Origin of the sequence: Hymenobacter sp. B81, from assembly GCF_044628455.1 — a bacterium.
Taxonomy (GTDB): domain Bacteria; phylum Bacteroidota; class Bacteroidia; order Cytophagales; family Hymenobacteraceae; genus Solirubrum.
In genome coordinates this window covers 1-693714 of the sequence record NZ_JBIYZW010000002.1, presented here as the reverse complement: position 1 = coordinate 693714, position 693714 = coordinate 1, and the positions used below count along the sequence as shown (strand labels likewise).

The window sequence follows — 693714 nt, the reverse complement described above, 5'->3', positions numbered from 1 at the left end:
GGATTCAGCCGATTCCACCAGCGATGCCCCGACTCCCAAGTCGGGGCACCGCTGCTTTTCAGGGGGCCGCCGTTTCGCCCCGCGCCCCGGCCAGGGAGGCCGATGGGTGGCGGCGCGGGCAGCCGAAAGCCGCGTGAATAATCGTAAATTATAGTAGGCCGGCTCGCGGCTTTTCGGCCGCACGGTGCGCGGAGCCGGGGCGGGCCCAACCTTAATTTCTTCTGCCGCCATGGAAACCCTAACGATTACCCGCCAAGCCCGACTGGCTACGGCTCCCGTCACGGTGATGCTGCCGGTGGTGAACCTGGAGCGCGCCCGGCAATTCTACGAGCAGACGCTGGGACTGCACCCGGTAGGATTGAAACCCGATGGCAAGTTTGAATACGCCTGCGGCCCCGCCGGCAGCACCGTTCTGGCGCTGTTTCCGAAAGCCGGCGGCACCAAGGCTGACCACACCGCCCTCAGCTTTCAGGTGCGCGACATCACAACGGCCATCCACGAGTTGCAGGCGCACGGGGTGGTATTTGAGGATTATGACCTGCCCGGGCTGACCACCGTGGACCACGTGTGCGTGCTGGGCGCCGAGAAGGCCGCCTGGTTTCGCGACTCCGAGGGCAATTACCTCTGCCTGCACGAAGACCTGTAGCAGTAGCCCAACTTTAATCCCCGCGGGCTGGTTTACGCTGCGTTGCCGACCTTTACCCTTGCAATGCGCTCCACCCTGGCCGACGGGCTCAACTTCCTTTCCAAGCTCACGCCCCTGCGCGCCCTGAACGCGGTGCAGGTAACCGGCTCTTACGTGCTGAGCCGGCTCACCAAGTCGGAGCGGGCCTGGGGGCTGCCGCTGGCCGTGAGCCTGGAGCCCACCACCTCCTGCAACCTGCGCTGCCCCGAGTGCCCCAGCGGCCTGCGCTCCTTCACCCGGCCCACGGGTATGCTGCAGGACGACGTGTTTCACCGCACCATCGACGAGCTGGCGCCCCGGCTCTGGTACCTGACGTTCTACTTCCAGGGCGAGCCGTACCTGCACCCCCAGTTTCTGGACATGGTGCGCTACGCCGCGCAGAAGAAGATTTACACGGCCACCAGCACCAATGCCCACTACCTGACCGAGCAGAACGCGAAGAAAACGGTGGAAAGCGGCCTCGACCGCCTCATCATCTCGCTCGACGGCACCACTCAGGACGTGTACCAGCAGTACCGCGTGGGCGGCAAGCTCGACAAGGTCATCGAGGGCACCAAGCGCATCGTCAAGTACAAGCGGGAGCTGAAGTCACAGACGCCGCGGGTGATATTCCAGTTTCTGGTGGTGCGCCCCAACGAGCACCAGATGGACGACGCCCGCCGCCTGGCCGCCGAGCTGGGCGTGGACGATGTGTGGTTCAAGACCGCCCAGATCTACGACTACCAGCAAGGCTCCCCACTGATTCCGACCATCGACTACTACTCGCGCTACCAGAACAACCCGGACGGCTCGTGGAGCATCAAAAACCGGCTGCTCAACCACTGCTGGAAGATGTGGCACAGCTGCGTCATTACCTGGGACGGCCTGGTAGTGCCCTGCTGCTTCGACAAGGACGCCGAGTACCGCCTCGGCGACCTGAAGGGCCAGACCTTCCGCCAGCTCTGGCACGGCCCCAAATACCGCGGCTTCCGCAAGGCCCTGCTCAAGGGCCGCGACCAGGTGGAGATGTGCCGCAACTGCACCGAGGGCACGCGGGTGTGGGGGTAGCTTGGCTAAACTACAGTTGGCAACAGCTCCAAAAAGCGAACAGGCTTACTTATTAGCTGATGCTCTGATGGTATTGCCAACAAACGATATGAGTGACCTAGGACGTTGGGCGAGCATGTCTTCGATGTGCGCGGTAAATATTTGTTTTGGCCCATTAAATCTGTAACTAAACGACATACTGTCGGCGCTCCACTTGCCCCATTTTACCACAAAAATTGCTACTGTTGCCCGGTAGCATAAACGCCTCCCAATCTCCTGTTTGTGTTTATTGTACAACACTTCGTATACCTCGTAGCTACCAAAATCCACTCGATAATATAGCGCGAAATAGTATTGTCGATTAGGCGAAGCTATCGGATACTCCCTATACATCCCTTCAAGCACCAGCCCGGCTTCTATACAAGCCTGATAGCTCTTGATAAAAGCAGTGGCATTCCATTGCTCCTGTTCGGCCAAGGCTAACAGTGCCCCTTGAATAGTGTTTAACACCATATATTTCCTATCATATTTTGATGGAGTGCTGTCAAAAACATCACGGTTAAATGGCCAATAACAATCGACAAACCGCTGCCCAACTTTGATGGAATCCTTCGGCTTGGTCTCTATATCTGTCAAGTAAATGTTTACAATCCACGCTGGTCCTTTACGTTCTTGTTTTCTCAGATACCTGTTATACAACATTACCACCCCGCCATCATCCCAGCGCATACCCTGCTTTACGAATGATTCGCTAAGCCGCAGGCTTATCTGTGCGACACGTTTTGGGTCCATTTCAGGAGCGGAAGAATTACTTGAGCTAAGCTAGGGCATCAAATCCGTCTTACCATAAATCACCAAAAAGCCGGACGCCGCTGCAGTGGCAACGTCCGGCTTTTTCATTGGGTCTGGCAGGCCAGCTTAGCCCGCGTTCATGCGGTAGGGCGCCTTGCCGTTTTTCTGGCTGTCGTCCTTGCCCTTCTTGGTTTTCACCTTCACCTTCTTGGCATCAGCGGCCGGGGTAGCGGCGGGGGCAGGCGCGGCGGTTACCGCGGCCACAGGGTTGCCGTCCATGTCGATTTCCACCACCTCGTAGCCCAGCTGGCGCAGCTCGGGCAGGTACTTCTTGTCGCCCACGGCCACGATACGCATTTTGTCCGCGGGCAGATACTTCTGGGCCAGGGCGTGCACGTCTTCGCGCTTGAGCTGGCGCAGGATTTCCGACTGCTGGTCGACGTAACCGGGCTGCAGGTCGTACTCGAGCAGGCGGGCCAGGAAGGACGCTTTCTGCTGACCGGTTTCGTACTTGAGCGCGTCGCTCTGGCCGATGGACGCCTTCAGGAACTGGAGCTCGTCTTCCGAAATACCGTCTTTGCGGTAGCCCTCAATTTCCTTCATGAACTCCTTCACGGCCGCAGCCGAGGCATCGGCGCGCACCCCCGCCTGGGCCGTGAACGGGCCGGCGTAGCGCGAGCCGCGGAAGCCCGACCACGCCCCGTAGGTGTAGCCCTTATCCTCGCGCAAATTCAGGTTGATGCGCGAGTTGAAGGCCCCGCCAAGCAGGTAGTTGGCCAGGCCGGCGCGGTAAAACTCGCCCGTGGCGTCGTAGGGCATGGCCATGTAGCCCACCCGGATTTCCGACTGCGGTGCGCCGTCCTTGTTCACGAAGTACAGCTTGGTTTTGTCGATGGCCGGGGCGGGCGCGTCGGTGGGCAGCTGCACGTCTTTGCGCTGCCAGCGCTGCAGGAAAACCAGCTTGGGCTCAATGGCGGCCTGCTCGGCGTCGCTGACCACCACCAGGTGGCTGATGTTGGGCGCGTAGTTCTGCTGGTAGAAGCGCTTCACGTCGTCCAGCGTGAGGGCGGCCACCGTCTTGGGCGAGCCGGCCACGGCCTGCCCGGCAATGTTGTCGGGGCCGTAGAGCAGGCGGTTGTAGGCCAGGTCGGCCACCACGCTGGGCTGGTTCACGAAATCGGCCACCATGTCCTGCTGCTGCTTTTTCACGCGGGCAAAGTCCTCCTCGGCAAAGCGCGGGTGCAGCAGCTTCTGCTCGACCAGGGCCAGGGTCTGGTCGAGGTTCTTGGTCAGGCTCTGCACGTACACCTTGGTGTCGTTGTCGCCGGCGAAGATGTAGACGTAGCTGCCCAGGCGGTTCAGCTCGCCGGCCATGGCCTCGGTGCTGTATTTCTCGGTGCTTTCGTCGAGCATCTTGGCGGTGAGCTCGGCCAGGCCGGCTTTCTGCGGCTCTTTCTGCAGCAGGCGGTGGCCGCCGCGAATGGTGAGCAGCATGTTGGTCACGGGCAGCTCGGTGTTGCGGCTGCCCATCACGCGCAGGCCGTTGGGCTGGTCGGCGCGCCAGAGGGCGGGCACCTTCACCACGGGGTTAGCTCCCGGCTTGGGCTGCTGGGAGCGGTCGAAGCTGTCCTTAGCCTTCACATACTTCAGGCCCGCATACTCGTCTTTGGGCGCCTTGAAGCCGTCCTTGCTCACCTGGAAGTTGGCGGTGCCGGCGGCCAGCTCCGGCTTGCCGGTGGGCACCACACTCAGCACCACGGCGTTTTTGCCCTTGATGTACTGGTTGTAGACGCGCAGCACGTCGGCCTTGGTGAGGGCGCGGATGCGCTGAATGTCGCGCGGCAGCAGGTTGGTGTTGCCGGTGAGGTAGGTGTAGGCCGCCAGCTTGGCCGCCTTGCCCTGCACGCTGCTCAGGTTGTTGATTTCGCCGGCTTCGCGGGAGGCCTTGAACTGCTCGATGTCGGCATCGGTGACGCCGCGCTTCTCAAACTCGGCCAGGGTCTGGCGCACCAGGGCCTCGGTGGCGTCGAGGTCGGCGCCGGCGAAGTTCATCACCTGCAGGGTAAACTCGCCGCCCAGCTCGTGGCAGGGGTTGTAGGCGAAGGCCTGGGCCGCTTTCTGGGTTTTGATGAGGTTTTTGTAGAGCAGCGAGTTGCTGTCCTTGCCCAGGATGTCGGCCAGGGCATCGAGCGGCATTTCATCGGGGTGGTAGGACGGCACGCTGGGAAACACGAGCTGCAGCATGGGCTGGCTGATGTTGGCGTCTTCGTAGCTCACGCGGCGGTCCTGGGCCAGCACCGGGGCGGGCAGCTTCATGTTCTGCACCTCGGGCCCGCGGGGAATAGAGCCGTAGTATTTCTCCACCAGCCTGACGACTTCAGCCGGCTGCACGTCGCCCGCCACGGTCAAGGTGGCGTTGTTGGGGCCGTACCAGCGCAGGAAGAAGTTTTTCAGGTCGTCTACGTTGGAGCGGTCCAGGTCTTCCAGGTAGCCGATAACGGGCCAGGAGTAGGAATGCCCGTAGGGGTACATGGCCTGCAGCAGCACTTCGTCGGCGCGGCCGTAGGGGTAGTTGTCAACGCCTTCGCCGCGCTCGTTCTTGACGGTGGCGCGCTGCACCTCGAACTTCTGCTGGGTCACCGCGTCGAGCAAAAAGCCCATGCGGTCGGCCTCCAGCCACAGGGCCGTCTCGAGCTGGTTATTCGGCAGGGTCTCGAAGTAGTTGGTCCGGTCGCGGTTGGTCGTCCCGTTCAGGGTGCCCCCGGCCGAGGAGACGAGCTTGAAGTGCTGCTCGTCGCCCACGTTGTCCGAGCCCTGGAACATCATGTGCTCGAAGAAGTGGGCGAAGCCCGACTTGCCGATCGTCTCGCGCGCCGAGCCCACGTGGTAGGTCACGTCCACGTGCACGATCGGGTCCGAGTGGTCTTCGTGCACCACCAACGTCAAGCCGTTCGGCAGCACGTACTTCTCGTACGGTATCACCAGCTCGCCGGGCTTGGCGGCCACCTTTTCGACGAGGCGGGTACCGGTAGCGGCGGTAGTTTTCGTGGTGGCGGTGGACTTGGCGGCGGGGCGCTTTTGGGCGGTGGCCGGGGTACAGGCCAGGGCCGTGCCCAGCCCCAGCAGGAGCAGGTGTTTGGGATGCATAAGAAGTTGTTGGGAGAGAGGAGAAGCCGGTGCGGCGGGCCGGAGCCTCAAGGTACAGGTTCGGCTTAAAGAGCGGAAGCCGAAGGCGGCTTTTTTGTCAATTTCTTCTGCGGATAATGTAAACCGCGAGGCAACAGGGCCCTTGCGCGCAGCTTCGGCGTACTCGTGGACCGCCTCTGCTGGGTCAATAGCCGTGGTTGGTGCAATGGGTTCGTGGCAGCGTCAGCATTGGATGGAATAACTGCTCCGCCCAGCTACCTTTATGCTGGCAATGACTTGCCCGTTTGCGGAGGCACCTCTGCGCGGGCTTCTTTCTTCTTTCCACCTATGAAAAAACCCATACTCGCCCTGCTGGGCTTGTTGGCTTACGCTTCGGCCGCCCAGGCTCAGACGCTCCCCCACTCCCGCCTGCCGCGGCCCGGCACCGGCCCGGCCAATGGGCTGCCGGCCGAAATAGCGAATGAAGCGGCCCGGCCCACGGCCACGGTGCGGAAGGCTGCCCGAATCTCGACCTACAGCTGGGTGGCCAGTGGCAGCCGCTGGGCGACGCCGGCTAACGTAACGATGCAGACCTTCTCAGTCAACGGGGACTTGCTAACCGGGGTCACAACCGATTCAGCTACCCAGCGGCCGGTCAGCCGGTTCACCTACGTGCGTGACACTGCTGGCCGCATCAGCAGCTATCTGTCGGAAATCTGGAACGGCACCGCGTGGCAGAACAGCACCCGCTACGTGAATGTGCGCGACGCCCGCGGCAACATCACCGAGCAAACCCACGATAACTGGGTAAGCAATGCGTGGCGGGGTAACACCCGGCAGGTAGTCAGCTACACCGCTCAAAACCAGTACCTCCAGCGACTGATCTATTACGACAATGCCGGTAGCTGGAGCCTATATTTTGACTTCCAGTATACTTACGATGGCACGCACCGCTTAACGCAGATGGAGTCGGCATACCCTAGCTCAGGCCTGGCTACCACCCGCACGCATTATTCATACCCGGGTGTGGGTACACTTCCCAATGGCATTCTGTATCAAGAGAAGCAAGGGAACATGTGGGTCGACAAGGGGCGCGAGCTTAACCATGTGTATGACGGTCAGCAACGCATAACGTCCTATGAACTGCAGCAGTGGGACGGCTTGGCCTGGCAGCCTCAGGAACGCGGCACTTACACGTATGATACCGCTACGCTGGGTTCTCAAAGCACGTTTGACATCTACCAAAGCGGCACCTGGCAGCCCGCAAGCCGTAGCACCAACAGCTATGACCCATTCGGTAACCACCTGGGCACCGTGCAGGAACAATGGTCGGGCACGGCCTGGAACCTGCAGATGGGCACCCGTGAGTTTCTGGGGTACAATGCCACTGATGACGTGGTGCGCCGGTTGAGCCAGCGGGTCCCAGTTCCAGGCAACCCGCGCGTGTTTGTCAACCAAACCAAAACCTACTACTCCAACTTCCAGAGCTTCGTGACGGGCAGCCGCGCGGCCACCGCTCTGCAGGCCACGGCCACCCTGCACCCCAATCCCAGTAGCTCGGGCCGGGCCACCCTGGCCGTGAGCGGGCTGCACGGCGCGGCCACGGCCACGGTGCTCGATGCGCTGGGCCGGCAAGTGCTCAGCCAGCAATTGCGGCCGGTGGCCGGCAGCGCGCACTGGGAGCTAAGCGTGGCCGACCAGCCCGCCGGCCTGTACCTGGTGCGCCTGACCACCGACGAGGGCACGGTAGTAAAGCGCCTGATCAAGCAGTAGACCCGCGTCGCCACGGCAGGCCGACTGCATCCAACAAAAAACCGGGCGCTGCCGCAGTGGCAACGCCCGGTTTTTCGGTTTCCAAGGGAGGGGCAGAATTAGCCGGCGTTCATGCGGAACGGCGCTTTGCCGTTGTCCTTGCTGTCGTCCTTCTTCTTTTCCTTCTTGGTTTTCACCTTCACCTTCTTGGCGTCGGCGGCGGGAGCGGCTTCCACGGCGGCCTGCACCGCAGCCTGGGCGGCGGCGGCCTGGGTTACGGGGTTGCCGTTCAGGTCCAGTTCCACTACCTCGTAGCCGAGCTGCTGCAGCTCGGGCAGGTACTTTTTGTCGCCGGTTACCACCACGTACATGCTTTCGGTGGGCAGGTATTTCTGCACCGAGGCGGCTACGTCTTCCTTGGTGAGGCCCTGCAGGATTTCACTCTGCTTTTTCACGTAGTCGGGCTGCAGGTCGTACTCCACCAGGCGGGCCAGGAAGCCGGCTTTCTGCTGCCCGGTTTCGTACTTGAGCGCGTCGCTCTGGCCGATGGAGGCTTTCACAAAGGCCAGCTCCTCGTCGCTGATGCCGTTTTTGCGGTAGTTCTCCATTTCCTTCATGAACTCCTTCACCGAGGCGGCCGTGGCGTCGGCGCGCACGCCGGCCTGGGCCGTGAAGGCGCCGGGGTAGTGCGTGCCCTGAAAGCCCGAGCGGGCGCCGTAGGTGTAGCCTTTGTCCTCACGCAGGTTCAGGTTGATGCGCGAGTTGAAGGCGCCGCCCAGGATGTAGTTGGCCAGGGTAGCGCGGTAGTACTCCCCGGTGGCGTCGTAGGGAATGCCCAGGTAGCCGATGCGGATTTCCGACTGCGGGGCGCCGTCCTTGTTCACGAAGTACAGCTTGGTCTTGTCGGCCTTGTTGGCCAGGTTGCCGGCGGGCAGCTTCACGTCGCGCTGCTCCCACTTCTGCAGGAAAGCCAGCTTGGGCGCGATGGTTGCCTGCGGGGCGTCGCTGACCACCACCAGGTGGCTGATGTTGGGCGCGTAGCTGCGGTCGTAGAACTGCTTCACGTCGGCCAGGGTGAGGCCGCCCACGGTGCTTTCGGTGCCGCTGGTGGGCGTGCTCATGATGTCGCCGGGGCCGTAGAGCAGGCGGGCGAAGGTTTTGTCGGCCACCACCACGGGCTGGGTGTTCTGGTTGGCAATGCCTTCGAGGGTCTGCTTCTTGAGGCGGTCGAAATCGGCCTGGTCAAACTTGGGGTGCAGCAGGCGCTGCTCCAGCAGGGCAATGGTCTTGTCCAGGTTCTTGGTCAGGCTCTGCACAATCACCTGGGTGTTTTCGGCACCCGAGGTAACCTGAATCGACGAGCCCAGCTTTTCCAGCTCGGCGGCAAACTGCTCGGCCGTGTACTTCTCGGTGCTCTCGTTCATGAGCGCCGCCGTGAGGGCCGCAATACCCGCCTGGTTGGGGTTGTTCTGCTCGAGGCGGTGACCACCGCGGATGGTGAGCAGCAGCGTGGTGCTGGGCACCTCGGTGTTCTGGGTGCCGATGATGCGCAGGCGGTTGGACAGCTGCTGGTTCCAGGTGGGCGGCACGCTCACCACGGGGTTGGTGCTGGCCTTGGGCTGCTTGGAGCGGTCGAAGTTGTCGGTGGCCTTCACGTACTTGAGGCCCGCGTACTCGTCCTTGGGCGCCTTGAAGCCGTCCTTGCTGATGGTGTAGTTGTCGGGCTTGGCCACCAGCGTGGGCGTAGCCTTGGGCACCACGCTCAGCACCACGGCGTTTTTGCCCTTGATGTACTGGTTGTACACGCGCTGCACGTCGGCCTTGGTGAGGGCCTGAATGCGCTTGAGCTCCTGGGGCAGGCGGTTGGGCGTGCCGGCGAAAGTCTGGTAGGCGGCCAGCTGGCTCACCTTACCGCTCACGCTGCTGAGCGAGTTGATCAGGTCGGCTTCGATGGTGGCCTTGTAGCGGGCCACGGCCTCGTCGGTAATGGCGCCTTTGGCCACGGCGTCGATGCTCTTGCGCACCTCCACTTCGAGGCTGTCGAGGCCCTTGCCGGGGTACGAGAGGGCAATGAGGGTAAACTCACCCGCCAGCTCGGAGGTGGGGTGAGCCGCCTGGGCCTGCACCGCCTTCTGCTTTTTCACCAGGTTCTGGTACATGGGGGAGTCGCGCGAGCCGCCTAGGATTTCGGCCAGGGCGTCGAGCGGGGTTTCGTCGGGGTGGTACTGGGGCACCGTGGGGAACACCATGCGCAGCATGGGGAAGCGCACGTTGTCCTGGTAGCTCACGTAGCGGTCCTTGGTGAGCACCGGGGCGGGCAGCTTCATGTTCTGCACGGCCGGGCCGGGCTTGATGGAGCCGAAGTACTTCTCGACCAGCTTCACCACCTCGGCCGGCTTCACGTCGCCGCCCACGGTCAGGGTGGCGTTGTTGGGGCCGTACCAGCGCAGGAAGAAGTTTTTCAGGTCGTTCACGTTGGAGCGGTCCAGGTCTTCCAGGTAGCCAATGGTCATCCACGAATAGGGGTGGCCGTAGGGGTACAGGTTTTTCGACACCATCTCGCCGGCCAGGCCGTAGGGGCGGTTGTCGTAGTTCTGGCCGCGCTCGTTTTTCACGGTGGCGCGCTGCACCTCGAACTTCTGCTGGGTCACCGCGTCGAGCAGGAAGCCCATACGGTCGGCCTCCAGCCACAGGGCCGTTTCCAGCTGGTTATTCGGCAGGGTCTCGAAGTAGTTGGTCCGGTCGCGGTTGGTCGTCCCGTTCAGCGTGCCCCCGGCCGAGGACACGAGCTTGAAGTGCTGCTCGTCGCCCACGTTGTCCGAGCCCTGGAACATCATGTGCTCGAAGAAGTGGGCGAAGCCCGACTTGCCGATCGTCTCGCGCGCCGAGCCCACGTGGTAGGTCACGTCCACGTGCACAATCGGGTCCGAGTGGTCTTCGTGCACCACCAGCGTCAGCCCGTTCGGCAGCACGTACTTCTCGTACGGTATCACCAGCTCGGAGCCTTTGCGGGTTACTTTCTCGACGAGCTTGGTGCCGCCGGCCGCGGCTTTGGTGGCCGCGGGCTTGGCCTGCGCCAGCGCCTCGGCGGCCGGCGTGCCTACCGACAGCACCGCGCCCAGGCCCAGCATCAGCAGTTGATTACGGGTCATAAAGGAGAAAAAAGGGAGAGTGTGAGAAATGCGAAGTAAAGCGAAACGCGCTTCCCCACCGGCCCAACGGCCGGCGCGAGTAGTTTCGTTCGCGCGAAGGACGCGGCTCGCCCGTCGGGGTTGCGCCGCCGCGGCCGTCGGCTAAAGGTAACCAGCCCGCGCGGCGTGGCAACCCGGGGCCAAACTTCGCGGCCCCAAACCCGCCGCCCAATCTGCTTCGATAACCCGGCCGGGGTGCTACTTTGGGGCCATGACGCGCAACTTCTTTTCTCCGCTGGCCTGGGCGCTGCCCGCAGCCCTGCTGCTGGCGGGCTGCCAGGGCAACTCCGGCCCGGCCACTACCGGTACCGACTCTACCGCCACCGCCGCCGACACGGCCCTGGTGGCCGCGCCCAACGACGGCATCCGGGCCGCCGACATCGGCCGCCACATGCAGGTGCTGGCCTCCGACGAGTTTCTGGGTCGCAAGCCCTTCTCGGCCGGCGAAACCAAAACCATCGGCTACCTGGCCGACGAGCTGCGCAAGCTGGGCCTGCAGCCCGGCCCCGACGGCAGCTACTTCCAGAACGTACCGCTGGTGCAGATTACCACTACGCCCGCCCCCACCATGCAGATTGCCGGTAAGGGCCAGCCCTTCGAGCTGCAGTACCAGCGCGACTACGTGGCCGTGACCGAGCGCGAGCAGGCCCGTATCGACCTGAAAAACGCGCCGCTGGTGTTTGCCGGCTACGGCGTGGTGGCCCCCGAGTACGGCTGGAACGACTACGCCGGCCTCGACGTGAAGGGCAAAACGGTGGTGGTGCTCATCAACGACCCCGGCTTTGTGACCGGCGACACCACGCTGTTCAAAGGCCGGGCCATGACCTACTACGGCCGCTGGACCTACAAATTCGAGGAAGCCGCCCGGCAGGGCGCGGCCGGCGTGCTCATCGTGCACGACACCAAGCCGGCCTCGTACCCCTGGTCGGTGGTGGCCAGCAGCTGGGCCGGCGAGCAGCTGTTTCCGCAGAGCGCCGACCGAGGCGCCAGCAAGTGTGCCCTCGAAGGCTGGCTGAGCCTCGACGCGGCCAAGCGGCTGCTCACGGCCGCCGGTCAGAACTACGAACAGGTATTGCAGGCCGCCAACCGCCCCGGCTTCCGCCCCCGCCCGCTGGGCCTCACGCTGAGCACCAGCCTGACCACGAAGATTGAGCGCAAGGCCTCCAAGAACGTGCTGGCCGTGCTGCCCGGCACCACGCGCCCCACCGAGTACATCATCTACACCGCGCACTGGGACCACCTGGGCGTGGGCCCGGCCGTGCAGGGCGACTCCATCTACAACGGCGCCGTGGACAACGCCTCGGGCTGCGCAGCACTGCTGAGCATTGCCAAGGGCTTCGCGCAGGCCCAGCCCAAGCCCCAGCGCAGCATCGTGTTTCTGGCCGTCACGGGCGAAGAGCAGGGTTTGCTGGGCTCGGCCTACTACGCCCAGCACCCGGTGTTTCCGCTGGCCCAGACGGTGGCCAACCTGAACATGGACGCCCTCTCCACCGGCGGCCCCATGCGCGACTTCACGGTGGTGGGCCACGGGCAGTCGGAGCTGGACGACTACGCCGCCGCGGCGGCCAAGGAGCAGAACCGCTACATTTTGCCCGACCAGACGCCCGAAATGGGTCACTTCTTCCGCTCCGACCACTTCAGCCTGGCCCACGTGGGCGTGCCGGCCCTGTACGCCGCCGGCGGCTTCGACGCGCGCCAAGGCGGCAAAGCGGCCGCCCAGCGCAGCCGCGATGAGTACGACGAAAAGCACTACCACCAACCCTCCGACGAGTACGACCCCAGCTGGGACCTGCGCGGCATGGAGCAGGATGCCCGCCTGCTGTTCCGCATAGGCCAGCGTCTGGGCCAGGAAACCACCTTCCCGCAGTGGAAGGCCGGCTCCGAGTTCAAGGCCACCCGCGAGAAAAGCCGCCCCGCCCGCTAAACTCCGGAGCGCAGCAGCTGGTCCACCCGGGCACTATCCGGCTTCCTGGCGTCCTACTTCGCTTTGTTTTATCCAACAAAAAAACTTGGGAAGGCCGAAGTAATGTTTCCCGGGCCCTCCGAAGTTTTCCCGAGGCTTCATGAAAGGTTTCCCGGGCCACCCGAAGTTTCTCGGGAGGCCCGGGAAAGGTTTTCTGCGGCACCCGAAGTTTCTGGGAAGGCCCGGGAAAGGTTTCCCGGGCCTTCCGAGGTTTTCATGAAGGCCCAGGAAAGGTTTCCTGGGCCTTCCGGAGTTTTATGGTTGGATAAAACAAAGTTTCCCGGGCCATCCGGAGTTTTCCGGAGCTCGGCCACCCGTTTGCGCACCGGGGCGGCAGGGGTGGGCAGGCCAGGGCGCGGCGTTCAGCTGCTTTCCGCTGCTACCCGGACCGCCCAGCGGCTTAGACCTCGGCCCAGGCGTAGCGGCGCTCCTTCCAGCGGATGTGGCCCGGCAGCAGGGTGTAGCCGATGATGAGCAGCGACATGCTGGCCAGGTAGAACTCGTAGAGCAGCAGCACCGCCAGCGACTCGCGCCGGCCCACCTGCCGCAGGCTGATCCACAGAAACAGCGTTTGCAACCCCACTTTCAGGCCGTACAGCAGGGGCGTGAGCGGCCACGCTACCAGCGGGGGAAAGAACAGTACCGCGTAGAACGCGCCGTAGAGCCCGAACAAACCCGACAGCTGCCAGGGCAGTCGGCCGGTGCCGCGCATCCAGCGTTTGCGCTGCTCCAGCAGGGCCCGCAGCGTGGGCTGGGCCGCCGATACGCCCAGCACGTGGCGGTGCCAGAGGTTGCGGTAGCCCCAGCCAGCCCGCACGATGCCGGCAAACAGCTGCAAATCCTCGGTTATCTGAAACGCCAGCGTTTCGTAGCCGCCGATGCTGTCGTAGGCTGCCCGCGTCACCAGCATGTTGTTGCCCACCGCCGTCACGGGCCGGCCGCTGTCGGTCAGCACCCGAATAACGCTCAGCCCAAACAGCCAGTCGAGCCCCTGCAGGCGGCCAAACAGGTTGCCGTGGGCCACGGTAGCGCCGGTGACCACGCCCACAGGCCGGCCATCGGGCGAGGGTTCCTCGGCGGCGCCCAGCATGTACTGCACCCAGTCGGGCGGCATCTGCATGTCGGCGTCGGTGAGCAGGAAATAGTCGGCGCTGGCCTGGCGGCAGAGCTGGGCAATGGCGTTGCTCTTGCCCCGGGCGCGCCCCACCTCGCGGCCAATGCGCACCAGCCGAAACTGCGGCTTGTCGGCAATGAAGGCCTGCACCACGGCCGCGGTGTCGTCGGTGGAAGAGTCGTCGCCGACCAGGATTTCGAGCAGCTCGACCGGATAGCGGAGGCGGGCCAACGACTGCAGGCACCGCTCGATGTGGTGAGCTTCGTTGCGGGCCGGCAGCAGAATGCTCACGCGGGGCCGGGCGGCAGAAGCCCGGGGCCGGCGGCGGAGCAGCAGGCCGAGCAGCAGCCCCGCGCAAATCAGAAAAAAGCACGCGAAGAACAGCGTGTGCAGCAGCATAATACGAGCAGCCCAACCGGGGAATTACATGAATGACAAACCGGGCGGCAACTCCCACAGTTGGTGCATACGGCTAGGGCCCGAATCAATGTTACGGCCGGGCTACGCATTGTTGCAGCTTTGCCCCGTAGTACCGTTCTTTAACCCTGACCTTCGGGAAGCTCCATGCCCGGGCGGGCATCCTTCTAGTTCAGCCGCCGAGTTCTATCACGTTCTAACTATGCAAAACGTCGAGCTGGATTTCCTGCACCTTACCTACCGCGCCGACCTGGGCCTGTTGCTGCTGCGCTGGACGCGGACGGTAACGTCGGAAGAGCACCACGCGGGCTACGCGGCGGCCTGGGAGCTGGCCCAGGCCCAGCAGGCCAGCCGCTGGCTCATTGACCTGCGCACGCGCGGCCTGGCCGAGCCGGCCGACTTCGCCTGGGTGCTGAGTGAATTGCGCCTGCGCCTGGCCACGCTGCCCGCGCCGCGCCGCATGGCCTACCTGGTTACGCCCTACCACGCCGCCACCATCTCGGCGCGCCTCATCGAGCAGGAAGCCGGCCTCGCCGACGAATACCGCGAGGCCGCCCTGGTGCGCATCTTCACCGAGGAACAGGCCGCCCAACGCTGGCTGCAGGCCGACTGACACGTCATAAAAAAGCCCCCGGCTGCTTGCTGGGGGCTTTTTTATGACGTGTCAGTCGCCAGTTATCAGTTGCCAGTTTCCAGTATCAGGCAGAACGAACTGGCAACTATCAACTGATAACTGGCAACTGAATCCGGCAACTGATACCTAAGACTTCGGATTGGTCAGCGGCGGCGTTTCGTAGCCGGGGTTTTCCATCACGGCGGCAACGTGGGTGTCGTCGTCGTCGCGCACGCGCAGGGTGAGCAGGCCGGCCAGCACCATGCTCGCGCCACCCAGCACCAGCGTGTTCAGGGTGTTGCCCTGGAAGAGGTGGGTGGTGAAAAAGCCCAGGATGGTGGCCGCCACAATCTGCGGAATCACGATAAAGAAGTTGAACACGCCCATGTAGTAGCCCATGCGGTTGGGCGGCAAGGAGCCGGCCAGAATGGCGTAGGGCATCGACAGGATGCTGGCCCAGGCAATACCCACCATGGCCATCGACACGATGATGAACTGGGGATTGTCGATGAACTTGAGCGACACCAAGCCCAGCCCGCCGATGAGCAGGCAGAGCATGTGGGTGCGGCGGCGGCTGGTGCGGGCCGCAATCAGCGGAATGATAAAGGCAAACACCGCCGCCACGCCGTTGCGCACCGAGGAGCACAGGCTGAGCCAGTCGGCGCCGTCGTTGTACTGCTGCTGCACGCGCTGCACGGTGGCTTTATCCTCGCCGCTCAGCTGCCCCTTGCTCAGGCCGTAGTTGGCCATGTTCAGGGTGATGATCTTATCGGCCCGGTCGGCCTGAAACTGGTCGATTTCCTTGATGTCCTGCCGCAGCCCGTCCATTTCCTTGCCGCCCGTGTCACCGGCCAGCCGGGAGCTCATGATCTGGCCTTTCAGCGTCTGGTACAGCGACGCGTCCACGCGCATGTTGTAGATGTTGCTGGTAACGGCGTTGGTGGCGTAAATCCACATCGAAAACAGCGCGAACCAAGTGAAGAACTGCACCACGGCCAGCTGGCGCATGGCGGCCGGCATCTGAAAAATGCCCGCGAAGGACTCGCGCAGCCCGTCCCACATGCCCACCTTGGCGTTTTCGGCGCGGAAGGCTTCCATGTCCTCGGGCGGCGTTTCGGTGCTGGTAAACACGGTGTACATCACCGAAGCCAGGAAAGCCGCCGCGCCCACGTAGAAGGCCCACTTCACCGAGGGCGGAATCTCGCCGGCCGGGGCCGTGTTGCTCATGCCCAGCCAGTTGGTGAATACCCAGGGCAGCAGGGCCGCAATAACGGAGCCCACCCCGATGAAAAAGCTCTGCATGGCAAACCCCGCGGTACGCTGCTCCGAGGGCAGCTTGTCGCCCACGAAGGCGCGGAAGGGCTCCATCGAGATGTTGATGGAGGCGTCCATAATCCAGAGCATGCCGCCAGCCATCCACAGGGCCGAGGAGTTGGGCATGAACACCAGCGCCAGCGAAGCCAGCAGCGCCCCAATCAGGAAAAACGGCCGCCGCCGCCCCCAACGCGGGCTCCAGGTGCGGTCGGAGAGGTAGCCCACGATGGGCTGCACCAGCAAGCCGGTTACCGGGGCGGCAATCCACAGAATCGGAATGTCGTCCTTGTTGGCCCCCAGGGTTTCGAAGATGCGGCTGACGTTGGAGTTCTGCAGCTCAAAGCCGAACTGGATGCCCAGAAAGCCGAAGCTCATGTTCCAGATTTGCCAGAAGCTCAGCCGCGGCTTTTTCTGGGAGCTGGTAGCCGAGGGGGCAGAAACGGTTGCCATTGGTGGGAAAAGTGGGGAAAGGGGGTTCAGGGAACAGGTGACGCGTAACAGGTGATGTGGTAATAGGTGACAGGTAACACGTAACAGGTTCGCGGAAACCGACTTGGTACGTGTCACTTGTCACCTATTACCTGTTCCCTATCACTTTTTCGGTTCGATTTCGAGCACGGCGGCCGAGAAGGGCGCCAGGGTGAGGCGGGCCGAGCCGGTAGCGGGGCGGTTGTTCAGAATGTCGGTGTAGGTGAACTGCTGGCGCAGGGGGTCGAGGCCCATGAGCTTCCAGGCCGCGGGCGGAATCTGCAGCGTGGGCACGTAGGTTTGGGTGGCGCTGAAGTTCACGATTACCAGCAGGCGCTGCTTATCGGTGTAGCGCAGGTAGCAGTACAGGTCGCGCTGGTTGAAGGAGCTGCTCAGGTTGTTGGCGTCCTGCAGCTCGTAGAAGCGCCCGCGCCGGATGGCCTCGCTGCTGGTGCTCAGGTTGAGCAGGCGGCCGTAGAAGTCGCGCAGCTGCTTTTGCTGCTGGCTGAGCTTGCCGCCGTCGAACTTGCCGCCGTTGAGCCACTTCTGGTGCTCGGGCACGCCCCAGTAATCGAAAATGGTGGTGCGGCCGTCTTCGCCCGAGAAGCCCTCGGCGCCGCGGCCCGGCTCGCCTACCTCCTGCCCGAAGTACAGCATCACAGGGCCCGAGCCCAGCGTGGCCGATACCGTCATGGCCGGAATGGCGGCCTGGGCGTTGCCGGCGAAGTCCTTGGATGCAATGCGCTGCTCGTCGTGGTTTTCGAGGAAGCGCAGCATGTTCGACGAAAAGCCGCGGCTTTCCTGGCTCCACACTTTGTTGATGTCCTCGGTGGTGCCTTCGCCGCGCATCAGGCGGCGCAGGCCGTCGTAGAGGCCCACCTTGTCGTAGAGGAAGTCGAACTTGCCCTCGGTCAGGTAGCGCTTGTACTGTTTGGGGTCGTAGGCCTCGGCCAGGAATATCACCTCGGGTTTCACTTTCTTGACCTCGGGAATCACCCAGGCCCAGAACTCCACCGGCACCATCTCGGCCACGTCGCAGCGGAAGCCGTCCACGTCCTTCTGCGCCCAGTACACCAGGATGTCGCGCATCTTCAGCCAGGTGTCGGGCACCGGCTCGAAGTAGGTTTTGCGGCCGTTCTGGTAGTCCACGCCGTAGTTTAGCTTCACGGTCTCAAACCAGTCGTCGAGCTTGGGCGCCTCGCTGAACACGTCGTTGCCGGTGGCCTTGGCGGGCGTTTCCTGATACTTCTGGTCTTCCTTGGGGCCCTTCAGGGCGGCGCCCAGCGGGTCGTTGCCCTTGGGCACCACCAGGCTTTTGCCGGGCAGGTAGTAGAAGTTATTGCGGGGCGCGAAGGCCTTGGTCTTGTCGTCCTTCTCACCCAGGTCCACCACGCCGGCCGGCTTGGCGTCCGACTTGTAGCTGCGGGCCACGTGGTTGGGAATGAAGTCGATGAACAGCTTCAGGCCGTGCCCGTGGGTGCGCTTCACCAGGGCCTCAAACTCCTGCAACCGCTTTTTAGGGTCCACGGCTAGGTCGGGGTCCACATCGTAGTAGTCCTTCACAGCGTAGGGCGAGCCGGCGCGGCCCTTCACCACGTCGGCGTCGTCGAGCGGAATGCCGATTTTGCTGTAGTCGGCCATGGTGGCGTGCTCCAGAATGCCGGTGTACCACACGTGCGTAACGCCGAGCTTCTTGAGCTCCTGCAGGGCCGTGTCGGTGACGTCGTTGAACTTGCCCACGCCGTTTTCGGCGGCGGTGCCGTGGGGCTTGTTCAGGGTTTTCTGATTGCCGAACAGGCGCACCATCAGCTGGTAGACCACCAGCTTGTGGTCCTGCGGCACCTCGTCGGTGGTGTTGGGGTCGGCGGCCAGGCCGGTCAGGGGTTCCACGGAAAGCAAAGCCGAAGGGCGGGAAAGCAGGGTAAACGAAGCCAGTCCGAGCGTTAAAGCAGCGGCCGGCAGCAGCAGTTTGCGTTGCATATGGCTCGTAAATTGGTCATTTGTCATCCAACATTTATCATTTAACATTTACCAATGCACACCTACCGGCCCGGGGCCGGCTGATAAGTGATAAATGTTAAATGATAAACGCCCCTACCATTCCTGGCTGAGCGGGTGCAGTGTCAGCTCGTCGATGAGCACGTGGGGCGGGGCTTCGAGTACGTAGCGCACGGCCTGGGCCACGTCGAGGGGCTGCAGGTGGGTTTTTTCCTTGTCCACGCCGCCGGGCTTCGATTCGTTGAAGTAGGTATCGACCAGCCCCGGGTAGATGACGCTGACCTTGATGCCGTGGGGGCGCACCTCTTTGCGCAGGGCGTCGAGCACCGCGTGCTGGGCATACTTGCTGGCCCCATAGGCCGTGCCGTGCACGAAGGTGCGCCGGCTCACGTCGGAGGCAATGCCCACGATGTGGCCCCGGCGCTGCTCCTTGAGGTGGGGCAGGGCGGCCTTGCACAGCAGGAAGGTGCCCTTCACGTTCACGGCAAACATCCGGTCCCACTCCTCGGCGCTGAAGTTTTCGAGCAGGTTGAACGAGCCCACGCCGGCGTTGCACACCACCATGTCGAGGCGGCCGAAGTGGCGCAGGGTCTCGTCCACCACGTTCTGCGCGTCCTGCTCGTCGCTCACGTCGGCAGCTACGGCCAGGCCGTTGGTTTTCTGGGCCACCTCCAGCAGGTCGTCTTCGGTGCGGGCCACGCACACCACCTTGGCGCCCTGCACGGCCAGCAGCGTGGCAATGGCCCGCCCGATGCCCCGCGAGGCCCCGGTAACAATGGCTACTTGGTTGGTTAAATCGGTCATGGGCGGCGGCGGTTTGCCAATAAGATACAACGCCGCCCGGAAAACGGATTTCCGGGCGGCGTTGGTTGCCGGGGGCGGCTACTTTTTCAGCTCCAGCACCCAGGCCGTGTAGGCGGGAACCTTCAGGGCCTTGAGGTCGGATACCGTGGCGCCGGTGGTGATTTCGGCGGCCGAGGCAAAACCATTCAGGCGCTCGGCCATGCGGGCCGTGTCCACGGTTTTTTCCTCCTTGCCGGCGTTCATCACCACCATCACCGTCTCGCCCGCGTCGTTGTAGCGGAAGTAGGTGTACACGCCCGCGTCGGGAATAAAGTGCATGTACTTGCCGGTGTGCAGCACGGGATGGGTTTTGCGGTACTGGGCCAAGCGGCTCACGTAGTCGAAGGCCTCGTTCTGCTGGGCTGAGCGGCCGGCCTTGGTGAAGCGGTTTTCCTTGTCGCCGGGCCAGCCGCCGGGGAAATCCTCGCGCACCTTGCCGTCGGGGTTGGAGTAGTTTTTCATCAGCACCTCGGTGCCGTAGTACAGCTGCGGGGTGCCGCGGGTGGTCAGCAGCCAGGCCATGCCCATCTTGAACTTGTTGAAGTCCTCGCCGATGACGGAGTAGAAGCGGCTCACATCGTGGTTGTCGAGGAACACCACGTTGCGCTGCGGGTTCTCGTACATCCAGTCGGTTTGCATGGTGTAGTAAAGCTTGTTGATGCCCTCGGTCCAGCCCGCATCCCTGGTCAGCGCCTCGTTCATGGCGTACTGCAGCTGAAAGTCGAGCACGCCGGGCATGTTGGACTTGAAGCCCTGCACCTCGGGGAAGATGTTGCGGGCGAAGTAGGCCTGCTGGCCCGTGCCCTGCACCCAGGTTTCGGCAAACATGCCCAGCTGCGGGTACTCATCCAGAATGGCCTTGCCCCAGTCCATCAGGAACTGGCGGTCGGAGTAGGTGTAGGTGTCCACGCGGTAGCCGTCGAGGCCGGTGTACTCCACCCACCACAGAAAATTCTGAATCAGGTAGTTGGCCACCAGCGGGTTGCTCTGGTTGAGGTCGGCCATGTGCTTGTCGAACCAGCCTTCGCCGAACTGCTTCCGGTCGTAGCGCGACACGTAAGGGTCGTTGAAGGCCGCGTCGCGGAAGTTGCTCTTCGTGAACTCGTTCCACTGGTGAAACCAGTCCTTGGCCGGCGCATCCTTCACCAGGTAGCCCGAGGTACCCATGTGGTTGAGTACCACGTCGTGCACTACTTTCAGGCCCTGCTGGTGGGCGTTCTGCACAAAGCGCACGTAGTCGTCGTTCGAGCCGTAGCGCGGGTCAATCTTGTACCAGTCGGTTACGGCGTAGCCGTGGTAGCTGGCCTTGGGCTCGTCGTTTTCGACCACCGGCGTGGGCCAGATGGCCGTTACGCCCAGCTCCTTGAGGTAGCCGAAGTGGTCTTCGATGCCCTTCAGGTCGCCGCCGTGGCGCGAGAACATGGAGTCGCGGGCAATGCCCGGGGCGCGCATGCCCTTCACAATGTCATTTTTGGGGTTGCCGTTGGCAAAGCGGTCGGGCATGAGCAGGTAAATGAAGTCGGAGCCGTCGATGCCCTGCACCTTCGACTTGTCGCCCGGCGTGCTGCGGGCGCGCAGCTCGTAGTCGAACTTCACCTTCTTGGCGCCCTTGAACTCCAGCGGCAGCTTGCCCGGCTTGGCCGCGGAGCCGATGGTCAGGTTCAATACCAGGTAGTTGGGGTTTTCCAGCTTCTGGGTGCCGTCCAGGGTCACGCCTTCGTATTTCAGGCTGGCCGTGCTTTGCCCGATGCCGGGGCCGTAGACCAGCAGCTGCAGCTTGGGGTTTTTCATGCCCACCCACCAGAACGTGGGGTCGATGCGGATGATGGCGGCGGGCTTGGCCGGTGCGGCGGCGCCGCTGGTTGGGGCGGGGCCGAGCAGCAGCAGCCACAGCGGCAACAGGGAAAGGAGGCGAATCATATGGGGATGCGGAAAGCTCACCCCGCGGCAAAACACCGCGTGGTCAGGCAAAGTAGCGGCTTTCGGCGTCGGCATCAAAGCCCGGGCAAAATGCAAACGATTGCGGCGTCAATAGACTTTGCCAGGCCCGATTTTAGGGCGCGCCTGCCCCGAGCTTCCCAATAGCGCCCCGGCAGCCGCTTTGCATTAAAGAAGCTGACAAACAACCAGTTCAACAAGCTGGTTGCGCTTGGCTGCGGACGCTTTCGTAGCTTCACGGCCCCGGTTGAGCCCCGGCTGGGCAGCTGCTTCCCACCGGCTGCCTTCGTTTTTCCGTTCTACTTTTCACTATCGCCAATGCCCTTCACCTTCGACGTTTACCAGCCCGCGGCCGAATACAGCCGCCGCGCGGCCTACTTTTCCATGGAGTTTGCCCTCGACCAGGCCCTGAAAACCTACTCCGGTGGCCTGGGCTTTCTGGCCGGCTCGCACATGCGCTCGGCCTACGAGCTCAAGCAGAACCTGATCGGCATCGGCATTCTGTGGACCTACGGCTACTACGACCAGGGCCGCCAGCAGGACGAGACCCTGCGCGTCGACTACGTGCACAAGCACTACAGCTTTCTGCAGGACACCGGCGTGGTGTTCGACATCAGCATCCACTCGGCGCCGGTGAAGGTGCGGGCCTACTACCTCGCCCCCGAGGTGTTTGGCACTGCGCCCATGTTCTTTCTCACCACCGACATTCCCGAAAACGACTACCTCTCGCGCACCATCTCCCACCACCTCTACGACGCCGACCTGGCGGCCCGTGTGGCCCAGAGCATTCTGCTGGGCGTGGGCGGCGGCAAGCTGCTCGACGTGCTGAACCTGGTGCCCGAGGTGTACCACCTCAACGAGGGCCACGGCCTGCCGCTGGCGTTTCACCTCTACCAGAAGCACGGTAAGTCGCTGGCCGAGGTGCAGCAGCGCCTGGTGTTTACCACCCACACGCCCGAGCTGGCCGGCAACGAGGAGCACGGCATGAAACTACTGGAAGACATGAGCTTTTTCGCCGGCGTGTCGGGCGACGAGGTGCGGCGCCTGGGTTTGGTGGAAAATGAGCGGCTAAACTACACCCTGGCGGCCCTGCGCATGGCCCGCAAGGCCAACGGGGTATCGGCCGTGCACGGCCGCGTGGCCAACGAGATGTGGAAGCACAACGCGGGCATCTGCCCCATCATCCACATCACCAACGCCCAGAACGGCACCTACTGGCGCGACCAGCCCCTGCACGCGGCCCTGGAGGCCGGCGACGTAGAGGCCCTCAAAGCCCGCAAGCGGCAGCTCAAGCAGGAGCTGTTCAAGGAAGTGGCCAACCAGACCGGCAACCTCTTCGACCCCGACGCGCTGACGGTGGTGTGGGCGCGGCGCTTTGCCGGCTACAAGCGCGCCAACCTGATTCTGCACCACTTCGAGCGGTTCCAGGAGCTGGTTACCCGCGCCGGCCGGCCGGTGCAGATCATCTGGGCGGGCAAGCCCTACCCCAAGGACTACGCCGCCATCGGTTTGTTTAACGAGCTGATCAAGAGCACCCGGCACCTGAAAAACTGCGCCGTGCTCACCGGCTACGAGCTGGGCTTGTCGGCCCTGCTCAAGAAGGGCTCGGATGTGTGGCTGAACACGCCGCGCTTCCCGCGCGAAGCCTCGGGCACCAGCGGCATGACGGCGGCCATGAACGGCTCGGTGAACCTGAGCATTCCCGACGGCTGGATTCCCGAGTTCGTGCGCCACGGCGAAAACGGCTTCCTGATTCCGCTGGCCAACATCAACGAGCCCGAGGCCCACAAAGACGCCGTGGAGGCCTCCGGCGTACTCGACGTGCTCGAGAATGAGCTGATTCCGCTCTACTACGACCATCCCCAGGACTACTGGCAGCTGGTGCAAACGGCCATGCGCGAGGTCGAGCCCATGTTCGACTCGGGCCGCATGGCCCAGGAGTACTACGAGCTGATGTATTCGTAGGGCTTAGACAAACCCTGGTCTACGCTCAGCTTAGTCAACGCGGGGTCCGCAGCACTTGCTGCGGGCCCCGCGTGCATTTTGGCCTCCACGCTCTAATTCCTAAGTCCCTAAGACCTAATCCCTCCTCAACACCGGCTCCAGCACCTGCCATACGTTTTCGGCCACGATGCGGTAGCCGGCGGCGTTGGGGTGGGCGCCGTCGGGCAGGTTCAGCTCGCGGCGGCCCAGCACGCCCTGCAACAGGAAGGGCACGAAAGCCAGGTGGTTTTTCTCGGCCAGCGGCCGGAACTGGGCCTGGAATTCCTCGGCGTAGCGCGCGTAGCGGTGCCCGCCGAAGGCGCTCAGGTCGAAGGGAAACTCCAGGCCCACCAGCACGATTTCGGCTTCGGGGTACTGGTGCCGCACGCCGTCGATGATGCGCTGCAGGTTCTGGGTGGTTTCGCGCACCGGAATGCCGCGCAGCCCATCGTTGGCCCCCAGCTCCAGCACGAACACATCGGGGCGGCGCTTGCCGAGCACGGTGGGCAGGCGCTGCAGGCCGCCGGCCGTAGTTTCGCCGCTCACGCCCGCGTTGATGCACTGCCAGGCCAGCCCCAACGAGTCGATTTTCTGCTGGATGAGGGCCGGGAAGGATTGCTGCGGGGGCAGGCCGTAGCCGGCCGTGAGGCTGTTGCCAAAGAACACGATGTTGCGCATGACAGGAGGAACTGGCGCCACCGAGCCGGACGGGTCGGTACGCCCGGCCCCGTCCGACTGGCAGGCGGCAAGCAGGCAGCATACGAAAATCCAGGTCAGCAGGCGCATAGGGCAGAGAGACGGGGGCCGGGCCGGCGCGGCCGCGGCTCTGCCGGCTATACTGCGGCTGCCCCCTGCCGGGTTGCGCGGCAACCGTAGCCCCGCGGCTTTGCGTAGTCGGCCGGCGGGCCGACTACGCAAAGCCGTCCGCCCGGCCGAAACTTTTTTCTGCCGGAATGCTTTTACCTTCGCGGCCAGATAAGAATGATTCTTATCTGAACAGCCGCTTACCTTTTACCATCCTCATGGCCGTTACCAAAGCTTCTGACGCTGAATTCCAGCAACTTCTGCAAGACCACGACAAAGTAGTGGTGAAATACTACGCCGACTGGTGCGGCAACTGCCGCCTGTTCAGCCCCAAATTCAAGCGCCTTTCCGAGCACGAAGCCAACCAGGGCGTGGCGTTTCTCGACGTAAATGCCGAGCACAGCCCCGAGGCGCGCAAAGCGGCCGGCGTTACCAACCTGCCTTTCTTTGCCGTGTTCAAAGGCGGTGAGCTGGTCGATACGGTGTCGGCCAGCAAGGAGGAAGCCGTGGTGGCGCTGCTCGAAAAAATCCGCTAAGCCGCTCCCGTCATCATGAAAGTACCCGTTATCAAGCGCCTGGTCGAAACCCAGAGCCTGCAAAGCCTGGTGGAAGCCGAGGAAGCCCTGCTCGACGAGCGTCAGCCCTCCTTCGAGGTCGAGGGCGACGACGAGGGCGAGCAGCTCACCCACGTATTCGGCGCCATCTGGATTCTCAACCACATGCAGGACCACCACGTGGAGTTCCCCGCGGCCCTGCGCGAGTTCACCAAGAAAGTGCGCGTGTCCATCAGCTGATTGGGTGAGGAGGTGACAGGTAACACGTGACACGTGACAGGTTGCCCTATCGTCACCTCCCCTCCGCCCCTGCCATCAAGTCTGTAACGACCAAGGCCGCTCCTCGGAGCGGCCTTGGTCATTTAAGCGGAGCTCCGGACAGACTCCCGAAACGTGTTACTTGTTACCTGTTCTGTGTCACCTTTTACCTGTCACCTGTCACCCAACACTTACATGCGGGCGAAGTGGGCGGCGGCGGCCTGCATGCCTTCGTCGGTGCACAGGCCGCGGATGTAGTAGAGGTAGATGCTGCGGTACACCTCGGCCAGACTGTAGCGGCTGGGGGGGAAGATGTTCTCGTTGATCATCAGGTTGAACATCTCCATGATGATCTTGGTCACCAGCCCGATGTTGATGTCGGCGCGGATCATCTTGTGCAGCACGCCCTCGTTGAGCAGGTTGTGCAGCTGCGGGTAGCTGTAATCGTTCATGTGCTGCAGGCCCCGGTTCCAGGCCTCGGGAAACTGCTGCATGTCGATGATGTACTGCGGCGACACCTTGCGCAGGTCGCGGATGCCGATTTCGAGCAACGACAGCAGCCGGTGAATCGGGTTCTGCACCTGGGCGTACAGCTCGGTGTGTTCCTGCCGCTGCCGCTCGATGTCGTGCTCCACGGTTTGCAGCACCAGGTCGGCTTTGTCGCGGAACATCTCGCGGAAGGTGCTCGGCGAAATGTCGAGGCTGGTGGTAATCTGCTCAACGGACAGTGCGCTGATGCCTTGGGTAATAAATAACTGGTAGGCTTCTTCCAGCAGGGTGTCGCGCAGCGTTTTATTCATGAAAATGGGAAAGCGGGCAGAGAAGCGGCCGGGTAAGTTAGCGGATCAGCCAGCCCAAACCAAAAAAGAATAGCAGCTGTAGCATGTACACGAAGGGCACCAGCGGATTGCGGCCGGCCTGCACCTGGCTGCGGTTCAGGTACACCTGCAGGATAAAGGAAACGGCAAACCACCCCTGGAAATTCCGCAGCGGAATCACATCGAAGCGCCACTGCCACCAGCCGAAATGCACTGCCACCGGCTCGATGCACACGTCGAGGCCCACCATGAGCACGGCCGCCAGCAGGGCCCGCGCCAGCGGCGGCAGCGGCAGGCGCTGGGCCAATCCGCCGGCCAGGTAAGTCAGGATCAGCCAGTTCAGCCCAATGATGACGGGTACGCCCAGCAGCCGGGGTCCCAGCGTGGTGCCGTAGTCATAGCTGCCAAATAACAGTCCGGTGCGCACGCCTACCACCTCCACGCCGTAGCCCACCAGCATCACGGTGAGGGCAAACCAGCCGAACATAGGTGCCGGGCTGTGGCGGTCGAAGGCCAGCAGCAAGGCGGCCGTCAGCAGCAGGTTCAGCGGCACAAACTGCAGGTAGAAGCTCGGGTCGGCCGACAGGCCCAGGCCAAGCAGGCCGGTTACATGGAAGAGCACGAGCACGAACTGGGCCAGCCGCAGGCGCCGCCGGGCCGGGTCGGGAGAAGCAGGGGGCGGCAGCACGGGCGCAGCAACGGGTTCGGAATGGGGCATGGCGGTAATTATTAATTAATAATTAGGAATTATTAATTAAGTCGGCAACGATCTGGGCGGACAGCAGGCAGAGGGGAATTCCCCCGCCGGGATGCACCGAACCGCCGCAAAAGTACAGCCCTTCCAGCCGACCCGAAAAGTTGGGGTGCCGCAGGAAGGCCGCCAGCCGCGTGTTCGACGAGCTGCCGTAGAGCGCCCCGCCCCACGACGAGGTGTCGGCGGCAATGCCCGGCGGCGTCCACACCCGCTCGGCCCGAATCAGGGAAGCTACGTCGAGGCCCAGTGCCTGGTTGAGGCGGCGCAGCACCGCGGCGCGGGTGCGCTGCTGCAGGGCGGGCCAGTCCTGGCCCTGGTCGTGGGGCACGTTCACCATCACAAACCAGTTTTCGTGGCCGGGCGGCGCGTCGGCGGGGGTTTTCTTGCTGGTGATGTTCACGTACACCGTCACGTCGTCGGCCACGGTCTGCTCCCGGAAGATGGCCTCGAACTCGCGTCGGTAGTCCTGCGAGAAAAAGATGTTGTGCACGCCCAGCTCGGCAAACTCCCGCTCCACGCCCCAGTAGAAAATCAGCGCCGACGACGAGCGGGGCTGGGCCAGGGTGCGCTCGGGAGCGGGCTGCTGGGGCAGCAGGCGGCGGTAGGTGGGCACCACGTCCATGTTGCTCACCACCCGCCCGAAGTCGTACACGTCGCGGTTGGTGCGCAGCCCCGTCACGCGGCCGCCGGCAGTCAGAATTTCCTCTACCGGCTCGTGGTAGCGAAACTGCACGCCCAGCTCCTCGGCCAGCTGCACCAGCGAGCGGGCAATGCTGTAGATGCCGCCCTCGGGGTAATAGGCGCCCAGGCCGTGCTCGAGGTGGGGAATGAGCGAGAGCGTGGCCGGTGCCTGGTAGGGGTCCGAGCCGTTGTAGGTGGCGAAGCGGTCGAAGAGCTGCACCAGGCGGGCGTCCTGCGGAAAGGCCTGCTGGTGGCGGCGGTGCATGGTGCTCAGCAAGCCCAGGCGCGGCAGCTCGGCCACGGCCCGCAGCGTGTCGCGGCTCAGGTAGGTAGCGGCCCGGTGCAGCGACTTGTGCAGGAAAGTGGGCGCGGTGGCCTCGTAGGCGCGCCGGGAGCCGCGCAGAAACTCCCGCACCTGCTCCGCGGCCACGCCCAGCTTGGCCTCGACCTCCTGGGCAAACCGGTCTTCGTCGGCCCAGGCCGTGAGGCGGGTGCCGTCGGCGAAGAAGTACTGGGTGATGGGGTCGAGCCGCTCGTAGCGGAAGTAGTCCTCGGGTCGACGTCCGGCCAGTCGGAACAGCTCGTCGACCAGCCCCGGCAAGGTAAAGAGCGAGGGGCCGGCATCGAAGCGGTAGCCGCCGGGCAGCTCGAACTGGTGCATCTTGCCCCCAAACGAGCCGGCGGCCTCGAATACCGTGACGCGGTGCCCGGCTACGGCCAGCCGCACGGCCGCGGCAATGCCGCCGATGCCGGCGCCGATGATGGCCACGGGTTGTTTGGGAGCGGACAGGGAGCGTTTGCGGCCGGTGGGCAGAAAGGGCATGGAAAGTTGAGCAGGTAAGTCGGTAACGATAAACCGCCCACGGGCCGGTTCGTTTGCCTACTAGTCAGGGCGTTCGATACGCTCGTAGCGCAGCCGGGTTGGCTGGGCCGGGTCGACGTAGAAGGCCAAGCTGGTTGTTTCGGTGGTCATCACGAAGCGCACTTCGGCGGGTCGCTGGGGCTTGCGGAAGCGCTGCATCTGCTGAAAAGGCACCGCCGTTACGCCAGCGGGATAATGCTTATCAAGCACGTGCAGCCCGCGCGCTTCGTCGAGCAGGTAGTACGCGTGCGTTTGCCACACGTAGCGGCGGGGCACCACGTGGCCGATTATGCTGTAGTGGCCCTGGTAGTGAAACTGCTGCCGCACCCGTCCCTGCCGGTCGAGCACGAAGGCATTAGGCGCGCGGCGCATGCGCGGGTCGCTCACCCATTCCGGGTCGGAAAAGCTGGCGCTTACTCCAGCGGCATCCGCGGCGCTACTGGTATCGGGGCGGGCGCGGTAGTAACCGTATTGGTAAACGGTGAGCAGCGTCGAATCGGACAAAACCAGGGCGGCTACCAGCTCCGACTTTGGCTTAAGCAGGCTGATGCGCCGGCCGTCGGGACGAATCAGGGCCTGGCAGGTCAGCACGGTGCCATTGGGCAGCAGGCGCGGCTCGCAGTCGGCAGCTCCCCAGTTCCAGTCGTAGCTGCTCACCAGGTGACGCACTCGGCCGTCGAGGCCCAGTACCACCACGCACTGCTGGCCCACGTCGCTGGCCGGAATGCCGATGTCGATGCTGAATACCAGCGTCTGACTCGGGGCGTGGTAGCCAACGAAATAGGGCCGCGCCGGCTGGCTCACCGTCACAATTTCTTTTTCGGCCACGGCGAAGAAATCCTGCTTGCGCAGCTGGCGGCGGAACACCAGCCGGCCGCTGGGGTCCAGCAGGGTAATGACCTGGCTACCGGCGTAGCCCCGCACCCGTCCGGTCTGGGCAAACGTACTGGTGTCGTCCGCAAAATACTCGCCCACCAGGCCGGTGCTTACCGTGGTCAGCGGCTGGGTTGAGTCGGTTTCGGAGCGTAACAGCAGGCGGTGAAGCTGACCGCCAATCAGCAGCGTCGTGTCGTGGCCTTCTCGGAAATGAAAGGAAGTCCGGCTGACATCCGTGGTATCGGGCCGAACGGCGGGCGTGAGCGGAACCGTCGCCGAGTCGGATAGGGCAGCCCGGGCGGCTGTCGGCGGCTCAGCCGGGCGGCGCGATTCGCAGGAAGCCAGCAGTACAGGCAGGAGCAAAAGGGCGCGGCAGAATCGGCTTTGCATGCTGCAAAATAACCAAGGCGTGGCCCTTCTGCAGCCTGCGGCAGCCCTGCCGCGTGCAGGTGCCACGGTCAGGACCATTCCAGGTGGCCGCCCCGCCACCGGAAGCGCGGCGGTTGCGGGAGAGGAGTTTGGGCCAACCAGTTATTAGCGGCGGCCGTAGCTTGGGCGCAGCCTCCTCCCTGCACTCCTTCTGCTATGATTTTCTTTGGCACCAAAGCCAGCTTGGCTGGCACCCGCCCCCTGCCCGGCGTGACCTGCGTCAGCTGCGGCAACAACGCCCTGAACGCGGCCGTGTACTCGCGCTATTTCCACATTTACTGGATACCGACCTTCCCCCTCAAGCGCACAGGCATGTCGGTCTGCTCGTTTTGCAAACAGGCATTGGAGCCCACCGAAATGCCAGCCAGTTACCAGGCTCCATTTCAGGCAGCCCAAGCCAGCGTGGGCTTGCCGCTGAAGCACTTTACCGGGCTTTTTCTCATTGGCGCGCTGGTGCTGATTGTGAGCCTAGTTGGGTTTTTCAAATCCTAAAAGGCCCCTTTTAGCCCCGGTCCTCCCAATCGATTCCCTGCAATGAGACTCGCCGCAGCCGGCGCCGGCGGGGCGTTAGCCGCGCCCTAATCCACCGCCAGTACCAGTCCTTTCAGGTACTCGCCCTCGGGGTGGAAAAGGCTTACGGGGTGGTCGGCGGGCTGGGTGAGGCGGTGCAGGATGCGGGCCGGGCGGCCGGCCTCGATGGCGGCCGCCATGATGGCGCCCTCAAACAGCTCCATGCTCACCACCTGCGAGCAGCTGAAGGTGAACAGCAATCCGCCGGGCGCAATCTGCTTGATACCGGCCACGTTCAGGCGCTTGTAGCCCATCAGAGCGTTGTGACGGGCCGAGAGGTGTTTGGCAAAGGCCGGCGGGTCGAGCACGATCAAATCGTACTGGTTGTGGCGGTCTTTCAAGAAGCTGAACACGTCCTGGGCGTAGGCCTCGTGCCGGTCCTGCCGCCCGGTCAGCTCGGCGTTGCGGTTGGTCAGCTCCACGGCCTTCTTGCTCGAGTCGACGGAGTGCACCAGCTCGGCACCGGCCTTCAGGGCGTACACCGAGAAGCCGCCGGTGTAGCAGAAGGTGTTGAGCACCCGGCGGCCGGGGGCGTAGCGGGCCAGCAGGGCGCGGTTGTCGCGCTGGTCAATGAAGAAGCCGGTTTTCTGGCCCGTCTCCCAGTCCACGGCAAAGCGGTGACCGTTTTCCTGCACGAGGTGCTCACTGCCCGTACTTTCGCCGAAGAGGTAGCCGTTCTGAGCGCCGGGCGCGGCTTTCTGGGGCACGGTTTCGGCGCTCTTGTCGTAGATGGCGCGCAGGCCGGGCACGGCCGCCCGCAGGGCCTGGGCAATGAGCGGGCGGGCCAGGTACATGCCCGCACTGTGGGCCTGCACCACGGCCACGTCGCCGTACACGTCGATAATCAGGCCCGGCACCCCATCGCCCTCGGCGTGCACCAGGCGGTACACGTTGGTTTGGCCCTCGCCCGTGAGGCCCAAGCGGTGGCGCAGGCGGTAGGCGTTCTGCAGCTTCTCGGTCCAGAAAGCTTCGTCGGCCCGCGCGGCCACGTCGGGACCAAAGGCCAGCATGCGCACGGCAATGGAGCCGGGGGCGTAGTGGCCCATGCCCAGCGGCTCGCCGTTGTGGGCGTGCACCGCCACCACCTGGCCCTCGGTTACCTCGCCCTGCAGGCGGGCAATGGCGCCGGAAAACACCCAGGGGTGCAGGCGACGCAGGGACTGATCTTTACCGGGCTTGAGGGTGACGATGGCGGGCTGAGACATAGACGGGGCAACGCAGGTGATACGCCGCAAAGTTCGCCAGCCGCCGCCGCACCGCCGCGCCGCGCCCTAGAAATCGTCGGGCCCGTCCTTGGTAACTGTGATAAAAATCTGAATGCAAGCCTAGTGCGCAGAAATTCGCTTCTACGACCGCGGCGCCCCAAACCGGCGCCTATACACCGGCCCGCGCCAGGCAAACGTGGCCCACAGCAGCGGGTACAGCAGCCCATCGAGCAGCGGCGAGGCAGTGCGAAACTCGATGTCTTCGACAATGCAGGTGCCGCCGTCGGGGGCAGCTTCGAGCCGGTGGCGGTGGCGCCAGAAGTGCAGCGGCGCGGGCAGCTGCTGACCCTCGTCCACGAAGTAGCGCCCCCCGCCGGGCAGCTCGCCGTGCGCGGTGATGAGTGAGGTCCACCCCTGCCGCAGCGGCCCGGCGCCCAGCTCAATCTCGACCTGGTCGCCGGTCAGGCAGCCATCGAAGCGCCGCAGCCGAAAGGGCGGAAACGGCGGGGCAAGGGCCAGAAACAGCTCGCGGGTGAAGCCGGACCAGACCGTGGTCGGAGGGGCAGCCACGCGCATACGAAGCAGCAGGTGCATAGGCTTGCTTAACCGTCGGCGCCGTGGTTGGTTGCGGGCCAAATCCGTTAAGTTGGCCCTTAACGGCAATATTCATCTGCTTTATGCCCGACCTCGACCACCTGCCCGGCCGCACCCTGCTGCTCGACGGCCGCCAGTACCTGTATTGCAGCGGCACCGGCTACCTGGGCATGGCGCGCAACCCCGCGTTTGCCGCCCTGCTGGCCGAGGGCCTGGCCCGCTACGGCAGCAACTACGGCGCCTCGCGCCACGGCAACCTGCGCCTGCGCGTCTACGAGGAAGCCGAGCAGCACCTGGCCGCCTACACCGGGGCCGAAGCCGCCCTCACGGTGTCGTCAGGCTACCTGGCGGGGCAGATGGCCGTGCGGTCTTTGGCCAGCGCCGGCCGCTTCGAGTACGCCCCCGGCACCCACCCGGCCGCCTGGCTGGCCGATCAGCCAACCGCCGCGGCCGCTTCTCCCCTGCCCTACTCGGCCTGGGCCGCCGACTTGCTGCGGCGCCTGCGCGCCGAGCTGCCCGCGCCGGTCGTCATCGTCACCAACTCGCTCGATCCGCTGCGGGTGGAGCGCTACGACTTCGGCTGGGTGCGGCAGCTGCCCACCGACCGCCCCGTCACGCTGCTGGTCGACGACTCCCACGGCTTCGGCGTGACCGGCCCCGATGGGGCGGGCATCTTCGCCGAGCTGTCGGTGCCCCGCGGGGTGCGGCTGGTGGTAGTCAGCTCGCTGGCCAAGGCCGCCGGGGTGCCGGGCGGCGTGGTGCTGTCCGACGCTACATTTATCGGGCAGCTGCGCGGCAGCGCTTTTTTCGGGGCCAGCTCGCCGGTGGTGCCGGCCTACCTCTACGCCCTGGTGCGCGCTACTGAAGTGTACCGGCAGGCCCGCGCGCAGCTGCGGCGCAACGTGCGTCAGTTCCACGCCGCGACGAGCGGTCTGGCTCTTTTCCAGTCAGCCCCCGATTTCCCGGTGTTCTACACGCCCTACACCGCGCTGTGCGAGTTTCTGTACGCACGCGGCGTGCTGATTTCCAGCTTCCCCTACCCCACTCCCAGCTCGGCGCACATTACGCGGGTGGTGCTGTCGGCCCTGCACACGGCGGATGACGTGGCGCGGGTGGCGGCGCGGTGCCGGGAATTTGCCTGGCAGCTGCGGCAGTAGCAATCAGAGTCTCCTTACCACTATACTAGTTCAAAGCAGGAGTTGGGTATATCCACGTTTCAGCTAAAGAAAAAGGCCTGTAAAAGTGGTTAACGCGCCTACTACCACGACCACAACGAATACCATAATCACAAGGGCGAACAAACGAGTAAGCCAAAAGCCGATAGTCCGTCCTGCCCCGACGTCTTTCCAAAGCCGTAGCCCTACTTTCCACACCACGTATGCTCCCCAAAGTAGGACAAGCATACACACTGTGGCAGCAATCAAGATGACTTTGCCTACCAGTGCGAAAGCCTCTGAGTCAACAAATGCCAGCAAGCAGGGCGCAATAAGCATCAACCTATGGGGTAGCTGAAACTTAGCCGAGCAGCTCCTCGATATCCTCCTTGGTGAGGCTCTTGATGATGGCCTCGTCGGTGGTAATCAAATCCGACACCAGCTGAATTTTGCGGTTCTGCAGGGCCAGGATTTTTTCTTCCACGGTGCCCTTGGTGATGAACTTGTAGGTAAACACCGTTTTCTCCTGCCCGATGCGGTGGGCGCGGTCCACGGCCTGGGCTTCCACCGCCGGGTTCCACCAGGGGTCGAGGATGAACACGTAGTCAGCCGCGGTCAGGTTGAGGCCCACGCCGCCGGCTTTCAGCGAAATCAGGAACACGCGCAGGTCCTCGCTCTGCTGGAAGCGGGCCACTTCCTTGTGCCGCTCGCGGGTGTTGCCGTCGAGGTAGGCGTACTCAATCTGCTTTTCGTCGAGGGCGTGGCGCACCAGGTCGAGGTGCTTCACGAACTGGCTAAACACGAGCACCTTGTGGCCTTCCGACACCACGCTGCGAATCATGCGCACCACCTCGCGCAGCTTGCCCGACTCAGCTTCGTAGCCTTCGTCGGCCATGCGGGGGTGGTTGGCAATCTGGCGCAGCTTGGTCAGACCCTGCAGCAGCATAAACTGGGTGCTGGCCGTGCCGTACTCCTCGATGCTCTGCAGAATCTTGTTGCGGTAGTAGCTCTTGGTTTCCTCGTAGCACTGCTGCTGCTCCTCCGTCATGCGGCAGTAGCTCAGGTGCTCGATCTTGGCCGGCAGCTCGGTGGCCACCTGGGCCTTGTGGCGGCGCAGAATAAAGGGCTTGATGAGCGCGTGGAGCTTGCGCGTCTTCACCTCGTCCTTGTCTTTCTCGATGGGCTTGAGAAACTCCTTGCGGAAAAACGCCTGGGAGCCCAGCAGCCCGGGATTAATGAAAGACATCTGCGACCAGAGGTCCATGGTGCTGTTTTCCACCGGCGTGCCCGTGAGAATCAGCCGGTGGCGCGAGTGCAGCCCGCGCACGGCCTGCGAAGTGGTCGAGCCCGGGTTCTTGATGGCCTGCGACTCGTCCAGAATCACGTAATCGAAGTGGTAGCTGCGCAGCAATTCCGCGTCGAGGCGCACGATGCCGTAGCTGGTAAGCACCAGATCGTAGTCGGCAAACTGCTCCACGTTTTTGTCGCGGTAGGTGCCAGTGTAGGTCAGGATGCGCAGGTCGGGGGCAAACTTCTGGGCCTCGCTCAGCCAGTTGTACACCAGCGAAGTGGGCATGATCAGCAGCGAAGCCGCGCCGCTGGCCGAGCCGCTTTCCTTGCGCTGCAGCAGCATGGCCAGCGTTTGAATGGTCTTGCCCAGCCCCATGTCGTCGGCCAGGCAGCCGCCGAAACGGTAGTCCTGCACAAAGTGCAGCCAGTTGTAGCCCGCTTTCTGGTAGGGCCGCAGCTCGCCGCGGAAGCCGGCCGGCAGGGCGCGGTCTTCCACCACCTCGAAGCCGCGCAGGCGCTCGAGCTTGCGCGACATGGTGACGGTGGCCAGGTTGCCGTTTTCCAGGTCCGATACCAGGGCTACGTGGTGCTTTTTGAGCGTGAGCACGTGGTGGTGGTCTTCGGCAAAGGCAAACAGCTCGAGGTACTGGGTAAACCACTCCTCGGGAATGATGGCAATCTGGCCGTTGGGCAGGCGAAACTCGTGGCGCTTCTGCAGGATGTAGGGCCGCAGCTTGGCAAAGGGCACCTCGAAGTCGCCGAAGCGCACCGTGCCGTGAATGTCGAACCAGTCGTTGGTTTCGGTGATACCCACCGTCACCGTCACGGCGCCGATAAAGTAGTCTTTGCCCGAGGTGCTGCCCTGCTGCACCGTGAAACCCAGGCGAGCCAGCTCGGCGGCGTGGCTGTGGAGCCAGCGGAAGGCCGTGGCTTTTTCGAGCACGGCGCGGCCGTTGCGCACTTCCAGGGCGCGGTCCTGCAGCGCCCGAATGAACTCCTGTTCGTCTTCCAGGTTGCGGATGAGGCGGTGGAACACGTAGGAGTCGGAAGTTTTCTCCAGCTGCACGCTCACGCGCTTGTCGTGGTTGCGCACCAGATGGTCGCCGTAGCGGAAGGCCAGGTCGAAGTGAATCTGGTCGGAGCCGGCATCGGCCGGGGCACTGCGGCGGGCGGGGGCGCTGTCCTGGGTTTCGTAGGCCAGCGGGTTGCTGGGCACGTCCGAGAAAATCAGGTGGGGCCGGGCTTGGTAGCGCTCCGAGCGGATGTCGAACCCACGGGCGTGCACGTCGAACGACTCGACCAGCGGGGCCACGAAGCGCTGGTAGTAGCTGTCTTCGACCTGCCGGGGAATGACGATGAATTTCTTCGTCAGGAAAGGCTGCAGCTTTTTGCCGTCGACGTCGTTGCGGAAGTTGTGCAGCACGTCGTCGAGCAGCATCCAGGCGGGCTGGCAGCACACCATCACGGCGCCGCGCTGGGTGAAGTCGAGCTTCTGGCCGCGGTACTGAATGGTGGGGAAGTAGTGGGTATTGTCGGGGTTGCGGCGGAAGTGAAACAGCACCGAAGCCGGCTCGGGCGCCACCTTGATTTCGTGCCAGGTCGGCTCGCCGTCCTTGCCCATGATGAACACGAGCTTGCCCTGCAGCCGGTCCATGATCTGGCCCATGCGCTGCTGCACGTAGACTGAAATGCGCTCCTGCAGCGCCTTGTCGCCCTTTTCGGCGTCGTAAATCTTTAGAAAGAAGTCGGCCGGGGTAATTTTTTTCGGCCAGAACTCTTTGATGACGGCGTCCTGCTGAATCTGATCGGTCAGCGCGACCAGCTCGAAGTCGGTGGCGTCGAGCCCGTCGGCAAATTCGGAGGCGTTTTTGGCGGAAACGTTCTGGTGCTGGAGCGTAAGCTGCCCTTTGGCATTCTGCTGAACCACGTAGGAGTCAAACAGATAGCCCAGGTACTCGTGCTCGAGCAACGAGTAGACGATTTGAAACGGCTGCGTAGTAGAAACTTTCATAACGGCAGCGAAAGCGGCATTGAAAGTAAGAACAAAAGCTAAATACTATATTTTTTCCGATAAATTAAAATTTATTCTGCAAATAATTATATCAAATAGTGCTCAGCAATTATTCCTCACCGACTCGGGGTAACCGGGGTCAGGGCGTAACTGTTTTTAGGGGTCCAGGGTTACGTTTTCCCAAGGACGATTGGATTTTACTCCAACGCTTACAGGTTCTCGCGCAGGTCGATCTGCGGAGCGTTGAGCGCCGGCCGGATGGACACCATGATGGTGATGAGCACGATGGCTACGCCTACCCACAGCACGTCGGAGGCCTGCATCTTCACCGGGTAGGCATCGACCACGCTGGTGGCCATGCCCATCGACACCAGCCCGAAGCGCTGCTGCAGCCAGCAGATGCCCACGCCCAGCACCAGGCCGGTGATGGCGCCCACCTGGGCCACGATGGCGCCCTCCATCAGGAAAATGCGGCGGATGACGTTGGGCGTGGCGCCCATGGCCATGAGCACGGCCACGTCCTTACGCTTGTCGATGACCAGCATCGAGAGCGAGAAAAAGATGTTGAGCGAGGCAATGAGCAGGATGAAAGCGAAGGTGATGAACACGAACATCTTCTCCACCTTGATGGCCTTGAGCAGGCTCACGTGCTGCTCGTCGGAGTTGAGCACCGTGAACTGCGGCCCGAGCACCTGCTTGAGCTCGGCCTGCACTTCCTCGATGGGCCGCCGCCCGACGCGCACTTCCAGGGCCGTGCGGCGGTTGTCGTAGCGCAGCAGGCGCTGGGCAAACTCCAAGGGTACGAAGATGTAGCTGTCGTCGAGGTGCTGCTCGATCAGAAACACCCCGCCGGCCAGGATGGGCTCCTGGTTGAAGGCGTTTTCGGGGTTGATGGACAGAGTGCGCTTGCCAGCCACGTTGCGCGGGTACATCAGCTGCAGGGGCGAGAAGCGGTTTTCCAGCGCAATGCTCAGCTCGTGCTGCACGCCGGCCCCAATCAGGGCGAAGTCCTGGCCGTTGCGGCGCAGGCGGTAGTCGCCGTCCACAATGGCCGAGTCGATGTCGCTCTGCTGGTAGAAGTTTTCCGACACGCCCTTCATTTTCACCACCATCTGCCGCTCGTGGTAGCGCAGCAGGGCGTTGTCTTCGATGACCTCGGTGACCACGGCCACGCCCGGCACGGCCTTGAGGCGGTTCACCAGGAAGTCGTTCATCTCAAACGACTTGCCCTGCACCGCCGTGATTTTCAGGTCGGGGTCGGATTTGCCGTAGAGCGAGCGAACCAGATCCTCCAGCCCGTTGAACACCGACAGCACGATGATCAGCGCCATGGTGCCCACCGCCACCCCAATCATCGAGATGTTGGAGATGATGCTGATGATGTTGCGCTTCTTCTTGGACCGGAAGTAACGCTGCGCAATCAGAAAGGGAACGTTCATGCGGCGGAGCTGGCCCGTGGTGGCGGAGCCGAAGGGCTAAAGGTATAGTGGCCGATGCTTACGGCGTGCCTCCGGCGGAGTTATGGCCGGCTACTTCCAGGCCTTCACAATCAGGCCGGTACCCGAGTCGTGCTGGCCGCGGGCGTCGAGCCAGTTGAGCACCAGGCAAAACGGGAAGGTGACCAGGTAATAGAACGGCAGCAGGGCAAAAAAGACCTTGGATACGCCCAGCAGCTGAATGGGGTACTTCATGGACAGGCGCCAGGAAATCTGGCCCGGCAGGCCGTAGCTGTACTTGGCCTCGATGCGCTCGAAACCGGCCGTGCGCAGCTTCTGCTGAATCTCGTTGATGTTGTAGCCGTCGCGCACGTGCTCCTCGATGAAGGACTCCTCGCCCGCGTCGTGCACGTCGGAGCCGCCTTGGTCGCTGGGGGTGCTGATGATGAGCATGCCGCCATCCTTGAGGGAGGTATGCAGGTTGGTCATCACCTCCACGTCTTCCAGGATGTGCTCCATCACGTCGATGGCCAGGGCCAGGTCGAAGGTGTTGGGCTGCTGGTAGAGCACCAAATCCTGCACGGCAAACTGCACGTGGGGCCGCCCGATCTGGCGGAAGAAGCGGTTGGAGTCGGCCACCTGCTCTTCTTTCACGTCCACGGCCAGAATCTGCCACTTCTCGCTCAGGCCCGAAAGCCAGTAGCTGTACTGCCCGTAGCCGGCGCCGGCGTCGATGATGTTCTGCGCCTGGCCGCGGCGGCCCTGGGCCCAGTGGCGCAGCTCGCGGTGCACGTGCCAGGTGCGCAGCAGCAGCAAATCGAGCAGTTTGTAAAACAGCTGCCGCAGCCAGGGCGTGCGGTTGAACACGTTGCCCAAGGTGCGCTTAATCGGGTCGTAATGCAAGGGAGAAGGGTAGTGGGTAGGGGTATTAAGTAGTGAGTAAGGGGGCCGAGCAAGAGTCTAACTACTCAATACCCCATACCCACTACCAGTTATTCTTCGTCGGCGAACAGGCGCGGGCGGGCGGGCTTGTCGTCGGGGTTTTCGGGCGGGGCGGGCGGAATGTTCAGGTCGCTGATGACCTTGTCCATGCGCGTGGCGTAGGCGGCCGAGTCGTCGAGGAAAAAATTCAGTTCGGGCACCACGCGCATCTGGTTGCGCACGCGCTTGGCCAGGGCAAAGCGCACCTCCTTGCCGTGCTCGGTCACCAAATCAACCTGCGCCTGCGGGTCGTTGGCCAGCAGTACGCTCAGGTAAATGCGGGCTACGCCCAGGTCGGGGCTCACGCGCACGGCGGTGATGCTCGGCGGCAGGGTGCCGGCGAACAGGTGCGGCAGGTCGCGCCGGAAAACCTCAGCCAGCTCTTTCGTAAGCAGGCTGGCGAACTTCTGCTGTCGTTTGCTATCCATAGAATGCGCAAAGGTAGGGGTTTAGGGGCTTGTTGGGGTGTTGGGGTCTTGGGGTGTTGGGGTCGGATTCACGGAGTCCCGTTGTTTGAAGCGCGCTTCAGACTATTTCCAGCGCCCTGGCTGCCGCAGGGCGGGGCTGCGCCGCCCGCGGGCTACGAGTCCCGCAGATTGCAGGGCGGCCCGCTACCTTTGAACGGGCGTCAGCGGCCATCAAGCCACGACCCCAAGCTCCCAAGCCCCTCAGTCTTCAACCGTCTTGCTCCGCTTTTTCCGAAGTTCCCTGCCGGCGCGCCTCATCGGGCTGATTTTGCTGGCGCTGGCCATCCGCCTGCCGCTGCTGTGGCTGGGTGAGGTGCCGCTGACGCTGGCTGAGCTGCGCGGCTGGCTGGTGGGTGAGCGGCTGCACACCGGCGCCCTGCCCTACCGCGACGTGTACGACCACACGGCCCCCCTGGCGGCCGTGTTCTACGCCCTGCTCGACGTAGCCCTGCCCCGCTCCTGGGTTTTGTATCGGCTGGTGGCGCTGCTGCTGGTGCTGGTGCAGGCCGTGCGCCTGAGCGTGGTGTTTAACCGCTACAACGTGCACCCCGAGCGCGGCTACCTAGCAGCCCTCACCTACGTGCTGGCGGCCAGTACCAGCGCCGAGCTCGACACGCTTTCCCCGCTGCTGCTGGGCCAGACTTTCGTGGTATTTGCCCTCAGCGCCCTGCTGCCCACTTCCCGCGAAGGCTACGACAACACCCGCCTGTTCCGGGCCGGCTTTCTGCTGGGGCTGGCCGCGCTGTGCTACCTGCCGCTGAGCTTGCTGCTGCTGATGGGGCTGTTTGCGGTGGTCAGCTTCGCGGCCAACTCGTTTCGCAGCTTTCTGCTGCTGCTCTGCGGCTTTGGCTTTCCCTACGCCGTGGTGGCCACCGCGCTGCTGTACCTCAACGCCCTGCCCGACTTCCGGCAGTTTCACCTGGAGCCCATGCTAGCCGGGGCGGCCGCCGCCGATGCCCTGCCCCGGGCGGTGCAGCTCAAGCTGCTGGCGTTGCCGGGCCTGCTCCTGGTCCTGGCTTTGGCCCGCACGTTCACCACCTCGCTGGGACTGGTGTTCCAGATCAAGTTTCAGCAGCTGATGCTGGTGTGGCTGGTAGCGGCCGTGCTCATCGGTGGGGTGGTGGGCGGCTCGGCGCCCGGGCTGCTGGCGGTGGCCCTGCCGCCGCTGGCCTACTTCGGCCTGTTTCTGTGGCAGCAAACCCGCCGCGGCTGGATTTCGGAGGTGCTGCTGGTGCTGGTGCTGGGCTCGGTGGTAGTGGTGCGCTACCGCAGCCTGCTGGGCATAGAAAACCTCTGGCCCCTGCCCGCCGAAGCGCGCTACGCCGCCCGTCCCGATGCCCGCTACGCCGCGGTGCAGGGGCAACGGGTGCTGGTGCTGGGCCCCAGCCGCGGCGTGTACGTGCACAACCAGGCTGCCACGCCCTACGTCGACTGGCGCCTGGCGCAGCGAGACTTTGGCCGGCTGCGCGAATACGGCGCCGTGTTCCGCGTGGCCACCAAGCTCGCCTCGCCCCCGCCCTACCTCATCGACGAAGCCAACCTGCTGCCGGAGCTGCGCTACAAGCTGCCCCACATCTTCGGGCGCTACCAGCCTACGGCCACCCCGCGGGTGTACCGGCTCGGTGCTGACAGGTGACAGGTGACAGGTGACAGGTGACAGGTGACAGGTGACAGGTGACAGGATGGTACTGACCCTGCTGAATGGGGTTCAGATCCTGATGCTTTTTTACCTGTTACGTGTCACGTGTTTCCTGCTACCCCATCACCTGTCACCCTCTGCCCCTAGCAGTCGATTTTGCCGACGCGGTTCTGGTGGCGGCCGCCTTCAAATTCGGTGGTCAGAAACTGCCGGGCAATCTGACGGGCCTGGTCTTCGCTCACGAAGCGGGCGGGCAGGCACAGCACGTTGGCGTTGTTGTGCTGCCGGGCCAGCTCGGCCAGCTCGGGCAGCCAGGCAATGGCAGCGCGCACCCCGGCGTGCTTGTTGGCCGTGATGCACACCCCGTTGGCCGAACCGCAGATCAGGATGCCCTGCGCCAGCTCGCCGCTGGCCACGGCCGCCGCCAGCGGGTGGGCAAAGTCGGGATAATCCACCGAGTCGGCGGAGTGAGTGCCGAAGTCGCGCACGGTATAACCCTGCTCTTCCAGCCAGGGCTTGAGCAGTTCCTTGTAAGCAAAGCCGGCGTGGTCGGCGCCGATGGCGAGGGTTTTCATGTGAATGAGTGAATGAGTGAATGAGCGAGTGAATGAAAAAGCGAGCAAGCGAACAAGTGATTTTGGAACGTCCATCACTCATTCACTTACTCGCTCATCCACTCCTTGGAATTAGGCGACGCCCTGGTGGTCGGCCAGCTGCTGGTTGAGGCGGCTCACATCTTTGCGGCGCACCACGCTGGCAATATGAATGCTGAGCTCGTAGAGCAGCAGGATGGGCAGGGTCACAATCAGCTGCGACGATACGTCGGGCGGGGTGATGACGGCGGCCACAATCAGGATGACCACAATGGCGTGCTTGCGGTAGAGCTTCATGATTTCGGGCGACACCAGCCCGGCCTTGGCCAGGAAGAACACGATCATGGGCAGCTCGAACACGAACGCGCAGGAAAGCGACATGGTGGTGAGCGTGGAAATGTAGCTCTGCAGGTCGATCTGGTTTTCGATAGTGGCGTCGAGCTGGTACGAGGCCAGGAAGTTGATGCTCAGCGGCGCGGCAATGAAGTAGCCGAACAGCAGGCCCAGAATGAACAGCACCGACACGAAAAACACCGCCCCGCGCGAGTTGGCCCGCTCGTGGGGGTAGAGCCCGGGCTTGATGAAGCGCCACAGCTCCCAGAAGGTGTAGGGAAATGCTAGCGCCAGCCCCACGATGAAGGAGGTGCTGATGTGCATGGACAGCTGCCCGCTCATCTGCCGGTTCTGCAGGTCAAAGGTCAGCTCCTTCATGCACAGCTCGGGCGAGCCCAGCGCCTGACCCAGCTGGCAGAACATGCGGTAGGTCCAGAAGTCCGGTCGCGAGGGTCCCAGAATCAGGTCGTGGAACAAAAAGTCCTTGGCCAGAAACGCCGCCAGGGTAAACACCACGATGGCAATGGCCGACCGGATGACGTGCCAGCGCAGCGCCTCCAGGTGGTCGATAAACGACATCTCGGCCGGCTCCTGGCCCGCGGCAGATGCCCGGTTGTGCTGAAATTGTTGAGTCGGAGACTGCAAAGGGCAATGACTGAAGAAGTGAATGAGCAAATGAGCGAGGGGAGCGGAGCCGGGGCCGCAGGAATCGTACGAAGTCAGGCTCGTTTTGGCTTGATAACCGAATCCCGGGCAGCCCCGGCACTCAGGGGCTCACTTGCTCATTCACCAAACGCTTAGGCCTGAAACAGCGGGTAGTCGCGCATCATCGCGTTTACCTGCCGGCGCACCTCCCCGATGCGCGTGTCGTTGTCGTGGTTCATCAGCACCTCGTCGATCAGCTCCACAATGCGGGGCATGTCGGCTTCGCGCAGGCCGCGGGTGGTCATGGCTGCCGAGCCAATGCGCATGCCCGAGGTGACGAAGGGCGACTTGTCGTCGAAGGGCACCATGTTTTTGTTGATGGTGATGTCGGCCTTGATGAGCGTGTTCTCGGCCAGCTTGCCGGTCAGGCCCTTCGAGCGCAGGTCGATCAGCATCAGGTGGTTGTCGGTGCCGCCCGAAATGATCTGGTAGCCGCGCTCGGTGAAGGCCGTGGCCAGGGCCTGGGCGTTGCGAATCACCAGCTTGGCGTAGGCGGCGTAGTGGTCGGTCAGCGCCTCGCCGAAGGCCACGGCCTTGGCGGCAATGACGTGCTCCAGCGGCCCGCCCTGGGTGCCGGGGAATACGGCGCCGTCGAGTACGGCCGACATGGGGCGGATTTCCCCCTTAGGCGTTTTCAGGCCCATGGGGTTGTCGAAGTCGCGGCCCAGCATGATGAGGCCGCCGCGCGGGCCGCGCAGGGTTTTGTGCGTGGTGGTGGTGACGATGTGGCAGTGCTCAAACGGGTTGTTGAGCAGGCCCTTGGCAATGAGGCCGGCCGGGTGCGAGATGTCGGCCAGCAGCAGGGCGCCCACCTCGTCGGCGGCTTCGCGCAGGGCCTGGTAGTCCCAGTCGCGCGAGTAGGCCGAGGCGCCGCAGATGATGAGCTTGGGCTGCTCGCGGCGGGCCGTTTCCTTTACCTTGTCCCAGTCGATGAGGCCGGTTTCGGGCTCCACGCCGTAGAAAGAGGGGCGGTAGAGCTTGCCCGAGAAGTTCACCGGCGAGCCGTGCGTGAGGTGGCCGCCGTGCGAGAGGTCGAAGCCCAGAATTTTGTCGCCGGGCTGCAGCACGCCCAGCATCACGGCCGCGTTGGCCTGCGCGCCGGAGTGCGGCTGCACGTTGGCCCACTGCACACCAAACAGCTCCTTGATGCGGTCGATGGCCAGCTGCTCGACCTGGTCGACCACTTCGCAGCCGCCGTAGTACCGTTTGCCGGGCAGGCCCTCGGCGTATTTATTGGTCAGAATCGAGCCCTGGGCCTGCATGACCTGCTCCGAAACGAAATTTTCGGAAGCAATCAGCTCCAGGCCGTGCAGCTGCCGCTCCTGTTCGCGGCGAATCAGATCGAAGATGGCGGTATCGGGGGCGAGCGTGCGGGTTGTGGTTTCCATACCTCAAAGGTAAGGGCGGAAGCCCCGAACAATCAGCACCCCGCCGCTATCTATAGTAGTGGCCCGCCCCGGCCGCGGCGGGCCGATTTCGAACAGTGCCGCGGCCGCCACGTACGTAAGCGCCCAGAAACTGCCAACTTGCCTTTCCGGCAAGCCGGCCGCCCATTGCTTAATTGGTCATCGACCTCATGAATCAGCTGTCCGAAAACCTGGCGCGCCTGCGCACGGGTCATCTTACGCCGCTCACCGATTTCTACGCCCAGCAGCGCGACCTGTTTGCACGCTGGGCCCGGCGGCGGTTTGGCTCGTCGGCCGCGGCGGCCAACGAGGCGCTGCGCGAGGTGCTGCTCGATTTCTACGACCAGGCTACCGACGGCCGCCTGGCACGCTGGCCCACCGACCTGCGCGCCCACGTGTACGGCAGCGCCCGGCAGCTACTGATGGCCACCGTCACCAACACCGTGCAGGCCACTGACGTGCCCGTGTTGCCGGCCATCGAGTCGGCGCGGCGGCAGCTGCTGCTGCGCACCTTCCTGCGTCTGGGCCCCGACTGCCGGCAGATTCTGCAGCACTTCTACTTCCACCAGTACCGCTTCGACAAGCTGGCCGTGAAGATGGGCTACGCCAACGCCACGGTGGCGCGGCTGCAGAAGTCGGACTGCCTGCGCAAGCTCTACGAGGCCCTGGAGCGCGCCGAAGCACCCGGCGCTACCGAGCTGCTGGGCCAGCTCAGCCTGATTGAGCGGGCGGCCGACGGCCAGCTCTCGGCCCAGGAGCAGGACGATTTCGACGAGCTATTGCAGCATGATGCCCAGCTGCGCCAGGCCTGCCTGGCCTACGAGCAGTACTCGGCCGACCTGCGCTGGGCCGTGGGCCGCGAAACCCTGCGCCAGCGTCTCGAGTCGCAGGACCGGCGCGTCACCCAGCGCACGGCCGCCCAGCAGCGCGTGCGGCGGCGGCAGCGGCGGCAGCAGGCCCGCTGGCTGCTGTGGGCCGCCACCGCCGTAGTCGCCGTGGCAGCCCTGCTGCTGCTGGTGCCGCGGCTACTGTCGTTCACCCGCTCGTGGCAGGACTTCGACGTGCAGGACCCCGGCCTGAGCCCGGCCGTGGCCCAGGGCCGCCCCCTGCTGGCCGAAACCATGGACTTGTACCGCAGCGGCAACTACGGCGCGGCCCTGCGCACGCTGCGCCGGGTGCCCTCGTCGCAGATCGGGCAGGATACTTTTCTGTATTACAACGGCCTGCTGCTGCTGCGCCAGGGCCAGGCCGACTTCGCCGAAAGCTACTTTCAGCGCGTGAGCGACGCCGACGACTCGAAGCTGCGCGGGCCGGCGGCCTTCTACCTGGGCCTGTCGCACTGGCAGCAGGAGGAGCTGCCCCAGGCCCGCGCCGCCCTGCAGCGCGCCGCCGCCGAACCAAACCATCCCTATCGCCAGGCTTCTGAGCAGGCCCTGCGCCGGGGCGGCTTGTAGCAGCGGCCCACAAACACAAACCCGCCCGGAGCCGCAGCAACTCCGGGCGGGTTTCCCTTCAACCAACCAAGCTCAATTGCGGCTCCGGCCGCCGGTTGTTAAACGGATGAGGTAGTACGGGACCGACCCACCAGGCCGGCTCCCTAGCCAAGGCTAGCTACTTTCGTACCAAACGCTGCTGGTAGTGCTGACCGTTGAGCGTAGCTACCAGCACGTAGCCACCGCGCGGGCACTGGGGCTGCACCTTCAGTACCGAGCGGCCGGCGGGCAGCTCCTGCTGCCGGCACCACACCGGGCGGCCGGCCATATCGGTGAGCGTGAGCGTGGCTACGCCCTTGGTGGCCATGCGCACTTCCAGGTTAAGGTCGTTGTCGAAAGACGTGGGGTAGGCCAGCAGGCCGGGCTGCTCGTCGAAGGCCACGGTGCGGGGGCCGTAGTAGGCGGCTTTGCCGTCGAGGTCGAGCTGACGCAGGCGGTAGTAGCGCGTGCCCTGCTTGCCGGCTTCGGCGTCGGCGAAGCGGTAGTGGCGCGGCGCGGCGGAGTTGCCGCCCTCGGCCCCGGCCACGAAGTGCAGCTCGCGGTAGTGCTGGCCGTCGGTCGATACTTCCACGGCGAAGCCCCGGTTGCGGGTTTCCGTGGCCGTAGCCCAGGTCAACACGGCTTCGTTTTGCTGGCGGCGGGCCTGAAAAGCGGTCAGGGTTACGGGCAGGGGCGCGTTCAGGCGGCCCAGCGTCCAGCGCGAAAAGCCGGTTACCCCGTCGAGCGTGGCGTAGTGGCTGCCGCCGCTGGTGCGGCCCTGGTTGGTCCAGTTCAGCCCGCCGTCGGTCGACTTAAAGAAGCGCAGGTCGGCGGGCAGACCGTTCAGCTCGTGAGGCAGGTAGTCCATGCGCAGCTGCGCGTTCAGGCCGGTGCCGGCGTAAGTGGGGGCCGAGATGTCGAAGTAGCGGGTGATGCCGGTGTGGCCGCTGCTGCTGGCGGCCGTGCCCGTGACGCGCGTCACGATGGTGAGACCGGGCAGGGTAGAGCCCACGGCCGGCGTCAGCGAGAGGCCCAGGTTGCCGAAGATTTCGGTGCTGCCGGCCTGGGGCAGGCGGCGGGCCTCCACCTGACCCAGCACGTAGCTCGCGTCGGTTTCGGCCAGCAGGGCATCGGCGTTGAGCTTGATCTTGTTGCTGGGGCCGGTCTGCAGAATGCCGCCGTTCATCACCAGGTTGTTGGCCAGGGTCAGGTCGTCGGTGAGGGTTTTCACGCCCGCGCCGCGCACTTCCAGGTTGTAGTAGAGGCCGCCGCTGACGGTTTGCGGGCCCATACCCGTGAGCAGCACGCCGCCGGTGGTGCAGCTGAACACGCCGAAGTTGTTCATGTTGCCCTTTACTTCCAGGTTGCCCAGGGTTTGGGCAAAGGCGCCGGTGTTGGTGAAGTCACCCTGCACCACAATGTCGCCGCCGGTGTGGTTGAGCGTGCCCTGAATGACGAGGTTGCCGGTTACCAGGGTTTCGCCGTTCTGAATGCTCATCACCTGGCCCGCGCCCACCGTGAAGGTGTTCAGCACCACTTCGGCCTGTGCCACCAGCGAGTTGACGCCCGCCGTGCCGCTGTTCGACACGCCGCTCACGGCGTTGCCGGCCAGCTCGCTGCGCCCCCCGGCCACCAGCATGGCCTGGAACGACTGCGTGCCGGGCTGGGAAAGCACGATGTTGCGCACCACGTTGTTTTCGACCACGTTGGCCTGGGCGCCGCTGGCCGAGCCGCAGCTCATCACGATGCCGTTGAAAGTCTGGGCGCCGGCGTTCTGCCAAGTGGTGCCCCCGGCCTGCGCCGCCGTGCCGCCGATGTAGTTGCCGCTGAGCGTGTTGTTGTCGGAAGCCGTGCCGGGCGCGAAGCTGATGGCCGTTTGGGCGGTGGTGGCCGGCGTGGGCAGCGAGTAGTAGAAGCTGTTGTCGCGGATAATCCAAGCATTGCCGTTGCCGCTGCCCACTTTAATGCCGCAGTGCGCGTAGTTGGTCAGCTCGTTCTGGATAATGGCTACGCGGTCGTTGAGGGCGGTGGTGGAGCTGCCCACGGCGTACACCAGGTTGGCCGGCAGCTGACCGGCGCTGGCCGGACCGATGAAGTTACCGGTCAGCGAGTTGTCGTCGTTGCCCTGGCTCACTGTTGCCCCAAACTCAACGACCCCGCCGCTGAGCGTGGCGTTGTTGCCCAGTACCAGAGCCTCGCGCACGATGTTGTTGTGGGCATCGCCGCTGAACACCAGCGTGGGCTGACCCGCCCCGGTCTGGCGCAGAGTCAGCTGCCGGCCGGCGCTGCCGTTGTGGCCGCTGATGGTTACGTGGCTGGCGCCGGCGCCCAGGGTGAGGGTGCCTTCCAGCACAATACCCGTGGCGCCGTTTTCGGGCCGGATCAGCAGGGGCGAGGCCGCGCTGCCGGTCTTGTTGATGAGCACGTTCTCGCTGATTACGCTGCCACTAATGAGTCGCAGTTCGTGCGGCTCGGCCAGCGTGGCCGGTATGGCAGTCAGGGCCGCAGAAAGGGTCGGGAAGTCGCCGCCGCTGCCGACGCGGATGATGGTCTGGGCCTGGGCGCGCTGCACCAGCAGCAGCAGGAAAGCCAGGATCAGCAGCACCCACATACTCAGGGAGGCCCGCTGCCGGGATATGAGGTAGGGACGCTCGTTCGAAGAAGGTAAATCGTGTTTCATGACCCGGAGAAAACAGAGAATGTCAAGCGAAAAGGCAAACCAGTAGCCGTCGGCCGCCGGTGGGCGGTCGAAAAGCGGGGCCGACGGGAAAGTCGGCTTCTTCGAGCCACCGTAAAAATGATGGCGAAGTCCAGGAAGGAGAGGGGAGCGTAGCTTAACGAACCATAGGCAGGCCTGAGTTAGATACTATTTAAGCGCACAAGTACCCGCTTTCGAGCAAATGTCACTTACCAAATATAGATAGCCTCAAACCCAAAGCAATTTTCCGCCGCATTATTTCTTCCTGCCAGCGTAAATATCAATTCTCTCCAAGCCCCCACTTTGGTCATTATATTCTTTAAATCAGTATTATACACAACCAAAAAGCTAATGACCTTCAGAAGATAAATACCAAAACGGTAACGCACCTTCAAGCTCAGCATTAACATTAGCACAAATAGCATCTTGCTAACAACACTCTTACCATTAATAGGACTTATTACCAAATATCAATCAAACATTATATTTAAAACAGAATAACTACCAGGATTTGGGCCGGCGCTACGATGGTCGGCGGGCAATGGGGTAGGGCGGCTCGATGTTGGGTTGAAGGGTCAGCTCCCAGGTGTCGAGGTTGAGGGCGGCCAGGTGGCACAGCTCGGGGTTGAAGCGGTAGACGCAGCCGGTATCGAGGTCGAGGGCGCCGGCGCGCTGGGCTACGCGGCGGCGCAGCTCGGCGGTGGGCAGGGGCGTGTGGCCGTGGAGCAGGCGCTTGCCCTGGAGGCGGGAGGCGTCGAAGGTGAAGTGCTTGATGTTGAGCATGGCGTGGGTATCGGCGCGCATTTGCTCGGGTGGCAAGCGGAAATCGAAGCCGGCGTGGACCAGCACGAAGTCAGGCAGCTCCAGGGTGAGGGGCAGGGCGGCCAGCCAGGCGAGGTAGGGCGGCGGAATGTCGGCGGGCGCGGCCACGTCGAAGCTGCGCAGGGTGAGGGCGCGGTCGGCGGCGCTGAGCCACTGGCCGGGGCGGTGGCCGCGGGCGGCGTCGAGCAGCTCCTGGTCGTGGTTGCCCAGCAGGCAGTGCACCTGGTAGCCCCGGGCCTGCAGCTGCATGAGGTAGTCGAGCACCCCGCGGCTGTCGGGGCCCTTGTTGACGTAGTCGCCGAGCACGTAGAGCGTGTCGGCCGCCGTGAGGCGGAGCTGGTCTTCGACCAGGGCGCGGAAGCTGCGCAGGCAGCCGTGCAGGTCGGTGGTGGCGTAGCGGGGCATACGTGGTGCAGTAGGGAATGGGCAATAAAAAAGCACTGCCGGGCTGCGGCAGTGCTTTTTACGGAGCGGGGCGGAGCTAGTGGCCGCCGCCGTAGGCGGGTTTGTCGAGGTCGGGCTTGTCGAGGTTGCGGTTGGGGTGGCGCTGGGGCGCATCCTGGGCGCTTTCCTCGAGGCGGTTTTCGAGTTGCTCGTCGCGCTCGTTTACGGGCAGCTGGCCGGCGGCTTTGGGCTGCTCGGTGGTGGTGGGGCCGCCCTTGTTTTCTTTGGACTGCTGGTTGGTGCTATTGCTTTTGTAAGGCATGACGCAAGACAGGTTTAGGTGAAGAAAAGAACGCGGCCGGGGCCGCCGCCGGGTTACTGGGCAATGGCCGAGTTTTGGGCGTTGGGGTCGTTCTGGTCCGCGTTGGTGTCGGAGCGGGCCTGGGTGGTGTTGTAGTCGATGGCGGCGCCGCGCTGGGGGTCGTTGGCGGAGGGGCGGCGGGCTTCGCCGTCGGGGCTTTCGTCGTCGCCGACGCTGTTGCGGCGGTCGACGGCGGCAAAGTCGTCGGCATCGGTGAGGTCTTCGCCGGCGTTGCGGGCGCGGCGGGTGTCGCCGTCGATTTCATCGGCGGGGTCGGGGCGGCGGCGCGGGTCCATCAGGTCCGAGTCGGGCATGTCGTCGTTTTCCTCGGTGGGCCGGCCCTCGTCGTCGCCGCGGATGTTGTCGGCGGGGTGGCCGGGCTTGTCGGCGTCTTCATTGACCGACACGGCGGTGATGCCGTCGGAGGAATCGGTGCCGAAGCCCTGCTTGCCGTCGCGGTTGCCGAAGCCGCCGCGGGCGTCCTCGTTTTTGGGCGGATCGGCGCCGGGAATGATGTGGCCGGCGGCCAGCTCCTGGTCGGTGGTATCGTCGTTGATGACGCGCACGGGGCGGTTGTGGGGGTCGATAGCCATGAGGTTGGTTGTGGTGAGGTGGTGAGGGGCTGTGCAGATGGTGTACTGCGGCCGGCGGCTTTGGGTTGCCGAATGGCGCGGGCTGCGTATGTTGGGGACGGCCGGGCGGCCCGCTGTATTCCCGCCCGGCCCTGCCTTGCTATGTGGACTGAAATCGACAACCAGCTGCGCCGCACGTTCCGCTTCCCGGACTTCCGCACGGCCTTCAGCTTTATGACCGACGTGGCCGAGGAGGCCGAATACCAGGAGCACCACCCGTGGTGGGCCAACGAGTACAACACGGTGGAGTTTCGGCTGAGCACCCACGACGCGGACAACACAGTGACCGAGCGCGACCGGCTCCTGGCCGAGGCCATCGACAAGCTGGCGGCGGAGTACGGCGGCGAGGCGGTGGCATAGGGGCCTCCCCCCGGTCCCCTTCCCTCGCTTGATGCGCGACATGGGGGAGAAGGGGTGCGTTCTGGCACCACTTCTTTACGCTGGGGTTACTACCGGACTTCCTTGATGCGCGACATCCAAAAGGGGAGCCAGGGCGGCGCGGTAGGGGCGCGTTGCACGCGCCCGGCGGGACTGCGCTATTTATCCGGGCCCTTTCCTCGCCAACGACGAGACGCGAATACGCGTCTCTACATTGGTTGGGCGGTTGCTGCGGAGGGGTGTTGCGTGGCTGGCGAAAGGTGTTTTGCCGTTGGTGAAGGGTGTTTTGTGCCTGGCTAATGGTGTTCTGCAATGGCCAAGGGGTGTTTTGCGGCGGCGGAATGGTGTTTCATAACAGCCAAAGGGTGTTTTGTGAGAGCCGAAGGGTGTTTTGTGGCTGCCGAAGGGTGTTTTGCGATAGGCGAAGGGTGTTTCGTAATAGCGGAGGGGTGTTTGGGTTGGCTAGTCAGGGATTTATCCAGTTGATGCGTGATTTATCCAATTGCTTAGGGGTGGGGGCGGGGCGCGGGCGGCTTGTACCTTTGCTTTCTACCCCGACTGCGTATGGCTGCTCCCGACTCTCTCGCTGAAACTGCCCTGTACCTGGTGCCCACGCCCATCGGCAACCTGGAGGATATTACCCTGCGGGCCATTCGGGTGCTGGGGGAGGTAGACGTGGTGCTGGCCGAGGACACGCGCACGAGCGGGCGGCTGCTGCAGCATCTGGGCCTGAAGAAGCCCATGCAGAGCTACCACCTGCACAACGAGCACCAGACGGTGGCGCGGGTGCTGGAGCGCCTGCAGCGGGGCGAGCGGATGGCTTTGGTGTCGGACGCGGGCACGCCGGGCATCTCAGACCCGGGGTTTCTGCTGGTGCGCGAGTGCCTGGCCCAGGGCCTGAAGGTGGAGTGTTTGCCGGGGGCTACGGCCTTTGTGCCGGCCTTGCTGAAGTCGGGCTTCGGGGCCGAGCGGTTTACGTTTGAGGGCTTTTTGCCGGTGAAAAAGGGTCGGCAGACGCGCCTGCGGGAGCTGGCCACGGAAACCCGCACCATGATTTTCTACGAGTCGCCGCACCGCATTGTGAAAACCCTGGAGCAGCTCGCGGAGGTGCTGGGGCCGGAGCGCATGGGCTCGGTGAGCCGGGAGCTGACCAAGCTGTTTGAAGAAACCGTAACCGACACGCTGGCCGCGCTGGCAGCGGAGTTTGGCAAGCGGACCACCATTAAAGGAGAAATAGTTGTTGTCGTTCAAGGACTTCGCGAATAAGCCCTGGCTGCTGACGCTGCTGGGGCCGGGGCTGCTGTGGGCGGCCTGGCCGGTGCATCCGGCCCCGCTGCCGCTGCTGCTGCTGGTGGGTTTGGTGCCGCTGCTACGCCTGGAGCAGGTACTCAGGGCGCAGGGCGCCCGGGCCGCGCGCTTCTGGCGCTGGAGCTACCTGTACCTGCTGCTGTGGAACGTGCTGACCACTTACTGGGTGAGCTACAGCACCGTGGGCGGGGGCATTGCGGCCAACGTGCTGAACGCGGCCCTGCAAAGCCTGCCGCTGCTGGCCTTCTGGCACACCAAGCGGCTGCTGGGGCCCAAAATCGGCTACGCGGCGCTGGTGGTATACTGGCTGGCTTTCGAGCAGCTGCACCTGACCTGGGACTTGTCGTGGCCCTGGCTGACGCTGGGCAACGCCTGGGCCATGGTGCCGGGCTGGGTGCAGTGGTACGAGTACACCGGGCAGCTGGGCGGCTCGCTGTGGGTGCTGCTGGCCAACCTGGCGGTTCATTTAGCAATTAACAATTATCAATTATCAGCCGATGGAGCCGCGCAACCAGCCAACACCCAACCGCTAAGCACCAACAACCACGCACTAAGATGGGCGGTGCCGGCTGCGGTGGCCCTAGTGCCGCTGCTGATTTCGTGGGGCATTGGGGCCGGCTGGCAGGAGAAGGGGCCGGCGGCCGAGGTGGTGGTGGTGCAGCCCAACATCGACCCGTTTCAGGAGAAGTTTGCCGGCGGGGCCAAGTACATTCCGGCCGCCCAGCAGCTCCAGCGGCTGATTGACCTGACGGAGTCGGCGCTGACGCCCAACACCCGGCTGGTGCTGTGGCCCGAAACAGCGCTGGAGGAAACCCACTGGGAAAACGCCCTGGCCCAGCAGCAGGACATTCAGCGGGTGCAGCAGCTGGTGGCCGCGCACCCGGGCCTGCGCCTGATTACGGGCATTACCTCGGTGGGGGCCTACCCCTCGAAGGAGGCGGCCAGCGCCACGGCCCGCTACCGCGACGACCTGGGCTTCTACGACATCTTCAACGCGGCCCTGCACATTGGCAGCCCCAGCGGCCCCATGCAGGTGTACCACAAGTCGAAGCTGGTGCCGGGGGTGGAGAAGGTGCCGGGCTGGCTGAACTCGGCCCTGGGCACCATTGACCTGGGCGGCGTGGTGGGCTCGTACGGCAGCCAGGACTTCCGCATGGTGTTCCGGCCCACCGGGCCGGACCCGGACAGCTCGTTGCGGGTGGCGCCGGTTATCTGCTACGAGTCGATTTACTCGGACTACGTGAGCGAGTACGTGCGGCGCGGGGCCACGCTCATCGGCATCATCACCAACGACGGCTGGTGGAGCGACTCGCCGGGCTATAAGCAGCACCTGGCCTACGGTCGCCTGCGGGCCATTGAGACGCGCCGCGACATTGCCCGCTCGGCCAACACCGGCATTTCGGGCTTCATCAACCAGCGCGGCGAGCTGGTGCAGCAAACCGGCTGGTGGGTGCCGGCCGTGAGCCGCTACACCGTGCACCTGAACGACGAGCTGACCTTCTACACCCGCTACGGCGAGCTGCTGGGCCACGCCGTGCAGGTGCTGAGCGTGGCGCTGCTGGCCTGGGCGCTGCTGCGGCGGCTGACGGCCCGCCGGCCCGCGTAGGGGCGGCTTGCAGCCGCCCACCGCCCGGTTTATATAGGTTTTCAGCAAACAGGGGACCCTACTTCTGGCCGCCCTCGGCTCGTATAGGGCTCCGACTTCGTTCTTCCTTCATCGTTCAACGACGGGCGGCTGCCAGCCGCCCCTACTCTATGGATTTCAACCAACTCAGCTTGCAAGTAGCCGACGTGGCCCGCCGGGCCGGCGCGTTTATTCGGCAGGAAGCGGCGCGCTTCGACCGCGGCCGCGTGGAAAGCAAGGGCGTGCACGACCTGGTGTCGTACGTGGACCAGGAATCGGAGCGGATTGTAGTGGCGGGGCTGCGCGAGCTGCTGCCCGCCGCCGGCTTCATCACCGAGGAAGGCACGGCCGGGGCGCCGCAGCGAGGCGAGGAGTTTACCTGGATTATCGACCCGCTCGACGGCACCACCAACTTTATTCACGGCCTGCCCTGCTACTCGGTGAGCATTGCGCTGCTGCAGGGTGCCGAGCTGGTGGTGGGCGTGGTGTACGAGGTGAACCTGGACGAGTGCTTCCGGGCCGTGCGCGGCGGCGGAGCGTTCTGCAACGAGCGGCCCCTGCGGGTGTCGGAGGCTACCGAGCTGAATACTTCGCTGGTGGCCACGGGCTTTCCGTTCAGCAACTTCGCCAAAATCGATACCTACCTGCCCATTCTGAAGGAGTTTATGCGCCGCACCAACGGCGTGCGCCGGGTGGGCTCGGCGGCGGTTGATCTGGCCTGGGTGGCGGCGGGCCGCTTCGAGGGCTACTTCGAGTTCAACATCAACTCCTACGACGTAGCCGCGGGGGTGCTGCTGGTGCGCGAGGCCGGGGGCCGGGTTACGCAGTTTCTGGAAGACGGCGACCCGGTGTTCAACCGCGAAATCGTGGCCAGCAACGGGGCCGTGCACGCCGAAATGCAGGAAATCATCGGGCAATACTGGGGTAAGTAGGCCGGGGCCGCAGCGCCCGAAGCCGCGGCCGCGCAACTTTCCGGGCCCCGCGGTAGTTTTGTGGCCGCTATGCTCCTGCAACATCTCCTCATCGTTCTGCTCTTTGCCGCGGCCGCCCTGTACATGGGCCGGCGCCTGTGGCTGAGCTTTTTCGCCAAATCGGACGGCGCCTGCCCCAAGGGCTGCGGCGGCGGCTGCAGCACCCTGAACGTGGACCAGCTGCAGCAGCAGATTGAAGCCGCCCAGCAGCGCGGCCGGCAGCCGGCCTAGCCGAGCATTTCGCGCCTACGATATAACCCGCCCCGCCCACGGCTTCGTATAGCCCGGGCGGGGCGGTTTTGCTTGCCCGATACGCGGCCCCGCTTCTCCCTTCTCTCCTTCACATCCCCACAGCCACAGCCATGCAGGACAAAGAACAAGAACGCTCCCTCGTCAACGTCGAACGCAAGCTCACCCAGGACGGCTTTACCAAGGACTTCAACGTCACCAACGGCCGCCTGCACACCATCGACACCGGCTCCGACAAAAGCTACGGCCCCGAGGAAGTAACCATTGTGGACTTCTACCGCTTCGAAGGCGAATCGAACCCCGACGACATGTCGATTCTCTACGCCATTGAGTGCCACGACGGCACCCGCGGCACCATTTCTACTGCCTTCGGCACCTACGCCGACGCCGAAACCGATGAGTTTCTGCGCACGGTGGAGGACCTGGGCAAAAACCTCGACAAGGCCCACAAGTAGGGCCGGCTTCACCCCCCTGTTTTGCGCGCCGCACTGGTACCGGGCTTGCTGGGCAAGCCGGACCGGCGCGGCGCGTTTCGTGGTACGCGGCTACTCCCAACCCCTCAAGGCGATGAAAACGGTCAACCTCACCATCCCGGCCCACCCCCTGCGCACGGCGGCCGACCTCGACCCGCTGCTGGCCCAGATCGGCGACGCGCGCGTGGTGCTGCTGGGCGAGGCCTCGCACGGCACCCACGAGTACTACACCTGGCGCACGGCCCTCTCGAAGCGGCTGATTCAGGAGAAGGGCTTTCAGTTTCTGGCCGTGGAAGGCGACTGGCCCGACTGCTTCGAGGTGAACCTGGCCGTGAAGCAGGCCGAGCCCGGCCCGCCCGCCCCGCAGCTGCTGCAAACCTTCGACCGCTGGCCCACCTGGATGTGGGGCAACTGGGAAATAGCCGCCTTGGTGGAATGGCTGCGCCGGCACAACGCGCCCTTGCCCGCCGGGCAGAAAGTGGGCTTCTACGGTCTCGACGTGTACAGCCTGTGGGAGTCGCTGGAGCAGATTATGCAGTACGCCGGGGCCAAGGGCGAAGCCGCCGCCCTGGCCGCCCAGCGCGCCTACCGCTGCTTCGAGCCCTACAGTGCCGACCCGCAAGAGTACGCCCAGGCCGTAGCCTTCGTGAGCGAGGACTGCGAAGACGAGGTGCTGAGCATGCTGCGCGCCCTGCAGCGCCGTCCGCCCGGCCCCGCCCCCGACGGCCTGAGCCGGGAAATCGACTTTGCCACCGAGCAGAACGCGCTGGTGGCCGTGAATGCCGAGCGCTACTACAAGGCCATGCTGCGGGGCGGCGGCTCGTCGTGGAACGTGCGCGACCAGCACATGATGGAAACCCTGCAGCGCCTGCTCGATTTGCACGGCCCTGCCAGCAAAGCCATTGTGTGGGAGCACAACACCCACGTGGGCGACGCGCGCTACACCGACATGGTGGCCGACGGCATGGTGAACGTGGGGCAGCTGGCCCGCCAGCAGCTGGGCCGCGAACAGGTGTACGCCGTGGGCTTCGGCTCGTACCAGGGCTCGGTGGTGGCGGGCAAAAGCTGGGGCGCGCCGCTGGAGCAGATGCCCGTGCCCGAGGCCCGCAGCAACTCCTGGGAGGCCCTGCTGCACACCGAGCTGGGGCAGGATGCGCTGCTGCTCTCGAGCGAGCTGCGCGGGCAGCCGGCGCTGCTGGAGCACATCGGGCACCGCGCCATTGGGGTGGTGTACCGGCCCGAGCGGGAGCGGCTGGGCAACTACGTGCCCACCGTGGTGCCCGAACGCTATGACGCCTTCCTGTACCTCGACCAGACCCGCGCCCTGCACCCGCTGCCCACCGCCGCCGACACCCACGTGCCCCCCGACCTGTATCCATGGGGGGAATAGGCAATGGGTGAATGGGTGAATAAGGCGTGCTGGACCGCGTAGGGCGGGTTGCGGCGGCGTGATATTGGTAGCCATAGCGGGGGCCAGGAACGGCAAGAGCTGCCGCGCAGCGGCATCCGTTGCGGATGTTGCCCGGCCTTTATCGTTTATGCGGCCCAGCTGCCATACCGCCGCGCTGCAGCCCGGCAGCCTGGGGTTACGGCGTTGCTACCCCCATAGTGCCGCTCCGCGGCTGCGGACGAAACCCGCCCCGTACCGCCAGGTATACCTTACCCACTCACTCATTCGCCCATTCGCCCTTTCCCCTCCAGGTGGACGACCTGCTGGGGGAGGGGAATGCGGATGCCGTGTTGATCGAAGGCCTGCTTGATGCGCACGATGGCCTCGCTGCGGGCGGCAATGTAATCGACCTGGCGGCGGTAGGGCACCCAGAAGCGCGTCTGGAAGGTGATGCCGCTGGCACTGAATTCGGTGAACATCACTTCGACGGGGCGGCCTTCTACCACGTGCGGCACCGTGGCCACGGCTTCCTGCACCAGGTGCTGTACCTGCCGCAGGTCCGCGTCGAAGGCCACCAGGCAGCTCAGGTCGATGCGGCGCAGGGTGTTTTCGGTGAAGTTGATGAGCGGGTTTTCGAACACCTTGCGGTTGGGCACGCGCACCAGCTCGCCGGTGGTCTGGCGGATGTCGGTGGTGCGCAGGCTGATGCGCTCCACGGTGCCGAAAAAGCTGTTGGACTCCACCACGTCGCCCACGTTGAAGGGGCGCTGCACGGCGATGATGATGCCGCTGATGAAGTTGGCGGCAATGTCCTGAAACGCGAAGCCCAGGGCCAGGCCGATGATGCCCACGCCGGCCAGCAGCGAGGTGACGGTCTTGTTGAGGTTGAGCACCTCCAGCACGAAAAACACGCCCAGCAGCAAGGTGAGGCTGTAGGCCAGGGTGGCGCCGAGGTTGTTGAGCGTGACGCTGGAGGAAATGCGCGGCAGCACCCGCGTGGTGCCGCGCTGCACGAGGCGGGCCGCCAGCAGCGTGAGCAGCAGCACCACCAGGGCCACCAGCAGGTTGGGCAGCATCACCACCAACTGCTGAAACCAGGTCAGCAGCTTGCCCGAGAGCAAACCCAGGGCTTCTTCAAATTCGGTGATGACGGCGTACATAGGCAGGGCGGGCAAAGCGGGCCGAAGATACTTCGGCCCGGGCGCCGGGGAGCCGCATTGGGGACTACGACGTAGCAGTACCCCGACTTTGGGGTAGAAGTACCACTCGGTTCCGCAGCTTTTTCGGCGGCTTTTTCGGCGGCTTTATACCTGGGCCAGCAGCTCTTCGGCCACCTGGCGGCCGGTGGCCATGGCCGCGTTCAGCGAGGGGTAGGCGGCCCAGTCGCCGCAGCGGTAGAGGTTCTCGGCCAGGCGCAAGGGCCGCTGGGCGGGCTGGCTGGCGGCGTACACCGGCAGAGCGTGTCCAATGTGGTAGGTGCCCAGGCGGCGCCAGCTGGCCACGCCGTGCCCAAACCAGGCCGTGAGCTCCTGGCGCAGGCGCTCGGCCAGCTCGGCATCGCTCAGGCCGTAGTCGCCGTGGGTGCTTACCGAGATGAGGGCCTGGCCGGCGGGGGCGTATTCGGGGGCCACGTCGGCGGGAAAGGCCACGTTGTGAGCCAGGGCACCGGGCAGGGCATTGAGACGCAGCAGCCCGTCGGCGCGGCCGGGCGAGCGGTCGGCCGCAAAGTAGGTGCAGGTGGTTTGGCGGGCCGCGGTGGGCTCGGAGGCAGTGAGCTGGGGCAGCAGTTGGCGGGCGGCGGGGCCATCGGTGGCCAGCACCACGGCGCGGCCCTGGAGGCTGCGGCCGTCGGCGAGGCGCAGGGTGGTGCCTTCGATGGCCGCGACGCGGGCGTGCAACAACAACGCCTCGGCGGGCAGGCGGGCGGCCAGCTGCTCGGGAATGGCCTGCATGCCGCGGGCGGGCAGGGCGGCATCGCCCTCGACGAACTGCTTGAAGACGAACTCGAAGAAGTTGCTGGCGGTACTCAGCTCGCGGTCGAGGTAAATGCCGCCGAAGAAAGGGCGGAAGAAGGTGTCGATGATTTGTTCGCTCCAGCCGTAGCGGCGCAGGAAGGTGAGCGTGTCGGTGGCGGGGCGGGCCAGCAGCTCGTCGGCGCTGTGCTGGCGTACGTGCTGGGCCAGGCTCACGAGACGCAGCTTGTCGGCGAGGGTACCGATGGGGGCGGCCACGGCGCCCAGGCCCAGCAGGGGCTGGCGCAAAGGGTTGCGCAGGGTGGTGGAGCGGCCACCCGGCAGGCGAATGATGGCGCCGGAGGTGAAGGGCCGCAGCTGCAGGGCGCCGTAGTCGAGCAGGCGCTCGACCTCGGGGTAGCGGGTGAGCAGCACCTGAAAGCCGTGGTCGAGCCGGAAGCCGTCGGGGGTGAGGTCGGTGCGCACGCGGCCACCCACGGCGTCGGCGGCATCGAGCAGGCGCACGGGTACGCCGGCGCGGTGCAGGTAGCAGGCGCAGGTGAGCCCGGCCATGCCGGCGCCCACGATGAGCACGGGCAGTGAGGCGGAAGAGGAGGTCGTGGTCATACCTGCCGCAAACTGCGAAACGGGCGCGAAGGTTGGCCGCGGCTAGTAGAGCCGGATGCCGTAGCGCTGCTTGAGGGCCTGGGTTTCCGCGTAGCCGCGGTTGAGGCCCAGCAGAATGGTGCGCTGCCCGGCGTAGACCTCGTGCACGGGCACCCGCTGCTCGTACCAACCCTGCAGCAGCTGAATAAGCAGCTGCTCGTGCTGGGCGTGGCGCACCAGCACCGGCAGACGGGGCCAACTGCCCACCTGCAGGCGGGTATCGGCGGCCACGGCTTCGGTACCGCGCAAGCTGAGCTGCCAGTCAGCGGTCTGGTAGCCGGCATACTCCAGGTGAATGGGCGTGGCAGCGGAGAGCGGCTGCTCGTGGTACTGGCCGTTCAGTTCTAGGTAGGCGTAGTCGGGAGTCAGCACCAGCACGCCCGTGAACTCAGGAGCGGGTTGGTCGTTGAGCACCATTCCCAGAACGGAAACCACGCGCAGGCGCGCCGGCTCGGGCTCGTCGGCCGGTTGCAGCACGGGCAGGGCCAGCAGCAGCTCGGCGGGACGAAAAAACTCGCCGCGCCGGGCGGCGCGGCGGGCGCGGGCCAGCAAATCGGGGGAAAGGCGGCTCATGAATGGGGCAGCGGGGCGGATGCCAGCGCTTCGCCGGCTACCGCCGCCGGAACACCTTGCGGGTTTTCATGGTGTAGAACTCGGCCACGCCGCGGCGCGACATGGGCACCTTCCACCAGCCGATGAGCTGGCCGGGGCCGTAGCCGCTGAGCTTTTTGCCGGGGTAGCTGCGGGCCAGCAGGGCGGCGTCGGCGGCACTCACGTCGGTGGGCACTTGGCCGTGGCAGCTGCGGCACTCCTGGTCGGGCAGCATTACCAGGGGCTTCTGAAACACGTACTCGTCGGCGGTGGGGCGCAGCACGGTTACCGAATCGGCCTCGGTGATGGGGCGGGGCGGCACCAGGCGGCGGCTGGGGCGGGCCTCCAGCTCGCGGGAGAGGTGCACGGTGAAGGGCAGCTTTTCGGGCTGGCAGTAGGGGTGGGCTTCGGCCACGCCGCCGGCGGCGAGCCGCTCGCTGAGCTGGGCGCGCCAGGCCTGCTCGGCCGAGCGGGTGAGCGAGTCGCCGGCCCAGTGGGCGGCGGCCAGCAGCTGGGCCGGCAGAATGCGCTTGGGCTTCCAGTTTTCGGCTTCACGGTCGATGGCAGCCCCGTTTTCGAGGTGCTCAACCTGGTCGGGGCGGCAGGCCAGGGCCAGAAACGGCAAAGCCAGCCAGGGCAGATAGCGGCGCATAGCAAGACGACAAGCCCGTGGGCGGAACCTACCTGTGGCCCCGGCGGGTTTTGTACCTTTGCAAAGGTACCGCCCAATTGCGGACCGCCCCACGAACGATGCTCGATAAACTAGAGGCTATCAACCAGCGCTTCAACGACGTGAGCCAGCAGCTGCTGGACGGCGACGTGATGAGCGACATGAAGCGCTACAAGGCCCTGAACAAGGAGTACAAGGACCTCAATAAGATTGTCACCGAGTACAAGGCCTACCAGAAGGTGCTCAGCGACATCGAAAGCGCCCGCGACGTAGTTGCCAACGAAAAAGACCAGGACTTCCGCCAGATGGCCAAGGAAGAGCTGGAAGTGCTGCTGCCCGAGCAGGAGCGCCTCGAAGGCGTGATTAAGGACTTGCTGATTCCCAAGGACCCGAACGACTCCAAGGACATCATCATGGAAATCCGCGGCGGGGCGGGCGGCGACGAAGCCGCCTTGTTTGCCGGCGACCTGCAGCGCATGTACATGCGCTTCGCCGAAAAGCAGGGCTGGAAGATGGAGCTCATCGACGCCATGGAAGGCACCGCCGGCGGCTACAAGGAAATCATCGTGGCCGTGCGCGGCGAAGACGTGTACGCCAAGCTCAAGTTCGAGTCGGGCGTGCACCGCGTGCAGCGCGTGCCGGCCACCGAAACCCAGGGCCGCATTCACACCTCGGTGGCCTCGGTAGTGGTAATGCCCGAAGCCGAAGAACTGGACGTGGAGCTGGACATGAACGACATTCGCAAGGACCTGTTCATGTCGTCGGGTCCCGGCGGGCAGTCGGTCAACACCACCTACTCGGCCGTGCGCCTGACCCACCTGCCCACCGGCATCGTGGCCCAGTGCCAGGACCAGAAGTCGCAGCTCAAGAACTTCGACAAGGCCCTGCAGGTACTTCGCTCGCGCATCTACGAGATTGAGCTGGCCAAGAAAAACGAGGCCGAAGGCGCCGCCCGCAAGAGCATGATCGGCGGCGGTGACCGAAGCGACAAAATTCGCACCTACAACTACCCCCAGGGCCGCGTAACCGACCACCGCATCGGCTACACGGTGTACAACCTGAGCAGCGTGATGGACGGCAACATTGACGATTTCGTGGAGCAGCTGCGCATTGCCGAAAGTGCCGAGCGCCTCAAGGAAGGCACCACGGCGTAATTCGTTGGTGGTTTTTGATTGTTCGTTCTTCGTTGTCAGCCACTGACTGACACCCGACAACTGCTAACTAAGTCCTCAAACGCAAAGAGCCCGGAGCCGTGAAGCTCCGGGCTCTTTGCGTTTGGGCGGGCCGGCTGACCGGGTCTGGTGACTTTCTGGGACGAAAATTCACCGGGCCAGAGTGGGGTTTCAACCGGCCAAAGGTCGAGCTTGTCTAATTGCGGCCGCAAAATAGCCTTGCCGGCAATCCAACGGCAAACCCCAGGGCGTAGAGCTGGTTCAATCTGGGAACGAAATCAAGGTGAAGTACCCCGCCAACCCGGTTTCTTCCAACCCAAACCTACCCAACCCCAACTGCATGGCTCAGGCTTACTAGCTCCTCTTGCCCCTTGCCCGCTAGCCCGCCGCGTCACCGGTAGTACCGCCGCGCCGGGCCCTGTTTTCCTGCTTGCCGCCCGTTGGGCGCACCCCGACTGTTGGCCGCCGCAAGGTGGCCCGGCTTCGTGTTGCCCTTGGCCAACTGCTGGGCTTTCCGATATGCTTACTCCGAACCGTGGTCGACGCCACCGCCGCGGCTCTTTCGCACACCTTTTACGCCACCGCTACCGTGCTACGCCTACGCTTTCTGTTTCTTCTGCTGATTTTGGGCAGCTGTGCCTACGACAACGCCGAAGACATTGCCGGCCCCGCGCCGGAATGCACGCCGCCTGCCGAGGTATCCTACGTGCAGCACATTACCCCGCTGCTGAACCGCAACTGCTACGCCTGCCACAACTCGGCGCTGCAAAGCGGCAACGTGAACCTTCAGGACTTCGGCCAGCTGCAGCAGCAGGCGCGCTCGGGGGTGCTGCTGGGCAACGTGAAGCACCTGCCCGGCTACAAGCCCATGCCCCAGGGCGGGGCCAAGCTGAGCGACTGCGACATTGCGCTGCTGCAACGCTGGGTAGAAGCGGGCACTCCCAACAACTAAATGGTGCCGGGTTGCTTATTCTGCCCGCTGCGCTGGCTGCGCGGCTGGCTGGTTCTGCTGCTGCTCATCAGCCCCGCGCTGGCGCCGGCCCAGGACAAGTACCTGACGCACAAGGGCACGGTGAGCTTCTTCTCGACCAGCATTCTGGAAGATATTGAAGCTACCACCACCCAGGGCAGCGCCCTCATCGACCTCAGCTCGGGCCAGCTGGCGTTTTCCATTCCCATCCGCTCGTTTCAGTTCAAGCGCACCCTCATGCAGGAGCACTTCAACGAGAACTACATGGAGTCGGAGCGCTTTCCCAAGTCCTCGTTTAAAGGCCGCACGGTGGCCTTCGACGCGGCGGCGCTGCGCAAGGGCGGCTCGCAGCGCGTGACGGTGGAGGGCGACCTGACCATTCACGGCGTGACCCGGCGCGTGACGGCCTCGGGGGCGCTGGAACTGCAGCGCGGGGTGCTGCTGGTCAACGCCTACTTCAGCGTGGCTCCGGCCGACTACGGCATTGAGATTCCGCTGCTGGTGCGCGAGAACATTGCCAAGACGGTGGGCATCAAGGTGTCCATGATCTGCGAGCCGATGGCTGGCTCGGCGCCCCAAAACGCCGCGCTGGCCACCCCCGTGCCCTAGCCGCCCGGCTCCTTCTTTTCTTCTCCGATTTTCTTCTGCCTCAATATGACTGCATTTTTTACCCTGCGGGCGGCCCGCCTGGCCGCCACCCTGCTGCTGCTGACGGCCCCGCTGGCCTTGCGCGCCCAGGACGACCTGCTCGACCAGCTGGAGCAGCAGCCGGCGGCCCAGCCCGCCGTGGCCGAGCCGGTGCAGGCCACCTTCAAAAGCACCCGCCTCATCAACGGCCACACCGTGGAGACGCCCGGCGAGGGCACCATGGTGTTTTTGATTTCACACCGCTTCGGCACGCTCAACAGCGGCGCCTACAATTTCTTCGGCCTCGACCAGGCCAGCATCCGCCTGGGGCTGGAGTACGCCTTCAGCGACAACCTGGAAGTGGGCGTGGGCCGCAGCTCGCTCAACAAGACCCTCGACGGCTTCGTGAAGTACCGCGCCCTGCGCCAGAGCACGGGGCCGCGCGCCCTCCCCCTGAGCGTAACCCTGTTCGGCAGCGCTGCCCTGAACACGTTGCGCTACAACGACGCCGTGGAGCGCACCTTCCCGCGCCGGCTTACCTACAGCTACCAGGCCCTGCTGGCCCGCAAGTTCAGCCCCGACCTCTCGCTGCAGCTCATGCCCACGCTCATTCACCGCAACCTGACGATGAGCCGGGAAGCCAAAAACGATGTGTACGCCTTGGGGGCGGGCGGCCGCTACAAGCTCACCAAGCGGTTTTCGCTTAACGCCGAGTACTACTACCTGCTGCCCGACTCCAAGCCCGCCGACGTGCGCAACGCCCTGGCCCTGGGCTTCGACATCGAAACCGGCGGCCACATTTTCCAGCTGCACGTGACCAACGCCCAGGGCATGATCGAACCGCTGTTTGCCACCGAAACCCGGGGCAACTTCTTCAAGGGCGACATCTACTTCGGCTTCAACGTCAACCGCAACTTCACCCTGCGCGGCCGCTAAGCCCCGCCTTCCCTGCTCACGCTTACCTCTTTTCTCACTTTTCTCCTCCTTTTTCATGCAATTCAAATCTACCGCCTTCGCCCTGCTGTTCGGTGCCCTCGCCTTCACCGCCTGCGACAAAGACGAGGACAAGCCCGCCGCTACCAACGACACCGTGGAGCTGACGGCCACCATCAACGGGCAGCAGGAAGTACCGGCCAACAACTCGGCCGCCACCGGCACCATGACGGGCAGCTACAACAAAACCACCCGCGTGCTCACCTACACCGTCACGTACCAGGGCCTGACCCCGGCCGCGGGCCACATTCACCAGGCCGCGCCCGGCGTCAACGGCGGCGTGATGGTGCCCTTCAGCAGCGTGACCACCTCGCCCATTACCGGCACCGCCACCCTCTCGCAGGCCGACGGCGACGCCCTGCTGGCCGGCAACTCCTACGTGAACCTGCACACCCAGGCTTTCACGGCGGGCGAAATCCGCGGTAACATCCGCCAGAAATAGCCTCGGGGTTTCCGTGGCATCGGGTTCCCGCTGGGCGCCGCTACGGCGCCTGGCCCTGGGCGGCCTGCTGGGGCTGCTGGGGTGGGCCAGCTGGGAAGCTCCCCGCCGGCCCGCCCCCACCGAGCCCATCCGGCTGGTACGCCTGCGCGTGGCCGGGCTGCGCACGCCCCAGCAGGCCCGGGCCCTCGAGCAGCAGCTGCGCGCCGTGCCCGGCGTCACGGCCAGCACCTTTCACGCCCCTACCCAGGTGCTGACGCTGCGCTACCGCGCCCCCGAGGTTTCGGCCGGGGAGCTGACGCGCATCGTGTCGGTGGGCGGGGTGCTGCCGGTGCAGGTGCTGCCGGCGGCTGCGCCCGGCTACGGGCCCCTGGAGCGGCTGCGCTACGCCCTGAACCTGCGGCGCCTGCTTGGGCCGCGCTAAAGCTTGTAGAATCGGCAAAACGTGAGGGACAAAAAAAACCAAACCAGAGGGACATTTTTTTGCCCGAAAAAGACCTTTTCAGGGCCGTTTAAACGGCTGCCAATTCTCTAAACATACAAAAGCCCCGGCATTTTACCGGGGCTTTTTGCATTTATTCTAGCTCTATAACCCTATCCACTGCCTTGCTGCCAAGACGATGTAAGGCGGCATGTTGTTGTGTGGCTGCCCACCACCAGCTTCTTTGATGGTGTGCGTGTGGGCAGGCTGCTCACCTGTTTCCACGGTGTACACACCACCATTCACGGTATTCGACTTGGCCAGTGCGTTGCCCGAGCCAACGGCACCAGGGTCAGCGGCAGGCGTATCCAGGCCGTGTTTGTGTGCGCCTGCTGCTTCTGCTTCGTGGGTGTGCGCGGGCATCTGCTGAGGCGTCAAAGTGACGGTTTCAGCGCCCCCCTTTTTCCCGGCAGAATCATAATCTGTCCGGTTCGGGTTTTGGAACAACGGAACACGCCCAAGCGCATCCGCATTGGTGCCGTTGTTACCGTTCACCAGTGCCCAGCCCCGGTTGGCACCACGGCCCCGCCCCGTATTATCGTAGCCGCTCAGGTCGAAAAACCCGAATTCTACTGCACCCAGAGCGCGAGTTTTAGCCAGCACCCGTTCATACCACATGATAGGGCCATCCGAATCAATGACGGGCGTGCCATCCCCATCATGCACATCCAGAACAGCACGCTGTTCCGTGATGGCAGGCAGAGTGCCTGCGGTTTCGTATTCCCGCTCATCGATGACTTCCAGCGCCCCCAGCAAGAAACTGCCAGGCATCGGCACAGCCGCAGCACCAGGGAAGTCATACAGGCCATCACCCAGCCACACAATGCCAGGCGCTACATTATAGAGCTGGCCAGCTGGCGTCACCTGGCAGCCGCTCACCACGCACGTACCAAAGCCAGCCAGCAGCGGCCCGCCGCTGCCTTGCAGAATGAGGCTTTGCAGTGCCAGGAAGTCATCATTAGCGGGCGGGCGTCCACCCACATCCGAAGCAATTCGTTTCATCAGTTCTGGAAAATCAAAGTGTATTGTTTGGTGGCCAGCTTCAGCCGCCGAATCAGCTCATGGATTTCCACGGCCTTGGGTTGCAGGTACTCTGGAGCTACCACCGTGAAATCTGACTGGCCAGCATACTCAGCACGGTTGCGCAGGTAGTAACCGAAGGGCGGCATTTCACTCCGATTGCGCAGGAAGTCATCATCAGGCTGCTGCTCAGCACGAAAATTCCAGTAAGTGATGGCAAACTCCGTATCTGCGTTGCGGATGCGAATGCGCTGCAAAAGCGGGTCGAAACGGTCATTTAATGCCCGTTCAAACAGCATCACCTGGCTGTTATAGCTGAGTTCACGGCGCTTCTGGAACAGGTAGGCCACCAGCTCACGATGCAGGCGGGCCACTGGAGCTGTGAGCACACCCAGCCAGGCCAGCTGGAGCGGCTGCCTGAGCACCGTGGGCACCAGTAGCCGCACCAGACGTGGCCAGGCCACCCGGTAGCGCGTGGGTGCTTCCGTGCTCAGCAGGTGCGGGGGAAGCGGGGGCAGGTTAGCGCGTGCCATGCGGCAGGAAGGTTAGTGTAGTGGCGAAGTCGAGCGGGGCGGCATCTTCCACGATGTAGCCAGCCGCCGTTTCGTAGACACGCTGGATGACATTCAGCGGGGCGGTGCCGACTCGGGCGTTTACTGTCTCCAGCTTTACATCCTTCACACCAGCCACCGACTGGATGGCGTCTTCTACTCGGGCACGGTACACCTGGCCATCAAAATCCAAGGATGCCAGGTAGCCCCGAATAGCTTTGGCCACTGCTGCTTTCAGGTCGGTCACCTTCAGCAGCGGGTCATAGTACACGGTGCCATACACCTGGAGACGGTCAGCGTCACGGCTTACCACCTCCAGGCGCGTACCCGCAAAGCGGATGCGGTCAAAATAACCACTCACCTGCGTCAGCTCATCGGCATCCAGCGCCTGCAACGTGTCCGGCTGGCTGCCATCCTTAGCCACCTTAATAAAGAGCTTCAGCAGCCCGTTACCCGTGGCTTCCTTTGCCGCAGCGCGGGTGATAATCTTGGCTCCAGTAGAACCCGCCGCGTAGCGAATGCCATCATCACCCACCGTGAGCGTATCACCCGCCTGGAACTCCAAAGCACGGTCTGCATACCACTCGGGAGTACCAGGCCGGGCGCGGGCTATCACGGCATCCACTTCGCCCCGAAACTCATCCCAAAGGGTTTCCAGCACCCACATGGATGCGGCTACCACATACAGCCAGTTGCGCCAAAGCGCAACGGCTGAAGGTGAATTGATGGCCGCAAGCTCAGTACGGCTGTTCTTCTCCAGCACCAGGCTGTCAAAAATCTGTTGAATCGTGCGGGCCATCAGGCAGGGTGGTTAGCTAGTGGTTCTTTTTGGTGCCAGCAGTAGTGGCATTGCGCTGCAAGAGCTGCTGCGCGGCGGGGTACGTGACAGAAGCATCTTCAATGAAGACGCGGCCTTCGCTCACGTCGATACCTTGGGCTTCCAGAGCATCCAGGTGGGCCGAAAGCTCACCAAACGGAATGGTGTAAGGCTCAGCATCCCGGTCACGGGTGATGGTGGTCGGGTCATCCCAGATGATGACTTTGATGGCGTGGGTGCCTACCAGCAGGCGCACGAGGGCAGTGGTCATGTCCATGACAAAAAAGGTTAAATGGTGAAAAGTGAAAGGGCAAATCAGGGCGTGTAGGTCAGTGACCAGCCGTTGGCATAGAGCGCATCCAGTTGGGCTGTCACCCCAGCTGGGAAATTGGGATGGGATGCGCTGGCAGAGCCGCAGCCCGTAAAGTCGGCTGTGCGCGTACCGGCTTGGCTCACGTTGGCTGGCGACAGGTACAGGTTGTTGACGGTGGTGTAGAAACCTGTCTGCCGCTGCAAGGCCGTAAAGCCGTGCCCATCATCGGCATACACATAGCTCAAATAGAGCGTGGTCAAGTCGCGGGCGGTTTGCAGGGCAATTGGCTCAGCCGTGTTCTCAGCGCGGCTGGCGTTGGTGCCCCCCAGCTTCAGTTCCAGCAGCGTCGGCGGGATGTAGAGGTCAGTGACGGTGATGGCCGGACGGTTGGGCGACAACGGCCCGAGCTGCCAAATGCGCTTAAGGGCCACGTTCGCCGCAGTGGTTTTGATGCGCTGCACCCCAGCCGATTGCAGGTAGGCCGATTCCAAATTAGGAAACAGGCTCAGGTCGTAGAACTGCGTAAAGGGCACGTCTTGGGCGATGGTGCTGATGCTGCCCGTTACCACGCTGGAGCCGACAATAAGCGTCTTGAGCGAGTTGCGGCACAGCTCCGTGGCGGCTGCCACGGCGCTCCACGGAATCCGGTTCCCGGACTGCGGGTTGGCGATGCTGGCCTGTATCATATCCAGGCCGCAGCCGATGGTCTGCACCGTGTCGGGCATCGGTGGCAGGTTTGACAGCAGCTGCCCGCTGGCCTCGAAGAACAGAATGCTGGTCTGGGTTAGCCCTTCCTCGCCAAAGCGCGTGATTTCGGCTTTGTTGAAGGAAATGCCCGTTACCAGGTTATTGTCCTGGAACGTCACGGTTACCCGCTTTTCCCGAGGCGTGCGCAGTGCCAGCGCGTCACCAGGATTGACTGGCATCGTGTCGTTGGCGTGGGTGTACTGGAACGTGACGGGCTGACCGCCCACGGTGAGGGGGTACGTCTGCTGGGTTTTGGCCTCGTCGTCCCAGGCCACCGTGCAGGTCGTCGGCGCCGAAACGCTGACATTCATCTGTAGCGTCTGCGTCCATGAGCTATTTGGCCGGGCCGCGTAGTTGGTCGAGCCGGCCGTGCCCGCTTCCAGGATGCCGCGGTGCCGGTGGTAAAACTCGAATTGGGCGGTGCTGCCCATCAGCAGGGCAACCAGGTATCGGATGCGCTTCATACTACCCGAGGAAGCCAAAGGAGTACACATCACCCAGCCGCTCAATAATCACGCGGCAGGTCATGCCTGCATCGATGGTTTTCGTGCGCAGGGTGCCCGGCTTAAACGCCACGTAGCCCGCAGGCACCGTCACGGCCCGGTTCGCCCCCGAGGCAGTAACCGGAATACTAATGATGGCCCCATCCACCAGCGTAGCCGACAGGCTCAGGTCACCCGTGGCAATAATGGGCTCCAGCGTTTTGGCCAGGGCCGGGCCTGCGTTTACCACCAGTGTTGAGGCAAAAGCTGGCGTAGCCATCTTGGGCGTAGCCACGGCAGCGTTCAGGGTGCTGATTGAGCTGGTGTTCGTACCCACCGCCCCTTCTACGGTGGTCACGCGGTTGCTCAGCGCCGTGTCATCGTAAGCCGGGCCAGAGGGCGCGGGTGCCTTAGCCACCAACCCTGCATCACTCAGGTCAGCAGCCAGCCACCAGTATTCTCCGCTGCCAGTGATTTTCACAGTCAACCCATCAAAGCGGATGCCTTGCGGGTTGGCAGCCTTGGCATCGGCAAGCGTTGGGAACGGGCCATACCGCGCATCCAGAGGGCGCGGGTTGATGGTCTTGAAGCCGAACGGGAAGGCCAGGGCTTCACTTAGCCAGGTCAGAAAGCTCATTGCTGGGTGATGGTTACTTGGTGGCGGTGGCTGGTGCCGTAGGCTTCAGCCACCGTGAGGGTGTAGAGTTTGTAAGCCACGGGGCTACCCGCCGCGTCATTCACGTTCATTTCCGTGCTGGCGTAGGGCATCGGGGCATTGAAGGCATCCAAGTCGATGACAGCCACGGTGTAATTAGCGGGCACGGCCACCACGAAGGTTTTCAGCACTGTGCCCGTATTCAGATTGAACACCAGGCCAGCGCTGGTCAGGCGGCTGGGCAAGGCCCGCACCGCAGCCGAGTTGGCCGGGGCAGCTGCGGCCGGGCCAAAGAAGATTTCAGGGCGGCCCGTGATAACGATGTCTCGGGTGAAGGGCTGACCTTTCGAGTTCGTAGCCGTGATGCGGTAGCGGCGGGCCTCACCGCCCCCAGCTACGAACAGGTCAGTTTCTGCCTGTGCCGCACCGTCATTGGCTTCGCCGCTGGCCAGCACGTCACTCATGGTCACGTCCTGGATGCTGATGCTGCCCGCAGTCACGTTGGCGCTGTTGGTGGTAGCCCACGCAAACGCCTGCGGCCCGGCTGGGAAACTCGTGCCGATGGCCACATCACGGGTGCCCTGGCCATTCAGCGTGAAGCTGCTGAAGGCGGGCAGCTGATACACCGCTGACCAGGTATCCCGCATCACGTCAAGCACCGAACGCCCCGCTACTTCACTACCAGCTGGCAGGTTGCCCACCGGGCTTGCGGTGGCGGGCTCATTGGCGGGAAAGGTGGCACCGCCCCCACCAGCCAGGCTGCCTACGTTGTACTGCTGCTTCCACTCACCTCCTTCGTTCTTCTGCCAGATGTCTCCGTTAGCCACATTCCAGGCCACATCCGAAGCACGCCCAAGTGCGGCACCAGGCGCGGCCATTACAAAATGGATGTGGGCACCACCAGCCTTGGCTTCCAGCGCCTCGATAGCCTGGCCAATGACCGTCAGCACCGCCTGCTCATCTTCAGCAGTAATGGGGCCTTTATCGTTGCCACGCGGGCGGATGTGTTCGATGATGGCGTCATAGACGCTTTGCGCGAGAGTGCTCATGCGAAGTCTTCTTCTGAGTAGTCTAGTTTGTGATGGTCGAGCGGGCCGGGGGCGGGCTCATCGTTGGCACCAGGCAGGTCACCCGTGTTGATGGTGTGCCCAATGGATTGGAAGTAGCTCACCAGGTCGGGCCGCAGCACGGCACTGGCTGGCACTTCCAGCAGTTGGCCAGCTTGCAGGGCATCGGTTACAGCCAGGCCGTTGGCCAGAGCCAGGGCATAGGCCGCTTCCACGCTGCCCAGCTGCCAGAGCGCTACATCCAGCAGGCTCTGGCCTTCACTCACTCTGATTTTAGCCATCGGTGTCTTTGTAAGTACCCTGGACATTCAGCGCCCCATCTTGCCCGAGGGTCAGGCCCGAGACATCCACACCATCCAGCTCCAGCTGCGCCTGGATTTCCTGGATGATGGCCACGGGCGCGGCATCATCCAGCAGCAGGGTGCGCAGGCCCACGCCCGCGAAGGGTGTTTGCCGCCAATCCCCCTTTTCGCTGTGCAGCAGCAAAGCCAGATGCTGTTCAGTGGACTCCCCCAACTCCAAATCCCCGCCGCGCACCTGCAAATCCAGGCCAGCGGTTAATAGCAGGTCAAATACTTTCATTCGAGTCGACCGGAAGTGATGGAACCTTGCTGAGCCGCCGCCGTGCCCGTGGTGCTCACGGAACCCACCACATCAGCACCACGCACGTAGGTATCGATGATGTCACCCAGGGCATCTGCGTAGTCCTGGCGTGCCTGCTCTGGGTTGGCGGTGCGGGTAGCCATTGTGTCTGACAGCGCCTTCAGCTGCTGCTTTAACCAGTTTTTGTTGAGCGGCATCTAATCTTTGAAAAGGGCGTTTAAACGCTGTTTAATAGCCACGAACTCGGGCGCATTTACCAGTTCCACCGTTGGCCCCTGGTTGGTGGCGAACACCATGCGGCCGATGGCATCCAGCAAGTCATCCAGCACCGCCTTCAGGCTTTCCCTTTCGGTGCGGATGCTGTACAGCTGGATGGCTCCGTACTGCGTCACGAAGCAGGTGTCTTCATCCAGCATGGCCACCGTGACATCACTGCCCACCACCGGAATCATCAGGAAGCCATCCTGGCCACCATCGATGACAGAGCGCAGCCGGACATCCACCAGCTCAGCACCACCATCCGCGGGCTCCACCTCACAGGTCAGGTCATCCAGGCTCACTGACTTCACTACCCCTTCGATGTAGCGCTTAGGCTGCGGCACCAGCTCATTCAGCAAGCGTCTTACTTTATCGCTCATTGCCCAGCGCGTTTGCCCAGCTCCACTTCCCGCCGAAAGCCTTCCGGCCCAAACGAGGTCTTCACGCTGTCCACCAGGTAGCGGCCATCACGTTGCGGGTGGCGCTCATCGTATAGCTCCGCAATGCCCGAGTGAAGGACGAACGGCACCCCGAAGCTGGTGAGCTTGCCCCGGTAGCCATCGTACTTAAACTTGGCCAGCTCTGCTTCAGCCATCCGCTTCAGCTCAGCTGCGTCCTTCGTTTCGGTGCGCAGGGTGATGGTGCGTTCTTCCCCATCCACATCACCCACCCCGCTCACAGTAGTCTTCTTGCCGTTGCGGTGCATGGCCACCACCTTGGCTTTGATGCGCACGTCTTCTTTCCGCTTGTAGGTCAAATCATCGGCTACCACATTTTGCTGGAAGCTGTATTTAGCCAGAGCACCATCCACCGCGCTGGAGCTGGTGAACTCCGTGTAAGGCAGCCCCACATAGAGCTGGCCAGCGCGGAAGTAGGCACACACCAGGTAGTTTTCTTTGAGCTTCTGGAGCACCCCGGCCACGGTTGTCCGGTCAGCGCGGAAAGCATCGATACTGAGCTGCGGCACGCTCGGGCTGAGCTTGACACCAGGCACCAGCTCAGCCAGCAGCTGGCGCAGGGTGGTCTTCTTCCAGGTCTTATTCACGGCCTGGCGCTTCAGGTGAAAGAATTCATCTTCCAGGCGCACTTCAAAGGGCACCGTGAGCTTTATTTCCGCCACGTACCCTTTGAACTCCGTGCGCAGCTGGCCATCGTAGCCCAGCTGGACTTCCACTTCATCGCCCACTTTCACCACGTCTTCGGTGCGAACCCGCTCCCCGATGGGCTGACCATCCGGCCCGAGCACCTGCACGAACCCGTACATCTTCAGCGTGGCAGAGTCACCCAGATTCTTCCAGGATGATTCAGCTTCAAAGCCGCTCAGCTTGGGAAATTCCAGGTTACCGATGCGCACCTTACAAGTCAGCAGAAGGCTCATTTGCGGAGTAGCTTGGCCAGTGATGATTCGTCACTGACCGCGTTGATTTCGTAGGCGAAGTACCCCGCAGCACCGGCCACGGGCGGGAAGCTCATGTCTTCGATGACCAGCCGGGTGATGTTGAAATAGCTCAGCAGCTGGCAGGTCACGGGCAAGTCCTTCGTGATTTTGTTCAGGTTGGCCAGCTTGCGCAGCTCCGCTTCAGGATAGTCTTCAGGCACCAGGCTGCTGCCACCCAGCACGGGCTGGCCTTCCCGCATCGCGTAGCCTTTGATGTTGATTTTGTAGTCATCCAGGCCGATGATTTCCTTCACCGTGAAGTTCCCACCGGCCACCACCGTCTTCACGATGTTTTTCGAGCTGAAGACCGTGATAAGCGGCTCATTTGGCAGCTGCACATCACCAATTTTGATGGTGAAGTACATGGGCGTGCCCAGCATCGATTCCGGCGGCATGGTGAAGTCTGGAGCCTTCACCAGCTGGGCTGGCTGATTGACTCCAGGGAAGGGCAGCAGGCGCGAAGCCGAGCCAGCCGCCTGGCTGATGTTGATGCTGAACCCTGGCAGGGTAGTTATCTCGCTCATGTGGTTCCTACGCCTTGGCTCACGCCGTTCACTACTCGGGTTAGGGCTTCTTCCAGCATGGCCACCATGTCATTCGTGCCTTCCTTCAGGGTGGTGGCATGGATGTTTATGGAGTCCTGGAACTTGCCGATGGTGATGTTCACGGTGGTTGGCTTGCTGCCACCGCTGCTGACCTTATCCGCTTTGGCCTTCACACCTTTGCTACCACCCAAGCTGAGCGCCTGAGCATTCTGGCCAGCGGCGAACGGGTCAACGCCACCCGCGTCAGGCTTCAGCAGCTTGTCATCGATGCTGGTGATTTGCATGGTGCCCAGCCCGAGGTAAGGCGCAATGGCATCCCAGATGCCTTTGAACTTGCCCACCAGGCTTTTCACGAAGCCCGTGACTTTATCCCAGAGCTGGGAAAACCACTTCTCGATACCAGGAAAGAGCTGGAAGATGCCCTGAACCATGATGTAGAAGGGATTCATTTTAAGCATCCACTTCCCCATCTCCAGCAGCCACACCTTCAGCGTGTCCCAATGCCGAATAATCATGTAGACCGCAGCACCCACGGCCACCAGGCCCACGATTATCAGCCCAATCGGGTTGGCGTTCATAGCCACGTTCAAACCCCACTGCGCAGCCGTGGCCGAAATCAGCCCAACTACGAATGAGCCCACCGCAGTCAGCCCAGACAGCACCATCACAGCCGCTTGTTTGCCCAGAGCCAGGCCGGATGCGGCCGTGCTCATGGTGAATGCCCACATCTTGCCACCGGCCACCGTGAGCCCGTTGCCGAGCATCATAAACAGCGGTATCATCTGGCTCACCATCACCCCGGCCTGGCCTGCGGTCTGGATGTAGGGCAGGTATGGCTTCGTGGCGTTGAAGACTGAAATGCCCATGTTTTCCCACATGGCCTTTGCCCGCTCCATCCGGCCCGCCGTGGTATCCATAATGGTTTTGGCAGCATCCACTGCGGCATTCGTGCCCGTGATTTGCTTTTCGTAGCTGGCCATTGCCTCAGTGCCCCGCAGCAGGATGCCTGCGGCGTTCTGGTTCTCCATGCCGAAGAGTTTCGACACCAGGGCCGAATCCCCCTGAATCTTCTTCAGCTCCGTCAGGCGTTGCCCGAGGGAGAGGGATTTATCCGTGAGCACGTTGATGTTCACGCCTGCGGCCTTCAGTTCCGTCTGCACATCCTTCGGCAAGAAGCGGCCTTCACCCAGCTTGCTGATGACGTTGCGCAAGGCCGTGCCCGCTTCCGCCCCCTTCATGCCGCCCTGAGCCAGCACCTGGATTGCGGCATTCGTTTCTATAAACCCGACTCGGGCACCGCTGGCAGCCACACCGGCCACCTTCAGCGCGTCCGAAATCTGCGGCACTTCCGCCGCACCAGCGTTGGCAGCTGCGGCCATGACGTTCATGGCCATAGTCATGGCCTTGGCCGATGTCTGCGGGTTTTTGAGGTCTACATTGAATTGCTGGAGCGAAGTGGTGAGGGCTTTGGTAGCCCCTTCCGCGTCTCCGCCCATGCTCTTGCTCAGGATAGCCACTGAGGTATTCATGCTATCCATTGCCGCCTGGTCTTTGGCCATCTGTGGCCCCAGCTCCGAAAGAATGCTCTTAGTGGAATTGAGGTAGCCCGTGACCGGCCCGCCGAAAATGCTGGCCATCTGCCTGCCACTTTCCCCCATTTCCTGGAGCCCCTTGCCCGTGACGCCCGTGATGGCCGAAACCTCAGCCAACGTCTGTTCAAAGCGGATGCCCGGCTCTACGGCTCTGTTAATAGCATCATTGGCGCTCTGGAAGCCCGTGGCCACCTGAGCTGCTACACCCAGGCCGTAAAAGAGCTGTTTGGTGGATGCCTGTGCCTTGTTAAACACACCGCTCATCCGCTCACCCTTTTGCAGTATCGACTGCATGGGTGCGCTGGCTTTGTCCACCAGGTTGATTATCCACTGATAATTCTTCATCGGGAAACTGCGTTGCGGCGTTGGCGTACACCTGGCCATGAGCCCGATGCTTGCCGGTTACTTGTCTGTGTTGGTGATTGCGGCCCTGGCTGTGATGCTGCTGGGTGCCGTGCTCTGGGCCGTGCGCTGGATGCGCTGGAGCCCCGTGGCCTTGTTTCCGCTGGTGGTGCTCACCAGCTTCTGGTGGCTCAGTTGGGCTGGCATCATGCCCGTGGCGTTCTTCGTGTGGCACCTCAGCAAGAAGGCGGCAGCTTAGCCGCCGCCTTCTTGCTTGGCTTCTTGCTCACGTATCCACACCAGGTCTGCGTAGTGCTCTGCCCACTGTTCTTCAGACAGCGCATCTACTTCTTTCTGGCTCATGCGGTAGTAGTACCGCAGCTGAGCATCGATGATTCTGAGGAAGCTGGTGTCAGTGGTGACCTCAGCTTCCTCAATTAGTTTTTTAGGGTCGCAACCTTGCTGGTGACGATTTCATCCACCTTCGACTGGAGGGCGAAATACAGCTCATCATCGGCGGCGGTTTCCGCTTTGAAGTTGAGCTGGCAGTTAGCCAGGATGGTATCGGCGTACTTGGTCACGTCCTTCGTGCGCACCAGCACCTGGTTTGCCGCGCCCACCGTCTTGCGGTCGGGCTGGCTGAAGCAGACCACTTTGCCATCTACTTCAAACTGCTTCACTTTGCCGTGCTCAGCAGTCCAGGCATCGATTTGCCGCTGCGTAGGGTTGCCTTTCTTATCCACCATTTCGGTGTCTTCAGCAATTACTTCGGGGATGTTGTTCTCTTCCATTTGGGGAGTTGAAAAAGGGTTTGGGGCAAGCGTTTAAAGACTGTTTAAAAGAGCACCCAGCCAGGCACCATGCCTGGCTGGGTGCCAGGTGTTATTGTTGGTTCAGCTTGACTTCGGCGCAGGCGAAGGGCAGCGTGATGGGCATGTTCAGGTCACCCGCCTTGCCGCCTTTCTTGAACTCCAGCAGCAGCACGCTTTTCAGCACATCCTTCACGATGACCGGATTTTCTTCGTCCGGTATGTACATCACGATGATGTCGAAAGGCGGAATGGTGGTGACCGACTGACCAGGCCGCAGGCCACGGGTCAAGGCTTCAAACTCCGACTGAAGCAGGGTGAGCGTGCCATCCGCTTCAATCTGCCCATTCGCGTAGGCAATGGGCCTGCGGCCCGTGCCCCAGATGAATTTGCGGTCGGCCTTTTCGCCGTACTCGATGGCCGTGAGGCCAGCCACAGGACGCCCGAGCATCGTGGCCTGAATGTCCTGGTAGCTGTATTCTTTGCCGTTAATCATGGCCAGGCTTAGGCGTTAAAAGGGTTGAAGAATTCGACCTGGGCTTCAATGGTGCGGCCCGTGGCCATTTTCGTGATGCGCACCACGGCTTTGATTTTGTCGGTGGCGGTGACATTCTGCGTGGGGTCAATGAAGACGCTCACGGCCACGGCTTCACCCGTCACCACCATCTGGCCTTCAATGGCATTCTCCAGCACGTTCTGGAAGCGGGCCACCTCAATGGCCGGCAGCTGCCCCGTGCTGGCATCCACCCGCACATCATCCAGCAGCTCATCCAGGTACACGGCCCGAGCAATGCGGGCAGCTTTTTTGATGACGCGGCCATCCTTCACGAAGGCGTAATCATCGGTAGCGGCGGCACAGGTCGGGTCATCGTTGAAGAAGTACCCATCCTTGCCCGCGTGCATCAGCGGAAAGATGTAGCCCTTATCGGTCAGCGCATCCAGCGCCGTTTCAGCCAGTGTGCTTACCAGCTGGCCACCGCTCAGGCTGGCCTGCTTCCAGCCTGCCAGCGGGCCATCCTTCACGCGGCCGATGCTGCGCTGAACGGGGATGGCAGCCAACCGCCCGAGCATGGTGCCCACTGCGGCGTACTTGCTGGCCACGGCCACGCCCGCAGTCACCAGCGCAGCCGAGCGCAGGGCATCGCGGCCGATGGTTACGCTGACGCAGTTGGAAGCCAGGGTGCGCAGGTCGGTAGCAGCCGCAGCCGTACCCGAGAACAAGCGCCCTTCCAACACGATGTCCAGCGGGCGGTAGCGGGTGAACTCCGCAGCTGCCAGCGCCTGAGCCAGCGGAATGGCAGCCAGCAGGTCAGCCGTGATGCCGCTGGCACCAGCTGCTTCAGCAGCCACCGGATTCAGGGCCACACCCAGCAGGCGAATGGCACCGGCTTCCGCCTGGAGCTTCGTGGCCAGGGCCACGAAGGAAGCGTGGGCTTCGGTGAACAGGTTGGTGAGCGTGGTGGCGTTGTCCACCAGCAGCACATGCAGCGGGGCACCTTCACCGGCTTCGGCGTAGAAGTCTTTGATGTGCTCCCACACCAGGGCTCCATTTTCGATGTCAGCGGCTTCGGTCAGGCCAGCCACTTCCGCATCACGGCGGCTGTAAAACAGCGTCTCCGTGGCCGTGTAGTCAGCGGGGGCACCAATGACCAGCAGGGCAATGCCATCCAGCGCTACGGCCTGACGCCCCAGCTGCCCGTTCCCGAGCGAGATTTTTACTTGAGGTCTTGACATTGCTTATTCAGCAGCTTTGGTGGCAGCCTTGCGGCCGGTCGATTTCGGGGCAGCTTTGGCAGCCTTGGGCTTTTTGGGTGCGGCGGCAGGCTTGGCAGCCACCTGGCCAGCGGCAGGCTGAGCACCAGCCAGAGCGTTTTCCAGGGCAACCGTTTCGGCCACCACGGACTTCACGGCCGCTTCAGATGCGGGGTCGGTCGGCTGCGACTCGGGCAGCAGCACCCGCACGGCGGACTTCACCAGCTCAGCCAGGCCACCCGAGGCGGGCAGCAGCTGCGCACCTTCCGTGTCCACCTGGCCAGTAGGCTCCAGCTGGTGGATGGTCACCACTTCGCCACCGTGCTTTTCGGCGCTGTGAGCCGCATAGCTGGCATTTTCGGGGCGGTAGAATTTTCCGTCGTGGGTAGTGGCCAGGAGCGTCTTCACGTCCTGGTTACTGGCGAAGTAGGCCGCAGACTTATCCACCAGCTCCTGGTGGGTGTGGGTTTTCTTACTCATTTGAAAGGCGAGAAAAAGCGTAGGTAGATGGTGAGGGCCGTGGCCAGCAGGGCAAGGCCCGTGAACCAGCAGCAGAATTTGGCCAGCCCGCTCATCGGCGCTTTCACTGGCACTTCCACCCGCTCTTTCCTGGCTTCGCTGCGGGTGCGGGTGACTTCTGTATCCGTCACGGGCACCTGAGCCAGCCAGGGGGCGGACACCGCTGAGCTGGTCACCTGGCCTAGCTCATCGATGCTGAAGAAAAGCCGCGTGTGGCCGCTTTGGCGGTAGAAGGTCACGGGCTTGAAGCGGTGCGTTTTTTCGTCGTACTCCAGGCGGGTGCTCAGCTCCGCTGAAGCACCTGGCACCGACACTGAAGCCAGCCGCTGTATTTCCTTGCGGGTGGTGCTATCCTTCACCACCACTTCTGATGCGCTGATGGGGCGCGGTGCGCAGCCACTGGCCACGCACACGCACCACACCAGGACACCTGCAAACGGCTTCAGCTTCATGGCCCGAGTAGCAAAAGCGGTGGTGCCAGTGGAGCGGTTTGCGGTGTAGAGCATCAGGATTTGGGAATCCAGGTTGAGACGATTGAGATTTGAGAGCGAAGGCGGCGCATCCGGTAGACACCATCACCGTTGCGGTTGATGCCGCTGCCACCGCCTGTGTTTCCTTCCACCGTAATGGCGAAGTTTTCTTCCCAGCGTTCGATGAAGCCGATGTGGCCGATGCGCCCGAGGTGGGCATAGTAGAAGCCAGCGCAGTCACCTGGCTGCGGCTTCTTCTTTGCAGCAGCACCCCGGCGGTAAATCACCCGAGCGGCCGGAAACCAGTTGCGGGCGGCTCCAGCTCCAGCCGGGCCATGCAGCCCCACCTGGCGAAAACACCAGTTCACAAAAGCGGCGCACCAGGGCTGCCCTTCGTGATTGCCTGAGCTGGCCAGGTAGACTTTGACTTTCGGCCCCCGGTTGGAGCCGCCTTGTTCCTTTACCCCCACCTGGCTGCTGAAGACCTTCACCAGCGCAGTGCGGGTGCGGCCTTCAGCAGTGGCGGTGTCGGGTGCTAGTGCGTGAGCTGAGCGCAGAGATAGACAAAGAGCGAGAGCACCCAGAGCGACACGATAACCTTTTGCCATTCGGTAAGACGATAGAAAGCCCGTACAAAAACCCTATTCAAAAAGCGGTCAATGGCAGGCCAGTATTTCTTCACCAGCAGGCGAGAGAAGCAGTAAATGGCTACCGCACGAATCGTGGCCAGCAGGATGGTCTGGAACACGCCCACATCCATCAGCGCAGGCCCATCTGCGTTACCATCCCCTTCCGCATTCTGAACCAGGAAGGCCAGCAGCGGATAAGCGAACCAGAGAACCAGGCCGACCAAAATGATTGCCGACCCACCCCAGCGGCCTGCGAAAACTTGCACCCGGCGCACCGCTCTGCGAGTCGAGCCCGTTGAAAGTTTGTCGTAGGCCAGGACGCACCCCCCAAACGCCACTACCAGGAGCAGGAAGGCAATCAGAATCTTCAGCATCAGTCTATGTTGATTTTAAACCAGCGTACCAGCTTGCGCAGCAGAATCTGAGTGAGGAAGCCCACGGTGGCCCCGAGTGCTGCGTAGAGTACCGTGGCTACGATGCCTTGGGCGCTAACCGCGCTGAGTTGTACCACTACCAGCAGCGAGCCAAGGGTACCGCCGTAGGTTCCCCACCCAGTTTCTACTGGAGCCACTTTAGGCGTGGGCTTCTACCAGGGCCACAATGCCGCGCTCATCAGCGCGGGCGGCGCGGCCACCCGAGCGAACCAGGGCGGAAATGACCGTGCCGTAGAACAGCGGGTTACCGTTGCCGTTGCTGCCCGAGTCCTCGAACACTTCGATACCACCGTTGCTGGAGCCACCGAAGCAGCGGCGCACGAAGTTCTTTTGCCAGAACAGGCAAGACACGTTATCACCGATGCTCACAGCCTCAGAGAAGTCTTTTTTGGTGTTGTCATCCACATCGTAGACGGTAGTGGAGCTGCGCACGAAGACATCGAAGCCGCCGATGCGGCCGATGGCCCCATCCACCAGGACAGCCTTGCCGATTTTCTCCAGGCTGGTGAAGGCTTCGATTTTCAGCAGGTCTTGCACCAGCATGGAATCGATAAGCATGAAGCGGCCTTCCTGCGGCACGTCCTGGGAATTCAGGATGGCGGCGGCGTTCATGATGTCGTCTTGGGTGATGCGCTTGCGCTGCACAGCGCCTACACCCAGCTGCCACACTTTGTAGCCAGGGCGGGCAGCGCCCGTGGTGCGGATGATGTTCACGCCGAGGGTGGGCGACCAGGAGTAGGCCATGCCTTCTGCCACCTTCGTCTTCAGCACTTCGGTATGGTCGAACATCACCGACTGGCGCTTGCCATAGCTGGCCTCAATTTCCTCCGTCTTCTGGACTACAATCGGGTCAGTGGTGTACTCATCGATGTCGTAATCAGCAGTCGAGTCCACACGCTTGGCAGCCGTGGCGGGCAGCACCGCCCGGTTCTTCTGCACAGCGGGCTTGCCACCGGCCTGGTTCAGCTTCACCGTTTTCCCTTCCAGGAACGCACCGTCATCACGGGACTGCATCATGAAAGAGTTATTGGGGTAGATGTTTTCTTCGATGGTATCCACCCAGATTTCACGCTGGACAGCCATGAAGGCAGCCGAGCCGCTGACCGACTGAGCCAGGCAGCCGAGGGCCAACACGCCACCACCCACGGTGGCACCCACCGCAAGGTGGTGAGCCGGCGCAACGGTCATGGCCACAATGGCCAGCAAAAAGGCCATCACGAGGTTGAAAACAACGTTTTCGAGTTTAAGACGCTTCATTAGAAAGCTGGAAAAAGTGTCGTTTGAGTTGATTTATAGACCTGATTTTGGACAGCCCAGGGCTACTTACCGGCTGCGTTTTGGTAGCTAGACCGTGATGCCGCCGTACTGCGCAGCGTAGAGCTTCTGGTACTTCTCGGGATGTTCCCGCTTCAGCTTCAGCAGCTCAGCAGGCGCTTTGCGCTCGTAGTCGCGCATCGTCCAGTCTTTGCGCGGGTCGTTGGCCAGCTGGGTTTCGGTGGTGCCGTTCTGGTTGGCCTGAGCCACGGCAGTCACCACTTCAGCCAGGCGCACTTCTTTGGCGGGCGGTGTGGTTGCAGCTGCGGGCTTGGCTTGCTCCAGGAACTCCACAGCCAGCTCAGGCGAGGCGGCTGCCAGCTTCGTGAAGTAGGCTTCGTTTGCATCGGTCACCAGGCCCGCCTTCTTGGCCAGGCTCAGCATGAGCTGCGTGGTGTTCGACTGGTTAGCCAGCTTCAGCTGTTTGATAGCGTCAGCAATTTGCTTTTCGCTTGCCCCGGCCGGAAGGCCGAGCGCCAACAGGATTTCATCCATGTTCAGGGCGGTTTTAAGATTGAGTTTGGGTAAGATTGAGTCGAGTGCTTCGGCACCAGCTGAGGCATCAGCCAGGGTCACCCCGTTGCTCAGGCTCAGCTTCAGTGCGCTCCGGTTGCCAGGGATGTCCACAATGGAGATTTCGTTCAGCAGCGAGCTGGTGACCGTGGGGCGGCTCTGGCCAGGCAGTAGCACTTCCGGCTTATCAGACCAGGCCAGTGGCGAAACCCACACGGAACAGGCGCTCAGAATGCCTTGCTCCACTTTCGATTCCACCCGCTGCGCGAATTCATCTTCTTTGTCGAATACCGCTTCTGCGGTCATTCTCCCATCATCCTCCTTCCGCAAGTCTTCCCATTTGCCGATGGGCATGATGCTGCGGTCGTGCATATAGAGCATCACCGGATTCTTCTTGAATGCGCTGATGTCAATGCCTTTGGTCAGGATGCGGAAGCCATACACGTTCAGGCTTTCATCGTGTACTGTAAAGCGTGCCATTCATTGGGTTTAGGTGCCGCGTTTCCGAATTAGAACCCAATGATAGCGGGGCACCCAGGCGGGTGTAAAGCGCTCATTTCCATGATGCGTAGTAATTGCCCGCATCATGGAAATCACTTCTGGCAGCTTGGACTGCGCTTGGATTCCTTTGAAGTCAATCCGCTATAAAACCGCGCGCGAATGACCAATAAGGAAAAGCGGGAATTGGCTCTGAGCTACTTCCTGAACAGCACCAAAAGCCAGCAGGAAATTGCGGCCCGTGTGGGTGTGAGCGAAAACACGCTCAGCACCTGGAAGAAGGAAGGTGGCTGGGACACCATCAAAGGAGCCAAGACCGCCACCCGCCAAGAAATCATCACTGAGCTGTATCAGCAGATAAGCCTGATTAAAGACCAGGCAGTGGATGCCGATGGGAAGCGGCGGGTGATGACCACGGCCGAAACCCAGGCCATTCGGATGATTTCCAAAAGCATTGCCGAGCTGGATAAGAAGCTCAGCATTGACACCTACATCCAAGTCATCGAGGAATACACCACCACCCTCTTTGCTGGAGACGCCACGGAAGCGAAGCGGCAAATGCCCCACTTAGACCGCTTCATAGAGCGCAAGTTCACTGAGCTGGGATAGTTCCCAATAGAAACACCGTTCAAAAGGCGTTTAAAAGCCCCGCCACGCTACGCACCCTGCCAGATACAGGAGAAGACGCACCGCAACGGCTCAGCTTACGCCACAGCGCCCAAATAGAGGTCAAGCATGGCAACACTGTCCAAGAAGAAGAACCTGCACTCCAGGTGGAAGGAGCTGGTAACGAAAATCAGCTCTGACCGCCCCGTAGACCGGGATGAAAACGAGTACACGAAACGCATCCGCATCCAGCGTGCGCAGGCGGATTATGATTTCTTCGTCACCTACTACTTCCCGCACTACACCCAGAACAAGCTGGGTGAGGTGACCCACTGCGCACCGTTCCACATCGATGGAGCCAACACCGTGCGCAACACGCCCAACTATAAGGGCATCTGGGAAATCTTCCGTGGTGGTGCCAAGTCCACCCACGTTGACATTTTCTTGCCCCTGTGGCTGAAGATTCAGGAGCCCCGGCAAATCAATGTGATGATGCTGGTGGGCAAGAATCACAAAACCGCCGTGCGCTTGCTCCAGGACATCCAGGCTGAGCTGGCAGCGAACCCGCGCTACATCCATGACTTTGGTGAGCAGGTGAAGCTGGGCAGCTGGGAACAGGGTGAATTCGTCACGAACGATGGCTGCGCATTCGTAGCGCTGGGCATGGGTGAGCCGCCCCGTGGCACACGCTTCGGGGCCAACCGCCCCGATTACATCGCCTGTGATGACCTGGATGATGACAAGCTGAAGAAGAACCCCGCCCGCATCCGCGAAGCGGTGGACTGGCTGTATCGGGCCGTGATACCCACAATGGACATCGGCATAGCCCGCTTCATCCTAGTGAACAACCGCATCACCAAAACCGGCATTCTGTCCACGGTGGTTGCCGAGCGGCCCGAGTGGCACCACCTGCTGGTAAACGCCCTGGATGAAAACGGCAAGCCCACCTGGGGCAAGTACACGGAAGCGTATTTCGACCAGCTGAAGAAGGATGTGGGCTGGAAAGCCTTCCAGACGGAGTACATGAATGACCCGCAGGAAGATGCCGGGGTCTTCACTCGGGAAGCCATCCAGTGGAAGAAGATGCCCAACGACTGGACGCAGTTCGATGCCATCGTGATGTATGGTGATATGTCTTACAGCACCAGCAAGAAATCCGACTACACGGCCATCAAATGCTGGGCTAAGAAGGGCGTGACGCTGAACAAGCTGAAGGCGTACCTGCGGCAAACGGAAACACCCGCGCAGGCCATAGACTGGTGGTTCCGCTTCTATCTGAGCTTGCCCAAAGCGGTTCAGCTCAAAATGCGGTGCTACGTGGAAGCCAACGCCACCCAGCGCATTCTGCTAAAGCCCATCATCGATGCCGCAGCGAAGCGCTACGGGGTCACCAACTTCATCAAGTTCGACCTGGAGCGCAAGGGTGACAAAGCTGACCGCATTGGCTCCATGACTACGCAGTACCACAACGGGGATGTTTTCTATGACATCAGCCAGCTGGAAGACCCCGATATGATTGCCAGCGTCGAACAGCTGACCGGCTGGGAAGAAGGTGCCCGCTACGATGACGGGCCGGATGCTGACCAGTCGGCACATGCTAAGCTGGTCATCATCGGCAGGCTCAGCGGCCGGGGCGCAGCACGCACGGGCGCATTCGTCAAAAACAATTCACGAGGCTTTTAAACATGGCTTTCCTAACCGATGAAGACTACCTGGCACAGATTGACCAGGACGATTTACGCGACCTGACCGAAGCAGACAGCACCATCCGTGAGCTGGCTGAGCGCAATGCCCTATCCGAAGTGGCGGGCTACCTGCGGGGCCGCTTCGACATGGAAGCGGCCTATGCTCAGCAGGGCGAAGACCGGAATGGCCAGCTGGTGATGACGGTGGTGGATGTCACGCTCTGGCACCTGATGCCACGGGTGACCTTCCGCAACGTGGCTGAGGTGCGGGAAACCCGCTACAAAGCCGCCCTGGCCTGGCTGAAGCAGGTGGAAAGCGGCCGTGGCAATCCAGACTTACCCCGCTACGGCACCACTGACGCGCCTGGCCAGGCGCACCGGCTTTTCCGCTACGGAAGCCAGCAAGCACGCTCACACGAATTTTAAGCCTGACCCATGTTAGAATCCTTCAAAGCCATTTTCAGCCGCTGGGATGGCATCAGCCTGGCCAGGAAGCCAGCCGCGGCACCTGTGAACAGCCCGGCTTCGGGCAAGAAGCCAAAGCGTGCGCCCCGCCTGACTGAACAGCTGGAGAGAGCCACCCAGCGCGTCAAATCCCAGGCGGAAATGGAAGCCTGGAAACGGGCCGAAGACCGCGCCCTGAACCCCATCCGGCCGCGCCGTGACCAGCTCATGGCCATCTACCAGCAAATCACCAAAGACAACTACCTGACCGGGCAGATAGCTACCCTGAAGAACAAGGTGCTGTCTGAAGGCTTTGCCGTGGTGGATGACAAGGGCAAGGAAAACCATGAGCTACTGAAGCTCTTTCAGCGGCCGTGGTTCTTTGAATTCCTGAGCCGCGTGCTGGACACGGACTTCTATGGTCACACGCTCATCAATTTCGACTACCCGAACGAGGTAGGCGAATTTGAACGATTTGACATCATCCCACGCGGGCAGGTGGTACCCGAAATGGGCCAGGTGCTACTGCGGCCCACCGATGACGTAGGCATCCCGTTCCGTGACTTTGATGCCGACTACACGAAGCTGCTGCTGGAAGTCCGGCTGAAGGACGAAGAAGGCCGTGATGCGCTGGGCATCCTGAACAAAGCCGCGCCTGAAATCATCTGGAAGCGTTACAGCCGCATCGACTGGAGCCGCCGTTCGGAGAAGTTTGGTATGCCGCTCATCACGCTCAAGTCTGACGCCACCGATGACAGCGAGATTTCCAACAAGGAACAGGCGCTGGCGAACATGGGCGCGAATGGTTGGATGATTGTCGATACCAGCGAAACCCTGGAGATTAAGGAATCCAGCAGCAACCAGGATGGCAGCATCTACAAGGCACTTACCGATGCCTGCAATGATGAAATAGCCTACCTGATTTCGGGCCAAACAGCCACCAGCCAAGAAACCGGCAGCCGTGCGGGTGGCGAAGTTCACGAACGGGTACAGGAGCACTACATCCAGGCACGGATGCGCTTCGTGTTCTTCTTCGTGAACTATGAGCTGTTCCCGTTCCTGAAGCAGTGGGGGTACCAGCTGGAAGGCTATGAATGGAAGTGGCGGAAGTGGATTGATGAAGACCAGGCCCGCCTGAACCCGCCCAAGCCACCGAAGCCCGAGCCCACGGATGACCCCGAAAAGGATACGCCCGCACCGCCGAACGCCCGAGGGCCAAAGGGCAAAGCCAAGCTGGCCACGCCAAATTTTCCTGAGCCCACGGCGCAGCCCAGCGCCGTGGGCACCGACCAGATAACCCTGGCCAGCGGCGAATCCAAGCTGAAGCAGCTGTTTGATGCGGTGCTCCGCAAGCTCCACACCGACCAGCCCAAACTGCGGAAGATGCTGCGAAGCCCAGAGTGGCGGGCCATGTACCAGGAAACAGCCAGCCAGCTCAGCCAGGGCGTACAGGAAGGCTACGGCATGAAGCTGCCTGAGCTGGAGTTCGGCAAGCCCGATGCCGTGCTACTCGGGAAGCTCACCCAGCACCTGTATGTGTTCTCAGCCAACAAAAGCTACCAGCTGCTGGTGGACTTGAATGGGCTGCTGGTGAAGGCTGGCCAGGTGCGGCCCTACGGAGATTTTGAGCGGGAAGCGCTTCAGCTCCATCAGGACTATAACGTGAGCTGGCTGCGCACGGAGTATGACACGGCCGTAGCTACTGGCCAGATGGCTGCCAAGTGGCTTACTTTCCAGGATGATGCTGACAAATACTTCCTGAAGTACAGCACCGTGGGTGATGACCGCGTGCGGCCTACCCATGCAGAGCTACATGGTGTGCTGCGGCCCGTCGATGACCCGTTCTGGAATACCCACTACCCGCCGCTGGGCTGGAAGTGCCGCTGCAACGTGGTGCGCGTGCCACGGGCCGGGCGCACGGCCACGGCGCAGGAAGACCTGGATAAGCTGAGCGTGAAGCCGCCTGAGTTTGGCCACAACGCGGGGAAGACCGGCGTGGTGTTTCCCGAGTCGCACCAATACTACGATGTGCCCGAGGGCGTGAAGCCGCTGCTGCGGCGCATGGCCGATGAAGACGCACCGCAGCCCAAACGCAAAGCCCGTGAGTGATTTTGTGACCGACCTGAAGATTATGGCAGGCAAGCTGAACGGCCTGGTCAAGTCTTTACCAGGGCAGGCGGGGGCGCTTGCCCTGGAGTCGATTGATGACAACTTCCGTGGCCAGGGCTTCTTCGGGGAGCCCTGGCCACTGCGGGCTGATGGCACGGGCGGCAAAAGCAGCGGGCCGAAGCGCGGCGCGGGCGGGAAGTTTGTGAAGGGTGACGGTGGTGGCCGTGGCCTGCTGGTGCTTTCAGGTCGGCTGCGGCGCAGCTTCACGCTATCTGGCAGCGGGCTCACCATTATCATCCAGACGGATGTGCCCTATGCCGAGGCGCACAACGAAGGTGGCGTGGTAAAGCAAGACGTGGCCATCACTCCGAAGATGCGGAAGTTCTTCTGGGCTATGTACCGCGAGACGCAGGATGAACAATGGAAGGGCATGGCCTTGACGAAGAAGGCTACGCTTCAGCGCACGTTCACTATGCCCAAACGCCAATTCATGGGGGAACACCCAGAGCTAGATAAACGCATCAGTTCCTTGCTGGAACAAGAACTTAGTACAATATTTGGACAATAGAATTTTTTCCCTCCCCTTAATGGCCCGCGATACCGCTCTTTTGACAGCGCGTAATAAGAAATTACGTGCTGACTATAATCGTCTGGTGGCTGAAGAATCCGTGGTGAAGTACAAGGGCGAACGTGTGCTGATTAAGCTCACCTATGCCCAAGTCCTGAAGATGCTCAGCGTAACCTATCACATCAGCCCGCGCACAATAGAAGGCGTTTTGGCTGCTACAGCCCCTAAAATGGCTGTTATCAATGCAAAAACCGCTGTGCAGACTGCACAGGAAATAGCTGCTGTATGAAGCCTGTTTTTGACACCATCAGTGAGCACCTGAAGACTGAAGTGCCGGCCATTAAAAAGCATGAGCGCTGGAACAACCAGCTGGCTGAAGAAGCCCGTGAGAACGTTAGGGTTTTTCCGTGTTCCTTTCTGGAACTACAGGGCGTAAAGACCACAACGGTTAGCAAGGGCATCCAGCACTGTGAAGGCATCCTGCGGATTCGGCACTGCACAAAGTCACTGCGCACGGCTGAGGTGGATGCCTATGACCTGGAAGCGGCCACCTACTTGGCACTTCAGAACTTCACAGGCGGGCCGTTGCTGGTTGGCCTGGAAAGGTCAGCCATCTACCCAGACCCGAACCATGACGCGGTGGAAATGGTCATCAGCGAGTACCGCATCAAGTATGCAGACCGCACCAGGTATGACCAGTTGTTCAGCCCACACAGCGCACAGGTAGAAACGAAAACGGCCACCCAATAAGGGTGGCCGTTTTGCTTTGGCGGGGCTGGGTTACTTGCGGGCTACGTCTAGCAATGCTCTGCGGGTTTCTTTTGAAGCATCGGTGGGATGAGCCTGCTTTTCGTAGGCAGCCACGCTGGCTAGTGCCAGCTCCAGCAGCTTCTTTGCTTCAGCTGGGTCGGTGGTGGCTTCCGCACGCAGGCCGTATGCCTGGGCTTTGTTGAGTAAGTAGCGCAGCTTGCCAGCTGCCACCAGAGCATCATAATCGCGCACAGCCAGCGCCAAGTAATCGGGCTTTGCCGATGACTCGGGCTTCACGGCATTGCGTGCTAGGCTATTGATGGCCGCATAGGCGTGTACCTGGATTGTAAGGGTGTCGGTTGGCGTTACTGCCAAGCATTTGGCGAAGCTGGCTTCCGCTTGCTCCCATCGGCCCTTGTGTTCAGCATCCTCCCCAGCTCGCCAATCCCGCTCGTATGCCTCAGAAGGCCAAGTTTGAGCGGATGCCGAGGCAGTGAACAGGCACATTAGCACCCCAAATAGCAGTCTTTTCATGTCGTTTACCGTCCGTTATAGGCTCCAAATGTGCCAAAAATCCATCTATAATCAGTCCTTTTCTACCCACCCACGGCTGGCGTCATACACCCAGCCGTTATCCCGAAGGTGCTTTCTGTAGGCCGTTAAGGCTTCACCAGTCAGCGAATTGTAGAAGGCTTTGTCATACCCGCTTGGGAAACGAGTCTTGGGGTCACGGCCGTTTTTGAGCTGGTCACGGGTGATGTTGATGCGGTTGATGTAGTTCCTGATGCTGAAGTCCTGGAGCGGGCTTTCAAAAAAAGTCTTCAGCAGCTCTTTCGACACAGGCACCGTGCGGATGTTGCTGCGTTCGTTCTGGGTGGCGTGGTAGGTGACTTGCCGATACTCTTTATAGGCAAGGCAGAACAGCACAATCTTATCCTTCGCGGTGCGCTCGGGCATGGGCTGTATTACCATCTTCCCCAGCTGGGCTTTCTCCAGCTCTGCTTCCACCACCGGCAGCGCGGCCAGCAGATAGGCCCGCTGGGTGGTGCTCAGCTGGGCATCAGCCAGGTCTAAGGCTTGCAACGCCCCCAGCTTGTAGCATACATAAATGGCACCACCGGGGAAGGCGGGTGAGGTGAGTTTGTAAACGCTAGTCTTCATTCTGAAACCCTTTTATCTGTGCTTCACGGAAGTCATCATCTTCCTTTTGTACCGTCTCCAGGTCTAGCCCTTGCCGCTTCAGCTCCGCATCGATGATGGCCATGAATTCGGCGTGGTGTCTCCAGACGCGGCGTGTGATGCGCAGGTGGCGTGTCTCCATGCCCCGCACGAACTCAGCCAGCTCTGCTTTCTCCAGCTCTGTCAGATGTTGTGGCATATTCATTTGCTCAGCTCAGTCAGGTATTTGGTGTAAACGATTTTGAACTGTGACACCAGCTTCGTCAGCTCATCATAGGTGTACTGGTTCAGGTCTTTCTTCCCGAAGCCACGCGCCTGGCACCATTCATTCACCCGCTTCATATCGACGCGGCCACCATCCAGCTCCCAGCGCATTTCATGGGCAAGGGATAGAATCTTGTTCCGCATCTTATCGGCCCGCATGGCACGTTCCTGGCTGGCTTCGGGGTTGGCTGCGCAGTCTTCCAGGTGCTTTATCAGCCGCATGGCTTCCTGGGTCAGCAGCTGCTTACTGCTGGTGGCACCGATGCCACTGAATTCCCGCACTAGGGCTTCCTTTTCATCCTTCAGCCCGAGCTGGTTAATGAGCTGGTGAAGGCGCTTGTTCTGTGGTAGGGTGATGTACTGCATGATGCTTAGATGGTAGTTTCACAGATGTTGTAATGGGAAATGCAGCCCGAGGGGCTAGCCTTATCCAGCAGCATTGCCTGAGCTGGATTTCCCTGGACATAAGCCACCACGCCGTAGATGTTGGCTGAGGTGAGGCGCTGACCCTTTCGGTTCACATAGCACTGAGTATCGTGCGCATCAGGCACCTTCTTGGCATCGAAGAATGTGCCCCAAACACCATCTGCGTTTTCCAGCTCAGCTATGTCATCAATGCGCCACGGGTCGTTCTCAGCTATATGCCCCACTTCGCTCAGGCGCGAATTCATACAGGGGTAGCAGCCCACGCGGCGGGCACCCCGATAGTACAGGGGATTCAGCTTGAAACCTTGTTCTAGGCAGTAGCTGATGACTTCTTCCGCAGTCCAGTAAATAACCGGCCGCACCAGGTCAGCACTGTATTTTTCACACCAGGCCAGGACTTCTTTGCGCCGGTAGGAGTCATATTGAGGCCGCAGCGTAGCCGCGTTTTTAGCTTGCAGCGCACGCAGCTCCGCATGAAGGTCTTGCGTGGTGAACATATCCAGCTGACCCGGCTTAGCGCCTACCAGCTGAGCGGAAAGTGCCTTAATCTGCTTATCAAACTTCCCGCGCATCCTGAGCGGCTGGAAGTAGAAACGGAAGTATTCATCATTGCGCTTCAGGTGACGGCGGGCAGCACTTTCATCAGCCCGCACACCCTGATAGATGACTACATCTTCCGTCTGCTGCAAAACCCAATCGATGCCAGGCTTTACTTTCAGTTCTTCTGTGCAGAAACGCGCCTTTTGACTAGGGAAACGCCCCTTTGCTACTACTACATCAGGCAGCCCACCAGGGTATTTTTCATTCCGCACCCGAATGATAGGCTGGCCAATCATGCTTTCGATGTAGTCCAGGTAAGTGTAGGTATCTGGGTGCTCCCATCCAGTATCACAGAATACCACTGTGTATTCAGGCTGGGTAGCCCGAACGGCTAGGAGGGTAGCCAGAGAATCTTTGCCCCCAGAAAACTTTACTACGTGCTTCATTTCGATGCTATTTGTGTGCCTGGCTCGGGAGTCGAACCCGAGCTGCGACCATCCAGGCACCAGCTAGATTTTCTCCAGCTGGTCTTTGTGTTGTAGTGACCGATGCGGCTCTATGCGCACCTGTCCGGTTGGCTGGCCTAGTCGGTCGCGTGTCGTTCTCCAGCGCTCCAGCCACACCCAGAAGAAGTCCGGCCATTCCTCATGCTCACAGTCCACTTCGCCTTTGTGCTCTTTGTAGCGCCCGCGTAGGACGCGCACCCGTTGCCCTTTCTCCATCCCTACTTCAGCTTGGGTGTCACGAAGAAGCTGTCTTCCTGGCCTACGCTGATGCCCAGCTTAGCCAGCTTCTTGCTCAGGTTCGGGAACATATCCCAGGCACCGATGACCTTCTTAGAATCGACTGATTCCACGATGGCCGCAGGCAGCTCTTTCTTCACCGTGGCCAGGTACTTTTCTTTGATGTCATCCGGCGCATCCAGCGGGAAGCTCACGGCCTTGTTCCCGAGCTTGAAGCCGATGGTGCCGCAGGCCAGGGCCATAGTCTTCTTGCCGTTGAAGTCAGCCTGGTTGGCTTCAGCGTAGCCAAACAGCTGCATTTTCAGCTCAGACATTTCGGCATCCAGCGGGGCCACGGCCGCTTTGTAAGCATCCGTTACTTCCTGCTTCTGGCTGTACAGCACCGTGTAGCGGGCCATACGGTCTTCAGCCAGCTGCTTCGGGCTCTTTTGCGGCTCCGCTGAGCGCACTTTACGGGCGGTTTTAGGTGCAATTGCGTTCATTTTAAGAAGGGTTTAAAGGGTTTTGGAAAGGGTAAGTGTGCCCCTGGCTCGGGAGTCGAACCCGAGCTGCGACCATCCAGGAGGTTAGGCGGCGCGGCCTAGCTTATTCACTGATTCAATCACCACGGCATCCAGCAGCAGATTCAGCTTAGCTGGGTTGTGGGTCTGCATGTAGAAGACCGCGAATTCAGCGGGCTCGTGGAAGAACATGGTGGCATGTTCACCCGCCTTATAGGTCAGCACAGCCGTAGCCAGCACCTTCAGGCGGCGGCTCATGTCCTGGTCACGGGCAGCCCATTTGTTATTCCACCAGGCCCAAAAGAGCTTGCTGCTGGCCAGCTGGCTTTCCAGGGCGGTGCCCCCATACATGCGCTCCAGCCAAGCCAGGCCCACATCAATGCGCAGCTCCGTCTGCCATTGCTCCGAGCGGTCTAAGAAGTTCATTAGGCGGCGTGCTACCAGAGCATCATCATGCCGCACAGCGGTTGCGTGTCCCATTAGCTGGAAGTCAGTAATTGATGGAGTTGCTGAAACAGGGTATGAGCGGCCGGCCGGTACTGGATAAGCGGGTCACACCAGAGGATAATGAGGATGCCGAAGGCTTCACTTTCGAGCAACTGGAAGCGGTTTTCGGCCACTGGAGTCAGCAGGAAGCAGCGGCGCACCAGGAGTTCCTGAGCCAGCTTGCGGCTGGTGGCTGACACCACTGCGGCCAAATCATCCAAGCCATCGGGGGCGGGCTCCGTAGCCACTTCTTTCAGCAGCTCTACCACCTGACTCTGTGCCATCTGGTGAAGGCTGAAGCGCACGCGGCCATTCGGCGTGCGCTTCACCATGTAGCTGCGTAGCATTGCTTGCTTGCCCATCACTAAACCAGGGTTAGCTGGTCACCTGCCTGCGGCTCCTTTTCCTTCTGGAGCTTCTTGGAAGGGAACAGGCGGTAAGGCTGGGTGGGGCCGAAGCGGCTGCTGGCCACCACCAGCCCATCACTCACCACACACTTCACATCCACCATGTATTTGATGGCCTTGGCGTGCTCACCCTTGGGCTCCTTGCCAGCGCTCCAGCTGATGATGATGATGTTCTTTTTGGGGAACAGGTTCACCAAATGCTGGTACTGCGCTTTGGTCAGGCTCATGTACTGGAGCGAGTCAATGACCAGCGTGGTAGCGCTGCGCTTCTTGCTCAGCTTCTCCACCATTTCATCAAACGTGTCGCGGTCACCCAGCATGAAGCTTCCTTTGGGGCATTCATCGATGCGGGCACGCTTCAGGGCATCCTGGATAGACTTGCCTTCTCCTTCCTCAGAGCTGTTGTAGTAGGTCTTACCGAACATGGTAAGCATCTTGGCCAGCTGCATGGTAAAGGTGGTTTTACCACCGCCCGACTCACCATAAATCAGCATTCGAAAACCCCGCTCGGGCAGGCCGATGATGTCCACCCATTCACCGGGCACATCCAGGGTTTCATACTTGTTTTTGAGCACTTCATGTGCGCTGATGGACTTACCCATTTGACTGGAGCTGTTTGCTTTTTCGTTGACAGGTTTTGCAGTTATTCACGCTGGCAGGGAAGCGGGGCCGCAGCTCATCACCTACCCATTGTGGGGCCACCAGAGTCCCGCAGAGGCTGCTGAACAGCTTGCCATCGGTGGTGATGAAGTAGTGCCGCTTAGGAGCCCGATGGAGCCAGAACCAGCCTCTGGCTTCTACCTGGGCATCCATCAGGCCGCTGCTTGTAGGGCTTCCTGGTCTGCCTTGCGCTTCTGGAGCGTGGAAAACAGGGTGCCGTAGTTGGTGCAATGGGCTACCAGCGTGCTTACATCGCGCTTGCTGGTGATGCCGAAGGCGGCGCAGATTTCGGCGGCATCACCAGCGTCAATGCCGCTGCTGAGCAATACCGGCGCAGCTCCGAAGCGGCGCAGCACCTGCGGAAAGGATTCCACATTGTAGCTGGCACGCACTTTTAGCTTCTCCAGCAGGCCATTTGCACCCGTGATAACAATGGCAGCGCGGCCTTCCACGCGGTCATACAGGTCTTTGATGAAGCCGATGGCCAGGTTTTTCTTCACCATCGTTTCAGCCTCATCGATAACCAGCAGGGCATTCGGCTCACGGCAGAGCTTAGCGGCTACCTCAGCCAGCACCTGCATTTTGCTGCCCGTCTTGCCCACACCTACCACCTCAGCCATCGTGCGCACAAACTCATTTGCGGTCATGGCATTCGAGCACTTCAGCACGTAGGTAGCGGCGGGGTATTGGCGCTGGAATTCCGTGATGGCAAAGGTTTTCCCGGCCCCCGTGTCACCATCAATGATGGTGTACCCGGCCTTGCCCTTGGCCTGAGCCAGCGCATACATCACATCCAGGTAATTCTTCGTCTCGAACACTTCAGAAGTCAGGCCCAAGGCCAGCTGGATTTTGCGCCATACCTGGTCAGAAATCACCGAAGTCTTGCCACCGGCCACGGGCACAGCGTTCCAGTTTGAAGCCAGGATGTGCGACACGTAGGCGGGCGAAATGCCGCACATGGCAGCCAGCTTGTTCTGGCTCATGCCTTCGCTTTTGTGCTCGTCCAGGTAGGAGGTCAACGCACGGGCGATTTGTTGTTTCTGCTGTTCCAGCATAGTTTTGGGGAGTTGGAAGGTTTTTGAATGAGCCCGCCCCCGGTTGCACCCGTGGGCGGGTTTGCTTTTGTTACTCGTCAAATCGGATGTTTTTCAGCCAGGCGCTTTTGGCAGCGCGGTCAGCATCTACATCCGTGCTCAGTGCAGGCGTTTTGGGCTTGGGAAGCGCTTTGGGTGCTGCGGCCACGTCCTGAGCTGCCAGGAAGTCTTCTTCAGCTGCGGCTTCCACTTCCTTGCTGATGAAGCGGTGCCCGAGCTTCAGGATGTCTTCAGCATCCAGGCGCTCTGTGATGTCAGCTTGCTTGCCCACCACGCGGCTGGCCTGGTCTTTCTTCACCTTCAGGCGCACATCGATGGCCGCACGGCTGCCGGGCTGGTAGTCTGCCACGGCACGGGGCATGGCCTGCTTCGCGTGGGCAAACCCGATGAAGCGCTTATCATCACCCACGTACAAGGCCACCTTATCACCCACGTTCTCGGGGTCATACTTCACGCGGAAGACCTTGCCCACGAAGCGGCTGTGGAAGTCCAGGTCAGGCACCAGCTGCGTGATGCCAGGCACGTCACCTTCCACTTCATCCACCACTTCAAAGACGTGCTGGGTGCCGTTTTTCGTCAGGCGCAGGCCATCACGGCGGTACTGGATGGGCATTTCATTCCACACCCAGAACGCATCCACTTCATCTTCCGCAGTGAGGTACTGCGGCATGGGGTTTTCGCTGGCTTCGTAGCGCTGTTTGGGGCTTTTGCCATCCTTGCCAGGCGTGTTGTTCCAGGCATGTAGTTCCAGCTCTGCCTGGGCAATACACTCAGCCAGCGTGGGCAGGTCGGATACCTTCAGGCCATCCGTGTTTTCCTGGTTGTCCAGGCGGCGGGCTTTGATGTTCTGACCAGTGAAGTTCTTGTCAGCCCGCATTACGCCCATTTGCAGGCGCTTGAAGGCTCCTTCGATGGTTTTTGATTGGCCGTTGTAGGGCATTGCGGGGAAGTGCAGCCCAGCCAGATTCTTGAAAAACAGCTTATTCGAGCTGTCATTATCGTACAGGAACTGGTAGGGGCGCACGCCACCGCTGCGGCGCATGGCCAGGCGCACGGCCTTGGCTACTTCAGTGGCATCTTCTTTCTCTGCGAATGCCCAGCCGAGGAAGCATTCGGTGGCCACATCCATCACCACCAGCATCTTCAGCTTCGCGCTTACGCCCTTCGCGGTGCGGTAACGCTTGTTGACTTTGGTGCCATCGATGACCCACTGAATGTCACGCTGGCTGGGCTTATAGCACAGCATTGTGTACTCATAGCGGGCTTTCCAGGCATCAAATCCATGCCGGGCCATGTACCAAACCGGCTGCACATCACTGGCCAGCAGGTTGTTTTTCGTGGTGCCAGCCGTGATTTCCGGCCACATTTCCAGGCCAAACCCAGCACGGCGCACCGCAGCTTCGTTGTACCAGGCCGTTACTTGCTCAAATGATGGTTTGCGGCCATCAGAGTACAGTTTGATAAGGTACTCCAGCTGCTCATCCCCAATCTTGCGGGTGTTGGTGTTGCCGAATGCCTTGCTGATAAGGCAGGCCGCGCCTTGCTCTTTGTACTCGCGCACCTTCGCTGCCAGCTTGGAAGGGTTGGTGGGTAGCTTCACACCATCACCCTCAAAAAGCGACACACAGGCAGCCTGGAAGTCCGGCATGGCCTCAAATGCCTTGCTCACCTTCACACGCGCTTCTTTCTTCTTCCAGCGCGGGTCACTCAGCAGAGCCAGCCAGCGGCACGCCTGGCCATAGGCTTTGATTTTGTCTTCAGGCAGGCCGCTCAGCTGCTTGCTGATGACTTCGCCCGTGTTCAGGTCAGCACTTTCGCGCTCTATGCGGTAGTTCCGCAGGATTTCCAGGTCTTTTTTGGGCACTGGTGGCAGGAATTGCCGCAGCACGGCAGCCTGTTCACGCTTCAGGGCCCAGATGATAGGGTCTTGTCCTTCAGTAAGCGTCTTCACCTTATCCCGCATCTCAGATGCCAGGCTATGGTAGGCGTACAACTTGCGCCGTGAGTCGGTCGGGTCGTTCATCGACTCGATACCGCGCCACAGGGCACGCTGCTTGGAAAGATTGACTTTCACGGTGCCAGGCGTATAGCCCAGCGCCACGAAGTCATCGACTTCCAGGAATAATTGGTTGTCGATTAAGCGCACGGCTGCTGGCCTTTCACTGTGTTGGCACGCTGGAACTTCTGCTGAGCACGCTTGCGCTCATCCAGGAGCTTGCCATATGCCTTTAGCACCAGGTCATTCTTCCGAATGCCACCGGCCACTTTCCGCACCAGGCTAGCGCTAACCCCAACCCGATTAGCTATTTCCACGGCATCGGCACGCTTGCCCTCTGCCTGGATTCTGCTCATTATGTCAGTTGTGTTGCTCATATTTGTCCCGTGAAGTGAGACAAATGTTGTTCCTATTTGGAACAATAGCAAGCGTTACGACACATATTTTTTCCTAACAGGAACAGAATCGTTCAATTTCCATATCCATGCCTGCCACAACCATAAATGAGCGTCTAGCAGCAGTGCGGAAGGCGCTAGGGCATAGCCCGCAGGCATTTGCAGATTTGCTGGGCTTTTCCAGGGCTTACCTGGCCAATATGGAATCTGGCAGAAGGGAAGTGAGCCTGGAAGTGGTCATGTTCCTAACCGAAACACTGAACATTTCAGCCGACTACATCCTATCAGAGCGCGGCCCGATGTTCCATTTAGGAACGGCACAGCCACCCGCTACCACAGAATCTGCTAACCAATCTGCTAACCTATCCGCTAACCAAACGCATCCCAGCAAAACGAAAAGAACAAAAAACACCCAGCACACAGAAGATGATAAGGTGCGGGTGCTGGTGGTTACGCAGGACACCACTGATAACCTGGTGTCACCTGTTATCAACAGAAAGGCCGCAGCCAACTACCTCACAGGCTACCAGACACAGGAATACTTTGAGCACCTGGCCTACGCATCCCTTCCGCCGCTCTTAATGGGCACCAGAGGCAAGCAAACGGCCATCATGCCCATCGTAGGGGATAGCATGGAAGAGAAGTTCAGGGATGGGGATTACGTAGCCTGTGTGCGCCTGGAGCCGCACGAGTGGGACAGCATCCGTGACCTGGACTGCTACGTAATTGTCAGCCACACCTATGGCATCCAGTTTAAACGCATCAAAAACCGCCTTAAACAGCTAGGTTTCATCCGTTGCCGCTCCGATAACCGCCGTTATCCATCGTTTAACATCGAAGCAGAGGACATTATTGAGCTTTGGCGCTTTGTATTGCACCTGAGCGCAGACGCTTCAAACCCCAATGAGAACCTATACCAGAAGCTGGAGTGGGTAGAAGACACCACCAGTGACCTGCGTGATATGTATGAGGGGCTGCGTGCTGAGGTTGAAGCAATGCGCAAGGCGGTGGGCAGCTCCAGAGCGCTTTCAGTGGCAGGTAAAGACGCAGAAAACCCCGATTAAAGACCCGTTTTTGGGCCATTTAACCGGGGCTGGTGCAAGTTGGCGGGCTGTTTCGGGCCGTTCTCGGGCCACAGTCCAAGCCCAATCCAAGCGGGCTGCAAGGGTTTGTCCCTTTCGATTTTTCGCGAATTTTTCCGTTTAAAGCTCAAAAAGCCTGTTTTGGGGCCGTGAAGGGCTTTTTTCGCAAATTTTTCGCGAATATTTTCTTAGAGTCTTTTTGTCCTTTCTGTTCTACCCCCATCACTTGGTTTTGCCTGACGGCGGCCCCACCCGGGGCCGCCGTTTTTTTCGTGGTTCGCGGGGCAGGGGCGGCGCCCGGCCGGTGCGGAGGCGGGCTTTTTCGCATCTTTGGGCCGCCCATCCTCGCCCTTCTCCACCCAACCCGCCGGCGGCTTGGCAACCGACAACCCGTCAACCATCAACTGGCAACTGACAACCCGCAACTGAATGGACTGCACGCGCTGCATCACGCTCGAAAACAGCCGGGTACGCCTGCGGCCGCTCGAAGCCAGTGACTTCGAGGCCCTCAAGCAGATTGCCTTCGACCCGGAAATCTGGCGCTACACCCTCACGCCCGCGCCGCGCGACAACGTGGCCCTGGCCGCCTACCTGGCCCAGGCCCTGCAGGACCGGGAGGCGGGGCGGCGCTATCCCTTCGCCATCATCGACCTGGAAACCGGCCGGTTGGCGGGCAGCACCAGCTACGGCTCGTTTGCCCTGGCCGACCAGCGCCTGGAAATTGGCTGGACCTGGCTGGGCCGCGCGTTTCAGCGCACGGGCATTAACCGCGCCGCCAAGCATTTGCTGCTCAAGTATGCGTTCGGGGAGCTGGGCTGTGAGCGGGTGGAGCTGAAAACCGACGCGCGCAACCACGCCTCGCGCGAGGCCATGCGGCGCATGGGCGCGGTGGAGGAGGGGATTCTGCGCAGTCACTGCCTCACCCAGGGCGGGCGGCGCCGCGACTCGGTGTACTTCAGCGTGCTGCGGCCCGAGTGGGAAAAGCTGCGCCAGTCGGTGTTTCGCGAATTCGACTACCGTGGCTGAGCCGCCGCTGCGCCCGGGCCGGCCGTGGCAGCGCGAGCTGGCCAGCTTCGGCTTCGCCCTCAAGGGCATCCGCACGGCCCTCACCACCGAGCCCCACCTGCGCTTTCACGCCCTGGCCGCCGGACTGGTGGTGGCCGTGGGACTGGGCCTGCCCCTCACGCGCCACGACTGGGCCCTGCTGGCGCTGGCCATCGGGGCAGTGTGGACGGCCGAGCTGCTGAACACGGCCCTGGAAACGCTGGTCAACCTGGTGTCGCCGGAGTTTCACCCGCTGGCCGGGCGGGTGAAGGACGTGGCCGCCGGCGCGGTGCTCGTTACGGCCCTGGCCGCCGCCGCCGTGGGCCTGCTGGTGCTCGGCCCGCCGCTGTGGGCCTGGGCGCTGAGCTGGCTAAGCTAAACCCTGATTAGAACAAACTCCGCGAACGGGTAAGAAGGGGGTGAGCGGCAGCGGGCCAATGGGGCAAGCAGCCATTGCCAACGGGTTTGCGTATGCGGAAACGGGCTGTTTCGGCCGCGGCATACCGCCGCAAGCACGAGCTGCTCGTACATTTGCCGCCCTTTCACCGGAAGACCTATGCTTCGTGTAGCCTCCTTCGTCGCCGCCTTGCTGCTGACCGGCGCCTGCGCCCGCCACGTCGACCTGACCACGCCCACCGACACCTCGGAACCCCGGGCCACGGCCAACCCCTCGACCCCGGCCCCGACCACGACGCCCACCACCACGCCGGTGCCCGATCAGCCGCAGATGGCCTTCGACAAGCGCAACCGCCCGGCCTGGCTCGACGAGAAAATCAGCCAGCATATGGCCGCCCGGGTGCAGAATCCGCCCATCCGCGTGCTCAGCTACCAGTACAACGGGCAGACGGTGTACTACGAGTCGGCGCCCTGCTGCGACAACTTCAGCACCCTCTACGACGCCAAGGGCGTGGTGCTCTGCCGGCCCGACGGCGGCATCACCGGCCGCGGCGACGGCAACTGCGCCGACTTCGAGAAAAAACGCACCAACGAGCAGCTGGTCTGGCAGGACCCGCGCGAACGGTAAACCGGCGCGGTAGTCACGCCTTCGTTGGGTGATTTGCCCCCGTAGCAACCCGCCCGCCAACAATTGAGCCCCCTAGACCTTTAACATCCGCCGCTCCATTCATTCCCTTTCTTACCAGTTCGCTGGTTCATTACCTCACGACTGCAATGATCAACACGATTGAAAAGCTGGGAGCCTACAACCTGTGGGCCAACACCAAGCTGCTGGCCCACTTCGACGGCATCGTGGCCGCGGGCCACACCTTGCCCGAGCGCAGCCTGCGTTTGTTCAGCCACGTGCTCAATGCGCAGGCCATCTGGCTGGCCCGGCTCACCGCTACCGAAAGTCCCGTGAAGGTGTGGCAGGAGCACGACCTGGCCGGCCTGCACAAGCTGCACCTGCAAACCTCGCCCTCGCTGCACCACTACACCCAGGACGCCGACGAGCCGGAGCTGCACCGCCTGATCGGCTACACCAACTCGCTGGGCGCAGCCTACCACAGCCAGGTGTCCGACATTCTGACCCACGCCTGTGTGCACGCCAACTACCACCGCGCCCAGGTGGCCACCGAGCTGCGCCAGCATGGCCTGGAGCCCATCAATACCGACTTCATCACCTACTGCCGCGAGCTGTCGGAAGCCGCGGCGCAGTCGGTGCCCAGTCTGTAGGCCGCCGACCACGGCCGGCTGTCAAAACCCTTCCGGGCCCGGAGGGGTTTTTTATGCGCTGACTTTTCCACCTGACGCTCGTTTCCCTATGTCCGCCGCCACCGCCGCCCCGGTTCTCTCGCCCGCCCGCCTGCAAGCCGCCCACACCTACGCCAGCTACCGCCGCCTCATCGACGAGCTGCTGGCCCAGGGCCTCACCACCGGGCCCCAGCAGTCGGTGGAGCTGACCGCCTACGCCCGCCTCAACGAGCAGCGCATGTCGCGCCTCGACAAAACCACCACCGTGCTGCCCGAGCTGCAGGCCGCGCTGGCGCAGCTTGGCCAGCGCTACGTGTGGCTGGTGCTCACCGAGGGCTGGTGCGGCGATGCGGCCCAGATTGTGCCCGTGCTCGAACAGGTAGCCCAGGCCAGTCAGGGCCGCCTCGAAACCCGCTACCTGCTGCGCGACGACAACCTGGATTTGATGGACCGCTACCTGACCGGCACCAGCCGCTCGATTCCCAAGCTGGTGGTACTGCGCGCCGACGACCTGACCGAAGTGGCGCACTGGGGGCCGCGACCGGCCGCGGCCCAGGAGCTGCTGCTGCGCCTGAAGGCCGAAGGTGCCAGCCACGAGGTCTACGCCGAGCAGGTGCACGCCTGGTACGCCAAAGACCGCACGCGCTCGACCCAGCAGGAGCTGCTGGCCCTGGTGCAGCAGCTCGGCTAGTGGCGAATTAATTCAGAGAGATGACCAGCCCATTTTGCACGCTCCGACAGGCTTAGCATGACGGGCAATGGAAGTCTTCAATCAGGCAAAAAGCCCCCCAACCGCGCGGTTGAGGGGCTTTTTGCCTGATTGAACCAGTTGCTTAGTTCAGCGACAGGGTGGTAACCGTCGTTACGCTGTTGTTGGTCACGGTTACGCCGGTTTTCTCGGTTACCCGGTAGGCTGGCTGGCTGGCCGGGGCCGGGGTGGTGGCAAAGGCCTTCACGGTGTAAGTGCCCGCGGGCAAACCCATCAGTTGGTAGGCGCCGGTGGCGTCGGCGCGGGTGCTGAAGGTGTCGGCCGGCAGAATGGACGAGCGGATGGCCAGGATTTCGGGCAGGGCCGCGGCGGGCGTTACCGTGCCGCGCAGGCCGCCGTTGAGGGCCTGATCGACCACCCGAATGACGGGCTTGAGCAGGTAGCGCTCCTTTTTGTCGTTGCCGGGGCGCCAGTTGCCACGTTCCACAATGGAGCGGGCCACGTCGAAATCGAGCAGCAGCTGGAAGGTTTCCCGCTCGCGCAAGCTCACGCGGTCGAGTTTGAGCTTCACGCCCGAGGTCTGCCCACTGGGCGTTTTCAGGTCGTACCGCTGCCCGTCGCTGCCCACCACGTAGCTGTCGGGGCCCAGCACCAGGCGAATTTCCTTTAGGTCGCCGGGGCGGAAATCGGTGCTCACCAGCAGGGCCGAGCGGCCGTTCACGTACTCGAGCACGTTGATGGCCTGGGCCGTGAAGGGCAGCAGCTCCCAGCCGTCGGGGTTGCCTTCGTCGTTGAGGTGCACCTCGATCTGGCGCACGTCGAGCACCACGCTGCGGAAGTCGCCGGGGGCATCGGTCAGGCGCACCTCCAGCTTAGAGGTCTGCGCCGAATCTTTGTCTTCGCTGCAGCTGCCCAGGCCCAGCGCCAGCAGGGTCCCCAGGGAAAGGATGGCTAGTTTTTTCATCGGTGGAGGGGGGAAGGTAGTAAGCAGGGGGTTGTAACGAGCTGCCTACGAAACATCGTGCCACCAGGATTACAAAACCAAGAAAACCCCGCCAAAACCCAGCTATTTATTTGCCTATTCCAAGAAACCCCCATACCCGCCCGGCACCGCTGCCTGGTTCAGCCGATCATCCCAGTCGCCTGTTGAGCGCGGGTAGCTGCCCGACTCCCGCCCTAATCATAGCGGGCACCCGGGGCCGGCTCCAGCCCGTTGCGGCCTACTAGTGCGAAGGCGCGGGACTCTTGTAACGGATGTTGGAAAAAATTCCGGGTTTGCTACCAAACTTGTAACGGATGAAGATTTTTTTCTACAATCCGCTACAAATCTTGTAACGGATGTGCCATTTTAGCTGCGGTTCGTTACAACTGGCCGGATGCGGTACCAGCCCCCGGTTTAAACCACAACCGCCCTCCCCGGCCCGCGAGGGGCAGAGGAGGGCGGCGTGATTGGACCAAGCCCGCTTGCTTAGTTGCCGGTCTTGGCCGTATCGGCCGGGGCGGCAGGCGCAGCGGGCTTCTTGGGCTTGCCAAACAGGTTGCCCAGGCCCTGGGCGGCTTTCTGCTTGAGCTTGGCTTCGGCCTCGAGGCGCTTTTTCTCGATTTCCTGTTGGGCCTTGGCTTGCATTTCCTGCTGCCGGCGCTCCAGCTCGCGGCGGGCGCTGTCCTGGGCTACCTGGCTTTTGGCGGCCAGTTTCAGCTTGGCGTCGTCCACCTTGCTTTGCACCACGCTGGTCACCAAGCTTTTTGCCAGGTCCTTGGCCTGGCCCTTCACGCTGCCGGTGGTCAGGCTCACGCTGGGGTTGGCAATGGTGCCGCCGATTTTCAAACCCATGGTCACGCGCTCGGTGCCCTTGATGTCCTGCACCCCGGTAAGCTGGGTGAGCTTGGCATTGAGGGCGTTGCCCACCTTGCCGGTGGGCACGTCCAGCGCCATCACGTACTCCAGGTTGCCGCCGATGTTGGACGAGCCGCCCACAGTGCTTTTGATCTGGCCGATGGTGAAGTCGAAGGGCTTGACGATGAAGTTGCCGTTGAGCATTTCGGCGGCCACGTCCTTGTTGTTCACGGCAAAGCTCTTGAGCTCCTGCAGCTGGGTGAGCGAGCTGATTTTGGTGAGCACCGGCGAGGCGCCCACGGCCGCGCGCACAATCTCAAACAAGCCCTTGCCGGTGAGGGTGCTGTACACGGGCATCATGTCGGGGCCCATTTCGCCGCTCACGTTGAAGTTGGTGGAGAAGATGCCCTCCACCTGCCCGGCCAGCGGCACCAGCTTTTTCACCGAGTTGAAGGCGGCGAAGGCGTTCTGGAAGTCCAGGTTCTTGATGTTCAGCCCCAGCGCAAACTTGGGGTGCTGCAAATCGCGGCTGTTGTAGCTGCCGGTGGTGGCAAACTGCCCGCCCAGGGTGTTAAACGTGAGCCCGTTCAGGTCTACCGCCTGGTTTTTCACTGCCACGGTACCCTTCAGGTTGTCGAGCTTCAGGTTGTCGTACACCACCTGGTCCACGTCGGCGTTCAGCTTCAGGTCGAAGAACTTGGGAATTTCCAGCACGCCCTGGGCCCCCGTGGCCGCTGGCGCGGCCGAGCTGCCCTTGGCGGCCGTAGCGGTAGCCGAGGGCTGGCCGGTGGCTTCGTCCACCATCCACTCGTTCACGTTGAAGCGCCGCGAGCTGACGTTCACGTTGCCGCGCAGGCTCTGGCCGGGCGTAAACAGGTAGCCCATGTAGTTGGCGATGGTACCCGAGGCGGCAATGTCCGACGAGCCCACGAAGCCCTGCATGTTCTGCAGCACAATCTGGTCGTTGTTGAAGTTGGCCGTGGCCGAGGTCACCTTCAGGCCCTGGGGCAGGTCGGCGCTCTTGTAGGTCACGTTCTGGGCCTGCACCGTACCCGAGGCCACCACCTTCTGGTAGCGCTCGGCCTCGATGTCAGCCATGCTGCCCTTGGCGGCGATGTTGCCGTTGAGGCGGCCGGTCACCGTCATGCCCTCCAGCGGGAAAATCTTGGTGAGCTTGGTCAGATCCACCACGCCCTTGATGTTGGCGTCGAACACCGGCTTGTCGATGTTCTGGGCGGCCACGCGGCCCTCCAGCGGCTCGCCGTCGAGCAGCATGCGAAACTGGGGAATGTTGATGCGCGTGTCGTTCACCTGGCCCGTGGCGTTGGTCACGGTGCCGTTGAGCGTCAGGTTCTCGATGGGGGCCGGAAACTGCTTGCTTTTCACGTAGCCGTTGCTCAGGCGCAGGGCGGCCTGGGTTACCGGCATCTGGGTTTTGGAGTAGGTGCCCTTGGCCGTGGCGTCCACAAACAGCTGCCCGCGCAGCAGCAGATCCTGCACCGGGTACACCTTCATCATCTCGGCCAGGTCCACGTTGGCCTTCACGCGGCCGTCCACCTTCATTGGCTCCAGCCCGTCGATGGCCACGTTGCCGTCGATGGGGTTTTTGCCCAGGTCGAGGTGAAACTGCTTCACGTTCACCTTCACGTTGTTGGTGAAGCCCGAGGGGTTGTCCACCACCATGTCCACGTTGATGTTGCGGGCGGCCTGGGGCAGGCTGGGGTAGTGGAACATGCCGTCCTTGATTTGCAGGTTCAGGCCGTAGCCCGGCATCTGCACCTCGTTCTGCACGCCCTTGGCGTAGCCGCTGAAGGCAATCTTGCCGGCGGTTTCAATGTCCTTGAAATCCTTGGTAAACACGCCCGGCACCAAGCTCAGGATGTTCTTGAAGTCGGTTTCCAGGGCCTTGAAGGTCAAATCGTAGGTGATGTCGGTGGCGTTGGGCAGTCCGATCTGGCCCTGGAAGCTGAACGGAAAGTCGTTCAGGCGCACCTGGTTGTCCTTGAACGCGAACAGCATCTTGTCCAGGTCCATGCCCAGGGTCACGTCGGCGTTGAGCTGCTTGCGGTCGAGGTAGGTGGTGCCGTCGTAGCTCATGGTCAGCGCCTCGGCCGTGGTCTGCGACTTCATGTCGAACACGTTCTGAGCAAAGTCGCCCGAGCCGCTGTGGTTCACGCCGCGCAGCTCCATGGCAAACGGAATGCTCTGGTCCTGGTAGCGGATGCGGCCGTTGTCGACCTGCCAGCCCTTGATCGTGAGCCGGATGGCGCTGGTGTCCTTGCCCTGCTCGGCCAGGGCCGAGTCGGGAATGACGATGTCCCAGTTGGCCCGCCCGCTCTTGAGCACGTGGGCGTGGATGTCGGGCTGCTCGAGCCTGATGGAGTTGATCTGAATCTGCTCGCCGCGGATGACGCTCATCAGATCGAGCCCGATGCCGATGCGGGGCAGGTAGGCCAGGGTGTCGCGGGCAAACGAGTCCTGGCCGATGATGCGCAGCTGCTCCACGCTCAGGTCGAGGTCGGGGAAGGTGCGGAAGAGGCTCAAACCCACGTTTTCGGGCTGGTACTCCACCTTGGCCGAGAGCTTTTGGGCCAGCTGCTGGTCGAGGGCGGCCTTGATTTTGTCCTTGAACAGAATGGGGGCCAGGGCCACGGCGGCTACCAGCACCACGAGGAAAATCAGCAGGCCCAGAAAAAATTTTCGCATGGGATAAAAAGTTGAAGGCGAAGCACCAGCGGCATTCTAAGGGGTGGCCGGCAGGTGACGAAGCAAGCTAAACAGGGGCGAAGTTGCAATTTTAGTTCCGCCACCCCGCGCCGCGTACCAAACCCGAGTCCCGCCGCGTTCTAATCGTTGCGTATGCCACCCACCCGTTTTCTGCGCTGCCTGCTGCTGCGCCGCTCGCCCCGCCGGGCCGGGCGGACCGGCAAGCTGTGGGTGGCCCTGGCCGGGCTGGGGGCGGTGGCAGCCCCGGCGGCGCGGGCCCAGGACGTGTACTACTCGCAGCCCTACGCTACCCGCCTGCACCTGAACCCGGCCTTCACCGGCCTGCTCGACGATGCCAGCGTAACGCTCACCTACCGCAATCAGTATCCCACCCTCATCGGGGCGCTGCAAACCACCCAGCTGGCGGCCGACTACCGCCTGGCCAGCCAGCGCAGCGCCGTGGGCCTGCTCATCAACGCCGACCGCGGCGGGGGGCTGAGTTTGACCCGACTCGAAGCCGGCTTCACCTACGCCTACCACGCCCGCCTCAGCCCGCAACTCTACGTGAGCGGCGGCGCCCGGGCCTCCTACGGCTCGCAGCGCATCAGCTACGGCAACCTGCTCTTCGGCGACCAGCTCGCCGACGACGGCCAGCAACTTGGCCCCACGGCCGAGCCCCTGGTGTACGACCCGGTGCACTACCTCTCGCTGGGCCTCGGCGGCTTGGTGTACACGTCCAATGCCTGGGTTGGCCTGGCCCTCGACCACGCCAACCAGCCCGTGGTGGGCGTAGCCGACGACGCGGTGCTGCCCTTTCGGCTGGCCCTGCACGGCGGCTACAAGCACTACTTCGTGAAAACCACCGTCAAGCGCCAGTACCGCGAGGTAAGCGTGGCGCCCACGGCGGCCTACAGTTACCAAGGCGGCTCGCAGCGCCTGGAGCTGGGCGTGTACGGTACCATCACGCCGCTGACGGCCGGGCTGGTCTGGCGCGGGGCAGTGCCCGGCCCGGGCGCTACCCAGCAAACCCTGGTGGCCCTGCTCGGCCTGACCGGGAACGGATTCCGTCTGGGCTACAGTTACGACGTGAGTCTCAGCCAGTTTAGCCGCGAAACCGGCGGGGCCCACGAAATAACATTGAGTTTAACCAAGTTTGATTTGATTGAAGCCGCGAAGCGCCGTCTGCGACGGAAAAATTACGCGGCCCCACCTTGCCCTGTCTTTTGAGAATCAGTAATATTGCAATCTGATTGCCCGCGTCAAGCCTTTTTCGCTCAAGGAGTTCCACATAAACAAGTATGAATCTTTCCAAGTACCTGCCCAAGTACATAGGCCTGGCCGTCGTTGGCGCCTGTGCCCTGTCGGCTTGCAAAAGCGGGCCGCCCTCGGCTCAGAAACCCGGTAAGTACTCGTCCACCACGGGCATCGAGTACAACACCGAGGAAGGCATGAAGGTCGCTGACTACCAAGGCATTCCCGAAGGCCCCGGCCTCGTGTTTATCGAGGGTGGCCGCACGGTTCTGGGTTCGGGCGAGGAAGACGTGGCCATGACCCACGACAACCTCGAGCGCACCGTGACGGTGGCCTCGTTCTACATGGACGAAGCCGAAGTGGCCAACATTCACTGGCTGGAGTACCTGCACTACGTGCGCAAAGACTCCTCCGAGGAATTCTACCAGTCGGCCCTGCCCGACACCACCGTGTGGGCCCGCGACCTGTCGTTCAACGACCCCTACGTGGATTACTACCTGCGCTACCCAGGCTTCCGCTACTTCCCGGTAGTGGGCGTGAGCTGGCTGCAGGCCAACGACTACTGCACCTGGCGTACGGCCAAGGTAAACGAGAACCTCGCCGGTGAATCGGACGCGGGCAGCAGTGATGGCGGCGGTGGCCTGTTCAAGAAAAAGAAGAAGGGTGGCGACGAAGCCGTGGACGAGGGCGCCGAAGGCACCGACTCGGAAGATGGCGAAGGCAAAACCCGCATTGCCATCGAGAACGGCAACACCCTGCCCAACTACCGCCTGCCCACCGAGGCTGAGTGGGAGTACGCCGCCCAGGCCATGATCGGCACGCAGGAAACCGGCAACGAAAACCAGGAAAACAAGCGCGTGTACCCCTGGGATGGTCGCCAGGTGCGTAACCCCTACGGCAAGAAGATGGGCCAGTTCCTGGCCAACTTCAAGCGCGGCCGCGGTGACTACGCCGGTATTGCCGGCTCGCTGAACGACGGCGCCATGATTACCGAGTATATCTACGCCTACCCGCCCAACGACTACGGCCTGTACAACATGTCGGGCAACGTGAACGAGTGGGTGCAGGACGTGTACCGCCCGCTGTCGTTCGAAGACATGGAAGACCTGAACCCCTTCCGCCGCAACGGTGTGCTCGACGAAGCCGACAAGTACGACAAGAAGGGTTACCAGTCGCTGATCGACGACCACGTGCGCGTGTACAAAGGCGGCTCGTGGAAAGACGTAGCCTACTGGTTGTCGCCCGGCACCCGCCGCTTCATGGGCGAAGATTCGGCCACGGCAGCCATCGGTTTCCGCTGCGCCATGATCAACCCCGGCTCCAACAAATAATCACGGATTCCGGCGGATTTTTCGGATTGCCCGGATTTCGTGGACGATTCGGAAAGCCAACCAATTCCAACAAAAAAGCCACCCCTCGGGGTGGCTTTTTTGCTTTTGGGCCTTTCCGCCAGACCCTGACGTGCATCGAAAGCGAAGAGCAAGAAAAAGGATAAACGAAACAGCACCTGAACGACAATCGTCTCCGAAATCTGGACAATCCGAAAAATCCGCCGGAATCCGTGATTAACGGTCGGCGCAGGCAATGGTGGCCACGCTCACGGCCGCGGCGCCCGCGTCGAGCAGCTGCACGGCGCAGGCTTCGAGGGTAGCCCCGGTGGTGAGCACATCGTCGACTACCAGTACATGGCGGCCTTGCACGGCTGCGGGCTGGGCCACCTGAAACACCTCGGCCACGTTCTGCCAGCGTTCGGCGCGGCTCTTGCGTGTCTGCGAAGCCGTGTAGCTGTTGCGCTGCAGGGCCGTGGCGTTCCAGGGCACGGTCAGGCTGGTGGCCAGCCCTTCGGCAAACGAGTCGGACTGGTTGTAGCCGCGCTTGGCCAGCTTGCGCGGGTGCAGCGGCACGGGCACGATGAGCTGCACGTCGGCACCCAGCCCGCAGGCAGCCAGCTCCTGGCCGTACATCCGTCCCAGGGCGCTGCCCACCTCGCGCTGGCCCTGGTACTTGAGCTGGTGCAGCAGGTGCTGCACCCGGCCGCGGCGCAGAAAGCGCAGGTAGCTGAGCACGTGCTGCACGGGCACCCGGCCCCAGAAGCGGCGCATGAGCGGGTTGTCGGCCGCGGGCAGCCGGTGGTAGTCGGTGTAGGGCAGCTGGGCGCGGCAGCCAGTGCAGAGGTGGTCCTCGCCCCGGGTCAGCGACTGGTGGCAGGCCAGGCAGGTGCGGGGGAAAATCAGCGTAACGAAATCGGCAAGAGCGGCGCGCAGCATGGCTCGGATCGGGTTAGGGATGATTCACTGACTGGTAAGCGCGGCGCCCGGGGGCGCCGCGGCGGGCCGCCGGGGTAAGGGTAGCGGGGCGGCCGCGGGTAATTGCCGCTGAATGTAAACCTTTGCACCCGAAAAGCCATTATCTGGCCGGGTCCCCGTACCCGTTACCAATTACCTACTACCCCACATGAGCCTCGTCACCGAATTCAACGACTACCGCCAGCGCATGAACGAAAAGATTCTGGCGGCCGATAACAAGGTCATCAAGCGCTTTTTCAACCTCGACACCAACACGTACCAGGCCGGCGCGCTCGACGTGAAAACCAAGGAAATCGTGGGCCTGGCCTGCTCCATGGTGTTGCGCTGCGACGACTGCATCAAGTACCACCTGGGCAAGTGCCACGAGGAAGGCCTCACCGACGCCGAGGTGTACGAGGTGTTTGCCATTGCCAACCTCATCGGCGGCAGCATCGTCATTCCCCACTTCCGTCGCGCCGTGGAATACTGGGAAGCCCTCAAGGAAGAAACCGCCGCCCCGGTCCCGCCCCACGCCGAGCACAGCGCCTAGCCATGCTGAACCCCGAGGAAACCGAAGCGCAGTTTGAGCACCGCTGGTGGGAGCTGATGAACCTGATGCGCGAGCGGTTCGGCAAAAAGCCCGACCTGAACGCGCTGCTGCTGCTCATCGGCGTGCAGGAGCTGGGCCAGGGCGCCGGCCCGTTTACCAAGGAGCAGAAGCAGGATTTGATGCACATTGCCACCTGCCGCCTGTTCAGCCTCTCGGGCTACTACCAGCTCGAGCGGGTGGACGAAGACGGCTGGCCCCACTACCGCCTGGTAAACCCCGTGCCCTTTGCCACCCTCAAGGAGCAGGAACGCATGCTCAAGTGGCACATGCTGGAATACTTCGCCCAGCTGGAAGACCTGAACAGTTAAATCGTTGGGCGGCGGCAGCGGGAACCCGCGTGCTCACGCGCGAACAACCCCGCTTCCGCCCGCCATCCGCTTATTCATCAGCATCTTGAAAATCATCAGTTACAACGTCAACGGGCTGCGCTCGGCCCTGAGCAAGGGTTTGCTCGACTGGGTGAAGGCAGCCAATCCCGACGTGCTGTGCCTGCAGGAAATCAAGGCCGGGCGCGACGCGCTCGACGTGAGCGGCTTCGAGGCCCTGGGCTACCACTGCTACCAGTACCCGGCCCAGAAACCGGGCTACAGCGGCGTGGCCACCTTCAGCAAGCAGCGGCCCACCAAGGTGACGCTGGGCTGCGGCCACGCGGCCTACGACCACGAAGGCCGCACGCTGCGCCTGGACTTCGATGATGTGGCGGTGCTGAACGTGTACATGCCCTCGGGCACCAGCGGCCCCGAGCGGCAGCAGTTCAAGCTCGACTGGCTAAGCTGGTTTGCCGCCTACGTGCAGAGCCTGCGCGGGACTGCCCCGCCGCTGGTAGTGGCCGGCGACTTCAACTGCTGCCCCACGCCCCTGGACCTGCACAATCCCAAGGCCAACCAGAACACGCCCGGCTACACGCCCGAGGAGCGGGCCTGGTTTGCCAGAATGCTGGCCAACGGCTTCACCGACTCGTTTCGTCACCACCACGGCGACGCCCCCCACCACTACTCGTGGTGGAGCTACCGGGCCGGCTCGCGCAGCCGCAACGTGGGCTGGCGCCTCGACTACCTGCTGACCGACGACGCCCTGCAACCCCGCATTCAGGCCGCGGGTCTGTTACCGGATGCGGTGCACTCCGACCACTGCCCCGCCTTCGTGGAGCTAAGCTAAGGGGCAGGGCGGGCGCAATTATTTCGGCCGCGGCGGGGTTAGCAGCTCAGCAGCCCGGCGCTGCGGCCTACCCGGCCGGTTTCGCCGTATCTTGCCTTCTTCCGGTTCCTTACTCACGCGTCCGTTTTCTCATGCCGGCTACGCCCGTTTCTTCGCCTTCTTCGGCTGCCGCACCCGCGGGCTGGCAGGCCGTACGCCAGCACCTGGAAGGCTTCAAGCGCAAGTTCTACCTCAGCCTGCTGGTGCGCGGGGCCCTGGTGGCCGGCGGCCTGCTGCTGACCTTGTTCGTGCTCTTCAACCTGCTCGAATACTTTCTGTACCTGCCCACCTGGGTGCGGGGCGGATTGCTGTTCGGCTTTCTGGGCCTCACGGTCTGGGCCTTCGTGCGCTGGATCTGGCAGCCGCTGGCTGCCCTCACCAACCTCCGCCGGCTGCTGTCCGACGAGCAGGCCGCCCAGCGCGTGGGCGAGCTGTTTCCGGAGGTGCAGGACCGTCTGCTCAACGCCCTGCAGCTGCAGGGCCAGGCCCGCGACAACGCCCTGATTGCCGCCAGCCTTGAGCAGCGCGCCGGGCAGCTGGCCGGGCTGGAGTTTGCCGACCGCATCCGCATCAAGGAGGAAAGCCGCCCGCTGTGGAAGTACGCCGCCGTGCCGGCCGCTGTGGCCGCCGCGCTGCTGCTGGTGTGGCCCAGTTTGTTTGTGCAGGGCACCGAGCGCATTTTCCACTACCGCCGCGCCTACGCCCGTCCCATGCCGTTCCGCTTCGTGGTGGAAAACCGCCAGCTGCGCACCTTCAAAAACGAGGACTTCAAGCTCACGGTAGTCGTGGAAGGCCAGGCCCTGCCCAGTGAAGTGAGCGTGGTGGTCGACGGGCAGGAGCGGCGTCTGACGAAAGTGGCGCCGGGCCGCTTTGCCTACACCTTCCGCCAGCCCCAGCGCAACACCGAGTTTCAGCTCACGGCCGCGGGCTTCAGCTCCGAAGACTACCAACTGCGGGTGCTGGAGCGCCCCAACCTGCGCGACTTCGCCGTGCGGGCCGAGTACCCGGCCTACCTGCGCCGCGCCGCCGAAACCCTGCCTGCGGGCGAAGGCAACCTCACCGTGCCCGAGGGTACCCGCCTGACTTGGCAGTTCCGCACCGCCGCCACCGAGGAAGTGAAGCTGCAGTTTCTGGACCCGACGGAAACCGTGGCCGCCACCGCCCGCGGCGACGAGCAGTTCACCCTTACCCGGCCGGCCACGCGCAGCCAGGCCTACCAGGTGCAGCTGCGCAACACCGAGGCCGGTCCCAACCGCAACCCCATCGAATACCAGCTGACCGTGGTGCCCGACCAGGCCCCGGCTATTACCGTGGAAGCTTTTGCCGACACGGCCACTCGCCGCTACCTGGCCCTGGCCGGCACCCTGCAGGACGACTACGGCCTGACGCGCCTAGTTTTGCACTACCGCACCGGCCCGACCCAGCAGCCCGGCCCCTGGCGCAGCACCGCGCTGGCGCTGGCCGGCAATGGCCCCGCCCAGACCTACACCCACCAGTGGGATTTGGCCCCGCTGCGCCTCAAGGCCGGCGAGCAGCTCGAGTACGCCGTGGAGGTGTGGGACAACGACGGCCTGCGCGGCCCCAAAAGCACCCGCACCCGCCCGCTGACCTACCGCCTGCCCACCCGCGCCGAGCTGCTGGAACAGCTCGACGCCACCTCGCAGAGCATGCAAAGCCAGCTCAGCAGCGCCCAGAAACAGTCGCAGAAGCTGCAGCGCGAGCTGGCCAAGGCCGAAGACAAGCTCAAGACCAAGCGCGAGCTGAGCTTTACCGACCGCAAGGAGCTGAAGGAGCTGCTCGACCAGAAGCTGCAGATGGACCAACAGCTGGCCGACATGAAGCAGATGTTTGAGCAGCTCAGCCAGAAGCAGGACCAGCTCGACCCGCGCAGCGAAAAGCTGGCCGAGAAAGCCCAGGAGCTGCAGAAGCTGATGGACTCCCTGCTCGACGACAAGACCAAGAAGCTCTACGAGGAGCTGCAGAAGCTGCTCGAGCAGCAGAAGCCTAACAGCAACCTCGACATGCAGAAGCTGCTCGAGCAGCTCGAAAACAAGGAGCAGACCCTGCAAAAGGAGCTGGAGCGCGCCCTCGACATGTTCAAGCAGCTGCAGCTGGAGCAGAAAATGGAAAGCGCCACCGAGCAGCTCGAGAAGCTGGCCGAGCAGGAGCAGAAGCTCAGCGAGCAAACCCAGAAAGCGGCCGACAAGCCCAACGACCAGCGCAAGCAGGAAAACGAGCAGCTGCGCCAGCAGCAGCAGGAAGCCCAGAAAGCGTTTGAGCAGGTGAAGAAGGAGCTGCAGGAGGCCCAGAAGCTCGACCAGCAGCTCGACCACCAGAACAACCTCGACCCCATGCAGCAACAGCAGCAGGAGGTAGATCAGCAGATGCAGGACAGCCAGGAGCAGCTCGGCAAAAACCAGAACCAGAAAGCCAGCCAAAGCCAGAAGGACGCGGCCCAGAACATGAAGGAAATGGCGCAGAAGATGCGCCAGCAGATGGAAGAGGAGGAGTCGGACCAGCAGCAGGAAAACATCGACGACTTGCGCGACATCCTGGAAAACCTGCTCAAGCTCTCCTTCGACCAGGAAGCCCTGATGAAGCAGTTCCGCCAGGTCGACCAGTCGGACCCGCGCTTCGTGCAGCTGGGCCAAAACCAGCGCAAGCTGCGCGACGACGCGGTGGTCATTCAGGACTCGCTGTATGCCCTGGCCAAGCGCGTGTTTCAGCTGCAGAGCTTCGTGACCCGCGAAGTGGGCGAGATGAACGGGCAGATGGACCAGGCCATGGAGCAGCTGCGCCAGCGCAACGTGGGCCGGGCCACCGGCGCCCAGCAGCTGGCCATGACGAGCATGAACAACCTGGCCCTGATGCTCAATGATGCCTTGAAGCAGATGCAGGAGCAGCAACGCCAGAGCATGCAGCAGCAGGCCGGCGGCGGCAAGCCCGGCAAAAAGAAGAAGAAAGGCCCGCCCAGCCCCGGTTCGGGCCAGATGGGCAAGCTCCAGCAGCAGCTCAACGACCAGATTCAGCAGCTGCAGCAGGGCGGCAAGAGCGGCCGGCAGCTCTCGGAAGAGCTGGCGCGCATGGCGGCCCAGCAGCAGATGCTGCGCGAGGCCCTGCAGCAGCTGGAGAAAATGCAGCAGGCCGGCAAAGACGGCAAACCCGGCCAGAAAGGGCAGGGCGACCAGGGCCTGGGCGGCCTCGGTGAGCTGAAAAAAATGATGGAACAAACCGAGGAAGACCTCGTAAACAAGCGCTTGACGGAGCAGACTGTCATGCGCCAGCGTCAGATCCTGAGCCGCCTTCTGGAAGCCGAGAAATCGGCCCGGGAGCGGGACCTCGACAACAAGCGCGAAGCCGAAACGGCCCGCACGGTGCCGCCGGGGTTTCCGCCTGCGTTCGAGAAGTACAAGCAGGAGCGCCAGCGCCAGACCGAGCTGCTGCGTACGGTTCCCCCGGCCCTCACTCCGTATTACCAGCGGGAGGTGAGCGAGTATTTTCAGAAAATGAAATAACGCTGCCTACTTTTACGCCCCGCCGCCTTTCTCCACTCCATGAAGCAGGTCAGAATCCAGATTCCTTCCCTCGTTGAAAACATCCGCGTGGTCGAGAGTTTCATCGACAACTCGAAGGAAACCTTTCACATCGAAGACGATATCTACGGCAACATCATGGTGGCCGTGACGGAAGCCGTCAACAACGCCATTCGCCACGGCAACAAGTTCGACAAGGACAAAAACGTGTTGCTGTCCCTTTCGGTGAATGCCGACCGGGTGACGTTTGAAGTGGAGGACCAGGGCCCGGGTTTCGACTACGACAACCTGTTGGACCCCACCGCGCCCGAAAACCTGGAAAACCCCGGTGGCCGCGGCATCTTCCTGATCCGCCACCTGGCCGACGAGGTCGAGTTTACCAACGACGGCCGCAAGGTGGAGCTGACGTTTTTCCTGCCCCCCGTGGCCGCCGCCAACGGCGTGAACGGCCACGCGCAGGCCTAATTACCCTTTAGCTTCACCTTCCCTTGAGCTTCGCCGACGACGCCCAGCTGCCGCCTCAGCACCCCGAGGACGACGCCTACGACCCCATGCAGGATGCGCCGGGCATCGAGTTCGTGGTGGAAGACGTGGATTTTGAGCTGGCCGATGCCGCCGGCCTCAACGAGTGGATTGAGCGCGTGGCGCGGGTGCACGAGCACGAAATCGTGCAGCTCACCTACATCTTCTGCTCCGACGAGTACCTGCACAAGGTCAACGTGGAGTACCTCGACCACGATACCTACACCGACGTCATCACCTTCGACAACGCCGACGACGCCGACATCATCGAGGGCGACGTGTTCATTTCGGTGGACCGGGTGCGCGAAAATGCCCAGTCCCACGGCGTCTCGTTTCGCGACGAGCTGCACCGGGTAATGATTCACGGCGTGCTGCACCTGCTGGGCTACAAAGACAAGGATTTGCTGAGCCAGACGGCCATGCGCAAGAAGGAAGACGACTGCCTCTCGTTGCGCACGTTTTAAGTTTCAACCGAGTTATTTGCCCAAACGCCCGCCCCGTGCGGGCGTTTGGCTTTTCCGGAACCAACTGCGGCCGTAAATTGCTCTGGCCGGCGTCCGGCTCTTCGCCGTTCCCCGGACGCATTTCACCTTTATGACTGCCTCCTCTGCTGCGCCGGAAATCATTCCCGGCCCCGTGCTCGATTATTACCTCAGCCAGGGTTACTACCGCATGCACCAGGACCTGTTTACCTGCCAGTTCCTGCCCATTGCCGGCGGATTCTACACCGTGCACTGGCTGCGCGTGGTGCTGGCCGAGGTGCAGTTCGGGCCCGCTCAGCGCCGGCTGCTGCGCCTGAACGAGCAGTTTACCAGCACGCTGCGTCCGTTCCGGCTCAGCGACGAGTACGAAAACCTCTACGCCCGCTACCGCGCCGCCATCGACTTCGACGCGCCCGAAACCGTGGAGGCCTTCACCCTGGCCGGCGCCCGCCACAACGCCTTTCCCAGCGGCGTCATCGAGCTGCGCGACGGGCCGCGGCTGATTGCCGTCGGCATCTTCGACGCCGGGCAGCGCAGCCTGGCGGGCATCATGAACTTCTACGACCCCGACTACCGCCGCCACAGCCTGGGCAAGTACCTGATGCTGCTCAAAATCAACTTCGCCCGGCAGCAGGGCATGACGCACTACTACCCCGGCTACCTGGTGCAGGGCTACCCCAAGTTCGACTACAAGCTCTTCGCCGGTCCGGCCGCTACCGAGGTGTTCGACAGCATGCGCGGCTACTGGCTGCCCTTCAACTGGGCCGCCGTCAACCACCATTCGGCCGAGCTGCTGACGGCCTGGCAGGAGCGCGAAAACGAGTTGGAAGACCAGGAGTAAACCCCGCAGCCGCAGCTAAGCGGCGCAGTGCCTATCTTTGCCCACGTTCTGAGCGGGTTACGCGGCTTTATCAAGTTGATTTCAAAACCGGTTCTGCCAGCGCGGAAACGGTTTTTTGCTTTTCGGCACAAAACGCGGCCCTTGCCTGTTCATACCCTCCGACGAAACACCCCTCCCCAGCTATGCTGACCCAGGAATACGATGTAATTGTGGTAGGTGCCGGCCACGCCGGTTGCGAAGCGGCCGCCGCCGCGGCCAACCTTGGCTCCTCGGTGCTGCTCATCACCATGAACATGAACACCATCGCGCAGATGTCGTGCAACCCGGCCATGGGCGGGGTGGCCAAGGGGCAGATTGTGCGCGAAGTGGACGCGCTGGGCGGGCAGTCGGGCATCATCACCGACAAGACGATGATTCAGTTCCGGATGCTCAACCGCTCGAAAGGCCCCGCCATGTGGAGCCCGCGCGCCCAGAGCGACCGGATGCGCTTTGCCGAAGAGTGGCGCCTGACCCTGGAAGGCATTCGTAACGTCGACTTCTGGCAGGAGGCCGTAACCGGCCTGCTGGTGGAAGACGGCACCTGCGTGGGCGTGCGTACCCAGCTCGGCATCGAGTTTCGCTCCAAAACGGTGGTGCTCACCAACGGCACCTTCCTGAACGGGCTCATCCACATCGGCGAGAAAAACTTCGGCGGCGGCCGCGCGGCCGAGCGCAAGAGCACCGGCATCACCGAGCAGCTGCGCGAGCTGGGCTTCGAGACGGGCCGCATGAAAACGGGCACCCCGCCCCGCGTGGACGGCCGCACCCTCGACTACTCCAAGATGGAGGAACAGCCCGGCGACGAAAACCCGAGCAAGTTCTCCTACCTCGACACGCCCACCCTCGGCCAGCAGCGCCCCTGCTACATCACCTACACCAACGAGAAGGTGCACGACATCCTGCGCACCGGCTTCGAGAAGTCGCCGATGTTCCAGGGCCGCATCAAGGGCCTGGGGCCGCGCTACTGCCCCTCGGTGGAAGACAAAATCAACCGCTTCGCCGACAAGGACCGCCACCAGATCTTCGTGGAGCCCGAGGGCTGGAGCACGGTGGAGGTGTACGTGAACGGCTTTAGCTCCTCGCTGCCCGAAGACGTGCAGTACGAGGCGCTGCGCCAGATTGCGGGCTTCGAAAACGCGAAGATGTTCCGCCCCGGCTACGCCATCGAGTACGACTTCTTCCCGCCCACCCAGCTCAACCTGACGCTGGAAACCAAGCCCGTGCGCAACCTCTACTTCGCCGGCCAGATCAACGGCACGACGGGCTACGAGGAAGCCGCCTGCCAGGGCCTGATGGCCGGCATCAACGCCCACCAGCGGGTGCGCGAGCTGGAGCCGTTTATCCTGCGCCGCTCGGAGGCCTACATCGGCGTGCTCATCGACGACCTCGTGAACAAAGGCACCGACGAGCCCTACCGCATGTTCACCTCGCGCGCCGAGCACCGCATCCTGCTGCGCCAGGACAATGCCGACCTGCGCCTCACCCCGCTGGCCCACAAGCTCGGGCTGGCCTCGGATGAGCGCATGGCCCGGGTGGAGCAGAAGCGCCAGCAAACCGCCGACGTGCTGGAGTACCTGAGCAAGAAGCCGGTGGAGCCGGGCGAAATCAACGGCTTGCTCGAAGAGCTGGGCTCGGCGCCCATCCACGAGAAAACCCGCGTGGTGAACTTGCTGCGCCGCCCGCAAATCGATTTGCCCGACCTGCAGCGCGCCCTGCCCGAGCTCGGCCAGTACCTGAGCACCTACGGGGCCGAGGTGCTGGAGCAGGCCAGCATCCACGTCAAGTACGAAACCTACATCGAGAAAGAGCACCAGCAGGCCGAGCGCATGGGCCAGCTGGAAGACCTGCGCATCGTGGGCAAGCTCGACTACCGTGCCATGCCCGCCCTCTCGCACGAAGCCCGCGAAAAGCTGCTGAAGGTGCAGCCCGAAACCATCGGCCAGGCCTCGCGCATCAGCGGTATTTCCCCCGCCGACATTTCGGTGTTGATGGTGTACCTGGGCAAGTAGGAGCCTGTTCAGGAAAAGGTGGTTTTGGTTATGCTGAGCCCGCCGAAGCATCTCTACCGAACAACGAAGCGGTAGAGATGCTTCGGCGGGCTCAGCATGACGGGCTTTTGCTTGCTTCCAAAATTTCCGGTACAAGTCAGGCAGCGCCCGTCACCAGAAGGACAGGGGCCATTTCAGCTGGTATCCCTCTCATTGCAAGCCGGGCAGTCATCATTACAACTCCGACACCAGCCATTGCAAGGTCGGCAGATGCTTCCGCAGCTTTAATGGCAGCCGTTGCAAGCCGGTCAGCCGTCATTACAGGGTCGTCAGTTACCATTGCAGGCTGGTCAGACGCCGTTGCAAACCGGGCAGCAGCCATTACAAGCCCGGCAGATGCCGTTGCAAGCAGGTCAGACGCTATTTCAAGCAGGGCAGATGCCGTTGCAAGCCGGGCAGAAACCATTGCAGGGTCGGCAGAGGCCATTGCTCCCCATCTCCGGCTCCATTACCGACCTGCTTTTACCGGTCACGTGTTACTTGTCACCCGTTACCCATATTTTTGTAGGTAGTAGTCGCAGCCGGCGCCCGCGTTCGGCTGTTTTTGTTTGCCGTCTGAATTGCTTGTTGGTGTCCTACGAACGCGTTGAACAGTGCCCGGTGTGCGGGAAAAGTGAGTTTCGCCCCAAAATGGTCGTCGAAGACCACTCCGTCAGCCACGAGAGCTTTGCCATTGTGCAGTGCGCGGGCTGCGGGCTGCTGCTCACCAATCCCCGCCCCGACGCCGAGCACATCGGCCGCTACTACGAGAGCGAGGACTACGTGTCGCACTCCGACACCAACAAGGGCCTCACCAACCGCCTCTACCAGCTGGCCCGCGTGTACACCCTGCGCCGCAAGGTCAGCCTGGTCAACAAGCAGGCCCCGCGCCGCGGCCGCCTGCTCGACTACGGCTGCGGCACCGGCCACTTTCTGGCCGCCTGCCAGCAGGCCGGCTGGCAGGTAGCCGGCGTCGAGCCCAGCCCCGTGGCCCGCGCCCAGGCCCAGCAGCGCACCGGCCAGCCCATCAGCGCCGCCGACCTGAGCGAGCTGGCCCCCGAGTCGTTCGACGCCATCACCCTTTGGCACGTGCTCGAGCACGTGCACGAGCTCAACGCCACCCTCAAGCAGCTGGTACGCCTGCTCAAGCCCGACGGCGTGCTCATCATCGCCGTGCCCAACGCCGACAGCCCCGACGCCCAGTACTACCGCGAGCAGTGGGCCGCCTACGACGTGCCCCGGCACCTGTACCACTTCACCCCCGCCACCTTGGGCAAGCTGCTGCGCAAGCACCACGTGCCGGTGCGCCAGACCCTGCCCCTGATGCTCGACGCCTACTACGTAAGCCTGCTCAGCGAGCGGTACCGCGCCGAGCGCAACGCCGGGCTGCTGGCCGCCTTCAAGGCCGGCTACCACTCCAACCGCCAGGCCGCCCAGCACGGCGGGCAGTACTCCAGCCTCATTTACGTCGCCGCCAAGGCCGCCAAGTAAGCCCCGCCCGCGCCCGGCAGGGGAGGAGCGCGGTGCAGCCGCTACTTTTGCGCTGCTTGTACCTTCGCTATGGGTTCTTTCGTTGCTGCTTCGGGAATGGTGCTGGGCCTGGCCTTGCTGCTGAGCGCCCCCGCGCCGGCCGCGGCCCAAACCGCGCCCGACTCGCTGCGGAAAGCGGCCGCGGTGGTGCCACCCGATTCGGCCGCCGCCCCGGTGGGCCTGGTGCCCGACGCGCCGGCGGCGCCCATTCGGCCGCGCACCCGCTGGCTTATCGTGGGGGCCTGCGCCCTCATCACGGTTTCTACTTTACTGCTCTACAATGTCCGTTCGCGTTAAGTTGGGATGGTGGCTGCCCGCCGGATTGTGGCTTAGCGGCTGCGCGGCCATCAGCTCGCCCGAGGGCGGTGCCCGCGACATCGTGGCCCCCAAGCTGGTGCGCACCGAGCCCCGCGACGGCGCTACCCGCGTGAGCGGGCAGGTGCTGCGCCTGGAGTTTTCCGAGCAGGTGCAGCTCAAGGAGCTCAGCAAGAACCTGCTGGTGACGCCTTCCCTGGCCGAGGACAACCGCTACGAGGTGCGGGAGGAGCGCAACGCCATCGAGCTGCGCTTCAAGCAACCCTTCGCCCCGAACACCACCTACGTGTTCAACTTCCGCGACGCGGTGGCCGACATCACCGAAAGCAACCTGGCCCAGGACGTGCTGCTGACCTTCAGCACCGGCGCCGCCCTCGACTCGGGCTCGGTGGCCGGCAGCGTGGCGCAGTTGCTCAACGGCCAACCCGAGGCCGAGGTGCTCATTGCCCTGTACCCGGCCGAAGACACCGCCGACGTGAAGCGCGCCCGCCCCTTCTACGCCGGCCGCACCGACAAAGCCGGCAACTTCCGGCTGCGCAACCTGCGCGAGGGCCGCTACCGCATCTACGCCCTCGCCGACAAAAACCAGAACAGCCGGTTCGACGAGCCCGAGCGCATTGCCTACCTGCCCGAGCCCGTCGTGGTGCGCCCCGGCCTCGACTCGGTGAACCTGCTCACCGTACGCCCCGACTCGCGCCGCCCGCTTATTCTGAGTCAGCAAAGCAACCCGGCCCAGTTTCGGGTGGGCTACAACGAAGGCCTGCGCCAGATTACGCTGGCCGCCCTAGGCCAGGCGCCCGCCCCGGCCCTCAACGCGGCCGTGTTCCTGACCGACCGCGGCCGCACCGCCGCCCTGCAAAGCACGCCCACCCTTACGGCCGGCCGCTACCTGCTCACGGCCACCGACAGCGCCGGCAACGTGGGCCGCGACACCATCAACGTGAAGTTCGACGGCGGCGCGGCCGGCCGCCGCGGCCTGCAGCCCTACACCGTTGTCGACAACCCGCGCGAGGTGTACCGCAACGGGCAGCTGCGCTTCCAGTTCAACGAGCCGGTGCAGCTGGCCGCTGGCAAGCCCTTCGGCGTGCTGGTGGAAGATTCGGTGAAGCGCCGCCCGCTCACCGCGCCGGCCGACGCCCAGCTCAGCCCCGACCGCACCCTGCTCACCATCAACCTCAACACCAAGGCCCGGCAGATTGCCACCTTCGTGCCCGATACCACCGCTATCATTCCCGTGAGCGGTCAGCGGCTGGGCCTGAAACCCGTGCGCCTGCGCGTAACCGAGCAGGCCAGCACCGGCAGCCTCTCGGGCACGGTACAAACCGCGTTTAAAAGCTTCGAGCTGCAGCTGCTCGACCAGAACCTCCAGGTGATTACCACGCTGGCCAGCCCGCGCAGCTTCCGCTTCGACAACCTGGCCCCCGGCACCTACCGCCTGCGCGTGCTCATTGATGCCGACAACGACGGCCGCTGGCGCGGCGGCGACCCGCAGCTGCGCCAACCTGCCGAGCCCGTGTACCTGCTGCCGGCCCCGCAGCAGGTGCGGGCCAACTGGGACATCGAAAATCTGCGCCTGAGCTTCTAAGAACGCTCTGCGCCCAAGCCCCGCCCACCCGGCCCCGCATTAGGGGTCCGGTGGGCGGGGCGCTTTTTGTGGCTACCGCCCGGCTCCCTTGGCAACTCCTCGCCGGCGCACCCGGCACTGCGCAAAGCGTCTCGTTTGGGGCGTCAGCCGGAGCTTCTAACCGGCTGATAGCGGCCGCGGCGCGGGCCCGGCACCGCCGGCGGCCGGCCGGCCCGTTCGGGCAGCCGCGGCAGGTAACTTCCCCCTGATTATCAGCAGGGTTTTGGGTTATACACACCGCTTTTCCCGTCGGCTTGGTCACTCTGGCTTAACCTGCGGATAACCTGTGGAAAACCGGGGAGTTAGCGGTGGACAGCCGTGGAGAAATGGCGGATAAGTTTTTTTGGTCGTCTCAGGCCCACATCAGTGCCGAAGGGCTGTGCACAAGCGTGGACAACTTTCCCCCTTCCCGGACCTTTTCCACGCGCTTTCCCCCTGTGGATTCAGGCCTGTGTGCACAACGATGTGGATTGGGCAAAAACCTGTTAATTCATTTAAAATCAGGCGCATGAAATACACAACGCCTGTGGAAACGTGGTGTATAACCCGGGTCTTGTGCACATGTTATCAAGCCCTGTGCATAACCCCGATTTTTATCCACTTATGCACCGCCCCTACTACGGGGGACAAAAAGATTTTTTAAAAATTTCATTTAATGAAAAGTTATTAGGCTCGTGGATAACACGGGCTGCCCGGAAAAAAGCGTGGTCGGCCTCGCGGAAGAAAAGCGCCGGCCGGGCCGGGGCGGAGTTTTCCACTGCCAAGGGGCCCCGGAGAAAAATTAGCTGGCGCGGGCCGAAGCTGCGTATACCGGCGGCCGACCTGCCCGACCGCCCCATGCCGTTCGACTACTCCCTGGATTTCCGTCACGTCGATTTTCGCCAGCACCCCGAGCTGTACCGGGTGGGCAAGGGCGAGCAGGGCGTGCTGCTGGTGCAACCCTACAAGGGCGAGATTCTGCCGCACTGGCGCTTTCGCACCCCCGAACTGGCCCGCGAGTCGTCCGACCGCATCTACGGGCTGTTCCTCGATTACCTGGCCCGCCAGGATTTCGTGGGAGCCGACATGGCGCGCAAATTCCTGCAGATGGGCTTTACGCGGGCCAGGCGCTACGCAAACCACCGCGGCGGGAAAAAGTACGTCGGGCCCGTGCCGGTGGCCAAGCGCGGCCAAAGCGGTGCCCACGGCCGACCCGAGCTGCCCCGCTCACCCGAAGACCCGGAGAAAGCCGCCGCGGCCGCCATTTTCAAGGCCCGCTGGGACGAGGCCGCCGCCCACCCCGACTACCTGGCCCAGAAAGTCCGCTTTCAGGAGCAGTACGGCAAATAGCGCGGCGCTCCGCTACCTTTACTTCCCTAGCTTTTCCTACGAACCTTTCTCAACCCCACCCCAACATGAATACGCCCCAACCCCGCAGCACCGAGGAAAACGAAATCGTTTTGGGCATTGGCATGGGCCCGCTACGGTTCGGCGCCAAGATGGACGAAGTGCGCGCCCTGATGGGTGAGCCGGAGGAAATCGAAGAGTCGGAGGACGACGACGAGTTTGAGCACCAGGCCTGGAACTACCTCGAAGAAGGCTACTCCCTGTACTTTGACCGCGAAGACGACTACCGTCTCTCCTGCATCGAAACTGACCACCCCGGCATGAGCCTGTTTGGCGAGCCGATTCAGGGTAAGTCGCTGGCGCAGGTGCAGGAGCTGATGAGCCGCCACGGCTACCAGAATCCCGAAATCGAGAAGGTAGATACGGGCGAAGTACGGCTGTCCTACGAGAAGGAGATGATTGACCTTTACTTTGACGAGGACGAGCTGCAGTTCGTCAACTTCGGAGTGTTCATAAACGATGATCTGGAAGTGCAGTGGCCCGCTTAAGCCACTGGTTTTCCACAAAAACCCGGTTTTTCGCTGTGGATAAGTGGATAAGTTGCTGAAAGCAAAGCGTGACAGGTGCAATTGCCCGTAGAATAAGCCCATTTTGTGTATGGGCAAAACCGTCCGCCAAAACTGAACCATGAAAAAAGCCGCTCCTTCCGGGGCGGCTTTTTTGTGTTTTAGCAGGGCGTTGCCAAGTAACAGGTCATGAGGTGACAAGTCAGAACGCTCAACCCGTTACGGGTTACCTGTCATCTCATCACCCCATTACAGCAGGGCGCGGAACAGCAGGAACAGGCAGCCCGACAACGCCATGGTCACGGGCAGGGTCAGCACCCAGGCCAGGGCAATATTGCGCACCATGCCGGGGTTCAGGTTGCGGACGCCGCGGTTGGCCACCATGGAGCCGGCAATGGCCGACGACAGTACGTGCGTGGTGGAGGCCGGCAAGCCAAACTGGGTGCTGACGCCGATCATGCCCGCGGCCACCAGCTCGGAGGAGGCACCCTGGGCGTAGGTAAGGTGCTCCTTACCGATTCGCTCGCCAATGGTCACCACGATGCGCTTCCAGCCGATCATGGTGCCGATGCCCAGCGAAAGCGACACGATGAGGATAACCCACTTGGGTGCGTAGTCGGTGAAGGTGCGCATGTTCTTGATGGCCCCCTCGTAGGCTTTGCGGTCGGCCGGGCTCAAGCTCACCCGCTCGCTGTCCATGAGCTTCTTGGCGCGGGTGTACGTCAGCAGAATGGCTTTGCGGATCTGGAACCGGTCGGCTTCCGGCAGCTGCTTCACGTCGGTTTTGCCGGCAAAAATGCGGTCGAGGTTGGCCGTTTGCTGGTTGATTTCGGTGAGGGCCTGCTGCTCGTCGGGCGCCAGGTCGGCCGGGTTCACCTTACGCATTACCATCTCCACCTGCCCCAGCGAGCCGCGCATGTCCAGCGGATTCTTGCTCTCGTCGAGGGCAAACTTGAAGGGCACGATGCCAATGAGGATGAGCATGATCAGGCCCACGCCCTTCTGCCCGTCGTTGGAGCCGTGGAAAAAGCTCACCATGGTGCAGGTAGCAATCAAGATCAGGCGAATCCACAGGGGTGGGGGCTTGCGCTTGTGGGGTTCCTTGAAGATGGCCTTGTTGCGCACGAAGCGCTTGAGCACGAACATCAGGATGATGGTGAGCGTGAAGCCCGCCAGCGGCCCCACCAGCAGGGCAATGCCGGTTTCGGTGGCCTTGCTCCAGTTTACGGCCGCGCCCGCCGCCTCGGGCAGCAGCGAAAAGGCAATGCCCACGCCCAGGATCGAGCCGATGAGCGCGTGCGACGAGGACGCGGGAATGCCGTAGTACCAGGTACCCACGTTCCAGATGATGGCGGCCAGAATGAGCGCGCCCACCATGGCAATGCCGTGGTAGATGTTCTGGTCGACCAGGCTTTCGACCGGCAGCAGGTACACGATGCCCATGGCCACGGTGATGCCGCCGCCGAACACGCCGATGAAGTTCCAGAATGCGGACCAGACCACCGCTACCCAGGGGCGCAGTGTATTGGTGTAAATGACAGTGGCTACGGCGTTGGCCGTGTCGTGGAAACCGTTGACGAATTCAAACGCGCAGGCGGCCACCAGACAGATCAGCAGTAGCAGGAGCACTTGGGGCTCTAAGCCAAGCATAGGGGGGGAATTAGGTGAGCAAAAGTTTGGCCGGCCAAAAGTACTGCCGGGCCAAAGGGGCGCAAGATTATCAAATTGTTACCCGACTTGGCGCCAAGGGCTCCGCCGTACAGGCCTTGTACCATTGCTTCCACAAAAAGTTTAGCCCCGGCGGCGCCCTGCCCGCAGCTGGCCGGGCCGACGGCGCCGGGGGCTTTGGGCGCCCCGGCCGGCTTCGGCTTCGGCTACTTCACCCTACTTTTGCCCTACCATGAGCAACGAGACGCAGAAACCCGCCGCTACGGCCGAAAATACGCTGGCCGACATCGTGTCGCACGCCAAGGAATACGGCTTCGTGTTCCCTTCCTCCGAAATCTACGACGGCCTGGCCGCCGTGTACGACTACGGCCCCAACGGCGTGGAGCTGAAAAACAACCTCAAGCAGCTCTGGTGGCTGGCCATGACGCAGCTCAACCAGAACGTAGTGGGCATCGACGCTGCCATCTTCATGCACCCCACCACCTGGAAAGCCTCCGGCCACGTCGACGGCTTTTCGGACCCCATGATTGATAACCTCGACAGCAAGAAGCGCTACCGCGCCGACGTGCTGCTGGAAGACAAGGCCGCCGAGTACGAAAACGCCGGGGATAAGGACCGCGCCGCCGCCCTGCTGGCTGAGATGGGCCGCCTGCTCACCGAGGGCGACCTGGCCGCCGTGAAGCAGCTCATCATCGACGAGAAAATCGTTTGCCCCCTCAGCAAAACCGGCAACTGGACCGACGTGCGCCAGTTCAACCTGATGTTCTCGACGCAGATGGGCGCCGTGGCCGAGGGCTCCAGCGAAATTTACCTGCGCCCCGAAACCGCCCAGGGCATCTTCGTCAACTTCCTGAACGTGCAGAAGTCGGCCCGCCAGAAGGTGCCCTTCGGCATTGCCCAGATCGGCAAGGCCTTCCGCAACGAGATTGTGGCCCGGCAGTTCATCTTCCGCATGCGGGAGTTCGAGCAGATGGAAATGCAGTTCTTCGTGCGCCCCGGCACCGAGCAGGAGTGGTATGAGCACTGGAAGGCCGCCCGCCGCCGCTGGCACGAGGTCATGGGTCTGCCCACCGACAAGCTGCGCTTCCACGACCACGACAAGCTGGCCCACTACGCCAAGGCCGCCGTCGACATCGAGTTTGAGTTTCCCTTCGGCTTCAAGGAAATCGAGGGCATTCACTCCCGCTCCGACTTCGACCTGACCCAGCACCAGCAGTACAGCCGCAAAAAGCAGCAGTACTTCGACAACGACGTGAACCCCGAAACCGGCAAGCCCTACGGCAACTACGTGCCCTACGTGGTGGAAACCTCGGTGGGCGCCGACCGCCTGTTTCTGGCCACGCTCTGCCAGGCATTCCAAGAAGAAACCATTGTGGAGGGCGAGGGCGACAAGCAGCAAACCAAGACCCGCAAGTTTCTGAAGCTGCACCCGGCCGTGGCCCCCATCAAGGCCGCCATTTTCCCGCTGGTGAAAAAGGACGGGCTGCCCGACAAAGCCAACGAAATCTACCACGCCCTGCGCCACGATTTCCGCCTGGTGGTGGAGGAAAAGGACTCCATCGGCACCCGCTACACCCGCCAGGACCTGATTGGGACGCCCTTCTGCATTGCCGTCGACCATCAGACGCTGGAAGACGACACCGTGACGGTGCGCCACCGCGACTCCCGCGAACAAATCCGCATGCCTATCAGCGAGTTGCGCCAGTACATCGGCGAGGCCGTAAGCTTCCGCCGAATCTTCGAGCAATTGTAGGAAACCAGTCTTTTCCTGGGCTTAAAGAAGTTATTTCCGGAAATCTTCCTTCTCGCCGCGCCAACAGGCCGGTGGGAAGGAAGATTTTTAGTTTCATTGTAAACTGAATGGTTGTGGCCATTCGACCGCCCACCTGATTTCCACCCACCTTACCGTTTCTCATGCTCATTTCTACCCTGCTTAAACGTCGTGCCGCGGCGTTTCCCGTACTGGTGGCAGCTTGTGCGTGGCTGATGCCCGTGGCTCCGGCCTCGGCTCAGAAAGCAAGCAGCAAAGCCAAGCCGGCCCAGTTGACCGGCCAGGTAGCCGAACCCACGGCCAACCAGCCCTGGCAGTTCGTGCAAAACCGCAACCAGTGGCCCGCGCAGGTACTCTTCGCCGTCGACGTGCCCATGGGCCGGCTGTTTCTGGAGAAGAACCGCCTGACCCACTCCCTGCTCGACGTGCAGGCCCTCGAGCAAAAGCACCATCACCCCGAAAAAAAGCACCGCATCAACGGCCACGCCTACGCGGTGAATTTCGTAGGTGCCAACGCCGAGCCCCAAGTGCTGGCCGGCAACAAGTCGTTCACGCAGTACAACTTTTTCCTGGGCAACGACCCCAAGAAGTGGGCCACCAGCGTGCCGGCCTTCGCCGACGTGCGCTACAAAAACCTCTACCCCGGCACCGACCTGCTGGTGTACGGCCGCCCCGATGCGCTGGAGTATGACTTCGAGCTGGCCGTGGGCGCCGACCCCAAGCGCATTCAGCTGCGCTACGATGGAGCCGACAACCTGAGCCTGAATGCCGACGGGGCCCTGCGCATTGCCACCACCGTGGGCAACGTAGTGGAGCAGAAGCCCTACGCCTACCAGGTAGTGAAGGGCCAGAAGCAGCAGGTGGCCTGTGAATTCCGCCTGAGCGGCAACACCGTATCGTTTGTGCTGCCCCAAGGCTACAACAAGCGCCAGCCGCTGGTTATCGACCCGGTGCTGGTGTACTCGACCTACTCGGGCTCGAGCGCCGGCAACTGGGGCTACACCGCCACCTACGACTCGCTGGGCAACCTCTACGCCGGCGGGATAGTGAGTGCGAGCGGCTACCCCGTGACCCTGGGCGCCTACGATGCCACCCACAACGGGGGCTGGGATATGGGCATCATGAAATTCGACCCCAAGGCCACCACCGGCGCGGCTTCGCGGGTGTACGTGACCTACGTGGGCAGCGACGAGGACGACCACCCGCATAGCATGGTGGTCGACCACGCCGGCAACCTCGTGATTATGGGTACCACCGAAGAACCTAGCGGAACTTCAAACTACCCCACCACGGCCACGGCCTACGACCGCAGCTACAACGGTGGCAACTCCGACATCGTGGTAACCAAGCTCAGCCCGGGCGGCAACAGCCTGGTAGCCTCGACCTTCCTGGGCGGCAACGACACCGATGGCCAGAACGAATCGGGTGATGCGCTGAACGAGAACTACGGCGACTCGTACCGCGGCGACGTGACCGTGGACAAGCAGAACAACGTGTACATCGCCTCGGTGACGATGTCCAGCAACTTCCCGCGGGTAGGCGGCTTCCAGAATTACGGCGGCGGCGATAAAGACGGCGTAGTAGTGAAGCTGAACCCGAACCTGACCAACCTCGTGTGGAGCTCGTTCCTGGGCGGTTCCGACAGCGACGTGGCCTACTCGGTGCAGGTCGACAGCGTCAGCAACGTGTTTGTGAGCGGCGGCACCATCAGCCGCAACTTCCCCGGCACCTTCGGCAGCTACCAGTCGGGCTACCGCGGCGGTTCGGCCGACGGCTTCGTGGCGCGCATCAACGCCGCCGGCAGCTCCCTGGTACGGGCTACCTACCTGGGCACCGGCAGCTACGACCAGGCCCACTTCGTGCAGCTCGACCGTGCCGGCAACGTGTACCTGTTCGGCCAGACCTCGGGCAGCTACCCGGTCAGCAACGGCGCCTACGCCAACTTCAACAGCCGCCTGTTTATTCACAAGCTGAACGCCACGCTCACGTCTTCGCTGATGTCGACCACCGTGGGCAATGGCAACGTGCAGGGCCTGGTTTCGCCCACGGCCTTCCTGGTGGATAACTGCGGCCAGATTCTGCTTTCGGGCTGGGGCGGCGGTTCGCTGGGCTCGGGCTCTATCACGGGCATGCCGCGCACGCCCGATGCGCTGCCCATCAACGCTACTTCCAGCGGTGACTACTTCTACATCATGCAGCTGGGCGTAAACGCCTCGCGCCTGGTGTACGGCACCTACTTCGGCAACGGCAGCTCGCACGTCGACGGCGGTACCTCGCGCTTCGACAAGAAGGGCATCATCTACCAGTCGATGTGCAACGGCACCGGCGGCACGCGCATTACCACCACGCCCAACGCCTATTCAACCGGCGGGTCGGCCAGCTACAATAACGCCGCCTTTAAGATGGACGTGCTGCAGCTCAGCCCCGAGTTTATTCCCTCGAACAGCCCGGCGGGTCCGCGGGCGGCCAGCGGCTGCGCCCCCTTCCGAGTGTACTTCCGCCGCCCCATGGTAAGCGGTACCGGCGTGCAGTGGGACTTCGGCAACGGCCAGACCTCGTCGGTGTCGGGCACGGTTTCGACGGTGTACAACCAGCCCGGCCGCTACCCCGTGAAGCTGACCGTATTCGACACCAACAGCTGCCTGCAGAGCGTGTCGCGGGTAGATACGGTGGTCGTGCTGGCTGCTCCGCAGGTAAACCTGGGCGCCGACCGCGACATCTGCCCCGGCGACACCGCCATCATCTCGGCTACGCCCGCCGGCCTGGCCGTGCCCGGCACAACCTACACCTGGACGCCCGCCACGGGCCTGAATGTTACCAGCGGCGTATCGGTGCTAGCCAACCCCGCCGTCACGACTACCTACATCGTGCGCGCCTCCAACACGGTGTGTGAGTCGACCGACACGGTGGTGGTGAAAGTGGGCGTGAAGCCCCAGATAACGGTAGGTGCCAACACCACCAACGCCTTTATCCAGAAGCCGGTGGTGTTCACCAACACGACCCAGGGTGCTACCCGCTTCAGCTGGGACTTCGCCGACGGCCAGACCAGCACCGAAACGGCCCCGACGCACACCTTTGAGCGGCCCGGTAGCTACCGCGTAATGCTCACGGCCTTCTACGGCAACGGCTGCTCCGAAACCCAGGAGCTGCTGATCGAAGTGCGCCGCTTCGACCTGCCCAACATCATCACCCCCAACGGCGACGGCAAAAACGACACGTTCAAGCCCTTCGTGAGCTTCCAGCCGGTCGAAATCAAGATCTTCAACCGCTGGGGCAAGAAAGTGTACGAGAAGAGCAGCTACACCGACGGCTGGGGCGACAGCTCCACGCCGCCCGGCACCTACTACTACACCCTGACCGACGCCTCCGGGGAAACCTGGAAAGGCTGGGTGGAAGTGTCGCGCTAAACCGGCCCTTGCCAGCCAACAAAAAGGCCCCGCTTGCTGCGGGGCCTTTTTTTGTGTTCTTCGGGAAGGCAGGAGCGGCCGTCGGGCTTGGGCTATTGGCCGTTGAGCCAGGCCGCCGCCTCGCGCCGCGAGGTGAAGTAGTTGAACTCAACCTGACCCGGGGCCAGGGTGGTGCCGCTGGCCGGGCAGTTGCTGATCTGGTACTGGTACTGGCCCTCGGTGAGCACCGCCGCAATAAACACCGGCCGCGCCAGCGGGGGCGTCAGGCAGCGGCCCAGCGGCTCGAGCAGCAGCCACTCCTGGTCGTCGAGGGGTGGGGCGTTGCGCTTCAAATCCAGCAGCAGCTTGCCCACGTTCTGGCGCAGCATTTCTTCCAGGGCCAACTGATAGGCCTGGTCGAAGGCCAGGTCGAGGCGGGTAGCGTTGAAACTCAGGTGCAGCGTGTCGGCGGCCGAGTTGTAGCTCAACGATGCCTGCGGGGTGTAGAATAAGGTCATGCCAGGTAGAAGAGCAGCCCGGGCCTAACGGTGGTTGCACGGGCTGGCGGCGAAAACTTTCTGGCTATACGGCAGGGGGCAAACAAATGATTTGCAGATACTTAATCTGGTGGCTGGCGCGGTCCGGGTCCGGCTCCAATACCCCAATCGGCGGCCCCGCGGGCATTGCGTACCTTTGCCCCAATTTTTCTGCCGTAGCCGATGTGGAGTAAGCTTGCCCTGCTGATTATCAAGAACCGCCGCCTGCTCGTGGGGCTGCTGGCCGTGATGACGGCCTTTATGGCCTGGAAGGCCAAGGACGTGGAAATGACCTACGACTTTGCCCAGGTTGTGAGTCCCGACGACCCCGACATGGTGTACTTCCAGCAGTTCAAGAAAACCTTCGGCGAAGACGGTAACGTGCTGGTGCTGGGCATGCAGGACAGCTCGGTGTACCGGCTGGGCAACTTCAACGAGCTGCGCATCCTCACCGACACGCTGGCCAAGGAGGAGGGCGTGAACGGGGTGCTGTCGGTGACCAAGCTCATCCAGCTCACCAAGGACACCGCCAACCAGCGCTTCGCCACGGCCCCCATCTTCCGCAACAAGCCGCAGACGCAGGCCGAGCTGGACTCGCTCATGCGCATCGTGAACCGGCAGGAGTTCTACAAGGGGCAGCTGATTTCGCCCACCACGGGCGCTACGCTGCTGGCCCTCACCATGGACCCCAAGTACCTGAACTCGTCGCGGCGGCAGGAGGTGATGGGCAACATCCTGGCCCACGCCGAGCGGTTCACCCAGAAAACGGGCATCCGCCTGCACTACGCCGGCCTGCCCTACGTGCGCTCCACCATGACCTCGAAGGTGGCCGGGGAAATGAAGTTCTTCCTCATCCTAGCCGCCCTGGTGACCAGCGCCACGCTGCTGGCCTTCTTCCGCACCTGGTCGGCGGTGGTGTTTCCCATGCTCATCGTGGGCGTAGCCGTTATCTGGTGCGTGGGTACTATTGTGCTGCTGGGCTACAAGATAACCCTGCTCATTGGCCTGATTCCCAGTATTCTGATCGTCATCGGCATTCCCAACTGCACCTACCTGCTGTCGAGGTACCACTACGACTACCGCGTGTCGGGCAACCAGGTGCTGGCCATGGTGCGGGTGCTGCGCAAAATCGGGCTGGTGACGTTGATGAACAACACGGCCACGGCCACCGGCTTCTTCGTGTTCTGCTTCACCAACATTGCCATTCTCTACCAGTTTGGCTGGGTGGCCACCATCAGCATTTTCGCGGCGTTCTTCATCTCGATCATTCTGATTCCCATTGTCTTCACCTACCTGCCGCCGCCCACGCCCAAGCAGCTCGAGCACCTCGACGCCAAGCCGCTGACCAAGCTGCTGGAGTTCTTCGACTACCTGGTGCTGGAGCGCCGCGGTACGGTCTACATTGCCGCCGCCTTGTTCTGCGCCCTGGGTGCGCTGGGCACTTCCCGGCTGCAGTCGGTGGCCTACATGGTGGACGATCTGCCCAAAAACTCCTCGGTAAATGCCGATTTGAAGTTCTTTGAGCAGCACTTCAACGGGGTGATGCCGCTGGAAATCGTGGTGGACACCGGCAAGAAGCGCGGCATTCTCAAGCTCAAGAACCTGGAGCGCATGGACCGGCTGGAGAACTACCTGCGCACCCAGCCCGTGCTGACTTCGCCGGTGAGCATCGTGACCTTCCTGAAAGCGGCCACCCAGACCTTCTACAACGGCGACCCACAGTACTACCGCCTGCCCGATAACTCCGAGCGCAACTTCATTCTGAGCTACCTGGCCCGCTCGCAGGGGCAGGGCTCGGGCATGGACAGCAAGCTGCTGCGCTCCTTCACCGACTCCACCGGGCAGCGCGCCCGCATCAGCCTCAAGATTGCCGACATCGGCTCGCGCAACCTCGATACCCTGCTCATCAACAAGATTCAGCCGCAGATCGACGAAATCTTCAAGGGCACGGGCATGGACGTGAAGATGACCGGCACCACCATCCTCTTCACCAAGGGCAACGAGTACATCATCGGCACGCTGCGCAACAGCCTGATTCACGCCTTCGCGCTGGTGGGCCTGATCGTGCTGCTGCTGTTCCGCTCCATCCGGGCCGTGGTTTTCACTCTGATACCCAACTTTGTGACCCTACTGATGACGGCCGGGCTGATGGGCTTCTTTGGCATTGCCCTGAAGCCCGCCACGGCGCTCATCTTCTGCATTGCCCTGGGCATCGACGGCGACAACTCCATTCACCTGCTGGCCAAGTTTCGGCAGGAAATGGCCATCAACGGCCGCCGGGTGCGGGCCGCCATCAGCACCACCTTGAGCGAGGCGGGAACCAGCATGATTTACACCAGCATTGTGCTGCTGGTGGGCTTCAGCATCTTCGCCTTCTCGGAGTTTGGCGGCACCAAGGCCCTGGGCCTGCTCATGTCGGCCTCGCTGCTGATTACCAACTTCTCGAACCTGATTCTGCTGCCTGCCCTGCTGGTAACCTTTGAGCACGGCAAGGACGAAACCATCGACAAGTCGCTGATTCAGCACTACGACGACCAGTACCACGAAGAAGACGACGACCTGGAGCTGAACCTGAACCGCATGCAGGTGCAGCCGCGCACCGTCAACGCCCCCGATGCTGACGTCAACCGTTTGTCGTCCTGAGGTGTTAGCCCCTTGAGCCTTCTGCCTTTAACCTCCCGAAACCGCACGTTCTGCCCCGCCCTGGGGCCCGCACGACTACCTTATTTGCCTGGCCTTCTCCGATGAAATACCCCGAATACAAGCAGCCCTTCGACTATGCCAAAGTCGGCGCCGACATCCTCGCCTGGTGGCAGCAGAACGGCATTTTCGAGAAAAGCGTGAGCACCCGCGAGGGTAAGGAAACCTTCGTGTTCTACGAAGGCCCGCCCTCGGCCAACGGCGCCCCCGGCATTCACCACGTGATGGCCCGGACGGTAAAGGACATCTTCTGCCGCTACCAGACGCTCAACGGCAAGCAGGTGCACCGCAAAGGCGGCTGGGACACCCACGGCCTGCCCATTGAGCTGCAGGTGGAAAAGGAGCTGGGCATCACCAAGGAGGACATCGGCAAGAAAATCAGCGTCGAGGAGTACAACCAGCGCTGCCGCGAAACGGTGATGCGCTTCAAGCACCAGTGGGACGAGCTGACCGAGAAGATGGGCTACTGGGTCGATTTGAGCGACCCGTACATCACCTTCGAGCCGGAGTACGTGGAAAGCTGCTGGGCCCTGCTCAAGAAGCTCTACGACAAGGGCCTGCTCTACAAGGGCTACACCATCCAGCCGTACTCCCCGGCCGCCGGCACTGGCTTGTCGTCGCACGAGCTGAACCAGCCCGGCACCTATAAGGACGTGAAGGACACGACCATCGTGGCCGAGTTCGAGGTTAAGCGCGATGAGCAGTCGGAAAAGCTGTTCGGCTTGGCCGACGGCCTACCCGTGTTCATCATGGCCTGGACGACCACGCCCTGGACCCTGCCGGCTAACACCGGCCTGGCCGTGGGCAAGAACATCCGATACGCTGTGGTGCGCACCTTCAACCCCTACACCTACGAGCCGCAGGTGGTGGTGCTGGCTAAGGACCTCGTGAGCCGCTACTTCACCGAGAAGGGCGCGCAGGCGGAGCTGGAAGCCTACCAAGCCGGCGACAAAGTGCTGCCCTGGCGGCAGCTGGGCGAGTTCAGCGGCGCCGAGCTAGCTGGCATCCGCTACGAACGTCTCTTCGGGACTGAGGCCGGTTTCCCGGCCTTCGAAGGGGAGGAGCGGGCCTTCCGCGTCATCGTGGGCGACTTCGTGACCACCGAGGACGGTACCGGTATCGTGCACATCTCGCCGACCTTCGGCGCGGACGACTTCCGGGTAGCCCAGCAAAACGACGTGCCGGCCCTGCTGGTGGCCGACGACCAGGGCAAGCTCGGCCCCATCGTGGACCGCACCGGGCGCTACGTGGCGCAGATGGGCGAATTTGGCGGGCGCTGGGTGAAAAACTACGACGGCCACGACGAATCGGCCGCCGACTACCGCACCCTCGACGTGGATATCAGCGTGCGCCTCAAGGAGCGCGGCCGGGCCTTCAAGGTCGAGAAGTACGAGCACACCTACCCGCACTGCTGGCGCACCGACAAGCCCGTGCTCTACTACCCGCTCGACTCGTGGTTTATCAAGACCACGGCCGTGAAGGACCGCCTCATCGAGCTGAACAAAACCATCAACTGGAAGCCCGACAGCACCGGCACCGGCCGCTTCGGCAACTGGCTGGAAAACCTGGTCGACTGGAACCTGAGCCGTTCGCGCTACTGGGGCACCCCGTTGCCCATTTGGCGCACCCAAGACGGCTCGGAGGAGCTGTGCATTGGCTCCATCGCCGAGCTGAGCGCCGAAATCGACAAGGCCGTGGCCGCCGAGGTGATGACGCATAACCCGTTTTCAGTTGCCAGTTCCCAGTTGTCAGTTGCCAGTGAAGGCAATCAGAACGACACTGGCAACTCGCAACCGGCAACTGGCAACCGAATCGATCTGCACCGGCCCTACGTGGACGATATTTTCCTCGTTTCGCCCTCTGGTCAGCCCATGTACCGCGAGCCGGACCTCATCGACGTGTGGTTCGACAGCGGCGCCATGCCCTACGCGCAGTGGCACTACCCCTTCGAAAACCACGAGAAATTCCAGCGCAATTTCCCGGCGGATTTCATTGCCGAGGGCGTCGACCAGACGCGCGGCTGGTTTTTCACCCTGCACGCGCTGGGCGTGATGCTGGAGGATTCGGTGGCGTTCAAAAACGTCATTGCCAACGGCCTGGTGCTGGATAAGAACGGCAACAAGATGTCGAAGCGCCTCGGCAACGCCATCGACCCGTTCAAAACCATCGACCAGTACGGCCCCGACGCCACGCGCTGGTACATGATTGCCAACGCCCAGCCCTGGGACAACCTCAAGTTTGACCTCGCGGGCATCACGGAGGTGCAGCGCCGCTTCTTCGGCACGCTGTTCAACACCTACTCGTTCTACGCCCTCTACGCCAACCTCGACGAATTCCAGGCCCGCGAATTCGACCGCGTGCCCACGGGCGAGCTGACCGAATTGGACCGCTGGATCCTGGCGAAACTCCAGTCGCTCATCCTCGAAGTGCGCGGCCATTTCGACAACTACGACCCCACGAAAGCTGCCCGCGCCATCCAGGATTTCGTCACCGACCAGCTCTCTAACTGGTACGTGCGCCTCTCGCGCGGCCGTTTCCGCAAGGGCGAGCTGACGGCCGACAAGAAAGCCGCCTTCGAAACCCTGCAGCAGTGTTTGGTGGTGGTGGCCCAGCTGATGTCGCCCATTGCGCCCTTCTTCGGCGAGTGGCTGTACAAGAACATGACCGACGGCATGCGCGCCGAGGCCACGGAGAAATCCACGCCCCTGCGCTACGAATCCGTGCACCTCACGGAGCTGGTACAGGCCGACTCAACCCTCATCGACCGGGCCCTGGAGGAGCGCATGGAGCTGGCCCAGCGCATCAGCTCCCTGACGCACTCCCTGCGCAAGAAGTCGGTGCTGAAGGTGCGCCAGCCCCTGCAGCGCATCCTCGTGCCGGTGCTGACGGAAACGACCCGTGAGCAGGTCGGCAAGGTGGAAGATTTGATCTGCGCCGAAGTAAACGTGAAGCACGTGGAGTTCCTGGACGACACCAGCGGCGTGCTGGTGAAGTCGGTGAAGCCCAACTTCAAGCGCCTGGGCCAGCAGTTCGGCCCGCGCCTAAAGGCCGTGGCCGCCCGCATCCAGCAGATGACCGCGGAAGAAATCAGCCAGCTCGAAAAAGACGGTCAGCTCGCGGTTGAGGTTGAGGGTCAAGCGGTAACCCTGGCGCCCGACGACGTGGAAATCCGCACCGAGGATTTGCCCGGCTGGCTGGTGGCCACCGACGGCCCGCTCACCGTGGCCCTCGACGTGACCCTGACCGACGAGCTGCGCCACGAGGGCGTGGCCCGCGAGCTGGTGAACCGTCTGCAGAACCTGCGCAAGGATTCGGGCCTGGAGGTACAAGACAAAATCCGCGTCACTCTGGGCGCCGACCAGCCCGAGCTGGTACAGGCCGTGGCGAGTTTCGGCGACTATATCCGCACCGAAGTGCAGGCCGTTTCGCTGGATCTGGTGAGTGGTTTCGCCGATGGCGCGGTGCTCGAATTCGACGAGTACAAGGTGCCGGCGCAGCTGGAAGTTGTAAAAAGCTGAGGCACAGATGCCGGGCAGCGGCGTAACTTCGTCGCCCGGCATACCGGCGCACAAAACCTGGCCGGTTTGGTCTGAAACAGTTCAAAATCCTCATTCCCGGCCCGCCCAGGCGGGTTCCATCAGCATAAATCTTCGCGGAGTTTTGTGCCCGGTTGGCATAAGATAGGGGAGCAGCGGTGTGCTACGCGCAGTGCAATTCTCTTCACGCCGCCAAATCAGCGAATTCATGAAATACTGGAAGTACTACCTGCTGGCCCTGCTGGTAATTGCCGTCGACCAACTCTCGAAGTGGGCCGTGCACACCTACATGCAGCCGGGCATGCCGGGCGAAATCCCGCTGATTGGCGACTGGTTTAAGCTGCACTACACCCTGAACCCCGGCATGGCCTTCGGCGTGGAGCTGCCGCCGCCCTACGGCAAGGTGCTGCTGACCTCGTTTCGCCTGGTAGCCGTGACGGGAATTGCCTATTACATCTACCGCCTGTGGAAAACCCACGCGCCCCAGGGCCTGGTCTGGTGCGTGGCCGCCATTCTGGGCGGGGCCATCGGCAACCTGATCGACTCGATTTTCTACGGCAAAATCTACGATAACGCCCCGTTTACGGCCCCCACGCCCTGGTTTCACGGCCAGGTTATCGACATGCTTTACCTCGATCTGTACGAGGGCTTTCTGCCGGCTTCCTGGCCGCTGGTGGGCAATATGCACCTCTCGCTCTGGCCCATTTTCAACATCGCCGACGCTGCTATCTTCTTGGGCGTGATGTTCATCCTGTTCAACCAGGGCAAGTTTTTCCAGCACCACGAAGAGCAGAAGCACGCGCATCAGCCGGAACCGAACCAGCACCGGCCTGATGCAGAGGCAGCTGAGGTGGCTTAAATCTTTGCCTTTACAAGCCTGATTCCTAAGACAGCCTGCGGCCGAAACCGCAGGCTGTTGAATTTTTAAGCAAAACGTTGCCGTTCTTGTACCACGTTAAATTGCTCATTCGTATGCTTCTCAAGCAGAAATTTATCCGTCGCGAAGACCTAAAAGCTAACCCGGAAACGCTCTACATTTTCGGTGACAATGAACGCCGACGCGGCTACGGCGGACAGGCAGCCGAAATGCGCGGTGAGCCGAATGCGGTAGGAGTGAGGGTGAAACGAAAACCAGCTCGTCAGTCACCGGATGATTTTTGGAATGATGAGTCTTTCGAACAGAATTGCCGCATGATTGACGAAGATTTAGCGCGAGTTCATGCCCATCTCAGCACTGGTGGCGACGTTGTGGTGCCCGAAGATGGCTTAGGTACTGGTTTAGCAGAATTAGGCACGCGGGCTCCACGAACTTTTGTATACCTGCAAGAGCAGTTACTACGTCTCGAAACCTTCGTTTAGACGTAGTTTTTCAAGAAAATTCTTCTGTGGGCGCGTGCAACGCGCCCCTACAACCATCCACGAAATACGTGCAATCCGTCAAATCCGCTGAATCCGTGGCTCTTTTAGACGTCCGCAACCTGACCATCGACTTCGCTTCGCACCGCGGCAATACCCGCGCGGTCGAGAACGTGTCGTTTCAGCTCAGCGCGGGCGAAACGGTGGCCATCGTGGGCGAGTCGGGCTCGGGCAAGTCGGTGACCTCGCTGGCCCTGCTGGGGCTGATTCCCATGCCGCCCGGCCAGCTGAGTGGGGGAGAGGCGCGGTTTCAGTCGGCGGCCCTGGGCGGCGAGGTCGATTTGCTGCGGCTGTCGGAAACGGAGCTACAAAAGGTGCGCGGCAACGAAATTTCGATGATTTTTCAGGAGCCGATGACCTCGCTCAACCCCGTGCATACCTGCGGGGCGCAAGTGGTGGAGGCCCTGCGGCTGCACACCGCGCTGAGCAAGCAAGAAGCCGCGGCCCGCACCATCGAGCTGTTTACCGAGGCGCAGCTGCCGCGGCCCGAAAAAATCTTCAAGGCTTACCCGCACGAAATCAGCGGCGGGCAGAAGCAGCGCGTGATGATTGCCATGGCCATGGCCTGCCAGCCCGCCATCCTCATTGCCGACGAGCCCACCACCGCCCTCGACGTAACGGTGCAGGCCCGCATCCTGCAGCTCATCGACGATTTGCGCCGGCAGCGCAACACCGCCGTGCTCTTCATCACCCACGACCTGGGGGTGGTAGCTGAAATTGCCGACCGCATCCTGGTGATGTACCGCGGCAAAGTGGTGGAGCAGGGCCGGGTACTCGACATCTTCACCAACCCGCAGCATCCCTACACCAAGGGCCTGCTGGCCTGCCGGCCAAAATTGTCGCTGGGCCAAAAAAGATTGCCCACCGTAGCCGATTTCATGCGGGAAGATGCCGCCGGCGACTTTTTCAGCACCGGCACGACCTCGCTACAAAGCCCTGCTGCTGAAAGTGCTGCCCTGGCTGGCGCCTCTCCTAAAAACGAAGTTGAAACCGCCAAAATGTTTCCCGTGGAACATGCCGATGTTCCACGCGCCGACGGCGCTCTGATAGGGTTTGAAACGGCGCCGCTGCTGGAAACGGGTCAGCCCGTACCCGATGCCGCTACGGCGCCGGTAGCGGCCGGGCCAAACGAAGCTGCGGCGGCCGATGTGCAAATGGGAGGAGTGCCAACCGCTTCGTACCATACCTCTACCAGCGAGCTGCTGCTGAGCGTGCAAGACCTGCACGTGCATTTTCCCATCCGCCGGGGCTTCTTCGGCCGCGCTACCGAAGTGGTGCGCGCCGTCGACGGGGTGAGCTTCGACATCAACCGCGGCGAAACCGTGGGCCTGGTGGGGGAGTCGGGCTGCGGCAAAACCACCCTGGGCCGCACGCTGCTGCGGCTGGTGGAACCAACTTCGGGCCGCATTCTGTTCGATGGGGCTGACTGGGCCAGGCTGCCAACCGGGGAGCTGCGCCGTCGTCGTCGCGACTTTCAAATGGTGTTTCAGGATCCGTACGCGGCCCTGAACCCGATGATGACCGTGGGCGAGGCCATTCTGGAGCCGATGCGCGTACACGGCGTGGGCGGTACCGGCCAGCAGCAGAAAGACCGCGTGCTGGAGCTGCTGCGCACGGTGGGCTTGCGCGAGGAGCATTACCTGCGCTACCCGCACGAGTTCAGCGGGGGCCAGCGCCAGCGCATCTGCATTGCCCGGGCCCTGGCTCTGCAGCCCAAGTGCATCATCTGCGACGAATCCGTCTCGGCGCTGGATGTCTCGGTGCAGGCTCAGGTGCTCAATCTGCTCAACGACCTCAAGCGCGACTTCGGCATCACCTACCTGTTCATTACCCACGACCTGTCGGTAGCGCGGTTTATGAGCGACCGGCTGCTGGTGATGCACGCGGGCAAAATCGTGGAGCAGGGCCCAGCGGCCGAGCTCTACACCAACCCCCGGCACGAGTACACCCAGCGCCTGCTGTCGGCCATTCCCCGCGATACGCCCGCGGACATTCGCGCCGCCGTGGCCCGGCGGGAGCTGGTGTAGGAGGGAGGCAATAGCCGGGACCTCATGCCGGGCATCAAGCGGGGAATCGAGGCCGCTCGCGGGCTGCTGCCGGGTTTCCTATCCGGCTCAGCGGCTGGGCCGTTTGGTCGGTGCTCATTAGGACGGTCTTCTATTCAATTTCTCTACTTGTTGCTCGCGCATTTCCGCCCGTTTAAGCCCTTCACCATCTACTAGCCACCTTCCGCTTCGCCCCCTAGCTTCGGCGTAGCGTATAGCGCCTGAAAACGCGCTTTATCCTCCGGCAGCTCCCGCGCATCAGGCCCGGCCGGCTGCCGAATACCAGGAAGTATTCAGAAGTTCTGATCTTTCGCACAACTTAAGTGGGTCGGGTTTCGAACACTAGACCACTTTTACTCCCCGGGCCGCAACAAAATTCTGCCGGCCTCCATATTCATCCCGCAGGCCCGCCCGAAACGCGGTGCGCATCGGTCTGCAATTTTCAGCTAACTCGCCGCCCGTCAGAAATACTCAAAGCAGCCCGGCGGCGACCCTTTTCAACATGAAGAGAAACCACGATTCGGACGCCCCGCGCCCGCAGCGCGACCCGGCCCGCCGCCGAGAGCAGGCCGCCCCGGCCGCCATCAACAAGACCCTGGTGTTTCGCGTCTTCGCCGACAACCCGGGCAAAGTGTTCAACTACCGCCAGCTGGCCCGCCGCCTCGGCGTCACCACCAAGGAACAGCGCGACGAAGTATTCGAGGTGCTCAAGGGCCTCAAGAAAAGCGGGCACATCGCCCTGCTGCAAAACGACGACTACCGCCTGGTAGAGCTGTCCGGTCGCGGTCCGGCCCCGGCCGGTGGCCGTGAGCCCCGGGGCCGCCAGCCGCAGGAGGGAGGCGAAGGCGCCGGCGGCTACCAGCCCCGCCGCCAACGCCCCGTCGAAAGCCCGGCCGATGAGCTGTCGGAAGGCCCCATCGTGCACCGCCGCCGCTCGGCTGGCTTCGACCTGCCCGGCACCACCGACCGCAGCCGCCGCCCCGGCAGCCTGCGCGGGCAACGCCTGCCCGAAGGTCCCACCATCACGGGCACCGTGGATCTGGCCAACACCAAGTTCGCCTTTATCGTGAGCGACGAGCTGGCCGAAGACATGCGCGTGTTTACCGACCGCCTGGCCTTTGCCATGGACGGCGACACCGTGCGCGTGCGCCTGGGCCAGAACCGGGACGGCCGCCCCACCGGCGACGTGGTAGAGGTCATCGAGCGCGTGAAAGAGGAAGTAGTGGGCCGCATTCAGATGCAGGCCGGCTTCGGCTTCGTGCAGCCCGACTACAAGAAGCTGTACTTCGACGTGTTTGTGCCGCCCCACGCGCTGGGGGAGGCCCAGAACGGCGACAAGGTGCTGGTCAAGATCACCGAATGGCCTACCGAAGCCGGCCGCCAGCCCGTGGGCGAGGTGGTGCGCACCTTCGGGCCCGCCGGGGGCCACGAGGCCGAAATCAACGCCATCATGGCCGAGTACGGCCTGCCCTTCGAGTTTCCCGAGGAAGTAGAAGCCGAGGCCAACGCCATTCCCTCCGACATCAGCCGAGAGGAAATCGGCCGTCGCCGCGACTTCCGCGCCATCACCACCTTCACCATTGACCCCGTCGATGCCAAGGACTTTGACGACGCCCTCTCGCTGCGCACGCTCGAAAACGGCCACTACGAAATCGGCGTGCACATTGCCGACGTGAGCCACTACGTGCGTCCCGGCACCCGCCTCGAGAAGGAAGCCAAGCACCGCGCCACTTCGGTGTACCTGGTCGACCGCACCATCCCGATGCTGCCCGAGCGCCTTTCCAACGGGCTCTGCTCGCTGCGCCCCCACGAGGACAAGCTCACGTTCTCGGCCGTGTTTGAGCTCGACGAGAACGGCAAACTCTACGACGCCTGGTTTGGCCGCACCGTCATTCACTCCGACCGCCGCTTCACCTACGAGGAGGCTCAGGAGCGCATCGAAAGCGGCGAGGGCGACTACGCCGACGAGGTGAACCTGCTCAACCGCATTGCCAAAAAGCTCCAGGCCGAACGCTTCCGCAAGGGCGCCATCAGCTTCGAAGCTCCCGAGGTCAAGTTCAAGCTCGACGAGGAAGGCAAGCCGGTGGGCGTGTTCATCAAGGAGCGCAAGGACGCCCACAAGCTCATCGAGGAGTTCATGCTGCTGGCCAACCGCAAAGTGGCCGACTTCGTGTTCCGCCTCAAGCCCCGCAAGCCGCGCCTGACGATGGTGTACCGCACCCACGACGCGCCCGACCCCGACCGCCTCGAAAGCTTCGCCCAGTTTGCCCGCCAGTTCGGCCACGCGCTGCACTTCGACGAAAACACCAACGTCAGCAAGGAGCTCAACAAGCTCACGGCCGAGGTGGAGGGCAAGCCCGAGCAGTCGGTGATTCAGGCCCTGGCCGTGCGCGCCATGTCCAAGGCCATCTACACCACCGAGCCGCTGGGCCACTTCGGCCTGGCCTTCGACCACTACTCGCACTTCACCTCGCCCATCCGTCGCTACCCCGACATGATGGCCCACCGCCTGCTCGAGCACTACCTGCACGGCGGCAAAAGCGCCGACGCCACCGAGCTGGAGGCCGACTGCAAGCACTCCTCGGAGCGCGAGAAGCGGGCCGCCCAGGCCGAGCGCGCCAGCATCAAGTACAAGCAGGTCGAGTTCATGGCCGAGCACGTGGGCGAAACCTTCACCGGCGTCGTGTCGGGCCTCACCGAATGGGGCATGTACGTGGAGATGGGCGAAACCAAGAGCGAAGGCATGGCCCGTCTGGCCGACATTCCGGAGGACTACTTCGAGTTCGACAAGGAGAACATGCGCATCATCGGCCAGCGCACCGGCCGCATTATCAAGTTCGGCGACAAGGTCGAGGTCATCGTGAAGGCCGCCAACCTGCTCGACCGCACCATCGACCTGGAGCTGGTGACCCCCGCCGGCGGCACCAACCAGCGCCGCGAGGGCCGCAGCAAGTCCGACGGCTACGCCGGCCGCAACCGCCAGGGCGACGACCGTCCCCGCGGCGGCGGCCGCCCCGGCGGCAAGTCGGGCGGCAGCAAATCCGGCGGCAGCGGCGGCGGCAAGAAAGGCCGCAGCGGCTTCCACCGCTAAGCGTGTGACTTCAGACAGCAAAAAAACGCCCCGTCAGTTTCCTGATGGGGCGTTTGGTTATCGAGTTGCGTAAGTGTGAGGGTTCTTCAGTCACTCAAATGCTATAGGTATGGTCATAGAACAATCAACTGACTTACCTCCCTTTTTGCCGGGGGAAAACCCATTTAACTGATTAATCAGCTCAATGGCGGCTTCATCGTAACGAGGATCCAGCCCTCTTCCAGGAGCCACATGTGCGTTAGCAACCTGGCCTGTTGTAAGCACAACGAACGTCACATAAACCTTGCCGCGTAGTCGTGGCCCTTTGGGCCTTTTGAGGTTCTTGCGAATAAATTGCCGCATGGCTTCTGTGCCCCCAGGATACGTGGGCATTAGATCCACATAAATGAACGCTGGCTTGACTCCTTCGGTACTGGCTGAATCTCCCTTCATCGGCTTAACCAATGCAGCAACGTCGGCCTTTGGGGTAGTCGTTGGTGCAGGCGTCTTCGACTTTGGCGTGGCGGGTGCCACGGGACCACTCGTGCGCGGCACCCAGTTGTTGTGCGAGCGTTGCGCCGCTGCTACCGTGGGCAGCGAAAGCACCAATAGTGCGGTAAACAACGGTTTAAATTGAAAAGGCATGAGCAGATAGCGGAGCGTTAGGTTGAATGGAAGGGCGAATAAGTTGGCTACGTAGAAATGCCAACGTTGCCGCCGTTCCAGAAGTATTACCAATTATAATCGGCTCTGCGTGAGTAAGCCTTGGTTCAAGGATGCAGGTCTGAACAGTCCGCGCCCCAAGAGCCGCAGCCGGGGTGGTCGACCGCCGTTGCTGACGCCCGCCCGGCTACCCTGCCAGCTCCGCGCCGGCAGGGTCGTTTGGGTTTTAGCCCGGCGCACTTGCGCCGTTTTTCGCGAAAAGTCCCGGCACCGGTCACAGTCGTTCCGGCACTGGATTCAATCATTCCGGCACCGGTCACAGTCGTTCCGGTACCAGACGCAATCGTTCCGGCATTGGTCGCAATCCTTCCGGCCCCGGCCCCGCTGCTTCCGGCACTGGTTTCAGTCGTTCCGGCCCCCGCCGCGGTCGTTCCGGCTACGGACGCAGTCGTTCCGGGTCCGGTTAGCGGCTTCGCCTACCGGAATTCCACCGGCAGCGTCACCTCGATGTCCGCCGGCTGGCCGTTGCGCTTGCCGCCCGTAAACCCCCGCAGCCCGCCAATCAGCGCCGTGGCCGCCGCGTCGTAGTCGGGCGTCAGCCCGTTGCCTGGCCGCACGTGCGCCCCCGTCACGGCCCCCGAGGCCAGCACCGTAAACGTTACCCGCACCGTGCCCGACTGCCGCGGACCCTTCGGCCGCCGCAGCTGCTTGCGCAGGTACTGGTTCAGCGCCTCCATGCCGCCCGGGTACTCCGGCATCACCTCCACGCTATAGCCCGCCCGCGCCGCGGCCGTCGGGTCAACGGCTGGAGTAGGCGCCGGCTCCTGGGCCGGTTGGAGCTGCTCCTGCGGCTTAGCTGCCGGGGCACTGGTACCGCTCGTGGTGGGCACCCAGTTGTTGTACGAGCGTTGCGCCAGCACCCGCCCCGGCAGCAGCAGACCCAGCAGGCCCACGGCCCCCACACTCAGCACATGTAGTAGCATCCGCATAAGCCAAAGATAGGAGCGAGGTGCCCCCTTGTTTTCTCCTAACGCCATCCGCCCGCATTCCGTGTCCCGATACAATGCCGCCGCGTTGCCAGGGTCTCTCTTCTGCCTTTGGGGACGGGGCCGGCGTGAGCCCGCGCACCAACACAAAACCGCCCGCCCCTTGTTGCTTGCAGCCCGGCGCCCCCGCGTCCGTACCTTGCACGTCTTCCTACCGTTGCCCCATTCCGTGGACCTTTCCGTTTTCTCCGGCGCCCTCACCGCCGCCCTGGCCGACCTCCAATACGGCCAATCCCCCCAGGAGCTCTACGAGCCCATCCGCTACAGCATGAGCATGGGTGGCAAGCGCATTCGCCCCCTGCTCACCCTGCTCGGCGCCCAGCTCTTCACCGACCGCTGGCAGACCGTGGCCCTCAAGCCCGCTCTGGCCGTCGAGGTCTTCCACAACTTCACCCTGCTCCACGACGACATCATGGACCAGGCCCCGTTGCGCCGCGGCCAGCCCACCGTGCACGTCAAGTGGAACCCCAACACGGCCATCCTTTCCGGCGACGTGATGCTGGTGCGCGCCTACGAGCTGCTCTTCGACATCGAGCCCGCCCTCTTGCCCGAGCTGCTGCGCCGCTTCAGCCAAACCGCCGCCGAAGTCTGCGAAGGCCAGCAGCTCGACATGAACTTTGAAACCGAGGCCCGGGTCAGCATCGCGCAGTACCTCGACATGATCCGCCTCAAAACCGCCGTGCTCCTAGGCTTTGCCCTTGAGCTGGGCGCCCGCCTCGGCGGCGCCTCTCCGCAGGATGCCGACCACCTGCGCCGCTTCGGTACCGACATCGGCCTGGCCTTCCAGCTGCGCGACGATCTGCTCGACGTCTATGGCGACGCGGCCACCTTCGGCAAGCGCGTCGGCGGCGACATCGTCAGCGACAAGAAGACCTACCTGCTGCTCACCGCCCTGGAAGCCGCAAACGAGACCCAGAAAGCCACGCTCAGCCAGTGGATGGGTCTGAACTCACCCGAAACCGCCGAGGCCAAGGTGCGCGCCGTAACGGCCGTTTACGACCAGCTCCAGGTGCGCCCCCGTACCGAGGCCCTCATCAACGACTATTTCCAGGACGCCCTCGCCCACCTCGACGCCGTGCAGGCCCCCGCCGCCCGCAAAGCCCCCCTGCGTGCCCTGGCCCTGCAGCTCATGGAGCGCGAAAACTAACCCCGCAGGTTCAGCTAGAGTGTGGGCACAGCCCATTAAACTGGCCGTCATGCTGAGCGAAGTCGAAGAATCTCTACCGCTTCTCTGTTCCATAGAGGTGCTTGGCTACACCGACCCTTCGTCCGACGGACCTCGGATAAAGCCCGACCCTCCGCCTAACTTCTGGCCCAGCTCTCCCAACGCTTTATAGCCGCTAACCCCACCGAATACCCGGGGCGCCGCTTTCCACCCGCGCCTCGTTCCCTCACCGCTGAGCTTCTGCCCGGCCCTTCCTCCCGCTCATGCACCTCGATGCCGTCCTTATCCTGATTGGCGTAACCTGCGCCGCCTCCATGTACGCCTGGTCCAACCCCGGCCTCACGGAAAGCTGGATCATGTCGCCCTACCTCGTGCGCAAGCGCGGCGAGTGGTACCGCTTCATCACCTCCGGTTTCCTCCACGCCGACATTGCCCACCTGGCCTTCAACATGCTCGCGTTTTACTCGCTGAGCCAGCCCGCCCGCTACTACTTCGCCGACGCCTTCGGCCCCACCGGCGGCCTGCTGTTGTTCCTACTGCTCTATCTCGGCGGCATCGTCATCTCCGATGTGCCCACCTACTTCAAGCACCGCGACGACCCCGACTACCGCAGCCTCGGCGCCTCGGGCGGCGTCTCGTCGGTCATCTTCGCCAGCATCCTGTTCGAGCCCACGGCCAAGCTCATGGTGTTTCCCATTCCCATCCAGATTCCCGCCTTCATCTGGGGCGTCCTGTACCTGGGCTATACCTACTACCAGTCCCGCCGCATTGCCGCCGACGGCATCAACCACGACGCCCACCTCTACGGCGCCCTCTACGGCATTGTCCTCACCCTCATTGCTTTACCTCAAACCGGCCTGCTTTTCCTCCAGCAAATCCTGCAATTTTTGCAGTAACAGCATAATTTTCAGTGAGTTAACGCATAAGCTCCGCAGCAATTATATCCATTGCCGAATGCTTGCGTAAAGAGTGGCAAATTCCTTCCCCCACACCTTCTAAACGCAACCATTCACCATGAACCGCGCTTCGCTCTCCAACACTTTCCGCCCGCTCCTGCTGCTGGCTCCCATGTTTGCCCTGGCCCTGAGCAGCTGCTCCCGCCGCACCAGTGGCGGCAGCATGACGCTGTGGGGCGGCATCGTCTTCATCCTCGACGTGCTGGCCGTGATTGACGTGCTGCGTCAGCCCTGGTCACTCGGCAAGAAGCTTATCTGGATTGCCGTCATTTTCTTCCTGCCCGTCCTCGGTTTAATTCTTTACTACCTCTTTGGGCGCGGCAAGTCCTAAACTCCGACTTGATGTTCAACGCAAAACGGCCCGGTGTTTCGCACACCGGGCCGTTTGCTTTTCGTGCCCGTCCGGGCAACTCAGTTGGGCTTGCTAGTTGGGTCTGCTGCCGCCCAGTAGCTTGTTCTTTTCCAGCCGGGCCACGTGCTTGAGCATCTCGCCCATGTTGGTTACTTCCGTCACCTGCCAGTAGTCGCCCCGGTCGCGCATCTTCACTTCCAGTACCATCGTCGTGTCGAACTTGGGTTGGGTAAACTCCAGCCCCACCAGCGCTACTTCGCCCTGCTCGTTCACGTACTTCACGCCCTTGAAGCTGCTCTCAGGGCTCACCACCTTGCTGGCCAGCCCCGCCAGCGACACCTTCACCAAGCGCTTGGGCGAGCTTTCGGCGGCGCCCTCCAACGAGCCCGTTTCCACGAAGCGCTGCATCTCCTTGCGGGCCGCCTTAGCCAGTTGCGGCTTGGCCAAACCCAGCGCGCCCTTGGCCAGGAAGCCCGCCGGGTTCAGCATACCCAGCACGCTGCTCTGCGCCGTCACCTGGTCTACCAGGCTGCCGGTTACGCTTTCCACGTTCACGTATTTTTCAAACGCGGCTACGTCGTGGTCGTGCACAGCCTTCACGGCCTGCCCCAGGGCATACTTGGGCCCCGTAGTGATGCTGTGGTAATACCAATAGCCACCGGCCACCACCGCCAGCAGCAGTAAGCCGATCAAAAGCTTTTTCATGGGTTGAAGGGGTTAGGATTCCGGTTTCAAAAGTATCCGTTTGTGCCCCACCCTCGGCTTCCCGTCGTCACTCACCGGTGCATTCTTTCCGTTCGGCACCCGCGCCGGCGCGGCAACCGGGCCTGACTTTCCGGGCTTCGCAGCCGCCGGCCAACGCCTGAAGTGCCCACTCCGAAGCCGATTTACGTGTAGGATCGAGGCAAGGGCCGCAACCCCCTGGTTGCACCAACCTGTCTGCTTTCGGCGTACACGCAGTATGGCCCCCGTTTCCCCCGCTTTCACCCCGCGCCTCGTGCCCCGCGTCTATGGCCACCGCGGCTGCCGGGGCCTGCTGCCCGAAAACACCCTGCCCGCGTTTCTGCACGCCCTGCAGTGGCCCATTTCCGGCTTGGAGCTCGATGTAGTACTGTCGGCCGATGGGCAGGTGGTGGTTTCGCACGAGCCCTGGCTCAATCACCTTATCTGCCGGGGCCCCCAGGGTGAGTTGCTCAGCGAAGCCGAGGGCCGGGCCTTCAACCTCTACCAGCAACCCTACTCGCGCATCCGGCGCTGCGACTGCGGCCAGTTGCGCCACCCGCGTTTTCCCCGGCAGCAAACCCTGTCGGCCCCCAAGCCGCTGCTGCGCGAAGTACTGGCGGCCGTCGAGGCGCACGCCCGGCAACGGACCCTGCCGCCCCCCGAATTCTGCATCGAAATCAAGAGCACACCCGTCGGCGACGGAGTGTTTCATCCTGCCCCGGAGCCCTTCGCTGCCGCCGTGCTGGCCTGCCTCACCGAGCTGCGGCCCGCCTCGCCCATCACCTTGCTTTCCTTCGATCATCGGGTGCTGCAGGCCCTGCGCCGGCAGGCCCCGGCGTGGCCGCTGTGCCTGCTCATCGAAGACCATCAACCCGTCGCTGAGCACCTCGCGCAGCTCGGCTTTCAGCCCGATTCCCTGGGCATCCACCACCCGCTGATTGATGCTCCGCTGATGCGCTTTTGCCAGCAGCACCAGCTGCCCGTCACGGCCTGGACCGTGAACACCGCCACCGAGGTACAACGGCTCACCGCGCTGGGCGTACAGGCCCTGACCACCGACTACCCCGACCTGGTCACGGCTGTACTCGGTCTGTAAAATCCGCTCTCGGTGGTCTTACGCACCCTGCCTCCTTATAAGGAACCGGGCAAGAATCTTTAAGACTTTTCTCTGCTCAATACGGGGCCAGATTTTACAGCCGATCAATCAAACCCGTTGTTGGAGGCTACTCCGCGCCCATTCCTGCCTTCTGTTGGGTGAGAAGATGTAGTTGGAAACTGTAAAGCGAACAGGGTTGTACCGATACATCTGTAACTGTAACGCTTGATGTGTAACGGTGTATTGTTGTAACAGTTGTTCGGATTGGTGTAAATGATACAGTTTGGTGTTTTGTATCTTCGGACATTTCTGTCATCTTTACACCCTGCTTCGTAATACACCTGTAAATGACACACCAAGGCGAAATCCTGCAAGAAGCCATCAAAAACAGCGGTATTTCCATTAGCCGGCTGGTGCAGGAGCTCGGTATTACACGTCCTACCATTTACCGTAAATTCAAGGAGACAACCCTTGATTACAATTTTGTTAAGAGAGTAGGTGAGGTGATACAGCATGACTTTACAAATGATTTTGATACACCTGTTCAGTCTCAGCTTCCATTTACACTGCCCGCTGTTACACAGCCCGCATCTGTTCGCAATATAGTGTTACAGCCTGCTGATCAGGACTGTACGAAAGCCCTGATGGCACTCCAAGCCAAGTACATTGCCCTGTTGGAAGCCTACAATGAGCTACTGTTAAAACTGTACGCCCCTAAGTGACCGGCCTATGTTTCACGTGGAACATTCAAGGCTCCACGTGTAAAATATGAGCCTCTGCTAGCTGATCAATAAGGTTCCTGATTGGTCGTATTTCAACCCCAGGACAGTATCCATTTAAGCCTCTTACTGCAGCCGGGTGGTAAGACGTTGGCCCATATAAAACGCCGGTAGGCAATGGCTCAAATGGGTTAGAAAAGAGTGAGCCGCCTCAGCCTTAAAACTTAGTCGTAGTAGCGACAGTAAGGTGACAGTAGGTTGTGGAAAGCGCCTGGAGGAGTAGCCAGCCCTCGGTGTAAGCGAAAGAGTGTGGCTGCGCCACGGCCTCGCATGTCCGGTGTAGTATGATGCCGAGCCCCGGGTTCAAAACCGTAGTCAGACCCAGTTCGGCCCGGGGCGACAGCGAGGGGGAGCACAAATCCTGGCAAGCGCGGAGACGGGTGAAAGAGCCGGGTCCGGGTAGGGGAGGGGCAAAAAAAAGCCTCGCTCCGGGGAAGGCGAGGCTCGACGTAAAACGGAGTAGCTGGGCGCTACAGGAACACGATTTCCTGAATGAGCTGTTCGCCGACTTCCTTGTTGATGACCTCCGCCACTTTCGACTTAGCCATGAACAATTCGTGCTTCAGCGGGGAGGACGTCAGGCGCACGAACAGCTTGCCGTTGCGGAAGTACACCTCCTGGGTTTTGAGCGCCACGGCCCGACCCATGATTCGCTCCCAACTCGATACCACGTACACCTCGTTGAGCTTGCCCTGCAGCCGGTAGGCCTTGAGCAAAGCCTGAATTCCGTCTTTCAGAGGAACGATGTCCGCCTGGCGGGAATTCTCAGATTTGGTGCGGTTGTTAAAGGCCAAAGTGGTACAATAATGCGCGGAGCGAAGCGCTGAGCAGCACCGGCAAAGGTACGGCCTGACCTGCCTTAAACGGCTGCGACGGTGCCTTGTTCTACCCGAAAACGCGCAATCTGATCTGACAGCCCCGCCAGTACCCGATCGGTCCGGTCGAGGTGGGTATCGGTCAGGAAAATCTGCCCGAAGGTGTGATTGGCAACTAGCTGCAGCAGCCGGGTAATGCGCCGCTCGTCCAGCCGGTCGAATATGTCGTCGAGCAGGAGCAGGGGCTTGTGTTGTTTGCGTTCGGCCATTACCTCGAACTGGGCCAGCTTGAGGGCAATGGCAAACGACTTCTGCTGCCCCTGCGAGGCGTAGTGCTTTACCGACAGCCCATCCATCAGGAACACGTAATCATCCTTGTGCGGCCCCACAGTAGTGCGTTGAAGGGCCAGGTCCTTGCGCTCGTTGGCGCGGAGCAGGGCCGCAAAATCGGCACCGGGCAGCTGACTCTTGTAGTCAAGCGACACCTGCTCCCGGCTTTCGGCCAGCTCGGTGTAGTGCCGCTGAAACACGGGAATGAAGCTAACTAGGAACTGCTCCCGCAGTTCCGTCAGTCGTTGCCCGGCCGGTACGAGCTGCTCGTCGAGCACCTGTAGGTAGTCACGGTCGAAGCTATGGCGCTCGGCAAACTGCTTAAGCAGGGCATTGCGCTGCCGCAGCAGGAAGCTGTACTGGATGAGCAGCTCCAGGTAGCCGTGGTCGAGCTGCGAGATAAGGCTGTCGAAGTACTTGCGCCGCTCCTCGCTGCCCTGCCGGATTATATCGGTATCGTAGGGGGAAATCAAGACCACCGGGAACCGCCCGATGTGGTCGGCCAGCCGCTCGTAGGGCTGCTTATCGTGGGTGAGAACCTTCTTCTGGCCCTGCCGCAGGCTGCACTGGATAAGCTCCGCCTGGTTATTGGGCCCTAAGAACTTGCCCTTCACCAGAAAGAAGTCAGCATCCTGCTTGATGCACTGCGCGTCGGCGGCCGAGAAGGCACTCTTGGTGAGCGACAAGTAATGGATGGCGTCGAGCAGGTTGGTTTTACCGCTGCCGTTCTCGCCCACAAAGCAGTTGATATGCGGCGAAAACTGCAGGCTGGCCTCGTCGTAGTTCTTAAAGAAAAGCAGGTGGAGCGAGTCCAGGATCATGCGGGAAGGGCGTTTCGGAGTTGCAATGCTTTTACGTACTTTCGCATTCCAAAACGCGAACAAGAACAGCTACCAATGGCGGATACGAAAGTAAAGGCTGCCTCGAAGGCATCCAATTCGGCTGGCAAAGCGAAGGCCACGTCTAAAAGCCCGGTTTCTAAAACCAGCCGAAAGGGCCCGGCGCCCACTTCGCAGCAGCAGCCCGAACCCGTAGAAGCCGTGCAGGCCAACGCCGAGCAGGCCGCCGGTGGCCGCGAAAAAGACACCCAGGTGTCGGACGCCCGGGGTTCCTTCTCCAAGGAAACCTACATGACCTGGTTTGAGAGCATGCTGCTCATGCGCCGCTTCGAGGAGAAGGCCGGTCAGCTCTACGGTCAGCAGAAGATTAAAGGTTTCTGCCACCTCTACATTGGGCAGGAAGCCTGCGTGGCCGGCGCCATCTCGGCCCTGCGTCCCGGCGACAAGTACATCACCGCCTACCGCGACCACGCCCACCCGCTGGGCCTGGGTACCTCGCCCAACGCCATCATGGCCGAGCTGTTTGCCAAGCAGACGGGCTGCTCGAAGGGCAAGGGGGGCTCCATGCACCTCTTCGATAAGAGCGTAAACTTCATGGGCGGCCATGGCATTGTGGGCGGGCAGGTGCCCATGGGCGCCGGCATTGCCTTTGCCGAGAAGTACAACAAGACCGGCAACCTGTGCATCTGCTACATGGGCGACGGTGCCGTGCGTCAGGGGGCCCTGCATGAGGCCTTCAACATGGCCATGCTGTGGAAGCTGCCGGTCATCTTCGTGGTAGAGAACAACGGCTACGCCATGGGCACCTCGGTGCAGCGCACTTCCAACGTGACCGACCTCTACACCATCGGCGAAGGCTACGACATGCCCTCGGAGCCAGTGGATGCCATGCAGGTGGAAGAGGTACACAACGCCGTAGCCCGCGCCGCCGAGCGGGCCCGCGCCGGCGAAGGCCCGAGCTTCCTCGAGTTCAAAACCTACCGCTACAAGGGCCACTCCATGTCGGACCCAGCCAAGTACCGCACCAAGGAAGAGGTGGAGGAGTACCGCATGCGCGACTCCATCGAGAACGTGCGCCAGACCATTCTGGAGCAGGGCATGGCCACCGAGGACGAGCTGAGCGCCATCGACGAGAAGATCAAGGCCGCAGTGGCCGAGTCGGTGGAGTTTGCCGAGAATTCGCCGTACCCGCCCGCCGAGGAGCTGTACCGCGACGTGTACGTGCAGGAGGACTATCCTTTCATCCGCGAGTAGTAACCACGCCCGCCACTTGCCGCGGCCCCGCCCGGCTGGCGCTTTTCTTTCTCCATGTCTAAGATTCCCTACACTGGTCAGTCGCCGCAGGCGCGGCAGGGCCAGGCGCAACAACAGCCCGGGGCCGTTCCGCCGGAAGAAGGCCAACCCGCCGCTCACCCCTTGCTGGAAGACCCCGATGCCCTGGCCAACCGCCTGGGTGAGTCGGAGGAGTTTGTGCGCCGCAACAAGAACATCGTGTTCGGGCTGCTGGCCGCCATCGTGCTGGCCGTGGTAGCTGGCTTCGGCTACTACACCTGGCGCAAGTCGCAGGACGAGAAAGCCCAGACGGCCATGTTCCAGGCCGTGAACTACTGGGAAGCCGACTCCACCAAGAAGGCGCTGAAGGGCGACGGGCAGTACGACGGCCTCGAAGCCATTGCCTCGGAGTACAGCGGTACCAAGGCCGCCAACCTGGCCAACTTCTACGCCGGCGCCGCCGCCCTCAAGGAAGGCCAGTTCACCAAGGCCATCGACTTCTTGGAAGACTTCAGCTCCGACGACCTGCTGATTCAGGCCCGCGCCTACGCCCTCATCGGCGACGCCAACCTGGAGCTGAAGAAGTTTAAGGAAGCTGCCGACTACTACCAGAAGGCAGCCGACTACAACGCCAACGACTTCTTCACGCCCGGCTACCTGATGAAGCTGGCCACCGCCCGTGAGCTGAACAAGGACTTCGCCGGCGCCGTAGCCGCCTACGACAAGATTGTGAACGAGTACCCGACAGCCGCCGAAATCAACGACGCCAAGATCATGCGCGCCCGCGCCCAGGGTCAGGTGAGCAAGTAAGCTCCGGCAACCAGCCTACCGCAGGCGCCGCTTCCGGAGAGGAAGCGGCGCCTGTTGTTTTATGGCGTCCCCGGGGGCTGCCGGCCGAAACCGCCGGATAATCGGATATTTGCCCGCCGAACTTAGCTTTCCTCTATGGCCACCGCCCTCAAGAACCTCAGCGACTACACCTCCGACCACTTCCCCGACATCAGCGAAAAGCGCTTCGGGCTGGTTGTGGCCGAGTGGAACCGCGCCATCACCGACACGCTCTGCCAGGGCGCCTACGAAACCCTGCTTAAGCACGGCGCCCAACCCGACAACATCTTCCGTAATACCGTGCCCGGCAGCTTCGAGCTGGGCCTGGGGGCGCAGCTGCTGGCCCAGCACGAGGAAATCGACGCGGTCATCTGCCTGGGCGTCGTCATCAAGGGCGAAACCCGCCACGACGAGTTCATCAGCCACGCCGTGGCGCAGGGGCTGATGAATGTGGGCCTGAAGTTCAACAAGCCCGTCATCTTCGGGGTGCTCACCACCGAGAATGAGGCCCAGGCCTGGGACCGGGCCGGCGGGCAGCACGGCAACAAAGGCGTGGAAGCGGCCGTGACGGCCATACACATGCTGGGCTTCTGAGCCTTACTCCGACCCTTCGTAGCTGAAGTGCGGGCAAAGCCGTAGCTTTGCGGCCGAAAAACCGGGCTGCACCAAGCCGGAATTCCCTGGGGACCCGCCCCGCATTCGGCGAAGGCACTAACCTGGCCCGCCTGCTGTTCAAGCGGTATCAAAGGATTTTTCGGGGCTAGCCAGCTGGATAAATCGTTTAACGCGAATAACTTACACATTTTCCTGCCCACCATGAGTGAAGAAACCCTACGCTACTCCCGGGAAGAGCTGGCTGAGTTTGAGGCCATCATCCAGGAAAAACTAGCTGCTGCCCGGAAAGAAGTAGCCTTCATCAAAGAAACGCTGAGCCGCCGCAACGATTCGGGGACCGATAACACGGCCTCGCAGTCGAAGATGCTGGAAGACGGGGCCGATACGGCCGAGAAGGAAAGCCTCAACCAGCTGGCCTCGCGCCAGATGAAGTTTATCCAGCAGCTGGAAAACGCCCTGATCCGCATCAAGAACGGGACTTACGGCGTGTGCATCGGCACCGGCAAGCTCATTGCCAAGGAGCGCCTGCGCGCCGTGCCGCACACCCAGCACTCCATCGAAGCCAAAATGGCCCGCCGCGACTAAACCCGCCGCCCCGGCCTGCCGCCGCCCGGATTTGCCGGCCGGTACTTCGCTCCCCGGGGCGGGGCCGACCGGCAAATCCGGGCGCTGCTTTCTGGGCCTCCACTGCACCAATTGACCCGTCGGCTGCGTTAGCATCTGACTCCTGAATATCTCACCCTGCCCGGCAGCGATGCCGTGCGTCTGCATCCTCCCTCACATGGGCAAGAAACAGCATTCCTCGGGTCCCGGCAGCCGCCGCCCCGCCCCCCGTCCCGGCTCCGATTTCAAGCGCGGCGACAAACCCTTTTCGACTTTCGGCGGCGACGACCGTCGGCCGGCCCCGCGTAGCGACGCCGGCTCCGACTTCCCGTCGCGCCCGACCTTCGGGCGGCCCGGTGGCAAGCCCGGCTTCGGCAGCCGCCCCGGCGGCGACGAGCGGCGCTTCGGCCAGGGCTCGGGCGACCGTCCGTACGGCGGCGGCAACCGCCCCTCGTACGGCGGCAACGACCGCGGCTTCGAGCGCCCGCAGCGGCCCTTCAAGTCCTTCAACAAGCCGGCCGAGCCCGATGCCGCCGACGACTTCATGCGCGGCCGCTTCAACAAGCCCCCGCGTCCCGCGGCCGAGCCCGGCAACGACCAGGCGCCGCGCCGCTTTGCTGCCCGGCCCGATAACGGCGGCCGGGGCTTCGGCGACGAGCGGCGGCCCTACAACTCATCCAAGGGGGGCTTTGCCGGCAAGGACAACCGTTTCGGGAATGAGCGCCGCTCGTTCGACGCACCCCGCGACAACGAGTTCGACGAGCGCCCCCGGCAACTGAAGGGGGGCGACGACCGCCCCGTGCGCCCGGCCCGCTACGAAGACCGCCGCGACGCGCGCTCTGACCGGGGCGATGCCCCGGCCCGCTTCAACCCGGAAGGCCGCCGCACGCCTGGTGGCGCCTTCGGCCGCAGCCCGGGAGGCTACGATGAGCGCCCGCGCAGCTTCGACCGGGATGAGCGCCCGCGCCGCGACGAGCGCGCTGAGCGCCCGGCTTATGGCCGCGACGAGCGTTCGGAGCGACCCAGCCGCTTTGGCAACGCCGACCGCAGTGCCCGCCCCGAGCGCCCCACGTTTGAGCGGCGCGAGCGGCCGGACCGGGCCGAGCGGCCGGCCAAGCCCTACGGCGCCCGCGCCGAGCGCCCGGGCCGCAGCGAGTCGATGGGGGAAGCTCCCTCGTATCATAACCTGAAGCACTACGAGGAAGACAAAACCCGCGGCAACAAGCGCCGCCGCGACGAGCCCGAAACCGACGGCTCGGTGCGCCTGAACCGCTACATCGCCAACGCCGGCATCTGCTCGCGCCGCGAGGCTGACGTACTCATTGAATCGGGCGAGATTCGCGTGAACGGCGAGGTAGTAACCGAGTTGGGCTACAAGGTGCAGCCCAGCGACACCGTGCACTACGGCAAGACCAACCTCAAGCGCGAGAAGCTGGTGTACGTGCTGCTCAACAAGCCCAAGGACTTCCTGACCACCACCGACGACCCCGAGGGCCGCAAGACGGTGATGGACCTGGTGCGCACGGCTTCGAAGGAGCGCATCTTCCCGGTGGGCCGCCTCGACCGCAACACCACCGGCCTGCTCCTGTTCACCAACGACGGCGAAGTGGCCCAGAAGCTGAGCCACCCCTCGCACCGCAACAAGAAAATCTACCAGGTGGAGCTCGATAAGCCCCTCACCGAGGAGCACCTCAGCCAGATTGCCGCCGGCATCGAGCTGGAGGACGGCAAGGCGGAAGTGGACGACGTGGCCGTGGTGGCGGGCAACCCCCGCTTCGTGGGCATCGAAATCCACATTGGTCGCAACCGCATCGTGCGCCGCATCTTCGAGCACCTGGGCTACGACGTGAAAACCCTGGACCGGGTGCAGTATGCCGGCCTCACCAAGAAGGACCTGGCCCGCGGCAACTGGCGCTACCTGACCGAAAAGGAAGTTATCCGCCTGAAATATTTCATGTAGGCACGCAACCCCGGCGCGCTTAACCCGGCTCTTCCCGCAAGCGGAGCGGGCACCCGTTGCCCGCTCCGCTTTTTGCTGATGAACGCTCTCGTACTGGACATAGGCAACTCGGCCGCCAAATACGGCGCCTTCCACCACCACGACCTGACCGAAGCCGGTTGGGTAACGTCGGCTGCGGAGCTGCGGGCCGTGGCCGAGCGCCTAGGGAGCGAGCGGGTGCTGCTGGCTTCGGTAGCTGCGCCAGCCGAGGAATGGGCTGCCGCCCTGCCTCCGGCCCAAGCGCTGGTGTTCCGACCCGGCTACACGTCGATTCCCCTGGCCAATGCCTACGCTACGCCCCACACCCTGGGGGCCGACCGGCTGGCCGGTGCCGTGGGCGCGGCCCACCTGCTGCCGGGCCGCCCCGTGCTGGTAGTCGATGCGGGCACCTGCCTGAAGTGTGACCTGGTAACGGCCGACGGTACCTACCACGGCGGCAGCATTGCCCCAGGCCTGCGCCTGCGCCTGCAGGCCATGCATGCCTTCACCGGCCGGCTGCCCGAGCTGGCCGTACCTTCCGTCGCCGAAGCGGCCGCGCTGCCGCTCACCGGCACCGACACGCGCTCGGCCATGCTCAGCGGAGCGCTCAACGGGGCTGTAGCCGAGCTTAATGGCCTGCTGCAGGAGTACCGCCAACGCTTCCCCAACCTAGCCGTGGTGCTGACCGGGGGCGACGCGGCGTTTTTTGAATCGCGGCTCAAAGGCCGCATCTTTGTAGTTGCCGAGCTGGTTTTGCTTGGACTTCACCGCATACTGGTGCATAATGTTGGCTAATAAAACGAACGCGCTGGCCGTGCTGGGCCTGCTGGCGGCCGCCTCTACGGCGAGCGGGCAGGGACTGGGTAATTCTCCGTATTCCCGCTTGGGCCTGGGCGACGTCAATATGAACACCGGCGGCGTCCGGCAGCAGGGCATGGGCGGCGTGGGCGTTTGGGCGCCCAATACGGCTCAGGTCAACGAGCTGAACCCGGCCCTGCTCTACTACACCAACCGCACCACCTTCGAAATGGCGGCGGTAGGCCAGCTCAAGCGCTTGCGCAGCGGCTCCCTCTCGCAGGTCGACGGCGGTGCTACGCTCAGCTACCTGGCCTTTGCCGTGCCCGTGTCGCGGCGCTGGGGCCTGGCCGCCGGCATCAAACCCTACAGCATCGTCGACTACACCTCCTCGGTGGTGGGCAAAGTAGCGGGCGACCCCACCGCGCAGGTGCTGCAGGAGTACCGCGGCACCGGCGGCCTGTCGGAGGTCTACCTCGCACACGGGGTTCGCGTGGCTAAGGGCCTGACCCTGGGCCTGAGCACTTCCTACGTATTCGGCGCCATCGACCAGTCGTCCTCGGCGCTGGTAGCCACCGACCAGGTGCTCGATTCGCAGACGCTCAGCCGCTCGGTGGTAACCGAGCAGTTGGAGTATTCCGACTTCACGGGCCGGGCCGGGCTGCACTACCGCCACGAGCTCAGCAGCAAGCTCAACGCCAATCTAGGCGCGGTGTATACCCTGCAAACCAAGCTCGGCGGCTCGCGCCAGCGCCAGGCCGAACGGCAGAGTTTGAACGGGGCCACCATCGAGCTGATGATGCTCGATACCGACGCCCGCGGAGAGGCTATCGTGCCGTCGAACCTGCAGCTGGGCTTTGGCCTCGACAACGGCAAAAACTGGAGCGTGGGCGCCGACGTGGCCCGGCAGCAGTGGTCGAAGTTTGAGGCCTTCCGCGTGGCGGGCGACAGCCGCCCCGCCGCCATCTACCAAGACACTTGGCGCGCCGCCGTGGGCACGGAAATCACCCCCGACCCCGGCTCGGTGCAGAGCTACTTCCAGCGCGTGGTGTACCGCTTCGGGCTGAGCATGGGGCAGCTGCCCTACCGCCCCGGCGGGCAAACCCAGTACGACCGGGCCGTGAGCTGGGGCTTCATGCTGCCCATTCCCTCGGCCAGCGCCCTCGACGCGGCCAGCGTGAACCTGGGCTTCACCTACGGCCGCCGTGGTGCCGATGACGTGCTCACCGGCAGCACCGGCCGCAGCATTCAGGAAGACTACATGCGCGTGCAGCTAGGCTTCTCGCTCAACAACCGCTGGTTCCTGAAGCGCAAGATCGAGTAATGAGTAAGCTGGGAGCCGGCATTGCGGGACCTGCCGCCCTGTGGCTGAGCGCCGCGCTGCTGCTGCCGGCCTGCCGCGACAAAAGCACCGGGCCGGTAGCCAAGCAGGTGTATACCGGGCCCATTCTGGAAACGGTGCAGGCCATTACGCTGTTCAGCGACTCGGCCCGGCTGCAGGTGCGCCTGCAGGCCCCGCTCGAGCAGCAGTTCGAAAACGGCGACCTGGTGTACCCCAAGGGCGTCAAGGCCACTTTCTTCGAGCGCGACGGCGTGACGGTGGTCAACACCCTGCAGGGCCAGTACGGGCGCTACACCCGGGCCTCCAACCTCTACGTGATTCGCGGCGATGTGCGGGTGCGCAACGAAATCAAGCAGCAGAGCCTGCAAACCGAGGAGCTGTTTTACGACCGCGCCCGGGCCCGCATCTACACCAAGCCCGACATGAACGTGCGCGTGCAGACGCCCACCGAGGTGCTCACCGGCAAGGGCCTGGAGGCCAACGAGGACTTCTCGCGCTACACCATCTCCAAGCCCGAGGGCGTGTTCACCATCGATCCGGATGCCGCCGCGCAGCCTTAATTTTTTGCCGCCTGCCGTGAAACTTCCCACTCCCGACCGAGGCCTGTTGCGCACCGTGCTGTTTTCGCTGGCCGTGGTGTTCATGATCATCGGCCTTCACCAGACGGTGCTCGAGAACAGCCTGCTCCGCAACTACTGGCTGTTTATGCTTTCGGTGGTGTGCCTGCTGCTGTACCGGCGGCTGGGGCCCCTGCCCACCACGCCGCCGCCGGCCGGGCCTGCCAACACCCGGCCTGCCAAGACCAAACCCGGCGGCAAAGCCCGCCGCAAAGGCTAAGCCCCGCTTGGCCAGTTTGACTATTGCCCGAAATCGGGTTATTTTGCGCTTCTTTCGACCTTTTCTTTGCTGCTTACCCTCAACTAAATGGCTTTAATCAACACCATCCGGGAAAAATCAGGCTGGGCCGTGGGCGCCGTCGCCATCGGGATGCTGCTGTTCATCGTGGGCGGCGACCTGATCGGGAACGGCAACCTGTTCAACCGCCAGGATAACTCGGTAGGCTCCGTGGGCGGCGACGACGTATCCGTAGAAGAATTCAACGTGCTGCTGGAGCAGCAGAAGGAGGCCTACGTGAGCCAGAACGGCCGCCAGCCCACCGAGCAGGAAATGCAGAGCCTGCGCGACCAGGCCTGGAACCAGATCGTGTTCCGCCGCGCCTTCCAGCCCGAGTTTGAAAAGCTGGGTTTGCAGGTAACCGAAGAAGAGCTGACCGACATGGTACAGGGGCGCAACATTCACCCCACCATCAAGCAGGCCTTCACCGATCCGCAGACCGGCCAGTTCGACCGCGCCCGCGTGATTGAGTACCTGCGCAACCTCGACAAGATGCCGCCCCAGCAGCAGCAGGCGTGGTACACCTTCGAGCAGGGCCTGCCCCAGGACCGCCTCGGCAACAAGTACTTTGCCCTGCTCAAGAACACGGAATACGTTACCACCGCCGAAGCCCAGCGCTACAACGAGGCCCAGAACGCCAAGGCCAACCTGCGCTACCTGTTCGTGCCCTACTTCAGCATCTCCGACTCGGCCGTGAAGGTGCAGGACGCCCAGCTGGGCGACTACATCAACCGCAACAAGGCCCGCTACAAGGTGCAGGAAGGCCGCGACCTGGAGTACGTGGTAATTCCCGTGACGCCTTCGACCGAGGATAGCACCCAGGTGCGCCAGACCGTTGACCAGCTGGCTGCCCAGTTCCGCACCGCGCCCAACGACTCGCTGTTTGTGCGCCTGAACTCCGACCAGCCCTACAACGGCCAGTACGCCTCGCCGGCCGACCTGCCCGAGAAGCTGCGCGAGCAGCTGCCCCTGCAGGTGGGCCAGGTGTACGGCCCCTTCGCCGACAACGGCACCTTCTCGCTCTACAAGGTAACCGCCGCCAAGGCCGGTACCACCGCGGCCGCCCGCGCCAGCCACATCCTCATCAAGCCCGAGGGCACCACGCCCGAGGCCGATGCCGCCGCCAAAGCCAAGGCCCAGGGCATCCTGAACCAGATCAAGGCCGGCGCCGACTTTGCCGCTATGGCCCGCCAGCACGGCACCGACGGCACCGCCCCGCAGGGGGGCGACCTGGGCTGGTTTACCTCCGGCCGCATGGTGCCCGAGTTCGAGAAAGCCGTGTTCGGCACCAGTTCGGCTGGCCTGCTGCCCACCCTCACCAAAACCTCCTTCGGCTACCACATCATCAAGGTTACGGCTCCCAAAACCAGCCAGACCTACCGCGTAGCCGCCGTTACCAAGAGCATTGCCCCCTCTGACGCCACCAACGACGCCGCCTACCAGCGGGCCCAGGAGCTGAAGGGCAAAGCCACCGACCTCGAAGCCTTCCGCAAGGCCGTGGCCGCCGACAAATCCCTACAGAAGCTCGAAGCCAAGGGCCTGGGCAAGTCGGATCAGGTAGTGGGCAACATTCCCAACGCCCGCGAAATCATCCGCTGGGCCTACGAGAAGAAAACCGAAGTGGGCAGCGTCTCCGACGTGTTCTCGGTGAACGATCAGTACGTCATTGCCGTGGTGACCGGTACCCGCGAGCAGGGCACGGCCGACGTGGCCAGCGTGAAGCCCGAGGTGTCGACCTTCGTACGCAACGAAGAGAAGGCCAAGCAGATCATGGCCAAGCTGAAAGGCAGCACCCTCGAGCAGATGGCCGCCGCCTACGGCTCGGCCGCGCAGGTGCGCGTGGCCAACGACGTGGTACTGGGTCAGGGCGTGATTCCCGGCCTGGGCGCCGAGCCCGTGGCCGTGGGCACCGCCTTCGGCCTGAAGCCCGGTCAGCGTTCGGCCCCCATTCAGGGCGAGCAGGGCGTGCTGGTAGTTGAGCTGGTTGCAACCACGCCCGCCGCCCCGGCCGCTGACCTGAAAACCGTGCGCACCCAGCTGCAGGGCATGCGCTCGGCCCGCGCCAACGGCGCCGTCTACGAGGCCGTGCGTGAGAAAGCCGACGTGAAGGACGAGCGCGTGAAGTTCTTCTAGGCCGCTCGCCGACCGCATCCGTCAAAGGGCCGTATCTTACCGCAGATACGGCCCTTTTTCGTGCGCAACCGTGGCGCCGGGTTTTGCTTCTTTGGCGGGCCCGCCGGGCGGAATGAAAACCGCCGCGCCCGCGTTAGCGCCCCGGCCGCCCGGCCCAGCCCGGCCGCTCAACCCGACTTCCGACTATGTCCCTGCCTTTCGCTTCTCCCCACTTCCGCCGGGCGGCCCTGCTGGCCCTGGGTCTGCTGGCCGCCGCGCCGCTGCTGGCCCAGCCCGGCCCGCCCCCGGTTCCGGCCGACGGCACGCCGCTGGGTTTGGCCCGCGAGTATGCCCGGCGGGGCGAGTGGCTGAAGGCCGAGGCCCTGCTCAGCGACCTGCCCGGCGAGGTGCAGCTGGCTCCCAACGTGCTGCCCGACTACCTGAAGGTGCTCTTCGAGCTGAAGAAGTTTCGCGAGGCCGAAAAGCTGGCCAAAAAAGCCGTGCGCAAAAGCCCCGCCGAACCTACCCTGGGCGTGGCGCTGGGCAGCGTGTACGCCGCCCAGGGCGACACCGCCGCCGCCAGCAAGCAGTACAGCCTGGTATTGAGCCGCCTCACTGCCGGGCAGGTGGTGCCGGTAGCTACCGAGTTTCAGCAGCGCGAGCTGCCGCGCTGGGTGCAGCGCACCTACCTGCGCGGCCGTGAGCTGGCCCGGAACGACGCCGAGTACAGCCCCCAGCTGGTGCAGCTCTACACCCGCACCGGCAACACCGCCGGCCTGCTCAGCGAAACCCTGCGCCTGGTCGACCAGGACGAGCAGCAGCTGCCCTTCGTGCGCAACATGCTCCAGAATAGCCTGCGCACCGACCAGGACTTCGACACTCTGGAAAAGCTGCTGCTCTCGCGCGCCCAGCAGCAGGCCGAGCGCGCCGCCTACCCCGAGCTGCTGCTCTGGCTCTACCAGCAGCGCCGCGACTTTACCGGGGCCCTGGTGCAGGCCCGCGCCCTCGACCGGCGCCAGCGCACCGAGGGCAGCCGCGTGATGGACGTGGCCGCCATTGCCCAGCGCAACAAAGACTACGAAGCGGCCATCGAAGGCTACCAGTACGTGGCCCGCGAGTACCGCAGCGGCCAGTTTGGGCAGCTGGCCCGGCAGCGCCTCATCCAGGCCCGCGAAGAGCAGGTGCGCAACACCTTCCCCGTCGACAAAGCCCAGCTGCAGGCCCTGGTAGGGGAGTACCAGCAGCTGCTCACCGACTACGGCCGCACCGCCCAGACCGCCGAAACCCTGCGCAACCTGGCTTTGCTCTACGCCTTTCAGCTCGACGACAAGCAGCAGGGCATGCAGCTGCTCCAGCAGGTCATCGACCTGCCCCGGGCCGACGCCGCGCTGGTGGATGAAGCCAAGCTGGCCTTGGGCGACATTTACCTGCTGCGCGCCGAGCCCTGGGAAGCCACCCTGCTGTACTCGCAGGTGGAACGCTCGCGCAAGGACTCGCCCCTGGGCTACGACGCCAAGCTGCGCAACGCCCGCCTGAGCTACTTCGCCGGCGACTTCCGCCTGGCCCAGAGCCACCTCGACATTCTGAAGCTGGCCACCAGCCGTGAAATTGCCAACGACGCCATGCAGCTCAGCCTGCTCATCGGCGACAACACGGCCATGGACACCGCCGGCGTGGCCCTGCGCGACTATGCCGCCGCCGAGCTGCTGGTGTTCCAGAACAAGCTGCCCGAGGCCCTCAAAGCCCTCGACGCCCTGCTCACCAAGTACCCCGGCCACGCCCTCACCGACGAAACTTGGTACTTGAAGGCCCAGCTGCTGCGCCGCACCGGCGACTACGCCGGCGCCGTGGCCACCCTGCAGCGCATCACCGAGAACCCCAAGTACGATATCCTCTCCGACGACGCGCTTTACCTCACGGCCCAGATCGAGGAGGAAAACCGCCAGGACCGCGCCCGCGCCCAGGAGCTTTACACCCAACTGCTCACGCGCTACCCCGGCAGCATCTACGTGGCCGACGCCCGCAAGCACGTGCGCCAACTCCGCGGCGATGCCGTGCCCCAGTAAGCCCCGAACAGCGGATAGCTAATAGGAGGGAGGCAGACTCGGTCGGGTCTGCCTTCTTGCTTTCGTATCATTCCGGTTTCCTGGCCAGCCGGGGAGAAGTATGGAGGAGATACGGACCTACCCCAGGCCATGCCCCGGCGGCCCAGAGTGGGATAGTGCTAATCCCCGGCCAGCCCCGCCGGTCGCTCAGCCGAAGAACACGAACATGAGCACCAGCACCAGCACGAACACCAGGTACATCAGCCCGTCGCTGAGGATGTACTGCTTGTAGCGCTGGTAGAAGTCGCGAAGGCGTTGCATACGGGCCAAAATGCGGACGGATGAGCCGGTAAACATACGCAGACCGCGGGTTCCAGGCCGTTTTCTTTGTACTTTTGAAGATACCGCTCTCCGCTACCGTTATATGCTCAAACGCTGGATTCGTAAGCCCGCCCCCGACCCCCAGCACGTTCGCACCCTGGCGGACGCGCTGCGCGTCAACGAGTCCATCATCAGCCTGCTCTGCCAGCGGGGGGTGTGCACCTTCGACGAGGCCCGCGCCTACTTCCGCCCCGAGGTGGGCGGCCTGCACGACCCGCTGCTTATGCGCGACATGGACAAGGCCGTGCAGCGCCTCACCCAGGCCCTGTTTCAGGAAGAAAAGGTACTGGTGTACGGCGACTACGACGTGGACGGCACCACTTCGGTGGCGCTGGTGTACTCCTACCTGCGGCCCCTGTTCGGCCCCGCCCGCATCGACTACTACATTCCCGACCGCTACACCGAGGGCTACGGCATCTCCACCCAGGGCATCGACTGGGCCGCCGAGCAGGGCTTCAAGCTCATCGTGGCCCTCGACTGCGGCGTCAAGTCGGTCGACAAGATTGCCTACGCCAACGAGCGGGGCGTCGACTTCATCATCTGCGACCACCACCTGCCGGGCGCCGAGCTTCCCGCCGCCGTGGCCGTGCTCGACCCCAAGCGCCCCGACTGCGCCTACCCTTTCAAGGAGCTGTCGGGCTGCGGAGTGGGCTTCAAGCTCATGCAGGGCCTGTGCCAGGCCCAGGGCTTCGACGAAGGTCCCCTGCACGAGCTGATGGACTTGCTGGCCGTGAGCATCGCCGCCGACATCGTGCCCATCACCGGCGAAAACCGCACCCTGGTGTACCACGGCCTCAAGCGCCTCAACGACCATACCCGCTCGCCCCGCGCCGGCTTCGACGCCCTGCGCCAGCTGGCGGGCCTGCGCGAGGGGCCGCTCACCGTCAGCAGCCTGGTGTTCGGCTTCGCCCCGCGCATCAACGCCGCCGGCCGCCTGGGCGACGCCAAGCGGGCCGTGGCCATGCTGCTGGCCGAAACGGCCGAGGAGGCGCTGACCAAGGCCAACGTGGTGGACAAAACCAACACCGAGCGCCGCGGCTTCGATACGCGCATCACCGAAGAGGCCCTGCAGATGATCGAAACCGATCAGGCCCTGCGCGGCGCCCGGGCCACGGTGCTCTTCAAACAGGACTGGCACAAGGGCGTCATCGGCATCGTGGCCTCGCGCTGCCTCGACAAGTACTACCGCCCCACCGTCATCCTCACCGAGTCGAACGGCAAGGCCACCGGCTCGGCCCGCTCGGTGGTGGGCTTCGACGTGCACCAGGCCATTGTGGAGTGCGCCGATTTGCTCGACCAGTACGGCGGGCACATGTACGCCGCCGGCCTCACCATGCCGCTCGAAAACGTGGCGGCCTTCCGCCAGCGTTTTGAGGAAGTAGTAGCTGCCCGCATCACCGACGAGCAGATGATTCCGCCGGTGGAAATCGATTTGCCGCTGCGCCTGCAGGACGTGTCGTGGAGTTTTTTCAACCTGCTGCACCAGATGGAGCCCTTCGGCCCCGGCAACTCCAACCCCGTGTTCGAGTCGACCGACGTGCGCATCGTGCCCGGCTCGGCCAAGGTAGTGGGCAACTCCCACCTCAAGCTCACCCTGGTGCAGGACGGCTCGGGCCCGGTGGAAGCCATCGGCTTCGGCCTGGCCGACCACTACGACCGCATCACCCGCGGCCAGCCCTTCAGCGTGTGCTACACCGTGGACGTGAACGAGTACCGCGGCCAGAAGAGCTTGCAGCTGCGCCTCAAGGACATCGGCTGGAACTAGCCGCCGGGTAGGGGCCTACTTAAATCCGCATTGCCTAATTGGTTGGGGCGCCCGGCAGTAAAGTCGGGCGCCCCGCGCTTTTTCCGGCGGTTGGCTGCGGGCTTTGCGGTACCTTAGCCAGGCGGCGTGCCCCCAGCTGGCGCGCCCGGCTTTCCCATGAAACTGACCTTGCTTCGCGCCACCGGCGTGGTTTTGCTGGCGGCGGCAACGGCTGCGGCCCAGACGCCCGCCGTGGCCCCGGCCGCCGGCTACCGCATCAGCGTGGATACCCGCCCCGCCGCCACCACCGACCAGCTGCGCATTGTGGTGCAGACCCCGTCGGTGCAGGACGACCAGGTAACCTACGTGATGCCCAGCGTGGTGCCCGGCTCCTACGCCAAAAAGGACTACGGCCGCTTCGTGCAGGACTTCCGGGCCCTCGACGACAAGGGCAAGCCGCTGAAGGTGCGCCGCGAGGGCGCCAACCTGTTCATCATCGACAAGGCCCGCCGGCTGGCCCGCCTCGAGTACCGCGTCGATGATACCTGGGACGCGCGCATGGACGCCAGCTACGTGTTTCAGCCCGGCGGCACCAACTTCGACCCTACCGCGGCCCAGCCCAACTTCGTGCTCAACCACTACGGCCTCTACGGCTACCTCGAAGCCCCGGGCCGCAGCTACAAGATGCTGCCCTACGAGGTGAGCGTGCAGCACGATGCGGCCCTGTACGGGGCCACGGCGCTGCCCGCCCGCCGCTCACCCGGCCAGGATGTGTTCACCGCCGACAGCTACGTAACCCTGGCCGACGGCCCCATCTTGTACGCTCGCCCCGACACCGCCAGCCTGGCCGTGGGCGGCGCCCGCATTCACGTGGCCGTCACTTCCGAGACGGGCAAGGTGCGGGCCCCGCAGGTACTGGAAATCATCCGGCCCATGGCCGAGGCGCTGGGCCGCTTTTTCGGGCAGATGCCCGTGCCCCAGTACCACTTCCTGATGTACTTCCCCGACTTCCAGACCTCGAAGGTGATCAACCGGCAGACGGGCGCCTACGGGGCCATGGAGCACTCCTATTCTTCCTTGTACTTCATGCCCGAGCGCAACACCGAGGCCGAGTTGCGCGAGATGGTGCAGGAAATTGCCTCGCACGAGTTTCTGCACATGCTGGCCCCGCTCAACATTCACTCGCGCGAAATCGGGGAGTTCGACTTCCGCAGCCCGCGCATGTCGCAGCACCTTTGGCTCTACGAGGGCGTAACCGAGTACTTCGCCCACCTGGCCCAGGTGCAGGCCGGCATCACTACCGAGGACGTATTTCGCCGCAACATGCGCGACAAGATTGAGGCCTCGCAGAAGTTTCCTTCGGTGTCGTTCACCGAGATGAGCCGGCGCATTCTGGAAAAGCCTTACGACGCGATGTACGACAACGTGTACCAGAAGGGCGCCCTCATCGGCTGGCTGCTCGACATCCGCATTCAGGAGCTGAGCCAGGGCCGCCGCAGCCTGCGCGACGTGCTGCTGACCTTGCGTGAGCGGTACGGCCCCACGCGCTCCTTCGAGGACCAGCAGCTCATTCCCGAAATCGTGGCCCTCACGCACCCCCAGGTGCAGCAGTTCTTCGACGCCTACGTGGTGGGCGACCAGCCCTTGCCGCTGGCCGAGTACCTGGAGAAAATCGGCTGGCACTACACCGCCAACGAGTCGCGACGCCTGAAGGCCTACGGGCAGCTGGGCTTCCGCTACAACGAGCGCGCCCAGCAGTTCGAGGCCGCCGAAACCAACCCCGAGGGCAACGTCTTCGGCGTGCAGAACGGCGACGTGATAGTGGCCGTGAACGGGCAGCCGGTGAGTTTGCAAACCGCCGAGCAGCTGCTGCGCCCCTTGCTGGAGCCGGCCGAGGCTGCGGTGCGCCTCACCCTGCGCCGCGGCACCACCACCCTTGACCGCGAGGCCGCACCCCGCGAGTTCGAGGTGGAAATCCGCAACCAGCTCGAGCCCAACCCCAGCGCCACACCCCAGCAGCTGGAGTTGCGGCGCCGGCTGCTGGGGCCCCGGAGCTAGCCTACAGCGTAGGAGGCGCTACCGGGGCGGCGTAGTTGCGGAAGTAGAGGTTGCTGATGTACGGATTGATATTGCGGCCGATGCGCACGTACCCCTCGCGGATGAGCTTGGCTTCGTAGGCCAGGTAAGCAGGGCTGTTAGCTGCTTGCCCATTAGCGTAGCGGCGCACCCACACCCAGGCCAACTGCCCGTTGATGCGCTGCTCACGCAGTATTACCTTCCCGTTCAGCCGAGCCTGGTATTTCTCGATAGTGAGCCCGCCCGGCAGGTGGCGCACCACGCGGCGCCACGAGGTTTCCGGGGTATTGCTGGACCGGCGCGCGGGGGTTACGCTCTTGACGATGCGCCGCTTGAAGCCGATGGCCGGAGTGCGAATCTGCACGCCCAGGGTGTGCTGCTCGAGCAGCTGCCGCACGGCGGCCACCTCGCTCAGCACCGAGTCGCGGGCGGCCACGAAGCGTTCCTGGTTGACGGACTGGGCCCGGGCCGTCGACAGGCCGCAGGCGAGCAGGGCAGCTACGGCCGCTCCGCGAAGAAGATAGCTGAACATGTACTGAAGGGGGAGCAATGCGAAAAACGGCCGCAAGTAAGCACCCGCCGGCCTCATTCCGGCCCGGAAACATGATTTGATAACCCGCCCGGCGGCCCGGCGGCGTTGAAAGCGGGCGGGAGCGGCCCAATTGCCCCGCGTGTTACCTTTGCCCATACATGATTCTGCGCGCCGAACACCTCGTCAAGAAATACAAGCAACGCACCGTAGTCAACGACATGTCGCTGACCGTGGCCCAGGGCGAAATCGTGGGGCTGCTGGGGCCCAACGGCGCCGGCAAAACCACCTCGTTCTACATGACGGTGGGCATGGTCAAGCCCAACTCCGGCCGCATCTTTCTCGACGACGAGGACATCACCAACCTGCCTATTTACCAGCGCGCCCGCCGCGGCATCGGCTACCTGGCCCAGGAGGCCTCGGTGTTCCGCGACCTGTCGGTGGAGGAAAACATCCTGTCGGTGCTGGAAATGACCAAGCTGCCCAAGCAGGCCCAGCGCGACAAAGTGGAGGAGCTGCTCAACGAGTTCAGCCTCACGCACGTGCGCAAAAACCTGGGCCGGGTGCTGAGCGGCGGCGAGCGGCGCCGCACCGAAATTGCCCGCGCCCTGGCCGTCGACCCCAAGTTCGTGCTGCTCGACGAGCCCTTCGCCGGCGTCGACCCCATTGCCGTGGAGGAAATTCAGGGCATCGTGGCCAAGCTCAAGCACAAGAACATCGGCATCCTCATCACCGACCACAACGTGAACGAGACGCTCAGCATCGTCGACCGCGCCTATCTGCTCTTCGAGGGCAAGCTGCTGAAAGCCGGTACCGCTGAAGAGCTGGCCGCCGACGAAATGGTGCGCCGCGTGTACCTGGGCAAGCACTTCGAGCTGAAGCGCAAAATCTGATCATGGAGGCGCTCCTGATCTGCCTGCCGGCATTTTCCGGCTGCGTGCACCCCAGGCGGGAAACCGCCGTACTTGGGGCGTATCGGGCCCGGCCACTAAAGCGCGGGTGGCTGTTAAATGGCAATTGATCAATGATAAATGACCTGCTGGCCTGGGTTCTGAAGCGGCGCCTGGTGCGCCTGGAGCAGGTGCGCACCCAGCCGCTGCAGCTGCAGGAGCAGTTGCTGCGCCACCTGCTGCAGTCGGCGCGTTCCACGGCCTGGGGGCGGGAGTACGGCTACGCCGAAGGCCTGTCGGCCGCCGAGTTTGCCCGGCGCGTGCCCGTGAGCAGCTACGAGCAGCTGTACCCGCGCATCGAGCAGGTGCTGCGCGGCGAGGCCGACGTGCTCTGGCCCGGCCGGGTGCAGTGGTTTGCCAAGAGCAGCGGCACCACCAACGCCCGCTCCAAGTACATTCCCGTAACCCGCGAGGCGCTGGAAGACGGCCACTACCGCGCCGGGCGCGACATGGTAGCCCTGGCCACCACCCTTTACCCCGACGCGGGCGTGCTGCGCGGCAAAACCCTGGCCCTGGGCGGCTCACTGGGTCCCAATCCCTTTCGCCCCGACGACGCGGCCTCGCACATGGGCGACGTGTCGGCCGTCATCATGCACAACCTGCCGGGCTGGGCCCAGAGCCGCCGTACCCCGCCGCTGGAGCTGGCCTTGCTGGGCGAGTGGGAGGAAAAGCTCGAGCGCATGGCCCGCCACGTGCTGCACGAGAACGTGGTGAACCTGGCCGGTGTGCCCACCTGGATGATTCTGCTGCTGCGCCGGGTGTCGGAGCTGGCGGGCGGCCGGCCCATTCCGGAGGTGTGGCCCAACCTGCGCCTGTTCATGCACGGGGCCGTGGCCTTCGGACCCTACCGGGAGCTGTTCCGGCAGCTGATTCCCGACGAGCGGATGCGCTACCTGGAAATCTACAACGCCTCGGAGGGTTACTTGGCCTTCCAGGACCAACCCGACTCCTCTGATCTGCTGCTGCTGCTCGACCACGGCATCTACTACGAGTTTATCCCGACCGCCGAGCAGGACCGCGAGCAGCCCCGCACGCTCACCCTCGGCGAAGTGGAAATCGGCCCTAGCTACGCCCTGGTTATCAGCACCACGGCCGGCCTCTGGCGCTACCACCTCGGCGACACGGTGCGCTTCACCAGCCTGGCTCCCTACCGCATCCGTATTTCCGGCCGCACCAAGCACTTCCTGAATGCTTTTGGGGAAGAGGTAGTGGTGGAAAACGCCGAAGCCGCCGTAGCCGCCGCCGCCCGGGCCACCGGCGCGCTGGTGCGCGACTTCACCGCGGCCCCCATTTACTTCGACGGCGCGGCCGGCTCACGCGGCGGCCACCAGTGGCTGGTGGAGTTTGCCCAGCCGCCCGCCGACGCCGCGCACTTCACGGCTGTACTCGATGCCGAACTGCGCCAGCTCAACTCAGACTACGACGCCAAGCGCCACCGCGACCTGGCCTTGCAGCCGCCGCTGCTTACGGTAGCCCCGGCGGGTACTTTCGAAGGCTGGCTGGCCCGGCGGGGCAAGCTGGGCGGGCAGCACAAAGTGCCGCGGCTGAGCAACTCCCGCGAGCTGCTGGATGAGTTGCTCCAGCTCAGTTCCGGTCGCACCTAGCCGCCGGTAACCGAAAACATCGAGAGTAAGTACTAAGTAATGGGCTTTGTCAAGGATGAGAAATAGAAGAATTTTCCCATCCGGCCGTTGATGCGCTTTTCCCGGCCTCCGGATAAGCTTAAGCAGGGCAGCCCGTTACGCGGATGCTGGCTCTCCGGTTACGGCGCATCTGGTAAAAAAAACGATAGTTTATCTTATTATTGAGAAAATTACATATTTTAGTGCAACTGTTCCCACCTAACGGCCCCACCCATTGTCTACTTTTACGGTTTCCCCCACCGCCCGCGTGCACACCTCTTCCGCCCCGGAAGGTACGTCGGCTGCCGGGTCGTCGTCCCGCTCCCGCTCCCGTTCGTCGTCCCGCTCCTCGTCGCGGTCGTCCTCGCATTCCTCTTCCCGGCGTAAGCGTCAGCGCAACCGACGCTCCTTCATGAAGAAGTGGGTAACGGGCCGCACCATTGGCTGGCTGCTGACTTTGATGGTGGCTGTATTGGTGATTAGCCTGATGATTATTGCCAAGCAGAAGGACTCGCTTTCTTCGTACCCCACCGAACTGACTTTCTCTGACCATACCGGCAGCTAGTCTCGCTCAATAAACGCCACGGCCCCCGCCTCTGGAAGCAGAAGCGGGGGCCGTGGCGTTTGCTGGGGAAGGAAAGCCTACTGGTCGAACATGCGGCCGAGGCCACCCAATACGGTGCCGCTTTCCTTGCCGGCGTTGGCGCCGTTGGGCATCAGCGCCTGAATCAGCTTTTTCACCGGCATTGACTGCAGCCACACCCGGCCTGAGCCGCGCAGCGTGGCTAGCAGCAGCCCTTCGCCGCCGAAAATCATGGATTTGAGGTTGCCGGCGCGGGATACGCTGAAGTCGATGCCCGGCTCGAAGGCCACCACGCAACCCGTATCCACGCGCAGCATCTCGTTGTTGAGGGTGCGCTCGATGACGGTGCCACCGGCGTGAATAAAGGCTTTGCCGTCGCCGGTGAGCTTCTGCAGAATGAAACCTTCGCCGCCGAAAAAGCCCGAACCCAGCTTCTGGTTGAAGTGAATGGCCAGCTTGGTGCCCCGGGCCGCGGCCAGAAAGCCGTCCTTCTGCACGATCAGGCCCTGGGGTAGCGTGCTCAGGTCGATGGGCATGATGGTGCCGGGGTAGGGAGCCGAAAAGCCCACGCGGGCCTTGCCGTAGGAGCCGGCGTGGGTGAAGTGCGTCATAAACAGCGACTCGCCAGTGATGAGGCGAGTGCCGGCCGAGAGCAGCTTGCCGAAAAAGCCCTGATCGGGCTCCGAGCCGTCGCCCATGCGCGTGTCCCAGGCAATGGGCTCGTCCATGTACACCATGGTGCCGGCCTCGGCAATTACGGTTTCCTGCGGGTCCAGCTCTACTTCCAGTACCTGGATGTCGTGGCCGATAATGCGGTAATCAACGTCGTGGGAACGCATGATGGGGGGTGAAATGGATGTCGCGGCAAGTATAAGGGAACGGCAATAAAAAGCGGCGAACCGCCCGGTGACTGCGGGCACAGGCAGCCGGGCGGTTCGCCGGATCCTGGCTCGCAGCCGGAGCCGGTTAGCTTTCTTCCGCGGTGGTTGGAGGCAGGGCCGCGTCGTCGTCGGCCGCTTTCTTTTTCTTGGCTTCCTTAGACGTGCGGCGCATGAACTCCTCGTCCGACTCCTCAGGCTCCTCCACTACGCCTTCTTCCACGGGAAATTCCTCGTCCTCGGCTTCGGTTTTTTCGCCGAACTGCCCGTCGCGGTTCACCAGCTTCTTGTCGCGCACGTGGCGGTTCAGAAACTCGTTGATCTGCTCGATGGAGTAGCTGGAGGTGATTTCGCCCAGCGGGTTCACCTTGATTTCGAAGCCTTCCAGCTCTTTGTGTACCCGCGGCTTTTTGTCCGGGTCCTGCTGCTTTTTCTTGACGGGTTTCTTGGCCATGAGCGTCGCGCCTTAAAGGGTGGATACGCGGCAGCCCCAAAAAAGCCGGGCCGCCGCGTAGCTTTTCCACTACGCAGCGGCCCGGCCTTCGGATGCACCCGCGCCTAGGCGGCGGGGTGGCTGAGCTTGTCGATGGCCAGCCAGAGGCGGTCGGCCGTTTCCTGGGTGCCCAGAATACTCATGATGGCCATCAGGTCGGGGCCGGCGGCGGCGCCCGTTACGGCTACGCGCAGCGCCTGCAGCACCTGGCCCAGCTTCAGGCCCAGGCCTTCCACCACCTGGGTCAGCAGCGTCTTGATGCCCTCGGGCGTGGTATCGGCCGCGGCCGGCAGCTGGGTGGCAAACTCCGAGAGGGCCCCGGCTACCTGGGCGTTCCACTTCTTGCTGACGACCTGCTCGTCGTAGCTGGCGGGGCGCTGGAAGAACAGCTGGGCTTCCTTGGCCAGGTCGGCCGGGAAGGTGGCGCGCTCTTTCACCAGGGCGGCAATCTGCTCGGCTTTGTCGGCCGGCACGTCGCTGATGCCCTGCTGCTGCAGGGCGTCGAGCAGGTACTGGGCCAGCTCCGCATCAGGCTTGGCGCGCAGGTACTGCTCGTTGTACCAGCGCACCTTGTTCTGGTCGAAGCGGGCCGGCGACTTGCTCACGCGCTCGATGGAGAAGGCCTCAATCAGCTCGGGCATCGAGAAGATTTCCTGCTGGGTACCCGGGTTCCAGCCCAGGAAGGCCAGGAAGTTGATGAAGGCCTCGGGCAGGTAACCCGACTCGCGGTAGCCGCTACTCACGGTGGGCTGGCCGGTTTCGGCATCGGTGCCGTGGAACTCCAGCGGAAACACCGGGAAGCCCAGCTTGTCGCCGTCGCGCTTGGAGAGCTTGCCCGTGCCGTCGGGCTTGAGCAGTAGGGGCAGGTGGGCAAACTGCGGCATGGTGCTTTCCCAGCCCAGGTAGCGGTACAGCAGCACGTGCAGCGGCGCCGAGGGCAGCCACTCCTCGCCGCGAATCACGTGGGTGATTTCCATCAGGTGGTCGTCCACGATGTTGGCCAGGTGGTAGGTCGGCATGCCGTCCGACTTCATCAGCACCTTGTCGTCGATGGAGGAGGAATGCACCACCACCCAACCGCGAATCAGGTCGTTGAAGCGCACTTCTTCCTTGCGCGGTACCTTCAGGCGAATGACATAGGGCGTATCGTTGGCCAGCAGCTGATGTACTTCCTCGGCGGGCAGGGTCAGCGAGTTGCGCATCTGGGCGCGCGTGATGCTGTTGTACTGCGGGTTGGGCACCTTGGCCGCCGTGAGCCGGGCGCGCATGGCGTCCAGCTCCTCGGGCGTGTCGAAGGCGTAGTAGGCGTAGCCGTCGCGGATGAGCTGGTCGGCGTACTGGCGGTACATGGGTTTCCGCTCGCTCTGGCGGTAGGGCGCGTGCGGGCCGCCCTGCTCGATGCCCTCGTCAATCTCGATGCCGCACCAGCGCAGCGAGTCCATGATGTACTGCTCGGCCCCGGGTACGAAGCGGTTCTGGTCGGTGTCCTCGATGCGCAGCAGCATCTTGCCGCCCAGCTTGCGGGCCAGCAGGTAGTTGTAGAGGGCGGTGCGCACGCCGCCGATGTGCAGCGGGCCGGTGGGACTGGGCGCAAACCGCACCCGAACTTCTCTTTCCATACGAAAACGACACTATCGGCCCCGACGGTTATGTCGGGGCAAAACGTGGCGCGAAGGTAGGCAATGATTGAGTGAGCGAATGACTGAATGTCTGTACGTCACTCAATCATTCAGTCATTCGCTCACTCAATCATTGGTCAGTCGCGGTTGCGAAACGACAGCCACAGCACCAAGCCCAGCAGCGTGATGCCGCCGCGAATCAGCCAGGCCGTGGCCGGGCCCCAGTTGTTAATCCAGTCCAGGAACAGGAAGTTCAGGTTCAGCAGCGGCAGAATCAGGGAGATAACGCCAACGAGCAGCAGGCCGAGTCCGAGTTCTTTCATGTGGTGAGATGGTAAGGGGGTGAGATACTGAGTTTGCCGTTGAGGCAGCCAGAACTACACTCACCAGCTTGCTATTTCACCACTTCTTCTATTTCACTGCAATGCAGGAAATTTCCACCAGCACGTCCTTGGGCAGGCGGCTGACCTCCACGGTTTCGCGGGCAGGGTAGGGGCCGGCGCCGAAGTACGAGCCGTAGATTTCGTTGATGACGGCAAAGTTGCCCAGGTCCTTGACGAAGATGCTGCACTTCACCACGTCGGCCAGGCTGTAGCCGGCGGCGGCCAGCACGGCCTGCAGGTTGCGCATTACCTGGTGGGTCTGCGGCTGCACGTCGCCCTCGCCCACGAGCTGCCCGCTGGCCGGGTCCAAGGCAATCTGGCCCGACACGTACACGGTGTTGCCGGCCTGCACGGCCTGGCTGTAGGGCCCGATGGCGGCCGGCGCGTCGGCGGTCTGAATAATGGTATTGGTCATTGAGCAGGGGGTTGTGGGCCGAAGCCCTATTTTCGGGGCCTGAACTTAGCCAAATCCATGCACCTACTCATCCTCGACGGCCAGCACGTAGCCGCTGAACTGCGCCAGAAATTCGGTCCCGGGCACCGCTACACCTTCGTGCCCGAGGCCGACGGCCGCCTGGTCGACGACGCGGAAGCGGCCCTGCCGCTGCTCGACGAAGCCCTGCCCACGGCCGACGTGGTGTTCGACTTCGGCAACTACGGCCCGCTCTACGAAGAGCGCGCGGGGCTGGTGGTGTTTGCCGAGGCGGCCACCGAGTCGCTGGCCAGCCGCTTCGGCGGGCCCCACCGGCCAAGCTACCCCGTATTCGGCTTTTGCGGCCTACCCACGCTGCTCAACCGCCCGCTGCTGGAAGTGAGTTTGCTCGATCCCGCCGCTGCCGACCAGCTGCGTGAAACCTGCGCCCACTTGGGCACCGACTTCCGCGTGGTGGAAGACCGGGTGGGTTTGGTGACGCCCCGGGTGGTGTGCATGATCATCAATGAAGCCTGCTTTACGGTGCAAGAAGGCACGGCCTCGGTGCGCGACATCGACCTGGCCATGAAGCTCGGCACCAGCTACCCCCGAGGGCCGTTTGAGTGGGCAAATGCCCTAGGCGTAGCGCGGGTGTACGAGGTGCTGGCGGCGCTGTGGGAAGACACTCGCGACGAGCGGTACCGCATTTGCCCGCTGCTCAAGCGCATGGTGCAGCAGCAGGAGTCGTTTGCGCTGTAAAAACCCAAGCAACGCCACGAAAAAAGGCCGCCCCGGACGAATCCGGGGCGGCCTTCTCTTTGGTTAAGCGGTGCTTACTCCACCGTTACCGACTTGGCCAGGTTACGGGGCTGGTCAACGTTGCAGCCGCGCAGCACGGCAATGTGGTAGGAGAGCAGCTGCAGCGGAATTACCGACAGCAGCGGCATCAGTGCCTCCGAGGTGTGGGGCACTTCCACCACGAACTCGGCCATGCCGGGAATCACGTTGTCGCCTTCGCTCACCACGGCTATGATGCGGCCTTTGCGGGCCTTCACTTCCTGGATGTTCGACACGATTTTCTCGTAGGAGCTGTCGCGCGTGGCAATAACGACCACCGGCATGTTCTCGTCGATCAGGGCGATGGGGCCGTGCTTCATTTCGGCCGCGGGGTAGCCCTCGGCGTGGATGTAGCTGATTTCCTTGAGCTTGAGGGCGCCTTCCAGGGCTACCGGGAAGTTGTAGCCGCGGCCCAGATACAGGAAGTTGGGCACGTCCTTGAAGATTTCGGCAATCTGGCGGATTTCGGTGTCCAGCTCCAGCGCCTTCTCCACTTTCTGGGGAATGGTGTGCAGCTCCACCATCAGCTCGCGCAGCTTCACGTCGGAGAGGGTGCCGCGGCGGTGGCCCACAATCATGGCCAGCAGCGTGAGCACCGTCACCTGGGCCGTGAAGGCCTTGGTCGAGGCTACCCCGATTTCGGGGCCGGCGTGGGTGTAGGCGCCGGCGTCGGTGGCGCGGGCAATGCTCGAGCCTACCACGTTGCAGATGCCGAAGATGGTTGCGCCCTTGCTCTTGGCCAGCTCGATGGCGGCCAGCGTATCGGCCGTTTCACCCGACTGCGAAATGGCAATGACGATGTCGCGCTCCGACAGCACCGGGTTGCGGTAGCGGAACTCCGAGGCGTACTCCACTTCCACCGGAATGCGGGCGAAGTCCTCAATGAGGTATTCGGCCACCAGGCCGGCGTGCCACGAAGTGCCGCAGGCCACGATGATGATGCGCTGGGCGTTCATGAACTTCTGCTCGAAGGCCCGCACGCCGCCCATGTTCAGGTGGCTCGCGTCCAGCTCCAGGCGGCCGCGCATCGAGTCGAGGATGGAGCGCGGCTGCTCGAAGATTTCCTTCAGCATGAAGTGCTCGTAGCCGCCTTTCTCGATGGAGTCCAGCTCCAGCTCCAGCTTCTGGATGTAGGGCGTCTGCACCACGTCTTCCTTGCTGCGAATGTCGAGCTTGCCGTCGCGGATAACCACGATTTCGTAGTCGTTCACGTACACGACCTCGTTGGTGTACTCGATGATGGGCGTCGCGTCGGAAGCCAGGAAGAACTCGTCCTGGCCTACGCCGATAACCAGCGGGGAGCCTTTGCGGGCCGCAATCAGCTGGTTGGGAGCGTCCTTGCTGAGCACTACAATGGCGTAGGCACCCACAACTTCGTGCAGGGCCAGGCGCACGGCTTCCTCCAGCGAGCAGCTGTTCTGCTTCTGGATTTCCTCAATCAGGTTGACGAAAACCTCGGTGTCGGTATCTGAGTGAAACTCGTGGCCCTGCTGAATCAGGTGAGTCTTCAGCGCCGCGTAGTTTTCGATGATGCCGTTGTGAATGATGGCAATGCGCTCCGAGGTGGAGTAGTGCGGGTGGGCATTCACGTCGTTGGGCTCCCCGTGGGTAGCCCAGCGGGTGTGGCCCATGCCAATGTTGGCGTGGATGTTCTTGTCGGCAATGAACGCCTCTAAGTCAGCAACCTTGCCTTTTTTCTTGTAGACGTTGAGCTGGCCATTGAGCAGGGCAATGCCGGCCGAGTCGTAGCCGCGGTATTCGAGGCGGCGCAGGCCTTTGAGGATAACGGGGCAGGCCTCACGGTGCCCGATGTAAGCGACGATTCCGCACATACGGCGTCAAAGAAAAAAGAGGTTCAGAAGAAAAATGTAAGCGGCAGGGGCGGCCGGGCTGCAAAGCTCGTGCCGTATTTCCCGCAGTCTGCCGGCGGCTACTGGGGAGCCGAGTAGTACACGCGCAGACGAATGCCGGTGGCGTTCAGCGCGGCGCGGTCCAGCGACAGTTGTCCGCCCGGAGCCGAGCCGCCCCGCCGCAGCGTGGGCGTGAGCAGGAAGCCGGCGGGAAGCTCGCCGATCTGCTGGCTGGTGGCGTAGGCCTGCACGTAGCTGGTTACCAAACCGCTGTAGTAGCGGCCCGCCGAGCCGGCATCAACCAAGGTAAAGGCGCCTTCCGCGTCGGTCCCCAGTGGGTTGGCGCCCTCGCTCTGAATGGTGCGCTCCTTGGGCTCCACGCCTACCAAGCGCCGCAGAATGCGGTTGCGGCTGTTCAGTTCGTAGAGGTACAGCTGGTTGGGCAGGGCGTACTGGGCGTTGGTGAAAGGGCGCACCGGAATGATGAGCTCGGCGCGGTTGATGAGCAGCCCGGTACGGTTGCGCAGGGTTTGCAGGCCGGGAATAACCAGCTTGGTGCCCAGGCCGGTGCCCGACTGGGTGTAGGTTACCGGCTCGGTGGTGGCATTCAGGGGCGGCAGCTCGTCCTGGTCGGTCTGGAGCGGGGCCAGGGGCCCGCCGGCGCGGTCGAAGGTCAGCTGGGTGTAGTAGAGCGGAGCAGCGGCGCCGGCCCCGGCCGAAACCGGGTCGCCGAAGTACAGGCGGTAGCGCTTGGCCTTGGTACCCACGTGGAAGTACACGTATACCTCGGCCGCGCTGGTGCGGTTGAAGCCCACGATGGTACCCGTAAACGAGTCGTTGGGCCGCACGGCAATGCCCTTCCAGTAATCGTTGAGCACGGTCTGGTTGAAGCCGGCAGTGTTCAGCTTGTCAAACAAACCCTGGTAGAAGGGGCGGTTGGCATCGGCGGGCTTTTCCAGCAAGGGCAGGCGCAGGGGGAGCTCTACGCGCACGGTGGTAGTGTCGGTGGCCACGTCGGGGCTCACCCGCTCGCGCCGCACGCGCACCAGCTTCACCGGCCGGTTGCTGGCAATAGGAGCGGGGTCGAGGGCAATGGGCGTGCTGGAGGTGTAGGCACCACGCTCGTCGAGTAGCGCGGTAAGCTTGTGCACGTCGAGGCGCACGGGCTGGGTAGCGTTGCCGTAGGCGCGGCTGAAGCTGGCGAACATAATCACCGAGTCGAGCCGGGCGTCGGTGAAGAGCGAGGGCAGCGAATCCTGGCTGATGTTCAGCTCCAGGGCCGAGCTAGCCGTAATGGTGGTCTGCAACCCGCCGTCGCGCAGGCGGCCGGCCAGCCACAAGTCGCGCTTGAGGGTGGGCAGCGAGTCCTGCACCAGCATGGAAGCCGTGACCGGGAAATCCTCGAACTGGGTACTGATGGGCTCGTTCAGCTCGGCACCCAGCTCCGTGGGGTCTTCGCAGGAACCGAGCGAAAACAATGCGGACGTCAGCAGCAGGGCCACCAACGTCCGCGGGGCAAACAGCCTAGTTGGCCAATTCATTATACAGCGTGTAGTAGGAGTTGAGCAGGTTCTCGTCGTCGGCGACCTGCCCGATGTTGCGGCGGGTGGCAAATTCGGAGAACAGGGCGTTCAGGTTGTCGCTGAAGTCCTCGTCGGAGCGCACCACCGAGTCGGCGTACTCCATGCCAATCTTGATAAAGCCTTGGAAGTCGGCCGACTGCAAAGCCGCCAGCATCGAGTCGTCGATGTCGAGCATCTTGGCTTTCTCGATCAGGTTGCCGTCGAATTTGTGGTCGAACTCGTTGTTGTAGACCGTGAAAATCGATTTGGCGTCCTTGAAGATCGGGTCCTTTTTGTAGGTCGTCTTCAGGTAGAGCGGCATCAGGCCCGTCATCCAGTCGTTGCAGTGCACGATGTCGGGCGACCAGCCCAGCTTTTTCACCGTCTCGAGCACACCCTTGCAGAAGAAGATGGCGCGCTCGTCGTTGTCGGCGTGGAACTGGTCATTTTTGTCGCGCAGCACCGACTTGCGGTGGAAGTAATCCTCGTTGTCGATGAAGTACACCTGCAGCTTGGCGTTCGGAATCGAGGCCACCTTGATGATGAGCGGCTTTTCGTCTTCGCCCACGGCAATGTTGATGCCGGAGAGGCGCACCACCTCGTGCAGGCGGTTCTTACGCTCGTTGATAATGCCGAATCGCGGCACGAAAATGCGGATTTCCATCCCCATTTCCTGCATACCTTGCGGCAGGCGCCGCAGGAACTCCGCTACCCGGGTCGTTTGCAAAAACGGATTGATTTCCGTGGCAGCATAGAGTATTCTTAGCTTCGACATACGGGGTGAAAGAAGAGGTTTGGGAAGGGATACACCATTGGGACGCACAAAATTAAACAATTTTGCCCGATAAATCCACTATATCGCCCCCGACGGGTCTACCAAGGCCCTTTGTTTTCATGGAGATACTCGAAACTGCCGCCGCGTTGCAAGCTCAGACCGAAACCTGGCGCCGCGCCGGCCACCGCATTGGCTTTGTGCCCACCATGGGCGCGCTGCACGAAGGCCACCTGCAATTGGTAAAGGCTGCCGCCGCCGCCAACGACGTAGTGGTAGTCAGCGTGTTTGTGAATCCCACGCAGTTCAACAACACCGAAGACTTCAAATTATATCCCCGGGTGCTCGATACCGATGCCGAAATGCTGCGCGCTACCGGCTGCACCGTGCTGTTTGCCCCCACGCCCGAGCAGATATACCCGCGCCCCACGGTGCTGCAGTTCGATTTCGGCCCCCTGGAGCGGGTGATGGAAGGCGCGCACCGGCCGGGCCACTTCAACGGCGTGGCCACGGTGGTGAGCAAGCTGTTTCACCTGGTGCGGCCCCACCGCGCCTACTTCGGGCAGAAAGACTGGCAGCAGGTGGCCATTGTGCGGCAGCTGGTGCAGGACTTGAGTTTCGACCTGGAGCTGGTAGCGGCGCCCACCGTGCGCGAGGCCGATGGGCTGGCCATGTCGTCGCGCAACCGCCGGCTGGCGGCCGAGGCCCGAGCCTCGGCGCCGCGGCTGTACCAAGCCCTGCAGCGGGCGGCCCAGCAGCTGAGCGCCGGGCCCGCCGCGGCCCGCGCGGCGGCGGTAGCGTTTCTGAGGGACTTTCCCGACATCGAGCTGGAGTACCTGGAGGTGGCCGACGCCGAAACTCTGCAGCCCGAGTTGCAGCCCGGCCACGCCGTGGTCATCTGCCTGGCCGCCTGGCTGGGGGGGGTACGCCTGATTGACAACGTGGTGGTGGCCGGCCGTAAGGAAGCATGAGCCGGCACGGCCCGGCAACGGGGTAACGGCCTGGCGCCGGTGGGGCCGGCGGCATTTACCTATCTTTGCCGGCCAAAAAACGGGTCTTGCCTGCCATGCACATCGAGGTTCTCAAGTCTAAAATACACCGCGTCAAAGTCACGCAGGCCGAGCTGCACTACGTGGGCAGCATCACCATCGACGAGGACCTGCTCGATGCCGCCAATATGGTGGAAAACGAGAAGGTTACGGTGGTCAACGTCAACAACGGCGAGCGGCTGGAAACCTACACCATCAAGGGCGAGCGGGGCTCGGGCATGATCTGCCTCAACGGCCCGGCGGCCCGCCGCGTGGCCGTGGGCGACATCGTCATCATCTTCTCGTACGCCCTCATCGACTTTGCCGGGGCCCGGGAGCATCAGCCCACGGTGGTGTTTCCCGATCAGCACAATCGCTTGGCTTGATTTTTTGTCTTCTCCGTCGAAGCCAGCACCGCCGCCCGGATGCTGGCTTTTCGCGGCTAACGGCCGCTGCAGTCTGTGAAAAAATTCGTTGACGTACTCAAGTACACCCTGCTGCTGGCGTTTTCGGGCCTGCTGATGGCCTACGCCCTGCGCGGGCAGGACCTGAGCAAAATCGGGCAGGCCCTGCGCGAAGCCAACTACTTCTGGATCGGGCTGACGCTGGTGATATCGGTGCTGGGCTACTTCAGCCGGGCCTACCGCTGGAAAATGCAGCTCGACGCCACCAGCCACCGCACCTCGTTCTGGAACGTGTACCACGCCATGATGGTGGGCAACTTGGCCAATCTGGTGCTGCCGCGCATGGGCGAGGTCATCCGCTGCTCGGTGCTGCGGCGCATGGGCGGCGTGCCGGTCAACGTGTCGCTGGGCACCGTCATCACCGAGCGCATCATCGACGTGCTGGTGCTGTTTGGCTTGCTGGGCACGGTGCTGCTGCTGGAGTTCGGCAAGTTCTGGAACTTCGTGGCGGCGGTGGTTACCGACCGCGCCAGCATCATGGAAAAGCGCGGGCCGCTGCTGCTGGGCATTGCCGCGGTGCTGCTGGTGCTGCTGGTGCTGCTGCTGGTGCTGGGCATCCGCAACCTGGAGCGCCTGCGCCGCAACCGCTACTTTTCGCGGGCTGCCAGCTTCGTGCGGGGTATTCTGTCGGGGGTGTTCAGCTTGCGCAAGGTGCGCAACCAGGGCGCATTCTGGTTTCATACCTTTTTCACCTGGCTGGTGTACTACCTGATGGATTACCTGGCCTTCTTCGCTTTCGCGGCCACCGCGGCGCTGGGCCTCACGGCGGCTTTGTCGGTGCTGGCCTTTGGGGCCTTCGGCATGGCCGCCCCGGTGCAGGGCGGCATCGGCGTGTTTCACCTGATGGTGAGCCGCACGCTGCTGGTCTACGGCCTGAGCCACGAGGCGGCCCTGGCCTACGCTTTGGTAATTCACGCTTCCCAAACGCTGCTGGTCGCCCTGATGGGCGGTATCAGCTTCGTGGCCAGTGTCATGAAGACAGGCCGCAACGTGGTGGCCCTCCCCGAACCTGCCGAAACGACTGCCTGATAATGCCGACTCAAGACAAAATCCTGACCCGCCAGCAGCTGACTACCGCCCTGACCGACTGGCGCCGGCAGGGCCGCCGTGTGGTGTTTACCAACGGCTGCTTCGATTTGCTGCACCTGGGCCACGTCGATTACTTGGAAAAAGCCCGGGATTTGGGCGACGTGCTGGTGCTGGGACTGAACACCGATGCCTCGGTGAGCCGGCTCAAGCCCGGCCGGCCCCTGCAGGACGAAGTGTCACGTGCGCGGGTGCTGGCCTCGTTGTTGTTCGTGGATGCCGTGGTGCTGTTCGACGAACCCACCCCGCGGGAGCTAATCGAGCTGGTGCGGCCCGAGGTACTGGTGAAGGGCGACGACTACGCCATCAGCGGAATTGTGGGCCACGAGTTCGTGTTGAGCTACGGCGGGCAGGTGCTTACGGTGCCGCTGGTGCCCGGCTACAGCACCACGCGCATCGTCGAACGCATCGTCAGGGGGCTGCAAGCGTAGAACGTCGAGGGCGGCAGCCGGCGACTGCGAAGCGCTTAGCCCCTCCACCCTTAAGTTTCTCGCAAGCCATGATGATTTCCCCGTTTTACCTGCTGCTGATCGTGCTGACCCTGGTCAGCTTCCTGATTCAGTGGCGCCTGCGCAGCAAGTTCACGCAGTACTCCAAAATCGGTCTGCAGTCGGGCCTTTCCGGCAAGCAGGTAGCCGAGCTGATGCTGGCCGACAACAACATCCGGGACGTGCGGGTGGTATCGACCGAAGGCCGCCTCTCTGACCACTACAACCCGGCCGACAAGACGGTGAACCTGAGCGCTGAGGTCTACGAGGGCCGCTCGGCCGCCGCTGCCGCCGTAGCCGCCCACGAGTGCGGCCACGCCGTGCAGCACGCCACGGCCTACAGCATGCTGCAGTTCCGCTCGGCCATGGTGCCGGCCCTGAGCGCCGTGTCGCGCTTTATGCCCTTCATTCTGCTGGCCGGCATCCTGATGATTCGCACTTCGGTGATTCCGCTGGGCCTGGGCATTGCGCTGTTCTCGCTCACCACCCTGTTCAGCTTCGTGACTTTGCCGGTGGAATTCGACGCCTCCAAGCGTGCCCTGGCCTGGATTGACCGCCGCGGCATCGTGACGCCGCAGGAGCACGGCATGGCCAAGGATGCGCTGTGGTGGGCCGCCATGACCTACGTGGTAGCTGCTATCAGCTCGCTGGCCACGCTGCTTTACTACGTGCAGATCTTTATGGGCGGTAGCCGGCGCGAGTAACTGCTCGGTTAACTCAAGCTCGTCGTTGCCCCGGTTCCCGCCGGGGCAACGCGCTTTTCGCCCGCTCCGGCCGCAGCGTCCGCGCCGATATCTAACCTGCGGGTTGCAAAGCTGTTGTAGGCATGCCTACTTTTGAGTCGCCGTATCCCGGCGGCATTCCCGTTCCCTTTTAACCGAATTCCCCGCATGAATTTTCAGCTCACCGAAGAACAACTCGCCGTTCAGGCCGCGGCCCGCGACTTTGCCCAAAATGAACTCTGGGCCGGCGTCATCGAGCGTGACGAGCACCAGAAGTTTCCCGCCGAGCAGGTAAAGAAAATGGGTGAGCTGGGCTTCCTGGGCATGATGGTGAGCCCCGAGTACGGCGGCGGCGGCATGGATACCGTGTCTTACGTGCTGGCCATGGAGGAAATCAGCAAGGTGGATGCCTCCTGCTCGGTTATCATGTCGGTGAACAACTCGCTGGTGTGCTGGGGCCTGGAGAAATACGGCACCGAGGAGCAGAAGCAGAAGTACCTGACCAAGCTGACCACCGGCGAAATGATCGGCGCCTTCTGCCTGTCGGAGCCCGAAGCCGGTTCCGATGCCACCATGCAGCGCACCACCGCCGAGGACAAAGGCGACCATTACCTGCTCAACGGCACCAAGAACTGGATTACCAACGGCTCGTCGGCCTCGGTATACCTCGTCATTGCCCAAACCAACCCCGAGCTGAAGCACCGCGGCATCAACGCCCTGATTGTGGAGCGCGACACGCCCGGCTTCGTGGTGGGCCCGAAAGAAAACAAGCTCGGCATCCGCGGCTCCGACACGCACTCGCTCATGTTTACCGACGTGAAAGTGCCCAAGGAAAACCGCATTGGGGAGGACGGCTTTGGCTTCAAGTTCGCCATGCAGGTGCTGGCCGGCGGCCGCATCGGCATTGCCTCGCAGGCCCTGGGCATTGCCTCGGGCGCCTACGAGCTGTCGGTGAAGTACTCCAAGGAGCGCAAGGCGTTCGGGGTGCCGATTTCGCAGCACCAGGCCATTCAGTTCAAACTGGCCGATATGGCTACCAACATCGACGCGGCCCGTCTGCTGTGCCTGCAGGCCGCTCACGACAAGGATGCTCACCGCGACTACGCCAAGTCGGGCGCCATGGCCAAGCTGTTTGCCTCGAAGGTGGCCATGGACACGGCGGTGGAAGCCGTACAGGTGCACGGCGGCTACGGCTTCGTGAAGGAATTCCACGTGGAGCGCATGATGCGCGACGCCAAAATCACCCAGATTTACGAGGGAACTTCTGAGATTCAGAAAATTGTAATCTCGCGGGAAATTCTGAAGTAAGTTTGGAATTGCCTTAAAGTCAGAACTCTTGCACAAAACCCAGCCAAAAAATTGGCTGGGTTTTCGTTTTTGTGAATTTTTATATCTTCTTTTGCATTGTCTAAGCAACGGGTATAAACGGCTGCCCGACCTTCACCCACCCAAGGCCGTTTTGGAATATGGAAGATTACAATAAAGTCATAGAGTCTCTTGGCGTACGCTACATCAAGGCCAAGAACCTGGTTCTGCAGCAGCCCTTCACCGTGCGCAATTCGTACGACGTGGGCAACAACCTCATCCTGCTGCACAAGGGCCGCGTGGCCTTCGGCGAGGACGAGCAAATCGTGGAAGAGGGCGACATGCTCTTCATTCCCGGCGGCCGGGCTACCCGCGTCACCTACGGCGAAAACGGGGGTAAAATCATCACCAACGATGATCTGATCAGCAACAAGGACAAGTTCTTCCACTCCAACGACGACCTCGACTTGATCGGCGACGCGGAGGAAAGCCACTCGTTCGTGTCGTTTGAAGCCAAGGTGTTCGACTCGGTGAACTTCTTCGCCTCGCTCGACGTGCCGGCCTTTTTGATCAGCGGCAACTCCAAGCTGGCCAACCTGGTCATCAAGGTGGTGGAGGAAAGCCTGCAGGAGCTGCCCGGCCGGGAGCGTCTGGTGTCCATCTACACCGAGAACATCGTAGTCGAAATCATTCGCTACATCCTGAAGAACAAGATGTTCGTGGAGCAACTGGCTACCAACAGCACCTACTTCAAGGATCCGCGCCTGATCGACCTGTTCAACTACATCAAGGAGAACCTGGGCGGCGACCTGTCGAACAAGGTGCTGTCGAGCGTAGCCAACGTGTCGGAAGACTACGTGGGCCAGTACTTCAAGATGCTTACCGGCATCAACCCGCAGGACTACATTGAGTACCAGCGCATGGAGCGCGCCGTGTTCCTGCTGCGTACCACCAAGAAAAGCATCCGCGACATCGGCAAAGAGGTGGGCTACAAAGACACTGCGTACTTCTGCCGCCGTTTCAAGATGATGTTTGGCATTCCGGCCGGCAAGATGCGCCGCCGCGAGTCGGCCATGAACATCTAGCCCTGGCTTGACAATCTAGGTCAGCAAAAAGCCCCGCATCGGTTCGATGCGGGGCTTTTCTTTTTAGGAAGGCTTGCAACCTACCTCAGTTGAGCGAGGCGCTGGGCACCGCGTTGAAGGCGCGCACCGTTTGCGAGACTGCGCCCAGGAAATCAGGGTCGTGCTCGATCTGGTTGCCGACCACAATCACGTCGGCACCGGCGAGCAGGGCGGCGTGGGCTTTTTCAACGGTGTTGAGGCCGCCGCCCACTACGATGGGCACTTCCACCGCCTGGCGCACGGCCCGGATCATGGCCGGAGAAATCGGGTGCAGGGCGCCGCTGCCGCCGTCGAGGTAAATCAGGCGCAAGCCCAGCTGCTCGCCCGCCATAGCGGTGCAGGCTGCAATAGCGGGCTTGTCGTGGGGCAGGGGAGTGGTGCCGCTCATGTAGCTGGCCGTAGTCTGGCGGCCACTGTCCACCAGCATGTAGCCGGTGGGCAGGATTTCGAGCGGACTCTCACGCAGCAGCGGCGCCGCCACCACGTGCTGACCGATGAGAAAGTCGGGGTTGCGACCCGAAATCAGGGAAAGCAGCAGAATGCCGTCGGCCTGCGAGTCGATGTGCAGGCTGTTGCTGGGAAAAAGCACTACCGGCACCGACGAGGTGCTCTTCAGCAAACGAATGAGGGCAGCCTGGTGACGCGTCGTCACCAGGCTGCCCCCCACGAAAAAGTAATCTACCGGGTGCGTGGCCGTCAGCTCCAGGATGCGCCGCGTCCCGGCCTCGTCGAGGTTGTCGGGGTCGAGCAGCACAGCCAAAGCCTTCTGCCCGCGGTGACGGCGGTCCTGCAGGGCATCATGCAGACGGGTGAGGCGCATGCGCGTCGTCGTGGTGGATGACAAAGTCGATATCCTTGGTTTCCGGCTCGGAGGCCGAAGCTGCAAGGTCCGAATTTTTGTTCACTTCCATCCACTCGTTGAGCTTGCGCGTGAGCAGGGCAATGACCACTCCGCTGACCTGGCCGATGAGCATTTTGCCGGCGTCGGAGTCGGCAAAGGCCCGCAACGTATCCCACACCAGCGAGTTTTGCGGCTCGGGCTGGGCGCGGTAGCCAGGCTGATAATTGGCTACGGGGGCCGACGGCAAAGCCGATTCAGTATCGAAAGCCGGGAAGGGGTCGGCATCGGCTGCCGTGGCGTGGTACACCGGCGGGGCCAAATGTGCCCGCGGATGCGCCGCGTCGCTGCCGCCAAAGCCGTAGTCGTCGGCCTGGGGCGGCATAATCCGGGCTTTGCGCTTGAGCTTCTTACCCTTTTTCAGGCGCGGACGGTCATCCTCGTCGTCATCATTGGGGCCACTAAGCACCTTGCTCACCAGCCAGAAGCCGCCGAGCAGGGCCGCCCCGATGGCAACATACTTGCCCACGCGGGTGGTCTGATCCTTGATGTGGTCTACGTCGCCCAGCAGGGCGCGCTCGTATTCAAGCTTCTGGCGCTCCAGAAACTCCCGTTCGTCGTCGAACAGCGGGTTATGCAATTCGCTCATCGCGCAGTTCTTGAGGGTGATTATTGGCGCTTGTCCGATTTATAAATGGTGTTGTCCAGCATCTTGTCGGCCAGACCCTGGTAGAGCTTCTTGCCCACGCCCACCACAAAGATGATGAGCAGCAGCAGGTAGAAGCCGGCCACGGCGCCGAATCCCCAGTATGGGCTGTCGAAGGCCTCGTTGAGGGCCAGGCCCGCGAAGATGCTCAGGAAAATGAGAAACAGCAGCCCCAGCAACCCCAGCGTGATGCCCTGGGCCGCGCCTACGAAGGCCGTTTTCACTTTCTGCTGGACTTCGAGGCGAATCAAGTCGATGCGCGTGTCGATGTAGCCCATCAGGTTGCCCACCAAAGAGTCGTTGCGGGGCGTTTTGTCGTCGTCGGTAGCCATACGGCGGCAGAAATCGGTTAGGTGAGAAGGTCGGGCAAAGGCAAAAAGCGCGGCGGGCGGCCGAACTCCAACTGCGTGAAGCGAGTTGTAGAAGCCGAGGCATTCATACGGAAAAGGCGGCCGCGCGTCTGAACTTGTCCGTACTTTTACCTTCTTCCGAGCCCGAAGTGAGTCAGACCCTCTACCAGGTGCTGGGCGTGGCCCCGTCGGCCACGCTGGCCGACATCAAGCAGGCCTACAAGCAATTGGCCCTCCGCTACCACCCCGACCGCAACGGGGGCAGCACCCTGCACGAGGACCACTTCAAGACGGTGGCCTCGGCCTACCACGTGCTGGGCCACGCCGAGCGTCGCGCTGCCTACGACCACCAGCTGCACCTGGCCCGCCTGCGGCGCGAGGAGCAGCAGCGGGCCCAGGCCTACCGGCCCCAGGGCCAGAAAGTGTACGGCGTGCCCATGCCACCACCCCAGCCGCTGCGCACCCGCCCGCCGGCGGCTTCGGCCGAGCGGCACTACGTGCGCCGGGGCAAGGCCCGCTTCAACCGCCGCGACTACCAATTGGTGGCCGGTCTGGTGCTGGGCTTGGTGCTGCTGGTTTTCAGCGTGAAGTGGGTGCTGGAGCGCGGCAGCGCCGCCAGCTACTACCGCGACGGACTGCGTGCCTACCAAAGCCGCCAGTGGAATGCGGCGCACCGCGCCCTGAGTGAGACCCTGTACCTGCAGCCCGAGCACGAGCGCGCTCTGCGTCGCCGGGCCGAAATTGAACAGCTGGTGTACCGCAACTACACCCGTGCCCGCGCCGATTACCAGGCGGCCCTGGCGCTGGCCGACGACCGGGAAGGAGCCGCGCAGCTGCTGTACCGCATTGGGCAGTGCGAGGCCGGGCAGGGGCGGGCCCGGGTGGCCATCCAAAGCTTTTCGCGGGCATTGGTGCTCGATACTACCCTGAGCGAGGCCTGGCTGGCCCGGGGCGAGGTGTGGCTGTTTGAGCAGCGACGCTTTCCCACCGCCATCCGCGACCTGAGCGTGGGCCTTCGGCAGCGGGCCGAGCAACAATCGCCCTCGGCCAAGTGGCTGACCTACCGCGGGCTGGCGTTTTTCAAGATGGGTGACTACCCCAACGCCCTGGCCGACTACCAGCAGGTGCTGCTGATGCGCCCCGGCAGCGGGCAGATTCATTTCCTGCTCGGGCGGGTGGCCCAAAAGCAGGGACGGCGGCAGGCGGCGTGCGAGTTTTTCCGGCGTGGCTCGCGCCTGGGATATCCGCCGGCGGTACAGGCCAGCCGCCAGAGCCGCTGCGGCAGCTGAACAAGCAGCCTGAGCTGGCTTCGGGCTGCTGCTTACTTCACAATCAGGCGGCCGCGCAGCATGCCCATGCCGCAGGTAAAGGTGTACTGGCCGGGCTGTTGAGGTAGCAGCTCCACCACCGTCGTCTGAAATGCGGGCAGCTCGCGGCGGATGCTGAAGTCGGGAAACAGCACTTGCTCGGAGCAGCTACTGTCTTCGGAGCGGTAGAAGCTCAGCTGCACCGGCTGGCCACGTTCCACCTCGATGACCTCGGGCGAGTACCCGCCCTGTACGGTGACGTTTACCTGCTGCACGCCACCCAACGACACGGCGCTGACCGGCTGGCGGGCCGGGAAAAAGAAGTACCAGATGACCAGCCCGGCCAGGGCCAGCCCGCTCAAACTCACGATGATTTCGGCGCTATCCATGATGCCTTAGGGTTTGACGGGAGTGAAGCCGCGCAGGCGCAGCGAGTTGGTGAGTACCGATACCGAGCTCAGGGCCATGGCCCCGGCCGCCAGCATGGGCGAGAGCAGCCAGCCAAAAACCGGGTACAGCAGCCCGGCCGCCACGGGAATGCCCAGCACGTTGTAGATGAAGGCGAAAAACAGGTTCTGTCGGATGGTGCGAATGGTCTGGCGTGACAACTCGATGGCCGTGACCACGCCCTGCAGGTCGGAGCGCATCAGGGTGATGCCGGCGGCTTCCATGGCCACGTCGGTGCCGCCGCCCATAGCCAGGCCAATATCGGCCTGGGCCAGCGCGGGCGCGTCGTTGATGCCGTCGCCTACCATGGCCACGGTGCGGCCCTCGGCCTGCAGCTCCTGCACCTTGCCGGCCTTGTCCTGGGGCAGCACCTCGGCGAAATACCGCTTGATGCCGACCTGCGCCGCTACCTGCGCGGCCGTCTGCGGGTTGTCACCGGTCATCATCACCACCTCGATGCCCAGGCGCTGCAGGTGCCGGATGGCCGCCGCCGAAGTGTCGCGCACAGTGTCGGCCACCCCAATCAGGCCCGCGGCCTGCCCGTCGACGGCCAGGTACAGCACCGTTTGGACCTGGGCCAGCAGCGCCTCGGCCTGCTGGTGCAGGGCAGGCGGCAGACTTACCCCGGCTTCGGCCAGCAGGCGGGCATTGCCAATCAGCACAGCTTGGCCGTTGACTTCGGCCGCGGCGCCCCGGCCCTCGACGGCCCGAAAGCCGGTAGCTGGCCAAACTGCTGCGGCCTGCGCCTGGGCGTAGCGCACCACGGCCTCAGCCAGCGGGTGCTCCGATTGCCGCTCCACCGCCGCGGCCAGGGCCAGCAGTTGGGCAGCATCCTGCCCGGCGGCGGGCCAAAAGTTCGTAACGGCTGGCTCGCCGCGGGTGATGGTGCCGGTTTTGTCGAGCAGCACCGTGTTTACCTGGTAGGCTTTTTCCAGGGCCTCGGCGTTGCGAATCAGCACGCCGTGCTCGGCTCCCTTGCCGGTGCTCACCATAATGGCCGTGGGCGTGGCCAGCCCCAGCGCGCAGGGACAGGCAATGATGAGCACGGCCACGAAGTTGACCAAAGCCAGCGGCAGGCGGGTTTCGACGGGGGCCAGCACAAACCACAGCACGAAGGTGAGGATGGCAATGACAACCACCGAGGGCACGAACACGGCGCTGACTTGGTCGGCCAGGCGCTGAATGGGCGCGCGGCTGCCCTGGGCGTCTTCCACCAGCTTCACGATCTGGGCCAGCATGGTGTCGGCGCCCACCTTGCTCACGCGGAAGCGGAAAGAGCCGGTTTTGTTGAGCGTGGCCCCGAACACCGGGTCACCCGCCCGCTTTTCCACCGGCAGGCTTTCCCCCGTCAGCATGGCCTCGTCGATGGCGGAATGGCCTTCCTCAATGATGCCGTCGGTGGCTACTTTTTCGCCGGGCCGCACCACTACCAGGTCGCCGGGCTGCACCTGCTCGATGGGCACGTCAGCCTCCCGGCCGTCGGGGCGCACCACGCGGGCCGTTTTGGCCTGCAGGCCCATCAGCGCCTTGATGGCCGCCGAAGTCTGGGTTTTGGCCCGCAGCTCCAGCACCTTGCCCAGCAGAATCAGGGCAATGATGGTGGCGGTGGTGTCGTAGTACACCTCGGGCGGCAGGCCCCGGCGGGTGAAGAACCCGGGCGCGACGGTGGCGGCCAGGCTGTAGAGGAACGCGGCCCCGGTGCCCACGGCAATGAGGGTGTCCATGTTGGCCGAGCGGTGGCGGAAGCCGTTCCAGGCCGAGCTGTAGAACTCGCGGCCGCTGTAGAAGAGCACCGGCAGCGTGAGCAGCAGCAGCAGGTAGTTCAGCGCCGGCATGCTCACGCGCGCCATCAGGCTGGGCCAGAGCATAATCATGCTCAGCGGCATGATGACGGCGGCTAATACCGCCGCTACCCCGAACCGCCGCTTGAGCCGCTGGTACGCCGCAGCTTTCTGCTGGTCGATTGCGGTTTGCCGGTCGGCGGCGCTGGTGTCGGGAGCGTGCTCCACTACGCCGTAGCCAGCCTTGATGACGGCTTGCCTGAGGGAATCCGGGCTGACCTGCTCGGGCAGGTAGTGAATGGTGGCTTTTTCGGTGGCCAGGTTCACCAGGGCCTGCTGCACGCCGGGCATGCGCCGGAGGGAGCGTTCCACCGCGCCGACGCAGGCCGCGCAGGTCATGCCTTCGATGGCCAGCGTAGCGGTGGCGGCGCCGGCCGAACCGGCGGCGGGGGGCGAAGCCGGAGCTTGGGGCTGTTTCATGATTGGGTTACGGATTCTGCAGCGGATAGGAAGCCGCTGATTCGCTGGTAAAACAACCGCCGAAACCCGCCTTGGGAAGTGCGGGATTCGGACCCTGACTTACAGAATTCCCGCGCCGGCCGCAGCGACTTACAAGATTCGGGCGGGAGCTTGCAACATTTGGCTTGGCGGAGCACTGCACGTAGCAAGGGCGGACGTTAGGGGGGACGGTTGATTTAACTTACTACCAGTCGCTTGCGAGTCGTCAACTGCTGGCGCGGGCGGCAGCCCAGCCACGGATGCGGGGCTGACCCCGGCCCGGGCCGGCCGAACCACCCCGCCCCCGGGGACGTTGGTAAAGCCTTCGGCGCTCCTTGCTGCAGGCGCAGCAGACATGGAGTGCAACGAATCCTTCGGCTTACTTCCATGACGCAACGACTTTCGACCCTGCTGCTGGCTTTGGCTGCCCTGTTCACGGTAGCCTGCTCTTCTGATTCCACGACCGAAACGAAAACCGAGACGACGAGCCGGATGCCCGACGCGGCCGCGCGGATCGGCGAGCAGGCGTACACCTGCCCCATGCACCCCGAGGTAACCGCCGCCCAGCCCGGTAGCTGCCCCAAGTGCGGCATGAAGCTGGTGCCCAAGCAAGCGGCGGCGGATAAGTCCCCGGCTTACCGGATCCGGTTCGCGGCAACGCCCGCGGCGCCGGTGGCCGGCCAGCCCGTGGAGCTGTCGTTCGTGCCGCAAGTAGAGGGCCGGGACGGTGACGAGGTGCTGCTCGACGAGGTGCACGAGCGGAAAATGCACCTGATCATCGTCAGCCGCGACCTGGCGCAGTTTTACCACGAGCACCCCGAGAGCAACGCCGCCGGCCGCTACGTGGTGCCCTTAACCTTCCGGCAGGGCGGCGAGTACGTGCTGTTTCAGGACTACACGCCCACCGGTGCCAGCCACCAGCTGGGGCGGCAGCAGCTCACGGTGCAGGGCCCGGCCTACCAGCCCACTGCGTTCAACCAGGAAAAGCTTACCTGGGCTGAGGGCGGCTACCAGGCCACGCTCAGCTTCGACCAACCCCTGCAAACCGGCCGCTCGGTGGCGGTGCGGGTAACCGTGCGCCAGGGACAGCGGCCCGTCACCAACCTCGACAACTACCTGGGAGCACTGGGGCATATGGTCATCATCAGCGCCGATACCGAGCGTTACCTGCACGTGCACCCCAATGCGCAGAAGGATAAGGGCCCGGACATTCGCTTTGGCACCCGGTTCGAAGCGCCGGGCTGGTACCGCGTGTTTCTGCAGTTCAACCACGGCGGGCGGGTGCGCACGGCCGACTTCACCCTCAACGTGCCCGCGGGCCCGGCCGCTTAGCCGGGGCGTCGGCCCGGGGCGCCAGGCGCGGAAATAGACCGAGAAAGTCGTGCCCTGGCCCGGCTCGCTGGCCACCAGCACCTTGCCGCCGGCATTTTCGACGCTGCGCTTGACCATGTACAGCCCAATGCCCGAGCCCTCGATCTGGGGATGCAGGCGGCGGAACATGGTGAACAGCTCGGTTTGCTGCTGCGGATCGAGCCCCAGGCCGTTGTCCTGCACCCGCAGCACGAGGTAGCTGGCCTCGGCCGAGCAGCTGATGCGTACCCGCGGAGCCCACTCGGGGTGGCGGAACTTGAGGGCATTGCTGAGCAGGTTGTACACCACCGAGCGCAGGTTCTTGGCCAGAAACGACACGCTGGGGAAGGCGGCCACGTCGACCTCGATGCGGGCGCCGCTGCGCGCAATCAGCGGCTGCAGGTCCTGGCACACGTCGTCAATCACTGCGGCCAGGGCTACCTGCTCAACGGGCTGGTCGTACTCCTTCTGCAGCTTGGTCACGTCGCTCAGGTAATCGATGGTGTGCATGAAGCGCCGGACCGAGTCGTGCATCATGCCCAGCACCTTGGGTACCTCACCCGGCAGCGGCTCCACGGCGGTCAGCTGATCCTGCAGCACCTGCAGCAGCCCTTCAATGTTGGTGATAGGCGCCCGCAGGTCGTGGGAGGCGGTGTAGATGAAGTTGTCCAGGTCCACGTTGATGCGGGTGAGCTGCTCGTTGGTCTGGCTGAGAACACTGCGGACGGCGAGGCTCTAGCCCGGGAAAACTCGGGCCCGGAATGCGCGCAAGGGTAGAAAGAAGGTCTGCGAAGCCGCGGCGGTTAACTGCCAAACCGTAGCTAACCCGCGCGGGCCGGGTGCACGCGGTAGGGTGCCTTGCGCAGGCCGAAAACGAAAAAAGGCCTCCGATTTCTCGAAGGCCTTTTTCTGTGGTGATGGACGGAATCGAACCGCCGACACAAGGATTTTCAGTCCTTTGCTCTACCAGCTGAGCTACATCACCGGCACCGTTCTACTGAGCTGAACGGAGCGCAAAAATACGAACGGCGATTTAGCCCGCAACATTTCCCCCGAAAAAAACTTTGCCCCGAAACGGATTACTTTTGCTTGCGTAGCCAAAGTATTCGGCATGCCTACTATCTTGCCACTCACGTAACGTTCCCTCCCGTGATTCAACAAGTATTGTTCTTCCTCGTGGCGGCCGCCGGCATTGGCTTGTTCGCCTGGCAGGTGCGGAAAATTCGCGCCAACATTCTCAAGGGCAAAGACCGCGCGATGGGCGGCCCGGTAAGTGAGCGGATCAACAAAACCCTGCTCGTGGCCCTGGGTCAGCAGAAGATGTTCAAGCGCCTCACCCCGGCGCTGCTGCACCTGGTGGTGTACGTGGGCTTCCTGGTCATCAACATCGAGGTCATCGAAATCATGATCGACGGCATCTTCGGCACGCACCGGGTGCTGAGCTTCCTTGGGCCGGTGTACGACGCGCTGATGGCCGTCAACGAAATCCTGGGCGCGCTGGTGATTATTGCGGTAATCGCCTTTTGGTGGCGCCGCAACCGCCAACAGCCCGTACGCCGCCTCACCGGCGTGGAAATGCGCGCCTGGCCGCGCCTCGACGCCAACGTCATCCTCTATGTGGAAATAGCCCTGATGGCCGCGCTGTTCACCATGAACACCGCCGACCTGAAGCTGCACCAGCTCGAAGGTGTGGATTTGCCGGGGACGTTCCCCATCAGCTCCCTGCTGGTGGGCCTCTTCCCCGATAGCGTGGCCGCCCTGCACGTGCTGGAGCGCGTGGGCTGGTGGATTCACATTGTGGGCATTCTGGCCTTCCTGAACTACCTGCCCTCGTCCAAGCACTTCCACATCATCATGGCCTTCCCGAACGTGTACTACTCGCGTTTGACGCCGCAGGGCCAGTTTTCCAACGTGGACAGCATTACCCACGAGGTGAAAGCCATGATGGACCCCAGCTACCAGGTGCCCGCCCCGCCGGTGGACGCCCAGGGCCAGCCGCTGGTGCAGCGCTTCGGAGCCAAGGACGCCGACGACCTCTCCTGGCTGAACCTGCTGAACGCCTACTCCTGCACCGAGTGCGGCCGCTGCACCTCGGTGTGCCCGGCCAACCTGACGGGCAAGCTGCTCTCGCCGCGCAAAATCATCATGGACACCCGCGACCGGATTGAGGAGCAGTACGAGTCGCCGCTGATCTTTGCGCCCAACCAGTACCAGGATGCCGAGCGCATGCAGGTGGACGAGGAAGGCACGCTGGTGCGCGGCAAGGTGACGCCCGAGGAGCTGTGGGCCTGCACCACCTGCAACGCCTGCGTGGAAGCCTGCCCCGTCAACATCAACCCGCTCGACAGCATTATCGAGATGCGCCGCTACCTGGTGCTGGAAGAGTCGGCCGCGCCCAACTCGCTGAACGTGATGTTCAGCAACATCGAAAACAACGGCGCGCCCTGGGCCTTCTCGCCCTCCGACCGCTTCAACTGGGCCGACGACCTGTACGTGGCCGAGAAATAGAATTGAGTTGTCAGCGGCGGGTGGTCGGTTGCCTGGCAACGGGCAACGACCGGCACGCTGGCAACCCCTACTGACAACTAACAACTGACAACCGTCAACCGATAATATGGCTGAGCAAGTAGCCAAGCGCCAGGTTTCCGTTCCCCTGATGGCCGACTTTGCGGCCCGCAACGAGCAGCCCGAAGTGCTGTTCTGGGTGGGCTGCGCCGGCGCTTTCGACGACCGGTACAAGCGCGTGACCCGCGCCTTCGTGCGCATTCTGGAGCACGTGGGCGTGCAGTACGCCGTGCTGGGCATGGAGGAAACCTGCACCGGCGACCCGGCCAAGCGCGCCGGCAACGAGTTCCTGTTTCAGATGCAGGCCATGCAGAACATAACGACCCTGGACGGCTACGGCGTCAAGACCATCGTGACGGCCTGTCCGCACTGCTTCAACACCATCAAGAACGAATACCCCGCGCTGGGCGGCAACTACGAGGTGATTCACCACAGCACCTTCCTGCAGCAGCTCATCAACTCGGGCCGGGTGAAGGTGCAGGGCGGTGAGTCGTTCAAGGGCCGCCGCATCACCTTCCACGACTCCTGTTACCTGGGCCGGGCCAACGACATCTACGAGGCGCCCCGCGAGGTGCTGGCGGCCCTCGACGCCGATCTGGTGGAAATGAAGCGCAGCAAGGCCAACGGGTTGTGCTGCGGGGCCGGCGGCGCCCAGATGTGGAAGGAGCCCGAGCCCGGCAAAAAGGACATCAACGTGGAGCGCACCGAGGAAGCCCTGGCCACGCTCGACGGCAACGCCGCGGCGCTGGACGCGCTCTACGGCGTGGAAAGCGGCAACGCCGGCGCTACGCCCGCGCCCAAAACCGGTGGCCAGGACGGCATCATTGCCGTGGGCTGCCCCTTCTGCATGACCATGATGAGCGACGGCGTCAAAAACAAGGAGCGCGAGAACAACGTGCAGGTGTTCGACCTGGCCGAGCTGGTGGCTTCGGCCGAAGGCATCAACGCCTAGTGCCAGCTGCTGACCCCAAGCCAGCCGCCCCTGGAACTGCCCCGCTGACGAAAGTCGGCGGGGCAAATTTTTTACGTCTCTTTGCTGTTACAACTTCGCCCCCGGCCGCACCGGGCCCCGCGGGAAGGGGCCCGGCCTAACCCGCCAAGACCCTAAGTCCCCAAGCCCCTGTATATGTACGTTCCCTTCGACCAACTACCGCCCGAGGCGCGCATCTGGATTTACCAGGCCGACCGCCCCCTGACCGACGCCGAGCTGACCAGCCTGGAGCCCGCGCTGGCCCGGTTTGCCGCTGAGTGGACTTCCCACGGCCGGACCCTGCGCGCCTCGGCCGCCTTTTTGCACCGGCAGTTTCTGGTAGTGGGCCTCGACGAAGCCGTGAGCGAGGCCAGCGGCTGCTCCATCGATGCCTCGGTGCGCTTCGTGCGCGGGCTGGAAGAACAGCTGGGCCTGCGCCTGCTGGCCAAGGAAACCCTCGCGTTTCTGGGCGCCGACGGGCAGGTGCAGCTGCTGGAGCGCCGCGACCTGCGCCAGGCCGTGGCAGAGGGCCGGCTGGGGCCGCAAACGCTGTATTTCGACAATACGGTAGCCCGCCGCGGGCAACTGGATGGGGCCTGGCCAGCCCCCGCGGCAACGACTTGGTTGGCCCGGTATTTTACAACGGTGTAGAAAAAAGTTGGCCGCCAGCCGGAAACAACGCCATTATTAGTATTATTGCTAGCCCTAGATTGGCTCCATACCGGTTTCTGGCGCTTCACTCCACACCCACCACCCACCCTTCTCTTTTCATTTATGAGGAACCTGATAGTTGCCTGCGCCGCGGCCGGCTCGGTAGCCGTGCTCAGCGGTTGTGCCGCATCGGGCGGCCTAAGCAAGGCCGACAAACGCTTCCAGCGGGGCGAATACGAAACCGCCATCGAGCTATACAAAGCCGACGTAGCCAAGGGCAAGGAAATTGCCATGGCCAACTACAAAATCGGCGAGGCTTACCGCTTGTCGAACCGCGTAGAGCAGGCCGAGTCGTACTACAAGGCCGCGCTGGATGGGGGAGTGAAGAACGCCGACGCGGGTTTCAACTACGGCCTGGCCCTGAAAGCCAACGGCAAGTTTGAGGAAGCCGCCGCCCAGTTTCAGCAGTACGCCACCAACGGCACCAACCGCACGCTGGTAGCCCGCGCCGAGCGCGAAGCCCAGAATGCCCAGGCTTCGACCCAGCTCACGGCCATGCGCACCAACAACGAGGTGACGCCGCTGGACCAGATCAACACGCCCTCGGCCGAGTTCAGCGCCACCATCAAGCCCGACACCAAGGAGCTGATTTTCGCCTCGGGCCGCGACGGCAAGAAGTACCCCGGCAACGGGGAGGGCTTCAACGACCTGTACGCCATCAAGTTCGACGACGCCCAGAAGATGACCGGCGGCACCGTGCAGTCGTACGAAGCCGTGGCTATGAACCCCGGCGCCGCGGCCGCGCCGGCTACGCCCGGCTCGCCCACGGCCACCCCGGCCAAGGACTCGGGCAAGCCCCTGTTCAACAAAGCCAACACCCACGAAGCCTCGGCTACCTACTCGCCCGACGGTAAGATGATGATCTTCGCCCGCTCGAACGACGGCTCGAAGAAAGGCTTCCTGAGCGTGGACCTGTACGCCTCGTACTTCCGCGGCGGCACCTGGACCGAGCCCGAGCTGGTGAAAGGCGTCAACAACAGCAAGGCCGACGATTTTTCGCCGGTGCTCTCGCCCGACGGCCAGACCCTGTACTTTGCTTCCTCGCGCCCCGGCGGCCAGGGCGGCAACGACCTCTACAAAGCCACGATGGGCGCCAACAACCGGTTCTCGGCTCCCGAGAACCTGGGCGACCAGATCAACACTCCCGGCAACGAGAACTTCCCGGCCGTAGCCCCCGATGGCACGCTGTACTTCTCGTCGGACGGGCACCCCGGCCTGGGCAAGCTCGACTTGTTCCGCGTGGAGAAAAACGGCAAGGTGACCAACCTGGGCGCCCCCATCAACAGCAACGGCGACGACTTCGCGCCCTACCTGACGGCCAACGACATGGGCGTGTTCGCCTCGAACCGCGCCGGGGGCAAGGGCTCCGACGACCTGTACATGTTCCGCAAGAAGCCGCTGAAGCTGGTGACCTTCTACGCCGAGGGCAAAGTGGTGGGCGTGAACGGCAAAACCGGGACCTCGGCACCGCTGGCCAACGAAACCGTGGACGTGCTCAACAGCGCCGGCCAGAAAGTGCAGAGCGTGCAGACCGGCGCCGATGGCTCGTTCAAGGTGAAGCTCGACTCGTCGGCGACCTATGCGCTGGTGGCCGACCGTACCGGCTACTTCACCGCCCGCCAGGGTGTGAGCACCGTGGGCCGCACCCCGGCCCAGGATCAGCTGCCCAACGAGATGAATGACATCAGCATCCCGGTGAACCTGACGCTGACCGAAATCGTGAAGAACAAGGCCATCGTGGTGGAGAACATCTTCTACGATTACAACAAGTGGGACATCCGCCCCGACGCGGCCGCCGAGCTGGACAAGATGGTGCAGACCCTGGTCGACAACCCGGAAATCAGCATCGAGCTTAGCTCGCACACCGACGCCCGCGGCAAGGACGCCTTCAACCAGACCCTGTCGCAGAAACGCGCGCAGTCGGCCGTGGACTACATCATTTCCAAGGGCATAGCCAAGACGCGCATCACGGCCAAGGGCTACGGCGAAACCAAGCCAGTAATTAAAACCGCCAAGACCGAGGAAGAGCACCAGAAGAACCGTCGCACGGAGTTCAAGGTGACCAAGATCAACGCCCCGGCCGGCACGACCAACTAAGCGTCGGCCGCCCCAGCAGGCAACCCGCAAAAGCCCCCGCATCAGCCGATGCGGGGGCTTTTTTGTTGGGCACCGGGGCCAAGCCGGGGCTCGGGAAAGGGGAGATGGACTTAAACCCCGGGCCGGCGCAGCCATCTGAGCACGCAGGGCCGCTTACCCGCGCAGCCTGGCACAGATGTTGGCTTAGCCTTCCGGCGCCGGCGGCCGCGGGGCCGCCGTCCTTAGCTCTTCCGCAAGCCATGAAACGAATCTTACTTCTTTGCCTGGGGCTGGTGTTGCTGGCCCAGGCCGCGCTGGCCATTCCCGCGGGCATGGCTGTGCGCTCCGAACGCGGCCAGCCCTTCCGTCTGCGCCTCGACGGCCACCGCATCGGCGGGCGTTACGGCCTGACGCAGGTGCGCTTCGACCGCCTGGCGCCGGGCTACCACTGGGCCGAATTTCAGGTGCCCGCCGGCCGCGGCGTCATCAACTACCGCACCCAGGTGCGCCTGAGCGAAGGGCGCGAAACCCGCTTCGTGCTGGTGCTGCGCCGGGGCTACCCGCCGGTGCTGCGCCGCTTCGACGAAATTCCGCTGCCCGGCTGGGCCGGCTACCGCGGCGCGCCCTACCAGGACTACGGCTACCACTGCGAGCCTACGCCCTATGGCAGCGCCGCCGGCTGGCCCGCGCCCGGCGGTGCCGACGACTGGTACGGCGGCCGCGATGCCGGCTACGACGATGAGCGGTACCAGGAGCCCGCGGCCGGGGGCTACCGGCCCGAGCCCGGCTACCCCGGCCGGGGTGGCTACCAGAGCGGCAACTACCCGGGCCGCGGCTCCCGCCACTTGCTGGAGCCGCGCGAAGTGGAGGAACTGCTGCGCGCCGTGCAGGCCCGGCCCTTCGACAGCAGCAAGTTAACCCTGGCCAAACAGGCCCTGGACCAGAGCGACATCCGCGCCGAAGATTTGCGCCGCCTGCTGGCAGGCTTCGACTTCGAAAACTCCCGGCTTGATTTGGCCAAGTACGCCTTCGGGCGCGTGGCCGACCGCCAGAACTTCTACCGCGTCTACGAGGCCTTCAGCTTCGAGTCGAGCGTGCAGGAAATGCAGCGCTACGTGGGCAGTCAGGGATAAGCCTGCGGTGCCGGCCGGCGGTAGTTACCGCCTAATCGGGGGTAGATAGGATAAAAAAAGTGCCCCGGCTGGTCAGCCGGGGCACTTTGCATAGTAAGCGGCGCCGATGATTAGCGGAGGCGGTCCATGGAGCGCACCAGCTTTTCGTCGGAGCGGATGAAGCGGTTGGCCAGCAGGTTGAGCAGCAAGGCCAGCGTGGGCAGGTAGAAGCCGGCCTCGAACTCGCCCGGAATCTTGAGGTTGAGCATCTGCTCGCCCTGGTTGAGGTAGTAGAAGCTGGCGCCCAGCGTGGCCATGATCAGCAGCAGGTTGAGGGCGCCGAGCTTGAGCTGGGTGAAGCGGTTGCGGTACTGGAAGATTTCGAACAGGGCCACGGCGGCCGACGCCAGGGCCAGCGCGCCCACGGGGTAGTTGGGCACCGGCGCCTGCACCGGGCTGCCGGTGAGGTTGGTCAGCGTCATGTGCCAGGCCGTCATGGTGAGCGTTTGGTTGCTGAGCGGGTCGGTTTTCGTCCAGACAGGCAGAAAGGCCACCCCGATCATGGCCAGGGCCAGCAGCAGCAGAAATACGCTTTGGATTCTTTGTATCATCTTTGTTGTTAGTGGCTGAGTCGGTCGGAATGCCCTGCGGCAGGGCCGGCAAAAGTAGCCAAAAGACTCTGGTAACCCGCATTTCAAGTAATGCCTGAAGCATATATCGTGGACGCCGTGCGCACGCCCGTGGGCAAGTTCGGCGGTGCCCTTAGTTCCGTTCGTCCCGACGACATGGCCGCGCACGTGCTGCGCGAGCTGCTGCGTCGCAATCCTTCCGTCGACCCCGCCTTCATTGAAGACGTGATAATGGGCGCCGCCAACCAGGCCGGCGAAGACAACCGCAACGTGGCCCGCATGGCCGCGCTGCTGGCCGGCCTGCCGCTGTCGGTGGGCGGCGTTACCGTCAACCGGCTCTGCGCCTCGGGCCTGCAAAGCATCATCGACGCCACCCGGGCCGTGCGCTCGGGCGACGGCGACGTATACCTGGCCGGCGGCACCGAGAGCATGACCCGTGCCCCGTTCGTGATGGCCAAGTCGGAAACCGCCTTCGGCCGCGACTTCACCGCCCACGATACCACCCTGGGCTGGCGCTTCGTGAACCCCAAGCTGGCCAAGCTGCACTACCCCTACAGCATGGGCGAAACCGCCGAAAACGTGGCCCGGCAGTACGGCATCAGCCGCGAGGAGCAGGACCAGTTCGCCTTCGACTCGCAGCGCAAGTACCAGAAAGCCTTCGAAAAGGGCCGCTTCCGCCGCGAAATCGTGCCGGTGTTCGTGGCCCAGCCCAAGAACGACGCCGTGCTCTTCGACACCGACGAGCACCCGCGCCTGACCACGCTCGAAAAGCTGGCCACCCTCAAGCCGGCCTTCGCACCCACGGGCGGCACCGTGACGGCCGGCAACTCCTCGGGCATCAACGACGGCGCAGCGGCTACCATGGTGGTGAGCGAAGACGCTCTGAAGCGCTTCAATCTCAAGCCGCTGGCCCGCGTGGTGTCGACGGCCGTAGCGGGCGTCGACCCGGCCGTGATGGGCTTGGGGCCGATTCCGGCTACCCGCAAAGCCCTGCAGCGCGCCGGCCTCACGGTGCAGGACCTGGGGTTGATCGAGCTCAACGAGGCGTTTGCCTCGCAGGGGCTGGCCTGCATGCGCGACCTGGAGCTGGACCCCAGCCGCGTGAACGTGAACGGCGGCTCCATTGCCATCGGCCACCCGCTGGGAGCCAGCGGCGCGCGCATCACGGCCACCCTGATTCACGAAATGCAGCGCCGCGACGACGTGCGCTACGGCCTGGCCACTATGTGCATCGGGGTCGGGCAGGGGGCGGCCATCATCTACGAAAAGCTGTAGTGGCCGCGGCCCCGGCTACCGATATCGGGCGGCCAGTGCTGCCCTTGCCGGTAGCCGGGGCCCGGCTGCGCCCCTTCGAGCCCGCCGACGCGCCGGCCCTGGCCCGCCACGCCAACGACCGTGGCATCTGGCGCAACCTGCGCGACCGGTTTCCGCACCCCTACGAGCTGCAGGACGCCGAGCGCTACATAGCTTTCGTGAGCAGCGCGGAGGGGCGGCAGCACGTGCACCTGTGCGTGGAAGTCGACGGCGAAGCGGCCGGCAGCATCAGCGTGTTGTTTCAAGCCGACATCGACCGGCGGGCCGCCGAAATCGGCTACTTCATCGGCCGCCCATACTGGGGGCGCGGCATTGCCACGGCGGCGGTGCGGGCGCTGAGCGCGTACGCGCTGGCCCACTTCGACCTGTGCCGGCTCTACGCCTCCGTATTTGCGTACAACCCCGCCTCGGCCCGCGTGCTCGAAAAGGCCGGCTACGCGTTCGAAGGCCGCCTGCGCCGCAGCGTCACCAAAGACGGCCAGACCGTGGACGGTCTGCTCTACGCCCTGGTGCCGGACAGTGCGCTGTAGCGGCGGCGCCGATAACTGCTTCGCATTCCTCACTCAGCCTTACTGCCTTGCGCTACTTTCTTGAGCTGGCTTACGACGGCACCCGCTACCACGGCTGGCAGGTGCAGCCCAACGCCCTGAGCGTGCAGCAGGAGCTGGACCGCTGCCTCTCGCAGGTGCTGCGCCAGCCCGTGCACACCCTGGGCAGCGGCCGCACCGACACGGGCGTGCACGCCAGCCACCAGGTAGCCCACTTCGACGCCGAGCTGCCCGCCCACCTCGACCCGACCACGCTGCTCTACCGCCTGAACCGCGCCCTGCCACCCGACATCGGTGCCCACGCCCTCACGCCGGTGCAGCCCACGGCCCACGCCCGCTTCGATGCGCTGGCCCGCAGCTACGAATACCACGTGACTTTGCGCCCCGACCCGTTCCGGGTCAACCAGGCGCTGTGGCTGGACAAGGCGCCCGACGTGGCAGGCATGAACGCGGCCGCCCAGTACCTGCTGGGCCAGCGCGACTTCACCAGCTTTTCCAAGACCAAGGGCGCCGAAACCCATTACGTGTGCTGGGTGCACGAAGCCGGCTGGCACCCCACGCCCCACGGCCTGGTGTTCCGCATTCGGGCCAACCGCTTCGTGAGGGGCATGGTGCGGCTGGTGGTGGGGACCCTGCTCGACGTGGGCCGAGGAAAGCTTACGCCTGCCGACTTCGCCGCGGTGCTGCACCGCCAGCAGCGCATTGCCGCCAGCGGCGCGGCGGCGGCGCACGGCCTGTTCCTGAGCCGGGTGGAATACGCGCCCGAAACCCTGCTGCCCGGCGCCGAGCCGGCCGGGCAACCGTTCTTCGTGACCGAAGCGGAGCTGGCGCCGCACTACTGGCAGCAGAAGCAGTAGCCGCCGGGGCGTTTTGGTCGTTAGCTCCGCCTGCGGCTGAAGTCAGAACGAGTCTGCGCCCTCGGCGGGCTAAACAACCTTAGCAACGGCTGTCCCCGCTTATTAAAAAGCGGGGGAGCTTGGGCGTAACTTGCGCGCCCGTTGGGCGGTTTAGTGCCGTACCCATTCTACTCCCGCCCTAACCCCCACCCGCTGCCCGTGGAATCTGCTGCGCCCGCCGCTACGGCCACCAAAACCGGCAACATCTTCGACTGGCAGGTGCTGCGCCGCCTGCTGGTGTACGTGCGGCCCTACCGCGGCGTGTTTGCCCTGCTCATCTTCCTGACGGTGGCCACGGCCGTGCTCGGTACCATTCGACCCTTCCTGATTCAGCAGATGGTGGACGTGCAGATTGCCGACGGCGACTGGCCCGGGCTCAACCGCATGTTTGCCTGGCTGCTGGCCTTGCTGGCGGCCCACACCGGCGTGAGCTACCTGCAGACCTACTACGGCGGCTGGCTGGGCCAGTACATCGTGCGCGACATTCGGGTGGACCTCTACCAGCACATCCTGAACCTGCGCCTGCAGTTCTTTGACCGCACGCCCATCGGGGTGCTGGTTACGCGCAACATCTCCGACGTGGAAACCCTTTCCGACGTGTTCAGCGAGGGGTTGGCGGCCATGATCGGCGACATTCTGCAGCTGGTGTTCATCACGGCCTTCATGTTCTACATCGACTGGCGGCTGACGCTGGTGAGCTTGTCGGTGATTCCGCCTTTGCTGCTGAGCACCTACGTGTTCAAGGAAAAGGTAAAGAAGTCGTTTCAGGAGGTGCGCACGGCCGTGGCCAACCTCAACGCCTTCGTGCAGGAACACCTGACGGGCATGAGCGTGGTGCAGATTTTCGGCAACGAGCAGCGGGAGTTCCGCAAGTTCGAGCAGCTCAACCAGGAGCACACCCGCGCCAACATCCGCTCGGTGCTCTACTACTCGGTTTACTTCCCGGTGGCCGAGGTGCTGGCCGCCATCGGCGTGGGGCTGCTGGTGTGGTACGCCGCCCAGGGCCAGATCGAGGGCAGCATCTCCAAGGGGGCGCTCATCGCCTTCATCATGTACAACTCGCTGTTTTTCCGGCCCATCCGCCAGATTGCCGACCGCTTCAACACCCTGCAGCTGGGGTTGGTGAGCACCGAGCGCTTGCTCAAGCTGCTCGACAGCAAGGAGTACATTGCCGACGAGGGCACGCGCCAGCCCGAGAGTTTGCGCGGGCAGGTGGAGTTCGACCACGTATGGTTTGCCTACAACACCCCGGAAGCCGGCACCGAGCCCGAGTGGGTGCTGCGCGACATCAGCTTCGCAGTGCAGCCGGGCCAGACGGTGGCGCTGGTGGGCGCTACCGGCGCGGGCAAAACCAGCATCATCAACCTGCTCTCCCGCTTCTACGATATTCAGCGCGGCCACATTAAGGTCGACGGCCACGACCTGCGCGAGTACGACCTGAAAGCGTTGCGCCGCCAGATCGGGGTGGTACTGCAGGACGTGTTCCTGTTCGCGGGCACCATCAAGGACAACATCACCCTGGGCAACCACGACATCAGCGAGGAGCAGATCTGGGAAGCGGCCGAGCTGGTGGGGGCGCGGCGGTTTATCGAGCGGCTGCCCGGCGGGCTGCACTACCCGGTGATGGAGCGCGGGGCCACGCTCTCGGTGGGCCAGCGCCAGCTCATCAGCTTCGTGCGGGCCATGGTCTACAACCCGCGCATCATCATTCTCGACGAGGCCACCTCGTCGGTCGACTCCGAAACCGAGGAGCTGATTCAGCAGGCCATCGAAAAGCTCATGCAGGGGCGCACCTCCCTGGTTATTGCCCACCGCCTGAGCACCATTCAGCGGGCCGACCGCATCATCGTGCTCGACCGCGGCGAAATCAAGGAAAGCGGTCCGCACGATGAGCTGCTGCGCCTCGGCGGCTACTACGCCCAGCTTTACCAAATGCAGTACCTCGTCAAGGAGCATTGATCATTTATCAAGCACCATTTCTCATTACTCTATACCAACTACTCACTACCCAATACCAGGTACTCCATACCAACTACTCACTTTCCGCCCACCTGGCATTTATCATTCGTCACGGACTATCCCCGCTGATAAATGATAAATGTTAAATGATAAATGACCATGTCCCGCTGGTTTCTCATCATCGGGGCCGCCCTGGCCCTAACTTTCGCCGCCGTCTACACTTGGCTGGGCGGCTTCCGCACGCCCGAAGTGGCGCTGGTTACCACGGCCCGCCCGGTGTTCGTGCTGGGGCAGTACTACTACGGCCTGCCCAACAACGATTTCGGCAAGCTGTTCAGCCAGGCCAACGAGCTGCAGCGCAGCGGCCGGGTGCGGGGCACGCTGGGCAACATCATCTACAACAACCCCCAGCAGGAGGGCGACTCGGTGCGGGCCTTCGTCGGGCTGGTGGTGGCCGACACCCTGCAGGCCCGGCCCGCCGGCTACCAGTACCGCACGTTTGCGGCCGGGCAGCGGGTGCTGCGGGCGCAAGTCGATGCCCACTTCATGCTGGCCGCGGGCCTGCTCTACCCGGCCGTGGAAAAGCAGGCCGCGGCCCAGCAGCTCAAGCTTCGCCACGTGTACCTGGAGCAGTTCCCGGCCGACGCGCCGGCCGAGGTGCTGGCCGTGCTGCAATAAAAAAAGCCCGCGGAAGTCTTCCGCGGGCTTTTTCATGACTGCGCTTCGGGCTTAGTTGCTGCCGAGGTAGAAGAAGGCTCCAATGGAGAGGTTGCGCAGGCCGAAGTTAGCATCGACGCCGCTTTCCTTGGTTTTGTAAGGCTGAAAGAAAGGGTTGTCGGTTTTGGTTTCGCCCTTCACGCTGTAGAAGCCCAGGTTGCCCAGGGTTAGCTCGAGGCCAAACTTGCGGGTCGGGAAAAACACGAAGCCCGGAGTAATGGCCGCGAAGCCGCCGCTCAGCTCGGTCGACTCATCGTACTCGTTTGGGCGGGAGGTGTCGTACTCGTCCTTGCTTTTTTGCAGGCCGGCCGCTAACTGACCGTAGAAGCCAGCCTTGCCCTCGTCGCCCACCATGTGGTAGTAGCGCACAAAGGGGCCAACCTGCGTGCGGCGCGCGGTTTCCTCAACCTTGTACTCCACCCCGCGCTGGTCAAATACCGGGCGGGTTGCCTTCTCGTTGTTCAGGTCGGCAAATACGCCCACGGCCAGGTTGTCGGCCAGGAAGTAGCCTACCTGCGGCGAGAAGCTGAAGCTCGATACTTTGACCTCAGAATCGGGAGCAGTGGAGCTGAAATCGGTTTCGTAGGTGCGGCTGGAGGCGCCCAGGCCGCCGCCCACCATAATGGTGCCGGCCGAAGTCTGGGCCTGGGCCGCGCCGGCCAGCAGCAGCAGCGCAGCGGGGAGGATATAGGTCTTCATGCGGAAAAGGTGATAGAAGGAAGTGAAAAGTGCATTTCGAACGCGAACATAGCGCGAGACGGTATGCCGGCGGCGGTTCGTGCGGGCCTGATGGGGCTAAGTGCCTCTGTCCAATGCCGATTAATTTGCCGGGGCCCCGGCCGAAAAGCCGAAAAGCCCGCCGAACCGAAGTTCAGCGGGCTTTTCGTTTCGTCGGAGTGGCAGGATTCGAACCTGCGACCTCCAGCACCCCATGCTGGCGCGATACCAGGCTACGCTACACCCCGAGCGGGGCGCCTTCGCTGGCGCGAAAGCAGCCTACATTGTCCAGGAAAACTCTCCGCCGCGAAGCGAAGGATTTACCTCCTGGTAGTCGGGGTGGCAGGATTCGAACCTACGGCCTCTACGTCCCGAACGTAGCGCGCTACCGGGCTGCGCTACACCCCGTTTTCGGACAATGTGGCTGCAAATGTACACGGCTTATCGACATTGGCGCAACCCAGGGGCCGCTATTTTTTTATTTCCAGGCAAAAAAGTTTGGTACGCCGCTTGCACAAAGGCCCGCGCCACGCTCAGCTTCGCTGCCCAACCCCCAAAATAGTTGGCGGCCGCGCCCCAGGAAATGGTATCTTGCGGCCTGACTTGCAGTTGGTTTACCTTATGAAAACGCTCGTCTTTCTTTCTCTGCTCATCGCCACCCCCGCGCTGGCCATTGCGCAGTCGGCTCCGGCTACCGCCACCTCGGCCCTGATCAGCGCCGACACGGCTAAGGCCAAGCTGGCCGGCCCGGCCACCACGTTCAGCCTCGAAGCCAACCGCGTAACCAACGCGCTGCGGGTGCGCACTAACGCCAAGGGCCCCATGCGCCTGGAAATCAACGACGCCGACGGCCGGCCGGTGTTCACCAAGGCCTTGTCGGCCACGGGCTCGGCCTTATCGGTTCCCCTGGGCAAGCTGCCCAGCGGCAGCTACGTGGTGCGCTGCACGGTGGGCGACAAAACCTACATGCGCCGCATGATGCTGGGCCAGTAGCCCCGCTGATTCGCTTATTTTAGCCTCCCGGCACCTGCTGCCGGGAGGCTTTTTGCGTTATGGCGGCTTTGCTTTCTTACTGGGAACACCAGACTTTCCTGCGCCGCGCCGACGTGGCCATCGTGGGCGCCGGCATCGTGGGCCTCACGGCGGCCATCTACCTGCGGCAGCGCCACCCCGGCGCGCGGGTACTGGTGCTCGAGCGCGACGCACTGCCCAACGGGGCCAGCACCAAGAACGCCGGCTTTGCCTGCTTCGGCAGCGTGTCGGAGCTGATCGAGCAGGAGCGGCGGGGCGGCCCGGCGGCGCTGCTGTCGGTGGTGCGCTACCGCTGGCAGGGCCTGCAGCGGCTGCGCGAGCTGCTGGGCGACGAGGCCACCGGCTACGCCGGGGTGGGAGGCTTCGAGCTGTTTCGCACCGCCGATGCCGCGCTGGCCGAAGAGTGCCGCCAGCAGCTCGACTACTACAACCAGCTGCTGGCGCCCGTCGTCGGCACCGCGGATATCTTCCGCGACGCCAGCCGCCGGCTGCCGGAGTACGGCTTTGCCGGCGTCGAAGCCATGCTGGAAAACCAGGCCGAGGGCACCATCGACACCGGCTGCATGATGGAAGCGCTGCTGCGCCGGGCCTGGCAGGAGGGTATCACGGTGCTGCACGGCCTGCCGGTACTGGGGCTGGAAAGCACGGCCGCCGGCGCCCGGCTGCGCACCCCGCTGGCCGAGCTCGAAGCCGACCGGGTACTGCTGGCCACCAACGCCTTCAGCCGGCAGTTTTTCCCGGAGCTCGACGTGGTACCCGGCCGCGGGCAGGTGCTGGTGACGGCACCCATTCCCGGCCTGCGCCTGCCCGGCTCATTTCACTACGACAAGGGCTACTACTACTTCCGGCAGGTGGGCCAGCGCCTGCTGCTGGGCGGCGGCCGCAACCTCGACTTCGCCGCCGAAGCCACCGCCGAACCGGGCCTCACGCCGCTGGTGCAGCAAAAGCTCGAAGAGCTGCTGCGCGAAGTGATTCTGCCTGGCCACCGGCCCGCCATCGACTACCGCTGGAGCGGGGTGATGGGCTTCGGCCAGGAGCTGGAGCCCTTCATCGGCGAGCTGGCGCCGGGCATCTACGGGGCGCTGCGCTGCAACGGCATGGGCGTGGCCATGGGCGCGCAAAGCGGCTGGCAAGCCGCAACATTGATCAATTAACATTTATCATTTATCAGGCCGGGGCGTGAGGTAATACCCGACCACATCGGCGCGCCAATCAGGGCGCATTAGGGCCCAGCTCGCGGAGAAGCCCGTCAGTCAACCATTGCCAAGGCAAATGGCCAGCTGATAAATGATAATTGATCAATGTTAAATGGCTACGCGTCTTCGCTTTGTAGTTGCCGCTCGTAGAGGGCGCGGTAGAGGCCGGCGGCGTCGGCCATCAGCTCGTCGTGGGTGCCGTGCTGCACGATGCGGCCGTCGTCGAGCACCAGGATGTGGTCGGCCAGCTTCACCGACGAGACGCGGTGCGAGATGATGAGGCTGGTGCGGTCCTGCATGATGCGCTGCAGGCTGTTCAGAATGACGTTTTCGGTTTTGGTGTCGACGGCCGAGAGCGAGTCGTCGAGGATGAGGATGCTGGGCTCCTTCACCAGGGCGCGGGCAATGCTTACCCGCTGCTTCTGCCCGCCCGAGAGCGTGATGCCCCGCTCGCCTACCTTGGTTTGGTAGCCCTCGGGGAAGCGCAGGATGTTTTCGTGCACGTTGGCGTCCTGGGCGGCCTGCACCATGCGCTCCTCGCTCAGGTTGTCGAGCCCGAAGCCGATGTTGCGGGCAATGGTGTCAGAAAACAGAAACACGTCCTGGGGCACGTAGCCGATCTGGCTGCGCAAGGAGTCGAGGGCGTAGTCGCGCACGTCCACCCCGTCGATCAGGATGCGGCCCTCGCTCACGTCGTAGAGGCGCAGAATGAGGTTGGCCACCGTGGACTTGCCCGAGCCGGTGTTGCCGATGACGGCCAGCGTGTGGCCCGGCTGAATGCGGAACGACACGTCCTGCAGGGCCCGGATGCCGGTGTCGGGGTAAGTGAACGAAACGCGGTCGAACACGATGTCGCCCTTGATGGGCTGCCGCAGGTTCTGGCGCGAGACGATGTCGGTTTGCTGGTGCAGAAACTCGTTGATGCGGGCCTGCGAGGCCTCGGCGCGCTGCACCAGGGAGCTGGTCCAGCCCAGGGCCGTGACGGGCCAGGTGAGCAGGTTCACGTAAATCAGGAACTCGGCAATGGTGCCCACCGTGATGGTGCCGCGAATCACTTCCTGCCCCCCGATCCACACCGTAACCAGCGTGCTGATGCCCACCAGAAACAAGATCAGCGGGAAAAACAGGGCGTTGACAAAGTTTAAATCCAGCGACTTGGCCTTGTAGGTGTCGGAGGCGGCGGTAAAGTTGCGGTGCGAGTCCTGCTCGCGCACGAAGGACTTGAGCACCCGGATGCCCGAAAAGGCCTCCTGCACGAAGGTGGTCATGCCCGAGAGGGCCCGCTGAATCTCGTCGGACTTGCGCTCGATGAGGTTGTTGACGTAGAAAATGCTGATGCTCAGGATGGGCAGCGGCAGCAGCGTGAGCAGGGTGAGCTTCACGTTCACCACCAGCATCAGGGGCACGATGAGCAGAAACAGAATGACCAGCTGCAGGAAGTACATAATAGCCGGCCCGATGTACATGCGCACCCGGCTCACGTCTTCGGAGATGCGCGCCATCAGGTCGCCGGTGCTGTGGCGGCGGTAGAAGGAGAGGGGCAGGGCCTGGTAGTGCTGGTAGATTTCGTTTTTCTGGTCGTTTTCGATGTGCCGCGACATGACGATGAGCGTCTGGCGCATGAAGAACAGAAACACGCCGCGCAGCAAGGCCATCAGGATGATGAGCCCGCCGTAGAGCACCAGGTTGCGGCCGAACAACTCGTAGAGCTCCTGCTGGGCCGAGGTGCCCTCGTAGAGGCGGTAGAGGGCAATGCCCTCCTGCACCAGGTCGAAGGCGTAGCGCACGATCTGGGCCGGGAAAATGGCCAGCAGGGTGCTCAAAGCCACGAACAGCACCCCGCCCAGGAAGTGCCATTTGTAGCGAAGCAGGTACTTATCGGTAGCGCGTAAGGCTCTCACGGCAGCGGGAATATCGGGGGGCTGGCCCGGGCCGAAGACCGGGTGCCAACGTGGTCGAAATGGGAAAAACGGGTTACCTTTGCGGCCGGTTTCGGGGGGTGCAAGTCTCCTGCGGCCAAAGGTACGGGGTAGTCGGTTGGGGTGCGGCGGTAGTAGTATCACCGGATAACCGTCCAGCTGCTATCCGGTTCCGCCCCCGTTCGCCCATCCAACCCCATTTCCCCAATCTTTTTCATTTCCCCGATGGTTGAGATTCAAGCCCTGCCCGAGACCAGCATCTTTGGCCAAATTGCCGAGCACCAGCACGAGCAGGTGGTGTACTGCCACGACCACGAAACCGGTCTGCGCGCCATTATCGGCATTCACAACACGGTGCTGGGCCCGGCCCTGGGCGGCACCCGCATGTGGCACTACGCCTCCGATGCGGAAGCCCTCAACGACGTGCTGCGCCTCTCGCGCGGCATGACCTACAAGGCCGCCATTTCGGGCCTGAACCTGGGCGGGGGCAAGGCCGTCATCATCGGCGACGCCAAAACCCAGAAAAACGAGGCGCTGCTGCGCAAGTTCGGCCGCTTCGTGCAGAACCTGAACGGCAAGTACATCACGGCCGAGGATGTGAACATGACCACCAAGGACATGGAGTACATCCGCATGGAAACCAAGCACGTAGCCGGCCTGCCCGAATCGATGGGCGGCTCGGGTGACCCGTCGCCGGTAACGGCCTACGGCACCTACATGGGCATGAAGGCCGCCGCCAAGAAAGCGTTCGGCTCCGACAGCCTCGCCGGCAAGCGCATTGCCGTGCAGGGCGTGGGCCACGTGGGCACCTACCTGCTGGAGTACCTGGTGAAGGAAGGCGCCGAAATTGTGCTGACCGACTACTACACCGAGCGCGCCGAGGAAGCCGCCGCCCGCTTCGGCGCCAAAGCCGTGGGCCTCGACGCCATCTACGACCAGGAGGTAGACATCTACTCGCCCTGCGCGCTGGGTGCCACCCTCAACGACGACACCCTCTCGCGCCTGAAGTGCCAGGTGGTGGCCGGCTGCGCCAACAACCAGCTCAAGGACGAGCACGTGCACGGCCCGGCCCTGGTGCAGAAAGGCATCATCTACGCCCCCGACTTCCTCATCAACGCCGGCGGCCTGATCAACGTGTACTCCGAAGTGGTGGGTACCAGCCGCCAGGGCGCCCTCACCCAGACCGAAAAGATTTACGACTACACCCTGCAGGTGCTCAACAAAGCCGAGCTGGAAGGCATGCACCCCCAGCAGGCTGCCACGCAGATTGCCAAGGAGCGCATCGCCGCCATCGGCAAGGTGAAGTCGACCTACTAATTGAGTTGCCAGTTGCGAGTTGCGAGTTGCCAGTTCCGGGGAAGTCGCCTTGCGCTTCTCCGGAACGACCAACTGGCAACTGGCAACTAACAACTGACAACTGAATACATGCTCAATCGTCGCACGCTTCGCATCAAGGTCATGCAGGCCCTGTACGCCTATGAACAGGCCATCGGGTCCGATTATTCGTTGGCACTCGACCGCATCAGCGACGCGTTTCAGCCCGACCTGAATTCCATGGTGCCGCAGGACAAGCGCCTGCTGCAGGGCCAGCAGAAAATGGCCGAGGCCTCGTTCCGCGAGTGGCACGCCGCCCACGTGGCCGGCAAAACGCCCGAGCTGGAGAAGTCGGACGACAAGGAAGTGCAGGACGCGGTGGACGACGCTACGCGCTACTACCAGAAGCAGGTGCAGAAGGAAAAAACCTTCTACATGAACCAGATGCTGCACGCCACCGAGAGCATCCACGATCAGTACCTGCACTTGCTGAACCTGCCCGCGGCGCTGCTGCAGGTACTCGAAGGCGAGAAGGGCCGCGAAGCCCGCCGCTTTACCGCCGCCACCGACACGCTGGACACCACCCGCCTGGAGCAGAATCCGGTGCTGCACAAGCTGGCTGCCAACAAGCAGCTGCAGGAGCAAACCATCCGGCGCACCCTGCAGTGGGCCGGCGAAGACGAGATGGACGCCCTGCGCCAGGCCTGGCGCACCGAGCTGCGCAACGACACCGAGCTGCGCAGCTACCTGGCCGGCGCCTCGGCCATCGAGGGCGCCGCGCCCGACTACGCTGCCGAGCAGGAGTTCCTCAAGTACCTCTACAAGACCTTCGTGTTCAAGGGCACGGTGCTGCCGGCGCGCCTGGAAGAAGACGATTTGAACTGGGAGGAAAACCGCTCCATCGTCAAGAACCTGGTGGTGAAGACGCTCAAGATGCTCGACGAAAGCGCCGACGAAAATCTGGAACTGCTGTCCCTGTCGGCCAACTGGAAGGAAGACAAGGAGTTTGCCGAAACCCTCTACCAGCAAACCCTGCAGGACGACGCCCGCTACGAGGAGCTGATTTCGGGCGCGGTGCAGAACTGGGACGTGGAGCGCGTGGCCCTGCTCGACAAGATCATCCTGAAGATGGCCCTCTGCGAGATGCACCTGTTCCGCTCGATTCCGGTGAAGGTGACCATCAACGAGTACATCGAAATCAGCAAGCTTTACAGCACGCCCAAAAGCAAGCAGTTCATCAACGGGATTCTGGATAAATTGGCGCAGGACCTGATGGCCAGCGGCGCAATCCGCAAATCGGGTCGCGGGTTGCTGGACAACCAGTAGCTTCGCGGCAGCAACCCCGGTGCGGCGCCTGCCGTTGTGCTGGTGGCGGGTCCCCAACTGCCTCTTTCCCCAACTGTTCTCCTTCCGCTTCTGCCCCTATGGCCAGCAAAACCACTACCGGCATTTTGTGCTTCGCAACCGGCGCCCTGGCCGGTGCCACGCTCGGCATTCTGTACGCGCCCGAAAAAGGCCGCGAAACCCGTAGCTGGCTGAGCTACAAGCTGGAGAAGTACCGCGAAATCCTGGCCGACCTGACCGAGGGCCTGGTCACCAGCCGCGTCGACGAAGGCCCGTCTTCGGCCCGCGCCGAGGGCCAGCGCGTCATTCGCGACGCCAAGGACAAGGCCGAGCAGCTGCTCGGCGACGTGGACCAGCTCATCAACCAGATCAACTCGCGCCGCACGACCCTGTAACCCGAATGTGCGGAATGTGGGAAATGTGTTGAATGTGTTGGGAGGTATCGAAAGACGCCCGCAGCACATTTGACACATTCTTCATTTCCACATTCCCCACACTTCCCACATTAACATATAGAATGCATACCATCACCCTCATTCCCGGCGACGGCATCGGGCCGGAAATCACCAAGGCCGTTCAGGACATCTTTGCCGCCGCCCAGGTGCCGGTGCAGTGGGAAGAGCAGAACGCGGGCCAGACGACCTTCGACCAGTCGGGCGAGCTGATTCCGCAGGCGCTGCTGGATTCGCTGGAGAAAAACCGCGTGGCCCTGAAAGGCCCCATCACTACCCCGGTGGGCAAGGGCTTCCGCTCCATCAACGTGACGCTGCGCCAGCAGTACGACCTGTACCAGAACCTGCGCCCGGCCAAGACGACCGAGGGCGTGCCCTCGCGCTACACCGGCGTGGACCTGGTGCTGTTCCGCGAAAACACGGAGGGCCTGTACTCGGGCCTGGAGATGTTCGACGAGCACCACGGCATCGGCGACTCCATTGCTCGGGTATCCATTGCCGGCGCCCGCAAAATCTGCCGCGCGGCCTTCGCCTACGCTGCCCAGCACGGCCGCAAAAAAGTAACCCTGGCCCACAAGGCCAACATCCTCAAGGTGCCCGGCAAGATCATGCTCGACGCCGCCCAGGAAGCGGCCCGCGAGTTTCCGCACATTCAGTACGAGGACAAGATCATCGACAACATGTGCATGCAGCTCGTGACCAAGCCCGAGCAGTTCGACGTGATTGTGACCACCAACCTGTTCGGCGACATTCTCTCCGACCTCTGCGCCGGCCTGGTGGGCGGCCTGGGCGTGGTGGCCGGTGCCAACATCGGCGACGACATGGCCATCTTCGAAGCCGTACACGGCTCGGCCCCCGACATTGCGGGCAAGGGCATTGCCAACCCCACGGCCCTACTGCGCTCGGGGCTGCTCATGCTCGAGCACCTGGGCGAGAAGGAGTACGCCGTGCGCATCGAAAAGGCCCTCAACGAGACGCTCTGCCACAAGGAGCAGTGCACCGGCGACCTGGGCGGCTCGGCCTCAACCCAGGAGTTTGCCCAGCACATCATCAGCAAGCTGCGCTAACCAAGCTGCCGGGCCCGGGGCCGCTGCCGACTAAAGCAGCGCTCCGGGCCCGGCCCGCGGTGGCTTCGGCGGAAAGCAAGCGCCGCCGCCCGGCAGTATGTATCTTTACCGGCAAACCCCGCCGCGACGCCGCAACGGGCGCCGCGGTTTTTCATTTTACCCCCACGCATGAAACGGACCTTGTTTTCGACGATGCTGGCCGCAGTGCTGCTGACCAGCGCCTGCCAGCAGGAGAAAAGTGAAGTCGGCGAAGCCGGCATGAACGTAGCCGCGGCCGAAGCGGCCGCCGCCAACCCGGTGGTGGACAACCCCAACGTGGCCAGCGAAACCGAAGCGCCCAACCCCAATGCCCCGGTGATGACCTTCACCGAGTCGGAGCACGACTTCAAGGACATTCCGGCCAACACCACGGTGGAGCACACCTTCGAGTTCACCAACACCGGCAAAACCCCGCTGCTGATTGAGAATGCCCAGGCGGCCTGCGGCTGCACCGTGCCCAGCTGGCCCAAAGAGCCCATTGCCCCCGGCATGAAGGGGCAGATCAAGGTGCAGTTCGACAGCCGCGGCAAAACCGGCATTCAGAACAAGCAGGTGACCATCCGGGCCAACACCCAGCCCAGCATCACCAACATTGCCATCCGCGGCAATGTGCTCAGCGACGGCGCCCAGGGCCCGGTTCAGGCTCAGTAGCCGGTCCGGCCACCCGCCGTTCGGCATGGTTGACCAAGCTCGGAAATGGCTGGTCGTTCTCGCAGCGCCGGAACGATCAGCCATTTTAACCATTCCGCCGGTCGACCGCCGCCGTTTCCATTTCCTTACCCACCTCCCCGCTCATGTTTCTGACTTTGCTTCTGCAGGCCCAGCCCGACAACAACCCCATGCAATACGTGATGCTGCTGGGCTTCGTGGCCGTGATGTACTTCTTTATGATCCGGCCCCAGCAAAAGCGCGCTGCCGACGCCAAAAAGCTGCGCGAAAGCCTGAGCAAAGGCTCGCAGGTAGTGACCATCGGCGGGCTGCACGGCCGCATCGTGGAGCTGAGCGAGGATAAGGTGACGCTGGAAGTCGACAAAGGCACCCGCCTGACCTTCGACCGCACCGCCATTGCCCGCCAGGCCGGTACCCCCGCCGCCAAGTCGGCGCCCGAAACCGCTGCGTAGCCCCGCCGCTCGTCGCGGTTCCCGTTACTCTTCCTTCGCTACCACCTCATGCCGCTGCAACGCGCCCGTACGCTGGTCCGCTGGTTTGTGCAGCCCCTGTCGGGGCCGGAGCGTAGCTTTTGGCGGGTGGTAACCAGCTGCCTGCTGGCGGCCGTGACCTTGTGGCTGCTTAATGCCCTCAACAAAACCTACACCACCCGCATCAGCTACCCCCTGCGCTGGACCTACGACGCCGACCACTTCATTCCGGTGCGTCCGCTCGACGAGGCCGTAGCCGTGCAGGTGACGGGCCGGGGCTGGAAGCTGCTGCGCAACACCCTGGGGCTGGAAGTGCGCCCCGCCGAGGTGGTGGTGCGCCGGCTGCCCATCAGCCGCTCGCTGCCGGCCTCGGCGCTGCGCCCGGCGCTGATCGGAACCATGGAGGGCCTGCAGCTGAACGCCATTCTCACCGACACCCTCTACTTCGAGTTCGACCGCCTCACCGAGCGCCGCCTGCAGCTGCGCCTGAGCCCGGCCTCCGACGGCTCGGCACTGCCCTTCGCGGCGCGCTTCGTGCCCGAGAGCGTGACCTTCCGCGGCCCAGCTACCACCCTTAATGCGTTGCCCAACCCGTACCCGGTGCACTTGCCGCAGGCGCCCGCGGGCAGCACCGAGGGCAGCATCATCGTGCCCATCGGCGGGCCGGCGCTGGTGCAGACCGATGTGGAGCAGGTGCGGGTGAAGCTGCAGCCGCGGCCGCTGCTTACGCGCACCCTGCCCGTGGTGCCCGAGCCGCGCAACTTCCCCGCCAACCGGCGCTTCTGGCTGCGGCCGGCCGCCGTGCCGGTGCAGGTGGAGTTTTTCGCCGAAGACAGCGCCCTGCTCGGCCCCGGCCAGGTCCGCGTGCTGCTCGACTACCGCCAGCTGCACCTGCCCGACTCTACTTTGCAGCCCGTGCTGATGCCCCTGCCGGCCCGGGTGCGCGGCGCCCGCATTCTCACGCCCACGGTGCGCTTTTCCACCGCCGAAGCCCTGCCCCCGGCCGATTCCTTGTAGTGGTATGTTGAAAGTAGGCATCACCGGCGGCATCGGCTCCGGCAAAACGGTGGTCTGCCGGCTGTTTGCCCTGCTGGGCGTGCCCGTGTACGACGCCGATACCCGCGCCAAGTGGGTGATGCGCCACGATGCCGTGCTACGCGCCGAGCTGGTGGCAGCCTTCGGTGCTGAAGCCTACCTGCCCGAGGGTGAGCCGAACCGCGTGTTTCTGGCCCGGCAGGTGTTCAACGACCCCGCACAGCTGGCCCGGCTCAACGGCATCGTGCACCCGCGCGTGGGGCTGGACTTTGCCGAATGGGCAGCCGCTCAGCAGCGGGCCGGCCACCGTTACCTGCTGAAGGAAGCCGCGCTGCTCTTTGAGTCGGGCTCGTACCAGCAGCTCGACCGCATCATCACGGTGTATGCGCCCCAGGAGCTGCGCCAGCGCCGCGTGCTGGGCCGCGACCCGCACCGCACCGCCGCCGACGTGCTGAGCATCATCGGCAAGCAGCTGAGCGAGGAGGAAAAGCGCCGCCGCGCCGACTACGTGCTCATCAACGACGACCAGCAGCCGCTGCTGCCCCAGGTACTAGCCCTGCACGCGCAGCTGCAGCAGCTGGCCGCCCAGAGCTAGTCGCGCCGGTATACCGACATGATGCGGATGCCGCGGCTGTACTCGGCGTACACTTCCCAGCCCACGCTGTCGGCGTAGGTGTACATCTGGGGGTGCCAGCGGTAGTTGGTGAGAAAGTAGCGCGCCTGCCTGGGCGGCTTCACCACGAAGCGGGTCCGGTCCCGGGGAGGCAGCAGCAGCAGGTTGTTGCGCACCACCTCCGAAAAGCTGCTGCTCACGCTGATTTGCGGAGAATGGTCGTGGCGCAGAATCCACTCCAGCCCGGCCCGGTAGCCCAAACCCCAGTAGTCCCGCTCGAAGCCGCGCTCGACCTCGGCCGCCGAAATCAGCTGGTTGAAATACACCTGCTGCCGCGGATGGTCGCGCACGATGCGCCACCCCGGCTCCAAAGCGCCCGCCCCCAGCAGCAGCAGGGTCGCCTGCGCCCCGCGGCGGGCGAGAGAGGAGGATGCTTTACTGAGCCGCGCGAGCTGCTGCACCGCGCCCAGCGCCAGCAGTACCAGTGCTGGGTACACAAAGTACAGGTGCCGCCAGCCGTCGTAGAGCACCGAATCGAACCACACCACGGCCAGCAGCGGCCCCAGCAGCCAGGCCACGGTCAATAGGTCGAGGGTGCCGGCTTCGGTTTCCCAGAGGTAAGCCAGCCGCCGGCGCAGGCGCGCCAGGAAAGCCAGCAAGCCCAGTCCGAACGCCACCAGATAGGCCAGGGGCGTGGTGAGGGCTATCCAGGTAGGCGCGTAGTGCCAGGGCAGGGCCGACGCGGGCAGCAGTTCGCCCCGGTACAGCACGGTGCCGCCCCAGCGCGTAAACTGGCTCAGGTTACGGAAGGCGGTAGTCAGGTTAGTCCAGGGAGCTTCCCACAGCCAGGGCCAGAAGAGCAGGGCCGTGGGCACCGCGGCCGGCAGCCACAGCAGCGCCGCCAGCAGCAGCGGCCGGCGCCGCTCCGCCGGGGTGCGCAGCCAAGTCAGCCCCAGGCCGACCAGCGTGAGTGGCACCAGCAGCACCCCCGTTACGCGCAAAGCCACGGCCGCCCCCAGTGCCAGGCCGTGCAGCAGGGCACGGTGCCAGTGCGGGCGGTGCAGCAGCCGGCTGAGCGTGTACATGCCCAGGGTGAAGGCGGCCAAGAAAGTCAAATCCTTGGCGTTGTAAAACGACTCGGCAAACAGGCGGGGCGTGCCCCAGAGCGCCGCCGCGCCCAGCAGCCCCAGCCGCCAGTCGCCGTAGCGCCGGCGCACCAGGCCGTAGAACGCCAGCAGCCCGCCGTAGAACACCAGAAACACGCACAAATGGCGTAGCAGATAGGTCGGCCGCGAGTCGTGGTCGAGGCCCAGCAGCTGGGTGAGCCCGAACACCGGGTACTCGAACGCCGGGCCGTGGTCCCGGTCGGAGTAGCCGGCCAGGGGCTCGATAGCCGCAGCGGCCGGGTTGTTGCGCACCAGTGCGGGCGCCAGGCGCTCGGTCACGTACTTGGCATTCACGGCACCGTTGTAGTGGTCATACTGCTCGTCCCACGACACGCCGTAGTCGTCGAACAGCCGCAAACCCAGCAGCAGTACCAGGACGAAGAAGGCCGACGGCAGCCAGCGGCTCAGGGGCCAGCGGGAGAGAAACGAAGCGAAACCAGAAAAGCGCACAGCAGCCCGGGACGGTAGTACGGCCAAAAGTAGCAGGCCGGGCGGGGTTTTCGCGGCCGTTGCGGGCACTCGTGCCCAGCCATGTCGCTACGCCGATCAGAAAAACAGACCGCCTCCGTTGTTTATTTCTCGCCAGTAAAGTTCTGCTTGCCGCCGGCGGATCTGCTGCAACAGCGCGGCCTTGGTTTTCGGGTCGCCGGTCACGTCACCACTTCACAGGTCGCAAATCGCGGGGCCCGCCGCGGCCAGGGTTGAAACCTTCAGCGGGGCCAAAAGCAAAACCGCCACTCCGTTTTGCAACAAAGTGGCGGTTTGCCGTGGTGGTAGATACTGGGTTCAAACCAGTGACCCTCTGCTTGTAAGGCACTCGTTTGGCTCTGAAAAAGTGCCTGTGTGCGCCGGAGTGGCCTTTTCGGTCACTGCCCACACCCCCATTTCTCGACCGCCGTCTCCACTTGTAGGCACCGCCGCAGCTCATTCCCATGAGCAAGACGACTGAGCACAAAGAAGGACAGGCCACTGTCCGCATCATCTACAAGGTCGACAAGACGCTGGCCGATGGCTCGCACCCCTTTCCGGTGCGCATCACCAAGGACCGGAAGCAGGTCTACCGCGCTACCGGGCTCTCGTTGCACCCCAGGTACTGGAACGCCGAGAAGCAGGAAATCCGCCGCAGCTACCCCGAGCCCCAGCGCACGGAGTTGGTTCAGGCGTTGCAGAAGTGGGAGCAGAAGTACACCGAGGCCGCCCACTCCCTCGCCAGCAACGACGAGCAGCACGATGCCAACGCCGTATTCAGCCAAGCTACTCAGGAGCGCCAGAAGCTCCGCCGCATCCGGCTGCTGGCCTACATTGATGAGCTTGTGGCTGCCATGCGGCTGGCAGGCCAGGTCGGAAACGCTGGGGTGTACAAAGACCTGCGCAGCCAGCTGAGCAAGTTCATCCAGGCCGAGCTTGGTGGGGAGGACCTGCCTTTTGAGCGGGTGACGGTGGCCTTCTGCAACCGGTGGGAGGCGGTGCTGCGCGCATCCGGCGCCAAGAACATCACCCTGTCGCAGCGCTTCCGGACGTTGCGGGCCGTGCTCAACAAGGCCATTGCCAACGGCGACGCGAAGCCGGAGCACTACCCGTTCGCCCGCACCGTAGCTGAGCGCCACAAGTTCAGCGTCGGCAAGTTCGACGTCAGCACCATCAAGCGGGCCGTCAGCCGGGATGCCCTGCGGCGTCTGGAAGCCCTCGAGCCGGTGACTGACCGGCTGCAGCGGGCGAAGGACGTTTTCCTGTTTTCATTCTACGGCGGTGACATCAACTTCACGGACCTGGCCCAGTTGCGGTGGCGGGACTTGGCGATAGGGGAGGACGGAAGCTGGCGACTGCGCTATGAGCGGCAGAAGACGGGCGGCAAGTTCGTGCTCAAACTGGTCGCGCCTGCCGTGGCCATCCTGGAGCGCTACCGCCCGGCTACCGGCGCCGTGCCCGACAGCTACGTGTTTCCCATCCTCGACACGGAGCAGCACCGAACCATTGTGCAGATCAAGAACCGCCTGCACAAGGTGCTGGGCCAGGTCAACAAGGATCTGAAAACCCTAGCCGAGCTGGCCGGAATTGCCACACCCCTGACGACCTACGTGGCTCGCCACTCCTTCGCGACCAGCCTCATCAGCGAGGCGATGGGCCACAAGTCCGAGGCCGTGACCAGCGTTTACCTCGATTCGTTCGACGCCGATGCGCTGGACGCGGTCTTTGAGCGTTTGCTCTGAACTGGACGAAAGTGGGAGGTGTCACATGCCTGCCGGTTTCACCAGCCAGAGGCGCAAGGCCCTGAACAGGCTAGGCAGCCGGGCGTTGTTCCAGCCGCTGCAGCAAGGCATCTATCTCGGCGGCGTAGGCGTCGATCTGCTCCAGTCCTGTCCGCGCGTCCTCGATCTGGCCGCGTTGGTACTGGTCTACGAGCTGCTGGCCGTGACGCAGCATTTGCTGCAGCACCCGCTCCAGGCTGCGCACCTCCGGCGCCAAGCCGAAACGCGGCGCCAGCGTGGAGCTCACCCACTGCCCCAGCGGGTTTTCGCGTACGGAAAACAGGGAGGAGTCAGGTTCACGCACGCCGTAGAGCACCGACCGCAGGCGGGACTTGAACACCACCTGCTTGATGCGCGCTTGTTGGAAGTCCAGACTACCGATGTCCATGACCAAAAGAACGGGGTGAAGGTAGGGACAACATTGCCGGCTTACGCATGGCTCGATCCATCGGGGTGCTGCAATTGCTCCAGCTGCTGGCGCATGTGCACGCGCTCCGTCACGTCGAAGGCAAACACAAAAATGCCGACGATCTGCTCGTTTTCGCGGAAGGCTTGGTAGGTGAAATCCAGGTACACATCCGTGCTCTCCGTGCCATTGCGTTGGACTTGCAGCCGCACCTCGTTTCCAAAGAACGTCTCGCCCGTTTGGTAGACGCCGTTGAGCAGGGCCAAGAACCCTTGTTCGGCGGCTTCGGGCACCACCTCCAACACGGAGCGACCCAGCAATTGGCGGCCTGCAAATAGCTCTTGGTAGTGGGGGTTGGCAAATTCAAACACGTGCTGCGTGCCGCGCAGGATGCAAATGAGGGCCGGCGCCTGCATGAACAGGTTGTAGAAGGTTTCGCGCTGGGTGCTGGCCAGGCGGGCCGCGGCGTACGCCTGGTCCGACAGCATCATCTGCTGCTCGTTGGCCTCGGTCAGCTCCTGCACCAATTGCTTTTGCTCGTGCACGTCGATGCCCGAGCCCACCCACAGGCTGACGCTGCCGTCGGGCTGCTGCTGGGGCACGGTGCGGGCCAGCACCCAGCGGTACTGCCCGTCGTGCCGGCGCATGCGGAACTCCGCTTCGTAGGGCTGCTTGTTGTCAATGGCCTGCTGCCAGTTCAGGGCGAGGCGGGGCAGATCGTCGGGGTGAATCACCGATTGCCAGCTCTGGGAGGGGGTGTCGGTCGTGGCCAACCCGGTGAAGCCCAGCCACCGCTTGTTGAAGTAGTCGATGGTGCCGTCGGGCTGGGCCGTCCAGACCATGACGGGCAGCGCTTCGAGCGTGAACAGGGCGCGCGCTTGTGCCACTTTCAGCGCCTGCTCGGCCGCCTCGCGCTGCTGGTCGGCTACGTGCTGGGCCGTGATGTCTTCGGGGTGCTGCAGGATGTAGAGCAGTTCGCCGTGTGCGTCCAGCACGGGGTAATGGGTGATGCGCCAATACCGGGTCTCGAAGCCGCCGCCCTCCGCTTCGGGCCGCAACAGGTCGTAGCGCATGACGGCCATGGTGTGCGGCTCTTTGTGCCGGCGCACGTGCTCGTGCGAAGCGTCCAGCTCCCGCTGGCTTTCCGGCGCCGAGGGATAGGCCTCAAAGATGTTGCGGCCCGCCGATTGCTCCCGCGGGAGCATGGACACAGCCACGTGCCGGTCGGAGTTGTCCACGATGGTTCCGTCGGGTTGCAGCAGCAGGTAGTTGTGCGGCAGCAGGCGGAATAGGTGCTGGTAGTCGGGCGATGCGGTGGCCATGCGGCAAGGAACAGAGTGTGGTGCGCGGAGCGCTTAGTAACGCAACAGCCACTCCACCGCGTCCGGCTCGTGCTCGAACAGGCGGTAGGTCAGCGCCGCGGCTTTGGCTTCGTGCAAGAGGTTGTTGACGGACAGGCGGGCAAATACGTCGTGCGGCACGAGCACCGCCCCGTACACTTCCCGCCCCTGGGTTTCCGGCGAGAGCCAGTACTCGACAATCCACTTGCTTTCTTCCTCCGTGAAGGGCGAGAGCAGCCGCTGGTCGCCTAGGATCTTGTTCCAGCCGCGCAGCTGCAGCAGCCGCCCGGTGTGGGTTAAGTAGGCTTGCAGGTGCGCCAGCTTGCGGGGGCCGGGGTGGTATTGCAGCACGGCGTAGCCGTCGGGGTGCTCCAGGATGCGGCCAACTGGGTTGTCGAAGTACAGGCGCAAGGTGTGTGGGGTCAGTCGGTTCGGGTTGGGGCAAAAGTAACGCGGGTTACGTAAGAATGTGGCTGAGCGTCTCGAACACCGACCGAGCGCGGGTTGCGGACCTGCCCCAGCCCCGGCACGGGACCGGACCGCCGGGGAGGAAATGCGTACCTTTGCTGGCCGCTCATTCCGTATTCCTGTTCTCGCATGAACCATTCGAAGACCGAAGCCGAGCGTCTTGCCGCTCTGCGGCGCTACGAAATCCTGGACACCCCGCCCGACGGTAGCATGAACCGCTTGGCCGCGCTGGCCGCGAAGGTGTTCAACATGCCCATTGCCATCATCAGCTTGGTGGACGAGGACCGGATCTGGTTCAAATCCCACCACGGGCTGGAGGTCGAGCAGATCGACCGGGCTCCGGGCCTGTGTGCCTCGGCCATCCTCTCCGACGAGGTGTACCTGGTGGAAGACGCCCGCCGCGATCCGCGCACCTTGGCCAACCCGCTGGTAGCGGGCGAATTCGGCCTGCAGTTCTACGCCGCTGCGCCCCTGACCACGCACGACGGGTACAATTTGGGTACCTTCTGCCTCATCGACCAGAAGCCGCGCTACCTTACCGAGCAACAGAAGGCTATCCTGCAGGACATGTCTGGCATTGCCATGGACGAAATCGAACTGCGGTTGGCCGCGCGCAAAGCCGCAGAGGCGAATGCCCGACGCATCGCCGAGCTGGAGCAACGCGCTGCCGGAGTCTGAGCCCGTAGAGGTCCGGGCCAGCAAGCGGCAAGCTCTTCAACGTGGGGGCCGGGAGGTCACCGGCGCGGTTCAGGCTTGCGCCTTCGGGGCATACGCGCAAGCCCGTCTCAGTTTCCCGCGCCGAGGGGGCGGGGCACTGGCATGCCTGCAGGAACAGAACAGCGGCCGGGCTCCTTCACCGCCTTGCCGTTTACCGCTGCCACCCGTATACCGGTAGCAAAGTTCCTTTTGCCGCCCGCCGCGCACTCCTTCCGTTCCCATGTCCAGCCACGCCTCGCCCCAAGATCGATACGAACAAAGCCAGGCCCGCTTCCGCACGGTGTTCGAAAATTCGCCGCTGGGGCTGAAGATCATCACCCCGGACCTGACCATCCGCCAGGTGAACCCGGCGGTGCTGGCCATGCTGGGAATCACGCGCCCGGAAGACCTAGTGGGCCGCAAAATCATCGAGTTTGCGCACCCCGACCACCGCGCCGACTGGCAGGAGCTGCAAACCCGGCTGTGGGAACACAAGCTGCCGGCCTTCACGCTCGAAACCTGCCTGGTGCGGGCCGACGGCTCCTCGTTCTGGTGTCAGGTGCACTCGGTGCTCTTCCCCGATGAAGGCGGGGAGCTGGGCTACACCATCCTGGAGGACATATCCGACCGCAAAACCCTGGAAGCCAAGCTCAAGCGCCTCTACGACGCGCAGGAAACCATCCTGCAGCTGGCCACCCACGATTTGAAGGGCCCCATTGCCCACATCGAGTTGCTCACCGACCTGCTGCAGCGCGAAGTCGCCAGCCGCAGCGGGGAAGCCCCGCCCCCGCCGGAAATGGTGCACTACCTGGGCCTGATCCAGCAATCCTGCACCCACGCCCACGCCCTGCTCCAGGACGTGCTCTACGTGGGCGACCTAGACGAGCACGGCCTGCAGAAACGCCCCACCGACCTGAACGCCTACCTGACCGCGCAACTCGAACGGCACCAGCTGGCAGCCAACGAAAAAGCCATCCGCCTGGAGTTGGAGTTGCCGTCCCAGGCCCCGCAGGCGCGCCTGCACCCCGAGAAGTTCGGCCGCGTGCTGGACAACCTGCTCCACAACGCGCTCAAGTTCACCCCGGCCGGCGGCACCGTCACCGTCGGCGTGCGCGAGCAGGCCGGCCGGGCCTTGCTCACGGTGCGCGACACCGGCATCGGCATCCCCAGCAAACTGCACGGCAACCTGTTCGACAAGTTCAACCCTACGCGCCGGGCCGGGCTGCAGGGTGAAACCACCACCGGCCTAGGGCTGTTCATCGCCCGGCAAATCGTGGAGCAGCACGGCGGGGCCATCTGGCTGGAAAGCCGCGAGCAGGAGGGCACCACCTTCTTCATCGAACTAGCGTAAGCGGCCGCGGGCCCGTACTTTCGCACCCAACGGGGCGGTTCCCAGCCCCCTCTTGCCATGGTGAAGCTTTCCAGCGTGCTTTTGGTCGACGACGACCCGCTGACCAACGACTTGAACGAACGGCTGCTGCGGCAACTCGACGTAGCTGAACGCTACCTGTCGGCCACCGACGGGGCGGAGGCGCTGGCGGCCCTCGCGTACCTGAGCGCCGACGCGAACCCCGACTGCCCGGTGCTGGTCTTGCTCGACGTGAAGATGCCCGGCATGAACGGCCTGGCCTTCGTCGAAGCCTACCAGCAACTGCCCCCGACCCAGCAGCATGCCGTGGTCATCGTCCTGCACACCGCCTCCATGACCTCCGACGACTTGGGCCGCATCGAGGACCTGCCCATCGCCGGTTTGGTCAGCAAGCCGCTCAGCCAGGAAAAACTCGACACCATCCTGCAGCTGCACTTTCAGCGCCGGTTTCCCGGAAAGTCTTCGACCGAAGTATCTCGTTGAAACTATCAGGTAGTTGCGCTAGTACCCTCCTGCGCGTCCGCGATTGTTGTGAGAGGCACAGCGCAATGCACAGATGTTGGCCTCCATCCGCAACACCGTGGGCGGCAATGAGCTGACCCTCGTGGTGGGCGGCGTGAAGGCCTTCAACCTCGACAACTTCTGCAACCGCAAGGGCGCGGCCGAGCACTTCAAGCTCTTCGTGGGCTTCCAGAACCTGGTCTGCACGAACCTGTGCGTGCGCACCGACGGGTACCTGGGCGACTTACGCGTGGGCAGCCTCGATCAGCTGCGGGCTGCCGTCTGCCGCGACTACTACCGGGGCGAGAGCTTCTGCCGCGACGAGGCGGGAAATATCAACCTGCGGCGGCTCTACAACCTCTTCACGGGGGCCAACAAGAGCACCTACATCGACCAGTTTCTGGACCGGTCCGTCAACCCGCTGGACCTCGCGCTGCAGGTGCAGAACGCGCTGGAAGGCCGCAGCACTAGCTGGTACCTGAGTTGACCGGTCTAGCCCACCCCGTTGCACTCAGTTGGGGTGGGCCTCTCCGCAGCTTGACGAGGAATGCGGCCGACCTGGCCTAGAACACGGCTCTTTCCAACGGTTTCTGGCCCGAAGCAGAAACCCGATTCCCATTCTCCACGGCGACGCTAGGAGAGGAATGTAGGCACCACGGTGGGCACCAAAAGCAAAACCGCCACTCCGTTTTGCAACGGAGTGGCGGTTTGCCGTGGTGGGAGATACTGGGTTCGAACCAGTGACCCTCTGCTTGTAAGGCAGATGCTCTGAACCAGCTGAGCTAATCTCCCGATTTCCTTCGCGGCGTACGCGCCGTTTGGGATTGCAAATATGGGAGGTGTTTTCGGAAAGCACAACTCTTTGCCGACATTTAGGGCATAAAATTTTTGCCAAAAAGCGGCGTTTTGACGCAATCAACTCACTTTCAACCAGAAAAATTCGGGTGCGGGGACTGAAAATAGTGCGGCGGGGCCTGTTCGCGCTGCTGCTGCTACTCCTCGGGGCCACGGCAGTGCTGTGGCTGGGGCAGGACCGCATCATCGGCCTGTTCGTGGCCGCGGCCAACCAGCACCTGCGCACTCCCGTGCAGGTGGGGCGCCTGGAGCTGGCGTGGTGGGCCGACTTTCCCCGGGTGAGCATTGCCCTGCACGACGTGCGGGTGCGCGGCTCCCTGCCCGCCGACACGGCTTTGCTGGCGCGCCTGCCCCACCTGCACTGCTCCTTCGATGCCTGGGACCTGCTTACCGGGCGCTACCGCATCCGCAGCCTTACCCTAAGCGGCGGCTACCTGCGCCTGCGCCACGATGCGCGGGGAGAAGCCAACTACCAGGTGTTCCGGGCCGATACCAGCGCCAATGCCCAACCCGTCACCTTTACCCTGGAGCGGGTGCGCCTGCGGGGCGTGGCCCTGAGTCTGGCCGATTCGCTGCTGCATCACCGCTACGCCGGGCAGGCCCACGACCTGACCGCCGCCCTCAGCATTGCGCCCGATTCCATCTGGCTGAATGTGCGCGGCCCGCTGCGGGTGGAAGGCCTGCACCTGGGGCGCGACCAGTACCTGGCGCAGCGCGAGCTGACACTGGCTGCGGAGCTGCTGCTCGACCGTAAGAATCAGCGGCTGACGCTGCGGCCGGCCGAGCTGCGCATCGACGAAGCGGCTTATGAGCTGGCGGGGCAGGTGGGCTGGGGCGGCGCTACTCACCTCGACCTGCGCGTGAGCGGGCGGCAAACCGACGTGCCCGGGCTGCTGGCCCTGCTGCCGCCGCGGCTGCGGGCGCCGCTGGCGGCCTACCGCAGCCGCGGTGAGGTATACTTCGGCGGCACGGTACGCGGCGAGCTGTCGGCGCGGCAAAGCCCCCGCATCGACCTGAAGTTTGGCTGCCGCGGCGCCTCGCTGTACCACCCCAATACCCGGCAGACCCTAGAGCAGCTGCACCTGAGCGGCTCGTTCAGCAACGGGCAGCCGGCTGCGGCGCGCAACTCGGTGCTGGTGCTCGACCAGGTGCGCGGCCAGCTGCGCGGCCGGGCCTTCAGCGGCCGCCTGCGCTACGCCAACTTCGCCGACCCCGACATTGACCTGACCCTGCGCGCCGACCTGGACGTGGCCGACGTGCTGCGCTTCTATCCCACGCCGGCGGTGCGCCAGGGGAGCGGCCTGGCCCGCCTCGACGCCCGCCTGCGCGGCAACCTGCGCGCGTTTCGCCGCGACCCGGCCCGGGCAGCCAGCCAGGTGGCCGGCGAGCTGGAGCTGCGCGGCGTGAGTTTGCAACTGCGCGCCCTGCAGCCAGCCTTCACCGACCTGCGCGGCAGCCTGCTGCTGCGCCGCAACGACGTGGCCGTAACCGATTTTCGCGGGCGCTTCGGGCAGTCGGACTTTCGCCTGAGTGGGCTGTTTGGCAATGCTCTGGGCTGGCTGCTGCTGCCCCGGCAGGAGCTGCGCATCGAGGCCGACGTAGCCGCGCGCTTCGTGAATCTGGATGAGCTGCTGAGCGCGCAGGCCCCTGCCAAAGCGCCCGGCGCTGGCCGGGTCGCGGCTGCCAACCCGGAATACGCCTTCGAGCTACCGCCCGCGCTGGCCCTCGACCTGAACGCCCGCGTGGAGCGGCTGCGGTTTCGGCGGGTGCGGGCTCGGGCGCTGGCGGGCACGGTGCGCCTGCAGCGCCAGGTGCTGAGCACGCCCGGCATCAATCTGCGGGCGGCTGGCGGGCAGTTTGCGGTGCGCGGCTCGCTCGATGCGCGCCAGGCCGGGCTGGTGCAGGTGCGCACCGTGGCTTCGTGCCGGCAAGTGCCGCTCGACAGCCTGTTCTACAGCTTCGAGAACTTCGGCCAGGGCTTCCTGACCGACCGCCACCTGCGCGGCGAGCTGACGGCCACGGCCGATGCCGACCTGTTTTTCACCCCGCAGCTGCGCCCCCTCACCGACAAGCTTGAGGCTGAGGTGCACGCCACCGTGCGGCGCGGGGAGCTGAACAACTTCGCGCCCCTGCAGAAGCTGTCGATGGTGGCCAGTCGCGAGCAGCTGCGCCGCCTGCGCTTCGACGAGCTGACCAACACCATCTACATCCAGAGCGGCACGGTGTACGTGCCCGAAATGGACATTCGCTCCAACGTGCGGGCCGCCGCGCGCCTCAGCGTGACGGGCACTCACACCTTCGATCAGCAGATGGACTACCACCTGGCCATTCCGCTGCTGCCGGGCCTGCGCCGCCCGGTGCTGCGCACGGCCGACGGCGCCCTGGCCACGGCCCAGGGGCCCGAGCTGCTGCTGCACGTGTGGGGCGACGAGGACAACTTCCGCGTGGGCTACGACCGACAGCGGGCCCAAGCCCGGCGCGGCCCGCGGCCCGCCGGCGGCCGCGAAGCCCCGGCCGTGGCCACCACCGAAAGCCCCGCTCCAGCCCCGGCGCCGCGGCTGCGCGAGGTGCTCAGGGCCCCGCTGAAGCCTGCGGAAAAGAAACCGGCCGTACCCCAGCCCGGCGAGTATTTTGACTTCTGAGCGCGTTACCGACGAGCATCAACATTTGCGACGAGAGGCCGTAAGCGCAGGACACGCTTTTCCTCAACCCAAACTCCCTCCTGCATCATGGCCAACGAGCAACAAATCCTCCAGCAGTATTCCGAAGCCGAAAAAACCGCCTACCTCAGCGTAGTGGCCAGCATTGCCTCGGCCGACCGCGAAGCCTCGGCTCCCGAGGTCGAGTTTCTGCAGCAGCTGGCGCAGGCCGCCGGCCTCTCGGCCCAGGGTAGCCAGCAGGTAGTAGCCGCCGCGCAGGATTCAACCAACGAGAGCATCGCGGGCAACCTCAATCAGCTCAAGAACAGTGAGCTACGCTTTTCGCTGGTGAAGGACCTCATCAGCTTTGCCCGCGCCGATGGCAACTACGCGCCCGACGAGGAGCAGATGATCAACAAGATTTCGACCTACCTGGGCGTGAACCAGCAGCAGGTGCAGACGCTGGAGCAGGTGGCCAGTGAGCAGGCCCAGCACCCCGAGGAAACTCCGAGCACGGGCAGCGGCTTGCTGGGCGGCATCGGCGACAAGCTGCGGCAGGTGGGCATTCCGCCCGAAACGGCCGTAACCGGGCTGCTCACCGTGCTGGCGCCCATGGTGCTGTCGCGCGTGATGGGCGGCCGCCGCTCGGCCGGAATGGGCATGGGTGGCATGGGCGGTGGCCTGGGCGGTATGATGGGGGGCATGGGCGGTATGGGCGGCGGTGGCCTGGGGGGCTTGCTCGGCGGCCTGATGGGCGGCGGCAGCCCGCTGGGTGGCCTGCTCGGCGGCGTAACCGGCGGCAACCCCAACGCCGGCATGGCCCGGATGGGTGGCGGCCTGGGCACCATTATGTCGGTGCTGGGCGGGCTGGGCGGCCAGCCGCGCATGGGCGCACGCACGGCCGGCGGCGGCGGTCTGGGCGGGCTGATGGGCGGCGGCTTGGGCGGCCTGCTCGGCGGTCTGATGGGCGGGCGTCGCTAGGCCCCCAATTTCTCCCGGCGCTGCTTGCCAGGATATAGCCAACACGAAAACGGTCCCGGTCGAAGCAAGCTGCTTCGGCCGGGACCGTACTGGTTTGCGTGGGCTCGGGGCTAGAGCACCGGGTGGCCCCCGGCCGGGTCGGCGGCGCCGGTGGGCGCCCAGGGCGACATCTGCACCACGGTGGTGTTGGTGGCGAAAGTGGCGTGGTGGGCCTCCACAATCTCCAGGATGCGGTAGTTCACCTGCTCCTTGAGGTCCAGGTATTCGTCGTAGGTAGCCACCTGCACGAAGTACTGCACCGACAGGTCGCGGCCGGTCTGGGTGAGGGCGGCCAGCTTGATCTGTACTTCCTCGGGCACCACGGCCGGGCGCTGCCGCAGATCCTCGCGCAGCTCGCTGGCCACGGCCAGCAGCTGGGCCCGGGAGGTTTCGTGGCCGAAGTTCAGCGTGAAGCTCACCCGCCGCGAGGTGCGCAGCGACAGGTTGTCGAGGGGCTTGTCGATCATCGAGCGGTTGGGCACCGTCACGTAGCTTTTCTCGGCCGTGCGCAGACGGGTGCTGCGGAAGCCGATTTTCTCGACCGTACCCGAAATGCCGCCCACGTTCACCAAATCGCCCACCTGAAAGGGCCGGTCGAGGAAGATAGTGAACGAGGCAATGAGGTTTTCCAGGCTCTCTTTGGCGGCGAAGGCCACGGCCAAACCGCCGATGCCCAGGCCGCCGATCAGGGCCGTTACGTTCACGGCAAATACCTGGCCCAACATCACCAGAAAGGCGAAAATGAGCACCAGCACCTTCACGAAGTCCTTGGCAAAGGGAATGAACTGCGCATCGAGGCGGGTGTTGACGTTGGTCGTGAACTCGGCCCGGCGGCGGTACACCAGTTCGGCAAAGTCGATGAGGCGCAGCACCACCCAGGCCATGGCCCAGATAACGCCCATCTGGTAGAGCCGAAACGCGACCTTCTTGATCCAGGGCTCGTTCTGGCCGATATCCGTAACCCGCACCGGGTAGTCGAGCACGTTGAAGGCCAGAAAGAGCGTGAACAAAAACAGCACCACCGACAGGGGCTGAATCAGCAGGGCATTGAGCTGCTGCTGCGATACGCCCGCCGTGTACTTCTTGGTGAGCCGGTAGAATACGCCCGACAGAAAGCGCGAGAGCAGCCGCCGCAGCCCGAAGCCCAGCAGCAGAATAATCCCGCAGACCATGAACTGGCCCACGGTATTGCCCAGGAAGCGTTGGTTGAGAAGTTCGGGTACGGTCATGGCTTACAGTATTGGGTACCGGGTATTGAGTAGTTGGTAGCAGGTAATGGGAGGATGGGAGCCGAGCTGCCGCCGACTACTCCAGGGCCGAAATGCATTACCCAATACCTGCTACCAACTACCCAATACCACTTACACCAGCTGGCGCAGGGCCAGCTCGAAGGAGGTGCGGGCAATCTGCACGGGCTGGCCGCCCTGCTTGTGGGTGCGCTCCAGGGCCCGCAGAATGGTGCGCGAAATGTCGCCGAAGATGGCCTGGTCGGTGATTTCGGCGTTGGTTTCCATCAGGTAGGCAAACACCCGGGCCATGCCGCAGTTGGCAATGAAGTCGGGCACCACGGCCGTGTGGGCGTCGGCGTACTCGCCGGTGGGGCCGAAGAAGATTTCGGGGTCGGCGAAGGGCACGTTGGCGCCGCTGGAAATGACTTCGAGGCCGCCGGCCAACAGCTGCTCTACCTGGCTGCGGGTGACCAGGCGCGAGGCCGCGGCCGGAATGAAGATTTCGGCCCCGCTGCTCCACACCTGCTCGTTGATCTGCTCAAACGGCAGCACGTTATCGGCCGTGAGGGCGTTGCCCTGGCGGCTAAGGAACAGCTCGCGAATCTGCTCGAAGGAAAAGCCCTCGGCATTCAGCAGGCCGCCGGCCCGGTCGATGATGCCGGTGATGCGCACGCCCTGCTGGGCCAGGTAGTAGGCCGCCGCGGCGCCCACGTTGCCCCAGCCCTGAATGATGGCGCGCTTGCCCGTCAGCTCGCCGCCCCACAGCGCATAGTAGTGGCGCACGGCCTCGGCCACGCCGTAGCCGGTAATGAGGTCGGCCACGGTGTAGCGGCGGGCGCGGTCGGGCGTGAACTGCTCATCCTCTACCACCTTCACCACGCCCTGGCGCAGCTGGCCGATTTTCTGGATTTTCTGCGGCTCGGTGGCGCGGTAGTGGCCCGTTACCACGCCTTCCTGCGGGTGCCACAGGCCGTAGTCTTCGGTGATGGGAATTACCTCGTGAATCTCGTCCACGTTCAGGTCGCCGCCGGTGCCGTAGTAGTTTTTCAGCAGCGGAATCACGGCCCGGTACCAGCGCTCCAGCACGCCGCGCTTGCGCGGGTCCTGGGGGTCGAAGTTGATGCCCGACTTGGCACCGCCGATGGCCGGGCCCGACACGGTGAACTTCACTTCCATGGTTTTGGCCAGGCTCTCGACCTCACGCTTGTCGAGGCCCTTGCGCATGCGCGTGCCGCCGCCGGCCGCCCCGCCCCGCAGCGAGTTGATGACCACCCAGCCTTCGGCCTCGGTTTCAGAGTCTTTCCATTCAAAAACGATTTCGGGACGCTTGTTCTCGAAGGTGGCTAGCAGGTCGCGCATGGGAGGAAGAGGGGTAGGGGAAACAAAAAAAAGTCCAACAAATTCGCCGCACAAGCCCGGCGGCAAAGTACGCGGCCAAAGGTACACCGAGCCCGGGAAACGCCCCGATTTTACCGCTGCGGATTCTTGGCAGAAGCCCGGCTGCCGCGGAAGAAGTCAAAAAACTTAGGGCTGGCCCAAGATTATAGGAACTTTGGAGTATAGGGCGCACGTATTACGCGTACTCTCTCGATAAAGAACTGTCCACCGTTGCAAGCCTCCATGAAACCACTGCTTTCACGCGTTGAATCCAAAAAAGTGGATCAGGCTGCCGCGATGCTCAAGGTCTTGGCTCACCCCAAGCGCCTGGCCATCGTCGATCTGCTGGGGAAGGAAGATAAAATGACCGTGACGGAAATTTACCGCACGCTCGGCCTGCCGCAGGCCATTGCTTCTCAGCACCTCATCACCTTGAAGGACCGCGGCATTCTGTCGTCGTTCAAGGTGGGCACCAAGATCTACTACTCGCTATCCATTCCCAAGCTGCTCGACGTGATTGATTCGCTCGAGGAGTGTTGCGACGCGATGTAACCCCCGCCCCGCCGCCATCCACCGGCCAAAAGCCCCGTCCACCAAAACGGGGCTTTTTGCTGCCCGCTGATTGGGGCTGCCCAAGGCCAGGAATATAAATAAAGTGGCGCCCCGGCTTTAAGCTGGGGCGCCACTTGAGTTTTGCAGGGCGCAGGGTCGGTGCAGCCCGGACTTAGGCCTGGGTGGGCTGGCGCTCCAGGTCAAACAAATCGTTGAGCACGTCGAGCAGTTGGTCGGCCTGGTCGCGCTTGCAGGCGGCTTTGAGCTGCAGCACGTGGCGCTTGAGTACCTTCTGCATCAGCGACTTGGTGATATCGTCCAGGCGCTTGGCTTCGTCGGGGCCCAGCTTTTTCTGGTAGCGGTCCAACTCTTCCTGCCGAATCTGCTCCAGACCTTCCTTCATGCGGTGAATGATGGGCGACACCAGCATCTCGCGCGACCAGTCGTGCAGGCCGGTCATGCTCTCGGCAATAATGGCGCGCACCTGCGGCACGGCGGCCAAGCGCTGCTCCAGGGCCTGGTTGGCCCGGCTTTGAATGGCGTCGATGTTGTACACCAGCACGCCGGGCACGGCCTCCACCTCGGCCTCGATGCTGCGCGGCACCGACAGGTCGATGAAGAACTTGTAGCTGAGCACGTCGAGCCGGCTGACCATCTCAGCGGTGAAGAAAGGCGTGTCGCGGGCGACCGACGAGATAATCACGTCGGCCTGTTGCAGGCCGTCGACCAGGTTCTCGAAGTCGAGCACCTTCAGGCCACCGCACTCCTCGGCCAAGGCGTCGGCCTTGGCGCGGGTGCGGTTGCAGATGGTCACGTCGGTAAATTCCTTGCTGTCGGCCAGGTGGCGGCACACGTCGGCGCCGATTTCGCCCAGGCCTACCACCAGCACGCGGGGGTTGGCCACGTCGGCGGTCAGCTCCTCCACCAGCTCCAGGGCAGCGTAGGACGTGGAGGCGGCCCCGTCGCGGAACGAGGTTTCCTGCTGCACGCGCTTGTTGGTGAAGAACACCGTGTGCAGCAGCCGGTGCAGGAACGGGCCGGCCGCGTCGGCATCGGCCGACCACTGGTAGGCGCGCTTCACCTGGTTGGCAATCTGCAGGTCGCCCACTACCTGGGCGTCGAGGCCCATGGCTACCTCGAAGAGGTGCTGGGCGGCGTCGTCGCAGGTGTTGTAGAGGGTGAAGTACTCGTAGAAGGCGTCCACGTCGGCCACGCCCTTGAGCTGGCCGAGGGCCTCGATGATGGCCGGGCTTTGATCACGCTCAGAAGCATAGAATACTTCCGTGCGGTTGCAGGTGCTGAGCACGAGTAGGTCCGAGAGGCCCAGCTCGTTGCGCAACGTATCCAGGAAACGGCGGCAGGCGGCTTCGTCCAACGCAATCAGCTCGCGGATGGCGAGCGGCGCGGTTTTGAAGGAAAGACCAACAGCCTTGAAAGGATGGTTCATAGCGGGAGCTACGACGGCGTAGATGTGGGGAGCAAAATTACGGCGCAAATCGGTAGGTAAAAACCCTAAAACTGCTTAGGAGTTCAGCCTTTCGGTTAAAACGGGGTTTCCCGGCGTTAAACCGGGCCCGGCGCGGGCCAAACTGACGAAAATCAGCTGGCCGGGCGGGCAAACCGGGTAATCGTCAGCTTTTACAAAGGTGCGCAGCAAGCGTCGGAAGATCAATCACTTGATGATGTGATGCCCGCCGCGGTCTGGCCCGGGGCGACCCTGGCCGCCGCGGCTGCGTACCTTCGCCAACGTACGCGTAGCGGGCCGGCTTCGGGTTGGCCGGCCACGACTTTCTTTTTGCCCGTGCTGCCCATTTACGACCAAAAATCCCGCATCAAGCTGCTGATCGTGGTATTGGCGCTGGTTATCGGCGCCGTTACGGTCATCTACACCAACCTGCTGGTCAGCCGCCTTTCCGAGCGCGAGCAGCAGCAGATCGACCTCTACGCCAAGGCCCTGCGCTTCACCATCAACACCGAGTCGGACGACGCCAACGTGCAGTTTGTGTCCACCGAAATAATCGTGGGCAACAAAACCATCCCGGTTATCTGGGCCGATGCCGACGGCAACGTGCTGGACTACCGCAACCTGAACCTGCCCGCCCGCCTCAGCGAGGAAGACCGCGACCAGTACCTGCGGCTGGAAATAGCCGAGATGCGCGCCCAGCACCCGCCCATTGTGGTGGAGCTGGGAGCCGGCGCGCGCAACTACATCTACTACAAGGACTCCCTGATTCTGGGCCAGCTGCGCACCTACCCACTGGTGCAGCTGGCCGTCATTGCCTCGCTGGGCATCATTGCCTACTTCGCGTTCAGCTACTCGCGCCGCGCCGAGCAGAACCGCGTGTGGGTGGGCCTGGCCAAGGAAACCGCCCACCAGCTGGGCACGCCGCTCAGCTCGCTGATGGCCTGGCAGTCGTACCTAAAGGAATCGGAGCGCTTCCGCGACGAGCCCATCGTGGAGGAGCTGGCCAAGGACATCCGGCGGCTGGAAATCATCACCGAGCGGTTTTCCAACATCGGCTCGGTGCCCATTCTCAGGGACGAGGATATTTACCAGGTGGCCGAGCGGGCGGTGGACTACCTCAAGGTGCGGGTGTCGCGTAAGGTGGCGTTCAAGGTGGAGAGCCTGCTGGAGCCCGGCACCACGGCCAAGGTAAACGTGCCCCTGCTGGAGTGGGTCATCGAAAACATTTGCAAAAACGCCGTCGACGCCATGGACGGGCGCGGCAGCATCACGCTCATCATCCGCCATGGCGGCCGCCAGAACAAGCAGATTGCCCTCGACATCACCGACACCGGCAAGGGCATTCCCAAGAGCAAGATTGAAACTGTGTTTCAGCCCGGCTACACCACCAAGAAGCGCGGCTGGGGACTGGGGCTGGCTCTGGCCCGGCGCATCGTGGAGAACTACCACAACGGCCGCCTGTACGTGCGCTGGTCGGAGGTGAGCAAGGGCACCACCTTCCGGGTGCTGCTGAATGCTTGATTAGGTGATAAGGTGACAGGTGACACGTGACAGGTTTTTGGTAACACGTCACACGTGACAAGTAACAGGTCTTAACCAAACAGAAGGCCGGCTGCTCATTCGAGCGGCCGGCCTTTTGCTGTTGGCTTATGTAGCACCTGACAGGGCATCAACCTGTCACGTGTCACCTGTTGCTTGTCACCCTTACCGGTTGGTAATTTCCACGTAGCTGTTGCCGCGCACGGGCTGGCCGTGGCGGGTACCGGTGACGCGGCACATGCCCTCCCAGTAGTACATGCGGATGCCGGCAATGAGCTTGAGCGTGAGCTCCTGCTCGGGCATCACGGGCTCAATCACCAGGTCGTAGCCCTGGCTGGGCACGCGCACCCGCCACTTGCTGGGGTAGCGCAGCTTGGACTTAGGCGAGGTCCAGTACTCGAGGGTTTCGAGCTGAAAGTCGCTTTCGCCGAGGTGGGTGTTCTGGCTCTGGACGCTGTTGTGCGTGCCGCCGCCGATTTTACGGGTGCTGTTCTTGTCGTACACGGCGTAGAGCATCAGCTCCTCGCGGGGCTCGTCGAGCTGAATGCTGAACCAGTCCCAGCCAATGTCCTTGCGGGTAACCGCGCCGCAGTTCCACTGCCGGTCGTACCACAGCTCGCCGCTCACCGGGCGTTTCTCCCCATTGATGAGCAGGGTGCCGCGGGTGCTCAGGCGCGGGTAGCTGTAGTAGCCGGCCGTGGCAATGTTGCCGTAGTTTTCGTAGCCGGTGCCGCCGTGCAGCAGCACGGGCTTGGCGGGCTCGGTGCGCAGGCTGAGGCCGTAGCCGGGGTGGCTGGTGAGGTCGGCGTGCAGCTGGTAGCGGCCTTCCTGCCCGCGCAGGGTCCAGGTCTGGTCTTGCTTGCGAAGGCTCAGGTCGAGGGGCAGGGTGGAGGGCAACTCGTTTTTGAGGCCGCGCCACTCGTAGTCGTAGCGGAAGCGCTTTTGCTGCGGGTCGGTGAGGGCCACGTTCACCATCAGGTGGTCCTTCCGGCCGGTGGGGTTGAAGTGAAAGAACACGTATTCCAGCCCGTACTGCTGGCCCGAGAGGGAGTCGCGCAGGTGGCCGGTGAAGTACCACCACTCCAGGGAGTTGCGCCGGTGCGGGGCTTCTTCCTGGGGCAGCTGGGCCTGGGGGGCTTGTACGTCGTGTTTGGTAGTGGGCTTGAGGGAGCAGGCCGGGCTGAGCAGCGTGAGCAGCAGCGCCAGGGCCGGAAGCAGCTTGTTCATCGGGAAGGATAAGCCGGACCCGGGCCGAAAGGTTTCCGGGCCTCAGCGCCGGAAGGGCCGGGTGAGGCGCCACCAGATGCTGCGCGGGGCGTACCAGTGTCGGTTAACGCCTACATCTACCACCCCTGCTAACATTCCTTTTACATCGGTTTGCATCTGTACCATGCAGGTTTCATTGGAGCTGAGGATAACTTGCTGAGTTAAGTAGCCAACAGAGCTGAATTCAACCAGCAGTCCTGAACCTGTGGAGTTCAGCTCCGATGGAGACAGGAGCTGGAAGGTGCCGTCGGCATTGGTAGTGACACGGAGTTGCGTATTGCTGATCAGCACAGTTGCTCCGGGCAGCCCAGTACTGTCTGAGCCATCTACCACCCGTCCCCGTATGACCGAATACCCGACTGAAGTAGCAGCAGTGCGCTCTACCTCGATGGGCCAGGCCTGCATGGGTACCTGCCGCTGCTCGGCACGGGGCTGCTGAGCCTGAGCGTTTTCAGCCGCCAGCTCACGCACACCCAGCAGGGTTACCGCGGCGGCCAGCCAGCTACGCCAGGGTGCCGGCGTCACGGCTGGCTGCAGCGGGCGGTTGAGCTGCCCGGCGGCGAAGCGGCCGCAGGTCGGGCCCGGCCGCTGCCGCAGGAAAGCCAGCAGCTCGGCATCGGTTTTCTGGGTGAAGTCGATGACCACCTTCTGGCAGGCGGCGCAGTGGCGGCCACCCGCGGCGGGCGACATGGCGGCCCAGCTTTCCGAGCAGGGCTGCGGAACGGCGAGGCTAACGGTGGGGCGGGGCATGGAGCGGGGAGCAAGGTTGCCCCAGATAGATGCGCCGGCAACGGGGGTTCCACAGCAGCCGGCAATGCATTTCAGCACGCAGCCCGGTTTTTCAGGGACTGAACAGGCTCCAACTCGTTTAATATCAGGGCCGGGCGGGTTGGACCCGCCCCAACGCTTTTTTTACGCTTCGGCTTCGGCAGTTGCGCATCAGTACCCGTCAACGTCGGGAGGAATAAACCGAATGGTAGTCAGCTTGGGCGGAAACAGCGTGTCGCCGGGCTGGTAACCAGGGTACGAGGATAGCTGCACCTCGCCCATGGCTATTGACTCCTCCGGCATAGGCTGCAAGCTTACCAGCACCTCCGGCTCGGCTTTTACCACGCGCGCCAGACACCAGCGTTGCGGTTCTAACATACCTGCTACCACCAGCTTAGTGCCGCGCAGCTGCTCCGGCAGCGGCATGGTAAACGTGCCGTCGGCCTGGCTGCGCACCTGCCGGGTGGTGTCGTGCAGAACGGTGATGTAGGCGCCGGCCAGCGGCTGGCCCGAGTCGCGGTCTGTCACGCGGCCCCGCACGACAAACTCTTTCTGGCTTACGGCCGGCGTTTCCGGCGCGGACGGCAGCGGCGGCTGGTCGGCGCAGCTGCTGAGCACCAGGGCCAGGGCGGCCGCGGCCCAGGCCTGGGCGGTGGGAGCGGCCACGGGCAATTGCGGCTGGAGCGGGCGGCTGAGCTGGCTGGCCCGAAACCGCCCGCAGGTAGCGGTGTGCTGATTGTCAGCGAGGAATGCCAGCACCTCGGCGTCGCTCATGGCAGTGAAGTCTACCACCACCTTGGCGCAGCTGCTGCAGTAGCGGCCCGCGTCGGTGGGCGTGAGGTGCTGCCAGGGCTGCGGGCAGGGCGAATCGAGGGAGACGTACGGCATGACGGAATAATGGGCAGGCATGACAGCGAAACGCCGGCCCCGCCGCATTATTCTCTATCTTTTCGGCCTTATTCTTTTTTCCCGACTACTCGTCGAATGGCTTCCAAATCCCTGTTTCGCCGCAAAGACCTGGCGACCATTCTCCACAACCCCCCGGCCGATGCGGCCGCTCATCCCGGCGACGTTGAAGGCGCCGTGAGCGAAGGCGGCCTGGCCCGACACCTGACGGTGCGTGACCTGACTTCGCTGGGCATTGCCGCCGTTATCGGGGCGGGCATCTTCAGCACCATCGGCAACGCCTCGCACGACGGCGGCCCGGCCGTGTCGCTGCTGTTCGTTTTCACCGCCATTGCCTGCGCCTTCTCGGCCCTGTGCTACGCGCAGTTCGCGGCCACCATTCCCGTCTCGGGCTCGGCCTACACCTACGCCTACGCCTCCTTCGGCGAGCTGGTGGCCTGGATTATCGGCTGGGCGCTCATCATGGAGTACGCCGTGGGCAACATCGTGGTGGCCATCAGTTGGTCGGACTACTTTACCGGGCTGCTCGAGGGCATGGGCGTGCATCTGCCGGCCTACCTGACCATGGGCACCCAAAGCGCCTACGAGGGTTTCCACGCCGTGCTCGACCTGATGCAGGCCGGCAAGCCCCTGAGCGAGGCAACTCCGGCTCAGCTGGAAGCCTACAAAGTGTGGAACGCCGCGCCCGCGCTGCTGGGCGACGTGAAGCTGGTGTGCGACCTGCCCGCCTTCCTTATCACGGCACTGGTAACGGCGCTGGTGTACATCGGCATCAAGGAATCGAAAACGGCCTCCAACCTGCTGGTGCTGCTCAAGATGACGGTGGTGCTGGTGGTCATCGTGGTAGGCGCATTCTACGTGAAAACCGCCAACTGGAGCCCCTTTGCTCCCAACGGCGTGGGCGGCGTGCTCAAGGGCGTGTCGGCCGTGTTCTTCGCCTACATCGGCTTCGACGCCATCAGCACCACCGCCGAGGAGTGCAAGAACCCGCAGCGCGACCTGCCCCGCGCCATGATCTACTCGCTCATTATCTGCACGGTGCTTTACGTGGTCATCACGCTGGTACTCACCGGCATGGTGAGCTACAAGGAGCTGGGCGTGGGCGACCCGCTGGCCTTCGTGTTCGAGAAAGTAGGCCTCGACTGGCTAGCGGGCGTGGTGGCCGTGTCGGCCATCTTCGCCATGACCTCGGTGCTGCTGGTGTTCCAGATCGGCCAGCCCCGTATCTGGCTGACCATGAGCCGCGACGGATTGCTGCCCAAGGTGTTTTCTAAGGTGCACCCCAGGTTTCACACGCCCTCGTTTGCCACCATCGTCACGGGCCTGTTCGTGGGCGTGCCGGCCCTGCTGCTGAACATGGACCTGGTTATCGACCTGACGAGCATCGGCACGCTGTTCGCTTTTGCGCTGGTGTGCGGCGGCATCCTCGTCATCGACCCCCACGGCACTTCCGAGGCGCGCTTCAAGGTGCCTTACCTGAACGGCCGCTTTCTGGTGCCGCTGATTCTGGCCGTAATCGGCGGGCTGGTGCTGGTGTACAACCGCGACAACGTGAACGAGTTCCTGCGCCTGGTGAGCTTCCAAGAAGGTTACGAGGGCTTCCGCCACCAAATTCCCATGCTGGTGTTCCTGCTGTTCTGCGTGGGGATGAGCGTGGTGTCGTTCACCAAGAATCTAAGTTTGCTGCCGGTGCTGGGTTTGCTCACCAACCTGTATTTGATGACGCAGCTGGGCATAAGCAACTGGCTGCTGTTCGGCGGCTGGCTGGTCATTGGCCTGAGCATCTACTTCAGCTACGGCTACGTGCACAGCAAGCTCAGCCCTACGCCCGGCGTGCGCCCCGGCCAGCACCTGCGCCGCCCCCGCCGGTAACGCCAATAGATCTGACCGCTGACAAAGCCCGGCTGCTGACCATGCGGCCGGGCTTTGTCGTGCTTGCCGGCCGGGGCCGCCATCCTAACTTGCACAGTCCCTTTACCTCGTGTCGATGTCTACGCCCGATCAGCTGCAAGCCAAGCTACACGCCTCCCGGCAGGAACTGCTCGACCTGGGACTGCGCAATCCGCTGCTGAATTACCGCCCTTCATCGGCCCGCGGCGTGACGGTGCTGCGCGAGCAGTCGGCGGCCGTATACGAGGTGCTAGTGCGCCAGGGCAAGACCATGTATTTCCAGGCAGCGCCAAACGGAAAAGGCAAATCCGTTGGGGTAGAGCAGACTGCCGCTGAGCCGAGCGTGCCTGCAGAAACAGCACAGGCAGGGAGCGGAGCAGTAGAGCTGCCGACTGGCTTACCCTCTACCGTGGAGGTGGCCCCAGGGGCGGAGGCCTACGACAACAAGCTGCAGACCGACGAGCCGGCCGACAAGCTGGAAAGCCGGCTGCTGAACACCTACTACACCGCCCGCACCAGCCTGGAAGAGCAGGGCGTCAACATCTTGTACCTCGCGCTGGGCCAGCTCACCTGGTACGAAACCGCCGGCAGCCCGGAGCCGCGCCGGGCGCCGCTGGTGCTGGTGCCGGTGCTGCTGGAGCGCGGCACCGCCGCCGAGCGGTTCAAGCTGCGCCACACCGGGGCCGAAGTGGAGGACAACCTTTCGCTGCAGGCCCGGCTCAAAGCCGACTTTGGCCTGAAGCTCCCCGAGCTGGACGAAGAAACCGGCGTGGCCCACTACCTGAGCGCCGTGGCCGAAGCCGTACGGGTCATGGAACGCTGGCAGGTCGAGCCCGACAACATTGCGCTGGGCTTCTTCTCGTTCGGCAAGTTTATGCTCTACCGCGACCTGGACCCGGCCGCCTGGCCCGCCGAAGCCAGCCTGCTCGACCACCCCGCCATCCAGGCCCTGCTCGGCCCCGATACCGGCTTCCAGGACCCGGCGCCCAGCATCCCCGATTCGGCCTTTCTCGACACCGAAAGCCCCGCCCACGAGCTGCACCAGGTCCTCGACGCCGATTCCTCGCAGCTGCTGGCGCTGCTGGCCGTGCACGAGGGCCGCAACCTGGTGGTGCAGGGCCCGCCCGGCACCGGCAAGTCGCAGACCATTGCCAACCTGCTGGCCGAGGCCATCGGGGCGGGCAAGCGGGTGCTGTTCGTGGCCGAAAAAATGGCGGCCCTGGAAGTGGTGAAGCGCCGCCTCGACAGCCTGGGGCTGGGCGCGGCCTGCCTGGAGCTGCACTCGCACAAGGCCAACAAAAAAGCCCTGCACGACGAGCTGAAAGCTACCCTGGGGCTGGGCCGCCCGGCCGCGGCTACCGCCGTAGAAGACCAGATAACCCAGCTGCCGCGCTACCGTGCCGCCCTCAACGGCTACGCCCTGGCAGTCAACGCGCCCATTGGCCGCAGCCGCCGTACCGCCCAGCAGGTGGCCGGTGAGCTGCTGCAGCTGCGCCAGCAGCCCGGCGCCACTGAGCTGCCGCGCATTGCCTTCCCCACCCTGGCCGACTGGACCGACGCCACGGCTGCCCAGGCCGAAGACGCGGCTGCGCGCCTGCAGGCCACGCTGCAGAAAGTGGGGCCGCCCCGGCAGCTGCTGTTCTGGGGCAGCGAGCTGACGGTGCTGCTCCCCGCCGAGCAGGCCGCACTAACCGAAAAACTCCGCGCCGCCCAGGCCGCCGTGGAAACCCTGCAAGCCGCCGCCTACGACCTGGCCACGCTGCTACATCAGCCTATTCCCGCCGACCGCGCCGCTGCCGAGGCCCTGCTGCCCGCCGCCCGCCACGCCCGGCTGGTGCCCGCGCTGCCCGGCGCCGACGTCAGCAGCCCGCTTTGGTCACGCCAGGTCACGCATTTAGCGGAAGTGTTACAGGCCGGCGCGGTCCACGCGGCGCTGCACCGGCAGTACGATGCCCCACTGCTGCCCGAAGCCTGGCAGGAGCAATTGCTGACCGAGCGCACCGCCCTGCTGAGCTACGGCGGGAAGTGGTGGAAATTCCTGGTGGGCGACTACCGCCGGGCCCGCAAGCGCCTGCAAAGCCTGTGGCGCGGCCCGTTGCCCGCCGAAGCCGCGCCGCTGGTGGCCGCCATCGATGCCGTTCACGAAGCCGCTCGCCATGCTCAGACCGTCGCCGCGGCCGAGTCGTGGGCTGCGCCGCTGCTGGGCCCGGCTTGGCAAGGGCTGCGCTCCGACTGGCCCGCGCTGCAGGTGGCCGTCGACTTTCTCATGCTCACCCACCAGCGCATCGCGCAGGGGCAGCTGCCGGCATCCTTGCTCGATTACCTGGCCCAAAACACCCGCCCTGAAGCCTTGGATGCCCCGCTGGCCGCGCTCGAAGCCGCGCTGGCACGGCAGCGCACCGCCGTGCAGGCCGTGGCCGATGCGCTGCAGCTCAACGAGCCGCGCCGCTTCGGGCCCGACGGCCGGCTGCAGTTCCAGCCCTTTGCTGTTCAAGTTGCTACTCTTACCGCCTGGGCAGCCGACGTGCCGGCGCTGCGCCTGGTAACGGAGTGGAACAACGTGGCCGCTGCGGTGGAAACCGAAAACCTGCCCGAGCTGGTGCAGCTGGCCGAAACCTGGGCCCCGGCGGCGGCGCAGCTCAAGGCGGCTATGCGCCAGACCTGGCTGGAATACCTGCAGAAGCAGGCCTACGAGCAGCACCCGGCGCTGCGGCAGTTTGAGCGGGCCAGCCACGAAGAAACCGCCGCCCGCTTCCGCCAGGCCGACCTCAGCTCCCTGCACCACAACCGCGTGCGGGCTATGCGCCAGCACCACGAGCAGCTGCCCAATCCGCAGGCCGGCGGCCAGATGCTGCTGCTGCGCAACGAGTTTGGCAAGAAAACCCGCCACCTGCCGCTGCGTCGCCTCATGGAGCAGGCCGGGCGGGCGGTGCAGGCCATCAAGCCGGTGTTCATGATGTCGCCCTTGTCGGTGGCCAGCTTCCTGCTGCCCGGCGCGGTGGAGTTCGACCTAGTGGTGTTCGACGAAGCCTCGCAGGTGAAGCCGGTGGACGCCCTCGGCGCCATTGCCCGCGGCCGGCAGCTGGTGGTGGTCGGCGACTCCAAGCAGCTGCCGCCCACCTCCTTCTTCGACTCGCTGACTGGGGGCGGGGAAGAGGCCGACGAGGAAAACGTGACGGCCGACATGCAAAGCATTCTGGAGCTGTGCAAGGCCCGGCAGATGCCCGAGCGCATGCTGCGCTGGCACTACCGCTCGCTGCACCAGTCCTTGATTGCTGCCTCCAACCACCTGTTCTACGACGACAAGCTGGTCATCTTTCCCAGCCCCGGCGGGCAGGGGCAGCTGGGGCTGGTGTACCATCACTTGCCCGACACGCACTACGAGCGCGGCACCACCCGCACCAACCCGCTGGAAGCCCAGGCCGTGGCCGAGGCTATTCTGCGCCACGCCCGTCACACCCCGCAGCTGACCCTGGGGGCGGTGGCCTTCAGCACGGCCCAGCGGCAGGCCATTGAGGATGCGCTGGAGCGACTGCGGCGGCAGCATCCCGAAACCGAGGGCTTCTTCAACCGCCACCCGCACGAGCCCTTCTTCGTGAAAAACCTGGAAAACGTGCAGGGCGACGAGCGCGACGTGATTCTGATCAGCGTAGGCTACGGGCGCACCCAGGACGGCTACCTCACCATGAGCTTCGGGCCGCTGAACGGAGAGGGCGGTGAGCGGCGCCTCAACGTGCTCATCACCCGCGCCAAGCAGCGCTGCGAGGTATTCACCAACCTCACCGCCGACGACCTCGACCTGAACCGCACCCCGAGCAAAGGCGTGGCGGCGCTCAAGACCTTCCTGAACTTTGCCCAGCACGGCCGCCTGAACCAGAATGAGGAAACCGGCCGTGAAATGGAGTCGCCCTTCGAGGAGGCCGTGCACCGCGCCCTCACGGCCCGCGGCTACGTGGTGCGTCCGCAGATCGGCTCCCAGGGCTTCTACATCGACCTGGCGGTGGTCGACCCCGAGCAGCCGGGGCGCTACGTGCTGGGCATCGAGTGCGACGGGGCCATGTACCACTCGGCGCGCTCGGCCCGCGACCGGGACCGGCTGCGGCAGCAGGTGCTCGAAAACGTGGGCTGGCGCCTGCACCGCATCTGGAGCACCGACTGGCTGCGCGACCCCGCCGCCGAAACCGAGCGCGCCGTGCAGGCCATCGAAGCCGCTCGCCGCGAGGCCGCGCAAGACGATGCCGATGAACAGGACGCCGCGGAAGAGCTGGCGGCCGTGCCCACCGGTATCGCACGGGAAGACGCCCCGGCAACACCTGAGGCTGTGGCCGAGCCTTATCAGCTGGCTCAGCTGCCAGCTGCCATAGGGCACCGCGACTTGCACCAGCACGGCCTGGGGCAGCTCGCGGGCTGGCTCACGCAGGTAGTGCGCGTGGAAAGCCCGGTGCACATCGACGAGGCCACGCGGCGGCTGGCCCAGGCCAGCGGAGCCCGGCAGGTGGGTGCACGCATGCAGCGCACCGTGGAAGAGGCCGCCAAGCTGGCCGCGAATCTGCGCCACCTGCGCCGTGAGGGGGACTTCCTGTGGGAAAACTCCATGCAGGAGCCGCCCCTGCGCAGCCGCGCCCTGCTGACCGCCGCCTCGCGCAAGCTGCCGCTCATTGCGCCCGAGGAACTGGCCCGCGCCCTGCGCCAGGTAGTGAAGCAGAGCTTCGCCATTGACCGCGACGCGGCCTGCCTGGCCACGGTGCGCCTGCTCGGCTTCACCCGCCTCAGCGACGACATGCGCCAACAGCTGGAACCCGTGCTAGCCAAACTATTGGAGCGGGGCGAGTTGCTGGAAGTGAACGGAATACTGAGGCCGGCGGAATAAGAGCGTATGGGCAGCCTTGATCGGGTGCGCAGCTGGGTAGAAGCCGGCAAGCAGATCGGGAAAACCTTCTGTTACGAGCGTAATGGTCAGCGTTGTTGGTTATCGGTCGGCATCCAGCGTTGGGAAGGCATCTATAAACTTTATCTATCCGAAATATCGGAAGCCAACATCGTTGCGGAGGAGTTTCTTCGGGACGAAACCATTCCTTATGCCAGCTTTGAAGAACTGCTGATTGGCTATGCGGAACAAACGGATATTCCAATGGAAGAGCTGACTCCGCTCAAGGGACAAAAGCTATTCAATCCACGCTTTTAATGAGCAGTACGACACAACCTGCCGCTTGACCAATCCTTCCTGCTCTCGTTTCTTCTGGAAGGTTTCATTCCCACCGTGCCGGGTACGAGTTGCCGTTGCCGCCCACGTGAAATGGCTGGCTTGCTACCAGCGCTGATCCTGTTGTTGTACCAATCCGGCCGCTGCGAGCCACTCAGCAAGTTGGTGACGGGGCGCTTGGAAGGTACTCTCTGTTGGACGCCGGTAAAACCAGTATCGACCTTTGCAAGCCACCAGGCAAACCGGCCTGCGGGGGCAGTTACGTAGGTAGGGCTGCTATGCGAAGGATCTGGTTGCTTGGAGGAATGGCGTTGGCAGCGGCCAGCGGTGCGCAGGGGCAGGGGGGCACGGCCGATAGCACCGTCAGCGCCGACCGCCTCATCAGCTACACCTTTGCCAACGACGCCGGCTTTCGTACCGACTACTACTACACGCAGGGCATGACGCTGCAGGCGGTGCACCCGGCCATGCACCGCCTGCCTACCTCGCGTATCCTGCTGAACAGCAAGCCCGGGGCCACCCAGTACTACGGCGTGAAGCTGCACTACGATGGTTTCACGCCGCTGCGCATTCAGGATGCTTTCATTCGGGTGGGCGACCGGCCTTATGCTTCCTACATCTATGCCGCGCTGTTTCGCGTGGCCAACCACCCCGCCCGGCGGCAGCGGCTGAGCTCGGCCCTGCACCTGGGTTACCTCGGGCCGGGGGCGGGCGCTAAGGGCTTCCAAACCACCTTGCACCGCTGGCTCGATTCGCCCACACCCCGCGGCTGGAATTATCAGGTGCAACACGATCTGGTGCTGGGCTACGAGGTGCGGTACGAGAGGCAACTGCTTGCTGCCGGGCGCAATGCCGAACTGCTGGGCGCTACCCAGGCTTCCCTTGGCACGCTCTACACGCACGCCGGCGTCGGTGCCACGCTGCGGGCCGGGCGGCTGAACCCGTATTTTCAAAACCTGGGCACTACCGCCCGGCCGCACCGTGCCGGCCTGCGCCGGCTGCAGTTGTATGCCCAAGCCCAGGGCGAAGCGCGGGCCGTGGGGTACAACGCCACGTTGCAGGGCGGCTTGCTGAACCGCGACAACCCGTACACTTTGTCAACCAGCGAAGTGAGGCGGGTGGTGCTGCGCGGTACCGTCAGCGTGGTCATTGCTTATGAAGGTACCTCGCTAGAAGTAGCCGCTGTGCACCTCACGCCCGAGTTCAGCGGGGGCCGCTCCCACCGGTGGCTGCGCCTGGGTCTGCAAACGGCCTTCTAGGCATGGTTACTTAGCCCGATTCAGAATGAACACGCTGAGCAGAATAATGACCATGCCCACCAGGTGCCAGGCGTTGATGACCTCGCCGTCGAGCAGGCCCCAGCCCAGCGCCACGATGGGCACCAGGTAGGTGTTGGACGAGGCAAACAGGGCGGTGGACTGCTGGATGAGCTTGTTGAACAGCACCATCGCCACGGCCGTGCTCAGCGTGGCCAGCAGGGCAATGTAGCCGAAGGCCTCCCAGGCGCCGGGGGCATGTTGCAGCTTGTAGAGAAAGTCGGTGCCGAGCAGCAGGTACAGCGCGGCCGGCCCGCCGATGAGCATGAGCAGCAGTCCGGTTACCGCCACCGACGGAATGCCGTGGAAGTGCTGCTTGATGATGTTGATGCTGATGCCGTAGCCCAGCGTGGCCAGCACGATGTAGAGCCCGTACCAGGCGTTGCCTTCGCCGGTGGGCGTGGCCTCGCCGCCGCTGCCGCCCAGGCCCATCAGCACCACCGTGCCCAGCAAACCCGCCGCAATACCCACCGCCCGCAGCCAGGTGATGCGCTGCCCGAAAAACAACGCGCCCATCAGCAGGGTAAAGGCCACGGTGAGGGCGTTCAGCACCCCGGCCAGGCCCGAGGCCAGCTTGGTTTCGGCGTAGGCGAACAGGAAGGCCGGGATGAGCGTGCCCACCACGCCGCTCAGCAGCAGCCACTTAAAGCGGCTGCGCTCCACGCGGCGCAGGTATTTCAGCGAGAAGGGAAATAGCAGCAGAGCGGCCACCGTCACGCGGGTAGCACCCAGCTCCAGGGCCGAAAACACCACCAACCCCTTCTTCATCAGAATAAAGGAGGTGCCCCAGATGCAGGCCAGCACGATGAGCAGCAGCCAGGCCGCCAGCGTGGTGGGCTGGTGCGGGGGCGGTCCGGCTACGGTGGGAGAAGCAGGGGCCGCGGCGGCTGCGGGGGCAGGAGTAGAGCTGGTAGACATGGGCCGCAAAGGTCGCAACATCCGCGCAGGTGGCTGCGCCGGTTTCTTGCGGATGTTGCGGGTAGTGGCGCTAACTATTGTCCGTCATCCTATCGAACGCATAGTTGCCGCTGCCGGCCCATTCGTCGGTCAGCGCGAGATGTTGCCCGTCACCCTGAGGCGTAAGCTGAAGGACCTTACCACTGCTGAACGGCCATCGTAACAACGACTCGTTCTCACGTGATAAGGTCCTTCGCGTTGCGGACGTCAGATGAAGGATGACAAACAGTAGATTTAATCGGCCAGCACGGCCTCGCTCTGGGCTATTTCGGCCAGGATGGCGCGCACATCGTCGGGCGCGGGGGCTTCCACCAACTGGGTGCGCCACTGCTTGGCGCCCACCAGACCCTTGAAGTAGTGGGCGTAGTGGCGGCGCATCTCGAAGATGCCCACTTTGGGGCCCTTCCACTCGATGCTTTTCTCGAAATGCATCACGCAGGCCTGCACGCGCTCTTCCAGGGTGGGCGGGGCCAGCTTCTCGCCGGTAGCCAGGTAGTGCTTGATTTCGCGGAAAATCCAGGGGTAGCCAATGCTGGCGCGCCCGATCATGATGCCGTCGACGCCGTAGCGGTTCTTGTACTCCAGGGCCTTTTCGGGCGAGTCGATGTCGCCGTTGCCGAAGATGGGAATCTTGATGCGCGGGTTGTTCTTGATGGCGGCAATCAGGCGCCAGTCGGCCTCGCCCTTGTACATCTGCACGCGGGTGCGGCCGTGAATGGTGAGGGCCTCGATGCCGATGTCCTGCAGGCGCTCGGCCACTTCCTCCACGTTCTTGGTCGTCTCGTCCCAGCCCAGGCGGGTTTTCACCGTCACGGGCAGGTGGGTGGCTTTCACCACGGCCTCGGTCATCTGCACCATCTTGGGAATGTCGCGCAGCAGGGCCGCGCCGGCCCCCTTGCAGGCCACCTGCTTCACGGGACAGCCGTAGTTGATGTCGATCAGGTCGGGGCCGGCCACGGTGCTGATCTTGGCGCACTCAGCCATGGTCTGCACGTCGGAGCCGAACAGCTGAATGCCGATGGGCCGCTCGTAGTCGAACACGTCGAGCTTTTTCTTGCTCTTGGCCGCGTCGCGAATCAGCCCCTCCGACGACACGAACTCGGTGTACATCAGATCGGCGCCGCCCTGCTTGCACACGGCCCGGAACGGCGGGTCCGACACGTCCTCCATGGGAGCGAGCAGCAGGGGAAAATCGGGCAGGGCGAGGTCGCGGATGTAAACCATAGGAGGGGCGCCGCCCCGCCCTCGCTCCGGAAACGGAACGGCGCGGGTTGGCGTATTTTGCGCAAATTTACGACAGGATCAGGGTCATGGAAACTCCGGCATCCGGGAGCCGGGTCACCGGACCACCCGGGCCAGCGCGCTCCGGCCGGCCCTGCCGCTCCCATTGCGGGTAGTCTACAGCGGCCGCCGCCGCTAAGTTCCGCCCATTTCCGCCGAGGCCCCATGACCCCCAGCTCCGCCGCTCCCGCTAAAGACTCCCTGCACCCCTCGCTCTCCCTGCTGCTGTTGCTGGTGCTGGTGCTGGCGGGCGTGTGCTTCAGCTTGTTTCTGACCTGGGTAATCAGCGCCGCGCTCTACGGCATCACCGACCTCAACCAGATGGGCGTGGTACTGGGGGCGCCGCGCAACCACCCCCACGGCTGGGCGCTGCTGATGTGGGCCCAGGGCCTGATGCTGCTGCTGGGCTTTGGCCTGGGCGCCCTGGCCTACGCCCGCCTGCGTCGGCTGCCGGTGGCCGACTACTTTATGCCCCGGCGGCCCCTGCCTTGGTGGTGGCCGCTGCTGGCCATGCTGCTGATTGCGGTGAGCATTCCGGCCCTTTCGGGCCTCATTGCCTGGAACGCCGAGCTGCACCTGCCGGCCTGGCTCTACGAGTTCGAGCGGTGGGCCCGCCTCAAGGAAGACCAGGCCCAGGACCTGACCAACTTCCTCACCCGCTTCACCTCGCCCGGGCGCTTTGCCGTGGCGGTGCTGGTGGTGGCCGTGGTGCCCGCCATTGCCGAGGAGCTGACCTTCCGCGGGGTGGTGCTGCGCCAGTTCACCCGCTGGACGGGCTCGGTGCACTGGGGCGTGTGGCTGTCGGCCATCGTGTTCAGCGCCATTCACTTCCAGTTCTTTGGCTTCGTGCCGCGGGTGGTGCTGGGCGTGCTGCTGGGCTACCTCTTCGCCTGGAGCGGCAACATCCTGGTGCCCATGGCCGCGCACTTTGCCCAGAACTTCCTGCAGCTGCTGCTGCTCTACCTGCAGCAGCGCGGCACCATTCAGTTCGACGCCGACGCCAACGAGGCCCTGCCCTGGTACACCATGCTGTTTTCAGCGGTGCTCACGCTGGGCCTGCTCTACTGGCTGCACCAGCGTCGCCTGACGGCCAGCAGCGCCGTCCCGGCCGAGATGCACACCATTACCGGGCGGGGCGTGGCCGTAGCGGCCCCCGTGGCCGGCGAAGCCCACACCCTCAGCAGCCACGGCGTGGCCGAGGCTCCCGGGCCGCAGCCCCGCGCCTAGCCCCGGCCGGCGCCCAACCCGGCGTTTTTCGCGGCCGTACACCTTTCGTTTCCTAGCTTTCCCCGCTTGACGCCCACCACTCCTTCCCCGGCTCCTTCTCCCGCTGCCCCCGCCGCCAAGCCGGCCATGTCCAACATGTGGCAGCGCATTTTGTCCGGCGTGGTCGGCGCCGTGCTGCTGCTGGGCTCCATCTGGTACAGCGGCTGGACGTTTGCCCTGCTTTTCGGGCTGATTCAGGCCCTGATGCTGCGCGAGTTCTACCGCATGATGAAAGCCATCGGCTACAAGCCGGCGGCCTTCATTGGCATAGGGGCCAGCCTCTTGATTTTCACCACTGCCTACGCCCTAGCGGTCGGCATAAGCAGTGGCCATGCGCGCGTACTGATTCCCGGGTTCGACGCCGCGTTAGGCCGGGCCCTGCACAACAATGCCGAGCGGTACGCCGTCACCTTACTGCCGCTGCTGAGCCGGGTAACGGTTGGCCTGCTGCTGGTCCTGCCGATTATTTTACTGCTGCGCGAAATGTACTGGTGGGCGCGGGCGAAGCGCCCGTTTTCCCCTTTGCCGAATGTAGGAGTGGCTTTGCTGGGGCTGTTCTACGTCACCCTGCCCATGAGCGGCCTCATCGTGCTGGCTTTCACCGACGATGGCTACGATTACCGCCGCATATTCGGACTGCTGTTCATGGTTTGGGCCGCGGATACCGGCGCCTACATTGCCGGCAAGAACTTCGGCCGGCACAAGCTGGCGCCCAGCATCTCACCCGGCAAAACCTGGGAAGGCTGGGTGGGAGGCTGCCTGCTCACCCTCGCGGTGGGCTGGGCCCTGGGCTACCTCATCCCCGAGCTGCCTCTCGCGCACCGCCTGGTGGCGGCGGTAGTGGTAGCCGTGTTCGGCGTGCTGGGGGATCTGGCCGAGTCCATGCTCAAGCGCAGCGTGGATATGAAGGACTCCGGCCGCATCATGCCCGGCCACGGCGGCCTGCTGGATCGGTTCGACGCCTTTCTGTTTGTGGTGCCCGTGCTGGTGGTGCTGCAGCTGCTTTTCGCCTGAGCCGCCGGGCGCCCCGGGCGTCGGTATAGGACTGTTCCGGGAAAACGACCCGGGAGTAGATTCGCTTTCCGTACGGAGTGCGTTCGTTGTGCCTTCGTTCAAAAGAACCGGTTACGGCGAGTTCGGGCCGAATGGGTGAATAGGATAAAACAGTGGTGGGGGCCGGGCTGGCATCAGGTCCTGGCTGGCCGGTGGCGGCGTGCCGGGGCACCCCCGGGGCCTTTTTCTGCGTATGCGGGAAACCCTTTACCTTTGGCCCGCCCTTTTCCGCCCGCCGCTGGCCCCTGGGCCGGGTGCGGGCGGAAACCATTTCTCCCATTTCCCCACTTTCTTACCTCCTCACCCACAGAAGCATGGCTGTCACCACGGTGTATAAAGAGCCGGCCCCCATTGTGGACCGCGAAAATCCCCTCGAATCAATGATGTCGCGCTTCAATATCGCGGCCGACATTCTGGGGCTCGATGAACAGACTTACAACGTGCTCAAAGCCGCTGATAAGCAAGTCATCGTGAGCATTCCCGTCACCATGGACGACGGCAAAGTCCAGGTGTTTGAAGGCTACCGCGTGGTGCACAACACCATTCTGGGCCCTTCGAAAGGCGGCATCCGCTACGACAAAAACGTGCACCTCGACGAGGTGAAGGCGCTGGCCGCGTGGATGACGTGGAAGTGCGCCGTGGTGGACATTCCCTACGGCGGCGCCAAGGGCGGCATCATCTGCGACCCCACCACCATGAGCCCCGGGGAAATCGAGCGCATGACCCGCGCCTACACCCTGGCCATGAAGGACGTGTTCGGCCCCGACCGCGACATTCCGGCTCCCGACATGGGCACCGGTCCCCGCGAAATGGCCTGGCTGATGGACGAATTCTCCAAGACCAACGGCATGACTACCCCGGCCGTGGTAACCGGCAAGCCCCTGGTAATGGGCGGCTCGCTGGGCCGCACCGAGGCCACCGGCCGCGGCGTAATGGTATCGGCGCTGGCCGCCATGAAGAAGCTGGGCATGGACCCCACCAAGGCTACGGCCGCAGTACAGGGCTTCGGCAACGTGGGCTCCTGGGCCGCCAAGCTGCTCAGCGAGCAGGGCGTTACCATCAAGGCCGTCAGCGACGTATCGGGTGCCTACTGGAACGAAAACGGCATCAACGTGGACGAGGCCATTGCCTACAAGAACGCCCACAACGGCCGCCTCGACGGCTACACCGGTGCCCAGCTCATGGATAACGCCGATGACCTGCTGCTGGCCGACGTGGACGTGCTGGTTCCCGCCGCCGTCGAAGACGTCATCACCGAGCACAACGCCGACCGCATCAAGGCCAAGCTCATCGTGGAAGGTGCCAACGGCCCCACCTCGGCCTCGGCCGACTCCATCATCAACGAGAAGGGCATCATGGTGGTGCCCGATATCCTGGCCAACTCGGGCGGCGTAACCGTATCCTACTTCGAGTGGGTGCAGAACAAGCAGGGCTTTAAGTGGACCGAGCAGATGGTGACCGAGCGCGCCGACCGCATCATGAACGATGCCTTCGAGAAAGTGTACGCCACCAGCCAGAAATACAACATTCCGATGCGCATCGCCGCCTACGTGGTAGCCATCGACAAAGTGGCGCAGACCTACAAGTTCCGCGGCGCTTACTAAGCTAGTACCAGGGCGAAGCCAAACTTCGCACTACTTTCGGCGGCGGCGCTGGCACGGCGCCGCTGCTTCTGCCCGAATACGGCCCATCCGCGGCGCCTTTGGCCGCTGGATGGGCCGTTTCGGAACCCGGCTGGCCTGCCAGGCTTTTACCGAGACCGTGCCCCTTGCTGCATCCGTATGAAAATCCACAAAGAAGGTCGCCGTATCCTGTTTTTCACCGCACTGGCCCTGTTGGCGGTCAACCTGCTGCTGCAGCGCTACAACGCGCGGGCCGAGGGCTTCAACACTGTGTTTGCGGTGATTTCGGTGGTGGCCTTTCTGCTGCTGCTGCAATTCTTTCGCAGTCCCTTCCGCAACCTGCTCACCCACGAAGACCTGGTCATTGCCCCGGCCGACGGCAAGGTGGTGGTGATTGAGGACGTGCACGAGCCCGAGTACTTCGACGACGTGCGCAAGCAGATCAGCGTGTTCATGTCGCCCATCAACGTGCACATCACCCGCAACCCGGTGTCGGGCATCGTGAAGTACTTCCGCTACCACCCGGGCAAGTACCTGGTGGCCTGGCACCCCAAGAGCAGCACCAAGAACGAGCGCACCACGGTGGTGGTGGAGTCAGAAGCCGGGCCGCAGGTGCTGTTCCGGCAGATTGCCGGCGCCATGGCCCGCCGCATCGTGTGGTACGTGAACGAGGGCGACGAAGTCAGCCAGGGCGAGGAGTTCGGCTTCATCAAGTTCGGCTCGCGCGTCGACATCTTCGTGCCTGTTGACACCGAAATGAAGGTGCAGATTGGCGACAAGGTAAAGGGCGGCCAGACCGTTATTGCCCAGCTCAAGACCACCAACCCCAGTATTTTCTAGATCTAAACGGCTGAGCTTCAAAACAAAACGCCGGCCCGGCTGCAATAGCGCAGCCGGGCCGGCGTTTTGTTTATTCACCTTCTCGCCTGGTCCCATGGAAATCGTCCGTTTCGAGCTGGAGCTCCAGTACATGCAGTGGCTGCACGCCCAGCTCTCTACTCCGGCCTTCGGGCAGTGGGTGAGCCAGCGCCCCGCCCTGGCCCGGCTGCTGCCGGCCGCCGACTACCACACCCTGCAGGCGGTCGACTACGCGGAAGGCCACGGCGCCCTGGCTTTGCAGGAAACGCTGGCCCCGCACCTCGACCTGCCCCGGCTGGGCAAGCGGGCTTTGGTGCAGCTGCTGCTGGGCGTGCTGGCTCGCGACGAAGCCTACGGCCACCACCTGGCCGAGTGCCAGCACCTGGTGCGCCGGGGCTACACCTTTCTGCGCGCCTTAACCGACTTTTCGCCCCATTCCGTCCCGGCCGATACGGAAGCGGAGCGGCAAGGCGTCAAAGCCGGGGCGCTAGAGCTACTCAACGCCCTGAACGACGCGCTGCTGCTGCCGCTGGGAGTGGTGGATGAGCGGGGTCAGCTGCTCTGGCACCGAGCCAAGGCCTTGCAGCCCGAGCCGGCTTTGGCGCTGGCTTAAAACCAGCGGGCCATCAGCCGGGCCAGTTCCTCGAGGTACTGCTGGTCGGTTTCGTCGAAGTCGTCGAGCTGGTCGCTGTCCACGTCGAGCACCATCACCACCGTGCCCTCCTTGAGCACCGGCACCACGATTTCCGACCGGGAGGCGCTGCTGCAGGCAATGTGGCCGGGAAACTGCTCCACGTCGGGTACCAGCAGGGTGCGCGCTTCGGCCCAGGAGCTGCCGCACACGCCCTTGCCGCGGCGGATGCGGGTGCAGGCCACCGGGCCCTGGAAGGGACCCAGCACCAGCTCGTCGTTTTTCACCAGGTAGGCGCCCACCCAGAAAAAGTTGAAGGCTTCGCGCAGGGCAGCCATGGTGTTGGCCAGGTTGGCCACCAGATCGGTTTCGCCGGTGGTCAGGGCCTCAATCTGGGGCAGCAGGGCCTGGTATTGCTGGGCTTTGGAAAGCGTACGGTCGATGAGCAGGTCTTCAGCCATTGGGCTCAGGGTAACAGGTGAAAAGTGACAGGTAACAAGTCAGCAACAAAAATAGCCCGCGAAGGTGCAACGCCGGCCCTAGGTGCCAGTACCATCCTGTCACCTGTCACCTGTCACCTGTCACCTGTCACCTGTCACCTGTCACCTGTCACCTGTCCCCCCTTAATAAAAGACGAACAGCTCGTCGGGGCCGATGTCGCGCCGCTCGCGCAGGCCGGTCAAACTCAGGGGCGGGGCCACCACGCCGCCGGCGCCGATGCGCACGTGGCGGCTGCGCAGCACCCGGATTTCGTCCCACAAACCCGCGAGCAGCAGCTGGCCGTGCAGGGCCGGACCGCCTTCCACCAATACCGACTGCACCTGCCGGGCGTTCAGATCGTCGAGGATGCCGGGCAGCAGGTCGGTGGCGGGGGGCAAGGTCACGAAAGTGCGGTTGGCGGCGTCCTCGCCCCGGCCGTGGGTGTAGATGACGGTGGGCTGGCTGCCGTCGAGCAGGTGATGGGACGCTGGCAGCGTCAGGTTGCGGTCGATGACCAGGCGCAGGGGGTTAGGGCCAGGCCACTCGCGCACGTTCAGCTGGGGATTGTCGTTGAGGGCCGTGCGCGTGCCCACCATAATGGCCTGCTCCTCGGTGCGCCAGCGGTGCACCAGCATTTTGGCCGTAGGGCCGCTGATGGCCACCGGCCGCCCTTCGGGACCGGCCACGAAGCCGTCGGCCGACTCGGCCCACTTCAGGATGAAGTAGGGGCGCTGCCGCTCCTGCACGGTGAAGAAGCGGCGGTTCAGCCAGCGGCCCTCGGCTTCGAGCAGGCCGGTGCGCACCTGCACGCCGGCCTCGCGCAGCTTCTGCAGGCCCCGCCCGGCCACCAGCGGGTTGGGGTCGAGGTTGCACACCACCACGTCGCGCACGCCGCGGGCAATGAGCAAATCGGCGCAGGGCGGAGTTTTGCCGTGGTGCGAGCAGGGCTCCAGCGTCACGTACACCCGGCACTGGCCCAGGTCGACTCCGGTGGGCACCGCGCCCAGGGCGTTTACCTCGGCGTGCGGGCCGCCGAACTGCCGGTGCCAGCCTTCGCCCACGATGCGGCCGTTGGTATCGGCCACCACGCAGCCCACCAGCGGGTTGGGGCGGGCGTGGCCGGTGCCCAGCAGCGCCAGATCAAGGGCCCGGCGCATCAGCAGGGTGTCGGTGGGGGAGAAGTCGAGTGCGGAGTCAGCCATAGCAGGCAAAGTAAGCCGGTATCGGGATTTTGCCGCCGACGTTGGGTGCGACTTTGGCCCCAAACCAGTCCCACAAGGCTGGTACGCACGGTAAGACAGTTCCTGAGCAGTCCCGAAGCACTGGTGCAGTGCGCATGAGCCCTCCGGGACCTATTCCGCAACGGCCGGCTGGGGTGCCGCGGCTTGGGCGGGGGCCGCCCAGGCCCGACCTTTGCCGGGCTATGACGATTCGCCAGCTTACCGACCACCTCAGCCAGCAACTACAAACCCTGTACCCGGCACCTGAAGCCGCCAGCGTGGCCGCGCTGGTGGTGGAGCACCTGCTCGGGCTCGATGCCCTGCAGCGCCGCGTGCGCGCCGCCGAGCCGGTGCCCGCCGCGGTGCAGGCCCGGGCCGAAGAACTGCTGCCGCGCCTGCTGCGCCACGAGCCGGTGCAGTACGTGCTGGGCGTGGCCCACTTCGCCGGGGTGGCGCTGGAAGTAACCCCGGCCACCCTCATTCCGCGCCCCGAAACCGAGGAGCTGGTCGAGCTGATTGCCCGTGAGCAGGCCGGCCGCCGCGGGCTGCGCGTGCTCGATGTGGGCACCGGCTCGGGTTGCATTCCGCTGGCCCTGGCCCGCCTGCTCCCCCAAAGCCAAGTGTGGGGGCTCGACGTATCGACCGAGGCGCTGGCCGTAGCCGGGCGCAACGGCCAGCGCCACGCCCCGCAAGTACAGTGGCTACGGGCCGATATTCTGGCTCAGGACCCGCCCGGCCTGGCCCCGGCTAGCCTCGACGTGCTGGTGAGCAATCCGCCCTACGTGCGCGAGCAGGAGCGGGCCCTGATGCGGGCCAACGTACTGGACTTCGAGCCGCCCACGGCTCTGTTTGTGCCCAACGCCGACCCGCTGCTATTCTACCGCCGGCTGGCCGAGCTGGGCACTTGGCTGCTGAAGCCCGGCGGCGCCATCTACTTCGAAATCAACGAGGCGCTGCCCACCGAAACGGCGGGCCTGCTGGCGGTCCGCGGCTACCGGCAGGTGCAGGCCCTGCCCGACCTGACGGGCCGGCCGCGCATGGTGCGGGCCGACTGGCCGGGCTAGCGCGTGGTATTTTGGCCGGACCGGGTATGCGTGAAAAGGCCTACCTTTGCCCGGCTAAAACCATCCCCTTCACCCTCCCTGCATGCCCGATTCAGCAGCTGATTTTTACGCCCACCCCACGGCCATCCTCGACGAGGGCTGCCGCATCGGGGCCGGCACGCGCATCTGGCATTTCTGCCACGTCAGCGCCGGGGCCGAGCTGGGCGAGGGCTGCAGCCTGGGCCAGAACGTGTTTGTGGCCGACGGCGTGCGCCTGGGCCACAACGTGAAGGTGCAGAACAACGTGAGCCTGTACACCGGCGTAGAATGCGCCGACGACGTGTTTCTGGGCCCGTCGGTGGTGTTCACCAACGTGCGCAACCCCCGCGCCGCCGTGCCGCGCCGCCACGAGTATCAGGCCACCAAGCTGGCCCGGGGCGTGACGGTGGGGGCCAACACCACCATCGTGTGCGGCGTGAAGCTGGGCGAATATGCCTTCGTGGGCGCCGGCTCGGTGGTCACGAAGGACGTGCCGGCCTACGCCTTGGTGTACGGCAACCCGGCCAAGCGCCGCGGGTGGATGAGCCGCCTGGGTCACCGCCTGCAGTTCGACGCCAAGGGCTACGCTGCCTGCCCCGAAAGCAGCGAGGTGTACTGCCTTACTTCGCAGAGCCAACTCATTTGTATTACTCCCGCCCCAAACGCGTAACGACCTCCCCGTGTACGAGCAGTTATTAAACAAAGAGGCCAAGCTGGCCGTCATCGGCCTCGGCTACGTGGGCCTGCCCATCGCCCTGGAGTTTGCCCGCCACCTGAGCGTCATCGGGTTCGATATCAACGCCCAGCGCGTAGACATGATGCGCAACCGCCAGGACCCCAGCGGTGAGCTGGAGCCCGAAGCCTTCGACGGCTGCGACATCGTTTTCACCGATTCGCTGGAAGTGCTGCGCGAGGCCCGCTTCTTTATCGTGGCCGTGCCCACGCCCATCGACGAGCACGCCATGCCCGACCTGAAGCCGCTCATCGGCGCTTCGACCTCGGTGGGCAAGGTGCTCAAGGCCGGCGACTACGTGGTCTACGAATCGACCGTGTACCCGGGCTGCACCGAGGACGACTGCATTCCGATTCTGGAGCGCGAGTCGGGCCTCAAGTTCCCCTCCGACTTCAAAGTAGGCTACTCGCCCGAGCGCATCAACCCCGGCGACAAAGAGCACACCCTGGCGCGCATCGTGAAGGTAGTGTCGGGCTGCGACGAAGAGTCGCTGGACGTCATTGCCAAGGTCTACGAGCTGGTGGTAACCGCCGGCGTGCACCGGGCCTCGTCGATTAAGGTAGCCGAGGCCGCCAAGATCATCGAGAACACCCAGCGCGACGTGAACATCGCCCTGATGAACGAGCTGTCGATGATTTTCGACCGCATGCACATCAACACCTTCGAGGTGCTGGAAGCCGCCGGCACCAAGTGGAACTTCCTCAAGTTCTCGCCCGGCCTGGTGGGCGGCCACTGCATCGGCGTCGACCCCTACTACCTGACCTACAAGGCCAAGGAGCTGGGCTACGACGCCAAGGTTATCCTCTCGGGCCGCACCACCAACGACGGCATGGGGGCCTACATCGCGCGCAAAACCGTGCAGATGATGATCAAGCAGGGCAAGGACGTGGCCAAGGCGCACGTGCTGGTGATGGGCGCCACCTTCAAGGAAAACGTGGAGGACATCCGCAACTCCAAGGTAGCCGACGTGATTCAGGAGCTGCGCAACTTCTCGGTGAACGTGGACATTGTGGACCCGCACGCCGACAGCGACGAGCTGCACCACGAGTACGGCTTCCGCCTCACGCCCGAGGCCGAGCTGCGCACCGACTACGACGCCGTGGTGGTGGCCGTGAGCCACAAGCCCTACACGGAGCATGACGAGGCGTACTTCAAATCCATCACCTCGCCCGGCGCCGTGATTGTGGACGTGAAAGGCATGTTCCGCAACAAGATGACCGAACTGCAGTACTGGAGCCTGTAGTCTTTAGGGCTTAGGTCTTAGGGTTTAGGTGCCGGGTAGCCGGATGCTTAAGGCCTAAGACCTAAAGCCCTATTACCTAAGTCCCTAAAACCTGACAATGAAAAAGATACTCGTCACGGGTGGCGCGGGCTACATTGGTTCGCACACGGTGGTAGCGCTGCACGCCGAGGGCTTCCAGCCGGTTATCGTCGACGATTTTTCCAACTCCTCGGAGTCGGTGCTGGGCGGGCTGCGGGCCATTGTGGGCACCGACGTGCCGGTGCACCGCATCGACTGCAACGACAAGGCCGCCTTTCGCCAGGTGTTTGAGCGTGAGGGCGACATTGCGGGCGTGATTCACTTCGCCGCCTTCAAGGCCGTGGGCGAGTCGGTGCAGAAGCCGCTGGCCTACTTCCGCAACAACGTGGGCTCTCTGCTGGTGCTGCTGGAGCTGATGCAGGAGTTCAAGGTCTGGAACCTGGTTTTCTCGTCGTCGTGCACCGTGTACGGCGTGCCCGACCAGCTGCCCGTAACCGAAGAGACACCCACCAAGCCCGCCAGTTCGCCCTACGGCCGCACCAAGCAGATGGGCGAGGACATCCTGCGCGACGTGGACCAGGCCCCGGGTAACCAGTTCAAGACGGTGCTGCTGCGCTACTTCAACCCCATTGGCGCCCATCCTTCGGGCCTGATTGGCGAGTTGCCGCTGGGCGTGCCGCAGAACCTGGTGCCCTACATCACCCAGACGGCCGCCGGCATCCGCGAGAAGCTCACCATCAACGGCGACACCTACGACACGCCCGACGGCACCAACGTGCGCGACTACCTGTACGTGGGCGACCTGGCCCAGGCGCACGTGGTGGCCATCAAGCGCCTGCTCACGCTGACCTGGCCCGTGGTGGAAACCTACAACGTGGGCACCGGCCGCGGCAACAGCGTACTGGAAGTGGTAAAAGCCTTTGAGAAAGCCACCGGCCAGGCGCTCAACTACAGCATCGGTCCGCCCCGCAGCGGCGACGTGCCGGCCATCTACGCCGACGTAACCCGCTCGGCCGAGCAGCTGGGCTTCCGCACCTCCACCAGCCTCGAAGACGCGCTGGCCTCGGCCTGGCGCTGGCAGCAAAATTTGTCCAATGAGTGAATGAGCGAAGTATCTGACCGATAATCACTCATTCACTCATTGGCCTATTCACTCATCGACTATGAAAATCATCATCACCGGCGGGGCGGGGTTCATTGGGTCGCACGTGGTGCGCCTGTTCGTGACCAAGTACCCCGAGTACCAGATTCTGAACCTGGACGCGCTGACCTACGCGGGCAACCTGGAAAACCTGCGCGACATCGAGCAGGCGCCTAATTACCGCTTCGTGAAGGGCGACATCACCGACCAGGCCTTCGTCGACCATTTGTTCGCTACCGAGGAGCCCGACGCGGTGATTCACCTCGCGGCCGAGTCGCACGTGGACCGCTCGATTACCGACCCGCTGGCTTTCGTGAAAACCAACGTGCTGGGCACGGTGCACCTACTCAACGCGGCCCGCAACCTGTGGCAGCCGCTGGGCTACGCGGGCAAGACCTTTTACCACGTGAGCACCGACGAGGTGTATGGCTCGCTGGAAATGGGTCCCGAGCTGTTTACCGAAACCACGGCCTATGACCCCCGCTCGCCCTACTCGGCGTCGAAGGCGTCGTCGGACCACTTCGTGCGGGCCTGGCACCACACCTACCACCTGCCGGTGAAGCTCTCGAACTGCTCCAACAACTACGGCCCCAACCACTTCCCCGAGAAGCTCATCCCGCTGGCCCTGCACCGCATTCAGCAGCGGGAGCCGATTCCGGTATACGGCCGGGGCGAGAACGTGCGCGACTGGCTGTTCGTGAAAGACCACGCCACGGCCATCGACGCGGTGTTTCACCGGGGCCGGGTGGGCGAGACCTACAACATCGGCGGGGTAAACGAGTGGAAGAACCTCGACCTGATTCACCTGCTCTGCGACGTGATGGACGAGAAAACCGGCCAGCCCCAGGGCAGCTCGCGCCAGCTCATCAAGTTCGTCACCGACCGCGCCGGCCACGACCTGCGCTACGCCATCGACTCCAGCAAGATCATGCAGGAGCTGGGCTGGAAACCCTCGGTAACCTTCGAGCAGGGCCTGCGCCAGACCATCGACTGGTACCTGGAAAACCAGCAGTGGCTGAACCGCGTTACCAGCGGCCAGTACCAGGACTACTACCGCCAGCAGTACGCCGCGCGATAATGTGAGAAATGTGGACAGTGTGGCAAAGGTGATGAATAAGGCAGTTCAATGACGCCTACTTCCATTTGCCACACTTCGCACATTCAACACATTTTTCACATTCAACAAGAACATGTACGAAACTCCCTTTCACGAGCAGCCGCTCGATAACCTGACCTTCCTCGTCACCGGCGGGGCCGGCTTCATCGGTTCCAACATCGTCGAGTACCTGCTCAAGTACGGGGTGAAGAAGGTGCGCACCTTCGACAACTACTCCAACGGCTTCCGCAAGAACCTGCGTTTGTTCGAAGGTCACCCGGCCCTGGAAATCATCGACGGCGACATCCGCGACCCGCAGGCCTGCCGCGCGGCCTGCGAGGGCGTCGACGTGGTGCTGCACCAGGCCGCTCTGGGCTCGGTGCCGCGCTCCATCAACGACCCCATCACGAGCAACGACGTGAACGTGGGCGGCTTCGTGAACATGCTGGTGGCCGCCAAGGATGCCGGCGTGAAGCGCTTCGTGTACGCGGCCAGCAGCAGCACCTACGGCGACTCGCCCCACCTGCCCAAAATCGAGGACCGCATTGGCAAGCCCCTGTCGCCCTACGCCGTGACCAAGTACGCCAACGAGCTGTACGCCGACGTGTTTGGCAAAACCTACGGCATGGAAATCATCGGGCTGCGCTACTTCAACATCTTCGGCCCGCGCCAGGACCCGAACGGTGCCTACGCCGCGGTTATTCCCTTGTTCATCGACGCGGTATTGCAGGGCAAGCCCCCGCGCATCAACGGCGACGGGGGGCAGACGCGCGACTTTACCTTCGTGGAAAACTGCGTGCAGGCCAACATCCGCGCCGGCTTGGTGCAGAACCCCGAGGCCGTGAACCAGGTCTACAACATCGCCGTGGCCGACCGCACCTCCCTGAACGATCTGTTCAACATCCTCAAGGAAGAAGCCGGCGTCGACATCACCCCCGAGTACGGCCCCAACCGCGCCGGCGACATCCGCGACTCGCTGGCCGACATCAGCAAGGCCGAGCGCCTGCTGGGCTACCAGCCGCAGGTGCGCATCCGCGAGGGCCTGCAGAAAACCCTGGCATGGTTCCGCGAAAACCAGGAGTTTATTGGTATTAGGAATTAGGTAGTGGGTAGTAAGACTTACCGCATGGTTTCCTGATGCATGACTACCGGAAGCTGCGCGTGTGGCAGGATGCGGTTGAGCTGGCGGTGGAAGTGTATCGGCTCACCCGCACGTTTCCACCGGAAGAGAAGTTCAACCTGGTAAGCCAGATGAACCGGGCTGCCGTATCAGTGGGCTCCAACATCGGCGAAGGAGCCGGGCGCGCTACCAACGGCGAGTTCGTGCAGTTTCTGGGCTACGCCAGCGGTTCCTGCTCCGAACTCATCACGCAGGTCGTAATTGCCGACCGATTAGCTTTGGGTTCACCCGATTTGCGCATGGTTGTGCTCCAGCGGACTACTGCGGTTCAGAAAATGATTTTCACCCTCATGAAGACTCTTCGGTAGCAGGATACAGATCCTATTACCTACTACCAATTACCCACTACCAACCATGAAAGGCATTATTCTGGCCGGCGGCTCCGGCACCCGGCTGCACCCGCTCACGCTGGCCGTCAGCAAGCAGCTCATGCCGGTGTACGACAAGCCGATGATTTACTATCCGCTGTCGATTCTGATGATGGCGGGTATCCGCGAGATTCTCATCATCACCACGCCCCACGACCAGGAGCCGTTTCAGCGTTTGCTGGGCGACGGCAAAAACCTGGGCTGCGACTTTCAGTACGCCGTGCAGGAGGTGCCCAACGGGCTGGCCCAGGCCTTCGTCATCGGCGAAAAGTTTATCGGCGACGACAAGGTGGCCCTGGTGCTGGGCGACAACATCTTCTACGGCGCAGGCATGGAGCAGCTGCTCAAGCAAAACAGCGAGCTGGAGGGCGGGGTGGTCTTTGCCTACCACGTGCAGGACCCCGAGCGCTACGGCGTGGTGGAGTTCGACGCCAACCAGCAGGCCCTGAGCATCGAGGAGAAGCCCGCCAAACCCAAGAGCAACTACGCCGTGCCGGGCCTGTACTTCTACGACAACGAAGTGGTGGCCATTGCCAAGGCCCTCAAGCCCTCGGCCCGCGGCGAGTACGAAATCACCGACGTCAACCAGGAGTACCTGCGCCGGGGCAAGCTCAAGGTGGGCATCCTGGGCCGGGGCACCGCCTGGCTCGACACGGGCACTTTCGAAAGCCTGATGCAGGCCGGCGAGTTCGTGCGCGTCATTGAACAGCGCCAGGGCCTGAAGGTGGGCTCCATCGAGGAAGTGGCCTACCGCCAGGGCTTCATCGATGCCGACCAGCTGCGCCGCCTGGCCGAGCCTTTGCAGAAGAGCGGCTACGGCAACTACCTGATGCACCTGCCCGAAAGCTTGCTGGTGCGCACCTAAGCCCCCGCCCCGGGCCGGCTGCGGTTGCCGGTACCTTTCACCCGGCACGATAGCACGTCTTGTTTCAAACGACAGGACGAGTGGCCGAAGACATTACTATGTCACGAGGAAAAGACTGCGGTCTTTTGCCCAAAAGACTGCAGTCTTTTCGGTGAAAGACCGCAGTCTTTTCCCCCAGACGATAGGATGTGTTGCCGAAGACGTCCCGTCGTTTCAGGTGAAGCGTTGGTGTGTTCAGCCAGATATGCACGGTCATGCTGCCCGGAATAACCCATCAGGCCGGCCTGAGCGACCCAGCCGGGTGCGCCGAATGAGCCGGCCCGGCTGTTCGGCCGGCCGTACCCCCTCCTAGGGGCGCTGACGGAATGGAGGTGTTGTGCCTACTCGTCGAGGCGGCACAACTCGGCCGCCTGCATGGCCTGGCCGAAGAGCTTGCCGGGGCGGAAACGCACGCGCACCTCGTGGATGTGGGCGGGGGTGAATTCGGGCGCGGTGGCGGCCCCGGCGCCCTGCAGGGTGGTCTGGAACGAGCCGAACTCGCCGAAGCGCACGATGCGGCCGGCGGCCAGCTCGCGGGGTACCGTCTGGAAGAAGGCTTCGAGCACGGCCAGCACGTCGACGGTGCTCAGGGTAGAGGTGCGGCTGATGCGTTCGGCCAGGTCGCGCACCGTGGTTTCGCCGGTGCTTTTGGCCTGCGCGTACAGCTGCTTGTCGGCGGGGGCGGCGCCGGGCTGGCCACGCTTCACGAGAATATAGGTAATGGGCATCGAGTAAGAGCGTTAGAGTACGCTCACAAGATAGCGGGCCGGGGAGAGAAACGCCGGCCCGCGAGCGGCTTTATGCCCCGGCCCTGGACAGCCACCGATAGGTCGTTGGGGCATCAACCCGCCGGGGGCGGGCCCTCAGCGCAGCAGCGCGCCGGCGGCCAGGGCCCCGAGGATGAGCAGGTAGGAGGGCACCTTGTCCCAGAGCAGAATCAGGAAGGTGGCCACCACCAGCGTGAGGTTGGTGGTGGTGTCGGGCAGGGGGTGATAGAGCAGAAAGGTGGCCGCGCACACCAGCCCGGCCGACACGGCGTTGATGCCCTCGAGCGAGGCCTTGATGACGCGGTACTGCTTAAGCTGGTCCCAGAAGCGAATCAGGAAGAAGATGAGCAGGGTACCGGGCATGAAGATGCCGGCCGCCCCCACCAGCGCGCCCAGCAGCTGCCCGCCCGGCCCGTACTCGCGCATGGCCAGCGCGCCCACGTAGGCGGCAAACGAGAAGTTGGGGCCCGGCAGGGCCTGCGTCAGCCCGTAGCCGGAGAGGAACTCCGGCCCGGTGAGGTAGCCCTTGAAGTCCACGAACTCGGCGTAGAACAGCGGGGCCAGCACCTGTCCGCCGCCAAACACCAGGCTGCCGTTGCGGTAAAAGTTCTCGAACAAACGTACCGGCAGCAGGCGGGTGTAGTGGCCCAGCACGGCCGCCGCCACCAGCACCCCCAGCCAGAGCACGAAGTTGGCCCACTCAATCTGCAGCGGCTGCTTATCCTTTACCAGCGGCATCTTGCGGTAGCGAAAGGTGGTAACCAGCCCGCCGGCCAGCAGCAGCAGCGGCAGCGCCCAGGGCAGCTGGAAGAAGTAAGCCGTCCAGGCCGATACCACGAGCAGGGCCACCGACGTCTTGGTGTGAATGACCTTCTCGGCAATCTTGTAGGCCGAATACGCCACGAAGCCCACGGCCACCGGCTGCACGAAGCGCACCACCTGGGCCACCTGCTCTTTATCGAGGTAGCTCATGCTCAGTCCGGCCGCCGTCATGATCAGCACCGAGGGCAGCATCCACACCAGCAGGGTGAGGTAGGCCAAGTTGGGCCCGCCCAGGCGGAAGCCCACCGCCGTAATGGTTTGGGTGGAGGTAGGGCCGGGCAGCACTTGGCACAGCGCGCCCAGCTCCAGCAGCTCGGCGGCGCTCAGGTAGCGGCGCTTGTCCACCAGCAGGCGCAGCATCATGGCCGTGTGCGCCTGCGGGCCGCCAAAGGCTGTCAGCCCCAGGGCCGCCACGTCTTTCAGGAAGATGAGGCCGCGCACCCGGCGGGTACGGTCGCCGCGCGGGGGCGGGGCCAGCTGAACCGGCGGTGCTTCGGTTTCCAAAAACTCCTGCAAGGGTAGGGCGGTGGGGGATGGTAAGTAAAGAAGCACAATCCCGTCGAAACGGCAAGCTCGCGCCGGGCTTTGGGGCCGATATAATCGGCGGATTCTCACCGGCTTCAGCTCGCCCGCGGACGAATGAAAGCGCGGTGGGGCCGGGCCAAAAAAAGTGCTGCCACAACCGCAGGGGTCGTGGCAGCACGGCAGTCAACCGGGGACCGGCAGCCGGCGGGGTTGCGCCCCCCCGGGCCGGGCGGTTTACATCGTCGACTTTTTCTTCAGACCCAGCTCAATCAACCGCTCGTTGAGGAACTCGCCGGCGGTGATGTCGGCCTCCTTCTTGGGGTTGTCGGGCGTCACGCAATGCTCCAGGGCCGCCAGGCTCATTTCCGAGCGCGGGTGCATGAAGAACGGAATGCTGTAGCGCGAGGTGTTCATTTTCTCGCGGGCCGGGTTCACCACGCGGTGAATGGTGCTCTTGAGCACGCCGTTGGTCAGGCGCTGCAGCATGTCGCCCACGTTCACCACAATCTGGTCGGGCAGGGCCGTGATGGGAATCCACTTCCCATCGCGGCGCTTCACCTGCAGGCCATCGGCCGAGGCGCCCATGAGCAGGGTAATGAGGTTGATGTCGCCGTGCTCGGCGGCGCGCACGGCGTCGGCCGGTACCGCATCGGGGTTTTCGATGGGGTAGTAGTGAATGGGGCGCAGGATAGAGTTGCCGTTGCGCACCTTATCGTCGAAGTAGTTCTCGGGCAGGTGCAGGTACAGGGCAATGGCGCGCAGCACGTCTTTGCCGGCGGCTTCCAGCGTGCGGTAAGTCTGCAGGGCGGTTTCGCGGAACGAGGGAATCTCCTTGGGGAAGATGTTGTCGGGGTAATCGTTCTTGATGGGGTCGTTTTGGTCGTCGACCTCCTGGCCCACGTGGAAGAACTCCTTCAGGTCGCCGGTGTTGCGGCCCTTGGCGTGCTCCTTGCCCTTGCTGATGTAGCCGCGCTGGCCCGCGAGCTCGGGGTTCTCGTACTGCTGCTTTACCTCGTCGGGCAGGCTGAAAAAGGCCTGCACGTCCTGGTACAGTTTGCTGGTCTGCTCGTCGTTCAGACCGTGGTTCTTCAGCGCTACGAAACCGATGCTTTGGTAAGCTTCGCCCAGGTCCTGCACGAACTTGGCCTTGCGCTGCGGGTCGCCCGAGCGGAAGTCCGCGAGGTCGAGCGACGGAATTTCGTCCAACAATTTTTCGCTCATAGCGAATTCAAAATATACTTTTGGGGAAACCTTACGTACTGCGGCAAGGTACTCAAAAAATCATTTTTGTGCAGCGCACCGCTTTTTGCTGCATTGTTCCTCCTTCACCGAAGTCCCATGAAACAAGCCTTTTGGCTGCTGAGCGCCCTCGTGCTCGGCCTTTCCGCCTGCGACACCACCCGCCAGCAAGCCGACACCGCCACCGCCACCGCCGAGCAAGTTCGCGCTACGGCAGCGTCGGCCACTATGGAGAAGAACGGCATCCGGCTCACGCCGTTCACCGATTCGCCGAAATTCCCTTCGGCCGGCCTACGCCTAAACACGCCCGCCGCCAACTCCACCGTGCCCAGCGGAACCGTGGCCTTCGACTACGACCTGACCAACTTCCAGCTCACGAAGATGACCGGGCACCAGCACGGCGAGGAAATGGCCAACTCGGCCCAGGGTCAGCACATTCACAACATCGTGGACAACGAGCCCTACACGGCGCACTACACCACCGAGTTTACCAAGCCCCTGGCCGATGGCCAGCACGTGGTGCTGTCGTTTCTCTCACGCTCCTACCACGAGAGCCTGAAGCACCGCACTGCCTACGACCTGCGGGTAGTGAACGTGGGCAAGGTAACCACGCCGCTGAACGCCGACCTCTCGGCCCCGCACATGTTCTACAGCCGCCCCAAGGGCGAGTACACCGGCAAGGACGCCCAGAAGGTGATGCTGGACTTTTACCTGGTAAACACCACCCTCTCGCCCGACGGCAACAAGGTGCGCGCCACTATCAACGGCACCGAGTTCATGCTCGACCAGTGGGCTCCCTACATAATGGAAGGCCTGCCGATGGGCGCGAACACGGTGAAGCTGGAGCTGGTTGATGCCAACGGCAACGCCGTACCCGGGCCCTTCAACTCCGTTACCCGCACCTTCACGCTGGCCCAGTAAGCTGGTAGTGCCCGCAATCAACGGCTGGCCCGACGCGCGCCCGGTTTCCCGCTTGGGAAGCCGGGCGCGGTTGCGTTAAGATTGGTTTACAGCCAGCAACTATCGCGGGCGAAACAGGCTGCAAGCGGTGAGCAGGCGCTGGTGTGAGGGCTTAAAAGTAACGGTAGCCACTGCGGCGGGCGCGGCGTACCTGCCATTCCAGCAGCAGCTCGAAGTAAGGCAGCAGACGGCTCTGGCGTTGCCGGAGTTCATCGGCGGTGTAGCTTGTGCCCACGAAGGTGCCCTGGCCGGCGTGGTAGCGGTAGCGGTTTTCGAGGCTTTGCAGCCAGAAGCTGCCGCTGAGCGTGAAAGCGCCCGCCCGTCGCTCATAGGCCAGCTCGGGGCCGTGCTGGCGGGTGAGGGTGCGCAGAAAAATCAGGCTGGCAGGGCCGGCGGCCTCGGGCACCAGCGCAGCCCGATTGTGGGCCCGCTGCTCCAAAAAACGGTAGCCGGCGCGCAGACTGCTGTGGCTGCGCGCCGACTGCCAGCCGCGGCGCACCCCGGCGCTCAAATCGTGCAGGATGGTGGTGTCGAGCGGACTTTCGCGGAACTCGGGCCAGCGCAGCAGGCCAATGCGGTTCTCGCGGCGCTGGTAGTCGGCCGTCAGCAGCCAGTTGGGCGTAACCTGGTAGCCCAGGTGCTGTTCCATCTCCAGCACCCGACTGGCGCGGTTGCGGCTGGCCTCGCTGGCCCGGTCGCGCACCTGGTAGCTCACCCACAGGTGGTAGCTGGCCCGCCAGCTGAAGCGGCCCGGCGCCCAGCTGAAGCCCGGCTCCCAGTGCAGCAGGCGGTCGGTGTAGTTTTCGGCGCTTTGCTCGGCCTTAATGAACACGAACTGCCGGTATTCGCCCCACAAGGCCAGTGAAGTGCGAAAAGTGGGGTGCCAGGTAGCGGTCCAACTCAGGCGCAGCTGGTTGCTGGCTTCGTCGCGGTCCTGCGCGTTGGCCTCACTGGGCGTGTCGACCCGCAGCAGTTGAGCAGTGGTACTCACCCCCAGCGCCTGCTGGGGCGTGGGCAGCCAGGTCAGCTCGCCCTGCCAGAGCGTGGTTTTCTCCACGATGTCCTTGATCTGCTCGCGCTCCAGGGCGGTGCGCAGCCGGACCGGGGAAAGCAGGCGGTTGTTGTCGAGGCCGTAGGTGCGGGCCCGCTCGTGGTAGCCGAACACCCCCCGCGCCTGCAGGCGGTTGTGGGTGAAAGACACTTGCTGACGGGTATCGACCTCGTACTGCTGATAGCCCACGTTCTGCAGGGTGTCGGCCGCGGCGCTTAGGCGGCGGTAGCGAAACTGCCGGGTGGGCAGTAGGGCGGTGTTGTCGGAGCGGAAGGCCGCCTGACTACCCAATTGGTAGCTCCAGGTCAGTTGGGCCGCGGCCGTGTCGCTCTGAATGCGCTGCACGTTGCCCGGCTGCCGGTCGGGGCCCAGCACGTAGTCTTCGGCCCGGTTGCGGCGGTAGCCCAGGCGCAGGGCGGCGGTGGCGTTTTCGTCGAGCTGCTGCTCGTACCAGGCATCGGCTACGGCCCGCTCCCAGGTGCGCGGGCCCAGCTGGGTGCGGGTGCCGCTGAGCTGCACGCTCACCGGCTCGGGCCGGCCCGGCAGCGGGCGGAACACCGCCGTGAGGGCCGCTCCGTAGCTGGGACCCAGGTCCTGCAGGCCGTTACGCAGATCATGGGTGAGGCCGCCAAGCAGCACGGCCTGCACGGTGGAGGCGGTATCGGTGGGGTGGTGGGGTCGCAGACGGTGCTGCCAGCCCAGGCGTCCCAGCCAGGTGACGGTGCGGATGCCGTTGGCGCGGTTGTAGTCGTAGCGCACCTGCTGCCCGCCGTGCCAGAAGCGGCCTAGCCGCAGGATGTGCAGCAGGTCGCCGCGGTAGTCTTCGCGCACGAAGGGCGGCCGGCCGCGGCTGTCGTACACCCACTCGGAGAGCAGCCGGTAGCGCAGTTGCTGGCGACTGCCCAGGGTGAGGCCCCCGTAGGCCGCGCTCTGTTGGGTAAAGGTGCTCACGCCCACCCGGCGGGCCCGCACGCTCAGCCCCAGCAGCGTGTCGGAGTGAGCCAGCGAGAGGGAGGCCCCCGCCGGCTGTCCCACGATATCCTGCCCCACGGCGCGGCCGACCGGCAGCAAGCAGCTACCGGCGGCAGGAATAAAAAGCAGGCGGGCAAGGCGGCCCATGCGGCAGGAAGGAAATAGGCGCGAAGCTACCCAAAGTAGGCAATTTGGCCCCCGGCCGCAAGTGAAAGGCCGCTGGACGTAACATACTTATGTGATGATTTTGCCTGCTTCCGGACGTACTTTTAGCCTTGGCTTTCGAAGTCGTTCGAAACTTCCTGTTACTTAAGGACGTCTTGGGAGCGAACCTCGTCAATGGTTCACGGCCTTGATGTCTACCTACCCACCGTTCAACAGCATGCAGAAACTACTTCTATCATTGGGAATGACCGTGGGGATAGTGGGGGGAATATGCAGCAGCGCCCGGGCCCAGCACGCCGTGTGGGCCTCCAAAGTCGTAGAGGTGTCGTCGCAAAAGGCCGAGGGCAAGGAGCCGTTTTCACCGGAGAAAGTGTTGGGTGAGCCCAACGCGCTGCCGCTGGGCCAGATCAGCAACGACGCCTGGATTCCAAAAAAGGAAGGCGCCAAGGAGTTTATCGAGGTGAAGTTTGCCAAGTCGGTGGTGGCCCGGCAGGTGACGGTGGTCGAGAACTTCAACCCCGGCTCCATCATCCGCATCGAGTTGGTGGACACCCGCGGGCAAAAGCACCAGGTGTACGAGAACGATACGCCGGGCCCGATTCCGGAAATCTTCCGCACCCTGCAGGTCACTTTCAGCCCCGGCACCTACCGCACCATCGGGGTGGTGGTGACGATGAACACGGCCAAGGTCAACGGCGTCAACCAGATCGACGCCATCGGCGTGGCCGACGTGACCGACGTGATGGTGAAAAAGGATTTCCGCACCCAGCCCGCCTCCAGCGAAGCCGGCGCCGTGGCCTTCGACTCGTCGATGGTGAACCTGGGGCCGAACGTGAACACCAAGTTTACCGAGGTGCGCCCGGTAATTGCGCCCGACGGCCGCACGCTGTTCTTTGCCCGCCAGTACGCCCCGGGCAACGCCGGCGGCGCCAAGGACGGGCAGGACGTGTGGTACTCGACGCTGGCCAACCCCAAAACCAAAGCCTGGCACCCGGCCAAAAACCTGGGCGGACCGGTGAACACCCCCGGGCCGAATGGTCTGGCCTCGGTTTCGGCCGATGGCAGCTCGGCCTTGCTCATCAACGTGTACAACCCCGACGGCTCGCTCGACCCCAAGGGCGCCAGCATCACGCGGCGCACCAAAACGGGCTGGAGCCAGCCGCAGAAGCTCAACATCCAGGACTTCTACAACGACGACCCCGAAAACGTCGACTTCTTTCTGACGACCTCGGGCAAGCAGCTGCTGATGGCCGTGGAGCGCAAGGACAGCAAGGGCCAGCAGGATCTGTACGTGAGCCTGCGCCAGCCCGATGGTTCGTGGAGCCGCCCGCTGAACCTGGGCGGCAACATCAACACCAAGAAGGCCGAGTTTGCCCCCTTCCTGGCTTCCGACGGCAAGACGCTGTACTTTGGCTCGGACGGGCACACGGGCTACGGCAAGAGCGACATTTTCTACGCCAAGCGCCTCGACGACTCCTGGACCAACTGGACCAAGCCGCGTAACCTGGGCCCGAGCATCAACTCGCCGGCCGACGATGCCTACTTCACCCTCTCGGCCGCCGGCGACGACGCTTACCTAGTGTCGGACCGCAACGGCACCGACGGCTCGCGCGACATCTTCCGCATTGCTCTCACGCCCAAGAACAAGCCCGAAGTGGTGGCCCTGGTGCGCGGCCGCGTGCTCGATGCCGTGACCAAGAAGCCCGTAACGGCCACCGTGCGCTACGAAAACCTGATTACCGGCGAGGAAGTGGGCGTGGTGGAAACCAACCCCGCTGACGGTTCCTACACCATTGTGCTGCCTGTGGGTGCCCACTACGGCTACCGCGCCGACGCCACCGGCTACCTCTCGGAAGACCAGAACCTGGATATTACCGACCGCCGCACCTACTCCGAGGAAACCCAGGATTTGTACCTGATTCCGTTCGAGGTGGGCCAGAAAATCAAGCTCAACAACATCTTCTTCCAACAGAGCCGCTACTTCCTGCGCGAAAACTCCTATCCCGAGCTGGGCCGCTTGGTGAACATCATGAAAAACTACCCGCAGGTGGAAATTCGCCTGGAAGGCCACACCGACAACCAAGGCGACCCGGCCCTGAACATGAAGCTCTCGGTTGACCGCGTGAACGAGGTGAAGAAGTACCTGGTGAGCAAGGGCGTAGCCGGCAGCCGCATTACGGTGGAAGGCTTCGGCGACACCAAGCCCATTGCCAGCAACGAGCAGGAGGAAACCCGCCGCCTCAACCGCCGCGTCGAGTTCGTGATTACCAAGAAGTAATGTGGGGAAATGAGCTGCGCTACGCGCTAATGTGCTGCGCTACGCTGATGTGGGAAATGTGCTGATCTTAGTCAATGGGTTGATGCAAAAGCTGCTTGGTATCGGCTGTAAAAACGAGAAGCCCCTTCCGCAACCGGAAGGGGCTTCTCGTTTCTGGGGCACACCTCAACTCATTGGCACCTCAGCACATTTTCCACATTAGCGCGCAGCGCACCACATTCAGCACATTCCCCCACATTACGTCAGGCGCTGCTCGTCGCGGCCGGGCTTGGTAGAGCTGCTCTGGCCACCGGGGTTGGCAATGGAGTCGCGCATGTCGGTGTCGGCCTGCACGTTGCGCATCTTGTAGTAGTCCATCACGCCCAGGTTGCCCGAGCGGAAGGCCTCGGAAATGGCCTTGGGAATTTCGGCTTCGGCCTCTACCACACGGGCTTTGGCTTCCTGGGTTTTGGCGCGGTTTTCCTGCTCCACGGCCACGGCCATGGCGCGGCGCTCTTCGGCTTTGGCCTCGGCCACCTTTAGGTCGGCGTTGGCCTGGTCGATCTGCAGCTTGGCGCCGATGTTTTCGCCGATGTCGATGTCGGCAATATCGATGGACAGGATTTCGAAGGCCGTGCCCGCGTCCAAGCCCTTCTGCAGCACCAGCTTGGAAATCTTGTCGGGGTTTTCGAGCACTTCCTTGTGCGAAATCGACGAGCCGATGCTGGTTACGATGCCTTCGCCCACGCGAGCCAGGATGGTTTCTTCGCCGGCGCCGCCCACCAGCTGGGCAATGTTGGCGCGCACGGTGATGCGGGCTTTGGCAATGAGCTGAATGCCGTCCTGAGCCACGGCGGCCACGTTGGGCGTGTTAATGACCTTGGGATTTACCGAGGTGGTCACGGCCTCGAACACGTCGCGGCCGGCCAGGTCGATGGCGGTAGCCTGGTTGAACGAGAGCGGAATGCCGGCCTTGTCAGCCGAAATCAGGGCCTTGATAACCGTAGGTACGTTGCCGCCGGCCAAGTAGTGGGTTTCCAGGTCGTTAGCCGTCAGGTTCATGCCGGCCTTGGTGGAGGTGATGAGCGAGTTGACAATGAGCGAGGGCGGCACCTTGCGCACGCGCATCAGCACCAGCTGAAACAGGCCCACGCGCACTCCGGAGAAGATGGCCGTAATCCAGAGGCTGATGGGGAAGAAGTACAGGAACACCAGGAGCAGGACGGCACCCAGCACCACGGGAATCAGCGGAAAGTCCATAGAGCGGCAGCAGCGGTTGAAAAGCCCGAGTTACGCGTTTTTTACCGGTTGCCCGCATGGGGGCGCCGGCCGGCGCAAACTCAGGCCTGTTCCACCACGATTCGGTTCTGCTCAATGCCCAGCACCCGCACCTCCATTCCCGGGTTCACGAACTCGCCCCGGGTGGTGGCCTCGCGCCGCTCGTCGCCGAACAGCACCGTGCCGGCCGGCCGTAAAGCTGAGAGCGTGCGGCCCAGCTGCCCGATGGTCACGTCGGGGCGGCGCACGTCGTCGACGCGGGCGGTGTTGCGGGTGGTGAGGGCAAAACGGTTGACCGACTGCGGCCTGAGGCCCAGCCACACTACCACGCCCACCAGCACCGTGGCCGAGCCCAGCAGCACGTGGCCGGTGGTCGTGCCCAGGTCGCGGTAGCTCAGCCAGATGCCCACCGTCAGCAACACGAAGCCGGCCAGCCCGACGATGGTGGTGCCAGGAATCAGCAGGACTTCGGCTACCACGAACAGAGCTCCGAAGAGCAGCAAAACGACAATCAGCAGCCAGTCCATAACCGTAGGGGGAAAAAGGTCTTGCTGAAAGATACGCACAAACGCGGCTGCCAGGGCATTTTGCGTAGCTTCCGCCCTCGTCTCCTTTTCGCTTTTCCACCATGGCTCTGCTGGCCGAGGCCCTGCAACGCGTCCCCTACTTTACCGCCGCCGAAATCGAGGCGCTGACCGCCGCCTGGAGCCGGACGCTGCGGCTGCGGCGCGGCGAGTTTCTGGTGCAGCACGGGCAGGTAGAACGGGGGCTGTACTTCGTCAACAGCGGGGCGCTGCGCATTTACTTTCCCACCGAAACCGAGGAAATCTGCGTGGGCTTCTGCTACGACAACACCATGGCCTGCTCGTTTGCCTCCTACGTGCACGGCACACCCTCGGAGTACTGCATTCAGGCCCTGCGGCAGAGCGAGCTGCTGGGCATCAGCAAAACCGACTTTACGGCCCTGCTCGAGCGGTTTCCGGCCATTGCCCGCTTCTGGCGCGAGGAGCTGGAGAAGGTGCTGGTGGGCCGTATCGACCGCGAAATCGACTTGTTTCTGCCCGAGCCCGAGCGCCGCCTGCAACGGCTGCTGCAGCGCAGCCCGCACATCTTTCAGCTGGTACCCAAGAAGTACATTGCCTCCTACCTGCGCATGACGCCCGAAACGCTGAGCCGCCTGCGCCTGGGCGGCTGAGGCGCAGGCGGTTGTTAGGGTTGGTTGTTAGTTATCAGGGGGGGAAGGGGTTGACGGGGAGGGCTGAAATCTTGATTGCGGTCAAGGTTTGCGCGTGGGCCGGGGGCGACTTTTGCATAAACCCAACCGCTATGAACTCAACCTCGCTTTTGCAGCAGCTGCGCAACCAGGTGCAGGAGCTGCACACCACCGTCGACAACCAGCTGGCCGGCCTCGACGACCAGGCCCTGAACTTCAAGCCCACGCCGGCCAGCTGGAGCATCCTCGAGTGCCTGGAGCACCTGAACCGTTACAGTCGCTACTACAACCCCGCGTTTGCCCGTGCCCTCAAGCAGCCCCAGGGCATGACCCCGGAAACCGAGGTAGCCTACAGCTGGCTGGGCGCCAAGTCGCTGGACATCGTGCGGCCCGACAACGGCAAGAAAAGCAAGACCGTGAAGCACATGAACCCGGCGGGCAGCCGCCTGAGCCGCGCCGTGCTCACCGAGTTTCAGCAGCACCAGGTGCGGCTGCTGGAACTGCTGGCCGCCGCCCGGGGCGCCGACCTCAACCGCAAGGCGGTGCCGGTGGAGTTTTTCAAGCTGCTGAAGCTGCGCCTGGGCGAGGCTCTGGAGTTCGTAGTGCTGCACGAGACGCGCCACGTGCAGCAGGCCCTGCGCGTGCAACAGGTCGGGCGGCAGCTCAGCTCGGCGCCCACGCTGGCCGTATAAACGATCGAGCCGGCCAACGCGGACCGCAGCTTTGCGTATCGGAGGCCCATGATGACCCAACGCGAAGTAACCACCACCGATAACACCACCTGGACCTGCGTGCAGGCCTACGCCGGAGTAGCCGGCTGCGCCGCCCAGGAGGCCGTTGAGCGCAGCGAAACCGACCAGGGCCAGGTGCCCGTGGTGTGCACGCCCAGCGGCGGTGCCCAAACCGTACGGCTGAACTTAGGCAAGGACTGGCAGGAAAGCCTCTCCGACGAGGACCTGGCCCGGGCCATTACCGCCGCCCAGTAAGTAGGGCTTGGTTATGCGGGTCTTAGCCCCACAAGCAAAAGCCCCAGGCACCGTGGCGCCTGGGGCTTTTGCTTGTGGGGCTAAGAAATCCGCGTAATCCGTCGAATCCGCAAGAATCCGTGGTTAGTAGGCCTGAGCGAAGTAGGCGCGGCGCTGGCTCGGGCGGCCGGTGACCATGCAGGTGCCATCTTCGTCGGGCTCGTTCAAAGCCAGGCAGCGGATGGTAGCCTTGGTTTCCTCCTTGATGCGCTGCTCGGTTTCGGCCGTGCCGTCCCAGTGCGCCAGCACGAAGCCGCCCTTGTCGTTGAGCACCTGCTTGAACTCGTCGTAGCTGTCGACCCGGGTGGTGTGCTCTTCGCGGAAGCGCAGGGCCTTGCGGTAGATGTTGTGCTGAATGTCGCCCAGCAGCTGCGCCACGCTGTTCACGATGTCGGCCAGCGGCAGGTTCATCTTTTCCTTGGTGTCGCGGCGGGCCACTTCCAGCGTGCCGTTGTCCAGGTCGCGGGCCCCCACGGCAATGCGCACCGGCACGCCCTTCAGCTCCCACTCGGCAAACTTGAATCCCGGGCGCTCGGTGTCGCGGTCGTCGACCTTCACCGAAATGCCGCGCTCGATCAACCCCATCTGGATGGGACGGATGCGTTCCAGCAGCTCGTCGAGCTGGCCGGTTTTATAGATGGGCACAATAACCACCTGAATGGGCGCCAGCTTGGGCGGCAGCACCAGACCCTCGTCGTCGGAGTGGGCCATGACCAGCGCGCCCATCAGGCGGGTGCTCACGCCCCAGCTTGTGCCCCACACGTGCTCGAGCTGACCGTCTTTGTTGGCGAACTGCACGTCGAAGGCCTTGGCGAAGTTCTGGCCCAGGAAGTGCGAGGTGCCAGCCTGCAAAGCCTTGCCGTCCTGCATCATGCCTTCGATGCAGTAGGTGTCGAGGGCGCCGGCAAAGCGTTCCGACTCGGTTTTGACGCCCTTCACCACCGGCAGGGCCAGCCATTCCTCGGCAAACTCGGCGTACACGTCCAGCATCTGCCGGGTTTCGGCCACGGCTTCCTCGGCGGTGGCGTGGGCCGTGTGGCCTTCCTGCCAGAGAAACTCGGCCGTGCGCAGAAACAGACGGGTGCGCATTTCCCAGCGCATCACGTTGGCCCACTGGTTGATGAGCAGCGGCAGGTCGCGGTAGCTTTGAATCCAGTTCTTGTAGGTGCTCCAGATGATAGCCTCCGACGTGGGGCGGATGATCAGCTCCTCTTCCAGCTTGGCGTTGGGGTCCACGCGCAGCTTGCCGGGGTTGTCGGGGTCGGTCTGCAGGCGGTAGTGGGTTACCACGGCGCATTCCTTGGCGAAGCCCTCAGCGTTTTTTTCCTCGGCCTCGAACATGCTCTTGGGCACCAGCAGCGGGAAGTAGGCGTTCTGGTGACCGGTGCGCTTGAACATGTCGTCGAGGGTGCGCTGCATCTTTTCCCAGATGGCGTAGCCGTAGGGCTTGATGACCATGCAGCCGCGTACGGGGGAGTTTTCAGCCAGCCCGGCGCGCTTCACCAATTCGTTGTACCAGAGGGAATAATCCTCGCTGCGCTTGGGCAACTGTTTGCTCATGACGGAGTATCTTAGAGAAGGAAAAACGGTTCCTGAAAATGGTACAAGATTTGAGTGCCATAATCGGGCACCGATTCGGGCCCAAAATACGTTATTAAACCGGAGCATTCCGCCCCTGTCTACCGGGTAGCGTGCGGCTGGTTTCGTACCCGGCCCGGTAGCACCCCGATCTTTCCCTTACGCGTCAGCCTGCCATGAAACCTATCTCAACCACCCTGCTGCCCGCCCTGGCCCTGCTCACGCTGGGGGGCTGCGCCAGCTCCTCGGACCTGGCTACCACTGAGCCCGACGGGGTGTATTATTCCTCCAAAGACCGCACTACCGAAGTCTACACCGCTTCGGCCAGCCCCGCGGCCACCGAAGGTACCCCGGCTGACGACCCCAACACGGTAGCCAACCCCGAATACCAGGAAGAAAGTGGGCAGAGCGCGCGCCACAACAGCTCTTCCGACGAATACTACGACGACGAGTACAGCTACTCGGCCCGCATCCGGCGCTTCCACCAGCCCTACTACCGCGGTCTGGGCATGGGCTACTACGACTACGCCTTTGTCGACCCGTTCTGGTATAACCCCGGGGCGGCTTTCTACGGCTACGACATGTACGGCCCCTACGGCGGCTGGGGCTACGGCCCGCGCTTTGGTGGCTTCTACGACCCGTTCTGGGGTGGCTCTTACCTGAGCATCAACATCGGCTTTGGCTCGCCCTGGGGCTGGGGCCGGCCCTACCGCTACGGCGGCTACGGCTACGGTCGCGGCTTCTACGATGGCTACTACGCGGGCATGTACGGCTACCCGCGCTACGGCGTACCGGGCTACGGATGGGATGGTTACCGCGGCGGCACCCGCAATGTGCGCTACGGCCCGCGTGGCGGCCGCAGCAGCGAGGCCCTTACCACCGGCGGCCGCTCGGCCAGCGGTGGCCGGGCCCGGGTAGAGGAAACCGGCGGCCGCTCGGCGGCTTCCAATGGCAACCTGACTATGCCAGCCGGTTCGCAGCCGACCCGGCGTACCCGCGTGGCTGAGGAAAACGTGGCCGGCGGACTCACTCCCGCCAGCACCATGCCCAACGGCAAAACCCGCTCGGGCCGCGTGGCCGACAACGTAGCCGGTACGGAAGCCCAGCCCGCCAGCCCGGGCCGTGGCAAGCTGTACCGGATTCTCGACACCGAAACGCCGGCTACCGGCGAGACGGGCGGCACCCGCACTCCTGCCCGCGTAGAGCAGCCCGGCACCGAGCGCAAGCGCGTGAGCGAAAACGTGGTGGAAGCGCCCCAGCCCCAGGCGGCTCCCGACTACTCGCAGCCCCAGCCCCGCCAGCGCCGGGCACGCACATTTGAGTTTGGCCAGAGCCCGCAGCCGGCCCAGCCCTCGCAGGAACGGCCCGCGCGGCGCGAACGGACCTACGAGCCAGCCCCGAGTCGTTCGTACGAACCCGCTCCCAGCCGCAGTGGCGGCAGCTTCGGGGGCGGTAACTCGGGCGGCGGTAGCAGCTCGGGTGGGGGCCGCGGGGGCCGCGGCCGGGTTCAGTAATACGTTCGGCGGTACTTCAGCCAGCTACGCGCCGCTCGGCGGCGTTGCTTCTCTTATCCAATGAAAAACCTGAAATACTGGCTTGCCGTGGCTCTGATGGGCCAGGCTAGCTACAGCTTTGCCCAGTACGAAACCGACGCGCTGCGCTTTTCGCGCACGCAGTTTGGCGGCACGGCCCGCACCCTGGGCAGCGGCGGAGCCAACGTAGCGGTGGGCGCCGATCTGAGCAACCTCGTCAGCAACCCGGCCGGCCTGGGCCTGTTTCAGCGCTCCGAGTTCAGCTTCTCGCCGGGACTGGGCCTGGATCAGACCCGCAGCCGGGCCTTCGGCAACCAAACCACTGACGCCCGCAACCGCCTGCACGTAGCCAGCCTGGGCGCCGTGTTTGCCAACCGCCGGCCCGACGGCGACGGCAGCCCCTGGCGCGGCGGGTCGTTGGCGGTGGGTCTCACGCGCATCAACGACTTCAACACCACCTTTCGCTACCGCGGCCGGCCGGAGGTGAGCCAGGATATTCTGCAGCGCCTGAGCGAGGACCGGGGCCTGGACCTGGATGATCTGGCCTACGAGACGTTTCTGACGGACGTGTATACCGGCCGCAACGGGGCCGATAGCACGGGCTTGTCGGCGCCCTTCCGCAATACCGGCCGCCTCGACCAGGACGAAACGGTGGTTACCACTGGCTCGCAAACCCAGTTCGACATCGGCTACGGGGCCAGCTACCTCGACAAGCTGTACGTGGGTGGTTCTTTCGGCATTGTGAGCGTGCGCTACAACTCCACCAGCACGCTGGGCGCTACCGACCCCACACCCATCAACAACGCCGACCCGGGAACGTCGTTTGCCAGCCTCACGCTGCGCGACGTACTGGAAACCCGCGGCAGCGGCGTCAACTTTAAGGTAGGGGCCATCTACCGGCCCAACGACGTGGTGCGCATCGGTGCTTCGGTGCAGACGCCCACCTTCATGACCCTATCGGAAACCTACAGTTCGTCGCTGAAAGCCACCTTCGACAAGCCGGTGACGGTGGATGGGCAGAGCTACAGCAGCGCCGACGCCAAAACCGACCCCGGCCAGTTCGACTACGTGCTGACTTCGCCGTTCCGGGCTTCGGGCGGCGTGGCCGTGGTGGCCGGCAAGTACGGCTTCTTCAGCGGCGACGTGGAGTACGTGAACTACGGTCAGGCCCGGTTGAGCAACGACTCCGAAAGCACCCTGGGCGAATACGACTTCGGCCCCACCAACGACGCCGTGCGCCGCCTCTACCAGTCGGCCGTGAACCTGCGTCTTGGAGCCGAAGGCCGCTTCGACATCTTCCGGGTGCGCGCCGGCTACGCCCGCTACGGCGACCCGTACGCCAACAGCGACTTCGACCGCACCCAGCAGTACTACACCGGGGGGATTGGCGTGCGCCAGAAAAACGCCTTCTTCGACCTAGCCGGGGTTTACAGCAAGGCCAACCGCTTCTACCAGCCCTACACCCTGGCCGACGACTCGCAGCCGCGGGTGCAGGTTGAGGGCAGCCGCTTTACTACCACCGTCACCCTGGGCCTGCTGTTCTAGCGGCCGTAAATCGTTAAACAGAAAGGCGACTTCCTTAGCAGGAAGCCGCCTTTCTGTTTAGCGGAGCCGGGGTTTATTCGCCCGGGCGGCGAATTTTTACGTTTAGCGTCAGCACGCCGCGCACGCTGATATCCGCCACGTGCAGCACTCCGTCGCGGCCATCTTCGGTGCGAAACGCCACCACCTGGTCTTTGGCCAGCACCGTCGTGCGCGTGCCCAGCGGGGCCGCGGCCGCTACGACTTCGCTGATTTCCTCGGCCGTATTCACCTCGTCAAACTCGGTTTTGGTGAGGGCGGTGGTTTTAACCTGGGTTTGGCGCCGGGTGCTCCAGCGGCCCGCACGCAGTACCGGGTGCTGCCGGGCCGCGACGTCGGCGGGCGAAGCCAGGGTACCGCCGCCGCTGGCTTCGGGCAGGTACAGCAGGTCGATCAGCTGCTGGTAAGTGGGGCTAGCGGCGGCGTGGGCGGGGAGGGGCAGGCCCCGGCGGCTGGCCAGCGCGGCCCGGGCGGTGAGGCTGCGCGGCGGCTCGAGGCGCACGGCGTAGGCGTGCCAGCTGCTGAGCGAGTCGGGTTGGCGTACGGTGAGGCGAAACTGGCGGCGGGCGGTGCGCCCGTCGGCGTCGGTAACCTCGAAGCGCCACAGCTCCCGGCCCGACTCGGTGCCGGCCGCAAAGCGGTGCTCCCACAACAAGCTCGGCCGGTCAATCAGCGTGTCGAGGTAAGTCAGCACGGGCGCCGCGGCTTCCTCGTTGGCGTCGATGTTGGTGCCGTCGGTGTACTGCACCGTGATGGTAAAGCGGCGCAGCAGCGGCTGGTCGTCCCCGGCTTCGGCAAAAATCCGGCTTACGAGCGTGTCGCCGGGGCTGGCCACCCGGTTGGCAGTTTGCAGACGGCCGTCGGACACCAGGTCGAGGCGCGGCGACGGGCTGGGGTCGGTGCCGCAGGCGGCGAGGGCCAGCAGCAGGCCGGGCAGGGAAAAGCGGAGGTGCGGGTGCATAGCGAAGGGCAAAGGTCGGGGAAAGCGGGCGAACCGGGCGGCGGGAAAAATCGGGGGCGCGTGCAACGGCCGGAGCCGCGGGGCCGACGTTGGCCGGCGCCCGGGCTTGCGTACCTTTAACGCCGTTACCTGCTTTTTCCGCATGCTTTTCCCCGTTCAACCATTGCTCCGAACTTCCTTCCGTAACTCTTTCCGGGCCCTGAGCCTGGCCGCGCTGCTGGCCGGCGCGGCCCCCGCGGCGCTGCTGCTCACCTCCGCTCCCGTGCAGGCCCAGCAGCGGCAGGCCATTACCCTCGAAGACATCTGGGCCAAGGGCACCTTCGCCGCGGCGCAGGTGCAGGGCTTCAACTGGATGCGCGACGGCCGCTACTACTCGGCTCTCGACCAGGGCGAGGTGGTGCAGCACGACGTAACCACCGGCAAAGCCACCCAAACCCTGGTCAGCCGCGACCAGCTGCGCCCCGCCGGCGCCACCGAGCCCATTGCGGTGGATGGCTACGAGTTCAACGCCGACGAGCAGAAAATCCTGCTGAGCACCGGCACCGAGCCCATCTACCGCCGCTCGAGCCGGGCCAACTACTTCGTGTTCGACCGCGCCACCAAGCAGCTTACTCCGCTGTCGGCCGGCGGCAAGCAGAGCTACGCCACCTTCTCGCCCGACGGCCGCCGCGTGGCCTTCGTGCGCGACAACAACCTGTTTGTGGTGGACCTGCAAACCATGCAGGAAACCGCCGCCACTACCGACGGCGTGTTCAACAAGCTCATTCACGGCTCCACCGACTGGGTGTACGAGGAGGAGTTTGAGTTTGCTCAGGCGTTCTGGTGGTCGCCCGACTCGCGGCGGGTGGCTTTCCTGAGTTTCGACGAAAGCCGGGTGCCCGAGTACAACATGCAAACCTGGGGGCCGCTCTACCCCAAAGACTACCGCTACAAGTACCCCAAGGCCGGCGAGGCCAACTCGGTGGTGAGCTGCAGCGTGTACGACGTAGCCGCGGCCCGCAGCGTGAAAATGGATGTGGGCCCGCAGGCCGACCAGTACCTGCCGCGGGTGATGTGGACCGAGACGCCGGGCCTGCTCAGCATCCGCCGCATGAACCGCCTGCAGAATACCCTGGAGATTCTGCACGCCGACGCTGCTACCGGCAAAAGCGAAGTGGTGTGGAAGGACACCGACGCGGCCTACGTGGAAGTGACCGACGATTTGCGCTACCTCGACGGCGGCAAGCAGTTCGTCATCAGCTCCGAGCGCGACGGATTCCGCCACCTCTACCTGTTCGACATGAAGGGCAAGCTGGTGCGCCAGCTCACCAAGGGCGCCTGGGACATCACCGAGTTCCTGGGCGTGGACGAACAGAGCGGCCAGGCCTACTACGTATCGGCCGAGGCTTCGCCGCTGCAGCGCCACCTTTACCGGGTGAGCCTGAAAGGCAAGGGCAAGCAGCGGCTGAGCGCGGCCGGCGGCGGCACCGACGTGGTCAACATGAGCCCCGACTTCCGCTACTACCTCAACTACCACTCGGCCGCCAACGAGCCCGCCACGGTGAGCTTGCGCACGGCCCGCGACGGGAAGGTGGTGAAGGTGCTCGAAGACAACGCCCGCCTCAAACAGCGCATGCAGGACTATGGCTTCGCGCAGCAGGAGTTCTTTTCCTTTAAGACCTCCGAGGGCGTGACGCTCAACGGCTCGACGCTGAAGCCCGCCAACTTCGACCCGGCCCGCAAGTACCCCGTGCTGATGTACCTCTACGGCGGCCCCGGCTCCCAGCGCGTGCTCGACAAGTGGAACGGCGGCGACTACTACACTTACTTCCAGTACCTGGCCCAGCAGGGCTACGTGGTGGCCATCGTCGACAACCGCGGCACCGGCGGCCGGGGCTCGTCTTTTAAGAAAGTAACCTACGGGCAGCTCGGCAAGCTCGAAACCATCGACCAGGGTGAGGCCGCCAAGTACCTGGGCACCCAGCCCTGGGTGGATAAGGGCCGCATCGGCATCTTCGGCTGGAGCTTCGGCGGCTACCTCTCGGCGCTGGCCATGACCAAAAACGCGGACCTGTTTAAAGCCGGCGTTTCGGTGGCCCCCGTTACTACCTGGCGCTACTACGACACGGTATACACCGAGCGGTTCCTGAAAACCCCGCAGGAAAACGCCGCCGGCTACGACGACAACTCCCCGGTGCAGTTTGCCGCGCAGCTCAAAGGGGCCTACCTGCTGGTGCACGGCACCGGCGACGACAACGTGCATTTCCAGAACTCGGTGGCGTTTACCGATGCGCTGGTAAAGGCTAACAAGGACTTCGAGCAGCTGTACTACCCCAACCGCCACCACGGCATCAGCGGTGGCAATACCCGCCTGCATTTGTTCCGGCAGATGACTAACTTCCTGCGCCAGAACCTGTAAGATTTGCTGGCCGCAGACTTGCCGCCCGGTCGCCGCTCCTTCCCGAGCCGGCGGCCGGGCGGTTTTTTACGCGAAAAAGGGGCTAGCTTACGTTCCTTCACCGGGACATCTGCGTAGATACTCGCCATGCGTACCCTTCGACTCACCCTGGGCGTTGTGGGCGGAACGCTGCTGGGGCTGCTGCTGGGTAGCTGCCAGCGCGAAAATGCCGCCGGCACCGAGCGCGCCGCCCCGCTGGTCACCGCCCCCGCGTCGGCGCCCGAAGCCGAATATGCCCCCGCTGCTCCGGCCGCGGCCCGCGGCAACTGGCACCGCCTGCGCCAGCGTACCAGCCGCCGGGCGCCCCTGATCCGCTACTACCCCACGGCCCGCCCCGCCGCCCTCGACACGGCCGGCGCGCCGCCCGTCGAAGCCAGCCTGCACGAACTGACGCTCAAGGCCAGCGAGTTTTTTCGCATCGACCCCAGCCAGCCGGCCGAAGTGCTGGGCCGCGAAGGCACCGTGGTGCGCATTCCCGCCCGCGCCCTGGTGGATGCCCGGCAGCAGCCCGCAAACGGGCCGGTGTGGGTGGAGCTGAAGGAGTGCTACTCCCTGGCCGATTTGCTGCTCTCGAACCACGTGAGCGTGGCCAATGCCGGCGAGCCGCAGCAAACCGGCGGCATGCTGCTGGTGCGCGCCACGGCCAAGGGCCAGCCCCTGCAACTGGCCACCGGCACCGCCCTCGAAGTGGAGCTGCCCGCAGATGGCTACCAGCCCGGGCTGGAGCTTTACTACGGCCTGGCCCGCCGCCGGCAGCCGGTGCGCTGGAGCCCCGCCGGTCCGGTGCCGGTGCGGCCGGCCGAGCAGGTTTACAGCCGGGCCGAGCCCATGCCGGTATTTGGCAGCGGCCCGGCCGACCTCAGCCGCCTGCTGCGCTACCCCGACGCGGCCGCGCAGAAAGGCGTCAAAGGTCTGGTGCTGGCCTCGTTCGTGGTCGATGAAGCCGGGCAGGTGCTCGAGCCCCGCATCGTGCGCGGCCTGGGTCGGGGCTGCGACGAGGAAGCCCTGCGGGTGCTGCGCTACACCTCGGGCCGCTGGGTGCCCGGCCGCCGCGACGGGCAGCCGGTGAAAGTGCGCCTGACCGTGCCCCTGCGCTTCGGCCCCGACGACGGCCTGCTGGTGAGTGCCGACAGCGCCGTGCCCGTCGTAGCCGAGGGAGGGGAGGAGTATAAACTCCTGGCAGAAGCTCCGGCCGCCAACCCGCGCGCTTTCAGCTGCGGCCGGCTGGGCTGGCTGAGCTGGTTCAAGCCCTGGGCGGCCCCCACGCAGGCGGCCGTGGCCCTGCCCGCCGCAATTGACGCGCAGACGGCGGTGTTTCTGGTGTTTCCGGGGGCACCGGCGGTGCTGCAGGCCCAAAGTCAGGACAGCCAGTACGTGTTTGCGCGGGTGCCGCGGGGGCAGCGGGCCTGGCTGGTAGGGCTGCGCTACGAAAACGGCACACCCTTCCTGGCCTTGCGGCAGGTAAGCTCCGATGAGCTGGCCGCGGCCGAGCTAAGCTTTCAGGAAACCACTCTCGGCGACCTGGAAACGGCCCTGGCCCGCCTCCGCTAAGTCCGCTTGCGGCGGTCGGCAATCAGCCCAGCTTGAGGGTGATGCTCTGCGGCTCGGTGAAGAAGCGCAGCGCTTCCAACCCGCCTTCGCGGCCCACACCCGAGTTTTTCATGCCGCCGAAGGGCGTACGCAGGTCGCGGTGCAGCCAGGTGTTGATCCACACGATGCCCGACTGCAGGGCGTGGGCCACGCGGTGCGCCCGGTTCAGGTCGCGGGTCCAGATGGTGGCGGCCAGGCCGTACTCGGTGCCGTTGGCCCACTGCAGCACTTCTTCCTCGGTGTCGAAGGGCGTGAGTGTAACCACCGGGCCGAAGATTTCCTCGCGGTTGACGCGGCAGTCGGGTGCCAGGCCCTCGAACACGGTGGGCTGCAGGAAGTAGCCGTCGGCGCAGCGGCCGGGCAGTTGCACGCGCTGCCCGCCGGCCAGCAAGGTGCCGCCTTCCTGGTAGGCCAGCTCGATGTAGCTCAACACTTTCTGCAGGTGCGCCTCGCTCACCAGCGCGCCCTGCTGGCTGCCCGCGTCCTGCGGGTCGCCCACGGTCAGCTGGGCCACGCCGGCCAGGAACTGCTCCCGGAACTGCTCGTAAATGGGGCGCTCGATGAAAATGCGCGAGCCGCACAGGCAGATCTGGCCCTGGTTGGCGAAGGAGCTGCGCAGGCTGGTGCGCACGGCCTCGGCCAAGTCGCAGTCGGCGAAGATGAGGTTGGGATTTTTGCCGCCCAGCTCCAGCGAGAGTTTCTTGAACATGGGCGCGGCCGTGCGGGCAATATGCTCGCCGGTTTTAGTGCCGCCCGTGAAGCTGATGGCCTTGACGTCCGGGTGCTCGATGATGGGCTGCCCCGCGCCCGGCCCGCTGCCGTGCACGATGTTGAGCACGCCCGCTGGCAGCCCGGCCTCGATGCACAGCTCGCTGAGCAGATAGGCCGTGTAGGGCGTGATTTCGGAGGGCTTGGCCACCACGCAGCAGCCCGCGGCCAGCGCCGGTGCAATCTTCCAGGTAAACAAGTACAGCGGCAGGTTCCAGGGCGAGATGCAGCCCACCACGCCCAGCGGGTGGCGCACGGTGTAGTTCAGGGCCAGGCCTTCCTGGAAGTGGGTTTCGGAGGCGAAGTGCTGGGCGGCCGTGCCGAAGAAGGCGAAGTTGCTGGCCGCCCGCGGAATGTCCACCGTGCGGGCCAGGCTCACGGGCTTGCCGTTGTCCTGGCTTTCGGCCTGGGCCAGGCGCTCCAGGTCGCGCTCAATCAGCTCGCTGATGCGCACCAGCAGGCGGCCCCGCTCTTCGGCCGGCAAGAGGCGCCAGGCGGGCAAAGCAGCCTCGGCCGCGGCCACGGCCCGCTGCACGTCCTGGGCGTCGGAGTCGGGAATCTGGCTGAACACCTGGCCGGTGGCAGGCTCGACGTTGGGTAGGTAGCGGCCGGCGGCAGGGGCCACGAGCTGGCCGCCGATGTAGTTGCGAAGCTGGAGCATGGGAAAGGGCAGAGCGGTATCAAAACTACCAAAAACGGGTGGGCAACCACCTACCTTTGACTTCCCGCTTCTTCGCTCACCGGCGCCCGGCGCCTTTCCGGCTTGTCTTTCATGTCTCGCTCCGCCTGGCGCTTTGCGCTGCCGGCCGCCGCCGGCTACCTGCTGCTGTACCTGGCCTGGACGTTCCCGCTCGTCACGCGCTTCGGCTCGGCTTTCCCGGCCGAGCCGGGCAACGACGCCTTCGTGTACTTGTGGAACGTGTGGCACCTGCGCGAGGCCGTGGTGAGCGGCCACAACCCGCTCAGCACCGACTGGGTGCTGTACCCCTGGGGCGCCTCGCTGCTGCTGCACGCCTACACGCCCATCCTGGGCTTGCTGAACCTGCCGCTGGGCAACGCCGCGCTGGCCATCAACCTGGGCCTGGCGCTGAGCTACGCGCTGTCGGGCACCGGGGCGGCGCAGCTGAGCCGTCGTTGGGTGCGCAGCCCGCTGCTAAACCTGCTGAGTGGACTGGTTTTCGCCTTTTCGCCCTACAAGCTGCTGCGCCTCGCGGGGCACTACAACCTGGTGCTCACGGCCACGGTGCCCTTCTACGTCATGGCCTTTCTCGACGCGTTCGAGTGGACGCCCGGGCGCTTCTGGCCGCGGGTGCGCAGCTGGCGGGCCGTGGGCTGGTGCTTCGCGCTGGGCTTCATCACCCTGCTCAGCGACTACTACGTGCTGTTCGGGCTGATTTACTTTTCGCTGGGCTACGCGCTCTGGTTCTGGCTGAAGCTGGGCCAGATCAACTGGCGCGGCTGGCGGGCCTGGGCCGGGCTGGCCGGGCTGCTGGGCGTGAGCCACGTCGTCATTCGCCTGCTGCGCCTCGCGGGGCTGCCCGACAACGCCGGCTTCTGGTGGGGTGGCGACGTGGCCGGCTACCTGCTGCCCATCAATAGCCGCTGGCTGGAAACGGCCGCGGCCCGCGCCGTGTTCCACGACCCCAACGTCTTTCGCACGCCCGGCAGCATCGAAAATGTGATGTTCCTGGGCTACGCGCTGCCCGTGCTGGCCCTGCTGCTGGCCTTGTGGCCCGGCCGCCCCGTCTCGGCCCGGCGGCTCGATGCGGCGGGCCGGCCCCTGGCCTGGCTGCTGCTGCTGTTCGTGCTGCTGACCTTGCCCGAGCTGCGGGTGTTCGGCAAAAGGTTGCTTAACCTGCCCACGGGCGCGTTGCACTTCGTGCCCTTCTTCAACAACGTGCGCTGCCCCACGCGCTGGGTGCTGTTCGTGTCGCTGCTGCTGCCCATCGTAACGTTTGCCGCTCTCGAAGCCCGCTGGCAGCTGGGGCGCTGGCCCAGGGCCGCGCTACAGGGGCTGAGCACGGGGCTGCTGGCGTTGGTGCTGCTGGAATTCTGGCCCCGGCCCGTACCGCTGTCGGGCGCGGCCACCATTCCCGAGGCCGACCGCGTGGCGGCTACCTTGCCCGGACGGGTACTGCTGCCGCTGCCGCTGGGCTTGCAGGACGGCTACTCGCTCAAGGGCATCATGGAGCCCGAAAACCTGTACTACCAGAGCGCGCACCGCAAAAAGCTGCCGCTGGCCTACCTCTCGCGGGTCAGCCCCGAGCGATTCGCCCGCTTCGACGCCGACCCGGTGCTGCGCACCCTGCTGCGCCTGCAAAAGGCCCCGAACGATACCGTGGTAGCGCCGCCCACCGCCGCGCAGGCCGCCGCCTTCCGCCGCCTCTACCAGCCCGACGTGGTAATTGTGCGCCCCAGCCTGCGCGACAAAGCCGTGCTGGGCTACCTGCGCCCGGTGCTGCCCGGCTACCAGGAGCGCCGCTTCGCCGACGGCTCGGTGCTTCTCTGGGACCCCGCCGGGAAGTAGCGCGAACTGTGTAGTTTGTCGCTGAACGGCGCTGTTGCCTGCCGTAGCGCGATAGTAGCGCGAGCTATGTAGCTCGCGTGGCTGAACGATATGCCAGAACGAGCACGCGGCGCGGGGCACGCGAACTACACCGTTCGCGCTACGGCGTGCTGCCGTTGTTCTGGCGGACGCGGGCTGAAGCCCGCGCTACGCCGCTGAAAAGCTGTTGTATATTTTTTCAAAATCGAAAAATATACAACAGAATCGCCGCGGCAGCTTGTTGTATATTTTGGCTTAAGCGAAAAATATACAACAGAATTCTGCCCCGTATTACTGCGGGGCGGCCAGGCTCAGGGTATCCATGGCCGAGGCGGCGCGCTGGCTGAAGTGGCGGCGGGCCGGCAGGGGCAGGGGGTGCACGCGCTCCAGAATCAGCAGCGGGTCGCGGTCGTAGCGCACGCGCCACTCGGGGGAGCGGCGGTAGGCCGCCAGCTGCCGCTCAAACTGCGCCTCGGTAAGCGGATAGGGGTTGTCGTGGCGCAGCAAAGCCAGGTACTGCGCGTTGCCCACGTAGGGGAAGGGGTAGGTGTAGGCCCGGAACGCGAGGTGGGGCGTGAGCGGCGACGAGGAGCTGACCGGCGCCTCGGCCGGAATCAGCCCTAGGGTGCGGTGCACCTCGCCCACGTCGAAACCGCGGCGGTAGTGGCGCGGCAGGTAAAACTGGCTGGCGCTTTTGTCGTGCCACTTCGATACCCGCACTTCCAGCGACACGATGGTGGCCGCCAGGGTGAGCACCGCCGCCGCCGTGGCCAGCCGGGCCGCCGGCCGCGGCGCGGTGCTCAGCAGCCAGTGGCCCAGCGCCGCGCTGATGATGGGCACGAACTCGATGGAGTACTGGTAGTTGAGCCCCCAGTGCAGCAGGGAGCCCGAAAACAGCTTCTGGGCGTAGATGGGCACCAGCATCAGCAGGTAGGCCGGCCGGCGCAGTAAGGCGTAGCCACCCGACACGAGCACCATCAGGTGCAGCTCCAGCTTGATGTAGTCGCCGGCTGCATCCTGGGGCAGGTGGTTGCGAAACAGCAGCCCTAGTACGTAGAAGGGCCGGGTGAGGGCCGTGCGCAGAATGCCGCCGAAGCTGCCGCCCACGGCCGCGTAGCGGCTTTCGTAGAAGTAGCCCTGCCCCTCGCTCAGGGCCGGAATGATAACCTGCGTCACCAGCACGAAGTAGCCCCCGGCCAGCGCGGCCAAACCCAGGGCGAAGAAGAGGCGGGCGCGGTTGCGCCAGTGCAGCGCGGCCAGACCCAGGGCCACGAAGCACAGCCACAGGGCCACGTTTTCCTTGCTCAGCAGCAGCAGCCCAAACAGCAGCGCGGCGGCCCCGCGCCGGTCTTTCTCGAACAGGTAGAACAGCCAGGGCAGCAGCAGGGCCGCCACTACGTTGTCGTGGTAGTCGTAGGCCAGGGCCGAGTAGATGCCCCAGATGCTCAGAAACTGCGCCGCTAGCGCCACGGCCGCGCCGGGCTGCCGCCCGCCCGAGCGCAGCCTATGCAGGCAGTAGGCGCCGTAGCCGCCGGCCAGGGCGGCGGCAATCTGCACCACCAGTAGGGCGTAGGAGCGAAATACCCAGTACAGCGGCGACCACAGCAGCTGCAGGGGCGTGAAATGGTCGCCCAGCAGGTTGTTGTAGCGCATCACCGAGTTCACGTTCCAGCGCAGGTGCGCGTAGTCCCACAGCGCTTGGTTGTAGATGCCCAGGTCGTAGGCATAGGTGCGGAAGTTGCGGTGGTTAACCAGCGCCAGCAGCCCGAAGCACAGCCCAAAAAACAGCAGCACGCTCAGCAGCCGGCGGCGGTGGGTGGGCGACAGGGGAGGAAGGGAAACGGGCATGGGAGCGGGGCCGGGCGGGGCAACGGCGCCCCGCCCGGCCGTTAAAGCGGCTGGTGCGCGGGCGCGGCGGGCGCTACCGTCACGGGAATGTTGGTGTCGGAGATGATGTAGAGCGGGCGGCGGCGCACGTTGGTGCTGAGCCGGGCCAGGTACTCGCCGATGAGGCCCACGGCAATGAGCTGCACACCACCCAGAAACAGAATGCTCACCATCAGCGAAGGCCAGCCCGGCTCGTAGTCCTGGGCAATGAAGCGGGCGTAGAGGGTGTACAGCAGCACCAGAAAGGCCACGCCCGACACGGTGAAGCCCATCAGGGTAGCGGCTTTGAGGGGCACGTCGGAGAAGGCCGTGATGCCGTCCAGGGCCAGGCGTAGCATCTTGCGGTAAGTGTAGCCCGTTTCGCCGCCGGCGCGCTGGGCCCGGTCGTACTCCACGTAGGTCTGGCGGTAGCCAATCCAGGAAATCTGGCCGCGCAGAAACTTGTTCTGCTCAGGCATCTGCTTGAGCGCCTCCACCACCTTGCGCGAGATGATGCGGAAGTCGCCGGTATCGACGGGGATGGAAATGCTGGTGATGCGGGCCAGGATGCGGTAAAACAGCTTGGCCGTGAACAGCTTCATGGCGCTTTCGCCCTGGCGGCGGCGGCGCTTGGCGTACACCACCTCGTAGCCCTCGCGCAGCTTCTGGTAGAGCTCGGGAATCAGCTCGGGCGGGTCCTGCAGGTCGGCGTCGATGATGACCACGGCCTCGCCCTGCGAGAGGTCCAGCCCGGCCGTCACGGCAATCTGGTGGCCGAAGTTGCGGCTGAAGTTGATGAAGCGCACATCGGCGTGGCGGGCGGCCAGCTCCTGCACCAGCTCCAGCGACCGGTCGCGCGAGCCGTCGTTGATGAAAATAAACTCGCAGCTCAGCTGCATGGGGTCGATGACCCCACGCAGACGCTGGTAGAGCGTGGGAATGTTGGCCTCCTCGTTGTAGATGGGAATGACGATGGAGAGGTCGACGGCGGCGCGCGACGGCGCCGGAGGAAACGGTACGGCCATGGCAGCCAGGCTAGCGGGGTTTGTGGGCCAGGGCAAATACGCTCACGCCCAGGGGGTAATTGACGCGGCGCAGCAGCCGGTTTTCGGTTTTGATCAGGGTCGACAGCGCCTGGTTGAGCGGGGCGGGCAGGGGCTTCAGGTCGCCCTGGGTGTCGTCGGGCTGGCGCTTGCCCAGCAGGCGCTGGCTCAGGCGCACCAGGGCCGTGGGGAAAAACAGCGCCGCGTTCCAGTACGAGGTGCGGTCGACGCGCAGGCCGGCACCGCGCAGGGCCGTTTGCAGGCTGGCGGCCGAGTAGCGGCGGAAGTGGTGGTTCACCACGTCGTGGTGGCTCCACAGCATCTGAAAAGCGGGTACGAACACGATAATGCGGCCGCCCGGGCGCAGCACCCGCGTCCACTCGCGCAGGGCCCGGCCTTCGTCCTCAATGTGCTCGAGCACGTCGGAAGCAATGAGCAGGTCGACGGATTCGTCGGCGAAGCTCAGGTTGGCGCCGTCCATCACGCTCACCCGGGTCAGGCCGCGGCGCCTGGCCAGGGCAATGCCCGCCTCGCTCACGTCGATACCGGTGAGGTTGGTGTAGCCCGCCTTGCCCAGCGCCAGCATCAGCGGCCCGCCCGAGCAGCCCACTTCCAGGATGTGGGCGTTGCGGTCGAGCTTGAGCTGCTGAATTAGGTCGAAGACCATGTCGCGGCGCGAGACAAACCACCAGTTTTGTTCTTCCAGCTCGTGGTATTTGCTTTCGTAGGCTACATCCATTCTACAAAGGTAAGCGCGGCATTGGGCGTTTGCTTGGCAGCTCAACCGCCGGCGCCGGTATTTTTCGGGAGGTGATGGGGAATGCGTTACGGGGCGTAAAACTCAGCGCGCTAGCTGGTAGCCGTTGAGCACCGGCCGACCCTGCGCATCGCGCCAGTACACGTCGGTGTCGAGGGGACGAATCAGCAGGTCGTCGGCCAGCAGGTCGTGGCTGTCGTGGAGCACTTCCACGCGGTTCACGCCGGGCACCACCCGCACGGGCACCGCCAGGCGCAGCCAGTCGCCGCTGATTTCGGTGCACAGCCGCCCGTCGGCCACCTGGTGGTCGACCTGCTGACCGCCGGCGTAGAGCTTTACCTGCAGGTTGCCGTAACCGTAGGCGGTTTTGCCGTTCACCCACACGCTCACCTCGTAGCGGCCGGTATCGGCCGGGGCAGGCAGCGCACCGTCGTAGAGCACCGAGAACTTCTCCTTTGGCTCGTGGAAGGCACCCTCGCCCAGGCGGCCGCGGCGGTCGGCGGCTTCCTTAAAGGGCTGATACAGCACGCCCCGGGTCGTGGTGGCGCGCAGCCCGTCGGGCCGGGCGGGCAGAATGGCCAGCAGCGAATCGGCCTTGGCGCGCTCCTGGGCCAGGGTAGTGGCGGCCAGCGCCGCAATGGGCAGCTCGTAGAGGCTAACTTCGGGCGTGGCAACCAGCAGCTTGGCCAGCCCCACGAGGCGCTGCTGGGCGGGCGTCAGCGCGTCGGGCGTCACCAGCAGCAGAATGGGCTTGTCGGACGGGAACTGGCGCAGCAGCGGCTTTTCGATGAGCGTACTGCTGAACAGCTGGGCATGGCGCAGCACGTGCTCGATGGAAGGGCGCGACACGTAGCTCGACAGCTCGGGCAGGCCCGTGGCCAAAGCCAGCTTGTGGGCCAGGAACACCGAGGCACCCGAGCCGTCGATGTCGATCCGGTCGCTGCCCTTGTTGAAGTAGGGCAGGGGCAGGATGGCCTGGAAGTCGGTGGGGCGGCGGTTGGTCCAGCTCAGCTGCTGCAGCAGCGGGGTGTTGGGGTCGAGAAAGGCGCGGGCCCCGGCACCTTGATTTACCGTGGCGGCCTTGGCCGAGATGTTCAGCCAGGCTTCGGCGCCCCACACCAGCAGCAGCAGCGGCAGCCAGGGCAAGGCCAGGGCCGATACGCGGTGCTGGCGCTGGTAGCGTAGCAGGCGGTAGAGGTAGTAGGCCGCGTAGCAGCTGAACACGTAGTAGAACGGCCAGGCAAAGCGGCCCAGCGCCCGGAACTGCTTGATGGGCCCCAGGTACTCGACCAGGCCCTTGAAGCCGGGAAACACGAACGGCCAGGCAAACGAGAAAAACAGCACCAGCGCCGCCGCCCACACGCCCACGTGCAGGTGCTCGGGCAGGTCGCGGCCCAGCTGCAACGGGCGGCGGCGCTGTTTCCACAGGCGCCAGGCCAGCCGCAGCAGCGAGGCCACCATCACACCCGCCGCCACCAGCCCCACGTAGGAAGCGGCCTCGTAGCTGATGGGCTCGACGGTGAAAAAGCGCGCCCACACCTCGCGCAGCGGCGACAGGGAAGGCGTAAACACCCCCGCCGGCGTGGCCATGTACACCAGGAAACCGAAGGGGTTGGGCGGGCGGTCGGTGGTGGGGTCGGTGGCCCACATCCACACCTGAAACAGCACCAGCGGCAGCAGGGCCGTTAGCGCCATGCGGCCGATCATATTCCAGTCGCGCCGCTGGCGCAACGCCAGCACGGCCACGTGGGCCAGCAGAAAAATGGAGCCGCAGGCGGTGAAGTACAGCATCACCATGCCCATAAGCAGGCTGCTGACTACGAACAGTGCGTACCAGCGCCAGCGCCGCGGGGCTTCCTGCATGCGAATGATGCAGTACCAGAGAATGGGCACGAAGCAGGCGTAGCTCAGCGACATATGGTCGCCCAGGCGCTGCACCTGCGGCGAGAGAAAGGCAATGATGAGGGCCAGCAGGCCGGCGTACCACACGGGCAGGCGGGTGCGCCGCAGAATGGCGTAGAGCACCAGCGGGGCGGCCAATAAGCCCAGCAGCGCCAGCGCGTTGGTGATGCCCACCGTGTAGCGCGCCGCCGGCAGCCCCAGCCGCTGCAGCCAGTTGATGCCCACGGCAATGAGCGGCTGCAGGTTGGGGTAGGTGAAGTTTTCCCCGAAGGGATAGTTCATGCCGGTAAACCGGGTGCCCTGGTCGTAGAGGGCATAGTAGGCCGTGGCAAAGTAGCTCTGCAGCCCGTCGCCGCCGGGGTTGAAGAAGTAATCGTTGAGGTTGGCCAGCGGGGCGGCGAAAAGGTAGGCGAGCAGCCCGGCCGCGGCTAGCCCCACGGCGGCCATGCCCAGCCAGTGGGCGCTAGGGCGGGATAGATTCATGCAGAGTAAAAGGCAGCGGCTAAGGCGGTAAAAGTCGTTGACCCAAGAAAGTGGCGGGTACCGGACAATAGGCAAGGTCAAAACTACGGTATTGCACTCATAGTCTATTCAGGCCTTTTACCGTGCGGCCAGGAAGCCTACCTTTGGACCCTCCCTTCTTTTTATCTCGCTGTTATGCGCTACTTGTTATTTTGGACTGGCCTAGCCATGTTGGCTACGGCCTGTTCGCGCGGTGATGCAAAGTCTGAGGCTGACCCCAATCAGCTATTTGCCACTGGGTTTGAAAATCTGGAAGGGTGGGTTATCCCCAATCCTTCGCTCACAAGGGAAAAAGCACATTCAGGCCTGTATTCGGTCAAAACCGACCCAAATATTGAGTACAGCTTGACTTATAACAATGAGTTGGGCCGTCTGTCGCCGCAGCGCTTGAATAAGTTCCGGCTGACGGCTTGGGTCTTCAACGACAAGGCCGAACCGGCGCAATTAGTGCTGCAAATCACACGCTCGGCGGAGGATAACAGCAACGTGTTATACGAAAAAATAGACCTCTCCCAGGCTGTCAAAGCCGGAGAGTGGACGGAGGTGAGCAAGGAAATCACTCTGCCGGCCGAGGCTGCGGCTAACAATCCAATTAAGATATATCTGTGGCGTTCCGGCTCAACCTTGCCGACTTACCTAGATGATTTGGCGTTGACCGTAGTGCCTTAATCTGGCAAGCCCTTAGAGCACAAGCGCCCGTCGACAACAGTCGACGGGCGCTTGTGCTTTTTATATAGCTGCTCAAGGGCGAGGCCAGGAAGGCTACGGCGGCTACTTGCCGGGGCCCACCCAAGTGCCCAGCCAGTACCTAGCGAAGTTGGCGTAATTCCCGAGTCTGAGCCCGGGCCGGCGCTACGGAGTGATGTTAAGATAACGGGCTGCCAAATCGCTCGGGCAGAGCAGCCGGCGTGGCTTTATTCTTTGATGCTGAGCTTTACATCGTCTACCAGTACGACGTCACTGGCATCAGCGCGCCACAGCGACAGGCGAATGTACTGGGTAGGGGTGATGTTATCGGGCAGCGTAATTTCCTTCCGCACCGGCATCCACTTTTTGTAGGACTTAATCTCGTCGCCCAGCTTAATGCCCTCGCCCATCACCTGCTGGTTGGTTTCGGGGTTGACAATCTGCACACCCAGCACGCCCGTGGCTTTTTCGCTGGGCAGGTATGCCCAAGCGTCCAGCACAACAGTTTTGAATTTCTGAGGACTTACGGCTCCCAGAGGCATGTTGAAGGTCAAGCTGAATTCCCGGTTGCCATCGACTTTGATGGCGTACTGTCCAGAATGCGCACGGCCCTTGTCAAGAGCGGCCGGATCGTTGTTCCAGCCCGCTAAAGACTCAAAATCATTGAAGGTGATAATTTTTTCACCTGCTTTTGGTCCGGTTTGATTGTCTGAGGAGCAAGCTCCAAGCACCAATAAACCCAGTAAACCAATATGTGCTTTCATGGAAGCGAGGAAGAAGGAAGTTAGGTAGGCATCAAAGATAAGGGCTTTATCAACCAAACAGGGCGGTATTTAACGGTTGAGCAGGGTTATAGGCGCTGACCATAAACAGTAATTGCTAGCCATCCGGACAGTTCCACCGGAATAATCGCGCCCTGCATGTCGGGGTAAATCAACTGCGCAGAAGATCCAGGCTGAACGGACTTACAAACTGCCCGTGCGGCCACCGTCCACCGGCAAGTTGATGCCGTTGATGTAGCCGGCAAGGGGCGAGGCGAGGAAAGCCACGGCCGCCGCTACTTCCTCGGCCTCGCCGAAGCGCCCGGCCGGAATCAGGCGCAGCATGTTGGCCTCGAGCTCGTCGATGGCCTGGCCGGTGCTGGCGCTGCGGGCTGCCAGCAGGCTGTGGTGCCGCTGGGTGAGCGTGGCCCCGGGCAGCACGTTGTTGACGGTAATGCCCTGCGGGCCCAGCTCGGTAGCCAGGGTTTTGGCCCAGCTGGCCACGGCCCCGCGAATGGTATTCGACACGCCCAGGTTGGGCAGAGGCTGCTTGACGGAGGTGCTGATGACGTTGATGATGCGCCCGTAGCCCGCCGCCTGCATGCCCGGTACCAAGGCCTGGGCCAGCAGGTGGTTGCACACCAGGTGCTGCTCGAAGGCCGCCCGCAGCGCCGCCATGGGCGCGGCCAGAAGCAGCCCCCCGGCCGGCCCGCCGGTGTTGTTCACCAGAATGTGAGCCGGGCCGTGCTGCTGCACCCAGTTGCCGATTCGCTCAGCCAGCTCGTCGGGGCGGGTAAAATCGGCGACTACGTAGTCGTGGCGCTGGCCGGCGGCGGTGGGCAGGGCAGCCAGCACTTCCCGCAGGCGCGCCTCGTCGCGGGCAACGAGGGTTACGGAAGCCTGACGGGACGCCAGGGCCTCGGCCACGGCGCGGCCGATGCCCTGGGTACTGCCGCACACCACGGCGCGGCGGGCGGTAAGTTGGTCGGTAAGCATGGCCGAAAGTACTAGGGTGACCGGTAACACGGGGCAGGTTCTGGGTAACACGTGACAGGGAACAGGTGACAGGTTTAGGAAGACCGGTACTGATGAGTGGGGCAGATGCTGTTGGGAAGGATAGCGGCAGAAGCCGAAAGCGGCCCGGTTTTGCGCTGTTCGGGCTTAAGGCCGACGGTTCAGCCGACAGTTTCTAACTTGTCACCTGTCACGTGCCCCGTGTCACCTAACATCCACTCACCGCGTGGCATTGGTCGCGCGTTACCTGTTCCTGAAAATGCCAGTTTCCCGCCCCTTCAACTTTCAGCAATGGATTGACGAACACCGCCACCTGCTCAAGCCGCCGGTGGGCAATCAGCAGGTGTTCAAAGGCAACGACGACTTCATCGTGATGGTGGTGGGCGGCCCCAACGCCCGCAAAGACTACCACGTGGACGACAGCGAGGAGTTCTTCTTCCAGCTGGAGGGCGACATGACGCTCAAAATCATCGAGGACGGCAAGCCGGTTGATCTGCCCATCCGCGCCGGCGAAATATTCCTGCTGCCCGCGGGCGTGCCCCACTCCCCGCAGCGCCCGGCCAATACCGTAGGGCTGGTGGTGGAGCGCTACCGCAAGCCCGGCGAGCTGGACGGCTTTCAGTGGTACTGCGAGAACTGCGGCACCAAGCTGCACGAGGAATTCACCGAACTCACCGATATCGTCACCCAGCTGCCGGTTATCATGGGCAGCTTCTGGCAGAACGAGCAGCGCCGTACCTGCAAGAGCTGCGGCACAGTGATGCAGCCGCCCGCGCCGGTAGCGGCCTCGTAGCGGGCGAGCTGCCGCATAAGTCTCCCGCCAGTTAGGTCGTCGGCGCCAAAAAACGCCGATTCGCAGCGCCGGAAAATGCGGCCTTGAACGGATGTGGTTATTTTTGCCTGATTGACAACGACGTGCCCTACGGCACGTCGTTTTTTAGCGGCCCTCCGGGGCGCCCGGCTCCTACCATCAGCACCCCCTTGACCACCCCCGTCACTTATCAGACCGCAGCCGATGCGCCCGTATCGGCGGCCGCGCAGCCCGCTTGGCGCCGCTACCGGAATACCTGGGTTTTCCTGGCAACCTTCCTGTTGTTCCTGGTTCACCTGCTGACTTCCCGCCACCAGCAGCAGTATTACGACGCCGCGCATTATTGGCGCCTGGCCACGGAGTTCTACCGCGACGGGGAGTTTTCGATTTACCACTTCAACAGCACCTTCCGCGGCTATTTATTCCCGCTGCTGTATTACCCGGCGGCCGTCATCGTGCGGGATTTTGCCCCGGAAAGCGGCAACCTCATCATTAAGATTATGGGGGCGCTCTGCGCCGCTACGCTGTTTGCTGTGGTGTGCCCGGGTCTGTGGGAAAAGGCCAGCAAGCGTCCGGTGGGCTTGCTGCGGCGGGCCTGCTTCGTGGTCGTCTGCTTCGTGCTGTGGCGCGACCATTTCAACTTCACCCTCACCGATTTCCCGGCTACGCTCGCCTTATTCGGCGCCCTCCTGGCCGCCTACCACGTCAGAAAGGCCTGGGCGGCCCTGCTTTCCGGGGCCCTCATTGCCGCCGCCATTTACATCCGGCCCATTTGCCTGGCGGCCGCGCCGCTGGTGCTGGCCTTACTGGTGCAGCAGTTGATGAGTAATGGCCGTTTGCTGCACTGGAAAGCCGCCCTGCGCGTGGGTTTTTTCGCCCTCGCGTTTCTGCTGGTCGCCTGGCCCCAGTACCTGATCAACTTGCGTAATTACCAGTCGCCGAGTTTGTTCGTACTGGGCCGTGGCGACGGCAACGAGTTTGTCGTCAATGGTCAAGACAACCTGTACCTATTCAAGCTCAACGAGGGATTTAATGCCCAGAAGTACGAAACCAATATTGGCTTGGACTACGCCAAAGCGCAGATATTTTACTTAGACCCCGCAGGGCGGGCCCTATTTGCCACGAACGGCGGTAAAATGCTGGGCTCGTACCAGGAGTATTTCACGTTCGTGCTCCAGCACCCGCTGGATATGGCGGCGCTGTACACGCGGCATCTGTTCAATGCCCTCGACGTGTTGTACGCCAGCCCCTACGTCACCAAAGTCTACGCCTCAACCACCGCGCTGGCGCTATTCAACTACACGGTGCTCTTCGCCTCGTTCCTGGTGCTGGTTGTGCGGGCCGGTGACGTCAGGCCGCGTCATCTACTGCTGATTGCCGCCGTGCTCATTACCTGCGCCGCCTCCATGCCCCTGATGGTGGAGTGCCGCTATTTCGTGCCCATGCACATGTTCTTCTACGCCGTGGCCTGTTTTGGCTGGCCGGCGCAGTGGCAGGCGCGGCAGGTAAACCGCGGGCAGCTATTGTCGGTGGGGCTGGCCTACGTATTGTTTCTGGTGGTGTGCCTGAGCTTCTCGAGCCACACGCAATCCATGCTGGAACTCAAGGCCAAAACCATTCAGTACACGCCCCCGACCTGGTAACCGAGCCGGGGCTGCAATAGCCCGGTAAAGAGCGGGAGCAGTGGTCAATGCCCCGCTACCGGGCGCAAACTGGCCGCTCAACAAGCCTTATTCGGCGAGGTCCGGCCCGAGTGCCCGATTGGGTGTGCGAACGAAGCTGTAATTTAACGGCCCACCCGGGCCGGGCCCTTTTGCCGCGGCTGCTTACCGCCCACCCTTGCTTACCGTCGACATTCACACCCACATCCTGCCCAAACAGTGGCCCGACCTGCGCGAGCGGTACGGCTACGGCGGCTTCATCCGGCTCGAGCACCACAAGCCCTGTTGCGCCCGCATGATGCAGGACGACAAGTTCTTTCGCGAAATTCAGGACAACTGCTGGGACCCCGCCGTGCGCCTGCGCGAGTGCCAGCACTTCGGCGTCGACGTGCAGGTGCTCAGCACCGTGCCCGTCATGTTCAGCTACTGGGCCAAGCCCCACGACGCGCTGGATTTAAGCCGCCTGCTCAACGACCACCTGGCCGGCGTGGTGGCCGACTACCCCGACCGCTTCATTGGGCTGGGCACCGTGCCCATGCAGGCGCCCGACCTGGCCGTGAAGGAGCTGGAGCGCTGCGTGAAGGAGTTGGGGCTGGCCGGCATTCAGATCGGCTCCCACGTCAACGACTGGAACCTCGACGCCCCCGAGCTGTTCGAGGTGTTTGCCGCGGCCGAGGAGCTGGGCGCCTGCGTGTTCGTGCACCCCTGGGACATGATGGCCCAGCAGAAAATGCCCAAGTACTGGCTGCCCTGGCTGGTAGGCATGCCCGCCGAAAGCACCCTGGCGCTGTGCTCGTTGATTTTTGGCGGCGTGCTCGAGCGCCTCCCGCGCCTGCGCGTGGCCGTGGCCCACGGCGGCGGCAGCTTTGCCTCCACCATCGGCCGCATCGAGCACGGCTTCCAGGTGCGCCCCGACCTCTGTGCCGTCGACAACCCCGTGAACCCGCGCGAGTACCTGGGCCGGTTCTGGGTCGACTCCTTGGTGCACGACCCGCTGATGCTGGACTACCTGGTGAAAACCGTGGGCGCCGACAAGATTACCCTGGGCACCGACTACCCCTTCCCACTGGGCGAGCTGGAGCCGGGCCAGCTGATTCGCTCCATGAACTACCCCGACGAGGTGAAAGCCCGCATGCTGGGCCAGAACGCCTTCGACTGGCTGGGCGTGGGCGTCGAGCAGTTTCTGAAAGCCCGCGTCTGAAGCCCGGGCGCTACCTTCGCGGCCACGCCGCGGCGTCTTTTCCGCTTTCGATGACCTACGAAAATACCCTTGACTTTGCCCGCGGGCTCGATGCCCGGGACTCACTCCGTGCTTTCCGCGACCGTTTTCACCTGCCCCTGGGGCCCGATGGGCAGCCGGGCGTGTACGCCTGCGGCAACTCCCTGGGCCTGCAGCCCAAGTCGGCCCGCGCTGCCGTTGAGGCCGAGTTCCAGAGCTGGCAGGAGCACGCCGTCGAAGGGCATTTCCACGGCACCTCGCCCTGGATGCACTACCACGAGTTTCTGACCGCGGCCTCGGCCCGGCTGGTGGGCGCCCGGCCGGTGGAAGTGGTGGTAATGAACAACCTGACCACCAACCTGCACCTGCTGCTGATTTCGTTTTACCGCCCCACGGCCACCCGCTACAAGGTGCTGATGGAGGGCGGGGCTTTTCCCTCCGATCAGTACGCGCTTGAAAGCCAGGTGAAGCTGCACGGCCTCCGCCCCGACGACGCCATCGTGGAGCTGCTGCCCCGGCCCGGCGAGCATACCCTGCGCACCGAAGACATTGAGGCCCGCATTCAGGAGCTGGGCGACTCGCTGGCTACCGTCATCCTGGGTGGGGTCAACTACTACACCGGGCAGGCCTTCGACATGGCGGCCATCACCCGGGCGGGCCACGCCGTGGGGGCCATCGTGGGCTTCGACCTGGCCCACGCCGCCGGCAACCTCGAGCTGCAGCTGCACGACTGGGACGTGGACTTTGCCTGCTGGTGCTCCTACAAGTACCTCAACTCGGGCCCCGGCGGCACCTCGGGCGTGTTCGTGCACGAGCGGTTTGCCCGCCGCCCCGACCTGCCCCGGCTGGCTGGCTGGTGGGGCCACGACCCGGCCGACCGCTTCCAGATGAAAAAGGGCTTCCGGCCCATGGAAGGCGCTGCGGGCTGGCAGCTCTCCAACGCCCAGATTTTTCCCATGGCCATTCACCGCGCCGCCCTGGCCCTGGTAGATGAGGCCGGCGGCATGGCCGCGCTGCGCCGCAAAAGCGAGCAACTGACGGGCTACCTGTTCTGGCTGCTGCAGGAATTGAACCTGCCGGCCGATCAGCTCGAAATCATTACCCCCGCCGACCCCGCGCAGCGCGGCTGCCAGGTGTCGTTGCTGGTACGCCAGCGCGGCCGCGCCCTGTTCGATTACCTGGCCGCCCAGGGCATCGTGGCCGACTGGCGCGAGCCGAACGTGGTGCGCCTGGCGCCGGTGCCGCTCTACAACTCGTTTGAGGATGTGTGGCGCATTGGCCGGGCCGTGGCCGAGTGGGTGAACCATCCCGTATAAGCCTTGTTAATTAGCAGGCAGTTTCGGGCTGCGCATTGAAGGACTGAAGAATGGAAGACTACGCGGCCAAAATGGCCCGCAAAACCGACGCCGAGCTGCGGCTATACGTGACCAACCGCGGTGAATACCGCGAGGATGCCGTATTGGCGGCGCTGACCGAACTGGAGCAGCGCGGCCACGTGCTGCCCGGGGCGGCCGATCTGCGCGCCGAGCTGCAGGTGGCCGTGGCCCGGGAGCAGGCCGAAGCCCTGCGCAACCCGCCGCCTCAGCCCGCCTGGATGCGCCCCGCCGAGCCGGAGCCGCAGGAGGAAGAAGCTGCGGCCGACACGCCCACGCTGTATTCGCCCAGCACGGTCGCGGTGTTTTCGGTGCTGTTTTCCTTTTTCATTGGCGGCCTGCTGATGCTGCTGAACCTGCTGCGCCTGCGCCGCTACGGCGGGGCCGCCCTGCTGCTGGCGCTGGTAATGCCGCTGCTGGCCCTGCAGGTGTGGCTGCCGGCCCAGCTGGGCGTGCAGCCCGGGTATTCCGCGCTCGTCATCAACGTGCTCACGGCCCTGCTCTACGTCTACGTGATGTGGCCCTACTTCATTGGCCGGCAACCCTATCGCTCGCGGGGCTGGGTTATGCCGCTGATTGTCATCTTCGGGGTGGTGTTGCTGCTGATGACGCTGGCGCGCATGTCGGGGCTGCCCATGCCCGGCGTCGCACCCTGAGTTGATCAGCCAAGTAGCCTGCCTATGGCGCTGACACCGATTGTACTGCCCCAGGCTGAGCTGTGGCTGGCCGAGGATTTTCTGAGTCCGGCCGAGGCTGCCGCCCTGCTAATCGAGCTGACCGCGGCCGTGGCCTGGCAGCAGCAGCCCATCCGCTTGTTTGGTCGCGAGGTGCCCCAGCCCCGACTCACCGCCTGGTACGGCGACCCGGGTGCCGCCTACCAGTACTCGGGCCTGAAGCTGCCGCCGCTGCCCTGGCTGCCCGCACTGCTGGCGTTGCGCCGAGCCGTGGAAGCCGCCGCCGGAGTGCCCTTCAACAGCGTGCTGCTCAACCTCTACCGCTCGGGCCAGGACGGCATGGGCTGGCACGCCGACGACGAGCCCGAATTGGGGCCCGAGCCCGTCATTGCCTCGCTCAGTTTAGGCAGCACCCGGCGGTTTCGCCTGCGCCCGCGCCCCGGTCGTGGCCCCGCGCACCCACCGCTGACGCTGGAGCTGCCCGCGGGTAGCCTGCTGATTATGCGCGGGCTCACGCAGCGCTGCTGGCAGCACGCCCTGCCCAAAACCGCCCGGCCCGTGGGCCCGCGCCTCAACCTGACGTTTCGCCTGATTACCGGCGTTTGAGCCAGCTGGTGGAACCGTAAAAGCAACGGCCGGCTCCCGTGAGGGGGGCCGGCCGTTGCGTTCAGCAGCTTTTACTTTCAGACTAGCGGATGTCTACCAGCAGGCCTACGTAGGCTAGGCGGGTAATCTGCGGGCCGCCGTAAATCTGCACGTTCTCGTCGTCGAGCAGGTTCGAGGCGCCGGCCTGAATGGTGGTGGCCAGCTTGGGCAGGGTGTAGCCCACAAACACGTCGAGCGAGCTGTAGTCGTTGAGGGTGCCCACCGCGAAGGGGGTCTCGTAGAGGTGGCCCTGCGCCCAGCGGTAGTTGGCCGAGTAGCTCAGGTTACCCGTCGTGCCGCTGGCGCCCACGTTGTACTTGTGCTTGGGTGTGTTGAAGAAGGTCTGGAAGTTCGGGTCTTTGATGTTCGAGCGGTCCAGCACGTTCAGCGAGTAGTTGGTGCTCAGCGTCAGCGGGCGGGCAATGGTGTAGCTCAAACCCAGCGCCGCGCCCTGGGTGCGCACTTCCTGGTTGGCGTTGGTCCACACCTGCAGTACGCGGGTGTTGGAAGTGCTGGTCTGGAAGGGCGTCGAGGTCTGGGCTTCCGCCCCCAGCTGAGCCAGCGTGGGGCGCGAACCGTCGCGGTTGCCAATGAACGGGCGCGCGCCGATGAAGTCGTTGTACTGTGAACGGAAGTAGTTCACGTCCAGGCTCAGGCCTTTCAGCAGCTCGCCGCGGTAGCCCACTTCGTAGGAGTTCAGGCGCTCCAGCTTCAGGGCCGGGGCGTTGTACTCGTAGCGGGCCAGGGCTGCGGCGCGGGCGCTGGCATCGGGGTTGGTGAGGATGGCGCCGAGCACGGTCGGCTGGGCCAGCTCGGGCGAATAGCCCTGGAAGCCGCTGCCCACGTTGCCCAGCAGCAGTACGCGGCCCACGTCGAGGCGGATGTACTGGTCGAGCTGCGTGGGGGAGCGGAAGGCGCGGCCGTAGCTGGCGCGGAAGTTATGCTGCTTGTTGGCGCCGGCCGAGTATACCGCCGAGGCGCGGGGCGAGAAGGCCGCGTCGAAGTTCTTGAACTCGTCGAGGCGGGCGGCCACGGCCAGCTTCAGCCGCTCGTTGAGCAGGCGGTGCGAGAGTTGGCCGTAGGCCCCCATCTCGTGGTTCTGAATGCGCTGGTTGTCGTCGGAGAATAACTGCCCGTTGGAACCCAGGCGGAACTTGCGGTACGAGGCGCCCACGATCAGGTCGGTAGTGGTGCCGAACTTGAAGTTGTACTGCGCGTTGCCCTCGTTGAGCAGGGAGCTGGGGTTCAGGCGGGCGCCGCGGCCGGGGCGGTTGTCGGCCACGATGGCCGAGCGCAGCTCCTGGAAACGCGGGCTGCTGGGGTCCAGCTGGCGGGCGTTGGCCGCCGCCTGGGCCGTAGCCAGCGCCGCCTCGGCCGACTGACCGGCGTTGCGGGCCTGCTTGTAGGCGTTGTTGTAGGTGATGAAGTACAGCTGGCCGTAGGTCAGCCCGCTCACCTCGCTGGGCGAGTTCTGCAGGTAGCCGCCCAGAAAGCTCAGGTCATAGGTGTCGTTGCCGAAGTCCTGGGTGGAAGAGCCGCGCAGAAACCACCGCTCCCCTTTCAATTCACCGCGAAACTGCGTGGTGCCGAAGTCCTTGAGGCGGTAGCGGCTCGACGACTGATAGCTGGCCGTGCCGCGGGCGTAGCTGGCGCCCACCGTGGCCTTGATCTTGTCGGTAAACAGGTAGGAAATCGTGGGCTGCAGCTTCAGGGCCCGGGCCTGGTCGTCGCTGCCCACCAGGGTTTTTTCGTCGAAACCGGGCATGAACACCGTCTTGCCTTCCAGCTCGGGGCTCACGGTGTAGCCCAGCTGGGCGTTGTTCTGGCGCTGCGAGAAAGTGTTGGGCAGGTCGCCGTAGCGGTTCACAGCGTCGTAGCCCTGGGCCGAGCCCGACTCGTTGTTGTTGGGCACCAGCATGCGGTTGGTGGGCTCGTAGTTCGAGGCCAGCCAGTCGTTGGCCGTCAGGTAGCTGCCCACCAGCTTGAAGGCAAACTTGTTGCCCAGCTTCTTGGCGTAGCGCAGCTGCCCGTCGAAGTACGCGCGCTGGCCGCCGCGCACCCGGGCGCTGAAGCCCTCGGTCACGAACGCATCCTTGGTGTTGAGCAGCACCACGCCGTTGAAGGCGTTGGCGCCGTACAGGGCCGAGGCCGGGCCGTAAATCACCTCGATGGAGGCAATGTCGAGCTCGGGCACGCCCAGCATGTTGCCCGAGTTGATGTTCAGGCTTGGCGACTGGGTGTCGAAGTAGTCGACCAGCTGAATCACGCGCTCCGACTTGGGCGAGTTGAAGCCGCGGGTGCTCAGGCTGCTCATCACCATGCTGGTCGAGTTCACGTCGATGCCCTTGAGCTGGTTGAGGCCTGCCAGCACATCGGGCGGGGGCGTGCGCAGAATCTGCTGGGCGTTGATTTTCTCGATGGTCACCGGCGCCTGCTGCAGGGATTCCTCCACGCGCGAGGCCGCCACCACCACTTCGTTCAGCGTCACCGATTCGTTGAGCGTCACCACCACGTCGGGCGTGGGCTTGCTCAGCTCCAGCTCGCGCGACTCGTAACCCACAAACGACACCGAAATGACGATGGGGCCGCGCTCGAAGTCGGCCGGCAGCGAAAACTGCCCTTCGCGGTTGGTACCCGTGCCGATGAGCGTGCCTTTGATGAAAACCGTGGCGCCGGGAATGGGCTCACCCGCGTCGTTGCGCACCACGCCACCCACAGTGGCTGCCGACTGGGCCCAGGCCGGAGCTGCCAGCACCGTAGTGCCAAGCAGCAGGGAGCCAAGTAAAATTTGCCGCATAAAGAAAAAAGAAGGGAAAACGCTGGAAAGGGAAGGCTTTTACAAAAGCGGGCTGCAAGTTCGGCAATTATGCTGCATGCACACGATATTTTCTTGCAATTATCATAAAAATACAACCACAACCAAAAATATACAAGTTGCTGTATCTGAGTTCGGTAGCGCAAATGGGCCCTGGCAGCGGGGGAAGCCTGCTTTGGCGTAAACCGGCCACTAAATGGACCGGCTGAGCGGCCGCCGGTGTCAGATGGCGCAAACGCGCTACATTAGGCTCCTGCTACCCGTATTTTCGCGTACCGGCACTGCCGTTCTTCTATGACAAACTTCTCCGCTACCGCCCCCGCTGCCTCGGCCGAGCCGATGACGGTGATGGGCGCGGGCTTGGTCGGTTCCCTGCTTTCCCTGTACCTAGCCCGCCGCGGCTACCCCGTAAATGTGTACGAGCGCCGCGCCGACCCGCGCCGCGCCGGCGCCGATGTCGGCCGCTCCATCAATCTGGCGTTGTCGGACCGCGGCTGGCGGGCCCTGGAGGGCGTGGGCGTGGCCGAGGCCGTGCGCGAGGTGGCCATTCCCATGTACGGCCGCGTGATGCACGACGTGCAGGGCAATCTTACGCACCAACCCTACGGCAAGCCCGGGCAGGCCATCTACTCGGTGTCGCGGGGCGGGCTGAACCGCCGCCTGCTGGAGTTGGCCGAGGCCGAGCCGAGCGTGCGCCTGCACTTCGGGCAGCAGTGCCTCGACGTGAACCTGCGCGGCCGCGAGCTGCTGCTGCGCGACGCTGACTCGGGGGAGCAGCAGCGGGTAACGTTCCGCCGCCTGTTTGGCACCGACGGCGCCTTTTCGGCCGTGCGCGGGGCCCTGCAGAAAACCGACCGCTTCGACTACTCGCAGTCGTACCTGGAGTACGCCTACAAGGAGCTGACCATTGCCCCGGGGGCCGACGGCAGCTGGCAGCTGGAGAAAAACGCCCTGCACATCTGGCCGCGCGGGCGCTACATGATGATTGCCCTGCCCAACCTCGACGGCTCGTTTACCTGCACGCTGTTCTTTCCCTTCGAGGGCGACGAGTCGTTTGCCACGCTGCAGACGCCGGAGCAGGTGCGGGCCTTTTTTGGGCGGGTGTTTCCCGATGCCCTGCCGCTGATGCCCGAGCTGGAGCAGGACTTCTTCCACAACCCCACGGCCTCGCTGGTCACGGTGAAGTGCTTTCCCTGGGCGTTCGACGACGACGTGCTGCTGCTAGGCGACGCGGCCCACGCCATCGTGCCCTTCTACGGGCAGGGCATGAACGCGGGCTTCGAGGACTGCACCGTGCTCAACCAGCTGCTCGATGCCCACGGCAACGACTGGTCGGCCATCTTCGGGGCTTTTCAAAAGCAGCGCAAGCCCAACGCCGACGCCATTGCCGACCTGGCCGTGTACAACTTCGTGGAGATGCGCGACCGGGTGGCTGATCCGCGCTTCCTGCTGCAAAAGAAGATCGAGGCCAAAATATCGGCCCAGTACCCCGACCAGTGGCTGCCGCTGTACTCGCAGGTGACGTTTTCGCACACGCCCTACCACGATGCCTGGGCCAACGGCCAGCGGCAGGATGCCATCATGGCCCGCCTCATGCCCCACATTCAGCGCGAGGAAGACTACGACCAGCCCGCCGTGCAGCAGCTGGTGCAGCAGGAAATGACCGCGCCGCGCTGATTCAGGGCGTGTAGGCAACGGTCGGCCACTCGTACAAGGTCAGCAGGCCGACTACGCCGGTGCCCAAGGCCAGGCCGGCCAGCACCTGGGCCGGCGAGTGCGCTTTCAGGCGCAGCCGAGCCCAGGCTACGGCACCGCTCAGCAGCAGCGTGCCCAGCAGCCACAGCGCGGCTTGTGCCGGCGGCAGCCGCTGGCTTAGGCCCAGCACGGCGAATAGCCCAATAGCCCCGCCCATGCCCATGCCGTGCGCGCTGATTTTCCAAGCCAGGGTAATAATCAGCGTCAGCAGCGCCGAAAGCGTCATGACCAGCAGCACGTGGGCCAGTGCGCCGGCGTGGGGAAGGGTACTCAGGTGCAGAGTGGCGGCCCCAAAGGCCAGCGCCGCAATCAGCAGCGGCAGGGGGCGCTGCCGCCGTTCGTAGAGCTCGACCGAGGTGATGTGCCCCCGGAGCTGCAGCAGGCCGACCAGCAACCCGGGCAGCGCGAAGGTGAGCCCCCAGACCCGCAGCACCAGCTCGCCCCGGAATGCCAGCCCGGTCGGCAGCTCCAGCCCTCCGGGAAACGCGTAGCACAGCAGCGCCACCAGATACGTGGGCAGCAGCAGCGGGTGCAGCAGCACGGAAAGGGCCGTAGCCAGGCGGGTTTTCAATTAATAATTATGAATTGATAATTATTAATTAATTGGATTATAGCTCTTTGCGCAGGCGGGCGACGGGAATGTTGAGTTGCTCGCGGTACTTGGCCACGGTGCGCCGGGCAATGTTGTAGCCGCGGGTGTTGAGCATCTTTTCCAGCTTGTCGTCGGAGAGGGGGCGGCGCTTGTCCTCGGCTTCGATGATTTCCTTCAGGATGTGTTTCACCTCCCGGCTGCTGGCGTCCTCGCCCGAGTCGGTGGCAATGCCCTCGGAGAAAAAGTACTTGAGCGGGTAAATGCCGAACTCGGTTTGCACGGCCTTGGAGTTGGCCACCCGGCTCACGGTGCTGATGTCCATGCCGATTTCCTGGGCAATGTCCTTCAGGATCATGGGGCGGAGCTTGCTCTCGTCGCCGTCGAGGAAGAACTCGTGCTGGTAGCGCACGATGGCGTCCATGGTGCGCAGCAGGGTGTTCTGGCGCTGCTTGATGGCGTCGATAAACCACTTGGCCGCGTCGAGCTTCTGCTTGACGAAGGTGACGGCCTCCTTGAGCTTCTTATCTTTCTTGGCGCCCTTGTCGTAGGCCTGGAACATCTCCTGGTAGTCGCGGCTCACGCGCAGGTCGGGGGCGTTGCGCGCGTTCAGGGTCAGGCGCAGCTCGCCGTTCTCGTTGTTGAGCAGGAAGTCGGGAATGATGTACTGCACCCGGCCGCCGCCCACCGGGCCCGAGCCGCCGGGCTTGGGATTGAGCTTGAGAATGAGGCCGATGGCGTCCTTGATTTCCTCGTCTTCGAGGTCGAGCTTCTGCTGAATGCGCTGGTAGTGCTTTTTGGTGAACTCCTCGAAGGTGTCCATCAGGATGCGCTGGGCGTGCTCCACCACTTCGTCGTGGGGGCGGTGGTCGAGCTGCAGCAGCAAACACTCGCGCAGGTCGCGGGCGCCAATGCCGGGCGGGTCGAAAGTCTGGATCAGGCGCAGCACCTGCTCGATTTCCTCCTCCGTGGTTTCGATGTTCTGCGAGAAGGCCAGGTCGTTGGCAATGGCCGACAAATCGCGGCGGATGTAGCCGTCGGCGTCGATGGAGCCGATGAGCTGGCTGCCGATGGCTTCCTGCCGCTCGTCGAGGTCGAGAAAGCGCAGCTGCTCAAACAACGAGTCGGTCAGCGTCGAGCCGGTGTCGGCCAGGGGCATGTCGCGCTCCTCTTCGTCGCCGCCGTTGTCGCCCTGCATCTTGTAGCCGGCAATTTCGTCGTCGTCGAGGTAGTCGTCCAGGTCCAGGTCGTCGCTGTCCTTGACTTCCTCGGCGGTTTCCTCCTTGGGCAGCTCCAGCTCGGGCTCGGCGGGCTCCTCGAAGTCCTCGTCGAGAATGTTTTCCTGGTTGTCGTACTCCTCGCCCTCGGCCGGCTCGTCGTCGGTGCTGTCGTCCGCGTCGTCGCCGAACTCGTCGTCCTGGTCCTCGTCGGCCAGGTCGGCTTCCTCGGCGTCGCCTTCTTCCAGGGCCGGGTTCATCTCCAGCTCTTCCTTGATGCGCATCTCCAGCTCGGCAGTGGGAATCTGGAGCAGCTTGATGAACTGTATCTGTTGGGGGGACAGCTTCTGCGAGAGAAGCTGTTTCATGTCAAGTCGTTGCATAGCAAAAACGCGGGCGGCGCGGGCCGAAAAGCAGTGGCGGCTTCAGCCAAAGATAGCCGTTTGTGTACTTCAGATTTGGCGGAAAGGTTGGTGCAATTGGGTCTGGGTCGGGTGCCAGGCCGGCGCCTTCCCGCCAGGGCCGCCCCCGGGCCCGCAGGATTCCGGCGCGGCTAGGCAAATTGTCCGGCCGGGCCGACTATTTTTGCGGGCTCCATTTCATCGGTAAGCCAATGTCCGTCAGAAGATCAAGCGTAGAGGCGCTGCTGTCCAGCCAGGAGCTGGACCGCGAAGTGCTCGTGAAAGGCTGGGTGCGCACCCGCCGCGGCAACAAATACGTGCAGTTCATTGCCGTCAACGACGGCTCGACCATCCATAATCTGCAGGTAGTAGCCGCCGCTGAAAGCTTCCCGGAAGAAACGCTGAAGGACGTGGCCACCGGCGCCTGCGTGGCCGTGCGCGGCCAGCTGGTAGCCTCCCAGGGCAAGGGCCAGGCCGTAGAAGTGCAGGCCACTGAAATCGAGGTGCTGGGCAAGGCCGACCCCGAAACTTACCCTTTGCAGAAGAAAGGCCACTCGCTGGAGTTTCTGCGCGAAATTGCCCACCTGCGCCCCCGCACCAACACCTTCGGGGCGGTGCTGCGCCTGCGCCACGCGCTGGCCTTCGCCGTGCACCAGTACTTCAACGACCGCGGCTTCTACTACGTGCACACGCCCATCATCACCGGCTCCGACGCCGAGGGCGCCGGCCAGATGTTCCGCGTAACGACCCTGCCCGACCAGAACCCGCCGCTGACCGACGACGGGAAAGTAGATTACAAGGAAGACTTCTTCGGCAAGTCCACCAACCTCACCGTATCGGGGCAGCTGGAGGGCGAAGTGGCCGCCATGGCCCTGGGCAAGGTGTATACCTTCGGACCCACCTTCCGCGCCGAGAACAGCAACACGGCCCGTCACCTGGCCGAGTTCTGGATGATCGAGCCGGAAATGGCCTTCTTCGATTTGCAGGACAACATGGACCTGGCCGAGGACTTCCTCAAGTACCTGGTGCGCTACGCCCTGGAGAAGTGCCCCGCTGACCTGCAGTTCCTCAACGAGCAGTACGACAAGGAGCTGCTCGCGCGCCTGCAGTTCGTGGTCGACAACGAGTTTCAGCGCCTGACCTACACCGAGGCGGTGGACATCCTGAAGAAGGCCAAGCAGAAGTTTGAATTCCCGGTCGACTGGGGCACCGACCTGCAGTCGGAGCACGAGCGGTACCTGGTGGAAAAGCACTTCCGCAAGCCGGTTATCCTCACCGACTACCCCAAAGAGGTGAAGTCGTTTTACATGAAGCTGAACGAGGACGGCCGCACCGTGCGCGCCATGGACGTGCTCTTCCCCGGCATCGGCGAAATCATCGGCGGCTCGCAGCGCGAGGAAAACCTGGAAAAGCTCGAGCAGCGCATGCAGGAGTTGCACGTGCCCGCCGACGAGCTGTGGTGGTACCTCGATCTGCGCCGCTTCGGCTCGGCCCCGCACTCGGGCTTCGGCCTGGGCTTCGAGCGCCTGGTGCTGTTTGTAACCGGCATGGCCAACATCCGCGACGTGATTCCCTTTCCGCGCTTTCCCAAGAACGCGGAATTCTAAACCACGGATTTTCGCGGGTTCTTTCGGATTTGGCTTCGCCTTCCTTCAGTTCGCGGATTTCGGGGACGATTGCAGTGGTGCCACGACTCCAAAGTCGTGGCACCACTACGTTTAAGCCGCCCATAAGTAACCGTAGCATTCAGCCCGTGCTGCCGAGGCCCCAGCCCGTCATGCTGAGCGAAGGTGTAGCCGTAGCCGAAGTATCTCTCCCGCTCGCCTGGCTCCCCTTTCCCTAAGGCTTCGCGCATCAAGCGAACCGGGGCCGGGTGGAGGTTTCCGGTAGAGATACTTCGCGGGCGCAGTATGACTGGCTTTTTCCATGCGCTTGCTGCTGGACAACATCCTTAGCAACGCAGCAGCGGCCCCCTGATGGAGCCGCTGCCGAAAGCGCCACACCAGGCATAAATAGTAGCGCATGAGCAAGTATTTATGCCCCACCCTGACATAAATAAGCCACGGCTGATAGTTCATTATGCCAGTTGCTGGCATAAATAATCGTCCATGCCCACTGGTATGTACCAGCTGGCCTACAGCCCGGGGAGCCGGTACCGCCGGCTCAGCAGTAATCGCGCAGCTGCTTGTCGTCGACGGCCAGCAGATGGTCCAGCCGCAGCTCGAAGCCATCGGTCAGGCGCAGGTATTCCACCCGGTCGCGGAGGTAGAGGTCCTGAATGATGCCGTGGTAGGTGCTGGGCGGCGCGGCGGGCGCGGGGCGGTAGGTGAGGGTGCAGGGCTGCCGAAGGGTAGCGCGGGCTTCCAGCTCGTCGTAGAACGAGCAACTGATGGGGCGGTAGCTCATGATGTGGCAGGTTTAAGGTGCCCTATACAAACAGCAACGGCCGCTACCCGGGTAGCGGCCGTTGCGGGGATAACCAACGGGGGAGCAGCTAGTTTTTGCCTTTGCCCTTCCCGTTGCCGTTGCCTTTACCGGGGTGGCCGGCGTGCTTGTTGCCGTTGCCCTTGCCGCGCTCATCCACTACTACGCCGTTGACGGGGCGGACGTAGGTGCCGCGCATCTTCTTGGCCTGGCCGGGGGGCATGCCGTGGGGGTGGCCGTACTTGGTTTTGTGCTCCTTCACTTTCACCCAGGGCGTGGCGCCGATGTAGTCGATAACCACGGGGTGGAAAGTGCCGGGGTTGTAGCCGCTGAGCGTGGCCAGGCGCTGCCATTTGCCGTCGCGCTGCACGATGTAGCGCTGGGCGCGCAGGTCGTAGTAGCCGCCGTACTCGGGCACGTAGTAGTACTGCGCGCCGGCCGGCACCGCCGGGCCCCAGCCGGGCTGCACGATGTTGACGGTAACCTGGGCCTGGGCGGGGGTAGCCGCGCCGCCGGCGCCGAGCAGCAGCAGGGCGGCAAACAGGAATTGGGGAAGACGTTTCATGGGAAGTCGGAAGAAAGGTGAGGGGAGTACCCGGGAGCGGCCGGGGCAAGAACAAGGCCAAACCAGCGGCGGGTGGGCGCGTACCAGGAAGGCCGCCGCCTTGTCGCCGCCTAAGGACACTAGCAAACCACCGAACGAAAACCCCCGCGCGGCGGTTACTGCCTTCTGCATGCCCGGCATCGGGCAGGCTAAATTCACTGGCAAATAAGCGGGTGAGGCTGGCGTCCGGCAGGGCATTTAACGTACTTTCGCGGGCTTATTCGCTACGCATTGCATGGCTAAGAAAAAATCGACGGCCGAGGCCGCAGCTCCGGCGACGCCGAAGAAAAGAACCAGCGCCGCTACGGCCGTGGTAGCCCTCGAGGCCGCGCCCCCACGCCCGGTCGGTGGCAACGGCGCGGCTACGGCCCCCGCTTCGGCGGCCACCATCGAGGCCCCGTTCATCGAGGTGTACGGCGCGCGCGAGCACAACCTCAAGAACGTATCCACCCGGATTCCCCGCGGCAAGCTGGTGGTGTTCACGGGCATCTCGGGTTCGGGCAAGTCCAGCCTGGCCTTCGATACCATCTACGCCGAGGGGCAGCGCCGCTACATGGAGACGTTTTCGGCCTACGCCCGCTCGTTCATGGGCGGGCTCGAGCGCCCCGACGTGGACAAGATTGAGGGCCTGTCGCCGGTTATCAGCATCGAGCAGAAAACCACCTCGCGCAACCCCCGCTCCACGGTGGGCACCATCACCGAGATTTACGACTTTCTGCGCCTGCTCTACGCCCGCACCGCCGAGGCTTTCAGCTACGCCAGCGGCAAGAAGATGATCCGGCAGTCGGACGACCAGATCATCAACTACATCCTCAAGCACTACGCCGACCAGAAGCTGGTGGTGCTGGCGCCCGTGGTAAAGGGCCGCAAGGGCCACTACCGCGAGCTGTTTCAGCAGATTGCCAAACTGGGCTTCACCAAGGTGCGCGTCGACGGCGAGCTGCTCGACATCACCAGCAAGATGCAGGTGGACCGCTACAAGATCCACGACATCGAAATCGTCATCGACCGGCTGGTGGTGAAGGAGGAAGACCGGTTCCGCCTTTCCGGTTCGATGCAGAACGCGCTGACCCACGGCAAGGGCACGGCCCTGGTGCTCGACCCGGCCGCCAACAAGACGCAGTTCTTCTCGCGCTTTCTGATGGACCCGGCCACCGGCATTGCCTACGACGACCCGGCGCCCAACACCTTCTCGTTTAACTCGCCCTACGGCGCCTGCCCCACCTGCAACGGCCTGGGCGAGATTCAGCAGATTACCGAGGAATCGGTGATGCCCGACCCCAAGCTCAGCATCAGCCGCGGCGGCATTGCGCCCCTGGGCGAGTACCGCGACATCTGGATTTTCCAGCAGATGAACCTGATTCTGAAAAAGAACAAGGCTTCGCTGACCACGCCCATCGAGAAGCTGCCGGCCGAGCTGGTGCAGCGCCTGCTGCACGGCATCGAGGCCGACGAGGATGCCGACGACAAAAAGAAAGCTACCTACTCCGAGCCGTTCGAGGGCATTATTCCCTTCCTGCGCCGGCAGATGGAATCCGATTCGGAAAACATCCGCGAGTGGATTCAGCAGTACACCCAGGCCACCGAGTGCCCCGAGTGCCGCGGCTACCGCCTCAAGAAAGAGTCGTTGCACTTCCGCATGGCCGACAAGCACATCGGCGAGCTGTCGGTGATGGACATTGGCGAGCTGGCCCGCTGGTTTGAGGGGCTGGAGGAGCGCCTGAGCGAGCGGCAGAACCTGATTGCCCGCGAACTGCTCAAGGAAATCCGCAAGCGCATCGGCTTTCTGCTGGAAGTGGGCCTGGAGTACCTGAACCTGCACCGCTCGGTGCGCACGCTCTCGGGCGGCGAGTCGCAGCGCATTCGCCTGGCCACCCAAATCGGGACCCAGCTGGTGGGCGTGCTCTACATCATGGACGAGCCCAGCATCGGTCTGCACCAGCGCGACAACGAGCGGCTCATCAACGCCCTCAAGCACCTGCGCGACCTGGGCAACTCCATCATCGTGGTGGAGCACGATAAGGACATGATTCAGCACGCCGACCACGTGCTCGACATCGGTCCCGGCGCGGGCATTCACGGCGGGCACGTGGTGGCCGAGGGCACTCCCGAGGAGTTCATGCGCAGCGGCTCGCTCACGGCCCAGTACCTGAGCGGCGAAAAGCACATTGAGCTGCGCAAGAAAAAGCGCACCGGCGAAGGCACCGAGTTGGTGCTGAAGGGGGCCAAGGGCCACAACCTCAAGAACGTGACGCTGAAGGTGCCGCTGGGCAAGCTGGTGGCCGTCACGGGCGTGTCGGGCTCGGGCAAGTCCTCGCTCATTCACGACACGCTCTACCCCATCCTCAACAAGCACTTCTTCAACGCCAAGCGCGAGCCGCTGGCCTACGGCAGCATTGAAGGCCTGGAGCTGATCGACAAGGTGATTGAGGTGGACCAGTCGCCCATCGGGCGCACGCCGCGCTCGAACCCGGCCACCTACACGGGGGTGTTCACCGAAATCCGCCAGCTTTACGCCAACCTGCCCGAGGCCAAAATTCGCGGCTACGGTCCCGGGCGCTTTTCCTTCAACGTGAAGGGCGGGCGCTGCGAAACCTGCGAGGGAGCCGGCATCCGCACCATCGAGATGAACTTCCTGCCCGACGTGCACGTGCAGTGCGAAACCTGCAAGGGCCGCCGCTACAACCGCGAAACGCTGGAAGTGCGCTTCAAGGGCAAGAGCATCACCGACGTGCTCGACATGACCATCGAAAAGGCGGTGGAGTTCTTCGAGAACCAGCCCCGCATCCTGCGCAAGATCAAGACCCTCAACGACGTGGGGCTCGATTACATTACGCTGGGTCAGCAGGCTACCACGCTTTCGGGCGGCGAAGCCCAGCGCGTGAAGCTGGCCACCGAGCTGAGCAAGAAGGACACCGGCAAGACCTTCTACATCCTTGACGAGCCCACCACCGGCCTGCACTTTGAGGACATCCGCCACCTCTCCGACGTGCTGCAGAAGCTTACCGACAAGGGCAATACCGTGCTCATCATCGAGCACAACCTGGATCTGATTAAGGTAGCCGACCACATCATCGACCTGGGGCCCGAGGGCGGGGCGGGCGGCGGCACCATCGTGGCCCAGGGCACGCCCGAGCAGGTGGCCAAGGTGAAGAAAGGCCACACGGCCCGCTTCCTGGCCGAGGAACTGAAAATCAGCAAGTACGCCGAGGAAAAGGCTGAGTCGGCCGAAGAAGCCGCGTAAGCAGAGCTAGCTCTAGGTCAGGTGCCAGAAACGCCGCGGCCACGCTTTACCTGTCAGCGGTAAAGCGTGGCCGCGCGCTTTTTGACACTACGGCGCTTACGGACGGGCCATGCGGCCAACCCATTTACCGTGAGGGGTATTATACTGCAGCAGGTACAGTCCGCTGGGCAATTGGGTTAGTGGGACATTGACAGCTTTGCCGCCGGCGCTGTTTTGCTGCCAAAGTATGCGGCCGAAAGAATCGAGCAGTTGAAGCTGGCCTTCTTCCGCTACGGCGGGCAGAGTAACGCTTACGGCTGGGCCAGTTGCGGGATTGGGATAAACCTGCAATGCGTGCTGAGCTTTCCCATTGAGGGCAGGTTGCTGGCTGAGTGGTGCCCAACTCTGCACTTCCATCAGGGTTAACTCATCCAGATTACCGCCAATAACGTAGCTGCCGGTAGAGGTAGGGAATACGCATGCATTGGCCCTTGTATTCCTAGGTTTTGTAGGCAGCAGCCGCCGGGAATCGACTACCCGGCCGGTACGGTTAAAGCGGGTGATATACTGATCCTGAGTGCGTGTCCCTTGGCCAATATATTCGTAAAAGGATGTCAATATGATATTCCCCTGAGAGTCTTCGTTAATAAATTGTAAGTATCGCAAGGGAGTGAAACTGCTAGTAGTAAGCCGCGTCCAAATGGTGTCGCCGGTTGCTGCAAGCCGCGCAGCGCCTCTGTGACCCGCCAGAACCACGGTGCCATCGGGAGATGAATGCATCAGAAAAGCACCTTGGTCAAGCACCTGAGGCAGGGGCTTCGACATTGCGGAACCGGCTTCGCTGATAAGGAGTAGCTTATTGGGAAAAGTCGCATGCTCAGCTACCAGAAGTGCGTAGCCCCCTGCTCGCTGCGCCAGGCAATTCCTAAACCGGAAAGGGCTAACTGACAGCGGTAGCAAGTCTTGCGACCAAATGGTTTGCCCGGAGTTGGCGCTTAGTTTAATAGCTTGGTGAGTAACAGCTTGCCCAAGTCTTGCAGTATGCTCGGTATAGGTCATGACATAATTTCCATCCGGCGCCACGAAGATTTCAGATGGTTGGATGAGACTAGGTGTACTGGCAGTGAAAGAAAAACGGCGGGTCCAGAGCGTATCGCCCAGGGCACTGCATTTTATCACACCGTTGCTGGCAGCAACTACCACAGCTCCCTGAGCATCTTCGGCAGCATGGATTTTAAAGTCGGGAAGTTCAGTAGACAGAGCCAGGCTACTTAGCGAGGTAGAAAATTGCTTGGTCCAGGTAGTGTCACCCTGGTGATTCGTACGCACCAAGCGCACCTTGGAGGTTGCACTGGTTTGATTGGGACCGTAAAAGCCGATGAGTACATAGCCGCCGGTAGTACATTTTACAACCGTACTCACGTCAGGAAATTGCGTCGGGAAGTACTGCTGCCGCCATAAGGGCGCAAGCGGGGGCTGAGCCCAGGCAGCTGTAATTGGGCCGGACAACAACAGCAACAGGATGGTGAGAAGCCGCATCGGAGAAAGACATATAAACAGGTTCCCAAGGGTGGGCCCGCTAATATAGGCTTGCAGCAGCAACCTAGCAGAACTCTCTGAAACCACTTGGCGAGGTACAGAAAGAACGATACTTTAGGCCCCTCGTTTCCGCACCACCTCACCGTATGCTTCGACTTCTACTTTTCCCCCTGCTGCTGGCCGTAGCCGTAGTGGCCGCGCCGCCCAAAGGCAAGGGTACCCAATGGCAGGGCACCATCAGTAACGGCATGAAAGGCGACAAGCTCAGCTTCGTGGTCTCGGCCGATGGCAAGCGCATCAGCCAGCTCACCTTCAGCGGCTACTGGCGCTGCGGCGGCAAGCTGGAGCAAACCACCGTGGGGCCCGACGGCAGCTTTACAGTTCAGAACGGACAGGTGAAGGGCGCCCTGGTCGAGCCGCCCCAGGGCGGTAGCACCGCCTGGCGCTACGACCTGCAGGGCCGGTTTACCGGCAAGACCGTAGCTCAGGGTACGTTTCGCATGAACATCAACGGCCTGGGCTGCGACACGCACCTACTGCAGTGGAAAGCCGCGCCGGCCGGGCGGTGAAGTAGCCACGTCCGGTATTGGGCAAATAAAAACGGCCCGGCTGTGCGCAGCCGGGCCGTTTTTATTTGCTGGTTCGGCGTCCTACATCTTCATGTCGGCATGCTTCTTCGACATGTCGAGGTGGTTTTGCACCACCGGCGTAACCTTGGCAATGAAGCCCTTCACGTCGGCGTCCTGCGTCATGGCGGCGTGGGCGTTGAGCGTGTTCAGGGTTTTCTGGTGGTCCATCACCATCTGCATCAGGTAGCGCTGCTCGAAGTCCTTGCCCGAGAGCTTGCGCATCTCGTCGGCAATGGCCTTGTGCTCGGCGTCCATATCAGTGGGCAGCGTCACCTGCTTTTTCTGGGCAATGGCCTTCAGGTCGGCCGTCGACTTGGTGTGGTCCTTGATCATCATGTCGGCGTGTTGCTTGGCCATGCCGGTCACGCCTTTTTCCAGAGCCAGCTTGCTGAGCTGAATCTCGTTCTGGTCGCTGTGCGCGGCCGACATCATAAACTCGGGGTCATCTTTGTGCGGGGCCGTGGCGTTGGGATCTACTTTGGCGGCCATGCCACCGGCGTTGGCGCCGGTCGAGTCACCGTCGTTCACGGCGTTGGCTTCGCCATTGGTGGCGTTGCCCATGTAGTTGTCATCGGCGTTGTTGCCTTCGGTGGTCGTCACGTCGGGGTTGCTGCTCTTGTTGTCGGTGCAGGCCGGCAGCACGCCGAGCAGAGCCACACTGAGAACGGCTGGCAGAACAATCTTTTTCATGGTCGGGAAAGGGTTTTGGTTGGTAAGGAAAGCGGAAGAATGGTGCGGAAGAACGGCGCGGCTAGCGTTGCGTGGTATCGGGGGCCGCGGCGGCCGAATCGGCGTTGGCCGTTACGGTGGGGCCGGCATTGTTATCGATAACAACAGCATCGGACTGCACGCCGCCTTCATTGGCGGCTTGGTCCATGTCGCTGACGGCGTCGCCGGCAGTAGCATCGGTGCGCTTCTCAGCGTCGGAGCAGCCGGCCAGCAGCAGGGTCGCCGCCAGGGCCGGCAGCAGGAAAAGAGTACGTTTCATAGGAGCGAAAAAAACGAAAGCTGAAAAAGGGTAAAAGTCGGGGTCAGCGCGGCAGCTGGTCGCGCAGCTGCTCGGCCTGATTGTGGTGCTGCTCAAGAATGGGGGCGTACTTGGCCGCAAAGGCGCGGATGTCGCCGTCGTATGCGTCTTCGGCCATGTCCTGAAAGTCATCGGCCGCCTCGTCGTGACCGGTGGCTACCAACTGCAGAAACTGCTCATCGAAGCGGGCGCCGGTGAGGCCCACCAAGTCCTGGTAGGCGCGCTGCTGCTCGCGGCCCAGTCCATCGGGCAGGGTTAGGCTTTTCTGCTGGGCGAGCGTACGCAGCGCGGCGTGCAGGCCGGTGTGGCTGCGCTGCAACTCCAGGGCAAAGGTGCGCAACGGGGCCGCCGCAGCCTTCTGCTGAGCGAGCTTGCTCAGCTCCAGCGTCAGCAGGCCGGTACCGGCCGCATTCACCATAAACTCAGCGTCGCGCTCCTGGCGGCGGGTCACGTCGGCGTCGCCAATGCGCTTCTCGTTCTGGAACTGTGCTTCGGCTACCGGGTCCCGGTCACCCGCGCCGCAGGAGCTCAGGACGGGTACCAGCAGCAGAAGGCAAACACGATATAACATAGCACATTGGCCCGCACGGGCCCGGTTGGCACGCAGGCTATACGGCTGGGCGCGGAGACGGTTTAATGCCAATAAGTTCCGGTCAGCGAAAATTTTCCGTGCCTTCGTTAAACGTCCCGCCTCCGGTGGCCTCCAAGCACCGGTCGCGGCTCCGGGCCGCTTACTTTGCACTTGGCTTCAACTGCTTAGCCCTTTCCCCAATTCGTATGAAAACCACTACCCTTCATCCGCTCGTGCTTTCGGCCCTGAGCGCTACGTTGCTACTGGCGGGCTGCAGCAAGGATAAAGAAGAGTTCGGCCCGAACACGACTGTGTCGGCCGAAGACCACGCCGACGCGGAGGGCGACGACGCGGCCACCTACGAGTACGTGGATGCCGCCGCGCCCGAAGACGTTCAGCGCAGCGGCAGCGGGATGCTCGATGCCGACGACCAGCGCATTCTGTTCGGTTGCGCCAGCCACAGCTACGACGCGCCCACGCGCACGCTTACCATCGACTTCGGGCCCAACGGCTGCGTGGGGCGCGACGGCCGCCTGCGCAAGGGCCAGATCGTGGCCGTGTTCAGCGGGCAGCACCGGCGACCGGGCTCGTCGGTAACCACCATGCTGGTGGGCTATTCCGTCAACGGCAACCCGCGTACCGGTACCCGCACAGTAACCTTCGTGGATGGCCGCAACTTCACCGTGACGGTGCGCAACGCCAGCATCACCACCCCCAACGGCACCGCCACCTGGCAGGCCGACCGCAGCGTGACCCAGACCGCGGGCCTAACCACCCGCAGCGTGCGCGACGACGAGTACAGCATTACCGGCTCGGCCGCGGGCACCAACCGCCGGGGCGTATCGTTTACCGCCACCATTCAGCAGCCACTTATCAAGAAGTTTCAGGCCGGCTGCGCCCGCCATTTCGTGGCCGGCACCCTGCAGATTGTCACCAGCAACGAGCGGACGCTGCTGCTGAACTACGACCCCGCCGGCACCCAGGCCTGCGACAACATCGCCACCGTTACCATCGGCACCCGTACTCGCACCATCCGCTTGCGCTAACTGGCGTAGACTGAATGAGAAAAGCCCCGTTCGCCCTTTGTATCGGGCTAACGGGGCTTTTTAGTTACCGGCCGGTGGCCGTGGCAGGCTATTCGTAAACCTTCACTACGAACACGAAGTCCTGGAGCTTGCGCAGTTGCTGGGGGCGCGATTGGCCGGTGAGCTGGTTCTGCCGGGGAACGTTGTAGGCCGGAGTGGCGCCGCTGGCCGAGAGCGAATCGACCAACCGCATCAGGTACGACGACTTGGTGGCGAAGGCCGCGCTCTGCACGTCCATCTGGCGGCCGCTGATGACGCCGATGAGGTTGCCGCGGTCGTCGAGCACCGGGCCGCCCGAGTTGCCGGGGTTTACCGGAATGCTGATCTGGTAGAAGCCGGTGTCGCCCTCGAAGCCCGAGCGGGCACTCAGGGAGCCGTCGTTGAACACCAAGTCTTCGCGGGGGTAGCCCAGGGTGTAGACCCGCTCGCCCAACTCGGCCTGGCGGCGCTTCACGGTGTAGGGCAGCCGGCCAAAACCCTGGAAGTCGGCGTCGCGCACCCGCAGGATGGCCAGGTCGTGGGCGACGTCGGAGAAGACGGGCTCGGCGCGGAAGCGCTGCTGCCGGTCGCGGCTTTCAATCAGCACCGAGTCGGCGCCCTGAATCACGTGGTAGCTGGTCACGATGTAGCCGTCGGACGTCAGGGCGAAGCCGGTACCGCTGAACTTGCCGGGGTTTACTACCTCGGGCGAGGTCGCGCCAATCTGGGTTATGGCCTTGTTCATGGCCCGCTGGGTGCGCTTGATGCGGTCGACCTCGCGGCGCAGCACGGTGTAGCCGTAGGCCGAGGGCTGGCGGTTGGCTTTCCACCACTCCAGGCCCAGCAAGGTGCCGAACACGGCCAGCACGGCCACCGAAGCGGCCACGGCCATGGTGGCGCGGTGCCCGTGCCAGAACTCGCGCAGCCACTGCTCGGTACGCGAGATGTGCAGCTTGGGCATGGTCGCATGGCCGGTTTCCACGGTGGTTTCGGCCTCGGCGTCAATCGCGGCCTGCAGGCCGCGCAGCTGCTCGCTAAGGCGCAGGCGCTGCCCGTAGGCGCTCAGGGTGCCGGTCACGTCGCGGAACTCGGCCAGCCGGCCGGCCAGCACGGGGTCGGCCGCCAGGCGACGCTCGAGGTCGGCGCGGGCCGGCGCGGGCAGGCGGCCGGCTTCGTAGTCCTCAAACAGGGCGTAATAATCAGCTTCGGTCATCATAGGAAGAGGGCGGGCATTAGTTCCGCCAGGTGGGGCGGCGCGTCGTCAGGGCAGCGGTTCTTCTTTGTACTGAGCGAAAAACAGTTTCTTCAGACGCACCAGGCATTTGTATTTCTGATTCTTGGCGTTGTCGGCGTTGGTGTAGCCGTGTTCCGCCGTGAGCTGCTGCATATTCTTGTCGAGCAGGTAAAACCCTTCCAGCAGGGAGCGGCAGGGTTCACCCAAGCGCAGCAGGGCTTCGCTCATGAGGGCAAAGCGCCGGTCGCGTTCCTCGGCTTCGGCCAGGTCGGCTTCGGCTCCGGTTTCGAGGTAGGGCTCGTGGTCGTCGAGGCGGCCGCCGTAGCGGCCTTTCTCGGCCAAGCGCTTCAGCCACAGGCGCCGGCACACAGCGTAGAGGTAGGTTTTGACCTGGCAGCTCAACTCAAGCGTACCGGCTCGCACCTTCTCATAAAACACCATCACGCCCTCCTGGTAAATGTCTTTGGCTTCGTCTTCGGTTCCGCTGTTTTGCGTGACCAAATGCGTAACCATCGGCAGATGCAGGCGGTAGAGGTGCGCCAATGCCCGCTCGTCGCCGTGACGGATACCCGCCACCAGCTCCTCGTCGGTGTAGGAAGGCTGACCCTTGCCCATGTATGCAGTTACTCGTTGCTTAATACTTGCCCCCCGCCCAAGTAACCCGCGAAAAGTTTTTTTTCTGCGGCGGGTTACCTCTGCTAGCCGTTGGTATCAAGGGCGTTTTTCAGACCAACTTTTTCAAACTTACAACTCAGATGAAGAACCTCCTGAAGGTTGCCGCCCTGTTTGCCGCCGTTAGCATGACCGCTTGCGAGTCGAAGCCCGCTGAAACCACCGAGGCTACCTCGACCGAAACCACCACGGTTGAAACCGCTGCTCCTGCTATGGACAGCACCGGTGCTGCTACCACCGTTGACACCACGGCTGCTGCTACGTCGACCACGACGACCACCGAAACGATGAAAGAGGAATAGTCTGGCAGGTCGGCCCTGCGCCGGCTGCTAAACTACTCACCGCCCGGAAAGCCTGCTTCGGCAGACCTTCCGGGCGGTTTTCTGTTGGCGGCATTTCACCAGCCGCAACCCGGATAATAGGTATACTGTATAATAACAAGAATATTGTGTATGTTTGGGCTCCACCCTGCTGGCCAATCCTAGCCAAATGAAAAACCACCCTACTGGAGCTGCGCAAGCAGCGGCCGAAACATTGCCATTGGTTGCCACCGCAACCGGTGGGCCGGATACCGGTTTTGAAGCGGATTACCGGCCCGAAACCGAAGCGGATTCACGACCGGTACTGCGGGTGGGCATCTACCTGGTGGGCGAAGGGCCCGAAGTGTTGCTGACCGGCCACCCGGATATTCGCTACTGATGCCGGCTTAAAGCTTTTCTTCGAGCCACAAAAAGCCCGCTGAAAGCACAAACAGGCCATAAAACCAAAATAACGGCACCACTGGCTCCTGGTCGGGTGCTTGATCCTCGCCCGTACCTGAGCCTGCATGGGCCGAGCTTGGTACTGCCCGCTGCTGAGCAGCCTGCCAACGGTGGCTGATAATAGGTGCCAGCCAACCAGCGGAATCCAATACAAAAAAAGAAGTAGGAGCCTGACCCGGTAGCCGCACTGTATGCCAGCCACTGTGCCGGGGCCAGAACAGCGCCGTGGCCTGGGCTGGTCCGCTCACCGCCGAGCGCAATCCTACCCGCGTGAGCTGCCCGGAGGGCGCCCGAACTTCCGCCGCAACCGCCGGGGTGGAGCCGGCCAGCCTTATCGTGAGCGGCTCGTGGGGAGAGATGTAAGCATTTACGTGCCAGCGCGGCGTCGTTGCCAGGGGGCGGGCCGCCGCCGTCAGCAGCCGGGCCCAGTAGGCGTCGTACGTAGCGGTCTGGCCGCCGAGCAGCCAGCGGTAGGTTTCGGTGGGCGTAGCTACCACTACCGAGCCCCAGCCCGCGCGGTAGGCCGCGGCCGCCAGTCCCGTCCCCTTAGCGGTTTGCACCAGCGGACGAAGCAGCGGCCCGGCACCGAGTACGGCCGGCAAAGGCATACTTCCCCGGCCATCCGACCAGCGCAGCGGGGTAGCTTGCTCCGGGGCCATTGCCTGCGCCGCGAGCTGGAAAGCCGATTTGCCGGGCAGACTGGCGGGCAATGGTCCGGCGCCCGCAGTCAGCACCAGGCCCAGACCGTCGGTGCGCAGGGCGCGGGCCAGCGCCTGGCTTTCGGGGCCTGATAAAGCCGTCAGGCTCTCGTTATCGGTCAACAGCACGTCGTAGCGGCTCAGCAGCTCCGGGGTAAGACGGCTCAGGGAGTGGGGCGGGAGGTTGTGAAAAGCGGTCTGCTGAAGTCCCCGGCCAATCGTTAGCCGCTGGGCCAACACGTGGCCCCGGGCCGTGAGGTGATTTTTTAGCAGGTTCTGCTCGAAGGAAGGGCTACCGGCCAGCAGTAGCAGCCGCAAGGGGCGCGGCGGCTGCACCACGGTTGCCACGGGTTCGGCCGCCAACGTTCGGCCCTGTCGGCGGGCTTCGAGTTGGAGCAGCTGCGGGCCGGTGATGCGCGGCTGGTAGCGCAGACTGAAAGCGCCCGAGCCGGTGGGCAGGCGTACCGAGTCGCGGGCCCGGCCGGCGGCGTACAAGTACAGCTGCACCGGGCCGCGCTGGTCGGCCGCAAAGTGCCCTTCGATGCGCAGGGCCTCCCCCAGGTTTAGCTCGCGGGACCAGCTGGCCATGCGGAAGGCCGCGGCCGGCCACGTGGGATGCATGGTTACGCGTACTGCGGGAGCCAGCTGGTTCAGGTCGGCAGCGGGTACCCCTTGCCCGAGCACGTGCAGCTGCCGCAGTTGGGGAAAGCGACGGTTCAGCTCGGCCAGGCTAGAGATGGTGCCGGGGGCACGGTTGGCCGAGGGCGGCGCAAAGCGGTAGCGCGGCACGGAGCCGAGGCGCCGCTGCCAGTAGCGCAGGCTATCGGCTGGTACGCCTTCGGTGAGCAGCAGCAGCGAGTCGGTGGCGGCCGGGGTTTTGTCTCGTTGGGGCGGAAGCAGCAGGCAGCCCAGCGCCGCCACGGCCAGCACGCTGGCCGCCAGCCGGGCCGGGCGCCGCTGTTGGTTGGGCCGGCGCCAAACCTGACCGAGCAGCAGCAGCGTGAGCAGGCCAAGCAAACCCAGGGTCAAATAAAAGGCGAGGTAAGCGGGCATGGGCAACGGTCAGCGGCTAAGCTCCTGAAAGTAACGGCGGGCCAGGGGGTCAACCTTAGGGCGCTGGGGGGCTGCGGGCGGGGGCGGCAGCAGCTGATTGAGGGCGTGCTCGAGCACGGTGAGCGTGCCGGCGGCGGGGGGCTGCGCGGCCCGTACCTGGGCATTCAGCTGCCGCCAGGCGCGCAGGGTAGTGAGGCCCGCTGAGGGTTGACGCAGGGCGGCGGCGGCCAATGCCGGGCCAGCCGGGGCCAGGGTGGCCGCGTCGGCGGGCCGGGGCAGCTGCCCGCCCTGGTAGCGGGCCAGCAGCGCCAGGGCGGTACGAACGGCGGGCTGGCCCGGAACCACAGTGCTTTGCTCGCGCTGGCGCGGCGCAGCAGCGGCCGACACGTCGCCGCTCAGGCGCTTTTCGGCCTCGGGCAGCGGCGGCAGGTCGACGCCCGACTTGCGCACGTAGGCCCGGGTTTGATGCTGCACTTCCTTGAGCAGGCGCAGGGCGCGGTACTCGAAGGGCAGGGCGCGGGCGGGCTGGCCCAGGCGCAGGTGCAGCTCGGCGTCCCACATCTGGCTGAGCACGGCGCGCAGCTTGGTCTTGACCTGGGGTTCGAGAAAGTCGGCGGTTTCGGCGTCGTCGTGCAGGTGGGAGTAGGAGCGCACCAGGGATTCGGAAGTGGCTACGCCCGCGTCGGCGGCCACGGGGGCGTGGTCGTGCCCGGTGTGGTCGTGGCCGTCGTCGGCGTGGTGCTCTTCGGCGGCCGGCTTAGCGGGGGCGGGCTCGTCGTCGGCCACGGGCGGGCGGGGCGGGGCGGCCTGGGTGAGGCCCGACTCGTACTCTTCGCCCAGGAACTTGCCGTAGCGCAGGCGCAGCATCTTCTGATCGTCGCCGAGGCTGTTGGCGCGGGCCTGCAGTTCAGCAGGGGGCAGGCGGCGCTGCTGAGCCAGGAGCTTTTCGGTGTCGATGATGATCTGGCGCTGGCTGCGGAAGTAGGCCGGCACGGGGTTGACGCCCATGGCCAGGTCCGACAGGTCGCCGGTGGCGGCGGTGTCTTCCCACTGCACCAGGTGGGCGTCGGTGCGGGCGCGGCGGCCGGCGTTGTCCCAGGCCTCGGCGTACACGTACAGTTCGTCGCCATAGGTCAGCCCCAGGGCGGGCAGGCGCAGGCGCGCGGTAGCGGTGGCCGCCGTAGGCTGGTTGCGGATGAATTGATTCAGGTCGGTGATGACCTCGCCGAACTTGACGCCCTCACCCTGGCCCTGGGCCGTAGTCACCACCAGGCGGGCCCGGGTCAGGCCGTAGTCGTCGCGCAGCTGCAGGCGCACGGCCACTTCCGGGCGCTGATGCGCGGCTACCAGGGTGTAGGGCCGGGGCTCGATCAGGCGCAGCTCAGGGCCGCGGTCAGGCAGCACTTCCACGGCGTAGTCGTCGGACAGGCGGCCGGCCACGCGCAGCTGGTACAAGGTGGTGGCCGTGAAGCGCTGCGCGGCGGTGAAGCGCCGCGGCTGGCCGGGCACGGGCTGAAACGCAAGGGGCGCACGGCCGGCCAGCAGTAGCTGGGGAGCCGGAGCCTCGTCGCTCAGCTCCACCGTCCAGCGTACCACCGAGCCCTGCGGGCAGCGCAGCGACGGGCTGGCGGCGGTATAGGCAGGGCGGCGCGTGTAGGCCGGCGGCTGCACCTGCACGGTGGTGGAAAGCAAACGCGGGGCGGCGGGCACGGCGCTCTGCGGGGCCGCAGGAAAATGCACCTCAACCGCAGCTGAAGCCGGGGTCGATGCTTGGGGCCAGTACCTTACGCCCAAGCCGGCAACCAGCAGTACCGCCGTCAGGGCAAGGAAACGGGGCCAGGGCACGCGCAGTGCTTCGGCGGCGGACAGCTGGGCGAGGCGCTCGGCTACGCGCTGGCGCTGCAGGCTGGGCAGCAGGCCGGGCGCGTTGCCCATCAGCAGGCCGGTGCTGTCTTCGAGCGGGGGGAAATGGCGGTCGAGGCGGCGGGCCAGGGCAGTTTGGTCGAAGCGCCGCAACTGCCAGCCGCGGTAGGCCAGCCACCCCGCCACTCCGAGACCGGCAACTGCCAGCGGGCCGCGAGCGGCGGGGAAGCGGCTGGCCAGCGCCCCGAGCAGCAGGGCCCCGGCGGCGGCTAGCAGCAGACCGGCCAGCACCCGCTGGGTGAGGTGGCGCCGCCGCAGCTGGCGCAGCTGACCGCGGGCCGCGGCTACCGCCGGCGAATCGGCGGGGCGGGTGGAGGTGCTGGTGCTCATGCCGGGGTGGGTTGGGGGCGGCGCTGGCTGAGCAGCCGCTCGATGGCAAAGAACAACGCCGCCGCCAGCAGCACCCAGGGGGCCAGGTCGAGGGCGACGGGGCGCGCAACGCGGGCGGGCTCGGCGGCTACGGAGCCGCGCAGCTGGCCGGGGTCGAGGGTACGCAGGTCGGGCGCAGAAGTATCGGGAGCCAGCAGCGACAATAGCAGGGCGGGGAGCTGACCGTCGGCGGCGAGGGTGCTCCAGGCAGGATGCAGGCGGGTGTGCAGGCGGTACCAGCCGCCGCGGCCGGCGGGCCGGTAGCTGAGCACGGGCCGGCCGTAGGCATCAGCCCACTGGGCGGGGCCGGCCGCGGGGCCACTGCGGCGCAGCAGGCGCAGGCTGGTAGCCGGGGTATAGGTTTCGATGGGCGCGTCGGTGGGGATACCGGGGCCGGAAGCGTCGGTGAGCAGGTGCAGGCCGGCGGGCAGCCGCTGGCGGAGGGCGGCGGGCACGGGCGCATCGGACAGCCACAGCAGCCAGTCGAGGGAATCGGGCGGGGTGGCAGGGCTACTGAAGAACTGCAGGCGCAGGGGCGTGGCCGAGGCGGCGGCGCGCAGGGCGGCGGCGGCGGAGCGGGCGTCGAGGGCGCGGGTGCGCGGGTCGTGGTAGAGGGCCACGCGCAGGGGCCGGGTTACCGGCACGGCATAGGCCACGGAATCGGGGGCGGGGCGCAGCTCGATGCGGGGCGCCGCGCCGGCGCGGAAGTACAGCGGGGGCAGACCGGGTAGGCGCGGCAGCAAACCGGCCCGCGCTGGCCAGGCTTGGCGGTGGCGGCGCAGGGTGGTGGCCGCCGCGCTGCCGTGGGCCACGGTGAGCAGCAGGGTATCGGGGTTGGGGCGGCTGGCCTGCTGCAGCCAGGCGGCCGAGTCGGGGGCGGTGGGCAGCAGCTGCCAGCGCAGGCGGGCGGGCAGAGGCAGGCGGCGGCCGCGAAAGTGATGCAGGCGGGCGTCGGTGTACAGGTACAGCGCGCCGGTGGGAAAGTGCCGGGCGGCTTCGGCGGCCAGCTGCCAGTAGTCGGGACCCGCCGGGGGGGGCAGCAGCAACGGCGCGGGCTCAGCCAGGGCCGTGGGAGTGAGGGCCGAATCGGGCAGGGCGGGGAAGCCGGGCGCGAGGCGGTGGAAAGTGGCCCCGCGGCGGCGCAGCGAATCGAGGGTGGGGCGCAGGGCGGCTACAGTGGGGGCGCTCAGCACCTCGGGGGCCAGCAGCACCTGCGGGCGGGCGGGTGGCAGCGGCGGCTGCCAGCGCGGCCCGGCCAGGGCGGCTACCAGCAACCCGAGCAGCAGCAGGCGCAGCAACAGCAGGGGCAGCTGGCTAAGCTGAAGCTGCCGCAGCTGCCGGCTGCTGCCGGGCGTGAGCCAGCGCAGGGCGCCCACCGGCACCACGCGGCCGGGCCGCCGGTTCCAGAGGTGGATGGCCAGGGGCACCAGCAGCCCGGCCAAAGCCAGGAAAGCAGACGGGGCGGCGAAGGAAAGCAACGGTGAAAGCGGGGCAGGAGCTGGGTGGCAACGGGGCCGGCGGCAAGTAACGTGAATCGGGCGGTAGGGGCCGGCCACGGGGACAGACGTGGAAGTGCGGGCGGGGCTGCCTCAGGCGGAGAGTGAGTGGCTGAATGAGCGAATGGGTAAATGAGTGGGTGGCCCGCTGATCGGTTGACGCCAAGGCGGCGGGAGCGGCTTAGCCGAGGCCGTGGAGGCGTGTACGGAGCAGGCTGCGCAGGGCCTGGGCGGGGGGCTCGTCGGTGAAGAGGCGGTGGTAGCTGGCGCCGCAGCCGTGCACGAGGTGCTCGGTCTGGCGCAGCCAGGCGCGGAACTGCTGCTGGTAGGCGGGGCGCTGGGCGGGGTCGAGTTGGAGGCGCTGGCCGGTTTCGAGGTCGTGCAGGACGGTGGCGGCGGGGTAGTCGAGGTCGGTTTCGTTGCGGGCCAGCAGGTGGAGCACCAGCACTTCGCCGCCGCCGGCGCGCAGCTGGCGCAACAGCTGCTCGAGGGGGCTGGCGGGCGCGAGGTCGTAGAGGTCGGAGACGAGCACGGTGATGCTGGCGCCGCGGCGGGCCAGCAGGGGGCGCAGCTGGGGCAGGGCGGGAAAGCTGCCTTCGGCGCTGAGCTGCTGCAGGGCGTGGTAGAGCCGGGGGAGCTGGCCGCTATCGGCGGAGGCGGGCACCGACTGCAGGCCGTCGTGGCGCAGGGCATGGAAGGCGACGGCGTCGGCCTGGCGGTGGGCGAGGTAGGCGAGGCCGGCCAGCAGCAGGCGGGCGTACTGGAGCTTGGTGACGCCGGCGCGGTCGGGGTGGTTGAGCGAGGCGCTGGCGTCGAGCAGCAGGCGCAGGGTGAGGCGGGTGTCGACGTCGGACTCGCGCAGGTAGTAGCGGTCGGAGCGGGCGGCCAGGCGCCAGTCGAGGCGGCGCAGGTCGTCGCCGGGCTGGTAAGGGCGGTACTGGCTGAACTCGAGGCCGGGGCCGCGGCGGCGGCTGGGGTGCAGGCCGGCCTGGGCGCCCTCGGCCAAGAGGCGGGCAACGAGGGCCAGGTTGTGGAGGGCGTGCAGGGCGGCGGCGTCGAGCATGGAAAACGGGTGGCGGGCGGTGGGAAGCTGCTGACTGGCGGTGGGGATGGGCTGGTGCCGGGTGGAATGCAAGTGGCTGCCGGTGGAATGCAACTGACTGGCGGTGGGAGCGTGCTGACCGACGGTGGGAGCATGCTGGCGCTTGGTGGATTACAAGTGGCGGGCAGTGGAATGCAACTGACCGGTAGTGGAAGCACGCTGACTTACGGTGGAAGCGTGCTGACGGGTGGTAGGTCGTTGCTGACTGACGGTAGCTGCCTGCTGGGTGGTGGCCGGTGAATGCTGAGTGGGCGTCGGTCTTTGGTGGATGACGGTAGAAGCGGGGTGGCTGGGGGTAGCTGAATGCTGGTGGGTGGTAGGGTTGCCTCACCCCCCGGCCTCCTTCCCATAGGCAGGGGGAGCCACGGCGGCGCGGGACCGTTCTAGCAGTATCGACTGCTATGGAGGTGGCGCGAATGGCGCGGGCGGCGGGCGCGGGCAACGCGCCCCTACGGCACCATTTCACCACCTCACCACCTCACCGTTAGGGGGCGGGGTAGTGCTGGAGCAGGGCCTGCACGGCGTGGTCGGGGGTGAGCTGGTCGGCTTCGGCCTGGAAGTTCAGCAGCAGGCGGTGGCGCAGAACGGGGGCGGCGAGCTGGCGCACGTCTTCCAGAGTGGCGGCGAAGCGGCCGTGGAGCAGGGCGCGGGCTTTGGCGCAGAGCACCAGGGCCTGGCCGGCGCGGGGGCCGGCGCCCCAGCGGCCGTAGTCCTGGATGAACTGGACGGGGCTGTCCTGGGGGCGGGTGGCGCGCACAAGGCGGGTGACGTACTGGAGCAGCTCGGGGCTGATGGTGACTTCGCGCACGAGCTGGCGGAGCTGGCGCAGCTCTTCGGCGCCGATGACGGGGCGGGGCTGCTGGCCGGCGGTGCCGGTGGTGTTTTGCAGAATGGCCAGCTCTTCCTGCTCGGTGGGGTAGCCGATGCGCACGTAGAGCAGAAAGCGGTCGAGCTGGGCCTCGGGCAGGGGGTAGGTGCCGGCCTGCTCGATGGGGTTTTGGGTGGCCAGCAGGAAGAAGGGGTCGGGCAGGGGGTGGGTGTGGCCGGCGTAGGTCACCTCAAACTCCTGCATGACTTCGAGCAGGGCGGCCTGGGTTTTGGGCGGAGTGCGGTTGATTTCGTCGGCCAGCACGAGGTTGGCGAAGACGGGCCCGCGCACGAACTCGAAGCGGCGGCGGCCGGTGGTGTGGTCTTCCTCCAGCACCTCGGTGCCGAGGATGTCGGTGGGCATCAGGTCGGGGGTGAACTGGATGCGGCGGAAGGAGAGGTCGGTGGCAGCGGCCAGGGTGCGCACGAGCAGGGTTTTGGCCAGGCCGGGCACGCCTTCGAGCAGGGCGTGGCCGCCGGCGAGCAGGGCCACGAGCACTTCGTCGAGCACCGCGTGCTGGCCCACGATGACTTTGCCGATTTCCTGGCGGAGCACGGGGAGCTTGGCCAGCAGCTGGTGGAGTTGGGGTTCGGTCATGGATGGGGGTTGGCGGTAGGCCGTAAAGTCCGGGATTGAAACCGGAAAGCTGCCTGCGGGCCGAAATTATGCGGGGCGGAACGGTGGGGCGTGCCCGGGCTGGTACCGCTAAGACAGCAGGGAGGTGAGCTGATATTTGCCGGTTAACAGGAAAAGCACGATTCCCAGCGGGAAGAGAAACCAGAACCAGTAGATGTAGGTGTGGTACTCGTCGCCATTCAGCTCCTGGTCCTTGATCTGCTTGACCGATACTACCCGCGGCATAATTACATGCGGCGCTACCATGATGGAGAGCAGAAGTACGATGGCGTAATTCCCATTGGTGTTTGCCGTTAGGTTGGCTCCCAGAAATTCAAGCAGGGCAAATACATAGACCGCAATAGCGCCGCCCAGGAGCAGGCAGGCGCTGAAGTAGGGAATGCCGTGGTTTTCGGCGTTGGCGTAGTACATGTAGAGGGCGATAAATAGCTTTTTCATAGCGAGGATGAATGGCAGTGGGCAGTAAAGGGCAGAGCCGGGGCGAAATTATCGGTCAATAGCCTACGCCCGTTGTTTTGCCGGCTGGAATTCTGTCTACCTTCACGTTGCTCCAAGTCTTTGCTATGCACAAAACTCTATTCCTGGCCCTGGCTCTCATCCTGGTAGGCTGCGGCGACAAGGCCAACCCGAAGCCCGAAGTGGCGGTGAACCCTATTCCGGCCAACTCGGCTGCCGTGAAGATTGACGGCGTGGCCTTTCCCGTGGACCTGGCCCGCTCCAGCGTGTACATCGACCGCTCTACCGGTGCTTTGACCATGATCCTGAACACGACCCCGGCGACCGGTCCGCGGGTGATGATGGCCCTTTACGAATTCAAGCAGAAGCCCGAGAAGGTGGTGCTGGCTACCCAGTCCATTTCCAGCATCGACCTAGACGAGCTGCAATCCGGCGGGGAGTACTATTCGGCCCGAAACTGCAACCCGGTGGACCGCGAGATTGAAGTGGTCGAGTTCGATCAGGTGCGCCGCACCGTGAGCTGCCGCTTCCGCGCCAAGATGTGCCTGGGCATGGGCCTGAATGGGAACATCCACAAAACTGCCACCGAAGGGCAGTTCAACTTGCCCTATACCATTCAATAAGGCCACGGCGGTTGCATGCACGGCGGTATCCATTGGGGCTGTACGCTGGCTGGTTTTCAGCTCCCTGTATTTGAGTAGACTTTATGCGCCTTTCCCCTAAGCTGGCGGCCCTGTTTCTGACTTTGCTCTTCTGGTGCAGCAGCTGCGGCGACGCTGCCGAAGCGCCCGTGCCCAAGCCCGAGCTGAACGGGCCACTACTTGGCCGTTGGAGTGCCTATGAGCTCTACGTGCAGAGCTACCGCAGCACGGGTGAGAAGTACCGGGACGAAACACTCCCCATTGAGTACCCTTACAACCACGAATTGCTCTTTGATTCGACGCATATCGAGAGTTTCCTGTACCTGGAAGATAGCATCTATGAAAGCTCCAGAACTCCTTATCAGCGCCTAGGCAATAGCATCCGCTTCTCCCGGCCCGAGAACGACTGGGCCCTGGTGGAGGTCAGCAGCACGCACCTGCGCTATCGGGTGCAGACCTGGCGGGCATCGGGCGCTTACAACTGGGAAGAGCGCCGCTTTAAGCGCATGTAACCGGGTTGCCAAGGGGAGAAGCACAACGCTTGGGAAATCGTTGTTGGCTCCGGCCTATTTCTTAGCCGGGAACATACTTTTGATACCACACTATTACCAATGACAGCCAGAGGGCAATAAGCGCCCCAACAAGTACGATGGTATGTCTGTCGATGTAATCAGCGGGCAGGGAATCGTATTGAACTACGATATCTTTCCATTTTTCCTTGCGGTGAAATACCCAGTAATTAAGGATAAAGAATATAAGCCAACACAGTATAAATGACAACTTGGAGTACACAGATAATAAGCGCAGGATAAACATCAGATATAGCGCGATAATGACATTCATGCTCCAGTATCCGCCATCGGCGAGTCCTTCATTGCTTACTCTGGGGTTGATATATCGGACGAGCCTGACAATGGCATGGAATAGCAAGGTGTAGTAGTTCATGATTATCTTTTAGTATCGAGTAGCACCGGGATTTGCTGGGCTGCTTGAAATCAGACTACGCAAAAACAAAATCACACTCGGATTTTCTGATGCGGTAGCCGGATACGTCGTTGCGGGTAAATATTTCGTGGAGCTTTTGGGATATATAGCCGTGCTTCATGCTTAGGAACATAGGTGTCCACATATCAAGGGTGTGGTCGAAGTTTTCGTTGAACACCAATTTGCGGGCTTTCAAGGCATTTGTCTGGTAATAGATGTCGAGGTATTCGGCGTAGCTGGCGACGGGCTGGGGCTCGGTGCCGTAGCAGTCGGTAAAGGTGCTTTGGGGGAAATCGACCGTGGTTTCACCGGCCTCAAGGGCGTAGACGAACCACCAATACCGCTCTTTCACCGGTGTGCAGTTTCTGGTAAGCGTGGCCTCGCAATACTGGTGGCGCGGCAGGTTGGCGGTGGCCAGCAGCTCCCGGACTTTATCGTTGATGAGGTAGCCGTGCAGGAGTGATATGCCCAGAATATCGGTCAGCTTGGCGTGCGGGCGCAAGGAAAGGCCGTGCAGCGGCTGGGCGTGGTCGGGAATATTGGCCCAGGCGCGCCAGGTGTCTTTAGGGGTGCCGGGTTTATATAGCTCGTCGAACCATTGATGGGCTTTCAGGAAAGCATCGTCGTAAGTGACTTGGCCGAAGCCGTCTTTCACGCCCACGATTCGAGGCTCAAAAACATCCTTTACTTCAAAGTAATTGGGCATGGATAGGGCTGATGCGAGATGTTTAGGGGGAGTTGCCGAAAATTTGCGAGCTGCCCCTTCAGGCCGTGAGAGCGTAGAGCAGGATGTTGACGCCAAACTTGGTGTTGTCTTCGGCCAGGAAGCGCTTGTTGCGGAAGTCGTAGTCCCACTCGCAGCCGTAGTCCTTGTTGGAGTATAGCACGCCGATGCGGCCGCGGATTTCGACGGCTTTCAGGTAGTCGTGCACCAGGTCGTCGCCCCAGCCGTTGAGCTCGAAGGAGGTGGCCGGCGGGCCATCCTTGAACTGGAAGAACTGCGAGTAGATGGGGTGGGAGTTGGGCAGCTTCTTGAGCGCGGCCGCGCCGAAGCACTGGCGCATTTGCTCCTCAAAGGAGCGGGCGAAAAGGCCGTCGATGTCGTGGTTGCAATCGTCGACGAACACGAAGCCGCCGGCCCGCACGTACTGGGTGAAGTTCTTTTTCTCCGGGGCGGTGAACTGCACGAGGCGGTGACCCGAGAGGTAGCAGAAGGGGTAGTGAAACAGCTCGGGCGAGTCGAGGGCCACGACTTTCTCCTTCAGGCTGACCTTGACGGTGGTGTACTCGATGAGGGAGTGCAGCAGGTTGGCGGGCATGCGCTCGTCCACGGCATCCCAGTCGCCGGAGCGGTAACTGAGGCGGACAAACGTGAAGGGTGCGGGCATGAAAGCGGGAGCTGGGTGCGGGCAAGGACGCGAAAGCGCGGCCGGGGTGGCTTGGCGGGCGGCGGCCCGGGCGGCAAAAGATACGGCGGCGGGCCGTGGGCCGGCCGCGCAGCGCGGTCAGCGGGCTGCCGCTAGTACGCTGCCCCCGATTTTTGCGTTAGGTATCGGGCCAGGGAGGGACGGGCCGCGTAATTTTGCCGCCCCGCGCCGGTAGGCCCGGATTTTCCACGTTCTACGCTGCTACTGCTATGAAACGAATGATGCTGCTTTTGCTGGCCGCCGGCCTGGGCTTTTCCACCGCGCAGGCCCAGTACTTCGGGCTGAAAGCCGGGGCCAACGCCGCGGTGCTCGACGGCGAGAAGCTCACCACCCAAACCGACTACCGCGTGAGCTACCACGCCGGCGCGTTCTACAACTACAACCTCATCGGCCCGCTGTCGTTGCGGCCCGAGCTGCTGTACTCGCTGCAGGGCGGGGAGTTCAAGTCGGGGCAGGAGGACTTCGAAACCAAGCTGCACTACCTGAACCTGCCCATTCTGGCTGACCTGAAAATCGGGCCGGTGCATTTGCAGGCCGGGCCGCAGTTTGGGCTGCTGCTCACGGCCAAGGAGTCGGGCCTGCTGCTGACGGGCTACAACCCGGTGGGCAATCAGCCCCAGTACACCAACGTGAACCGGCAGGTAACCGACCAGTACAAAAAGCAGGACTTCAGCCTCTGCGCCGGCCTGGAGCTGGATCTGGGCCAGAGCTTCGCGTTGGGCGGGCGCCTGACCGCCGGCCTCACCGACGTGGACGACTACGACCAGGTGCGCAGCGTGGACGACCCGCGGCTGAAGAACCGGGTGTTTCAGGCCTACGCGGTGCTGAAGCTGGGGAAGTGAGTTGCCAGTTGCCAGTTGCCAGTTGTCAGTTGATAGTTGTCAGTTGCCAGGGCTGGCCGATTGCGCCTGCAGGTAGGCGTTGTACTCCGTCACGATGCTGATCAGGTTGCGGTAGTGGTAGCCTTTGTCGCCGCGCGCAATTTTCTGAGCCAGCTCCGGGCAGGCTTCCAGGTAGGTGCTGATCTGGCGCTCGAAAATGTCGCGCCGCACTTCCTTCAGCTTGCCGTTGACGCGCAGAAAAAAGTGGCTGTTGGTGTAGGGAATGGCGGTATGCAGCATGGCGCCTGCGCCTGGTACCGGCACGGCCAGCGGAATGCGCTGCTGCTCGGCCTGGAGGAACAGCTCCGCCGGGCCATTGACCACGCGCTCCGCCAGGATCTTGGCCTTTTTCTCGCCGGGCAGCCGCATGGTTTCGAAATAATAGGGCCCCGCGGTCATGTTCAGCACCTCATCTACCCGAGCCGTTTGGTGGGGTGGCAGCGGCTTGCGGTTGGGGCACACGGAATAGTAGTTGAAGGGAAAGTCAATGCCCGGGTACATGGTAAATACCGGCAGATACGCCTGAATTGCGCGCCCATCTGCCAGCCGCAGCGTCCCCCATTCGAATCTCACGGTATTGTCGACCACGCACCGGGTGGTATCCGCCGGCGCCGATTGGCCATAACTAGTCAGGGACGAAGCAAGAATCAGCAAGCCGAGCAGCTTTTTCATCGGGTATTAGCAGCGTGATAGAGTCGTCTCGGGCCTGATGGGGCCAGCCCCAAAACGGCGCAAGTTACCGGTTTGCTCCCGGCTGTTTACCCGTTCAGGCAGCTTGGGGAGGCCGGCCGGGCATGCGGCTGATAAAAACAGCGGATTGGGGTGGTAGCCCAGCCCGGGAAAGGGCAATGCCCGCTTACCTTGCGCGGAAATATTCTGCCCAACTCACCTCCATGAAGATGTTTACCGGCCTGCTGGCCGCCACCGCGCTGCTGGCTACCACCGCAGCTACTGCCCAAAACACGGGCGTACAATTTGGCCTGAAGGCTGGGCTGAATATGGCCGTACTCGACGGGGTTATTAACCGAGAAGCCAACTACAAGCCGGGCTTGCACGCCGGAGTCTTTATGCGCGTGCGGCCCTCCAAGCGCTTCGCCTTTCAGCCCGAAGTCGTGTACTCGCAGCAGGGTTGTGAGAACCGCATTCCGCTTTTCTCGGGCTGGGGTGGCAGTGTGGTGCTCGAAAGCCAGACCAAGCTGGCTTACCTGAACGTGCCGCTGCTGGCCAAGGTCTACCTGGGCAACGTGGTGAACCTGCAGTTTGGGCCGCAGGTTGGCTTGCTGCTGAGTGCCCGGGAAACCGGCGAGACGGGTTACACCTCAACTCCCAGCGGCAATACAATCCGAACTTCGGACACCAATGTGAAGAAGGACTACAAAAGCGACGTGGCCTTGTGCGGGGGCGTCGGGGTAGACCTGCCGATGGGACTGACGGCATCGGCCCGGCTCAACTACGGGCTGACCGATATCAACAAGAACGAAAACCAGAAGGAAATCCGCGAGTACTTCGACATCGGCGGGCTGCATAACCGTGTGCTGGAATTTTCGCTCGGCTACGCCTTCGGCGGCAAATAGCATAGCTGGCCGACGGCAACGAAAAGCCCCCGGAACGAGCAGTTCCGGGGGCTTTTTGCTGGCTCACGGCGGCGGGCTTACACCGCGTCGGAGAGGGAGGTGAAGGTGAAGTCGCGGATTTTGAGCGGGGGCACCAGGTTGCCGCCCAGGCGCTGGGGCCGGCCGATGGCCTCCAGGTTGTTGAGCATGATAATGGGCGACTCGTTGAAGCGGAAGTTCTTGATGGGGTGCTTGATCTTGCCGTTTTCGATGTAGAACGTTCCGTCGCGGGTAAGACCGGTAAACAGCAATGTCTGCGGGTCGACGGGGCGGATGTACCACAGGCGCGTGACCAGAATGCCCTTCTGCGTGCTCTTGATCAGATCCTGGGTTGAGGCCGTGCCGCCTTCCATGATGAAGCCGCCGGGGGGCGGAATGTCGGGCGTGCCCGATTTATGGGCCCAGAAGCGCGAGCTGAACAGGTTCTTGACTACGCCCTTCTCAATCCAGGTAACCTTGGGGCGCGGGCGGCCGTCGCCGGCGAAGGCCAGGTCGGGAATTTCGGGGTGGGTGGGGTCGGAGTAAATGGTCACGCGCGGGTCGAAAAGCTTTTCGCCCTTGCGGTTGCCACCGCCCTTCTTGCTCAGAAACGAGCGGCCCTCGTCGGCGTTGCGGGCGTCGAAGGCGTTCATCAAGGCCCCCAGCAGCGAGGCGTCGGTGTTCGACACCAGGGCGGCGGGCTCCAGAATAACGGTGTACTTGCCCGGCTCGATGGCCTTGGCAGCTACCGAGCCTGCGGCCTTGTCGGCCGCAATCTGGGTGAGCTTGGCCGCGTCAAATTGGCTGATGTCGGTGAAGTCGGTGGTGGCGTAGCCCGAGCCGGTGCCGTCGGGGGTGCGCACCGTCACCGAGAAGTCCATGTTGGTGAACTGCTGGTAGGCTTCGAGGCCCTTGCTGTTGCGCTTGGCCGTGAAGCCGGCGGTGTCTTCGAGGAACGCGGCCGAAGACAGCTTGCGCTTGTCGCAGAGCTCGATGCTGGCCCCGGCGGCCCGGGCGCGGAAGTCGGGGTTGATGCCGGCCGTATTGGCGGCGTAGGCGTTGGGCTGCAGGTATTGCTGGGGCCCCAGCAGGGGCATGTACTCGGGGCTTTCGGGGGCCAGGCGGGCCACTTCCTCGGCGCGCTGCACGCAGCGGCGCAGGGTGGCGTCGTCGAACTGGTTGCAGGTGGCCACGCCCGAGCGGCGGCCAAAGCGGGCCTCCACGGCCAGGGCCACGTTGTCGATGGCACCGCTGGTGCTGACCATGTTGCGGGCGGTGCGGATGTTGCCGCCGGTCTGGCCATTGAGCGTGGCCTCGCACTCGTCGGCGGTGCTGTAGCTCAGCACCTTCCGCAGGATGGCCTGAGCGTCGTCTTTAGAGAGTATCGCCATATGGGTTGAGCGTCGTAGGGGCGCCTGGCAGGCGCCCATCGTTGCGCGAAATCGTTGAAGAAAAAGCTGCTGTCGGATAAGCGGGGCGGCGCCCGTTCGCGGGACATTGGGGTTTGAGCCGACTGGGTGGGCAGAGCCGCCCCAATCGACCTTCCCGGCGGGCGCCTGCGAGGCGCCCCTACACCTTGCGGGCCGTGTTGATGACGTTCACGCCGTTGAAGCGGGTGTGAGCCGAGCCGTGGCTCACGGCCGAAACCTGGCTGGGCTGGCCCTTGCCGTCGAAGAACGAGCCGAACAGGCGGTAGTCCGACTGGTCGCAGATGGCGGCGCAGGAGTTCCAGAACTCCTGGGTATTAGCCTGGTAGGCCACGTCTTCGAGCATGCCGGCAATCTTGCCTTTCTCGATGGCGTAGAACACGGTGCCACCAAACTGGAAGTTGTAGCGCTGCTGGTCGATGGAGAACGAGCCGCGGCCGGCAATGTAAATGCCCTTGTCCACGTCCTTGATCATCTCGTCCACGCTCAGCTTCTGCTGGCCGGGCTGCAAGCTCACGTTGGGCATGCGCTGAAACTGCACCGTGCTCCAGGAGTCGGCGTAGCAGCAGCCGTCCGATTCGTTCTGGCCCACCATGTGCGCCTGGTCGCGGGTTTTCTGGTAGTCCACCAACGCGCCGTTTTTCACCAGGTCCCACTGCTTGGTTTTCACGCCCTCGTCGTCGTAGCCCACCGCACCCAGGGAGCCGGGCTGCAGCTTGTCGGCCACGATGTTCACGATTTTGGAGCCGTAGGGCTTGCCCTGCTTTTTCCACTCCAGCGTGGCGAAGGAGGTGCCGGCGTAGTTGGCCTCGTAGCCCAGCACGCGGTCAAGCTCCAGCGGGTGGCCCACCGATTCGTGAATGGTCAGGCCCAGGTGGTTGGGGTCGAGCACCAGGTTGTACTTGCCCGCCGTTACCGACTTGGCCGTGAGCTTTTCCTTGGCCTGCCGGGCGGCCAGGCCGGCGTCTTCGATGATGTCGTAGCTGTTTTTGTAGCCCACCAGGCCGGTGCCGGCCGGGCCGGCAATCTTGTCGGCGGCCTTGGGCACCAGGTACTCGTAGCCCAGGCCCATGGGCGAGCTGAGCGCCTCGCGGGAGCGGAACTTGCTCGAGGCGCGGTCGACCACCGTTACCTGGAAGTTGGGCCAGATGCGGTGCACGTCCTGGTCGACGTAGGAGCCGTCGGTGGAAGCGAAGTACTTCTGCTCGTTGACCTGAAACAAAGCCGAGTTGACGAAGGACGCGCCGTTTTCCAGGGCCTTGGCGTTGGCGGCCAGCAGCAGCTCTACTTTCTGGGCCACCGGCACCTCGAAGGCGTTCTGCTGAATGGGCGTTTTCCAGGCCACCTCGCCGTAGCCGCGCTGCGGGGCCAGCTTCACGGGCTCCTTCTGCACCTTGGAGTTGGCCTTGGCAATCTGCACGGCCAGCTTGGCGGCGTTGGCAATGGCTTCCTCGGTTACGGTGTTGGTGGCGGCAAAGCCCCAGGTGCCGTTGGCCAGCACGCGCACGCCCACGCCGTAGCTTTCGGTGTTGGTAATGTTCTGCACCTGCTTTTCGCGGGCAAACAGAAACTGGTTGAGGTAGCGCCCGATGCGCACGTCGGCGTAGGTAGCACCGGCCGATTTGGCCGCATTCAGGGCCGCGTCGGCCAGGCGCTTCTTGAGGGCGGCGTCGGCTACCGGCTCGAGCAGGCGGGCCAGGTCTACGGGCGTACCGCCCAGGCTCGGCAGGCTCGGCAGCAGCAGGGCCCCGACCCCGAGGCCAGCTAACCCGACAAAATCACGTCGTTTCAAAGGAGTAATGGTTTGGTAATAGGAAAGTTTTCGGCGGTTAGGCGTCGGTGCCACCGCCCGAAGGACGACGCCACTGGGGCGTGGATGCACGCAACGACTGCCAAAAGCTCCGAAAAAACCGCGAAACGCCGCCAGGTAGGGGCGCGTTGCACGCGCCCGGCGGCCGCGCGGGGCGCTGTGCTTTTCGGATTGTCCAACGGCACGGGCGGCTTGGGGCGTTGTTCTATACCGGGTCGTGCAACGGCGGGCGCGTGCAACGCGCCCCTACGCCACCAGGGCCAGCAAAGCGGCGGCAATCCTAGGCCAGGGCTGGTTCAGGTCGAGGGTGACCACGCGCACGGGAAAGCCGCCGAGGGTGTAGCGCAGATCGGCTTCGTGGGTGGCGGCGGGGTAGAGCAGCAGGCCCTCTAGGGGCCGACCGGCTACGGGCGGCTGGTTTTGCAGGTAGGCGTAGAGCTGGTAAAGGTGGGGCGCAATCAGCCGCTGCCGGTCGTAGTGGGCCTTGAAGGCGGTGGCGTAGTACTTGGTGTCGAGGATGATCTTGCGGTCGGGTGCTTCCAGGCTGGTGTCGGTAATCATGCTCGGCAGCAAGGCCAGGTCTTCAGTGCGCTCGGCCTCGGCCTGCCAGCCGATGGTTTCGGAGCTGACGCGGTAGCGCCGCTGCTCGAGGCGGTAGAAGTTGCGCACGAACCGCTCAAACAGCTGGGCCATCAGCCCCTCGTCGCGGCGGAAATCGTGGAAGCGGGTGCGGCCGGCGGCGTCGGGCTCGGGCAGGGCGGTGCGGTAAATCAGCTCGCACACGTTCAGCAGAAAGCCCTCGGCGCCGGGCAGGCGCCGGCGGCGCAGGGCACGCAGCTGCGGGCGCGTGAAGGGCGCGGCCTGCACTTCGGCGGGAAAACGGCTGCGTAGGCGGCGCACCTCCTGGCGCAGCGGGGCGGGCAGGCGGCGGGTGCGGCCCAGCACGTCGAGCGCGCCGGCCAGCAGGGCATTGAAGGGCGTATCGGGGCCCAACTCGTCGTACGCGCACACGGCCCGGCCCCGGCGCAGCAGGTCGCGGCCGATGGTGGGGGCCAGCAGCACCCGGCCGCGCAGCTCCGTTAGCTCAGCCTCGCGCTCGGCGTAGCCCAGGGGCAGGCCCTTGAGCAGGAGGCGCCGCGTGCCCAGCAACAGCAGTTGGGTGAGCAGCTCCAGGGGCCGGTGAAACCCGCCCGCCGCCACCTGCTGCCACTCCCCCGGCTCCGGCAGCCGATTCCAGGCGTAGCACAGCAGGTAGTATAGGTTGTGAATGGGAATCATGGCTTAGGTATTAGGAGTTAGGACCCAAAGAATCGAGATTGACTAACAGAAGTGAAGATCGGGGCTGAGGGAAAACTGCTGGCGGCCAGGGGAAACAGTTAATGGCAAGCGTAACCTGATATCGGTGGGCGAGTACCGCCCTAATCCCTAATCCCTAATCCCTAATCCCTAATCCCTAATCCCTAACTCCGAAGCAACCGCTGCTTGTGCTGAGCCGCCTGAGTGGGCTGGTCGAACCAGTAATCGTCGAGCAGGGGGGCTATTTCCTGCGCCAGCACCAGGTTCAGCCAGGCAGTGGTATTGGCAGCAGGAGGCTGGCAGAAGTAGCTGTGGCCGATCTGGAAGTCGGGGCCGAGCTCGGGGTCGGCGGCAATGGCCTGGTTCAGCTCGGGGAGGCGGGTCAGCAGGCGCTCGGCGGTGGCGGCGGGCACGCCCTGCCGCCGCAGCAAGCGGCGCAGCGGCTCACCAAACTCGGGCGTCATGCTCACGAAGGCGAAGCGGCGACGCAGGGCGTAGTCGAGCGGAGCCAGCGAGCGGTCGGCCGTGTTCATGGTACCGATGAGGTACAGGTTTTCGGGCACGAAGAAGCGCGGGGCCTCGGCCGGGGCGTAGGGCAGGCGCACGGCGTGCTGGGGGCCGCGCTTGTCGGGCTCGAGCAACACCAGCAGCTCGCCGAAAATGCGGTTGAGGTGCCCGCGGTTGATTTCGTCGATGAGCAGTACGAAGGGCCGCTCGGGCTGGCGGGCAGCGCGGCGGCATACGTCGGGTAGCACGCCGTCGGTGAGCTGAAAGCCGCCGTGGCCGTCGGGGCGGAAGCCCTGCACGAAGTCCTCGTAGCTGTAGCTGGGGTGAAACTGCACCAGCTCGATGCGCGCCTCGTCCTGGGAGCCGAGCAGCAGCCAGGCCAGGCGGCGGGCGAGAAAGGTTTTGCCGGTGCCGGGCGGGCCCTGCAAAATCAGGTTGCGCTTGCGCTCCAGCCCGGCCAGCGCGTCGTCGAGGCGAGCTTCACCAATGAACAGCTCGCGCAGGGCAGCCGCGCGGTCGTAGGGCGGCGCGGGCGCCGCAGCATAGCCGGCCCGCGGCTCGCGGACCAGATTGGCCGGGGCGGCCGCGGGTTGAGCAGTAGGCGCCAGCGGCGCTTCGGCGGGCAGGCCGGTGTGCAGATCCTGCATGGCTTCCTGGGCAGCCACGTCGCCGTCGTGGGGCGAGCCCGCCAGCACCGGGCGCTTGGTGGCCACGGTAAAGCTGAGCTGCTCGAGCACGTGGTTGGTGGGCGCCCCGGCGGGTAGGGGCCACGCGGCATCGGGCTGACCGGTGGCCAGGCGGTAGGCCCACTCGGCTACCGGCCGCGGCGGGTAGCGCCGGCCCCGGAATACCAGGTCGTACACCGTGCTGGGCGTCAGCTCCCGGGCCTCGCGGTCGATCTGGCGGAGCGCGCGCAGCACGTGCTCCCGGGTCAGCACGGACGAATCGAAGGAAGCGGCGGGTGGGGCTGGCATGCAGGCGTAAGGTAGCAGCAAAACGCCAGCGGCGCGGGCAGGGTTCGGCGGGCGCGGCGGAATAGGCGCTAAAGCAAGCGCCCCGCGCTCGGTCAGGAACGCGGGGCGGTGCGGAAATCAAGCAGGCGGCTAGCGCTGCTGGTCGTGGGCTTTGTCGGGGGTGATTTTCCGGCCCTGGGGGCTTTCTTCGATGGTGTTGGGCCGCTTGTCTTCCTGGCGCTTGCGGGCCGGATCGTCGTGTTGCGGGGTCTTCGGAACGCTGGTCTTAGGCATGGCTGTGGTCGGTTGAGGATGAAACCATACCGGAGTGTACGCGTCGCGGCGGAGGTGGTTTCTGCCCGCAGCGGGCCGGCCGGGAGCGTGTCAGCAATTCCACGTACCGCGGAAAATTCCTCACAGCGCCCGTCAGGCCGGGGCTTGTCAGGAATTCGGCGAAAAGAGAAAAAATCCTGACAAGGCTTGTCAAGAATTTCTGCGCTGAGTGAAAATTCCTGACAGGTAATGCTGCCGGGTCTCAATCCACGTTGTTCGCGACGGATGCCGCGCTTTTTCCTGCGCGCTTCCAAGGTTTGGGGGCTGCGGCCGGGCAGCACCGCCGGCCTCCACGGTAAAACTCCCGGCGGTAGTCGGGCGCCTTCCGCCGGGCCGGCGAGGCATTTGTACCCGCCCCGATAGCAAAAGCCCCGACCGTGTTCGGTCGGGGCTTTGGGTTTGCTCGCAAGCGGCGGAGGTGCCAGCAAAGAATAGCTCTTCAACTCCGGCCCTCCGGCCCGCAATACTTACTGGTACTGAATGTACAGCGGCTTGGGCGTGAGCTGCGACAATACTTCCTTGGCCGTCATGATGTGGTGCGGGGCGGGACGGGCGTCGTACTCGTAGAAAAGCTTGAAACCGGTGTACTGCACGGGCTCCTTCTGGATGTAGGCCTTGTAGGAGTCCTTTTTCAGGGTGGGGTTGCCCCAGCCGTCCATGTGCATCACCACCTGCACGCGCGGGTCGAGCTTGATGTTCTTGTAGTTGGTCACCATGCCCTGGGTGAAGCGGTGCACGGTCAGAATTTTCGGCGGGAGCTTGTTTTCGCTCACGATGCGGGCCAGGAAGTTGATGGCGTAGTTCACGTCCTTGGCGTCGTAGGTGCCGATTTTCCGGCCCGGCTTCACGCCCTTGGTTTGCATGGCAAACTCCGGGTCGATGCCCATGTGCACGATGGGGTCTTTCAGCCAGGGCTCCAGCTTGTGCAGCTCGTGCTCCAGGTCGGAGAGGCCCACCTGCACGTCGAGAAACACGATGCAGTTGTTGTCCTTGGCCCACTGAATGGTTTCGTCGATGGTGGCCTTGGAGTTCATCAGGCGGTACTTGCCGTCCTTGCCCGCGGCGGCCTGGGCCGTAATGGTCACGCTGTGCAGGGCGGGCTGCACCGGAATGCTCGGGTCGGCTTCCTGCCACTCCTTCTGCACGCGGCGGAACTTGGCCAGCATCTGCTCCTTCGGTTCGCGGCCCAGAATGCCCATGCCCTTCGCCCGGATGTTGCCGTAGAACGCCACGATGCGTTTGCCCGGCAGAATGGCGCCCGGCAGCTGCCCGCTGGCCTTCACGATGGAGTCGGCCTTGAGCGAGTCGCGGCGCATGGCCTCGCGCTGCAGGGCTACCGTGTCGATAACGACGGGCTTGGCGGCTTCGGCCGAGTCGGCGGTAGCAGTGGCCGAGGCCTCGGCGTCGGAACGAGTGGAGCAGCCGGGAGTGAGGGTGGTGGTCAGGAGCAGGCCCAGCACGGGCAGCAGCGGGGCCGCCAGGCGGGAAAGACGCGGGAAATGAGTCACTACGAAGGTGTTGGTAAGCAGGTAAACACCGGTAAAGTTAGGGCATTTCGCCTGATCGGCTGAGGACTATATTTTAAACGGCGGCCGGATGGGGCCGCCGGCAGGCGTTATTTCGCTAATGGTCACCCGCCGAAGCCGGCGGCCTGGCTGGCGCCCGAGTACAGCGTTTCAACCAAGTTCGATCGGCTGCCGGGCTGGCCGCCCCCGACTGCAGGATAAACAGAAAGCGGTACCAGCTTTCCTGCTGGTACCGCTTTTAGCGGGACTGCGGCAGCCTTGCTCGCTTGGCCGCAGCGGCTACCGATGGGGCTTAAAGGGCAAACGAAATGGGCAGGACGAAGGACACGACAACTGGCTGGCCGTCTTTCTGGCCCGGCTTCCAGCGGCCGGGCAGCTGCCGCACGGCTTGCAGGGCGGCCTGGTTCATAGCCTCGGCCGCGGCCTGGTCGGGCGCCCCGGCATCCACCCCTTGCTTGAGCTGAATGTCGCGCAGGCGGCCGTCGGTCCCCACCACGAACTCCACGAAGGCCTTGCCCTCGAGCCCGGCAGCCTTGGCATCGGCGGGGTACTTGATGAGGTTGCCCAGGTCGGTAGCCAGCTTCGACATCCCACCGCTGTACTCCGGCAGCACGTCGGCGGTGGAATGCACTTTCTCAGCCGGGGGAGCGGGTGGCGCGGGCGGCGGGGCCGGAACTGCCGGGGCCGGGGCCGGCGGTGGGGGCGGCGGGGCCTGGGGCTCGGCTTTGTCGCAGGCGGCGGCGCCGAGCAGCAGCCCGAAGAGGGGCAGCAGCAGCCACTGTTTCCAGCGGCGGGCAGGCTTGGGGTGATGGAGCATGGCAATGCGGGTTAGGGTTTGGGAAGTGGAAAAGGTATGCGCGAGCGGCAGGCGGATGCCCAACCCGGCCACCGCCTGCCGGGCCAGTAGGGCCGAGTAAGCCTGCGGCGCCGCATCATGCGCCGCGGCGTCGGCCAGGTATTCGTGGGTGAGGGCCAAGGCCCGGGCGTGCAGGTGCACGAAGGGGTTGAACCACAGCAGTGCCTGCCACAGATTCAGCCAGAGCCGGTCGGCCGTGTGGCCCTGCCGCACGTGCACGAGCTCGTGGCGCAGCATCTGCGCGGCTTCAGTGGCCGTCAGCGGCAGGGTTTCGTCCCAGAAAATGTGGCGGCCAAACGAGCTGACCGGTAGCCGGCCACCGGTGAGCCGCAGGATGTAGCCCGGGCCGGGCTGCCGGGGCAAGCGGCGCGTCTGGCGCCAGAGCTGCCCGAGCCGGGCCGCCTGCCACAGCAGGCTAACGATAGCTCCGAGTAGGTAAACCAGCAGCAGAACGGGCAGCGTCGGGGTGGTTTCCGCCTGAGCGGTGCTTACCTGCAGTTCGGGCAGCCAGGCAGCCGTCAGTTGCGCGGGCACCCAACCGGCAGGGGCGACGGGGAAAAGCCAGTTCAGCGGCAGCAGGGGCAGGGCAGCCGTGAGCAGCGGAGCCAGCAGCAGCAGGCCGCGGTTGAACTGAAACGTGGGTTCACGGCGCAGGGCCAGGTGGTAGAGCAGCCAGCAGGCCCCTAGGCCGAGCGTGCTTTGCAGCAGCCAGCTAAGCAAGTCGGGCGTGGTCATCATCGGTCGGGTCGGTTGCGGATTGCTGGGCGTGGCGCAGCAGCTCGTCGAGTTGCCGGGCGTCGAGGTTTTCCTCCTTGGCAAAAAAGGACACGAGCCGGCTGAACGAGCCGTTGAAGTAGCCGCCCAAGAGCTTGCCCAGCGAGAAGCGGCGGTACGCGTCGTGGGCCACCAGGGCGTGGTAGCGGTGGGTGCGGCCGAAGGCCTCGTGGCCTACGTAGCCTTTCTGCTCCAGAATGCGGATGATGGTGGAGACGGTGTTGTAGGCTGGGGGCGGGGCGGGCATCTCGGCCAGCACCTCCTTCACGAAGGAAGGGCCCCGGCGCCAGATCACCTGCATGACTTGCTCCTCGGCGCGGGTGAGTTCGGGTAGGTTTTCCATGGCTTGCGGGAAGTGAATCCAATGTATAACTAAGAATTTAGTTTATCAACTAAAAACATAGTTTTATTTTCGCCGGGCCGATAGTAAAGCCAAAGCGCGCGGCCGGAGGTCGGCCGCGCGCTTCGTAGCTGCGCCGGAAGGTGCCGCCGGCTTAAGCCACGCGTTGGCGTTGGGTCGCGGGCTCGGGCTGGGGAGCGGGGCGAAGGGCCTGACGCAGCCAGCAGCCGGTCAAAGCGGCCACGCCGCCTACCAGGGCGCCCAGCCCGGTCGTGAGCAGCAGCAGCGCCCAGGCGTGGCCTCCCACCGGCAGCAGCTGAGCCACGCGCTGAGTCAGTACGCCGTCGGTGCGCGTGTGCTGCCAGAGCGCCAGCGCCAGCCAGCCGAGGCCCACGCCGCCAAAGCCCGCCAGAAAGGCGCGGCCGCCGCGACGGCCCAGCAGCGCCCCCAGCACCAGGGCCACTACGGCCGCGCTCCACCAGGGCAACAGCCACTGCGCGGCCGCGGCCAGCACCAGAATCGAAACGAAGAGCTTCATACGGAGACTTATTAATAAGGAGCTAGCGGCTCTGCAGCGTCCAGGCCGCCGGTACGCGCGGGTGAGTTTGGCTGGCGGTGCGCAGAAACACCAGCTCGTTGAGCTCACCCACCCGCCAGGTTTCCAGCAGGTCGTCGTAGTGCCGGGAGCCGGGGTTGCCGCTTTGCCCGCCCGGAAACACGCCGTAGGCGCTGGGCTGCGGGCCCAGCGCCACCACCATGCGCCACGAGGGCCCGTTGCGCTCGGAGGTGGCGTTGACGATACCGGCCCCGCCGCCGCAGTCGAGGTCGAGGTGGCCGAAGCCGGGCAGCTGGGCCAGATGCAGGATGTCGGTGCTTTTCTGGTTGGCCCAGCGCCAGCGCGGCCCCAGCGGCCCAAACTTGCGCTGCAACGAATCGGCGGCCCACTGCAGCGAAGTCTGCGCCAGCTGCTCCAGGGTTTCCCTGGCCGGGGTGCGGCGGTCGTCTATCCAGGGCGAGGCGGGCTCCTCCAGCAGCAGGGTGTTGGTTCGGTCGCGGGGCGGGTAGCGCATGGCCGGACCGGCCTGGGGGCCGAAGTCGTCGTCCCAGAGGCGCTTCACCAGGTTGCCGTACCAGAGCTCAAACAAACTGGGGCCAATGGCCGCGGCGTCGTAGTAGTAGTTCCAGCGGCGCAGCTCGTCGTAGGCACGGCGCTGATTGGCCGTCAAGGCGGCCGGCTGCACCAGGCTCAGCAGCCGCGGCAGCATCAGCTGGGCGTTCAGGTTCAGGTTGTCGTTCTGCAGCCGACGCAGGCTGTCTACCGTCGCCCGCGTCATGCGCGCCAGCCGCTGGTTGATGCGGTGCCCGCGCTCGTAGGAGCCAAAGTTCCAGCCCACATAATAGGGGTAGTCGGGCCCGGCCGAAAACTGGTTGGCCGACGAGACGAAGCCCCGGGGCGGGTTTTTCACGTGGGGGTTCTGGGCCGCCGGAATCCAGCCCTGCCAGTCGTAGGCCGGGTCGGTGCCGTCGAGGATAAACTTGCCCTGGCTCCGCCACTTCAGCGGGAAGCGGCCGTTGGGCCAGATGGCAATGTCCTGCTGGTTGTTGGCGAAGATGAAGTTCTGGGCCGGCGAGCCGTACGAGGCCAGCGCCGCGGTGTAGTCCGGGTAGCTCTGCGCCCGGTTGAGGCGGTAAAAGGTGAGTACCTCGTTGGCCGGGTCGTGGGCCGTCCAGCGCAGGGCGTGGCGGATGGGCGTCTGATCCAGGAAGGGCGTTTCATCCTCGTCGTACACCACCGGGCCGTGGTGGGTGTAGAGCACGGTATCCACGCGCTCGGGCAAGCCGCGCACCTTTATATGCTCCACCACCCGGCGCACCGGCTTCCAGCGGCCGTCGTGCCAGTACGCGCGCTTGCGCGAGTCCTGGAACTTGATCTGGTACCAGTCGAGCACGTCGCCGCCGACGTTGGTCACGCCCCAGGCCGCCTGCTGGTTGAAGCCGATGATGACCGTGGGCGCGCCCGGAATGGTCACGCCGTACACGTTCACGCCCGGCGCCGTGAGCTGCACCTGATACCAGATGCTGGGCAGATTCAGTTGCAGGTGCGGGTCGTTGGCCAGCAGCGGAAAGCCGGTGGCCGATTTGGCGCCGCTCACGGCCCAGTTGTTGGAGCCCAGCTCAGGGTCGGGCTCACGTTGCGGCACGCGGCTGGAGGGAGCCGCCCGGAACGCGGCGGGCGCCGCCGGAACCGGCTTAGGCGTGAAGTCCAGCGGGGTACCCACGGGCACAATGGGGTCTTCGCGGCGGGGATAGTCGGGAAACAGGTCGTTGACCACGGCCGGGCCGTAGGTGGCCAGGGCATTGGAGAGGCGCAAATCGTCGGAGCGGCCGCTGAGGTCCCAGGCCATGAGCTTGAGCAGCAAGGCGCACTTCAGTGGCTGCCAGGGCTCGGGCCGGTAGTTCAGCAGCTTGTACTCGAAGGGCAGCTCGCGCGGACTAAGGCCCGCTATATAGGCGTTGACCCCGGCCGAGTAAGCTTCAAGGACCGTGCGGGTGGTGGGGTGGGCCATCATCACCGCCAGGGAGCGTTGCGCGCCGTGCACCATGCCCATGCGGCGGAAAAACCGGTCGGTTTCCAGCCGGCTTTCCCCCACGATTTCCGACAGCCGCCCGGCCGCCACGTGGGTCTGAAACTCCATCTGCCAGAGCCGGTCGCGGGCCGTAAGGTAGCCCTGGGCAAAGTACAGGTCGTGGTCGTTCTGGGCAAAGACGTGAGGCACGCGCTTGTCGTCGAAGCGCACCGTCACGGGCTGCTGCAGGCCGGGCAAGGTCAGCGTCTGCGTCAGGGCAAAGTCGCCCTCGGCCTCGGCGTTGCGCCAGAAGCCCTCAAACGGACTCAGAAACTTGCCGAAGGCCGGCACCTGCCCGTGCGAGGTATTGAGCACCCAAACCAGCGTGGCGGTGAGCAGCAAACCCAGCGCAGCCTTGATCCATCTCATAGCAAAGCGGTAAGGCTGGTAAGATGGGCTAAGTTTTCGGCCCCGGCAACTTCCCGCCGCCGGTTGCCGGGCTGGGCCCGCCCGAAAACGCCGCGCCCCGACCTGGCGACAGGTCGGGGCGCGGCTTGAGCTGAGGAGGCTGGTGCTACAGGTTCTCGGCCTGGCGGACCAGGCCGCTGATGCCTCGCTGCTGCAGGCGGCGGCGCAGCTGCTCGGCGGCGGAGCGGTCGAGGCCCTGGCCTACCACCACGCGGCTCACAGCGCGGCCTTCGGGCGTGGTGGCCGGCTTCACGGCTACGGGCAGGCCTTGGTCGAGGGCGGCAATGCGCTGCTGCAGGGCCTGGGCGTTGGCGGCGTCGCCGAAGGTGCCGGCCTGCACCACGAAGGTGGGGGCGGGGTCGGGCGTAGCAGCGGGGTCCACGCTGGCTTCGAGCACGGCGGCGGGCACTTCGGCCTCGGCCAGGTCGGCCACGGCTACCTCACCAGCCACGGGGCCCAGCGGGGTGTCGTCGGGCATCACCTCAGCTACCACGTTCACGGCGCCCAGGCGCACGATGTCGAGCGGGCGGGCCGCCACCTCCGACAGATCGAGAATGCGCTGGTGGCGGAAGGGGCCGCGGTCGGAAACCCGCACGACCACGGCTTTGCCGGTGCGGGTGTTGGTTACGCGCAGCTTGGTGCCGAAGGGCAGGGTTTTATGCGCGCAGGTGTACTTGTGGCGGTCGAACCGCTCGCCGCTGCTGGTGCGGCGGCCTTGATGCTCGCGGCCATACCAGGAAGCGCGGCCGCGCAGGGTACTTGATTTGGAGGCAGTGGCGACCGGAACATCGTCGGCCAGGGTACGCAGCGGGGCGGCCAGCAGCAGCGCTGCCATCAGCCACATCATCAGGAAGCCCGAGAGGTTCTGTCGTTGTCCTAACTTCATTCGTTCTCTGCTTTGGTAAACAGTCAAAGCTATCAGACTTCGGCAAATACAAAAGCCCCGGCGCAAAGCCAAGCCCGGGGTAAAAGAAATAAAATTATCCTTTTCTAATAATTATTGCATTAAGCCTAACTTGGACTGGTCGGCGAAAAGGCTGATTGTGTTTGCTTAAGGAGGATTTTGTATTCCGGAAGGAGAGTTGGGTAAGCTCGACCGAAATAAGATTATCCGCCGTCGAAAAAAAATTCCGTTCCAGAACCAGCTTTTCCCGGAGAGCTGGTTGCGCAAGTCGGGAATAATGCGTAAAGCCGGCGCGGCAGATTTGCGTAGGTTTGAGGCATGGATTTTGGCCGCCTTCCCGAGCTGCGCGGAGTTGACTTCGCCCTGCCGCCCGACCACCCCGACACCCCCGCCCTGTTGCAGCGCGCGGCGCCCCCGGCTGCGCCGGCCGGCATCTGGGTGGGCTGTCCTACCTGGACCAACCGCGCCTGGCTGGGCACCTGGTACCCGCTGGGTTTGCGCGAAACCGAGCAGCTGGCCTGGTACGCCCGGCAGTTCAACAGCCTGGAAGTAAACGTGACCCACTACCGCGTGCCCGATGCCGAAACCGTGCGCCGCTGGCTGGCCGCCACGCCCGAGCACTTTCGCTTCTGCCCCAAGCTGCCCCAGGCCATCAGCCACGACCGGGAGCTGTTCCGCGCCGAAGATTTGACCAACAGCTTCTGCCGCGCCCTCGAAGCCCTCGGGCCGCGGCTGGGCACGGCCTTTCTGCAGCTGCCGCCCACCTTCGCCCCGCAGCAGCTGTCGCGGCTGGAGCGCTACCTGCTCGACTGGCCCGCCCACCTGCCCCTGGCCGTGGAGCTGCGCCACCCCGCCTGGTACCACGACCGCGGCCTGCTGGCCGAGACCGGCGCGCTGCTCGAAGCCCTGGGCAAAACCTGGGTTATCAGCGACGTGGCCGGCCGCCGCGACGTGCTGCACCAGCGCCTGACCACGCCCACGGCCTTCGTGCGCTTCAACGGCCACGCCCTGCACCGCACCGACTACCTGCGCGCCGACGCCTGGGCCGAGCGCCTGGCCGAGTGGCTGAGCCAGGGTTTGCAGGCGGTCTACTTCTTCATCCACCAGCGCGACGTGAACGATGCCCCGCTCTGGGCCCAGCATTTCCTGCTGCGCCTGGGCAAGCTCACCGGCCGCGAGCTGTTTCTGCCCAAGCTGGTGGTGCAGCCCGTACAGGGCAAACTGTTCTAACCGTCGCCGGCCGCGCAAGTATCCGGCGGCCGGGCGCACCGACTGGCCCTGGGCTGCGTATGTTGGGGCGGTTTCAGCCCTGCTTCCATGCTGTCTTGCGTTACTTTCCGGGCCCTGCGCCTGCTTTTTGCCGGCCTGCTGACTTCGGCCGTAGCCGCGGCCCAAGCCCCGGCCGCCGAGGCCACCCGCTGCCTGCTGCGCCCACTCGACCCGGCCGCGCGCGCCCAACGGGCGACGCTGGTAGTCGAAGGCGAGGTGCTGGAACAGCGCAGCTTCTGGGACGCGCCGCGGCGGCGCATCTACACGGCCCACACCGTGCGCGTGTTCCGGCTGCTGAAGGGCACCCTGCCGGCCGGCGCCCGCGAGCTGACGGTGCTGACCGAAGGCGGGCAGGTGGGCAACGAGCTGCAGGTGCTCACCAACACGCTCGCGCTGCGCCGCGGCGAGCAGGGCCTGCTGTTTCTGACCCCGAGCCGACTGAGCGGAACGGCCGCCGGCGCCTGGGAGGTATACGCCAGCCAGCAGGGCTTCGTGCGCTACGATTTGGTGGAGCTGAGCGCCGCCGAGCCCTTCCGCCGCTATCCGCAGATTGACGCCGAGCTATACCGGCAGCTGCTGCCCGGTCTGAGCCAGCCGGCGCGGGTGCTGGCGCCCAATCCCGCGCTGCTGGCCGCCCAGGCCCGCCACGCCGAAGCCGGCCGCGACGTCAACGCCGCGTTGATTACCAGCCTGAGCCCGCTTACGCTGCGCGCCGGCACCGGCGAGGTGCTCACCATCAGCGGTCTTGGCTTCGGGGCCGCGCCCGGGCAGGTGGCCTTCCGCAATGCCGACGACGGCGGCAACTCCTACACCCCTGCGCTGCGCGCCGACATCCTGGCCTGGTCCGATACCCAGATTCGGGTGCGGGTACCTTCATTTACGGTCACCACGGCCCTACGCAACGGGCAGGAGGTAGTCATTAACCCGCCGGCCGGCTCGGGCCCGGTGCGGGTGCTGACGGCGGCGCAGGAAGTGGCCACCAGCGCGGTGCCGGTAACCATCCTGTCGGCCCAAACCAACATTCGCGAAACCGGTACCCTGCAGGTGGTGCCCACCGACCACTTCAACCAAAACGGCCGGGGCGGCTATTCCTTCCGCTATTCCCCTGACTTTGCCCAGAACACCGGCGCCCGGCAGGCCTTCGAGCGCGCCTTGGCGCAGTGGCGCTGCCACACGGGCATCAACTGGGAAGTGGGCCCGGTGCGTCCCGGCCGCGGCACCGGCGTCGACGACGTGAACTCGGTGGAATTCAGCCAGAGCGGCGAGCTGCCCGCCAACGTGCTGGGGCGGGCTACCACCAACTACCTGGGCTGCTTCAACCCGGCCGGGGAGGTGGTTTTCCGCGTCCGCGAAATCGACATGCAGTTTGCCCCCGACGTGGACTGGCAGTTTGGCCCCGCACCGGCCGCCGCCCAGCAGTACGACTTCGAGTCGGTGACGGTGCACGAGTTGGGCCACGCCCAGCAGCTCAGCCACGTCATCCGGCCCGGGGCAGTGCTGCACTACGCCATTGGCCGCGGCCAGACCCAGCGCCAGCTCGACCCGGCCAGCGACGTGGCCGGCGGCCGCACCGTGCTGCTCACCCGCAGCCTAGTGCCCGATGCCTGCGGCCCCGGGCCCATGCTGCCCGCCCCGCTCAACGGTCAGCTACTGGCCCGGGTGGATGCCGGGGGAGTAGCCCTGAGCTGGGAAACCCGCGACGAGTGCAACGTGCAGGCCTTCGTGGTCGAGCGCAGTGCCGACGCCCGCAGCTGGCAGACGCTGGCCTCGGTGCGGGCCGCGGCCCCCGGCGGGCAGGCCGGCTACGGCAGCAACGACGCGCAGCCGCTGCCGGGCCTGAGCTACTACCGCCTGCTGGTGGAGCTAACCGACGGCACCCGGCTGCCGGCCGCGCCGGTGGCGGTGCGGGCCGGCGCTGCGGCCGTGGACTTCGCCGTGTACCCCAACCCCGTGGCGGGCCGCGAGGTGCAGCTGGAATACCAGGCCCCGGCGACCGGCGACCTGATCGTGCGGGTGTATGACGCGCTGGGCCGCTACCACGGGGGGCAGCGGCTGGCCGTGCAGCAAACCGGGCTCAGTTTGCTGACATTTTCGCTGCCCGCGGGCCTGAAAGCCGGCTGGTACGCCCTGCGCTGGGAAGCCGCCGGCCGCGGCGGCACGGTGCCCCTGCTGAAAGTGGAATAATATTTGGCACCGCGCCGCCGTAATCCTTGCTCCGCCCAAGCTGCCCGGCCGGCTCGCGGCGGCGCTACCTTTGTCGCTACCTATGAATAGAGCTTCTTTCCTTCGGCTGACGCTGGCCGCCGCTACATTGCTGCTGGCCCAACCCGCCGCCGCCCAGAAATACCGCACGGCCATCGGCACCCGCCTGGGCAGCAACAACTACGGGCTCACCATTCAGCAGAAGGTGGGGGAAAAGGTCACCATTGAGGGCCTGGGGCTGCTGCGGGAGCGGGAAGTGACGGGCACCGTGCTGGCCGAGCGGCACTTTCCTATTCTGGGGCCCAGCCTCAACTACTACTTTGGCGCCGGCGGGCATCTCGGCCGCCACAAGGACTACGGCACCGTGGGTGGCTTCGACGCGCTGGTGGGCGCCGAGTACAAGGTGGCCTTCATTCCCATCGTGCTCAGCTTCGACTTCAAGCCGACCTACGAGCTGAACGGCGACGACTGGTTCCGCTTTCCCACGGCCTTCTCGGTGCGCTACGTGCTCATCAAGGAAAAGAAAAAGGAGTCGGTCTTCGACGGCCTGTTTGGTGGCAAGGACAAAGCCCGCAAGAAAAGCCGCAAGTCGGCCCAGCCCGAAAGCCAGCCCCGCCTGCTCGACCGCATCTTCTAGCCGCTAAAGCAGCGCCGCACCCAGCAGCACCATGCTGATCAGGCCCACGAACAGCACCAGGGCGTAGCTCACGATCAGCAGCAGCGACTTGGCGGCCGATTTGCGCCAGCTCTGCCCGTACACGTGGCGCAAGGCCAGCAGCAGGTAGATGGGTGGCCCCCAGATCAGCACCTGCACAAACCAGTCGTTGTGCAGCAGCCAGGTCCAGATCATGTTCAGCATGAACAGGATCAGGAAAAAGCTGTGCAGGTGCAGCGAGAAGATGAGGTGGCTCAGGTAGTAGCGCCGCTGCCGCACGTACAGCAGCTTGAGCAGCAGCGCAAACACCGGCATCAGGAAAAACAGCGTCACCGACAGGCTCTTGAGAAAGCGCTGGCGCACTTCGTCGACGGTGGCGGCCTGGAAGCGGGCGTACTGGCGAAACATGAACCGCGTGGTGCTGGAGGGCGTGGTGCCCTTGCTGCGCAGCAGCGAGTCGATGCGGGCGTCAGTCGGGTCCTGTTCGTAGCTGGCTACGTCGGCTTCGCTCCAGGTAAAACCGTCCACGGCCGAGTTCAACTCCACCCGGCGGCGTTGCGCCAAACGGCGGGCTAGCGAATCGGCCACCTGGGCTTCGGCCCCGGTGTTGAGACGAATGGAGTCGGCTACCGCGCCCGCGGCCGTGCCGTCGCTGACGATGGCTTCGGCGAAGCGGCGCCGGTCGTGGCCCGCGCTCAGCGAGAGCAGCAGAAACAGCACGAAGCTGGTGAACACGTACAGCCGGATGGGCGGCACGAAGGGCATGCGGCGGCCCTCGTTGAAGTGGCGCGTGAGGCGGCCGGGCAAAAACAGCAGCCGCAGCGTGCGGAAAAACTTGCCGTCGAAGTGAAACAGCCCCTCCAGGGTTTCCTCCACGAAGTGCGCCACCGACAAATCGAGCGGGTGATTCTGCTGCCCGCAGCTGGGGCAGTAGGCGTCGGGACCCGGGTTGGCGCGGAAGTCGTAGCCGCAGTTGGGGCAGGTGGGCAGGCGGGCAGAGTCGTGCGCCATCGAGGGCGAAGGGAACGGGCGCGAAGCCACCGGCGGCTCCGAGCCTGCAAGTAAGTATTTCTGGCCGATCAAAATGGCTGCTGAGGCCCCGCAGCCGCGTTTTTATTGACTGTGGGCCGGGCGGTAAGTGCGACTAAGCTGGGTAGGAGAACAGGACATTTCTACGCTAAAAATCACTTTTGTAGAAATAAGTATATAAATATCTTGCAAAATTATCTTGGAAGCGTATATTTATTAGTGCCTGCCACACCGCTTTTCCACTTTTTAAGCAGCATGGATATGAAGAAGTTCTGCTCAGCGTTCCGGCCGCTTGGCTGGGTGTTGCTGCTGCTTGGTTGGGCCGCCAGCAACCCCACCATTGCCCAGCCTGCGGGCTGCACCGGCACCGACCCCGGGGGCAACCCGGCCACCAACGGTTTGTACGCCGAATACTACTCGGGCTACTTCAACGACGACCACAGCTTCTTCACCGCCGGTCCTGCGCCCCTGGCCCGCGTCGACGCGCAGGTCAACTTCGCCACCGACGACGGCTGGGGCAACATCGTGCCGCCGGCCAGCAACAACCTCAGCAACCCCGACGAGTACAGCGCCCGGTGGCGCGGCAGCATCCTGATTCCGGTAACCGGCGCCTACACCTTCTACCTCACCTCCGACGACGCTTCCTACCTCTGGCTCGACGACGACGCCCTGGATTTGCCCGCCCAAAGCAGCCGCGCGGCCATCGACAACGGCGGGGCCCACGGCGCCATCACCCGGCAGGTAACGCGCACGCTCACGGCCGGCCTGCACAACGTGCTCATTCACTTCGGCGAAAACCTCTACGGCAACACCGTGGTGTGGGAGTGGGCCAGTGCCGATGCCGGCATCGTGCGGGCCCCCGTGCCCAGCTCGGTGCTGTGCACGCGGGTGCTGCTCACCAAGCAGCTGCCCCAGTCCATCAGCTATGTGCCGGCCACCGCCGAAACACCCAGCGGCACGGCCGTCAGCTCGGCGGTGCCGCTGGTCAACGACGGAGGACTGCCCGTGACGGGCTTCGCTATTGCCAACGCCGCCCTGCTGCCGCCGGGCATCAGCATCAATGCCGCTACCGGGGTACTCACGGCCAATGCTTCGGTGCCCACCGGCGTGTACCCGGTGAGCGTGACGGTAACCAACGCCGATGGCAGCAGCACCTTCGCCAACGCGTTCAGCTTCGATATTCTGCCGCCCCCGCCCTCGGGCTGCGCCGGCACCGACCCCGGTGGCAACGGCGCCCGCGCGGGCCTTTACCTCGAAGTCTTTGCCGGCTACTTTGCCGATGACCCCGCCTACTTCACCGCCAATACCCCCGCCCTGCAACGGGTGCAGAGCACCGTCAACTTCACGGCCAACAACAGCTGGGGCAACATCACGCCCCCGGCTACCGGCACGCCCACCAACCCCGATGAGTTCAGCGCCCAGCTGCGGGGCAGCATTCTGGCGCCAGTGGCCGGGTTCTACACCTTCTACCTGACCTCGGACGACGGCTCGTTTATGTGGCTCGACAACGCAGCACGGGCCGCGCCGGCCCAGCTCAGCGCGGCCCTCATTCGCAACGGCGGCTTCCACGGCCCCGAAACCGAACAGGCTACGGTGTACCTGACCCCGGGTCTGCACAACGTGCTGATTCACTACGGCGAAAGCGGCGGCGGCAACGTGCTGACGCTGGAGTGGAGCAGCGCCGCCGCCGGTATTGCCCGCCAGGTTGTGCCGCAGCAGGCGCTGTGCTCGGTGGTGCAGCCCCTGCGCTTCCCGCCCCTGGCCCTGAGCTACGCCCCGGCCTCGCGCTCGATGGTGCAGGGCAGCACGTCCTCGTCGCCGGTGCCCACCGTGAATGACAACGGCCACCCGCCCATTGTGGCCTTCGTGCCGGCCGACCCGGCCGGGCTGCCCGCCGGGCTGAGTTTGAACGCCAGCACCGGGGTGCTGACCGCCGATGCCACCCTCGCCCAGGGCAGCTACCCCATCGACCTGCTGGTGACCAACCCCGAGGGTGCCGGCCTGTTTCGGGCGGCCTTCACCTTCGTGGTGACGCCGCCGCCGCCGCCCAGCTGCGCCGGCGCCAACCCCGAGGGCCAGCCGGCTACCTCGGGGCTGTACGGGGAGTACTACGCGGGCTACTTCGACGATGAGGCCGACCGGCAGGCCTACTTCAAGAACAACACACCCCTGATCCGGCGGGTGGAAAGCCGCATCAACTTCCTGACCGCGGCCGACTGGGGCGCCATTGTGCCGCCCGCGCAGGGCGACGAGAGCAACCCCGACCGGTTCAGCGCCCGGTTCCGCGGCAGCATCTACGTGGCCACCCCCGGGCGCTACACCTTCTACCTGACCTCGGACGACGCCTCCTACCTGTGGGTTGACAACGCCGCGCTGGCCTCGGTGCCCGAAACCAACGCGGCGCTGATCCGCAACGGCAACGGGCACCCGCCCATCACCATTGCCGACAGCGTGGTGCTCACGGCCGGCCTGCACAACATCCTGATTCACTACGGCGAGTACGTGGGCGGCAACGTGCTGCAGCTGGAGTGGAGCAACCGCAGCGCGGGCATCGCCCGGCAGCTGGTAGCCACTACCTCGTTCTGCACCGTGCAGCAGCCCGCCCGCCCGCTGCCGGTGTCGCTCACGCGCTTCGAGGCCCGGCCCAAGGGGGCAGCGGTGGACGTGAGCTGGGAAACGGCCCAGGAGCGCAACAACCGCTACTTCGAGGTGGAGCGCTCGGCCGACGGGCGCAGCTACCTGGCCCTGGCGCGCCTGCCTGGCGCCGGCGACGCCGCTGAGCCGCGCCGCTACCAGCACCTCGACGCCCAGCCCCTACCCGGAATAGCCTACTACCGCCTGCGCCAGGTCGACTTCGACGGCACTACCACGACCAGCGCGCCGGTAGCGGTGCTGATGCCCCGCACGCCGGGCCGCGGCCCCGCCGCCACGGTGCACCCCAACCCCAGCCAGGGCCGCTTTGTGCTGCGGCTGGCCGAGCCGGCCGAGGCGGGCACCGGGCTGGAGCTGCTCGACCTGCGCGGCCGCCGCGTGCACGAAGCCGTGGTGCCGGTGAATGCCCGCGAGCAGGTGGTGGAAGTGCCGGGCCTGAGCAAGGGCGTGTACCTGCTGCGGCTGACCTCGCCCGCCGGCCGCAGCACCCAGCGCCTCGTGATTGAATAACCACCGTCGCCCTGCAGTAACCAGCCGCCCCGCCCGCTCCGGTAACGGAACGAGCGGGGCGGCTGGCTTGGGAGTGGGTTGGGGCTTAGCTGCCGACCACGCGGCCGCTGCCGCTGATGTGCTTGGTGATGCGGGGCTGGCCGGTGTACTGCACGCTGCCCGAGCCGGAGATGTGGGCGTCGAGGGTCTGACGGGCCTGCAGGCGGCAGCTGCCCGAGCCGCTGAGCCGGGCCGTGGCGGCTTCTACCCGCAGCTCGGCGGCCTGCACCCGGCCCGAGCCGCTGATGGCCACGCTCAGGCTGGGGGCGCTGCCGCTCACGTCGATGGAGCCCGAGCCCGACACGCTGGCCTCGACGGCGCCCTGGGCCTGCACCGGCGCCTGCAGCCGGCCCGAGCCGCTGACGCTCAGCCGCAGGGCGTTGGTGCGCAGGGCCTCGGGCGCCCGCAACACGCCCGAGCCGCTCACGGCCAGCAGCTTCACCTGCGGCGCGGTTACCAGCACCTTCACCTTGCCGCTGAAATCCTTCCAGCTGAATCCCTTCTGCTCCTTGGTGCCGATGCGCAGGCGGCCGTTCGTTACGGTGGTTTCCAGGCGGGCCAGGTCGGCAGCGGCGCCAATTACCTCGACCCGCTGCGTGCTGCCCTGGCGCACTTCCACCTCCACCGACGAAGCCAGCGACACTTCCGAGAAATCGGCGACCGGGCGCACCTCGCGGCGCGGGTCTTCGGCGGGAGCTACGGCTGCAGCCGGGGTGGCGGCGGCCGGGTGGAAGGCGGGCAGCGTGGTCAGCAGCGCGGCACCGAGGGCGAGGTAGGAAAGTTTGTTCATGGCAGCAAGCAAGTGGAAGTGGGACATATCGCTCAGATGCAGCGGCGGGGGCAAGCGTTGCCCGGGGCGCGGCGCCGTTCAAAAAAGAAAGCTTCGCGGCCGCGGCTGAAAGGAAGGTAAGTCGAAAGGCGGGTTTTTTCGCCAGCTTTAGGCCCACTTCCTGCCCTGCCCGCTCCCACACCATGACGCCCAACGAAGAACTGCTGCACCGCTTTTACCAGGCCTTTCAGCGCCGCGACCACGCCGGCATGGCCGCCTGCTACCACCCCGAGGCCACGTTCGAGGACGCCGCCTTTCAGCTGCAGGGCCGGCAGATCGGGCTGATGTGGCGCATGCTCTGCGAGCGGGGCAAGGATCTGCGCCTGACCTTCAACGACATCCACGCCGACGAGCAGCAGGGCCGCGCCACCTGGGACGCGCGCTACACCTTCGCCCAAACCGGGCGGCCGGTGCACAACCACATCCGGGCGCACTTCACGTTCCAGGACGGGCTCATCCGCACCCACCACGACGAGTTCAGCTTCTGGCGCTGGTCGCGGCAGGCGCTGGGGCCGGTGGGCTGGCTGCTGGGCTGGACGCCCTGGCTGCAAAAGAAAGTGCAGGCCAGCGCCCTGAGCAGCCTGCAGAAGTTTCAGACCTCGCGGGCTGCCTAGAATCGATGGATGGCCCGGCAGGTATCAGAGCGCCTTTGCGGTAGCCGGCCCCACCTCCGGGCGTGCCCAGCAGCCCAGCAATTACAAGGCCCGACCACAACGAGTGCGGTCGGGCCTTGAGTCAACTGATTGCGGCGCCAGACTTACCAGATGGTTACGCGGGTGGAGTCGGGGCGGTAGAGGGCGTGGTTGGGCCGAACGCCGAAGGCCTCGTAGAAGGCCGGCACGTCGGCCATGGGGCCGTTTACGCGGTACTTGGCCGGGGAGTGCACGTCGGTGAGGATGCGCTGGGCCAGTACTTCGTCGCGCTGGTGGCTTTGCCAGCCCAGGGCGTAGCCCAGGAAGTAGCGCTGCGAGGGGGTGAGGCCGCCGATTTTCTCGTTCTTCTTGAACTGCTCGGTTTTTTTAAAGGCGTCGTAGGCAATGACGATGCCGCCCAGGTCGGCAATGTTTTCGCCGGCCGTGGCCTTGCCGTTGATGTGCATGGAGTCGAGCACGGTGTAGCCGTCGAACTGGCGCACGATCTGGTTTACGCGCTGCTTGAAGGCAGCCCGGTCCTGCTTGGTCCACCAGTTGCGCAGGTTGCCCTTCTCGTCGAACTGGCTGCCCTCGTCGTCGAAGCCGTGGGTGAGCTCGTGGCCGATGGTGCTGGCCCCGCCGTAGCCGTACACGATGGCGTCGTCGGCGTCTTCGTCGCGCAGGCCGGGAATGGCGAAGATGGCCGCCGGCAGCACAATCTCGTTGTTGGAGGGGTTGTAGTAGGCGTTGTAGGTCTGCGGGCTCATCTCCCACTCGGTGCGGTCCACCGGCTTACCCAGCTTGCCAATGTTGTAGCGGTACAGCCACTGGTTGGCGCGCATCACGTTCTGGGCGTAGGAGTCGCGGCCGATGGTGAGCGAGGAGTAGTCTTTCCACTTGTCGGGGTAGCCCACCTTGGGCGTGATTTTGTTGAGCTTGGCCAGGGCCTTCTGCTTGGTGGAGTCGCTCATCCAGTCGAGGGCCTGAATATGCTCGCGGAACGAGGCTACCACGTTCTGCACCATCTTCTCGTAGCGCTGCTTGGTGGCGGGCTTGAAGTACTCCTGCACGAAGAGCTGGCCCAGCATCTCGCCCATGGCGTCTTCCTCGTTGTCGAGCACGCGCTTCCAGCGGGCGCGCTGCTCTTTCTGGCCCTGCAGCACCGTGCCGTAGAAGCGGAAGTGCTCGTCGTCGAGGGGCTTGCTCAGCTCGGTGGCGAAGGTGTTTACCAGGTGCCACTGCAGGTAGGCCTTCCAGTCGTCGATGGGGGTCGTTTTGAGCAGCTGCCCGGCGGTGCGGTAGTACTCGGGCTGGCCCACGATGACGGTATCGGCCTTGGCCAGCTCCATCTTGCCTAGCCAGCTTTTCCAGTCGATGCCCGGGGTGAGGCGGCCCAACTCGGCCACGCTCATCTTGTGGTAGTTGGCGTAGGGGTCGCGCAAGTCTTCCAGCTTGCGGCTCGACTTGGCCAGCGCCGTTTCCAGCTTCAGCACGCGGGCGCTGTTTTGCTGGGCGGTGGCCGCGTCCTGGCCCATCAGCTCAAACATGCGGGCTACGTGCCGGCCGTACTCCTGGCGGATGCCGGCCGTGCGCTTGTCCTGGTTGAAGTAGTAGTCGCGGTTGGGCAAACCCAGGCCGGCCTGGTAGAACTGCAGGGCCATCTTCTCGCTGTTCTTGGCGTCCTGGCCCACGTAGAGTCCCAGCAGCGCGTTCACGCCCAGGGGCTTGAGGCGGGCCACCGCGTCCTGCACGTCCTGGGCCGTGCGCATGGCCCCGATGCGGTCCAGTTCAGCCTTCAGGGGCGTGATGCCCTGCTGGTTGATGCGGGCCGAGTCCATGCCCGTGGCCCAGAAGTCGCCGATTTTCTGCTGGTTCGAGCCCTGGGCGGCATTGGCCTTGGCCGCTTCCTCGTTGATGGCGCGCAGGCGGGCGTACACCTCGTTCTGCACTTCCTTGCCGATGCTCCAGGAGCTTTCGGAGGCCGGGATGGGGTGCTTTTTCAGCCAGCCGCCGTTGGCGTAGGTGAAAAAGTCGTTGCCGGGGTGCACGGTGGTGTCGAGGTTGGCCCGCAGCAAATCCGGCTGCGCGCCGCCCTTGCCGCCCGACTGGCAGCCGGCCAGCACGGCCGTCAGCCCCAGGCCGAGCAGCAGGGCCTTGCCCCGCAAAAAAGTAAAGGTGTGGTTCATTGTAAAAGAGTAGGAGAGAAGGAAGGCGAAAGTAGGCTTTCGGCCGCAGGATAGGAACCGGAGACGCGGCCAAGGTTGCAGCGGCGGGGGGAGGTGGATCGGTTGAAGTAGCAACTAGAAGGACCCGTCCTAAACAGCTTCCTGGGAAGTAGGAAATCGGCGCAATGATGAATTGGGTAGTTTCGGCCCCGGAGCCAAATCGGCGCGGGTACGTATGCCTGCTTTGCCCCGGCATCTCCATCCCAACTACCCTAATCCCCATGCTGCCTCCCCCCGACGCTTTTTGGTCTGAACTCCAGGTGCAAACCAGCCGCAGCAGCGGGCCGGGCGGGCAGAACGTGAACAAGGTGGAGTCCCGGGTAGAGCTGCGCTTCGACGTGGCCCACTCCCTGCTGCTGAGCGATGAGCAGAAGCAGCGCATCCTGGAAAAGCTGGCCCCGCAGCTCACCGCCGAGGGGCTGCTGGTCGTCACGGCCCAGGAAGACCGCAGCCAGCTGCGCAACAAGGACATTGCCCTGCGCAAGCTGCACGAAGCGCTGGCCAAGGCCCTGCACCGCCCCAAGGCCCGCAAGCCCACCAAGCCCAGCAAAAGCGCCGTGCGCAAGCGCCTCGAAACCAAAAAGAAACACGGCGAGAAGAAAGCCAACCGCCGCGACATTGATCATTGATCAGTTACCATTTATCAATGCGGCGTAACTGGCCGGGCCGCAGCGCGCCATAGCGCGCCAGTAGCGCGAACTATGTAGTTCGCGTGCCAGAACGACCCAACGGCGCGGGGCACGCGAACTACAAAGTTCGCGCTACGTCGCGCTACGGAGTGCTGCTACGCGCTACACGAAAAAGCGCCCCACCTGATTAGGTGGGGCGCTTTGCATTTAAGCCAGGGGTGGGGGAGCCGGGCGGGCTTAGGCGGGCAGGCTGTCGCGGTGGGTTTGCACCTGCGGAATCAGGGCCAGGAGCTCGGCGTGGGTCTGGGTGGCCAGGGCCAACTCAAACTCCAGCAGCACGCGGTCGTCGGGGCCCTGCTTTTCCGACTGGTTGAGCAGCTGGTTGCGTTTGCGGGTGTTGGTGCCGAGCTCGTCTTCCAGGTCGCGGCGGGGCCGGCCGTCGGGCATGGTGGCCAGCTCGGCCTGGGCGTTGTTGATGCGGTTGGTCAGGCGCGCTACTTCGGCGGCGCGGGCTTCGGGGTTGCCGAAGGTTTCCAGGCGGAAGGCCAGGTTGGACATGCGGTTGGCCGCCTCGGTGCGGCGCAAACCCAGGGCCGTGATGACCTGGTCGGAGTCGGCCTTGGTGAGTTGGTTGAGGGTGTAGGACATGGAGAGAGTTGGGGAATGAGGGTGAAACCACGGTTGCGTGTTCCATCCGGCGGCCGGTGTCGCGCTGGCCCCGCCGGGTACCCCGGCTGAAGGCAGATTGCTGAACGGGTGGCTCCCCTGCACGACCCTGGCTAAAGCTCCAGGGGGGTAATCGACGAGGTAGCGGATACGGTCACGTAAAACAGAACGCCTGAATATAGTTATCGGCGGGTATTATGCAAAGGCCTCAGGCTCTGGCAGGGGCAGCACCTCGTTCGGCACTTCTCCCAGGGCCTCGCCCAGCACCTGACCCAGCGCGGCGGCCTCGGCCTCCAGCCCGGCCAGGCGGGCGCGCAGCAGCGCCACCGGGCCAGGGCCGCTGCGGGTTTCCAGCTCGGTGAGGGCCGCGTTGTGCAGCAGCCGCAGCTCAATCTGCTGGTCGGCGCGGCGGCGCTCGGGCAGGGGCGCGTCGGCCTCGGTGGCCGCCAGCGCGGCGGGCAGCTCGGCGGCCTGGGCCAGCAGGCGCGTGGCCGGGGCCGCCCGCCCCGGCAGCTCGTGGCCGAGGCGGTAACGCAGGCGCCGCGCCTGGTCGAGGCAGGCGGCGCGGCGCGCCAGCAGGGGCGCGGGGTCGAGGGCCGGCGGCGCGGGCTCGGGCGCGCCGGGCGCCGGCAGCAGCCGCGCCAGCGTCCGCAGGCGGTAGTAGGCGTCGGGCGGCAGGGGGCGGGCGTCGGTTTCGGCCTGGGCTACGTGCTGCTGACACAGGCCCAGGAGGCGCCCCAGTTCCGCTTGGCTCAGGCCCCAATATGCCCGGATGGCCGGTGCCAATCCCCGAGCAGCCGCGTCGGGCGCTTTCGTTGGGTGTTTCATGTCGTTACCTGGAAAAAAGCCCGCCGCCTATCGTCGGCGTTGCTGCTTCCAAGATACACGCAGTTGATGCCTTGTAGTAAGATTTAGAGGTGGTCAAATTCTTACTACACGTTCCAGCCGCGAAACCTTGTAGTAAGATTTCGAGGGGGGCAGATTTTTACTACACGGTCGAGCCGCGCTGGCTTGTAGTAACTTTTTAGTGCCCTCTAAATCTTACTACGCACTCGGCCCGACCCGGCGAGTGGTGCCACGACTCCAAAGTCGTGGCACCACTACGTTTAAGCCGCCCATAAGTAACCGTAGCATTCAGCCCGTGCTGCCGAGGCCCCAGCCCGTCATGCTGAGCGAAGGTGTAGCCGNACTCCAAAGTCGTGCCCCCACTACCCACTCTTGCAATCAGAGGCGGGGCGAGGCTTTACAGCAGACATCACCCCCAGCCCTCTCAAAAAGAGAGGGGAGTGGATGCTATCGGACGGCGGGGGGATGTAGTGGGGTGCTTGCGGAATACCGTCAGGTCTGCGGCGTTACAGCGGCAGCAGCGGAATCATACCTTGCCACTGCTAGTCAGTAAGGGATTGATAGTACTCAATCATAAGGGAACGGAAGCCTAGGAACTCCCGCCCAGCTTACTGGCTCGTTTCTGTTTGCCCGCTGGGCAATTCCCCAACGCCTTCTAAGGGCGAGGTGAATTATTGTAAGAGCTCCATAAACGGAACAGGAATACAGCGAAGGGTATCATTAGTATAAAACAGAAACCACCGCCGATGAGGCGATAAAACCAACTTGCACACGCAATTAATGCCAGCACGTTTGCCAAGACTATTGCAGTAGCACGGGAGTTAGATTTGCCTATTGTACTTATAAACCAGATAATCAAAGTGGTTGCGATTATTGTGTAGATTAAATATATCAGTGCCTGTATTGGGGAGGTTTCATTAAGCAGTAGAATAGCGAGCATGAAAGTCATGATTAGTGCGTGTTTGGATTTTACTAAAAAGAGGCTTTGAACGTCATGCTGAGCTTGTCGAAGCATCTCTACCGCTTCGTTAGAGTAAAGGCTTAGGTAACCCTTTGTCTGTAAATCATGGCACTTCAACCTTGTCCCAACTGTGGAGAGCGTGGCTTTACCTGGAGTATTTCAGGAGATGACGCAGGTAATGATGTGACTTTGTGGGGGTGCTGGGACTGCCAGTATACTGCATTCGAATACGACGAAAGCGCTTCAAGACCTTGTCAGCATTGCAAAACAGGCCAGGAGTCTAGGCTTACCGATCAGCGGCGGGTTTATTGGTGGTGTTACCAATGCAACAAAACGACGACAATTGAAGAGCTTAAGACGGAATAGTTGCGCGGCAGAGATGCTTCGGCTTCGCTCAGCATGACGTTCTGAAACCGCACCAGCATGTACGTCTACATCTTGACCAACCCCACCCAAACCGTGCTCTACATCGGCGTGACGAATGACCTTCGGCGCCGCCTGTACGAGCACAGCAGCGGGCGGGGCGACGCCGGCAAATTCACCGGGCGGTATCAGGCTGACTTGCTGGTGTACTTCGAAATTTGCCCCGATGCCGTGCAAGCAATAGCGCGGGAAAAGCAGCTGAAAGGCTGGACCCGCCGGAAGAAAGACGCGCTGATTGCGGCTTTTAATCCGACGTGGCAGGCCATTGATTTGGAAACGTGGGCCGGCTGACCCCAATGAAGCAGTAGAGATGCTTCGACAAGCTCAGCATGACGAACTGAGGTTGGGTTCACTATCCGGCGAGATGCCTCGGCTGCGCTCGGCATGACGTTCCAGGGCATATTCGGCCATTCCCTGCTCGTCAAGCCCAGACAGGCTCGACAGGCTGATCAATGTTAATTGATCAATGATAAATGACTACAGCAGCGTACCGCTCAGCAGCCAGGAGGCCAGGGTGAAGTACATGATCAGGCCCGTCACGTCAACCAGGGTGGCCACGAAGGGGGCCGAGGACGTGGCCGGGTCGAGGCCCAGGCGCTTGAGCAGCAGCGGCAGCATGGAGCCGGCCAGCGTGCCCCAGAGCACGATGCCCATCAGCGACAGCGCCACGGTGGCGCCTACCAGCTGCCAGTAGGGGCCGTACTCGTTGAAGATGTTGGCCCAGACGGCGATGCGCGCAAAGCCCACCACGCCCAGAATAGCCCCCAGCGCCAGCCCCGACAACACCTCGCGGCGCATGATCAGCCACCAGTCGGAAAGCGAGATTTCGCCCAGCGAGAGGGCGCGGATAACCAGCGTCACGGCCTGGGAGCCGGAGTTGCCGCCCGAGCTGATGATGAGCGGAATAAAGCTGGCCAGCACCACGGCCTTCTGGATTTCCTCCTCGAAGTGGCCCATGGCCGAGGCCGTGAGCATCTCGCCGATGAGCAGCAGCACCAGCCAGCCGGCGCGCTTCTTCACCATCTGGCCCACCGAGGTGAGCAGGTAGGGCTCGTCGAGGGCCTCCGAGCCGCCTAGCTTCTGGATGTCCTCCGTGTCTTCCTCTTCCCGAATGGCCAGGATGTCGTCGATGGTCACGATGCCGAACAGCACCCCGTCTTCGTTGACCACCGGCAGGGCCGTGCGGTCGTTTTTGCGGAACACCTCAATGGCCTCTTCCTGGTCCTGCCGGGCCTTGAGGCGCACGAAGCGGCGGTCCATCATCTCGCTGATCGGCTGGGTGGGCTGGGCCAGCAGAATCTGCCGGATGCGGATGTCGTCGAGCAGCACGCCGCGCTCATCGGTCACGTACAGCACCGAGAGGGTTTCCGACTGCCCGCCGTGCTCGCGCAGGTAGTCCAGCACCTGCTGCACCGTCCAGCCTTCCCGGATGGCAATGTAGTCGGGCGTCATCAGGCGGCCCACCGAGTACTCGGGGTAGCCCAGCAGCTCCAGGGTCACGCGGCGCTCCTGCTCCGAGAGGGTCTGAATCAGCTCCCGCACCAAATCGTCGGGCAGAAACTCCAGCAGGGCCGTGCGGTCGTCGGGCGACATCTCGTTGAGGATGTCGGCAATTTTCTCCTGCGAGAGGTTTTCCAGGAAGTGGCGCTGCACCTCGCGCTCCAGGTACTCAAATACCTCGATGGCCCGCTTCAGGGGCAGCAGCCGGAACAGAATCAGCTGCTCCTTCTCTTCCTGCTCCTGAATGATTTCCACCACCTCCGGCGTGTCCAGACTTCGCAGCAGCTTCTTCAAACGCAGGAATTCCCGCTGATCGAGCAGGTCCGTGATTTGGTCCAGGGCCAGTTGCTGTTGCGTAGTCATGGCGGCTCAGAAGCTGTTGTTTCGCTAGGCAAAACGGGGTTTGGTGAAAGGGCGCGCAAAGGTATTTTGCGGCCGCAAGAAATCCACCGGGCCAACCGGCATTTTCCCGGAAAAATTCCGCCCCGCCCCGGCCGGCGGGCTCCCGGCGCGGGGCGGCGCAACGGCAGCGTACTCATCGGCTTAGCCCGCCCGCGTGCGGCTGATCGGGCCACACCGGGCCGAGGTGGCGGCGGCTCAACTGTAGCCTTTTCGGCGGCTGGCCGTAGTTTTGGCGGGTCGCCGCCGCGCGTAGCCTGTACTTTCCTTTATTCTGTTGGCTCATGGCGTCTTCCGCGAAGCATCCCCTCGGTACCCTGCTGGCCCTCGGTGGCGGCGACGACGACGCCCTGCTGGTGCTGCTGTGCGAAATGCTGTCGGCCGGCGTGGGGCCGGTGGAGGTCATCTCGTCGGCAGCCACCAACCACCCGGTGCGCACCGGCACGGCCTACGTGGCAGCCCTGCGCGAGCTGGGCTGCGCCGAGGTGCAGCACCTGCGCGTGGATGCGCGCTTTCCCGGCGACCGGCCCGCCACGCTGCGCCGCCTCGAAGAAGCCGGGGCCGTGTTCTTCACCGGCGGCGACCAGGAGCTGATAACCGAGCACTGGCTGCACTCGCCCGCCCTGGAGGTGCTGCAGCGCCGCTACCAGCACGACGAGGCCTTTATCATTGCCGGCACCAGCGCCGGCGCCTCGGTAATGCCTTCGCAGATGATTGTGGGCGGCCACGGGGCCCGCGCCCTCACCAAGGGCGGTCTGCACACGGCCCCGGGGCTGGGCTTGCTGCCCCACCTCATCATCGACCAGCACTTTGCCGAGCGCGGGCGCTTCGGGCGGCTGGCCCACGCCGTGCTGCAGCACCCGGCCACCATTGGGCTGGGGCTGGGTCAGGAAACCGGCGTCATCATCCGCCGCGGCCACCAGGCCGAGGTGTTCGGCGACGGGGTGATGATGGTGGTGGATGGCCAGAAGCTGCGCGGCGACAACCTGGGCCGCATCGGGCGGGGCGAGCCGGTGGCCGGGCAGGATTTGCGGGTGCACCTGCTGGTGGCCGGCCAGCACTACAATTTGCGCACCCGGCGGGTGGTAAATTCCGCCGACGACGACGATGCCGCAACCGGCCGGGAGTAGCTTACCTTTGCCCGCCGGAGCCCGGATTTCGCATCGACCGAAAAGTAGTCGGCATGCCGCCATTTTCTGGGGAAATTTCCGCTACATTTAGCTCACACAACCCTTTTTTCCCTTACTCACCGAGTATGACTCTAAAATCTCTACTCCTTGCCGGGGGCGCGCTGCTGGGCGCCACGGCCGCGCAGGCGGGCGGATTCCAGGTAACCCTGGCCGGGCAGAAAAACAACGGCATGGGTGGCGTTGGAGCCGGTCTGGCCCTCGATCAGGCGGCCATGTTCTACAACCCCGGCGCCCTGGCGATGGTGCGCGAGCGGGGAGTGCAGGTGGGCGTCAACGCCACGATGGCGCGCTCGGTGTTCCGCGGCCAGTACGCCGGCACCCAGTACGACAACAGCGCCCGCACGCTCGACAACACGGTGACCACGCCCTTCAACCTCTACGCCGGGTTTGGCCCAACGGAAGGCAAGTGGAAAGCCGGCATTGCCGTGTACACGCCCTTCGGCAGCAAGCTCGACTACGCCGACGGCTGGGAAGGCCGCTTTGCGCTGACGGAAATTGACCTGAAGTCGATTTTCGTGCAGCCCACCGCCAGCTACGCCGTCAACGACAAGCTGAGCGTGGGCGCGGGCCTGGTAGTGTTTGCCTACGGCGCCGTGAACCTGCAGCGCGACCTGCCGGTGCAGAACCCCAACGGCGGTGGCACCTACGGCCACATCGAGCTCGACGGCAAGGCCGACACCAAGCTCGGCTTCAACGCCGGCGTGTTCTACAAGGCTACCGAGAAGCTGAGCGTGGGCGTGAGCTACCGCTCCAAGATCGACGCGGTGGTGAAGGGCGGCGACGTGACCTTCACCAACCTGCCCAGCAGCCCGGTGGTGCGCAGCAACTTCGGCGCCAGCAAGTTCGACGTGATGCTGCCCCTGCCGGCTACCACCACCCTGGGTCTGGGCTTCACGCCCCTGGAAAAGCTGACCCTGGGCCTCGACGTGAACTACGTGCAGTGGAGCGCCTACGAAAAGCTGGAGTTTACCTTCGACCAGCCCGTGAACGGCTCCAACACCAGCTCGTCGGTGCGTGATTACCAGGATGCCTTCACCTTCCGCCTCGGCGGCCAGTACCAGCTCACCGACGCGCTGACCGTGCGCGCCGGCGGCAGCTACGACATGTCGCCGGTGAAAGACGGCTACGTGACCCCCGAAACCCCCGATGCCGACCGCATTTCGGGCACCGTGGGCTTGTCGTACAAGTTCGGCGAGAAGTTCGGCGTCGACCTTTCCACGCAGTTCGTGCGCATTCAGGAGCGCACCCAGACCCAGCAGGAGCTGATCAACAACAACGTCACCGACCGCGTTGCCGGCACCTACAAGACGAACATCGTCATTCCGGGCATCGGGCTGAACTACAATTTCTAATCTGGGCTTTTCGACTTGCAACTCATGCATACGCTTTTGAAAAAATCGACCCCGGCGCTGGCCCTGCTTGGGCTGGCCCTGGGTAGCTGCCAGCCCGAGCTGGACGCCCCCAAGGCTGACCGCGGCACGGCTGACTTCACCAAGTACGTAGCCGTGGGCAACTCGCTGACGGCCGGCCAGATGGACGGTGGTCTGTCGCGCGAAGGCCAGTACAACTCCTACCCCAACATCCTGGCCGGGCAGTTCAGCAAGGTGGGCGGCGGGCCCTTCCCGCAGCCTTACTTCAACGACGTGCAGTTCAACGGCTCGGGCTACCTGCGCCTGCTGGGCTTCACCACCCCGGCCCCGCCGGCCGAGCCCTCGCCCATTACGGCGCCGGTTACCACCAACCTGGCCGTGCGCGGCGTAGTAAACACACGCACCAACCCGCAACTGCCGATCTACACCCGGTTTGCTGACCCCATCAACAACCTGGGCGTGCCCGGCATCCGCATGTCCGATATCGAGACGGTGGGTTACGGCAACGTAGCCAGCACGGGCGGCACCCCGGTGAGCCCCACGCCGGTGTTCAACCCCTTCTTCGAGCGCATCAGCCCCTCGAACAGCAACCAGACCTACCGGCAGCGGGTAGCGGCCTCGGCCCCGACCTTCTTCACCTACTGGCTGGGCAACAACGACGTGCTGGGCTACGCCACCTCGGGCGGCCTGGTACCCGTAACGCCGCCGGCCGCCTTTGAAGCCCTGAACAGCGGCATCATCGACGACCTGACCGCCAACGGCGCCAAGGGCGTGGTAGCTACCATTCCCGACGTGACCAACATTCCGTTCTTCACCACGGTAGGCCCCACGTTCCGTCGCACGCTCACCCGCCTCAACGTGCCGGCCGTGGTGGCTACCACCGGCGGCTTCTCGCTCACCGGCCCGATTGCGCGCAAAGTGGTGCCCCGCGAGGACATCCGCGACGCCACCGGCGGCCGCCAGCTGTTCACGCTCACGGCCGCGCCCTACCTGGCCACGGTAGGTCAGCCCGGCGGCAAAGCCTGGCGCGACGTGTACAACCAGGTGCGTGCCAACCTGCCCGGCGTGCCCCTGTCTTTGTTCCTGCTGAGCCAGCAGATTGATACCACGCAGGCCTTCGGCGTGACGGCGGGCAACCCCATTCCCACTACGCTGCTGCTCGACGAAACCGAGCAGGCCGTAGCGCAGGCTACCACTACGGACTACAATAACATCCTGCGCAACAAGGCCAACGCCAAGAACCTGGCTATTTTCGACGCCAACGTGTTCTTCGGCCAGGTAGCCCAGGGTGGCTTCGCCACCAACGGCGTGCGCAACACTGCCAACTTCGTTACCGGCAACCTGTTCTCGCTCGACGGCGTGCACCCCACGCCCCGCGGCTACGCCGTTATTGCCAACGAGATGATTCGCGTCATCAATGCCAAGTATGGCTCGTCGGTACCCTTCGTGAATGCCAATGCCTACCGCGGCGTGCTGATTCCCTAACCGGAACCCGGCCGCCGGCCTCGCAACGGGCCGCTTCTGCTTTCGGGCAGGAGCGGCCCGTTTGCTTGCCCAGGAGTTGGCTACTGCCGGGCCGGCGGCTGCATAGGCTGCGCGGCCGCATATGGCATATAGATGTGATGCATTAAAGAAAAATTTGTTTACCGGGGTAGGCGCGGCCTTTTTGCCCTAACATACTTGTGTTGAGCTAAGCGGCAGATTTTCAGGTGATAGGTAAGTAAGATTGCAGCGTCTTCCGCAACCACTCAACTCCTACCGCTATGAAAACTCTCCGTCTGCCCCTGGTGTGGGCTCTGGCTGCTGCCGCGGCGCTGTCGGCCTGCAAAAAGGATAAAGACCCCGAGCCCAGCAAAACCGACCTGCTCACCGACAGTGACTGGATTCTGAGCGCCCATACCGTAAGCCCGGCCATGGAAATGAATGGTCAGCTGACCACCGACCTATTTCCCCACGTGCGCCCCTGCGACCGGGACGACGTGCTGCAGTTTGACCGGCCCAACGCCTATTTCCTCGACGAGGGCGCCAGCAAGTGCGGCAGCGGGCCGCAGTCGTCTCCCGGCACCTGGGCCTTCACCGACAACGAAACCGTGCTGCGCACCCAACTCAACGGCAAAGATGCCAACACCTACAACCTGCTGGAGCTGAAAAACGGCACGCTGCGGCTGCGCGGCGAGCAGGTAGGCGACGACGGCGTAACCTACACCCACACCTTCACCTTAGTCAAGCGCTAAGGTCGGCACGATTGAGCGGCGTTGCCCGTTGTTCCGCCCCGGAGCAGCGGGCAACGTCGTTGTTAAGGGCGGCTGGCCAGGTGCCCGGCAATGACCTGGGCGTGGTGGCGGCCGTTTTCAATAAACCAACGGCTGGTGTTCAACCCCCCGCATACGGTGCCGGCCAGATACACGCCCGGACGGTTGGTTTCGAAGCTCTCGGGGTCGTAGTGCGGGGTGCAGGCTTCGTCGGACTGGCAGGCAACGCCCAGGGCCGCGAGCAGGGCATAGTCGGGGCGGTAGCCGGTGAGGGCGTACACGAAGTCGGCCGGCAGCGCCTGGGGGCCGTCGGGACCCAGTACCTGCACCGCGTCGGGCGTAATGGCCTGCAGTGTGGTATTGTACAGGGCCGTGATGCGCCCTTCGGCAATGCGGTTGAGCAAGTCGGGACGGATCCAGTACTTCACCGACTCGCTGAGGGCCGCGCCGCGCACCACCAGCGTCACGCGGGCGCCGGCGCGGGTGAGGGCCAGCGCGGCTTTGGCCGAGGAGTTTTTGGCGCCCACCACCACTACCCGCTGCCCGGCGTGCGCGTAGGGCTCTTTGTAGTAGTGGCTCACGTGGGGCAGGTCTTCGCCCGGCAGCCCCAGGCGGTTGGGCACGTCGAAAAAGCCGGTGGCCACCACCACGGCGCGCACCGGCACCGTGCCGCGCGAAGTGTGCAGCTCGAAGCGGCCGGCCTCGCCCGCGAGGCCCGTCACGCGCTCGTAGAGGCGCAGGGGCAGCTTTTCGGCTTCGGCCACACGGCGGTAGTAGTCGAGGGCTTCCTCCCGGATGGGCTTGTAGTGGGCCGTGGGAAAGGGGTAGCCGCCGATTTCCAGCAGCTCGGGCGTGGAGAAAAACTCCATGTTGGTGGGGTAGCCCACCAGCGAATTCACCAGCGCCCCTTTGTCGAACACGGCCACCCGCCGGCCGCGGCGCTGAATTTCGAGGGCGCAGGCCAGCCCCACCGGGCCGGCCCCGATGACGGCTACGTCGTAGTCTGCGCTGAAAGTATCGGAAGCAGTAAGCATACGCAGGGTATAAGCCGGCAGAGCCGCCGGATGTTCGCGGTGCGCCGGAAGTATATGCCAAACCAAGCGCCGCCCCGGCCCGACAGACGGACGAGGACGGCGGCAGGTTTTCCGCCGGGCGTTAAGCACTCGTTCAGCAGTGAGCGTGCAGAAAAGCCCGTAATGCTTATTCCGGCGCCCGCTCGGCGAAGCATGACCCACTAAAGGCTGCGTTGCTGATAGTTAACTCCTTAGTGGGCCTGCAGCCAGTTTTCGCCGGTGCCAATTTCCACTTCCAGCGGCACCTGCATGGGCAGGGCATTGACCATCAGCTCGCGGATGCGGGGCTGAATCAGCTCGACTTCCTCCCGGGGCGCGTCGAACACGAGTTCGTCGTGTACCTGCAGAATCATGCGCGTGCCCAGCTTTTCTTCCAGCAGCCAGTCGTGAATGCGGATCATGGCTACCTTGATGATGTCGGCGGCCGTGCCCTGAATGGGGGCGTTGATGGCGTTGCGCTCGGTGTAGCCGCGCAGCGTGGCGTTGCGCGAGTTGATGTCGCGCAGGTAGCGGCGGCGGCCCAGCAGCGTCTCGGCGTACTCCAGGTCGCGGGCCTTGCGGATGCTCTCGTCCATGTACTGCTTCACGGCCGGAAACTCCTGGAAGTAGGCCTCAATCAGGTCGGTAGCTTCCTTGCGGCCGATGCTCAGGCGCTGGGCTAGGCCGAAGGCCGAAATGCCGTAGATGATGCCAAAGTTGGCCGTCTTGGCCTTGCGGCGCATGTCGGAGTCGACCTGGTCGAGCGCGACGCCGAAGATTTTGCTGGCCGTGCTGGTGTGAATGTCGAGCCCCTGGCGGAACGACTCGATCATGGTGGGGTCCTGCGAGAACGAGGCCATGATGCGCAGCTCGATCTGCGAGTAGTCGGCCGCCACCAGGATGTGGTCCTTATCGCGCGGCACGAAAGCGCGGCGGATTTCGCGGCCCTTCTCGGTGCGAATGGGAATGTTCTGCAGGTTGGGGTTGGTGCTGGAGAGGCGCCCGGTGGCCGTCACGGCCTGGTTGAACGAGGTATGGATGCGGCCGTCCAGCGCGCACACCAGCTGCGGCAGCGCATCCACGTAGGTGCTCTTGAGCTTGGTGAGCTGGCGGTGCTCCAGAATCATGGCCGCAATGGGGTGCTCCAGGGCCAGCACGCTCAGCACCTCCTCGCCGGTGGCGTACTGCCCGGTCTTGGTTTTCTTGATTTTGCCGCCGCCCAGCTGCAGGCGGTCGAACAGCACCTCGCCGAGCTGCTTGGGCGAGGCAATGTTGAACGGCTCCCCGGCCACCCGGAAAATCTGTTCCTCCACCTCGCTGATGTAGCCCTGCAGGGTCACGGAGTAGTCGGCCAGGGCGCCGGCGTCGATGCGCACGCCCTCGTACTCCACGTCGGCCAGCACCGGCACCAAGGGGTTTTCCACGTCGTTGAGTAGCGGCAGCAAACCCTGCGCGGCCAGGCGGGGCTCAAACACGTGCTTGAGCTGCAGCGTCACGTCGGCGTCCTCGCAGGCATAGTCCGACACCTCGGCGGGCGGCAGGTCGGCCATGGTTTTCTGGTTTTTGCCCTTGGGCCCGATCAGCTCCAGAATGCTGATGGGGGAGTAGTGCAGGTAGGTTTCGGCCAGCACGTCCATGTTGTGGCGCATGTCGGGCTCCAGCAGGTAGTGAGCCAGCATGGTATCGAACAAGGGCCCGCGCATGGTCACGCCGTAGTGCTTGAGAATACTCAGGTCGTACTTGATGTTCTGGCCGACCTTGGTGATGTGCGCGGCGTCGAAAAACGGGCGGAACTCGTCCACGATGGCCTGGGCTGCCTCCTGCTCGTCGGGCCCCGCGGGCACCGGCACGTAGTAGGCCTCGCCCGCGCGCCAGCAGAACGAGAGGCCCACCAGCCGGGCCGTCATGGTGTCGAGGCCGGTGGTTTCGGTGTCGAACGACACTTCCTTTTGTTTGAGCAGAAACTGCACAAGGCTGCGCCGGGCGCCGGGGCTGTCTACCAGATGGTAGTGGTGCTCCACGTCGTCGATGGTGCGGCGCGGGCCGCTGCCGGCGGGCGTGCCCAGCTCGATGTCGTCGGCATCGGCGCCCTCGGCGGCGCGGGCCAGGGCATCGTCGGCCGCGTCGAACAAACCGGGACCGGCCGGGCCGCCCACCTTGGGGCGGCGGGCGCCGCGGGTACCGCCGGTGGTAGCCCCTTCGCGGCGGCCCGCGCCGGCGTCACTCAGGATGCGGGCGGCCAGCTGCCGGAACTCCAGCTCGTCGAACAAGCTGGTGAGCTGCTGCTCGTCGGGCTTGTCCACAATCAGCTGCTCGGGCTCGAAGGCAATGGGCACCGAGGTGTGGATGGTGGCCAGCTCCTTGCTCATGAGCCCCTGCTGGGCAAACTGCTCCACGTTTTCGCGTTGCTTGCCCTTGAGCTGGTCGGTGTTGGCCAGCAGGTTTTCCACCGAGCCAAACCGCTCGATGAGCGCCCGCGCCGTTTTCTCGCCGATGCCGGGAATGCCGGGAATGTTATCGGAGGCGTCGCCCATCAGCCCTAGGATGTCGATGACCTGCTCCACGCGCTCCACGCCGAACTTCTCGCGCACCCGGGCCACGTCATACACCTCGGCGGCGTTGCCCATGAAGGCGGGGCGGTACTGCTTGATGTGTTCGGTCACCAGCTGGCAGTAGTCCTTGTCGGGCGTCATCATAAACACCTCGAACCCCTCGCGCTCGGCCTGCTGGGCCAGCGTGCCAATAACGTCGTCGGCCTCGTAGCCGTCGACCTTCAGGATGGGAATGCGGAAGGCCTTGATGATCTGCTTGATGTAGGGAATGGCCAGGCCGATGTCCTCGGGCATGGCCTGGCGGTGGGCCTTGTAGTCGGCGTACTGCTCGTGGCGGAAGGTTTTCTTGGCCGCGTCGAAGGCCACGCCCAGGTGGGTGGGCTTTTCCTTTTGCAGCACTTCCACCAGGGTGTTGGTGAAGCCCAGGATGGCCCCGGTGTTGAGGCCCTTGGAGTTGATGCGCGGGTTCTTGCTGAAGGCGAAGTGCGAGCGGTAAATCAGCGCGAAGGCGTCGAGCAGGAAGAGTTTCTTGGGGGCGTCGGACATAAGTGCGAAGTAAACAAGAACTCGGTGAGCAGGCCCGCACGAGCGCAGCGGCCCGTGGCTATCTTGCGGCAAAGTATTCTCACCAAAGGCAATTAATGAACACACCTTTACGCTTTATTGCGGGCCTATGGCTGGGTTTGGGAGCCACGGCCACCGCGGCGCAAACCCTGGACCCGGCCTTTCAGGCCACCGAACTCACCCAGGCCAGTGAGGTCGAGCACGTGATGCAACAAGCCGACGGCAAGTTGGTGGTATCGGGCGGCTTTGTGCGGGCCAATCAAATGCCCGTGGGTCCCGTGGTGCGCTACCACGCCGACTATAGCCTCGACCACGCTTTCAACACCAACGCCGCCAGCCTGCAAGGGATGGTAGTGGCTACCCGGCAGCTGCCCTCCGGCAAGCTGCTGGTTATCGGCGAGGGGCCGCTGAAGCTGGGCAGCGTCACCCGGCAGGATTTGCTGCGGCTCAACAGCGACGGGACGCCCGACCCCGGCTTCAACGCGGGGAGTGCGTCGGTACGGCTTACCGGGTTTATTACGGCCGCGCTGCCTAACGACCAGCTGCTGGTAGCGGGCAATTTCACCGACTACAACGGCAGCGGCCGGAATTACCTGGTACGTCTGCTGGCCAACGGCAGCATCGATAACACCTTTTCGCCCCTGCCTTCAACCAGGCCGTTACCCGCCTGGCCGTGCAGCCCGACGGCAAAATCGTGGTGGCGGGGCGGTTCACCAACAACAACCTGAAGGGGCTGGTGCGCCTGGAGGCCAGCGGCAGCATTGATAACTCGCTGGCGTCGCCGTTCAGCATCAGCGCCGGCTCGACGCCTGAAGTGCTGGCCCTGCAGCCCGACGGCAAGCTGCTGGTCGGGTCACTGTTCCCGATAACCAACGGCAAAGCCCTGGTGCGGCTGCTGCCCAGCGGCGCCCTGGATCCGCAGTTCCAGCTGGAAGGCAACGTGAGCTTTTCCTTTTTCGGCGACCCCCGCGAGTTCTCCGACCCGGTGGTGCTGCCCAACGGGCAGATTCTGGTACCGAATGCTTACCGGTTTTCCGGCGACCCATCCCTGGTAAAGCTCAACCCCAATGGCAGCAAAGACGCGGCCTTTCAGGTAGGCAGCGGCAGCCTCGGCGCATCCCAGGGCACGCTCAACACGGTGGCGGTGCGACCCAACGGACAGCTGTTCGTGGCCGGCCGGGGCATTGCGCCGCCCGGCCGGCAGGGCGACGCCGTACTGCTGCAAGCCAATGGCCTGATTGACGCGGGATTCACCACCACCCTGCTGAAAAAGGGCGTGGGTAACGCGGTTGCGCGGCAGCCCGATGGCGCGGTGCTGGTGGGTGGCTTGTTCACCGCCGTGAACGGAGTTGACCGGAAGAACTTGGTGCGCCTGCTGCCCACCGGCGCAGTAGACCCGGGGTTCAACCCCGGCAATACCGGCGACTACGTGCGCAACGTGCAGGTGCAGCCCGATGGCAAAGTGCTGGTCCTGAGCCTCGAAAACCAGATGGGCAGCGTCGATATGCGCCTTTCTCGGCTGTTGCCGAACGGGGCCAGCGACCCGGCTTTCGTGCTGGACAACTTTGTGCTGGGTACCGAGCAGTTCAGGGTGTTGCCCAACGGCAGCATTATGCTGCTGGGCGACTCGGTGGCCAGTGGCAGAACGCTGCGCAAGCTGTGGCGCATGCTGCCCAACGGCGCGTTGGACCGCAGCTTCCGCTCGCAGCCGGCCAACGATTTCGTAAGCCGGTTTGAAGTGCAGCCCGATGGGCGGATACTGGTGCTGGGCCGGTTGAACGAAGACGCCCTCGGTACGCCGGCCTACGTGGTGAAGCGCCTGCTGCCGTCGGGGCTGCCCGACCCCGCATTTACGCCCTATCCCTTTGCCAGCCAGCCAACCGCCAGTTGGCTGGCTGCGCAGCCCGACGGCGGAGTTATCGTGGCCGACCAATACCCGAGCAGCAGCGGCGCGGCGCCCCGGGTAGCTCGCCTGCTGGCCAGCGGAGCGCCCGACCCGGGGTTTAGCGCCAGCCTGCCCGCCCCCGTACCGTTCTCGTCTATCTACACCGAGCAGTACACGATTAAATCATTGGTTATGCAGCCCAACGGCCGGATTCTGCTGGGCGGTGGGCAAATAGGCTGGGTGCGCCTGCTGCCTACCGGCCAAGCCGACGTGGGCTTCAATCCTAAAATGAACGGTGAGGTAAACGACGTGGCCATCGGGCCTAACGGTCACCTTCTGGCCGTGGGCGCGTTTACCCGAGCGTTGGAAAACCGTGCAGTGGGCGTAGCCAGTTTCCTTGATGCCCATGTGCTACCCGCCCGTAGCGCGCAGGCTTCAGCTGACTTTGCGGTTTGGCCGGTGCCTACCCGGGCTACCTTGTATCTGCGCCTGGAGGCGGCGGCCCGGCCCCGGCAGATCAGTGTGTACAACGCCGTTGGGCAATGCCTGCGGCAGCAGGCGGCTACGGCTGCGCCAACCCAGCAGCTGTCGGTAGCAGGATTGCCCAGTGGGGTGTACCTGCTGCGCGTGGATTATGCCGACGGCCCCGTAACGCGGCGCGTGGTGGTGGAGTAACTTTTGGTACTGCGAATGGATTGATAAGGCCGCCCGGCACCCGGGCGGCCTTTTGCGTATTCTGCCGGCTATGCGCTACGTTTCCCTCGACCTTGAAATGACCGGCAACAACCCCGAGCGGCACCAGATCATTGAGCTGGCCGCGGTGGTGGAAGACACCAAGCGCTTGTTGCCCTTGGATGAATTGCCCACGTTCCGGCGGGCCGTGCGCCACGCCGAGTACGTGGGTACCGCCGGCGCCCTGGCCCTGAACGCGCGGCTGCTGCGGGAGCTGGCCGACAGCGAAGCCGACCAGCCCGACATCTGCACGGCCCAGGAGTTGCTGCCCCAGCTGCGCGCCTGGCTGCTGGCGCAGGGCTTCCGGCCCGACAAGCACGACCGCATAACGGTGACGCTGGCGGGCAAAAACCTCGGCTCGTTTGACCTGCTGTTTCTGCGGCAGCTGCCTGGCTGGGGCGGGCTCGTGCGCGCCGAGCCCGCCCTGCTCGACCCGGCTGCCTTCTACCTGAACTGGCGCAAAGACACGCGCTTGCCCACCATGAGCATCTGCAAGGCCCGCGCAAAGTTTGCCGACCAGACCGTGGCCCACCAGGCCGTAGCCGACGCCCTGGACGTGATTCGCCTGCTGCGCCCGTTCTACGAGCTGCCGGTTTACCAGCAGGTTGAGCCTGGTCGCCCTGAAGACGAGCAGTCGGCTTGAAAGCCGGGCGTAAAAAGGCGTAGTTGCAGCCTTACTGGCCCACTATGAGTACCCTCGCCCTCGTGCATTGCCTGTCTTTTGCCCTCGGTCTGCTCAACCTGTGGGCCGCCTGGCGGCTACTGAAGCGCACGGCCACGCTGGCCCGGCAGCCGGAAGCGCTGTGGCTGTACCGCCTGGTCGCTTTCGTGTGCCTTTGCGTGTTCGTGAACAGCACCTTTTTCACGGGGCGGTTTCTGCTGGGCCTGCAGTAAAACGGAGTGCCGGTCGACCGACACTCCGCGTTTTTTAGGCCGCATTACCAGCTACCCGAGGCGCCGCCGCCGCCGGACGAGCCGCCGCCGAAGCCCCCGAAGCCGCCACCTCCACCACCAAAGCCGCCGCCGAAACCACCGCCTCCGCCGCCGAAGCCGCCCCCACCCAGGATAATGGGCGGGAAGAACCCGCCGCCGAAGCCGCGGTTGCGCCGGCCGCCCCCGCCTTTGCCACCCCCGCGGTTCAGGAAAAAGAACAGCACCAGCACCCCAATCACCACCCAGAACAGCCAGCCGCTGCTGCTGCCCCCGCCTTCGCCGTAGGTGCCCTGGGCCTTGGGCTCGGCCTCATACTCGCCGGCGGCCAGCGCCACCAGGCGGTCCACGGCGTCGTTGACGCCCTGGTAGTACTGGCCGGCCTTGAAAGCGGGCACGATGTTGTTGGTGATGATGCGCTTGGCCAGCGCGTCGGGAATGGCACCCTCGAGGCCGTAGCCGGTGTGAATGGTAACCTTGCGCTCCTCCTTGGCCACCAAGATCAGCAGGCCGTTGTTTTTGCCGGCCTGCCCGATGCCCCAGGTTTCAAACAGGCGCTGGGAGTAATTATTGATTTCGTCGCCGCCCAGGTTGGGCACGGTTACCACGGCCAGCTGCGAGGAGGTGCTGTCGTTGTAGGCCACCAGCTTGCGCTCCAGGGCCGCCACCTCGTCGGGCGCGAACATGCCGGCCAGGTCGTTGACGAGGCGGGGCGGGGAGGGGCGCGGGGGCGTGTTCTGGGCCAGGACGGAGCCCGTGAGCAGCAGCCAGCAGGCCAGCAGCAGGGCCAGGTGCCGCCGCAGGGGGGGCAGGCAGGAGGTCAGGTGATTCATACGCGCGGCGGTTTGGCGTCGCCGTAGGAAATGGTGTCGTCCAGCTCGTTCTGGTCGGTTTTGGCGTCGTAGGGAAAGTACCGGCGCAGCTGTTCGCCGGCCAGCTGAATGCCCTGCTGCAGGCCGCGCACGTAGTCCTGGCGGCGGAAGTGGTCGAGCACCAGCTCCTTGGTACGCTCCCAGAAGTCGTCCGACACGGCCGCGTTGATGCCCGCGTCGCCCACCACGGCAAACTGCCGCGTCGACCAGGCCACGTAGAACAGCACGCCGTTGCGCTGGGCCGTGCGGTGCATGCCCAGCTGGCTGAATACCTGCGCGGCGCGGTCGATGGGCTCGGGCGTGGGACACTCTTCCTCCAGGTGCACCCGGATTTCGCCGGACGTGGCCAGCTCGGCTTGCCGGATGGCTTCCACCAGCAGCTGCTCCTGCTGGGCCGTAAGCGGTGAATTCATAGGGTGGAAAGTAGTTGGCCGTTAGTAGTTGTCAGTTGGTAGTTGCTGGTTGTTAGGTCCGGACAGCTCCAGAACCGACAACCAGTAACTACCACCTGATACCTGACAATGCCAGATTACTCGAAGTTGACGGTCGGGGCCTTCTGGGCGCTGGCGTCGGCTTCGAAGTAGGGCTTCTGCTGGAAGCCGAAGATGCCCGCGAACAGGTTGTTGGGGAAGGAGCGCACGTAGGTGTTGTACTCGTTGGTCGCGTCGTTGAACTTCTGGCGCTCCACGTTGATGCGGTTCTCGGTGCCCTCAATCTGGGCCTGCAGCTCCTGGAAGTTGGCGTTGGCTTTCAGGTCGGGGTAGTTTTCCGACACGGCCAGCAGGCGACCCAGGCCCGAGCTGATCTGCGACTGGGCTTCCTGAAAGCGCTTCAGGTTTTCGGGGGTGAGCTGGTCGCCCGAGAGCTGCACGCTGGTAGCTTTGGCGCGGGCCTCAATCACCTGAGTCAGGGTCGACTTCTCGAAGTTGGCGGCGCCCTTCACGGTGTTCACCAGGTTGGGAATCAGGTCGGAGCGGCGCTGGTAGGAGTTCTGCACGTTGGCCCACTGCGACTTCACCTTCTGGTCGAGCTCGACCATGGTGTTGTAGCCGCACGACGACTGCGAGAGCAGAACCACCATGCCCACGACGTACAGCAGCAGGCGTTTTACAGCGGGGAGAGCGGGGGAGTTGGTCATTGAGAAGAAGGGTAGAAGTGGGGGTGAGAGAAGCAAGGTAGGGAGTGGCGGGTCGCCAGCCCGGCCGGAGGACCCCCGGACCGCTTGGCAGCGGTGGGGAGGCGGGGCGGCTGCCGTTGAGCTGGCCGGTCTGCTGCAAAGTACGAATTACCCGCAGGGCGGTTGTAAGCGGCCGCGCCCAAACCGAATTGCCTATTTTGCGGGCTCACCTAAGTTGTTGCTCGCCTGCATATGAAAGCTATTATCCCGGTGGCCGGCATTGGTTCGCGCCTGCGGCCGCACACCCACACCCAGCCCAAGTCGCTGGTGCCGGTGGCCGGTACGCCCATCCTGGGGCACATCATCGACCGGTTGCTGGCGGCCGGCATTCACGACTTCGTGTTCATCGTGGGCTACCTGGGCGACAAGATCGAGCGGTACGTGCGCCTGCGCTACCCCGAACTGCGCACCGAGTTTGTGGTGCAGGAGCCGCGCGAGGGCATCGGCCACGCGCTGTGGCTGGCCCGCGAGCTGTTCCGCCACGAGCCGGGCCCGGTGCTTATTCAGCTGGGCGACACCATCGTGGACGTGGATTTGCGTCAGCTCATCGACGCCGCGGGCACGGTGCTGGCCGTGAAGGAAGTGAAGACGCCCTCATCGTTTGGGGTGGTGGAGCTGGGCGCGGGCGGGCGCGTGGTGAAGGCGGTGGAGAAGCCGCGCATTCCCAAGTCGAACTACGCCCTGGTGGGCTTGTACCGCATCGAAAACCCGGCCTGGCTGGCTTCGGCCCTGGAGCGCATCATCGAGGAAGACCGCCGCACCCACAACGAGTTTTACCTCACCGACGCGCTGATGGTCATGATTGAGCAAGGGGCCGAAATGAGCATCTGGTCGGTGGAGGGCTGGTTTGACTGTGGCCGCAAGGACACCCTGCTGGAGGCCAACGCCCGCCTGCTGAACCGGCCCGAGTTTATGCACCCGGCCGAGCCCTACGACTTTCCCAACACCGTCATCATTCCGCCCGTCAGCATTGGCCGCGACTGCGCCATCAGCAACAGCATCATCGGGCCCAACGTGGCCATTGGCGAGCGAACCATCGTGCAGGACAGCATCCTGCGCAACAGCATCATCGGCTCGTACTCCGAGCTGCGCTCGGCCGTAATGCACGACTGCATTGTGGGCTCCGACGCCTCGTTTCGCGGCCTCAACCACAGCCTTAACATCGGCGACAACACCGAAATCGACTACACCACCAGCGGTTAATTATTAATTCATAATTATTAATTAATAATTAGACGGTCAGGCGGCTATCGGGTGCGTGCCGCATTCCCACTCGCGCTGCAGGTCCAGGGCGCGGTCCGACGATTGGGTAAGCCACTCCAGGGCGGTGGGGGCGTCGGAAAACAGCTGCACGTGGCGCTGGGTGCCGGGGTGCTGGGCCGTGAGCAGCTCCTCGAGCACCATCAGGTTGTAGGCGTCGTCGGCCACGATGGCCAGGCGGCGCACGGCGGTGCGGGCCAGCTCGGGCAGCCAGGTGTTTTCCAGCCACAGCTGGTCTTCGACGGCCAGCGGCGCGGCGCCCAGCTCAATGAGCCAGCTGCTGGCCTGTTGGCGCCGGGCCATGTCGAGCAGGGATTCGTGCACGCTCTGAAACAGGCTGAGGCCGGCAAAACGCTCGACGCCGTTCCAGCGGTGGCGCAGCAGGCCGATGGTCCAATCGTGCTGCACGCACACAAAATCACTCACGGTGTACATCATGGGGAGGCGGGGTCGGGTGGAGAAGGGATTTACGCGGGATGGGAGCCCCGGGTCTTGCTTGATAAGAGGTTGTTGTATAATCTTTTGACGAGGGCAGAAACGCCGGCCCCACCCGGATGGTTCACGTCGGGGGGTGGGCAGCGGGGCGGCCGCCCGGGGGCCAAAGCAAAATTTTCGCCTCATTTGGTCGTTCAGCCCCACAACCCGCCGCGGCCCGGGGCAGTAGTTGCACTTGCACCGTCCAACCGGCGGTGCGTATGTTCGGCCCGATGCGCTCTTCTTCCCTCTTCTTATATAAAGTTTTGCCGGCCGCCGCGCTGCTGCTGACCGGCTGCTACTCGCGCGACGACCTGAAAGCCGACGCCGACGGTACCGCGGCCCAAACCACCGCGCCCGCGACTTCGCCCGCCGAAAAACCAACCGCCCGTGCAACGCCTCCGGCCCCGGCCACCCGGCCACCCGCCGGCGAGGCGCGCTTTGCCCGGGTCAACGTGTTTCTGGAAGTGTCGGGCTCCATGCAGGGCTTCATGCCCGCCGCTGGCGCCGCGGCCCAGACCACGCAGTTCCAGCAGCGCGTGTCGGAGTGGCTGTCGGGCCTGGAGCGCGACGGGCGGGTAGAGCAGCGCCGCTACTTCCGCATTGCCGACCGCCCCGTGGCCGATTCGTACCGCGCCCTGAGCGAAACCGTGCGGCGCGGCATTCGGCAGCCCGCCACCAGCACCAGCATTCCGGCTATTCTCGACACGGTGGCCAGCCGCTACCTCGCCGACGACGCCGTGAGCGTCATTATCTCCGACTTCATTTACTCGCCCCAGAACCCCGGCGACGTGCCCTACATCAACACCGACATTGCCGACGCGCTGGCCCGCAGCCGCCCCGATCTGGCCGTGTCGGTGTACGGTTTCCAATCCGATTTCCGCGGCACCTATTACCCGGCCGTGAAGGGCAAGGTGGCCGGCTGCTGCCCGCAGCCTATTCCTTACTACATGTGGGTGCTGGGCCCGGCCGCGCTGGTCGGGCAGTTCGATGCCACGCTGATGAAGGACTTGGGGGGCGAGCAGGCCCACTTCGGACTGGCCGCCGCCGAGGTGCCCAGCTCGGTGCTGAGCCGGTTTAAGCGCCGCGGTACCTGGTTTGTGGCCGATGCCGGCAAGCAGGCCGGTGCCGGCGGCCACGCCGTGGCCATTGAAGAAGCTTCGGCCGAAGAGCCAGCAGAATTTGTGGTGGGCCTCGACCTGCAGCAGGTACCCGAGCTGTTTCAGAACCCGCAGTACCTGCAGAAAAACCTGGCTTTGCGCGGCAACACCACCACGGCCAAAGTGGCCAGGGTAGAAGCCGCCACCGACGCCACCCGCCGCAGCGGCGGGCCCGAAGCCGCTTTCACTCACTTCGTTACCGTGCGCGTGACGGCCAAGCCCCGCAGCCAGCAGAACCTGACGCTGGCCCTGCCCGCCGCCCGCCCTGCCTGGGTGCAGCAGTGGTCGACCACCAACGACAGCAAGCCCGGCCCCTACACCTTCGCCCTCAACCGCCAGCTCGACGGCCTGCAGCGCCTGATGAGCGGGCGGCAGTCTGGCACGAATGCTGCCGACGTGCTGCGCGTACCGCTGTCGGTGCAGCCGGATTAGGCTTTCGGGACTTAGGGCTCAGGTCTTAGGTTCCCTCTTTCCCACGTGACTCTCCTCCTCTGGGCCGATTCGCCTGCGCGGTCTAAGCCCTAAACCCTAAGTTCCTAAGCCCTGAATATGAAAGGCTTCTTTCGCGCCCTCTACGAAGTCATTGGCCTGCCCCAGCCCCCGTCGGAAACGCCGGTGTACCGCGAGGTCATCTTCCCCAACATCGGCCTGCTCAACCTGGGCGTCACGCTGGCGCTGCTGGTGCTGTTCTACCTGGTTATCAACCGCTGGATGCGGGTGGCCACCTTCAGCCGGCCCCGGCACTGGTCGATTTTGCTGGTGCTGAATGCCATCATTGCCTTCATCATCGTTATAGCCCAGGCCAACGGGCAGAACGTGGAGTCGCACTCCTACATCTACTGGCTGGCCTTGCTCAATGCCATCTACGCGGCGCTGTTCTTCTTCCTGTTCTCCCTGATTTTCCGCAAGCTGTCGGTCAACGCCAGCACGACTCCTTTTTAGGTATTGGGTAGTTGGTATTAGGTAGTTGGACTGAATGCCCGTCACACGGACCTTGTTCGACTGCTGTCCTAATACCAACTACCAACTACTCACTACCTCCTCAACATGGCTAAACTCTTTCTTTTTGGCATCGGCGGCACCGGCTCGCGGGTGGTCCGCTCGCTCACGATGCTGCTGGCCTCGGGCATTGAGTTGCCCAACTGCCAGCAGGTGGTGCCCATCATCATCGACCCGGACGCGCACAACGCGGACATGAACCGCACCGTGCAGCTGCTGCAAACCTACCAGCAGATCTACAAGCGCCTTGGGCCGCGCGAGGAGGGCTTCTTCAAAACCGACATCAGCACGCTCTCCTCCATCAGCCAGGACGTGAACGGCTCGGTGAAAGACACCTTCGTGTTCGACTTCGGCGGCATCAACCGGAGCTTCCGCGACTACCTGGGCTACAACTCGCTGCCCGTGGAGTCGAAGGCGCTGGTGGAGTCGCTGTTCACCACCGACAACCTGGAAAGCCCGCTCACCATCGGTTTCCGCGGCTCACCCAACGTGGGCTCCATCGTGCTGAACAAGCTGGCCGAGTCGCCCGAGATGCGCTTCTTCGCCGACAACTTCCAGCAGGACGACCGGGTGTTCTTCGTGTCGAGCATTTTCGGCGGTACCGGCGCGGCCGGCTTCCCGCTGCTGCTCAAGAACCTGAAGGACCCCAACACCCGCCTCTCGAACGCCCGCTACCTGCGCGACGCCCTCACCGGCGCCGTCACGGTGATGCCCTACTTCGCGCTCCAGAGCGAGGACCAGCAGGTTATCGACTCGAACAACTTCCTGACGAAGACCAAAGCGGCCCTGGGCTACTACGAAAACCACCTGCAGGGCCTCGACGCGCTCTACTACCTGGCCGACACGCCCGACACGCCCTACGACAACCAGCCCGGCGGCGTGGGCCAGCGCAACAAGGCCCACATCGTGGAGCTGCTGGCCGCGCTGAGCATCGTGGACTTCATGCACTACTCCAGCCTGGACTTGCGCAACGGCCAGGGGCCGCTGTTCCACGAGTATGGTCTGGAAGGCGACACGGCCGAGGTGCAGTTTCAGCACCTGCCCACCGAAACCAAGGAGCAGGTAGCCCAGCACCTGACGCAGCTGCTGTATTTCACCAAGTACCACAAGCAGCACCTGCCCACCGACGACGCGCCCTACGCCAAGAACCTGAACCTGCAGTACGCGCTGAAAAACGAGCCCGTGTTCAAGCAGCTCGACCAGTTTCTGCACAACCCCGACTTCGGCGTGGATGCCTGGCTCGGCGAGCTAAGTCAGAACCGCCGCGCCTTCCGCCCCTTCAACCTCGCCACCGACGACTTCAACATGATGATCAACGGCAGGCCGGTGGAAACGGGCTTCTTCAACAAGGGTATCAGCCGCAACTACCTGCTGGATGCGCTGAACACCCAGGAGAAGAAAGTGCCCGACGACGACAGCTTCCGCAAGCTCATCACGCTGATGTACGGCGTAACGGATGAAGCCTTCCGCGAGAAGGTGAAGGTGGTGTAAGCCCGACGACCCACGGTTGAAACCGTGGGCAAATAAGCCGGAAAGTCATTCAGCTACTGTCAGCTACTGGTAGATGAGTCATGTGTTCAAGTCGTTGTGGGTACATGTGACTTGGGCGACCAAGAACCGACACCCATGGATTTCCCCTTCGCTTAAGATGCCACTGTATGATTTCATGCGCGGCACTGCTCGGGGCAACGACATTCATCTGGACTTCATCAACGGCGTGGCCGATCATGTTCATTGCCTGCTTTCCTTGAAAACAACCGACCGCCTCGACCAGATCGTGCATCAGCTGAAAGGCAGCAGCGCCCACTGGGTAAATGAACTAGGCTTGGTGGGTGTCGATACTTTCGGTTGGCAGACGGGCTATGGCGCATTTTCGGTTAGTCCAACCCATGTAGAGCGGGTGCGCAACTACATCCGCAATCAGGAAGCACACCACCGCCAGCAAGACTACTGGCGAGAAATGGAAGTCCTGGCCACCTTGGCCGGGCAGTAATCTGATTCTTTGAACCCCAATAGCCCACGGTTTCAACCGTGGGACTGCATATGCCCAAAGTCCTTCGCCTGCATACCAGCGGCTCGCAGCAAATCCAGGGCTGGCAACAGACCGGTCCGCTCACGAGCACCGAAATCAACACCATTACCGACCCCACGGGCGGCCGGGCGCGCAATCTGGCGGTGTCCATTCCCACGCCGTTTGCGCGGATGCACCTTTTCGAAACCGCCTTTGATTTCGTGGCGCGCGAGGGCAACCGCAACCCCAATTCGGTGTACCACGAGCTGGTGTCGCACTACTGGGATTTGCTAGAGCTGCTCTACAACTACCACCTCTACAGCCAGGCCGGCCGCCGCCTCACGCTGCGCCGCTGGAACGCCGAGACGGAGCTGAACCGCATGCAGCAGGACCCGAACACCCGCCTGCTGGGCGAGACGTTGCGGCTGTACTGGCAGGACGAGCAGTTCCGCGAGACCCCCGACCTGTACATGGTGTTCTACGAGTCGCCGGGGCTGCCGGGCGGGCCGCGTCTGCTGGGCGGCACCTCGCCGCTGACCTTGTTCTACACCGCCCCGGCCGTGCCGGTGCTCGACATCGAGCGGCCCCGCGCTGGCGGGCGGTATTTTGACCAGCAGTACGTGGGCCTGGAGCAGCGCGACCCGCAGTTCCAGGACTTCGTGTACGAGCTGTTCCTGACCTACCCGCAGCTGCAGAACCGCAACTTCGCCAGCCGCGTGTTTGCCGTGCTCGACCGCAACCGCATCAGCCAGATGCAGCTGACCGGCGACCGGAACGCGCAGCTCTTCGCCACGCGCTTCCCCACCCTGGCCGATGCGCAGGGCAACCCGGCCTACGTGCGCGGTATTCCGCTGCCGGGCCGCGCCGACCAAACGGCGGTGGTTTCCTCCGACCTGTTCATTCAGCCCACGCGGGAGCTGGCGCCCGGCCAGGTACGGCCGCTGGTGCTGCGCCCCAACCTGGCCATGGGCGGCGTAAACTACCTGAACGGCCAGCCCTGGGACGACCGGACCCCCGTGCCCTACATGGACGAGCAGCCGATGAGCAGCCGCGTGCTGCCCGGCAAAGGCTTCAAGTACCCCTACCTCACGGTGGGCGACTTGCTGGCCGATTCGCTGGTGGAGCTGCCCTACGAGCTGAACGCCGAGCGTTTCCACACCGGCCGCGTTACGTTCCAGTACGGCGCCGATGCGCAGGGCCGGGCGCGGTTCCCGTACCTGCTGCCCCTGCAGCCGGCCTTCTTCGAGTACTTCACCGAGCACGACCTGGCCGAGCTGCTGCACTTCACCATCGACCTGAACCACGTGCGCGTGAGTTTGCGGGTGCCGGTGCAGCAGGGGCGCTTCATTACGCTGGAGCGCAGCTACTACACCAACCCGCAGAACCCGAAGGATGAAATGGGCCGCGAAATCCCCGAGAAGGGTCGCATCGTGCGGGCTCAGGTGGGATTGGGCGTGTTCCCGTTCTACAAAATGCGCCAGCAGCCCGAGTACAACGACCTGTACAAGGTGATGCTGGTAGACGCCGACAACGGCCCCGCGCAGCTGCAGAAGCAGTACAGCGTGGAGTTCTACGTGGGTGGTGAGCGGCTCACCGACCAGGGCGCCGCCCGCCGGGCCACCCGCTACGAGCGCACCCGCAAGAGCCTCGCCACGGCCGGCAGCACTTACTATGAGGTAACCGGCACCCACTTCGACGTAGCCGAGCTGGTGTGTCCGGCCGGTCCCGGCCAAGCCCCGGCCCGCGGCCTGCTCATTCCGCGCTGGCGCGAACTGGACCGCGGTACCCGCCGCTTCACCTTTGCCGTGGACTTCGGCACCACCAACACCCACATTGCCTACTCCGACGGCCCCAGCAGCCACCCGCGTCCGTTCACCATTGCCGAGCTGGATCAGCAGGTGGTGTGGCTGCACGCCCCGCTGCCCGATATGGGCCTCTCCGGCGCGCAGCGCTACCGCCAGGGCGCCCAGCAGCTGCACAACGACATTGCCGCCCTGCAAAACCGCGAGTTCGTTCCCTCCTTCATCGGCGAAGGCGGCGCGGCGTATGCTTTTCCGATTCGTACCGCGGTGTGCGAGACGAGCACGTTTACCAACGAACCGGCCCGGGTGCTGGGCAACATCAACATCGGCTTCAGCATCAACACCGAAACCTCGGCCGAGCTGCCCCAAAACCGCTTCGTAACCAACCTGAAATGGTCGGCCGAGCTGGACCCGGGTGGGGTAACGCGCATCGAGGTGTTTTTCCGCGAGGTGATGCTGCTGCTCAAGCACAAGGCGGCCCTGAACGGCGGCATCATGGAAGACACCCGCGTGGTGTGGTTTGCGCCCTTGAGCTTCGACGCCTTCTTGCGCAACCAGTTCAAGAGCAAGTGGGACGATGCCTTCCAACAGGTGTTCCGCTCGCGCCGCGAAACCCTCACCCTCACCGAGTCGGTGGCGCCGTACTACTACCTCACGGCCACCAACCAGGTAGTGCCCTCGCGCGACGAGAACGTGGTGAACATCGACATCGGCGGCGGCACCACCGACCTGCTGCTGTTTGCTGACTCGCGCCCCGCCTACAGCACCTCGTTCCGCTTTGCCGGCAACGACTTGTGGGGTGACGGCTATGCCCGCGTGCAGGGTGCGCCCAAGCAGAACGGCCTGCTGCGCCTGGGCGTGCAGCACGTGGAAAGCCTGCCCGACTCGGAGCAGAACCAGGAGTACAAGGGTTACCTGCGCGCCGCGCTGGCCAATAACGACTTCGGCTCGGCCGACGTGACCTCGCTGCTGTTCCTGTACGACGACGCCCTACGCTTCTCGCAGAGCCTTGCTTTGGGCAAGGGCCGGCAACTCAGGGTGCTGTTTTACCTGCACTACACCAGCATCATCTACCACACGGCCCAGCTCACCGAGCACCTCGGCCTGAAGCTGCCGCGCTACCTGTGCTTCTCGGGCAAAGGCAGCCTGTATTTGCGTCTGCTGGCCGGCGGCAGCAACATGGGCGCCATCGAGAAAATCACCAAGGCCATCATGAAGGCCGTGACGGGGCAGGAGCCGCCGCACAACTTTCGCGTGATTCTGGCCGACAACCCCAAGGAAGCCACCACCAACGGCGGCGTGCTGTTCGAGGAAAGCCAGTCGGCCCCCGACGTGGACAGCATCAAGGCGGTGCGCATGCTGGGCAGCACCGAAATGAGCGACATCGGCCTGCTGCGCCTGAAAGCCAAGCAGGTAGACGCCGACCTGCGCCAGTCGGTGCTGACGAACATGCGCACTTTCCTGGAGCTGGTGCTGACCAACGACGACGTGGCCCCGCTCATGCGCGAAGTCGGTGTGGACATCGACCGGGCCCGTGTGCTGGAGTTCATGCAGCGCGAAATCGAGGACAGCCTGAACCTGGGGCTGCACCAGATGGAGCGCCTGCTCGGCGCCGAGGAAACCCTGCCCGAAACGCTATTCTTCCTGCCGCTCAAGCAGGCCTTGTACAACCTGAGCCGGGAGCTGCTGAACGGGTAGTAGCGCGAACTATGTAGCTCGCGTGCCCCGCGCCGTCTGGTCGTTCTGGCACGCGAGTTACATAGTTTAGCGCCACGGGCACGCTACCTGCATGTCTATGAGGCCAAAGCTGCTTTTACTACTACCATTGCTGGGCCTGTCTGCTTGCTTTTGGGGTGACGAACAGGATACAGAGCACCTTATGGGCCGCTATTATGCAGTCGGTAATGGCCCCATGCTTGGCGAATCAAACTGGAGCAACGTGCATTTGTATTTCGATGACGAGCAGTTCGGACTGACGGAGCCAATCCTGCCGGACTACGTTACGGCCGTGTTCTACCATGATTCGGTGCTCGTAGCCGAAACCGGTACCTTGGTTTTGACCGAGGCTGAACAGTATCTAGCGGACCGTCAATACTACTTAGTGCCCGTTCATCCTGGAGACCATTCCGCTGATGCACATCAACTAGTACAAGGGCCGTTCGACTGGCAAACATGCCTTCGGAAGCTGCGTCACCAAGGGCTTAGCTCTAACTTGACAGACTCTGCACGCTTTGTTGCTATTCGCGCTGGTCGCTAATTCAAACTCTGACTTCTTCCGCATGAGGATTTCCTTCCGCCTCACCGCCCTGCTGACGGGCCTGCTGCTTTCCGCCTCAGCCGTAACCTACGCCCAGACTGCTCCCGGTCAGCCCACGCTGGAAGAGAAAAAGGTGCAGATCTGGTGCGCCACGGCCCGCTTCGTGTACAACGACAACGGCCGCTCCAACCTGAATAGCTCGCTCAACTGCGGCGGCACGCTCCGCGACTTCGAGGCCAGCGTTCGGGTCGACAGCCAGCGGGTGTACTCGCGCCTGTACCAGCCCCTGGAGGGTAAGGGCGTGATGTACAAGGGCCTCGGCAACGACCAGTCGCGGCTGACCAAGCTCACTACGGAAATTGTGCGGACGCTGGAAGCCTCGCCGGCGCGGCGCAAAGACCCCGCCCGCATGGCGCAGGTGCAGCGCCTGCAGCAGTCGTTTGCCGCTTACATCAACCAGGGCACGCCCATCACCGACGATATTGGGCAGGTAGACGCCGCGGGCCAGGCCGAGAACTTCGATACCACGCTGGCGGCCGGCGGCGCCGAGCCGCTGCTGGCCGACGACGTCGCGGGCGAAGACGCGGCCGTGACGCCGGTGCGCGCCTCGGCCGAAAGCCCCATGACGCGCCTGTTCGGTCCCATCGCGCTGATTCTCTCCCTGCTGAGTTTGGTGCTGTGGTTTCTGGAGCGGCGGGTGCTGCGCAGCTACATCAGCGAGCTGCGCGACCGGTCGTCGCGGCACCGCAACGAGCTGGAGTCCATCAAATCGGGTGGGTTTGCCAGTACAATGACGCCCAACGACAGCACCAAGGAAATTTCCTTTACCCAGCGCCGCCAGATCGAGGAGCTGGTCGAGCACCTGGTACAGCAGCGCCTGGCCGAGCTCCAGCCCCACGGCCGCCCCACGGCTTCGACCGAGCCCGCCCTGCCCCTGGTGGAGCAACCCGGCCCGCGCCGCGAGTCGGCCCAGCAAGGCAAAGCCGCTGCCCAAGCCCGCCCCGGCGCCCCGGCGCCGCAGCCTAAACCAGCCCCGCCCGTAACCGCCGCGCCCGCACCGCCCATGCCCGAGGTGCCGGTAGCCGTGCCCGTACCGGCCGGCTCGCCCGCCTCGGCGCCCCGCGACGAGTTCGACAGCCTGGTGCCGCCGGTACAGCTGCCCGACACGACGCCGCTGCCGGTGCCGCCCCCGCCGCCCGCGCCCGCTGTGCACGTGCCCGAGCCCATGCCGGTGGGTCACTTCTACGTGAAGGTGCCCGTCAACGGGGGCTTCTCCGACTACGACCTGCACACCACGGCCCAGCACGACAGCATCTACGAAATCACGCCCGACCCCCAGCGGCCCGACGTGGCCTCGTTCCGCATCAATCCCAACCCGGCGGTGCACGCCTACGCCATTCAGAGCGCCCAGTACTCGCTGCGCGAAGCCTGCCGCTACGAGCCGCCCACCGGCGCCGTGGGCCGCATCGTGACCGACGAGCCGGGGCAGCTGCGCAAAGTGGGCAGCACCTGGCAGATCGAGCAGAAGGCCGCCATCCGGTTCGAGTAGTCGGCCCGAGCAAAGACTCCGTCACATTGGGTATGCTTAACGGAGTGACGAAGTAAGCTTGTCAAGCACCTTGATAAAGCTTATCGAGGTGCTTGATAAGCCTTGTACCCATTTATTGGCTGAGCGTCCAGACTGCCTAACTCAGATTACGACCCCACCCTTACCTGCTGTCGGAGGCTACCGCAGCAGCCATTCAGTTTGAATGAGCTACCGCAACTACCTCAACCGCGCCCAACGGGCTGATTTGCCCTTAGCTTGGCGGTTGAGCGCGTTTCGGTCGGCGCTGCTAAGCTGCCATTGGCTACTTCAGCAACAGCAGAAACAATCGATAAAGCGGTACCTGCCTGAAATGGTGGAGTTTTATAAAGCTTACTTCGGCATTCCCTCGCCAAATGATCCTGCACCCCAGTGGCCTCCAGACGACTCGGGACTGGTGGGTGCCATTCAGGACCTAGAAAAGCGCCGCCGCCATTACCTGCAACGAATGCAGGTATATCAGCGCCGCCGGATTCGGGAGAAAGGTTGCGGCCGCCGGCTCGGTAGTCGGGTGGCGTGGCCCTACGGTGGTTTCTTACCCGATGAATGGGTATTGCGTACCCATACTACCTAGCTTTACCCCATGCTCGAAATCATCCTTGAACTGGTCGTCATTGCCGTCATCGTGGCGCTGCAGGTGCGGGCGTTTCTGCGCACCCGCAGCCAGGCCAACCGGCTGGCCGAGGTGTACCCGCCCAAAGAGCAGCTGCGCGTGGAGCACCGCCTGGTGACGCCCGACGGACGCGATATGGCCGATTACGCCGCCGACGCGCCCGCCGACGCGTTTCCCGTCGACATCATCCGCTACGACCAGGCCTCCGACGACTTCCGCGAGCTGGTGCGCGACACCAACGACTACCTGCGCCACAACAAGGGCGCGGCGGCCGACTTCGGCATCCTTAAGGACATTGCCATCCGGCAGGCCCAGGGCCCCGAGTTCAGCGCCCAGGCCAACGTGGCCACGCCGCTCTACCTGGGGCTGCTGGGCACTTTTCTGGGCGTAATCCTGGGTTTGGTAAGCTTGGCCCGGCAGGGCGTAACCGACGACGACGCGCTGACGCCCTTCCTCATCGGCGTGCTCATTGCCATGACGGGCTCGTTTATGGGTTTGATGCTGACCCTGTTCGGCAACTCGGTGCTGCGCCACGCCCGCGCCCAGCGCGACCAGCGCCAGAACCAGTACTTCACCTTCCTGCAGGCCCGGCTGCTGCCCATCCTGCACAACGACATGGCCAACAGCCTGTCGACCCTGAAAGGCGTGCTCGACGCGTTCAATCAGGATTTTGTGGGCAAGGTTACCTTGTTCGAGCCTATCCTGAACACCATTACCGAGAACATCCGCGTGCAGCGCGACTTTTTGGTGAAGCTGGAGGAAGTGGGCTTCGACAAGATGGCCCAGGCCAACCTGGCCGTATTTGAGAAGGTAAGCCAGTCGGCCGAGCTTTTCGGGCAGTTTACCCACTACCAGCAGCAGCTCAACCAGATGCTCGACAAGGGCGCCGAGTCGGGCCGGGCGGTGGGCAGCATCCTGGACCGCCTCACCGGCTTCGAGCGCGGCATCAACAACCTAGGCCAGTACATCGGCCAGCACGACAACCTGATTCAGCGGCAGCTCGACTTCTTCCAGCGCCACCAGCAGGAGATGAGCAACCTGGCCGCCCGCTCGGAGCAGTACTTCGACGAAGCCTCCCTGCACCTGACCGACCTGATGCGCCGCCGCCTCGAGCACCACGAGCGCGACGCCCAGCTGGCCTACGAGAAATGGGGCGAGTATTTCCGCCGCATCAACGAAGACAACGCCTTCGAACGCATCATGCGCCAGCTCGACCCGTTGCGCGACGTAAAAGCCAGCCAGGAAGCCCTGACCCGCGACGTAACCGCTACCCAGCGCGAGCTGCTGCGCAAGATTGAGCTCGACGCCCAGGTCGACGCCAAGCTGCTGGCCGAGCTGTCGGTGATGAACCAGATTCTGCGCAAGGCCACCGCCAAAAACCGCTGGCAGCGCGGCATGGACAAGCTGTTTGGGGGAGTAAAGGAATAAGTTGTCGGTTGTCAGTTGCGCGTTGTCAGTTCGTGTTGATGCATTCACATTCACTGGCCCTTCGACTGACAACTAATAGCTAACAACGGACAACAGACTACATGCCCTCAGCCGACCCGCAACGCTCCGACTTCTTCTGGCCCAGCTACGTGGACCTGATGACCTCCTTGTTCGTGGTCATGTTGGTGCTGTTCGTGTTCAGCTTCAAGCTGTTCAAGGACCGCGAGGAAGGCCTGCGCAAGGCCAACACCGAGCTGAAAGCCAAGGCCGAGGAGCTGGAGCAGATAACTCGCATCCGCGAGGCCTTGCGCCGGCTCGAGGGCAACTACTTCCGCTACGACCCCCAGAACGAGCGGTACGAGCTGCGCGTGGACGTGCAGTTCCGGGCGGGCCGCGACGAAATCCAGAGCCAGTACCAGCAAACCCTGCTACAGGCCGGCCGCTTGCTGCAGCAGCGCCTGCGCAGCATCCGCACCGATCTGCCGGTGCGCTACCTCGTGATTGTGGAGGGCATGGCGGCCCGCTACCCGCAGGGCGACCCGCGCAACCGCATTGAAGAGCAGATTGCCTACCAGCTCAGCTACCGCCGGGCCCTGAACCTGCTCAACCTGTGGAAAAACAACGGGCTGAACTTTGGGCAGGACCGCAACATCGAGCTGATCATCGGCGGCAGCGGCTTCTTCGGCACGGGGCGCTACAGCGGCCGCCGCGAAGACGACAACAAGCGCTTCCTGATTCAGGTAATTCCCAAGGTCGGCAAGATGCAGACGGCCACGGTGAAGAGTCCGAAGTAGCACTCTGTCAAGCGCCGCGGCCCAACAAATGCCGCCGCCGGGTTGTATACTTGTACTAACCCGGTTCACCTGTTCATCTGGCTATGAAAACAACCCGACCCTTGCTGGGCGTTTCGCTGGCGTTGCTGGCTGCCTGCGGCCCCACCCGGCCGCTCAATCAGCTGTCTGCCACGGCGCCGCTAACCGAGAAACCCGTGATTGAATCCGAAAACCCGCTGGCGCTGGCTGCCGGCCTCAGCTACCCCCAAACCGCCAAAGGCACCCAGGTCGACGACTACCACGGCACCAAGGTAGCCGACCCCTACCGCTGGCTCGAAAACCCCGATTCGCCCGAAACTAAGGTCTGGGTAACGGCGCAGAACAAGGTCACCTTCGGCTACCTGGAGCAGATTCCCTACCGCGACCGAATCAAGGAGCGCCTGACCCAGATGTGGAACTACGAACGCTACGGCGTGCCGCAGGAAGAAGGCGACTACCTCTACTACCAGAAAAACGACGGCCTGCAAAACCAGGCGGTGCTCTACGTGCAGCGCCAGGACCAGGACGGCCAGGCCCAGGTGCTGCTCGACCCCAACAAGTTCTCGGCCGACGGCACCACGGCGCTGTCGGGTACCTACTTCTCCAACGACCACCAGTACTTGGCCTACACCACCTCGGGGGGCGGCTCCGACTGGCAGACCATTCACGTGCTCGACCTGAAAACCCGCCAGCCGCTCAAGGACGAGCTGAGCTGGGTGAAGGTGTCGGGCGTGGCCTGGGTGAAAAACGGCTTCTACTACAGCGGCTACGACGCGCCCAAGGCCGGCCAAAACAAGCTGGCCGGCAAAAACGAGTACCACAAGGTGTACTTCCACCAGCTCGGCACCCCGCAGTCGGCCGACAAGGTGGTGTACGAAAACAAGCAGATGCCCCTGGGCTTCCGCATTGCCTCGGTTACCGAAGACGAGCGGTTTCTGGCCATCTACCTCACCGATGGCAAAACCGACGGCAACAAGCTGGCCGTGCGCGACCTGACAGACTCCAAGCAAACCGGCAAGTGGACGATGCTGGGCTCGACCTACGAGTCGGACCTGAACGTGGTAGGCAGCGTGGGCGGCAAGCTGCTGGTCTACACCAACCACAAAGCTCCGCGCTACCGCGTGGTGGCCGTTGATCCGCGGCAGCCGGCCGAGGCCAGCTGGCAGGACGTGCTGCCCGAAACCGAAAACAAGCTCGAAGGCGTCGACCACGTGGGCGGCAAGCTGGTGGCCTCGTACCTGAAGGACGCCAGCTCGCTCATCCGCGTGTTCGATGAGCAGGGCAAGGCCCTGCACGACGTGGCCCTGCCCGCGCTGGGCACGGCCGCGGGCTTCGGTGGGCGCAAGGACTCGAAGACGGTGTACTACTCGTTCACCTCGTTTACCTACCCCACCACCATCTACCGCTACGACCTGGCTAGCAACCAGAGCACGGTGTTTCGCGCGCCCAAGGTCGACGTAAAGCCGCAGGACTACGTGACCTCGCAGGTGTTTTACCAGAGCAAGGACGGCACCAAAATCCCGATGTTCATCACCCACAAGAAGGGCCTGAAGCTCAACGGGCAGAACCCGACCTATCTCTACGCCTACGGCGGCTTCAACGTGAGCCTCACGCCGGGATTCTCGGTGGCACGCATGCTGTGGCTGGAAAACGGCGGCATCCTGGCCATTCCCAACCTGCGCGGCGGCGGCGAGTACGGCGAAGCCTGGCACAAGGCCGGCATGACGCCCCGCAAGCAGAACGTGTTCGACGACTTCATTGCCGCGGCCGAGTACCTGAAAATCCAGGGCTACACCTCCACCGAAAAGCTGGCCATGGCCGGCGGCTCCAACGGCGGCCTGCTGGTGGGCGCGGTGATGACCCAGAAGCCCGACCTGGTACGGGTGGCCTTCCCGGCCGTGGGCGTGATGGACATGCTACGCTACCAGAAGTTCACCATCGGCTGGAACTGGGCCCCCGAGTACGGCACCGCCGACAACTACGAGCAGTTCCAGAACCTCTACCGGTTCTCGCCCCTGCACACCCTCAAGGCCGGCACCAGCTACCCCGCCACCATGATTACCACCGCCGACCACGACGACCGCGTGGTGCCCGCGCACTCGTTTAAGTTCGCGGCCACCCTGCAGGAAAAAAACGGCGGCCCCTGGCCCCAGCTCATCCGCATCGACGTGAATGCCGGCCACGGCGCAGGCAAAAGCACCGCCCTGCAAATTCAGGAGTGGGCCGACGTGTGGTCGTTTGCGTACCAAAACATGGGCGTGAGTCCGTACCAGCTGGTGAAGTAAGCGCCGGTGCGGGCCTATGCCACCTGCCAAAGCCTGTGTATCTTGCGCCCCGAAACTGCGATTTGCCCGGAATTTACTTAGCTCCTGAAATGAAAAACCTGTTGATGCTCGGCCTGGTAGCCGGCGCCCTGCTGTCGGTTTCGGCCTGCAGCAACCCCGACCACGCGAAGAAAGACGACATGACCGCGGCCCCGCTGCCCGCCATTCCGGCCGCCGCGACCGGCCAGGACTCGGCCGCCGTAGCCGCCGAACAGGCCAAGCAGGAGCTGTCGGCCGTCAACGCCACCGAGGCCATCAAAAAGATGCAGCCCTCGATGTAAGGCCTGATGCGCAACGAATAACCAGCAATGAGCAATGGCCCCCGGGTCGTTGCTCATTGCTTTTTCCGCCGGCCCGCCGCACGGCCCTGCGACTAAAAGGGCGTTGCGCATTGTCAATTGCTCATTGTTAATTCCTCCCCGCCATGATTATCCGCCGCGGCACCGAAGCCGACCTCCCCGCCGTGCACGCCCTCATCGTGGAACTGGCCATCTACGAGCGCGCCCCCGATGAGGTAACCAACACCCTGGAAGACATGCGCCGCGACGGGTTCGGCCCGGCGCCCATCTTCAGCTTCTTCGTGGCCGAAAGCCGGGAGCAGGGCATTCTGGGCATTGCGCTGTTCTATACCGCCTACTCCACCTGGAAGGGCCGCATGCTCTACCTCGAAGACCTGGTAGTAACCGAAGCCGCCCGCGGCACCGGCATCGGCAAGAAGCTGTTCGATGCCGTAGTGGCCGAGGCCCGCCGCACCGGCGTGCACCGCCTAAAGTGGCAGGTGCTGGAGTGGAACGAGCCCGCCATCGGCTTCTACCGGAAAATCGGGGCCAACCTCGACCCGGAGTGGCACAACGGCAACCTCACGGCCGAGCAGCTGCGGGCCTACGCCTGCGACGCGGCGGTGGAGGCCGCCGTGGCCAAGGGGGCGGGCCGCGCGTAACCGCCCCGGAAACGGCGTCAACCCAAAGCGAAGGACCTTGCCTAAGCTGAAAGCGGGCTTTGGCCTTTACTCCAGCACTTCCAGCACCGTGCGGAACGACACGTACTGCCCGGGGAAGCGGGTTTCCAGGTCGGCGCGCAGGCCGGGGGCGGCCACTTCCTGATATTCCTCCAGCTGGGCCAGGCTCACGCAGTAGTACTGGGTGGCGTAGGTATAGCCGTCGTTTTCCTCGTTGAGCAGGCGGCAGATCTGGCTTTTCAGGAAATAGCCCGAAGCCATTATTTCCGGCATGTGCACGTCGCGCATGTAGGCGAGCCATTCCTCGGCCACCTCCGGGTCGACGCTGCTGGTTACGTTGTAAAGAATCATGGCGCAAAGATGGGGCAGGGAGTTGGGGAAACGGTGCGTACGCTGATGAGCAGACCGGGGGATGACCAGCCGCGCCGTGGCACCCTCAGACTCGTAGGTGGTCGGGCTGGAATTGCTGGATGCGCTGGCGGATGACGTTCGGGGCCAGCTGCTCGGCCGCGGCGGCCTGCGCCAGGGCGGGCAGCTCGGCATCGGAGGCAAAGCGCAGCGACAAAATCTGGCCGAGCTTGAGCTGCTGCTCAAGCGGAGCAAATCGTTGCTGAGTCAGCTCAAAGTAGCGCTGGCGCACTTCCAGGCGGGCCAGGCGGTCCTGCAGCGTGAGGGCGTAGTGCTGGCGCATGATTATGATGGTGACCAGCAGCGTGGCGGCTACAGCGGCCAGGGTAAACCACAGCCGAGACTCGTCGGAGTCGGTACCGGCCACGGCGGCATAACGGCGGCCGGCGTAGAGGGTGAGCACCAAAGCGGCCGGAAATGCCACAAAGTGGTGGGGCCAGTAGTAGCGGCGGGTGAAGTGGGGCGAGTCGGCCATGTAGGGGCGGAAACCGGCTGGAAATGAAAAAAACGAACTACTAGGGTTGCCCGCGGCGCTTGGCCCGCTCTTCGTCTCGCTGGGCCTTTTCGCGCTCCTTGCTCAGGCGCTCATTGGCCTTCTCGGCCTTGGCCGGGTTCAGCGGCGGCGCTTCGCGGGGCGGCACTACCGGCGGGGCGGCCGCGGTGGGCTGCGGGGCGGGCGTGGCCGGCGGGGTAGCGGCCGGGCGGTTGGCGGGGCTGGGAGCGGCCACCTGGGCCTGGGCCCCGTGGGCGAGCAGGGCGCCGGCGAGCAATACAAAAAAGCTGAGGGCGAAGCGCATAGTGGTAGAGCAGAAGGTACAGGCAAGGTACGTGCGCCGGCGGGCAGCAGTTCCCCCGCCTACAGCGGTTCCACGTAATCAAGGTCCTTGCCGTAGCTCTCGGGCATGGTACTCACGGCCCAGAAAGCCACCAGCAACGAGCCGGCGCCCAGAATGGCCGCGCTGCCGATAATGCCCAGGGGCTGCCCGCCCACGTGCAACCCCGAAAGGCCGGTGAACAGGGGAACCAGCAGCACTACCGAGCCGCGGGCGAAGTTGGGGGCCGTGGTAGCCACGGTAGCCCGCAGGTTGGTGCCGAACTGCTCGGCGGCCACCGTCACGAACAGCGCCCAGAAGCCCACCGTGAAGCCCAGCACGAAGCTCAGCCGGTAGAACGCCGTGGGCGAGGCGCCGCGCAGGCCAAACAGGTAGGCCGCCACCACCGCGGCGCACATGAGCAGAAACACCTGCAGGGCGCGGTTGCGGCTCTTGAGCAACTGGCTGAGCAGACCGCTGGCGAAGTCACCAAATACCAGCCCGAAGTAGCACCAGAACACCGCCAGCCCAGCCGACACCGGCCCCTGCACGCCCAGGGCGCGGCCAAACTCGGGGGCCAGCGTGATGAGGATGCCCACCACAAACCACAGGGGCACTCCAATGAGCAGGCATTTGAGGTACTTGAGCAGGCGCGGGCCGGTGAACAGCTTCAGGAAGTTGCCGCGCTCCACCTCCGCCTTCTTGGTTTGCTCAAACATGCCCGACTCGTACACGCCCACCCGCAACGCCAGCAGCGCCAGGCCCAGCCCACCGCCGATGAAGTAGGCGTTGCGCCAGCCAAACTCCGCGCCGATCCAGTACGCCAGCATGGCGCCCGATACGCCCACCGTGGCCACGATCATGGTGCCGTAGCCGCGCTTTTCCTTGGGCAGGGTTTCGGCTACCAGCGTGATGCCCGCGCCCAGCTCGCCCGCCAGCCCGATGCCGGCAATCAGCCGCAGCCAGGCGTACTGTTCCACGGTTTGCACCAGCCCGTTGGCAATGTTGGCTAGGGAATAGAGCAGAATGGAGCCGAACAGTACCGACAGCCGCCCGCGCTTGTCGCCCAGGATGCCCCACAGAATGCCGCCGAGCAGCATGCCGCCCATCTGCATGTTGATCAGGTACAGGCCCTGCGAGGTCACGGCGTCGGCGTCGGTCACGCCCAGGCTGTTAAGGCTTTCCACCCGCACGATGCTGAACAGAATCAGGTCGTAGATATCAACGAAGTAGCCCAGCGCCGCCACCACCACGATGGCGGAAAACAGCGAGGCGGATTTGGGCGGAGTAGCGGGCGGAGTAGCGTTTCGAACCATAGGGGCCATGTTGCGGGGCGCAGATTACGAAGAAACCGCCGCAGTGCCGCCGCCAAAGGGCTTCGCGCGGCCCCCAAAGTCCACCCCGGCGCAACGAAAACCCGCAACCTCGCGGCTTTGAACCGCGGCATCGCGGCAAAAAGCCGCGACCGACCGGTTCCGAGCCGCGAAGTCGCGGTTGGGAACCGCAACATTGCGGTAAAAAGCCGCGACTTCGCGGTTCAGAACCGCGACCGACCGGTTCCGAACCGCGACCTCGCGGTAAAAAGCCGCGACTTCGCGGTTCCGAACCGCAACCTCGCGGCTCAGAACCGCGAAGTCGCGGTTGGGAACCGCAACATTGCGGTAAAAAGCCGCGACTTCGCGGTTCAGAACCGCGACCGACCGGTTCCGAACCGCGACCTCGCGGTAAAAAGCCGCGACTTCGCGGTTCCGAACCGCAACCTCGCGGCTCAGAACCGCGAAGTCGCGGTTGAGCACCGCTCGCTGTCCGTAGCGGTCGGCGCTAGTTGAAGCGCACCGGCACCACCAGCTTCACGCTCAGGTTGCGGCCGGGGTTGAACACGCCCGGGCGGCCGGTGCGGTAGTTGTAGGCCGCGTACTTCAGCCGGCTCAAATGGTGTTGGTAGCCCACGTCGAACACGTTGTTGAGGGCCACGAACAGCGAGAACCGGGTGTGCCCTTTGCCGCTGCGCACGTCGCCGCCCGCGCCCAGGTTCACCAGGGTGTAGGCCGGCGTGGGCGTCTCGGTTTCGAAGGCCGAAAACACCCGCCGCTGCGCCAGGTTGTGCTCCACGGCCACGCGGGCGTAGAGGTGGGCCAGCCGCGCGCCAAATTTCTCCTTGGTCACGCGCAGCTCCGACTGCAGCCGGTCGGCCGGAATGAAGGGCAGCCACTGCTGGCCCGCGGGCGCCTGGGCACGGCGGGCGCGCACCATGGAAAACGAGTTTTCGAAGTGCAGCCAGTCAAGGGGGTGGGGGTGCAGGTCGAGGGAAATTTCGCCGCCGTAGAGGTGGGCGCGGCCCTGCCCATAGCGGAACACCGGGTCGCCCTCCGCCGAAACCGAGTCGGCCAGGCGCACCGGGAAAATGTAGTGCTGCAGGCGGTTGTCGAAGGCGTCGATGCTCAGGCCCACGTGGTCGGAGGTGTAGCTCAGGCCCGCGTCGAGCTGCCGGCTGGTTTCGGCCTTCAGCCCGGTTTCGCCGATTTCGTAGCGAATGGTGCCCTCGTGCTTGCCGTTGGAGGCCAGCTCGGCAATGTTGGGCGCCCGAAAGCCCCGGGCCAGGTTGGCCTTGAGCACCAGCTCCTCGGTGAACGAAAACGAGCCGCCCACGCTGCCCGACCAGTTATCGTAGGTATTGCCGAAGGCCAGAAACTTCGCCTCGCCCCCGGGGCTGCCCGCGGGCACCGGCTGCTCGTCGGCGTTCAGCCACAAGGCGTCGGCCTCGATGCGGCGGCGGTCGTAGCGCAGGCCGCCGCTGAGGTCGAGGCGGCCGAAGGTTTTCTTGCTGACGGCAAACAGGCCGCCGTCGAACAGGCGGTAGGCCGGAATCAGGAATTCCACGCCCCGGTTCTGGTTTTCCTGGCGCATGCCGCTCACCCCCACAGTGGTGTTCCAGCCCCGCATTTCGGGCAGGAAGTAGCGCAGGGCGTAGTCGATGGTGCGCAGCTGAAAGAACAGGGACTTCTCATCGGGGTCGAGCGGGTTGCCGAACTCGCGGCGCAGGTTCTGCTGCCAGCCCACGTTCAGGGTCAGCCGCGAGGCGCCCAGCACGAAGTTGTTGTCGGTGCCGAGGCGCAGGTGGTTGATTTGCTGCCGGGGCACATCGAGGCCGTAGCCGCGCAGCTCGTCGTCGGTTACGGGGCGCTCGGCTACTTGGCCGCCCGCGTCGTAGGCCCGCAGAAAGCGGCCGGTGAGCGAGTCCCGCTCGCCCTCCACCAGGCCCACCGCCTGGTTGAACGAGTTGACGGTGAGGTGGGCGTAGCCCCAGCTTTTATTCAGGCCCAGGTAGCCGCTGCCGTTCAGCTCCCGGAAGCCCGAGTTGTACACCCGTCCGTCGTAGCGGTTGCGGTAGTTGCCGGCCACCTTGCCCGAGCCCCGGGCCAGCCAGGTAAAGCCGCCCAGGTTGCCCGCGTTCAGCAGCGAGTAGCCCTGCTGCCGGTTCACGGTTTGGTAGTTGGCCGTGACCGAGCCCAGCACCTTGCCCTCTTCCACCGGGTCGGGTGCCACGAAGTTGACTACCCCGGCCAGGCCGTCGGAGCCGTACAGCAGGGAGCCGGGCCCCTTGATGACCTCGGCGCGGTCGATGCTGTACTCGTCCACCTCGATGCCGTGCTCGTCGCCCCACTGCTGGCCTTCTTGGCGGGCACCGTTATTGAGGGTGATGACGCGGTTGCTGCTCAGGCCCCGGATGACGGGCTTGCTGATGGCCGCGCCGGTGCTGATCTGGTTGAGGCCCGGCGTGTGGGCAATGGCGTCGACCACGTTGGTGGCGGCCGTCTGGTTGAGGCGCGCCTGGTCGATGATGGCCGTGGGCACCGGCGAGCGGCGCATCTCGGTGGAAGCCGACACCCCCGTGACGACGATCTGGCCGATTTCGGTGGGGGCGGGAATCAGCGCAAAGGCCAGCGGCTGGCCGCTGCCGGTGTCCACCGTGCGCACCACGTTGGCGTAGCCGATGGAGCGCACCTGCACCAGAAAACGTCCCCGGGGCAGGCGCGCAAAGCTGAAGCGCCCGTCGGCGTCGGTGGCGGTGCTCTGGCGCAGGTCGGGAAACAGCACCGTGGCGCCGGGAATGGGCTGCTGGCTTGCCTGGTCGACCACGCGGCCGGTAACCGGGGCCGTGGCCACTGCGGCGGGCCGGCGGGCGGGGGCGCTCTGGGCCGCCGCCGTTCCGGCAGCCAGTAGAAGTGCCGAAGCCAGCAATAAACGCAACATAGGGGAAGCTGAGGTAAGCAAGGGAAGGCAATGAACGAGCCGGGCGCAAGGAAGATGCACTACAAGCAGGAAAACACCGGCCACTGACCGGTGTTTTCCTGCGGTGTTCTCCATAAACCAAACCAAATGGAGGCTGATAAGCCCGCGGCGCACCGCCGGCTACTACTATGAGGAGCGAGGGGCGGTACTAGTGCCCGCTTTCTTCGTCCACATCGGCCCCGACGAGGGCCAGGCGGAACGGGGACCCGCTCACGGGGAAGGTGGCCTGATCGGCCAAGTTATCCTTGCGTAGCATGTGCACCTTGCCCTGCGGGGCATTGGTGAGGTACACGTAGTGGCGGCTGGCCACCAGGTAGGGCGTGGCGGCGGCTACGTCGAGCAGACCGCCGAGCGAGCGGCTGGCGCGGCGGGCGCCGGTGGCGGCGTCGTACACCGTCAGGGTGCCGTCTTCGCCCAGCACCAGCATGGTTTCGCCGGCATCGTCCAGCGCGGCCCGCACAAACCGCGTCGTCGAGCCCACCGACGTCATGGTGTTGCTGACTGGGTCGATGCGGAAGACGCCGTAGCCGTTGCGCGAACCCAGGAAGGTGCGGGCGGCCTTGGCGTAGTAAATAGTCGACAGCCAGTTGGCCCCCGCGCCGGCCGGGTACGGAATCAGGCGCTGCTCACCGGTTTGCTTTACCACCAGCACCCCGCTGCTGGAGCCGAATAGGGCCTGCTGCCCGTCGCCCGCGTCGCCGTGAATTCCCTGGGTGCTCACGCTGGGAAGGTGAACGACCGTGCCCTGCGCAGTCACGATTTTGACCTGTTCGGGCAGGCTGCCGGCCACCGTGTTGTTTTTGTGGGTGACGGCGTAGTTGCCGTTGTCGAAGCGAATCATGGCGCCGTGGTGGGCGGGGCCCGTCACGAAGTTGGTCGGGGCCGCGGCGGTGTGCAGCTGGTTTTCGGGTACGTAGCTGATGGAGGCGTCGCCGTCGTGGAAGATGCTCACTTGGTTGTGGGAGCTGTACACGTGCGAGGGCGTGGGGGCCGTGGCCTTGGTCAGGCCCCACTTGGACGTACCCACCACGTGCACGTGGTCGTCGTGCCGCTCGATGCCGGTGTCGAAAAACTCCACCAGGCTGTTGGTGGCGTTGGCCACCACGGCCCAGCGGCCGGTACCGGCGGTATATAACGAGCTGCCGCCGTGGGTAGCCTGGAAGGCAGTCTGCTCGTTTTTGGCCGGGTTCAGCAGCGTCAGGGCACGGCTGGTTTTGTCGGCAACGAGCAGGCGCACGTTGGTGCTTTCAGTTTCAGCCGGCGTCGGCGCGGGCTTGGTTTTTTCTTTGTCGCAGGAAGTGAGGCCGAGGGCAAACAGGCTGAGGGCCAGGGAAGCGAGAACAGTCTTTTTCATGGTCAAATGCGGAAGTCGCAGCAAAACGAAGGGAAAAGTAAGGGCAAGGGCTTCGCCTGGAGCAGCTTCCGCGCGGCGCGAAAACGGCTCCCAGGCAGGCCCGTGAAGTGAGAGAAAAGGCTTAGCGCACGGTTACCGGGAACGTGGCTTCGGCGTCAGACGAGCCCGGCTCGGCCTGGCCGTTTTTGCTGCCCGGCTGGTGGCGAAGCTTGACTTGCAGCGTGCCCGTGGCGGCGGTGGTCGTTACCAGGCGGGTGGTCAGGCCCACTTCCAGGCTTTTGGCGTCGCGGTCGGTGCGGGTGATGGTGAGCAGGTTGGCCGGCGCGGCCGTGTACACCACCAGGTGCTCGTCGCTTTCGGCGCTGACTTCGGTGGTAAGGTCCTGGGCCGGGTTCTTCGACTCGTCGAGGAAGCTGATGGCACCGGTGTAGGTGGTATTGGCCGCCAGCGTGAGGGTGCCGATGGTGGGCGCGTTGCCCCCGTCGCCGTCGAGGTCCTTGTACTCCACCGTTACGGGGGCGCCCCCGCTCACGGGCGTGAGGGTGTAGCGCACGGTGGTAATCAGCTCGTTCTCGTCGTCGGGTTGGGGGTTTTCCTTGTCGTCTTTGCAGGAAGTGGCCAACAGCGGTGCGGTCAGCAGCAGAGCGGCCAGAAACGGGCGGAAAAAGGGCTTTTTCATGAATTGCGGTGAAATGAGAAATGGCAGGGAAGATGCGCCACCGGTGGGGGCGCGATGGAAAAGCCTGCGGGCCAGGTAGCCGTTGGGCGTCAGGAAGCCCGCAGATTGGGGCAGTAGGCGCCTAGCGGGCGGCGCGGCGACCGAACTCCAGCGGGGCGCGCAGGCGCAGCGTGAGGTTGCGGCCCTGGTCGTGGGCGTAGTAGCGGAAGCGGTTCAGGTACTCGCGGTAGCGCGTGTTCAGCAGGTTGCTGCCGGCCAGACTCAGTTCCAGCGGCACCGGGCCCAAGCGTAGCGTCGTGCCCACTTCTGCCCCCAGCAGCTGGTAGCCGGTCGGGGCAGTCTGCAGGTCGTATTCCACGCCAGGCGTGCGGTCCTGGCGGCGCACGGCCGTCAGGCTGAGCTGAGCGAAGGGCCGTAGCACCCGGGCGGCGGGGGCCGTGGTCCACTCGCGGCGGGCGGTGGCCTCAAACCGGTCGGCGGGCACAAACACCAGGTACTCGTTCAGGCGACGGTTGCGGGCGCGCACTACGGCGGCCCGGCCGCTGAGCTGCCAGGGCGGGGACGGGGTGTACGTCAGCAGCAAATCGGCGCCGCGGAACACAGCGTCGGTCTGCTGGGTGCGCCAGAGCGGAAATACGCCCCGAATCGTCTGCACCGCGCCGGCCGCCACTTGGTAGATGTAGCCGTCGATGTAGTTCTGGTACACCGTCAGCTCCCCGTTCAGGCGCGGGTTGGCGTGCAGCGTGGCCGTCAGACCCAGGTTGTACGAGGTTTCGGGGGCCAGCGGAGCAGCCCCGGCGGGGCGGCTGACGTCGTAGCCTTCCTCGTAGATGGCGTTGTGCGCGCCCTGGGCCAGTCGCTCGTTGGCGGCCGGCGCACGGCGCACCAGCCCGGCGTCGGCCCGCAGCGTGAGGTGAGTGCCCGCGTCGTACACGGCCCCGAGCGAGGCGGCCGGCGTCCAGTACTGGAAACGCTGTTGATCTACCACGTAGCGGAGCGTGTCGGCGGTTACCGTGCGGGCCAGGCGCCGGGTTTGCAGGTCGCGCCGGTCGAAGCGCAGGCCGGCTTCCAGCAGCAGCCGCTCCCGCTGCCACCGCTCGATGAGGAAAGCCCCGCCCACGCGGTTGGTGTAGAACGGAATGAACTGCCGGCTGCCCGGGGTGTAGCGGTTGTGCTGGTAGGTGCCGCTCAGCCCCACCGAGCCGCTGAAGCTGCCCCGGCGCGGGTGTTCCCAGGCCACGTCGGCGGTAGTGGTGTAGTTCTGGTAGCTGAGCTGGGGCAGGCCCCGGCTGCCGGCCGTGCTGCTGGTCCGCACCACGTCAAATTCGTCGCGGTAGTCCTGCTGATTGGCTACGGTTGCCGTCAGCCGCCCGCCGTTGCCGGTTTTCCAGAAGCCCGTCAGCTTGGCCAGGTCGTGGCGCAGCTGCTGGTAGGGCCGGTCGATTTCGTAGCTGAAAGCGCCTTCACCCGCCGGTCGGCCCCGGTCGATGGCGGCCTGCAGGTCGGCCTGATTGCCTACCACGGCCGCGCTCAGGATGCCCAGGCGGGAGTTGAACTGGCTGTAGAAGACTTCCACGCCGTAGCGGTCCTTGCGCCAGCCCACGGCCGCCGAGAAGTTACGCTCCCGGAAGCCGGTGTTGTCGAGCCAGTAGTCGGGCGTGCGGGTGTTGCCGGCCTGCTTGAGGCTGCCCTGCACCCGCCAGCTCAGGGCCGGCAGGCCGCGCAGGTTGCCGTCGAGGGTAGCCGAAGCCGCACCCAGGCCGTTGTTCGACATGCCCACCAGGTTCAGCTCGGCGCCCACTCCGGCCGAGTCGCGCAACGGGCGAGGCTGCACCAGCACCACGCCGCCCACCGCATCGGAGCCGTAGCGCACGCCGGCGGCGCCTTTCACCACCGTCAGCTCCGAGGCCACGAACGGGTCAATTTCCGGTCCGTGCTCCTGGCCCCACTGCTGGCCTTCCTGGCGCACGCCGTTGTTCATGATGGCCACGCGGTTGGAGTGCAGCCCGTGAATCATCGGCTTGAACACGCTCGGGCCGGTTTGGATGGCCGTTACGCCCGCCACGCGCTGCAGGGCCTCGCCCAGGGCCTGGCCCCGGGTGGCCTGCAAGGCCTGACCCGCCAGTGAGCTGCTGGCCTGTGGGGTAGGGGCCGCCACCCGCTCGCCGCGCACCACCGTGCCCTGCAGCCGAATGGTCTCGGGGTGTAGCGCGAAGTTGCGCACGGCGGCGGCGGCTACGCGTAGCTCGGCTTCCTCGGGCTGGTAGCCGATGAAGCGCACCTGCACCCGATAGGTGCCGGCGCACACGTGAAAGTGAAAGTGACCCTCGGGGTCGGTCTGGGCGGCTTCCTGGCCCGGTAGCAAGATTACCGTAGCCCCCGCCAGCCCTTCGCCCGATTCATGGTCCGTAACGCGGCCCGCCAGCGGCAGGGTGCAGGTGCGCTGAGCCATAGCCGTATGGGCTACGCCCAGGCCCAGCCCTGCCCAGAGCAGAGCCGCCGTGAGGCGGAAAAACATGAAAATGAAGGAAATCAGCCTGAGGAAAACCGGCGACCCGCGCTACTGCCCGGCTCTGGGAGCCAGGCGCAACGACGCGCCGGACCCGGACTGGGGCACAGCCGGGCATACACTCACTCTAGGCTTGGGCGGGCGGTCCGCGCAGCCACGCCGCGGCGGGCGTGGTATTGTCCCAGACCGATTCCTGCGGCGTGGCCTCGGGCCGGGCGTAGGAATAGAATGGGTGAGGTACCGTCAGCTCCGCCGTGGGCTGGAACGGCACGTCGAACAGGTGGTCGACGGGGCAGTGCTGGTGCTTCTCGCTGAGCTGGGCCTTGGCGTCGGGCTGCTCGCGGGCTACCTCGTGCTCGGTGTGCTGGTGGCTGTGCAGCGCCAGAATCCACGCCTCCGGCACCAGCACCCGCATAAAGCAGGTGAGTAGCAGCAGGGCAATATGGGACCGGAGCTTGGACATCGGGGCAGCAAACCGCACCAAAGATAGCGTTTGGCAAGTAGCGGGCGGACTCAGAGACGGATTTAGTCGGGGGAAGTTGCCGCGGGCCGCAAAGTAAGAGCAACACTGGCGCGGCAACGCCGTTTGAAGGCCTTTTCACCCCAATCGATTCCGATGATGAAAAAGCTACCCGCCTGGCTGCTGCGCTCCGTTGCCCGAATCCTGCACCCCACCCGCAAACGCCGCGAAGCCGACGAAAGCCTCTTCGTGTAAAACCTACTTTATCAGCGCCTTTGCGAGTTTAACCGGGAGCTAGCACCCGTTCAGCGAAATTCTGAGCATGGGTTGATTGCAGCGTTTTCCTTTACCGGAGTAATGCTGTAATCATCTATTCATATGTTAGCTTCTTCGTTTGTTCCCTGGCAATTATCCTTCGACCCCCAGCACCAGCTGCTGCGGCAGCGCTGGAGCGGTCAATATTCCATGCAGGTGTTTCGCCAGGCCATGCAGCAGGCCCTGCAGGTAGTGCACGAGCTCCGGGTGCGCCGGTGGCTGTTTGAACTCGAAGGGCTGCCTCACCTGCGGCTGGAAGATCAAGCCTGGCTGAGCGCGGCGCTCCGGCCCGGCTTGCCGCTGCTGCCCGTGCAGCAACTGGCCATTGTATTCAGCTCCAACCTGTACAACCAGCTGGTAGCGGAAAGCATTATGGCTACCGATGCCCGGTTGAACCGGTGCGACATGCAGTTTTTTGCCGATGCCGCGGCCGCCGGAGAGTGGCTAACCGACCCGGCCACCGCAACCCTCGGGGCGGCCCAGTGGCGGCTGTCGGCGTAATCCGGTCGGGTATTTCGGGGTGCCAACGGCCCGCTGGCCGACTCCGGACGGCCAACCGCAAACTTGCTCAATGTTCCGGCTGGCCGCCCGCGCCCCTGGATCGGCCAATTCGCCAGCAGGGAAGGAGTAGGCCACGTACCGGCAGCCCGTTACGGCCACGCAACTCCCTTAGGCTAACTGTGGCGTTGTGGCAGGTGGCGACGGCAATAGCTGCCAAAATGGCCAGCGCAGGCTGCCGGCGGAGGGGTGGAACAGGGTTTGAAGGACGGCCCGCGGCTCCCCGGGTGGGTGCCCCAACCTTTTTCTGACCTTCAACCTGCTCACGCTAAACCGCTATGCAAGAAACCGGTAGCATCTCGATTCACACCGAGAATATCTTCCCCATCATCAAGAAGTTCCTGTACTCCGACCACGAGATTTTTCTCCGGGAGTTGGTGTCGAACGCCGTGGATGCCACGCAGAAGCTGAAAAGCCTCGCGCAGCTGGGCGAATACCAGGGGGAAGCCGGCGAACTGAAAGTGACGGTGAGCGTCGACAAGGAAGCGCGCACCATCACCGTGTCGGACCGCGGCATCGGCATGACGGCCGAGGAAATCAAGAAATACATCAACCAGATTGCCTTCTCCGGGGCCACCGAGTTCGTGGAGAAGTACAAGGACAAGGACGCCGCCGCCAAGGACCAGATCATCGGGCAGTTCGGCCTGGGCTTCTACTCGGCCTTCATGGTGGCCCGGGAGGTGGAAATCTTCTCCAAGAGCTACAAGGATGAAACCGATGCTGCCCGCTGGGTGTGCGACGGCAGCACCGAGTTTACCCTCGAAACCACCGACAAGGCCGAGCGCGGTACCGACGTGGTGCTGCACGTGGCCGAGGACAGCGACGAATTCCTGGAGCCCCAGCGCCTGCGCGGCATCCTGACCAAGTACTGCAAGTTCCTGCCCATTCCCATCGAGTTCGAGGGCGAGGTCATCAATCAGACCCAGCCGCTGTGGACCAAGCAGCCCGCCGACCTCACCGACGAGGACTACCAGAAGTTCTACCAGGAGCTGTACCCGTTCTCGGAGGCGCCGCTGTTCTGGATTCACCTGAACGTGGACTATCCCTTCAACCTGACAGGGATTCTGTACTTCCCCAAGGTGAAGGACGAGCTGCAGCTGCAGCGCAACAAGATTCAGCTCTACTCGCGGCAGGTGTTCATCACCGACGAGGTGAAGGACGTGGTGCCCGAGTTCCTGATGCTGCTCCACGGCGTGCTCGACTCGCCCGATATTCCGCTGAACGTGTCGCGCAGCTTTCTGCAGGCCGACGCCAACGTGCGGAAAATCAACCAGTACATCACCAAGAAGGTAGCCGACAAGCTGGGCGAAATCTTCCGCAAAGACCGCGAAGCCTTCGAGCAGAAGTGGGGCGACATTGGCCTGTTTGTGAAGTACGGCATGCTCTCCGACGATAAGTTCTACGACCGCGCCAAGGACCTGGCGCTGGTGCAGAACGTGGACGGCAAGTTCTTCACCCTGAACGAGTACAAGGAAAACGTACAGGCCAACCAGCAGGACAAGAACGAGCAGACTGTGCTGCTGTACACCACCGACCCGGAAGCCCAGCACGCCTACGTGGTAGCGGCCCAGGACCGCGGCTACGACGTGCTCAAGCTCGACGGCGTACTCGACTCGCACTTCATCGGCTTGCTGGAGCAGAAGCTGGAGAAAACCAGCTTCAAGCGCGTGGACGCCGACACGGTGAGCAAGCTCATCGAGAAGGACGAAACCACCGAGAGCGTGCTCACCGACGAGGAAAAGACCAAGCTGCAGGAGCTGTTCGCCAAGGCCATCAGCAACCCCGCTATGCACGTGCAGGTAGAGGCGCTGGCCCCGCAGGATGCCCCGGTTATTATTACCCTGCCCGAGTTTATGCGCCGCATGAAGGATATGCAGCGCACCGGCGGTGGGGGCGGCATGGCCATGTTCGGCTCGCTGCCCGACAGCTACACTGTGAGCGTGAATGCCAACAACCCCGTAGCCCAGCGCGTGCTGAAGGCCGACGACGAAGCCGCTGCCAAACTGGCCAAGCAGGCCTTCGACCTGGCCTTGCTGGCCCAGGGCATGCTGAAAGGCGAGGCCCTGACCGCCTTCGTGAAGCGCAGCGCCGACCTGCTGGCCGCGGAGTAATCAGCGAATCTGGCGAAGGTGGGATGATGAATGCGTCGATTAGATGACACTTATCACTTCCGCTAACCATCGGACGGCCCCGGCAACTGCAGTTGCCGGGGCCGTTTGGCTTGCGTGCCGGGCCCGGAAGGCCGCCCGGCTAGTTTCACCACTTCCCCTTTCCCAACATTACCACTTAAAAGCCGGGCACTATCAACCCCTATCTTTACGTTTCGCACCTCGACACCCCGCCTGCTTACCCGATGCGCTTGACTCGCTTGTGGCCCACGTTCCTGGCCTTGCTGCTTTTGCTGGGCGCCTGCGCCAAAAAAACGGTTTCGTTTAACAGCCGGCCCGAAGCGCCGGCCACCGCCGTGCTGGCCCGCGCCGACTCGCTCACGGCTACGCGCGACACGGTAAACGCCCCGTCGCTGAGCACGGCCAAGAAGCTCAGCAAGGAAGAGGAGCGCAAGCTGCTCGACAAGCAGAAAGACGCCCAGCGCAAGTCGGCCAAGAAAAAGAAGAACATTTTCCTGGGCGACCGGATCAAGAAGGGCTTCGTGAAGTCGGGGCGCAAGGGGCGCAACCAGGTGATAGAAGTCTTCTACTACCTGAAGGTGCCTAAGCAGCCGAACACCTACGCGCCGGCCAAATGGTACTTCAACCCGGCCAAAAAACGCCTTTATAAAGACGCCACCGAGCAGGACCTGACCAAGGTGAAGGTGTTGCACGGCCCCTACAAGAAGATGCAGGGCGGCAAGGTTGTCGAAACCGGCTTCTACAACGTGGGCACCCGCCACCTGCGCTGGGAGCGGTTCAACCGCGACAACATCCTGCTCAGCAAAACTCACTACGAACAGGGCTACCCCCGCGACGCGCACATCAGCTACTACGACGGGGCGCAGACCATGATTAAGGAGGTGCTGCCCTACGTGAACGGCAAGCTAGAGGGCGACTACGTGAGCTTCAAGCCCGACGGGCAGCTCGACTGGACCGGGCAGTTCGAGAACGGCCGCAAGGTGGGGTCCTGGACCAAGTACTGGGGCTTCCGCAACCGCCGGCATTACGAATACGAGTACGGCGAGTCGGGCTACGAGCCCGAAGCCGAGCCGGTGCTGTTCAAGGAATATAACCGCAACGGCGTGCTCATCTACGAGAAGGACAAGCTCGACAAGCGCGAAGCCGACGCCCGCAACCCCGCCCAGCCCCGCCGCAACTGATGCGGGGGTGCTGGGATAATGTGGAAAATGAGGTGCGCTGCGCGCTAATGTGGAGTTAATGGGCTGATGTGCCAATGAGCTGTTCTCATTGCTGTATCAGCTCATTTTTCACATCCCCCAAACTCAAAACGCGTCCTCGAAGTGGTCGATGCGAAAGCCGGCGGTGGTGGGAGTGAGGGCCACGATGTCGAAGCGCACGAGGCCGGGCCAGTTGGTGCTGAGCAGGTAGTGCTCGGCGGCGCGGCGTACGCGCTGCTGCTGGGCCGGCGTGACGCTTTGCTCGGGGTAGCCGTAGCGCAGGTCGCTGCGCACCTTCACCTCCACGAACACCAGGCAGCGGCTGTCTTGGCGCACGATCAGGTCAATTTCGGCGCGGCCGTGGCGGTAGTGGCGGGCCAGCAGCTCGTAGCCGCGGGCCGCGAGGTAGTCGGCGGCGGCCTGCTCGCCCGCGGCGCCCAGCAAAGCGGTAGTAGACATAGCAGTATATAAGTCGGGCCGGAAGCTACTACTTGCTGCCTGGGTTTGAGCGGCCGGGCTGGTCCCGGGAGAGTGGTTAGAGCCGAAGACGGTATCTTTACGGCCCCACAATTCCTTAGACGGAGCCGGGCAGCTGAGCGCATTGGTTGGCCGCCCGCTAAATGGCATGACGCACTTTATTCCCTCTGCTTTCCCCGCCGCCCTGGTGGCCGAGCCGCTGGCGACACCTGCGCAGCGCGTAGAGCTGCGCCGCCTGGGCCGCGTTGACTACGCCCCGGCCTGGGACCTGCAGGAACAGCTGCTGGCGGCCACCGTGGCCATTAAAACCCGCAACCGCCAGCGCGAAGGCAGCGGCGAAGCGCCCGAGGCCACGCCCAACTACCTGCTGCTGTGCGAGCATCCGCCGGTGTATACTTTGGGCAAAAGTGGTAAGCCCGAGCACCTGCTGCTCGACGAGGCCGGGCTGGCTGCCCACGGGGCCACGTTTCACCGCATCAACCGGGGCGGCGACATCACCTTTCACGGCCCCGGCCAGCTGGTGGGCTACCCCATTCTCGACCTGGAAAACTTCCGCGCCGATATTCACTGGTACCTGCGCACGCTCGAAGAAGCCATCATTCAGACCCTGGCGGGCTACGGCCTGAACGCCGGGCGCATTGCGGGCCTCACCGGCGTGTGGCTGGACTACGAGGAAGGCGCAGCCAACCCGCGGAAAATCTGCGCCATGGGCGTGAAGTGCAGCCGCTGGGTAACCATGCACGGCTTTGCGCTGAACGTGAACACCGACCTGGGCTACTTCGGCCACATCGTGCCCTGCGGCATCAGCGACAAAGCTGTGACCTCGCTGGAGCAGGAGCTGGGCCGTGCGGTACCGCTGCGCGAGGTGGAAGACCGGTTTCTGCCCCAACTGGCCGCCCTGCTGCCGGCTACTATTGAAGAAGGCCACTCCTTATAATACTATCAACAGCCGAAAGCGGATTCGCCAGCGCACCGCTTCTGCCCCAACTCCCGACCGATGAAACAGGATATTTCGTTCGAGCCCGTCGAAGGCGTTTCCATTGCCGTGGTACCCGACGAGGCGGCGGCCGTAGAAATAGGCAAGCCCGGTTGGCTGGTGTACCTGATCAACTACAACGACTTCGCCCTGACCAACGTCATCATCAGCTCCAATGGCTACGGACAGGATGCCGAGGGCCACGTGGTGCGCACCTCCACGCTGCGGCACCATTTCGAGGAAGTCGAAGCCCAGTCGGCGGTGCCCATCGAGCCCATCGACCCGGCTTTGTTTCACCTCAACAACCAGTACTGGGTGAGCTACTACCGCGGCGCGCAGATCTTCGACAAGAAGTTCGTGTTCGTGCCCGATTCCATTGTAGTGGAAAACCTGATTCCCCTGGCGCTGCTCGGCCGTGAAGGCGTGCTGCACAGCTAGCCGCGTCGGCCTTACGCCCCGGTTCCGTAACTTTGCCCTCCTCAGCACGGACTTATGAATGCAAACGACGCAGTGACGTTGGGACTGGCTTTTCTCTGGGCATTTCTGGTGGCCCTGTTTGCGGTGCCGTCGGTTATCTACATTGCCCACCTGAAAAACATGCTCGACCAGCCCAACAAGCGGACGGTGCATGCGCTGCTGACGCCGCGACTGGGGGGCGTAGCCATCTTCGCGGGCTTCATGTCGGCCCTCACCATCTTCGCCGACCTCAACAACGGGGTGCAGCACCTGCTGGCAGGCTGCATCGTGCTGTTTTTCGTGGGCATGAAAGACGACCTGGTGTCGATTTCGCCGGCCAAGAAGCTTATCGGGCAGCTACTGGCCACCGGCATCGTCATGTTCATGGCCGATGTGCGGGTAACCAGCTTTCAGGGCATTTTCGGCATCCATGAGCTGCCCATGGGCGTCAGCTACGCCTTCACTTTTTTGGCTATTACCGGCATTACCAACGCCGTCAACCTGATTGACGGCCTCGACGGGCTGGCCGGCACGGTGGTTATCATCATTGTGGGCACCTTCGGCTACTACTTCTACCGCTACGGCGGCGAGACGTTCAGCAACTACGTGTTCGTGGCCGTGTGCGTCATCGGCGGTATTCTGGGCTTTCTGCGCTACAACTTCCACAAGGCCACCATCTTCATGGGCGACACGGGCTCGTTGGTGTGCGGCTTTATCGTGTCGGTGCTCACCATTCAGTTTCTGGAAATGGGCGTACGCACCGGTCAGCCCTTCGGCTCGGCCAATCCGGCCGTGGCCGTAGGCATCTTGTTCGTGCCCCTGTTCGATACCCTGCGCGTGTTCACGGTGCGGGTGCTGAACGGCACTTCGCCCTTCACGCCCGACAAAAACCACATTCACCACCGGATTCTGGCCATGGGCTTTCAGCAGATCAGCACCGTGCTGCTGCTGGGCCTGCTCAACCTGGTGGTTATTCTGTTCGTCATCAACTTTGCGGTGCACGGCAACACGGTGCTTATTGCTGCCCTGCTCGCCTTTTCACTGGCCCTGAGTGTGTTTCTTGGCACCTATCGCAGCCGCAGTGCGCAGCAGCGCGTGGCGTCCTGAGGCCCTCCGCCGCTGGTTAGGCCCCTGGCTAATCCTGAGTCTGGGGCTGGGCCTGGGCCTGGTTCGCCCGGCCGCCGCCGTCGAGTATAAGCCGCTGCCGCCCCCGGCGCCCAGCGGGCTGAGCGACGACTGGCTGATTTTCGACGAAGACCGTAACGTGCTCGTGCTGTATCTGCCGGGCTACCACAAGCCCGCGCAGGCCTACTACCAATGGGTGTATCTCACGCCGGGGCAGTCTTTGCGGGTTTCGTTTGCAGCCCGCGAAAACCAGTGCTTGTTTCTCGATAACCGCCTGCTGTTTACGGCCGCGCGGGCCGGCACCTACACCATTGACCTGGCCCGCAACCTGCCGGGGCCGCGTACCGCGGGCAAGCACTTGCTCTGCGCCTGGCACCCACAGGTGTCGCCTAACTACGCCTCGTTTACCAACGAGCGGGCCGTGCCTTCCGACAAGGTTAAATCGACGGGGGAAGCGCCGCGCTGGCAGCCGCAGGCGCGCCTGGCAGTGCATCGGGGGCAAAACGTGTTTCTGTGCTTTCTGCTGCTGATCGGGCTGCTGTACGGGGCTATTCGCACAGCCTATCAGCCCGGTTTTGCCCGCATCTACGAGCTGTGGAGCAACACCCCCGGGGAACCGAATTTTCTGACCCGGCCTACGGTTACCTGGCTGAACCTGGTGCTGGTGCTGGTATTTGCCCTGTCGTTTGCCCTGCTGCTGGTAGCCATTCACACCAACGTGCAGAACGTGCTGATTCTGCGCCGGCTGTTCGACGTGAGCGAATCGGATCTGGTGGTAAAAGTGCTCTGGTACACCGTGCTGGTGAGCGGCTTCGTATTTCTGCGCCTGGTTTTCCTGGCCCTGATGGGCTACATCTTCGATTTGTCACCGCTGGTGCTGCCGCAGTACCGCGAGTTTGTGCGCAGCATTCTGTTTATGGGCCTGTTTCTGCCCGTGGTTATGCTGCTGTACCTCGTACTGAACCGCTCGTGGCCCGAAGGTGTGCTGTGGGTTTCCAATGGAGTGGTAACCATCATGTTGGTCGCTACGGTGCTGCGCGTGGCCCAAACCCTGCACCGTCGGTCTTCCCTACTGAATCTACATTTGTTTTCGTACTTTTGCGCCACGGAAATCATCCCCTTGACCGTTTTGCTCAAGGTGCTGGTCTTCACCTACTGAGTTTTCCGGGCGGAGCTGCCCGCTACGGACGGTTCTGAGTATTGCTCAAAAGATTACTTTTTTCTTCTGATATGGCCGAGAGCACAGATAAGCCGGGAACGGGTCGGCATGCCACGCGTATTCGTAGCATCCTGGTTACCCAGCCAAAGCCGGCTAACGATGTGTCGCCTTACTTCTCTATCGCCGAGAAATACGGCATCAAGGTAGACTTTCGGGAATTCATTCAGGTTGACCCCGTTCCTTACAAGGATTTCCGCAAGGAGAAGGTGAACATCCTCGAGCACACGGCGGTGATTTTCACCAGCCGCAACGCCGTCGACCACTTCTTCCGCATCTGCCAGGAAGCCAAGATCGAAATGCCGGCCGAAATGAAGTACTTCTGCATTTCGGAGCAGACGGCCAACTACCTGCAGAAATACATTGTGCTGCGCAAGCGCAAGCTCTTCGTGGGCCAGCGCACGGCGGCCGATCTGTTCGACGTCATCAAGAAGCACAAGAGCGAGAAATTCCTCTACCCGTGCTCCGACATCCGCAAGGATGACATCCCCGAGTTCATGCGGGCCAACGGCTTCAAGTTTACCGAGGCCGTTATCTACCGCACCGTGGCCAGCGACTTGTCGGATTTGTCGGATGTGAAATACGACTGCATTGCGTTCTTCAGCCCCTCGGGCATTAGCTCGCTGTTCATCAACTTCCCCGATTTCGTGCAAAACAATACCCGCATTGCGGCTTTCGGCCCCACCACGGCCAAGGCCGTGCTCGACGCGGGCCTGGAGTTGGATATTGAGGCCCCCCACCCCAATGCCCCTTCCATGACGGGTGCCATTGAAGCCTACATCCGCCACCACCACGGCGCGGAAATCGCGAAAGAGCAGGCCCGAAATAATAAACAGAAAGCTTAGCAGGGTTCTAATCGCCTGATTGAAAAGGAGAAGCAAAGTAATTTGCTTCTCCTTTGTTTTTTAGGGGTCATTTGTTGCAGGACTAAAAATCTCTACATTTGAAAACACTTACGCTGACCACCCCAACGTAACGTACCAAACCACCCGCTTTCTATGAAGGGAACTCTACTAGCCACCCTGCTGCTCTCGGCCGCGGCCACTACGGCTTTGGCCCAGCAGCAACCTCAGTTCAGTCACTACGGCTTCAACGGCCAGTACCTGAACCCCGCTTTCGCTGGCATCAAAGGTCAAGGTGATGTCACCTCAATTGTGCGTAACCAATACTTTGGCTACGACGGCACTCTGGATTCGGGTGGCGACGAAAAAGTAGGGTTGCTTTCGGCTAACCTGCCCATTGCAGCCATCGGCGGCGGCATCGGCCTGACCATTTACCACGACATCATTGCCGAGCAAGGCGTCACCACCGGCGCTTTGTCTTATTCCAAGCACCTTAAGGTAGGCGAAGACGGCCGCCTAGGCTTGGGCATTCAGGGCGTGTTCCACAACGTGAACCACGGCACCTACCGCGCCGTCGACCCCAACGACCCCAACGTACCCCTGAACAGCTCCGACCGGAAGTTCGACGCCGGCATCGGCGTGTGGTACGAAACGCCGCGCTGGTACGCCGGCCTGAGCGTAAATAACCTGCTGCGCTCCGAGTTTCAGTTTCGCAGCGAAGCCGCCGGTAATCCCAAGTCGGCCCGCATGACTTTGGCCAACCACGGCTACCTGACCTTGGGTTACAACTTCGACCTGACCGATGCCATCGTGCTCACGCCGACGGCCATTGCCAAGGTGGTAGTGCCGGCCAAGTCGGGCTTCGGCATCGACAACAACTCGTTTGAGGTGGGCGCCCGCGCCACTGTCAACGACAAGTACTGGGGCGGCCTCGGGTTCCGCTACGGCGAATCGTTTACCGGCATGGCCGGCGTGGCCTTCGCCAAAGATAACGCCCTGCGTCTAGGATACGCATTCGACTTTATTGCATTTGACTCAGATGCCCGCGCTACGACCTCGCACGAAATCATGCTGTCGTACCGCCTGCCCAAGCCGGGCGCACCGGTGAAACCGGCCGTGCGTACTCCGCGCTACAGCTTCTAGTTATACCCGGCAGCGACTGTCTGTTTGATGTCCAATTCGCTGGCGGCCGACTTTTTCGGCCTCGTGAAATAACCCAACCCCATCGGGCGTTTATCCGGCGGTCTAACCGCTTCGTAGACAATCCGATGAGGTTGGGCGAAAGGCTTGCGTATGAAAGCCTTTGTCGCTAAATTTGCCAGCCGCAAAAATTGGAATCTTTGGGTACCGCCTCCTGTACTGTCACTTTCACCCTCACATGAACAAGTTTTTCGCTTTGCCCTTCGTTGCCAGTATGGCATTGTTGCTGGGCAGCTGCAGTTTCGGCAAAGGTCCCCAGGGCGACTTGGTGGGTGCCGAAGACCGCCCCGAGTTTAACCCGCAGGAAGTGCCCTTCGGCATGGTGCCCTGTCCCGGTGGCACGTTCCACATGGGTCAGACCGATGAGGACATTGCTGCCTCGATGGTGAACATGAACAAGCAGGTGACCATTGCCGGCTTCTACATGGACGAGACGGAAATCACCAACAACGAGTACCGGCAGTTCATGAACGCCATCCTGCAGGACTCGGTGGACGTGCTCGGCCAGGAATACATCATGACGGAGCTTTACCCCGACACCACGGTGTGGGTACGGGACTTTACCTACCACATGGGTGACCCGCTGATGGAGTACTACTACTCGCACCCGGCTTTCGATGACTACCCGGTGGTAGGCGTAGACTGGTTTGCGGCCAAGTACTTCTGCAACTGGCGCACCAAGAACAAGAACGCCGCTTCCGCTGAAGAAGGCCTGGCTGGCGTACCCGGCTTCCGCCTGCCCTCCGAGGCTGAGTGGGAATACGCCGCCCGCGGTGGCCGCGAATTGGCGACTTTCCCCTGGGGTGGTCCGTACCTGCGCAACTCAAAAGGTTGCATGCTGGCGAACTTTAAACCCGGCCGTGGTGATTATGCCTCAGATGGTTACGCTTACACCTCGCCGGTAGGGGCCTACTTCCCCAACGACTTTGGCCTGTACGACATGTCGGGCAACGTTTCGGAGTGGTGCGACGATGCTTACATGGAATCGTCGATGCCGGTAGTGTGGGACATGAACCCGACCAACCCCGACGACAACGAGCCGCGCAAAATGGTCCGCGGTGGTTCGTGGAAAGACATTGCCTACTTCCTTGAGACCGGCACGCGCAACTTCGAATACCAGGATTCGGCGCGTTCATACATTGGTTTCCGCTGCGCCATGATCCAGATTGGCATGGGTACCAACAACAGCCTGTAACCACCCCTTTGCTTTTTCTTCAGAAAACCTCCACACCCACCTCTTTCCAACTACTCAAGTAACAATGGCACACAAAGAGAATTTCCTGTACGATGTGCTGATGCCGAAAATCTACGGTATCGGTGCCGCAGTCGTTATCGTCGGGGCTCTGTTTAAAATTCAACACTGGCCGGGTGCCGACCTTATGTTGATTATTGGTCTGAGCACGGAGGCTGTTATCTTTTTCCTGAGCTCGTTCCAGCCCACTCCCAAGGATCCGGATTGGGCGCTGGTATACCCGCAGCTGGCCGAAGGCTACGACCCCTCGACCGGTGACAACTCGTTCGCCGCCGACAACTCGGGCAAGGGTCTGACCCGCAAGCTCGACGACATGCTGAAGGACGCCAACGTTACTCCGGACGCTATCAAGTCGCTGGGCGAAGGCCTGAACCGCCTGAGCACCACCACCGCTCAACTGGGTACCCTGGGCGATGCTACCAACGCTACCGACGAATACACTGCCAAAGTTCGCTCGGCTGCCAACTCGCTGGAGCGCATCAACGATGCCTACTCGAACACGGTAGAGGCCATCACGGCCATGTCGAACGCTACCTCGGATGCCCGTGAGTACCACCTGCAGGTGCAGAACGTGACCAAGAACCTGGGCGCCCTGAACGCAGTGTACGAAATGGAGCTGCAGGACGCTAACACGCACCTGAAGTCCATGAACAAGTTCTACGGCACGCTGAGCCAGGCCATGGAAAACCTGGTAACCGCTGGCAAAGACACCGAGCAGTTCAAGGACGAAGTAGCCAAACTGACGGTCAACCTGAACTCGCTGAACCGCGTGTACGGCAACATGCTGAACGCCATGCGCGCCACCAACTAATTGTTGGTCGGCACAGCTCCAAGGTCCCATCCACCCAAATAGACTTTTAGGAAAACAATACAATGGCGGGAGGTAAAGAAACACCGCGGCAAAAGATGATCGGCATGATGTACCTGGTACTGACTGCCCTTCTCGCGCTGCAAGTAAACTCCGCGATTCTGCTCAAATTCAAGTTCCTCGACGACAGCCTTTCCAACATCAACGAAAAGGTGGCGAAGGCCAACGACGGCTCGGTAAAGAGCATTCAGGCCCAGGTCGAGAAGAACCGCAACCAGCCCAAAGACGTGGCGGTGCTGAAGCAGAGCCAGGAAATCCGTGAGCGTACCAAGGCTATGGTAGCTTACCTGCAGGGAGTGCGGGAAAAGCTGCTCGTAGCTACCAATAACGGCAAAGCCGGTAAAGGCAAGAACGAGTTCGAGAACATGAGCATGGAGGACAAAGTGGCCATTACCATGCTCGGTGGCAAGCGCGACGGCGAAGCCTATAAGATGAAAGGCGAGTTGAACAAGTATTCGGACTACATCAAGCAGTTCGTTCCCAATGCTGCTCCGCTGGCTCTGGACGCTAAAGATGACGCCAGCATCCTTCAGAAAGACCAGAAGAACAAGAACTTCGCCGAGCTGAACTTCGAGAATACGCCGGTAGTAGCTGCTCTGGCCGTACTCTCGCAGAAGGAAGCTGAGGTGCTGAAGTACGAGTCGGACGCCCAGAGCGAGCTGTCGAAGAAAGTAGGTGCCGAAACCATCGTATTCGACAAAATCGGGGCTTTCGCCAGTGCCGAGTCGAACACGGTTGCCGCTGGTACCAAGTACAAGGCAGAGCTGTTCCTGACGGCTTCGGCTTCGGGCATGCGCCCCACGATGACCCTGAACGGTTCGCCGCTGCAGGTAACTCCTGATGGCAAAGGCAAAATCGAGTTCACCGCAACTCCGGGTGCCTTCGATGCCGCTGGCAACGCCAAAAAAACCTGGACTGGCACCATCCGCATCAAAAATAACGGCCGCGACACGACGTTTAAGGTAACCGTACCCTACGTTGTTTCGAAACCCGTTATGCAGATCCAATCGGCCTCGGTGCAGGCGCTGTACTTCAAGTGCGGCAACAAGCTGAACGTGCAGGTTCCCGCACTGGGTGCCCAGTACAAGCCGGGCTTCTCGGCCTCGGGTGCCCAGGTAATCCAGGGCAGTGCCGTGGGTGAAGTAACTCTGGTGCCGAATGCCCGTGAGGTGACCCTGAACGTGAGCAGCGGCGGCAACGCCATCGGCTCGCAGACCTTCCAGGTGCGTCCCATCCCCAAGCCCGACATCAAGTGCATCGTAGGGGGCCGCGAGGCCAACGAGAAGCAGGGTACGCCCATCACGGCCGTACGTAACCTGAGCCTCAAGGCTGTTGCCGACCAGGGCTTCGCCACCTTCCTGCCCGAAGATGCCCGCTACCGCGTGACGAGCTACGAAATCACGCTGGTACGCGGCAAGCGCCCGGCCATTCCCACGCGCACCATCAACGGTCCCGATGCCAACCTGAGCGACGTAGTAAACTCGGCCCGCGAAGGCGACCGTCTCTACATCGAAGTGAAGGAAGTGCGCCGCATGAACTTCCGCGGCGAACAGGAAGAGGTGCGCATGTCGAAGCAGTTCAACGTGCCGCTGATCTAAGCTTTTGTTTGAACCTACTGCCCGCTCTTTTTTCGCTTTACCTCACATGAATAAGTTCTTATCGTTCGCCGCGCTGGCTGCCGGTCTCACGCTGTCGGTTTCGGCCACGGCGCAGGAGCAGGCCACCACGGCCAGCAGCAACGGCTCGTACCGCCCAATTCCTTCCTCGGACATCATGTTCCGCAAAACCGTATGGCGCGCCATTGACCTGCGGGAAAAGCAGAACAAGCCCATGTTCTCGGAAGGCAAGGAAATCAGCCGCGTCATCATGGAGGCGGTGAAGCGGGGCGAACTGCAGGCCTACAAGAACGACTCGCTCACGTCGACCTACAACCCGCAGGAAGTTTCCGCCAACATGTCGTACGCCGAAGCCTCTGCGGGCCTGAGCGACGAAGAAAAGGCGGCGGGCTTCACGCAGGAAGATGCCGGCGACGACGGCTGGGGAGCCCCGGCTCCTAAAAAAGGCGATAAGAAGAAGAAGGCCGCGCCGGTCAAGAAAACCCCGCCGCCGCCCACTTCCTACGAGTACCGCTACAAAGACCTCTACCAGATGGAATTGAAGGAGGACATGATCTTTGACAAAAAGCGGTCGAGAATGTACCACGACATCAAGACCGTGACGCTGCTGGTGCCCTCTACGCTGAGCTCCAACACCTCGGGTATTGAAAAGCCGATTGGGACCTTCAAGTACTCGGACCTGGTGCGGGTATTCCGCGCCAACCCCGACAAAGCCATCTGGTTCAACCCCCAGAACGACGCCCAGCACAAGAACCTGGCTGACGCGTTTGAGTTGTGGCTGTTCAACTCCTACATCGTGAAAGTGTCGAACCCGAGCGACTCGCGCCTCGACGACATCTACGGTGGCCCTCAGCAGGGCGTGCTGGCTGCCTCGCAGGCCGCTGCCGACCTGATTGAGTACGAGTACAGCCTCTGGAGCTTCTAGGTCTGCGGACTGCTTAAGCTTCCACTGGAAAACATAAAAGCCCCGGCCATTGCGGCCGGGGCTTTTTGTTTTAACTCGGGCAGAAGCGGCGCCGAATCCAGAGTAATGCGGAGGCTAGGCGGTGGGCTCGGCGCCCTGCTCGGCGAAGTAGTTGAGCAGCACCCGGGCCTTGGCTTTGCCTACTTCGGCCACCAGTTCCTGCTCGCTCAGCTCCCGGATCTTCTTCACCGACTTAAACTTGCTCAGCAGCTTGTCGGCGGTTACGGGGCCCAGGCCTTTCACCTCGGTCAGCTCGGTTTTCAGGGTAGCCGCGTCGCGGCGGGAGCGGTGGAAGGTGATGCCGAAGCGGTGGGCCTCGTCTCGCATGCGCTGAATCAGGCGCAGCGTCTCGCTTTTCTTGTCGATGTAGAGCGGCAGCGGGTCGTTGGGTACGTAAATTTCCTCTAGGCGCTTGGCAATGCCGATGATGGGAATCTGCCCCCAGAGGCCCAGGTCGCGCAAGGCCTTCACGCCCATGCCCAGCTGGCCCTTGCCGCCGTCGACGATGATGAGCTGGGGCAGGGAGGCGCCTTCGTCGAGCAGGCGGCGGTAGCGGCGCGTCACGATTTCGTACATCGAGTCGAAGTCGTTGGGGCCGACTACCGTCTTGATGTGGAAGTGGCGGTAGTCCTTCTTGCTAGCCTTAGCATTGCGGAAGCACACCATGGCTGCCACCGGATTGTCACCCTGAAAGTTGGAGTTGTCGAAGCACTCGATGTGGCGCGGCAGCTCCTTCAGGTGCAGGTCCTTTTTCATGGTTTCCATGATGCGCACCTCGTTCACGTCCTTGCTCTTCTCGTTCATCGACTCCTTCTCCTTGCGCAGGTACAGCACGTTCTTGATGGAGAGGTTGAGCAGCTTGCGCTTGTCGCCGATTTCGGGCACGGCCACCTTCACGCCCGGCAGGGGCAGGGGCGGCAGCTCCACGTTCACCAGGATTTCGCGGGAGCTGCTCTCGAACTCCTGCCGCAGCTGCATCACCAGCACCGAGAGAATGTCGGCGTCCGTCTCGTCGAGCTTCTTCTGCACCTCCAGGCTCTGGGTCTGGATGATGGAGCCGTTCATCACCTTCAGGTAGTTGATGAATGCCGACTTCTCGTTGGAGGCAATGCTGAACACGTCGATGTCCGACAAGGCCGGGTTGACGATGGTGGACTTGGCCTGGAAGTCGTCGAGCTTGTCGAGCTTGAGCTTGAACTGGTGGGCCAGCTCGTACTGCTGGTCCTGGGCGGCCTGCATCATGCGCTCCTTGAAATAGGCCTTAGCCACGGTGAGGTTGCCCGAGAGGATGTTGCGGATTTGCTGAATGGAGGCGTTGTAGGTTTCCTCGTCGATTAAGTCCTGGCAGGGGCCCTTGCAGTTGCCAATGTGGTACTCCAGGCACACCTTATACTTGCCGGCGGCCACGTTTTCGGGGCTCAGGTTGTACGTACAGGTACGCAGCGGGTACAAGGCGCGGATCAGCTCCAGAATTACGTTCAGACCCGTGCCCGTGGCGTAGGGACCGTAGTAGCGCGAGCCGTCGTTAATTTTGTTGCGGGTGGGCAGCACGCGCGGAAAACGCTCGTTGGTGACGCAGATGTAGGGGTAGGTCTTGCCGTCCTTAAGCAGGATGTTGTACTTGGGCTGGTGCTGCTTGATGAGGTTGTTCTCGAGCAGAAAGGCATCCGACTCCGAGTCGACGATGGTAAACTCAATTCGGCGGATGTTTTTGACCAGTTGCTGGGTTTTGCGGTTGTGGTCCTGCTTGGTAAAGTAGCTGCTCACGCGCTTGCGCAGGTCAATGGCCTTGCCCACGTAGATGATGCGGCCCTCGTCGTCGAAATACTTGTAGATGCCCGGGCGGTGGGGCAGCTGGCGAATCTGGTCTTGCAGGTAATCTTGGGCGGCCATACGGGCGGGAAGGCGAAATGTCAGCAGCAAGTTAAACTGCCAAAACAACGGTGGGGTTGGGAGAATTCAACCGGGCGCAAAACGCGTGGTGCCACGACCGGGGAGGCCGTGGCACCACTGATAGCTGCCTGGGCAAGACTTATGGCCGGTTGGTTAGATGTCCTCGTCGTCGAGGTCCTGCATGTCCACCTGGTTGAGCTTCTGCTCGTAGGGAATGGTGTCGCGGGTGCCGCCGTAGTAGCGCGAGCAGTCGATTTCGATGCTCAGCGGCTGGGCCGGCTTGGGAAACTCGCCGGTGCTGATGCCAATTTCCTTGTTGTTCTTAATAACCTGCCGCATAAAGATGCCATAGATGGGCAGTGCCGAGCGGGAACCTTGGCCGTAGGCGCCGGTACGGAAGTGAATGCTGCGGTCTTCGCCGCCCACCCACGTGCCGCACACCAGGTCCGGCGTCATGCCCATAAACCAGGCGTCCGAGTAGTTGTTGGTGGTACCGGTTTTGGCCGCGATGGGAAAGTTGAACTTGAAGCCGCCGCGCAGAATGATGCTGGTGCCGCCCTTCTCCTCCACCGCGCCGCGCATCATGTGAGTCATCAGGTAGGCCGTTTCCTCGCTCAGCGCCTCCTTGGTCTGGGGCACGAACTCGCGCAGCACGTTGCCGTTCTTGTCCTCGATGCGCGTTACCATCATGGGAGAGGTCCACACGCCCTTGTTCACGAAGGTGCTGTAGGCCCCGGCCAGCTCGTAGATGCTCACGTCGCTGGAGCCAAAGCCCACGGCGGGCACCGCCTCAATGGGCGAGGTAATGCCCATGCGCTTGGCGTAGGCCACCACCGTCTCGGGGCCGAGCTTCTGTACCAGCCAGGCCGTGATGGAGTTCATGGAGCGGGCCAGCGCCTGGCGCAGGGTGAAGGTGCGGCCCGAGAACGAGCCCTCAAAATTGCGCGGGGTGTAGGCCGGGCGGCCGGCTTCGGCCGGGAAGGTCACGGCCACGTCGGGGCGCTGGTAGCAGGGCGAGTAGCCCTGGTCGATGGCGGCCACGTACACGAAGGGCTTGAAGGTGGAGCCGGGTTGGCGCTTACCCTGCTTCACGTGGTCGTACTTGATGTACTTGTAGTTGATGCCGCCCACCCAGGCCTTGATCTGGCCATTAAGCGGGTTCATGGCCATAAAGCCGGCGTGCAGCAGGCGCTTGTAGTAGGCCAGTGAGTCCATGGGCGACATGTTCACCTCTTTCTCGCCGCCCTGCCAGGTAAACACCTTCATCTTGTACTTCTTGTTCAGGTAGTACTTCACCGAGTCGGGCTGATCGGGGAAGCGGGCCTGCAGGCTGCGGTAGCGCTCGGTGCGCTTGATGGAGGTGCTCAGGAAGTTGGGAATGAGCTTGCCGTTTTCGTCGCGCCAGGGCTGCTGGCCTTTCCAGTGGGCGTCGAACCACTTCTGCTGCAGCTTCATGTGGTCGGCCACCGCGGTTTCGGCGTACTTCTGCAGGCGCGAGTCGATGGTGGTGTAAATCTTCAGACCATCGGCGTAAAGGTCGTGCTCGGTTTCGCGGGCCCACTCGCGCAGCACCTTGCTCACCTCGGTGCGGAAGTAGGGCGCAATGCCCTCGTTCTGGTTTTCGACTTTGTAGTCGAGCTTGATGGGCCGGGCCGCAGCTGTGGTGTAGGCCGCCTCGTCGATGTAGCCGTACTTGCGCATCTGGCTCAGCACCCAGTCGCGGCGGCGCTTGCTGCGCTCGGGGTTGCGCACCGGGTTAAACCACGACGGCCCGTTCACCACGCCCACCAGCAGCGCCGACTCTTCCAGCTCCAGGTCCTTGGGGCGCTTGTTGAAGAAGGTTTTGGCGGCGGTATGAATGCCGAAGGCGTTGGAGCCGAACTCGGCCGTGTTCAGGTACATGCGCAGAATCTCGCGCTTGGTGTAGTTACGCTCGAGGCGCACGGCCAGAATCCACTCCTTGGTTTTGGTGATGAGCATGCGCAGCCCCGGCACGTCGTTGAGGCGGCCGTCGTTGAGGTCCTCGCGGGTGCGGAACAGCATCTTGGCTACCTGCTGGGTGAGCGTGCTCGACCCGCGCCGCACCCGGCCCGACACCATGTAGTAGGGAATAGCGGCCATGCCCTTCAGGTCGATGCCCGAGTGGTCGACGAAGCGCACGTCCTCGGTGGCAATCAGCCCGTCGATGAGGCTCAGGGGCAGCTCTTCGTAGTCGACCGGGGTGCGGTTTTCGCGGAAGTACTTGCCCATCAGCGCCCCATCGGCCGAGTAGATTTCCGAGGCCAACTCGCTCTTGGGGTTTTCGAGCGTGCGCAGGTTGGGCATGCGCCCGAACAGATTCAGGAAGTTGATGCTGACGGCGAAGATGAACAGCAGCACGCCCACCACGCCCGCGCCGAACAGCAGCCAGAGCGTGCGCGTCAGGGCCGCAAAGCGTTCGGGACGGTTGGGTTTGGGGCGAAAAGCCGGCTTGGGCCGCGAAACGGTAGGCATGGGGAAGGATAAAAGCGGGAATTGCCAGCGCGAAATTAGCCCATAATCAGCAGTGGGGCTGAGCGAAGCGCACGGCACTTCCCGGCCCGGCGGGGGTCTGAGCAACCGCCGGGCCGGAAACCTTGCTGAACCGGACCGGAAACTCCCTTACCGGTAGGTTTGCTGAAAAAACTGCAGGTATTCTTCCAGATTGCCACGCTGCATCAGCACGGGCAGGTTCTCTATCCCAATCAGAAAGGATTGGTAACCCGCGTTGCGCAGCTTCATCAACGGACCCTGCGGGCCGCGCAGCTTCAGGGCGTAGTTCTGGGCCACTTTGCTACCAGCCAGGGGTTGCACCACCAGGAGGGTGTTTTCGCCCACCGTTTGCGGCTGAATCTGCAGGTTGCTGGTTTTGAAGAAGCGGTTGTTATAGGCCGCCAGCTGGGCTGGCAGGTCTTTGAAGGCCGTGTTGCTGCTGGGGAAGGAAATGACCACCGCCTGCGCCGCGTTCAGGTCGGCCTTGTAGGGCGAGGCGGGCGCTGCCGGAGCTGGCCCGGCCGAACCCGCCGGTGGCGTGACTTCGGGCGTGCTGGGCGCAGTCGGCTCCGCTTGGGTTGGGGCTACCAGTTTGTCATCGGCTTTACCCACCGGCTGGACCGCCGCCGGGGCCGTCTTCGCGTCGGGCTTGGTGGCTTCGGACTTCGGAGCAACTTTCGGTGCCTCGGGCTTCGGGGCAACCGGCGTGGCGGGCGACTCGTCTTCGGCGTACAGAATGCGCACGCGGTTGTCGACCTCACCGGGGCGGAAAAACGACACCCGCGGCTTCTCCGTCGAGGCTAGGGCCCCAGCCAGCTGCCCGGCTTCGTACTTGGTGTAGGCTTCGAGGTAGTCGCGCGCCTTGGCTACCAGCGGGCTTTCGGGGTATTTCTTGGCGAAGGCGTCGACGGCCGGCTTGTGGGCCGTGGGCGGCTGGGTGCGCAGAGTCAGGAGCACCTGCAGGTACTCGGCGCGGTCGTTTAGGTCGGTTTCGGGGTACTGCTTGCGGGCCTGGGCCACGGCGGCAGTAGCTTTCTTGAACTCCTGCTTTTTGTAGAGCGCGAAGGCCGAGTCGAGGGCGGCGCTCATGCGCTCGTTGGCCACCGAGGTGCGGCGCAGGTACTCGGGGTCGGCCACGAGGCGGGCGTAGGAGGAGTTGGGGAACTGCTCGCGCAGCTTCTGGGCGTACTGCTCGGCGCGAGCCGGCTCGGGAATGGCTTTGTTTACGAGGTAGGCGCTGTAGTACACCTCGGGCAGGCGCTTGCTGCGCGGGAAGCGGCCCACAAACTGCTCGTAGGTTTCGGCCGAGCGCGGCAGCTCCTTCAGCTGCTGGTTGTAGATGGCGGCCAGCTTGTACATAGCTTCCTCCACCTGGGCCTCAGCCTGCTGCTGCTGCTCGGTGCTGAAGGGCAGTTGCTGGCGGTACTGGGCTACCAGGCCGGCACGCTGGGCCGTGGGTTCGGCCTGCTGGGCCTCGGCCGGCGGGTTCACGTTGCTGTCGGCACTGCCGCCCACGGCTACGGGTGCCCCGCCCCCGATGGGAGTCTGGGTGGCCAGGCTGCTCAGGCGCCAGTTGTCGGTCAGCGGCCGGTCGCCCCAGCGGCGCTGGAAGTCGGCGCGGGCCGTGCCCAGGGCGGTGGGGTTGTCGAAGTACCACTGCGCCCCGGTCGAGGAGTTGGCGAAGGCCAGCGGGTCGAGGTTGGGGTTGCCGGCCCGGCCCGGGTCGAGGCCGGTAGCGGTTTGGTTGGCGGCGCGGGCGGCCAGCAAAGCCTGGCGGTCGGCCTCGCGCTGGCGGTTGGCCAGCTCGGCGTCGGCCAGGGCCAGCAGGCGGGTGCGCAGCGCGGCCGTGTCGAGGCGGGCCAGGGTCAGCAGGCTGTCCTGGGTTTCGATGGTGGTAAGCTGCTGGGCAAAGTCGCGCAGGATGTCGCGGCGCTCGGCCGTGGCGGCAAACTCGGGCGACTCGCGGGGCAGGCTCTGGGTGGTGCTGTCGTAGTAGGCCGCGGCCAGGCGGTACTTCTGCAGGTTCTCGTAGTAGATGCGGCCGGCCAGCAGGTAGGAGTAGGCCCGCTGCGCCCGGTTCTGCGTGTTGGCGCGTACCGACTGGTTGAGCAGCCCCAGGGCCTGGTCGTAGCGCTGCTGGCGGTATTCCAGCCGGGCCATTTCGTAGTAGATCTTGTCGCGGTACTCCCGGTTGTTGGGCGACTTGAGCAGCTTGGCGAAGTACTTATCCAGGCGGGCACGGTCGGTCTGGTTCAGGTCCGACACCTGGCCCAGCATCAGCTTGGAGAAGAAATCCAGCTCGTAAGGTGGGTTACGCTTCAGAATCTGGTTGAGCTGGGCGTAGGCTTCCTTGTCCTGGCCCTGGTTCTGGTAAAGCTGGGCCAGCACGTAGCGCGTGCGGGAGCGTTCGTCCTTCTGCGGAATGTAGGGAATGGCCTTGTTCAGGTTTTCGATGGCCAGCTTCTCGTCGCCCTGCCAGATGTAGTACTGGGCGCGGGTCAGAAACAGCTCCCGGGCGTTGCGCTCGGTGCCCTGCTCCTTGTCGAGCAGGCCCGACACGTAGGCCGCGTTGTCCCACTCCTGGGTGGCCATGTAAGTGCGCATCAGCCAGATCAGCGCCTCGTGCTTGGCGTTGGGCTCGGTGCTGATGGTGTTGACGTACTTAAAGGTCTTGGTGGCTTCCTCGAACTCGCGGCGGTAGAAGCGGGTCTTGCCGATCAGGATGTAGGCGTCGTCGGTATAATCGCTGCCGGGGCGGCGCTGAATGGGCAGCGAAGCCTTTTTCACCACCTCGTCGAGGTCGGCCGTAAGCGTGGTGGCCTTCACCGAGTCGACCACCGGCAGCAGCGGCAGGGTGTGGTTGTAGTCGTTGGGGCGCTCCTTATATAAGTTGGCTTCCACGGCCCGCATTTTCTCGCGGGCCAGGAAGTAGCCGTTGTCGCGGGCTACGATGTTCTGATAGGTGCGCGCTACCACGTTGTGGCGCTCGGCCGAGCAGCCGGCCAGCAGCGCCGCCACGGCCACGAGCAGGCCGCCAAAGGGTAACAAAGCAATACGCGAGGGATGCGCCACGGGCAGCAGGCGGGTGGAGTGGAAGGTAGACGTGCGGGGAAAACGCTGCCGGGCAGCCCTTTCGTTCAGCGCCAGATTCGGCGGGTCGGTGACCCGCTACAACGCCGCAAATCAGCTTAAAGTACGTGAATTTTGCCCGCCCCACCCGGCCCGGCCCGCAACGCGCCTCAGAATGTGCGGTTTCCGGCCCGAAGTCCGGCCGCCGCGGCGTACCTTTGTCGCCCCTCACCGAAGCTGCATGGCTGAACCCTCGTTGCCTACCCCGCCCGACTCCGAGCAGAAGCGCTCCAGCCAGCTGGCCCGCTACTCCGGCGTGGGCGTGCAGATGCTGGTCGTCATTGGCCTGAGCACCTGGCTGGGCACGTGGCTCGACGGCAAGTACGGCTGGAGCCCCTGGGCCACGGTGGTACTGGCGCTGCTGGGCGTGTTCATTGCCATGTACCAGATCATCCGCGCCGCGGCCAACGACAAGTAAACCCTCATTTTTTGCCGGACTGGGCCGCGAGGCACCGCCGGATTTTGTTTCGCCTTGACCCGCTTTCTCCGCAACCTGCTGCTCTTTTCGGTCCTCGTAGGGGCCCTGCTGTATTTCCTGCGGATGCAGTTCGGCGAAGCGGTGGTGCACCCCTGGGCCGACTGGCTGCTGCTGTTCTACGTGGGCCTGACCGCGCTGACCTTCTGGCTGACCTGGCGGGCCTACCAGCGCGACCCGGAATCCTTGCTCACGGCCTGGTTCAGCACCACGGCCCTGCGGCTTGTACTGGCCCTAGTCGTGGTTGTAACCTACTTAGTGCGCGGCGGCGCCCAAGCCGGACATAGTACTTGGACATTTTTGGGCCTGTTCTTCGCCTTGTATTTCCTCTATACCGGGTTTGAAGTCTGGAATGTCGTGACTAACTTGCGCCCGTTTTCAAAACCGGGCTCCGAGCAGGCGTAACCCTGCGCCAATCTGACCTTAAATCAATCTGAATGAAGCGGTTACTGCTCTTTTTCTTCTGCATTCTGACGTTGCCGGTTTTTGCTCAAGAGCATCCGACCGAGGTTTCAACCACCGCCGACACGCAGGTAGAAGCCACCGAAGAGGGCAAGTTCAACGCGGGTGAAATGATTCTGCACCACGTGGGCGACTCCCACGAATGGCACTTCACTACGATTGGGCACACCCACGTAACCCTGCCGCTGCCCATTATCGCCTACCAGCCCGGCAAAGGCCTGTCGGTGTTCTCGTCGAGCCGCTTCGGCCACGAGTTCAAGGACAGCTACAACGGCCTGAAGCTGGAGCACGAGCACCTGGTAGCCGAAGACGGCAGCCCGGTGTACGATTTCTCCATCACCAAGAACGTGGCCTCGCTGCTGCTGAGCGTGGTGATTCTGCTGCTGGTATTCACCGCCGTAGCCCGCGGCTACAAGAAAAACCACGGCCGGGCGCCCCGCGGCATTCAGTCGTTCTTCGAGCCCATCATCATCTTCGTGCGCGACGAAATCGGCAAGAAGGCCATTGGTCCCAAGTACGAGCGGTACCTGCCCTACCTGCTGACCATCTTCTTCTTTATCTGGTTCAACAACCTGCTGGGCTTGCTGCCCGGCGCGGCCAACCTCACCGGTAACATCGCCGTTACCTTCCTCTTTGCCTTCCTGACGCTGCTCATCACCACGTTCAGCTCCAACAAGTACTACTGGTCGCACATTTTCTGGACGCCCGGTGTTCCGCTGTGGCTGCGCCCCATCATGATTCCGGTGGAGCTGATCGGCGTGATTTCCAAGCCGTTCTCCCTGATGGTCCGACTCTTCGCCAACATCACGGCCGGTCACATCATCATCCTGAGCTTTATCTCGCTCATCTTCATCTTCAACACGGTGGCCATTTCGCCGCTGTCCCTGGCCTTCGGCCTGTTCATCAGCTGCCTCGAACTGCTGGTAGCCGCCCTGCAGGCCTACATCTTCACCCTGCTCACCGCCATGTACATCGGCGGCGCGGTGGAAGAGCACCACGACCACGACTACGGCATTGGCGGCGACGACGCCAACGCCCCGGCTCACGGTCACGGCCACTAGGCCTCCCTACTTTCGCTTTCTTTTTCTTCTGACTCTTTTCCTTTCACTCCCCAAACTTCTGTTTTATGCTTCTCACTCTGTTGCTGCAGGTCGTTAATGCTGTTGGTCTGGCCGTTATGGGTGCCGGTATCGGTGCCGGTCTGGCCATCCTGGGTGCCGGTCTGGGTATCGGCCGCATTGGCGGCAGCGCCATGGAGGCTATTGGCCGCCAGCCCGAAGCTTCGGGTAAAATCCAGACGGCTATGCTGATTGTTGCGGCCCTCGTTGAAGGTGCTGCTCTGTTCGCAGTCGTAGTCTGCCTGCTGATTGCCCTGAAACTGCAGTAGTAGTGCGCATAGCCCGGCGCCCGTTTTCCACTGGGGAAACGGGCGCCTTGGGTTCGTGCGGCCTGCTATTGTCCCCCGGGTTGTAACGGCTTGCCTCGCTGAACATGGTTTCGGTGCGGAGCCTATTTCTCATCTAGCCTTTGCTAAGCGCCCATGCTTACCAACCCTAGTTTCGGCTTGCTGTTCTGGCAGCTCGCCATTTTTGTAATTCTGCTGCTCATCCTGCGCGCTTTCGCCTGGAAGCCGATTCTGGCCTCCCTGCGCGAGCGGGAAGACAGCATCGAAGGTGCGCTGCGCCAGGCCGACCAGGCCAAGCTCGAAATGCAGGCCCTCAAGGCCGGCAACGAAAAGCTTATCGCCGAAGCCCGCCAGGAGCGCGACCGGATGCTGAAGGAAGCCAACGACATGAGCAACCAGCTTATCGAGACGGCCAAGCAGAAAGCCACCGACGAAGGCGCCCGCATGATCATGCAGGCCCGCGAAGCCATCCAAAACGAAAAGATGGCCGCGCTGGCGGAAGTGAAAAACACGGCCGCCCAACTGTCGATTGACATTGCCGAGCGCATCCTGCGCCGCGAACTGTCGGACTCGGGTGCCCAAAAGCAGCTCGTGAACGACTACCTGCAAGAGGTAAAACTGAATTAGTCGCAGGTCTTAGGTAGTAGGGCTTAGGTCTTAGTACCTGATGGTCGTCCCAAGCCCTAAGACCTAACCCCTAAGCCCTAACCCAATGTCTGAACAAAGAGTCGCCGCCCGCTACGCCAAGTCCCTGCTGGATTTGGCTCAGGAGCAGGGTACGCTGGACGCGGTGCAGCAGGACATGGAACTGTTCGGCCAAACGCTGGACGGCAGCCGCGACCTGCGCCTGGCCCTGCGCAACCCCATTGTGCAGCACGACAAGAAGCTGAACATCCTGCGGCGGCTGTTCGAAGGCAAGGTGTCGGACCTCACCATGAAGTTCTTCACCATCATCACGCAGAAGAACCGCGAAACGGCGCTGGAATTCATTGCCAGCGAGTTTCAGACGCAGTTCAACGTGCTGCGCAAAATCCAGACTGCCGACGTGACCACGGCCGAGCCGCTCACGCCGGAACTGCGCGAGCAGGTTCAGCGTCTGGTGCAAGAACAAACCGGAGGCGGAACCGTCGAGCTGCGCGAGCACGTCGACGCCAGCCTCATCGGTGGTATCGTTCTGCGTCTGGGCGACCGGCAGATCGACGACTCGGTCCGCACGCGCCTCAACCGCCTGCGCACCACCTTCAAACAGAACCCCTACCAAGCCCAACTATAAGTCAGCGTCATGGCAGAAGTACGTCCGGATGAAGTATCCGCCATTCTGCGGGAGCAGTTGTCCAATTTCAAGACCGAAGCCGAACTCGAAGAAGTCGGTACGGTGCTGCAGGTTGGCGACGGGGTAGCCCGCATTTACGGCCTCTCGAAGGCCCAATCGGGCGAGCTGCTCGAGTTTGAAAACGGCCTGCGCGCCCTGGTGCTCAACCTGGAAGAAGACAACGTAGGTGCCGTAATGCTCGGCGACTACTCCGAAATCCGGGAAGGCGCCACCGTGCGTCGCACCAAGAAAATTGCCTCGATTCAGGTGGGCGAAGGCATCGTGGGCCGCGTGGTCAACACGCTGGGTCAGCCCATCGACGGGCGCGGCCCCATTGCCGGCGAGCTGTACGAGATGCCCCTGGAGCGCAAAGCCCCGGGTGTAATCTACCGTCAGCCGGTAAACGAGCCCCTGCAAACCGGCATCAAGGCTATCGACGCCATGATTCCGATCGGTCGGGGTCAGCGCGAGCTGATCATCGGTGACCGTCAGACCGGCAAGTCGACCGTAGCCATCGACACCATCCTGAACCAGCGCGAGTTCTTTGAGCGCGGCGAGCCGGTATTCTGCATCTACGTAGCCGTGGGTCAGAAAGCCTCCACGGTTGCCCAGGTGGTAAACTCGCTGCAGCGCGGCGGGGCCATGGACTACACCGTGGTAGTGGCCGCTTCGGCTTCCGACCCGGCTCCCATGCAGTTCTTCGCGCCCTTCACGGGTGCCGCCATCGGCGAGTTCTTCCGCGACACGGGCCGTCCGGCCCTGGTGGTGTACGATGACTTGTCGAAGCAGGCCGTAGCCTACCGCGAGGTGTCGCTGCTGCTGCGCCGCCCCCCGGGCCGCGAGGCATACCCCGGCGACGTATTCTACCTGCACAGCCGCTTGCTCGAGCGCGCCGCCAAGATCAACGCTTCCGACGAAATCGCGCGGAACATGAACGATCTGCCCGACAGCATCAAGCACCTGGTGAAAGGCGGTGGTTCGCTGACGGCTCTGCCGCTGATCGAAACCCAGGCCGGTGACGTTTCGGCGTACATCCCGACCAACGTAATTTCGATTACCGACGGCCAGATCTTCCTCGAGACCAACCTGTTCAACTCGGGTATCCGTCCCGCCATCAACGTGGGTATCTCGGTAAGCCGCGTAGGCGGTAACGCCCAGATCAAGTCGATGAAGAAAGTGGCCGGTACGCTGAAGCTGGACCAGGCTCAGTTCCGCGAACTGGAGGCCTTCGCCAAGTTTGGCTCCGACCTCGACGCCTCGACCAAGCTCACCATCGAGCGCGGCCGTCGCAACCTCGAAATCCTGAAGCAGCCCCAGTTTTCGCCCCAGAAGGTCGAAGATCAGGTGGCCATCATCTACGCCGCTACCAACGGCCTGCTCGACCAAGTGCCGGTAAACCGCGTGCGCGAGTTCGAGCGCGAGTTCACCCAGGTAATGAACACCCGTCACGCCGACGTGCTGGCTGGCCTGAAGGCTGGTAAGCTCGACGACACCATCACGGGCACCATCCGCCAGGTGACCAAGGACCTGTCGGCCTCGTACGCGGCGAAGTAATCTATTAGGTGTCAGTTGTCAGTTGTTGGTTGTCAGTGTAGGCGTGGCGTTGCTGCTCTACACGCACTGACAACTGACAACTGGCAACTGACAACCCATTTCATATGGCTAGCTTAAAAGAAGTTCGCAACCGCATCGTGTCGGTGACCTCGACGCAGCAAATCACCAAAGCCATGAAGATGGTGGCGGCGGCCAAGCTGCGCCGGGCTCAGGACAACATCCTGCGCATGCGGCCCTACGCCCAGCGGCTCAACAGCATCCTGACCAACCTCTCGCAGGGCGCCGGGGCCGATGTAACCGGCGTGTACGGCCAGCAGCGCGAGGTGCGCCGGGTACTCATCATTGCCATTACCTCGGACCGCGGCCTGGCCGGTGCTTTCAACAGCAACGTGTTCAAGGGCGTCAACCAGCTGATTCAGGAGCGCTACCAGGCGCAGGCGGCCGCCGGCGGCGTGAGCTTCATGGCCATCGGCCGCAAGGCCCACGACTACTACGGCCGCCGCGGCGCCCTGGTGGGCAACTACACCCAGGTGTTCAGCCAGCTCTCCTTCGACACGGTGCGCGTAGCCGCCGAGCAGGCCATGGACGGCTTCCGCGCCGGCGAGTACGACCAGGTGGTCATCGTGTACAACGAGTTCAAGAACGTTGCTACCCAGATCATCCGCGCCGAGCAGCTGCTGCCCATTCTGCCCGCCGAGGCGCCGGTAACGGCTGGCACTACCTCGAATGTGGACTACATCTTCGAGCCCTCGAAGGAGGAAATCGTGCAGAGCCTGATTCCGACCTCGCTGAAGGTGCAGCTCTACAAGGCCGTGCTGGAAAGCAACGCCTCGGAGCACGGCGCCCGCATGACGGCCATGGACAAAGCCACCGACAACGCCGGGGAGCTGCTCAAGTCGCTCAAGCTGACGTACAACCGCACCCGCCAGGCGGCCATTACCACCGAGATTCTCGAAATCGTGGGTGGGGCCGAGGCCCTGGCCGCCGGTCGGTAACCCGCCCGCTTAATCCTTGCCAAACGGCCCGCTTCCTGCACAGGAGGCGGGCCGTTTGCTTTACCCGGCTGCGGGTGTTAGTCGGCCATTGAAGGTCGTAAAGACGCGATGGGTCGCGTCTCTACGACGTTTGACCGCAGGCTACTGACAGTCGATAAGCTTGTTACAGATTTTGGTGTTACACTTATAGCTGTAACACCAAAATCTGTAACAAGCCCCTCGTGTCTTCGGCTGCTACCGACTTGCTCCCCGCGCTGCGGCGCTACCTGGCCATTGGGCAAGGGCCCTTCAGCGAGGTACTCGGCGTGAGTCGTGTGCAGCTCAACCAGGCCGAGCGAGGCGTGCGGCCCCTGCCCGTGGCGGGGCGGCTGCGGCTGGCCGCCGTGCTGGCCGCGCTGCCGCCCGCCGTGCTGACGGCCCTGGCCCTGGGTACCGAGCCACCCACCCCGCCCGCGCCCGCGCCGGCTCCCGCGCCCGGCCCGCTGGCGGTTCGCGCCCAGCAGCTGCGCCGCGAGCTGCACCGCCTCGACGCCGAGCTGGCCGCCCGCCGCGAGGCCGCCCGCCGCGGTCGGGCTCGCCTGGCCCTGCTCCAGACCCCGGCGGCCCCCGACCTGCTGGGCCCCGGCGCCCGGCTGCTGCGGCTGGAAGCCAGCCAGTGGACCGATGCCGAGGCCCAGGCCGTGCTGCGCCTGCTGGAAGCCCGCCGCGCCGGGTTGCTCCACGAGCTGAGCCTGCTGGAAGCCTAGTCGTTTTGCCCCATACTGCCGCTCCGGCGGCAGCTGCGCGCCTCATCACGCCGCTTTTTTTTTCGTGCCCCGGGCATTGCATAATTACCGGGAATAAGTATAATTTAACCACCACAACGGCCGGCCACCGCGGAGCCGACGCCCTAGGCAGCTACCGTATTTCTTGTACCCTTTTTTCTACCAACTGTATGCCTACCTACTCCATTCCCCTGCTCACCACGCCCGCTGCCTGCGACGAGGTGCTCACCCCGGCCCGCCGCGCCCAGGCGCTGCTGCAACACCGGGCCGTTAACCTGACGTTTGATGGTTCCCAGGCCGAAGGCCGCGCTGCCCTGGCCCAGGCCGAGCTGCTGGGGGTAGCTGCCGAGCTGGCCGCTGCCAACACCGTACTGGCTGCCCTGCCCACCGGGCCCTCTACCAAGCGCACCCAGTACGAGATAAAAAAGGAGCAGCTCGAAGCCAAGCAGCGCCTGCTGCAGGGCCACTCCGGCAACACGGCCCTGCTGCTCGACCGGGAGCTGGACCAGGCCCGCAACGCCGCCGAGCTGGCCGAGGTAACGGCCTTCATCGTGGCCGTGGAAGCCCACCGCGCCACCCTGCCCGGCTAGGCCGCCCGGCTCCGGCCGGGGCTGCGTCGGCAGCGGCAGTCGGGGCCGGGCAGGCGAAGGGGAGAAGCACTTTCCCGCGTCTTCGGCCCAGCTACTTTCATGGCCCGCTTCCTGCAACGGAGGCGGGCCTTTTTGCGGGCTTCCTACAGCCGCAGGTACTGCCGCCGGGAGGCGTTCAACCCGGGCAGCCCGCACCCACACCGCGGAGAAATAGCAGGGCTGGCTCGCTTTGGTAGGACCGGTGGATGCAAAGGCGGCCTTATACGGGCGGGTAGCCAATTGGGTTTGCGCGAATGGAGGCTAAATGGGCTTTGTTCGAAAAAAAGTCCAAGCGAAATCAAGGTAATGTGAGCTAAGCAGCCGAATTTTGTAGGCTGAAATCATGTGCCAACTGCTTAGATAGCAGCTATTAGGGGCGTTGAATCCCTTGGCAGGTGAAGATGCCCGCGCTCCGGACTCTGCTTTTTTTTCTCCCTTTTCCACTTCATGCAACAACCTTTACGAATCTGGCTCCTGCTTTTCATGGGGCTGATCAGCAGCTTTGGTGCCCTGGCCCGCAGCCTCTCAAAAACGCCCGTGAGTCCCCATGCCGGGGCCGACGGCGCACCCTTCGTACTGGCAACCGGCGTCACGACACATGCTTTGACGGACCTGCCGTCCAACGCGCCTTACTCCTACCGCGTGCGGCCTGGTAAGGCTTCCTTAGCCGACCAGGGCCTCCCTGCCAACGGGCGCAGCGCAAAATCCCGCTGCCTATCTCAGGCCCTGACCCGCAACGCTACGCTGGTGCTAGAGGCCAATGGCACGGCCACGCTCGCGCCGGCCGCCGTGAACAACGGCAGCACCGCCGACTGCGCCCCCGCCACGGCGGCCCAACTGAGCGTATCGCCCAGCCGTTTCAGCTGCGCCAATGTGGGACCTAACACGGTAACGCTGACGGTACGCGACGCCGCCGGCAACCAAAGCACGGCCACGGCCACCGTGACGGTGGTCGACAACACGGCTCCGGCGGTGTACTGCCAGCCGCTTACCAAGCAGCTCGACGCCAACGGGCAAGCCAGCATCACGCTGGCCGAGCTGATGGCCCCACCGGTAGTGGCCCTAAGTGCCGCCACGGGCAACCTGGGCAGGGCCGCCGCTGGCGACGTAGCCGTGGGTGACCTGAACGGTGACGGAAAGATGGACGTGGTGTATGCCAATACCGGCGCCAACACCGTGTTTCTCAACGATGGCACCGGCACGCTAGCCCCGCACTCCACCGCCCCCACCTTCGGCAGCGTTGCCGACCAGCACACCGCCGTGGCACTGGGCGACGTGGATGGCGACGGCGACCTGGACGCGGTGCTGGCCGTGTACGGTGGCAACGAATCGGTGTGGACCAACGACGGCACCGGCGCGTTTACCCTGCGCAGCTCCTTTGCCGGCCTGGGCTATACCCTCGACCTTGACCTAGCTGACATCGACGCCGACGGTGACTTGGACGCGCTGGTAGTGAACTACGACGGCGGGCAGCTCTGGAAAAACAACGGCAGCGGCACCTTTACCGACGCCAACAATATTCTCGCTGCCGGCCCCAACCCGCACATCGCGCGCGCGCACTTCGCGCAGCTCAACAACGATGGCTTCCCGGACGTGATAATGGCGCGTGAGGACGGTCGCGACGAGCGCGTGTTCCTCAATAACGGCGCCGGCACGCTGGCCCCGCACGCGACCGTGCCCGGCTTCGGAACGGGCAACAACTGGGACGTAGCCACCGGCGACGTGGACGGCGACGGCGACCAGGACGTGGCCTATGCCCTCGACGGCGTCGGTGGGGTAGTGGTGTGGTACAACGACAACAACACCGGCGCTTTCACCACCAGCCAGACCTTCGCGGCGGCTCCGTCTATCAGCCTGGCGTTCTTCGATATTGAAAATGACGGCGACCTGGACATCGTGCTGGGCAAGGGGCCGCTGCAGGTATTGATCAACAACGGCGCCGGCTCCTTTACGGCCTTGCCGACCACGGTCGCCACCAGCGGCGCGGGCATCAATGCCTTCGCCGTGGCCGACCTGAACGGCGACGGGAAGATGGACGTGGTAACGGCGCGGGCGGCAGCCAACCTGCCCGCCAACCTACTGCTCAACGCCAGCACCCGCAACGCCGACGAGTGCAGCGGCATCACGCTGACGGCCTCTAAGCTGAACTTCGACTGTACTAACCTGGGCGCAAACACCGTGACGTTGACTGCTACCGATGCCAGCGGCAACCAGGCCAGCTGCCAGACGACGGTAACCATTCAGGACCTGACCAGCCCCACGGCGCTGGCCCAAGACGTGACCCTGACCCTCGCCGCCGACGGTACGGCCACCCTCACGCCGGCCCAGGTCGACAACGGCAGCAGCGACAACTGTGGCATCACGTCGCGCACGCTCTCGCGCACCACCTTCAGCTGCGCCGATAGAGCCCCCAACCGCTACGGCTTGAATTTCGACGGCTCCAACGACCACGTAACGCTGCCGGCCGGCGCCATCGGCAACGGGGCGGGCTTCACCTTCGAGGCCTGGGTCAACTTTGCCACTACCCCGACGTACTGGTCGCGCATTTTCGACTTCGGCGCGGGCACCAGCAGCTACCTGTTCCTGGCGCCGCGCAGCTACCCCGATGCCACTCTGCGCTTCGCCATCCGCTTCAACGGCGGGGCCGAGCAGATTATCGATGCTCCCACCGCGCCGCTCACAGGCTGGCACCATTACGCCGTAACGCTGAGCAAGAGCGGCAGCACCGTAACCGGGCGGCTTTACCTCGACGGCGTGGAGGTGGGCAGCAACCCGGCCATGACCCTGCTGCCCGGCGACCTGGGCGCGCTCACCCAAACGTGGCTGGGCCGCTCGCAGCACCCCGACCCGTACCCCGCCGCCACCTTCGACGAGGTACGCCTCTGGGACGTGGCCCGCACGGGCGCCGCAATTGCGGCCGCCCGCAACCAAGGGCTGTCGGGTACGGAACCGGGCCTGCGGGCCTACTACAACTTTGAGCAAAGCAGCGGCACTACGCTGCCTGATGCGACCGGCCACGGTTACACCGGCACGCTCAACGGCTTTGGCCTGAGCGGCACCAGCTCGAACTGGGTAACCTCCAACCTGACCCTGGCGCCGGCGCCCGTTCCCGTGACGCTGACAGTGGCCGATGCCGCCGGCAACCAAAGCACGGCCACGGCCCGCGTAACGGTGCAGGCCCCGGCTCCGGTTGCGCCCACCGGCCTGGCCCTAAGCAGCACCAGCGTAGCCGAAAACCTGGCCACCAGCACGGTGGTGGGCACGTTCAGCGTCACCGACCCCAACCTCTGCGCCGCGTCGACCTATAGCTATGCCCTGGTAAGCGGGGCCGGCAGCACCGACAACGCCCGCTTCAGCATCGGGACCGGGGCCAACGCCGGCAAGCTGCTCACCAACGTCAGCTTCGACTACGAAACCCAAAGCAGCTACAGCATCCGGGTGAGCGTCACCAGCCCAAGCAACCTAGCCTATGAGCAGGTGCTTACCATCGACGTTACCGACCTGATCGAGCTGAGCGGCACCCAGACCACGGCCTGTGCCGCCAATAGTGGCACGGCCACGGTAGCGGTGGCTGGTGTGGCTACGGGCTACTCCTACACCTGGAACACCACGCCGGTTCAGACCACTGCTTCTGCTACCGGCCTGGCCCCGGGCACTTATACGGTGACGGTAAGCAAGGCCGGATTAGCTGATGCCACGCGCAGCTTTACTATCATGGCAGACCTCACGGCACCGGTGGCGGTCGTGCGCGACGTGACCCTGACCCTCGCCGCCGACGGCACGGCCCCGCTCACGCCGGCCCAGGTCGACAACGGCAGCAGCGACAACTGCGACATCACGTCGCGCACGCTCTCGCGCACCTCCTTCAGCTGCGCCGATATAGGTCTGGCCAACCGCTACGCCATGAGCTTCGATGGGACGAACGATTTTCTGAGCGTGGCGGCCGGATCGACTCCCATATCCTATACCAAGGAAGCCTGGGTGATGTCGAACCTGCCCTCGGCCGCCAACCGCCACATTATTTCCAGTAACCGGAACGGCATCAGTACCTTTTTCTGCGACAACACCGGGCAGCTGTCGGCCCGGGCTACCCCTGTTGGGCTGGGAGTAGTTGACCGAACCAGCGCGCTGCCGGCCGCTACCTGGGTGCACGTTGCGGTGAGCTTCGACCGTACCACGCGCATGATGCGACTTTACCGCAACGGGGTGCAGGTCGATTCGGCCATTACGGCCCTGGCGCCAACCTCCGCCCTGCAAATCGGAGCCCTGCTGGGCACTTCGGTCTGGAGCGGGCTGATGGATGAGGTGCGGGTTTGGAACACGGTGCGCACCCGGGCCCAGATTCTGGCCACCATGCACACGCCGCTGACCGGTAGCGAGGCCGGCCTGCATGTGTACTACAACTTCGAGGACCCCAGCACCCCCGGCGTAGTGGTCGATGTGACGGGAAATGGCTATAACGCTACCCAACTCAATGCCGCTTCGCAGCCGGTGTGGGTACCCTCTACTGCTCCGGTGCAGGGCCCACTGATTACCCCCGTGACGCTTACCCTGCGTGATGCAACTGGCAACCAAAGCACAACCACGGTCCGCGTAACGGTGCTGGCCCCCAACGTAGCTAGCACCCCAAGCCTGACGTGGACCGGTGCGGCCAACATCGACTGGAACGACTGCGGCAACTGGAGCTACGGCCTGGTGCCCGCGGCTGCCCAGAGCGTGACCATTCCAGCGGGCCTGAGCCGTTACCCGGTGCTGAGCACCGGCACAGCCAGCCTCAGGAACCTGACCGTAGCCGGCGGCGCCAGCTTCACGTTGGGCAGCACGGCCACCCTGCAGGTAACCGGGAGCGTCAACAACCAAGGTCCGGCCCTGGCCGGGACTGTGCACCTGACCGGCTCCGAAGCGCAGACCCTGGCCGGCAACGTCGGCTCGGTAGTGGTTGAAAAGACTGGCGGCACGGTGACGCTGAGCAACCACGCGGATGTGGCCACTAGCCTGACCATGACCAGCGGCGTGCTCAGCACCGGCAGCTACACGCTCACGCTGGGCAGCGCAGCCACTCTTGTCGAGTCGGAAACGAGCTACGTAACCGGGGCGGTGCAAACCACCCGCGACGTGAGCAGCGCCGGCGCGGTCAACTCCTTCGGCGGGCTGGGCCTCACGCTGACGCCCGCAGCGGGCAGCACCGCACTGCCCGGCTCCACCCTGGTGCGCCGCGTAACGGGCACGCCCCTAACCGGTCAACTCGACCGGCAGGGCATTGCCCGCTACTTCGACATTCAGCCCACCGTCAACCAAGGGCTGAACGTGAGCCTGACCTTCGGCTACCTGGAGAACGAGCTGAACGGCATCGGCGAAGAGCAGCTGACTTTCTTCCGCTCCACCAGCGGCCTAGGGGGGCCCTGGCAGCCGGTGGCCGTGGGCAGCCGCAGCACCGCGGCCAATACCGTGTCGGTGACCGGAGTTGAGCACTTCTCCGTCTGGACGCTGGGCAGCCGGCAGGCTCCGCTGCCGGTGGAGCTGCTGAGTTTCACGGCCACCCAGGAAGGCCCGGACGCGCTGCTACGCTGGGCCACGGCGCAGGAGAAAGACAATGACCGCTTCGAGCTGGAAGTCAGCACCGACGGGCAGCGCTTTGCGGCCATTGGTACCGTAGCCGGGCAGGGCACCACTGCCAGCCGCACCGATTACCGCTTCCGCGACGCGCAACTATTGCTGCGGGGCGCCAATGTGGTGCACTACCGCCTGCGCCAGGTAGACCTCGACGGCACGGCCACGCTCTCGGTGGTGCGCTCGGTGAGCATCGACCGCACGGGCCAAAGCCGCCTAAAGCTGGTGCCCAACCCCACGCGCCTGGCTACTACCCTCACCGGCAGCCAGCCCGGGGCGGCCGTGCAGGTGTTCGACGCGGTGGGCCGCCAGGTGCTCACGGCCACGGCCGACGCCGCGGGCACAGCCCACCTGGTGCTGCCCGCTCACTTGCCGGCCGGCGTGTACCTGGTGCGCAGCAGCGCGCAAACCACCCGCCTGGTGCTGGAATAAGCTTGCCCGGTGCCTGAAAAAGCCCCGACCGCCCAGCGGCCGGGGCTTTTTTGTGGCTCCGAATCGGGAAGATGCCCGGTGAGGAGCTACAGCTGCATGTACTGCCGCCGGGCCAGCGCGCGGCTGGGCCGGGGCACTTGGGGACGTTGCTCCAATAGGTTGAGCACCCGTTCGGGCGTTAGCTCGGTGAAGTCGGGGATGACGGCCAGCGGGGCCTGGAACTGCTCGGGCCGCAGGGTGGTGCTCACGCCGATAACGTGCATGCCCGCCCGGTAGGCGGCCTGTTCGCCCAGGATGGCATCTTCGAACACCACGCAGCGTGCGGGCGGCACGCCCAGCCGGCGGGCGGCCACCGCGAAGGTGTCGGCGTGGGGCTTGCCCTTGTCCACGTCCTCCTTACCGATGACCATGTCGAAGTAGCGGCGCAGGTCGAGGTGGTCGAGAATGTAGCCGATGGTTTCGGGAGCCGAACCGGTGCCCAGGCCCAGTTTGAAGCCGGCGGCCCGGGCGGCCCGCAGAAACGGGCTGAGGCCGGCCAGCTCCCGGCGCTTGTCCCAGTACAGCACCCGGTACAGAAACTCGCGGCGGTCGGCGTACTGCTTGAGCTCCTTGGCCGGCACAGGCGCCCGAAACACCGTTTTCAGGATGTTGGTGGCGGGCATGCCGTTCAGGCGCCGCAGCAGCTGGCGGGCGTTGGTGCTCAAACCCAGTTCGCGGAACAACAGCTGAAAGGCCCGGGCCTGGTAGCGGGTGTTGTCGATCAGTACGCCGTCCATGTCGAACAGCAACGCGTGGTCATTGATCATTGATCGGTTGTCAGTTAGCAGTTGTTAGCTGTCAGTTTTCAGGTGGGGCCGGGCAGGGTACGCGCGGCGGCGGGAAAGGGATGTTCCGGCCGTGTCGGCGGCTGGGTTGGTTGTTGATTGCTGTAGGTTGATTGTTGGAGGCGGAGGGCTTTTCGTCCGTCATCCTGAGCATGTCGCGCGAGGACGAAGGATCTTACCCCGCGTGCACGACGCCGTATCAACGACTCGGCCTGACGGGGTAAGGTCCTTCGCGTTGCTCAGGATGACGTATCAACTTCCAACAATCGTCAACAATCAGCCATCAACACCCAGCCATCAACCACCTGCAACTGATAACCGACAACTAACCACTCGCAACAGTCAACCCGTTACCTTTGGGGCCGCAAACCCGGCCGGTGCCGGGCGCGGGCAGTTGGCTTGTCTTTTTCTATGCAGAAGAACTTCGTGATTGGTGTGCTGAGTCTGGCCGTCCTCCTGCTAGGCAGCGGCGGCCCGGCCGTGGGGCAGGGCAAGGGCAAACCCCTGCCGCGGCCCCGGCTGGTGGTGGGCATTGTGGTGGACCAGATGCGCTACGACTACCTCTACCGCTACTGGAACAAGTACGGCAGCGGCGGCTTCAAGCGCCTGCTGGGGGAGGGCTTCAGCTACGAAAACGCCCACTACAACTACGTGCCCACCTACACCGGGCCGGGCCACGCCAGCATCTACACCGGCACCACGCCCTCGGTGCACGGCATCATTGGCAACAACTGGCTGGCGCGCGAGGCCGGCAAGGGCATCTACTGCACCGAAGACAAGAGCGTGCAGTCGGTAGGCGGCTCGGAATGGGCCGGGCAGATGTCGCCGCGCAACATGCTTACCACCACCATCACCGACGAGCTGCGCCTGGCCACCAACTTCCAGAGCAAGACCATCGGCGTGTGCATTAAGGACCGCGGCTCCATTCTGCCCGCCGGCCACGCCGCCTCGGCCGCCTACTGGTTCGACAACTCCAACGGGGCCTTCATCACCAGCACCTTCTATACCCCCGAGCTTCCCGCCTGGGTGACGCAGTTTAACCATCGCAAGCTGGCCGAACAGTACCTCTCCAGGCCCTGGGAAACGCTGCTGCCCATCAGCCAGTACACCGAGAGCACCGCCGACGACGTGCCCTGGGAGGGCGCCTTCCGCGGCGAGCAGAAGCCGGTGTTTCCGCACGATCTGCCCCGTCTGAGCGGCCTCACGCCCGCCCAGACGCCCGCTTCGGCCCCCACCGGCGGCGAAACTACGGCCACGGCCAAGGCCGCCAACCTCGACGTGATTCGCTCCACGCCCTTCGGCAACACGCTCACCCTCGACTTTGCCCTCGAAGCCATCCGGGCCGAGCAGCTGGGCCAGCGCGGGCAGACCGACTTCCTGGCCCTGAGCTTTAGCTCCACCGACTACGTGGGGCACCAGTTCGGCGTCAACGCCATCGAAACCCAGGACACCTACCTGCGCCTCGACCAAGATATAGCCCGCCTGCTGGCCTACCTCGACAAGACCGTGGGCAAGGGCAACGCGCTGGTGTTTCTCTCGGCCGACCACGGCGCGGCCCATTCGCCCGAGTACCTGCGCAGCATGCGCGTACCGGCCGGCTCGGTGGGCCCGCGCATCATGCGCGACTCGCTGGAGCGCAAGCTGGTGCGCCTGCACGGCCCCGGCCCCTGGGTGCAGAGCTACGAAAATCAGCAGGTGTATCTGAACCGCCCGCTGCTGGCCGAGCGCAAGCTCAGCCTGGCGCAGGTGCAGGAAGAAGTGGCCGGCATCATGACCACGTTTGCCGGCGTCACCCGCGCCATTACGGCCACCGACCTGCAGAAGTCGCACTGGGAAAGCGGCATGCTGATGTACCTCGAAAACGGCTACTTCCCCAAGCGCTCGGGCGACGTGATGGTGGTGCTGGAGCCGGGCTGGCTGGAATCGTACCACTACCCCATCAACAAGGGAACCACCCACGGCTCGAGCGGCGCGTATGACACCCACATTCCCCTGCTGTTCTGGGGCTGGCAGGTGCCGCGGGGCGAGTCGGTGCACCCGGCGCGCATCACCGATATTGCGCCCACCTTGGCCCGCTTCCTCCACATTCAGGAACCCGACGGCTGCACCGGCACCCCCCTGCGGGAAGTGCTGCGGCGCTGAGACCGGGTTTCGCCGTTCGCTTTCCGTGGTTCGTTGGTCCTGGCCGGCCGAGGCGGGCCCCTGACAACCCCTGAGCAGCCGCGAAATCCGAATCACCAAAAACGACTAACAAAAAACGAACAACCCCTCAATGGCTCATTTCAACCCCTGGCACGACGTCAACTACGGCACCAAAGCTCCCCAGGTAGTCAACGCTATCATCGAAATTCCCAAAGGCTCGAAAGGCAAGTACGAACTGGATAAAGACAGCGGCCTGCTCAAGCTCGACCGCGTGCTGTTCTCGGCCGTGCACTACCCCGCCGCCTACGGCTTCATTCCCCAGACCTACTGCGACGACAAGGACCCGCTGGACGTGCTGGTGCTCTGCTCGGTCGACGTGGTGCCCATGTGCCTGATCGAGGCCAAGGTCATCGGCGTAATGCAGATGATCGACAACAACGAGGAAGACGACAAGATCATCGCCGTGGCCGCCAACGACGTGTCGATGAACCACTACAACGACATTTCGGAGCTGCCCCCGCACACGCTGCTGGAGATGCGCCGCTTTTTCGAGGACTACAAGAAGCTCGAAAACAAGGAAGTCATCGTGGAGAAATTCATGGGCCGCGAAGAAGCCTACAAGATTGTGCAGGACAGCCTGCGCCTCTACGACGAAACCTACCGCCACAGCAACCACCAGGCCCAGCTGTCAATGTTGTAGGAGTTAAGAGTTGGGAGTTGTCAGCAGGTTTGCGCTGACAATTGACAACTCCCAACTGACCACCAACCACAATGCCCCGGCTGCCTGGCAGCCGGGGCATTGTGGTTTCATCACATTTTACCAGGCCGGGCCGTACAACGGGCAAACCTTGCTCCGCGCTCATGACCCAGCACACGCCTCGCCAGCCGTTCCGGCGCTTTCTCTACGAAAACGGCCTCTCGCTCGTCGTCACGGCGCTGGTGCTCGTCACCCTGCTGGGCCAGACCCTCACCGGCCACCACGACTACAACGACGAGCTCAAGCAGCTGGGGCGGCCCGAGCTGAGTTTGGGCGAGTACGTCCGCTCGGGCCACTGGCTCGAGGCCACCTTCGAGAACTGGGAAAGCGAGTTTCTGCAGATGGCCCTGTACGTGATACTCACCGTGAAGCTGCGCCAGAAAGGCTCGGCCGAATCGAAGGACCTCGACGAGCCCGAGGAGGTAGACCGGGAGCCTAACCCCTACCTGACCGATGCGCCCTGGCCGGTGAAGCAGGGCGGGGTGGTGCTGTGGCTCTACAAGAACTCCCTGAGCATTGCCTTTCTGCTGTTGTTTCTGGGGGCCTTCTTCCTGCACGCGCTGGGCGGCACCGAGGTCTACAACATTGAGCAGCAGGCCCACGGCGAGCCGACGGTGAACGTGTGGGGCTATCTGGGCACGGCGCGCTTCTGGTTCGAGTCGCTGCAGAACTGGCAGAGCGAGTTTCTGAGCATCGTCTCCATCGTGGTGCTCACCATCTGGCTGCGGCAGCAGGGCTCCCCAGAGTCGAAGCCCGTAGACGCCCCGCACAGCGAAACCGGCAAGTAGCTCTACGGCGGCGGCCGCGGAATACGGTTTTTGCCCCGAACTTCGCCGCATGCCCGCCGCCTCCCAGTTTGCCGCCCCGGTTTCCGCGCGCCTGCGCCGCCTGGGCCAGGTCGTGGCCGACGCGCTGCTCTACGGCAACGGGCTGGTGGCCGCCGCCGCCGCCGCCCTCACGGCCTCTTCGGCGCAGTACTGGGGCCGGCCGCTGCCCGGGGCGGTGCCCGCGCTGGTACTGGCGGCCACGCTGTTCGTGTACAACCTCAACGGGGCCCGCCGCCACAGCCGCCAGCTGCCGCCCGGTACCCCACCGCGCCGCCGCTGGATTGTGCACCACCGCCCGCTGCTGCTCGGGGTAGTGCTCGTTTCCGTGCTGGCCGTGGCGGCGCTGTACCTGGGCAGCCCGTACCGGGGCCCCCTGACTTGGCTGCTGGGGCATCTGGCCGTGTTGTCGCTGGCCTACTCCTGGCCGGTGCTGCCGGGGCGGGGCGGGCGCCGCTGGAGTTTGCGCGTGGTGCCGGGGCTGAAAACCCTGCTCATCGGCTACGTGTGGACGGCCGTGACGGTGTGGCTGCCCGCTCAGTGCCTGGGCCTGTCGCTGACGTCGGCCCCGGTGCTGGTGCTGCTGGCCCGGCGCTTCAGCTTTATCCTGGCTATTGCCCTGGTGTTCGATTTGCGCGACTACACCAAGGACAAGCTCAGCGGCACGCGCACCCTGCCGGGGTTGCTGGGCTTTGCGGGGGGGCGCTGGCTGGCGCTGGCCTGCGTGCTGGTATCGGCCCTGCTGCCCCTGCCGGGGCTCTCCGGGGCCGGGCAGCTGGTGCTGGCCGTGCCCACCCTGCTCACGGCCCTGGTTGTGTGGTTTGCCGACGAAGCCCGCTCCGACTACTACTTCTCCCTGCTGGCCGACGGGCTGCTGCTGGTGCAGGCCCTGGCCTTGGTAGCCGCCGTTGCGGTGTAGCCCGGGAACAGAGTGCAGGTACTTTTTCAGGCCAGCTCGTCCGGGGTCGTCAGCTCCTGCAGGGCCCGGCCAAGGTAGCGGGGCAGGTCGCCGGCAATGAGTCCGGCTTGGCCCTGCTCGGCCGCGGCCAGGTCGCCGGCGCGGCCGTGGGCGTAGATGCCCAGCAACGCGGCGTCGAGGGGGGAGAGGCGGCGGTCGGCGCGCAGGGCCAGCAGCAGACCTGTTAGCACGTCGCCGCTGCCGCCCGTGGCCATGCCGGGGTTGCCGGTGGTATTGAAGTACAGCTGCCCGTCGGGGGCGGCCAGGCAGGAGTAGGCGCCTTTCAGCAGCACGTAGCAGTGGTACCGGCGGGCGAAATCGCGCAGCAGCGCCAGGCGGTGGTAGTCGTCGCGGGCCGGCTCGGTGAGGCGCTCAAACTCCCGGGGGTGGGGCGTGAGCATGGATTCGGGCGGCAGCAGGTCGAGCAGGCCGCGGTTGGCCCCCAGCAAATTCAGCGCGTCGGCGTCGAGCACCAGCGGTACCTGCGCGGCCGGGGCCAGGCACAGCAGCTCCTCCAGCACGGCGCGGGTATCGTCGTGCTGCCCGATGCCGGGGCCGATGCCCGCCGCGGCGTAGGGTTGCAGCGCGGGCAGGGAGGTCAGGTAGCTCTTGCCCTCGTCGGGGCGGCACATGGCTTCGGGCACGGCGGTCTGCAGCACGTCGAGGCCGCCGCTGGGCGCGGCCACGGTGAGCAGCCCCGCGCCCCCGCGCAAACAGGCCCGGGCCGCCAGCACGGCCGCGCCCATCTTGCCGCGGCTGCCGGCCAGCAGCAGCGCGTGGCCAAAGCTGCCCTTGTGGGCAAAGGTGGGGCGCGCCGGCAGCCGCCCGGCCAGCAGGCCCGCGTCGACCAGGTGCATATCCGTTTCGGCTCCGGCCAGGAAGTCCGCGTCGAGGCCAATGGGCAGCGCGTGCCAGCGGCCCACGTACGCCGCGCTGCCGGGCAGCAGCAAAGCCAGCTTGGGGTGCTCGAACGTGACCGTGTGCCGGGCCTGAACCACGGCGCTGCCGGGCGGCTGCGGGGCGTCGGCGAACAGGCCCGAGGGCATATCGATGCTGATGACCCGGGCGCGGGCCGCGTTCAGGTGCCGGACTACGGTGGCCGCCGCGCCTTCCAGCGGGCGGTTGAGGCCGGTGCCGAACAGGGCGTCAATCACCACCGTGCCGGGCGCAATGGCGGGCAGCTGCCCGGGCTGCCACTCCGCTACCGGTAGGTCGCTGGGCAGTTGGCGGCGGTTGGCGGCGGCCTCGGGCGAGTACCTCTCGGCCGGCAGCAAACCCACGCGCACGTCGTAGCCCCGCAGATGCAGCAGCCGGGCCACCGCCAGCCCATCGCCGCCGTTGTTGCCCGGCCCGCAGAGCACCAGGATTTCGCCGGCCTGGGCCGGGGAGAGGCGCGCGGTCAGCCAGTCGGTGAAAACCGTGGCGGCGCGCTCCATCAGGTCGAGGGAGCTAATTCCCTGGGCCGCGACGGTAGCCGCGTCGGCCTGGCGGGTTTGGGCGGTGGTGAGCAGCTTCATAGACCACGGATTTAAACGGATTTATTCGAATTACACGGATTTCGGGGATGATTGATGCCTGGGTGATACTGGGTGCCGACGACCAAGGCCCGGTAGCAAGTGTTGCCAGTACTTATACTTAGAGCGCGTTACAAGCAGCATGAATGCGTAGGTTTGCCCGGATGCAACGAAAAATCCGCTTTTCAACAGTACTGCTGGGGGTTTTAGCTGCTTGCCAGTCGGACCCCAAAACCGCCCGATTACCTGCGCATCCCTTGCCGGCTGCTCCCGCTGCCGTGTCCGGGCCGGTGGCCTGGACGGGCGCCGTCGATTCGCTCACGGCCGCGCAGCTGCCGCCGCTGAAAAAGCTGCCGGGCAAGCTGCTGGAGGCCCGGCGCTGGACCGATGCGCTGGGCGAAAACCTTTTGGTGGTGTACCGCACACCGTCCGCCCTGGATAAGAGCAACCGCCCTGCCGACGAGCTGCCGCAGTATTTTACTCAGCTGTTTGCCCGCCAATACACGCGCCAGCCGGGCGGTACCTGGCAGGAGCTGTGGCGGTTGCAGGATGCCGTGCGCAAGTGCCCGTTCGATATGTGGCTGGGACCGTTGCCCGGCTCCATCTGCATCACTGACCTAGACCAGGACGGCACCACTGAAACTACACTCATATACAAGCTCACCTGCCGCAGCGACGTGAGCCCCTCCAACCTGAAGCTTATCATGCACGAGGGCGCGGCCAAGTACGCCCTGCGCGGGCAAATGGTGGTGCAGTACGACTCGGTGCCGTTGGCCCAGCGCGTGCCCGCCAACGTCTGCTGCATCGATACCATCAGCAAGGCGACGCTGGACGCGCCGGAAGGCTACGAACTACTGGCCGGGCGCTACCGAAACGAAAACGATTTCCGGCAGGCACCCCGGCCATTTCTGGGCTTCGCCCGGGCTCAGTGGCGCCGCTACATCGTGCGCGACGAATTTGAGCAACTTTAAGGCGCGTCGCGCCAACTGCTGTACCGAGAACCAGCCGGCACCCGAAACCGTTGCTAACTGTTCTATCAGCAACCCTGAACCAACCCCCACCCTTATGTATACTTGGGCCGACGTCATTCGCCTTGCCAACAACGGCACCCCCGCCCCCGACCGCCGCGTGGAGAAAACCGACGCTGAGTGGCGCCAGCAGCTCACCAACGAGCAGTATTACGTAACCCGCCAGCACGGCACCGAGCGGCCCGGCACCGGTGAGTACTGCGAGGCCCACGACCCCGGCCTCTACGCCTGCGTGTGCTGCGGCACGCCCTGCTACGATTCGCGCACCAAGTTTGAGTCGGGCACGGGCTGGCCCAGCTTTACCGCGCCGGTGAAGGACAACGTGGTGAAGTACCGCAAAGACAGCAGCTTCGGCATGGTGCGCGTGGAGGTGCTCTGCAACGTGTGCGACGCCCACCAGGGCCACGTCTTCCCCGATGGTCCGCCCCCCTCGGGGCTGCGCTTCTGCATCAACTCGGCCTCGCTGAAGCTGGTAACCCAGGAGCAGTCGGCGCAGTAGCCCGTTGCCGGCCGGCCGCGGCTACTGCGGGTGACGGTAGGGGTCGAGCCGGGCGTTTTCCATGAAGCGCGGCGGCGCGGCCAGGGGCGTGAAGCCGAACTGCGCGTAGAGCGAGTGGGCGTCGCGGGTGGCCAGCAGCCAGCGGCGCAGGCCCTGCAGCGCGGGGTAGTCAATAATGTACTGCATCAGCTGCTTGCTCAGGCCCCGCCCGCGGTAGGCTTCCAGCACGAACACGTCGCAGAGGTAGGCGAAGGTGGCCTGGTCGCTGACCACGCGGGCAAAACCCACCTGCGCGCCGGTGGCCTCGTCGTACACCCCAAAGCACAGCGAGTGGCGAATGCTGCGCTCCACCAGCTCGCGGCTGATGCCGGGCGCCCAGTAGGAGTGGCGGCCGAGGTAGTCGTGAATCAGGCCCACGTCGAGGCGGGCCGGGTCGGGGCTGATGCTGAAGGCTGCGGGCTGGCTCATGCAAAACGAAATAAAAGCGGGGCTGCAAGGTAGGCGCGGGGCCGCTGCCGCGCCACCCCGCGGCCCTGGCCAGGCAAACGAATCGGGCGGTATTGGCACCCGGCGGGCGCGCCGTACGTTTGTACTCTGATCGGCCCCCGCGGCCGGTGTTTTCCCCGCTCTAACCGCCTTTCCCCATGTCGCTTCTTTTCACCGATTTCGTTTCCTGGCAGCAGCGCTGCGCCCGCACCGGCGAAGCCCTCTGGCAACCCGTGCTGACCTATGAGATGGAGCAGAAAGGACGCTCCGAGGCCGACATCTGGGACGGCCTGCAGCGCGCCTACGACGTGATGCGCGACGCCGTGCACACCGGCCTGACCGAGGACATGACCTCGCGCTCGGGCATGATCAACAACGGCGCGAAGAAAGTGGCCGCCTCGCCCGTTACCGTCCTCTCGCCCGAATTCAAGCAGCTGGTCACCCGCGCCCTGGGTGCCAAGGAAGTCAACTCCTGCATGGGCCGGGTGGTGGCTGCGCCCACGGCCGGGGCCTCGGGCATTCTGCCCGGCGTGCTCGTGACCCTGCAGGATCTGCACGGGCTCGACGACCGCCGCATCCTCGAAGGCCTGCTGATTGCGGCCGGCATTGCCCTCATCATCGAGCAGAACGCCTCCCTGGCCGGGGCCGTGGGCGGCTGCCAGGCCGAAACCGGCTCGGCCGCCGCCATGGGCGCGGGCGCCATCGTCTACTGCCTCAGCGGCTCGGTCGATCAGGTGCTGGCGGCGGTGGCCATTACCATTCAGTGCATGCTGGGGCTGGTGTGCGACCCGGTGGCCGGGCTGGTGGAAGTGCCCTGCGTGGTGCGCAACGCCTCGGCCGCCGCCATTGCCTTCTCCTCGGCCCAGATTGCCATTGCCGGCGTCGACCCCGTCATTCCGGTCGACCAGTGCGTGCAGGCCCTAGGCGAGGTGGGCGAAAGCATGGAAACGCGCTACAAGGAAACCGCCCTCGGCGGCCTGGCCAACACCACCCGCGCCCGGCAGATCGAGCAGAAGGTGCTGATCCAAGACATCCAGATTCTGCCCGACGAAGCCGCGGAGGCCTAGCCGGTTTTGGCAGGTTGCCCCCGGAAAAGGAGACCCGACCAGCTGCTGAATGACAAGGCCCCGCCCGGAAACCGGACGGGGCCTTGTCGTGTGGAGCCGCATCAAACCCGGGAAGTCCGTGGCCCTTTCCAGGACCTCCCGGGTTTGATGCGGCTCCACACGACAATGCCCCGCCCGGAAACCGGACGGGGTCTTGTCGTGTGGAGCCGCATCAAACCCGGGAAGTCCGTGGCCCTTTCCAGGACCTCCCGGGTTTGATGCGGGACGCTCGCGGACATTTCCCGGAGCTCCTGGAATGGAGCCGGAGCGTCCTGGATTTGGTCCGGGAACTCCTGGATTCAACCCAGGACTTCCTGGGTTGGGCCACGAGCGTCCTCGATTTGGCCGCGAACGTTCCCGGTTTGCCGGGGAGCGGCGGTTCGGGCAAACAAAAAGCCCCGCCGGAATCCCGGCGGGGCTTTTCAATCGGGGCTAAGCAAGCCTTACTGCTTCACCACGCGCACCGTGCGGGTCTGACCGGCGGCGGTCAGGCGCAGCACGTAGGTGCCGGTGGGCAGCTGGTCAACGCCGTTCAGCGGCAGCTTCTGCAGGCCTTCCACCAGGGTGGCCGGCTGACGCAGAATCACGCGGCCCACAGCATCGAGCAGCTGCACTTCGGTGGCGCCGGCGGCGGGGCTGCTCACTTCCACGGTCAGCTGGGTGCCGAACAGGGTGGGGTAGGCGGCCAGACCCAGCTGGGCCGAGGCTTCGAAGGTGAGCTGACGCGGGCCGTAGAGGGCCTCGGTGCCGTCGAGGTCGAGCTGGCGCAGGCGGTAGTAGCGCGTGCCGAGCTTACCGGCCTCGCGGTCGGCGAAGCGGTAGGCGCGCGGGCCGTCCGAGTTGGGGGTGGCGCTGGCCACGAAGCCCAGGGTGCGGTAGCTGCGGCCGTCGGTCGATACCTGCACCTCGAAACCCTGGCTGTTGCGCTCCTGCGCGGTGGTCCAGGTCAGCAGGGCGTCGGCACCGTCGCGCTTGGCCTCAAACGAGGTCAGGGCTACCGGTAGCGGGGCGGCGAAGTTGCCCAGCGTCCATACCGAGAGGTGGTTGAGGCCGGTGCGCGTCACGGTGTTGGCCGTGGCGTTGCGCGTGCCGCCCTCGGGGCGCCAGGGACCAGCCGTGGTAGCCGCGCTGAACAAGGTCAGGTTGGCTTCGGGCAGGCCGTTCAGCTCGTAAGGAGCATCGCTGTAGCGGAACACCAGGTCGACGTTCAGGTTGGCATCGTTGGTGGGCGCAATCACGTACTGGCGGCGGATGCTGGCATTGCTGCTGTTGGCGCCCGTACCGTACACCGGCTTGCCGGTCATGCGCGTCACGGTGGTAGCCCCCGGCAGCACGGCGCCGCCGGTGGTGCGGGCCGTCAGCGTTACGCCGATGCCCCCGAAGGTTTGGGCCACCCCGCCCGTGGGCGTAGCGGTCTTGCTCACGTTGCCCAGCACAAAGCTGCTGGCCGACTCTACGAGGCTGCTGGACGTGCCGCTCAGGTTCACCGCGTAGGTAGCGGCGCCGGAGTAGGTTTTCAGAATGCCGTTGGTCAGCGTGAGGGTGTTGGCCACGTTGGTGTTGGCCCCCAGGCGCAGGGTGTCGCCACCCGGTTTGTTCACCGTCAGGTTGTAGAAGGTGCCGGGGTTGGTGATAACCTGCTCGCCGGTGCCCACGAAGCTAACCGTGCCGCCGGTGAAGGTGCTGGTAGCGCCCGTGCCGGTGCGCGTCCAGTTGCCGTGTACGCTCAGCGTACCGGCGCTCATGGTCATGGTGCCGGTGCCGTCGAAGGTGATGTTGCGCACGGCCGGCGTGCCCGTGGTCAGGCTGGGGTAACGGGTCAGGCCGGTGGGTACCACCACGCTGATGGCGCTGGTGGGGGCACAGGCCGACCAGTTGGTAGCCGTAGCCCAGGTCGTTGAGGTAGCGCCGGTCCAGGTCGTCGTTTCCGTCACGTTCACGCTGAATGCGTTGCTGGTCGAGCAGTTCGTGTCGTTGGTGGTGGTGGTAGCCGTGAAGGCCGCCGCGCCCACCGGGACGTTGGTCACCGTGAATACCGACGAGTTGCCGCTGGCAACCGGGCCGGTGATAGTGGCGCCGGCCGGGCCCGTGAGGGTAGTGGTGCTGTTGGCCAGGGGCTGGGAAATTTCCAGCGACCAGTTGGCCAGCGTACCCGTGTCACCACTGCCATCGTCAAACACGCGCAGCGTCCAGGCGCCGTTGATTGCCGCGCCGTTCAGGGCCGCGGCCGGAATCGAGTACGAGCCTACGCTGGGAGCTGCATTCGTGAGGCCTTCGGTGCGGTAGGTGCCGGTAAACGGTGCCGAGCCCGAAGTGATGTTGGTGGTAGCAGCCGTGCTGAGCACCGTGTTGGTGTAGTTTTCGCTGCTGCCGCCGTTGTCGGTAGTCAGTTCCAGGGTGCCGGTGTTGCCCGGGCCCACCAGGTACACGTCCACATCACCCGCGTATTCGTGGGGAATGTTGAGCGTAACCTTGATGACGCTGCTGCTGGAAATGACGCTGCCCGCAGGAGCCCCGCTCAGGGTGATGGTCGAGGCAATGCCGGTAGTGTTGTTATCCGGGATGGCCAGGGCCGGAGCGGCGCTGCCCGAGTAGGTGCCGGCGCTGGGCGTGGTCGTTACCGTAAACGACGAACCCAGGCAGGCCTCAGTCGGGGCCGCCACTGCCAGAACCGGCGCGGTGGGTACCACGTGGGTTTCCGTGCGGGTGTCGTTGCCGTTGTTCGTGTCGTTGGGCGTGGTTACGCTCACGGCAAAGTTGTAGGTGCCGGGCGTCGACATGTCCAGCGTGGTCGTCAGGTTCACGTCGAGCGTGGCCCCGGCGGCCAGGTTGGCCCCGCTGTTGATGACGGTGGAGTAGGTCTGGGTGGCCGCACCGGTTACGTTCACCGTTACCGTTACGGGGTCGGTGCTGAAGTCCAGCGGCTCGGTACCGGCATTTTCTACCCGTACCGTTACCGTTTGCAGCCCGCTCACGCAGGATGTACCGGTAACGGGGCTCACCAGGGCCAGCGCCCGCACGTCAACCGGGGGAGCCAGGATGGTCACCGTGGCGGTAGCCGCTTCCAGATCGTCCGGCGTGGCCGTGCAGTTGGCGTCGCTCAAAGCCGTTACCGTGTAGGTAGTAGGCGAGGAGAGGTTGCCGGTGGAGAAGGTGTAGGGGTTGGTGCTCGTGTTGGTCACCGTCACCGGCGTGGTGCCGTTGGTGTAGGTGAACGTCCAGGGACCGGTACCGGTCAGGGCCACGCTGATGGTGGACGCCTGACCGGGCGTAACGGCCGTGGGCGAAGCCGTGACCGTGGCCGTCGGGCGGGCATTTACCGTCACCGAGGTCGAGGCCGTGGCGCTGCAGCCGTTGGGCGAGTTCACGGTAACCGAGTAGGTAGCCGTGCCCGCGGTGAGCGGCGTAGCCGTGGGGTTGGCCACGTTGGTCGCGCTTAGGCCGGGGCCGGTCCAGGTGTAAGTCAGGCCCGACTCGAACGCGATGGTCCAGTTGGTGAGAGTACCCGTAAATGCCCCGTCATCATCGGCCACTTTCAGCGTCCAGGTGCCGTTGGGGTTGAGGCCGTTGAAGGCATCAAACGACTGCTCGGGCAGGAAGCTGCCGGTGAAGGGCGCCGTACCGGTGGTGATGGAAGCGGTAGCCGTGGGCGAGAACACCGTGTTGGTGTAGTTGTCGTCGCCGCTTCCGTTGTCCGACGACAGATCGATGGTCGTGGTGCCGTCGGGGCCGATCAACGAAATATCTAGGTCTTCGGCGAAGCCGTGGGTGATGTTCACCGTTACCGACTTGATGGTGCCGGTGGTCAGGGCCGTGCCCGGAACGCCCGCTACGGTCACGGCGCGGCTGACGCCGGTCGGGTTGTTATCGGGAATCGCGCCGCTGGTCGAGTTGGTGAACGAGAGGTTAGCGCCGATGGCGTTGGCATTCAGCTGCGAGCTGCCGCCCAGGCAAATGGTAGCGGCCGTAGCCGTGGGCGTGGGCGTGGGCAGGGGCTTCACCGTGAGGGTGAAGGTGCGCACGGCCGAGCAGCCGCCGGGTACGCCGTCCGAAGCCGTGACGGTGTAGGTGGTGGTAGCCGTGGGCGTGATGGTAGCCGCCGAGCCATCGGGCTGGTTCAGCACCACACCCGTCATGGGCGAGTAGGTGTAGCTGGTGTAAACCGGGGCGTCGGGCGTTACCGTCACGTTCACGCTTTCACCGGCGCAGACGCTGGTAGCGCTGGGCGTAACGGTGATGGCCGTAGCCGGGGTTACGTCTACCTGTACCGGGGTGCGGCTGCCGGTGCACTCAGTTTCTACCTGCCAGTTGTAGAAGTAGTAGTAGGTCGTGCTGGTCCCCGAGATGTAACCGCTGGTGATGCTAATCTCACCCCCGGGGGTGCTGTAGGGGGTGGTGACGCCACTGGTTTCCCGGACCAGGCTGGGGCCGCTTACGGCCAGCAGGCGCATGCCCGTACCGGCCGGAATCTCGAAGTTGAGCGGAATGGCGAAGGCCGTCGTGCCCGTGCCAGCCGGAACCTCTACCGTCGTCTCCAGACCAGGAATGAGTGTTCCCGCGCTGTTGGTTACCCGGATTACCAGGTTACCGGCGGAGCCAGTGGGGTATACATCCACCGACTCCAGGGTGAAGGCCGAAGCCGCGTTAAACACCAGGCCGTAGTTGGAAGGAGCAGCGTTTGTGGTAGAAGTAGGGGCCGGGCGGCCAACGGTGGCATTGGCCGTGGCCGTGGCCGACACGAAGTACTGGCGCGAGGCCGACTGCACCGGGGTGGTGAACGAGGGGCCCGTGGCCAGCACCGTGGTGCTGCTGTTGGTGTCGTACCAGCGGATGGTGTTGCCGGCCGCAGCAGTGGCCGTCAGGGTTACCGGGTTACCCTCGCAAATCGTCTGCGGCGAGTTGGTGGCAGTAATCTGCGGGTTGGTCACCGTCACGGTCGCCACGTTCGAAGCCGGCTCGGCGCTGTTGCAGCGCGTCACGGCCCGGAAGTAGGTGGTCTGCGTCAGCGGCGCCGAGGTGTAGGTGGCCGCGTTGGCCCCGCTGATGTCGGTGAACGTCAGGTTGTCGGTCGAGCTCTGCCACTGAATGGTGCCGTTGGCGGCGCCGGTTACGGTGAGCGTCACGGTGTTGCCCTGGCAGAACGAGGTGCTTACCGGGGCAATAGTGCCGGCCACCGGGGCCGTTACCGTGCGCACAGGGTCCACGGCCAGATTGTCGTCGGCCGGGTACTGGTCGCCGGTTACGGTGGCCGTCAGGTCGAAGGTGTAGGTGCCGGCGGCGCTCATGTCGAGCGTGCCGCTGGTCAGGGTCACGTTCTGGGTAGCATCGGCCGCCAGGGTGCCGCTGTTCAACTGGGCAGACAGGGTTACCGGGCCGCCGGGCGTCGTTACCACGGCCGTTACGGTGGCGGGGTTCACGGCGAAGTTCAGCGCAGCAGTGCCCTCATTTTTCACCGTCACCGTTACGGCTTCGGCAGGCGAGTAGCAGCTCTGGGCCGCCGCGGGGGCAAACAGGGCCGTGGCGCGCAGGTTGGTGGCGTACAGGTTGCGGATGCGGATGTTATCCACAAACAGGTCGATGTCACCCGTTACCGTAGCGCCTTCGGTAGCGAAGAAGCCTACGATAACCTCCTGGTTGGCATAGGTGGCCGGCAAGCTGATAACCACGGACTGGCCGGTGTTGGAAATAGTCGTGCCGGAGTTGAAGGTGCGCAGCGGCGTGTAGGTCAGACCGCAGTCGGTGGAGATGCGTACTTCGAACAGGTCGTCGCTGTCCAGCACGTCGGCGGTGGTAGCGCCAAAGGTCGTCAGGGCCAGGTCGAAGCTGACCTCGGTGGTAGCCGTAGCCACGAAGCGCGGGCTCAGCATCCAGGCCGTTTCGTTCACGCCGTCCAGGTTGATTGCGGCCGAAGTGCCGTTGGGGCCGCTTGTTACGTTGCCGAACGAGTCGCTTACCCAGTTCGAAGTGGTACCGGTGGGCGTAACCCCCGTGGCTTCTGACCAGCCGGGGTAGAGCGTCCCCAGGTTGGTGCCGGTCAGGCCGGTGAAGTCAAGCTGCTGGGGCAGGGCGGCTACGCCGGCCTGCGTGCGGGTTACCGGGGCAATGTCGTTGTTGGTGGTGTTGGTTTCGCCCGTGGCACCAGCGGCGGCATTGAAGGTGTAGGTACCGGCGGCAATCATGTTCACCGTGCCCAGCACCACGTCGCGGGTTTCGCCGGGAGCCAGCGTACCGGTGTTGATGACCACCGGCGTGAAGGTCTGCGTGGCGGCGCCCGATACCGAGCCCGTGATGGTGGCCGGGTTGACGGCGAAGTTGATGGTGGCCGCGCCCAGGTTCTGAATGCGTACCGACACCTGTTGGGTGGCCGAGTAGCAGCCGGTAGCCGGCGGGTTGAGCAGGGCAATGGCGCCCAGGTCAACGGCGGCGGGCGTAAACTCGTCGGCGCCGATATCGGGCGTCGACGCGTTGCGGGTGGCGCCGTCGATGTCCAGCGTGATGCCGGCAATGGGCGTCGCGGCGGCGTTCAGGGCCAGGCCCGAGGCGTGCAGGTCGTTGTCGGCCGCAAAAATCGGGTTGGCGCTGATCGAGGCGGCGTCCTGGCCGGTAGCCGAGCTCAGGTTGGCCAGCGAAGTCAGGTCGCCGCCCAGGTAGCCCAGCACACCCTGCGTGCCGCTCACGTAGTAGTCGTTGTGGTTGATCTGGCTGAAGGCCGTATTGGCGGCGGCGCTGTAGAGCGCGTAGGCCTTGGCTGCTCCGCCCGTGCTCACGATGCCGTTGGCGAAGATGTTGTTGCGCACGTCCAGGTTGGTGGCCGAGGCATACACGTACAGCGCGGCCGACAAGTCGGCGCCACTGCGGTTGTAGGTGCCGGTCAGGTTCACCGAGTTGTAGTACAGGCTCACCCCGCCACCATTCAGCAGGCGAATGCCCACGTTGGCGTCGGAGGTCAACGCAGTCCAGCCCGAGGCCGCCGTTACCTGCACGAAGTTGTTGCTGAGGCGGATGTTGCTGGTCTGCGAGGTTACGCTGACCTCGATGCCCTTGCCGCCGTAGCCGCTGGTGCTGGAGGCCGAGATGCCCAGAATGCGGTTGCGGTCAACTACCACGTTGGTCACATCCGTCGCGGTCGAGGTGCTGCCTATAGACAGGCCGTAGGAGTTGTTGCCGGTGGAGGTGATGTTCTCAATCAGGTTCTGGCTGATGGTCACGTCGGCCGCGGCGGCCGAGGGACCCACGCGGACACCGTAAGCAACCGGCGAGCCGCCGATGTTCTGCACCGTATTCTGGCTGACGGTGGTCGGGGCGCCTACGGCGAGGCCCAGGCTGATGCCTGTAACCGGGTTGGTGGTGCTGGAGCCGGAGCTGGTGAAGTTGCGCACCGTGTTCTGGCTGATGGTAGCGCCCACCACGCCGCTGCTCAGGTTCAGGCCCGTGAGCGTGGCGCTGCCCGAGAGGTTCTGCACCGTGTTGCCGGTCAGCGTCGGGGCCAGGGCGTTGGTCAGCTGAATGCCGCTGCCGCCAATGTTATCGGTGCCGCTGGTCACGGGACCCACCACGTTGCCGCTGATGAGCAGCCCGTCGGTGCCGCCGGCCGAAGTGGTGGTAGTACCGCCCACGTAGATGCCCACCGAAGCGCGCACCACGTTGTTGTTCTGAATGGTCAGGTTGTCGTTGTCGGCGCCGTTGCTGCCGGCCGTGCTGCCGCCCACTGCCAGGCCGTAGCCGCTGGTAGTGGAAGTGGCCAGCAGGTTCAGGTTCTTCACCACGTTGTCGGTGGCGCCGGCGTTCAGGCCCAGGCTTTTCACCAGCACGGCCGAGCCGCCGGTGTTGCTGATGGTCCAGTCGCGGGTAGTACCGTTGGCGGTGTTCGAGCCGTCCAGGGTTACGTAGTCGGCGCCGTTGAGTACCAGAATACCGCCGCTGCTGTTGCCCGTGAGGGTGGGCTGCACGCCGGCCTCGGGCTTAATGGTGAGGCGGTTGGTGGTGCTGGCGTCGAGGTTCTGGTTGAAGGTTATCGGCGTGGTAATGGCCGGGTACGTGGCATCGATCAGGATGAAGTTGACCGCGCCGCCCAGGCCGCCGCTGTTGTAGGCTGCGGCAGCGTCGGTGAGGGTGGCGTAGGTAGCGGGGGGCGTGTGGGCGCTGACGCCCACGTAGTAGTTGCCGGCCAGAGTGGGCAGCAGGGTGTACTGGTTGGGCGTGGCCGGAGCCGTCGAGCCGGGCGGGTTGGCGCCGCTGCCGCCGCTGGGGCTAGTGCCGGCGTTGCCGTTCACGTCCTGGGCCGCCACGTAGTACTGAATCACGTCCCCCGGGGCCACGCCGCCCAGGGCCGCGTAGTTGATGGTGAAGGTGTAGCTGTTGCCGCTGGTGCTGCTAGCCGCGGCGCTGGTGTAGGCGCCGCTGCTGCCCTTGCGGTAGTAAATCCGCGGGGCGCCGCCACCCAGCTCCACGCCGCTGGCGTCGGTGATGGTCACCACCAGGTTGCGCGAGGGCGTCACCACGGTGTTGGTCAGCGGGGTGTACGCGATGAGCGGGGCCGTCAGGTCAACGCCCGTAAACGAGCCTTCGTCGGCACCGATATCGGGCGTCGAGGCGTCGCGGGTTTCCTGGTCGAAGTCCAGCGTGATGCCCGCGATGGGGGCGCCGCTGCTTTCAATCTGCGTACCCACGTTGGGGTTGATGTGCAGGAACTCGGGGCTGGCCCCGTCGGTGCTCAGGAAGGGCGGGTTCTCTGTTACCGACAGCTGGTCGCGGTTGCCCATGAAGGTCTTGTAGGCCGCCAGGGTTTGCTGCGGGTTGGTTGCCGTGGTGGTGCCCTCCACGTAAATCAGGCTGGTAGCCGAGGGCGTACCGGCGTAGAACAGGTTGTTATTGGAGGTAGTGGCGTAGTTGGCCGGCACTGTGCCGGCGGTGCCCGATACCCGGCGGAAAGCCGCCGCGTAGCCGCCCGTGCCCTTGGCCACCGAGGTGTTCACCACCACGTTGTTGCGCGCGTTCAGCGTGGGCGAAGTCGAACTCAGGTAAATGCCCGAAGTACCGAACGTTGCGCCCGAGCTGGTGCCCTGGAGGTAGACGGTGTTGTAGTACAGGTTGATATTGGTACCACCCGCTATCAGAACGCCGCTAACGGCCAGCAGGCTCGTAGCTGCTGGGGCGCGCAGGTCGCCCACCAGGTTGTTGTGCGCCGTAACGGTAGTGCCTGAGCCGAGGTTGAGACCGTTGACCGTACCGCCGGCATTGCTGGCACTCAGGTCGTAGATCTTGTTGCGGAAGATATTGGTGGTTGCGCCCCCGCTGGTGAAAATGCCGTGCGCCGCGCCGCTACCCGTACCGGTCACCCCGATGCTGAGTCCGCTGATGGTATTCTGGTAAATTTCCTTGTTGGCGGTAGCAGCCGGCCAAGTGCGGATGCCTACCACAATATGGCTTGTAGAGGTGCTGGCACCTACGATGCGCAGGTCGGCAAACGTATTGTCGTAGATGTTTTCTAGCGTCGCGCTGCTGTTGCTGTAGTAGCCGTACAGGTTGGCTGCTGTCGTGCTCGACGTGCTGCTGAAGGCGTTGTCGGTAACTGTGTTGCCGTTTACCGTGTAAGCGCCGGAGGTTATGCGCAGGCCGTAGAAGGTGCCACCGGCTCCGGTATTGCGGTTGCCGGTTATCACGTTGTTGGCCATGGTCACCGTGCCGCTGCCAGCCGTGTGGTAGATGGCCGAAACCACACCGGTCGAAACCGTGGAGTTGTTGCGCACCGTGTTGCCCGACATGACGATGGTACCTGCCGAGGCGTCGTTGACAATGTAGTTGATCGTGTTGCTGGCCGCTGACAGCACCGAGTTCTGCACGGTATTGTTGGTGATGCTCACGCTGGTCAGGGCCGAGGTAGCGGCCTGCCGAATACCGTACACCGTGCCGGTGCTGGCGCTTTCCAGCGAAATCGTGTTGTTGTTGATCAGCAGCGTGCCCGTAATTCCGGTGGTGGCGCTGGAGCCGATGCTGATGGCCTGCAGCGTACCCGAGCCGGTGTAGCCGGCCGGTACCGTCACCGTGTTGTTTTCAACCTTGAAGTCTTTCTGATACTCGCCCCGCAGGCCGTGTACCGTGCTGGAGCTGCTGCCGGTGCCCAGGCCAGTTACGTTGTTGCCGGCGGTGGTGCCGATTTCGTTGCCGGTATCGGAGTTCGTTGCCGAGGGACCCTGGAAGAAGATACCCTGGTAAGCGCTGACCGTGTTGCCGTACACCTTATTGAAGGAGTTGGCGCCATCGGCGCTGGTAGCAGCCAGGCCGGTGTTGGGCGCAGCAGCAGTGGAAGGAGCACTCCAAATGGCAACGGTGGCCGTGTTGATCCGGTCGAGCGTAACGGTGCTGTTGCGGATGGTTACGTGCTGGCAGCCATCAGTAGCCGAAGCCCGGAACAGCGCGTAGCCATACTCCATCTGAGTCGTGGTCGTGACGTTGTTCAGGCGTTCGGTCAGGTCAATGCCATTGAAGGTCACGTAGTCCGAGCCCGACAAGCGAATGATGCCGTCGGTTGAAGTGGCGCCCGTACCCGTACCCGTGCCGGCGGCGATGATGGGGTTGGCCCCGGTGCCGGACTTTTGAAACACGAGCGGGCTGGCGGCCGTACCCGTAGCCGTCAGCACGGGTAGCACCGTGTTGTTGGCTTCCACGTAGCCCGCGGCTACGTTAATGGTGAGGCCGCCCGCTGGCACGCCGTTGGCGTTCAGGTCGGTGAATGCGGCCACGAAAGTGGCGTAGTCACCGGGCAGGGTGCGGGTGGTCTGCGCCCAACTCAGCTGCGGCAGCAACGCCAGCAGTGCCAAGCTCAGCAGCCGACCCAGCCAGCGTCCCAGTGGGTCGGGTTTGTACAAGGAAGGGTGCTTCCTGGTAAGTAAAGGTGTGTGCATAAAAGAAAGAAAAGGGAAGGTTGAAGTGCAAGCGTACAGGGCTGCCCCGGCCCTCGAAGACGCGACGAAGCCGCGGCCCAAAACGGTCGGGGGAAAGCAAAAAGGGACGGTGGGGAGCCGTAATGCGTGCCCAGGCAGGGCTACGGCTCTAGCTTCGGCACAGGGGCCGGGTAATCAGGGCGTAACGACGAACCATGCAGTCGGGGTGGGGTGGCAGAGGAAGGAAGGCCGGTGGGGCAAGAAGGTGGACCTTGCCGTTCGGAAAACTAGTGATTTTATTGGATCAATTGGATACCACAAGGGAAGATAATTGTGCGGAGTCTATATTGAGTGCAAGCAAATAAGCTTGTCTATACCTGCTGATTGCAGGGGGGCAGCCTATCCGGCGCATAAACCAGGGGCAGCGGTATCGTTTTCGATTCAATTGAATTACCGGGGGAGGGGCCCGGCGGGAAGCGGCAACCTCGGCAGTCTACGCCAAAAGATGTGATGCGCCGCCGGCTGGCCCGCCGTAGCTTTGTGACCTACGCTCCGCTACCCGCCTCATTATGAACCTTTCCCTGCTTCGCCAGCTGCTGCCCGCGTTGTTGCCCTTGGTCCTGGGGGCCTGTTCATCGACCAGCCGCATCAGCATGGTGGTGCCGGCCCCGCTCACCGGTACGGCACCGCTCGAGGTCGAGCGCAAGCAGGGCTTCAAGCACAGCTACCGCTTCGGCGACTTTGCCACCACCAGCGTGCGGCCTGGCTGGCTCACTACCAGCACCCGCTCGAGCAACCTGCGCTGGCTGGCCCCGGTGTGGTTCGACCAGACCCGGGCCCGGCGCAAGTTTTCCTTTACCATGCAGCCCGCTACGGGCGAGGTGTGGCAGGTGCAGGGCGCCTACTACGCCTGGAGCGAGGACCTGACGGTGACGCCCAACACCCGCGTGACAACCGGCATCACGCTCAACCAGGAAGACGTGTACAGCAGCGTGATTCAGGGCCCCGGCCAGACCTGGCAGCTGCTGCTCGAAAGCCAGAGCCAGCTGGGCGACCGGCCGCAGTTTGCCCAGGGCACGCTCAGCAACGGCGACTCGGTGCTGCAGGTGCGCCCCCTGAGCCAACTGCTGCGCAAGGACGGCCGCCCGATGAACCTGCCCTTCGGCGTGCCGGTGGGCTACGAGTTCCGCCGGCCCAACGGCTCGGTGGTTGCCGCCGTAGAGCTGATGGGCCGAGGGAGGGTGTGGCTGGCCCCGGGGCTAGCGCCGGCCCTGCAGGCCCCGGTAGCCGCGGCCGTCACGGCCATGCTCATGCGCGACTAAGCCCGTGAAGGTCGGGCGCAAACCCAAAACGGCCGGGCAATTCCCGGCCGTTGCTGTTTGTAACCCGATGGGCGGAACCTACTTCTTGGGACGTTCCTTCCACAGCTGGCGGAAGGATTTGGGGGCTACCTGCACGGCGTCGCGGCGCTTGCTCCAGCCTACTTCGCCCAGCAGACGGCTCAGCACCCAGTTCTTGCCCGCCACCGGTGCCAGGTTCCACAGCCAGCGGCGCTTCATGCCGTAGAGCCACAGTCGGATGGCGCGCTGCTCTTCCTTGTCGGTGAGATTCTCGCGCACGGCCTGCTGGCGGTTGAGCAGCAGAATGTTGTGGATGGGAATCTTGACCGGACACACCGAGGTGCAGGCCCCGCACAGGCTGGAAGCGTAGCTCAGGTGCTTGTTTTCCTCGAAGCCCGCGAGGTGGGGCGTAATCACCGAGCCGATGGGCCCCGAGTACGTGGCCTCGTAGGTGTGGCCGCCGATGTTCTTGTACACCGGGCACACGTTCAGGCAGGCGCCGCAGCGGATGCACTGCAGGGCCTCGCGCTTGTCGGGCTGGGCCAGCAGGTTGGTGCGGCCGTTGTCGAGCAGCACCACGTACATTTCCTCGGGGCCGTCTTTTTCCAGCGGCTGCCGCGGCCCCAGGTACACGGTATTATACACGGTGAGCTGCTGGCCGGTGCCGCTGGTGCTCAGCAGGGGCCAGAACAAATCCAGGTCCTGCAAGCTGGGAATCAGCTTTTCGATGCCGACCACCGCAATGTGGGTGCGCGGGAAGGCGGCCGAGAGGCGGGCGTTGCCCTCGTTCTCCGTCACGGCCACGCCGCCCACGTCGGCTACCAGGAAGTTGCCGCCCGTAATGCCGATTTCGGCCGTGGTGTACTTGCCGCGCAGCAGGCGCCGGGCCGTGGCCACCAGTTGCTGGGCGTCGTCGGTGGGCTCAATCTTGAGGTGCTTGACGAAGATGTCGGCAATGTCCTTCTTCGAGAGGTGCATGGCCGGCGTCACGATGTGGTAGGGCCGCTCGCCGTTGAGCTGCACGATGTACTCGCCCAGGTCCGTCTCCACCGATTCCACGCCGTTCTGCTCCAGGTAGTGGTTGAGGTGAATTTCCTCGGTGGTCATGCTCTTGGCCTTCACTACCGTGCGGGCCCGGCGCCGCTGCACAATGCGCCCGATTTCGCGCAGGGCCTCGTCGGCGTTCTGCGCCCAAATGACCTTGCCGCCGCGCTTGGTGAAGTTCTCCTCCCACTGCAGCAGGTACTGATCGAGGTGGTTGACAACCTGGGCCTTGCGGTGCGCGGCCCGCGCCCGTGCCAGCTCATGGTCGCGGTACCAGCCCAGGCCCTGCTGCACGGCGGCGTTGTACTTGCCGATGTTGAAGCGGATTTTGCGCCGGTGCTCCAGGTCGAAGGCTTTCGAGTCGGAGTCGGCAAGAAACTGGGTGGATTTGGCAACGGCAGGCATGGCAGCACAAGGTCGGCAGAGGTGGCAATACTACTAAAGTAAAGCGCGGAAGCCTGACGAGCGTTCCGCCCGGCCCGGCATGCTCGCTAAGCCCGCTGGCCGTCAGTGCCGAAAATCAGGGTTTGTTGGAGTCGACTACCAGCCGTTGGTCGCGGTTGGCCACTTCCCAGGCCGTGTGAAACACCAGCCGGGCGCGCTTTTCCATCAGCGGAAACTCGATGCGGTCAACCTCGTCGGTTTCCTGGTGGTAGTCGGCGTGGTCGCCGGTGGTATAGAAGATGACCGGAATCCGGTGCCGGGCGAAGTTGTAGTGGTCGGAGCGGTAGTACACCTGCTCGGGGTCGTTGGGGTCGTTGTAGCGGTAGTCCAGGCCGAGCTGGGTGTAGCGGCGGTTCACGTCCTCGCTCAGCGCGTGCAGCTCCGACGACAGCTTGTCGGCGCCTACCAGGCACACGTACTGGTCGCCGGGGGCGTGGTTTTCATCGGTGCGCCCAATCATGTCGATGTTCAGATTGGCCACCGTCTGGGTTAGCGGCACCACGGGGTGGGCGGCGTAGTACTCCGAGCCGTAGAGGCCCTGCTCCTCGGCCGTCACGGCCAGAAACAAAATGCTGCGGCGCGGTCCGTGCCCGTCTCGCTGCGCCTGCACGAAGGCCTGGGCCAGCTCCAGCACCGCCGAGGTGCCCGAGCCGTCGTCGTCGGCGCCGTTGTAAACCTTCCCGTCGCGGATGCCCAGGTGGTCGTAGTGGGCCGATACCACCAGCAGCTCGTCTTTTTTGTCGCGGCCTTCGAGGTAGCCCAGCACGTTTTCGGTGCGGAAGGTTTCGGTAATGCGCGGGGCGCGGATGACCACTTTGGCGGGACGAAAGGGCGACTTCACCGGCTGACCAGCCTTGGCTACCGCGTTCTGGTACCGGGTCAGGGCCGCGGCATCGGTACCCAACAGGGCCAGGCCGACGGGCGTCGAGACGAAGAACGTGGCGGCCCGGGCGGGTTGAGCTTGGGCCGCCGGGCTTGGCAGACTTAGGCGCGGGCGCTGCAGGTAGGGGCGGAAGCGGGTCAGCGCCTCGGTGAAGCTGGTCGCGTCGGGGTTGAGGAAGATGACGCTGCGGGCGCCCTTGGCGGTAGCCAGGGCGGCCTTGGCGCGCGAGTCGAGGCTCCACCTGCCGGGCTTGCCCTCGGGGGCGAGCAGCGGCTGGCCATCCTTCAGCGGCTCGCCCAGCAACGCTACCAGGTCCTTGCCGCGCACGTCCAGCCCGGCGTAGTCGCTGTAGCCTGCCTGCTCGATGCCGTAGCCCACGAACACCGGCTGCAGGGTGGTTTCCTGGGCGAAAGGTGAGTCGCCGCTGGAGTAGAAATCAGTTAGCCAGCCGTACCGCTGCCCGCCGATCTGCAGCTGCATATGCTCGGTGGCCCAGCGGCTGCGCTCCATGCTGAAGGGCTGCAGGTAGGAGTTGGCGGGGTCCTGCCCCGGACCCTTCAGCCCCAGCTCCCGAAACTGCCGAGCCAGGTAGTCGGCAGCCATTTTCTGGCCTTTCTCGCCGGTTTCGCGGCCCTCGTACTCGTCCGAAGCCAAGATGGTGAGGTGGCGGCGCAGGTCGTCCTGCGTGATGGTAGCCGCGTAGCGCCGGGCCGGGTCGGCCGCGGGCGGGGCAGGCGCGGCCTGCTCGGCCCGGGCCTTTTTCTGGGGGCTGCGTTGGGCCGCGGCGGGCGCGGCCAGCGCGGCGGCCAGGGCCAGGGCGTAGAGGTTGCGGAGCATAAGAGCGGGGTTGGAGCACTAAGGTCGCGGGGCCGCCGCCAAGGTTGCCCACCAGCTGCGCCCCGATCAGCGGGGAGCCGCGCGCCGACCTGCAAAACGCCGAAGGCCGGTTGGGCTGCTCGGGGCAGCCCAACCGGCCTTCGGGTAATCAGCCAGCGGATGGGTTAGGGCTTGTTGGAGTCGACCACGATGCGCTGCTCGCGGTTGGCCAGCTCCCAGGCGGCGTAGAACACCAGGCGGGCACGCTTTTCCAGCTTGCCGAACTCGATCTTGTCGACCTCGTCCTTGGGGCCGTGGTAGTCGTCGTGCACGCCGTTGAAAAAGAAAGCCACCGGAATGCCGTGCTTGGCGAAGTTGTAGTGGTCGGAGCGGTAGTAGAAGCGGTTCGGGTCGCCGGGGTCGTTGAAGCGGTAATCCAGGTTGAGCTGGGTGTACTGCTGGTTGGCCTTCTCCACGATGCTGTGCAGCTCGGAGGAAAGCTTGTCGGAGCCGATGACGTACACGTAGTCTTCCTTGCCCTCGTGCTCCTTGTCGGTGCGGCCCACCATGTCGATGTTCAGGTCGGCCACGGTCTGGGCCAGCGGAAACACGGGGTGGTCAGTGTAGTACTCCGAGCCGAGCAGGCCCTTTTCCTCGCCGGTTACCGTCAGAAACAGCAGGCTGCGGCGCGGGCCGTGGCCTTCCTTGGCGGCCTGCACGAAGGCCTGGGCCATTTCCAGCACGCTCACCGTGCCCGAGCCGTCGTCGTCGGCGCCGTTGTGCACCTCGCCGCCGATGATGCCGATGTGGTCGTAGTGGGCCGATACCACCACGATTTCGTCGGCCTTGTCGGTGCCCGGCAGAAAGCCCAGCACGTTCTCGGTGGTGAAGGGCTCCACCTTCTTGGGCGCGTTCAGCACCATCTTGGCGGGCTTGAACTTGCTGGCCACCGGCTTACCGGCCTTGTTTACGGCCGCGGTGTAGGCGCTCAGGCCGGCTTCGGTGGTGCCCAGCAGCTTGGCTCCCACGGCCGGCGACACGAAGAAGTTGGCGGCGCGGGTGTTCTTGGCGTCGTCGGCAAACTCGATGCTGGGCTTGCCCAGGTAGGGCTTGAGGCGGGCGGCAGTTTTGCTGTAGCTGTCTTTGGGGCCGGTGTACACGAAGAATACGCTGCGCGCGCCTTTCTGCGAGGCCAGGGCCGCCTTGGCGCGGTACTCCATGCCCCACTTGCTGGGCTGGCCGTCCTTGCCCAGCAGCGGTTTGCCGTCTTTCAGCGGCTCGCCCAGCAGTACCACCAGGTCCTTGCCCTTCACGTCGCCCAGGGCGGCGTAGTCGCTGTAGCCTTCCTGCTCGATGCCGTAGCCGGCAAACACCGGCTGCAGCGTGGTTTCCTGGGCAAAGGGCGAGCGGCCGTAGCCATAGAAGTCCTGCATCCATTTAAAGGTCTGCCCACCGACTTTGATGGTGCCGGTGCCCGTCCAGCTGCTGCGCTCCATGGTGAACTGCTGCAGGTAGGGGTTGGCGGCGCCTTCCACCGGGCCCTTCAGGCCCAGCATCTGGAAGTGCTTGGCAATGTACTCGGCGGCCAGCTTCTGGCCTTTCTCGCCGGTTTCGCGGCCCTCGTACTCGTCGGAAGCCAGCACGCGCAGGTGCTGCTGCAAGTCTTCCTGGGTGATGCTGTTGGCGTAGGCGGCGTCCCAGTTCACGGGCAGCGGCGCCTGCCGGCCGGGACTGGCCGGCGCCTCGGGGGCGGGCGTGGCGGCCGGGGCCTCGGTTTTGGCTTTGCGCTTGACTTTCACCTTGCGCTTGGCGGGCGCGTCCTGCGCTTCGGCCGAAGTGGCCAGCAGACCGGCCGCGAGCAGCAGCGCCGGAAACAGTTTATACGACATAGGCAAGGCGCCGCAGAACGCGGCGCAACGGTTGAGGTGAGTAAACGGGAAACCCAAGGACGGCGCGGGGCCGGCGAAGTTGCCCCAAGATAGCCGTTTGCGGTTTTCGGGCCGGCGGCCGGGCGGAGCGGCGGGGCTAGGGGCGCACGATGAGCACGGTGGCGTAGGCCGACACGCCCTCCTGCCGGCCCACGAAGCCCAGCTTTTCGGTGGTGGTGGCCTTGATGCTGATGTCGTCTTCGTCGACGCCCATGACTTCGGCCAGCACCCGCTTCATCTCGGGAATGTGGGGGTTCACCTTGGGCTGCTGCAGGCAAATGGTCGAGTCGATGTTGCCGACCTGGTAGCCGCGCTCGTGCAGCAGCGCCACCACGCCGCGCAGCAGGCGCTTGGAGTCGATGCCCTTGTACTGCGGGTCGGTGTCGGGGAAGTGAAAGCCGATGTCGCGCAGGTTGGCCGCGCCCAGCAGCGCGTCGCAGATGACGTGGATGAGCACGTCGGCGTCGGAGTGGCCCAGCGCGCCGTGGGTGTGGGGAATCTGAATGCCGCCGAGCCAGAAGGGCAGCCCGGCCTGGAGCTGGTGAACGTCGTAGCCGAAGCCGGTACGAATGCGCATGAGCAGGGGAGTAGGAGTGAGGCCGCGAAGGTACGCCGGCAGGCCGAACGGGCCGGCGGGTGGGGCAGCACCCGGGAACCGCCGAAAAAAAGTACAGGCGGCTAAAGTAAAACGACCCGGTAAACGACTGCGCTGGAAACCCGCGCCGGCCTCCCCCGATCATGTGGTAAAAAAAAGATGGAAACTTTGGATTCATTAAAAGTTTCCGCCGTACCTTTGCGGCGTGAGTATGGAAATCAAGGACCGGATCTTACTGGCAGCTGTCGGGCTCTTCATGTGCAAGGGCATCCGCAGCGTTTCGATGGATGACATTGCCACCGAGCTGGGCATGTCGAAGAAAACCCTCTACAAGTGGTTTGAAAACAAGGACCAGATCGTGCTGGCCGTCATGCAGGCCCACATTGGCAAGCAGGAGCTGGACTGCGAGCAGGTGTTTGCCGCCGGCGAAAACGCCCTGGAGGCCATGTATAACCTGATTAAGTGGCACAAGGAGATGCTCAGCAACATTCACCCGAGCATTTTCCACGACCTGCAGAAGTACTACCCGCAGGCCTGGGCGGTGTTTGAGGAGCACAAAAACACCTTCATCCTGCAGAAAACCGCCGACAACCTGCGCCGCGGCGTGCAGGAGGGCCTGTACCGCGCCGACCTGGACGTGGACGTGCTGGCCCGCCTGCACCTGGCCGAAATCGAGCTGATGTTCAACAACGCGGTATTTCCGCCCCGGCAGTTTGACGTGCAGCGCGTCAACTCGGTGATGGTGGAGCACTTTCTCACCGGCATCTCCACCCTCAAGGGGCACCGCCTCCTCAATCAGTACCGTCAGGTGACGGAAGAAGAATAATCATTTCTCGCCCTCTCAACTCACCCATTCGCTTTATGAAACAAGCGTTCCGCCTACTGCTGCTGCTAGCAGCCTTGGGCTTTCTGGGGCTCAACCAGCTGCTGGCCCAAACACCCTCCACGGGCCAGCCGGTAGCCTCCACCACCCCGCTGCCACTGAGTCTGCAGCAGGCCATCAGCTACGCGCTGGAAAACAAGTCGACCCTGCAGTCGGTCCGCCTCAACGAGAAGGTGGCCCAGGCCCGGGTCGGGGAAATCCGCTCGGCCGGCCTGCCCCAGGTCAACGTCAACGCGGCCGTGACCGACAACTTCAAGCTGCAGAAGTCCCTGGTGGACTTTTCCAGCCTGGGCGGCGGGGGCGGGGTGCTCGACGGCACCACCCTCACCCAGGCCGACCTCGACCGCGTGCAGCGCGGGGAAGTGGTGACCCTGGCCCCGGCCTACACGCCCATTCCGGCCACCGGCCCGCAGCCCATTGCCTTTGGCCTGCGCTACGCCGGCAACGCGGCGGCTTCGGCCTCGCAGATGCTGTTCAACGGCTCCTACCTGCTGGGCCTCAAGGCCGCCAAGGTGTACGAGCAGCTGTCGGTTAAGCAAACCCAGCAAAGCGAAATCGACGTGGCCGAGCAGGTGTCGAAAGCCTACTACAGCACCCTGGTGGCGCGCGAGCGGCTGGCCCTGCTGGCCCGCAACGTGCAGCGCCTCGACACCCTGCTGTTCCAAACCCAGCAGACCTACAAGGAAGGCTTCGTGGAGAAGCTCGACGTGGACCGGCTGCAGGTGCAGGTAAACAACCTGAAGATTGAGCAGCAGAACGCCCAGCGTCTCATCGACCTGAGTGTGGCTTTGCTCAAGTTCCAGATGGGCCTCGACCAGCGCCAGCCGGTGGAGCTGACTGACCGCCTCGACGAGGCCATGGTGGCCGCCGAGCGCAGCAACCTGCTCAGCCTCAGCGAAGGATTCAACTACAGCAACCGCATCGAGTACTCGGTGCTGGAAACCCAGCGCGACCTGGCCGTACTCGACGTGCGCAACCGCCGCGTGGGCTACCTGCCCACCCTGAACCTGGTGGCCGCCTACGGCTTCACCGGCTCCGACCCGCGCTTCGGCGGCCTGATGGAGTTCCGCGGCACCTCGTCGCGCAACGAGCGGGGCTTCGCCAACCAGAACTGGTTCGGCTTCGGCAACGTGGGCCTGCAGCTGCAGATTCCGGTGTTCGACGGCTTCCGCAAGAAGTACTCCATTGAGCAGGGCAAGCTGGCTTTGGAGCAGGTAAACAAGGGCTTCACCACCCTGCAGCAGAGCATCGACCTGCAGCGCGTGCAAACCCAGACCTCGCTGCAAAACACCATGGACGTGCTGGCCAACCAGAAAAACAACCTGGCGCTGGCTACCGAGGTGGCCCGCGTGGCCAAAATCAAGTTTCAGGAGGGCGTGGGCTCGAACCTGGAGGTGATTACCGCCGAAACCGACCTGCGCCAGGCCCAGACCAACTATTACGCTTCGCTCTACGATGCGCTGGTAGCCAAGGTGGATTACAACAAAGCCGCTGGTACGCTGTACCAGGGTAAGAAATAAGGGCTTAGCTCTGCACGAACCGTCATCAGCTGCCCCCTCAACCTGCTTATTATGAACCGTCCGGCCCAGCAAGCTACCGCCCTCCAGCCGACCGTGAACCGCACCCGCTCCATGAAATACACTACCTCTGCCGCTATGCTGGCCCTGACTTTGCTGGCGGCCTGCGGCCAGAAAGACCCGGCTGCCGAGCTGGCCAAGCTGAAACAGGAAACCGCCGCCAACCAGGCCAAGATTGCCGAGCTGGAAGCAAAAACCGGCAAGCCCACCGAGGCGGCCGTGAACGTCGCCCCCGTGTCGGTTATCAGTGTGCAGCCCGAAAGCTTCACCAGCTACCTGGAAGTGCAGGCCCGCGCCGACTTCGACGAAAACGCCAACGTGTCGCCCCGCGTGCCGGGCGTGCTCACCAGCATCCGCGTGCAGCGCGGCGACCGGGTGAGCAAGGGACAGGTGCTGGCCACCCAGGATGCCGCCGTGCTCGAATCGGGCATTGCCGAGCTGCGCACCCGCCTGGAGCTGGCCCGCACCGTGTTTGAGAAGCAGGACCGCCTCTGGAAACAGCAGATCGGCACCGAAATCCAGTACCTGCAGGCCAAAAACAACTACGAAGCCCTGCAGCGCAGCCTGGCCACCCAGCAGCAGCAGCGCGCCATGTACAACGTAGTGGCGCCCTTCAGCGGCGTGGTCGACGAGGTGCCGGCGAAAGTGGGGGAGATGGGCAACCCCGGTATGCCGGTGGTGCGCCTGCTCAGCGGCGGCAGCGGCAAGATCGTGGCCGACGTGTCGGAAAACTACGCCAACACCATCAAGGCCGGCGACAAGGCCCTGGTGAACATCGCCGACCTGGGCGTGACGGACGTGCCCTCGACGGTGCGCACCGTAAGCCGCACCATCAACCCGGCCAGCCGCACCTTTTCGGTGGAGCTGCGCCTGGCCGGCCCGGCCGCCCAGCAGCTGCGCCCCAACATGGTGGCCACCGTGCGCATCCAGAACTACAGCAAGTCCAACACCACCGTGCTGCCGGTTGATCTGATCCAGAAAGACGAAGAAAACAGCTACGTGTTTGTGGTGGAAGACAAAGGCGGCAAGAAAATAGCGGCCAAGCGCGTGGTGCAGACCGGTGCGACCTACAACGGCAAAACCGAAATTACCAGCGGGCTGAACGCCAACGACCAGGTGATTTCGGCCGGCTACCAGAACCTCAACGAGGGCCAGACGGTGTCCCTCGCCGGCAACCTGGCCGGGCAAGCGGGCGCCTAGCGCACGGACCGGCGGCCGGGGCCGCTACAACCTGCCCCAGCCGCGCGGCCTGACACGACTCACTTCCTAGCTTCTGACTCCTCATGCAGGATATCGAAAAAGAGTTTGGACCCACCAGTTGGTCCATTGATAACAAGACCAGCATTTACATCATCACGCTGCTGCTGTGCGTGGCGGGTATCTTCTCCTACATCAAGCTGGGTAAGGAGAAATTCCCGGATATCGTCATTCCGCGCATCATCGTGGCCACGGTGTACCCCGGTACCTCGCCCACGGACATCGAAAACCTGGTGACGCGCCAGCTTGAGAAAGAAATCAAGTCGGTGAACGGGGTGAAGAAAATCAACTCCACCTCCAACCAGGACTACTGCATCGTGGACGTGGAGTTTAACTCCGGCGTGGACGTGCAGTACGCCAAGCAGCTCATCAAGGACGCGGTGGACAAGGCCAGCAACGAGCTGCCCAACGACCTGCCCACCCCGCCCACCGTGCAGGAGGTAAACCTCTCGGAGCTGCCCATCATGCAGATCAACCTAGCCGGCAACCTGCCGGCGTCGCAGCTAAAAAAGCTGGCCGACGACTTCCAGGACAAAATCGAGGCCCTGCCCGAAATTACCCGCGTCGACATCATCGGGGCCCTGGAGCAGCAGGTGAACGTGGACGTGGACATGTACAAGCTGCGCGCCTCGCGCATGAGCTTCGCCGACATCCAGGGCGCCATTGGCCGCGAGAACATCACCATCTCGGGCGGCTCGGTGGACGTGGGCGGACAGACGCGCGCCGTGCGCGTGGCCGGCCAGTACGTCAACGCCGCCGACATTGCCGACATCCAGGTGAAGAACCTGAGCGGCTCGGCCGTGCGCCTGGGCGACATTGCCACTGTGGAAGATGCCTTCAAGGAGCGGGAGTCCTACGCCCGTCTCGACGGCAAGCCGTCCATCACCCTGAACGTGATTAAGCGCCAGGGCGAAAACCTCATCGACGCCTCCGACAAGATCAAGGCGTTGGTGGATGACTCGAAGAAGAGCCTGCCCGGCGACCTGCGCATCACCATCACGGGTGACACATCCAACGACACCCGCGTCACGCTGCACGATTTGATCAACACCATCATTATCGGCTTCATCCTGGTGACGGTGATTCTGATGTTCTTCATGGGTACCACCAACGCCCTGTTCGTGGGTTTGTCGGTGCCGATTTCGATGTTCCTGGCTTTCCTGGTGCTGCCCATGTTCGGCTTCGCGCTGAACATGATCGTGCTCTTCGCCTTCCTGCTGGCCCTGGGTATCGTGGTCGACGATGCCATCGTGGTAATCGAAAACACCCACCGCCTGCTGCACGAGCACCCCAACCTGACCACCGCCCAGGCCGCCAAGTTTGCCGCCGGCGAGGTGTTCATTCCGGTACTGGCCGGTACGCTCACCACCGTGGCGCCCTTCGTGCCGCTGATGTTCTGGCCGGGCATTGTGGGTAGCTTCATGTTCTACCTACCCGTCACGCTGATTCTCACCCTGATGTCCTCGCTGATCGTGGCCTTCATCATGAACCCGGTGTTTGCCGTGTCGTTTATGGAGCGCGAAGACCACCACTCCGAGCACAGCAAGCCCCGCGTGACGCGCAACCTGCTGATCTGGACCGTTGCGCTGGTGGTTCTGGGCATCCTGTTCAACGTTGCCGGCATTGGCGGCCACATGGATGCTGAACAACGGGCGGCTGCCCTGGCAACCGGAGCCGAAATGCCGGGCTTCTTCAAGCTGCACGGCCACTTCATCGGCAATCTGCTGCTGACCGTAGCCGCCTTGATCTGGCTGAACACCTTTGTATTCAGTAAGGGCATTGCCTGGTTCCAGACCAAAGCGCTGCCGCGCTTCATGGATGGCTATGCCAACCTGGTGCGCTGGGCCATTGGACACCCGGTGCTGGTAATGGTAGGAGTAGTGCTGCTATTCTTCGGCTCGTTTGTAGCCTTGGGAATGCGCAGCCCCAAGGTGGACTTCTTCCCTAAAGGCGACCCGAAATTTGTGTACACCTACCTGAGGATGCCGGTGGGTACCCGCGTAGAAGTAACCGACTCGGTGGCCCGCATTCTGGAGCGCCGCATCTACGGCGTCATTCAGCCCGACGGCAAGCCCAACCCCGACGTGGAATCGGTCATCACCAACGTGGCCATCGGCGCCGGCGACCCGGGCGAAGCCACGGCTACGGGCGTGTCGCAGTCGCACCTGGCCAAGGTAGCCGTGGCCTTCAAGGAAATGAGCGAGCGAACCGGCCCCGAAACCCGCACCTACATGGACAAAATCCGCGAGGTGGTGAAGGGCATTCCCGGCACCGAAATTTCGGTGGACCAGGAGTCGAGCGGCCCGCCCACGGGTAAGGAAATTGCCATTGAGGTAGCCGGCGACGACTACCCCAAGCTGGCCGCGCTGTCGAAGGACGTTATCAAGTTCGTCAACTCGAAAAACATCGGCGGCATCGAGCAGCTGCGTTCCAACCTGGAAGACCGTAACCCGGAAATTGCCGTGAACATTGACCGTACCCGCGCCAACCGCGAGGGCATCAGCACGGCCCAGATCGGCATGGAGGTGCGCACGGCCATCTACGGCTCGGAAGCCAGCAAATTCAAGACGCCGGATGACGAGTACCCGATTCAGGTGCGCTACGCCAAGCCCTACCGCGAAGACGTGGACGCCATCCTGAATGCGCCGCTGACCTTCCGCGACGCCACCGGCCAGATGCGCCAGGTGCCCATCAGCTCGGTAGCCGATGTGAAGTACGGTACCACCTACGGCGGCATCAAGCGCAAGGACGTGAAGCGCGTCATCACCATCTCCTCGAACGTGCTGTCGGGCTTCACCGGCCCCGACGTAGTACGTCAGATCGAGACGGCCCTGAAAGCCTACCCCACGCCGGCGGGCTACACCATTAAGATGGGTGGCGCGCAGGAAGACCAGAAGGAAACCTCGGACTTCCTGCCCATTGCCGGCCTGGGTGCCCTGGCCCTGATCTTCCTGATTCTGGTATTGCAGTTCAACTCGTTCAGCAAGCCGGTTATTATCCTCTCCGAAGTGCTGTTTTCCATTGCCGGCGTGTTCTGGGGCCTGGCTATTACGGGCATGAATATCAGTATTGTGATGACCGGCGTAGGGGTAATTGCCTTGGCAGGTATCGTAGTAAAAAATGGTATCCTGCTCGTGGAATTCACTGACATCCTTCGCTCCCAAGGCATGCCGCTGCGCGAGGCCATCGTGCTGGCCGGCCGCACCCGCCTGAACCCGGTAATCCTGACGGCTACCGCCGCCACGCTGGGCCTGATTCCGCTGGCCATCGGCCTGAACCTGGACTTCTACGAAATGTTCGCCGCCTTCGACCCCCGATTCTTTATCGGTGGTGAGTCGGTAGTGTTCTGGGGCCCGCTGGCCTGGACCATCATCTTCGGCCTGGTTTTCGCCACGCTCATCACCCTGGTAGTAGTACCGGTGATGTACCTGCTGAGCGAGACGCTGAAAGGCAAGCTGACGGGCAAAAACCCCGACGCCCTGGCGCAGCCGGTAGCCCATGAGGAGGAAGTGGAAGCCGCTCGTCCGCCCATCCTGGCCGAATACTAAGCCTGGCTCTGATCCAGCCCGGCGGTGCGGGCGCGTGGCCCAGTGGCACCGCCCCGCCGCCGGGCGCCGGGGGCCCAACCGGGGCCGCTGACAAGAGCATGCAACCTTTTTCATCCGGCCCGACTCCAACCTACGGCCACCGGCCGTTCGCTGGCAGCCCCCCGGCTTTATTTCCCTTCATCATTCTCCCCACCACTGTCGTTTAGCCATGCTAACCCAAACGACTTCCGCTCCCGCCAACATCGAACAGCAGGTGTTGCGCATCATCAGCAAGCGTAAGGCCATCAAGCCCCAGCGCCTGCGTGTATCCAGCAACCTCAGCCGCGAGTTGGGCTTCGATACCGTCGACGTGGTCGACATCATCCTGGAGCTGGAGCGCCGCTTCCACATCACCATCCCCGACGAGGTACCCCTGAACACCGTGCGCGACTTTGTGCGCTACGTGGCCTCGCACCGGGGTGGTCGGCCGGCGCGCCGCTAATTCTTCTTTGGTCTGAAAACACAGAAAAGGCCCGCAACAACTGGTTGCGGGCCTTTTCTGTGTTTGAGCGGGGAAGCCTAGCGGACGTTGCCACCGGTGTCGCCGCCGCGGGAGCCGGTGGGTTTCGGGTCGCGGCTGCCCGCCGTGCTGGCGCCTTCCATGTGAGGGTTGGGCGTTACGTCGAGGGTGGGGTGGTGCTCACCCGCCGGCTCGGCCCGGTTGGCCGGCTCGGCCCGGTTGGCCGGATCGGGCGACGAGCCGCCGGGCAGGTCGGCCTTGCCGGCGTGCTTGGCCGATTCGGGAGCGGCGGTAAACGAACCGCTGCTTACACTGTGCTCGGCCTGCTCGGTCCAGTGCGCCTCGCGCAGGGCCGGGCGCTGCGGCGCCGGACCGCCAGCCGCCGTCACACCCCGGCCTTGCTCCCAGGCGTGAAACTTATCCAGCTCGGCCGAGAGCGTGCTCATGAACCAGGCCATCAGGGCCACGTCGTCGAGCAAGCCCACCACCGGGATGAAGTCGGGCACCAGGTCGATGGGGGAGAGAAAGTAGATCAGCACGGCAATGGCGCCCAGGATGGTGGGCGTGGGAATGCCGGTGTACTCGCCCGAAGCGGCCGATTTTACCAGGCGGAACAGCGTCTGCATGCTTTCCCATGCCTCGTGGGCAATGCTGCCGACGTCTTTTTTCTCGCTGGCTTTCTGGTAAGCGTCGTTGAGCAGCTGCTTGATGCGCAGCGGCTGCTTGAGGTAGCCTTCGGCCTTGCCGATCAGCGTTTTAAAGAACGGAGACGATGCAATCCGTTCCCCGTTGGGTGGTTGGGTAGCCATGACGAAAGGGCTGGAGAGAAGAAACGATTTGGGCGTCGCCTGGGCTTTGGGTGCCGGTGCCCTGAGGGCAGTGCCGGCGCGCGGGCGGCTGCCGTCCTATACTGTTTCGCGCCGAAATGGTTATCGGATGCTTGCGGGCGCAAAACAAACAAAAAAGCCCTTGCCGCGGGGCAAGGGCTTCTGCAAAGCGGTCAGGCAGCGGGGCTACTCTACGTTCACGCGGCCGGCGGCGTAGAAGTTGCGCTGGTAGTAGCCCTGGTTGAGCGAGCTGACCATCACGCCGCCGTTGGTGGCCGAGTGGGCAAACTTGCCGTCCTTGAGGTAGATGCCTACGTGGTAGATGGGCTGACCGGGGCCGCGGCGGAAAAACACCAGGTCGCCGGTCTGCATTTCGGTTTTGGCCACGCGCTTGGCGTTGGCAAACATGGAGCGCGAGCTGTGCACCAGGTTGATGCCGTACACTTCCTTAAATACCCGGGTTACGAAGCCCGAGCAGTCGGTGCCGCGCTTGGTGCTGCTGCCGAAGCGGTAGGGGGTGCCCAGCCACTCGGTGATGGTGCGCAGCAGGGAGGCATCCTCGGCGTAGTCGGCCTTGATGCCGAGGGTCTGGGCATAGTAGCCCACGGCCAGCGAGTCGCGGAAGGTTACCGGGTCGTCGCCCGATTCGGCCAGGGCCGACAGCAGCGAGGCTTCGGCCGGGGCGGCCGAAGCCGCCTTATGGGTGAGCCCGGATTCGGGCGAGTAGTCAAAGAAAAAAGAAAGAGCCAGTGAAACAGCGGCGAGGCAACACAAAAGGGTATTCTTCATTGTCCGTCGTGTGGGGTATGAAACTCCGCCCCCGGGCGGTGGCCGCGAGGGGCCGGTTGGCGTACTTTTCTTCTCTAAGCGAGCAAGTTGGAGAAGGTGAATAAGAGGTTTTCCCGAACCCGACTGGAAAGATTCTACCCGGGCCGATAGGGTAAAACTAGGTCGGTCAGATTAAGGGTCCAAATTATTCGGGCTAATGAGCCATAAATTCATGGATAGATGCAAAATAGGAATGCATTTTGCGGACTCGCCGTGCAACCATCAGCTTTTCAGCTACGTAGCCGACTTGCTTTCCTTTAGCCGTGAACCTTCCCCCCATCATCGAGCATTCGCCCCTGGCCCGACTGGCCCGCTGGAAGCTCAAGCAGCGCAACGTAGCCATGGTCCTGGGCGGCAGCATTCACCTCAGCGGGGTGTCGCGCGCCGAGTTCCTGCGCGACCCGTCGTGGGTGGCCCACGAGATGTGCCACATCCGGCAGGTGCAGCAGTACGGCCTGCTGGGCTTTCTGTGGAAGTACCTGCTCGAATCGATGCGGGTGGGCTACTACGACAACCGCTTTGAGGTGGAAGCCCGCCTGGTAGCTCGGCGCGACACCGCCTACTACGCCCGCCTGCTGGGCCTCGACCCACCCGCTGGCCCCGGCCGCGGCACCGCCCCCGAGCCTCGCCCTGATGTGGTGGCATAGCCGGTTGCGGGCCGTTATAGCTGGTCGAGGTGGGCGCAACCCTGGAGCCCTGGTTTACGAATAGCTTTCAGGGCCCCCGGCCGGGGTGCCGCCTTGCTTGTTCACTCCAAACTCAACCCTACATCATGGCAACCAACCCTTCTTCCAGCAACACGGATTTCCTCAATACCTCGGGCAGCGCCGCCCAGCAGCCCCAGGCCGCGGCCGGCAATAAGTCCTCGATGCTTAACGGCGTAAACGACAAGCTCAAGAACTTCGGCGACGCCGCTGCCGGCCAGCTCGGCAAGCTCAGCACCACCCAGAAGGTAGTGGGTGGCCTGGCCCTGGCCCTGGGCATCAGCTACCTCTCGAAGATGACCAACAAGCGCAACGGCTAAGGCCCGCAAGCGCTGAAAACGAAACCGGCCCGTTTCCTGATCAGGAAACGGGCCGGTTTGCTTGTGGAGCCTGCTATTGGACTCGAACCAACGACCTGCTCATTACGAATGAGCTGCTCTACCAACTGAGCTAAGCAGGCAACTTTCCCACTGGAGCGCAGGACGCGCAATGGGAGTGCAAATATAAGCGCCCCGGCAAACGCCGCACAAAACTTCCGGCGAAATTTTTCTAGCCCCGCCGCTCAACCCCGCTGCCGGACCTGCGTTGGAAAACCTACCCAACGCGCTACGCCTATGAAATCGTCTGCTTCCGCCCCCGTCACGCAGTCCCTTATCAGCGGCCTGGCCGGCGCTGTGGCCCTTACGCTGGTGCACCAGGCCGCCCGCCGCCTCACCCCCGACGCCCCGCGCATGGACGTGCTGGGCATGCGCGGACTGCGCAAGCTGCTGGCCGCCGCCGATGCGCCGCAGCCCGACCAGCCCACGCTCTACAACGCCACGATGGCCGGCGACCTGCTCAGCAACGGTTTGTACTACAGCTTAGTGGGTTCCGGCGAAGATGCCTGGTGGCGGGGCGCAGCTTTGGGCATAGCCGCCGGTGCCGGCGGGGTGCTGCTGCCCGGCCCGCTGGGTTTGGGCGACGGGCCCAGCAACCGCACGCCCCAAACCAGCCTGATGACGGTGGCCTGGTACACCCTCGGTGGGCTAGTAGCGGCCGGTGTGTCGCGGGCCTGGAGCCGGGCTGCACGCCGCTAACGCACTACTTGGCCGAAGTGGAAGGTGGCGTTGAGTGCCGAGAGCGGAGCTAAGGTAGTGGCATAGCCCGAAGTCAGGCTGTACCGGCTTAAACCATTAAGTGACAACGTAGCGTGGTTGGCTTTGTCTTGGTTGCGGTTGTATTGGATGTACAGCTTGTTTTCGACGGATACCGAGAAACGCGGGTGCACAAAGAACTTGAGGCCGGCTAGGGGGGCAATACCTATACTGAGGGAGCTGCTAGACCATTTCGCCTGTTCGCGCTTCTGCTCTATTTCCTGGTTATCATTAAGCCCCAGATAATAGAAGTGTCCGGTGGTGTTGCTGTGGGAGTAACGTACAAAGCCCTCGTAGCCGTAAAGCAGCTGAAAACGGCCCAGCTGTTGCTGCCATTCGTAGCCGGCATCCACGGAAACCCCGCTGAAACTGGAAGCATTTTCGATAAGGTAGGTATTGGCACTGAGGATTTTAATACTGTCTTCCCGCACTTTGTTGCCGCTGAGCCCAAAGCCTACATTCAGGCGGTAGGCACCTTTGCGGACCGGGATGTTCCGGCTGTCGCGAACCACCTCGTTTTTGCGGACCATAAACCGGGTAAAATTGCCCGTCTGATTGAGGCCGGTGCCATAAGTGTTGTAGCCGCCCCCGTAAGGGGCGTAGGTAAGGTTCACGAAGCGCGGTAGCACGAATGAGGCATCCACGCTCACGTCCCATTTATAGCGCACAAAGCGGAAGCTACCCCGCCGTCCACCGCCGCAGTCGGCACAGGGGTCGGCTGAACGCTCCGAAGCTACGGGCTCGAATTCAGTGGTGTCGCTGGAAAAAGAGGTTTGCGCGCGGGCCGGCGACAGAAACAAAAACAGCGCGCCCAGCAGCGCCACGAGGGCATACTTCATAGTGCGGGAGATAAGGAAATCAGAACGACGAGTCGACCGGAATGGGGCAAAGCTAACGTTGCCTGACCGCGGCCCAAAACGCGGGCCGGGAGCGGTGTAGTATTCCGGCCCGGCCGCAGGTGCTACCTTTGCCCGCACATGAAGGCGCTGCGCAAACTCCTCGTCGGCGCGCTCGGGTTCGAGCGCTACATTCGCTTCGTCAGCCGCATCTACCTGCGGCTGGTAGCTGCCGGCTGGGGCAAAGCCAAATACCCCGAGCTGTTTTTCCTGGCCAAGCTGGTGAAGCCCGGCGACGTGTGCCTGGATATCGGCGCCAACCTGGGCTACTACTCGGTGGCGCTGTCGCGGCTGGTGGGGCCGCAGGGCAAGGTGCTGGCCGTGGAGCCGGTGCCCCTGTTTCAGCGCATCTGGCAGGACAACGTGCCACTCAGCGGCGTCGACAACCTGCTGCTGCTGCCCTACGCGCTGGGCGGCGAAAACAAAACCGTGCAGATGGGCACGCCCGCCCGCAACGGCCTGCTGCACCACGGCATGACCAAGATTGCCGACTCCAGCCCCCACGAGCAGTACGGGCAGTTCTACGAGGTGGACATGCGCGTGCCCGACGAACTGCTGGCCCACTTCGACCGTCTCGACTTTGTGAAGTGCGACGTGGAAGGCTTCGAGCACGAGGTGTTTCGCCACATGCAGGCCACGCTGCGCCGCCACCGGCCCATCATTCAGACCGAGCTGAACGGGGCCGAAAACCGCCGCCGGGTGAGCGAGCTGCTGGCCGAACTGGGCTACCAACCCTACCTGCTGGAAACCACCGGGACTGAAGCGCGGTTAGTACCTTGTCCGGCCGCCGAGCTGTTTGGCACGGCCGACCGGGATTTTTACTTTAAACCTGACCTGCCCGCGCGCGGATGATCATCAAAGCCCTTCTCATTTTTCTGCTCGTGGCCCTGCTGCTGCGCATGGTCATGCCCTGGCTGGTACGCTGGCTGCTCACGGCCTTCGTGCGCAAGCAGATGCAGCGCAGCGGCCTCGACTTCGGCCCCGGCGGCTCCCCGTTCGGGCCCGGCGGTTCGCCCTTCGGCCCGCCGCCCACCGCGCCCAAACCCGGTCCCGAGGGGCAGGTGCAGGTCGATTACGTGCCGCCCACGGCCAAGCCAAAGCGCCAAACCGAATTCCGCGGGGGCGACTACGTGGAGTTCGAGGAAGTAAAATAATCGGCCTACCTTCGGGCTGCCTCCGCCCGGCCTGCTGCGCGCGGGCCGGGTTTTCTGTTTCTTCTCTGTTTTTCGCCCGCCGAATGACCCTTGTTGTTCCGCCGACGCCGGCCGCCGCGCCTTTGTGGCGCCGGGTGCTGCCGCACCTGCTGGCCGTTGCCTTCCTGCTGCTGGTGGCAGTGGTGTATTTCTCGCCCATCGTTTTCAAGGGCCAGACCCTGAGCCAGCACGACATCGTGCAGTTCAACGGCGGCGCCCGCGAGGCCGCGGCCTTCCGCGAGGCCACCGGCCAGGAAGCCCTCTGGACCAACTCCATGTTCTCGGGCATGCCCACCTACCTGATTGGCACCCGCTTCCCGGGTGACCTGTCGGTGTACCTGAGCAGCCTCTTCACCCTGGGGCTGCCCGCCGTGGTGGCCAACCTGTTTGTGGCCTTGCTCTGTGGCTACCTGCTGTTCGTGGCGCTGGGCCTGCGCCCCCTGGTAGCCCTCACCGGCGCCCTGGCCCTGGGCCTGACGAGCTACAACCTGATCATCCTGGCCGCGGGGCACAACTCCAAGTCCTACGCCCTGGCCTACGCGCCGCTGGTGCTGGGCGGTTTGCTGGTGGCTTTCCGGCGGCACAAGCTGCTGGGCGCGGCCCTGTTTGCCCTGGGGCTGACCATGAACGTGCGGGCCAACCACCTGCAAATCACTTACTACCTGCTGCTGCTGGTGTTGGTGTTCGGCATCGTGGAGCTGGTGTACGCCATCCGCGAAAAGCGCCTGGCCGACTTCCTGCAGCGCACGGCTTTGCTGGCCGTGGCCGCCCTGCTGGCGGTGGGCGTTTCGTTCGGCCGCCTCTACACCACGGCTTCCTACGGCAAGTACAGCATCCGCGGCAAGTCGGAGCTGACCACGCCGGCGCCCACCGCGCCGGGCCAGCCGGCTGCCAAGGTGGAAACCGGCTCAGGCCTCGACCGCGACTACGCCTTCAACTGGAGCTACGGCGTGGGCGAGTCTATTACCCTGCTCATTCCCAACTACTACGGTGGCGCCTCCTCGGGCAAGCTCGACGAGAATTCGGCCACCGGCAAGGCTTTGTCGGGGCTGGGCGTGCCGCCGGTGCAGCTGCGCGAATACCTGCAGAACATTCCCACCTACTGGGGCGACCAGCCCATCACCAGCGGACCGGTGTACGTGGGTGCGGTGGTGTGCTTGCTGTTCGTGCTGGGCTTGTTCGTGGCCGACCGCCGCATCCGCACCTGGCTGCTGATCGGCACCATTCTGTCGCTGCTGCTGGCTTGGGGTAAGAACTTCGCCGCCTTCAACGATTTGATGTTCGACTACTTCCCGGGCTACAACAAGTTCCGGTCGGTGTCGATGGCCCTGGTAATTGCCCAGCTGGCCATGCCGCTGCTGGCCATTCTGGCCCTGGCCCGGGTGCTGCGGGGCCGCCCGGCTACCGCCGCCGTGCCCAGGCTGCCCGGCGTGGCCGTGGCCGACGCGCCCGAAACCGCCGAGCTGCGCCGCAAGCTGCTGCTGGCCACGGGCATCACGGCCGGCATCTGCGCGCTGGCCTTCGTCTTCGGCCTCGGCGCCGACTTTGCCTCGCCCATCGACGCGCAGCTGCAGCAGCAGGGCTTCCCGCTCGACGCGCTGCGCGAAGACCGCGCCGGCCTGATGCGCGCCGACGTGCTGCGCTCCTTGTTCTTCATTCTGGCCACGGCCGCGGTGCTGTGGTTTTACCTGCGCCGCCAGCTCACCGCCACGGTGGCCACGGCCCTGGTGGCCGCGCTGACCTTAGTCGACCTGTGGGCCGTGGACAAGCGCTACCTCGGCGAAAGCAACTTCCAGGACAAGACCGTGGCCCAGGAGTTCGTGCCCTCGGCCGCCGACGAGCAGATTCTGCGCGACCCCACGCTGCACTACCGGGTGCTGAACGTGGATAACCCCTTCAACGAAGCCAACACCTCGTACTTCCATAAGAGCATCGGCGGCTACCACGGCGCCAAGATGCGGCGCTACCAGGAGCTGATTGAGCGGCAGATTTCGCAGAACAACCCGCGCATGACGTCCATGCTCAACGCCCGCTATTTCCTCGGCCGCGACCAGAAGTCGGGCCAGCCGATTGCGCAGCTCAACCCCGGTGCCCTGGGCAATGCCTGGTTTGTGAGCAGCGTGCAGCCGGTGCAGAACGCCGACCAGGAAATGAACGCCCTGAGCACCTTCGACCCGGTAACCACGGCGGTGGTCGACGTGAGCAAGTTCCCGCAGGCCAAAACCAGCTACGCCAACGCCGGCTCCTCCATTCGCCTGACCAAGTATTCGCCCAACGAGCTGGAGTACCAGGCCAAGGCCGCCCAGGACGGCTTCGTGGTGTTCTCCGAAATCTACTACCCCGAGGGCTGGAACGCCTACCTCGACGGCAAGCTGGTGCCGCACCTGCGCGCCAACTACGTGCTGCGCGCCATGGTCGTGCCCGCTGGCCAGCACAACATCGTGTTCAAGTTCGAGCCCCAGGAGTACAGCATCGGCAACACCGTTTCGCTGGTGTCGTCCATTCTGCTGTTTGCCGTGCTCATCGGCGCCGGTGTTTACGCCCTGCGCCGCCGCCCCACGCCCGAGCCTGAAGCCGACCGCGACGATCTGCTGGCCGCGTAGCCGGAAATCCACCCGTCTCGACGTGATGCCGCGGCCGCACAAGTCGCGGCATCATTGCGTTCAGCTCCTACCTGCCGTGCTGCCCAACGCGCCGGCTTCCTGCCCGCTGTATGCTGCCTGCTGAATTCGCCGCTGCGCCCCTGCTCACCGACCTGCCCGAGCCCGTGGCCGCGCAGCGCGGGGTGCGCTTGCGCCTGCTGCGCGACGATCTGCACCACCCCGCGCTGCCGGGCAACAAGTGGCGCAAGCTCCAGCCCAACCTCCGGGAAGCCCGCCGTCAGGGACACACCACGCTGCTGACTTTTGGTGGGGCCTACTCCAACCACCTGGCCGCCGTGGCCGCGGCCGGCGTGCTCTATGATTTTCAGACGGTAGGCATCGTGCGGGGCGAGCCGGCCGCGGCGCGAAACTCCACGCTGGCCCGCTGCGCCGCGGCGGGCATGCAGCTGCACTTCGTGAGCCGCGAGCAGTACCGCCGCCGCTCGGAGCCCGACTGGCAGGCCGAACTACTGGCGCGTCTTGGCCCCGCTTACCTGCTGCCCGAGGGCGGCACCAACGGGCTGGCCGTGCAGGGCTGCGCCGAAATCGTGCGGGAGCTGGCCGCGGCCCACCAGTCCTACGACGCGCTAACAGTAGCCTGCGGCAGCGGCGGTACCCTGGCGGGCCTAGTGGCCGGGGCCGGGGGGCACGGCCGGGTAGTGGGCATTTCGGCCCTGAAGGGCCACGCGCCGGGCCTGCGGGCCGAGGTGGCCGCTTTGGTACACGAGGCCACCGGCCAGAGCTTCGACAACTGGGAACTGCGCACTGAGTTTCACTTCGGGGGCTACGCGCGTTATTCGGCGCCGCTGCTGGCTTTCATCGGGCAGTTCTACCAGCGCCACGGCATCCTGCTCGACCCCGTTTACACCGGCAAACTGCTGTACGGCACGCTGGCCCTCATCGAGCAGGGCTATTTTGCAGCCGGCAGCACCGTGCTAGCCGTGCACACCGGCGGGCTGCAGGGCTGGGCCGGTTTTACCGAACGCTTCGGCGCGCCCCCGCCCACTTCTCATTGAACATTTATCCTGGATCATGCGCCAATGAGCAGCGGCGCAACCGCAGCGGCCGGTGGGCGTAACCTCATCTGTAATTATCAATTCCTGATTGATAATTATTAATTGCCCCCATATGCCTCTGTTCCGCCTGCTGCGCCGTTTACTGCCCCTGTTGTTTCTGCTCGGCCTGGGCTGGTTTCTGTGGCGAAAAGTTGCCCCGGCCTTCGACGACCTGAACCCGCTGCGCGCCGAGCCGCGGGTGACGGTGAGCCACAACACCGTGCTGGAGAAAATCGAGGGACTGGGCCGGCTGGAGCTGGTGCGCTACCGGTTCAAGGACGTGGTGGAGTACAAGAAAAGCACCTACCGCTTCCTGCCCGACGCCAAAGTGGCCCTCATCGTGGCCGGCGAAGCCGTGGGCTGCCTCGACCTGCGCAAGATCAAGCCCCTCGACGTGGTGTTCGAAGGCGACTCGGTGGTGCGCGTGGCCCTGCCGCCGGCCGAGTTGTGCACCTGGCGCATCGACCATAATGGGAGCCGGGTGTACAGCGTGGAAAACGGCTTTTTTCAGGACGCCGATCTGGTGGATGCGGGCTACAAGTACGCCGAGCAGAACGTGCGCCGCGCGGCCCTGCAATCGGGCATTCTGGCCCAGACCCAGCAGAACGCCCAGCAGATTCTGCGGCCCATGCTCGAAACCCTCACCGGCCGCCGCGTGGTGCTGGTACCGCAGACCGCCCCGCCCGTGCCGGCAACCCGGCAGTAAACGGCGCGACCTACACGTTGATGTGAGGATGAGAGCCTTAGGTACTGGGTAAGCCGCTGACCGACACGTTTATGTGAGGTGACAAGGTTGAAGCAGCCATTCCAAGCGGGTAGTTTTGGTGACCGACCTGCTTCAACCTTGCCACCCGTTATGAAAATCAACCAAGCTACCACTGCGCCGACTCTGGAAGCCGACCTGGCCGTGCAAACTACCCTGATGCCGGGCACTGCCCCGTTCCGGCGTTGCCGCACGGCGGCTGGCTCGTGGTGGTACCTGGGCAACCTGGCTACCCCGCTCGTTACCGGAGCCGACAACGGCGGCGCGTTTGCTTTGCTGGACCTGTGCCTGCAGCGCGGGACCGAGCCGCCGGCGCACGTGCACCAGCGCGAAGACGAAACGTTCTACGTGCTCGACGGCCACCTTTCCTTCACCGTGGACGACGCGGTGCTGCACGCCGGGCCCGGCGACACTGTGCACCTGCCCCGCGGCCGGCGCCACCGCTACCAGCTCGAAACCGAGTACGCCCGCGTGCTGCTGCACATTGCTCCCGCCGGCTTCGAGCACTTCTTCCGGCAGCTATCGGAGCCGGCCCAGTCGCTCACGGTACCGCCACCGCCCGCCAATCCCGATCCGGCCCACCTAACGGCGCTGGCTGCCACCTTCGGCGTCACCTTCGGCTAGGCGGTGGCCGGTGCTTTTCCTGCGCCGCTTCTTCGGGCCGTCACCTGCCTTTATCTTCTGCCATGCTTCCTGCGGCCACCCAGCTTCCCCCGCTCAACACCCCGCGCCTACGCCTGCGCTGGCTCACGGCGGCCGACGTGCCCGCTCTCTACGCCATCTTCTCTGACCCGCAGGTGCTGCGCTATTGGGGCAACGCCGGCGTGCGCAACGAGGCGGAAGCGGCCGGGCTGTTGGCCGATATTTACGCCTGTTTTGCTGCCCGCACCCTGTTTCAGTGGGGTGTAGCCCGCGCCACCGACGACCAGGTAATCGGTACCTGCACGCTGTCGGGGCTGAGTGCCGGCAACCGCCGGGCCGATATCGGTTACGCTTTGGGCACCGCGCACTGGGGACAGGGCTACATGCACGAGGCCCTGCCCGAGCTGCTGCGCTTCGCCTTCGGCCCGCTCGACCTGCACCGGCTGGTGGCCGACGTGGACCCGCGTAACCACGCGTCCATCCGCAGCCTCGAGCGCCTGGGCTTTCGGCGCGAGGGCTACCAGCGCGAGCAGTACTACCAGGCGGGCGAGTGGCAGGACGCGGTGCTCTACGGCCTGCTGCGGCGCGAGGCGGCGCCCGAACTGCGCGGCTGAGGCTACTTCCTGTTTTTCTTGCGGGCCCGCCGCTGCGCCCACTCCGTTACCAGGTTGGTCACCACGCCGGTTATCAGCCCGATGACAACTTCCGGACCTTCCTTGCGGAACAGGCGGCGCACTTCTTTGCGGAGCGCCTTGCGGGTTTTCTTGCGAATCTTGGCCATGGCTGAAGCGGGTAGCGACCAGTACCGGCGCGGCGCCGGTCGTAACCAGGCAGTACGCAGCCCGGCCGCCGCGGGTGGCCGCTACCGCTCGGTGCCCAGCAGCTCGCGCAGGGCGTCCTGAATAAACTCGCCCTCGTAGCCTTTGGCCGTGGCGTAGAGCGTGAGCTTCTGCCGGCGCTTGTGGGGGTTGGGCTCCTTTTCCAGCGCGTTTTTCTTTTCCAGCAGCTCGCGCAGGTTATGGTAGTACTCGTCGCCGTCGATTTCGCTCATGCCGGCCTTGATGCAGTACTCCGACAAGCCCCGCTGTTTCAGCTCCTGCCGGATGCGGCGGCGGCCCCACTTCTTGAGCCGGTACTTACCGCGCACGAACGAGCGGGCGAACCGCTCGTCGTCGAGCAGCTTTTCGCGCACCAGCCGGATCATGATTTCGCCGGCTTCGTCTTCGTCGAGGCCGTAGCTGCGCAGCTTGCTGGCCACTTCCTGGTGGCTGCGCTCCTGGTAGGCGCAGAAGGCCGCAATCTTCTGGAGGGCCTCGGCCGGGGTGTAGGTTTTGCGCTTGCGGGCGTGGTCGTCCATCGGAAAGAGTGGGGCGGGAGGAAAGCGGACCGGTGGGCGGGCCGCGGCAAAGTGTACGCAGCCCCGGGCCGGGTGGTCGGGCCAAAGCCGCCCGAAAAAAAGGACGAAAAAAACCGGCCGGCCAAAAAAACAGCCGCCACCCAGAAGGTGGCGGCTGTTCGCTCACATAAACAAGTTGGATTGAATCATCCAAAAATGGTAGCCCACTGGATTATCCGAAGATGAGCGGGTTACCGGGCAGCAATGTAGTATGCAATCCGCACATTTCCATCTACAACCGTCGAATTGTTGGCTTGTTTACTTGGGCACAGGGGCGGGTGAGTGGCCGCCCACCGACCTTTACCGGCCCTCCTGGTTTTGCTTCACCGACCGATGATTTTTTCTCGCGGCGTCCGCTACATGTTGCTGTCCACGCTCTGCTTTGCGCTCATGAACGTGTGCGTGAAACTGCTGCCCCACGTGCCGGCGCTGGAGATTATTCTGTTTCGCTCGCTCATTTCGGTGGCGCTGAGCTACCTCACCCTGCGGCTTCTGCGCATCCGGCCCTGGGGCTCCAACCACCTGCTGCTCATCTCACGCGGCACCACCGGCGCGCTGGCCCTCATGCTGTACTTCGGCACCCTGCAGCAGATGCCCCTGGCCACGGCCGTTACCATTCAGTACCTGGCCCCCATCTTCACTGCCATCCTGGGCATCTTCATCGTGCGGGAGCCGGTGCGACCCTGGCAGTGGCTGTTTTTCCTGCTCTCCTTCGCGGGCGTGCTCTGGGCCGAGGGCGTCGATGCCCGCGTCGAGCCGCTGTGGCTGGGGCTGGGCGTGCTGTCGGCGGTCTTCTCAGGGCTGAGCTACAACTCCATCCGCCGCCTCAAAGGGCGCGAGCACCCGCTGGTGGTGGTGTTTTACTTCCCGATGGTGGCCCTGCCCATCACGGCCGCCTACTGCCTGCTGGTGAAGTGGGTTACGCCCCAGGGGCTCGACTGGCTGTGGCTGGGTCTCACCGGCGTCTTCACCCAGGGCGCGCAGGTGTATATGACCAAGGCTTACCAGGCCGAACAGCTCGCGAAGGTGGCCAACTGGAACTACCTGGGCATTCTCTACGCCCTGGGCTTTGGGCTGCTGTTCTTCGGCGAAGCCTTCCCGCCGGGCGCCTACGCGGGCATGACGCTGGTACTGGCCGGGGTGCTGCTCAACGCCTGGTACCTGGCCCGCCATGCCCGCCGCGCCCCGCTGCCCGTGCCCGAACCCGACGCCATTCCCGCCACGCCCCGCTAGCCAGCGGCAACGAGTGGGAGGGAAGCGGGAAAAAATATGCCGACGGCGAGGCAACGCCGCGGCCGGGCAGCGGCTCTCCTCGCTAACTTGCTGCCCAATCCATCCCGGCTATGATTCGTTTTTTACCTGCTTTACTGGCCTTTTTGCTGCTGCCGCTGCTGAGCGCGGCCGGCGTGCTGCGCGGGCGCATTACCGACCCCAAGGGTCAGCCGCTGGGCTTTGCCAACGTGGCCGTGAAGGGCACCACCACCAACACCGCCTCCAACGAGCAGGGTAACTACCAGCTGCCACTGGCCGCCGGCCGCTACGAGGTGGTGTTCCAGTACGTGGGCTTCAAGCCCATAGTCGAGCAGGTGCGCATCATGGGCGGCGACACGGCCACGGTGCTCAACGTCACGCTCACGCCCGAAAACTACCAGCTGCGCGAAGTGGTGGTGCGCGCCAAAGACCGCGACCCGGCCTACGCCATCGTGCAGCACGCCATGGACTGGCGCAACTACCACCGCCGCGAGGTGGCCAGCTTTACGGCCCGCAGCTACATCAAGGCTCTGGCCCGCCTCAAGGATGCCCCCAGCCGCGTGCTGGGCCTGTTCAAAGTCGGCCCCGACGTCAAACCGGGCATTTTGTATCTGTCCGAGTCGGTGTCGGAGGTGTCGTTTCGCCAGCCCAACATCGTGAAGGAGCGCATGATATCCTCGCGGGTGAGCGGCGACGCCAAGGCCTTCAGCCTGAACCGCGCCGGCGCCGGCCGGGGTCTGAGCTTCTACAACCCGGTGCTGAAGGTGTTTTCCGAGCGCGGCTTCGTGTCGCCCATCGCACCCAACGCCTTTTTGTTTTACCAGTACGTGCTCGAGGGCACCACCCAGCAGGGCGGACAAATGGTGCACAAAATCCGCGTCATCCCGCGCCGCCGCACCGACCCGGTCTTCACCGGCCACATCTACATCGTCGACGGCACCTGGCGCCTGCACTCGGTGGGGCTGAGCCTGAACGAGGATGCCCAGCTCGACTACGTCGACAACGTGCGCATCGACCAGCAGTATGCGCCCGCGCCCAACGCCCCGCACGTGTGGGTGATGCAGTCCCAGACGCTGACGGCCAACCTCTCGGCCATGGGCTTCAAGGGCAATGCTTACCTCACGGCCGTGTTCTCGCAGTACCGCGTGGCGCCCACCCACCCCAACCGCCCGGTGCCCAGCGCCCCCGCGCCCGCCGCCCCCGACGAGCCCGTACACGCCGAAACCGTGGCCGAAGCCCGCCAGCAGCGCCCCGCCGTGCGCGCCCTCACCCGGCAGGTGAAGCGCCAGAGCCGCCAGGCCGCTGCCCGCGCCATCGACTCGCTGGCCCGCGCCGGCAGCCTGACGGAGGTAGAGAAGCTGGCCCCCGGCGAGGTGATGCGCGTGGAAACCGGCGCCAACGAGCGCGACAGCGCCTACTGGTCCCAGATTCGGCCGGTGCCCCTCACCGACGAAGAGGTGAAGGACTACCGCGTAAAGGACAGCACCGAAGTCATCCGCAACTCCAAGCCCTACCAGGACTCGCTCGACCGCCTGCGTAACCAGTTCGAAACCCAGAAGCTGCTCACCGGCTACACCTACAACGACTCGCACCGCAAGCAGCAGTACAGCGTGCCCTCGGTGTTCCAGATTCTGCAGTACAGCACCGTCGAGGGCACCATCATCAGCCCCCAGCTCACCTACTCGCGCTACACCGACGACCGCCGCCGCTTCTGGCTCACGCCCGTGCTGCGCTACGGCACCGAGGCCAGGCTCTTCAGCCCCTCGGTGGAAATCAACTGGCAGCACGATGCCATGCGCACCGCCCGCTGGCAAGTGCAGGTAGGGCGCACGGTGGAAAACTTCGACGCCAACTCCCAGCACACGCCGCTGCTCAACACCTCCTACACGCTGCTGCGCAACCGCAACTTCGCCAAGTACTACCAGCGCCGCGGCGCCGAGGTGGGCTACCTCACCGAGGTGCGCAACGGCCTCGACGTGCGCGGCGCCGTGAGCTACTTCGACCGCCGCGAGCTGGAAAACACCACCATTGACCTCATCACCGACATTCCCGGCCGCGCCTTCACCCCCAACGACCCCGTGGCCGCCGAGCTGCCCGGCGGCAGCCAGTTCGGCCGCAGCCGCGCCCTGGGCACCGAGCTGTGGCTGAGCTACCGCCCCGGCCAGCGCTACATTGCCCGCCCCGACGGCAAAATCAACCTCGGCTCGCGCTACCCGCTGTTCCGCCTCACCTGGCGGCAGGGCTGGGGCGTCGAAGGACTTTCCGACGTACGCTACACCTACCTCGAAGCCGGCATCCGCCAGTCGGTGCAGTTTGGTTTGCTGGGAACCAGCAGCTACTACGTCAACGCCGGCGGCTTCCTGGGCCGCCCGCAGCTGGCGTTCATGGACTACCGCCACTTCTCCGGCAACCTCACCCGCTTCGCCGCCGACTTCAGCCGCTTCCAGCTGCTCGACTACTACCGCTACAGCACCCGCCGCGGCTTCGTGGAGGCCCACCTCGACCACCACTTCAACGGCTTCTTCCTCAATAAAATCCCCCTCATGCGCCGCCTGAAGTGGCAGGAAGTGGGCACCGTCAACTACCTGCGTACCCAGGCCGCCGGCCACTACCTCGAGCTGGGCGTGGGCATCGAGCACATCTTCAAGCTCGTGCGCGTCGACTATTTCACCGCCCTGCAGTCGGGCCGCAAGCTCGAGCAAAGCGTCCGCATCGGCATCGGCTTCTAGGCCCCCAGTTAGCCGTTCCGATACGAGTCAGGCTCACGCAGCTGCTAGATATGGCATGCAAGCAAGACCGCCGCCGGCCCCAGGGCCAGCGGCGGTTTTATTTATACTGGTGCCAGCTCCAAACCCGCTTCTTCCGCGGAGAGGGGGACCAGGGGAGGGTCCCTTACGCCGCCAGCCGTTCCGCATCAGACTGCGCTTCAGCCTCCCGCTGCGGCCAGTTGTACAGCACCACCGACACCACAATGAGCCCGTAGGCCAGCAGCTGCCCCGGCGTGGCCGTTTCGCCGAAGTACACGAAGGCCAGCGCGAAGCTCACCAGCGGGTTCAGGTACATCAGCACCCCCACCGTACCCGACGACAGCCGACCCAGCGCGTACAAATTCAGGAACAGCGGCAGCACCGTAAAGCCCGCGCTCAGCAAGGCGGTAATCAGCAGAAAGCGCGTATCGGCCCAGCCCGCGGCGGGCGTGGCGCCCAGCGGCCCGGCCAGCGGCAAGAGCACCAGCGTAGCCAGCAGCAGCTGTGCCCCCAGCAGCACCAGCTTGTCGTAGCGGCGCAGCACCCGCTGCGTCACCAGGTAGCAGGCATAGCTCAGCGCCACCAACAGGCTCATGCCCACCGTGTGCCAGTCGCCGGTGGCCAGCATCCCGCAGCTCAGCAAGCTCAGCCCGATGGCCGCGCCCTGCACCGGCCGCAGCCGCTCACCCAGCACCGCCCAGCCCAGCAGGGCCGTCAGAATGGGGCACAGCAGGTAGGCAAACGAGCCCGCCTGCACGCTCACGTGGTTTACCACGTAAATAAACAGCAGCCAGTTCAGCGTCAGCAGCCCGCCGCCCAGCGCCGTGAGCCCCAGCAGCTGCCGCCGCTCCGAGGCCGAAGCGGCCCGGTACTGCTGCCCTGTAGCCCGCAGCGCCCCGCGCCGCGCCAGCAGCAGAATGCCCGCCAGCAGCACCAGGGCCAGCAGCACCCGGAAATACAGAATCTGCCCGCTGGGGTAGCCCGCCAGTAGGCGCAACGGAATGGGGAAAAAGCCCCAGATCAGGTAGGCCGCCAGCGCGGCCCCGTGAAAGCGCGTGAGTTTCAAGAAGCAGAAAAGCGGCTCGCACCGCCCGTTATCGGAAAAAGACCACAAAGATAACCCCGGGGGAGTAGTGAAGTTGTGAAGCGGTGAAATGGCGAGTGGTGAAGTGCCGCGCGAGAAAGGTGCTGAAACGATGAGGTTCCACGACCCGCCACCGCACTGCCGCAGCCGATCAGTCCACCCCGACTGCCTGTCCGCAAGCATCTGCCAACAGCCAGCTCGCTCCCACCACCAGCCAGCACGCTTCCACCACCCGCCCGGCCCCGCCGTACCTTTGCCGCTGCAACCCACCCGCGCCATGCTCCGCTTCGATTCCCTGCCCGCCCTGCTCGGCGGCACGCTGCTGCAAGCTCCCCCCGATGCCGCCACCCCCGTCGAGCACCTGCTGCTCGACAGCCGCCGCGTGGGCGTGCCCGCCGGCACGGTGTTCTTCGCCCTGCGCGGCCCCCACCACGACGGCCACCAGTACCTGCCCGAGCTTTACCGCCGCGGCGTGCGCCTGTTCGTGGTCGAAGCCCCCGTGGCCCTGGCCTACTTCCCCGAAGCCGGCATCGTGCAGGTACCCCGGGCCCTGGCCGCCCTGCAAACCCTGGCCGCCCGGCACCGCGCCGGCTTCACCGGCCCCGTATGGGCCGTCACCGGCTCCAACGGCAAAACCATCGTGAAGGAGTGGCTGGCCCAGCTGCTGAGCCCCGACGAGCTGATCTGCCGCTCGCCACGTTCCTTCAACTCCCAGGTGGGCGTGCCCCTGAGCGTGTGGGAGCTGCGCCCCCAGCATACCCTAGGAATCTTCGAGGCCGGCATTTCCGAGCCCGGCGAAATGGCGCGCCTCGCCCGCGTTATTCAGCCTACACTGGGCATCTTCACCAACCTCGGGCCCGCCCACGACGCCGGCTTCGTTTCCCGCGAGCAGAAGGCCGCCGAGAAAATGCAGCTTTTTGCCACCGCCCGCACCCTCGTCTACTGCCGCGACCACGCTGCTGTGCACCAGGCCGCCGAGGCCCTGCCCGCCACCGTGCAGCGCCTCACCTGGTCGCGCCACGCCGCCCCCGGCGCCGCCGTGCAGGTGCAGCTGAGCCCCGCCGCCGACCCGCAGCAAACCCTGGCCCGCGTGCGCTATCAACAGCAAGAGCACGTCTTCACCTTGCCTTTCGCCGACGAGCCCTCCCTCGAAAACCTGCTGCATTGCCTCGCCGTGCTGCTCTGGCGCCAGCTGCCCGCCGCCGACATTCAGCGCCGCCTGCTGCGCCTGCACCCCGTGGCCATGCGCCTCGAAATGAAGCAGGCCATCCACGACTGCTACGTCCTCGACGACACCTACAACAACGACCTCACCGGCCTCGACCTCGCCCTCGACGCCCTGCAGCGCCAGCCCCGCCGCGGCCGCCGCACCCTCATCCTCTCCGACGTGCTCGAGTCGGGCCTGCCGGCCGCGGCACTCTACGGCCGCGTGGCCGAGCTGGCCGCCCGCCACGGCGTGCAGCGCCTGCTGGCCGTGGGCGAGGCCATCGGCCAGCACCGCGCCGTGCTGGCCGAGGCCGTGCCCGAGGTACAGTTCTTTGCCGATACCGAAGCCCTGCTGGCCTGGTTCCACCCCGACCACTTCCGCCAGGAAACCATCCTGGTGAAGGGTGCCCGCCGCTTTGGCTTCGAGCGCGTGGTGGCCGCCTTCCAGCAGAAAATCCACGGCACCGTGCTCGAAGTCAACCTCGATGCCCTGGTGCACAACCTGAATTACTACCGTGCCCGCCTGCAGCCCGGCACCCGGCTCATGGTCATGGTCAAGGCCTTCGCCTACGGCAGCTCGTCCTACGAAGTAGCCAACCTGCTCGAGTTCCACCGCGTCGATTACCTGGCCGTGGCCTATACCGACGAGGGCGTGCAGCTGCGCGAAAACGGCATCTCGCTGCCCATCATGGTCATGAATCCCTCACCCGATTCCTTCGGCCTGCTGCGCCAGTACCACCTCGAGCCCGAAATCTACTCGTTCGCCCGCCTGCGCGAGTACCTGCAGGCCGCCGCTGCCGGGCCCCTGCCGGCCATCCACCTCAAGCTCGACACCGGCATGCGCCGCCTGGGCTTCGCCGAAACCGACCTGCCCGAGCTGTTGCCCGAGCTGCGCCGCCACGCCGCCGCGCTGCGCGTGGCCAGTGCCCTCACCCACCTGGCCGGCGCCGACGAAGAGCAGCACAACGACTTCTCGCACCGCCAGCTCCACACCTTCCAGCGCATGGCCGCCCGCCTCGAAGACGCCCTGGGCTACCCTGTCATCAAGCACGCGCTCAACTCGCCCGGGATCCTGCGCTTTCCCCACGCCCACTTCGACATGGTGCGCCTCGGCATCGGCCTCTACGGCGTGGAAGCCGCCGGCCTCGACCCCCAGGCCCTGCGCCCGGTGAGCAACCTGCGCACCACCATTTCCCAGATCAAGCAGCTGCCCGCCGGCGAAACCGTAGGCTACGGCCGCCGCGGCGACGCGGCCCCCCACGAGCGGCGCATTGCCACCTTGGCCATCGGCTACGCCGACGGCTACGACCGGCGCTTTTCGCGCGGGGTGGGGGAGGTGCTCATCCGCGGCCGGCGCGCCCCGCTGGTGGGCAACGTGTGCATGGACATGTGCATGATTGACGTCACCCACATTCCCGACGCCCAGGAAGGCGACGTAGCCCTGGTCTTCGGCGAAGGACTGGGCCTGACGGAGCTGGCCGCCCGCATCGGCACCATTCCCTACGAGCTGCTCACCAGCGTCAGCGAGCGGGTCAAGCGGGTGTTCGTGTCGGAATGAAGGCTTGGTACTGGGTAGTGAGTAGTTGGTATTGAGTACTTGATAGAGAATATGGGAAGTAAGGTGCTGGAGCGGTAAATCGACGCGGCGGCAGGAAGGCCCGAAAGCACAACGAGCCGGCACTGGGAAGCGCCGGCTCGTTGCGTCAGAACAGTACTCGACACCAAGTACCTGCTACTCAATACTACTTGTACACGTCTACCTCGGCCTTGATCATGGCGTTGTAGCGCAGGCCCGTGCTGTTCGACATGGTAATCAGGCTCCAGCCCTTGCCCATGGTGTAGGTCCAGGTGCGGCTTTCCTTGAACTCGAAGGTCGGCTTCATGATCTGCCCGTAGGGCGTGTAGTTGTCCATGAAGTTGGTGGTGTAGAACTTGTCGCCCGACACGATCCACTCCATGGCCACGAAGAATCCTTCGTCCGGGGCCATGATGTTGTAGGGCGTCATGTCGATGGTGAACCAGGCGCCGCCGCCGGGAGCCGATACCACCACGTTCTCGGTGAGCAGGTCGGTATTGGGGGCGTTGTAGTCGCCGTCGGGCTTGTAGATGCGCACGCGGAAGGGCTCCTTGGGAAAGCCGTGCTCCCCGATGTAGAACGACACGGTGCGGATGGCGCCGAGCTTCTTGCCCTTCTCGTTTTTCACGAAGAAGGCGTACTGGCTGCCCGGCATGCCCTGAATCATGCCCTCACCGGGCGTGTTGGTGTTGGCGCCGAGGCCCTTGGCCTTCACCTTGGTGCCGTCTACCTTCACCTCCGACAGCACGATGTTGCGTTTGGTAACCTCGATGATGAGGTCTTCCAGCTTGTCGCCCTTCTTCACGGCTACCGACTTGCGGAAGTAGCCCAGGGCCTGAATGATGAGGGAGTCCTGCGCGGCCTTCTCGGGCTGCGCCATCTGGAAGAAGCCGTATTCGTTGGTCAGGGCCCCGCTTTGCTCTTCCTTCAGACCGATGGAAGCAAAGGGAATGGGCTCCTTGGTTTTGGCATCAACAACCCGGCCCGTAATGCGGTTGTCTTGGGCCAAACCCAGCTGCGGGAGAAGCCAAGCAAGCGCGACGAAAAAAAGTAGGCGTTTGAGCATAAGCGGTGGATTATATGTCAAAAATACAAGCAGTTTAGTCGGTTACCATGCCCCCGCTTCGAATATTTATAAGAATCCAATTCCTATCCAGCTAAATCATACTTCTCAATTCCGCCCGCCCGGCCCGGCTTTGGCGGAAACCTTTGCGCGGCCTATCTTTGTTTATAGCTTGTCTAAATAAACCCCGCCGCCCGTGCCTACAACTGCTTCTGTTACTGCCGCCGCCCGCAGCGCGAAGGACCTGCGCCTGGGTGAAACGGGCACCATCTGCTGCCTGAACGACCCCGAAATGGCGCTTAAGCTGCTGGAAATGGGCTGCATTCCGGGCACGCGGGTAACGCTAAACGGCCGCGCGCCGCTGGGCTGCCCCATCACCCTGCACGTCGACGGCGAGTACACGCTGTCGCTGCGGGTGAGCGAGGCGGCGACTATCATGCTTAAATAACTCTGGACGGAATGGGAAGTGGGGCGGTCATTGAAGCCAGCCAGCCGCAGGTAACCGTAGCCGCTGCGGCCGGCTCGGGCCCGCAGCGGCACACGCGCATCGCGCTCATCGGCAACCCCAACTCGGGCAAGTCGTCGCTGTTCAACCAGCTCACTGGGCTCAACCAGAAGGTCGGCAACTTCCCCGGCGTGACGGTGGACCGCAAAACCGGCACCGCGCACCTTACCGGCCAGCACCGCGCCGACATTATCGACCTGCCCGGTACCTACTCGCTCTACCCCAAGAGCCTCGACGAGAAGGTTATCACCGACCTGCTCTACGACAAAGGCGCCGACGGCTACCCCGATTTTGTGGTCGTTACGGCCGACGCCTCGAACCTGAAGCGCAACCTGCTGCTGTTTACCCAGTTGGCCGACCTGCAGCTGCCTATGGTGCTGGCCCTGAACATGATGGACACGGCCGAGCAGCACGGCATTCAGATCGACGTGGCGGAGCTGCAGCAGCAACTGGGTGTGCCCGTCATTCCCATGAACGCCCGTAAGGGCGTGGGCGTGGCGGCCCTCAAGATCGTGATGGCGCAGGAGCTGGGCCCGCCGGTCCAAACCTTCTACGAGCCCACCGACGCGCTGCTGCCGATGATCCGGCAGATCCGCTACTACTTCAACCTGCACAACGACTACTTGGCGCTGCACTACGCGCACCAGTACCAGCGCTTGGCTTTTCTGAGCGCCGACGACCGCGCCTACCTGGCCGAGCTGTGCCAGCAGTACCAGTTCGACTCCGTCAGCCTGCAGGCCCAGGAAACCATCGACCGGTACGCCCGCATTTCGGAGTTGCTGCTGGACGTGGTGCGCGTGACGCGGGCCGAAAAGAACGAGTCGGCCAGCAACCGGCTCGACCGCGTGCTGACCCACCGCGTGGGCGGCTACCTGATTTTTCTGGGCATCCTGTTTTTGCTTTTCCAGGCCATCTTCGCCTGGGCCGAGCTGCCCATGGACCTCATCGACCAGGGCGTGGCCTGGCTGGGCGGGCAGGTGAAGGCCCTGGGCGAAGGCCCGCTCATCGACCTGCTCTCCGATGGCATCATTGCCGGTCTGGGCGGGGTGCTGATGTTCATTCCGCAGATTGCCCTGCTCTTCGCCTTCATTGCCGTGCTCGAAGAATCGGGCTACATGGCGCGGGTTACGTTCCTGATGGACCGCATCATGCGCAAGTTCGGGCTGAACGGCAAAAGCGTGGTGCCGCTGATTTCGGGCATGGCCTGCGCCGTGCCGGCCATCATGAGCACGCGCACCATCGAGAACTGGAAGGACCGCATCATCACCATTTTCGTGGTGCCGCTCATGTCCTGCTCGGCGCGCATTCCGGTGTACACCGTGCTGGTAGCCCTGGTAGTGCCCGACGAAACCGTGCTGGGCATCTTCAACCTGCAGGGCGTGGCCCTGATGGGCCTGTACCTGCTGGGTTTCCTATCGGCCATCCTCTCGGCCTGGGCGCTGAAGACGCTGCTGCGGGCCAAGGAGCGGAGCTTTTTCATCATGGAATTTCCGGTGTACCGTTGGCCGCGCTGGAAAAACGTGGGCTTGACCATCGTCGAGAAAGTCAAGGCCTTCGTGTTTCAGGCCGGCAAGGTCATCGTAGCCGTGTCGATTCTGCTGTGGGTGCTGGCTTCCTACGGCCCCGGCGACGCCCTGCAGCGGGCCGAGCAGCACGCCCAGGCCGAAGCCGCCCGGCAGCACTTCACGCCCGAGCAGACCGATAACCTGGTGGCCGCCAAAAAGCTGGAGAATTCCTTCGCCGGCGTGTTTGGCCGCACCATCGAGCCGGCGGTACGCCCCCTGGGCTTCGACTGGAAAGTGAGCATTGCGCTGCTGACCTCGTTTGCCGCTCGGGAGGTGTTCGTGGGCACCATTTCCACCATCTACAGCGTGGGGCAGGACGCTGACATGAGCACGGTGCAGCAGAAGCTGCGCGCCGAAAAGGATGAAAACGGCCAGCCCTTCTTCAACCCGGCCCGCGCTGCTTCGCTGCTGGTGTTCTACGTGTTTGCCATGCAGTGCGTGAGCACCCTGGCCACCACCTACCGCGAAACCAAGGGCTGGACCTGGCCGCTGCTGCAGCTGGTGTACATGAGCGGCCTGGCCTACGTGGCTTCGCTGCTGGTGTATCAGCTAATGAAGTAACAGGGTACACTGTGGTAACAAGTAACAGGCCGCACGTGACAAGCTGGTGCTACGGACCTGTCACGTGTCGCCTGTTACTTGTCACTTTCACTACAGGCTGATGCCCGCCGTGGCCCCGATCCACCCGACGACGCGGGTGCGGCTGCCCTCATTTTCGTAGAGCGAGTAGGGAATGTTGAGGCGGCTGCCGGGTTGCCCATCGGTGGCGCGGTCGGCAATGGACACGTTCACGCTTGGGCCCACGAACACGCTCAGGTGCGAGGCCAGCTGCCGGCTCAGGGTGGGGCGGTACTGGGCCAGCAAATCCAGGCGGTCGGAGTTGAAGTACTTGTTGGTCATGGAGTAGCAACGCAGCTCGTGGCTCAGCGCCCAACTGCGGCCCAGCGGCTGCTGCGTACCCAGGCCCAGGCCATAGCCCCAGTGGAAGCGCGAGTCAAACTGCCGGCCCACGGCCACTACCGTGTACAACCGGGGCGTGCCCAGCTTGAACGATACGGTGGTATGCAGCGCGTCGGAAGCCGCCAGCTCGAACTGGCGCAGCCCGCCCCGGCGTACCACGTTGATGAAGCCGATGGGCACGCCGCTGGTGGAGTCGCAGATGTTGATAAAGCCCAGTTGCAGGCCCTCGACGCGGCGGGCGACGTTGACAAACCCCGCTACCTGGGCCTTGGCTGTCTGGGCCACGTTGAAGAAGCCGCCGAGCTGCACCACCTGCCCGCCGCGGCTGACGTTGCCGAAGCCAGCCGCCTGCAGGCCTTGGGCCGGGCCGGCATTGGCATTGACGAAGCCCGCCAACTGAGCGCCCGCCACCGCGCCGCCGGTGCCGTTGACGAAGCCGGCCAGCTGGCAGCCCTGTACGTCGTGCTTGTTGAGGTTGAAGAAGCCGCCGGCTTCAAAGCCCTGCACACCGCCGTTGTAGCCGCCGAACAGGTTCAGCGACATGCGGTTGACCACCCGCCCCGCTTCCAGGCCGTTGGTGCTCAGCGGCGGCAGCAGGCTGAGCTGGAAAGGCCGGGTTTTAAGTTCGGGCAGTTCCGCCGGTTCGGTTTGGGCCAGCGCGGCCTGGGCAGAAAGGAAAAGGAGGGCGAGGGAAAAGCTTGCTTTCATAGTCGTAAGGGAGTGGGGTGGGTATGACAATCAGAGGAAGCCCGCCGGAGCTTCGACAGGTAGATACTCCCGGGCCGCAATACCCCCACGGCGCCGAAAAAAAAAAGCTGCTCCCGGACTGGGAGCAGCTACAGAACTTAGGCGGAAACACGTCGCAGGCGGCGTGATAAGTGCTAGGCGCCAATCAGAAACACCGCGGGTTGCTTATGAATGTCGGGCAGCTGGCCTTTCCACCCAGCGACGGTGTCGGTGCGCAGGTACTCGTTGGGAGCGGTCAGGCTGGCGGCAATGCACAGGCGCGTGCTGGGCTGCAGGTTGAAAAGCAAATCCTCCAGCAGCGGGCCGTTGCGGTAGGGCGTTTCAATGAACAGCTGGGTTTGGTGCTGCTGCAGGGCCGTGCGCTCCAGCTGCTTGATGGCGGCGGCGCGCTTGGCCCTCTCAATGGGCAGGTAGCCGTGAAAGGCGAAGCTCTGCCCGTTGAGGCCCGAGCCCATCAGCGCCAGCAATAGGCTGGAGGGGCCCACCAGCGGTACTACCTGGATGCCCAGGCGGTGCGCCTCGCGGGCCAGCAGGGCGCCCGGGTCGGCAATGCCAGGGCAGCCCGCTTCCGACAATACGCCCGCGTCCAGTCCTTCTTTCTGCATTAGCTGCAGCGCCGCCCGCACCTGCGCGTCGGAAGAGTCCTTGTCGATGACGCTGATGCGCAGCTCCTCGATAACCTGCGCGGGCGCCACCTGCTTAATGAAGCGCCGGGCGGTGCGGGCATTTTCCACTAGAAAGTAGCGCAGGGCCGCCACGCGCTCTGCTACCTGCGGCGGCAGCACCTGCGCGGCGGTGTCGTCGGCCAGCACGGTGGGAATCAGGTAGAGGGTCATGGGGTAATTATTAATTAATAATTATGAATTATTAATTACCCACGAAGGCCTGCACCAGCCCGAAAACTTCCTCGGGTTTCTCGGCGTGCACCCAGTGCCCAGCATCAACCACCGTTTCCACCTGCGAGTTGGGAAACAGGGTTGGAATGCCGTGCAGCTTGTCTTCGGGGCTGATGTAGTTGGACTTGCCGCCGCGGATGAACAGAGCCGGCTTCAGGAAGGGCTGTGCGGCGGTGACTTCGGCGCCGACGGCTGTCAGGTCTTCGGCGAGGACGGCCAGGTTGGGGCGCCAGGCAAAGGAGTTGTCTTCGCGGCGGTACAGGTTCTTGAGCAGAAATTGCCGCACGTCGGGCTGGGGAATGTGTTGGGCCAAGGCTTCGTCGGCCTGCTGGCGGCTTTGCAGCGTGGCCAGCTCCACGGCCCGCAGGCCGTCCAGGATGTTGTCTTGGTGCTCCATCGACGAGCGGCGCGGAGCAATGTCGAGTACCACCAGCTTGGCCAGGCGGTCGGGGTAGTCGAGGGCAAAGCGCATGGCCACCTTGCCGCCCATGCTGTGGCCCATCAGGGTAGTTTCGGGGCCGAGCTGCAACTGGTCGAACAAGCCCAGCACGTCCTGGGCCATCAACTCGTAGCTGTGCTCGTCGTGGTGGGGCGAGCGGCCGTGGTTGCGCAAGTCCACGGCCACGGCGCGGAAGCGCTCGGCCCAGCGCCGGGCCAGGCTTTGCCAGTTGTCGAGGGTGCCGAAGAGGCCGTGGAGAATAACCAGCGGGCGGCCCTGGCCCGATTCGCGGTAGTGAAGCGGTAGCATGGCGCAAAGGTCGACAACGTCGGGCAAACGGCGCGACCGACTCGGGTGCAGCCGGTGCCCGGGCGGTTTTGGGCGCTGGACCGGCGGAACAAAGCCGCTGGGGTTATGCTACGCCCGGGGAAGCTGCACCCGCACGTGCGTACCGTGGCCGGGGGTGCTGCGGATGTCGAGGCTGCCGCCCTGCCGCTCGGCAAAGGCGCGGCACAGCGGCAAGCCCAGGCCCGTGCCGCTGCGCGCCCCACTTACCAGGGGCCGGGCCTTGCCTGAATCGGGGCTCAGCAGCTGGGCCAGGTGCTCGGGCGCGATGCCAGGGCCGGTGTCGATGACGCTCAGCACCACGAACCGGCCGTCGGGCGTGGTTTCGGCGGTGAGCTGCACGGCCCCGCCCACGGGCGTGAACTTGAGGGCATTGGCCAGTAGGTTGCGCAGGATGGTGCGCGTCATGTTGGCGTCGGCGCGCACGGCCAGGTGCTCGGGGTCGGTGGTCGTCACGGTAATCTGGCGCGCTTCGGCGGTGGTGCGGTACAGCTCCACGGCGCTGTCGAGCAGGGGCGCCACGGGCAGCGGCTCGGGCTGAAAGGCCAGCTCCCCGGTCTGGCTCACGGCCCAGTTCAGCAGGTTGTCGAGCAGGTGGTTGAGGTTGTGGGCCGACTGCCGCACCTGCTTGGGCAGGCGCTTGAGGCCCTGCTCGTCGCCGGTGCGCAGGTAGAAGTCAATCAGCTCCGTCACGCCCACAAAGGAAGTCACCGGCCCGCGCAGGTCGTGCGCCACGATGGAGTACAGGCGGTCTTTGCTGGCCGACAGCTGGCGGGTTTGCTCGGTGGCGCGGGCTAGGGCGGCGTGGTTGGCCGCCAGCGCGTGCTGGCTGCGGCGCAGCTTGCCGTAGAACACGCCGGCGCCCACCAGGCCCAGCAGCAGGGCGCCCACCACTACCCACAGCTCGCGGTTGCGCACTTGCTGGAGCTGGCCCTGCTGGGTGAGCAGGCGAATCTGGTTTTCCTTTTCGTGGGTTTCGTAGCGCGTTTGCAGGGAGGTGAGCGTGTTCAGGCGACTGCGGCTGTTGAGCGAGTCGTTCAGCTGTTGAAAGCGCAGCTGCCAGTCGTAGGCCTGCTCGAAGTCGCGGCGGTGCACGCTGATGTTGGCCAACAGGTTGTAAGCATCCAGAATGCGCTCCTGGTAGCCGATGCGGCGGGCAATGCCCAGAGCCTGGCGGGTGTACTGCTCGGCCTCGTCGGGCTGGTCGCGCAGCAGCAGCACGGTGGCCAGCAGCTCGAGCTGACTGGTCTGGTAGCGCGGCGTGCGCAACGGCTGGCTGATGTTTAGGGCTTTGCGCAGCAGGCCCTCGGCAATGTCGTAGCGCTCCTGCAGCAGGTAGTACTTGCCGAGGTTGGCCACGTACATCGATTCCCCTGCTTTGTCGCCGCTGCGGTTGGCCAGCAGCATGGCCTGGCGGGTGTAGGCCAGGCCTTCGTTGTAGCGGCCCATGTAGGAGAGCATGGTGCCCAGGTTGCCCAGCAGCATCAATTGGGTGCGGGTACTAACCCCGGGGCGGTGCATGCGGGTGAGGGCCTGCCGGTAGTTGCGCCAGGCACTCACCGTGTCGTTGCGCTCGTGGTGAATGCTGCCGATACCGGCAAAGGCCCGCACAATGGCGTCGTGGTTTTGCTGGGCGCGGGCCAGCGTCAGGGCCTCCTGCTGCAGCTTGAGGGCCTGCGGACCGTCCGACAGGTTGGCGTAGCAGCTGCTCAGGTACAGCAGCGCGCGCAGCAAACCGGGTTGGTCGTCGGTGCTGCGGGCCAAAGTCACGGCCTGCTCGCCGTAGGTCAGGCCCCGCAGCGGCGCTACGTCGTGCAGGGCGTAGCACAGGCTGCTGAGCAGGCGCACCCGGGCCGTATCGGCGGGACGGGCGGCCAGTTGCTGGCGCAGGCGCACGGTGCCCAGCGTATCCTGAGACCAGGAAACACGGGCAACAAGCAGTAGCAAGATCAGCGGAAGCAACCGCATGAGACGGACGGATCGGGCCGGGCTACGAAACCAGGCATCCGGCAAATATACAATATTGCCGGTATCTTAGCCAGGTCCGCTTCACGCCCAGCAAAACCAGCGTCTGCGGGTCGTCAGGGCCATATGGCGCAGGAATTCTGCTACTGGTTCGAGCTCAGTGAGCAGGGAGGTGAGGGTGATGACCCGGCCATCGTGCAAATAAAGTCGCAGGTAGTTATATGGGCTCCAGAACAAGCGCGGCGAACGGCAGCGCACCCAGTCGACGCGGGCTACGTCGGCGTGGGCGAAGGGCACGGGGCGGCCGCGCTCGTATACTTCCAGCCGGTTCTGCCTGGGGTCGAACAGCACTGCGGTGTGGCGGTTGCGCAGATAGTATTGGCCGTGGAGCAGAAAAGCCGGCAGCGAAAAGCCCATCACCACGCCGCCCAGCCCCAGCAGCAGCCCACCTTCCCAGGGCGGATGCGGGTCGGTGAGGAAGCTCAGCAAAAAGGGCAGGCCCACGGCCAGGCAGGCCAGGGGCCAGGCCAGCAGATACACGCCGCGCCAGTAGCCCACCTCAAACACCACGCGCCGCCGGCCAAACAGGGCCAGCAGCCAGCGCAGGGCCAGGGTGAATAGCCCCAGCGCCACGGCCAGCTGCACCAGGGGCCATAGCAGGCGCCGCACCTAGCGCACCAGTACGTAGGGCTCGTCGGCGCCGGCGCGGGGCCGCAGGGTGCCAAACGGCTCGGCGGGTACCCCGGCCGCCTGTAGCAGCGCTTCTACCGCGGCCCGGCCCGCGGGTGCCACGCAGATCAGCAGCCCGCCCGAGGTCTGCGGGTCGCACAGCCAGTGGCGCTGCTCCTCGGTGAGCGAGGCATCGATCTTGGAGCCGTAGGAGTCCCAGTTGCGGTGGGTGCCGCCCGGAATGGCACCCTGCCGCCGGTAGGCCTCGGCGGCGGCCAGGCGCGGCACGCGGGCAAACTCGATTTCCGCCTTGAGCCCGCTGCCCTGACACACCTCGGCCAGGTGGCCCAGCAGCCCGAAACCGGTTACGTCGGTCATGGCCGTAACCTCGGCAATGCGGCCCAGGGGCTCGCCCAGCTGGTTGAGCTGCATCATTTGCTGCGGGGCCAGCTGCGCGTCTTCGGCCTGCAGCAGCCCTTTCTTCTGGGCCGTGGTGAGCATGCCCACGCCCAGGGGTTTGGTGAGGTAGAGCAGGCTGCCCGCGGTGGCCGTGTCGTTGCGCTTGAGGTGGGCAATGTCGATGAGGCCGGTCACGGCCAGGCCGAAAATGGGCTCGGGCGAGTCGATGCTGTGGCCCCCGGCCAGGGCAATGCCGGCTTCGGCGCACACGCTGCGGCCCCCCTCGATAACCCGCCGGGCCACCTCGGGCGCCAGCTTATCGATGGGCCAGCCCAGCACGGCAATGGCCAGCACCGGCCGGCCGCCCATGGCGTACACGTCGCTGATGGAGTTGGCCGCCGCGATGCGCCCGAAGTCGTAGGCGTCGTCGACGATGGGCATGAAAAAGTCGGTGGTGCTGATGAGCGCCTGCCCGGTGCCCAAGTCGTACACGGCTGCGTCGTCGCGCGAGCTGTTGCCCACCAGCAGCCGGGCGTCGGGGGCCTGGGGCACGGTGGTGTGCAGAATCTGGTCGAGCACCTTGGGCGCGATTTTGCAGCCGCAGCCCGCGCCGTGGCTGTACTGGGTCAGGCGAATGGTATCGGCAGCGGCAGTAGGGTCGGCGTTCATATAAACCAGGTTTACGAAGTTGGGTAAAGTGGCACCTGCAGCAAAGTTACCGTTCCCAGGCCGCCCGCTGCAGCACGATGCCGTAGCCGTCGGGGTCCTGAAAAGTTAGGCCTTGCTGGTCCCAATAAGGATTGTGCGCCGCGGTCGGAGCAAAGCCTGCCGCCCGCAGACGTTGCACGGTGGCTTGCCAGGCGGCTTCGGCGGGCAGGTAGAATACGAGAAGGTGCTCGGGCGAAGGTGCTCCACCAGCTGGTTTCCCCGGCTCGTGGGTAAACTCCAGGTGGTAGGGTGCCTGCGGGTGGCCCAGTACCAGGCCATCGAAGCCGGCGTGGTTTTCAAACTGGCCGATGAGCTGGAAGCCCAACCCGTCGCGGTAAAAGGGCAGGAGCGCGGTCAGGTTGTTGGAAGGACGCGCCACGCGCAAGACGGGAAACTTCACGGCGCTGGAGCTGGGAAAAAATCCGGTTCAGGCCATTGTTGCACGGCCGCCAGCACCCGCTCAGCGTTGACCTCAGGGTCGCAGGTGTCGGTGGGCACGCGCAGTACCCGGGGGCGGCCTTCGAGGCCGTGGCGGTAGGTGCGGTCGTAGTAGTCGAGCACCAGCGACACCATTTTCTCCATGTCGCCCTCGCCGATGGCGGCCATGGCCTCCCTGGTAGCCAGCCCCCCCAGGCGCTTGCGGATGCGCAGCACCGAGGCGGCCAGCGTGGCCGGGTCGTGGCGGCCGTACTCGGCGGCCAGCTTCTGCACCCGCTGCTCGCGCGGCACTTCCAGCACCACCAGCGGGGCCTGGCGCAGCTGCTCAAACAGCGGCCCCGGCACGGCTACGGTACCGATGGTGCGGCTTTCGTCTTCCACCCACAGGCGCGGGGCCGCGGCTTGTTGGCTTAGCTGCCAAGCCAGCTCGTTTTCAAACTGCTCGGTGCTGGGCTGGGGCGGCAGCCCGATGGCGCCGAAGGCCGAGCCCTTGTGGCTGGCCAGTCCTTCGAGGTCGAGTACGGGCTGCTGGCGGCGGGCCAGGGCGTGCAGCACGTCGGTTTTGCCCGAGCCGGTGAGGCCGCCCAGCACCAGCAGGGGCCAGGGCCGCTCAAACTGCGCCAGCGCCCAGCGGCGGTAGTCCTTGTAGCCTTTATCGAGCAGGTGAACCCTGAAGCCGGCCAGCTCCAGCAGCCACTGCATGGCCCCCGAGCGCATTCCCCCGCGCCAGCAGTGCAGGCGCACCTCGCGGTGGGGCGCCAGCTGCTGGGCCAGTTTTACCAGTTGGCTCATCCGGGGTCCGAAGAAGTCGAGGCCCAGCAGCACGGCCTGGTCGGGGTTCACCTGTTTGTAGGTAGTGCCGATGCGGGCCCGCTCCTCGTCGGAGAAGATGGGAAAGCTCACGGCCCCGGGAATGTGGCCCTGGGCATATTCCAGCGGCGCCCGCGCATCAAAAATGGGCGCGTCGGGCGGGCCGGTCAGGAAGTCGTCGAGGGAAAGGCGGGGCACGGAACAGTGAATGGGTGAATGAGCGAATGAGTGAAGTAGCGCAGAGGGAAAGAAGTGAATGAACGACCAATTCACTCATTCACCCATTCACTGCAATTGGCGGAGGTACTGCTGAATAGTGTTTTCCAGGCCCAGGTACAGCGCGTCGCAGATCAGGGCGTGGCCGATGCTGACTTCTTCCAGTCCGGGCAGCTGCTGGCGCAGGTAGGCGAGGTTGTCGAGGTCGAGGTCGTGGCCGGCGTTCAGGCCCAGGCCGAGCTGCCGGGCCAGCTCGGCGGCGGCGCGGTAAGGGGCCACGGCGGCTTCGCGGTCGGCCTGGTAGCCGCTGGCGTAAGCCTCGGTATACAGCTCGATGCGGTCGGCGCCGGTGGTGGCGGCGGCCCGCACCAGGGCCTCCACCGGGTCGAGGAAGATGCTCACGCGGCAGCCCATCTGCTTGAACTCCTGCACGAGGCCGCGCAGGTAATCCTGGTGGCGAATGGTGTCCCAGCCGGCGTTGGAGGTAATGGCGTCGGGCGCGTCGGGCACCAGCGTCACCTGCTCGGGGCGCACCGCGCGCACCAGGTCCAGGAAGTCAGGCGTGGGGTTGCCCTCCACGTTCAGCTCGGTGGTGACGATGCCTTTCAGGTCGCGCACGTCCTGGTAGCGGATGTGCCGCTCGTCGGGGCGCGGGTGCACCGTAATGCCCTGGGCACCGAACCGCTCACAGTCGCGGGCCGCCTGCAGCACGTCGGGGCGGTTGTGGCCGCGGGCATTCCGCAGCGTGGCAATTTTGTTGATGTTTACGCTTAGCTTCGTCATAAATCCCGGAATTAGCGGATTTTTGCCGTTTACGCAGCCGGCGTCCCAAATATCGGGTGCCGGCGGCGGTGGTAAGGCAGGCACCGGGAAATAGTGAGTTGCCGGGGAGCTTGCTGCCGGCTCGCCTTCCCACCCGTTCATTTTTCATCACCTCCCGCTTATGACCCTGAAAGAACGCATCGACGCCGATATTAAGCAGGCCATGCTGGCCAAGGACAAAGTGCGCCTGACGGCCCTGCGCAGCATCAAGTCGCAGATCCTGCTGGCCGAAACGGCCGAAGGCGCCCACGGCAGCATCACGCCCGACACCGAGCAGAAGCTGCTCAACAAGGCCGCCAAGCAGCGCCGCGAAGCCGCCGAAACCTACCAGAAGCAGTTCCGCTCCGACCTGGAGGAAATCGAGCTGGCCGAGCTGGCCATCATCGAGGAGTACCTGCCCGCTCAGCTCTCGGAAGCTGACCTCACCGAGAAGCTGGTCGAAATCATCCAGCGCGTAGGCGCTACCGGTCCTTCGGATTTGGGCAAGGTGATGGGCGTAGCCGCCCGCGAGCTGAGCGGCCAGGCCGACGGCAAAGCCATTTCCCAGGAAGTAGGCCGCCTGCTCAATAACACGAATTTTTAAGTAGGTATCAGGGCTTAGAGAGTTAAGTCTTAGTTTTTTCGCCTAGCCGAGTCCTAAGCCCTAATACCTAACCCGCTAAGCCCTAATCCCAATGTCTGGTTTCGACCTGCTGTTGCTGATGCCCCTGGCCGTGGGCGCCGTCAAGGGCTTCCGCCGCGGCATCGTGATGGAAGTAGTGTCGCTGGTGGCCTTCGTGCTGGGCCTCATCGGCGGGCTGAAGCTGCTGAGTACCGCCGTGCCGCTAGTGCGCCACTACGTGGGAGAGGCCTTCGGGATGCTGCCGCTGGTGTCGTTCGTGCTGGTATTTGCCCTGCTCACCTGGGGCGTGCACCTGGTGGGCGGCATGCTGCGCAGCGCCATTCACCTCACGCCCCTGGGCATGCTCGACCACATCGTGGGCGGCGCCGTGGGGGTGGTGAAGTGGGTGCTGGGGCTGAGCCTGGTGCTCTACGCCACCGGGCTGGCTGGTTTGCCGTTGGGTCAGCAGCTCACTCACGATTCGCTGCTGCTGCCCGTGGTGCAGCAGGCCACGCCCGTGGCCCTGCAGATCGTGGGCGTGGTGCTGCCCTTTGCCACCGAGCTGCTCAGCGCCCTGCGGAACGTTTTCTAATGATTTATTGACTGAATGAGTGACTGACTGAATACCCTGAGCACAGTCATTCGCCCATTCAATCATTCAGTCATTGCCCCATGCGCCTGCTGCTGCTCGACAACTTCGACTCCTTCACCTTCAACCTGCTCGACTACTTCCGGCAGCTGGGGGTGGAGGTGCTGGTGCGCCGCAACGACGAGCCTCTGGCCGCGCTGCTGGCCCTGCCCTTCGATGCGGTGGTGCTGTCGCCCGGGCCGGGCACGCCGGGCCGGGCCGGCGTGATGATGGCGCTGCTGGCGGCCGTGCACGAACGGGTGCCGGTGCTGGGCGTGTGCCTGGGCCACCAGGCGCTGGGCGAGTTTTTCGGGGCCGAGCTGGTGCGCGGGGCCCGGCCCATGCACGGCAAGGTGTCCGACATCGACCTGCTCAACCCGCAGGAGGCGCTGTTTGCGGGGCTGCCGCCGCGGCTGGCCGTAACGCGCTACCACTCCCTGGTGCTGCGCGGACTGCCACCCACGCTGCTGCCCCTGGCCCGTACCGCCGACCCCGTAGCCGAGCTGATGGCCCTGCGTCACCACCGCCTGCCGCTGTTTGGCGTACAGTTTCACCCCGAGGCTTTGCTGACCCCGCACGGCCTCGCGCTGCTGCGCAATTGGGTGCAGATTGCGTATCATTGCACGAATCAGGGGGGCTCAACGGCGCCCCGGTACGGGCTTATTGTTGACGATGGAATTGCAGATTAAGCAGCAAGGCGGGTTTCAGTACGTAGACGAAGGCAGCGGCGAAGTGCTGCTCCTACTGCACGGCCTGTTCGGCGCCCTCAGCAACTGGCAGGGCGTCACCGACGACTTCGCGCGCGACTACCGCGTAATCATTCCGCTGCTGCCGCTCTACGACATGCCCCTGACCCGGGCCGGTATTTCGGGCCTGGTCGACTACGTGCAGGACTTTGTGCGGGCCATTGGGCTGCGCCAGCCCGTAACGGTACTGGGCAACTCCCTGGGCGGACATCTGGCCCTGGTGTATACCCTGCGCAACCCCGCCCAAGTGCAGCGGCTGGTGCTCACCGGCAGCAGCGGCCTGTTTGAGGACAGCATGGGCGGCTCGTTTCCGCGCCGCGGCGACTACGCCTACGTGCAGGAGCGCGTGGCCTACACCTTCTACGACCCTAAAGTAGCCACCAAGGAGCTGGTCGACGAGGTGTTTGGCATCACCAACTCCAATGCCAAGTGCCTGCGCATCATTACCATTGCGCGCTCGGCCCAGCGCCACAACCTGGCCAAGGACCTGCACCGCATCAAGGTGCCGGCCTTGCTGATCTGGGGACTGAACGACACCATTACTCCGCCGCTGGTGGCCCACGAGTTTCAGCGGCTGCTGCCTCGGGCGCAGCTGCACTTCCTCGACCACTGCGGCCATGCGCCCATGATGGAGCGGCCCCAGGCCTTCAACCACCTGCTGCGCGCCTTCCTGGTTGAGCCGGCCTTGCAACCTGTGGCCGGCGTATAAGTCTCTGCCCGGTACATTGCCGTTGGGCCAGGTAGCAAAAGTCCGCCGCGCCTCGTAGCTTCGGACAGCCACCGGCTGCCGACCCGGTATTCAACGGGCCGCTGCCCGGCTGGCTGCCTAGCCCCCGGTTGCTCTTTCCACCGCTTTTCCCGAGCCGCCATGCACTCGATGCTCGCCGAAGACTTGCTTAACCAAATGATTCCGCCGCTGAAGGTTTCCGATTCGGCGGGCAAGGCCGCGCGCTGGCTGGAAGAATTCCACGTCGACCAGCTGCCGGTGGTGCAGAACCGCCAGTACCGCGGCATGATTACCGAAGCCGACCTGATTGACGTGGCCGCCGACCCCGAGCAGCTGCTCTCGACCGTGCCCTTCGGCTTCGCCAACGTGCACGTGCAGCGCGACCAGCACTTCTACACCGTGATGGAAATGGCCATCCGCAACAAGGTGCAGCTGGTGCCCGTGCTCGGCGAGGAAAAGGAATACATCGGCGTGGTGACCGTGGGCGACACCCTGGCCGCTTTCGGCCAGCTGCCCGGCGCGGCCGGCGACAACGGCATTCTGGTGCTGTCGATGGAGGAGCGCGACTACTCCCTGAGCCAGATCAGCCGCTACGTGGAGGAAAACAACGCCAAGATTCTCAGTGCCCACGTAGCCCAGGACGAGCTGGACCCCCAGCGCATCCGGCTGACGCTGAAGCTCAACACCGGCAGCATGGGCCGCATCGTGGCTACCCTGGAGCGCTTCGGTTACCTGATTACGGCTCAATTCAGCGGCGGCGGCGAAATCACCGAGTCGGACCAGGAGCGCCTCGATGCGCTGCTGCGCTACCTGAGCTTCTAGCGGGTGCTGGCCATTGCCCTTGCGGCCCTGCCGGGCTGGCTGTCACCGGGGCCACCCGTGCCCCTGCCGCCCGACACGGTGCGCACCGTGGCCGTCGACAGTTTGCTGCGCAGCCAGTGCCCCGGCTACGCCCGGGTGCGGGTGGGGCAGGTGCTGTTCGTGGGCAACGAAGTAACCAAGGAGCGCATTCTGCGGGCCGAGCTGGACCTGCGCGAGGGCGACACCCTGGACGTGGCTTCCCTGGCCCGCCGCCTCGAAGCCAACCGCCAGCGCCTGTTTAACCTGCGCCTGTTTACCCACGTGCTAACCCAGGTTTCGTGCCGCGACGGTGAGGTTATCGTGCTCTTTGCCCTGCAGGAACGCTGGTACACGTTTCCGGTGCCCATTCTCTCGTATGCCGACCGCAACCTGCGGGCGTGGTGGGAACGGCCCGACCGCTGGCGCCGCCTCGACTACGGCCTGCACGTGGTGCGCTACAACTTCCGCGGCCGCAACGAGGAGCTGCGCGGCAACCTGCAGCTGGGCTTCAACCGCAAGTACGAGCTGTTCTACGTAACGCCCCAGCTGGGTCGGCACCGGCTCGGGCTGTCGGCCGGGGCCTCGTACTACCGCAGCCACACCCTCGACTACGCCACCCAGCGCGACGTGCTGCTGCCCTTCCGCGACGAACGGGGCTTTCCTATTGAGCGCTGGTACGTGACCGGGGGGCTGCGCTGGCGGCGCACGGTGCAGCGGCTCACCACGGCCGAGGCCTACTACATTAACGAGCAAATCAGCGACTCCATCCGGCAGCGTAACCCGGTGTACTGGCTCGGGGGCCCGCACCGCCGCTCCGTCGATCTGGTGCTCACGCGCACCATCAACCAGCGCAACACCTTTGCCTACCCGCTCACGGGACAGTACCTGCAGTTGGTATTCACCCAGCGCGTGTTTCTGAGTGGTGGCTCGCCGCCCATCAGTACCGTACTGGGCCGCTACGCCCGCTACGTCGATCTGGGCCGCAACTTCTACTACAGCGCCGGGGCCGAAGCCCGCCTGCGCTTTGCCCGCCGCCTGGCCTACGCCGACAGCCACGGCATGGGCTTCAACCAGGCGGTGGTGCGCGGCTACGACGAGTTCGTGGTGGACGGGCGGCACTACGGACTGCTGCGGCAGGGCCTGAGCTACCGCGCCTTCGACCTGGGCCGGCTGCGGCTGCCTTTGTTCGGCGACCCGCGCATCAATACCATTCCGCTCCAGCTGTATTTGAATACCTTTACCGACCTCGGCTACGTGGCCGAGCGCACCGTGCCCGCCCGCAACCGCCTGCCCAACCAGCTGCTGGCTAGCGCGGGCGTGGGACTGCACCTGGTGACGTACTACGACCGCGTGTTTACTTTGGAGTACACCCGCACCCGGCACGGCTTCGGCGGCCTGTTCTTCCGCACCGAGTTTCCCATCTGACCTTCGCGGCCTTTCCGGTCCTCGCCCTGACTCCCTATGCGAATTGCCATTCTGGGTAAGCCCTTCGAGCCGGCGGCCGCTCCCTTTCTGCAGGCTCTCTTCGACGATCTGGCGGCCCGCGGCGCGCAAATCAGCGTGGCCGAACCGTTCCGGCAACACCTGCAGGAGCTGCAATTGCCCGCCAACCTGACCACCTTTCAGCGCGGCGACTCGCTCGCGGGAACCCAGTTCGTGCTCAGCATCGGCGGCGACGGCACCCTGCTCGACACGGTAACCTACGTGGGCAAGCAGCAGATTCCTATCCTGGGCATCAACACCGGCCGGCTGGGCTTCCTAGCCACCGTTACGCTCGACCGCCTTGCCCAATCCATCGATACCCTGTTCAAAGGCCATTTCACCTTGGACCGCCGCAGCTTGGTGCGGGTGGATACCGACCCCGACGTATTCGGCACGCTTAACTTTGGACTGAACGAGTTTTCGATCCTGAAGCGCGACACCTCGTCCATGATCGTGGTGCACACCTACATCGACGGCGAGTATTTAAACTCGTACTGGGCCGACGGGCTAATCGTTTCGACTCCAACGGGTTCGACCGGCTACTCGCTGAGCTGCGGTGGTCCCGTGATGTTGCCACAAACCAACAATTTTACCATTACGCCCGTATGTCCGCACAATCTCAACGTCCGCCCCTTGATTGTGCCCGACCACAGCGTCATCTCATTTGAAATCGAAGGCCGCAGCAACAATTGCCTACTTTCCCTCGATTCGCGCTCGATGCCGGTGGAAAACAGCGTGCAGATTGCGGTGCGACGTGAAACTTTCGACGCGCATCTGGTAAAGCTTAATCACGTCAATTTCCTCAGCACGCTGCGCAGCAAGCTGAATTGGGGCCTCGACCGGCGTAACCCCATTGCATTCAGCGCCTGAAGCATCGGATTTTTTCTATGAATAGTTTTTATAATTCAGCCAAGACACTACTTTTGTTCCAACTGCAACCGTGTACTTACGGTTCTTCAGCCCTCCTCCTTCGATATTTTAATTCTGCCCCCCATATGAAGAAACTCTTGACTCTCACCCTGACGCTGGTTCTGGCGCTGGTGCTGGTAGCCAACCAGGCGAGTGCGCAGCAGTTCAGTAAGCGGAAACAGTACAACTCTGTGGGCGCCAGTCTGAACGCAATGAACTACTTCGGCGACATCACGCCGAAGCCCAGCATTGCTAGCTTCCGTTTTGCCGCAACTCGCCCTAACCTGGGCTTCACCTTCACCCACCGCTTTGCCCCGCGCATCTCGGGTCGGGTGGGTCTGTCCTACGGCCGCATTACCGGCGACGACGCCAAAGCGGCCGACGACACCGATCCGGACGCTAAGTACCGCTACACCCGCAACATGAACTTCCGCAACGACATTCTGGAAGTTTCGGCCGTGGGTATTTTCGACCTGATCGAAAACCGCAACAACTACCTGAAGCGTCCCGACTTCGTGCCGTACGTATTCGGTGGCGTGGCTTTCTACCGCCACAACCCCAAAGCGGCCGATGCCAATGGCAACTACGTGCGCCTACAACCCCTGGGCACCGAAGGCCAGCGTGCTACCGGCGATACCTACAGCCTGAACGGTATTTCGCTGCCCTTCGGCGGCGGTGTGCGCTACAAGCTGAACAAGAGCTTCGACCTGGGCCTGGAAATCGGCTGGCGCAAAACCTTTAGTGATTACCTTGACGACGTAAGCGGCAACTACGTACAAAGCCGCGACGTGCTGCCCGACGGCCCCGCCCGCTACTTCGGCTGGGACATCACCAATGCCCGCCCCGACACCTACGGCGAGTTCAACCAAGGTGGCGGCCAGCGCGGCAAGAGCAATGAAGATGACTGGTACATCGTTACGGGTGTAACCGTAAACTACATTCTCGCTCCGCGCATCAAGAGCCCGAAATTCCGTTAATCAGTCGTTGGCCGTCTGCCAACGCAGCAGACCAACCCCTGATGACCAACTTGATTTCACATAAAGCACTCCTGGCTTGCCTCGCGCAAGCCGGGAGTGTTTTTTTTGCCGGCTCGGTACTGGGCCAGAACACCAGCGAGCTGGGCGTGGGCCTAGGCGGCCTAGCTTACAAGGGCGAACTGTCGCCCGAATACCGGCTGGCCAACAACCGTCCCGCCGTATTTGCCTTCTACCGCAAGGACATTTCGGCCCCCATTACCCTGCGCGGGGGGCTGGCCTACGGCATGCTGCGCGCCAGCGACGCCAACGTGACCGGGGAAAGCGGCAACACCCTGCCGCTGCCGGCCTACCGCCAGGCCAGCCTGAAGGGCACCGTGCTGGAGCTGAGCGGGCTGGTGGAGTACAACTTCTTTGACTACCACAACCGCCGCGACAAGGTGCACTTCACGCCCTACGTGTTCGTGGGCGTGGCACCGTTTCTGTCTTCGGTTACTACCCAGGGGCCGCTGCCGGGCTTCAACGAGAGCAATTCGGCCGTAGGCTTTGCCATTCCGGCCGGCATCGGCATGAAGCTGGCTTTGTCGCGGCGCTGGAACCTAGGCCTGGAGGCCGGGGCCCGCAAGGCCTTTACCGACCTGCTCGACAACGTGAGCCTGCAAAGCCCGGTGGTGGCCAACAGCCACGACCAAGACTGGTACTACCTGGCCGGCCTGAGCCTGTCCTATACCTTCTACAAGATTCCCTGCCCCGATACTTACAAGGAGAATCCCAAGCTTTTGCGGTAGCGTGCGCAGGCCCAGGGGTGTGCAACCATTTGCGTAACTTGCGGCCTCTTTACCCAAACGCTTCGCATGTCCTCGGTTCCCGCTGCTATTGATCCATCCCGTCTGCCTGCTCACGTCGCCGTTATCATGGACGGCAACGGCCGCTGGGCCAAGCAACGCGGCGGCTTGCGCATCTTCGGGCACCAGAGCGCCATTACGGCGGTGCGCGAGACGGTAGAGGCCGCTGCCGAGCTGGGCGTGGCCTACCTCACGCTCTATGCCTTCTCGACTGAGAACTGGGGCCGGCCCAAGCACGAGGTAATGGCCCTGATGCAGCTGCTGGTGCACACCATCCGACAGGAAACGCCCACGCTGCTCAAGAACGGCGTGCGCCTGCAGGCCATTGGCGAAACCACGCAGCTGCCGGAGGCCTGCCAGCGCGAGCTGGCCGAGGCCATGGAACTGACTGCCGGCGGCAGCCGCATGACGCTGGTGCTGGCATTGAGCTACAGCGGCCGCTGGGATTTGGCCCAGGCCGCCCGGCAGCTGGCCCGCGAAGTGGCCGAGGGCAAGCGCCGCCCCGACGACGTGACCGAAGAAGCCCTGGCCGGCTGCCTGGCTACGGCCGGCATGCCCGACCCCGAGTTGCTGATCCGTACCAGCGGCGAGCAGCGCATCAGCAACTTCTTGCTGTGGCAGCTGGCCTACACCGAGCTATACATCACCGATTTGCTGTGGCCGGACTTTCGGCGCGAGCATTTCCTGGAAGCCATCCAGGCCTACCAGCGCCGCGAGCGGCGCTTCGGCAAAACCAGTGAGCAACTGACCGTTTCGTAAGTTTTCCTTCGAATGCACTCTTTCTTTTATCGGCTGCGCGCCGCTGCGCTGGCCTGGCTGCTGTGGGGACTGACTACCGGCACCCTGCAGGCCCAGACCGCGCCCGCCACCAGCCCCGACGAGCCCCAACGCTACGAAATCGGCGGCATCACCGTTAGCGGCACGCGCTACCTCGACCCCAACACGCTCATTGGCCTGACGGGCCTGAAGGTGGGGGACAAGGTGTCTATTCCCGGCGACGAGCTGGGCCGCGCCGTGCGCAAGCTCTGGGAACAGGGCATTCTGGGCGACATCAACGTGCTGGTCGACCGCATCGAGGGGCAGAAGGTGTTTCTGAACTTCGAGCTGAAGGAGCGGCCCCGCCTCTCCAAGATCTACTTCACCAGCATCAGCAAGACCCAGGCCGACGAGCTGCGCAACAAGATCAAGGTGGTGCGCGGCAAGGTGGTAACCGACGCACTGCTGAGCAACACCCGCCAGGCGGTGCGCAAGTTCTACACCGACAAGGGCTTCATGAACGTGAAGGTGAACATCACTCAGGAGCCCGATTCGAGCCTGCCCAACAGCGTGGAGCTGGTGGTGGACGTGAAGCGCGGCGACAAGGTGCGCATCTCCGACATCAGCTTTATCGGCAACGAGGCCGTTACGGACGGCAAGCTGAAGGGCAAGATGAAGAAGACCAAGGAGAAGAAGCCCTATAAGTTCTTCAACTCGGGCAAGTTCCAGCGCAGCGACTTCGAGGACGACAAGCAGAAGGTCATCGACTTCTACAACTCGCAGGGCTACCGCGACGCCCTCATCACCGCCGACTCGCTCATCACCGTGCAGGACGAGTACAGCTACCGCTGGATCGGCACCGAAAACGGCAAGTTCGGCATCCACAAAGCCACCGTGCGCGAGGCCGACAAGCTGGTGCTGCGCCTCTACGTGGAAGAAGGCCCCAAGTACTACTTCCGCCGCATTACCTGGGCCGGCAACTACCTCTACGACTCCAAGACCCTTTCCTCGGTGCTGGGCATCAAGGAAGGCAGCGTGTACAGCAAGGAAACCCTCGACAAGCGCCTGAACTACAACCCCACGGGCCAGGACGTGACCTCGCTGTACATGAACGACGGCTACCTGTTCTTCTCCATCGACCCGGTGGAAACGCGCGTGGAAGGCGACTCCATCGACATCGAGATGCGCCTGAGCGAAGGCGTGCAGGCCCGTATCAAGGAGGTGAACATTGCCGGCAACACCAAGACCTCGGACCACGTGATTCGGCGCGAGCTGCGCACGCTGCCGGGCGACAAGTTCAACCGCGAGCTGCTGATCCGCTCCCAGCGCGAAATTTCCTCGCTGGGCTACTTCGACCCCGAAAAAGTGGGCCTGAACCCGGTGCCCAACCCGGCCGACGGCACGGTGGACATCAACTACACGGTTTCGGAAAAGCCCTCGGACCAGATTACCCTCTCGGGTGGCTGGGGCGGCTATGCCGGCTTCATTGGTACGGTGGGTTTGGTGTTCAACAACTTCTCGCTGCGCAAGGCCAGCAAGTTCAGCAACTGGCGCCCCGTACCCGGCGGCGACGGGCAGCGCCTGGCCTTGAACATTCAGGCCAACGGCACCCAGTACCAGGCCTACTCGTTCTCGTTCACCGAACCCTGGCTGGGCGGGCGCAAGCCCAACTCCTTCTCGGTGAGTCTGAACAAGAGCATTCAGCGCGTGGGCACCAGCTTCGACGCCAGCTCCGAGCAGTCGATCAAGGTGAACAGCGCCGCCGTGAGCCTGGGTCGCCGCCTGCGCTGGCCCGACGACTACTTCACGCTCAGCAACTCGCTCTCGTTTAGCCAGTACAAGCTGCGCAACTACCCCTACTTCCAGGGCTTCAACAACGGCAACGCCAACAACATCACCTTCAACACCACCCTGGCGCGCAACAGCACCGACAACCCGACCTTCACCCGTCGCGGCTCGGCCCTGTCGCTGTCGGTGAACCTGACGCCGCCTTACTCGGCCTTCCCTGGTGCGCACCCCAACGTGAACGAGTGGGTGGAATTCCACAAGTGGATGTTCGACGCCTCGTGGTTTACGCCCCTGGGCGGCAAGCTGGTGCTCAACACCCGCGCCCACTTCGGCTTCATCGGCCGCTACAACGACAGCCGGGCCTACGGACCGTTTGAGCGCTTCAAACTGGGCGGTGCCGGCCTGGGCTTCGGCGGCTCGGCCAACTTCCTGGTGGGTACCGAATTTGTGGGCCTGCGCGGCTACGACGACCCCAACGACGCCTTCGCCATTCCCACGGCCCGCCAGAACGAAAGCGGCGGTATTGCCTACAACAAGTTTGTGATGGAAATGCGCTACCCCGTGTCGCTGAACCCGGCGGCCACGGTTTATGTGCTGGGCTTCGCCGAAGCTGGCAATGCTTTTGATACGTACCGCACCTACAACCCCTACAAGCTGTACCGCTCGGCTGGGGTCGGTGCCCGCATCTTCATGGCGGCCTTCGGTCTGCTGGGCTTCGACTACGGCTACGGTTTCGACAACGTGATTCCGGGCCTGAACAGCACCGGCTCGCAGGACCGCAGCAAATTCCACTTCATCATCGGTCAGCAGATTCGCTAGGGCACCAAACCTCCCTGGCGCAGCGTTTTCGGGCTATGAAACGATTGTTGTTTGTTGGGCCACTGCTGTGGCTGCTTGCCCTACTGCCGCTGGCGGGCCGGGCCCAAAAGTTCGGCTACGTCGACTCGGAGTTCCTGATGAGCAAGCTGCCGGCCTACGCCCAGGCTCAGCAAGAGCTGAATACTCTCTCGCAGAACTGGCAGAAAGAGGTGGAGGCCCAGAAAAAGGACCTCGACCGGCTGTACCGCACCTACCAGGCCGAGGAAGTGCTGCTGACCGAGGCCATGAAAAAGAAGCGCCAGGACGAAATTCTGAAAAAGGAGCAGGACATCAAGGCCTACCAGAACCGGGTGTTCGGCTACGAGGGCCAACTGTTTAAGAAGCGGCAGGAACTCACCAAGCCGGTGCAGGATCAGGTGTTCGAGGCCATTGAGAAGGTGGCCAAGAAAAAGCAATTGGCCATCGTGTTCGACAAGTCGGGCGACCTGACCATGCTCTACACCAACCCGGCCCACGACTACACGGAATTTGTAATGGAGGAATTGGGTTTAGCTTCCGAAGACCGCAACCAGCCGGGCCAGAAAGGCGCGGTGCGCAGCGTAACGCCGCCCACCACCCCGGGCGGCACGGCCGACGAACCGGTTTTCGACGACCAGCGCCCGGCGGGCAAACCCGCCGCCAAGCCGGTGCGCAAGGGCAGCCGCCCAGAATAAGTACATTTGCTTCGTAAACTCTTCCAGACGCTTTTCAACCCAATGACCCTGACCCGCAAGTTTCGCCTCGCGCTGGCTGTTGCAGCCTTCTCCTTCGCCGCTGCTCCCGCTGCCCTGGCCCAGACTACGGCCCCGGCCACCGCAGCTGCTGGCCCCTTGAAAATCGGCTACACCAACGTCGACTACGTGCTGAGCCAGATGCCCGAAAGCCGCCAGATTGAGTCGCAGCTGAAAGACTACAGCACCCAGCTTAAAAACCAGCTCGACGCCAAGGTGACGGAGTACCGCACCAAGGGTGAGGCCTACACAAAAGGTGCTTCCACCATGAGCGACGTGGTGCGGGCTGACAAGGAGAAGGAGCTGACCAACCTGCAGCAGTCCATCCAGGAGTTCCAGCAGAACGCCGAGCAGTCGGTGCAGCAGCGCCAGCAGACCCTGCTCAAGCCCGTGCTCGACAAGGTGCAGAAGACCATCGACGCCGTAGCCGAGAAGAACGGCTACACCTACGTGTTCAATTCCGACGCCGGCTTCGGCACCACGCCCATCCTGCTGCACGGCCCCAAAGACGGCGACATCTCGGACCTGGTGCTGAAGGAAATGGGCGTAACGCCCGGCCAGAACAACCAGCCCGCCGCGGTGAAGCCCGCTGCCACGCCCGCGCCGGCGGCGGCCGCGCCGGCTGGCAAAACCAAAGTGAAAAAGAAATAAGGCCTTTCGGCCCCATCCGGAAGCCGGGACCTATCATGGGTTCCGGCTTTCTGTTTTCCCCCATGTTGCCGCTGCTATGCAAGAGCTAGACCCCGACCTGCTGCCCGACGACGGCATCGAAGCCGGCGCCGAAGACGAGCTGTACGAGCACCACCGCATTCAGGCCGACGGCCGGCAGGAGCCCATGCGCCTCGACAAGTTCCTGCTCAACCGCCTGCCCAACGTGTCGCGCACCAAGGTGCAGACCGGCATTGAGGCCGGCGCGGTACAGGTAAACGGCAAGGAGGCCAAGTCGAGCTACAAGGTGAAGCCCGGCGACGTGGTGACGGTGGTGCTGCCCGAGCCCCCACGCGAGGATAAAGTGGTGGCCGAGCCCATGTCGCTGGACATTCCCTACGAGGACGAGCAGCTGCTGCTGGTGAACAAGCCCGCTGGGATGGTCGTACATCCCGCCTACGGCAACTGGACGGGTACGCTGGTTAATGGCCTCGCCTGGCACATCCGGAACCTGCCTACGGGCCGAAACGGCGAAATCCGCCCCGGCCTGGTCCACCGCATCGATAAGGACACCTCGGGGCTGCTGGTAATCGGCAAAACCGAGTGGGCCATGACGCACCTCTCGCAGCAGTTTTTCCACCACACCATCGAGCGGACTTACCTGGCCCTGGTGTGGGGCACGCCCAAGCAGGAGCAGGGCACTATTCGCGGCAACGTAGGCCGCCACCCCAAGGACCGGAAGCTGATGACGGTGTTTCCCGAGGGCAGCGCCGAGGGCAAGCACGCCGTGACGCACTACAAGGTGCTGCGCAGCTTCGGCTACGTGAGCCTGGTGCAGTGCAACCTCGAAACCGGCCGCACCCACCAGATCCGGGCGCACATGAAGCACCTGGGCCACCCCTTGTTTGCCGACGCCGCCTACGGGGGCGCCCAGGTGGTGTATGGGCAACGCACGGGTGCCTACAAGGCCTTTGTGGAGCGCACCTTCGAGGTAATGCCCCGGCAGGCCCTGCACGCCAAGTCGCTGGGCTTCGTGCACCCCACCACCGGCGAGCAGCTGCAATTTGAAACGGAGCTGCCCGAGGACTTCACCCAGGCCCTGAAGCGCTGGGAAACGTATTCTCTGCAGGCGCAGTAGCCTGCCAGCTGGCTGATAACAGAAAAAGCCCGCAGCCTGATGGCCGCGGGCTTTTTAGTGCTTACGAAAGCGGGGATACTACTTGCGCTTGGCCGGGGCCTTGGTAGCCGCGGCTTTGGTGGTGGTTTTCTTACCCGACAGGATGCTCATGGCTTCGGTGGCCTGCTTGTTGGCCGGGTCGAGGGCCAGCACCTGCTGGAAGTACGTCTGAGCAGCCGCTTTGTCGCCTTTCTGCGCGTTGTACACACCCAGGTAGTTGTTGGCTTCAATCAGGCCGGCGCGGAACTTGTCCGGCTCAGCGCCTTCGGCTTTCGACAGCTCGATGTACTTCTCGTAGTGCGGCTTGGCCAGGCCCTGCTTGGTTTCGGGGTCCAGGTTGGTGTTTACCTGAGCGCGCAGCAGGTGGCCGGCGGCGTAGGTCGGGCGGGCGGTGAGTACCACGTTGAAGAGGCTATCGGCCTGCTGGTACTGCTTGTTGATGCTGTACAGGTTGGCCAGGCGTACCTGGTCGGCCAGCTCGGGCTTAGCCGCCAGCTTGGTCTCGTAAACGTTGATGGCCTTACCGTAGTCCTTCTTCAGGATGTAGGCCGAAGCCAGGTCGTTCTGCAGGTCGGCTGCCTTCGAGGGGTCGGCCTTGATGGCGCGCTCGATCAGGGCGATGCCTTCGTCGGAGCGGCCGGCCTTGGTCAGGATTTTGCCCTGGTACACGTAGTCCTCGGTAATGGCTTTGTCGCCGGCCAGCTTCATGTACTGGTCCATCTCGGCCATGGCCTGCTCGGTCTGACCCGTTTCAAACAGGGTGTAGGCCTGCAGGCGGTTCATGGTCAGGTGGTTCGGGTCCTTGGCCAGCACTTCCTGAATCTGAGTCAGCGCCTCGGGGTACTTTTTGTTCAGGTACAGGAAGGCCGCGTAGGTCGCCTGGGTGTTGGGCGACTTCTCCGACATGTCGGTGTACTTCTTCATCGTAGACGAAGCCTGGTCGTACTTGCCGGCGTAGTAGTACAGCTCGGCCATGTCGCGGTATACCGGGGCAAAGTTGGGGTCCATCTGCGCTACCTTCTCGAAGTTGCTCAGGGCCTCACCGCCGTTACGCGAACGAACGTTGAGCTGGCCCTTGCGGTAGTAAGCCGGCAGGTAGTTAGGGTCGGCCCGCAGGGCGCGGTCGTAGGCGTTCATGGCGTCGCCGCCGCCGTTTTCGCGGTTCTGCAGTATGTCACCCAACGACACCAACATGGCGGCGTCGTCCTTCTTGTTCACCTTCAGGGCCTGGTTCAGGTAGTCGATGCCTTTCTGGTTTTCCTTCACGTCCGACTCGGCGTAGGCCTTGCCGATAGCGGCCAGGATCTGGGCGTCCTTGCCCTTGGAGGCTTTCACAGCGTTGTCGAACTGAATTTCGGCATCCACGCGCTTGCCCTGGGCCAGGAACGCCCGGCCGGCAGCTACCATCGACTTGGGCGACTTGGGGTCGACCGAAGCCTGGTTGAAGAAGTAAGCGGCCGAGTCGGCCTTGGCTTGTTTCTGGTACAGGCGGCCCAGCTCGAACGCGGCATCGGGGTTGGTGCTTTGCGCGAGCAGGCTGCGCTTGGCTTCACTGTAACGCTCCAATTCAATAGCCTTCTGCGCGCTCTGCACGTTCTGCGCGAAAGCGGCCGGGCCAGCAAGCGAAAAAGCAACGAGGAAAGTGAAATTCCAGGGCTTAGTGTTCATGTGGAAAAGGTGAGTGAATGAATGAGAGACAAATCTGAGCGGCGGCTTTCCCCTAGGGGTTGGCCTGAATCAGCCGGACCTGGCCGGTGGCGGGCATCAGCCCGGCCTTCAGGAAAATCAGCTGGCCTTGGTTGCCCGCAACAAAGGATGCAAACCCGGTGCCAAGTCCGGCGCGGGCCTCGCGGCTGACGATGTAAACGTTACGGCGCAGGGGGTAGGCTTTGGTGGCCAGGTAAGCCTGGTAGGGTTGCACGTAATCGTCGGCGGAAGCAGGCGACTCCGAGCGGCTCACACCCACTACCCGCACCTGACGCCGAAAGCTCTGCGCCTGGGCATCGTCCATGTCGCTGATCCAGTTAACGCCAATGACGCCAATTGCGTTCGGATGCGAAGCTACGTACTCAATGAGCTTGGGGTTCGACTCGCTGGCAAATACCTCCTTGGCCAGGGCCGCGCCGCGCGTCACGCTGTCCTGCACGTAGCGGGCCGTGCTGGAGCGGTTCTGGTCGAAAACCACGCTGATGGCGCCCAGCTTGCCGGCTTTACCACTGACCTGACTCCACTGGGTTTTGCGGCCGGTGAAGATGTCGCGCAGCTGGCCCATCGTGAGCATGGTGTCGGGATTGGCCGGGTTCACCAGCACGGCCAGGCCGTCGGTGGCTACGTGGGCGGTGCGGGGCACAATCTTGAGCCGGTCGAAGTAGCCGCGCTCCTCATCGGTGAGCTGCCGCGCTACCACTACGGCCCGTACGCTGTCGTTGAGCAGGTCGCGCATCACATCTTGCTCGGGCTTGTAGGCCGTGCGGATCTTGGCGGCGGTGTAAATCTTCTCGAAGGTGTCGACGTGCGACTTCAGGATGGGCTCGAAAGTGGCGTCCACGCTGATGCGGATGCTGCCGCTGGTGGGCGTGTCCAGGGCAACGGCTCCCGGGCCGGAGCCGTTGCCGCAGCCACTAAGCAGGCTAGCCCCCGTGGCAAGCGAGCAGACAACTCCAAAACCCAGCAGCAGCCGGTTGACGCGAAGTACATTCATGATGGACGGGAGCGGGAAGGCTGACGGATGATGCGAACAAATCTAACCAAACCGTAGAGGACGAACAGACCGCCCACAATCTGGCGGGGCGTGCGTGACAGCGTGAGCATGCCATCGGGCGCCATGAACAGGAACACACCCAGGCCCATGTATACCAAGGCCATGAGCAGGGTAAAGTAGCGCATCACCCGCTGAGCCGGGCGCTGGCCGATGCGCTCATCGGCGTTGGTGTCGAGCATGACAGAAAAAGTCAGGTTGAAGAGCTTTAACGCGTAAAAGTAGTGGGTTTGTTCAGTGACCGTAATGGCTGCGCCCAGCGGGGCTGCTAACGACGCAGCCACCGCCGGCCGGAAGCGGGTTCCGGGCAGCGGTGGCTGAGGATACTGCGGGTAGAACGGCCGGTGGGCGGCTAGCGCGAGAAGTGGAAGGTGATGGGCAAGGTGTAGCGCACAGCTACCGGGTTGCCGTTCTGCCGGCCCGGCTCCCAGCGGGGCATGTTGCTGATGACGCGCTGGGCCTCTTCATCGGTGCCGTAGCCCAGGCCCTTCAGGATTTCCACGTCGGTAATGCTGCCGGCCGCACTCACGGTAAACGAGACGAACACCTTGCCTTCAACCTGCTCGGCCAGGGCCCGGGGCGGGTAGCGCAGGTTTTTGCGCAGGTACTGCATCAGGGCCTGCTGCCCGCCGGTAAACTCCGGCATCACTTCTACCGACAAGAAAGGTCCCGTTTTGGTAGGGGCCGGAATAACAGCCGGCACGGTCACCCCTGTCCCTACGGTCCCGCTGTCGCCCGTGCCGCTCCCAATAACTACCGATGGAGCCGTGCCGGTACCGGTGGGGAGGCCATCGATGGGGGCGGTCATAGGTTCCACGGCCGGGGTTGCGGGGCGAATCCGCGCTTTGGCGTCCTCGACCACGCGGGTCGGGACCTCGGGGGCCGCGGCGGGAGCGGGGGCCACGGTAGCTACCGGCTGAGCCGGCTTGGGCAGCGGCACATCTATCAGCTTGACCAGGGTGCCTTCGGGTTCAAAAGCTGGGGCCACCACCGTGTCGGCAACGAAATACTGCCGGGCAAATACGGCCAGCAGCAGCAAGGTCAGCAGACCGAGGGCGCCGAGCACAGCGCGCTGCAGGTGGCGATGGTAGGCCTGCCGCAGCTGGTAGGCACCGTAGGCTTTGTTGCGGCCCTCAAATACGATGTCGTCGAGAGAAGCCGGGGCGGAGTGAAGGTTGGTGGTAGGCATGGCACGCGGAGTTAGGTGGAACAAGGCACTCCCAAACCGGCCGCCAACTGCCCTGCCTACCCCGCGCTGGCCTGATTTTCAACCGGAAAACGCCGGGCTGATATGGCGGCGTATGCGGCGAATGAAAAATATTTCGCCTATCGGCCACGAAAAAACCCGGACCGGGCACGAGGCCCAATCCGGGTTAAATCAATCCCGAGCAAGTCGGGGCAAAGTGCTTAGCGAATGGTGAAGGTCACCGGTACCGTGTAGGATACGCTCACGGCGCGGCCGTTCTGCTTACCCGGTGCCCAAGCCGGCATGTTCTTGATTACGCGAACTGCTTCTTCGTCGCAGCCCGAACCAATGCCTTTGGTCACTTTCACATCCGTAATCTGGCCGCTGGGGCCCACTACGAAGTTCACGAATACTTTGCCTTCAACCTGGTTGCGCAAAGCCAGCGAGGGGTACTTGATGTTTTTACCGAGGTATTGCATCAGGCCTTCCATGCCGCCGGGAGGGGTGGGCATCTGCTCTACGTAGGTGTAGACCTTCTGCTCCACTACTTCTTCTACCACCTTGTCGCCTTCGCCGTCGAGGCCGCTCAGGTCAATTACGGTGTTGGTGTTGCCTTCCACGGTTTTGGTGGCCACCACCTTGTCTTCCAGTTCTTCCTGGTCGGGAATGTCTTCCACCTTGCGCACTTCCTCGTCTTTCTTCACGACGGGGGGAGTGAATTTAATGGTGGAAAGCTTGGGTGGGGGGGGCGGCGGAGCCGTGGGGGGCGGGGGCGGGGGGGGCGGCGTGTCCTTGTCCAGGGGCGGCGCCTCCAGCACCACTTCGGTGTCGAACTTGGGCTTCTCCACCACTTCCTTCGGGGTGAGGAAGCGCGCAATCAGCGGGCCGCCTACCATGAGCAGGAAAAGAATGGAGGCTACCAGAAAGGCCCGCGTGATGTGCTTGTTGTACAGCCTGCGCAGTACGTAAGCGCCATACGCTTTATTTCTGCCTTCGAAAACGATGTCTTCGAAGCTTGCCCGAGCCAGTTGGGCGTTATCCATCATAAGCCAGAAGATTTAATCAGGTCCGAATCCTCCTTCGTGATGTCCACCAGCGCATATTTCTTCTGGCTGGTAATGGTCATCTCGTCGAGGATATCCACCATGTTCTTGTAGTTCGACTTGTCCTCCGGCTTGATCAGCACCACCGTTTCGGGCTGCCGGGCGCGGCGCTCGAGCAGCACCTTACGGATGCCGTTGGCCGAGTAGTCCGAAGCCTTGAGTTCCGGCTTTACGCTTTGGTCCAGCAGGCCTTCGTAGTAGTAGAGCTTGTTGTTTTCGCCGAGCAGAACCGTGAAGGCCAGCGAGGCTTTAAGCTCGGTTTGTTCGTCCTCCGGCTTCGGCTTCACCGGCATCGAAATCTGCATCGCGCTGGGCTTGGCAAACGTCGTGGTGAGCATGAAGAACGTCAGGAGCAGAAAGGCCAAGTCCACCATCGGGGTCATGTCGATCTTGGTCGACATTTTCTTGGCCCGCTTCTTCCCGCCTTTGCCGGAGTCGGCTTGTTGTTGAATTTCTGCCATGTCGATTATTTGCTAGCCACCGCGTTAGGATTCATTTCCTTGTCGGTGATGAGGTAGAAGCGGTTCATGTTCTTCTCCTGCAGAATCTTGATGACGTTCTTCACCGCGGGTACATCGGTCGCGCCGTCGCCTTTGATGGCGATGTAGGGCGGCTTGCCCAGCACGCTGATGTTGGCGCTGCGGGCGGCCAGTACCCACTCGATAAGCTGGTTGTTGAGCGAGTCGGTCGGGATGCCGTCCTGCTTCACCTGCTTGCGCTCGGTGGGCGTCAGGTCCAGAAACTGGCCCAGGCGCTGCACGGGCAGGCCGAAATCAGGCATGAGGGCGAACTGCTTTTTCTGGCGGTCCGAGAAGCTGGCGCCGTACTTGGCACCCACCGTTTCCAGGGCCTTGATCTTGACCTGTTGCGACTCGGTGCTGAAAAACACCCGCTTATCCTTGTCGATGCTCAGCGTGAGCACCCCCGTCTCCGGCAGCAGCTTCTCCGAAACCGACGACGGCGTGTCAATCACCACGGCCGTGTCTTCGGTCGGCGTTGCGGTGAGCATGAAGAAAGTCACCAGCAAGAAGGCCAAGTCCACCATCGGGGTCATGTCCAACGACGGTGACAGTCTGTGGGGTTTTACTTTGGGCATTTCTGGCTAGTCAAAGGGTTCTTTGATTCAGTAACGTACGCGGCTTGGTGTTTAGTTTACACCGTGCCGTTTTGTACGCCGCTGTCGCCATGCTGCGAAGCAAAGGTCTGGATGATGCTGAAGCCAGCCTCGTCGATGCTGTAGGTCAGCTCGTCAATTTTGCTGGTGAAGAAGTTGTAGGCGATGATGGCAATGGCCGAGGTCAAGATACCCAGAGCCGTGTTGATCAGAGCTTCCGAAATACCGTTGGCCAGACCTACGGCATCGGGTGCACCGGCGTTGGCCAGAGCGGCGAAGGCGTTGATCATACCGAATACGGTACCGAGCAGACCTACCAGGGTAGCAACCGAAGCCAGGGTGGAGATGATAACCAGGTTTTTCTCCAGCATGGGCAGTTCCAGGGCGGTCGATTCCTCGATTTCCTTCTGGATAGCCAGGATTTTCTGGTCTTTGTCCATGCCCCGCTCGCGGGCCATTTCCTGGTACTTCAGCAGGCCCGACTTCACTACGTTGGCTACCGAACCACGCTGCTGGTCGCAGGCGGCAATGGCACCGGTGATGTCGTTCACATTCAGCTTCTGACGCACGGTGCGCACAAAGCTCTCGATGCTCTTGGTGCCTTTGGCCCGACCGATGGTCAGGAAGCGCTCAATCGAGAAGGTGATTACGATGAGGAACATCGACATCAGGACCGGTACGATGATACCGCCCTTGTACACGATGCCAAGGTAGTCGCCGGGCAGCGGGTTGTTGTGGTTGTCACCGCCCTGGAAGTGGCTGGCGTCACCCAAGACGAATTTCCATACCACGTAGCTAATGACGAGAGCCAGCGGAATAACGATAGCGGCCAGCGCCGAACCGCCTTTTGCTTCGCTTTTCGGCGCGGCAGGGGCAGCGGGCCGGGCAGCTGCTGCGGGCTTGTTCATGGCATTCTTTTGTTCCATTGTTCCGGAAATTAAGCGGGAGGTTGGTTGGTGAAAATGTTGAATGGGGGGTGAAAAACGCAAAAGCGGATGGCCCTAAGACAGCGGAGCCCCGCTCACCCTACGTTTTGGCCGAAAAAAGAGCCAAGGTCATAGGTCTGCTCGTGCGCGGGGCCTCCGTCCGCAGTCGGACTATCCTTGGCAAACCTAAACAAAAGGCTTGGCGCCGCCAAATTAAAAATGGCTTTAAACGCGTTAAAACCGTGTCGGACTCGAAAAAAGGCTATTTCGGTGAAGCTCAGCGGGAGCCGTCGGCGGGCAGGCGTTTGGCTTCTTCCCAGTAGCGGTCCATTTCCGCCAGGGTGAGGTCGGGCAGCAACCGGCCACTGCGCGCTACCTCGGTTTCGAGGTACTGAAAACGGCGGATGAATTTGCGGTTGGTGTGTTCCAGCGCCTCTTCGGGGTTGATGCCGGCAAAGCGCGCGAAGTTGACCAGCGAGAACAGCAGGTCGCCGAATTCGGCGGCGGCCCGCGCCGGGTCGCTCACGTCCCCGTCGCGGAATTCGGCCCCAAACTCCTGCAATTCTTCCTGCACCTTGGCCCATACCTGCTCCTTCTGCTCCCAATCGAAGCCCGCGCCCCGGGCTTTTTCCTGGATGCGCATGGCCTTGACCAGGGCCGGAAGTGAAACTGGTACGCCGCCCAGCACCGAATCGTTGCCTTTCTCCTTGAGTTTGAGCTGCTCCCAGTTGCGCTTGACGTCTTCCTCGCTGCTCACTTCCACGTCGCCGTAGATGTGGGGGTGGCGGTGAATAAGCTTTTCGCACTGGGCGTGAAGCACGTCAGCAATGTCGAACTGGCCGGTTTCGCTGGCGATGCGGGCGTAGAACACCATATGCAGCAGCACGTCGCCCAGCTCCTTGCGAACGTCGGGCAGGTCGTTGCGCAGGATGGCGTCGCTCAGCTCGTAGGTTTCTTCGATGGTCAGGTGGCGCAGGCTCGACATGGTCTGCTTCCGGTCCCAGGGACATTCGGCGCGCAGGCGGTCGAGCACGTCGAGCAGCCGGCCAAAAGCGGCCAGTTGTTCGGGGCGGCGGTTCGCGGAGAGGTAATCCATGATGGTCAAATATACGGCGCCTTGCCCGAAGCCCGCGGCGCGGGCGGCGCACCCAATAGGTGGGGCGCGGGGTATTCGCTACTTTTGCCCCCTGAAAAATCGTGAATTGTGGCACTAATCAAATCCATTTCGGGCATCCGCGGCACCATCGGCGGGGCCGCCGGTGAGGCGCTTACGCCCATCGACGTTGTGAAATTCACGGCGGCCTTCGGCACCTGGGCCCTGCAACAGGCTCCGGCCGCCGGCAGCACCCGCACCATCTTAGTGGGCCGCGACGCCCGCCTTTCGGGCGACATGGTCAGCAAGCTGGTGGTGGGCACCCTGCAGGGGCTGGGAATCGACGTGGTCGACCTGGGCCTGAGCACCACGCCCACCGTGGAAATGGCCGTACCGGCCAAGAAAGCCATCGGCGGCATCATTCTCACCGCCTCGCACAACCCCAAACAGTGGAACGCGCTGAAGCTGCTCAACCAGCACGGCGAGTTCATTTCCGACGCCGACGGCAAGCTGGTACTGCAGCTGGCCGAGCAGGAGGCCTTCGACTTCGCCCCCGTGGGCCAGCTGGGGCAGCACAGCACCGATGCGGAATTCCTGCACGAGCACATCAAGGCCATTCTGGCTTTGCCGCTGGTCGACGTGGAGGCCATCCGCGCCAAGAACTTCCGGGTGGTGGTCGACGCGGTGAACTCCTCGGGGGGCTTTGCCGTGCCGCAGCTGCTGGAGGCCCTGGGCGTAACCACGGTGGAAAAGCTGTTCTGTGAACCCACCGGCGACTTTGCCCACAACCCCGAGCCCCTGCCCGAAAACCTGCGCGACATTGCCAAGGTGCTCGAGAAAGGCTCCTTCGATCTGGGCATCGTGGTCGACCCTGACGTGGACCGCCTGGCCCTCATCAACGAGGACGGGACCATGTTCGGCGAGGAGTACACCCTGGTGGCCGTGGCCGACTACATCCTGAAAGCCCAGGGCGGCGGCAACACGGTGAGCAACCTGAGCAGCACCCGCGCCCTGCGCGACGTGACCGAGAAGCACGGCGGCCAGTACGCGGCGGCGGCGGTGGGCGAGGTGAACGTGGTGACCATGATGAAGCAGACCAACGCCGTCATCGGCGGCGAGGGCAACGGCGGCATCATCTACCCCGAGCTGCACTACGGCCGCGACGCGCTGGTGGGCATTGCCCTGTTTCTGACGCACCTGGCCAAGTCGGGCCTGACCATGACGCGCCTGCGGGCCTCATACCCCAGCTACTTCATTTCGAAGAACAAGATCGAGCTGACGCCCGACATCAACACCGACCAGGTATTGGAGCAGATGGAGAAGCGCTACGCCAAGCAGCCGGTCAACACCATCGACGGGGTGAAGATTGAGTTCGACAAGGAGTGGGTGCACCTGCGCAAGTCCAACACCGAGCCCATCATCCGCATCTACGCCGAGTCGGACTCCAACGCCACGGCCGACCACCTGGCCCAGAAAATCATCGGCGACATCAAGGAAATCATTTCCGCCAAAGGCTAATCACTGATCCGTCCGGATTTGGCCACGCCTTCCTGCGGTTCCCGGATTTCGAAGCCGACAGTTAAGGCTTTAGTGGAGCCCCGGCTTGAAGCCGGGGCTCCACTTCGTTTAAGCCCGGTTGCCACCACCACCGCGCAGGGGCCGGCGGCTTAGTTGGCGAACGGAAGGCATTGTTGGGCAGGGCGAAAGGCTGGCTGCCGGCAATCCGTTATTTTTGCAGCCTCCACCCAACGCGCCGCGCATGACGCCGACCTCCACCCCCACTTCGGTTTACTTCGACAACGCCGCCACCACGCCCCTCGACCCGGAGGTGCTGGACGCCATGCTGCCGTTTCTGCGCGAGCATTTCGGCAACCCCAGCTCCATTCACGGCCACGGCCGCAAGGTGCGGGCCGCCATCGAGAATGCGCGCAAGACCATTGCCCACCTGCTGAACGCGGCCCCGGCCGAAATCAGCTTTACCTCGGGCGGTACTGAGGCCGACAACTACGCCGCCTTCGGCTCCATCCGCACCCTGGGCCTCAAGCACGCCATCACCAGCAAGCTGGAGCACCACGCGGTGCTGCACACGCTGGAGGCCCTGCACAAAAGCGGGGAAATCGAGCTGAGCTTCGTGCGCCACGACGAGCGCGGCCGCCTCGACCTGGCTCACCTCGAGGAACTGCTGGGCACCCACACCCGCTCGTTCGTGAGCTTGATGCACGGCAACAACGAAATCGGCAACCTCAACGACATCCAGGCCATCGGTGGGCTTTGTCGGGCCCACGGCGCCATCTTCCATACCGACACCGTGCAGACCATGGGCCACTACCGCCACGACGTGCGGGCGCTGGGCAGCCATTTCCTGGTCGGGTCGGCCCACAAGTTCCACGGCCCCAAGGGCGTGGGCTTTTTGTTTTGCAACGGCGAGGTGCAGGTGCAGCCCCTCATCCACGGCGGCTCGCAGGAGCGCAACGTGCGCGCCGGCACCGAAAACGTGTACGGCATCGTGGGCCTGGCCAAGGCCCTGGAAATTGCCTACCGCGACATGGCCGAGCACCAGCAGCACATTCAGGGGCTGAAAAATAGATTCATCGAGCGGCTGCGCGCCGAAATCGACGACGTGCAGTTCAATGGCCTCTCGGCCGAGGCCGACCAGAGCCTCTACACCGTGCTGAGCGTGAGTCTGCCGGCCTCGGACATGAACGAGATGCTGCTCTTCAACCTCGACATCAACCACGTTTCGGCCTCGGGCGGCTCGGCCTGCACCAGCGGCTCCAACATCGGCTCGCACGTGCTCACGGCCCTGGGCTGCGACCCCAGCCGCGGCGCTATCCGCTTCTCCATGAGCAAGTACAACACCGCCGACGAAGTGGACTACGCCGTGGCCCAGCTGGCCAAGATGTACCGCCGCGTACCGGCCTAGCCAGACTCGTCAACCCCATCAGCAAGCCGCCCCGCGTCGTGACTCCGACGCGGGGCGGTTTGCTGATGGGGCAGGCGGAATGGGAAGGGGCGTACCCGGTTCAGCCTGCCGGAACCGGGGCTGGCAGGGCGGCGGCCAGGGCCGCGGCTTCGGCCTGCAAGCCGGCGGCCTGGGCGAGCAGGCGGTGGTAGCGCGTGGCCTCGTCGGCCGACAGGGGCCGGGCGCGGTGCCGCAGCCAGCTCCGCAGCCAAAGGGCGTGGGCTTCGGCGCAGCTGGGGTCGAGGGGGTCGGCGGCCAGGGCCAGGGCGGCGGCCAGCGCCTGCCCGGCCGGGGTGTCGGGCGGGGCGGCGCCGGGTTCGGGCGGCAGCAAGTGGGGCAGGGCGGCGGCCCAGCGGGCGGCCACGTGGGCGCGGCCGGCCAGCTGCTGGGCTTCGCCCAGCAGCCGGGCGGCCCGGTGCAGGCACTCGCGGCGGCGGAAGTCGAGGTCGGCCGCGTCGGGCGCGGGCGTAGCCGGCGGCAGGGGCGCATCGGGGTCAGGCGGGGCGGCAACCACTTCGGGCGGCGGCAGGTGCCGCAGCAGCGGCCCCAGGGCTACCATCACGGGGTAGGTGATGGGGCGACGCTGGGTGGCCAGGTCGCGCAACAGCGAGGGACTGATTCCCAAATACACAGCCAGTTGATCCTGTCGCAGACCAAACCAAGCCAGGAGGCGGCCTATTAGCGAGGCAGACGGAGCAGCACGGCGGGGCATAGCAGAAAATCAGATGATTGCGCGGTATGCTGTTGAAATTAATAATACCGCGCAGAAATAAAACGACAACCTGCGCGGTATTTCGTCTCATTTTCAAATACCGCGCAGGAAATCAGCGGCTGCATACGCTGGTCGGCAGTCGGCGGCACCGTTAAGTAGGCGACCCTAAGCAAGGATACCGCAAGGACGTGGTGCCTGATCCGGTGTCCGCCCCATGAAGTATCGCGCCCACTTCGTTGACGCACGGGTTACCCGTGCAGTGGCCGAGGGTCACGGCACGATAAGGTCGTGCCGGCCCGCGAACGACAAGTTTGCGCTACAGTCGTGCTGCAAGGTGCTGCTACATCAGAGGCTTAGTAGCTGCCGTCGGCGCCGCCGCCACCCGAGTGGCCGCCGCCGAACTGGAAGCCGGGAGCGGGCGCCTGGCCTACCGAGGGCGCGGTCTGGGCTACCACCAACGACTCCAGGTTGACGGGCGGCTCCTGGGCATCATCGGCCGCGGAGGTCAGGCCGTGGCGGCCTCGCCGCAGGTACCAAGTAGTAGCGGCGGCGAAGGCGGTAAGCGCCGCCCCGGCCAGCACGGCGGCGGTTTCGGGCGGCAGCACGCTGCGGTAGTGGCGCAGGGTGTACACCGACAGCGCCGCCGTGAGCAGCCCCAGCCACAGCCAGCTGCGGTCGGGGCGGAGCAGGCCGTAAACCAGGTACAGCAGCGGGATGCCGGCGGTGGTCAGGTAAAACAGCGGCGCCAGCGGAATCTGCCGCGACGGACCGGGCAACTCCTGCAGCGCGGCGTGGCCCTCGCGCACCACCAGGTAGTTCACCGACAGGTAGGCCGTGAGCAAAGTCAGTGCCTTCAGCCAGTGCAGGCAGCGGTGGTAGTAGAGGTAGCGGGACTGCCGCAGCCGCGCGGCCACTACGCGGTAGGCGCCGGCCGAAGTCAGCAGCAGGGCAAACGGCAGCAGCAGGGTGCCGCCGGGCAGCCGCAAGCAGAGGTTAGTCACCGTCAGCAGGAAAGTCAGCAGCATAACCACGGCTACCAGGCGGTCGGCGTAGCGCAGGGTGGCCAGCAGCAGCACCACCAGCACGAGCAGCAGCACCAGCAGCAGGCGCGGGCTGCCCAGGCCCGTGTCGGCCCCGGCCGGCGCGGTGGCTTCAAACACCACGTAGCCAATGAGCCCGACCGCCCCCAGCAGCACCAGGTAGAGCAGGGCGTTGTCGGCCCCGGCGTGGTAGAGGCGCTTGTCGCGGATAAACAGCCGCTCGAGCACCAGCACACCGGCCGCAATGCCCAGCACCAGGGTGACGATGACGTTGGCCTGAAACATGATGCCCAGCAGCCCGGCCCCGAACGAAGCCCCGAAGATGGTGAAGATGAACAAACCGATGCGCAGCAGCAGGTGCGGGCGGTAGAAGTCGAGCGGGTAGGCGGCCTCGATGGCCTGCAGTTGTTCGGCGGAGAGCAGGCCGCGCCGCTGCCAGCGCGTGGCGGCGGCCCGCACGGCTTCGTGCCGGGTCCAGGCCAGGGGGTAGGCGTGCAGGTTCATCGCAGGCGCAGAATCTTCTTAAGGTTGATCAGGAACCACACTACGCCGGCCGCCGACAGCGGGAAGTAGTAAATCATGAGCCAGTAGGGCGAGTCGTCTTCGGCCAGGGCCAGCAGACGAAACAGCAGGTAGGTAACCACCACGTAGCCGTAGCCCACGCCCATCAGCAGAAACAGGTAGGAGTGGGTGCGGCGGGCGTACCACACCAGGGCCGCGCATACCAGCAGAATCAGCGGCACCAGCAGCCAGGGCGAAAACCCGCCCTGCGGCGTGAAGTCGAGCAGGGAGGCCGTGGCCGCGATGAGCAACAGGTTGCTGCCCAAGGAGAGGTAGGTGAAGGCAAAGTGCGCCTTGCGGTCTAGGCGCTCCGAGGCCAGTCCTGCCAGCATCAGCCCCAGGCCCAGCAGAATGGCCGTCACGCTCAGGTGCGAGGTAAAGAAATCATTGGCCGCGAAGGCCGACACCGGCTGCACCGTAACGCCCAGCCACGAGGCCAGCGCCGTGATGCCCATGGCCAGCACGCCGCGGTGGTCGAAGCGGTAGGCCAGCAGCAGAAACAGCACCGCAGGCAGCACCACGGCCAGCCCGTAGCGCGTGCCGAACAGCTGGTACTGCACCTGCAGGTAGGTTTCCAGGGTCACGAACAGCAGGCAGCCCAGCAGCAGCGAGTAGTCGGGCAGAAAGCCGGCGCGGGGTGCTTCGGCCCAGGTGAAGGGCTGCCGGCGGTGCCACGCGTAGCCGAAGGCGGCCAGCATCAGCAGGGCAATGCCGGCCACCACCACGCCGTGGCCCAGCTCGTCGAGGTGCTGGTAGATGAGCACGCCCAGGCCGCCGCTGAGCAGCAGAATGCCCACGTACAAGAGCAAGCGCAGCTCGTAGTGCAACGAAAAGGGGCGGCGGGCCTCGTCGGCGGCAATGGCCGTGGCCTGGGCTTCGGGCAGCAGACCGCGGGCCTGCAGCTCGGCCAGAATAAAGTCGGGAGGACGCATAGCAGCGGGGGCTGAGGGGGCACCGGGCAAGCCCCGGCGCAGCATCTACGGCCAATGTACCTTATTTGCGGCCTGCCCCGTAAGGATTTTGCACCTGCCTTTCCCGCATTATGGCCGACATCAACATCCAACGCAAGAAAAAATCCGTCAGCCCCTGGCTGATTCTGCTGCCCGTGCTGGCGTTGCTGGCGCTGGCCGCCTGGTACCTGCTGCGCGAAGATTCCCGCACAGCGCCTACCGAAAATGCCCCCACCGAGCAGGTAGCCGTGCCCGAAGACGCCGCCCGTCCCGAGGCTGACACCGACGCGCTGGCAGGTGACGCCGACCCGGCAGCCGCGGCGCCCACCGAGGGCGCAGCCCCGGCCGACTTCTACGCCTTCGTGGCCGACGACCCGGCAGCGCCCGGCTACGCCCGCCGCGGGCTGGGGATGCTGAGCACCGTGCTGGTGGCCCTGGCCGACCGCGGCGACCTGCGCGATGCCGCCGTGGCCGAAAAGCGCGACGATCTGACCAGCGCCACCAGCCGCCTCGACGAGCCCAACGCCAGTTTGCGCCCCGGCCTGGTGGCCGCGGCCGATTTGATGCGGGCCATGCAGCAGCGCGGCTACTCCACGCTGGAGGGCGAAGTGAGCAAGCTGCGCGAGCAGGCCACCCAGCTCAGCGGCCGCACCGAAACGCCCGCCGATCAGCAGGCCACCCAGGCGTTTTTTCAGCAGGCCGCCAACGTGCTGCGGGTGCTGGAAAAGCCCGCCGCCTGATTTCACTCCCAACCTTTTCCCGACTATGGAACCCACTTCCGGCGCCGCGGCCGACGGCACGCACCTGACGCGCCTGCGCGACCTGACCGATTTTGAAGTAGCCGATGGCAGCCCCGACGTGCGCGGCTGGGCCGTGCGCGGCCTCGACGGCCAGCCGTTCGGCCGGGTGCACGAGCTGATTGTGGACCCCCAGGCCCTGAAGGTGCGCTACCTCGACGTGACGCTCGACCGCGGCCTGCTGCCTTCCGGCGACGAGCGGCACGTGCTCATTCCCATCGGCGCGGCGGCCCTCGACGACGACGACGACAACGTGTTCGTGCCCGCCCTCGACCGCAACTCCGTGCTCGACTACCCGCCCTACCGCGACATCTTCATCAGCCGCGCCTTCGAGGAGGCCATGCTGCAGGCCCTGCGCCTGCCCGTGCCTACCGGCGGGGCCGCTCCCTTCTACGCCGGCACTTCCTACGACGAAGACCACTTCTACCACCGCCGCCGCCCGGTCGACCAGGCCTCGATGCGGCGGCTGGAAGGCGGCCCGCCCCTGAGCTGAGCCGCCGGAACGCCGTGGCCGATGTAGAGACGCATATTTGCGTCTCCGCGTCCGCGCCGCGTGAGAATCGTCTGGGGCGTCATCCCATGCGGGGGCGTTCAACGACTAGACGCAAGTATGCGTCTCTACCTTGCCCTGCCGAAAACAGCCCGGCCGGCAACGCGTACCCAATCGGTACGCGTTGCCGGCCGGGCGCTTTTTGTTGAAACAACCGGGGCTAGTGGCGCTTCACCAGGTCTACCACGGCGTCGGCCCACTGGGGCTGGGCGTTGAGGCTGGGCACCAGCTGCCAGTGGTTGCCGCCCGCCGCCTCAAACATTTCCTTGAACTCTTCACCCACCTCGATGGTGGTTTCCAGGCAGTCGGCCACGAAGGCGGGGCTGAAGGCCAGCACGTTTTTGATGCCTTTGGCGGGCATTTCCTTCAGCACCTCGTCGGTGTAGGGCTGCAGCCACGGGTCGCGCAGGCGGCTTTGCAGGCGGCTCTGGAAGGCCACGGTGTACTGCTCGGGCGCGAGGCCCAGGGCGTCGGCCAGCAGGCGCGAGGTGACAAAGCACTGGGCGCGGTAGCAGTAGCGGTTGTTTTTGTTGTAGTGGTTGCAGCACGAGCCCAGCTTGCAGTGGCCGTTGTGGCTGCCTTTGAGCACGTGGCGCTCGGGAATGCCGTGGTAGCTGAACACCACGTGGTCGTAGTCGCGCCTGGCCATTTCGGCCTTGCCCAGGGCGGCAAACGAGCTGATGAAGCCGGGGTCGTCGGCGAAGGTGCCGATGAAGTTGATGGCCGGCACCACCCACCACTTGCCCACGATGTCCATCACCTTTTCCTGCACCGAGCCGGTACTGGCGGCGGCGTACTGCGGAAACAGGGGCAGCACGATGATGCGCTCCACGGCCGCGTCGCGCAGTTGCTGCAGGGCGCTTTCAATGCTGGGGTTCTGGTAGCGCATGCCGAAGGCCACCAGGTAGTCGGGGCCCAGCTTTTCCTGCACCAGCTTCTGCAAGTCGAGGCCGTGGTAGAGCAGGGGAGAGCCGCGCTCGTCCCAGAGCTGCTGGTAAATTTTGGCCGACTTGGGCGCGCGCAGTGGCACTACAATGCCCTGAAACAGCGGGTAGCGCACGGCGGCGGGCATGTCGATGACGCGGCCGTCGGTGAGGAACTCGTTGAGGTAGCGGCGCACGTCCGGGGTGCGGGGCGAGTCGGGCGTACCGAGGTTCACGAGCAGCACGCCAATGCGGCCGCGGGTAGAAGCAGGGGTAGAGGGCATAGAGAGCGGAAAACGCCCCGCGAAGAAATCGGCGCCGGGGGCGTGCTAGTGCCATACAAAGGTACGCCGCCAATGGTTTGCCCCCGGCCACCCCGGGCCGTCTAAGCGCCTGATTTTCGTCAGCTACCGCCCAGCCCACCGGGCTACGGTGACCCGCCGTGCCGCGCCAGTGGCCGCGGCCGCTACCGCAGTGGCCACGGCAACGGCCGCAGCCGCCAACTTAACCACTTGGGTAGCCAACCCGGTGGCGGCAGCCGTTGCCGTGGCTACGTGCGCCGTTGGTTTAGCCGCCACAGCCGCCAAATCGGCTACCCACGTCGCGGCGTGGGCCACCGCCGTAGCTGCACCTGCTACCGCAGTAGCCGCCGGGGCTACTGCGGTGGGGTCCGACCCCACTCGGGTCGGGTCGGACCCGACTGGAGCAGGCTGCCGGGGTGGGCCGAGGGGCGGCCTAACGGCCTGTGATTGAGCCCATGCTGCTCGGGCGGGCATAAAGCCCTACCTTTGTGCCCCTTAACCGAATTTGTACCGTGACTACCGACCCCAAACCGCACCGCGCCGGCTTCGTGAGCATCATCGGCAAGCCCAACGTGGGCAAGTCGACGCTGATGAACGTGCTGGTGGGCGAGCGGCTGAGCATCATTACCAGCAAGGCCCAAACCACGCGCCACCGCATCCTGGGCATTCTCAACGGCCCCGATTTTCAGCTGGTGTACTCCGACACGCCCGGCATCATTCAGCCCAAGTACGAGCTGCAGTCGGCCATGATGTCGTTTGTGTACTCTTCGCTGGAAGACGCCGACGTGATTTTGTTCGTGACCGACATCTACGAAAAGCACGACGAGGAGCCGGTGGTGGAGCGCCTGCGCCGCTCGGAGGTGCCGGTGCTGCTGCTCATCAACAAAATCGACCAGGCCACTCAGGAAGAAGTGGAGGCCAAAATGGCCTACTGGCGCGAGCAAATGCCCAACGCCGCCGAAATCATCCCGATTTCGGCCCTAAACGCCTTCAACACCGAGCAGGTGTTCAACCACATCATCGACCGCCTGCCCGAGCACGAGGCGTTCTACCCCAAAGACGAGCTGACCGACAAACCGGAGCGTTTCTTCGCCTCGGAGATGATCCGGGAGAAAATCTTCAAGCTCTACAAGAAAGAGGTGCCCTATAGCACCGAGGTGGTCATCGAGGAGTTCAAGGAAGACGAAACCATCATCCGCATGCGGGCCATCATCTACACCGAGCGGGCCTCGCAGAAGGGCATCATCATCGGCAACAAGGGCGAGGCCATCAAGAAGGTGGGCACCTGGGCGCGCGAGGAAATGGAGAAGTTTTTCCAGAAAAAGGTGTTCCTGGAAATCCACGTCAAAGTCAACGAGAACTGGCGCCACGACCCGAAAATGCTCAACCGCTTCGGCTACAAGCAGGATTAGTCATTTATCATTGATCATTTATCATTTATCAGCCGTTCATGCTGCCTTATAAATGTTAAATGATCAATGATAAATGTCCCGACCCTTCACACTCACTTAACTACCCCGGGCACTGGCGGAATTGGTCGGACCGACGGCTGGGGTCAGCAACATGCGAAATACCATTGCTATTGTGGGCCGCCCGAACGTGGGCAAGTCCACCCTGTTTAACCGCCTCATCGGCGAGCGGAAGGCCATCATGGACAACCAGTCGGGCGTCACGCGCGACCGGCACTACGGCTACGGCGACTGGACCGGGAAGTACTTCACCGTCATTGACACCGGCGGCTACGTGGTGGGCTCCGACGACGTGTTCGAGGAAGGCATCCGCCGCCAGGTAAAGCTGGCCATCGACGAGGCCACCGTGGTCCTGTTCCTGGTGGACCTGGACGCCGGCCTGCACCCGCTCGACGAGGAATTTGCCGAAGTGCTGCGCCGCTACGGCAACAAGAAGCCCATTTACCTGGTGGGCAACAAGGCCGACTCGGCCCAGCGCGTGCAGGCCGTGGGCGAGTTCTACTCCCTGGGCATCGGCATCGGCGACATCTTCACCATCAGCTCGCAGACGGGCTCCGGCACCGGCGACCTGCTCGACGCGGTGGTAAGCCACTTCGAGGAAGAAGGCGTGGAAGACCCCGACGCGGGCATTCCGCGCATCACCGTCATCGGCCGCCCCAACGTGGGCAAGTCGTCGTTCGTGAACGTGCTGCTGGGCGAAGAGCGCAGCATCGTTACGGACATTGCCGGCACCACCCGCGACGCCATTCACACCCGCTACAACGCCTTCGGCAACGAGTTCATCCTGGTGGATACGGCCGGCCTGCGCCGCAAAGCCCGCGTGGATGAGGACGTAGAGTTCTACTCCAACCTGCGCGCCCTGCGCGCCATGGAAGAGTCGGACGTGTGCATCGTGATGCTCGACGCCACTCGCGGCATCGAGGCCCAGGACGTGGCCATCATCGGCCTGGCCGACCGCAACCGCAAGGGCATCGTCATCCTGGTGAACAAGTGGGACCTGATTGAGAACAAGGAAACCAACACGGCCAAGGAGTTTGAGGACGAGATTTACAAGCGGATTGCGCCCATCAGCTACCCGCCCATCGTGTTCACCTCCACCGTCACCAAGCAGCGCGTGCACAAGGCTATCGAGACGGTGATGGAAGTGTTTGGCAACAAGCGCAAGAAAATTCCGACCTCGCAGCTCAACGAGGTAATGCTGCGCGAAATCGAGCAGTACCAGCCGCCGTCGGTGAAGGGCAAGATGGTGCGCATCAAGTACGTGACGCAGCTTCCGACCCACAACCCGGTGTTTGCCTTCTTCTGCAACCTGCCGCAGTACGTGAAGGAGTCGTACACGCGTTACCTCGAAAACCGCCTGCGCGAAAACTTCGACTTCACGGGTGTGCCCATCGGCATCGTGTACCGCAAGAAGTAACTCCACCTCTGGGGTTTGCCAACAGGAAGGGCTGCGACGTTAAGTCGCAGCCCTTCCTGTTTCGGGGGCGCTCAGGAAATAATCAGAATTTTTTTCGCTGCCCGGGTTACCTGCGGGCCGTGCCGGTATAAACCCCTGAATTTGCCGCTGTCAAGCGGCGAATCTGAACTCAGACATTTCACTTTTCACCACACCCCTTACCATGAAAAAGGTACTGTTCCTGGCCCTGGCCGCTGCTTCGTTCTCGTTTGCTTCGTGCGACAGCAAAACCGAAAACGCTAACGAGCAAGCTGCTGAAAACGTAGAAGCTGCTGGCGAAGCCCAGGCTGACGCCATGGAAAACGCTGCTGACGCTGTACGTGACTCGGCCGAAACCACCGCTGAAGCTGTAGAAGAAGGCGCTACCGCCCCGGCTGCTACCACCGAAGCTCCCGCTACGACCCCGGCTCAGTAATTACTGACCTGGCCCTTCGGGCCAATCAACAGGGCTCCTCTGCTGGCAGAGGAGCCCTGTTGCGTTTAATGGGGCCACCGTTAGCCGAGGCGGCGCTGCAGCAGCCCGTCGACCACGCTCACCAGCTGCTTGGGCGGGTAGGTGCGCCAGGGCAGCTCGTCGAGCTGCCCGCCGAAGTTGATGTAGGAGTCGAGGTTGTACTGGCGCATTTCGCGGGCCACGTGGTCCTGAAAGCCCACCGCCGCAATCCAGCCGTCTTCCACGTCCTCAAACCACTCTTCGTAGTATGAGTCGTCGGAGCCGTGGAAGTTGAACACGTTTTCTCCGATAAGAATGAAGCGGCGGATGCCCTCGTGCACCATGGGGTCGATGATGCTGCGCTTGAGGTGCATGATGTCGTTTTCGATGGCGTCGTTCCACTCGCCGATGAACTCGATGACGCCCACCTGCTGCTCGTAGTCGACGAACAGGATTTTCAGAAACAGCGTGTCCGACTCCATCGTGTCCCACTGCGGGTGGATGTAGTAGCCGTAGACGTGGTGGGTAAACGAATCGATGCTGTTCTCGGCCTCGAACAGCGGCGAGCGGGGGTCTTCGGAGGCGGAGTACAGCTCCATCCAGTGGTAGTGGGGCTCGATGGTATGCATAGGGCTGGCTGAAGGCAGGCTAGGTATACAAGCTCGGCACTGAAGCCGGGCTTTTTCCTAACGCCGAACTTTACCAGACTGTTCGCCCGGACAGACCAATTTGGTCCTGCCGCCTGCGCGACTCACGCAGCCCGTGCTATCAGGTTGGTCAGAATCACATAAACAATTCCAAGCAGGGCCAAGACGCCCGGCAGCCCAAACAGCACCAAAACAGCCGCTAACCCGTGCCTTTGACTTCGCAAGGCTGCTACGCTCTTCCACAGTAGCCCCAAGCAGACCGGAATTTCGATGGGCATGACGAGCAGAATGAAGGGGCCGCCGTAAGTGCCGAAATAACCCATAACCAGCAGTTGGTAGACTATGAGGACGCTCTGCACGATCAGCAGAGGAGCCATTCCCTGCCTCGATAGGTTATGCGGCTCATTGGTCAGCACTCTGAAAGCACCTTTTAGTGCCCGTGGTGCGCCGCCAGGGCCGCCCGCACCGAGCCGTGCAGCTCCAGCAGCTCGGCGGCTTTCTCCTGATTGATGCCCAGCTCGTCCATCAGCATGCGCTGCCCGCGGTCGACCAGCTTGGCGTTGCTGAGCTGCATGTCCACCATCTTGTTGCCCTTCACCCGGCCCAGCCGAATCATAGTGGCGGTAGTGAGTATGTTGAGCACCAGCTTCTGGGCGGTGCCGGCCTTCATGCGCGTGCTGCCCGTAACGAACTCGGGGCCGGTAACGACTTCTACCGGGAACTCGGCCGCGGCCGCTACTGCCGAGCCGGCGTTGCACACCACGCAGCCGGTGGCCAGCCCGTGCGCCCGCGCCTGCTGCAGCCCACCAATCACGTAGGGCGTGCGGCCCGAGGCGGCAATACCCACCACGATGTCCCGCTCGTTGATGTCGTGGGCCTGCAGGTCGCGCCAGGCCTGCTCGGCATCGTCCTCGGCATTTTCCACGGCCCGGCGAATGGCGGTGTCGCCGCCGGCAATGAGGCCCACTACCAGGCCGTGCGGCACGCCGAAAGTGGGCGGGCACTCCGAGGCATCCAGAATGCCCAGCCGCCCGCTGGTGCCCGCCCCAATGTAAAACAGCCGTCCGCCTGCTCCCAGCCGCGCCACGGTGGCCTCAACCAATGCCTCCAGCTGCGGCAGCGCCCGGGCCACGGCCTGCGGTACGGTCTGGTCGAGCTGGTTGATGCCGGCCAACAGCTGGGCAGTAGGCAGGGTTTCGAGGTGATCGAACTGCGAAGGACTTTCGGTAGTGCTCATGTTTTTGGGGAGATAGGTGATGAGGTGACACGTAACAGGTGACAGGCAACAAGTTCGTTCTTCTAACCTGTTACGTGTCACCTGTCACGTATTACCCAATTTTCAGCCGGCCGACCACGTGGAATTTATCGAGCACGTTCACCGTGTGCGGAGCGTCAGCGTCGAGCTCCTTGGTCAGGTCCTGGCCAGCCCAGTGCTCGTAGTGGTTGCCCCGGCGCCAGAGCCGCGACCGGGTCACGTCGTAGATCAGGCCGCGGTAGGCAAACCAGATTTCGGGCCGGTCCTGGCCGTTGCGCAGAGCCAGCTGGTGCACCGTGTACTCCGGCGTGGTGGCTATGGCCGTGCCATCGGCCGTGCTGGGAATGTGGGGCGGAGGCGTGTCCAAGCAATTAATAATTATGAATTACTAATTATTAATTAACCCAGCAGGGCTTGGGTGAGGATCCAGCGGTTGGGCAGGTCGCCCTGGGCGGCGCGCAGGTAATCCTGGTAGCTGCAGGGCACGATGCGGCGCACGGCGTGGTCGGCGAGGCTTTCCACTTCCATCCACCACTTCTCGGTGCGTTTGGCCTTGTAGAATACCAGCTTGGCGGGGTTGCCGGGCAGGCCCACGGCGTAGCGAATGAAGCGGCGGCTCTGGAAGTCGGTTTCGTGGCGGCGGTGGTAGTAGCCCTCCACGAAATACCAGAGCATGGTGGCCACGGTGGCGGCGGCCAGGCCGTGCTGGTCGTGGTCGGGGCGGTAGCCGTAGAGGCCGATGCTGGTGAGCAGGTCGTTGTGGCCCGCGTACCAGCACAGCTGGGCGGCTTCCTCGGCCGTCAGGCCGAAGGGCGAGGCCGGAGAGTAGCCCGGAAACTCGGGCCAGCGCAGCGCCGCCAGATCGAAGCTCACCAGGTCGGCCTGGCGCAGCAGCGGCTCGGCCTGGCGCACGTCGTCGCGGATCTGGCCCAGGCGCAGGGTTTCAAAGTGCAGCTTTTCCAGGGCAGCCAGCACACTGGTGGGCACCAGGTACTGCTGGTGGCCCAGCTGGCCGAAGTTGAACAGGAAGTTGGGCTCGTGCATGAGCACCCGGCGCAGGTGGTTGGCCTCGGCGGGCGCGTCGTCGTCCTCCACCATGTCCACGCGGGCGTCGATGCAGGTCAAACTCACGGGGCGCTCCAGGGTTTCGTAGGCCAGAAACTGCCCGATGTCGAGGTCGTGGGAGCCGCCCAGAAGGATGGGTACGGTGTTGTGCTCGAGCAGGGCGGCCACAATTTCGCGCAGCCGCAGGTAGGTGTCTTCCAGCGTGAGGCCGTTGCGCAGGTTGCCCAGGTCAACCAGCCGGCAGGGGCCGGCGCCGCGCTGCAGGGCGTAAAACCGTTCGCGCACGGTGTCGGCGGCGGGCAGGGCGGGGGCGCCCGCCGCGCTGCCGCGCCACTCGTTCAGCCCGATCAACGCCAGGTCGGCGGCGCGCCAGTCGGGGAAGGTATCCACGAACCGGCCGACGTGGGCTCCCAGCGCGGTGGCGCCCCGCGCGGGGACCTCGTCGGCCAGGGAGTCGAAAAACAAAGCCAGATTCACGGCAAACGGGTGCAGCGGAGAAAATGCCCAAAAACTGCTGTGTCAAAACTACTAAAAACCCCGGCTACTCGTCCTCGTTTGATGGGCTCGTAGACTTTCCGCCGAAAAATCCATTTATTTCAGCTGTCTTACCCTCGTTTCCCTTCTCCGCATGGACGTTCGCCGCTCGTTTGATATTCTGCCCCGCCAGCTCTCCAATTTTCCCAAAGCCGACTGCCTGGCCTCGAAGCAGAACGGCCAGTGGGCCAAAATCAGCACCCAGCAGTTGCGCGACAAAGCCGAGCAGGTGAGCCTGGGCTTGCGCAAAATCGGCATTGGCAAAGACGACAAGGTGGCCATCATCTCGATGAACCGCCCCGAGTGGCTCATGTCTGACTTCGGCATTGCCCAGCTCGGGGCCGTGTCGGTGCCCATGTACCCCACCATCACGTCCGACGACTACAAGTACATCTTCGGCGACGCGGGCGTGAAAGCCGTGCTGGTATCGACCCAGGACTTGTACGACAAGGTGCAGGCCGCCATTGCGGGTCAGGGCATTCCGGCCGAAAACATCTTCACCTTCGACAAAATCCCCGGCGCCCGCCACTTCGATGAGCTGCTGGAAATGGGCCAGAGCGGCGACAAAGCCGAGCTGGAGCGCATGAAGGCCGCGGTGCAACCCGAAGATCTGCTCACGCTCATCTACACCTCGGGCACCACCGGCTTTCCCAAGGGTGTGATGCTCACCCACAATAACATCCTGAGCAACTGCCGCAACTCGCAGCCCTTTGTGCCGGTGACTAAGGACGACACGGCCCTGAGCTTTCTGCCGCTCTGCCACATCTTCGAGCGGATGGTGACCTACCTCTACATGATCAACGGCGTGAGCATTTACTACGCCGAGAGCATGGAAACCATTGCCGACAACCTGCGCGAGGTGAAGCCCACCATCTTCACCACCGTGCCGCGCCTGCTGGAAAAAGTCTACGACAAGATCGTAGCCAAGGGTCATGACCTGACGGGCGTGAAGAAAAACCTGTTCTTCTGGGCCCTGAACCTGGGCCTGACCTACGACACGCAGGAAGACAAGGGCTTCTTCTACAACACCCAGCTCAAGCTGGCCCGCAAGCTCATCTTCTCGAAGTGGCAGGAAGCCCTCGGCGGCAACATCCGCGTTATCGTGTCGGGCGGCGGAGCGCTGCAGCCACGCTTGGCCCGCGTGTTCTGGGCCGCTGACATCCGGGTAATGGAAGGCTACGGCCTGACGGAAACCTCGCCGGTAATTGCCGTGGGGGGCTTCGAGCCCGAGAATAACCTCATCGGCACCGTCGGCCCCATCATTGCCAATACCGAGGTGAAAATTGCCGCCGACGGCGAAATCCTGACCAAGTCGGAGTCGGTGATGAAGGGCTACTACAACAAGCCTGAGCTGACGGCCGAGGTCATTGACGCCGACGGCTGGTTCCACACCGGCGACATCGGCGAGTTCGTGAAGGGCCGCTTCCTGAAAATCACCGACCGCAAAAAGGAGATGTTCAAGACCTCGGGCGGCAAGTATGTGGCCCCGCAGCTGCTGGAAAACCGCCTGAAAGAGTCGCCGCTCATCGAGCAGGCCATGGTGGTGGGCGACGGGCAGAAGTTCCCCGGCGCGCTCATCGTGCCGGCTTTCGACGCGCTGCAGGCCTGGTGCCAGCGCAACGGCGTAACCTACACTTCGCCCGAGCAGATTGTGCAGGACCCGCAGGTGCAGAAGATGTACCACGAGCTGGTGGGCAAGTACAACCAGAGCTTCGCCCAGTGGGAGCAGGTGAAAAAGGAAGTGCTGCTGCCCAAGGCTTGGACCATCGAGTCGGGTGAAATGACGCCCAAGCTGTCCATCAAGCGCAAAGTGGTGAGCACCAACTACCAGGATATCATCGAGGCGATGTACAAATAAGTCCGGCTTTCCGAAGCGGCCCCGTTGCAGAATCCTGCGGCGGGGCCGCTGCCGTTAGCGGCCGGCTCGGCCGCGGAGGAACTCGAACCAGAAAATTTTCGTAAACTAGTATGCAAGCATAACAAATTTGTGTACGTTTACCGGACATCGCCCCCGAGATGAAACCCGAAGAAACCGTCGACTATAACATCAAAGTAGCGTGGCACGCCATTTCGCGCATGTACAATGTGCAGGCTGCCAAGCACGACATTACCACCAGCATCGGCTTCGTGCTGCTCAACATCGATCAGGAAAACGGCACGCCCGCTACCAAGATTGCCCCGCTGCTGGGCCTCGAAACCCGCTCGCTCACGCGCATTCTGCGCTCGATGGAGGAGAAGGGGCTGATCTACAAGCAGGCCGACGCCCAGGACAAACGCTCGGTGCGCATCTTCCTCACCGAAGAAGGCCTCAAGAAAAAGGAGGTGTCGCGCCAGACGGTGCGCCACTTCAACCAGAAGGTGCGGGAGAAAATCCCGGCCGCCGAGCTCGACGTGTTTTTCCGGGTAGTGGGCCAGATTACCGCCGCCATCGAAGGCAAAACCATTTACGAGGGCTTTAAGGTGAAACCGCTGAAAGCCGAGAAGAAAGGCTAGCCGCGGGCCCAAAGTTGCTTCCCACTCGCTCATTCACTCATTCACTCTTCCATTCCCTGAGAATGAATCGAACCATCAAGAAAGTAGCCGTACTGGGCTCGGGTGTGATGGGCTCGCGCATTGCGGCCCACTTCGCCAACGTCGGCGTGCAGGTGCTGCTGCTCGACATTGCCCCGAAGGAACTCACGCCCGACGAAGAGAAAAAGGGCCTCAAGCTCGACTCGCCGCAGGTGCGCAACCGCATCGTGAACAGCTCGCTCGACGCGGCGGTAAAGGCCAACCCCTCGCCGCTGTACCGCAAGCAGGACGCCGCCCGCATCAAGACCGGCAACTTCGACGACAACCTTAAGGACATTGCCGGCTGCGACTGGATCATTGAGGTAGTGGTGGAGCGCCTCGATATCAAGAAAAGCCTGTTCGAGCGCGTGGAGCAGTACCGCAAGCCCGGCACGCTCATTACCTCCAACACCAGCGGCATTCCGATTCATCTGATGACGGAAGGCCGCTCGGAGGATTTCAAAAAGCACTTCTGCGGCACGCACTTCTTCAACCCGCCGCGCTACCTGAAGCTGCTGGAAATCATTCCGACGCCCGATACGGACCAGTCGGTGGTGGATTTTCTGATGCACTACGGCGACCTGTACCTAGGTAAAACCACGGTACTGGCCAAAGACACGCCGGCCTTCATTGCCAACCGCGTGGGCGTGTTTGCCATCATGGACGTGCTGCAGATCATGCAGCAGCTGGGCCTCACGGTGGAAGAAGTGGATAAGCTCACTGGGCCGGTTATCGGCCACGCCAAGTCGGCCACCTTCCGCACCTCCGACGTGGTGGGCCTCGATACGCTCATGAACGTGGCCAACGGTCTGGCTCAGAACCTGCCCCACGACGAAGCCAAGGACGCGTTCCAGCTGCCGGGCTTCCTCAAGCAGATGGGCGAAAACAAATGGCTGGGCGACAAAACCGGCCAGGGCTTCTACAAGAAAGTGAAGGGCGCGGGCGGCAGGTCCGAAATTCAGGCCCTCGATCTGAATACGCTGGAGTACAAGCCCGGCCAGAAGGTGAAGTTTGCCACCCTGGAAGCCACCAAGCCCATTGAAAAGCTGGCCGACCGCTTCAAGGTGCTGGTAGCCGGCAAAGACAAAGCCGCCGAGTTCTACCGCAAGAGCTTCGGCAGTTTGTTTGCCTACGTCTCGAACCGCATTCCGGAAATTACCGACGCGCTCTACAAAATCGACGATGCCCTGCGCGCCGGTTTCGGCTGGGAAATGGGGCCGTTTGAAACCTGGGACGCCTTGGGCGTACAAAAGGGTGTGGAGCTGGCCCAAGCCGAAGGCAAGCAGATTGCCCCCTGGGTAACGGAAATGCTGGCCGCCGGCCACACCGCCTTCTACAAGGTGAGCGAACAGGGCGTGAAGCAGTTCTACGACGTGGAATCGAAGAGCTACCAGCCGATTCCGGGCGTCGAGAACTTCATCATCCTCGACAACCTGCGCGCTTCGGGCAAGGTGCTGTGGAAAAACGCCGGCGCCTCGGTGCTCGACCTCGGCGACGGTATCCTGAACGTGGAGTTCCACAGCAAAATGAACACGCTGGGCTCCGACGTAATTCAGGGCCTGCTGAAAGGCGTGGATTTGGCCGAACAGGGCTACCGCGGCTTGGTAGTCGGCAACGACGCCGCCAACTTCTCGGCCGGTGCCAACCTGGGTCTGGTGTACATGTACGCCCTGGACCAGGAGTACGACGAGATTAACATGATGATCCGGCAGTTCCAGAACGCCATGATGCGCATGCGCTACTCCAGCATTCCGGTGATAGGCGTGCCGCACGGCCTGGCGCTGGGCGGCGGCTGCGAACTGAACCTGCACGCTGATAAGGTGGTGGCCGCGGCCGAAACCTACATGGGCCTGGTGGAATTTGGCGTGGGCCTGATTCCGGCCGGCGGCGGCACCAAGGAAATGGTGCTGCGCACGGCCGCCAAGTACGAAGAGGGCGAGCCGGAGTACAACCTGCTGCGCAACACCTTCATGACCATTTCGATGGCCAAGGTGTCGACCTCCGCCCAGGAGGCCTTCGACCTGGGCTTCCTGCGCCGCGGCGACGAAGTGGTGGTAAACGGCAACCGCGCCATTGCGGCTGCCAAAGCCGCCGCCATCGAGCTGTCGGAAGCCGGCTACACCCAGCCCACCCAGAAAACCAACATCAAGGTGCACGGCCGCGGCGCCCTGGGCATGTTCATGACCGGCGTGCACGCTATGCGCTCGGGCAACTACATTTCCGACCACGACCTGAAGATTGCCAACAAGCTGGCCTACGTGATGTGCGGCGGCGACCTGTCGGCAGCCACGGAAGTGAGCGAGCAGTACCTGCTGGATTTGGAGCGCGAAGCCTTCCTGAGCCTGACCGGCGAGCGGAAAACGCTGGAGCGCATTCAGAGCATTCTGACCACCGGCAAGCCCTTGCGCAACTAGTAGTTAGCAGTTGTTGGTTGTCAGTTGTTAGACCTTAAGTCGGCAACTGGCAGCTAGCAACCTCCCTGACAACTGACAACTTCAAACCGACAACTTCAAGATGGAAGCATATATCGTAGCTGGTTACCGCACGGCCGTGGGCAAAGCGCCCCGCGGTGGTTTCCGCTTCACCCGCCCCGACGACCTGGCCGCCGAGGTAATTAAGCACCTCATGAAAGAGGTGCCGGCCCTGGACCCTGCCCGCGTCGACGACGTGCTGGTGGGCAACGCCGTACCCGAGGCTGAGCAGGGCCTGCAGATGGGCCGCCTGATTTCGCTGCTGGCGCTGCCCATCAACGTACCCGGCCTCATCGTGAACCGCTACTGCGGCTCGGGCGTGGAAACCATTGCCATGGCCGTGGGCAAGATCAAGGCCGGTATGGCCGACTGCATCATTGCGGGTGGTACCGAAAGCATGAGCCTGGTGCCCACCGTGGGGTGGAAGACGGTGCCGAACTACAACCTTTCGGTAAAGCACCCCGACTACTACCTGGGCATGGGCCTCACGGCCGAAGCCGTGGCCAACGACTACGGCATCACGCGCCAGGAGCAGGACGAGTTCAGCTACAACTCGCACCAGAAAGCCATCCGTGCCATTCAGGAAGGCCGCTTCAAAAGCCAGATTGTGCCGATTACGGTGGAGGAAACCTACCTCGACCAGGCCAGCGGCAAGAAGAAAACCCGCTCCTACGTGGTGGATACCGACGAAGGTCCCCGCGCCGATACCTCGGTAGAAGCTCTGGGCAAGCTGCGCCCGGTGTTCGCCCAGAACGGCACCGTCACGGCCGGCAACTCGTCCCAAACCTCCGACGGCGCGGCGTTCGTTATCGTGATGTCGGAGCGCATGGTGAAAGAGCTGAACCTGGAGCCGGTAGCCCGCATGATCAACTACGCCGCTGAAGGTGTGGACCCGCGCATCATGGGCATGGGCCCCATCAAGGCCGTGCCGAAGGCGCTGAAGCAGGCCGGCATGAAGCTCGACGACATCGACCTGATCGAGCTGAACGAGGCCTTTGCCTCGCAGTCTATTGCCGTAGTGCGCGAGCTGGGCATCGACCCGGAGAAGCTCAACGTGAACGGCGGCGCCATTGCCCTCGGCCACCCGCTGGGCTGCTCGGGCGCCAAGCTCTCGATTCAGCTGTTCGACGAGCTGCGCCGCACTGGCAAGAAGTACGGCATGGTAACCGCCTGCGTGGGCGGCGGCCAGGGCGTAGCCGGCATCTACGAGCTGCTGAAGTAGCCCGCAAAAACCCGCTGACTTTCAGAACGCAAGCCAATATCTTGCTGTTCTGATGAAGGTAACCGACAGAAACCCCGGCTTTTCGGGGTTTCTTTTTCGAAAAATAGTCGGCACGCCTAACATTTTTTATTACCTTTCGGTACGCACAGTCGCCGGCCCTTGCCGGCTCGATATAGTCGGCAAGCCGAACACTTTTGACCCCTCAATTTCCCACCACGGCCATGGAAGTAACCAACAAAATCCCCAAGGGCGGCGAGTTCATCATCAAGGAAACCGACGCTCAAGACGTATTCACGCCCGCCGAGTTTTCGGAGGAGCAGCGCATGATGCACGAAACGGCCCTGGACTTCGTGGCCAAGGAAGTGCACCCGCTGCTGGAGCGCCTCGACAACCACGAGGAAGGCCTGATGCGCGGGCTGATGGAGAAAGCCGGTCAGCTGGGCTTGTTCGGCGTGAGCATTCCCGAGCAGTACGGCGGGCTCGACATGGACTTCAACACGTCGCTGCGGGTAACCGAGGGCGTGGGTGGCGGCCATTCGTTTCCGGTAGCCTTTGCGGCCCACACCGGCATTGCCATGCTGCCCATTCTGTACTTCGGCAACGAGGAGCAGAAAGCCAAGTACCTGCCCGGCCTCACCTCGGGTGAGCTGATGGGGGCCTACTGCCTCACCGAGCCCGGCTCGGGCTCCGACGCGCTGGGCGCCAAAACCAAGGCGGTACTCACCGAAGACGGCCAGCACTACGTGCTGAACGGCCAGAAAATGTGGATTACCAACGGCGGCTTTGCCGATGTGTTCGTGGTCTTCGCCAAGATTGACGGCGAGAAGTTCACCGGCTTTATCGTGGAGAAAAACACCCCCGGCCTGAGCCTCGGCAACGAGGAGCACAAGATGGGCATCAAGGGCTCTTCCACGCGCCAGGTGTTCCTGTCGGACTGCAAAGTGCCGAAGGAAAACGTGCTGGGCGAGATTGGCAAGGGCCACCTGATTGCCTTCAACATCCTGAATATCGGCCGCATCAAGCTGGCTGCCGCCTGCCTGGGCGCTTCCAAAATGGCCGCTTCGCTGAGCGTGAAGTACGCCAACGAGCGGGTGCAGTTCAAGCTGCCCATCTCCAAGTTCGGTGCCATTCAGCACAAGCTGGCCCAGCAGGCCGTGCGCATCTACGCCGCCGAATCGGCCATCTACCGTGCCGGCATGGACATCTACCGCAAGGAGCAGGAGCTGCTGGCCTCGGGCAAGAGCCACAGCGAAGCCCTGCTGGGCGCTGCCCGCGAGTTTGCCGTGGAGTGCGCCATTCTGAAGGTAGAAGGCTCGGAAGTGCTCGACTACGTGGTGGACGAGGGCGTGCAGGTGTATGGCGGCTACGGCTTCTCGGCCGACTACCCCATGGACCGCGCCTACCGCGACTCGCGCATCAACCGCATCTTCGAGGGCACCAACGAAATCAACCGCATGCTGGCCGTGGACATGATCCTGAAGAAGGCCATGAACGGCGAGCTGGATTTGATGGGCCCGGCCCAGGCGGTGCAGAACGAGCTGATGGCCATTCCGGACTTTGGCGGCGAGGAAGCAACCGGCCTGTTTGCGGCTGAGAAGCAAACCGTAGCCAAGCTCAAGAAGGCCATTCTGATGGTAGCCGGTACGGCTGTGCAGAAGTACATGAACTCGCTCGCCAAGGAGCAGGAAGTGCTGATGAACATCGCCGACATGGCCATCAAGGTGTACACCGCCGAAAGCACCCTGCTGCGCGTGGAGAAGGAAGCAGCCGCCCAGGGCGAAGAAGCCCTGGCCACGCAGATCGACATTGCCCGCGTGTACCTGGCCGACACCATCGACCAAGTGACCAAGGCCGGCAAGGACGCCATTGCTTCGATGAGCGAGGGGGACGAGCAGCGCCTGCTGGCCATGGGCCTGAAGCGCTTCACTAAAGCCGACCTGTTCAACGTGAAAGACGCCCGTCGCCGCATCGCCAAGACGCTGATCGAGGCCAACGACTTCGTGTACTAACCCGGTACACAACGCCATAACCGGCCGCGGGGAAACGGCCGGTTATACTTCCCGATGGGGGAAAACAGAACCGCCGCTCCTGTATTGGGGCGGCGGTTCTTGTGTTATGGGCCCATCCAGCCTGGCGCGCTGCGGGGCAGCCAAAGCTTCCGGTGCCTCCCTCGGCGCGGTCAAGGCTGCCGCCCCGCCCGGGCCAGCCACTGCCCTGACCGCCGCGCCGGGCGGCGCTTCCCGGAGAAGTTCCGCCAGCCTGACCCATCGTTTCGGTCCAGCTCCGCGCATGCCACGCGGCCCCGACTGGCAGGGTAGTGACAGCTCGTGCTGTCGTCTTGCAGAAAACGACCTATCGTTTTAGCCAAAACGATAGGTCATTTCATCCCGGACGTTAGGACGTCTTCACCAAAAGACTGCGGTCTTTCCCCGAAAAGACTGCAGTCTTTTGGGAGAAAGACCGCAGTCTTTTTCTCATGACATTACTACAAGTTGGCCGAAACGTCCCGGCGCTTCTACCCAAGCGCCGGCACGCGCGACTCAAAAGAGCCCGATGCCATGCCGTAGGGCTGCGCGGCAGGGTACGAAGCCGGTCCGGGGACGCGAGGCGGCGGCTACGGCGGCGGGCTTACTTAAACGTGAGCTTGTTAAGCTGCAGCGCCGCCGACTTCTTGCTGGGGCGCGTTACCACAATCATGGTCTTGTCGTCGAGCCAGGCGGTGAAGTCCTTCACGTAGGACAGCGGCTGGTTGCTGGCCACGTTCAGGCCCAGGGCCTTGGGGGCCGATACCACGCCCATCAGCGCGCCCACGCGGCGGCCGAACAGGTCGGTCTTGTTATTGAGCGTTTCCAGCGTTACCAGGTGCACATCGTTGCCCAGCGCCGCGGCGCGGTAGCCAATACCGGTAAAACTCTCGGCGGCCGGGGCCACCTGGTTTTTGGCCACGATGCTGTGCCAGGTAGGCGACTGAAACTCGTTGTAGCCGAACAGGTGCAGCTCCTTGGCGCGCACCGGCGCGTTTTCGCCTTCCTCGGCCTTCTTCTCGGCAATGACGACCACGTTCTGGTCGTCGGTGCGCAGCACGTCGGAGATGTACACGTCGTCGAGGCGCTTGGCGCTACCGCCGGTGGCCTTGTTGACTTCGGCCAGGTATTCGGGCGTGAACTTGAACTCGGGCGCGAACTTCATGTCGGCGGCGGCGAAGTCGAACTTGACCAGCTTCAGGCTGTAGTAGTCACCGCTGTTGTAGTCGGCGCAGATGGTGGCTGCGTACAGGGTCTGGCCGTCGAGCAGGCGCCAGAAAGTGTCGCGGGCCGTTACCTTTTTGCCGCCGAAGGTGCCGCCCACGGCCACCGACATCACCTTCACGTCCGGCTCCTGGTCGCGGTAGCGGCGCACGGTCAGCTTCTGGTTGTCGTCGCCGATCAGGGCCACGTACTGGGTGCCATCGTTGGCCACGTGCACGGTAGGGGAGAAGAAAGCGCCCAGGTCGCGGAAGTCGTACACCCGGTCTTTGAGCTTGGCGAGCTGCCGGTCGTAGTGCGCCGCCGTGAGCGACTTGATATGCTCTTCGCGGGTAACGTAGCGCCAGGCCACCAACTGGGTGCCGTCGGGGGAGATGCTCACGCCGGGGCGCCGCTCGCGCGGACCACCCTCAGCCACTTTCTTGGCCGGAAGCTTCTGCCCGCTTTTCAGGTCGATGGGCTGGATGCGCAGGTGCTGACCCGTTTCATCCTTGTGGTGGACTACTACCAGGGCCTGCTGGTCGTTGCGGGCAAAGGCTTCGAGGCTTTCCCCCGCCGCAACGGGCACGGCCGCCGCCCACACTTTTTTTAGGTCGGCGTCGTAGCGCTCCACGGCATACTCGCTGGCCGAGCGGTGGCTCAGAATCAGGAAGTCCTTGCCGCCGGGCAGGGCCAGGGTTTTGACGCGCACCCGCTGGTTGTAGGGGTCTTCGGTGTGCTCGGGCACGTAGCTGAAAGCCGTGGAGCGCACACGCTGGGCGTGGGCCGACGAGGTGCCCAGGCTCAGGCAGAGCGCCAGCAGCAGACCCGGAAAGGGAAAAAAAGAAAGCCGCACAGGGTAAAGCAGTTAGAAAGCCGCCGGGGCACGAGGCCCCAAAAAAGTCTTTCTCAAAGGTATCATTCTTCGCCCGGCCGCCGTAAACGCCCCGCTGGCAGCCGGCCACTCACGATTTGTTCACGGTTTGATAACGGCCTCAGCGTCACTCAAGCTGCTGGCAGCCGTTTACTTTGGGGTGAGAAGTAGCCAAGCTCGGTAGAAATTGCTGCTTGGATATAACTCATAACTTTGTGGACTCAGCAAATCGTGTTAGTTTGCTGTCGTCGGTAAGCGCCACTGCCGATGCTGCGCCGCCACCGAGAAGAATTGGAAAGCTAGCCGGGCTTTCTGTCTGATTGGCTTGATTCTTGCGAGGCCCGGGCCCGCTACTTTCCACCAAGTGTTTCTCCTTATGAAGTCGTTGCTAAAGTTCATCCTGCTCCTCGCACTCGTCATTGTGGGTAAGCTGGCCAAACAGCCCGGCGCCCTCCCCACGGCCCTCAACCAGTCGGCGCTCCGCCCGGCTGAATCAGTTCAGACGTTTTTTGCCCGCCAGGTGAACTTGGTAAATCCCAACGCTGCTCCCGGGCAGGGTCGCCCGGAACGATCTGCGGTAAGCGTCAACTAGCTTCCGGACGACTCCTTTCAGAGTCGTTTTTTTTTGCCCGTTCGGCTCAGCTGATGCGGCTCCAGTTCACGGTGGTGCTGGGCAACGACTCGATGTGCCGCCGGATGTTGCCATTCTCGGGCTGGGCCAGCAGCGGGTCTTCGTTAAGCAGCTCCTGCGCCGCCGCCCGCGACTCGGTCAGAATGCGGCCGTCCTTGGCCAGGTCGGCAATCAGCAAATCGAGCAGACCGCTTTGCTGGGTGCCCATCAGGTCGCCCGGACCGCGTAGCTTCAGGTCGATGTCGGCAATTTCAAACCCGTTGTTGGTGCGCACCATGGTTTCGAGGCGGGTGCGCGAATCCTTGCTGAGCTTGTAGCCGGTCATCAGCACGCAGTAGCTCTGGTCGGCGCCGCGGCCCACGCGCCCGCGCAACTGGTGCAGCTGCGAAAGCCCAAACCGTTCGGCCGATTCAATCACCATCACCGAGGCATTGGGCACGTTCACGCCCACCTCAATCACCGTAGTGGCCACCATAATCTGGGTCTGGCGCTGCAGAAAGCGCTGCATCTCGGCGTCCTTCTCGGCGGCGCTCATACGCCCGTGCACGATGCTGACCTGGTATTCGGGGAAGGCCCGCGTCACGCTCTCGTAGCCGTCCATCAGATCCTTGTAATCGGCCATGGCCTCGCTTTCCTCAATGAGTGGGTATACCACGTACACCTGCCGCCCTTCGCGAATCTGCTGGCGCATGAACTCGAACACCTTCAGGCGGTTGGCGTCGAAGCGGTGCACCGTAACGATGGGCTTGCGGCCGGCGGGCAGCTCGTCAATTACCGACACGTCCAGGTCGCCGTAGAGCGTCATGGCCAGGGTGCGCGGAATGGGGGTGGCCGTCATCACCAGCACGTGGGGAATCACGTGGGGGTTTTTCTGCCAGAGCTTGGAGCGTTGGGCCACGCCGAAGCGGTGCTGCTCGTCCATGATGGTCAGGCCCAGGTTGCGGAACTGCACCACGTCTTCGAGCAGGGCGTGGGTGCCCACGAGCATGTGCATCTCGCCCGCGCGCAGCTGCTCGTGCAGCACCCGCCGCTCGGCTGTGCGCGTCGAGCCGGTGAGCTTGCCGATTTTCAGGCCTAGCAGATCGGCAAACTGTTTCAAGCCGATGTAGTGCTGGTCAGCCAGAATTTCGGTGGGGGCCATCAGGCAGCTCTGCGCACCGTTGTCGGCGGCCATGAGCATGGCAATGAAGGCCACGATGGTTTTGCCCGAGCCCACGTCGCCCTGCAGCAGGCGGTTCATCTGCTTGCCAGCGCAGAAGTCCTTATAGATGTCGTGGATAACGCGCTTCTGGGCCCCCGTCAGGTCGAAGGGCAGCACGTTTTTGTAGAAGTGCACCAGGGTGGGCACCTTGTCGAAAATCTGGCCAGCCAGCTCCACCTTGCGCTGGGTGCGTTGGCGCAGCAGCTTAAGCTGAATGTAAAACAGCTCCTCAAACTTCAGCCGGAAGCGGGCGGCCTGCAGCAGCTCGGTGCTCTGCGGAAAGTGAATCTGCTGCATGGCCTCGGCCTTGGGCATGAGGGCGTAGCGCTGCAGCAGCGCCGGCGAAAGGGTTTCGGTGATGTGCGGCGCGGCCAGCTTCAGCAAACTGCCCATCAGCCGGCTCAGGCCCTTGCTGTCGAGGTGGAAGTTGCGCAGCTTGTCGGTGCTGGAGTACACCGGCTGCAGAAACGAGGCCCCGGGCTTCTGCTCCGACACTTCTTCCAGTTCGGGGTGCACCATCTGCGGCTTGCCGTTGAAGAGGGCCGGCTTGCCGAAGGCCACGTACTCCTGGTGGTTCTTCACGAATTTCTCGAACCACTTCACGCCCTTGAACCACACCAGCTCCACCGTGCCGCTCTCGTCGTGGAGCTGGGCAATGAGGCGCTGCTTGTGGCCTTCGCCGAGTAGTTCCTTGGTGCGCACCGTGCCCTTCACCTGCACCATGGGCAGGTCGTCGTGCAGGTCAACGGCGTGGTAAATCTGGGTACGGTCGAGGTAGCGGAAGGGATAGTGCTGAATCAGGTCGCCGTAGGAGTGGATGTTCAGCTCCTTGCGCAGCACGTCGGCGCGGCGGGTGTCCATGCCCCGCAGACTCTCGACTTTGGTGTTGAAAAAGCTACTCATCGATTCAATGAGCAATGATCAATGAACAATGAGTAATTGGCCGCGGAGGCGGCTATGGCTACTCATTGTTCATTGATCATTGATGATTGTTCATTGATACTTCAGCGTATTGACCAGCTTGACGATGTCCTGTTTGACGTAGTCAATCACCGGGGCCAGCGAGTCGTTGGCCACCGCGGTGCGGAAGTACAGCGCGCCGCGGAAAAAGTGCCGGGTCGAGTCGGTGGTGTAGAACTGAAACTGGCTGGGCACGTCGCCGCTGAGCTCGAACACGGCCACGTTCAGCCCGCCCGGGGTTTTCATCATCGACTCCTCGATGGCGGTGGCCTTGATCTGGTGCTTGCTGGTCAGCTTGCGCGCGTCCTCCATCATTTTGGCAAACAGCGCGGGGTTGCGGCGGATGTCTGAATAGGTAATCTGCACGCTGGCCTTAAACTGCGGGTAGTACACGTTGATCCAGTGTGGCTGCGCCAGGTAGGAAGAATCGGGCAGGATGCGGGCGTGGCGCGAATACTCGAAGGAGTAGGGGTGGCCCGGGCCCAGCGGCTGGTAGGCGTGGGGCGGCAGGTCGATGCGGTTGAAGCCCTTCGGCTTGGGCGTGTAGTCGTCGGGGCCGCCCGAGCAGCCCGTCAACAGCAGGCCGGCAGCAAACACCGGTAGGCAGCGGCGAAAAATAAAGCGCATCGGTAAACAGATCAGAAGTCAAAAGTAGCCATTGAGCCCGGCATGTAGGGCCCGGCTTTGCCGCCGGGATGCAAAACGCCCCGGCCGCAAAGCAACCGGGGCGAGGCTTACTGGGGCAAACGCCGGGTTTAGAAGGGAAGTTCGTCCATTTCGGGCTGCTGGCGGAAGGTCTTCTGCTCGGCCGCGGTGGCCTTGTCGGCGGCCTGAGCGGGCTGCTGGGCGTGGCCGTTGGCGCCCTCGCCCGGCCCGCGGCCGCCGCCGAGCATGGTAATTTCGTCGGCTACGATTTCAGTAACGTAGCGCGTCTGGTTGTCCTTGTCCTGGTACTGACGGGTGCGAATCTTGCCCTCCACGTACACCGACTGGCCCTTGCGCATGTACTTCTCGGCTACTTCGGCCAAGCCGCGCCAGGCCACAATGTTGTGCCACTCGGTGCGCTCGACGCGGTTGCCGCTTTTGTCTTTGTAGGTTTCGTTGGTAGCCAAACGGAACTGGGCCACGGCGCTGCCGCTTTCCAGGTGCCGCACTTCCGGGTCGGTGCCCAGGTTGCCCACGAGAATGACTTTGTTAACGCTCGACATGGGGTTGAATGGTTGAGGGTGAAAGAAATAGCTACTGGTTTAGCTTACTACAATAACTAAATAAAGAGGCACATTTCCAAGCGTTTTAGCTTAAATAATGCCTTGCCGAGCGAGAAAATTTGAGATGATGACGGGCTTGGGCAATTGCTCGATCTGAGCTGAGGTAAATGCCTGAAGACCAGTTTGTTCAAGCGCCTGATCGGGCAGCGGCTGGTCCAGCCACAGTTCGTGAAACCGGGCTTCCACTTTCTGGTGACTGAGGGCGTGGCGCATAGCGGCCGCCGGCTCGGCCACGCGGTTGGCTGCAATCCGGCTGCCCAGCCGCTCGGCTTCGGCCAGCACCTGCTGCGGGGCCAGTTCGGCCTGCGGGGTTTCACGGAGCCAGAAGTCGTAGAGGCTGTGCCAGATGTCCTTGTCGGCCCGCCGGCGCAGGTAAACGGTATCGGCGTGGCGCAGCACGAAATACTGGAAATAGCGGGTGCGGGCGGCTTTGGCCTTGGTTTTGACCGGCAGCTGGCGGACCAGACCGTGCTGAAACGCGAAGCATTGCTCGCGCAGCGGGCAAAACAGGCAGTCGGGGTTGGCGGGCGTGCACTGAATGGCCCCGAACTCCATGATGGCTTGGTTGTACTCGGCGGGCTGCTCCACCGAAATCAGCTGGTCGGCCAGTAACTGAAACTCGCGGCGGGCGGCCGGCGTGGCCACGTCGGCGCTGATGCCAAACACCCGAGCCAGCACCCGGTACACGTTGCCGTCGACCACGCCCACCCGCTCGTCGTAGGCAAACGAGGCTATGGCCGCCGCCGTGTAGGGCCCGATGCCGCGCAGCTTCAGCAGCCCGGCGTAGGAGCCCGGAAATACGCCGCCGTACTCATCGACTACCTGCTGGGCGGTGTGGCGCAGGTTGCGGGCCCGCGAGTAGTAGCCCAGGCCCTGCCACAGGCGCAGCACTTCCTGCTCGGGGGCGGCGGCCAGATCGTGCACCGTGGGGTAAGCCGCCAGAAACTTCTGGTAGTAGGGAAGTCCCTGCTGCACGCGGGTTTGCTGCAGAATGATTTCCGACAGCCAGATGGCGTACGGGTCGCGGGTGTGGCGCCAGGGCAGGTCGCGGCGGTGCCGCGGGTACCAATCCAAAAGGGCTTGGGCAAAGAATGGATGGGACGGAGCGGGGAGAGTGTTGGTCAACCTGTTGATTTTGAATATATTGCCTCGGCTATGCGCCGGTCTTGGTATTTGGCAATTGGGTTTGTAAAACCAAAAAACGGGACTACCTTTGTGGCCCGAAATGCCTACCGGGCAAGGGCTTACGGGTTTTTACAAGCATTTTTTGCCTTTCTTTTTCACACTTTCAGGTTCCTAGCACAGTGACCAAAGCAGAAGTAATTGCCGAAATCGCCGAAAAGACCGGCATTGAGAAAACCGACGTGTCAGCAACCGTAGAGGCTTTCTTCAAAGTGGTGAAGGATTCGATGGCCAGCGGCAACAACATCTACGTGCGAGGCTTCGGTAGCTTCGTCAACAAGAAACGCGCCCGGAAAGTAGCCCGCAACATTTCGAAAAACACCTCCATCATCATCGACGAGCACTACATCCCGAGCTTCAAGCCGTCGAAAACCTTCATCAGCAAGATCAAGAACAGCAAGAAGGTAAAAGAGCTGGTGCAAGCCTAGTTCGGCTCCCGGTTCCTGAAAACGCTGCGTTCTTCGTAACATTGCCGGCCGCCGCCGAGCGGGTCTGTTTTCCAACAGCCGCCCGGCGGCCGCCTTTTTCTCTCCCGCATGGCCGCTCGCCGCTCTTCCTTCGTTCCGCAACTTCTGGTATTGGTACTGGCCGCCGGGCTGGTAGCGTACCTGTTTCTGCTGCCGAAGGGCGTGGTGAAGCCCAAGGAAGGCAAGGGTGAACTGGCCCAGGATGCGGCCCGCACCGCCAACCGCGACGGCGGCGGACCCGCGACGGCCGGCTCCAAGGCCGAGGCTTCGTCGGGACCGGTGCCGGCCAGTGGCGGCGCCACCGCCCAGCAACCCCACACCCAGGCTTCGGCCGAGCAGCGCAAGGAGCTGAACGCCCTACTGGCCCGCTACCGGGCCGCCGAGGGCGCCGGCCGCCTGAGCCTGGCCACCGACCTGGCCAAGCAGTACCAGCAGGTGCAGCGCTTCGACAGTGCCGGCTATTACTACGAGCAGGTAGCCCAGGCCCGCCCCGGCGAGCAGGCCTGGAAGCGCGCCGCCGATCAGTACTTCGAGGCCTACAGCTTCGCGGCTACCGAGGAGCGGGCCAAGATGCTGGGCGGCAAAGCCCAGGGCTTGTACGAAAAGGTGCTGAACGAAAACCCGCAGAACCTCGACGCCAAAACCAACCTGGGTATGGCCCTGATGGCGGGCCCCAACCCCGTGGCGGGCATCACCATGCTGCGCGAGGTGCTGGCCACCGACCCCCGCAACGAGAAGGCCCTCTACAACCTGGGCATTCTGGCCCTGCAAAGCAACCAGGCCGACAAAGCCGTGGACCGCTTTCAGGAGCTGGTGAGGGTGAACCCCAAGAACGTCACCGGGCAGTTTTACCTGGGCGTGGCGCTGGCGCAGGATGGGCAGAAGGAAAAGGCCAAGCAGGCTTTCCAGAAAACCAAGAGCCTCAGCTCCGACCCCGGCCTGCTGACCTCGGTAAACGAAGAACTCCAGAAATTGCAGTAACCCCACTGGTTGGGCCGGTCCGCAAGGCCGGCCTGAGCAGTGGTTTTGAAACCTCATTCATCAACCCAAACCTCACAACTCATGCCCTGCGGTAAAAAGAGAAAGCGTCATAAGATTGCCACTCACAAGCGGAAAAAGCGCCTGCGCAAAAACCGTCACAAGAAGAAGTAAGCCCGCGGGGGTTTGCTGGGCGCTGGGCTGGCTCTAAGCCGGCGGCGCGCCCCATGTTTCACCCCGCCGACTCCTGGGCGTGGCTTTCGTTGCGTTTTCCCCGTGGACCATCAGTAGGGGAAGCTGGTACCTGACCGGTGCTGGCTTCCCTTCTTGGTTTTTGCGGGCAACGGCAAGGCTACTCCCGGACGGCCGGCTAACCCCGAACTCCATTGAGTAACGAATTAATCATTAATTCTACTCAGGAAGGCGAGCGGATTGCCCTGCTGCAGGACAAGCGGTTGATCGAATACCACTTCGACCGCAACGACACCAACTACGCGGTGGGCGACATCTTTCTGGGCACCGTCAAGAAGGTGATGCCCGGCCTGAACGCCGCGTTTATTGATATCGGTTATCAGAAGGACGCCTTTCTGCATTACGGCGACCTGGGAGAGCAATTCCAGACGCTGGCCAAGTGGACGCGCCTGGTGCACACCGGCAAGGCGCCGGTAGCTCACCTGAAGGGCTTCCCCCGCGAAGCCGCGCTGGAAAAAGTCGGCAAGATGGCCGACGTGCTCAAGAAAGGGCAGCAGCTGCTGGTGCAAATCGTGAAAGAGCCGATTTCCACCAAGGGCCCGCGCCTTTCCTCCGACCTCTCCATGGCCGGCCGCTACCTGGTGCTCATGCCGTTTTCCGACACCATCTCGGTGTCGAAGAAAATCGTCAGCCGCACCGAGCGCGACCGGCTGAAGCGCCTCATTGCCTCCATCAAGCCCGACGGTTTCGGCGTGATTATCCGCACCGTGGCCGAGGGCCGCGACGTGGCCGAGCTCGACCGCGACATGCAGAACATGGTGGGCATGTGGGAGCGGCTCTACCAGAACCTGCGCACGGCCAAGCCCAACGACAAGGTGCTGGGCGAGCTGGGCCGTACCTCGTCCATGATCCGCGACATGCTCAACGAGTCGTTCGACGCCATCCACGTCGACTCGCAGGCCATGTACGACGAGCTGAAAACGTACCTGCAGCAGATTGCGCCCGACAAGCCCGACCTGCTGAAGTTCTACACCGGTAAGACCAAGGTGTTTGAGCAGTTCGACATCGAAAAGCAGCTCAAAACCCTCTTCGGCAAAACCGTGACCGTGCCCGGCGGCGGCTACCTCGTCATCGAGCACACCGAGGCCCTGCACGTCATCGACGTGAACTCGGGCAACAAAAGCAACCAGCAAAGCGACCAGGAAGCCACCGCCCTGATGGTGAACCTGGCCGCCGCCAAGGAAGTGGCCCGCCAGCTGCGCCTGCGCGACATGGGCGGCATCGTGGTGGTCGACTTCATCGATATGCGCTCGGGCGACAGCCGCAAGAAGGTGGAGGACACGGTGTACAACATCATGGCGCAGGACCGCGCCAAGTTCACCATCCTGCCCATCACCAAGTTCGGCCTGCTGCAGATTACCCGGCAGCGTGTGCGCCCCGAGCAGAACATCATTACCACCGAGGTGTGCCCCACCTGCGGCGGCACCGGCAAAATCACGGCGTCCATCCTCGTCACCGACGAAATCGACACCAGCATTGCCGACCTGCTCGTGAACCAGAACCACTCGGGCCTGACCCTGCACGTACATCCCTTCCTGCACGCCTACTACACCAAAGGCCTGGTGAGCAAGCAGATGAAGTGGTACCTGAAGTACTACAAGTGGGTGAAGGTGGTGAAGGACACTTCGCTGGGCCTCACCGACTACCGCATTCAGGACGAGCGCGGCGAAGACATCGAGCTGCACAGCCGNGTACCAGCTGGGCCAGAGCACCCGCGTGTTTGCCGGCCTCTCCTACCACCGCGGGCTGTTCAACATCGACCGGTACTTCGAGAAGGAGCGCAGCAACATGAAGGGCGTGACGCTGAAAAACAACGAGTTGGCCCTCGACTTCGGCCTCAAGTTCTAGCCTGAGCAGCGGCTTTGAACAGCAGAAGCCCGGCAGTCAGCTGACTGCCGGGCTTCTGCTGTTCAAAGCCGCTGCTCAGGCTAGAACTTGAGGCCGAAGTCGAGGGCCAACTCGTTGTTTTTCAGCGTCACGCCCTTCATGTTGCTGCGCTCCTTCTCGAAGTACCGGTCGATGTTGAACAGCCCGCGGTGGTAGGAGAGGCCGGCAAACACGCGGGTGCTCTGGCCCAGCTGGTACTCCACGCCCAGGCCGGCCAGCAGGGCCGCGTCGGGGATGATGAAGTGCTTGGAGGCTTTCAGCTCGGTGGCCGTAGCCGGGTCGGTGTAGTACTTGCTGCTGTTGATGCGGCCGGCTACGGCGGCGTTTACGGTGCCGCCCACCTGGAAGTACAACTTGGTGTCGGTGGCAACGTCGTTGGTGAACAGCTTCACCGTCACCGGAATTTCCAGGTACTGCAAGCTGATTTCCTGGCTGCGACGCACCTGGGTGGGGTCGTTGGGTGCGGTCTGGTCGAGGTAGTTGATTTTGCCGCCCTTGCTGGTGAGCAGCAGCCCGCTGCTGAAGGCGTAGTTCTGGCCGAAGAAGTAGTCGACGATGACGCCGCCGCCGATGCCCAGCTTGCTGCCGTCGGAGGCGAAACCCAGGCTGCCGGGCGCATCCACGCGCAGGCTGGCAATGCTGGGTGACACTTTCAAACCGATTTCAACCTGGGCCGAGGCCGAGGTAACGATGCCCGCCAGCAGCAGCGGCAGCGCGAGTAAGGCTTTTTTCATGGGAGGGATGACACGCAACGGTGTCGTTGGGCGTTCATACGAGCCGCCGGCCCGGCGAGGTCCGGGTTTTGGCTAATTTCGCCTCAAATATAGAAGCCCTCCCGACACATGTCCCTGCGTTTGCGCCCCTGGTTAAGTACCCTGCCCATCGTCGTCCTGCTGCTGGCAAGCTGCAGCTCCGACAACGCCCGGTGCGAGTTGGCGCCCGAGGTGGCGCGGGTGGAAGCGCCGGTGCGACTGGAGCGCCTGGAAAAGTCGTTTTTCCAGATTCGTACCCCCGACGACGCCCGCCGCTTTCTCGACCAGAACCGTTTGTTCAGCCGCTACTTCCTGCAGCGCGGGCAGGTGCCCGACCCCATTCTGCAGCAAACCCTGGCCCGGCTGGCCACCAACCCCGGCCTGCAGGAACTCAGCCGCCAGGCCGACAGCACCTTCAGCGACACCACCCGCTGGCGCGGCAACCTGCAGCAGATGTTTCAGCACGTGCGCTACCACTTCCCCGATTTCCGGGTGCCGCAGGTCAAGACCTTCGTGAGCGGGCTGAGCCAGGACTTGTTCATCAACGACAGTCTGCTGGTCATCAGCACCGACTTTTTCGTGGGGCCCCGGGCCAAGTACCGGCCCAACGTGCCCAACTACATTCTGCGCCGCTACCGCGCGGAGTACGTGCTGCCCACCACCGCCCTGGCCGTGTCGAGCAAGTACAACAAGAAGCAGCTGACCAGCACCTCGATGCTGGCCGAAATGATTCAGCACGGCAAGGCCCTGTACTTCGCCGAAAAGGTGTTGCCCTGCACCGACGATTCCCTGCTCATTGGCTTCCCGGCCAAGGACCTGCAGAACGTCAACTTCAACGAAGCCAAGATCTGGGGACACCTGCTGGAGAAAAACCTGCTCTACAGCACCTCGCCCTTCCTGATTCAGAAGTACGTGGCCGAGCGCCCCAACGTGCCCGAAATCGATAAAACCTGCCCGGGCCGGGTGGGCCAGTGGGTGGGCTGGCAGATTGTGCGCAAGTACATGGCCGAGCATCCCAACGTGACGCTGCCCCAGCTGATGGCCACCACCGATGCCCAGCGCATTCTGAGCGAGTCGCGCTACCGCCCGCGGAAGTGAATGAGCGAGTGAGTGGATAGTGATTTTACAGCTCATCCACCGCTGCTCAACTCACTCCTTCACCGAACCACCGATTCACCGTTTGTGCACATTGCCGTTTTCAGTCAGTACCACACCAACCCCGACTGCCCGGCTACCAGTCGGCACTACTCGCTGCTGACCCACATTGCCCGGCAGCACCGGGTTACGCTCATCAGCACCGATACCTGGGCGCCGCAGCGGCTCACCCAGCAGTTTCCGTGGCTGCCCGCAGGCGTGGAAATGCGGGCCGCCCGGGTGCCCTACCACAACCGCATGGGCGTGGCGCGGCGGGGCTGGTCGTTTGGGCAGTACGCGGCCTACGCGCTCTGGGAAGGTCTGCGCATCGACCGGCCCGACGTTATCTGGGGCATCAGCACGCCACTGACGGCCGCCTGGGCCGCCGCCCAGGTTGCCCGGCTGCGGCGGGTACCCTGGGTGTTCGAGGTGCAGGATCTGTGGCCGGCGTTTCCCATTGCCATGGGCGCCGTGCCCAACGGCCTGGCTCAGCGCCAGCTCTACGCCCTGGAGCGCAGCCTCTACCGCTCGGCCCGCCACATCGTGCCCCTCTCGCCCGACATGACCGCCTACGTGCAGCAGCAGGGAGTACCCGAGAGCAAAGTAACCACCGTGCTCAACGGCACCGACCTCGATCTGGCCGCGCGGGCAACCGATGAGCAAGTGCAGGCTTTGCGCCAACGCGAAGGGCTGCAGGACCGGCGGGTAGTGCTGTACGCCGGTACCTTCGGCCGGGCCAACAGCATTCCAACGCTGGTGGAAGCGGCCAAACAACTGGCCGAAACGCACCCCGATGTGGTGTGGTGTTTTCTGGGCCACGGCTACCACGACCAGCTGCTGCAACAGGCGGCCGCGCAGCACTCTTTCATCCGATTAATTGAGCCGCAGCCCCGCCACGCGGTATTTGCCTGGTTCCGGCTGGCCGAGGTGTCGGTGGCGCCGTTTCTGGGGTTGCCCGTGCTCGATGCCAACTCGCCCGCCAAGTTCTACGACAGCCTGGCCGTCGGCACGCCCGTGGTGGTAACCAACGGCGGCTGGACCAAACATTTTGTCGAGCAGCACCGCTGCGGCTGGTTTGCCCCGCCCGAAGACGCCCCGGCTTTGGCCCGGACGCTGGGGGCCGCCCTCAATGATGCCGCTGAATTAGCTGCCGCCGGGCAGCGCGGCCGGCAGGTCGCCCGGGAGCAGTTCGACCGACAGCAGCTTGCCGCTGCGGTGCAGCAGATTCTGGAGCGGGCGGCCAGCTAAATTGGGGCCACGATGGGCTCCAGCCCGGGGCGCACCTTGTCGTGGTAGTACTTGCAGAAGTCGGTGAGCGGGCACTGCTCACATTTGGGCCGGCGGGCCACGCAGATGTAGCGGCCGTGCAGAATCAGCCAGTGGTGGGCCTTGGGAATAAGGGCTTCGGGAATGTACCTGACCAGGGCTTTTTCCACTGCCAGCGGGGTAGTGGCCGTGCGCGGCACCAGCCCCAGACGGTGTGCTACGCGGAAAACGTGCGTATCCACCGCCATGGCGGGCTGGTTGTACACCACCGACACGATGACGTTGGCCGTTTTGCGGCCCACGCCGGGCAGGCGCTGCAGCTCCTCCAGGGTACTGGGGACTTCGCCGCCGAAATCGGCCATCAGCATCCGGCCCAGCCCGGCCAGGTGCTTGGCCTTGTTGTTGGGGTACGACACGCTACGAATGAGCGCAAACACGTCTTCCACCGACGCCGCGGCCAAGTGGGCCGGCGTGGGGAACTGCTCGAATAGCGCGGGAGTAATCTGGTTGACGCGCTTGTCGGTGCACTGCGCGCTGAGCACCACTGCCACCAATAGCTCGTAGGGGCTGCGGTAGTGCAGCTCGGTTTCGGGCTCGGGAAAGTGGGTAGTGAAGTAGGCCAGAAAGCGGCGAAACCGCTCGGCCCGGGGCATGGAAGCTACGGGCACGTGCGGTTTAGCTGGCGCGCATGAACGTGCGCGAGTACTGAAGAATGTTCTGCGTGGCCTGGTCGTTGGGGGCATCCTGCAGGCCGTCGAGGCAGCGCTGGGCCAGCAGCAAGTCGGCGCAGCGCGCGGCCAGCTCGGCGTCGTGCAGCAGGGCCTGCTCTACTTCCCGCTGCTGCTTAGCTGGCAATTCGTTGTACACATACCGGAGCAGCGTCTCGTGGGTAAAGGTTTTGATCATAGAAAACAGGTTGCGCGGCCATTTTCTTCCGCAGGTTGATGAGCGCGTAGCGCATACGGCCCAGGGCCGTATTGATGCTCACCCCCGTCGCGTCGGCAATTTCCTGGAAGCTCATGTCGCCGTAGTGACGCATGATCAGTACCTCCTTTTGCGCGGCCGGCAACTCCTGTATCAACTCCCGAAGGCGGGCGTGGGTTTCGTCGCGGGTCAGGGTTGCATCAATTCCTTCCTCGGCGTGCGCGAGCGAATTGAAGGCGTGGCCCGTGGCGTCGAGGTTGAGCTGCGGATTGCGCTTTTGGCGGCGGAAATAATCGATGGCCAGGTTGTGAGCAATGCGGCAGATCCACGACGAAAACTTTCCCTCCTCGTTGTACCGACCGCTTTTCATGGTGTGCACGGCTTTCACGAACGCATCCTGCAGCAGATCTTCGGCCACCACCGTATCCTTCACAATCAGCATGATGGTGGTGAATACGCGGCGTTTGTGCCGATCGAGCAACAAGGCGAAGGCTTCTTCTTTGCCGGCAATGTAGAGCGAAATCAACGCGGAGTCGCTCGGCTGCATGGGTTCCATAAAGGCTGTACGGTTAAGGGAACGTAGAGCTTTAGGCCATAGTATGCAGCTGCCGGTGAAAATTTAAGACGTAAGCGTCGGGGAGAAGAAGAGGTGCTTGTTCCAAATGTAGAATTATGACCCCATCCGTGCAATATACCATTGCGCTTCGGCGGTATTTTTTTTCACAGCTGAACAGTAACTGCTGCCAAAAGCAGTATTGACAGTGGGTTTAAGTGAGTTATTTGGTTGATTGTCAGTCTAAAGCATTGGTTGCACGGGTGCAGCGCGAAAAAGACCCCGCGGCGGCGAGGCCAGCGGGGTCTAGTAAATAAGGCAACGTGTCGGGGCAGTTACCGCGGCAGCTGGGCGTCGAGGGCGCGCAGCTGCTCGTCGTAGGCGGTGGGAGCGGGGCCCAGGGCCTGGGTAGCCCGGGCGGCGAGGCGGTCGGTGAGCTGCAGCAGCAGGGCCAGACGCTTTTCCAGCTGCTCGAGCTGCCGGAGCTGCGCGGCCGAAGCCGCCGCGCCGGGCCGGCCCGGCACCACGATGCGCGTTTCGGTAGCCCCGGTCACCTGCCGGTCGCGCTGCTCAATGGCCTGGGCGGCCTGCATGTCGTCGCGCAGACCCACTACCACGCCCTGCAGGTTCACGGCCCGGCCCTCGGGCAGATGCTGGCGGGTGCCGTCCTTTTTCACCAGCAGGCCATTGGGGTTGATAACGGAGCCGTCGTCGAGGGTGAGGGGTGCCGTGAGCCGGCTGACCTGCCCGCCTTGCAGGCGCATCATTGTTCCGTTCTGGCGAAAGGCCCCGTCCTTAATACCGTAGGCCGGCGCCGACTGGGCCCTGCTCAGCTCGGGAACAGCCAGTAAACTCATCATCAGGAGCAGCAACAAACACAGGCGCATAGCGGAGAGGCGCGCCGGAATGCCTGCGGCGCCGCCGGTGGTGCTTACGCAGGCCCGACCCCGGGCGTTCCGGTTGGGCTGCCCGGGCGTGGTCGGCAAGAAAGAACGGCGGCGGCGGAACTCCCGGCCGGCCGCGGGCGTAGCGGGCCGGGCCCCCCGGGCTACTACTTTTGCGCCCTTAGTTTCTGCCAATGACCGCTGCCCGAGCTTCCGCCGCCCACGACCCCTACGCCGCCCTGCGCATTCCCGAGTTCCGCCGGCTGATTTCGGCCCGCGTGTGTCTGGTCATTGCCACCCAGATGCAGGCCGTGGTAGTGGGCTGGCAGATGTACCAGCTCACCAAGGACCCGCTGGCGCTGGGCCTCATCGGGCTGGCCGAAGCCATTCCCAGCATCGTGGTGTCGCTCTACGCCGGGCACGTGGCAGACTCGATGCCCCGCAAGCGCATTATCGTCACGGCCCTGTCGGTGTTTATGCTTTGCTCGATGGCGCTGTTTCTGTATACCCGGCCCAGCGGCAGCTGGCTGTTGAGCCAGTACCACACCCTGCCCATCTACGCGGTCATCTTCGTGAGCGGCATTGCCCGGGGCTTTTTGGGGCCGGCGCTGTTTTCCTTTATGCCCCAGCTGCTGCCCGACCGCGCCCGGCTGGCCAACGCCATTACTTGGAACAGCGCCACCTGGCAGGCTTCGTCGGTGCTGGGGCCGGTAATTGGGGGCTGGATTGTGGCCCAGGCGCTGGTGCGCATCGGCGGGGCCTCGCTCACCGGCCTGAGCGCGGCCTATGGCGTCGACCTCGCCCTGACGGTGGTGTCGCTGCTCTTGTTCAGCACCATTAAGGGGCGGCCGCTGCCGGCGCGCGAGGGCGAGGCGCTGAGCTTGAAGGAAAGCGTACTCACCGGTATTCAGTTCATCTTCCGCAACCAGATTGTGCTGGCGGCCCTCTCGCTCGACTTGTTCGCGGTGCTCTTCGGGGGCGCCGTGGCCCTGCTGCCCATCTTCGCCGACGAGATTCTGAAGGTGGGGCCCAACGGCTTCGGCATGCTGCGCACGGCGCCGGCCGTGGGCTCGGTGCTGATGGCCGTGCTGCTGACCTACTTCCCACTACGCCGCCACGCCGGGCGCCGCCTGCTGTGGGCCGTAGCCGGCTTCGGGCTGGCCACCATCGGCTTTGCCTTGTCGAGCAACTTCTGGGTGGCCTTGCTGCTGCTGTTTTTCACCGGCGTGTTCGATTCGGTGTCGGTGATTGTGCGCTCCACCCTTATTCACACCTACACGCCCGAGTACATGAAGGGGCGCGTGTCGGCCGTAAACAACATCTTTATCGGCTCGAGCAATGAAATCGGCTCGTTCGAGTCGGGAGCCATGGCCCGGCTGATGGGGGTGGTGCCCTCGGTGCTGTTCGGCGGGGGCATGACTTTGCTGGTGGTGGGCGTGACGGCCCTGAAGGCCAACAAACTGCGCACCCTCGACCTGACGCCCCAGGAGCCCGCTGCCGCGTAGGCGGGGCGTCATCACCCGAATATGTTAGGCATAGGATAATAGTTGGGTGGGTCTATATTCTGCGGGGAGCCGTAGCTTTGCGCCACGGCCGCGCTACGCGGCCGTGCCCCGCCGCCCGCCTGCCCTGCCGTCATGCCCGAAGTCGAAACCCTTGATGCGCTTGAAGTCCGGCTGGCCGAGCTGCAGCGCACCGATGGGGAAGCTTTCATGCAGGCGCTGTTCCGGGGCTACTACCGGCCCCTGGCCAACGTGATTTTCCGGGTGGTGCAGGACCGCGACGTGGCCGAAGACCTGCTGCAGGACGTGTTTATGCGCGTGTGGACCAACCGCGATACGCTCAGCATCGGCACCAGCTACAAGGCCTACCTGTACCGCGCCGCCATGAACGCGGCCCTGCGCCACGCGGAGCGCAGCAAGCGGCAGGTAGCTTGGGACGAGGCCGGCGTGGCCGAGCCGGGCCGCGACACCACCGCCGAGCAACTCGACGGCCAGGAGGCCGAGCAGGCCGTGGCCGCCGCCCTCGAAGCCCTGCCGCCGCAGTGCCGGGCCGTGTTTCTGATGAGCCGCCAGGAGGGCCTGAGCTACCAGCAGATTGCCGAGGCCCTCGACGTGGCGCCCAAGACGGTGGAAAACCAGATGGGCAAGGCCCTGCGCATCATGCGCGACAAGCTCAGCGGTTTCTTCACCGGCCTGTATTCCTGGCTGCTGTAAGCTTCGCTCAGTTTTTTTTCGCGGCGCCGTGGGGGTAGGCGCGGAGTTGCGGGTCTTAACGCCAACAACTCCCTCAACTACCTGCTTCGGCTATGAAAAACATCCTGCTCCTGCTCGGTCTCATCACGGTCACGCTCCTGTTCTCCAGCTGCGAAAAAGGCGAACTGGGCCCCTGGGTACGCGGCGTGGGCCCCGTCGAAACCGAAACCCGCGCCGTCAATCATTTCAGCCGACTCGAAGTCAAGGACCACATCGAAGTGGTGATAAGCCAGGGCGACCAGCCCGAAGTGCGCCTCGAAGCCCAGCGCAACGTCCTCGAAGTGGTGGAGGCCCGCGTCAGTGGCGACCAGCTGGTGCTGCGTACCACGCGCCCCATTGCCGGCAAAAACACCAAGCGGGTGCGCGCCTTCGTAACGGTGCCCGCGCTTTCGGAAATAGCAGTGGGCGACCACGCCGCCGTGCGCAGCAGCAGCGCTTGGAGCGCCGGCACCTTCCGCCTGCGGGTGAAAGACCACGGCACGGCCGAACTGCTGCTGGGCCAGGTCGACAACCTGCTCACGGCCGTCAAGGACCACGCCAGCCTCAAGCTCAGCGGCCGCGCGCGCCGCCAGGAAGTGTCGGGCCACGGCCACGCCTCGGTTCAGGCCTTTGACCTCAGCAGCGAACAGGCCGCTGTCGACGTCGACGACCACGCCTCGGTGCAGATTCAGGTTAGCGGCCAGCTGCACGCCACGGCCCGCGACCACGGCCACGTGAGCTACCGCGGCCAGCCGGCGGTGTCGGTGCATACTTCCGGCCACGGCCAGGTAGGCGCCACCAACTAAGGCCGCCGCGGGTGTGCCAGGTTTCGGCCCGCCGCCACATCTACGTGTGATGCGCCGCGGCTACCGCGCCCGGTAACTTTGCCAGCGCGGTGGGCAACCACCTGATTGCTTGCGCGTCTGTCGGCAACCAAAGGCACGGGCAGCACCAGCCAACGCGGCGTTTCACCCCCTGAAGCAACCCGGCCCCACGCTTCTTCTCCCGTTCCCAACTCCCTCATCCTACCTGCTATGAAAACCCATCTTCTTCTGGCGCTGCTGACTGCCGGCTCGCTCAGCCTGGTCGGCTGCAGCAAAGACGGCCCCAACGCCACCATTCGCGGCGAAGGCCCCAGCGTAACCGAAACCCGCACCACCGGCAGCTTCAGCCGCGTGGAAGTAGCCACCGACGCCGAGGTCACCATCAGCCAGGGCCCGCAGCAGGAAGTGCGCGTGGAAGCCCAGCGCAACATCCTCGACGTGCTCGAAACCGAGGCCAGCGGCGGGCGCCTGCGCATCGAAACCGGGCGCTACAACCTGCGCAGCCACACGCCCATCAAGGTGTTCGTGACGGTGCCCTCGCTCACCGAGGCGCGACTCTCCTCGAACGGGCGCATTCTGAGCACCGCGGCCTGGAATGCCAGCTCGTTTCGGGTAGAGGACACCGGCTCGGGCAGCATCGAGCTGGCGCTGGGCCAGGTGCAGAACCTGACCACCAGCATCACCGGCTCGGGCTCGGTCAGCCTGAGCGGCGCGGCCGACGCGCACACCGCCCGGCTCACGGGCTCGGGCGAGCTGCAGAGCTACGGCCTGCAAACCGCTACCACCGACCTGGAGGCCACCGGCTCGGGCCGCAGCTACGTGCGCGTGGCTACCCGCCTGACGGCGAAACTGACCGGTAGCGGCTCGGCCTACTACAAGGGGACGCCCGCCGTGGCGGCCCAAACCACGGGCTCGGGCCGGGTGGTCGACGCCAACTAGCCGGCCGGCATCTCCTTCTTTTCTCTCCCACACAAGGCCGCGCCGGGCGCGGCCGGCTTGCCGCTGCGCTATTATGCAACTCTCTCCTTTGGGCCGGCTGATGCTGCTGGCCCTCGGCGTCGCCCTGCTTGGGCCGGCGTCAGCCCGGGCGCAGGCCCCGCTACTCGACCGCCTGACGGTGGGCCTGAAGCTGACTTCCCAGGCCTACGGCCTGCCTTTCCGCAATGTGGGCCAGGGCCGGCGCAACCTGGGCGTAGCCGCTGAACTCAGCTACGCCTACAACTCGCGCCAGACGCTGCTGCAAACCCTGCAGCTGGGCGTGCAGCACCACCGGGAGCACGGCAACCAGTACTCCGTGAACACCCAGCTGGCCTACCGCCCCACGCTGCTGGGCCGGCTGGAGCCGGGCGTGGCCCTGGGCCTGGGCCGGGTGTACTCGTTTGCCAACCCCCGCAACCCCGTGTACGAGCAGGACGGCAGCGGCACCTGGCGCAAAAGCGCCCGGCAGCACCGCGGCCACTGGCAGGCACCGCTGTCGCTCAGTTTGGGCTACCGCGTTCAGCGGTCGGAGGGGATGCAAGTCACGCCCTTCGTCGACTACCAAATCACGCCCATCATCAACTACAACGAAGCTTTCGTGGCCTTTCCGTACTCGCTGCTGTCGGTGGGAATGCGCGTGAAGCTGCCCCAGAGCTAACGCCGTCCGACCCCGATGAACTACGCATTTCACTTCCGCCTGCTGCTGGCGCTGCTGACCACGCTCGGCCTGGGCAGCTGCCAGAAAGAAAGCTTCGAGCAGGAGCTGCGGGCGCCGGTAGCCCAGACCTTCGACGCCAACCACCCCTGGGCCGCCGATCTGCAGGCCATTATCGACGACTACGCCCGGCGCGGGCTGCCCGGCATTGTGGTGGCGGTGCAAAGCCCGGCCGGCCGCTGGGAAGGCACCGGCGGCTTGGCCAAAGTAGAAACCGGCACCCGCCTGGCACCCGGCTACGTGCACGCCGCGGGCAGCGTGAGCAAGATGTACACCGCCGCGGCCGTGCTGCGCCTGCAGGAGTTGGGCCGCCTGCGCCTCGACGAGAAAATCAGTGCCTACCTGCCCGCCGACGTCAGCCGCCAGCTCACCCGCCCCGGCGACATCAGCGTGCGCATGCTGCTGAGCCACACCGCCGGCGTGCCCGACTACGTGGACAACCTCAACTACCAGCTGCGCTGGTACAACGAGCTGACCAAGCCCTGGACGGCCGACGACGCGCTGCGCTACGCCTACGGCAAGCCCCTGCTGTTTGAGCCCGGCACCCAGTACAGCTACTCCAACAACAATTACGTGCTGCTGTCCCTGCTCATCAACCACGTCACCGGCACCCGCGAAGGCGAGTGGCTGCGCGACAACATTCTGCAGCCGGCCGGCCTCACGCGCACCTACTACAAGGCCCAGCCCGAGTACCTGGAGCGCCTGCCCCTGCCCAACTTCTACTTCGACCGCTACGGCAACGGGCGCGTGGAGAACATCACGGCGGCCACGCTCACCGAAATCCGCAGCGAGCTGGGCGACGGCGGCCTGGTGGCCACCGGCCTCGACTTCGTGGCCTTTATGGAGGCGCTGGCCCAGGGCCGTATCGTGTCGGCCGCCTCGTGGGCGCAGATGCGCACGCCGGTGCGGGGCGAGTACGGCCTGGGCATCGACGTGTGGGACCTGAAGGGGCGCAAGCAGTACGGGCACTCCGGGGCGGTATTCGGGGCTTCGGCCGTGCTGCTGTACTTCGACGACCAGCGCGCCGCGGTGTTCGTGGGCAGCAACGTCGACGCCGACCTGGTGCCGGGCAAAACCCTGCAGCTCTACCACGAAATGAAAAACAAGGTGCTCGACTACGTGGCCGCGCACTAAGCCCCCGGTCGCGCCCGTCTGATGCCGCCCGCTCCCGCCCGGAGCGGGCGGCGCTGTTTCTGACCGCCGGGCCGGTAGAGACGCATACTTGCGTCTCCCGCCCGAACGACCCGCCCAAACGGCCAATCGACCTCATGGTGCGGACGATTGGGAGGCGACGTCAGCAACGATTGAGACGCGGGTATGCGTCTCTGCATCAGGCGGCTGAAAAAAAGATGAAATATTTTCCGGTCCGGCGTAGGGGTAGGGGCGGGGTTGCGGGTCTTAAGACCAAAGACCCCGAACTCCCAACCGCTTACCCGCTATGAAAACCTCCCTCTTCGCCCTGCTTCTTCCCGCCACGCTCGTACTGGCCAGCTGCAACCGCGACGGCGACGACGCCTTCGGCCCCCGCGTGCGCGGCACCGGCCCCACCCAATCGGAAACCCGTACCCTGAGCAACTTCAGCCGCGTCGAGCTGAAGATCGACGCCGAAGTCATCCTTACCCAAGGCCCGCAGCAGCAGGTGCGCATCGAAGCCCAGCGCAACATTCTCGACGTGCTGGAAACCGAGCTTAACGGCGACCAGCTCGAAATCGAGTTCGGCCGGGTGAACGTGCGCAGCCACGACCCCATCAAGGTGTACCTCACCGTGCCCTCGCTCACCGAGGCCCAGGTAAACGGCTCGGGCTCCTTGCGCACCGTCACCCCGCTCACGGCCGACCAGTTCCGCGTGGCCGTGTCGGGCTCGGGCAAGGCCGACCTGTACTTCGCCAGCGTGAACAGCCTGCGCAGCAGCATCTCCGGCTCGGGGGATATCCTGCTGGCCGGCACGGCGCCCGCGCACACCAGCAGCATTTCGGGCTCGGGCCAGGTGAAGGCCTACGAGCTGAGCACCCAGGATACCTACGTGTCTATCTCGGGCTCGGGCAAAAGCTACGTGCAGGCCGCGCGCACCCTCAACGCCGAAATCAGTGGCTCGGGCACCGTGTACTACCGCGGCACGCCGGTGGTGACCACGCGCATCTCGGGCTCGGGCAAGGTGCTCACCGGCAACTAAGCCCCGCGCCGCCTCCGCTTACCCACTGCTCCTACTTCTCTACCGGGGTGCGCTGGCCGGTTTCTGCTCGTCGGCCCGCCGCCCCACGCTCTGAAAACAAACGATGAAACCCCTCTTCCCACTCGGACTGGCGGCGGGCCTGCTGCTCGCCGCGCAGCCCGCCTGGAGCCAGCAAACGCCGGCCGCCGGCAAGGCCACCCTCAGCGGTACCCTGCGCGACGCCACCACCGGCGAAGCCCTCGTGGGCGCTTCGGTGTTCGTGCAAGCCCTGGGCCTGGGCGTAAATACCGACGAAAACGGCCGCTACGCCCTCGAGCTGCCCAAGGGCACCCACACGGTTACCTTCCAGATCATCGGCTTTGAAACCCGGCAGGAGCAAATCAGCCTCACCGAAAACCTGACCCGCTCGCCCAAGCTCACGGCCCAGCGCCTGCAAACCCAGGAAGTAGTGGTGCAGGGCGTGCGCGCCGAAGACAACGTGAAAAAGCCCGCGATGAGCGTCAACCGCCTCGACATGAAGACGGTGAAGCTCATGCCCGCCCTGCTCGGCGAAGTGGACGTGGTGCGCAGCATTCAGCTGCTGCCGGGCGTGACGACGGTGGGCGAGGGGGCCTCGGGCTTCAACGTGCGCGGCGGCAGCATCGACCAGAACCTGATTCTGATGGACGAGATGCCCGTCTACAACGTCTCGCACCTGTTCGGCCTGTTCTCGGCCTTCAATCCCGACGCGGTGCAGGACATGACGCTCTACAAGGGTGGCATTCCGGCCCAGTACGGCGGCCGGCTCTCGTCCCTGCTCGACGTGCGCCTGCGCGACGGGCACGCGGCCGACAAGCTGCGGGTGAACGGCGGCATCGGGCTGATTTCCTCGCGCCTGGCGGTGGAAGCTCCGCTGATTAAGGACCGTACCTCGGTGGTGCTGGCCGGCCGCCGCTCCTACGGCGACCTGTTTCTGAAGCTGGTGCCCGAGCAGCGCGACAACCAGGCCTACTTCTACGACCTGAGCGTGAAAGTCAGCCACAAGTTCAGCGCCCGCGACCGGCTGCAGCTGACGGGCTACCGCGGCCGCGACGTGTTCAACTTCGCGAAAGTATTCCAGAACGACTGGGGCAACACCGGCGGCACCATCCGCTGGACCCACCAGTTCTCGCCGCGCCTGGTGGGCAACTTCTCGGGCGTGGCCGCCCAGTACGACTACTCGCTGGGCGTGCCGCAGGGTACGCAGGCGTTTGAGTGGAAGTCGAGCGTGCGCAACCTCACCGGCAAGGCCGATCTGAGCTTTCTGCTCAACGAGCGCAACACCCTCTCGGCCGGCGTGAGCGGTACCCGCTACGTGTTCGACCCCGCCACCGTGAAGCCCCTGAGCGCTGAGTCCATCTTCACCGGGCTGAAAGTAGACCAGCAGCAGGCCGGTGAGTACGCGGCCTATATCGACAACGAGCAGACGATTTCGCCCCGCCTCCAGGCCCAGTACGGCCTGCGCGTGTCGGTCTTCGACTTCCTGGGCAGCGGCACCGCCATCTACGACTACGCCGGCGCCGTGGGCCAGCGCAAAGACCCCTCGAACGCCCGCGTGGCCCGGGACGGCGAGGTGGTGAAGCGCTACGCCAGCCTGGAGCCCCGCGCCTCGCTGCGCTACACCCTCACGGAGCAAAGCTCCCTGAAAGCCAGCTACAACCGCACGGCTCAGTACATTCACCTGATATCGAACACCACGGCCTCGTCGCCGCTGGACGTGTGGAGCCCGAGCACCAACAACATCGGCCCCGAGCGCGGCGACCAGGTAGCCCTGGGCTACTTCCGCAACTTCCAAGACAACCAGTACGAGGCGTCGGTGGAGGTGTTTGGCAAGACCATGAGCAACCAGATCGACTACGTGAACGGGGCCAACACCCTGCTCAACAAGCATCTGGAAGGCGAGCTGCTCTACGGCGACGGCCGCGCCTACGGGGCCGAGTTCTTCGTCAAGAAAAACCAGGGCCCGCTCACCGGCTGGGTCAGCTACACCCTCTCGCGCTCCGAGCGGCAGATCGAGGGCATCAACGCCGGCCAGTGGTACCCCAACAAGTACGACAAGACCCACTCGCTCTCGGTGGTGGGGTTGTACGAGCTGAGCCCGCGCCTGTCGGTATCGGCCAACTTCGCCTACGGCACCGGGGTGGCCACCACCTTCCCCAACGGCCGCTTCGTGTACGAGGGCCTGGTGGTGCCCGTGGTGGGCGGCGACGCCCGCAACAACTACCGCGTGCCGGCCTACCACCGCCTCGATTTGGGCGCCACGCTCAAGAACCGGCAGAAACCCGGGCGCCGCTGGCAGAGCGAGTGGGTGTTCTCGGTGTACAACGCCTACGCCCGCCGCAACGCCTACGGCATCTACTTCCGCCAGAACCAGGACAACCCGCGCAAAACCGAGGCCGTGCGCCTCTCGGTATTCGGCACGGTGCTGCCCTCGGTGTCCTACAACTTCAACTTCTAACCTGCTGCCGCGAATTGTGACTTTTCCGCTGACCCGGGTTCGGACTGCTTTCGGAGTGCCTTCTCACTGCCTTCTCGGAAACGCCTCCCAAACCCGCCTGCGCCGTCGGCCCCGAAATAGCACATTCCCAAGCCTCGCCCTGCCCGCCTTCGCTATGAAACGCTTTCTTTTTCTGCTGACCATCCTCGCCGCCGGCCTGCCCTTCAGCAGCTGCACCGAGGTGATTGACGTGGACCTGCCCGCGCCCGAGCCCCAGCTCGTGGTGGAGGGCAACATCACCGACCAGCCCGGCCCCTACAGCATCCGGCTGAGCAAAACCGGCGCCTACTTTGCCGACCAGGAATTGCCCGCCGTGCGCGGCGCCGAACTGGTGCTGACCGACAACGAGGGCCACCGGGAAACCCTGCGCGAAACCGCCCCCGGCCTGTACCAGTCCAGCCAGCTACAGGGCAAAATCGGCGGCCAGTACGTGCTCACCATCCGCGCCGAGGGCCAGGAGTACCGCGCCGCCACCGAAATCAAGCGCATTCCGAACATCGACAGCTTCACCCAGCAGCGCAAGCAGAACGAGCCGGGCTGGGAAGACGGCTACTACGTGCTCTACAACGGCCCCGAGCTGCCCGGCGTGGGCGACTACTACCGCTTCAAGCTCTATCAGAACGACACCCTGCGCAACGACCCCGACGAGCTGGTGGTGACTTCCGACGAGCTGGTCGACGGCAAGTACATCGGCAACCTGGAGCTGACCGACCGCGGCTTCCGCGTGGGCGACCGGGTGCGCATCGAGCTGCTGAGCTTGCCGCGCGACTACTTCTACTTCCTCAACGAGATGTTCACCCAGATCAACAACGTGGGTTTGTTTGCCGCCCCGCCGGCCAACGTGCGCACCAACGTGCTGAACACCAACCCCGCGGGGCCCAAGGCCGTGGGCTACTTTGCCGGCACCGCCGTGCGCACGGCCTCCCTGGTCATTCAGCCGTAGGGCGCTAGCGCGAAGCTCCGCTTTGCGCTAGATCCGCCGGAATTCCGCAATTTGAAAGCCGATTCGTTGCCATGCTAGACTTCTACTCCGATACGGACGCCCCCTGGGAATTACTGGCCAAGCATTTGGCCGGGGAGGCCTCCGCGTCGGAGCAGCAGGCGCTGCACCGCTGGCTTACCAGCCAGCCCAGCCGCCTGCGCGTGCTCACCGACGCCACCCGGGCCTGGGAGCGGGGTGGGGCCGTGGAAGAAGTTTTCACCGAAGCCGACGTGGACCGGGCTTGGCAGCGCTTCAGCGCCCAGGCCGGCCTGAAGGCTACGCCGCCGCCGCTGACCGCGCCGGCCGCCGAGGCCAAGGTGGTGTCGATGTGGAGTTCCTCCCAACCCTGGCTGCGGGTAGCTGCCGCCGTGCTGCTGCTGCTGGGCGTGTGGGCCGTGGCCCGCACCTTCCTGCTGAGCCGCGGCGGGGCGCCCGTTACGGTGGCTGCCGGCCCCCAGCGTCAGCTGGCCACCCTGCCCGACGGCAGCCGCGTGTGGGTGAACCGCAACTCCACGCTCACCTACGCCGCCGACTTCAACCAGACCGACCGCGTGGTGCAGCTGCAGGGCGAGGCTTTCTTCGAGGTGCAGAAAGACCACGGACGCCCCTTTACGGTGCTGGCCGGCGACACCCGCACCCGCGTGCTGGGCACCTCCTTCAACGTGCGCGCCTACGCCGCCGAAGACTCGGTGGAAGTAGCCGTGGTCACCGGCCGCGTGGCCTTCAGCCCCGACCGCCACAAAGTCGCCGCCGCCGACTCGGTGCTGCTTACCCCCGGCCTGCGCGGCGTGATTCGCCGCAACGCCCCCGCCGTGGCCGTGCAGCGCCCCATTACCGACCCCAACTTCCGCGCCTGGCAGCACGACGAGCTGGTGTTCGACAACCAGCCCCTCGACCAGGTGGCCCAGGCGCTGTCGCGCTACTACGGCACACCGGTGGTGCTGAGCAAGCCCGAGCTGGCCCGCTGCCGCTTCACCGGCACCTTTGCCCAGGCCCAGCTGCCCCAGGTGCTGCGCGTGGTGAGCCTCTCGGCCAACCTGGCCGTGAGCCAGTCCTCGGCCGGCTATACCCTTGATGGAGCGGGCTGCCGGTAGCTCCTACTTTCGTCCTCTGCTTTTCCCGAACCCCTATCTGCTATGCGCAACCGCATATGCCTGGCCGCGGCCGTGCTCTGGGCACTGGCCGGCGACCCCGCCCGCACCCTGGCCCAAACCGGTTCCGTGATGGAGCGCCGGGTCACGGTCACCTTCAACCAGGCCCCGCTCGAATCGGTGCTGCGCACCCTGCGCAAGCAGTACGGCGTGCGCATCTCCTACAGCAACACGGCCCTGAACCTGCGCCAGCCCGTGACGCTCAGCGTGCAGAACCAGCCCCTGCGGCAGGTGCTCGACCAGCTGCTGCGCGACAAGAACATCGGCTACGAGCTGGTGGGCGACCAGGTGGTGCTGCACAACGCCCCCGCCAAGTCCCGTCCGGCCGCCCGCCCCGCCGACCCGGCGGGCGCCGGCACCACCACGACTACCGTGAGCAAAACGGTCCCCGGCGCCGCGCCGACCGGGGCATCTACCGGCGGCAGCCTGCCCCCGCGCACCGCGGCCACCGACGAGGTAAAGCCCACGCCGAATACTGGGGCTGCCCGCCCTGAGCCCGCTAAGCCTGCCCCGCAAGCCCCGGCCCCGAAGCCGGCCGGCACTTCGGGCAAGCCGGCGGGCAGCTCCAGCGCGGGGCCGCGCAGCACGGCCGGCGGCAGCAGCGCCAACGGCGGCAAGGCCAGCGCAAGCAAGCCGGCCGGCAGCAAAGTGGGCAGAAGCCAATCCGACAGCCGCCCAACCACGGCCGCAAAGGCCCCGGCCAAAGCGACGCGGGCTCCAGCCAGGACGCCAACGAAAGCGCCGGGCAAACCGCAGGGTTCCGGCAATACCGCGACCAGCCCGGCCCGCAACCAGTCCGCCCGGGCCCCTGAGCAGCCCACCGATGACCCGCAGGCCACAGCCTCGACCCAGCCGGCGGCCACTGCCACCCCGGCGCCCGCCGATTCGGCCGCGGCCGGGGGGCAGGCGCACGCTCAGCCGCTAGCGGCAGCGCAGGACTCGGCCGCGCGGGCCGGCGCGGAGCCGGAGCCGGCCGCTGAGGAGCCCGCGCGGCCTACCTACCGGCGCACGGCGCAGGTATCGTTTCTCGGCCCGCTGGGCTCCAACGGCCTGCGGAGCGGGCAGACGGTTAATAGCGTCTCGCTGAACGTGCTGGGCGGTTACTCGGCGGGCGTCGATGGGGTAGAGGCCGCGAGCTTGTTCAACGTAGCCCGCGACACGGTGAAGGGTCTTCAGATGGCCGGCTTGGTAAACGTGGTGGGCAAGCGCCTGCAGGGCTACCAGGGCGCCGGACTGGCCAACGTGCTGGGCGGCAGCGGCGAAGGCTGGCAGTCGGCGGGCTTGTTCAACGTGGCTACCCGACCCGTGGCGGGCGCTCAGACGGCCGGACTGTTCAACTACTCGGGTAATGCCAAACCCGGCGCGGCCGACAGCGACTTTCTGGTGCAGGCCGGGGGGCTGTTCAACGTGTCGCTGGGCGAGGTGCGCGGCGTGCAGGCGGCCGGGCTGTTCAACGTGGCCAGCCAGGTACGCGGGGTGCAGCTGGCCGGCCTTATCAACATCGCCGACTCGGTGCAGGGCGTGAGTCTGGCCCCGCTCAACTTCGTGCGCCACGGCTACCACCGCCTCGAGCTGAGCTACTCCGAGACTTGGCCGGTGCAGGCCAGCCTCAAGCTCGGCGGCTCGCCCTACTTCTACACCTTTTTCTCGGGCGCCTTCCAGCCGCCCGCGGGCAGCGAGGGCCGGCGCTGGGGCGTGGGCTATGGCCTGGGCGCCGAGTTCTTCAAGGCCCGCCGCTTCAGCCTAACCACCGACCTAATGGCCATGCAGGTAAACGAGGAGCAGAGCGGGCTGACCGAGGCCCTGAACCTGCACAACCAGCTGCGCCTGCTGGTAGGCTTCTCGCCCTTCCGAAAAGGCAGCCGCTTCCGCGTGGTGGCCGGGCCGGTGGTGAGTTTGCTTGTAACCGAGCGCTTCGACACCGAGCGGAACACCGTGGCTTCCAACCTGAGCGAGGGCCGCAGCCTTTGGCTCGACCAGGGCAACTCCCTTACCAAAGTGCTGGGCTGGGTGGGCTACTCCACGGGCATCCGCTTCTAGCCTCCGCTCAGGCGCCCAAGCAGCGCGGCCCGCCGGAACCAGGGTTCCGGCGGGCCGCGCCTTGTTAAGCCAATCGGCTGAAACCCGTTTAGCGGGCCGCGCTGGCCGGAGTGGTGCCGGCTTTTTCCTTGTCGGCGCCTTTGCCCTGGGCCGTGGTTTTGCTGGCGGACTGCGCCGCGGCCGGGGCGGCCAGGTAGCTGTGGCGGGCCACCCAGTCGTGAATCAGGGTGAGGGCCTTAGGGGCGAAGGTGGCCTGCTGGCGGCCGTCGACGATGGGCCACTGGTCGGGGTCGGACTGGAACCAGTGGTTGGTGCCGGCAATCTTGTGCACGGCCACCTTACGCTTGCCGGCCGGCTTCAGGCCCTTCTGCAGGGCGGGCACGTTCTGGTTGGCCGACACCAGCAAATCGGCGGTGCCGTTGAGCACCAGCACCGGGCATTTCACTTCCGCGAGTTTGTTCTTGGGGTCGAAGTCGATGAAATAGCGGTACCAGGGCGAGGTGAGCTGGGCGGCGCGGGCCTGCACCATGGTGAAGTCGATGTCGGCGTTGCTGATGCGCAGCATGGCGGCCACCTTGGCGCGGGCCAGCTCGTTGTTGGGCGTCTCGCGGATGACGGTGAGCATGCGGTCGTGAAACTTGAGCGCGCCCTCCACCTGGTTGGGGTTGGCCCCGATCATGCGCAGAATCTCCACCTGCTGGCGCTTCAGAATCTCGTGGCCCGGCAAACCGTAACCGGCCAGCGAAATAATGTAGTCGGGGGCATTCTTCTGGGCCGCGGCCAGCAGGGCTACGTTGGCGCCTTCGCCGTGACCGATCATGCCCACTTTGGTTTTGTCCACCTTGTAGTGGGCCCGCACAAAGCCCATAGCGGCCTGCGCGTCGCTCACCAGGTCGGCCGTGGTGGCATTCTGGTAGCTGCCGGTCGACTTGCCCACGCCGCGGTCGTCGTAGCGCAGCACGGCAATGCCGCGGCGGGTGAGGTAGTCGGCCAGAATGCCGAACATCTTGTAGTTGTCGACGGTGGCGTCGCGCTCCTGCGGACCCGAGTCGGACACCAGCACCACGGCCGGGAAGGGGCCTTTGCCGGCGGGCATGGTGAGCGTGCCGGTGAGGCGCACCTTGCTCACCTTGTTGGGCACCACCACTTCTTCTTCGCGGTAGGGCACCTTGGGCTTGAAGTTGGCCGCCGTGAGCTTACTGGTGCGGTTTTCCAGCACGATTTCGGTTTTCACGCCCGGCTGGTACCAGGTGCCGGTCAGGCGCTTGCGGTCGGCCGAGAGCTTGCCCACGAAGCGGCTGCCGGCCTCGGGAATGCGCAGCGTCACGTTGTCGCCCTTGCTTTCCACCTTCACCGGCATGCGGCTGATCTGCTGGCTGGGCACGTCGAGGGTGGCGTACAGCTCGCCATTGGTCAGCGGCACCACCGTGAGGGCCAGGTCCCAGGTGCCGCTGGGCACCCGGAACAACCCTTTCCAGTAGCCGCCCAGGGGCGAAGGAGTGGGGTCGGGCTTGGCTACGGCCAGACTGGTGCCGAGCACCGCCAGCCACAACCACAGCTGCGTACGTAAAAAAATCTTCATATAGTTACAAAAAGGCGTAATCAGCGGCTTCTGTCGGGCTGAAACTTCCCGAAGAATACCAAAATTACACAAACGAGGCGAGGCAGGCGGGGTTATCGGTGCCGAATCCCCGGGCGCAAGCCTGAGAGCCGCCGTTTGCGTTGATTTGCGCCGATAATTTTTTGCCTGATGCGCATTCTGCTTTCGTTGATCTTGCTGCTCGGCAGCCTGCTGCCGCTGAGCGGGGCCCTGCACGCCCAAACCACCCCCGAGCGCGCCCGGATCTGGGCCGGGGCCATGCGCGCCTTTGCCCGGCAAGACAGCCTGGCGCCCCCGCCCGCGGGTGGCAGCGTGTTTACCGGTAGCTCTTCCATCGTGGGCTGGCGCAGCCTCGCCACCGATTTTCCCGGCCGGCCCCTGCTCAACCGCGGCTTCGGCGGCTCACATTTTCCCGACGTCATCCAGCACTTCGAGCAGGTGGTGAAGCGCTACCGCCCGCGGCAGGTGGTGCTGTACGTGGGCGACAACGACTTGGGCGCGGGCCGCACGCCGGCGCAGGTTATCGAGTCGTACCGCACGTTTGCCCGGCGGCTGCGGCGCGAGCTGCCCGGCACCCGGCTGCTGTACCTGGCCATCAAGCCCAGCCCCTCGCGCTGGCACCTGCAGCCGCAGATGCGCGAAGTGAACCGGGCCATTCGCCGCTACTGCCGCTTCCGTCCGGGCCGGCGCTTCGCCGACGTGGCCGCGCCCATGCTCGGCCCAAGCGGCAAACCCCGCCCCGAACTGTACCAGGCCGACAGCCTGCACATGACTGCGGCCGGCTACGCGCTGTGGAAGCGGGTGGTGGGGCCGAAGCTGGTGAAATAGCCCGGTAATGAATGCTTGGGGACTGAGGCGAGTACAGTCGTCGGTCAGCCGCCAAACTGCGCTACCCCAGCCGGCCGTAATAAATCAGGTCGACCACTTCGCCCGCGGTGGTTTTGTAGTCGCAGCGGATGACGCCTTCCACGGCGAAGCCGGCTTTTTCGGCTACCCGCCGGGCAGCCGTGTTGCTCTCGTGGGTGCGCAGGAACAGCTTGCGGAGCTTGAATTCGGCGAAGCAGTAGGCGCAGAAAACCTGAAAAGCCCGGGTGGCCACGCCCTGGCCCGCGGCCGCGGCGTCCACATAGCAGCCCACTTCCGATTTAGGAATGCTCCAGTCGATGTTCTTAAGGTCGAGGAAGCCGATAAAGCGGCCGGTGGCTTCGTCCACGATGACATAGGGCAGGTAGGTTCGGGCTTGAACCCGCTCGGCAATGTCGGCTAGGAAGGCCTGGGTGTCGGCCAGGGTGCGGGTGCGCGACACGGTGCCGGTGAAGAACTGCTCCAAGCGGGGACGGTTGCGCTCCACCATCTCGAAGTAGGGGAGCAGGTCGTTTTCCGCGAGGGGACGGATGATGTAGTGGTCGAATCTCATTGCGGACATAACCAATTGTTGGCAACGGCTGAACTGTCAGCACAAGGTATTCAGCGGAAATGGAAGGAGGTTAGTACCGGTAGGGAACTGCTCGCCGGCTGCGGGGAATAGAAAAGGCAAAGTTGGCTTCGGGTTAGCCACCGGCCCGGTTCCCGTCGTACCTTCGGCAGTCCCATTCGCCAATGCCGTTAGCCGAAACCTTCGCGGCCGGATTGGGTGTTAGCACGTTCTATGGCCCAGGATAACCTGCAGGTAGCCGCCCCGGCTGCCGACCCGATTGACCAGCTCGACCCGCGCGAGTTCATCATCATCAAAAACGCGCGCGTCCACAACCTCAAGAACCTGAGCGTGGCCTTCCCGCGCAATCAGTTCATCGTCGTCACCGGCCTTTCCGGCTCGGGCAAATCCTCGCTGGCCTTCGACACGCTCTACGCCGAGGGCCAGCGCATGTACGTGGAAAGCCTGAGCAGCTACGCCCGCCAGTTTCTGGGGCGCATGGACAAGCCCGACGTGGACTACATCCGCGGTATTTCGCCCGCCATTGCCATCGAGCAGAAGGTGACGGTGCGCAACAACCGCTCGACGGTGGGCACCAGCACCGAGATATACGACTACCTCAAGCTGTTCTTTGCCCGCGTGGGCCGCACCTACTCGCCCATTTCGGGCCGCGAGGTGCGCAAGGATACCGTGAGCGACGTGGTGGACTACCTGTTTTCGCTGCCCGCCGACACCCGCGTGATGATTATCGCGCCGCTGATTCCGGCCGAGGAGGGCCGCCCGCTGCGCAAGGAGCTGGATTTGCTGCTGCAGAAAGGCTACTCCCGCGTGCTGATCGACGGCGAAATGGCCTTCATCGAGGATTTGCTGGCCGAGGGCAAGCCTGAGCCCCGGGGCGAGGTACAGATCATGATCGACCGGGCCGTAATGCAGCCCGACGACGAGGATCTGCAGTTCCGCCTCTCCGACTCGGTGCAAACCGCCTTCTTCGAGGGCCACGGCACTTGCGTGGTTGTGGTTTCTGGTTCTTGGTTATTGGTTGATGGTTCGGGTGAGCCAATAACCAATAACCAAGAACCAAAAACCGAAACCCGCACCTTTTCCGACCGCTTCGAGCTGGACGGGCTCAGCTTCGAGGAGCCTACGGTCAACTTCTTTTCCTTCAACAACCCCTACGGCGCCTGCCAGCGCTGCGAGGGCTACGGCTCGGTGTTGGGCATCGACCCCGATCTGGTAATTCCCGACAAGACACTGACGGTGTACGAAGGGGCCATTGCGCCCTGGCGCACCGAGAAGCAGAGCGAGTGGCTCAAGCCCCTGCTCAAAAACGGTATCCGCTTCGACTTTCCCATTCACCGGGCCTACAACGAGCTGAGCGAGGCCGAGCAGCGCCTGCTCTGGGAGGGCAACAAATACTTCGACGGGCTGAACGCCTACTTCGAGTGGGTGCAGACGCAGACCCACAAGATTCAGTACCGCGTGCTGCAAAGCCGCTACCGGGGCCGCACCGTGTGCCCCGACTGCCGGGGTACCCGCCTGCGCAAAGACGCCCAGTACGTGCGCGTGGCCGACAAGAACATTGCCGACTTGGTGCTGCTGCCCATTCGCGACGCCAAGGAGTTTTTCGAAAACCTGAGCCTCTCCGAGCACGACATGTCGGTATCGGAGCGCCTGGTGACGGAAATTCACAACCGCCTGAGTTACCTGGTGCGCGTGGGGTTGGGCTACCTCACCCTCAACCGCTTATCGAACACCCTCTCGGGCGGTGAGTCGCAGCGCATTCAGCTGGCTACCTCCCTGGGCTCGGCCCTGGTGGGCTCGATGTACGTGCTCGACGAGCCCAGCATCGGGCTGCACCCCAAGGACGCCGAGCAGCTCATCGGCGTGCTGCGCTCCTTGCAGCAGCTGGGCAACACCGTGGTGGTAGTGGAGCACGAGGAGAAAATGATGGAAGTGGCCGACCAGATCATCGACATCGGCCCCGAGGCCGGCTCGGGGGGGGGCAACCTGATGTTCCAGGGCACCTACCAGGAGCTGCTGCAAGACGACAAAACCTACACCGGCCAGTATTTGAGCGGCAAAATGGCCGTGCCCGTGCCCAAGGTGCGCCGGCCCTGGCGCAACGCCATCGAAGTGGTGGGGGCCCGCGAAAACAACCTGAAGAACCTCACGGTGAAGTTTCCGCTGGGCGTGATGACGGTGGTGACGGGCGTGTCGGGCTCGGGCAAGTCCACGCTCATCAAGCGCATTCTGTACCCGGCCCTGGCCCGGCAGCTGGGCGGTACCTCGTCGGAAAGCATCGGCAAGTTCGACAAGCTCGCCGGCGACCTGAGCCAGGTAGCCCACGTGGAGTTCGTCGACCAGAACCCCATCGGCAAGAGCAGCCGCTCGAACCCCGTCACCTACGTGAAGGCCTACGACGCCATCCGCACCCTGTTTGCCGAGCAGTCCCTGGCCAAGGCCCGCGGGCTGAAACCCTCGCACTTTTCCTTCAACATCGAGGGCGGCCGCTGCGAGGTGTGCCAGGGCGAGGGCCAGGTCAAGATCGAAATGCAGTTCATGGCCGACATCTTCCTGACCTGCGAGGCCTGCAACGGGCGCAAGTTCAAGCAGGACATCCTGGAAGTGAAGTACCAGGACAAGGGCATCGACGAGGTGCTGGAGCTGACGGTGGAGGACTCGCTGGACTTTTTTGCTGCTCATCCCAAGGTAGCCGAGCGCCTCAAGCCCCTCAACGACGTGGGTCTGGGCTACATCCGGCTCGGGCAGTCGGCCAATACGCTCTCGGGTGGCGAGGCCCAGCGCGTGAAGCTGGCTTCGTTCCTCACGAAAGGCGCCACGCTGCAGTCCGACAAGATTCTGTTCGTGTTCGACGAGCCCAGCACCGGCCTGCACTTCCACGACATCAACAAGCTGCTCACGGCCCTGAACGCGCTGGTGGAGCAGGGCAACTCGGTGCTCATCATCGAGCACAACATGGACATCGTCAAAGCCGCCGACTGGGTTATCGACCTCGGCCCCGAGGGCGGCCTCAACGGCGGGCACCTGCTGTTCGAGGGTACGCCCGAAGCCTTCGCCGAGCTTAAGACCACCAACGAAACGGCCCGCTTCCTGGCCGAAAAGCTCTGAGCGAAATAAGCGGCAGGCTTGCGCAAGCGGAGCGAAAGACATTTCGCTCCGCTTTTTTTTGCGGCTGCCCGGCCACTCGATTTGCGGGACTATAAAAAGAACGGCTTGTACCTAGAATTGGGGACAAGCATAACTGGCGTAGCTGGTTGCGGGCCATTTGCTTTGCGGCGCCGACGGGTGAGCGTGGTGCTCTACCCGGCCCGGGCATCCACCATACCCCTCCGTTATGCCATTTTCTCTACCCTTTAGCACCCGCCCCGGCCTGCGGGCTGGCGGCTGGCTGCTGACGCTGGGCCTGCTGGGCAGCAGCTACGCCCGGGCCCAGGCCCCGGCCAACGACCTCTGCGTTAACGCCATTGCCGTTGCCTGCGGTCAGAGCCTGACCGGCTCGAACGTCAACGCCACGGCTGCCGGCGACCCGGACTTTAACTGCGGCTTCAACTCCGTCGGCGGGCCGGGGGTGCTGTACGCCTTCACCGGCACCAACGAGGTGGCCACCGTCAGCCTCTGCGGCCCCGGTACCAACTTCGACACCAAGCTGCACGTGTTTAGCGGCAGCTGCGGCACCTTTACCTGCGTGGGCAGCAACGACGACGCCTGCGGGCTGGCCTCGGAAGTGAGCTTCTACGGAACCGTCGGCACCACCTACTACATCCTGGTCAGCGGCTACAACGGCGCCACCGGCGACTTCGACCTGAACGTGAGCTGCGCCCCGCCCGCCGACCGCGTCATCACCAGTGGGGAAGACCTGAGCGGGGTGTACCGCAACGTAACCATTGCCAGCGGCGGCGAGGCCGAGCTGCGCGGCCCGCTGCTGGTAACGGGCACGCTCACGGTGCAGAACGGCGGCGCGCTCAACACCAACTTCGACGTCGTTACCGGCAACGCCTTCGTGCTGCAGGCCGGCGGGCAGCTTTCCATCGGCTCGGAAGAGGGCATTGCGGCCAGCGGCGCCACCGGCGCGGTGCAAACCTCCACCCGCTCGTTCAGCGACGACGCCAGCTACCGCTACCGCATCAACGTGCCGGTGTTTTCCAGCAACTTCACCGCCCTGGCAGGCAGCGGCCTGCCCCCGCGGGTGCGCGAGCTGGCAGTGCTGATGCTGATCGACGGGCCAGCCTTCTCACCGCGCCTGCAGCTGAGCAACAACCTGAGCGTGGCCCGCAAGCTGAGTTTGCTCGGCAGCCTCGACCCCAACGGCCGCACCGTGACGCTGCTCTCCGACGCCACCGCCGGCACAGCCCTGGTCGAAAACGTGTACAGCCCGGCGTTCAGCGTGCTGGGCCCCGTTACGGTGCAGCGCGCCATCGACCCCGCCCTGAACGCCGGGGCTGGCTACCGCCACTTCTCCTCGCCGGTGCAGGGCAGCACGGTAAGTGACCTGACCACGGCCGGCTTCAGCCCGGTGGTGAACCCGGCCTACAACGCCTCGGCCACGCCCAACCTGGTGACGCCTTACCCCACCGTGTTCGGCTACGACGAAGGCCGCCTGGCTACCAGCCCGGCCGCCGGTTTGTCGGCCTTCGACAAGGGCTGGGTGTCGCCCGCCGCGCCCAGCAGCCCGCTGGAAATAGGGCGCGGCTACACCGTGAACATTCCCGCCAGCAGCAAGGTCGACTTCGTGGGTTTGCTCACCGAGGGCGACGTGCCGCTCACGCTCAGCCGCGGCGCCCAGGCCGAAGGCGGCTGGAACCTGATCGGTAACCCCTACCCGGCCCCGCTCGACTGGAGCCTGGTGAACGTGCCGGCGGGCCTCGACAATGCCCTGTACGCCTTCCAAAGCAACTCGCGCTACGGGGGCAGCTACCGCGCCTACGTCAATGGCATCGGCAACCCGGTGGTGGCCCTGGGCCAGGGCTTCTTCGTGCGCGTGAGCCAGCCCAACTCGGTGGTAAACCTCATGCTCACCGACGAGGCCCGCGTCACCGAGTTCAGCGCCCAGCCCACCCTGCGCCGCCGCGCCGAAACCCGCCCCCTGGTGCAGCTGACCCTGACCCGCGCCGGCTCCGCGCTGGCCGATGAAGCCCACGTGTACTTCGAAGCCGGCGCCACGGCCGGGGTCGACGCCACCCACGACGCGCGCAAAATCCAGCACAACTCCGGCGGAATGCCTTCCATCTGGTCGGCGGCCGCCGGCACCGAGCTGGCCATCAACGGCCTGCCCGAGCTGGGCCGCAGCGCCGTGGTGCCGCTGGGCGTGGCGCTGCCCCAGGCCGGCACTTACACCCTGGCCGCCGCGCAGCTGCTGAACCTGAGCCCGGCTACCGTATACCTGCACGACGCCCTCACCGGGCAGCTGGTCGACCTGCGCCAGCAAGCCAGCTACAGCTTCACCGTAACGGGTGCCGCCGTCGACCGCAGCCGCTTCTCGCTGCGCTTCGAGCCGTTGCGCCCCACGGCTACCCAGGCAGTGCTGAGCGCCGCCAGCGTGCAGGTGTTTCCAAACCCGGCCCGGCAATCCTTCACGCTGCAGCTGCCGGCCGTGCCCGGCGTCCAGCAAGTGCAGGCGGTGCTGCTGAACGCCCTCGGGCAGGTAGTGCGCCGGCAAACGGCCCCGCTGCCCGCCGCCGGGGCCCGCGTAGCCTGCGACGTGCAGGGCCTGCCGGCCGGCGTGTACGTGCTGCGCCTGCAGGCCGGCGCCGAGGAGCTGACGCGCCGCGTGGTGGTGGAGTAACCGTCAACCCTCCCGCCTCAATGTGCGCGGCCCCGCCTTCGTGGTGGGGCCGCGCTTTTTGTAGGAGCAAATGCTGCCTTGCGGGTGCCCGAGCGGGGCCGCACGGCCTCACCCTAATATGCTATTGGCGGGCTGCTGGGCTAAGGCGTGCTTTGCAGCTGACGGGTTCCCGGGCTACACAACCGGTGCCGTCCTTGCTATGTCGCCGATTTCTCTGGCGCTGGCCACGGTTCTGCTGCCGCTGGCCGAGCCCGCCCCGCTTCCCGACAGTTCCCGAACGCCGTCGCCGACCCGCTTGTGGGCGCCCCGCGTTGGGGTATCAACTCAGTCCCGCACCTTTTGGCAAATGGGCGCGAGCCGCCTGACGCTGAACGCCGCCGAGCCCGGCCACCTCAGTGCCCGGGGCCAATACCTTGTAGCCGATTTCCGGCCCACCAGCGGCTACGTGGTGCTGGGGCCGCGGGCGGGCACTTTCCTCACGTGGCGCTTTCTGGTCGCCGATGTCTCGGCCGCCTACTACACCGACCTGCACCGCGGCCAGTTCGTGCTGACGCCGGCGGCGGGGCTCACGGCCGGCGGCGTGTTCAACCTGCTCTACGGCTACAACCAGCGGGTAGGAGGGGCGCCGCTGGGGCCCGTCGGTGCGCACCAGCTGAGCTTCAGCTGGCACCTGCTGCCCATGTAGCCCTGCCGTCACAAAACATCGGGGTTTTTCGTTGTTGAAGGCCTATGTCGCAAGCCATTCCTTCTTCCGCTCCCGGTCTGGCCCGCGCCGCAGCCGGTTCTCCCGCCTGGCGCTGGGTCGCCGCCGCCGCCATCCTGGGCTGCATCCTGCTCAACTACTGGTGGAACGCCGCCCCCGCCAACGGGCAGAACATGGGTCAGGTATCGGCCCAGTACCCCACGCTGCTCACCCCGGCGGGCTGGGCCTTCAGCATCTGGGGCCTGATCTTTCTGTCGCTGGCCATCTACGCCGTGTGGCAACTGCTGCCTGCCCAGCGCCAAAGCCCGCTCCCCGATGCCGTGGCCGCGCCCCTGACGGTGGCCAGCGTGGCCGCGGCCCTGTGGGTGGTGGCCTTCAGCTACGAGCTCATTGCCGTGTGCACCGCCTTGATGCTGCTCACCCTGGGGGCCTTAATCCTGGGCTACGGCCGGGCCCGGCGGCTGGTGCGCGCCGGCGAGGCCCCCGGCCCGGCCAGCTGGCCGCTGTCGTTGTTTCTGGGCTGGATTTCGGTGGCTACTACCATTAACCTCACCCTGGCCCTGCGCGAGCTGGGCTGGGACGTACCCCTGAACGTGGGCCTACTGCTGAGCGTGGCCCTGCTGGCCGTGGTGGTGGCGCTGGGTTTGCTGCTGGGCTACGGCTTCCGCGACGGGCTTTACCCGCTGGTGCTGGCTTGGGCGCTGCTGGGCATTGGTCTGGCGCGCCGCGCCGACCTGCCCGAGCTGGGCTGGCTGGCCCTGGCCGGGGCGGCTTTGCTGGCCGTGGTGGCGGCTTCGTTGCTGCTGCGCCGCTCGCGCCGCGTTCGGCCGTAAAGGCGCCGCCCGAAGCCGTGCAAACCAGGGCCGCAGCGCGTAGATTTGTCGAATGCGCGCCTCGTCGATTTCCCGGCTGCTGGTTTTGTTGACTTGCCTGCTCCTGCTGGAGCGGCCCCCGGCCCGTGCCCAGTCCGACGCCCGCTTTATCGATAGCCTGCGCCACCGCCTGGCCACGGCCCCGGCCGATACCAACCGCGTGCAGCTGCTCGACGAACTGTGCTGGCAGCTCAACAAAACCGACTTGGCGCAGGCCCGGGCCTACGGCGAGCAGGGTCTGCGCCTGGCCCGCCGGCTGGGCGACCGGCGCGGCGAGCTGCGCTGCCTCAACGACCTGGGCACCTGCTGCTTTTACGCCGGCGACTACCCCGCGGGCCTGAGCTACTACCTGGCCGCCGGGCGACTGGCCCGGGAGCTGGGCAACCGCCGCATCGAGAGCTTTGCCTACAACGGCGTGGCCAACATTCACTGCGAGCGGGGCGAGCTGGCGGCCGCGCAGCCCAATTACGAAACGGCGCTGCGCCTGGCGGCCTCGCCCACCGACCAGGCCCTGTTTGCCAGCAACCTGGGCAACATGCTCATTCGCCGCCGGCAGTTTGCCGCGGCCGAGCGCTACACCCGGCAGGCGCTGACCCTGTACCAGCAGCTGCGCGACCAGCCCAGTGAGTCGCGCTGCTACTTCAACCTGGCCCTGGCCCGCTTCGACCAGGGCCAGTGGCGGGCGGCCCGGCCCTGGCTGCTGGCGGCGCTGCGCATCGACCGGGGCCTGCGCAGCAACTGCGACGTGGCCCGCGACCTGAACATGCTGGGCAGCGTGCTGGCGGAGCTGGGCCAGCGCCCGGCCGCCCTCGACACCCTGCGCCAGGCCCTGCGCTACGCCCGCCGCTGCGGCGACCTGCCCCAGGTGGTGGATTCCTACGACGCCCTGGCGCAGGTAACCGAACGCCTGGGCCGCTACGACCAGGCCCTGGCCTGGCAGCGCCGCTACCAGGCCGCCCACGACAGCATCGTGAGCACCGAAAAGGAAGAGGCCATTGCCGAGCTGCAAACCCGCTACCGCAGCGCCGAGCAGCAGGCGCGCATCGCCCGCCTGCACGAGCGCAACGCCGCCATTAGCCAGCAGGCCCGGCAGCAGGGCTGGCTGCTGGCGGGCAGCGCCCTGCTGCTGACCTTGCTGGCCGTGGTGGCCGGGCTGCTCTACAACCGCAACCGGCTGAAAAGCCAGGCCGTGCTGGCCCTGCACCAGCGCAACGAGGAAAGCCGCCGCCGCGAGCAGGACAAGGAAACGCTGCTGCGCGAAATGCACCACCGCGTCAAAAACAACCTGCAGGTGGTCAGCTCCCTGCTGAGCCTTCAGGGCCGGCAGCTGACCGACGACGGGGCCCGCGCCGCCATTACCGAGTCGCGCAGCCGCGTCGACGCCATGGCCCTGCTGCACCAGAAGCTCTACCAGCACGAGGAGCTGCGCCAGATTGCCCTGGCCGATTACGTGCCCCTGCTGGTGAACTCGGTGCTCAGCACCTACGGCCTGCCCGTCACCGTGGCCACGCTGGCCGTCGACGAGCTGGCCGTGGACGTGGAGGTGGCCCTGCCGCTGGGCTTGCTGCTCAACGAGCTGCTCACCAACGCCTGCAAGTACGCCCTGGCCGACCATCCCGACCCTCGCCTGACGGTGCAGCTGCGCCGCGACAACGTGCATACGCTGTGCCTGCGGGTGAGCGACAACGGCCCGGGCCTGCTGGCCGATGCCGGCAGCGCGGGCACTTCATTTGGGCGCCGCCTGATTGGCCTGCTGGCCCAGCAGCTCGACGGGGAGCTGGCCTGGTTGCCCGGCCCCGGCACCACGGCCGAGGTGCGCGTGCCCCTGCTTTCCGCTCCCGTAACGACGTCCGCATGACCGCCCAGCCGCTGCGCATTCTGATTGTAGAAGACGAGCTGCTGGTGGCGGCCGACCTGCAGGAAGCCCTGGAACGGGCTGGCTACGAGGTGCCCCTGACCGTGCGCAGCGGTGAAATGGCCCTGCAGGTGCTGGCTTCGGTGGCCCCCGACGTGGTGCTGCTCGACATCAACCTGAAAGGCGCGCTGACGGGCATCGACACCGCCGCCCGCATCCGGGCCGAGCGGCCGCTGCCCTTCATCTTCCTGACTGGCCTGGCCGACCGCGCCACCCTCGACCGCGCCCTGGCCGAACACCCGGCGGCCTACCTCGTCAAGCCCTTCGTGGAGCGCGACCTGACCATTGCCATCGACCTGGCCGTGCGCAACTTCGGGCAGAGCAGCCCCGCACAGCTCGCCGCGCCGCCCCGGTCCGAACCTGCGGCCACGGCCGAGCCGCAGCTCACGGCCGACAGCGTATTCGTGCGCTACCAGGGGCGGCACGTGCGCGTGGCCTACCAGGACATCCTGTTCATCGAGGCGCAGGGCAACTACTGCCGACTGGTAACCACCGGCGGCGAGTACCTGCTTACTACGCTGCTGGGTCAGCTGCTGCCGCGGCTGCCCACGCTGCTGCGCGTGCACCGCTCCTTTGCCCTGAACGTGCGCCACGTGGCGGCCTTCGACGAACTGCGGGCCGTGGTGGGCCGCCACGAAGTGCCTATTGGCAGCGCCTACCGCAGCCAGCTGCTGCGCCACCTGCCCACGCTGTAGCGCGGACCGCATTGGGCAGGCGGCAACGGCGGCCACGAAAAATCCGGGGGCGTTCATCAGGCTTTTGCGGGCACTCATCCAGAAGATTTCCGCCCGCGCAAGTGGCCGGGTTGCTTTGGCGGTCCATTCTTCGGCTCCGCCATGCCCCACCGCTACGAAAACACTGCTTCGACACTTCGCCCCCGGCTGGCCGGCCTGGGCCTTTTACTGCTGACGCCGCTGGCTGCGCTGGCTCAAACCGGTGCGGTAGGGGTAGGCACCACCACGCCCGACGCCTCGGCCATTCTCGACGTGCGCAGTACAAGCAAAGGGCTGCTGGCCCCGCGCATGACGCAGGCCCAGCGCAATGCTATTCCGAACCCCGCCACCGGCCTGCTCATCTACCAGACCAATAACACGCCTGGTCTGTACCAGTTTAACGGCACGGCCTGGGTTGCGGTGAGTGGGCCGGGAGCGGATAATCTGGGAAACCATACGGCCACGCAGAACCTGAACCTGGCCGACAAGCTGCTGGTGGGAAACGGCGGCAGCAGCGGGTTGGGCATCAGCAATGCGGGCAACGTGGGGCTGGGCGCGGGCACGGCCAATACCCGCCTGAGCATTTCACCTAGCACCACCGAGCCTAAAATCACGCTCTACGACAGCGGCAGCAGCACTGCCCACTACGGCCTGGGCATCACCGCCAATCAGTTTAACTACCACGTGTCGGGGACCAGCGCCAGCCACGTGTTTTACGCCGGGGGAAAAAACGGGGCGGCGGCCGGCGTTACCGAGCTGCTGCGCATTGGCGGCAACGGGCGGGTGGGCGTCGGGCTGAGTAGCCCCTCGGCCAAGCTGCACGTGAGCGGCGACCTGCGCCTGCAAAACGGGGCAGCGGTCAACGAATTCAGCACCGACGGCACGCTGGCCGGCAACGCCGACGCGGCCGTGCCCACGGAAAAAGCCGTCAAAACCTACGTTGACGCTAAAGTGGGCGCCGTGCCCGGCCCCGACAACCTGGGTAACCACACCGCGACCCAGCCCATCGGCTACACCACCAACGACGCCGACAAGCTGTACTTCACGCAGGCCGCCGGAGCCAACGGCCCAAAGCTGGCTCACGGCGCGGGCTGGACGCTGGACTACTACGCCGGGCAGAACACGGCCAACAACGGCGCGCACCGCTTCCTCACCGGCTCCACCAGCGGCTGGCAGGAACGCCTGCGGATTGTGCAAGGGGGCAACGTGGGCATCGGGCTGACCAACCCCAGCGCCCGGCTGCACGTGGCCGGCGCGGTAAAGATTGACGCGGGCAACCCTCTGGAGCTGGGGGCTGGCGTGAGCGGCAAGCAGGCCGACGCGGGCAAAATCGGTTACCAGACTTTCACGGCCGATGCCCTCGACATTGTGGGGGCGGGCACCAACGGCACCAACCGCAAGGTGAAAATCTGGGCGGAAGGCGGCCTGACCGTAGCCGGGCTCAACGGCACTGGTACCCGCACCGTGGTGGCCGATGCCACCGGCAGGCTGTCCACGGTACCCCAGGTAGCCGGCACCAGCGCCTCCAATGGCCTGACGATGAGCGGGGGCGACATCCGGCTCGGTGGCTCGCTAAGCCAGCCCACTATCATCAACCAAGGCGTGCAGTCCGTTCACTTTCAGCAGAGTGTAGCGGCCAGTGCCGGCACAGTCGATCAGGCCCACTGGCCCAACGTCCCGACAGCGCAAACGCAGCATAATGCTGACGTGGCCTGGCAAAGCTTTACCGCGGGAAGTACCGGCTTGCTCACCCGCATCGATATCCGAGCGGCAGCGGCTGTTAAAGATGAAATTCAGGTGACCATGCGACTGCGCAGCGGTCAGGGACTCAGCGGGCCGGTTTTGGCCTCGCAGACGTTCACCGTAACCGATAACTGCTGCCCCATTTTAAACCCGACTGCCCCTCAGGTTTGCGTTTTCAGCGCCCCGGCCGGCGTAACGGCCGGGCAGGTTTACACCTGGACGCTGGAGTCTGCCGACCTCTTCAACATATTCTTCACCGAGAACAACGGCTACCCGGCGGGCATCTACAGCAAGGGGACAATTTTCAATGCGAACTGGGATGCGCAGTTCAATACTTACGTGGCGCCAGTCGCGGCCCAGCTGGCCAGCTTGCTGTTTCTGGGTGGGGGCAAAGTAGGCGTGGGTACCGACTCGCCGCAGGCTACTCTGGACGTGAATGGCACCATCCGGCACATGGGCATCTCGCAGGGCTCGGATATTCGCTTCAAGCAGAACGTGCGTACCCTGGCCAGCGCCCTCGATGCCGTGCAGCGCCTGCGGGGCGTGGAGTACGACTGGCGACGGGCGGAGTTTCCGCGGCTGCAGCTGCCCGCCGGCCGGCAGGTGGGCCTCATTGCCCAGGAAGTGGAGCAGGTGTTTCCCGACCTGGTCAGCACCGGTCCCGACGGCTATAAATCGGTGGACTACTCGCGCCTGACGCCGGTGCTGATTGAGGCGCTGAAGGAACAGCAGCGGCAAATCGAGCAGCTGCAGCAGCAAAACGCCGCCGGCCAGCAGCGCGAAGCCGCCACCGCCCAGGCCGTCGACGCGCTCAGTGCCCGCCTCAAAGCCTTGGAAAACCTGGTAGGCGTGAAAGCCGCCCGATAAACCCGTGAGCGGTCCGGGCAGCGGTCCGGCCTTTGGAGCAGCTTGTGCTCAATCGACACGTCCGGCCGGCGGGCGGCCCGCGCGGGGCCGCCCCCCGGCGCTGGTTTCGGGCGGTGCCGGGCAATTGCGTTTCTTTGCAGCCCTACTTTTCCCCAACCTTTCCCTCTTATGCGCAAGAACATCGTCGCCGGCAACTGGAAGATGAACATGACCCTCCAGGACGCGCAGGCCCTGGTTTCGGAAATCGTGAACATGGTGGCCGACGAGGCCGCCGGCTCGCCGGCCGAGGTGGTGATTTGCCCGCCCTACCCGCTGCTGCCCGTGGTGGACCGGCTGCTGCCCGAGGGCGGCCGCCTGCACCTGGGCGCGCAGAACTGCCACCAGAAGGAAAGCGGCGCCTTCACCGGCGAGGTGTCGGCCAAGCTGCTGGCTTCCATCGGCGCCGAGTACGTGATTCTGGGCCACTCCGAGCGCCGCCAGTACTTCGGCGAGGACGACGAGCTGCTGAGTCAGAAGCTGAAAGCTGCCCTGGCTGCCGGCCTCAAGCCCATCTTCTGCGTGGGCGAGTCGCTGGACACGCGCGAGTCGGGCGACACCTTTACGTTCATAGAGGGCCAGCTGAAAAACGGCCTGTTCCACCTCTCCAACGAAGAGTTTGCGCAGGTAGTGGTAGCCTACGAGCCCATCTGGGCCATCGGCACCGGAAAAACCGCCACCAGCGCGCAGGCCCAGGAGGTACACGCCTTCATCCGCGAGCAGATTGCCCGTGCCTACGACGCCGAAGCGGCCCTGAATACCACCATCCTCTACGGCGGCTCGGCCAACGCCCAGAACGCCCGCGAGCTGTTCGGCCAGCCCGACGTGGACGGCGGCCTGATCGGCGGCGCCTCGCTCAAGTCGCGCGACTTCACCGAGATTATTAAGTCGTTCTAGCTAGTTTTGGCCGCCGGCTTCGGGGGCTGATTTTAGAGTAAGCACATTTACTAAATGGCAGAATTTGCTTTTTGGTAAATGTGCTTACTTAATTAGGCGCCCCATCAACCGGCCCGCCGAGCGAACCAACGCCGCTGGCACGGTGTGTGCACCCCAAGGGCTTTCCGACTTTGCTTATGCTTGTTTCTGCGCTGCTCGCCGCCGGCCTCAGCTGGCTTCAGCCGGCCCCGGCGGCTCCCTTTGCGCCGCCGGTGGCGGTGGCCGCTGCCGGCTTTGCCGACCCCTGCAAGCTCTACGGCAGCGTGTACCTCGAGCGCGACCCGCGCCGCCGCGGGCTGTGCACGGCCACGGTGTACGTGGAGCAGCAGGAGGCCTTTGCCAGCCTGGTGGTGTACCAGGAAGCCAACAAGCTGTTTGCCGACAAGCCCGGCCTGTGGTACCAGACCGAAGCCCGCGACTTTGCCGACTTCACTGTGTTCGTGACCGACAACCGCGCCCTGGCCGATTTCGGCATCTTCTATACCAAAGTCCGCTCGTTTGCCGGCTGCCGCGAGCAGTAGCGGGCACTTTCCGGCGCTTCAACCAGTTACCGCCCCGGCCAGCCGCCGGGGCGGCTTTGCCTTATGGGGCAACCCGCCGATTTTCCGCCGCATCTTTGCAGTGCCAAAGGCGCGGTCTTTGCGGGCCGCCCCGGTTGCCTTCGGCTTCTTCCCACTCTTCCCCGACTTTTTCTTCCGCATGGATTTCATTGAACTGCGCGTAACGGCCCCGGCCGACTTGTCCGACATCCTTATTGCCGAACTCGGCCAGCTCAGCTTCGACACCTTCGAGGAAAACGAGCAGGGATTCTGCGCCTACACCACCGAGGACGCCTTCGACAAGGAAGCCACCCAGGCCATCATCGACAAGTACGCCGCCTGGCCCGAAGGCATGCCCGTGGCCGAAAGCCGGGTGATTACGCGCCAGAACTGGAACACGGAGTGGGAAAAGAACTTCGAGCCCCTGGTCATCGGCGACCAGGTGTCGGTGCGGGCGCCCTTCCACCCCGAGCGGCCCGACCTGCCCTACGACATCGTGATTATGCCGCGCATGTCCTTCGGCACCGGCCACCACAACACCACGGCGCTGATGATTGAAAACCAGCTGACCGTGGACCACCAGGGCAAGCGCGTGCTCGATATGGGCTGCGGCACCGGCATTCTGGCCATCATGGCCGTGCACCTGGGCGCCGAGTACGTGCTGGCGGTGGACGTGGAGCCCTGGACGGCCGAAAACGCGGCCGACAACGCCCTGGAAAACGGCGTGCAGGACAAAGTGGAAGCCCGCCTCGGCGACATCTCGGCCCTGGCCGGGGAGGAGCCCTTCGATTTGATTTTAGCCAACATCAACCGCAACGTGCTGCTCGACGACATGGGCGCCTATAACCAGTACCTGAAGCCGGGCGGCCCCATCCTGTTTTCGGGCTTCTACGAAGAAGACCTGCACCTGATCCGGGAAGCGGCTGAGGCTCATGGCTTCCGCTACGAGTCTATGCGCACCCGCAATCATTGGGTGTCGGCAATTTTCACGAAATTGTAAGCGCCTCATTCCGCCCTGAGGCTTTTTATATGAAGCAACTCTGCTCTTGGGGGCTAGGTCTGCTGTTCGTGCTCGGTACCGCCTTCGGTGCCCAGGCCCAGACGCAGCCTGCGGCCACCGCCGCGCCCCGCCCCGCGCTCAACGCCAAATTCAGCTCCGACCCCGAGAAATTCATTGGGGAGGTGGTGGCCCTGATGGCCAGTACCAAGAATGCCGCCGCCATTGCCAGTACCGAGCAGTTCCGGCAGGTGTGGGCCAGCAACAAGCTCACCACCACCCAGCAGGGCAAGCTCATTGAGCTGGCTCAGCAGATGCAGGCGCGCAAGCTCAAGCCGCGCCCGGTGATGGAGGCCCTCTTCAACATGGTGACGGCGGCCAAGCAGGGCCCCAACGCCCTGAGCGACCAGCAAACCGACGAGATGCTGGCCGTCACGGCCAAGGCTCTGGCCCCCGACGACCTGAAGGGGCTGCAGACCTTTATTGCCTCGACCACCGAATTCCTGCGCACGCGGCAGCTGCACACTTCGCGCTACTCCCGCCTGCGCATGGTGGGCGGCACCGTGGCGTTTGCCTACAACGAAAACGACTTCCCCACGCCCGCCGGCGGCTCCAGTGGCGCCACCGACTCGTGGGGTGCCCCCGCTAAACCCGCCCCGGCGAAAGCCGAGCCGGCCAAGCCGGCGGCGAAACCCGCCGCGACTCCGGCCAAAACGGCCGCCAAAAAGCCTGCCGCCAAGCCCGCCGCCAAGAAAAAGAGCAGCGGCTGGGACGACTGGGACTCGGGTAGCTGGGACACCGGCGGCTGGGGCGCTGCCGACGATGGCTGGGGCGCCCCGGCCAAGAAGAAGGCCGCGCCGGCCAAGAAAACCACCGCCGCCAAGACGCCCGCCAAAGCCCCGGCCGCCAAGCCGGTAGAAGCCGCGCCGGAACCCGAGCCGACCCCCGCGCCGGCCCCCAGCTACGTGGATGCCTACGTGCCCCCGAGCACCAAAGGCCCGGTGATGATCATCAAAGATGCCGACCTGCTGCTGGCCACGGGCTACGACTCGGTCGTCATCAAGAAAACCAGCGGCACGCTGGTAACGGGTACCAACCGCTTCGTGGGCCAGGGCGGCACCTTCGACTGGACCATCAACAACAACCCGGTATCGGCGGCGCTGACCAACTACGACTTCGACGTGAGCAAGGCTGAGTTCAAGGCCGAGCCCGTGACGCTGACCTACGCGGCCGTGCTGGAAGCGCCCATCCGCGGCGCGCTGGCTTACAAGAGCGTGCAGAAGAAGGGCGGCGGCGACACCGGCTACCCGCGCTTCGTGTCGCTCACCAACGATGCCCGCGTCAAGAACATCGGCGACAACCTCAAGTACAACGGCGGCTTCTCGCTCACCGGCGCGCGCATGTTCAGTTCGGCCCTCGACGGCTCGCTCTCGCGCATCACCGTGGAGCTCGACGGCAAGCCCCGCTTCCGCGCTACCTCGCGCAACTACCTGCTGGGCGACACGCTCATCTCGACCAACCGCGCGGGCATCACCATCTTCCAGGGCAGCGACTCGCTCACCCACCCCGGCGTGAAGCTCAAGTTCTCGAAGCTGCGCAAGGTGCTGATGCTGGCCCGCGAGGAGGGCCTCTACAAAACCACGCCCTACTACGACTCCTACCACCAGATGGAGCTGGCGGCCGAGCTGCTGACCTGGAACCTGGCCACGCCCAACATCGACTTCCGCACCCTCACGGCTAAAAACCAGGTGACGGCCAACTTCGAGTCGAAGGAGTTCTACACCAACACCCGCTACCAGCAGATCAAGTCCATCAACCGCATGCACCCGCTGCAAATGGTGGTGGGCTACTACAACAACAACGGCAGCCCCAAGACCTTCATGGTGCAGGACGTGGTGGAAGCCCTGCAGCTGTCGGAAGCCAACGTGCGCTCGGCCATTTCGGGCCTGGCCCGCGACGGGTACGTGAGCATCAACCCGCTCTCGGGCGAGGTGAGCCTGCTGCCCAAGGCCCTGCACTACGTCAACTCCTCGCGGGGCAAGAAGGACTACGACCACATTGCCATCAAGTCCCTCTCGCCCAGCGGGCAGAACGCCACGCTGAACCTGAACAACAACGTGCTGCTGGTGCGGGGCGTGGATAAGTTTGCCTTCTCCGACGACTCGGTGACGGTGTACGTGAAGCCCGACTCGGCCCTGGTGCGCATCCAGAAAAACCGCAACATCGACTTCAGCGGCACGGTGGTGGCCTCGGCCTTCATCTTCAAGGGCAAGGAGTTCAAGTTTGACTACAATGGCTTCTACATTGACATGTTCAAAATTGACTCCATCATCGTGAAGGGCAAGGGCTCGAAGGGCTCGGTGATGCGCACCCGCAAGGAGGCCGACTTCGCCCTGACCAATAAAAGCCGCCACTCCACCGGCCGCCTCTACATCAATGCGCCCAACAACAAGTCGGGCCGCAAGAAGCTGGGGGCCTACCCCTCGTTCGACGCCACCACCGGCGCCTACGTGTTCTTCAACAAGCCCGAAGTGCTGGGCGGCGCCTACGACACCACCGTTTACTTCGACATTCCGCCCTTCAAGCTCGACTCGCTCAACAACGCCAACCGCGCCGCCGTGGGCTTCAAGGGCACCTTCGTGACGGGCAAGATCATGCCGCCCTTCAAAACCAAGCTGGTGCTGCAGGAAGACGGCTCCCTGGGCTTCACCTACGCCGTGCCCAAGGAAGGCTTCCCGCTCTACGGCGGCAAGGGTCGCCTCTACAACCAGGTGAAGATGAGCAACCGCGGTATTCAGGGCGACGGGCAGCTCGACTACCTGGCGGGCACCTTCAAGAGCGACCAGTTCATTTTCTACAAGGACTCGGTGGTGACGGTGGGTAAAACCGCCGCCATCAAGGAAGGCCCGCTCAACGGCACGCAGTATCCCAAGGTGGCGCTGCTGCCCGGCTACCAGATGAAGTGGGTGGTGCCGGCCGACTCCATGTACCTCTCGACGGCGCCCGGCGGCGAGGCCATGCGCTTCTACGACGGCACCTACCAGTACAAGGGCCTGGCCACGCTCACGCCCCAGGGCCTGTACGGCGACGGTCGCATGGAAAGCACCCAGTCGGTGATTCGCTCCCCGGCCTTCGCCTTCCTGCCCACCGAGTACCGCGGCGGCAAGGGCACGGTGAGCATCAAGTCGTCGGAGCAGGGCAAGCCGGCCCTGACGGCCAACGACGTGGCCTTCACCTACGACATCAAGCGCAGCTTTGCCGACTTCACCCGCGAGGAGGGCATGAACAAGTCGAGCATCGAGCTGCCGTACTCGCAGTACCGCACTTCTCTGAGCGGCGGCCGCTGGGACTTCAAGAAGAAAACCGTGCAGCTGCGCGTGGCCCCGGGCCAGGATTCGACCCGCGCCTACTTCTACTCCACCAAGGCCGAGCAGCAGGGTCTGCGCTTCCGCGCCGCTACGGGCATGTACGACCTGAACAAGTACCGCCTGGTGGCCAGCGGCGTGCCCCACATTGCCTCGGCCGACGCTTGGATCGAGCCCGACTCGGGCAAGGTATACGTGCTGCCCAACGCCGAAATGCGCGCCTTCCAGAACGCCAGCATCACCCTCGACACCCTGGCCAAATTCCACCACCTCTACAAGGGTGAAATCAAGGTGCTCAGCCGCACGGCCTTCATGGGCAACGCGCTCTACAACTACAAGACGCCCACCGACTCGTTCGCCATCAAGTTCAGCAACTTCACCCTCGACTCCACGGCCCTGGCCGGCGGGGGCAAGGGCGGCAAGAAGCGGGGCCTGCTGGGTAAGGGCGACGACGAGGCCACCCTCTCGCCGGCTACCCTGGCCAAGGCCGACGTGAAAGCCACCGAGAAGTTCCGCATTGCGCCCCGCATCCAGTTCCGCGGCGGCGTCATCATGAACTCCCAGCGCAAGGGCTTTGCCTTCGACGGGCAGGCGCGGCTGGAGTTCAGCAAGCTGGCCAGCTCGGCCGACTGGTTCCCGGTACAGGACAGCATCGACCCGCAGCTGGTCAAGATCAACCTCAAGGAACCCAAGGCCGAGGACGGAACCGGGCTGATAACGGGCCTGTACCAGAGCGACGGCACCGGCAAGCCCTACCCGCTGTTTGTGGCGCCCAAGCCCAACATCACCGACGGCAACCTGTTCCAGGTCGACGGCACGCTCATCTACGACCCCAAGAAGCGGGTGTACTCCATCAGCCGCCACGACCCGCTCGACCCCGAGGTGTACGAGGGCAACGTGCTGATGGTGAACGACACCACCGGCCAGCTCAGCTTCCGCGGCAAGCTCAACATGATCAACTCGAGCAAGGACTACACCCTTGCGGTGTCGGCCGTGGGCCGGGCCCAGCCCGACTCCAGCCGCTTCCAGCTCGATGCCATGATGACCTTCGATTTGAACTTCCCCGACAAGGCCTTCGAAGCCATGGCCGAGGACATGGCCAAGTACAGCAAGGGCCTGCCCGAGGCGCTAACCGGCCAGCCCAACGAGCTGTACAAGCTGGGTGAGTTTGCCGGCTCCAAGGCCATCAACGAGTACGCCAACCGCAAGGGCGGCTACGTGCCCTTGCAGAAGGTGTCGGCCAAGTTCCTGCACGACATCGTGCTGAGCCAGGTACCGCTGGCCTGGAACGAGAAGCACAAGGCTTGGTACAGCACCGGCAAGATTGGCCTGGTGAGCATCGGCAAAAAGGACATCAACGCCCTGATCGACGGCTACGTCGAAATCAAGAAGGAAAGCACCGGCGACGTGGTGGAGCTGTACCTGGAGGCCGACCCCGAAACCTGGTACTACTTCAAGTACTCCGAGAACAAGCTGCTGGCCAAGGCCCAGCACGGCGAGTTCGACGAAATTCTGGGCCGCGCCGCCAAGGGCGACTACAACGTGGCCACCGACTACGGCTTCTTCCTCGGCGACGAGTCGGAGAAGGTGATGTTCGTGAACCACTTCCGCAAGGACTACCTCGGCCAGGCCAAGCCCCAGAAGCAGGTGGTGGGCCGCCCCAAGGAAGAGCCCAGCCTGGACATGGGTGAGGTAGCCGGCAAGAAAAAGAAGAAGAAAGACCAGGCCGACGAGTTTGGCGCCGACGCCAGCGGCGGCGGTACCGACCCCGCGGCCGAGGAGCCGGTGAGCAAGAAGAAAAAGAAGAAGGCCGACGCCAACGACCCCTTCGCCGCCGACGGCGGCACCGACCCGGCCGCCGAGCCGGTGAAGGAAAAGAAAAAGAAGAAGGACGAGGCCGCTGAACCAGCCGCCGAGCCCGCGGCCCCGGCCGAGGAGCCGGTAAAGGAAAAGAAGAAGAAAAAGGAGGAGGCCCCGGCCGAACCCGCTGCTGAGCCCGCCGCCGAGCCCGTGAAGGAGAAGAAAAAGAAGAAGGAGGAAGCGGCCCCCGCCGAAGAGCCGGCCGCCGAGCCGGCTAAGGAGCCGAAGAAGGAGAAAGAGAAGAAAAAGAAGAAAGCCGCCGACGACCCCTTCGGCGACGAATAAGCTTCCCGGCCTTCCCCACAAAAAGCCGCCACGACCTCCTGGGTTGTTGCGGCTTTTTTGTGGCCGCCTTGCGTATGAATGGGCCCGCGCACCCGCGTCCGCTATCTTTGGCGGCCCTGCCTTTCCCGCTATGACCTACGCCTACCTTGCCCTGGCCCTTGTGCTGGCTTACCTGCTCGGCTCCATTCCCACGGCCCTCTGGGTGGGCCGCCGCTTCTACGGCCTCGACGTGCGCGAGCATGGCTCGGGCAACGCCGGCGCCACCAATACCTTTCGGGTGCTGGGCAAGAAGCCCGGCTCCTTCGTGCTGCTGGTCGACGCGCTCAAGGGGTTTGTGGCGGCCTACTTCCTGCCCCTGTGGCTGGTGAGCGTGGGCGCCATCGAGCCCGCGCACGAGGTGTACTACCGCCTAGCCTGCGGGGTGCTGGCCATCATCGGGCACATCTACCCGGTGTTTGCCCAGTTTCGCGGGGGCAAGGGCGTAGCCACCGTGCTGGGCATGATGCTGGGCGTGGCCCCGGCTACCGTGGGCGTGTGCCTGCTGGTGTTTCTGGCGGTGCTGCTGCTCACGCGCTACGTGTCGCTAAGCTCCATGACGGCCGGCCTCACCTTTGCCCTGTTACAGCTCACGCCCTGGTTTGCCCCGCCGCAGGATTTCCTGATCTACGTGGGCTTCGTGCTGGCCGCGCTGCTGATTTACACCCACCGCGCCAATATCGGGCGCCTGCGGGCCGGTACCGAGAGCCGCGTGCCGCTGCCCTGGGCGAAGTAGTTTTCAAAGAGCTACGCCTCTTGATTGATGACCATTCAATGTGTTGTTTGGGGGCTTCTGCTACTGAGCTGGTGCGGAGTTCGGCAGGTGTACGCGCAAACCATACAAGCGGCGGCAGTGCCAAGCAAAGCGGTTGCCGTTGCCAATCCGGCTACGTTCGACAAAGACCTGTTCCGGTTTCTGCTGGCCACTCGCCAAGCTGATGGAGCAGACGCATACCCTGCCTTGTACAAGGTGCTGATTCTCGTCAAAGCACAGCACCCAGCTATTGGGGTGTACAAATTCGGCATCAATAGTGCCCATATGGGCTATAATGTGGTGTTTCGTTATCGGGATAAGCTGATTTTTTCCAGAGCAGAAGCCTCGGGCCCGCTGCTGACGCTCTTTGGGAATTTCATGACCAGATACCCCTCAAGCTACAGCCTAGAGGAACAGAAGAAGGCAGCGGCAATCCTCCTGGATATCGTAGAAGCGAATCGGAATCTTGCGAAGCAGGATTTTTAACCTGGTTCTTGGTTTACCGCTACCGTTTTAGGCTTTGTCGAAGCCCCACTCGGCTCGACCCATGCCTTAGTCGTCCCGGCTAAGGCGTCACCCAGCATCCTGGAAACTCCTCCCGGCCTCACCAAAGCGCCGCCCGGCACGTCCGAAGCGGCGGTTTTATCTCCGGTAGCTGCTTCGGTTACGCCGGAAAGCTCTTCGGACACTCCGGCAACTCCTTCGATTACTCCGACAGCAGCTTCTGTTATTCCGCATAAGCCTTCAGTTACACCGGCAGCCTCTTTGGTTATACCGGATGGTACTTCGGTTACGCCGGGAGTTTCTTCGGTTGCGGTTGCCGGCGCTTAAGGCCTGGCGGCCGGGGCTGGGGGCGTGCATTTGGAGATGTGCGCCCCAACGAATAGGTTGTGGCCCGGCAGCTCCCCGGAGCAGGGGGCGGCCGGTGGTTTTTCCTTATCCTCGATTTCCTTACCGATGCCTACCCGCAAACCCGTTGCCGCCTATCCGTTTACCCAGGCCGAGCTGTGGAAACGCTGCCTCGACCTGCAACCTGCCCTCGACCGCGACGCAACCGAGTTGGCCGCGCGCGGCGTCACGGCGGCCCGCATTGCCGCCTTCAAGGCCGATACCCGCAGCTTTGGCACCCTAGAGCCCGATGCGGTGCTGGTGCAGGAGGGCGCCATCATTACCGAGCAGAAAACAGCGGGGCAGGCCTCGCTGGAAACGGCCATGCAGCAGGTAATGGCCCTGGTGGCCGTGCGAGATTCGCCCCGTACGGGCCGCTACAAGCGGTTTGGCGTGCGCGATGTGTCGAGCCTGGGCGAAGCCGGGCTGTTTCTGGGTGCGGCCTTGCTGGTGAAGCAGGGGCGTAAGTACCTGCCCGAGTACGCCGTAGAGGGCCTCACCGAGGCCATGCTGCAAACGGTGGAAGCGTGCAGCGCCGCGTTTCTGGCAGGCTTGGCCGAGCGCAAAGAGGCCGAGAATACCCGCAGCACGGCTACCGAGACCCGCCTGGCGTTTGCCAACCGCCTCTACGCCCAGCTGGTGCAGCTGTGCGCGGCGGGCGAGGCGCTTTACCGGCACACCGATGCGGTGCGCGCCCGGCAGTACGTGGTGCAGCCTTCGGGCGGAGCCGCTGGCCGCTCGGGCGCCGGGGTTGCTCCGGCCTAGCCCGCGAGCTACTGCCGGGGCCGGTGCGCCGCGGCTGCGCTGTCCGTGCCGCCGTTCCGGGCTCAGTGCCTACTTTTACGCCCCATCTTCGTCCACTTTTTCCCTGCCTGAATGACCTCGTCGTTTCTCACCGAAAACCAAGACCGTTTCCTGAGCGAGCTGCTGGAGTGGCTGCGCATTCCGTCGGTATCGGCCGACCCCAAGTTCCACGGCGACGTGCTGAAAGCGGCCGACTACCTGAAGATGCGCCTGGAGGAAGTGGGCCTCGAAAACGTGGAGCTGTGCCAGACCGCCGGCAACCCCATCGTGTACGGCGACAAGATCATCGACCCCAAGCTGCCCACCGTGCTCGTGTACGGCCACTACGACGTGCAGCCCGCCGACCCCTACGAGCTGTGGACCTCGGGCCCCTTCGAGCCGGTGATTAAGGACGGCAACATCTACGCCCGCGGCGCCTGCGACGACAAGGGCCAGGTATACATGCACGTGAAGGCCTTCGAGGTGCTCAACCAGCAGGGCGGGGTGCCCTGCAACGTGAAGGTGATGATTGAGGGCGAAGAAGAAGTGGGCTCCGAGAACCTGGGCATCTTCGTCAACGCCAACCGCGAGAAGCTGCGCGCCGATGTGGTGCTGCTCTCCGACACCGGCATTATTGCCAACGACACGCCCAGCATCGAGGTGGGCTTGCGGGGCCTCAGTTACCACGAAGTGGAGGTAACCGGCCCCAACCGCGACCTGCACTCCGGCCTCTACGGCGGAGCCGTGCACAATCCCATCAATGCGCTGTGCAAGATGATTGCCTCGCTGCACGACGAGAACCGCCACATCACCATTCCCGGCTTCTACGACAACGTGGACGAGTTGAGCCAGGAGGAGCGGGCCGAGCTGAACAAGGCTCCCTACTCGGAGGAAGAGTACAAGCAAAGCATCGGTCTGCCCGCTACTTACGGGGAAGAGGGTTACACCACCCTGGAACGCGTCAGCATCCGGCCTACCCTCGACGTGAACGGTATCTGGGGCGGCTACACCGGCGAGGGCGCCAAAACGGTTATTGCCTCCAAGGCCTACGCCAAGATTTCCATGCGCCTGGTGCCCCACCAGACCTCCGAGGAAATCAGCCAGCTCTTCCAGAAACACTTCCAGAGCATTGCCCCCGAGGGCGTAACGGTAGTGGTGAAGCCCCACCACGGCGGCGAGCCGGTGGTGACGCCCACCGACTCGGTAGCTTACCAGGCCGCCGCCCAGGCCCTGGAAGACACCTTCGGCAAGAAGCCCATTCCCACCCGCGGCGGCGGCTCCATTCCCATCGTGGCCATGTTCAAGCAGGAACTGGGGGTCGACTCGGTGCTGCTCGGCTTTGGCCTCGACTCCGACGCCATTCACTCGCCCAACGAGCACTTCGGCGTGTTCAACTTCATGAAGGGCATCGAAACCATTCCGCTGTTTTACCAGCACTACGCCCGCCTGATGCGCGAGCAGGCCTAAACGGCCGCCCGCCTCATCAAATGCCAAACGCCCGGCCTCTCCGCAGGAGAAGCCGGGCGTTTGTGCGGGGCAGGGGGGCGGAATTCGGCCGGCTTACTTGCCGCCGAAGAAGTAGCCCAACGAGAGCATGAAGGCCGAGTTGCGGGCGTTCTTGAAGTCGCCGCTGTCGTTCTTGCCGTATTTGCTCAGCCCGCCGTTGTAGCGCAGCCCCAGCATCAGGCCCATGTCCGACTCGTAGCCCAGACCGGCGGCGTAGCCCAGCTCGGTGCGGTTCACGTTGTCGAGGTTGTTGTAGGTCGACGAGTTGGTGGTGGTGCGGCTGTTGACCACGGTGGTTACGTCGTTGCTCACGCTGAGCAGGTAGCCCACCTGCGGCCCCAGCTCGAAGAACAGGCCGTCGGCGTTGATCTTGAACAGGATGGGCAAATCGAGGTAGTTGTAGTTGACCTTGCCGCTGAACTTGTAGCGGTTGCCCAGTGCGTCCATCCGCTCGCTCTCGGCGTACTTGAAGCCCTTCTGCGAAAACAGCAGCTCGGGCTGCAAGGACAGGAAGCCGTCGTCGAGCAAGCCCACGTTGACCATCAGGCCGGCGTGCGGGCCGATTTTGCTTTCGTAACGGTCTTCGTCGGCCAGGTCGCCGGCCAGGTTGGTGTAGTTGACGCCGGCTTTCACGCCCAGGCGGATGCCCTGGGCTTGCGCGGCGGAAGGTAGGGCCAGCGCGGCGCAGAGCGCGGCGGCGGCCAGGAGTAGGGGCTTTTTCATACGGCTGAAAAATGTTGAGTGAAGGCGGGGCCCGCGGCCGTTGCCGGGCCGAAAGCACTTCGCATACGCAAACGGAGCGATTTTGGGTGTTTCAAGCGCCGCGGCCGGGGTGATTTATGCTAAACCGGCGGGCCACCGGGTAGTTGGCCCGCCGGAACAGAGCAAAAGCTGAAGGGTCGCTTAGCGGCTGGGAATCAGGTAGCCCAACGAGAGCTGGAAGGCCGACTGCCGGGCGTTCTGCAGGTCGCCGTTGAAGTAGGCGCCGTTGTCGGGCTTCACGAAGTCGCTGAAGGCGCCCGTGTAGCGCAAACTCAAACCCAGGCCGTTGTCGGCCTGGTAGCCCACGCCGGCGGCGTAGCCCAGCTCGCTGCGCTTGAGGCCGCTCACGTCGTTCTGGTTCTCGGTCTCGAAGGTTTCGCTGCGGCCCGTGACGGTGTTGGTGCGAATGGTCTTCGTTTCGTTGCTGGAGCTGAGCAGGTAGGAAAACTGCGGCCCGGCCTCAAACACGAAGCCGTCGGCGTTGATTTTCAGCAGCAGGGGCACGTCGAGGTAGTTGTAGTTGACCTTGCCCTCACGCTTCTCGGTGAAGCCGGCGCCCAGCACCGTGCGGCTGTACTCGGTGGGCTTGTTCTCGAAGCCCTTCTGCGAGAACAATACCTCGGGCTGCAGCGAGAGAAACCCGTCGCCGCTGAGGTCGGCGTTGAGCATAACCCCACCCAGGAAACCGATCTTGTTGTTGTAGGTGGACTCGTTCTGCAGGTCGCCCGCCAGGTTGGAGTAGTTGGCGCCGGCGCGCAGGCCGAGTCGAATGCCCTGGGCCTGCGCCGAGGGAGTAAGGGCCGCGGCGGCCAGCAGGGTCGCGAAGGCAAAAACAGCTTTTTTCATGGTGAGAAGGCCGTTTACGGTTCAGGAGAAAAACAAACTGCGTTTCCCGGCACCACGCCACAAGCGTGCCAGACGAGCCTTGAGCAGCGGGCCCGCGGTCGGAGCCCCGGGTAACTATCAGCAGGACTGCGACAAAAAAACGGCCTGCTTCCCGAGGAAGCAGGCCGTTTGGGCGGTAGCCCGGGGGGCTTACCGGTTGCCTACGGGCAGCAGGTAGCCTACCTGCAGGGTGTAGGCATTGTTGAAAGCCTTGGGCTCGTTGTCGCTGTCCTTGGTGTCGATGAGCGAGTTGAAGCCGCGGGCGTAGCGCAGGCCAATGCTCAGGCCGCTCTGGGCCTGGTAGCCCAGGCCGGCCACGCCGCCGATATCAAACTGCGCCAGATCCGACTTGTAGGCGTCGTCGCGGCTCACGCCGGTGTAGTCGAGGAAGCCGCCGTCGTTTTCCACCTTGTCTTTACCACCGTTGTTGTACTTGGTGGTCGTCTGCGACTTGTTTTTCGAGCCGAACAGGTAGCTGAACTGCGGGCCGAGCTCGAAGAACAGGCCGCCGGCGTTGATCTTGGCCAGCACCGGCACGTCGATGTAGTGCAGCACGCGCTCCTGCTCCTGCTCTATTTTCGAGACGCCGGCGGGCAGGGTAGTGTTGGTCGACTTCGAGTCGGTTTCGAGCTGGTAGCCCTTGCGGTTGTAGAGCAGCTCGGGCTGAATGGAGAAAAATCCGTCGCTGCTGATGGGCAGGGTAGCGGCCAGGCCCACGTTGTAGCCGATCTTGTACTTGCCCAGGCTGGTTTCGTAGCCCGAGCCGGCAATCTGCGAAACGTTGTCGCCGGAGATGTTGGAGTAGGTGGCGCCGGCTTTCAGACCGATGCGGAATCCGCCCGGATCCTGGGCGTAGGCGGCCGAAGTGGCGGCCAGAGTAAGCGCGAGGGCAGCTATTTTTTTCATGGAGGTAAATGCGGAGGAAGTGAGTGAATGAACCCTGGGTGGGGCGCCGGCTCCGGGGCGGAGCACGGCCGGAAAACAGCCCTCTTACTGCAAATACGGGGGCGATGTTGCAGCCGGGCGCAAACTCGCTCCCCAGCCGAGCACCATTGCGGCGTAATCCGGCGGCCCTGGCGCCCAGCCGCCGCCGGCAGATAAGCGGTTGGGATAGGGCTGTTTCGCTACTTTTGCGCTTCTGCCCAGTGCCCCCGATGAAGCCGCGTTTTCTTTTTGTTGTCTTTGCGCTGGGCCTGCTGCCGGCCGGGCGCGCCACGGCCCAGGAGGTTCCGGCCGCCGCACCGGCCCGGCCCGGTCCGCTGATTGTGGGGGCCTACGCCCAGGCCGGCTTCATCATCGCCCACACGCCGCGGGTGCGCCACCTGGTATCGGCCCATCCCACGGGCCTGGAGCTGAACGTGCAGCGCCAGCTCAACGGCCGTCAGCCCTGGCACGCCTGGTACCGCTACCCCCGGGTTGGCCTGGCCCTGGTGTACTACGACTACCACAACCCCGTGCTGGGCCGCTCCTACGCCGCCAGCGTGTATCTCAACAAGCTGTTCTGGGAGCGGCGGGGCCAGCAGCTGAGCTTCCGTATGGGCACCGGCGTCGGCTACTTTCCCCGGCGCTTCGACCGCGACACCAACCACAAGAACACCTTCGTCAGCTCGCGGCTGAACGCCACGCTGCAGCTGCGTGCCGAGTACGACGTGGCCCTGTCGCCCAAGCTGGGCTTGCTGATGGGCGTGGCCCTGAACCACTACTCCAACGGGGCCACGGCCAAGCCCAACCTGGGCATCAACATTCCCACCCTCAACATTGGACTGAACTTCCACCAGCAGCGCGCCTTCGTGCCGCTGCCCGAAGGCGGGGGCGAGGTAGCAGGGCTGGGCAAAAACTTCCTGAACCTGAGCGCCAGCGCGGGCATCAAGCAGCGCAACGAGTCCGACACGCGCCGCTACTGGGTGAACTCGGTGACGGTGATTGGGGGGCGGCGCGTGAACCGCAAAAGCAACCTGCTGGTGGGTTTGGAAGGCTTCTACGACCGCTCCCTGCTGGCCGAGCAGCGCGATACCACCGCGGCGGGCCGGGAGCTGATCGACGTGAAGAAAGCCGGCGTGATAGTGGGCCACGAGCTGCTGCTGGGCCGCCTGGCCTTCGAGACGCACCTGGGCATCTACCTGTACAATCCCTACAAGTCCAACAACTTCTACTACGAGCGCATCGGCCTGAAATACCACTTCACCGAGCGCCTGTTCGGCACCCTGGGCCTGAAGGTGCACCGCGGCTCGGCCGACGCCATCGAGTGGCGCCTGGGCGTGAAGCTTTAGCGGGCTGGCGCAGCAAAGCCGGGCGGCGGGCCGAAAACCACTGGGTTTTCCGGCCCGCCGCCCGGCTTCGTAAGTGGCAGACTTGAGCGGCCGCTATTCTTTTTGGCTGTCGGCTTTGGGGGCCGGGGCCGTTTTGGCGGCGACTTTGGGTTTGTGGGGGCGGCGTTTGCCGAACGTGCCCGCGGTGAGTTTGCCCTTGCGCGACTTCATGTCTCCTTTGCCCATTGCAGTAGTGATTGTGGAAGGTGAACGAACCAAGCACCCGGCTAAGCTAGCCGCTTTGGGCACTTGGGTCAATCAGCTTCCTACGGCGGCGGCGCCCACTAGTTCGCGGCACATGCGCCGCACCACGCCCGGGCCTTCGTAAATGAAGCCGGTGTAGAGCTGCACCAGCGCGGCCCCAGCCGCCAGTTTTTCCTGCACGTCGGCCGGCGAGAAGATGCCGCCCACGCCGATGATGGGGAAGCTGCCGCCCGACTGCGCGTGCAGGTAGCGGATGACCTCGGTAGCCCGGCCGCGCAGCGGCGCCCCACTCAGCCCGCCCGCGCCCATTTGCTCGACTGCCGTTGCCGGGGTGCGCAGGCCACCGCGGGCCACGGTGGTGTTGGTGGCCACCACCCCGCTGAGGCCAGCCTCGCGCACAATGGCAATGATGTCGTCGAGCTGCCCGTTGCTGAGGTCGGGGGCAATCTTGAGCAACAGGGGGCGGGCAGTGCGCTGGGCGTGGTTGGCGCGCTGCACCGCGCGCAGCAGCTGCAGCAATGGCTCGCGTTCCTGCAGCTGCCGCAAACCGGGCGTGTTGGGCGACGACACGTTCACCACGAAATAGTCGACCACTTCGTGCAGGGCCTGCACCGCGGCTACGTAGTCGGCGGCGGCCTGCTCGTTGGGCGTGTCTTTGTTCTTGCCGATGTTGCCACCGATGATGATGTCGGCGCGGCGGCGGCGCAGGCGCTCGGCCGCAGCGGCCGCGCCGGCGTTGTTGAAGCCCATGCGGTTGATCAGGGCGCGGTCGGCGGGCAGGCGGAACAGGCGCGGGGCGGGGTTGCCCGGCTGCGGCCGCGGCGTAACGGTACCGATTTCGACGTGGCCAAAGCCCAGCGCGGCCAGCTCGTCGACCAGCCGCGCATCTTTGTCGAAGCCCGCGGCCAGCCCGATGGGGTTGCGAAACTTCAGCCCGAACACCTCCCGCTCCAGGCTGGGGTGCTGGTAGGCAAACTGGCTGCGCAGCAGGGCCGCCGCGCCCGGCACGCCCCCGGCCAAGCCCAGCGCCCCAAATACCAGGTGGTGGGCCTGCTCCGCATCGAGGCGAAAAAGCAGCGGCTTGAGCAACGAACGGTACATCTGCAGGGGCGTAAGTTCGGGGCGCAAGTTACGCCCCGGCCGGCGGCATTAGCCTTCCAGCTGGCGAAATCGACCGACTTGGGTAGCGCATTCTGGCCCGCAGCATCGCGGCGGCTTGGCCTGAAACGGGAAAGCGGGGGCGCTTATCTTCGAGGAATATTTCCCCGCCCCTGATGAAACGCCTACTTTCCCTGCTACTGGTGCTGGCTGGCTCCGCGCCGGTGTGCGCCCAAACCAATTCCCTGGTATTCACGCCGCTGGCCGCGCTGCCCGACGGGGGGCGCTACGCCATGGCCTACTGCCAGGACCAAACCTACTTCTACATGGTAGGCGGGGGCAGCCCTCAAACGGCTTTTACCAGCGAGGTATTCCGCTACGACCCCGCGGCCAACAGCTGGGGGGCGACGCCGCTCAGCACGGGGCAGGTGCCCGAACACCGGCTGGCCAAGGCCGTCTTGCTCAACCCTGGCACCGGCAGCGCCCGCCTATACGTGCTCAATGGCGCCACCATAGCCGGTCCGATGCCCGCCATGTTCAGCCTGCTGCCGGGCAACGGCACGCTGGCCAGCACTTTCAGCAACGATGTGCCGGCCAACCAGGCTGGGCTGGCCACTTGGAACGGCCGGCTCTACGCCTACGGCGGACTGCGGACCAACGGCACGTTTACCAACGAATTGCGCTCCTTCGACCCCGCCACCGGCGTCTGGACGGCGCTGGCGCCCATGCCGGAAGCAAAAAACACCTACGGCGCCGCCGTAAACGGCAAGATCTACGCCGTGGGTGGCTACAACGGCGTCGTCAACTCGGCCCGCGTCGACGCCTACGACATTGCCACCAACCAGTGGCAGGCCCTGGGCACGCTACCCACCACGGTTTCCAACCAGGCGGTAGCGGTGCAGGGCGAGTGGCTGTGGCTGGTCGGCGACTTCACCAACCAGAGCTACCTGGCCGCCTACAACACGCGCACGGGGCAGCTGCGCACGTTTACCTCCAACCTGCCGCCCCGGCGCAACGCGGCGGCCGTCATTCACAACAACCACCTGTATGTGTGGGGCGGTAACACGGCCGCGTCCAACGCGTCGACGCTCGCGGATATGTGGCAGACCAGCCTCAGCGGCGTGCTGGCCAGCCCCGCGGCCCGGCGGCTGCCGCAGCTGGCGGTGTATCCCAACCCCAGCGTCAGTGGCGAGTTTACGCTCAAACTACCCGCCGGCACCCGCAGCATCGAAGTGCGCGACGCGCTGGGCCGCCGGGTGCAAACGGTTACGCCGCCGGCCCAGGCGGGGACTTATCAACTGCAGTTGGGGACGCAACCCGCGGGCGTGTACACCGTGCGCGTGCGCACCGGCCAGGGGTGGAGCGCCCCGAGCCAGCTTCTGCGCCAATGAAGGCTGGTCGGCCAAATCCGGCTGTATAACCTCTCCTCCGGTTCGCGGCGAGCCAATAGCAGCAGTTAGCCGGCCCAGCCTTCGCGGTCGAGGCTGCGGTACTGAATGGCTTCGGCCAGGTGCTCGATACGGATGTCGTCGGTGCCGGCCAGATCGGCGATGGTGCGGGCTACTTTCAGGATGCGGTCGTAGGCGCGGGCCGAGAGGCCGAGGCGCTCCATGGCGGTTTTGAGCAGGGTCCGGCCAGCGGGGCTGATCTGGCAGATGTCCTTGACCATCTGGGCGGGCATCATGGCGTTGGAGTGAATCCCGTCAAAGTCCTTGAAGCGCAGGGCCTGGGCCTGGCGGGCCTTTTCCACGCGCTGCTGAATGGCGGCCGAGCTTTCGGCGCGGCGGGTTTCGGCCATCTGGTCGAAGCTCACGGGCGTAACTTCCACGTGCAGGTCGATGCGGTCGAGCAAGGGGCCGCTGACTTTGTTGAGGTACTTCTGCACCACGCCGGGGCCGCACACGCAGGGCTTGTCGGGGTGGTTGTAGTAGCCGCAGGGGCAGGGGTTCATGCTGGCAATGAGCATGAAGTTGGCCGGAAAGTCGATGCTGACCTTGGCGCGGGCAATGGTGACGCGGCGCTCTTCCAGGGGCTGGCGCATCACTTCCAGCACCGTGCGCTTGAACTCGGGCAGCTCGTCGAGAAACAGCACGCCGTTGTGGGCCAGCGAGATTTCGCCCGGCTGCGGGTTGCCGCCCCCGCCCACCAGGGCCACGTCGGAGATGGTGTGGTGCGGGGCGCGGAAGGGGCGGGTATGCAGCAGGGTCGCGTGGGAGCCCAGCTTGCCGGCTACCGAGTGAATCTTGGTGGTTTCGAGGGCCTCGTGCAGGGTAAGCACCGGCAGGATGCCGGGCAGGCGCTTGGCCAGCATGGTTTTGCCGGCGCCGGGCGGGCCGATCATAATGGCGTTGTGGCCGCCGGCGGCGGCAATTTCCAGGGCGCGCTTGATGTTTTCCTGGCCTTGCACGTCGGCAAAGTCGGCGGCGTACTGGTTGACTTCGTGCTCGAACACGTCGCGGGTGTCGACGCGCAGCGGCTCGATGGCGAGGCGGCCTTCGAGGAAGTCGACGGCCTGCTGCATGGTGTCGACGGGAATCACGTCGAGCTGGTTGACGATAGCGGCCTCGCGGGCGTTTTCGCGGGGCAGGATGAAGCCGCGGAAGCCTTCCTTGCGGGCCTGAATGGCAATGGGCAATACACCCCGCACCGGGCGCAGCTCGCCGTCGAGGGCCAGCTCGCCCATAATCAGGTACTCGCCCAGCCGCTCGGTGCTGATTTGCTGGGAGGCGTGCAAAATGCCCAGGGCAATGGGCAGGTCGTAGGCCGAGCCTTCCTTGCGGATGTCGGCCGGGGCCATGTTCACCACCACCTTGGTGCGGGGCATGGTGTAGCCGCGCAGGCGCATGGCCGCCTCAATGCGCTGCTGGCTTTCCTTGATGGCGTTGTCGGGCAGGCCCACCACGAAAAAGCCCAGGCCCTGCGAGACAACAACTTCGATGGTAATGGTATAGGCATGAACGCCCTGCACGGCCGAGCCGAAGGTTTTGGTAAGCATAAGAATAAACGCTAGAAGGAGAGCGAGCGAAGATAGGAGAATGAAAGACTGCGGCCCTATGACTTTTGATAAGTCATAGGGCCGCTTCAGTAGGTTAGTCGTATTCGGCTACTTCTTCATCGGACAGCAAGCTGACGGTATTATCGGCGGCTATCTTGACTCCACTTAGGTACGGCCGGTAAAAACCAAACCACAGCTTGCGCCCTGTTTTGAAGAAGATGTGGTGCTGGCCTGTTTCCTGGAACGAGTAATGCCACCAGCCAACGTCTTGCACTCGGTTGTTTACCTGAATGGTGCAGTTACCATAGTCAGGCCAATTACGCAGCTCGGCGGCCCTTTCAGCCAGTAAATCATGAGCAAGCTCATCTATGGCGTGTTGGTACTGTGCATCCAGCGCATTCATTAAGTCGCTACCAACTGCTCGATAAGCAAAATGAGCGTGTGAATCACCTTGATGTGAATTTCCTGGATGCGGTCGGCGTAGCCGGAGTGCGGGGCGCGGATTTCCACGTCGGCCAAAGCTGCGAGGGGGCCGCCGTCCTTGCCGGTGAGGGCCACCACCGTCATGCCGGCGGCTTTGGCGGCCTCGGCGGCGCGCAGCACGTTGGGCGAGTGGCCGCTGGTGCTGATGGCCAGCAGCACGTCGTGGGGGCGGCCCAGGGCCTGCACGTAGCGGCTGAACACGAACTCGTAGCCGTAGTCGTTGGCCACGCAGCTCATGTGCGACGCTTCGGTGAGGGCAATGGCTGCCAGGGCCGGGCGGTCCTGCCGGTAGCGGCCAGTCAGCTCCTCGGCAAAGTGCTGGGCGTCGCAGAGCGAACCGCCGTTACCGCAGCTCAGGATTTTGCCACCCTGCGCGAGGCTGGCGGCCATGAGCCGGGCGGCCTGCTCGATGTGGTGGAGGTTGTCGGGCTCGGCCAGAAAACGGTCGAGCACGCTGCGGGCCTCGCTGAGTTCAGCCCGGATGAGGTCGGTGAGGGTATCTGCCACGGCGCGAAGTTACGCCAGGGGCTGGTTTGGCGCGCCCGAAGGGTAGGTCGGATTGGGGTGCGTGGTGGGCGGCAGGTCGGCGGCCGAGGGCGGGGGCACGGCGGTGCCGGTGCGCGGAATGGCGCCGGGGGCCGGGGCGGGCGGGTGGTAGGCCGGGGCGGCGGCGGCGGGCGTCGTCAGCGGCGCGTCGTTGCGGTCGAGGTGGTGGTCATAAAGGCGGGCCTTCAGCTCGTTGATCTTGGCTTCGTGGCGGGTGATGTCGCGGCGCAGCCCTACGCCGTGCACGTTTTCGACCAGCAGCTCGAGCAGCAGCAGCACGGCTCCAATAAACGTCATGGTATACCAGAAGTCGGCGGGCGGGCTGCCCAGCACGCTCATCATCGACTCGCGCGAGGCGGGCGTGGCAATGAACAGCAGGGCGACGAGCAGGTACAGCATCACCACAACGGTGAGTACGCGGCGGAAAAGAAGCATGGGGGTAGCGGGTGTCGGTGAAAAGTGGCGGCCGGCCCGGGCATATCGGGCCGGCGAAATATAGCCCCTATACGAATGACACCGGCGTAGGGGCGCCTTGCACGCAGACTCACGTTGGGTTGGCCGCTGTTCCGTCAAAGGCCCGGCTGGGCGGACGCGGACAACGCGCCCCTACGCCAGGGCGGGATTGTTCTGCAGCTTGCTCAGGCGGGCGTAGAGGCCGTCGGGTCGGGTCAGCAGCTGCTGGTGAGTACCGCGCTCCACGATGCGGCCGTGCTGGATAACCACGATTTCGTCGGCGTGCTGCACGGTGCTCAGGCGGTGGGCAATGACGATGCTGGTGCGGTTGGCCATCAGGCGCGTGAGGGCCTGCTGCACCAGCTTCTCACTCTCGGTGTCGAGGGCCGAGGTGGCTTCGTCCAGAATCAGGATGGGCGGGTTGCGCAGAATGGCGCGGGCAATGCTCAGGCGCTGCCGCTGCCCGCCCGAGAGCCGGGCGCCCCGGTCGCCGATGACGGTGTGGTAGCCCTCGGGCGAGGCCATGATGAACTCGTGGGCGTTGGCAATTTTGGCCGCTTCGACGACTTCGTCCTCGGTGGCATCGGCCTTGTTGAAGCGGATGTTGTTGAAGATGGTGTCGTTGAATAAAATGCTTTCCTGGGTCACGATGCCCATCTGCTCGCGCACCGAGTGCAGGGTGCAGGCCCGCAAATCGTGGCCGTCGATGAGAATCTGGCCGGCGGTGGGGTCGTAGAAGCGCGGCACCAGGTCGGCCAGGGTGCTTTTGCCGCCGCCCGAGGGGCCCACCAGCGCCACCGTCTGGCCCTTGGTCACCGTCAGGTTGATGTCCTGCAGCACGGCGTGCTCGCCGTAGCTGAACGCGACGCCCCGGAACTCCACCTGCTGCTGAAAGGGCGGCAGCTCGTGGGCGCCGGGCTGGTCGCGCACCGCCGACTCGGTGTCAATCACGTCGAGAATGCGGCGGCCGGCTACCAGCCCGCGCTGGATGTAGCTGAAGCCCGACGACAGCGCCTTGGCCGGCACCAGCACCTGCGAGAAAAACACGATGTAGGTAATGAACTTGCTGGCCGACAGCGCTGACTCGCCGGTCAGCACCATGGAGCCGCCCACGTACAGCAGCACCACCACCACCAGCACGCCCAGCACCTCCGAGAGTGGCGAGGCCAGGTCGCGGGCGTTGCCCATGGCCCGCACCACGCGGTAGTAGGTGCCGTTCTGCTCGCGGAACTTGCTCATCATGTGCGCCTCGGCGTTGAAGGCCTTGATGACGCGCATGCCGCCCAGGGTTTCGTCGAAAATGCCCAGCATGGAGCCCAGCGTGTGCTGGCCCTGCTGGGCGCTGCGCTTCAGGCGCTTGGAGAGAGTGGAAATGATGAGCCCCGAGACGGGCAGAAACAGCAGGGTGAAGAGCGTGAGCTTAGTGGACAAGGTGAACAGCATCACGAAGTAGGCAATGATCTGCAGCGGCTCGCGCACCACCACCGTGAGCGTGCTGATAACCGACGACTCCACTTCCTGCACGTCGTTGGTGAGGCGCGACATCAGGTCGCCCTTGCGGCCCTGGGTGAAGTAGCCCAGATGCAGCTGCGTGACGCGCTCGTACAGGCCGTGGCGCACGTTGCGGATGACGCGGGCGCGGATGCGGGCCACCACCCGGAAGGCGAGGTACTTGAAGAAGTTGGCCAGAAACACCGAGGCCACCAACACCCCGCACACGAAGGTGAGGGCCCCCAATCGGCCGCGCTCGGCTATTACCTGCGCGAAGTAGTAGTTGAAGACGTCCGAAGCGTATTCGGTGCTCAGCTCAAAGGCCGGCAGCGAGGCGGGGGCAGCCTGTACCTGCTCGCCCGTGGTGCCGAACAGCACGTTGAGCATCGGAATGAGCAGGGTGAAGTTGAAGAGCCCGAACAGGATGCCCAGCACCGTGAACACCACGTACTGCGGCACGAAATCGAGGTACGGGCGGGAAAACCGGAGCAGGCGCAGGTATGTCTTCATGGGCGGGGGCAAAGGTAGCGCGCCGGATGTTGCTGGATTTCCCCGGCCGCGGTGTCCTTTCAGTCGGCCCAGGCCCGGGTTTACTTTGATTGACCCGCCCCGAAACAGCAGAGGCGCCCCGGCTTCGAGCCCAGGCGCCTCTGCTGTTTCGGGGCGGGCGCGGGCAACGCGTCCCTACGTATTCCACGAAATCCGCCGGAATCCGGGGTTTAGAATTCGTGCAGGCGCTGGGCGGCGTTCCAGCGCAGCGACAGGGAGGGAATGGCCGCGTTGCCGTAGAGGTTGGAGTGGCGCACGATGAGCTTGCCGTCGAGCCAGAGGTTGTGGCGGGCCTGCCAGGTGGCGGTGAAGTCGCCGTGCAGCAGCTCGTGGCGCAGGCCCTGGCCCACGCGGTTGCCGTATTCCTGAATGCGGTCGGCGTAGGGGCGCAGCACGTTGCCGCCGTAGTTCAGCTCGGTGCTGCTGTTCACCCGAATGTCGAGGCCCTGCTCCACGTAGAAGGCCTTGCCCACCAGCGTGAGGCGGGGCAGGGGCTGGTAGCTGAGCTGGCCAAACACTTCGCGCAGGTTGGCGCCCATGGGGTGGGCCAGCGGCTGCTGGTAGTGGGTGTAGCCGGTGTAGTAGTCCTGGTGCTGGTAGGTGTAGGGGCGCACGTAGTTGAACTCCAGCTGCGCGTCGAGGTTGCGGATGCCGGCCAGGTCCACCAGCTTGCCGCCCAGCTGAAAGGCCTGCTTGTTGCCCCACCAGCCGTTGCCGTCGCGGATTTCGCCCAGCACGAACTCGTCGAGCACCAGCTGGCCGTAGAGCTGGGCGCGGAAGCGGCGCAGGTTCCAGCGGAAGTCGGCGCCGAGCAGGGCGTTGTCGTCGGAGCCCAGGCCCTGCTCCACGCTGCGGTAGAAGATGAGCGGGTTCAGGTACTGCAGCTCGAAGCGCCCCCGGCCCCGGGCAAACACGATGGACTCGAACACGCCCACGTTCAGGGCCGGCGTAATGTCGAGGCTCAGGTGGTGCAGCGCCAGGTACTTTTTGGGGTCGATGCGGTCCTTGAGGTAGGCCCGGTCGGCGTTCATCTCGCTGAACAGGTTCTGGTAGTTGAACTTCCAGACGCGGGTATTCAGCTTCAGGAAAAAGTAGGGTGCCGCGTAGTCGGACAGGATGAGCGAGCGGTAGCCGTTGCCGATGAAGTTGCGGTCGTGGCCCAGCTGTACGTTGATGTGGCGGGTAGCGGCGTAGGTGATGTAGCCGCGGGCCGTGAGGAAGTCGTAGCTGCTGGGCAGTACGGGGTTGGTTAAATCCTGCTTGTAGTACTTCCAGTAGCCCTCGTGCGGCACAATGGTGTCGCGCAGGATGCGCCGCTGCACGTAGTCGGGCACGGCCATCTGGTTGTCGGCCAGGTAGGTGAAAAAGCCCAGGCGGCCGTCCACGGTGCCTTCCAGCTGCACACCGCGCGTGTTCACGTAGCGCAGCCCGTCGGCGCTTTCCGAGTCGGAGCCCACCTGGAAGTGCACCACCGGGTTCACACGCAGGGTAAAGTCGGGCGTGTTGACGCTGTAGAGGTCGGCCGGATTACGGTAGAAGTGCTTCAGCAACGGCCGGCGGCTCACGTTTGCGGCCTGGCTGGCGGCATCGGTTACAAACTGCCAGTTGTCGCGTAGCAGGTAACGCTGGTTGAAGCGGTCGGCCCGTGAAGTGCCGCGGCCACCCACCAGCGCACTGTCGCGGCGCATACGCTCGGCCAGCCGCGCCACCGCGGCCCGGTTATAGGGCTTGCTGGAGGTGTGCACGTCGCCCAGGGAATCGGGGCCGTACTTGATGGCGTAGCGGTCGATGAGCCGGTACACGTCCTGGTCGAGCGGCACGTACACGGGCGCCTGCAGCGGGGCTTTGCGGTCGGTCACGTCGCGGCGCGGCGCGGCGGCCGGCGGCGGGGCCACGGCAGCCGGGGAGGGTACGACCACCGGCGCGGGCGCGGCTACGGGCGGCGCCAGCACCGCTGGGGCGGGCGTCTGCAGGGTGTCGGGCGTTTGTTGGGCGAGGCTGGGGGCCAGCGGCAGCAAGCCGAGCCAGAGCCAGAGAAAACGTGGTTTCATAGAAGAGGGAGGCCGCCTGCATACGCGAGCGGCCCCGGCGAAGCTACACTTCCCCCCGGAAATCGGCCGGAACCAGTTGCCGGGCCGTAGATTTGCCGCATTCCCCCTTCGACTTTGCTTCTAGCTTCCATGAGCCCGCTCCCCGTCATTGTGCTGCTGCACGGCTTCGGCGAAAGCCGCGAAATCTGGACCGATTTCACCCGCGACTTCCCCGACCAGTACCGCCTGCTCACGCCCAACCTGCTGGGCTTCGGCACCAACATCCACGACGTGCGCGACTACTCGATGGAAGCCCAGGCGCGCTACCTGGCCGATTACCTGCGCCAGCGCCACGTGGAAAAAGCTTTGCTGGTGGGCCACAGCATGGGCGGCTACGCGGCCCTGGCCTTTGCCGAGCGCTACCCCGACATGGTGGCTGGCCTCTCGCTGTTTCACTCCACGGCCCTGCCCGATACCGAGGAAAAGAAAGCCAACCGCGACAAAAACATCGACTTCGTGCAGCGCCACGGCGTGGAGAAGTTCATGGAGTCGTTTATCCGCCCCCTGTTTGCCCCCGCCAACCGCGAGCGGCTCATTGACGAGCGGTGCTTTCTGGAAGACATCGGCAAGGCCACGCCGGTGGAAACCGTGACCGGCGCCCTGCGCGCCATGAAGGAGCGCCCAAACCGGACCGAGGTGCTGCGCACGGCCGGGTACCCCGTGCAGTTCATCGTGGGCAAAGACGACGTGGCCGTGCCGGTGGAAAGCCTGCTGCCGCAGCTGGCCCTGCCCGCCGAAAGCCACGTGCTGCTGCTCGACGACGTGGGCCACCTGGGCTACTTCGAGCAGCCCGAGGTAACCCGTCGCGCCGTGCTCGACTTTGCCGGGCGGGTGTTTGGGCGTTGAAACCGGAAGCCAGGTCAACAAAAAAGGGGAGCCGCCGGGCTCCCCTTTTGCTTGGTGGCGGGTAAGGCTACTGCACGCGCACCATTGCTCCTTGCAGCTCAGCCGGCACCTCGTCGATGGACATGATGCGCAGCTCGCCCGGCGTGGGCAGCAGCTGGGTTTTGCCCGATTCCACGAGCAAAGCCTGCACGTCGCGCTGCTCAATCTTGTACATGGCGCCCGTGGCGGGGTCAACGATCAGGAAGCCGATCAGGCCGCCGAATACGAGGTTGCCCAGGTACCAGCCGTTCAGGTCGGCCGTGATGGAGAGCTGCTTGGTGTCGTAACCCGGCTTGGTGAAGGTAACCACGTACTCGGCCTTGGTGAAAAAGCCGGCGCCCGAGCGCAGGTGCACCACCGTGGGGGTTTTGCCCTTGGCCACTTCGCGGCCGCGCTGGTCCACAATCACGATGTCGGCTTCCGAAGGCGCGCTCGAAATGCTTACCGGCCAGCGGGATTTGCTCACGATAGAAGCACAGCCGTTGAGCAGCAGCGCGGCCCCAACCAGGGCGAGGGGTAAAGCTTTCCGCATCGAAAAAGGAAAAAATAAGGGAGAGAAGAGGAATGCGTTTCGCCGGTAGCCAATAGGACGCGCGAAAAGCCGCGCAAGCTAAGCACAAGCGCCGGCCCCCCGCAAGGGAAGCCGGCGCCCGGAAGCAGAAAAAACCGACGGCGGCAGGGCTACTTAATCCAGCCCTGGCCGAGCAGGTATTCGGCAATCTGCACGGCGTTGGTGGCGGCGCCTTTGCGCAGGTTGTCGGCCACCACCCACATGTTCAGGGTGTTGGGCTGGGTTTCGTCGCGGCGCAGGCGTCCCACCAGCACGGCGTCGCGGCCGTGGGCGTCGCGGGGCATGGGGTAGCGGTTGTTGGCCGGGTCGTCGACCACCTCCACGCCCTCGGTTGCGCTGAGCAGGCGGCGCACCTCGGCCAGGTCGAAGTCGCGGGCAAACTCCACGTTCACGGCCTCGGAGTGGCCGCCCACGGTGGGCACGCGCACGGCCGTGGCCGTCACCCGAATGCTCTCGTCGCCCATGATCTTCTTGGTTTCCTTCACCATCTTCATTTCCTCCTTGGTGTAGCCGTTGTCCTCGAACACGTCGATGTGGGGCAGCACGTTCAGGTCGATGGGGTGGGGGTAGGCCAGGCTGGTCACTTCGCCGCCGGCGCGCTCCTGCATCATCTGGTCGACGGCCTTCTTGCCGGTGCCGGTCACGCTCTGGTAGGTGCTCACCACGATGCGCTCCACCTTGTAGGCCTCGTGCAGCTTGCTCAGCGCCACCACCATCTGAATGGTCGAGCAGTTGGGGTTGGCAATGATCTTGTCGTCGGGCGTAAGGGCCGCGGCGTTGACTTCGGGCACGATCAGCTTTTTCGTGGGGTCCATGCGCCAGGCCGAGGAGTTGTCGATGACCACGGTGCCCACTTCGGCGAAGCGCGGGGCCAGCTCCTTGCTCACCGAGCCGCCGGCCGAGAAAATGGCCACCGCCGGGCGGGCCGCAATGGCGTCGGCCATGCTCACCACCGGGTACTGCCGGCCCTTGAACGTGATGAGCTGGCCCACCGAGCGTTCCGAGGCCACGGGCAGCAGCTCGGTGACGGGGAAGTTGCGCTCTTCGAGCACTTTCAGCATTTCGCCACCCACCAGGCCGGTGGCGCCTACAACAGCAAGTTTCATAGTCGGATCGAATGGAATACCGCGCTACAATCGGGCGGCGGGTAAAATTCGCTAAAAGCCCGGGTTAAATTGTAGCGTAACCTTTAGCTTGCGTAGCCGACGAGCTGCGCAAGGGCGCCGCCGGGGTTTAACTGCCTGACCACAAGCCTGCCCCCGACCGCCGCGGGGCCCGCCATTCATCGATACCTATCGGCCTATGCTGCCACGTTTACTTTGCCTTTGGGGCCTGTGCGCCCTGCCGGCGCTGCCCGCCGCCGCCCAGCTCACCGAATCCTTCGCCGACGGCGACTTTACCAGCAACCCCGGCTGGACCGGCGACGCGGCCAGCTTTCAGGTAATGGGCCAGCAGCTGCAAAGCAACGGACCGGCCGTGACGGGCAGCAAGATTCAGCTGGTGACGCCCAGCCAGGCCGCCACCGGCAGCACCACCTGGGAGTTCTGGGCCAACCTGCGCCTGGCTACCTCGGCCGCCAACTACGCCGACGTGTGGCTGATTGCCGAGCAGGCCGACCTCAAGGCCAGCACCAACCGCGGCTTCTTCGTGCGCCTGGGCAACACCGCCGACGAAATCAGCCTCTACCGCCGCGACGCCAGCAACGCCCTCATCATCAACGGTACCGACGGCACCCTGGGCTCGACCAACAACACCGTGCGCGTGCGCGTAACCCGCAGCGCCGCCAACGTGTGGACCCTGGAGCGCGATTTGACCGGGGGGCGCAGCTTCGTGGCCGAGGGCACCGCCACCGACGCGGCCTACCCGCGCAGCCAGTACGCGGGCGTGCTGCTGGAGTACTCCTCGGCCAACAACCGCAGCTTCTACTTCGACGACTTCGTCATCAGCGACGCCTCCGCCCCGCAGCTGCTGCAGGCCACGGTGACGGGCGCCAGCCAGCTCGACGCGCAGTTCAACGAGCCGGTAGCGGCCGGCGTGGCGGCCAGTTCGTTTCGGCTGGCCAGCGGCGCCGTGGCCACGGCCGCCGTGCGCGATGCCGCCGACCCGGCCCTGGTGCACCTGACTTTCGGCGGCAGCTTCCCGGCCGGTAACAACGTGCTGGAAGCGCGCAACGTGGCCGACCTCTACGGCAACGCCGCGCCCGGCCCGCTCACGGCTTCGTTTACCTTCACGGCGCCGCCGCAGCTGCCCGCGCCGGGCCAGCTGCTCATCACCGAAATCTTCGCCGACGAAACCGCTCCGACCACCGGCCCGCCTTCGCAGTACGCCTCCGAGTTCCTCGAAATTCATAACCCCACCGCCGGCGTGCTCGATTTGGCCGGGGTGCGGCTGCTGCGCCTGAGCGGCTCGGCCACCCCGGCGGCGGTGTTTCCGGCCGGGGCCACGCTGCTGCCGGGCGAGTACGCGGTGGTGTGCGGCAGCACCCGCACCGGGCAGTTCAGCGGCTTCGGCAAGGTGTTCGGACTGACCAACTTTCCCAGCCTGGGCAACGACGGCGACCAGCTGCTGCTGCGCGCCCGCGACGGCCGCACCCTGTTTGAGGTAAGCTACGCCGCGGCCTGGTACGGCAACCCCGCCAAGGACGACGGTGGCTGGTCGCTGGAGCTGATTGACCCCGGCCAGGCCTGCGTGGTGGGCGCCGCCAACTGGACGGCCAGCACCGACGCCACCGGCGCCACGCCCGCCCGCGCCAACTCGGTAGCTACCAACCAGCCCGACCAAACCCCGCCCACGCTGCTGAGCGCCACGGCCCTCAGCGCCACGGTGGTGCGCCTGACCTTCGGCGAAAAACTCGACAGCGCCCAGGTGGCAAGCGCCGCACTCTACAGCCTGCAGCCCGCCGGCACCGTGCAAAGCGTGCGGCCCGTGCCCTACGACTTCCGCAGCGTGGAGCTGACCCTGGCCAGCGCCCTGCCCGTGAACCAGCCGCTGACCGTGAGCGTGCAGCGCGCCGTGGACTGCCGTGGCAACGCCACCGGCCCGCTGACCTCGGCTTCGTTTACGTACTTCGGCCCAGCCGTGGCCCCCGGGCCGGGGCAGCTGCTCATCACCGAGCTCATGGCCGACCCCGACCCGGCCCGCAGCCTGCCGCTAGTGGAGTTTGTGGAAATTCACAACCCCGGCAACGTGCTGCTCGACCTGGGCGGAGTGCGCCTGCTGAAGCCGGGCAGCAGCTCGGCGGCGGTATTCCCGGCCGGCGCCGTGCTGCGCCCCGGCGAGTACGCGGTGGTGGGCACGTCGTCGGCGGCCGCAGCCCTGAGCCAGTATTTGAGCCAGCAAAGCCCGGCGGTGGGCGCACCGGTATTCGGGCTGACCAACTTTCCCAGCCTGAGCAACGGCGGCGACCAGCTGCTGCTGCGCGCCCGCGACGGCCGCACCCTGTTTGAGCTGAGCTACTCCGATACCTGGTACCGCGACAACGCCAAAAAGCAGGGCGGCTGGACGCTGGAAATGGTGGACGCGGCCAACTTCTGCGGCGGCCTAGACAACTGGCTGGCCAGCACCGACGCCCGCGGCGGCACGCCCGGGCAGCCCAACGCGGTGCGCGCCCTGAACCCCGACCGCACGGCGCCCGCCCTGCTGCGCGCCGTGGCCGTGAACCCCACCACCGTCCGCCTGTACTTCGGCGAGAAGCTCGACAGCGCGCAGACCGCCAACCCCGCCCTTTACGCCCTGCAGCCGGCCGGCACCGTGCAGCGCGTGGCGCCCGTGCCCTACGACTTCCGCGCCGTGGACCTGCTGCTGACCGGCGCCCTGCCCGTGAACCAGGCCCTCACCGTAACCGTGCAGCGGGCTACCGACTGCGCCGGCAATGCCAGCGGGCCGGCTACCTCGGCCAGCTTTGCTTTGCCGGTAGCGCCCGCGGCCGGCGACGTAGTCATCAACGAAATTCTGTTTAACCCCCGCACCGGCGGCGTCGACTTCGTGGAGCTGCTCAACCGCTCGGCCAAGTACGTGGATTTGCGCGGGGCCGAAATCGGGCGCCTTGCCGCGGCGGGCGACGAGGAGTACGAAACCATCAGCACCGAGCCGCTGGTGCTGGCGCCGGGGCAACTGCTGGTGCTCACGCCCAACCCGGCCGTGGTGCAAAGCCAGTACCCCACCAGCCACGACCCGGCGGCCTTCCTCACCCTCACGGCCCTGCCCAGCTACGCCGACGACGCGGGCACAGTGCTGCTGCGCGCCGCCAACGGCACCGCCCTGGACCGTTTCGCCTACAACCAGAACATGCACCTGGCTTTGCTCGACACCCGCGACGGGGTTTCGCTGGAGCGCATCCGGCCCGATGGCCCGAGCGCGGCGGCCAACTTCCACTCGGCCGCGGGCAGCGTGGGCTACGCCACCCCCGGGCGCCGCAACTCGCAGCAGCTGGGCGAGGTGGCCGGCAACCAGCAGTTTCAGGTGGAGCCCGAGGTGTTCACGCCCGACGAGGATGGCGACCGGGACTTTACCACGCTCACCTACCGCCTCGACGAGCCCGGCTACGCCGCCAGCGTGAGCGTGTACGACGCCCAGGGCCGGCTGATGCGCCGGCTGGTGCGCAACGAAACCCTCGCCACCACCGGCTTTTTCCAGTGGGACGGCCTCACCGATTCCGGGCGCAAGGCCGGCATCGGGCACTACCTGCTGCACATCGAGCTGTACCGGCCCGGCGGCGGACAGAAGCGTGAGTACAAGAAAAGCGTGGTGCTGGGCGCCCGCCTATAGTCGCGCGGCCCTGGTCGGGTAAACCTGGAACAGGGCCGGTTAATGGAAAGCTCAGGGTAGCCCCATGCTCACCGACGCCCACGAAATGCACCATTAAGCTCGGCTCTGGTTTTAGGGAAATCGGCAATGAAAAGCCCGATCAGCTCAGCTGGCCGGGCTTTTTCGCTGATGCGGCAGCGAATCAGCGGCGGTAGGTGAAGCCCAGGAAGAACTCGCGGTCGGTGCGGGAATTGAGCGGCAGGCCGGCGCCCATATCCAGCTGCACGTTCTCGCTCAGCGTGAGCTCGGGACCAATGTTGAGCAGGTTGCGCCAGCGGCCGTTGCGCGAGTCCCAGTGACTCATCAGCTCGGCGTAGCTGCCCAGCACCGAATTGAAGTCGTGGTTGATGGTAGCGGCGGGCTGCAGGGCTAGGTAGTGGCGGCGGGCGTCGCGGTCGTGCTCCAGGTCGCCCTGCAGCTGCACCGACAACCCCGTGGACTCGGCCAAGCGGTATTCGAAAGGCAAACTCAGGCCGGCTTCTAGGCCACCGCGGCCCAGCGCCCCGCCTGTGGGCACGCTCACGTAACCGCTAATGGCCAAGCCCGCCGGACGGTTTTCGTCGTCGCCGATGAGGTTGCGCTTGAGGCGCACGCTCACGTCGCCGAAGCCGCGGTGCCGCTCGGGCTCGGCCTGGCCCGTCGGCCACTCTTTTTCAATTGAGTACGACTCCAGCTTTACCTGCACGTCGGTGCGCTCCGAGAGGCCCAGCTTCAGCACGGCGTGGTTCAGCAGCAGCTCGCGGTGGCGGAGCCCGTCTTCGCGGCCGTTGCGCAGGCGCAGCAGGTTGGTTTCGATCTGAAAATGCCCCGGATCGAGCGTGAAGGCGCTTTGCGTGATGCCGGGGCGGTCGGGGTGCAGCTTGCGCAGCTGCGCGCGCGGGGTGGGGTTGCGCAGGGAGTAGCGCAGTGGAGCGGGCTGCTGCTGGGCCGAGGCCGCAGTGGCACCCAAACCCAGCAGCAAGCCGGCAACAGTCAGGCGAAACATCAGGAAAGGGAAGAAGGGGGCTTCCTCATACGCAGGCCACGCCGGCGGGATAGGCTACAGGGCGTAGCGCACGCCCAGAAACCCGCGCCGCCCCTGCACCGGGGCGTAGTTGTAGCCCGTGTCGAAGGTGTAGCCGTTGGGGTTGTCCTGGGCCACGTATTTGTCGAAGGGGTCGAAGGCGCGGATGAGCACGTGGCGGGGTACGAAGCCCAGCAGGTTTTTCACCCCACCGTAAACTTCCAGCTTGGCACCCAGGCGCCGCGTGAGCTGCACGTTCTGCAGCGAGTACCAGGGCGAACGGGCCGGCCGAAAATCATTGGGCTGCACCGGCAGGCGCATGGGGCCGTTCACCAGCCCGGTGTAGTCCACGGTCAGCCCTAGCTTATCTACGGTGTAACTCAGGGCGTAGGTACCCGACACGGGCGGGGTGTGCAGTTGCCGCTGGTAGCGCAGCGGACCGCCTTCGGGGGCCCGCTCCCGGCGGTACACGTCGAGCACCGTCAGGCCGGCCATGAGCTTGAGCGGGGCAATGGGCACCCAGTCCACGTTCAGCGTGAGGCCCCGCGACACGGCATAGCCGTCGAGGTTGCGGTAAATGATCTGGTTGGGGTCGGTGTCGTAGTCGGGGGTAATCTTGTTGGTGAAGTAGGTATAGAACACGCTGCCGTCGAGCAGCAGGGTGCCGCTGCCCACGTTCAGCTGCCGCTGGTAGTTCACGTTGGCGTTCCACGAGCGTTCGGGCCGCAGGCTGCCCTGCACCACCACGCGGCGGGCGCCGGTGAGGGCGGCGTGGTCTTCGGTAAACAGGTTCACCACCCGAAAGCCGTTGCCCACGCCCACGCGCAGCACCCGGCTGCCGTCGTCGCGGCCCCATTTGTAATTGAGCCGGGGCGAGAGAATGGGGCCGTGGTGGGAGTTGTAGTCGAGGCGCAGGCCCGAGAGCAGCGTGGCCTCGGGCGTGAGCCGGAACTCGCTCTGCACGAAGGCGCCAGGCAAGTGCACCTGATCGGGCCGGGTGCGCGGGTGCAGGGTGTCGGCCGTGGCAGTGGCGGGTGTGTTGTCGTCGTACCAGGTGTAGCGGTAGGCGGTGCCCAGCAGCAGCTGGTGACGAATGCTGAGCGGGCGCATCCAGGTAAGCTGGCCGAAGCCCACGCGCTGGGTGGCCCGGTAGAGGGTGGTGCCGTAGGCCGCGTTCTGATTGTGCTCGTTGAACGAGCCGCTCAGGAGCAGCTTCTGGCCACGCACCGGCAGCTGGTACTGGCCCAGGGCCTCGTAGCGGCTGGTGTAGATGCTTTCCCCATAAATACTGTCGCCGCCCCGGAACTCGGGCCGCCAGCCGAGCTGCCCGCCGAAGCGGTCCTCGTAGTAGTAGCGCCCGGCAAAGCTGGCCACGCGCTCGTCGGGGCGGTTAAGCTGCCACTTGTTGAACACCGACACGCGGTGCTGGGTGGGCAGGTCGGTGAAGCCGTCGTCGTTCACGTCGCGGCGCTGGCCGTAGCCGAACAGGTTAGCCGTGAGCAGGGAAGTGGCGCGGCCGGCTTTCAGGGTGGTGCCCAGGTCGAGGTTGGCCTCGCCGTGCGAGGTGCCAAAGCCGTCGACCGACAGCGGAGCCGCCTTGGCGGGGTCCTTGGTAATGACGTTGATGAGCCCGCCCACGGCCTCGGAGCCGTAGAGGGTGGAGGCCGGCCCTTTCACCACCTCGATGCGCTCGACCATGCTGTTGGGAATGCCGCTCAGGCCGTACACCGTCGACAGCGACGACACGATGGGCATGCCGTCGATGAGCACCATGGTGTAGGGCCCCTCCAGCCCGTTGATGTGAATGTCGCCGGTGTTGCAGATGTTGCAGTTGAGCTGCGGCCGCACGCCGTTGACCATCATCAGGTTCTCGAACAGGCAGGGCGCGGGGTTTTTCTGGAAGTACTTGGGCGTGTAGATTTCCACCGGCACCGGCGACTGGCTTTTGATGACTTCGCCCAGCGTGCCGCTGATAACCACGTCGCCCAGGGAGTTGCTGGCTGGCGCCAGCAGCAGCGCCACGGCGGTGGTTTCGCCGGCCCGCACGCTCACTTCGCGTTCGGCCGGCCGGAAACCCACCGCGCTGGCCGCCAGCCGCTGCGCCCCCACCGGTACCTTGCTCAGCACGAAGCGGCCCTGCTCGTCGGCAGTGGTACCTAGCGTGGTGCCCTTGATGCCGATGCTGGCAAAGGGCACGGCCTGGCCCTCGGCCCGCACGGTGCCGCGTACCGTGCCGGTGGATTGGGCGGCCGCGGGCCCGGCCAGACACGCCAGCCACAGGAGTAGAATCAGGCGCATAACGGGAATTTTTAGATGAGCTTGGTTGAAATGTTTAGATGAGTCTAAAACTCAAATTGGGCAAAAAAAGGCGGGAAGCGGCCACGCTTCCCGCCCGGGGGCTTAACCGAAAAATGTTTCCAGCAGCAGGTAGCCGTTCAGGGCGATGATGATGCCCGACACCGTCCAGGCCGTGAACTTCACCCAGGGCCGGTTGGTGAACACGCCCATCTTCCGGCGGTCGGAGGTGAACAGCACCAGTGGCACCACCGCGAAGCTGAGCTGCAGCGACAGAATTACCTGGCTGAGGACCAGCAGCTCGCCCGTGCCCTTCTCGCCGTAGAGCAGCGTCACGATGAAGGCCGGCACCACGGCAATGAGGCGGGTGATGAGGCGGCGCAGCCAGGGCTTGAGCTTGATGTGCAGAAAGCCTTCCATCACGATTTGCCCGGCCAGCGTGCCGGTGAGGGTGGAGTTCTGGCCCGAGGCCAGCAGGGCCACGGCAAACACTACCCCGGCCGCGCCGGCGCCCAGCACCGGGGCCAGCAGCTTGTGCGCGTCGTGGATGTCGGCCACCTCAAACAAGCCGTTGCGGTTAAAGGCCGCGGCCGCCAGCACCAGAATGGCGGCGTTGACGAAGAAGGCCAGGAACAGGGCCACCGTCGAGTCGATGGTGGAAAACTTGATGGCCATGCGCTTGCCGGCCTCGTTTTGCTCGAAGGCCCGCGTCTGCACGATACTGGAGTGCAGGTACAGGTTGTGGGGCATCACGGTGGCGCCCAGAATGCCGATGGCCACGTAAAGCATGGCCGGGTTGGTCACGATTTCGGGGCGCGGCAGCAGCCCGCCGGCCAAAGCCACCCAGTCGGGCTGCGACACGATGATTTCGTAGAGGAAGCAGCCGAAGATGACCACAATCAGCCCGGCCACGATGCTTTCGATGACGCGGAAGCCGCGGTTCTGGAAGTACAGCACCACCAGCACGTCGAGAATGGTGAGCACCACGCCCACGGTTAGCGGCAGGCCAAACAGCAGGTTGAGGGCAATGGCCGAGCCGATGACTTCGGCCAGGTCGCAGGCGGCAATGGCTACCTCGCACAGCACCCACAGCACCATGGCCACGGGCTTGCTGTAATGGTCGCGGCAGGCCTGGGCCAGGTCGCGGCCGGTGACGATGCCCAGCTTGGCGGCCAGGTGCTGCAGCAGCATGGCAAACAGGTTGGAAATCAGGATGACCGAGAGCAGGGTGTAGCCGTAGCGGGCGCCGCCGGCAATGTCGGTGGCCCAGTTGCCGGGGTCCATGTAGCCCACGGCCACCATCAGGCCCGGTCCCCAGAACGCCATGAGCTTGCGCCAGAACGAGGCGCTGTGGGCGGGCACGCGGATGCTGGCGTAGACCTCCGACAGCGAAGGGCTGCGCCGGGCCTGGCGCCAGCCGCTTTCGGCCTGCGGCGGCAGGGGCGCCGGGGTATCGGGAGCGGAAGCAGGGGGAGGAGTAGGCAATGAAATCATCGATAGCAGTAGAAGTCAGGGCAAAGCTACGAAATTTAGGCTAGTCTAAATTTATTTTTAAGCCCATTGAAATACTGCTTTTGCCAGTAAAAGGTTTGGCCCGGTGGAATCTGCCCGCCAACCGCCATGTTTGCACCTTCCTTTCTGCCCCCTGCATGACGCTCGACCTCAAACGCAGCTGCTACGGTCTGCTTTCCCTCGCGGTGAGCCTGGGCCTGGTACTCATCAAGTTCTACGCCTGGCACCTGACCCGCTCCCAGGCCGTGCTCACCGATGCGCTAGAGTCCATTATCAACGTATTTACCAGCGGTTTTGCGCTCTACAGCCTGTATTTGTCGGGGCGGCCCAAGGACAGCAACCACCCCTACGGCCACGGCAAGATTGAGTACCTGTCGGTGGGCTTCGAGGGGGCACTGATTCTGGGGGCGGGCGTGTACATCTTCTACAGCGCGGTGCAGGCTTTGCTGGAGCCCCACGCCGTGCAGCAGCTCGACTGGGGCATCTGGCTGCTGGGCGCCACGGCCGTCATCAACCTGCTGGTGGGCTTCGTGCTGGTGCGCGAGGGCCGGCAGCTGCCCTCCCCGGCTTTGGTGGGCGACGGGCAGCACCTGTACCTAGATGCCATCAGCACCATCGTCTCGTGCGCGGCCCTGGGCTTGGTGGCCCTCACCGGCAACGTGCTCTTCGACACCGGCGCGGCCCTGCTGCTGGGCGTATTCATTGTGGTCAACGGCTACCGCATGGTGCGCCGCTCGGTGTCGGGGCTCATGGACGAGTCGGACGTGGTGACGGTGAAGCGCGTGATTGAGGAGCTGCAGCAGCACCGGCAGCCGCCGTGGATCGACGTGCACAACCTGCGCATCGTGCGCTACGGGGCCAACCTGCACATCGACTGCCACATCACCATGCCCTACTACCTGAGTCTGGAGGAGTCGCACGCCGAGGTAACGCGCATTGAGGAGCTCATCCGCAGCCGTTTCGACGTGGAGGTGGAGATGTTCGTGCACGCCGACCCCTGCTCGTTTGCCGCCTGCCCCTCGTGCACCATGCCCGATTGCCCGGTGCGGCAGCACGCCTTCACCCGGCTGATTCCGTGGACGCTGGACAACGTGGTGAAAAACGAGCGGCACCAGCTGGAATAGGGGGCCGGGCTCATCAGCCAGAAGTAGCAGCAACAAAAAAGGCGTCCCGCCGAAGCGGGACGCCTTTTTTGTTGGGCGGTTGCGGCTTAGCGCTGTACCTGCACCCAGCCTTTCGACTGCTTGCCGTCCTGCGCAACGATGATGTAGTAGTACACCCCGTCGGCCTGGTCTTTGGCGTCCCAGTCGTTTTGGTAGTTGGCGTACTCCTTCACGAGGCGGCCCCAGCGGTTGAAGATCTGCACCTTGTTGTTGGCGGGCAGACCCTGCAGAACCAGGGTTTCGTTGAGCCGGTCGCCATTGGGCGTGATGATGTTCGGCAGCTTCAGCTCGGGTACGTCGATGATGCGCTCGGCCATGCTGGTGGGGCACTTGGTGTTGCCGGCCTTGTTGTAGATGGCCAGGCGCACCAGGTACTTGCCCGCTTTGTCGATGGTCAGCTCATCGGGCGTGTACTTGCGGGTTAGCGTCACCTCGGGCTCGGTCACGGCCACACCCTTGCCGTCCTCAATGCGGCGGTAGGTCCACAGAATGGAGTCGGTGGCCGGGTTGACGTTGGTAGAGGTGTTGACGAAGGTGAACACGCGGGGCGGCACGTTGTCGCGGTTGGCGTAGAAGGCCCGCGAGTTGGCGGTGAAGTCGGCCGTGAGCTTGGGCTCGACGCGCACCAGAATCGACGAAGTGTCGCGGCACACGCCCTGGCGGAAGCCGACGCGCGGCCGCACCGTGAGGTAGTAGCGCGTGGTAGCGGTGGGCTTCACCGTGATGTTCTGCGTCTTATTGTCGGCTGGGTTCAGGCCGTTGGCCGGGGCGAAGGGCGTGGTGGGGCTGCCGCTCCACTCGTAGTCGTAATCCTGCAGGCTGTTGCGCCACACCGAGTCGGGACGCAGCACCTGGCCCTGAATGGCCAGCGACTCGCCTTCGCAGAGGTCGGCCGGGTTGGCACCGGCGGCGGCCCGCACTTCGGCAAAGTTGCCCTGCTTCACTTCAATGGTAAGCACGCGGTTCTGCACGCCCTTGGTGGGGCAGGCGTTGTCCTCAATCTTGAAAGGAATGCGCACGATCCGACCCACGTAGGCCGGGTCGGGCTGGAAGTACATGCTGATGGAGGGCTTGGTAGTACCGTTGCCCTGTACCGTGCCGCCGATAACGGTGCCGATGCTGCCGAATTCGAGCAGGTCGGTGATGTTCTGGGGCAGGGTTACGAACAGCTGCTGGTTGGCATTGGGGTCGGTGAAGTCGATGCGGATGCGCGAGTAGTTGCACGAGTACACCGTCAGGTAGGTCGAGTCGTTGTTGCTCACCGGCGTGGTGCCCGAGTTCGGGGTCTGCGTCACTACCAGCGGGGCGTTGGGCGCCTGGTTCGACGAGCAGTTGTACACGTTCACCAGCATGTCGCGGCGAATCGAGCCGATTTTCACGCGCACGCCGTTGACGCGGCGGTACTCGGTAACCTTACCAACCACCACGAACTTTTGGGCCGTGGTCACGGTCACGGGCGTAAACGACACCACGCCGGTGCCCACGTCAAAGGAGAAGGCGCGGCGCTGGGTCAGGTTGGGGCAGGTACCCACCGTTTCGTATTTCACGGCAATGGGCAGAGTCGCCGAGAAGTTCGTCACGACGGGACCGGGAGGGCAGGGGGCCGTGCAGCCGCCGGTGGTTACCGGGGCGCAGGCAGCGCCGGTGTAGGCGGCAAAGTTGTTGGTCTGGTTGCAGCTAGACAGCGGCTGGTCGAGCGAGTACACCAGCTCGTCGCCTTCGCTGTTGGTGAAGAGCACGTCCTGGGCAGCAAACGAGAGCGTGCCGGGCTGGCCACCGCAGATGAAAGCCACCGGCTCCTGCAGGGTGGTGAAGTCCGGCGACATGTTGGTGATGTTAACCGGGCCACCAGCGCTGTTGATCAGGTTGTTCAGCGTAGCCTCGAAGCGGAATGCCCCGCCGACGCCCAGGTTCTGGGTGTTGGGGCGGGCGGTCTGCTCCACGCTCAGTACCCATTCCTGGGCCGGGGGCAGGTCCACCAGCGCTTCGTAGGTTACCTGCTGGTAGTTGGGGTAGGTGAGCGTGCCGCCGTTGGGCGGGCAGGTAGCCTGAGCCTGCACGGTGGGGCAGTAGGGCGTACCCACCGTGGGCACGCCTACCAGGTTCATGCGGTAGCCGGCGGCCGGAATAGGGGTGCTGGTGCACCCGGCATTGCGGGCGTACAGCGTCTGGTAGTCCTCGTAGGCGATACCCGAACAGTCGCGGAAGTAGCGCAGCGTGACGCGGTACTGGTTGCCGCTTACCCACTTGTAGGTGAGCTGACCGCCCTGCACGTGCGAGGCGTGCGCCTGCTGGCCGCTAACCAGCAGCAGCAACCAAGCAAGGAGCAGGAGGGGGGTGGAACGTAAAAGTTTGTGCATTGGCGAAAGGGTGAGGTGGGCTGGGTGGTGAGGGTTATTGCAGCCGTAATATAGAAAGAATTTAACCTGTCACCAGTAATTGGATTCTGCGGGGAGGCCTTCCAGGGAGGCGCACAGCCCGCTTACGGGGCATAGCAGTCCTTAATATATATAGGCGGAATACCAGCCGTCTTAAAAAATGTACATAGGGGATTTTACTGTTTCGGTAGATAATTGCTAGCTTTCCGGAGCAAGATTCCCTTTCTACGGCTTTTTTGTTTCTCACCTCCAACCTTTTCCACCCAACCACACATCCGCTTATGCACCAACCTTTACTGGAGCAGGGTACATCTGTTCATCACCCACCCACCCACCGCCCCTCGCGCTGGCAGGGCTGGCTGTCGGCATTGCTGCTCGCAATGCTGCCGCTGCTCAGTTTCGCGCAGACGGCCACCATCGGCTCGACCGCCGTGCCGGCAGTTTCGCCGGCTACCAGCTCGTACTTCTACGGGCCGCTGTACCGTTCCTCGGCCACGAGTACGTTCTACTACTCCCGGTACGCTCACGTGTACACTCCCGCCGAGCTGAACATCCCGGCTGGTTCCATTATTACCGAGCTGGCCTGGCTGAAGGGCAACGACGGCACCATCAGCGGCGCCAACACCTTCAACGTGCTGCTGGCCAACACCAGCACCGCTACGCTGGCTACCGGCACCACCTGGGGCACGGTTAAAACCGGCGCCACCCAAGTGTACAGCTCCAGCTCGCAGGCCGTTACCGGCGCCGCGGGCACGTACTTCACCGTACCGCTGAACGGCAGCTTCGTGTACACCGGCGGCAACCTGCTGGTACTCATGGACTGGGCCGGCCCCGGTCCTTCGTCGGGCGTAGTGAACTTCATCACCAACGCCGCCACGGGCCAGGCCATCGGCTACGCCGACTCGGACCCGATGGACGACGCTACCACGCTGAACACCGGCAGCTACGGCAACCGCCGTCCTACCCTGCGCGTGAGCTACACCCCAGCTACTCCCTGCACCGCGCCCCCCACGGCCGGTACGGCCATTGCCAGCGTGAGCAGCGTTTGCGCCGGCACGCCGGCGTCGCTGTCGGTTCAGGGCGCCTCGTTCGGCCTGGGCATGACCTACCAGTGGCAGCAGTCGACCGACGGCACCACCTACACCAACATCGCCGGCGCCACCAACACGAGCTACACCTCGGGCCCGCTGACGCAGACCACCTACTTCCGTATCGTGCTGACCTGCTCGGGTCAGTCGGCCAACTCGGTGGCCGCTCAGGTATCGGTTAGCGCCCCCACCTACGCTACCCTGCCCGCCCTCGAAGATTTCGAAGCCGACTGGGTTGATGGCTGCGCCACCCGCGACCAGCCCAACAACAGCTGGCGCATGAAAGGCGGCAGCGACGTAGACGCCTCCTGGCGCCGCAACGACGACGGCGCTTCGGCCGGCTGGACCAGCCCGACCTTTGGTGCCTACACGCCGACCGGCTCGGCCGGCTCGGCCCGCTCGGCCCGCTTCCACTCGTCCTACGCCACCGACCTGCAGGTTGGTACGCTCGACTACTACGTGAACCTGAGCGCGCCCGGTGCCAAGAACATGATGTTTGACTACATCAACACCAGCGGCGACGACTCGCTGACGGTGCACCTCTCGACCGACGGCGGCGCGACCTTCGGCCCGGCTCTGCTGGCGCTGACCACGGTTTCGACCTGGACGCCGCAGATGCTGACGCTGAATTCCACCTCCGCTACCTCTGTCATCCGCTTCCGCGGCGTGGCTGACTTCGGCTCCACCGACATCGGCATCGACAACCTGCAGCTGGCCGCCGGCAACTGCGCCGTGGTAACCGGCCTGAACGCCAGCAGCACTGCGCCCACCACGGCTACGGTGTCGTTCGTGGCCGGCGCCAACAACAGCGGCTACACCATCACCTACACCGCCCAGGGCGGCACGCCCCAGACGGTAAACGCCACCAGCTCGCCGGTAACGCTGACGGGCCTGACTCCCAACACGCCTTACTCGGTACGCGTGGTAGCCACGTGCGCCGGCGGCCTGAGCTCGTTCGTAGTTGGCACCAGCTTCACCACGACCTGCACCGTGATTCCCTACGCTACGCTGCCCTACCAGCAAGGCTTCGAGAACACCTGGGCCAGCGTGTGTGATACCCTGAACGTGCCCAGCGTCAACTGGCGCGCCACGCCCAACACGGGCAACAACTCCTGGCGCCGCGACGACCAGGGCTCGTTTGCCAACTGGACCTCGAACAACGGCCTTTACTCGCCCACCGGTTCGCAGGGCTCGGCCCGCTCGGCCCGCTTCCACTCCTACAACGCGTCGTCCAACACCATCGGTATCCTCGACCTGTTCATCGACCTGAGCGGGCCCGGCAACAAGCTGGTGAACTTCGACTACATCAACACCAGCGGCGCCGACTCGCTGCGCGTAATGCTGTCGACCGACGGCGGCGCCACTTTCGGCCCGGCCCTGCTGGCCCTGAACCAGGCTTCGACCTGGACGCCCCAGACGCTGACGCTGAACACGACCTCGGCTACGGCCGTTATCCGCTTCCGCGCCCGCTCCGACTTCGGTACCACCGATATCGGCTTGGACAACCTGGTGATTGAGTCGGCTTCGGGCTGCTTGCTGCCCCTGACCCTGTCGGCTACCAACGTAGGCGGTACTTCGGCTACGCTGAACTGGGATGCCCGCGGCGCGGGTGGCACCTTCACCGTAGAGTATGGCCCGGTGGGCTTCACCCCCGGCACCGGTACCACGGTAACCGGCATCACCGGCAACAGCACCACCATCAGCGGCCTGAGCTCGGTAACCAGCTACCAGTTCTACGTAACGCGCGTGTGCGCCACCGGCGGCACCGCCACCAGCGGCCCGGTTACGTTCACCACGCGCCCGGCCAACGACGACTGCAGCACCGCGCAGATGCTGACGGCCAACGCCACCTGCACGCCCACCAGCGGCAGCGTGTTCCAGGCTTCCGACTCGCAGATTTCGACCCTGAACTGCTCGGGCACCACCTACGCCGATGACGACGTATGGTACTCCTTCGTGGCTACCAACACCGCGCACGACATCCGCATGCAGGAAGGCACCGGCTTCGACGGCGTGATTCAGCTGTTCAACGGCAACTGCAACCTGCTCTCCAACAACAAGTGCGTGGACCTGTCGCCCACCGCGGGCGGCGCCATCGAGCTGCTGGAAGCCACGGGCCTGACCGTGGGGCAGACCTACTACTTCCGCATCTTCTCGCAGAGCAACACGGCCCCGACCATGGCCAACGGCAGCTTCACCGTGTGCGTGACCCCGCCGACCCCGGCGCCGGCCAACGACAACTGCGACGCGGCTCAGTCGCTGACGGTTAACGCCACTTGCACGCCTACCACGGGCACCGTGTACCGCGCCACTGCCTCGCCGCTGACGGTTCCCTCGGGCACCTGCACCGGCACCCCCGACGACGACGTGTGGTACTCGTTCGTAGCTACCGGCGTTTCGCACGACATCCTGGTTGACGAAGGCACCGGCCTCGACGCCGTGGTACAAGTGCTGTCGGGTGCTTCCTGCACCTCGCTCACCAGCATGGCCTGCATCGACGCCTCGGCTTCGGGCGGGGACGAAAAACTGCGCGTAGGCGGCCTGACCGTAGGTTCAACCTACTTCGTGCGGGTGTACTCCTTCCCGAACACGGCTCAGACCATCACCAACAGCAGCTTCACCATCTGCGTGACGCCCTCGCCGCAGCCCCCGGCTAACGACCTGTGCGCCAACGCTGTCAACTTGCCGGTTCAGTTCGGTGCCAACTGCAGCAGCCCGCTGGAAGGCAATAACTCGGGCGCCTCGGGCGACTCGGGTGTGCCGAACCCGACCTGCGGCACGGCCAACTACGCCGGCGGCGACGTGTGGTACAAAGTAACTGTACCGCCCTCCGGCGCCCTGAAGATTGAAACCGGCAACGGCAGCACCAGCCCGCTGTCGGACACCGACGTGGCCGTGTACGCGGGTAACTGCGGCGCCCTCACGGCGGTACAGTGCCAGACTGCCGGCGGCAGCAACTCGCACGCCATCGTGAACATCACCGGCCGCACGCCGGGTGAAACGCTCTACGTTCGCGTGTGGGAGCCGGGCAACAACGCCGAAGGCACCTTCGTCATCTGCGCTACGTCGCCCACCACCTGCCAGGCCCCCTCGGCTCTGCTGGCTACCAACATCCTCGATACCTCGGCCACGCTGACCTGGGCCGGCTCGCAGTCGGCTACGGCTACGTTCACCGTGGAGTACGGCCCGGTGGGCTTCACCCCCGGCACCGGCACCAAGGTAGCAGGCATCACGGCACAGTCGCTGGCCCTGACCGGCCTGACCGCTGACACGGAGTACTGCTTCTACGTGACCGAGTTCTGCAGCCCGACTTCGAACCCCAGCCCGGCTGGCGGTCCGCTGTGCTTCCGCACCAACGCCACGGTGGCCAACAACGAGCCCTGCGGTGCTACGGCTCTGACCATCGGCGGGGCACCCATCACGGGTACCAACGCCGGGGCTACCTTCAGCTCGCTGCCGGGCATCAGCATGCCGGCGCCCTGCGCCCCGGCCAGCTCGCCGCGCGACGTATGGTTCTCGGTAGCCCTGCCGGCCAACAGCACCACCATGGGTATGAACCTGAGCGGTGCTTCCACGGGTATGGTTCGTCTCTACACCGCTGCTTCGTGCTCGACGGGCTTCTCGCTGGTTGAGTGCCGCGCTGCCAACGGAGCCAACCAGTCGGTAGGCACGGTTTCGTTCACCGGCCTGACCGGCGGCGCGACCTACTACGTAGCGGTTTCGGGCTTCGGCAACGGCGACACCCAGGGCAACTACTCCATCGAGGCGCTGGTGCTGGGCACCCGCAACTCGCTGCCGGTAGGCGCCGAGCTGAGCGTGTTCCCGAACCCGACCAGCACTGGCAAGCTGACCCTGAAGCTCACCGGCCTGGGCAAAGTAGCCAGCGGCCACGTGCAGCTGCTCAACGCCCTCGGCCAGAAAGTTCGCCAGCAGGACATGACCCTGCGCGGCGGCGCTGCCGAGCTGACCCTGCCGACCACGGGCCTGGCCCGCGGCATGTACACGCTGCAGATGAGCGTGGGCGACCATATCGTTACCCGCAAGGTGATGGTAGACTAGTCCGGCGTTCTGCCCCAAAAAAAGGCGGCGTCCCGATTCGGGGCGCCGCTTTTTTTATGCTCGTCTGCAAGGTCGGCCCGCGGCTCAGCGGCCGGCCAGCACCAGCCGCTGCGGCGCAAACGACTGCGTGGGGCCACCGACGCGCACCTGGTAGACGCCGGCCGTCCACCCAGCTACGGGCAGCGCGGCCCGCTGCTGCCCGGCGACCAGCGGGGCTTCGTGCACCAGGCGGCCCAGGGCGTCGTGCACGCTCAGGCGGGCGGCAGTGGTAAGCGGCGCGGGCAGGTGCAGACTAGTGGCGTGGCTGGCCGGGTTGGGATACAGCGCGAAAGCCGGCAGGATCCGGTTGGGCCGCGTAGCCGTGAAGGTGCGGTTTTCGAGCACCAGCACGCGGTCGTCGGTGGCGGTGGGGCTGCCGCGGCCGTCGCGGTTGCTGGTGGCCACGTACACCCGGCCCTGGGGCGATACGCAGATGGCCCGCAGCCGCCCGTAGGTACCGGTCCACACGTCGGTCTGCCCGGTGATGGTGGCACCGGTAGCGGCGAGCGGCAGCTGGGTGAGCTTGCCCGCCTTCAGGCTGACCATGAGCAGGGAGTTGCTCCAGCCCGGAATGGCGGGGTGGTTGTAGTAGCTCAGGCCCGCCACGGCCAGGGTGGGCGTCCAGGCTAGCAGCGGCTCGCGCACGTTGTTTTGCTGGCAGAAGGTTTGCTCGGCGGGCAGGTTGCAGAAACCCTGGGCGGTGGGCCAGCCGTAGTTGCGCCCCGGCTCAATCAGGTTTACTTCGTCGTCGTTGTTGGGGCCGTGCTCCGAGCTGTAGAGGCGGCCGGTGGCGGCCACGCGCACCAGTCCCTGCGGGTTACGGTGCCCCAGTGAGTACACCAAACTGCCGGGCGTGGGGTTGTCGGCCGGCACGGTGCCGGTTACCGTCAGGCGCAGCACTTTGCCGTTGAGGCTGGTGGGATTCTGCGCCGTGCTGGTGTTGGCCGCGTCGCCGGTGGTCATCAGTAGGGTGTTGTCGGGCAGCAGCAGCAGGCGCGAGCCGCTGTGGATGCTGGCGGCGGGCAGGTTGTCGAGCAGCACCTGCGGGCTGAGCAGGCCAATCGTCGGTGTGTAGCGGTAGCGCACCAGCTTTTCCTTCAGGCCCCCGCTGGTGTAGTTGTAGACCACGTACACCGCCAGCTCACCGGGCAGCGGGGCCAGGTGCACGGCCGGACCCACGGCCAAACCCAGCAGCCCGCTTTCCCCGGTTTCCGTCACGTCGGGCAGCGTAAGCAGGGGCAGCAGCTGACCGGTGGCGGGGTTGATGCGGCTGATGCGCCCGCCGCGCTCGGTCAGCCACAGAAAGTCGTCGGGGCCCCAGAGCAATTCCCAGGGCGTGTCGAGCCCGGTGGTGAGGCTGCTGAGCGAAACGGTGGTGCCGCCCACATTATAAGTAGTGGACTGGGCCGTGGCGGGCGCCCCGCAGCCGCCGACCAGCAGCGCCGTCAGCGCAAGGCCCGGACCAAGGGCAGGGAAGAAGTGTTTCATGGCAACGATCTGTTTTGGTGTGGCTTAAGGTTGATTCAGGCCCCATAATAACGAGTTTGCGCGGGCTTCGGACGAGGCCCGGCGTGGCGGGCGCAGACTGGGCCGACGGAACTGTTTCCCAAGAGTCGGTTACCACTGTTTTCGGGGCAGGCCCCGCGGGAGCGGTACCGATTACCAGTCGGTTGGGCGGAACTCGTGCGGCCCCGCGGGGCGAAGCTGCCGGCCGGCTGTTAACTTTCCCTCAGCGAAGCAATACGGCCCACGGCGGCGTGCCCTATTGGCTTTTCCCGAACCCGATTTCCCCTATGAAACGTCTGTTACCCTACCTGCTGAGCGGCGGCGCCTGCTTCGTGCTCGGCGCCCTGAGCACCGCGGCCGACGAGCCCCGCTCCATTACCGTGCCCATGGTGCGCGCGGCCCAGGAGCTGCTGGGTTTGCACTTCACCGACGCCCAGCTCGACTCGGTACGCGGCGAGCTGGCCGAATACCGCGACAACTACGCTGCCAACCGCAAGGTGTCCTTGCCCAACCACGTAGCGCCGGCCACGGTGTTCAACCCCGTGCCCGCCGGCTGGCAGCCCGGCCCGGCGGCGGGCAACGGCAAGCTGCCCAAGACCGACAAGGTGAAGTTGCCCGCCAACCGCGACGAGCTGGCCTTTTACTCGGTGCGGCAGCTGGGCGAGCTGCTGCGCACCCGGCAGATTTCCTCGGAGGAGCTGACCAGGTTCTTCCTGGCCCGCCTGCGGCGCTACGACCCCAAGCTGCTGTGCGTGACCTCGCTCACCGAGGAGCTGGCCCTGCAGCAGGCCCGCGCCGCCGACGCCGAAATCGGCAAGGGCCGGTACCGCGGGCCGCTGCACGGCATTCCCTACGGTGCCAAGGACTTGTTCAGCACCAAGGGCTACAAAACCACCTGGGGCTCGGTGCCCTACAAAGACCAGCAGCTCGACGAAGACGCGGCCGTGGTTGCGCGCCTGCGCGAGGCCGGCGCCGTGCTCTGCGCCAAGCTAACCCTGGGCGAGCTGGCCATGGGCGACGTGTGGTACGGCGGCCGCACGCGCACGCCCTGGAACCTGGAGAAAGGCTCCAGCGGCTCGTCGGCGGGCTCGGCCTCGGCGGTGGCGGCGGGTTTGCTGCCCTTCGCCATCGGCACCGAAACCCTGGGCTCCATCGTGAGCCCCAGCACGGCCTGCGGGGTAACGGGGCTGCGGCCTTCCTTCGGGCGGGTGAGCCGGGCCGGGGCCATGGCCCTGAGCTGGACCATGGACAAGGCCGGGCCCATTGCCCGCTCGGCCGAAGACTGCGCCCTGGTGTTCAGCGCCCTGGTGGGCCAGGACCGCCGCGACCCGGCCACGCTGCTGGTGCCCGCCGACTTCCGCTACGCCTTCAACCTGGACGTGAAAAAGTTGCGCGTGGGCTACCTCAAGGCCGATTTCGAGCGCACGTACCCCAACAAAGCTAACGACGAGGCTACCCTAGCGGCGCTGCGGCGGCTGGGCGTGGAGCTGGTACCCCTGGAACTGCCCCCGCTGCCGGCCAACGACATCACGTACCTGCTCACGGCCGAGGGCGCCGCGGCCTTCGACGACCTCACCCGCTCGGGCCGCGACCAGCTGATGGTCAACCAGGGGCGCAACGCCTGGCCCAACATCTTCCGCTCGTCGCGCTTTATTCCGGCCGTGGAGTACATCCAGGCCCAGCGCTACCGCACCCTGCTGATTGAGGACATGCACCGCCGCCTGCAGGGCCTTGACGGCTACCTGGCGCCCTCGTTCAGCCGCAACCTGGTGCTGACCAACCTCACCGGCCACCCGGCCGTGGCCGTGCCCAACGGCTTCACCAAGGACGGTCTGCCGCAGACCGTCACGTTCATGGGCGCGCTGTTTGAGGAAGGCAAGCTGCTGGCCCTGGTGAAAGCCTACCAAGACGCCACCGACTTCGACGAAAAGCACCCGCCGCTGAATTTCTGATGCCTATCGATACTCCGGTTTTCGCCGCCACCGACCTGCCCCAGCGCTGGCAGCAGCGCGCGGCTCCCTTATTTGCCCAGCCGGCGGCGGCCGAAAAAGTCTGGCAGCAGCTGAGCCGGGCCTACTCGGCCGCGGGCCGGCACTACCACGCCCTGCCGCACCTGCGCACCATGTTCGCCGTGCTCGACGCCCACCCCGACCCGGCGCCCGACCCCGCGGTGCTGGAACTGGCCGTCTGGTTTCACGATGTGGTTTACCAGTCCCTGCGCAGCGACAACGAGGCCCGCAGCGCCGAGCAGGCCCGCCAGCTGCTGCAGGCTACTACACTCCGTCCCGATCAGCACCAGCGCCTTGGGCGGCTGATTGAGCGCACCCAACACCACGGCCGCGCCGAGCCCGACGACGCCCTCGACACCCACCTGCTGCTCGACGCCGATCTGTGGGTGTTGGGGGCCGAGCCGACCGGCTACCAGGAGTACGCCCGGCAGGTGCGCCAAGAGTACCTGCTGGTGCCGGGCTTGCTGTACCGCCGCGGCCGCCGCCGGGTGCTCGAAAGTTTGCTCGACGCTCCGACACTCTACCACACGCCCTGGGCGCAGGCGCAGCGCGAGGCCCCGGCCCGCCGCAACCTGGCCGCCGAGTTGGCTACCCTGTAACTTCCCGGGGCCTGCAACACCGCGCCGGGGTGCCCGTCCTTGCCCCGGCTTACCTTGCGCCCTGGTTATTTCCCGACTGCCTTGCTTACTTTTTCCCTCATGCGCTCTACCACCGTGCTGCAGCTGCTGTGGCTACTTCCCGCCGCGGCTGCGGCCCAAACCCCGGCGGCCGCCCCGCCGCTGGCCCCGCTCACCGTCGAGAAAATCATGCGCGACCCGGCCCAGTGGCTGGGCGGACTGCCCTCCAACGCCTACTGGAGCGAGGACGGCAAGCGCATTTACTTCAGCTGGAACCCCGACAAGGCCCGGCGCGACTCGCTCTACACCATGACGCCCGACGGCAAGAACGTGCGCAAGGTGAGTCTCACCGAGCAGCGCAGCCTGCCCGCGCAGCGCGGCGTGTACGATGTGGCCCGCCGCCGCAAGCTCTACGAGAAGGAAGGCGACATTTTCCTGCTCGACGTGAAAACCGGCAAGGTGCGGCGCCTGACCAATACGGCCGAGCGCGAAACTGACCCGGCCTTTGCCCTGCTGGAGCAGCAGGTGCAGTACACCCGGGGCGGCAACCTGTTTACCTGGGACCCGCAAACCGGCGAAACCACCCAGCGCACCGACTTCCGCCGCGGCCCCCGCCCGGCCAACCCCAAGCCCGACAAGGCCGAGCAGTACCTGCGCGCCCAGCAACTGGCCTTATTTCAGGTAGTGCGCCAGCGCGAGCAGGACCGGCAGGCCCGCGAGCGGCAGCAGAAAGCCCTGGCCCGGCTGCGGCCCAAGGCCATTTACCTCGGCAACCAGACCGTGGAAAACCTGCGCCTCTCGCCCGACGGCCGCTACGTAACCTACACCCTGGCCCAGGCCCCCAGCCCCGACAAAGTGGCCCTGGTGCCCAACTTCGTCACCGCATCGGGTTTCACCGAGGATATTTCGACCCGCAACAAGGTGGGCGCCGGCCAGACCAGCTACGAGCTGGGCATCTACGACCTGGGCCGCGACACCACCTTCGTGCTGGGCTACAAGGAAATGAAGGGCCTCGACGAGCAGCCGGCCTACCGCAAAGAATACCCGCTGAAAGCCAAGGCCCCGCTGCCCGCCAGCGGCAAGCCCGCCGACGCCACGGCCAAGGAAAAACCCGCGGAGCAGCGCCGCGTGGTGCCCTACGGCCCGTACTGGTCCGACAACGGGCAGCGGGCCTTCCTGGTGGTGCGCTCCGTCGACAACAAGGACCGGTGGATTGTGAGCCTGGACCCGGCCACCCAGAAAATCAGCCTGCTCGACCGCCAGCGCGACGAGGCCTGGATCAACGGCCCGGGCATTGGCTACGAGGCCGGCAACGTGGGCTGGCTGCCCGACAACCGCCGGGTGTGGTTTCAGAGCGAGGAAACCGGCTACTCCCACCTCTACACCGTGGACGTAACCACCGGCCAGAAAAAGGCCCTGACCAGCGGCAACTTCGAGGTGCAGCAGGCGCAGCTGTCGAAAGACCGGAAGACCTGGTACCTGACAGCCAACAAAACCCACCCCGGTGAGCAACACTTCTACCGCCTGCCCGTCGACGGCGGTACCCTTACCCAGCTTACCAGCCTCACGGGGGGCCACGAGGTGGTGCTTTCGCCTGACGAGAAAACCCTGCTGGTGCGCTATAGCGCCGCCACCAAGCCCTGGGAACTGTACGTGATGGACAACCGCCCCGGCGCCAGGCTGCGGCAGCTCACCCGCTCGACCACGCCTGAGTTCAACGGCTATGCCTGGCGGGAGCCGGAAATCGTGACCATCCCGGCCCGCGACGGCGCCCAGGTGTACGCCCGCCTGTTTCGCCCCGCCCAGCCCGACCCGCACCGGCCCGCGGTGGTGTTCGTGCACGGCGCGGGCTACCTGCAGAACGCGCACAAGTGGTGGAGCCAGTACTTCCGCGAGTACATGTTCCACAACCTGCTGGTGGAGCGCGGCTACACCGTGCTCGACATTGACTACCGCGGCTCCAGCGGCTACGGCCGCGACTGGCGCACGGGCATCTACCGCTACATGGGCGACAAGGATCTGACCGACCACGTCGACGGCGCCAAGCTGCTGGTGGATAAGTACAACGTGGACCCCCAGCGCATCGGCATCTACGGCGGCTCCTACGGCGGCTTCATCACCCTCATGGCCATGTTCACCCAGCCCGATGTGTTTCGGGCCGGTGCCGCCCTGCGCTCCGTTACCGACTGGGCCCACTACAACCACCCCTATACCGGCAACATCCTCAACGAGCCTTACACCGACTCGCTGGCCTACGCCCGCTCGTCGCCCATCTACCACGCCGAGGGCCTGAAGGGCGCCCTGCTCATGTGCCACGGCATGGTCGATACCAACGTGCACTTCCAGGACATCGTGCGCCTCTCGCAGCGCCTCATCGAGCTGGGCAAGGACAACTGGGAGCTGGCCGTGTACCCCGTCGAAGACCACGCCTTCGTGGAGCCGGCCTCCTGGACCGACGAGTACAAGCGCATCCTGAAGCTATTTGAAACCCACCTGCGCGACCAAAGTCCGGCGGCCGGCGGGGGCGGCAACAACGGCAGCCGCGGAACCCGGTAGCTCGCGCAAGGTCCCACGTTTTCGGCCCTGTCCGGTACCTCAGCCTGAGGTACCGGACAGGGCCGAATGGTTTAGGGGGCTAATGGCTGACGGACGCCGCGACGCAGGGCGTAGGGAGCTAGTAGGAGCTGTGGGCTATTTGCGGGTTTTCAAATAATAACCCACATCCGGGGCCAATATCTATGTGGGCAGGTTTCTGATTTTGCTAGAATAGTCCACAACTTACAGCGGCACGCAACCGCCGTGTGGGCTGAGGCTACGCCTACAGCTGCTTGCTCAGGCGCAGGCCCCCATAGGCGTAGCCATTGACGTTGAAGCCCTGCAGCGGCGTGACGGACATGCCCCGGCGGCCGGCGGTTTTGTGGAGTTGCGGCACCAGAATGCCCGAGGCCGCGCCCACAGCGTAGCCCACCAGGTTGTCGGAGAGAAAGTGCTTGCCGGCTTTCAGGCGCAGGTAGCCCACGGCGGCGGGCACGGCAGCCGCTCCCGCCCACACGAAGGGCCGGGCCGGTGAATCGGGGTGGAAGTCGTGAAAAACCTTGGCGGCGAAAAACGTGGCCGAAGCCGTAGCGGCGGTGTGGCCGGCGAAAAACGAGTTGCGGGCGTTGTTGTCGCCGCGGTCGTCCACCGTGGGCTCCGAGCTGTAGGCCAGTGGCCGGCTGCGGTCGACCAGGGCGGTGGAGATGGTGAAGGCTGCGCCGGTTACGGCCATGGTTTGCAGGTAGAGCACGCCCACCTGCCCGAACTTGCGGCGCACGTCGCCGTCCACAGTCATCAGCACCAGGGGGGCGGCAAACGAGCCGTAGAAGGGGTAGTCGCTGAGCTTCTTGGCGTCGAGGTCGTAGTTGCCGGCGGCGAAGCGGTCGAAGCCGTTAACGTCTTCGCGGCGCAGACGCAAGACTTCCTCGGGCGTGAGGTCGCGCTTGTTCTGGGCCGCCTTCACGGCTACCACGTTGGTGGCAATAAGGGCCGCCGCGATGGGCGCATCGACGACGAAACGGGTCTGATAGGGACTGGAAGCCGGGTTTTGGCTGTGGGCCGGCAGCGCGGCGGCCAGGGAGAAGGCAAGCAGGGAAAACGGGCGGCAGCGCATGGCACAGGAAAAGCAAAATGGATGAGGTTAATACAACGACGCGCGGGCCGGCAGGGTTGGGCGGGGCGGCGGCCGGCCCGGGCCGAGCCTTATCCACCGCGGGCAGGCACCGGGCGCTGGGCCACTTGCCCGAATTTCGGTAGCTTTGCGGCCCCTCCCCGGGACCCGCTCTGCCGGGGCGTCGTTCCGGGGGTTTCAGGTTTCACCGACGCCGGCACGTATTCGCAATGCCCTACCTGTTCACCTCCGAATCCGTTTCGGAAGGTCACCCCGACAAAGTCGCCGACCAGATTTCTGACGCCATCCTCGACGAGTTTCTGCGCCAGGACCCCGCCTCCAAAGTAGCCTGCGAAACCCTCGTGACGACGGGCCTCGTGGTGGTTGCGGGCGAAGTAAAATCCAAGGCCTACGTGGACGTGCAAAGCGTCGCCCGCGACGTGATTCGCCGCATCGGCTACACCAAGGCCGAGTACAAGTTCGAAGCCGAAAGCTGCGGCATCCTCTCGGCCCTGCACGAGCAGAGCCCCGACATCAACCAGGGTGTGGAGCGCCAGAACCCCGAAGACCAAGGCGCCGGCGACCAGGGCATGATGTTCGGCTACGCCTCGCGCGAAACCGACAACTACATGCCGCTGGCCCTCGACCTCTCGCACCGCCTGCTGCGCGAGCTGGCCGCCATCCGCAAGGAAGGCCGGCAGATGACCTACCTGCGCCCCGACGCCAAGTCGCAGGTGACCATCCGCTACAGCGACGCCGGTACGCCCGAGGCCATCGACACCATCGTGGTCAGCACCCAGCACGACGACTTCGACGGCTCGGAGGAAACCATGCTCAAGCGCATTTCCGACGACGTGAAGGGCATCCTGATTCCGCGCGTGAAGTCGGGGCTGAGCAGCGAGGTGCAGCAGCTGTTCACCGACGCCATCACCTACCACATCAACCCCACGGGTAAGTTCGTCATCGGCGGCCCCCACGGCGACTCGGGCCTGACCGGCCGCAAGATCATCGTGGACACCTACGGCGGCAAGGGCGCCCACGGCGGCGGTGCCTTCTCGGGCAAAGACTCCTCGAAGGTTGACCGCTCGGCCGCTTACGCGGCCCGCCACATTGCCAAAAACCTGGTGGCGGCCGGCGTGGCCGACCAGGTACTGGTGCAGGTGGCCTACGCCATCGGCGTGGCCAAGCCCGTGGGCTTGTACGTGACCACCTACGGTACCACTAAAGCTACCGGCGCCAACGGCGAAAAGCTTACCGACGGTCAGATCAGCGAGAAAGTCGATCAGCTGTTCGACCTGCGCCCCTACGCCATCGTGCAGCGCTTCGGTCTGCAGAACCCCATCTTCGGCGAAACGGCCGCCTACGGGCACATGGGCCGCGAGCCGCAAAAGAAGACGGTGCAACTGGCCGGCGGCGAAACCCGCGAGGTGGAAACCTTCACCTGGGAAAAGCTCGACTACGTCGACCAGATCAAGCAGGCTTTCGGCCTGTAAGCCCCCGACGAAGCCTCCAAAGCGCAACGGCGCCCGTTCCAGCTGGAACGGGCGCCGTTGGCGTTTCAAGTGGTCAGGGCCGGCCTCAGTGGGCTACCTGCTTTTCCTTGTGGCGGATGAGCTGCTTTTTGAGCTGTTCGGCGGCGGCATCGGCGGCCGCCTCGAAGGTGCCCGCGTCTTCCTGGCTGAAGAGGGTGGTGCCGGGCACGTAGAGCTTGATTTCGACGGTTTTATTGGCAATGCCCTCGTTGTTGAGGCGCATGATTACTTCGCCCTCCGTGACGCGGTCGTAAAAGGTCTCAAGCTTATCAAGGCGCTTCTGGATGAAGTCGAGCAGTTTCTGGTCGGCGGTGAAGTGCACCGATTGCATCTGTACTTTCATCGGTCGTGGATGTTTGGGTAGGAGAAAGGGAAAAAATCAGGCCTTAGGGTGGGCCTTTTCAAAAACGGCTTTCAGCTTGTCTATGCTCAAGTGGGTGTACACCTGCGTGGCGGCCAGGTTGGCGTGGCCGAGCAGCTCCTTGATGGCGTTCAGATCGGCGCCTTTGCCCAGCAGGTGCGTGGCAAAGGAATGGCGCAGCACGTGGGGGTGCTGCTGACCGGGCGCCGAGGTGATGAGCCCCAGGTAGTGCTTCACGGTGCGGTACACCAGTTGCGGATAGAGCGCCTGGCCTTTGTCCGTAACGAGCAGCGGCCCGCCGGCGTTGTCGCCGGAACCGAACTCGCCGGCTTTGTAGCTGAGGTACTGCTCGATAACCAGCAGCAGGGAAGGGTTCAGCGGCACGATGCGCTGCTTGTTGCCCTTGCCCGTGACGCGCACCGTGCGGGCGGGCAAGCTCACGTCGTCGTGGCGGATGCCGATGAGCTCGGACAAGCGGATGCCGGTGCCGTAGAGCATTTCCAGAATGAGCTGGTCGCGGCGGCCGGCAAAGTCGTCGGTAAACTCGAAGGTGTTCAGCAGCCCGTTGAGCGGTTCTTCGGGCACGAAGTCGGGCAGCTTCTTGCTCATCTTGGGCGGCTGAATGCGCAGCATGGGGTTGCGCGCCACTCGGCCCGTGCGCAGCAGGAACTTGTAGTAGGAGCGCAGGCAGGCAATTTTGCGGTTCACCGTGCGCGGGTCGCGCTGCTGCTCCATCAAACTCACAATCCACGAGCGAATCAGGGTGTGGTCGGCCGCGGCCGCGTCGCTCAGGGCGAAGGTGGCCTGCAGGTACTGGCCAAACTGCTCCAGGTCGGTGCGGTAGGAGAGGATGGTGTGCGGCGAATAGCGGCGCTCGAAGCGCAGGAAATCAATGAATGCCTCCATGGAAAGGCCGCGACAACGGCAGCGGGCGGAAGGCCAATGTAGGAAACCGCCCCGACAAAACGAACATAAAAAAACGGTTAGCCGGCCCCGCAGAAGCGGAGCCGGCTAACCGGATAGCAAAGGCCGGAAACCACCACCCGCAAGGGCAGGGCCGGGGGCTACTTAGTTTTGCTCACCGTAGGTCGCCTGCTTGTAGGCGGCCTTCTGGCGCTGCTTGCGCTTGGTGATGGACGGCTTCTGGAAGAAGGTGCGGCGACGCAGTTCTTTCAGCACACCCGTGCGCTCGAATTTTTTCTTGAAACGCTTGAGGGCGCGGTCAACCGACTCGTTCTCCTTGATTTGGACGATGAGCATAAAAAAAGAAAGCGTGAGTTTCAGAGTTTGAGGGCCGCAAAGATAACCACAGATTTTTTAGCATGCAAATGAATGACTATGATGCCGATGGCCCCCGGTTGCGGTTTCCGGCGGGCCACTGGTCAGCGGGACTGGGACGAAGCGGCTGCCGGGCTTACTTGAGGATGGTGCGGGCAATGACCAGCTTCTGGATTTCCGAGGTTCCCTCGCCGATGGTGCACAGCTTGGAGTCGCGGTAGAATTTCTCGGCCGGGTAGTCCTTGGTGTAGCCGTAGCCGCCGAAAATCTGCACGCCTTCGTTGGCGGCGCGCACGCACACTTCCGAGGCGTAGAGCTTGGCCATGGCCGACTCGCGGTTCACGTTCAGGCCCTGGTCCTTCATATCGGCCGCGCGGTAGGTCAGCAGCGAAGCCGCCTCGATTTCGGTGGCCATATCGGCCAGCTTGAAGCCGATACCCTGGAAGTTGCTGATGGGCTGATTGAACTGGTGCCGCTCTTTGGAGTACTGCAGAGCGGCTTCGTAGGCGCCCTGGGCAATGCCCAGCGAGAGGGCCGCAATGGAGATACGGCCGCCGTCGAGCACTTTCAGCGCCTGCACAAACCCGTCGCCCACCTCGCCGATAACGTTTTCCACCGGCACGCGGCAGTCGGTAAAGATCAGCTCGGTGGTTTCCGAGGCTCGCATGCCCAGCTTGTCTTCCTTGCGGCCGGCCGCGAAGCCGGGCGTGCCGCGCTCGATAATGAAGGCCGTCATGGCGCGGGAGTCGCCCACTTCGCCGGTGCGGGCAATAACCACGGCCACGTTGCCGCTTTTGCCGTGGGTGATAAAGTTTTTGGCGCCGTTGAGCACGTAATGGTCGCCGTCGAGCACGGCCGTGGTGCGCATGTTGCCGGCGTCGGAGCCGGTGTTGGGCTCGGTCAGGCCCCAGGCGCCGATCCATTCGCCCGAGGCCAGCTTGGGCAGGTACTTGCGCTTCTGCTCCTCGGAGGCGTGCTGCAGAATGTGGCCGGTGCAGAGCGAGTTGTGGGCCGCCATCGACAGGCCGATGCTCGGGTCAATCTTCGACAGCTCGGCAATGGCCGTCACGTACTCGGTGTAGCCGAAGCCGGCGCCGCCGTACTCGGTGGGCACCAGCACGCCCATCAGGCCCAGCTCGCCCAGCTTGTGGAACACTTCCACCGGGAATTCCTGGGTGTCGTCCCACTCGCGCATCTTGGGTTTGATGTGCGCCGCACCGAAGTCGCGCACCATCTGGGCAATCATTGTCTGGTTTTCGGTAGCTACCAGTTCCATGGGCAGGGGAAAAGAAAAGGGGAAAAAGAAACGGGGCGGAACGGCCCGACAGGGCCGATTTTGGGTTGGCGAAGGTACAAAAAATGTGGGTCGGATACCATGCTAAGGCCGGCCGCGCGCCCCCGCTTATTTTGATGCGCCGCGGTAATTCGGTTTCTTTGACGGTTTTTTGGGACAAAATGACGCCCTGCGGCGTTGTTGCCCCCGGTCCCTGTTCCTTCAGTAACCCCCGCGCCGGTCCGCCGGTTTTCATGCTCACGACATCCCTGCCTCGCGCCCTGCGCCTGTTGCTATTGGCCTTTCCCCTGGCCCTGCTTGTGTCCTGCGCTTCCTCGCGCGCCTATCGGCAGAACATCCTTTTCCGCACCGACGCCACCGCGCAGCCCGATTCGGTTCGCCTGCGGGGCGCCATGCGCGCAGCCGAAAATAAATACCGCATCCGCCCCCACGACTACCTCGAGGTGCGGGTATACACCAACCAGGGCGAGCGGCTGATTGACCCCAACGGGGAACTCGGCTTCGGGGCCCCGGGTGGGGCCAGCACCGGCGCGGCCGGTACCGGCAGCACGCCCAGCCGCATTACGCCCAGCACCCGCGCGGGTGGCGGCGCGGCCCGCGCCAGTATTGGCGCGGCCCAGGGCGGGGGAGCCTCCCTTTCCACCGACTACCTCGTGCAGCCCGATGGCAGCGTGATGCTGCCGGTAGTGTACCGGGTGCCGGTAGCGGGCCTCACCGTGCCGCAGCTCGACAGCCTGCTGCAGGTGCGCTACGAAGAGTTCTACCGGGGCGTGTTTGTGCAGTCGCGCGTGACCAACAACCGCATCATCGTGCTGGGTACCCCGGGCGGGGCCATCATCCCGATGAACAACGAGAACATGAACCTGCTGGAGGTGCTGGCGGCCGTGGGCGGCATCGACGGCAACGGCATGATGGGCAACGGCCAGCCCCGCTACGGGCGGGCCTACAACATTCGCCTGATCCGGCCCGGGGCCGACGGCGACCTGCGCAAGGCCCAGGTGCAGATCATTGACCTGACCACCATCGAGGGCATGCGCAGCGCCAGCCTGCGCGTGCAGCCCAACGACGTGGTGTACATCGAGCCGCTGCGCCGACCGGTGCTCGAAGCCGTGCAGGATATCGGCCCCGTGCTGACCATCTTCACTAGCCTCACGAGCTTTGTTACTACCCTTTTCCTGATCAGACGGCTGTAGCGGCGGAGCTACCCGCTGGCGGCACCCTGAGGGGCCGCCTCATCCCCGTTGAGCGTTTTTTTGATTTTATGGCAGCAAATAAGGACGTGGATCTGGAAGACCTGATTCACACCGCTAATACAGAAGAACCCGAGGAGGACGGCGGTGCGGGTCTGGACCTTGCCACGCTGATTATGGTCACGCGGCGCAGCCTGCCCTGGATGCTGCTGCTGATTATCCTCACCATGACGGCGGCCTGGCTGTACCTGCGTTACACGCCGCCGGTCTACCAGTCCTCGTCGACGCTCAAAATCGACCAGAAAACCCAGGCCGGCGTGCTCGGGCTGGAAGAGCTGGGCGGCAACTCGGGCGGCAACGCGCGCCAGAACAGCAAAAACCTGGCGGGTGAAATCGAGCTGATCAAGTCCAACCTGATTTACCAACGCCTGCGCGACTCGCTCGACCTGGGGGTGAACTACTACAACGAGGGCACGGTGCTGGCCTCGGAGCTGTACAAAACCTCGCCCTTCCGAGTGGAGTACCGCATCCAGGACCAGCGCTTCTACAACAGCAAGCTCAACGTCGACATCCTCGACGCGCAGCGTTTCCGCCTGTCGTTCCTGCAGGCCGGCCGCGAGGTCAGCAACGAGTACCGCTTCGGCCAGCCCATCTCGCTGCCCGGTATTGACCTGACGCTGTACCGCACCGACGTCAAGTTCAACGCCAGCACGCTCACGCCCAACTACTACTTCGTCATCAACGACGACGCGGCCATTGCCCGCTACTTCGATGAGAACCTGATCGTCGAAATCATCAATCCCGAGGCCAACACCATCGGCATCTCCTTCAAGGACCACAACCCGCTGAAGGCCCACGACATCGTCAACAAGATTGACACGCTGTACCTGCAGGAAAAGCTGGCCAAGAACTCGCTGGCTACCCAGCAGACGCTGGCTTTCCTGGAAGGCCAGCTGAGCGAGAACAGCCAGAAGCTGCAGCAGGCCGAGCAGGCCATGCAGGACTTCGTGCGCCGCAACAAAACCTACGACGTGAAATCGGACCTGGCCGCGGTGACCGGGCTGATGACCGAACTGCAGAAAAAGCGCGAGGAGCTGATGCGCAAGGCCAGTGCCCTGGCCGAAGTCAGCGAGATAGTGAGCCAGAACCGGGTGTTTACCCGCGAAGGCGAAACGGTGGAGGAGAGCATTCCGGCCGTGGCTTTGCTCGACGACCAGCGCATTACCCAGCAGATGACCGTGCTCAACGACCAGCAGGCCGACATGAACCGCCTGCTCGAGTCGTACCGACCTGCCAGCACGGCCGTGCAGCTGCGCAAGGAAGCCATCGACTTCAACCGCCGCAACATCCGCAACCTGCTGCAAAGCACCCGGCAGCTGCTCAACAAGGAAATTGCCGACCTCAACGGCCAGCAGCGCGAGCTGGAGGCCCGGATGGCCCAGATGCCGGAAAAGGAAACCGAGCTGGCCCGCCTGCGCCGTCCCTTCGAGCTCTACGAGAAGTCCTACCTGATGCTGATGGACAAGAAGGTGGAGTTCAGCATCGCCAAAGCCGGCACCACGCCCGACTTCCAGATTCTGGCCCCGGCTTCGCTGCCGCAGGCGCCCATTTTCCCGGTGAAGCTGATCGTGTACGCCATTGGGCTGGCGCTGGGCATTGCCCTGGGCCTGGGCCTGGTAGCCACCCGCTACATGCTGCATAACACCGTCACCAACATCCGCGAGCTGGAGCGCAACACCTCGGCCCCGGTGCTGGGCGTGGTGCCGGCCTACGACAAGGAAAAGCTGGCCGTGTCGAAGCTGATTGTGGACAAGAACCCCAAGTCGGCCATTTCCGAGGCCATTCGCTCCATCCGCACCAACCTGGAGTTCATGGCGCCCTCGAACAAGAGCAAGCGCCTGATTTCGATTACGTCCACGATTTCGGGCGAGGGCAAAACCTTCGTGGCCGTGAACCTGGGCGGCATCATTGCCCTGTCGGACCAGCGGGTGGTGATTCTGGACCTGGATATGCGCAAGCCCAAGGTGAACCTGGCCTTCGACGCCGAAAACACCAAGGGCGTGAGCACCATCCTCATCAACCGCCACAGCGTGGATGAGTGCGTGCAGAAAACCAGCATTCCGACCCTGGACTTTATCCCGGCCGGGCCCACGCCGCCCAACCCCTCGGAGCTGATTCTGCACCCCGAGTTCGACCAGATGCTGGCCCACCTGCAGCAGAGCTACGACGTGGTCATTATCGACACCCCGCCCGTGGGCCTGGTGACCGACGGCATTCTGATCATGCGCAAGGTGGACATTCCCATCTACATCGTGCGGGCCAACTACTCGAAGAAGGCCTTCCTCAAGAACGTCAACAAGCTGGTGCGCAGCAGCGGCTTCAACAAGCTCACCACCATCCTCAACGATGCCCGCGCCGGCGGCATGTACGGCTACGGCTACGGGTATGGCTACGGCTACGGGTATGGCTACGGCAGCGGCTACGGCTACTACGAGGAAAGCCAGGCTTCCAAAGGACTGCTAAATCGGCTGCGGCGGCGCTTTTCGTAAGTTGCCCCCGATATGGCTTCTTTCTTCCAAAAGCTTTTCGGCCGCTCCGCCAGTGCGCCCGCGCTGACCTCGCTGGCGGCGCTGGGCACCGACATGCACTCCCACCTGCTGCCCGGCCTCGACGACGGCGCCGAAACCCTGGAGCAGTCGGTGGAGCTGCTGCGCCAGATGCAGCAGCTGGGCTACCGCAAGCTGGTGATGACGCCCCACATCATGGGCGACTTCTACCGCAACACGCCCGAGGGTATTCGCGGCGCCCTGGCGGCGCTGCGCACCGTGGCGGCCGACAACGGCATTGAGCTGGAGCTGGAATGCGCCGCCGAATACTACCTGGATGAGTCGCTCACGCGCAAGCTCGAGCAGGGGCAGGAGCTGCTGAGCTTCGGCGGCGAGCGGCGCTACCTGCTGTTCGAGACGTCCTACATCAACGAGCCCTTCAACCTCAACGAAATCGTGTTCGGGCTGAAGGCCGCGGGCTACCAGCCGGTGCTGGCCCACCCAGAGCGCTACACCTACCTCTACGGCCGCTTCGAGGAGCTGGCGCGCATCCGCGAGCAGGGCGTGCTGCTGCAGCTCAACCTGAACTCCCTGGTGGGCTACTACTCGCCCAGCGCCAAGCGGGTGGCCGAGAAGCTCATCGACGCCGGCCTGATTGACCTGGCCGGCACCGACATGCACCACCTCAAGCACGCCAGCGCCCTGCAGCGCGTACTGCAGTCGAGCTACCTGCCCCGCCTGCTCGCCCTGCCTTTGCTGAACCGCGACCTGTAAATCAATGGGTGAATGATGGAATGACGGAATGATTGAATAAGGCGCCTGCCCCAATCATTCCATCATTCCATCATTCCGTCATTCCATCATTGAAGCTATGATCTTCGTTACCGGCGGCAGCGGCTTGATTGGCTCCTACCTGATTCCGGCGCTGCGGGCGCGGGGCCTGGCCGTGCGTGCCCTCTACCGCCGGCAGATTCCGGCGCACCTGGCCGAAACCGGGGGCGTGGAGTGGGTAGAAGGCGACGTGCGCGACTCGGCCCTGCTGCGCGCGGCCCTAACTGACGTTACCCATGTGTTTCACTGCGCCGGTGTGGTGTCGTACGCCCCGCAGGATGCCGAGCTGCTGCGCCAGGTGAACGTGGAAGGCACCGCGGCCGTGGTCGATGCCTGCTTGGCCCAAGCCGGGGTGCGGCTGTGCCACGTTTCGTCGGTGGCGGCCCTGGGCGGGCTGCCCGAGCTGGCGGCCTCGCCGGTGCTCGACGAAACCGCCAAGTGGGACCTGAACGCCGAGCATTCAACCTACGCCACTTCCAAGTACCTGGGCGAGCTGGAAGTGTGGCGCGGGGTGTCGGAGGGGCTGAATGCCGTTGTCGTGAACCCGGCCGTGGTGCTGGGCGCTACCGACTGGACGCGCAGCAGCACCCGGCTGTTTCGTTATGCCTGGCAGGAGCATTCGTTTTACACTCCCGGAAGCATTAATTTTGTGGACGTGCGCGACGTGGTGGAAGCCATGCTGCGCCTGACGCTGGACCGGCCCGCCCTGCAGGGCGAGCGGTACGTGCTGAGCGCGGCCAGCCTGCCACTGCGCGACTTTTTTGCCCAGGCCGCCGCCTGCTTCGGCAAAAAGCCGCCCACGGTGGCCGTGCCGGGCTGGGCCGCCGAGGTTATCTGGCGCCTGGAGCGCGCGCGCGGCGCCCTCACCGGCTCGCGTCCGCTTATCACCAAAGACACCGCCCGGGCCAGCCGCCGGCCGGTGGAGTACCGCTCGTCCAAGGTGCTGGCGGCCACGGGGCAGCAGTTCCGGCCCCTGGCCGAAACCATTGCCTGGTGCTGCGCCGCTTTGGCGGCGCGGTCGAACTCCCCCGCGCCGGGCGGGGTTGTTGTATCCTAGGGCCCGGCGCGCCGTGGGCGGGCCCGGCAGTTAACGGCTTTGAATCCTTACAGTGGGCCGGTAGAGCAGTGAAGCAGAACGCATGAGAATGAACGAACCATCCGAAGAACGCGACGAAATCCTGGCCACCGTGCGCCGCTTTGAGCGCATGATGGACGAGGGCGAGCCGGTGTTTTTCGACCTGGGCGATTTTGAAACCATTATCGACCACTATACCACCAGCACCCAGTACGACCGCGCCCTGCAGGCCTGCGAAGCCGCCGTGGCCCAGTACCCGTTTTCCAACGAGCTGCTGGTCGACCGCGCCCAGGTGCTGGCCATGCGCGGCGAGTACGACGCGGCCCTGGCCCAGATCGACGAGGTGGCCACCCGCGAGCCGGACAACGCCGACGTGGCCGTGACCCGCGGCATCATTGCCACCCAGCGCGGCGACTTGGCCGCGGCCGTGGGCTACTTCGAGCAGGCCATTCAGCGCGCCCCCGACCGCGACGACATTTACTTCAACCTCGGCCTAGCCTACCAGCAGTGGCAGAAGTTCAAGAGCGCGGCCCGCAACTACAAGCAGAGCCTGCGCCTGAACTTCGACAACGACGCGGCCGTGCAGGAGCTGCTCTACTGCCTGGAAGTGTCGGGGCGCCTGGAGAAAAACCTGGAGTTTTTCCGCCGTTTCACCGACGAAGACCCGTACTCGGCCATTGCCTGGTACAACCTGGGGCAGGCTTACTACAAGGCCGGCCGCTACGACGATACCGTGGCCGCTTTCGACTACGCCATCGTCATCGACCCCAAGTTCTACGAGGCGCACGCCTACCTGGCCAGCACCTACGTGAGCCTGGAGCAGTACCGCCGCGCCATCGAGGAGTTTGAGCTGAGCTATCCGGCCGGGGAGCCCACTGCCGAGGCGCTGTGCAACATCGGCGAGTGCCACGAGAAGCTGGCCGAGTGGGACACGGCCCGCCGCTTCTACCAGAAGGCCCTCGACCTGAACCCCGACATGGACGAGGCCTGGTTCGGCATCGGCGTGATTCTGGACGCCCAGGAAAAATGGTTTGAGGCCTTGCACTTCTACCGCAAGGCCGTGACGTTGTTTGACGAAAGCGCCGAGTACTGGCTGGCTTTGGGCCGGGCCGAGTACCAGGTGGGCAATGTGGTCAGCGCCATTGAAGCCTACGACCGGGCCACCCAGGTGGCGCCCGACGCGCCCGAGGGCTGGATCAACTGGAGCGCCATTCTCTACGAGCAGGGCAACTTCGACGCGGCCATCGACCTGATGCGCACCGCCACCGAGCTGCAGCCCGCCGATGCCGAGCTGCTCTACCGCCTGTGCGCCTACCTGCTGGCCGCCGGCCGCTACCGGCAGGCCTACGACGTACTGGAAAACGCCTTGCTGCTCGACTTCGACAAGCACCGGATGCTGTTTGAGTTCTTTCCTGAGCTGGAGCAGCAGCGGGCCCTTACCCGCCTCATCGATCAGTACCGGAAATAAGATGGGGAACGGCCGGGCTTGAACGTCGCCGTTTCAAAGCCAGCTTGGTTAGGCTTTTACCCGCCCCGCCCGTTTGGCCGCTTGTTGCGGGCTAAACGGGCGGGGCGGTTTTTTAGCCCGGCAGTTTGGGGTTTGGGCGTACTTTTGCCGCGCCGCGTTGCGGCCGGGTCGGCGGGCCACGCCCCCCAGACCCCAAGCTTCCAAGACCCCAAAGAATGAACTACTCTCTCTCGCAGCTGCCCGAGCGCACCCAGAAACCCCGCGAACAAGGCTTCACCATGGTCATGGACAAGGGCCTGAGCGTGCGCGAAGTCGAAGACTTCCTGGAGGTGGGCGCCGCCTACACCGACATCGTGAAGCTGGGCTGGGCCACCTCCTACGTCACGGGCAACCTGCAGCGCAAGCTCGACGCCTACAAGGCGGCCGGCATTCCGGTATACTTCGGCGGCACCCTGTTCGAAGCCTTCATCATCCGCGGGCAGTTCGACGACTACCGCCGCCTGCTCGACCAGTTCGGCATGGAATACGCCGAGGTGTCGGACGGCTCCATCGACCTGGTGCACGAGCAGAAGCTGGAATTCATCCGCCAGCTCTCGGGCCAGGTGAAGGTGCTGTCGGAGGTCGGCTCCAAGGACGCCGAGAAGATCATCCCGCCCTACAAGTGGATTCAGCAGATGCGCACCGAGCTCGAAGCAGGTGCCGTGAAGGTGATTGGCGAGGCCCGCGAGGCCGGCAACGTGGGCTTGTTCCGCTCGACCGGCGAAGTGCGCTCGGGCCTGGTTGAGGAAATCCTGACCCAGATTCCCTTCGAGAAGATTCTCTGGGAAGCCCCGCAGAAAGCCCAGCAGGTATGGTTTATCAAGCTGCTCGGCGCCAACGTGAACCTGGGCAACATCGCCCCCAACGAAATCGTGAGTTTGGAAACCATCCGCCTGGGCTTGCGCGGCGACACCTTCACCCACTTCCTCGACATGGATGGGGTCGACGAGATGTTCAAGCCCGAAGTGAAAGCGCCCGGCAAGCCCGGCACCTCCATGCCGCGGGGCTAAGCGCCGACCTTTCTCGATGACCAACCAGCAGCCGGCCCCGCGCCGGCTGCTTGGTTTTTGCCCGGCTTCCGCCGCTGGGAAGAACCCGCGCAGGCAGGAGTGCCCCGGGAGCCGATCAACTAAACCTCAGCCGGACTCGGGCGGTCCGGCTTGCCCAGTCGCCGGCCGAAGCAGGGGCAATAAATCAGCCGCAGAGCAGTGCTTCCGGCCGGCTACGCTTACTTTCAACGGCGAAGGCGCGGACAACAAGGTTCGCCCAGGCCTGATTCTATGCCGACAAAACGAACCCTTGGTTTGCTGCTGTTCCTGGCCGCGCCCGGCCTGAGCCGGGCGCAGGTAGTACACCCCCTGGGGGCCGCTACGTGGCCGGTCGGGTGGGAGTCGCCGCGGCTGGCCCCGGCTTCGCTCACAGCCGCCGCGCGCCTCGACCTCGACGCCGACGGCGTAGATGACGTAGTGTTCAGCAACGACATCTTCGTGCCCCCGGGGCCCGGCACCAGCACGCGCACGTTCAGGCTGGCGCGGCTGCATCCCGGCTTCGAAATTGCCTGCGACTCCTTCGAGTTCGACAGCGCCGAGCGGTTTCAGGCCGGGCAGCTGATTGCGGGCGGGCTGAGTTGGCAAAGCGGCGGCTACCTCGACTACGAGGTGACCGGCAGCGGCGGCACCGGTGGCCGCGGGTTTTTCCGCGACGGGGTGCCGGGCTTCGTAGTAGCCCGCGCTGCCGTGGCCGGGCGGTGGCGCTACTGGTGGATTCAAGTAGAGCCCCGCTTTCGCACCGCCGCGGGCGAGGTGCGCCGGGTAAACTACTTCGGCAGCAGCAGTGGCACCGTGCTGGCCGCGCGGCCGCGCGGAGCTTCTCCGGTGTTGGCCGAAGCCTACCCCAACCCCAGCGCCGACAGTTGGCAGCTGCGCACCGATTACCGGGGGCCTTATTACCTGTTCGATGCCCTGGGGCGGGTGCGGAGTCAGGGGCAGGTTACGGGGCGCGAAACGGTAGTGCCCGGCAACCTGCTGCCGGCTGGTTTATACCACCTGCGCCTGGGCTCGGGCGCCGTACCAAGCACGACCTTGCTGAAGCAGTAGCAGCGGCGCTGGTGCAGAACCGCAGCGGACTGCACTCTGCGGGGGCCGCAGGCCGATCGGGGCGGGAGCTGTTATACTTGCAGCCCGTTCTTTGCCATTCACATTTGCTGTAGCCGGGTTTTCGCCCCTTCAGGGCCGAAACGAACAAGGAACCGTGTGCAACTCACGGGCTGACGCGCAACTGTAAGTACTCCACCGGGCGGCGGCGCCCAGGGGTGGAGTATAAGCCAGATACTTGCCCGGCTACTTCGTGATGCGTGCTTTCGCGACCTGAAGCACCCGTCCGGCCCGGGAAATTCCTGCGTTTGTCGTTGGTGGCTGAGCCGCAACGGGGCGGGCGCGTTTTGGTGAGGTCCGGGCAGAGGCTGCCGGGGCGCGGCGCCGCCGTATGTCCGCCACCATTTTTCCAGCCTCGTTGCCATGACTGACCTTGCCCAGCGCATTGCCCAAGCCGAAACCCGCATTTTCAAGGCGGTATTTCCCAACACCACCAACCACTACGACACCCTGTTCGGCGGCACGGCCATGCAGCTCATGGACGAAGTGGCCTTCATTGCCGCCACGCGCTTCAGCCGCAAGCGCATGGTCACCGTCTCGTCGGGGCAGATCGACTTTCACATGCCCATTCCGGCCGGCACCATCGTGGAGCTGATCGGGCGCGTGACGCGGCTGGGCAACAAGAGCCTGGACGTGGCCGTCGACATTCACGTCGAGGAAATGTACTCGCCCCGGCGACAGCACGCCGTGGCGGGCACCTTCACCTTCGTGGCCATCGACGAGCACAAGCAGCCCATTCCGGTGCTGTGAGCGGCCCGGCGCCCGCGGCGGTTGCCCACGTTGCCGCCCGGGCGCTTACCTTTGCCGGATAATCTTCGCCCGCATGGAAATAATAAAGGACTTCATTGACATCGTTCTGCACCTCGACAAGCACCTGGCTGAGCTGATTCAGCAGTACGACGTCTGGACCTACGCCATCCTGTTCCTGATCATCTTCGTGGAAACGGGCGTGGTGGTGCTGCCCTTCCTGCCCGGCGACTCGCTGCTGTTTGCCGCCGGCTCGCTGGCCGCCCTGCCCAACAGCCCGCTCAACGTGGTGCTGCTGATGGTGCTGCTCATTGTGGCGGCGGTGCTGGGCGACACGCTCAACTACCACATCGGCGACTACATCGGGCCACGCGTATTCCGGCGCGACTACCGCTTCCTGAAGCGCGAGCACCTGCTGCGCACCCAGGAGTTCTACGAAAAGCACGGCGCCAAAACCATCATCATTGCCCGCTTCGTGCCCATCGTGCGCACGTTCGCGCCCTTTATTGCCGGGGTCGGCACCATGAGCTACGGCAAGTTTCTGTCGTACAACGTGGTGGGTGGCGTGGTGTGGGTGACCTCGCTGACGATGGCCGGGTACTTTCTGGGCCGTATCGAGTTTATCCAGAAAAACTTCGGCGTGTTCACCCTGCTGATTATTGCCGTATCGGTGCTGCCGGTGGTGATTGAGTTCCTGAAGCAGCGCTTCGCCTCGGCCCCGCGCTAGCCGCCCGGCCGCCCGTTGCAACCTGAAACCGCCCCGGCACTTAGGCTCCGGGGCGGTTTTTTCGTTTCTTGAGGCGGTATTCCCTTGTCTATGCCCCGCGAATTTGGCTTGATTGGCCGCACGCTCCGCCATTCGTTTTCCCCGACTTACTTCAATCAGAAGTTCGAGCAGCTGGGCCTGGCCGACCACAGCTACGAGGCCTTTGAGCTGTCCGACATCCAGGAGCTGCCCGGGCTGCTGGCGCGGCGCCCCCAGCTGGCGGGCCTCAACGTGACCATTCCCTATAAGGAGCAGGTGCTGCTGTACCTGCACGAAGTGGCGCCCTCGGCCGCCCGCGTCGGGGCCGTCAACGTTATCGAGTTTGCGGCCGACGGCCGGCTCGTCGGCCACAACACCGACTACAGCGGTTTCCGCGACTCGCTGCGCCGCGCCTACCGCGGCACGGGGCCGGCGCTGGTGCTGGGTACCGGCGGCGGGGCCAAGGCCGTGGAAGCGGCGCTACGCGAGCTGGGTATCCGCTATTGGCTGGTATCGCGCGACGCGCTGGGCCGCGGCCTGACCTACCAAGACCTCACCCCCCAGGTCATTCACGAACACCCGCTGCTGATCAATACCACGCCGCTGGGTATGTACCCCAATACCGAGGCCTGCCCGGCCCTGCCCTACGAGTACCTCGGCCCCGGCCATCACCTCTTCGACCTGATTTACAACCCCAGCGAGACGGAGTTTCTGCGCCGCGGCCGCGAAGCCGGCGCCAGCACCCAGAACGGCTTCGACATGCTTTGCCGCCAGGCCGAGGAAGCCTGGCAGATCTGGAATCGGTAAGGGTCTGGGTTGTCAGTTGTGAGTTACCAGTTGCCAGTGGCGGGTTATGCGGGCGCGGGCCAATGCTAAGCCGCAAGCGTCCAGCAAGCTGATGCAAAGCAAAACCGCCCGAAGCCAGGAGCTTCGGGCGGTTTTGCTTGCGTGGAGCCAATAGGAATGGACCTTTCTAAGCGCTCAGCTCTAAGTTCTGAAGCCTAGTTGCCGGGGCCGTTGCCGCCTTCACCGGCTTTCTGGTCGTCGTTGCGAATCGAGCGGCGCGGACGCTGGGGCTTGTTTTCCAGCTTGCCGAAGCGGTAGCTGAAGGCCACCCGCACGCCGCGGTTGAACACCTTGGTGGTGTTGGTTTGCTTGGACTGCACCGTCTCGAAGTCGTTGGTCAGGCGCACGTACTTGGTGAAGGGGTTGTCGGCGTTCAGGGTCAGGTCGGCCTTGTCCTTGAACAGGGTTTTGCGCAGACCGATGGAGTACATCTGCCAGGCCGACGAGGTGCCCTGCAGCTGAATGCGGGGCGAGTTGAGCATGCCGAAGAACTGCAGGCTCAGGCCCTTGTCGAACTTATAACCCGAGTTCAGGTTGGCCGAGTACACCACGCCGCTGTTGGAGGTGTTGAGCGCGGCGCTGTTCAGGTATACGTAGTAGATGCTCACGTTGCCGCTGATGTCCCACTTCGGCACCGGCTTCACCGAGCCGAACAGGTTGGTGCCGTAGGTTTGGTTGCGGGCAATGTTGCCGTAGGTGGTTTCTACCAGGGTAATGGCATTGCCCGCCGGATCGGTGCCGGCGCGGGTTTCGCGCTTGGCCTCAATGGCGTTGTTGGTGATGCGCGAGTAAGCCGTGAGGTTGATGACCGAGCCCTTTACGAAGGTGTTCCAGTTCACTTCGTAGTTGTCTGAGTACTCGGCGTTCAGCTTGGGGTTGCCGCGCTGCAGGTTGTAGGGGTCGGTCTGGTTGGGGTAGGGGTTCAGGTAGAAAATGCTGGGGCGCTGGATGCGGCGCGAGTAGCTCAGGCGCAGCGTCGAGCCCTGCTGCTTGAGGTTGCGCGTGAGAGCCACGTTGGGCAGCAGGTTGGTGTAGCTGGTGCTGAACCGGTCGTCCTGGCCCTGGAAGTTGCCGCCCAGCTCGGTGCGCTCCACGCGGCCGCCCAGGCGCACGTTGTACTTCTTGCCCAGGGAGGTGGCGTAGGTGGCGTAGCCGGCCTGCACGTCCTGGTTGTAGCTGTACACGTTGGTGCGCGTGGGGTCCAGGGTCAGCTCGCCGCCGTTGCGGGCGTTCAGCAGGCGGAAGTCGCTGGTCACGTCGCGCAGGATGATTTTACCGCCTACTTCCACCGTTTGCTTGTCTGAGAGCGGGTGCACGTAGTCGGTCTGCAGGGTGTTTTCCTGGTTGGTGGCCTCGTTGGGGCTGTACTCGCGGTAGTAAGGGTTTACGTGCGGCGCGTACAGGCCGAACTCGTCCACGTCGTAGGAGCTGTTGCGGCGGTTGCGGTTGTGCTGGGCCAGCACCGTCCACTCGCGGCGGCTCTGCTGGCCGAAGCTGCGGGTGTAGGAGCCGGTGAGGTCGTAGCTGTAGGTGCGGAACTTCTGCAGCAGCTCCCGCTCGAAGTTGTTGCGCTGGCTGGTGGGCGCGCCCTGCTCCAGGTAGTACTGGCTCACCACGTCCACGTCGAACTGATTGCGGAACACGTTGCCGTTCAGCGACAGGTTGAAGGCGTGGTTGGGGGCCGGCTCGTAATCCAGCCCGATGCGGCCGTTGCCGCCGCCGCCGCCGCCGTTGCCGTCGTTGCGCTGCATCAAATAGCCGGTGGTGGCCACGTTCTGCGGCCCGTCGGGCGTTTGCACCACGCCCGTCGCGTTGCGGTCGACGCGGTCGACGCCCTGCACGCCGGGGGCGTAGAAGGCCCAACCGTTGAGGGCCGACGAAATGCCCAGCTTGCCGCGGCGCACGTTCAGGGCCAGGTTGCCGTTGGAGTTGCGGGTGCCCAGGGCCAGGCCCACGTTGCCGTTGATGCCCTGCAGGTTGTTTTCCTTGAGCACGATGTTGATGATGCCCGCCGAGCCCTCCGAGTCATACTTGGCCGAGGGATTGGTAATCACCTCCACGTTCTTGATCTGGTCGGCCGGCAGCTGCTTCAGGGCCTGGGCCACGTCGTTGGCCACCACGGCCGAGGGCTTGCCGTTGATGAGCACGCGCACGTTGCCCGAGCCGCGCAGCTGCAGGTTGCCGTCGGGGTCCACGCTCACCATGGGGGCCTTGCGCAGCACGTCGGCGGCGGTACCGCCTTTGTTGGTGGCGTCCTGGGCGGCGTTGTACACCAGCCGGTCGGGCTTGCTTTCCACCACCGGCCGCTCCCCGGTCACCGTCACCTCACCCAGCTGCTTGGCCTCCGAGGCCAGGCTCACGTTGCCCAGGTCGAGGGTCATCTTGCCCTCGCTGAGCGTGATGGGCTGCACCTGGCTGCCGTAGCCGATAAAGCTGATGGACAAGCGGTAGGAGCCCGGCGCGAGGCCTTTCAGCGTGAAGCGTCCCTTGTCGTCGGCCACGGTGCCGTCGAGGGGCTTTTCGCCGGTGGCGGGCAGTAGGGCCACGGTGGCAAACTCCACGGGCTGCTTGGTGGTGCCGTCGAGCACCGTTCCGCTGATGCGGCCGTTGCCGCGCGGGGCGGGACTGGTGGCCAGCGCGGCCGGAGCACCGGGGGCGCCGGCCGCGGGGCGGGCTGCCGGGGCGGGAGCCTGGGCCAGGGCAGAACCGGAAAGCAGGCTGGACGAGGCCAGCATGAGCAGTACGGTGTTTTTCATACGATGGGAGGGAAGTGAGAAGCGAGAGTAGGAGGGGGCGACGAGGCAGCGCTGCACGCGGCCGGGTATCGTCAGTCGGGGTGGCCGGCTCACGTAGGAGCCAGGAAAAAAAGCGCGAAACGAAGCTGCTAGCGGAATAATTGAGCAGGCGATAAAGCCATCAGGACAAACAATCGGCGGAAGTAATTGACGGAGTAGGCAAGCTGGGTGGGCTTGGGCGCTGCAAAGGACCGAAGTCGGGCGGGCTTTTCCATCACCCAATGATGTGGGGTTGGGAAATCTGCCTGCGGCAAAGGTCACGTTGGCTAGCTCCGGGGTTGCACTGGGGGAAGGAGAATTTGGGCGAAAAACGGGCAAGCCCCTGAAGCTGCCCGGCTTAGCGAACCTGCCCTCGGATCCTGGCTCGGCCTTACTGCTCGGCCCGGCGGCGCAGCAGCCCGAAGCCCACCAGCAGGGCCAGCGCAAACCAGCCCAGGGCCAGCCAGTGCGCCTCACCCAGCGCGGCCGGCACCTGCAGGCGGCTGCCACTGGTGGCTACGTCGCGCAGCGACAAAAGCGGGGCGGCGTAGGGGATCCAGGCAATGTGCTCCCAGCGCATGAGCGTGAGGGTCGCTACGACGGCCCCCATGCCCAGGGCCACCGGCAGCACGAACGAGCGCCACCACAAGCTGGCCACGTACTGAATGCCCAGCAGCCCCAGCGTAGCCAGGTAGGTGTGCGCTAGCAGCGTGGCCGCGGGCAGCAGGGGCAGGGCAAAGTCGGCGAAGAGCAGGCCGGGGCGCAGCACGCCCAGCAGCAGGCCCGAGGCCAGCAGCAGCAGTGCGTAGCTGACCTGGGCCAGCAGGTTCAGGCCCAGCAGCAGCAGCAGCTTGCTGCCCAGCAGGGTGCCGCGGCCCAGAGGCTGGGCGTACAGGTGCTTCCAGGCCGCCGCCTTGTTTTCGACGTGCAGCAGCAGGCTGGTGAGCAGCACCACGAACAGCGGCAGCAGCAGCCCGGTGGCCGTGCGCCAGCTGTGCAGCACGTAGTCGGGCCAGGGGTTCTGCCCGGGCTTGAGCAGCTGGTGGCCCTTGAAAAAGTAAATCAGAAATGACAGCGCCACGGGCAGGGCGCCGCTGACCAGACTCAGCCAGAGCGCGGCCGTGTTCTTGAGCTTAAGCGTGTCGGCCGACAGGGCGCGGCCCAGCTGCTGCAGGGCCGAAGGGCGGGAGGTGAGGGCGTGGTTCATTGGGGCAGAGCGGTTGACCGGGCCGGGGTGGCCGTCAGGTGCAGGAAGGTTTGCTCGAGGCTGGGCTGCTGGCGGCTGAGGCCGTACACGGGCTGGCCCGCGCCCACCAGCTGCTGCGCCAGGTAAGCCATGTGCTCGGGCGAGTGGTAGGGCAGGGCCAGCGTACCCGCGGCCAGCACCTCGGCGTCGGCCAGGTCCAGCGGCAGCAGGTTGCGGCAGCGGGCCGCGTCGTCGGTTTCGATGAGCACCCGCGCCTGGCCGTGCTGGTGGCGCTGCAGCTCGGCCACGCTACCCTGGAACAGCAGCCGGCCCTGCTGGATGACGCCCACGTGGGTGGCCACGCGCTCAATCTCGCTGATGAGGTGGCTCGACAGCAGGATGGTTTTGCCGTGCTCCCGCTGCAGGCGCTGCAGCAGCGCGCGCATTTCGCTGATGCCCTGCGGGTCCAGGCCGTTGGTGGGCTCGTCGAGGATCAGCAGTTCGGGGTCGGGCAGCAGGGCCAGAGCCAGCCCCAGCCGCTGGCGCATGCCCAGCGAATACTCGCGCACCCGGCGGTGGGCGTCGGCGCTTAGTCCCACCAGGGCCAGTACTTCGGCGCTGCGGTCGGCCGGCAGCCCGCGCAGTCGGCGGGTGGCTTCCACGTTGTCGTGGCCGCTGAGGTGGTCGTAGAGCGAAGGGTTTTCGATGAGGGCGCCCACGCGGCTGAGCACCTGCTGGCGGTGCTGGCTCAGGTCGTGGCCGAACAGCCGCACGGTGCCGGCCGGGGCGGGCAGCAAGCCCAGCAGCACCCGCAGCGTAGTGCTTTTGCCCGCGCCGTTGGGCCCCAGGAAACCGTAGATGCTGGCCGCCGGCACGGCCAGGTCGACGTGGTGCAGGATGGGGCGGGCGCCGAAGCGGAAGGACAGCTGCCGGGTTTCGACGAGGGTGGCTGGTTGCATAGCAGGAGGGGGGGTGAGTAGCGGCGGAACGAAGGCAAACCTAGCGGGTGCTTTCACCCCGTGGCGGCTTAATCAACCAACCCCGTCTGCGGCGGCCGCAACTCCGATTTTAGCCTTACCAATGCCCCGGCCGGCGGCCCCAACGCCCCGGCCCCCATTGGGGCGGCCAGCCGCGGCGTTGGGGGGCGACAAAGGAGCTTTGGTTGAAAAAAGGGGGCGTTTCGCCCCGGCCGCCGGTACCTTGCGCCGTTCACTCGTTCCGGCCCAGTTGGCCGCCGTTGTGCTATGACTGCTACTGGTTTTCGTCGTCTGCAACTTCTTTGGGCCCTGCAGCCCGCGGCCGGGCAGTCCGCGCACGTGCCCCGTTGGGTGCACCTGCTCTGGCTGCTGGTTTTGCTGGCCACCGACGCGCTGCAGATGTTCAGCTTTCACAAGGATGCGTTGGTTGGTGCTTCCTCCGCCGAGCTGCTGATTCGCCTGCTCTACGACCTGGTGGCCTCGGCGGTATTCTATGCCAACTGGGTGTTGCTGATTCCGCGCACGCTCAGCCGGGGGCGGCTCGGACCCTATATACTAGGAGTGCTGGGCCTTCTGCTGGCCTACGTGCCGCTGCGCGCGGCCGGGGCCGTGCTGCTGCAAAGCCTGGCGGCGCCCGCGGGGCCGTCCCCCCGGAGCACGGCCGGCTACATCATTCCCTACACCATTTTCGGGCTGATGATTGTCTTCCTGAGCTCGGCCCTGAAGGTTACCGGCGACTACCTGCGCGAGCAGCGCAACCGCCGCGAGCTGGAGCGCCAGCAGCTGCTCACCGAACTCTCGCTGCTGAAAATGCAGGTCAACCCGCATTTTCTGTTCAATACCCTCAACAACATCTTCGTGCTGGCCAGCCAGAAATCGGACCGGGCGCCCGAGGCCGTGCTGCGCCTGGCCGAAATCATGCGCTACATGCTCTACGAGAGCAGCGCCGATACCGTGCCGCTGACCCAGGAGCTGAAGCACCTGCGCGGCTTTCTCGATCTGCAGCGCCTGCGCCTGCCCGGCAATGCCGCCGAAGCCGTGGTGTTTGACTACGCCGGCGGCCCCGGTGGCGACCAGTATCCCATTGCACCCATGCTGCTGCTGCCGCTGGTCGAAAACGCCTTCAAGCACGGCGACCTCACGGCCCGGCCGGCGGTAGTCATTCAGCTCGAAATCGGCGCCAACGACGAGCTACGGTTCAGGGTGCGCAACCAAGTGGCGCCCGACGACCGGCGCCTGCCCCACGAGCCCGGGGGAGTGGGCCTCACCAACCTGCGCCGGCGCCTGGAGCTGCTGTACCCGGGGCGCTACCACCTCGAGCTGCGCACGCCCGCCGGGGAACACCAGGTGACGCTTACCTTGCAGCCCGCCTGACCCACTTGGCGGACGAGCTTTTTGCCGTGTTACTATGGAGTTTACCGCTACCCGCACCCTGAGCTGCGTGGTCATCGACGACGAGCCGCTGGCCCTCGACCTGCTGGTGGGCTACTGTGCGCAGGTGCCTTTTCTGGCGCTGAAGGGACAGTTCCACGACGCGCTGGCGGCGTTGTCGTTTGTGCAGGACCATCCCGTCGACCTGCTGTTCGTGGACATTCACATGCCCCGCCTCTCGGGCCTACAGCTGGTGCAGCTGCTGCCGCAGCCCGGCCCCCGGGTGATTTTCACTACGGCCTACGACCAGTACGCCGTGCGCAGCTACGAGCTCAGCGCGGCCGACTACCTGCTCAAGCCCATTGCCTTCGACCGGTTTCTGCAGGCCGTAAACAAGGTGCGAACCGCTGCCGTGCCGCCCGCCCCAGCCCCGGACAAGCTGCCCGAGCCGGTGGGCCCCGCGCTCCTGCCGCCGGCCGCGGGAGCAGCGGACGCGATGTTCGTGAAAAACGAGCACCGGCTGCAGCGGGTGGCCTTCGCCGACATCCTCTACATCGAGGGCATGAAGGAGTACCTGATGATTTACACCGCCGACGGGAGCAAGATCCTCACCCTGCAGTCGTTTCGGCGGGTGGAGGAGGTGCTGCCGCCCGAGCGCTTCGCCCGCATCCACAAGTCCTTCATCGTGGCCCTGGGCCGCATCGAGCACGTGGAGCGCGGCAAAGTGCAGGTCGCCGGCCGCCTGCTGCCCGTGGGCGACGCCTACCGCGACGCCTTTATGGGCCTGATTCGCACCCAAAACCTGCTGTAGAAACTAACTGCGGCGCCAACCGGACTCCGCTGTAGTTCTCAGACCGAGGCAGGGAACCGGGAAAAAATACCGCCCGTGCAACCTCCCCGGCCCAACCCGTCTCATAGGGGCGTTGGTCTGACCGGCCAGCGTCTCGTCTTATAGCTCAAGCGTATGCAGCGCCGCTACATTTACTCTCACCCCGGCCGCCCGCACAGGGTGGCTGCCAATGCCGGCCGCGCAGGTCGGGTGCCCCAATGAGCGCTCTGGCTGCGTCGTTGGCCAACAGCAGCGTTGGCAAGTTATTCGGTAGCCTGACCTCGGATGCGGCCCCCGCGGCAGCTTCTTCCGCTCCGCCCGTGAAGCCTTTGCAACCCTCCGCCAAGTGGACCGAAACCGAGCTGATCGATGCCTGCCTGGCGGGTAGTCGGGTGGCGCAGAAAGAGCTCTACACGCGCTACTCGGGCCGGATGCTGGCCGTGTGCCTGCGCTACGCGCAAACTACGTTCGAAGCCGAGGACGTGCTGCAGGAGGGGTTCGTAACGGTTTTCAACAACCTGCGTTTGTTTCGGCGCGAGTGCCCGCTGGAGTTCTGGATCCGCCGTATCATGATTAATGCGGCCCTGCGTCAGCACCGCCGCAGTGCCGCCATGCTGGCCGTGACCGAAAGCGAGTACCCCGAAACCATTGCCGACGAGGAGTTTATTCTGTCGAACTACTCCTTCGAAGAACTGCTGAAGATGATTCAGGAGCTGGCACCCCGCTACCGCGCGGTGTTCAACCTGTTTGCCATTGAGGGCTACGGCCACAAAGAAATCGGCGACATGCTGGGCATTTCCGAAGGAACCAGTAAGTCGCAATACGCCCGCGCCCGGGTAATTCTCAAAACCAAGCTGGAACGCCTCGATTACCGCTACAATGACTCCCTCTACCGATAATACCCCCGAGCAGCGGTCCACCGGCAGTCTGGAGGACTTGTTTCGCCAGAAACTCGCCGAAGCGGAAGTAACGCCCCGCGCCGATGTTTGGGACCGGCTTGACCATGAACTGCTGCTGCGCCAGAACGAAGGCTACCGCCGTCGGCTGGGTGCCTGGCGCTGGGTGGCGGCCGCTGCCTGCCTCGTAGCCACTTTTAGCGGTGGTGCCTGGCTTACCCAGCAGGGCCGGTTTGGCGCGGCCGCCGATAGCCCGCTGGCTGCCGCTTCCACTGTGCGCGCAACGCTCGGCGACGATTCAGCCGCGGCCCAAGCCAAGCCCGGTGTTGCAAGCCAGCGTCCGCAAGGCTCTGAAGCCACCATGGCCACTAGCCAACGTGCTGGGGGCCAGGTAAGCGAACCGGTGCCCGCCCGCAGCAGTGAGCCGCAAATTGCCTCCGTTGCGCAGCCCGGCGACGAAATCCCGGTGGCGGAGCGTTTCCGTCGTGCTGCAGCTGGAGTTGTTGAAGCCAATGACCAAGCCCCAACCGCTTTCGCCGGGGTTGAGCGAAGCGCCGCGGGTAGTTCACGTAGTCGGTCAGTGGCAGCTTCCACACGTTCAGCCATCGGTGAAGGGGGGGCAACCATGTCCGCAGCCGCGCGGGGTGCCCGGAGCTACGCAAGTCTAACGGGCTACCGCAGCGCCGGATCCACCGCGCTTGAGGTCAACGCTGAACAAACAGCCCGGGAGGTAGCTCATCTACAGTTTATTGCCACGCAACTGCCCCATGGTGCTTGGTCGCCCCGGCCCGACTCGCTTAAGGCCGCGTTGTTGCAGGCACCTATGCTGGCACTAGGCACTACGGTTTCCGAAACGGCAGCCGAAGAAGAAAAGCCCAATGCTGCTGCCGCTCGCAAATGGCAATGGCGGACCCAGTACGCCGCTTCCCGCTTTGACCCCAACGTTTCGGCTCTGACGGCGGCGGCTAGCTCAGCTGTGAGCTTTGATGCCATGTCGCGCAGCAACTCTTATACGTCTAAGAAGCGTCCGGAACTGGCCGCTGGCCTGGCGCACCGAGGACAGCTAGGCGGCAGTTGGCAGTTTGCCGACCGCTGGAGCTTGCTGACGGGTGTCGAGATGCGCTCAGCCTCGGGCAACACCGTGGTAGAAGAAAATCCCGCCAGTCTTTACGGACCGGGGACGCCCATGGTAGCTTATAAAGCGCCCGAGCAGCGTCTGGCTACGTACAACTTCACCTCGGCCGGGATGCCCCTGCAGGTGCGCTATGCCAGCCGCAAATCGGGCTGGTCGTTGTACGCAGCCGTAGGTGCGGCAGTAAACGTGCTGCTCCGCAATCGGCTGCAGATGGACGGGCAGGAAGTACTTGACGAAGTTACCTACAACCGCCTGCTGGCCTCAGCCCGCGGCGATATGGGCGTACAATACGCTTCGGCCAAAGCCCCCTGGAAAATCATGGTAGGTCCAGAAGCAGAAGCTGGTTTGAATACGCTTAACGCCAATGCCAGCGGCAACTGGACTGAGCGCACCCGGCCTTACTCCATTGGCTTAGCGGCCAGTATCGAGTTCGGTGCCCGCAAACCAGACGCTGTTCAACCCTAAAGTGCGCGCTGGCTAAAGCCGGGCCGGCTCGTCGCTTTTGAAGGCAACGAGCCGGCCCGACGTTTTGTAAAGCGGGTAGCATTCCTGAGAATGGAGAAAGTGATTAACCCAGTCCTGCAATTAGCCACCCACCGCGCAAACTCGCTCGCTCTATATTGCAACGACTGAGTGAGGCCGTTGCTGATGAAGCTCTTCACTAGTTCTCTACGCCGAACCAATGTGCTGATTGCTAGGGAAGTACAGGGGAGCCTAAGTAGAGAAAGACAATAACTGAATAAATAGTCCGGATCATTGAACCTATCAACACCCTCTATTGTAATGAAAGGCCTGCTCATCGTTTGGGGGTAAGAAGAAACAGAGAGACGTCAGCCCGGCGAAAGTTTTTTGAGAAAAAAGTGGCGCCGGGCTGCGAAATGTCAGAAGCCTTCTTACCTTTGCAGCCCGCTTCAGAAGGAAGAGGACGTTCAGAAAAGCTCGGCAGAAAAATTTAAAAAGTTTTTAGCTGAAAACTTGCGAAACGAAAAAAGCTTCTTACCTTTGCAACCCCGAACGGAACGACGCTCGGCAAGCAAACAAGAAGAGAGGTTGTTCAGGCAGCCGCCAAGCTGATTCAGAAGGAATTAGCACACGTTCTTTGAAAGACTGGAAAGACAATTGGTAAGACTGTTCTGCTTCGGCAGAGCAACGAGCAGCGTACAAGAATGAAGCTCGTCAAATACGGGTCGGATCAGCACTCGACATGGATCTAGTTTCGACTAGATCGACAATATACTACAATGGAGAGTTTGATCCTGGCTCAGGATGAACGCTAGCGGCAGGCCTAATACATGCAAGTCGAACGGGCGGTAGCAATACCGCTA

At 64.1% G+C, this 693714-nt stretch carries 590 protein-coding genes, 5 tRNA genes, 1 rRNA gene, 1 pseudogene and 1 riboswitch; of the genes and pseudogenes, 333 read left to right on the top strand and 264 right to left on the bottom strand.

From position 1 onward, the window contains the following. The first annotated feature begins 229 nt into the window (after positions 1 to 229). A complete protein-coding gene (locus ACE191_RS14150; protein WP_400192885.1) occupies positions 230 to 646 on the top strand; it encodes a VOC family protein in 417 nt (138 codons plus the stop codon). A 63-nt stretch (positions 647 to 709) separates the two neighbouring features. Next, the gene (locus tag ACE191_RS14145; RefSeq protein ID WP_400192884.1) at positions 710 to 1732 is read left to right on the top strand and encodes an SPASM domain-containing protein; all 1023 of its coding nucleotides are present in this window, start codon (positions 710 to 712) and stop codon (positions 1730 to 1732) included. 45 nt (positions 1733 to 1777) lie between these two features. Here ACE191_RS14145 and ACE191_RS14140 read toward each other — a convergent pair whose 3' ends face one another. After that, entirely contained in the window at positions 1778 to 2503 is a 726-nt protein-coding gene (locus tag ACE191_RS14140; RefSeq protein WP_400192883.1) for a hypothetical protein, read from the bottom strand. A gap of 126 nt (positions 2504 to 2629) precedes the next feature. Beyond that, positions 2630 to 5650: a M16 family metallopeptidase gene (locus ACE191_RS14135; RefSeq protein WP_400192882.1), complete on the bottom strand. Its 3021-nt coding sequence runs from the start codon at positions 5648 to 5650 to the stop codon at positions 2630 to 2632. A gap of 327 nt (positions 5651 to 5977) precedes the next feature. Here ACE191_RS14135 and ACE191_RS14130 point away from each other — a divergent pair, with 327 nt between their 5' ends. Next, the gene (locus ACE191_RS14130) at positions 5978 to 7402 is read left to right on the top strand and encodes a T9SS type A sorting domain-containing protein (RefSeq protein ID WP_400192881.1); all 1425 of its coding nucleotides are present in this window, start codon (positions 5978 to 5980) and stop codon (positions 7400 to 7402) included. Positions 7403 to 7500: 98 nt separating this feature from the next. Here ACE191_RS14130 and ACE191_RS14125 read toward each other — a convergent pair whose 3' ends face one another. Then, the gene (locus ACE191_RS14125) at positions 7501 to 10533 is read right to left on the bottom strand and encodes a M16 family metallopeptidase (protein ID WP_400192880.1); all 3033 of its coding nucleotides are present in this window, start codon (positions 10531 to 10533) and stop codon (positions 7501 to 7503) included. A gap of 250 nt (positions 10534 to 10783) precedes the next feature. Between ACE191_RS14125 and ACE191_RS14120 the strand changes: the two genes are divergently transcribed. After that, positions 10784 to 12496, top strand: a complete 1713-nt coding sequence (locus ACE191_RS14120) for a M28 family metallopeptidase (protein WP_400192879.1) — start codon at positions 10784 to 10786, stop codon at positions 12494 to 12496. A 439-nt stretch (positions 12497 to 12935) separates the two neighbouring features. Here the strand turns inward: ACE191_RS14120 and ACE191_RS14115 are convergent, their stop codons facing one another. Further along, entirely contained in the window at positions 12936 to 14048 is a 1113-nt protein-coding gene (locus ACE191_RS14115) for a glycosyltransferase (protein ID WP_400192878.1), read from the bottom strand. 220 nt (positions 14049 to 14268) lie between these two features. On the opposite strand from ACE191_RS14115, the gene ACE191_RS14110 reads away from it, so the two are divergent. Then, a complete protein-coding gene (locus tag ACE191_RS14110; protein WP_400192877.1) occupies positions 14269 to 14679 on the top strand; it encodes a hypothetical protein in 411 nt (136 codons plus the stop codon). Positions 14680 to 14826: 147 nt separating this feature from the next. Here ACE191_RS14110 and ACE191_RS14105 read toward each other — a convergent pair whose 3' ends face one another. From ACE191_RS14105 to ACE191_RS14090, 4 genes are all read right to left on the bottom strand, one after another. Continuing rightward, positions 14827 to 16443: an MFS transporter gene (locus tag ACE191_RS14105; RefSeq protein WP_400192876.1), complete on the bottom strand. Its 1617-nt coding sequence runs from the start codon at positions 16441 to 16443 to the stop codon at positions 14827 to 14829. A gap of 141 nt (positions 16444 to 16584) precedes the next feature. Next, positions 16585 to 18441 carry an alpha-amylase family glycosyl hydrolase gene (locus ACE191_RS14100; RefSeq protein WP_400192875.1) on the bottom strand — a complete coding sequence of 619 codons (1857 nt, stop codon included), beginning with the start codon at positions 18439 to 18441 and terminating at the stop codon, positions 16585 to 16587. Between the two features lie 114 nt (positions 18442 to 18555). Continuing rightward, a complete protein-coding gene (locus tag ACE191_RS14095; protein ID WP_400192874.1) occupies positions 18556 to 19263 on the bottom strand; it encodes an SDR family oxidoreductase in 708 nt (235 codons plus the stop codon). 78 nt (positions 19264 to 19341) lie between these two features. Continuing rightward, on the bottom strand, positions 19342 to 21222 hold the full coding sequence (locus tag ACE191_RS14090; RefSeq protein WP_400192873.1) for a glycoside hydrolase family 13 protein: 1881 nt from the start codon (positions 21220 to 21222) through the stop codon (positions 19342 to 19344). Positions 21223 to 21558: 336 nt separating this feature from the next. Between ACE191_RS14090 and glgP the strand changes: the two genes are divergently transcribed. Next, entirely contained in the window at positions 21559 to 23205 is a 1647-nt protein-coding gene (gene glgP, locus ACE191_RS14085) for an alpha-glucan family phosphorylase (protein ID WP_400192872.1), read from the top strand. A 114-nt stretch (positions 23206 to 23319) separates the two neighbouring features. On the opposite strand, the gene ACE191_RS14080 is transcribed toward glgP, so the two are convergent. Next, positions 23320 to 24009 (bottom strand): arylesterase, encoded by a 690-nt coding sequence (locus ACE191_RS14080; protein ID WP_400192871.1) that lies wholly within the window; start codon positions 24007 to 24009, stop codon positions 23320 to 23322. A 236-nt stretch (positions 24010 to 24245) separates the two neighbouring features. Here ACE191_RS14080 and ACE191_RS14075 point away from each other — a divergent pair, with 236 nt between their 5' ends. Next, positions 24246 to 24563: a thioredoxin family protein gene (locus tag ACE191_RS14075; protein WP_400192870.1), complete on the top strand. Its 318-nt coding sequence runs from the start codon at positions 24246 to 24248 to the stop codon at positions 24561 to 24563. 15 nt (positions 24564 to 24578) lie between these two features. After that, entirely contained in the window at positions 24579 to 24821 is a 243-nt protein-coding gene (locus tag ACE191_RS14070) for a DUF6952 family protein (RefSeq protein ID WP_400192869.1), read from the top strand. A 209-nt stretch (positions 24822 to 25030) separates the two neighbouring features. Here the strand turns inward: ACE191_RS14070 and ACE191_RS14065 are convergent, their stop codons facing one another. Genes ACE191_RS14065 through ACE191_RS14050 form a run of 4 tightly spaced genes read right to left on the bottom strand, consistent with a single transcriptional unit; the run spans position 25031 to position 29193 of the window. Beyond that, a complete protein-coding gene (locus ACE191_RS14065; protein ID WP_400192868.1) occupies positions 25031 to 25639 on the bottom strand; it encodes a TetR/AcrR family transcriptional regulator in 609 nt (202 codons plus the stop codon). Positions 25640 to 25676: 37 nt separating this feature from the next. After that, the gene (locus ACE191_RS14060) at positions 25677 to 26375 is read right to left on the bottom strand and encodes a carotenoid biosynthesis protein (RefSeq protein WP_400192867.1); all 699 of its coding nucleotides are present in this window, start codon (positions 26373 to 26375) and stop codon (positions 25677 to 25679) included. A gap of 22 nt (positions 26376 to 26397) precedes the next feature. Continuing rightward, on the bottom strand, positions 26398 to 27915 hold the full coding sequence (crtD, locus tag ACE191_RS14055; protein WP_400192866.1) for a 1-hydroxycarotenoid 3,4-desaturase CrtD: 1518 nt from the start codon (positions 27913 to 27915) through the stop codon (positions 26398 to 26400). A 60-nt stretch (positions 27916 to 27975) separates the two neighbouring features. After that, complete coding sequence (locus ACE191_RS14050) at positions 27976 to 29193, bottom strand: hypothetical protein (RefSeq protein ID WP_400192865.1); 1218 nt, start codon at positions 29191 to 29193, stop codon at positions 27976 to 27978. A 222-nt stretch (positions 29194 to 29415) separates the two neighbouring features. Here ACE191_RS14050 and ACE191_RS14045 point away from each other — a divergent pair, with 222 nt between their 5' ends. Continuing rightward, positions 29416 to 29751 carry a hypothetical protein gene (locus ACE191_RS14045; RefSeq protein WP_400192864.1) on the top strand — a complete coding sequence of 112 codons (336 nt, stop codon included), beginning with the start codon at positions 29416 to 29418 and terminating at the stop codon, positions 29749 to 29751. Between the two features lie 86 nt (positions 29752 to 29837). On the opposite strand, the gene ACE191_RS14040 is transcribed toward ACE191_RS14045, so the two are convergent. Together ACE191_RS14040 and ACE191_RS14035 are read right to left on the bottom strand one after the other, a co-directional pair. Continuing rightward, positions 29838 to 31034, bottom strand: a complete 1197-nt coding sequence (locus ACE191_RS14040) for a class I SAM-dependent rRNA methyltransferase (protein ID WP_400192863.1) — start codon at positions 31032 to 31034, stop codon at positions 29838 to 29840. A 141-nt stretch (positions 31035 to 31175) separates the two neighbouring features. Next, positions 31176 to 31628: a hypothetical protein gene (locus tag ACE191_RS14035; protein ID WP_400192862.1), complete on the bottom strand. Its 453-nt coding sequence runs from the start codon at positions 31626 to 31628 to the stop codon at positions 31176 to 31178. Between the two features lie 83 nt (positions 31629 to 31711). Between ACE191_RS14035 and ACE191_RS14030 the strand changes: the two genes are divergently transcribed. Beyond that, entirely contained in the window at positions 31712 to 32785 is a 1074-nt protein-coding gene (locus ACE191_RS14030) for an aminotransferase class I/II-fold pyridoxal phosphate-dependent enzyme (RefSeq protein WP_400192861.1), read from the top strand. Positions 32786 to 33143: 358 nt separating this feature from the next. Here ACE191_RS14030 and ACE191_RS14025 read toward each other — a convergent pair whose 3' ends face one another. The 4 genes from ACE191_RS14025 to ACE191_RS14010 all read right to left on the bottom strand — a co-directional run bounded on the left by ACE191_RS14025 (position 33144) and on the right by ACE191_RS14010 (position 38928). Further along, positions 33144 to 36083 (bottom strand): DEAD/DEAH box helicase, encoded by a 2940-nt coding sequence (locus ACE191_RS14025; RefSeq protein WP_400192860.1) that lies wholly within the window; start codon positions 36081 to 36083, stop codon positions 33144 to 33146. Positions 36084 to 36292: 209 nt separating this feature from the next. Beyond that, entirely contained in the window at positions 36293 to 37522 is a 1230-nt protein-coding gene (locus tag ACE191_RS14020; RefSeq protein WP_400192859.1) for an ABC transporter permease, read from the bottom strand. Positions 37523 to 37612: 90 nt separating this feature from the next. Next, complete coding sequence (locus ACE191_RS14015; RefSeq protein ID WP_400192858.1) at positions 37613 to 38422, bottom strand: class I SAM-dependent methyltransferase; 810 nt, start codon at positions 38420 to 38422, stop codon at positions 37613 to 37615. A gap of 89 nt (positions 38423 to 38511) precedes the next feature. Beyond that, the gene (locus tag ACE191_RS14010) at positions 38512 to 38928 is read right to left on the bottom strand and encodes a ribosome-binding factor A (protein WP_400192857.1); all 417 of its coding nucleotides are present in this window, start codon (positions 38926 to 38928) and stop codon (positions 38512 to 38514) included. Between the two features lie 256 nt (positions 38929 to 39184). Here ACE191_RS14010 and ACE191_RS14005 point away from each other — a divergent pair, with 256 nt between their 5' ends. Continuing rightward, on the top strand, positions 39185 to 40603 hold the full coding sequence (locus tag ACE191_RS14005; protein WP_400192856.1) for a hypothetical protein: 1419 nt from the start codon (positions 39185 to 39187) through the stop codon (positions 40601 to 40603). A gap of 146 nt (positions 40604 to 40749) precedes the next feature. Here ACE191_RS14005 and rpiB read toward each other — a convergent pair whose 3' ends face one another. The 3 genes from rpiB to glyA form a co-directional block, all read right to left on the bottom strand. Then, positions 40750 to 41181, bottom strand: a complete 432-nt coding sequence (gene rpiB / locus ACE191_RS14000; RefSeq protein WP_400192855.1) for a ribose 5-phosphate isomerase B — start codon at positions 41179 to 41181, stop codon at positions 40750 to 40752. A 111-nt stretch (positions 41182 to 41292) separates the two neighbouring features. Continuing rightward, complete coding sequence (gene tatC / locus ACE191_RS13995) at positions 41293 to 42111, bottom strand: twin-arginine translocase subunit TatC (RefSeq protein ID WP_400193416.1); 819 nt, start codon at positions 42109 to 42111, stop codon at positions 41293 to 41295. A 218-nt stretch (positions 42112 to 42329) separates the two neighbouring features. Further along, positions 42330 to 43625, bottom strand: a complete 1296-nt coding sequence (gene glyA, locus ACE191_RS13990; RefSeq protein ID WP_400192854.1) for a serine hydroxymethyltransferase — start codon at positions 43623 to 43625, stop codon at positions 42330 to 42332. Between the two features lie 188 nt (positions 43626 to 43813). On the opposite strand from glyA, the gene ACE191_RS13985 reads away from it, so the two are divergent. Continuing rightward, complete coding sequence (locus ACE191_RS13985) at positions 43814 to 45097, top strand: hypothetical protein (protein WP_400192853.1); 1284 nt, start codon at positions 43814 to 43816, stop codon at positions 45095 to 45097. Positions 45098 to 45254: 157 nt separating this feature from the next. On the opposite strand, the gene ACE191_RS13980 is transcribed toward ACE191_RS13985, so the two are convergent. The 4 genes from ACE191_RS13980 to ACE191_RS13965 form a co-directional block, all read right to left on the bottom strand. Continuing rightward, positions 45255 to 47795: a hypothetical protein gene (locus ACE191_RS13980; RefSeq protein WP_400192852.1), complete on the bottom strand. Its 2541-nt coding sequence runs from the start codon at positions 47793 to 47795 to the stop codon at positions 45255 to 45257. A gap of 540 nt (positions 47796 to 48335) precedes the next feature. Next, a complete protein-coding gene (locus tag ACE191_RS13975; RefSeq protein ID WP_400192851.1) occupies positions 48336 to 49040 on the bottom strand; it encodes a metallophosphoesterase family protein in 705 nt (234 codons plus the stop codon). Positions 49041 to 49116: 76 nt separating this feature from the next. Continuing rightward, complete coding sequence (locus ACE191_RS13970; protein WP_400192850.1) at positions 49117 to 49341, bottom strand: hypothetical protein; 225 nt, start codon at positions 49339 to 49341, stop codon at positions 49117 to 49119. Positions 49342 to 49394: 53 nt separating this feature from the next. Further along, entirely contained in the window at positions 49395 to 49973 is a 579-nt protein-coding gene (locus ACE191_RS13965; RefSeq protein WP_400192849.1) for a hypothetical protein, read from the bottom strand. 141 nt (positions 49974 to 50114) lie between these two features. On the opposite strand from ACE191_RS13965, the gene ACE191_RS13960 reads away from it, so the two are divergent. The 7 genes from ACE191_RS13960 to ACE191_RS13930 all read left to right on the top strand — a co-directional run bounded on the left by ACE191_RS13960 (position 50115) and on the right by ACE191_RS13930 (position 56405). Then, positions 50115 to 50372, top strand: coding sequence for a 4a-hydroxytetrahydrobiopterin dehydratase (locus ACE191_RS13960; protein WP_400192848.1), 258 nt, complete (start codon positions 50115 to 50117; stop codon positions 50370 to 50372). Positions 50373 to 50954: 582 nt separating this feature from the next. Beyond that, positions 50955 to 51656 (top strand): 16S rRNA (cytidine(1402)-2'-O)-methyltransferase, encoded by a 702-nt coding sequence (gene rsmI, locus ACE191_RS13955; RefSeq protein WP_400192847.1) that lies wholly within the window; start codon positions 50955 to 50957, stop codon positions 51654 to 51656. Beyond that, positions 51628 to 53304: an apolipoprotein N-acyltransferase gene (gene lnt, locus ACE191_RS13950; RefSeq protein WP_400192846.1), complete on the top strand. Its 1677-nt coding sequence runs from the start codon at positions 51628 to 51630 to the stop codon at positions 53302 to 53304. The genes rsmI and lnt overlap by 29 nt, the downstream gene beginning before the upstream one ends. Before the next feature lie 149 nt (positions 53305 to 53453). Further along, positions 53454 to 54254, top strand: coding sequence for an inositol monophosphatase family protein (locus ACE191_RS13945; RefSeq protein ID WP_400192845.1), 801 nt, complete (start codon positions 53454 to 53456; stop codon positions 54252 to 54254). Positions 54255 to 54323: 69 nt separating this feature from the next. Then, positions 54324 to 54524 (top strand): hypothetical protein, encoded by a 201-nt coding sequence (locus ACE191_RS13940; RefSeq protein WP_400192844.1) that lies wholly within the window; start codon positions 54324 to 54326, stop codon positions 54522 to 54524. Positions 54525 to 54655: 131 nt separating this feature from the next. Then, complete coding sequence (locus tag ACE191_RS13935; protein WP_400192843.1) at positions 54656 to 54997, top strand: hypothetical protein; 342 nt, start codon at positions 54656 to 54658, stop codon at positions 54995 to 54997. A 112-nt stretch (positions 54998 to 55109) separates the two neighbouring features. Then, positions 55110 to 56405, top strand: coding sequence for an erythromycin esterase family protein (locus ACE191_RS13930; RefSeq protein WP_400192842.1), 1296 nt, complete (start codon positions 55110 to 55112; stop codon positions 56403 to 56405). 281 nt (positions 56406 to 56686) lie between these two features. On the opposite strand, the gene ACE191_RS13925 is transcribed toward ACE191_RS13930, so the two are convergent. The 4 genes from ACE191_RS13925 to ACE191_RS13910 form a co-directional block, all read right to left on the bottom strand. After that, on the bottom strand, positions 56687 to 57565 hold the full coding sequence (locus ACE191_RS13925) for a mechanosensitive ion channel family protein (protein WP_400192841.1): 879 nt from the start codon (positions 57563 to 57565) through the stop codon (positions 56687 to 56689). Positions 57566 to 57709: 144 nt separating this feature from the next. Beyond that, entirely contained in the window at positions 57710 to 58984 is a 1275-nt protein-coding gene (locus ACE191_RS13920) for a protoporphyrinogen/coproporphyrinogen oxidase (protein ID WP_400192840.1), read from the bottom strand. Positions 58985 to 59026: 42 nt separating this feature from the next. After that, a complete protein-coding gene (locus ACE191_RS13915; protein ID WP_400192839.1) occupies positions 59027 to 59596 on the bottom strand; it encodes a hypothetical protein in 570 nt (189 codons plus the stop codon). Between the two features lie 37 nt (positions 59597 to 59633). Continuing rightward, positions 59634 to 60266 carry a hypothetical protein gene (locus tag ACE191_RS13910; protein ID WP_400192838.1) on the bottom strand — a complete coding sequence of 211 codons (633 nt, stop codon included), beginning with the start codon at positions 60264 to 60266 and terminating at the stop codon, positions 59634 to 59636. A gap of 98 nt (positions 60267 to 60364) precedes the next feature. Between ACE191_RS13910 and prfA the strand changes: the two genes are divergently transcribed. The 6 genes from prfA (at position 60365) to ACE191_RS13880 (ending at position 64909) form a co-directional block, all read left to right on the top strand. Continuing rightward, a complete protein-coding gene (gene prfA, locus ACE191_RS13905) occupies positions 60365 to 61438 on the top strand; it encodes a peptide chain release factor 1 (protein ID WP_400192837.1) in 1074 nt (357 codons plus the stop codon). 553 nt (positions 61439 to 61991) lie between these two features. Next, a complete protein-coding gene (locus tag ACE191_RS13900; protein ID WP_400192836.1) occupies positions 61992 to 62408 on the top strand; it encodes a hypothetical protein in 417 nt (138 codons plus the stop codon). Further along, the gene (locus tag ACE191_RS13895) at positions 62409 to 63035 is read left to right on the top strand and encodes a YceI family protein (protein WP_400192835.1); all 627 of its coding nucleotides are present in this window, start codon (positions 62409 to 62411) and stop codon (positions 63033 to 63035) included. It begins immediately after the preceding gene. Positions 63036 to 63080: 45 nt separating this feature from the next. Next, positions 63081 to 63989 (top strand): DUF5777 family beta-barrel protein, encoded by a 909-nt coding sequence (locus ACE191_RS13890; protein ID WP_400192834.1) that lies wholly within the window; start codon positions 63081 to 63083, stop codon positions 63987 to 63989. Positions 63990 to 64044: 55 nt separating this feature from the next. Then, the gene (locus ACE191_RS13885; protein WP_400192833.1) at positions 64045 to 64488 is read left to right on the top strand and encodes a CHRD domain-containing protein; all 444 of its coding nucleotides are present in this window, start codon (positions 64045 to 64047) and stop codon (positions 64486 to 64488) included. 13 nt (positions 64489 to 64501) lie between these two features. After that, positions 64502 to 64909, top strand: coding sequence for a hypothetical protein (locus tag ACE191_RS13880; protein ID WP_400192832.1), 408 nt, complete (start codon positions 64502 to 64504; stop codon positions 64907 to 64909). 162 nt (positions 64910 to 65071) lie between these two features. Here ACE191_RS13880 and ACE191_RS13875 read toward each other — a convergent pair whose 3' ends face one another. The 14 genes from ACE191_RS13875 to ACE191_RS13810 are packed head-to-tail and all read right to left on the bottom strand — an operon-like array spanning position 65072 to position 75399. After that, positions 65072 to 65968: a phage baseplate protein gene (locus ACE191_RS13875; RefSeq protein WP_400192831.1), complete on the bottom strand. Its 897-nt coding sequence runs from the start codon at positions 65966 to 65968 to the stop codon at positions 65072 to 65074. Continuing rightward, positions 65968 to 66519 (bottom strand): hypothetical protein, encoded by a 552-nt coding sequence (locus tag ACE191_RS13870; protein ID WP_400192830.1) that lies wholly within the window; start codon positions 66517 to 66519, stop codon positions 65968 to 65970. Before ACE191_RS13870 ends, ACE191_RS13875 begins: the two co-directional genes overlap by 1 nt. After that, complete coding sequence (locus ACE191_RS13865) at positions 66506 to 67336, bottom strand: hypothetical protein (RefSeq protein WP_400192829.1); 831 nt, start codon at positions 67334 to 67336, stop codon at positions 66506 to 66508. The genes ACE191_RS13870 and ACE191_RS13865 overlap by 14 nt, the downstream gene beginning before the upstream one ends. A gap of 16 nt (positions 67337 to 67352) precedes the next feature. Further along, a complete protein-coding gene (locus tag ACE191_RS13860; protein WP_400192828.1) occupies positions 67353 to 67631 on the bottom strand; it encodes a hypothetical protein in 279 nt (92 codons plus the stop codon). Positions 67632 to 67669: 38 nt separating this feature from the next. Next, positions 67670 to 68878, bottom strand: a complete 1209-nt coding sequence (locus tag ACE191_RS13855) for a hypothetical protein (RefSeq protein ID WP_400192827.1) — start codon at positions 68876 to 68878, stop codon at positions 67670 to 67672. Position 68879: 1 nt separating this feature from the next. After that, positions 68880 to 69533 carry a hypothetical protein gene (locus ACE191_RS13850; protein ID WP_400192826.1) on the bottom strand — a complete coding sequence of 218 codons (654 nt, stop codon included), beginning with the start codon at positions 69531 to 69533 and terminating at the stop codon, positions 68880 to 68882. Further along, the gene (locus ACE191_RS13845) at positions 69530 to 70600 is read right to left on the bottom strand and encodes a hypothetical protein (protein ID WP_400192825.1); all 1071 of its coding nucleotides are present in this window, start codon (positions 70598 to 70600) and stop codon (positions 69530 to 69532) included. The genes ACE191_RS13850 and ACE191_RS13845 overlap by 4 nt, the downstream gene beginning before the upstream one ends. Next, on the bottom strand, positions 70597 to 70899 hold the full coding sequence (locus tag ACE191_RS13840) for a hypothetical protein (RefSeq protein ID WP_400192824.1): 303 nt from the start codon (positions 70897 to 70899) through the stop codon (positions 70597 to 70599). Before ACE191_RS13840 ends, ACE191_RS13845 begins: the two co-directional genes overlap by 4 nt. Then, the gene (locus tag ACE191_RS13835) at positions 70892 to 71200 is read right to left on the bottom strand and encodes a hypothetical protein (protein ID WP_400192823.1); all 309 of its coding nucleotides are present in this window, start codon (positions 71198 to 71200) and stop codon (positions 70892 to 70894) included. The genes ACE191_RS13840 and ACE191_RS13835 overlap by 8 nt, the downstream gene beginning before the upstream one ends. Then, a complete protein-coding gene (locus tag ACE191_RS13830) occupies positions 71197 to 71418 on the bottom strand; it encodes a hypothetical protein (protein ID WP_400192822.1) in 222 nt (73 codons plus the stop codon). The genes ACE191_RS13835 and ACE191_RS13830 overlap by 4 nt, the downstream gene beginning before the upstream one ends. Then, positions 71419 to 71859, bottom strand: coding sequence for a hypothetical protein (locus ACE191_RS13825; RefSeq protein WP_400192821.1), 441 nt, complete (start codon positions 71857 to 71859; stop codon positions 71419 to 71421). Continuing rightward, the gene (locus ACE191_RS13820; protein ID WP_400192820.1) at positions 71856 to 72857 is read right to left on the bottom strand and encodes a hypothetical protein; all 1002 of its coding nucleotides are present in this window, start codon (positions 72855 to 72857) and stop codon (positions 71856 to 71858) included. Before ACE191_RS13820 ends, ACE191_RS13825 begins: the two co-directional genes overlap by 4 nt. Next, positions 72854 to 73441 carry a DUF6046 domain-containing protein gene (locus ACE191_RS13815; protein WP_400192819.1) on the bottom strand — a complete coding sequence of 196 codons (588 nt, stop codon included), beginning with the start codon at positions 73439 to 73441 and terminating at the stop codon, positions 72854 to 72856. Before ACE191_RS13815 ends, ACE191_RS13820 begins: the two co-directional genes overlap by 4 nt. After that, a complete protein-coding gene (locus ACE191_RS13810) occupies positions 73438 to 75399 on the bottom strand; it encodes a phage tail tape measure protein (protein ID WP_400192818.1) in 1962 nt (653 codons plus the stop codon). Before ACE191_RS13810 ends, ACE191_RS13815 begins: the two co-directional genes overlap by 4 nt. A gap of 61 nt (positions 75400 to 75460) precedes the next feature. Between ACE191_RS13810 and ACE191_RS13805 the strand changes: the two genes are divergently transcribed. Continuing rightward, the gene (locus ACE191_RS13805) at positions 75461 to 75655 is read left to right on the top strand and encodes a hypothetical protein (RefSeq protein WP_400192817.1); all 195 of its coding nucleotides are present in this window, start codon (positions 75461 to 75463) and stop codon (positions 75653 to 75655) included. Positions 75656 to 75833: 178 nt separating this feature from the next. On the opposite strand, the gene ACE191_RS13800 is transcribed toward ACE191_RS13805, so the two are convergent. The 10 genes from ACE191_RS13800 to ACE191_RS13755 all read right to left on the bottom strand — a co-directional run bounded on the left by ACE191_RS13800 (position 75834) and on the right by ACE191_RS13755 (position 82316). Further along, positions 75834 to 76187, bottom strand: coding sequence for a hypothetical protein (locus ACE191_RS13800; protein WP_400192816.1), 354 nt, complete (start codon positions 76185 to 76187; stop codon positions 75834 to 75836). Between the two features lie 91 nt (positions 76188 to 76278). Further along, positions 76279 to 76701 (bottom strand): hypothetical protein, encoded by a 423-nt coding sequence (locus ACE191_RS13795; RefSeq protein WP_400192815.1) that lies wholly within the window; start codon positions 76699 to 76701, stop codon positions 76279 to 76281. Positions 76702 to 76709: 8 nt separating this feature from the next. Then, positions 76710 to 77939 carry a DUF2586 family protein gene (locus tag ACE191_RS13790; RefSeq protein WP_400192814.1) on the bottom strand — a complete coding sequence of 410 codons (1230 nt, stop codon included), beginning with the start codon at positions 77937 to 77939 and terminating at the stop codon, positions 76710 to 76712. Positions 77940 to 77942: 3 nt separating this feature from the next. Beyond that, the gene (locus ACE191_RS13785) at positions 77943 to 78437 is read right to left on the bottom strand and encodes a hypothetical protein (RefSeq protein WP_400192813.1); all 495 of its coding nucleotides are present in this window, start codon (positions 78435 to 78437) and stop codon (positions 77943 to 77945) included. Next, positions 78434 to 78982 carry a hypothetical protein gene (locus ACE191_RS13780; protein WP_400192812.1) on the bottom strand — a complete coding sequence of 183 codons (549 nt, stop codon included), beginning with the start codon at positions 78980 to 78982 and terminating at the stop codon, positions 78434 to 78436. The genes ACE191_RS13785 and ACE191_RS13780 overlap by 4 nt, the downstream gene beginning before the upstream one ends. Beyond that, the gene (locus tag ACE191_RS13775; RefSeq protein ID WP_400192811.1) at positions 78982 to 79437 is read right to left on the bottom strand and encodes a CHAP domain-containing protein; all 456 of its coding nucleotides are present in this window, start codon (positions 79435 to 79437) and stop codon (positions 78982 to 78984) included. Before ACE191_RS13775 ends, ACE191_RS13780 begins: the two co-directional genes overlap by 1 nt. Positions 79438 to 79481: 44 nt before the next feature. Next, positions 79482 to 79949 carry a hypothetical protein gene (locus tag ACE191_RS13770; protein ID WP_400192810.1) on the bottom strand — a complete coding sequence of 156 codons (468 nt, stop codon included), beginning with the start codon at positions 79947 to 79949 and terminating at the stop codon, positions 79482 to 79484. Next, positions 79949 to 80146 (bottom strand): hypothetical protein, encoded by a 198-nt coding sequence (locus ACE191_RS13765; protein WP_400192809.1) that lies wholly within the window; start codon positions 80144 to 80146, stop codon positions 79949 to 79951. The genes ACE191_RS13770 and ACE191_RS13765 overlap by 1 nt, the downstream gene beginning before the upstream one ends. Position 80147: 1 nt before the next feature. Then, positions 80148 to 81266, bottom strand: a complete 1119-nt coding sequence (locus tag ACE191_RS13760; protein ID WP_400192808.1) for a phage capsid protein — start codon at positions 81264 to 81266, stop codon at positions 80148 to 80150. An 87-nt stretch (positions 81267 to 81353) separates the two neighbouring features. Next, the gene (locus ACE191_RS13755) at positions 81354 to 82316 is read right to left on the bottom strand and encodes a hypothetical protein (protein WP_400192807.1); all 963 of its coding nucleotides are present in this window, start codon (positions 82314 to 82316) and stop codon (positions 81354 to 81356) included. A 180-nt stretch (positions 82317 to 82496) separates the two neighbouring features. On the opposite strand from ACE191_RS13755, the gene ACE191_RS13750 reads away from it, so the two are divergent. The 7 genes from ACE191_RS13750 to ACE191_RS13720 all read left to right on the top strand — a co-directional run bounded on the left by ACE191_RS13750 (position 82497) and on the right by ACE191_RS13720 (position 88496). Then, positions 82497 to 82943 carry a hypothetical protein gene (locus ACE191_RS13750; protein WP_400192806.1) on the top strand — a complete coding sequence of 149 codons (447 nt, stop codon included), beginning with the start codon at positions 82497 to 82499 and terminating at the stop codon, positions 82941 to 82943. A 126-nt stretch (positions 82944 to 83069) separates the two neighbouring features. Then, complete coding sequence (locus ACE191_RS13745) at positions 83070 to 84623, top strand: hypothetical protein (protein WP_400192805.1); 1554 nt, start codon at positions 83070 to 83072, stop codon at positions 84621 to 84623. A 2-nt stretch (positions 84624 to 84625) separates the two neighbouring features. Further along, positions 84626 to 85051, top strand: a complete 426-nt coding sequence (locus tag ACE191_RS13740; RefSeq protein ID WP_400192804.1) for a phage protein Gp36 family protein — start codon at positions 84626 to 84628, stop codon at positions 85049 to 85051. A gap of 246 nt (positions 85052 to 85297) precedes the next feature. Next, on the top strand, positions 85298 to 87178 hold the full coding sequence (locus ACE191_RS13735) for a DUF935 family protein (RefSeq protein WP_400192803.1): 1881 nt from the start codon (positions 85298 to 85300) through the stop codon (positions 87176 to 87178). Next, complete coding sequence (locus tag ACE191_RS13730; protein ID WP_400192802.1) at positions 87138 to 87746, top strand: hypothetical protein; 609 nt, start codon at positions 87138 to 87140, stop codon at positions 87744 to 87746. The genes ACE191_RS13735 and ACE191_RS13730 overlap by 41 nt, the downstream gene beginning before the upstream one ends. Before the next feature lie 19 nt (positions 87747 to 87765). Further along, positions 87766 to 88035, top strand: a complete 270-nt coding sequence (locus ACE191_RS13725) for a hypothetical protein (RefSeq protein ID WP_400192801.1) — start codon at positions 87766 to 87768, stop codon at positions 88033 to 88035. Continuing rightward, positions 88032 to 88496, top strand: a complete 465-nt coding sequence (locus tag ACE191_RS13720) for a hypothetical protein (RefSeq protein WP_400192800.1) — start codon at positions 88032 to 88034, stop codon at positions 88494 to 88496. The genes ACE191_RS13725 and ACE191_RS13720 overlap by 4 nt, the downstream gene beginning before the upstream one ends. Before the next feature lie 30 nt (positions 88497 to 88526). On the opposite strand, the gene ACE191_RS13715 is transcribed toward ACE191_RS13720, so the two are convergent. The 11 genes from ACE191_RS13715 to ACE191_RS13665 all read right to left on the bottom strand — a co-directional run bounded on the left by ACE191_RS13715 (position 88527) and on the right by ACE191_RS13665 (position 96941). Further along, positions 88527 to 89030, bottom strand: coding sequence for a hypothetical protein (locus ACE191_RS13715; RefSeq protein WP_400192799.1), 504 nt, complete (start codon positions 89028 to 89030; stop codon positions 88527 to 88529). A gap of 51 nt (positions 89031 to 89081) precedes the next feature. Further along, entirely contained in the window at positions 89082 to 89657 is a 576-nt protein-coding gene (locus tag ACE191_RS13710) for a hypothetical protein (protein WP_400192798.1), read from the bottom strand. Further along, a complete protein-coding gene (locus tag ACE191_RS13705; protein WP_400192797.1) occupies positions 89647 to 89880 on the bottom strand; it encodes a hypothetical protein in 234 nt (77 codons plus the stop codon). The genes ACE191_RS13710 and ACE191_RS13705 overlap by 11 nt, the downstream gene beginning before the upstream one ends. Then, positions 89877 to 90305, bottom strand: a complete 429-nt coding sequence (locus tag ACE191_RS13700; protein WP_400192796.1) for a hypothetical protein — start codon at positions 90303 to 90305, stop codon at positions 89877 to 89879. Before ACE191_RS13700 ends, ACE191_RS13705 begins: the two co-directional genes overlap by 4 nt. Before the next feature lie 5 nt (positions 90306 to 90310). Further along, the gene (locus ACE191_RS13695) at positions 90311 to 91351 is read right to left on the bottom strand and encodes a phosphoadenosine phosphosulfate reductase family protein (RefSeq protein ID WP_400192795.1); all 1041 of its coding nucleotides are present in this window, start codon (positions 91349 to 91351) and stop codon (positions 90311 to 90313) included. Positions 91352 to 91629: 278 nt separating this feature from the next. After that, positions 91630 to 92046, bottom strand: coding sequence for a host-nuclease inhibitor Gam family protein (locus ACE191_RS13690; RefSeq protein WP_400192794.1), 417 nt, complete (start codon positions 92044 to 92046; stop codon positions 91630 to 91632). A gap of 168 nt (positions 92047 to 92214) precedes the next feature. Continuing rightward, complete coding sequence (locus ACE191_RS13685) at positions 92215 to 92574, bottom strand: hypothetical protein (protein WP_400192793.1); 360 nt, start codon at positions 92572 to 92574, stop codon at positions 92215 to 92217. A 53-nt stretch (positions 92575 to 92627) separates the two neighbouring features. Then, complete coding sequence (locus tag ACE191_RS13680; protein WP_400192792.1) at positions 92628 to 92996, bottom strand: hypothetical protein; 369 nt, start codon at positions 92994 to 92996, stop codon at positions 92628 to 92630. A 2-nt stretch (positions 92997 to 92998) separates the two neighbouring features. After that, the gene (locus ACE191_RS13675; protein WP_400192791.1) at positions 92999 to 93643 is read right to left on the bottom strand and encodes an AAA family ATPase; all 645 of its coding nucleotides are present in this window, start codon (positions 93641 to 93643) and stop codon (positions 92999 to 93001) included. A gap of 210 nt (positions 93644 to 93853) precedes the next feature. Continuing rightward, complete coding sequence (locus ACE191_RS13670) at positions 93854 to 94756, bottom strand: AAA family ATPase (protein WP_400192790.1); 903 nt, start codon at positions 94754 to 94756, stop codon at positions 93854 to 93856. Positions 94757 to 94826: 70 nt separating this feature from the next. Next, positions 94827 to 96941, bottom strand: coding sequence for a hypothetical protein (locus ACE191_RS13665; RefSeq protein ID WP_400192789.1), 2115 nt, complete (start codon positions 96939 to 96941; stop codon positions 94827 to 94829). 334 nt (positions 96942 to 97275) lie between these two features. Between ACE191_RS13665 and ACE191_RS13660 the strand changes: the two genes are divergently transcribed. The 6 genes from ACE191_RS13660 (at position 97276) to ACE191_RS13635 (ending at position 101692) form a co-directional block, all read left to right on the top strand. Then, complete coding sequence (locus tag ACE191_RS13660) at positions 97276 to 98250, top strand: XRE family transcriptional regulator (protein ID WP_400192788.1); 975 nt, start codon at positions 97276 to 97278, stop codon at positions 98248 to 98250. Positions 98251 to 98697: 447 nt separating this feature from the next. Next, entirely contained in the window at positions 98698 to 99294 is a 597-nt protein-coding gene (locus tag ACE191_RS13655) for a GNAT family N-acetyltransferase (RefSeq protein WP_400192787.1), read from the top strand. After that, positions 99287 to 99691, top strand: a complete 405-nt coding sequence (locus tag ACE191_RS13650) for a diacylglycerol kinase family protein (protein WP_400192786.1) — start codon at positions 99287 to 99289, stop codon at positions 99689 to 99691. The genes ACE191_RS13655 and ACE191_RS13650 overlap by 8 nt, the downstream gene beginning before the upstream one ends. Before the next feature lie 177 nt (positions 99692 to 99868). Beyond that, positions 99869 to 100336 carry a DUF6970 domain-containing protein gene (locus ACE191_RS13645; RefSeq protein WP_400192785.1) on the top strand — a complete coding sequence of 156 codons (468 nt, stop codon included), beginning with the start codon at positions 99869 to 99871 and terminating at the stop codon, positions 100334 to 100336. 146 nt (positions 100337 to 100482) lie between these two features. Next, complete coding sequence (locus tag ACE191_RS13640) at positions 100483 to 100983, top strand: DinB family protein (protein ID WP_400192784.1); 501 nt, start codon at positions 100483 to 100485, stop codon at positions 100981 to 100983. An 88-nt stretch (positions 100984 to 101071) separates the two neighbouring features. Then, entirely contained in the window at positions 101072 to 101692 is a 621-nt protein-coding gene (locus ACE191_RS13635) for a thioredoxin family protein (RefSeq protein WP_400192783.1), read from the top strand. A 142-nt stretch (positions 101693 to 101834) separates the two neighbouring features. Here ACE191_RS13635 and ACE191_RS13630 read toward each other — a convergent pair whose 3' ends face one another. Both ACE191_RS13630 and ACE191_RS13625 read right to left on the bottom strand, forming a co-directional pair. Continuing rightward, on the bottom strand, positions 101835 to 102674 hold the full coding sequence (locus ACE191_RS13630) for a DUF4382 domain-containing protein (RefSeq protein ID WP_400192782.1): 840 nt from the start codon (positions 102672 to 102674) through the stop codon (positions 101835 to 101837). Positions 102675 to 103178: 504 nt separating this feature from the next. Continuing rightward, the gene (locus tag ACE191_RS13625; protein ID WP_400192781.1) at positions 103179 to 106253 is read right to left on the bottom strand and encodes an AsmA family protein; all 3075 of its coding nucleotides are present in this window, start codon (positions 106251 to 106253) and stop codon (positions 103179 to 103181) included. Between the two features lie 153 nt (positions 106254 to 106406). Here ACE191_RS13625 and ACE191_RS13620 point away from each other — a divergent pair, with 153 nt between their 5' ends. Together ACE191_RS13620 and ACE191_RS13615 are read left to right on the top strand one after the other, a co-directional pair. Beyond that, positions 106407 to 107480 carry a PorP/SprF family type IX secretion system membrane protein gene (locus ACE191_RS13620; protein ID WP_400192780.1) on the top strand — a complete coding sequence of 358 codons (1074 nt, stop codon included), beginning with the start codon at positions 106407 to 106409 and terminating at the stop codon, positions 107478 to 107480. A gap of 71 nt (positions 107481 to 107551) precedes the next feature. Beyond that, positions 107552 to 108835: an SUMF1/EgtB/PvdO family nonheme iron enzyme gene (locus ACE191_RS13615; protein ID WP_400192779.1), complete on the top strand. Its 1284-nt coding sequence runs from the start codon at positions 107552 to 107554 to the stop codon at positions 108833 to 108835. A gap of 234 nt (positions 108836 to 109069) precedes the next feature. Here ACE191_RS13615 and ACE191_RS13610 read toward each other — a convergent pair whose 3' ends face one another. Then, complete coding sequence (locus ACE191_RS13610; RefSeq protein WP_400192778.1) at positions 109070 to 109771, bottom strand: ComF family protein; 702 nt, start codon at positions 109769 to 109771, stop codon at positions 109070 to 109072. Positions 109772 to 109958: 187 nt separating this feature from the next. On the opposite strand from ACE191_RS13610, the gene ACE191_RS13605 reads away from it, so the two are divergent. From ACE191_RS13605 to ACE191_RS13545, 13 genes are all read left to right on the top strand, one after another. Continuing rightward, positions 109959 to 110339 (top strand): carboxymuconolactone decarboxylase family protein, encoded by a 381-nt coding sequence (locus tag ACE191_RS13605; RefSeq protein ID WP_400192777.1) that lies wholly within the window; start codon positions 109959 to 109961, stop codon positions 110337 to 110339. A 2-nt stretch (positions 110340 to 110341) separates the two neighbouring features. Beyond that, the gene (locus ACE191_RS13600) at positions 110342 to 110707 is read left to right on the top strand and encodes a hypothetical protein (protein ID WP_400192776.1); all 366 of its coding nucleotides are present in this window, start codon (positions 110342 to 110344) and stop codon (positions 110705 to 110707) included. 85 nt (positions 110708 to 110792) lie between these two features. Next, positions 110793 to 111557 carry an exodeoxyribonuclease III gene (locus ACE191_RS13595; protein WP_400192775.1) on the top strand — a complete coding sequence of 255 codons (765 nt, stop codon included), beginning with the start codon at positions 110793 to 110795 and terminating at the stop codon, positions 111555 to 111557. Positions 111558 to 111688: 131 nt separating this feature from the next. Further along, complete coding sequence (locus ACE191_RS13590) at positions 111689 to 115111, top strand: DUF4175 family protein (RefSeq protein WP_400192774.1); 3423 nt, start codon at positions 111689 to 111691, stop codon at positions 115109 to 115111. A gap of 39 nt (positions 115112 to 115150) precedes the next feature. Beyond that, a complete protein-coding gene (locus ACE191_RS13585) occupies positions 115151 to 115594 on the top strand; it encodes an ATP-binding protein (protein ID WP_400192773.1) in 444 nt (147 codons plus the stop codon). An 86-nt stretch (positions 115595 to 115680) separates the two neighbouring features. Continuing rightward, positions 115681 to 116115 carry an rRNA maturation RNase YbeY gene (ybeY, locus tag ACE191_RS13580; RefSeq protein WP_400193415.1) on the top strand — a complete coding sequence of 145 codons (435 nt, stop codon included), beginning with the start codon at positions 115681 to 115683 and terminating at the stop codon, positions 116113 to 116115. 130 nt (positions 116116 to 116245) lie between these two features. Next, a complete protein-coding gene (locus tag ACE191_RS13575; RefSeq protein WP_400192772.1) occupies positions 116246 to 116974 on the top strand; it encodes a GNAT family N-acetyltransferase in 729 nt (242 codons plus the stop codon). A gap of 185 nt (positions 116975 to 117159) precedes the next feature. Beyond that, entirely contained in the window at positions 117160 to 119022 is a 1863-nt protein-coding gene (mnmG, locus tag ACE191_RS13570) for a tRNA uridine-5-carboxymethylaminomethyl(34) synthesis enzyme MnmG (protein ID WP_400193414.1), read from the top strand. Between the two features lie 669 nt (positions 119023 to 119691). Then, entirely contained in the window at positions 119692 to 120531 is an 840-nt protein-coding gene (locus ACE191_RS13565) for a class I SAM-dependent methyltransferase (protein WP_400192771.1), read from the top strand. Between the two features lie 69 nt (positions 120532 to 120600). Next, positions 120601 to 120867 carry a hypothetical protein gene (locus tag ACE191_RS13560; RefSeq protein WP_400192770.1) on the top strand — a complete coding sequence of 89 codons (267 nt, stop codon included), beginning with the start codon at positions 120601 to 120603 and terminating at the stop codon, positions 120865 to 120867. Further along, positions 120851 to 122470 (top strand): Ig-like domain-containing domain, encoded by a 1620-nt coding sequence (locus ACE191_RS13555; RefSeq protein WP_400192769.1) that lies wholly within the window; start codon positions 120851 to 120853, stop codon positions 122468 to 122470. The genes ACE191_RS13560 and ACE191_RS13555 overlap by 17 nt, the downstream gene beginning before the upstream one ends. An 876-nt stretch (positions 122471 to 123346) precedes the next feature. Further along, a complete protein-coding gene (locus ACE191_RS13550; protein ID WP_400192768.1) occupies positions 123347 to 123838 on the top strand; it encodes a DUF4385 domain-containing protein in 492 nt (163 codons plus the stop codon). 65 nt (positions 123839 to 123903) lie between these two features. Next, the gene (locus ACE191_RS13545; RefSeq protein ID WP_400192767.1) at positions 123904 to 124383 is read left to right on the top strand and encodes a hypothetical protein; all 480 of its coding nucleotides are present in this window, start codon (positions 123904 to 123906) and stop codon (positions 124381 to 124383) included. 267 nt (positions 124384 to 124650) lie between these two features. On the opposite strand, the gene ACE191_RS13540 is transcribed toward ACE191_RS13545, so the two are convergent. Next, positions 124651 to 126051: an inorganic phosphate transporter gene (locus ACE191_RS13540; protein WP_400192766.1), complete on the bottom strand. Its 1401-nt coding sequence runs from the start codon at positions 126049 to 126051 to the stop codon at positions 124651 to 124653. 250 nt (positions 126052 to 126301) lie between these two features. Between ACE191_RS13540 and ACE191_RS13535 the strand changes: the two genes are divergently transcribed. Together ACE191_RS13535 and ACE191_RS13530 are read left to right on the top strand one after the other, a co-directional pair. Further along, entirely contained in the window at positions 126302 to 127822 is a 1521-nt protein-coding gene (locus ACE191_RS13535) for a glycine--tRNA ligase (RefSeq protein WP_400192765.1), read from the top strand. Between the two features lie 161 nt (positions 127823 to 127983). Continuing rightward, the gene (locus ACE191_RS13530; RefSeq protein ID WP_400192764.1) at positions 127984 to 131247 is read left to right on the top strand and encodes a PKD domain-containing protein; all 3264 of its coding nucleotides are present in this window, start codon (positions 127984 to 127986) and stop codon (positions 131245 to 131247) included. 92 nt (positions 131248 to 131339) lie between these two features. Here the strand turns inward: ACE191_RS13530 and ACE191_RS13525 are convergent, their stop codons facing one another. Beyond that, a complete protein-coding gene (locus ACE191_RS13525) occupies positions 131340 to 131744 on the bottom strand; it encodes a hypothetical protein (protein WP_400192763.1) in 405 nt (134 codons plus the stop codon). Positions 131745 to 131945: 201 nt separating this feature from the next. Here ACE191_RS13525 and ACE191_RS13520 point away from each other — a divergent pair, with 201 nt between their 5' ends. The 6 genes from ACE191_RS13520 to rnr all read left to right on the top strand — a co-directional run bounded on the left by ACE191_RS13520 (position 131946) and on the right by rnr (position 144550). Beyond that, positions 131946 to 134405: an RND family transporter gene (locus ACE191_RS13520; RefSeq protein WP_400192762.1), complete on the top strand. Its 2460-nt coding sequence runs from the start codon at positions 131946 to 131948 to the stop codon at positions 134403 to 134405. Positions 134406 to 134506: 101 nt separating this feature from the next. Then, the gene (ileS, locus tag ACE191_RS13515) at positions 134507 to 137980 is read left to right on the top strand and encodes an isoleucine--tRNA ligase (protein WP_400192761.1); all 3474 of its coding nucleotides are present in this window, start codon (positions 134507 to 134509) and stop codon (positions 137978 to 137980) included. A gap of 226 nt (positions 137981 to 138206) precedes the next feature. Further along, the gene (locus ACE191_RS13510; protein WP_400192760.1) at positions 138207 to 138857 is read left to right on the top strand and encodes a lipoprotein signal peptidase; all 651 of its coding nucleotides are present in this window, start codon (positions 138207 to 138209) and stop codon (positions 138855 to 138857) included. Positions 138858 to 138970: 113 nt separating this feature from the next. Then, a complete protein-coding gene (locus ACE191_RS13505; protein ID WP_400192759.1) occupies positions 138971 to 139357 on the top strand; it encodes a hypothetical protein in 387 nt (128 codons plus the stop codon). A 95-nt stretch (positions 139358 to 139452) separates the two neighbouring features. Then, the gene (locus tag ACE191_RS13500; protein WP_400192758.1) at positions 139453 to 141441 is read left to right on the top strand and encodes an ABC transporter ATP-binding protein; all 1989 of its coding nucleotides are present in this window, start codon (positions 139453 to 139455) and stop codon (positions 141439 to 141441) included. 520 nt (positions 141442 to 141961) lie between these two features. Further along, positions 141962 to 144550 carry a ribonuclease R gene (rnr, locus tag ACE191_RS13495; protein ID WP_400192757.1) on the top strand — a complete coding sequence of 863 codons (2589 nt, stop codon included), beginning with the start codon at positions 141962 to 141964 and terminating at the stop codon, positions 144548 to 144550. Between the two features lie 90 nt (positions 144551 to 144640). Here the strand turns inward: rnr and ACE191_RS13490 are convergent, their stop codons facing one another. Continuing rightward, positions 144641 to 145174 carry a TonB family protein gene (locus tag ACE191_RS13490; protein WP_400192756.1) on the bottom strand — a complete coding sequence of 178 codons (534 nt, stop codon included), beginning with the start codon at positions 145172 to 145174 and terminating at the stop codon, positions 144641 to 144643. 494 nt (positions 145175 to 145668) lie between these two features. Continuing rightward, positions 145669 to 146181 (bottom strand): energy transducer TonB, encoded by a 513-nt coding sequence (locus ACE191_RS13485; protein WP_400192755.1) that lies wholly within the window; start codon positions 146179 to 146181, stop codon positions 145669 to 145671. Positions 146182 to 146407: 226 nt separating this feature from the next. Between ACE191_RS13485 and ACE191_RS13480 the strand changes: the two genes are divergently transcribed. From ACE191_RS13480 to ACE191_RS13470, 3 genes are all read left to right on the top strand, one after another. Next, on the top strand, positions 146408 to 147385 hold the full coding sequence (locus ACE191_RS13480) for a polyprenyl synthetase family protein (RefSeq protein WP_400192754.1): 978 nt from the start codon (positions 146408 to 146410) through the stop codon (positions 147383 to 147385). Positions 147386 to 147666: 281 nt separating this feature from the next. After that, positions 147667 to 148299 (top strand): rhomboid family intramembrane serine protease, encoded by a 633-nt coding sequence (locus tag ACE191_RS13475; RefSeq protein ID WP_400192753.1) that lies wholly within the window; start codon positions 147667 to 147669, stop codon positions 148297 to 148299. Positions 148300 to 148417: 118 nt separating this feature from the next. Further along, positions 148418 to 148690 carry a PLD nuclease N-terminal domain-containing protein gene (locus ACE191_RS13470; protein WP_400192752.1) on the top strand — a complete coding sequence of 91 codons (273 nt, stop codon included), beginning with the start codon at positions 148418 to 148420 and terminating at the stop codon, positions 148688 to 148690. A 93-nt stretch (positions 148691 to 148783) separates the two neighbouring features. On the opposite strand, the gene ACE191_RS13465 is transcribed toward ACE191_RS13470, so the two are convergent. Next, the gene (locus ACE191_RS13465; protein WP_400192751.1) at positions 148784 to 149416 is read right to left on the bottom strand and encodes a DUF2939 domain-containing protein; all 633 of its coding nucleotides are present in this window, start codon (positions 149414 to 149416) and stop codon (positions 148784 to 148786) included. A 292-nt stretch (positions 149417 to 149708) separates the two neighbouring features. Between ACE191_RS13465 and ACE191_RS13460 the strand changes: the two genes are divergently transcribed. Beyond that, entirely contained in the window at positions 149709 to 150530 is an 822-nt protein-coding gene (locus tag ACE191_RS13460) for a glycerophosphodiester phosphodiesterase family protein (protein ID WP_400192750.1), read from the top strand. 347 nt (positions 150531 to 150877) lie between these two features. Next, positions 150878 to 151252 carry a hypothetical protein gene (locus ACE191_RS13455; RefSeq protein WP_400192749.1) on the top strand — a complete coding sequence of 125 codons (375 nt, stop codon included), beginning with the start codon at positions 150878 to 150880 and terminating at the stop codon, positions 151250 to 151252. Positions 151253 to 151779: 527 nt separating this feature from the next. On the opposite strand, the gene ACE191_RS13450 is transcribed toward ACE191_RS13455, so the two are convergent. Together ACE191_RS13450 and recF are read right to left on the bottom strand one after the other, a co-directional pair. Continuing rightward, positions 151780 to 152103 (bottom strand): DUF721 domain-containing protein, encoded by a 324-nt coding sequence (locus ACE191_RS13450; protein WP_400192748.1) that lies wholly within the window; start codon positions 152101 to 152103, stop codon positions 151780 to 151782. 65 nt (positions 152104 to 152168) lie between these two features. Then, entirely contained in the window at positions 152169 to 153275 is a 1107-nt protein-coding gene (gene recF / locus ACE191_RS13445; RefSeq protein ID WP_400192747.1) for a DNA replication/repair protein RecF, read from the bottom strand. 219 nt (positions 153276 to 153494) lie between these two features. Between recF and pdhA the strand changes: the two genes are divergently transcribed. The 13 genes from pdhA (at position 153495) to ACE191_RS13380 (ending at position 169960) form a co-directional block, all read left to right on the top strand. Then, a complete protein-coding gene (gene pdhA, locus ACE191_RS13440; protein ID WP_400192746.1) occupies positions 153495 to 154547 on the top strand; it encodes a pyruvate dehydrogenase (acetyl-transferring) E1 component subunit alpha in 1053 nt (350 codons plus the stop codon). Positions 154548 to 154601: 54 nt separating this feature from the next. Next, a complete protein-coding gene (locus tag ACE191_RS13435; protein WP_400192745.1) occupies positions 154602 to 155375 on the top strand; it encodes a tetratricopeptide repeat protein in 774 nt (257 codons plus the stop codon). 135 nt (positions 155376 to 155510) lie between these two features. Next, entirely contained in the window at positions 155511 to 155987 is a 477-nt protein-coding gene (ribH, locus tag ACE191_RS13430) for a 6,7-dimethyl-8-ribityllumazine synthase (protein WP_400192744.1), read from the top strand. A gap of 222 nt (positions 155988 to 156209) precedes the next feature. Further along, positions 156210 to 156593: a TraR/DksA family transcriptional regulator gene (locus ACE191_RS13425; RefSeq protein ID WP_400192743.1), complete on the top strand. Its 384-nt coding sequence runs from the start codon at positions 156210 to 156212 to the stop codon at positions 156591 to 156593. A 196-nt stretch (positions 156594 to 156789) separates the two neighbouring features. Continuing rightward, positions 156790 to 158571, top strand: coding sequence for a pseudouridine synthase (locus ACE191_RS13420; protein ID WP_400192742.1), 1782 nt, complete (start codon positions 156790 to 156792; stop codon positions 158569 to 158571). A gap of 78 nt (positions 158572 to 158649) precedes the next feature. Next, a complete protein-coding gene (locus ACE191_RS13415; RefSeq protein WP_400192741.1) occupies positions 158650 to 159384 on the top strand; it encodes a type III pantothenate kinase in 735 nt (244 codons plus the stop codon). Further along, positions 159374 to 160708, top strand: a complete 1335-nt coding sequence (locus ACE191_RS13410) for a hypothetical protein (RefSeq protein ID WP_400192740.1) — start codon at positions 159374 to 159376, stop codon at positions 160706 to 160708. Before ACE191_RS13415 ends, ACE191_RS13410 begins: the two co-directional genes overlap by 11 nt. Further along, positions 160708 to 161286 carry an LPS export ABC transporter periplasmic protein LptC gene (gene lptC / locus ACE191_RS13405; protein WP_400192739.1) on the top strand — a complete coding sequence of 193 codons (579 nt, stop codon included), beginning with the start codon at positions 160708 to 160710 and terminating at the stop codon, positions 161284 to 161286. The genes ACE191_RS13410 and lptC overlap by 1 nt, the downstream gene beginning before the upstream one ends. Positions 161287 to 161302: 16 nt before the next feature. After that, positions 161303 to 161563: a hypothetical protein gene (locus ACE191_RS13400; protein WP_400192738.1), complete on the top strand. Its 261-nt coding sequence runs from the start codon at positions 161303 to 161305 to the stop codon at positions 161561 to 161563. An 87-nt stretch (positions 161564 to 161650) separates the two neighbouring features. Continuing rightward, entirely contained in the window at positions 161651 to 163753 is a 2103-nt protein-coding gene (locus ACE191_RS13395) for a SurA N-terminal domain-containing protein (protein WP_400192737.1), read from the top strand. 185 nt (positions 163754 to 163938) lie between these two features. Beyond that, the gene (locus ACE191_RS13390) at positions 163939 to 165798 is read left to right on the top strand and encodes a tetratricopeptide repeat protein (protein ID WP_400192736.1); all 1860 of its coding nucleotides are present in this window, start codon (positions 163939 to 163941) and stop codon (positions 165796 to 165798) included. A gap of 403 nt (positions 165799 to 166201) precedes the next feature. Continuing rightward, positions 166202 to 167923 (top strand): single-stranded-DNA-specific exonuclease RecJ, encoded by a 1722-nt coding sequence (gene recJ / locus ACE191_RS13385; RefSeq protein ID WP_400192735.1) that lies wholly within the window; start codon positions 166202 to 166204, stop codon positions 167921 to 167923. Positions 167924 to 168079: 156 nt separating this feature from the next. Further along, positions 168080 to 169960 carry a PDZ domain-containing protein gene (locus ACE191_RS13380; protein ID WP_400192734.1) on the top strand — a complete coding sequence of 627 codons (1881 nt, stop codon included), beginning with the start codon at positions 168080 to 168082 and terminating at the stop codon, positions 169958 to 169960. 1 nt (position 169961) lies between these two features. On the opposite strand, the gene ACE191_RS13375 is transcribed toward ACE191_RS13380, so the two are convergent. Further along, positions 169962 to 170510 carry a hypothetical protein gene (locus ACE191_RS13375; protein WP_400192733.1) on the bottom strand — a complete coding sequence of 183 codons (549 nt, stop codon included), beginning with the start codon at positions 170508 to 170510 and terminating at the stop codon, positions 169962 to 169964. Between the two features lie 158 nt (positions 170511 to 170668). Between ACE191_RS13375 and lptB the strand changes: the two genes are divergently transcribed. The 3 genes from lptB (at position 170669) to ACE191_RS13360 (ending at position 173644) form a co-directional block, all read left to right on the top strand. Further along, positions 170669 to 171400, top strand: a complete 732-nt coding sequence (lptB, locus tag ACE191_RS13370) for an LPS export ABC transporter ATP-binding protein (protein ID WP_400192732.1) — start codon at positions 170669 to 170671, stop codon at positions 171398 to 171400. Between the two features lie 131 nt (positions 171401 to 171531). Continuing rightward, positions 171532 to 173061 (top strand): GH3 auxin-responsive promoter family protein, encoded by a 1530-nt coding sequence (locus tag ACE191_RS13365; protein WP_400192731.1) that lies wholly within the window; start codon positions 171532 to 171534, stop codon positions 173059 to 173061. Positions 173062 to 173491: 430 nt separating this feature from the next. Continuing rightward, positions 173492 to 173644: a hypothetical protein gene (locus ACE191_RS13360; RefSeq protein WP_400192730.1), complete on the top strand. Its 153-nt coding sequence runs from the start codon at positions 173492 to 173494 to the stop codon at positions 173642 to 173644. 77 nt (positions 173645 to 173721) lie between these two features. On the opposite strand, the gene ACE191_RS13355 is transcribed toward ACE191_RS13360, so the two are convergent. The 5 genes from ACE191_RS13355 to ACE191_RS13335 all read right to left on the bottom strand — a co-directional run bounded on the left by ACE191_RS13355 (position 173722) and on the right by ACE191_RS13335 (position 177450). Next, positions 173722 to 174501 (bottom strand): TIGR00266 family protein, encoded by a 780-nt coding sequence (locus tag ACE191_RS13355; protein ID WP_400192729.1) that lies wholly within the window; start codon positions 174499 to 174501, stop codon positions 173722 to 173724. Positions 174502 to 174628: 127 nt separating this feature from the next. Next, entirely contained in the window at positions 174629 to 174994 is a 366-nt protein-coding gene (locus tag ACE191_RS13350) for a hypothetical protein (RefSeq protein WP_400192728.1), read from the bottom strand. A 104-nt stretch (positions 174995 to 175098) separates the two neighbouring features. After that, positions 175099 to 176652, bottom strand: a complete 1554-nt coding sequence (gltX, locus tag ACE191_RS13345) for a glutamate--tRNA ligase (RefSeq protein ID WP_400192727.1) — start codon at positions 176650 to 176652, stop codon at positions 175099 to 175101. 137 nt (positions 176653 to 176789) lie between these two features. After that, positions 176790 to 176975 (bottom strand): hypothetical protein, encoded by a 186-nt coding sequence (locus ACE191_RS13340; RefSeq protein WP_400192726.1) that lies wholly within the window; start codon positions 176973 to 176975, stop codon positions 176790 to 176792. Between the two features lie 88 nt (positions 176976 to 177063). Continuing rightward, positions 177064 to 177450 carry a RidA family protein gene (locus ACE191_RS13335; protein ID WP_400192725.1) on the bottom strand — a complete coding sequence of 129 codons (387 nt, stop codon included), beginning with the start codon at positions 177448 to 177450 and terminating at the stop codon, positions 177064 to 177066. A 57-nt stretch (positions 177451 to 177507) separates the two neighbouring features. On the opposite strand from ACE191_RS13335, the gene ACE191_RS13330 reads away from it, so the two are divergent. After that, entirely contained in the window at positions 177508 to 178206 is a 699-nt protein-coding gene (locus ACE191_RS13330; RefSeq protein WP_400192724.1) for a 3-hydroxyacyl-CoA dehydrogenase family protein, read from the top strand. A 74-nt stretch (positions 178207 to 178280) separates the two neighbouring features. Here the strand turns inward: ACE191_RS13330 and glmS are convergent, their stop codons facing one another. The 3 genes from glmS to ACE191_RS13315 all read right to left on the bottom strand — a co-directional run bounded on the left by glmS (position 178281) and on the right by ACE191_RS13315 (position 182471). Then, positions 178281 to 180116 (bottom strand): glutamine--fructose-6-phosphate transaminase (isomerizing), encoded by a 1836-nt coding sequence (gene glmS, locus ACE191_RS13325; RefSeq protein ID WP_400192723.1) that lies wholly within the window; start codon positions 180114 to 180116, stop codon positions 178281 to 178283. Positions 180117 to 180214: 98 nt separating this feature from the next. Next, positions 180215 to 181675, bottom strand: a complete 1461-nt coding sequence (locus ACE191_RS13320; protein ID WP_400192722.1) for a DUF4270 family protein — start codon at positions 181673 to 181675, stop codon at positions 180215 to 180217. Beyond that, positions 181659 to 182471 (bottom strand): glycogen/starch synthase, encoded by an 813-nt coding sequence (locus ACE191_RS13315; RefSeq protein WP_400192721.1) that lies wholly within the window; start codon positions 182469 to 182471, stop codon positions 181659 to 181661. The genes ACE191_RS13320 and ACE191_RS13315 overlap by 17 nt, the downstream gene beginning before the upstream one ends. Before the next feature lie 119 nt (positions 182472 to 182590). Here ACE191_RS13315 and panC point away from each other — a divergent pair, with 119 nt between their 5' ends. The 7 genes from panC (at position 182591) to ACE191_RS13280 (ending at position 188646) form a co-directional block, all read left to right on the top strand. Next, positions 182591 to 183439 carry a pantoate--beta-alanine ligase gene (panC, locus tag ACE191_RS13310; RefSeq protein ID WP_400192720.1) on the top strand — a complete coding sequence of 283 codons (849 nt, stop codon included), beginning with the start codon at positions 182591 to 182593 and terminating at the stop codon, positions 183437 to 183439. Between the two features lie 95 nt (positions 183440 to 183534). After that, complete coding sequence (gene panD, locus ACE191_RS13305; RefSeq protein WP_400192719.1) at positions 183535 to 183882, top strand: aspartate 1-decarboxylase; 348 nt, start codon at positions 183535 to 183537, stop codon at positions 183880 to 183882. A gap of 75 nt (positions 183883 to 183957) precedes the next feature. After that, positions 183958 to 184989, top strand: coding sequence for a lysylphosphatidylglycerol synthase transmembrane domain-containing protein (locus ACE191_RS13300; protein WP_400192718.1), 1032 nt, complete (start codon positions 183958 to 183960; stop codon positions 184987 to 184989). A 2-nt stretch (positions 184990 to 184991) separates the two neighbouring features. Continuing rightward, positions 184992 to 185477 carry a D-glycero-beta-D-manno-heptose 1-phosphate adenylyltransferase gene (gene rfaE2 / locus ACE191_RS13295; RefSeq protein ID WP_400192717.1) on the top strand — a complete coding sequence of 162 codons (486 nt, stop codon included), beginning with the start codon at positions 184992 to 184994 and terminating at the stop codon, positions 185475 to 185477. A 68-nt stretch (positions 185478 to 185545) separates the two neighbouring features. Further along, positions 185546 to 186238 carry a zinc metallopeptidase gene (locus ACE191_RS13290; RefSeq protein WP_400192716.1) on the top strand — a complete coding sequence of 231 codons (693 nt, stop codon included), beginning with the start codon at positions 185546 to 185548 and terminating at the stop codon, positions 186236 to 186238. Positions 186239 to 186424: 186 nt separating this feature from the next. After that, the gene (locus ACE191_RS13285) at positions 186425 to 187564 is read left to right on the top strand and encodes an acyl-CoA dehydrogenase (RefSeq protein ID WP_400192715.1); all 1140 of its coding nucleotides are present in this window, start codon (positions 186425 to 186427) and stop codon (positions 187562 to 187564) included. Positions 187565 to 187722: 158 nt separating this feature from the next. Further along, positions 187723 to 188646, top strand: a complete 924-nt coding sequence (locus ACE191_RS13280; protein ID WP_400192714.1) for a helix-turn-helix domain-containing protein — start codon at positions 187723 to 187725, stop codon at positions 188644 to 188646. An 85-nt stretch (positions 188647 to 188731) separates the two neighbouring features. On the opposite strand, the gene ACE191_RS13275 is transcribed toward ACE191_RS13280, so the two are convergent. The 3 genes from ACE191_RS13275 to ACE191_RS13265 are packed head-to-tail and all read right to left on the bottom strand — an operon-like array spanning position 188732 to position 190561. Next, a complete protein-coding gene (locus tag ACE191_RS13275) occupies positions 188732 to 189505 on the bottom strand; it encodes a geranylgeranylglyceryl/heptaprenylglyceryl phosphate synthase (RefSeq protein WP_400192713.1) in 774 nt (257 codons plus the stop codon). Continuing rightward, positions 189483 to 190172 (bottom strand): hypothetical protein, encoded by a 690-nt coding sequence (locus ACE191_RS13270; protein WP_400192712.1) that lies wholly within the window; start codon positions 190170 to 190172, stop codon positions 189483 to 189485. The genes ACE191_RS13275 and ACE191_RS13270 overlap by 23 nt, the downstream gene beginning before the upstream one ends. Before the next feature lie 20 nt (positions 190173 to 190192). Beyond that, positions 190193 to 190561, bottom strand: coding sequence for a phage holin family protein (locus ACE191_RS13265; protein ID WP_400192711.1), 369 nt, complete (start codon positions 190559 to 190561; stop codon positions 190193 to 190195). Between the two features lie 167 nt (positions 190562 to 190728). Between ACE191_RS13265 and ACE191_RS13260 the strand changes: the two genes are divergently transcribed. Next, positions 190729 to 191868: a DnaJ domain-containing protein gene (locus tag ACE191_RS13260; RefSeq protein ID WP_400192710.1), complete on the top strand. Its 1140-nt coding sequence runs from the start codon at positions 190729 to 190731 to the stop codon at positions 191866 to 191868. Positions 191869 to 191900: 32 nt separating this feature from the next. Here the strand turns inward: ACE191_RS13260 and ACE191_RS13255 are convergent, their stop codons facing one another. Both ACE191_RS13255 and ACE191_RS13250 read right to left on the bottom strand, forming a co-directional pair. Then, positions 191901 to 192275: a cupredoxin domain-containing protein gene (locus ACE191_RS13255; protein ID WP_400192709.1), complete on the bottom strand. Its 375-nt coding sequence runs from the start codon at positions 192273 to 192275 to the stop codon at positions 191901 to 191903. Positions 192276 to 192281: 6 nt separating this feature from the next. Next, entirely contained in the window at positions 192282 to 194594 is a 2313-nt protein-coding gene (locus ACE191_RS13250) for a heavy metal translocating P-type ATPase (protein WP_400192708.1), read from the bottom strand. Positions 194595 to 194999: 405 nt separating this feature from the next. Here ACE191_RS13250 and ACE191_RS13245 point away from each other — a divergent pair, with 405 nt between their 5' ends. Next, positions 195000 to 195944, top strand: a complete 945-nt coding sequence (locus ACE191_RS13245) for a heavy metal-binding domain-containing protein (RefSeq protein ID WP_400192707.1) — start codon at positions 195000 to 195002, stop codon at positions 195942 to 195944. 87 nt (positions 195945 to 196031) lie between these two features. Here the strand turns inward: ACE191_RS13245 and ACE191_RS13240 are convergent. Next, a pseudogene (locus tag ACE191_RS13240) lies at positions 196032 to 196640 on the bottom strand (ATP-binding protein); the annotation flags it as partial. A 234-nt stretch (positions 196641 to 196874) separates the two neighbouring features. Continuing rightward, positions 196875 to 196947: transfer RNA gene (locus ACE191_RS13235), tRNA-Phe, on the bottom strand. Positions 196948 to 197111: 164 nt separating this feature from the next. Here ACE191_RS13235 and ACE191_RS13230 point away from each other — a divergent pair. From ACE191_RS13230 to ACE191_RS13210, 5 genes are all read left to right on the top strand, one after another. Beyond that, the gene (locus tag ACE191_RS13230; RefSeq protein WP_400192706.1) at positions 197112 to 198470 is read left to right on the top strand and encodes a 4Fe-4S dicluster domain-containing protein; all 1359 of its coding nucleotides are present in this window, start codon (positions 197112 to 197114) and stop codon (positions 198468 to 198470) included. A gap of 148 nt (positions 198471 to 198618) precedes the next feature. After that, positions 198619 to 199479, top strand: a complete 861-nt coding sequence (locus ACE191_RS13225; RefSeq protein WP_400193413.1) for a (Fe-S)-binding protein — start codon at positions 198619 to 198621, stop codon at positions 199477 to 199479. Positions 199480 to 199653: 174 nt separating this feature from the next. After that, positions 199654 to 200148 (top strand): hypothetical protein, encoded by a 495-nt coding sequence (locus ACE191_RS13220; RefSeq protein WP_400192705.1) that lies wholly within the window; start codon positions 199654 to 199656, stop codon positions 200146 to 200148. Between the two features lie 123 nt (positions 200149 to 200271). Continuing rightward, the gene (locus tag ACE191_RS13215) at positions 200272 to 202305 is read left to right on the top strand and encodes an OmpA family protein (protein WP_400192704.1); all 2034 of its coding nucleotides are present in this window, start codon (positions 200272 to 200274) and stop codon (positions 202303 to 202305) included. Positions 202306 to 202544: 239 nt separating this feature from the next. Further along, entirely contained in the window at positions 202545 to 203417 is an 873-nt protein-coding gene (locus ACE191_RS13210) for a DUF4476 domain-containing protein (protein WP_400192703.1), read from the top strand. 110 nt (positions 203418 to 203527) lie between these two features. On the opposite strand, the gene ACE191_RS13205 is transcribed toward ACE191_RS13210, so the two are convergent. Further along, on the bottom strand, positions 203528 to 204007 hold the full coding sequence (locus tag ACE191_RS13205) for a DUF4293 domain-containing protein (RefSeq protein ID WP_400192702.1): 480 nt from the start codon (positions 204005 to 204007) through the stop codon (positions 203528 to 203530). Between the two features lie 90 nt (positions 204008 to 204097). Between ACE191_RS13205 and ACE191_RS13200 the strand changes: the two genes are divergently transcribed. The 5 genes from ACE191_RS13200 to ACE191_RS13180 all read left to right on the top strand — a co-directional run bounded on the left by ACE191_RS13200 (position 204098) and on the right by ACE191_RS13180 (position 209420). Beyond that, positions 204098 to 205300: a thiolase family protein gene (locus tag ACE191_RS13200; RefSeq protein ID WP_400192701.1), complete on the top strand. Its 1203-nt coding sequence runs from the start codon at positions 204098 to 204100 to the stop codon at positions 205298 to 205300. Positions 205301 to 205335: 35 nt separating this feature from the next. Further along, positions 205336 to 205869, top strand: a complete 534-nt coding sequence (locus ACE191_RS13195) for a GNAT family N-acetyltransferase (RefSeq protein WP_400192700.1) — start codon at positions 205336 to 205338, stop codon at positions 205867 to 205869. Between the two features lie 47 nt (positions 205870 to 205916). Continuing rightward, positions 205917 to 206744 (top strand): tRNA pseudouridine(38-40) synthase TruA, encoded by an 828-nt coding sequence (gene truA / locus ACE191_RS13190; protein WP_400192699.1) that lies wholly within the window; start codon positions 205917 to 205919, stop codon positions 206742 to 206744. Positions 206745 to 206942: 198 nt separating this feature from the next. Further along, positions 206943 to 208742, top strand: coding sequence for an ABC transporter ATP-binding protein (locus ACE191_RS13185; RefSeq protein ID WP_400192698.1), 1800 nt, complete (start codon positions 206943 to 206945; stop codon positions 208740 to 208742). A 159-nt stretch (positions 208743 to 208901) separates the two neighbouring features. After that, the gene (locus ACE191_RS13180) at positions 208902 to 209420 is read left to right on the top strand and encodes a hypothetical protein (protein WP_400192697.1); all 519 of its coding nucleotides are present in this window, start codon (positions 208902 to 208904) and stop codon (positions 209418 to 209420) included. Positions 209421 to 209471: 51 nt separating this feature from the next. Here ACE191_RS13180 and ACE191_RS13175 read toward each other — a convergent pair whose 3' ends face one another. The 3 genes from ACE191_RS13175 to ACE191_RS13165 form a co-directional block, all read right to left on the bottom strand. Continuing rightward, entirely contained in the window at positions 209472 to 210158 is a 687-nt protein-coding gene (locus ACE191_RS13175) for a hypothetical protein (protein WP_400192696.1), read from the bottom strand. Between the two features lie 192 nt (positions 210159 to 210350). Beyond that, positions 210351 to 210424: transfer RNA gene (locus tag ACE191_RS13170), tRNA-Pro, on the bottom strand. Positions 210425 to 210510: 86 nt separating this feature from the next. Next, positions 210511 to 210584 (bottom strand) — tRNA-Pro (locus ACE191_RS13165). Positions 210585 to 210797: 213 nt separating this feature from the next. On the opposite strand from ACE191_RS13165, the gene ACE191_RS13160 reads away from it, so the two are divergent. Both ACE191_RS13160 and ACE191_RS13155 read left to right on the top strand, forming a co-directional pair. Beyond that, the gene (locus ACE191_RS13160; RefSeq protein ID WP_400192695.1) at positions 210798 to 211169 is read left to right on the top strand and encodes a T9SS type A sorting domain-containing protein; all 372 of its coding nucleotides are present in this window, start codon (positions 210798 to 210800) and stop codon (positions 211167 to 211169) included. Positions 211170 to 211228: 59 nt separating this feature from the next. Continuing rightward, a complete protein-coding gene (locus tag ACE191_RS13155; RefSeq protein WP_400192694.1) occupies positions 211229 to 212362 on the top strand; it encodes an NAD(P)/FAD-dependent oxidoreductase in 1134 nt (377 codons plus the stop codon). A gap of 158 nt (positions 212363 to 212520) precedes the next feature. Here ACE191_RS13155 and ACE191_RS13150 read toward each other — a convergent pair whose 3' ends face one another. Next, positions 212521 to 214305: an ABC transporter ATP-binding protein gene (locus ACE191_RS13150; protein ID WP_400192693.1), complete on the bottom strand. Its 1785-nt coding sequence runs from the start codon at positions 214303 to 214305 to the stop codon at positions 212521 to 212523. A gap of 243 nt (positions 214306 to 214548) precedes the next feature. On the opposite strand from ACE191_RS13150, the gene ACE191_RS13145 reads away from it, so the two are divergent. The 8 genes from ACE191_RS13145 to coaE all read left to right on the top strand — a co-directional run bounded on the left by ACE191_RS13145 (position 214549) and on the right by coaE (position 221308). Next, positions 214549 to 215640: a Glu/Leu/Phe/Val dehydrogenase dimerization domain-containing protein gene (locus ACE191_RS13145; protein WP_400192692.1), complete on the top strand. Its 1092-nt coding sequence runs from the start codon at positions 214549 to 214551 to the stop codon at positions 215638 to 215640. A gap of 108 nt (positions 215641 to 215748) precedes the next feature. Beyond that, positions 215749 to 216963, top strand: coding sequence for a transcription antitermination factor NusB (gene nusB, locus ACE191_RS13140; protein WP_400192691.1), 1215 nt, complete (start codon positions 215749 to 215751; stop codon positions 216961 to 216963). A 98-nt stretch (positions 216964 to 217061) separates the two neighbouring features. Continuing rightward, positions 217062 to 217376, top strand: coding sequence for a YtxH domain-containing protein (locus ACE191_RS13135; RefSeq protein ID WP_400192690.1), 315 nt, complete (start codon positions 217062 to 217064; stop codon positions 217374 to 217376). A 122-nt stretch (positions 217377 to 217498) separates the two neighbouring features. Continuing rightward, complete coding sequence (locus tag ACE191_RS13130; RefSeq protein WP_400192689.1) at positions 217499 to 218500, top strand: isocitrate/isopropylmalate dehydrogenase family protein; 1002 nt, start codon at positions 217499 to 217501, stop codon at positions 218498 to 218500. A gap of 168 nt (positions 218501 to 218668) precedes the next feature. Next, entirely contained in the window at positions 218669 to 219190 is a 522-nt protein-coding gene (locus ACE191_RS13125) for a DUF1573 domain-containing protein (RefSeq protein WP_400192688.1), read from the top strand. Positions 219191 to 219333: 143 nt separating this feature from the next. Further along, complete coding sequence (yajC, locus tag ACE191_RS13120) at positions 219334 to 219660, top strand: preprotein translocase subunit YajC (RefSeq protein ID WP_400192687.1); 327 nt, start codon at positions 219334 to 219336, stop codon at positions 219658 to 219660. Between the two features lie 48 nt (positions 219661 to 219708). Further along, positions 219709 to 220695 carry a hypothetical protein gene (locus ACE191_RS13115; protein ID WP_400192686.1) on the top strand — a complete coding sequence of 329 codons (987 nt, stop codon included), beginning with the start codon at positions 219709 to 219711 and terminating at the stop codon, positions 220693 to 220695. A gap of 4 nt (positions 220696 to 220699) precedes the next feature. Next, positions 220700 to 221308 (top strand): dephospho-CoA kinase, encoded by a 609-nt coding sequence (gene coaE / locus ACE191_RS13110; protein WP_400192685.1) that lies wholly within the window; start codon positions 220700 to 220702, stop codon positions 221306 to 221308. On the opposite strand, the gene ACE191_RS13105 is transcribed toward coaE, so the two are convergent. After that, positions 221305 to 222942, bottom strand: coding sequence for an ArnT family glycosyltransferase (locus ACE191_RS13105; protein ID WP_400192684.1), 1638 nt, complete (start codon positions 222940 to 222942; stop codon positions 221305 to 221307). The genes coaE and ACE191_RS13105 overlap by 4 nt on opposite strands. 482 nt (positions 222943 to 223424) lie before the next feature. Between ACE191_RS13105 and ACE191_RS13100 the strand changes: the two genes are divergently transcribed. Next, complete coding sequence (locus tag ACE191_RS13100; RefSeq protein WP_400192683.1) at positions 223425 to 224702, top strand: site-specific integrase; 1278 nt, start codon at positions 223425 to 223427, stop codon at positions 224700 to 224702. Positions 224703 to 224772: 70 nt separating this feature from the next. Here the strand turns inward: ACE191_RS13100 and ACE191_RS13095 are convergent, their stop codons facing one another. Genes ACE191_RS13095 through ACE191_RS13085 form a run of 3 tightly spaced genes read right to left on the bottom strand, consistent with a single transcriptional unit; the run spans position 224773 to position 226898 of the window. Next, positions 224773 to 225129 carry a hypothetical protein gene (locus tag ACE191_RS13095; protein WP_400192682.1) on the bottom strand — a complete coding sequence of 119 codons (357 nt, stop codon included), beginning with the start codon at positions 225127 to 225129 and terminating at the stop codon, positions 224773 to 224775. Positions 225130 to 225170: 41 nt separating this feature from the next. After that, positions 225171 to 226469 carry a PAS domain-containing protein gene (locus ACE191_RS13090; protein ID WP_400192681.1) on the bottom strand — a complete coding sequence of 433 codons (1299 nt, stop codon included), beginning with the start codon at positions 226467 to 226469 and terminating at the stop codon, positions 225171 to 225173. Between the two features lie 33 nt (positions 226470 to 226502). After that, positions 226503 to 226898 carry a hypothetical protein gene (locus tag ACE191_RS13085; protein ID WP_400192680.1) on the bottom strand — a complete coding sequence of 132 codons (396 nt, stop codon included), beginning with the start codon at positions 226896 to 226898 and terminating at the stop codon, positions 226503 to 226505. Positions 226899 to 227084: 186 nt separating this feature from the next. Between ACE191_RS13085 and ACE191_RS13080 the strand changes: the two genes are divergently transcribed. The 4 genes from ACE191_RS13080 (at position 227085) to ACE191_RS13065 (ending at position 230008) form a co-directional block, all read left to right on the top strand. Next, entirely contained in the window at positions 227085 to 227633 is a 549-nt protein-coding gene (locus ACE191_RS13080) for a GAF domain-containing protein (protein ID WP_400192679.1), read from the top strand. 259 nt (positions 227634 to 227892) lie between these two features. Further along, entirely contained in the window at positions 227893 to 229002 is a 1110-nt protein-coding gene (locus tag ACE191_RS13075; protein WP_400192678.1) for an ATP-binding protein, read from the top strand. A 57-nt stretch (positions 229003 to 229059) separates the two neighbouring features. Further along, a complete protein-coding gene (locus ACE191_RS13070; protein ID WP_400192677.1) occupies positions 229060 to 229503 on the top strand; it encodes a response regulator in 444 nt (147 codons plus the stop codon). Positions 229504 to 229576: 73 nt separating this feature from the next. Continuing rightward, complete coding sequence (locus ACE191_RS13065) at positions 229577 to 230008, top strand: DUF3871 family protein (protein ID WP_400192676.1); 432 nt, start codon at positions 229577 to 229579, stop codon at positions 230006 to 230008. A 227-nt stretch (positions 230009 to 230235) separates the two neighbouring features. On the opposite strand, the gene ACE191_RS13060 is transcribed toward ACE191_RS13065, so the two are convergent. Beyond that, positions 230236 to 230313, bottom strand: a tRNA-Val gene (locus ACE191_RS13060). Between the two features lie 152 nt (positions 230314 to 230465). Here ACE191_RS13060 and ACE191_RS13055 point away from each other — a divergent pair. Next, positions 230466 to 233018, top strand: coding sequence for an AsmA-like C-terminal region-containing protein (locus tag ACE191_RS13055; RefSeq protein ID WP_400192675.1), 2553 nt, complete (start codon positions 230466 to 230468; stop codon positions 233016 to 233018). Positions 233019 to 233105: 87 nt separating this feature from the next. Further along, complete coding sequence (locus ACE191_RS13050; protein WP_400192674.1) at positions 233106 to 233996, top strand: TerB family tellurite resistance protein; 891 nt, start codon at positions 233106 to 233108, stop codon at positions 233994 to 233996. A 110-nt stretch (positions 233997 to 234106) separates the two neighbouring features. Here ACE191_RS13050 and ACE191_RS13045 read toward each other — a convergent pair whose 3' ends face one another. Continuing rightward, positions 234107 to 235264, bottom strand: a complete 1158-nt coding sequence (locus ACE191_RS13045; protein WP_400192673.1) for a mechanosensitive ion channel family protein — start codon at positions 235262 to 235264, stop codon at positions 234107 to 234109. Positions 235265 to 235396: 132 nt separating this feature from the next. Continuing rightward, positions 235397 to 236623 (bottom strand): Glu/Leu/Phe/Val dehydrogenase dimerization domain-containing protein, encoded by a 1227-nt coding sequence (locus ACE191_RS13040; protein WP_400192672.1) that lies wholly within the window; start codon positions 236621 to 236623, stop codon positions 235397 to 235399. Between the two features lie 315 nt (positions 236624 to 236938). Between ACE191_RS13040 and ACE191_RS13035 the strand changes: the two genes are divergently transcribed. Beyond that, positions 236939 to 237193, top strand: coding sequence for an ArsR/SmtB family transcription factor (locus ACE191_RS13035; protein WP_400192671.1), 255 nt, complete (start codon positions 236939 to 236941; stop codon positions 237191 to 237193). A 172-nt stretch (positions 237194 to 237365) separates the two neighbouring features. Here ACE191_RS13035 and hemA read toward each other — a convergent pair whose 3' ends face one another. Continuing rightward, positions 237366 to 238640, bottom strand: a complete 1275-nt coding sequence (hemA, locus tag ACE191_RS13030) for a glutamyl-tRNA reductase (RefSeq protein ID WP_400192670.1) — start codon at positions 238638 to 238640, stop codon at positions 237366 to 237368. 354 nt (positions 238641 to 238994) lie between these two features. On the opposite strand from hemA, the gene ACE191_RS13025 reads away from it, so the two are divergent. After that, positions 238995 to 240179 carry an ATP-binding protein gene (locus ACE191_RS13025; protein ID WP_400192669.1) on the top strand — a complete coding sequence of 395 codons (1185 nt, stop codon included), beginning with the start codon at positions 238995 to 238997 and terminating at the stop codon, positions 240177 to 240179. A gap of 183 nt (positions 240180 to 240362) precedes the next feature. On the opposite strand, the gene ACE191_RS13020 is transcribed toward ACE191_RS13025, so the two are convergent. The 3 genes from ACE191_RS13020 to ACE191_RS13010 form a co-directional block, all read right to left on the bottom strand. Further along, complete coding sequence (locus ACE191_RS13020) at positions 240363 to 241424, bottom strand: lipocalin family protein (protein WP_400192668.1); 1062 nt, start codon at positions 241422 to 241424, stop codon at positions 240363 to 240365. Positions 241425 to 241466: 42 nt separating this feature from the next. Continuing rightward, entirely contained in the window at positions 241467 to 242213 is a 747-nt protein-coding gene (locus ACE191_RS13015; RefSeq protein ID WP_400192667.1) for a carboxypeptidase-like regulatory domain-containing protein, read from the bottom strand. 189 nt (positions 242214 to 242402) lie between these two features. Further along, the gene (locus ACE191_RS13010; protein WP_400192666.1) at positions 242403 to 243119 is read right to left on the bottom strand and encodes a carboxypeptidase-like regulatory domain-containing protein; all 717 of its coding nucleotides are present in this window, start codon (positions 243117 to 243119) and stop codon (positions 242403 to 242405) included. A 96-nt stretch (positions 243120 to 243215) separates the two neighbouring features. Between ACE191_RS13010 and ACE191_RS13005 the strand changes: the two genes are divergently transcribed. The 4 genes from ACE191_RS13005 (at position 243216) to ACE191_RS12990 (ending at position 251489) form a co-directional block, all read left to right on the top strand. Beyond that, complete coding sequence (locus ACE191_RS13005) at positions 243216 to 245009, top strand: amino acid permease (RefSeq protein WP_400192665.1); 1794 nt, start codon at positions 243216 to 243218, stop codon at positions 245007 to 245009. A 115-nt stretch (positions 245010 to 245124) separates the two neighbouring features. After that, positions 245125 to 249897, top strand: a complete 4773-nt coding sequence (locus ACE191_RS13000; RefSeq protein WP_400192664.1) for a DUF3320 domain-containing protein — start codon at positions 245125 to 245127, stop codon at positions 249895 to 249897. Between the two features lie 6 nt (positions 249898 to 249903). Beyond that, entirely contained in the window at positions 249904 to 250212 is a 309-nt protein-coding gene (locus ACE191_RS12995) for a hypothetical protein (RefSeq protein WP_400192663.1), read from the top strand. 323 nt (positions 250213 to 250535) lie between these two features. Further along, on the top strand, positions 250536 to 251489 hold the full coding sequence (locus tag ACE191_RS12990) for a lipid A-modifier LpxR family protein (protein ID WP_400192662.1): 954 nt from the start codon (positions 250536 to 250538) through the stop codon (positions 251487 to 251489). A gap of 6 nt (positions 251490 to 251495) precedes the next feature. Here the strand turns inward: ACE191_RS12990 and ACE191_RS12985 are convergent, their stop codons facing one another. Both ACE191_RS12985 and dusB read right to left on the bottom strand, forming a co-directional pair. Beyond that, complete coding sequence (locus tag ACE191_RS12985; protein ID WP_400192661.1) at positions 251496 to 252464, bottom strand: DMT family transporter; 969 nt, start codon at positions 252462 to 252464, stop codon at positions 251496 to 251498. Between the two features lie 273 nt (positions 252465 to 252737). Then, on the bottom strand, positions 252738 to 253727 hold the full coding sequence (gene dusB, locus ACE191_RS12980; RefSeq protein ID WP_400192660.1) for a tRNA dihydrouridine synthase DusB: 990 nt from the start codon (positions 253725 to 253727) through the stop codon (positions 252738 to 252740). Positions 253728 to 253949: 222 nt separating this feature from the next. Here dusB and ACE191_RS12975 point away from each other — a divergent pair, with 222 nt between their 5' ends. From ACE191_RS12975 to ACE191_RS12955, 5 genes are all read left to right on the top strand, one after another. Beyond that, positions 253950 to 255011 carry a lysostaphin resistance A-like protein gene (locus ACE191_RS12975; RefSeq protein ID WP_400192659.1) on the top strand — a complete coding sequence of 354 codons (1062 nt, stop codon included), beginning with the start codon at positions 253950 to 253952 and terminating at the stop codon, positions 255009 to 255011. A gap of 66 nt (positions 255012 to 255077) precedes the next feature. Continuing rightward, a complete protein-coding gene (locus tag ACE191_RS12970; RefSeq protein WP_400192658.1) occupies positions 255078 to 256064 on the top strand; it encodes a phosphatidate cytidylyltransferase in 987 nt (328 codons plus the stop codon). A 353-nt stretch (positions 256065 to 256417) separates the two neighbouring features. After that, positions 256418 to 257707: a Glu/Leu/Phe/Val dehydrogenase gene (locus ACE191_RS12965; RefSeq protein ID WP_400192657.1), complete on the top strand. Its 1290-nt coding sequence runs from the start codon at positions 256418 to 256420 to the stop codon at positions 257705 to 257707. Between the two features lie 177 nt (positions 257708 to 257884). Next, positions 257885 to 258565 (top strand): phosphatidylserine decarboxylase family protein, encoded by a 681-nt coding sequence (locus tag ACE191_RS12960; protein ID WP_400192656.1) that lies wholly within the window; start codon positions 257885 to 257887, stop codon positions 258563 to 258565. Positions 258566 to 258659: 94 nt separating this feature from the next. Then, positions 258660 to 259196, top strand: a complete 537-nt coding sequence (locus tag ACE191_RS12955; protein WP_400192655.1) for a hypothetical protein — start codon at positions 258660 to 258662, stop codon at positions 259194 to 259196. On the opposite strand, the gene ACE191_RS12950 is transcribed toward ACE191_RS12955, so the two are convergent. Together ACE191_RS12950 and ribD are read right to left on the bottom strand one after the other, a co-directional pair. Next, entirely contained in the window at positions 259193 to 259675 is a 483-nt protein-coding gene (locus tag ACE191_RS12950) for a GAF domain-containing protein (RefSeq protein WP_400192654.1), read from the bottom strand. The two genes, ACE191_RS12955 and ACE191_RS12950, sit on opposite strands and share 4 nt — an antisense overlap. A 162-nt stretch (positions 259676 to 259837) precedes the next feature. Beyond that, a complete protein-coding gene (gene ribD / locus ACE191_RS12945) occupies positions 259838 to 260896 on the bottom strand; it encodes a bifunctional diaminohydroxyphosphoribosylaminopyrimidine deaminase/5-amino-6-(5-phosphoribosylamino)uracil reductase RibD (RefSeq protein WP_400192653.1) in 1059 nt (352 codons plus the stop codon). Positions 260897 to 261117: 221 nt separating this feature from the next. On the opposite strand from ribD, the gene prmC reads away from it, so the two are divergent. The 8 genes from prmC to rfbA all read left to right on the top strand — a co-directional run bounded on the left by prmC (position 261118) and on the right by rfbA (position 268640). Then, entirely contained in the window at positions 261118 to 261978 is an 861-nt protein-coding gene (gene prmC / locus ACE191_RS12940) for a peptide chain release factor N(5)-glutamine methyltransferase (RefSeq protein WP_400192652.1), read from the top strand. Positions 261979 to 262060: 82 nt separating this feature from the next. Next, entirely contained in the window at positions 262061 to 262666 is a 606-nt protein-coding gene (locus ACE191_RS12935; RefSeq protein WP_400192651.1) for an acyltransferase, read from the top strand. 10 nt (positions 262667 to 262676) lie between these two features. Further along, on the top strand, positions 262677 to 263972 hold the full coding sequence (locus ACE191_RS12930; RefSeq protein ID WP_400192650.1) for a nucleotide sugar dehydrogenase: 1296 nt from the start codon (positions 262677 to 262679) through the stop codon (positions 263970 to 263972). A 97-nt stretch (positions 263973 to 264069) separates the two neighbouring features. Next, positions 264070 to 265092: a UDP-glucose 4-epimerase GalE gene (gene galE, locus ACE191_RS12925; RefSeq protein WP_400192649.1), complete on the top strand. Its 1023-nt coding sequence runs from the start codon at positions 264070 to 264072 to the stop codon at positions 265090 to 265092. Between the two features lie 61 nt (positions 265093 to 265153). Continuing rightward, positions 265154 to 266209 carry a dTDP-glucose 4,6-dehydratase gene (gene rfbB, locus ACE191_RS12920; protein WP_400192648.1) on the top strand — a complete coding sequence of 352 codons (1056 nt, stop codon included), beginning with the start codon at positions 265154 to 265156 and terminating at the stop codon, positions 266207 to 266209. A 112-nt stretch (positions 266210 to 266321) separates the two neighbouring features. After that, positions 266322 to 267329, top strand: a complete 1008-nt coding sequence (locus ACE191_RS12915) for an SDR family oxidoreductase (protein ID WP_400192647.1) — start codon at positions 266322 to 266324, stop codon at positions 267327 to 267329. 35 nt (positions 267330 to 267364) lie between these two features. Continuing rightward, a complete protein-coding gene (locus tag ACE191_RS12910) occupies positions 267365 to 267715 on the top strand; it encodes a four helix bundle protein (protein ID WP_400192646.1) in 351 nt (116 codons plus the stop codon). A gap of 46 nt (positions 267716 to 267761) precedes the next feature. After that, positions 267762 to 268640 (top strand): glucose-1-phosphate thymidylyltransferase RfbA, encoded by an 879-nt coding sequence (gene rfbA / locus ACE191_RS12905; protein WP_400192645.1) that lies wholly within the window; start codon positions 267762 to 267764, stop codon positions 268638 to 268640. A gap of 380 nt (positions 268641 to 269020) precedes the next feature. On the opposite strand, the gene ACE191_RS12900 is transcribed toward rfbA, so the two are convergent. The 3 genes from ACE191_RS12900 to ACE191_RS12890 all read right to left on the bottom strand — a co-directional run bounded on the left by ACE191_RS12900 (position 269021) and on the right by ACE191_RS12890 (position 272014). Continuing rightward, positions 269021 to 269407, bottom strand: a complete 387-nt coding sequence (locus ACE191_RS12900; protein WP_400192644.1) for an HU family DNA-binding protein — start codon at positions 269405 to 269407, stop codon at positions 269021 to 269023. A 135-nt stretch (positions 269408 to 269542) separates the two neighbouring features. Next, positions 269543 to 270745, bottom strand: coding sequence for a chromate efflux transporter (gene chrA / locus ACE191_RS12895; RefSeq protein ID WP_400193412.1), 1203 nt, complete (start codon positions 270743 to 270745; stop codon positions 269543 to 269545). 282 nt (positions 270746 to 271027) lie between these two features. Beyond that, complete coding sequence (locus ACE191_RS12890) at positions 271028 to 272014, bottom strand: isopenicillin N synthase family dioxygenase (protein ID WP_400192643.1); 987 nt, start codon at positions 272012 to 272014, stop codon at positions 271028 to 271030. A gap of 117 nt (positions 272015 to 272131) precedes the next feature. Here ACE191_RS12890 and ACE191_RS12885 point away from each other — a divergent pair, with 117 nt between their 5' ends. Continuing rightward, positions 272132 to 272953 (top strand): hypothetical protein, encoded by an 822-nt coding sequence (locus tag ACE191_RS12885; protein ID WP_400192642.1) that lies wholly within the window; start codon positions 272132 to 272134, stop codon positions 272951 to 272953. 151 nt (positions 272954 to 273104) lie between these two features. On the opposite strand, the gene ACE191_RS12880 is transcribed toward ACE191_RS12885, so the two are convergent. Then, positions 273105 to 275162 carry a hypothetical protein gene (locus ACE191_RS12880; RefSeq protein WP_400192641.1) on the bottom strand — a complete coding sequence of 686 codons (2058 nt, stop codon included), beginning with the start codon at positions 275160 to 275162 and terminating at the stop codon, positions 273105 to 273107. Positions 275163 to 275397: 235 nt separating this feature from the next. On the opposite strand from ACE191_RS12880, the gene ACE191_RS12875 reads away from it, so the two are divergent. Then, positions 275398 to 277458: an OmpA family protein gene (locus ACE191_RS12875; RefSeq protein WP_400192640.1), complete on the top strand. Its 2061-nt coding sequence runs from the start codon at positions 275398 to 275400 to the stop codon at positions 277456 to 277458. A gap of 237 nt (positions 277459 to 277695) precedes the next feature. On the opposite strand, the gene floA is transcribed toward ACE191_RS12875, so the two are convergent. Continuing rightward, complete coding sequence (gene floA, locus ACE191_RS12870) at positions 277696 to 278697, bottom strand: flotillin-like protein FloA (protein ID WP_400192639.1); 1002 nt, start codon at positions 278695 to 278697, stop codon at positions 277696 to 277698. Positions 278698 to 278777: 80 nt separating this feature from the next. Next, a complete protein-coding gene (locus ACE191_RS12865) occupies positions 278778 to 279242 on the bottom strand; it encodes an NfeD family protein (protein WP_400192638.1) in 465 nt (154 codons plus the stop codon). 101 nt (positions 279243 to 279343) lie between these two features. Between ACE191_RS12865 and ACE191_RS12860 the strand changes: the two genes are divergently transcribed. The 3 genes from ACE191_RS12860 to ACE191_RS12850 all read left to right on the top strand — a co-directional run bounded on the left by ACE191_RS12860 (position 279344) and on the right by ACE191_RS12850 (position 280914). Continuing rightward, positions 279344 to 279910: a Crp/Fnr family transcriptional regulator gene (locus tag ACE191_RS12860; RefSeq protein ID WP_400192637.1), complete on the top strand. Its 567-nt coding sequence runs from the start codon at positions 279344 to 279346 to the stop codon at positions 279908 to 279910. A 131-nt stretch (positions 279911 to 280041) separates the two neighbouring features. Further along, positions 280042 to 280620, top strand: coding sequence for a DinB family protein (locus tag ACE191_RS12855; protein WP_400192636.1), 579 nt, complete (start codon positions 280042 to 280044; stop codon positions 280618 to 280620). A gap of 48 nt (positions 280621 to 280668) precedes the next feature. Continuing rightward, positions 280669 to 280914: a hypothetical protein gene (locus ACE191_RS12850; protein WP_400192635.1), complete on the top strand. Its 246-nt coding sequence runs from the start codon at positions 280669 to 280671 to the stop codon at positions 280912 to 280914. Positions 280915 to 281037: 123 nt separating this feature from the next. Here the strand turns inward: ACE191_RS12850 and proS are convergent, their stop codons facing one another. Next, positions 281038 to 282513, bottom strand: a complete 1476-nt coding sequence (gene proS / locus ACE191_RS12845; protein WP_400192634.1) for a proline--tRNA ligase — start codon at positions 282511 to 282513, stop codon at positions 281038 to 281040. A gap of 194 nt (positions 282514 to 282707) precedes the next feature. Here proS and ACE191_RS12840 point away from each other — a divergent pair, with 194 nt between their 5' ends. Both ACE191_RS12840 and ACE191_RS12835 read left to right on the top strand, forming a co-directional pair. Then, complete coding sequence (locus ACE191_RS12840) at positions 282708 to 284045, top strand: hypothetical protein (RefSeq protein WP_400192633.1); 1338 nt, start codon at positions 282708 to 282710, stop codon at positions 284043 to 284045. A gap of 60 nt (positions 284046 to 284105) precedes the next feature. Next, entirely contained in the window at positions 284106 to 285608 is a 1503-nt protein-coding gene (locus ACE191_RS12835) for an OmpP1/FadL family transporter (protein ID WP_400192632.1), read from the top strand. 73 nt (positions 285609 to 285681) lie between these two features. On the opposite strand, the gene ACE191_RS12830 is transcribed toward ACE191_RS12835, so the two are convergent. Continuing rightward, entirely contained in the window at positions 285682 to 286605 is a 924-nt protein-coding gene (locus ACE191_RS12830; RefSeq protein ID WP_400192631.1) for a hypothetical protein, read from the bottom strand. A gap of 163 nt (positions 286606 to 286768) precedes the next feature. On the opposite strand from ACE191_RS12830, the gene ACE191_RS12825 reads away from it, so the two are divergent. Beyond that, positions 286769 to 289003 carry a S9 family peptidase gene (locus tag ACE191_RS12825; RefSeq protein ID WP_400192630.1) on the top strand — a complete coding sequence of 745 codons (2235 nt, stop codon included), beginning with the start codon at positions 286769 to 286771 and terminating at the stop codon, positions 289001 to 289003. 126 nt (positions 289004 to 289129) lie between these two features. Further along, a complete protein-coding gene (locus tag ACE191_RS12820) occupies positions 289130 to 290593 on the top strand; it encodes a TonB family protein (protein WP_400192629.1) in 1464 nt (487 codons plus the stop codon). Between the two features lie 22 nt (positions 290594 to 290615). Here ACE191_RS12820 and ACE191_RS12815 read toward each other — a convergent pair whose 3' ends face one another. Next, positions 290616 to 292061, bottom strand: a complete 1446-nt coding sequence (locus ACE191_RS12815) for an aldehyde dehydrogenase (RefSeq protein WP_400192628.1) — start codon at positions 292059 to 292061, stop codon at positions 290616 to 290618. Between the two features lie 111 nt (positions 292062 to 292172). Here ACE191_RS12815 and ACE191_RS12810 point away from each other — a divergent pair, with 111 nt between their 5' ends. After that, the gene (locus ACE191_RS12810; protein WP_400192627.1) at positions 292173 to 293927 is read left to right on the top strand and encodes a hypothetical protein; all 1755 of its coding nucleotides are present in this window, start codon (positions 292173 to 292175) and stop codon (positions 293925 to 293927) included. 309 nt (positions 293928 to 294236) lie between these two features. On the opposite strand, the gene ACE191_RS12805 is transcribed toward ACE191_RS12810, so the two are convergent. From ACE191_RS12805 to ACE191_RS12790, 4 genes are all read right to left on the bottom strand, one after another. Beyond that, positions 294237 to 295793, bottom strand: a complete 1557-nt coding sequence (locus tag ACE191_RS12805) for a DUF2079 domain-containing protein (RefSeq protein ID WP_400192626.1) — start codon at positions 295791 to 295793, stop codon at positions 294237 to 294239. Between the two features lie 41 nt (positions 295794 to 295834). Then, positions 295835 to 296836: a glycosyltransferase family 2 protein gene (locus ACE191_RS12800; protein WP_400192625.1), complete on the bottom strand. Its 1002-nt coding sequence runs from the start codon at positions 296834 to 296836 to the stop codon at positions 295835 to 295837. A gap of 10 nt (positions 296837 to 296846) precedes the next feature. Next, the gene (locus ACE191_RS12795; protein ID WP_400192624.1) at positions 296847 to 297593 is read right to left on the bottom strand and encodes a class I SAM-dependent methyltransferase; all 747 of its coding nucleotides are present in this window, start codon (positions 297591 to 297593) and stop codon (positions 296847 to 296849) included. A 102-nt stretch (positions 297594 to 297695) separates the two neighbouring features. Further along, positions 297696 to 299996, bottom strand: a complete 2301-nt coding sequence (locus tag ACE191_RS12790) for a hypothetical protein (protein ID WP_400192623.1) — start codon at positions 299994 to 299996, stop codon at positions 297696 to 297698. A gap of 174 nt (positions 299997 to 300170) precedes the next feature. Here ACE191_RS12790 and ACE191_RS12785 point away from each other — a divergent pair, with 174 nt between their 5' ends. Then, positions 300171 to 300704: a hypothetical protein gene (locus ACE191_RS12785; RefSeq protein ID WP_400192622.1), complete on the top strand. Its 534-nt coding sequence runs from the start codon at positions 300171 to 300173 to the stop codon at positions 300702 to 300704. A gap of 245 nt (positions 300705 to 300949) precedes the next feature. On the opposite strand, the gene ACE191_RS12780 is transcribed toward ACE191_RS12785, so the two are convergent. Beyond that, complete coding sequence (locus ACE191_RS12780) at positions 300950 to 301486, bottom strand: hypothetical protein (protein WP_400192621.1); 537 nt, start codon at positions 301484 to 301486, stop codon at positions 300950 to 300952. Between the two features lie 201 nt (positions 301487 to 301687). Then, positions 301688 to 302479, bottom strand: a complete 792-nt coding sequence (locus ACE191_RS12775) for an SDR family oxidoreductase (RefSeq protein WP_400192620.1) — start codon at positions 302477 to 302479, stop codon at positions 301688 to 301690. 277 nt (positions 302480 to 302756) lie between these two features. Between ACE191_RS12775 and ACE191_RS12770 the strand changes: the two genes are divergently transcribed. The 6 genes from ACE191_RS12770 (at position 302757) to ACE191_RS12745 (ending at position 308841) form a co-directional block, all read left to right on the top strand. Further along, on the top strand, positions 302757 to 303290 hold the full coding sequence (locus ACE191_RS12770; protein WP_400192619.1) for a 3-hydroxyanthranilate 3,4-dioxygenase: 534 nt from the start codon (positions 302757 to 302759) through the stop codon (positions 303288 to 303290). A gap of 188 nt (positions 303291 to 303478) precedes the next feature. Then, the gene (locus tag ACE191_RS12765) at positions 303479 to 304951 is read left to right on the top strand and encodes a hypothetical protein (protein ID WP_400192618.1); all 1473 of its coding nucleotides are present in this window, start codon (positions 303479 to 303481) and stop codon (positions 304949 to 304951) included. A gap of 196 nt (positions 304952 to 305147) precedes the next feature. Then, positions 305148 to 306170 (top strand): amidohydrolase family protein, encoded by a 1023-nt coding sequence (locus ACE191_RS12760; RefSeq protein WP_400192617.1) that lies wholly within the window; start codon positions 305148 to 305150, stop codon positions 306168 to 306170. A gap of 50 nt (positions 306171 to 306220) precedes the next feature. Further along, positions 306221 to 307504, top strand: a complete 1284-nt coding sequence (gene kynU / locus ACE191_RS12755; RefSeq protein ID WP_400192616.1) for a kynureninase — start codon at positions 306221 to 306223, stop codon at positions 307502 to 307504. 50 nt (positions 307505 to 307554) lie between these two features. After that, on the top strand, positions 307555 to 308217 hold the full coding sequence (locus tag ACE191_RS12750; protein ID WP_400192615.1) for a hypothetical protein: 663 nt from the start codon (positions 307555 to 307557) through the stop codon (positions 308215 to 308217). 24 nt (positions 308218 to 308241) lie between these two features. After that, entirely contained in the window at positions 308242 to 308841 is a 600-nt protein-coding gene (locus ACE191_RS12745) for an alpha-ketoglutarate-dependent dioxygenase AlkB family protein (RefSeq protein ID WP_400192614.1), read from the top strand. Between the two features lie 82 nt (positions 308842 to 308923). Here ACE191_RS12745 and ACE191_RS12740 read toward each other — a convergent pair whose 3' ends face one another. Further along, complete coding sequence (locus tag ACE191_RS12740) at positions 308924 to 311677, bottom strand: TonB-dependent receptor domain-containing protein (RefSeq protein WP_400192613.1); 2754 nt, start codon at positions 311675 to 311677, stop codon at positions 308924 to 308926. Between the two features lie 312 nt (positions 311678 to 311989). Between ACE191_RS12740 and ACE191_RS12735 the strand changes: the two genes are divergently transcribed. Further along, a complete protein-coding gene (locus tag ACE191_RS12735; RefSeq protein WP_400192612.1) occupies positions 311990 to 313372 on the top strand; it encodes an FAD-dependent oxidoreductase in 1383 nt (460 codons plus the stop codon). Between the two features lies 1 nt (position 313373). On the opposite strand, the gene ACE191_RS12730 is transcribed toward ACE191_RS12735, so the two are convergent. Both ACE191_RS12730 and rpoN read right to left on the bottom strand, forming a co-directional pair. Then, positions 313374 to 314021 carry a hypothetical protein gene (locus tag ACE191_RS12730; RefSeq protein ID WP_400192611.1) on the bottom strand — a complete coding sequence of 216 codons (648 nt, stop codon included), beginning with the start codon at positions 314019 to 314021 and terminating at the stop codon, positions 313374 to 313376. Positions 314022 to 314058: 37 nt separating this feature from the next. Continuing rightward, positions 314059 to 315639, bottom strand: coding sequence for an RNA polymerase factor sigma-54 (gene rpoN / locus ACE191_RS12725; RefSeq protein ID WP_400192610.1), 1581 nt, complete (start codon positions 315637 to 315639; stop codon positions 314059 to 314061). Between the two features lie 230 nt (positions 315640 to 315869). Here rpoN and asnS point away from each other — a divergent pair, with 230 nt between their 5' ends. Continuing rightward, positions 315870 to 317264 (top strand): asparagine--tRNA ligase, encoded by a 1395-nt coding sequence (asnS, locus tag ACE191_RS12720; protein ID WP_400192609.1) that lies wholly within the window; start codon positions 315870 to 315872, stop codon positions 317262 to 317264. A gap of 556 nt (positions 317265 to 317820) precedes the next feature. On the opposite strand, the gene ACE191_RS12715 is transcribed toward asnS, so the two are convergent. Both ACE191_RS12715 and ACE191_RS12710 read right to left on the bottom strand, forming a co-directional pair. After that, the gene (locus tag ACE191_RS12715; protein ID WP_400192608.1) at positions 317821 to 318063 is read right to left on the bottom strand and encodes a hypothetical protein; all 243 of its coding nucleotides are present in this window, start codon (positions 318061 to 318063) and stop codon (positions 317821 to 317823) included. 88 nt (positions 318064 to 318151) lie between these two features. Continuing rightward, a complete protein-coding gene (locus ACE191_RS12710; protein ID WP_400192607.1) occupies positions 318152 to 318646 on the bottom strand; it encodes a hypothetical protein in 495 nt (164 codons plus the stop codon). A 274-nt stretch (positions 318647 to 318920) separates the two neighbouring features. On the opposite strand from ACE191_RS12710, the gene uvrA (ACE191_RS12705) reads away from it, so the two are divergent. Beyond that, complete coding sequence (gene uvrA, locus ACE191_RS12705) at positions 318921 to 321929, top strand: excinuclease ABC subunit UvrA (RefSeq protein WP_400192606.1); 3009 nt, start codon at positions 318921 to 318923, stop codon at positions 321927 to 321929. 96 nt (positions 321930 to 322025) lie between these two features. On the opposite strand, the gene ACE191_RS12700 is transcribed toward uvrA (ACE191_RS12705), so the two are convergent. Beyond that, entirely contained in the window at positions 322026 to 323447 is a 1422-nt protein-coding gene (locus tag ACE191_RS12700) for a T9SS type A sorting domain-containing protein (protein ID WP_400192605.1), read from the bottom strand. 146 nt (positions 323448 to 323593) lie between these two features. Between ACE191_RS12700 and ACE191_RS12695 the strand changes: the two genes are divergently transcribed. After that, a complete protein-coding gene (locus ACE191_RS12695) occupies positions 323594 to 324016 on the top strand; it encodes a hypothetical protein (RefSeq protein ID WP_400192604.1) in 423 nt (140 codons plus the stop codon). Positions 324017 to 324097: 81 nt separating this feature from the next. Here ACE191_RS12695 and ACE191_RS12690 read toward each other — a convergent pair whose 3' ends face one another. From ACE191_RS12690 to ACE191_RS12680, 3 genes are all read right to left on the bottom strand, one after another. After that, entirely contained in the window at positions 324098 to 324766 is a 669-nt protein-coding gene (locus tag ACE191_RS12690) for a DUF4142 domain-containing protein (RefSeq protein WP_400192603.1), read from the bottom strand. Between the two features lie 61 nt (positions 324767 to 324827). After that, on the bottom strand, positions 324828 to 325064 hold the full coding sequence (locus tag ACE191_RS12685) for a hypothetical protein (protein ID WP_400192602.1): 237 nt from the start codon (positions 325062 to 325064) through the stop codon (positions 324828 to 324830). A gap of 43 nt (positions 325065 to 325107) precedes the next feature. Next, complete coding sequence (locus ACE191_RS12680) at positions 325108 to 325674, bottom strand: DUF4142 domain-containing protein (protein ID WP_400192601.1); 567 nt, start codon at positions 325672 to 325674, stop codon at positions 325108 to 325110. A gap of 206 nt (positions 325675 to 325880) precedes the next feature. Here ACE191_RS12680 and ACE191_RS12675 point away from each other — a divergent pair, with 206 nt between their 5' ends. Further along, positions 325881 to 326720 (top strand): hypothetical protein, encoded by an 840-nt coding sequence (locus tag ACE191_RS12675; protein WP_400192600.1) that lies wholly within the window; start codon positions 325881 to 325883, stop codon positions 326718 to 326720. 88 nt (positions 326721 to 326808) lie between these two features. Here ACE191_RS12675 and ACE191_RS12670 read toward each other — a convergent pair whose 3' ends face one another. Both ACE191_RS12670 and ACE191_RS12665 read right to left on the bottom strand, forming a co-directional pair. Beyond that, positions 326809 to 327954 (bottom strand): trypsin-like peptidase domain-containing protein, encoded by a 1146-nt coding sequence (locus tag ACE191_RS12670; protein ID WP_400192599.1) that lies wholly within the window; start codon positions 327952 to 327954, stop codon positions 326809 to 326811. 45 nt (positions 327955 to 327999) lie between these two features. After that, positions 328000 to 328587, bottom strand: coding sequence for an RNA polymerase sigma factor (locus ACE191_RS12665; protein WP_400192598.1), 588 nt, complete (start codon positions 328585 to 328587; stop codon positions 328000 to 328002). Positions 328588 to 328727: 140 nt separating this feature from the next. Between ACE191_RS12665 and ACE191_RS12660 the strand changes: the two genes are divergently transcribed. Together ACE191_RS12660 and ACE191_RS12655 are read left to right on the top strand one after the other, a co-directional pair. Continuing rightward, positions 328728 to 328946, top strand: coding sequence for a hypothetical protein (locus ACE191_RS12660; protein WP_400192597.1), 219 nt, complete (start codon positions 328728 to 328730; stop codon positions 328944 to 328946). A 187-nt stretch (positions 328947 to 329133) separates the two neighbouring features. Then, positions 329134 to 329343, top strand: a complete 210-nt coding sequence (locus ACE191_RS12655) for a hypothetical protein (protein ID WP_400192596.1) — start codon at positions 329134 to 329136, stop codon at positions 329341 to 329343. Positions 329344 to 329350: 7 nt separating this feature from the next. Here ACE191_RS12655 and ACE191_RS12650 read toward each other — a convergent pair whose 3' ends face one another. From ACE191_RS12650 to ACE191_RS12625, 6 genes are all read right to left on the bottom strand, one after another. Further along, positions 329351 to 331156 (bottom strand): hypothetical protein, encoded by a 1806-nt coding sequence (locus tag ACE191_RS12650; protein ID WP_400192595.1) that lies wholly within the window; start codon positions 331154 to 331156, stop codon positions 329351 to 329353. A 9-nt stretch (positions 331157 to 331165) separates the two neighbouring features. Continuing rightward, complete coding sequence (locus ACE191_RS12645; RefSeq protein ID WP_400192594.1) at positions 331166 to 333409, bottom strand: hypothetical protein; 2244 nt, start codon at positions 333407 to 333409, stop codon at positions 331166 to 331168. Beyond that, entirely contained in the window at positions 333406 to 334926 is a 1521-nt protein-coding gene (locus ACE191_RS12640) for a BatA domain-containing protein (RefSeq protein WP_400192593.1), read from the bottom strand. The genes ACE191_RS12645 and ACE191_RS12640 overlap by 4 nt, the downstream gene beginning before the upstream one ends. A gap of 199 nt (positions 334927 to 335125) precedes the next feature. Next, positions 335126 to 336079 (bottom strand): DUF58 domain-containing protein, encoded by a 954-nt coding sequence (locus ACE191_RS12635; protein ID WP_400192592.1) that lies wholly within the window; start codon positions 336077 to 336079, stop codon positions 335126 to 335128. A 451-nt stretch (positions 336080 to 336530) separates the two neighbouring features. After that, positions 336531 to 337511 (bottom strand): AAA family ATPase, encoded by a 981-nt coding sequence (locus ACE191_RS12630; protein WP_400192591.1) that lies wholly within the window; start codon positions 337509 to 337511, stop codon positions 336531 to 336533. Positions 337512 to 337619: 108 nt separating this feature from the next. Further along, positions 337620 to 337988 (bottom strand): hypothetical protein, encoded by a 369-nt coding sequence (locus ACE191_RS12625; RefSeq protein WP_400192590.1) that lies wholly within the window; start codon positions 337986 to 337988, stop codon positions 337620 to 337622. A 125-nt stretch (positions 337989 to 338113) separates the two neighbouring features. Between ACE191_RS12625 and ACE191_RS12620 the strand changes: the two genes are divergently transcribed. Both ACE191_RS12620 and ACE191_RS12615 read left to right on the top strand, forming a co-directional pair. Further along, positions 338114 to 338629 (top strand): hypothetical protein, encoded by a 516-nt coding sequence (locus tag ACE191_RS12620; RefSeq protein WP_400192589.1) that lies wholly within the window; start codon positions 338114 to 338116, stop codon positions 338627 to 338629. Positions 338630 to 338712: 83 nt separating this feature from the next. Beyond that, a complete protein-coding gene (locus tag ACE191_RS12615; protein ID WP_400192588.1) occupies positions 338713 to 339159 on the top strand; it encodes a hypothetical protein in 447 nt (148 codons plus the stop codon). A gap of 61 nt (positions 339160 to 339220) precedes the next feature. Here the strand turns inward: ACE191_RS12615 and ACE191_RS12610 are convergent, their stop codons facing one another. From ACE191_RS12610 to ACE191_RS12600, 3 genes are read right to left on the bottom strand one after another with little or no spacing between them, the layout of a single operon-like run. After that, a complete protein-coding gene (locus ACE191_RS12610) occupies positions 339221 to 339592 on the bottom strand; it encodes a hypothetical protein (RefSeq protein ID WP_400192587.1) in 372 nt (123 codons plus the stop codon). A 55-nt stretch (positions 339593 to 339647) separates the two neighbouring features. Continuing rightward, positions 339648 to 340337 carry a hypothetical protein gene (locus ACE191_RS12605; protein ID WP_400192586.1) on the bottom strand — a complete coding sequence of 230 codons (690 nt, stop codon included), beginning with the start codon at positions 340335 to 340337 and terminating at the stop codon, positions 339648 to 339650. A gap of 58 nt (positions 340338 to 340395) precedes the next feature. Then, entirely contained in the window at positions 340396 to 341019 is a 624-nt protein-coding gene (locus ACE191_RS12600; protein WP_400192585.1) for a DUF4159 domain-containing protein, read from the bottom strand. 248 nt (positions 341020 to 341267) lie between these two features. On the opposite strand from ACE191_RS12600, the gene ACE191_RS12595 reads away from it, so the two are divergent. Further along, positions 341268 to 341900, top strand: a complete 633-nt coding sequence (locus ACE191_RS12595) for a porin family protein (protein ID WP_400192584.1) — start codon at positions 341268 to 341270, stop codon at positions 341898 to 341900. 39 nt (positions 341901 to 341939) lie between these two features. Here ACE191_RS12595 and ACE191_RS12590 read toward each other — a convergent pair whose 3' ends face one another. Beyond that, positions 341940 to 342440, bottom strand: coding sequence for a hypothetical protein (locus ACE191_RS12590; protein WP_400192583.1), 501 nt, complete (start codon positions 342438 to 342440; stop codon positions 341940 to 341942). 392 nt (positions 342441 to 342832) lie between these two features. On the opposite strand from ACE191_RS12590, the gene ACE191_RS12585 reads away from it, so the two are divergent. Further along, entirely contained in the window at positions 342833 to 343513 is a 681-nt protein-coding gene (locus ACE191_RS12585) for a porin family protein (protein ID WP_400192582.1), read from the top strand. A 77-nt stretch (positions 343514 to 343590) separates the two neighbouring features. On the opposite strand, the gene ACE191_RS12580 is transcribed toward ACE191_RS12585, so the two are convergent. The 11 genes from ACE191_RS12580 to ACE191_RS12530 all read right to left on the bottom strand — a co-directional run bounded on the left by ACE191_RS12580 (position 343591) and on the right by ACE191_RS12530 (position 357274). Then, positions 343591 to 344922 carry a TldD/PmbA family protein gene (locus ACE191_RS12580; RefSeq protein WP_400192581.1) on the bottom strand — a complete coding sequence of 444 codons (1332 nt, stop codon included), beginning with the start codon at positions 344920 to 344922 and terminating at the stop codon, positions 343591 to 343593. Positions 344923 to 345100: 178 nt separating this feature from the next. After that, the gene (locus tag ACE191_RS12575) at positions 345101 to 346750 is read right to left on the bottom strand and encodes a TldD/PmbA family protein (RefSeq protein WP_400192580.1); all 1650 of its coding nucleotides are present in this window, start codon (positions 346748 to 346750) and stop codon (positions 345101 to 345103) included. Between the two features lie 264 nt (positions 346751 to 347014). Further along, the gene (locus ACE191_RS12570; protein WP_400192579.1) at positions 347015 to 348046 is read right to left on the bottom strand and encodes a hypothetical protein; all 1032 of its coding nucleotides are present in this window, start codon (positions 348044 to 348046) and stop codon (positions 347015 to 347017) included. 182 nt (positions 348047 to 348228) lie between these two features. After that, the gene (locus ACE191_RS12565) at positions 348229 to 349545 is read right to left on the bottom strand and encodes an AAA family ATPase (RefSeq protein WP_400192578.1); all 1317 of its coding nucleotides are present in this window, start codon (positions 349543 to 349545) and stop codon (positions 348229 to 348231) included. Between the two features lie 129 nt (positions 349546 to 349674). Beyond that, the gene (locus tag ACE191_RS12560) at positions 349675 to 349818 is read right to left on the bottom strand and encodes a hypothetical protein (RefSeq protein ID WP_400192577.1); all 144 of its coding nucleotides are present in this window, start codon (positions 349816 to 349818) and stop codon (positions 349675 to 349677) included. A 506-nt stretch (positions 349819 to 350324) separates the two neighbouring features. Beyond that, on the bottom strand, positions 350325 to 351365 hold the full coding sequence (locus ACE191_RS12555; protein WP_400192576.1) for a hypothetical protein: 1041 nt from the start codon (positions 351363 to 351365) through the stop codon (positions 350325 to 350327). A 310-nt stretch (positions 351366 to 351675) separates the two neighbouring features. Next, on the bottom strand, positions 351676 to 352977 hold the full coding sequence (locus ACE191_RS12550; RefSeq protein ID WP_400192575.1) for a TonB family protein: 1302 nt from the start codon (positions 352975 to 352977) through the stop codon (positions 351676 to 351678). Next, positions 352952 to 353356, bottom strand: a complete 405-nt coding sequence (locus tag ACE191_RS12545) for a BlaI/MecI/CopY family transcriptional regulator (RefSeq protein ID WP_400192574.1) — start codon at positions 353354 to 353356, stop codon at positions 352952 to 352954. The genes ACE191_RS12550 and ACE191_RS12545 overlap by 26 nt, the downstream gene beginning before the upstream one ends. A 151-nt stretch (positions 353357 to 353507) precedes the next feature. Further along, entirely contained in the window at positions 353508 to 353891 is a 384-nt protein-coding gene (locus ACE191_RS12540) for a hypothetical protein (protein ID WP_400192573.1), read from the bottom strand. 22 nt (positions 353892 to 353913) lie between these two features. After that, entirely contained in the window at positions 353914 to 356349 is a 2436-nt protein-coding gene (locus ACE191_RS12535) for a penicillin acylase family protein (RefSeq protein WP_400192572.1), read from the bottom strand. A 145-nt stretch (positions 356350 to 356494) separates the two neighbouring features. Continuing rightward, positions 356495 to 357274: a septal ring lytic transglycosylase RlpA family protein gene (locus tag ACE191_RS12530; protein ID WP_400192571.1), complete on the bottom strand. Its 780-nt coding sequence runs from the start codon at positions 357272 to 357274 to the stop codon at positions 356495 to 356497. A 336-nt stretch (positions 357275 to 357610) separates the two neighbouring features. Here ACE191_RS12530 and ACE191_RS12525 point away from each other — a divergent pair, with 336 nt between their 5' ends. The 3 genes from ACE191_RS12525 to ACE191_RS12515 all read left to right on the top strand — a co-directional run bounded on the left by ACE191_RS12525 (position 357611) and on the right by ACE191_RS12515 (position 361400). Continuing rightward, positions 357611 to 358522 (top strand): DUF72 domain-containing protein, encoded by a 912-nt coding sequence (locus ACE191_RS12525; RefSeq protein WP_400192570.1) that lies wholly within the window; start codon positions 357611 to 357613, stop codon positions 358520 to 358522. Positions 358523 to 358609: 87 nt separating this feature from the next. Continuing rightward, positions 358610 to 360745 (top strand): matrixin family metalloprotease, encoded by a 2136-nt coding sequence (locus ACE191_RS12520; RefSeq protein ID WP_400192569.1) that lies wholly within the window; start codon positions 358610 to 358612, stop codon positions 360743 to 360745. Between the two features lie 82 nt (positions 360746 to 360827). Continuing rightward, positions 360828 to 361400, top strand: a complete 573-nt coding sequence (locus ACE191_RS12515) for a hypothetical protein (RefSeq protein WP_400192568.1) — start codon at positions 360828 to 360830, stop codon at positions 361398 to 361400. 3 nt (positions 361401 to 361403) lie between these two features. Here the strand turns inward: ACE191_RS12515 and ACE191_RS12510 are convergent, their stop codons facing one another. Then, the gene (locus ACE191_RS12510) at positions 361404 to 362429 is read right to left on the bottom strand and encodes a DUF3667 domain-containing protein (protein WP_400192567.1); all 1026 of its coding nucleotides are present in this window, start codon (positions 362427 to 362429) and stop codon (positions 361404 to 361406) included. 279 nt (positions 362430 to 362708) lie between these two features. Here ACE191_RS12510 and ACE191_RS12505 point away from each other — a divergent pair, with 279 nt between their 5' ends. Continuing rightward, positions 362709 to 365609, top strand: coding sequence for a PA14 domain-containing protein (locus ACE191_RS12505; RefSeq protein ID WP_400192566.1), 2901 nt, complete (start codon positions 362709 to 362711; stop codon positions 365607 to 365609). 85 nt (positions 365610 to 365694) lie between these two features. On the opposite strand, the gene ACE191_RS12500 is transcribed toward ACE191_RS12505, so the two are convergent. Continuing rightward, on the bottom strand, positions 365695 to 366438 hold the full coding sequence (locus ACE191_RS12500) for a head GIN domain-containing protein (protein ID WP_400192565.1): 744 nt from the start codon (positions 366436 to 366438) through the stop codon (positions 365695 to 365697). A 182-nt stretch (positions 366439 to 366620) separates the two neighbouring features. On the opposite strand from ACE191_RS12500, the gene ACE191_RS12495 reads away from it, so the two are divergent. Then, complete coding sequence (locus ACE191_RS12495) at positions 366621 to 367091, top strand: nuclear transport factor 2 family protein (protein ID WP_400192564.1); 471 nt, start codon at positions 366621 to 366623, stop codon at positions 367089 to 367091. Positions 367092 to 367234: 143 nt separating this feature from the next. Here ACE191_RS12495 and ACE191_RS12490 read toward each other — a convergent pair whose 3' ends face one another. Then, a complete protein-coding gene (locus ACE191_RS12490) occupies positions 367235 to 369295 on the bottom strand; it encodes a M13 family metallopeptidase (RefSeq protein ID WP_400192563.1) in 2061 nt (686 codons plus the stop codon). Between the two features lie 260 nt (positions 369296 to 369555). Here ACE191_RS12490 and arfB point away from each other — a divergent pair, with 260 nt between their 5' ends. Then, complete coding sequence (gene arfB, locus ACE191_RS12485; RefSeq protein WP_400192562.1) at positions 369556 to 369963, top strand: alternative ribosome rescue aminoacyl-tRNA hydrolase ArfB; 408 nt, start codon at positions 369556 to 369558, stop codon at positions 369961 to 369963. A 237-nt stretch (positions 369964 to 370200) separates the two neighbouring features. Here the strand turns inward: arfB and ACE191_RS12480 are convergent, their stop codons facing one another. Next, positions 370201 to 370611 carry a hypothetical protein gene (locus tag ACE191_RS12480; protein ID WP_400192561.1) on the bottom strand — a complete coding sequence of 137 codons (411 nt, stop codon included), beginning with the start codon at positions 370609 to 370611 and terminating at the stop codon, positions 370201 to 370203. A gap of 213 nt (positions 370612 to 370824) precedes the next feature. After that, positions 370825 to 371457 carry a hypothetical protein gene (locus ACE191_RS12475; protein ID WP_400192560.1) on the bottom strand — a complete coding sequence of 211 codons (633 nt, stop codon included), beginning with the start codon at positions 371455 to 371457 and terminating at the stop codon, positions 370825 to 370827. A 1402-nt stretch (positions 371458 to 372859) separates the two neighbouring features. Here ACE191_RS12475 and ACE191_RS12470 point away from each other — a divergent pair. Then, positions 372860 to 373150 carry a GIY-YIG nuclease family protein gene (locus tag ACE191_RS12470; protein WP_400192559.1) on the top strand — a complete coding sequence of 97 codons (291 nt, stop codon included), beginning with the start codon at positions 372860 to 372862 and terminating at the stop codon, positions 373148 to 373150. A gap of 186 nt (positions 373151 to 373336) precedes the next feature. Here ACE191_RS12470 and mgtE read toward each other — a convergent pair whose 3' ends face one another. Further along, on the bottom strand, positions 373337 to 374722 hold the full coding sequence (mgtE, locus tag ACE191_RS12465) for a magnesium transporter (RefSeq protein WP_400192558.1): 1386 nt from the start codon (positions 374720 to 374722) through the stop codon (positions 373337 to 373339). Positions 374723 to 375042: 320 nt separating this feature from the next. Between mgtE and ACE191_RS12460 the strand changes: the two genes are divergently transcribed. The 4 genes from ACE191_RS12460 (at position 375043) to ACE191_RS12445 (ending at position 379552) form a co-directional block, all read left to right on the top strand. Then, positions 375043 to 375888, top strand: coding sequence for a cyanophycinase (locus ACE191_RS12460; RefSeq protein WP_400192557.1), 846 nt, complete (start codon positions 375043 to 375045; stop codon positions 375886 to 375888). 125 nt (positions 375889 to 376013) lie between these two features. Further along, positions 376014 to 377300, top strand: coding sequence for an OmpP1/FadL family transporter (locus ACE191_RS12455; RefSeq protein ID WP_400192556.1), 1287 nt, complete (start codon positions 376014 to 376016; stop codon positions 377298 to 377300). 24 nt (positions 377301 to 377324) lie between these two features. Further along, the gene (locus ACE191_RS12450) at positions 377325 to 378803 is read left to right on the top strand and encodes an SGNH/GDSL hydrolase family protein (protein WP_400192555.1); all 1479 of its coding nucleotides are present in this window, start codon (positions 377325 to 377327) and stop codon (positions 378801 to 378803) included. Between the two features lie 278 nt (positions 378804 to 379081). Next, positions 379082 to 379552 (top strand): hypothetical protein, encoded by a 471-nt coding sequence (locus ACE191_RS12445; RefSeq protein ID WP_400192554.1) that lies wholly within the window; start codon positions 379082 to 379084, stop codon positions 379550 to 379552. A 62-nt stretch (positions 379553 to 379614) separates the two neighbouring features. Here the strand turns inward: ACE191_RS12445 and ACE191_RS12440 are convergent, their stop codons facing one another. Next, positions 379615 to 380604, bottom strand: coding sequence for a YpdA family putative bacillithiol disulfide reductase (locus ACE191_RS12440; RefSeq protein ID WP_400192553.1), 990 nt, complete (start codon positions 380602 to 380604; stop codon positions 379615 to 379617). 230 nt (positions 380605 to 380834) lie between these two features. After that, positions 380835 to 383720, bottom strand: a complete 2886-nt coding sequence (gene polA, locus ACE191_RS12435; RefSeq protein ID WP_400192552.1) for a DNA polymerase I — start codon at positions 383718 to 383720, stop codon at positions 380835 to 380837. A 95-nt stretch (positions 383721 to 383815) separates the two neighbouring features. On the opposite strand from polA, the gene ACE191_RS12430 reads away from it, so the two are divergent. The 4 genes from ACE191_RS12430 (at position 383816) to ACE191_RS12415 (ending at position 387249) form a co-directional block, all read left to right on the top strand. After that, positions 383816 to 384466 carry a delta-60 repeat domain-containing protein gene (locus tag ACE191_RS12430; protein WP_400192551.1) on the top strand — a complete coding sequence of 217 codons (651 nt, stop codon included), beginning with the start codon at positions 383816 to 383818 and terminating at the stop codon, positions 384464 to 384466. Then, on the top strand, positions 384412 to 386298 hold the full coding sequence (locus tag ACE191_RS12425; protein WP_400192550.1) for a T9SS type A sorting domain-containing protein: 1887 nt from the start codon (positions 384412 to 384414) through the stop codon (positions 386296 to 386298). Before ACE191_RS12430 ends, ACE191_RS12425 begins: the two co-directional genes overlap by 55 nt. A gap of 70 nt (positions 386299 to 386368) precedes the next feature. After that, the gene (locus ACE191_RS12420) at positions 386369 to 386998 is read left to right on the top strand and encodes an exonuclease domain-containing protein (RefSeq protein WP_400192549.1); all 630 of its coding nucleotides are present in this window, start codon (positions 386369 to 386371) and stop codon (positions 386996 to 386998) included. Positions 386999 to 387042: 44 nt separating this feature from the next. Then, positions 387043 to 387249 carry a hypothetical protein gene (locus ACE191_RS12415; RefSeq protein ID WP_400192548.1) on the top strand — a complete coding sequence of 69 codons (207 nt, stop codon included), beginning with the start codon at positions 387043 to 387045 and terminating at the stop codon, positions 387247 to 387249. Positions 387250 to 387293: 44 nt separating this feature from the next. On the opposite strand, the gene ACE191_RS12410 is transcribed toward ACE191_RS12415, so the two are convergent. From ACE191_RS12410 to ACE191_RS12400, 3 genes are all read right to left on the bottom strand, one after another. Beyond that, positions 387294 to 388118 carry a TPM domain-containing protein gene (locus ACE191_RS12410; protein WP_400192547.1) on the bottom strand — a complete coding sequence of 275 codons (825 nt, stop codon included), beginning with the start codon at positions 388116 to 388118 and terminating at the stop codon, positions 387294 to 387296. Further along, positions 388115 to 388570 carry a TPM domain-containing protein gene (locus ACE191_RS12405; protein ID WP_400192546.1) on the bottom strand — a complete coding sequence of 152 codons (456 nt, stop codon included), beginning with the start codon at positions 388568 to 388570 and terminating at the stop codon, positions 388115 to 388117. The genes ACE191_RS12410 and ACE191_RS12405 overlap by 4 nt, the downstream gene beginning before the upstream one ends. A 116-nt stretch (positions 388571 to 388686) precedes the next feature. After that, positions 388687 to 389295: a LemA family protein gene (locus ACE191_RS12400; protein ID WP_400192545.1), complete on the bottom strand. Its 609-nt coding sequence runs from the start codon at positions 389293 to 389295 to the stop codon at positions 388687 to 388689. A gap of 231 nt (positions 389296 to 389526) precedes the next feature. Between ACE191_RS12400 and ACE191_RS12395 the strand changes: the two genes are divergently transcribed. Next, positions 389527 to 390537, top strand: a complete 1011-nt coding sequence (locus ACE191_RS12395; protein WP_400192544.1) for a sugar phosphate nucleotidyltransferase — start codon at positions 389527 to 389529, stop codon at positions 390535 to 390537. A gap of 36 nt (positions 390538 to 390573) precedes the next feature. Here ACE191_RS12395 and ACE191_RS12390 read toward each other — a convergent pair whose 3' ends face one another. Then, a complete protein-coding gene (locus ACE191_RS12390) occupies positions 390574 to 391032 on the bottom strand; it encodes a hypothetical protein (RefSeq protein WP_400192543.1) in 459 nt (152 codons plus the stop codon). Between the two features lie 269 nt (positions 391033 to 391301). Here ACE191_RS12390 and ACE191_RS12385 point away from each other — a divergent pair, with 269 nt between their 5' ends. The 13 genes from ACE191_RS12385 to ACE191_RS12325 all read left to right on the top strand — a co-directional run bounded on the left by ACE191_RS12385 (position 391302) and on the right by ACE191_RS12325 (position 406999). Continuing rightward, positions 391302 to 392660, top strand: a complete 1359-nt coding sequence (locus ACE191_RS12385) for a hypothetical protein (protein WP_400192542.1) — start codon at positions 391302 to 391304, stop codon at positions 392658 to 392660. A 117-nt stretch (positions 392661 to 392777) separates the two neighbouring features. Further along, complete coding sequence (locus tag ACE191_RS12380; RefSeq protein WP_400192541.1) at positions 392778 to 393170, top strand: hypothetical protein; 393 nt, start codon at positions 392778 to 392780, stop codon at positions 393168 to 393170. Positions 393171 to 393275: 105 nt separating this feature from the next. Next, a complete protein-coding gene (locus tag ACE191_RS12375) occupies positions 393276 to 394718 on the top strand; it encodes a hypothetical protein (RefSeq protein WP_400192540.1) in 1443 nt (480 codons plus the stop codon). Between the two features lie 73 nt (positions 394719 to 394791). Further along, a complete protein-coding gene (locus ACE191_RS12370; RefSeq protein WP_400192539.1) occupies positions 394792 to 395220 on the top strand; it encodes a transposase in 429 nt (142 codons plus the stop codon). Positions 395221 to 395270: 50 nt separating this feature from the next. After that, positions 395271 to 398738, top strand: coding sequence for a hypothetical protein (locus ACE191_RS12365; RefSeq protein ID WP_400192538.1), 3468 nt, complete (start codon positions 395271 to 395273; stop codon positions 398736 to 398738). 127 nt (positions 398739 to 398865) lie between these two features. Then, positions 398866 to 399297: a hypothetical protein gene (locus ACE191_RS12360; protein ID WP_400192537.1), complete on the top strand. Its 432-nt coding sequence runs from the start codon at positions 398866 to 398868 to the stop codon at positions 399295 to 399297. Positions 399298 to 399319: 22 nt separating this feature from the next. Then, a complete protein-coding gene (locus ACE191_RS12355; protein ID WP_400192536.1) occupies positions 399320 to 400846 on the top strand; it encodes a hypothetical protein in 1527 nt (508 codons plus the stop codon). Between the two features lie 202 nt (positions 400847 to 401048). Further along, the gene (locus ACE191_RS12350) at positions 401049 to 401456 is read left to right on the top strand and encodes a hypothetical protein (protein ID WP_400192535.1); all 408 of its coding nucleotides are present in this window, start codon (positions 401049 to 401051) and stop codon (positions 401454 to 401456) included. A 9-nt stretch (positions 401457 to 401465) separates the two neighbouring features. Then, positions 401466 to 402923, top strand: coding sequence for a hypothetical protein (locus tag ACE191_RS12345; RefSeq protein WP_400192534.1), 1458 nt, complete (start codon positions 401466 to 401468; stop codon positions 402921 to 402923). A gap of 101 nt (positions 402924 to 403024) precedes the next feature. Continuing rightward, on the top strand, positions 403025 to 403717 hold the full coding sequence (locus ACE191_RS12340; RefSeq protein ID WP_400192533.1) for a hypothetical protein: 693 nt from the start codon (positions 403025 to 403027) through the stop codon (positions 403715 to 403717). A gap of 83 nt (positions 403718 to 403800) precedes the next feature. Then, positions 403801 to 406020, top strand: a complete 2220-nt coding sequence (locus tag ACE191_RS12335) for a prolyl oligopeptidase family protein (RefSeq protein ID WP_400192532.1) — start codon at positions 403801 to 403803, stop codon at positions 406018 to 406020. Between the two features lie 89 nt (positions 406021 to 406109). Next, positions 406110 to 406340: a hypothetical protein gene (locus ACE191_RS12330; protein ID WP_400192531.1), complete on the top strand. Its 231-nt coding sequence runs from the start codon at positions 406110 to 406112 to the stop codon at positions 406338 to 406340. Between the two features lie 143 nt (positions 406341 to 406483). Next, a complete protein-coding gene (locus tag ACE191_RS12325) occupies positions 406484 to 406999 on the top strand; it encodes a GNAT family N-acetyltransferase (protein WP_400192530.1) in 516 nt (171 codons plus the stop codon). A 66-nt stretch (positions 407000 to 407065) separates the two neighbouring features. Here the strand turns inward: ACE191_RS12325 and ACE191_RS12320 are convergent, their stop codons facing one another. The 4 genes from ACE191_RS12320 to ACE191_RS12305 form a co-directional block, all read right to left on the bottom strand. After that, positions 407066 to 407368: a DUF4286 family protein gene (locus ACE191_RS12320; RefSeq protein WP_400192529.1), complete on the bottom strand. Its 303-nt coding sequence runs from the start codon at positions 407366 to 407368 to the stop codon at positions 407066 to 407068. 85 nt (positions 407369 to 407453) lie between these two features. Further along, positions 407454 to 407900, bottom strand: coding sequence for a DUF6526 family protein (locus ACE191_RS12315; protein WP_400192528.1), 447 nt, complete (start codon positions 407898 to 407900; stop codon positions 407454 to 407456). A 40-nt stretch (positions 407901 to 407940) separates the two neighbouring features. Next, complete coding sequence (locus ACE191_RS12310) at positions 407941 to 408222, bottom strand: hypothetical protein (RefSeq protein ID WP_400192527.1); 282 nt, start codon at positions 408220 to 408222, stop codon at positions 407941 to 407943. 59 nt (positions 408223 to 408281) lie between these two features. Next, positions 408282 to 409553, bottom strand: a complete 1272-nt coding sequence (locus tag ACE191_RS12305; protein WP_400192526.1) for an MFS transporter — start codon at positions 409551 to 409553, stop codon at positions 408282 to 408284. Between the two features lie 117 nt (positions 409554 to 409670). On the opposite strand from ACE191_RS12305, the gene ACE191_RS12300 reads away from it, so the two are divergent. Continuing rightward, a complete protein-coding gene (locus ACE191_RS12300; RefSeq protein ID WP_400192525.1) occupies positions 409671 to 410066 on the top strand; it encodes a hypothetical protein in 396 nt (131 codons plus the stop codon). Here ACE191_RS12300 and ACE191_RS12295 read toward each other — a convergent pair. From ACE191_RS12295 to ACE191_RS12275, 5 genes are all read right to left on the bottom strand, one after another. Further along, positions 410059 to 412491 carry a TonB-dependent receptor gene (locus ACE191_RS12295; RefSeq protein WP_400192524.1) on the bottom strand — a complete coding sequence of 811 codons (2433 nt, stop codon included), beginning with the start codon at positions 412489 to 412491 and terminating at the stop codon, positions 410059 to 410061. The genes ACE191_RS12300 and ACE191_RS12295 overlap by 8 nt on opposite strands. A gap of 187 nt (positions 412492 to 412678) precedes the next feature. After that, positions 412679 to 413884: a hypothetical protein gene (locus ACE191_RS12290; RefSeq protein WP_400192523.1), complete on the bottom strand. Its 1206-nt coding sequence runs from the start codon at positions 413882 to 413884 to the stop codon at positions 412679 to 412681. A 121-nt stretch (positions 413885 to 414005) separates the two neighbouring features. Beyond that, complete coding sequence (locus ACE191_RS12285; protein ID WP_400192522.1) at positions 414006 to 414563, bottom strand: hypothetical protein; 558 nt, start codon at positions 414561 to 414563, stop codon at positions 414006 to 414008. 121 nt (positions 414564 to 414684) lie between these two features. Continuing rightward, a complete protein-coding gene (locus ACE191_RS12280) occupies positions 414685 to 417081 on the bottom strand; it encodes a TonB-dependent receptor (protein ID WP_400192521.1) in 2397 nt (798 codons plus the stop codon). Between the two features lie 118 nt (positions 417082 to 417199). Continuing rightward, on the bottom strand, positions 417200 to 417535 hold the full coding sequence (locus ACE191_RS12275) for a hypothetical protein (protein WP_400192520.1): 336 nt from the start codon (positions 417533 to 417535) through the stop codon (positions 417200 to 417202). 375 nt (positions 417536 to 417910) lie between these two features. On the opposite strand from ACE191_RS12275, the gene ACE191_RS12270 reads away from it, so the two are divergent. From ACE191_RS12270 to ACE191_RS12260, 3 genes are all read left to right on the top strand, one after another. After that, entirely contained in the window at positions 417911 to 418348 is a 438-nt protein-coding gene (locus ACE191_RS12270) for a hypothetical protein (RefSeq protein ID WP_400192519.1), read from the top strand. A 335-nt stretch (positions 418349 to 418683) separates the two neighbouring features. Then, entirely contained in the window at positions 418684 to 420516 is a 1833-nt protein-coding gene (htpG, locus tag ACE191_RS12265) for a molecular chaperone HtpG (RefSeq protein WP_400192518.1), read from the top strand. 242 nt (positions 420517 to 420758) lie between these two features. Beyond that, positions 420759 to 421715: a toxin-antitoxin system YwqK family antitoxin gene (locus tag ACE191_RS12260; RefSeq protein WP_400192517.1), complete on the top strand. Its 957-nt coding sequence runs from the start codon at positions 420759 to 420761 to the stop codon at positions 421713 to 421715. A 123-nt stretch (positions 421716 to 421838) separates the two neighbouring features. Here the strand turns inward: ACE191_RS12260 and ACE191_RS12255 are convergent, their stop codons facing one another. Next, positions 421839 to 422192 carry a YraN family protein gene (locus ACE191_RS12255; protein ID WP_400192516.1) on the bottom strand — a complete coding sequence of 118 codons (354 nt, stop codon included), beginning with the start codon at positions 422190 to 422192 and terminating at the stop codon, positions 421839 to 421841. 166 nt (positions 422193 to 422358) lie between these two features. Between ACE191_RS12255 and lipB the strand changes: the two genes are divergently transcribed. From lipB to gldN, 10 genes are all read left to right on the top strand, one after another. Further along, positions 422359 to 423147 carry a lipoyl(octanoyl) transferase LipB gene (lipB, locus tag ACE191_RS12250; RefSeq protein WP_400192515.1) on the top strand — a complete coding sequence of 263 codons (789 nt, stop codon included), beginning with the start codon at positions 422359 to 422361 and terminating at the stop codon, positions 423145 to 423147. A 60-nt stretch (positions 423148 to 423207) separates the two neighbouring features. Continuing rightward, entirely contained in the window at positions 423208 to 423624 is a 417-nt protein-coding gene (locus ACE191_RS12245) for a hypothetical protein (RefSeq protein WP_400192514.1), read from the top strand. 54 nt (positions 423625 to 423678) lie between these two features. Continuing rightward, positions 423679 to 424749 (top strand): MraY family glycosyltransferase, encoded by a 1071-nt coding sequence (locus ACE191_RS12240; protein ID WP_400192513.1) that lies wholly within the window; start codon positions 423679 to 423681, stop codon positions 424747 to 424749. After that, positions 424703 to 425926: a DUF4271 domain-containing protein gene (locus ACE191_RS12235; RefSeq protein WP_400192512.1), complete on the top strand. Its 1224-nt coding sequence runs from the start codon at positions 424703 to 424705 to the stop codon at positions 425924 to 425926. The genes ACE191_RS12240 and ACE191_RS12235 overlap by 47 nt, the downstream gene beginning before the upstream one ends. Positions 425927 to 425997: 71 nt before the next feature. Continuing rightward, positions 425998 to 426828: a uroporphyrinogen-III synthase gene (locus ACE191_RS12230; protein WP_400192511.1), complete on the top strand. Its 831-nt coding sequence runs from the start codon at positions 425998 to 426000 to the stop codon at positions 426826 to 426828. Between the two features lie 153 nt (positions 426829 to 426981). Then, a complete protein-coding gene (locus ACE191_RS12225) occupies positions 426982 to 427968 on the top strand; it encodes a PorP/SprF family type IX secretion system membrane protein (RefSeq protein WP_400192510.1) in 987 nt (328 codons plus the stop codon). 235 nt (positions 427969 to 428203) lie between these two features. Continuing rightward, the gene (locus tag ACE191_RS12220; RefSeq protein ID WP_400192509.1) at positions 428204 to 429220 is read left to right on the top strand and encodes an SUMF1/EgtB/PvdO family nonheme iron enzyme; all 1017 of its coding nucleotides are present in this window, start codon (positions 428204 to 428206) and stop codon (positions 429218 to 429220) included. 64 nt (positions 429221 to 429284) lie between these two features. Beyond that, positions 429285 to 430088: a gliding motility protein GldL gene (gene gldL, locus ACE191_RS12215; protein ID WP_400192508.1), complete on the top strand. Its 804-nt coding sequence runs from the start codon at positions 429285 to 429287 to the stop codon at positions 430086 to 430088. A 62-nt stretch (positions 430089 to 430150) separates the two neighbouring features. Next, positions 430151 to 431743, top strand: coding sequence for a gliding motility protein GldM (gene gldM, locus ACE191_RS12210; protein WP_400192507.1), 1593 nt, complete (start codon positions 430151 to 430153; stop codon positions 431741 to 431743). 46 nt (positions 431744 to 431789) lie between these two features. Continuing rightward, positions 431790 to 432686 carry a gliding motility protein GldN gene (gene gldN / locus ACE191_RS12205; RefSeq protein WP_400192506.1) on the top strand — a complete coding sequence of 299 codons (897 nt, stop codon included), beginning with the start codon at positions 431790 to 431792 and terminating at the stop codon, positions 432684 to 432686. 114 nt (positions 432687 to 432800) lie between these two features. Here gldN and uvrC read toward each other — a convergent pair whose 3' ends face one another. The 3 genes from uvrC to ACE191_RS12190 form a co-directional block, all read right to left on the bottom strand. Continuing rightward, positions 432801 to 434618 carry an excinuclease ABC subunit UvrC gene (uvrC, locus tag ACE191_RS12200; RefSeq protein ID WP_400192505.1) on the bottom strand — a complete coding sequence of 606 codons (1818 nt, stop codon included), beginning with the start codon at positions 434616 to 434618 and terminating at the stop codon, positions 432801 to 432803. 153 nt (positions 434619 to 434771) lie between these two features. Then, positions 434772 to 437111 carry a penicillin-binding protein 1A gene (locus ACE191_RS12195; protein ID WP_400192504.1) on the bottom strand — a complete coding sequence of 780 codons (2340 nt, stop codon included), beginning with the start codon at positions 437109 to 437111 and terminating at the stop codon, positions 434772 to 434774. A gap of 147 nt (positions 437112 to 437258) precedes the next feature. Further along, entirely contained in the window at positions 437259 to 440201 is a 2943-nt protein-coding gene (locus ACE191_RS12190; protein ID WP_400192503.1) for a hypothetical protein, read from the bottom strand. Between the two features lie 238 nt (positions 440202 to 440439). On the opposite strand from ACE191_RS12190, the gene ACE191_RS12185 reads away from it, so the two are divergent. The 11 genes from ACE191_RS12185 (at position 440440) to ACE191_RS12135 (ending at position 453896) form a co-directional block, all read left to right on the top strand. Then, a complete protein-coding gene (locus tag ACE191_RS12185; protein WP_400192502.1) occupies positions 440440 to 440676 on the top strand; it encodes an AtpZ/AtpI family protein in 237 nt (78 codons plus the stop codon). A gap of 54 nt (positions 440677 to 440730) precedes the next feature. After that, positions 440731 to 441138: a hypothetical protein gene (locus ACE191_RS12180; protein WP_400192501.1), complete on the top strand. Its 408-nt coding sequence runs from the start codon at positions 440731 to 440733 to the stop codon at positions 441136 to 441138. 32 nt (positions 441139 to 441170) lie between these two features. Then, the gene (gene atpB / locus ACE191_RS12175) at positions 441171 to 442256 is read left to right on the top strand and encodes a F0F1 ATP synthase subunit A (RefSeq protein WP_400192500.1); all 1086 of its coding nucleotides are present in this window, start codon (positions 441171 to 441173) and stop codon (positions 442254 to 442256) included. 65 nt (positions 442257 to 442321) lie between these two features. Further along, on the top strand, positions 442322 to 442582 hold the full coding sequence (gene atpE / locus ACE191_RS12170) for an ATP synthase F0 subunit C (RefSeq protein ID WP_111479763.1): 261 nt from the start codon (positions 442322 to 442324) through the stop codon (positions 442580 to 442582). 153 nt (positions 442583 to 442735) lie between these two features. Further along, entirely contained in the window at positions 442736 to 443227 is a 492-nt protein-coding gene (locus ACE191_RS12165) for a F0F1 ATP synthase subunit B (RefSeq protein ID WP_400192499.1), read from the top strand. Between the two features lie 85 nt (positions 443228 to 443312). Further along, positions 443313 to 443873: an ATP synthase F1 subunit delta gene (gene atpH / locus ACE191_RS12160; RefSeq protein WP_400192498.1), complete on the top strand. Its 561-nt coding sequence runs from the start codon at positions 443313 to 443315 to the stop codon at positions 443871 to 443873. Between the two features lie 9 nt (positions 443874 to 443882). Beyond that, complete coding sequence (atpA, locus tag ACE191_RS12155; protein WP_400192497.1) at positions 443883 to 445466, top strand: F0F1 ATP synthase subunit alpha; 1584 nt, start codon at positions 443883 to 443885, stop codon at positions 445464 to 445466. Positions 445467 to 445570: 104 nt separating this feature from the next. Beyond that, positions 445571 to 446461: an ATP synthase F1 subunit gamma gene (gene atpG, locus ACE191_RS12150; protein WP_400192496.1), complete on the top strand. Its 891-nt coding sequence runs from the start codon at positions 445571 to 445573 to the stop codon at positions 446459 to 446461. A 221-nt stretch (positions 446462 to 446682) separates the two neighbouring features. Then, entirely contained in the window at positions 446683 to 447207 is a 525-nt protein-coding gene (locus ACE191_RS12145) for a hypothetical protein (RefSeq protein ID WP_400192495.1), read from the top strand. Between the two features lie 188 nt (positions 447208 to 447395). Then, positions 447396 to 447815 carry a hypothetical protein gene (locus tag ACE191_RS12140; RefSeq protein ID WP_400192494.1) on the top strand — a complete coding sequence of 140 codons (420 nt, stop codon included), beginning with the start codon at positions 447396 to 447398 and terminating at the stop codon, positions 447813 to 447815. Positions 447816 to 448301: 486 nt separating this feature from the next. Then, entirely contained in the window at positions 448302 to 453896 is a 5595-nt protein-coding gene (locus ACE191_RS12135; RefSeq protein ID WP_400192493.1) for an FG-GAP-like repeat-containing protein, read from the top strand. Positions 453897 to 453982: 86 nt separating this feature from the next. Here ACE191_RS12135 and ACE191_RS12130 read toward each other — a convergent pair whose 3' ends face one another. Further along, positions 453983 to 454702 (bottom strand): HAD family hydrolase, encoded by a 720-nt coding sequence (locus ACE191_RS12130; protein ID WP_400192492.1) that lies wholly within the window; start codon positions 454700 to 454702, stop codon positions 453983 to 453985. A 429-nt stretch (positions 454703 to 455131) separates the two neighbouring features. On the opposite strand from ACE191_RS12130, the gene pafA reads away from it, so the two are divergent. The 4 genes from pafA (at position 455132) to ACE191_RS12110 (ending at position 459362) form a co-directional block, all read left to right on the top strand. Next, the gene (gene pafA, locus ACE191_RS12125) at positions 455132 to 456862 is read left to right on the top strand and encodes an alkaline phosphatase PafA (protein ID WP_400192491.1); all 1731 of its coding nucleotides are present in this window, start codon (positions 455132 to 455134) and stop codon (positions 456860 to 456862) included. Between the two features lie 130 nt (positions 456863 to 456992). After that, positions 456993 to 457562: an inorganic diphosphatase gene (locus ACE191_RS12120; protein WP_400192490.1), complete on the top strand. Its 570-nt coding sequence runs from the start codon at positions 456993 to 456995 to the stop codon at positions 457560 to 457562. Between the two features lie 161 nt (positions 457563 to 457723). Then, the gene (locus tag ACE191_RS12115) at positions 457724 to 458407 is read left to right on the top strand and encodes a DUF6766 family protein (RefSeq protein ID WP_400192489.1); all 684 of its coding nucleotides are present in this window, start codon (positions 457724 to 457726) and stop codon (positions 458405 to 458407) included. Between the two features lie 49 nt (positions 458408 to 458456). Next, positions 458457 to 459362 (top strand): hypothetical protein, encoded by a 906-nt coding sequence (locus ACE191_RS12110; RefSeq protein WP_400192488.1) that lies wholly within the window; start codon positions 458457 to 458459, stop codon positions 459360 to 459362. A gap of 26 nt (positions 459363 to 459388) precedes the next feature. Here the strand turns inward: ACE191_RS12110 and ACE191_RS12105 are convergent, their stop codons facing one another. After that, a complete protein-coding gene (locus tag ACE191_RS12105; protein WP_400192487.1) occupies positions 459389 to 460918 on the bottom strand; it encodes an NAD(P)H-hydrate dehydratase in 1530 nt (509 codons plus the stop codon). 161 nt (positions 460919 to 461079) lie between these two features. Between ACE191_RS12105 and ACE191_RS12100 the strand changes: the two genes are divergently transcribed. Then, positions 461080 to 461886, top strand: a complete 807-nt coding sequence (locus tag ACE191_RS12100) for a M949_RS01915 family surface polysaccharide biosynthesis protein (RefSeq protein ID WP_400192486.1) — start codon at positions 461080 to 461082, stop codon at positions 461884 to 461886. A 94-nt stretch (positions 461887 to 461980) separates the two neighbouring features. Then, positions 461981 to 462442, top strand: coding sequence for a peptide-methionine (R)-S-oxide reductase MsrB (gene msrB / locus ACE191_RS12095; protein ID WP_400192485.1), 462 nt, complete (start codon positions 461981 to 461983; stop codon positions 462440 to 462442). Between the two features lie 21 nt (positions 462443 to 462463). On the opposite strand, the gene ACE191_RS12090 is transcribed toward msrB, so the two are convergent. Next, the gene (locus tag ACE191_RS12090; RefSeq protein WP_400192484.1) at positions 462464 to 462910 is read right to left on the bottom strand and encodes a GNAT family N-acetyltransferase; all 447 of its coding nucleotides are present in this window, start codon (positions 462908 to 462910) and stop codon (positions 462464 to 462466) included. A 176-nt stretch (positions 462911 to 463086) separates the two neighbouring features. On the opposite strand from ACE191_RS12090, the gene sdaAA reads away from it, so the two are divergent. Then, positions 463087 to 463995 (top strand): L-serine ammonia-lyase, iron-sulfur-dependent, subunit alpha, encoded by a 909-nt coding sequence (gene sdaAA / locus ACE191_RS12085; protein ID WP_400192483.1) that lies wholly within the window; start codon positions 463087 to 463089, stop codon positions 463993 to 463995. Between the two features lie 482 nt (positions 463996 to 464477). Here sdaAA and ACE191_RS12080 read toward each other — a convergent pair whose 3' ends face one another. Beyond that, a complete protein-coding gene (locus ACE191_RS12080; protein WP_400192482.1) occupies positions 464478 to 474938 on the bottom strand; it encodes a proprotein convertase P-domain-containing protein in 10461 nt (3486 codons plus the stop codon). A 548-nt stretch (positions 474939 to 475486) separates the two neighbouring features. Between ACE191_RS12080 and ACE191_RS12075 the strand changes: the two genes are divergently transcribed. Then, a complete protein-coding gene (locus ACE191_RS12075; protein WP_400192481.1) occupies positions 475487 to 476239 on the top strand; it encodes a hypothetical protein in 753 nt (250 codons plus the stop codon). A gap of 78 nt (positions 476240 to 476317) precedes the next feature. On the opposite strand, the gene ACE191_RS12070 is transcribed toward ACE191_RS12075, so the two are convergent. From ACE191_RS12070 to ispF, 4 genes are all read right to left on the bottom strand, one after another. Next, positions 476318 to 477706: a LutB/LldF family L-lactate oxidation iron-sulfur protein gene (locus ACE191_RS12070; protein ID WP_400192480.1), complete on the bottom strand. Its 1389-nt coding sequence runs from the start codon at positions 477704 to 477706 to the stop codon at positions 476318 to 476320. Positions 477707 to 477821: 115 nt separating this feature from the next. Beyond that, positions 477822 to 479465: a M28 family peptidase gene (locus tag ACE191_RS12065; protein ID WP_400192479.1), complete on the bottom strand. Its 1644-nt coding sequence runs from the start codon at positions 479463 to 479465 to the stop codon at positions 477822 to 477824. A 164-nt stretch (positions 479466 to 479629) separates the two neighbouring features. Further along, positions 479630 to 481333, bottom strand: coding sequence for a M28 family peptidase (locus ACE191_RS12060; RefSeq protein ID WP_400192478.1), 1704 nt, complete (start codon positions 481331 to 481333; stop codon positions 479630 to 479632). Between the two features lie 136 nt (positions 481334 to 481469). Then, complete coding sequence (gene ispF, locus ACE191_RS12055; RefSeq protein ID WP_400192477.1) at positions 481470 to 481949, bottom strand: 2-C-methyl-D-erythritol 2,4-cyclodiphosphate synthase; 480 nt, start codon at positions 481947 to 481949, stop codon at positions 481470 to 481472. A 229-nt stretch (positions 481950 to 482178) separates the two neighbouring features. Between ispF and ACE191_RS12050 the strand changes: the two genes are divergently transcribed. The 5 genes from ACE191_RS12050 to ACE191_RS12030 all read left to right on the top strand — a co-directional run bounded on the left by ACE191_RS12050 (position 482179) and on the right by ACE191_RS12030 (position 489713). Next, entirely contained in the window at positions 482179 to 482793 is a 615-nt protein-coding gene (locus ACE191_RS12050; protein ID WP_400192476.1) for a TetR/AcrR family transcriptional regulator, read from the top strand. Between the two features lie 35 nt (positions 482794 to 482828). Next, complete coding sequence (locus ACE191_RS12045) at positions 482829 to 484370, top strand: TolC family protein (protein WP_400192475.1); 1542 nt, start codon at positions 482829 to 482831, stop codon at positions 484368 to 484370. Between the two features lie 51 nt (positions 484371 to 484421). Next, positions 484422 to 485627 carry an efflux RND transporter periplasmic adaptor subunit gene (locus tag ACE191_RS12040; RefSeq protein WP_400192474.1) on the top strand — a complete coding sequence of 402 codons (1206 nt, stop codon included), beginning with the start codon at positions 484422 to 484424 and terminating at the stop codon, positions 485625 to 485627. An 83-nt stretch (positions 485628 to 485710) separates the two neighbouring features. After that, positions 485711 to 489232 (top strand): efflux RND transporter permease subunit, encoded by a 3522-nt coding sequence (locus tag ACE191_RS12035; protein WP_400192473.1) that lies wholly within the window; start codon positions 485711 to 485713, stop codon positions 489230 to 489232. 208 nt (positions 489233 to 489440) lie between these two features. Then, positions 489441 to 489713 (top strand): acyl carrier protein, encoded by a 273-nt coding sequence (locus ACE191_RS12030; RefSeq protein ID WP_400192472.1) that lies wholly within the window; start codon positions 489441 to 489443, stop codon positions 489711 to 489713. A 77-nt stretch (positions 489714 to 489790) separates the two neighbouring features. Here ACE191_RS12030 and ACE191_RS12025 read toward each other — a convergent pair whose 3' ends face one another. Together ACE191_RS12025 and ACE191_RS12020 are read right to left on the bottom strand one after the other, a co-directional pair. Then, positions 489791 to 490540: a YkvA family protein gene (locus tag ACE191_RS12025; protein WP_400192471.1), complete on the bottom strand. Its 750-nt coding sequence runs from the start codon at positions 490538 to 490540 to the stop codon at positions 489791 to 489793. Between the two features lie 204 nt (positions 490541 to 490744). Continuing rightward, a complete protein-coding gene (locus tag ACE191_RS12020; RefSeq protein WP_400192470.1) occupies positions 490745 to 491347 on the bottom strand; it encodes a C40 family peptidase in 603 nt (200 codons plus the stop codon). A 302-nt stretch (positions 491348 to 491649) separates the two neighbouring features. Between ACE191_RS12020 and ACE191_RS12015 the strand changes: the two genes are divergently transcribed. Then, positions 491650 to 492033: a hypothetical protein gene (locus tag ACE191_RS12015; protein ID WP_400192469.1), complete on the top strand. Its 384-nt coding sequence runs from the start codon at positions 491650 to 491652 to the stop codon at positions 492031 to 492033. Between the two features lie 125 nt (positions 492034 to 492158). After that, entirely contained in the window at positions 492159 to 492410 is a 252-nt protein-coding gene (locus ACE191_RS12010) for a hypothetical protein (protein WP_400192468.1), read from the top strand. Between the two features lie 64 nt (positions 492411 to 492474). On the opposite strand, the gene ACE191_RS12005 is transcribed toward ACE191_RS12010, so the two are convergent. Beyond that, positions 492475 to 492550, bottom strand: a tRNA-Thr gene (locus tag ACE191_RS12005). A gap of 154 nt (positions 492551 to 492704) precedes the next feature. Here ACE191_RS12005 and ACE191_RS12000 point away from each other — a divergent pair. Continuing rightward, entirely contained in the window at positions 492705 to 493166 is a 462-nt protein-coding gene (locus ACE191_RS12000) for a hypothetical protein (RefSeq protein WP_400192467.1), read from the top strand. On the opposite strand, the gene ACE191_RS11995 is transcribed toward ACE191_RS12000, so the two are convergent. Beyond that, a complete protein-coding gene (locus ACE191_RS11995; protein ID WP_400192466.1) occupies positions 493163 to 494062 on the bottom strand; it encodes a hypothetical protein in 900 nt (299 codons plus the stop codon). The genes ACE191_RS12000 and ACE191_RS11995 overlap by 4 nt on opposite strands. Positions 494063 to 494200: 138 nt before the next feature. Here ACE191_RS11995 and ACE191_RS11990 point away from each other — a divergent pair, with 138 nt between their 5' ends. The 7 genes from ACE191_RS11990 to ACE191_RS11960 all read left to right on the top strand — a co-directional run bounded on the left by ACE191_RS11990 (position 494201) and on the right by ACE191_RS11960 (position 501028). Further along, a complete protein-coding gene (locus tag ACE191_RS11990) occupies positions 494201 to 494971 on the top strand; it encodes an FkbM family methyltransferase (RefSeq protein ID WP_400192465.1) in 771 nt (256 codons plus the stop codon). Further along, complete coding sequence (locus ACE191_RS11985; RefSeq protein ID WP_400192464.1) at positions 494968 to 495273, top strand: hypothetical protein; 306 nt, start codon at positions 494968 to 494970, stop codon at positions 495271 to 495273. Before ACE191_RS11990 ends, ACE191_RS11985 begins: the two co-directional genes overlap by 4 nt. A gap of 83 nt (positions 495274 to 495356) precedes the next feature. Further along, a complete protein-coding gene (locus tag ACE191_RS11980; RefSeq protein ID WP_400192463.1) occupies positions 495357 to 497915 on the top strand; it encodes a YfhO family protein in 2559 nt (852 codons plus the stop codon). 110 nt (positions 497916 to 498025) lie between these two features. Next, positions 498026 to 498970: a 1-aminocyclopropane-1-carboxylate deaminase/D-cysteine desulfhydrase gene (locus ACE191_RS11975; protein WP_400192462.1), complete on the top strand. Its 945-nt coding sequence runs from the start codon at positions 498026 to 498028 to the stop codon at positions 498968 to 498970. 112 nt (positions 498971 to 499082) lie between these two features. Continuing rightward, positions 499083 to 499715: a DUF4230 domain-containing protein gene (locus tag ACE191_RS11970; RefSeq protein WP_400192461.1), complete on the top strand. Its 633-nt coding sequence runs from the start codon at positions 499083 to 499085 to the stop codon at positions 499713 to 499715. 150 nt (positions 499716 to 499865) lie between these two features. Continuing rightward, positions 499866 to 500396, top strand: a complete 531-nt coding sequence (locus tag ACE191_RS11965; protein ID WP_400192460.1) for a quercetin 2,3-dioxygenase — start codon at positions 499866 to 499868, stop codon at positions 500394 to 500396. Positions 500397 to 500458: 62 nt separating this feature from the next. Then, positions 500459 to 501028: a GNAT family N-acetyltransferase gene (locus ACE191_RS11960; protein WP_400192459.1), complete on the top strand. Its 570-nt coding sequence runs from the start codon at positions 500459 to 500461 to the stop codon at positions 501026 to 501028. 2 nt (positions 501029 to 501030) lie between these two features. On the opposite strand, the gene ACE191_RS11955 is transcribed toward ACE191_RS11960, so the two are convergent. Both ACE191_RS11955 and ACE191_RS11950 read right to left on the bottom strand, forming a co-directional pair. Further along, positions 501031 to 501195 (bottom strand): hypothetical protein, encoded by a 165-nt coding sequence (locus tag ACE191_RS11955; protein ID WP_400192458.1) that lies wholly within the window; start codon positions 501193 to 501195, stop codon positions 501031 to 501033. A gap of 81 nt (positions 501196 to 501276) precedes the next feature. Then, positions 501277 to 501771 (bottom strand): regulatory protein RecX, encoded by a 495-nt coding sequence (locus ACE191_RS11950; protein ID WP_400192457.1) that lies wholly within the window; start codon positions 501769 to 501771, stop codon positions 501277 to 501279. 372 nt (positions 501772 to 502143) lie between these two features. Between ACE191_RS11950 and ACE191_RS11945 the strand changes: the two genes are divergently transcribed. Beyond that, entirely contained in the window at positions 502144 to 503043 is a 900-nt protein-coding gene (locus ACE191_RS11945; protein WP_400192456.1) for a DMT family transporter, read from the top strand. A gap of 110 nt (positions 503044 to 503153) precedes the next feature. Then, positions 503154 to 505790 carry a DUF5686 and carboxypeptidase regulatory-like domain-containing protein gene (locus tag ACE191_RS11940; RefSeq protein WP_400192455.1) on the top strand — a complete coding sequence of 879 codons (2637 nt, stop codon included), beginning with the start codon at positions 503154 to 503156 and terminating at the stop codon, positions 505788 to 505790. A 163-nt stretch (positions 505791 to 505953) separates the two neighbouring features. Here ACE191_RS11940 and ACE191_RS11935 read toward each other — a convergent pair whose 3' ends face one another. Beyond that, entirely contained in the window at positions 505954 to 506874 is a 921-nt protein-coding gene (locus tag ACE191_RS11935; RefSeq protein ID WP_400192454.1) for an EamA family transporter, read from the bottom strand. A 295-nt stretch (positions 506875 to 507169) separates the two neighbouring features. On the opposite strand from ACE191_RS11935, the gene ACE191_RS11930 reads away from it, so the two are divergent. Further along, positions 507170 to 509656 carry a bifunctional UDP-N-acetylmuramoyl-tripeptide:D-alanyl-D-alanine ligase/alanine racemase gene (locus ACE191_RS11930; protein ID WP_400192453.1) on the top strand — a complete coding sequence of 829 codons (2487 nt, stop codon included), beginning with the start codon at positions 507170 to 507172 and terminating at the stop codon, positions 509654 to 509656. 184 nt (positions 509657 to 509840) lie between these two features. Here the strand turns inward: ACE191_RS11930 and ACE191_RS11925 are convergent, their stop codons facing one another. Continuing rightward, positions 509841 to 510683, bottom strand: a complete 843-nt coding sequence (locus ACE191_RS11925; RefSeq protein ID WP_400192452.1) for a carboxypeptidase-like regulatory domain-containing protein — start codon at positions 510681 to 510683, stop codon at positions 509841 to 509843. Between the two features lie 250 nt (positions 510684 to 510933). On the opposite strand from ACE191_RS11925, the gene ACE191_RS11920 reads away from it, so the two are divergent. After that, positions 510934 to 511185, top strand: coding sequence for a ferrous iron transport protein A (locus tag ACE191_RS11920; protein WP_400192451.1), 252 nt, complete (start codon positions 510934 to 510936; stop codon positions 511183 to 511185). An 11-nt stretch (positions 511186 to 511196) separates the two neighbouring features. Then, complete coding sequence (feoB, locus tag ACE191_RS11915) at positions 511197 to 513368, top strand: ferrous iron transport protein B (RefSeq protein WP_400192450.1); 2172 nt, start codon at positions 511197 to 511199, stop codon at positions 513366 to 513368. A gap of 90 nt (positions 513369 to 513458) precedes the next feature. Here the strand turns inward: feoB and ACE191_RS11910 are convergent, their stop codons facing one another. From ACE191_RS11910 to ACE191_RS11870, 9 genes are all read right to left on the bottom strand, one after another. Further along, the gene (locus ACE191_RS11910; RefSeq protein WP_400192449.1) at positions 513459 to 514475 is read right to left on the bottom strand and encodes a hypothetical protein; all 1017 of its coding nucleotides are present in this window, start codon (positions 514473 to 514475) and stop codon (positions 513459 to 513461) included. Positions 514476 to 514648: 173 nt separating this feature from the next. Next, the gene (locus tag ACE191_RS11905; protein ID WP_400192448.1) at positions 514649 to 515350 is read right to left on the bottom strand and encodes an SAM-dependent methyltransferase; all 702 of its coding nucleotides are present in this window, start codon (positions 515348 to 515350) and stop codon (positions 514649 to 514651) included. 31 nt (positions 515351 to 515381) lie between these two features. Next, positions 515382 to 516158 carry an alpha/beta fold hydrolase gene (locus ACE191_RS11900; protein ID WP_400192447.1) on the bottom strand — a complete coding sequence of 259 codons (777 nt, stop codon included), beginning with the start codon at positions 516156 to 516158 and terminating at the stop codon, positions 515382 to 515384. Between the two features lie 108 nt (positions 516159 to 516266). Continuing rightward, on the bottom strand, positions 516267 to 518141 hold the full coding sequence (locus ACE191_RS11895; RefSeq protein WP_400192446.1) for an ATP-binding protein: 1875 nt from the start codon (positions 518139 to 518141) through the stop codon (positions 516267 to 516269). A gap of 102 nt (positions 518142 to 518243) precedes the next feature. Continuing rightward, positions 518244 to 518828: a hypothetical protein gene (locus ACE191_RS11890; protein WP_400192445.1), complete on the bottom strand. Its 585-nt coding sequence runs from the start codon at positions 518826 to 518828 to the stop codon at positions 518244 to 518246. Then, the gene (gene selD / locus ACE191_RS11885) at positions 518829 to 519896 is read right to left on the bottom strand and encodes a selenide, water dikinase SelD (protein ID WP_400192444.1); all 1068 of its coding nucleotides are present in this window, start codon (positions 519894 to 519896) and stop codon (positions 518829 to 518831) included. Between the two features lie 46 nt (positions 519897 to 519942). Next, positions 519943 to 520335, bottom strand: coding sequence for a VOC family protein (locus ACE191_RS11880; RefSeq protein ID WP_400192443.1), 393 nt, complete (start codon positions 520333 to 520335; stop codon positions 519943 to 519945). Next, on the bottom strand, positions 520332 to 521381 hold the full coding sequence (mnmH, locus tag ACE191_RS11875) for a tRNA 2-selenouridine(34) synthase MnmH (RefSeq protein ID WP_400192442.1): 1050 nt from the start codon (positions 521379 to 521381) through the stop codon (positions 520332 to 520334). The genes ACE191_RS11880 and mnmH overlap by 4 nt, the downstream gene beginning before the upstream one ends. Before the next feature lie 87 nt (positions 521382 to 521468). Then, complete coding sequence (locus ACE191_RS11870; RefSeq protein WP_400192441.1) at positions 521469 to 522182, bottom strand: pyridoxine 5'-phosphate synthase; 714 nt, start codon at positions 522180 to 522182, stop codon at positions 521469 to 521471. A 160-nt stretch (positions 522183 to 522342) separates the two neighbouring features. On the opposite strand from ACE191_RS11870, the gene ACE191_RS11865 reads away from it, so the two are divergent. From ACE191_RS11865 to ACE191_RS11800, 14 genes are all read left to right on the top strand, one after another. Then, a complete protein-coding gene (locus ACE191_RS11865) occupies positions 522343 to 522804 on the top strand; it encodes a GatB/YqeY domain-containing protein (protein ID WP_400192440.1) in 462 nt (153 codons plus the stop codon). Positions 522805 to 522895: 91 nt separating this feature from the next. After that, positions 522896 to 523414: a CvpA family protein gene (locus ACE191_RS11860; RefSeq protein ID WP_400192439.1), complete on the top strand. Its 519-nt coding sequence runs from the start codon at positions 522896 to 522898 to the stop codon at positions 523412 to 523414. Between the two features lie 80 nt (positions 523415 to 523494). Then, entirely contained in the window at positions 523495 to 524139 is a 645-nt protein-coding gene (locus ACE191_RS11855) for an anthranilate synthase component II (protein ID WP_400192438.1), read from the top strand. Beyond that, positions 524123 to 524905: an alpha/beta fold hydrolase gene (locus tag ACE191_RS11850; protein ID WP_400192437.1), complete on the top strand. Its 783-nt coding sequence runs from the start codon at positions 524123 to 524125 to the stop codon at positions 524903 to 524905. Before ACE191_RS11855 ends, ACE191_RS11850 begins: the two co-directional genes overlap by 17 nt. 159 nt (positions 524906 to 525064) lie before the next feature. Next, positions 525065 to 525745 (top strand): CBS domain-containing protein, encoded by a 681-nt coding sequence (locus ACE191_RS11845; RefSeq protein WP_400192436.1) that lies wholly within the window; start codon positions 525065 to 525067, stop codon positions 525743 to 525745. Positions 525746 to 525802: 57 nt separating this feature from the next. After that, a complete protein-coding gene (locus ACE191_RS11840; protein ID WP_400192435.1) occupies positions 525803 to 527188 on the top strand; it encodes a BamA/TamA family outer membrane protein in 1386 nt (461 codons plus the stop codon). 36 nt (positions 527189 to 527224) lie between these two features. Then, positions 527225 to 528115 (top strand): NAD kinase, encoded by an 891-nt coding sequence (locus tag ACE191_RS11835; RefSeq protein ID WP_400192434.1) that lies wholly within the window; start codon positions 527225 to 527227, stop codon positions 528113 to 528115. A gap of 125 nt (positions 528116 to 528240) precedes the next feature. Continuing rightward, complete coding sequence (locus tag ACE191_RS11830; protein WP_400192433.1) at positions 528241 to 529131, top strand: DUF6089 family protein; 891 nt, start codon at positions 528241 to 528243, stop codon at positions 529129 to 529131. Positions 529132 to 529172: 41 nt separating this feature from the next. After that, positions 529173 to 529916, top strand: coding sequence for a DUF6089 family protein (locus tag ACE191_RS11825; protein ID WP_400192432.1), 744 nt, complete (start codon positions 529173 to 529175; stop codon positions 529914 to 529916). A 66-nt stretch (positions 529917 to 529982) separates the two neighbouring features. Continuing rightward, a complete protein-coding gene (locus tag ACE191_RS11820; protein ID WP_400192431.1) occupies positions 529983 to 530732 on the top strand; it encodes an isoprenyl transferase in 750 nt (249 codons plus the stop codon). Positions 530733 to 530744: 12 nt separating this feature from the next. Continuing rightward, a complete protein-coding gene (gene bamA / locus ACE191_RS11815; protein ID WP_400192430.1) occupies positions 530745 to 533336 on the top strand; it encodes an outer membrane protein assembly factor BamA in 2592 nt (863 codons plus the stop codon). 35 nt (positions 533337 to 533371) lie between these two features. Next, on the top strand, positions 533372 to 534049 hold the full coding sequence (locus ACE191_RS11810; RefSeq protein ID WP_400192429.1) for an OmpH family outer membrane protein: 678 nt from the start codon (positions 533372 to 533374) through the stop codon (positions 534047 to 534049). A gap of 42 nt (positions 534050 to 534091) precedes the next feature. Beyond that, positions 534092 to 534757 (top strand): OmpH family outer membrane protein, encoded by a 666-nt coding sequence (locus tag ACE191_RS11805; protein ID WP_400192428.1) that lies wholly within the window; start codon positions 534092 to 534094, stop codon positions 534755 to 534757. 76 nt (positions 534758 to 534833) lie between these two features. Then, positions 534834 to 535892: an RluA family pseudouridine synthase gene (locus ACE191_RS11800; RefSeq protein ID WP_400192427.1), complete on the top strand. Its 1059-nt coding sequence runs from the start codon at positions 534834 to 534836 to the stop codon at positions 535890 to 535892. A 78-nt stretch (positions 535893 to 535970) separates the two neighbouring features. Here the strand turns inward: ACE191_RS11800 and ACE191_RS11795 are convergent, their stop codons facing one another. The 9 genes from ACE191_RS11795 to mazG all read right to left on the bottom strand — a co-directional run bounded on the left by ACE191_RS11795 (position 535971) and on the right by mazG (position 544114). Beyond that, the gene (locus ACE191_RS11795) at positions 535971 to 537599 is read right to left on the bottom strand and encodes a tetratricopeptide repeat protein (RefSeq protein WP_400192426.1); all 1629 of its coding nucleotides are present in this window, start codon (positions 537597 to 537599) and stop codon (positions 535971 to 535973) included. Positions 537600 to 537651: 52 nt separating this feature from the next. Next, the gene (locus ACE191_RS11790; RefSeq protein ID WP_400192425.1) at positions 537652 to 538632 is read right to left on the bottom strand and encodes a PstS family phosphate ABC transporter substrate-binding protein; all 981 of its coding nucleotides are present in this window, start codon (positions 538630 to 538632) and stop codon (positions 537652 to 537654) included. Then, complete coding sequence (locus tag ACE191_RS11785) at positions 538629 to 538871, bottom strand: hypothetical protein (RefSeq protein ID WP_400192424.1); 243 nt, start codon at positions 538869 to 538871, stop codon at positions 538629 to 538631. The genes ACE191_RS11790 and ACE191_RS11785 overlap by 4 nt, the downstream gene beginning before the upstream one ends. 170 nt (positions 538872 to 539041) lie before the next feature. Continuing rightward, a complete protein-coding gene (locus ACE191_RS11780) occupies positions 539042 to 539878 on the bottom strand; it encodes an energy transducer TonB (protein WP_400192423.1) in 837 nt (278 codons plus the stop codon). Between the two features lie 218 nt (positions 539879 to 540096). Then, on the bottom strand, positions 540097 to 540921 hold the full coding sequence (locus ACE191_RS11775) for an energy transducer TonB (RefSeq protein ID WP_400192422.1): 825 nt from the start codon (positions 540919 to 540921) through the stop codon (positions 540097 to 540099). Further along, on the bottom strand, positions 540918 to 541439 hold the full coding sequence (locus ACE191_RS11770) for an ExbD/TolR family protein (protein WP_400192421.1): 522 nt from the start codon (positions 541437 to 541439) through the stop codon (positions 540918 to 540920). Before ACE191_RS11770 ends, ACE191_RS11775 begins: the two co-directional genes overlap by 4 nt. Positions 541440 to 541444: 5 nt before the next feature. Next, complete coding sequence (locus tag ACE191_RS11765) at positions 541445 to 542074, bottom strand: ExbD/TolR family protein (protein ID WP_400192420.1); 630 nt, start codon at positions 542072 to 542074, stop codon at positions 541445 to 541447. Between the two features lie 56 nt (positions 542075 to 542130). After that, the gene (locus ACE191_RS11760) at positions 542131 to 543000 is read right to left on the bottom strand and encodes a MotA/TolQ/ExbB proton channel family protein (RefSeq protein ID WP_400193411.1); all 870 of its coding nucleotides are present in this window, start codon (positions 542998 to 543000) and stop codon (positions 542131 to 542133) included. A 295-nt stretch (positions 543001 to 543295) separates the two neighbouring features. After that, a complete protein-coding gene (gene mazG, locus ACE191_RS11755; protein WP_400192419.1) occupies positions 543296 to 544114 on the bottom strand; it encodes a nucleoside triphosphate pyrophosphohydrolase in 819 nt (272 codons plus the stop codon). Positions 544115 to 544222: 108 nt separating this feature from the next. Between mazG and glmM the strand changes: the two genes are divergently transcribed. Together glmM and ACE191_RS11745 are read left to right on the top strand one after the other, a co-directional pair. After that, complete coding sequence (gene glmM / locus ACE191_RS11750; RefSeq protein WP_400192418.1) at positions 544223 to 545629, top strand: phosphoglucosamine mutase; 1407 nt, start codon at positions 544223 to 544225, stop codon at positions 545627 to 545629. 241 nt (positions 545630 to 545870) lie between these two features. Then, positions 545871 to 547034, top strand: coding sequence for a cysteine desulfurase family protein (locus ACE191_RS11745; protein ID WP_400192417.1), 1164 nt, complete (start codon positions 545871 to 545873; stop codon positions 547032 to 547034). A gap of 100 nt (positions 547035 to 547134) precedes the next feature. Here ACE191_RS11745 and ACE191_RS11740 read toward each other — a convergent pair whose 3' ends face one another. The 3 genes from ACE191_RS11740 to ACE191_RS11730 all read right to left on the bottom strand — a co-directional run bounded on the left by ACE191_RS11740 (position 547135) and on the right by ACE191_RS11730 (position 550318). Next, on the bottom strand, positions 547135 to 547704 hold the full coding sequence (locus ACE191_RS11740; RefSeq protein ID WP_400192416.1) for a hypothetical protein: 570 nt from the start codon (positions 547702 to 547704) through the stop codon (positions 547135 to 547137). A gap of 434 nt (positions 547705 to 548138) precedes the next feature. Continuing rightward, positions 548139 to 549329, bottom strand: coding sequence for a hypothetical protein (locus ACE191_RS11735; protein ID WP_400192415.1), 1191 nt, complete (start codon positions 549327 to 549329; stop codon positions 548139 to 548141). After that, entirely contained in the window at positions 549326 to 550318 is a 993-nt protein-coding gene (locus ACE191_RS11730; protein WP_400192414.1) for a DUF2157 domain-containing protein, read from the bottom strand. Before ACE191_RS11730 ends, ACE191_RS11735 begins: the two co-directional genes overlap by 4 nt. Positions 550319 to 550428: 110 nt before the next feature. Here ACE191_RS11730 and ACE191_RS11725 point away from each other — a divergent pair, with 110 nt between their 5' ends. Both ACE191_RS11725 and ACE191_RS11720 read left to right on the top strand, forming a co-directional pair. Continuing rightward, positions 550429 to 551076 carry a hypothetical protein gene (locus ACE191_RS11725; protein WP_400192413.1) on the top strand — a complete coding sequence of 216 codons (648 nt, stop codon included), beginning with the start codon at positions 550429 to 550431 and terminating at the stop codon, positions 551074 to 551076. A gap of 25 nt (positions 551077 to 551101) precedes the next feature. After that, on the top strand, positions 551102 to 551626 hold the full coding sequence (locus ACE191_RS11720) for a PRC-barrel domain-containing protein (RefSeq protein WP_400192412.1): 525 nt from the start codon (positions 551102 to 551104) through the stop codon (positions 551624 to 551626). A gap of 217 nt (positions 551627 to 551843) precedes the next feature. Here ACE191_RS11720 and hemH read toward each other — a convergent pair whose 3' ends face one another. Further along, positions 551844 to 552890, bottom strand: coding sequence for a ferrochelatase (gene hemH, locus ACE191_RS11715; protein WP_400192411.1), 1047 nt, complete (start codon positions 552888 to 552890; stop codon positions 551844 to 551846). Positions 552891 to 553420: 530 nt separating this feature from the next. On the opposite strand from hemH, the gene era reads away from it, so the two are divergent. The 3 genes from era to ACE191_RS11700 all read left to right on the top strand — a co-directional run bounded on the left by era (position 553421) and on the right by ACE191_RS11700 (position 556248). Then, positions 553421 to 554320 (top strand): GTPase Era, encoded by a 900-nt coding sequence (gene era, locus ACE191_RS11710; RefSeq protein WP_400192410.1) that lies wholly within the window; start codon positions 553421 to 553423, stop codon positions 554318 to 554320. Positions 554321 to 554471: 151 nt separating this feature from the next. Then, entirely contained in the window at positions 554472 to 555794 is a 1323-nt protein-coding gene (gene der, locus ACE191_RS11705; protein ID WP_400192409.1) for a ribosome biogenesis GTPase Der, read from the top strand. A gap of 202 nt (positions 555795 to 555996) precedes the next feature. Further along, a complete protein-coding gene (locus ACE191_RS11700; RefSeq protein WP_400192408.1) occupies positions 555997 to 556248 on the top strand; it encodes a hypothetical protein in 252 nt (83 codons plus the stop codon). An 80-nt stretch (positions 556249 to 556328) separates the two neighbouring features. Here the strand turns inward: ACE191_RS11700 and ACE191_RS11695 are convergent, their stop codons facing one another. From ACE191_RS11695 to ACE191_RS11675, 5 genes are all read right to left on the bottom strand, one after another. After that, positions 556329 to 556895 (bottom strand): hypothetical protein, encoded by a 567-nt coding sequence (locus tag ACE191_RS11695; RefSeq protein ID WP_400192407.1) that lies wholly within the window; start codon positions 556893 to 556895, stop codon positions 556329 to 556331. Positions 556896 to 557017: 122 nt separating this feature from the next. Further along, positions 557018 to 557290, bottom strand: a complete 273-nt coding sequence (locus tag ACE191_RS11690; RefSeq protein WP_400192406.1) for a hypothetical protein — start codon at positions 557288 to 557290, stop codon at positions 557018 to 557020. A 53-nt stretch (positions 557291 to 557343) separates the two neighbouring features. Then, entirely contained in the window at positions 557344 to 558150 is an 807-nt protein-coding gene (gene murQ, locus ACE191_RS11685; RefSeq protein WP_400192405.1) for an N-acetylmuramic acid 6-phosphate etherase, read from the bottom strand. Positions 558151 to 558241: 91 nt separating this feature from the next. Then, a complete protein-coding gene (locus ACE191_RS11680) occupies positions 558242 to 558487 on the bottom strand; it encodes a cytochrome b5 domain-containing protein (protein ID WP_400193410.1) in 246 nt (81 codons plus the stop codon). An 80-nt stretch (positions 558488 to 558567) separates the two neighbouring features. Further along, positions 558568 to 559710, bottom strand: a complete 1143-nt coding sequence (locus ACE191_RS11675; protein WP_400192404.1) for a formimidoylglutamase — start codon at positions 559708 to 559710, stop codon at positions 558568 to 558570. 151 nt (positions 559711 to 559861) lie between these two features. On the opposite strand from ACE191_RS11675, the gene ACE191_RS11670 reads away from it, so the two are divergent. The 5 genes from ACE191_RS11670 to ACE191_RS11650 all read left to right on the top strand — a co-directional run bounded on the left by ACE191_RS11670 (position 559862) and on the right by ACE191_RS11650 (position 568019). After that, the gene (locus ACE191_RS11670) at positions 559862 to 561625 is read left to right on the top strand and encodes an AMP-dependent synthetase/ligase (RefSeq protein ID WP_400192403.1); all 1764 of its coding nucleotides are present in this window, start codon (positions 559862 to 559864) and stop codon (positions 561623 to 561625) included. A gap of 158 nt (positions 561626 to 561783) precedes the next feature. Beyond that, complete coding sequence (locus tag ACE191_RS11665) at positions 561784 to 562260, top strand: MarR family winged helix-turn-helix transcriptional regulator (RefSeq protein ID WP_400192402.1); 477 nt, start codon at positions 561784 to 561786, stop codon at positions 562258 to 562260. A gap of 62 nt (positions 562261 to 562322) precedes the next feature. Further along, positions 562323 to 564731: a 3-hydroxyacyl-CoA dehydrogenase NAD-binding domain-containing protein gene (locus tag ACE191_RS11660; RefSeq protein WP_400192401.1), complete on the top strand. Its 2409-nt coding sequence runs from the start codon at positions 562323 to 562325 to the stop codon at positions 564729 to 564731. Between the two features lie 100 nt (positions 564732 to 564831). Continuing rightward, positions 564832 to 566010, top strand: coding sequence for a thiolase family protein (locus ACE191_RS11655; RefSeq protein WP_400192400.1), 1179 nt, complete (start codon positions 564832 to 564834; stop codon positions 566008 to 566010). A gap of 221 nt (positions 566011 to 566231) precedes the next feature. Then, positions 566232 to 568019: an acyl-CoA dehydrogenase family protein gene (locus ACE191_RS11650; protein ID WP_400192399.1), complete on the top strand. Its 1788-nt coding sequence runs from the start codon at positions 566232 to 566234 to the stop codon at positions 568017 to 568019. Between the two features lie 619 nt (positions 568020 to 568638). Here the strand turns inward: ACE191_RS11650 and ACE191_RS11645 are convergent. After that, on the bottom strand, positions 568639 to 570090 hold the full coding sequence (locus ACE191_RS11645; RefSeq protein WP_400192398.1) for a hypothetical protein: 1452 nt from the start codon (positions 570088 to 570090) through the stop codon (positions 568639 to 568641). 394 nt (positions 570091 to 570484) lie between these two features. On the opposite strand from ACE191_RS11645, the gene ACE191_RS11640 reads away from it, so the two are divergent. Beyond that, positions 570485 to 570700, top strand: a complete 216-nt coding sequence (locus ACE191_RS11640; RefSeq protein ID WP_400192397.1) for a hypothetical protein — start codon at positions 570485 to 570487, stop codon at positions 570698 to 570700. 46 nt (positions 570701 to 570746) lie between these two features. On the opposite strand, the gene recG is transcribed toward ACE191_RS11640, so the two are convergent. The 4 genes from recG to mutY all read right to left on the bottom strand — a co-directional run bounded on the left by recG (position 570747) and on the right by mutY (position 575242). Next, complete coding sequence (gene recG, locus ACE191_RS11635) at positions 570747 to 572843, bottom strand: ATP-dependent DNA helicase RecG (RefSeq protein WP_400192396.1); 2097 nt, start codon at positions 572841 to 572843, stop codon at positions 570747 to 570749. Between the two features lie 90 nt (positions 572844 to 572933). Next, positions 572934 to 573527, bottom strand: a complete 594-nt coding sequence (gldD, locus tag ACE191_RS11630; RefSeq protein WP_400192395.1) for a gliding motility lipoprotein GldD — start codon at positions 573525 to 573527, stop codon at positions 572934 to 572936. Between the two features lie 128 nt (positions 573528 to 573655). Further along, positions 573656 to 574108: a single-stranded DNA-binding protein gene (locus tag ACE191_RS11625; protein ID WP_400192394.1), complete on the bottom strand. Its 453-nt coding sequence runs from the start codon at positions 574106 to 574108 to the stop codon at positions 573656 to 573658. A gap of 90 nt (positions 574109 to 574198) precedes the next feature. Continuing rightward, on the bottom strand, positions 574199 to 575242 hold the full coding sequence (gene mutY / locus ACE191_RS11620; protein WP_400192393.1) for an A/G-specific adenine glycosylase: 1044 nt from the start codon (positions 575240 to 575242) through the stop codon (positions 574199 to 574201). 188 nt (positions 575243 to 575430) lie between these two features. Here mutY and ACE191_RS11615 point away from each other — a divergent pair, with 188 nt between their 5' ends. From ACE191_RS11615 to ACE191_RS11605, 3 genes are all read left to right on the top strand, one after another. Continuing rightward, the gene (locus ACE191_RS11615; protein WP_400193409.1) at positions 575431 to 575778 is read left to right on the top strand and encodes an HU family DNA-binding protein; all 348 of its coding nucleotides are present in this window, start codon (positions 575431 to 575433) and stop codon (positions 575776 to 575778) included. Positions 575779 to 575886: 108 nt separating this feature from the next. Next, a complete protein-coding gene (locus tag ACE191_RS11610; RefSeq protein ID WP_400192392.1) occupies positions 575887 to 576798 on the top strand; it encodes a tetratricopeptide repeat protein in 912 nt (303 codons plus the stop codon). Positions 576799 to 577181: 383 nt separating this feature from the next. Beyond that, positions 577182 to 578900, top strand: coding sequence for a ribonuclease E/G (locus ACE191_RS11605; protein ID WP_400192391.1), 1719 nt, complete (start codon positions 577182 to 577184; stop codon positions 578898 to 578900). Between the two features lie 75 nt (positions 578901 to 578975). Here the strand turns inward: ACE191_RS11605 and ACE191_RS11600 are convergent, their stop codons facing one another. Then, positions 578976 to 579668, bottom strand: coding sequence for a porin family protein (locus tag ACE191_RS11600; protein WP_400192390.1), 693 nt, complete (start codon positions 579666 to 579668; stop codon positions 578976 to 578978). Positions 579669 to 579776: 108 nt separating this feature from the next. On the opposite strand from ACE191_RS11600, the gene gldB reads away from it, so the two are divergent. Next, entirely contained in the window at positions 579777 to 580784 is a 1008-nt protein-coding gene (gldB, locus tag ACE191_RS11595; RefSeq protein ID WP_400192389.1) for a gliding motility lipoprotein GldB, read from the top strand. 84 nt (positions 580785 to 580868) lie between these two features. Beyond that, positions 580869 to 582068, top strand: a complete 1200-nt coding sequence (locus tag ACE191_RS11590) for a glycosyltransferase family 4 protein (protein ID WP_400192388.1) — start codon at positions 580869 to 580871, stop codon at positions 582066 to 582068. Here the strand turns inward: ACE191_RS11590 and nth are convergent. The 4 genes from nth to ACE191_RS11570 form a co-directional block, all read right to left on the bottom strand. After that, on the bottom strand, positions 582065 to 582739 hold the full coding sequence (gene nth, locus ACE191_RS11585; RefSeq protein WP_400193408.1) for an endonuclease III: 675 nt from the start codon (positions 582737 to 582739) through the stop codon (positions 582065 to 582067). The genes ACE191_RS11590 and nth overlap by 4 nt on opposite strands. Before the next feature lie 22 nt (positions 582740 to 582761). Further along, positions 582762 to 582992 carry a hypothetical protein gene (locus ACE191_RS11580; RefSeq protein ID WP_400192387.1) on the bottom strand — a complete coding sequence of 77 codons (231 nt, stop codon included), beginning with the start codon at positions 582990 to 582992 and terminating at the stop codon, positions 582762 to 582764. Further along, positions 582931 to 583566 (bottom strand): RNA polymerase sigma factor, encoded by a 636-nt coding sequence (locus ACE191_RS11575; protein WP_400192386.1) that lies wholly within the window; start codon positions 583564 to 583566, stop codon positions 582931 to 582933. The genes ACE191_RS11580 and ACE191_RS11575 overlap by 62 nt, the downstream gene beginning before the upstream one ends. 332 nt (positions 583567 to 583898) lie before the next feature. Continuing rightward, the gene (locus ACE191_RS11570) at positions 583899 to 584450 is read right to left on the bottom strand and encodes a DUF6799 domain-containing protein (protein ID WP_400192385.1); all 552 of its coding nucleotides are present in this window, start codon (positions 584448 to 584450) and stop codon (positions 583899 to 583901) included. Positions 584451 to 584641: 191 nt separating this feature from the next. Between ACE191_RS11570 and ACE191_RS11565 the strand changes: the two genes are divergently transcribed. The 11 genes from ACE191_RS11565 (at position 584642) to ACE191_RS11515 (ending at position 598059) form a co-directional block, all read left to right on the top strand. After that, positions 584642 to 585952, top strand: coding sequence for an MFS transporter (locus ACE191_RS11565; RefSeq protein ID WP_400192384.1), 1311 nt, complete (start codon positions 584642 to 584644; stop codon positions 585950 to 585952). A gap of 132 nt (positions 585953 to 586084) precedes the next feature. Next, positions 586085 to 586663, top strand: coding sequence for an RNA polymerase sigma-70 factor (locus tag ACE191_RS11560; protein ID WP_400192383.1), 579 nt, complete (start codon positions 586085 to 586087; stop codon positions 586661 to 586663). Positions 586664 to 586755: 92 nt separating this feature from the next. Continuing rightward, the gene (locus ACE191_RS11555; RefSeq protein WP_400192382.1) at positions 586756 to 587487 is read left to right on the top strand and encodes a head GIN domain-containing protein; all 732 of its coding nucleotides are present in this window, start codon (positions 586756 to 586758) and stop codon (positions 587485 to 587487) included. Between the two features lie 228 nt (positions 587488 to 587715). Beyond that, positions 587716 to 588444 carry a head GIN domain-containing protein gene (locus ACE191_RS11550; RefSeq protein WP_400192381.1) on the top strand — a complete coding sequence of 243 codons (729 nt, stop codon included), beginning with the start codon at positions 587716 to 587718 and terminating at the stop codon, positions 588442 to 588444. Between the two features lie 73 nt (positions 588445 to 588517). After that, positions 588518 to 589141 carry a hypothetical protein gene (locus tag ACE191_RS11545; protein WP_400192380.1) on the top strand — a complete coding sequence of 208 codons (624 nt, stop codon included), beginning with the start codon at positions 588518 to 588520 and terminating at the stop codon, positions 589139 to 589141. Between the two features lie 15 nt (positions 589142 to 589156). After that, positions 589157 to 590332 carry a serine hydrolase domain-containing protein gene (locus tag ACE191_RS11540; RefSeq protein WP_400192379.1) on the top strand — a complete coding sequence of 392 codons (1176 nt, stop codon included), beginning with the start codon at positions 589157 to 589159 and terminating at the stop codon, positions 590330 to 590332. A gap of 304 nt (positions 590333 to 590636) precedes the next feature. Continuing rightward, the gene (locus tag ACE191_RS11535; RefSeq protein ID WP_400192378.1) at positions 590637 to 591371 is read left to right on the top strand and encodes a head GIN domain-containing protein; all 735 of its coding nucleotides are present in this window, start codon (positions 590637 to 590639) and stop codon (positions 591369 to 591371) included. 103 nt (positions 591372 to 591474) lie between these two features. After that, positions 591475 to 593847 (top strand): carboxypeptidase-like regulatory domain-containing protein, encoded by a 2373-nt coding sequence (locus ACE191_RS11530; protein WP_400192377.1) that lies wholly within the window; start codon positions 591475 to 591477, stop codon positions 593845 to 593847. A 154-nt stretch (positions 593848 to 594001) separates the two neighbouring features. Beyond that, entirely contained in the window at positions 594002 to 594829 is an 828-nt protein-coding gene (locus ACE191_RS11525) for a DUF4249 domain-containing protein (protein WP_400192376.1), read from the top strand. A 71-nt stretch (positions 594830 to 594900) separates the two neighbouring features. Next, a complete protein-coding gene (locus ACE191_RS11520) occupies positions 594901 to 595962 on the top strand; it encodes a FecR family protein (protein ID WP_400192375.1) in 1062 nt (353 codons plus the stop codon). 42 nt (positions 595963 to 596004) lie between these two features. Further along, a complete protein-coding gene (locus ACE191_RS11515; RefSeq protein WP_400192374.1) occupies positions 596005 to 598059 on the top strand; it encodes a secretin and TonB N-terminal domain-containing protein in 2055 nt (684 codons plus the stop codon). Positions 598060 to 598147: 88 nt separating this feature from the next. Here ACE191_RS11515 and ACE191_RS11510 read toward each other — a convergent pair whose 3' ends face one another. After that, positions 598148 to 599641, bottom strand: coding sequence for an alpha/beta hydrolase family protein (locus ACE191_RS11510; protein WP_400192373.1), 1494 nt, complete (start codon positions 599639 to 599641; stop codon positions 598148 to 598150). Between the two features lie 168 nt (positions 599642 to 599809). Between ACE191_RS11510 and ACE191_RS11505 the strand changes: the two genes are divergently transcribed. Further along, entirely contained in the window at positions 599810 to 600487 is a 678-nt protein-coding gene (locus ACE191_RS11505) for an SGNH/GDSL hydrolase family protein (protein ID WP_400192372.1), read from the top strand. Between the two features lie 61 nt (positions 600488 to 600548). On the opposite strand, the gene ACE191_RS11500 is transcribed toward ACE191_RS11505, so the two are convergent. Further along, positions 600549 to 601085, bottom strand: coding sequence for a GNAT family N-acetyltransferase (locus ACE191_RS11500; protein WP_400192371.1), 537 nt, complete (start codon positions 601083 to 601085; stop codon positions 600549 to 600551). A 222-nt stretch (positions 601086 to 601307) separates the two neighbouring features. On the opposite strand from ACE191_RS11500, the gene uvrA (ACE191_RS11495) reads away from it, so the two are divergent. The 15 genes from uvrA (ACE191_RS11495) (at position 601308) to ACE191_RS11425 (ending at position 625635) form a co-directional block, all read left to right on the top strand. Further along, on the top strand, positions 601308 to 604202 hold the full coding sequence (gene uvrA, locus ACE191_RS11495) for an excinuclease ABC subunit UvrA (protein WP_400192370.1): 2895 nt from the start codon (positions 601308 to 601310) through the stop codon (positions 604200 to 604202). 226 nt (positions 604203 to 604428) lie between these two features. Continuing rightward, positions 604429 to 606876, top strand: a complete 2448-nt coding sequence (locus ACE191_RS11490) for a T9SS type A sorting domain-containing protein (RefSeq protein ID WP_400192369.1) — start codon at positions 604429 to 604431, stop codon at positions 606874 to 606876. Between the two features lie 199 nt (positions 606877 to 607075). After that, entirely contained in the window at positions 607076 to 607561 is a 486-nt protein-coding gene (locus ACE191_RS11485) for a hypothetical protein (RefSeq protein WP_400192368.1), read from the top strand. A 44-nt stretch (positions 607562 to 607605) separates the two neighbouring features. Next, positions 607606 to 608412 (top strand): hypothetical protein, encoded by an 807-nt coding sequence (locus ACE191_RS11480; protein WP_400192367.1) that lies wholly within the window; start codon positions 607606 to 607608, stop codon positions 608410 to 608412. A gap of 88 nt (positions 608413 to 608500) precedes the next feature. Further along, the gene (locus ACE191_RS11475) at positions 608501 to 610309 is read left to right on the top strand and encodes a sensor histidine kinase (RefSeq protein WP_400192366.1); all 1809 of its coding nucleotides are present in this window, start codon (positions 608501 to 608503) and stop codon (positions 610307 to 610309) included. Then, complete coding sequence (locus ACE191_RS11470) at positions 610306 to 611061, top strand: response regulator (RefSeq protein ID WP_400192365.1); 756 nt, start codon at positions 610306 to 610308, stop codon at positions 611059 to 611061. The genes ACE191_RS11475 and ACE191_RS11470 overlap by 4 nt, the downstream gene beginning before the upstream one ends. Positions 611062 to 611202: 141 nt before the next feature. Next, a complete protein-coding gene (locus tag ACE191_RS11465; protein ID WP_400192364.1) occupies positions 611203 to 613689 on the top strand; it encodes a tail fiber domain-containing protein in 2487 nt (828 codons plus the stop codon). 168 nt (positions 613690 to 613857) lie between these two features. Continuing rightward, positions 613858 to 614622, top strand: coding sequence for a triose-phosphate isomerase (gene tpiA, locus ACE191_RS11460; RefSeq protein ID WP_400192363.1), 765 nt, complete (start codon positions 613858 to 613860; stop codon positions 614620 to 614622). A 176-nt stretch (positions 614623 to 614798) separates the two neighbouring features. Then, entirely contained in the window at positions 614799 to 615182 is a 384-nt protein-coding gene (locus ACE191_RS11455; protein WP_400192362.1) for a DUF6150 family protein, read from the top strand. 178 nt (positions 615183 to 615360) lie between these two features. Then, positions 615361 to 616200, top strand: a complete 840-nt coding sequence (gene prmA, locus ACE191_RS11450) for a 50S ribosomal protein L11 methyltransferase (protein ID WP_400192361.1) — start codon at positions 615361 to 615363, stop codon at positions 616198 to 616200. 29 nt (positions 616201 to 616229) lie between these two features. Next, on the top strand, positions 616230 to 621707 hold the full coding sequence (locus tag ACE191_RS11445) for a hypothetical protein (protein WP_400192360.1): 5478 nt from the start codon (positions 616230 to 616232) through the stop codon (positions 621705 to 621707). Positions 621708 to 621837: 130 nt separating this feature from the next. Beyond that, the gene (gene plsY / locus ACE191_RS11440) at positions 621838 to 622479 is read left to right on the top strand and encodes a glycerol-3-phosphate 1-O-acyltransferase PlsY (RefSeq protein WP_400192359.1); all 642 of its coding nucleotides are present in this window, start codon (positions 621838 to 621840) and stop codon (positions 622477 to 622479) included. 24 nt (positions 622480 to 622503) lie between these two features. Next, on the top strand, positions 622504 to 622983 hold the full coding sequence (locus tag ACE191_RS11435; RefSeq protein WP_400192358.1) for a hypothetical protein: 480 nt from the start codon (positions 622504 to 622506) through the stop codon (positions 622981 to 622983). A 471-nt stretch (positions 622984 to 623454) separates the two neighbouring features. Further along, positions 623455 to 624150 carry a hypothetical protein gene (locus tag ACE191_RS11430; protein ID WP_400192357.1) on the top strand — a complete coding sequence of 232 codons (696 nt, stop codon included), beginning with the start codon at positions 623455 to 623457 and terminating at the stop codon, positions 624148 to 624150. Positions 624151 to 624261: 111 nt separating this feature from the next. Continuing rightward, positions 624262 to 625635, top strand: coding sequence for a dipeptidase (locus ACE191_RS11425; RefSeq protein WP_400192356.1), 1374 nt, complete (start codon positions 624262 to 624264; stop codon positions 625633 to 625635). Between the two features lie 93 nt (positions 625636 to 625728). On the opposite strand, the gene ACE191_RS11420 is transcribed toward ACE191_RS11425, so the two are convergent. The 3 genes from ACE191_RS11420 to ACE191_RS11410 all read right to left on the bottom strand — a co-directional run bounded on the left by ACE191_RS11420 (position 625729) and on the right by ACE191_RS11410 (position 628227). Continuing rightward, a complete protein-coding gene (locus ACE191_RS11420; RefSeq protein WP_400192355.1) occupies positions 625729 to 626397 on the bottom strand; it encodes a porin family protein in 669 nt (222 codons plus the stop codon). A 180-nt stretch (positions 626398 to 626577) separates the two neighbouring features. Beyond that, entirely contained in the window at positions 626578 to 627282 is a 705-nt protein-coding gene (locus tag ACE191_RS11415; protein ID WP_400192354.1) for a porin family protein, read from the bottom strand. A 189-nt stretch (positions 627283 to 627471) separates the two neighbouring features. Beyond that, entirely contained in the window at positions 627472 to 628227 is a 756-nt protein-coding gene (locus ACE191_RS11410; protein ID WP_400192353.1) for a porin family protein, read from the bottom strand. A gap of 248 nt (positions 628228 to 628475) precedes the next feature. Here ACE191_RS11410 and ACE191_RS11405 point away from each other — a divergent pair, with 248 nt between their 5' ends. Then, complete coding sequence (locus tag ACE191_RS11405) at positions 628476 to 629591, top strand: acyloxyacyl hydrolase (protein WP_400192352.1); 1116 nt, start codon at positions 628476 to 628478, stop codon at positions 629589 to 629591. Between the two features lie 93 nt (positions 629592 to 629684). Here the strand turns inward: ACE191_RS11405 and ACE191_RS11400 are convergent, their stop codons facing one another. Next, a complete protein-coding gene (locus ACE191_RS11400; protein ID WP_400192351.1) occupies positions 629685 to 629816 on the bottom strand; it encodes a 30S ribosomal protein THX in 132 nt (43 codons plus the stop codon). 72 nt (positions 629817 to 629888) lie between these two features. After that, positions 629889 to 630935 (bottom strand): quinone-dependent dihydroorotate dehydrogenase, encoded by a 1047-nt coding sequence (locus tag ACE191_RS11395; protein ID WP_400192350.1) that lies wholly within the window; start codon positions 630933 to 630935, stop codon positions 629889 to 629891. Positions 630936 to 631108: 173 nt separating this feature from the next. Here ACE191_RS11395 and ACE191_RS11390 point away from each other — a divergent pair, with 173 nt between their 5' ends. Then, a complete protein-coding gene (locus tag ACE191_RS11390) occupies positions 631109 to 632323 on the top strand; it encodes a kelch repeat-containing protein (RefSeq protein WP_400192349.1) in 1215 nt (404 codons plus the stop codon). A 65-nt stretch (positions 632324 to 632388) separates the two neighbouring features. On the opposite strand, the gene ACE191_RS11385 is transcribed toward ACE191_RS11390, so the two are convergent. From ACE191_RS11385 to ACE191_RS11360, 6 genes are all read right to left on the bottom strand, one after another. After that, positions 632389 to 633927 carry a YifB family Mg chelatase-like AAA ATPase gene (locus ACE191_RS11385; RefSeq protein ID WP_400192348.1) on the bottom strand — a complete coding sequence of 513 codons (1539 nt, stop codon included), beginning with the start codon at positions 633925 to 633927 and terminating at the stop codon, positions 632389 to 632391. A gap of 94 nt (positions 633928 to 634021) precedes the next feature. Next, positions 634022 to 634330 (bottom strand): hypothetical protein, encoded by a 309-nt coding sequence (locus ACE191_RS11380; protein ID WP_400192347.1) that lies wholly within the window; start codon positions 634328 to 634330, stop codon positions 634022 to 634024. Beyond that, positions 634330 to 634917 (bottom strand): D-sedoheptulose 7-phosphate isomerase, encoded by a 588-nt coding sequence (gene lpcA / locus ACE191_RS11375; protein ID WP_400192346.1) that lies wholly within the window; start codon positions 634915 to 634917, stop codon positions 634330 to 634332. The genes ACE191_RS11380 and lpcA overlap by 1 nt, the downstream gene beginning before the upstream one ends. Positions 634918 to 634926: 9 nt before the next feature. Beyond that, the gene (locus ACE191_RS11370) at positions 634927 to 635391 is read right to left on the bottom strand and encodes a hypothetical protein (RefSeq protein WP_400192345.1); all 465 of its coding nucleotides are present in this window, start codon (positions 635389 to 635391) and stop codon (positions 634927 to 634929) included. A gap of 171 nt (positions 635392 to 635562) precedes the next feature. Then, entirely contained in the window at positions 635563 to 637410 is a 1848-nt protein-coding gene (locus ACE191_RS11365) for an ABC transporter ATP-binding protein (RefSeq protein ID WP_400192344.1), read from the bottom strand. A gap of 209 nt (positions 637411 to 637619) precedes the next feature. After that, positions 637620 to 639500 (bottom strand): capsule assembly Wzi family protein, encoded by a 1881-nt coding sequence (locus ACE191_RS11360; protein ID WP_400192343.1) that lies wholly within the window; start codon positions 639498 to 639500, stop codon positions 637620 to 637622. 129 nt (positions 639501 to 639629) lie between these two features. Between ACE191_RS11360 and ACE191_RS11355 the strand changes: the two genes are divergently transcribed. Then, positions 639630 to 640385 (top strand): alpha/beta fold hydrolase, encoded by a 756-nt coding sequence (locus tag ACE191_RS11355; RefSeq protein ID WP_400192342.1) that lies wholly within the window; start codon positions 639630 to 639632, stop codon positions 640383 to 640385. 67 nt (positions 640386 to 640452) lie between these two features. On the opposite strand, the gene ACE191_RS11350 is transcribed toward ACE191_RS11355, so the two are convergent. Together ACE191_RS11350 and ACE191_RS11345 are read right to left on the bottom strand one after the other, a co-directional pair. Then, positions 640453 to 640956 carry a hypothetical protein gene (locus tag ACE191_RS11350; protein ID WP_400192341.1) on the bottom strand — a complete coding sequence of 168 codons (504 nt, stop codon included), beginning with the start codon at positions 640954 to 640956 and terminating at the stop codon, positions 640453 to 640455. Between the two features lie 149 nt (positions 640957 to 641105). Next, a complete protein-coding gene (locus ACE191_RS11345; RefSeq protein ID WP_400192340.1) occupies positions 641106 to 642101 on the bottom strand; it encodes an aspartate-semialdehyde dehydrogenase in 996 nt (331 codons plus the stop codon). A 196-nt stretch (positions 642102 to 642297) separates the two neighbouring features. On the opposite strand from ACE191_RS11345, the gene ACE191_RS11340 reads away from it, so the two are divergent. After that, on the top strand, positions 642298 to 645762 hold the full coding sequence (locus ACE191_RS11340; protein ID WP_400192339.1) for a lamin tail domain-containing protein: 3465 nt from the start codon (positions 642298 to 642300) through the stop codon (positions 645760 to 645762). A gap of 181 nt (positions 645763 to 645943) precedes the next feature. Here ACE191_RS11340 and ACE191_RS11335 read toward each other — a convergent pair whose 3' ends face one another. The 3 genes from ACE191_RS11335 to ACE191_RS11325 form a co-directional block, all read right to left on the bottom strand. Further along, positions 645944 to 646786 (bottom strand): transporter, encoded by an 843-nt coding sequence (locus tag ACE191_RS11335; protein ID WP_400192338.1) that lies wholly within the window; start codon positions 646784 to 646786, stop codon positions 645944 to 645946. A 54-nt stretch (positions 646787 to 646840) separates the two neighbouring features. Continuing rightward, positions 646841 to 649102, bottom strand: a complete 2262-nt coding sequence (locus tag ACE191_RS11330) for a TonB-dependent receptor plug domain-containing protein (RefSeq protein ID WP_400192337.1) — start codon at positions 649100 to 649102, stop codon at positions 646841 to 646843. Between the two features lie 102 nt (positions 649103 to 649204). Next, positions 649205 to 650590 (bottom strand): Nramp family divalent metal transporter, encoded by a 1386-nt coding sequence (locus ACE191_RS11325; RefSeq protein ID WP_400193407.1) that lies wholly within the window; start codon positions 650588 to 650590, stop codon positions 649205 to 649207. 158 nt (positions 650591 to 650748) lie between these two features. Here ACE191_RS11325 and ACE191_RS11320 point away from each other — a divergent pair, with 158 nt between their 5' ends. Beyond that, positions 650749 to 651735, top strand: a complete 987-nt coding sequence (locus ACE191_RS11320) for a cation diffusion facilitator family transporter (protein ID WP_400192336.1) — start codon at positions 650749 to 650751, stop codon at positions 651733 to 651735. Positions 651736 to 651821: 86 nt separating this feature from the next. Here ACE191_RS11320 and ACE191_RS11315 read toward each other — a convergent pair whose 3' ends face one another. Further along, on the bottom strand, positions 651822 to 654134 hold the full coding sequence (locus ACE191_RS11315; protein WP_400192335.1) for a gliding motility-associated C-terminal domain-containing protein: 2313 nt from the start codon (positions 654132 to 654134) through the stop codon (positions 651822 to 651824). Between the two features lie 299 nt (positions 654135 to 654433). On the opposite strand from ACE191_RS11315, the gene ACE191_RS11310 reads away from it, so the two are divergent. Then, entirely contained in the window at positions 654434 to 659299 is a 4866-nt protein-coding gene (locus ACE191_RS11310) for a fibronectin type III domain-containing protein (protein ID WP_400192334.1), read from the top strand. 84 nt (positions 659300 to 659383) lie between these two features. Here ACE191_RS11310 and ACE191_RS11305 read toward each other — a convergent pair whose 3' ends face one another. Next, positions 659384 to 660826, bottom strand: a complete 1443-nt coding sequence (locus ACE191_RS11305; RefSeq protein WP_400192333.1) for a PQQ-dependent sugar dehydrogenase — start codon at positions 660824 to 660826, stop codon at positions 659384 to 659386. Positions 660827 to 661131: 305 nt separating this feature from the next. Here ACE191_RS11305 and ACE191_RS11300 point away from each other — a divergent pair, with 305 nt between their 5' ends. The 3 genes from ACE191_RS11300 (at position 661132) to ACE191_RS11290 (ending at position 666026) form a co-directional block, all read left to right on the top strand. Next, the gene (locus tag ACE191_RS11300; protein WP_400192332.1) at positions 661132 to 662796 is read left to right on the top strand and encodes an amidase; all 1665 of its coding nucleotides are present in this window, start codon (positions 661132 to 661134) and stop codon (positions 662794 to 662796) included. Continuing rightward, entirely contained in the window at positions 662796 to 663452 is a 657-nt protein-coding gene (locus ACE191_RS11295; protein WP_400192331.1) for a hypothetical protein, read from the top strand. The genes ACE191_RS11300 and ACE191_RS11295 overlap by 1 nt, the downstream gene beginning before the upstream one ends. Positions 663453 to 663551: 99 nt before the next feature. Continuing rightward, on the top strand, positions 663552 to 666026 hold the full coding sequence (locus ACE191_RS11290) for a prolyl oligopeptidase family serine peptidase (protein ID WP_400192330.1): 2475 nt from the start codon (positions 663552 to 663554) through the stop codon (positions 666024 to 666026). Between the two features lie 262 nt (positions 666027 to 666288). Here ACE191_RS11290 and ACE191_RS11285 read toward each other — a convergent pair whose 3' ends face one another. Beyond that, positions 666289 to 667119: a phosphatase PAP2 family protein gene (locus tag ACE191_RS11285; protein ID WP_400192329.1), complete on the bottom strand. Its 831-nt coding sequence runs from the start codon at positions 667117 to 667119 to the stop codon at positions 666289 to 666291. Between the two features lie 227 nt (positions 667120 to 667346). On the opposite strand from ACE191_RS11285, the gene metK reads away from it, so the two are divergent. Continuing rightward, positions 667347 to 668609 carry a methionine adenosyltransferase gene (metK, locus tag ACE191_RS11280; RefSeq protein WP_400192328.1) on the top strand — a complete coding sequence of 421 codons (1263 nt, stop codon included), beginning with the start codon at positions 667347 to 667349 and terminating at the stop codon, positions 668607 to 668609. 85 nt (positions 668610 to 668694) lie between these two features. On the opposite strand, the gene hpf is transcribed toward metK, so the two are convergent. The 4 genes from hpf to ACE191_RS11260 form a co-directional block, all read right to left on the bottom strand. Then, positions 668695 to 668991: a ribosome hibernation-promoting factor, HPF/YfiA family gene (gene hpf / locus ACE191_RS11275; protein ID WP_400192327.1), complete on the bottom strand. Its 297-nt coding sequence runs from the start codon at positions 668989 to 668991 to the stop codon at positions 668695 to 668697. A gap of 36 nt (positions 668992 to 669027) precedes the next feature. Next, entirely contained in the window at positions 669028 to 669915 is an 888-nt protein-coding gene (locus tag ACE191_RS11270) for a tyrosine-type recombinase/integrase (RefSeq protein WP_400192326.1), read from the bottom strand. Between the two features lie 162 nt (positions 669916 to 670077). After that, positions 670078 to 670269, bottom strand: coding sequence for a 30S ribosomal protein S21 (gene rpsU, locus ACE191_RS11265; RefSeq protein ID WP_151079822.1), 192 nt, complete (start codon positions 670267 to 670269; stop codon positions 670078 to 670080). 154 nt (positions 670270 to 670423) lie between these two features. Then, on the bottom strand, positions 670424 to 671563 hold the full coding sequence (locus tag ACE191_RS11260; protein WP_400192325.1) for an acyl-CoA dehydrogenase family protein: 1140 nt from the start codon (positions 671561 to 671563) through the stop codon (positions 670424 to 670426). 251 nt (positions 671564 to 671814) lie between these two features. Between ACE191_RS11260 and ACE191_RS11255 the strand changes: the two genes are divergently transcribed. The 10 genes from ACE191_RS11255 (at position 671815) to ACE191_RS11210 (ending at position 683182) form a co-directional block, all read left to right on the top strand. After that, positions 671815 to 672774: a polysaccharide biosynthesis/export family protein gene (locus ACE191_RS11255; RefSeq protein ID WP_400192324.1), complete on the top strand. Its 960-nt coding sequence runs from the start codon at positions 671815 to 671817 to the stop codon at positions 672772 to 672774. 68 nt (positions 672775 to 672842) lie between these two features. After that, positions 672843 to 675320 (top strand): GumC family protein, encoded by a 2478-nt coding sequence (locus ACE191_RS11250; protein WP_400192323.1) that lies wholly within the window; start codon positions 672843 to 672845, stop codon positions 675318 to 675320. 12 nt (positions 675321 to 675332) lie between these two features. Beyond that, positions 675333 to 676091 (top strand): tyrosine-protein phosphatase, encoded by a 759-nt coding sequence (locus ACE191_RS11245; protein ID WP_400192322.1) that lies wholly within the window; start codon positions 675333 to 675335, stop codon positions 676089 to 676091. A gap of 97 nt (positions 676092 to 676188) precedes the next feature. After that, entirely contained in the window at positions 676189 to 677205 is a 1017-nt protein-coding gene (locus tag ACE191_RS11240) for an NAD-dependent epimerase/dehydratase family protein (protein WP_400192321.1), read from the top strand. An 88-nt stretch (positions 677206 to 677293) separates the two neighbouring features. Then, complete coding sequence (locus ACE191_RS11235) at positions 677294 to 678691, top strand: tetratricopeptide repeat protein (protein ID WP_400192320.1); 1398 nt, start codon at positions 677294 to 677296, stop codon at positions 678689 to 678691. Between the two features lie 215 nt (positions 678692 to 678906). After that, complete coding sequence (locus tag ACE191_RS11230; RefSeq protein WP_400192319.1) at positions 678907 to 679740, top strand: phosphosulfolactate synthase; 834 nt, start codon at positions 678907 to 678909, stop codon at positions 679738 to 679740. Between the two features lie 270 nt (positions 679741 to 680010). Beyond that, complete coding sequence (locus tag ACE191_RS11225; protein WP_400192318.1) at positions 680011 to 680826, top strand: T9SS type A sorting domain-containing protein; 816 nt, start codon at positions 680011 to 680013, stop codon at positions 680824 to 680826. A gap of 98 nt (positions 680827 to 680924) precedes the next feature. Further along, positions 680925 to 681084, top strand: a riboswitch (cobalamin riboswitch). A 162-nt stretch (positions 681085 to 681246) separates the two neighbouring features. Beyond that, positions 681247 to 681633 carry an acyl-CoA thioesterase gene (locus ACE191_RS11220; RefSeq protein ID WP_400192317.1) on the top strand — a complete coding sequence of 129 codons (387 nt, stop codon included), beginning with the start codon at positions 681247 to 681249 and terminating at the stop codon, positions 681631 to 681633. A gap of 73 nt (positions 681634 to 681706) precedes the next feature. Continuing rightward, positions 681707 to 682357 carry a DedA family protein gene (locus tag ACE191_RS11215; RefSeq protein WP_400192316.1) on the top strand — a complete coding sequence of 217 codons (651 nt, stop codon included), beginning with the start codon at positions 681707 to 681709 and terminating at the stop codon, positions 682355 to 682357. Between the two features lie 90 nt (positions 682358 to 682447). After that, positions 682448 to 683182: a shikimate dehydrogenase family protein gene (locus ACE191_RS11210; protein WP_400192315.1), complete on the top strand. Its 735-nt coding sequence runs from the start codon at positions 682448 to 682450 to the stop codon at positions 683180 to 683182. Positions 683183 to 683376: 194 nt separating this feature from the next. Here the strand turns inward: ACE191_RS11210 and ACE191_RS11205 are convergent, their stop codons facing one another. The 3 genes from ACE191_RS11205 to ACE191_RS11195 all read right to left on the bottom strand — a co-directional run bounded on the left by ACE191_RS11205 (position 683377) and on the right by ACE191_RS11195 (position 688140). Beyond that, entirely contained in the window at positions 683377 to 685977 is a 2601-nt protein-coding gene (locus tag ACE191_RS11205; RefSeq protein WP_400192314.1) for a TonB-dependent receptor domain-containing protein, read from the bottom strand. A 409-nt stretch (positions 685978 to 686386) separates the two neighbouring features. Further along, on the bottom strand, positions 686387 to 687202 hold the full coding sequence (locus ACE191_RS11200; RefSeq protein WP_400192313.1) for an ABC transporter permease: 816 nt from the start codon (positions 687200 to 687202) through the stop codon (positions 686387 to 686389). Beyond that, positions 687199 to 688140 carry an ABC transporter ATP-binding protein gene (locus ACE191_RS11195; RefSeq protein WP_400192312.1) on the bottom strand — a complete coding sequence of 314 codons (942 nt, stop codon included), beginning with the start codon at positions 688138 to 688140 and terminating at the stop codon, positions 687199 to 687201. Before ACE191_RS11195 ends, ACE191_RS11200 begins: the two co-directional genes overlap by 4 nt. Positions 688141 to 688425: 285 nt before the next feature. Between ACE191_RS11195 and ACE191_RS11190 the strand changes: the two genes are divergently transcribed. From ACE191_RS11190 to ACE191_RS11170, 5 genes are all read left to right on the top strand, one after another. Further along, complete coding sequence (locus ACE191_RS11190; protein ID WP_400192311.1) at positions 688426 to 689532, top strand: sensor histidine kinase; 1107 nt, start codon at positions 688426 to 688428, stop codon at positions 689530 to 689532. 34 nt (positions 689533 to 689566) lie between these two features. After that, positions 689567 to 690340 (top strand): LytR/AlgR family response regulator transcription factor, encoded by a 774-nt coding sequence (locus ACE191_RS11185; protein WP_400192310.1) that lies wholly within the window; start codon positions 689567 to 689569, stop codon positions 690338 to 690340. A 338-nt stretch (positions 690341 to 690678) separates the two neighbouring features. Continuing rightward, the gene (locus tag ACE191_RS11180; RefSeq protein WP_400192309.1) at positions 690679 to 691257 is read left to right on the top strand and encodes an RNA polymerase sigma factor; all 579 of its coding nucleotides are present in this window, start codon (positions 690679 to 690681) and stop codon (positions 691255 to 691257) included. Then, the gene (locus tag ACE191_RS11175) at positions 691238 to 692854 is read left to right on the top strand and encodes a hypothetical protein (RefSeq protein WP_400192308.1); all 1617 of its coding nucleotides are present in this window, start codon (positions 691238 to 691240) and stop codon (positions 692852 to 692854) included. Before ACE191_RS11180 ends, ACE191_RS11175 begins: the two co-directional genes overlap by 20 nt. Before the next feature lie 773 nt (positions 692855 to 693627). Next, positions 693628 to 693714: ribosomal RNA gene (locus tag ACE191_RS11170) — 16S ribosomal RNA — on the top strand; the annotation flags it as partial.

Bases quoted from the DNA above. Each gene is read 5' to 3' on its own strand.
- ACE191_RS14150 (WP_400192885.1), top strand. From the start codon at position 230: ATGGAAACCCTAACGATTACCCGCCAAGCCCGACTGGCTACGGCTCCC.
- ACE191_RS14145 (WP_400192884.1), top strand. From the start codon at position 710: ATGCGCTCCACCCTGGCCGACGGGCTCAACTTCCTTTCCAAGCTCACG.
- ACE191_RS14140 (WP_400192883.1), bottom strand. From the start codon at position 2,503: ATGGACCCAAAACGTGTCGCACAGATAAGCCTGCGGCTTAGCGAATCA.
- ACE191_RS14135 (WP_400192882.1), bottom strand. From the start codon at position 5,650: ATGCATCCCAAACACCTGCTCCTGCTGGGGCTGGGCACGGCCCTGGCC.
- ACE191_RS14130 (WP_400192881.1), top strand. From the start codon at position 5,978: ATGAAAAAACCCATACTCGCCCTGCTGGGCTTGTTGGCTTACGCTTCG.
- ACE191_RS14125 (WP_400192880.1), bottom strand. From the start codon at position 10,533: ATGACCCGTAATCAACTGCTGATGCTGGGCCTGGGCGCGGTGCTGTCG.
- ACE191_RS14120 (WP_400192879.1), top strand. From the start codon at position 10,784: ATGACGCGCAACTTCTTTTCTCCGCTGGCCTGGGCGCTGCCCGCAGCC.
- ACE191_RS14115 (WP_400192878.1), bottom strand. From the start codon at position 14,048: ATGCTGCTGCACACGCTGTTCTTCGCGTGCTTTTTTCTGATTTGCGCG.
- ACE191_RS14110 (WP_400192877.1), top strand. From the start codon at position 14,269: ATGCAAAACGTCGAGCTGGATTTCCTGCACCTTACCTACCGCGCCGAC.
- ACE191_RS14105 (WP_400192876.1), bottom strand. From the start codon at position 16,443: ATGGCAACCGTTTCTGCCCCCTCGGCTACCAGCTCCCAGAAAAAGCCG.
- ACE191_RS14100 (WP_400192875.1), bottom strand. From the start codon at position 18,441: ATGCAACGCAAACTGCTGCTGCCGGCCGCTGCTTTAACGCTCGGACTG.
- ACE191_RS14095 (WP_400192874.1), bottom strand. From the start codon at position 19,263: ATGACCGATTTAACCAACCAAGTAGCCATTGTTACCGGGGCCTCGCGG.
- ACE191_RS14090 (WP_400192873.1), bottom strand. From the start codon at position 21,222: ATGATTCGCCTCCTTTCCCTGTTGCCGCTGTGGCTGCTGCTGCTCGGC.
- glgP (WP_400192872.1), top strand. From the start codon at position 21,559: ATGCCCTTCACCTTCGACGTTTACCAGCCCGCGGCCGAATACAGCCGC.
- ACE191_RS14080 (WP_400192871.1), bottom strand. From the start codon at position 24,009: ATGCGCCTGCTGACCTGGATTTTCGTATGCTGCCTGCTTGCCGCCTGC.
- ACE191_RS14075 (WP_400192870.1), top strand. From the start codon at position 24,246: ATGGCCGTTACCAAAGCTTCTGACGCTGAATTCCAGCAACTTCTGCAA.
- ACE191_RS14070 (WP_400192869.1), top strand. From the start codon at position 24,579: ATGAAAGTACCCGTTATCAAGCGCCTGGTCGAAACCCAGAGCCTGCAA.
- ACE191_RS14065 (WP_400192868.1), bottom strand. From the start codon at position 25,639: ATGAATAAAACGCTGCGCGACACCCTGCTGGAAGAAGCCTACCAGTTA.
- ACE191_RS14060 (WP_400192867.1), bottom strand. From the start codon at position 26,375: ATGCCCCATTCCGAACCCGTTGCTGCGCCCGTGCTGCCGCCCCCTGCT.
- crtD (WP_400192866.1), bottom strand. From the start codon at position 27,915: ATGCCCTTTCTGCCCACCGGCCGCAAACGCTCCCTGTCCGCTCCCAAA.
- ACE191_RS14045 (WP_400192864.1), top strand. From the start codon at position 29,416: ATGATTTTCTTTGGCACCAAAGCCAGCTTGGCTGGCACCCGCCCCCTG.
- ACE191_RS14040 (WP_400192863.1), bottom strand. From the start codon at position 31,034: ATGTCTCAGCCCGCCATCGTCACCCTCAAGCCCGGTAAAGATCAGTCC.
- ACE191_RS14035 (WP_400192862.1), bottom strand. From the start codon at position 31,628: ATGCACCTGCTGCTTCGTATGCGCGTGGCTGCCCCTCCGACCACGGTC.
- ACE191_RS14030 (WP_400192861.1), top strand. From the start codon at position 31,712: ATGCCCGACCTCGACCACCTGCCCGGCCGCACCCTGCTGCTCGACGGC.
- ACE191_RS14025 (WP_400192860.1), bottom strand. From the start codon at position 36,083: ATGAAAGTTTCTACTACGCAGCCGTTTCAAATCGTCTACTCGTTGCTC.
- ACE191_RS14020 (WP_400192859.1), bottom strand. From the start codon at position 37,522: ATGAACGTTCCCTTTCTGATTGCGCAGCGTTACTTCCGGTCCAAGAAG.
- ACE191_RS14010 (WP_400192857.1), bottom strand. From the start codon at position 38,928: ATGGATAGCAAACGACAGCAGAAGTTCGCCAGCCTGCTTACGAAAGAG.
- rpiB (WP_400192855.1), bottom strand. From the start codon at position 41,181: ATGAAAACCCTCGCCATCGGCGCCGACCACGCCGGCTTTGCTTACAAG.
- tatC (WP_400193416.1), bottom strand. From the start codon at position 42,111: ATGTCGTTTATCGACCACCTGGAGGCGCTGCGCTGGCACGTCATCCGG.
- glyA (WP_400192854.1), bottom strand. From the start codon at position 43,625: ATGGAAACCACAACCCGCACGCTCGCCCCCGATACCGCCATCTTCGAT.
- ACE191_RS13985 (WP_400192853.1), top strand. From the start codon at position 43,814: ATGAATCAGCTGTCCGAAAACCTGGCGCGCCTGCGCACGGGTCATCTT.
- ACE191_RS13980 (WP_400192852.1), bottom strand. From the start codon at position 47,795: ATGAAACACGATTTACCTTCTTCGAACGAGCGTCCCTACCTCATATCC.
- ACE191_RS13975 (WP_400192851.1), bottom strand. From the start codon at position 49,040: ATGCCCCGCTACGCCACCACCGACCTGCACGGCTGCCTGCGCAGCTTC.
- ACE191_RS13970 (WP_400192850.1), bottom strand. From the start codon at position 49,341: ATGCCTTACAAAAGCAATAGCACCAACCAGCAGTCCAAAGAAAACAAG.
- ACE191_RS13965 (WP_400192849.1), bottom strand. From the start codon at position 49,973: ATGGCTATCGACCCCCACAACCGCCCCGTGCGCGTCATCAACGACGAT.
- ACE191_RS13960 (WP_400192848.1), top strand. From the start codon at position 50,115: ATGTGGACTGAAATCGACAACCAGCTGCGCCGCACGTTCCGCTTCCCG.
- rsmI (WP_400192847.1), top strand. From the start codon at position 50,955: ATGGCTGCTCCCGACTCTCTCGCTGAAACTGCCCTGTACCTGGTGCCC.
- ACE191_RS13945 (WP_400192845.1), top strand. From the start codon at position 53,454: ATGGATTTCAACCAACTCAGCTTGCAAGTAGCCGACGTGGCCCGCCGG.
- ACE191_RS13940 (WP_400192844.1), top strand. From the start codon at position 54,324: ATGCTCCTGCAACATCTCCTCATCGTTCTGCTCTTTGCCGCGGCCGCC.
- ACE191_RS13935 (WP_400192843.1), top strand. From the start codon at position 54,656: ATGCAGGACAAAGAACAAGAACGCTCCCTCGTCAACGTCGAACGCAAG.
- ACE191_RS13930 (WP_400192842.1), top strand. From the start codon at position 55,110: ATGAAAACGGTCAACCTCACCATCCCGGCCCACCCCCTGCGCACGGCG.
- ACE191_RS13925 (WP_400192841.1), bottom strand. From the start codon at position 57,565: ATGTACGCCGTCATCACCGAATTTGAAGAAGCCCTGGGTTTGCTCTCG.
- ACE191_RS13920 (WP_400192840.1), bottom strand. From the start codon at position 58,984: ATGACCACGACCTCCTCTTCCGCCTCACTGCCCGTGCTCATCGTGGGC.
- ACE191_RS13915 (WP_400192839.1), bottom strand. From the start codon at position 59,596: ATGAGCCGCCTTTCCCCCGATTTGCTGGCCCGCGCCCGCCGCGCCGCC.
- ACE191_RS13910 (WP_400192838.1), bottom strand. From the start codon at position 60,266: ATGCGCCGCTATCTGCCCTGGCTGGCTTTGCCGTTTCTGGCCCTGGCC.
- prfA (WP_400192837.1), top strand. From the start codon at position 60,365: ATGCTCGATAAACTAGAGGCTATCAACCAGCGCTTCAACGACGTGAGC.
- ACE191_RS13895 (WP_400192835.1), top strand. From the start codon at position 62,409: ATGGTGCCGGGTTGCTTATTCTGCCCGCTGCGCTGGCTGCGCGGCTGG.
- ACE191_RS13890 (WP_400192834.1), top strand. From the start codon at position 63,081: ATGACTGCATTTTTTACCCTGCGGGCGGCCCGCCTGGCCGCCACCCTG.
- ACE191_RS13885 (WP_400192833.1), top strand. From the start codon at position 64,045: ATGCAATTCAAATCTACCGCCTTCGCCCTGCTGTTCGGTGCCCTCGCC.
- ACE191_RS13875 (WP_400192831.1), bottom strand. From the start codon at position 65,968: ATGAAACGAATTGCTTCGGATGTGGGTGGACGCCCGCCCGCTAATGAT.
- ACE191_RS13870 (WP_400192830.1), bottom strand. From the start codon at position 66,519: ATGGCACGCGCTAACCTGCCCCCGCTTCCCCCGCACCTGCTGAGCACG.
- ACE191_RS13865 (WP_400192829.1), bottom strand. From the start codon at position 67,336: ATGGCCCGCACGATTCAACAGATTTTTGACAGCCTGGTGCTGGAGAAG.
- ACE191_RS13860 (WP_400192828.1), bottom strand. From the start codon at position 67,631: ATGGACATGACCACTGCCCTCGTGCGCCTGCTGGTAGGCACCCACGCC.
- ACE191_RS13855 (WP_400192827.1), bottom strand. From the start codon at position 68,878: ATGAAGCGCATCCGATACCTGGTTGCCCTGCTGATGGGCAGCACCGCC.
- ACE191_RS13850 (WP_400192826.1), bottom strand. From the start codon at position 69,533: ATGAGCTTTCTGACCTGGCTAAGTGAAGCCCTGGCCTTCCCGTTCGGC.
- ACE191_RS13845 (WP_400192825.1), bottom strand. From the start codon at position 70,600: ATGAGCACTCTCGCGCAAAGCGTCTATGACGCCATCATCGAACACATC.
- ACE191_RS13840 (WP_400192824.1), bottom strand. From the start codon at position 70,899: ATGGCTAAAATCAGAGTGAGTGAAGGCCAGAGCCTGCTGGATGTAGCG.
- ACE191_RS13835 (WP_400192823.1), bottom strand. From the start codon at position 71,200: ATGAAAGTATTTGACCTGCTATTAACCGCTGGCCTGGATTTGCAGGTG.
- ACE191_RS13830 (WP_400192822.1), bottom strand. From the start codon at position 71,418: ATGCCGCTCAACAAAAACTGGTTAAAGCAGCAGCTGAAGGCGCTGTCA.
- ACE191_RS13825 (WP_400192821.1), bottom strand. From the start codon at position 71,859: ATGAGCGATAAAGTAAGACGCTTGCTGAATGAGCTGGTGCCGCAGCCT.
- ACE191_RS13820 (WP_400192820.1), bottom strand. From the start codon at position 72,857: ATGAGCCTTCTGCTGACTTGTAAGGTGCGCATCGGTAACCTGGAATTT.
- ACE191_RS13815 (WP_400192819.1), bottom strand. From the start codon at position 73,441: ATGAGCGAGATAACTACCCTGCCAGGGTTCAGCATCAACATCAGCCAG.
- ACE191_RS13810 (WP_400192818.1), bottom strand. From the start codon at position 75,399: ATGAAGAATTATCAGTGGATAATCAACCTGGTGGACAAAGCCAGCGCA.
- ACE191_RS13800 (WP_400192816.1), bottom strand. From the start codon at position 76,187: ATGGAAGAGAACAACATCCCCGAAGTAATTGCTGAAGACACCGAAATG.
- ACE191_RS13795 (WP_400192815.1), bottom strand. From the start codon at position 76,701: ATGATTAACGGCAAAGAATACAGCTACCAGGACATTCAGGCCACGATG.
- ACE191_RS13790 (WP_400192814.1), bottom strand. From the start codon at position 77,939: ATGTCAAGACCTCAAGTAAAAATCTCGCTCGGGAACGGGCAGCTGGGG.
- ACE191_RS13785 (WP_400192813.1), bottom strand. From the start codon at position 78,437: ATGAGTAAGAAAACCCACACCCACCAGGAGCTGGTGGATAAGTCTGCG.
- ACE191_RS13780 (WP_400192812.1), bottom strand. From the start codon at position 78,982: ATGCTCTACACCGCAAACCGCTCCACTGGCACCACCGCTTTTGCTACT.
- ACE191_RS13770 (WP_400192810.1), bottom strand. From the start codon at position 79,949: ATGCTGAAGATTCTGATTGCCTTCCTGCTCCTGGTAGTGGCGTTTGGG.
- ACE191_RS13760 (WP_400192808.1), bottom strand. From the start codon at position 81,266: ATGAAGCGTCTTAAACTCGAAAACGTTGTTTTCAACCTCGTGATGGCC.
- ACE191_RS13755 (WP_400192807.1), bottom strand. From the start codon at position 82,316: ATGGCACGCTTTACAGTACACGATGAAAGCCTGAACGTGTATGGCTTC.
- ACE191_RS13750 (WP_400192806.1), top strand. From the start codon at position 82,497: ATGACCAATAAGGAAAAGCGGGAATTGGCTCTGAGCTACTTCCTGAAC.
- ACE191_RS13745 (WP_400192805.1), top strand. From the start codon at position 83,070: ATGGCAACACTGTCCAAGAAGAAGAACCTGCACTCCAGGTGGAAGGAG.
- ACE191_RS13740 (WP_400192804.1), top strand. From the start codon at position 84,626: ATGGCTTTCCTAACCGATGAAGACTACCTGGCACAGATTGACCAGGAC.
- ACE191_RS13735 (WP_400192803.1), top strand. From the start codon at position 85,298: ATGGCCATCTACCAGCAAATCACCAAAGACAACTACCTGACCGGGCAG.
- ACE191_RS13730 (WP_400192802.1), top strand. From the start codon at position 87,138: ATGAAGACGCACCGCAGCCCAAACGCAAAGCCCGTGAGTGATTTTGTG.
- ACE191_RS13725 (WP_400192801.1), top strand. From the start codon at position 87,766: ATGGCCCGCGATACCGCTCTTTTGACAGCGCGTAATAAGAAATTACGT.
- ACE191_RS13720 (WP_400192800.1), top strand. From the start codon at position 88,032: ATGAAGCCTGTTTTTGACACCATCAGTGAGCACCTGAAGACTGAAGTG.
- ACE191_RS13715 (WP_400192799.1), bottom strand. From the start codon at position 89,030: ATGAAAAGACTGCTATTTGGGGTGCTAATGTGCCTGTTCACTGCCTCG.
- ACE191_RS13710 (WP_400192798.1), bottom strand. From the start codon at position 89,657: ATGAAGACTAGCGTTTACAAACTCACCTCACCCGCCTTCCCCGGTGGT.
- ACE191_RS13705 (WP_400192797.1), bottom strand. From the start codon at position 89,880: ATGAATATGCCACAACATCTGACAGAGCTGGAGAAAGCAGAGCTGGCT.
- ACE191_RS13700 (WP_400192796.1), bottom strand. From the start codon at position 90,305: ATGCAGTACATCACCCTACCACAGAACAAGCGCCTTCACCAGCTCATT.
- ACE191_RS13695 (WP_400192795.1), bottom strand. From the start codon at position 91,351: ATGAAGCACGTAGTAAAGTTTTCTGGGGGCAAAGATTCTCTGGCTACC.
- ACE191_RS13690 (WP_400192794.1), bottom strand. From the start codon at position 92,046: ATGGCCCGCTACACGGTGCTGTACAGCCAGAAGCAGGAAGTAACGGAT.
- ACE191_RS13685 (WP_400192793.1), bottom strand. From the start codon at position 92,574: ATGAACTTCTTAGACCGCTCGGAGCAATGGCAGACGGAGCTGCGCATT.
- ACE191_RS13680 (WP_400192792.1), bottom strand. From the start codon at position 92,996: ATGGGCAAGCAAGCAATGCTACGCAGCTACATGGTGAAGCGCACGCCG.
- ACE191_RS13675 (WP_400192791.1), bottom strand. From the start codon at position 93,643: ATGGGTAAGTCCATCAGCGCACATGAAGTGCTCAAAAACAAGTATGAA.
- ACE191_RS13670 (WP_400192790.1), bottom strand. From the start codon at position 94,756: ATGCTGGAACAGCAGAAACAACAAATCGCCCGTGCGTTGACCTCCTAC.
- ACE191_RS13660 (WP_400192788.1), top strand. From the start codon at position 97,276: ATGCCTGCCACAACCATAAATGAGCGTCTAGCAGCAGTGCGGAAGGCG.
- ACE191_RS13655 (WP_400192787.1), top strand. From the start codon at position 98,698: ATGGACTGCACGCGCTGCATCACGCTCGAAAACAGCCGGGTACGCCTG.
- ACE191_RS13645 (WP_400192785.1), top strand. From the start codon at position 99,869: ATGCTTCGTGTAGCCTCCTTCGTCGCCGCCTTGCTGCTGACCGGCGCC.
- ACE191_RS13640 (WP_400192784.1), top strand. From the start codon at position 100,483: ATGATCAACACGATTGAAAAGCTGGGAGCCTACAACCTGTGGGCCAAC.
- ACE191_RS13635 (WP_400192783.1), top strand. From the start codon at position 101,072: ATGTCCGCCGCCACCGCCGCCCCGGTTCTCTCGCCCGCCCGCCTGCAA.
- ACE191_RS13630 (WP_400192782.1), bottom strand. From the start codon at position 102,674: ATGAAAAAACTAGCCATCCTTTCCCTGGGGACCCTGCTGGCGCTGGGC.
- ACE191_RS13625 (WP_400192781.1), bottom strand. From the start codon at position 106,253: ATGCGAAAATTTTTTCTGGGCCTGCTGATTTTCCTCGTGGTGCTGGTA.
- ACE191_RS13620 (WP_400192780.1), top strand. From the start codon at position 106,407: ATGCCACCCACCCGTTTTCTGCGCTGCCTGCTGCTGCGCCGCTCGCCC.
- ACE191_RS13615 (WP_400192779.1), top strand. From the start codon at position 107,552: ATGAATCTTTCCAAGTACCTGCCCAAGTACATAGGCCTGGCCGTCGTT.
- ACE191_RS13610 (WP_400192778.1), bottom strand. From the start codon at position 109,771: ATGCTGCGCGCCGCTCTTGCCGATTTCGTTACGCTGATTTTCCCCCGC.
- ACE191_RS13605 (WP_400192777.1), top strand. From the start codon at position 109,959: ATGAGCCTCGTCACCGAATTCAACGACTACCGCCAGCGCATGAACGAA.
- ACE191_RS13600 (WP_400192776.1), top strand. From the start codon at position 110,342: ATGCTGAACCCCGAGGAAACCGAAGCGCAGTTTGAGCACCGCTGGTGG.
- ACE191_RS13590 (WP_400192774.1), top strand. From the start codon at position 111,689: ATGCCGGCTACGCCCGTTTCTTCGCCTTCTTCGGCTGCCGCACCCGCG.
- ACE191_RS13585 (WP_400192773.1), top strand. From the start codon at position 115,151: ATGAAGCAGGTCAGAATCCAGATTCCTTCCCTCGTTGAAAACATCCGC.
- ybeY (WP_400193415.1), top strand. From the start codon at position 115,681: ATGCAGGATGCGCCGGGCATCGAGTTCGTGGTGGAAGACGTGGATTTT.
- ACE191_RS13575 (WP_400192772.1), top strand. From the start codon at position 116,246: ATGACTGCCTCCTCTGCTGCGCCGGAAATCATTCCCGGCCCCGTGCTC.
- ACE191_RS13565 (WP_400192771.1), top strand. From the start codon at position 119,692: ATGGTCGTCGAAGACCACTCCGTCAGCCACGAGAGCTTTGCCATTGTG.
- ACE191_RS13560 (WP_400192770.1), top strand. From the start codon at position 120,601: ATGGGTTCTTTCGTTGCTGCTTCGGGAATGGTGCTGGGCCTGGCCTTG.
- ACE191_RS13555 (WP_400192769.1), top strand. From the start codon at position 120,851: ATGTCCGTTCGCGTTAAGTTGGGATGGTGGCTGCCCGCCGGATTGTGG.
- ACE191_RS13550 (WP_400192768.1), top strand. From the start codon at position 123,347: ATGCCGTTCGACTACTCCCTGGATTTCCGTCACGTCGATTTTCGCCAG.
- ACE191_RS13545 (WP_400192767.1), top strand. From the start codon at position 123,904: ATGAATACGCCCCAACCCCGCAGCACCGAGGAAAACGAAATCGTTTTG.
- ACE191_RS13540 (WP_400192766.1), bottom strand. From the start codon at position 126,051: ATGCTTGGCTTAGAGCCCCAAGTGCTCCTGCTACTGCTGATCTGTCTG.
- ACE191_RS13535 (WP_400192765.1), top strand. From the start codon at position 126,302: ATGAGCAACGAGACGCAGAAACCCGCCGCTACGGCCGAAAATACGCTG.
- ACE191_RS13530 (WP_400192764.1), top strand. From the start codon at position 127,984: ATGCTCATTTCTACCCTGCTTAAACGTCGTGCCGCGGCGTTTCCCGTA.
- ACE191_RS13525 (WP_400192763.1), bottom strand. From the start codon at position 131,744: ATGACCTTATTCTACACCCCGCAGGCATCGTTGAGCTACAACTCGGCC.
- ACE191_RS13520 (WP_400192762.1), top strand. From the start codon at position 131,946: ATGTGGAGTAAGCTTGCCCTGCTGATTATCAAGAACCGCCGCCTGCTC.
- ileS (WP_400192761.1), top strand. From the start codon at position 134,507: ATGAAATACCCCGAATACAAGCAGCCCTTCGACTATGCCAAAGTCGGC.
- ACE191_RS13510 (WP_400192760.1), top strand. From the start codon at position 138,207: ATGAAATACTGGAAGTACTACCTGCTGGCCCTGCTGGTAATTGCCGTC.
- ACE191_RS13505 (WP_400192759.1), top strand. From the start codon at position 138,971: ATGCTTCTCAAGCAGAAATTTATCCGTCGCGAAGACCTAAAAGCTAAC.
- rnr (WP_400192757.1), top strand. From the start codon at position 141,962: ATGAAGAGAAACCACGATTCGGACGCCCCGCGCCCGCAGCGCGACCCG.
- ACE191_RS13490 (WP_400192756.1), bottom strand. From the start codon at position 145,174: ATGCCTTTTCAATTTAAACCGTTGTTTACCGCACTATTGGTGCTTTCG.
- ACE191_RS13485 (WP_400192755.1), bottom strand. From the start codon at position 146,181: ATGCGGATGCTACTACATGTGCTGAGTGTGGGGGCCGTGGGCCTGCTG.
- ACE191_RS13475 (WP_400192753.1), top strand. From the start codon at position 147,667: ATGCACCTCGATGCCGTCCTTATCCTGATTGGCGTAACCTGCGCCGCC.
- ACE191_RS13470 (WP_400192752.1), top strand. From the start codon at position 148,418: ATGAACCGCGCTTCGCTCTCCAACACTTTCCGCCCGCTCCTGCTGCTG.
- ACE191_RS13465 (WP_400192751.1), bottom strand. From the start codon at position 149,416: ATGAAAAAGCTTTTGATCGGCTTACTGCTGCTGGCGGTGGTGGCCGGT.
- ACE191_RS13455 (WP_400192749.1), top strand. From the start codon at position 150,878: ATGACACACCAAGGCGAAATCCTGCAAGAAGCCATCAAAAACAGCGGT.
- recF (WP_400192747.1), bottom strand. From the start codon at position 153,275: ATGATCCTGGACTCGCTCCACCTGCTTTTCTTTAAGAACTACGACGAG.
- ACE191_RS13435 (WP_400192745.1), top strand. From the start codon at position 154,602: ATGTCTAAGATTCCCTACACTGGTCAGTCGCCGCAGGCGCGGCAGGGC.
- ribH (WP_400192744.1), top strand. From the start codon at position 155,511: ATGGCCACCGCCCTCAAGAACCTCAGCGACTACACCTCCGACCACTTC.
- ACE191_RS13425 (WP_400192743.1), top strand. From the start codon at position 156,210: ATGAGTGAAGAAACCCTACGCTACTCCCGGGAAGAGCTGGCTGAGTTT.
- ACE191_RS13420 (WP_400192742.1), top strand. From the start codon at position 156,790: ATGGGCAAGAAACAGCATTCCTCGGGTCCCGGCAGCCGCCGCCCCGCC.
- ACE191_RS13415 (WP_400192741.1), top strand. From the start codon at position 158,650: ATGAACGCTCTCGTACTGGACATAGGCAACTCGGCCGCCAAATACGGC.
- ACE191_RS13410 (WP_400192740.1), top strand. From the start codon at position 159,374: ATGTTGGCTAATAAAACGAACGCGCTGGCCGTGCTGGGCCTGCTGGCG.
- lptC (WP_400192739.1), top strand. From the start codon at position 160,708: ATGAGTAAGCTGGGAGCCGGCATTGCGGGACCTGCCGCCCTGTGGCTG.
- ACE191_RS13395 (WP_400192737.1), top strand. From the start codon at position 161,651: ATGGCTTTAATCAACACCATCCGGGAAAAATCAGGCTGGGCCGTGGGC.
- ACE191_RS13390 (WP_400192736.1), top strand. From the start codon at position 163,939: ATGTCCCTGCCTTTCGCTTCTCCCCACTTCCGCCGGGCGGCCCTGCTG.
- recJ (WP_400192735.1), top strand. From the start codon at position 166,202: ATGCTCAAACGCTGGATTCGTAAGCCCGCCCCCGACCCCCAGCACGTT.
- ACE191_RS13380 (WP_400192734.1), top strand. From the start codon at position 168,080: ATGAAACTGACCTTGCTTCGCGCCACCGGCGTGGTTTTGCTGGCGGCG.
- ACE191_RS13375 (WP_400192733.1), bottom strand. From the start codon at position 170,510: ATGTTCAGCTATCTTCTTCGCGGAGCGGCCGTAGCTGCCCTGCTCGCC.
- lptB (WP_400192732.1), top strand. From the start codon at position 170,669: ATGATTCTGCGCGCCGAACACCTCGTCAAGAAATACAAGCAACGCACC.
- ACE191_RS13365 (WP_400192731.1), top strand. From the start codon at position 171,532: ATGATAAATGACCTGCTGGCCTGGGTTCTGAAGCGGCGCCTGGTGCGC.
- ACE191_RS13360 (WP_400192730.1), top strand. From the start codon at position 173,492: ATGAAGAAGTGGGTAACGGGCCGCACCATTGGCTGGCTGCTGACTTTG.
- ACE191_RS13355 (WP_400192729.1), bottom strand. From the start codon at position 174,501: ATGCGTTCCCACGACGTTGATTACCGCATTATCGGCCACGACATCCAG.
- ACE191_RS13350 (WP_400192728.1), bottom strand. From the start codon at position 174,994: ATGGCCAAGAAACCCGTCAAGAAAAAGCAGCAGGACCCGGACAAAAAG.
- gltX (WP_400192727.1), bottom strand. From the start codon at position 176,652: ATGGAAAGAGAAGTTCGGGTGCGGTTTGCGCCCAGTCCCACCGGCCCG.
- ACE191_RS13340 (WP_400192726.1), bottom strand. From the start codon at position 176,975: ATGAAAGAACTCGGACTCGGCCTGCTGCTCGTTGGCGTTATCTCCCTG.
- ACE191_RS13335 (WP_400192725.1), bottom strand. From the start codon at position 177,450: ATGACCAATACCATTATTCAGACCGCCGACGCGCCGGCCGCCATCGGG.
- ACE191_RS13330 (WP_400192724.1), top strand. From the start codon at position 177,508: ATGCACCTACTCATCCTCGACGGCCAGCACGTAGCCGCTGAACTGCGC.
- glmS (WP_400192723.1), bottom strand. From the start codon at position 180,116: ATGTGCGGAATCGTCGCTTACATCGGGCACCGTGAGGCCTGCCCCGTT.
- ACE191_RS13320 (WP_400192722.1), bottom strand. From the start codon at position 181,675: ATGAATTGGCCAACTAGGCTGTTTGCCCCGCGGACGTTGGTGGCCCTG.
- ACE191_RS13315 (WP_400192721.1), bottom strand. From the start codon at position 182,471: ATGTCGAAGCTAAGAATACTCTATGCTGCCACGGAAATCAATCCGTTT.
- panC (WP_400192720.1), top strand. From the start codon at position 182,591: ATGGAGATACTCGAAACTGCCGCCGCGTTGCAAGCTCAGACCGAAACC.
- panD (WP_400192719.1), top strand. From the start codon at position 183,535: ATGCACATCGAGGTTCTCAAGTCTAAAATACACCGCGTCAAAGTCACG.
- rfaE2 (WP_400192717.1), top strand. From the start codon at position 184,992: ATGCCGACTCAAGACAAAATCCTGACCCGCCAGCAGCTGACTACCGCC.
- ACE191_RS13290 (WP_400192716.1), top strand. From the start codon at position 185,546: ATGATGATTTCCCCGTTTTACCTGCTGCTGATCGTGCTGACCCTGGTC.
- ACE191_RS13285 (WP_400192715.1), top strand. From the start codon at position 186,425: ATGAATTTTCAGCTCACCGAAGAACAACTCGCCGTTCAGGCCGCGGCC.
- ACE191_RS13280 (WP_400192714.1), top strand. From the start codon at position 187,723: ATGGAAGATTACAATAAAGTCATAGAGTCTCTTGGCGTACGCTACATC.
- ACE191_RS13275 (WP_400192713.1), bottom strand. From the start codon at position 189,505: ATGCGCCTCACCCGTCTGCATGATGCCCTGCAGGACCGCCGTCACCGC.
- ACE191_RS13270 (WP_400192712.1), bottom strand. From the start codon at position 190,172: ATGAGCGAATTGCATAACCCGCTGTTCGACGACGAACGGGAGTTTCTG.
- ACE191_RS13265 (WP_400192711.1), bottom strand. From the start codon at position 190,561: ATGGCTACCGACGACGACAAAACGCCCCGCAACGACTCTTTGGTGGGC.
- ACE191_RS13255 (WP_400192709.1), bottom strand. From the start codon at position 192,275: ATGGATAGCGCCGAAATCATCGTGAGTTTGAGCGGGCTGGCCCTGGCC.
- ACE191_RS13250 (WP_400192708.1), bottom strand. From the start codon at position 194,594: ATGAAACAGCCCCAAGCTCCGGCTTCGCCCCCCGCCGCCGGTTCGGCC.
- ACE191_RS13245 (WP_400192707.1), top strand. From the start codon at position 195,000: ATGACGCAACGACTTTCGACCCTGCTGCTGGCTTTGGCTGCCCTGTTC.
- ACE191_RS13225 (WP_400193413.1), top strand. From the start codon at position 198,619: ATGGCCGACTTTGCGGCCCGCAACGAGCAGCCCGAAGTGCTGTTCTGG.
- ACE191_RS13220 (WP_400192705.1), top strand. From the start codon at position 199,654: ATGTACGTTCCCTTCGACCAACTACCGCCCGAGGCGCGCATCTGGATT.
- ACE191_RS13215 (WP_400192704.1), top strand. From the start codon at position 200,272: ATGAGGAACCTGATAGTTGCCTGCGCCGCGGCCGGCTCGGTAGCCGTG.
- ACE191_RS13210 (WP_400192703.1), top strand. From the start codon at position 202,545: ATGAAACGAATCTTACTTCTTTGCCTGGGGCTGGTGTTGCTGGCCCAG.
- ACE191_RS13205 (WP_400192702.1), bottom strand. From the start codon at position 204,007: ATGATACAAAGAATCCAAAGCGTATTTCTGCTGCTGCTGGCCCTGGCC.
- ACE191_RS13200 (WP_400192701.1), top strand. From the start codon at position 204,098: ATGCCTGAAGCATATATCGTGGACGCCGTGCGCACGCCCGTGGGCAAG.
- ACE191_RS13180 (WP_400192697.1), top strand. From the start codon at position 208,902: ATGTCCCGCTGGTTTCTCATCATCGGGGCCGCCCTGGCCCTAACTTTC.
- ACE191_RS13175 (WP_400192696.1), bottom strand. From the start codon at position 210,158: ATGAAGACCTATATCCTCCCCGCTGCGCTGCTGCTGCTGGCCGGCGCG.
- ACE191_RS13160 (WP_400192695.1), top strand. From the start codon at position 210,798: ATGAAAACGCTCGTCTTTCTTTCTCTGCTCATCGCCACCCCCGCGCTG.
- ACE191_RS13155 (WP_400192694.1), top strand. From the start codon at position 211,229: ATGGCGGCTTTGCTTTCTTACTGGGAACACCAGACTTTCCTGCGCCGC.
- ACE191_RS13145 (WP_400192692.1), top strand. From the start codon at position 214,549: ATGGTTGAGATTCAAGCCCTGCCCGAGACCAGCATCTTTGGCCAAATT.
- nusB (WP_400192691.1), top strand. From the start codon at position 215,749: ATGCTCAATCGTCGCACGCTTCGCATCAAGGTCATGCAGGCCCTGTAC.
- ACE191_RS13135 (WP_400192690.1), top strand. From the start codon at position 217,062: ATGGCCAGCAAAACCACTACCGGCATTTTGTGCTTCGCAACCGGCGCC.
- ACE191_RS13130 (WP_400192689.1), top strand. From the start codon at position 217,499: ATGCATACCATCACCCTCATTCCCGGCGACGGCATCGGGCCGGAAATC.
- ACE191_RS13125 (WP_400192688.1), top strand. From the start codon at position 218,669: ATGAAACGGACCTTGTTTTCGACGATGCTGGCCGCAGTGCTGCTGACC.
- yajC (WP_400192687.1), top strand. From the start codon at position 219,334: ATGTTTCTGACTTTGCTTCTGCAGGCCCAGCCCGACAACAACCCCATG.
- ACE191_RS13115 (WP_400192686.1), top strand. From the start codon at position 219,709: ATGCCGCTGCAACGCGCCCGTACGCTGGTCCGCTGGTTTGTGCAGCCC.
- coaE (WP_400192685.1), top strand. From the start codon at position 220,700: ATGTTGAAAGTAGGCATCACCGGCGGCATCGGCTCCGGCAAAACGGTG.
- ACE191_RS13100 (WP_400192683.1), top strand. From the start codon at position 223,425: ATGAGCAAGACGACTGAGCACAAAGAAGGACAGGCCACTGTCCGCATC.
- ACE191_RS13095 (WP_400192682.1), bottom strand. From the start codon at position 225,129: ATGGACATCGGTAGTCTGGACTTCCAACAAGCGCGCATCAAGCAGGTG.
- ACE191_RS13090 (WP_400192681.1), bottom strand. From the start codon at position 226,469: ATGGCCACCGCATCGCCCGACTACCAGCACCTATTCCGCCTGCTGCCG.
- ACE191_RS13080 (WP_400192679.1), top strand. From the start codon at position 227,085: ATGAACCATTCGAAGACCGAAGCCGAGCGTCTTGCCGCTCTGCGGCGC.
- ACE191_RS13075 (WP_400192678.1), top strand. From the start codon at position 227,893: ATGTCCAGCCACGCCTCGCCCCAAGATCGATACGAACAAAGCCAGGCC.
- ACE191_RS13070 (WP_400192677.1), top strand. From the start codon at position 229,060: ATGGTGAAGCTTTCCAGCGTGCTTTTGGTCGACGACGACCCGCTGACC.
- ACE191_RS13065 (WP_400192676.1), top strand. From the start codon at position 229,577: ATGTTGGCCTCCATCCGCAACACCGTGGGCGGCAATGAGCTGACCCTC.
- ACE191_RS13050 (WP_400192674.1), top strand. From the start codon at position 233,106: ATGGCCAACGAGCAACAAATCCTCCAGCAGTATTCCGAAGCCGAAAAA.
- ACE191_RS13045 (WP_400192673.1), bottom strand. From the start codon at position 235,264: ATGACCGTACCCGAACTTCTCAACCAACGCTTCCTGGGCAATACCGTG.
- ACE191_RS13040 (WP_400192672.1), bottom strand. From the start codon at position 236,623: ATGCGCGACCTGCTAGCCACCTTCGAGAACAAGCGTCCCGAAATCGTT.
- ACE191_RS13035 (WP_400192671.1), top strand. From the start codon at position 236,939: ATGCTCAAGGTCTTGGCTCACCCCAAGCGCCTGGCCATCGTCGATCTG.
- hemA (WP_400192670.1), bottom strand. From the start codon at position 238,640: ATGAACCATCCTTTCAAGGCTGTTGGTCTTTCCTTCAAAACCGCGCCG.
- ACE191_RS13020 (WP_400192668.1), bottom strand. From the start codon at position 241,424: ATGAACAAGCTGCTTCCGGCCCTGGCGCTGCTGCTCACGCTGCTCAGC.
- ACE191_RS13015 (WP_400192667.1), bottom strand. From the start codon at position 242,213: ATGCCCCGCCCCACCGTTAGCCTCGCCGTTCCGCAGCCCTGCTCGGAA.
- ACE191_RS13010 (WP_400192666.1), bottom strand. From the start codon at position 243,119: ATGCCGTACGTCTCCCTCGATTCGCCCTGCCCGCAGCCCTGGCAGCAC.
- ACE191_RS13005 (WP_400192665.1), top strand. From the start codon at position 243,216: ATGGCTTCCAAATCCCTGTTTCGCCGCAAAGACCTGGCGACCATTCTC.
- ACE191_RS13000 (WP_400192664.1), top strand. From the start codon at position 245,125: ATGTCTACGCCCGATCAGCTGCAAGCCAAGCTACACGCCTCCCGGCAG.
- ACE191_RS12995 (WP_400192663.1), top strand. From the start codon at position 249,904: ATGGGCAGCCTTGATCGGGTGCGCAGCTGGGTAGAAGCCGGCAAGCAG.
- ACE191_RS12990 (WP_400192662.1), top strand. From the start codon at position 250,536: ATGGCGTTGGCAGCGGCCAGCGGTGCGCAGGGGCAGGGGGGCACGGCC.
- ACE191_RS12985 (WP_400192661.1), bottom strand. From the start codon at position 252,464: ATGTCTACCAGCTCTACTCCTGCCCCCGCAGCCGCCGCGGCCCCTGCT.
- dusB (WP_400192660.1), bottom strand. From the start codon at position 253,727: ATGGTTTACATCCGCGACCTCGCCCTGCCCGATTTTCCCCTGCTGCTC.
- ACE191_RS12975 (WP_400192659.1), top strand. From the start codon at position 253,950: ATGACCCCCAGCTCCGCCGCTCCCGCTAAAGACTCCCTGCACCCCTCG.
- ACE191_RS12965 (WP_400192657.1), top strand. From the start codon at position 256,418: ATGGCTGTCACCACGGTGTATAAAGAGCCGGCCCCCATTGTGGACCGC.
- ACE191_RS12960 (WP_400192656.1), top strand. From the start codon at position 257,885: ATGAAAATCCACAAAGAAGGTCGCCGTATCCTGTTTTTCACCGCACTG.
- ACE191_RS12955 (WP_400192655.1), top strand. From the start codon at position 258,660: ATGGAAATCGTCCGTTTCGAGCTGGAGCTCCAGTACATGCAGTGGCTG.
- ACE191_RS12950 (WP_400192654.1), bottom strand. From the start codon at position 259,675: ATGGCTGAAGACCTGCTCATCGACCGTACGCTTTCCAAAGCCCAGCAA.
- ribD (WP_400192653.1), bottom strand. From the start codon at position 260,896: ATGGCTGACTCCGCACTCGACTTCTCCCCCACCGACACCCTGCTGATG.
- prmC (WP_400192652.1), top strand. From the start codon at position 261,118: ATGACGATTCGCCAGCTTACCGACCACCTCAGCCAGCAACTACAAACC.
- ACE191_RS12935 (WP_400192651.1), top strand. From the start codon at position 262,061: ATGCCCGATTCAGCAGCTGATTTTTACGCCCACCCCACGGCCATCCTC.
- galE (WP_400192649.1), top strand. From the start codon at position 264,070: ATGAAAAAGATACTCGTCACGGGTGGCGCGGGCTACATTGGTTCGCAC.
- rfbB (WP_400192648.1), top strand. From the start codon at position 265,154: ATGAAAATCATCATCACCGGCGGGGCGGGGTTCATTGGGTCGCACGTG.
- ACE191_RS12915 (WP_400192647.1), top strand. From the start codon at position 266,322: ATGTACGAAACTCCCTTTCACGAGCAGCCGCTCGATAACCTGACCTTC.
- ACE191_RS12910 (WP_400192646.1), top strand. From the start codon at position 267,365: ATGCATGACTACCGGAAGCTGCGCGTGTGGCAGGATGCGGTTGAGCTG.
- rfbA (WP_400192645.1), top strand. From the start codon at position 267,762: ATGAAAGGCATTATTCTGGCCGGCGGCTCCGGCACCCGGCTGCACCCG.
- ACE191_RS12900 (WP_400192644.1), bottom strand. From the start codon at position 269,407: ATGCCCATTACCTATATTCTCGTGAAGCGTGGCCAGCCCGGCGCCGCC.
- ACE191_RS12890 (WP_400192643.1), bottom strand. From the start codon at position 272,014: ATGAGCGAAAAATTGTTGGACGAAATTCCGTCGCTCGACCTCGCGGAC.
- ACE191_RS12885 (WP_400192642.1), top strand. From the start codon at position 272,132: ATGAAACAAGCCTTTTGGCTGCTGAGCGCCCTCGTGCTCGGCCTTTCC.
- ACE191_RS12880 (WP_400192641.1), bottom strand. From the start codon at position 275,162: ATGGGCCGCCTTGCCCGCCTGCTTTTTATTCCTGCCGCCGGTAGCTGC.
- ACE191_RS12875 (WP_400192640.1), top strand. From the start codon at position 275,398: ATGCAGAAACTACTTCTATCATTGGGAATGACCGTGGGGATAGTGGGG.
- floA (WP_400192639.1), bottom strand. From the start codon at position 278,697: ATGGACTTTCCGCTGATTCCCGTGGTGCTGGGTGCCGTCCTGCTCCTG.
- ACE191_RS12865 (WP_400192638.1), bottom strand. From the start codon at position 279,242: ATGGACTGGCTGCTGATTGTCGTTTTGCTGCTCTTCGGAGCTCTGTTC.
- ACE191_RS12860 (WP_400192637.1), top strand. From the start codon at position 279,344: ATGGCTCTGCTGGCCGAGGCCCTGCAACGCGTCCCCTACTTTACCGCC.
- ACE191_RS12855 (WP_400192636.1), top strand. From the start codon at position 280,042: ATGAACTCAACCTCGCTTTTGCAGCAGCTGCGCAACCAGGTGCAGGAG.
- ACE191_RS12850 (WP_400192635.1), top strand. From the start codon at position 280,669: ATGATGACCCAACGCGAAGTAACCACCACCGATAACACCACCTGGACC.
- proS (WP_400192634.1), bottom strand. From the start codon at position 282,513: ATGAGCAAACAGTTGCCCAAGCGCAGCGAGGATTATTCCCTCTGGTAC.
- ACE191_RS12840 (WP_400192633.1), top strand. From the start codon at position 282,708: ATGAAACCTATCTCAACCACCCTGCTGCCCGCCCTGGCCCTGCTCACG.
- ACE191_RS12835 (WP_400192632.1), top strand. From the start codon at position 284,106: ATGAAAAACCTGAAATACTGGCTTGCCGTGGCTCTGATGGGCCAGGCT.
- ACE191_RS12830 (WP_400192631.1), bottom strand. From the start codon at position 286,605: ATGCACCCGCACCTCCGCTTTTCCCTGCCCGGCCTGCTGCTGGCCCTC.
- ACE191_RS12820 (WP_400192629.1), top strand. From the start codon at position 289,130: ATGCGTACCCTTCGACTCACCCTGGGCGTTGTGGGCGGAACGCTGCTG.
- ACE191_RS12815 (WP_400192628.1), bottom strand. From the start codon at position 292,061: ATGCTCCAGCTTCGCAACTACATCGGCGGCCAGCTCGTGGCCCCTGCC.
- ACE191_RS12810 (WP_400192627.1), top strand. From the start codon at position 292,173: ATGTCTCGCTCCGCCTGGCGCTTTGCGCTGCCGGCCGCCGCCGGCTAC.
- ACE191_RS12805 (WP_400192626.1), bottom strand. From the start codon at position 295,793: ATGCCCGTTTCCCTTCCTCCCCTGTCGCCCACCCACCGCCGCCGGCTG.
- ACE191_RS12800 (WP_400192625.1), bottom strand. From the start codon at position 296,836: ATGGCCGTACCGTTTCCTCCGGCGCCGTCGCGCGCCGCCGTCGACCTC.
- ACE191_RS12795 (WP_400192624.1), bottom strand. From the start codon at position 297,593: ATGGATGTAGCCTACGAAAGCAAATACCACGAGCTGGAAGAACAAAAC.
- ACE191_RS12790 (WP_400192623.1), bottom strand. From the start codon at position 299,996: ATGAATCTATCCCGCCCTAGCGCCCACTGGCTGGGCATGGCCGCCGTG.
- ACE191_RS12785 (WP_400192622.1), top strand. From the start codon at position 300,171: ATGCGCTACTTGTTATTTTGGACTGGCCTAGCCATGTTGGCTACGGCC.
- ACE191_RS12780 (WP_400192621.1), bottom strand. From the start codon at position 301,486: ATGAAAGCACATATTGGTTTACTGGGTTTATTGGTGCTTGGAGCTTGC.
- ACE191_RS12775 (WP_400192620.1), bottom strand. From the start codon at position 302,479: ATGCTTACCGACCAACTTACCGCCCGCCGCGCCGTGGTGTGCGGCAGT.
- ACE191_RS12770 (WP_400192619.1), top strand. From the start codon at position 302,757: ATGCCAGTTTCCCGCCCCTTCAACTTTCAGCAATGGATTGACGAACAC.
- kynU (WP_400192616.1), top strand. From the start codon at position 306,221: ATGACCTACGAAAATACCCTTGACTTTGCCCGCGGGCTCGATGCCCGG.
- ACE191_RS12750 (WP_400192615.1), top strand. From the start codon at position 307,555: ATGGAAGACTACGCGGCCAAAATGGCCCGCAAAACCGACGCCGAGCTG.
- ACE191_RS12745 (WP_400192614.1), top strand. From the start codon at position 308,242: ATGGCGCTGACACCGATTGTACTGCCCCAGGCTGAGCTGTGGCTGGCC.
- ACE191_RS12740 (WP_400192613.1), bottom strand. From the start codon at position 311,677: ATGCGGCAAATTTTACTTGGCTCCCTGCTGCTTGGCACTACGGTGCTG.
- ACE191_RS12735 (WP_400192612.1), top strand. From the start codon at position 311,990: ATGACAAACTTCTCCGCTACCGCCCCCGCTGCCTCGGCCGAGCCGATG.
- rpoN (WP_400192610.1), bottom strand. From the start codon at position 315,639: ATGCAACGACTTGACATGAAACAGCTTCTCTCGCAGAAGCTGTCCCCC.
- asnS (WP_400192609.1), top strand. From the start codon at position 315,870: ATGTCCGTCAGAAGATCAAGCGTAGAGGCGCTGCTGTCCAGCCAGGAG.
- ACE191_RS12715 (WP_400192608.1), bottom strand. From the start codon at position 318,063: ATGAGCTACCGCCCCATCAGTTGCTCGTTCTACGACGAGCTGGAAGCC.
- ACE191_RS12710 (WP_400192607.1), bottom strand. From the start codon at position 318,646: ATGAAACGTCTTCCCCAATTCCTGTTTGCCGCCCTGCTGCTGCTCGGC.
- uvrA (WP_400192606.1), top strand. From the start codon at position 318,921: ATGGCTAAGAAAAAATCGACGGCCGAGGCCGCAGCTCCGGCGACGCCG.
- ACE191_RS12700 (WP_400192605.1), bottom strand. From the start codon at position 323,447: ATGCGGCTTCTCACCATCCTGTTGCTGTTGTTGTCCGGCCCAATTACA.
- ACE191_RS12695 (WP_400192604.1), top strand. From the start codon at position 323,594: ATGCTTCGACTTCTACTTTTCCCCCTGCTGCTGGCCGTAGCCGTAGTG.
- ACE191_RS12690 (WP_400192603.1), bottom strand. From the start codon at position 324,766: ATGAAAAAGATTGTTCTGCCAGCCGTTCTCAGTGTGGCTCTGCTCGGC.
- ACE191_RS12685 (WP_400192602.1), bottom strand. From the start codon at position 325,064: ATGAAACGTACTCTTTTCCTGCTGCCGGCCCTGGCGGCGACCCTGCTG.
- ACE191_RS12680 (WP_400192601.1), bottom strand. From the start codon at position 325,674: ATGTTATATCGTGTTTGCCTTCTGCTGCTGGTACCCGTCCTGAGCTCC.
- ACE191_RS12675 (WP_400192600.1), top strand. From the start codon at position 325,881: ATGAAAACCACTACCCTTCATCCGCTCGTGCTTTCGGCCCTGAGCGCT.
- ACE191_RS12670 (WP_400192599.1), bottom strand. From the start codon at position 327,954: ATGATGACCGAAGCTGATTATTACGCCCTGTTTGAGGACTACGAAGCC.
- ACE191_RS12665 (WP_400192598.1), bottom strand. From the start codon at position 328,587: ATGGGCAAGGGTCAGCCTTCCTACACCGACGAGGAGCTGGTGGCGGGT.
- ACE191_RS12660 (WP_400192597.1), top strand. From the start codon at position 328,728: ATGAAGAACCTCCTGAAGGTTGCCGCCCTGTTTGCCGCCGTTAGCATG.
- ACE191_RS12655 (WP_400192596.1), top strand. From the start codon at position 329,134: ATGAAAAACCACCCTACTGGAGCTGCGCAAGCAGCGGCCGAAACATTG.
- ACE191_RS12650 (WP_400192595.1), bottom strand. From the start codon at position 331,156: ATGCCCGCTTACCTCGCCTTTTATTTGACCCTGGGTTTGCTTGGCCTG.
- ACE191_RS12645 (WP_400192594.1), bottom strand. From the start codon at position 333,409: ATGAGCACCAGCACCTCCACCCGCCCCGCCGATTCGCCGGCGGTAGCC.
- ACE191_RS12630 (WP_400192591.1), bottom strand. From the start codon at position 337,511: ATGACCGAACCCCAACTCCACCAGCTGCTGGCCAAGCTCCCCGTGCTC.
- ACE191_RS12625 (WP_400192590.1), bottom strand. From the start codon at position 337,988: ATGAAAAAGCTATTTATCGCCCTCTACATGTACTACGCCAACGCCGAA.
- ACE191_RS12620 (WP_400192589.1), top strand. From the start codon at position 338,114: ATGCACAAAACTCTATTCCTGGCCCTGGCTCTCATCCTGGTAGGCTGC.
- ACE191_RS12615 (WP_400192588.1), top strand. From the start codon at position 338,713: ATGCGCCTTTCCCCTAAGCTGGCGGCCCTGTTTCTGACTTTGCTCTTC.
- ACE191_RS12610 (WP_400192587.1), bottom strand. From the start codon at position 339,592: ATGAACTACTACACCTTGCTATTCCATGCCATTGTCAGGCTCGTCCGA.
- ACE191_RS12605 (WP_400192586.1), bottom strand. From the start codon at position 340,337: ATGCCCAATTACTTTGAAGTAAAGGATGTTTTTGAGCCTCGAATCGTG.
- ACE191_RS12600 (WP_400192585.1), bottom strand. From the start codon at position 341,019: ATGCCCGCACCCTTCACGTTTGTCCGCCTCAGTTACCGCTCCGGCGAC.
- ACE191_RS12595 (WP_400192584.1), top strand. From the start codon at position 341,268: ATGAAACGAATGATGCTGCTTTTGCTGGCCGCCGGCCTGGGCTTTTCC.
- ACE191_RS12590 (WP_400192583.1), bottom strand. From the start codon at position 342,440: ATGTACCCGGGCATTGACTTTCCCTTCAACTACTATTCCGTGTGCCCC.
- ACE191_RS12585 (WP_400192582.1), top strand. From the start codon at position 342,833: ATGAAGATGTTTACCGGCCTGCTGGCCGCCACCGCGCTGCTGGCTACC.
- ACE191_RS12580 (WP_400192581.1), bottom strand. From the start codon at position 344,922: ATGGCGATACTCTCTAAAGACGACGCTCAGGCCATCCTGCGGAAGGTG.
- ACE191_RS12570 (WP_400192579.1), bottom strand. From the start codon at position 348,046: ATGATTCCCATTCACAACCTATACTACCTGCTGTGCTACGCCTGGAAT.
- ACE191_RS12565 (WP_400192578.1), bottom strand. From the start codon at position 349,545: ATGCCAGCCCCACCCGCCGCTTCCTTCGATTCGTCCGTGCTGACCCGG.
- ACE191_RS12560 (WP_400192577.1), bottom strand. From the start codon at position 349,818: ATGCCTAAGACCAGCGTTCCGAAGACCCCGCAACACGACGATCCGGCC.
- ACE191_RS12550 (WP_400192575.1), bottom strand. From the start codon at position 352,977: ATGATGACCACGCCCGACTTGCTTAGCTGGCTGCTGCAAAGCACGCTC.
- ACE191_RS12545 (WP_400192574.1), bottom strand. From the start codon at position 353,356: ATGGAAAACCTACCCGAACTCACCCGCGCCGAGGAGCAAGTCATGCAG.
- ACE191_RS12540 (WP_400192573.1), bottom strand. From the start codon at position 353,891: ATGAAGCTCTTCGTTTCGATTCTGGTGCTGGCCGCGGCCGCGCAGTGG.
- ACE191_RS12535 (WP_400192572.1), bottom strand. From the start codon at position 356,349: ATGAGATGGATCAAGGCTGCGCTGGGTTTGCTGCTCACCGCCACGCTG.
- ACE191_RS12530 (WP_400192571.1), bottom strand. From the start codon at position 357,274: ATGAAGTTAGGACAACGACAGAACCTCTCGGGCTTCCTGATGATGTGG.
- ACE191_RS12525 (WP_400192570.1), top strand. From the start codon at position 357,611: ATGGATTTTGGCCGCCTTCCCGAGCTGCGCGGAGTTGACTTCGCCCTG.
- ACE191_RS12520 (WP_400192569.1), top strand. From the start codon at position 358,610: ATGCTGTCTTGCGTTACTTTCCGGGCCCTGCGCCTGCTTTTTGCCGGC.
- ACE191_RS12515 (WP_400192568.1), top strand. From the start codon at position 360,828: ATGAATAGAGCTTCTTTCCTTCGGCTGACGCTGGCCGCCGCTACATTG.
- ACE191_RS12510 (WP_400192567.1), bottom strand. From the start codon at position 362,429: ATGGCGCACGACTCTGCCCGCCTGCCCACCTGCCCCAACTGCGGCTAC.
- ACE191_RS12505 (WP_400192566.1), top strand. From the start codon at position 362,709: ATGAAGAAGTTCTGCTCAGCGTTCCGGCCGCTTGGCTGGGTGTTGCTG.
- ACE191_RS12500 (WP_400192565.1), bottom strand. From the start codon at position 366,438: ATGAACAAACTTTCCTACCTCGCCCTCGGTGCCGCGCTGCTGACCACG.
- ACE191_RS12495 (WP_400192564.1), top strand. From the start codon at position 366,621: ATGACGCCCAACGAAGAACTGCTGCACCGCTTTTACCAGGCCTTTCAG.
- ACE191_RS12490 (WP_400192563.1), bottom strand. From the start codon at position 369,295: ATGAACCACACCTTTACTTTTTTGCGGGGCAAGGCCCTGCTGCTCGGC.
- arfB (WP_400192562.1), top strand. From the start codon at position 369,556: ATGCTGCCTCCCCCCGACGCTTTTTGGTCTGAACTCCAGGTGCAAACC.
- ACE191_RS12480 (WP_400192561.1), bottom strand. From the start codon at position 370,611: ATGTCCTACACCCTCAACCAACTCACCAAGGCCGACTCCGACCAGGTC.
- ACE191_RS12475 (WP_400192560.1), bottom strand. From the start codon at position 371,457: ATGAAACACCCAACGAAAGCGCCCGACGCGGCTGCTCGGGGATTGGCA.
- ACE191_RS12470 (WP_400192559.1), top strand. From the start codon at position 372,860: ATGTACGTCTACATCTTGACCAACCCCACCCAAACCGTGCTCTACATC.
- mgtE (WP_400192558.1), bottom strand. From the start codon at position 374,722: ATGACTACGCAACAGCAACTGGCCCTGGACCAAATCACGGACCTGCTC.
- ACE191_RS12460 (WP_400192557.1), top strand. From the start codon at position 375,043: ATGGCGTCTTCCGCGAAGCATCCCCTCGGTACCCTGCTGGCCCTCGGT.
- ACE191_RS12455 (WP_400192556.1), top strand. From the start codon at position 376,014: ATGACTCTAAAATCTCTACTCCTTGCCGGGGGCGCGCTGCTGGGCGCC.
- ACE191_RS12450 (WP_400192555.1), top strand. From the start codon at position 377,325: ATGCATACGCTTTTGAAAAAATCGACCCCGGCGCTGGCCCTGCTTGGG.
- ACE191_RS12445 (WP_400192554.1), top strand. From the start codon at position 379,082: ATGAAAACTCTCCGTCTGCCCCTGGTGTGGGCTCTGGCTGCTGCCGCG.
- ACE191_RS12440 (WP_400192553.1), bottom strand. From the start codon at position 380,604: ATGCTTACTGCTTCCGATACTTTCAGCGCAGACTACGACGTAGCCGTC.
- polA (WP_400192552.1), bottom strand. From the start codon at position 383,720: ATGTCCGACGCCCCCAAGAAACTCTTCCTGCTCGACGCCTTCGCGCTG.
- ACE191_RS12430 (WP_400192551.1), top strand. From the start codon at position 383,816: ATGAACACACCTTTACGCTTTATTGCGGGCCTATGGCTGGGTTTGGGA.
- ACE191_RS12420 (WP_400192549.1), top strand. From the start codon at position 386,369: ATGCGCTACGTTTCCCTCGACCTTGAAATGACCGGCAACAACCCCGAG.
- ACE191_RS12415 (WP_400192548.1), top strand. From the start codon at position 387,043: ATGAGTACCCTCGCCCTCGTGCATTGCCTGTCTTTTGCCCTCGGTCTG.
- ACE191_RS12410 (WP_400192547.1), bottom strand. From the start codon at position 388,118: ATGAATCACCTGACCTCCTGCCTGCCCCCCCTGCGGCGGCACCTGGCC.
- ACE191_RS12405 (WP_400192546.1), bottom strand. From the start codon at position 388,570: ATGAATTCACCGCTTACGGCCCAGCAGGAGCAGCTGCTGGTGGAAGCC.
- ACE191_RS12400 (WP_400192545.1), bottom strand. From the start codon at position 389,295: ATGACCAACTCCCCCGCTCTCCCCGCTGTAAAACGCCTGCTGCTGTAC.
- ACE191_RS12395 (WP_400192544.1), top strand. From the start codon at position 389,527: ATGAAAGCTATTATCCCGGTGGCCGGCATTGGTTCGCGCCTGCGGCCG.
- ACE191_RS12390 (WP_400192543.1), bottom strand. From the start codon at position 391,032: ATGATGTACACCGTGAGTGATTTTGTGTGCGTGCAGCACGATTGGACC.
- ACE191_RS12385 (WP_400192542.1), top strand. From the start codon at position 391,302: ATGCGCTCTTCTTCCCTCTTCTTATATAAAGTTTTGCCGGCCGCCGCG.
- ACE191_RS12380 (WP_400192541.1), top strand. From the start codon at position 392,778: ATGAAAGGCTTCTTTCGCGCCCTCTACGAAGTCATTGGCCTGCCCCAG.
- ACE191_RS12375 (WP_400192540.1), top strand. From the start codon at position 393,276: ATGGCTAAACTCTTTCTTTTTGGCATCGGCGGCACCGGCTCGCGGGTG.
- ACE191_RS12370 (WP_400192539.1), top strand. From the start codon at position 394,792: ATGAGTCATGTGTTCAAGTCGTTGTGGGTACATGTGACTTGGGCGACC.
- ACE191_RS12365 (WP_400192538.1), top strand. From the start codon at position 395,271: ATGCCCAAAGTCCTTCGCCTGCATACCAGCGGCTCGCAGCAAATCCAG.
- ACE191_RS12355 (WP_400192536.1), top strand. From the start codon at position 399,320: ATGAGGATTTCCTTCCGCCTCACCGCCCTGCTGACGGGCCTGCTGCTT.
- ACE191_RS12350 (WP_400192535.1), top strand. From the start codon at position 401,049: ATGAGCTACCGCAACTACCTCAACCGCGCCCAACGGGCTGATTTGCCC.
- ACE191_RS12345 (WP_400192534.1), top strand. From the start codon at position 401,466: ATGCTCGAAATCATCCTTGAACTGGTCGTCATTGCCGTCATCGTGGCG.
- ACE191_RS12340 (WP_400192533.1), top strand. From the start codon at position 403,025: ATGCCCTCAGCCGACCCGCAACGCTCCGACTTCTTCTGGCCCAGCTAC.
- ACE191_RS12335 (WP_400192532.1), top strand. From the start codon at position 403,801: ATGAAAACAACCCGACCCTTGCTGGGCGTTTCGCTGGCGTTGCTGGCT.
- ACE191_RS12330 (WP_400192531.1), top strand. From the start codon at position 406,110: ATGAAAAACCTGTTGATGCTCGGCCTGGTAGCCGGCGCCCTGCTGTCG.
- ACE191_RS12325 (WP_400192530.1), top strand. From the start codon at position 406,484: ATGATTATCCGCCGCGGCACCGAAGCCGACCTCCCCGCCGTGCACGCC.
- ACE191_RS12320 (WP_400192529.1), bottom strand. From the start codon at position 407,368: ATGATTCTTTACAACGTAACCAGCAGCGTCGACCCGGAGGTGGCCGAG.
- ACE191_RS12315 (WP_400192528.1), bottom strand. From the start codon at position 407,900: ATGGCCGACTCGCCCCACTTCACCCGCCGCTACTACTGGCCCCACCAC.
- ACE191_RS12310 (WP_400192527.1), bottom strand. From the start codon at position 408,222: ATGCGCTTCGCCCTCAGCTTTTTTGTATTGCTCGCCGGCGCCCTGCTC.
- ACE191_RS12305 (WP_400192526.1), bottom strand. From the start codon at position 409,553: ATGGTTCGAAACGCTACTCCGCCCGCTACTCCGCCCAAATCCGCCTCG.
- ACE191_RS12295 (WP_400192524.1), bottom strand. From the start codon at position 412,491: ATGTTGCGTTTATTGCTGGCTTCGGCACTTCTACTGGCTGCCGGAACG.
- ACE191_RS12290 (WP_400192523.1), bottom strand. From the start codon at position 413,884: ATGAAAAAGACTGTTCTCGCTTCCCTGGCCCTCAGCCTGTTTGCCCTC.
- ACE191_RS12285 (WP_400192522.1), bottom strand. From the start codon at position 414,563: ATGAAAAAGCCCTTTTTCCGCCCGTTTCTGGCCGCTCTGCTGCTGACC.
- ACE191_RS12280 (WP_400192521.1), bottom strand. From the start codon at position 417,081: ATGTTTTTCCGCCTCACGGCGGCTCTGCTCTGGGCAGGGCTGGGCCTG.
- ACE191_RS12275 (WP_400192520.1), bottom strand. From the start codon at position 417,535: ATGTCCAAGCTCCGGTCCCATATTGCCCTGCTGCTACTCACCTGCTTT.
- ACE191_RS12270 (WP_400192519.1), top strand. From the start codon at position 417,911: ATGTTAGCTTCTTCGTTTGTTCCCTGGCAATTATCCTTCGACCCCCAG.
- htpG (WP_400192518.1), top strand. From the start codon at position 418,684: ATGCAAGAAACCGGTAGCATCTCGATTCACACCGAGAATATCTTCCCC.
- ACE191_RS12260 (WP_400192517.1), top strand. From the start codon at position 420,759: ATGCGCTTGACTCGCTTGTGGCCCACGTTCCTGGCCTTGCTGCTTTTG.
- ACE191_RS12255 (WP_400192516.1), bottom strand. From the start codon at position 422,192: ATGTCTACTACCGCTTTGCTGGGCGCCGCGGGCGAGCAGGCCGCCGCC.
- lipB (WP_400192515.1), top strand. From the start codon at position 422,359: ATGACGCACTTTATTCCCTCTGCTTTCCCCGCCGCCCTGGTGGCCGAG.
- ACE191_RS12245 (WP_400192514.1), top strand. From the start codon at position 423,208: ATGAAACAGGATATTTCGTTCGAGCCCGTCGAAGGCGTTTCCATTGCC.
- ACE191_RS12240 (WP_400192513.1), top strand. From the start codon at position 423,679: ATGAATGCAAACGACGCAGTGACGTTGGGACTGGCTTTTCTCTGGGCA.
- ACE191_RS12230 (WP_400192511.1), top strand. From the start codon at position 425,998: ATGGCCGAGAGCACAGATAAGCCGGGAACGGGTCGGCATGCCACGCGT.
- ACE191_RS12225 (WP_400192510.1), top strand. From the start codon at position 426,982: ATGAAGGGAACTCTACTAGCCACCCTGCTGCTCTCGGCCGCGGCCACT.
- ACE191_RS12220 (WP_400192509.1), top strand. From the start codon at position 428,204: ATGAACAAGTTTTTCGCTTTGCCCTTCGTTGCCAGTATGGCATTGTTG.
- gldL (WP_400192508.1), top strand. From the start codon at position 429,285: ATGGCACACAAAGAGAATTTCCTGTACGATGTGCTGATGCCGAAAATC.
- gldM (WP_400192507.1), top strand. From the start codon at position 430,151: ATGGCGGGAGGTAAAGAAACACCGCGGCAAAAGATGATCGGCATGATG.
- gldN (WP_400192506.1), top strand. From the start codon at position 431,790: ATGAATAAGTTCTTATCGTTCGCCGCGCTGGCTGCCGGTCTCACGCTG.
- uvrC (WP_400192505.1), bottom strand. From the start codon at position 434,618: ATGGCCGCCCAAGATTACCTGCAAGACCAGATTCGCCAGCTGCCCCAC.
- ACE191_RS12195 (WP_400192504.1), bottom strand. From the start codon at position 437,111: ATGCCTACCGTTTCGCGGCCCAAGCCGGCTTTTCGCCCCAAACCCAAC.
- ACE191_RS12185 (WP_400192502.1), top strand. From the start codon at position 440,440: ATGGCTGAACCCTCGTTGCCTACCCCGCCCGACTCCGAGCAGAAGCGC.
- atpB (WP_400192500.1), top strand. From the start codon at position 441,171: ATGAAGCGGTTACTGCTCTTTTTCTTCTGCATTCTGACGTTGCCGGTT.
- atpE (WP_111479763.1), top strand. From the start codon at position 442,322: ATGCTTCTCACTCTGTTGCTGCAGGTCGTTAATGCTGTTGGTCTGGCC.
- ACE191_RS12165 (WP_400192499.1), top strand. From the start codon at position 442,736: ATGCTTACCAACCCTAGTTTCGGCTTGCTGTTCTGGCAGCTCGCCATT.
- atpH (WP_400192498.1), top strand. From the start codon at position 443,313: ATGTCTGAACAAAGAGTCGCCGCCCGCTACGCCAAGTCCCTGCTGGAT.
- atpA (WP_400192497.1), top strand. From the start codon at position 443,883: ATGGCAGAAGTACGTCCGGATGAAGTATCCGCCATTCTGCGGGAGCAG.
- atpG (WP_400192496.1), top strand. From the start codon at position 445,571: ATGGCTAGCTTAAAAGAAGTTCGCAACCGCATCGTGTCGGTGACCTCG.
- ACE191_RS12140 (WP_400192494.1), top strand. From the start codon at position 447,396: ATGCCTACCTACTCCATTCCCCTGCTCACCACGCCCGCTGCCTGCGAC.
- ACE191_RS12135 (WP_400192493.1), top strand. From the start codon at position 448,302: ATGCAACAACCTTTACGAATCTGGCTCCTGCTTTTCATGGGGCTGATC.
- ACE191_RS12130 (WP_400192492.1), bottom strand. From the start codon at position 454,702: ATGATCAATGACCACGCGTTGCTGTTCGACATGGACGGCGTACTGATC.
- pafA (WP_400192491.1), top strand. From the start codon at position 455,132: ATGCAGAAGAACTTCGTGATTGGTGTGCTGAGTCTGGCCGTCCTCCTG.
- ACE191_RS12120 (WP_400192490.1), top strand. From the start codon at position 456,993: ATGGCTCATTTCAACCCCTGGCACGACGTCAACTACGGCACCAAAGCT.
- ACE191_RS12115 (WP_400192489.1), top strand. From the start codon at position 457,724: ATGACCCAGCACACGCCTCGCCAGCCGTTCCGGCGCTTTCTCTACGAA.
- ACE191_RS12110 (WP_400192488.1), top strand. From the start codon at position 458,457: ATGCCCGCCGCCTCCCAGTTTGCCGCCCCGGTTTCCGCGCGCCTGCGC.
- ACE191_RS12105 (WP_400192487.1), bottom strand. From the start codon at position 460,918: ATGAAGCTGCTCACCACCGCCCAAACCCGCCAGGCCGACGCGGCTACC.
- ACE191_RS12100 (WP_400192486.1), top strand. From the start codon at position 461,080: ATGCAACGAAAAATCCGCTTTTCAACAGTACTGCTGGGGGTTTTAGCT.
- msrB (WP_400192485.1), top strand. From the start codon at position 461,981: ATGTATACTTGGGCCGACGTCATTCGCCTTGCCAACAACGGCACCCCC.
- ACE191_RS12090 (WP_400192484.1), bottom strand. From the start codon at position 462,910: ATGAGCCAGCCCGCAGCCTTCAGCATCAGCCCCGACCCGGCCCGCCTC.
- sdaAA (WP_400192483.1), top strand. From the start codon at position 463,087: ATGTCGCTTCTTTTCACCGATTTCGTTTCCTGGCAGCAGCGCTGCGCC.
- ACE191_RS12080 (WP_400192482.1), bottom strand. From the start codon at position 474,938: ATGCACACACCTTTACTTACCAGGAAGCACCCTTCCTTGTACAAACCC.
- ACE191_RS12075 (WP_400192481.1), top strand. From the start codon at position 475,487: ATGAACCTTTCCCTGCTTCGCCAGCTGCTGCCCGCGTTGTTGCCCTTG.
- ACE191_RS12070 (WP_400192480.1), bottom strand. From the start codon at position 477,706: ATGCCTGCCGTTGCCAAATCCACCCAGTTTCTTGCCGACTCCGACTCG.
- ACE191_RS12065 (WP_400192479.1), bottom strand. From the start codon at position 479,465: ATGCTCCGCAACCTCTACGCCCTGGCCCTGGCCGCCGCGCTGGCCGCG.
- ACE191_RS12060 (WP_400192478.1), bottom strand. From the start codon at position 481,333: ATGTCGTATAAACTGTTTCCGGCGCTGCTGCTCGCGGCCGGTCTGCTG.
- ispF (WP_400192477.1), bottom strand. From the start codon at position 481,949: ATGCGCATTCGTACCGGCTTCGGCTACGACGTTCACCAGCTCCAGGCC.
- ACE191_RS12050 (WP_400192476.1), top strand. From the start codon at position 482,179: ATGGAAATCAAGGACCGGATCTTACTGGCAGCTGTCGGGCTCTTCATG.
- ACE191_RS12045 (WP_400192475.1), top strand. From the start codon at position 482,829: ATGAAACAAGCGTTCCGCCTACTGCTGCTGCTAGCAGCCTTGGGCTTT.
- ACE191_RS12040 (WP_400192474.1), top strand. From the start codon at position 484,422: ATGAACCGTCCGGCCCAGCAAGCTACCGCCCTCCAGCCGACCGTGAAC.
- ACE191_RS12035 (WP_400192473.1), top strand. From the start codon at position 485,711: ATGCAGGATATCGAAAAAGAGTTTGGACCCACCAGTTGGTCCATTGAT.
- ACE191_RS12030 (WP_400192472.1), top strand. From the start codon at position 489,441: ATGCTAACCCAAACGACTTCCGCTCCCGCCAACATCGAACAGCAGGTG.
- ACE191_RS12025 (WP_400192471.1), bottom strand. From the start codon at position 490,540: ATGGCTACCCAACCACCCAACGGGGAACGGATTGCATCGTCTCCGTTC.
- ACE191_RS12020 (WP_400192470.1), bottom strand. From the start codon at position 491,347: ATGAAGAATACCCTTTTGTGTTGCCTCGCCGCTGTTTCACTGGCTCTT.
- ACE191_RS12010 (WP_400192468.1), top strand. From the start codon at position 492,159: ATGGCAACCAACCCTTCTTCCAGCAACACGGATTTCCTCAATACCTCG.
- ACE191_RS12000 (WP_400192467.1), top strand. From the start codon at position 492,705: ATGAAATCGTCTGCTTCCGCCCCCGTCACGCAGTCCCTTATCAGCGGC.
- ACE191_RS11995 (WP_400192466.1), bottom strand. From the start codon at position 494,062: ATGAAGTATGCCCTCGTGGCGCTGCTGGGCGCGCTGTTTTTGTTTCTG.
- ACE191_RS11990 (WP_400192465.1), top strand. From the start codon at position 494,201: ATGAAGGCGCTGCGCAAACTCCTCGTCGGCGCGCTCGGGTTCGAGCGC.
- ACE191_RS11985 (WP_400192464.1), top strand. From the start codon at position 494,968: ATGATCATCAAAGCCCTTCTCATTTTTCTGCTCGTGGCCCTGCTGCTG.
- ACE191_RS11980 (WP_400192463.1), top strand. From the start codon at position 495,357: ATGACCCTTGTTGTTCCGCCGACGCCGGCCGCCGCGCCTTTGTGGCGC.
- ACE191_RS11975 (WP_400192462.1), top strand. From the start codon at position 498,026: ATGCTGCCTGCTGAATTCGCCGCTGCGCCCCTGCTCACCGACCTGCCC.
- ACE191_RS11970 (WP_400192461.1), top strand. From the start codon at position 499,083: ATGCCTCTGTTCCGCCTGCTGCGCCGTTTACTGCCCCTGTTGTTTCTG.
- ACE191_RS11965 (WP_400192460.1), top strand. From the start codon at position 499,866: ATGAAAATCAACCAAGCTACCACTGCGCCGACTCTGGAAGCCGACCTG.
- ACE191_RS11960 (WP_400192459.1), top strand. From the start codon at position 500,459: ATGCTTCCTGCGGCCACCCAGCTTCCCCCGCTCAACACCCCGCGCCTA.
- ACE191_RS11955 (WP_400192458.1), bottom strand. From the start codon at position 501,195: ATGGCCAAGATTCGCAAGAAAACCCGCAAGGCGCTCCGCAAAGAAGTG.
- ACE191_RS11950 (WP_400192457.1), bottom strand. From the start codon at position 501,771: ATGGACGACCACGCCCGCAAGCGCAAAACCTACACCCCGGCCGAGGCC.
- ACE191_RS11945 (WP_400192456.1), top strand. From the start codon at position 502,144: ATGATTTTTTCTCGCGGCGTCCGCTACATGTTGCTGTCCACGCTCTGC.
- ACE191_RS11940 (WP_400192455.1), top strand. From the start codon at position 503,154: ATGATTCGTTTTTTACCTGCTTTACTGGCCTTTTTGCTGCTGCCGCTG.
- ACE191_RS11930 (WP_400192453.1), top strand. From the start codon at position 507,170: ATGCTCCGCTTCGATTCCCTGCCCGCCCTGCTCGGCGGCACGCTGCTG.
- feoB (WP_400192450.1), top strand. From the start codon at position 511,197: ATGGGAAGTGGGGCGGTCATTGAAGCCAGCCAGCCGCAGGTAACCGTA.
- ACE191_RS11910 (WP_400192449.1), bottom strand. From the start codon at position 514,475: ATGAAAGCAAGCTTTTCCCTCGCCCTCCTTTTCCTTTCTGCCCAGGCC.
- ACE191_RS11905 (WP_400192448.1), bottom strand. From the start codon at position 515,350: ATGACCCTCTACCTGATTCCCACCGTGCTGGCCGACGACACCGCCGCG.
- ACE191_RS11900 (WP_400192447.1), bottom strand. From the start codon at position 516,158: ATGCTACCGCTTCACTACCGCGAATCGGGCCAGGGCCGCCCGCTGGTT.
- selD (WP_400192444.1), bottom strand. From the start codon at position 519,896: ATGAACGCCGACCCTACTGCCGCTGCCGATACCATTCGCCTGACCCAG.
- ACE191_RS11870 (WP_400192441.1), bottom strand. From the start codon at position 522,182: ATGACGAAGCTAAGCGTAAACATCAACAAAATTGCCACGCTGCGGAAT.
- ACE191_RS11865 (WP_400192440.1), top strand. From the start codon at position 522,343: ATGACCCTGAAAGAACGCATCGACGCCGATATTAAGCAGGCCATGCTG.
- ACE191_RS11860 (WP_400192439.1), top strand. From the start codon at position 522,896: ATGTCTGGTTTCGACCTGCTGTTGCTGATGCCCCTGGCCGTGGGCGCC.
- ACE191_RS11855 (WP_400192438.1), top strand. From the start codon at position 523,495: ATGCGCCTGCTGCTGCTCGACAACTTCGACTCCTTCACCTTCAACCTG.
- ACE191_RS11850 (WP_400192437.1), top strand. From the start codon at position 524,123: ATGGAATTGCAGATTAAGCAGCAAGGCGGGTTTCAGTACGTAGACGAA.
- ACE191_RS11845 (WP_400192436.1), top strand. From the start codon at position 525,065: ATGCACTCGATGCTCGCCGAAGACTTGCTTAACCAAATGATTCCGCCG.
- ACE191_RS11835 (WP_400192434.1), top strand. From the start codon at position 527,225: ATGCGAATTGCCATTCTGGGTAAGCCCTTCGAGCCGGCGGCCGCTCCC.
- ACE191_RS11830 (WP_400192433.1), top strand. From the start codon at position 528,241: ATGAAGAAACTCTTGACTCTCACCCTGACGCTGGTTCTGGCGCTGGTG.
- ACE191_RS11825 (WP_400192432.1), top strand. From the start codon at position 529,173: ATGACCAACTTGATTTCACATAAAGCACTCCTGGCTTGCCTCGCGCAA.
- ACE191_RS11820 (WP_400192431.1), top strand. From the start codon at position 529,983: ATGTCCTCGGTTCCCGCTGCTATTGATCCATCCCGTCTGCCTGCTCAC.
- bamA (WP_400192430.1), top strand. From the start codon at position 530,745: ATGCACTCTTTCTTTTATCGGCTGCGCGCCGCTGCGCTGGCCTGGCTG.
- ACE191_RS11810 (WP_400192429.1), top strand. From the start codon at position 533,372: ATGAAACGATTGTTGTTTGTTGGGCCACTGCTGTGGCTGCTTGCCCTA.
- ACE191_RS11805 (WP_400192428.1), top strand. From the start codon at position 534,092: ATGACCCTGACCCGCAAGTTTCGCCTCGCGCTGGCTGTTGCAGCCTTC.
- ACE191_RS11800 (WP_400192427.1), top strand. From the start codon at position 534,834: ATGCAAGAGCTAGACCCCGACCTGCTGCCCGACGACGGCATCGAAGCC.
- ACE191_RS11795 (WP_400192426.1), bottom strand. From the start codon at position 537,599: ATGAACACTAAGCCCTGGAATTTCACTTTCCTCGTTGCTTTTTCGCTT.
- ACE191_RS11790 (WP_400192425.1), bottom strand. From the start codon at position 538,632: ATGAATGTACTTCGCGTCAACCGGCTGCTGCTGGGTTTTGGAGTTGTC.
- ACE191_RS11785 (WP_400192424.1), bottom strand. From the start codon at position 538,871: ATGCTCGACACCAACGCCGATGAGCGCATCGGCCAGCGCCCGGCTCAG.
- ACE191_RS11780 (WP_400192423.1), bottom strand. From the start codon at position 539,878: ATGCCTACCACCAACCTTCACTCCGCCCCGGCTTCTCTCGACGACATC.
- ACE191_RS11775 (WP_400192422.1), bottom strand. From the start codon at position 540,921: ATGATGGATAACGCCCAACTGGCTCGGGCAAGCTTCGAAGACATCGTT.
- ACE191_RS11770 (WP_400192421.1), bottom strand. From the start codon at position 541,439: ATGGCAGAAATTCAACAACAAGCCGACTCCGGCAAAGGCGGGAAGAAG.
- ACE191_RS11765 (WP_400192420.1), bottom strand. From the start codon at position 542,074: ATGCCCAAAGTAAAACCCCACAGACTGTCACCGTCGTTGGACATGACC.
- ACE191_RS11760 (WP_400193411.1), bottom strand. From the start codon at position 543,000: ATGAACAAGCCCGCAGCAGCTGCCCGGCCCGCTGCCCCTGCCGCGCCG.
- mazG (WP_400192419.1), bottom strand. From the start codon at position 544,114: ATGGATTACCTCTCCGCGAACCGCCGCCCCGAACAACTGGCCGCTTTT.
- ACE191_RS11745 (WP_400192417.1), top strand. From the start codon at position 545,871: ATGACGCCGACCTCCACCCCCACTTCGGTTTACTTCGACAACGCCGCC.
- ACE191_RS11735 (WP_400192415.1), bottom strand. From the start codon at position 549,329: ATGAACCTGCACGCCTACCCCCTGGCCTGGACCCGGCACGAAGCCGTG.
- ACE191_RS11730 (WP_400192414.1), bottom strand. From the start codon at position 550,318: ATGCGTCCTCCCGACTTTATTCTGGCCGAGCTGCAGGCCCGCGGTCTG.
- ACE191_RS11725 (WP_400192413.1), top strand. From the start codon at position 550,429: ATGGCCGACATCAACATCCAACGCAAGAAAAAATCCGTCAGCCCCTGG.
- ACE191_RS11720 (WP_400192412.1), top strand. From the start codon at position 551,102: ATGGAACCCACTTCCGGCGCCGCGGCCGACGGCACGCACCTGACGCGC.
- hemH (WP_400192411.1), bottom strand. From the start codon at position 552,890: ATGCCCTCTACCCCTGCTTCTACCCGCGGCCGCATTGGCGTGCTGCTC.
- der (WP_400192409.1), top strand. From the start codon at position 554,472: ATGCGAAATACCATTGCTATTGTGGGCCGCCCGAACGTGGGCAAGTCC.
- ACE191_RS11700 (WP_400192408.1), top strand. From the start codon at position 555,997: ATGAAAAAGGTACTGTTCCTGGCCCTGGCCGCTGCTTCGTTCTCGTTT.
- ACE191_RS11695 (WP_400192407.1), bottom strand. From the start codon at position 556,895: ATGCATACCATCGAGCCCCACTACCACTGGATGGAGCTGTACTCCGCC.
- ACE191_RS11690 (WP_400192406.1), bottom strand. From the start codon at position 557,290: ATGGCTCCTCTGCTGATCGTGCAGAGCGTCCTCATAGTCTACCAACTG.
- murQ (WP_400192405.1), bottom strand. From the start codon at position 558,150: ATGAGCACTACCGAAAGTCCTTCGCAGTTCGATCACCTCGAAACCCTG.
- ACE191_RS11670 (WP_400192403.1), top strand. From the start codon at position 559,862: ATGGACGTTCGCCGCTCGTTTGATATTCTGCCCCGCCAGCTCTCCAAT.
- ACE191_RS11665 (WP_400192402.1), top strand. From the start codon at position 561,784: ATGAAACCCGAAGAAACCGTCGACTATAACATCAAAGTAGCGTGGCAC.
- ACE191_RS11660 (WP_400192401.1), top strand. From the start codon at position 562,323: ATGAATCGAACCATCAAGAAAGTAGCCGTACTGGGCTCGGGTGTGATG.
- ACE191_RS11655 (WP_400192400.1), top strand. From the start codon at position 564,832: ATGGAAGCATATATCGTAGCTGGTTACCGCACGGCCGTGGGCAAAGCG.
- ACE191_RS11650 (WP_400192399.1), top strand. From the start codon at position 566,232: ATGGAAGTAACCAACAAAATCCCCAAGGGCGGCGAGTTCATCATCAAG.
- ACE191_RS11640 (WP_400192397.1), top strand. From the start codon at position 570,485: ATGAAGTCGTTGCTAAAGTTCATCCTGCTCCTCGCACTCGTCATTGTG.
- recG (WP_400192396.1), bottom strand. From the start codon at position 572,843: ATGAGTAGCTTTTTCAACACCAAAGTCGAGAGTCTGCGGGGCATGGAC.
- gldD (WP_400192395.1), bottom strand. From the start codon at position 573,527: ATGCGCTTTATTTTTCGCCGCTGCCTACCGGTGTTTGCTGCCGGCCTG.
- ACE191_RS11625 (WP_400192394.1), bottom strand. From the start codon at position 574,108: ATGTCGAGCGTTAACAAAGTCATTCTCGTGGGCAACCTGGGCACCGAC.
- ACE191_RS11610 (WP_400192392.1), top strand. From the start codon at position 575,887: ATGGCCGCTCGCCGCTCTTCCTTCGTTCCGCAACTTCTGGTATTGGTA.
- ACE191_RS11600 (WP_400192390.1), bottom strand. From the start codon at position 579,668: ATGAAAAAAGCCTTACTCGCGCTGCCGCTGCTGCTGGCGGGCATCGTT.
- gldB (WP_400192389.1), top strand. From the start codon at position 579,777: ATGTCCCTGCGTTTGCGCCCCTGGTTAAGTACCCTGCCCATCGTCGTC.
- nth (WP_400193408.1), bottom strand. From the start codon at position 582,739: ATGCCCCGGGCCGAGCGGTTTCGCCGCTTTCTGGCCTACTTCACTACC.
- ACE191_RS11580 (WP_400192387.1), bottom strand. From the start codon at position 582,992: ATGATCAAAACCTTTACCCACGAGACGCTGCTCCGGTATGTGTACAAC.
- ACE191_RS11575 (WP_400192386.1), bottom strand. From the start codon at position 583,566: ATGGAACCCATGCAGCCGAGCGACTCCGCGTTGATTTCGCTCTACATT.
- ACE191_RS11570 (WP_400192385.1), bottom strand. From the start codon at position 584,450: ATGCGCCTGTGTTTGTTGCTGCTCCTGATGATGAGTTTACTGGCTGTT.
- ACE191_RS11565 (WP_400192384.1), top strand. From the start codon at position 584,642: ATGACCGCTGCCCGAGCTTCCGCCGCCCACGACCCCTACGCCGCCCTG.
- ACE191_RS11560 (WP_400192383.1), top strand. From the start codon at position 586,085: ATGCCCGAAGTCGAAACCCTTGATGCGCTTGAAGTCCGGCTGGCCGAG.
- ACE191_RS11555 (WP_400192382.1), top strand. From the start codon at position 586,756: ATGAAAAACATCCTGCTCCTGCTCGGTCTCATCACGGTCACGCTCCTG.
- ACE191_RS11550 (WP_400192381.1), top strand. From the start codon at position 587,716: ATGAAAACCCATCTTCTTCTGGCGCTGCTGACTGCCGGCTCGCTCAGC.
- ACE191_RS11545 (WP_400192380.1), top strand. From the start codon at position 588,518: ATGCAACTCTCTCCTTTGGGCCGGCTGATGCTGCTGGCCCTCGGCGTC.
- ACE191_RS11540 (WP_400192379.1), top strand. From the start codon at position 589,157: ATGAACTACGCATTTCACTTCCGCCTGCTGCTGGCGCTGCTGACCACG.
- ACE191_RS11535 (WP_400192378.1), top strand. From the start codon at position 590,637: ATGAAAACCTCCCTCTTCGCCCTGCTTCTTCCCGCCACGCTCGTACTG.
- ACE191_RS11530 (WP_400192377.1), top strand. From the start codon at position 591,475: ATGAAACCCCTCTTCCCACTCGGACTGGCGGCGGGCCTGCTGCTCGCC.
- ACE191_RS11525 (WP_400192376.1), top strand. From the start codon at position 594,002: ATGAAACGCTTTCTTTTTCTGCTGACCATCCTCGCCGCCGGCCTGCCC.
- ACE191_RS11520 (WP_400192375.1), top strand. From the start codon at position 594,901: ATGCTAGACTTCTACTCCGATACGGACGCCCCCTGGGAATTACTGGCC.
- ACE191_RS11515 (WP_400192374.1), top strand. From the start codon at position 596,005: ATGCGCAACCGCATATGCCTGGCCGCGGCCGTGCTCTGGGCACTGGCC.
- ACE191_RS11510 (WP_400192373.1), bottom strand. From the start codon at position 599,641: ATGAAGATTTTTTTACGTACGCAGCTGTGGTTGTGGCTGGCGGTGCTC.
- ACE191_RS11505 (WP_400192372.1), top strand. From the start codon at position 599,810: ATGCGCATTCTGCTTTCGTTGATCTTGCTGCTCGGCAGCCTGCTGCCG.
- ACE191_RS11500 (WP_400192371.1), bottom strand. From the start codon at position 601,085: ATGTCCGCAATGAGATTCGACCACTACATCATCCGTCCCCTCGCGGAA.
- uvrA (WP_400192370.1), top strand. From the start codon at position 601,308: ATGGCCCAGGATAACCTGCAGGTAGCCGCCCCGGCTGCCGACCCGATT.
- ACE191_RS11490 (WP_400192369.1), top strand. From the start codon at position 604,429: ATGCCATTTTCTCTACCCTTTAGCACCCGCCCCGGCCTGCGGGCTGGC.
- ACE191_RS11485 (WP_400192368.1), top strand. From the start codon at position 607,076: ATGTCGCCGATTTCTCTGGCGCTGGCCACGGTTCTGCTGCCGCTGGCC.
- ACE191_RS11480 (WP_400192367.1), top strand. From the start codon at position 607,606: ATGTCGCAAGCCATTCCTTCTTCCGCTCCCGGTCTGGCCCGCGCCGCA.
- ACE191_RS11470 (WP_400192365.1), top strand. From the start codon at position 610,306: ATGACCGCCCAGCCGCTGCGCATTCTGATTGTAGAAGACGAGCTGCTG.
- ACE191_RS11465 (WP_400192364.1), top strand. From the start codon at position 611,203: ATGCCCCACCGCTACGAAAACACTGCTTCGACACTTCGCCCCCGGCTG.
- tpiA (WP_400192363.1), top strand. From the start codon at position 613,858: ATGCGCAAGAACATCGTCGCCGGCAACTGGAAGATGAACATGACCCTC.
- ACE191_RS11455 (WP_400192362.1), top strand. From the start codon at position 614,799: ATGCTTGTTTCTGCGCTGCTCGCCGCCGGCCTCAGCTGGCTTCAGCCG.
- prmA (WP_400192361.1), top strand. From the start codon at position 615,361: ATGGATTTCATTGAACTGCGCGTAACGGCCCCGGCCGACTTGTCCGAC.
- ACE191_RS11445 (WP_400192360.1), top strand. From the start codon at position 616,230: ATGAAGCAACTCTGCTCTTGGGGGCTAGGTCTGCTGTTCGTGCTCGGT.
- plsY (WP_400192359.1), top strand. From the start codon at position 621,838: ATGACCTACGCCTACCTTGCCCTGGCCCTTGTGCTGGCTTACCTGCTC.
- ACE191_RS11430 (WP_400192357.1), top strand. From the start codon at position 623,455: ATGCCTACCCGCAAACCCGTTGCCGCCTATCCGTTTACCCAGGCCGAG.
- ACE191_RS11425 (WP_400192356.1), top strand. From the start codon at position 624,262: ATGACCTCGTCGTTTCTCACCGAAAACCAAGACCGTTTCCTGAGCGAG.
- ACE191_RS11420 (WP_400192355.1), bottom strand. From the start codon at position 626,397: ATGAAAAAGCCCCTACTCCTGGCCGCCGCCGCGCTCTGCGCCGCGCTG.
- ACE191_RS11415 (WP_400192354.1), bottom strand. From the start codon at position 627,282: ATGAAAAAAGCTGTTTTTGCCTTCGCGACCCTGCTGGCCGCCGCGGCC.
- ACE191_RS11410 (WP_400192353.1), bottom strand. From the start codon at position 628,227: ATGAAAAAAATAGCTGCCCTCGCGCTTACTCTGGCCGCCACTTCGGCC.
- ACE191_RS11405 (WP_400192352.1), top strand. From the start codon at position 628,476: ATGAAGCCGCGTTTTCTTTTTGTTGTCTTTGCGCTGGGCCTGCTGCCG.
- ACE191_RS11400 (WP_400192351.1), bottom strand. From the start codon at position 629,816: ATGGGCAAAGGAGACATGAAGTCGCGCAAGGGCAAACTCACCGCGGGC.
- ACE191_RS11395 (WP_400192350.1), bottom strand. From the start codon at position 630,935: ATGTACCGTTCGTTGCTCAAGCCGCTGCTTTTTCGCCTCGATGCGGAG.
- ACE191_RS11390 (WP_400192349.1), top strand. From the start codon at position 631,109: ATGAAACGCCTACTTTCCCTGCTACTGGTGCTGGCTGGCTCCGCGCCG.
- ACE191_RS11385 (WP_400192348.1), bottom strand. From the start codon at position 633,927: ATGCTTACCAAAACCTTCGGCTCGGCCGTGCAGGGCGTTCATGCCTAT.
- ACE191_RS11380 (WP_400192347.1), bottom strand. From the start codon at position 634,330: ATGAATGCGCTGGATGCACAGTACCAACACGCCATAGATGAGCTTGCT.
- ACE191_RS11370 (WP_400192345.1), bottom strand. From the start codon at position 635,391: ATGCTTCTTTTCCGCCGCGTACTCACCGTTGTGGTGATGCTGTACCTG.
- ACE191_RS11365 (WP_400192344.1), bottom strand. From the start codon at position 637,410: ATGAAGACATACCTGCGCCTGCTCCGGTTTTCCCGCCCGTACCTCGAT.
- ACE191_RS11360 (WP_400192343.1), bottom strand. From the start codon at position 639,500: ATGAAACCACGTTTTCTCTGGCTCTGGCTCGGCTTGCTGCCGCTGGCC.
- ACE191_RS11355 (WP_400192342.1), top strand. From the start codon at position 639,630: ATGAGCCCGCTCCCCGTCATTGTGCTGCTGCACGGCTTCGGCGAAAGC.
- ACE191_RS11350 (WP_400192341.1), bottom strand. From the start codon at position 640,956: ATGCGGAAAGCTTTACCCCTCGCCCTGGTTGGGGCCGCGCTGCTGCTC.
- ACE191_RS11345 (WP_400192340.1), bottom strand. From the start codon at position 642,101: ATGAAACTTGCTGTTGTAGGCGCCACCGGCCTGGTGGGTGGCGAAATG.
- ACE191_RS11340 (WP_400192339.1), top strand. From the start codon at position 642,298: ATGCTGCCACGTTTACTTTGCCTTTGGGGCCTGTGCGCCCTGCCGGCG.
- ACE191_RS11335 (WP_400192338.1), bottom strand. From the start codon at position 646,786: ATGTTTCGCCTGACTGTTGCCGGCTTGCTGCTGGGTTTGGGTGCCACT.
- ACE191_RS11330 (WP_400192337.1), bottom strand. From the start codon at position 649,102: ATGCGCCTGATTCTACTCCTGTGGCTGGCGTGTCTGGCCGGGCCCGCG.
- ACE191_RS11320 (WP_400192336.1), top strand. From the start codon at position 650,749: ATGACGCTCGACCTCAAACGCAGCTGCTACGGTCTGCTTTCCCTCGCG.
- ACE191_RS11315 (WP_400192335.1), bottom strand. From the start codon at position 654,134: ATGCACAAACTTTTACGTTCCACCCCCCTCCTGCTCCTTGCTTGGTTG.
- ACE191_RS11310 (WP_400192334.1), top strand. From the start codon at position 654,434: ATGCACCAACCTTTACTGGAGCAGGGTACATCTGTTCATCACCCACCC.
- ACE191_RS11305 (WP_400192333.1), bottom strand. From the start codon at position 660,826: ATGAAACACTTCTTCCCTGCCCTTGGTCCGGGCCTTGCGCTGACGGCG.
- ACE191_RS11300 (WP_400192332.1), top strand. From the start codon at position 661,132: ATGAAACGTCTGTTACCCTACCTGCTGAGCGGCGGCGCCTGCTTCGTG.
- ACE191_RS11295 (WP_400192331.1), top strand. From the start codon at position 662,796: ATGCCTATCGATACTCCGGTTTTCGCCGCCACCGACCTGCCCCAGCGC.
- ACE191_RS11290 (WP_400192330.1), top strand. From the start codon at position 663,552: ATGCGCTCTACCACCGTGCTGCAGCTGCTGTGGCTACTTCCCGCCGCG.
- ACE191_RS11285 (WP_400192329.1), bottom strand. From the start codon at position 667,119: ATGCGCTGCCGCCCGTTTTCCCTGCTTGCCTTCTCCCTGGCCGCCGCG.
- metK (WP_400192328.1), top strand. From the start codon at position 667,347: ATGCCCTACCTGTTCACCTCCGAATCCGTTTCGGAAGGTCACCCCGAC.
- hpf (WP_400192327.1), bottom strand. From the start codon at position 668,991: ATGAAAGTACAGATGCAATCGGTGCACTTCACCGCCGACCAGAAACTG.
- ACE191_RS11270 (WP_400192326.1), bottom strand. From the start codon at position 669,915: ATGGAGGCATTCATTGATTTCCTGCGCTTCGAGCGCCGCTATTCGCCG.
- rpsU (WP_151079822.1), bottom strand. From the start codon at position 670,269: ATGCTCATCGTCCAAATCAAGGAGAACGAGTCGGTTGACCGCGCCCTC.
- ACE191_RS11260 (WP_400192325.1), bottom strand. From the start codon at position 671,563: ATGGAACTGGTAGCTACCGAAAACCAGACAATGATTGCCCAGATGGTG.
- ACE191_RS11255 (WP_400192324.1), top strand. From the start codon at position 671,815: ATGCTCACGACATCCCTGCCTCGCGCCCTGCGCCTGTTGCTATTGGCC.
- ACE191_RS11250 (WP_400192323.1), top strand. From the start codon at position 672,843: ATGGCAGCAAATAAGGACGTGGATCTGGAAGACCTGATTCACACCGCT.
- ACE191_RS11245 (WP_400192322.1), top strand. From the start codon at position 675,333: ATGGCTTCTTTCTTCCAAAAGCTTTTCGGCCGCTCCGCCAGTGCGCCC.
- ACE191_RS11240 (WP_400192321.1), top strand. From the start codon at position 676,189: ATGATCTTCGTTACCGGCGGCAGCGGCTTGATTGGCTCCTACCTGATT.
- ACE191_RS11235 (WP_400192320.1), top strand. From the start codon at position 677,294: ATGAACGAACCATCCGAAGAACGCGACGAAATCCTGGCCACCGTGCGC.
- ACE191_RS11230 (WP_400192319.1), top strand. From the start codon at position 678,907: ATGAACTACTCTCTCTCGCAGCTGCCCGAGCGCACCCAGAAACCCCGC.
- ACE191_RS11225 (WP_400192318.1), top strand. From the start codon at position 680,011: ATGCCGACAAAACGAACCCTTGGTTTGCTGCTGTTCCTGGCCGCGCCC.
- ACE191_RS11220 (WP_400192317.1), top strand. From the start codon at position 681,247: ATGACTGACCTTGCCCAGCGCATTGCCCAAGCCGAAACCCGCATTTTC.
- ACE191_RS11215 (WP_400192316.1), top strand. From the start codon at position 681,707: ATGGAAATAATAAAGGACTTCATTGACATCGTTCTGCACCTCGACAAG.
- ACE191_RS11210 (WP_400192315.1), top strand. From the start codon at position 682,448: ATGCCCCGCGAATTTGGCTTGATTGGCCGCACGCTCCGCCATTCGTTT.
- ACE191_RS11205 (WP_400192314.1), bottom strand. From the start codon at position 685,977: ATGAAAAACACCGTACTGCTCATGCTGGCCTCGTCCAGCCTGCTTTCC.
- ACE191_RS11200 (WP_400192313.1), bottom strand. From the start codon at position 687,202: ATGAACCACGCCCTCACCTCCCGCCCTTCGGCCCTGCAGCAGCTGGGC.
- ACE191_RS11195 (WP_400192312.1), bottom strand. From the start codon at position 688,140: ATGCAACCAGCCACCCTCGTCGAAACCCGGCAGCTGTCCTTCCGCTTC.
- ACE191_RS11190 (WP_400192311.1), top strand. From the start codon at position 688,426: ATGACTGCTACTGGTTTTCGTCGTCTGCAACTTCTTTGGGCCCTGCAG.
- ACE191_RS11185 (WP_400192310.1), top strand. From the start codon at position 689,567: ATGGAGTTTACCGCTACCCGCACCCTGAGCTGCGTGGTCATCGACGAC.
- ACE191_RS11175 (WP_400192308.1), top strand. From the start codon at position 691,238: ATGACTCCCTCTACCGATAATACCCCCGAGCAGCGGTCCACCGGCAGT.